Below are 922,746 nucleotides of genomic sequence, written 5' to 3' on the forward strand. Positions count from 1 at the left end.
CTTGCAGAAGGTTGGTGGCATCGATCACGTCCTTGCTCGCCACGTTGAAGGCGCCTCGCACATGGCCGAGGGCTACACCCGCACCAAGGCCGGCAACATCGGCGTGTGCATCGGCACGTCCGGCCCTGCGGGTACCGACATGGTCACCGGGCTCTACAGCGCCTCGGCCGACTCGATTCCAATCCTCTGCATCACCGGCCAAGCACCCCGCGCCCGTATGCACAAGGAAGACTTCCAGGCTGTCGACATCACCAGCATCGTCAAGCCGGTGACCAAGTGGGCGACCACCGTTCTGGAGCCGGGCCAGGTGCCTTATGCGTTCCAGAAAGCCTTTTATGAAATGCGCTCCGGCCGTCCAGGCCCGGTGCTGATCGATCTGCCGTTCGACGTGCAGATGGCCGAGATCGAATTCGACATCGACGCTTACCAACCGCTGCCATTGGCCAAACCGACTGCGACCCGCGTTCAGGTTGAGAAAGCTTTGGCTTTGCTGGATCAGGCTGAGCGCCCACTGCTGGTGGCCGGCGGCGGCATCATCAATGCCGACGCCAGCGATCTGCTGGTCGAGTTCGCCGAGCTGACTGGTATTCCGGTCATCCCGACCCTGATGGGCTGGGGCACCATCCCTGACGATCACCCGCTGATGGTCGGCATGGTCGGTCTGCAGACTTCGCACCGTTACGGCAACGCGACGATGCTCAAATCCGACGTAGTGCTGGGCATCGGTAACCGTTGGGCCAACCGCCATACCGGTTCGGTTGACGTGTACACCGAAGGTCGCAAGTTCATTCACGTCGACATCGAAGGCACGCAGATCGGTCGTGTGTTCACCCCGGATCTGGGCATCGTTTCCGACGCCGCCGCAGCGCTGACCGTGTTCATCGAAGTCGCCCGTGAATGGCAAGCCGCCGGCAAGCTGAAGAACCGCAGCGCCTGGCTGCAGGATTGCCAGCAGCGCAAGGCCAGCCTGCATCGTAAGACCCACTTCGACAACGTGCCGGTCAAGCCGCAGCGCGTTTACGAAGAAATGAACCAGGTGTTCGGCAAGGACACCTGCTACGTCAGCACCATTGGTCTGTCGCAGATTGCCGGCGCGCAGTTCCTGCACGTCTACAAGCCGCGTCACTGGATCAACTGCGGCCAGGCAGGTCCGTTGGGCTGGACCATTCCGGCAGCGCTGGGCGTGGTGAAGGCCGATCCGAACCGCAAAGTCGTGGCCCTGTCGGGGGACTATGATTTCCAGTTCATGATCGAAGAACTGGCGGTCGGCGCTCAGTTCAAACTGCCGTACATCCACGTTGTGGTGAACAACTCGTACCTGGGCCTGATCCGTCAGGCCCAGCGCGGGTTCGAAATGGACTACTGCGTGCAGCTGTCCTTCGATAACCTGAATGCGCCGGAACTCAACGGTTACGGGGTTGACCACATCGCAGTCGCCGAAGGCCTCGGCTGTAAAGCGCTGCGTGTGTTCGAGCCGTCGGAAATCGCCCCAGCCCTGCGCAAGGCTGAACAGATGATCGAAGAGTTCAAGGTGCCGGTGATCGTTGAGATCATTCTGGAGCGTGTGACCAACATCTCCATGGGTACCGAGATCAACGCGGTCAACGAGTTCGAAGACCTGGCACTGGTCGGCAACGATGCGCCGACGGCGATTTCGTTGCTCGATTGATTGCTTTTAGCCCCCTCTCCCTCTGGGAGAGGGCTGGGGTGAGGGAAAGGTTTTGCGGTGTTCGCACAATCGGGATCAGACTCAGGATTCCCCCTCACCCTAACCCTCTCCCCAAGGAGAGGGGACTGATCGCGTTCAGTCTGACCTACCGTGCCTCATCAGTTTTTAGGAGACCACCATGCCGCGTTTCGCAGCCAACCTGTCCATGCTGTTCACCGAACAGGATTTCCTTGCCCGTTTCGACGCCGCCGCCAAGGCCGGTTTCAGTGGCGTGGAATACCTGTTCCCGTACGACTTCAGCTCGGCTGAAATCAAGGCAAAACTTGAGGCCAACGGGCTGACCCAAGTGCTGTTCAACCTGCCGGCCGGTGACTGGGCCAAGGGCGAGCGCGGTATTGCCTGCCTGCCGGATCGGGTCGAAGAGTTCCGCGCCGGGGTCGATCTGGCGATCGCTTACGCACAAGTGCTGGGCAACACCCAGGTCAACTGCCTGGCCGGTATCCGCCCGCAAGGCGTTGACGATGCCACCGTGGAAAAGACCTTCGTTGCCAACCTCAAATATGCCGCCGACAAGCTACAAGCGGTGGGCATCAAACTGGTGATGGAAGCGATCAACACCCGCGACATTCCCGGTTTCTACCTGAACAACACGGCGCAAGCCCTGTCGATTCGCGAACAGGTCGGCAGCGCCTATCTGTTCCTGCAATACGACATCTATCACATGCAAATCATGGAAGGCGATCTGGCCCGCACCCTGCAATCGCACTTGGGCGAGATCAACCACGTGCAACTCGCGGACAACCCGGGACGCAACGAGCCGGGCACCGGTGAGATCAACTACCGCTTCCTGTTCGAACACCTTGATCGCATCGGTTATCAGGGTTGGGTGGGTTGCGAGTACAAACCGCTGACCACCACCGAAGCGGGCCTGGGTTGGTTGAAATCGCACAACGCAATCTGATTGACCACGCATTGCAAAAAATCTGGCGCAGCTGCGCTGCCCAACGGGGATAAATCCCCTCGCCACAAAAGCTCACCAGCCATGGGTTGGGGGCACGACAAAAACAAGAGGATTTTCTCATGGCTAAAATCGGATTCATCGGCACCGGCATCATGGGCCACCCAATGGCGGCGAACCTGCAGAAAGCCGGTCACAGCCTGTTCCTGTCGCAACACCACGACGCGGCCCCGGCCGATCTGGTCGCCGCTGGCGCCGTCGCCCTGGCCAACCCGCGCGAAGTGGCGCAGGAAGCCGAATTCATCATTGTCATGGTTCCGGACACCCCGCAGGTCGACGACGTACTGTTCCGCGCCGACGGCGTTGCGGCCGGTATCGGCAAGGGCAAAGTCGTGATCGACATGAGCTCGATTTCGCCGACCGCGACCAAAGCCTTCGCCGCCAAAATCAACGAGAAAGGCGCGCAGTACCTCGACGCGCCAGTGTCCGGCGGTGAAGTCGGCGCCAAGGCCGCGACCCTGAGCATCATGGTCGGTGGCGACGCCGATGCTTTCGAACGCGCCCTGCCGCTGTTCCAGGCCATGGGCAAGAACATCACCCTGGTCGGCGGCAATGGCGACGGCCAGACCGCCAAAGTGGCGAACCAGATCATCGTCGCGCTGAACATTCAGGCTGTCGCTGAAGCCCTGCTGTTCGCTTCGAAAAACGGTGCCGACCCGGCCAAGGTGCGTGAAGCGCTGATGGGCGGTTTCGCTTCTTCGAAGATCCTCGAAGTGCACGGCGAGCGCATGATCAAAGGCACCTTCGACCCGGGCTTCCGCATCAGCCTGCACCAGAAGGACCTGAACCTGGCCCTGCAAGGCGCCAAGGAGCTGAACATCAACCTGCCGAACACCGCCAATGCCCAGCAGGTATTCAGCACCTGCGCGGCCATCGGCGGCAGCAACTGGGACCACTCGGCGCTGATCAAGGGCCTGGAACACATGGCCAATTTCTCGATTCGCGACAAAAAATAAAGCCTGCACAAAACCCTGTGGGAGCGAGCCTGCTCGCGAAAGCGGCTTCACATTCAACATCCATGTTGGCTGACATACCGCGTTCGCGAGCAGGCTCGCTCCCACAAGGGTTCCGAGTTGCCCTTTCGAATAACAAGAATTCCGGGAGCCCGCCATGTCGGTCGATCCGCAACAACTGCTGCGCGAGCTGTTTGCCACAGCCATCGACGCGGCGCATCCGAACCAAGTCCTCGAAGCCCATTTGCCTGCTGATCGCACGGGGCGGGTGATCGTCATCGGCGCCGGCAAAGCCGCTGCTGCCATGGCGCAAGTGGTCGAGCGCTGCTGGGAGGGTGAAGTCACCGGCCTGGTGGTGACCCGCTACGGCCACGGCGCTCCGTGCGAAAAAATCGAAGTGGTCGAAGCCGCACACCCGGTGCCGGACGCGGCGGGTCTGGCTGTGGCCAAACGCGTGCTGGAGCTGGTCAGCAACCTGACTGAAGACGACCGCGTGATCTTCCTGCTCTCCGGCGGCGGCTCTGCCCTGCTCGCTCTGCCAGCCGAAGGCATCACCCTTGCCGATAAGCAGTCGATCAACAAAGCCCTGCTCAAATCCGGCGCAACCATCGGCGAGATGAACTGCGTGCGCAAGCACCTCTCGGCGATCAAGGGCGGACGTCTCGGCAAGGCCTGCTGGCCGGCGACGGTTTATACCTACGCGATTTCCGATGTGCCCGGCGACCTCGCCACCGTCATTGCCTCCGGCCCGACCGTGGCCGACCCGAGCACCTCAGCCGAAGCACTGGCGATCATCAAGCGCTATGGCATCGACATTCCCGCCTCTGTGCGCACCTGGCTGCAAAGTCCGGAATCGGAAACCGTCAAACTCGGCGATCCGAGTCTGGCGCGCAGCCATTTCCAGTTGATCGCCCGTCCGCAGCAATCGCTGGACGCGGCGGCGGTGAAATGCCGTCAGGCCGGTTTCAGCACCTTGATTCTCGGCGACCTCGAAGGCGAATCCCGTGAAGTGGCGAAAGTCCACGCCGGCATCGCCCGACAGATCATCCACCACGGCCAGCCACTGGCGGCGCCCTGCGTGATTCTCTCCGGCGGTGAAACAACGGTAACCGTGCGCGGCAATGGCCGTGGCGGACGCAACGCCGAATTCCTCCTCAGCCTGACCGACAGCCTCAAGGGCCAGCCCGGCGTCTACGCGCTGGCCGGCGACACCGATGGCATCGACGGCTCGGAAGACAACGCCGGCGCAATCATGACCCCGGACAGCTACGCCCGCGCCGCCGCACTGGGTCTGAGCGCCAGCGACGAGCTGGATAACAACAACGGCTACGGCTACTTCCAGGCGCTCGATGCGCTGATTGTCACCGAGCCGACCCGCACCAACGTCAACGACTTCCGCGCCATTCTGATCCTTGAGAACTGCAAATCATGACGCCTGATAAAAAGGTCAAAATCCTCGCCACCCTCGGCCCTGCCGTCGACGGCATCGACGACATCCGCGAGCTGGTCGAGGCTGGGGTCAATATCTTCCGCCTGAATTTCAGCCACGGTGATCACGCCGACCACGCCAAGCGCTATCAGTGGATCCGCGAAGTCGAGCGTCAGCTCAACTACCCGCTGGGCATTCTGATGGATCTGCAAGGGCCGAAACTGCGCGTCGGCAAGTTCGCTGACGGCAAGGTGCAGTTGCATCGCGGTCAGGCGTTCCGCTTGGATCTTGATACGACAGCTGGCGATGAGCGCCGGGTCAACCTGCCGCATCCGGAGATCATTGCCGCGCTTGAAGCCGGCATGGATCTGCTGCTCGACGACGGCAAGCTGCGCCTGCGCGTGGTCACCAAGTACGCCGATGCGATCGACACCACCGTGCTCAACGGCGGCGAACTGTCTGATCGCAAAGGTGTGAACGTGCCGCAAGCGGTGTTGGACTTGAGCCCGCTGACCGCCAAGGATCGCCGCGATCTGAGCTTCGGCCTGGAATTGGGTGTGGACTGGGTCGCGCTGTCGTTCGTACAGCGCCCGCAGGACATTGTCGAAGCCCGCGCGTTGATCGGCGACAAGGCATTCCTGATGGCGAAAATCGAGAAGCCTTCGGCGGTCGAGCAATTGCGTGAGATTGCTGAGTTGAGCGACGCCATCATGGTCGCTCGCGGGGATCTTGGTGTGGAAGTGCCGGCGGAAAGCGTGCCGCAGATTCAGAAAAACATCATCACCACTTGCCGTGCGCTGGGCAAACCGGTGGTGGTGGCGACGCAGATGCTCGAGTCGATGCGCTTCTCTCCTGCCCCGACCCGCGCCGAAGTCACCGACGTCGCCAACGCCGTGGCCGAAGGCGCCGATGCGGTGATGCTCTCGGCGGAAACCGCATCCGGCGAATACCCGCTGGAAGCCGTGCAGATGATGAGCAAGATCATCCGTCAGGTTGAGAACGGCCCGGATTATCAGACCCAGCTCGACGTCAGCCGACCGAAAGCCGAGGCGACGGTTTCCGATGCGATCAGCTGTGCGATCCGCCGGATCAGCAACGTGCTGCCGGTGGCGGTGCTGGTCAATTACAGCGAGTCCGGCGCCTCGACGTTGCGCGCATCGCGGGAACGGCCGAAAGCACCGATCCTCAATCTGACGCCGAACCTGCAAACGGCGCGGCGCTTGAGCGTAGCGTGGGGCATTCATTCGGTGGTCAACGATCGTCTGCGTCAGGTCGACGAAGTCTGCTCGACCGCGCTGGAGATTGCTCAGGCGCAAGGCATGGCCGAGCGTGGCGACACGCTGCTGATCACCGCTGGCGTGCCGTTCGGGCAGCCGGGGTCGACCAATTCGCTGCGCATTGAGACGTTGATTTAGCGCCTGTACCGGCCTCTTCGCGAGCAGGCTCGCTCCCACATTGGTTCTGTGTCGATCACAGAACCGAGACTGGACGCAGATCCATGTGGGAGCGAGCCTGCTCGCGAAGCAGGCGCCTCGGTTTTCCCTGACTTTCAGAACTGCCATGCCTGCCAATCACTTCAACACCCACTGCCCCGACTGGGCCGAGGCTTTGCTCAACGGTTTCAGTCAGATTTTCTTCCAGCGCCATCCGCTGTGCGGCCTGCTGTGTCTGTTGGCGATTCTGCTGACCGCGCCGGTACTGTTCGCCGGGGCGCTGCTCGGTGGCGTTGCTGGTCTGCTCACCGCGCAGCGGCGCAACTACGCCAAGGCCGATCGCCAGGCCGGGTTGTTCAGCTACAACGGCGTGCTGCTCGGCCTGCTGCTGAGCCTGTATTTCCCGTGGTCGCCGCTGCTGCCGCCGTTGATTCTTGCGGCGGGCGGCTTGAGCGCGATGCTCACTCAGCAATGGCTCAAACACGTGTACCGCAGTCGCGCCATACCGGCGTATACCTCGCCGTTCGTGGCGCTCAGCTGGGTGCTGCTGATGTTCGCCGAGCCGTTCGCGCCAGCGGCATCGGTCGACCTGAACACGACAAATCTGCTGGCCGCTGAAATGCGCGGATTCGGCCAGGTGATGTTTCTCGACCATCCATTGGCCGGGGCGTTGATCGCCAGCGGTTTGCTGCTCGCCGATCGCCGTGCGTTCTGCTGGGCGCTGCTGGCGTCGGCGATCGGCCTCGGCTCGAGTCTGCTGCACCACGAAACCTCCGCCGCACTGCTCGGGCTCGGTGGCTATAACGCCGTACTCGCCGCCCTCGCCTTCAGCGCTCAGCGACAAAATCCGTGGCTGCCGCTGCTCGCCATTGTCCTGGCGCTGCTGGTGACGCCGCTGTTTGCCGCCCTTGGGTTGGCGACGCTGACCGCGCCGTTCATCCTCGCTTGCTGGTTGATTCGTGCCGGTATTCAAATGCTTGGCAAAGCGTCGCTTGCGCATGAGTCTTGCGCTCACGAGGAGAATCACCCTAGGCTGCGCTGATCTTCGATTCAGGCGTTATCCATGGACAGCAGCAACAATTGGCGCGAACGGCTTTACGTCATGATTTTCCAGAGCGACACCCCGGCCGGGCGTCGCTTCGACGGCATCCTGCTGGTGATCATCCTCGCCAGTCTGGTGATCGTGATGCTCGACAGTATCGACAGCATTCACCGTAATTACGCCGACGTTCTGGCCTATATCGAGTGGGGCTTCACGGCGATTTTTCTCGGCGAATACATCCTGCGTCTGTACTGCTCGCCCAAGCCGCTGCGCTATGCCTTCAGCTTTTATGGCCTGGTGGATCTGCTGGCGATCGTGCCGGGCATCCTCGCGCTGTACTACAGCGATGCGCAGTATCTGCTGATCATCCGCATCATTCGGATGCTGCGGATTTTCCGCGTGCTCAAGCTCAGCCCGTATCTCAAGCAAGCCAACTATCTGATGTCGGCGCTGCGTGGCAGCAAGCAGAAAATCGTCGTGTTTCTGGTCAGCGTATGCACGCTGGTAACGGTGTTCGGCACGCTGATGTACGTGATCGAAGGCCCGGAGCATGGTTTCACCAGTATTCCCAAGGGCATCTATTGGGCGATCGTGACCTTGACCACTGTCGGCTTCGGCGACATCGTGCCGAAGACGCCGCTGGGCCAGGTCATTTCCTCGCTGGTGATGATCACCGGTTACTCGATCATCGCCGTGCCCACAGGGATTTTCACCGCAGAGCTGGCCAATGCCATGCGCGGCGAACAGCTGCAACATGACTGCCCGGGCTGTCAGAAAAAGACCCACGAGCAGAGCGCGGCGTTCTGTTCGCGCTGCGGCAGTCAGCTGTTCAAGAAAGTGGAATAAGCACAGAGCTTTTTAATCTTTAAGCGACTATGCGTGGCCCGCTATAGTCGCTGGCAAATCGCCTCATTTTTGACACGACACCCCACAGAACAAGGAATGCGCAGTGAAAAAACTCTTTGGCGCCTCACTTCTCGCCGCCGGCCTGGCCTTGGCCAACATCGCCGAAGCAGCACCGACGCTGCTTAACGTTTCCTACGACGTGATGCGCGATTTCTACAAGGACTACAACACTGCGTTCCAGAAGCACTGGCAAGCCGAGCACAACGAAAACATCACCGTGCAGATGTCCTTCGGCGGCTCGAGCAAGCAGGCGCGTTCGGTGATCGACGGCCTGCCGGCTGACGTCATCACCATGAACATGGCCACCGACATCAACGCCCTCGCCGACAACGGCAAACTGGTCCCGGACAACTGGGTCACGCGCCTGCCGAACAACAGCGCGCCGTTTACCTCGGCCACGGTGTTCATCGTCCGCAAGGGCAACCCGAAAGCTTTGAAAGATTGGCCGGATCTGCTCAAGGATGGCGTGCAGGTGATCGTGCCCAACCCGAAGACTTCCGGTAATGGCCGCTACACCTACCTGTCGGCCTGGGGCTACGTGCTGAAAAACGGTGGTGACGAGAACAAGGCCAAGGACTTCGTCGGCAAGCTGTTCAAGCAGGCGCCGGTACTCGACACCGGTGGCCGCGCCGCCACCACCACGTTCATGACCAACCAGATCGGCGACGTACTGGTGACCTTCGAAAACGAAGCGGAAATGATCGCCCGCGAGTTCGGTCGCGATCAGTTCGAAGTCATCTACCCGACCGTCTCCGCAGAAGCCGAGCCACCGGTTTCGGTGGTCGATAAAGTCGTCGACAAGAAAGGCTCGCGCGCTGCGGCTGATGAGTATCTGAAGTACCTGTGGTCGCCGGAAGGTCAGGAAATAGCGGCGGCCAACTACCTGCGCCCGCGTGACCCGGCGGTGCTGGCGAAGTACACCGACCGTTTCCCGAAAGTGGACTTCCTTTCGGTGGAGAAGACCTTTGGTGACTGGCGCACGGTGCAGAAAACCCACTTCAATGATGGTGGCGTGTTTGATCAGATTTATAGCGGGCAGTAAGGCTTGATCTGAAAAACAAAAAGGCGACCCGCTGAGGTCGCCTTTTTGTTGAGCCAGAAGCCCCTCACCCCAGCCCTCTCCCAAGGGGAGAGGGAGCCGACCGAGCCGTCTCGCGTCAAACATCGACCTGAAGGACCGAGTCGATTATGGATTGGAACGATGTTTTGGGTTCGAACCGATTATGGATTCACTGTCTCACCTTCAGGTCGGCATATATTCCAGGCATCCCCCGATCAGTCCCCTCTCCCTCCGGGAGAGGGCTAGGGTGAGGGGCTTTTGTTGAATGAACAAACACATCCAGCCTTCCCCCCGTAACCATCCAGAAGTCATTACACAACGTAATAACAGTTATCATCCGAAAACGTCTTCTGCCCGTCCACGTTGTCCATTAGCCTCTCCGCTTTCCTGTGCCCGACCCGAGATCCTCTATGACCACCACTCCTCACGCAATGACCCGAGGCATGGTCCTGCTGTTCGCGTTTTGCTGCGGCGCCATTGTTGCCAACATCTACTATGCACAACCGATTATTGGCCTGATCGCGCCGGACATCGGCCTCTCCGACACCATGGCCAGTTTCATCGTCTCGCTGACGCAGATCGGCTATGCGTTGGGCCTGTTCTTTCTGGTGCCATTGGGGGATCTGCTGGAAAACCGGCGGCTGATGATCATCACCACGGTCGTGGCGATCGCCAGTCTGCTTGGCGCCGCGTTCACTGAACAGCCGAACGTGTTCCTGCTGATCTCGCTGCTGGTCGGCTTCAGCTCGGTGTCGGTGCAGATCCTGATTCCGCTGGCCGCGCATCTGGCGCCGGAAGAGTCCCGTGGTCGCGTGGTGGGCGGGATCATGGGCGGTTTGCTGCTGGGTATTCTGTTGGCGCGACCGGTGTCGAGTGTGGTCGCCGATCACCTCGGCTGGCGCGCCATGTTCATGATCGCCGCAGCGTTGATGGCGGCAATCAGCGTGGTGCTGGCGCTGACCGTGCCCAAGCGCCAGCCGGATCACAGCGCAACTTATGGCCAATTGATCGGCTCGCTGTGGACGCTGCTGCGCCAGCAACCGGTGCTGCGTCAGCGGGCGTTTTATCAGGGCTGCATGTTCGCCACGTTCAGCCTGTTCTGGACCGCCGTGCCGCTGGAACTGGCGCGCAACCATGGCCTGTCGCAAAGCGAAATCGCGATCTTCGCTCTGGTGGGCGCCATCGGTGCCATCGCCGCGCCAATCAGCGGCCGCCTCGCTGATGCCGGCCACACACGCATCGCCTCGCTGCTGGCCATGCTGTTCGCCAGCCTGAGTTTCCTCCCCGCCTTCATCCACCCGGCCTACAGCGTCATCGGCCTGGCCGTGACCGGCGTGGTGCTGGACTTCTGCGTGCAGATGAACATGGTCCTCGGCCAACGTGCGGTGTACTCGCTGGACGCGAAAAGTCGTGGCCGTTTGAACGCGCTGTACATGACCAGCATCTTTATCGGCGGCGCCTTCGGCTCCTCGGTGGCCAGCGCGGTGTACGAGCATGGCGGCTGGTTGTGGATCGTAATTGTTGGCAGCGTCTTTCCGCTGTTGGCGTTGCTGCGGTTTTTGAGTGCATCGCAAAACGCTGCGCTGGCGCAGCGAAAAGTCGCGTCCTGACGCGATGTCATAGTGGGAGCGAGCCTGCTCGCGAAGGCGGTGTGTCAACCACAGATCAGTGCCTGACCTGACGCCTTCGCAAGCAGGCTCGCTCCCACAATTGGACGTACCTTCAATACCGAACCAGTTTCTCCATCGCCGCATCCGCCAGAAACGAGGAGCGGCTTTTGACGTTGTGCTCGCGCACATAGCGATCAATACGCTGAATCACATAGCCGGGCAGCGTAACGTTGACCTTTTCGGTCTTGCCCAGGTATGGCGAGATATCCAGCTCCAGCATGCCCCAGCCCATCTCGGCAAAATCCGGATGATTGCGATGCGCCGCTGCCGAGGTCGGCATCGGAATCGCCTGACCGGCCGCCGCGATCTCCTGCAGCATGAGGTGAGCCACTTCCACGGCCGCGTTGTAGGCCTCCTCAAAGCTGTCCCCGGCAGTGACTGCGCCGGGAATATCGGGGATCTGAATGCCGATGGCAGTGTTCTCGTCACCCCACTCGATGCAGATGGGATATTGCATTACGGATCTCCTTCATGACGGGTTGGCGGGCTGAATAACCCCGCGCGCCGCCGAATGCTTTTGACTGTCCCCAGCGGTAAATCCTTTTTCGGATGCGGGACGGCAATCGTGTTCGGGTTGTAACGATGAGTGAAGATGTGATGACTGCCCGCAACCCGATCCAGCGTCCAGCCCGCCTCCTCCAGCTCCTTCATCAATAGCCTGCTCTGCACCAACCGCCTCCTTGGCCTGGCCCATTAAAAGTAACTCTAGAGTTATCTTTACTCAAGCACAGAATGGGGCGGAGTGATGGTTGGTTGTTTTACAAGGTGTGATTCAAGCGGCAAAAAAACGGCGATCCCAGGATCGCCGTTTCTCTTACTGCCCGAACTTCTTGCCCAACCCCGGCGGGACGCCGTGGATGTTGGTGTCTTCCCACGGGCCGTTGGGGCTGACCGAGCGGCTCCAGCCGTTGTTCCAGCGGTAGTAGGTGCGCTGGCGGTAGAAAGTGTTGGTCTGGTCGTCGAGCACGTAGACGCCGAGTTTCTGGTCCCAGTGGCTGTTGCCGCCCGGTGGCGGGGCGAAGCTGGCCGAGGTGCGGGGCACGGGCTTGGCGGGTTTGGCCGGGATGCTCTTGCCGGGGCTTGGCGAGGTCGACGGGGTTGGACTTGGCTGAGACGGCGGGATTGGCGGCAGGCTGGTGGTCGGTTCCGGGCGTTGTACCGCACATGCACTCAAGCCCAGGGCCAGTGTGAGGACTGTGATGCGGGCGATGGTGTGCATGGCGGTGCTTTCCTGTTGGGTCCGGTTATTTGTCCGGGCTGTCGATAGTCAGTTTTTGTGGCGCGGTGGTGCTGCTGGCCAGTGGGCCGCTACGACCGATCCACTCACCGGAGGTCGGTTGACCGGCCCGTGAGATGCGCGCAACCAGTTGGACTTCAGGGAAGTTGGACAGTTTCAACTGCGGCATCATTGCATCGGCATCGCCCAGTTCGACGGTCACCGGCAGGTCAGCCACGGTCAGACGTTTGGCCGCCAGCGGCGCCGGTGGGCCAGAAGTGGCGCGGGCGAAGATGAACACGCTGTCGCCCGGTTGCACCTTGCCTTTGAGTTCGCTGGCCAGATCAACGCTGACTGTCAGCAACGCGCTTTTCGGCGCCGCTGCCTCGGCAACCTGGCCACCGCTGGCTTTCAGGCGTTCGGCGGCACGCTCGATGCCGCCTTGCAGCGCAACGCGAGAGTTGTCATCCGGCGGCAGTTGCGCGAGCAGGCGATTCCAGTAGTCGATGGCCTCCTGATAACGCTGACCTTCGAACGCGGCGATGCCGAGCAGGCCGAGGCTGGTGACTTCTTTCGGATCGGCCTTCAGCGCTTCGTCGGTCAGTTTCTGAATCTGCTCCGACCACTTTTTACCGTCAGCAAAATACTGCGCCTGCGCCCACTGGCCGAGCAACTCCGGCTGGCGACCGGCGAGGTTGGCGGCGCGTTCAAACATCTTCGCCGCGTCTGCCGGGCGGTCCTGAGCCATGTAGGTACGGCCGAGGAAATACAGACCTTCAGCGGAATCCGGTTGTGCGGCAACCGCACGTTCCAGACGCTGGGTCATCTCTTCCATCGACTGCGGTGCCTGAGCGAATTCGCGGGTCAGTTCGACCTTGTCGGCGGCGCCGAAATGCAGGTACAGACCGAGGCCCAGCACCGGTACCAGCACAGCGGCCAGCAGCGGCAACGGTTTACCCAGACGCGAGGCACGCGGCGCGACGGCGCCTTCGGTGTCGGCGAGCAGTTCACGCGCAGCTTCCGCGCGGCCGCTGTCCAGTTGCGCGGCGTCGAGCACGCCCTCGGCCTGCTGCGCTTGCAGCTCGGCCACCCGTTCCTGGTACAGCGCGACGTTCAACGCGGTGCGATCTTCTTCCCGCTGGGCGCGGCGTTCGCGCAGTACCGGGATCAGCAGAAAACTCAGGGCGACCAGAAGCAACAGCCCTGCGGCGAGCCAGAAATCAATCATTCTTGGTTTTTATCCAACAGTTGGTCGAGACGCTGACGTTCTTCGGCAGACAGCGATGACGGCGTTTCGGCACGCTGCCCGCGACGCCTGCGCACGATCAGCGCGATCACCACGAAACCACCGAGCAGCAGCCCGGCCGGGCCGAACCACAGCAGCGCGGTCTTGGCATTGAGCGCCGGTTTGTAGCGGACGAAATCACCGTAGCGATCGACCATGAAGTCGATGATCTGCTGATTGTCCTTGCCCTCGCCGAGCATGCGGAAAATCTCTTTGCGCAGGTCGGCGGCAATCGGTGCGTTGGAGTCGGCGATGTCCTGGTTCTGGCATTTGGGGCAGCGCAGTTCCTTGGTCAGTTCGCGGAAACGCTCGCGGTCGCCCTCTTTGGCAAATTCGTAGGTGTCGATGGCCGCGTGGGCGGCACCGGCCAGGCTCAAACCCAGCACCACCGCTGCGAGAAAACGCTTCATGGCTGGGCCTCATCGACCAGCGCCTGATACTTGGCCGCGAGTTTTTCGCGCCAGACCTGCTCGTCGATCACCCCGACGAACTTGTCGCGAATGATGCCTTTGGCGTCGATAAAGAAGGTTTCCGGCGCGCCGTAGACACCGAGGTTGAGGCCCAGCGAACCCTCGTCGTCACGAATATCCAGCGCATAAGGATTGTGAAACTCGGCCAGCCACTTCAAGGCGTCGGCATTGGTGTCCTTGTAGTTGATGCCGTAGATCACCACGCCGCGCTCGGCGAGTTTGTTCAGCACCGGGTGCTCGACCCGGCAGGAGATGCACCAGGTGCCCCAGACATTGACCAGCGCCGGCTTGCCGAGAATGTCGGCCTTGGTCAGCGTCTTGTCACCCTGCACACTCGGCAGGGAAAACTCCGGGAACGGCTTGTCGATCATCGCCGACGGCAGCTCCGCCGGATCCAGATACAGCCCGCGATAAAGAAACACCGCCACCAGCAGAAATATCGCCAGCGGCAACAACATCAACCAACGCCTCATGCCGCCGCTCCCGTCATGCCCAGTGCTTCGCGCACTTTGCTTTTCACCTTGACCCGATAACGCCGATCCAGCGCCGCCAGCAAACCACCCAATCCGGTGAGCAAGCCGCCGAACCAGATCCAGCGCACGAACGGTTTGACGTGAACGCGCACGGCCCAGGCGCCGTTATCCAGCGGCTCGCCGAGGGCGACGTATAGATCGCGGGTGAAACCGGCATCGATGCCGGCTTCGGTCATCACCGAGTTCTGCACGGTGTACAGACGTTTTTCCGGGTGCAGCACGCTGATTTCCTTGCCGTCACGAATGACGCGGATGGTGCCTTTGTCCGAGGTAAAGTTCGGCCCTTCGAAATGCTTGGCGCCTTCGAAGACGAACTGATAACCGGCCAGGTCCATCGACTCGCCCGGCGCCAGACGCAGGTCGCGCTCGGCACTGTTCTGGCTCGACAACACCACGCCCAACGCGCACACGGCGATGCCAAGATGGGCGATCTGCATGCCCCAATAGCTGCGGGCCAGCGTCGGCAGACCTTTGATCAGGCCTTTGTGGCGGGTCTTGTCGAACAGATCGCGCACGCCGGCGAGCAACACCCATGCCGCCAGCAGGAACGTCGCGATCACTGCCCAGTTGAAATCGCCATATGCCACGCCGGCCACCACGGCCAGTGCAACACTGCCGAGCAGCACCGGAGTGAGCATGCTCGCCAGCCATTTCACTGGCGTGTCCTTCCAACGCACGATCACACCGATCGCCATGACCAGCATCAGCAACGCCATCAACGGAATGAACAACGCATTGAAATAAGGCGGGCCGACCGACAGCTTGGCGCCACTGATCGCATCGAGAATCAGCGGGTACAAAGTGCCAAGCAGGATCATCGATGCAGCGACGACCAGCACCAGGTTATTGCCCAGTAGCAAAGTCTCGCGCGACCACAGATTGAAACCGACCTGGCTTTTCACCACCGGCGCACGCAGCGCAAACAGCGTCAGCGAACCGCCCACGACGAACAGCAGGAAAATCAGGATAAACACGCCGCGCTCCGGATCGGAGGCAAACGCATGCACCGAAGTCAGCACGCCCGAACGTACGAGGAAGGTGCCGAGCAGGCTCAACGAGAACGCGGCGATCGCCAGCAACACCGTCCAGCTCTTGAACACGCCGCGTTTCTCGGTGACCGCCAGCGAGTGAATCAGCGCGGTGCCGACCAGCCACGGCATGAACGAGGCGTTTTCCACCGGGTCCCAGAACCACCAGCCGCCCCAGCCGAGTTCGTAATACGCCCACCACGAACCGAGGGTGATGCCGATACCGAGGAAGGCCCAGGCGACGATGGTCCATGGCCGCGACCAGCGCGCCCACGCCGCATCGAGACGCCCGCCGAGCAGCGCGGCGATAGCGAACGCGAACGCTACCGAGAAACCGACGTAACCCATGTACAGCATTGGCGGATGCACGATCAGGCCAATGTCCTGCAGCAACGGGTTTAGGTCGCGACCGTCGGCGGGAATCTGTGGCAGGATCCGCGAAAACGGGTTCGAGGTAAGAATCAGGAACAGCAGGAAACCGGTGCTGATCATGCCCATCACCGCCAGTACCCGGGCGAGCATGACTTGTGGCAATTGCCGGGAGAACACCGACACGGCGAAGGTCCAGCCGCCGAGGATCAACGCCCACAGCAGCAGCGAACCTTCGTGGGCGCCCCACACCGCGCTGAATTTGTAGTACCACGGCAGCGCGCTGTTGGAGTTCATCGCCACATAGCCGACCGAGAAATCGTCGGTCATGAACGCGTAGGTCAGGCAGCCGAAGGCAAACAGCAGAAAGGCAAACTGGCCCCACGCCGCCGGTTGCGCCAGGCTCATCCACAAGCGGTCGCCGCGCCACGCGCCGAGCATCGGCACCAGCGCTTGGACCAGTGCAAAACACAGCGCGAGGATCATCGCCAGATGGCCCAGCTCAGGAATAAACAGTGCGGCGGCCATCGATCAACCCTCCTTCACAGGCGTCGGTGCGGATTGACCGCTGTCCTTCAGCGCTTTGGTCACTTCCGGCGGCATGTACTTCTCGTCGTGCTTGGCCAGCACTTCATCGGCGACCACTACGCCATCAGCATTGAGCTTACCGAGGGCAACGATGCCCTGCCCTTCGCGGAACAGATCCGGAAGGATGCCGCGATAGGCGATGGTCACGGATTTGTTGAAGTCGGTGACGACGAATCTGACGTCCAGCGAATCCTTTGAGCGTTGCAGCGAACCGGCCTCGACCATGCCGCCGGCGCGGATGCGCGTGTCTTGCGGCGCTTCGCCGTTGGCGATCTGCGTCGGCGTGTAAAACAGATTGATGTTTTCCTGCAACGCGCTCAGGGCCAGGCCGACAGCAGCGCCCACTCCGACCAGAATCGCCAGAATGATGATCAGACGTTTTTTGCGCAGCGCATTCACTTGCCGTTCTCCCGGCGCAGACGACGCGCCTCTTGTTGCAGATAACGCTTGCGCGCCGCAATCGGCGCCACCACGTTGAGGGCCAGCACCGCCAGGCAGATGCCGTAGGCCGACCAGACATACAGGCCGTGATGGCCCATGGCGAGAAAATCGCCGAATGAAGCAAAACTCATCGCACCGCCTCCAGACTCTGCTGCACTTCAGTCTTCACCCAACTGGCGCGGGCCTCGCGCTTGAGCACTTCAAGACGCATGCGCAGCAACAGCACAGCGCCGAAGAAGCAGTAGAAACCCAGCACGGTCAGCAGCAGCGGCAGCCACATTTCCGCGGGCATCGCCGGTTTTTCCGTGAGGGTGAATGTCGCGCCCTGGTGCAGGGTGTTCCACCACTCCACCGAGTATTTGATGATCGGAATGTTGATCACGCCAACGATCGCCAGCACCGCGCAGGCCTTGGCGGCGCTGTCGCGGTTGCTGATGGCATTGCCCAGCGCGATCACGCCGAAATACAGAAACAGCAGGATCAGCATTGAGGTCAGGCGCGCATCCCACACCCACCACGAGCCCCAGGTCGGTTTGCCCCAGATCGCCCCGGTAACCAGCGCCACGGCGGTCATCCACGCACCGATCGGTGCGGCGCATTGCAGGGCGACATCGGCCAGTTTCATCTTCCACACCAGCCCGACCACACCGCACACCGCGAGCATCACGTAGATCGACTGGGCGAGCATCGCTGCAGGTACGTGGATATAGATGATGCGAAAGCTGTTGCCTTGCTGGTAATCCGGCGGCGCGAACGCCAGGCCCCAGACCACGCCAACGCCGATCAGCAGCAACGCTGCAATGCTCAACCACGGCAGGAACTTGCCGCTGATGCCGTAGAACCACTTGGGCGAGCCGAGCTTGTGAAACCAGGTCCAGTTCATACTGTTTCCATCACGGTTGCCGCTCATCATCGCGAGCTGGCAGAGGGTCATGCCTTTCTTCTGGAAGAAGTGGTCAATTTTTGACCAGGCCTCATTATTATTCGCCGACGCTGATCTTCAGGCCAGCGGCTATTGCAAAGGGTGTCAGGGTGATCGCCAGCGCTGTGAGGCTGGCCATCCACAACAGGTATCCGGTCGCCGGCATGCCCTGCAGCGCCGCTTGCAACGCGCCACTGCCAAGGATCAACACCGGGATGTACAACGGCAGAATCAGCAGCGCCAGCAACAGACCGCCGCGCTTCAGGCCGACCGTCAGCGCCGCGCCGACTGCACCGAGCAGGCTCAACACCGGCGTGCCCAGCAGCAACGACAGCAGCAGGACCGGCAGGCACGCGGCCGGCAAACCGAGCATCAACGCCAGCAACGGCGACAGCAGCACCAGTGCCAGACCGGAGAACAGCCAGTGTGCCAGCACCTTGGCCAGGACCAGAAGCGGCAGCGGGTGCGACGAAAGGACCCACTGCTCCAGCGAGCCGTCTTCGAAGTCACTGCGAAACAATCCGTCCAGCGACAGCAGGACCGACAACAACGCCGCCACCCAGACTAACCCCGGGGACAGGTTTTGCAAGACTTGAGTTTCCGGGCCGACGGCCAGCGGGAAAAGGGCAATGACGATGGCAAAGAAAATCAGCGGATTGGCCAGCTCCGCCGGGCGGCGGAACAGCAGTCGCGATTCGCGGGCAAGCAGCAGGCCGAAGACACTCATACCGCCCATTTCCCCAGATCGATGTCGCGGTAACCGGGCGGCATGCGGCTCAGCGTATGGTGCGTGGTCAGCACCACCAGGCCGCCGCGTTCGCAATGCCCGGCCAGATGCTCTTCCAACTGAGCGACGCCCTGCTTGTCCAGCGCGGTAAAAGGTTCGTCGAGAATCCACAACGGCGGGCTGTCCAGATACAAGCGCGCCAGCGCTACACGACGCTGCTGGCCGGCGGAAAGGCTGTGGCAGGGAACGTCTTCGAAACCGCGCAATCCTACTGCTGCCAGAGCCTGCCAGATCGCCTCGCGTTCGGCGGGATGATGCAGGGCGCAGAGCCACGAGAGGTTTTCTTCGGGAGTGAGCAGATCCTTGATCCCGGCGGCGTGGCCGATCCACAACAGGTTTCGCGCCAGTTCGCTGCGTTGCTCGGTGAGCGGCTGACCGTTGAGCAGCACCTGGCCATCGGTGGGTTGCATCAAACCGGCGAGCAGACGTAAAAGACTGGTCTTGCCGCTGCCGTTGGGGCCGCTGATCTGCACCATGTCACCACTGGCCAGGCGCAATTCGAGGTTTTCGAAGAGCAGCCGCAGATCGCGTTCACACGCCAGGGCAACGGTTTGCAGGACAGGACTGGTCAAGGGATCACGGGCCTTATACGGTTCAAGTCGGCTCTGGAGCGGCCGTTAAAGAGATGCAGCATAGATGCTTTGATCGCTCGATCTGGCGAGCTGGATCAAACAATTGCCAGGTTTTTTGAACGAAGCGCACGACGCGCGGCATTATACATGCCGTGCCTTACTCTCAAGAGCGCAATTTCCTCAGGTTGTGTCCGCGTATGACAGGCGAAATGAACATCCTCCCGCTGCCGCCCACCGTGCCGGCGAGCGCTCGCCCGCAGATGGGTGAACTGCTCAAGCTGCTGACGCCGGTCGAGGGCTTGATCGGCGCGGGGCAAAGCGCCAAGGCTGAGGTGTTGTCGCTCAAGCAGGCCGATCAGACCTTTGAATTGTTGCTCAAAGTGACCCTCGACAGCGGCCGTCAGACCACCGTGCAGGCCAGCAGCAACCTGCCGTTGCCACAGGGCACCAACCTGGCGATCACTCAGCCCTCGGCCGGCAATCTGGCGATCACCGTACAGCAAGGGATCGCCAGCAGCGTCGCCACCCTGACCCGCATCGATACCGCGCAATTGCCCGCCGGCACCTTGCTGCAAGGCAAAGTCGTGACCTCGCAGGCACTGCCGCAGACGCCGGGGCAAGCGGCGGTATTTCGCTCGATGGTCACCCTGCTCAACACCGCATTGAGCGGCAGCACCTTGACCGTCGACAGCCCGCAGCCGCTGCGCATCGGCACGTTGTTGTCGGCGCAGGTGCAGGACGCGCAGACCCTTAAATTCGTGCCGCTGAGCAGCCGTCAGGAACAACTGGCGGTCAGTCAGCAATTGCTCGGTCAGCAAAGTCGTCAGGGCTCGCTCGATGGCCTGCTGAAGATGTTGCAAAATCTGCCACCGGCGACTGACCAGACCTCGGCCGATCTGCGCGCGGTGGTCGACAAGCTGCTCGCCAGCCTGCCGGACCTGCAGCAAATGAGCACCGCCAAAGGCGTGGCGCTGGCCTTGGCCAACAGCGGCGCGTTCCTCGAAGCGAAATTGCTCGGCGGACAAAACCCGACTCTCGCCCCGGACATGAAAGCCGACCTGCTCAAGCTGATCGCGCAACTGACCCCGGGCCTGCCGAGCAACACCAATTTCAATGCGATCATCGCCGCCAATACTCTGGCCCAGGCACTGCCGAGTTTCGTCCGGAACGCCCTCGGCACCCTCGGCCAGGTCAGCGCCAAACCGGTGCCGAGCAGCTTCCCGTTGCCCGAACGACTGCTGGCGAAACTGGAAGGCGAAGGTGATCTCGAACAACTGCTGCGCCTCGCCGCCGCAGCGGTGTCGCGCCTGCAAAGCCATCAGTTGTCGAGCCTGGAACAGACCGGCGTCACCGACGATGGCCGCCTGCTCAGCACCTGGCAGCTGGAAATCCCCATGCGCAACCTGCAGGACATCGTGCCGCTGCAGGTCAAATTCCAGCGTGAAGAAGCGCCGGAGCGCGAACCGCAGCCGCATGAACGCCGTGATGAGCGCGAAGCCAAACAGCAACTGTGGCGCGTCGATCTGGCCTTCGATCTGGAACCGCTCGGGCCGATGCAGATTCAGGCGCAACTGATCGCCGGCAGCCTGTCCAGTCAGCTGTGGGCTGAGCGTCCGTACACCGCCGACCTGATTGAGAACAACCTGTTCGCCCTGCGCCAGCGCTTGCTCGACTCCGGGCTCAACGTCGGCGACCTCGACTGCCACCACGGCACTCCGCCGCAAGGCAACCAAACCCGCCTCGAACACCGCTGGGTCGACGAAACCGCATGAACGATTCCACTGCCCCACGCCAGGCCATCGCCCTCAAATATGACGGCAACCACGCCCCGACCCTCACCGCCAAGGGCGACGAAGAACTGGCCGAAGAAATTCTGCGCATCGCCCGCGATTACGAAGTGCCGATCTACGAAAACGCCGAACTGGTGCGCCTGCTGGCGCGGATGGAACTGGGCGACAGCATTCCCGAAGAGCTCTATCGCACCATCGCCGAGATCATCGCGTTTGCCTGGAATCTGAAGGGCAAATTCCCCGAGGGGCAGGATCCGGATGCGCCGATGGTCGAGAAGGACATCACCGCCCGTGGGGATGACTACTGAGCTGCAGTCGCAGTCTCTTCTGCGCCCTGCCATATACCGTTTGTCGCTACTGTCAGGTCTGACAGTAGCGCATGCCCGATCCCGCAGCGCTTGATTACGGACCAGACCTGACCAGGTTGCCCGCAGGTCCACAATCTTGAGGGATTGATTCCATGCCAAACGAGAAAGATGAATTGCCCCTGAACATAAACCCTGAAGGCGGACTGCTGGTCATGGGCGCACGCGGCAATCGGGGTGGTCTTGGCAACTTCTACACGCGCAGCTGGCGACTTGTAGCGCTGGACGCCTCAACGCTCAAACCGTTGAACGTCACGTGGCAGTATGTTGGAGACAAGCAGTCCGCCACTGCTAGCGAATTTTTCGATGTCCGGCCTTATGAGGAACTGATCGTCTGGTCGGGCAAGAATCGGATAACCCTGAACCCGTCAAACATTATCGGTACATCATTCGCCCTGTGCGCTGTTTTGGACAGCCGGGCAGTCCATGCATGGGGTCACGTCGATGGCGGCGGCACTTTGCCGGAACCGGTAAGAGAAGCGCACGACGTCGTAGAGTTGTCGGCCGGGATGAGAGCCTTTGCGATTCGGCGCGCGCAAGGCAATGTCCTCGCTTGGGGACTTCAGCCCAGCGGGACCGTCCCCGAAGATATCGCACAGCTGAATACGGTTGTCGCGGTGTCGGGAAGCACTTATGTTTTCGTAGCCCTTCTTGAGTCGCGCAGGCTTGTCGCATGGGGCATGCCCGAGATGGGAGGCGCACTTCCGCCCGAAATCGCCGATTTGACCGATATCATGCAAGCGTCTGGTGGCCAGTATGGTTTCGCCGCGCTGCGCAGCACTGGCAACGTCGTCTGTTGGGGCTATCATGACCATTCAGCGCAGCTGCCGGACGATATCGCGTTGCTCACCGACATAACCAGACTGGCTTGCTCGACTCATGCTTTCGCAGTAGTGAGCGACAATGGCCAAGTGCGCGCATGGGGGCATGAATCGCTTGGAGGCCAAGTGCCGTCGGACATCGCAGCACTGAGAGATATCGTCGACCTGGTCAGTAACAGCTCAGCCTTTGCAGCACGCAGAAGCAATGGCGCACTGGTCGCATGGGGACATATGCCGCCCATGCCAGAAGAGATTGCCAGTCGCAACGACATCGTCCACGTCATAGGCTCCGGATCCGGATTTGTCGTGCTGTGCGGGGATGGCTCAGTGCACGCTTGGGCTACCCTCCCCAGCGATATCGTTAACATTCCGCCAGACATTCGCCAGTTGAGAGACATTGTCGCCATTAATGCCAACCAAGACGCGGTCGTAGCATTGCGCAGCAACGGCGTGGCAGTTGCGTGGGGAAGAGAGAACGGCGGCGGCGATACCAGCGCAGTTGCCCATTTGCTCACTGACGTGCGTGCTGTGTACGGAGGAGGCGATACTTTCGTGGCACTCAGGGCAGATCGTCGAGTAGTGGCTTGGGGCAACGCCGACTTCGGCGGTAACGGTGAGCAGAAAGCCCTGTATCAACTGATCAGTTACACAAAAACTCCGGCCAGCTGATCCGGACAACTGCGGATCGCTATGCCTGCGATGCAATCGAGAAAAAAGATCGCAGCCTTCGACAGCGCTTACACGAGATTTATACAGGCGCTGCCTCCGATGCGATCTTTTGATCTTGCTTGCCGCTTGAAGCTTGAAGCCCCTAGCTGCCTTTGTGCAACTTGCGCATCAACTCCGCCTCAGCCTGGGTCAACCCGCACGACTGAGTCAGTTCATCGACACTCGCGCCCATGCCCACCAGTTTCGCCGCCTGGGCGAATGACAGGCTCGACGGGTCGCGTTGTTCCAGGGCAACGATCTTATCCGGCAACGGGCTTACCACCGCGCGCAACTCGTGCAGGGCTTCGCCCATGCGCACGTTGCCGTTCTGGTAATCGTCGACGCGTTTGGCCAGTTCCTTGATGCGCTGATCACGCAGCGCATCGCCCTGGGCCTGCTGCGCAGCGATCACTCGCTGCGCCTTGATGTACGAGACGAACATCGCCAGCGTGCCGGCCCAGAACAGGAACAGAACAATTACCGCAACCTCGAGAATCAAATCAGATGCTCTCCAGTTCCGACCATTCTTCTTCGCTCATCATCTTGTCCAGCTCGACCAGAATCAGCAGTTCGTTGTTCTTGTTGCACACGCCCTGGATGAACTTGGCCGACTCTTCGTTACCGACGTTCGGCGCGGTTTCGATTTCCGACTGACGCAGGTAAACCACTTCGGCGACGCTGTCGACCATGATGCCGACGACTTGCTTGTCGGCTTCGATGATGACGATACGGGTGTTGTCGCTGATCTCACCGCTGTGCAGGCCGAAGCGCTGACGGGTGTCGATCACGGTGACCACGTTACCGCGCAGGTTGATGATGCCCAGCACGTAGCTCGGTGCACCCGGCACTGGCGCGATCTCGGTGTAGCGCAGCACTTCCTGCACGCGCATCACGTTGATGCCGTAGGTTTCGTTATCCAGTTTGAAGGTCACCCATTGCAGGATCGGATCTTCAGAACCTTTTGCATTCGACGCCTGACTACTCATACCCTGACCCCTCGAAAAAACCGCCCCGGGCGGTGTGTGTTCTGTGTGGTGGCACTGGAAAATGCCATCGCCTGATTGTTATGTCGGCTGCTATGTCGGTTTATGTAGCGGCTTGTTGCCACTCAAGTACTTTGCCCCGCCGCTGGCGATCAACTCGGCCAGTGCGGATACGTCAAGCAATGCACACATGTGCTCGATCACGGTGCCGGCGAGCCATGGCCGCTGACCCCGGTGACTTCTCCATTTGATTTCATTCGGGTCCAGGCGCAACGAGCGGCTGACCTGATGCACCGCCAGCCCCCACTCGTAACCTTGTACCGAAATCACATATTGCAGGCCCTGCCGGAAGTCATCGCGATAACGATCCGGCATGACCCATCGTGCTGTGTCCAAGACTTTCAGATTACCGGCCTGACTCGGCAGAATCCCGAGGAACCACTCCGGCTGACCAAACAGCGGCGTCAGCTCGTGGCCGGCCAGCGAATAGATCGAGCCGAGGCACACCAGTGGCACCGCCAGGGTCAGCCCGGCAACATCGAACAGCAAGCATTCGAAGGCTTCGGCAGCCCAGGCCGGACGGCCATCGGGCTCGACCGGTGGCGGCGGGTTGTTCGGCGGCAGGTGCACTTCCACCAGCGGCGGGACCAGCACCTGCGGTTCCGCCACTGGCGGCGCGGGTTCAGGCTCCGGCTCGGGTTCCGGCACGGTCAATAATTGCGTTTGCAGCAGCGGCGCCAGTGTCGACAGTGGCGCGCGCGGTTCGTCGATCAGCGCCACCGGTGCTTTGGCCACGGGGGCAGCAGCAGGCGCGGCAATCGGAGCGACGGATTTCTGCGCGTCACGGGCCTGCTCTTCCAGCACCGCGGCCTGGAACTCGTCCATGGCCTCGGTGCTTTCCACCACTTCAGGCTGCGCCGGTTCGACGACTGGCGGCAGCGCTTCGGCCGGCGCAGGCAAGTCCTCGGGCAGGTCGAGCAACAGGTCTTCCAGATAGGACTGCAAGGCCTGTTGCGGACGTGACGTGAGTTTCACTGGGCGGTTCATCGGTGATCAGCGCCTGACAGGGAAATCGCATCGTCTGCTTCGCGAGCAGGCTCGCTCCCACAGGGTTCGGGCAAGCAGATCGAAATCATCTCAGGCCACCTGCGGAACAAGTTGCTGCGCGAGCAGGTGCTTGAGTAACGCGCGGTATGCCAGCACGCCACGGCTCTTGCCGTCGAATTGCGAAGGCGTGACGCCCGCCCGGCTGGCGTCGCGCAGACGAGTATCGACCGGGATGTAGCCGTGCCAGATGTCTTCGGGGAATTTGTCACGCAGCACGCGCAAGGTGCCCATCGACGCCTGCGTGCGGCGGTCGAACAGCGTCGGCACAATGCTGAACGGCAGCGGCTGTTTGCGCGAGCGATTGATCATCGCCAGGGTGTTGACCATGCGCTCCAGACCTTTCACGGCGAGGTGCTCGGTCTGTACCGGGATCACCAGTTGCTGGCTCGCCGCGAGGGCGTTGACCATCAGCACACCGAGCAACGGCGGGCTGTCGATGATCGCGTAATCGAAGTCCTGCCACAGTTGCGCCAGACTCTTGGCGATCACCAGACCCAGGCCACTCTGCCCCGGCGACTGGCGCTCAAGGGTGGCCAGTGCGGTGCTCGATGGCAGCAGGGAAATGCGTTCGTCGCTGGTCGACAACAGCAACTGCCCCGGCAGGCCGTGCGGCACGCTGCCCTTGTGCAGAAACAGGTCGTAGTTGCTGTGTTCCAGGCTGTCGGGGTCGTAGCCGAAATAGCTGGTCATCGAGCCGTGCGGGTCGAGATCGACCACAACCACGCGCTTGCCCGCCTCGGCCAGCAATCCGGCTAAAGCGATGGAGGATGTGGTTTTACCGACACCACCCTTTTGATTGGCGACTGCCCAGACTCTCATTCAGTTCGTTCCTCCCGGCCAGGTTGATTGGTCGAGACATGCTTCAGCGTGTTAATGCGGGCGACGGAGAATTGACGGCACTCTCGCGTCCCGGCGTCTTGACCGGGGTCGGTGCAGTTTGTGTGCCAGCGCGCTTCAACGCCGCGTCCGGTTGCGCATTGGCGGTTCCGGTGCCGGTGAGGCTGCGGCGTACATCGAGATTGCGCGACACCACCAGCACCACGCGACGGTTCTTCGCCCGGCCTTCGACCGTGGCGTTGTTGGCCACCGGCTGGAATTCGCCGTAGCCCACCGACGCCAGTCGCCCAGGGTTTACGCCCTGCATGGCGAGCATGCGCACGATGCTCGCCGAGCGCGCCGAGGACAGTTCCCAGTTGGTCGGGTACTGCGCGGTGCGGATCGGTTGATCGTCGGTGAAGCCTTCGACGTGGATCGGGTTGTCGAACGGTTTGAGGATCGCCGCGACCTTGTCGATGATGTTGAACGCGATGTCGCTCGGCATGGCGTCGCCGCTGCCAAACAACAGGCTGGAATTGAGCTCGATCTCGACCCACAACTCGTTGCCGCGCACGGTCATCTGGTTGGAGCTGATCAAGTCACCGAACGCGGCGCTGATGTCATCGGCGATGCTTTTCAGCGGATCGCTGGCCCCGGAAATGCCGGCGTCGACCTGCTCGGCATCCTTGACCAGCGGCTTGGCCGGGGTCACGGTTTTCGGTCGTTCGTCGCCGATCGGAATCGGTTTGAGCGAGCGGTCGGAGTCGGTAAACACGCCGATCAGCGCTTCGGAAATGACTTTGTACTTGCCTTCGTTGATCGACGAGATCGAGTACATCACCACGAAAAACGCGAACAGCAAAGTGATGAAATCCGCGTAGGACACGAGCCAGCGCTCGTGATTGACGTGTTCTTCCTGGTGGCGACGACGAGCCATGAGGTTATTCCCTTAGTCCATGAAGCCTTGCAGCTTCAACTCAATGGAACGAGGGTTTTCACCTTCGGCGATCGACAGAATTCCTTCCAGCAACATTTCGCGATAACGCGACTGCCGCAACGCAATGGACTTGAGCTTGGCCGCGACCGGCAAGAGGATCAGGTTGGCACTGGCCACGCCATAGATGGTCGCGACGAACGCCACGGCAATGCCGTTACCCAGTTGCGACGGATCGGCGAGGTTGCCCATTACGTGAATCAGGCCCATCACCGCACCGATGATGCCAATGGTCGGCGCATAGCCGCCCATGCTTTCGAACACTTTGGCCGCTTCGATATCGCGGGATTCCTGGGTGTAGAAATCCACTTCGAGAATGCTGCGAATGGCTTCCGGCTCGGCGCCATCGACCAGCAGTTGCAGACCTTTGCGCGAGTAGCTGTCAGGTTCGGCGTCGGCCACGCCTTCGAGGCCGAGCAAGCCTTCCTTGCGCGCCGTCAGGCTCCAATTGACCACGCGGTCGATGCCGCCGGCCAGGTCGACACGCGGCGGAAAGAAGATCCAGGCGAGAATCTGCATGGCGCGCTTGAACGCGCTCATCGGCGATTGCAGCAGCGCAGCACCGACCGTGCCGCCTAGCACGATCAGCGCTGCCGGGCCGTTGGCCAGCGCGCCGAGGTGACCGCCTTCAAGGTAGTTGCCGCCGATGATGGCGACAAACGCCATGATGAGGCCGATAAGGCTGAGAACATCCATCAGATACACGCCTCGACGATGTGCTTGCCGATGTCGTCCAGACCGTACACCGCGTCAGCCAGATCGGCTTTGACGATGGCCATCGGCATGCCGTAGATCACGCAGCTTGCTTCGTCCTGCGCCCACACCGAACTGCCGCCCTGCTTGAGCAGACGCGCGCCTTCGCGGCCGTCGGCGCCCATGCCGGTCAGCACCACTGCCAGAACTTTGTCGCCGTAAGACTTGGCTGCAGAACCGAAGGTGATGTCCACGCACGGCTTGTAATTCAGACGTTCGTCACCCGGCAGAATCTTCACCGCGCCACGGCCGTCGATCATCATCTGCTTGCCACCCGGTGCCAGCAGCGCCAGGCCCGGACGCAGGATGTCGCCATCCTCGGCTTCCTTGACGCTGATACGGCAGAGCTTGTCGAGACGTTCGGCAAACGCTTTGGTGAACGCCGCCGGCATGTGCTGGATCAGCACGATCGGCGCCGGGAAGTTCGCCGGCAACTGCGTCAGTACGCGTTGCAGCGCGACCGGGCCGCCGGTCGAGGTACCGATGGCAACCAGTTTGTAGGCTTTGCGTTTCGGTGCTGGCGACGAAGCGCTGGCAGCGGATGCACGGGCAGGCGCTGGCGCAGGCGCCGGACGTGCCGGGACAGGGCTGCTGTGGCTCGTGTGGCTGCCGTAGCTCGACGCTGCCGGAGCAGGCGTCGGCGCTGGCGCAGCGGCGGGAGCCGGCGCGCTGTAGGCACTGAAACGACGATTGCTGCGCGAGATGCTGTGGACTTTCTCGCACAGCAGCTGCTTGACCTTCTCGGGGTTGCGCGAGATGTCTTCGAAATTCTTCGGCAGGAAATCCACCGCGCCGGCGTCCAGCGCATCGAGGGTGACCCGCGCGCCTTCGTGGGTCAGCGAGGAGAACATCAACACCGGGGTCGGGCAGCGCTGCATGATGTGCCGCACTGCCGTGATGCCGTCCATCATCGGCATCTCGTAGTCCATGGTGATCACGTCAGGCTTGAGTGCCATGGCCTGATCGATCGCCTCTTTACCGTTGGTGGCCGTGCCGACCACCTGGATGCTCGGATCCGCCGAAAGAATTTCCGAGACGCGGCGGCGGAAAAAACCCGAATCGTCCACCACCAGGACTTTGACTGCCATAAACACTCCATTAGGTGCAGCGGCGCGTCATCGCGCCGCCGCCCCGGATTCAAATACGCTTTGTGGCGTAACGCTTGAGCATGCTTGGAACATCGAGAATCAGCGCAATGCGGCCGTCACCGGTGATGGTGGCGCCGGACATGCCCGGAGTTCCCTGGAGCATTTTGCCCAATGGCTTGATGACCACTTCTTCCTGGCCGACCAGTTGATCGACGACGAAGCCGATCCGCTGAGTGCCCACCGAAAGAATCACCACATGGCCTTCGCGCTGCTCTTCGTGAGCGGCGGAGCTGACCAGCCAGCGCTTGAGGTAGAACAATGGCAGCGCCTTGTCGCGCACGATCACCACTTCCTGACCGTCGACGACATTGGTGGTCGACAGGTCGAGGTGGAAGATTTCGTTGACGTTGACCAGCGGGAACGCAAAGGCCTGATTGCCGAGCATGACCATCAGCGTCGGCATGATCGCCAGGGTCAACGGCACCTTGATGACGATCTTCGAGCCCTGGCCCTTGGTCGAGTAGATGTTGATCGAACCGTTGAGCTGGGAAATCTTGGTCTTCACCACGTCCATGCCGACACCACGGCCGGACACGTCGGAGATCTCGGTCTTGGTCGAGAAACCCGGGGCGAAAATCAGGTTGTAGCACTCGGTATCGCTCAAGCGATCGGCGGCGTCCTTGTCCATCACACCGCGTTTTACCGCGATCGAACGCAGGACGTTCGGGTCCATGCCTTTGCCGTCGTCGGAGATCGACAGGAGGATATGGTCGCCTTCCTGCTCGGCCGCCAGCACCACGCGACCGCCACGGGCCTTGCCCGATGCTTCACGTTCTTCCGGCGACTCGATGCCATGGTCGACGGCGTTGCGCACCAAGTGGACCAGCGGGTCGGCCAGAGCCTCGACAAGGTTTTTGTCGAGGTCGGTTTCTTCACCCACCAGTTCCAGGTTGATCTCTTTCTTGAGCTGCCGTGCGAGGTCGCGGACCAGACGCGGGAAGCGCCCGAAGACCTTCTTGATCGGCTGCATCCGCGTCTTCATTACGGCGGTCTGCAGGTCAGCGGTGACCACGTCGAGGTTCGACACGGCCTTGGACATGGCTTCGTCGCCGCTGTTGAGGCCCAGGCGCACCAGACGGTTACGCACCAGCACCAGCTCGCCGACCATGTTCATGATCTCGTCGAGCCGCGCGGTATCGACGCGCACGGTGGTTTCTGCTTCGCTGGCCGGTTTTTCTGCCGGTGCAGCGGCTGGCGCACGGGCCGCAGCCGGTGCAGCAGCGGCGGCCGGTTTCGGCGCCTCGGCTTTCGGTTCAGGCTTGGCGGCAGGTTTCGGCGCAGCAGCGGCAGCCGGAGCTTTCGCCGCTGGCGTGGCGACGCTCGACGCAGAGCCGGCAGTCGCAGCGCTGGCGTCAAACTTGCCTTTGCCGTGCAATTCGTCGAGCAGCGATTCGAATTCGTGATCGCTGATCAGGTCGCTGCCCGCCGCAGCGGCTGCCGGTGCAGCAGGTGCGGCCGGGGCCGAAGCGATGGCCGATTCCAGCGCGTCAACGGCGAAGTTGCCCTTGCCGTGCAACTGATCGAGCAAGGCTTCGAATTCGTCGTCGGTGATGTCCGAGCTGTCGCCTGCAGCAGGCGCAGCCGGAGCCGCTGGTGCTGGCGCCGGAGCGACCGCATCGACAGCAAACTGGCCCTTGCCGTGCAGCTGATCGAGCAGCGACTCAAATTCGGCGTCGGTGATTTCATCGCTGGCCGCCGTGTCGGCAACCGGCGCGGGCGCCACAGCAGCAGCCGGAGCCTCAGCCTGGGCCTTGACGGCGTTCAGCGAGTCCAGCAATTGTTCGAATTCGTTATCGGTGATGTCTTCCGAGGAGTCGCTTTCAACGACCAGTTCTTCGATCATCTCGGCAACCGGCGAAGCCGGGGCTTCATCCGCCGATTGCGGCTCGGCCAGACGCGCCAGCGCGGCCAGCAGTTCCGGCGTCGCAGCGGTGATCGGTGCACGCTCACGGACTTCGCTGAACATGCTGTTCACCGCGTCCAGTGCCTCGAGCACCACGTCCATCAGTTCTGCATCAACGCGACGCTCACCCTTGCGCAGGATGTCGAAGACGTTTTCGGCGATGTGACAGCACTCCACCAGCTCATTGAGCTGAAGGAAGCCGGCGCCCCCTTTTACAGTGTGGAAACCGCGAAAAATTGCATTGAGCAGATCTGCATCATCCGGGCGGCTTTCCAGCTCGACCAGTTGTTCGGACAGTTGCTCAAGAATCTCGCCGGCCTCAACCAGGAAATCCTGAAGGATCTCTTCATCGGCGCCGAAGCTCATTAATGGGGTGCTCCTACAGGTCTAAAAACCCAAAAAACCCGAATTCCGAAACTCTAGAATCCAAGGCTGGATAACAAATCGTCCACATCGTCCTGACCGGACACAACGTCTTCTCGTTTATCGGCATGAATCTGCGGACCTTCACCCTGCGAGAGATGTTTTTGTGGATCTTTTTCAGCAAGCATTGCGGCGCGGTCATGTTCGATGCCCGCAAAGCGGTCGACCTGACTGGCCATGAGCACGAGTTTGAGCAGATTGCTTTCGACTTCGGTGACCAATTGGGTCACACGCTTGATCACTTGACCTGTGAGGTCCTGGTAATCCTGAGCCAGCAGGATGTCATTGAGGTTGCTCGACACCGCACGGTTGTCCGTGCTGCTGCGTGACAGAAAACCGTCGACCCGGCGCGCCAGTTCACGGAACTCTTCAGCCCCGACCTCGCGACGCATGAAGCGGCCCCAATCGGCGCTCAACGTCTGCGCTTCATCAGCGAGACTGTTGACCACCGGCGTGGCGCTTTCCACCAGATCCATGGTGCGGTTGGCCGCGGCTTCCGTCAGCTTGACCACATAGCCCAGGCGTTCGGTGGCGTCGGTGATTTGCGACACTTCCTCGGCCTGCGGCATGTGCGGATCAATCTGGAAATTGACGATCGCACTGTGCAGTTCACGTGTGAGCTTGCCCACTTCCTGATACAGGCCGCGGTCACGGGTCTGATTGAGCTCATGGATCAGTTGCACCGCGTCGCCGAACCTGCCTTTTTCAAGGCTCTCGACCAGTTCGACCGCGTGTTTTTTCAGGGTCGATTCGAAATCGCCCTGTGATGATTCGTTATGCTCCATAGCTCCCCCGCGCATTCATCAGCCGATGCGTTCGAAAATCTTCTCGATTTTGTCTTTCAACGCTTGAGCCGTGAAAGGTTTGACCACGTAACCGTTCACACCGGCCTGGGCGGCCTCGATGATCTGCTCGCGCTTGGCTTCAGCAGTCACCATCAACACCGGGAGGTGCTTGAGTTTTTCATCGGCGCGCACGTGACGCAGCAGGTCGATACCGGTCATGCCCGGCATGTTCCAGTCCGTTACCAGAAAGTCGATGCTGCCGCTGTTGAGCACCGGAATGGCAGTGGTGCCATCGTCGGCCTCGACGGTGTTGGTGAACCCAAGATCGCGCAGCAGGTTCTTGATGATCCGCCGCATCGTTGAGAAGTCATCAACGATGAGGATTTTCATGTCTTTGTTCAATTCGACCTCCAAGCAGTCTTAAACGCGCCCAGCACCTGGACGCGCCACTTCAATCAATCGGCGCAGCACTTAAAGTTTGTCTGGAGCACAACGGATCGAGACCGGCGCCGTTCATCACCGCACCAGCCTCGTTTCGCAGTGTCCCCACACTGCCTTCAGCGCGCTCGCCACTCCCCCAAACGCCCCCGCAGACGGGCCGCGCACTGGCTGTGTAACTGGCTGACCCGCGATTCACTGACGCCAAGGACTTCACCGATTTCCTTGAGGTTCAGCTCTTCGTCGTAGTACAGCGCCAACACCAGTCGCTCACGCTCCGGCAAATTGGCAATCGCGTCCGCCAGCGCCGCCTGGAAGCGTTCATCTTCCAGATCGCGTGACGGCTCCATATGAGCACTCGCGCCATCCTCGTGCAGCCCTTCGTGTTCGCCGTCCTGCAACAGGTCGTCGAAACTGAACAGGCGACTGCCCAAGGTGTCATTCAGAATCCCGTAGTAATCGTCGAGACTCAATTGGAGTTCGGCCGCAACCTCGTGATCTTTAGCGTCACGGCCGGTTTTAGCTTCAATCGAGCGAATCGCGTCGCTGACCATCCTGGTATTACGGTGAACCGAGCGTGGCGCCCAATCCCCTTTGCGCACTTCATCGAGCATCGCGCCGCGGATTCGAATGCCCGCGTACGTTTCGAAACTGGCGCCTTTGCTGGCGTCGTATTTGGTCGAGACTTCGAGCAAACCGATCATCCCGGCCTGGATCAGGTCTTCGACCTGCACGCTGGCCGGCAGGCGCGCCAGCAAGTGATAGGCAATGCGTTTGACCAGTGGCGCGTAACGCTCGATCAATTCGTATTGCGCGTCACGCGCCGACTTTTTGTAAAGATTCATGCCACTGGCGGTCATATCACAGGCCCTGCGGTTTGCTGCACGAGACGCTCGACGAAAAATTCCAGATGCCCGCGCGGGTTGGCCGGCAGCGGCCAGGTGTCGACCTTCTGGGCGATGGCCTTGAAGGCCAGCGCGCACTTGGAACGGGGAAAGGCTTCGTAGACGGCGCGCTGCTTCTGCACGGCCTTGCGCACGCTTTCGTCGTACGGCACGGCGCCGACGTATTGTAGGGCGACGTCGAGGAAGCGATCCGTGACCTTGGTCAACTTGGCGAACAGGTTGCGCCCTTCCTGCGGGCTCTGCGCCATGTTGGCCAGTACGCGGAAGCGGTTCATGCCGTAGTCGCGGTTGAGCAACTTGATCAGCGCGTAAGCGTCGGTGATCGAAGTCGGCTCGTCGCAGACCACCAGCAACACTTCCTGGGCGGCGCGTACGAAACTGACTACCGAGTCACCAATACCCGCAGCGGTGTCGATCACCAGCACGTCGAGATTGTCGCCGATGTCGCTGAACGCCTGGATCAGGCCGGCGTGCTGCGCCGGGCTCAGGTGCACCATGCTCTGCGTGCCGGAGGCCGCCGGCACGATGCGAATCCCGCCCGGGCCCTGCAACAGCACGTCGCGCAGTTCGCAACGGCCTTCGATGACGTCGGCCAGTGTGCGCTTGGGTGTCAGCCCCAGCAGAACGTCGACGTTCGCCAGGCCCAGGTCGGCGTCCAGCAGCATGACCCGACGGCCAAGCTCTGCCAGCGCCAGCGACAAGTTCACTGACACGTTAGTCTTGCCGACGCCACCTTTGCCGCCGGTCACCGCGATCACCTGTACGGGATGCATGCTGCCCATGTTATTTCTTTACCTTGTCTTGCATAGACGGAGGCCACATTACTGGCTGCGCGTTCCTGATCGGAACAATGCGTGGCAGACCATCGATGTAGGTACAAAAACTGTTCATGATTACCTCAGCCAACCTGCTTGGTCGGGCTGTGATAGATATCAGCGAACATGTCAGCCATGGCTTCTTCGCTGGGTTCTTCCTGCATTTGCACGCTGACGGCGCGGCTGACCAACTGATGACGACGCGGCAGATGCAAATCATCCGGAATCCGTGGGCCATCGGTCAGATACGCGACCGGCAATTCATGACTGATCGCCAGGCTCAACACTTCGCCGAGACTGGCCGTTTCATCCAGTTTAGTCAGGATGCAGCCGGCCAGCCCGCAACGCTTGTAACTGTGATAAGCGGCGGTTAGAACCTGTTTCTGGCTGGTGGTTGCCAGGACCAGATAGTTTTTTGAGCGAATGCCACGCCCGGCCAGGCTCTCAAGCTGCATGCGCAACGCCGGATCACTGGCTTGCAGGCCGGCAGTATCGATCAAAACCACGCGTTTGCGTAGCAGTGGATCCAATGCCTGCACCAGCGACTGACCCGGATCGACGTGCGTTACCGGCACGTTGAGGATGCGCCCGAGGGTTTTCAGTTGTTCCTGCGCGCCGATGCGGAAGCTGTCCATGCTCACCAGTGCAACGTTCTGCGCGCCGTACTTGAGCACGTAACGCGCGGCGAGCTTGGCCAGCGTGGTGGTCTTGCCCATGCCGGCGGGGCCGACCATGGCAATCACACCGCCCTCTTCCAGCGGCTCGACTTCCGGTACGGCAATCATCCGCGCCAGGTGGGCCAGCAGCATGCGCCAGGCCTGACGGGGTTCTTCGATATCGGTGATCATCGCCAGCAGATCGCGCGACAGCGGGCCGGACAGGCCAATGCGCTGCAGACGGCGATACAGATTGGCCTGGGCCGGACGGCTGCCTTGCAGCTGATTCCAGGCCAGGGTGCCGAGCTGCACTTCCATCAGCTCGCGCAGGCTGTTCAATTCAAAACGCATCGACTCCAGCGCACGCGGATCGACACCCGCCGAGGCCTGCGCAGGTGCTGCGGCCGGGCGCGTCGGTGCGGCGTAGGTCGGCTCGCTCAGCGGCTCGGCAGCAGTCAGCGGCAGGCCTGCGGTCAACGGCAGCCCTGCGAACAACTGCTGATTGGTGTTGCCGTCGGCTTCGCCACGCAGGCTCAGCTCGGCCTGGGCGGTGACGATGCGCGACTGGGTCTTGCGCAGCTCGTCTTCGAGTTCCATGTTCGGAACCCGTGGCGCCAGCGCCGACAATTTGTAATCCAGAGCCGCCGTCAACTCGACGCCGCCGGCAATGCGGCGGTTGCCGATGATGGCGGCATCAGCGCCCAGCTCATCGCGAACCAGCTTCATGGCCTGACGCATATCGGCGGCGAAAAAACGCTTAACTTGCATAAACCACTACCTCAGCCGTTGGGCCCTACTGTCGCAACGATGGTCACTTGCTTGTTGTCCGGTACTTCCTGGTAGGCCAGTACATGCAGCCCTGGCACTGCGAGGCGGCCGAAGCGCGAGAGCATCGCGCGAATCGGGCCTGCTACCAGCAGGATCACCGGTTGGCCTTGCATTTCCTGACGCTGGGCCGCTTCGATCAACGAACGCTGCAGCTTCTCGGCCATGCTCGGCTCCAGCAGAACGCCCTCTTCCGAGCCTTGTCCTGCCTTCTGCAGACTATTGAGCAATATCTGTTCCAACCTTGGTTCCAATGTGATTACAGGCAGCTCGGACTCAGTGCCTACAATGCTTTGGACGATGGCGCGCGATACGCCGACCCGCACAGCGGCGACCAGCGCGGCGGTATCTTGACTCTTCGCGGCGTTGTTCGCGATCGCCTCGGCGATGCTGCGAATGTCGCGCACCGGCACGTGCTCGGCGAGCAGCGCTTGCAGAACCTTGAGCAACTGCGACAGCGAAACCACGCCCGGCACCAGCTCTTCAGCCAGTTTCGGCGAGCTCTTGGCCAGCAATTGCATGAGTTGCTGCACTTCCTCGTGGCCGATCAGCTCACTGGAGTGCTTGTACAGAATCTGGTTCAAGTGCGTGGCGACCACGGTGCTGGCGTCAACCACGGTATAGCCGAGCGATTGCGCCTGGGCACGCTGGCTGATTTCGATCCACACCGCCTCGAGGCCGAAAGCCGGATCTTTGGCGTTGATCCCGTTGAGCGAGCCGTACACCTGGCCCGGGTTGATCGCCAGTTCGCGATCCGGGTAGATCTCGGCCTCGGCGAGAATCACGCCCATCAGCGTCAGGCGGTAAGCGCTCGGCGCCAGATCGAGGTTGTCGCGGATGTGCACGGTCGGCATCAGGAAGCCCAGATCCTGCGAGAGCTTCTTGCGCACGCCCTTGATCCGCGCGAGCAATTGCCCACCCTGATTGCGGTCCACCAACGGGATCAGGCGATAGCCGACTTCGAGGCCGATCATGTCGATCGGCGTCACGTCGTCCCAGCCCAGCTCCTTGGTTTCCATGGCGCGGGCCGGCGACGGCAGCAGTTCCTGCTGACGCTTGACCTCTTCCAGCGCCACGACCTTGGCAACGTTCTGCTTTTTCCAGAACAGGTATGCGCCGCCTGCGGCCAGCGCGGCCATGCTCAGGAACGAGAAGTGCGGCATGCCGGGCACCAGGCCCATCACCGCCATCAAACCAGCGGCCACGGCCAGCGCTTTCGGCGAGGCGAACATCTGCCGGTTGATCTGCTTGCCCATGTCTTCCGAGCCGGAAGCACGGGTCACCATGATCGCCGCTGCTGTAGATAACAACAGTGATGGCAATTGCGCCACTAAACCGTCACCGATGGTCAGCAAGGCGTAAACCTTGCCCGCATCGCCGAAGCTCATGCCGTGCTGGAAGATACCGACCGCCATACCGCCGATGAGGTTGATGAACAGAATCAGCAGGCCGGCGATCGCGTCACCACGGACGAACTTGCTGGCACCGTCCATCGAACCGTAGAACTCCGCCTCCTGGGCGACTTCCTGACGGCGCGACTTGGCTTGATTCTGGTCGATCAGGCCGGCGTTGAGGTCGGCGTCGATCGCCATTTGTTTGCCGGGCATCGCATCGAGGGTGAAACGCGCGCTCACCTCGGAAATTCGCCCGGCACCTTTGGTTACCACGACGAAGTTGATGATCATGAGGATCGCGAAAACCACGATACCGACCACGTAGTTACCGCCGATCACCACCTCACCGAAGGCCTGAATCACCTTACCGGCGGCGGCGTGGCCGTCCTGACCGTGGAGCATCACCACCCGCGTCGAGGCCACGTTCAAAGCCAGGCGCAGCAACGTTGCGACCAGCAGAATGGTCGGGAACACGGCGAAATCCAGCGGCCGCAGCGCATACACGCAGACCAGCAGGACGACGATGGACAGGGCAATGTTGAAGGTAAAGAAGACGTCGAGCAGGAACGGCGGTACCGGCAACATCATCATCGCCAGCATGACCAGCAGCAACAACGGCACGCCCAAATTGCCTCGACTGAGATCGGCAACGTTGGTGCGTGCTGTATTGAATAACTGAGTGCGATCCACCGGTTTTCCCCGTTCCTTTAAAGCAAACTTTTGACGCCCCGAACGGGCGCAGGGCGGCTATTGCAAGAAGCTTTCCAACTTTTGCCGGGGAATGAAATAGAGCGGTTTTGCTTGTGATTGTCGGCTGATTGGGCTGGCCCCTTCGCGAGCAGGCTCGCTCCCACAGTTTGAAATGCATTCCCAATCGGACATTTGGAATACGGCCCCTGTGGGAGCGAGCCTGCTCGCGAAGAGGCCATCGAATGCGGCGCATTTTTTCGATTTAAACGAAGCTGTTTAAAAGACACCTGCAGACACGGTCTCAAGGCTACAAATCCTTGCGCCATTGCCTACAGCCAAGCCAGAATCCGCCGGCTTGTGCGCTTTGGGGTCGGGTTCTATTGTTGTCCGGTCGCTGACGAATCAGCGATCGGGTTTAGCGACTCGAACTCATGTCAAAGGTGCATCAGCGTTCCAGGCTTCGTTGCGGATCTGTATGTTCGCGATTTCGTCATGGTGGCTGTATGCGGGAGACCTTCGGGTCTGCCGGGTGCCTTTGACCGGTTCGCTAACCCGCGTACAGCCGCCACCCTTCCTGTTTAGCGACAGGTTGTAGCGGCTCCACTTCAAAGGAGCTTCACCATGATCAAACCAACACCCAACCCGCCCGAATCCGACCCCACCTCCCCCTACGAATCCCTCGATTCGAAAAAACTTCATCAAGCCGCCGATCGCGCCCTCGACCACTACCTCTGCCCACCCGGCTCCACCCCGCCACCCTTCAGCCCCCGCGCCATGTACGCCGTCACCGCCGACACCAAAAACGAAGACCTGCTGGCCAACGCCTGCGAAACCCTCGCCTCGGCCAAAACCATCGCCCAGGAATTCGCCGGACTGGTCAAGCCATCGCAACGCCGAACATTGATGGGCATCGCACAACTGATCATGCTCGGAGAATTGGCGGTGAATCGGGTGCTGGATAATCTGGAATTGCCGCACTAGCGCCTCCTGACCCATTATCCCAGTGGGAGCGAGCCTGCTCGCGAAAGCTGACTTACAGGCAATATCTTCCCCCCAAAAAACCGCCGTTCCGAAGCAACCGGGACGGCAGTTTTTTTATTCACCCAATGACCATTCGTCGGAGACATGTCTTCACCTGTCAGATCTGACAGGTGCGCAACTTTCAATTATGCGCTCTGATACCCCCTGCACGTTCCCTCGCGCAGGAGCCTACTTCATGATCACCTCAATCCCACCGGACAATACCGTCCTCGTCCTGAGCCCGCCGATGATCAACGGCCAGACCACGCCTGTGGTAGGCGCACATATTGGCGTGCCTTTGGTGGCCTATGATCTGGTCACCGACGGAGAAGGCGCCGTTGTCCTCGTCGATCCACCGTTGGCGGGCACCATGGATCCCGGCGATGTCATGGAGCTTTGGCTTGAGGGGGAGTCAGCTGCGCTGGACAGCGAAACAATTGTCGATCCGAACGTGCGCACCACGTTACGCATTCCCAAGGGCCGACTGCATCCGGACCTGGTCAACAAGCTGTACTACACCGTTAGGCGCGGCAGCAGCAATATCGGCACTTTCACACCACCGCTGGAAATCCTCTACAACCGCATCCGCCCCGGGCTGAAGGATCGCCTGACCGACCCGGGTGGCCACTCCGAACTCAAGTTGCTATTGCCGGACGTGATCAAGAACGGCGTCGGCCCGGACTTCGTCAGCGCCGAAGTGTGCGTGGCCTACCCGTATTGCAGGGCTTATGACGTCATCACCCTCAAGTGCAACGGCGAACTGCTGGAACCCAAGCCCAAGGTCAATCCGAATCAGGCGCCGCAACCGCCGAATCCCGGTGACGAACACCCCATCACCATTTGCTTCACCGTCACTCGCGTGTTTCTCGACAAGGCGAAACGGCTGGATAAAAAACTGCATTTTTCCTACACCGTCACCGACCAGATCGGCAACGGCCCGGATACTGTTGCGCCGTGGTCGCCGTTGCAGACGGTGGATGAGGATCTGGATGGCACTCGTCTGCCGATGCCGATCCTGCTGGAACGCCCGGAAGACTATCCCGGTGATGACGCGAGCATCATCGATCTGGAAAAACTCGCGGGTAATCCGCTGCTGCTGGTCGTCCTGACCACCGATAACCGTTTCGTCGTGGGCTACGACGTTATCGCGACCTATACCGCGACTAACACGGGGCAACCTGTCGACGTAGTGGTGACTGTCCCCGGCAAAGTCGAAGCGGATCCGTTCGGAGTCAAAAAAACCCTGTTTCTTGAGGTAGCCAACGACAAGATATTTGCGGCGAGCAACGTCACCGTCACCTACGAACTGCGCAAGCCTGATGGCGATCTTGTGGGAAGTTCCTACACGGCCAAAGCTGAGGTAAGCGACACGGCCCCGATTGATCTGCAACCAGAAATCACCTCGGTAAAAGACTCCCTAAACAAAGAGATTCCACATAACGGTGGCACCGTCGATCCTCAGGTGAAGCTGACCGGTACTGCGACACCACGGCAGCGAGTCGAGGTTCTCGAGGGAAGTACCTCAAAAGGAAAATGGCCGGTCAATGCAGATGGCGAATGGACTTACGAAACCACGTTGTCGGGCGTCGGAACTCGGACATTTACCGCGAAAGCAGACTACGGCACGGGGCAGGTCTCTGCAGACAGGACGTTCACCCTTTCGGATGCACTGACGCCTGTCATAGATTCGGTGAAGGACTCCGCAGGCGTGGAAATACCCAACAACGGGTTCACATCCGATACCGCCATCAAATTGAGCGGCACCGCCACACCGCGTCTGAAAGTCGAGATTTTTGATGGCGCTGTCTCGAGAGGCAGCGCGGAGGTGAATGGCAGCACCGGCAAATGGGAACTTGAGGTGACGGGACTGACTCTCTCCACGCACAGCTTTACTGCCAAGGCGCTGTACGGTTCAGGTGCCGTGTCGGCCGCCAGAACACTGACCGTCACAGCCGCCACCGCCCCGACATTGACCTCCGTGAAGGGCTCGCCCAGCGGTGTCGAAATCCCTCAAGGCGGGGTGACGGTGGAAACGGCCGTAATCCTGAGCGGTGTCGCTGCCAAGGGCCAGAAAATCAGGGTGCTTGACGGCACGACAGCCAAAGGTGAACCCACCGCCGACCCGGCAACCGGGATCTGGACGTTGACCGTCACCGGCCTGACGGTCGCCCCGCACAGTTTCACCGCCAAGGCGCTTTACGGTTCCGGCGCCGTATCGGCTGCCAGAACGCTGACAGTCGTGCAAATTCTTGTGCCCGAACTCCGCTTGATCACTGACTCAGCATCGATCGAGATTCCCAACAATGGTCAAACCACCCATACAACGATCATCTTGAGCGGGATTGCCACCCCGGGCACCGTGATTGACCTGGTGAACTATGGTGCGCCTCTGCCCAACACCAACATTCAAGTCAATGCGCAAGGTACATGGACGTTTCAACTCACTGGACTCAGTGTCGGGACCACCTATAACTTGCGCGCCAGGCGCCAAGGGGGATCGGTTTCAAACGCCCGGAACGTGGTAGTCGTAGCCGCCACCGCTCCGACTTTGACATCGGTCAAAGGCTCTCCCAGCGGCGTCGAAATTCCCCAAGGCGGCAGCACCGTTGAAACAGCTGTCACCCTGAGCGGCGTCGCGGCCAAAGGCCAGAAAGTCGAAATCTTTGACGGCACTGTCTCCAAAGGTCAGGCGACTGCACATGCCACAACCGGGGTCTGGACGTTGCTCGTCAGTGCCCTCACTGTGGCAGCACACAGCTTCAAGGCCAAGGCGTTGTATGGCACGGGTGCCGAGTCAGCGGTCAGGACGATGACCGTGACGGCCGCCACCGCCCCGACACTGACCTCCGTGAAGGGCTCGCCCAGCGGTGTCGAAATCCCTAACGCAGGTTTCACGGTAGAAACCGCCGTAAAGCTGTCCGGCGTCGCTGCCAAGGGTCAGCAAATCGAAGTGTTCGACGGTACAACCTCAAAAGGCAAAGCGGCTGCCGATCGCACAACGGGCATATGGGAACTGCCGGTTACAGGTCTGAATGTTGCTGCGCACAGCTTCAAGGCCAAGGCGTTGTATGGCACAGGTGCCGAGTCAGCGGTCAGGACGATGACCGTGACGGCCGCCACCGCCCCGACATTGACCTCCGTGAAGGGCTCGCCCAGCGGTGTCGAAATCCCTCAAGGCGGGGTGACGGTGGAAACGGCCGTAATCCTGAGCGGTGTCGCTGCCAAGGGCCAGAAAGTCAGGGTGCTTGACGGCACGACAGCCAAAGGTGAACCCACCGCCGACCCGGCAACCGGGATCTGGACGTTGACCGTCACCGGCCTGACGGTCGCCCCGCACAGTTTCACCGCCAAGGCGCTTTACGGTTCCGGCGCCGTATCGGCTGCCAGAACGCTGACAGTCGTGCAAATTCTTGTGCCCGAACTCCGCTTGATCACTGACTCAGCATCGATCGAGATTCCCAACAATGGTCAAACCACCCATACAACGATCATCTTGAGCGGGATTGCCACCCCGGGCACCGTGATTGACCTGGTGAACTATGGTGCGCCTCTGCCCAACACCAACATTCAAGTCAATGCGCAAGGTACATGGACGTTTCAACTCACTGGACTCAGTGTCGGGACCACCTATAACTTGCGCGCCAGGCGCCAAGGGGGATCGGTTTCAAACGCCCGGAACGTGGTAGTCGTAGCCGCCACCGCTCCGACTTTGACATCGGTCAAAGGCTCTCCCAGCGGCGTCGAAATTCCCCAAGGCGGCAGCACCGTTGAAACAGCTGTCACCCTGAGCGGCGTCGCGGCCAAAGGCCAGAAAGTCGAAATCTTTGACGGCACTGTCTCCAAAGGTCAGGCGACTGCACATGCCACAACCGGGGTCTGGACGTTGCTCGTCAGTGCCCTCACTGTGGCAGCACACAGCTTCAAGGCCAAGGCGTTGTATGGCACGGGTGCCGAGTCAGCGGTCAGGACGATGACCGTGACGGCCGCCACCGCCCCGACACTGACCTCCGTGAAGGGCTCGCCCAGCGGTGTCGAAATCCCTAACGCAGGTTTCACGGTAGAAACCGCCGTAAAGCTGTCCGGCGTCGCTGCCAAGGGTCAGCAAATCGAAGTGTTCGACGGTACAACCTCAAAAGGCAAAGCGGCTGCCGATCGCACAACGGGCATATGGGAACTGCCGGTTACAGGTCTGAATGTTGCTGCGCACAGCTTCAAGGCCAAGGCGTTGTATGGCACAGGTGCCGAGTCAGCGGTCAGGACGATGACCGTGACGGCCGCCACCGCCCCGACATTGACCTCCGTGAAGGGCTCGCCCAGCGGTGTCGAAATCCCTCAAGGCGGGGTGACGGTGGAAACGGCCGTAATCCTGAGCGGTGTCGCTGCCAAGGGCCAGAAAGTCAGGGTGCTTGACGGCACGACAGCCAAAGGTGAACCCACCGCCGACCCGGCAACCGGGATCTGGACGTTGACCGTCACCGGCCTGACGGTCGCCCCGCACAGTTTCACCGCCAAGGCGCTTTACGGTTCCGGCGCCGTATCGGCTGCCAGAACGCTGACAGTCGTGCAAATTCTTGTGCCCGAACTCCGCTTGATCACTGACTCAGCATCGATCGAGATTCCCAACAATGGTCAAACCACCCATACAACGATCATCTTGAGCGGGATTGCCACCCCGGGCACCGTGATTGACCTGGTGAACTATGGTGCGCCTCTGCCCAACACCAACATTCAAGTCAATGCGCAAGGTACATGGACGTTTCAACTCACTGGACTCAGTGTCGGGACCACCTATAACTTGCGCGCCAGGCGCCAAGGGGGATCGGTTTCAAACGCCCGGAACGTGGTAGTCGTAGCCGCCACCGCTCCGACTTTGACATCGGTCAAAGGCTCTCCCAGCGGCGTCGAAATTCCCCAAGGCGGCAGCACCGTTGAAACAGCTGTCACCCTGAGCGGCGTCGCGGCCAAAGGCCAGAAAGTCGAAATCTTTGACGGCACTGTCTCCAAAGGTCAGGCGACTGCACATGCCACAACCGGGGTCTGGACGTTGCTCGTCAGTGCCTTGGCTGTGGCAGCGCACAGCTTTACCGCCAAAGCTTTGTATGGGAGCAATCCTGTGTCGGCAGCACGGACCTTCACCGTGGCAGTGGCGACGGCCCCAACCATAGCCTCTGTCAAAGGGACTCTCAGCGGCAGGGAAATTCCGAAGGGCGGGACAACAGCCGAACTGGCGGTGACCCTCAGAGGCATCGCTGCCAAAGGACTAAAAGTCGAGGTTTTCGATCATGCAGTGCTCCAACGTGAAGCAACCGTCGATGGTGCCACTGGTGAGTGGACCATTAACGTAAATGGTCTCGGCAGGGTAGAACACAGTTTCAAAGTAAAAGCACTATATGGAACGAGGCCAGAGTCAGCGCCTTGGAACTTTACAGTTCTTAAAGCCATACATATTCCACAGGGACGGCTATTAATCGGCCAGTCTATAAGTACTGAAACGTGTAGGATTACGTTTTTGCATCAAAATCAAGTGAACTGTTATATAAACTGCGAGCATTGGAGAATCTTTCCGTATGTGCCCTACTCGCCAGGATCAATTACATATCAACTCGACTTTATTGGCCAAACGACAGAGCGAGTAAATCTCAAGGCCAATGGGGGGAACATTTCAGGGCTAACGACTATCACCTTTGATTTTCTTAATTCATCCGGAGCAACGATGGGCACCATAAGTAAGACTATTAACAGGGGGGCGGAGTACCATTTAATTGATTCAGGAAGACTACCTGGGATTGCGTCGGTAAGGATAACTGTAACCGGCCAAATTTATATTACTAATTGGGAGTTTGGCAAGGTGCCATAGGCAGACTTTTTGCCCTCGCTTTCGGGTAATTGCAGAAATGCAGCCGACGTAAAACCCCAACCGAGTTTGAAGCTCGGCTGGGGAGAAAAGGGTACAGACTTATCTACCGTCAACTTTGGCCAAGGACTGAAATAGAGAGGTTTGAGCGTGAATTGTCCGCTAACCGGAAATGCCCCTTTCGCGAGCGGGCTCGCTCCCACAAAGAAATGCACTCCCAATGTGTGAGTGGAATGCAATTCAACTGTGAGAGCGAGCTTGCTCGCGAAGGGGCCAGTGAAGTCAGCGCAAATCGCCTTTTAAACTCAGGCGTTTAAACGACACCTTCAGATACGCCTTTCAGGCTACAAATTCTTGCGCCATTGCCTACAGCTACGCCAGAATCCGCCGGCTTGTGCGCTTTGGGGTCGGGTTCTATTGTGGGTCGGTCGCTGACGAATCAGCGATCGGGTTTAGCGACCCGGACCATCTCAGTGCATCAGCGTTCGTGGCTTCGTTGTGGGATTTTTCGCCCGCAATTACGTTATGGCGGCTGTATGCGGGAGACCTTTGGGTCTACCGGGGTGCCTGTGACCGGTTCGCTAACCTGCGTACAGCTGCCACCTTCACTTGTTTAGCGACAGGGAAAGAGTGGCTCCATAACCTCAGGAGCTTCACCATGATCAAACCAACACCCAACCCACCCGAAACCGACCTCGCCTCCCCCTACGAATCCCTCGATTCCAAAAAGCTCAACGACGCCGCCGAACGCGCGCTCGACCATTACCTCTGCCCACCCGGCCCCACGCCACCGCCACGCAAAACCCGCCGGATGTACGCCGTTACCGCCGACTTCAAAAACGAGGAGCTGCTGGCCGATGCCAGCGAAACGCTCGCTTCTGCCAGAACCATCGCCCATGACTTCGCCCATCTCATCCCCGCGTCGCAGCGCAGGACGCTGTTGGGGATTGCGCAACTGATTATGCTCGGAGAACTGGCGGTGAATCGGGTGATGGATAATCTGGATTTGCCGCAGTAGCACGGTTGTGTGACGAGCCTTGAGTGAGGGGGCGTGGCTGCTGACGTCTTCGCGGGCAAGCCCGCTCCCACACGGATCTGCGCCGTTCACAAATCCCTGATCCACAGACGAACATGTGGGAGCAGGCTTGCTTCTGGCGGCGATCCGCCGAAGGCGACCTCACAGCCAGCACATATTTTCAGGCATAAAAAAACCGCTGGCCCGTTGAACAGGGCCGGCGGTTTTTTCGTTTCAGCGGCCTTGCGATCGATTGCTCAATACCGGAGGATTTTTACTTTTCCATTCTTGCTCCTGGGCAATTCGAACTCGACCTCGCCGCCCACTTTGATATTCGCCTGCAAGGCATCAGCCAATGGAATGCTGAATCGGTATTCTTTGGCAATCAGAAAAAAACCCGTGGCTTCGGCAAAGGAAAGGGATCGTCCCGATTGCTTCGGCGTGATGGTCCCTTTGCCGGTTTTTTCATCGTAGCTGCTGAAAATACCTTTCATTGCCTTGCTCCCTTGCACTCGCCCGCCCGGCCGTGCGAGCGCGCGGCAGCACCTTGCATCAAACTGCAAAATTACGGCGAGCGCACCTGTCAGAGTTGACAGTAAGGGGAGATCTCAGACCAATGGCTGCGCAGCAACATCAAGAATCCCGACGCAAATCCGGCGGAATCGGCAAATCATCCTTCAACGGATCCGGCCGTTTGCCCTTGCCCGCCTGATGCTGGCGGATCTGGTAGACGTACGCCAGCACCTGCGCCACCGCCAGATACAGCCCGCCAGGAATTTCCTGCTCAAGCTCAGTTGAGTAATAGATTGAGCGCGCCAGCGCGGGCGATTCAAGCAGCATGACGTTGTTGGCCACTGCGATTTCGCGGATTTTCAGGGCGATGAAATCGCTGCCCTTGGCCAGTAGCACCGGCGCGCCGCCCTTTTCCGAGTCGTATTTGAGTGCGACGGCGTAGTGGGTCGGGTTGGTGATGACCACGTCGGCTTCGGGAATCGCCGCCATCATCCGGCGTTGCGACATTTCGCGCTGGGTCTGGCGGATGCGTTGTTTGACCTCCGGGCGGCCTTCCTGATCCTTGTGCTCGTCGCGTACTTCCTGCTTGGTCATCAGCAGTTTCTTGTGCGCTTCCCAGAGCTGCACCGGCACGTCGACGGCCGCGATGATGATCAGGCCGCAGGCCAGCCACAGGGTGCTCCAGCCCACCAGCAAGACGCTGTGAATGATCGCCATGTCCAGTGGCTCGTGGGCAATGCGCAGAAAGTCATCGACGTCGGCGGACAGCACCACCAGCGCCACGCCCAGGGTAATCAGAAATTTCGCCAGGGCCTTGAGCAGTTCGACCACAGCCTTGAACGAAAACATGCGCTTGATGCCGGCTGCCGGGTTCATCCGGCTGAATTTGGGCGCCAGCGACTTTGCGGCAAACAGCCAGCCACCGAGAGAGATCGGCCCGATGATGGCGGCGAGCAACAGCGTGATCATCACCGGCTGAATCGCCAGCAACGCGATCAGGCCCGACTCCAGCAAGAATCGGCCCATGGCGCCTTGATCCATGACCACTTCGCGGGACAGGGTGAAGTTCAGGCGCATCACGTCCATCATTTCTTGCGCGAGCATGCCGCCGAAGATCAGCAGCGCAGAGGCACCGGCCATCATCACGGCCAGAGTGTTGAGCTCTTTGGAGCGGGCAATCTCACCCTTCTCACGGGAGTCCTTTTTGCGTTTCTCCGTGGGGTCTTCTGTTTTGTCCTGACCGCTTTCGCTCTCTGCCATGACTCAGCGCGCCCGTGCCAGTTCGCGTAGCAACTGCAAGGCTTCGCTGGCCAGCGGTTGATACTGGTTGAGAATGTCCGCCAGCCCCACCCAGACAATGAACAGGCCGAGCACCATGGTCAGTGGGAAACCGATCGAAAAGATGTTCAGTTGCGGCGCAGCGCGGGTCATCACGCCGAAAGCGATGTTGACTACCAGCAGTGCGGTGATTGCCGGCAACACCAACAGCAATGCGGCGCCCAGTACCCAGCCGAGTTTGCCGGCCAGCTCCCAGTAATGCTCAACCATCAACCCGCCGCCGACCGGCAGCGTGGTGAAGCTTTCAGTGAGGACTTCGAATACAACCAGATGGCCGTTCATCGACAGGAACAACAGCGTCACCAGCATGGTGAAGAACTGCCCGATCACCGCCACCGAAACGCCGTTGGTAGGGTCGATCATCGAGGCGAAGCCCATACCCATCTGCACCGCGACAATCTGCCCGGCGACGGCGAAGGCCTGGAAGAACAGTTGCAGGGAAAATCCGAGCACGGCGCCGACCAGAATCTGCTCGCCGATCAGCAGCAGGCCGCTGAGATCCAGCGGGCTGACGGCGGGCATCGGCGGCAGCGCCGGGGTGATGACCACAGTGATCGCCACGGCGAAATACAGGCGCACGCGGCGCGGAATCAGGGTGGTGCCGAACACCGGCATGACCATCAGCATCGAGGCGACGCGAAACAGCGGCAACATGAACGACGCCACCCAGGTGCTGATCTGGGTGTCGGTCAGCTGAAGCAGCGATTGCATGGCTTAGCCGATGACCATCGGAATGTTTTTGTACAGCTGGATGATGTATTCCATGAACGTCTGCACGATCCACGGACCGCCGATGATCAGGGTCACCAGCATCACCAGCAGACGCGGCAGGAAGCTCAGGGTCTGTTCGTTGATCTGCGTGGCGGCCTGGAACATCGACACCAGCAGGCCGACCAGCAGGCTCGGCACCACCAGGATGGCGACCATCATGGTGGTCAGCCACAGGGCCTCACGAAAGATATCGACCGCGACTTCCGGCGTCATGGCGAAACACCTCCAAAACTGCTGGCCAGAGTACCGATGATCAGCGCCCAGCCATCGACCAGCACGAACAGCATGATCTTGAACGGCAGCGAAATGATCAGCGGCGAGAGCATCATCATACCCATGGCCATCAGCACGCTCGCGACAACCAGGTCGATGATCAGGAACGGAATGAAGATCATGAAGCCGATCTGGAAGGCGGTTTTAAGCTCGGAGGTCACGAACGCCGGTACCAGAATGGTCAGCGGCGCCTGATCCGGGCTGGCAATGTCGGTGCGCTTGGACAGGCGCATGAACAGCTCCAGATCGCTGGTGCGGGTCTGCGCGAGCATGAAGTCCTTGATCGGCACCTGAGCCTTTTCCACCGCTTGCTGGGCGGTGAGGGTTTCCGCCAGATACGGTTGCAGCGCGTCGTTGTTCACCCGGTCGAACACCGGCGCCATGATGAACAGCGTCAGGAACAGCGCCATGCCGGTGAGGATCTGGTTCGACGGCGTCTGTTGCAGGCCGAGGGCCTGACGCAGTATCGAGAAAACGATGATGATCCGCGTGAAACTGGTCATCAGAATGACCGCCGCCGGAATAAAGCTCAGCGCGGTCATGATCAGCAGGATCTGCAGACTGACCGAATATTCCTGCGCGCCGTCGGCATTGGTGCCCAGCGTGATCGCCGGGATCGACAACGGATCGGCGGCGAACGCCAGCGGCGCGGCCAGCAACAGGACCAGCGTCAAGACGATGCGGAGCGCACCCATTACTTCGTATCCTTTTGGTCCTTGCCAAGAATTTTCAGCAGATGCTGAGCAAATTCCGGCGTCGCTTTTTCACTGGCGGTGGGGACTTCGACCGGCTCTTTGAGCACGTGCAGCGCGGTGATGGTGCCGGGGCTGAGGCCGAGCAGAATCTGCTCGTTGCCGACCTGCACCAGCATCAAGCGGTCACGCGGACCGAGCGCGCGTGAGCCGATCAGCTCGATTACCTGGCCCTTGCCCGCTGGCCCCGCCTGCTGTACGCGGCGCAACAGCCAGGCGAGGAAAAAGATCAAACCCAGCACCAGCAGCAAACCGAACACCAGTTGCGTCAACTGACCGGCCACGCCGCTGTTGACCATTGGCGCGGTGGCGGCAGGCGCGGCAGTGGTTGCGCTCGGCTCGGCAGCCAGCACGCTCAACGGCCATGCCAGCAGCACCCAGAGAAACCTTTTCACTCAGCGCAGCTTCTTGATGCGTTCGCTTGGACTTATCACGTCGGTCAGGCGGATGCCGAACTTCTCGTTGACCACTACTACTTCGCCGTGGGCGATCAAGGTGCCGTTGACCAGCACGTCGAGCGGCTCACCGGCCAGACGATCAAGCTCAATCACCGAACCCTGGTTGAGTTGCAGCAGGTTGCGGATGTTGATGTCGGTGCTGCCGACTTCCATGGAGATCGACACCGGAATATCGAGAATCACGTCCAGGTTCGGACCGTCGAGGGTCACCGGATCGTTGTTCTTCGGCACGCTGCCGAACTCTTCCATCGGCAGACGGTTGGAGCTGGAAGTGCCTGCGTCGGCAGCCAGCAGTGCATCGATGTCAGCCTGGCCGGCATCACCGGTTTCTTCCAGGGCCGCAGCCCATTCATCGGCCAGTGCCTGGTCGTCCTGCGCGTTCATATCGTCGTTCATCATGTGTCCTCGGCGGGCAACAATTCGGTTAAATACGGGGGTGAAAAGCGCCGCCTCAACGACGCTCGATCGGCTCGATCACTTGCAACGCGAGGTTGCCTTTGTGCGAGCCCATCTTGACCTTGAAGGCCGGCACGCCGTTGGCGCGCATGATCATGTCTTCCGGCATCTCGACCGGGATCACATCGCCCGGTTGCATGTGCAGGATGTCGCGCAGCTTCAACTGGCGGCGGGCCACGGTGGCGCCGATCGGCACGTCGACATCGAGCACGTCCTGGCGCAGGGCGTTGACCCAGCGCTCGTCCTGATCGTCGAGGTCGGACTGGAAACCGGCGTCGAGCATCTCGCGCACCGGCTCGATCATCGAGTACGGCATGGTCACGTGCAGATCGCCGCCACCGCCATCGAGTTCGATGTGGAAGGTGGAGACCACAATCGCTTCGCTCGGGCCGACGATGTTGGCCATGGCCGGGTTCACTTCCGAGTTGATGTACTCGAAATTGACTTCCATGATCGCCTGCCAGGCTTCTTTCAGATCGACGAAAGCCTGCTCGAGCACCATGCGCACTACGCGCAGTTCGGTCGGGGTGAATTCCCGCCCTTCGATCTTGGCGTGACGGCCGTCGCCACCGAAGAAGTTGTCCACCAGCTTGAACACCAGTTTGGCGTCGAGGATGAACAGCGCGGTGCCGCGCAGCGGTTTGATCTTGACCAGGTTGAGGCTGGTCGGCACGTACAGCGAGTGCACGTATTCGCCGAATTTCATCACCTGCACGCCACCGACGGCCACGTCCGCCGAGCGGCGCAGCATGTTGAACATGCTGATGCGGGTGTAGCGGGCAAAGCGCTCGTTGATCATTTCCAGCGTCGGCATGCGTCCACGGACGATGCGATCCTGGCTGGTCAGGTCGTAGCTTTTGACACTGCCGGGTTCGGCAGCATTATCGGTCTGTACCAGACCATCATCGACGCCATGCAGCAGCGCATCGATTTCATCCTGGGACAGCAGATCCTGCACGGCCATGTCGTGTTCCTACTGCAGTACGAAATTAGTGAAAAGCAACTGTTCGATGACCACTTTGCCCAGTTCTTTCTGCGCCACTTCCTGGACGCTGGCGGTGGCCTTCTGGCGCAACATCTCTTGCCCGACCGGTGTCGCCAGTGTGGCGAAATCCTGACCGGAGAAGAGCATCACCAGGTTGTTGCGGATAACCGGCATGTGCACTTTGAGCGCGTCCAGATCGGCCTGATTACGCGCCAGCATGGTGATGCTCACCTGCATGTAGCGCTGACGGCCGTTCTGGTTGTAGTTGGCAACGAAGGCCGGCGCCATCGGCTCGAAAATCGCCGCCTGTTTGCCGACCGGCGCTGCTTCAGCGGCCTCGGCAGGCTTGCTCTGCGCGCCGTGCATGAAGAACCAGGTCGCCCCGACGGATGCACCGATCGCCACCAGCAACGCCAGCACGATCACGATGATCAGCTTGAGTTTGCCTTTAGTTGCGGGGTCTTTTACTGCTGCAGCTTCGCTCTTCGCCATGCCAATAATCCGTCACTAATCGGGGGTTTCACAGTCGCACGGCAAGGCAAGAGCAAGTGTTATGCCAGAAGTGTCGGAGGTCGAGAACGACGCTAAAGTCAAAAGCACCCTCACCCCAGCCCTCTCCCGTAGGGAGAGGGGGCCGACCGAGATGTAATGGGGCTGGACATCGACCTGCACAACCGAGGTGAGTGCAAGTTAAGGGCGGGAACCAACAGGTCACCGAATGTCGAACGGATTCAGCGATGCTCGTTCAGGTCGGCGTAGTTCTTCAAGATTCCCCAATCGGTCCCCTCTCCCTCTGGGAGAGGGCTAGGGTGAGGGGCTCTTGATTTGCTCAGGCGTAATAGTCGACCGCGCTGCTGCCAATCACGCTGGTAGTCTGCGCCGCCACTTCAGCGACAGTAGCCGGCGCCAATTCCTCATCCACCGAATCCAAGCGGCCACCCGCAGCACTGGTCCGGCCACTCTGGCCCTGCTGCGCCTGTTCCTGACCTTGCTGACCCTGCCAGCCACGGTTCTGGTCGGCGACATTGACATCCACCTGGCCCATGCCCTGCTGGTTGAACATGTCGCGCAGACGATGCATCTGGCTGTCGAGCGCTTCACGCACGCTTGGATGCGCGCTCATGAAAGTCACCTGGGTCTGCTGGTCGGGGACCATGTTGACGCGAATATCCAGACGCCCCAGCTCCGCCGGCTGCAACTGAATGTCGGCCGCTTTGAGGTTGACGCTGGACAGGTACATGACGCGGTTGACCACTTCTTCGGTCCAGCCGCTCTGGTGCATGGCGATCGGCTGATTCACCGGCAGCGCATTGGCGGTTTTCGGCGTAGCGGCCTGGGTCAGTGCCGCCAGACGGTTGGCGAAGTCGTCGACACGGGTGTCGCTGGTGGCGGACTTCAGATCCTTCAGGCCATCGTCGATCAGCCCGCTGAAAGCTTGTTCGCCGCCTTGGCTGGTGCTGTCCTTGTCGGCCTGCACGTCGAGCATGCTGGCCATGCCGGCGGCGAAGTTCTGCGCGGCGGTCAACTCGCCATCGGCCTGAGCCTGAGCAGGCGAGGCTTTCGGTTGCGCCTGGCTGGCGGCGGAAATATGCCCGCCCTGCTCCATCGCCATGCGCACGGCCGGCATCGAGTCGAGCGGGTCGGCTGTCGGATCAAATTCGCTGTCGGTGGCCGCCGGATCTTTGACCATGCCAGCCACCACTGCCAATGCCGGGGTTTCGGTTTCGGCGTGGGCTGGGGTTGCGACTGCTGGAGCCTGCACGACAGGCGCCGCCACCAACGGCTGAACGACTTGCGCCAGGGCCGGATCAAGCGCCGGGTCTACAGGCGCGGCATCGGCCACAGGGGTTTGTACCGTTTCAGTGGTGTCATTGGCAGTGGCAGTCGCGTCGTCGCTCGCCGCCGCTTTGTCGGCAGGCAACGCTTTGCCGCTATCGGCAACTGCTGGCTCGGGCGCGGCAGACTGATCTTTGCCGATATCCTTTTTGCCGCTGCTGTCCGCGACCTTGTCGCGTGCCGGCTTGACTGAATTGTCAGCGCTCACGGCAGGCTTGGCCGGCGCCTGATCGGCAAACACTCTGGCGAAGCTGGAAGCCTTGTCCCCGGCGTCTGCGGCCATTGCCGACGATTTGGCAGAGGCGGCTTGCGCCTTGGCCTGGGCGGCGGTCTGAAGAAGAATGTTGGGGGTCGCAGGCATGACACGGTCTCCGCTGCACTGGGATCGTAGGTACAGTTGAGCAAGATGACTGCAAGTGCCGGGCCAGTTTGGCCAGACACTTGCGAAAAGCGCCGGGCGGCAGCTTCAGTGGATGTGGGCGTGGTGCTTTTCGCTTTCGTACACCGGGCGTACTTCGGCGAATTCGGAATGGATATCGGCCACCAGTTGAGCGAGCGCTTCCGGACTTTTGTCCTTGGCATTCGACTCAAGATCCTGGCACAACTCGGCCAGTCGAACCGCGCCCATGTTGCTGGCACTGCCCTTGAAGCTATGGGCTACATCGGAAAGCGCTTTGGCGCTGGTGCTGTCCTGCAACTCGTGCAGGCGGCTTTGCGAATCTGCCAGAAAAGTCTCCAGCAATTCCGTATAGCCGTCCTCCATCACCTCGCGCAAAGTATCGAGGACTTCGCGATCTACATGTGGGTCTGTCACTTGCTCACTCCTTGATCAAGAATGGGCGGATTATGCCTCAATCTTCCAGAAAAACGCCACGCTGGCACTACGACCCTGGTCTGACCAAGTGGCGTTGCGCCCCAGTTGCCGGACCAGACCGATGCCGCGTCCCGACAAGCGGACGTTATCCACGGGCCGCTCCATGACCCGCGCCACATCAAAACCTTTGCCGCTATCCTCGACGCGAATGACCAGCCGCCCACCCTCGCCTTGCGGCTGGACCTGCAAATGCACGCGCACGAAACCGTCTTGCAGCGCCTCCAGTCGCGCCGCGCGCATTTCGTAGTAACGGGCAAAACCAGTGGCATCACGCTTGAGGCTCGAGTCCAGCCCGAGCACGCCATGCTCCAGCGCGTTGGAATACAGCTCGGCGAGCACGCTGTACAGCGCTCCGCTCTGCGCGCGCAGGCCATGCACCTCTAGCAGCAACTGCAAGAGGAACGGCAACGGATTGAAGCGCCTGAGCGTGGCGCCGCGAAATTCGAAACTGGCCGACCAGTCCAGCGGGCACGACTGGCCGCTGTCGGAATACACCGGCGCCGCGCCGTGGGCCTGCGCCGACTCAAGCAGACTGACCTCGACCATGCTCACATCATCACGGACCTGTCCGCGAAAATCGCGCAGTGCCTGTTCGATATCCTCGAACAGCCGATCCGGCTCGCGGTTCGCCGCAAACACCTGCTGCAAGCGCTCGACGCCGAACAACTGGTCATTGGCATCACAGGTATCGATCACCCCGTCCGATAACAGAAACACCCGATCATCGACGGCCATCGGATACACATCCGTACGGTCATCGAAGGCTTGCGCGCTGAGAATCCCCAGGGGCAAATGCCGCGCCGGCAACGGCACGCGCTCGCCGCTGACCATGCGGTGCAAGTAACCGTCGGGCATGCCGCCGTTCCATACCTCCACTGAACGGCTCTGGAAACTCAGACTGAGCAAGGTAGCGCAGCAGAACATGTCCACCGGCAGGATGCGCTTGAGCTTGGCGTTCATCTCGCGCAGGGTTTCGGCCAGGCCGTAGCCTTTGGCGGTCATCCCATAAAACACTTCGGCCAGCGGCATCGCCCCCACCGCTGCCGGCAAGCCATGCCCGGTGAAATCGCCGAGCATGACGTGCATGTCACCGGCCGGCGTGTACGCCGCGAGCAACAGATCACCATTGAACAGCGCGTAAGGCGATTGCAGGTAACGGATGTTCGGCGCACTCAGGCACCCGGAATGCGCGACCTTGTCGAACACCGCTTTGGCCACGCGTTGTTCGTTGAGCAGATAGTCATGATGTTTCGCGATCAGATCGCGCTGCTGCAGGACCGTGGCCTGAAGGCGACGCAAGCGATCCATCGCCTTGATTTTGGCGGCAAGGATCACCTGGTTGTACGGCTTCGCCAGAAAATCGTCACCACCAGCCTCCAGACAACGGGCCAGCGCTTCACTCTCGGTCAGCGACGTGAGGAAAATGATCGGCACCAGCGCTTCACCCGCCAGCGCCTTGATCTGCCGCGCCGCCTCGAAGCCGTCCATCACCGGCATCAGCGCGTCCATCAATACCAGATCAGGCTGCTGATCTTTGAACGTTTCCACCGCCTCGGCACCATTGGCCGCTGTCAGCACCTGATGGCCCTGACGGCGGACGATGGTCGATAGCAGCAGCCGGTCGGCGGCACTGTCTTCGGCGATAAGAATGGTCAGCGGCTCTTGCGCCTGCATGGGCGTCAACTGATGTCGAAGAGTTTGTCGAAGTTGGAAATCGCGAGGATTTTCTTCACATCGGTGCTGCTGTTGACGACGCGGATATCCGAATTGTCGCCACCAGCGTGATCACGCAGCAGGAGCAGCATGCCCAACGCGGAGCTGTCGAGGTAAGTGGCCTCTTTGAGATCGACCACGATGGATTCGGGTTTGTGTGGGAGCCGTTCATACGACTCGCGAAATTCCTGATGGCGACCGAAATCGAACCGGCCTTTGACGGCGATGGTGAGCTTTTTCTGGTCTGGAGAGACTTCTGTAACGACTGACATTGACTGGCTTCCTTGTCATTGACGAACCTGTACAAGGTGTAGCACCTGGATAGGCTTGGGGCAAGGCGCAACGGTGGAACAAGTGTGGGAGCGAGCCTGCTCGCGAAGGCGTTCTGGCAGTTGACTACAGTGTTGACTGACACGGCGCTTTCGCGAGCAGGCTCGCTCCCACAGGGTTTGGCGGTGTGGTTTAGAAGGCATCACGCCGTGGCAAGCGCTGGGACAATTCATCCAGCAGCTTCTGCTCGCGCTTGTCTTCCAGGCGTTGCGCCTCGTCGCGATAGCGCTGCACCAGTTTGCGCAAACCCTCGACGCGGGCAAACGCCTGCTGCCATTCCTCACGCGCCTTGTCGAGCTTGTTCTGGTGCCAGACCAGGCTCTGCCGTTGCTGGTCGACGGCAGTGTCGAGTTGCGCCAGAAACCCCTGAAAACCCAGCAGCCATTGCCCGGTCACGCCGGTGCTGCCGCGCACGATCCATTGCTGCGAGTAATCCAGACGAAAGGCATTGAGGTCGGCCAGTTTGCTTTCGGCAACTTTGACTTGGCCCTGAAAGTAGGCGAGGCGCTGCACGGCGGCTTTCTCGGCCTTTTCGGCCATATCCACCACCGGTGCCAGGCGCGCGGCGCGGCTGACGGCCATGGCCGGTTACCCGCCCGCCGCAGGGGCGAACAGGGTTTCCAGATAGGCCTGGCTTTCACCCAGATTGATTTTGTCGTTGAGGCCTTGGCGCTGGTACCTGACCAACTGCGGTTGCAGGGAAATCGCCAGATCGGTCTCGCGGTCGCCACCGGCAACGTAGGCACCGACGCTGATCAGATCGCGGCTCTGCTGATAGCGCGACCACAACTGCTTGAAGTACTGCGCGCGCTGCATGTGATCCGGCGAAACCACCGCCGGCATGACCCGGCTGATCGAGGCTTCGATGTCGATCGCCGGATAGTGGCCTTCCTCGGCCAGGCGTCGTGACAGCACGATATGGCCGTCGAGCACACCCCGCGCCGAGTCGGCAATCGGGTCCTGCTGGTCGTCGCCTTCGGACAGTACGGTGTAGAACGCCGTGATCGAACCGCCGCCCTTCTCCGCGTTACCGGCACGCTCCACCAGTTTCGGCAGTTTGGCGAACACCGAGGGCGGATAGCCCTTGGTTGCTGGCGGTTCGCCGATGGCCAGAGCGATTTCCCGCTGGGCCTGGGCGAAACGGGTCAGCGAGTCCATCAGCAGCAGAACGTTCTTGCCCTTGTCGCGGAAATACTCGGCGATGCGCGTGCAATACATTGCCGCGCGCATACGCATCAGCGGTGCGTCGTCCGCTGGCGAGGCGACCACTACCGAACGTTTGAGGCCTTCTTCACCGAGAATGTGTTCGATGAATTCTTTAACTTCGCGACCACGCTCACCGATCAGGCCGACGACGATGATGTCGGCCTCGGTGAAGCGGGTCATCATGCCCAACAGCACCGATTTACCGACACCGGTACCGGCGAACAGACCCAGACGCTGACCACGGCCGACCGTCAGCAAACCGTTGATGCAACGGATGCCGACGTCCAGCGGTACGCTGATCGGATCACGGTTGAGCGGGTTGATTGTCGGGCCATCCATCGGCACCCAGTCTTCGGCTTTCATGCCGCCCTTGCCGTCCAGCGCGCGACCGGCGCCGTCGAGGACACGGCCGAGCATGCTCATGCCCATCGGTAAACGACCGGTATCGGCCAGGGGCACCACGCGGGCGCCCGGGGCAATGCCGGCGACGCTGCCGACCGGCATCAGAAAGACTTTGCTGCCGGAAAAACCCATGACCTCCGCTTCCACCTGAGACGGATGGTAGCTGTCGTCATTGATCACCATGCAGCGGGTGCCCATGGCGGCGCGCAGGCCTTCGGCTTCGAGGGTCAGGCCGACCATGCGCAGCAGCCGACCTTCAAGGATCGGCGCGCCGGCAATCTCGGTGGCCTCGGCGTAGGTGCTCAGGCGCTTGGCGAAGCTGGTGCGTTCAAGGCGCATCGCTGGCGTCCGCGCGCGGCTCGTCAGAGTCGACAGCCGCTGGGGTGTCTTCGGGAATGTCCAGACTCAAGTCAGGCGCTGCCGGATGCAAGGCCTGCTCGTGCAACTGGTCGAACAGTTTGGCCATGACCTGGGTCACCCGCGATTCGACGCTGGCGTCGATGCGGCTGTGCTCGGTTTCAACCCGGCAGCCGCCCGGCAACAGCGACTCGTCTTCAACGATGCGCCAGGTTTCTTCGTGGCGTTCGCGCAGGGCTTTGACCTGGGCGAAATCCTGCGGATTGACGTACAGGCGCACGTTTTCCACGCCCAGCGGCAATAGCTTGAGGGCATCGCGCATGACGTGTTCGATCTGCGTTGAATCGATGGCCAGTTCGCGCTTGATCACCTGCTTGGTGATGTGTTGCACGAGGTCGACCAGCGACTTTTCAATCTGGGTGTCTTGCTCGGCGATCGGTTCGAACAGGTTGGACATCAACAGCTCAAGGCTGGCGATTTTCGCCGCCAGCGCTGTTTCGGCTTCCTGACGCACCTTCAGCGTGGTGCTGTGAAAACCTTCTTTTTCGCCGATGGCGAAGCCCTCGTTGTAAGCCTCCTGACGGATGCTTTCGAGTTCTTCCAGGGTCAGTGGCTGGACTTCTTCCAGCGGCACTTCTTCCATTTCCGGCGGTTCGGGCTCCGGTTCCGGCTCGGGTTCCGGTTTCGGCGGGTCGAAGCTGGGCAGCGCCCAGGATTCGAAACCACGAACATCGCGGGCGCGGATCAGATCCGTCACAGATTCGTCAGGCTTATCCATGGGCTTAGATCATTTCCTCGCCGCCCTTGCCACCGAGCACGATCTCGCCGGCTTCGGCCATACGACGGGCAATAGTGAGGATTTCCTTCTGTGCGGTTTCGACGTCGCTGACGCGCACCGGGCCTTTCGCCTCGAGGTCATCGCGCAACAGTTCGGCAGCACGCTTGGACATGTTCTTGAAGATCTTTTCCTTGACGCCCTCGTCCGAACCCTTGAGGGCCAGCACCAGCACATCGGAAGAGACTTCGCGCAACAGTGCCTGGATGCCACGGTCGTCGACGTCGGCGAGGTTGTTGAAGACGAACATGAGATCTTCGATCTGACCGGACAGGTCTTCGTCGACTTCGCGGATCGAGTCCATGAGCTGGCCTTCGATCGAACTGTCGAGGAAGTTCATGATGTCGGCCGCTCGCTTGATGCCACCCAGGGTGGTGCGCGAGGCGTTCGAGTTGCCGGAGAACTGCTTCTCGAGAATCTGGTTGAGTTCTTTCAAGGCGGCCGGTTGCACGGTATTCAACGACGAAACGCGCAGAATGATGTCCAGACGCACTTTGTGGTCGAAGTTGCCGAGCACTTCACCGGCCTGATCCGGGTCGAGGTACGCGACCACGATTGCCTGGATCTGCGGGTGTTCGTAACGGATGACGTCGGCGACTGCGCGCGGCTCCATCCATTTCAGGCTGTCGAGGCCGCTGGTGTTGCCACCGAGCAGGATGCGGTCGATCAGGCCGTTGGCCTTGTCTTCGCCCAGGGCCTGGGTGAGCATCTTGCGCACGTAGTCGTCGGAACCGACGCCGAGGCTGGTCTGATCGCCGACGATGTCGACGAACTCGCTCATCACCTGCTCGACCTGCTCGCGATGGACGTTGCCCATCTGCGCCATGGCCACGCCGACGCGCTGAACCTCTTTGGGGCCCATGTGGCGCAGCACTTGCGCAGCATCGGTCGAACCCAGGGACAGCAGCAGAATCGCGGCTTTGTCGACCTTGGTCAGTTTGACGGCGGCGGCTCGGTTATCACTCATCTGCGTTAATCCACTCTTTTACGACCTGAGCCACGCGCCCCGGGTCTTCAGCTACCAGACTCTTGATTGCATTCAGCTGCGCGTCATAACCCTCGCTCGGGCTCGGCAACAGAATGCTCTGCGGACCACCGAGGCTCACGCGGTCGTTGGCCAGTTCGCCGTCCAGGCCGCCCATGCCACCGAGTTCCACGTCGCTGCCCAGACCGGCCAGCTCCTTGCCTTTTCCACCGCCGGTGATGTTGTTGAGCACCGGACGCAGCACACCAAACACCAGTACGAGGATGAACAGCACACCCAGCACTTGTTTGACGATGTCCCAGAACCATGGCTGGGAGTAGAACGGAATATCGGCAATCACTTCGCCGCGCTCGGCGGAGAACGGCATGTTGATCACGCTGACGCTGTCGCCACGGCTGGCGTCGAAACCGACGGCGTCCTGCACCAGACGGGTGAAGCGCGCCAATTCGTCGGCGCTCCACGGCGCACGGCTGGTTTCACCGTTGGCCGGGTTGATCTTGACCTGATCATCGACCACCACCGACACCGACAGGCGATTGAGACGGCCCTGCTGCTGCTTGGTGTGGCTGATCGAACGGTCGAGTTCGAAGTTCTTGGTCGATTGTTGACGCTTGTCGGCCGGGTACGGCGCGAGCATCGGCTGGCCGGTGGCCGGGTCCATGATCTGCTGACCGTTGGCGTCAACCAGTGGCTGACCCGGCTGGATCATCCCGGCCGGTGCGGCGGTGCCACCGGTGGTCTGCGGCGCCGAGGCAGGCGACGGCGGCTGGTTGCTCAAAGCACCTGGCACACCTTGCGGGCCATTGCTGGCGGTGCGTTGTTCGTTGACCGACTGCTCGCTGCGCAACGCCGGTTGGTCCGGGTTGAACTGCTCGGCGGTCGATTCGACGGCACTGAAATCGACGTCGGCGGAGACTTCAGCCTTGTAGCGATCATTGCCCAGTACCGGTTGCAGAATGTTGTGCACGCGCTGGGTGAGCATGCTTTCCATGCGGCGGCTGTAATCGAACTGCTTGCCGGCCATGGTCATTTCAGAATTTTCCGCCTGATCGGAGAGCAGGTTGCCCTTCTGATCGACGACGGTGATCTGCGATTTGCTCAACTCGGGCACGGAAGTCGCGACCAGGTTGATAATCGCCACCACCTGGCCCGGCTCCAGCGAACGCCCGCTGTACAGCTCGACCAGTACCGAAGCGCTCGGCTTGCGCTCGTCACGGACGAACACCGAGCTCTTCGGAATGGCCAGGTGCACGCGAGCACCCTTGACGTTGTTCAGGCTGGAGATGGTCCGCGCCAGTTCGCCTTCGAGGCCGCGACGATAACGGGTCGCTTCCATGAACTGGCTGGTGCCCAGACCCTGTTCCTTGTCGAGGATTTCGAAACCGATGTTGCCGTCGCTGGGAGTGACACCAGCGGCAGCGAGTTTCATCCGCGCACGGGACAGGTCGTCGGCCTTGACCAGCAAGGCGCCGGAATTGGGTTCTACGTTATAGGGAATGTCAGCGGCGGCCAGGGTTTCCATGACCTGCTTGGCGTCCATGCCGGCAAGGCTGCCGTACAGTGGACGGTAATCCGGCTGCTGCGACCACAGCACCACGGCAAAGCCAATCGCCACGCTCGCAGCCAGACCGACCAACAGGCCGACCTGACGCAGCACGGTCATCTGGGAAAGGTTTTCCAGAAAGGACAGGCCGAACAGCGGCGGTTTGCCGTCGATCGGGGTGGCCTTGGCCGGAACGTTATCAGCGACTGCTTCTGCCATGACTTATTTCGCCCTTAAACCGGCATCTGCATGATGTCTTGGTAAGCCTGGACCAGCTTGTTGCGCACCTGGGTCAGAGCCTGGAACGACACGCTGGCTTTTTGCGACGCAATCATGACGTCAGTCAGGTCGACACCACTCTTGCCGATCTCGAACGCGTTGGCCAGTTGAGTCGACGCCTGCTGGGTATCGCTGACTTTATTGATCGCCTGACCGAGCATGTCGGAAAAGCTGCTGCCCGCGATTTCAGGGACAGCGGCAGTCGATTTACGCGCAGACATGGCATCCACTTTCATGGCCTGCATGTCCATCATCAACCGATTAAATTCAATACCTTGGCTCATGGTCTACTCTCTTGGGCGGCCCGCAATTTTTTGACACTCACTCGGCGGGTACACAGGTATTAGCAACAAGGGTGCCAGCTAGTGGGCACCCTTCTGAGAAAAGCATCTGGAATGTTTTGCAGCGTTGGTCAGGTGGCGAACAGATAACCTTCGACGTCCATCCCGGCATCGCGCATTTGCGCCAGTTTGTAGCGCAGGGTGCGGGGGCTGATGCCGAGCTTTTCGGCAGCTTCCTTGCGCCGGCCACGCTCGGCGCGCAGGGTGTCGATGATCATCTGAAACTCCCGGCGGCGCAGGTCGTCGCCCAGGGCGCCGGAAGAATCCGCCTCGATTTCCACCTCGCGGATCACCGGTGCCGTGACCGGCAACGGCGCAAATGTCACCGCACCGCTCAGGCAAAAATCCTGCGGCTGGATCAAACCGCCCTGCTGCAGGATCAGCGCGCGCTGAATGGCGTTGTCCAGTTCACGCACATTGCCAGGCCACGGATACGCAGTCAGGCAGGACTGCGCTTCGGGCGACAGCTTCGCTGCGGCGTGCTTCATTTTATTGACGTGTTTGGCCAACAGCTTTTCCGCCAGCGGCAGGATATCGGCAGTGCGCTCGCGAAGTGGACGCCAGGCCAGAGGGAAAACCGACAAGCGGTAATACAGGTCTTCGCGAAAACGCCCCGCCGCCACTTCGCCGGCCAGATCGCGGTTGGTCGTGGCGACCACGCGAATATCCAGACTGATCGGCTTGCGCGCGCCCACTCGCTCCACTTCCCGCTCTTGCAGGACGCGCAGCAACTTGGCTTGCAGGCCCAGCGGCATTTCAGAAATTTCATCGAGCAGAATGGTGCCGCCATCCGCCTGCTCGAACTTGCCGGCCTGCGAAGCGATGGCGCCGGTGAACGAACCTTTCTCATGACCAAACAATGTCGCTTCGAGCATGTTGTCAGGGATCGCCGCACAGTTGATTGCGATAAACGGCTGGCTGGCCCGCCGGGATTGCTGGTGGATATAGCGCGCCAGCACTTCTTTACCGGTGCCGGACTCGCCGGAGATCAAAACGGTCGAGTCACTGCGCGCGACCCGTGCCGCCAACTCAAGCAACTGCGCACTGGCCGGTTCAACGGCGACCGGACCGTCCGCTTCGCCCGCGTCAATGCTGCCCAAGGCATGGCGCGCCACCAGATCGAGCAGCGCTTTGGGCTCGAACGGCTTGACCAGATAATCCGCCGCACCCTGGCGCATCGCATCGACCGCACGCTCGACGGCGCCGTGGGCGGTCATCAGCAGCACCGGCAATTGCGGCTGGCGCGCGCGCAGCAGAGCGAGTAATTGATGACCGTCCATGCCCGGCATGTTGACGTCACTGACCACCAGGCTGAAGGCTTGTTGCGCGACGGCGATCAGCGCTTCTTCGGCGCTGCCGACGGCCTGATAGTCGTGGCCGGCGAGCAGCAGCGTATCGGCCAGCGCCTCGCGCAACGAACGGTCATCCTCGACCAGCAACACCTTGATGCCCATGACGTTTATTCAACTCCTTGTGCAGCGGAAAACAGCGGCAGACTGACCTGCGCGCAAGTGCCGCGCCCGACTCGCGAACGCAGGGTCAATTCTCCCTGATGCGCACGGGCCACCGCTTTGACCACGGTCAGGCCGAGGCCGGTGCCGGTGACTTTGGTAGTAAAAAAAGGCTCGCCGAGGCGCGCCAAAACTGTCGGCTCAATGCCGCTGCCGCTGTCGCTGACACACAGACGCAGGGTGTTGCCTCTGGTGTAGCAATGCACTTTCAGGCGCGCTTCGCCAGCGCTGGCCTGAATGGCGTTTTCAATCAGATTCAGCAGCGCGCCGACCAGCGTGTCGCGGTTGCACAGCAGCTCACCGGCATGGCTGTCGCACTGCCAGCGAATTGGCAGATCCTGCACATGGGTCAACGCCGCTGCCTGCAGCGATTGCATCAAGGCATTGGGCGTAATGCGGTCGGTCAGCGGCAATTCACCGCGAGCGAACACCAGCATGTCGCGCACTTGATGTTCGAGTTCGTGCAGACGCTCTTTCAGGCGCCCGGCAAAGCGTTGCTGGGTTTCCACCGGCAATTGCTGTTCAGTCAAATGACTGGCGTAGAGCAAAGCGGCGGACAGCGGTGTGCGAATCTGGTGGGCCAGAGACGCAACCATGCGCCCCAGCGACGACAAACGCTCATGCCGTGCCAGTTGATCCTGCAGATGCCGGGTTTCGGTCAAGTCGTTGAGCAGCACCAACTGCCCCGGCTCGGCATCCAGCGAGCGGGTGGAAATCGACAGGCGTCGACCGTTTTTTAAGGAAATTTCATGACCGTCGTCTTCACGGGGAGCGAAGCAGCGTGCGATCACATGGCGCCAGAGTTCGCCTTCGAGTGGCGAGCCGAGCAGATCGATGGCGGCCGGGTTGGCTTCGCGCACCAGACCGTGGCCGTCGATGACGATGACGCCGCCGGGCAACAGGTCGAGGAGGTTTTGCAGGCGATTGGCCAGGCGTTCTTTTTCCGCCAGTTCCTGCATGCGCTGGGCGCTGACCACGGCCAGCTCACCCTTGAGTTCGGTGACCCGCGCTTCGAGCAGGCTGTAGGAATCGGTCAGCTGGCTCGACATCTGGTTGAACAGCTGGAAGGCCTGCTCAAGCCCCTGACGACTTGCCTGCTCTACGGACGAGGGTTGCCCCACGATATTGGAGGCAGAAGAGATCTGGGCGGCTTGGGGCATTGGGCTCTCTCGCTTGGCTGACCGTCAGTGAAACGGAACGTTGCGAGGGCTATAGCAATACCCGTGCCTAAAAAAAACCGCTTATAAATGAAGCGCTTGAAAAACAGGCGTCAATCATCCGCCTGTTCATCTCCTCCAGCCCGGCTCATGCCGTATTTGCGCATCTTCTCGACCAGGGTGGTGCGACGGATGCGCAGACGTTCAGCGGCGCGGGCAACAATGCCATTGGCATCGTCCAGCGCTTGCTGAATCAGGCCCTGCTCCAGACCACCGAGGTAGTCCTTGAGGTCGAGGCCTTCCGGCGGCAGCAGTGCACTGGCGCTGAAATCCGGCGTATGGCCGTTGATCGCCACGCGCTCTTCCAGATCGCTGCGCAGGCTGTCGACCATCTGCTCGTCTTCGTCGTCGACGTAGCGGAATTTCTTCGGCAACTCGACCACGCCGATTACCCCGTACGGGTGCATGATCGCCATGCGCTCGACCAGGTTGGCCAGCTCGCGGACGTTGCCCGGCCAGCCGTGACGGCACAGCGACATGATCGCCGCCGAGTTGAAACGGATCGAACCGCGCTTCTCGTGCTCCATGCGCGAGATCAGTTCGTTCATCAGCAGCGGAATGTCTTCGACGCGCTCACGCAGCGGCGCCATCTCGATCGGGAACACGTTCAGGCGATAGTAGAGGTCTTCGCGGAACGAGCCGATCTCGATCATGCTTTCGAGATTCTTGTGCGTTGCGGCAATGATCCGCACGTCGACGCTCTGGGTCTTGTTGCTGCCCACGCGTTCGAAAGTGCGCTCTTGCAACACGCGCAGCAACTTGACCTGCATCGGCAGCGGCATGTCGCCGATTTCGTCGAGGAACAGAGTACCGCCGTTGGCCAGCTCAAAGCGCCCGGCACGGCTGGTGATCGCGCCAGTGAAGGCGCCCTTCTCGTGGCCAAACAGTTCGCTTTCGAGCAGCTCTGCAGGGATCGCTCCGCAATTGACCGGCACGAACGGCGCGTCGCGGCGTTTGGAGTGGTAGTGCAGATTGCGCGCAACCACTTCCTTGCCGGTGCCGGACTCGCCGAGGATCAGTACGCTGGCGTCGGTGTCGGCCACCTGCTGCATCATCTGCCGGACGTGCTGAATCGCGCGGCTGGTGCCGACAAGACTGCGGAAAAGATTGGGTTCGCGATGACGGCCGCGCTCGCGGGCCTGGTCGTACATTTCACGATAGACCTGGGCGCGGTGCAGCGAATCGAGCAATTTGCTGTAGCTGGGCGGCATTTCCAGGGTCGACAGGACGCGGCGACGCTGGTCTTCAGGCAGGTCAACGGAAGAATTATCGCCCATTAACAAAACCGGAAGGAACTCATCCCAGGTTGCGAGTGTCTTTAGCAAGCCCAAAAGCGCGCCAGGAGCATTGACGGTCCCGATCAGTACGCAAATGACCTCACGACTAGACGACAAAGAGCCGACTGCCTGCTGCCAGTCATGGCTGCCGCAGGGTAAATTTTCTTCGCCAAGAAAATTCAGAATCACCGCCAGGTCGCGGCGGCGGACGCTATCGTCATCGATCAGCAGAATTTTGGTTTCACGCCACATGCAATAGCAACTTCCCTAGTCAACTCAATGCCCGAAAAATAAGGCAAGCGAGACGCTTGCAGGACACCATGTGCCTGTAGACGCCCTAAACCTGATAATAGCCACTAGTTAAGTCAAAAAACCGTGCACAGTCAAATTTATGGCGCACATCTCTGGTTCAACTGACGGTTAATCAACCAAACAGATGGTAAACCTTTGCAGCCTTTTGCGCTTGGGTGATCTGCGACATCTCGTTGGCTATCGCCTGCCGCTCGCCCATGGCCACCTCAAGAAGCTCTTTGTAGACATGAAGCAACTCCTCAAGGTTGTCGCGTAGCGCAACTTCATCCATCGAAGCTTCCGCCATGACGTCTTCCATGCAGGAACGGCAAGCCAGATCCAGCTCGCCGATGGCTTCCCAGTTTCGCTCGGCCAAGGCACCGACCAACGCTTCACGGGTATCGGTTATTCGCTGCAATACAAGACTCATGGTGATCTCCTTCAGAACTGCGGAGCCGGCACAGGCGCGATGGCGTCCCAGCCTTCTTTGACCGTTGTCAGCAGGCCGGCTACCTCATCAAGAATCTTCGGATCGCTCTTGACGTTGGCTTCAGCCAGCCGCTTCATCATGTAGATGTACAGCTGGTTGAGCTCGCCTACTGAATCGGCGCTGTTTTCCAGATCCAGACCCTCACACAAGCCGCCAATGATGCCGACAGCCTTGCTGATCGCCGTGCACTTGGCCGGGATGTCCTTGCGTTCGATGGCGCCTTTGGCCTGAGCGATACGCTCCAGACCACCTTCCATCAGCATTTGCACCAGACGATGCGGGCTTGCTTCGGAAGTCTGTGCGTGAGCGCCGACTTTCTGGTACTGCCGAAGGGCTAACATTGGATTCATGTTCTACCTCATTGCCACAATGACTCGTATAAGCAGTGTATCGCCAACGAATCGCATAACTTTAGATCAAAAGACAAAAACCCGGCACACGCCGATAAAGCGTAGCCGGGTTTTTGTCGTCCCTGCTCGTTACTTCGCAGATTGCTGAGCGTTCAGCGTGCTGAAGAACGACGTGATGTTGCTGGCTGTTGCTTTCATCTGGCCGACCAGCAAGTCCATGGCGTTGTACTTGGCGGTCAACGTCTTCGTCAAGTTGGCGACACGCAAGTCCAAAGCCAATTGCTGATTGGTCAGGTTGCGCGTGTTCTTGTTCAGAATGGCCATACGCTGGTCGAGCAAGCCGGTACCAAGCTTGTCATCCGCCGGTGGCTTGAGGTACGGATCCACCGCCTTGCTCATGCGCGCCAACAGACCATTGGTGTCGTCAGTACCGGTAAACAACTGTTGAACCTGACCGGTCATGCCTGGCTGGGCCATCGTTTTGTTGAACGCATTGGAGTCAAACGTCAGGTTACCGGTGTTGCGGTCGGTCATGACACCCAACTGCGACAGCACCGCCAAAGGACCACCGGCGCCTGGCGCAGTCAATTCCGCTCGAACATTGGCAAGCAGCGCGCGCGGCATGGCGTCGCCCGTGAACGCCGCCTGCACTGTCAGCTTGCCATCTGCGTCCGGCGTCGCCTTGGACAGCGTATCAATGGTGTTTTTCAGCGTGTTGAATGCATCGACAAACGCTTGAATCGATGTTTGCAGGCCCTTGGTGTTAGCGTCCACGCCGACAATAGTCGGAGTCGCAACATTGCCCGTTACAGGGCTGACTGTCGTCAAGTTCAGCGTCAAGCCACTGATAGCACCGGTCACCGTGTTGCTCTTGCTGCTGACCTGCAAGCCGTCAATGGTCAGCTGAGCGTTTTGTGCGACACCGTTGACCGCACCCGAAGCCCCTGCTGCCGGACTTGCACCCATCGGCTTGGTGCCATCGATTTCCAGACCGGCAATGCCGCTGACGGTGAGGTCGGAGCCTTCGCCAGTCTTGCTCGAGCTGATGACCAAGCGCGAAGCGCCGGTGCTGTCGGTCACGATGTTGGCTGAGATACCGTTGGCGCCCTGTGCCTTGTTGATCGCGTCGCGCGTGGTTTGCAAGGTGGAGTTCGCCGGAATATCGACGTTGTAATCAGTGCCATTCTGACTGATTTTCAGGGTACCACTCGGAATGGCACTGGCGGCACCGCCGGCGAAAGATGCGCTGGCGACTTTCGAACCCGTAGCCAGCTGACTGACAACGACGCTGTAACTGCCCGAAACCGCGGTGCTATCGGAGGTAGCGGTCAGCGTCGTGTTATTCGCTGAAGCGGTGAAACCGGCGAAGGCCGGGTTGGTTTTGTTGCCAAGATTGCTCATCGCTGTCTGGAAAGCGGTCAGCGCGCTTTTCAGCGACCCTATACCGGAAATCTTCAGCGTGTTGGCTTTGGTCGCAGTGTCGATCTGCGTCTGCTTCGGCGCCTTGTCGGCATTGACCAAGGCAGTGACGATCGCACCGATGTCCAGGCCGGAACCCAGTCCGGAACCCGGTAGAATTGGACTTGCCATGTGCATCTCCCTTCAGATTGTTGCCATTCTTTTGACCGCTACAGGCGTCCTGAGAACGAACAAACACTATTCATGCCAGCTATCAGACTTTGGCGTCGAACAGCACGTGGCTTGCATTGGCGAGGCTGTCTGCCAGCTTGAGGGCTTCTGCGGAGGGAATCTGTCGCACGATCTCACCCGTCTCGCTTGCAATCACCTTGACGATGACTTTGCCGGAATGCTCGTCGATAGAGAATTCCAGATTGCGCTTGATCGATTGAACGAACTTCTCGATCTCCTGCACTGCCAATTTCAACTTGGTGTCGTCCGAATCCCGACTCTTGGCAGCGACCGGCGCTTGAACCTTGGCCACCTCGGGCGTTTCCGACGGTTTTTCAGCAACCGACGTGACTGGCTTGGGAGCCGGATAAGACAGGTTAAGCTTGACGCTCATGTCCATGCTCATCACCTCCTAACGTAAAAAAGCGAGAGAGCACGACCAGCGCACTCCCCCGCTCAAACTCATTCCGAATTACTGAAGCAGCTTCAGTACAGCGGAAGGCAGTTGGTTGGCTTGAGCCAGAACCGAAGTGGAAGCTTGCTGCAGAGTTTGCTGCTTGGTCAGGTTAGCAGTTTCAGCGGCGAAGTCGGTGTCTTGTACACGACCCTGTGCAGCGGTGGTGTTCTCAACGATGTTCTGCAGGTTGGAGATGGTGCTGGTCAGACGGTTCTGCGAAGCACCCAGGCTGGCACGGGTATCACCGATCGCAGCGATAGCAGCGTCGATTGCAGTGATAGCAGCGTCAATGTTGGTGCCAGCAGTAGCGGCGTCGGTACCGGTCAGAGCCAGGGTAGCTTTGTCCACGGACAGGCTGACGGCGTCGAACTTGGAGCTCAGTACCAGGTCGATGTGGTTGGCAGTACCGGTGTTTGCGCCAACTTGCAGAGTCACAGTACCAGCCGAACCGTCCAGCAGGTTTTTGCCGTTCAGGTTGGTCGAAGCTGCGATACGGCTGATTTCGTCGGACATGTCGGCGAATTCAAGGTTGGTTGCTTTCTGGTCAGCAGTGCCGTTGGTGCCGGTACGTGCTTTAACAGCCAGCTCACGCATACGCTGCAGGATGTCGGTGGTAGCTTGCAGAGCGCCTTCAGCGGTCTGGGCAACGGAGATACCGTCGTTGGCGTTCTGGATAGCCTGGTTGCCACCACGGATTTGCGATTGCATACGAGTGGAGATCTGCAGGCCAGCGGCGTCGTCTTTGGCGCTGTTGATTTTCAGGCCGGAAGACAGGCGCTGCATCGAGGTGGACAGAGCGTCGGAAGCGCGGTTCAGGTTTTTCTGAACGTTCAACGATGTGGTGTTGGTGTTTACTGTTAAAGCCATGACGAATTCCTCGTTGGTTGGGTACTGCGGCTTCCGGCCCTGGCAACCGCCGGGTATGGCCTAGAGAACCTTCGTAATAGTTATCGTCGGGTTTGCAGGTTGCTTGAGGGCTTTTTGAAAAAATTTTGCCATCACCACGCCACCCCCGAGAAAACAAAGACTTAGCAGCACATCAAGCGCGAAAAAATGACGTCATAAAACCGCCTGTAACGCGAAGCCGCGGGCCAGTGCTGCGCAGCGGCTCAGCGCCCGGCATTTTCCAGCAATTCAACCAGCTCGTATTCCATATAGTCAGCCAGCCCCAACCAGTCCTGGCGCTCCTGGCAATCGAGCATTTGCATGAGCACCTGAGCCCACGCCTGCTGGATCTCTAGTGGGGCAGACGACAGACATTGCTGGGCCTGTTCGAACACATCGACCATGGTCAACGCCGCTTCTATGTCACGCCCCAGACGAAACAATGCAGCGCATTGGCGACACTGATCCTGACTGTGATTCAGCGCACTCATTGCACGAACTCCGGATTGAAAGCGGTACCGGCGATCAGCGCACCGGCGCGGCTGCTGTTGAGAAACTCGACCTGCGGATGCGCGGCGATATAACGCTCAAGCACACACAGATAACCGCGAAAATTCAGCTGGGTACTGACGCGCTGACCATGGCCATCGCGCACCCAGTGCCGCGCCTGGGCCAGCGGCGGGCCCAGATCACCATCGCCCCAACCAGCATGGGTCTTGTTCATCGGGAAGGCGAAGTCAGCGCCGAACAGAGTGATTCGACTCGCACCCATTTTCACCGCGAGATCCACCGCCGGATGAATCACGCTGCCGCCGACGTGCAGCTCGCCGCGTGGATACTGATCTTTCAGCTCGGCATAGATCGGGCTGGCCGAATAGCCGCCATAGCGCTTGCCCTTCCATGCCTTCAATACCTGCGGGTCGCTCATCGGCAGGTACACCAGCGTAATGCCGTCCGATGCCTCGAAGGGCAGATGCCGAAAGCCGATGCGCTGATCGATGCTCACCACCAGATCAGGCACGATGCCATGTTCGCGCAACGGCCGATAAGCGGTATCAACACAGATGAACAACGGCCGCTCAGCAAGCTGACGAATCGCCGCCAGACGTTCGAAATGCTGCTCCAGCGTTGGTCCGGTGGCGATCACGAAGATTTCACGTCCAGCGCAACTGCCAAACAGCTGCGCGACATCGTCATCGCCAAGCAACACCGGCAGACATTCCTGCAAGCGTTGCTGGATTTCTGACGACTGCGGATCGAAATCGCGGTTATTGAATGTCAGGTGCACTTCATTGATCAGCCGGTCGCGGATCTTCGCGTTGAAGTCATCGGCCAATAACATCTCGGCGGGCAAGGCAAAAAATGGCGTGAAGAAGTCCGGGTGATCACCGGCGTAAAACAGCTCGACCCGAGGATCTTCCAGCCACTGGCGCTGATCGAGCAGTTGCAGCACCAGCGCGAACAGGGCGCCGTTGAGAATGTGCACGTACAGGCGCTCAAGCCCCGCACGTTCAAGAAGCACGCCGGGCAAGTCGCCGAGGCCAGTGCCATAGACGTGCAGATGCGGTTTCGCCGGCAGGCTCGCCGCCTGGATCTGCGCCTCGTGCAGACGATCATGGCGACTGGTGAGCTGAATGCCGTCAACGCTCAGCGTCGAGCCCAGCCCTTGCACGAGTTCAGCCTGCACCGATGCGCTGTCTTCTGCCATCAATCGCTCGAACAGCGCCGGCCAGCGCCCTTGCAACACCTCGGCATTGGCTTGGAAAAACTCGCTCATGGCGCCTCGCGCTCCTTCTCGGGCAAAAAAATAGCGTTCAAGGTTAACCTTGAACGCTATTTTTGTATCAGTGGTTTTTGCTGCAGCTTACGGACGATAGATGATCGCCGAGCCCCACGACAGACCGACACCAAAACCGCTCAGCGCAACGCGCTGCCAGTCAGAGTCAAGGACGTGTTTTTCCAACAGCAGCGGAATGCTCGACGACACGGTGTTGCCGGTTTCGACCATGTCCTTGATGAACTTCTCCGGCTCGCCTTCGAAGCGTCGCGCCACGGCGTCGACAATCGCCGCACTGCCCTGGTGAATGCAGAATGCATCGATGTCATCGGCCTTGAGGTTGGAATCGTCGAGCAACTCGTGCAAGTGCGCCGGGACTTTCAGCAGAGCGAAGTTGAACACCTGACGACCATTCATGAAGAACACGCCGTTGCTCACTTTCAAATGCGGTGCGCCGGAACCGTCGGTGCCGAACTTGGCCTTGCCCAGCGCCCAGGTCGGGTTTTCGCCCATCCACGTAGCGGTGGCGGCATCGCCAAACAGCATGGTGGTGTTGCGGTCTTCCGGGTCAACGATTTTCGAGTACGGGTCAGCAGTGATCAGCAGGCCGTTCTTCAGGCCGGCGGCTTCCATGAAGCCCTTGATCGCGTAGATGCCGTAGACGTAACCGGAGCAGCCCAGAGAAATGTCGAACGCTGCAACATTGGTCGGCAGGCCGAGCTTGTCCTGGACGATTGCTGCGGTGTGCGGCAGGCCTTCTTCATCACCGTTCTGGGTGACGACAATCAAGGCGTCGATCGATTCACGCTTCAGTTCAGGATGGCTGGCAAACAGCGCATTGGCCGCTTCCACGCACAGATCGGAGGTTTCCTGCTCAGCGTCTTTGCGCGGCAGGAACGCCGAACCGATCTTGCCCAGGATGAATTCTTCATCCTTCTCGAATTTTGCACCTTGTGCGTAATTGTCCACGCCGGCTACAGGAACGTAGCTCGCAATGCTTTTTATGCCAATCATTACGGCTTCCCAATAAAAAACAGCCCAAAACCACCGCTCGCAAGGATTCGAGGGGCGCCGACAAACAGAAAACGGCCGCCACAACGGGCAGCCACGGGAAGCGCAAAGGGCTATCACTGGAACCGCAAAACGGCCCAGGCGCCATCTCCCCGGTCAATACAATACAGTGAAGATGCGCGTTATGACTCGCAGGTCACGCTATTTTGCCGAATCGATGGCAGATTGGCCTATTCGACCAGCGACCAGTCCAGCGGCGTACCGCGCTTGATCGCGGTGCGCGCACGGCGTCCGAGAACGGCATCGGTGTGCTTGGGCGGCAGACCGAGACCGGGGCGAATGGCACGCAGATTGTCCCCGGTAAAGGCCTCACCGGCAGCCATGTCAGCGGTGACGTACAGCGAACGGCGATAGACCAGCGACTTGCGCTCAGCCTCGGTCGGACCGTACTGAACATGCCCCATCGCCTGCCAGGCACGTTCGGTTTCGACGACCAGACTGGCCAGCTCGGCAGGCTCCAGGGAGAAACTTGCGTCCACGCCACCGGCCGAACGATCAAGGGTGAAGTGTTTTTCCACCACGGTCGCGCCCAGCGCCACCGCTGCCACCGACACGCCAACGCCCATCGAGTGGTCCGACAGCCCGACCTCGCAGCCAAACAGCTCGCGCAGATGCGGGATCGTGCGCACATTGCTGTTGAGTGGCGTGGCCGGATAAGTGCTGGTGCACTTGAGCAAGACCAGATCCTTGCACCCGGCCTCGCGCGCGGCACGCACGGTTTCGTCCAATTCGGCGATGCTGGCCATGCCGGTGGAGATGATCAGCGGTTTGCCCGTAGCCGCGACACGGCGGATCAGCGGCAGATCGGTGTTTTCAAAACTGGCAATCTTGTACGCCGGCACTTCAAGGCTTTCGAGAAAATCCACCGCGCTGTCATCGAACGGCGTCGAGAACGCGAGCATTCCCAACTCCTTGGCCCGAGCAAAAATCGGCGCGTGCCACTCCCACGGCGTGTGGGCTTTTTCGTAGAGATCGTAGAGTGAAGTCCCGGCCCACAGACTGCCCGGATCCTTGATGAAGAATTCACCTTCAGCCAAATCCAGGGTCATGGTTTCGGCGGTGTAGGTTTGCAGCTTCAAGGCATGCGCCCCGGCCTTGGCCGCCGCCTCGACGATTTGCAGAGCGACGTCGAGGGACTGGTTATGGTTGCCGCTCATTTCGGCAATGATGAACGGCGGTGCATCGGCACCGATGGTGTGGTGGCCAATCTTGAAACTAGACATGCGGGTGATCCTTCAAAACACGGCTGAACGCACAGGTTTCCTGGATGAACCCGGCGTCGCGGAAGACTTTCAATGAGGACTGATTGGCGGGCATGACTCGCGCAGTAATGCACGTCAATTGCGGCCAGTGCGCAGCGACAAACCCTTCGCCACGGCTTAGCAGTGCTCTGCCCCAACCGAGGCCGAAACGCACCTCCAGCAGATAAATCGAGACTTCGGCTTCGAACCCGCGCAAGTCGTAGCGCAGCACCCCGACCGCGCCGTCATCCGCCTCGGCAATCAGCAGCAGCCGCTGCGGATTGCGCAGACTCGCCGTCAGCCAGTTGAGATGTTGCGCCCAATCGATAACGCCGGTTTCCAGCGACCAGCGCCGTACCGCTTCGGCGTTGCGCCCCTCGAACAGCAACTGCGCATCGTCCAGCGTTGCCGGGCGCAGCTTGAGCACCGCACCGGCCAGCGCCGCCGCCACACGCTCGGCACCGCGCCCGTCGACCAGTTGCCGCGAGCGCTCGGCAAGGCTGCGGCGTAGAAAATGATTGTTCACGACGAAGCCGACCGCATCACGCAACTGCTCGACGCTGACCTGCTCGCGGGCGCCCATGAACACATGCGCGCCGGCCGCCGCCATGACTTCACCGTTGGCCTGCTGATTGTTCGCCACGGCGATGCAGATGGTCGGCAAACCCAGCGCCGCGCGCTCCCAACTGGTGCCGCCGCCAGCACCGATAAACAGATCGGCTTCAGTCATGCGCTGATGGAAATCGCTGACGAAACTGTGCAGGCGCCAGTTCGGCCGTGTCTCGGCCAAGGCCTGCATCTGCGCCCACGCCGGGTTGTCGGCGCCCGCGACGAAATCAACCTGCAACTCAGTGAAATCAGCCAGCGCCAGCATCGCGTGATGAGTCTGCCTCGCCGCGTCGAAACCGCCAAAATTCACCAGCACCCGGCGCGCCTTCGGTTTGATCTCGATGGCATCGCAGTTGAATTCTTCGCGCAACAAGGCGTAGCGCGGGCCGAGCAAGGTGCGACAGCCTGGCGGCAGCAGCGGCGCGTAGTTTTCACTCAAGCCTGAGAGGTTCTGATTGAGCAGCAGATCGACGCTGTAGCGCCGCGTGGCCAGATCATCCACGGCGGCGATTCGATGCGCCCAGCGCCGAGCGGCAGTTTGCCAGTGATGATCAAGGCCGTAATGGTCGACGATGATCCAGTCGAACGGTGCCTGCCCGTCCAGCAGCAGGCCCAGTGCATCAATATCGAACTGCCACGGCAACATCGATTCGATAGCCTGCAGCGGGTCTTCATCACGATAGCGCTCGGGTAACGCGAAGGTCTCGAAGCCTTCGGCATTCAAGGCTTCCAGTCGATGCCCCGGCAACCGCCGACAGGCAAACGCAACATGACTGCCCTGCCCGCGCAGCACCCGGGCCAGGGTCAGACAGCGGGCAATATGGCCGCTGCCGATGGTTGGCGACGCGTCGGCGCGGATCAGCACTCTCATGGCAGTTCTCCGCCGGCTCTGAGTGCGGCGTACAGATATTCGGCGCGCTGCCAGTCTTCGGGCGTGTCGATGTCCTGCACCAGATGGCGCGGCAGGATCACCGGCAGGCTGGCTGGCGAGAACAGCGTCTCGCCACGCAACCACGCTTCGCTGCGACCCCAGTAAAACTGCCCGGCATCCTGAAACGCTTCGGGTAGATCCTGCGAACGGGTGGCGCGAAATTCCGGATAAAGCGACATCAGGGCGCCCTCCTCGTTGAGGGTCAGTGCGCGCTGCACCGGGAAACCGAAGCCGCACACCGAAAAGGCAAACGCCTTGTGCGGATGCTGCTTGAGCAAATCCAGACCCTGACGCAGATAACGCGCCTGCAACAACGGCGCTGTCGCATACACGCAGCAGGCGTAATCGAACACCGGTAGTTGCTGCAAGGCATGGGCAATCACCGCAGCAGTGCCGGTGAAATCATCCGCCAGAACGGCCGGTCGCATGAACGGCACCTCGGCGCCATTCGCCCGCGCGACGTCGGCAATTTCCGCATCGTCGGTGCTGACCACAACGCTCTCGAACAGCCCTGACTCCAGCGCCGTGCGAATCGAGCGGACGATCATCGGTACGCCGTCGAACGGTTTGAGATTCTTGCGCGGGATGCGCTTGCTGCCACCACGGGCGGGGATGATCGCGACGCAGCTCACGGTGCCTTACTCCTCAAGCAGCAGCCGACGCAGTTGCTCGACCACCTGATCCTGTTGTGCTTCGCTGAGCAAAGGGAACAGCGGCAAGCTGATCGCCTCGGCGTAATAGCGCTCGGCCTCGGGGAAATCGCCCTCGGCAAACCCCCGCTCGCGATAGTACGGCTGCAGATGCACCGGAATATAGTGCAGATTTACGCCAATGCCGGCGGCGCGCAAACCTTCGAACACCTGGCGATGACTGAGATTGCAGCGCTCGCTCTGCAAGCGCACCACATAAAGGTGCCACGCTGATTCCGCCTCCGGCTGCGCACTCGGCAAGGTCAGCGGCAGGTACGCGAGCAACTGATCGTAACGCGCTGCGAGTTCGCGGCGCCGTGCGACAAATTCGTCGAGCTTGCGCAGTTGTGACAGACCCAGCGCCGCTTGCAGATCGGTAATCCGGTAATTGAAGCCCAGCTCGACTTGCTGGTAATACCATGGCCCGTGGCTGGGCTCGGTCATGTGCTCGGGATCGCGGGTCATGCCGTGGCTGCGCAGGCGTCGCAGACGTTCGGCCAGCGCCGGGCGATTGGTCAGGACCATGCCGCCTTCGGCGCTGGTGATGATTTTCACCGGGTGAAAACTGAACACCGTCATTGCCGCAAATTCGCCACAACCGACCGGGCGGCCGGCGTAGCTCGCGCCCACCGCGTGCGAGGCGTCTTCGATCACGGTGAAGTTATAGCGCACCGCCAAGTCGGCAATCTTGCGCAGATCGCAGCTCTGCCCGGAGAACGCGACGGCGACGAGGACTTTGGGCAGCGTGCCGTCGCGTTCGGCCTGTTCGAGCTTCGCTTCAAGCGCGAACGCATCGAGGTTCCAGGTCAGCGGATCGATGTCGACGAAATCAACATCAGCGCCGCAATAACGCCCGCAATTGGCTGAAGCCAGAAACGTATTCGGCGAGGTCCACAAGCGATCGCCCGGCCCCAGGTCAGCGGCCAGACAAGCAATGTGCAGCGCCGCCGTGGCATTGCACACCGCCACGCCGAAATCGGCCTGACAGCGCTCAGCCATGGCCTGCTCGAAGCGTTCGATGGTCGGCCCCTGGGTCAGCCAGTCCGATTGCAGCACCTCGACCACCGCATCGATGTCCGCCTGATCGAGGCTCTGCCGACCGTAAGGAATCATACCGACAGCTTCGCGTGCAGATCGGCGATCTGCCCCACCGAAAGGAAATGCGGGTTGGTGTCCGAGCGATACTCGAAATCCTCGCCCACCGCACGGCCACGTTCACCGAGTTTATCGACGGCGAAATCGACGTCGACGCTGGTAAAACGAATCGACGGCTGAATCGTGTAGTGGTCGTCAAATTCAAGGGTCATGCGCGCATCGTCCAGCGGCACCATCAGTTCGTGCAGTTTCTCGCCGGGACGAATGCCGACGTTCTTGTGCGGCAGATGCTCAGCCATGCCGCGCGCCAGATCGACGATACGGATCGACGGGATCTTCGGCACGAACACTTCGCCGCCATGCATGCGGGCGAAGCTGTCGAGGACGAACTGCACGCCGTGGTCGAGCGTGATCCAGAACCGCGTCATGCGCTCGTCGGTGATCGGCAATTCTTGCGCGCCTTCAGCGATCAGCTTGCTGAAGAACGGCACCACCGAACCACGCGAGCCGGCGACGTTGCCGTAGCGCACCACGGCGAAACGGGTCTGCTGCTCGCCGGCAATATTGTTGGCTGCGACGAACAGTTTGTCCGAAAGCAACTTGGTCGCGCCGTACAGATTGATCGGGCTGGCCGCTTTGTCGGTGGACAGCGCGACGACTTTCTTCACGCCATTGTCGATGGCGGCGGCGATGATGTTCTCCGCGCCATTGACGTTGGTGCGGATGCATTCAGTCGGGTTGTATTCCGCCGCCGGCACCTGCTTCAACGCCGCAGCATGGACGACGTAATCGATGCCGCGCATGGCCTGACGCAAGCGCTCGGCGTCACGCACGTCACCGATGAAATAACGCATGCACGGCGCGTTGAACGTCTGCTGCATCTCGTACTGTTTCAGCTCGTCGCGGGAGAACACCACTACGCGCTTGGGCTGGTATTGCTCGAGCAGCCGGCGGATGAAGTTGCGCCCGAACGAGCCGGTGCCGCCGGAGATGAAAATCGATTGTCCGTTGAACATGTGGTGGTTCCTGTCCGGCCTGCTCAGGCGAGCAACTGCGCCCAATTGATCGAGGCGTTTTCGCCAAGAGTGAAACCTTTGCCACTCAGGGCCAGGTTGGCGTTGTACGCCGGGTCCTGCGCGAAAGCATCCGGCCACTTTTCACGCAGTGCCGCCAATGCCGCTGGCGCCTGTGGCAGCTCGCCGGTGTGCAGCACCTGCACCAGTGGCGTCCACACGGTGAGGTAACCGGCCTGTCCGGCCTTGAGGCACAGATCGACATCGGCATAGCCCGCAGCGAAGGTCATCTCGTCCAGGCCGCCAAGTGCATTGAACATGTCCTTGCCAATCATCAGGCACACCTTGGACACCGCCGAGTAATTCTGCTCGACAGCCAGACGCTGCATGTAACCCTCAGCCTTGTGTTTCTCGCCGATGAAGGGCGAACCGACGCCATCGTTGAGGCCGAGAATCAGACCGGCCTGAGCAACCTTGCCATCACGATCGACCAGTTTGGCGCCGACGATGCCGACTTCAGGACGCTGGGCATGGTTGAGCAGCGAATCGATCCAGTTCGGGTTGACCACTTCGCTGTCGGCGGCCAGCAGCACCAGGTATTCACCCTGCGCCTGCTCGCTGGCGGCGTTGTACAACGCGACTTCGCCGAGTGGCTGATCGGCACGCAGTACGTTGACCTTGGCGTGGCGCAGCGTGCCCAGCCAGTCGTTGACCGCTGCCGACTGGTTGGCGTTGGCGGCCAGCAGCACTTCGTAGCGGCTGTAACGGGTGCGCAGCAGCACGCCTTCGAGGCAGCGACGCAGTGCCGGCAGATCATCAATGACCGGCACAATGATCGACACCAGCGGTTGTTCGGTATGGCGATAATCGATCTGCCAGGTGCCCGGCAGCGCCGAGGTGACCTTGGCCTTGTAACCGCGATTGCCCAAGTGACGCAGCAGCGCCAGACGCTCATGGGCGTTTTCTTCCAGAGGCGCCTGCTCGGTGATCAGCAGCGGCTCGTCGAGGTGCGCCAGACCGTCGAGGCCGCCCTGTTCGATGATGCGCAGCAACAGATCGAATTCCAGCGCTTTGCTGAAGTCGGCCTGATAGCCACCCGCTTCAAGCAACACTTCGCGACGGATCAGCCAGTGCCGCGCCATCAGCGATGGCACGCTTTGCAGCAGATCAAGGTTGAAACCGGGGCGGAACACGTCGACCAGCGCTCCTTCGGCAGTGCGCTGAATTTCATCAGTCGCTACTGCGCGAACACCGCTGGCCGCCATCAGTTCCAGACCCGCACGGGCCAGGCCGGCCGGAGTGAATTCGTCGCCCACGTTCGCCAGCAGCAACCAGTCGCAAGGCGACTGCGCAGCGCTCTGGTTGAGCTTGTCGACAAGATTGCCCGGGGTAACCCGAACAAAATGCAAGGTGTTTTGCGCGGTAGTCGCGGTCTGCGGCTCACCCGTGGTGAAGACTACAATCTTGAAAGCTTTGCTGATCCCTTCGACAAGGCTGTCGAGCGTGATTTGCAGCTTCTCGATACTGTCATCCAGGTCAAGCAGGAAAATACCGAATTGCGGTCCGCCGTTGCTGGCGGCCAGACGCGCAGCAATTGACCCAGCCTGTTCGGCGTCAGGCTTGCGCGCCGCCAGCCAATCGAGCAAACGCCCCGAGCGCATCTTGCGGAAGAGCGGGTAGTGTTCAAGGTTCGACACGGCTTCAAGACGCGCGTCCCACTCGAGCATTTCCTGTGCAGGCACTTCCTCGCCAACCAGCTGAAGTTGCTCGGCCAGACGCTTGACCACGTGACGGTTGAACGCGTTGCTGTCATGAGCTTGCCACAGCCGGTCGGTGACACTTTCAGGGGTGTCGTTATTACGCGCCTGCAGCAGATACTCCTGCCGGGTCCAGACGCCTTCAAGCTTCTCAAGCTGAATACGCCCGGCGGGCATCGCATGCAAGAGGAATTCGAACTGGGTCAGCAAGTCGAAGAAGTGCTGGTTGTAAAACGGCATCTCGACGTATTGCCGTGGGCCGAATTTGCGTTCAGGTGCCTTGGTGAAGTTGTTCCAGGTCGACTCGAAAATCAGCTCGGTCGTCAACGCTCGCCCAGAGACCAGACTGTCGGTCATGGCCTCGAAGCTTTTCAGGGCAAATGCCTTGCGCTGCGCCTGATCGAGATCGGTGATGGCGGTCGGCAAGGACGCAAGGAATTCTGCGAAGGCTTCCCGCTCGGCCACCGACTTGGCATCGGTATAGGACAGTGCGTGATAGACCTCGGTGTTGTGGTCAGAGAAGCCGATGTTGATCTCGCGCACGACATACGGGATCGGCAGGATCCGCGCCTTGGCGTTTGCCAGCAGATAATAGGTGTGGCCGATTTCCTGCCATTCGAAGCTGGTGCCTGCCGGCAAAGCGGCGTACCAGTCCTGAATGATCGAAGTACGGCACACGCCGTAAAACGGCGGTACGTACTGATGCATGAAATCGAGGACGCGATCCTCGGCGCGCTCGGATGCGTAGTCTTCACAGATCTTCTTGTCGCGACGGTAGTAGCTGACGCTTCCCGCCAGCGCCAGGTACATCAGGCAGTAACCGTGGCACAGGCCGTAGTCACGGTTCGCTTCGAGGAACCTGACCGATTCGGCCAGCGACTCATGCAGGATGAAGTCGTCGTCGGCGGCAAACACCATGTACGGCGTGGTCAACTGCGCAACGCCGTAAGTCAGTTTGGCCTGCATGCCCCAGTAGGCAAATTGCGGCAAGTGCTGATAATCGACCGCCGAAAAATCACCTTCCGGGCGCTCGGGGGAAGAATCCAGCACCAGCACCTTGCAAGGCAGGCTGCTGTAGTACTGCAGCGCTCGGCGCAAAAAAGCCGGGCGGTTGTGGGTGATCAGTACCACTGTCAGCAACTCGCTCAATGGCAGCGTGTTTTCAGAACCGTACTTGCCTTGCATAACTTCTCCTGCCGCGATCAAACCGTGCGAAAACACTGTAATGAAAAACTGTCAACGAACCCGACGCAGATAACCGTCCGAAGCAACGGTGATCAGCAACTTGTCCTGCATCTGCTGATCGATTTCAAAATCAGCGTTTTCCTTGAGATAAGCCCACACCGCAGTCTTCGGGTTGTCACCCGGGCCCCACGGACGATCCGGGAAAGCATCGGCCGGCATGTCCTCGACGACGGTGTCCATGACCACGCAATAGCTGTCCACCGACACCAATGGTGCGTAGAGACGCAACTCTTCCAGGACGTGTTCGTGGGTATGGTTGGAGTCGAGCACCACGATGACCTTCTTGCCAGCAGCCGCCTGACGCACCTGCTCGACCACCGCCGGGTCAAGGCTGGAGCCTTCGATCATGCTGATGCGCTTGATCATCGGATGGCTTTCGATGGCCTCACGGTTGTGCGCGCGGATATCGCGATCAATGCCGAGCACTTCGCCATGACCCTGCAGCTCCAGCAATGAAGCGTAGTAAATGATCGAACCGCCATGAGCGATACCGCACTCGATCACCAGGTCCGGCTTGATCCGCCAGATCAGTTCCTGCATCGCCATCATGTCTTGCGGCAATTGAATGATCGGGCGACCCATCCACGAAAAGTGATAGGTGTACTTGTGCTTGGCCGACTCGTTATAGAACTGCTGGGCCAGCGCCTTGAGTTCCTGGTTCCGGCCTTGGGCAACCACTTCAGCCTGGCACTCTGCTTCGAAGGCTTTGATCAGGTTATCGCTCATTGTTGGTCTCACTGAAAATTCATTGGGTTTGCACATGGCCAAAAGGCCTTCGCGGCAGGCGCATCAGTCGCTGCGCTGCGCCTCGAGTAATTGTTGTAACCGCTCCACCACAGCCCAGAACGCCATGGGCTCGTGGGTCGGATAGGGATAGTGGCCGAGGTTCAAATCCAGCGTTGCGCCACGCTCATGCAAGCGCTGTTCGACCAGCGCACGCACCGACACCGGTTGACCGCTGGCGCAGTTGACTACGCCAGCGAAGTCGCGCTGATGGAGGATCGCGGCGAGATGACTCGCAGCGGTTTCAATTGCGAGGAAATCGCGCAACTGCTCACCGGCCGACATGTTGAAGGTCGGCTCACCGCTATCGATCGCCCGGTCCAGCGCGGCCAACAGACTGTTGGGGTTCTGCCCTTCGCCGTGCAGGTAGAACAACCGCGCCCACTGCAGAGTGAACGACCGCTCCTGCTGCAGGTTCTGCAAAAACAAGTGCAGCGTGTGCTTGGCCAGACCGTAAGGATTGCTCGGCCGTGGCTCGGTTGACTCGCTGAGCGGGCCGCTCTGCATGCCGTATTCGAAACAGGTACCGGTAACCAGAACCTGCTGCACGCCCGCCTCGACCGCACTTTTGATAAAGCGGTAATCGGCCATCAGGTTGTGCTCGAAATGAAACAGCGCCCGATAGTTCGGCAGGCCGGGCCAGGCCAGATGCGCAAGTGCGTCGATGCCTTCGCTCAGCGCGACGACATTCAGATCGGCAGCGTGAATATCCGCGCTGACGAACTCGACGTCGTCGATCCACGGCATGCTTCGCGCCGTTTCTGCGTTGCGAGCTACCGCGCGAATTTCGCAGCCGCGTTCAAGCAATGCAGCAACCAGATGCCGACCGACGAAACCGGTAGCGCCGGTAACCAGAACCTTCACAGCACTTTCAACTCAGGCACGGCGATGACGAAGCGCCCGTCCCACTGACGCACCTGCGCCAGTTGCTGACTGACTTCTTGCAGCAGGTTCCACGGCAGCACCAGTACGTAGTCCGGTTTGTCGATTTCGATCTGCGCCGGCGCCACGATCGGAATGCGGCTGCCCGGCAAGAATTTGCCCTGCTTGTGCGGATTGGCATCGGCCACCCAGGCCAGCAGATCCGCTTTGACGCCGGCGTAGTTGAGCAAGGTATTGCCCTTGGCCGCCGCCCCGTATCCGACCACACGTTTACCGTCGGCTTTGGCCTGCAACAGGAAGCGCAGCAGGTCATGTTTGATGCGTTCGGCAGCCGGCGCGAGGGTCGCGTAGTACTCGGCGGTTTTCACCCCGGCAACGAGTTCGGTCTGCAGTTGTTGCTGGACTGCCGGAAGAACAGCACGGCGCTGGCCGTCCTTGCGTTGCACGAAAACGCGCAACGAGCCACCGTGAGTGCTCAACTGCCTGACGTCAAACACTTCCAGGCCATTGCGCTCGCACAAGGTCTGCACGGCGGTCAGCGACAGGTAGGAATAGTGTTCGTGATACAGCGTGTCGAACTGCGCGCCAGCCATCAGCGTCAGCAGTTGCGGAAACTCGAAGGTGGCGACTCCGGTCGGCTTGAGCAACGTCGCGAAGCCGGCGAGGAAATCGTTGATGTCCGGCACATGGGCAAGCACGTTGTTGGCCGCCATCAGGTCGGCGCTCCAGCCTTCGCTGCGCAATTGCGTGGCGGTGTCGCGGCCGAAGAACAGCTCACGAATCTCCAGGCCTTTTTCCCGTGCCGCTTGCGCGGTGCTGCGGGTCGGCTCGACACCCAGGCACGGGATGCCGCGCGCGGCGACGTATTGCAGCAGGTAACCATCATTGGCGGCGATTTCGACCACGCGGCTGTCGGCGCTGAGACCGAAGCGCTCGCTCATCTCGGCGACATAGCGCTCGGCGTGATTCAGCCAGGTGCTGGAGAACGAGCTGAAATAGGCATATTCGGCGTCGAAAAGTCTGTCGGCACTGGTGTAGTCCTCAGTCTGGACCAGCCAGCATTGCTCGCACACCGCGACTTTCAGCGGGACCCATTGCTCGGCCTGTTCCAGGCGATCGGCGTGCACGTAGGCGTTGGACGGCGGCGAAGTGCCGAGGTCGATCAGCGGCAGGCTCAGCGGTGCGGCGCACCCACGGCAGTTCATAGACGCACTCCAGCAAAGTGTTGATCGAGCGCGGGATGGCTGGAATCACGCGCTGACAAATTATTGACAGGCAACGGCCAGGCAATCGCCAGCCGCGGATCGTTTACCAACAAGCCGCCCTCGTGTTCCGGCGCGTAATCGGCGCTGTGCAGATAGAGCAATTCGGCGTCGTCGGTGAGCGTCTGAAAGCCATGAGCGAAACCGGCCGGAATCAACAGGCTGCGGCCATCGCCCGCCTTCAAGCGCTCGGCGTGCCAGTGCAAAAAGGTTTCCGAGTCAGGACGCAGATCCACCGCGACATCCCAGACTTCACCGCGCAGGCACGTGATCAGTTTGGCTTCCGGGGCGTTGGCATCCTGATAATGCAGGCCACGTACACTGCCCTTCTCGCGGGTGCAGGAATGGTTGATCTGGCGGATGTGGAAAGCGCTGCCGAACGCACTCAGGCTGCCTTCGCAGAACAACCGGGCGAAGTGCCCGCGCTGATCTTCGAAGCGCTTGTGCTGAACGCAGAACAGACCGGCCAATGGCAACGCTTGCAGGGAAAACTCGCTCACAGCGCGCCTCGGTACAGATTCAATTGGCCCAGAGTTACGGCGCGCATGTCATCGCCGTTCTGCCACGCCAAGTGCCAATCCAGGGTCTGCGCCAGGCACGCCTGCAACGACCAGCGCGGCTGCCAGCCGAGTACCTGCCGCGCGCGACTGCTGTCCAGACGCAGCAGACCGGCTTCGTGCAGTTCACTCGGTTCGATGCGCAGACCACGGGCTTGCGGCCAGCGATTGGCAAGTAGTTCAACCACTTCACCGACGCTGCACATGTCTGCCTCGCCGGGGCCGAAGTTCCACGCGCCAGCATATTCCGGGCCGTATTCGTACAGCGCGGCAGCCAATTGCAGATATCCGGCCAGCGGCTCCAGCGCGTGCTGCCACGGGCGCACCGCTTGAGGGTAACGCAGGGTTACCGGCTCGTCGGCAGTCCAGGCTTTCAGTACGTCGGGGATCAGTCGCTCCGGCGCAAAATCACCACCGCCCAGCACATTGCCGGCGCGTGCGGTCGCCAGGGCCAGACCGTGTTCGGCATGTTTGTCCGCCGGGAAAAACGACGCGGCATAGGACTGCGCGAGCAATTCGCAGCAGGCCTTGCTGCTGCTGTATGGATCGTGACCACCGAGGGCTTCGTCTTCGCGGTACGGCCACAACCATTCCTTGTTGGCGTAAACCTTGTCGGTGGTCACCAGTACGCAGGCGCGCACGCCGCCAACCTGACGAATCGCTTCGAGCAGGTTCAGCGTACCCATGACATTGCTTGAATAGGTGCCGAGCGGATCGCGATAGCCTTCGCGCACCAAGGGCTGCGCCGCCAGATGCAGGACGATTTCAGGCTCGGTCTCGGCGATGATTTCCAGCAAGGCGCCGAGGTCACGCAAGTCACCGCGCTGATCGTTGATGCCCTCGCTGACCCGCGCCAGTTCGAACAGGCTCGGTTCGGTCGATGGGTCCAGAGAAAAACCGCTGACTTGCGCACCAAGGCTTTGCAGCCACAGGGTCAGCCAACTGCCCTTGAAACCGGTGTGTCCGGTGACCAGCACGCGTTTGCCACGCCAGAAATCCGCATTCAAGCCCATTGCTTCCATGGGGCCTCCCCGCTCTGCCACAGCGCTTCGAGATGGTTCTTGTCGCGCAGCGTGTCCATCGGTTGCCAGAAGCCGTCGTGTTCAAACGCTTTCAATTGCTCTTCGCGGGCCAGACGCGCCAACGGCTCGGCTTCCCAGGTGGTTTCATCGCCAGCGATGTAGGGCAAGACTTTCGGCGACAGGACGAAGAAGCCGCCATTGATCCAGCCGCCGTCGCCACGGGGTTTTTCAGTGAAGCCGAGGACCTGATCGCCTTGACGCTCAAGTGCACCGTAGCGCCCCGGTGGCTGCACGGCAGTGACCGTCGCCAGGCGACCATGGCCCTTGTGGTAATCGACCAATTCACGGATGTTCAAATCGGAAACGCCGTCGCCGTAGGTGAAGCAGAACGCGTCTTCATCCTTGAGGTAACGGCCGGCACGCAAGAGGCGGCCACCGGTCATGGTCTCCTCGCCGGTGTCGATGAGGGTCACGCTCCACGGCTCGCTGTAGTTCTGATGTACGTCCATGCGGTTTTCACGCATGTTGAAAGTGACGTCGGAGGTGTGCAGGAAATAGTTGGCGAAGAAGTCCTTGATCGCGTAGCCCTTGTAGCCCAGGCAGATGACGAAGTCGTGGATCCCGTGAGCGGAATACTGCTTCATGATGTGCCAGAGAATTGGCTTGCCGCCGATCTCGATCATCGGCTTGGGCTTGAGGTGCGATTCTTCGCTGATGCGCGTGCCGAGGCCACCCGCCAAAATTACTGCCTTCATCGTCTCCCCTCTCTTTCTTCACCGGGCTGCGCATGGCTTTCTTGAGCGTTGCGGGCCAACTGCCTCTACCTTTTGCCGGACGGGGCGCCGGTGCAGTGACCGCTAGCGCTCGTTTTATGGCGATTTGAGGGGAGCTTGCAGGAAACGCGCCAGCTCGCGCGCACCGTATACCAGCTCTATTAGTTGCGTTTACGCGCTGCCATGAAAAAAGGGGGCCCGATCCACTGGATCGGGCCCCCTTCGTTACAGGCTGCGAAAACCGTTAATTACGGCAATCGGTCAAATCAGCCAAACATGGCAAACCCATCACCATTGAGTGGCAGAACATCACCGTTGGCCGCTATGAAGTGTTCGATGGTGTTGCCACCCGCGAACCAGTCTTGCAGCTTTACCCCCTGGGCGGTGGGGTCAGACACAGGGTAATAACCGTCATTGAGGTATAGGTCATCACCCACCCGTGCGAGTTGCAATGACTGGGCCGACTGAATGTTGTTCAGTTTCAGCGTGTCATTGAGACTTAGCCCATCGTCACGGATGGTCACCAACTGGGCGGTGTTGACGATGTAGGTGTCGTCACCCGCCCCCCCATTGGCAAAGCCACCAGAGCTCATTTGCCAAGGGTAAGCATTTTTTATCCCGAGCGTCAGTGAGTCATCGCCCGTCCCGCCCAGCAGGACAAAATTATTGCCCGTGCCCGTGAGCGTGTCGTTACCCTCGCCACCCTCTGCCTTGCCTGAAGCAACAATGATCGTGTCTCGCCCCGCCTCTCCGAAGGCCAGGGTGCCGGTGTCGTCCGCAGCACTGTAGATGTAGTCGTCACCGTAGCCGCCAAACAGCATGTCTGCTTGCGGTCCAAGGGAAATGCCGATCAGGTTGAACGGTCCGACGGCGGAGACCAGCCCGCCATACAGGGTGTCACCGCCATTACCGCCATACAGCACATCATTGCCCAGCCCACCCTCGAGAAGGTTTCCGGTTGCGCTGGCTGAAATGGTGTCATCGAAGTGACTGCCGACTACTCGCTCGATATTGAGCAAGACATCACCTTGAGCATCTCCGCCCAGATTGAGGTTGGTCGTCAGATTGATGTTTACCCCTGACGCACTGGTGATGTACCAGGCACTGTCATACCCTTCTCGCCCGTCGATCCTGTCGGCACCACTACCACCAATGAAGATATCGGTGCTGGCCGAGCCGGACAGCGTGTCGTCAAAGCTACTGCCCTGATAGATCTCAATGCCGGCGAAGGTGTCTCCCGCCGCGTCGCCGCTGTTGGCGTTGGTTTTCAGGTCAATGGTCACGGCGCTTTCGGACTGCTCGTAGCTGACCACGTCCTGGCCCAGCAGGCCATCGAACGCCATGGCCGCACTGGATGCAATGAAAGTATCGTTGAAACCGGTGCCACGCAGGCCCTCGATGCTGACGTAGGTGTCCCCCGCCGCGATCCCCGAATGCACGCCTGTCTTGAGGTTGATATTGACCGCTACCGTGCTGTCCGCATAGCCCACGGTGTCGATCCCGGCGCCGCCGATAAACTGGTCGGCTCCACCACCGCCGAACAACACGTCATTACCCGCCCCACCCGTAATGATGTTGTCGATGGCGTTGCCGTATCCGGTGAACGCACCGGTGCCGGTGTAGGTCAGGCGTTCGACGTTGGCACTCAGTGCGATCTGACCGTAAGTGGTCCGCACCTCGTCAATACCCCCGCCGGACTGCTCGACCACCGTGCCGCCGGCGCCATTGAGGAAGTACACGTCGTCACCCGCACCGCCTTCGAAGGTGGCCGTCATCAGGTCAATGGTGAACGTGTCGTTGAAAGCGGAACCGATGACCTTCTCGATGTTGATCAGGGTATCGCCTTCGGAGTCGCCACCCACGCCTGCGCGGCCTGGAGTGTTGTAGCGAATCTCGACGTTGATCCCCGCGGCGGAAGTCGAATAGTCAACCGTATCCATGTTCCCGACAGAGCCATCGAAGGCAATGGCGCGGCCATCGGCGACGAAGATATCGTTGTAGTTGGAACCGCGAACACCTTCGATGTCGTTGAAGGTATCGCCAGTCGCAATGCCGCTATTAACGCCGGTTTTCAGGTTAACAGTCACTGCCACCGCGCTGTCGGTGTAGCCCACCGTATCGAAGCCCGCACCGCCGAAGAACTGGTCGGCACCGCCGCCACCGAACAGCGTGTCATTACCGATGCCGCCGGTGATGATGTTGTCGATCGCATTGCCGTATCCGATGAACGCACTAGTGCCGGTATAGGTCAAGCGTTCTACATTGGCGTTCAGACTGAGCTGACCGTAGGTGGTCCGAACCTCGTCATTGCCCCCTCCAGCCTGCTCGACCACCGTGCCGCCAACACCATTGAGGAAGTACACATCGTCACCCGCGCCACCTTCGAAGGTGGCCGTAAGATTATCGAGGGTGAACGTGTCGTTGAAAGCAGAGCCGATCACCTTCTCGATGTTGATCAGCGTATCGCCTTCGGAATCGCCTCCGATGCCTGCACGACCTGGGGTGTTGTAACGAATGTCGACGTTGATTCCGGCGGCGGAAGTCGAATAGTCCACCGCATCCATGTTCCCGACAGAGCCATCGAAGGCAATCGCGCGGCCATCGGCGACGAAGGTGTCGTTGAAATTGGAGCCACGAATACCTTCGATGTCGGTAAAGGTGTCACCGGTGGCAATCCCCGTGTGGACGCCGGTTTTCAGGTTGACGGTGACGCCGACAGTACTGTCGGTGTAACCCGCCGTGTCGACACCCGCACCGCCGATGAATTGATCCGCGCCGCCGCCACCGAACAGCGTGTCATTACCGATGCCGCCGGTGATGATGTTGTCGATCGCATTGCCGTAGCCGGTAAACGCTGTGGTACCGGTGTAAGTCAGGCGTTCGACGTTGGCACCCAACGACTGCGAATAATAGTTGGTGCGCACTTCATCATTGCCACCGCCGGCCTGTTCGATGACCGTGCCACCGAGACCGTTGATGATGTAAACGTCGTCCCCGGCACCGCCTTCGAAGGTCGCCGTCAGGGTATCGATGCTGAAGGTGTCGTTGAAAGCAGAGCCGATCACCTTCTCGATGTTGATCAGCGTATCGCCTTCGGAGTCGCCTCCGATGCCTGCACGACCTGGGGTGTTGTAACGAATGTCGACGTTGATTCCGGCGGCGGAAGTCGAATAGTCCACCGCATCCATGTTCCCGACAGAACCATCGAAGGCAATCGCGCGGCCATCGGCGACGAAGGTGTCGTTGAAGTTGGAGCCACGAATACCTTCGATGTCGGTAAAGGTGTCACCGGTGGCAATCCCCGTGTGGACGCCGGTTTTCAGGTTGACGGTGACGCCGACAGTACTGTCGGTGTAACCCGCCGTGTCGACACCCGCACCGCCGATGAATTGATCCGCGCCGCCGCCACCGAACAGCGTGTCATTACCGATGCCGCCGGTGATGATGTTGTCGATCGCATTGCCGTAGCCGGTAAACGCTGTGGTACCGGTGTAAGTCAGGCGTTCGACGTTGGCACCCAACGACTGCGAATAATAGTTGGTGCGCACTTCATCATTGCCACCGCCGGCCTGTTCGATGACCGTGCCACCGAGACCGTTGATGATGTAAACGTCGTCCCCGGCACCGCCTTCGAAGGTCGCCGTCAGGGTATCGATGCTGAAGGTGTCGTTGAAAGCAGAGCCGATCACCTTCTCGATGTTGATCAGCGTATCGCCTTCGGAGTCGCCTCCGATGCCTGCACGACCTGGGGTGTTGTAACGAATGTCGACGTTGATTCCGGCGGCGGAAGTCGAATAGTCCACCGCATCCATGTTCCCGACAGAACCATCGAAGGCAATCGCGCGGCCATCGGCGACGAAGGTGTCGTTGAAGTTGGAGCCACGAATACCTTCGATGTCGGTAAAGGTGTCACCGGTGGCAATCCCCGTGTGGACGCCGGTTTTCAGGTTGACGGTGACGCCGACAGTACTGTCGGTGTAACCCGCCGTGTCGACACCCGCACCGCCGATGAATTGATCCGCGCCGCCGCCACCGAACAGCGTGTCATTACCGATGCCGCCGGTGATGATGTTGTCGATCGCATTGCCGTAGCCGGTAAACGCTGTGGTACCGGTGTAAGTCAGGCGTTCGACGTTGGCACCCAACGACTGCGAATAATAGTTGGTGCGCACTTCATCATTGCCACCGCCGGCCTGTTCGATGACCGTGCCACCGAGACCGTTGATGATGTAAACGTCGTCCCCGGCACCGCCTTCGAAGGTCGCCGTCAGGGTATCGATGCTGAAGGTGTCGTTGAAAGCAGAGCCGATCACCTTCTCGATGTTGATCAGCGTATCGCCTTCGGAGTCGCCTCCGATGCCTGCACGACCTGGGGTGTTGTAACGAATGTCGACGTTGATTCCGGCGGCGGAAGTCGAATAGTCCACCGCATCCATGTTCCCGACAGAACCATCGAAGGCAATCGCGCGGCCATCGGCGACGAAGGTGTCGTTGAAGTTGGAGCCACGAATACCTTCGATGTCGGTAAAGGTGTCACCGGTGGCAATCCCCGTGTGGACGCCGGTTTTCAGGTTGACGGTGACGCCGACAGTACTGTCGGTGTAACCCGCCGTGTCGACACCCGCACCGCCGATGAATTGATCCGCGCCGCCGCCACCGAACAGCGTGTCATTACCGATGCCGCCGGTGATGATGTTGTCGATCGCATTGCCGTAGCCGGTAAACGCTGTGGTACCGGTGTAAGTCAGGCGTTCGACGTTGGCACCCAACGACTGCGAATAATAGTTGGTGCGCACTTCATCATTGCCACCGCCGGCCTGCTCGATGACCGTGCCACCGAGACCGTTGATGATGTAAACGTCGTCCCCGGCACCGCCTTCGAAGGTCGCCGTCAGGGTATCGATGCTGAAGGTGTCGTTGAAAGCAGAGCCGATCACCTTCTCGATGTTGATCAGCGTATCGCCTTCGGAGTCGCCGCCGATGCCTGCACGACCTGGGGTGTTGTAACGAATGTCGACGTTGATCCCGGCGGCAGATGCCGAGTAATCAACAGTATCTAAATTCGCCCCCCCATCGATCTTGTCTGCACCGGCTCCGCCCATTATCAGATCATTGCCCGCCCATCCGATGATCTCATCATCACCACTCGTACCTACCAGCGTATCCGCGCCGTTTGTTCCGTTTATGACCGCCATTTATTCTTCCTTGCCTTGTTGTGAATCGGTACAGGTTCGTGTGGTGATCACAGGTCATCGCAGCGAACGTTGAAGACAGACGATTAGGTAAATATCGACAGCAAATGATTACAGCTTTAGCCGTGGCCAAAAATTCTTTCCAGAGAAGGCACTGAACAAGCTACAAACAAAAAAACAGGCGGCTTTAATCAAAGGCGCCTGTTCGAATGGTCACGACTGCATTTCAATCAATCCGCCAACCAGCCATATTCCCAATGCCGCAAATTATCACCACGCAGTACATAGTCACGCAGTACCACCTCACGCAATTCGTCGCCCATGCGATAACTGGCATCCGGATCAGCCAGATGCATGCGGATAGCCTGCAGCCACTCATCGGTCGTATTGGTCTTGATCCGCGTGCACGGCAGGTAACCTCGGTACGCCTCGGTGTCCGTACAAATGACCGGGTAGCCGCAAGCGCCGTATTCCAGCAGACGCAAATTGCTCTTGCAGTCGTTGAAGATATGAAACTCCAGCGGCGCCAGAGCCAAGTCGAGATTAAGGCTGGCAAGTTTCGCCGGGTATGCGTCAAGGGCGATGACGCCATGGAATTCATGCATATAAGGGCGCAAGTCATCCGGGCACATGCCAAAAAACACCCAGTCAACCTCGTCAGCAAGTTCGCGCACGACATCCGCAATCACCGCCAGGTCACCATGGTGACTGGTGCCGCCACCCCAGCCCACACGCGGTTTCTTTGAAGTACGGCGCTGGCTGCGCAGATTGCTCCAGAACTCTTTTGCCAACATGTTAGGCACCACACGGATATCGTGATGCATGTCTGACAAGGCATTGGCCAACGGCTCGGTCGAGACCACGACGCGATCACACAAGCCGATCCCCCGGCGCACGATCCGCTCCATCTCATGCTTGTCCGGCATGTTGCGAATGTGGGCGTTGCGATGAGGCACATCGATGACGTAGTCGTCCAGTTCATAGATGCGTCGGGCTTGGAAGTAGTTGCGCAGCAGCGGAATTTCATTGACCGGTGCTTCGGTGTAACGCCCTTGCAGAATGATCACATCCGGTGCCAGCCGCTCGATTTCGACGATCGGCGGCAGATTTACGCTGTAGCGGATCTGCCCTTGCACCCTGCCCGCCGCCTCAAGCTCGATCAGCGGTTGCGTGACACGATAATGACCGATAGCCGATGCATTGATCGGCAAACCCAGAATCTTCGGCAAGGTGCTGTGGCTGAAGGGCGTCCAGCCAGCGCGCAGGCCCGGCTCGAGGGTGAAACTGGAACCGGTATGCTTGTACAACGCCAGATTGGGATTGTAGGCCGGATCCCGCGCAATGAACGGCAGCCACCGTTTGTAGAATGTTTCTTCCTGCTGGCTGTGCGAGGTGGTTTCTTCATTGTTGACCGTCTCGATCGGCTGCGCACCAAGCGCCAGGGTCGCATAAGGCGTCCACACTACGAGATATCCCTGGCTGGCCACGCGCATGGCCAGGTCGACTTCATGCAGCGTGCGCGGCAGCTCCTGCTCGTCCAGGCCGTCAGCCGCTTCGTATACGGACTTGCGCACCATCAGGCAATCGGCGCCGACGGCGCTCAGGTTCTGCACCGCCTGCAAGCGGAACATGTACCCGGACGACTGCATCGCCTGTCCGTAGAACGGCAGACCGGCAGCGCCCTGCAAACCGAGCACCAGGCCCGCATGCAGCACATGGCCGTCGGGGTTGAAGAGTTTCGCCCCGACGATACCGACTTCCGGACGCTGGGCGTGGTTAAGCAACTCATCCAGCCAGTCACTCTGTGTGATCACGGTATAGGGGTTGAGTAACAGCACGTATTCGCCCTTCGCCTGGCCAACGGCAAAATTGCGCAATGCGGCGAGGTTACCCAGGCGCGGGTAACTCAGCACCCGCACGCGCTCGCTGCCCAGTTGCGCCATACCGTCCAGCCAGGTGCGCGCCTCGGCTGTCTCGCTGGCGTTGTCGACCAGCAACAGTTCGTACTCGCTGTAGACGGTTTTCTCCAACAGGCTTTCGACGCAGCGTTGCAAGGCAGCGACCTGGTCGCGGGTGGAAATGATGATCGACACCAACGGGCGACGCGCATGGCGGTAATCGACCCGATTGAGCAGCTCGACGCTGCCGCGGCGCAGATCATGGGCGATCCCCAGGCGATCAAGATGTGCCGACAACAATCGCGGGTTGGTTTGCGTCACGGCTGGCAAAGACAACCATTGGCTCAGGTCGAATGACGACTCGATGGCAATTTCGGCCAGATGGCCCACCACCTGAGTGCCCTGATCCTCAACCATGCGCCAGAGCATGTCGTGAGGCGCCAGCTCTGTGAACGTCGAATCGAAACCGCCCATTGCGAGAAAAGCCGCGCGCCGAAACGCCAGCGCACGACCGACGTAAGGGAAGGTGCGCATCAGGTCCAGATTGAAGTCGGGCTTGAAGGCCGGCTCCATCGACTCACCCGCACGCAAGCTGCCTTCATCGCTGTAGACACAATCCAGATCACTATTGAAGGCGATGCGTTCCGCCATCATCAGCAAGGCCGGGGCCACCAGACGATCACCGGCGCGCAGCAAGTAGAACCAGTCGGCGCCTTCGAGCTGCGGCAGCAACTGATTGATCTGTTGCAGATAGTCTTCCTGCAACGGCAGATGGAACACCCGTTCATGCAGAACCGGCTCAGCGCAATCGTTCGACAGCACCAGTGTGAGTTCCGGCGCATAGATCTGTGCGGCGAGACTTTCCAGGGTTCGCTCCAGCGCCGCAGGGCTGCCTTGCTCATCAATCACAATGGGCACAAAACGCGGTGTGGAAGGCCACTCGGCCAAAGTGTCGGGCAGCAACCGACGCTGCACGTCACTGAGCGTGCGACACTCCAGCCACTGCGCATAAAGCTCGGAAAAACTCTGGCTTTCGCCGCCCACTTGCCATTTCTGGGCACTCTGCTTGGTGCCGAGCGTTCGGCTCAGCGGCAACTCCTCCCAGACTCTCGGTGAGTCATCGGCCTTGGGCATGGGGACATAACGCACCCATCCCGGCGCAGGCGCCGACTCACCGCTGCGAGCCTTGAGCATTTGCAACAGCCATTGCCGTTCGACCTCAAGCGCGTCCTTCATCGCTTGCTGAGCGCTGAGACGATCGGGATAGAGGCGTTCGACGCTCAAGACATGATTGGAGACCATTGCATTGCCGCGCCGCAGCAGACAAACGAACAGGGCAAAATCGAGGCTTGCGACAAAACAATGGCCCGGCTGTGTCAACGCTGGCAGTAGTTCGGCCACGTCAGCACGGCGGAACAGTGCATTACTGAACCCACCGAGAATGTTCGCTGGAAACGATTCGAAGAGCGCCAGCAGGTCATCACCCTTGAACAACCCGCTGATCGGCGACAGCGGCGTGTTCTCCAGCCGGGATGGCAGGACCATGTCATCGGCGTCCCAGAACAGACGCTGAGCCAGCACCAGATTGACTTCGTCGCGATGAGCCAGCACGTCGGCCTGGCGCTCGATGCAACTGGTGAACAACTGATCGTCGTCACACAAAAACTTGATGAACTCGCCCTGGGCCTGAACCAGGCAGGCCTGCAGATTGCCGACCATGCCCAAGGTGCGCGGATTACGCACATAGCGCACGGCAACGCCGCTCTGCTCACTCAGCGCGACAACAATCGCCTCTATTTCATCGCCACGACTGTCATCGCACACGATGATTTCAAGATTGCCGTAGCCCTGACTGATAGCGCTGCGCAGCGCCCGCTCGAAGAAGCGCGGATTGAAGGCAGGAATCACAAGGCTGACAAGGGGGAGAGAATTCACGGTGGACTCGCAGGCGGCGCGAACCCGACCGGAACAGCGAGCCCTCAAACCGCGAAAAAAAGACTATAAAAACTCAAGAGCCAACGTACCGGGTGCTTGCACACCCGGTCACTATCAGATCTTGTTGAACAGACCCAACTGGCTGATTTTGCTGAACGCCAGTTGCGCAGCCTGCAACATGGTCTGCTGCAAGGTCAGGCGGGTCATGACTTCAGCCGGATCCGAATCACGAATCGAGCCCTGCGTCGTGGTGTTGGCCGTGCTCAGGCTGTCATTGGTGACGCTCTGCATATCCAGCGCCTGCCCGCGCGCACCGATCGAAGTGACCGCCGTGCCAATCTGGTTGGTAGCGGCGTCGATATTGCCGAGACCCGCCTCCATCGCACCTTGCAGTTTTTGCTTGGCTACAGGATCGCCATCGATTGGCGTGTTCAATGCGCCAATCATCTGACCCAGTGTGTCGAGAATATTCTGCGTCTGGTGATTGTTCGGCTGTATCGAGAACTGATCACCGGTTGCCGGGGTGTTGCCCAAGGCAAACGTCACACCGGCGGCCGTTGCGTTGCCACCGACCACGGTGCCCGAAGACACCGGTTTGCTGTCGGCGGTGACCGGTGCTGCGTACAGATCGAAATCGGTGGCACTGGTGAACTTGAGTACCGCGCCGCCCTGCGGGAATGCCGCAGTGTAGGCTGCCTGATCGGTGATGGTCGATCCAGTAATCACCGCTGTAGAGGTATTGCCCGGGCTGCGCGTGGTGGTGAACGTATCAGGGCTTACCGCCAGCTGAAAGCTGTGCCCGGCAATGACTGCGTCCGGGTTGGTGTCGCCTTCTTTCAGGTTGATATTCAGCTTCATGTCGATGCCACGGAAGCTGAAACTCTGGTTGGAGCCGCTGGTATTGCTGATCACGCCGTTCTTGCTCGCTTCAGCAGTCACGTCGTTGCCCAGGGCGTCGGTGATTTGCATCTGCGTGCTGCTGATGAAGCTGACGGTGTACGGCTGACCACTGGTGAATTTGGCGTTGTAAGTAGCTTCGGTACCGACCGTGCCGTTGGACAGCACCACGCGACCATCGTCCACCGCCGGGGCGGTCATCTTGACGCTGGTGCGGGCGGTATTGATGGTCTGCTGGAAGGCATCCCAACCGGTGGTGTTGGTGCCGACTGTCAGGCCATCGCCGATGCCCAGATTGATGGTGGTCTGGTCGCCGTTGTACGTGTAGGTGCCGTCGGTGTTTTGCGAATACGGCGCGGTGTCGGTTTTCGAACCGGAGAACAGGTAGTTACCGTTGGCGTCCTTGGCGTTCATCAGCCCCAGCACTTGTTGCTGGATCTGGCCCAGTTCCGCAGCGTACGCCTGGCGGTCCTTGTCGGTGATCGTGCCGTTGTTCGCGGCCAGCGCGAGCTCCTTGGCACGTGACAACGCCGTGGTGATGGCGTCCAGCGTGGACTCCTGCACGGTCAGTGCGCTTTTGGTGGTATCGACGTTGGTCTTGTACTGATCGAGCATCGCTGCCTGCTGGCCCAGCTGCAGCAGACGCCCGGCACCGATCGGATCGTCGGCGGCAGTGTTGATGCGTTGCAGGCTGCTCGCCTCGCTCGCGGTGGCAACGGCCTTGTTGAAGTTACGCTGATAATCCGAAGCTTGCGTTCCGTAATACTGGGCGGTGGAAATGCGCATGAATTACGACTCCTTAAAGGCTGTTGATCAGCGTGGCGAAAGTTTCCTGCGCAGCTTTGATGATCTGCGAAGACGCTGTGTAGTACTGCTGGTACTTGACCAGGTTGCCGGTTTCTTCGTCCAGGTTGACCCCGGAAAGCGAATCGCGGGCACCCTTGGCGTTCTCCAGAATCGCCGTGGTCGCGGCGCTGTCGGACTTGCCTTGGGCGGTCTTGGTACCGACGTTGGTCACCAGGGTGTTGTAGGCGTCGGTCAGGCTGATGCCCTTGCTCGCCGAACCGGTGTCCACGGTCTGTTTGGTTTGCAATGCGACCAGTGCCTGGGCGTTGCGGTTGTCCGAAGACGCCGCGCCGGTCAGGTTCATGGTGAAGGTCTCGCCGGTTTTCGGCGTGCCGCCCACGGTGGTCTGCACGGTGAAGGTCTTCTGCACGTTCGGCGTGACGGTAGTGTCCATCACCGGGTTGCCGCTGGCATCGACGATGCCGACTTTCAGGTTCAGCGTGTTCGATTGGCCAGGGACGATGGTGCCGGTGCCGATGGTCGCGCCTTTGGCGTCGACCAGGTTGTACGACTGGCTGCCGCCGCTGGCCGCGCCGAAGACCAGTTTGACCGGCGTCGAATTCTTCAGCGCCGCCTGCATGTCAGCCTGGGCGGTCGGGTTGTAGATGTCGATCTTGTCGCTGAGCGTCGGCTGGGTGTAAGTGCCCAGACCGTTGGCGCTGGCGACACCGGTCAGCGGACCTGCCGCAGCGATTTTCTTCGGATCGGTCAGGACCGTCTGAATGCTCGCCGCCGCGTTGCGGGTCGGCGTGATCTTGAACGAGTCACCCGCGCTCAGCGCGCCGCCATTCAAGGCCAGGGTGAAACCGTCGATCACTGGCGGCGGATTGGTCGTGGTGCTGAACGCGCCCAGATCGGTGCCGTCGGAACGCTTGACGGTGTAATCAGTGGCGCTGGTGAAGGTCACCTGATAATCGCTGGTGGTCAGCTTGCCGGTGTCCTTGATGGTCACATCGAGGTTGCCGGAGCCGGCGCTGTTGCCGTCCTTCGCAATGCTGCGCTGACTGATCAGGGCGGCACTGTTGATGTTGTTGAAAATCGCCGCGCCAAAGTCACCGTTCTTGTCGATGCCCTGGGCTTGCTGGCTGTTGATCTGATCGGCAATCACCAGCGCCACGCGACCGAGCTCGTTGAGCGATGGGTCGAGGACTTCCTTGCGATAGGTCAGCAGACCGCCGATTTCGCCACCGCTGATCACCGAAGTGATGTCGATGGTGCTCGAACCGCGATCCATCTGGATCGACATGCGCGAAGGGTCGGTCTTGCTCGCGACCATGCTCAGGCTGTTGGTGGTGTTGCCGATGACCAGCGGCTGGCCGCTGCCGACATAAATGTCGAAGCTGGTGCCGCGCTCGACGACTTGCGCACCGGTCAGCTCGGAGAGCTGACGCACGGCTTCGTTACGGCTGTCGAGCAGGTCGTTCGGCGCCCCGCCACTGGTGGAGATTTCGCCGATCTTCTGGTTGAGATTGGCGATCGCCGTGGCGAGTTTGTTCACCTGGGCAGTCATGTCGCCGAGGCTGCCGTTGATCGTGGTGTTCTGGTCGTTGAGCTGCTTGGCCAGGGTATTGAAGCGGCTGGTCAGCGCCTGCGCGCCGGTCAGCACCGACTGACGCGAAGTGTCATCGGTGGCCGACGTCGATACACCCTGCATCGAGGTGAAGAATTTCTGCAGCACACCGGTCAGGCCGGTGTTGGTGTCCGACAGCATGGCGTCCAGCGGCGTCGCCTGCTTGAGAAACGCAGCCGATTCGCTGTCCAGCGAAGTCGCGGTGTGCAGCTGCGATTCCAGGTACGAGTTGTACACCCGGCGCACGTCGGCCAGGGTCGTGCCCGTGCCGATGAAAACGCTGCCGTACTGCTGCGAGGACTTGGTGCCCTGCACGGTTTGCTGACGTGAATAACCGGCGGTGTCGACGTTGGCAATGTTGTTGCCTGTCGTAGCCAGAGAGGACTGGCTGGCCGACAGTCCCGACATCCCGATATTGAGCAAACTCATGGTTCAGACCTTATTACCTGGTGCCTTATAAAGGCGTGGTGGAGACACCCGCCGCAGCGTAGTTTTCAAAACTGTTCATCTGCTTGGCAATTTGCGAAATCTTCGTCGCGTAGTTCGGGTCGGTGGCGTAACCGGCCTTCTGCAACTCGCGTACAAACTGTTCTGGGTTATCGGCCGACTTCAGCACTTCTTGATAGCGATTGTTGCTCTGCAGCAACGTCACCAGATCGTGGAAGCTGTCCTTGTACGAGGCGTAGGAACGGAACTCGGCCGTCTCCTTGACCATCGCGCCATTGCGGAACTCGCTGGTGATCGCGCGGGCCGAATCGCCCTTCCAGTTACTGCTGGCCTTGATGCCGAACAGGTTGTGGCTGCTACTGCCATCCTGAGCGCGCATGACCGATTTGCCCCAACCGGTTTCCAGTGCCGCTTGCGCCACCAGATAACGCGGATCGACGCCGATGCGGTCGGCGGCTTCCTTGGCCATCGGCAGCATGGTGTTGACGAATTCGTCGGCGGAACTGAAGGCCTTTTTCGCCGGTGCCAGCGGAATCTGCGCCATAGCGCGGCCGTAGACCTGCATCTGCCCGCCAGCGGCTTTCTGCTCTTCGGCACGGGCCAGCCAGTCGCCGTTGTACAAAGCGCCGGAGCCTGTGACGGCGGTAGTCGCAGCACGTTGCGGCAAGGCGTTGGTCGCTGCGGCCGCAGTGCTGGCAGTGGCCACGCTCGGCGCCGACGGCACCAGGCCTGCGAGCAAGCGATCGGCCAGTTTCGGCGGCAATGCCAGACGCCGCTGGTTGATCAGCGCCATGTCGTTGCGATGGGAAATATCGGTGTTGTTCGGCGCATGCACCGAGCGCGATGCCCACAACGGACGCTCGCCGTTCACGCGGGACAGCGGACCGGTGGCGACGGTGCCGGCGGCAATCGGCGTCGGCACGGCGGCGGCCTTGGCCAGCGCTTCCTGCTGCTTGGCGGCGGACGCAGCTGCAGCCTCGCCCGGTGCCATCGGTTTGTTCTTCGACATCTGCCGGATCAGCACGTCGGCCAGACCTATACCACCGCCCTCGCGGGACATGGAAACCGCCAACTGCTGGTCGTACATTTCCTGATACTGCTTGGCCGCCGGCGTGTTCAGCGGGTTGTCCTGACCAAGCGCTTCGGTGGCCGAGCGCATCGACTTGAGCATTTCGCCGAGGAACAGCGACTCGAATTCCTGCGCAACCTTGCGCATGTTTTCGTCGCTGTTCTTGTCGCCGACCTTGAGCTGGTTCAGACGATTGAGGTCGGAGTAGGAACCCGAATCGCTGCTGCTGACCAGACCGCTTTTGCGCATATCCATGGTGGCCGGCCTCAGATCACGATCAGGTCGGCTTGCAATGCGCCGGCCTGCTTCAGAGCTTCGAGAATTGCCATCAGGTCACCCGGTGCTGCGCCGACCTGGTTCACCGCACGGACGATCTCGTCGAGGGTGGTGCCCGGGCCGAACTTGAACATCGGTTTGGCTTCCTGTTCGGCATTCACTCGCGAGCGCGGTACAACAGCGGTCTGGCCGTTGGACAGCGGGCCAGGCTGGCTGACGATCGGGTCTTCGGTGATGGTCACCGTCAGGCTGCCGTGGGTCACGGCGGCTGGCGACACTTTCACGTTCTGGCCGATGACGATGGTGCCGGTACGCGAGTTGATGATGACTTTTGCCACCGCCTGACCCGGATCGATTTCAAGGTTTTCCAGAATCGACAGGTAGTCGACTCGCTGGCTCGGATCCAGTGGCGCAGTGACCCGCACCGATCCGCCGTCGATGGCTTGGGCGACGCCAGGGCCGAGCATGTCGTTGACCTTGTCGACGATGCGCTTGGCGGTGGTGAAGTCGGAACGGTTGAGGTTCAGCGTCAGGCTGTTGCCCTGGTTGAAACCGCTCGGCACCGCACGTTCCACCGACGCACCGCCAGGGATGCGACCGGCCGACGGAACGTTGACGGTAATCTTCGAACCATCACGGCCTTCAGCGTCGAAACCGCCAACCACGAGGTTGCCCTGAGCGATTGCGTAGACGTTGCCGTCGATACCCTTGAGCGGCGTCAGCAGCAAGGTGCCGCCGCGCAGGCTCTTGGAGTTACCGATCGAGGACACGGTGATGTCGACCTGCTGACCCGGTTTGGCAAACGCTGGCAGATCGGCACTCACCGACACCGCCGCGACGTTCTTCAACTGCACGTTGCCCGATCCCGGCGGCACCTTGATGCCGAACTGCGAGAGCATGTTGTTGAAGGTCTGCAGGGTGAACGGGGTCTGCGTCGTCTGGTCACCGGTGCCGTTAAGCCCGACCACCAGGCCGTAACCGATCAACTGGTTGGAGCGCACGCCGGAAATGCTGGCGATGTCTTTCAGCCGCTCGGCGTGTGCGGTGAACGCCGCAGACATCAACAACGCGGCCACCATAAGGCTTTTCAGATTCAACGTAGCCACCTAGAAAGGGAACAGCGGGCTGAGGAAGAAACGGTCGAACCAGCCTGGCTGACTCGTATCGGCAAACGCGCCGGTACCCGAGTAGGTGATGCGCGCATCGGCGACACGGGTCGACGACACGGTGTTGTCGGTCGCGATGTCATCAGCGCGGACCATGCCGGCGATGCGCACCAGTTCGTCACCAGTGTTGAGCGTCAGCCACTTCTCGCCACGCACGGCGATGATGCCGTTGGGCAGCACGTCGGCTACGGTCACGGTGATCGAACCGGTCAGGCTGTTGCTCTGCCCGGACTTGGCGTCGCCCTTGGTCGAGCGGTCGGCGCTGTAGCCGGCGTTGAGGCTCAGGTCACCGCCGCCAATCGGGTTGTTGGTGGTCAGGCTGGAGCCGAACAACGAGGTCAGACCGATCGAGTTATCGCTGTTCTTGTCCATCTGCGAGTTGGCGTTCTTGCTCGCCTGGGTGCGCTCGTTCAGGGTGATGGTGATGATGTCACCGACCCGGAACGCCTTGCGGTCGCTGTACAGGTTCTGCTCGAAGCCGGCCTGATAGATCGAGCCGTTGTTGGCAGCCGCCGGCAACGGTGTGCGCGGCAACACCGGGGCGTAGTAAGGGTCATTGGGCTTGGGCGTCGGGGCGACGCAGCCCGCGAGCGAGACGACCCCACTCAATGCCAGAACAGATACAAAGCGCTTCATGACCCTACCTCACGGTGTTGCTGGCGACCTCAGGCCGCCCCAAAGACTGGATTACAGATTCTGCGTTACGAACGAGAGCATCTGGTCGGCGGTGGAGATCACCTTGGAGTTCATCTCGTAGGCGCGTTGAGTGGTGATCATGTTGACCATCTCTTCAACGGTGCTGACGTTGGAGGTTTCCAAGGTGTTCTGCAGCGTGGTACCGAAACCGTTGAGGCCCGGGGTGCCGATCTGCGGCGCGCCGGAAGCAGCGGTTTCCAGGAACAGGTTGTTGCCCACCGCTTGCAGGCCGGCCGGGTTGATGAAGTCGGCGGTCTGCAGGTTGCCGATCACTTGCGAGGCCGGGTTGCCGGCGATGGTGATCGACACGGTGCCGTCACGGCCGACAGTGAAGGTCTGCGCATCGTTCGGAATGATGATCGCCGGTTCCAGTGCGAAACCGCTGGCGTTGACGATCTGGCCATTGGAGTCGAGGTGGAAAGTACCGTCACGGGTGTAGGACGTGGTGCCGTCCGGCTGCAGGATCTGGAAGAAACCGCGACCGTCGATGGCCATGTCCAGTGGCTGCTCGGTGGTTTGCAGGCTGCCGGCGGTGAAGTTTTTCTGGGTGCCGACAATGCGCACACCGGTACCCACTTGCAGACCCGACGGCAGTTCGCTGTCCTGGGTCGACTGGGCACCTGGCTGACGCTTGATCTGATAGAGCAAGTCCTGGAACTCGGCACGGTCACGTTTGAAACCCGTGGTCGAGACGTTCGCCAGGTTGTTGGAAATGGTGGTCAGGTTGGTGTCCTGGGCGGACAGACCGGTTTTGGCAACCCATAGAGCCGGAAGCATTCGATTCTCCTCGTGCGCCTGTTTTACGGCGCGACGTTCTGATAATTAGCTGATCTGCAAGACCCGAGCCATGGCCTGGTCGTCGTCTTTGGCGGTGTTCATCATCTTGACGTGCAACTCGAACTGCTTGGCCAGGGCCAGCACCGAAGTCATTTCTTCCACGGCATTGACGTTGCTCGACTCGAGGAAACCCGAGACCAGTTTGACGTTGGCGTCGGCTTGCGCCGGCTGGCCGTCCTTGGTGTAAATCGAACCGTCGAGGCCTTTGTTCATGTTCTTGATGTCCGGGTTGACCAGTTTGATCCGGTCGACTTCGGCCATGACGCGCGGGCCTTCGCCCATCGCGCGAATGCTGATGGTGCCGTCTTCGCCGACTTCGACCTGCTGCTCGGGCGGCACGGCGATCGGGCCGCCATTACCGATCACCGGCATGCCGTTGCCGGCGCGCAATACGCCGAGGGCGTCGATGTTGAGGCTGCCGGTGCGCACGTAGCTTTCACCACCGCTGGGGTTTTGCACGGCGATGAAACCGTTGCCGGATACCGCGACGTCGAGTTCACGTCCGGTCTGCACCAGCGAGCCCGGCGTGAAGTCGGTGGCGGGACGTTCGCTCATGGCAAACGCACGCGCCGGAAAGCTGTCACCGAACACCGGCATCGAACGCGCCTGCTCGAGGTCGCGCTGGAAGCCGTTGGTGGAGATGTTCGCCAGGTTGTTGGCATGCGCCCGCTGCGCCAGTGCGTTCTGGCTGGCGCCGGTCATTGCCACATAAAGGTACTTGTCCACTGTGTTTCCTCTGCATGCCGGACGTTTGCCGCCCACCGCTGTACTGCTCAGCCATAAGCAATTTGCAGACCAACTTTTTATTGGCGGGCGAATGCCCGGTAAACAGGGGACTTGAGGGGATCGGAGGGGGAATTTGAAATGGGTGGAAGACGAAAAACCGGCGGTGTCATGCCGGTTGGTGGCAATCCTCAGTTCAGCGGGGGGATGGCGATCCTGTGGCGAGGGGATTTATCCCCGTTCGGCTGCGCAGCAGTCGCCAAGCCTGCAAATGAGGTCGCTGGGAAGGAAAAGCGGGGCGGCTTCGCCGCCCATCGGGGATAAATCCCCTCGCCACAAAGGCTCTATTTAGCTTTCGGAGGTTTTACCCACCTCATACTCACGCAGCTTATTGGCAATGGTGGTGTGCGAAACCCCCAGCCGCTTGCCCAACTGCCGACTACTCGGGTGCTCGGAATACAAGCGTTCCAGCACGGCTTTCTCGAAACGCCCGACGATCTCGTCGAGACTTCCGTCGAGGGAGAAGTCGCCAAGCGGCTGACGCACGCCGTAATCCGGCAGGCGAATATGTTCGGCCTTGACCGTGCCGCCGTCGCACAGGGAAACCGCCTGGAACAGTACGTTCTCCAACTGCCGCACGTTGCCCGGCCAGTGGTAATGGCTGAGGCGATCCATCGCCGCCGGGGCCAGTTTCGGCAGCGGACAGCCGATCTGCCGACTGGCCTGATCGAGAAAGTGTTCAACCAGCGGCGTCAGACCGTCGAGGCATTCGCGCAGTGGCGGGATGTGCAGCGACAGCACGTTCAAGCGGTGATAGAGATCCTGACGAAACTCGCCGCGCGCGCACAATTCGGACAAGTCCACCTGGGTCGCGCAGATCACCCGCACATCGAGATAGACCTCTTCATCACTGCCGACGCGACGGAAGCAACCGTCCTGAAGAAAGCGCAGCAGCTTGACCTGCAAGCGCGGGCTCATCTCGCCGACGCCATCGAGAAACAGCGTGCCGCCAGCGGTCAACTCCAGCAGGCCAAGCTTGCCCTCAGCACGAGCGCCTTCGAAAGCGCCGGGGCCGTAGCCGAACAGTTCGGTCTCGGCCATCGACTCCGGCAGTCCGGCGCAGTTGAGCGCCATCAACGGTGACTGTCCGCGCGGGCTGGCGAGGTGGCAGGCGCGCGCCAGCAGTTCCTTGCCAGTGCCGGTTTCGCCTTCTATTAATAGCGGCGCATCCAGCGGCGCCATGCGCCGCGCTTCGCGGACCACAGCGGCCATGACTTTCGAGCTTTGAAAGATGCTGTCGAACCCGCGCAGCTCTTGCTTGCGCACATTGTAGATTCGCTCGCCGACCCGATCGGCGCGGTGCAGCGTCAGCACGGCGCCGGCCATGGCCTCGCTGTCATCGTGCTCCGATTGCAGCGGCGCGATGTCGGCGAGAAAGATGTCGCCCTTGACCTTGACGCGCATGCCGTTGATCCGCGATTTGTTGGCGCGCACCAGTTCGGGCAGGTCGAAATCCTCGGCGTAGCGCGACAGCGGAATCCCCGGCACCTCATCGACGCGCACGCCGAGCAACTGCGCCGCCGCGCGGTTGGCCGCAACGATCGAGCCGCCCATGTCGATCGACAGCACCGGAAACTCCAGCGCGCCAAGCAGTGCGTTCAATTCCATGTGCCGGCGTTCACTGGGCATCAGCCCGACGCGCTTGACCCCAAACACCCCGCCGATCGCCTCGAACTTGGGGCGCAATGCCTGGAACTGGATGTTGATCAGGTTCGGGCAGTGCAGATAGATCGCATTGCCATGCTCACCGCCAACTTCACCGCGGGCAACGTTGATCCCGTACGCCACCAGCAGATTGAGAATGTCGCGCAGGATGCCGATGCGGTTCTGGCAGTGGACTTTGATGCGCATAGAAAAAGGCCCGACAAGATTGGGAAATTGACCAATGCCCGTGTGGGAGCGAGTTTGCTCGCGAAGGCGGCGGCACATCCTGCATTGATGTGTCAGGCCCACCGCTTTCGCGAGCAAGCTCGCTCCCACAGGGAAACGCGTTGCGCGCCGAACTGTTTTCTGTCGAGGCACGCAGATAGTTGTCAAGATTATGTGACAGCCCCTGCCCTTTTCAAACCCGCCAATCACCGTAAATGCGCATTACCCGACAAAGCGTAAAGATAACTTTACGAAACAAGCAGAATTTTCCTACGAATTCACCGCTCAACATGCTGCGCAGCTTCGCGCTCTGGGGTATTCCTTTAGCCATCGCTGGACATAACAAAAACGAATTTCCTAGCAGGAGAGCAGCATGAAGCAGACGCAATACGTGGCTCGCGAGCCCGATGCGCAAGGTTTTATCGACTACCCCGCCGAAGAACATGCGGTGTGGAACACGCTGATCACTCGCCAGTTGAAGGTGATCGAAGGTCGCGCGTGCCAGGAATACCTGGACGGTATCGAAAAACTCGGTCTGCCCCACGACCGCATCCCGCAACTGGCCGAGATCAATAAAGTCCTCGGCGAGACCACTGGCTGGCAAGTTGCCCGGGTGCCAGCGCTGATTCCTTTCCAGACCTTTTTCGAGTTGCTTGCCAGCAAGCAATTCCCCGTCGCCACCTTCATTCGTACCCGCGAAGAACTCGACTACCTGCAAGAGCCGGACATCTTTCACGAGATCTTTGGTCATTGCCCGTTGCTGACCAACCCGTACTTCGCTGAATTCACCCACACCTACGGCAAGCTCGGCCTGCAAGCGACCAAGGAAGAGCGCGTGTATCTGGCACGGTTGTACTGGATGACCATCGAATTCGGTCTGGTCGACACCCCGCAGGGCAAGCGCATCTACGGCGGCGGAATTCTGTCCTCGCCGAAAGAAACCGTTTACTGCCTGTCGGACGAGCCCGAGCATCAGGTTTTCGATCCGCTGGAAGCCATGCGCACGCCGTATCGCATCGACATTCTGCAGCCGCTGTACTTCGTCCTGCCCAATCTCAAACGCCTGTTCGACGTGGCCCATGAAGACATCATGGCCATGGTTCGTCAGGGCATGCAGTTGGGCTTGCACGCGCCGAAATTTCCGCCGAAACCCAAAGCCGCCTGAACCGCGACTTTTGCTGACAATTGCGTCTGTCCGTCGCCGCCACTTTGCTTTAGCGTGACGGCATTGACGGCACACGCGCTTTAATAAAAAACACACTCGTTTTCAGGAATACACCATGTCGACTTTGAACCAAGCCCACTGCGAAGCCTGCCGCGCCGATGCGCCACAAGTCAGCGATGAAGAACTGCCGATCCTGATCAAGCAGATCCCTGACTGGAACATCGAAGTACGCGACGGCATCATGCAGTTGGAGAAAGTTTTCCTGTTCAAGAACTTCAAGCATGCGCTGGCCTTCACCAACGCCGTGGGCGAGATCTCCGAGGCCGAAGGTCACCACCCGGGCCTGCTGACCGAGTGGGGCAAAGTCACCGTGACCTGGTGGAGCCATTCGATCAAAGGCCTGCACCGCAACGACTTCATCATGGCTGCGCGCACTGACGAAGTGGCGAAGACCGCAGAAGGACGCAAGTAATGCACTTCGACGCCATCGGCCGGGTCCCCGGCGACCCGATTCTCGGTTTGATGGAGGCCTATGCGCTGGATGCCAATCCGCGCAAGTTCGACCTCGGCGTTGGCGTCTACAAGGATGCCCAGGGCCTGACGCCGATCCCGGAAGCGGTGAAAATCGCTGAAGCGCGACTGGTCGAAAGCCAGGACACCAAGACCTACATCGGTGGCCACGGCAATCCGCTGTTCGGCAAGGTCATCAATGAGCTGGTACTCGGTGCCGACTCGCAACTGATCACCGAACAACGCGCCGGCGCCACCCAGACCCCGGGCGGTACCGGTGCCTTGCGGCTGGCGGCAGACTTCATTGCGCAATGCCTGCCGGGCAAAGGCGTGTGGTTGAGCAACCCGACCTGGCCGATCCACGAAACCATTTTCGCCGCCGCCAAGGTCAAGGTCAGCCACTACCCGTACGTCGGCAGTGACAACCGCCTCGACGTCGAAGCGATGCTCGCCGTGCTCAGGGAAGTGCCGAAGGGTGACGTGGTGCTGCTGCATGCGTGCTGCCACAACCCGACCGGTTTCGACCTGAGCCATGACGACTGGAAGCGTGTGCTTGAAGTGGTGCGCAGCCGCGATTTGCTGCCGCTGATCGACTTTGCTTATCAGGGTTTTGGCGATGGCCTGGAGCAGGACGCGTGGTCGACCCGGTTGTTCGCGGCGCAAGTGCCGGAGCTGCTGATCACCAGTTCCTGCTCGAAGAACTTCGGCCTGTACCGCGACCGCACCGGTGCGCTGATCGTCTGCGCGACCAGCGCTGACAAGCTCATCGACATCCGCAGCCAACTGGCCAATATCGCCCGCAATCTGTGGTCGACGCCGCCGGATCACGGCGCGGCGGTGGTCGCGACCATCCTCGCCGACCCAGAGCTGAAAGCGCGCTGGGCCGATGAAGTGGAAGCCATGCGCTTGCGAATCGCGCAGTTGCGCAGCGGCTTGGTCGAGGCGCTGGAACCGCACGGTTTGCGCGAGCGTTTCGCGCACATCGGTGTGCAACGCGGGATGTTCTCCTACACCGGCCTGTCGCCGGAACAGGTGAAAACCCTGCGCGAGCGGCATAGCGTGTACATGGTCAGCTCCGGCCGCGCGAATGTCGCCGGCATCGACGCCACCCGCCTCGCATTGCTCGCTGACGCGATCGCTGACGCCTGCAAATAGTTTTTGCAGTACACAACCCGGTCGGAGCGGGCCCTTGTGGCGAGGGGATTCATCCCCGCCCGGCTGCGCAGCAGTCGTACACCGTTGCTCGCGGAGTGTCAGACATTCCGCGTATGCAGGGTCTGGGGCCGCTTCGCAGCCCAGCGGGGATAAATCCCCTCACCACAGGGCCCGTTCCCACATTTAGTTTTCGGTTGATCTCGCGCCCTGCGGCCATCTGTCGCATTAATTTGAATTAAAAGTCTGATTGTCATTTTTCCTGCTGTATCCTGCGCAGGCTTTGTAAAGCGCGGAGCACCTGATCTATCAACAGACTTAGCGAGGAGCGCACCCATGCACGAGATTCCCAATCTCCCCTTCCCAAGCCTGCACGTACCTGAGCAGACGACCCCGCAACACGCCGGTGCTGAAAAGCCCGAGCCGCAAGAAGCCGCTGACAGCCGCAAAGCCGACAGCGAAGAGTAAGACCCGCCGTACAGACCGTGTGGAAAGCGCTAACATGCGCTTTCCACACTGCCTGAAACCCGAGCCCGCCATGACCGACGAATTCTCCGAAAGCCAAGCTGCCGTGCTGATCGGCGCCACCGAGAAGATGATCGAGATCTGGAATCGCCTCTCGCCCGAGAAGCAAGCTGCCCTGCTCGAACGTTTCGGCAGCGAAGAAAACGCCCTCGCCGCCCTCGTCACCACGCAATTGGTGGCCCCGGCGAAATTCTGAAAGCGCCGCCCGGCAAATAGTTTTACTTTTCCCCGCCCCTGAACGGTTCACGCCGGTATCATGAGCAGCCTATCTAATCTGCTGCTCCCGTGGATCGTTACCCATGTCGTCTATATCCGAGCCCCAGCGTCCGCTGGCGGTTACGCTGCAAGTAGTCTCCATCGTCCTCTTCACCTTCATCGGTTACCTGAACATCGGCATCCCGCTCGCCGTGTTGCCGGGCTACGTCCACAGTGACCTGGGTTTCGGTGCGGTGATCGCCGGGCTGGTGATCAGCGTGCAATACCTCGCCACCCTGCTCAGCCGCCCGTACGCGGGCAAGATCATCGACAACCAGGGCAGCAAACGCGCAGTGATGATCGGCCTCGCTGGCTGTGGCTTGAGCGGTGTGTTCATGCTGATTTCCGCGTGGACGCCGAACCTGCCGCTGCTCAGTCTGATCAGCCTGTTGATCGGCCGTCTGGTGCTGGGCAGTGCGGAAAGCCTGGTCGGCTCGGGCTCGATTGGCTGGGGCATTGGTCGGGTTGGCGCGGCGAATACGGCGAAAGTGATTTCCTGGAACGGCATCGCCAGTTACGGCGCCCTGGCGATCGGCGCGCCGTTCGGTGTCTGGCTGGTGAGCCGGCTGGGGCTGTGGAGCATGGGCGTGAGCATCATCCTCCTCGCTTTGCTCGGTCTGGCGCTGGCATGGCCGAAGACCGCCGCGCCGATCGTCGCCGGTGAACGCCTGCCGTTCATGCATGTGCTGGGCAAAGTCTTCCCCCACGGCTGCGGGCTCGCGCTGGGCTCGATCGGCTTCGGCACCATCGCCACTTTCATCACCCTGTATTACGCGACCCAGCACTGGGACAACGCCGTGCTATGCCTGAGCCTGTTCGGTGCCAGCTTCATCGGCGCGCGGCTGCTGTTCGGCAATCTGATCAACCGCCTCGGCGGCTTCCGCGTGGCGATTGCCTGCCTGTCGGTGGAAACGTTGGGTTTGTTGTTGCTGTGGATCGCACCGGATGCACATTGGGCACTGGCCGGTGCGGCGCTGAGCGGCTTTGGCTTCTCGCTGGTATTCCCGGCGCTGGGCGTGGAAGCGGTGAATCTGGTGCCGGCCTCAAGCCGTGGCGCGGCGGTCGGTGCCTATTCGCTGTTCATTGATTTGTCGCTGGGGATCACCGGGCCGCTGGCCGGGGCGATCGCAGCAGGATTCGGTTTTGCTTCGATCTTCTTGTTCGCCGCATTTGCAGCGTTGAGCGGCCTTGGCTTGAGTGTCTATCTGTACAAGCACACGGCGAAGTATCGCGAGGTTTAGAAGTCCACCTTGCCGCGCCCGGCCTTGATGCTGCCGCGCTTGGTTTTCGACTCCAGCCGACGCTTCTTCGAACCGAGGGTCGGCTTGGTCGGACGACGTTTCTTTTCCACTTTGGTGGCGCTGAGAATCAGCTCGACCAGCCGCTCCAGCGCATCGGCGCGGTTGGCTTCCTGGGTGCGATATTGCTGCGCCTTGATGATCAGCACGCCGTCGCTGGTGATACGGCTGTCACGCAGCGCCAGCAGGCGTTCCTTGTAGAACTCCGGCAATGACGAGTTGGGAATGTCGAAGCGCAAATGCATGGCACTGGAGACCTTGTTGACGTTCTGTCCACCGGCGCCTTGCGCGCGGATGGCGGTCAATTCGATCTCGGCATCCGGCAGATGCACATTGTTGGAAATCACCAGCATGGAAAAGCGTCCGTAATCAGAGCGTGCAGGATAACCTGATTCACTCAACCTCTGTGGGAGCGAGCCTGCTCGCGAAGGCGGTGTGTCAGTCGGCATTTATGCAAGCTGGTACGACGCTTTCGCGAGCAGGCTCGCTCCCACAGGGGAATCTTTCGGGACCTCTGGAAACAACAAACCCGGCACTCTGGCCGGGTTTGTCGTTTCTGCCTGCGCGGTTATTTCGCCGTCGCAGCCACCACCGGCTGCACACTGCGCTTGTTCTTGATCAGGTAGCAGACCCACATGAACACCACCCACACCGGAATCGCGTACACCGAGATCTGAATCCCCGGGATCAGCAGCATCACGCCGAGGATGAACACCACGAATGCCAGGCAGACGAAGTTGCCGTACGGGTACCACAGCGCCTTGAACAGCGGCGTCTGTTTGGTCTGGTTCATGTGCTGGCGGAACTTGAAGTGCGAGTAGCTGATCATCGCCCAGTTGATCACCAGCGTCGCAACCACCAGCGACATCAGCAGTTCCAGCGCGTGCTGCGGGATCAGGTAGTTGAGCAGCACGGCAACCAGCGTCACTGCTGCCGACGCCAGAATCGAACGCACCGGCACGCCGCGCTTGTCGATCTTCGCCAGAGCTTTCGGCGCGTCACCCTGCTCGGCCATGCCCAGCAGCATACGGCTGTTGCAGTAGGTGCCGCTGTTGTACACCGACAGCGCGGCGGTCAGCACGACGAAATTGAGGATGTGCGCGGCGGTGTTGCTGCCGAGCATCGAGAACACTTGCACGAACGGGCTGCCGCTGTACGAATCGCCCGACGCATTGAGAGTTTCCAGCAGGCTGTCCCAAGGAGTCAGCGACAGCAGGATCACCAGTGCACCGATGTAGAAAATCAGGATGCGGTAGATCACCTGGTTGATCGCTTTCGGGATCACGGTTTTCGGCTTGTCGGCTTCAGCGGCGGTGAAACCGAGCATTTCCAGACCGCCGAAGGAGAACATGATGATCGCCATGGCCATCACCAGACCGCTCACCCCGTTGGGAAAGAAACCGCCGTGGGACCACAGGTTGGAGACCGAGGCTTGCGGGCCGCCATGGCCGCTGACCAGCAGGTAGCTGCCCAGCGCGATCATGCCGACAATCGCCACAACCTTGATGATCGCAAACCAGAATTCGGCTTCACCGAAGACTTTGACGTTGGCCAGGTTGATCGCGTTGATCAGCACGAAGAATGCAGCAGCGGAGACCCAGGTCGGGATGTCCGGCGCCCAGTAATGGATGTACTTGCCGACCGCTGTCAGCTCGGACATGCCCACCAGAATGTACAGAATCCAGCAGTTCCAACCCGAGAGGAAACCGGCGAAACCGCCCCAATATTTGTGCGCGAAATGGCTGAAGGAGCCGGCCACCGGCTCTTCGACGATCATTTCGCCGAGCTGGCGCATGATCATGAAGGCGATGAAGCCGCAAATGGCGTAGCCGAGGATCATCGACGGGCCGGCGGATTTCAGTACCCCGGCAGAACCGAGGAACAATCCGGTACCGATCGCGCCACCGAGGGCGATCAGTTGAATATGGCGATTTTTCAGGCCGCGCTTAAGCTCGCCTGATTGCGAGGGTTGTCCACTCATGAAAAAGGTCTCACGCAAGGTTTGATGATGTTCAGTAGACGTTCCTGCAAGGTTGCGATTTCAGGCAGCCCCGATCAAACCCCAGCGCAGGCACCAGGAGTTCAGCTCATTTACAACGGTCATGCGTCACCTGTTTGTTTTTATCTGTGACGAAATCGAACCCGGCACGCTTGTGGCGCGGCGGAGTGAACAAGGCGGATAGCCTCGAGATTTTTGCGATTACGCAGAGGGTCACAGTTAAAACGCGGCGCATTGTACACCGCTAACCCCCTGCTGCCAGACCCGCCTGATCAGCGTGTCGGTTGCCGGGATTGCATGTGTCCGCCTCGACAGTCTCGAGCGGCTGCAAAATGTGAGTCAGGCCTTTGCAGGCCATCGACGGGGACGAGGAGAAAACCGTCCCACGGGGAGAAGTGGAAATCAGTCGCGGCGTACATTGCGCCTCCTTCTTGTTATTCGCCTGCACGACAGGCTTGGGGCGCATCACACCCTGCCTGAAGGCTGGAAACAAGCGCGCCAGAGCCCTGCGTGGCGCACGCTGCGTCGGCTTACGGAAGCTTTTCCTTACAACGGAGGGCGAGACGGGAAATCACCGGGTTGGCGGGCCAGTACCGTCAGGTTTTCTTTACAACGCGTAACGAATATTTTCCGAATCAGAAATTTCTGTAGGACGTCTGCATATTGACGGTCGCTAGCTTGCTATCAATTTCACCGACCTAGTTTTTTGTTTTCAAATAAGAAAATTTATCCCGAAAAACAGAACAAAAAGTCTATTTAAAAATTAAATGGATAAATTTTTGCAATCACAAAAACGCTCAACTAGGTTCTTCACGTCTTACCGGCCACCTCGACCGGTCAGTCATAAACCGTGAAATTCTCTAGGAGATCGACCATGCAAGCACTGGAAAAAGACTTGGATACCGAACTGCAACTGGACGAATGGTTTGAAGCGCCAACCCATGAGGCCGCTGTGGAAATGATGCAAGCCGACGCGGTGGTTCCGTTCGGCACGGCGATGTGGCCTCTGTAAGACATCCCGGGCAGGCACGGTCCGGCCGGTCGTGCCTGCCGCTTCATTCCCCGGTCAGTCAGGGAGGATTCATGGACAAGCCCCGCGCCATCTCGCATTTCCTTTACTACCTCGAACATCACCCTGCCCTCGCCGGCCTCGACTCGGCGAAGGTCATGCTTGGCCACACCGCCGATTACGAAGCCCTGACCGGCGCCATTGCCGAACAGGCCGGCGAGCATCCGCGCTTTCAGTTCAGCGCCCGGCGCCTTGACTTGGAAAGCACCGCAGCGCTGTCCGCGGCGATTGCCGACAGCGATCTGTACATTTTCTTCTACGACTCTTCCACCCTGCCCAACCCGCGTCCCGATGGCCCGGAGTTCGTCCGCGCACTGCAAGCGGTCATGGCGGAAAACTGGAAGAAGTCGCTGCTTTTCAAGGATTACGGCGACTACTTCTACGACACTTTCAGCATCACCCCGCAGCGCATCGCCGGGCTCAACAGTCACCTGATCCAGCGCATGTCCCAGGCGACCACGCTGAGTTTCAAGGACGATCACGGCTCATGGTTCGAAACACCGATGAGCAGCATCAAGAAGTGGACCGACATCAACGGCGTCGGCAACTTCGACCTCGCCCCCGGCGAAATCGCCACCCACAGCGAAGCTATCAACGGCCATGTGAAGTTCAAGGGCACCTTCCTCAGCACCATCCCCTTTGCGCGCAAATACGGCGTGCTGGAATCACCGCTGGAGCTGTGGATCGAGAACTCGACCATCAGCCGCATCGCCACCGACGTGCCGGGGCTGGAACATGATTTCAACAAGTACCTGGATGCCAACCCGTCGAACCGGCGGATTGAGGAGTTGGGGATTGGCACCAATGAAGGCGTGAAGGATCTGTATGCGCGCAATGCCGGGTTTGAGGAGCGGCACTGTGGGCTGCATCTCGGATTGGGCGGTGGTGCCAAGGGCAGCCATCACCTGGATTTGATCTTTTCTGGCGGGGTGTTGGCGCTGGATGACAAACCAGTCTTCGACGGACGATTCGTGTTTTAAGCGACTGACGCCTTCGCGAGCAGGCTCGCTCCCACAGGGGAATTATGTAAGCCGCAGATGATCGTTCCCACGCTCCGCGTGGGAACGATCGGTGTCAGCACAGACTTTCGTCCAGACAAAAAAAACGCCAACCCTGAGGTTGGCGTTTTTGCTTCAGCTTGTAGCTTGCAGCTAGTAACTCACAGCTGCCTTATTCCGGTTTCTTGCGACCGAAACCCGGGCGCTGACCGGAACCGGCCGGTGCGCCGCGACGCTTGCCCGAGGGCTTGTCGCCGTCGACCAGTTTGATCCCCGGACGCTTCGGCGCCGGTTTGGCCGGGCGCTTGTTGGTGGTATCGGCTGGACGATCCGCTACCGGCGTACCACGACCGGCTGGTGCACGACCTTCGCCACGCTCAGTGCGACCGTTGGCCGGACGCGGTGCGCGCTCGCCGTCACGGGCGACTGGCTTGCGACCTGGACGCTCGCCTTCGATCTGCGGCTCACGGCTCGGGCGCGGCGCGGTGGGTGCGCCGGCGGCTGGACGCAAGGTACGCACGCGCTCGGTCTTGGCCATCGGCCGCGACGATTTGCGCTGCATGCGTTCGAGCTTGTCCTTGCTCTTGGCGTTCAGCTGCGGCATCGCCACCGGGGTCAGGCCGACTTCGGCGCTGAGCACGTCGACTTCGTACTGGCTCATTTCGCGCCAGCGGCCCATCGGCAGGTCGGAGTTGAGGAATACCGGACCGAAACGCACGCGCTTCAGACGGCTGACCACCAGACCCTGCGATTCCCACAGACGACGGACTTCACGGTTGCGCCCTTCCATGACCACGCAGTGGTACCAGTGGTTGAAACCTTCACCGCCCGGCGCCTGTTGAATGTCGGTGAAACGCGCCGGACCGTCTTCCAGCACCACGCCGGCCTTCAGACGTTCGATCATCTCGTCGTCGACTTCACCGCGTACACGCACGGCGTACTCGCGGTCCATCTCGTAGGACGGGTGCATCAGACGGTTGGCCAGTTCACCGTCGGTGGTGAACATCAGCAGACCGGTGGTGTTGATGTCGAGACGGCCGATGTTGATCCAGCGGCCTTCTTTCGGACGCGGCAGCTTGTCGAACACGGTCGGACGGCCTTCCGGGTCGTCACGGGTGCAGATTTCGCCGTCGGGCTTGTTGTACATGATCACGCGACGCACCGATTCGGCGGCCTCTTCGCGCTTGATCACCTTGCCATCGATGGTAATGGCGTCATGCATGTCGACGCGCAGGCCGAGGGTGGCGTCTTTGCCATTGACCTTGATCCGGCCCTGGCTGATCCAGGATTCCACGTCACGGCGCGAGCCGACGCCGATACGGGCGAGGACTTTCTGCAGCTTTTCGCCTGCTGGGCCGATTTCCTGGTCGTCTTTCTGATTGATGTCACTCATCTGGGCACCTCCCGGTGTGGTCTGTTCAGGCGGCGCCTGAAGTATTGAAAACTGGGTCCAGGCCGAAGGGATCGGCGAAGGGTCGCGAATCATACGCGGATGTGCGCCATCGCGCATCAGAGACTAGCTGATCGATTGCCGGTTATTTCTTTTTCCGCCGACCGGCACCACCGAGTTTGATCAGACGCAGCGCGGCTTCGGCCAGCACCGTGCGTTTGTCGTCCTTGTCGAGCTTCTTCCAGGCCTTGATCTCGCGCTTGCTGCGACCGCAACCGAGGCAGATGTCGTCGGAGAATTTGCAGAGGCTGATGCAGGGGTCTTTGGTTGAGCTCATCGCAATCTCCAGAACGACATTTCACCCTGTGGGAGCGAGCCTGCTCGCGAAGGCGCAGTGTCATTCAGTATCGATGTATCTGACACACCGCCTTCGCGAGCAGGCTCGCTCCCACAAGGGTCTACATTGGTTTCTCAATAGGCGTCATTCTTCGAACTCGCGCCGTTCGGCTTCGATTGCCTCAGCCAGCGCGCGGGCTTCGGCTTCTTCTTCGCTGAGTTCCGGTTCCGGCTGTTCGAGGGCGGCGACAACGGCCAGGAGTTTCTCGCGGGCTTCGGCGACACCGAGAATGTCTTCTTCCGGTTCGGCGTCAGGCGCCGCTTCAAGTTCAACTTCAACTTCAACAACCGGCGCGATGATCTCAGGCTCGGGCACCGGCGCTTCTCCATCCGCCGCATCGCGCAGCAAGTCGTCGAAGTCGGTCTTGATCCCCTCTTCCATGCTGTCCAGCTCCAGCAACAGGGAATGGAAACTGGTTTCTTCCTTTTCCTCCTCCGGCTCGGCGCTGGCGTCGGCCAGGTCCTGCAGACTCTGCGGCACCGGCGCGTCGTCGAAGTCGAGCACCGGTTCGGCTTCCATCTCGCGCAGTTCGGCCAGCGGCGGCAGGTCTTCGAGGTTTTTCAGGTTGAAGTGGTCGAGAAACGCCTTGGTCGTGGCGAACATCGCCGGTTTGCCCGGCACGTCGCGATAGCCGACGACGCGAATCCACTCACGCTCGAGCAAGGTTTTGACGATGTTGCTGTTGACCGCCACGCCACGCACGTCTTCGATTTCGCCACGAGTGATCGGCTGGCGATAGGCGATCAGCGCGATAGTCTCCAGCAACGCACGGGAATAGCGCTGCGGGCGTTCTTCCCAGAGACGGCCGACCCACGGCGAGAACTTCTCGCGGATCTGCAAGCGATAGCCCGACGACACTTCCTTGAGCTCGAAGGCACGGCCCTCGCAGGACTTGCCAAGCAGGGTCAGGGCTTTCTTGAAGACCGCCGGCTCCGGCCGCTCGCCTTCTTCGAACAGTTCAAACAGGCGCTCAAGGGATTGCGGCTTTCCCGAGGCCAACAGAAAGGCTTCAAGCAGGGGCGCCAGCTCGCGGGGTTCAGTCAGGTTCATACAGGGACTCGTTATTCGGCTCGGGCTCGCACGTGGATCGCGGCGAACGGCTCATTCTGCACCAGCTCGACCAAGGATTCCTTGACCAGTTCAAGGATCGCCATGAAGGTCACCACCACACCCAGGCGACCTTCTTCAGCGGTGAACAGCTCGACAAACGGCACGAAACCGCCGCCCTTGAGCCGTTCCAGCACATCACTCATGCGCTCGCGGGTGGACAGCGCTTCACGGCTGACCTGGTGGCTTTCGAACATATCGCCACGGCGCAGGACTTCAGCCATGCACATCAGAATCTCTTCCAGCGCGACGTCGGGCAACAGCTTGCGCGCCCGCGCTTCCGGGGCGTCGAGCTTGGGCACGATCACATCCCGGCCGACCCGGCTCAGCCCATCGATACCTTCAGCGGCAGCCTTGAAGCGCTCGTATTCCTGCAAGCGGCGGATCAGTTCAGCGCGCGGGTCGTCTTCTTCATCTTCAACGGTTTCGGCGCGCGGCAGAAGCATGCGCGATTTGATCTCGGCAAGCATCGCCGCCATCACCAGATATTCGGCGGCCAGCTCCAGACGCACCGATTGCATCAACTCGACGTAGCCCATGTACTGGCGGGTGATTTCCGCCACCGGGATGTCGAGGATATTGATGTTCTGTTTGCGAATCAGGTACAGCAGCAGGTCGAGCGGGCCTTCGAAGGCCTCAAGAAAGACTTCCAGCGCATCCGGCGGGATGTACAGGTCCAGCGGCATTTCCATGACCGCCTGGCCATAGACCATCGCGAACGGCAGTTCCTGCTGGGCGCCGGCCTGGGGATCGACCACGGTTTCCACTGCGGACATTCAGGCCTCGACCATGAACGGCGTCGGATCGCCGCAACCAACGCGGACCACTTCCGGGTCATCGCCGGTCAGGTCAATCACCGTTGAGGCCTTGATACCGCCAAAACCGCCGTCGATGATCAGATCGACCTGATGCTCAAGCAACTGGCGCATTTCGTAAGGATCGCTGAGCGGGTCTTCATCGCCGGGCATGATCAGCGTCACGCTCATCAGCGGCTCGCCGAGTTCGGCCAGCAGCGCCAGCGCGATCGGATGGCTTGGCACGCGCAGGCCGATGGTGCGTTTTTTCGGATGCAGCAACAGGCGCGGCACTTCGCGGGTGGCGTTGAGAATAAAGGTGTAAGGCCCCGGCAGGTGCGCCTTGAGAATGCGGAAGGTGCCGGTGTCGATCTTGGCGTAATTGCCCAGTTGCGACAGGTCGCTGCAGATCAGCGCGAAGTTGTGCTTTTCATCGAGCTGACGCAGCCGTCGCACACGCTCGATGGCAGTCTTGTCGCCGATCTGGCAACCAATGGCATAGGACGAGTCCGTGGGATAAATCACCACCCCGCCCTTGCGGATGATCTCGACCGCCTGTTTGATCAGGCGCGCTTGCGGGTTTTCCGGATGTATCTGGAAAAATTGACTCACATTCTCTACCTGTTCAGACGGCGGCAATATCTGTGTCATGTTTGAACCGACACCACAGGGGTGGAAGGTCCTCGGGAACCGGCCGGTACTGGCCGATCTCGGACCAGCCGCCAGGGCCATGGAAGTCACTGCCGGCGCTGACCAGCAGACCGAACTCACGGGCAAGGATCGCCAGGCTGCCCACCTGTTCTGCGGGCTGATGGCCATTGACCACCTCGATAGCATGCCCGCCTGCTTGAATATAGTCGGCAATCAGCTTTCGGCGCTTGCTACGGGTGAAATCGTAGTGCCATGGATGCGCCAGGCTGACCCAGGCTCCGGCGGCGCGCAGGGTGCCGACGGTGTCTTCCAGGGTCGGCCAGTGCAGTTTGACGTCGCCGAGTTTGCCGGCGCCGAGCCATTTGCGAAATGCCTCGGCGCGATCCTTTACATAACCTTCACGCACCATCCAGTCGGCGAAATGCGGCCGGGCCGGCGCGTTGCCGCTGTCGCCCAGTTCCTGCTGGATCTGCCGGGCGCCGTCGAGGGCACCGGGCATCCCCTTGAGGGCGAGCTTGCGGCTTATTTCTTCCGACCGCAGCCAGCGGCCATCGTGCAATTTGGCGATCGCTTCAACCAGCGGCGCAGCGTTGACGTCGAAACCGTAGCCCAATACGTGAATGGTCGCCCCGCCCCAGGTGCAGGACAATTCGACGCCGTTGACCAGTTGCATGCCCAACTCGCTGGCGGCAGTACGCGCCTCGGCGAGCCCCTCCAGAGTGTCGTGGTCGGTCAACGCCAGGACTCGCACGCCGTTTTCGAACGCTCGCGCAACCAGAACCGCAGGCGCCAGGGCGCCGTCGGAGGCCGTGCTGTGGCAGTGCAAATCAACATTCACGGGGAGTTGTAACCTCAAATCAGCTGGCGCTATCGCGCGCCCATATGTTTGTTATTATGCCGCCACATCCAGCTTCTGGCTCTCACTGTGAAACAATTCATCGATTTCATCCCGCTTCTGCTGTTTTTCATCGTTTACAAACTTGATCCACGGGTCGTAGACATTGCCGGCCAGCAAGTGACCGTAGGCGGTATCTACAGCGCCACGGCGATGCTGATCATCAGTTCCCTGGTGGTGTACGGCGCGCTGTTCATCAAGCAGCGCAAGCTGGAAAAGAGCCAATGGCTGACGCTGATCGCCTGCCTGGTATTCGGCAGCCTGACGCTAGCCTTCCACAGCGAAACCTTCCTGAAATGGAAAGCGCCGGTGGTCAACTGGCTGTTCGCTGCGGCGTTCATCGGCAGCCATTTCATCGGCGATCGCCTGCTGATCAAACGCATAATGGGCCACGCGCTGACCCTGCCGGACCCGGTCTGGACGCGCCTGAACATCGCCTGGATCGGCTTCTTCCTGTTTTGCGGCGCGGCCAACCTGTTCGTCGCCTTCACTTTCCAGAGCATCTGGGTCGACTTCAAGGTGTTCGGCAGCCTGGGCATGACCGTGCTGTTCCTGGTCGCACAGGGCGTTTACCTGTCGCGCCATCTGCATGACACCGATACCACAACGCCTAAAACCGAGGACTGACATGCTCTACGCCATCATTGCCACCGACGTTGCCAACTCGCTGGAAGCTCGCCTGTCCGCGCGCCCGGCGCATCTGGAACGCCTGCAAGCGCTCAAGGGCGAAGGCCGCATCGTGCTGGCCGGCCCGCACCCGGCCGTCGACAGCAATGATCCGGGCGCAGCGGGTTTCACCGGCAGCCTGATCGTCGCCGAGTTCGACTCCCTCAGCGCCGCCCAGGCCTGGGCGGATGCCGATCCGTACATTGCCGCCGGCGTTTACGCCAATGTGATCGTCAAGCCGTTCAAGCAAGTCCTGCCGTAATCCCGCTATTGAAATGCCGACGGGTTTTATGTGGCGAGGGGATTCATTCCCGCTGGGTGGCGAAGCCGCCCCAAAACCCATCCAACGCGGTGTGTCTGACACACCGCATGCTCCCATTTCAGGACTGCTACGCAGCCCAACGGGGCGGTGCGACGTTTCGCTAAATCCCCTCGCCACAGAATATTCATCAGCCACAAATTATTTGTCAGCCACCAACATCACGTCCTGCGCAGTGAACCTTCTCGCTTCTCACCCATCTCAATCGCTCATTATTCTCGTTTGCCTGCCGACAACCTGCCCAATATCCATTTGGAAACAGGTGTCGCGATGCGCAAGGGTCCGTTGTGTCTGATGTTGCTCACGTTGTCGATCATGGCCCCCGCCCATGGTGAGGAAACCACCGAAAGCGGCAGCTCCACACCATTGTCATTGAGCGCCGGCAGCCAGATCACCGAGCTGCAACAGCGGCTCAAGGCCAGTGAGCAGCAGCGCGAAGAACTGAACAAACAACTGCAAAATGCCGACAACACTCGCGAAAGCGCCCAGCTCGCCCGGCTGCGCCAGGAGAACCAGCGTCTGAAGCTGCAACTCAAGGAAGCCCAGGCCAGCCCGCTGCCGCGTTTGCTGACCGATCAACAGCAGTGGTTCGTCACTGGCGCCGGGGTAGCGCTATTGGCGCTGCTCTGCGGTATCTTTGCCAGTGGTGCAAGCCGAAAACGTCGGCAATGGCTAAATTGAGTGAGTCATGAGCGAGCTGTTACTGATTGATGATGACCAGGAGTTGTGCGAACTCCTGAGTAGCTGGTTGAGCCAGGAAGGCTTCCAGGTGCGCGCCTGCCACGACGGCCAGAGCGCCCGCAAGGCGTTGGCCGAAACCGCCCCGGCGGCGGTAGTGCTGGACGTGATGCTGCCCGACGGCAGCGGTCTGGAACTGCTCAAGCAATTGCGCAACGACCACGCCGACCTGCCGGTGCTGATGCTGTCAGCGCGTGGCGAACCGCTGGACCGCATCCTCGGCCTCGAACTGGGCGCCGACGATTACCTGGCCAAACCCTGCGACCCCCGCGAACTGACCGCGCGCCTGCGCGCCGTGTTGCGCCGCAGCCACCCGGCCGCCGTATCGACGCAACTTGAGCTGGGTGATCTGAGTTTCAGCCCGGTGCGCGGCGTAGTCAGCATCGACGAAAAAGAACTGACCCTGACCGTCTCCGAAAGCCGCCTGCTCGAAGCCCTGCTCAAACAGCCGGGCGAGCCGCTGGACAAACAGGAACTGGCGCAACTGGCCCTCGGCCGCAAGCTGACCCTGTACGACCGCAGCCTCGACATGCACGTCAGCAACCTGCGCAAAAAAATCGGCCCCCACCCCGACGGCCGCCCGCGCATCGTTGCGTTGCGTAGCCGTGGTTACTACTACAGCCTGTAAAACCATCTTGTTCCGTGTACGAGCTGCCCAAGGCGGCGATCTTCAGGCTGCAGGACGCAGAGCGTCCTCGGCTGCATTCCCACGCAGAGCGTGGGAACGATCAGATCGCAGCCTTCAGCACCTCCTGCACTGGATATGTGTAAGGCCGGGCACGAAGCGTCTTTACCGAAGCTTTACGCTGCGCTGACCGCCGCTGACCTTGATCTGCGTAATCTGAACTCATCCGGAACGTACCGGGAACGAGACAAGGAGATACACCATGCGCAAGACTCTTATCGCTCTGATGTTCGCTGCCGCTCTGCCAACCGTGGCCATGGCCATGCCGCAGGATGGCGGTCCGCTGGGTGGTCCACTGGATGGCCCGCGCCACGGTGGTCAGATGCACGGCGGCATGCAAGGCAAAGGCCCGTACAGCCAGCTCGACCTGACCCGCGAACAGCGCGAGCAGATTCGCAAGATCATGGGCGAGCAGATGCATGAGCGTAAGCAGGTGGTCGACAAGTACCTGGAAAAACTTTCGCCGGCCGACCAGAAAGCCATGAAGGACGAGATCGCGGCCAACCACAAGAAAGCCGAGTCCGATGTCCGGGCACTGCTCAAACCCGAGCAACAGAAGCAGTTCGACGAAATCCAGAAGAAACGCGCCGAACGCCGCGCCGAATGGGCCGAGTTCAAGGCCTGGAAAGCGCAGCAGGCACAAAAGGCGCAATAATGGCTTGACCCTGGGCCCGACGACTCACATCGTCGGGCCAGTTCCATTCAAATCAAATGTGGGAGCGAGCCTGCTCGCGAAGGCGGTGTATCAGCCAGCGATGGATTGACTGACACTACGCCTTCGCGAGCAGGCTCGCTCCCACATTTGAACGGTGTGATTTTCGAGGAGTTTCTGTGCGTTCACTGTTCTGGCGGATTCTTGCGAGCTTCTGGCTGGCCATCGCTCTGGTAGCCGGGCTGTCGATTCTGCTCGGGCACATGCTCAATCAGGACGCGTGGATTCTCAGCCGCCATCCCGGCCTCAACACACTGGCCGCAGAATGGACGCAGACTTACGAAACCCAAGGCGAAGAAGCCGCGCAGGACATTCTCGAACAACGCAAACGTCAGTATCACATCGACGTTCAAGTGCTCAACGAAACCGGCGATCCGGTGGTGCGTGGCACCTTCCCGCGCCGCGCCGCAGCATTCGAAGCGCGGCAGAACAACGACGATCGCCGCCTGCCGTGGCGGCGCCTGACCGACGAAATCACCAGCGAAAAAACCGGTGACACCTACCTATTCATCTACCGCATCCCGCACCCGGAACTCGACGCCTGGCACCGCGAAAGTCTGCTCTGGCCACTGAGTGCGCTGGGCATCGCGCTGGTGGTGTTGACTCTGTTCAGTTTGCTCGTGACTTTCTCCATCACCCGCCCACTGAGTCGCTTGCGCGGCGCGGTGCATGATCTGGGGCAGACGACTTATCAACAGAACAGTTTGGCGAAACTGGCCAACCGCCGCGACGAATTCGGCGTGCTGGCCACCGATTTCAACCGCATGGGTGCGCGCTTGCAAAGCCTGATCGGCAGTCAGCGCCAGTTGCTGCGCGATGTCTCCCATGAACTGCGCTCACCACTGGCGCGCCTGCGCATCGCGTTGGCTTTGGCCGAGCGCGCCAACCCGCAAGAGCGCGAAAAACTGTGGCCACGCCTGACCCGCGAATGCGATCGGCTGGAGGCGTTGATCAGTGAAATTCTGGTGCTGGCGCGAGTCGATGCCGACAACGCCAGCGCTGAAGAAGTGGACCTGAATGCGTTGCTCGCCACGCTGCAAAAGGATGCGCAGCTCAGCTCCCCCGAGCAGACCGTAAGCCTGCAAGCCGAGCCGCAGCTGAATCTCAAAGGCTGGCCGACGATGATCGAGCGCGCCGTGGACAATTTGCTGCGCAACGCCCAGCGCTTCAACCCGAGCGATCAGCCGATCGACTTGCAGGCTGCGCGGCAGGGAGAGCGGATTGTCATCAGCGTGCGCGACCACGGGCCGGGGGTGCAGACCGAACATCTGAGTCAGTTGGGCGAGCCGTTTTATCGCGCGCCGGGGCAGACCGCTGCCGGGCATGGCTTGGGGCTGGCGATTGCCAAACGGGCGGCAGAACGGCATGGCGGCACGCTGACACTGGCCAATCATCCGCAGGGCGGCTTTGTGGCGAGTCTGGAATTGCCGTTGGTACCGGGAGTCGTGGTCCAGCCCTGAAAAAGCCCCTCACCCCAACCCTCTCCCGGAGGGAGAGGGGGCCGACCGAGTTGTCTGCCGTTGTGCATCGACCTTATGGATTCGCAGAAACTAGACGTCCGGTATCCCGACGCTGGATTCAGCGAAGGACGCTCAGGTCGGTGTAATTCCAAAGCATCCCCTAATCAGTCCCCTCTCCCTCTGGGAGAGGGTTAGGGTGAGGGGCTTGTGATCTTCAGACCTTACCGGGCCAGGCGCTGACGAACTCAGCCAGATCAACCTTCTCCGCCACGCGCGGCTCTTTCTGCGGTGTGCCGAGATAGAGAAACGCGATCACTTCCTCGCCTTCCCCCAGCCCCAAACCTTCGGCCACATGCTTCGAGTATGCCAGATCCCCGGTGCGCCACACCGCGCCAATCCCCTGCGCATACGCCGCGAGCAAGATACCGTGGGCCGCACAGCCGGCCGTAAGCAGTTGCTCGGCCTTCGGATATTTCACGTGTTCCTGCAATTTCGCGATGACTACAACCACCAGCGGTGCCCGCAACGGGCCGTTGCGCGCCTTGTCGATCATCGCGTCGGTGACTTCGCCGCCCTGCTGGCGGGCCGCCTCGGCCAGCAACTCGCCCATTTGCTCACGCGCCGCGCCTTCGACGGTCAAAAAGCGGTACGGCTGCAAGTGCCCGTGATCCGGGGCACGCAAGGCCGCGCCGAACAGGGCTTCGCGCTGCTCGGCAGTGGGGGCCGGTTCGACCAGTCGGGGAACGGAAACACGGTTGAGCAACGCGTCGAGAGCCTGCATCGGCCACCTCCTTTGAAAAATGTGCGGCTATTCTAGCTTCATCTGCGCAGCGCCTGCCGGTTTACATGCCTTGCCCCACAGGTAGAATGGCGCCCTTCTCCCACCAGCCCGAGCGGATTTCATGGCGTTGCCGACCTTACGGATCATTGGTTTTATCATCGGCATCTTCCTGATAACCCTGGCTGTGGCCATGGTCGTGCCGATGGCCACGCTGGTGATTTTCGAGCGCACCAGCGACCTGCCGTCGTTCCTCTGGGCGAGCATGATCACCTTCGTCGCCGGCCTCGCTCTGGTGATACCCGGCAGACCCGAACACATTCACCTGCGCCCGCGCGATATGTATCTGCTGACGGTCAGCAGCTGGCTGGTGGTGTGCATTTTCGCCGCGCTGCCGTTTCTGCTGACCCAGCACATCAGCTACACCGACTCGTTCTTCGAAAGCATGTCCGGCATCACCGCCACCGGCTCCACCGTGCTCAACGGCCTGGACAACATGTCGCCGGGGATTCTGATGTGGCGGTCGCTGCTGCACTGGATCGGCGGCATCGGCTTCATCGGCATGGCGGTGGCGATTCTGCCGCTGCTGCGCATCGGTGGCATGCGCCTGTTCCAGACCGAATCCTCGGACCGCTCGGAGAAGGTCATGCCGCGTTCGCACATGGTGGCGCGGCTGATCGTGGCGGCCTACGTCGGCATCACCATTCTCGGCAGCCTGGCGTTCTGGTGGGCCGGGATGAGCCCGTTCGATGCGATCAACCACGCGATGTCGGCGATTTCCACCGGTGGTTTCTCGACCTCCGACCAGTCGCTGGCCAAGTGGACACAACCGGCAGTTCATTGGGTGGCGATTGTCATCATGATCCTCGGCAGCCTGCCGTTCACCCTGTACGTGGCGACGCTGCGCGGCAACCGCCGTGCGTTGATCAGGGATCAACAGGTGCAGGGTTTGCTGGCGATGTTGCTGGTGACCTGGCTGGTGCTCGGCACCTGGTATTGGTGGACCACCAAGCTGCATTGGCTGGAAGCGCTGCGGCATGTGGCGCTGAACGTGACCTCGGTAGTCACTACCACCGGTTTCGCCCTCGGCGACTACAGCCTGTGGGGCAACTTCTCACTGATGCTGTTTTTCTATCTGGGCTTTGTCGGCGGTTGCTCAGGTTCGACGGCGGGCGGGATCAAGATTTTCCGTTTCCAGGTCGCCTATATCCTGCTCAAGGCCAACCTTAATCAGCTGATTCACCCGCGCGCGGTGATCAAGCAGAAGTACAACGGCCACCGCCTCGACGAAGAGATCGTCCGTTCGATCCTGACCTTCTCGTTCTTCTTCGCCATCACCATCTGCGTGATCGCCCTGCTGCTGTCGCTGCTCGGGGTCGACTGGATGACCGCGTTGACCGGCGCCGCCAGCACCGTGTCCGGCGTCGGCCCGGGCCTGGGCGAAACCATCGGCCCGGCCGGCAACTTCGCGACGCTGCCGGATGCGGCGAAGTGGATTCTGTCGTTCGGCATGCTGCTCGGCCGACTGGAGATCATTACGGTGTTTGTGCTGTGTATTCCGGCGTTCTGGCGTCATTGACCGCGTCCGGCACCTGCGTCAGGCGTAAGCGGTATTCGCCGGGTGTGGTGTCGAACCAGCGGCGAAACGCGCGAAAGAAGTTGCTTGGGTCGGCAAATCCCAACAGGTAAGCGATTTCCAGTAAGGTCATGCTCGGTTGCGCCAGATATTGCTCGGCCAGCTCGCGGCGGGTGTCGTCGAGCAACTGCTGAAAACTGGTGCCCTCCTCCTGCAAGCGCCGCTGCAAAGTGCGTTGCGACAGGTGCAGCGTCTGCGCCACGGTGTCACGCTTGGGCTCGCCCTGGGGCAACAAACGACACAGCACCTGGCGTGCCCGGTGCGTCACGCGACTCTCGGAGAACCGCGCCAGATATTCCCCGGCAAAACGGTCATGCAACAGCGCCATGGCTTCATTGGCGGTCGGCAGCGGCGCCTCCATGTCGGCACGTTCGAAGATCAACGCATCGTAAGGCGCGTTGAACACCAGCGGCGCGTGAAAGGCTTCTTTATAGGGTTGCAGGTTTGTCGGCTGATCGCCCTGAACCAACACTTTGACCGGGTGCAGCGGGCGCCCGGTCAGCCAGCCGCACAGCGCCAGTGCACAGGCCAGTGACGCTTCGGCGCTCTGCCGGGTCGGCGGCAGATGATCGCCGTGCACGGTGAGAATCAGCGCGTAACCTTCGTCGAGCAGGCGAAAACTCAGGTCAGCGCTTTCGGCAATGATGCGTTGATAGCGCACCAGACGCTGGAAGCCTTCAGCCAGGGTATTGCTCGACATCAGCGCGTAGCCGGCGACATGAAACGAGGCCGGGCGCACCACTTTGCCCATGTTCAGGCCGATCGCCGGGTTGCCGGACACCTCGACCGCGCGCTGCCAGAGCCGGGTCATGGAGTCCTGCGGGAAACGCGCATCCGGATCTTCAAGGGCGCTGAAATCCAGCCCCAGCTGCCTGAACAGTACCCGGCAATCCAGGCCGTCCATCTCCAGTGCTTTGACAATCCCCATCGCCCAGCTTGCAGAAGTCGTTCGTTCGCTCATGGTTGTTATTCTTTTACATGACGGGCTGCAGATAACCGCCCTATTTGCGAAGGATACTAAAGTGGCGCCGATTGTCACTGGCCCACGCCAATGATCACTCTAGACTCAAATAAGCTGCCCGACGCACAACTTGTCGCCAGAACAATCACCACAGAGAACGCGGTCGTGGAAAACATCAAGCAGTTCAACAGCTTCGCCGAGTTCTACCCGTATTACCTCGCCGAGCACAGCAACAGCACCTGCCGTCGTCTGCATTTCATCGGCACTTCTCTGGTCATCTTCATTCTCGCCCTGAGCATCGCCAAAGGCGCCTGGCTGCTGTTGCTCGCGCTACCTCTGGCCGGTTACAGCTTTGCCTGGATCGGCCATTTCTTTTTCGAGAAAAACCGCCCGGCGACGTTTCAGCATCCGCTGTACAGCCTGCTCGGCGATTTCGTCATGTACCGCGACATGATTCTCGGTCGCGTGGCGTTCTGAATGAGGGTCTGCCAATGAATGCCCATGCTCGCTTCACCCATATGAAGGACGGCACCGAGGAAGACTGGGCGATCATCGCCGCCGATTTCAGTGCCTATGCCAGACAGCTGCCGTCGCGGATCCTCGCGCATTTGAAGCTGCTTGAAGGCGACTTTGGTGGTTTCCCCGTGGATCGCCTGACCCACTCGCTGCAAACCGCGACCCGCGCCTATCGCGACGGGCGTGACGAGGAATACGTGGTCTGCGCGCTGTTGCATGACATTGGCGATACCCTCGGTTCCTACAATCATCCCGACATCGCCGCAGCAATTCTCAAGCCGTTCGTGAGTGCGGAAAATCTGTGGATGGTGGAGAAGCACGGCATCTTTCAGGGTTATTACTTCTTTCATCACCTGGGCATGGATCGGCACTTGCGCGAGCAGTTCAAGGACCATCCGCAGTTCCACGCCACTGCCGAATTCTGCGCCAAATACGACGCGGCGGCGTTTGATCCGGCGTATGACACGCTGCCGTTGAGTTTCTTCGAGCCAATGATGGAAAGGCTGTTTGCGCAGCCGAAGAACTCGATTTACAAGGCTGCGATGCAAGAACACAGCCCGGCCTGAGAATAAATGTGGGAGCGAGCCTGCTCGCGAAAGCGCTGTCATCAGGCACATAAGCTTTGTCTGACACTACGCCTTCGCGAGCAGGCTCGCTCCCACAGGGTGCTTTTTCGCTCAGGCGATTTCGGCAACTTTGGCAGCTTTCAATTCCGCCTCCCGCGCCTGGGCATCCGCCAGTCGATACAGCTCGATCGTGCCGTCCCAATGCTCGATCAGCGCTGTGCACGATTCGACCCAGTCGCCGCAATTGAGGTAGTCCACCTCGCCCACCTTGCGAATCTCGGCATGGTGAATATGCCCGCAGACCACGCCATGCAGTTCGCGCTTCACGCATTCGTGGGCGATGGCTTCTTCAAAGTCGCTGATGAAACTTACCGCTGTCTTGACCTTGTGTTTCAGGTACGCCGACAGCGACCAGTAACCGTAGCCATACCGGGCGCGCCAGTGATTGAGCCAGCGGTTGAGGGTCAGGGTGAACTCGTAGGCCGAGTCACCGAGAAACGCCAGCCAGCGGTGATAACGGGTGATCACGTCGAACTGATCGCCGTGGATCACCAGCAAATGCCGGCCGTCCGCCGTAACGTGTACCGCCTCGTCGACCAACTGGATATTGCCCAGAATCAGCTTGGAATAGCGCCGCAGGAATTCGTCATGGTTGCCGGTGACGTAGATCACCTCGGTGCCGCGCTTGCTCATGGTCAGCAGGCGGCGGATGACGTTGGTGTGGGCTTGCGGCCAGTACATGCCGCTGCGCAGTTTCCAGCCGTCGATGATGTCACCGACCAGATAGACCTTGTCGGCGTGGTAGCCCTTGAGAAATTGCGACAAGTGCTCGGCCTGACAATCCCGCGTGCCCAGGTGCACATCGGAGATCCACAGGGTTCGCACCCGTTGTTTGCGACTGGGTCGGGCGAGCTCGGCGCTGGTCATGGGCAACCCTCTGCGATGTTTTCGCCAGCTTGCGCGCGCGCCGTTAATCGCCCATGACAGGCGCGAGTCAGTCGTGTGACAGCGCACATCGTTGAAAAATTGAGGAATCGGATGACAGACGCGACGGCGACAGCGCTTTAGACTGGCGCTCTTTTGATGATCGTTCCCACGCTCCTGCGGGGGAACGATCATCGCGTTTGAAATAGAAGGATTGCAATGACTCCGCGTACTGCCCTCGGCGCCCTGCATATTGGCGCTTTGATGTTCGGCCTGACCGGTGTGTTCGGCAAACTCGCTGCCGCGTCGCCGGCAGTCATCGTTTTCGGCCGCGCCGCCTTTGCCGTGCTTGCCCTGGCCTTCTTCGCTCGATTCGCCAGTCAGAGCGGCTGGCAAAAACTGCAAGCAGTGGACTGGCGACGCCTGGCGCTGAGCGGCGTATTGCTGGCGGGGCACTGGGTGAGTTTTTTCGTATCGGTGAAGATCGCCGGGGTGGCCATCGCCACGTTGGGCTTTGCCAGTTTCCCGGCGTTCACGGTGATTCTCGAAGGGTTGATCTTCCGCGAACGCATCCGCGCCAACGAAATCGTCCTGGTGGTATTGGTCAGCATCGGTCTGGTGCTGGTGACGCCCGCATTCGATCTGGGCAGCGGCGCGACCGTCGGCTTGCTTTGGGCAGTGTTGTCCGGCCTGCTGTTTTCCCTGCTGTCGCTGACCAACCGCGCCAGTTCCGGGCGCATCCCGGCGGTGCAGGCGGCGTTGTGCCAGAACGTCGTCGTGGCGTTGTGTCTGTTGCCGGTCGCGGCGCCGCAGTTGAGTCAGGTTCGAGCGCTGGACTGGTTGTGGATCGCCCTGCTCGGGGTGTTCTGCACGGGTGTGGCGCACAGCCTGTTTGTCGCCAGTCTGGCGGTGATCAAGGCGCGCACGGCGGCGGTGGTGTTCGCCATGGAACCGGTCTACGGCATCACCCTCGCCTGGCTGCTGTTCAGCGAAACCCCGACCCTGCGGATGCTCATCGGTGGCGCGTTGATCATCGTCGCGATTGTGGTGTCGGCGCGGATGTCAGGCTCGGCCGACAAGAAAACCGTCGCCGCCGAGGCCGCCTCTCACTGAGTGCGGTCGTTGTGGCCGAGGTCGCGGTCAGGATCGATCTGATCGCGCACTCGCTGTTTCAATACCTTGGCCTCGGGAAAACCACCGTCGGCCTTGCGCTCCCAGATCTGCACACCCGCACAAGTGATGTGAAACACCCCGCCGGTGCCCGGCACCAATGACACTTTGCCCAAGTCATCAGCGAAGGTGCTGAGCAGTTCCTGAGCCAGCCACGCCGCGCGCAGCAGCCACTGGCATTGGGTGCAATAAGTAATGACAACTTCGGCTTTGGCGACGGTCATGATCGCTGAAACTCCTGAGACAGAGGGCGCCGCTATAATAGCCGGCTTTACCGCTTGCCCCGAGACTCACAATGCGCCGTTTGCTGTTCTGCCTGCTGCTTGGTTTCCTTCCCCTGCTGGTTCACGCCAGTGAAGCGCCACGACCGAAAGTCGGCCTGGTGCTGTCCGGTGGCGCCGCGCGCGGGCTGGCGCACATCGGCGTGCTCAAGGCGCTGGAAGAACAAGGCATCAGGATCGATGCGATTGCCGGCACCAGCATGGGCGCGGTGGTCGGTGGGCTGTACGCCTCGGGCTACAAGATCGATGAACTGGAAAAACTCGCCCTGAGCATTGACTGGCAAGCAGCGCTGTCCGACGCGCCGCCGCGTGAAGATGTGCCGTTCCGGCGCAAGCAGGACGACCGCGATTTTCTGGTCAAACAGAAACTGAGCTTTCGCGACGACGGCAGCCTGGGCCTGCCATTGGGGGTGATTCAGGGCCAGAACCTTGCGCTGCTGCTGGAAAGCCTGTTGGCCCACACCAGCGACACCCGCGACTTCGACAAATTGCCGATCCCGTTTCGCGCGGTGACCACCGACATCGCCAATGGCGAAAAAGTGGTGTTTCGCAAGGGCCACCTGCCGCAGGTGATTCGCGCGAGCATGTCGATCCCCGCAGTGTTCGCCCCGGTCGAGCTCGACGGGCGCCTGCTGGTGGACGGCGGCATGACCGACAACATTCCACTGGATGTCGCGCGGGAAATGGGCGTCGACATCGCCATCGTCGTCGATATCGGCACACCGCTGCGCAATCGCAAGCAACTGACCACGGTGGTCGATGTGCTCAATCAGTCGATCACCCTGATGACCCGGCGCAATTCCGAAGAACAACTGGCGAGTCTGCACGCCAATGACGTGTTGATCCAGCCTGCGCTGGCCGCGTTCGGCGTGACCGATTTCGGCAAGGCTCAGGAGATGATCGATGCCGGTTATCGCGCCACGCGAATCCTCGATGCGCGCCTGGCGCAGCTAAAGCCGACCCAAACCCAGGACGCGGAATTGAACGCCGCGCGCCAGCCTGGTCAGCGCACGCCGATCATTACCGCAATCCGGGTCGAAAACGATTCGAAGGTCGATGATGACGTGATTCGCTATTACATCCGCCAGCCGATCGGTGCTCCGCTGGACCTGGGCCGCCTGCATTCAGACATGGGCACGTTGTACGGCCTCGATTACTTCGATCAAGTGCGTTACCGCGTGGTGCACAAGGGCCAGGATCACACACTGGTCATCAGCGCCAGCGGCAAGCGCAGCGGTACCGATTACTTGCGGGTCGGTTTGAATCTATCGGACGACATGCGCGGCGACAGTGCTTTCAATCTTGGCGCCAGTTATCGCGTCAATGGCATCAACCGCCTCGGCGCGGAATGGCTGACCCGCGCGCAGATCGGCGACAAGCAGGAACTGTACAGCGAGTTCTATCAGCCGCTGGACGTCGGCTCGCGTTACTTCGTCGCGCCCTATGCGTCGTTCGAGGCGCAGAACGTTGATTCGGTGCTGGATAACGATCCGATCGCCCAGTACCGGGTCGAGCGCTACGGCTTCGGCCTCAACCTTGGCCGGCAGATCGGCAACAACGGCGAAGTGCGACTCGGCGTCGGCCAGGCCTGGGGCAAAGCTGATGTGCGCATTGGCGATCAGGATCTGCCGAGTGAAAGCTTCAACGAAGGCTTCTATACCGTGAAGTATTCCTACGACTCGCTGGACAACGTGTACTTTCCGCACGAGGGCAAGGACATCAGCCTGACTTTTGCCCAGTTCGAACCGGGTCTGGGTTCGGACAATCGCTATCGCCAATGGGAAGCAAAGTTCGACAAGGCCATGAGCCACGGGCCGGATACGCTGATACTCGGCGGACGCTACGGCCGCACGCTGGACGATGCCAATGTGGTCACCTCAAGCTTCCTGCTTGGCGGCGCGCGGCAGTTGTCGGGGTTCCGTGAAGACGCGCTGTCCGGGCAGAACGTCAGCCTGATGCGCGTCGTGTACTACCGCCGCCTGACGCCGCGCTCGTATCTGCCCCTGGACTTCCCGCTGTACGCCGGCGCCTCGCTGGAACGCGGTCGGGCGTGGAACAACGACAATGAATTCGACAGCGGCTACATCAATGCCGCGAGCGTGTTTATCGGCTTCGACACGCCGCTGGGGCCGTTGAACTTCACGTATGGGTTGAATGATGCGGATGAGCAGGCGGTTTATCTGAATCTGGGGCAGACGTTCTGACGCCTTCGCGAGCAGGCTCGCTCCCATAGGGAGAGCGCATTCCATTGTTGGAGCGAGCCTGCTCGCGAAAGCGGTCTGGGGTGAACCCGAAATCCGTTGGCGCTCAGCGAATCCCCGCCAACAGCGTCCTTGCCGTCTGCTTCAACGGCTCATCTCCTTCCCTGAGCAATTCATTGAGCAAGGCGATTGCACTGTCGATGTCGCCGTCGTCGATGCAGGTTTGTGCCTGTTCGAGCTTGCCGGCGGCTTCGGTGTCGGTCTCAGTGTACTCGGGCAATTGCAGATCCAGAGGTTCCAGCACCAGCGACGGCTCGGGATCGCCGAACTCATTGAGAAAATCATCATCGAGCGGCTGGGCGTCGGGTTCGGGGATCCATTCAAGTTCGGCTTCTTCGGCAGATGCAGCCTGTGGCAGTTCGAAATCGACAGGTAGCACCGACAGGCTGGTGCCCAGCTCTGGATCATCGATCGGCGGTGCGGCGGCATCAGCGCGGCTGTCGTTCAGGTCCCAATTTGAATCCATCGACAGCTCGCCCAGATTCAATTCGAAATCATCCTCGAGAGCGCTGGGCGACGATGCAAGCGGCGCGACTGCGGTCACTGTCGTGGCCACGGGCAGTTCGGGCGCGATTGGCGTTGCTGCAAATGCCGCCGGTGCGGCGCCTGCCAGTTTTGGATGGCGAGCGCGGATTTCAATCAGTTCGCGGTCATCGACGCCAAGCGCACGCAGGCGGTTTTCCTGCTGTTCAAAAGCGCCGCTGTCACCTTGGCGCCCAAGAACCTCCAGCAACTGCAGACCGAGATCAGTGCGTTCAGGCTCCTTGTGCAAGGCATCGCGCAGCAGCCCGGCGGCTTCGCTGAGTCGACCGTAGGCCAGATAGATGCCCACGGCCTCCAGCACGTCGCCGGCACCGGGCTCGTCGCGATGATCAGCTGCCGCGTGCGCACCGACAGATTGTTGAAGCTCGGGCTCGTCGACGTCTTCTTCGGCGCTCTCAGGCAATAGCGGCGTCGACGTGCCATCTGCTGTCGAACGTTGCTGACGACGACGTATGAGCAACGCAGCCAGCACGCCCACCAGCAATACCAGTTCGCCGAGCAGCGGCCAGTTCACGCCATCGCCTGCCGCCTCGACCGGGGCTGAAACTGCGGCCGGAGCCGGCGCGACCACGGGTGGTGGCGGCGGTTTCTGCACTTCGGCCAGACGGGTTTGCAACTCTTCGATCTGCTTCTTGCCGTCGGCTATTTGCACTTGCTGCTCTTGCAGCCTGAGGTTCTGTTCGTCGATGGTCTTTTGCAGTTGCTGGGTGAGCAGCACGCTGGCGGCCAGTTGCTCGGCCAGCGCGTCGTTGGCAGGTGCCGCCGGCGTTGGCGGCACAGGCGCCGCAGTGCGTTTGCCCTGGGCAGCCTGGGGCGGTGCGGTAACCGGTTCGACGGTTGGAAATTCAGAGGATTGCGGGCGCAGATCCGGCTCGTCGGTGGCGGGCACGATGCCCGGCGAACCCGGCGGGTCGATCAGCACCGTGTACTCGCGCAACAGCCGGCCGTTGGGCTGATCGAGCTGCACGAGGAAATTCAGGAAAGGTTCGTTGACCGGCTTGCCGGACGTCACCCGGATCACCTGCCGGCTGCCGCGCAGGATCGGGGTGAACTTGAGGTCATTGAGAAAAAACACCCGCTCGACGCCGGCCCGGCCGAATTCATCCGCCGAAGCCAGGCTGGCCGAGAGATCGTTTTGCGTCAACGTGCCGACATCGACCAGCGCGATGTCGGCCTTGAACGGCTGATTGAGGGCTGAGTGAACAGTGATTTCGCCCAACCCCAACGCCATCGACCAGGTCGAATAGCTGAATACGCCAGCGAGCAGCAGCCATTTGGCGCCCCCGCGCAGCACGTGCCGACTTGCGAGCATGAGCATCCCTTAAATAAGCAAAACCGGTTTCTATGCGTTCGCACATCCGGTACGAACACGATATTGCCCAGTAGTTCTTATAGTCGGCTCAGCGCGATCTCTCAAAAAATCGCCACCGGGATGTGCCTCAAGATTTTTCCAGGTTGGCCAGAATGTGCCCATGCACACGCATGCACACCTTCAAATCCGCCTCGTCGACACCCTCGAACAATTCGTGGCGCAGCTGCGTGGCGATGGTTTCGATCTGTTCGATCAGAGGCAAGGCAGGTGCGCAGAGCACGATTTTTTTTGCCCGACGGTCTTCCATTACGGATTGGCGTTGCACCAGTCCCTGGTTCTCCAGACTATCGAGCAAGCGCGCCAGGGTCGGGCCTTCGACGCCGACACTCTGCGCCAGTTCGCGTTGGGTCGGTGCCTCTTCAAAACGCGCCAGATGCAGCAGCACCAGCCAGCGCGCCTGCGACAGGCCCAGCCCGGCGAGACGACGATCCAGTTCGGCACGCCAGCCACGGGACATCTGGGCCAGTTGCATACCAAAGCGATGTTGATCGGTTAACGGCATAAAACACTCACGGTTAGACTGAAATACGGAAAATCTAATTATTAGTCAGCTAAGCATGGGCGGCAGTTATAGGCAAGAGTCGCTCTGTACTGAATCGTTACAACTGCGCGAAGATCAAAAGCCCCTCACCCTAGCCCTCTCCCAGAGGGAGAGGGAACTGAGTGGGGGATGCTTTTGAGTTTCGCAAACGTCAAAGCGCTGTGCTGAATCCATAATTGACTCGATTTTGCGGGTCGACATATGACACCAGACACCGCGGTCGGCTCCCTCTCCTCGGGGAGAGGGATGGGCGGGCGGCGTTCCGATGAGGGGTCGGGCCAGCTTACATCTCGAATTCAGACTGCAACGCCGCCCGCACACAATACAGCACGCCTTCAGGCACACGCCCGGCAAACAGCTCAGCCACTTCAGCGACCGACGGCAACTCGCCCTCGCCATCGAGGAATGCGTCCTGCACTTCGCCCATCAATTCCTCAGGCAAATCCAGCGCCTGCTCCAGCGACAACTGCTGCTTGCCGATGGCTTCGGCGAGCATGGCGTAGACGTTTTTCTCCGAGCACTGCAACTGCCCGGCGATCTGCAGCGGGGTCATGCCGGCGCGGGCCAGGGTGATCAGCTCGTGACGGACATCGGCGACCACCTTCGGCGCCTCGGCCTCGCCGCCAAGCACTTCCAGGAAGGCTTCGCCATAGCGTTCCAGCTTGCGCGCGCCGACACCGCTGACCCGGGCCATTTCCGCCAGCGAGGTCGGCTGGCTGCGGAGCATTTCCAACAGCGTCGAGTCGGGGAAAATGACGTACGGCGGCACGCCGTGTTCTTCGGCCAATTTGCGGCGCAGTGCGCGCAAGGCTTCCCACTGCTCGCGTTCTTCGCCGCGCACCAGTTGGCTGGCCTGGCTCTTGCTGCCACTTTTCGCGGTGACTTGCGGTTTCAGGTCGCGACGCAGTTCCAATGTCACTTCGCCCTTGAGCAGTGGTCGGCAACTGTCATTCAAGCGCAGACCGCCATAGCCCTCGTGATCGACATCGGCCAACCCGCGCGCCACCAACTGGCGGAACAACGAGCGCCACTCGCTCTCGCTCAGCGCCTTGCCAACGCCGAACACTGACAGATGCTGATGGCCAAAGCTGCGCACCTTTTCGTTGTCCTTGCCCAGCAACACGTCGACCAGATGACCGACGCCATAGCGCTGGCCGGTGCGGAAAATCGCCGACAAGGCCTGACGTGCAGGCTCGGTGGCATCCCAGGTCTGCACGCCGTCGACACAGTTGTCGCAGTGCCCGCATGGCTCAGGCATGTCTTCATCGAAATAGGCCAGCAACGCCTGCCGTCGGCAGCGGGTTTCTTCGCACAGCGAAAGCATCGCGTCGAGCTTGTGCTGCTCCAGACGCTTGTGCCGTTCGTCGCCTTCGGAGTTCTGCAGCATCTGCTTGAGCATCACCACGTCTTGCAGACCGTAGGCCATCCACGCATCCGCCGGCAGACCGTCACGGCCGCCGCGTCCGGTTTCCTGGTAATACGCCTCGAGGGATTTGGGCAGATCGAGGTGCGCGACAAAGCGTACGTTGGGCTTGTCGATGCCCATACCGAACGCCACGGTGGCGACCATGATCAGGCCTTCCTCGTTGAGGAAGCGCTTCTGGTGATAGGCGCGCAGATCGTTGGGCAGACCGGCATGATACGGCAGCGCCGGGAAGCCCTGCTCGCTGAGGAACGTCGCGACCTCTTCGACCTTCTTGCGCGACAGGCAATACACGATGCCGGCATCGCTGCGTCGCTCGGCGAGGAACGCCAGCAGCTGCTTGCGCGGCTGCTCCTTGGGCACGATGCGATAAAAGATGTTCGGGCGATCGAAACTCGACAGGAAGCGCTCGGCGTTCTGCAGGTGCAGGCGATCGACAATTTCTTCGCGGGTGCGCTTGTCGGCGGTCGCGGTGAGAGCGATGCGCGGAACGTTGGGGAACAGCTCTGCCAATTGACCCAGTTGCAGGTATTCGCGGCGGAAGTCGTGGCCCCATTGCGATACGCAATGCGCTTCGTCGATGGCGAACAAGGCGATTTCCAGGCTTTGCAGGAACGCCAGCATGCGCGGCTGGACCAGACGCTCGGGCGCCAGATAGAGCATTTTCACTTCGCCGCGCTTGATCCGCACGGCGAGATCGCGCTGCTGCTCGGCGCTCAGCGTGGAGTTCAGCGCAGCGGCGGCCACGCCGAGTTCTTCAAGGGTGGCGACCTGATCGTCCATCAGCGCGATCAACGGCGACACCACCACGGCCAGGCCTTCACGCAGCAGCGCCGGCACCTGGAAGCACAACGACTTGCCGCCACCGGTAGGCATCAGCACCAGCGCATCACCGCCGCTGGCCACGCGCTCAATAATCGCACCCTGCCGGCCACGGAAACTGTCGTAGCCGAAGATGTCCTTGAGGACGCGTTGAGCCTGTTCGAGCATAAAAACTCCAAAAATCTACCGATACATCCCTGCTCAGGCTGGTTCAGAGCAGCTTCGGCTGCTTAAACAAAACGTAAGAACACATTGCATGACCAGCGCAGCGCCGGCAGGGATCGCAAAACGCGGCAGTATACCCGAGGCCTTCGCGGCAGAGGGTGCCGCTGAGAAGACACCTGATAAACCTGCCACATACAAAACCCTGTGGGAGCGAGCCTGCTCGCGAAAGCGACCTGTCAGTCGATGCAAAAGTGCCTGATAGACCGCCTTCGCGAGCAGGCTCGCTCCCACAGGGTTATTCATCTTTCCAGTAAGGCGGGTAATTCGGGCAAATCTGCCAAGCGGCTGGCTAGAGCGCGCAAGAAGGCCTAGAATTCCCGCATTGTTTATTCCCCAAGGTAGCCCCGTAATGTCCTTCGCTGAGCAACTGACCCGCCTGCAAGTCTTCCTCGACGCCGACGAGCTGCACGACGAGGCGCTGGATTACGTCGCCGCCCACGGTTACCTGACCGCGCTGTCGATCTGTTCCGAAGACGTTCCGGAACGCGAGTGGATCGACGCGCTGTTTGCCGAAGAGCCGCATTACACCGACGAAGCCCAGCGTGCCGAAATCGAAGCCACGCTGATCGGCCTCAAGGCACACATCGCGCGCCAACTGGCCTCGGATGAAGAATTCGAATTGCCGTGCGAGCTGGATCTGGGCGAAGAGCCGGACGACTCCGAACTGCGCGGCTGGTGCATCGGTTTCATGGAAGGCGTGTTCCTGCGTGAAGCGGCCTGGTTCGAAACCGCCGAAGAAGAAGTCAGCGAAATGCTCCTGCCGATCATGGTCGGTTCCGGCCTGTTCGACGAGCAGCCTGAGTTCGAAGACATCGCCAAGGACGCCAACCTGATGGACGACATGATCGTTCAGATCCCGGAAGCCCTGACCGCGCTGTATCTGCTGTGCCAGGCCCCCGACGAAAAACCGGCGATCCTCAAGCCACGCCACCACTAAGATCCGGCCTATGGACAACCCCATAGGCAACTGCCCCCTGATGTTGCGCTACGTCCTGCTGGCCATCGGCTGGCTGAGCGTCGCATTGGGGGTGATCGGCATTTTCCTGCCGGTCCTGCCCACCACCCCCTTCCTCCTGCTCGCCGCGGCCTGCTTCGCGCGCAGCTCTCCACGCTTCTATCGCTGGCTGGTCGAACACCCACGCCTCGGGCCATGGATCCGCGACTACCTCGAAGGCAACGGCATCCCGCTCAAAGGCAAGGTCTACGCGATCGGGCTGATGTGGGTGAGCATCCTATTCTCGTGTTATCTGGTGCCGCTGGTTTGGGCGCGTGGGTTCATGCTGACCAGTGCGGTGCTGGTGACGGTTTATATTGTGCGGCAGAAGACGTTGCGCAAATCCTGACACATGCCGATAGCAGTGAGCAGGTATTCACCTGAATTCAATAACAGTAGAATTTGTGCCACGTTGGCCGACGCAAATACCGACCCTGCCGTAGCCTGACATCGGTCCACATGGAGGAACGTCTTTGAAATTGATCAGGCTCGAACTGGAAAACTACCGTTGCTTTCCCGCTCTGACACTCGAACTGGATAAACAGCTGACATTGCTGGTCGCACGTAATGGTCAGGGCAAGACGAGTTTGCTCGATGCCATCAAGGTTGCGTTGTGGCCGTTTGTACGCGGTTTTGATTTGGGTAACGCGCCTCTGACGGGTATCCAGTCTGACGACGTCTTCTTACGCCCGGTGAATGCGCATCAGATGGAGCCCTCTCTTCCCGCTCGTTTGACAGCGCATGCTGAACTCCAGGGCACCGAAAGTTGTTGGTCGCGCAGTCGCATCAGCATCCGCAAGGGAACTAAAACCCGCAGTGACAAAGGCGCAAGGGCTCTGGAAAACAGCGCCAGAAACCTGCAGCGGCGCATATTTGCTAACGCTTTGAATGACGTTACCGAAACGATCGAACTACCCGTACTCGCTTACTACGGTACGAGTCGTCTCTGGAGGGATAACACTCCAGGGTCAGAGGCAATCGATAACGCTGAGTTCTCGAGGACCTATGGTTACCGAGACAGTCTTGATCCGGCATCCAATTACAAACAGTTCAGCAAATGGTATACGCGAATCTTTCGCAGCTATCGTGAAGAGCAGATTCGCAGCCTGGAACGCGGACGAAGCAGTTCTGAAGTCAAAGATGAGTTCTCGAATCCGGTCAAAGCCATCCAGGCCGCAGTCAACACAATGCTTGAGTCCCGAACCGGATGGCGAAATCTGGCTTACAGCAGTGAGTTCGCGGATCTGGTACTGGAGCATCCAGTCCACGGGACGCTGAAAGTCAGCCAACTTAGCGACGGTATCCGCAATATTGTTGCCCTGGCGGCGGATATCGCCTATCGCTGCATCAAGCTGAACCCTCACCTTGGCATTACCGCGCCGCGCGAATGCACTGGTGTAGTGTTGATCGACGAGATCGATATGCACCTTCACCCAGAGTGGCAGCAAACAGTCGTACCTGATTTGCTTGGCGCATTTGCGAACATTCAGTTCGTTGTGACTACGCATAGTCCGCAGGTGATTTCATCCGTTGAGGCTAAATGCATCCGTATCCTGCATACGGTAACTGATGATAAATCGCAGCAAGTCGGAATCAGCAACGTCGAACAACAAACGCAGGGGGTCGCCAGCTCTCAGGTCCTGGCTTCCGTGATGGGGATTGACCCTACACCGGACAATGAGCCTTCGCGCAAATTGAGTGAATACAAAGCGTTGATCCAGCAGGATCGGCATGAAACGCACCTGGGTTTGTCGCTGCGAAACTTCCTGAATCTGCATTTCGGCTATGAACACCCCGACATGCTCGACTGTGATCAATTGATTCGATTTGAAAAATTCAAGCGCAAACAGCTGACGCAAAAATAAGGAAGTCGCAAGCATGCGAAAACTGATTCGAGGTGCGGCTCCAATCTGTCTTGCGAACTATAAGCATGGATCAGATAGATGGGTTGATGTCACGCACGTGGACAAAGAGCAGATCCGTCAGTGCCTTCAAACAATGCAAGATACTCGTTGTGCATACTGCGAAGCGGATATCAGTACGCCCGGCCACTCGCATATCGAGCACTTTCGACAAAGACGTGGATACCCACAGGGCACCTTCGAGTGGAACAATCTCTTCCACTCATGTTGTCGCGATGAGGCTTGCGGAAAATTCAAAGACAACTGCCCTCCCTACGATCACCGTGACCTGCTCAAACCTGACGAAGATGATCCAGACGATTTTCTGGTCTTTGTCAGTGACGGTACTATCAGCCCACTTGCCAATCTGAATGACCAGTCGCGGACACGCGCCGTCGAGACATTGCGAATATTTAATCTGGATGCACAAAACGGGGCCCTGCGGGCGATGAGACGCGACGCCATACGTCCCCACCTGAAAACAGCCCAGGATCTGATGGGTCTAGCTCTAGCGGAAGATCTTTCGCCAGACGAGGTGGCGACGTTTCTCCAAGACGAAATTCAGAATACTGAACATCTGCCATTCTCTACCGCCATTCGACACACCCTGTCGAACTCACGATCCGTGTAAACCACCCGCTGATAGGCCCTTCAGGATACATATCCTTGCGCCTTTACCTACAGCTACGCCAGAATTCGCCGGCTTGTGCGCCTTGGGGTGGGTTTATTGTGGTTCGGTTGCTGACATATCAGCGATCGGGTTTAGCCATCCGGTTCCATTCAGGCGGAATCGGCTGCTGATAATCTGGAGTTGCTGCGGTAGCGGGCCTTTGATCGTTCCCACGCTCCGCGTGGTAATGCCTCAAGGGACGCCCCGCGTTCCAGCTCTGGAGGGGACGCGGAGCATCCCGGGATGCATTCCCACCCAAAACGCGGGAACGATCCCAGTCAAAAACAAAAGATCGCAGCCTTCGGCAGCTCAGGGGTAACTCTCAGACCGACAAAACCCGCCGCCCCATCAACCGGGGCGGCGGGTTTTGTCGTTTCAGACCTCAGTCTCAGACCGTATCCACCTTCAACGAATGATCATTAAGCATCCCGCTGATGATCGTCGCCGTATCATGCCCCCCAGCCACCATGCCGCCCGCCCCTGGTGTCACGCCGTAGTGGCTGGCGAGGTTAACGCCGGCCAGGTCGATGGTCTGGTTCGGCGTGCCGCCGGCCATGGCGCTGACGTCGATGCTGGTCATCACCGAGGCGCCGCTGCCGCTGACGGTGAAGTGCAGATAGTCGTCCAGGGACGCGGTGCTGGCGTTTTCGCCTTGCAGCAGTTGCGACAGATCGAGCTTGTCGGTACCGGGGGTGAAGTCGGTGATCAGGTCGTGACCGCTGTTGCCCTTGAGCCACTGGAAGGTGTCGGCCCCTGCCCCGCCCGTCAGGGTATTGTTGCCCATGCCACCGATCAACAAGTCATCGCCAACGCCGCCATTGAGGAAGTCGTTGCCGAGGCCGCCGTTGATCACGTTGTTGTTGCCGTCGCCGGTGAGGCTGTCGTTGAAGTTCGAGCCGAGCAGATTCTCGATGCCGGTCAGCGTGTCAGTACCGGCGCCAAGAGTGTTCTGCGCACCGAGCAGGCCGAGGTTGACGGTGACGGCGGCTGTGGCGTGGGCATAGCTGGCGGTATCGCTGCCAGTGCCGCCGTCGAGCAGGCCATTGCCCGCGCCGCTGTAGAGCAAATCGTTGCCGGCGCCGCCGTGCATTTCGTTATTGCCGGAGCCGGCAGTGAGCACGTCATTGCCGTCGCCGGCGTTGATCACGTTGTTGCCGCTACCCGCCACCAGCACATCGTCGCCAGCGGTGCCGGTCAGGGTGTGGCCGTCCTGATAGCTGATGCCGACGTTGGCCGTGTCACTGCCGCCGTGGTTGTCGTTAGCGGTGTAAGTGCCGTGGTAATCCGGCGTGATGTCATGGGCCCCGGCGTAGTTGAGGGTCATGGTCAGTTGATAGTTTTCCGGCGCATTCGGGTTGCCGTTGCCCGTAGCGTTGGCAATGTTGGTGACGTGGATCTGGTAGACGCCATCGGCTGACGCGGTCAGGGTTTGCCCGTCCGCCAGCGCCATCCAGGCGCCGCCGTTGAGCGAATACTCCATGCCAATCTGCCCGACAGCCAGATTGTGATCGAGGTTGAGGGTTTCGCCCTGGCGCAGGTGGACGGTGATGCGGTCCTCGTCGTTGGCATTGCTGTTGCTCACCATGCCGAGATAACCGCTGACCACTAGCACGGCGGTCATGGTCGCAGCGTTGGCGCTGAAGGCACTGCGCACGTTGGCCAGGTTCTGGTTGGCCGCATTATTGTTCTGCCCAGTGAAACCGATCAGGCCGGTACCGGTGAAGTCCGCCGCTTTCGAAACCCAACCAGTATTGAAACTGGTGGGTGTGGCGTTGAGGGTGTCGCCGTTCGGATCGGTGTCATTGGCCAGCAGCAGCTCACCCGGCACCACGATGTTGCCCGACAGCACGTTGGTGATGACGTGATCGTCCATCGCCACCGGTGGCGCGTTGGGAATCACTTTCACGGTCAGCGTGGAGCTGGCCAGATCGCCGTCGTTGTCGCTGACGGTGAAGCCGATGTTTTCGGTGATGACCACGGCGGTGGTTTTTTGCGAGGTGTAGCTGTATTCGCCGGTGTCGAGGTTGACCACCAGCGTGCCGCTGTTGTTGGTGGCGATGCTGACGCTGTTGTTCGCCGTGTTGAAGGTGCCGTGGTTGGCGCCGCCGCTCGCGGTCAACGAACCCTGGCCACTGAGGGCTTTCGGATCGTAGGTGTAGGTGGTGCCGTCGACCACGATCGACTTGATGAAACCGCCATCGGCGCCGAACGAACCACCGTCGCCCAGAAGCGAACCGGTGACCGGCGCGCCCTGCACGGTGCCGGAGAGCACCGAGTTGAGCTGGTTGAGATCGGTGACCACTACTGCGTTGGTGTTGGTGTGGTTGATGCCGTCGTAGGCCAGCGGATCGAGGTAGGCGTTGCTCACGCCATCACCCAGGCCGATCGCGTAGTTCTTGATGTTGTTGGCATCGAGGAAGTTTTTCAGCGCGGCTTCGTCAGCCGTGCCGATGTCGCCCTCGTTGGGCTTGCCGTCGGAGAAGAAGTAGCCGACGTTCTGCGCCCCGGTGAGTTTGCCGGAGGTGTTGAACGCGTTCTGCATCACTGCTACGGCAGCATCGTAGTTGGTGCCGCCGCCAGCGTTGAGACCGGCGAGCAGGGTCTTGGCGGTGGCGACATCCACCCACACGGTGGTGCGGTCGGCGGCATTGCTGCTGAATGTCACCAATTGCACTTTCACATCGCCCAGATCATCGTACTTGTCGAGCAAGGCACCAATGGCCTGCTTGGCCAGATCCAGGCGCGACAGGCCCGGAACACCGGAAGCGTCGGCCATGCTGCCGGAGATGTCGAGGACGATGAGCACGTTGGAATCGATCTCCACTGCGGTTACCGAGCGATCCGAGGCAACGGCTTTCGGTACGTCGTCGACGATGTTGACCACGAGGGTACTGGTGGTGCTGTTGCCCAGCGCATCGGTGGCTTTGTAGGTGAATGTTTCGCTGAGCGTGTTCGGCCCGTCGTTGGCGTTCGGCGCGGTTTTCGGTGCCGAGGTCAGCGTGTAGGTGTAGCTGCCGTCGGCGTTGAGCTGCAGTTGCCCGTAGCTGCCGGTGGCGTTGCCGACCAGGGTGTACGTGATCGCGCCGCTGCCACCACTGACCGAACCGAGCAGCGTGCCGCTGGCGGTTTCGCCGGTGTTGCCCGGTTCGCTGCCGGTCACTGTGCCGGGGGCGAGATCCTGGCCATCCTTGTTCAGGTCGAGGGCTTTTTCGTAGACGGTGGCGTCGGTGTCGCTGACGGCGGTCAGGCAGCTGTTGTGCACATCGATGGTGATGGTGGTGGTGCTTTCGTCGCCGTCGGAATCGCGCACCGTGTAGGTGAACACATCCACCGCGCCCGGGCCGTTCACCGCGTTCGGATTGCTGTGATAAACGGCGTTGCCGTTGGCATCGAGGGTGAGGTAACCGTAGGTGCCGTTGATCTGCGAATTGAGCCCGCCGATGGCCGATGTCGAGGTATCAGCACCGGCACGCACGCCGATCACGACACCGGAAACCGCCGGACCGTCAGCGCCGCCGCTATCGTTAGCGAAGACGTTGCCACTGACGGTGCCGCCTTCCGCGACCGAAGCCGCATCCGGATTGGCGCTCGGCAGGTCATCGACGATGTTGACGTTGATCTGACCGCTGGCGGTGCTGCCATCGGTGTCGGTGGCGACTACGTCGAAGCTCTCGCTGAGGCTGTTGGCACCGTTGGCGTTCGGATGGGCTTCGTTGTCGACCAGGGTGTAGCTGTAGCTGACCACGCCGGTGGCCGGGTCATAACCGGTGATGGTGAAGGTGCTGCCCAGCGGCGAGACCACCGATTGCGGCAAACCGGCGGCGACGCCATTGCTGATCACCGCAATACCACCGACCGTCAGGGTTTGCAGGCCATCAAGCGCAGTCACGGTGAAGCTGCCGCTTTGGGTCAGCGCCGAGGTGTCGGGGCTGCTGCCGTCGCCGAGGTTTTTCTCGTAGACGGTGATTTCGCCGCCCTTCACATCGAGGCCGTCGAGGCATACCGGATCGTCGTTGTTATGGATGTTCAGCACCAGGTTGGCGGTGCTGGTGTCGCCGTCGGCATCGGTGATGGTGTAGGCGAAGGTTTCCGTGCCGTTGCCGCCGCCCTGGAGGTTTTTGAAGTCGGCGTCATTGGCGTCCAGCGTGTAGGTGTAAGTGCCGTTGGCATTGAGCACCAGCGTGCCGTAAGTGCCAGTGAAAGTACCGGCAGTCACCGGGCCGCTGGCGACGCGGTCGGCGCCCTGCACATCGTTGTCGAGGACGTTGCCGGTCAGGGTCATCTGGGCTTCTGTTGCGCTGTCCGCATTGCTGTCATTCAGCGCTTTCGGCACGTCATCGACGATGCTCACGACGATTGTGCTGGTGACGACATTGCCCAGCGAATCGGTGGCCTGATAGGTGAAGGTTTCGCTCAGGCTGTTGGCGCCGTCGTCAGCGTGCGGCGTAGTGGTAGCCGGCGAAGTCAGGGTGTAGGTGTAAGTGCCATTGGCGTTGAGGACGATTTGCCCGTAATTGCCGGTGGCGCTGCCGACCAGTGCATAACTGATCGCGCCGACCGCACCGGTGACCGAGCCGACCAGGGTGCCGGACGCGGTTTCGCCGGTGCTGTTCGGATCGCTGCCGACCACGCTGCCCGCCGCCAGATCCTGGCCATCCTTGTTCAGGTCGAGGGCTTTTTCATAGACGGTGACGTCAGTGTCGCTGACGGCTTTCAGGCAACTGTTGTAGACGTCGATGGTGATGGTGGTGGTGCTTTCGTCACCGTCGGCATCACGCACGGTGTAGGTGAACACATCCACCGCGCCCGGGCCGTTCACCGTGTTCGGATTGCTGTGATAAACGGCGTTGCCGTTGGCATCAAGCGTGAGGTAGCCGTAGGTGCCGTTGATCTGCGAATTGAGCCCGCCGATGGCCGAAGTCGAGGTATCAGCACCGGCACGCACGCCAACCACTGCACCCGCGACCGCCGGGCCGTCGGCGCCACCGATATCGTTGTTGAGTACGTTACCGCTGACAGTACCGCCCTCCGCCACCGAAGCCGCGTCCGCATGCGCGGTGGGCAAATCATCGACGATATTGACGTTGATCTGGCCGCTGGCGGTACTGCCATCGGTGTCCGTCGCGACGACGTCGAAGTTCTCGGTGAGGCTGTTGGCGCCGTTGGCGGTTGGATGGGCTTCGTTGTCGGCCAGGGTGTAGCTGTAGCTGACCACGCCGGTCGCCGGGTCATAACCGCTGATGGTCAAGGTGCTGCCCAGCGGGGTGACGATTGATTGCGGGAAGCCTGCGGCCACGCCATTGGTGATCACGGCAATGCCACCGACTGTGAGGGTCTGCAGACCATCGAGAGCGCTGACGGTGAAAGTGCCGTTCTGGGTCAGCGCCGGGGTGTTGGGGCTGGTGCCGTCGCTGAGGTTTTTTTCGTAGACGGTAAGTTCGCCGCCGTTGACGTCGAGGCCATTGAGCAGCACCGGATCGTCGTTGTTGTGGATGTTCAATACGAGATTGGCAGTGCTGGTATCGCCGTCGGCATCGGTGATGGTGTAGGCGAAGGTTTCAGTGCCGTTGCCGCCGCCGGTCAAGGCCTTGAAATCGGCATCGCTGGTATTCAGGGTGTAGGTGTAAGTGCCGTCGGCGTTCAGAACCAAGGTGCCGTAAGTACCAGTGAATGTACCGGGCGTGACTGGACCGGTGGGTACGCGGTCGGCGCCTTGTATGTCATTGGTGAGGACGTTGCCGGTCAGCGTCAGTTGGCTTTCTGACGCGGTACCGTTGATGTCGTCGTTGGCTTTCGGCAGGTCGTCGACGATGTTGACGTCGAGGGTGCCGGTGGCCGTCGTGCCGTTGTCATCGACCACCGTGACCGCGAACTGCTCAGGCAGATTGTTGGCGCCGTTGGCGTTCGGATGCGCTTCGTTATCAGCCAAGGTGTAGCTGTAACTGACCACGCCGGTTGCAGCGTTGAAACCAGTAATCGTCAGCGTGCTACCCAGGGGCGTGGTGATCGATTGCGGGAAACCTGCGGCCACACCATTGGTCACCACGGCAATTCCACCGACAGTCAGCGTGGTGACGCCGTCCAGTGCAGTGATGGTGAACGTGCCGTTTTGTGTCAGCGCGGTGGCGTCCGGTGCGCTGCCGTCGCTGAGATTTTTCTCGTAGATCGTCAGCTCGCCGCCAGCGACGTTCAGGCCGTCGATGATGACTGGATCGTCGTTGTTGTGGATCTGCAGAATGAGGTTGGCGGTGCTGCTATCGCCGTCGGCATCGGTGATCGTGTAGGCGAAGGTTTCGGTTCCGTTGCCACCGCCGGTCAAGGCTTTGAAATCGGCATCGCTGGTATTGAGCGTGTAGGTGTAGGTGCCGTCGGCGTTCAAAACCAACGTACCGAAAGTACCAGTGAAAGTGCCCGGCGTGACTGGACCTGTTGGTACACGGTCGGCGCCTTGCACGTCGTTGGTGAGGACGTTGCCGGTCAGGGTCAGTTGGCTTTCCGAGGCGGTGCCGTTGCTGTCATCGATGGACTTCGGCAGGTCGTCGACGATGTTCACATCGAGGGTGCCGGTGGCCGTCGTGCCGTTGTCATCGACTACCGTGACTGCGAACTGCTCAGGCAGATTGTTGGCACCGTTGGCGTTGGGATGCGCTTCGTTATCGGCCAGGGTGTAGCTGTAACTGACTACGCCGGTTGCAGCGTTGAAACCGGTAATCGTCAGCGTGCTGCCCAGTGGCGTGGTGATCGATTGCGGGAAACCTGCGGCGACGCCATTGGTCACCACGGCAATTCCACCGACAGTCAGCGTGGTGACGCCGTCCAGTGCGGTGATGGTGAACGTGCCGTTTTGTGTCAGCGCGCCAGTGTCGGGGACGCTGCCGTCGCTGAGGTTTTTTTCGTAAACCGTGAGCTCGCCACCGGCGACGTTCAGGCCATCGATGATTACTGGATCGTCGTTGTTGTGAATCTGCAGAACCAGATTGGCGCTGCTGCTATCGCCGTCGGCATCGGTGATTGTGTAGGCGAACGTTTCGGTTCCGTTGCCACCGCCGGTCAAGGCTTTGAAATCGGCATCGCTGGTATTGAGCGTGTAGGTGTAGGTGCCGTCGGCGTTCAGAACCAAGGTGCCGTAAGTACCGGTGAATGTACCGGGCGTGACTGGACCGGTGGGTACGCGGTCGGCGCCTTGTATGTCATTGGTGAGGACATTGCCGGTCAGGGTCAGCAAGGTTTCCGAGGCAATGCCGTTGGCGTCGTCGAACGCTTTGGGCACGTCGTCGGTGATATTTACGTCCAGCGTGCCAGTGGCGCTGTCGCCATTGCTGTCGGTGGCGATCACGGTGAACTGTTCGCTGAGATTGTTCACGCCGTCGCCGGCCGCGTGGGTCTCGTTGCCGTTGAGGGTGTAGCTGTAGCTGACCGTGCCAGTGGCCGCGTTGTAACCGGTGATGGTCAGGGTGTTGCCCAGTTGCGTGGTGATCGACTGCGGAAAGCCGATCGGCACGCCGCCAACGATCACGTTGATGCCGCCGATGCTCAGGCTGTTCAAGCCATCCGCTGCCGAGACCGTGAAGCTGCCACTTTGCGTCAACGCGCCTGGATTGGCCGCTGTACCGTCAGGCAGATTGGCTTCATTGAGGTTCAGCTCGCCACCCGCCGCGTCAAGGCCATTGAGGATGACCGGATTGTTCACCGCTGGCGGTGGCACCACGACCGGCGCTGGCGTGTCGTCGCCATTGTCGATGTCCGCGTCGCGACGATACTCGGGAAATTCGGGAATGCCATTGAAGCCGGCGGTGGGGAAACCAATGATCGGATCGACCCGGCCGCCGACTTCGGTCAGCAGAACGAAGCTGTGCCCGCCGCCCAGCTCACCGGTATTGCCGGTCGGCGCGTTGGGGCCGGCCGCGGTGGCTTCGGCAGTTTTGCTCGGGTCTTCACCGGCGGCGATGGCTTTCTGGATTTGCTCGACATCGGTCAGTTGCGCCTGGCTCGGGGTCTGCGCTTCGTCGACGTTCACCGGGACAGCCTGGTCGGCCAGCAATTGCTCGGTCATGGCGATGCTGCTGCCCCGGCCGAGAGTCAATTCCTCGCCGTTTTGCAGTTTCACTGCCACCGCGCCTTCCGCGCCGGTGATCAGTTGATCGCCAGCGTACAAACGATCGCCTTCGAACAGCGGACGCTTGATGCCGTCGCGCGCTTCAGCGAACACCTGACCAATGACTTTTGTGACCGTACCAATGAGCGCTGCCATGTGAAATCCTCCGCTGCCGACCACCGTCGGCACTGGTTCGCGAAGCAGCCCATGGCTCAATCGGGTTGCCGGGGGCGACGCTCGCACCCTCGACAGTTCGTTTCGCAGGCCCGGTTTGAAACGAATTGTCAGCGCTATCAAGCACTTGCCAACTCTGTTCAATCCATCGACCGACTAGCGCTACGTAACGGTGGTGAATCACCTGAGTGACAAAAATCTGTCGCTCATTCGCCGTTACGCGTCCCTCCCCTTCAGCAGTACTTCGCAGTGTCTCGCAAAGTGAATGGAACTTTCCTCAAGCCTTTTCGAGCTCCCTAAAGCGCATAAAACAAAGGCTTTCGAGCTGAACAATGTGCTGCTTTTGAAAAACCGCATAAGTTTTTTTTGGAATAAACCTTATGAAAATTTTTTCTTAGCTACGCTCTAGGATGTTCTTAGCTCTGTTGTTACAAGAGTGAAACGCTTACACCCTAAATTTACGTCAAATATTTGGCGACAGTAACACAACATTGAGATCCAGGGAGATGCACCCATGCGCGTTTTAACCCCCCTCTGCAGCGCGGTTTTGCTGGCCATGGCTTGCACTTCCCAAGCCCAGGCGATGAACCTCACCGAGGCGATCCAAAGCACCATCGCCACCCACCCGGAGCTGGCTTCGCGCGTGGACGCTCGCCTGTCAGCAGATGAGCAGGTGAAAGTGGCCAAGGGCGGGTTTTATCCGTCGGTCGATCTGAACGCTGCCTATGGGCGCGGCTACAGCGACAACACCAACACCCGTGCCTTCGGTAATCACAACACCGAAATTCTCAATTACACCCAGTCCGAGCTGCGTTTGCGGCAGATGATCTTCGACGGTTTCAACACCGCCAACGAGGTCGAGCGCACCAAGGGCGTGTCCAACTCGCGCGCCTACTACGCGCAAGGCACCGCGCAGGATCTGGCCCTGCGCACCATCGAGGTCTACCTCGAAGTGCTCAAGCGTCGGGAACTGGTGACGCTGGCCAAGAACAATTTGCAGGCGCACTTGCGGGTCAACGATCAGATCGGCCTGCGCACCGAGCGCGGCATCGGCAGCACCGCCGACTCCGATCAATCGGTTGCCCGTCGAGCGCTGGCGCAGAACAACCTCGACACCGCCGAAGTCGATCTGGCTGACGCCGAATCGAATTTCTACAGCGTGGTCGGACGCATGCCCGATGAGCTGGAAACCCCGGCCTCGACTCGCGGTGAGATGCCACCGGACCTGCGTGAAGCGCAGCAAAGCATGGTCGACAACAACCCGTACCTGAAATCGGCCCAGGCTGACGTGCAGTCCGCCGAGAGCCAGTACGAAGTGGCCAAGTCGCCGTTCTACCCGCGCTTCGATGCCGAAGCAGCAGTCGGCGCAAACAACAACGTGCAGGGTGATGAAGGCCACGACAACGAATGGCGTGTCGGTGTGGTGATGAACTACAACCTGTTCCGTGGCGGCAGCGACAAGGCACGTCTGGCCGCGAATGCCCACGACATCAACCAGGCCATGGACATCCGCAACAACGCCCTGCGTCAGCTCAACGAGAACATTCGCCTGGCCTGGAACGCCATGGAAAACGCCAAGAAGCAAACGCCGACCGCCCGCGAATACGCAGAAACCACCAAACGCGTGCGCGCCGCTTATCAGGACCAGTTCGGCCTCGGCCAGCGCACCCTGCTCGACCTGCTCGACAGCGAAAACGAGCTGTACAACGCCAACCGTCGCTACACCGAAATCCGCTACACCGAGGAATACTCGATGTACCGCGTGCTGGCGAACATGGGCCAGTTGCTGAGCAAGCAACGCGTGGTGCTGCCGGCTGATGCGATTGCCACGACCGAAGTGAAAAACCAGGCGCGCCTGCCAGAACTGAAATAAACGGTGCAGGAACTGACTTTGCCCTGATCGTTCCCACGCGCAGCAAAGGAATGCCTCAAGGGACGCTCCGCGTCCAGTGACGCGAAGCGTCACGGGCTGCATTCCCACGCGTGAGCGTGGGAACGATCCGATAACCGAGCCCGTTCAACAGAGGCAATCACTATGACCAGCATGGAACCCGGCGCCACCGGGGTCGATCCGCGCCTGAGCTTCGACGACCCGTTACTCGACGGCCTGCTGATCCTCTGCAAACTGCATGGCGCCACGGTCAGTCGTGCCAGCCTGAGCGCCGGGCTGCCCCTGAACAAACAACGCCTGAGCCTCGATCTGCTGCCCCGTGCAGCCGCGCGGGCCGGATTGCAGGCGCGGCTGTTGCGCCGTGACCTGAAAGACATTTCGCCACTGAACCTGCCGATCCTGCTGCTGCTCAACGACGGGCGCACCGCTGTGCTGCGGCGCTTTGGCGAGGACGGCAAAGCCCTGCTGCTGCCCAGCGAAGCCGACGGCGGCGAGCAATGGGTCAGTCGCGAAGAACTCAGCGAACACTACAGCGGCCAGGCCTTGTTCGCCCGTCCGCGCCACGAACTCGAAGACCTGCGCGCGCCGCTGGTGCCACGGGTAAATGCGTGGTTTCGCGACACTCTCAAACTGTCGAAATGGCTGTACAGCGATGCGATTCTCGCCAGTTTTCTGATCAACCTGCTCGGCCTGATGGTGCCGCTGTTCGTCATGCAGACCTACGATCGCGTGGTGCCCAATCAGGCGACCTCGACGCTGTGGGTGCTTTCGATCGGTTTGCTGATCGGCACCGGTTTTGAACTGGTGCTGCGCGTGGTGCGTGCGCATCTGCTCGACACCGCTGGGAAGAAAACCGATGTGATCCTCTCGGCAACGTTGTTCGAGCGCATCACCGGCATGTCGATGAAAGCGCGGCCGGCGACCATCGGCGGCTTTGCCCAGAGCATTCACGACTTCCAGGGCCTGCGTGAGTTTCTCACCGCCGTGACCCTGACCAGCCTGATCGACTTGCCCTTCGTGGTGTTGATGCTGGTAGTGATCGGCCTGCTCGGCGGCTGGCTGGTGGTGATTCCGCTGCTGGCGTTTCCGATCACCATCATCTTCGCCATGGCGATTCAGGTGCGCCTGCGTGACACCGTGCAGAAAAGCCTGAGCCTCGGCGCCGAGCGTCAGGCAGTGCTGATCGAAACCCTCGGCGGTCTGGAAACCCTCAAGGCCTGCGGCGCCGAAAGCGAGCGCCAGCACAAATGGGAAAGCACCCACGGCGCCCTCACCCGCCTCGACAGCCACGCGCGCAACCTGTCGGCGCTGGCCACCAACGGCACGCTGTTCATCCAGCAGTTTTCCGGGATGGCGACGATTGTGGCCGGGGTCTACAGCATCATCGCCGGCAACCTCAGCGTCGGCGCGCTGGTTGCCACTTACATGCTTGGCAGTCGTGTGCTCGCCCCGCTCGGCCAGATCGCCGGGCTGATCACCCGCTACCAGCAAGCGCAACTGACCATGAAAAGCACCGACGCGTTGATGGCGCTGCCGCAGGAACGCGACGGCAAACAACGGCCACTGGAACGCACGCAGCTGCAAGGTGCCCTCGACGTCAGCGGCGTGACGTTCCACTACAACGGCCAGAACGCACCGGCGCTGAGCGAGGTCAGCTTCAGCCTGAAAGCCGGCGAGCGGGTCGGCATCATCGGCCGCAGCGGCTCCGGCAAAAGCACGTTGGCGCGGCTGGTCATGGGTTTCTACGAAGCGGAGGAAGGCCAACTGCTGCTCGACGGCCTCGACCTGCGCCAACTGGACGTGGCTGACCTGCGCCAGCAGATCGGTTATGTCGCCCACGACTTGCCGCTGCTGGCCGGCAGCCTGCGCGACAACCTGACCCTGGGCGCGCGTTACATCAGCGATTCACGCATGCTCGAAGTCGCCGAACTGACTGGCGTCACCGAACTGGCCCGACAACACCCGCAAGGCTTCGACCGACCGGTGGGCGAACGCGGGCAATTGCTTTCCGGCGGCCAACGCCAAGCGGTGTTGCTGGCGCGGGCATTACTGCTCGATCCGCCGATCATGCTGCTCGACGAACCCACCAGCGCCATGGACAACAGCAGCGAAGATGCACTGCGGCAGAAACTGCATGGCTGGGTGCAAGGCAAAACCCTGCTGCTGGTCACCCACCGCACCTCGATGTTGAGCCTGGTGGACCGGTTGCTGGTGCTGGATAACGGCCGGGTCGTCGCTGACGGCCCGAAAGAAGCGGTCATCGATGCACTGCGCAAGGGCCGTGTCGGCTCGGCGGCGGTCTAGGAGTTACGCCATGCCTGCTTCTTCCGATAGCAACAAGCGCGGCTACTTCGACAGCTTCGGCAAAAGCGCCGAAGCCGAGTTCATGCCGGAAACCGCCGGCGCGGCGTTGCAGGATTCGCCGCGCAAATCGCGGATCACCGTGTGGCTGGCGGCAGCGCTGCTGATCGCCGCCCTGGTCTGGGCCAAATTCGCCGTGCTCGAAGAAGTGACCATGGGCGAAGGCAAGGCGATTCCGTCAAGCAAGGTTCAGGTGATCCAGAATCTCGAGGGCGGCATCGTCACCGAGATTTTCGTTCGTGAAGGCCAGATGGTCGGCAAGGGCGACACCCTGCTGCGTCTGGATGACACGCGCTTTCGCTCGAACAAGGGCGAAAGCGAGGCCGACCGTTACGCGCTGACCGCACAGGTTGAACGGCTGTCAGCGGAGGCCGAGGGGCGCCCCTTCAAACTCTCCGCTGAAGTCATCGCCAAAGCGCCGCAAGTCGCCGAGGACGAGCGCTCGCTGTACGAGCAACGCCAACGCCGCCTGGCCAGCGAACAGCGCACCCTCAGTGAACAACTGCGGCAGAAAACCCAGGAACTGGCCGAATTTCGCTCCAAGCAGGGCCAGTTCAGTTCCAGCCTCGCGTTGTTGCAGCAAGAGATGAACATGTCGGAACCGCTGGTCAAAACCGGCGCCGTGTCACCAGTGGAAATCCTCAGGCTCAGGCGCAGCGCCGTGGAGATCCGTGGTTCGCTGAACGCTACCACGCTGGCGATTCCCCGCGCCGAATCGGCGATCGCCGAGATCCGCAGCAAGATCGACGAATCCGAGCAGACCTTCCGTTCCGAGGCCGCCAAAGAGCTGAATGAGAAACGCACCGACCTGTCGAAAATCACCGCCTCGAGCATCGCCATCGACGATCGCGTCAGCCGTACCACGGTGACGTCGCCGGTGCGTGGCGTGATCAAGCAGATGAAGGTCAACACCATCGGCGGCGTGGTTCAGCCGGGCAGCGACATGGTTGAAATCGTGCCGCTGGAAGACAACCTGCTGATCGAAGCCAAGGTCCGCCCGCAAGATGTCGCATTCCTGCATCCGGGCCAGAAAGCCATGGTCAAGTTCAGCGCCTACGATTACACGATATACGGCGGGCTGAGCGCCAAGCTCGAGCTGATCGGCGCCGATACGATCACCGATGACAAGGGCAACAGCTTCTATCTGATTCAGGTGCGCACCGACAAGAATCACCTGGGCGGCGACGTGAAACCACTGCTGATCATCCCGGGGATGGTAGCGACGGTGGACATTATTACCGGTGAGAAAAGCGTCTTGGATTACCTGCTCAAACCGGTGTTGAAAGCGCGGACCGAGGCGATGCGTGAGCGCTAGTGATCTTTGAATTGCGGTGATTGATCTGGCGCTTTCGCGAGCAGGCTCGCTCCCACAATTGGAATGCGTTCCCCTGTGGGAGCGAGCCTGCTCGCGAAGAAGCCCGCACAGACAATGATCATCTGTCGCCATGGTTACGCTGGAAGACCTCCTCCCCCATCGCCGCAATCTGCCCTTCGATCAGCGCTTCAAACGGTTTCAGTAACGGCGCAAACGTCGTCGGCGCTTCGAGGGTTTCCAGCGCCTGCACGATCGCCTCTATAGTCGACAGCGCCCCCGGCCCCGGTGCCTTGCGCAAGCGATAGCGCGACACGCCGCCCTCGGCCAGCGTCACCCGTGGCAGTGCTGCCAGCAGCGGATTGAGGTGCAGCATCTTGCGCGCTTTGCGCCAGGTGCCGTCCGGGACGACCAGCAACATTGGCTGATCATTTGGCGCGTAAACCTGCAGCGGCTGCGCATCCTCAGCCGGAAACAACAGCCGCGCCTGATAGCCCGGCCGGTTCAACAGTTTCGGCAAATCCTCGAATACCTCACCAACAATCAGCTCGGCATTACTCAGCCCCAGCGCCGCCAGCCGCGCGGTATTGAGCGCGTGGCTGACCTCGCTCGGATGCTGCAGCACTAACACGCGCGTGCGGCTGTTGAGGTGCGGAATAAATGGACACAGGCAATGGGTCTGAGGGCGCAGGCAGCGCGGGCATTGGGCTCGGGACATGATGGGTTAGGCCTGATTCAATTGCGCTTTGAGCAAATCGCGGAAGGTCTGGATCAGCGGCTCGCGGCTGCGGCCCCTGCGCATGATCATCGAAAACGGCGCCTGATAACCGAAGGTCGCCGGCAGCAGGACACGCAGATCACCCTTGTCGGCCCAAGCCTGCGCGTAGTGCTCCGGCAAGTAACCGATGTAGGCGCCGGAGAGCACCAGAATCAGCTGCGCTTCCATACTTTCCACGGTCGCGGCACTGTGTTTGAAACCGTGCCGGGCCAGTTCCGCCTGACTCCAGTAACCGCGCCCGACCATCCGTTGCTGGGTGATGACCTGCTCGGGGATGCGCCGTTCGTTGAACAGTGGATGGCGACTGCTGCAATACAGCCAGTGCTGCTCGCGGTACAGCGGCATATAGACCAGACCGCTCATGCGCGTGGAAAACGCACCGATGGCCAGGTCGAGGCGATTGTCCTGCACGCCGAGTTGCAATTCATAGGGGCTCATCACTGACAGGTGCAAATGCACCGCCGGGTGTTCCTGGCTGTAGGCGCCGATGGCTTCGGCAAATGGCAGCGCCTTGTCGCTGACCGTGGAGTCGATCACCCCGAGATTGAGCGTGCCACGCAGTTCGCCCTTAAGCGCGGCGGCGTATTGCTCGAAGCCTTCCAGCTCGGCGAGCAGGCGCAGGGTTTCCTGATGGAACAGCTCGCCCTTGCTGGTCAGGCTGAAGCCACCGCGTCCACGATGGCACAGCACCAGACCGAGCGCGGCTTCGAGCTGGCTCATGTAAGTGCTGATTGCCGAGGTCGACAGGTTGAGTTCCTGCTGCGCATTGGCAAAACCCTGATGACGCACGACGCTGACGAAGATGCGCAGGAGTTTCAGGTCGGGTAAAGCGTTGGCCATGTCTACTCCGGGCTTTGCAACTATGTGTCTGTGGGAAAAGCCCCTCACCCCAGCCCTCTCCCCGAGGGAGAGGGAGCTGATCTCCATGGCTTTCAAATCCTGAGTTCGACTCGATTTTTCAGGTCGATGCAGATTCCGCCAACAACTCGGTCGGCCCCCTCTCCCTTGGGAGAGGGCTGGGGTGAGGGCAACAATCTTCAGCCCTACACTTCATTCGAACCCACCAAAGTCTAATCCCACCTCTCCCATTAGTTTAGAAAAATCTGAACTAAGTTTTTGCCCGTAGCGATTCTTCCCCGTCACTACATTTCGCATGATCGGCCCCACAGCGGCGTCCGAACCTGTGCTCAACGGCGCGCCGGCATAAATAAAACAAAGACGATGAGGCCCTACCCGTGGACAAGATTCTTCACCAACCACTGGGCGGCAATGAAATGCCGCGCTTCGGCGGCATCGCCACCATGCTCCGACTTCCCCATGTACCGACCGCTGCCGGCCTCGACGCTGCCTTCGTTGGCGTGCCGCTGGACATCGGCACTTCGCTGCGCCCCGGCACCCGCTTCGGGCCGCGCGATATCCGCACCGAATCGGTGATGATCCGCCCGTACAACATGGCCACCGGCGCCGCGCCGTTCGACTCGCTGTCGGTGGCCGACATCGGTGACGTGGCGATCAACACCTTCAACCTGCTCGACGCCGTGCGCATCATCGAAGAAGCCTACGACAACATCCTCGAGCACAACGTCATCCCGATGACGCTGGGTGGCGACCACACCATCACCCTGCCGATCCTGCGCGCAATCCATAAAAAGCACGGCAAGGTTGGCCTGGTGCACATCGATGCCCACGCTGACGTCAACGATCACATGTTCGGCGAGAAGATCGCCCACGGCACCACGTTCCGTCGTGCCGTCGAAGAAGGTCTGCTCGATTGCGACCGCGTGGTGCAGATCGGTTTGCGTGCCCAGGGCTACACCGCCGACGACTTCAACTGGAGCCGCGACCAGGGTTTCCGCGTGGTGCAGGCCGAAGAGTGCTGGCACAAGTCGCTGGCGCCGCTGATGGCGGAAGTGCGCGAGAAGGTCGGTGGCGGTCCGGTGTATCTGAGTTTCGATATCGATGGCATCGACCCGGCTTGGGCGCCCGGCACCGGCACCCCGGAAATCGGCGGCCTGACCACCATTCAGGCGATCGAAATCATCCGTGGCTGCCAGGGCCTCGAGCTGATCGGTTGCGATCTGGTAGAAGTCTCGCCCGCTTACGACACCACCGGCAACACCTCGCTGCTGGCCGCCAACCTGCTGTACGAAATGCTCTGCGTACTGCCTGGCGTGGTTCATCGCTGAGGATCGGGTCATGCACGCATGTGATCAGGTTCTGCATGCGGCCGCCGAGTTGGTCGCCGCGTTTGCCCGTAATGATCGCGAAGCTTACTTCGGTGCGTTCAGCGCCGATGCCAGCTTCGTTTTCTACACCCTCGACCAGCCATTGCTGTCGCGCGATGCCTATCAGGCGTTGTGGGACCGCTGGCGTGCCGAGGATGGATTCGAGGTGCTGTCGTGCACCTCGAGCAACGCCTTTGTCAGCCTGCAGGGTGACGTGGCGATTTTCATCCATGACGTGGCCACCGAGCTGCGCATGCAAGGGGAGCAACACTTCAGCCAGGAGCGCGAGACGATTGTTTTCAGAAGACAAGCGTCGAGCCTAGAACAACAAGGCCTATGGCTGGCCTGTCACGAACATTTGTCCGCAATGCCGGAAGGGCTGCCACCCCCTTAGCCAATGGTGACGCTCACGCACGATGAGCGCGCCTGATGATCGGAGCAGATCATGAATAACAACAACAACGAAAAAAGCCTTAGCAGCATCGAAACAAACGGGGTCGAACAGATCCCGGATCATGAGCGCGACGCCCGACCCAGCGACTTGTTTCGCTTGATCTTCGGCGGCGCCAATACGTTTGCCACCGCTGTGCTCGGCAGTTTCCCGGTGCTGTTCGGCCTGTCGTTTCAGGCGGGTGTCTGGGCGATTGTCCTGGGTGTGGTGGTCGGTGCGCTGATCCTCGCACCGATGGGCCTGTTCGGCCCGCTCAACGGCACCAACAACGCCGTGTCTTCCGGTGCGCACTTCGGCGTGCACGGGCGGATTGTCGGGTCGTTCCTGTCGTTGCTGACGGCAATCGCGTTCTTTTCGCTGTCAGTGTGGAGCTCGGGTGATGCGCTGGTCGGCGGTGCCAAACGCCTCGTTGATCTGCCGGAAACCGACCTGACCCTGGGCCTGGCCTACGGTCTGTTCGCGCTGCTGGTGCTGACCGTGTGCATCTACGGTTTCCGCATCATGCTGTGGGTCAACCGCATCGCGGTGTGGGCCGCGAGCCTGTTGTTCCTGCTCGGCATCTTCGCCTTCGCCCCTGCATTTGACAGCCAGTACGCCGGCAGCGTGGCGCTGGGTCAGGCCGGGTTCTGGGCGGCATTCATCGGCGCGGCGCTGGTGGCGATGAGCAACCCGATTTCCTTCGGTGCGTTCCTCGGCGACTGGTCGCGCTACATCCCGCGTGAGACGCCAAAGGGCCGGATCATGCTGGCGGTGATCGCCGCGCAACTGGCAACGTTGATTCCATTCCTGTTCGGCCTCGCCACCGCCACCATCGTCGCGATCAAGGCGCCGGACTACATCGCCGCGAACAACTATGTCGGCGGCTTGCTGGCCGTGTCGCCGAGCTGGTTCTTCCTGCCGGTGTGCCTGATTGCGGTGATTGGTGGCATGTCCACCGGCACCACGTCGCTGTATGGCACCGGCCTGGACATGTCGAGCGTGTTCCCGCGCGTGCTGTCCCGGGTCAAGGCGACCTTGCTGATCGGCGTGCTGTCGATCGCCTTCATCTTCATCGGCCGGTTTGCGGCGAACCTGGTGCAAAGCGTGTCGACCTTCGCCGTGCTGATCATCACCTGCACCACCCCGTGGATGGTGATCATGATCATCGGCCTGCTGGTGCGGCGCGGCTTCTACTGCCCGGATGACCTGCAAGTGTTCACTCGCGGCGAACAGGGCGGACGCTACTGGTTCAACCACGGCTGGAACTGGCGCGGTCTGGGGGCGTGGATTCCGAGTGCGCTGGTCGGCCTGTGCTTCGTCAACCTGCCGGGGCAGTTCGTCGGCCCGCTGGGCGAACTGGCCGGTGGCATCGACATCAGCTTGCCGGTGACATTGGGCCTGGCGTCGGTGGTGTATCTGACGCTGCTGCGCTGGTTTCCTGAGCCTCGGGAGGTGTTCGGGCCAACGGATGTGCGCAGTGAAGCCGCAATAAAACCTCAACTGCGTCAGGCAGCCTGAATAAACGCAAAACCCTGTGGGAGCGAGCCTGCTCGCGAAGACTTCAGCACATCCAACATTGGTGTGACTGACAGACCGCCTTCGCGAGCAGGCTCGCTCCCACAGGAAGCCTTGCAGACCCATTTGCTTGACCATAAAAAAGACAATCGGAGACACGCCATCATGGCTTTGGATTTATTCGTCGTACTCATTTATGCCGCTGCGATGCTGATTCTCGGCTACTACGGCATGCGCAAGGCCAAGACCCACGAAGACTATCTGGTTGCCGGGCGTAATCTGGGGCCGTCGCTGTACATGGGCACCATGGCAGCAACCGTCCTCGGTGGTGCCTCCACCGTCGGCACCGTGCGTCTGGGTTACGTGCATGGCATCTCCGGATTCTGGCTGTGCGCGGCACTGGGCTGCGGCATCGTCGCGCTGAACCTGTTCCTCGCCAAGCCCTTGCTGAAACTCAAGGTATTCACCGTCACCCAGGTCCTGGAGAAGCGCTACAACCCGATGGCGCGCACCGCCAGTGCGACGATCATGCTCGCTTACGCGCTGATGATCGGCGTGACCTCGATTCTGGCGATCGGCACCGTGCTGCAAGTGTTGTTCGGTCTGCCCTTCTGGATCTCCGTACTGCTGGGCGGCGGTATCGTGGTGATTTACTCAACGATCGGCGGCATGTGGTCGCTGACCCTGACGGACATCGTCCAGTTCGGCATCCAGACGGTTGGCCTGATGTTCGTGTTGTTGCCGATCTGCCTTTACCGCGTAGGCGGCTGGGATCAATTGGTCGCGCAACTGCCGGCGGCCAGTTTCAACTTCACCAGCATCGGCTGGGACACGATCATTACCTACTTCATGATCTACTTCTTCGGCATCCTGATCGGCCAGGACATCTGGCAGCGGGTGTTCACCGCCAAAAGCGAAAAAGTCGCCAAATACGCCGGCACCTCGGCCGGGATCTACTGCATCATTTACGGTCTGGTCTGCGCCTTGATCGGCATGGCTGCGCATGTACTGATTCCGGATCTGGACAACGTCAACAACGCCTTTGCCGCCATCGTCAAAGTCTCGCTGCCTGACGGCATCCGTGGCCTGGTGATCGCCGCCGCACTGGCGGCGATGATGTCCACCGCCAGCGCCGGCCTGCTCGCCGCGTCCACCACCCTGACCGAAGACCTGCTGCCGAAACTGCGCGGCGGCAAACAGTCCAACGTCGCGGTCAGCCGTCTGTTTACGCTGCTGACCGGGATCGCGGTGTTGGGCATTGCTCTGGTCGTCAACGACGTGATCAGCGCGTTGACCCTGGCTTACAACCTCTTGGTCGGCGGCATGCTGATTCCGCTGATGGGCGCGATTTTCTGGAAGCGTGCGACTACCGCCGGGGCGATCAGCGCGATGACGCTGGGCTTTATCACGGCGCTGGTGTTCATGGTCAAGGACGGCATGGACGCGAACTCGCCGATCTATTACAGCCTGGGTGTCAGCCTGGTGAGCTTTGTACTGGTCAGCCTGTTCTCGCCGCGCCCGGCGACCGTGGCAACGGCGGTGTGAATCGACTGTAACGAGGTGATGTTTTCTTCAGCGGGTGTGGCGTCGGTGGCCACACCCGTTTTTTTCGCTTGGCGAAAAGCAAAAGATCGCAGCCTTCGGCAGCTCCTACACTTTGTAGAAACTGCCGACGGCTGCGATCTTGGAATCTCTGATCGCAGGTATTAACGGCGACGTGGCTGGCGTCGGCGCTGTTCGTCGTCCGTGCGAATCGGTACCGGTTGCAGAGGCGGTTCGATCAAACCGAGGGCAACTCCCAAATCGTGCAGCCAGTTCTGGATTTTCTCTTTCATCGTCATGCCCCCTTCAGGGTGGTGCTGAGCGGCCGGAATTCTGAGGCCGCTTCGCACTGATAATAGTCCGAAGTCCTACGCAATGCTCGGCCAAATCCGCAATGATCTGTTACTGAATTGAACAGAATCTGTTGCGATTGGTTCACGCTGTTTCGCGCACTTCATGCAAAGCCACGGGATAGACCGCTTGCTGCACGTCGATCCAGGCATTCAGGTTGGCCCCGGCCATACCCTTGCGCCACATCAGCCATGTTGTCGCACCCGCGAACGGCTCGGCCAACGGATGCACGGCGACGCTTTCGCGACCCGGCAGGCTGGCGAGCATCGACTCGGCCATCAACGCCACACCACTGCCGGCAATCACACAGGCGAGCATGCCCTGATACGACTCGATCTCCATCGGCCGGCCCATCGCCGCGTGGTAATGAGAGAACCACGCTTCCAGACGCATGCGATATGAACAGCCCTGACGGAAGGTGAATACCGAGCGTCCCTCGACATCCCGCGCGCTGTGCACCGGTGGATGGTCGATTTCGGTTATCAGCACCAGCCGTTCTTCGCACAGCGGCACGCCATCGAGCCCGGCCAGTTCCAGCGGTCCGTCGACCAATGCCGCGTCGAGGCGGCCGGTGAGCAACCCTTCGAGCAGTTCGCCGGTCGGCGCCGATTGCACCTGCAAATTCACCAGCGGGTATTGCTTGTGGTAACGCGCCAGCAGCGCCGGCAGATGGATCGCCGCCGTGCTGTACATGGTGCCCAGCACGAAGTCGCCGGCCGGTTGCCCGCCCATCACCGCCGCACTGGCTTGGTCGCGCAGAGCGAAGAGTTTGCCGGTGTAGTCGAGCAGGACCTTGCCCGCCGGCGACAGCTGCAAGCGCTGCCGTTCGCGGACGAACAGTTCGACACCCAACTGCTCTTCGAGCTGTTTCAGGCGCGTCGACAGATTTGATGGCACGCGATGCAGGCGCTCGGCGGCGCGGGTGATCGAGCCTTCCTCGGCGACCGCCTGAAATATCCGCAGTTGGCTGAACTCCACTGCTTTCTCCTTAACAGAACAAGTTACTCACTATTATTCAATTTTAAAGAAAGTCAATCGATCCTAGCCTGACGGTCATTGCTGCTTTGAAGGAAGCCCGACCATGTCGCCGCTGATACGTTTATCCGCCTGTTTCGTTGCCCTGATGATGGCCATGGGCATTGGCCGTTTCGCCCTGACACCTCAGATGCCGCACCTGCTCAGCGAAGGGCAGATCGACCTCACCGCCGCCGGGCTGATCGCGGCGGCCAACTACTTTGGCTATCTGCTTGGTGCTGTGGATGCGATGTTCGCCCAGCGGCCACAGCAGGTGCAGCGAAGATTGCATGGCGGATTGTGGCTGTGCGTGCTGCTGACCCTGGCGTCGTTCTGGGCCAACGGTTTCTGGTCGCACTTGCTGTTGCGCTTTGGTACCGGGGTGGCGAGTGCCTGGGTGCTGGTGATGATTACTTCACTCAGTCAGCCGCTGGCGGCGGCAGCGGGTCGCCCGCGCTGGGGTGCTCTGATTTTTGCCGGGCCGGGTCTGGGGATTTTTCTCACAGGCTTGCTGGCGCTGGTCTCACACCGCTTGCAGCAGACATCGGCAACCCTGTGGCTGATTTACGCGGCCGCCGCGTTGCTGATGATGCTCGGCGTCTGGCGGTTGTTACCGCAGCCCACGGTGGTAGCGAGGCCAGCAACAACCCATGTGAACCCAGCGAATCGCGGCATTGCCCGGCTGGCGCTGGTATATGCGCTGTACGGCATCGGCTACATCATTCCGGCAACGTTCCTGTCGCAGATGGCCAACGCGCAGTTTCACGGCCAGTGGCAGGCGGATCTGTTCTGGCCGTGCTTTGGCCTCGGCGCGGCAATCGGTGTGTGGTTGGTGAGTCTGCGCCGACATGATCCCGAGACCACGCGGCACTGGCTGATGGCGACGTTGTGGCTGCAAGCGGCCGGAGTGTTCGCCTGTCTGCTGGGCAGCGGCGTCGGCCTGGCGTTGGGGGTGATCCTCTGCGGCACGCCGTTTCTGGCCTGCATGCAACTGGTCATGCAGCGTTCGCGAGAGCTGGCGCCCCACGACACTCAGCGCAACGCCGGGATGCTCACGGCGTGCTTCGCTGTCGGCCAGCTGAGCGGCCCGCTGCTGGCGGCGCTGAGCAGCCATTTCAGCGGCGGCTTGCAGCCGGCGCTGCTGATCGCCGGTGCCGGCCTGTTGCTGGCCGGCGCGCTGGCGATGCAGGCCAGGGCTACTGGCCCAGCGCCTTGCGCAAACGCCGACGCAGCCACTGTTCGGCGCTGACGAAAGTGATGCCGAGCAGCACCAGCACGGCGCCGATGACGAAGTTCAGGCTCAACTGTTCGCCGAGCAGCAGCACGCCGAAGGTCACGCCGAACAACGGCGTCATGAACGAGAACACCGCAAGGTTGGCCGCCAGATAACGGCGCAACAGCCAGAACCACACCAAGTAACTGAAGAACGAGACCACCAGGCCTTGGAACAGCACACTGGCTACCGCCACGGTAGTCAGGCTGACGTGGGTGATTTGGCCGCTGAACAACGCGATCAACAGCAGACCGATGAAACCGACCAGCAACTGATAGAACAGAGTCAATGTCACCGGCGCTTCCGACAGTCGCGAGGCGCGCACCACCACGGTGGTCGCGCCCCAACAGGCGCCGGCCAATACGCCGAAGGCATCGCCCAGCAGCATGCGCCGATCAAGGTTGTCCCACGACACACCGCCGGCGAAGGCAATCGCGATGCCGATGAACGCCAGCAGAATCCCCAGCCATTGCAACGGGCGCAAACGCTCGCTGGCCAGCAGGAAATGCACGCCGAGTGCAGTGAAGATCGGTGCGGTATAGAGGAACACCGACATATGCGCGGCGGTGGTCAGTTGCAGGCCTTCGGCGATGAACAGGAACTCCAGACCAAACAGCGCACCGGCCAGCAAGCCGCCGCGCCAGGTGCTGCCGACCTGATCCCAACCGCCCTTCCAGCAGATCAGCAAACCGACCAGCAACGCAGAAATCCCCGAGCGCCCCGCCGCTTGCATCACCGGCGCGATGTCCGTTGCCGCCCACTTGATCAGGACTTGCTGCACACCCCAGATCAGGCACAGGCCGATCATCACTTGCAGGGCAAAACCGTCGGCATTGCGCCGCTCGGCACTCACCGCAACACCTCGAACACACACAACATGGCAGGCCATCCAATGGTCAGAAAACAGTGTCGGGGATTATCAATCAGTCGCGAGGAAAAAGCCGTCTGGAAAATACCTTTATTTGGTCAGTGGCGTCAGCGCTGAATGGTTGACGGCTGCGCCGTCATTCGCGAGCAGGCTCGCTCCCACAGAGGGTTCGGCGAACACGTGGGAGCGAGCCTGCTCGCGAAGAGGTCAGCACTGGCGATAAAACTTTTGGATCAGTCAGGCGAATCGCTTCGCCACCAGATAACCCACCGTGCAGGCAACCGCTGTCGCCACTGTCCCCCACGCCCAATCCATCAAACTCACCTGCACCGACCAGTCGCGCAATGTCGCCCAATTGGTCAGGTCATAAGTGCCGTAGGCCACCAGCCCCAACAGCGCCCCCAGCTTCGCCGCCCTTTGCCAGCTCAGCGCCGGCAAGACCACAAACACCACGCAACCAATAACGTACAGGCAATAAAAAACCGCTGCGGGCAACAGCAGCGGTTTTTCCAGCATCAGCGAACCGAGCAGTTCGCGATAGGTCGGCGCCATCAGCAGCCCGAGCCAGATGCCATCGAGCAGCAGAAACGTCAGCAGCGTTGCGACGTAAGCGATCAGCGCCTTTTTCATCGATCCAACCTCTTGTGTGGCCTGCAACATGGGCCACTCAAGGCTCAGGTTAGTTCAATGCGATCGGCGTGAATGACGATCTTGCCTTCCTTGTACAGCGAGCCGATGGCTTTCTTGAAGTTACCCTTGCTGACGCCGAACAGGCTGCTGATCAACGCCGGATCACTCTTGTCACTGACCGCCAGGGTGCCGTCGTTTTCGCGCAACTTGCCGAGGATCTTCGAACTCAGACTGCTGGCCGCTTCCTGGCCAACCGGTTGCAGGCTCAGGCTGATCTTGCCGTCGGCGCGCACTTCCTTGATGAAGCCTTTTTCGCGCATGCCCGAGCGCATGAACTTGAAGATTTCGTTCTTGTGGATCAGGCCCCAGTGCTTGTTGTTGATGATCGCCTTGAAGCCCATGTCGGTGGCTTCGGCTACCAGCAGATCGACTTCCTGGCCCGGGCTGTAGGTGGCCGGGGTCTTGTCCAGGTAACGATCGAGGCGCGCGGTGGCGGTGATGCGGCGCGTGTGTTTGTCGAGGTAGACATGCACCACGCAGTATTCGCCAGCGGTCATCTGGCGCTTTTCTTCCGAGTACGGCAGCAACAGATCTTTCGGCAGGCCCCAGTCGAGGAACACGCCGATGCTGTTGACTTCAACCACTTTCAGACTGGCAAATTCGCCGACCTGAACTTTGGGTTTTTCCGTGGTGGCGAGAAGTTTGTCTTCGCTGTCCAGGTAGATGAATACGTTGAGCCAGTCTTCATCTTCGCTGGGAATATCTTTGGGGATATAACGGTTGGGCAAAAGAATTTCGCCATCGGCACCGCCGTCCAGATATAAACCGAAGTTAGTGTGTTTAACCACTTGCAAACTGTTGTAACGCCCGACTAAAGCCATTTCCGAAACCCTCAATACGTGGGCGGCATTCTACCCGTTTTTGCCGCCAACGTCGGGCGACAGATCCTCGCAGCGGAAAATCTGCGTCAACCTGTTGATTTTGCTTGATCACTGCCCTGCGGGGTGCCGCTCGTCAGTCCGGCCCGACGCATCACTGCTACGCTGATTGGCCTCATTTCAATTAAATGTTCTTATTTAAAACAGCAGGTTAGCTGCTTATTACGGACGACTGACCGGCAATATTGCAGCGCGGCACTTGGTTATTCCGGAGGATATTTACCAAGCTATTGTCAAGTTATTCCTGTACGATGCCTGGCCGAGTTACTTTTCTAAAGGTTAATGGCCGCCATGCGTGTAAAAGCATCCACCAGCAAAGCAAAGCCAGCTCCAGCCGTTGAAACCAGCGAATCGATCAACGATCAGATCGCAGCATTCCTCAAGTCCGGCGGCGAGATCCAGCAAATTGCCAAAGGCGTCAGTGGCCAGACATTCGGCCCGTCCAAGCAGATCAGCCTGGGCAAGAAGTAATACCGGTTTCACCCCGTCCAGAGGCGCTTTGAGCTTCGAAGCGCCTGGACTGGCACCGCGCCCCCCTTCGTTTTAAACAAAAATTCCCGAAAATCGACGAACGGCCATCAATGCCGGGCATTCGCCGGTATCCTTGCACGCGTCTAGATCAAGCGTTTCAGCAGGCCTTCGCCCTGCGCTCGCAGTTCATGGAGTGACGCATGCGCCCATTTCCCTGTTTATTGTTCGTCAGCCTGCTGTCAGGCGCGACCGCGCACGCGCAGGTTTTTCAGGGTGAACTGGGCGACTTCGATCTCAAGCTTGGCACCACGCCCAGCCGCAGCATGGCCCAGGGTCTGGTCAAACCGGCGGCGGTCGGCTCGTTCCACGGTGGCCTTGATCTGAGCCACGACAGCGGCGTGTATTTCGGCCAGTACGCGCCGAGCATGGGCATCAGCCCGGGCAAGAACCTCGAGATCGATTCCTACGTCGGCTTCAAGCAGCCGTTCGATCAGGTGCTCGGCTATGAAGTCGGGATGATCCATTACAGCTATCCCCGCGTGGACACCCTCGACAGCCAGGAGCTGTTTGGTGGCCTGACTCTGCTCGGCAGTCGCTTCGGCATTGCCCTGAGCAACGACCCGGATAAACAGAACAACACCTTGTTTGCCGACCTCACTGGCAATCAGCCGTTCGGCATTGGCGTGAGCATGAAATACACCACGCACCAGTTGAATACACCGGCGGCGGTGGACGGTGGCTATATCAGCAGTTTCACTGATTGGTCGGTGAAACTGTCGCGGCCGTTCATGGGCGTCGATCTTGATCTGATCTACAGCGACTCCAGCCTCAGCGGCAGTGATTGCTCGGCCTATTCCGGGCACAACAGCGAGTGCGACGGCCTCGTCACCCTCAAGGCTGTACGCACGTTCTATTGATCGGCTGAACTGCCGCGCGCATCCTGCATCACATAAGAATCAGATTTCCGACGCCAGGCTCTCGCAAGGATTTGCCCATGTCTCGCTGGTTCAAACAGATTGCCGCCCTGCTGATCTTCACCCTCGCCCTCGGCGCTTGCAGCCGCGTTGGCCTGGCCTACCGCAACCTCGACGTGATTATCCCGTGGTCGCTGAGCGATTACGTGGACATGAACGGCGAGCAGAAAGACTGGTTCAATGAACGCCTCGAGGAACACCTGAGCTGGCACTGCACCACGCAGTTACCGGGTTACCTCGACTGGCTGGACCGTTTGCAGGCCATGGTCGAGAGCAATCAGGTCAGCGACGCCGCGCTGCAGGAGCGCACCGCCGAAGCCAAGCAGGCCATCGCCGAAACCGCCCGGGAAATCACCCCTTCGGCCATCGAGTTGCTGCAAGGCCTGGACGATAAACAGGTGGCAGAAATGAACGACGCGTTTGCCAAGGATTTGCGCAAACGCCAGCAGGAATACGTGAAACCGCCGCTGGCCCAGCAGATCAAGGAACGCGGCGAGCGCATGGAAAAACGCCTGAACGATTGGCTAGGCCCGCTCAGTGACACGCAGAAACAACGCGTCGCGGCCTGGACCAACGCCTTGGGCGACCAGAACACTCAATGGATCGCCAACCGCGCGCACTGGCAGCAACAGTTCAGCGCCGCCGTTGCGCAACGCCAAAGCGCGGAATTCCCACAACGCATCGAGACACTTCTGGTCAATCGCGAGCGCTTATGGACAGCGGATTACCGCAAGGCCTACGCCAACACCGAAGCCCAGGCGCGCTCGCTGTTTGTCGACTTGATGGCCGAGAGCACGCCGCAACAGCGTGAGCGCTTGTTGAAGAAAATCGAGGGCGTGCGCAAGGACTTCAATGACCTGAAGTGCCTGAAGGCCGCGCAGAAACCTTGAATAAACCAATGGCCCATTGTGGGAGCGAGCCTGCTCGCGAAGGCGGAGTGTCAGACAGTTCAAATGTCACTGACAGACCGTTTTCGCGAGCAGGCTCGCTCCCACAGGGCGGATTTCACTGGCTCAGGCGATTTGAGCCTTTGAGGCGACTTCATCAAACGTCACCTCATTCAGCGCATCCTCCTGCTCATCCAGCACCTGACGCGGATGGTCGTTGCCGGGGATGCTGCTGTCGATCAGGCTCAGCAGGCTGGAGCCGCGCGGGGTCAGAATGAAGTTGTTGCCAGTACTACCCTCGTGATCCGGCCGCGGCTCGATGAATCCGCGCTCCAGCAAGAGCTTTTCATAATCACAGGCCAGGGTTTTCAAGTGATCGAGATTGTCGATCGGCTCGCCGGCGCTGGCTTTCTCGGCCGCATGGTCTTCGGCATAAGCGCGGGGAGCGAAGCTGTGGCCAGCGCTGTTCTGCACTTCATGCAGCAAACGTTCAATCAAATCCCAGTTATAAGTCGTCATCCTGATCCAACCTCCGGTGCGGGTGATTTTGTGCCGCTTTCAAGGTTGTGACCGAAGCGCTGCGCAGCCGTTCAGCAGTATTTCCGGACCCGACCGACCGGCGGCTGTCGATTCCCTCGCACGATGAACGACTAGGCTGAAACAGCCGGTTCAACCCGCAGGAGACATCGTCATGAACGTTACAAACCATCCGGTGGTATCACGCGAAGAATGGCTCGCCGCCCGCCAGCAGCATCTGGCCCACGAAAAAGCCTTCACCCGGGAACGCGATCGCCTCAGCGCCGAGCGCCGCGCCCTGCCGTGGGTGAAAGTCGACAAGGACTATCATTTTCAAGGCCCGAACGGCGAGCTGAGGCTCAATGATCTGTTCGGCCAAAACAGCCAGTTGATCATCTACCACTTCATGTTCGCCAAAGGCTGGGAACAAGGCTGCCAGGGCTGCTCGTTCCTCAGCGACCACATCGACGGCGCCAACCAGCACCTGGCCCATCACGACGTCGCGGTGGTCGCCGTCTCCCACGCGCCGTTGCGCGAGTTTCAGGCGTTCAAACAACGCATGGGCTGGAAATTCGACTGGGTCTCGTCAGAAGGTTGCGATTTCAATTACGACTTCGGCGTCTGCGCCCGGGCTGAGGACGTCGCCGAGGGCAAGGCTACCTACAATTACGAAAAAACCGACAGCGCCGAGGAAGAAATGCCGGGGCTGAGCGTGTTTTATCGCAATGACGAAGGCGAGATTTTTCACACCTATTCCACATACGCGCGCGGCCTGGACATGCTGGTTGGCGCTTACCACTACCTTGATCTGACGCCCAAGGGCAGGAATGAAGACGAGATCATGGAATGGGTGCGACATCATGATCGGTATGACGGTGCGACGAAGTCGGGTTGCTGCCATGCCGATTGAGCGCAACCCTGCCCCCACAGTTTCTGAACTTTTGCCAAGCTTCAGCCCTCAACCGCTTGTCTGCCTTAACCGGAACTGAGGCCTGCCCATGAAAACCCTGATCAAGCTCTTCCTCGCCGCCACCCTTGCCTGCGCCCTGCCCGTCTGGGCTTGCACGCCGGAAGAGGCGACGATCAAACGCGAACAACTGGCCAAGGAAGTCTCCAAGCTCACCGAGCAGAATCCGGAAAAAGCCAAGGAGATTAACGCCGAGTTGCAGAAAATGGATCTGGACACGGCCAGCGCGGATCTGCCGGACAAGTGCCAGTTGATCGATCAGCGTATGAAGGAACTGGGTTCGGCGGAGAAAAAGGCCGACAGTTGAGACGAAAAAAAACCGGACAATGTCCGGTTTTTTTATGCGCGGTCTAAAGCTTACTCAGCCGCAGGTTCAGCTGGCTTGCGACGCTTGAGCGGGGCCATGCCGTCGCTGCTGACAAGGGAATCCGGCTTCGGACGGTTGACGCTCTTGCGCTTGGTCGGCGTCTTGGCGGCGGTTTTCTTCTTGTCACCCTTGGCGTCGGTCTTTTTCTTTTTCACACCGACGGCTTTGCCCGAGGCCTTGACCTTTTTCGGCCCGCCGTAGGTGCCTTTGACTTCCTTGATCGTGCGGCGCTCGAAGCTCTGCTTCAGGTAGCGCTCGATGCTCGACATCAGGTTCCAGTCGCCGTGGCAGATCAGCGAGATCGCCAGGCCATCGTTGCCGGCACGGCCGGTACGACCGATACGGTGCACGTATTCGTCGCCGCTGCGCGGCATGTCGAAGTTGATCACCAGATCCAGACCGTCGACGTCCAGGCCACGGGCCGCGACGTCGGTCGCGACGAGGATCTTCACACCACCCTGCTTCAGACGATCGATCGCCAGTTTGCGATCCTTCTGGTCTTTCTCGCCGTGCAGCACGAACGCTTTGTATTCCTGGGCCACGAGGCGGCCGTAGATGCGGTCGGCCATGGCGCGGGTGTTGGTGAAGACGATGGCCTTCTGGTAGGTCTCGTTGGCCAGCAGCCAGTTCACAATCTGCTCTTTGTGCTGATTGTGGTCGGCGGTGATGATTTGCTGACGAGTCGTCGAGTTGAGCTGGCTGACCGCGTTGAGCTGCAAGTGCTCAGGGTTGTTCAGGACCTTGGCGATCATCTCGCGCAGGCCGGAACCGCCGGTGGTGGCGGAGAACAGCATGGTCTGCTGACGGTTCGGGCATTCATCGACCAGACGCTGCACATCTTCGGCGAAACCCATGTCGAGCATGCGGTCGGCTTCGTCGAGCACCAGCACTTCGACTTCTTTCAGGTCGAGGTTGCCAGCATTGAGTTGCTCGATCATCCGCCCCGGGGTGCCGATGAGGATGTCCGGCACTTTGCGCAACATGGCGGCCTGGACTTTGAAGTCTTCGCCGCCAGTGATCAGGCCGGACTTGATGAAGGTGAACTGCGAGAAGCGTTCGACTTCCTTCAAAGTCTGCTGGGCCAGCTCACGGGTCGGCAGCAGGATCAGCGTCTTGATGCTGACGCGGATCTTCGCCGGGCCGATCAGGCGATTGAGGATCGGCAGGACGAAAGCGGCGGTTTTGCCGCTACCGGTTTGCGCCGTCACCCGCAGATCACGCCCCTGGAGCGCCAGCGGGATGGCCGCGGCTTGCACTGGCGTTGGCTCGACAAATTTCAGCTCGGCCACGGCTTTGAGCAGGCGTTCGTGCAGGGCGAATTGGGAAAACACGGTTGCTACCTCGAAGATATGCAAAAAAACAGCTGCATAGGTTACCGGTTTCGAGCGCTCAGGCCGAGTTTCTTTGTGCAAACGCCGACAATCAGTGGTTTTTTTGTTGCCCGATTTGTCACTCGCTGCAATACACAGCGTCTTAAATGCTCTAATCGGCCCTCGCGTCTTACAGAAGAAATGTTTCGCTCATGGATATCAAACAGCTCTGGCTCAAAGCCCAAGGCCTCTGGGGCACGCTCGAAGAGCACCCACTTCTGCAATCGGGACTGGCGCTGCTGGTGCTGCTGGTCATCGCGCTGGTGCTCGGACGGGTGGCGCGTTACCTGATCCTGCACGCCAGCCGCATGCTCGGCCGCCAACCGGCGCTGCACTGGATCAACGACTTCCGCCACAACAAGGTGTTTCAGCGTCTGGCGCAGATGACGCCATCGCTGGTGATCCAGTTCGGCCTGCACCTGGTGCCGGAGCTGAGCAAAACCGCGATGAATTTTCTCGGCAACGTCGCCCTGGCGTTCACCATTCTGTTCCTGCTGCTGGCAGTCAGCGCCCTGCTCAATGCCTTGCTCGACATCTATGCCCGCACCGAGCACGCCCGCACGCGCTCGATCAAAGGCTACGTGCAGCTGGCGAAAATGGTTTTGTACGTGTTCGGCGCGATCATCATCGTCGCTACATTGATCGACCGTTCGCCGCTGTTGCTGCTGTCGGGTCTGGGTGCGATGTCGGCGGTGATTCTATTGGTCTACAAGGACACCCTGCTGTCGTTCGTCGCCAGCGTGCAGCTGACCAGCAACGACATGCTGCGCGTCGGCGACTGGATCGAAATGCCACAAGTCGGCGCCGATGGCGACGTCGTCGACATCACGTTGCACACGGTCAAAGTGCAGAACTTTGATAAAACCATCGTCTCGATCCCGACCTGGCGGCTGATGTCCGAGTCGTTCAAGAACTGGCGCGGCATGCAGCAGTCCGGCGGTCGGCGGATCAAGCGCAGCCTGTTCATCGATGCCAGCGGCGTGCGCTTCATCCGCGACGACGAGGAAGAAAAGCTCTCCCAGGTGCACCTGCTGACCGACTACATGGGCCGCAAGAAAGCCGAGCTCAAAGCCTGGAACGAAGCGCAGGGCAATGTCGCGGCGATGTCGGCCAACCGCCGTCGCATGACCAACATCGGCACCTTCCGCGCCTACGCACTGGCGTATCTGAAGAGTCATCCGGAGATTCAGCCGAACATGACCTGCATGGTCCGGCAGATGCAGACCACCGCGCAGGGCATTCCGCTGGAAATCTACTGCTTCACCCGCACCACGGTGTGGGCCGATTATGAGCGGATTCAGGGGGATATTTTCGATTACCTGCTGGCGGTGTTGCCGGAGTTCGGGCTGAGCCTGTATCAGCAGCCGAGTGGCGGGGATTTGCGTTCGGGTTTGTTGCCGGCGGTGTTGGGCTCGGCGAGTATTGCGGAGCCGGAAAAACACCTGATGTAACCCAAAGATCAAATGTGGGAGCGAGCCTGTTCGCGAATGCAATGTGTCAGTCGACCCATACTTATCTGACCCAGCGCCTTCGCGAGCAGGCTCGCTCCCACAGGGGTTATGCGGCGGCCGGGGATTTGCGGATACCCAACCGGCTGATCCACACAGCCGCCAGAATCACACCCCCGCCAAGGAACAACCGCCCCAGTTCCTCATGCTGATTCCAGATCAGCAGATTCAACAACAATCCCACCGGCACATGCAGGTTGTTCATCACCGCCAGGGTACCGCCGTTGACCATGCACGCGCCCTTGTTCCACCAGTACAGGCCCAGCGCCGTCGACACCAGTCCGAGAAACAGCAACACGCCCCATTGCAGCGGCGCTTCCGGTAGAAAGTTCGACTTGCCGAACAACAGGAACGCTGGCAGCACAACCGCCAATGCACCGAGGTAGAAATAACCGAAGCGGCGGTAATGCGGCAGATCACTCGGATGCTTGGCCACCAGATGCTTGTACAACACTTGCCCGGCGGCGTAGGTGAAGTTGGCCAGTTGCAGCAGCAGAAAGCCCATGAAAAAGTCGGGACTGATGCTGTCGAAGCGAATCACCGCCGCACCGCCGACTGCCACCAGCGCAGCAACCAATGCCCACGGATTAAAGCGACGGTTCAGCGCGTCTTCGATCAACGTCACGTGCAGCGGCGTGAGAATGGTGAACAGCAACACCTCCGGCACCGTCAGCACACGGAAGCTCAGGTAAAGGCAGACGTAAGTCACCCCGAACTGCAACGCGCCGATCAGCAACATGCCACGCATGAACGCCGGCTCCACCGAACGCCAGCGCGTCAATGGAATAAACACCAGCCCCGCCAGCACCACACGCACCAGCACCGCAAAGTAGCTGTCGACATGCCCTGCCAGGTACTCGCCGATCAGACTGAAGGAAAACGCCTGGATCAGCGTGACAAAAAGTAGATAGCCCATGCTCGCCTCGAAAATCGAATGGCGGCGACGATAGCGGGTTTTGCGCCAGACCGCGAACCCACGGACAACACAGATCCCCTGTAGGAGTGAGCCTGCTCGCGATGGCGGTTGTTCAGACACATCAGTATTGACTGACACACCGCTTTCGCGAGCAGGCTCGCTCCCACAAGGAATTTGTGTTTTTCGTCAAATCGTGGGCAAAAAAAAGCCCGATCTCGCTAAAGCGTTCAATCGGGCTACAGCACTCAGGAGCAAAAGTGCAAAGGGAGGTTCGATGCGCGTGGAACCTTGAAGGGGTTGCGCCATACCTGTGACATACAAGATAAACATCATACCCGTTACTTGTCGGCGAATGGACAGATGGGGCCTATACGTCCATCTGTCGCACTTTGCGGACTACAGACCCGGATGCCTCCATGTGGATGAATGGCCCATGACATACTGTATGTAATGTGTCTGAATTTCCTGCGGGTGCTGGTTGGACTTTCACACCGTCGCTAGGTGCAAGCCATCACAACCTTTAACAAGGCGGGGATTGAGGTGAGGCGCCTGAAGACCACCACGGAGATGAAGTAGGCGAACGAGTATTTGTACTCGTGGCAAATTCGAGATCCGGGCAACGCCATGCGAAGTTTCATTTTGCAGCAGTTTGAGACAATGATCGCAGACATACAAGGATGAAACGACCTACGTCTATCCGGGCAATAACCGCGACGCGCTCGGCCTGGTTCGTGCAACGGTCTAAGCCACTAATCTGTGGACAAGATCGAGCGGCTTCAGTCTTCAAATCATATATCTCTGCAATTGACCCTTCCACCGCAGGGGCTAGCAAGAATGAATCCAAAGCCCGTTTGTAGTATTGGGAACACGACCAAAGCTTCGCGCAGGCACCGAATTATTATGGTGATAAATAAAACTTATGGCGGGTTGAAAAAAAAACAGCCTTTCGACGGTTCGAGACCCTTGCCCCATCTAATTGACGATTCAGCTGAAGTCGCTTGTGTACGACCTCATCGTCCAAAAGCGTTTTACAGCCTGTCATCGCTGCATTTGCTACAAAGATTCCACTGGGCACCAAGCCGCGCCGAACCGATTGATAAACTCGGTCAATGTTATATGAGCCAGCTAGCATGCCACACGGACACTAAAGGTGAATACAGGATGTGGAAGTGGTGATGGAAGAATATTACCGGCGCAAACCCATCTGCTGTAGACGAGAAGCTTGACTGTCAGCTTTTCAGACCTTACATTTGGTAACCACGGCGCTCTTCGCTCAAGTTAAGACTTTCTTCCGGACGGCGAAATGTCTGGCTTAACAGATTGCGGGCGATGCTCTTCCTTTTTTCGTAAGAACAATTCCTGCATAAGCATTAGGCATTGTTTACGGCTTCGCTCAAGATCAGCTTCAAGGCGTGCATTCTGAGCCTTACTCCTTTCGAGAGATTCTTTCAGTCGTTTAACTCTTTCAGAAGATGCGCAATTAGAAGCTTTTTGCTTACTCTGAGCAAGTTCTATGTCTTTAATTAAGTTAACAAATACTGCACGACCAGCCTTGATAGCACTCGCATCTTTACCAGCCTCTAACGCAACATTTTTGCGAGTAATCTCGCTGCCTTTCCCGATTCTTATGGGCCGTCCATCAATTAAACGTTGTAGAGCTAGAAAATATTCGTTCACTTATCGTTCTCAATTTCAAGTATAGACACCAGGAACTTTTGCAAATCTTCCAGTTGGCCTTTCTCTGTTCTGAACTCAACTGAGTCAGCAGGAAGTGAAAGAACCAACTCCTCTTGCGCATCAATCACTGGGATTAATTTGCTTTTTTTAATTACCCCTTGTGAGCACTCGGTGCATACCACGACTGAGCCATGCGCTTTCTCTTTGCACGCTGACGTAGTCGTGCAACCACCTAGTATGGTTTCAGAGTAAGCCATCAACCCATTTTTTACCGCATATGCAGTTTCCTCGTAGACAAGTCGTATGTTACCCCCCAGAGCAGGCTTAATGTTTTTTTCAATATATTTACCTCTTGGCCCGTAAAGCTTTTCAGTAGAAAATAAAACGTCTTGAACATACAAACAAGCGTCCATCGATAAGCTTACATCATCATATATCAAACGGATATGATCCGGCTCTCCACCAAACTCCACACGCGCACTTCCCGCCTCCCCATAAGCAATAGATGTTGACATTTTGAAATGATGAAACTGTCTTTTAAGCGCAGGAAACCCGGCTAATCCAGAAGCTGTACCATAAATTCCGAATGATCGTCGAAATTGGTGTGTCGTAAGGTTCCATGGTTCCCCAACAATTAACTTCGGATGAGCATCGGTTTCACCAAGCGGCAGCAAATACTTTAAATCAAGATAATCTGCCTCCTCAAATACTACAGGCAACAGATATTTATCTACGTTACATGGGATCAAACTCTTGGACACTTGAGGAAAAGGGCCTCCAGGAGCCTTACTTGAAAGAGGCGAAAACGTTGTAGAAATAAACAACAAAGCATCCACGGACGTTTTAGACCCATATGTTTTATAGATGATTCTCGACAAAATTCTAGCAGCCTTTACAGCTTTAACACCAAGATTCGATGTCACCCAAGTTACGGGTGTAGAGACATCCTTTTTCTTTGCAGGAAGGCCTGTTATGGTACGAATTTCCAAATCGCGAATATATATTCTCCCAAGGCACCCATACCGGAGTTCCAAGGCTTCAGAATGACGAGCAGCAGAAAAGATTTGGATTAAACATTTTGCCGAATATTGCACTAATGTCAGGAAAAGAGAGAACCCCGAGATTTGGTTAATTTTAAATAGCTGCTGAATCTTCTCAAGATTGTTGTCTAACACGGCCTCATCAAATGTCAAATCTAACGCACCATTCGCACCAGCTAATATTTCTTGTCTTTCCTTGCAGCGCGCATAAAACTTGCTCGCTCCCACACGACAAGCAAACCTTGATATATCTCTGCAATTATGAAGAAATAAATCCAAGATCTCCTCAAATTGGAAAGTTTTAATGCTCAAAATTCGGGGTGGTATTGCCAATGTCTGAGCTTTCTCAAAATTTGTCACAAGATCACGGATAAATGGGATCAACTCATATGGAAGATCCAGCTTCAGCTCCTCATGCATCCGAATCAAAAGCCCACTTAAATTTTGAGCCGAGGCTCCTGGTGCGGTTTTTGCGAAGCTAATGAGATGGTGGGGCGTAGTTAACATCGTGTGAAATGGGATGTCGTTGTCCGCACAATAACCTCCCATCTTTTTAACTAACTTATAATAAGATTTCACAGTGCCAAATCTGATCGATTCACCCTTGTGCTTTCCCTCCACTATAATTTTTAGCACATCCCTTGCTAGTTTAGTGCTATCAACATAAAAACGATCCCTCGCTTGAAACAATCTGCCTACATGTAAATTTACATTTTCGCTGAGTCTTGTTCTAAGGTGCTCCATGCGCCAGATATCATCGTCTTTGAAGGACAGCGGGGCACCCTCTTCGTTATATGAAACCACGTCTCCATCTTCCCTCTCGGGAGAAAATACAACCTGCATATCAAAATCTCATACTAGGTCAAGTTTAGATAGTAGATGAAGCTTACTCTGCCAGTAGGAATCAAGCGCTTGAAACTCATCGATTTCGCATTCAACTTTCCGAACAAGAGCATTAATTTCTGGCGAAATGTTTTTGATCGCCTCTAAAAAATCATCTAGTCGCTGAAGTGTTAATCCTCCAGTACTCTCGAAAGCGTTTCCAGACCTAGACAGGGGCATGATTTTATTTAGAAAGTACTTCATACTCACCAGCTTTCGAATATCGGCTTCAATCGCATGCGTGAGGAAATTCTCACAAAACAAGCACCCTAAAAAGTTCCTACAGTCAGGAGCAATAGTATTAATCACTTTTATGAGCTGTGGACTACCGGGTTCTCCACATACACCCGCTGGCGTTAGCACAGCATTAGATCTGCCTTCGAGCGTAAGCCCTTGATCATAAGCTTTTATGAAACGTGAAATTTCCAGAATGGACTCTTCACACGCCTGCTCCATGTAATTTGAAATAGCAGTCGTCTCGGTATGTTGAAGAGCGTCGACAGCAATCTTAAAACTAGCAAGCTTACTCACATTATCAAATTTATACTTTCGCCACTGACGAAACGAAATAGATTTAATCTTAGGATAAAAGTATGAGCGAACTTTTCTATAGTATTCTAAAATGGAATTATCAATTAAAGGTTCACCAATGCACAATCCGTTGGAATCCATCGCAACGAATAAGTATTTATAATTACTCCCATTGCAGATTTCTTTTCTCAACTTTATAAAACGCTTGAACTCTTTAAGATGAACCACAGTGATATTGAACGTAACCACCTTATTGCCCGCCCTAGCTTTCAAACCTCGAAAGCCGACTTCAATTCTTTCACCTATAAAATCCTCATCAGCCCACTCTGCTTGGAATTCAAGATCGCGTAAAATGGACTCATTCATTCCAGTATTTGCGATAAACATAGTTAAATATGCGAACTGAGCCAAATTCATAAGACGGCGACGGGATATGCATTGAAGATCCGCATTGCACTCTTCAATAAGATCAATGGCTTCTTGGTAATGACAACGAAGAGCATACTTTTTCTTAGATACATCAACAGAACCGAGTGGATACTTTTCCATCATCTCATCGACTCTGTTGACTCTTCCAACTTTATAATTCCAAAGAATATTTCTCTCCAGCGTCGGCTTGCCAGTACGTAATAATTCGTCGGTAGCACAAAACTGTCTTATTGGAAAAAGCCAGACCTCTTCTTTGGGCAATTTTAAGCTCATGGGATATTGCCCAGGTTTTTTTATGAGATCATACAATCCCGAGAAAATCATGAATGCTAGGGTCAACGACTCCTCAACCAACGCCTCCTCTGGAGAAATGGTCGCAGACTTTTTAGCTTTCGCGATGTCTCCTTGTAGTTTTTCAACCGGATATTTTCTATAGTTGAGACCACTACAAAATGCATCCATTATGTTTGAGGCGGAACTTAGTCTGGAGTCGATACTTTCGTAATGCGACCCATCGGGATGACGTAATCCGTGCACATAAGTACGAAATTTCGCATAAGTCTCGTTCAGGAATTCTGGTGACTTGAAGGCGTTACTCTCCAACTCATCGAATTTTTCTACCATACTAATGAGCTCTCGACACTCTCTGACGAATGTTTTCTCGCTGAGACCAGAAAGATACCGCTCAGTATTGTTCTTTAGCCAATATGAAATCGCTAATCCGCGTTCGACCTCGAAGGTCGTATCATCCACCTCACGTTGAGCCTTACCGGATTTTTTTTCGCGTTTGGAGTAGGTCAATGCTCCCAAATCGAGCGCCTTCTTATCTGCGATCATCACTGTTTGGGATATAGAGCAACTATTTAAAAGTGTATAAACATTATCTACACAAAAATCCTTTAATGTTAGACATACCACTTCACGCCCCATTAGCAGACCCTACTCTTTTCCATACATGATTGACTCAACATGCTTTTCATATGTTACTTGGGCGTCATACGCTGCGCCGGCGTCTTCATAATGTTTAAAATAGTTCATAGTTGTCTCCAACCTACTGTGACACATTCGTCTTTTTACGTAGTTCAGTGCAGATGACAGGGTTCGCTCACCATCATTAACCTGCTCCATTAATTCATTCAAGAGCCCCATACCAAATGTGGCACGTAAATCATGAAAGGAGAAATCGATTGTTTTCCCTTCAGCCTCTAAAATTTTAGATTTCAGACCCATAAGATACGTCCTTACCGATCCGCCATTAATCGCCTCAGGGGTGGTAGCATAGTTAGGATCTAACCTAGATATATAATAGGGCTTCGCAGATGTCGTTAGAAACACGTAACTTTGTTTGTTACTCTCATAGCCGCTTCTAGACAGTCGATCTAAATATCTTTTAGATCGCACATAGACACCTAGCCTTTTATGAAGCCACAAGGGAATAAAGATCGTTATTGATTTGTTTTTTTTAGTATCGATTAGGGAACCGCCTCCGCACTTAGTAGGAATTAATCGTGTGCTTTCGTACTCTCTTACGCATATATCACCTACTCTCATCGTCAAAATTGTTTGAATTCGTGCGCCACTAGTCAATGCGATAGCAAAAATCAGCATCATCTCTACATTGCCGTTATTGGCAAGTGCGCGCAACACAGACTCAACCTCATGCGGAAGTAAAGGACGAAGTTTTCCCCCATCATTAATTGTGCCTAGGTCAACAGAACCCGCATGCTTGATTCGCAAATCATCTGTGATAATTTCTTTCCAAACCGTGTTCCCCCCGTCATCTAAATAACTTACATGGCGGATTTGGTCGATCCAGGTCGGAAATTGCGGGCGAAAGTCTGGATCATTTTTTTTCATCCATTTATAAAACCCTCGCATTGATGATAGTTGCCTCTTCTCCACATCAGCGCTCGACTTACGCTTTGTTTTCTCTTTCAGGAGAGCTGAATAGGCATAAGTAGGCCGCCTGAATAGATTGAGAGGAAAGTCCAGGTAATCAAGATCATGCTCTTCTAAGGTTTTCCTGAAATGAACAAGATCTCGTGCGATCGAATCGATAGACTCGGGTACGATTGGATTATAATCCAACGCGCGCGACAACAGATAGAGAGATCCGTGCATCCAGATCGAACCATCGGGATTCAAAATAACTGTAAGCTTAGGCAAGTTACTAACATACACACCAGACATAGGAACGAATATATCTTCGCACTCAGAAGCCTCGGTTCTGCCCGAATATTTCTCCAACCATATATCAATCGGGATAGTCTCTGAAAGTGTGACAGATGTAAGCACCGTCTTTCTAAATTTAGCAGGTGAGCTCAACTACCTATACCTTTGTTAAATGACTCGACTAATATTTCGATATTTATTGCGAGGATCTAAATCGACAGCAAGACAGAAGAGCAAGCAGAATCGATTGATCGAATGATATTGTAGAGGTCTCAGTATCTGAGATTTTAAGTACAGCCTGCCAAATAGACTTGCATCTGTAACTTAAGCAAAGTCAAATGACTCACTAAATACCGTCGGATTATAATATTACCCTCTCCGTTTCTTTCCGAGCTAGTCACTAGCTGAGCAAACACTATCGCGCAGCGTTTAGATTTGCAAGCAACATTTCTGTCGTGCACAAATCGCTACACCGCAGCAACTAACATAGTATATATATTGACACGATTGCATTAAGACGGGGGCATAGTGATGTTAACTTCTAAACTCATCAAATACAATAACGCGACCATTTGATTTTTTAGCACAATTCATAACCACTTAAGGCCTAACTTGGATTCACTGAACGACAACACGAAGTGCCGCTGATCAATGAGCTCACCGACTCTGCTTTGATAGCCTCCGTTCATGCTTATCGGAAAAGTTTCGATGTGTTAACAACCTCCCGTCTTCAGCGGACGATGCTTGCCGAGGCGATAATGCACGGTCAGGGAGTACTGGTCTGCAGAGGCTGCGTGTACTGGTACAAGGGGCGATGGGACGCCATGGTGGGTGGTGACAGACGAGGGTGGCAAGCCGGCAGCGATGGAGGAACCACCTTGTGGCAAGAAAAAGAACCTATGTAAGAACCACGGTCGGATAGTGGTGCCTCCCTACATCAAAGAAAACGTAGAGCGTGTTCAAAGTCACACCAAGAACTCTGCCCACGACGGGAAGGCAGCACCTCGGCATCCTGACCTGTACGTAACCCTCCCTATTGAGATGCTGGACAGTGATCTCATGATCGGACTATTTGGTGAGCTCCAATATGAGTAATGCGCCGAGTAGTCGGACATAGGCAAACAGCGCATCCTAAAAAAATAGCGCTTCAAGGCTTTTATCAAATGGCCAAGTGCTATCGTACCAATCTCGACCTGCCGTCTCGCTGGGAGCATGACGTCGGCCAGTGGCAGTGCAGCACGCACAGATATGTTCCGCATGTCGACGCTCGCTGAACGCCGGAGCCCTCAACTCGCTATGCATTCAGCATTACGGCGAATACGTTTTTCACAACATGCAAGGAGTGCAAGATGCAATACGTGGCTTGTTTACGAGTTGGTCAGAACGACGTTAAGGCTTTGATAAATCTGGAAGACTTCAGGCGGGACGTGGTGACGCCCTTGCTGGACATGCGGGGTGACGAGGACAGACACCTACAAACATTCCTGGCGAACTGGACTGAGCATCCTTTTTTTCTGGACGTTTCAAGAGTAGCGAAGGACGTTGCTGAGGCCTTCATTACTACGAATGACCTGCATAATCCTCATGGTGCGTTTGAGAACAAACGTCGATTCTTCTCAGATGTGGCAGGCATCAACCAGAACGTTATACCAGTGGTTTCCTGGGTAGATGATGACCCCCAACGAGCAGTCATCCAAAGTGCACTCGCTCTTCAACGCGATTTCCCACATATAGCTATCAGGGTTACCTGTCCGGAAAACCCTACTGCGACTTCGTGGAGCAGATTACTATCAATCCTGGATGCTCTTGAAAGCCCAGACACCGCGACGGTGATTTTGGATTTCGGCGCCACAGCCCCGGCCAATACTGCCTCAGGTTCGGATTTCAATGTATCGCTGCGTCAACTTAATACCTATCAGATACCGAATCTGGTGCTGATGAGCACCTCCTTCCCTATCGATAAGCCGGCCTCAAACACTTCACGTTCCTCCGCCTGTTACGACGTTGCGTGGCAAGCAAGGGTCGATACCAGCGGTATAGCGTCGGATATTGTCTATGGGGATTACGCCGCCACTAATCCAACCGCCTCGATGGAATACATACGAGGCATGCCTGTGCTTCCTTTCGCCTGCTATTACACACCAACAGAATGGTGGCAACGACGCAAAGGTTCGGACAAGGAATTTGTGCGGTACGTTGAAATCGCCCAAGAAATCAGAGGGCTGCCGGGTTACCACGGTGACGATTTTTGCTGGGCTACTCGTGAGTACAGCAGAATTGTCACCACATCTACCGGCTACGGGAACAACGGAACATGGAATGGATACAGGATCAATCAGCATATCTGCGCCATGATCCAGTCCATCGTAGATACTGACGGCTTCGATGACCTCGATGCCGATGACTTGCTCTAACGGTAACGTTTTTTCAGGCTGACCAATACATGTGACCTGATCACATTCATGGGAAGGGCGTCGCTGAGCTGGCGGCGCACTTCTTTTATGAGGTCGCGACTTTTCGTTGGCACCCCATGCTGGTTTGCGAGTGCATCCAACTCACTACGCCATAAAAACCCCGTAAGGTGAAATTTATCCTGGAGCTTGTTCGGCTTCGCCTTTCGAATCATCGCCATGCCGGAATAGTCATCGACGACGAGTACGCCAACATGCGGCAGACATGACTCAAGAGCCTTCACCAAGTGCTTTGAATGGCAGCATAGCCAGACCTCGTCAAAGCATGCCATATAGGCCTGCTGCTGGCCTTCCCAGCGTGCCAAGGTGTCAGCATGAGATTTGATTTCGAAAGCGGTTAGCTTTCCATTGGCATGAACGAGGTCGGCGCGTCTGGCCTTATCGATGAAGCACAGTTCCTCGATGAAGACGTCACTCTCTTCATGGCACATCGCTTTCGCGACCCACTGCTTGAGGATTGGGCGGATTTCGGTTGGATTCAACATGCGCGGATTATAGACAGACAATTGAGGCTTCTCACGCTAAAAAGCGCCCAGTCGTCGATCACCACGGGGCCCGCACCAGCGTGATATCTGTCCGGCACGGGTGAAGACGATGACGCAAAGCCAAGCCTGCACTAGGTCATTCCTGGCTTGACCACCTTCCCCTTGGCCGACCTCAGCACCTTTCTCTTGTGAGGGATTTTGGAAGAGCAGCTTCCAGAAAGTGCAGCGATAGTCGCCTAAGTCTCTGCAGCGCTGCCCTGGCTGGGCAAACGTGACTCGGTTATGCCGCTGCAATCACCATCGTTGCGGAAGGAACTTCGTCTTGACTACGATGGGTTTTCGCTTGGCTCAGGCCGCGATGTAACCTTTACCTGTTTTCAAATGAACGAAGCTTCGCCAGCGCGCGGCTGATTGGAGGATTTTCCACGTCTGCCGGAACAAAGATATCGTCGTCAGGCTTGATCGCCGAAATCTCCTGGTCATTTTCATCGATCTCCCAGGCATACATGACAACGACGCCAGAAGTTATCAAATGACTAACGAGCTTGCCCTTAGCATTCACTGTAGCGACATGACACTTCTTACGTACTTCATAATCCTTCAAAAATCTGTCAATATTTTCAGAGGAACTTGGCGTCATAGTATGTAGCCTAGACAGTCCCGCTTGGACTCTCGAAGACCCATCTTCAGATCGATCAAGATCACTTGTAACCGCCACGCGATAATGCGCAAGATTCTGACTGTCAATGCCCCGTATCAATGCGATGCGCAAAGTATTGTTGGCATCTTTGTCTCCGATAGTTTTTGCGATATTCTCAAATATCTTATGTCCGACAGCGGCATTCTCGAAGCCGAATATCAGCACTGGAATTTCGCCTTCGCATGTCTGAAAGCCTAAACCCCTCCAGCCGGCTTGACTCCACAAGCTTTCTTGGATGATAGAAACAACTTTAAGCTCTCTATGCTTCATTGTCGAAAACTGAAACGGATGTTTTGGACGCTCCTCAGGCTCATCAGATTTAGAGGGCCAGTCCATAGGTTCTACATTGTGGTGCTCATGCCAAGTTACGCGCCGAGTTGGCTTGTAAAATTCTAAGGCATCATCCTGATGAGACTCGATGCTTGGGACAGCATTACGCCCCATAAAATAGCTGTCCAATCCAATATTACAATTGAAGACAACTGATCGCTCCAAGGCCTTGTCTTCCCGAAGCATCTCTTCGATTTTCGACCAGCTTATTTGAGGGCAAATAATGGACACAAAGTGAAGGCAGAATTCACTGTAAAATTGCCTGATCACATCTCGTTGTTCATCGGTCAAACTAGCAATACTGAACGGTGAACAGAGGATCTCAGCAGAGGTCACCTGCGCAGCGGTGTCGAAGCTGTGCTGCAGTATGAAGCCATCCTCATCTTCCAATAAGATATCAATATTCACGGCGGGCACTGTAGCCGTTGCATGATCTGCCATCATCGGTGCGCAGAAGCTCTCCAGCACAGCCAGCAATTGCTGCGCTAACTCAATGCACGGAGACTTTACCGGGAAGGACACAGACACCTTACAACCCAGAATACAGGAGCTTATGGTTGTCCAGCGATCCAGATAAAGGTCGAGCGGGGCCACCGGAGCGCCCATATCAATACTGCGCCACATATTCATAAGGTGAAAATCAATTGGCTCACCCTCAGGCCCCGCTTTATCTTCATGGCCTAAGCATACCAATAGCGCATCTGCACTGAGCCCTAGATCCAACTGATTCAGCTTGTCCGGCAGCCAGGCTATTCTTTCAACGTCTGAAAAATCAGCATTGAGAAATAGCTGACCAATCAGAACCTCATAATTCATTTTCTGATTTTCTGTCCACAGCTTTTCATCCATCGTTTGAGAGACAAGTTGAGCTAAGTGGTACCAAGTCAAAGACTGACTCACACGACCTAGTTGACCTTCGATCCACATGAGTCGTTGGTAAATAGCAGCTTGCTTAGAACTGCTTCGCTGTTCCTTCAGTGCGTCAGAGGTGATCACATAAGCTGCCATCAGCGCTGCTCCGCGCGCAGCCCACAGCAGGCCCTGCTTATCGTATGCATGGGACAACATATAAAGGGCAGCGAAGACTTCCGCCTTGCTTTCACTGCTATACAGCCCAGACAGGGATAACCCGAAGCACTTGATCGCCCTGTAGTAATCCTGTTTATCGCTGCTCAGCGCTCCTCGTCTCAGGTACTTATCTGCCTTTATTCGGCTATTTTCCCGTTCACCCGCATCATCAATGAGCTTATCCATGAGATCTTCGTAGGCCTTGAGATCTCCAAAGGCCACGTCGAGTTCTTCGAGCAAGTTGACGAGACGAGCCATAGGGTAGCCAATCAGCTTATGAGCACTATCAGCGATTTCGCTCAAAGAACGGAAGGTGTTAGTGGCTTGCTCCTCATTTTCGGCAACAAGCAGATCCAGAAGCGCCAGAGAGGTCTTGGCTTGTAATGCGCTGCTTATCATGTCCGAGTTGTCGGCTATCGAGTTCAGCTTCTCTCGAATGGTGGCCTCGATGGAGCCGATATCAAGGGTACACTTACCGTCTCGATGAGTGGTGATAACCAGATTGAACAACGTTACGACTTTCTCCCACACCTCAACATTGTCGGTCTCTCGGGCCACGCCGAGCGCTTTCTCAAAGGTTTCCTCAAAGAGAGCGGCATTTTCCAGCCACCAGTACGCGGCCCAGGTTAGCTGGTAAAGGGCGTCGAAATGCTGTCTCTGGGTACCAAACTTTTTCGCTGCCCGCACAGCAATATTGAACTGGTGCTCCACAGCAACGGCATCATGTTCCAGCTCTTTGTAAATGATGGCCCGCTTGGTGTAGAGGTCGACCTGGGAGAGCGTCAGATGGCCGGGATCTTCAATCTGTTCGATCTGGCGTTCGATCTCTGTTAGCTGAATTTTCTTGTCAGCGTCGAATGGGCCGATCTGAATTTTGCTTTCAATGCTGCCTGTAAGACCTAGGTGATCGATGACGAGTTGCTGATTCTTAGGCTGCAGTGTTTTATCAAGCAGCCAAGTTCGATCAAGGATTGTGACCGTGACGCCATGCTTTTCCGAAAGGTCATCCTGAAGCTGCGCCCTCAGGCTGTTCTTGATGAATCGACTGGAGACACAAAAGATGCGTGAGTACCCACGCCCGGTGGACATGATGCTCTCAACATCCTTTCTGCATTTTGCCCTCCAATCTTTCTGGGTGCTGACACCGAATGCCCATCGCTCGGACTCCGGGGCCTCGTTTAATCCCCAGAAAAAGGCGATTTGGCTGGCTACAGGATACGTCTCGGTATCGGTTTTACCGTCCCCACCCGCAGTAGGGCCGGTCTGGGCAACTAGGTTGGGGCAAATTTCTCGCTCACAAAGCTTCCGTACGAATATCTCGAACTCAAGCTCTTGGCTTCGATTGTTTAGGGTCTCGAAGTGATACTCCAAAATGGAGCGATCGATAGTCGACTCCTGTAGCTTTAAAGAGTCCGAGAACTGCTCCGGACGTCTCGCTCGCAGAAAGTCTTGCGGCTTGGGAGCAGTTATCTTGGTAACCGATTGTTCCTTATCCATCGTCCACTCCTGAAATGACCACTGGCACTGCCCGGCTACGATCAACGCTCTAGCCCTAGGTTAATGCAGGGGTCGACGTCATCGTGATGGTGTGCGGTACACGATGCATGGGAACGTCTGCCCACACTGGGTGAGCGGACGGTCGTATACACCAGCCCCTATTACCGAGGCTGATGCTTACTCGAATTTATAGTGCTGGCCTCTCGGCCTGCCAAAAATTGCAGCTGAAGTTATTCAAGCCCCCACCGTAGGGACTAGGTCTCACCGCGAACACCTCAGGCACAGCATCACCGTCACCACCATCGCGGAAGAACCTCCTCATAGAGCAAAGGGCCTGAGCCTTCAAGCACTCCCATTCTCGGTACCGACTGGCTTCGAGATCCCTCGCTATTTGCGCCGCGCTGGGTTTGCGCTTGGGCAGCGGCAAGGTATAACTGGGCTGAGGGGAGAAATCGTAGACGAACGTCAGTTGCCCGTACTTCCAGTCCGCAGACGGAGACGCTCGCCAGCGGAACGCCACGGGCACCGATAACCGCTTGCTGAGATGGAAAGGCGGCCTGATCTGGTCTTCGATGAAGAACAACTCCCCCTCAAGGCGCTCAGTTTCGAGCCGGCTCTTCATCTGCTGTACCGCATGAACGAGGTCACTGCCGGCGTGCAGCGCATCTTGCCGAGTCCGTTCGCGCTTGGCATGGGCCTTGGCCTTGCTGTACTCAGCGATCGCTTGTTGAAACGCATGAAGTTCGGTACCCACATAGGGGCCACAGTCACTGAGCCCAAGCCCACGAATCGGCCCTACGCGCTCTTCATCCAAGCATTTGCGTACTGCTGCCCGAAGCACCGTCTCGTCGACGCCGCTGATTGCAGCTTGCTGATCACTGCGCAAGTTGATGTACGTCATACCCAAACTATCCCTGTGTAATGAAGTTCTAGCTACCGCCTCATATCGCCCCGAAACCATTGGCAGAATGCCACCATATAGCATGACTGCATGTCCAGGCGAGGACTCTCTTGAAGGGCCGCCAGTAGCAGCCGCGCTGTGGAAATAAATCATTTGCAATCCTTTACCCTCCGCGAGGTCTGCCGCGCACTGAAAGACACGCGCTTGGCGACGCATCCTGCGAAGTCATTTCTTGGACGAGAGCTGCCACGGCCTTTTATTTTCCTACGACCGTGTCTACTCAGCCTCCCGCGCCAGCTTCTCGACTCATTGGTTGATAAGATATAGATGTTTGACGCAAACATTCCCGCCAGCACGGCTTCAAGGGCCATTGAGTAGAACTCCGAACTAATATGCCCGGCGGTGCTCCCCCATCTTTTGGCTTAACCTGCTGCGTGTCGACGACACACAAGCCACCACAGCCAGAAACACCTTACTTCGATACCAAGCCACGAAAACCGTGAGCTTTTTGCTGTCTTTCCGCTTGAATCTCGCTGGGAGCTCTCTAGCTGCTGCGCCCATCATTCCTAGTAAGTACGGAACTAGCATCCAAATGATGATGTTGTAAAACTGTGCTAGTACATATTGGATGTCCTCTTCTAAAACAAACACCTCGGGATTTCTGCTGACAGTAGAAATTAGAGCAGCTGCCATAATTATAAAATCGTACAACGCCTATTACTCCTGCAGTCATTCTGTTTAGGTGATGCCTGACATTAGAGTCAAATTCGATCAAGGGTTTAACCGAGCGCCCTCTGAATGATGGAGGGCCAGAGCTGTTGCTCCGAATCCGATCGGCCGTTACTATATCTTCAGCTAAGATACCTTCTACGACACCATTGTCCTTCCGCTCATCTTATTCTCACAATCCAGAGTCGCTGATGATCGCAAAAGGCCCACTATCAAACTGTCGTATTTCGCCACTACCGAGCGGCAATGGCAATCAAGGGCAATGAAGGTGCGGGTCAAACTCCAGAGGAACCGCTGCAAGTCCTCGAATTGGATGAAGGCGACGCGTTGTAACTGATCCAAGGCTTTTTCGGCAACACGCGCCGCCTTGTCCCAGCGCCCCCAAAAAAAAGCTCGAATCGAATAGACGAGCTTTAACAAGCTTGGAATAGCGAGCCGCATCGTGGCGCGGAGGAGAAATAAGGTGCTGATTAGATAAGCCGCCCGCCCTGCAGGATGCCCGCGAAGACCATCTTGACAGTTTACAATTAAAGAATTAGTAATAGCGCTTCAATATCACTGCCCGACTGAAAGCCCATGGACTACGATACCGAGCTAGAACTTATATTCCACAGACTTGATGGACTTTCGTTTCAAAGATTTTTTAATGAACTTATGACATATGGCGTGCATGGATTCTGTCCCGTCCGACAAAAAATGGACGGCGGAAATGACGGATTTGTGAAGGAGACAGGCACTTTTTATCAAGTTTATGCCCCAGAATCTGTAAATAGCACCAGCACAAACATTGCCATATCAAAATTAGTTGATGATTTCGACAAGCTGGCTGAAAACTGGCACTACATAACCAAACTTGAAGAATACATATTCGTAATTAACGAGAAATTCAAGGGAGCCGACAAGAGATTAATAGAACGCGTACTAAAACTAGAAACTGATAGAAAGATTAAAACTAAAATATTTACCGCAACACATCTCCAAAATATTTTTTATACATTACCACTTGAAAAGCAGGGCCGGTTAATTTCCAAGCACTCTATCAGCAGGGCCAACAAATCAGCTATAAAAATCGCCGCCGATATTATTTCCATGCGACTTCCAATAGATCGCTGGAAAGAAATTGACGAGCAGGTTCCGTTTTTCGCGCTAAAAGTTTTAGACCTTGACCTTCTATCCAATATTAGATCATCACTATTCGCCATAAACTTCAGTGAAGATGAAATGAATGTAAGCAAGGAATTGATTGAAGGGATTAACTCTTTCGTCAACTTATTTTACTCAAAGATTAGCACTGAGAAAAACGGCGAGCGAACCTGGGACAACTCGTGGAAAAACACCTGGCCCAACCCAAATGCACGCTTCCATGACGAAGAACTTCGTAAATGGCAGGAAAGCATTTCTGATGCCTCTTACAAACTTTGCGCAACACTAAACAAATTTGCAAATCATGTCAGACAGAACCATTTTCCGGACTTTTTAGATCACAGCAATTATACCATCATAAGACTGACCGACGCACTGACCGACGAATACACCGAATTTCAACCTTAGACCAAGAACTCGTGGATGCCTACTCCTTACATCCATTACAATCGGTGCCGCCAGCCGGACATCCACGATCACTTCATCAATAGGTAAATAATTCAATATAGGTCATTATTACACGATCGGATCTTAGCTATAAATCAGGGAGTTGATTTTATTTCAGCGTCCAGCCCTAGTCATTAACTTCATGGTCGTCAACTATATTAGCTCGACAACTTTGATATCTCCACATAAGTTATCGCAGATTTCTCTATAATTAGCCAGGATATGGTTATCACGTGAGGTCGCGGTGGGATGCCCAAAACCCTTGTGATCTCCAGCAGAAAAAAATGCCACTGCCCCGTCTCGCGCTTTGAATATTCCAAATGCGCTTTCATCATCGCCATGATGGGGAACGACCACGGCATCAAACTCCTCGTTGACCAAGGCCTTCACATCACTATTAGCGTCCGTCCTAAACCGATCGTAAACGTAATCTCCAGCAATCAAAGCTTTCTTTCCTTTATTTTCAAATGTGGAGATTAGACAGTGACCATTGTCGTCATTTCTACTTGGCTTACTGCGGTAGACCTCTATCCGGCTACCAGCCGAAAGCGAAAAAGTTAACCTATTAACTTCTTTGATATCCATTCTGATCGATGGATCCTTAAACGCTAACGATTTCGCCCCTTCGGGAACAAAGATATGTCTGATTTTTTTTCGAAGGTTTGCATCCCAAGCTAGGATTCGCCAATGGTCTTGGTCTGCATGCGAGAGGACGATATCTATAAATGCAACACCTTCAATCACTTTAGCGAGATCATTGTCAATCTTATTCTTTTGATATAGCCCTCGAGTGACCGGCGTACCAGCTCCCACATCTAACAAAATGGCTTCATTACCATTCGAAACGATTGAACACATTCCTTGTCCGACATGGAAAGCTGACAAAGTCCAATTACTCTCATTATTATTGAACATGACACCTTCGGGCCTTTCACCCACTACCAAGAGCTTATTTTCTACTAGAGGCGCCGGCGCCAGAGAAAGCTTTTCGATTGCCGCACTACATGATAAAAGCTCAAAAAATCGAGGCTCATCATCGCCAAAAGTTGGGTATGCATAGCCGTGTCTGTGAGGAGCGTTCCAATCGACTTCCAGCCTATACCATTTACTCCGCTCCTCAACATCCTCATCCAAAATGTCAATTTTATCGCGAACACTCTTAGCGGGCACCCGGCCATTACCGTACGCTAAACGATAAAACTCCCAATAACTTACTTCTATTGAAATGACTTGCACACCAAGTTCGCTTTCCACAGAAGACTGGCTGAACTGATACTCCGGTACGGCAAGCAATCTGACGCAACGGCCATTTTTCTGATAGTCCTTAAACGCCCGAAAGGAATCGACTTGGCAGAAAAACACGGAGCTTTCAAAATAAAACATTGACATTCCCTTGATTAAGAATTGCTTGCCCACTTCCTCTTTAACTCACGTGACAGGCAAAAACAGACGGTGCGATTCGGATTCCTGATGGGGCTTTGCAGGAACTGGAGTTTAATGTTGGCGAGCTCATTACTGATAGCGGAGGTTGTCGGCAACACGCGCTGCATTGTCCTATCGTAACGCCATAAATTGCGAATCGAATACCCGTGCTGCGCGATTTTGCCAAACATGATGAAGACTTTGGCCATTTGAAGCAGACCTATGAGCTCTGGACGAATGCAACCATCAGTGCAGCCTCTAAAGTACTGATCGACGCAGAAAACGCTAGACAACTCGTTTACTTAATTGGCTACCGGGAAGGCGAAGCGCCTCCTGAGCGTGATCAAAGAATCCGGGGGCAGATCGCTGCTTAAAACTTACCAGCGGCACTTTTCCAACCACCCACTCGCCGTCGCGGCCAGGCAAAAAAACAGCCTCAAAACTGGCGACACCGAGACTGACTAAAAGGATCAATGGATGGCTTCCGCGCTTCATGCTGGCACTGTAGAATCATCCGCGAAGGGGTGGGTATTTCCTCTCGTGCGAACGAGGGCGGTTCTGATAATTAACAGCTTCGGCTGTTGGGTTTCGGCCCACTGATCCCTCTGGGATGTTCAACGGTACTCAAATCCCCCCGCCCCTTCACCAATTCTAGGGAGAAATGTGCGTGAAAAAGGATAGCGTCTGGTTCACTTACAAGGCACGTATTCAGGCTCATAAGCGCCTGGAGTGGCTGGACTTTCACTCGCAGCTCTTGTTGGTATGGTACGCGATCCTCAGCACGGCGTTGGGGGTGCTGACTATCAGACACAGCACCATCCTTGGCCCAGATACCGATGTCATGGCGACGATCCTTTCGGTTGCGCTGCTCGGCATTTCGCTTGCGGTTGCGAACCGCGACTTTCGGGGCCGCGCAATGCTGATGCGCACCAACTATCTTGCGCTGCAGAAGCTCCATCGGGGACTGCCCGAAGGCTCGCCCACCTCCCCACCCCCTCCACCAACGCCCGAACAGATCAGCAGATATGACGAACTGCTGGCTGAATCGGAAAATCATCGGGAAATCGATGATCGAATCGCGCGTGTTTTTGCGACCGGGGCCACCACTCGCCCCCTCACAGGCTTTGAGTATTTTTCTGCCGCGCTCTGGCTGACCATGCGATTTCTGATCACGACGCTTCTTTACGCTCTTCCCGTGTTGGCAGGCCTCTATGCTTACTGGAACCGGCCATGAGCGCGGCGAAAAGCTTCAAAAAAATCTTTACCCAAAAGCGTTTACAAGAAATCTACACCGACAGGATCAAAAACTCCGGGGCCATTGGCCTCGACCGAGTGCGCCCGGCTAACCTCGATAAGCACTTGACCGCTGAGCTTGATCACATCGTCGAGAAGGTTCACCGGGGGGAGTATCGTTTCACGGCCTACAAGGAAAAATTGATTCTAAAAGGCGCATCGTCACCACCTCGGCAATTATCAATTCCCACCGCCAGGGACAGAATCGTCCTGCGCGCGTTGTGCAACTGCCTATCAGACGTTTTCCCCACGGCCAAACTCACACTTCCCCAGACTGTCATCGACTCCCTGAAAACTGCGCTGAATTCCGGTGCCTATGCCGAATACGCCAAGATCGATCTTAAGAGCTTTTACCCGTCCATTCCTCACGAACTGGTAACCGCAGCAACACAGAAGAAAATCCGGAAACCCGAGTTCAGACAGTTGATCACCGACGCGCTCACAACCCCCACGGTTTCAGACTCCAAGGGGAGTAAAGGAGCCGAGCGTCCTACAGTGGGCGTACCGCAAGGGCTCGCAATTTCAAATGTGCTTGCCGAGATTGCGTTACAGAGCATTGATAGTCTTTTCGACGCTCGGACGGGAATTTGGTACAAACGTTACGTTGACGACATTCTGATCTTAGGGTCGGCAGGCGTGGCCCGCTCGACTGCCCAAGAGCTCATCGCAGAATTGAAGGCTTTGAAGCTCAATCCGCATGACTTTGAACCAGGATCAAAGTCCAAGGTGGAGAGCTTGACCGACCCCTTTAGCTTTCTTGGGTATCAGATCGAAGGCGGTGAAGTGCTTGTTCGTCACGAGAGCATTCTCAGATTCGAGTCTTCGATCGCCAAAATCTTCACGGCATACCGGCACAAGCTGGCGACAGCCCGACGTCCTGCTGACAAAGAGCGCGCCCTCGCCTACTGTCAGTGGAAATTGAACCTCAGGATCACCGGCTGCATATTCAAAGGTAAGCGCCTGGGCTGGGCTGCCTACTTCTGCCAGATCACCACGACTTCCCAATTGCGTGCCATCAATCACACGGTGAGAAAGCTCACAAACCGCTTTTGCCCCAGCGGTGAGATCCATCCAAAGTCTCTGATCAAGACCTTCTACGAGCTGCAGAGGGGCATGAAAGCCAACAACGGCTACATCCCGAACCTCGATGCGCTCAAGGTCAGCCAGAAGCGCGAGATGCTTGCCATGTGGCTTGGCGATGTCGCGCTAACGTTGAGCGACGCGGAAGTAGAGCGCCGCTTTGAAATCAAAGCCAGCAAGGCTGTGCGGGAGTTGGAAGAGGATATCGCTCAAACCTCCTGACCACCCAATGCAATCATCCATCTCATGAGCACTTAGGCAAACGTTGCTGATGGTTTGATAGCCCTGTTGAATGCTAGGTGCCAGCTGTATCCATGCAAGCGCCCGCTTCGTGAGCTTTCTCCGACACCCGATGTTTAACTACGTCTATGCGCGATGCTGACGCGTGCACACCAGCTTTATCGTCTACTGCTTGATCTGCAACTACAGGCGAGCCAGAAGAAAGCATTCTAACCGAGAGATCCTGGGTGAGATCTTTCGGCCACGATGACATTTTGAAAACGGCTGGCCGGGAACAGATCACTCGCAGCGGCTTCTGGGATGATGGCGCACCGTTAGGATCATTGGTCTGGAATGGCACCTCGTCTTCGTAAACGATGGCGACATACCAAGAGCTCTCTTCCGAATCCGTCCTCGGGGATAATCGAAGATCAAACCGAACCGAAATGTCGATTTCTTTAGGGAGGGTTACCAGCACGGCATCACTGAGATCAGTCATAAAGGAGTCAGAGGAGAGAACAACCCAAGCTCTTGGTGAGTCACGCTGGCCTGAGTTTCTCAGAACGACGGTAGCTGCATATCTCTTTTCTTCAGTCTGTAGATATGAAATTTGCCTTAGCTCATCAACAGCCGTCTCTCCCGACAAAACTGAAACCGAGGGATGGCCCAAGGCTATCTGATCGTTATAGACCTTCTAGGCGAATGCTTGCGATGCCGAGGACACTTTGTTTGCCGTCAGCGCAGCATCCCAGGTGTAGAAAGCCGCAACCGTTGATCCAGCTGCGGCAACAAGCGAGAGCAAGCCTAGAGTGCCTGGTTTCGATACAAGGTTTCCGAAAAAACGAGCGAAACAGATAACGCCGTCGCGCACTTCTTCCCATATCAATCGACACTGCCAACGAATAGACATTAATCTGCTCAAGATAAAGATGGTGAAGCTTTATCGTCTCCAGCGCAGAAGTCTTAAGCCCTGCCTAAAGCCTCTTACATTCGTTCCCGATCAGGTGGAAACGATCGAAATTGTCTTGGTGGTCATTGTAAGCTGTTCGGGTACCAGTCATAGGCGGGCACAAGGCCCGAAGGGACGACGCCTACACGTACGGCCCAGCGATTGCGACGCGCCTCTCTCCTACGGACGACACCACGATTTCGTATGCCGACCAACTCCCCTCCCTGCTTTATTACCAACTCGCTCTGGATGCGGGCGATAATGGAGTCCACTGGATCGAGCTTTCAGAAGTCTACATGCCACCCCATCACCTCAACCCCGATTTCAGCCATGCCCCTAGCAACACTACTGGCGTCATGCGCCGGGGAAACGACAGGTAAGTCAATGTAGAATGTCAGGCTAGTGCGTCATGGAGAAAGCGCAGCCAATGCCGGTGCAGCCACCCTTGATCACGCAAGTATCCCGCTCACCGAAAAAGGCATTGAACAAGCTAAACGAGTGGCGCAATCCGTCGGCCGCGCACCTGATTTAATCGTCACCTCCCCTTTCTCAAGGGCTCGAGCGAGCGCGGATGCGACCATCTCCATATTCCCTGATGCTCCATTTGAGATATGGCAAATCGAGGAGTTCACCTACCTAGATCCGACCAGGTGCATGAACACTACCGTAGGGCAACGGAAGGCATGGGTCGAACAGTATTGGGCGAACGCAGATCCGTCCTATATTGATGGAGAAGGTGCTGAGTCGTTTCTGGGGTTTGTTGGCCGCGCACGATCATTCCTAGATCGCCTCTCCACTCACCCGGCGCAAGACATCCTAGTCTTTTCGCACGGGCAATTTCTCAATGCGGTAGCTTGGCTCATCGAGCGTAAGCCACTCCTGGTTGATGCCCAAGCGATGATCGAGTGGCGCAAGTACGAGATCGATAATCACGTTTCTAATGGCTGTGGGTATGTCGTGGCCCGTGCTCTAGGCGATTCCTCGTGGTCAGTGAATGCTCCAGTCGACATAGATGGCGTGGTTAATCTCAACAATCTCCGAGCAAGGTCTCCTATGCCATGAGCATCGAAGCAAAGCTCCTTCAACTCCAAGCAGTCCAAAACCTCCTCGCGCCATACCGCTATCTCTATTGCGTAGACCTCGAGGCAACCTGTGATGACGTTGGCGCGTCGGAATCCCCACGGCCGCTCGCGGTCGTCCCTGATCAGATGGAAACGATCGAAATTGCTTAGTGGTGATCGATCTGGAAAAGCTTGAGGTCGTCGACGAGTTCCAGCGGTTCGTCCGCCCTCGGATCAATCCCGTACTCACCGACTTCTGCAAGCAGCTGACATCCATTCAACAAGCGGATGTGGACGGCGCAAGCACCTACGCGGAGGTTGGCCAGGAGCTGGAAGCTTTCATTGCCCAATATCCAGATGCTGCTTGGGCGTCTTGGGGTGACTATGGTGCAAGGCAGCTGGAGCGCGATGCTGGATTAGCTTGCCCTCCTCTGCTCTCCGCTCTGCAGCATTTCAACGTCAAGAAATGGCATAAAGGCCTATACGATGATCAGCCAAAAAGTCTGAAGCAGGCGGTCGAATCGTTAGGCTATTTTGGCAAGGTACTTATCATCGGGGTATCGACGATGCGAGAGATGTAGCGTTGATCGTCAAAGAAATACTGGACTAATAACGAGCCGGGCCATAGCCCCGAAGCGGCGATTACACCCTACACGGAAAAAGCTGACCCCAGTGTCCGGAGTCCTGTCACCATGATCATTCAAGGCCTCGGGTGGCTTATTATTCAATCGATCAGCCGCCTCCGTGTTGGTGACTGGGTCTAAAACCTCGTGCCTCTTTGCATCATCGGGCGCCCATGCGTTCCAGCAGCGGTTTATTGTCTTCTTCAAGAGTCGCCATGCACAAAAAGCTTAATCCGCTTGCGCTGCATCTGAAGCTATAGCCCCGCCCTTGAACCTGAACTTCCTTTTACTCACTCGGCGTCCGGATCCCCCTGCACCTAGGTTGAACGCCTCACCTGAAGCCTCGAGCCCCATATGCCCCTTCCCTGAATAATCGTAAAACTCAGTCATTTCCACTTCTTCGGCAGTTTCGATGCGTTTGGCGATGGCGAGCTCTTGGGCGACCCTAGCCTGTGCCTCCGACATTCGCATTTCAACTTCTTCTCGTTCTGCTATGCGACGCAGTTCGCCTATCTCCACGGCATCCCCGCTTGTATCGACTTGCTGACTGAACTTTCTGATCAGGAAATCGGTAGGACTGTTGATGAATTTGAGCGTTTCCAAAGTAATATCGAGCATTCGTAGTCTCCGAGAACCATGTGCTTGGTATTCAGGGTGCGCCACGCACACCAATAACGAAGTATCGGCCGACGCTACGGCCTCTTGAGCGAAGTCATTCTCAGCACTGCAGATTTACGGACTGAAGAGTCTTAAGCAAACAGTAGAGTCGTTGGCTTGGTTTGGCACGGCACATCTCATCGAGGGATAGACGATGCGAGAAATGTTGCTCCCATCATTTAGGAAATGTTGGCTGACTGAGCCGAGCCTTAGGCCGAAGGAGGGATAGCTGCAATCAATTCCAGCTGCCACCACTGAGTGACCGCACGATCAAGCACATCGTAGCGCCCGCTTAACCATTGACCGATTCGACCAAGGACTGCTTCTTCTTCAGGCTGCTAATCCTTAAGGGCGATTTTTCCTAGACAGATCACAAAGCTATGCTAACTTTGAAAAAATCGATTTCCTGGATCGAGCGGTCGGTTCGCAATAGGCCATGGGCCTCAGGTTGTCATGATCTACTCCGTAGGCATTCGACAATAGTCAGAGGGCAGCCGACACCCTGACGCATTGGAGAAATGCCATGCGCTTTCCGATCTACACCTTCGATCTAACTCCAAAACGCCGATTCAAACGTATTGCAAACGTGCTTCGGCGTCACTGGCCTATCGCTAACGATATCAGCCTCATGACCGCGCAAGAGATTCTGGCTCGAGGGCTGGGCTATCGCGATTTTCACGATGTGTCGCAATCTTCAGAAAATTGCTCGCAGGATGCACCTGTCCCTACTCTTCCAGAGGTAAGGGACAACGTCAGCACATCTATTTTTCAGTTTCTCAAATCAGGCAACGTCGCAGGTATCGACGACAGTGATATCGAGGGTTTGGTCATGTTATTGCCGCTGCATGAACTTCTGGCTTTCCGAAGCTTCAGGCAAGGGCAAACGGCTGACATAGGGAAGACACATAGCCATGGTTCGAAAGTGCGTTCAAGGCAAAAATCAGCAGGAGCGGCTCGAGGCGTAATTCACGAAGCATCAGATGCTGATGGTATTGTGGCCTCGGACTCCACGCCTTTCGACGAATCAAAAAAAATTCTGAATGAACATGAGCTTGATGCCATCGCGGAGGTAGTCCACCGCAAAGCCATCCTTCGTGATCAAATCTTGTGTTCGGTGCTGCTCTCCGGTATCCGACAATCTGAATTACTCCGGCTCAGAGTCGAAAACTTAAGCTACACCAATCATAAGGTGATGCTGGACTTACCATCCACCAGAGCAGACTCGAACCAACACCGAAGCATTTCGACTCCTATCGATGCAGGGTTAGTTCATAGGTACATTGAAAGAAATGCGTTATCTCAGGGAGATTACCTGTTTCCATCCAGCAAGAACGCTAGCTATCCAATGACCACTTTTGAATTAAATAAAATTTTGCGCTCTTGGTTATTGGAAGCACAAATTGATCCAACGGACGTATCAGTTAATGCAATGCGACTTTCCGTGATCGTTCGATTCATCCGAGCTATTACAGAGTCAACGCAGGCAACCATGGACAATTTGGTCGGCCATATCCCTCCCAAAAAGTCGCGCTATTATTACTCTTCGCCAAATAAGAAGCCGAGAGCATAAGGCATCAACGGGAGGGGCCAAGCTTCTGTCAAATGAGGCTCGGTCGCTCCCAAGTCGCCCTGCTTCGGTAAAAAATTACTCGCCGAGCCAGCGGCATTCGAATCAGCTACTTACCATAGCCGAAAGGGTTTGAGGTAGTAACAGTAGATGGGTTCCACCATCAGACGTGGAACCCATGCGTAGCCAGGCCAATCTGCCCGAAACAGCGACCTCCCCGTTAACGCCACTTCATACCGCAGCGTAGCTATGGGCAGGCGATAACTCGAGCTCAGAATGATTTGAACACAGCCTCCCTTCTCACTGCCCTCGAGGCCTGCTAGGTGCTGACGGCGCCGCGCTGGGCAAACGCATCATGATGCGAAGCTCCATCCAATCATAGAATGAGATCTACCACGGCCTCATGCCAGCGAAGACTAACAATTTGCAGTTCATGCTCTTCAATCACAGTGACTCCCTAGGCTATCGCTAGGACGACGGATCTCAAATTCGCGGCACGATCTCGGATAGCGTGCCGGAAACAATTCCGACGATCTGCTTAAAGTTTAATAACGTAACTTTCACAAGCGCTTTTTCGCTTCGAAGATGCCAAATATGAAATGGCTCGCCGGATAAAGATGAGGCGTCATTAACTCTTAAGCGGATAACTTACATAACTACATATTAGCTGCGAAATGATTGGCTCTTGTACATAAGCGACCATCGCACTCAATAGAGTCATACCAATTAATGTTGAAAGGGTCGCACGAACCCAACCAAAGTTATGCACTGAACGCTGCATTTTAGCGATGGCAAAACCGATGAACATTACATAACCGATCAGGACTATAGTATCGGACGTCTTTGCCATTGAGCTTTGCTGGATTGCCGCCGAGACCGCCTCGTCATAGCTAAAAGCGTTGCAACTCTGCGCCATAGCTTTAAAACGCGCACCCAAAGCTGGCATTTCGAATAACTTTAGTACCACCAGCCAACCCGAGACGTAAAAGAATGTGTTAACGCTGACCAATATCTCCCGGTCACTTCTCAGTAGTCGAGATCCTATAGCAAAGCAAACCCCGTAGAACGCAACGAGGAGCCAGTTCATCATTGTCATCACGCCCGCAAATTCAAGATTTGGAGTAATGCCGGCAGACCGGGACGCTGGCAGCCCTAGAACCCCCAAGCCAATCGCCACGAAGATGCCGAAGAGCCAAGCATTTGCGCAAACTCCCTTGCGATCTCTCATGATCGCGAAAAATGATGAATTCGACTGAATGAGCTCCCGCGCGTCTTGGGCTGACGCGCACAAGGCTGGCCAAATCTTTTCCAAGAAAAACCCTATTATTTTTTCCATCTTCTAACTTCCCTTAACTTCAATGACCATTCACTCAATATCTGATGATCGAATCCTTGCCCTCTCATCTCGAACAGCCGGAGTTGAAATAGGCGCGAGGACAGAGCATCATTTCAGAGCGATACTCAGTTTTTATACTAGCGTTGGGAATATTCGCTTGCGAAGCGCTCCCGTTCTTTAATCGCATCACCTCAACGCTTGCCCCCACTCACCCGAATCTATGCGCATGAGCGGGGTACCACGTTTAGAGGCTACAGTTTAGTCTTCGTCGTCTGGTGACCAAGGGACTACACCCTGAGGGCCAACGTCCCAGTTGTGATAGAGAACTTCACCGCTCAAAAATGCCCCAGTGGTATCGGTGAATTCGCAGTCATGGATATTCGCATTGCGTAGATCAGCTCCGAGCACTTTAGCCCCTTTAAAGCAGGCTCCCCTCAGATAGGCCCCTCGAAAATCAATGCCTCGCAAATCTGCATAGCTAAAATCGGTTTCCCATCCGTAGGCGCCAGGCTGAATCACTGGATCAACAGTAATGCTGTAGAACTTTGCATCACTGAAGTTGCTGTGGCTTGCCTTTTGTACGTCGTGGAACCAGTCGTAGTGCACGAGGCTTCCGGGCGCCTGCAGGTAGCTGAAATCAGGGACTTTCAAGCGTTTGAGTACGCGACGAATTCTGCTAAACAGCAACGAGCTGAAATGAAATCCGCTGAAATCGACGCCCCGCTTATCTGCAGCAGATGCAAGTGGTACTTGGTCACGAAGACATTCAACAAGCGCATCGAATTGCAACAAGAATCGCGCCCTTCGGAATCCGCCTTCATATGGCTTCCGCCAAAACCCTTGAGACGCACAGTGATCCGCATACCGGGATATCATCTGATCTCTAGCAGCAATTTTGGGGTATGTCAGACCATGCTCTTTGGCAATGATACGCAGGCAGGTATCACGGTTCACGGGGCGCGAACTAATCAATTGAGCACTAATTGCTCTGTCGAGCGCAGAGCGGCAGCCGCTGCGTAAATCACGATGCAAAACAGCTGCGTCTGACTTAAAAGCAGCAAGCGAAGGAGTGTCAGGGAATTTCATAGCCTAGCCTCTCACGATCAACGCTAAACCCTAGTATCAGTTGACCATTAAAGGTGGCGATAAGAGATGTTGGAACGACGTTGCAGAGGCTTCACCGAGCTAGGGCTGAACGCCAACGTCGATGGCGCAAATGCATATTGGAAAAAAAACTAGTGTTCGTCAAGGGCACCTACGACATGGACGCGTGCAGGTCTCGATGTATCTTGGACAAATCAGAATCAGGACATCCATGCCATGAGCATCGAAGCAAAGCTCCTTCAACTCCAATCCATCCAAAACCTCCTCGCGCCATACCGCTATCTCCATTGCGTAGACCTCGAGGCAACCTGTGATGACGTTGGTGAGTCACCAAGACCGCTTGCAATCGTTCCTGATCAGATGGAAACGATTGAAATTGGCCTGGTGGTGATCGATCTGGAAACGCTTGAAGTGGTCGACGAGTTTCAGCGGTTCATCCGCCCCCGGATCAATCCCATCCTCACTGGCTTCTGCAAGCAGCTGACATCCATTCAACAAGCGAATGTGGACGGCGCAAGCACCTATGCGGAGGTTGGCCGCGAGCTGGGAGCATTCATTGCCCGATATCCAGATGCTGCTTGGGCATCCTGGGGTGACTACGATGCAAGGCAGCTAGAGCGCGATGCTGCATTAGCTGCGTGCCCTTCCCTGCTCTTTGGTCTGCAGCACTTCAACGTCAGGAAATGGCATAAAGGCCTCTATGATGATCAGCCGAAAAGTCTCAAGCTAACGGTTGAGTCGTTGGGCCTGGTTTGGCAAGGCACTTATCATCGGGGTATCGACGATGCGAGGAATGTGGCGTCGATCGTGAAGGAAATGCTGGGCTAGAAACGAGCCGGGCCTTGGGCCCGAAGATGCGACTGCCCTTCACAGGCGCAGCAGACAGAACGAATCATTCATTGAGGATCTGCGCCGTTAAGCAGCAGCCATCTCACCCAATGATCGGCGCCTCAATGAATCGATCAGCCGACTCCATGTAAGTGGCCAGGTCGACGATCTGTCGAAGGACAATAACTACCTCAAGCTTGTGTGCATCGTCGGGCAGCCCTATCCGTTTTAGCATCGCCTTTGCGTCTTCCTCAATCGCCGCTAGCGCATCGATATCACTCTGCAACCTCATGTCGGCCTCCTGCCAGTGTGAGATCAGAGATACATACCCCACTTCTTTAAATCACACCAGCGGGCACATTCACGGCTTCGCGATGGAGACATCGTCGACTAGCTAAACACGCCCTAGCCTTAGGCATAGCGATGGATCGGGACATCCCCGGCTCATGCCTGATTAGCTCTCAGGTGCTGATATAGGTCAGCAAGAAGCCTAGCGTCGAGTAATGCATGGTGCGGTAGCTCCGGTAGGTCGACCTCACCGAGGTCATTGCCTTCTAGGTGGCGAAAAAGATGAATCAGATTCGTGGGCTCGTTGGCCACATTGCTTGGCCATTTATCAGCCGAATCGGCCATCTGGCAGAAAAACCTCCAGTCCCAATCTGGCGCATCCGAGCAAATCTCGAGTTCTTCCTCAAAACTGTCGAGGTAAGACTTCAAAGCAGCTTGGGCGGAAGCGAGTGACCTGCCATGACGGTTTGAATCCAACTGCGGCAAGACGTTTTGAATCACGAAGTCGCTGCAGTCTTCCACTCGGTAGGTATCCATCAACTCAACGTAAAACTCCTCTCCAACCTCAGGCACTAACGCCAGAGAGATCAGCTTCGCTTCACGGTTGAGTTGAGTGAACTCACAGTCCAAAAATAGCTTCACCTCTTCCTCCCTGGGTATACCTGCGCCATCAGTGTACCTTTAAGAAAACGACCAAAACCCGCTGGTTTCTTTTATGGTTTCAAACGACTGCACTGACGAATCTATGCCTGTCCTCACAGCGAGGGAGGTTTGCCAAGTACTGCGCGATGCAATCTTCGGGCGACGCGTGATGGTTAGGCTAAGCGCTCAGACTTGGGATGAGCTCTATGCGGGAATGTTCATAGTACAGATCGAAGGGTGGAGCATTACGATCTTCAACGATTGTGATGAGCTCGACTAATGTGAAAGGTGCATAAGCCCAGATGGCCGGCGTTGGTCGTTCGATTCAGGAGACCGGTTCGGCACAGATCCCATTGCGCTGCTGTCTGTGTGGGAATATCAAGCACTTGAGAACCAACTGAAGAAGCTCTGAAGACCAGAGCCAACAGCGAGCGAGCATTTTCGATGTATTCAAAAACTACGCCAGATCCGCTTGATACCTAGGTCGTTCCCAAACGCATAATTACGACTGAGAGCTTATTTTGCGACTTGGTTTATAAGGACGGACGCTGGCCCAGGATCGTTCGTAATTTTCCTACCGATGCAACGACAATCAAGCCAACCCGCGAAGGTGCGGAGTTGCCGCACCACGCTTTGCTCAATGCCAGGGTTATCGCCGGCATATTTGCAGCTGTGAGCTGAGTGATCCAGCAGTGTCATTCCGCTTCTGCTTCGCGCTCATCAAAATCCAATTGCGCCTTGACGACTGTCGCCAGATGCACAATCGTCCAGATATGTAGAGCTTTGAAAGGTTCTTCCAGTGTCCGCCCAAGCGGCGTGATTCGATACTCCACCCCCACTTGTGAAGAGGGTATGACACGGCGCGCAAGGATCCCGTTGCGTTCGAGCCTTCTGAGCGCCTGGGTCAGCGCTTTTTGAGTGATACCGTCCAGGCACCGCCTCAGTTCGTTAAAGCGAAGCGGCTTTTCACACAGTGTCGTGAGAATCAACATCGTCCACTTGTCACCGATCTGATCCAACAAATAGCGGCTTGGACAGCTGGCCGTCCCGCTTGATATGTCGATGTTGGCATTATTCATGGATCACGCCTCGCGCTCGCGCATGTGGTGTATTTGGATATACTTGATTACTTTAAAGTGCGTAATTGTTATTTGATCCGCATCTTATACCCTGAGGCCTTACTTAACTTAGGGTGTTAGCCATGTCCTCTCAATACGATCAAGAAACCGCTGACAAGCTTGCAGTCGCCGAAGCTTTATATGACTACGCTGCAAGTATTGATCTTCGTGATGCCGGTCTTATGGCCTCGGTGCTTACAGATAGTGCGGCTTCTGATTTCCGGCCCGCAGCAGCCAAAGCCGGTTTCGAATACCCTGTTCTTCAAGGTCGTGACACCATCGTACAGGCCCTCATGACGTCACTTAGCCGAGTCGATACCACGCACTCTGTGAACAATCCCCGCGTCACCCTTGAAGGGGATAAGGCGGTGCTGGATGCGTTGGTAGAAGCCCAACATGTTTTGAAAACTGATCACTCCCGTTCCTATCTCATGAAAAACCGTTACGACGTGAAGCTGGTCAGGCAGGGTGAAACCTGGCGCATTCAGCACATCGTGGTGGACAACGTCTGGCGGACGGGAGATCCCGCAGTCCTCGCCGGTATTTGATCTGATCAGGCCCTTGAAACTTTACTCTCGTGCTGAATGCGCGCAGCGTCTCGTGAGGGCGGTAGCCCGAAGACTTTTGCGTAATCTCGGCTGAACTGGGTGCTGCTTTCATACCCGACTTCAAAGGCAGCCGCAGTGACGCTTCTGGCGTTGGCAACCATAAGGGTGCGAGCCTGAAGCAGGCGTACACGCTTCTGATATTGCAAAGGGCTCAGTGTGGTTACCGCCTTGAAGTGTCGGTGAAATGCCGAAACGCTCATCGCTGCTTTCTCTGCCATATGTTCTACCCGAATAGATTCGGCGAAGTCGCGGCGGATCCACTGAATGGCCTGATTGACGCGGGCCATCGCAGAGTCCGGAGCGGCGATTTCACGCAGCATCCAGCCGTGAGGGCCTTGGAGTACACGGTAGAGGATCTCGCGTTCGTATGCGGGCGCCAGGGCGGCGATACTTTGCGGGTCACCCATCAAGCGCAGCAGGCGCACCCAAGCGTCCATCAACTGAGGCGTGACCGGCGCTACCGAAAAACCCGGATCTTGGTCATGGCGATCAGCCGGAAGAGGCAGGTCGGCCAGCAGCGTGGTTAGCGCCACCGGGTCGAGCGTCAGGCTTACCGCGAGATAAGGCTCTCCGGTCGACGCCGGATGAACTGTGCCCACGGCGGGCAGCTCGATGGACATCACGAAGTAAGTCGCCGGGTCATAGTGCAACGTCTGCTCCCCGACAGTCATGGTTTTACTGCCCTGGAGAATCAGGTTGATCATCGGCTCGTAGACGGCGGCCAGCATGTGCTCTGGAATCTTACCCTGCACCATGGCTACCCTGGGGATTCCTGTCTCAGTGCGCCGATTTTCAGCACTTGAGGTCAGGGCTCGCAGTTCATTCAATTGTGTGGTCATGGGCTGGATCCTGCCCGGCTCGTTTGGGACTTGGCAAGCAAAAAGCAGGAACAGGCAGGTTTCGAGTAGGAATGGCCACGTTCTGGATGGCCGGGGACTCTACTGTGGAGGCTCAAGTCATCGACACGGGAAGTGCACCATGGGCGTCATCGTTATCACCGGAGGCAGTCGCGGCATCGGCGCCAGCGCCGCTCTCCATATTGCCGAACGGGGGATGGGCGTCATCCTTACCTACAACCAGAATCCTGATGCGGCTCACCAGGTCGTCCGGCAAATCGAGGCCGCTGGTGGCAAGGCGGTGGCGCTGCGGCTGGACGTGAGTAACACCTCAAACTTTGCTGCATTTCGTGATGCCGTGGTCTCCGCTCTGGAAATTACCTGGGGCACAAACACGCTGGCAGGTCTTGTAAACAACGCAGGCTACGGTCTGTTCAACCCGCTGGAGTCAGTCAGCGAGGAGCAATTCGACGGCCTGTTCGCAGTGCACCTCAAGGGGCCTTTCTTCCTCACTCAAACGCTGCTGCCGCTACTTGAAGATGGCGCCAGCATCGTCAACCTGACGAGTGCCACAACGCGCGTCGCGACATCAGGGGTCGCGCCGTATGCGGCCTTTAAAGGCGGTCTCGAAGTATTGACCCGCTACATGGCGAAAGAACTGTGTGAGCGCGGTATTCGTGCCAATGCGGTTTCGCCTGGTGCCATTCGTACTGAGCTGGGGGGCGGTTTGAACGATGAGTTTGAAGCCATGCTGGCCGGTCAGACAGCACTGGGCCGGGTGGGCGAGCCGCAAGACGTCGCTCGTGTTATTGCGATGCTGCTCTCTCAGGAAAGCGCCTGGATCAACGCGCAAACCATCGAAGTCGCAGGCGGCTACATCATCTAAACCATGGAGGCTCCATGCTCGATCATATTTTTCTCTCGGTAAGCGACATCAAGCGCTCGATACACTTTTATCAGGCAGCACTGACGCCGCTTGGCATCACGGCGCGTCTGGATTACGACGGCAAGGACGGGCCTCCGGGTCATCCTGACCTCAAGGGCTTTGGCGCCCATGGCCGAATGTTCTTCTGGCTGCGCGAAGGGGCGGTGGAGGGACAGGCGGTGCACGTAGGTTTCGTCGCCAATAGCCGTGCCGAGGTCGATATCGCCTATGCAGCGGCCATCGCCCAAGGGGCAACAGACAACGGCCCTCCCGGCGCACGTCTGCATTACGACCCGAACTACTACGCGGCCAATGTCCTCGACCCGGACGGCTATAGCCTCGAATTCGTTTACAAGAACTGGCAGCACGCCCAATGAAGAAATTAATGATCTACGGCGCAACCGGCTATATGGGACGCATGGCTGCCGAGTATGCAGCAGCGCAGGGGCTGGATGTCATCATTGCTGGGCGCAATCAGGAGAAGCTGCGCGCTCTGGCCACCCAGTTGAATGTTCCTTATCGTATATTTATGCCTGACGCTTTGGCGCCAGAAATGCTTAACGGTGTCGCCGCGCTCTTGAATTGTGCCGGGCCCTTTGCGCAAACAGCCAGTGCGCTAATGCTGACCTGTATAAACGCTGGCGTCGACTATCTTGATATCACGGCTGAGATCAAGGTCTATGAGCTGGCCGAGCGAATGGGCACTAAGGCAGCCGAGTCAGGCGTCATGCTCCTGCCCGGGGTCGGGTGGGACGTAGTGCCAACTGATTGCCTGGCGGTGCATGTTGCACGTCGGGTGCAAGCGCCGCAGTCGATAAAGATCGCACTTCAGGTCGCAGGTTCGATCTCACGTGGCTCGGCCCGAAGTGTTAGCGAAATCATTGGTGCAGGGTTGCTGGCGAGGATTGACGGGGCAGTGGTTGCAACTCCCGCTGCACAACCACGATCGTTCGATTTTGGCGACGGCCCGGAGCTGTGTGTACCGCTCTCGTTTGGCGATCTGATCACGAGCTGGTATTCCACTGGCATACCCAACATTTCCATGTTCGTGCATTTCTCTGGCGATCCGATTCCCCAAGCAGATATCTCAACGCTTCCTGAGGGGCCGGATGTGCACCAACGTGAAAATCATCGCGCACGAGCCGTAGCCGAAGTTACCGGCGCCGACGGTGCAGTTGCGCGTTCGATAATCGAAACCGTCAATGGCTACACCTACACTCCGCTCGCTGCAGTGGAAGCTGCGCGCAGAGTATTGGGAGGCAAGCGACAACCAGGCTTCGAGACGCCAGCGAGACTGCTGGGGGTTGAGTTCGCCGAGAGCATCGCGGGTACTACCATCACGGATCTATAAAGTCACCAAGAGGTAAAAGCACTGCTGAATTACTCAGGAGTCAGCGGCGGTACCGCTTGCCTCTAACTCTCCAGATATCGCTTTGCCGGCAATTTGCGCCACCTCTATCAACCGCTCACTGGACACGCCGCTGCATGCCGCAGCCGAGAGCCCACGCAAAGTGATCACCAGGTAGTCGGTCAACGCTTGCGCGCCTCGTGGACAAACCTGGTCAAGGTAATGGCGGATCGTCTGGATTGCGGCTTCGCCCAGCTTCTCGGCCAGATTTCGGGCAACCGGATCATCCGCGCGCAAGCCCTCTGTGATCAGGCACCCACGCAAAGCGGTATCTCTTCCGTACTGCTTCGCAGCGGCTACAAGCAGCGATGTAAGTGCTGCTGCGGGTCGCAAATCCGGGGTTAGCAGCTTGTCCAGAGGTAATGCTTTTTCGCCAGCGTAGCGACGCATTGCCCGCTCGAACAGCTCGGCTTTGCTGCCATAGGCGGCATAGAAGCTTGGGGGCTTGATATTCATGGCCTCCGTCAGGTCGGACAGGCTGACTGCATCGTAACCCCGGTGATGGAACAACGCCTGAGCAATCGCTATCCCTTGCTCGCGATCAAACGCGGGACGGCGCTGGCGGGTGCTTATGTTCATTGATGTCTCACTCAGTCGAGGCGACAACTGTAGCGATCGCTACAGCTGATATCAACCGCTTCGGGCACGAATTATTTAGTGATCGCTAAAAAGGTTGTTATTGAACGTGCACTTATGTAGTGTTCACTACATATTCACTCACTGAGACGTGTCCAATGGAATTCAAAAACAAGGTTGTTCTGGTAACTGGCGGCTCTTCAGGCCTCGGCTTCGCCATCGCTAAAGCGTTCGCCCTCCAAGGCGCCACTCTGATCATCACCGGGCGTCGGCAACCTCAGTTAGATGAGGCCGTGAGTCGCCTCGGTGGGAACTCGTCCGCTGTCTGCACGGATATCTCGAACACCACAGACCTTGCCGAGTTGTTCAGCCACATGCAGGCGGTTCATGGCCATATCGATGTACTGATTGCCAACGCAGGTATAGGCGTAATCGAGCCACTGGGAGCGATCACCGAAGCAGGGTTCGATAAGGTCTTCACTACCAACGTCAAAGGCACGATTTTCACCGTACAAGGCGCACTGCCGTTGATGAGCAAGGTGAGCAGCATTGTTATCATCGGCTCGACCGCCTCTATCAACCCTGGCCCCGGTCTGAGCGTCTACGGAGCTACCAAGGCGGCCCTAAGGGCGCTGGTGCGTAGTTGGATTTTGGATATCAAAGGTTCTGGCGTCCGTATCAACCTACTCAGCCCCGGCCCTGTGAACACCCAATCCCTTCGCGATGTGCTTGGCGAAAACGCACAGGAGGTGATTGATGGCCTCAGCGAGAAAAGCACGCTGGGTCGAATCGGCGAGGCACGCGAAATTGGTCAAGCCGCTCTTTTCCTTGCGAGTGATGCGTCAAGCTATGTTAACGGCACCGAGCTATTCGCCGACGGTGGCGCATCGCAGATTTAGGGGTTGATGAACGGACGCACGGGGCATTAATTGCATGCTTCGCCAGCCGAGCAGTCGGTATTTATGGAGTCATCTAATGAACAATTTTGCGGGCTCGGCAATAGACCATATGGGCATCGGTGTTTCGGATATCGTGCACGCCAAGACCTTTTACGCCTCACTGCTCGGGCCACTAGGTATCAGCTTAGTAATGAGCATCGAGGCTGATCCTCCTTGTGCAAAGCCTCGACGACTCGGATTTGGTCGTGGAGGAAAGCCATTTCTATGGTTGCATGACGAGCCCAATTCCAGTCATAGCCTGCACATAGCACTAGTCGCTGAAAGCCGTGAAGCGGTCGACGCTTTTCATGCGGCTGGCATAGCTGCTGGCGGAAAAGATAATGGGGCACCCGGCCTAAGGCCTAATTACCACCCTAGCTATTACGCGGCTTATGTCTTGGCGCCCGACGGAATGAACCTAGAGGCCGTTTGCCAAGCGGCTCTTTGACTCCATAGCCCTTCATCCGGCTAGGACTGCTGCGATAATAATTTCGATGATCTCTCTTCCCAGTTATCCGGATCAGGGCGTCCAGCACGGAGCGCTGGGTTACCGGGCTAAAACACTATGTCGGCCCGTTCGAAGCCGATGATAAAGGCAACCTTCCGCTAACACCGCTTCGCGAGGAGCAGGGGCATCTGGATGGGAAATGAAGTCATCCTTTTCAGCAGCGGCAAATAGTTCGTCCTCTTGGGGGAAACAACAACTGGGCGCGGCCTCCGCCCAAAAAGCTGCACTACTGGCTTCACTGCACACCAAACGAAGAATCAGGCACTTTTCGACGCGCTCGACAGATTACGTGAGATGCGGTTAATCCATAGGACGCTAAAAATGGCTATGCTCAGATGACTCCAAGGAGAGGACGAGGAAAATGGCAGCTGAATACTCGTTATCAGATGTGCTCGAAAGGATGTATCAGAATCAGCTCGCCCTAGAGGCGGCGCTGATGGAGTTAACGCTCCATGTTGAAGCCCAGGGCAGTGCTGAAGTCGGGGATAATGTCCGAGGTGCTTTGTGGGCAATCGGTGAGAATGCTGGGCACATCAAGCAGGGTTTAGCCCGGCTTAAAAAGCTCCCATGACCCAGCCGCTTTTTGATTTTGATCTCAAACGCGTTTCCCGCACGCACTACATCACTGGCAAGGCTGCGATCAACTACCCACACGCTGGAAGCACTACAGGTGGGTGGCACTTCCTGTCCTACTTCGACCGGGATTCGGGTATAGCGAAAGTGGCTTTGGCAGGCATCCACTATCCAGACACCGCCGATTTCTTTGGAGACACTGGAATCATCGACGTTACCGACGAGCTCGCAGCGCGCGGATGGAAATTGGAGGGCAGGCTCGTCTTCATCGCAGACCATTATCGTGCCGCCGGTGACTTGATTATCAAATGGGCTCTCAGCGATTCGACACACTGCAACGTTGTAATAGCTGATTGGTTTCCTACGCATGCAGACCGACAGCGATTCTCGCTTTTGAGCCTAGGTAAACAAAGACTACTCGAGCTAGGTCGCCTGCAACGACTGGAAGCGTGGCTAGCCTCCCAGTAACCCGATAGCTGATTTGGTGACGCTGCCCCTTGGTCGGCATAGATCAGCTATGTCTGAACTACCCCTTTTTTACCGCTCTTTTGCGTATGAGGGCACGGGACACGAACTTAAGTATGGTTTACCGCGTGCTTCAAGCACGTTCACGGTACAGGCGATATTTTCGCTTAAACTCATGCAACCGTACCGTTTGCTCGATCGGTATCTCTGGTTTAAGGGGGATTGCTTGAACGTAAATTGGGAAGGATTACTGCCGATTCGCGGCGAGGTCATCGTCATTGAGGACGACCCAACTCTCCAGTCGCTTATGACCGATATCATGGATGAGATTGGCGCGCAGACTGTCCCGTTCACTACGGCGGATGATGCGCTGGCCTACCTGCTGGAAGCACATGGTGAATGTACCCTAGTGATCGCCGATCACGGCGTCCCCGGCCAAGTCCAAGGCATCGAGTTCATTGAGATGGTCAAAGGCAGGTGGCCTCACATCGCTGCGATACTTACCTCGGGTTGTCTCATCGAGAGCACTGAAGTGCCAGCTCAAACCATTTACCTGCACAAGCCTTGGTCGCTGGATGAGATGGTGGTGGCAGTGGCGGAGCTTTTGCAGCCCGGTCGCCCGATTAGCAAACGCTGAGCCTGGCTTGAAAGCATGAGGCCAGGCAGAACACGGATAGTGCTTAGCTCCTAAGGCTCGCGACTCTACCTCCAGTGAAATCCGTTCGGCGGTGAAGTCCCTGAATTTTCTGAATTTTTCCACGCCCGATGACTCCGTTTGAAAAGAGCAGACGGAGTAAGAGATGGAAAATAATTTATTCGTTATCAACTACAAGCTTCGTGGTGTGCCCAAGTCCTTCATCATCCGTTGCAAAGCAATGCAAAACGCTGATGCCTGGCACTGGGCTAGTTGCGACGCGGGTGTAGCGCCCATTCCTCGTCCCGGTCGCCCCCCGCTGAAGATGGTGTCCAAACCTCAAGCCGAAAAATATGGCATCACCGATGTCACCTGGCGAGCCAGCTCAACATAACAATTTGCGTTCTGGAGGGTATGTGGCGAGTCTGCTTCGTGTCGCAGCCGTCCTCAACGTCCGCTTACCCGATGAGTAACCTGGCTCCAGCTTTTGGAATTAAAGGCTGAATCGATCCGTCGTCTACTATCACAATAAAATCGAGGTCAAGATGTCGCCTTTTGATATCCAGCGGATGCTGATAGACGAATTTCCCTTAGCGTTTTTGCTTGAGGTAGGTTTCAGGGCCACTTTCGCTTTCCTTGCGGTTTTTCTTTTTCTGAAATCCAGCGGTCGACGAGGGATCAGACAGCTTTCACTTTTCGAGCTGGTCGTGATTTTGACATTGGGCTCAGCGGCAGGAGATGTGTCCTTCTACCATGACGTTCCGCTATTGCCGGTCGCCGTGGTCTTTCTCACGCTCCTGCTTCTTTACCGGCTTACAGTTCTGGTGATGACGAAGAGCAAAAAGTTCGAAGCCTGGATGGATGGGCTTCCGGTAACGGTCATTCGTGACGGTCTCTACGAGCTCAAGTCTTTAGAAACGTTGAACATCTCATCTAACGAATTGCTGATGGAGTTACGACAGCAAGGGGTTGAACATCTCGGACAAGTAAGGCTCGGTCTAGTTGAGACCGACGGCGACGTCAGCCTTTATTTTTTCGAACAGAAAGATCTGCGTCCTGGGCTGTCAGTCCTGCCATTAGAACATCGTGCCGAGTATGAAACTGCACCTGCATCGGCCTTGTACTGCTGCGTAAATTGCGGTTTCTCTCAGCACATTTCGGAGGCTCAACGAGCAGACTGCCCTCGGTGTAACCACGACATCTGGTCAATTGCGCTCACAACACCGCGCTGTAGATGACGACTATCCCGTTTGGAGTAGCCTCGCGCCCAGTCGAAGAACCCGATTACGGCCTAATGTCTGTAGAGAATCAATGCCTACGGCTAGGAAACATCAGCCCGAACACTTTGCGTGATTAACAAAATTCAAACCCACCGGGACAATGCAAGGACAACAGCGGGAAGTGCGACGCCCGCCAACAAGGTCTGGCAAGCGATGATCCCTGCCATAAGCGGTGCATCTCCACCTAACTGCCTCGCCATGATGTAGGAGGACGAGGCTGTGGGCAGCGTCTGGAATAGGAGCGCTGCAACAGCGGCCTTTCCTTCGAGCTCAAACAGATGGCAGGCTAGGAGCGTAACGATCGGCATGATTAAGAACTTGACCATCGACGAGTAACCAACCGGGCAAAGCCATTGCTTTATGCTTCCGAACTCAAGCGCGGCACCAACGCACAATAGGCCGAGCGGCAGTGACGCTTGGCCCAAGGCTCGCAACATCGGCTCAATACCAGCAGGTAGTCCCCATCCCAAGACTCGCATGAGGCCGCCGGCGAAGCACGCCAGTAAAAGCGGGTTCAGTGCCAACTGCTTGAGGACTTTGCTGAAAGGCATCCTGCCGCCTGATCCGTACTTCGCGAAAACCAGCACGCAAAGGATGTTCACTGTTGGCACTATCGCCGCGTTCGCGACGGCGGCCAGGGCTATGCCGTGCACTCCAAACAAGCCCGCCGCTGCAGAAACGCCGACGTAATTGTTGAAGCGTATGCCACCCTGAAAAACCGAAGTGAATGCTGCATTGTCCTGAGTGATCAACGTTCTCGCGCTCAACAGCATCAGCGATACCACAACAGTCGACACGACGAGCACCGAGACCATGCTTTGATAGGGCACCCCATCTAGCTTGGCGGTCGCCAGTCCGTGAAAAAAAAGAGAAGGAAGCAGTACGTAATATGCCAAGCGCTCTGCCTGCGCCCAAAAGTCATCCGCCAGAAATTGACGACGTTTGAGCCATGCGCCCAGCACTATCAATAATGCGATGGGCAACAAGGCCGTCAACAAAGAGAGGGTCATACACTTGCCTTGATTTTCTGCACCAGCCGTTCACAGCCCGCGATCAGGATTGACTCATCAGTGGCGAATGAAAGCCTGAGATGACCAGGAATCCCGAAAGCGCTACCTGGAACCGTGGCTACGCCTGCTTCGAGTAGGATGAGCGCGAAAGCTTGATCATCTTTGATCGTTCTAATTCGAGGCAGCAGGTAAAACGCACCCTCCGGGCATGCGACATCAATCGCTTCGCAGGCCCCCAAGACGCTTAGAGCGGAATCACGCCGCTGGCGATAAATAGCATTTCTCTCTTTCACCAGTGCCTGAGACCCATTCAACGCAGCCACCGCCGCCAACTGGCTCAGGGTGCTGGTCTGAGTACAGTTCTGTGACTGAACTGAGCTAATCGCCGTGATCAGAGGCGTTGGCCCACACCCCCACCCCACCCGCCAGCCGGTCATTGCGTAAACTTTAGACACGCCATCCACGATCAGAATACGGTCTCTCAAATCAGGCGCCACCGCCGCCAATGTCTGATAGGGATCATTCGTGTAACGAATTTCTGAATAGATGTCATCTGATAGCACCATCACCCCTGGGTATCGACGCAGCACTTCGGCGATGGCCAACAGTTGCTTGCGCGAGTAGAGCGAACCGGAAGGATTGCCCGGCGCATTCAAGACGACCCACTTGGGCGACTTTGCCAGTCGAAGCGCTGCCTCCAAATGCTCTGCGGTGAGGCGAAAACCTTCCTCTCTCGTGGTCGACACGATCAGCGGTCGCGCGCCGCACATCTTTATCATGGCGGGATAACTCGCCCAATACGGCGCAGGCACGATCACCTCGTCGCCACTTTTGAGGGTCGCTTGAAAAGCGTTGTAGATGATTTGTTTGGCGCCACAGCCGACGGTAACTTGGCCATCGGCGTAATCGAGGTTTCGAATGTCTTTCATGCGCATGCGGATCGCGTGACGAAGTGGCTCAATACCGTTCGACGGTGAGTAGGTCAGGCGACCGCTGACCTCAGCGTGCGCAGCTTCAAGAACGTGTGGCGGCGCGTTGAAGTCCGGCTCGCCCAATGTCAGATCGATGACATCCCTGCCCTGCGCTCGCATCAACGCCGCTCGCTTTGCCATGATCAGGATAGGAGACTGCAGGATATTGTCTGCGGTAGGTGGAGTGCTCATGTCGCCCTTGAGAAATCGTCTGGATGGGCACCACGATAAGAATTCTGACGCTAAAATAAAAACGATTTAAAATTCAGCAAACAACAAGTATCACTCATGGGTCGCCGTGCGGAGAATAAGCTTTCACGGCGTTCGCCAGGGCTGAAGCCAGTCGCCCAAGCGGACGGTCTTCGCGCTCCAGCAATACCACGCGCCTGGTTTTTTGAGGTGTGCCGAACGGCTCAAAGGCGAGTGTTGTCAGGCTTTCGACTTGTTGCTGAGCGAGAGGAATGATGGATACTCCAAGTCCGCTTGAAACCATCTGGATAATCGCATCTTGGCTATCAAGCTCCATGCTGGTCTGCACCCGCATCCGCATAGTGCGAAGCTCTCGCTCAATGGTTCGACCCGCCCAGGCACGACGATCAAAGCGAATGAACGGCTGACTTTTGAGAAGAAGCTGCAAGTCCTCATGCGCGAGGGACACCGGCGCGATAATCCAGAATCCTTCCTCGTAAAGCACCGCGCTCGCCAGGCCATAAGGGTGTGGTTTTACCGGTTCTGTGGTGATAGCAACATCAAGCTCGCCCGCTTCCACGCGCGTGGCCAACTCAGCAGACATGCCCGACGCAACAGTGATGCGCAGGTGCGGATGTTGGGCGCGCAATGCAGACAGTGCGAGGGGCAAAACACCTGCCAGTGCTGTTTGGATGGCCCCGATTCTAAGCCTGCCGCGTAACTCGCTGTCGCCGCCGATCTCAGAGGAGATGCCGTCGTACAAGGCTAGAATTTCTCTCGCGCGCTCCACGGCGATATGGCCCGCATCCGTTAGCACCGGCAACCGTCGTGAACGGTCAAACAGGAGCGCGTTGAAATCCTCCTCCAATGACCGAACATGCAGGCTGACCGCTGACTGGGTGAGATGCACGGCGTCCGCTGCTCTGACGAAAGAACCGTGTTGGGCAATAGCAAGCAGTGTTCGAAGTGCGCGTAGAGACATAGCCATCATCCAACAAGTTGATGAGCGAGCTTACCAGTTGGTGCAGGCGTCTTGTTCGGACGCAGACATCTTCCCTGCGATCCAATATGACCTGTGACGAAATAGCGCACCCCGTGGAAATTTACTTCACTCTTTAAAGCGGGCTAAATAGCCGCCCCTTCGCGGCGACTTCATTTATGAGTTCGTTGAAACGCATCCGCCCCTGGATTGCCTGCCTGGCCGTCTTGCTGAACCTGTTCGCCATGCCGCTGAGTCGTGCGATGCAGACGCCGGACGTTAGCCTGATGCTTTGGGGCGGGTTCTGTTCGGGAGGGAACTCGAGTGCCGTTCCTAAAGATCTCGGCAAGGTGGTTTATGCCTTGCGGTCACCCCAATCGAAACCTGTCATGCAACACGGCGACTGCTGCTGTGGGCATGCAGGATTGGCAGCATTACCCTCTGATTACTATCGCCATTTCCTACCGCAATACACACCCGATACCGCCCTCGAAAACTCTCAACTACCGACGCTGCATCCAAGGATTCGTTGGCCCAGTCTAAGTCCACGCGCTTCTCCTTTCGCCTGATCACAACACTGCTGAAAACCTGCGGTGCTGCCCTCTTTAAATTCTTTTAGCGACCTGCGACGGGACGCTGAACGCCCTTAAAGTTTCTTGATCATCAGGAAGTGCATGCTATGCCTGCTCTAATTACTTTGCGTCTTGCAAAGCGCTTATCTGTGTCCCGCTCCATGTGGCCACTGGTGTCGGCTGGTGTCTTCGCAATGAGCCCTTTGTGCTCTGCATTGGCCGACGCTTCTAAAGTTGAAGACTCGGTTTTGACCCTCGGCACGGTAAATGTGCAGGGAACGGCCAGTGGCCCTTTAAGAACCAGCAGCGTACTCAGCTCGGTGGATATCCTGGGAGGAGATATCCTCGAAAAGATGCCGGTCAACTACAGTTGGGAACTGTTCAGCCGAGCCCCCGGAGTGATGCTCACGGAGTTCAACCAAGGCACCACCTCCGGCAAAATTTCCTTCCGAGGCTTCAACGGCGAAGGAGAAGTGAATGCTGTCAAATTGCTGATCGACGGAATACCAAGCAACAGCAACGACGGCAACATGCCGTACATGGACATGATTTTCCCCCTCGAGCTGGACAGCATCGAGGTCGTACGTGGTACCAGTGATGCTCGCTATGGCCTGAACAACATTGCCGGCAACGTCAAAATGCTCACTCGCACAGGTGGCTACTACAACACGGCGCGGCTGCGTTATGGCAGCTTCAATACCCAAGAAGTACAGCTTGCCAAAGGCATTGAGAGCAGCAACTGGACTCAGAATTACTTTTTCGCCTATCAAAAATCCGATGGCTACCGGGAGCATGCCGAAGCCGACAAGTTTTCAATGTCTGGCAAATGGTTCTACACGCCGGACGATGACAGCTACCGTATGGGGCTCATTGCTCGCCACTACGAAACCGAGGCTCAGGAGCCAGGTTATCTAAGTGAAGAAGATGCACATCATCACCCGGAAATGACCAACAGTTTCAACGCTACTGACAAGGGTACGCGTCGCATAAACCAGGTCAGTCTGCATTTCGATACAGACTTGGCTGATAACCTCGCTTGGTCAGCGAAGACCTACGTCAACACCTTCAATGACAGGCGTTGGACGCAATACTGGAGCACCAGCGCTCAGCAGGAACGCGACGCTTACGAGACGCAGTATGGCGCCCTAACCTCCCTCACCTGGCGACCGCAAGTCAGCTGGCTTTACGATTTCGCCTTGGAAGGAGGCGCAGACGTACAGCAGCAGCAAAATAAAAGTGAGCGCTATCGCACTAGAGACCGCACACGTCTAGGTACCACCCGCGACCAGCAGTTCGACTTCGACACCTATGGCGCTTATGTCCAGTCAGAGATCAAACCCTTCGAGTCTCTCAAGATCGTACCCGCCTACCGGGTCGACAAGATCCAAGGCGACTTCACCAACGAAATGACCGGCATGGACTACGACATCAATGACTATGGCTTGATCAAGCAGCCGAAGATCAGCTTGGTCTATTCCCCTTGGAAGGTGGCAAGTGTCTACGCTAACTGGGGGCGCACCTTCCAGGTAGGTACTGGCGCGGCGGCTTACAAAATTCCTCCCCGAGATACCGATCTGGCACCCTCGATCAACGAGGGCTGGGAAACCGGGATCAAATTCACGCCGGCTGACTGGGTGGACGGGCGTGTCGCCTATTGGCGGCAAGAGGCCTCGGGAGAGGTCAGTCGCAGGCTGAACGACCCAAGCGGCGAATCCGATAATGTCGGTGAAACACGGCGTTGGGGTTATGACTTGCAGATGAACCTGTATCCGAACGAACGCTCGAATATCTGGATGGCCTACTCCTGGCAGTATTCGAAAATACTCCAGCCGAGTGCCAATTTACCCAATAGCAAAGGTCAGGAAATCGACCACATTCCGCATCATCTGTACAACGCTGGCATCAGCTATGACGCGACGCCTGCATTACAGCTGACTGCGTGGATGAACGGCCAGACTAATTATTACCTGGAACGGGAAAATACTGAGGGGACTTATGGCGGTTACGTGCTGATGAACCTCGGCGCAACCTACAAGGTGACGCAGTCGGTGAGCGTCGACCTACAGCTTAAAAACCTTACCAACCGATATTATGAATACGTCTGGTACGACCCGGATGGGGCTCAGGCGTCTCTGCATTCGCCAGGTGATGGCCGTGCGCTTTATACAGGAGTTACTTTGGATTTCTAATATGGAAGATAGCTGAGGCCAGGTTGGCCTCAGCAGCTCAGAGAGTTGTTGCTGGACGGTCACGGGGAGGATGCTCACTGTCGGTCGTTCTCATTTCGCGAAAAAAAATACGCCGATATTCAGAAGGCGATGTGCCGAGGTGAACGCTGAATTGTTGCCTGAACGATAAAGCCGTTCCAAACCCCGCCTCACCAGCTACACATTCGATAGGCAAGTCAGTGGTTTCCAACAGCTCCTGCGCCCTTGCAACGCGTTGAGCATTCAACCATTTTGAGACGGTACTACCGGTTGCTTCTCTGAATCGCCGGGTGAATGTGCGCCTACTCATTTTAGCCATGTCGGCCAGCAAATCTAGCGACAAATCCTTTGAGAGGTTCGCTCGGGCCCAAACCATTACATCGGACAGATGAGTCTCGCTGGCTAGATGCGGCACAGAGTTCTCAACGTATTGAGCCTGACCTCCCTGTCGATGGGGCGGTGTAACGAGCATCTTCGCGGTGCGGTTAGCCACATCAGCACCTAGCCGCTGGCGTACGAGATGCAGGCAGCAATCGATTGCCGCCACGGTTCCTGCAGAGGTCGTGATATTGCCATCGTTGACGTAGAGCACTTCGGGTCTGAAGCGAACCTCAGGGAAACGTCGAGCGAACTCCTCCCTGGCGGCCCAGTGAGTGGTTGCTTCCTTCCCATCAAGTAGCCCGGCATCTCCGAGGACGAATGAGCCTAAACATAATCCCACTATGAGCTTACCTTGACCATTGGCGAGCTGAAGCGCCTTCACCAACTGTGCAGACGCGATGGCCGATTGATCGCCCCATGCCGGAATGACAATTACGTCGGATGCCTCCATCAGTTCCAAGCCATGAGTGACCTCCAAACCAATCCCTTGATCGCTACTCACCATACCCGGCGACTCTGCGCAGTACCTGACGTCGTATTGAGGTTCACCAGGCGCGGATTGAGCTGTTCCAAGAACCACTCCGGGGACAGAAAGATGGAACAGGCTCACTCCATCAAAAGCTAGGACAGCGACGCGTATGGTTTGCATCAGGCAGCCTCCTCTTGGATTGAATGTTTCCCTAGAAGAACCATGGACGACCATTTATGCCTTCGATTGTTTACGGGGGAATGGGATATGCGGCCAGTCCCCCTGGGATGACAACTTGATGGCCCGATACTATCGAAATATGTCATTCAGGCCACTGTTGGCCTCAAAAGCATTCAGCAAGAATGGAGTCATCAACATATCAAAAGGACTAAATACATGAAATTCAGAATTCTCCCCCTCGTAGCCAGCATGGTCTGCGCGGCAGCGGCCACCCAAGCGTTTTCAGGCACAAACGACACTAAGGTACCTGCCGCTTCTCATAAGGTGGATTTACAGCAAGTTCGTAACGCCACGGTAAAAATCAACTATGGGGGTACGACGTTCCTAATCGATCCAATGCTGGCAAAAAAGGGTGCCTACCCAGGATTTGAAAACACCTACCGCAGCAACTTGCGCAATCCATTGGTTGACCTGACCGAGTCGCCCGAAAAAGTCATCTCTGGTGTGGATGCTGTCATCGTCACGCATACACATCTTGACCACTGGGACGATGCTGCTCAGAAGGCACTGCCAAAGGACATTCCTCTGTTCGCTCAGCATGAGGATGATGCGAAGTTGATTCGCTCCCAAGGGTTCACGAACGTACGCGTACTGACTGATGAAGCCGAATTTGGCGGCGTCAAGATCACCAAGACTGGTGGTCAGCATGGCACAGACGAAATGTATGCCGTGCCGGCCCTTGCCAAACCGCTAGGCGAAGCCATGGGCGTAGTCTTCCAAGCGCCAGGCTACAAGACCCTTTACCTTGCTGGCGATACTGTATGGCGTAAAGAAGTCGATCAAACAATCGAGAAATATCATCCAGAAGTCATTGTTCTGAACGCAGGTAAAGCAATGATGACCGGGTACAAAGGCTCGATCATCATGGGAGAGGAGGACGTCCTACGAGCCTCAAAGGCTGCGAAAGACGCAAAAATCGTTGCCGTGCACATGGACGCAATCAATCACATGTCGCTAACTCGTGAAGAACTGCGTACGTACGTCAAGAAGCACGGCATTGAGGCCCGGGTCGATATTCCGGAAGACGGCGCTTCGCTGGAATTCTGATTGATTGGGCCGTGGTTGACGCTGGTTTATAACCGCAAAACCCCGGCCCTCTACCGAATCACACGGATAATGTGCAGGAGTAATTTTTATGAAGCGAGGTCTCATCGTTGTTGACCTGCAAAACGAATACCTACCCACTGGCAAGCTGCCCCTGACTGGCATCGACACCGCAGTCGAGAATGCTATCCGGGTGATCAGCGATGCTCGTGACGCGGGGCTCCCTGTTTTTCACATCAGGCATGAGTCCGCTGAAGAGGCTCCCATCTTCGCAAAGGGATCTGTTGGTGCAAACATTCAATCAGATGTAGCTCCACTAGATAACGAATCTGTGATTCTAAAAAAACACATCAACGCATTCAGGGAAACAGATCTGAAGCAGCAGTTAGAAGCCGCTGATGTCCAGGAAATCGTGGTTATAGGCGCAATGAGCCACATGTGCATCGACGCGGTGGTACGTGCAGCTGCGGACATGGGTTATCAAGTGACTGTGTTGCATGATGCGTGCGCCACATTGGATCTCACCTTTCGTGGCGTTTCCGTACCTGCCGCCATGGCGCATGCGGCAATAATGGCCGCGTTCGAGTTCGGCTACGCCACTGTTCAGTCAGTGGACGAGTATCTATTGGCCTGACTAGGCGACTGTAAGTCTTGCGGCCCTAGGGCCCCTTGTCGTTTCCTACAGTATTACGCGAGATTAAACGAAGAATCCCCTCCTCCTATCGATTTTGGAATGCAACGAGCCCAGACGCGTAGGGGACAAGCAATGAATTTTAACACTGTGCAGAGCTCATCCCCTTTCTAATGGCGTTAAGAGACACGTCCGATTTCCCATCGTGTAGGTCTGATGCAATGAAAGTAACTAGAAAAATAATAGGAGACCGTGTGAATAATCCTCGCTGGGTGATTCAAGTAATACTGTGCTTAGTGGCATTCGCAGCAAACTCAGTATTCTGCAGACAAGCATTGATGGAGGGGCAGATTGATCCTGAGTCATTTACGATAATTCGATTGCTCAGCGGTGGGATTTTTTTGCTGATGCTAACCAAGATTCGCAGTTCTAGATTAACTGTCGGTGGAAGTTGGAAGGGCGGCCTGTCCCTTTTCGTATATGCCTATCTCTTCTCAATCGCTTACGTTCAGTTAGGGGCAGGTATGGGCGCTCTGATTTTGTTCGGTGCAGTGCAGGTAACAATGTTTATTTTCGCGTGGATTCAAGGAGAACGCTTTTATAAGAGGGTGGTGATCGGCATGCTGGTTGCTTCTTTCGGTTTGCTCATGTTGTTGCTACCTGGCACCAGCTCCCCTCCTTGGGATGGTGCGCTGCTAATGATAATTTCCGGTGTGGCATGGGGTGCCTATTCGCTGCTGGGAAAGGGAGCTGCGAATCCACTTGCCCAGACCACCGGCAACTTTGTGAGGTGTCTTCCATTTATCCTCATACTTGGTACAGCCACGTTGTATGGAAGCGCCCTTCAGATCAGCGCTTCTGGAGTGATGTATGCACTTGCTTCAGGTGTCTTGGCATCAGGCTGCGGTTATGCGCTCTGGTACAGCACAATCAAGCACATTAGCTCCCAACAGGCCGCCACTCTCCAGTTAAGCGTTCCGATAATCGCTTCGCTTGGAGGTATACTGGTTTTGAATGAGCCTGTATCGCTGCACCTATTGTTGATCTCAGGCATCGTACTGGGAGGTGTCGCGATGGCGTTACTGCCAAAACGTGAGCGTAGCGTATCTGGTCAAAAGCACTGATAACCAATACTCGACTCACTTTGATGCCTTGTACACTCCAAGCTTACGAGGGTAGGTCACGATCGTCCAATCTTATCCCAACAAATGAAGCGGGTGACTCAACTGGCTTACACAACGTTCGGCTGAGCGTCTGGCCTTTCTCGCTGCATACGAGCCGCCATCGCCGGTCGGTAGGAAGCTGACACAGCGTGAGCTTAAAGTATTTGAGTCTGGCCACCGCATGAGCGTGAACTCAATCAAGCAGCACCAAGCATCAAATTCCACGCCCCAATAATGAATTTAAAGGTATACAAAAATGCACAACCATCAGGCTGACGCTAACTTCATGCGAGATCTCCAAGAGGCTGCCCCCGAAATGGTCGCGGCATTTTTCAACTTTGACAAAGCTGTATTCAACAAGGATGTCGGTAGCCTGAATTTAGCCACGCGGGAATTAATCGCTGTTGGCGTAGCAGTTACTACACAGTGTTCTTATTGCATTACCGACCATGCGAAGCGAGCCATCAGCGCGGGGGCGTCGAAGCAAGATGTAGCCGAGGCGATCATGGTAGCGACAGCGCTTCGAGCAGGTGGAGGGATTACCCATGGATGGCAAGCGATGAAAGCTGCCCATCAAAGTGATGAGTCACGACGCTAAAGCAGTATTCGTCTGGGTATGTTTCAAAAAAACGCTATCGGATCGAAGCTGCGCATCGCGGCAATCCGATCTTTGCACAGAAATAAAACGTGATGTGGACTTGCTTCGCGTGCCCGACCCTTCGAGTCTAGAAAAACATATGTGAGGAATTCAATCAGTCCGTTAATCCAAGTTAGAGTTAACCAAAAGATGTCACTCTCATCTAATCCCTCCACCCGAGAGTAATGGGTGCCAAACACACGGTGGGCACGCATAAGTATAGGACGGCATGTCGCCCACCCGACTTGATCGCCGCAAACAGAAAATTTCGGTTGCTCCGGCTAAGAATCGGTATGAATATTTAACGTGAACAAAATGAAGGCACACAAGCGGAAAGAATGTCGGGGTATAGAAAAAGACTGATCTCCTACCGATCCGAGAGAAACGAACGTCGGCAAGCGGCGATCTCAAAGCTCAGCTCTTCGATCAGCGTCGATAGTGCGAAACTGGACGCAAGGATATCACCACGGACAGCGGTAACAAGAAGATCCACACGACCAGAACAAGGTTCGTAAAGTTTGATAGTAAGGGTGCCATCTGCGCTCAATGTACAATCGCACGAAAGTGGTCGAAAAGCCGACTCAAGAGCCTTTCGCAACTTAAGCGCAGAATTTCCTGCTCGCATTTTTGACACCCAGAGACGGTCTATCAGAGGGTCTACTAAAATCAACCTATGAATGGATTGCTTTCAGTCAGATTTAGAAGCAAACATGCTCACCGCCTCCACCGCATCGCTTGTTCCCTTTTGGATTTGGGATATAACCTCTCCCGCTTGATCAGCCAGCATCACGCCACGCTGTGCACGTTCGCGCGTATAAACCATGCTCGCCACCGCGTCGCGTGTCTCAGTAAGAATTCTACCGATCATTTCTGCAATTTCCGCTGTAGAGCGGCTTGTACGTCCCGCCAGCTGTCTGACTTCATCCGCCACGACCGCAAATCCACGACCTTGGTCACCGGCACGTGCTGCCTCGATTGCAGCATTCAGCGCAAGTAGGTTGGTCTGTTCAGCGATACCTCGTATAGTGTTGACGATAGCCGTTATTTGCTCCGATCTATCCCCCAACTCTCCAACCAATCGCGCAGATATTCCAATGCTCTCAGCTATTGAGCGCATCTCTATCGCTGTCTCGTGAATGACCTGCGCTCCTTGTTTTGCTACTCGCTCAGTTTCAGCGGAAATATGGTAGGCACGTGATGCACCTTGGGCTTCCTCGCCAATTTTCTCAATGCGAGCGGTAATGTCGCTAGCAAATTTTATAATCTTGATTAACTTCCCATCACGGTCATAGACAGGATTATAACTTGCTTCTAGCCAGACCGTTTTGCCGCTCTTGGCTATTCTTTTGAATTGACCGCTAAAAAACTCGCCCGCGTTCAGGCGTCGCCAAAAATCAATGTATCCTTCTGTGCGCGTCAACTCCGGCTCACAAAACAAACTATGATGCTTCCCTTTTAATGCGGACACCTCATAACCCACCACATTTAAGAAATTTTGATTTGCACATATTATATTTCCACCTGTGTCAAATTCAATAATTGCCATCGCCCTGTCAATCGCATTCAACTTCGCGCACAATTCTGAATCTCGAGCGACTTGCTCCGTTACATCAAAGGCGAATATTATTATTTTTTCGACTTTCCCAGACGCTCCCAACAGTGGGCTGTAGGTGGCTTCAATCCAAATGACTTCACCAATCTTCGTAATCCGAGGGAATGTACCAGACAATGACTCTCCTAACTGCAGCCTCTGCCAAAAAGAAGGATATTCAGGGCTTCGGCCAAAGCTCGCTGGGCAAAAGTCTATGTGCGCTTTGCACAAAACCTCGTCAGCATTATAACCAAACAAGCGCAAAAAATTATTATTCGCACTTGCCACTTTTCCCTCTGCATTAAATTCAATGATAGCCGTTGACCGATCAAGAGCCACAAATAATTCTTTAAGCTCGCTGCTTTTAGCTTCCAAATCGGATAGTTTTCTTTTCAGCGTTTTATTAAACATGATCAGACCTTAGAAAATGATAACGAAATGAATAGGTATTACGCAAAATCTAATGAGTAACCCTCTCCCCCTCTAAGCTCAATCCACACCTAAATATCAACTAGCCATTGGGTTGAAAATAGAGGGCTAGCGTCAACTGGCGAGCAGGATAAATATGACTTTTTATAAACACCAGCAACAAGTAAAAATAATCCTGCGCTTTTCTTTAGGATTGCGCTTTCTTTTGATTATCAATTCAAATGTAATAAAAACGGAATTGAAAGCAGGCCGGGGCAAAAGCTATAATAGAATTTTATGTGACCAATAATGAATGATGGATATTTACGGCGCTAACCAACTACATTTTCATGACATAGGGGATGCCTCAGAGCACTTCCAAAGCTACGATAATTTCATGTCGATAGCTCCGGGTTTGAATGGGACGCTAGACTATGGAAAGAGGTTTTGTGTTATGGGCACGTCATTCGTAAGTCTTTCTTATAGCCAGTCTGGATGGGGATATAGAACGTCGAACGAACTGGATGGTTTCTCCATTACAATGCCACATTCTGGCTTTATGCAATGGCGCAACCATAATGGAATACACAGGGCTGAGCGAGGAGCTCTCGTAATCGCTGACCAGAGAGAAATATTTCTCGCGAATTATGCCGCGGGAACAAACTACACAACGATATATATTTCCAACGCTGACATGGCAAAACAACTTACCTTGATCTTAGGCTACGCCCCTAAATCGAGAATTTTTTTTGACGAAAGAATAAGCGAACGATGGCAGATTAATTCGATCCAGAGACTCGTAGAAACCATTTTAGATTTTTCGGAAAAATCACCAGTACTTGTAAAAAAAGTTGCTGATAGCCTAAAAGAAAGCTTGATAGGTTTTTTTCTCTGCAACTTTCGTAACAATTACACTTTGAGTATCCTCGGCCCCGAAAGATCCATCACGCTTACGCCTCACTTGATCAACCGGGCTGCAGAATTCATGGCATCCAGTGTAGACCCACACTTAACCGTGTGCGAAGTCGCCACCCATGCAGGCCTCAGCGTTCGCTCTCTGCAAATGGGGTTTAAGAAATTTAAGAACACAACGCCTATCGTCTTTTTGCGAGAGCAGAGACTGGAAAAAGCGAGGCGTATGTTAAACATGGAGGATAACTCACTCACTCCAAAAGAAATTGCATACGCATGTGGCTTCACCAATTATCAATCCTTTTGCAAATACTACAGCCTTAAGTATTTCATTCATCCTTCGTTCATAGGACAGCCCTCTCTTCGTAAGAAACTGTGAACACACATTGGCTTATAAGGTGCGAGGAAGTTGAGAGAAGTGATTTGTGGCGAATGGAAGATCAGTGAGCACGCAGCGGCGGCTCCTAGGGCTTTGCTGCGGGCTCGCCTAGGGTACCGCGCCTGGTACACGCATTCCAATAAAGCAGCTCTTAAGGTATTTTCACATGCACCAATATCAAACTTTGAACTTTTGAACGAGATGGTTCAAGTTAACCGCTAGCCGACTGAGTTCATTGCTGGCCGTAATTGTTTGATTTGCACCCTCGCTGCTTTGAATCGCTAAAGATCTAATGCTCAACAAGCTCCTGTCAACGTCTCTGGCGACGTGTGCTTGTTGCTCCGATGCGACTGCGATCTGTAGGTTACGCTCGTTGATTTGAAGAACAGAATCCGTGATCTGCCGCAATGATTGGCCCGCCCCCTCAGCCGTCCTTTTAGTATTATAAACTTCTTCAGTGCTTCGACGTATTGACTCGACTGTTGTTGAGGATCCACTCTGAATTGCTGTTATCATTTTCTCTATTTCCAAGGTGGAAATTTGAGTTCGATGCGCGAGCGCTCTCACCTCATCAGCAACAACAGCGAACCCCCTCCCTTGTTCGCCTGCGCGTGCGGCTTCAATAGCGGCGTTTAAAGCCAACAGGTTGGTTTGCTCCGCTATACTTCTGATTACGCCTACAACTTGGCTTATATCTTCCGCCTGTCCCGCCAATTCTGTCACCTGAGAGGCGGAGCTTTCCACGAGCTCTGTCAGAGTCTCTACGGCAGACAACGTTTCGGAAACACGGAGATTACCGAGCTTAGCCGCCTCGCTAGACTCCTGGGCTGCTTGGGAGGTAGAGGTTGCGTTACGAGCAACCTCTTCAACTGCGGAAGTCATTTCTGTTACAGCAGTGGCAGCTTGTTCAATTTCGCTATTCTGTTGCTGAAGATGCCGATCCGCTGCCTCAGTTATAGAGGTCATTTCGACTGCAGCTGAACTCAGCTGGATGGACGCTTCAGAAATTTCTAAAACTGTGTCTTGGAGATTCTTGGACATAAGATTGAGGGCAACCATTAGCCTAGAAACCTCATCTGTGCCCGTAATTTCAAGACGCCGCGTAAGATCCCCCGACGCAATTTCCTCAGCAAGCCTGAGCGAGTCCCCCACAGGCTTTACTATACTGCGCGTCAATGCTATAGCTAAAACAATAGTAAGCAAAAGGGAAACAACAACAATAGTAACAAGTACATTCACACTTTCATTATAAACAACGCCCGCCTCAACCCCCAAAGCTTTTGCTTGTTCGGCATTGAACTGCCTAATAACGTTAAGTCTTTCCTGAAATGAGCTGGCATTATCCGCCTGGGTAGAATTAGCAAATATCAACGCCTGCTCATGCTCAGACAAGTCAAGATTTGACAATTGCGCAAGCCCTGCAATATAAATCTTCATCGCTTGATCTGCAGCCTCGAATTGCTCCCGATCCTTCTCACCAGCGATGAGGTTCTTACGATAGTAATCGCTACGCTCTTCTAATATTTGCACCGCATGTTGGACTTTAGCTTCGGCGGCGCTCTTCCCCGCCACATTTGTTGAGTTAGCAAGCATCCTGATGCTTTCTAACCGGGCGTTAAGCAAGGAGATTTGGATATCATCGATAGTCTGCGTACTCGGCAAAGCATTTTCTGCTAACTGTTGTCCGGCGGCCCTTAAGTGAGATAGCTGCACGTAAGCGAAAACACCTAAGAAAATGAGAATGGCAGTGATACTTCCGAAACATAAAGTAGCTTTAGTAGAAATACCTAAATTCTTGAAATTCATAGCGACTCCGACAGTCGTTTTTCCATCACAAGCTAGCTAGCCTGGAGAAGTATTTTAATAGAAATGTATAACATTGCTGCAGGTAATAACCCTAGCCAATTTCGTTCCGATACGGAAACAGTTTGCACGCTAGTGCGCTTTGTCAGGATTTGTCGACAAGACTAATTTCCGCATTAAATAATTCATCATCAAGCTTCTTCAAGGTTCGAATACTCTTAATTAACACTTTCTTATAGTCACGAAATGCCTCCCAAAGTGGATCATCCGGATCACCCGGAATCTCCATTTCGAGATTGGCTGTAAGTGAATTGAGATAACTAAGACTTTCGCCGATGTTACGCTTAATAGTCGTTTTCAGCGCTTCAAGTGAAAAATTCAGCTTCTTCAACTCTCTAGCAAGCATATAGGAAGGCAACGAAGTAGTTTTATTGGAATCACTCACATCGAATTGCGCAGCTTTTTCAACCTCAAGATTAGCGAGCAAAAACGTATGCTCAAGCGCACGCACTGAAAAAACAATCCCACCTACATCCTCTACCATCTGCATGGTAAGTTCTTCGCATTTTCGAGTTGCTTCTATATATTTTTTTAATTTAGGCATTATAGGAAACCAGCAGAGTTCGTTAACTATCATGAAATTATTATTTTCTTGTCTTCCATGACGACGAGCGCACTGAAGCTGAACTAAAATTCTATGGCTATTCCTCGCTCTGACGATGCATTTACGCGCAATCTAGATCATATGTGTGGCTAAATAACCAATAACACTGTCAAAAGAATCAGTTTTTCCAATCTAACGTTGGCTTGGGGAAGGTGGCGATGTGATGATACTACGCTATCATTTCGTCCGAAATAAATGACAACAGGTTGACGATTCACGCCAAAAGTGGATACATGCGCACTACATTGGTGCGCAGGAATTCGCTGAATGCTACCTAAAACGATTCAGTTCATCGCTTTTCCCCAGGCTAATTTGATCGACCTGGCTGGCCCTCTAGAAGTATTTTCAACAGCAAACTATTTTTCAGATCCGAAAGCTCCGCCCTACCATCTATCGATGGTTTCGCTTGATAGCGTAGCCGCTGTGCTTCCTGATACCTATATCCACACCGCCCTTCTAGATGAGAGCTCACTAGCCCCACATACGCTAATCGTTCCTGGTGGGTTAGGCATATACGATTTCTGTAAGCATCCCCAATTTAGCGCTGTATTTAAAGCTCACGCTGAGAAAGTGACGCGCCTGGTCTCCGTTTGCACTGGAGTGTTTGCACTAGGCGCAGCCGGAGCGCTCTCAGGTTGCAAAGTTACAACGCACTGGTCTGCGTATGATGAACTTGAGAGAATCCATCCAGATGTTTTACTTCGTCGTGGGCCTATATTTGTCAACGATGGACGCATTTGGACGTCAGCTGGTGTCACCTCAGGTATCGACTTAGCCTTAGCACTTGTTGAAGCTGATTTAGGGCACGCTTTAGCTTTGAAAGTCGCGAAACACTTGGTCGTATTCTTAAAGAGGCCTGGTGACCAGAGTCAGTTTAGCTCTAGCTTAGATATGCAAACCAGAAGTTGCACTTTTTCTGATCTGCATGCATGGGTAAATGAAAACCTTGTAGAAGACTTGTCGATCCCGGCGCTTGCCAAGCGAATGCATATGAGCGAGCGTACCTTCATAAGAAGGTACAGGACAACAACAGGGCAGACCCCGAGCAAGATGGTCGAAAAACTAAGAGTTGAAGCCGTACGTCACTTGCTGGTGAGCACCGAGTGCCCTCTCAAGGAAATCGCACACTTGACGGGACTGGGACATGAGGCAAGTTTGATAAGGAAATTTTGGAAGTTTTTTGGCGTAACCCCAAGTGAGTATCGCCAAAGATTTAAGTCAACAATCTGAATGTACGGTCTGACCATCAGACTGCTGATATTGCTCGTCAACGAGCGTTATAGCTGATCCCGCACAGTAATATTGTGAGCAAAAAGGCCCCATAAGGGCCTCCTTGCAGAGGGTGATTACTTGCTCAGCCAAGACTCAACAGTCGCAGCGCCGTGCTTTGTTTTCCATTCCTTGAGCGTTTTGTGATTACCGCCCTTGGTCTCTACGACTTCGCCCGTTTCAGGATTTTTATAAACCTTCAATTGGCGAGGCTTGCGGCTGCCAGCTTTGGACTCGACAGCTGGAACGCGACGACCAGTTTGCGGATCTAGGAGATTGATCACGTCCTTCAAGCTGTAGCCGTATTTTGCGAGCAAATCACGCAGCTTGGTTTCGAACTCAATTTCTTTTTTGAGCCCTGCGTCGCCCTTGAGGGCTTCCAGAGCTTGGAGCTGTTCGGCGAGGTGTTTTTCAAGCTGGCGAAATTCTGCGAGTTTGGACATGACAGGTCTCGATTAGATAGGTGATTAAGAGTGTATTGCAGTTCTGCATTTCGTGCCCGTTTCGTAACCGGGCTAGGGAAAATTCTTAACTAGCGATAATGATAGCTCGACCATAATTCCAAATAATTGTGGAGAGCTCGTCGTTCCGCCCACGAATACTGTCGACTCTCGCTTTAGTCAGTCGTCAACATCCGAAGCCAGAGATAGCGGCTGAATCAGGTGCGAGCCCTGATTACGAACATTCCCCACATCCTTGCCAACCTTGTACCAGTGAAAATCCGTAGCAGGCCTGCAGTGCTCCATTGCGAGTTCGCGCGCTCGTTCAGGTGAAGTGTCGGGATCGACCCATTCACGGGCGTACTCAGGCGATAAGACCAGCGGTTTGCGATCGTGGATATCGACCATGCCTTCGTCACTCGCAGCGGTGATGATGACAAAGCCGTCGCGGCCATCCGGCTCCATACCTTCGTGCACCTCGCCCAATCCTGCGAAGAACATGGGAATTTGCTCTTTCAGAGTAATGAAATACGGCTGCTTTTTTTTCGGATCCTCTTCGTCCTTTACCCATTCGAACCAGCCATTCGCCGGAGCAAGCACGCGTCCGTTTGGCCAGAGCTGATTGAAGAACTTGCCGGTGATGACGGTCTCGACTCTCGCGTTGATCGGGTCAGGACGCTTTCCCTTCGCCCAGAATGGCGCCCAGCCCCATCTGACCTTATCAATGCTCAAGCCATCCCGAACCGGCCGGATGATTTCCACCCGCGTCGACGGGGCGACGTTGTATCGCTCGACTGGCCAGAGGTCATAGCCATTGATCACCAACTGCCTTGGCGCAAGCTCCTTGAGGTAGTGATCCATCGATTCGTAGATCGAGTAGCGTCCGCACATGCTGTCACCCGTCGAATTGTCGTGCCTATGAGATTGACCGCAAGCGAACCAAATCGTTAACTGTATGCATGTACAGTTAATCTCCTAAGGCTTGCATCATGAGCATCACCCTCCTCGGCCCACTTGCTACTGGCGGTAAGCAACTGCCCCTTTATTCATCCAAGGTACCGGCGGGCTTTCCCTCCCCTGCGGCTGATCACATCGAAAAGCACATTTCCCTGGATGAGCTGTTCGATATCCGGGCGCCGCACGTGTATCTGGTGAGGATTGATGGGGATAGCATGCAGGGCGCGGGCATCTATTCCGGGGATATGGTGATCGTCGATCGAAGCATCGAAGCGGTCAGTGGCGATATCGTTATCGCCGCGTTGAATTCGGAGCCCTTCTGCAAGCGCCTGCTTCTGCGCGAGAATGCAGTGCTGCTTGTGTCAGAGAACCCAAAATATCCGGCGAGACATGTCATGGAAGGCGATGAGCTTGTGATCTGGGGCGTTGTGAAATACAGCGTGCGCGATCATGACAATACGTGAGCCTGTCTTCGCCCTGATCGACTGCAACTCGTTTTACGCGAGCTGCGAGCGCGTCTTTAGACCCGACCTTGCCAAGACACCAATCGTGGTGCTGTCCAACAATGACGGCTGTGTGATCGCGCGTAGCTACGACGCCAAGCCGTTCGTAAAAATGGGCCAGCCGTACTTCCAGATCAAAGACCATCTACGCCGGCATGGGATCGTGGCCTTCAGCAGTAATTACGCTTTGTACGGCGACATGAGCGAGCGCGTCATGACTATCATCGAATCGATGGTGCCAGCGCTTGAGGTCTACAGCATCGATGAAGCATTTGCTGATTTGACTGGCATGCCTGGAGATCTGTCCGCGTTTGGCAGGCACATGCGCTCCACCCTTCTCAAGCGCACAGGCATTCCAGTCGGGGTGGGGATCGCGCGCACGAAGACACTGGCCAAGCTCGCCAACCACACAGCCAAACGGCTGCTCGATATCACCGGCGGCGTGGTGGATTTGTGCGATCCGTTCAAACGCGACTGGACGCTGCGCAACACCGACGTCGGCGAAGTCTGGGGCATTGGCAAGCGCATGAAGGCTCATCTGGAAACAATGGGCATCAAGACTGCAATGGACTTGGCAAAAGCCGATCCGTGGATGCTTCGTCAGAAATTCAGCGTGGTGATCGCGAAAACGGCTCGCGAGCTAGCCGGTACCCCATGTTTGGAACTGGGGGAAGCTGACCCACCGAAGCAGGAAATTTGCTGCAGCAGGATGTTCGGCACGCGTCTCACGCAGATTGAGCCGATCAAGGAAGCGGTCGCTACCTACACCCAACGCGCGGCGGAAAAGCTCCGAACGCAAAACTCACTCTGCAAGAAAATCCGAGTCAGCATTCGCACCGGCATGTTCAACCCTGAAGAAGCGAAGTATGCGAATGGAGCGCTGGTCGAGTTACCGTACCCGACCAACGACGTGCGGCTGATGACGAAGGCTGCGACCGAAGCGGTCAATCGTCTCTTTCGTCCCGGCTACAAGTACAGCAAGGCGGAAGTTTTGCTGATGGATTTGCGACAGCCCGGCGAATTCACTGATGACCTGTTCGCCCATTCGCAACCCGTGATGGCGGACAAGGTGATGAGCGTTCTGGATGAGATAAATAGCCGCTGGGGAAAGGGAGTGCTGCGTTTAGCCAGCGTGCCTGCAGCGCCTGGTTGGGCAATGCGTCGGGAGCTGATGAGTCAGAGTTACACGACGAAGCTAGATCAGCTGTGGACGGTCAGAGCCCAGTAGCGACCACGAGATGGGCATATACCGCCTCAGAAACTAGCAGCCTTGAACGGCTGCTTAGCGTCATTTTCAGTCGGTCACGACAGGCAGAAATCGGCCATAAGCGGACTGTCACGTGGTGCCAAGCGGTGTTTGCGACATTACTTTTCGTACAGAGCCTAGCGAAATAGCACGCTTGCAGCATTTACATGATTAGAGCCAATCGAGTCAATGTATTCGAGTTTGGTAGCAGGCGGCACGATCCAGTCAACAACCTCGATGTTGCTGAAATCCGCAATGTATAGTTCGATTATTTCTCCGGGAATTGCGCCAAGCTCATATTTTATGGCCCTTCGTATGTGACCAATCGGGTCAGCTTTAAAGTTGCCGTTCTTCACAATGTCGCGAAAGTAGGAATCGATATGATGATCGGCTTGCCCATGTTCGAACCACTGGTATTTTGGTGGGCTCGAATAGTCAACTTCGAATCCGGATTCAGTTTCTACGTACTCAAAAAAAGCAGTGGCAGGATGGAATTTATTTGGAAACTCCAAGACAGGGGTAGGTCGAGTAACGCGAAGTTTTATAAGTGCAAAATAGATTGTTGGACTAGGATCTCTGTAGCAATATTCGCCGGCATAAAAGGCACTTTGAGACATCCATAAGTTGTTGCGGCTTTTTAAAAGCTCATCGATGTCCACGATGGGTGACTTTGAACGGATTCCTGAGTAGAATATTGTGTCAGTCTCAACGGTGTAGGGTGTCACACCGATTTTATTCCAGATGTCCATTATGGATCTGTGAGTGCTGGAGAAGTCTGGAACTGATTTTGTTATCGCTTCCCTATTATGTTCTATTTTGCTGGAGGGGGAACCGTCAGCTTTTCGCAACTCAGAGGTAGTAGGTGTATTAGGTTTTTTTGTCTTGAAAAATTTTAGAAAATTCACTATGCGGACACTACAATTATTGAATGAAATTTTCATTGTGGTTGTTGTGGGTTTTTTAATGCAACTTGGGTTCATAGAAGAGTGCATCCATCATCGCCGCTCTTGCTTTCCAAGCCCTGAGATCGGCCTTCTTAGTTGGTAGGTTTTATCAAATTATTTTCTAATCTTCTACATTGGCGAAGAAGTTAGATGCAAAGTCGATTACAGGATATTCAGATTTGTAGCTCGCAACCAAGTTTAACACCTCTTTCTTTAAAGTTTTTTTGTCGAAACTGTTTGTGCTGAAAGATGTTTTGTAAAGCGTTTTTCTGGATTTTGGTGTCATGCTGTATTTTTTATCATCGTCCTTTTTTATTGGGCCAAAAAATAGATCTAATTCTAGGAAAACATAATTCCCAATTTGAAGGCTGATGATGTGGAAGCATTCGGTTTCGGCACCTGCTTCAATTGTATTGGCAGATTCGAATTTAAGTGCAAAAACTTCAGGAGCGCCCTCGAGCGCAGTGAGTATTTTATGGATTTTAGTGCCTGTCTGTTCAATTTGCTGGGCGCTGAAATGCAAGGGGGTGTCAACTTCAAAGTGGTTTTTTATTTTTATGATTTTTTCATAAATTTCCACATTTTCAGATTGGTCGGGAAAACCACTTCCAGATTTCAGATAGGCGCTCGAGGTTATGCCTTGGAAGTTAAAGGTAAGGTCGACGTTTTTTGGTTCGGAAAGCATGTGTGTCAACTTGAACATTTTAAGTGCCTCTTCGACTTCGAATTGTTCAAGTAAATGAAAATTTATCGTGATATTGAAAGATTTTCCGTGATTAAGTACGTGAAATTCAAAAAACTTCCCGTCCATTCTGATTCTCCGTTGGTGCTTTGGTATCCAGGAATCAAACGGACTACTATAGAGGTCGACCGAAAACTTTAAAGAGCGACCAGTTGTTTTGTCTCTGAAAGTTATGTTGCCTTGATCATTAGGGATTACATCCGGCATCGTTAGGATGGCCGAATCATTGGCCAACTCGACTCTGTCAGATATGACACCAAAGCGAAGTGATGATCCATGAAGATCAACGACCTCGACGGCACCTTTTTTTCCTAAGGAAATGTCAATTAGTTGCTGTAGCTTTTCATCTCCGCTCACTGAGAAAGTTATTCGATGAGAGCCTTTTTCAAAACCAACTGATTTTAGGTGTTCGCGCTTTCGATCAAGGTAATCTAAGTGTGAAGGGCCGATATGACTTATTATCATCTGTTTGAGTGTGGAGGCCGAGAACGGAATCACAGGTTCATCAAAGTGAAGACGCATCTTTTTTTTGTTTAGCTTTACCTTTGGGTCTTTAACATGCTCGTCAGAAATTCGTTTAAGAGTTTTTTCTATTGAGTCATTGTCGAAGTGGCGCAAGTAAGCTGCTGTTGGGGTGTCACCTTTGTCAAATTCCAATAGTACATAAAAGCAAGGTAACGAGCTGGTGGCGATTTTTTTTAGGTTTGATAGTTCAATATCTACTGATCTTTTGTTGTTGTCGGTAGATTTTACTTGGATTTTTGTTTCTATCAGTCCCTCATGCATAGACATGCGATCAAATAAGGCGGGGTCGTTATCTATTTCTACAAATAGATCCCAGCCATTTATGTCGGTCTCAGATTTGTTTGCAGCCATTCCTGCTGCTGCGCACATTACACCAAAGTATTTTTCTCCCGCTGTTCCTAAATCCCTCATGCTTTCTCCGATGCAGTTGAGTCTACGTAATTCGGTCTATTGCAAGGATATCCTACCGAATGCCCCAAATTCTGAGGCAATCTTGGGCAGATGGCCATGTTGGGTTTTCCAAAGGTCTTTTGCGCAAAATCCTATCGTTTTGAAAAAATCTCCTGAAAAGCACTTATCCCCCTCCCGCCGGCGGGCTTTGCGTCCCTTTTTTGTGCAAAGGCCAGAGCGCTGCAATTGGCTACTCCGCCCTGGCCCGCTGCAGGGGCTGTGTGCGGAGTAGCGATTGCACGTAGTGCAAGGTTTTGCAAAAAAAATGTAGGGGTGTTGCTTAGCGCGACAGAGCGGGGACGTGTTCGTAGGGGTGTTGACGCCGATTTAGACGAAGAGCCGGACAGCCATTTTAAAGAACTTCTCGGCGTCCTAGGTCACATTGAGGCGCTAGATGTCGATATCGAGGGCTCAGCCTTGATCGACAACGCGCGCATGCATGTGAAGCGCTCAATCGTGACGCTTGAGGTGCGCAGGCGCGAGCAAGATGAAGGCTCTGAAGATGAAGCCGATTGGACTCACGTCGTGACGCAAAAGAAGGAGGATGCTACACCTCCTATTTTCGTAATTACTAACCGCTCAGTGTTCGACGACATCGACAAGTAATCGCCGAGACGCGGAACAATTGTATTTGTAGCTTCGAAACCATCCTTGATCGATAGCCCAAAAGCACAGCGCACTTTGAGAGCTGCCCCTGTTGAATCTGGCCTAAACGTCAGGTCTACAACATCCCTTTGAATATCCGCTACTGGCCGTTAGTGCTCGATTGCGAACGTCCGCTTTTGGCCGATTCCAGCCGTCCGAGATGGCGGCGAACGGCCAGAAGCGGTCATTCGAAAAATATCAGAACGGCTCCGAGCAAAAACGCCTAACTTCACTGGTACAGTCCATCCCTTGTAACGGGTTAGGAGGTAATTTGCGTTCAATCAGATTGAGTTCCACCTTCCAATATCTCAAACCCGTCATCAACGGGGGCATACCCGACAACTTTTCTGCTCTGATCAATAGAGAGACGCTTATATCGGTTATCTGAGACCCCATGGATAACGTGAAAACCCTTGAGCTCGGCTTCAACACAATTGTTGAGTAGCGCAACAACATCTCTAAAGCTAATGAAGGCAGCGACGTCTCTGGGACTATGGGTTTCGCCTTGTTGAAAATTGGCTACGTTGGCTATACGGACTGCGATGGTCGTCATCTGTCCATCGTTTGCATACATCGAAGCCAAAGCTTCTCCGAACGCCTTGCTGACTCCGTAGAGATTGCCTGGTTTAGGTGCCATGCATTCCTGGATCTGAACATCCGTTGGATATCCTTCAATCACTTGGGCACTGCTTGCAAATATGAAGCGCTTGCAACCTTGTGCCTTTGCGGCGAAAAGCATGTTGTAAGTGCCCACGATGTTCACTGGAAGCAGTGAGTCCATGAAATCAGCGTCTGGGTCAGGGTTAGCGGCAAGATGGATGACGGTATGGATACCTTCGCAAGCTCGAATGCAACTGGCTTGATCCCGGACATCCAGAGCGAAACGCTGTGCCGAGTCCGGGAGTTGAGTTACGTCTAGATCGGCCAAACGCAAATCGGATTTATCGTCGCGCTCCTGCCAAAAAGCAGTGCCGATCTTTCCTGCCGCACCTGTGACGAGGATTTTCCTTGAGCTCATTTCGGCATGTCCTTATGGTAAATGTCACGCCAGCCTCCCAGCCTTGTGATCGGTTTACAACCACCGATATGAGCAATCGTGGATTCAGACAAGCGCTGTAGCTGGCAATGCTTTCGTGCTGACCAGGCCATTGTTGGCCTAGAGTGGCCAAGCAGAAAAGACAGCCATCAGCAATATCAAACCGAGAGCGTCTTCGGTAGGAATTATTTTACCCAGCGAACGGTATCGGCAGTAATTACCGGCCTATGGTTGTGCCCTAGCCTCTGACTAACGAGCCACAGCCTAGTCGCCTGGACAGCTACTACCTTTCCCGAGAATTCCTTCTTTTTGAGAACCTCGGCGCTGACAACGTAGCTACCACACTCAACGCAATCAACTATCGCACCATGAAAGTTGGTTTCAAGCACTCGAGCCGACGCCCCACAAATTGAACAGCTCATACGTCACTCCCTGCGGTCGATGAACTGTAGCCGAACGCTGGTCATTCTCCACCTTGTCACGGAGGACTCATGACCTTTCTTGCCAACAAAAGCTGATGGAGGCACGGATGAATACGTCTGAAGATCATCGAGCGTTGGATTCTACTTAGAGGCAGAGCTGTTGCCTTCTACCGGTCGACCATCAAGGGCAGGCAGCGGATCGGTTTGAATCCCAGTGAGTATGGAGGCCCATGCTGCGTAAGCTTGTGTGTGACGGATACAGCTTCATCCCAGCGGCTGCCTGTTACCTCGTGCGAGACGACAAGCATCATGAGGTGATTTGTGGCTGCGTCCAGATCAAGCAGGAGGTGATAGGCGTTAAATCGAAAAACGTCGGTCGAAGGCATGATGTGGGCACGTTGGGCCTCATAGACTTTCGCTCACGGACGTGATTCCTTGGTTCGCTCCCAGCCATTTCGTATGATGAGCAACCTAAGTTTGGGATGCTTGGCGTGAAACCATCATCAAAAATAGCTTCAACCACTCCGCCCGTACCAACCGGCGTCACCCAGAATTTAAGCGATGCTGTTAGTCAGCTTTCTTGGGACGATTTGCGAATCATCAAGACGCTAAGCGAATGCGGTAATAGAGCCGCGACAGCGAAAAAGTTGGGTATCAACGTATCCACCGTATCGCGTCGTGTAGCTCAAGTGGAAAAGACGCTTGGGGTCGCCCTATTTGACCACCGTCGCTCAGGGTACATGCTGACGCCGGAAGGCATCGAGTTACGGGCGCTCGCCGAACGAGTAGAGCTTGATATCGTGAGCGTCACTCGTAGAGTTTCTCGGGCAGGTCAAGGGCTGCTTGGAAAGCTTAGGATCACTACCAGCGACTCCCTGCTGCTGTATTTTCTCACGCCGATCATCGCCGACTTCAAGGCACTTAATGAAGGAATTGCCATCGAGGTTCTTGTTGGCAACGAGACGTTAAGTCTGGCTCGCGATGAATCTGACGTAGCGGTGAGAGCGACCAAAAAACCTGCCGAAAGTCTAGTCGGGCGCAAGCTCGCTTCGATCGCATGGGCGCCTTATGGCAGCATAAAACAAGCGACTACTACCCCGTTCGCAGAAGGCCAACCGTGGGTATCGTATTCCGCAGGATTATGTGGGCTGAAGGCTAAAAGCTACGTCGAGGACAGAGTCAGCGCCGACTGTATTTCTTATCGTACGGACTCAGTCGCGGCCGCTAGCGTCGCCATTGCGGCAGGACTTGGTTATGGGTTTCTTCCGTGCATGCTGGGAGACATTACGCCTGGGTTAACACGCGTCGGGCCAGTTGTGCGCGAACTACAGGATGAGCTCTGGCTGCTCACGCACCAGGACATTCGAAAGTCATGGAGAGTCAAAGCATTCATGACTTTTTGTGCAGCAGCCGTAGCGCATCAAAAGCCTTTGATCGAAGGGCAGCTGGATCTCCCGGTTGCGCAGGGCGAAACCGGGAGCGTCTCTTAGTCGGCGCTAGATCCGATGACAGCCTTGCAGACAATTTCAATCAGCTGTGAACGTTGAGCCAACCTGGATACACCGATGATATTGCTCGCACACTGGGGCCGCTCAGTGCGATATGCGGCTTTGCGCACATCACCTACGACGGCGAATGCCGCGTCCATATCCAATACGTAGAGCGTTTCTTCGACGACATCATTAAGGGTTGCTCCATAGAGCGCGAGCAACTTGGCGATGTTGTCGTAGGAGGAGCGCATCTGTTCGCCTATCGACGAGAAATCGCTGGGTTTGCCCTCGCTATTCAAAGGTGCGGGAGCAACCAGGTTACCCTCCTCATCGTGGTTGAACTGACCCGAGATATAGATCTCGTTTCCGACTTTTCTGGCCTGGGGATAGCCGTAGCCCTCCTCCCATGAAACTCCCCAGTAAGCGGTGTTTTTGCCGTGCGGTTGTGAGGCAGCCATTGCTTTCTCCTTGCAGATGACGAATCGAATGATGTCGATTCGAGTTGTCGGGAGGCAAAGGCTAGCACCGGAAAGACTATTGGAAGTGTGCATTTTTGCGCCTCCAGAAGCGCAAAATTGCGCCCGCATCTCGACGCGCCTTCCGTTAAATTTTTCCCATCGACTGACCGCTGGATTGAGCTGATCGACCGGCTACTGGGAAAAAGGAATCAGGATGAAAAAGAAAACATGCGCGTCCTCACTTAAGGATTTGGCTAAACAAACCGGACACTTGAAAGCTTGGCAGATACAGCGCGCCAAGCAGTTGATGCTCGATAACCTGGACGCAGATATCTCCGTGGCAGCTATCGCACAGGCGTGTGCGCTATCGCGCAGCCATTTCACCCGTCAGTTTAAAAAAAGCACTCTCGTCTCACCCAAAGAATGGATGCGAGAGCAGCGGATTTTGAGGGGCAAGCAGCTGCTTCAGACGTCGAGATTGCTACTTGCAGACATTGCACTGGAGTGTGGGTTCTCTGACCAATCTCACTTCTGTCGAACATTCGTGCGAACCGAAGGTGTGACTCCTAGGGCTTGGAAACAGAACAATCAATCGCCTGCGCTATGATTTGATGAGCTTCATAGAGGGGCTAGTTGTGTCTGCAGCTCTAACGCAAAGAAGGTGACGTATGTGGTTCGGGATTACGAGCATCATTCATGATTCAACCTTGCGCTACTCAGCGTTGCAGCAACTGCGGGAGTAGGCGCTTGCGCGAAGAAGCGACTGCAGCACAGCTGGACTGGCGGCTGGCGCACTGTTAGATCGTTGGATGGGATGGGTGGCTGCGTTGACATCGGGTGCATCTGTCAGACGCCCCCGTTAAATGGATGTAAATGGTTGTGTAATTGGGTTTGAGATGCTGGAGCTCGTTTAGATCAATACCTCAATGGAAGAGGTGCGCCTTAGCTTGCCGGTTAACTGCTCTCGCCTGGGGAGAATTTGTTTCCCAGGGCAGGCTCAAGGGATAATGGGATAGGCGAGTTTGCCGGCGATTAGCCTTTACTCCGCAACGCGTTCAATCGGGAAATGGGATGCGGTAATCCCACCAGCGGGACGTGGGCGCTTTCAGTCGTCTCCCCAGGGATCGAATTTATCCCCATACCTCGCGTGTAAAGCACGATTGCGTTCGATCCTCCAGATCCATGGATCGTAGTCCTCGGGTAATGCGGCCAGTTTGTCGCTGATGATCATTTGCACCGCTTCGTCACGCAGCAATCTCCTGGTCAGCTCGCGGTATTGGCCACGCGTGACCACACCATAAGTGGCGTGATTGTCTTTTACATAGAGATCGGTCATTCCTACCCGCATATGGCCGTAGTTTTCTACGTCTTCAGGGTAGATGTCCTCTAGGCTGAGGTGACCCATATCGAACTCCAGGTTTCACAGCCGCCCTCGAAAGCCTGCGCCATCATTAAAATCGTTCCTTCGCGACAGCGCCTACGTAAGCCAGCCAACAGCAGGCCATTAAATGTGCGCATGATAACCTCGGTACAGATATCACTGTTCCGAGAACCCGCTTTGAACACACCTGACGCACGTGCCGATTTCAATACTTTGATCAACGCCCCAAAGTTTTCGGACGACCCAGTCGGACAGCACCAGAAGAAACGGTGGCGACTGCTGGCTGAAGACATTTACCAAAGCACCACGATAGAGGCACTGCTCGAAGCAAGAGGCAAAGCGGAAGGCTATATCCATGGTCTTGTAGATGCTGGGCACCTCTCGACCAAGGACTACGAGCGTGATTACCTCATTCTGTGCATCGCTCAAAGGCGGCGTGAATTCCTGCGCAAATTGCTGAACGAATACGGGTACTGAAGTAATAAACTCATGCCCTAGCAGCAATTCCAAAGCGTTTCGGGGAGTGTTTTCACTTTCCCATCATGGCTCTCAACTTGAGCCGTAACTCCTCTTGGGTCGGCAATGAGCTAAGGCCCAAGTCAGGATCAGTGCGAATCAACCTTCGATCGTGATCTGGCCAACTTTCATAAGGATCATCATCCAGGGCGAGCCAATTCGTCAGGCCTGCCCTGGTTACCGCAGTATGGATCTGCTGATAGCGGCTGTGCATGTCATAGCCCTCAAAAGGCGCCTTGGGCATTCTTGAATGCCATGTACTGCTCACGGTGAGAGCCTGCAACTCTGGCGGTAAGGCAGCGCGTGCACGGCGGTAACCGAGGATGCGCACCCAGCTTGTCGATAAGCTGAGTCTGACTTGAGGAAATTCCTTGAGTATCGCTACTAGTATTCCGGCATGCATCATGAGTTGCCCAGCTGCACGCAATTCCAAACCACTCCGGGTACGGTATACGTCGTCCGGGTGCAGCACCCCATCAAAATCGAGAAATAGAACTCGATCATTCGGCGTCAGCCGGCTGGTTGTCGGGCAGTTCGAATCAAGCACGGTGAAGAACTCTCAAAGCCGGCCTTCCTGGAAGTTAGCTGCTTACCGTGGAGAGCACTGCCGAATGCTCGTAATCAACTCCGCCAGTAGCTCATCAAGACTGACCAGGCCATCCGCATATCGCTGCATCTCAGCAAGGTGCGCAGAGGAATGCCTCATACCTTCGAGTGCCTGACAACCAAGAACCTCAGCCACTGCTTTGCGACGCCGTTCGCGCTCGAGATCATCGATTTGCATGAGACACCTCCCCTTCGCATAGAAGGCCTCCACCAAAGGGGAAGCCTGGCTGTGAAGACTTATTTGAATGCCTTGCTGAAGCGTTGAGACAGCGATGCAGCGTCAATCGCAGCCCAACTCTCCGGATCATTGCTCATCCTGATCCAATTGACCGCAATCCCCACCATGACCAACCCTGCCAAGATCCCCTCCCAGAACGCCCAAACGAAGGTAGTCCGAACTAGGTAGTCAGGGTCAACGCTTCCGGACACTAGATGAATCGGATAGGGAGAAAGGAAGCATCCTGCAATGAACGCCAAGATCATCAAGGGTACTGCGTAGACCATCAACATCACCGGCACCTTGATCTGGTACTGCCTCGCAGCTACCAGCTTGCCGTTAGCGCCCTTCATGGCATAGATGGTGGCTGTGTTTGCAGTCTTGTCTTTTTTCTTCGTGAAGATGCCGTACAGGGTCACTCGCTCCCCCGCCTCAATCTCTTCAAAGATCATTCCTGGCAGCAAGACATTCGGCAACACCTGCCCATCGATAACGATGCGCGCGGTCATAACCCCCTGCGCAGTAGCAATCACTCGTGGCTTCTCGATCACTCCAGTGACCTGCCGGCAATCAAATCGAATCAAAACGGTGCTCCTGCAATTTTTAAGGGCGTGGCTAATCGCACTGCCTAAATGGCAGTGAGGGTGAAAGTATTGGGTCAGTTACGCTCGAAACGAGAAAACGGTACTCAGCGCTGCGGGCTTTCTCACACCATCACCGAGCAATAGGTAGACGGTGCTTTTGGTTTCAAACATGTACGGGTGGTCATGCGAAATTCCGAAGTTAGCGCGCACCCAGTGGCCGGGAGCGAAACGTCGACGGCTGTCCTCGACGACCTCATGGGCATAAACAGCTTTTGGTAGCAGCCCCATTGATGCGAGACGATCTTGCTCCGCCTGTGTGAGCTGGAGATCAGCGATGATCCATTGCTTCACTAGACAGAAAGGCTTTCCCGGAAAAGTCTGTTCGGCAAGCGCTATTAATTCTTCTTGCGCGCCATGCCAACCAAGAACGACTTCCCCGCTTCCATAAAAAAACTGAGCTATCTCATCCAGTGTTACTGACATGGAGCCTCCAGTGTTTGAACCATCATGTGCGTGCACTGGTGTAGATATGGCCCGCGCCGGTTATGAACTCGTAGACGGGGTTTTCCTCGGTGCCAGGCTGGATGCGAATTTCAGAGAGAAGCTCCATCGCGTATGCCCCCTGCTCGCACTTTGTAGGTGGAAGTATGAGATGGATGTTCGTCACGATTAGGAACTCACCCTGCTCCGCTTCACGCATCATCTGAACGGTCTCTACATCCGTAACTAGATGCGCGACCGGGCTGAAGTCTCCATCCTCCAATCCCATTCCCTCAACCAGAAACGAGTACTCGCACCGACTGATATCCATGGATTTCCAGAGCATTCGAATACCGTCAGGAGTTTTAAATTGCCCCTGCAAATTGCTGCTATTGGTTACAAACACTGCAGATAAACCCCATTCCAAATCCTGCCAAGCTCTGAATAGGCTCAGCGTAAGGCAGCCTTCGATTGCGCCTGCTCATGCTTCTGGCAACCGGATAGGAATGCTGCCGAAAGGCACGCCATCCCGTGGCGGCATGCATCCTATTGGATGGCCATCATAAGCAAATATCCCACCATTAACAATTATAGATATTTGGTGGGCCATTGCGAGTATGGCTCTATCCTTCATTTTGAGAAACTGAACGTGAAGGAAGAGCTAGCCGTCACGCTGCGCGCCATCCGGCAAATGAAAGGACTGGGTTATGAGGCCCTTGCGGGAACCATCAGCCAGAGCAACCTTAGCTTGCTCGAACAAGGGAAAATCCAGGCGACGCTACCGACCCTCGTCAAAATCGCCGAAACGCTCGATATCAACCTTCTGACTCTATTGGCGTTGTGCTTGGCGATCCGTGACAAAGAGGCTCCTGAACATTTGATAAAAAATGCGCAAAAGGAGCTTCAAGGCTTCATCGAATCTGGTGGCCTTAAAATCATGGAGGATCAGATTCAGGACGGCGCATTGAAAAAGCGCTCTCGAGGAACTCGAGCGGATGCTCAGAGGGTGAGTGCCGTTGTTGAACTGAAAAAGCGGGGCCTGACTCAAGCCGAAGCTGCGCGTGAACTAGGTTTGCCCACATCGACTGTTCAGCGGTACTGGCGGAAGGGATAAGCCTTTATAGGCAGGGTATTCAATACGATGCGTCTCATCGTCCTTGAGTCGCAACCGAGCGTAGGAGCTAGCATCGCTACTGCTGAGGCCACCAAGACGTCCTTCGCCGCATTGGAAAGGTTGATCTCGTCCGAGATTCAAGATTCAGTACTTTATCGTCCTAAACCAAAGCGGTTCGTTACCAACACCCTACCTTCTATCTCCACGGGAGCGTGATCACCGCCTTACAAAGATGCGATGAATCACGACATCCCCAAGTTTAAAGCAATCAATGCATCCCCGTTTTCATCGTCTCGGTGAGGACATTAATGTGTATCCCCCTGTCGTTGCTCGTGGGCGTTTAGCTCAGCAGTCTGTAATCGAGCTCAACGGAAAGTGGTTTCGGCTGTCCATTTCTACTGCCATATCGATGGACACCGAACAATTAGCTAACCCACTGATTTAAATTGATATTTTTTTGTCCATCACTAGATAAGTCACAGGTAGGGTGCGGTCACTAGACCATCCAGCGATTATCTGGCGATTAACATATCAAGCGACCTGGGACAGCTTGGCGTTAGCCTGATTCAGCCCTTTCTCCTGGAAGTCACCGCCCAGGTTCATGCCCTCAGCATGGATAAAGGTCACGTCGTTGATCCCGATGAAACCCATCACCTGACGCAGGTACGGTTCCTGATGATCCGCCGGGCCACCGGCATACACACCACCGCGAGCAGTCAGGACAAAGGCGCGCTTGCCGTTGAGCAGACCTTGCGGACCGGTTTCGGTGTACTTGAAGGTCACCCCGGCACGCAGCACATGATCCAGCCAGGCCTTGAGCGTGCTCGGGATGGCAAAGTTGTACATCGGTGCAGCCAGTACCAGCACGTCGGCGGCGAGCAGCTCATCAGTCAATTGGTTGGAACGGTCCAGCGACGCTTGTTCGCTGTCGTTGCGCTGTTCGACGGGTTTCATCCAGCCACCCAGCAAGTTGGCGTCCAGATGCGGCACCGGGTTCGCAGCGAGGTCACGCACGGTGATCTGATCGGCAGGATGCGCGGCTTTCCACTGAGCGATGAAGGTCTGGGTCAATTGACGGGAAACCGAGTCTTGCTGGCGGGCACTGCTTTCGATGATCAGAACGCGGGACATGGTGTGTAGCCTCCATCCGAATATGTTGTAAGTCGATGGAGTGAAGGTTAAACAGAGTTGAATCGATGAAAAAGCGCAAATATCCGCTGTAACCCATCAATAAATTCGTTTATAAGCTAAGCCCATATCCCCTGTGGGAGCGAGCAGGCTCGCGAAAGCGCAATGTTCAGTCACATCATCTCTGGATGACGCTCCGTCTTCGCGAGCAGGCTCGCTCCCACAGGGAAATAGCGTTATTTCGGTGTGCAGGTCAGTTTGATGCGCAGCTTGATGATCTCGCGGGTGAACTTGGCCGTGGCGTTTTTATGCTTGCCGGCCGGCACATCGATGCTGCGGGTGCGCGGTGCTTCCGGGCCGTTGCTGAACACCGCACGGCAGGTCGCATCGACGTCACCGTAATTGGCCACGCGGATCGAGCCGATGTCGTTGTCCGTGTCGTACGTCTCGTAATCGATCTTCATGCCGTTGAGATCCTTTTGCACGTCGATCGGATAGGCAAACGCGGTCAACGGCAGCAGCGCCAGCACCACACAACAGAATTTTTTCATTCGGCAGTCTCCATGAGGGACGGCCAGCTTAGGACAAGAGGAGCTATTGATGAAAGCGCCCCGCGTGACCCTTGATCAATGGCGAACGTTGCAGGCCGTGGTCGACCACGGCGGATTCGCCCAGGCCGCCGAGGCCCTGCACCGTTCGCAATCGTCGGTGAGCTACACCGTCGCCCGCATGCAGGATCAGCTCGGCGTGCCATTGCTGCGCATCGACGGGCGCAAAGCCGTGCTCACCGAAGCCGGCGGCGTATTGCTGCGCCGTTCGCGGCAATTGGTCAAACAGGCCAGCCAACTCGAAGACCTCGCCCATCACATGGAGCAAGGCTGGGAAGCGGAAGTGCGGCTGGTGGTCGATGCGGCATACCCGAGCGCGCGGATCGTCCGCGCCCTGACCGCGTTCATGCCGCAGAGTCGCGGCTGCCGCGTGCGTCTGCGCGAGGAAGTGTTGTCGGGCGTCGAGGAAGTGCTGCTCGAAGGCGTGGCGGACCTGGCAATCACCGGCCTGAGCATTCCCGGCTACCTGGGTGCGGAATTGAGTGATGTCGAGTTCGTTGCCGTCGCCCACCCTGATCATCCGCTGCATCGGCTCAACCGCGAGCTGAGCTTTCAGGATCTGGAAACCCAGATGCAAGTGGTGATCCGCGACTCCGGCCGCCAGCAGCCGCGCGATGTCGGCTGGCTCGGCGCCGAACAGCGCTGGACCGTCGGCAGCCTCGCCACCGCCGCGACCTTTGTCAGCAGCGGCCTGGGCTTTGCCTGGCTACCGCGGCACATGATCGACCGCGAACTCAAGGATGGTTCGCTCAAGCTGCTACCGTTGGACCGAGGCGGCAGCCGCAATTCGAGTTTCTATCTGTATTCGAACAAGGACAAACCCCTGGGCCCGGCCACGCAAATCCTTATCGAATTGTTGCGCACCTTCGACACCTTGCCGCTGGACGCACCGTTTGCCGCACCTGAACAAGCCTGACACGGAGTTCACCGATGGCGTATTTCGAGCACGAAGGTTGCAACCTGCACTACGAGGAATATGGCCACGGTGCGCCGTTGCTGCTGGTTCACGGGCTCGGCTCGAGCACCCTGGACTGGGAAATGCAGATCCCCGCGCTGGCCGCGCACTACCGGGTGATCGTCCCGGACATTCGCGGCCACGGGCGCTCGGACAAACCCCGCGAGCGCTACAGCATCGCCGCATTCAGCGCCGACCTGCTGGCCTTGATCGAACACTTGCGCCTCGGCCCGGTGCACTACGTCGGGCTGTCGATGGGCGGAATGATCGGTTTTCAACTGGCCGTCGATCAGCCGCAGGTGCTCAAGAGCCTGACCATCGTCAACAGCGCACCACAGGTCAAATTGCGCAGCCGCGATGATTATTGGCAGTGGTTCAAGCGCTGGAGCCTGATGCGCCTGCTCAGCCTGGAAACCATTGGCAAAGCCCTCGGCAGCAAGCTTTTTCCCAAGCCGGACAGGCCGACCTGCGACGAAAAATGGCCGAACGCTGGGCAACAAACGACAAACGTGCTTATCTCGCCAGCTTCGATGCGATCGTGGGCTGGGGCGTTCAGGAACGACTTTCCCGGGTGTCCTGTCCAACGCTCGTCATCAGCGCCGACCGTGACTACACGCCGGTGGCGTTAAAGGAAACCTATGTAAAACTGCTGCCGGATGCGCGGCTGGTGGTCATTGACGACTCGCGCCATGCCACCCCGCTCGATCAACCCGAACGCTTCAATCACACGCTGCTGGATTTTCTCGCCACAGCCGACCTTCACTCTCAGGATCACTGACCCATGCTGAAAAAACTCGCCCTCGCCGCCGGCTCCGTACTGTTTGCCGCCAACCTGATGGCTGCTACCCCGGCCAAGGCGCCCCACGTGCTGCTGGACACCACCAACGGCCAGATCGAAATCGAACTGGACCCGGTCAAGGCACCGATCAGCACGAAGAACTTCCTTGAATACGTCGACAGCGGTTTCTACAACAACACCATTTTCCACCGCGTGATCCCGGGTTTCATGGCTCAGGGCGGCGGCTTCACCCAGCAGATGCAACAGAAAGAAACCAAGGCGCCGATCAAGAACGAGGCCAGCAATGGCCTGCACAACGTTCGTGGCACCCTGTCGATGGCGCGTACTTCCAACCCTGATTCGGCGACCAGCCAGTTCTTCATCAACGTTGCCGACAACGCATTCCTCGACCCGGGTCGCGACGCCGGTTACGCGGTGTTCGCCAAAGTGGTCAAGGGCATGGACGTCGTGGACATCATCGTCAACTCGCAGACCACCACCAAACAAGGCATGCAGAACGTGCCTGTCGACCCTGTGATCATCAAGTCGGCCAAGCGCATCGACTGAGTTTCGCCGGGCATATCGAGCGGCGTGGGGCTGAGCCTGCGCCGCTCGCACTGATAAAAGGAGAGCCCGGATTCCGGGCGGTTATCTGATGCTCTATCGCCGTTTCGAACAACTGATCGATATCTTCCGCGACGCCCCGACGGCGTCCCCGCCGGACCGCGTCTGGCCCTTCTACGTCTATTACCTGAAGCAGGTCTGGCCAAGTTTTGCTGCCCTGCTCGTCATCGGCCTGTTTGCCTCGTTGATCGAAGTAGCGTTGTTCAGTTACCTGAGCCGCATCATCGATCTGGCGCAGGGCACGCCCAACCCGAACTTCTTCAGTGACCACGCCCTCGAACTGACGTGGATGCTGGTGGTGGCCCTGGTGCTGCGGCCGATATTTTTCGCCCTCCACGACCTGCTGGTGCACCAGACCCTGAGCCCGGGCATGACCAGCATGATTCGCTGGCAGAACCACAGCTACGTACTCAAGCAGAGCCTGAATTTCTTCCAGAACGACTTCGCCGGGCGCATCGCCCAGCGCATCATGCAGACCGGCAACTCGCTGCGCGATTCTGCCGTGCAAGCGGTCGACGCGCTGTGGCACGTGGTGATCTATGCGATCAGTTCGCTGGTGCTGTTCGCCGAGGCCGACTGGCGCCTGATGATCCCGTTGCTGACCTGGATCGTCGCTTACATCGGCGCGCTGTATTACTTCGTGCCGCGCGTGAAAGAGCGTTCGGTGGAAGCCTCTGACGCGCGCTCGAAATTGATGGGGCGCATCGTCGATGGCTACACCAACATCGCCACGCTGAAATTGTTTGCCCACACCAACTTCGAACAGCACTACGCCAAGGAAGCCATCGAAGAACAGACCGTCAAAGCGCAAATGGCCGGTCGCGTGGTGACCAGCATGGACGTGGCGATTACTACCATGAACGGCCTGCTGATTGTCGGCACCACCGCGCTGGCATTGTGGCTGTGGACGCAGTCGCTGATCACCGTCGGCGCGATTGCCCTGGCCACCGGCTTGGTGATTCGTATCGTCAACATGTCCGGCTGGATCATGTGGGTGGTCACCGGCATTTTCGAAAACATCGGCATGGTCCAGGACGGTCTGCGCACCATCTCGCAACCGGTCAGCGTCACCGACCGCGAGCAGGCCAAACCGCTGGCCGTGGCCTCGGGCGAAGTGCGTTTCGAGCACGTGAATTTTCACTACGGCAAGAAGCGCGGGATCATCGGCGACCTCAATCTGACGATAAAACCGGGGGAGAAAATCGGCTTGATCGGCCCGTCCGGCGCCGGCAAATCTACCCTGGTCAACCTGTTGCTGCGCCTGTATGACGTCGAGGGCGGGCGCATCCTGATCGATGGGCAGAACATCGCCGAAGTCGGCCAGGAAAGCCTGCGCGCGCGGATCGGCATGATCACTCAGGACACCTCGCTGCTGCACCGCTCGATCCGCGACAACTTGCTTTACGGCAAACCGGATGCGACCGATGCCGAGCTGTGGGAGGCGGTGCACAAGGCTCGCGCTGACGAGTTCATTCCACTGCTGTCCGACGCTGAAGGCCGCAGCGGTTTCGATGCGCATGTCGGCGAGCGCGGGGTGAAATTGTCGGGCGGTCAGCGCCAGCGCATCGCGATTGCGCGGGTGCTGCTCAAGGACGCGCCGATCCTGATTATGGACGAAGCCACCTCGGCACTGGATTCGGAAGTCGAAGCGGCGATTCAGGAAAGCCTAGAGACCTTGATGCAGGGCAAAACCGTGATCGCCATCGCCCACCGTCTCTCGACCATCGCGCGCATGGACCGTCTGGTGGTGCTGGAAAACGGCAAGATCGCCGAGAGCGGCACCCACGCCGAACTGCTTGCGCATCGTGGTTTGTATGCACGGTTGTGGGCGCACCAGACCGGAGGGTTTGTCGGCATCGATTGATGCCTGGCGGTGCGGTGAAAAAACTGTGGGAGCGAGCCTGCTCGCGAATGCGATGGATCAGCGACAAATTCGTCAACTGACCCGACGCTTTCGCGAGCAGGCTCGCTCCCACAGGGGATCTGGAACTAGGTTTGGCGATAAGGCAACGCGGTGCGGGCCTCTTCAGCATAGGCCAGAACCCCCGCGCGCTCCTGCTGGAGAAAATCCTTCACCGCCGCTTTCAAACCCGGATGCCGCAGGTAGTGCCAGGAATGGGTAATCACCGGTTCAAACCCGCGAATCAATTTGTGCTCGCCCTGCGCCCCGGCATCGAAACGCTGGATGCCATGGGCGATCGCGTAATCCATGCCCTGATAGAAACACGTCTCGAAATGCAGCCGATCAAACTCGGCCAGGCAGCCCCAATAACGCCCGTAGAAACTGTCGCCACCGACCAGGCTGAACGCCATCGCCACCGGCTTTGAGCCCTGTTTGGCAAGAACCACCCGAATCGCCTCGGGCATGCGTTCAGCCAGCAGGCTGAAGAACTCCCGCGTCAGATATGGCGCCTGACGCCGCACCGCGTAGGTGTTGGCATAGCAGGCGTACACAAAATCCCACTGTGCCTCGTCCAGCTCACGCCCCTCCAGCCACTCGAACTCAAAGCCCTGCCCCGCCACCTGCTCGCGTTCCTTGCGCATCTGCTTGCGCTTGCGCGAACTGAGGGCGTCGAGGAAGTCCTGAAAGTCGCGGTATTCACGGTTCTGCCAGTGATATTGACAGCCGATACGCTGCAGCCAGCCCGGTTGCTCGGCCATCGCCGCATCGGTAAACGGATCAGTGAAATTGATGTGCGCGCTGGAGAGCTCTTCGATCTGCAAATAGCCCGGCAGGCTTTTCAGCAGTTCGAAACCGTCCTCCACTGTTGCCGCCAGCAAGCGCGGGCCGCTGACCGGACTGAACGGCACGGCGGTCAGGAGTTTGGGGTAGTAATCGATGCCGGCACGCGCGCAGGCATCGGCCCAGCCGTGATCGAAAACGTACTCGCCGTAGGAATGCCACTTGCGATAACTGGGCAGTGCGGCGATCAGTCGATCATCTTCGATGTGCAGCAAATGCTCGGGCTGCCAGCCTGAATGCGGGCCGACACTGCCGCTGTCTTCCAGCGCGCTGAGGAAGGCGTGACGCAGGAACGGCTGGTTGTCCGGAACCAGCGCATCCCAGCTTGCCGGGACGATTTCTGACAGGTCTTGCAGGCGTTGCAACGTCATTCACTGGCACTCCACAGCTTGGCGACAAAGCCCGGCGAGTATCGCTTATCGCGACCCCATTGCACACGCTCAATCGGCCGACAGCGCTCTAACTCGATAGTTCACGCCTGATCCGCATCGTCATCAACCTGCCATCACTGTGCCACCGCTCTGTCATAAACCATCGCGATACTGGCGCCTGTTTTTAGAGCGCCGGGTTCTAACCCGGACACAGTTTTCCGGCCTTCAGGCCGGTTGTGCCCAGGATGGTTCAGCCATCCCCTTCATCTTCGGAGATTGCTATGCGTCTTGCTTCCACGAAAACTGCAGCGGCCCTGTGCGGCGGCTTGTTGCTGGCCATGAGCGTTCCGGCCAGTGCTGCAGTCGACGCCAAACTGCTCGACATGCTCAAGGCCAACGGGTCGATTTCCCAGGCGCAGTACATCGAGCTGCAAACAGAACTGGCCAAGGATCAGAAGGCTCAGCAAATCGCCCAACAGGCGCAGCAGGAAACCAACGAACAAGTAGCGGCGGTCGCGAAGAAGACCAACGAACAGAGCCTGTTCGATCAGAAACTGGCCTGGGCGGCGAAGACCCAGTTCAAGGGCGACGTACGTATCCGTCAGGAAACCATCAAGATCGACGGCGAGCCGAACAACGGCGGCCGCGACAAGGACCGCCAGCGCATCCGTGCGCGTCTGGGCGCGTATACCGAGATCAACCCGCAAGTCGACACTGGTATCCGTATCGCCACCGGCGGCGGTGACGACGCGCGCTCGACCAACCAGGATCAGGACAACTACTTCGACAAGAAGCAGATCTGGCTCGACCTCGGCTACATCGACTATCACCCGGATCAGATCAAGAACCTGCACGTGATCGGCGGCAAGATGCTGCAACCATGGGTAAGCATGGGCGACGTGATCTGGGACAGCGACATCAACCCGGAAGGTCTGGCCGTTACCTACAAATACCCACTGGGCGGCAGCGCCGAACTGTTCGGCAGCCTGGGTAACTACAACCTCAAGGACAACGTTGACGGCGACGGCGTGCAATTCCGCCACGACCTGCGCCTGACCGCTGGCCAGTTGGGCAGCCGCTTCAACATCACCGACAACCTGAAAATGACAGTCGGCGGCAGTGTCTACGCCTACCAGAACGACGAAGACAGCCGCTGCACCGGCACCTCGACGCCGTGCGCCCTGGCGGTCAACGGCAACTCGGCGAACAACGAATTCCGTCTGTATGAAGGGTTCAGCCAGATCGACATCGGCGGCCTGCCAATGCCGCTGTCGTTCTACGGCCAGTACGTGAAGAACAACGATGCCGTGACCGATCAGGACACCGCATGGTTGCTCGGCGCCAAGTCGAAAGTCTTCGGCTTCAACCTCGACTACAACTATCGCGACGTGCAGCGCAACGCCGTGGTCGGCGCCTTCACCGACTCCGACTTTGCCAACGGCACCACCGGTTCGCGCGGGCACAAGTTCAAGGTCGGGTACGACATCGACAAGAACTTCGCCGTCGGCGCCACGTACTTCCTGACCAAGGCCGACTTCGCCAGCCGCAGCCAGCGCGATGCAGATGCCAACACCCTGCAGCTGGATGCTGAAGCGAAGTTCTAAAACGGCAGCTGCAAGCTACAAGCTACAAGCCAAGAGCTGCGAGTGAATGCCTTTACTCGCAGCTTGAGGCTTGAAGCTTGAAGCTGCCTCAATCCGGTGCGGGCGGGACGATCCCCATCATCCGTTCGTTTCATCCGCACCGGGTTATTTCTGCAGGATGCAAAAACCCCCTGTAGGAGCTGCCGAAGGCTGCGATCTTTTGATCTTGATCCTGAAAACAAGATCAAAAGATCGCAGCCTCGTTTCACTCGACAGCTCCTACAGGGGGTTGTCTTTTCGTCGTTGCTCAGCCAGGCGTTCAGCCAAGGCATCGACGTTCTCGTCCGGTTTGTCCGGCAGCGCCTTCAGGGTTGCCTGCATCACGCGCATCTGCCGCATGAAGCGCCGGCAGTTGGGGCAGAACAACAGGTGATGACGCACCATCAGCGTCTCGCGAAAGCTCAGTTGGCCGTCGAGATAATCGCTGGATCGTGCCACTTGCTCCTTGCAGGTCAACATTCTCCTGTCTCCTCAAAATGTTCCACGGTCGCAAAGACCTTCAAACGTGCCCGATGCAGCAGCACGCGGACATTGGAGAGCGAAATCTCCAGAAGATTACAGATCTCTTCCAGCTCCAGGCCCTGGCGTTCGCGCAACAGCAGGACACTGCTCTGCAACTCGGACAGACTCAGCAAGGTGTGTTCGAGGCATTCGCGCAGTTCGTTTTCGGTGAGCAGCGCCTCTGGGGTGTCCTGATGCCAGGCAAACGGCGCGACCAGCCAATGGCCGTCGCTTGAGGAAAATCGATCGTCACCGATGGTGCCGTGGGGCGATGGCAGGTCATCGAGCAGGACTTCCCGGCGATTGAGCTTGTAGCGATTCTTCGCCGAATTGGCGGTGATGGTCAGCAACCAGGTCTTGAGGCTGGAACGGCCTTCGAAGCTGGCCAGATGACGCACCACCGACAGCCAGGCATCCTGCACCACTTCCTCGACATGACGCTGGCCGACAATCGCGTAAGCCACAGCGCGCATGGCGCTCTGATACGTGGTGACCAGTTCCTTGAAAGCCTTTTGCTCCCCCGCCAGCAGGCGCGTGAGCAGTTGGGTGTCGTCAGCCGCCATCCATCAATCCCCTTGTCCGGACTTCGAAAATGAACGCGGCAGGTGTGCACCTGCCGCGACGTCCGAAAAATTACAGCGTTTCAGCCGCTTCGAATGTAGGAAAGATCGACGCGATTAAGGGGAAATTAACCTGTTTCAGCGCTTGCGCAGCAACACGCTACCGATCGAATAACCGGCACCAAACGAACTGAGCACCGCCAGCGAACCCGAGGCCAGATCATCCTGGTATTTGTGGAAGGCAATGACCGAACCGGCGGAGCTGGTGTTGGCGTAGCTGTCGAGAATCACCGGGGCTTCTTCTTCGGTAGCTTCGCGGCCGAGCAGCTTGCGCACGATCAGGTGGTTCATGCTCAGATTGGCCTGGTGCAGCCAGAAACGCTTCACGTCGCCAACGTTGAGCTGGTTCTCTTCCAGGTGCTCGCCAATCAGTTCGGCGACCATCGGGCAGACATCCTTGAACACCTTGCGGCCTTCCTGCACGAACAACTTGTCGCCGGCACCGATGCCCTCTTCCGCCGCTCGGTTGAGGAAGCCGAAGTTGTTGCGGATGTTGTTGGAGAACTTGGTCAGCAGTTTGGTGCTGACCACGTCGAACTGGTACGGGGAGGTCGCCAGATCCGCGCGCTCGATGATCACCGCAGTCGCGGCATCACCGAAGATGAAATGGCTGTCGCGATCACGGAAGTTCAGGTGCCCGGTGCAGACCTCCGGGTTGACCATCAGGATCGCCCGCGCCTGGCCCAGTTGCACGCTGTTGGCGGCGGCCTGGATGCCGAAGGTGGCGGAAGAACACGCCACGTTCATGTCGAAACCAAAACCTTCGATGCCCAACGCTTCCTGGACTTCGATGGCGATGGCCGGGTAAGCGCGTTGCAGGTTGGAGCAGGCGACGATCACGCCGTCGATATCGGCTGCGGTTTTGCCGGCTCGTTGCAGGGCTTGTTCGGCAGCGCCGACGGCCATCTGGCAGAGCACCGACCATTCATCGTTGGAACGCTCGGGCAGGCGCGGGGCCATGCGTTGCGGATCGAGGATGCCGTCCTTGTCCATGACAAAGCGGCTCTTGATGCCCGAGGCCTTTTCGATGAACGCGGCGCTGGATTCGGTCAGGGCCTGGACTTCACCACTGGCAATCGCCTCGGCGTTATCGGCGTTGAACTGGGCGACGTAGGTATTGAAAGACTGCACCAGCTCTTCGTTGGAGATGCTGTTGGCCGGTGTGTACAGGCCGGTGCCGCTGATGACGACGTTATGCATGGTCGTTTCTCTAATCTGTTCAGGCAGAAAGTGCTGGAACCGTCGTACCAACACGCAAAGGGTCTATTCCCATCCGGGGGACGCAAACCTGGCATCGTTTTATTCCGCAGCGCGACACGGCCGAAGGCTCTGGGTCGCGAAACGGCGGGTTATGGTGGCGAAGTTTGCCATAAACCCGAGGTTTTGGCGCCGTTCTCAAGCACAACTGCCATTCACTCCATGAACTCAACTCTGTGGCGAGGGGATTTATCCCCGTTCGACTGCGAAGCAGGCGCCAGCCCACCACGCTCGGTATTTGATGAACCGAGGTCGCAGGTTTTGGGGCGGCTTCGCCACCCAGCGGGGATAAATCCCCTCGCCACAAAGCCTGTTCCAACAGGGGAATTGTGTATGGCTGCAGGTCAGGGCTCGACCTGACTCCACTGTTTGCTCAGGCGCTTGTCCGAGATCGGCACTTTCGTCCCCAACTGCTGAGCAAACAGCGACACGCGGTATTCCTCCAGCCACCAGCGGTACAACTCCAGCTGCGGATCACGCTTGCCTTCCTGCGCATGCTTGGCCGCGCGGGTCTGGTATTGCGCCCACAGGCCAGCGAGTTCGCCGCTCCAGACGCGATCCTTCTGCACCTGCGCACCGAGTTTCTCGAAACGTTGCTCGACCGCTTTCAGGTAACGCGGCAACTCCTTGAGCCACTGCATCGGCGTTTCGCGGACGAAACCCGGATAGACCAGATTGCCGATCTGCTGCTTGATGTCGTTGAGTGCCACCGCTTGCGCCAGATCGATCTTGCCCTTGAAGCGTTTTTGCAGACCGTGCCAGATCTTGAGGATTTCCAGAGTCAGGCGCGCGACACGTTCGGCGTGCTCGGTCCAGTTGCCGCGCTTGCGCTCGGCCAGTGCCGCCAATCCTGCGCCTTCACGGGGCAACGGGTCTTCGCCTTCGAGAATGCAGCTGTCGAGGCTGGCCAGCAGAATGTCTTCAACCAGCGCATCGACCCGGCCCAGTTCGCGATACAGCAGACCCAGTTCAGTCTGCCCGGGCAACTTGCCGCGCAGGAACTTAGCCGGCTCGGCCAGTTGCTGCATGAGCAAACGCTGCAAGGCCCGACGATGCTGGAACTCGGCTTCGGCCGGGGTCGAGAAGCGCCCTTCCTTGACCGTGCCGCCCTCTTCCACCAGCGCCGGGTACACCGTCATCGACAGCCCGGCGATCTTCTGCTGGGTCTTTTCCGCCACCGGCGCGAAAACTTTTGCCTCGACCGGCTGCTGACTTTTCGCACTCTGCGGCACCGCCAACGCGGCCTGGCTGGCTTCGGCGAAGCGCGCGGTCAACTCAGCCAGATCGCGGCCTTCGCCAAGGAACTTGCCCTGACCATCGACGATTTCCAGGTTCATGCGCAGATGGCTCTCAACCTGCTGCGCCGCTTCCACCCACGCTTCATCGCTGACCCGCGCGCCGGTCATGCGCAGCAGCTCGCGACCGAGCGCTTGCGGCAGCGAACCTTCGGCGAAAGTCATGCGCTGCAACGCGGCCTTGATGAAGTCCGGCACCGGCACGAAGTTCTTGCGCAGGGCTTTCGGCAGGTTGCGCACCAGGGCTATGCACTTGGCCTCGATCAAGCCCGGCACCAGCCATTCCAGACGCTCCGGCGGCAACATCGGCAGCAACGGCGCCGGCACGCGCAAGGTCACGCCGTCGCGCGGGTGATTGGGCTCGAAATGATAAGTCAGCGCCAGTTCCAGATCGCCGATGTGTAACGTGTCCGGGTAATCACGGGCGGTGACTTCACTGGCCTCGCGGGCCAGCACGTCTTCTTCGCGCATGATCAGCAGCTGCGGATCTTTCTGGCTGTTGACCTTGTACCAACTGTCGAAGGTCGCGGTCTGGTGGATCTCCGCCGGCAGACGTGCATCGTAGAAGGCGTAGAGGGTTTCTTCGTCGGCGAGAATGTCGCGCCGGCGAGCCTTGGCTTCCAGTTCGTCGAGCTGCTCGAGCAGTTTCTGATTGGCGCTCAGGCATTTGGCCCGCGACTGAATCTCGCCGCGCACCAGACCTTCGCGGATAAACAGCTCACGGGATACCACCGGATCGACCGGGCCGTAATGCACCGGGCGGCGACCGACGACGATCAGGCCGAACAGGGTGATCTGCTCGTAGGCGACGACCTGGCCGCGCTTTTTTTCCCAGTGCGGTTCGAAGTGGTTTTTCTTGATCAGGTGCCCGGCCAGCGGCTCGATCCAGTCGGCGTCGATCTTGGCGACCATGCGCGCGTACAGCTTGGTGGTTTCCACCAGCTCAGCGGTCATCAGCCACTGCGGGCGCTTCTTGCCGATGCCCGACGACGGATGAATCCAGAAGCGCCGCTGCCGCGCGCCGAGGTAATCGCCGTCTTCGGTTTTCTGGCCAATCTGGCTGAGCAATCCGACCAGTACCGCTTTGTGCAGCTTCGGATAATCCGCCGGCTCCTTGTTCAGGCTCAACTGCATGTCGCGGCAGATCAGGCTCAACTGACGATGAGAATCACGCCACTCGCGCAAACGCAGGTAATTGAGGAAGTTCTTCCGGCACCAATTGCGCAGCGGATTGGCGGTCAGCGCCTGGCGCTGTTCTTCAAAACCACGCCACAGATTGACCAGGCCGGCGAAGTCGGAATCCGGATCCTTCCATTGCGCATGGGCCTGATCCGCCGCTTGCTGACGCTCCGGTGGACGCTCGCGCGGGTCCTGAATCGACATCGCACTGGCGACGATCAGCACTTCCTGCAGACTGCCGAGCTTGGCCGCTTCCAGGAGCATGCGGCCCATGCGCGGGTCGACCGGCAAGCGCGCCAGCTGTCGACCGAGCGGCGTCAGCTGACTGTTGCGATCCACCGCCGAGAGCTCTTGCAGCAGGTTGAAACCGTCGCTGATTGCCTTGCCGTCCGGCGGTTCGATAAACGGGAACGCGGTGATTTCGCCGAGGCGCAGATGGAGCATCTGCAGGATCACGGCGGCGAGGTTGGTGCGCAGAATTTCCGGATCGGTAAATTCCGGCCGCCCAAGGAAGTCCTCTTCGCTGTACAAACGCACGCAGATACCCGGCTCGACCCGGCCGCAACGACCTTTACGCTGATTGGCGCTGGCCTGGGAAATCGCTTCGATCGGCAAGCGCTGCACCTTGGCGCGGTAGCTGTAGCGGCTGATGCGCGCGGTGCCGCTGTCAATCACATAGCGAATGCCCGGTACGGTCAGCGAGGTTTCGGCGACGTTGGTCGCCAGCACCACGCGGCGGCCCGGGTGCGATTGGAAAATCCGCTGCTGTTCAGCCGGCGACAGGCGCGCGTACAGCGGCAGGATTTCGGTGTGCTTGAGCTGGGCCTTGCGCAACATATCGGCAGCATCGCGAATCTCGCGCTCGCCGGGCAAAAACACCAGCACATCGCCGGGGCTGCGCCGTTCGCTGCGCTCGTAGGCGGCGATTTCGTCGAGGGTGGCGAGAATCGCCTGATCGACGGTCAGGTCATCCTCGACCCGGTTGCCCTCCTCGTCCTGCTCAAGCGTCAGCGGCCGGTACCAGGTTTCCACCGGGAAAGTACGCCCCGACACTTCGACGATCGGCGCGTCATCGAAATGCTTGGAGAAACGCTCCAGATCGATGGTCGCCGACGTGATGATGACCTTCAGGTCGGGACGGCGTGGCAGCAGGGTTTTCAGGTAGCCGAGGAGGAAATCGATGTTGAGGCTGCGTTCGTGGGCTTCGTCGACGATGATCGTGTCGTAGCGTTCCAGATAACGGTCGTTCTGGGTTTCCGCCAGCAGAATGCCGTCGGTCATCAGCTTGATCAGGGTGTTGGCATCGCTCTGATCCTCGAAGCGCACCTGATAGCCGACCAGCGCTCCGAGCGGCGTGCCGAGTTCTTCGGCGACGCGACTGGCGACACTGCGCGCGGCGATCCGACGCGGCTGGGTATGGCCGATCAGACCGTGCTGGCCGCGACCGATTTCCAGACAGATCTTCGGCAACTGGGTGGTTTTACCCGAGCCGGTTTCGCCGGCGATGATCAGCACCTGATGTTGCTCCAGGGCCTTTTTGATCTCGTCGCGCTTGGCCGCGATCGGCAAACTGTCGTCGTAACGAATCACCGGCAGGCTCGCGCGGCGCGCCAGCACCTGATCGCAGGACGCCTGCATCCGCGCCACCCACTGGGCCAGTTTGGCCTCGTCGGGTTTCTTGCGCAGCTCAAGCAACTGCCGCCGCAGCCGGTGGCGGTCGGCGAGCATGGCGTGATCGAGGTTTTTCAGCAGTTTGTCGATGGAGGGCGATTCGTCGGTCATCGGGTAGGCAATTCGGTCGTCTATTTATGCAGGGGGCGGATTGTCGCAGATTTGGGGGGATTGTGGCGTGTCAGGGGGATTGCGACCCTCACCCTAGCCCTCTCCCAAAGGGAGAGGGGACCGATTGGGGGATGCTTCAAAGGTACATCGACCTGAAAGAGCTTTGCCGAATCCATAATCGCCGAGCTCTTTCAGGTCGGCGTTTGACCCAAGACACCTCGGTCAGCTCCCTCTCCCTCTGGGAGAGGGCTGGGGTGAGGGGCTTTTAAAAGAGCTACTCGTTGTCGAGGCCCTTGCGCCGGTATGGGAAGACGTCGATAACCTTCCCCGCCCGAATCGCCTCCTGCAAGCCCTTCCAGTAATCGGCGTTGTACAACTCGCCGTGCAATTGATCGAACAATTTCCGCTGGCCCGAATCGGCAAACAGGAACGGCGGAAACTCTTCGGGAAACACGTCAAGCGGGCCGATCGAGTACCACGGCTCAGAGGCCATTTCATCCTCCGGCGTGCGCGGTTGCGGGATGTGGCGGAAGTTGGCTTCGGTCAGGAAGCAGATTTCGTCGTAATCGTAAAACACCACGCGCCCGTGACGGGTGACGCCGAAGTTTTTCAGCAGCATGTCGCCGGGAAAAATATTCGCCGCCGCCAGTTGCTTGATCGCCAAACCGTAATCTTCCAGCGCTTCGCGCACTTGGGCGTCGTTGGCGTTTTCCAGATACAGGTTGAGCGGAGTCATCCGGCGTTCGGTCCAGCAATGGCGGATCAGCACGGTCTCGCCATCGACCGAAACCGTGGATGGCGCCACTTCAAGCAGCTCTTCGAGGCACCCCGGATCGAACTTGCTCAGCGGAAAGCGAAAATCAGCAAACTCTTGGGTATCGGCCATGCGCCCGACCCGATCGACGCTTTTCACCAGACGATACTTTTCGATCACCGTGGCGCGATCGACGTTCTTCGACGGTGAGAAACGGTCCTTGATGATTTTGAATACGGTGTTGAAACCCGGCAGGGTGAACACGCTCATGACCATGCCGCGCACGCCCGGGGCCATGATGAACTGATCGTCAGTGTTGGCCAGGTGATTGATCAGCGCGCGGTAGAACTCCGACTTGCCGTGCTTGTAGAAGCCGATCGAGGTGTACAGCTCGGCGATGTGCTTGCCCGGCAGAATGCGTCGCAGAAAACCGATGAACTCCGCCGGCACCGGTACATCGACCATGAAATACGAACGGGTGAAAGAGAAGATGATCGACACATCGGCTTCGTCGGTGATCAACGCATCGATCTGAATGCCCCGACCTTCGCGGTGCAACAGCGGAATCACCAACGGCCATTGCTCGTCACGGGTGTAGATGCGTCCGACCAGATACGCGCCCTTGTTGCGGTAGAGCACCGAGGAAAACAGCTCGACGCTTAGCTCCGGGTCTTTGCACACCCAGTCCGGCAGGTTTTCGCGCAATTGCGCTTCGAGCCGCAGCAAGTCGCCGGGCAAATCAGCGTAATCCTCGCTGAAGCGGTAATCGGCGAAGATGCTGGCGAGCATCGCGGACAACTGGCCCTGCGGCTTGTACGTACGGGTTTGCGCGGCGCGGGCACGGCGCAGGCTCGGGCGCGTGGTGTGGATGAACATGCAGCCGTCGCTGATCAGGTCGTGGCTGAACAGCCCGCAGAAAATCGAGTTGTACCAGGTTTCGGACAGCTCATCGTCGAAGCGCAGGTCGATCACACTGATGTAGGCGCTTTTCACCAGCGGCCAGCAGCTGACGTTCATCAGGGTTTCGTCATCGAAATACTCGCGCAGGCGAGCGACGGTTTCGCCAACCTTCTCTTCGTACAGACTGATCCGCGCCGCCGAGGCGGCCTGGGCTTCTTGCCAGCGCGCCTGTTCGAAGCGCTCGCGCGCGCCGTCGGTGATGCGGCGGAAATGCTCGCGGTAATCGTCGAAGCCGGCGAGGATCATCCGGGCGATCTCGGTGGCTGGCCATTGCTGCGACATAAATGAAACCTCGGCGGGAATTCGGTTGGTCTGAGCTTAGTCACGGAACCGTCCGCAGGAAAAGCGCAATTTCTGCCAAAACCGATACGGGGTTGACCGTTGACGGGGTTTCTCGCGCAGGTAAATCCCAAGGCAGAATTAAAAGCCCGAATAGCGGTTGCCATGATCCGGACGCTCGGCAACACTCTCGTCCCGATCAAGGAAGGAGCCCGCCGTGAGCCCTGTCGATATTTTCCGTATGTTGTCGCTGGCCGCTATCTGGGGCGCGAGTTTTCTGTTCATGCGCATCATTGCCCCGGTGATCGGCACGATCCCGACCGGGTTCTTTCGCGTGTCGATCGCAGCCGCCGGGCTGCTGGTGATCCTCGGGCTGATGCGCATCAGCTGGGACTTCAAGGGCAAGCTGAAAACCGTGATGCTGCTTGGCGTGATCAACTCGGGGATTCCGGCGACGCTGTATTCGGTGGCGGCGCAAGTATTGCCGGCCGGCTATTCGGCGATCTTCAACGCCACGACACCGCTGATGGGCGTGTTGATTGGCGGTTTGTTCTTCAGCGAAAAGCTCACGGCGGCCAAGCTCAGCGGCGTGTTCCTCGGTCTGTTCGGCGTCGGTGTGCTGACGCGCGCCGGTCCCGTAGCCTTCGATCTGCAACTGCTGATGGGCGCGGTCGCCTGCCTGCTGGCGACCACTTGTTACGGCTTTGCCGGATTCCTCGCACGGCGCTGGCTGGATCAGGCCGGTGGGCTGGACAGCCGTTTGTCGGCACTGGGCAGCATGCTTGGGGCGACGTTGTTTTTGCTGCCGCTGTTCGCCTACAGCACCATTACCGCGCCGCCGGTAAGCTGGGGCGGCTGGCAGGTCTGGCTGTCGCTGCTCGGCCTGGGCCTGGGTTGCACAGCGTTTGCCTACATCATCTATTTCCGCCTGCTCAGCTCGATCGGCCCGGTGAAATCGATGACCGTGACCTTCATGATCCCGCCGTTCGGCGTGTTGTGGGGGGCGTTGTTGCTGGATGAGCCGTTGTCGATGGCGCACATTTATGGCGGAGTGTTGATTGCAGCGGCGTTGTGGCTGGTGTTGAAGCCGGCGGTGGTGAAGCCTGCAAACGCGTCAGTCCGTTAGGTTTTCTGCCGCAGATATTCGCGAGCAGGCTCGCTCCCACAGAAAAATACATTCCAATGTGGGAGCGAGCCTGCTCGCGAAGGCGATGGATCAACCACCGCCTGTTTTCTGCTAACTGTTTTTTCGGAACACAAATACCAACCCGACAATGATCAACAGCATTCCCAACACGCTCAACGCCGCCAGACGATTACCGAAAATCAGGTAATCCATCACTGCCGTCACCGCCGGCACCAGATAGAACAGGCTGGTGACATTCACCAGATTGCCCCGCGCGATCAGTCGATACAGCAACAGCGTCGCCAGCACTGAAACCACCAGCCCCATCCATAACACCGGGACAATGAAGCCTGCGCTGTGTTCGAAGTGAAACGGCTGGAACGGTACGAAAATCGCGCACAGCAACAGGCCGGCCAGGTACTGCACTGGCAGCGTGCCGAGCGGATTGTCGGTGATGCGTTTTTGCATGATCGAGCCGAGCGTCATGCTCGCCAGCGCCAGCAAACCGAACAGCATGCCGGCCCAGGACATTCCGGCCAGACCGATTCCCTGATAAACCACCATGATCAGCCCGGCCAAGCCAAGTGCCAGGCCGAACAGGCGGCTCGCAGAACGCTGCCGTTCCATCAAGACCACGGTAAGGATCGGCTGAACGCCCATGATCGTCGCCATTACCCCCGGCGTGACTTTGCAATCCAGCGCCAGCAGATAAAAGATCTGATAGGCCCCGAGCAACACCAGTCCCGTGGCGATCGCGAACAGCATCGGCTTGCCACCCTTGGGCAGCTTCAATCTCAGCAGCGGCGCCAGCAACACTAGCCCGCACAGGGCGATGGCGAAGCGAATCAGCAGAAAGGCAAAGGGCGAAGCATGGGCCAGGCCCCACTTGGAGAAAATCGCCCCGCTGCTCCACAGCAGAACGAACAGGCTCGTGGATGTCGCCGCGAGCGCGGATTGTTTCGAAAGGACAAACATGAAATACCACCTGTAGTCGGGCAAGAAGCCAACTCAGCCGAAGCTGAAATCCAGTAGGTTGTTCTGGCGGGCGCAGGGGTCAGCAGAAGCTGCCGATCAGCCCCGAACGCCAACGCCCGGCGGCGATACGACTGCGCACACCGGCGTGCTACTGACAGGTGGAGGGTAATGACTGATCTGCACAGGCTGCCGATTCCCGCACGGCACGACGCCAGCGTTGACCGCTGAATCGACTACCGCGTTGATGAGGGATACAGGCATGAATGCTGATCTTTATTGAGGAAATGAAGGCGTGAGCATGGCGCTCAGGCGGGCTGACTATAACCAGCCCGGGACACAGATTGCAATGACTTGGGCGAAGGGCCGGTAGCGACAGTGCGGCGTCGGGTGATTAGGGTTATTGGCGCGGCAACGGATTGTCAGGGGACATGGAATGCAAGAGATCATATGCCAAGGGAACGGACGTATTTGCGGTATCAGGTTTTCTGTTCATTTATTGACCAGCGAGGGAGAGAGGGAGTATGCGCAAAGTCGTAAGAAAATCCCCAAGCAAGAAGGAATTGCGCGAGCCGATGGAAAAGCTTGATCGACTGGAGTTATCCGCGAATCAGCGCCGTTTTCTGCAGGTCCTTGAAAACGGAACCGACGTGACCGAGCCCAACCTGCTCGCCGGCCGTCCTTGAACCCATCAATAAAAAACCGCTCCCGAAGAGCGGTTTTCTATTGTCTGTTCCAGCCTCACCCAAACAACCAATACCCCAGCAACGTCAGCACCAGCACCGCCAGCACCGGGCGCATTACGCGGTAGGCCTTGGGATGCCGGCGCTTCCACTGCTTGACCACACCGCTGAAACGGTCGCTGAAGTTCTTGCTCCAGGCATAGGCCTGGTTGATCCCACCGACACGTTCGTCGTCCAGATTCTGCGGCGCGGTGGCGCGGCCGAGCCAGCCGCTGATGAAGCGGTTGATCCGGGTCATCAGGCGGTTGCTCAGCGGGCGTTCGATGTCACAGAACAGAATCACTCGAGTCTGAGCGGTTTCATTCTTGACCCAGTGCACGTAAGTCTCGTCGAACATCACGTCATCGCCGTCGCGCCAGGCATAGACCTGACCGTCGACGAAGATCCGGCAATCATCGGAGTTGGGTGTCGACAGGCCGAGGTGATAACGCAGGGAGCCGGCGAACGGGTCACGGTGCGGATTGAGGTGACTGCCGCCCGGCAGCAGCGCAAACATCGCGCCCTTGACGTTGGGAATGGCGCTGACCAGCGCCACGGTTTTCGGGCACAGGGCTTCGGCCGATGGCAACGGTTTGTCGTACCACTTCAGATAGAAACGCTTCCAGCCTTTCTTGAAAAACGAACCGAAACCGGCATCGTTGTTCTTCTCGGCAGCGCGAATGTAGCCTTCGTCGAACAGGTGCATGGCTTCGTCGCGAATGGTTTCCCAGTTGTCGCGCAGTACATCCAGTTCCGGAAACTTGCTGCGATCCAGATACGGTCTGGATGGCACTGCGGAGAACAGGTACATCAACGCGTTGTACGGAGCGAACAGCGCGGAGTGGTTGACGAACTGGCGCAATACCGGCAAACGCGCCTTGCCGCGCAAATGCACATAGAGCGTGCTGCCCAGAAACAGCAACAGCACAAACGCCTTGGCGGCAAACGAAACGGTCATCAACGACTCCTTGAATAAAGACAACGCTGCACGATGCCCTTTTCCCGGCATGGCAGCCGGCCATGATAAACACTACCGGCTCCGGGAAAAACCCGCCTGACGCAAGATTCAGTGTTAAGCATTGCGCAACAAAGCCTTTATTAACATGCAGCACCTGAACTTCGGCTGACCTGAATCAACAGGCTTACTGCTGGTTCTCCTGCTCGGTGAAGAGGTCACTGAACAGCATGCTCGACAGATAACGCTCGCCCGAATCCGGCAGCACCACGACGATGGTTTTACCCTGCATCTCTGGTTTCTCCGCCAGACGCACGGCCACCGCCATGGCAGCACCGCAGGAGATGCCGCACAAAATCCCCTCTTCCTGCATCAGGCGCAAAGCCATGGCCTTGGATTCTTCATCGGTCACCTGCTCAACGCGATCGACCATCGACAGATCAAGGTTCTTCGGCACAAAACCGGCGCCAATGCCCTGAATCTTGTGCGGGCTCGGCTTGATTTCGGCACCGGCCAACGCCTGCGTAATCACCGGCGAAGAAGCGGGCTCGACAGCCACGGACAGAATCGGTTTACCGGCGGTGTTCTTGATATACCGCGAGACACCAGTAATGGTTCCGCCGGTGCCGACGCCTGCCACCAGCACATCCACGGCGCCGTCGGTGTCGTTCCAGATTTCCGGGCCGGTGGTCTTCTCATGAATTGCCGGATTGGCCGGGTTATCGAATTGCGCCGGCATGAAATATTTGTCGGCATCGCTGGCGACGATTTCCGCGGCCTTCTCGATGGCGCCCTTCATGCCCTTGGACGGCTCGGTCAACACCAGTTCCGCGCCCAAGGCTTTGAGGACCTTGCGGCGCTCGATGCTCATCGACGCAGGCATGGTCAGCATCAATTTATAGCCACGCGCAGCGGCAACGAAGGCCAGACCGATACCGGTATTACCGGAAGTCGGCTCGACAATGGTCATGCCCGGCTTGAGTTTGCCGCTGCTTTCGGCGTCCCAGATCATGTTGGCGCCGATTCGGCATTTGACCGAGTAACCGGGGTTGCGCCCCTCGATCTTGGCCAGGATGGTGACCCCGCGCGGCGCGATGCGGTTGATCTGGACCAGCGGCGTATTACCGATGGAATGGGCGTTGTCAGCGTAAATACGGCTCATGGCTGGGTCCTTATGCAGCGTTGAATTCAGCCTTCCAAGGTAAGCCCGTTGCCGATCACAGTCCAGTCGGGTCGAACGTCTGCAAACGCGCGGAGTCAATCGCTTTGAATCGTCAAGCCACACTCTTGAAGGAACAATGGCATGAAACGTCGTTACAGCTGGCCGCTCTGGACCCTGGCGGGTGTCGTGGTGCTGCTGGTCGCCCTGCATTTCGCCCTGCCCTATCTGGTACGCGACTACCTCAATGACAAACTTGCGGACATGGGCGATTACCGTGGCCAGATCACCGATGTCGATCTCGCGCTGTGGCGTGGCGCCTACAAAATCAACGGCCTGAAGATCGTCAAGGTCGACGGAAAAGTACCGGTGCCGTTCGTCGATGCGCCGTTGATCGACCTGTCGGTGAGCTGGCATTCGCTGTGGTACGACCATGCCGTGGTCGCGCAGGTGCAATTCCTCAACCCCGAAATCAACTTTGTCGACGGCGGCCCCAACAAACAGAACTCACAGACCGGTCAGGGCACCGACTGGCGTGAACAATTGGGCAAGCTGCTGCCGATCACCCTCGATGAAGTGCAGATCAACGACGGCCGTATCACTTTTCGCAACTTCAATTCCAAGCCGCCGGTGAACATGAATGCCAGCAACGTCAACGCCAGCATCTACAACCTGACCAACGTGGTCGACAAGGAAGGCAAGCGCGACGCCCGTTTCGAGGGCAAGGCGCTGCTGCTCGGCCACGCTCCGCTGGAAACCACCGCCACCTTCGATCCGCTGAGCAACTTCGAAGACTTCGAATTCCGCCTGCGCGCCCGTGACATCGAGCTCAAACGCATGAACGACTTCGCCGCCGCCTACGGCAAATTCGACTTCAACGCCGGCCACGGCGATGTGGTTATCGAAGCCAAGGCAGAGAAAGCCCGACTCACCGGCTACATCAAACCCCTGCTGCGCGACGTCGACGTATTCAACTGGCAGCAAGACGTCGAAAACAAGAATAAAGGCCTGTTCCGCTCAATCTGGGAAGCACTGGTCGGCGGCACCGAGACCGTGCTTAAGAACCAGAACAAAAACCAGTTCGCCACCCGCGTCGAACTCAGCGGCAATGTTCACCAGCAGAACGTCAACGCCTTCGAAGCGTTTTTGCAGATTTTGCGCAATGGCTTCATCCAGGCATTCAATGCGCGATATGAACGGCCGAAGCCGGATGAGGGTTAATTTTTGCGTTTGACGACATATCGACCTGTGTCTTCGGCCGCTATCGATGAACGCTGTTGCAGCGAATCCCAGCCCAGACAGGCCAACGCCAAAGAACGTGGCACTGCTTCACGCCCATTGCTGTAACGGCTGATGCTGCGAGCGCTCACACCGAGCGCTTCGGCCGCATCATTGAGAGAAAGTCCGGTACGGGCGCGCCAATCGATAAAAATGCGCGTGTTCTCATCCTGGGCATTCTGCGCTAGCGCATCCATATACAAGGTGTCTGCACCGATCTGAACGTCGGGTTCAATCCATTCAACGATCCAACCCTCGTCCCCGACTGCGGCAGTCGCAAAGACTTCGCGATCAAGCAGTGGCCGCAGACCTGGATAAGTATGAATATCCATCCCCAAATCAACTGTCAGTTCCTGACCATTGATAAATGTCAGCGCCAACCTGAAATCCGACAGGACGTGCGCAGATCGCAGACGCGGCCGTTTCATGGGTAACATCGATTTTCTGCCTTTTTACTAACCGAGTAAGAAAGGCTATCGCCAAATCGGCGATACCGAAATACTGGCCATCCGCCGAGACTGAGTCAACATGTGACGCTCCATTCAGAGACTGAATAAGCCGTCTGCGTTCACAGTCGACCGGCGTGCGCGTTATAGTCGAGCATCCGATTATTTCGCCCCGCCCTGCCCGCAAGGTCAGCGTTACCGTTCGAGGATTTGCAGATGAAGTTCGAAGGCACCCAGGCCTACGTCGCCACCGATGACCTGAAGCTGGCGGTCAACGCCGCCATCACCCTGGAGCGGCCGCTGCTGGTCAAGGGTGAGCCGGGCACCGGCAAGACCATGCTCGCCGAGCAACTGGCCGAATCGTTCGGTGCCAAGCTGATCACCTGGCACATCAAATCCACCACCAAGGCCCATCAGGGTCTGTACGAGTACGACGCGGTCAGCCGTTTGCGCGACTCGCAGCTGGGCAATGAAAAAGTCCACGACGTGCGCAATTACCTGAAGAAAGGCAAGCTTTGGGAAGCCTTCGAGTCCGAGGAGCGGGTGATTCTGCTGATCGACGAAATCGACAAGGCCGACATCGAGTTCCCCAACGACCTGTTGCAAGAACTCGACAAGATGGAGTTCTACGTTTACGAAATCGACGAGACCATCAAGGCCAAGAAGCGCCCGATCATCATCATTACTTCCAACAACGAGAAAGAGCTGCCGGATGCCTTCCTGCGCCGCTGCTTCTTCCACTACATCGCCTTCCCTGACCGCACTACCCTGCAGAAAATAGTCGACGTTCATTACCCGGACATCAAGAAGGATCTGGTCAGCGAAGCGCTCGACGTGTTCTTCGACGTGCGCAAGGTACCGGGCCTGAAGAAAAAGCCTTCGACGTCTGAGCTGGTCGACTGGCTGAAGCTGTTGATGGCCGACAACATCGGCGAAGCGGTGCTGCGCGAGCGCGATCCGACCAAAGCCATTCCGCCACTGGCAGGCGCGCTGGTGAAGAATGAACAGGACGTGCAACTGCTTGAGCGCCTGGCGTTCATGAGCCGGCGCGGCACCCGCTAAGAGGCTGCTGCCATGTTGCTCAACCTGTTCAACGAAATGCGTGCAGCCAAGGTACCGGTGTCGGTGCGCGAGTTGCTCGACCTGATCAACGCGCTGAAACAGCGCGTGACCTTCGCCGACATGGACGAGTTTTATTACTTGTCGCGGGCGATTCTGGTGAAGGACGAGCGCCATTTCGACAAGTTCGACCGCGCGTTCGGCGCCTATTTCAATGGCCTGGAGAAACTCGACGATCACTTGCAGGCGCTGATTCCCGAAGACTGGCTGCGTAAGGAATTCGAGCGCTCGCTGAGCGACGAAGAACGCGCGCAGATCCAGTCCCTTGGCGGGCTGGACAAACTCATTGAGGAATTCAAGAAGCGTCTGGAAGAACAGAAAGAACGCCACGCCGGCGGCAACAAGTGGATTGGCACCGGCGGCACCAGCCCGTTCGGCTCCGGCGGTTTCAACCCTGAAGGCATCCGGGTTGGCGACGCCGGCAAGCGTCAGGGCAAAGCGGTAAAGGTCTGGGATCAGCGCGAGTACAAGAACCTCGACGATTCGGTGGAATTGGGCACGCGCAATATCAAGGTCGCTCTGCGTCGTTTGCGCAAGTTCGCCCGCCAAGGTGCCGCAGAAGAACTCGACATTGACGGCACCATCGACCACACCGCCAAGGACGCCGGCCTGCTGAATATCCAGATGCGCCCGGAACGGCGCAACACGGTGAAGCTGCTGCTGTTGTTCGACATCGGCGGCTCGATGGACGCGCACGTGAAGATCTGTGAGGAATTGTTCTCGGCCTGCAAGACCGAGTTCAAGCACCTGGAGTACTTCTACTTCCACAACTTCATTTATGAATCAGTGTGGAAGAACAACATGCGCCGCACTTCCGAACGCACTTCGACCCAGGATCTGCTGCACAAGTACGGCGCCGACTACAAAGTGATTTTCATCGGTGACGCCGCCATGGCGCCCTACGAAATCACCCAGGCTGGCGGCAGCGTCGAGCACTGGAACGAAGAGCCGGGTTACGTGTGGATGCAGCGCTTCATGGAGAAATACAAGAAGCTCATCTGGATCAACCCGTATCCGAAGGACACGTGGGGCTATACCTCGTCGACCAACATCGTCCGCGATCTGATCGAGGATCAGATGTATCCGCTGACGCTGCGCGGGCTTGAGGAAGGGATGCGGTTTCTTTCCAAATAATCGTTAACCCGACGAACGCCTTCGCGAGCAGGCTCGCTCCCACATTGGAATGCTTTTATCTGTGGGAGCGAGCCTGCTCGCGAAGCTTTTAGCGACCTTTAAAGCGCTGCAAATACTCGACATGCTCGCGGTGCGCGACGTCCTGCACTACCGGCCTCAATTTCACCTTCGCTCCCGGCAGGCATTGCGCCAATCGCGCCAACGACAGCGGCGTCAACGCGCCCAGGCGCGGGTAGCCGCCAATGGTCTGCCGATCATTGAGCAACACAATCGGCTGTCCGTCCGGCGGTACCTGCACAGCGCCCAACGGAATGCCCTCTGAAATCATCGGCGCGCCCTGATATTGCAGCGGCGCGCCGAGCAGGCGGATGCCCATGCGGTCGGCGCGACTGTCGATGGTCCAGGTGCTGTTGAACACATCGAACAGGCTCTGCCCGCTGAACTGGCCGATCTGAGCTCCGAGCACCAAGTCCAAAGGCGCATGCGTTTTGAAATCCGGCCGCAGCGCCGAAGGCATTTCCCGTACTGCCAACGCTTCGCCGCTGTAACCGAGCGCCGCCCCTTTGGCGAGCGGAAGGCCCATGCCATCAAGTCCGCCCAATTCTTCGCGCAGCACCGTGGCACTGCTGCCCAATACCTTCGGCGCAGTGAAACCACCGGGTGCGGCCAAATAAGCCCGGGCGCCGAGCAACGGCTGGGTGAAGCGCAATGTCTGCCCTTTCGCCAACCGGAAACTGCGCCACGGCGCCAGCGGCTGTCCATCGATCTGCGCGTCAAGATCCGCGCCGGCCAGCGCCAGCAGGCAATCCTCTTCAGCCACCACGGCAAAGCCGCCGAGGGTGATTTCAACCACTGCTGCATCCAGCGCATTGCCCAACAGCCAGTTGGCCCAGCTCATGGAGCACCAGTCCGCCGCGCCGCCCTGGGTCACGCCCAGATGTCGCACGCCAAACCGCCCGGCGTCCTGCAACAGGCACAGCGGCGTGCTGGCCTCGATCATCAATCGACTCATGCCAGCGCCTCCAGTGGGGTGTCATCGCCGCCCAAGCGTATGAATTCGGCGTGATCGACGGCTTCGAAGCGCACGGTGTCGCCCGGTTGCATCAGGCTGTAGCCGTCGCGATGGCGATCAAACAGTTGCGCCGGGGTGCGGCCGATCAGGTTCCAGCCACCGGGCGAGACCACCGGATAGGCAGCGGTCTGCCGCTCGGCGATACCGACGCTGCCGGCGGCGACTTTCTTGCGCGGTGTGCTCAAGCGTGGCGCGGCGAGCATTTCTTCGACCAGGCCCATGAAGGCAAAACCCGGCGCAAAGCCAAGGGCGAACACCTGATACTCCCGCGCACTGTGGCGACGAATCACCTCCTCCACCGCCAGCCCGCTGCGTTCGGCCAACAGGCTCAGTTCCGGGCCGACGCTCAAGTCGTACCAGACCGGCAAGACGTGACACTGCCCAGCGCTTCGCGCATTCGGCGCCAGATCGACCAGCGCTGCGGCGATCAATTCGCGCGCCTGCGCCGGACTCAACAGCGTCAGGTCGTAATGCACCATCAACGTCGTATAGGACGGCACCAGATCGATCAGTTGTGCACCAAACGCCGTGCGCAAGCGCTCGCTGGCGGCGAGCATCCACGGCATGTTGGCTTCGGCGATTTCATCGAACAGACGCAGCATCAGGCAATCGAGCGCCACCACTTCAACCCGTGGATTCATGACGCACTCGACTGCTGCAAGGCCTGACGAATACGCCGCACGGCGGCCACGGAACTGGCGTTGTCGCCGTGGACGCACAAGGTGTTGGCGCGCAGGATCAAGGCGCTACCATCGCTGGCGCTGAGTTCGCCGCCACGGGCGATGGTCAACGCTTGCTCGATGATTTTTTCGGGATCGTGATGCACGGCACCGGGCAATTGCCGGGAGACCAGCCGGCCGGTGCTGTCGTAGGCACGGTCGGCGAACGCTTCAAACCACAGCGTTACGCCGTATTCATCGCCAATTTGCTGCGCCGCAGCGTTGTCCCGGGTCGCCATCAACATCAGCGGCAAGCTGCGGTCATACGCGGCCACGGCCTGCACCACCGCGCGCAACTGCGCCGGGTTGGCCATCATGTCGTTGTACATCGCGCCGTGGGGTTTGACGTAACTCACACGTCCGCCCTGCGCCTTGCAGATGCCGTCCAGGGCGCCGATCTGGTAATGCAGGATGTCCTGCAGCTCTTGCGCGGAATACGCCATGGAGCGCCGGCCGAATCCGACCAGATCCTGATAGGCCGGGTGCGCGCCAATCTGCACGCCGTGTTCGAGCGCCAGCGCCACGGTTTTGCGCATGGTGCTCGGGTCGCCGGCATGGAAACCACAGGCAACATTGGCGCAATCGATGAAGGGCATGACCTCGGCGTCCAGACCCATGGTCCAGCTGCCGAAGCTCTCGCCAATGTCGCAATTCAATAGCAGGCGGCTCACGGTGAACACTCCTGTAGCTGCTGGTCTTTTTATCTGTAGGAGACTTCTGCGCAGGGTATCAGTTACTGCGCGTCGAGTTGCTTGCCACGGGTTTCCGGCAGGCTCAGCGCCGCCAGAATCACCACGCCATATGACACCGCCGCGAAGGCGCCGATGCCCATGCTCAATGGCACTTTCTGGCTGAGCAGGCCGATCAACAGCGGGAACAACGCCGCCAGTGCGCGGCCGATGTTGTAGCAGAAACCCTGGCCCGAGCCGCGAATCCGCGTAGGAAACAATTCAGTCAGAAACGCGCCCATGCCGCTGAAAATCCCCGAGGCGAAGAAGCCCAGCGGAAAGCCCAGCCAGAGCATCACGCCATTGCTGACCGGCATCTGCGTGTAGAGCAGAACGATGGTGAACGAGCCGACCGCGAACAAGATGAAATTCTTTTTCCGCCCGAGCAGGTCGGTCAGATACGCGCTGATCACATAGCCGACGTAGGAACCGACGATCACCATCGCCAGATAACCGCCGGTGCCGAGCACGCTCAAGCCACGTTCGTTCTTGAGGAAAGTCGGCAGCCACGAGGTAATCGCGTAGTAACCGCCCAACGCACCGGTGGTCAGCAAGGAAGCGCGAAACGTGGTGAAGAGCATGCCAGGGGCGAAGATCTCGTAGAACTTCGCCGGGTTTTCCGGGGTTTGCGCAGCTTTGGCTTCGCGATAAATCTCAGGATCCTTCACCAGGCGACGGACGAAAATCACGAATATCGCCGGCACGATGCCGAGGATGAACAGCGCGCGCCAGGCATCTTCCGCTGGCAACACCGAAAACAGCAGCGCGTACAGAATCGCGGTCAGGCCCCAGCCCAGCGCCCAGCCGGATTGCACCATGCCCACCGCTTTGCCGCGATCCTTGGCGCGGATCACTTCACCGATCAACACCGCGCCGGCGGTCCATTCACCGCCGAAACCGAAGCCCATCAAGGTGCGGGCGATCAGCAATTGTTCGTAGTTTTGCGCGAAGCCGCAGAGGAAGGTGAAGAAGGCGAACCACAGCACCGTCAGTTGCAGGGTGCGCACGCGGCCGATGCGGTCGGAGAGAATCCCGGCGACCCAACCGCCGATGGCCGAGGCGATCAGGGTGCTGGTGTGAATCAGCCCCGCTTCGCCAGTGGTGATACCCCACATCGCGATCAGCGTCGGCACGACGAAGCTGAGCATCTGCGTGTCCATGCCGTCCAGACCGTAGCCGATCTTGCAGCTCCAGAACGTGCGGCGCTCCTGCTGGTTGATGTTGCGATACCAGTCGAACGGCCCGGGGCGCGTCACAGGCTTGGATAACGGGAGGGTGTCGGGAGCACTCATGGCAAATCTCCGCAGGGCTTTTATTGGTCTTGTTCGAAGCTCCGACGACGCCTATCGTGGGAACCGGATGCGCCGATTTTTCGTCGCCCTGCCCTGCGCCGTCCAACGAATAAAAACCCGCCTTAGGCATAAGAAAAATTTGTCAGCCGAGCCTTGTCCATGAATCTGAAGTTTCTCGAGACCTTTGTCTGGGTCGCGCGCCTGAAGAGTTTTCGCCTGACCGCTGACAAGCTGTTCACCACCCAGGCATCGATTTCCAGCCGCATTGCAGTGCTCGAAGGCGAGCTGGGCGTGAAGCTGTTCCTGCGCGATTCACGCGGCGTCAGCCTGACCCCGGAAGGCTTGAAGGTGCTCGATTACGCTGAACAGATGCTCGACACCATGGCGGCGCTGAAACAATCGATCGAAACCCGTTCGAGCAAGGTCGGGCGGGTGCGTATCGGCGTGATGGACACGGTGATTCATACTTGGCTGAGCCCGCTGGTGGCGCAGATGACCGATCTGTACCCACGGGTGGAGATCGAGTTGGTCGCAGATACCGCGCTGAACCTCTGCGATCAGTTGCAAAAAGGTTTTCTCGATCTGGTGTTGCAAACCGATCTGATCCGCCACGAAAGCGTGCGCAGCCTGGAGTTGGCCAGCCATCCGCTGGGCTGGATCGTCGCAAGCAATTCGATCTACAACCGCGACTACGCCGACCTCGCCGAACTGGCGCAGGAGCGGATCATCACCTACTCGAAAAACTCACGACCGCATCAGGATATCGTCGCCCTGATGCAAGCCAACAGCGTCATGGCGCCACGTTTGAATTGCGTGAATTCGGTGTCAGCGATCACCCGGTTATTGCGCGATGGCTTCGGTATCGGCGCGCTGCCGCCGGTGCTGGTGGCCGAGGAACTGGCGCGTGGCGAATTGATCTTGCTCGACATCGAGCAGCGGCCGGCGAATCTGCCGGTGGTGGTGTCGTGGCGGGTCGGGGTTGAGTGGGTCGAGGAGATTGTGACGTTGTGTCAGCAGGTGCTTGCGGGGTATGCGCGCCAGGTCGGCAAAGATTACATCGCCCTCATTGGCTGATCACATCTGTGGCGAGGGGATTTATCCCCGCTCGGCTGCGCAGCAGTCGTGATTGCGGCCAACGCGGTCTCTCAGAGGTACCGCATTTGCAGGTTTTGGGACTGCTGCGCAGCCCAACGGGGATAAATCCCCTCGCCACAGAACTCATTCACCATAGAACCCACTCACCATAGAACCCACTCACCACAGAACTCATTCGCCACAGAACCCACTCCCCCCCATAGCCCACCCACCACAGAGCCGACTCGCCACAGAATCCCCCATGCCATAAAGCCTCTGTTGCCAGAGGGGATTGAGCAGGTTTTACAAACCGCGCACGTCGCGATCTTCGATCGGTCGGCTCTGGCGCAGGCGGCGGCCGCCGAGGACGACCCAGTCGATCAGGCGGAACAGGCATTCGATGCCGAACGACAGCAGCAACGCGCCGCTCATGCCCCAGATCATCGCCTCTGGCGTCAGCAGGATCTGGTAACTGTAGCCGTTCCAGGTTTCCTTGCGAATATCCGGATCGGCGGCCAGGACGACTTGCAGGAAACGCACATACCACGGGCCTTGCATCGCCTGGAATTGCTTGTCCAGCGCCACCTGACGAGTGAGCAAGGTGTTCAGGCTATCGGCATCGCTGCGGAAAATCGGGTCTTCGCTGGCCCGGTAATGCGCGACCAGCGCCTGCATGTCGCCTTTGAAAAACTGATCGGCCGTGCCCTGAAACCCACGCAGGCCGGTCTGCGCTTCGATCAGGTGCGCTTCGACCCGCTGGGCGTAATCGTTGATGAACCCCGGCACCTGGACACCGATCAACAGGCCCGCCGCAAACAACACCAGCCGTAGATAACTGAGCAACATGGGTGCAAATCCTTATTCGGTCTTGCCCTGGCTGACGCATTCGCCGCGTCGCCACAGGCTCCATTGGCCCGGTTCGTAGCGGGTCCAGGTTTCATTTTCGGTCAAAGGCTCGGTAGCGATTACGGTGACCACGTCGTTGGGCGTGGTTTCGGCCTGGAAGTCGACAATCACATCGACATCCTTGAGCCGCGCCGGGCCGAACGGGGCGCGCCGGGTAATCTGGGCCAGTTTGGTCGAGCAGTAACAGAACAGCCAGTCGCCGTCGCTGAGCAGGCAATTGAACACACCTTTGCTGCGATATTCAGCGCAAGCGGTGACCAGATCCGGCAGCAGCACTTCGATATCAACCGGTTCGGGGAACGCTGCACGCACGCGATTGAGCAGATCACAGAATGCCGCTTCGCTGTCGGTATCGCCCACCGGGCGGTAGAAACTCTTGATCGCAGTGAAGTCAGCGAGCTGGCCGTTGTGCGCGAAACACCAATTGCGCCCCCACAGTTCGCGGACGAACGGGTGGGTGTTGGACAGGCAGACCTTGCCGACGTTGGCCTGGCGAATATGGCCGATGACCACTTCGCTCTTGATCGGATAGCGCTGCACCAGATTGGCCACTTCCGACTCGCTGCTCGCTGCCGGGTCCTGAAACAGACGCAAGCCGCGCCCTTCGTAGAAGGCAATGCCCCAGCCGTCGCGGTGCGGGCCGGTGCGGCCGCCGCGCTGCATCAGGCCGGTGAAGCTGAACACGATGTCGGTCGGCACGTTGGCACTCATGCCCAGTAATTCACACATGTGCGGACTCTCGGGTTACAGACGCGGCTCGACCCGCATGCGCTGCGGATTGTTCGGCACTGGCGGGCGGCCGTAGCGGTCGTCACCGGCGCCGCCGAACGGTTGATCATCGTCGCGCTCCTCGGCACGGGCCGCGGCCTTGGCGGCCTCGGCGCGTTCACGCCGGGCTGTCGAGGCACGCTCGATCGGCAGGCGGATCAAGACGAAAACCAGATACACCCCGAAGGCGATCATGCCGTACATGAAAAGATCGGAAACCGCGCGCCAGGCGTTGTTGCCGACCTTGAACAGCATGTCCAGGGCGGTGATGGCGATGGCCGGTGCTACTTTGGCTTTCACCGGATCGACGATGGTCGGGCTGAACAGCAACACCGCCATCAGCACACGCAGCGGCTCGCGCAGCCAGCGCCACATCCAGGTGGTCAGGCGCATCCATACCAGCAGGCAGCCCACGGCGGCAAAGGCGTAAAGGCCCCAGGCGATCAGATAGTCGTTCTCGGTCATGGTGTCCATGGCAAGGCAGGCAAAGAGGCGCTTATAGTAACGACTTTTCGCCCATGCGGCTTGTCCCAATACCAGACGGCCAGCAGCCGCCCCTGTGGGAGCGAGCCTGCTCGCGAATACGGACTGTCAGTTGCAGCAGCTATGCCTGACACACCGCTTTCGCGAGCAGGCTCGCTCCCACAAGGGCTGCGGCGCTTTCAAGACCTGCGAACAACCCAATTCCGAATATTGTCCGAGAGCCTCCCATGCCCGAATCCGCCAATGCCATGACTGCCCCGATTGCCCAGCGGGCGCCCGGCGCCGACCCGTATGCCTGGCTGCAGGAGCGCGACACCGACGCGGTGCTCGACTACCTCAAGGCTGAAAACGCTTATCAGGAAGCGCAAACCGCCGATCAGGCCGAGCTGCGTGAAAGCCTGTTCAATGAGATCAAGGGGCGGATTCTCGAGACTGATCTGTCACTGCCCTCGCCTTGGGGCCCGTATCTGTATTACACGCGCACCACCGCCGGTGACGAATACGCCCGACACTATCGCTGCCCGCGTCCTGCCGATGACAGCCTGACCCTCGATGAAAGCCGCGAACAATTGCTGCTCGACCCGAATGCGCTGGCCAACGGCGGTTTCTTCTCGCTCGGTGCTTTCAGCATCAGCCCCGATCACCAGCGCCTGGCTTACAGCGTCGATGCCTCGGGCGATGAGATCTACACGCTGTTCGTCAAAGAGCTGTCCAACGACAGGGTCAGCGAACTGGAATTCGAGGATTGCGACGGCAGCATGACTTGGGCCAACGACAGCCTGACTCTGTTCTTCGGTGTGCTCGACGATACCCATCGCCCGCATAAACTGTTGCGCTATCGCCTCGACGGCACTGCCGCCGAAGAGGTTTTTCACGAGCCGGACGGGCGTTTCTTCCTGCATTGCTACCGCGCCAGCTCCGAGCAGCAATTGCTGCTGTCGCTGGGCAGCAAAACCACCAGTGAAGTCTGGGCGCTGGACGCCAATCAGCCGCATCTGCCATTCAGCTGCCTGGCGCCACGGGTCGAAGATCACGAATACGACGTCGACCACGGCTTGCTCGATGGCGTCTGGACCTGGTTTATCCGTACCAACCGCGACGGCATCAACTTCGCCCTGTATCAGGCCCCGGACACTGGCGTGCCGCCAAGCGAGGCCGACTGGCAGAACCTGATCCCGCACAACGAAGAAGTGATGCTCGACGGTGTCAGCCTCAACGCAGAGGCGATGACCTTGAGCTTGCGCGAAGGTGGTCTGCCGATCATCGAGGTTCACCCGCAGGGCTTGGCGTCTTATCGCGTGCAGTTGCCCGATGCGGCCTACAGCCTGCATGTGCAAAACAGCCTGGAGTTCGAGAGCGATCGCATTCGCCTGCGCTACGAAGCGTTGAATCGCCCGGCCCAGGTGCGCCAGTTGATCCTCGCCAGCGGCGAACAAACGGTGCTCAAGGAAACCCCGGTACTCGGTCAATTTGATGCCGACGCCTATGTCAGCCAACGTCTATGGGCCACCGCCCCGGACGGCACGCAGGTGCCGATCAGTCTGGTGATGAAGCGCGAGATGGTCGGTAAACCGGTGCCGCTGTACCTGTATGGTTACGGCGCTTACGGTTCCAGCCTCGATCCGTGGTTTTCCCATGCACGCCTGAGCCTGCTGGATCGCGGCATGGCGTTCGCCATCGCTCACGTACGCGGTGGTGGTGAATTGGGCGAAGCCTGGTATCGCGCCGGCAAGCAGGAACACAAACACAACACCTTCAGCGACTTCATCGCCTGCGCCGAGTTTCTGATCCTCAACGGCATCACCACGGCGGAGAAACTCGCGATCAGCGGCGGCAGCGCCGGTGGCCTGCTGATCGGCGCGGTGCTCAACCAGCGCCCGGACCTGTTCGGCGTGGCGATTGCCGAAGTGCCGTTCGTCGACGTGCTCAACACCATGCTCGACCCCGATCTGCCGCTGACCGTCACCGAATACGACGAATGGGGCAACCCGCAAGAACCGGACGTCTATGATCGGATCAAGGCTTACGCACCGTACGAAAACGTCACCGCGCAGGCTTATCCGCCACTGCTGGTGATCGCCGGCTACAACGACAGCCGCGTGCAGTATTGGGAGGCGGCCAAGTGGGTGGCGAAATTGCGCGCAACCAAGACCGATGACAACGTGCTGCTGCTCAAGACCGAACTGGGCGCCGGACATGGCGGCATGAGCGGGCGCTATCAGGGATTACGTGACGTAGCGCTCGAATATGCATTTGTGTTCAAGGTTTTGCAGATTGCCTGAGGAACTCTGTGGGTGGCTTGGGTCTTAACAGCAGACCCAAAGCCTCCATTGTTCCAAAAATGTGAAAACAAAAAGACCGCATCGACATGTCCGAACCGACCTTTCTGAACAACGAAATCCGCGACTGGCTGATGGACTGTGGCCTGTTCGATCAATTGCAGCTGGCCGACTTTGCGGCCGCTTCCGGTTACTTCAGCATCAGCACCGTGGCTGAGGGCGAGGCGATTTTTCGCGAGGGCGATGCCGGCAGTTTCATGTGCATCATCCACACCGGCCAAGTCGCTGTGCAGAAAACCGGCGCCGACGGCCAGGTGATCACCATGGCCACGCTGCGCAGCGGTCGCGCCTTCGGTGAAATGGCCGTGCTCGATGGCGAGCGCCGCTCGGCTACCTGCATCGCGGCGAGCAACTGTCAGTTGCTCAATCTGGGCAAGGATTCGCTGGAAAAAATGCTCAACGACGCACCGAAAATCGCCGCAAAAATCATCCGCGCCCTCGCCGTCTCGCTGTCCAAACGCCTGCGCATGGCCGACGGCCAACTCGCCGCGCAACAGATTTAACCGCCGGGGGACTTGACCTTGTTGCCGTTCGGCTCGATGCCCGGCACCGGTTGATCCTTGCTCGGCGGGCTGGGCATTTCGATCGGCACCAGCGGCGGGCTGCCGCTGCCGGCGCCCGACTTGGGCAGGGTGATCGGGGTGATCTGCGGATACGGTGTCGGCGTCGCGGTGCCCGGCGAGCCGGGCTGCGGCGTCGGGCTGACCGGAACGCTCTGCTGGGCCTGCACTGCAGTAATCGCGAGCGCGGCCAGGGTAATGACCGTTAGAATGGTGCGCTTCATCAAGGGCTCCGTTTGGCCTCTAGTCTGTGCTCAGGCTACTCCCAACGCGCCTGCTTGCCTTCCCCCTTGTAGAGATTTCCATGAAACGTTTCGTTCTGCTCGACACCACCCCGATCCCTGAAAACGGCGGTGCCCTGTGCCTGTTCGAGTATGGCGAGGACTTCGTCATCAAGATCCAAGGCGGCGACGGCGGGCAGTTGATGAACACGCGCATGCACGGTTCTGAAGATGCGCTGGCCGAGATTCCCTGCCGCAAGGTCGCCGGCCGGCCGAATTCGCGGGTGTTGATCGGCGGCCTGGGCATGGGTTTCACCCTCGCCTCGGCACTCAAGCACCTGGGCAAGTCCGCCGAAGTGGTAGTGGCTGAGCTGGTGCCCGGCGTGGTCGAGTGGAATCGCGGCCCGCTCGGGGAGAAATCCGGTCGACCATTGCTCGACCCGCGCACGGTGATCCGTCAGGAAGATGTGGCCAATGTGCTGCAAAGCGAGCCGAACGGTTTCGACGCGATCATGCTCGACGTCGACAACGGTCCCGAAGGCCTGACCCAGAAGGCCAACAGCTGGCTGTATTCCGCCGCTGGTCTGAATGCCTGCGCCAAGGCCCTGCGCCCCAAAGGCGTGCTCGCGGTGTGGTCGGCCAGCGCCGACCGGCAGTTTTCCGACAAATTGAAGAAGGCCGGCTTCAAGGCCGAAGAAGTCCAGGTCTTCGCCCACGGCAACAAGGGCACCCGTCACACGATCTGGATTGCCGAGAAGCTCAAGGGCTGAGCTAAACTCTGCGCATAACCGTCATCAGTCTTTCTGCAAAGGTGAACCCATGAGTTCGTCCACCCCCACCAACACGTCGAAGCTGGACCGCATCCTCGCCGACAACCAGCGCGACAAGGAAATGGGCTACCGCGACAAGGCCCTGAAGATGTACCCGCACGTCTGCGGCCGCTGCGCCCGTGAATTTTCCGGCAAGCGCCTGAGCGAACTGACCGTGCATCACCGCGACCACAACCACGACAACAACCCGCAGGACGGCTCGAACTGGGAGCTGTTGTGCCTGTATTGCCACGACAACGAACACTCGCGTTACACCGATCAGCAGTATTTCGGCGACGGCTCGCTGAGCACACCGAAGATCGCCAAGGCCACGCATAACCCGTTTGCGGCCCTGGCTGGCCTGATGAAAAAAGAAGACTGAAGATCTTCATCGCCTGAGCTGGCCCTTTCGCGAGCAGGCTCGCTCCCACAATTGGAATGCGTTCCCCTGTGGGAGCGAGCCTGCTCGCGAAAGCGGCCTGCCAGACACCACAAGTCTCGAATCTGCCCGCCCTCCCCCAATCCCCGTATAATCGCCCTCTTTTTCTCGAAGGCACCCCGCTCGTGGCAGACAAACGGTACAGCTGCATTGGTTTGTATAACCCAAAATCACCGGAGAACGTCGGTTCGGTGATGCGCGCCGCAGGCTGTTACGGCGTGGCGTCGGTGTTCTACACCGGCAAGCGTTATGAACGCGCCGCCGACTTCGTCACCGACACCAAACGCGTGCACTACGACATCCCGCTGATCGGCATCGACGACCTGAAAAAAATCCTCCCGCTCAACTGCGTGCCCGTCGCGGTAGAACTGGTCGAAGGCGCCCGGCCGCTGCCGGAATACACCCACCCCGACCGCGCCCTGTACATCTTCGGCCCCGAGGACGGTTCGCTGGATAAAGAGATTCGCGACTGGTGTGAAGACGTCGTGTACATCCCGACCACCGGCTGCATGAACCTCGCCGCCACGGTCAACGTCGTGCTCTACGACCGCATGGCCAAAGGCCTGAACACCCGCTCCGGGCCGAAATTCCGCTGAAGCGCCGCACATTCGATGGAACAAGCTGACCGCCCTGGCAGTCAGCTTATCTATCAATCGCACCCTGCCTGGAGATAGACCATGAGCGAGCTCAAACGCGTAGAACGCATCGAATCCACCCCATTCCAGTCGCCTTCGCACAAGAATGTGCATGGCTGGGAGCGCGTCGGCTCGTTGACCGGCGGCGTGCTGATGGTCGGCAAGGGCCTGCGCCGTGGCGGCGTGTTCGGCCTGATTCAAGTGGCGCTCGGCGGCATGGCCGTGGCCCGTGGCATTACCGGGCACTGCTCGGCGAAAAGTCTGCTGGAAAAAGGCCGTCAGGACATGAGCAATGTGCGGGCGAAGATCGAACGCGCTGGGGAAGAGCTGAGCAAGCTGAAGACCAATGCCGAAGTGGCTACTGAAACAGCCACTGTGACCGGCAATGATTCGCTGACCTCGCCGAAAACCGGCGTCTGATCCGGGATCTTCAGCGCCGCTGATGGCCTCTTCGCTGGCAAGCCAGCTCCCGCAGAAAAACCTGTGGGAGCTGGCTTGCCAGCGATTGCGATATACCTGAAGCGAGAAAATTTCAACCCGCGCGAAAAATCAGATGATCTTCCCAGTCATCCTCCGGCACGCTGCCTTCGGCGAGCATGCGCCCGGCTTGGGAAATCCGCTCATGGTGCACCGCATCGCGGTCGCCACACACCAGGTGGTGCCATAACGGCAGATCCTTGCCCTCGCTGACCAGCCGATAACCGCAGGTCGGCGGCAGCCATTTGAATTCTTCCGCCTGACCCGGCGTGAGCTGGATGCAGTCAGGGACAAACTTGATCCGGTTCGGATAATCGCTGCACTGGCAGGTTTTAAGATCCAGCAGTTTGCAGGCGATGCGCGTGTAATAGACGCTGTTGTCTTCTTCGTCCTCGAGCTTTTGCAGGCAGCACAGGCCGCAGCCGTCGCACAGCGATTCCCACTCCTCGTGATCGAGCTGATCGAGGGTTTTGCGTTTCCAGAACGGTTCGACTATGGCGGCCATGGCTCAAGCATCAACATCAAGGTGGTGAAAAGGCCGCCAGTCTAGTGCCAGCGAGCGCAAGGGCCAAGCGCTGGCGACTGTCGGTAAATCCGCTTGTCAGCGCCAGCGCCGCCCACTGAGCAACCTGGTGACTACCCTTTGAAACCAATGTGGGAGCGAGCCTGCTCGCGAAAGCGCTGTGTCAGGCACGCTGTTGTCGACTGACACGCCCTCTTCGCGAGCGGGCTCGCTCCCACGATGATCGGCGCTGGATCAATAACCGCGGGTGAAATCCACTTCCCCACGCAACGCCTCACCCGCCTCGTACGCCTTCAGGTTCTGCACAAACAAATCCACCATCAGCGCCGGCGAGGTCGGTGCCGAGCTGTGCCCGGTCAGGAGCAAGCCCCACGCGGTCCAGAATGGATGGCGTTGCGGCAATGGTTCCTGACGGCAGACGTCGATCACCGCGCCGGCCAGATGCCCTTCCTTCAAAGCTTCAACCAGATCGGCATCGACCACCGCGACACCGCGTCCAGCGTTGATGAACAGTCCGGTGGGTTTGAATTGCTTGAAGAGCGCAGCGTCGTAGATATCGTGGGTGTGTTCGGTGTTCGGCAGCAGATTGACCACGTAGTCCACCTCGCCCACCAATCGCGGAAGATCGGCCAGCGCGCCGACTTCGACAAACGGCGCCTGTTCGCGGGCGCTGCTGGCGATGCCGTACAGCTCGACGCCGAACGGCCGCAGAAACTGCGCAACGCTCTGGCCGATGTCACCGGTGCCGACGATCAGCACCTTGCGCCCGACCAGACTCTGGCCGCTGCGGTTATCCCACTTGCGCTCGACCTGGCTGACCAGCCGCGCCAGCACTTCGCGTTCGTGGCCGAGGATGTAGGTCAGCACGTATTCGGCCATGACCTGACCGAAAATCCCCACGGCGCGGGTCAGGCGATAATCGCGGCGCAAGCCGTCGGCCAGCAGCGGCGTAATGCCGGCCCAGGTCGATTGCAGCCATTGCGGTTGATGGCCCTGGCGCAGCAGGGTCGCGAGCAGATCCGGCTGGCCCAGCCACACCGGGCAATCGGCGGCCTGCCGCGCCAGTTCGGCGGAGTCGCCGCTGGTCAGGACTTCAAGCTCGGGCAGTGCCTGACGCAGCAGGCGGGCGTATATCGCGTGGTCGTGTTCAGCAATCAGAACGCGCATCTTCAAACCTTTCGCAAACCGTGCAGACAGCCGCCGGATTCGGGCCGGCCATCGCGGTAAAAACAGTTCCAGGGTTAACCGAGGCCCAGGACAGGGCCTCGCGGGTCAGACCGGGTCGTTGCGTCGCAGCAACTCTTCGGGCAGGTGCTCGATGTACTCGTCCTCGGCCGGCGGCATTTGCAGGTGATAGCCCTGCTTGTCGAGGTTTTCCAGGACCACGGTGATGTCTTCGCTGGCCAGTTTGCGCTCGGGCGACAGCACCAGATCGAAGGAATGCTTCGCTTTGCCGAAAGCCGTCATCAGCGCTTCCGGCACGCGCTCGAGCGCATCGCTCTTGAGCACGTAGAGATACATGCCGCTGCGCTTGGAGCTTTGGTAGATGGAGCAAATACGTTTCAAGGCTGTTCTCCGGCGGTGGCCAGGCTGTCGAGCAGCTTCTGGCCGAGCAATTCGCGGCGCCAGCCACGCAGCGAATCGGGCAATTGGTAAGGACCCTCGGGGAAGCCGCTTTTGACCAGCGCTTCGAGGGTTTTCTTGCGCAGCATCAGTTCCGGGGCAATACCCAGGCGTTCGGCCTCGGCCTGACCCAGCGCGCGCAGTTGTTTGATCAGCGCAGCGGCTTCGATCGGCAACGGCTCGGGCACTGCCGGTGGCCATTGATCAGGGCCCACACTGCCAGAGCGCTTGATCAGATCAAGCAGAAACTGACCGTCCTGACGTACGGTACGCGGGTGCATGTCTTCGATCTTGCCCAGCGCTGCGAGGTTATCCGGCTGCGTGCGGGCCAAGGGCCACAGCGAGTGTTCCCGGACGATGCGGTTGCGCGGCAGGTCGCGGGCGCGGGCTTCTTTTTCGCGCCAGGCGCACAGCTCACGCAGCACGGCCAATTGCGCACGGGACAGCTTCCAGGCCAGTTTCGCCTCGCGATAGACCTCGTACGGATCGGTTTCGCGGCGCAGGTTGGCGACCAGTTCGGCGCCATCCTCCAGCACCCAGGCGAACTTGTCGGCGGACAGCTTGGGGCGTAACTCGACGAACACCTCGGCCAGATGTACCGCGTCTTCGGCGGCGTAGCTGATCTGGGTTTCGGACAGCGGGCGCTGCAACCAGTCGGAGCGGGTTTCGCCCTTGGGCAGGTCGATGCCGAGCACTTCCTGCACCAGACGCGAATAGCCCATCGAGAAGCCGAGGTTCAGGTAAGCGGCGGCCAGTTGCGTGTCGAACAACGGCGCCGGCAGGCTGCCGGTCAGGCGCAACAGCACTTCGAGGTCTTCGCTGCAGGCGTGCAGGACTTTCAGCACCGCCGGATTCTCCAGCAACGCGGCCAGCGGTTGCCAGGCGTTGATGGTCAGCGGATCAATCAGGTAGGCGCGTTTGCCATCGCCGATCTGCAACAGGCCGGCAATCGGGTAGAAGGTGTCGACCCGCATGAATTCGGTGTCGAGGGCAACGAACGGCAGCTGCTGCCACTCGGAGCAAAACTGCGCGAGGCTTTCGTTGTCGCGAATCCAGTGAATATCGATAGCCACACGGCTCTCCCTTGAAGAATGGCGCGCAGTATATATCGCCACCGACGATTTACGCGCCTTTGAAGGGCAAGAGCTGTAAGGAAATGTCTTGCCTGTCAGCAAGAATAGTCTGACAACAGAAACAGAAAGGCCCGTCGCATTGGCGCGACGGGCAGGAAACGCTTCACTGCTTGGCCAACACGCCGTCGATCACCGCGCCGCGACAACCGGCAAACATGTCCAGCGCCGGCTGATACACGCTGCTGCGCACTTCCAGCAGGCCGAGCATCGAGTGAAACAGATTGTCCTGGCTCAGCGGTTTGTCACGGCTCAGTTGCAGGCAATGGGTGTCGACCGAGTAGGCTTTCTGATAGCTGTCGGAGAACCACGCCAGCATCGCTACATGCTTCTGTTGCTCGGGCGCCAGCATGTACGGCGTGCCGTGCAGAAACAGGTTGTACTCGCCCAGCGACTCGCCGTGGTCCGACAGATAGAGCATGGCGGTGTCGACTTTGTCCTGATTGCTGCGCAGCACATCGATCAGGCTCGCCAGCACATGGTCGGTGTAGACCAGCGTGTTGTCGTAACCGTTGACGATACTTTCGCGGCTGCAATTGTTCAGCGCGTTACTTTCACAGACCGGAGTGAAGTGTTCGTACTCCTTGGGATAACGCTTGAAGTAGTCCGGGCCATGACTGCCCATCTGGTGCAGAACCAGCACGGTGTCCTTGTCCAGATGATCTATGAAACTTTGCAGGCCTTGCAGGAGAATTTCATCGCGACATTCGCTGTTGGCGCATAACGCAGGGTCCTGCAACTTGCTGACATCCTGCACCGTGACGCGGTCGCAAGTGCCTTTGCAGCCGGACTGGTTATCGCGCCAGATCACATCGATGCCGGCACGCTTGAGCACATCGAGCAAGCCTTCTTCATTCTTGGCCTTGCTGGCGTTGTAATCCTTGCGACCCATATTGGAGAACATGCACGGTACCGAAACTGCGGTTTCCGTGCCGCAGGAATGCACGTCAGTAAAAGCGATCAGGCCAGCCTCTTTGTCCAGTTGCGGGGTGGTGTCGCGGTCATAACCGAGAATGCCGAAGTTCTGCGCCCGCGCACTCTCCCCCACCACCAGCACCGTGAGGGATTTGCGTGGCTGTAGCTGCAAGTCGGGATTGCGCTGGGCATCTTCGCCGATCTTGATGAACGGCTGCTGCGCCGAGACCACTTGCTCTTGCAGATAACCAATGGATGCGCCGATGTAATTGCTCGGCACCAGCATCAGGCGAATTTCGTGGTGATTGCGAAACAGCGACGACAAGCCTTGATAGTTGGCCAATGCGACAACACCGATCACCGCCGCCGAGGCAACACTGACAATAACTTTGCTGAACAACTCACGATGCCAGCGCCGATAATTGACTGGAACTTTCCACAACAACAGACACGGCAAAATACCCAACAAGAGAATGTAAGCGAACAACTTCGGCGAAAGCAGATCACGCACTTCCGTGACGTTGGTTTCGGCAAAGTTGCGCAACATGCCGGCATCGATCATCACGCCATATTGGCTCATGAAATAAGCCACGCCGGCGCTGACTAAAAACAACAGGGTCAATAGTGGTTTAAGCAGTGGCCGGAAAGCGAATAACGTCAGGACTATGTTGAACGCGGCAAAGATCATCAGGCCAAACGCCACGCGCATGGCGATGCCCTTGCCATCGGCGGCGGTGATCTCGAACAAATGTTGCCAAAGCACCAGATTGAAACCGAGCAACAAAAAGGCGCTGGCAAACAACGTCACCCATTCCGGGCGCACGGCTTTTAACTTCAACATGATGAGTGACTGTTCCTGAAAGAAGAGCCTCGTCGATTGTGAAAATTTCATCCACCGAGGCATGCCAAACTTTAGGCAGCCATGGATCAATTTTTCGTGAAAAAGATGCTAATGATTAGTTGCCTCGGAGTACGAACGTGAAAGTTTGCGAGTATTTGAGAATGGTTCAGGTTTTATTCAGTTTCAGGCACTTCGCAATGTCCTGTGGGAGCGAGCCTGCTCGCGAAAGCGCAGTGTCAGCAAATGAATGTCTGTCTGGAGGAACGCATTCGCGAGCAGGCTCGCTCCCACATCGGGACAGAGGTGTTATCGAGTTTTTAGGTCTGGCCCGGGGTTTTCTGATTTGCCGACGGCGGCGGCGCCACGCCTAATCAGCAGCCCCTGGACTCGAAGGCCCGCCGATGAATCACACCCCTCCCGCCGCTTGGCTGATGCTCGCGATCATCCTTGTCGCACTTAATCTGCGCCCCTCAATGGCAGCCATCGGGCCGCTGCTGTCGGCGATCCGCGGCGATATCCCGTTGAGCTTCACGCTTGCCTCTCTGCTGACGATGCTGCCGGTGATGGCCATGGGACTGGCGATGTTTTTCGGCCTGAGCATCAGCCAGCGCCTGGGCGAACAACGCACGGTGCTGCTGTCGCTGTTGATCATCGGGCTGGCGAGCGTGTCACGGCTGTTTATCGATTCGGCGATCGAGCTGATCGTCAGCGCGATGCTGGCCGGCATTGGCATAGCCCTGATTCAGGCATTGATGCCGGCGCTGATCAAATCGCGCTTTGCTGACAACGTGGCGTTTTGCATGGGCGTCTACGTGACTTCGATCATGGGCGGCGCGGCGATTGCCGCCTCGTTCGCGCCGCTGGTGATGGTACAGGCCGGCAGTTGGCGCGTGGGGCTGGCCATCTGGGCGGCGTTGGCACTGGTCGCGTTGCTGGTCTGGTGCTTGCAGCCCGCGCAAGCCATATCGACAGTGACCCGGCGGGAGTCTTTCATCACGCGCCGTCGCGCCTGGTTGCTGGCGATTTTCTTTGGCCTCGGTACGGCGTCTTACACCTGCGTCCTCGCCTGGCTTGCCCCGTATTACGTGGAAAAAGGCTGGAGTGAACAGAACGCCGGGCTGCTGTTGGGTTTTCTTACAGCGATGGAGGTCATTTCCGGCCTGGCAGTGCCGGCGATCGCCAATCGCAGCCGTGACCGGCGTGGGATATTGGCGGTTCTGCTGTTGCTGATCATCGGCGGTTTCTGCGGGCTGATTCTCGCTCCGATAACTCTGGCCTTGTTATGGCCGTGTCTGTTGGGGCTGGGGATTGGCGGTCTGTTTCCGATGAGCCTGATCGTCGCGCTGGATCATTGCGACGAGCCGCAGCGTGCCGGTGGCCTGACCGCGTTTGTACAGGGGATCGGTTATCTGATCGCCAGCCTCTCGCCGCTGTTGGCAGGGATGATTCGCGATCGGCTGGGCAATTTCGAAGGCGCGTGGTGGGCGTTGACGGCGGTGATGGTGATCATGCTGCTGATGGTGATGCGCTTCGACCCTCGCCACTACGCGCACCACTTGCCTCGCCCGGGCTAGAGGCCTCTGGCCATCTTTCCCGCACGAAATCAGCAACGTCGTGTTGCTAAAAGTTTCTGTCCCACATGTGTCCGTGAAATGTCCTACAAGGGTTTCTCCTGGCACCATCGTTCCGTTAGGATCGTACGCACACGTTTGCGCGAATTCTGCGCAAGGGGGCACAGCGAGACGGAACTCATGCTGAACAGTAATTTGCTTCGCAAGCTCGACATGCAGGACTTGATGGTGTTCGTCGCCGTGTACGAGCAGAGCAGTGTTACCGATGTCTCGGAAACCCTGTTCGTCAGCCAGTCCACCGTCAGTTATTGCCTGAAGAAACTGCGTACCAGTTTCGAAGACGAACTGTTCATCAACACCCGCACCGGCATGCGCCCGACCTACAAAGCCTGCAGCATGTACGGCCATGTGCAGAAGATCATCGAAAGCATCAACCTCTGCCACGCCGGTGCCCCGGCTTTCGACCCGAGCCGGCAGGCGGTGACTTTCAACATCTGCGCACCGGAATACTTCGAACAACTGATTCTGCCGCGACTGTTGAAGCGCTTCGACTTCGATGACTTGCCGGTGATGGTCAACATGCACAAGTTTGAAACCGACGTTCCGGCCGAAGAGTTGCGCGACGGCAGCCTCGATCTGGTGATCAGTTTCGGCCCGCACTTTCACCGCCAGCATGCGGATCTGAAATCACGGATGCTGTTGGAAGATGACCTGGTCTGCGTCTTCGACAAACGCGCCACGCCACTCGAACCGCGGTTGAGCCTGCAAGCATTCACCGAACGTCGGCATGTGTTCCCGACGCCGTGGACTTCAAGCACCAACATGGTCGACGGCTGGCTGGCGCGGCAGGCGCAGAAACGCCAGATCGTCGCGCGCTCGAACAGCTACAGCGCCGCGTTGAAGATGATCACCGGTACCGATTTCATCCTCACCCTGCCCCGGCGTATCCAGCGTTTGCTGACCAACGATGCGGTGTTCAACCACTGCGAGGCGCCCAATGGCTTGCCGGGTTTCACCCTCGACATGCAGTGGAGCCAGAACGCCGATCAGGACAGCGCCAACGTCTGGCTGCGCGAGCAGGTGATTCAGGTGTGCAGCGAGCTGGAAAACGCCTGAGCGTCAGATGCCGATCGCGGCTTTGCTGTAGGACTCGCGATCGATGTCGAGCAGTTCGACACACAGTTGCACTTCGAGCCCGGCCGGCCATTCGCAGAGTTCCTGCAACACTGCCAGCAGACTTTGCGAGAGCTGCTTCTTGATCTCCGCCGAGCGCCCGCTGAGCAAGGCCAGTTTCACATGGACGAAGGCGCGCTCGCCCTGCGCCGTGCCGACCTTGAAGTTGTCGATCTTGATCGCGCGGCTCTTGATATCGAACTCCGCGCCGAACTGACCGGAACCGACCAGCGTGTTGTTGAGCCGGATCAGGGCGATGTCAGCGTTCAACTGCGTCAGGTTGGCGGTGTATTCCATGTGCAGGTGTGGCATTGCGGATCTCCAGTCGACGGATGCGGGGGCGTACATATAACACAATCACACAGCGTCATTTGTGGGAGCGAGCCTGCTCGCGAAAGCGTCCTTTCAGTTTGCACATCCGCGCCTACCGAACCGCTTCGCGAGCAGGCTCGCTCCCACAGGGCTGTGCAGTGCTTGTCAGGACGGAATCAGCGGCCGTTCACTCATGAACGCTTCCAGCCGCGAGCGCAGCCAGCGTTCGGCCGGGTCGCTGTCGACGTGGCTGAGCCAGACCATCGACAGGTCCAGTGTCGGCGTCTTGAACGGAAACGGTTCCTGGAACAGCGCCCCCGACGCCGCCATTGCCGCTGCGGTGTAATCCGGCAGGCTGGCGATCAGGTCGGTGCCGGCCAGCAACGCCGGCAGTGCGCTGTATTGCGGCACCGACAACACCACCTGCCGCGTGCGGCCCAGTTCCGCCAGCCACTCATCGGCGTAGCCACTGACATTGGCCGTGTGCGACACCAGCACATGCGGGCGAGCGCAGTATTCGTCGAGGGTCAGCGGTGTGGCAGAGGCATCGGCGCGCAGGATGCTCGGCTGGATGTGCCGCAGCAGTTTGCGTTTGGCGTTGGCCGGCAGGCCCCGGGTCTGGCTGATGCCGACGGTGATATCGCCGGCGGCCAACAGGTCGGGAATCCGCCAGTAATCGACATGCTGCACGACGAACACCACGCTCGGCGCTTCCTGGCGCAGCGCGCGCAACAGCGGCGGCAGCAGGCCGAATTCGACGTCATCGGACAGGCCGATGCGAAAGGTCATGGTGCTGGTGGCTGGGTCGAAATCGCGTGTCAGGCTCAGCGCCGCCGACAGTGAATCCAGTGCCGGTTTGAGATGGCGGTAAATGTCTTCGGCACGGGCCGTCGGTTCCATGCGATGGCCGACGCGGATGAACAGCGGATCATTGAGCATCGTGCGCAAACGGTTGAGCGCCGAACTGATGGTCGGCTGGCCAAGGAACAGCTTCTCCGCCGCGCGGGTCACGTTGCGTTCGAGCATCAGGGTCTCGAATACCACCATCAGGTTGATGTCGGCCTTGCGAAGTTCATTGCGGTTCATCCATTGCCCCTGCTTCCGGAATAGCGGCAGTGTAGAAAGGCCCATGAACTGCGTCTATGGGCCGCTGCGCCAAACTGCCACTGCCGGGTCAATGAAGCGTCAACGCCCGAATGCCAATGGCCAGTTTGCGCGGATCGAGTCCCATGCCAAGGGCTCTAGGACTGATGGCGTCGGCGTACTGGAAACGAATCACCAGCACGCCTTCACGTTCGATGCGCTGCTGCACTTCGGCTGGCAGATCGACGCTGACAACGTTCGCTTCGGGTTTGCGCAAACGGGTGGAGAGCACCGGCACATCGTTGACGATGACTTCCAGCCCCTGTTCGGTATGCGACGGCGCAATCAACGCGTTGGCTTCCAGCACAAATGACCTCACCCGCGGCTCGGGCCGCAGAATGATTTGCGACTCACTGCCCTCGGACCACGTGCCCCACGGTTCGCTTTTCGACCATCCGCTGCCGAGGAAGAACGTCGCCAGGCTGGTAACGTTGAAGGTCACGCGCTCGTTCGTCTTGAGTGGCGAAATCAGCGTAAGGGGATCAGCGGCCACGATGGGCGGGCAATCGGCGCAACGCTTCCAGCCGGGCGCCAGCACGTTCAAACCGTCGATTCTGGCGAGTACGTCAGTCTCGCGATCGAGGGTCAGCGCGGCCGGCAGCACAGTGCGGCTATCGAGCACATACAGCGTATCGGTGGCGTATTGACCAGCGCTGACCATCTGGTCGGCCACAGCCTGGGCCGCCTCGGTGGCCTTGGTACTCATGCGGCCGAGGTAAACCGCATTGGTCGGCAGATGATGACGCCCGGCAAACTCGGCCAGCGTTCGCCACTGCTCCGGATAATTCTCCGGGCGCAACCATCGTACCGCCTGATAATGGCGGGCTGCCTGATCCCAGAATGGATCAACCAGTGGCGTCGGCCATTGTGGCGCCGGCGTGGCCATGAACAGGTTGCGCGACTCTCCCCAGCCGGAACGCGTATCCGCCACTTGCAGCACCAGGGCAACGCCCAGCAGAACCCGTGCCGTGCGCGAGGTATGGCCGCGAATCACCACGTACAGGATGGCGAAGATCGCCATGTACATGACCGGCCAGATCATCCGTCCCGAACCGCGAAAAATCGTCGCTACCGCCACCACCGCATCGGGCAGTGGAATATGCAACTCGAATGGGCCGACACCGATGTTGTTGGAAAACGCAAACAGCGCCAGGCCTGCCAGCGCGAGCAACAGCAGCGGGTAGCGACGTGGCTTGAGGTGAACATCCGTGCCGCGTTGCAGCCATGCCGCGAAGGAGCAGATGAACAGGAACACCACACCCAAACCAAGGAAAGCAAAACCGTCACCGTCGCCCAACACACCGGGCATGTCGCGCAGGGCAAACGACCAGGTTCCCGGGTCGAAAAAGCTCAGCACGTTGGCCCGGAACAGGCCGTAGCCCATCAATGCCAGGCCGTCGTCGCCGACGCTGAAGTAGCCCGCCTGCCAGCAGCACAGACTCACCAGCAAAAACAGTCCGATCAGTTCGGCCCCAGCTTTGCGCGGCGCCAAATGTCGCCGCAGGGTGTGCGCTGCGAGATCAGCGAGCCAGATCAGCGCAATCATCGCCAGCAAATAGGCGTGGATCAGCGCGGCCGCCGCCAGCAACGTTCCCCAGGCCAGAGAGCGCTTGGGCGTGAAGGGCCGCAGCGCCAGATAAAGCGCAGCCAGCAACATGAAATGACCGCCCAGGGACAGGTGCACGCTCATGCGGATCAGCATGGCCGGAACGAATAAAAACAGCCCGGTGCCGAGCAACCGCACAACCGCGTCGCGGGTCACCAGGCCGAGCAGTTTCCAGGCAAACCAGCTCTGCAGAATGAAGCAGGTCAGCAACCACAGTCCGAAATACTGAAACGGCTCCGGCAACAGCGCCGAGAACGGCTTGAACAAAAAGGCGAACAGCGGATTGGAATCGGAAAAGATCAAGCCGTTGGACAACTCCAGTCCGTAAGACGGATTGAGCCCCAGCGGAAAGCTCCATGGCGAGTGACGGAAAAACACCCAACCCTGGTAATGGGTGGCCGGGTCGCCGTCGCCCAGCCAGGCAATGTTCATTGGGTTCAACGCCCGAGGGCCGACCACGATAAAAAACGCCAGAATGCCTAGCAGCACAGGCAACAGCGCAGCGGCCCGAGAGGTTGAGCAAAGCTTCATCGATACGTCCAGAAATTATGCAAAACGAAAGTAAATGCCGGCACCGTCAGGGCCACGGCGCCGATCCCGAGCAGATAGTGCAACCCAGCCATTTGCGCCGCCCAGGCAACCAGCATCGCCAATAGAAAACCGCCCGCCGAGACCGACACAAAGCGCAGTAACGTGCGCCCGTGCAGGCGAGCTGAAAAGCTCCAGGTGGTATTGATCACATAAGACACAACGGTCGCCACGGCAAAGGCGAAACCATTGGCCAGCGGCGGTTCGGGCGCGATGAAGCGGATGAACAGCACAGCCACCAGCGCATGCAGCGCAGTGACGAACAGCCCGGTCAGGGCAAAGCGCAGACCACGGCGGACCAACGCTGAACGCTCACTGCCGATCACGGTTTCTGCGCCAGCACGAAGACGCTCAAACCGGCCAGCCGGTTTCTGCCCATCAACGGCAATTCCAGCCGGCACAGAGTCTTGAGCACGCTGTTGACCAACGGGTGATGACGCTTGAGTTGCGACTGTGGCTCTGCGGTTTGCGAACCTTGAGGCATCAGGCGCAACGCAGCGGCGATAGGAAACACCGCACCGAAATAGTAGGCGCCGCGCTGCACGGTCAAACCGGCATCGCCCGCCAGGGTTTCGAATTGCGCGAGGGTGTAGCGGCGCTTGTGCTCGAGAAAATCATCATGACCGCTCCAGAGAAACTGGAACGCTGGCACCGTCATCAGAAAACGACTGCCCGAAGGCACTTTATCGACATAGCTTTTGAGCAGGCCGAGGTCGTCGTCGACATGCTCGAGCACGTCCATCAGTAACACCAGATCAGCATCGATGCTGTCGATGCCGCGTCGGTAATGCACCGGTTTGCCCGCGTGGGAGGCGCTTGAATCGGCGGGGTAACTGATGTCGACGCACCACGCTTCATGCGCGTCGGTGTGGGTCAGCAGATGGTGCGAGAAAAACCCCGAGCCGGCACCGACATCGAGTATTCGCCGAATCGGCATGTCACCCAGCAATCGCCGGGTCGCCGCCGCTTTGCAGCAGTAATACCAATGCTCATCGATACTGTCGCCGAGGATGTCGGTTTCCTTGAGATCCATCTGTCAGTCCTTGGGGTCGTAGACGCGACGCACCAGAAAAACCGGTCGGCGTTTGGATTCGATATAGGTGCGGCCGAGGTATTCGCCGAGTACGCCAATGCCGATCAATTGCAGACCGCCAAGGAACGTGACCGCGACCATCAGCGAGGCATAACCGGGCAAGTCGACGCCGTGGATCAGTGTGCGCAGGACAATGAACATGGCGAACGCAAACGACACCAGCGAAACCGTCGCTCCCAGGTAGGTCCAGACCCGCAGCGGCTCGGTACTGAAACTGGTGATGCCTTCCAGGGCGAAATTCCACAGCCGCCAGCCATTGAACTTGCTTTGCCCGGCCACGCGCTCGGGGCGCTCGTAGTCGACATGAGTGGTGCGGAAACCGACCCAGGCGAACAGACCTTTCATGAAGCGCCGCGACTCGGGCAGGGTCAGCAAGGCATCGACCACGCAGCGGTCCATCAGGCGGAAGTCGCCAACGTTCTCCGGCAACGGCTGTTCGGCGATGCGGTTGTGCAGGCGATAGAACCAGTGGGCCGAGGTCGACTTGGCCCACGTGTCGCTACGGCGGCTGACACGATGCCCCAGCACCACTTCGTAACCTTCGCGCCAGCGCTCGATCATTTGCAAGATGACTTCCGGCGGGTCCTGCAGATCGGCGTCGATCGGCACCACGATCTGCCCGGTGGCCATCTGCAGACCGGCCGACAATGCCGCTTCCTTACCAAAGTTGCGACTCAGGTCGACGATGCGCAGACGCGAGTCTTGCCGCTGCCGTTCAAGCAAGCGCTCAAGGGTCGTGTCGGTGCTGCCATCGTTGATGAAGACCAGTTCAAGATCGATCAGCGCCTGCGTCTGAAAGACCTCGTCGATGCGCGAAAGAAAGCTGTCGAGGCTGTCCGCCTCGTTGAAAACGGGGATCACCAGCGACAACGTCACCTGCCCGGCCTGTTGCGTTCCGTGCTCAGTCAAAGGAGTGCTCTTTTTATAGTTTGTCGGTCATCGAAGTTTTTCGAGGCCATGAGCCGTCCCGTATTAAGCAGTAGCCGGCGTACTCGTGCAAGCAGGTCACGGGGTCATATCGGCCAATTCGCCGGGCAGTCGCGGCGCTCTGGGCAGGGTCTTTCAGAAACATCCGCGAACGATTGGAAACAAATCCGCGATAGCCAAAAAAACCCGCTGCGCTAGGCTTGCGTCGATGCGCCACACAGGTTGGCGCGCACATCCATCGCAGGGAGCGAACCCCATGTATTTTGAAATCTACCGACAAACCCGAGGCACCCCGAGCACTGGCAAAGGCCAGTGGCGCTGGCGTCTGCGCGCGCGCAACCACGAGACCGTGGCCAGTGGCGAATCGTATGTGAACAAGGCTGATTGCCTGCACGTGATCAATCTGATCAAAGCCGTACAGGGCGAGACGCCGATCAAAGAAATTTGAGCGACGTCCTGTTCATCTGCATAGCGGCACCGTCTGTCGCCCTTCAAAGGGTTTATTTGAATGCTTGTCAGCGGTGTTCATCAAAGGTGCATGTACTGCAATTTTTGCTGCCATGCACCCAAGGATTTCAGCCATGTCCCATGAACACCGCTACCTCATCAGTTTTATCGTCGACAACCAGCCGCAAAGCCGCACGCTGATTCACGATGGCGACACCCTTGATCCGGGTCTCGCTGAAACCCTGGTCAAGACCGCTTTCGCCGAATTGAAGACCGCTTCACTGAGCGACGTCCAGGTGCAGAAACGCACCAGGCGCGACGAAGGCGACAACGTCCCCGGCCACTATCAGCAGCCATGAGCCGATCCCGGGCCGCCACCATCCATCGATGCTGCGGAGGTTACGCGCCATGAAATCACTCGCCGCGATCTGCCTTGCTGTCTTGGCTATGAGCGTCCAGCCAGGCCATGCAGACACCATCGACGCCTTCATCGAAGAGGCGGCACAGCAAAGCCTGTTCCAGCACAACAGTTCGCGCATCGCCTTGGAAAAGGCAACCTTGCCCGAAGTCAAAGCGTTCGCCAGACGAATGATCGCCGACCATGAGCACTTCGATAAACAAATCAGGCAGCTGGGGCAAAGCCAGCAGATGGCGGTTCCCGCCGAACCCTCGGTGGCATCCAAAGCCAAGCAGCTACGCCTTGAATCAAGGGATGACTCCTTCGACCGCATTTACATCGACAGCCAGGCCGAAACCCTTGAGCAAAAGCTGATGCTGTTCAAGAAAGAAGCGCTGTCATCACAAAATCCGCAGCTCAAGGCTTTCGCCCAATCCGCGTTGCCGGACATCGAGAAACAGGCAAAAACTGCCCGCGACCTGCAGGAAAAACTCAAACCCTCCGCTGGCGCACTGAAATCCGTCAACCCCTGACCAACCGGGGGAACAATCAAAGCTGTAATAGAACCACGGCCGCCAGTACGGCAATCACTGCTAATACCGCCAGCACTTGGGTCGAAGTCAAGGCCAGCGCCGCGTCCTTTGAGCGGCCGATAAAGCGGCCACGGGTCTGATGCCGATCCGGCTGCGCTTCGAACAGGTTGTCCGGGTGCTCGTTGTCTTCAGGCTCATTGGTCTGCTGACCGGACCATGCACTTCGCGCCATCAAACGGTCGAGCAGACCGGGCATGACCGACTGGCCGACAATCGCCTTGATCGTCGACCACCCCAGCCACAACTCTCGCGGTGAATGCTTTACCACACTGAAAATCGCCCGTGCCGCCACGTCGGGGTCGTGAATCGGTGGCACCGGTTGGGGACGCTTGGGCAATTTGTTGCGTGCCCAATCGAACTGCGGGGTATTGATCGCCGGCAATTGCACCATGCACACGCGAATATGGCTGCGCTCATGCAGCAACTCACAGCGCAATGAATCAGTAAAACCGCGCACAGCAAACTTCGCCCCGCAATAGGCGGCCTGCAACGGAATGGCGCGATAGGCCAGTGCCGAGCCGACCTGGATGATCACCCCTTTGTTGCGCGGACGCATCAACGACAGCGCCGCCAAGGTGCCATGAACCGTACCGAGATAGGTCACCTGAGTGACGCGCTCGATCTCGGCGGCGGACAATTGTTCTATCGGCGAGAGCACCGTGACCATCGCCGCGTTGACCCAGACTGCCAGCGGTCCGAGCGCGGCTTCCAGTTGCTGCGCAGCCTCTTGCACGGCGAGCGCATCGGCGATATCGACGCTAACCGTTTCAACCTGAACGCCATACGCTTGCAGCTCCTCTTGCGTGGCAGCCAGTCCCGCCGGATTACGCGCCAACAGGCCGATGCGGTAGCCGCCAGCCGCAAACCGGTGGGCCACTGCGCGACCCACGCCAGCACTGGCGCCGGTTATCACTACCAACGGTTGCTCCTGCATGGATCGCCCTCCCGGCGGTCAATCAATCGGCCCGATGTTGATCATCAGGTCATCGCCCAGCCCTTGCACCTTGGCCAGCACGTCCACCGGCGTTTCGCTGGAAAAATGCACGACGTAGCCCATGCCGCTGCCATCTTCTTCGATTGCACTGACCCACGACTCCACCTCGTCAGCATCCAGCCCCAGCGCTTGGCCGATCTGGTGGTTGCGGTGATCGGAATCGGTTTCGTCCATCGGATAATCACTCATAGCAAACATCTCCTCGGGGCTTGTCCCCTCACTGGTTGCTCAATATGGTCTTAAGGATGGACGCCGAACGTTCGCTGACAGTTCGTTTTTTTCAGCCGAGCATCGAGCGCAGCTTGCGCAACAGATCCACCGGCGCGTAGGGCTTGGCGATCAATTCGAACTCATTGTCAGCCAGCTCATCGGGCGTCGACTCGTCCGCGCAGTAGCCAGTCGTCAGCAAGACCTGCGTGACCGGATAGCGCTGGCTGATTTCCCGCGCCAGTGCCAGCCCGTTCATCTCACCGGGCATGACCAGATCGGTGAAGACCAGCTCAAAGTCGCTAGTCTGTAACATCGCCAGCGCCTCGCTCGCGTCTGCAGCGATGGTGGTGCGGTAACCCTGTTCGGACAGTACGAAGCGCGCCAGTTCAGCAACTTCGGCGCGATCCTCGACGATCAGGATGCGCTCCGTGCCCTTGAGATTTTCTGCGGTCTCAGCGGAGCCAGGTGCCGATAGCTGACTGTCATCCGCCGGGAAGAACAAGCGCACCGTGGTGCCGAGCCCCGGCGTCGATTCGATTTTGACCACACCGCCGGATTGCTTGACGAAGCCGTAAACCATCGACAAACCGAGGCCGGCACCGTTGCCTTCCTCTTTGGTGGTGAAAAACGGCTCCATGACCTTGTCGAGATCGTCGGCGGCAATGCCCACGCCGTTATCGGCGATCGCGATGCAGACGTAACGCCCCGCCGCCAGTCCGCCCTGGTGCGGATCGGTCGCGTCAGGGACAACGACGTTGCGGGTCTGCACGGTGATCACCGGCTGTTGCTGCTGCCCCAACGCATCGCGGGCATTGGACAGCAGATGATTCAGTGCCATCTCGGCCTGCGCCGGGTCGAGCCGGCAGTTCCACAAGTCCTCGGCCAGTTCGAATCGCGGTTCCAGATCGGCGGATTCATGCGTCGGCAGCGTAGAGCGCTCAAGCAAGGCATTGAGATTGATCACCCGGCCTTCGAGCCGTTGTCGGCGGGAGAATGCCAGCAGATGCTGGGTCAGCAAACGTGCTTTTTCCGCCGCCGCGCGAGCGTGGCCGGCGCCGACCACGATGCGTTGCGGATCAATGCTCGGCCGCTTGGCGGTGTGCTGGATCAGCTCGATGTAGCCAATCATCACTTGCAACAGATTGTTGAAATCGTGGGCGATGCCACCGGTCAACTGGCCCAGCGCTTCCATGTTCTCGCTGTAGCGCAAACCGTCCTCGGCGTCGCGTCGGCGGCTGACGTCCATTTGCGAGGCGAAGAAATACACCAGTTGCCCGCGCTCGTTGAATAGTGGCGCGATGAACAGCTCGTTCCAGAACGACGAGCCATCCTTGCGATAGTTGAGTACCTCCACGCAGGTTTCGTGTTGATGTTTGAGCGCTTGCTTGACCTGTTGCAAGACGGAACGATCAGTCTGCTCGCCTTGCAGAAACCTGCAGTTGCGCCCGAGCACTTCTTCCAGCTCGTAGCCGCTGAATTCAAGAAACGCATTGTTGGCAAAAATGATGGGATCGTCGGGCTGCGCTGGATCGGTGACAATCATGGCCATACGGCTGACCTGCACCGCCGCGAAAAACACATCTTTGCGTTCTTGCGAAAGGGTCGCCGCATCGGCGCGGTCGACGATCGGCCTGGATTTTCTGGGCAAGTTGACCTCCGCTAAGTGACTCCGTTTCGCTGTGACCATCATCAGCGAGCGAAGTGCCAAGGCCAGAAGCCGACAGCGCGGGTGTCCGATGAATTGTCGCAGTCCATCGATGGATCCGAATCGCCTCGCTGATTGTCGAAAGCACACCGAGAACTGCACGCAATATCTGAAATCCGATCCGCCAGGGAGAACCACCGTGGATTTGTTGTTTCTAGGCACGTCTGCCGGCGTGCCGACCCGCCAGCGCAACGTCAGCGCAACAGCATTGATCGCCTCTGCCGGCAAGGGCTGGTACCTGATCGATTGCGGTGAAGGCACCCAGCATCAGGTGCTGCGCACGCCGCTGTCATTGAGTGAATTGCGGGCGATTTTCATCACTCATGTGCACGCCGATCACTGCCTGGGCTTGCCGGGTCTGCTGGCGAGCACCGGCATGTCCGGACGCACGCGGCCGCTGGACATTATTCTGCCGGCGGCGCTGCATCCGTGGCTGAGAATGAGCCTGGAAGTGACGCAATCGCATCTGCCCTTCGAGATCAACCTGCACGCTGTGGAAACGCTTACCGAATGGCGCAACTTCAACGTTCTGGTGCAGACCGTCGAGTTGTCGCACCGCGTGCCGTGTCACGGTTATGTATTTACCGAGTCCGATCCGGAACCGCGTCTCGACGTGCAGCGACTCGACGCTGAAGGCATCGAACGCGGCCCGCTCTGGGGTCAGTTGGCCCATGGTCAGGACGTGGAGGTTGACGGGCGGATGCTGCACGCTCGCGACTATCTGCTGAGCGCGCGACCTGATCGGCGCATCATCGTCTGCGGCGACAACGATCGGCCGGCACTGCTGGCAGAAGTGGCGCAATCGGCGGATGTGCTGGTGCATGAAGCGACATTCGTGCAGGCAGCAATCGACCGCGCTCGTGCCAGTTACGGCCACAGCAGCGCCGCCGCTGTCGCCGGTTTCGCCGAATCCGCTGGGGTGCGCAATCTGGTGCTGACGCACTTCAGCGCACGCTATCAGGCCAACCCGGCGCTGAGTCCGTCGATCGAAGATGTGCGCAGTGAAGCGGCGGCGCTGTATAACGGCCAACTGATTCTCGCGCGGGATCTGCAGCGCTATCACCTCGACCGCTTGGGTCATTTGCAGCCTGTGGCAATCGAGCGCAAACCTCTGGAAGTCGCGCCTTAGTTTGATACCGCGTCCGCCCGGTTTTCAGGCGGACGCCGGTGCGGGATTACTTCTTGGCTTCTTTGTCCGGATCCGCCGAGCGTTCGAGAAACGCGTCGGTCAGTTGCGGCAAATGCTTGAGCAGCCATTCAGCCATGGCCACTTCCTGCGGCAGAATCTGTTCGCAGGCCTTCTGCGTCTGCGTGTCCCCCGCCGCTTTCGCCGCTGCGATCAGCACGGTATAGCTGGCGACCTCCATGTTCTCGAAAACGTAGCCGGCCATGGCGCCCTTGATCACTTCATCGCTCATCAAGGAGCCGCCAACAGCCTGACCGAACGCCATCAATTTGCCGCCCAGGTCTTTCATCGTCGAGGATTCACCGCCCAGACGTTGCAGGCATTCGTCGATGAGTTTCTGCTGGCCGAGGGTTTCTTCGATGTGCTGATCGATGCGCGCCTTGAGCTGCGGGTAATGTTCCAGACGCTTGGATTGTGCCTTGAGCATTTGCTCGGCCTGTTGCTCCATGGCATGGGCATCACGCAGCCAGTCGAGCAGGTTTTCCTGTGGAGTAGCCATTGTCGAGTCCTCTTCTTGATGATTTCCCAGTGATCAACCGGGGCGCGCCGCCTGATGTCCGGCGCGCCCCTCGTGCCTTACAAACCAGGCTTGGCCTGCGCGCCGGCGCCCAGATCCGCACCGGTGACCGGCTCGCTGTTGGGGTCGGACATGGTGCGCATTTTCATGTTTTCCAGCAGCGCTTCGTCGGCGCTGTCCAGTTGCACGGTGGCCAGGCCATCGCCGCCGTCGACCGCTGGCGTCGGGGTTTCGACGAACTCCCAATCGTCGCCCTGATTCCACGGGCCGCGCATGCTTTCGGTGCCTTGCGACATGTTGAAGTAGACGTTGGTGAACTCAGGCATGCCGGGCAGCTTGCCTTGCGGGAAGTTTGGCTGAATCGAATGCAGGGCTTTTTCGAATGACAACTGGTGGGCGATCTCACGGGTCATCAGAAAGCCCAGCGCCTCTTTCACGCCGGGGTCATCGGTCACGTTCATCAAGCGCTCATAGACGATCTTCGCCCGTGCTTCAGCAGCAATGTTGGAGCGCATGTCGGCGGTCGGCTCACCGATGGTATCGACGTACGCCGCCGTCCAGGGCACACCGGCAGAGTTGGTCAGCGGCGAACCGGCACCGTAGAGCAGGCTGGTGATGTGCGAGTCATTGCCGTTGCCATTGAGCGAGCGATACAACTCGCCCTCCTGCTCGACACCTTCGGCCATCCGGCCTTTCGCGCCCTTGTTGAGCATGACGATGATCGAGCCAATGATTTCCAGGTGGCTGAGTTCTTCAGTGGCGATATCCATCAGCAGGTCTTTGCGTCCCGGATCGTCCTCGGCCAGGGCTTGAGTGAAATAGCGCGAAGCCGCCGCCAGTTCACCTTGCGCGCCGCCAAACTGCTCAAGCAACAGATTGGCCAGCCCCGGATTGGGCTCGGCGACACGAACGGTGTATTGAAGTCGCTTGTTATGTAGAAACATGACAAATCTCCTCAGTCGGGTAAGCGTGGCAAGTTCTGGGTAAAAGTTTGCCTACCCTTTTGTGAAGCATTGTCGTTGCGGAAATTTCAAAAAATTTGCGGCGACAGGACAAATGGTTTGAACCGCGCCAACAAGCGAAACGGGGCTATACCGCTGGGGATATTCGCACTGGAATGACCGGAACTTATTGCCGGAATCGAGTCTCCAGCGCGCGATTCGATTTCCAGCGCCGCGATCACTAACGCAGCAAATGCACCACCAACCCAACCAACGCACAGCCCAGCAACACCTGAATCACTCCGCGCTTGAAGCGAAACAGCGCAATGGCCGCCGCAATGGCGATCAACGCCGAGGGCCAATCCAGGCTGCCGCTGAACCCTTGCGGCCAGAGCACGTGGTAGCCGAAGAAACACGCCAGATTGAGAATCACCCCAACCACCGCAGCGGTGATCGCGGTCAGTGGGGCGGTGAATTTGAGTTCGTCGTGCGTCGACTCCACCAGCGGGCCGCCGGCGAGGATGAACAGGAAGGAAGGCAGAAAGGTGAACCACGTCACCAGTGCGGCAGCGACCGCTCCGGCGAGAAACACCTGATCGGCGCCGAACACCTGCGTCACATAAGCGCCGACAAAACCGACAAACGCCACCACCATGATCAGCGGCCCCGGCGTGGTTTCGCCCAGCGCCAGGCCGTCGATCATCTGCGTCGGGGTCAGCCAGCCGTAGTGACCGACCGCACCTTGATAGACATAGGGCAGCACCGCATAAGCTCCACCGAAGGTGAGCAGCGCTGCCTTGGTGAAGAACCAGCTCATTTGCGTCAACGTGCCCTGCCAGCCGAATAGCGCGGTCAATACTCCCATCGGCAACGCCCAAAGCGCGGCACCGATCACGGCGATCAAGGCCAGTTTCGTCCAGCTGAAACGGGCATGGGCCGGGGTTGGCATGTCGTCGTCGATCAACGCTGGGCCGAAAGACTTTTTCGCCGCGCTATGCCCGCCAACCATGAACTTCTCGGGCGCCAGACGCCCGCCGAAGTAGCCAACCACCGCCGCGCCCAACACGATCAACGGGAACGGCACATTGAACGCAAAAATCGCGGTAAACGACGCCGCCGCAATCGCCCACAGCCAATTGTTCTTCAGCGCCCGCGAACCGATGCGATGCGCCGCCTGCACGACAATGGCCGTCACCGCAGGCTTGATCCCGTAAAACAGTCCGGCCACCACCGGCACTTCACCGAAGGCGATATAGAGCCACGACAGGAAAATCAGGATGAACAGCGAAGGCAACACGAACAACGCCCCGGCCACAATCCCGCCCCAGCTTCGATGCATCAACCAGCCAATGTAGGTCGCCAACTGCTGCGCCTCAGGCCCGGGCAGCAACATGCAATAGTTCAAGGCATGCAGAAAACGCCGCTCGGAAATCCAGCGCCGCCGCTCGACCAACTCCTGGTGCATGATCGAAATCTGTCCGGCCGGCCCGCCGAAACTGATAAAGCCCAGCTTCAACCAGAACCAGAACGCCTCGCGTAGACTCACGGCCTGCGGACTAACGTCGTCATCACCCACCAACGGCTGAACTTCACGCATCGAGCTGTTCCTTTTATGCAGTCGGCAGGTTGTACCCGAAAAGCGCAACGAACAAAACGCCAGAAACGAAAAAGCCCCCGTAATCAGCAATGATTACGGGGGCTTCGTCTTGTTCAATAATGGCGGAGAGATAGGGATTCGAACCCTAGGTACCGGTGAAGGTACAACGGATTTCGAATCCGTCCCATTCGGCCACTCTGGCATCTCTCCAACGGCGCGCATCATAACAACACTTTCGTTGGTTGCGAACCCCCCAAACGAAATTTTTTCCGTGCTATCAGATGCTTGCGTCGATTAAAGCGGTACGCCCAGACGAGCGGCGACTTCTTCGTAGGCTTCGATGACGTCACCGAGGCCTTGGCGGAAGCGGTCCTTGTCCATCTTCTTCTTGGTGTCCTTGTCCCACAGACGGCAGCCGTCCGGGCTGAACTCGTCGCCGAGGACGATGGAGCCGTCGCTGAACACGCCGAATTCAAGCTTGAAGTCGACCAGCAGCAGGCCGGCGTCGTCGAACAGTTTGCTCAGGACTTCGTTGACCTTGAGCGACAGTTCCTTCATGCGCGCCAGTTGCTCGGCGGTGCCCCAACCGAATGCCACAACGTGGGATTCGTTGATGAACGGGTCGCCCTTGGCGTCGTCCTTCAAGAACAGTTCGAAGGTGTACGGGTTGAGCTTCATGCCCTCTTCGACGCCGAGACGCTTGACCAGGCTGCCGGCGGCGTAGTTACGCACGACGCATTCGACCGGGATCATGTCGAGCTTCTTCACCAGGCACTCGTTGTCGCCCAGCAGTTTGTCGAACTGGGTCGGCACGCCGGCCGCTTCGAGCTTCTGCATGATGAAGGCGTTGAACTTGTTGTTCACCATACCTTTGCGATCGAGCTGTTCGATGCGCTTGCCGTCGAACGCCGAAGTGTCGTTGCGAAACAGCAGGATCAAGCGGTCAGCGTCGTCGGTCTTGTAAACCGATTTGGCTTTGCCGCGGTAGAGTTCTTCACGTTTTTCCATGATGGGCTCCGCTTGCTAAGTAGGTGGGCTAGACGATGTGGCGCCAGTCGAGCCCTGAATCTTGATCGGCCAGTTGCAGCCAGTCCGGGTCGCACCCGAGAGTATCGACAAAACATTGCCGGGCCAGCTGCGGCAGGTTGTTCTTGCTGCTCAGATGGGCCAGGACCAGGTGTTGCAAACCCTGCCAGCCCAACTCGGCCACCAGGAATGCCGCCTGATGGTTGTTCAGATGTCCGCGTTCGCCGCCTACCCGTTGCTTGAGAAAGTACGGGTAGTGACCACGGGCCAGCATGTCGCGGCAATGGTTCGACTCGATCATCAATGCATCGAGGTCCCGATAGCCATCCAGCACCCGCTCGCAGAACGACCCCAGGTCGGTCAGCAGGCCGAAGCGCCGCTGTTCCTGATCGCTGAAAACGTACTGGGTCGGCTCCTGCGCGTCGTGGGCCACGGCAATGACCCCGACGTTCAGTGCGCCGATCTGCAGCTGCTCGCCGCCGGCCAGAAAGCCTGCCGGTTCAAGCGGTTTGCGCATCCCGCGCAGCGTGCCACGACTGAGGTAGACCGGCAGATTGTAGCGCCGAGACAGTAAACCCACGCCATGCACGTGGTCGGCATGTTCGTGGGTCACGAGTATCGCGCTCAGTTGCGCCGGGTGAACACCCAGGCGCAACAGACGTCTTTCGGTTTCCCGCAGGGAAAAACCACAATCCACCAGCACGTACGTATCAGCACTGGCGATCAGCGTGCCGTTCCCTTGGCTACCGCTGCCGAGAACGGCAAAACGCATATCGGATCAGCCCAGGTTGTCCTGAATCACGCTCAACACTTTACGCGCGACATCGGCCGGCGCGACGGTGTTGATGTTCTTTTCGACGGTAACCTGGATGTTCTCGCCCACCTTGCTCAGGCGAACCTGATAACGCTCGGCGCGGGCTTCGACTTCTTCCTTGCTCGGCGCACTGCCGAACAGGCTGCTGAAGAAGCCAGGCTTGTCGTCTTTCTTCTCGGCTTTTTCGGCCAGGTTGATGTAGTACAGGCCCAGACTGCGGTTGATGTCTTCAACGCGCCATTCGCCCTGTTCCAGCGCACGGCCGACGCTCGACCAGGCGCGGTCCAGATCGGTACCGACGTTCAATACCGGGTTGCCGCTGCCGTCTTCGTTCAGGCTGACACGGCTCGGCGCATCGAAATCACGCGAGGCCAGCATCGACACCGAACCGCCCTTCTCGGACGTGCGGCTCATGCTCGCGAGCATGTCGTCGACCAGCGCAGCGTCCAGGCCAGTGTTGACCGAACGGTTGGTGAAAGCCACGTCGGCCGTGCTGCCGGCAGGACGCTCGGCGCTGACTACGTAGATTTCACTGGTGTTGCGCTGCACGCCCGGCTCGATGCGCACGCGCACGCGGGTTTCGCTGTCGCTGGCGATACCGGCCGCACTCAGGCGCTTGGCCATCGAAGCGGACAGCTCGTCGGAGTGCTGCCAGGTGGTGGTGAACTCACCGGTCTGCGGACGCTGTTCATCCAGACGGAAACCGTTGTCCTGGAAGAACTGCAGCGCCACTGGCCAGACTTCGGCCGGAGGGTGCTGGGCCACGACCCAACGCGAATCACCGCTCTTCTGCAGCGAGTAATCAGTTGCGTCGGCAACCGCCGAAAGCGGCTGAGGACGCGGCACAACGTACTCGCCCGTCGCGGTGTCATCGGCCACGTTGCGCGGGATCGGCAACAGCGGATCGAGACGTTTGGCAGTGCTCACCTCCGGTGGCAATTGCATCGGTGCAGTCTGTTGCGCTTGCAGGTAATCGCTTCCACGGTCGCGGAAATAACCTTCCGGCCCCCAGACCCATCCGCAGCCACTGGTGCTGGAGATAATCAAGGCAAGTGCGGAAAGTCCGGCCATTCGCTTCATGCGTTGTACTTCCTCAATTAAACCAGGACGTTGCACTGGCGCAGGGCCGAGCGCAGCGTTTCATGACAAGGGGTGCTCAGCCAGGTCAGTGGCAGGCGGATGCCTTCGTGCATCAGGCCCATTTCGACCAAAGCCCACTTCACCGGAATCGGGTTGGCTTCGATGAACAGGTCCTTGTGCAGCGGCATCAGTTTTTCGTTGATTGCGCGTGCGGTATCGGCGTCGCCCTTCAGCGCGGCCTCGCACAGGTCAGCCATTTCGCGCGGGGCGACGTTGGCGGTGACCGAGATGTTGCCTTTGCCGCCCAGCAGGATCAGCTCGACAGCGGTCGGATCATCGCCGGACAGCACGATGAAATCCTTGCTCACGCCATCGATGATCGCTTTGGCGCGCTTGAGGTCGCCGGTGGCTTCCTTGATGCCGATGATGTTCGGCACGGTGGACAGGCGAATCACCGTCTCGGCCTGCATGTCGCAGGAGGTGCGGCCGGGAACGTTGTAGAGAATCTGCGGAATGTCGACCGCTTCAGCGATGTGCTTGAAGTGCTGGTACAGGCCTTCCTGGGTCGGCTTGTTGTAGTACGGGACAACCAGCAGGCAGGCGTCGGCGCCGGCGGCCTTGGCGTTGCGGGTCAGCTCGACGGCTTCGCGGGTCGAATTGGCGCCGGTGCCGGCGATGACCGGAATGCGCCCGGCAACCTGTTTGACCACGGCTTTGATGACGGCGATGTGCTCTTCTACATCAAGGGTGGCCGACTCGCCGGTAGTACCGACGGCGACGATGGCATGGGTGCCGTTCTTGAGGTGGAAGTCCACGAGTTTGCTGAGGCTGTCCCAGTCAAGACGCCCTTGTGCATCCATGGGAGTGACCAGTGCCACCATACTGCCCGCAATCATGAAACCGCTCCTGCCGGAAAAAGAGAGCGGTAATGGTACTGGCGCCAAGATGCTTGCACAAGCGAAGTACTGCGCCGCCGCCATTCCCCTTGGCGCCGCTTTTCGCTACCCTTCAGACTTTGATCGGTACAGATCAGCTTGTACGCCGGGTTTCAGCCTCCCCTTTCGGCCTCCCAGGCCCCGTTCCTGCGTCGCATCGACGCGCTCCCGCACAGTGGAGCGAGCCGCGAACGCTGGCCGGGGCTCTTTATACGGACCGCCAGAACAGGCACTCCCGGCCACCAACGCCCGTCAACCTACCGACCGCTCATCGCTTTAGGAATGCTGCATGTCCACCCCCACAGTTCGCGAACAATTCCTTGTCATCAGTGCCCTCGGCGCCAACCCCATGGAGCTGACCAACGTCCTGTGCCGCGCCAGCCATGAAAACCGCTGCGCTGTCGTCACCTCTCGCCTGACCCGCCACGGCGAGTGCAGCGCCCTGGTGCTGGAAATTTCCGGCAGCTGGGACGCCCTCGCGCGCCTCGAAGGCAGCCTGCCATTGCTGGCCAAGCGTCACGCTTTCACCGTCAATGTGGTGCGCAGTGCCGCTCTGGAGAATCGCCCGCAGGCGCTGCCTTACGTGGCTTACGTCAGCTCGGCGTATCGCCCGGACATCATCAATGAGCTGTGCCAGTTCTTCATGGATCACAACGTCGAACTGGAAAACCTCACCTGCGACACCTATCAGGCTCCACAGACCGGCGGCACCATGCTCAACGCCACGTTCACCGTGACCCTGCCGGCCAACACGCAGATCAGCTGGCTGCGCGATCAGTTCCTCGATTTCGCCGACGCGATGAACCTGGATGCCCTGATCGAACCTTGGCGCCCACAAAACCCAATGTAAGGAAGCTTTCATGGCCGTTGTCATCGACCAACCGGTTGCGGATTTCACCGCGCCTGCGACCAGCGGGCAAACCGTCAGCCTGTCCGAACTCAAGGGCAAGCAAGTGGTGATCTACTTCTACCCGAAGGACAGCACCCCGGGCTGCACCACTCAGGGCCAGGGCTTTCGCGATCAATATGCGGCTTTCAAGGCTGCCAACACCGAAGTCTTCGGCATTTCCCGCGACAGTTTGAAGTCGCACGAAAATTTCAAAGGCAAGCAAGAGTTCCCCTTCGAACTGATCAGTGACAAGGACGAGGCGGTTTGCCAGTTGTTCGACGTGATCAAGCTGAAAAAGCTGTATGGCAAGGAATACCTGGGCGTCGATCGCAGCACTTTCCTGATTGATAAGGACGGTGTCCTGCGCCAGGAGTGGCGTGGTGTGAAGGTGCCGGGGCATGTTGATGCCGTGCTGGCGGCGGCTGAGGCTCTGAACAAAGCCTGATGGTTTTGCTGCGCCTGTAAAGACGCCTTCGCGAGCAGGCTCGCTCCCACAATTGAAATGTAATCACTGTGGGAGCGAGCCTGCTCGCGAATAGCCTCTCTGCAAAATCCGGATCAACCGCTAAAGCAACGGCGCCACCACCGGCTCCTTGCGCGGCCACGCATCCAGCACAGCCTTGAACAGCGTCGCCAGCGGGATCGCAAAGAACACCCCCCAGAATCCCCACAACCCGCCAAACAACAGCACTGCGCAAATGATTGCCACCGGATGCAGGTTCACTGCTTCCGAAAACAGCAACGGCACCAGCACGTTGCCGTCCAGCGTCTGAATGATCCCGTAGACCGCCATCAAGTAGATGAACTGATCGCTCCAGCCCCACTGGAACAGCGCAATCAGCAGCACCGGTACGGTCACCACTACCGCACCGACATAAGGCACCACCACCGACAAGCCGACCAGCAACGCCAACAGCGCCGCGTAGTTCAGGCCCAGCGCGATGAAGGCGATGTAGGTCACCCCGCCACAGATGACGATCTCGATGCCTTTGCCCCGAATGTAATTGGCGATCTGCCGGTTCATTTCCTGGGCGACGCGGGTGATCAGCGCGCGCTCGCGAGGCAGATAGCCGCGCAACCACTCGCCGATCATCGCCCGATCCTTGAGGAAGAAGAACACCAGAATCGGCACCAGCACCAGGTAGATCATGATGTTCACCAGCAGCGGCAAACTCGACAACGAGAAAGTCAGTGCCCACTGACCGAACTTGCCAATCTCGCCCCGCGCCGCTTCGATCGCCTGCAGGACTTGCTCGTCAGACACCAGATGCGGATAGCGCTCGGGCAATAGAAGCAGCAGCGACTGCCACTTGGCGAGCATGCCCGGCAATTCGTTGAACAGCGTGATCAACTGATGCCACAGCAATGGCAGCACCACGACGATAAACAGCATCAGCGCGCCCATGAACAGCGCAAACACCAGCCCCACGGCCACCCCGCCGGGCACACGCAGCCGCTCGAGCGTCACCACCAGGCCCTGCATCAGATACGCCAGCACCATCCCGGCCAAAACCGGCGCAAGCATGCCGCCGAGGGTAAGCACGGCGGTGAAGGCGAGAAACAGCAGCACTGCCAGCACCACCGCTTCCTCATCGGAGAAGTAGCGCTGAATCCAGTCGCGTAACACTTTGAACATCAATAATCCCTTCGATTTTAGGCGCGGCGCTTCAGGCTTTTTTCAACCAGTAACGGTAGACGCCAGCCTCGTCTTCTTCGCGCAACAGCGCATGACCGGCGAGTTTGGCAAAGGTACGGAAGTCGCGTTGCGAGCCGGCATCGGTAGCGATCACCTTGAGCACAGCGCCACTTTGCAGTTTGTTGAGTTCCATTTTTGCCTTGAGCAACGGCAACGGACAGTTCAGGCCACTGGCGTCCAGTTCCACGTCATGGGCTACAGCGTCAGTCATTGCGTCACTCCGGTTCGGGTTGTCGAGCTGCCTAGAATATCTGGTCGCGGCTTCGGTGTCCGGCTACAGTAAGGTCTTTGTCCTCCAAGGCTTTGTGCATGACTTTTCTGCGCCCTACCCTGCTGACGCTCGCTTGCCTGCTCGCCTCACCAGGCTTTGCCGACGATCTGCCGTCACTCGGCGACGCCAGCTCTGCCATTGTCTCGCCGCAACAGGAATACCAGCTCGGCCGCGCGTGGCTGGCCATGCTGCGCAGTCAGGTTTCCCAGCTCAACGATCCGCAGCTCAAGGATTACGTCGAATCCAGCGTCTACAAGCTGGTGGAGACCAGTCAGGTCTCCGACCGACGCCTGGAATTCATCCTGATCAACAGCCCACAACTCAACGCCTTCGCAGCGCCGGGCGGCGTGGTCGGGGTCAACGGCGGCCTGTTCCTCAACGCCCAGACCGAAGGTGAATACGCCTCGGTGCTCGCTCACGAATTGGCGCACTTGTCGCAACGCCACTTCGCTCGCGGGGTGGAGGCATCACAACGCATGCAGGTACCGATGATGGCCGCATTGCTGGCGGGTATCGTCATCGCGGCGGCAGGCGGCGGTGATGCCGGCATCGCCACCATCGCCGGCAGCCAGGCTGCGGCGCTGCAGGAACAACGGCGCTTCTCGCGGCAGAACGAACAGGAAGCGGACCGCATCGGCATTCTCAACCTGGAAAAGGCTGGTTACGATCCGCGCTCGATGCCGACCATGTTCGAACGCCTGATGCGCCAATATCGCTTCGACGCCAAGCCGCCGGAATTCCTCCTGACTCACCCGGTCACCGAATCGCGTATCGCCGACACCCGCAACCGCGCCGAGCAGGCGAAACCGGGCGGCATCGAAGACAGCATGCGCTACCAGTTGATCCGCGCGCGGGTGCAGTTGATCTACGAAGAAACCCCGGGACTGGGCGCCAAGCGTTTCCGCGCCCTGCTCGATGAGAACCCGAAAAACGATGTGGCGCGTTACGGCCTCGCCATCGCCCAGATCAAAGGCGGCCAGCTCAACGAAGCCCGCGAGAACCTCAAGCAATTGTTGGCCAAGTCGCCGAACGAGATCATCTACAACCTCGCGCAGGTCGATCTGGACATCACCAACAATCGCCTGCCCGATGCGCAGTCACGGGTCGACCGCATGCTTACGCAGTTCCCGGGCAACTATCCGCTGAATCAGGTGCGTGTCGATCTGCTGTTGAAACAGAATCGCGCCGCCGATGCCGAGAAGGCGCTGGACAGCCTGCTCAAGTCCCGCCCGGATGATCCGGACGTCTGGTATCAGGTTGCTGAAACCCGTGGCTTGTCGGGCAACATCATCGGCCTGCATCAGGCGCGCGCTGAGTACTTTGCGCTGGTCGGCGATTACCGCCAGGCCATTCAGCAGTTGGACTTCGCCAAGCGCAAGGCCGGCAACAACTTCCCGTTGTCCTCGCGCATCGATGCCCGCCAGCGCGAACTGATGGAGCAGGAGCGCATGGTCAAGGACATGATGGGCTGAGTCTTTCCAGACAAGACAAAAGCTGCAGACACAAAAAAACCGCCTCTTTCGAGGCGGTTTCTTTTTTACCCGTCCGCTGGCTTATTCAGCCAGTTTGAAGGTGATGAAGCTGGCACGGCCCTGACGCAGCACGCGCATCGACACCGAGCGGTTCTTCGGCAACGCCTTGGCGATGTCGGTGAACTCCTTGGCCGAGCCGATGGCCTGGTTGTTCAGGTGAGTAATCACGTCACCCGGCTGCAGACCGATCAGGGCCGCAGGACCGTCCTGCACTTCCTTGATTACCACACCGCCTTTGAGGTCGTAGGTTTTCTTCTGCTCGGCGGTCAATTCACCGACCGCAACACCGAGGCGGTTGCTGCTGCTTTCAGCGCCGGATTTCGGCAGACCTGCCAGCTCCTTGTCCTCGTCCGGGATTGCGCCGACGGTCAGTTCGACGTTCTTGCGCTTGCCTTCACGAATCACTTCCAGATTGGCCTTGGCGCCAGCCTTCAGCGCGCCGACCAGATGCGGCAAGTCGGCCGACATGACGATCGGCTGACCGTTCATGCTCAGGATCACGTCGCCAACCTGCAGGCCGCCCTTGGCCGCAGGGCCGTCATCCTGGATCTGCGCAACGAGGGCGCCGGCCGGCTTATCCAGACCGAACGACTCGGCCAGATCCTTGTTCACTTCCTGAATGACCACGCCCAGCCAGCCACGGCTGACCTTGCCACCGCTCTTGAGCTGGTTGGAAACATCCATCGCCACGTCGATCGGGATGGCGAACGACACGCCCATGAAGCCACCGGAGCGGGTGTAGATCTGCGAGTTGATACCGACCACTTCACCGTTCAGGTTGAACAGCGGGCCACCGGAGTTGCCCGGGTTGATCGGCACGTCGGTCTGAATGAACGGCACATAGTTTTCGTTCGGCAGGCTACGACCGACAGCGCTGACGATGCCTTGGGTCACGGTGTGGTCAAAGCCGAATGGCGAACCGATCGCGACGACCCACTGGCCGGCCTTCAGGTCCTGGGATTTGCCGAGCTTGAGCACCGGCAGATCCTTGCCTTCGATTTTCAGCAACGCCACGTCAGAGCGTGGATCGGTGCCGACCAGCTTGGCTTTCATCTCACTGCGGTCAGCCAGACGGACGAGGATTTCGTCAGCATCGGCGATCACGTGGTTGTTGGTGAGGATGTAGCCATCCGGCGAAATGATGAACCCTGAACCCAGCGATTGCGCTTCACGCTGGCGTCCATCGCCACGCGGCGAGCGCTGCTGAGGCGGCATGCCGCGCTCGAAGAATTCGCGCAGCATCGGTGGCAGGCCTTCCAGATCCGGCATCTGCTGATTGACCCGACGGTCCGGCAGTTTCTGCGTGGTACTGATGTTCACTACCGCTGGCGACGCTTGTTCGACCAACTGGGTGAAATCAGGCAGATCGGCCGCTTGCGCAGCAGGGACCGCCTGACCGAGCAACAGCACGGTGGCGAAAATGGAAAGGTAAGACTTCAAACTTGGTATCGACATACAGCTCCCGTTACGACGAGCAGGGTTAAGCGATATGGAGCAAAGGAACACCGGAAACCACAGACCGGCATTTTTGTTCCGGGAACAACAAACAAGGCCAGAGCCGTGAGGCTCTGACCTATAAAAAATTTTCAGGGGTTTTGCAAATGAAAATGCTCAGCAAACATTTCGACGTCTCGACGACGAAGTGGAAATGACTGAAATCAGCTCACTGCTTGCTGGTCGCAGCGCCATCGTTGTTGCGCATCGATAGAGCGATTCGTTCGGCGGTGCCAATCGGGATTTCGCCGACCACCGTGACCATCATTTCACCCTGCGGCGTGGTCAGGCGACGGGATACCGCGACGGTCGGGCCCAACTGAGTGCGGGTGTCAGTGACGGTTGCGCCATTCAACGGTTCAAGGAACACCGAGAAACGCGCCAGACCATCGTCATACATCAGACTGCTGACCTGGGTCTTGGTCTGCGCATCCTTGTGCGAACTGCTGCTGGTCAGCTCAAAGCCTGGCGGGAGCCAGTCCGAACGCCAGTTTTGCACGGTTTTAGCTGCAGAAGCCTTGTCGCTTGCGATGTTGACAGGCTTGCAATCCGGGTCCGCCAACAAGTCCTTGTCCGACGGGATTTCATCCGTGTCGAGGCTGGTGAACTGGAAACGCTCAAGCAACTGCCCCTTGTCGTTCAGCAGCAACGACTTGAGTGGCAGCCCGGTTTTCTTGTCCAGATGCAGTTCGAAACCGTAACGGTGCTGGTCACGAGGCGTCAGCGACACGATCACTGCATCACGGCCGGCCACGCGCGACTTGCCAATGACGGCAAGGTCATACCAACTCTTCAGCTTTTTGGGATCCAGCGCACGGGCGGCAGCGTTGGGTGAATCACCCAATCCCGCAATCAGGGTGCCGCTGACGCATTGAGTACGTCCATCAATGCGCACGACTTCCTGAGCCGAGCCGTCGAGCTGTAATAACCGCTCGCGAACCTGGCCATTCTGGACACGATGCCAGATGTTGTGCGTGGAAAAACTGCCGTTGCGCTCGTAAACGAAAGTGCCGTGGAAGCTTTGCTGCTGCTCGGCCTGGCCCAGACGGGTCAACCAGTCCTGGGCCTCGTCAGCGTGGGCTGGAACAATGAACCAGCCACTGAGCAGAAGCGTAAGTAGAGGGATGGCGCGCATGATCCTCCTTAACGGTTTTCCAGGCTTGCGGCACGTGCGTATGGCAGCGCGCTTTCAGTTCCCTTGAGTGCAGCCTGCTGAGCGTGCTGGCGCAGATAGCCTGGCAGACGCTGATCATGCCAGCCTGGCTGACCTTGCAGAACGCCGTTGGCCATCGGACCAGTCGCTTCCGAGCTCTCGCTGTAACCAGCCAGAACTGCCGGACCCTTGACCTGTGGAGTGGCCAGAGTAGGCTGGTTCGACTGTTGGGCCAGCTCAACACCGGCGATTTCGTCCTGGTTGTACAGGCGAACACCGGCCAGAACGGCCACGGTTACCGAAGCGGCAACAGCGAGGCGACCCAGGTTGCGCCATGGGCTGCGGGATACTTTGGCCGGAGCCGTTTCGTCTTCCAGCGCAGCAGACACTGCCGCAGCGATATCCAGACGCGGAAGCAGCAGATCCTTGTGCATGGCTGCCCGAGCGATCTGGTAACGAGCCCAGGTCTCACGGGTATCAACATCATCCAGTGCGCTGAGCACTCGACGCAATTCCAGTTCGTCCGCTTCGTTATCCATCACTGCGGACAGCGATTCCTGCAGGGCTTCACGACTCATGGCGTTCCTCTCTTGGCTGTCGCCGCTGTCTCAGTTTTCCTGCAACAACGGTTGCAGGGCTTTGTCGATGGCCTCCCGAGCGCGGAAAATCCGGGAGCGCACGGTACCCACCGGACACTGCATGACGCTCGCAATGTCCTCGTAACTCAGACCATCGAATTCACGTAAAGTTAAAGCCGTACGCAAATCCTCTGGCAGTTGCTGGATGGTCCGATGGACAGTGCCTTCGATCTCATCCCGCAGCAATGCACGTTCCGGTGATTCGAGATCCTTGAGGCCGTGATCGCCATCGTAGAACTCTGCATCCTCTGAACTTACATCGCTATCCGGCGGCCGACGGCCGCGGGAAACCAGGTAGTTCTTTGCCGTGTTAATGGCAATACGGTACAGCCACGTATAAAACGCACTGTCACCGCGGAAATTTCCAAGTGCCCGATACGCCTTGATAAAGGCTTCCTGAGCAACGTCCTGGGCTTCATGGGTGTCGTGCACAAAACGCACGATCAACCCGAGAATTTTGTGCTGATATTTCAGCACCAGCAGATCGAAAGCTCGCTTGTCGCCACGCTGTACGCGTTCGACCAGCTGCTGATCCTCTTCCTGGGTTAGCATGAACACTCCTCGATAAGCCCGGAGGAGACTTGCATTACTAAACGACCAGACTTGCAAACATAGACTCGGGCTTTTCGCAAAAGTTCTCCCCCTCCAAGCAAGTTTCCTGCGGGCTCTGATTTGGCACGCACGAAAAACGCAGCGCGGGATAAACCGGCTGCGCGAATAATCTTGTTATCGGTTTCGCCGGCAGAAATCCAAACGCAGATTCCGCACTGAAGCCGACACTGTCCCTGGTTTCTGGCACGGTCTATTGATCTTGGGCCTTTGGCAAAAGTTCCAATTATTTATAGCCGTACCCACCTGACATTGCGCAACCCTGCTCGGAAAAGACTGTTTCAGCGCCGATACAGGTGTCATTTTTCAAAACCGATGAAAAAAACTTCCGACGAAGCACAGCGCTTTTTACTGCGCAGTAGTCTCACAATGCCATCTGGGCCCGGCTATTGTGCCGCCCAACCCCTCTATATACTAGTGGGCTGTGTGGCTGTCTTGACTCGCCGATCCAGCTGTCTTGCGCCAACCCCGACCCGGGTCGCTTTGAGCGGAATCCTGAAATGAGCCAACAGTTCCAACACGATGTTCTGGTGATTGGCAGCGGTGCTGCCGGTTTGACTCTCGCTTTGACCTTACCCGGTCATCTGCGCATTGCCGTATTGAGCAAAGGCGATCTCGCCAACGGTTCGACATTCTGGGCCCAGGGCGGCGTTGCCGCCGTGCTCGACGATACCGACACTGTCGAATCCCACGTCGACGACACCCTCAATGCGGGCGGCGGCTTGTGCCATGAAGACGCCGTACGCTTTACCGTCGAGCACAGCCGCGAAGCCATCCAATGGCTGATCGACCAAGGCGTGCCGTTCACCCGCGACGAACAGTCCGGCACTGAAGACGGTGGTTTCGAATTTCACCTGACCCGCGAAGGCGGCCACAGCCATCGACGGATCATCCATGCTGCCGACGCCACCGGCGCGGCGATCTTCAAAACCTTGCTGGCCCAGGCCAAAGAGCGCGCGAACATCGAATTGCTGGAACAGCGCGTCGCCGTCGATCTGATCACCGAACGCCGCTTGGGCATGGAAGGCGATCGTTGCCTGGGCGCTTACGTGCTGAACCGCGCCACCGGCGAAGTCGACACCTACGGCGCACGCTTCGTGATTCTGGCTTCGGGCGGCGCAGCCAAGGTCTACCTTTATACCAGCAACCCCGACGGCGCCTGCGGTGACGGCATCGCCATGGCCTGGCGTTCCGGTTGCCGGGTGGCGAACCTGGAATTCAACCAGTTCCACCCGACCTGCCTGTATCACCCGCAAGCCAAGAGTTTCCTGATCACTGAAGCGTTGCGTGGCGAAGGCGCGCATTTGAAGCTGCCCAACGGCGAGCGCTTCATGTATCGCTTCGATAAGCGCGCCGAGCTGGCGCCTCGTGACATTGTCGCGCGGGCCATCGACCATGAAATGAAGCGCCTGGGTGTCGACTGCGTATATCTCGACATCAGCCACAAGCCTGAATCGTTCGTAAAAACTCACTTCCCGACTGTTTATGAGCGCTGCCTGGGCTTCGGCATCGACATCACCAAACAACCGATCCCGGTCGTCCCCGCCGCGCACTATACCTGTGGCGGGGTGATGGTCGATCAGCACGGTCGCACCGATGTACCCGGGCTCTACGCCATCGGCGAAACCAGTTTCACCGGTCTGCACGGCGCCAACCGCATGGCCAGCAACTCGCTGTTGGAATGCTTCGTTTATGCCCGTTCGGCAGCAGCGGATATTCTTGCGCAACTCGATGACGTCGCGGCGCCAACCGCCCTGCCCGTCTGGGATGCCAGCCAGGTGACCGACTCGGATGAAGACGTGATCATCGCGCACAACTGGGACGAGTTGCGCCGATTCATGTGGGACTACGTCGGCATCGTGCGCACCAACAAACGCCTGCAACGGGCGCAGCACCGGGTGCGTCTGCTGCTGGATGAGATCGATGAGTTCTACAGCAACTATAAAGTCAGCCGTGACCTGATCGAGTTGCGCAACCTGGCACAGGTTGCCGAATTGATGATCAGCTCAGCCATGGAACGCAAGGAAAGTCGCGGGCTGCATTACACCCTCGACTATCCGGATATGCTCCCCGAAGCGCTCGACACTATTCTGGTGCCACCCACCTACGCCGGCTGAACTTGAGCCGCACTCGCAGGCGTCGGTGCAGATCCGCCGCCTGCGAGTCACGTGGCACGCAGATTGACCTGACCCGCCACTCTCCTCGCAAACGAAAGCGCAACACCACAATCAATGGCAGCGCCAGACTGTCCGGGCGCAGTTGCACCGCTTGCCAGCCATCAGCCTGATTCCACACCTGCCAGCCATCGCCATCGCGGCGCAAGCCGCAGAATGCTTTCGGGTGGTTCAGCAGAATCTGCCGTGGCAGCACCCAAAAACCGTGCAGCGCACAGACGCAAGCGCCGAGCAGACTGGCCCAGAGTGGAATCGACAGCAGACACAACGAACCCATGGCGAACGCCTGGGCCGACAGATACGCCGCCAGCAACTGCCGTGAGGCATGCCAGCGGCATTCGAACGTATTACTTGGGCTGGACACGATCCAGAATCATCCGGACCATGCGTTGCAGCTCGGGATCTTCCGACTCGCTGCGCTCCATGAACCAGCCGAACATGTCCTGATCCTCACAGGTCAGCAAACGCACGTACAGATCGCGATCCACTTGATTCAACGTCGCGTAAACCTCCTGCACGAACGGCACCAGCAGCACGTCAAGCTCAAGCATGCCGCGACGGCTGTGCCAAAAGAGGCGATTCAGTTCAACTTGTTCGACCATGGAGCCCTCCTCGAATTTGCCGGGCAGTATACAGCCCCGGCGCGGGCCGCACAGTCGGCTTTGGTCGGGGACCCCTGATCCTTTATCAACTACCCATTTCAACCCTGCCCCCTTATGATGTGCCCCAGTCTATTTCCCCTGCGATGACCCATGGCCGATTCTGCTTTTTTCTGCACCCTGTCTCATGAAGGCGTACTCGCGGTTCGCGGTGCGGACGCCGGAAAATTCCTGCAAGGCCAGTTGACCTGCAATATCAATTACCTGAGCGACACCCGCGCCAGCCTCGGCGCCCGCTGCACGCAGAAAGGCCGGATGCAGTCGAGCTTCCGCATCCTGCTTGAGGGCGACGGCGTGGTGATGGCGATGGCCAGCGAGCTGCTCGAGCCGCAACTGGCCGACCTGAAAAAGTACGCGGTGTTCTCCAAATCGAAGCTGACCGATGAAAGCGCCGCCTGGGTGCGCTTCGGTCTGGCGCATGGCGATGCAGCCCTGACCAGCCTCGGTCTGGCACTGCCCGCCGAAACCGACAGCGTTGTGCGCCATGAAGGCCTGATCGCAATTCGCGTTTCGCCCGAGCGCGCCGAACTCTGGGTGCCTGCCGCTCAGGCGCCAAACATTCAAAGCCAACTGTCGACCGCACTGCCTGAGGCCGAACTGAATCAATGGCTGCTGGGCCAGATCCGCGCCGGTATTGGCCAGGTCATGCCTTCCACTCGCGAACTGTTCATCCCGCAGATGCTCAATCTGCAGGCGGTCGGCGGGGTGAGCTTCAAGAAAGGCTGCTACACCGGCCAGGAAATCGTTGCGCGCATGCAGTACCTGGGCAAGCTCAAGCGGCGCCTGTACCGCCTGCGCCTCGACGCGGCCGAGTTGCCGGAGCCCGGCACTCAACTGTTTGCCCCCAGCCACAACAGCTCGATTGGCGAAGTGGTCCTGGCAGCGAACGCCGAAGGAAACATTGAACTCCTGGCCGTGTTGCAGGCCGAAGCTGCCGAAGCCGGTGATTTGCGTCTGGGCGCCCTCGAAGGCCCCGCGTTGCACGTGCTCGACCTGCCTTACGAACTGGATCGCGACCGCGAAATCCAGCGTTGATCGCAGCATTGTTGCAACACCCTAGAGAGTCCAAATGAGCGAACTGGCGGAAAAGGTCCAACAGGATTTGGTTGCGGCCATCGATAACGATGACCTGGTTCTGCCAACGTTGCCGGAAGTGGCCCTGCAGATTCGCAAGGCCGCCGAGGATCCGGAAATCAGCGTCAGCGATCTGAGCAAAGTCATCGGCCGCGACACCGCGCTGTCGGCGCGCCTGATCAAAGTGGTCAACAGTCCGCTGCTGCGCGCCGCGCAGGAAGTCACCGACCTGCACACCGCCATCACCCGTTTGGGCATCAACTACAGCAGCAACCTGGCGATCGGTCTGGTGATGGAGCAGATCTTCAATGCCCGCTCCGAGGTGGTCGAACAGAAGATGCGCGAAGTCTGGCGCAGCAGTCTGGAAATCGCTGGCGTCAGCTATGCCCTGTGTCGTCGTCACACTCAGCTCAAACCCGATCAGGCGGCACTCGGCGGGCTGGTGCATCAGATTGGCGTGCTGCCGATTCTGACTTACGCCGAAGACCACAATGAACTGCTCTCCGATGCGGTCAGCCTGACCCATGTGATCGAGCAGATTCACCCATTGCTCGGCGAGAAATTGCTGCGGGTCTGGGAGTTTCCCGAGCGCCTGGTGCATTTGCCGTTGCTGTATCAAGACTTCAGCCGCGACTCGGCGCGCATCGATTACGTCGATGTCGTGCAAGTGGCCAATTTGTATTGCCGCAAGGACACCGATCATCCGTTTGCGCGGATTGATCCGTTTAGCGTGCCGGCGTTCAGGAAGCTGGGGATTGACCCGGAGAACAAACAGTTTTGCGCGGATCTGGAAGAATCGCGGTCGATGTTCTACTGACCTGTGGTGAGGGGATTTATCCCCGTTGGGTTGCGAAGCGACCCTAGACTCTGCGATCCGAACCGCGACTGCTGCGCAGCCGAGCGGGGATAAATCCCCTCGCCACAAAACTACTACCAGGGGGAAAATTCCCCGCCACAAAAGTATTACCCGGCAATAAAGCTGACCCGCACCTTCAACCCTGCCTGCTCGCCATCATGCAAGGTGATCTGCGCCAGATGCGCGCGACAGATCTCGCCGACAATCGCCAAGCCCAGACCTGAACCGGCAACCTGCTGATTGCGCCGATAAAACCGTTCGAACACCCGATCACGCTCGTGCAGCGGGATGCCCGGCCCGTCGTCCTCAACCTCAAGCACCGCCGGGGCCGTGACCCGTAGAATCACATTGCCGCCCGGTGGCGTATGCGCCAGCGCGTTGTCGACCAGATTGCTCAGCAGCTCATTGAGCAGCGTCGGCTCACCGCGCAGCCACACCGGTTCATCCGCTTCAAGCGCCAGCGCCACGCCGCGCTTGTGCGCCAAAGGCGCCATGGCCATGCCCAGTTCACGAGCCAATTGACTCAGATCGAGCAACTGCGCGCCGCCCTCGGCAATCGCCCGCGCACCGTTTTCGACCCGGGCCAGCGATAGCAGCTGATTGGCCAGATGGGTCAGGCGATCGGTGCTTTGCGCGGACGATTCAAGGGTGGTGCGCCAGGTCTCCGGCTCGTTCGAGCGCAGGCCCAGTTCCAGGCGTGCCTTGAGTGCGGCCAGCGGCGTACGCAACTCGTGAGCGGCATCGGCGATGAACTGCGCCTGCCGCTCGAATTGGCCGCGCAGACGCTCGGTGAAATGATTGAGCGCGCGGACCAAGGGTCCCAATTCATGCTGCACTTCCACCAGCGGCAGCGGCCGCAAATCGTCGGGCTGGCGTTCCTCAACAGCGGTTCTTAACCGCTCCAGCGGGCGCAGCGCCGCACTCACCGCGAACCACACCAGCAACAACGCGCCCACGGCCAGCATGCCCAAGCGCAACAAGGTGTCAGCCGCCAGACTGCGCGCCATGCTGACCCGCGCTTCGTCGGTTTCAGCCACGCGGATTTCCGCCATGCCGTTCATGTTCGGCTCGCTTACGGCCTTGAGCAGACTGACCACACGCACGTTCTGGCCGTTGTACTTCGCGTTGTAAAAGCGCGCCAGCGCCGGATAGCTGTCGGTACGCGGCGTGCCGGGCGGTGGCCCGGGAAGATTTTCGTAGCCGGAAATCAGCTTCTGGTGAATGTCGTTGACCTGGTAATAGATGCGCCCGGCGCTGTCGTAGGCGAAGGTATCAAGCGCCACGTAAGGCACGTCGGCGCTGAGGCTGCCATCACGCTGCGACAACCCGGCAGCGATGGTCCGTGCCGAGGCCAGCAGCGTGCGGTCATACGCGGTGTCGGCGGCTTCGCGACCATTCCAGTAAGCGCTCAAGCCACTGGCGAGCATCAGCACCACCAGCAACCATCCAAGGTTCCACAGCAACCGCCAGCGCAGGCTGCTGGGCTTATGCATCGCGGCTTTCCAGCAGGTAGCCGAGGCCACGGAAGGTCACGATGGCCACGGGCTGGCCATCGAGCTTCTTGCGCAAGCGGTGCACGTAGATTTCGATGGCGTCGGGGCTGGCTTCTTCGTCGAGGCCGAACACCTGCGCGGCCAGTTGTTCTTTGCTCATCACTCGCCCCGGCCGCGCGATCAACGCTTCGAGGACGGCCTGCTCGCGCGAGGTGAGGGTCAGTAGTTCGTCGCCGAGGGTGAAGCGCCGTGTGTCGAGGTCGTAAGCCAGAACACCACAGCGCTGCTGACGCTCGCCGCCCAGGACACTGCGGCGCAGCAAGGCTTTGACCCGCGCTTCCAGTTCCGTCAATTCGAACGGCTTGGCCAGGTAGTCGTCAGCACCGAGATTGAGGCCGTGCACGCGATCCTTGACGTCACTGCGCGCGGTCAGCATCAACACCGGCAGGTTCTTGCCCCGTGCACGCAGCCGCGCCAGCACCTCGAAACCGTCCATGCGCGGCAGGCCGACATCGAGGATCGCCACCGCGTATTCCTCACTGCCCAGCGCCAGGTCGGCGGCCACGCCATCGTGCAACACATCCACGGTCAGACCGGTGCTCTTGAGCGCCTGAGCCACGCTTTCGGCCAGTTGCAAATGGTCTTCGACGAGCAGGACACGCATGGATTTTTACCTCGTTCAGGGTTGGCCGACGCCACGCTTTGTCGCGGAGTTTACAGCCGCAACCGCCGCTGTGAAGCCCGAAAAACCGTGAAAGACAATTGAAAGGTTGTTGAAAGGTTAGCCGGTTAGAGTCGGCCCACGGACAGTTTCGACTGTCGCCGCTGCCGCCACACAGCGCAACGAAAAACGCCATGAAGCGTTTTCGACTCATAAGAACAATAACGGAGTACCCCAGCATGCCCTCCATGCGCACCAAGGCTGTAACGCCTGCTCGCCTTGCTCGATTCCACCGTTACACCGTCGGCTTCTCGCCGCAGTCCTGCATCCCCTCCGTTGTTTCAGTCGTTGCGCGCGCGCCGCGAGAAAACTGCGCCTGCCGCTAGGTTTTCGCGTTGCCCTTTGGTCATTCGGTCCATCCATAACAACAACTCCTCTGGAGACTCAAATGAACGTATCACTGCGTAAAGTCGCTCTCGCCGCTGGCGCGATGCTGTTTGCCGGCCAACTCATGGCCGAGCCGAAACGTCCGGAATGCATTGCCCCCGCCTCCCCCGGCGGTGGTTTCGACCTGACCTGCAAACTGGTGCAGAGCGCCCTGGTCAACCAGAAGCTGCTGAGCAAGCCGATGCGCGTCACCTACATGCCCGGCGGTGTAGGCGCGGTGGCGTACAACGCAGTAGTGGCGCAACGTCCGGCGGATGCCGGCACGCTGGTGGCGTGGTCGAGCGGTTCGCTGTTGAACCTGGCCCAGGGCAAGTTCGGCCGCTTCGATGAAACCAACGTGCGCTGGCTCGCGGCCGTCGGCACCAGCTACGGCGCCATCGCAGTGAAAAGCGATTCGCCCTACAAGACCCTCGACGATCTCGTTCAGGCGTTGAAGAAAGATCCAGGCTCGGTGGTTATCGGCTCCGGCGGCACCGTCGGCAGCCAGGACTGGATGCAGACCGCACTGATCGCCAAGGCTGCCGGGATCAACCCGCGCGAACTGCGTTACGTGGCACTCGAAGGCGGTGGTGAAATCGCCACGGCCCTGCTCGGCGGCCACATCCAGGTCGGCAGTACCGACATCTCCGACTCCATGCCGCACATCCAGAGCGGTGACATGCGCCTGCTCGCGGTGTTCTCGGACAAGCGTCTCGACGAACCGGAAATGAAAGACATCCCGACCGCTCGCGAGCAAGGCTATGACATCGTCTGGCCAGTGGTGCGCGGCTTCTACCTCGGGCCAAAAGTCAGCGACGAAGACTACGCCTGGTGGAAAGACGCGTTCGACAAACTGCTGGCTTCCGACGAGTTCGCCAAGCTGCGCGATCAGCGTGAGCTGTTCCCGTTCGCCATGACCGGCCCGGAACTGGACACCTACGTGAAGAAGCAGGTCGCCGACTACAAAGTGCTGGCCAAAGAGTTCGGCCTGATCCAGTGATCGTCTCTGTCTAGTGGCTGCGTCTCCTACGCGGGGACGCAGCACAGGAGCTCCCATGCTTATTCAACGCATTTTCGCCTCGGTGTTGCTGCTGGTGTGTGCCGGCCTGGCACTGATGGCGTGGCCGTACCAAGCGGCTTTTTCCTATGAACCGGTCGGCCCGCGCGCCTTTCCGCTGCTGATGCTCGGCCTGATGGGGCTGGCGCTGCTGTACATGGTGTTTCGCCCGGCGCCGATCAAACACAACCCGGATGAGCCGCCGCTGGATCGCGAAACCCTGACCAAGATCGGTCTGTGCGTGGTGTTGCTGCTGGTGTTCGCCGGCACCTTCGAACCCCTTGGCTTCATCGTGGCCAGCATCATTACCGGCGTACCGATGGCCCGTCTCTATGGCGGCCGCTGGCTGCCGAGCGTGGTGATCATCAGCCTGATGGCGGTTGGTCTCTATCTGCTGTTCGATCGCTTGATGGATGTTCCGCTGCCCCTCGGCCTGCTCAGCGTCCTGGAGAACTGATATGGATACCCTTGGCTATTTGGGTCAGGGCTTCGGCGTCGCGCTGAGCCCGTACAACCTGGTGACCGCCCTGTGCGGCACCCTGATCGGCACCGTCGTCGGCCTGTTGCCGGGCCTTGGTCCGATCAACGGCGTGGCGTTGCTGATTCCGATCGCGTTCGCGCTCGGCCTGCCGCCGGAGTCGGCGCTGATCCTGCTCGCGGCGGTGTATCTGGGCTGCGAATACGGCGGCCGGATCAGCTCGATCCTGCTGAACATTCCGGGTGAAGCTTCCACCGTCATGACCACCCTCGACGGCTACCCGATGGCCCGTAAAGGTATGGCCGGTGTCGCGCTGTCACTGTCGGCGTGGAGTTCGTTCATCGGCGCGTTCATCGCCACCTGCGGCATGGTCCTGTTTGCGCCGCTGCTGGCGAAATGGGCGATTGCCTTCGGACCGGCGGAATACTTCGTGCTGATGGTGTTCGCGATTGTCTGTCTCGGCGGCATGGCCGGTGATCGACCGTTGAAGACCTTTATTGCGGCGCTGATCGGTCTGTTCCTTTCCACCGTCGGCATCGACGCCAACAGTGGCGTGTACCGTTTCACCGGCGACAACATTCACCTGACCGACGGCATTCAGTTCGTTGTGCTGGTGCTGGGTCTGTTCTCGATCAGCGAAATCCTTCTGCTGCTGGAAAAAACCCACCACGGCCAGGAAGCGGTGAAAGCCACCGGCCGGATGATGTTCAACTTCAAGGAAGCGGCGTCGGTTTTCGTCGTCAACGTGCGCTGCGGCGTGCTCGGTTTCATCATGGGCGTGCTGCCCGGTGCCGGCGCAACGCTCGCCAGTGCCGTGGCCTACATGACCGAGAAGCGCATCGCCGGCACCAGCGGCAAATTCGGTGAAGGCGATCCCCGTGGTCTGGCCGCGCCGGAAACCGCTATCGGCGGCGCGGCGTGCGGCGCTCTCGTTCCGATGCTGACCCTCGGCGTTCCGGGTTCGGGTACCACCGCAGTGATGATCGGCGCGCTGTCGCTGTACAACATCACCCCGGGCCCACTGCTGTTCCAACAGCAACCGGACATCGTCTGGGGTTTGATCGCTTCGTTGTTCATTGCCAACGTGATGCTGGTGATCCTCAACATCCCGATGATCCGCGTATTCACCCGCATCCTCGCCGTGCCGAACTGGGCGCTGGTGCCGATCATCGCGATCATCACCGGGATCGGCGTTTACGCGGTGCACGCGACCACCTTCGATCTGTTCCTGATGATCGGTATCGGCATCTTCGGTTACATCCTGCGCAAGCTGGATTTCCCGCTGTCGCCACTGCTGCTGGGCTTCATCCTCGGTGGCCTGATGGAGCAGAACCTGCGTCGCGCCCTGTCGATCTCCAATGGCGCGCTGGAGATTCTCTGGTCGAGTCCGATCACCTTCGGTTGCTGGATCCTCACCGCAATCATGCTGCTGATGCCGCTGATCCGCATCTGGCGTAAACGTTCGGCGGCACGGCGCGTCATTGCCGATGTTTGATCGCTTGTCCCTGAAAGCCTGGTGGGGCACCCCGCTGGTCGGTCTGCTTGGCGGTTTCATCGCCAGCCAGATCGGCTGGCCGCTTCCGTGGATGGTCGGCTCGTTGCTGGCGATCATCCTGGTGCGCTGCCTGACGCCGTGGCAACTGGCGGAAATCCCTGGCGGGCGCAAGTGCGGCCAGTGGATCGTCGGCATCGGCATCGGCCTGCACTTCACCCCGCTGGTGATGGAACAGGTGCTCAGTCATTTCGGTTTGATCTTCTTCGGTGCATTGGTCACCAGCCTTTCGGCGGTGGTCGGCGTGTGGCTGATGCGCCGCACCGGCGAGGATCGCGCCACGGCTTTTTTCTCAAGCATGCCCGGTGGTTCCGGGGAGATGGTCAACCTCGGCGCTCGTAACGGTGCACTGCTCAGCCATGTCGCGGCCGGGCAGAGTCTGCGGGTGTTGGTGGTGGTGTTGTGCGTGCCGGCGGCGTTCAAGTATCTGCTCGGTGACGGTACGCCGATTTCTCATGCAGGCAGCGTCGATTGGCGCTGGCTGGCGATTCTGTTTCCGGCGGGCGCCCTGCTCGCCTGGCTCTGGCAGCGTCTGCGCCAACCCAATCCATGGCTGTTCGGGCCGTTATTGGTCAGTGCGGCGGTCAGCATCACCTGGGATCTGCACATCGGTTTGCCCAATGGCGGCAGTCAGATCGGCCAATGGCTGATTGGCAGCGGTCTGGGCTGTCACTTCAATCGGCAGTTCTTCCGCCGCGCGCCGTCGTTCATGGGCCGGACGTTGATCGGCACCGCGCTGACCATGTTGATCGCGTCGCTGGCGGCGCTGGGCTTGAGTGCATTGACCCATCTGGATCTGCGTTCGCTTACCCTGGGCATGATGCCCGGCGGGATCGCCGAGATGAGCCTGACGGCGGAGACCCTGCAACTGTCGGTGCCGCTGGTGACGGCGATGCAGGTGATGCGGCTGTTGTTTGTGCTGTTTCTGGCGGAGCCGTTGTTCAAGTACTGGAATCGTCATCCCGCGTAAGTCTGCGAAATCGGGTCGCTCTTTTCGCGAGCAGGCTCGCTCCCGCATGGGGTTTGTGGCTTGCACACAATTCCTGCTCGCGAAGGGGCCAACCCGATCGAGACATCAAATCGGTGGCAAGCGCCAGTCGATCGGCGTTTCGCCATTCTGTTCGAGAAACTTGTTGGTCCGGCTGAAATGCCCACAGCCCAAAAACCCGCGATAGGCCGACAACGGCGACGGATGCACCGAGGTCAGCACCAGGTGCTTGGTCGCGTCGATCAGCTTCTGCTTGCTCTGCGCATGGGCGCCCCAGAGCATGAACACCAGATGCGGCTGCCGTTCGCTGACCACTTCAATGATGCGGTCGGTGAAGTGTTGCCAGCCCTTGTCCTTGTGCGCGTTGGCGTTGGCGCGCTCAACCGTCATGGTGGTGTTGAGCAGCAGCACGCCCTGTTCGGCCCAGCTCTGCAGGTAGCCGTGGTTGGGAATGTCGATATTGAGGTCGCGTTTCAACTCTTTATAGATGTTGACCAGCGACGGCGGTGCCGGCACGCCCGGTTGCACCGAGAAACACAGACCGTGGGCCTGGCCCGGGCCGTGGTAAGGGTCCTGGCCGAGAATCACCACTTTCACCTTGTCCAGGGGCGTTGAGTTCAGTGCGTTGAAAATCATCGGTCCCGGCGGATAGATCTCCTTGCCGGCGGCCCGCTCCTGCTGCAGAAAGCTGCGCAACTCTGCCATGTAAGGCTGGTCGAACTCAGCACGCAGTGCCTCCTTCCAGCTCGGTTCGAGTTTGATACGGTCGTCAGCAGTCATGGTCATTTCCGGCAAAAACAATGGGGCGAACCCTAGGAAAGCCGACCACGCTTGTCAATTGATCTGACGCAGATCCGGCACTTTCCCCCATAGCGATCATACTGTTCGCTCAAATTCCCGATCGAGGTCACGATGAATCTGCACTTCGAAGAACTTACCGGCACTGACGGCGCCCGCATCGGCATCGCCAGCCTGGATGCCGAAAAATCGCTGAACGCGCTGTCCCTGCCGATGATCAACGCGCTCAGCGACAAATTGAACGCCTGGGCCAATGACCCGCAAATCGTCTGCGTGCTGCTGCGCGGCAACGGCAGCAAAGCTTTCTGCGCCGGTGGCGAGGTGCGCAGCCTGGTCGAAGCCTGCCGCGCTCACCCCGGCGAAGTGCCGCCGTTGGCCGCGCAGTTTTTCAGCGCGGAATATCGCCTCGATTACAGCCTGCATACCTATCCAAAGCCGCTGATCTGCTGGGGTCACGGTTATGTGCTCGGTGGCGGCATGGGCCTGTTGCAGGGCGCCAGCACGCGGATCGTCACGCCGAGCAGCCGTCTGGCGATGCCGGAAATCACCATTGGCCTGTATCCGGACGTTGGCGCCAGTTGGTTTCTCGCCCGATTGCCGGGCAAGCTCGGCTTGTTTCTCGGCCTGACCGGCGCGCACATCAACGGCCGTGATGCGCTGGATCTGGATCTGGCCGACCGCTTCCTGCTCGACGAACAGCAACCGCAATTGATCGAAGGCTTGCTGCAATTGAACTGGCAGGAACAGACCGCCATGCAGCTCAACAGCCTGCTCAAGGCTCTGCAGCAGGAGGCACTTGAGCAAATGCCCGAAGCGCAGTGGCTGCCGCGTCGTCCGCAGATCGACGAACTGCTCGATGTCAGCGACGTTGCCTGTGCGTGGAAAGCCATCAGCCTGCACCGCGACAGCAGCGATCCGTTGATTGCCCGCGCGGCGAAAACCATGACCGAGGGTTCACCGCTGACCGCGCATCTGGTCTGGGAACAGATCAGCCGCGCGCGGCACATGTCGCTGGCCGAAGTATTCCAGATGGAATACACCCTGAGCCTCAATTGCTGCCGTCATCCGGAATTCAGCGAAGGCGTGCGCGCGCGGCTGATCGACAAGGATCAGAAACCGCACTGGCACTGGCCGGACATCAATAACGTGCCGGATGCGGTGGTCGAGGCGCACTTTCATAAAGTCTGGGAGGGGCGGCATCCCTTGGCGGATCTGACCCAGTATTGAGGTGACGCGTGGCCCGTGATGGCAACAGGATTTCCATCGCGGGCCGGCTCAATCGGTCGTCTTGTTACTCAGACATTCAGTTCGTAGAACTCTATTATTTCCATCATCGCCCGCTGCGCTTCATCGTCGCCCTTTATCAAAATATCCTCGACATCCCTCAGTGGCGGAAGCGGGTGCAGACGTTCGGCAATTTGCGTCGCGCTGTAGTCCTGCGTCGCTGTTCCTTCGCTGACTCTTATGAAGCCAATAGCGCTTTCACCAGCGGCAAAATGACTGGAAACCCGGATTTTCGGCGCCATGCCGTAATCCACCACGATCACCAGATCATCGCGCTCACGATGAAACTTGAGGTTGTCGATCGTCAGCCTGCGCTCGGAAAAATCGATCCCGTCCAGGCCGCCTCCGTTGTTGATGATCACGTCTCTGCCGAGGCCATCGTATCGGTAGATATCATTTCCAGCGCCGCCGGTCAGCGTGTCATTGCCCGGCCCACCCAGCAGCAGATCATCACCGGGGCTGCCGGTGAGCACGTCATCCCCTTGCATGCCTCGGATCTCCCCCGCGCCGCTTATCGTGTCGTTGCCGCGACCGCCCACGAGTGGCAGCGCTCGTCCGTCTCGCAGGGAGGTTGAACGGCTGGGATTGTTGACGATGACACCCGTATGAAAAGTCTCGGGCGCAGGGCCGAGCTGACTCGATTCCAGGAGCTGCTTCAAACTTGCGACCGACCCATCGGCGAACTTGACGAGCTCAATACCGGCGCCCTCAAGTTCACCGTTGTGGGGCAAGACGATGCGGACTTTCTGCGTCCCGCCCCATTGGATATCGAGCGTCGAATGGAGCATTTTCGCTCTCGGCGGATTGCGGTAAGCCGCGCGATCCGGGTTGGGCTCCAGCTCGACATGGCTGGTCTCTATCAGCGCAGCACCCCAGCTCAATTGCAGTGCATCGCGCTGCGCGCCTGCGGGAAGAACGACCGTGTCCTGATCGATCAATCCGTACTCGTCTTTCCACCCCGCTACGCCAACTTCTGCTCGGTGGAAAACAGGGTTGAGCACGTCCGCAATCGTGGTTGTCGCCCCGGCATGCGCTTGCACGACGTAGGTGTCGGCGCCGTCTTCGCCGTAGAGCCAGTCATCACCCGAGCCGCTGAGCAGATAGTCGGCGCCCTCGGAGCCCAGCAAGGTATCGTCACCCGCCCCGGCGGATAAAAACGCGCCCGGTGTTCTGTCGCCGACAGTGCCGTAGTCAAGTGGGGAGCCTGCATAAGCGACGATCAGATCGTCTCCCGCGCCGCCGTGGAAAACGTTTTCCACTTCGACGTTGACTCGCCCGCCGGCATCGTTGCCATGGACGATTTTGCGTTTGATCGTTTCAGTCGTGACATCCCAGCGAAACGCCTTGGGCACTGTTGCGCCCGAACTGAAGCTTGCCGCCGGATAGACGTACCAGCCTTCAAGCGCGCCGGATTCCTTTCGGTCCTCCACCAATACGTCGCCCGTATTGAATGAAAACCCGTTGGCCGAGCCGGATCGATAATAGCGAGGCGCCTGACTTGAGGAGGCGATTTCTCCCTCGGCTTTCACCGGTTTATGTTCGACACGGGTTGTGGTTTTCGACTGCCTTTCACTGACTACGGCTCGCCCGCCATCAGCCTTCATCCATGGCGGCGTTTCCGACAGTGTTCCTGCGTCGACGCTGTCCTCGCTCAGCTCGGTGTGAGTGGTGTAACCGGTGTCGGTGGTAGTGATATGGCTGCGCACCCAAACGCCTTGCTCATTCAAGGTAAAACCTGTGGCGTGTTTGCGGGCGGAGCGTTTTGACTGGATTTGCGCGAGGAACTCATCGGTCCAGTTGACCGCTTGAACAGACGCCACCGGGCCTTGCGCCACAGCGGTGACATCGTCTGGCTTAACCGGATCCGCAACTTTGCTTTCAGGGGTTGCCGGGGCGGTGACAGGTTCCGGTACGGGTGGCTCGGACATCTCTATCGGTGGCAGTGTTTTGCGCAGGACATCTGCGTAATCCAGTACCACGCCGTCGCTGAAAGTGAATGTGGAAGACTTCCACTTCTCGTGATTCTTGATGAGTATCGCGTCGCCCGTGCCATTGGCCAGTCGCAACACCGTGCCGACGGTAACTTCGATAACGTCGGCCTTCAGGCTTTGCGCGCAAAACCCTGCACCGAACCTGATGATGTTGCGGCCGCCGACATCGGTGACGATATCCAGACCGTCGCCAGCGCCGAAATAGTAGATGTCAGCGCCATCCATGCCATCCAGCACGTCAGCACCGGGACCGCCATCAAACACGTTGTCGCCAGAATCGCCGCGAAGGTAGTCCGTCCCTTCCCCGCCCAGCAGGGTGTCGTTGCCACCGCCTCCGAGCAACGTGTCGTTACCTGGGCCACCGTGCAGATAATCGGCATTCTGCTCGGCCTCAGCGCTGTTCTCGTAATCGCCGGCAAGAATGTCGTCACCCGCACCGCCGTCCAGCGTGTCGGCACCGAAACCACCCTGTAACGTATCGTTTCCTTCGCCGCCCTGAAGCACGTCATTGTTGCTTCCGCCCGGCTGCAGGTCAGACACATCGCCATCGAGAAAATCCACCCCTGCGCCACCCGCCAACGTATCCGCGCCGCCCATGCCGCGCAGGGTGTCATCCCCCGCGCCGCCATCGAGAAAGTCGTTGCCGTGATAGCGAACCGGATGCTCAGGGCTATCGCCGATCAGATCGTCATGGCCTTCGCCGCCGAAGAGCAAATCATCGCCAGCGCCGCCCCAGAGCGTGTCATCGCCGGAGCCACCGTCCAGCAGATCATCGCCAAAAAAATGCGCGGCATCGCCTTCGACGCCGTCCAGTACGCCGTCATCACCCTGCAAAATGTCGTTGCCAGGGCCGCCATACAGCGCGTCGCTGCCACCGTTACCGGCGAGCCGGTCATCACCGCTACCGCCGTCCAGCACATCGTTGCCATGGTGTTTGCTGGGTAGCCCACCGCCCCAATCGAGGTTGTCGCCGAGCATTACGTCGTTGCCGCTGCCACCGGCCAGGGTGTCGTCACCTTGATCGCCTTTGAGAAAATCGTCGTCAGCTCCGCCGTCAAGCAGGTCCTCACCCCAGCCGCCGTTGATAATGTCCTTGCCGCCCTGCCCGTACAGCACGTCGTCACCGCCCTCGGGCGCACTGTTTATCGAGGCCTTTGAATAGACCGCTCGGTGACTGGTTACACCGCGAGCTATGGGGACGTCAGCGCGTTTGACCGCCCAACCTTGTTCCAGTGCACCGGTGGTTTCGTCTCCGGATAACACATCGTCGCCAGCACCGCCGATCAAGGTATCCCGGTCATTGCCACCGAGCAGAACGTCTCGGGATGCCGTACCGATAAGCAAATCGTCACCTTGCCCGCCGTCGAGCCAGTCTCCGCGACTTGCCTTGCCCTTGGCGTCACCGTCGGCCATAGCTTTTTCGAGCGTAGTCTGCTTGTCGCCGAACAACCGATCGTCTCCAGCCTTGCCGAACAATCGATCAGAACCACCCAGGCCGAGAATGACGTCGTCTGCGGCGGAACCGTAAAGTACGTCGGCCTTGTTGCGCTGTTTGACCTTGGGCAGCAGCACCACGTTGCCCAGCTCATCAAAGGAAGGCTGATCGCCGGGGACAGTGGGATCAGCGTCTTTGGCTTTCCAGTCGCCCTGGAGCGTCAAATCTGCAGCAGTGAGCGGCTGCCCCTCGTACTCAGGGAGGCGGATGCCAAGCATCCCGGGCTGGAAGTTTTTGATCACCACCAGATCGCCCTCGCCGTATTTGATGTTGAGGGTGTTTTCAACAAGCGTCAGGGTGATGGACCGATCCTCGGTAGACCAGATATTGCTCAGAGGCGCGCGGCGTTTGAGATGGGGAATCGGCCCGCCGTTGATCCACAGTTGCCCATCGGCGTTGGCATCAAGAATCTCGTCGATGCCATCGCCGCTGGCGAATTCATAACGGTCGTTGCCTTCGCCCCCGATCAAGGAGTCGTTCCCCTTTCCTCCGATCAGAACATCGTCACCGGCCATCCCGTACAACTCATCATTGCCGTCATCTCCGGTAAGCGAGTCGTTACCGCGACCACCTTCAATAAAATCGTGACCGGCCATCCCATCGATGGAGTCATTGCCCACGCCGCCATACAGATGATCGGCATTTGCGCCGCCGGCGAAAGATCGCCCGCCGTCATCACCGAACAGGGCCAGCGGGTTCAGCACTCCGGTGGTCATCGGCGCCTGTTTGCCTGAGGCGAGATCGGAGTAGGAAAACTGCTGCAGCGAGTGTTCTGCGAACGAGGCTTGGGTACGGGCAATCAAACGGGCGAGCATCTGCGCACGATCCGCCAGCCACTGCGCGGTGATAAAGCCTTCGCCAGTGTGCGGATCGTAAAGCTCGAGGTTGCGGTCGGGATAACCGTCGGCTCGTTCTATGACGACTTCACTGAGTTGCTGCAAGGAATTGCGCAACGCCAGACCGAGCGGCGTCGCCTCGCCTGCCAGTTTTGCCCATGCATTGGCATTTCCGAACTCGCCTATTGTCCGGGTGACGATGCTTTGCGACTGCTCTGGGGAGAACGCCGAGAAGAAGGCGTAAGCGTTGCTGGCGAAGGTTTCGTTGGTGGTGGGTATGGCAGCAGAATCGCCGTCGTGAGTGCGCTTGAACATGTCGAGAAATTCGTTCTGGCCGTAGCGCAAGATCAGCTCGACCACGGCGGCAACAGGCGTGCCTTTGACTACATGCTGAATCAGCGGATTCACACTGCCACTGGCCAGCGCGATGTTGATTTGCTCGGGTACGACCGATAGCAGACTTTGCAGTGGATTGATGCCGAAATTGCTGATCGCCGCTCGCAGGCCGACGCTGTAGGCGTCGATGGCGAAGAGAATGTTTTTATAGTCGTCGAGCCGGTTGGGTTTTGCCTGGATGGGTGGGCCGCCATCTTCCGCATCCGGGTCGCCCGCAGAGATCAGTCTCCACGTTTCATAGGGACGTTTACCGCCCAACAGGCTGAATCCGACTGTTCCAGACCAACCAGAGTTACGCTTAACGGCGGTGTCGTCCTCCCCACAAACCTCCTTGAACAGGGCCTCGCCAATCGCGCTGGCATCAATATCTGCGATCTGGCTGATTGACGGCACGGTCCAGGGTGCCAGTTGACCGGCAAGGGATCCGTTGATCAGGGTATTGATGAAGTTGACGGCAACCTGGTTGGATGAAAGCTGCATCAGGTCTTCACTGAAAATAGTATTCAGTCTGAGTTCACCCTGGCGGGAGGTGTAACCACGAATCAGGGCAGAGTAGGCACCGTTTCCACCGTTGGCATCAATGGCCACGGCAAGCCAGAGTCTGGCGCTTTTCAGCACCTCTCCAGCCTCTTTATCGGCAGCTGCAACGTCAGAAACTTTTTCACCAATAATGTCGAATAGCTTTTGGTACAGGGGTGCGCAGCTTGCCCCTGCTAATTTCAGTGCATCGTACTGAAGTTGTTTTGAGCGCAGCCTCATTCCTTTGCAAATATTTGCTGCGTTGAAAATCTCTGATTTTTCCATATCGCTGAATACATAACTCATTGTTACTTCCTTGTAATAACAGAGCGTGAAAGATAGTCACTGAGATATTTGAGCATCTCAGGTGCTTCGCGTAATGACGCTAATCCGAGACCTACGCTACCGTGCCCCCCGGAAAAGTCGAAGTTATCCAGATTGATATTGCAGAAGAAATTCAGTTTGCCGAAATCAAGATTTTCCAATTCAGCTCTGCTGAACCTTGCCAGTTTCTCGTCAGTCAGTTTTTCCTCCGCCGCCGGGCGAATCAAGCCGTCACAGTTGATCAACCGAGGGGTTCCATCTCGCCGCGGCCAGCCAGTAATGACAAACGTTCTAACCGAGTCTTCATTCTTGAAATGCGGCGGAGGTGCATCCAGCCAAATCTCCAGCCCCGGATAATTCTTTAGTTTCACAATCAACTCATCCGGCCAGTTGACGTGCCGATAACCGCGCTTATGGGGTTCGGTGGTTTCTTTTCTGGTAAAAAGCCCGGCATTCAATTTATAAAGCCGCCAGCTTTCGGGGATCGGTTCCATGCGCTGATCCTGGTACCGGTGCAGCCCCGTCCCGGTCCACCAGAACAGCCCCTTCAGAGCAATCGCCAGACACGCTTTCTTGTTCACCATTTCAGGCATGCCAACGTAAAACTCAGGAATCAGCGTCTTATCTATATAGGCGCCGCCTAATATCGGCACTTGCTGCATGCTCGCCAGTTTGTTCTGGCAAGCTTTCTCGTTTGCCTGGTGAATAGCCGCCGACTCGGCCGATTGTTCTTTGCGAATGTAAAATTCCGCTACGCAGTAACAGACATAAAAGAACAATCCATACTTCAATAGCCTTTTAAACCACTTGATCGCCCGCTTACGCGACTTCCTGGACATTTCAAACCTCCCGCTCAAACTGCGGAACGGTTGGTATTTCGTTATGCCCGGATACCGCGCTTGCAAAAACCTCAAAGTATTGGCTCACGCCCGATTCCACACTGAACCGACCTGCCGTCAACTTCGCGGCGCTGGCAAGACCATCGTACTCACCTGCCGACTTCAAAACCTTGCTTACACTTTTGGCAATTCCTTGATGGTCGAAGAAATCCACCAACACGCCATTAGCCCCATCGACAATGACTTCCCTTACCGGAGCCGTATCCGACGCAACAACCACACAACCGGACGCCATCGCCTCCAGTAACGACCACGACAAGACAAACGGATACGTCAAGTAAACATGGACTTTGGAACATGCGAGAACCGCGCGGTAAGTCTGGTAAGGAAGTTTCCCTGTGAAATGCACTCTGGAGTGATCGAAACTGACTTCTGCCTCCATTCTGCTGCGCCAATCCGGGTACCCGACCGGCTTACTCCCATAACTGACACCATCACCGCCAACCACGATGATCTGCGCATCGGGGCACTCGGCCTGAACAAGCGGGATCGCTCGCATGAAACTGTGAAAGCCGCGATAAGGCTCAAGGTTTCTGGCGACATAGGTAACGATTGGCTGTCCGGCTTTGAGCTCGATTCCATTGGGCAATCTGACTGCCCCGACTTTCGCCAGGTCAGAACTTTGAACCACACCTTCATGGATGACCCGAATCGCCGACCGGTAAGCGGCCGGAAACAGGCTGCGCTGCCACTGGGTAGGCGCGATTGCGATATCACATTGTTCAAGATTCAACAGATGCAGCGAGTTGAGCACGCGCAGCCGTGACGACTCTCTTGTAGCTCGGCGGAATTCAGGGTCGAACCCGCAATCGGCGCCCTGCGCTCGATAGTAATACTCGCAATAGTGAATCAGCGGCGTATCGGCATAGACGTCCTTGGCAAACAGCGTCTCTCCCCATCCGGGATGGGCAATAATCACGTCTGGCTGATAGCCCGAACGTTTCAGCCTGCCCAGAATTTCAAAAACCTTCTGCCCGTCGATCACCGCTTGTTCGTAGCGGATCAGATACGGGTGAATATTGCCGGGCGCTCGGCTGGTCGCTCGATATCGATGGACTTGCACACCGGCGACGCCCGATGCCGTGTCCCGGCCTATCGCCACAACCTCATCACCGCGCTCCAGCGCTGCCAGCACCACATGACGGAACTGACCGGGAAAATTTTGATGAATAACCAGTAGCTTCATAGCGCTGAACGTCCATTTTTCGCCGCTATCGAGCTGAGGATTGCTCGTCTCCTTCGGCATCCATGAACGCTAACAAACACCACGAAATGAAACTGTAGGACGCTTCCGGGATTGCCTTGGGAGATGGCCCACGGAACGCTTTTTCGCCGGGCAAAAAAAAGCGGCGCTTGATGCGCCGCTTGTTCGTTGCGGTGATTTACCAGCGGTTGCCACGGCCGTTGTAGTCACGGCGACCGCTGTGACGATCATAGTTGCCGCGACCCCGGTGGTCATTATCCCAACCGCCGCGACGGTGGCCGTCCCAGCGTCCGCGATCGTTGCCGTGCCAGCGACGGCTTTCGTAATGACGCGGGGCCGGTTGATAGTGCCGCGGCGCCTGGTAATAACGCGGTTGCTGGTAGTACCGCGGCGCTGGCTGGTAGTAGCGCGGCTGAGTGTAATAAGTGCCGCCGCTGCGGTAATAGGAGCCGCCACCGCTGTAATAGGCCGGTGCGGGTGATGTGTAGACCTCTGACCTGTAGTAGCTGTCTCCATAGGAATAAGGAACGCATCCGCCAAGGGAAAAAAGCATCACGGCAAGCAGTACGATTCGGCGATACATAGCGGCCTCCTGGACCGCGGGTTGGCCACACCAGCGACGCTGGCAGGCGACCGTCAGCAATTGCGTGACTGTCGAAGAATCAGACAGCGGTTTCAGAATCTGGTGCGTTCCTGCAACAAGTTGAAACAAGTGATTATGAAATCTTGTTTATCCGCAAAACTAGCGACCCGTGAAGCGTAAACGCGCTGCATGACGGTGCAACCACGCACCACCACGATGCGCCGTCGCTCGCCCCGCTCACCTCGGCAATCCAGCAGATCCCCGCCGCAGAGGCCTCGGCGCGACTTGGCACGCCTCTCGCTTTAGCAAACCCGTGCAGGAGTCATCACAGGTTCGCGGCACCACAATTTGCAATGGCTGACTAGGGTTCCGGCTCGCAATCGCGAGTGGCTGGTCCGAGAGTTGGCGACCTCCAGTTGAGGTTACACGGCGGGACAAAAGCCCGGGAGACAAGCCACCGTTCGCGGTGCCGCGTTGCCTTCCTGTCCGCCCTCGATCAACTGGAGAATCCGCAATGATCCGACTACGTTTCCCCGCCCTGCTCGCCGCCGCTTTCGCCGCGCTCATCAGCACGCAATCTTCCGCCGCCCAGAAAGACCACTTCAGCGTGTGCTGGACGATCTACGCCGGCTGGATGCCATGGGAATACGCCGGCAGCCAGGGCATCGTCGACAAATGGGCGAAGAAATACGGGATCAAGATCGACGTCGTGCAGCTCAACGACTACGTCGAATCAATCAACCAGTACACCGCCGGCCAGTTCGACGGCTGCACCATGACCAACATGGATGCGCTGACCATTCCCGCTGCCGGCGGCGTTGACAGCACCGCGTTGATCGTCAGCGATTTCTCCAATGGCAACGACGGCATCGTGCTCAAGGGTGAAGGCAAGAAAGTCGCTGATCTGAAAGGCATGGACGTCAATCTGGTCGAGCTGTCGGTCTCCCATTACCTGCTGGCCCGCGCGCTGGACTCGGTGGACCTGACCGAGAAAGACCTGAAGGTGGTCAACACCTCCGACGCCGACATTGCCGCCGCATTCAACACCGCCGACGTCAACGCCGTGACCACCTGGAACCCGATGCTCTCGGATATCAAAGCCAAACCCGGCGTCACCGAAGTGTTCAATTCCAGCCAGATTCCCGGCGAGATCATGGACATGATGGTGGTCAACAGCGCCACCCTCAAAGACAACCCTGCGCTCGGTAAAGCGCTGACCGGCGCGTGGTTCGAAGTGGTCGCTTTGATGAACGCAAAAAATGCTGCGAGCAAAGCTGCGCTGGAACACATGGCCAAGGCCTCGGGTACTGATCTCGCCGGCTTCCAGGCGCAACTGGACACCACAAAACTGTTCGCCACGCCGAGCGAAGCGCTGAATTTCGCCACCAGCAAACAACTGCCGGACACCATGCGCAAGGTCGCCGAGTTCTCCTTCGAGCACGGCCTGCTCGGCGAAGGCGCGAAAGACCCGAGCGCGGTCGGCATGTCTTTCGCCAACGGCGTGACCAGCGGCGACACCGCCAATCTCAAGCTGCGTTTCGATCCGACCTACGTGCAGATGGCCGCCGACGCCAAGCTGTAAGCCACGGAGGATTTGGCCATGCGCCTGATCAATCGCCACCCCGATCGCCCGAGTCGCCTGTTGCTGGTGATCCTGCCGTTCGCGCTGGTGCTGTTCGCCTACTTCACAGGCTCGGCCGAGCGCCTGGCGGACAACCCCAACGACAAACTGCTGCCCAGCGCCGTGCAGATGAGCGACGCGGTTAAACGCCTGGCCTTCAACGCCGACAGCCGCACCGGTGAATACCTGTTGTGGCAAGACACTGCGTCGAGTCTGCGCCGTTTGGCCATCGGCCTCGGCATCGCGGCGCTGGCAGGTCTTTGCCTCGGTATTGCGGCGGGCACCCTGCCGCTGTTCGGCGCGCCGTTTTCGCCGTTGCTGACGGTGCTGTCGATGGTGCCGCCGCTGGCGATCCTGCCGATTCTGTTCATCGTCTTCGGCCTGGGCGAGTTGTCGAAAGTCATGCTGATCGTGATTGGCATCACCCCGGCGCTGGCCCGGGATCTGGAACAGCGTGCCCGCGACATTCCGGTCGAACTGCTGATCAAGGCGCAGACCCTCGGCGCCTCGACCTGGACGCTGATGCTGCGCGTGGTCTTGCCGCAGCTGTTGCCGCGCTTGCTGATCTCGCTGCGTTTGATGCTCGGTTCGGCGTGGCTGTTCCTGATTGCCGCCGAAGCGATCGCCTCCACCGATGGCCTCGGCTATCGGATCTTTCTGGTGCGGCGCTACCTGGCCATGGACGTGATCCTGCCCTACGTGGTGTGGATCACCCTGCTCGCCTGGCTGATGGACTGGGGCTTGAAACAGCTGACCCAGCGCGCTTTCCCTTGGTACGAGGGAGCGGCGAAATGAGCTTCATCACAGTAAAAAACATCTGGCAGCAATACGCCGATCAAGTGGTTCTGGAAGGCTTGAACCTGAGCGTCAACGAAGGCGAGTTCTGCACCTTGGTCGGCGCCTCCGGTTGCGGCAAATCGACCTTCCTGCGCCTGCTGCTCGGCCAGGAAAGCGCCAGTCGCGGGGAGATTCTGCTCGACGGCCAGCCCTTGGCCAGCGAGCCGGATGCCAGCCGTGGCGTGGTCTTTCAACGCTACTCGGTGTTCCCGCACCTGAGCGTGCTCGACAACGTCGCCCTCGGTCTCGAATTGCCGCGCGCGCCCTTGCTTGGTCGGCTGTTCGGCAACGCCAAACGCGAGACTCGCGAGCAGGCTGCAGCCCTGCTGACAAAAGTCGGCCTCGGCCATGCGCTGGACAAGTACCCGGCACAGCTGTCCGGCGGCATGCAACAACGCTTGGCCATCGCTCAGGCGCTGATCATGAAACCGCGCGTGTTGCTGCTCGACGAGCCCTTCGGCGCGCTTGATCCGGGCATTCGCAAAGACATGCATGCGCTGCTGCTGGAGCTGTGGCGCGAGACGCAACTGACGGTGTTCATGGTCACCCACGACCTGTCCGAGGGCTTCAGCCTCGGCACGCGCCTGCTGGTGTTCGACAAGGTGCGCCTCGACCCGCACGCCCCCGGCGCCTATGGCGCACGCATCACTTACGACATCCCGTTGAACAGCGACCGCCGCGCCCAGCGCGCCGCCGTCGAGGCCCTGCCGCTGCCGCTGGCGGGCACCCTTCGCACTGCTTGAGAGGACTGCTCCAATGACTGATTCAATCCAACTCTTTCCACCCTTTGCTGAAGAACTGCTGCCCGGCGGCGGCCACCGTTCGTTCGTGCTCAAGCGCGGCCAATTGCTGCGCCTGACCGACCTGCGCGGCGGCGCCAATGTCAGCCTGACCTTGCTCAATGCCAATGAAAAAACCGAGCGGCTGAACCTGCCCGACAGCCTCAAATGCCAACACACCGCCAAGCTCACTGCCGGCCACTGCCTGTACTCGGACATGGGCCGCGTGCTCGCCGCGATCACCGCCGACACCTGCGGCTGGAGCGACAGCCTCGGCGGCGTGCTCTGCGCGCAAGAAGTCGCCGAAAAATACGGCCAGGGCCGCTACCAGGAACTGCGCAACGGCTTCTTTCGCAACGGCACCGACAACCTGCTGGTGGAACTCGGCAAGTGGGGCCTGGGCCTGTCCGACCTGCTGATGACCCTCAATCTGTTCAGCCGCGTGAACGTCGATGAGGCCGGGCGTTTCCACTTTGTCGAGGGCAATTCGAAGGCCGGTGACTACATCGAGCTATACGCGCCGATGGACACCCTGGTGGTGCTCACCGCCCTGCAACATCCGATGGACCCGTCCCCCGAATACGCCCCGAAACCCTTGAAGCTGAGCTGGATGAACGCCGACGCCAGCGTCGCCGAACACTGCCGCACTTCGCGCCCGGAAAACGAGCGCGGCTTCATCAACACCGACCGTTTGTTCGCCTGAGGATCGCAGCCATGTCACTCGCAATCGCCACTTCGCACAAGCAAGCCGACAGCGCGATCTACCGCGCGACCATTCCCGCCGGCGAGCCCTGGCTGATGGAAGTCAAGGCCGGGCAGACCCTGCGCATCCTCGATCTGGAAGGCAACCAGGCAGTCGACACTTTGTTCTACAGCCTCGCCAACCCCAAGGAACGCTACGACGTGCAACGCACCTTGCGCCGGCAGAACAGCGTCTACCTGAGCACCGGCAGCGTGCTGTATTCCAACCTCGGCCAGCCGATGCTGACCATCGTTGCCGACACTTGCGGGCGCCACGACACCCTCGGCGGCGCCTGCGCGCAAGAGAGCAACACCGTGCGCTACGCCCTGGAAAAACGCTACATGCACAGCTGCCGCGACAACTACCTGCGCGCCTGCGCCCACGACGGCCGATTGAGCAAGAGCGACATCGGGCCGAACATCAATTTCTTCATGAACGTGCCAGTGACGGCGGATGGCGGGCTGACCTTCGAGGACGGTATTTCCGCGCCGGGCAAGTACGTCGACTTGCGCGCCGAGATGGATGTGATCGTGCTGATTTCCAACTGCCCGCAGCTGAACAATCCATGCAATGCCTACAACCCGACCCCGGCGGAGTTGCTGGTATGGAACTGACCATCAGCCGTTTACGCCGTTGGCTTTTTGCCCTGTGCCAGGCGCGTTCCGGGCAGTGCCTGAAACCTTCAAGGCACTGATAGTCCTGTGGGAGCTGGCTTGCCAGCGATTGCGGTGTTTCAGTCACCAACAATGTTGGATGTGCCGACCTCATCGCTGGCAAGCCAGCTCCCACAGGAGTTTGCGGTGAGTTTGAGTGATGTTTTTTCCATCCGGGACGGCCCGGATGTCTGTCGAAAAACAGCGGGACGGCCCGCTCCCCCTTCAGGGGTTATGCCATGTTCGAAAAAATCCTTATCGCCAACCGAGGCGCGATTGCCTGTCGCATCCTGCGCACGATCAACGTGCTGAAGGCCCAAGGCGTCGCCGTGTACTCAGAAGCCGATGCTGCCAGCCTGCACATCTCCCAGGCCGCTGAAGCGCACAGCCTCGGCGAAGGCGCGGCGTCCGCGACCTATCTGGCGGTCGACAAAATCCTCGCTATCGCCAAACAACGCGGCGCCACGGCGATTCATCCCGGCTACGGATTTCTCTCCGAGAACGCAGCGTTCGCCGAAGCCTGCGAAGCGCAGGGCATCGCCTTCATCGGGCCGACGCCGGAGCAATTGCGGGTGTTCGGCCTCAAGCACACTGCTCGCGCGTTGGCCAAACAGCACGGCGTACCGATGCTCGAAGGCACCGACCTGCTCGACAGCCTCGATTGCGCGCTGAGTGCCGCCGAACAGGTCGGCTACCCGGTGATGCTGAAAAGCACCGCTGGCGGCGGTGGCATCGGCATGCGCGTGTGCCGCAGCGCCAGTGAATTGAGCGAGTCGTTCGAAGCGGTGAAACGCCTCGGCCAGAACAACTTCAGCGACGCCGGGGTGTTCATCGAGAAGTACATCGAACGCGCGCGGCATCTGGAAGTGCAGGTGTTCGGCGACGGCTGCGGTGACGTCATCGCTCTCGGCGTGCGCGACTGCTCGGTGCAGCGGCGCAACCAGAAAGTCCTCGAAGAAACCCCGGCGCCAAACCTGCCAGAAGGCATGGCCGATGAGCTGTGCGCAGCGGCGATCAAACTGGCGCAAGCGGTGAATTACCGCAGCGCCGGCACCGTCGAATTCGTCTTCGACAGCGAAGCCCAGCGCTTCTATTTTCTCGAAGTGAACACGCGGTTGCAGGTCGAGCACGGCGTCACCGAACAGGTGTGGGACGTGGACCTGGTGCGCTGGATGATCGAGCTGGCCGCTGGTGATCTGCCGCCGCTGAACGAGTTGTATCAAGGCCTGGAACCGCAGGGCCATGCGATTCAGGCACGTCTGTATGCGGAAGATCCGGGGCGTGATTTCCAGCCGAGCCCGGGCCTGCTGACCGCTGTGCAGTTTCCGCCCGCCAACGGCGTTGAGTTGCGTATCGACACCTGGGTCGAGGCCGGCGTGGAAATCCCGCCGTATTTCGATCCGATGATCGCCAAGCTCATCGCGTGGGCGCCGAGTCGCGAACAGGCTCGCGCCGAACTCCATCAGGCACTGGGCGCTAGCCTGCTGTATGGCGTGGAAACCAACCGCGATTACCTGCGCCAGATTCTGCTCGATGCTCCATTCGCCAGCGGCCAGCCGTGGACCCGTTGCCTGGAAAATCTGCTCTATCACGCCAATACCTTCGAAGTGCTCAGCGCCGGCACGCAAACCAGTGTGCAGGACTACCCCGGACGCCTCAGCTATTGGGCCGTCGGCGTGCCTCCGTCGGGGCCGATGGACAGCCGAGCGCTGCGCCTGGGCAATCGTCTGCTCGGCAATGAACAAGGCGCCGCCGCACTGGAAATCACCATGAGCGGGCCGATCCTGCGCTTCAATTGTGACGCGGTGGTCGCGGTGACCGGCGCGCCGATTGCCTTGAGCCTTGACGCTGAACCGGTGCCGATGAACACCGCGCTGCTCATCCCGGCCGGCGCGACATTGCAACTGGGCAGCATCAGCGGCGCCGGCGCGCGCAGTTATCTGTGCCTGCGCGGCGGCGTGCAGGTGCCGGATTATCTGGGCAGCAAAAGTACCTTCACCCTCGGCCAGTTCGGCGGGCATGGCGGACGGGCGTTAAGGGCCGGTGACGTGTTGCATGTGCCGGCATTGGCCGACCACAGCGCCGGCCAGCAACTGGCCGAACAGCACATCACTGCGCTGCCGAGCGTGCGCCAGATCCGGGTGATCTACGGTCCGCACGGCGCACCGGAATACTTCAGCGAAAACTACATCGCCACGTTCTTCGCGACCCAGTGGGAAGTGCATTTCAACTCCAGCCGCACCGGTGTGCGCCTGATCGGACCGAAACCTGAGTGGGTGCGTGAGGATGGCGGTGAAGCGGGTCTGCACCCGTCGAACATCCATGACAATCCGTATGCGATTGGTGCGGTGGATTTCACCGGGGACATGCCGGTGATCCTCGGCCCGGATGGCCCGAGCCTGGGTGGGTTTGTCTGCCCGGTGACGGTGATCGAGGCGGACCTGTGGCAGCTGGGGCAGCTCAAGGCGGGCGATAAAATTCAGTTCATTCCCGTCTCTCTGGCTGACGCCCGCGATCTTGCTCTGAAATGGGATGCCCCCTGTGGGAGCGAGCCTGCTCGCGAAAGCGTCGCCCCAGACAAATCGATATTGACTGACACGGCCTCTTCGCGAGCAGGCTCGCTCCCACAGGATTTGGTGTCGCCTGTGGTGTTGGCGTTGGGCCAAGGCGATCAGCGACTTGTTGCACGGGTTTCTGGTGACACTCATCTACTGCTGGAAATCGGCGCGCCGGAGCTTGATCTGGTCCTGCGCTTTCGCGCCCACGCGCTGATGCAGGCGCTGGAAAGCCAAGCCCTGCATGGTGTGATCGACCTCACGCCGGGCATTCGCTCGCTGCAAGTGCACTACCAGCCGGAGCAACTGCCGCTGGCCGATCTGCTCGACATCATCGCCGGCGAATGGGACGCGGTGTGCGCCGCCAAGGACTTGCAAGTGCCGTCGCGCATCGTGCATCTGCCGCTGTCGTGGGACGACCCGGCCTGCCAGTTGGCGATCGACAAATACATGACCACCGTGCGCAAGGACGCACCGTGGTGCCCGAGCAATCTGGAGTTCATCCGGCGCATCAACGACCTGCCGAATCTCGACGAAGTGCAGCGCACGGTGTTCGATGCGAGCTATCTGGTGATGGGCCTTGGCGATGTTTACCTCGGCGCGCCGGTAGCCACCCCGCTCGACCCGCGTCATCGTCTGGTGACCACCAAGTACAACCCGGCACGTACCTGGACCGCCGAAAATTCGGTCGGCATCGGCGGGGCCTACATGTGCGTGTACGGCATGGAAGGCCCGGGCGGTTATCAGTTTGTCGGGCGCACTCTGCAGATGTGGAATCGCTATCGCGAAGTCGCCGCGTTCGATGGCAAACCGTGGCTGCTGCGCTTCTTCGATCAGATCCGTTTCTACCCGGTCAGCGCCGAAGAACTTCTGCGCATCCGCCGCGATTTCCCGCTGGGGCGCTTCGATCTGAACATCGAACACAGCCAACTCGACCTCGCCGACTATCAGGCGTTTCTCAGTCAGCAAGCCGAGGGCATCAGCGCTTTCCGTGCGCAGCAACAGGGCGCGTTCAAGGCTGAACGCGAACGCTGGATCGCCAGTGGCCAGGCGCATTTCGACAGCGAAGAAGCCGTGCCTGACGCCAGCGAAGAAGCACCGCTGCAAAGCGGTGAACACAGCGTCGACAGCCACATCGCCGGCAATCTCTGGCAGGTGCAGGTCGAGGCCGGCCAGCGCGTCGCGGCGGGCGATGTGCTGGTGATTCTCGAGTCGATGAAGATGGAAATCCCTGTGCTCGCGCCGCTGGCCGGTGTGGTGCGAGAGATCCGCGTGCAACCCGGTTCGGCGGTGCGTGCCGGACAACGGGTGGTGGTGCTGGAACTCGACTGAAGCCATTTCTGAAAAGGATCAACCGATGAATCTGCAACTCGATGCACTGCGCCAGGCCTATCGCAATGGCGACGCCACACCGCGCCAACTGCTGCTGCAATTGCGCGAAAAAGCCGCTGCCCTGAATCCCGACTATCACCTGTTCATCCACCTGCTCAGCGTCGATGAACTGGAGCCGTATCTGGCCGCCCTCGACGGTCGTGACCTCGACAGCCTGCCGCTGTATGGCGTGCCGTTTGCGATCAAGGACAACATCGATCTGGCCGGCATTCCCACCACCGCCGCGTGCCCGGCGTTTGCCTATGTGCCGCAGCGGTCGGCAACAATCGTCGAGCAACTGATGGCGCTGGGGGCGATACCGCTGGGCAAGACCAATCTTGACCAGTTTGCCACCGGCCTCAATGGCAGCCGCTCGCCTTATGGTGCGTGCCCGAACAGCGTTTTGCCCGAATATCCGTCTGGCGGCTCCAGCGCCGGCTCGTCGCTGGCGGTAGCGTTGGGCGTGGCGAGTTTTGCCTTGGGCACTGACACCGCCGGTTCCGGGCGGGTGCCGGCGGCGCTGAATAATCTGGTGGGCTTGAAGGCGAGCAAGGGCCTGATTTCCACCGCTGGCGTGCTGCCGGCGTGCCGCACGCTGGACTGCGTGACCACTTTCACCGCCACCGCCCGCGAGGCCAGTCAGTTGCTGGCGTTGACGGCAAAACACGATCCCCGCGATGAGTACAGCCGGCCCAACCCGGCATGGAACGACAGCTCGGCGTTCGGCACGCCGCGGCCGTTTCGCTTCGGTGTGCCACGGGCACAGGATCTGGAGTTTTTCGGTTGCAGCGAGGGGCCGCAACTGTTCGCAGCGGCCATCGAACGGCTCAAGGCCTTGGGTGGCGAACCCGTCGAGCTGGACCTGTCGCCGTTTCTCGAAGCAGCGCGCCTGCTCTACGACGGGCCGTGGGTCGCCGAGCGTTACAGCGTCACCGGTGAGCTGATGGAGCAGAATCCCGAAGCGGTGCTGCCGGTGATCCGTGCGGTGCTGGCCAAGGCTCCGGCAGTGACCGGCGTGCAGACCTTTCGCGCGCAATATCGATTGCAGGCGCTGAAGGCCCTCTGCGACGAGGCCCTGGAAAATCTCGACTGCGTACTGACGCCGACCATCGGCCGCCCAGTGACCCTGGCCGAGCTTGCGGCCGAGCCGGTGCTGCGCAATTCCGAACTCGGCTATTACACCAACTTCATGAACCTGCTCGACTACGCCGCCGTCGCCGTGCCGACCGCGTTCATGAGCAACGGTTTGCCGTGGGGCGTGACGTTGTTCGGGCGGGTGTTTACCGATCAATACCTGTTGGGCGTGGCGGATGCCTTGCAGCGCCAGCAGGACAGTGCCCTGCCAGCTCCGGCGAACGCTGCGCGCAACGACCGCGCTCGATTGGTGGTGTGTGGCGCGCACCTGCAAGGGCTAGCGTTGAACTGGCAACTGACCCAGCGCGGCGGGCGCTTGCTGGAAACCACGTTCAGTTCGCCGGACTATCGACTGCACGCCCTCGCCGGCGGCCCGCCATTGCGGCCGGGGATGGTACGGGTCAAGGACGGCGGCGTGGCGATTGCCGTGGAGGTCTGGGAGTTGCCGAGCAGCGAGCTGGGCTCGTTTCTCACCGGAATTCCGGCGCCGCTCGGGTTGGGCAAGGTGCAACTGGCGGATGGGCGCTGGGAGAGCGGGTTTATCTGTGAGCCGTATGGGCTGGAGGGTGCGGTGGATATCAGTCATTTCGGGGGATGGCGGGCATATCTGGCATCCCGGGGCTGATCCGAAAGCTCGCCCTCACCCTGGCCCTCTCCCCCAGGAGAGGGCCAAGGTGAGGTGACTGTCCATCGGTTGCCATTGGCTGATACCGAGTCGATCACAGATTTTCCATCACCCACAATCCAGCTCCCTCTCCCCCGGGAGAGGGCTGGGGTGAGGGGCTGCGATTTCCCTGACACACCGCTACGTCATATCCCCCGCCATTTCAGGCACAAATCCCGCAGTGTTTTCCCGACCATCCCACTAGAATGCATCCCATCGGGCCACTGCCAACGGATCTGCCATGCCGCTTCGTTCTCCCTTGTACTCGCAACGTTCACTGGTGCTCACCCTGGTCGCCCTGCTCGGCGCCGGCTTTCTCGCCACGTCACTGTTGAGCTACTTCGCCTCCCGCGCGTCGATCCGCGACAACATCGTCAACACCGAACTGCCACTGACCTCCGATACGGTCTATTCGGAAATCCAGAAAGACCTGGTCCGGCCGATCCTGATTTCCTCAATGATGTCCCGTGACACGTTCATGCGCGACTGGGTGGTCAACGGCGAGCAGAATCCCGAGCAGATGACCCGCTATCTCGACGAGGTCATGACCCATTACGGCGCCTACACGGCGTTCTTCGTTTCCAATGCCACGCTCACCTACTACCACGCCAAAGGCGTGCTCAAGCAGGTCAAAGTCGACGAGCCGCGCGACACCTGGTACTTCCGCGTGCGCGACATGCAGGACCCGTACGAGATCAACGTCGACCCGGATCTGGCCAACAAGGACAACCTGACGTTCTTCATCAACTACAAGGTCTACGACTACCACAACCGCTTTATCGGCGCCGCGGGCGTGGGCCTGACGGTGGATGCAGTGATCAAGCTGATCGACAAGTATCAACAGCGCTATCAACGCAGCGTGTACTTCGTCGATACCTTCGGCCGCCTCGTATTGACCGGTGCCGAGGGTGGCCCGGAAGGCGCGCACATCGGCCAGAGTCTTGGCGAACTGGAGAGCATGAAAAGTCTGGTCAGCCAATTGCCCAAGCCACACAGCGGCAGCTACGAATATTCCACTCAGGGCCAGGGGCATTTTCTCAACGTGCGGTTTATCCCCGAGTTGAACTGGTACCTGTTCGTCGATAAACGTGAGGACGGCGCGCTGAGCGAGATCCGCCAGTCGCTGTACCTCAATCTGCTGATCTGCCTGCTGGTGACGTTGATCGTGCTGGCCTTGCTCAATCGAGTGATCAAGCGCTTCCAGGCGAAGATTCAGGCGCACGCCACCCTCGACAGTCTCACCGAACTGCCGAATCGACGTGGCTTCGACATCCTCGCCGCGCAGGCGCTGCACGAGGCCCAACGGGAAACCAAGCCGCTGACCGCGTTGCTGCTCGACCTCGACCACTTCAAAGCCTTGAACGACACCTACGGACACATGGCCGGCGATCAGGTGTTGATCGGTTTCGCCCGCGACCTGCAAAGTTGCCTGCGCCACGCCGACATCGTCTGCCGCTGGGGCGGTGAAGAGTTCATCGTTCTGTTGAAAGACACCGACGGCGAGACCGGGCAGAAAATCGCCGAGAAGATCCGCCAGCACGTCGAGCAACACGAATATGCCTACGATGGCCACAGCCTGCATCTGACCGTGAGCATCGGCGCCACCACCGTGCAACGCGATGACACCTTGCACACTCTGCTGTCGCGGGCCGATCATGCGATGTACCGCGCCAAGCAAACCGGGCGCAACTGCACCTGCATGGAAATGCCGCACTCGACCTATGCCTGATAACGACGTCAAACCCGACCACTGCCCGGCCTGCGGCGCCCGCAACGATTGCAGCCTCGCCGACCCGCGCACCGCCGACCGCGAATGCTGGTGCTATGGCGTGACCATCGAGCCGGCGGTGCTCGACGCGCTGCCGGCCGCGCTGCGCAATCAAGCCTGCCTGTGCCCGCGCTGCGCACAGGTCGAAGCGCAACTGCAAGCAGGTCGGCGGCCGATCCCGTAAGATGCGCGGCCCTTCGTCCGTTGAATTCTGACCATGCGCGTCGACCGCTTCCTCAGCAATCTGCCCCGCTACAACCGTCAGCAGGTGCGCTTGTTGCTGGTGGAAAAGCGCGTGCGGATTGACGGAAAAGTCGTCAGCGACCCGCACAGTGAGGTGCTGGAATTCAGCCGGGTCGAAGTCGACGATGAGGTGCTGCAGAGCGGCAAACCGGCGCGCTATTTCATGCTGCACAAACCCCCGGGCTGCGTCAGTGCCACCCGCGATCCGCAGCATGCGACCGTGCTCGACCTGCTCGATGAACCGCACAAGGACGATCTGCACATCGCCGGACGTCTGGATTTCAATACCACCGGGCTGCTGCTGATCACCAATGACGGCGCCTGGTCGCGACGCCTGACGCAGCCGCAAACCAAACTGCCGAAGGTCTATTACGTCGAAACCGAACAGCACATCGACCCCAGCTACGCGCTGAAATTTGCCGAGGGCATCTACTTCGCTTTCGAAGATCTGACCACGCAACCGGCGCAGCTTGAGCTGCTCGGCCCACGCTCCGCACGGCTGAGCATCGTTGAAGGCCGCTACCATCAGGTCAAGCGCATGTTTGGCTTCTTCAACAACAAAGTCCTGCGCCTGCACCGCGAATCCATCGGCGAACTGACCCTCGATCACGCGCTAAAACCGGGCGAATACCGCGCTTTGCGCACCGAAGAGATTCATTTGTTCTAAGCCGGCGACCGCTCAGCCGAAGTTGTCGAACAATTCGCCGACGGCACTTGCGTGATCCTGAGTCCCCTGCTTGAATCAGGACGTCGGCCGAAATGTGACCGATGAGTCACCACATACTTCCAAGAAACTTTTTGTCGGTCGTCTGCCCTCAAGGGCTGCGCCTCAGCCGGCAATCTGCCCGCCAATAACAACACCCGTCGACCTGCCGTACCGGATCGACATGGGCCAGCAAATTTCAGGCGTATGCCTACCTGTCACAAAGCTCGTGCAATCTCGATTGCGCGCATACCCGCTTGCTTGCCAGGAGTCTTATGACATGAGGCCAGAAATCGCTGTGCTGGATATACAGGGTCAGTATCGGGTTTACACGGAGTTCTATCGCGCAGACGCCGCAGAAAAGACCATCATTCTGGTCAACGGCTCGATGGCCACGACTGCGTCGTTTGCACAGACCGTGAAAAACCTGCACCCGCAATTCAACGTGGTCTGCTATGACCAGCCCTACGCGGGTCGGTCAAAAGCCCACAACCGGCATGAGAAACATCTGACGAAGGAAGTCGAAGGGCAGATTCTGCTGGAGCTGATCGATCACTTCGCCGCCGAACACGTGCTGTCCTTCTCCTGGGGCGGCGCCGCCACTCTGGTCGCCCTCGCCCAGCAACCGCGGCGCATTGAAAAAGCCGTGATCAGCTCGTTCTCCCCGGTAATCAATGCGCACATGCTCGATTACCTTGAGCGCGGCGTCGATTACCTCGGCAGCCGCGACGGCGACCGGGTCGGCCATCTGGTCAACAACACCATCGGCAAACACCTGCCGTCGCTGTTCAAGCGCTTCAACTATCGACATGTCAGCAGCCTCGCCGAGCATGAGTACGGGCAGATGCACTTTCACATCAACGACGTACTGCACAGCGATCGCCAGTGCTATCTGAATGCGGCGAAAAAGATCAACGTGCCGGTGCTGTTCCTGAATGGCGAATGGGACGAATACACCGCTGCTGAAGACGCACGCCTGTTTGGCAATCACGTAGCGCACAGCAGCTTCACCACCCTGCAAGCCACCGGGCACTTCCTCGACATGGAGCACAAGGCCGCTTGCCGCGACAGCCAGAACGCTCTGCTCGGCTTCCTGAAACCTGCGCCGCAAGCCAGCCGAACGCGCTACTCGTTTGTGCAGGATCACCATGCCCTGGCCATTTGAAACAGCGTCATCGCGGGCAAGGCTGCAAGCTTGAAGTGCCTGATGCACCGGCGCAGCCCTTGCTCGCGATCGACCGATTTCTGCGCGGCAAAGCCCTCGCAGAGAAAAGAAAACTTCAAATCCGTGGCCGAGTCTGGTACAAAGTCAGCCGCTCTGAGCGGGTATAGTTTAGTGGTAGAACGAAAGCTTCCCAAGCTTTAGATGAGGGTTCGATTCCCTCTACCCGCTCCACCGAATATTGATCTCGCGTTGTGTTGTCTGACGGGGGATGCAGGAATAGAAAAAAACGGCCTTGATGGCCGTTTTTTTTGTGTCTGGAAGTTGAAGCGTGCTGGCGGTGAAGACTTCCGGAAAATTGCTGAGCCCCTCCTACCCGGATTACTTCTCGAAATCCTGATGCAGCCTCGCCAGTACATTGAAGATCGGCTCCCCGGCTTTGTGCGGGACATTCAATCGAGTGAATACCTTGTGCCAGTCGGCGAGCGCAGCGAGAGTCTGCTCGATGTATTCCTCGGCCTTGAGGTATTTGTAATCCTTGCAGATCTCCATGATTCGCTTGCGCGTAGGCGTGCCGGGAGTGCGGCCACCGAAGTCAGTGGTGTGCTCGCCCATGGCGTTTGCGAAGGTCAGGTCGTATGCCGGGGACAGCGTCCAGGTTTCTTTCTCGCCTTTTTTTTCAGGATTGTGGCAGAGAAAGGTAAAGTTCTTCGCATGGTCGTCATGGTTGTGAGACAGCGCATTGAAGATCATCAACCTGGCCATCTTTTCCACTTCGACGGAGCTCCTGGTCAACACCTGAGTGAGCTTGAGCAGGTTCGGGTAGTCGATGGATGACAATGCGCGGTAGTCCGCGTACATGAGCGCCGAGACGGTCATCATGTGAATCTTGCGCTCGCCGTCGCGGTCGAAGCGCTTGGTTGCGAAGAAACGCTCAACCTCGCCGCCAGGCATCTGCACATCCAGCAGATCCGATTCAGCCATGGTCACTCCGGCGGCACGAGCCATCTCGGCATAGGCGAGTTCGATGCCGCCGGTTTCAATCGGTTCGTACAATGCCCTGAACTTCACGATCCAATGTGCATAGCCCTCGGGCAGGGCATCGAAGGCCGAAACTGCGTGTTTTTTGTCGGCAGACAGCGCCACGATTGCCTTCGGTCGTGCGCCCCCCGGTGAGCCACCGGCCAGTCGCAATTTGGTAAGCACCGCAGGGGTCTCACCCTCTTGAACTTCGATTGAAGCTTCGTAGAGTTGGCAAATATCCAAAGGGCCTGTGAGCTCTGTTTTTTCCGCCTTCGGCTGATATTCAAACGCGCCCATACTGCGCTCGCCCATATAAGCAAGGCGATCAAGCGCAGTGAGGGTAAGGTGGGTGCCGTCACCGAAGGTGCTGTCGAAATATCGATCCATCAGCAGCATGCCCCAGCCGTCAGGCAGTGAATCGGCGAACGGTCCGTGTAGCCCTTCGAAGAGGCTGGTGTTCCTGGCCAACTGGGGCTTTTCGTCCCAAGCCATTGTCAGCGGCGAAAGATTGTAGCCAGTGGCAAGCCAACCCGGATCGTAAGCGAAGTAAATCCCCCGGCCCGCGACTCTGACCAGCTCACCAACCTTGGCGCCCTCTTTCAACACATTCAGCGCTTCTGTGTGTTTGAAAGGCTTGATCATCAGCGCATCCCTCTCTTGCGCCTGGCATTCTTCAGCTCATCCAGCGAGCTCGGTTGCTCTGGTTTGAACAGCTTGGTCACAGCGTTGAGTTCATCAAGCGCAGTGGCTATCAGGATCAAAGCCTCCAACGTCACGAGCCCGGTCGCTTCGAATCGCTTGATGGTGGATTCGGAAACCCCCGCCTTTTCTGCGAGCGTCTTGCGGGAAAGGTTTTTGGAGAGCCGCAGGATTTTGGCGTTTTCTCCGACATTTTTAGCGAGCTCAGCCGGCGAGTGAAGCAAATGCATGAATGACATGGCAAACCCTTCCAATTCTTAAGGATCTTAATAGAGCCATTGTAGCTATCTAACCTCCATTAAGGATCAGATATGACCATTTTTGAAAAATTTCACTAATTTGGTGGAGCAATAGAGATCTTCTGATTGCTGAAGGAGATGAATTGGAAATTCTCGCTCGGCGGGTGGGCGAGTATGAGGAGCAGCAATTCCCGATTCCCCCTTCCAAGCCCTTTCAAGAGGACAAACCTGGTATTGATCAGCGGTTTTGACGCTGCACTAGCTGAAAAAACGGTCGCAACGACCGGTTACTTTTCACTCGGAAATCAACGCCGGCTAACCCACCGGCACCACATTATCCAGCGCCCGATTCACCGCCAGCTCGCCCAGCATGACGACCTGGGCGATGCCGAGCAGGGTTTTGCGCTGGCTGCCGTCGAGCAAGGCGGAAAAGTCGCCGAGCATGACGCTGGCCGAGCCGAGGGATTCGCTGGCGTTGACCAATAGCGACTCGGTGTCGGTGCCTGGATTAACCATGAACATGCTGCTGGCCTGGTACGGCAGTGAGCTGGTATGCGGTGGGATGAGATAGTGGTCGAGGGCGCGTTCGGCGGCTTCGTGGAGTTTTTTCGAATCGAGGGACTCGTACGGAGAGACCGGATCGGTTTCCGGTGGATTTGGCGTTACCTTGAACATGGAATCTTCCTGTAGTGGTAACTGCAACCATCCCGCTGCTATACGAAAGGGTGGCAACTGTACGCAAGTTAGCAGACCGGTAGGAAGTCCAAAACCCGGCGCACCCGAAGGTGCCATGCGCACAGCCACCATCAAGTGCAGGCGATGCCTGACTGGAAGGTACATGTGCAACCGTTGGTCAATCCTGGCCGGGCTGCTAAACCCGATCACTGGAAATCAGTGACGCGAACCAAGTTACCGACCGCCCTCCATGCGCACAAGCCGGCGGATTCTGGCGTACCGGTAGGCAGCGGCGCAAGGATTTGTAGGCATCGGGACGCAACGTGATTCAACTTTAAACAGCCATAGCGCACCACGTGTAAAAGCCTGGAAAACAGAAGGAAATTTCCGACGAGCTCAGCGTGAACGAGTTGAAAGGATGCCAGAGGACGATGATGTTGGCGGTGCAGCGGTGATCGGGTTTTCAAGCGCCAGCGAGCCCCTCACCCTAACCCTCTCCCGAGGGAGAGGGGACCGATCGGGTTGTTCTTGCGAGTTACGCCGACCTGAAAAGAATGCGTCTAACTCAGGATATAAAAGCGAGACCGCTTAGAGACCGTTTCAGCGAGTCGCAACAATAAACAGCCGTGGAAACGGCAACAGCACCGAGCCGTCAGCCAATGCTGGATAAGCCTTTGCAACTTGCGCCAGATACTGCTGCAGATACTGCGCCCGCTCTTCCTCGGTCAACGGGCTCAGGAACGGAATCAACCCGCTGCCCTTGAACCACTCTACCACCCCCGCCGCACCATCCCGAAGTTGGTGATGATAGGTGGTGCGCCACACATCGACCCGCGCGCAGTGCGGCCGCAGCATTGAAAAATACTCACTGGCACTGGCCATGTCGGTACGCTGCCCGGCAGCGTCTGCCAGCTTGCTCGCCCACGGCCCATTGGCGGCGACTTCACGCATCAAGCGGTGGGACGGTTCATTGAGGTTGTCCGGCATCTGGATCGCCAGGCTGCCACCGTCTGAAAGCTTGCTCGCCAGGGCTGGCAGCAATGAAGCGTGATCAGGCACCCATTGCAACACCGCATTGGCGAAGATCACATCGAACGGCCCCTCGTCAGCCCATTTGTCGACCTCGGCCACCTGAAGCTGCACGTCAGGCAAGCGCTTGCGCGCGGCGGCAATCATGTCCGCCGAACTGTCGAGGCCGCTGACGCTCGCGTCGCGAAAACGCTGCACCAGCAACTCGGTGGAATTGCCCGGCCCGCAACCAATGTCCACCACCGCCCTCGCCTGCGTTGTGGGTATTGCCGCCAACAGATCACGGGCCGGGCGGGTGCGTTCATCTTCGAAAGCGACGTATTGCTTGGCAGACCAACTCATGGCGTTCTCCTGTCGGGGCATGGCTTGAAACCGGGAAGTGCAGCTGCGCATACCATACAGCGATAAGGCCGATGAGCTCGCCTCGCCTCTAGCGTGCGGCCGGGTTATTTGTAATTAGAATTTTCAGCACAACGCCGATGTCTGAATTTCAAGCTCCCAAAACAAGGACCTGCATCATGAAATTCGCAAAAATTGCCCAGAAACTTGCCCTGTGGGCCGGTAGCCCGAAGACATTCATGGGGGCGTTGATTCTGATCGGCTTGTGGGGATTGAGCGGGCCGATCTTTGGTTACAACGACACTTGGCAGCTGATCATCAATACGTCGACGACGATCATCACCTTCCTGATGGTGTTCCTGATTCAGAATACGCAGAACCGCGACACCGACATTCTGCATTTGAAACTCGATGAGTTATTGCGCGTGAACAAGGAGGCGCAGAACGCGATGCTCGGGCTGGAAGCGCTGGACTTGAAGCAGCTTGAAGCGCTGCGCCGGCATTACCGCGCGCTGGGTGAAAATCAAGTGTTCGATCTGGAAGGGCTTGGCGACAAGAGCAAGCCAAAGCAGGATTTGAATGAGTGCTGAGCAAGTAAACACACCCTGTGGGAGCGAGCCTGCTCGCGAAGACGGAGGGTCAGTCAAAACATCATTGGCTGACACACCGCTTTCGCAAGCAGGCTCGCTCCCACAAAGGAAGCATCGCATTTCAACTGAACGTTTCTCTCACACTGCAACAATACGGCGAAGTTAGCGACTGGCCTGCAACGCGCGGGCCTTCTCCAGATGACTTTGCAGTTTCGGCAAAGTCTCATCGGCGAACGCTTTGATTTCCGGCACGTCGGTGGTCTGTGCCTGTTGCTCGATCTGGGTGATGGCCTCTTCGGTCGCCTTGACCTGACTGGCAGCGTAAGCCTGATCGAAGGTCGCGCCATCCTTTACTTCTGGCATCAAGTCTTTGGCCTTGTCGGCGAGCTCTTCGCGAGGTGCGACCGGCAGGTCGAGCTTCTTGGCGATTTTCGCCAGGTGCTGGTTGGCTGTGGTGCGGTCGTTGATGACGACAATGGTGTAATCCTTGACCTCTTTGGATTCGGTCTTGCCGTGGGCCAGACGGCTGGCTTCGATGTCGGCCATGCCTTTGGCGGAGGCATCGTTGATGAATTCGGCAGGCGACTGGGCGAACGCAGTGCTGGCGCACAGGCCCAGCAAAGTCGCAAAACTGGCATTACGTAAACGGGTGGCCATCCGGCTCATGGTCGCGCCCTCCTTCGTTGAAAATTCAAGCGGGCCGTGATTCGCCCGCTGCTCAAAATGCTCGCGGCGAACAAGCGTCCGCCTCAGTTAGGAATGCTCTAACAGTCAAAGGTTTAGAAAAACCGGCCGAGGCGCGACGAACGGCGTGTGTATCAGCCCTTGTTCGGCATCAACCCCGGTAGCGCGTGCATCAACGCATTGATGGCAAAACCGATAAACATCACGCCGCATAAACGGGTGATGAGCAGTTCATGACGCTGATACACCGTGCGCACTCGCTGCGCGCCGACCACGCCGATGAGGATGGCGTAAGCCAGCGCGCCGCCGATGAAACTCAGGGCGATCAGCGCCGGCAGCATCGACCAGTTGAGCAGTTCGGCGCGGCTCGACAGCAGCGCCGTGAAGGTCGCCACCGCCACCGGGTAGGCCTTCGGATTGGTCAGGCCGAAGACGATGCCGTGCCAGAACGGCTGCCGCGCCGCGCCTTGCGCTTCGTCGCCATTGCGGCGCTGGGCACGCACCGCACGCCAGCCGAGCCAGAACAGGTACACCGCGCTGAGCACGCCGAGCACATCGAACGCGGTGCTGCCGATCTCCCGCGCACCGACAATTGCCACCAGCGCGGTACTGCACCAGATCACGTCGCCGAGCAGATGCCCACACAGAAACCCCGCCCCGGCCCGTCGCCCATGCGCAGCGCCAATGCCGAACACCGCCAGCACGCCCGGCCCGGGGGTGATCCCGTAGATGAAACCCGAAGCCAGAACGGCCAACAGCAATGATGGAGTCATGAGAAACCTGCAAGTGCCAGAACACGTGGCGCAGAGTCTATATCACCGCGATTGAAGCGGATCAGGACTCGTCGTAGAAACGCATGCCGGGGTACGGTTTCTGCCGACACGCAGCCAGCCGCGATTGCAAATCGCCGACATGGACTTCCAGCTTGTGCCCGTCGGGATCGAGGAAGTAGAACGACGCGCCTTCAATAGCCTCTCAGATTTGCGGGAACGAAATATTGCTGTCCGTCATAGCGCAACGTGGTCAGCACTGGTTTTTCGTGGGTGGTCTTCGACTCGCACGTGTCGGGTGAACCCTCACCGACCAGGCCAGTGGTGACTGAGCGGACAACGATATCGGCGTAACCATGGGAACTGGTTTTGCCCATCTCAAGCGTGCGCACCGTCTCCGCTCGCTCTCCGGCGCAATTGCCATCCCATTCTCCACTGAAGCTGTAGACGACCAAGCGATCCAGCACCGGGCGCAGTTTGTCGCCCTCTTTCACATAAAGCGAAAGCAACGTTTCATCCAGTGGATTGACGCGCGACGAGCCTTTGAAATGGGCACGGACGCCGAAGGCACGCAGGTCAGGCGTGAGTTTATAACGCGCGGTATCGAGTTCCAGACTGTCCAGTGCGATGGCATCGGAGAGAAATGCCGACGGCAGACGATAAGTAGCCAGCGGTTTGTGGCTGCCAGCCGTGATGACGGACAGATCCAGATCGTACGAGCCCACCGTGCCGTCATGGCCATAGACCGGATCGGGCACGAACGTCGATAACGCGGTAATCGTCAGCGGCGGATAAGCCGGCCAGTCCTTGCACAAAGAAAAGTCCGCTTCCCCACTGACCGCAGGCGGCGTGCAATCGGCCCACGTCTGCCCAGCCATCAACCACCCGCATAGCGCTGCAGCGCTGATCCATACGGACTTCATTGTCACTTCCCGCTCCTTGAAGATATTTCCAGGCGCGCACTATCCCTTTCTGCATCGGAGGATTCAACAGATCTGGCCAGCGAATCTTCTCATGTGTCTGAAGTCGGAATTCGCGAGCAGGCTCGCTCTCACAGGAAAGCCGCATTCCAAATGTGGGAGCGAGCCTGCTCGCGAAGGCGTCATCACAGACGCGCCAATCTCAGTACTTGTCCAGCGTACGCAACTTCTGCGGCAAGCCCCACAGCAGCAACGCTGCGGCGATCAGCGCGGCGATGCCGATGACGTACAGCGCCGGGGTGGTGCTGCCGGTGAGGTCCTTGATGCGTCCGACCATGACCGGGCTGACGATCCCGCCGAACTGCCCCAAGGTATTGATCACCGCGATCCCGCCTGCCGCGCCGGCACCGGCGCCTGCGAGCAACTTTGGTGGCAGGGTCCAGAAGCTCGGAATCGAAGCGATGATGCCGGCGCCAAGCAGGCCGAGCGCGACGATCAGGAAGGTCGTGTGGCTGGCGAAGATTCCTGCGCTGAAAAAACCGATCGCGCCGACGATCACCAGCCCGGCGACAAACTTGCGCCGCTCACCGGTGGCGTCTGACAAGCGCCCGATCACCACCATGCTGATCGCCCCGCAGATGTACGGAATGGCGGTCAGCAGACCGATCATCACCGGGCTTTCAGTGCCGGCGCTGCGGATCAATTGCGGTGCCCAGAAATTCAAACCGTAGGACGCGACCTGAATCAGGAAGTAGATCAAACCCAACGTCAGGAACCCGGGAATTTTCAGCGCCGCGAGCAATGAGCCGCCGCTCTTGTGTGGCTCGTGATGGGCGATGCGGCTGGAGAGCAACTTCTTCTCGTCAGCGGTGAGCCAGTGCGCATCCTCGATGCGGTCCTTGAGCTGCGTCAGCACCAGGAAACCGAGGGCGATGCACGGCACGCCACCGAGCAGGAACAACCAGTGCCAGCCGCGCATCTGCAACACGCCGTCGAGGTGTTGCAGCACCAGCCCGGAAAACGGCGCGCCAACCAGCCCGGCGAATGCCGAGGCGAGAAACAGCATCGAGGTGATGCGGCCACGGAAGTGCTGCGGAAACCACAGGGTCAGGTAATACAGCACGCCCGGGGCAAAGCCGGCTTCCATCGCGCCGATAACGAAGCGCAGCGCATAGAACTGCCATTCGCTGTTGACGAAGACCATCGCCGCCGTCGCCACGCCCCACGACATCATGATCCGCGCGATCCAGCGCCGCGCGCCGACCTTGTACAGCATCATGTTGCTCGGCACTTCGAACAGCACGTAACCGACCACGAACAGCCCGGCGCCCAAGCCATACGCGGTATCGCTCAGGCTCAAGTCGGTCTGCAACTGGAATTTGGCGAAGCTGATGTTGATGCGATCGAAAAAGGCGAACAGGTAGCAGACCATGATCAGCGGCATCAACCGCCAGGCGACTTTGCTGATCAAGGCTTTTTCGGCGTCGTGATCGACGGACGGATTCACGCCCGCCTCCATTACGTTGAGGCTCATAGATTTTCTCCAGGCGGACTGCCGATGGGCGTCCGATTGTTTTTGTTGTCTGGTGATGACGCTCACTGTGGAGCTTTTTTTGTGGGAGCGAGCCTGCTCGCGAAGGCGGTGTGTCATTCAGCATTGATATCGATTGATCCGACGCATTCGCGAGCAGGCTCGCTCCCACAAGGGTTTTGTATCTCCCACAAGGGTTTTGTGTATTCAGGTGGGCATCGGATGCAGATCGCAATTGCGCCCGGCCTTGGCCAGTTGGCCGGGGACATCGTGGCCCAGCAGCGCCGGCAAGCCGCGCGAAAGCTTCAGCAACAGCGGTAAATCGATCCCGGTGGGAATGCCGACTTCATTGCACAGGTTCACCAGGTCTTCGGTGCAGATGTTGCCCGACGCACCCGGCGCAAACGGACAGCCACCGAGGCCACCCAGCGCCGCATCGAAACGCCGCGCGCCGGCCTCGTAAGCGGCCAGCACATTGCACAGACCGAGGCCGCGGGTGTTGTGGAAATGCAGGGTCAGATCGGCCGGCGAAACCCGCTGCAAAACGCGCCGCACCAAGCGATCCACCTGACGCGGATTGGCCATGCCGGTGGTGTCGGCGAGGCTGATGCCGTGAATGCCGAGCTCTTGATAAGCGTCGACAATTTGCAGCACGCGATCCTCATCGATCCGGCCTTCGAACGGACAACCGAACGTGGTGGCGATGCTGCCGTTGAGGCGCACACCTGAGCCGCTGACAAACGCAACAATGTCAGCGAATGCCGCCAGCGACTCTTCGCAACGCATGCGCATATTGGCCAGGTTGTGGGTCTGGCTGGCGGACATCACCAGATTCAACTCATCGGCATTCGCCGCCAGTGCCCGTTGCGCACCTTTCAGATTGGGGATCAACGCCACGTAAATCACCCCTGGCTGACGCTGGATGCCCGTGAACACCTGCTCGCCGTCACGCAGGGCCGGAATGGCTTTGGGCGAAACGAACGAGCCGGCCTCGATGCGGCTGAATCCGGCCTGTGACAATTGATTGATCAGGGCGATCTTGTCAGCGGTTTCCACCCACGTCGGCTCGATCTGCAAACCGTCGCGGGGCGAGACTTCCTGGACGATCAGGGTTTGCGAATAGTCAGTGATCATTGCACGACTCCTTGGCCTTTCAGACGGTCGATGTCGAGTTCAGTCAGGCCGAGATTGGCGAGAATATCGTCGGTGTGCTGGCCCAGCTTCGGCCCCGACCAGTTCACCCCGCCGGGGGTCTCCGAGAGTTTGGGGACAATGCCGGGCATCTTCACCGTCGCGCCGCCGGGCAACTTGGCATCGAGCAGCATGTCCCGCGCCTGATAGTGCGGATCAGCGACGATGTCAGCCACCGAGTAGATGCGCCCGGCCGGCACTTCAGCGGCTTCGAGGGCGGCCAGTACCTCATCGATCGGCAGGCTGCTGGTCCAGTGGGTGATGGCCGCATCGAGCAAACCGCTCTGCGCCGCGCGGCCGTCGTTGTGGGCGAACTCTTCTGCCTCGGCCAGATCAGCACGGCCGATGGTGTGCATCAGACGCTTGTAGATCGGGTCGCTGTTGCCGGCAATCACCACATAAGCGCCGTCGGCGGTGAGGTAGGTATTGGAGGGCGCGATGCCCGGCAAGGCGCCGCCGCTGCGTTCGCGGACATGGCCGAGCATGTCGTATTCCGGCACCAGACTTTCCATGACGTTGAACACGCTTTCGGCCAGAGACACATCGACAACTTGCCCACCGCCCTGCCCGGTCTTGACCCGCAACAGCGACATCAGCGCGCCGATCACCGCGTGCAACGAGGCCAGCGAATCGCCGAGGCTGACGCCGACTCGCGCAGGTGGCGAATCGGGATTGCCGGTGGTGTAGCGGATGCCGCCCATGGCCTCGCCAATCGCACCGAAACCGGGACGGTCGCGGTAAGGGCCGGTCTGGCCGTAGCCGGAGATACGCACCAGGGTCAGGTTCGGATTCAAGGCATGCAGCACGTCCCAGCCCAGACCGAGTTTTTCCAGCGCACCGGGGCGCAGGTTTTCAATGATCACGTCGGCGTCGCCGGCCAGTTGCTTGACCAGTTCGATGCCTTCAGCGGATTTGAGATTGAGCGCCAGGGATTTCTTGTTGCGCGATTGCAGGTACCACCACAGCGAAGTGCCCTCGTGCAGCTTGCGCCATTTGCGCAGCGGGTCGCCCTGACCCATGGCTTCGATCTTGATCACCTCGGCGCCGAACTCGGCAAGCATGCGCGCGGCAAACGGCGCGGCGATCAGGGTGCCGATCTCGATCACTTTGATCGCACTCAAAGGGGCAGTCATCGCGGGTACCTCTTGTTCTTGGAATATGTCGCCAAGGCTAGAGGAACGAAGATCGGCGAATCCAGCCGTCTCTCGGCAATGGGCGTTCGCGAAATGCGAATGCTCCGCTGTGATTCGGTGGTGAATTCAGGGCCGCCTTCGCGAGCAGGCTCGCTCCCACAAGGTTCTGTAGTGGTTTCAGATTCTGTGTTCACAAGTTCAATGTGGGAGCGAGCCTGCTCGCGAAGAGGCCATCAGCCGCAATGAAGATCTACCGCCCACGCAAATGCTCAAACAACATCCGGCTCACCGGCGACAACCCCGCCTCATCGCGCACCACCACAATCAGCGCGCGATCCGCCCAGGCATCGGTCAGCGGCACCGCGCGCAAGCCCAGTGCCTGACCAAACAACTCATAGGCTCGCTGCGGCAGAATGCCGATGCCCATGTTCGCCTGGACCATCCGGCAGACCGCATCGAATCCCGGCACATGAATGCGGATGCGCAGGACTTTGCCGGCCTGCCGCGCCGCTGCATGGGTACGCATGTTGATCGAACTGGCTGCGTGCAAGCCGACGTAATCGCTGTCCAGAGTTTCATCGAAAGTCACCGATGCGCGCGTAGCCAACGGATGCTCCGGGAGCATCACCACCACCAGTTTGTCCTGACGGTACAACACGCTGTGCAGGCCTTTGGTGTCGCTGTCCTCAGAGCAGATGCCGAGGTCGGCGACGCCATCGAGCACGCCCTGAATCACCCCGGCGCTGGGCCGTTCTTCAAGGTCGGTCTTGACCTGCGGATGCCGCGCGGAGAAGTCGCGCAAATCTTCAGGCAAGAACTGAATGATCGCCGAAAGATTGGCCAGCATGCGCACGTAACCGCGCACACCGTGGCTGTGCTCGCCCAGTTCCAGGCCCATCTTTTCCACATTGAAGAGCATCTGCCGGGCGTGGTGCAGCAGGGTTTCACCGGCCGGCGTAAGGATCATGCCTTTGGCCTGACGCACGAACAAAGCGATGCCCAGCGCCTCCTCCAACTCCATCAGGCGCTTGCTGGCCGCCGACACCGCGATGGCCTCGCGCGCAGCCGCACGGGTCAACGTGCCTTCCTCGTGGACGGCGACGAACAGTTGCAGAGTGATCAGGTCGAGACGGCGGATCAGGCTTTTTTGCAGCATGGTGGGCTCGAAGGCAGGGTTCATCCGAGCCGGCAGGATAGCCCGGTTTTACCGCTGACTGCTCAGTTGCCCATGCTGGCGCGCTGTTTTGTGACAGGCGCGGTCAGCAAGCGAACCAGCTGCGCGCTGTCGTCCCTGCGACCCAACACCAGGATCGAAGAGCCTTGCAGGCAGGCATTGATGGCTGGCCATGAAATGTCCTTCGCGCCCTCGACATCAAACGAATCATCCACTGCGCCATCGACCAGAAAGCCTGCCGTCAACAAGCCTCGTGCGCTGCCCGAGGTCTGTCCGACCGCCACAATACGTTTGCCAGCGATGTCATCCAGCGCAAACCCTGCTTGCCAACCTCTCAGGTCGAGTTCATGCAACGTCGGGCTGAGGACAGGGTTGTTGAACGCGTCATCCATTTGGCCGGCGTAGGTAATACCACTGATCAACGCGTGTTGCAGTTTCGTGCCGTCCGTTGACTCGACCGCCGAACCGAGCAGAAGCAGGCGCTGCGCAGTTTGCACAACGATGTCGGTCACGTGGCTTTCGAGCGGCTTGCCATTACGCTGAAGGTTCAGTAGCAGTAGGCCCTTTTCGCCGAAGCCTTCTGCAACTTTCCCGTTGTGGTCGAACGCCATGACCAATCCCTGATTGGTTACTTCCGTTTTGCCATGCAGCAGGATCCTCCCATCGTCGAGCTGGATGATCCCGGACAGCGAAATGGCCACCCCTGGCAGCGACAGGGGCAGCCAACCGTTGCTGGCGAACGATAAATCGTCCGAGCCATCGAGATGGAATCGCGTCAGCAAGCCACTACCCTTTTGCGCGGTCACGAACAGCAGCCTGTCCGGCTGCGCAAGCTGCGGATCGGATTTGGCCAGCAGCAGTTGCCCATGGGTGGCACCGAACAGGGAAGGAATACGCATGGGCACAATCCGGTAGCCATTCCTGTTGCCGCCGAAATCAATGTCCGGCGAGCCATCGGGCAAAAACCGGGCGATGACTTGCTGGTATTCGATAACCTTTTTCTTGATGTTGCCAATCACTCCGCACATCCAGATCAGCCCGTCCGCCCCCACGATCAGCTGTCCGCCTTGCGAGATCAGATGTGTGCCAAATTGGCCCGTCAGATAGCCGGTTTTAACAAAATCGGTATCTGCATTTCCATCGGCATCCAGCCGCGCAAGGCCGTAGTACGAGCGGTCCTCCAGCTCAACGGTGGCACTGACCATGATCTGCCCTGACGGGGTCACCGCCACGCCTTCACCAATGGTTTCGCTCGCTCCGGGAAATTGGAGCCCTCGCAGACCAAAGAGCGCGTCCAGCTCCCCGGCCGACTGGGCGTCTGGCAGTGGTGCGGTAGATTCCGGCATGCTCGTATGCTCCTCAAGAGATCGACGTCGATCCCCTCGTAGCGAGCATTCGACCCGAAGCCGCCGCGCCGGACAACTGACATAAATGACAGTTTTTTAGAAGAAAACGAAATTATTTACCGCGTAAAAAAGACTGAATGACTGGTATTTCTTACAGGTTTGAATTCAGGCATGTCATGCCAATCTCAGCCATTCAAATCAGCCATGGACGAGAAGCATGATGAGCACTCGCGACGAGCAAATTTCACAATCTGCCCCGGCCCCGACCATCACCTACCCCAAGGAGGCCAGCACGACGGGACCTGCGACATTGTTGCTCGGCAGCGGCATACCCGATGCGCTTGTACAGGTCTGGAACCTTGAAAACACCCATTCGCTCGGTGCAGGGCTGGTCAGCGCAAAGGGACGATGGGCGTTCAGCATCAGCGGCGCCCAGGCTCCAGGCCAGCAGAATATTCGCGCCCGCCAGACCTATGCAGGCATCACGTCCGAATGGAGCGAAGAGCGCGGATATGAGGTGCGACTGCGGCCTGAGATCGACGTCCCGGTCGTTGTCGAACCGATTGAGGGCGCGCAGGTCGATACGCCTCTGATGTTTTCCGGAGATGTCACGCGAGCCGAGGGTTTCGTCAGTATTTTCGATCTGGACACTGGCCTGGAGATTGCCAAGGCAGCGGTCGGAAGCGACCGGAAATGGCAAACCCCGGCTGCACCCTCCCTGGCGGTCGGGCAGTACCGAATATCCGCTGTCCACAACATCGCCGGCCATGTTTCAGATTGGGGCCGTGTGCGAACATTTGCCGTGGTCGCAGAAGCAAGCGAAGGACTGTTCGACTTCGCTCGCCTACGCGCCTTCATTCAAAACGCATTGCGGAAAATTTCCTCGATCTGGCGCTGATCTGCCGCCCGTGGATTGGTCAGTCCGCACGCATCCTTCAAAGCATTGGTGGCGAGCACCGGGATGTCGCTGAGTTTCGCGCCCAGCTCACGCAGTCCGCCGGGAATCTCCACGTCTTTGGCAAGGTTGCGAATGGCATTGATCGCCGCTTGCGCGCCTTCTTCGGCGCTGAAACCGCGAATATCCGCGCCCATGGCGTGGGCGACATCCCTGAGTCGGTCAGCGCAGACCAGCGCATTGAAGCTCTGCACATGCGGCAACAGCACGGCATTGCACACGCCGTGGGGCAAGTCGTAGTAGCCGCCCAGCTGATGCGCCATGGCGTGGACAAATCCGAGCGAGGCGTTGTTGAACGCCATGCCGGCGAGGAACTGCGCGTAAGCCATGTTCTCCCGCGCCGCCAGGTCGCTGCCGTCGCGCACGGCCAGACGCAGGTTGCTGCTGATCAGGCTCATCGCTTTAAGCGCGCAAGCATCGGTGATCGGGTTGGCGGCAGTAGAGACGTAGGCTTCGATGGCGTGGGTCAGCGCGTCCATGCCGGTGGCGGCGGTGAGGCCTTTGGGCATCGCGACCATCAGTTCCGGATCGTTGACTGACAGCAGGGGCGTGACGTTGCGGTCGACGATGGCCATTTTCACGTGGCGCGATTCGTCGGTGATGATGCAGAAACGGGTCATTTCGCTGGCAGTGCCGGCGGTGGTGTTGATAGCGACCAGAGGCAATTGCGGCTTGCTCGAGCGGTCGACGCCTTCGTAATCGCCAATCTGCCCGCCATTGGTTGCGCACAGGGCGATGCCCTTGGCGCAATCGTGTGGCGAGCCGCCACCCAGCGACACGACGAAATCGCAACGGCTTTCCTTCAACAGCCCCAGACCCGATTCGACATTGGCCGTGGTCGGGTTCGGTCTGGCGCCATCGAAGATCACCGAATCGATGTCCTGCATCGCCAGTTTCTCGGCGATCATTGCGGCCACGCCCGCCTTGGCCAGCCCGGCGTCGGTGACAATCAGCGCCTTGCGAAAACCATAATTGCGAATCGCGACCATGGCTTCGTCGAGGCAGCCGCTGCCCATGATGTTGACCGCTGGAATGAAGAAGGTGCTGCTCATCGTGTGTCTCCTGACTGAAGCCGGATCGACTGCCTCGATTCGGCGGGTGCACACAGGATCGACCGATCGGTCACAAGCAATGTTGATCTGGCTCAATGTCCGCTCGTGATAAAGTCGCCGTCCATCTGCCCTTTGTTTTGAGACCGCCCACGCAATGACCGATTTTCTCGATGTCGACGCCACCCTCGAAGACTGGAATGCCTTGCGCGCCGCGAACGATTTCCAGGGTTTGCTGGTGGGCAATGGCGCCAGCCGCGCGGTGTGGGATGACTTCGGCTATGACTCGCTGTTCGAGAACGCCCGTACGGTCGAAGAGAAACCGCTGAGCCCATCGGAACTGGCGGTGTTCGACGCGCTGCAAACCCGCAGCTTCGAACAAGTGCTGGGCGCCCTGAAAACCACCAGCCGGGTCAACAAGGCGCTGGCGGTCAGTTCGGCGGCGCCGCGCAATCGCTATTACGCAATCAAGGAAGCGCTGATCAACACCGTGCACGCGGTGCACATCCCGTGGCGGCTGGTGCAGCCTTCGACACTGACGGTGCTCAATGCTGAACTGGCGCGCTATCGCACGGTGTTCACCACCAACTACGACCTGCTCAATTACTGGGCGCTGCAGCACCCGGGCGAGGCCATCGACGACCTGTTCAACGGCGCAGACAGGAGTTTCGATCTGAGCCAGAGCGCCACCGACAAACCGCGTCTGCTTTACCTGCACGGTGGTCTGCATCTGGTGCGCAATCAGGACGGCACCGCGCGCAAACTGACCTCGACCGAAGGCACCCTGCTCGGCAGTTTCGCCATCAACAACACGATCAAGACGCTGGACGACGTGCCGCTGTTCGTCACCGAAGGGCCGAGCGCCGACAAGCTCAAGACCATCCGCAGCTCGGATTATCTGTCGTTCTGCTACGAGCAGTTACTGGCCCATGGCGACAGCCTGTGCATCTTCGGCCATGCGCTGGGCGAGCAGGATGCGCATCTGGTGCGGGCGTTGCGCCTGGCCAGACCGAAGTGCGTGGCGATCTCGATTTACCCGCGCAGTGCCGCGTTCATCCAGCATCAGAAGCGTCACTTCGCCAAGGTGTTTGAAGGTACCGGAGTTGAGTTGCGGTTTTTTGATGCCAAGAGCCATGCCCTGGGCGATCCGCAGTTGTCGGTACCGGTCGAGGTTTGATATTGGCCGGGCTGACGCCTTCGCGAGCAGGCTCGCTCCCACAATGGAATGCGGTCACCTGTGGGAGCGAGCCTGCTCGCGAAGACGGCCTGTCAGCCAATACAAAAGGTGACTGGAACACCGCTTTCGCGAGCAGGCTCGCTCCCACAGGTTGATGTCGGATTTCAGAGGACAGGCAGGGTCTTGTCCTTGATGGTTTTCGTCGGGCCGTTGGCCTTGACGCTGGCGATGCCCTTGTCACACGCGCCATCCGATGAGTACGACTCGCTGCTGCCGATGACCTGGTGATTGGCCGCCTTGAGGTTGAAGTACGGGTGGCCGTCCTTGGTCGATTTTTTCTCGTAACGCTCGTCATGCGGGCTGTTGGCCTGCACCGAGGCGATGCCGCCGTCGGCGCCGGCGCGGGTGCTGTAGAGCTCGCTGGTCAGAATCGTTTCGGCGTTCGCTGCTTTCAACACGAACCTGAATTGGCCGTTGCTGCTTTTGCTCACTTCGTACCATCCGGACATGTCTGTTTCTCCTGGGGGCGATTGAGAGATTTCGCGCTTCAGAGTAAAGACCAGCAGCCGCGGTCTGTCGCCTGCCTCGACTACAAGGTGATTTTCGTACCGAGCAGACCGAGGAAACCGGCCAGCCATTGCGGATGCGCCGGCCACGCCGGAGCGCTGGCCAGATTGCCCTGAACATGGCCATCGGTGACCGGAATGTCGATGTAGGTGCCGCCCGCCAGACGTACTTCCGGGGCGCAGGCCGGATACGCGCTGCACTCACGCCCCTCGAGCACACCCGCCGCCGCGAGCAGTTGCGCGCCATGGCAGACCGCTGCGATGGGCTTGCCGGCGTTGTCGAACGCGCGCACCAGTTCGAGGACTTTGTCGTTCAGCCGCAGGTATTCCGGCGCACGACCGCCGGGGATCAGCAGCGCGTCGTAATCGGCTTCGCTGGCCTTGGCGAAGTCGAAATTGAGTGCGAACAAGTGACCGGGTTTTTCGCTGTAAGTCTGATCACCTTCAAAATCATGAATCGCAGTGCGCACGGTGCTGCCGGCGGGCTTGTCCGGGCACACGGCGTGGACCGTGTGGCCGACCATCTGCAGGGCCTGGAACGGCACCATCACTTCGTAATCTTCGACGTAATCGCCGACCAGCATCAGAATCTTTTTCGCGGCCATGGGAATACTCCTCGGGGAAAGGTCTGGGGAGTATTCAAGGTAGACCCAAATTGAGCTGCAAGCTGCAAGCTGCAAGCTGCAAGCTGCAAGCTGCAAGCTGCAAGAAAAAGCAGGATCACCCAAATCAGGCACACCAGCGTCATGCTTCAACTTGCAGCTTGCCGCTTGAAGCTTGCAGCTGCCTGTTAAGGCATATAGCCGTCAGCGCGCAGCAGTGTTTCCAGGCAGTGTTCGCTGATGTGGTAGAACGCCTTGAGCTCTGCGATCTTCGCCAACAACTGCGTCGGATCGACCGGTTCGGCGCGTTTCACCGCGAGAATCATCTTGTTCTTGTTGGTGTGTTCCAGCGAGATGAACTCGAACACCTTGGTATCGTAACCACAGGCTTCGAGGAACAGTGCACGCAAGCTGTCGGTGACCATTTCCGCTTGTTGGCCGAGGTGCAAGCCGTATTGCAGCATCGGCTTGAGCAGCGCCGGGCTCTGGATCTGCAGGCGGATCTGTTTATGACAGCAGGGCGAGCACATGATGATCGACGCGCCCGAGCGGATGCCGGTGTGAATCGCGTAATCAGTGGCGATGTCGCACGCATGCAGGGCGATCATCACGTCCAGCTCACTTGGCGCCACTGTGCGCACGTCACCGCACTTGAATACCAGCCCCGGATGCTCGAGCTTGGCCGCTGCGGCGTTGCACAGGTTGACCATTTCTTCGCGCAGCTCGACGCCGGTGACTTCGCCCTCGGCCTTCAGCGTATTGCGCAGGTAGTCGTGAATGGCGAACGTCAGGTAGCCCTTGCCCGAACCGAAATCGGCGACCCGCACCGGTTTGTCCAGCGCCAGCGGCGACGAGGTCAGGGCATGGCTGAACACTTCGATGAACTTGTTGATCTGCTTCCACTTGCGCGACATCGCCGGGATCAGCTCGTGTTGCGCATTGGTCACGCCCAGATCCTTGAGGAACGGGCGGCTCAGTTCAAGGAAACGGTTTTTCTCGCGGTTGTGCTCGGCGGACGGCGCTTCACGCAATTGCTGGGGCTTGCTCTTGAACAGCGAACTCTTGCCCTTTTTGCTGTATTCCAGCTGCGCTTCGTCGCTCAGCGCCAATAAATGCGCATTTTTGAACGAGGTCGGCAGCAGCCCGCCGATCAGCGTCACGCCCTCGTCAAGCGGCAGGTTCTTGGTGATGTCGCGGGTCTTGTAGCGATAAACGAATGACAGGCACGGCTGCGCCTTGACCGTCACCGGTTTGATGATGACCCGTTGCAGATCCGCCTCATCACCGACGTATTTGGCCAATACCAGTTTGATGAAACCGCTGTCGTCGAGGCTGGTTTGCAGCAGCTCGATGAACTGGTCGTGGTGATCGGCGGCCGGTTTGGCGGACGGCGCGGAAGAAGCGGAAACGGACATGGACAAGCGGCCTCGGACGGGCGGAATCAGGAATGGCGGGTATTTTAGGGGGGATGGGGGTTGGGGACACCCTCTTATTTACCCAACGGTTCAGAAGCCCCTCACCCCAGCCCTCTCCCGGCGGGAGAGGGGGCCGATCGCGCTGTTCTCCAGAACTACGCCGACCTGAAAAAACGAGCCGAACTCAGGTTCTCAATCCATAGTCGACTCGGACGTTCAGGTCGGTGTCGAGCAAAGGACACCTCGGTCGGCTCCCTCTCCCTCCGGGAGAGGGCTGGGGTGAGGGTCTGGGGCTCAAGTGAAAAGCCATATCAGCCCAACACCACCAACCGATTCGGCAACTCGTTCCTGACCTGCGTCACCGGCACATGCACCTTCAACAACTCGCCACACGCCTCCACGCACGTGACAAACCCTTCCAGCGTGCGCCCCTGCCTGACCTGCTCGGTAAACGTTGCAACAATGGCATCCCAGTTGCTGTTATCCAGCCGTTTGGAGATCCCCTCATCCACCAGAATCTCCACATAGCGCTCAGCCTCGCAGACAAAAATCAGCACGCCGGTGCTGCCCACGGTGTGGTGCAGGTTCTGTTCGAGAAACTGCCGCCGCGCCAGGTTGGAGGCGCGCCAGTGGCGCACGCGGCGCGGCACCAGATGAGTGGTGATTTTCGGCAGACGAAACAGCAGGCACAGGACGATGAACATGCCCCATTGCACCAGCAGCAGGCTGCGCAGGGTCAGCCAGCCCGTGAGGTAGTGGACGATGCCCGGCAACACCAGCGCCAGCAGACTGGCCCAGAGCAGCGGGATGTACGCGTAATCGTCGGCGCGGGCAGCGAGCACCGTGACCAGTTCGGCGTCGGTGTCGCGTTCGACCCGGGCGATGGCCTCGGCGACTTTGCGTTGTTCGTGTTCAGTCAGTAGTGCCATGTCGAAAAGTGCCTGCTCATTATTCTTTTGATCTCACCAGCCGCCGGACGAACCGCCGCCGCCGAAACTGCCCCCGCCACCGCTGAAGCCGCCACCGCCGCCGAATCCGCCGCCTCCGCCAAAGCCGCCCCCTCCTCCGGAGCCGCCCCGGCCGGCAGGCAGGATACCGAGCATCTGGCAGACAAACACCGTCAGGATGAACAACATCACCAGAAACATGAACAGCGCCGGGTGCCGCGAGATGAAATCATCCGCCGGGTCGCCGCTGGATTCGTACACGGTGGACGGCTCATCGAGCGGATTGCCACCGAGCACCACCAACATCGCCGCAACGCCATCGCTGATGCCTTTGCTGAAGTTGCCGGCCTTGAATGCCGGCGTGATGACCTGATGAATGATCACCGACGACTGCGCATCGGTCAGGCGATCCTCCAGGCCATAGCCGACTTCGATGCGCAGTTTGCGCTCGTCACGGGCGACGATCAGCAAGGCGCCGTTGTTCTTGTCCTTCTGGCCGATGCCCCAGTGCCGACCCAGTTGGACGCCGAAATCCTCGATGGTGGTGCCCTGCAGATCCGGCAGCGTGACCACCACCAATTGCTCGCCGGTGGCCTGCTCGTGCGCCTGCAATTGCTGGCTCAGTTGCGCGCGAATCGATGGCTCGAGCATCTGCGCCTGATCGACCACGCGCCCGCTCAGCGGCGGAAACGTCAATTCGGCCCGGGCGCTGACGGCGAACAGCCACAGCATCAGCACCAGGCCCAGTTTCAACACACGCATGGGCAACCTCGAATCAGAATTTCACTTCCGGGGCCTTCTCCGCGCCGGGCGTGGTGGCTTCGAAGGTTTCGCGCATCGGCAGATCGCTGTACATCACGCTGTGCCACAGGCGACCGGGGAAGGTGCGGATCTCGGTGTTGTATTTCTGCACCGCCAGGATGAAATCGCGGCGCGCCACGGCGATACGGTTTTCCGTGCCTTCGAGTTGCGATTGCAGGGCGAGGAAGTTCTGGTTGGCCTTCAGATCCGGGTAGCGCTCGGAGACCACCATCAAACGGCTCAATGCGCCGGTCAGTTGATCCTGTGCCTGCTGGAACTGCTTGAGTTTCTCGGGGTTGTCGAGGGTGCTGGCATCGACCTGAATCGAGGTGGCCTTGGCTCGCGCTTCAATCACTGCGGTCAGGGTTTCCTGTTCGTGGGCCGCGTAGCCCTTCACGGTTTCCACCAGATTGGGAATCAGGTCGGCACGGCGCTGGTACTGGTTCTGCACCTGGCCCCAGGCGGCTTTGGCCTGTTCGTCGAGTGTCGGGATATTGTTGATGCCGCACGCGGTCAACAGCGTGGCGAACACCAGCAACGTGGCGATCTGTAGCCGTGAACGGGAGGTTGAGCTGATATTCATTGCAGTGATGCTCCATGACACATTTGATTTAAAAACCGAGCGCTGGGCATTCCCGGCCAGCGGTTGGGGCATAATCGGCGCCGCCACTGGCATGCGACGGGTTAATCGGCTAAAAAGTGCCCTTCGCGTTCACATTGCCGCTGTCGGCCGCGGTTTCCCGGCTCAGGATTTTGCGCCGGTATCCGAACAACAATAGTCGCTCCCTACATTTTGGCTGGCCGGTGTTGCATCACCGTTTGGGCTCTAGAGAAAAAATTCATGAAGAAGCTGTGTTTGCTGGGTCTGTTCGTCAGCCTGGCCAGTCATCAGGTACTGGCCGCCACGACCCCGGTACCGTTGGAAAACAAGGACGCTTTCATCAGCAACCTGATGAAACAAATGACTCTCGACGAGAAGATCGGCCAGTTGCGCCTGATCAGCATCGGCCCGGAAATGCCCCGCGAGCTGATCCGCAAGGAAATTGCCGGCGGCAACATCGGCGGCACGTTCAACTCGATCACCCGCGCGGAAAACCGTCCGATGCAGGACGCGGCCATGCGCAGTCGCCTGAAGATTCCGATGTTTTTCGCGTACGACGTGATCCACGGTCACCGTACGATTTTCCCGATTCCGCTGGCCCTCGCGTCGAGCTGGGACATGGACGCCATCGGCCAGTCCGGTCGCGTTGCGGCTAAAGAAGCCGCCGCCGACAGCCTCGACATCACCTTCGCGCCGATGGTGGATATCTCCCGCGATCCGCGCTGGGGCCGCAGTTCCGAAGGTTTCGGCGAAGACACCTACCTGACCTCGCGCATCGCCAAAGTCATGGTCAAGGCCTATCAGGGCGAGACCCCGAGCGCCGCCGACAGCATCATGGCCAGCGTCAAGCACTTCGCCCTGTACGGCGCGGTCGAAGGCGGTCGCGACTACAACACCGTCGACATGAGCCCGGTGAAGATGTACCAGGATTATCTGCCGCCCTACCGCGCCGCGATCGATGCCGGCGCTGGCGGTGTAATGGTGGCGTTGAACTCGATCAACGGCATTCCGGCCACGGCCAACACCTGGCTGATGAATGATCTGCTGCGCAAGGACTGGGGCTTCAAAGGCCTGGCGGTCAGCGATCACGGCGCGATTTTCGAACTGATCAAGCACGGTGTCGCTCGCGACGGTCGCGAAGCGGCGAAGCTGGCGATCAAGGCCGGCATCGACATGAGCATGAACGACACCCTCTACGGCAAAGAACTGCCGGGGTTGCTCAAGTCTGGTGAGATCGAACAGAAAGACATCGACAACGCTGTGCGCGAAGTGCTCGCGGCCAAGTACGACATGGGCCTGTTCAAGGACCCGTACCTGCGCATCGGCAAGGCCGAGGATGATCCGGTCGACACCTACGCCGAGAGCCGCCTGCATCGCGCCGAGGCCCGCGAAGTCGCGCGTCGCAGTCTGGTGCTGCTGAAGAACCAGAACGAAACCCTGCCGCTGAAGAAAGACGCGAAAATCGCGCTGGTCGGTCCATTGGCGAAAGCGCCGATCGACATGATGGGCAGCTGGGCCGCCGCCGGGCGCCCGGCGCAATCGGTCACTTTGTTCGATGGCATGAATTCCGTGATCGGCGACAAGGCCAACCTGATCTACGCCCGTGGCGCCAACATCACGGGCGACAAGAAGGTCCTCGACTACCTGAACTTCCTCAACTTCGATGCCCCGGAAGTGGTCGATGACCCGCGCCCGGCCAACGTGCTGATCGATGAGGCGGTGAAAGCGGCGAAGGATGCTGACGTGATCGTCGCGGCAGTCGGCGAGTCCCGTGGCATGTCCCACGAATCCTCGAGCCGCACTGACCTGAACATCCCGCAAACCCAGCGCGAATTGATCCGCGCGCTGAAAGCCACTGGCAAGCCGTTGGTGCTGGTGTTGATGAACGGCCGTCCGCTGACGATTCTCGAAGAAAACCAGTCGGCCGATGCGATTCTGGAAACCTGGTTCAGCGGCACCGAGGGCGGCAACGCCATCGCCGACGTGCTGTTCGGCGACTACAACCCGTCGGGCAAACTGCCGGTGACGTTCCCGCGCTCCGTGGGCCAGATCCCTACCTACTACAACCATCTGAGCATCGGCCGGCCGTTCACTCCGGGCAAACCGGGCAACTACACCTCGCAGTATTTCGATGACACTACCGGCCCGCTGTTTCCGTTCGGTTACGGCCTGAGCTACACCACCTTCGCCCTGAGCGATATGGCGCTGTCATCGACCACCCTGAACGCCAGCGGCAAGCTCGACGCCAGCGTCATGGTCAAGAACACCGGCAAACGTGACGGCGAAACCGTGGTGCAGTTGTACATCCAGGACGTCACCGGTTCGATGATCCGCCCGGTGAAAGAACTGAAGAACTTCCAGAAGATCATGCTCAAGGCCGGCGAACAGAAAGTCGTGCACTTCACCATCGCCGAGGAAGACCTGAAGTTCTACAACGCCCAGCTCAAATACGCAGCCGAGCCCGGCAAGTTCAATGTGCAGATCGGCCTGGATTCGCAGGCGGTGACGCAGCAGAGCTTTGAATTGCTGTAACAGCAGCAACACTGCAAAACACTGTGGGAGCGAGCCTGCTCGCGAAAGCGATCATTCAGACAAAAAATTGCTGAATGACACACCGCTTTCGCGAGCAGGCTCGCTCCCACATTGGATTCAGGGTATTCAAAATCGTGGTTATCCGCGTCTATCGAGAATATTCACCACCAACCGATCCACCCAGCCCCACACCCGCTGCTTGACCCGCCGCCACAACGGTCGGCGCTGCCATTCCTCCAGGCTCACCAGCTGACTCAAGCCGAAGTCCTTCACAAAGCTCGCCTCCACCGCTGCCGTCAACGCCGGGTCCAGCGCCTCCAGATTCGCCTCCAGATTGAAACGCAGATTCCAGTGATCGAAGTTGCACGAACCGATGCTTACCCATTCGTCCACCAGTACCATTTTCAGGTGCAGGAAGCACGGCTGGTACTCGAAGATCTGCACCCCGGCCTTGAGCAGGCGCGGGTAGTAGCGATGCCCGGCGTAGCGCACTGACGGGTGATCGGTGCGCGGCCCGGTCAGCAACAGCCGCACATCAACACCGCGCGACGCAGCCTTGCGCAGGGAGCGGCGGATTTTCCAGGTCGGCAGAAAGTACGGCGTGGCCATCCAGATGCGTTTTTGCCCGCTGTTCAGCGCGCGAAACAGCGATTGCAGAATGTCGCGGTGCTGGCGGGCGTCAGCGTAGGCTACGCGGCCCATGCCTTCGCCCTTGTCCGGCACGCGCGGCAAACGTGGCAAACCGAAATGCGCGGCCGGGCGCCAGGCGCGGCGGTAACGGTTGGCGATCCACTGCCGATCGAAGAGCAATTGCCAATCGATCACCAACGGGCCGCTGATCTCGACCATCACTTCGTGCCACTCGCTGACATCATGGCCCGGCGTCCAGAATTCATCGGTCACGCCGGTGCCGCCGACCACGGCCAGGCATTGGTCGACCAGCAGCAATTTGCGGTGGTCACGATAGAAATTGCCGACCCAGCGCCGCCAGCTCAGGCGATTGTAGAAACGCAGCTCGACCCCGGCCTGAGTCAGGCGCTGGCGCAGATGCAGCGTAAACGCGAGGCTGCCGTAATCATCGAACAGGCAACGCACGCGCACGCCGCGTTCGGCCGCCGCGACCAGTGCCTGGACGATGGCTTCGGCGCAGGCGCCGGCCTCGACCAGGTACAGCTCCAGTTCGATCTGCTCTGTAGCTCCAGCGATGTGCTCGAGCATGCGCGGAAAGAACTGCGGGCCGTCGATCAACAGTTCGAAACGGTTGCCGTCACGCCAGGGGAACACCGCACCGCGCATGTCAGCGCGCCGTGAAAATCAGCACCGCACCCACCGGCACCGACAGACTGATGGCCGACAGATCGGCGAGTTTGCGCAGGTTTTCCAGGCCCGGCGCCAGATCGAAATCCTCGGCGTTGATCACCAGCGGCTCCAGTGTCACCACCTGAAAGCGCCGATCATCCAGACGCGTGGCGAGCAACTCGGCCGAGTATTCGTGCTGCTTGCCGTGCAGGCTGACGGTCAGCGGCAGGCGCAACTCCAGCTGCGCGCCGGGGGCCAGATCGTTGATCGGGCGCAGGTCGATCTGGGTGGTGATGGTGGCTGCAGGGAATTGCTCGATCTGGAACAGCTCCTTGCGCATGCGCTCATCGCGCAGCGGAATGCCGCTGTTGATCGATTCGAGCTCGACTTCGACCTCGGCGCGACCGTTGGGGTCGACCTTGCCGTGCAGCACCAGAAAGCGCTGCACTTCCGACACGCTGGCATTTTTGGTGCTGACGAACGACAGCCGCGACGACTCGCCGTCCAGGTACCAATTGGCCTGGGCCGGCAGCGCAGCGGCGGTCAACAGCAGACTGGCGAAGGTTGTATAGAGGGAGCGGTTGAACATTGAACACTCGTGGGGGCGATAAACCTGCACGAACCTTAACCGCCCGCCAAGTTATTGCAAGCCCTGTGGGAGCGAGCCTGCTCGCGAATGCAATGCTCGCCGCACAGCATGTATTGCGGCTTGCGACGATTTCGCGAGCAGGCTCGCTCCCACCGGGGAGACCAGATAATTCAGGGATTCAGGCGACAGCCCTGGCGTTCGCTCAGCCATTGCGCGCTGTTACTGCGGCCCAAGCCGCTGACGGTGATGGTTTTGCTCGAAGGGTCATCGGTAAAACCGCTGGTTGGCAGCCATTGCTTGACATAGCCACGGCAATACCCGGCGTCGTTGTTCATCACATAACGACACGAGCAATATTCCTTGGCGGTGTAGGCGCTGATGATGTCCGGGAAAACCCAGAGGTTTTCCCGTTCATACCAACCCCAACCGAGCAGCACGACCAACAGCAACAATAGAAAGCGCTTCATGGCCGCACCGCCTGCAACACGCGTTTGAGCAACTCGTTGTGCTGGTAGCTGCCATCACGATCATCGCCGTAACGCACGATCACCAGTTTCTCGCTGGGCATCACATACAGCGCCTGGCCCCAGTGGCCGAGGGCGGCGAAGGTGTCGGGTGGTGCGTCGGGCCACGGCGACGTCGCACCATCGACAGGCCGATTGAGCCACCAATGGCCGCCGGGCACGGCTTCGTCCTGCTGCGCCTTGTAGCCGGCAAAGGGCTTGAGATTGAATGCCACCCAATCCTCGGGCAGCAACTGCCGATCGTTCCAGCGCCCGCCCCGCGCCATCAACAGACCGACCCGCGCCAGATCCCGCGCGGTGAGATAGGCATAGGACGAGGCGACAAAGGTGCCGCTGGCATCGCTCTCCCACACGGCGTGACGAATGCCCAACGGCTCGAACAATGCTGTCCACGGATAGTCGGCATAACGTGCTGGGTCGACCATGGTTTTCAGGGCAGCGGCGAGTAGATTGCTGTCACCGCTGGAATAACGAAAAGCCTGACCCGCTGGGGCGTAACTGTCGTGTGCGGCGGTGAACGCGGCCATGTCGCGATGGCCGCGGGTGTAGAGCATCGCCACCACCGAAGATTTCAGCGGCGCGTATTCGTAGTCCTCCTGCCAATCCAGACCGGAGGCCCAGTTCAGCAGATGGCCGAGGGTGATCGCCGGGTGTTTGTCCAGCGTCGGGTAGAACTTCAGCGCTGGATCATCGAGTTTGAACCGGCCTTCGCCGTGAGCCACACCGAGGACCGTCGCCAGCAGGCTTTTGCTGATCGACCAGGTCAGATGCGGGGTCTGTTCGGTGGTCGGGGCGGCGTAGCGTTCGTAGATGATCTGGCCGTCGTGGATGATCAGCAAGGCGTCGGTGCGGATGCCCTGGCGGGTGACGTCGTTGCGGGGCGCGAAGGCGTAGTTTTCCAGTGCTTCGACGGCCGGGCCGCTGACTGGCGAGCCGATTGGCCATTGCTCATTCGGCCATTGTTCGGCTCGGACGGTGAGGCTGATCAGCAGCAGGAACAGGGACAGGCCTTTGAACATGGTTGAGGCTCTGGGATCGGTCTGTTGAGATTAGGTGCGGTTGATGACAGATGTGTGGTGTTCTTGAGGCCGCTTTCGCGAGCAGGCTCGCTCCCACGTTTCGACTGACAACACACGATCTTTCTGTGGGAGCGAGCCTGCTCGCGAAGGGGCCGCTCAGGTCACCGCCAGAGCCTTGGCCAACCGCTTCACCCTCGCCCCCGCCGCCAACTGCATCACGCCCTTGTCCCGCTGCCACATCTGCGCCCATTCCACCGGGCCATCCGCCAGCGCCTGATCAACCTCCCCCGCCAGCGCTTCAAACTGCGCAAACAATCCGCCCAGCACTACATGCCCGGGCGAATTGTTCGGCGCTTGCCGGCTGGCCTCGGCGCACCCGGCCAGCAGCGCCAGCAAACGCAATTGCAGGGCCTGCGGCCAGTCGCTGTCCTGGCCGACGCCGTACAACCACGCGGTCATGGCGCAGAGCACGTAGACATCTTCAAGACTGCGAAACGGTTTGACGTAGGCGTCCCAGCCGTCGCCGGCGAGCAGTTCGCACAGGGCGCCGTCCAGATGCAGGCGGCCGTGGCTGATGTCCGGCATCAACGGCAACGCCGGCAGTTTTTCCACCTTCACGCCGGGCTCGCCGGGATACACCACCGCCAGACTCAGGCGCGGTGTTTCGCCAGGCTCCTCACTGCGCGCAGCCACCAATAACCAGTCGGCGGCGTCGCCGGCGGTGACGAAATCCTTGCGCCCGCTCAGGCGCAAATCTTTCAGCCGCGTTTGCATATCGGCCGGGCGCAGGCTGCGTTGTTCGGTCGCGCACAAGGCGCCAAGGCTCGGCGGCGCGCTCGGCCACAACATGCGCAGCGCCGCCTGATAACCCACCAGAAACGCCAGTCCCGGCGTCGCCATTCGCCGCCCGCCAGCCACCGCCAATTCGAACGGCGTGACGTTGCCGAGCGCCTGCAACAACGTTGCAAAGCCCTCGGCCAGATCAGCAGCAGCGGGCAAGCGTTCACGGCGGTGCAACAGATCTGTCCAGGGCATGGGCGCCTCCTTGTGGGCTGTCATATAAGCATCACCGAACGTTCATGGCGATGACACCGGGGCTACATAGCCTGACTTTGCACAACACGGCTGCATAAAGAAAGTCGATCGGCTGCAACCCACGACGGGTTAAAGGCCCGTACGGAGATTCACATGACGCAAATCGCCCGCATCAGCGACACCGGCAATGAACGCCGCCTGCAAGCCGAACGCCTGATCGGCGCCGAAGCCTTGCAGCAAGCCCAGGCCCTGCGCTTCGCCGTCTTCAGCGGCGAATTCAACGCCAAACTGAAAGGCGCCGAACTGGGTCTGGACATGGATGATTATGATGTTCACTGCAGCCACATCGGCGTGCGTGATCTGAACACCGGGCGCCTGGTCGCCACCACGCGTCTGCTCGATCACACCGCCGCCAGCAGCCTCGGCAAGTTCTACAGTGAAGAAGAATTCAGCCTGCACGGCCTCGCCCACCTGCAAGGCCCGATCCTGGAAATCGGCCGCACCTGCGTCGATCCGGCGTACCGCAACGGCGGCACCATCGCCGTGCTCTGGGGCGAATTGGCCGAAGTGCTCAATCAGGGCGGCTACAGCTATCTGATGGGTTGCGCGAGCATTCCGATGCAGGACGGCGGCATTCAGGCCCACGCGATCATGCAGCGTCTGCGCGAGCGTTACCTGTGCACCGAACACCTGCGCGCCGAGCCGAAAAATCCGCTGCCGACGCTGGATATCCCGTCCAACGTCATCGCCGAAATGCCGCCGCTGCTCAAGGCCTACATGCGCCTCGGGGCGAAGATCTGCGGCGAGCCGTGCTGGGACGAAGACTTCCAGGTGGCCGACGTGTTCATCCTGCTCAAGCGCGACGAACTCTGCCCGCGCTACGCCAAACACTTCAAGGCGGCGGTGTGATGAGCCGGCTGCGGGTGTACGCGCGAATCGCGCGAGTGCTGCTGGTGGTGACGCTGGGGCTGACCATGGCCAGCGTGTTCGGCGTGTTCGAACGCATCGGTCTGGCGCACTCGATGGAGCGGCGGCAGCGCTGGTCGCGCTTCTTCATGGCGCGGCTGAGCAATGCCCTGCCGTTTCGCGTGAGCGTGCATGGCGAGCTGCCAAAACAGCCAATGCTGTGGGTCAGCAATCACGTGTCGTGGACCGACATTCCGCTGCTGGGCATGCTCACGCCGCTGTCGTTTCTGTCCAAGGCCGAAGTGCGCACCTGGCCGGTGGCCGGCTGGCTCGCGGCCAAGGCCGGCAGCCTGTTCATCCGCCGTGGTTCGGGCGACAGCCAGTTGATCCGCAAGCAGATGACCCGCCATCTGCAAACCGAACACGCGCTGCTGATGTTCCCCGAAGGCACCACCACCGATGGCCGTTCGCTGCGCACCTTTCATGGTCGCCTGCTGTCGGCGGCGATCGATTCCGAGGTGATGCTGCAACCGGTGGCGATCCGTTATCTGCGTGACGGCGAAATCGACACGCTCGCACCGTTCATTGGTGACGATGACCTGCTCTCGCACCTGATGCGCCTGTTCAGCAACGACTGCGGCGATGTCGAGGTGCATCTGCTCAAGCCGATTGCCTGTCAGGGCCGCGAGCGCGCGGCGCTGGCGTTCGAAGCGCAGCAGGCGGTGCAGAAGGTGTTGTTTGGTGAGGTGGCGAAACCCGAACCGCGTCGCGCAGGCGAACTAATCGCGGCCTGAAAAAACACTTATCCCCTGTGGGAGCGAGCCTGCTCGCGAAGGCGCCGTGTCATTCAGCATCTATATTGGCTGAGGCACCGCCTTCGCGAGCAGGCTCGCTCCCACATTCAGATCTTCAGCGGATCAGAGTTTTGCGCAAAATCCTGCAGTTGCGGATAAAACAGGCTGAAGTCTTCACTCAGCGGCTCATACAACCGCCGCAACTCCGCCATCGCCCCGGCCAATTCCTCGGGTCTGGTCAGCCGCCGCGAGATCCCGCGCAGCACCTGCTCCAGCACCTCGAATTCGCGATACGAGCCCAGCCAGTCGTTAGCGACCATGTGCGGGGCGATCTTCGCCAGCCGTTCCGGCAGTTGCCGTTCGCGGGACAGCACGTGATAGACGTCTGCGGTGAACTGCTCCAGCGGTCGGTCGGCATACAGCGTCCAGTCCCGCGCCAGGCAATGGTCGAAAAACACATCGAGGACGATTCCGGCATAGCGCCGCCGCGTTTCGCTGAAGCGGCCCAAAGCAATGTCGACCAGTGGATGGCGATCGGTGAAGACGTCGATGCGCCGATGCAGCGCAATCGCCGCCTCCACTTCCGGGTCGAACTGGCCTTGCAGCCGACCTTTGACGAAGTCGCCATACAGGCTGCCGAGTAACTGACCGGGGCGCTGGCCGCCGAGATGCAAATGCGCGAGATAGTTCATGGGCGCAGCTTAGCACCGCGCTCGCTCCTCCAGCACCCTCGTATCGTTATAACCCGATATAGCGATTTACGCGTTCGTCAGACCGAATTCATATTGGTATATCGCGATCCAACGATTTAAAGTTCGCTCCATCGCGATATATCGCTACTGCCACCACGAGCCCAAGCCATGAACCTCGACCTCGACGAAATAATAAAAGCCCTGGCGCACCCAGTACGGCGAGACATCCTCAACTGGCTGAAAGACCCGAAAGGCGAATTCCCCGAGCAGTTGCACAACCATGAATACGGTATTTGCGCCGGGCAGATCGATCAGCGTTGCGGCCTGTCGCAATCGACCGTGTCGGCACACCTGGCGACGTTGCAACGGGCCGGGCTGATCAGCAGCCAGAAGGCCGGGCAGTGGCATTTCTTCAAACGTAACGAGGACGTCATCCAGGCGTTTCTCAGCACCCTCAGTAAAGAGCTCTGACCCTTAACGTCAGCCAGCCGACAAGGAAACCTGCATGCCCCTTTCGCTTCTCATCCTCGCCCTGAGCGCCTTCGCCATCGGCACCACCGAGTTCGTCATCATGGGCCTGCTGCCCGACGTGGCGGCGGATCTCGGTGTGTCGATTCCCGGCGCCGGCTGGCTGGTCACCGGTTACGCCCTGGGCGTGGCCATCGGTGCACCGTTCATGGCACTGGCCACCGCGAAGCTGCCGCGCAAGGCCGCGCTGGTGGCGTTGATGGGCATCTTTATTGTCGGCAACCTGCTCTGCGCCATCGCCAGCGACTACAACGTGCTGATGTTTGCCCGGGTAGTCACCGCTTTGTGCCACGGTGCATTCTTCGGCATCGGTTCGGTGGTGGCGGCCAATCTGGTCGCGCCGAACAAACGTGCCTCGGCGGTCGCCCTGATGTTCACCGGTCTGACCCTGGCCAACGTGCTCGGCGTACCGCTGGGCACCGCATTGGGTCAGGAAGCCGGCTGGCGTTCGACCTTCTGGGCGGTGACCGTCATCGGTGTGATCGCGCTGATCGGCCTGATCCGCTTCCTGCCGGCCAAGCGTGACGAAGAGAAACTCGACATGCGCGCCGAACTGGCCGCCCTCAAAGGTGCCGGCATCTGGCTGTCGCTGAGCATGACCGCGCTGTTCGCCGCCTCGGTTTTCACCCTGTTCACCTACGTCGCCCCACTGCTCGGTGAAGTCACCGGTGTGTCGCCGCGTGGGGTGACCTGGACACTGATGCTCATCGGCCTCGGTCTGACGGTCGGCAACATCATCGGCGGCAAACTCGCCGACAAAGGCATGGCCGCCACGCTGATCGGCGTGTTCATCGCCATGGCCGTGGTGTCCACGGTGCTGAGCTGGACCAGCGTCGCGCTGATCCCGACTGAAATCACTCTGTTCCTCTGGGCCACCGCGTGTTTCGCCGCTGTGCCGGCGCTGCAAGTCAACGTGGTGACCTTCGGCAAGGCTGCGCCGAACCTGGTTTCGACCCTGAACATCGGCGCCTTCAACGTTGGCAACGCCCTCGGCGCCTGGGTCGGCGGCAGCGTCATCGCCCACGGCTACGGCCTGACCAGCGTGCCACTGGCTGCCGCCGCGTTGGCCGTGCTTGCCCTGCTGGTGACCCTGATTACTTTCCGCCAGAACGGCAACGCCGAGCTGGCACCTGCATCCAACTGATCAACTTCCTTAATTAAAGAGAGACTTTTAGACATGGCGACTATTTTTGACCCGATCAAACTCGGCGACATCGAGCTGAACAACCGCATCATCATGGCCCCGCTGACCCGCTGCCGCGCCGACGAAGGTCGTGTGCCGAACGCGCTGATGGCCGAATACTACGTACAACGCGCCTCGGCCGGCCTGATCCTCAGCGAAGCCACTTCGGTAACTCCGATGGGCGTCGGCTACCCGGACACCCCGGGCATCTGGTCCAACGATCAGGTGCGTGGCTGGGCCAACGTGACCAAGGCGATTCACGGCGCCGGCGGCAAGATCTTCCTGCAACTGTGGCACGTTGGCCGCATTTCTCACCCTTCGTACCTGAACGGTGAAGCACCGGTTGCGCCAAGCGCCATTCAGCCAAAGGGCCACGTCAGCCTGGTGCGCCCACTGGCCGACTACCCAACCCCGCGCGCCCTGGAAACCGCTGAAATCGCCGACATCGTCGACGCCTACCGCACCGGCGCCGAGAACGCCAAGGCCGCCGGTTTCGACGGCGTGGAAATCCACGGCGCCAACGGTTACCTGCTCGACCAGTTCCTGCAAAGCAGCACCAACCAGCGCACCGACCAGTACGGCGGCTCGCTGGAAAACCGTGCGCGCCTGCTGCTGGAAGTGACCGACGCCGCGATCGAAGTCTGGGGCGCTGGTCGCGTTGGTGTGCACCTGGCACCGCGTGCCGATTCCCACGACATGGGTGATGACAACCTCGCCGAAACCTTCACCTACGTCGCCCGTGAACTGGGCAAGCGTGGCATCGCGTTCATCTGCTCGCGCGAAAAAGAAGGCGCAGACAGCCTCGGTCCGCGACTGAAAGAAGCGTTCGGTGGCCCATACATTGCCAACGAGAAGTTCACCAAGGAAAGCGCCAACGAGTGGCTGGCCAGCGGCAAGGCAGACGCGGTCGCTTTCGGCGTGCCGTTCATTGCCAACCCAGACCTGCCGGCACGTTTGCAGGCCGATGCGCCGTTGAACGAACCGCATCCGGAGACTTTCTACGGCAAGGGTCCGGTCGGTTATATCGACTATCCGACCTTGTAATCACGCTGTAGCGCAGAAATGAAAAAGCCCCGGACTTGTGAGAGTCCGGGGCTTTTTGTTGTTCGGCTTCAGACTTGTTGCGTGGCACCCGACGTAGCCCCTCACCCCAGCCCTCTCCCGAGGGAGAGGGAGCCGATTTGCAGAGCTTTCAGAACCCGAGTTCGGCGGGAAATTTCAGGTCGGCGTCACTCGAAAGATCAGCTCGGTCGGTCCCCTCTCCCTCTGGGAGAGGGCTAGGGTGAGGGGCAAGCGGAGAAATACGGATTCACAAGAGCTACACAATTTCCCTACAAAATGCGTGGCTCGCTAGGTTTAAACTCCCCGCCGCAATAATCGGCCATAGCGGCTGATTGACATCCTGCCGGGCAATTGCGCATTTTGTTTCATTTGCGCAGGCTTGGGCTCAGGCGCAGCATGTCCAGCCCGGTGTCAACCCAGCGTTCAGCCTCGGCGTGCAATTCGAAGCTGTCCGGGGCCAGCAGCCAGCCGTACAGCAGGCCGTCGATGTAGGCATGAATGCTGATCGCCGCGCGGGCCGTGTCGAGATCTTCCGGCAACTGGCCGCGATTCACCGCATTACGCAAGGTCAGGCCGATGCGCAGATTGCAATCGAGACTGGCCGTCCGGCGCTGCTGGCGCAGATCGCACATTTCATCGGTGAACTCGCACTTATGAAACAGAATTTCGTTGATGCGCCGGGTTTTCGGGTCCAGTGCAACTTGATGAAACAAATGAATCAGCAACTGTCGCATGCAGCCCAGCGGGTCCGGTTCGTCTTCGCTTTCGCTGGCCTTGGCCAGTTCATCCAGCGGTTCGTGCAGGCTGTCGAGCATCGCCTGGACCAGATCGGCCTTGTTGCTGAAATGCCAGTAGATGGCGCCACGCGTCACGCCGGCGAGGGTCGCGATGTCCGCCAGGGTGGTGCGGGCAACCCCCCTTTCATAGAAGGCTTTCTCGGCCGCTTCCAGGATCTGGCTGCGGGTTTCCTGAGCTTCCTCTTTGGTACGACGGACCATGGCAGTAAAACCTCAAACAGGATGTTTCAGGGATGGCTGAATATCCGCTGAATAAAGAGGGGGCGATCTCTCGTGAATCGGCTCCCCGGCCTACAATTTCAAACCTTGCGACGACTTTTGTATCAGGGTGGGTACGCGGCGCAGGTGTTTACAAACAACCATGAACGTAAGTATATTACTTAGCAAGCTACTTATCCACCCGGTGCCCGATTTTTACTCTTTCACACTTCTTGTGCGCTTCTTGCGCGCCTGACCCGAGGATCTTCATGCAATTCAAGCCAGCTGTTACCGCTCTGGTCACTGCCGTCGCCCTGGCATCGCTGCTCAGCGGATGTAAAAAGGAAGAAGCGGCCCCAGCCGCTCCGCCTCCTCAGGTCGGCGTCGTCACCCTGCAACCACAAGCCTTTACCCTGACCTCGGAACTTCCGGGCCGCACCAGTGCGTTCCGCATCGCGGAAGTTCGCCCGCAGGTCAACGGCATCATTCTCAAGCGCCTGTTCAAGGAAGGTGCCGACGTCAAAGCCGGCCAGCAGCTGTATCAGATCGATCCGTCGGTCTATGAAGCTACGCTGAAAAGCGCCGAAGCCGAGCTGCGTTCGACCAAGTCGATTTCCGACCGCTACAAGCAACTGGTCGACGAACAAGCCGTGAGCCGTCAGGAATACGACACCGCACTGGCCAACCGCCTGCAATCGGAAGCATCGTTGCAGAGCGCGCAGATCAACGTGCGCTACACCAAGGTCTACGCGCCGATTTCCGGCCGTATCGGCCGTTCTTCGGTCACCGAAGGCGCACTGGTCAGCAATGGCCAGGCCGATGCAATGGCAGTGATTCAGCAGCTCGACCCGATCTACGTCGACGTGACCCAGTCGTCGGTGGAACTGCTGGAGCTGCGCCGCGAGCTGGAAAGCGGCCGTCTGCAGAAGGCCGGCGACAACGCCGCTGCGGTCAAGCTGACCCTGGAAGACGGCAGCCAGTACAAGCTCGACGGCAAGCTGGAATTCTCCGAAGTCTCGGTTGACCAGACCACCGGCTCGGTGACCCTGCGCGCAGTGTTCCCGAACCCCGATCACACCCTGCTGCCAGGCATGTTCGTTCACGCCCAGTTGCAGGCCGGCGTCAACAGCGCAGCGATCCTCGCGCCACAGCAGGGCGTGACCCGCGACCTCAAAGGCACCCCGACCGCACTGGTCGTCGGCGCCGACAACAAGGTCGAGCTGCGTCAGCTCAAGGCCAGCCGCACTGTCGGCAGCCAGTGGCTGATCGAAGACGGCCTGAGGGCCGGCGATCGTCTGATCACCGAAGGGCTGCAGTACGTCAAACCGGGCGTCGAGGTCAAAGCGACCGAAGCGACTAACGTCGGCACCAAGAACCCGGCCCCCGCACAGGCAGCTGACAAAGCCGCCGGCGGCAAAGGGGAGTAACCCATGTCAAAATTCTTCATCGACCGTCCGATTTTCGCCTGGGTAATTGCCCTGGTGATCATGCTGGTCGGGGCACTTTCGATCCTGAAATTGCCGATCAACCAATACCCGAGCATTGCGCCACCGGCCATTGCGATCCAGGTGACCTACCCGGGCGCGTCCGCACAAACCGTGCAGGACACCGTGGTACAGGTCATCGAGCAACAGCTCAACGGTATCGACAACCTGCGTTATGTGTCGTCGGAAAGTAACTCCGACGGCAGCATGACCATCACCGCGACCTTCGAGCAAGGCACCAACTCCGACACCGCGCAGGTCCAGGTCCAGAACAAGCTGAACCTGGCCACCCCGCTGCTGCCGCAGGAAGTGCAGCAACAGGGTATCCGCGTGACCAAGGCAGTGAAGAACTTCCTGCTGGTAATCGGCGTGGTGTCGCGTGACGGCAGCATGACCAAGGACGACCTGTCCAACTACATCGTGTCGAACATGCAGGACCCGATCTCGCGGACCGCCGGTGTCGGTGACTTCCAGGTCTTCGGTGCGCAGTACGCGATGCGGATCTGGCTCGACCCGGCCAAGTTGAACAACTTCAACCTGACCCCGGTCGACGTGAAGAATGCGATTGCCGCGCAGAACGTCCAGGTGTCGTCCGGTCAGCTCGGTGGCTTGCCTGCCGTGCAGGGCCAGCAACTGAACGCGACGATCATCGGCAAGACCCGTCTGCAGACTGCTGAGCAGTTCAAGGAAATCCTGCTCAAGGTCAACAAGGACGGATCGCAGGTTCGCCTCAAAGACGTGGCTGAAGTCGGCCTCGGCGGTGAGAACTACGCGATCAGTGCCCAGTTCAACGGCAGCCCGGCGTCCGGTCTGGCGGTGAAACTGGCCAACGGTGCCAATGCCCTCGATACGGCCAAAGCGCTGCGCAACACCATCGACAGCCTCAAGCCGTTCTTCCCGCAAGGCATGGAAGTGGTGTTCCCGTACGACACCACTCCGGTGGTGACCGAATCGATCAAAGGCGTGGTGCACACCCTGGTCGAAGCGATCGCACTGGTGTTCCTGGTGATGTTCCTGTTCCTGCAGAACTTCCGCGCCACCGTCATCACCACGATGACTGTGCCAGTGGTACTGCTCGGTACATTCGGCATCCTCGCCGCCGCCGGTTTCAGCATCAACACCCTGACCATGTTCGGCATGGTGCTGGCCATCGGTCTGCTGGTGGACGACGCCATCGTCGTGGTGGAAAACGTCGAGCGGGTGATGAGCGAAGAAGGCTTGTCACCGAAGGAAGCGACAAAGAAATCCATGGGCCAGATCCAGGGCGCACTGGTCGGTATCGCCCTCGTGCTCTCGGCGGTACTGCTGCCGATGGCATTCTTCAGCGGCTCCACCGGTGTGATCTACAAGCAGTTCTCGATCACCATCGTGTCGGCCATGGCCCTGTCGGTACTGGTTGCCCTGATCTTCACCCCGGCGCTGTGCGCGACCATGCTCAAGCCGATTCCGAAAGGCGAGCACGGTACCCCGAAGAAAGGTTTCTTCGGCTGGTTCAACCGCAATTTCGACCGTGGCGTACGCAGCTACGAGCGCGGCGTCGGCAACATGCTGACCCGCAAGGCGCCGTATCTGCTGGCGTATCTGCTGATCGTCGTGGGCATGATCTGGCTGTTCACCCGCATTCCGACCGCGTTCCTCCCGGAAGAAGACCAGGGCGTTCTGTTCGCCCAGGTGCAGACCCCGGCCGGTTCCAGTGCCCAGCGTACGCAAGTGGTCGTGGACGAAATGCGTGAGTACCTGCTGCGTCCGAACAAGGACGGCGGTGAGGCGGACGCGGTGGCTTCGGTGTTTACCGTGACCGGCTTCAACTTCGCCGGCCGTGGCCAGAGCTCGGGTATGGCGTTCATCATGCTCAAGCCGTGGGGCGAACGTAACGCCGACAACAGCGTGTTCAATCTCGCTGCGCGGGCCCAGCAACACTTCTTCAGCTTCCGCGACGCGATGGTGTTTGCCTTCGCCCCGCCAGCGGTTCTGGAATTGGGTAACGCCACCGGTTTCGACGTGTTCCTGCAGGACCGCGCCGGTATCGGTCACGAAAAACTGATGGAAGCGCGCAACCAGTTCCTCGGCATGGCGGCGCAAAGCAAGGTGCTGACCCAGGTGCGTCCGAACGGCCTGAACGACGAGCCGCAGTTCCAGCTGGAAATCGACGACGAGAAGGCCAGTGCCCTCGGCATCACCATCAGCGACATCAACAACACCCTGTCGATCGCGCTGGGCAGTAGCTACGTCAACGACTTCATCGACCGTGGTCGGGTGAAGAAAGTCTACGTGCAGGGCCAGCCGGACTCGCGCATGAGCCCGGAAGACCTGAAGAAGTGGTACGTGCGCAACGCCGAAGGCACCATGGTTCCGTTCTCCGCCTTCGCCAAGGGCGAGTGGGTCTACGGTTCGCCGAAGCTGGCGCGCTACAACGGTGTGGAAGCGGTCGAGGTCCTCGGGGCTCCGGCGCCGGGCTACTCCACCGGCGAAGCGATGGCTGAAGTCGAAGCGATTGCCAAGAAGCTGCCGTCCGGTGTCGGTATCTCCTGGACCGGTCTGTCCTACGAGGAACGTCTGTCCGGCTCGCAAGCACCGGCGCTTTATGCCCTGTCGCTGCTGATGGTGTTCCTGTGTCTGGCGGCGCTGTATGAAAGCTGGTCGATTCCGATCGCGGTCATGCTCGTGGTACCGCTAGGGATCATCGGTGCGCTGATGGCCACCAGCCTGCGCGGTCTGTCCAACGACGTGTACTTCCAGGTGGGTCTGTTGACGACCATCGGTCTGGCGGCTAAAAACGCCATTCTGATCGTCGAATTCGCCAAGGAACTGCATGAACAGGGACGCAGCCTGCGTGAAGCGGCAATCGAAGCCTGCCGCATGCGTCTGCGCCCGATCATCATGACCTCGCTGGCCTTCGTCCTCGGTGTGGTACCGCTGGCGATCTCCACCGGCGCCGGTTCAGGCAGTCAACATGCGATCGGTACCGGCGTGATTGGCGGTATGCTCACGGCCACGATCCTGGCGATCTTCTGGGTCCCACTGTTCTTCGTTACTGTGTCGTCCATCGGTCAGCGCAAAAAGACCGACCCGGATGAGACTACTGAAACTCCTAAAGAGGCTGGCCAATGAGCAAGTCGCTACTCTCCATCGCAGTCGCCGCCTTCGTGCTGAGCGGTTGCTCGCTGATACCTGACTATCAGCAGCCTGAGGCTCCGGTCGCAGGTCAGTACCCGCAGGGGCCGGCATATTCGCCGGCCCAGGCTCCGGCGCAAGCCGCTGCCGAACAGGGCTGGAAGCAGTTTTTCCATGACCCGGCCCTGCAACAGCTGATCCAGGTCGCCCTGGAAAACAACCGCGACCTGCGTGTCGCGGCGCTGAACATCGACGCTTACGCGGCGCAGTACCGCATCCAGCGCGCCGACCTGTTCCCGGCGGTGTCGGCCAATGCCGCCGGCAGCCGCCAGCGTCTGCCGGCCCGTGCCTCGCAGACCGGCGAGTCGATGATCAGCAGTTCGTATTCCGCCACCGTCGGCGTCAGCGCCTACGAACTCGACTTGTTCGGTCGGGTGCGCAGCCTGAGCGAGCAAGCGCTGCAACAGTACTTCGCTACTGAAGAAGCACGCCGCAGTACGCAGATCAGTCTGGTCGCCAACGTCGCCAATGCCTACCTGACCTGGCAGGCGGACAAGGAACTGCTCAAGCTGACGCAGGACACCCTCGGTGCCTTCGAAGAAAGCTACAAATTGACCAGCCGCAGCAACGAAGTCGGTGTGGCTTCGGCACTGGATCTGGCGCAGTCGCGCACTTCCGTGGAAAACGCCCGGGCACAACTGGCGCGTTATACCCGCCAGGTCGCGCAGGACGAAAACAGCCTGACCCTGCTGCTCGGCACCGGTATTCCGGCCAACCTGCAAACGGCCAAACCGCTGTCCGATGATCTGCTCAGCGACGTGCCGGCCGGTCTGCCTTCGGACCTGCTGCAACGTCGTCCGGACATCCTCCAGGCCGAGTACAACCTGAAGGCGGCCAACGCCAACATCGGTGCGGCCCGTGCAGCGTTCTTCCCGAGCATCAGCCTGACCGCCAACGCGGGCAGCCTGAGCCCGGATCTGTCCGGTCTGTTCAAGGGTGGCTCGGGGACGTGGCTGTTCCAGCCGCAGATCAACCTGCCGATCTTCAACGCCGGCAGCCTGCGCGCCAGCCTCGACTACGCCAAGATCCAGAAGGACATTGGCGTGGCGAACTACGAAAAGTCGATTCAAACGGCCTTCCAGGAAGTCGCCGACGGCCTCGCCGCCCGCCAGACCTACACCGAGCAGCTGCAAGCGCAGCGTGACTTCGTTCAGGCCAACCAGGATTACTACCGCCTGGCCGAACGTCGCTACCGCATCGGCGTCGACAGCAACCTGACCTTCCTCGATGCCCAGCGTCAGTTGTTCAGCGCACAACAAGCGCTGATCACCGACCGCCTCGCGCAGCTGACCAGTGCGGTCAACCTGTACAAGGCCTTGGGCGGTGGCTGGAATGCGCAGACCGCGCAGAACGAAGCGCTGAAAGAAGAAGCGCCGAAGATGAAGCTGTTCTGATCATCGGCTGACTACATCAAGCCCACCATTTCGGTGGGCTTTTTGTTGCCTGTCGCAAAGGTTTCGCGGCCGAACTGGCCTCTTCGCGAGCAGGCTCGCTCCCACAGGGGAACGCATTCCAGTTGTGGGAGCGAGCCTGCTCGCGAAGAGGACCTCACACTCACCACAAATCCGCATGAATCTTGCGTTCGATAACCGCCCAAAACCCGCTTTCAGCAATTGAACCCGAACACACAGGCCCTTCACCATTCGAACCAGAAAACCAATAACAACAAGGTTCGACACCATGCTCCAGCGCCCTGCCCCGCCCGGCTGACCGCCACCGCTGCATCTCCGATCTGCATCACGTTGCCTGCGCCGCATCCGCCGCGACAGCGCCGCCGTTCGCCCTAAAAAAACAAGAGAGACCCAAGTCCATGACAGTTTTCCCTGTGCCCTACGCATTGCCCGCTGTGATCGCCCTGGCCATCGCCGGTCTGGCACTGCCAGCCAGCGCCGAAGAAGCCGGCTTCATCGAAGGCGCCAAGGTCAACCTCAACCTGCGCAACTTCTATATCAACCGCAACTTCACCAACCCGACCAAGACTCAGGGCAAAGCTGAAGAGTGGACACAGAGCTTCATCCTCGACGCCAAATCCGGCTTCACCCAAGGCACCGTCGGTTTCGGCATGGACGTACTCGGGCTGTATTCGATCAAGCTCGATGGCGGTAAAGGCACGGGCGGTACGCAGTTGTTGCCGCTGGACCATGACGGGCGCCCGGCGGACAACTTCGGCCGCACCAACGTCGCATTCAAGGCCAGACTTTCGCAGACCGAAGTCAAGGTCGGCGAGTGGATGCCAGTGCTGCCGATTCTGCGTTCGGACGACGGTCGCTCGCTGCCGCAAACCTTCCGTGGCGGCCAGATAACCTCCAAGGAAATCGCCGGCCTGACCCTCTATGGCGGCCAGTTCCGCGCCAACAGCCCGCGCGACGACAGCAGCATGAGTGACATGTCGATGACCGGCAAAGCCGCGTTCACATCTGATCGTTTCAACTTCCAGGGCGGCGAATATCTGTTCAACGACAAGCGCACGCAGATCGGCCTGTGGAACGCGCAGCTCAAGGACATCTACAGCCAGCAGTACCTGAACGTGCTGCACAGCCAGCCGCTCGGCGACTGGACGCTGGGCGCCAACCTCGGCTTTTTCTACGGCAAGGAAGATGGCAGCGCGCGTGCCGGCGATCTGGACAACAAGACCTGGTACGGCATGTTTTCGGCCAAGTACGGCGGCAACACGTTCTACCTCGGCTTGCAAAAATTGACCGGCGACAGCGCCTGGATGCGGGTCAACGGCACCAGTGGCGGCACGCTGGCCAACGACAGCTACAACGCCAGTTATGACAACGCTCAGGAACGCTCCTGGCAGTTGCGCCACGACTACAACTTCGCCGCCATGGGCATCCCCGGTCTGACCCTGATGAACCGCTACATCAGCGGCGATAACGTGCACACCGGGACGATCACCGACGGCAAGGAATGGGGTCGCGAATCGGAACTGGGTTACACGGTGCAGAGCGGCACTTTGAAGGATCTGAACGTCAGATGGCGCAACTCGACCATGCGCCGCGACTTCAGCAACAACGAGTTCGATGAAAATCGCCTGATCGTCAGCTACCCGATCAGCCTTCTCTAACCACACATGCCCCACTGTGGGAGCGAGCCTGCTCGCGAAAGCGCTGCTTCAGTCGACATCTCTGTCGAATATGAAATGGCCTTCGCGAGCAGGCTCGCTCCCACATTTGATTCCCATCACAGATGCATGCCATTGGTCAGGCCATGTAGCGCTTTTGCGGGCGACAGTTACAGTGAGCAAACCTGAAGGACTCAGGTGCTCCAACCCTTCACGCTTCCGTTTCGTAGTCGGTCTCCAGCTGTGCACCAGGTTGTCATCGGAAGACACCATTTGATCACCGGAGGATCACCTCATGATCACGCGCCGCACCACTGCATCCGATTGGGACGCCAAGGCGTACCAACAGTTTTCCCGTCTCAGACAACGTCCGGTCAACGAATTGCTCGACCGTATCGAACTGCAAAATCCCCAACGCATTTACGATCTGGGCTGCGGCACCGGCATCGCTACGCAGTTGCTGGCCAAGCGTTGGCCGCGTGCGCGATTGCAGGGCATCGACAGCTCGGCGCAGATGCTCAACGAGGCCCGAAGCCTGCCGATCAAGGCCCTGTGGAAACAATCTGATCTGCTGGACTGGCAGCCTGAGCAACCGGCGGATCTGCTGTTCGCCGCCGCTGTGCTGCATTTTCTCGATCACCACGAAACCTTGCTGCCGCGCCTGCTTGGTTATTTGAATCCTGGCGGCTGCCTCGCAGCGCACATGCCGGATTGGCACGATGCGTTGTGGTATCGGTTGATGCTGCAAACGTTGGATGACGCCGGCCCCGGGGGCGCACCGTTGGGCACGCCGGAACTGCGCCGGCGCATGGCCGCGCGGCCGCTACTGACGCTGGAGGACTACTACCGTCTGCTCGCGCCAATGACCGCGTCGCTGGACATTTGGGAGACCGAACAACTGCAAGTGGTCAACGGCAAATCGCCGGTGTATGACTGGGTCAAGGTTTCGGCGCTAAGGCCAGTGATGCAGGCGCTGGATTCAGCGCAGCAGGCGCGATTCATCTATCACTACCTGATGCGGGTGCAGGCGCATTACCCGCAGGAGGCGGATGGGCATACGTTGTTTGCGTTCAAGCGGATATTTATTGTCGCCAGGGTTTGATTCGTTACGGCCGCTACCGCTTTCGCGAGCAGGCTCGCTCCCACAGGGATATGCATTCCAATGTGGGAGCGAGCCTGCTCGCGAAGGCGATGGCTCAGGCAACATCAATCGCGGGATTCGACTCCTAGTTCATCCCACACCGATTCGGCCAAATGAAACGTCGCGTTCGCCGCCGGGATGCCGCAGTAGATCGCGCTCTGCATGATCACTTCCTTGATTTCGCCACGGCTGACGCCGTTGTTGGCTGCCGCGCGCAGGTGCAGTTTCAGTTCGCCCTCGCGGTTCATGCCGATCAGCATGGCGATGGTGATCAGGCTGCGGGTATGACGGGGCAGGCCCGGGCGGGTCCAGATGTCGCCCCAGGCGTGGCGGGTGATCATCTCCTGGAATTCCGAGTTGAACTCGGTCAGCGCGGTCAGGCTGCGATCGACGTGGGCATCGCCCAGCACCGCGCGGCGTACCTGCATGCCTTCGTCGTAACGTTGTTTCTCGTCCACAAATTCTTCCTCACTGAGCCTGCAAAAACGCCAGCACACGGTCGCTGAAAGCGGCACCGGCCTGCACGTTGGACAAATGCGCCGCATGGAACTCGGCGTACTCGGCACCGCGCACGTGGTCGCGAATGAAGTGCCCGCCGGACGGCGGCGTCACCGCATCTTCGCTGCCGGCAATGACCAGCAACGGCACGTTGATCGAAGCCAGTTGTTCACGAAAATCAGCATCGCGCACGGCCGCGCAGTTGGCCGCATAGCCTTGTGGATTGGTTGCGGCAAGCATGTCGGTAATCTTCTTCGCCGCCTCGGGATGCGCTGCGGAAAAGTCCGGGGTAAACCAGCGCGCAATCGAGGCATCACGCAGCGCGACCATCGCCGCCGGGCCGTCGCGCAACACGGTTTCGATGCGTGGATTCCATACCGACGGATCGCCGATTTTCGCCGCCGTGTTGCACACGATCAGTTTGTGCAGACGATGGCCTGCGTTGATCCCCAGCCACTGACCGATCAGCCCGCCCATCGACAGTCCGCAGAAATGCGCGCGCTCGATATGCAGCGCATCGAGCAGACCGAGCACGTCGCGACCGAGTTGTTCGATGCTGTACGGCCCCTCGGTGACCAGCGATTGCCCATGGCCGCGCGTGTCGAAACGCAGCACGCGGAAATGCTCGGCGAACGCCGGCATCTGCCCGTCCCACATGTGCAGGTCGGTGCCCAGCGAGTTGGACAGCACCAGCACCGGCGCCTCCGCCGGGCCCTCAATTTCATAGTGCAGTTCGCCATCGGCGAGTTGAACGAAAGCCACAGCCCTCTCCTTCAGACAGTCAAAGCGTTGTGTTCAGCCACCGCGCGCTCGACCCAGACTTGCGCCTGGCCGAGGTAATGCGCGGGGTTCAGAAGATCATCGAGTTCAGCGCCACTGAGTTCGGCGGTGACTTGCGGCTCGTCAGCGAGCACCGCACGCAAATGGCGTTGCTCGGCCACTGCACGTTTGCAGCATTGCTCGAGCAGATGATGCGCGGTGTCGCGGCCGACGCGTTGGGCGAGGACGATGCTCACCGCTTCGGCCAGCACCAGGCCTTGGGTCAATTCGAGGTTGCGGGTCATGCGCGCCGCGTCGACTTCCAGACCCTCGGCCAGCAAGCGCGCCTGTTGCAGCGAACCGGACACCAGGCAGCAGATTTCCGGCAGGGTTTCCCATTCGGCATGCCACAAACCGAGGCTGCGTTCGTGCTCCTGCGGCATCGCACTGAACAACGTCGACACCAGCCCCGGCACCCGCGTGGCCGCGCCGATCAGCACCGCCGCGCCGACCGGATTGCGTTTGTGCGGCATGGTCGACGAACCACCCTTGCCCGGTGCCGCAGGCTCAAAAACCTCCGCTGCTTCGGTCTGCATCAACAGGCTGATGTCGCGGCCGAATTTGCCGAGGCTGCCGGCGATCAGGCCAAGCACCGCGCCGAATTCAACGATGCGATCACGCTGGGTGTGCCACGGTTGCTCGGGCAGGGTCAGTTGCAGCTCTTCGGCCAATGCTTTGGCGATCGGCAACGCCTGTTCACCCAGCGCCGCGAGCGTGCCGGAGGCGCCACCGAATTGCAGCACCAGCAGACGCGGTTTCAGCTCCTGTAGACGCTGACGGCTGCGCGTGACGGCGCCGAGCCATCCAGCGATTTTCATACCGAGGGTCACTGGCGTCGCGTGTTGCAGCCAGGTGCGCCCGGCCAGTGGCGTGGTAGCGAAACGTTGTGCCTGAGCAGCGAGCGAGTCGGCCAGTTGCGCCAGTTGGTCTTCGATCAGCGCCAGCGCCTGGCGAAATTGCAGGACCAACCCGGAGTCCATCACGTCCTGACTGGTCGCGCCCAGATGCACATAGCGCTCGGCTTCGGCATCGCTCGAAGCGATCTGCTTGCCCAAGGCCTTGACCAGTGGAATCGCCGAATTGCCGGCCGTGGCAATCGCCTCGCCCAGCGCCGCGAAGTCATACAGGCCCGCGTCGCACGCTGTGGCAATCGGTGCCACGGCCGATGAAGGAATCAGCCCGACCCGCGCCTCGGCCCGGGCCAGCGCCGCTTCGAAATCAAGCATCGCCTGCACCCGGCCCTGATCGCAGAACACTTCGCGCATATCGCGGGCGGTGAAGTAGGCATCGAACAATTGATTGCCCGGTCGCTGAGTCATAAACAGTCCTTGCCGGCGCGGGCCTCGCAGCCCGCGCACATGGGTTTACAGATCGTGGTGCAAATACTTCGCCTGCTTGGGCAAACGCAGGCTGAACAGGAAAGCCACCGCCATCATCGCCGTGACGTACCAGTAGAAGGCGTTTTCCATGCCGCCGGCCTTGAGGCTCAGGGCCACAAACTCTGCCGAGCCACCGAAGATTGCATTGGCCACCGCGTAAGCCAGGCCGACACCGAGGGCGCGCACTTCCGGCGGGAACATCTCGGCTTTTACCAGACCGCTGATCGAGGTGTAGAAGCTCACAATCGCCAGCGCCAGGGTGATCAGCACGAAGGCGAGGAACGGGCTGCTGATGCTTTTCAGGCTGAGCAGAATCGGCACGGTGAACAACGTGCCGAGGGCGCCGAACCAGAGCATCGAATTACGCCGGCCGATCTTGTCGGCGAGCATGCCGAACAACGGCTGCATGCACATATACAGGAACAGCGCGCCGGTCATGATGTAGCTGGCGGTCTTGGCGTGCATCCCGGCGGTGTTCACCAGGTATTTCTGCATGTAGGTGGTGAAGGTGTAGAAAATCAGCGAGCCGCCGGCGGTGTAACCGAGGACGGTGATGAACGCCGCTTTGTGATCGCGAAACAGTGCAGTGATGCTGCCGGCGTCTTTATGCCCACGGGTTTCCTTATTGGTGGTTTCCTTCAGCGAACGACGCAGGAACAGCGAAATCAGCGCCGCAACCGCACCGACCACGAACGGAATCCGCCAGCCGTAGGCACGCAGGTCCTCTTCAGTGAGGAACTGTTGCAGCACCACCACCAGCGACACCGCCAGCAGTTGTCCGCCAATCAGCGTCACGTACTGGAACGAGGCGAAGAAACCGCGCTGGCCCTTGAGCGCAACTTCACTCATGTAGGTCGCAGTGGTGCCGTATTCGCCGCCCACCGACAGACCTTGCAGCAAACGCGCGAACAGCAACAGCACCGGCGCCCAGACGCCGATGTCCTTGTAGGTCGGCAGGCAGGCGATCAGCAACGAGCCGAAGCACATCATCAGAATCGAGATGAGCATCGAGTTCTTGCGCCCGTGCTTGTCAGCGACCCGGCCGAAGATCCAGCCACCAATCGGCCGCATCAGGAACCCGGCAGCGAACACGCCAGCGGTGTTGACCAGTTGCACAGTCGGGTTATCGGAGGGGAAAAACGCCGGGGCGAAATAGATCGCGCAGAAGGCGTAGACGTAGAAGTCGAACCATTCGACGAGGTTGCCGGACGAAGCGCCGACGATGGCAAAGATGCGCTTGCTGCGCTCTTCGCCGGTGTAGTGGGAGGTGGTGGTTGTCATTGTTTTTCACTCGATAGGGACAGTCACAGTCTAGACATACTTTGCAACAGTCCCGTTCCGCATCGGATCATCACCCACGTATGGATCAGCCTTTGTGGCGAGGAGATTTATCCCCGCTCGAGTGCAAAGCACTCGCAAATCAGATACACGCGGTTCATCTGAATACCGCGCCGACTGGTTTTTGGGGCTGCTTCGCAGGCCAGCGGGGATAAATCCCCTCACCACAGGGACTCTGTCCTGCAGGGGATTTGGGGTGTTCTCTCAATAATCGAAGAACACCGTCTCGGCATCGGTGCCCTGCAGAACTACATTCCACTGGTACACACCCGACGCATCCGCCTTGGCCAGCAAGGTCTGGCGACGCTCCGCCGGCACGCACTCGAGCAACGGGTCAGCAACGTTTGCCGGTTCGCCCTCGAAATAGATCCGCGTCAGCAAATGCTTGACCAGACCACGGGCAAACACCAGCACCACCAGATGCGGCGCCTGGGTCGAGCCTTTCAACCCCGGCACAGAGCCCGGTTTGATCGTGGTGAAACGGAAGCGCCCTTCGGCGTCGACCGGCACCCGACCGAAACCTTCAAAATTCGGGTCGAGTGGCTTGTCCTGCTGATCTTCCGGGTGGTCGTACTTGCCGGCGGCGTTGGCCTGCCAGACTTCGAGCATGGCGTCGTTGACGACATCGCCATTGCCGTCCACCACTTGGCCGGTGATTGCCACGCGCTCGCCGAGGGTCAGCTCGTTGGCCAGGGTTTCGCGGTTCAGCCAGGTCAGGCCGATGTGGTAATACGGCCCGACGGTGTGGGACGTGGTCGCATAGAGCGTCATCTTATTTCTCCATCGGCGTGGCTTCACGGCCGCGCAGCACGATGTCCCAGCGGTAACCGAGGGCGTAGGACGGAATGGTTTTTTCCAGATCGAAAGCAGCGATCAGGCGTTCCTTGGCCGAAGTGTCCGGCACGCAGTTGTAGATCGGGTCATACGCCAGCAGCGGGTCGCCTGGGAAATACATTTGCGTGACCAGACGCGTAAGGATGCTCGGCCCAAACAGGGAAAAATGGATGTGCGCCGGGCGCCAGGCGTTGTGGTGGTTGCCCCACGGATAGGCGCCGGGCTTGATGGTCTGGAACTGGTACCAGCCATCGGCATCGGTGACGGTGCGGCCAGTGCCGGTGAAGTTCGGGTCCAGCGGCGCGTCGTGCAGGTCGCGGGCATGGTTGTAGCGGCCGGCGGCATTGGCCTGCCAGATCTCCACCAGAATCCCCGGCACCGGCAGGCCGTCTTCGTCGAGCACGCGGCCGTGAATGATGATGCGCTCGCCCAACGGCTCGCCGTCGTGCTGTGCGGTCAGGTCATTGTCCTTCTCGGCAACGTGTTCGGCGCCGATGGTCGGCCCGGTGATTTCCGACAGCGAGTGCGGCAGGTGCACCAACGGCTTGGACGGCGAGCGCAGGTTGGTGGATTGATACGTCGGGTGCAGGTAGTCAGGCTGAGTGCCTGCCTGTGGGCGACGGTAACCAGGCTTGTCAGTCATTTCGCTTTCCTCAGTTCTTGTAAGTGCCGCAGTGCGTCAGACACGTTCGATGGCCAGGGCCAGACCCTGGCCAACACCGACGCACATGGTCGCCAGACCTTTCTTGCCGCCAGTCTTTTCCAGATGATGCAGGGCGGTCAGCACCAGCCGCGCACCGCTCATGCCCAACGGGTGACCGAGGGCAATCGCGCCGCCATTCGGGTTGACCTGCGGCGCATCGTCGGCCAGGCCCAACTCGCGCAGCACCGCCAAGCCTTGGCTGGCAAACGCTTCGTTGAGTTCGATCACGTCGAAATCGCTGACCGCGACGCCAAGGCGCTCGGCGAGTTTGCGCACCGCCGGCACCGGGCCGATGCCCATCACCCGTGGTGCGACGCCGGCGCTGGCCATGCCGAGCACTTTTGCGCGGGCGGTCAGGCCGTGTTTTTTCACCGCTTCGGCTGACGCCAGAATCAGCGCAGCAGCACCATCGTTTACGCCTGAGGCATTGCCGGCGGTGACGGTTTTGTCAGCGCCGTTGACCGGTTTCAGTTTGGCCAGCGCTTCAATCGTAGTGTCGGCGCGCGGATGTTCGTCCTGGCTGACCACGGTTTCGCCCTTTTTGTGGGCGATGCGCACTTCGACGATTTCTTCAGCGAAGTATCCGGCCGCTTGAGCGGCGGCGGTACGTTGCTGACTGCGCAAGGCAAAGGCGTCCTGATCAGCGCGCGAGACTTTATAGTCGTCGGCGACGTTGTCAGCGGTCTGCGGCATGGCATCGACGCCGTACTGCGCCTTCATCAGCGGGTTGATGAAACGCCAGCCGATGGTGGTGTCTTCCAGTTTCATGTTGCGCGAGAACGCCGCGTCGGCCTTGCCCATCACGAACGGCGCGCGGGACATCGACTCGACGCCGCCGGCAATCGCCAGCTCCATCTCGCCGCTGGCAATCGCACGGAATGCGGTGCCGATCGCGTCCATGCCCGAAGCGCAGAGGCGATTGAGCGTAACGCCGGGCACGCTGTCCGGCAGACCGGCGAGCAGCAATGCCATGCGCGCAACATTGCGGTTGTCTTCGCCGGCCTGGTTGGCGCAGCCGAGAAACACCTCATCGACGGCGTTCCAATCCACCGATGGATTGCGCTCCATCAGAGCCTTGATCGGCACCGCGGCGAGGTCATCGGCGCGCACGGCGGACAATGCGCCACCGAAGCGGCCAATGGGGGTGCGAATCGCGTCGCAGATATACACGTCACGCATCATGCTTCTCCCGGCGCCTGGCCATGGGCGGCAGCGGTGCGCGCTTCCAGATCACGCAGCGCCGTCAGCTCGACTTCGGTCGGCTCAGCGGTGGTTTCAACGGAGTCGGCAAAACGAATCGCCCAACCGGTGGCGGCGACCACTTGCTCGCGGGTCACGCCCGGATGCAGCGCGGTGACCACGAATTCGTGGGTGCCCTCCTCCGGTTCCATGATGCACAGGTCGGTGATGATGCCCACCGGCCCAGCGCCCGGCAGGCCCAGACGTTTACGCGAATCGCCACCTTCGCCGTGACCGACCGAGGTGATGAAGTCGAGCTTGTCGACAAACGAACGCGCCGACTGTTTAAGGATGATCAACACGCTTTTCGCCGAACCGGCGATCTCCGGCGCGCCACCGGCACCCGGCAGACGCACTTTTGGCGCGTGGTAGTCGCCGACCACGGTGGTGTTGATGTTGCCGAAACGGTCGACCTGCGCGGCGCCGAGAAAACCGACGTCGATGCGCCCGCCCTGCAGCCAGTAGCGAAAAATCTCACCGGTCGGCACCACCGTGTCGGCGGTCTCGGCCAACTCGCCGTCACCGATGGACAGCGGCAGTACGCTCGGCTTGGCGCCAATCGGGCCGGATTCGTAGATCAGCACTACGTCCGGCGATGAAGTCAGGCGCGCGAGGTTGGCGGCTTTCGATGGCAGGCCGATGCCGACGAAGCATACCGAGCCGTTCTTCAGGCGCCGGGCCGCCGCGACGGTCATCATTTCATTGGTGGTGTAAGTCATTACTTGGCCTCCGAAGCAGCGGCCAATTTGGCCTGGAATTCGCTGAAGTCAGCGCAGCCATGGATGTATTCGTTGATCCACGCGGTAAACGTCTCACGGTCGCGAGCGATCGGGTCCCACGCCTGATAGAAACGATTGTCACGCTCGGTGTAACCGTGGGCGTAGGACGGGTGCGCGCCGCCGGGTACATGGCACACCGCGCTCAAGGCCCAGGTCGGCAGTACGCAAGCGTTCATCGGTGCGTTGAGGTCGTCGACGATTTCTTCCACGGTGACGATGCAACGCTTGGCCGCCAGCGCGGCTTCTTTCTGCACACCGAGAATGCCCCAGAGCAACACGTTGCCTTTGCGGTCGGCTTTCTGCGCGTGAATCACGGTGACGTCCGGCCGTACCGATGGCACTGCCGCCAGCACTTCGCCGGTGAACGGACAGGTCACGGTTTTGATCAGCGGATTGACCTTCGGCAGGTCGGAGCCGGCGTAGGCACGCAGCACCGCGAACGGCAGGCCGGACGCGCCGGCGACGTAGGCGTTGGCGAGGTCGGCGTGGCTGTGTTCTTCAATTTCCAGCGCGTGCGGCCACTGCTTTTCGACCGCGTCACGCAAACGGTGCAGCGAACCAACACCCGGGTTGCCGCCCCAGGAGAAAATCAGTTTGCGCGCGCAACCGGCGCCGATCAGTTGGTCGTAGATCAGGTCAGGCGTCATCCGCACCAGCGTCAGATCTTTCTTGCCTTGACGAATGATTTCATGACCCGCTGCCGTAGGGATCAGGTGAGTGAAGCCTTCGAGGGCGACGGTATCGCCGTCGTTGACGAATTGCTTCACCGCGTCGTGCAGCGAAAGGATCTCAGCCATGGAGCGGGCTCCTGTTCTTGTAAGGAATCGCCAGTGATAAAAAGGCGCGAGGTTCAGCGCCGGAGTCACTGAAGATTAAGCTCGGGAAATTCGCCAAACAATCCGATAATCGACTGAGTGTTCGTTTATCGAACGGATTGTTGTTCAGCTAACAATCAGATCAAAAGCTTCGCGAGCAGGCTCGCTCCCACCTTGGAATGCATTCCAGAATGTGCGAGCGAGCCTGCTCGCGAAGGGGCCAGCCTGTTCAATAACGATCTGCGCCCGACTCAGGTCGCATCCGCATGACTGACCATGCCCTTGATCAGCACCGCCGCCGTCGCCAACCCCGCCGGAATCACCAGTGCGGTCAGCACTTGCTCGAAATTCCAGCCCAGGCCGAGCAAGGTTGCGCCCATCCACGCGCCAAGAATCGCGCCGAAGCGGCCGATGCCGAGCATCCACGACACACCGGTCGCGCGGCCTTGAGTCGGGTAGAAGCGCGCGGCCAATGACGGCATCGCCGATTGCGCGCCGTTAACGCACATGCCCGCCACCAGTACCAGCGTCGCCAGCAAGGTGATGTTGCCCAGGCTCTGCCCCACGGCGTAGGCAAACACCCCGGCCAGCAGGTAGAAAATGCCGATGACCTTGTGCGGATTGAAGCGGTCCATCGCCCAGCCCACCCCGACCGCGCTCAACACCCCACCAAACTGGAACAACGCGCCGATGAACGCAGCCTGTTCCATGCTCGCGCCGCTGTCGCGCATCAGCGTCGGCAGCCAACTGGTCAGCAGGTATACGATCACCAGGCCCATGAAATAAGTCAGCCACAACAGCAGCGTGCCGGTGCTGTAAGTGCCGGAGAAGATCACCGCAAAGACATTGCGTGCCTTGACGGTTTTCTGTTCCGGAACGCTGAAGCTCGCGGCCTGGGCGACGGTAACCGGGTCGATCGGCGCGAGGGTTTTGCGTACTTTGTCGTTGCCACGGTTGCGCACCACCAGATAGCGCGCCGATTCCGGCAGCCAGAACACCAATACCACGGCGAGGATCAGCGGCAGGATTCCGCCGATCATCAGCAGAGCATGCCAGCCGAACGCCGGGATCAGTTTTGCCGAGATGAAACCGCCGCCGGCCATGCCGAGGTTGAAGCCGCAGAACATGCTGGTCACCAGCAGCGACTTCTTGCGCTCCGGGGTGTATTCCGAGAGCAGCGTCGTCGCGTTGGGCATACCCGCGCCGAGACCGAGGCCGGTGAGGAAGCGCAACACCAGCAGTTGCTCGACGTTGGTGCTGTACGCCGAGGCCAGGCTGAAGCCGCCGAACAGAATCACCGCACCGACGAGCACGACTTTGCGCCCGAAGCGGTCAGCTAAAGGGCCGGAGCCGAGTGCACCGAAGACCATGCCGATCAGCGCGGCACTCATCACCGGGCCGAGGCTCGCGCGGTCGATACCCCAGTCTTGCGACAGCGCCGGGGCGATGAAGCCCATGGCGGCGGTGTCGAGGCCGTCGAGAAATACGATCAGGAAACACAGGATCACCACCCGCCACTGATAGCGCGAGATCGGTTGGGCGTTGATGAAGGTCTGCACATCGAGGCAGTTACCCACAGCGGACTGAGGCTGGTTCATTATTTTTATTCCACGCAAAAAACGCAGTCGAACGGCGGCCGGCCAAAGGAAGGCACGGTCACAAGAATAGAAGGTTGTAATCAGGCGTTGCGGTGAACCCGGCAACAACGGGCGGGATACAGACAGTCGGGGAGCGAGCGCATGGTGAGTTGCCTCTTGTCATTATTATGGGGTCGACAGTCCGGCGAGCTCATTCACATCAGCGCCGGATGACGCTGCCGCGACATTAATGATCCGAGGGTTTTAGCGTCAATTCGATAAACGCAACACTGTGCGTTTATCGAACAGCTTCCTCAGGCGAACAACTGCGCACTGAGGTCGCGACTGGCGCTGAGCAGGCCGGGCAAGAAGCGCTGCTCCAGCTCGGCGCGACTGACCCGCCCGGCGTGGGTGCTGACATTCAGCGCGGCGACCACTTGCCCCGAGGCGTCGTACACCGGCACGGCGATAGAGCGCAGGCCCTGTTCCAGTTCCTGATCGACAATGCACCAGCCCTGCTGCCGCACCTGTTGCAAACATTCAAGCAATGCGTCGGGCGTATGAATGGTGCGGCTGGTCTTGGCCACCAGTTCGGCGTGATCCAGGTATTCGCCCAGGGAGGTGTCGTCCAGCGCGGCCAACAGTATGCGCCCCATCGACGTGCAATACGCCGGCAGCCGTCCTCCGACGGAAAGGTCGACCGAGATCAATCGCTGAGTGGTCGCCGAACGCGCGATATAGAGAATGTCATCGCCCTCCAGCGTCGCCATGTTGCAGGCCTCGTGCAGTTGCTCGCTCATGCGATCCAGATACGGTTGGGCGGAGACCGCCAGCGGTGTCGAGGACAGATAGGCGTGGCCGAGGGTCAGCACTTTCGGCAGCAGCGAATAGGTGCGGCCGTCGGTGGTGGCGTAGCCGAGCTTGATCAGCGTGTGCAGGCAACGGCGCACGGCGGCGCGAGGGATTTCCGTGCGATGACTTATCTGCGCGATGGTCAGGTGGCGTTTGCGTTCCTGAAACGCCTGCACCACAGCCAGACCACGGGCCAGAGACGTCATGAAATCCGGATCACCGGTCAGCGCCTGAATGCGCTTGGCCGGCGAGGCGACGATGGGCGGCGCCACCGACGTGAAGGAGTTGCGCATTTGATCGTTCATTTCTTGTCCTTGTCCGGCACGCATCGATGCCTAGTCAAACGGCTCGCCGCGCGATGCACAAGCACCGGGGCGCCAACATTGGGCGATTATCGAACCGCCGACCGATAATCGCAATCCAGACTCCCGCCCTCATCTTCATCCTTGAGGCAGCTTTAGCGATTCTGCTCGCAACTTAGTTGTTCTAGTTAATGGCGCCAAAAACAGAACGCCTGTTCTATAACGCTGTCTTTACACTTAACTAGCGGCAAAAGTTGCCAGCAACAAAACCATCACACATTCAGAACCGTTTTTAACTTGGCAAAGATAGTCATTCCCGAATCGGCCGCTATAATGCACCCTAGTCGCGGCGCTTTAATCAAAAGCCTGCGACTTGCTGAAACGAGGTCCTTCGTCTCAGCTCCGGCCAGCGCCCGGCGCCCATCACACATGCAACGCCAGCGCTCGCTGAAACAGGAAACTGATGCTGCGTCAGTTTTTATCTGGTGCCGTAGCCGCCTGTAACACGGAAGTCTTGATCGCCTCTGCAATGTCTCCGCGCCCGATCGGGCTGTGGATGACTGGCGGGGGCGCGCAATTGACTCGTTGCAGTGTGTTTCACCGGATATTCAATTCAACTCATACAGGTAGCACCGTGACAAAAGACGAACTGCGCGCGGAACTAGAGCGCCAGGAACAACGTTACAAGGAAGTTTACGGCGGGGAAGTCACCACCTACGCCGCTCAGCCGGAACCGGAACGCAAGGCATGGCGCAAGCGCCCTACCGTTCAGGATCAGGTGTTCAAGCAGGAAATCGAAAAGATCGAAAAGGAACTCAAAGCCGAAGAGCCATGAGCCACGGCGGTTGAGCATTCGAAAGTCGACGTCCGCCTGAGCCACAGCGCGGTGGAAGACGACACCTCGCGCGCCCGCTAACCGCGGGCAGCGGCTGCATCGCTGTTCTGCGGCTTATGAACGAGCGTCCCACAGGTTTCAGAGATATTTCAGACAAGCGTTTGAGCCTTTGCGATGTCTGAAAAAACGGCTCAAAAATATAGTTTATTCAATAAAATCAAAGAGTTGAAAAACCCTGCGTGCTGCTTGGTTTTCACGCCCTGCAACAAATTAAATCGAAGAAGGGTGTGACCAGTGAGCAGACGGGGCATCGATTTCCTGTCTTTTCTGGCATAATCGCGCCCCCTTACGACCGGGTCAGAAAACCTTCATGATCGATTTATTCAGCGGACTGGATGCTTGGGTGCTTGTGAGCCTCTTGCTCGCCCTGACGTTTGTCCTCGCCTTCGAGTTCATCAATGGATTTCATGACACCGCTAACGCGGTAGCCACTGTTATCTACACCAAAGCCATGCCGCCACACCTGGCGGTGTTCTTTTCCGGTGTGTTCAATTTCCTCGGCGTGCTGCTGGGCGGCGTTGGCGTGGCGTATGCCATCGTCCACTTGCTGCCGGTTGAGCTGCTGATCAATGTGAACACCGGCCATGGCCTGGCGATGGTGTTCTCGTTGCTCGCCGCGGCAATCGCCTGGAACCTGGGCACCTGGTACTTCGGTATCCCGGCTTCCAGCTCGCACACCCTGATCGGCTCGATCCTCGGTGTCGGCCTGGCCAACGCGCTGATCAACGACATTCCGTTGAGAGATGGCGTGAACTGGCAGAAAGCGATCGACATCGGCGCCTCGCTGGTGTTCTCGCCGATGGCCGGCTTCCTGATCGCCGCGCTGGTGCTGATCGGCCTGAAATGGTGGCGCCCGCTGTCGAAGATGCACAAGACACCGGAACAGCGCCGCAAGATCGACGACAAAAAGCACCCACCGTTCTGGAACCGTCTGGTCCTGGTGATCTCGGCCATGGCCGTGAGCTTCGTGCACGGTTCCAACGACGGCCAGAAAGGCATCGGCCTGATCATGCTGGTGCTGATCGGTATCGTCCCGGCGCAGTTCGTACTCGATCTGAACAGCACCACCTACCAGATCGAACGCACCCGCGACGCAACCTTGCACCTGAGCCAGTTCTACCAGCGCAACGCCGATTCGCTGGGTGAGTTCCTGGCCCTGGGCAAGAGCGTGGAAGGCGACCTGCCGGAGAAATTCCGCTGCAACCCGCAGCAGACCGAACCGACCATCACCGCCCTGCTGCACACCCTTAAAGGTGTAGCGGACTACCATTCGCTGTCGTCGGACAGCCGCATCGAAGTGCGTCGCTACCTGCTCTGCCTGGACGACACGGCGAAGAAAGTCGGCAAGCTGCCAGGCCTCGAAGCTCGTGAAAAGGCTGACCTCGACAAGCTGCGCAAAGACCTGACCACCACCACTGAATACGCGCCATTCTGGGTGATTCTGGCGGTCGCCCTGGCACTGGGCCTGGGCACCATGGTCGGCTGGAAGCGTGTGGTGCTGACCATTGGCGAGAAGATCGGCAAGCAAGGCATGACCTATTCGCAGGGCATGTCGGCACAGATCACCACGGCCAGTCTGATTGGCATGGCCAATATTTTCAGCCTGCCGGTGTCGACCACTCATGTTTTGTCTTCGGGTGTGGCCGGGACCATGGTTGCCAACAAGAGCGGCCTGCAGGGTGGCACGGTCAAGACCATTTTGCTGGCCTGGGTACTGACCTTGCCAGCGACTGTGGCGCTGTCGGCCGGGTTGTTCTGGTTGGCTTCGAAGGCTTTGGGTAGTTGATCGTTAACTGTTGATTGGAAAAGGCGTGATTCGTGAGGATCACGCCTTTTTTGTTATTGGGGGTAACAAGTCTGCCGAAGGGGTAAAAGATCAAAAGCCAAAGCAAAAGCCAGATCAAGAGCCCCTCACCCTAGCCCTCTCCCGGAGGGAGAGGGGACTGACCGAGGTGTTTAGGCGAAATATGCCGACTTGCGATACCGAGTCGAATGCAGGTTTTGAACACCACATAAATCGGCCCCCTCTCCCTCGGGAGAGGGCTGGGGTGAGGGGCAGCAACAACGCAAATCAAAAGCCGAACACCCACGCTTTTCACCACTCAATAGGCCGAGTGTCAGCTCGCCTGCTCTTGATCTTGATCCACCGGCGACGTCGGAAGGCTGAGCGGAGGGATTGATCCGGGCGTGGGAGCGCAGCGACCGTCTGGCGCAGCCAGACACAGCGGAAGGAGGTGCAGCGAAGCAAACCGGAGCCGCTGCGCCCGGATCGATCCCGCAGCGAAGGAACCCGAGCCTGCGAGGGCCGAACGTAGGAGCAAGCCTTTTGGGTTACCTTTTTGGCGTTTGAAAAAGGTGACCCGCCGTAAGGGCGGAAAGCAACGGATATTCACCCAAAACCCCAACAGCCTGGTCGGCCCAGAGGCCGCCAAGGCCGCCAAGGCACAAAAAAAAGGGGCAACCGAAGTCGCCCCAAAATGCCTTGCGTGCCCATCAAATCCAGAAGAACTCACTTGCGCCGCTTATGCGCATCCTTCCAGATAAAAAATCCAAACCCTGCAAAAAACAGCACCATGAGCCCCACCGTGAGAACCCCGGCAAACACCACGTTATCGAAAAACATGACTGACCTCCCGGCCCTGCTTTGCTTTGCTTTGCTTTGCTTTGCTTTGCTTTGCTTTGCTTTGCTTTGCTTTGCTTTGCTTTGCTTTGCTGCGATGGACTCAAATTAACAAACACACAGGCGCACATATTGACCAGGATCAATATCCGCAACGTTGAGAAATAAAGGAGGGGAAATAACTGATCTGCATCAACCAATGCAGCGGGAGATCAACGCTTTTTCGGCTTGTTCTTCGACTTTTTCTTGGCTTTTCCCAACGGCATCGCCTGCTCGAAAGCCTGGCGCACTTCGTTCAGGCGCTTTTCGTTGAGGTCATGCACACGCTTGGCGCGTTCAGTGCTGAGGTCGATCAGTTTGTCGTCTTGGCTCATGGCGTCCGGCACATCGCAGAGGAGATCACAGCTGCCGTCACCGGCAGGATTGCGCCAATCATGCCGCCTGGCGCAGGCGCTGACCAGTCACTGCTCAAATCTCGATATCGACCCACAGCCCCTGACGCGGCTGATCGTCTATCAACGGCACCACCGGCACGGTGTTGTCGGCGTTCAACTCGGTACCCGGCACGGCCAGATGCTCTTCAGGATCTTCATCCGCCTCGCGGCGTCGGCGGTCACGTTCCTGCTGACGACGCTGTTCTTCGCGCGCCAGCAGACGATCCTCTTCCGGATCACGCTTCTGCAGATCGATCGTGCTTTCGTTGGAGCTTTCCTGCACCGGCACCACCGGCGGGATGTCCGGCCGCTGGCGGATCGGATCCTGCTGGGAAGTGATCGGCACGGCGCTCAAGGGGAGCATCGGTGGCAACATATAAAGGTCTCCTGTCTGCAGGCTATCGGCTGGGGTGCAGGCGCCTTGAGCCGCCTGTCGCAAACTTGTGACCCGGTAGATACTGACTGGTGCCCTGCCGCTTTAAAAAAGCGATACATGACGCCTCGGCTTCGGCTTGCAGCTCGAAGCTAAAAGCTTGCCGCTGCTCCTATTCCTTTGGCCCTGAAGCCGTCATTCCGTTAAGATAGCCCGCTTTTTCAAGGTGGGAGTCAGGCAGCATGGCGCAGCAGTATCAACCGGGGCAACGCTGGATCAGTGACAGCGAAGCAGAGCTTGGTTTAGGCACCGTTCTGGCACAGGACGGCCGCTTGCTGACCGTGCTTTACCCGGCCACTGGCGAAACCCGCCAGTACGCGCTACGGAATGCGCCCCTGACCCGCGTGCGGTTCTCGCCGGGCGACTCCATCACCCATTTCGAAGGCTGGAAGATGACCGTGCAGCAGGTCGACGACGTCGACGGGCTGATGGTCTATCACGGCCTCAACGGGCAGAACGAAGTCGTCACGCTGCCGGAAACCCAGCTGTCGAACTTCATTCAGTTCCGCCTCGCCAGCGACCGCCTGTTCGCCGGGCAGATCGACCCGCTGCCGTGGTTCTCCCTGCGCTACAACACCCTTGAACACACCAGCCGCCAGTTGCAGTCCTCGCTGTGGGGCCTGGGTGGCGTGCGTGCGCAACCGATCGCGCACCAGCTGCACATCGCCCGCGAAGTCGCCGACCGTATCGCCCCGCGCGTATTGCTGGCGGACGAAGTGGGTCTGGGTAAGACCATCGAAGCCGGTCTGGTCATCCACCGCCAACTGCTCTCGGGCCGCGCCAATCGCGTGCTGATCCTGGTCCCGGAAAACCTCCAGCATCAGTGGCTGGTGGAGATGCGCCGCCGTTTCAATCTGCAGGTCGCGCTGTTCGACGAAGAACGCTTTATCGAAAGCGATGCCACCAACCCGTTCGAAGACACGCAACTGGCGCTGGTCGCGCTGGAGTGGCTGGTCGATGACGAGAAGGCACAGGACGCCTTGTTCGCTGCGGGTTGGGACCTGATGGTGGTCGACGAAGCGCACCACCTGGTCTGGCACGAAGACAAGGCCAGCGCGGAATACTCGCTGGTCGAGCAACTGGCCGAAGTGATTCCCGGCGTGCTGCTGCTCACCGCCACCCCGGAACAACTCGGTCAGGACAGCCACTTCGCCCGTCTGCGCCTGCTCGACCCGAACCGTTTCCACGACCTGGCCGCGTTCCGCGCCGAGAGCGACAACTATCGCCCGGTCGCCGAAGCGGTGCAGGAACTGCTCGACAAGGGCCGCCTCTCGGCCGAAGCGCACAAGACCATTCACGGTTTCCTCGGCAACGAAGGCGAAGCCCTGCTCACCGCCGTCAACGATGGCGATACTGAAGCCAGCGCCCGCCTCGTGCGTGAACTGCTCGATCGCCACGGCACCGGCCGCGTGCTGTTCCGCAACACCCGCGCCGCTGTGCAGGGTTTCCCGGAGCGCAAACTACACCCGTACCCGCTGCCGTGCCCCGACGAATACCTCGAGCTGCCGTTGGGCGAACACGCCGAGCTGTACCCGGAAGTCAGCTTCCAGGCGCAACCGGACGCCGACGAAGAACAGCGCTGGTGGAAATTCGATCCGCGCGTGGAGTGGCTGATCGATCAGCTGAAAATGCTCAAGCGCACCAAAGTGCTGGTGATCTGCGCCCACGCCGAAACCGCGATGGACCTGGAAGACGCCCTACGCGTGCGTTCCGGCATCCCGGCCACGGTGTTCCACGAAGGCATGAACATCCTCGAGCGTGATCGCGCCGCCGCCTACTTCGCCGACGAAGAATTCGGCGCGCAGGTGCTGATCTGCTCGGAGATCGGCAGTGAGGGTCGCAACTTCCAGTTCGCTCACCACCTGGTGCTGTTCGATCTGCCGTCGCACCCGGACCTGCTCGAGCAGCGCATCGGCCGTCTCGACCGGATCGGCCAGAAGCACATCATCGAACTGCACGTGCCGTACCTGGAAACCAGCCCGCAAGAGCGCCTGTTCCAGTGGTACCACGAAGCGCTCAATGCGTTCCTCAACACCTGCCCGACCGGCAACGCCTTGCAGCATCAGTTCGGCCCGCGCCTGCTGCCGCTGCTCGAAGAAGCCGATGACGGCGAGTGGCAAGCGCTGATCGACGAAGCACGCGCCGAGCGTGAGCGTCTCGAAGCCGAGCTGCACACTGGCCGCGACCGTCTGCTGGAATTGAATTCCGGCGGCGCTGGCGAAGGTGAAGCACTGGTAGAAGCGATCCTCGAGCAGGACGACCAGTTCGCCCTGCCGATCTACATGGAAACCCTGTTCGACGCGTTCGGCATCGACAGCGAAGACCACTCGGAAAACGCCCTGATCCTCAAGCCGAGCGAGAAGATGCTCGACGCCAGCTTCCCGCTGGGCGACGACGAAGGCGTGACCATCACCTACGATCGCAACCAGGCGCTGTCGCGCGAAGACATGCAGTTCATCACCTGGGAACACCCGATGGTGCAGGGCGGCATGGATCTGGTGCTGTCCGGCTCGATGGGCAACACCGCCGTCGCGCTGATCAAGAACAAGGCGCTGAAGCCGGGCACCGTGTTGCTGGAATTGCTCTACGTCAGCGAAGTGGTCGCACCGCGCTCGCTGCAACTGGGTCGCTACCTGCCACCGGCAGCGCTGCGTTGCCTGCTCGACGCCAATGGCAATGACCTGTCGCCACGGGTGTCGTTCGAAACCCTCAACGATCAGCTGGAAAGCGTGCCGCGCGCCAGCGCCAACAAGTTCATCCAGGCCCAGCGCGATCAGCTGACGCCACGGATCAATGCCGGCGAAGAAAAAATCGCCCCGCGTCACGCCGAGCGTGTGGCCGAAGCGCGCCGTCGCCTGGCCGCCGACACCGACGAAGAGCTGGCGCGCCTGACCGCTTTGCAAGCGGTCAACCCGACCGTGCGCGACAGCGAACTGGAGGCGTTGCGCACTCAGCGTGAGCAAGGTCTGGCAATGCTCGACAAAGCGGCGTTGCGCCTGGAAGCGATTCGGGTGCTGGTGGCGGGCTAACCGTCCCGCTCCACCGCTGAAAACCAAGAGGCCCGCAGTGATGCGGGCCTTTTTGTTTGCCTGTTATTTGTCAGGTGATGCAGATGGCCCCTTCGCGAGCAGGCTCGCTCCCACAATGAAATGCATTCCAAACTGTGGGAGCGAGCCTGCTCGCGAAAACGGTCAGGCAGTCGCCGCAGAAATTTCTGGCTCAACCACCGCCACCAACCCCTCCTTCATCCGCTGCGCATCCCGGACAAAACACCGCGATGCCAGAAACAGAAAGACCATGGTCAGGAACAGCGCCACCGGGATCAGGTACATCGCGTCATGCAGGCCGACAGCCTTGAACGCTTCGGTCATCTGCTCAGCCCCTGCGGCCAGCATCGCCGTGTGCGCGAAGTGATCCGACAGCCCACCCACGACCACCGGACCCAACCCGCCACCGAGCAGATACAGACCGGCGAAGAACAACGCCATCGCCGTCGCCCGCAGGCGCGGTTCGACGACGTCCTGAATCGCCGTGTACACGCAGGTATAGAAGTTGTAGGCGAATAGCCAGCCGACACTGAACACCGCGACGAACACACCGATCTCGATGCGCCCGGCATGCAGCGCCCACGCCGTACACAGGGTCGAAATGATCAGACTGAACGCGGCAAACAACAGCCGCCCACTGGCGAAGCGCTGGTGGATCTTGTCGGCGATCCAGCCGCCAAGGGTCAGCCCGACCAATCCCGTCACGCCAACGATCAACCCGGTTGCCACCGCCGCCTCCTGCAACGGCATAAGGAAATAGCGCTGCAGCATCGGCACCAGGAATGAGTTGCAGGCATAGGTCGCGAAGTTGAAGCACAGCCCGGCCATCACCAGCCACAGGAAGGTCGGAACGGCGAGGACGCGGCGGATCGGTTTATCGACTTTCTCTTGCGAGACCTGCACGGTTTCAGCTGCGCCGCGTTTCGGCTCTTTGATGAAGAACATGAACACCGCGAGGATCAGCCCCGGCACGGCAGCGATGAAGAACGGCGCGCGCCAGCTGTCGAACGCCTTGACCATCGCGCCGATGGTGAAGAACGCCAGCAGCAGCCCCAGCGGCAGGCCAAGCATGAAAATACCCATCGCCCGCGCCCGGCGGTGCGCCGGAAACAGATCGCCGATCAGCGAGTTGGCCGCTGGTGCATAACTGGCTTCGCCGATGCCGATGCCCATGCGCACGATGAGGAAACTCCAGAAACTGCCGACCATACCGTTGACCGCAGTCAGCGCACTCCAGGTCGCCAGGCCCCAGCCCATCAGTTTGCTGCGTGAACCGGTGTCGGCCATGCGTCCGAGTGGCAGGCCGGCAATCGCGTAAACGATGGTGAACGCAGTGCCGATGATGCCCAGCTGAAAGTCGCTGAGGTGCCATTCCATGCGGATCGGTTCGATGATGATCGCCGGGATGGTGCGGTCGAAGAAATTGAACAGGTTGGCGAGGAACAGCAGGAACAGAATGCGCCAGGCATTCGCCGCTTGGGTCGAGTTCTGCATGGGTCCGTCTCTTTATTGTTATGAGGGCTTCACTGCCAGCGCGTCGAGCCCGGAACCTGCAATCTAGTCAGCTGCGCCGGGGCTGTCTGTCATCATTCGTCAGCCTGATATCGACCCATCGCACTGTAACGAAACGTAAGCCCTTGATAAGTCTGGAATCCCCCGCCATACGGGGCTTTCGCGGCAAAATCCAGCGACAAAAAAATAGTTTCGCGCCCCCCTTCCCAACGCCATGGCAAAGCCTAGAATGGCCGCCGGATCCGTCCGGATCTTCCGATCAATCCCTTTGATACCCCCGCCCATGTCCGAAGCCAGTCCGTGTCTGAATTGCGGTGCCTGCTGTGCCCATTTTCGCGTGTCTTTTTTCTGGGGTGAGTGCTCATCCTCTGGCGGGACGGTGCCCGATGAACTGGTCGCGCAGATCACTCCGAGCCGGGTAGCGATGATCGGCACCGATCGCAAGCCCACGCGTTGCACGTCTCTGGCGGGTGAGGTCGGCAGCGCTGTGGCCTGCACGATCTACGACAAGCGCTCGAGCACCTGCCGCGAGTTCGAGGCGTCATGGGAGAACGGCGAGCACAATCCCGACTGCGACAAGGCCCGCGCCGCCCACGGCTTGCCACCCTTGCCGCCACACTGGAACGACCTGCCGCTGGAGCGCATTGCCTGAGCCTTAGCGCGAATCGCTATGAGGCTAATGGCAAAATCATTACCACCAATGTGCCACTACGGCTTGCAGCCGGAAAACCGCCTCTATACTGCTTTCATTCGCCTGCGTTGATTGACGCACGGGCCAGATGAATCCGAGACGGGGCATGCTATGGAGTGGCTTGGTTTGCAGTTTGTTGCCGAGCTGCCGGCGAGCGGGCAGATTCTCCTCGATTGCAGCCACAACCCTTTGCTGGTGATGGTGGCCTATCTGGTCGCCTGCGCGGCGAGTTTCGCCACCCTGGACATGGCAGAGCGCCTGGTGCATGCCGAAGACCCGGGGTCGCGGCGAATCTGGCGCTGGATCGGCGCGACCTGCCTGGCCGGCGGCATCTGGGCCATGCACTTCATCGGCATGCTGGCTTTCCAGACACCCATCAATATTCAGTACGACCTCGGCATCACCCTCTTGTCGTTGCTGATCGCCCTGCTCGCCTCGTGGCTGGCCATGCATACCCTCAGTGAGGTGCAGCCGAGCGCGTTGCATTGCCTGAAGACCGCGTGTGTCATCGGTTTGGGCATCGCTGGCATGCATTACGTCGGCATGGCCGCGATGAAGTCGAGCGCCACCGCCTACTACCAGCCGGGGCTGTTCGCGCTGTCGGTGCTGATTGCCATCGGCGCCAGTTTCGCCGCGCTTTGGGTAGCCCGCTATTTGAGCGAAGGCAGCGGCGTGGCACATCAGTTGCTCAAGTACAGCGCGGCGCTGATTCTCGGCGCCGGCATCATCAGCATGCACTTCACCGGCATGGCTGCGCTGGATCTGGTGCTTCCCGAAGGCGCTCTGGCAGCGAGCGGCAGCGAAACCAGTCATCTGCAACTGGGCCTGACCGTAGCGCTGATCATTCTGCTGATCCTCGGCAGTGCGATCAGCGCCGCCCTCGCCGACAAAAAGCTGCAGAACAAGGAAAACGACCTGCGCCGGCTCAACGCCCTGCTCAGCCAACTTGATCAGGCGCGCATGTCTTTGCAGCAAGCGGCCAATTACGACGCGCTGACCAATCTGATCAACCGCCGTGGTTTCAATCAGATGTTCGCCGAAAAACTCAGCCAGAAAACCAGCGAGGGCGGCATGCTCGCGGTGATGTTTCTCGACATCGACCACTTCAAGCGCATCAACGACAGCCTCGGCCATGATGCCGGTGACGCGCTGCTCAAAGTCATCGCCCAGCACATCAAGAGCTCGGTACGCAGCCATGAAGACGTGGTCGCGCGATTCGGCGGCGACGAGTTCTGCATCCTCATCAGCCTGCGTGACCGCGAAGAGGCGCGTGGTATGGCGCAGCGCATCATGCACAAGATGAAAGAGCCGATCGAACTGGCCGGCCGGCGCATGGTGATGACCACCAGCATCGGCATCAGCCTGTTCCCCGAAGACGGCATCACTTGCGAAGAGCTGCTCAAACACGCCGACCTGGCCTTGTACCAATCCAAAGGCGCCGGGCGCAACGGTCTGCACTTCTTCAATTCCAGCCTGAAGACCCGCGCCAGTTTCGAGCTGCAACTGGAAGAGGAACTGCGCAGTGCGCTACGGCAAGACCACGCGCTGATGCTCTACTACCAGCCGATCTTCGAAGTGAAAACCGGACGCGTAACCAAGCTCGAAGCGCTGATTCGCTGGCAGCATCCGGTTCACGGTTTGCTTACACCGGATCGCTTCATCGGTATCGCCGAGAACAACGGTTTGATTGCCGAACTGGACAACTGGGTGCTGCGCCGCGCCTGCAAGGATCTCGGCGAGCTGTCGCGGCATGGTTGTGCAGAATTGAAAATCGCCTGGAACTGCTCGCCGCTGAATCTGGCGCGCGAAGAGCTGGCCGAGGAGATCGAGCACGCCTTGCACACAGCAGGCGTGGCCCCGGAACGCCTGGAACTGGAGGTCACCGAAAACGCCTTGATGGGCAACATCGCCAACACTCTGGTGCTGTTGCGGCAGATCCGCGCCCTCGGTGTGTCGCTGTCGATCGATGATTTCGGCACCGGCTATTCGTCGCTGGCCTACCTCAAGCGCCTGCCGCTCAACACTCTGAAGATCGACCGCTCGTTCATCCTCGACATCCCTACCGCCACTGCGGATATGGAGATCGTGCAGGCGATCATCGTCATGGCCCACACCCTGCATCTGCAAGTGGTCACCGAGGGCGTCGAGAGCCTGGAGCAATACGAGTTTCTCGAGCGTTCGGGCTGCGACTTCATTCAGGGTTATCTGCTCAGCCGCCCGGTGCCGCTGGACGAATTGCGCGCGGTGCTCGATGAAATCAACCAGCGCAAACCCGTCCTCGGGGTCAATCCGTTGAGTCTGGCGCGCGATACATTTGCACCAGCGTCGCTGGATCCTTCGCTAAAAAGCCTTGCGCCCCATGCAGGCGCATCAATTGTGCGGCCAATCCGCTGATTGGCGTCGCCGAGCCCTGCTCGCGGGAAAATTTCACCGCCGTGTCGAGATCCTTGAGCAGCGTGCGCACGTGCCACTTGATCGGTTCGAAACGGCTCTCGGCCATTTGCGGGGCAAGGATCTGCAACGGCTTGGAATCGGCAAAACCACCGGCCAAAGCCTCGGCGATCAGACGGGCATCGACCCCGGCCTGCTCGGCCAACGCCACCACTTCGGCAATCACCAGCGCATTGCAGGCGACAATCATCTGGTTGCACGCCTTGGTGACCTGGCCGGCACCGACGCCGCCCATATGTGTGACGCGCTGACCGAGGCTGAGTAGCACCGGGCGCACGCGCTGAAGATCTGCCGCTGCACCACCGACCATGATCGCCAGACTGCCAGCCTCGGCGCCGACCACGCCGCCGGACACCGGGGAGTCAAGCCAGCCCATGCCGGTTTTCTCGGCCAGCGCTGCGGCCATTTCGCGAGTCGCGGTCGGTTCAAGACTGGAGAAATCCACCAACAGCTGGCCGTTTTTCGCACCTTCGGCGATGCCACCAACGCCAAACACCACTTCGCGAACCACAGCGGTATCGGCCAGACACAGCATGACGATGGCGGCGTGCGCGCACAGTTCGGCCGGGCTCGATACCTGGCGGGCGCCGGCCGCAACCAGCGGTGCACACTTGTCCGGGTTGCGGTTCCACACCGTCAACGGGTAACCCGCCGCCAGCAGACGCCGGCACATGGGCAGGCCCATCAGGCCGATTCCGGCAAACCCCAACGAAGGTAGCGTTGACATCATTTCGCCTCTTTTCGATTAAAGATCACCGAATCATGGCCGATTCATCAACGATCAGGAAAGGATTCCGCCCGGCGATCAGACCAGCCAGCACTACGACGCCCGGGCCGTATTCGCGCACACAAGACGCGAGATCTTATTCCGTGAGGTTCGCCGGCACTGTTCGGCGGGCCAACCCAGTCCAGGTAAATGGCGCACCATGACCTCTAAAAACAACCCCGCCAGTGCAACAGCCGATCTGACCCTGAGCCCCGCCGCGAACAGCGCGTCTTCATCCAGACCGACGCCGCCCTCGCGACCGCTGTCGACTCAGCAATACCTGTACTTCACCGAAACCAACACCGACCGCATCCTCGATAACCTCGACGGCCTGCGCGATTCGGTGTTCCCGCGCCCGCCGCATCAGGAAGGCGACAACGAGCAGCACAACGACCAGGAATTCCCCTCGGTGTGCCTGATCGGCCTCGGTCGCTGCGGCTCCAACATCGCCCTCGACGTGGCGGAGCTGGTGTACAACGCGCGCAAGTTCTACCTCAACGAATTCAACAACGAAGACCGCCCGAGCGACCGGCGTCTGGCCGACAAGGGCTACAGCCCGGCGCAGTGGATCAAGAACAACCTGCGCATCGGTACCAGCAAATCGACCAAACCGGTGTTTCTGGTCGAACCGCTGGTGATGCTCGGCGACCTCGACAAGGACATTGCCGGGCGCATCCGTTTCTCGCGCAAGGGCGAGAAAAGCGGCTTCCTGCGTGACTACAGCAAAATGAAGATCATGGACTTGTCCGAAGTCCACGCCGGTGGCGCCGGTAACGCGCCGATCCTCGGCCAGTACCTGGCGAAGATCATCCTCAACAAGGACACCCAGCGCTTCTCCAGCCCCGACTGGAAAATGATCCACTCGTACCTGATCGACAGCTGCGGGATCAAGGCCAACCAGTCGCGCCTGTATTTCTCGATTTTCAGTGCCGGCGGCGGTACCGGTTCGGGCATGGCCTCGGAGTTCGGTCTGGCGCAGCAGCACTCGTACATGAACAAGACCTTCGACACCAAGCCGATGGACGAGCATGACGGCAAGAGCGGCCATTCGTTTGTCTTTGAGCCGATCTTCACCAGCGGCATCTGCGTGCTGCCGAACATTTCCGACCACCGCAGCGAAATGTCCGAGGCGCTGCACATCAACGCCGGGCGCCTGCTGTGCAAATACCTGTCGGAGGAATGGGATTTCTCCTACAACTTCGCCAACGAAGACAGCAGTGAAGCCAGCGTGATGGGGCGTATCCGCCCGTGGAACGCGATGATGCTGATCTCCAACGACATCATGCGTTACGCCGAAGAAAGCGATGACGGCAATATCCAGAACATTGATGTCAATGCCATGGAGAAGCACGCCAACCAGTACATCTCGCAGCAGATCTTCAATATTCTGACGGCGCAGGCAGTCACCACTGACTACGACCAGAACTACTTCCGCCGCGCCGGCATCGACATCGGCGAAACCATCCGCCTGGACGCCAACGACCTGTTCATGAGTCTGGCCGGGCCGGTGGCGATTGCCTACGCCGAATCGGTAGTCCCGGAAACCCCGCCGCCGAGCAGCGACAAGTTCAAGGTCTTCGACAAAGAGCCGCAGCGCCTGAACATCGACGACCTGTTCTTCCGTTCGATCGACCTGCCGCACTTCAACAAGGTCACTCAGGCCATCGAAGGCATCAGCCTGCTGCCGATCGAATCCAAGCGTTATCGCGCTTCGCTTGAGCAGTACAAGAATTCCGGCTACGACGCCGCCGCGCTGCACGACCTGCACTTCTTCAAGAATTGCTCGTCGGTGGTCTCGATCGTCTCGCTGCCGAAAGACTACAAACTGTCGTACATGGACCTGAACCGGTTGAAGACCCATCTCAACAGCCTGTTCCCCAACACCACCCTCAAGCGCTACGCGCTGGTGATCGGCGCTTCGGCCAACCTGTCGCTGACCACCCTCATCGCCAAGAGCCCGTGCCTGTCGGACGACTTCCTCACACTGATCGTGGCGTTCATCAAGCGCTGCTTCGCGAAGAATCCGTACCGTTTCGACGAGACGCTGGATAACTCGATTCTCGACTTCATCATTCAGGAAGACTTCGACGAAGAGCGGATCGACGACCTGCTCAACGAATTCGAAAACCCGGCGAAGATCCTCGACACCAACTGGTACGCGATCAAACCGATGTACGAAAAGAAATACCGTGAGTTGATCAACGACAAGGACAAGTTCGTCTCGATCAATGACATTCGCCTGTCGCGTGATTGCGTGAAGAAGTCGATCAAGTACCTGCGCGAGATCTACCGCCACCGGATTGGCAAGACCAAGGTCATTTCGCTGAATAACCATACCGGCAAGACTTACTCGGTCTGATCCAGAAACGAGATGACCCCATTCGCGAGCAGGCTTGCTCCCACAGGGAAATGTATTTCAATGTGGGAGCGAGCCTGCTCGCGAAGGCGCCCTCGAATTCACCGACAAATTCAGCTTTACGAACATCCAGAAACAATTAAGCAACCCTCAGGCAGCTCCATAAACTGTTCCCGTTACGTTTACGTCACCGTGAGGCGTGGTGTTTCTCCACGGCAAGGTGCCATCACGCTACTCCGCTACACACTTGCGGTGCGGCAATCGAGGCACCAAAAGGGTGCAGGCAATTAAACGGCCGCCCTTTCCTGGATCAGAATCCACGGCGAAACCACCACGGCCCACAGCTGCGGATCACGTTCGAAAATATCCAGTGCCCGCGTTTCAGACAGCTTGGCGACCTTGTCCTCGGCCAGCCAGGCCGCGACTTTCTCGCCTTCATCCGAAGCCACGGCCTCGGCGGCGGCGATCAAATCCAGGTCAGGGTCGACCCACAATAGGGCACCCTTGGCGAAGAACGGCTCCAGCTCTTTCCAGGTAATAGATGCCGTTTCACCAAGCAGCTTGGCATAGAGGGTGCTAGGTTCTTGATTCATGGGAGCTGTCCGGAAAAGAAATCGACGCGAATGATAACGTCGGTGGTCCGGCAGAAAAACCCGGTTGCAAATCGCTGCACCGAACGAAAAGAGCAGGAACGCCAGGGAATGCTGCCTTTTGGGATATATGCCCTCGATTGCCCCGCCGCAATTCTGTCTCTTTCATTCAAAAATGCGACACCCCCAAGTTTTGCCCCGTGGCGCCCGCTTCCCAGTTGATCAAGCGGCGCTCTACACTGTACCGGTACAGTTGCCGGGGCATTTTCCGGAGGGTATCGCAAAGATATCTGACCCGGTTCTGCTGCTACGGCGCCAGAACTCTAAAAAATACAACAGTAAGAGTGGAGCACTATGACTAAGGCTACTAAGCAGATTTCCAAACTGTTTGCCGCTATGGTTCTGGCCGGGGTTGCCAGCCATTCGTTCGCAGCTGACACCATCAAAATCGGTATCGCCGGTCCTAAAACCGGTCCAGTAGCCCAGTACGGCGACATGCAGTTCAGTGGCGCGAAAATGGCCATCGAGCAGATCAACGCCAAGGGCGGCGTCGACGGCAAGAAACTCGAAGCCGTTGAATACGACGATGCCTGCGATCCGAAACAAGCGGTAGCGGTAGCGAACAAGGTCGTCAACGACGGCGTCAAGTTCGTGGTCGGTCACCTGTGCTCCAGCTCCACCCAGCCTGCTTCGGACATCTACGAAGACGAAGGCGTGATCATGATCACCCCGGCTGCCACCAGCCCGGACATCACCGCCCGTGGCTACAAAATGATCTTCCGCACCATCGGTCTCGACAGCGCCCAGGGCCCTGCCGCCGGCAACTACATCGCCGATCACGTGAAACCGAAAGTGGTTGGCGTGCTGCACGACAAACAGCAGTACGGTGAAGGCATCGCCACCGCGGTGAAATCGACCCTTGAGAAGAAAGGCACCAAGGTTGCCGTCTTCGAAGGCGTCAACGCTGGCGACAAAGACTTCTCCGCCATCATCGCCAAGCTCAAGCAAGCCGGCGTCGACTTCGTCTACTACGGTGGCTACCACCCGGAGCTGGGTCTGATTCTGCGTCAGGCTCAGGAAAAAGGCCTGAAAGCCCGCTTCATGGGTCCGGAAGGCGTGGGTAACGACTCGATCACCCAGATCGCCAAGGACGCGTCCGAAGGCCTGCTGGTGACCCTGCCGAAATCCTTCGACCAGGATCCGGCCAACGTTGCCCTGGCTGACGCGTTCAAAGCCAAGAAGGAAGATCCGAGCGGTCCGTTCGTGTTCCCGTCCTACTCGGCAGTGACCGTGATTGCCGAAGGCATCAAGGCGGCCAAGTCCGAAGACGCTACCGAAGTGGCTGAAGCCATCCACGCCGGTTCGTTCAAGACCCCGACCGGCGACCTGAGCTTCGACGACAAGGGCGACCTGAAGGACTTCAAATTTGTCGTGTACGAGTGGCACAACGGCAAACCTAAAACCGAAGTTTCGCCTCAGTAAGGCCTTGCCCGACTGACTGCCAATAAAGCCCACGGCGTGCCGTGGGCTTTGTTTTGCGAATGTATGGGCCGCGCTGGCGTGATCCGCCAGTCGACCCACCTGAAAATCTCAAAACCGTCATCAGCGGTTCGCTGGCAAAACCCGGATTCGAAGTGGATAGAGATCCACGGGGCCGGGCGGGAAAATGACTCCACCAGTGAAATGCGTACAGGTTTTTAGGAGCGCTGTAATGCCTGACCTCTATCACTTCTTCCAACAGCTGGTTAACGGCCTCAACGTTGGCAGCATGTATGCCCTGATCGCCATCGGCTACACGATGGTCTACGGCATCATTGGAATGATCAACTTCGCCCACGGCGAGGTGTACATGATCGGTTCCTACGTGGCCTTCATCGCCATCGCCGGGCTGACCATGATGGGACTCGACAGTGTCCCGCTGTTGATGACCGCGGCGTTCATCGCCAGCATCGTCGTCACCAGTTCCTACGGTTACAGCATCGAACGGATCGCCTACCGCCCCCTGCGCGGCAGCAACCGTCTGATCCCGCTGATTTCTGCCATCGGTATGTCGATCTTCCTGCAGAACACCGTTCTGCTGGCGCAAGACTCCAAGGACAAAGCTATCCCCAACCTGATCCCGGGCAACTTCGCCTTCGGTCCGGGCGGCGCACAAGAAGTGCTGATTTCCTACATGCAGATCGTGGTGTTCGTGGTGACCCTGATCGCCATGCTCGGCCTGACCCTGTTCATCTCCCGTTCCCGCCTGGGCCGCGCCTGCCGCGCCTGTGCCGAGGACATCAAGATGGCCAACCTGCTCGGCATCAACACCAACAACATCATCGCCCTGACCTTCGTCATCGGTGCTGCGCTGGCAGCTGTTGCAGCAGTGCTGCTGAGCATGCAATACGGCGTGATCAACCCCAACGCCGGTTTCCTCGTCGGCCTCAAGGCCTTCACCGCTGCGGTACTGGGCGGCATCGGCAGCATCCCCGGGGCCATGCTCGGCGGCCTGGTGCTCGGTGTAGCGGAAGCGTTCGGTGCCGATATCTTCGGCGACCAGTACAAGGACGTCGTTGCGTTCGGCCTGCTGGTTCTGGTGCTGTTGTTCCGTCCGACCGGCATTCTGGGCCGTCCGGAGGTTGAGAAAGTATGACTAGGAATCTTAAACAGGCACTGTTCAGTGCCTTGCTGGTGTGGGCGGTGGCTTACCCGGTACTCGGTCTGAAACTGACCATCGTCGGCATCAATCTGGAAGTGCACAACACCAGCCCTGCGGTACTTGCGACCATCGCGATCTGCTCGGTGCTGATGTTCCTGCGCGTGCTGTTCAACCAGCAGATCAGCAAGGCCTGGCGCTCCTCGCCGGGCATGCCGCTGATCCCGGCCAAGGCCAGCAACTTCCTGACCCTGCCGACCACCCAGCGCTATTTCATCATTGCGCTGATTCTGATCGCCCTGGTCTGGCCGTTCTTCGGCTCCCGTGGCGCGGTAGATATCGCAACGCTGATCCTGATCTACGTGATGCTTGGCCTGGGCCTGAACATCGTCGTCGGTCTGGCCGGTCTGCTTGACCTGGGCTACGTCGGTTTCTACGCCGTCGGCGCCTACAGCTACGCGCTGCTGTCGCACTACTACGGCTTGAGCTTCTGGATCTGCCTGCCGATTGCCGGCCTGATGGCGGCGACGTTCGGCTTCCTGCTGGGCTTCCCGGTGTTGCGTCTGCGTGGCGACTATCTGGCGATCGTTACCTTGGGTTTCGGCGAGATCATCCGTCTGTTCCTGCGTAACCTGACCGACATCACCGGTGGCCCGAACGGCATCAGCAACATCGAGAAACCGACGTTCTTCGGTCTGACCTTCGAGCGCAAGGCCGCCGAAGGCCTGCAGACGTTCCACGAGTATTTCGGTCTGCAATACAACTCGATCAACAAGGTGATCTTCCTTTACCTGGTTGCGCTGTTGCTCGCACTGGCCGCGCTGTTCGTGATCAACCGTCTGCTGCGCATGCCGATCGGCCGTGCGTGGGAAGCGTTGCGTGAAGACGAAATTGCCTGCCGTGCGCTGGGCCTGAACCCGACCGTGATCAAGCTCTCCGCGTTCACTCTGGGTGCTGCGTTCGCCGGTTTCGCCGGCAGCTTCTTCGCCGCGCGTCAGGGCCTGGTGACGCCCGAGTCGTTCACCTTCATCGAGTCGGCGATCATCCTCGCCATCGTCGTATTGGGTGGCATGGGCTCGCAACTGGGTGTGATTCTGGCGGCGATCGTGATGATCCTGTTGCCGGAAATGATGCGTGAGTTCAGCGAATACCGCATGTTGATGTTCGGTGCGCTGATGGTGCTGATGATGATCTGGCGTCCACAAGGTCTGCTGCCGATGCAACGCCCACACATGGAGTTGCGCAAATGAGCCGCGAGATCCTTAAAGTCGAAAATCTGAGCATGCGCTTCGGCGGCTTGCTCGCGGTCAACGGCGTGGCGCTGACCGTGAAGGAAAAGCAGGTGGTTGCACTGATCGGCCCGAACGGCGCCGGCAAGACCACCGTGTTCAACTGCCTGACCGGCTTCTATCAGCCTACCGGCGGCAGCATCCTGCTCGACGGCGAGCCGATCCAGGGCCTGCCGGGCCACAAGATCGCCCTCAAAGGCGTGGTGCGGACGTTCCAGAACGTGCGTTTGTTCAAGGACATGACTGCGGTCGAGAACCTGTTGATCGCCCAGCACCGTCACTTGAACACCAACTTCCTGTCCGGCCTGTTCAAGACCCCGGCGTTCCGCAAAAGCGAGCGCGAGGCCATGGAATTTGCCGAGTACTGGCTGGAAAAGGTCAACCTTAAAGAGTTCGCCAACCGCACCGCCGGCACCCTCGCCTACGGCCAGCAACGGCGTCTGGAAATCGCCCGCTGCATGATGACCCGCCCACGGATTCTCATGCTCGACGAACCGGCCGCCGGCCTGAACCCGAAGGAAACCGAAGACCTCAAGGCGCTGATCGGTGTGTTGCGCGAAGAGCACAACGTCACCGTGCTGCTGATCGAACACGACATGAAACTGGTCATGAGCATTTCCGACCACATCGTCGTGATCAACCAGGGCACACCGTTGGCCGACGGCACGCCGGAACAGATCCGCGACAATCCTGAAGTGATCAAAGCCTACCTGGGGGAAGCGTAAATGCTGCAGTTCGAAAACGTTTCCACCTTCTACGGCAAGATCCAGGCCCTGCACAGCGTCAACGTCGAAGTCCGTCAGGGCGAAATCGTGACGCTGATCGGCGCCAACGGTGCCGGCAAATCCACGCTGCTGATGACGCTGTGCGGTTCGCCGCAGGCGCACAGCGGCAGCATCCGCTACATGGGTGAGGAACTGGTCGGCCAGGACTCGTCGCAGATCATGCGCAAGAGCATCGCCGTGGTCCCGGAAGGGCGTCGGGTGTTTGCCCGTCTGACCGTGGAAGAAAACCTGTCGATGGGCGGATTTTTCACCGACAAGGGCGACTATCAGGAACAGATGGACAAGGTTCTCGGACTTTTCCCACGCCTGAAAGAGCGCTTCAACCAGCGCGGCGGCACCATGTCCGGCGGTGAACAGCAGATGCTCGCCATCGGCCGCGCGCTGATGAGCAAGCCCAAGCTACTGCTGCTCGACGAGCCGTCGCTGGGTCTGGCGCCGATCATCATCCAGCAGATCTTCGACATCATCGAACAGCTGCGCAAGGACGGTGTGACGGTGTTCCTGGTCGAGCAGAACGCCAACCAGGCGCTGAAAATTGCTGACCGCGCCTACGTTCTGGAGAACGGCCGCGTGGTCATGCAAGGCACCGGTGAAGCGCTGCTGACCGATCCGAAAGTACGCGAGGCGTACCTCGGCGGTTGAGTGTTATCGCTGCACAAAAAAACGGCCTTCGGGCCGTTTTTTGTTTCCTGAGCACCACCAAGGTAACCCTGTGGGAGCGAGCCTGCTCGCGAAAGCGGTCTGTCATTCAACATTATGGGTGCTTGACACACCGCCTTCGCGAGCAGGCTCGCTCCCACAGGGATACAGCTGAATCCGAAATTTTTTATAAATTTCTCGCCCCGCCTGTAACGCATCCCCCCACCCGTTCTCTAGAGGGACAAGCAAGCGCAAACCGCTTGCAGAAACCCTGATAAAAAACTGGAGAAACATCATGACTGCGACTACCCGTACCCTGTCCGCCACCGCCCTGGTTCTGGCCCTCGGTTCCGCTCTGAGCATCGCCACTGTCTCCACCGCCCAGGCCGCCGATGCCAACATGGAAAAATGCTTCGGCGTGGCCATGAAGGGCAAGAACGATTGCGCCGCAGGTGCCGGGACTACCTGCGCCGGCACGGCGAAAATGGACTATCAGGCCAACGCCTGGAAGCTCGTTCCGAAAGGCACCTGCGCCACCACCGAAAGCAAAACCTCGCCGACCGGTTTCGGTCAGCTCGAAGCCTTCAAAGCCAAGTCCTGATCCACGGCCTGCCTGAGTGACGCCCATGTTCAGTCATCACGAACCGTCCCTGCCGCGCACTCAGGCAGCTCGCACCGAGCTCCCTGCCCGCGCCGGGCTGGGGCTCAAGACCGGGCACTTCCTCGAAGTGCTCGGCTCCTTACCGGACCTCGGTTTCTTCGAAGTCCACGCCGAAAACTACATGGTGGCCGGCGGCCCGTTTCATCATTTTCTCGGTCTGATTCGCGAACAGTACCCGCTGTCATTGCACGGCGTGGGCCTGTCGATCGGTGGCGAAGGCCCGCTGGACAGCCAGCACCTCAAACGCCTCGCCGAGCTGATCGAGCGCTATCAACCGCAAGCCTTTTCCGAACATCTGGCATGGTCGAGCCACGGCCCGGTGTTCCTCAATGACCTGCTGCCACTGGCTTACGACACGCCGACGCTGAACCGCGTCTGTGCGCACATCGACCAGGTGCAGAACACTCTGAAACGACCGATGCTGCTGGAGAACCCGGCGACCTATCTGGGATTTGAGCACTCGACGATCGACGAGGCCGAGTTCATTGCCGAAGTGATCCGCCGCAGCGGCTGCGGCTTGTTGCTCGACGTCAACAATGTCTACGTGTCGTGCATCAATCATCAGCGCGATCCTTTGGCCTACCTCGATGCGTTACCGCTGCACGCGGTCGGCGAGATTCATCTGGCCGGCTTCGCTGAAGATTGCGACAACCTAGGCGACCGCTTGCTGATCGACGATCACGGCGCGCCGATTGATCAGGCCGTCTGGGATCTGTACCGGCAAGTGCTGCAACGTATCGGCCCGGTGGCGACGCTGATCGAACGTGATAATCAGGTGCCGGCCTTCGACGTTTTGCTCGCCGAAGCGCAGCAAGCCGAGACGCTGTTGCGCCGCGCAGAGCGTGCGGCATGAGCACGCAAGCGGACTTCGCCGCCGCCCTGCTCAATGCGCAACTGCCGTATCCCAAGGGCCTGTGCAGCCGCAATGGCGCCGATCCGTCGCGGCGTTTCGCGGTCTATCGCAACAACGTGCAGAGCTCGCTGATCAATGCCCTGGCCGACAGCTATCCGGTGGTGCAGCAGTTGGTCGGCGAGGAATTCTTCCGCGCCATGGCGGCGATTTTCGTCCAGAGTCAGCCGCCACACAGTCCGTTGATGAGCCGCTATGGCGAGCACTTCGCCGACTTCATCGCACAATTCGAACCCATTGCCGGCGTGCCTTATGTGGCTGATGTCGCGCGCCTTGAGCACCTGCGCACTGTCGCCTACCACGCCGCCGATGCGCAGCCGATCCGGCCTGAACAAGTCAGTGCCGCGCTGGCCGATCCGCAGTCGCTGAGTGAACTGTGTTTCGAACTGCATCCCTCGCTGCACCTGCTCGACTCTGCTTTTGCGGTCGTGGCGATCTGGGCCGCGCATCAGCAGGAGCCAACTCTCGCGGGCATTGGCCTCAATCAAGGCCAGCACGCCCTGGTGCTGCGCAATGGTCTCGACGTTGAGATGTTCGCTCTTGAACCGGGTGCGAGCGTGTTCCTTCGTCATCTGCTCCAGGGCTCGCCACTGCTCGCGGCGGCAGAAAACAGCCCGCCGTTCGATCTCGCCCAAACCCTCGCCTTACTGATTGCGCATAACGCGATCACCCAGCTGAATTACAAGGAGTTGCCATGAACGCTTTGGTCTTGCGCGCCATCGCGCTGTTGGAAAAAATCCCGCACAGCCTGATTGCCTTCATCGGGCGTTTTTCCATCGCTGCGGTGTTCTGGAAATCCGGGCAAACCAAGGTCGAAGGACTGGCCATCGACTTGATTGACGGCACTTTTGAACTGGGCTGGCCACGCTTGGCCGATTCGACGATTCCGCTGTTTCAGAGCGAGTACGACCTGCCGCTGTTGTCGCCGGAAATTGCCGCGCATCTGGCGGCGTTTGCCGAGCATGTGTTTCCGCTACTGATCCTGCTCGGCCTAGCGACGCGGTTTTCCGCGCTGGCACTGCTGGGCATGACCCTGACTATCCAACTGCTTGTCTACCCGGATGCCTACCCGACCCATGGCACTTGGGCGGCGGTGTTGCTGTACCTGATGGCGACCGGGCCGGGCAAATTGTCGATCGATCAGATGATCGCCCGCCGTTTCGCAAAGTAAGATCCCCCCTGTAGGAGCGAGCCTGCTCGCGAAAGCGGTGTGTCATTCAACATCGGTATCGACTGAACTGACGCATTCGCGAGCAGGCTCGCTCCCACAGGGAAATCACATCAGCGCTGGAGTCGATCCAGCGCTTCGCCACTGCGCTTGAACCAGCCCATCAGATAATCCGCGAGCACCTGCGTGCGTTTCGGCAATCCACCCTGATACGGGTGCACCAGATACATCGGCATGCGTCGGGTCTGGTAATCGCGCAGCAGCCAGCGCAAGCGGCCGTCAGCCAGTTCGGTTTGCAGCAGGTACGACGGCAAGCGAGCGATGCCGGCACCGGACAGCGCAGCTTTTTTCAACAGACTGTAGTGATTGCTGGCGAACGGACCGGATACCCGCACCCGCAACAACTCGTGCTGCTGGTGATACAGCCATTCTTCGCGACCGCTGTAATGGCTGTTGAGCAGGCAACGATGCTCGGCCAAGGCATGCGGCGTCGCCGGCTCGCCGAAGCGCTCCAGGTAGGCCGGGCTGGCGCAGGTCATTTCATGCCACGCCAACAGCGGCCTGGCCACCAGCCGATCGTCATTGGCCACTTCGGCGCGAATCGCCAGATCAAAGCCATCGCGGGCCAGATCGCGATAGCTGTTGTCCAGCTCCAGCTCGATCTGCACCTCCGGATATTGCCCGGAAAACTCCAGCAACAAGCCATCGAAAAATGTCTCGCCGAGCGACACCGGAACCGTCATGCGCACCGGGCCGGCCATGTCGTCCTTCAACCGCGCCAAAGCCTGCCGTGCGCGTTCGACCTGGACCACCAGCGCCTGAGCCTGCGGCAGCAGCGCCGCCCCCGCTGCCGTCAGGCTCAAGCGCCGGGTCGTGCGTTGCAGCAGCACCACGCTGAATTGCGCTTCGAGCTGGCTGATGCGCTTGGACAATTGGCCCTTGCTGCAGCCCAACTGCTGCGCCGCCAAGGTAAAACTGCCGGCCTCGATCAGCACGGCGAAAGCGGCAAGGTCGTCCATTTCGCTCATGGATTGTTTCCATTTGAAAACCAAAGGTTGCCTATTAGTGCGCTTATCCGCAGAAAAAACCACTCTAGACTGAAACTTCATTCACACACATGGGGTACAGCTCGATGAAAATTCTGTTGATAGGCGCAGGCGGCACCATCGGTTCGGCGGTGGACAAAGAGTTGTCGCAACGCCACGAGGTCATTCGTATCGGTCGCAACAGCGGTGACTTGCAGGTGGATATCAGCGACAGCGCGTCGATCCGCAAGCTGTTCGAACAAACCGGCAAGTTCGATGCCTTAATCTGCTCGGCGGGCAACGTGACGTTTGCAGCGCTGGACGAGATGACTGGGGACAGCTTCGCCCTCGGCCTGAAAGACAAGCTGATGGGCCAGGTCAACCTGCTGCTGATCGGCCGCGAGTACGCCAATGACGGCGCCTCGTTCACCTTTACCACCGGCGTGCTCAGCCACGATCCGATTCGCAGCGGCGCTTCGGCAGCGCTGGTCAACGGCGCCCTCGACAGCTTCGTCCGCGCCGCCGCCATCGAACTGCCGCGTGGCCTGCGGGTGAACTCGGTGAGCCCGACCGTGCTGACCGAAGCCCTGGGCAAATACGCGCCCTACTTCCGTGGCTTCAAGCCGGTTCCTGCTGCAGAAGTGGCTTTGGCCTACGCGAAAAGTGTCGAAGGCCTGCAGACCGGTCAGACGTTTCACGTGGGTTAAGGCCCTTGTGATGAACGGTCAGGCTGCGTAACGTGGCAGCACTTGTCTGGAGAGCCAAAGATGCGTGTTGCCCGTTCGATCGTCCTCGTTGCCCTGCTTCCGTTGTTTGCGGCCTGCCAGTTGTTCGACGGCCAGCGTGAAAGTGTGTCCCATGCCGGGCAAACGCGGATGCAGGGGCAACTGACCGCCGCCGACGGCAAACTGGTGTTCCAGCCGTGCCAGGAGCAGCGGCGACTGGTGGTCAACGACATCGGCGGCACCAGCGTCCTGCAAGAGGCCGCCACCCTCGCCGACGAGCAGGGCAAGCTGTTTGCCGATGTGCGCGGCAAGGTCTCCGGCGACCGCCTCGACCTCGGCCAGTTGTATCGCGTCGAACGCTCTGGCACGGCCTGTGATGACCCCAATTTCAAACTGTTGATCCTGCGTGCTGGCGGCCATGGCCCGGAATGGAACGTCAAGGTCAGCGGCAAAGGCATGGTCATCGAGCGCGACGGCCAGCCGCCGCTGGCCGTGCCGTATGTGGAAGAGCAACTGGGCGACGGCCGCTTCAATCTCAGCAGCGAAGCCAACAACCAGCGCATCGAATTGTGGGTCGCGCCACAGCGCTGCATCGACAGCAGCACCGGCAGCGTGCAGCACATGAGCGCCGAATTGCGTATCGACGGTCAGGTGCAGCGCGGCTGCGGCTATTTCGGCGGCGCGCGTAACGACTGATCGTTTTTCCCCCACGGATCCGCTCGCGGCGGCTTATAATCGCCGCCTTCAAACGCCCTGGCGCAGTTGTGCGCCCCGCGAATCCGGATCCCCGCCATGTTACGAATCACCGAACTCAAGCTGCCAATCGACCATCCCGAAGAAGACCTGCGCGTCGCCATCGTGCAACGCCTGGGCATCGCCAGCGATGATCTGCTCGATTTCACCTTGTTCAAGCGCAGCTATGACGCGCGCAAAAAGTCCTCCGAACTGTGCTTCATCTACACCATCGACCTCAACGTACGCGACGAGGCCAGAGTGTTGGGCAAGTTCGCCGACGACCGTAACGTCAACGTGGCGCCGGATGTCAGCTACAAATTCGTCGGCCAGGCACCGAGCGATCTCGGCCAACGGCCGATCGTCGTCGGTTTCGGCCCGTGCGGCATCTTCGCCGGCCTGCTGCTGGCGCAGATGGGTTTCAAACCGATCATTCTCGAACGCGGCACCGAAGTCCGTCAGCGCACCAAGGACACCTGGGGCCTGTGGCGCAAAAGCGTGCTCAATCCCGAGTCCAACGTACAGTTTGGCGAAGGCGGCGCGGGCACGTTCTCCGACGGCAAGCTGTACAGCCAGATCAAGGACCCGAAATTCCTCGGCCGCAAAGTCCTGCACGAGTTCGTCAAGGCCGGCGCGCCGGAAGAAATCCTCTACGTCAGCAAGCCGCACATCGGTACGTTCCGCCTGACCGGCATGGTCGAAAACATGCGCGAGCAGATCCGTGAGCTGGGCGGTGAAGTGCGCTTCCAGGAGCGCGTCAGCGACGTGCTGATCGAAGACGGCCAACTGGTGGGCGTGCAACTGGCCAGCGGCGAAACCCTGCATTCGAAGCATGTGGTTCTGGCCCTCGGCCACAGTGCCCGCGACACCTTCCGCATGCTCCACAGCCGTGGCGTGTTCATGGAAGCCAAGCCGTTCTCGGTGGGTTTCCGCATCGAACATCCGCAATCGCTGATCGACCGCGCGCGCCTGGGCAAATACGCCGGCCACCCGAAACTCGGCGCTGCCGATTACAAACTGGTGCACCACGCCAAGAACGGGCGCTCGGTCTACAGCTTCTGCATGTGCCCGGGCGGCACTGTGGTCGCGGCGACGTCCGAGCCCAATCGCGTAGTCACCAATGGCATGAGCCAGTACTCGCGTAACGAGCGCAATGCCAACTCCGGCATCGTCGTCGGCATCACCCCGGAAGTCGATTATCCGGGCGGCCCGCTCGCCGGTATCGAGTTGCAGGAACGCCTGGAATCCCACGCGTTCATCCTTGGCGGCAGCGACTACAAGGCCCCGGCGCAACTCGTCGGCGACTTTATCAACGACATTCCATCGACCGAACTGGGCGAAGTCGAGCCGTCGTACAAACCAGGCGTGGCGCTGGGCGATCTGGCCTTGGCGCTCCCGGAGTTTGCCATTGAGGCGATCCGTGAAGCCTTGCCGGCGTTCGAGAAGCAGATTCGCGGGTATTCGCTGCACGACGCCGTGCTGACCGGGATCGAGACGCGCACTTCATCGCCGCTGCGCATCACCCGCAACGAGTCGCTGCAGAGCATGAACGTCAAAGGCCTGTTCCCGGCCGGTGAAGGCGCGGGCTATGCCGGCGGGATTCTCTCGGCGGGTGTCGACGGGATTCGCATTGCCGAGGCGGTAGCGCGGGATATCCTCGGCCTCGACGCCTGATCCGCTAAGTTCGCAACAACGCAAAACCCTGTGGGAGCGAGCCTGCTCGCGAAAGCGGTCTGTCACTCAACGAAGTTGTAGAATGTGACTCCGCCTTCGCGAGCAGCCTCGCTCCCACAGTGGTTTCTGCTTTTGGCTTTAGATATTCGCGCGCAGCACCGAGGTCGGCAACGCCTCTCCGCGCTCGGCACTCGCGGCCACCGCTGCAATCAAATCACCCAGTTCGTAACCCTGCGCTTTCAACCAGTTCTGGTCGTAATAGGTGTCGGCATAACGCTCGCCGCCATCGCACAGGATCGCCACGATCGACCCCGACTGCCCCGCCGCTTTCATCTGCTGCGCTGCCATCAGCGCACCGATCAGATTGGTCCCGCTCGACCCGCCGACATGCCGCCCCAAACGCTGCGCCAGATAATGCATGGCCGCCAGCGACAGGGCGTCCGGCACCTTGACCATCGCATCGATCACCTTGGGCAGGAACGACGCTTCGACCCGAGGCCGGCCAATGCCTTCTATGCGCGAGCCGCAGTCCAGGCGCAGGCTGGCATCTCCGGTCTGGTAAAAATCGAAGAACACCGAACGCTCGGCATCGGCACACAACACGCGGGTGCAATGCTGGCGATAGCGCACGTAACGGCCGAGGGTCGCGGTGGTGCCGCCGGTGCCGGGGCTGGAAATCAGCCAGGTCGGCTCAGGGTGTTTTTCGAAGCGCATCTGCTGGAAGATCGACTCGGCGATGTTGTTGTTCGCTCGCCAGTCGGTGGCGCGTTCAGCGTAAGTGAACTGATCGATGAAGTGACCGCCATGCTCGCGGGCCAGGCGCTCGGATTCGGCGTAGATCTGCGTCGGATCCTGCACCAGATGGCTCTGCCCGCCGTAGAAGGCAATCTGGGCAATCTTCTCTTTCGAGGTGGTCGCCGGCATCACCGCGATAAACGGCAAACCGAGCATGCGCGCGAAATACGCTTCGGAAATCGCCGTCGAGCCGCTGGACGCTTCGATCACTGGCGCGCCGGGTTTCAGCCAGCCGTTACACAGCGCGTAGAGGAACAGCGAACGGGCCAGGCGATGCTTGAGGCTGCCGGTCGGGTGGCTGGATTCGTCCTTGAAATACAACTCGATGCCGGCAAAACCGGGCAGCGGCAAAGGGATCAGGTGGGTGTCGGCGCTGCGCTGGAAGTCCGCCTCAATGATGCGGATGGCTTCGCGGGCCCACTGTCGGTTGTCGCTCATGGTTTCGGTTCTCGTTGAATCAGCCAGAAAATCGGTCTTCTGAAAAAGGTCTGCCGCAAGCTTAGGAAAAATCCCGCAGGCGGCAAAGATACAGCTGAGTCTCAATGTGTCAGGCAACTGCTAGGCTCAGTGCTGCCCGTACCAGACAGCCTGTAACGACATATAACAAAAAAGAATATAACTTTTGTTTTAACAACTAACGGTACGGGTTAGGGTGTTTCACCTTTTTCTTGATTCGATGGAGAGCGACCTTGCCTCTGCGTAGCACTTTCACGCGTTTCTTTCAGTTGGAAGCCGCCAGCGGTCTGCTATTGATCGCCGCAGCCGTTCTCGCGCTGATCATCAACAACTCACCGCTGTCGTGGCTGTACACCGGCCTGCTCGACACTCCTGTGGTGGCGCAGATCGGCGCGTTGAAAATCGCCAAACCCCTGCTGCTGTGGATCAACGACGGCCTGATGGCGATGTTCTTCCTGCTGATCGGTCTGGAAGTGAAACGCGAAGTGCTCGACGGCCAATTGTCCAAGCCTTCGCAGATCGTCCTGCCCGGCGCAGCGGCGATCGGCGGCATGCTGGTGCCGGCGCTGATCTACTGGTTCCTCAACCGCGACAACCCCGCCGCCCTGAGTGGCTGGGCCATTCCCACCGCCACCGATATCGCCTTCGCCCTCGGCGTACTGGCGCTGCTCGGCAAGCGCGTGCCGGTGTCGCTGAAACTGTTCCTGATGACCCTGGCGATCATCGATGACCTCGGCGCCATCGTCATCATCGCAATCTTCTATTCCGGCGAACTCTCGACCCTGTCCCTTGGCCTGGCGGCTGCGTGCATTGCCGCGCTGGTGGCGATGAACCGGCTCGGCGTGGTCAAGCTCGGGCCGTACATGATCATCGGCCTGATCCTCTGGGTCTGCGTGCTCAAGAGCGGTGTCCACGCGACACTTGCCGGTGTGACTCTGGCGTTCTGCATTCCCCTGCGCACGAAAAACGCTGAATCGTCGCCGCTGCTGACCCTCGAACACGCGCTGCACCCGTGGGTCGCCTACGGCATCCTGCCGCTGTTCGCCTTCGCCAACGCCGGCCTGTCACTGAGCGGCGTCACCGTCGAAAGCTTCACCCACGACGTACCGATGGGCATCGCCATCGGCCTGCTGCTGGGCAAGACCATCGGCGTGTTCGGCCTGACTTGGCTGGCGGTCAAGATCGGCATCGCCGCCCTGCCCCAAGGCGCCAACTGGGGCCAGGTCCTCGGCGTCGCGATCCTCTGCGGCATAGGCTTCACCATGAGCCTGTTCGTCGGCTCGCTGGCCTTCGAACCCGGCGTGAGTGATTATGCCGGCATGGATCGCATGGGCATCCTCACCGGCTCGATCCTCGCGGCGGTGATTGGTTATGCGGTGACGGCGGCGGCGAGTCGCAGGGGTACGATACAAGCTTCCTGAAGTTTGTTCCGGCGAATGGCACAGCCCTTCAACAGACGAGGGGCTTGGCTGTAAACCTTGCAAATGTGCTATATCTTGCGCAAGAAACAGCCATCTACTCTTTACACCCTTTTGGAGTCATTCATGTCGCGCAAAGCCGAAAAACGCCCAATGACTGATGATCAGATTGCTGTTCAGGAGTCACGAATTCCTGACATCGCTTTAAAGGCCTTCAGCAATGCCTACAAAATGGCGCTCGCAAACGGCGCAGCGGTGCTTGTCGCTAAAGATGGTCAACTGCTTGAAGTGACCGAGAAGACTTCCATCGTTTTGCGGTCGATTGGCGCCTACGGCAATCTGAAAAGCGGAACGCGTCTGCACATCAATAAATCTTCAAAACAGGTTACTTCTTGAGCACACCGAGAATACGGATATTTGCGGGACCGAACGGATCCGGGAAAAGCACATTCAATCGACTTGTCCCTGCGCACCTGCTGGGCAACTACATAAATCCTGACGACATCGAGCGCTCAATCAAAGATACCGGTTACTTTGATTTCGGTTCTTATCGCATCGAAGCACATAAGGCGGAGCTTTTCGACTTTCTCCGTGCTCACCCCCTGCTGAAAAAATCGCCTCGTTCGCAGGCAAAGCTTGATGACCTCGCAATTGATGGAATCCGGCTCAACTTTTCGAATACTGAAATCGACTCGTACGTTGCGTCGGCACTCTGCGACTTCATCCGTAGATCGTTGATAAAAGAACGCATCAGCTTTACGTTCGAAACCGTCATGTCCTCCGCGGACAAAGTCAGCCTCCTCGCTGAAGCGAGTAAATCCGGCTATAGGGTCTACGTCTATTACGTGGCGACAGCGGATCCGCAGATAAATATTGCGAGAGTTGCATACCGCGTTTCCCGAGGCGGGCATAACGTTCCTGCTGAAAAAATTGAAGCTCGATACTGGCGATCTCTCGAGCTTTTATCCGAAGCTATTCTGGCCTCCAATCGGGCGTATATTTTCGATAACTCTGATGAAGGCAGTGAAGACCTGACGCAGATAGCTGAAATTACGGATGGAGAACTGATCGAAATCAAATCAGACACTCAACCGCCGTGGTTCAAGCAGTTCGTGCTGGATAAATTGCTTTAGATTCATTTCGAAATTCACATTGCCAATTGGTAACGATGAGTTTGCGTAGCAGACTGCTCCACGTCTCTGCGGCAGACCTCGTTCAAGTCGAACAATCCCCACGTCATTAGCGACCCGTCCTACAGCCACACTTTCCCCGCTTCGATAACGTCGTGCAGCCCCTTTCCGAGGGGCTGTCGATGATGAACGAAGGGACGATCAGTGGCGCGGAACAAGGACATTCCCCGGGTGCAAAACCCGCCGGAGGGCGACGGACATCACGTTACCTGGCGGTATATGACGGCCGCCGAACTGGCCGAGCGCGAAGCCGGGCAAAACGCTTACGACGCGATGCTGGCGCGGCAGGAGGCGTTCGAGCGCAGCCGTGACGTGGCTGCGAAAAAACCTGAAGCCGTGCGTGCCGGCTGTGTATTCGCCAAGTCCTGCAAGTTGCCGGATGCGATTATCGATTACAGCAATCCTTCCGGCATGGTGCCGACCGACAGCCTGAAGGATTACGGCGAGCTGATTCTGCTCGGCGCTCGCGAAGCCGACGCAAGCGGCGGCATTCCTCTCAAGAAAATCAGCGCCAACGCCATCCCGGTCGGGTTCGGCAGTCTGGCCCTGGCAGGCTCGGCTTTTGAAGTGCTACCGGCGCTCGCCTCCCCTGCGGCGGCGGCGTCTTTGGTGGGGCTGGTTGCGCTTTTGATGCCATCCAGCCTGGGCGACAGCGCGCTCTACACCGATGAGCAACTGAGCACACTCAAACAAGCCCGAACCCGCGTGCGCCTGCGCGTCGAGCAACAGGCCGATGGCAGCCTCAAGGGATACGGCTTCTACACCGGCAAGAACCGCGATTGGGAAATGGTCAATGTCGTGCAGTTCATTGCACGCGGCGACCGGTTCGTTGCGGATCTGGGTGAAGGCGTCGAACTGCTCTGGACCCCGGCGGTGGATGGCTCGGACATTCTCGGCATTCCAGCACTGGAGGCCGCACCGCAGGCACCGCATATCTGGGTGTATCCACCGACGAAGGCGGCGGACGGGATACTGGTGAATCCGGTTTATCCGCCGGAGTATCGGGATTTTATTTTGGTGTTTCCCGCGAGTTCGGGAGTAAAACCTTTATATGCTGTATTGAACACAACACGGAAAGGGTTGGCGCCTGTAGGACATAGCTACCATCAACCACCGACAACAGAGCAAATAACCGCTTTTCCAGACTTGAAAAAAGTCAAAGACAAAAATCCGGTTCAAGGCGGTGGTGGACTTCGTAAGCGTTGGACTGATGCTAAGGGAAGGAGAATTTACGAATGGGATTCGAGACATGGAGAGTTAGAAATGTACAGAGACGATGGAGCTCACCTGGGAGCCTTTGATCCCTACACAGGCGAACAACGCGAAGGTCCGATAAAAGAAAGAAGCATCAAAAAAAGATATTTGTGAGGTAACTATGGGACTGCAATTGAGACTGGAGTGGTACGACACGAAAACCTTGGAATTTCAGGGTGAGGAGTCGTCAAAAGATCTGGGAGATGATGAATCGGTGTTGAATGCTTTGAGCATCCCGGTGGAAGGCACCATAAATAACGGTAGTTTCAATGTTGTGGAACAGTGGCTCGATGTAATTCAGCCATATTTTCAACATCAGATTGCTCTCCCAAAAAACGACTACCAAATCTCGTTTGACTACAGTTAACACCGACAGACAGGAAGTTTTTCACCTAATAAACTTCCTTTCCATCACCGGATTCTTCCCTGACGAAGTTCAAGATGACTCCTTGCAATTCGAGCTGGATATCACAGGCAGCGAGATGAATGAAAAAGTGGCCCAGCTCATTGAATCCAAGCCCTTGGATGAGGTGGAACCCGGCGAGCTGTTGTTGACTCAGGATCAGGTAACCGCATTGGAAACCCTGCTCAACGTCAGTTTTCCAAAGGGCCTCGAATACTTCATGGGCACCTGCGCCACATACTGAATGAGCAATTCACAAACAAAGAAAAACCCCGACCAGTCACCTGATCGGGGTTTTCTTTTACCCAGCTTCCCGCTTAGTGCGAAACGCGGCTGGTTCCGCCAACGGTGGAGATCCGTACCCGCTCGCCAACGCGGAATACTTCATTCTCCTGAACCTGCTGCACATAGGCGCGCATGCTGCCGTCGTCTTCGCGGACGGTGATTTCCACGCCCTGGGTGCGGGTCAGGCCTTCTTCGGTGGCCGAGCCAAGCAGGCCGCCGGCCACTGCGCCGATGACCGCAGCGACGATGCTGCCCTTGCCGCCGCCGATGGCGCTGCCGCCGACGCCGCCGACCACGGCGCCTGCTGCGCCACCGATCGGGGTCTTGGTGCCTTCGATTTTTACCGGTCGCAGGGATTCGATGGTGCCCATGCGAATCGTCTGCACACGACGCGCTTCGTCACGGGAGTAGGAGTCGCCGGTGAGGCTCGATTGGCAGCCGGTCAGCAACATCGCCATCGTCGAAAAGGAAGCAACCAGCAGAACAGACTTACGCATAGCATCAACTCCAAAAGAACATGTGTTCATTAAACCCCGTGGCCTGGCGCCTGTCACGACACCATCCGGATTAAATTGGCTTCCATTCAGGCCTGGTACAGATGCCCGCAAGCGTCCACTCAAGGTAGCGTCAAATCAGCGATCCTGCGCCATCCGCGTTTATCTCGCTCGGTAGACTGCTCAGGGTGCCAGTCGTTCCAGAATCCACTCGGTGCCCTGGAGGCGGTAGTTGAGGCGATCGTGCAGGCGGCTCGGCCTGCCCTGCCAGAACTCGATGCGCTCGGGCAACAAGCGGTAACCGCCCCAGTGTTCCGGGCAGTGCGGCTGGCTGTCGCTGAAGCGTTGCTCGGTGGCCTTGAGCAAATCTTCCAGTTCGCCACGACCGTTGATGACCCGGCTCTGCGGCGAAGCCCATGCCCCGAGGCGGCTGCCCAAGGGACGCACTTGATAATAGGCATCGGACTCTTGCGCCGTGACCTTGACCACCCGCCCTTCGATGCGCACCTGGCGCTCCAGGGTTGGCCAGAAGAAGGTCATGGCGGCAAACGGGTTGGCCGCCAGATGCTGGCCCTTGGCGCTGTCGTAGTTGGTGAAGAAGGTGAAGCCCTGCTCGTCCAGGCCCTTGAGCAACAGAATGCGACAATGCGGACGACCGTCGGCATCGACCGTGGCCAGGGTCATGGCATTGGCTTCTACCGGCGCCTGCTCGGTTTTCACCGCATCGGCGAACCACTGGTGAAACAGCGCAAACGGCTCGGCCGGGGCTTGCGCCTCGGTCAAACCGTCACGGGTGTAGTCGCGACGCATATCGGCCAGAGCCTGGGTCATGGCGGATTCCTTTTCGTTAGCGGATCACTTCTTGGCAGCGTCGGCTGCGGCGACTTTCTTGTCGGTCGCGGCGGCTTTGGCTGGTGCAGTCTTTTTCGCTGGAGCCTTGGCCGGGGCCTTCTTCGCCGGAGCCTTGGCGGCGGTTTTCTTGGCTGGCGCCTTTTTCGCCGCCGGCACAGCGGCTTTTTTCGCCGCAGGCGCCGGGGTAACCGGTTTGGCCACTGGCTTGACGTCTTGCGCGGCGACCATCGTTACAGGTTTCGGCGCCGGCATGTTGTATTTGCTCAGCAGCGCAACCATGGTGTTTTGCGGCGTCACCAGAAGTTCGACACGACGGTTCAAGGCACGGCCTTCAACGCTGTCGTTGGCCGCACGCGGCGCTTCGGAACCCATCCCGCGCAGCATCAGGCGATCGCGCTGCAAGCCGCTAAGGCGGAAGATCGCCGCCACCGATTGCGCACGCTCCTGGCTCAGTTTGACGTTGGCCGGCGCAGCACCGCTGGTATCGCTGTGACCGAGCACCAGCACTGCGGTTTTCGGGTCGGCTTCAAGGATTTTCGCTACGCGAGTGAACGGGCCAAGAGTGACCGGCAGCAGCATCGCCGGGCGGTCCGGGTTGAACGAACCTTCCACCGGCGCCGTCACCACCAGTACGTTGTCGCGACGTTCGAGTTGCAAGTTGCTGTCCTTCACCGCTTCACGCAGACGCGGTTCGTAGTCATCGAGCCAGGCTTGAGTCACCTTCGGATCGGGCATCGGCACGGCTTTGGCGGTCGGTTGATCCTTGCCGCCGAACGGCCACCACCATTTGCCATTGGACTGCGCCTCGGCTTTGGCCACTTCGACCGGTTTGGCTTCGGGTTTGACCTCGGCTTTCAGATCAGCCTTGACCGCTTCGTCGCTGGAACCGAACGGCCAGTACCACGGGTTGCTGCTTTCGGCCTTGGCCACTGGCGCAGTCGACGCCGGTTTCAACGGGGCTGGGGCTGGGGCCGGGTCTTTGGCCGCGACTTTGTCGGAAGAACCGAACGGCCACCAACTGCTGCCGTCCGCATCGTTTTTCGGGGTCTGTGCGCAACCGGTGATCGCTACACACAGGGCCAGGGCGAGGGTCTTTTTAGATGACATTAAAAATCCACAAGGTGAAGTAATGAAAAATCAGAGCACTTTCGCCCGGATAAACAGCCGTTTTGAAACGAAAATCCCTTCGAGGTTCCGACCCTGGAACCTCTGTTGAAGCTTTACAGACAAGTGGCAAGCACCCGCGCCAGCTTTTGCGCGCGCGGATCCATCAAAACGTAAGGCCCCAGGGTATTTGTCACGAAACCGAAAGCCACATCGTGCTCAGGATCAGCAAAACCGATCGAGCCGCCCGCTCCCGGATGGCCGAACGCGCGTGGGCCGAGGCCGTAGGTGGCGTTGGGCACGTCCGGTTGATCGAGCATGCAGCCGAGGCCGAAACGGGTGCGCGTGAGCAAGGTCTTGTCGTCGCCGAGGCTGTGCTCGCGGGTCAGCTCTTCGAGCATCTCGCTTTCGAGCAGGCTGCCGTCGAGCAGGCCGGCATAGAACCCGGCGAGACTGCGCGCGTTGCCGTGGCCGTTGGCCGCAGGCTGCTGCATGCGTCGCCATTCCGGCTTGTTGGTGCTGGTCAGCACGGACGGCGGATTGGTGAAGGCGCGGGTGGTCATCGCCGTCGGTTCGCGCATGGTCACTTGCAGCAGAAGCTGGGCCGCAGCGTCGCCGGCGTTGCCCTTGCCACGGGCGATATGCGCCACGCGATGAAATTCTTCGTCGGCCAGGCCCACATGGAAATCCAGGCCCAACGGTTTGGCGACCCGAGCGACGATCGACTCGCCCGGCCCACGACCGTCGGCGCGGCGCAGCAATTCGCCGACCAGCCAGCCGTAGGTGATCGCGGCATAACCGTGACCGGTGCCGGGCGTCCACCATGGGGCTTCGGCCGCGAGGGCGTCGACCATGGTTTGCCAGTCGTAAAGGGCTTCAGGCGCGAGTAGTTCGCGCAGCGCCGGCAGGCCGGCCTGATGGCAAAGCAATTGGCGCAGGGTGACGGACTCTTTGCCGGCGGCGGCGAATTCCGGCCAGTAGCGGGCAACCGGGGCGTCGAGTTGCAACTTGCCTTCGGCCACCAGTTGCAGCGCGGTAACGGCGGTGAAGGTCTTGGTGCAGGAGAACAGGTTGGCGATGGTGTCGCTGTGCCAGGCTTCGCTGCCGTCCTTGTCGGCGGTACCGGACCAGAGGTCGAGGACGGTTTCTCCACCGACCTTGATGCACAGGGCTGCGCCGCGTTCCTGGGAATCGTCGAACAGTGCGGCGAAAGCCTCGCGCACCGCTTCGAATTGAAGCTCGTAATGTCCCTGAATCTGCACCCGCAACTCCCCCGCGAAAACGCTCTACAAAGTGGCCCGCATTGTTCCAGCCCTTGAGGGATTTGGGAACAGGCGCGGGCCAGACGGTTGATCGGCAATTTGTGTTGATCCCTTCGCGAGCAGGCTCGCTCCCACACTGGATCTCAACAGCAGCGCAGATCCCCTGTGGGAGCGAGCCTGCTCGCGAAGAACGATAACGCGGTCTGAAACCTAGTGACCATTCCCCGAATGCCCACCCGCCTGTGCAGCCCCCGGCGCTTTGCCAGCCTCGGCCTTGCGCCCGCCTTCCACTTCCGCCGCCGGGCTTTTGTGCGCCTCCTTGCCCAACTGCTCCAGCGCCTGCAGATTGCTTTTACGCACCGCCTCGACAAAGCCCTGATACGGCAGGTCAGTGACCCCGACCAGACCGAAATGGCCGTTCTCGCCGTCGAGCAAACGCCCGGTCACCGGTTGGTCGAGATACTGGAACCAGTGCACGCCGACAATCGACGGTTCGCTCAGCGCCTGTTTGAGGAAGTTTGCATAGGCCGGACCGCGCTCTTCTTCCTTGGCCAACTGCGTCACGCCGCCCCAGAACGGCCCTCGGTCAGCCGAGCCGAAGTTGAATTCGGTGATCAGCACCGGTTTGTCCAGCGCCGTCAGCGCGGCGAAGTCGTAGCCGTCCTGCGGCTTGAGCGTGTACATGTTGAAGCTCAACACATCGCAGTACTGCGCGCAGGACGCCACGGCTTCAGGCGTACTGATAGCGAAGCGGCCGCCAAGCAGCATCTGGTTCGGCGCGTGCCATTTCAGCGAATCGGAAATGGTCTTGAAATAGGTATCGGCGAAGACCTTCTGGAAGTATTTGAAATCCGCTTCGATCTCCGGATGCTCCGGGTTCGGCAGTGGCGGCACGAAGCCTGGATCTTCCATCAACTCCCACGCCGGTAGCTCGATACCCCAGGCCTTGGACAGTCCGGCCTGATTGCGGTACTTGTCACGCAATTGCTTGAGAAAGGCGCGTTTGGCCGGCACGTCGGTGGTCATTTTCAACGTGCCGTAGGCCAGCGCGTAGCGAGCCTTCGGATCGTCGCCAGGGCCAGCCCAGGCCAGTTCGTTGTCGGCGTAATAACCGATCAGCCACGGATCGTCACGGTGATCGCGGGCGGCAATGGCCACGGCGCGCTCGGTGGCCATGGCGAAACGCGGATCGAACGGATCCGGCATGCCGCCCCACCAATCGCTGCCGGTGCTGATGCTGGTGTAATCGCCGACGATCGACAGCGGCAAGGTGTACGGCACGCGCTCAGCGTCAGCCAGCGACGGCGCGCTCCAGTTGCCAACCGTGTTGAAGCCCCAGGCTCGCAGCCGATCGAGGGTATGCCGGGTCCAGCGCTCTTCATCAATTGCGGCTGTGCACGGAGTGGTTTGCGTGCTGGACGCTTGCACCGCATCAGTCTGCGCCGCTTCGGCAATACCGGATTTTGGCTCGGCAGGCACCGCTGCAGGTTCAGCAGCCTGCACCGAGCCGGCCTCAGCCGCCCCCGCCTTCGCCGCTTCGGCAATCCCGGCCTTGTTGTCGCTGTCGGCCTTGCACGGTTCGCCGTACAGGCGTTGCAGATTGGCGCCATAGAAGTCGTACCAGCGGCCGTTGCCGTAGCCACGGCCCTGATCGGCACCGTTGCCGCCACGGTTGTCGCCCTCGCCGAAATGCGCGGCCAGCGGGTCGTCGTTCTTCGGCAACGATTCGAACATGTACTCACGACCAGCGACGTAGGTCTGGTTGACTTGCGGGCTGACGGTGTTGACGCCCAGCGAATAGAACGGGTGGCCTGCAGGCGTCACCAGATACCAGCGGCCATCGCGTTTTTCCGTGCGAAAGAAACCGCTGGCCTTGAACGCCGGGCCCTTGTTCCAGCCGCCGAACTTGTCCAGCGAAGCCTTTTCACGCTCGGCCAGCCATGTATTCAGCTGTTGCTGCTCTTTGCTGGCGGCGCTTTTCAGTTGCTCGTCGCTGCTGACTTTTTCCGGCCATTTACTGCGGGTTGACTGACCGTATGCGTCGACCAGATTACCGTACACCGCGCGCGTCACCGACTCGCCGTCCTGCACGCCGAAACGCTCGAGCAACAGGCTCTGCGCAACTTTCGGCTGATCCATCGACAGACTCACCGAAACCACTTGGCTGCGGTCGATCTCGCCGGTGCTGCTGGCCAGCAGGATGCGTTGGCCATCAACGGTCATCGGCATCGGCGGCCCGGCTTTCATGCCCTGGCTCAGTGGCGTCGAAGCCACCAGCGGCACCAGCAAGGTCTGCGCGGGGCCGGCCGGCAGATCGACGCGGCTGACCAGAGTGCGGCCATCGTTGCTCTGGATCTGCACATAAACCGTCACCGCCCAGTTCATCGCACTCTGCAGACGCAGAGTCATCATGCCGGACTGCGACCAGTCCCAAGCGCCGGTCTGCGGAGTCAGGCGCAAGGTCGGCCGGGCGACCGGGTTGAACGTCACCCGGCGCAGCACTTCGCCTTCGGCGGTCTGTTCGGCATTGGCCTGGGGCAGGTCGGCGTTTTCCGTGGCGACCTTGACCACGTCGGCCGGGCGTACGAAGTTGAACAGCGTCTGCTGACCGGCGGGCGCGGCCAGCAACGGCGCGGCAAAGATCATGGCGAAAACAGCGGGCAACGAACGGCGGATCATAAGAACGGAGTTCTCCCTAACGACCAGTCAAGGCCAGTGGAAAAGCGGTGGCAGAGAGATAGACAACGCGGCGGGCCAATCGGCCCACCCCTGTCTCAGGATATTTCACGACGGAAAGGTGGCAACGCATTGAGGATCGCCTTGCCGTAGCGCTGGGTGACCAGACGCCGGTCGAGCAAGGTGATGGTGCCGCGGTCTTCTTCGGTGCGCAGCAGACGCCCGCAGGCCTGAACCAGTTTCAGCGAGGCATCGGGCACGGAGATTTCCATGAACGGATTGCCGCCACGCGCCTCGATCCACTCCGACAACGCGGCCTCAACCGGATCATCGGGCACCGAGAACGGAATCTTGGCGATCACCACGTGCTCGCAGTAGGCACCCGGCAAATCGACACCCTCGGCAAAACTGGCAAGGCCGAACAGCACACTGGAATCACCGCCATCGACTCGCGCCTTGTGTTTGTTGAGGGTTTCCTGTTTCGACAGGTTGCCCTGAATGAACACTTGCTTGCGCCAGTCGCGGTCGAGACCGTCGAACACGTCCTGCATTTGCTTGCGCGAGGAGAACAGCACCAGCGTGCCACGGGAACCTTCGACCAGATCGGGCAGTTCGCGAATGATCGCCGCCGTGTGGGCGGCGGCGTCGCGCGGGTCGGCCTTCAGGTCCGGCACGCGCAGCACGCCGGCATCGGCATGATGGAACGGGCTTGGCACCACCGCTGTGACAGCTTTTTTCGGCAGGCCGGCGCGCATGCGGAAACGGTCGAAAGTGCCCAGCGCCGTCAGCGTCGCCGAGGTCACCAGGCAGCCGTAAGCGACGTTCCATAAACTGCGACGCAAGGTTTCCGCCGCCAGAATCGGGCTGGCGTTGACCTCGATGTCGAACAGCGAGCCGCTTTCGGCCAGGGTCAGCCAGCGCGCCATCGGCGGACTGTCTTCCGGGTCTTCGGCGGTGAACGCGGTCCACAATTCCCAGTTGCCGGAAGCGCGGGACAACAGGCTGCCGAACAGCGGATACCATTCTTCGGCCTGATTGCTGGCGATGCCGATATTGACCTCGCCATCCATGCCTTCCTTGAGCAGGTCGGTCAGGCGTTGAAACAGGTCGTTAAGGCGCGAATAGCCTTTTTTCAGCTCGATGCCCATCTCGCGCATGTCCTCGGGAATCACCCCGCCGACAAAGCGATGACGCGGGCGCTCGCGGCCTTCGACGTCTTCGCCGGGCTTGAAATCGGCGATCTGCTCACACGCGGTGAACATGAACTGCTGCTGGGTCTTGATCTCCCGTGCCAGCTCCGGCACCTGCTCGATCAGCTTGCCGAGATCGCCCGGCAACGGATGCTGGGCCAGCAGCTTGGTGAGGTTCTTGGCGGTGGTCTCCAGCCAGTCGGCGGTGGAGCGCAGGCGCGTGTAGTGAGCGAAGTGGCCGATGGCCTTGTCCGGCAGGTGGTGACCTTCGTCGAACACGTAAATGGTGTCGCGCGGATCCGGCAGCACGGCGCCGCCGCCCAGTGCCAGGTCAGCCAGGACCATGTCGTGGTTGGTGACGATCACATCGACCTTGCCCATGCCTTCGCGGGCCTTGTAGAAGGCGCACTGGCCGAAGTTCGGGCAATGACGGTTGGTGCACTGGCTGTGATCGGTTGTCAGGCGCGCCCAGTCGGCGTCTTCCAGCGCGTTCGGCCAACTGTCGCGGTCGCCGTCCCACTTATTGCCGGCGAGCTTTTCGATCATGCTGGTGAACAGCTTCTGACTGGCTTCGTCGACTTCGATCTTGAAGCCTTCTTCCTCGAACAACTGAGCGGTGGCGGTTTGCGCGTGGCCTTCCTGCAAGAGCATGTCGAGCTTGGACAGGCACATGTAGCGGCCACGGCCCTTGGCCAGGGCGAAACTGAAATTCAGCCCGCTGTTGCGCATCAGGTCAGGCAAATCCTTGTAGACGATCTGCTCTTGCAGGGCGACGGTCGCGGTGGCAATCACCAGACGCTTGCCGGCCAGTTTCGCCGTAGGGATCGCCGCCAGGCTGTAGGCCACCGTCTTGCCAGTACCGGTGCCGGCTTCCACCGCGACAATCGCGGGGTCGCCACTGCGCCGGCCTTCGTCATCGGTATCGATGTCACCGAGCACCTTGGCGATTTCGGCGATCATCAGGCGCTGGCCGTAACGCGGCTTGAGGCTCTTGGCCTCTAGAAAACGCGAATAGGCGCCCTGGATCGTGGTTTTGAGTTCAGTGCTGATCATTGAGTGTCGGGCGCTGGAAACGCTGGATAAATTTTCAGTAGTTTGGTTCGGCGGCTATCATACCTGCCTAATCGATCCTGCGCAGAACGGAGTGCCCGAATGACACCTTTTAGCCTCGTTTACCCCCTGCATGTCCTTGCCGCTTTGGTGTGGGTTGGCGGCATGTTTTTCGCCTGGATGGTCTTGCGCCCTGCGGCTGTGAAGGCTCTGGACGGCCCCGCTCGCCTGACCCTGTGGGTGGAAGTGTTTCAAGGTTTTTTCCGTTGGGTCTGGGTCGCCGTGATCCTGTTGCCGATCAGCGGCGTGGGCATGTTGCATCTACAGCAGGTCGGCTTCGAGACCGCGCCGAAGTATGTGCAGGTGATGATCGGTTTGTATGTGGTGATGACGGCGCTGTTCATCCGCATTCAGGGGCTGATGCTGCCGGAGTTGCGCAAGGCGGTTGAGGCGAAGGATTGGCCGGCGGGTGCGGCGGTGCTGGGGCGGATTCGCCGGGTGGTGGGGCTTAATCTGCTGGTCGGGTTGGTGCTGGTGGCTGTGGCTGCGGCAAGACCGATGCTCTGAATCGCACTCTTGTTCTGCTGTGAACACAGTTGTGGCGAGGGGATTTATCCCCGCTGGGTCGCGAAGCGGCCCCGCTCTAAAAATCAAAAGCGGGACTGCTACGCAGCCCAGCGGGGATAAATCCCCTCGCCACATAATTTCACTCACCAAAGATCTTCACTCACCAAAGCATTTTATTGATCAGAGAGTGGGTCGCAGTTTTAGAGACGTTGCACGGTAACCGAACCCGCCGCTCCCTCCGGCCCAGGCTGGCCATCCGCGCCGGCCTTGCCGTTCTTGCCGCCATCTGCGCGGTACACCAGGCAGCCCTTGGATTTGCCGCCCTTCCCTGCTTTACCACCGACACCCGCCGGGCCGCCGGCGCCGCCAGCCACGTTGACCTTGATCAGCTCTGCAGGGAAATCCCGTGGTACGGCGAGTCGCACCAGCGCACCCGGCGCGCCTGGCTGACCATCGCTGCCGTCACTGCCATCGGCACCGTGGCCGGCCGAGCCATAGGTGCAGCCCGGATCTTCACCGTTGCCGCCATCGAGGCCGACGAACCCCGGCGCGCCCCTGCCGCCACGGGCATCGACCGTCAGTTGCGGCGCGCTCAGGGCCTGGAATTGCAGATTCAGATTGCGCCCGGCCCGGGCCGCTTTTTCATAAGTGCCGGGGGCGCCGCGCGCGGTGATCTGGCTGCCCTCGCTCAACTCAGCGCGCTTGACCTTCACTTCCAGCGCTTGTTCAGCCGGAACGATAGCAATACGTGCTTCGTGGCCCAGGCGCAGTTCATCAATGTTCAATTCAGTCACGTTGGACGGGATCAGCAAGGTGCCGTAATCGGCGACTTCCAGTTTCTCCAGTTGCAGCGTGCTGGTGGTGTTGGGCAAGCGCATCAAAGAATTGCTTTGCACGTTGACCACTTGGGCGCAGGCCAGTGGACTGATGAATGCAGCGAGCAGGCAGAGTTTACGCATGGGAAGAAGCCTCCGGAGCGGCCGGGGCCGGGATGGTTTGCAGGTGGAAAACACCGAACAACAGGATGCGGCCACGATCACGCCAAGGGTGCGGACGACCCTTGAGGCTGCGGTTGCACAGCAGCACTTCGAGGAGATGAATCAGCAACAACAGAGCGCCGGCCAGATTGACCAGCAGATGCAGCGGATGGACAAACGGCACCAGTTGATTGGCCAGTACCACGCAGCAGAACAGCAGGGTCAGCAAACGCCCCAGCCCCCAGAACACCTTCATACGCTCCCCCGTGTTGCGAATTATTCTTTGCACGCACAGTACCGGCTTCTGCGGGGGATAAGCCAGAGGGAAAAATGAATTTTGTGCAAACGCTGATGAAATGGCTGCCGGGGCGACGATCTCGACCCGGCAGCTCTAGTCTGCGTACTACAGACGCTTTCTATCGATTGATGTGCAGCTCGACCCGGCGATTTTCCGCGCGGCCTTCATCGGTGGCGTTATCGGCGACCGGCTCACTCTCGCCTCGGCCTTCGCTGGTGAGTTTGTTCGGCGCCAGGCCTTGACTCAGCAGGTACGCGGCGACACTGCTCGCGCGCCGCTCGGACAAAGCCTGGTTATAGGCGTCCGAGCCTTTGCTGTCGGTATGGCCGATGACCTTGATGCTGACCACATCGGCATTACGCAGTTTGTCCATCAAGGTGTCGAGCTGGGCTTTGGCCGCCGGGGTCAGATCGGACTTGTCGAAATCGAACAGCACGTTGCCGGCATCGCTCAAGGTGATCACTTCGGTTTGCGGCGCCGGTTCGACCGGTTTGACTGCCGCCGGATATTGCGGCAGCGGGCAGCCACGGTGATCGACTTCGGTATTTTCCGGTGTGTCCGGGCAGCGGTCGCGGCGGTCAAAGACGCCGTCGCTGTCCTCGTCGCCATCCTGGGCGTAACAGATCAGCCCACCGGTGACGATACCCAATGCCGCGCCGCCACCGGCCCAGCCAGCGCTTTCAATGGCGCCAAGACCGCCGCCGACCAAGCCGCCAAGCAGGCTGCAGATCGGCCACGTACGTTGATTGAGGGGGGCGGTGCCATCGCTGTGAGTGGCACAACCGGTGAGCAAGCTGCCAAGCAGCAGCACCGGCAAGACGGACCTTGAGAAAACACGCATTTGTGAACGCTCCTGTGTACCGGCCCATACCGGTTACTCAGGAGTAAAGACCCGCATCCGCGACTGCACAAGCCGCGGATGCGAGAGGGGCTAGCGGACGATTTTGATTTCGGTACGACGGTTCTGCGCGCGACCATCGGCCGACTTGTTGTCAGCCACAGGCTGGCTTTCACCAAGGCCCGACACCGAAACGAAGCTGGCACGTGGCACGCCCTGCTGGATCAGGTATTCAACCACCGAGTGCGCACGACGATCCGACAGTTTCTTGTTGTAGGCATCGCTGCCGACACTGTCGGTGTGACCGGTCACGGTCAGTTGCGCGGTAGAGGATTCCTGTTTCAGGCGATCGGCGACCTTGTCCAGCACTTGCTTGTCAGGGCCGGTCAGCGTGGCTTTGTCGAATTCGAAATGCACATCACGAATGACGATAGTTTCTTCCTTGACCACAACCGCTTCTTCGACCACTGGCGCAGGCGTCGGTGGCGGGCAACCGTCAGCGTCGACCTGCACGCCTTTTGGTGTGCCCGGGCACTTGTCGCGACTGTCCGGCACGCCATCGCCGTCTTCATCGCCATCACCATGCACCCAGCAATAGGCCGCTGCCGTGCCGCCAACGAGCAGCGCACCGTAGCCGGCCCACGAAGCGCTTTCCGTCGCGCCGAGACCGGCACCGACCACACCGCCGACCGCCGCACAGGTCGGCCAGTCGGTTTTCTGCAAACCTGCACAACCAGTCAACACACTGGTTAGCAGAACCAAGGGTAATGCTGTCCGAACTATGCTCATCTAGTTTTCTCCTGAGGGATCGGCTTAAAACCGATTCAGGGAGTAAAGACCGGAGTTTTAATCTCCGCCAGCAATAGGCCACCGCTGTTTGCGACCGTGTTCACAGGGGTTTGCCTCTTTTGGCGAAAACCGCCGCCACCGGGCGCTTTGCCGACGCGGTCTGGCAGGCTAGTCTTGGCGGTCTGACTGAGGAGCTTCGATGAACGCCGCCATTTCTTCGCGCACGCCACAACAGGCGTTGGCCGCTTTGCTGGATCGCTACGCCCCGGCCCGACTGCTGCTGATCGGCGCCAGCGAATTTCCCGCCTTGAGCGCTTTCAAGGACGCGCATCCAGACACCGTGGTCGCCCATGCCGCACCCGGCGCACTGCCGGCTGAGCTGGCCGCGCAACGCTTCGATCTGGCTCTGGTAGTCGATTGCCTGGAACATTTGCCCAAGCGCGACGGCCTGAATCTGTTGGGCGGCATCCGCAATCTCAACGCCAGTCGCATCGCGGTGCTGGCGGATCTGGCGGCCAGTGGCTGGCAGGAAACCGATTTCTATTCGCTGGCCCTGCAGGCCAGCGAGCGTTTCCAGCGCGACGAGCAGGTGCTGACCCTGTTCACCTACGATCTGCTTGACTACAAACAAGTCCCGGACTGGCTCAATTCACGCTTCTGGGCCAATCCGGAAAACTTCGGGAAATACTGGTGGTAATGCAATGAGTACAGCCATTTGCCCATGCGGCAGCGGCAATCTGCTGGACGCCTGCTGCGGCCCTTATCACGACGGCCACCCGGCGCCTTGCGCCGAAGCCTTGATGCGTTCGCGCTACAGCGCTTATGTGCTGGGGCTGGTCGACTATCTGGTAGGGACTACCCTGCCCGCGCAGCAGGCGGGACTGAACCGACAATCGATCAGCGACTGGAGTGCCCAAAGCACCTGGCTCGGCCTGGAGGTTGAAAGCTCGGAAGTCTTTGGCGGTCAGCCGGAACACGCCTTTGTCACCTTCACCGCGCGCTGGCATGACAGCCAGGGCGAGCACAGCCATCGCGAGCGCTCATCCTTTGTCCAGAATGGTGGGCGCTGGTACTTCATCGATCCGACGGTGCAGATGAAGCTGGGGCGCAATGACGGCTGCCCGTGTGGCAGCGGGCAGAAGTTCAAGAAGTGTTGTTCGGGTTATTTCGGCGCTTGAGCTGAAGATCAAAAGATCGTCCGATCGCGGCCCGAGCCTTCGGCCGCTCCTACACGGGATTAGCCGAAGGCTGAAATCTTTTAAGGTCTAGACTGGGCACAAAGGGAGTCAATTTCATGCTCGGTCGTCGGCGCACATTACATTTTCTGCTGTTGATGCTGATCGTAAACCTCGGCGGCTGTGCCTCGTGGTTCAGCGACGAAAGCGTCGAGCCCGCCGTGCATCTGGTGAAAGTCGAGGTGGTGCGGGCCAAACTGCTCGAGCAAAAATTCATCCTGCACTTTCGCGTCGACAATCCCAACGACAGCGACCTGACCGTGCGCGGCCTCGAATACCGGATTCACCTGGCCGACATGCTGCTCACCGAAGGCGAGCATGAGCACTGGTTTACCGTGGGGCCCAAGCGCAGCGCTTACTTCAAAGTGCCGATCCGCACCAACCTGTGGCCGAAGGTGAAACAGGTGGTGAAACTGCTGAAAAATCCGAACCAGCAGATTCCCTATCGATTGCAGGGGGAAATGGAAACCGGTTTATTCATCGCCCACTACGTGCACCTTGAGCGCAATGGCGTGATAATCCCCGCCGATCTAACTCCGGAGTGACCTCGATGACCCAGCAACCCCATGTCCATGGCCCTGACTGCAACCACGATCATGACCACCATCACGATCACGACCATGGCCATGTCCACGGCCCGAACTGCGGCCACGCCCACCAGGAACCGGTGCGCAACGCCCTGAAAGACGTCGGCCGCAACGACCCTTGCCCATGCGGCAACGGCAAGAAATTCAAGAAGTGCCACGGCGCTTGATGTCACTGGCGAAGGTCTTCTTCGCCTGACACACCGCTTTCGCGAGCAGGCTCGCTCCCACAGGGATCGCGTTTCATCTGAAGAAATATGGTCACTGTGGGAGCGAGCCTGCTCGCGAAGGCGGCGGCGCCTCCACTACAAAACTTCAGCCTGCCGCCAAAACCTGCACACTACTGACCACCGTCGCATACTCCCCATGCAGATTGCCCAGCGACATCCCGTGCACCTCTTCAGCGGTACGCGGTGTGCCGAAATAATCGGCCTTGTCGAAGGTAAAACACGCATCCTCTACCACCCATGTGTCGAACCCCAGATTGCCCGCAGTGCGCGCCGTCGACTCAACCGAGTTATTGGTCGCCACGCCAACGATGATCAATTGCCCGATCCCAGCCTCACGCAACTGCGCCTCCAGCCCACTGGCACAAAACGCATCCGGCACCTGTTTCTGGATCAGCCATTCACCGTCCTGCGGCATAAAGCGCGGCTGGAACTCCACCCCGTCCTGCTCGGGCCAGAACACCGAATCAGGCGAGCGCGACAAATGCTGCACGTGAATCACCGGGCGCCCGCGCAGGCGCCACAGCGCCAATAACTCAAGCATTCTTTCCTCGGCCTGAGGATTATTCCGCCGCCCCAGACGCGGATGCAGAATGCCTTTCTGCTGGTCGATGATGATCAGCGCAGCGTTGCTCTGAAGCTCCATAGCGATCTTTCTCCTGACAGGGCACGGGACTTGTTCCGTAGTTCAACATCAGCGCTTTCCCACAAGCAACTGTCACGCCTCTGACCGATCAGCCGACAACTGCACAAATAACCACTCGCCCCGCTTGCGCGGCCCTCGCGCCGTCACTAACGTATCGGCTTCATTGCGCCCCCAGCCTTATACCCCCGCAGGAGCTTCGCCATGGCCTCGCCAGCCCTTACACATTTTCTTCCCCGGTTCGGCGTTGCCGCAGCAGTGGCCGGTGTTCTCGGCCTGTCCGGCTGCCAGACCTGGAACGCCCAGGACAGCCTGCCGCCGACCTCCGGCGTGCAACCGCTCAAGGGCCTGGCGCAGAACGTTTCGGTGCGGCGCAATGCGATGGGCATGCCGCTGATCGAGAGCAACAGCTTCCATGACGCGCTGTTCAGCCTCGGTTACGTCCACGCCAGCGACCGCATCAATCAGATGGTCACCCTGCGCCTGTTGGCTCAGGGCCGGTTGGCGGAAATGTCCGGCGCGTCGATGCTCGATGCCGACCGCTACATGCGCGCGGTCAATCTGAAGAAGAGCGCCGGCGAGCTGTACAAGGCCTCGTCGCCACGACTCAAACGCTTCTTCGAGGTGTACGCACGGGGCGTCAACGCCTACCTGTTCCGCTACGCCGACAAGTTGCCGGGCGACCTCGCCGCCAGCGGTTACAAGCCGGAATACTGGAAACCGGAAGATTCGGCGTTGATTTTCGCCCTGCTGAATTTCAGCCAGTCGGCCAACCTGCCGGAGGAAATCCAGTCGCTGGTGCTCGCGCAAACCGTCACCACTGACAAACTCGCCTGGCTGAGCCCGTCAGCACCCGATGAAAACCTGCCAGTGACTGAAGCCGACAAACTGCAAGGCCTCAAGCTCAACGGGCAGATTCCGGGGCTGACGGAACTGAGCAGCGCCAGCCAGCAACTGTCGGCGCTGAACCTGCTCGCCACGCCGACTGCGAACAATTGGGCGATCGCCCCGCAACGCAGCCGCAGCGGCAAGAGCCTGCTGGCCAGCGATGCGCACGGGCCGCTGGCCGCACCGTCGCTGTGGAGTTTCGTGCAGATCCGCGCGCCGAAATATCAGGCCGCCGGCGTCACGGTTGCCGGTCTGCCGATGGTGCTCGGTGGTTTCAACGGCAAAGTGGCGTGGAGCATGACCAGCGTGCTCGGCGATAACCAGGATCTGTTCCTCGAGAAAATTCGCCGTCAGGGCAGCAGCCTCACTTATGAAGTCAACGGCAAATGGCAGCCGCTGGGCGTGCGCAACGAAACCTACTTCGTCAAAGGCCAGCGACCGATTCGCGAAGCCGTTTACGAAACCCGCCACGGCGCGTTGCTCAACAGTGCCCAGGCAGCGGCGCAGGGCAGCGGTTTCGGCCTCGCTTTGCAGACGCCAAGCTTCACTGACGACAAAACCCTGGATGCCTTCTTCGATCTGAGCCGCGCGCAGAACGTCGAGCACGCCTCGGACGCCAGCCGCGAAATCCGCGCCATTACTCTGAATCTGGTCTTTGCCGATGCAAGCAATATCGGCTGGCAAGTCACCGGGCGCTTCCCCAACCGTCGCGAAGGCGAAGGCGTGCTGCCCTCGCCGGGCTGGGACGGTCGCTACGACTGGGACGGTTACGCCGACCCGATGCTGCACCCCTACGATCAGGACCCGGCACAAGGCTGGCTCGGCACCGCCAACCAGCGGGTGATTCCCGACGGCTACGGCATGCAGTTGTCGAAATCCTGGGCGGCACCGGAGCGTGGCGAACGTCTGGCGGAAATGGCTGGCAGCGGCAAGCACGACAGCCGCAGCGTGATCGCCATGCAGTACGACCAGACCACCACCTTCGCCGCCAAGCTGAAAAAAGTCTTCGAAGCGCCAAGCATGAAGCAACCGCTGAAACAGGCGATCGACGCCCTGCCGGAAGCCGAACGCAGCAAGGCGCGCGAAGCCTTCACCCGTTTGATGGCGTTCGACGGCAAGCTCAGCCCGACCTCGGCGGATGCGGCGATCTACGAACTGTTTCTGCAGGAAAGCATGAAGCAGATCTTCCTCGATGAACTGGGTCCTGAATCGAGCCCGGCGTGGAAGGCGTTTGTCGCCAATGGCGATCTGTCCTATGCGGCGCAGGCCGATCATCTCTTGGGGCGTGAGGACAGTCCGTTCTGGGATGACCTGCGCACGCCGCAGAAGGAAGACAAAGCGGTGATTCTCGCCCGTAGCCTCGCTGCGGCGATTACTGCCGGTGACAGCCAGTTGGGCGGCGATCATCGCGCCTGGCAGTGGGGCAAATTGCACAGCTATGCGTGGAAAAACAGCAACGGCCAGACTGTGCGCGGACCACTGGCAGCCGGTGGCGATCACACCACGCTGAACAGCTCGGCGTTTGCCTGGGGCCAGGACTTCGTCACCACGCGCGCGCCGTCGATGCGTTTTATCGTCGACTTCGGCCAGAGCGAGCCACTGATGGCGCAGAACGGTACGGGGCAGTCGGGCAATCCACTGAGTCCGAACTACCTGAACGGGATCGATGCATGGCTGAAAGGTCAGTACATCGGCTTGCCGATGCAGCCGCAGAACTTTGATCGGGTGTATGGCAAGACCCGCTTGACCCTCACCCCCGGGAAATAGAGCAAAGATCAACAGCCCCTCACCCTAGCCCTCTCCCGGAGGGAGAGGGGACTGATTGGGGGATGCTTGGGTCTTGCGCCGACCTGAAAGAGAGACGGTGAATCCAACATTGGATCAGGCTCAAGGCTGTGCCGGATCCATATGCAACTCGGTCCCCCAAGTCGATGTACCTCACCAGAAACCTCGGTCGGCCCCTCTACAAAGCGAGGTGAATCCAACATTGGATCAGGCTCAAGGCTGTGCCGCATCCATATTCAACTCGGTCCCCCAGGTCGATGTACCTCACCAGACACCTCGGTCGGCCCCCTCTCCCTCTGGGAGAGGGCTGGGGTGAGGGTAGCGCTTCAAAGCCGATCGAACTTCCAGCCTCACGCCTGCCTCATAGCTAACAAGCCCCCCATTCCGGTCACGACATGGATCTTGTTATTGCCCGACCTGAAGGTCTCTACTGCCCCGCCGGGGATTTCTATATCGATCCGTGGCGGCCGGTCGAGCGTTCGGTGATCACCCATGCCCATGGCGATCACGCGCGCACCGGTAATCAGCACTACCTGTCGAGCAGCGCCAGCGCCGGGATTCTGCGCGCGCGTCTGGGTCAGGACATCCAGTTGCAAACCCTCGATTACGGCCAGCGCCTGACCCACCACGGCGTGACCCTGAGCTTTCACCCCGCCGGGCATGTCCTCGGTTCGGCGCAGGTGCGGCTGGAATACGGCGGCGAAGTCTGGGTCGCATCGGGCGATTACAAGGTCGAGCCGGATGGCACTTGCACCCCATTCGAACCGGTGCGCTGCCACACCTTCATCACCGAATCGACCTTCGGCCTGCCGATCTATCGCTGGCAGCCGCAGGCGCAGATCTTCGCCGAGATCAATCAGTGGTGGGCGGCCAATATTGCCGCCGGTAAGGCCAGCGTGTTGTTCTGCTATTCCTTCGGCAAGGCGCAGCGGATTCTCCACGGCATCGACGAAACCCTCGGGCCGATCCTCAGCCACGGCGCGGTCGAACCGTTGAACCGCGTCTACCGCGATGCCGGCGTGTACCTGCCGCCGACGATCTATGCGGGCGACGTAAAAAAAAGCGACCCGATCATGCGCCAGGCGCTGGTCATTGCTCCGCCGTCAGCAGGCGGCAGTACCTGGATGCGGCGTTTCGGCGAGTTCAGCGATGCCTTTGCCAGCGGCTGGATGCGCCTGCGCGGAACCCGGCGGCGGCGCGGCGTCGATCGCGGTTTCGTCCTTTCCGATCACGCCGATTGGCCCGGCCTGCTGTGGGCGATCAACCAGACCGGCGCGGAACGGGTGATGGTCACCCACGGCTCGATCGGCGTGCTCGTGCGCCATCTGCGCGAACAGGGCCTCGATGCACAAGGCTTCACCACCGAATACGGCGATGACGAAGACGACAACATCGCCACCGAACCCACCGTTGCCGAGACATCGCCATGAAAGCCTTCGCCGAGTTATATGCCGAACTCGACGCCACCACGTCGAGCAACGCCAAGCTGGCGGCGATGCAGGCTTACTTCGCGCAGGCCGCGCCGGAAGATGCCGCGTGGGCGGTGTATTTCCTCTCCGGTGGTCGGCCTCGGCAACTGGTGCCGGTGCGCATCCTCCGCGAGTTGGCGGTCGAAGTCTCAGGACTGGAGCCATGGCTGTTCGAAGAAAGCTACCAAGCCGTCGGCGATCTGGCCGAGACCATTTCTCTGGTGCTGCCGGAAAATTCCCACAGCTCCGAGGCCGGTCTTGCCGAATGGATCGAAGACAAGCTGCTGCCACTTCGCGGTGAAACGCCGGAGTACCTGGCGCGCCAATTGCCAATGTTGTGGGCGCAACTGGACCGGCCGAGCCTGATGCTGTGCATCAAGCTGATCACCGGCAGTTTCCGCGTTGGCGTGTCGAAGTTGCTGGTCACCCGCGCCCTGGCGTCGATGGCCGGGCTCGACAGCAAACGCGTGGCTCAGCGTCTGGTCGGTTACACCGATCTGTCGAACCGGCCCAACGCCGCCAGCTATCTGAAACTGATCGCCCCGGAATCCGCCGACGAACACGCCCAGCGCGGCGGTCAGCCCTACCCGTTTTTTCTCGCCCACGCGTTGTCGCAACCGGTCGACGAATTCGAAGCCCTGCTTGGCCCGGCCAGCGACTGGCAGGTGGAATGGAAGTGGGATGGTATCCGCGCGCAAGTGGTCAAGCGCGATGGCAAGCTGTGGGTGTGGTCGCGCGGCGAGGAACTGGTGACCGAGCGCTTCCCCGAGTTCGATGTGCTGGTCCACGGCTTGCCCGACGGCACGGTGATAGACGGCGAGATCGTCGTGTGGAAGAGCACCCATCCGACTACTGAAGATGCCTTCGATCCGCGATCCGATGAGCCGCCGGCCGTTCAACCGTTCGCCCTGCTGCAACAACGCATCGGTCGCAAGACCCTCGACAAGAAGATTCTCGAAGAAGTGCCGGTGGTGGTGCTGGCCTACGACCTGTTGGAATGGCAGGGCGAAGACTGGCGCAACCAGCCGCAGGTCAAGCGCCGGGCGCAACTCGAAGAGGTGATCGCGCGCTGCAACAGCCCGGTACTGCTGCCCTCCCCGGTATTAAACGGCGAGGACTGGTTCGACTTTGGCCGCCAGCGCGAAGCGTCACGCAAACTCGGCGTCGAGGGCATGATGCTCAAGGCCCGCGATTCGCTGTATGGCGTCGGCCGGACCAAGGACATGGGCGTGTGGTGGAAGTGGAAGGTCGACCCGTTCAGCGTCGACGCGGTGCTGATTTATGCCCAGCGCGGACACGGCCGTCGCGCCAGTCTGTACAGCGATTACACCTTCGCCGTGTGGGACGGCCCGCCGGAATCCAGTCAACGCTCGCTGGTGCCGTTCGCCAAGGCGTATTCGGGGCTGACCGATGAAGAGATGCGTCAGGTCGACAGCATCGTGCGCAAGACCACCGTGGAGAAATTCGGCCCGGTCAGCAGCGTGAAACCGAGCCTGGTGTTCGAACTCGGCTTCGAAGGCATCGCCCTGTCGCGCCGGCACAAGAGCGGCATCGCCGTGCGTTTCCCGCGCATGCTGCGCTGGCGCAAGGACAAGACCGTCGAAGAAGCCGACAGCCTCGCTACCCTTCAGGATCTGTTGGCCTAAGCCCTTTTCACTGATCGTTCCCACGCTCTGCGTGGGAATGCAGCCCGGGACGCTCTGCGTCCCCCCCAGAGCCGAACGCGGAGCGTCCGTTGATGCATTCCCACGCAGGAGCGTGGGAACGATCAGTCATCGGGGACAAATCGCCTCTCCACAGTTTTTCCCTGCTCTGAGCCACGCGCTTGAACCGAAACAGTGCATGCAAACAGCTATGCCCGTTTCCGGGCATTCAACTACCCTTGCCTCTCTGCACTTGACCTTTTAAAACACCTGTTCGGCACTCTGGTTCGGAAATTGCTACTTTCTACAGGTCGTAAGCGTTGCAGTAACAATAATTCTGCGCCACAAGCGCTCATATTGGTTCTTAGGGATTGAATAATGAAAAAAGCATTGCTGACCCTTTCTGCACTGGCGTTGTGCATGGCCGCCGGCTCCGCGCTGGCCAAGGAATACAAAGAGCTGCGCTTTGGCGTTGACCCTTCGTACGCACCGTTCGAGTCGAAAGCGGCCGATGGCAGCCTGGTCGGGTTCGATATCGATCTGGGCAACGCGATCTGCGCCGAACTGAAGGTCAAGTGCAAATGGGTCGAAAGCGATTTCGACGGCATGATTCCGGGCCTCAAGGCCAACAAGTTCGACGGTGTGATCTCGTCGATGACCGTGACCCCGGCGCGCGAGAAGGTCATCGACTTCTCCAGCGAACTGTTTTCCGGCCCGACCGCTTACGTGTTCAAGAAAGGCTCCGGCATCACCGCCGATGTCGCTTCGCTCAAGGGCAAAACCGTTGGCTATGAGCAAGGCACCATTCAGGAAGCCTATGCCAAAGCCGTGCTGGACAAGGCCGGCGTAAAAACCCAGGCCTATCAGAACCAGGATCAGGTGTATTCCGACCTGACCTCCGGCCGTCTCGACGCCGGTATCCAGGACATGCTGCAAGCCGAACTGGGCTTTCTGAAGTCGCCAAAAGGCGCCGAGTATGAAATCAGCCAGCCGGTCGACAGCGAATTGCTGCCAGCCAAAACCGCTGTCGGTATCAAGAAAGGTAACACTGAGCTGAAAGCACTTTTGGATAAAGGTATCAAAGCGTTACATGACGACGGCAAATACGCCGAGATTCAAAAGAAACACTTTGGCGACCTGAATCTGTACAGCGGCAAATAATGCCCCGGCGCCCATCCTCGATGGGCGCCTTTTCCATCCGCTCAGGTTGCTGATTTATGTTTGAAACCCTCCTGCAAAATCTGGGGCTGGCCTCGTTCAGTCTGCAGGGCTTCGGCCCGTTGCTGCTGCAAGGCACCTGGATGACCATCAAATTATCGGCGATGTCGCTGCTGGTGGCCGTGTTGCTCGGCCTGCTCGGCGCCAGTGCCAAACTGTCGAAAGTCAAACTGGTGCGCCTGCCCGCGCAGCTCTACACCACGCTGATTCGCGGCGTGCCGGATCTGGTGCTGATGCTGTTGATCTTCTACAGCCTGCAAACCTGGCTGACGTCACTGACCGACTACATGGAATGGGAATACATTGAAATCGACCCGTTCAGCGCCGGCGTGCTGACGTTGGGCTTCATTTATGGCGCGTATTTCACCGAGACCTTCCGTGGCGCCATCCTCGCGGTGCCGCGTGGTCAGGTCGAAGCCGCCACCGCGTATGGCCTCAAACGTGGCCAGCGTTTTCGCTTTGTTGTGTTTCCCCAAATGATGCGCTTCGCGTTGCCGGGCATCGGCAACAACTGGATGGTCATGCTCAAGGCTACCGCGCTGGTGTCGATCATCGGTCTGGCCGATCTGGTCAAGGCTGCCCAGGACGCCGGTAAAAGCACCTATCAACTGTTCTACTTTCTGGTCCTCGCCGCCTTGATCTATCTGCTGATCACCAGTGCTTCGAACTTCATCCTGCGTTGGCTCGAACGCCGCTACGCCGCCGGTGCCCGGGAGGCCGTACGATGATCGAACTCCTGCAGGAATACTGGAAAGCCTTCCTTTATACCGACGGCCAGAACATCACCGGACTGGCGATGACGATGTGGCTGCTGACCGCCTCGATCTGCATCGGCTTCGTCGTCTCGATTCCGCTGTCGATTGCACGCGTCTCGCCGCACTTCTACATTCGCTGGCCGGTACAGTTCTACACCTACCTGTTCCGGGGCACGCCGCTGTATATCCAGTTGCTGATCTGTTACACCGGCATCTACAGCCTCGCCGCCGTGCGCGAACAGCCGATCCTCGACAGCTTCTTTCGCGATGCGATGAACTGCACGATCCTCGCCTTCGCCCTCAACACCTGCGCGTACACCACGGAGATCTTCGCCGGGGCGATTCGCAGCATGAACCACGGCGAAGTCGAAGCGGCCAAGGCCTATGGCCTGACCGGCTGGAAGCTGTACGCGTACGTGATCATGCCGTCGGCACTGCGCCGCTCGTTGCCTTACTACAGCAACGAAGTGATCCTGATGCTGCACTCGACGACCGTGGCGTTCACCGCGACCATTCCCGATATCCTGAAAGTCGCGCGGGATGCCAACTCGGCGACCTTCCTGACCTTCCAGTCATTCGGCATCGCCGCGCTGATCTATCTGACCATTACTTTCGCGCTGGTCGGCCTGTTCCGCCTCGCCGAACGCCGCTGGCTGGCCTTCCTCGGGCCGACTCACTAGCACCGGTTTGAAAATAAAGAGATAACAATGCGCCACCAGATTCATGACTTGCTGGCCCCGCTGCCGGGGACCGCACGGCAGATTCACAGTTTCCACTTCGGCCCACAGCAGGCCAAGGGCAAGGTGTACATTCAGGCCTCGCTGCATGCCGACGAACTGCCGGGCATGCTGGTCGCCTGGCACCTGAAGCAGCGTCTGGCCGAGCTGGAAGCCGCCGGCCGCCTGCGCAGCGAAATCGTCCTCGTGCCGGTGGCCAACCCGGTCGGCCTCGAACAAGTGCTGATGGACGTGCCGCTGGGCCGTTACGACCTTGAGAGTGGGCAGAACTTCAATCGCTGGTTCGTCGACCTCAGCGAAGAAATCGGCAACGCCATCGAAGGCCAGTTGGACGACGATGCGCAGCACAACCTCGAACTGATCCGTGCCAGCCTGCGCGACGCCCTCGCCCGCCAGACGCCGGCCACACAACTGCAATCCCAGCGTTTGACCCTGCAACGCCTGGCCTGCGATGCCGACATGGTGCTGGACTTGCACTGCGACTTCGAATCGGTGGTGCACCTGTACACCACGCCCGAGGCGTGGCCACAGGTCGAGCCCTTGGCGCGCTACATGGAAGCGCAGGCCAGCCTGCTTGCTACCGATTCCGGCGGGCAGTCGTTCGACGAGTGCTTCACCCTGCTCTGGTGGCAACTGCGCGAGCGCTTCGGCGAGCAATTCGAGATTCCGCTGGGCAGCTTCTCGGTGACCGTCGAATTGCGCGGTCAGGGCGACGTCAATCACCCGCTGGCCAGCCGCGATTGTCAGGCGCTGATCGATTACCTGATCCAGTTCGATGCCATCGTTGGCGAGACCAAGCCGCAACCGCCACTGCCGTACCCGGCCACGCCACTGGCCGGGGTGGAACCGGTGACCACGCCGGTCGGCGGCCTGCTGGTGTACTGCGCCACGCCCGGCCAATACCTGGAAGCCGGCCAGCAGATCGCTGAAATCATCGACCCGGTCCACGACAAGGTCACCCCCATTCATTGCATCGCCGCCGGCCTGCTGTATGCGCGCTCGCTGCGGCGCATGGCCACTGCCGGCATGGTCATCGCCCACGTCGCGGGCGCCGAAGCCTATCGCAGCGGCTACCTACTTTCGCCTTGAGGATGCTCGTCCATGTACAAACTGACCGTTGAAGGCCTGCACAAAAGCTATGGCGATCATCAGGTGCTCAAAGGCGTTTCGCTCAAGGCCAAAACCGGCGACGTGATCAGCCTGATCGGCGCCAGCGGCTCGGGCAAAAGCACCTTTTTGCGCTGCATCAATTTCCTTGAACAACCGAATGACGGCGCCATGAGCCTCGATGGCCAGGCGATCCGCATGGTCACCGACCGGCACGGCATGCACGTTGCCGACGCCGATGAACTGCAACGCCTGCGCACGCGGCTGGCGATGGTGTTCCAGCATTTCAACCTGTGGAGCCACATGACCGTGCTGGAAAACATCACCATGGCCCCGCGCCGGGTGCTCGGTTGCAGCAAACAGGAAGCCGAGGATCGCGCCCGTCGTTATCTGGACAAAGTCGGCTTGCCGGCGCGGGTCGCCGATCAATACCCGGCGTTTCTGTCCGGCGGTCAGCAACAGCGCGTGGCGATCGCCCGGGCACTGGCGATGGAACCGGAAGTGATGCTGTTCGACGAACCGACCTCGGCACTCGACCCGGAACTGGTCGGCGAAGTGCTGAAAGTGATTCAGGGCCTGGCCGAAGAAGGTCGGACTATGATCATGGTCACCCACGAGATGAGTTTCGCGCGCAAGGTGTCGAATCAGGTGCTGTTTCTGCATCAGGGTCTGGTGGAGGAAGAAGGTGCGCCGGAAGACGTGCTGGGCAACCCGAAAAGCGAACGGCTGAAGCAGTTCCTCAGCGGCAACCTTAAATAAGGTTGGCACCCAACCCTGTGTGGGAGCGAGCCTGCTCGCGAAAGCGGTTTATCAGTCAACATCAATGTTGAATGTGACATCGCATTCGCGAGCAGGCTCGCTCCCACGGGGGAATCCACCGACCGACAAAGTTAAACTTGTCCCCCCGCTTCGCTGTCTCTGAAACAACACCTCAGAGCGCACGCAGCCGGCATGGCGAAATCCCCCGACTTTGCAAAAACCTGGTTCAGCGCCCGCGACTGGAAGCCGTTCGCCTTTCAGAAACAGGTGTGGGCGGCGGTGAAAAACGGCGAATCCGGGTTGCTCCACGCCAGCACCGGCGCCGGCAAAACTTATGCGGTATGGTTTGCTGCGCTCAACCGCTTCGCCCGCCTGCAACCGCCCGTGGCTACACCGCGCAAACGCAAACCGCCGGCCGAACCGCTGACGGTGCTGTGGATCACGCCGATGCGCGCCCTCGCCGCCGATACCGCCCGCGCGCTGCAAAGCCCGGTGGATGATTTACAGATTCCGTGGAGCATCGGCCTGCGCACCGGCGACACCAGCAGCAGCGAACGCGCCCGCCAGGGCCGACGTCTGCCGACCACGCTGATCACCACCCCGGAAAGCCTGACTCTGCTACTAGCCCGCGCCGATGCGCGCACCGCGTTGTCGACCCTGCGCATGATCGTCGTGGATGAATGGCACGAATTACTCGGCAACAAACGCGGCGTGCAACTGCAACTGGCCCTCGCCCGCCTGCGGCATTGGCAGCCGGAATTGATCGTCTGGGGCGTGTCCGCCACCCTCGGTAATCAATCCCACGCCGAGCAAGTGCTGATCCCACAGGGCGGCGGCGTCAGTGTTCAGGGCAAAAGCGAAAAAACCCTGCAAGTCGACACCCTGCTGCCACCGGCCATCGAGCGTTTTCCCTGGGCCGGCCACATCGGTCTGAAGATGCTGCCGCAAGTGGTGGCCGAGCTCGACGCCTGCGCCAGCAGCCTGGTGTTCACCAACACCCGCGCGCAATCGGAGATCTGGTATCAGGCGCTGCTGGAAGCGCGGCCGGACTGGGCCGGGTTGATCGCGCTGCACCACAGCTCACTGTCACGCGATACCCGCGACTGGGTCGAGCAGGCGTTGAAGAATGGCCAGTTGAAAGCGGTGGTGTGTACCTCAAGCCTGGACTTGGGTGTGGATTTCCTCCCGGTCGAGCGTGTATTGCAGATCGGCTCGGCGAAAGGCGTTGCGCGGTTGATGCAACGTGCCGGCCGTTCCGGTCACGCACCGGGGCGCACCTCGCGGGTGACGCTGGTGCCGACCCACAGCCTGGAGCTGATCGAAGCGGTTGCCGCACGCGATGCCGTCGAACAGCGGCGCATCGAGCCGCGTCTATCACCGCACAAGCCGCTGGATGTGCTGGTCCAGCATTTGGTCAGTATGGCCCTTGGCGGTGGCTTTATTCCTGAAGACTTGTACGAAGAAGTCCGTGGTGCCTGGGCTTATCGTGACCTGACAGCGGCAGACTGGGCCTGGGCGCTGGCGTTCGTACGCCATGGCGGGATGTCTCTTACAGCGTATCCGGATTACCGCCGGGTCGAGCCGGACGAACACGGCGTCTGGCGTGTGCCGGATGCGCGTCTGGCGCGGCGCCATCGCATGAGCATCGGCACCATCGTCAGCGACGCGAGCATCAACCTGAAATTCTGGAGCAAGGGCGGCGGTGGCAAACAACTGGGCAGCGTCGAGGAAGGCTTTATCGCCCGGCTGAAACCCGGCGATGGTTTCCTCTTCGCCGGGCGCCTGCTGGAACTGGTGCGGGTGGAAAACATGACCGCCTACGTCAAACGCAGCACCGCAAAAAAAGCCGCCGTGCCGCGCTGGAATGGCGGGCGCATGCCGTTATCCAACGAACTGGCCGAAGCAGTGGTGACGCGCTTCAGCGCCGCTGCTCAAGGTCAGTTCAACGGCCCGGAAATGCACGCGCTGCGGCCGCTGCTGGAGACGCAGATACGCTGGTCCGGCTTGCCCACCACGGAAAATCTGCTGGCCGAGGTACTGAAATCCCGCGAAGGCTGGCATCTTTTCCTCTATCCGTTCGCCGGGCGCCAAGTGCATCTGGGACTGGCGAGCCTGCTGGCGTGGCGCGTCAGTCAGCGGCAACCGGTGACCTTCTCGATTGCCGTGAATGATTACGGCCTAGAACTGCTCAGCGCCACACCGGTGGATTGGGCCGCGCATCTCGACGCTCACCTGTTCAACGCCGATGACCTGTTGCTGGATGTGCTGGCCAGCCTCAATGCCGGTGAACTGGCGCTGCGCCGCTTCCGCGAAATCGCGCGGATCGCCGGGCTGGTGTTCGCCGGGTATCCGGGCGCACCAAAGAGTACCCGCCAGGTGCAGGCGTCGAGTGGCTTGTTTTTCCAAGTGTTCAAACAATATGACGCCGACAACCTGCTGCTGGCCCAGGCCGGGGAAGAAGTCCTACGCGAAGAGCTGGATATTCGCCGTCTGGAACAGACACTGGAGCGCATCAATCAGATGAAACTGGATGTGCATCAGGTTAAACGTCCTACACCGTTGGGCTTTCCGCTGCTGGTGGAGCGGATGCGCGAGAGCATGAGTTCGGAAAAACTGGCAGACAGGATCAGAAGAATGGTCGGTGACCTGGAAAAAACCGCTGATAACGGAAAATCGTCGTGAGTGCGTACCCGGTGCGTTTGGCCGGTGAGGAGTTGTGGTTGCTGCCGGAGAAAGCGCTGTATTGGCCAGCGCAGGAAGCATTGCTGATCGCCGATGTGCATTTCGGTAAGGCGGCGGCCTATCGCAGCCTCGGCCAGCCGGTGCCGCATGGCACGACGGCGAGCAACATCGAGGTAATCGACGCGTTGCTGGCGCGGTTGCCGTGTCGCCAGTTGATTTTTCTCGGGGATTTCCTGCATGGGCCTGGTTCCCATGTCCCGACCACGCTGAATGCGCTGGCAGAGTGGCGCGCACGGCACGCTGACCTGCCGATGACACTGATTCGCGGCAACCACGACAAACGCGCAGGCGACCCACCAGCCTCGCTGAATATCCGCGTGGTGCCAGAGCCGCTGTTACTCGGGCCATTCGCCCTGCAGCATGAGCCCGATCCGCATCCCGAGCGGCACGTGCTCGCCGGCCATGTGCACCCGGTCTATCGGCTGCATGGCAAAGGTCGGCAGAGTCTGCGCCTGGCTTGTTTCAGACTCGGTGAGCGCATCAGCCTGATGCCGGCATTCGGTGCGTTTACCGGCGGCTATCAGGTCGAGCGCGACGACAGTTGCAAGGTCTTCGTGATCGGCGACAACGAAATATGGCCCGTCAGCTAGATCGCAAATCGATCAGGCTGACGGGCCATATTCATCACAGTCGGTCAGGCAACAGGCGCCGGAGGCGGCTCGTCCGGCAGGGTCGGTTCGCCTGGTTCGGTCGGTTGTTCGTTGGGAGTATCGGGATCGGGCTGGCCGGGCACGCCGCCGGACAGGCTCAAAGACGGATTCGCCAGTAACGACCAGGCCAGAACGCCTATCTGATTGGGCTCAAGCCTTGCCAGTTCAGCGCTGATTCGCGGGTCGATCTTCATAGGGCACTCCTCAGTGAAGGCCCGAATTTGTGTGTAACAAAAACGGGCAGTACACCCCCATAGAGTGTCTGCCCGCCAAAGAATTCCCGACATCCGTCGGATGGTCGATCAGGTACGCGGCAAGGTCACGCCACGCTGGCCCTGATATTTGCCGCCCCGATCCTTGTAGGAAACTTCACATTCCTCATCGGATTCAAGGAAGAGCATCTGCGCCACACCTTCGTTGGCGTAGATTTTCGCCGGCAGGTTGGTGGTGTTGGAAAATTCCAGCGTCACATGACCCTCCCACTCAGGCTCGAGCGGAGTGACGTTGACGATGATGCCGCAGCGCGCGTAGGTGCTTTTACCCAAGCAGATGGTCAGCACGTTGCGTGGAATGCGGAAGTACTCGACGGTGCTGGCCAGGGCGAAGGAGTTCGGCGGAATGATGCAGACGTCGCTGTGGATGTCGACGAAGCTGCCGGCGTCGAAGTTCTTCGGGTCGACAATCGCCGAGTTGATGTTGGTGAACACCTTGAAGTGGTTGGTGCAACGCACGTCGTAGCCGTAGCTCGACACGCCGTAGGAAATCACCCGGCTGTCGTCGCTGCCGCGCATCTGGCGCTCGACGAACGGTTCGATCATGCCGTGTTCCTGCGCCATGCGGCGAATCCACTTGTCCGATTTGATGCTCATGGCGGGTTTGTCCTGAATAGCGAGGTGGAAAAATTCTGTCCGGCATCTTACCGGGCGCGTCGCCGCGATCAAAGTGCGCAACGCAATTCTCGGCGAACACCCCGTATTTACGCGATGTGGCGACGAACCGTCGCACCGCCGATCCCTAAAACAGAGAATCCTTTGCAAGAAACATTGGCACGTTCCGGAAAAAGGGTTAAGGTGGCGTCACTGTGTTGCTTGTGTCACTGAGAATCTCTACACGATATGTTGAATTTCGATCCAACCATCTACAAGAATTTTTCCTGCTCTTTGCACTCAGTCTCGGCCAGGGTTCTTCCTGAGTCGCAGTTATCTTTGTTCAAGGAGTTACACCATGTCTAATCGCCAAACCGGTACCGTTAAGTGGTTCAACGATGAAAAAGGCTTCGGCTTCATCACTCCACAATCCGGTGACGACCTGTTCGTTCACTTCAAAGCTATCCAATCCGACGGCTTCAAAAGCCTGAAAGAAGGCCAACAGGTTTCTTTCATCGCTACCCGCGGTCAGAAAGGCATGCAAGCTGAAGAAGTACAAGTTATCTAACTTGTAGCTTCTTTAGAAAAGAGCCCCGCCCTTAAAAGCGGGGCTTTTTTGTGGGCGCCTGTTTTGTTCAGGCAAAAAAAATCGCAGCCCGAAAGGCTGCGATTTTTCGTTTGTGCTTTTACCAGGCCACACCAAACCCTGCGGTATAACGGGTCTTGTTCAGATCCGCATCGTTGGTGCCGCTGATGATGTCGCGCTCGGCCTTGAGGTTGAGCGACGCCCAGTCGGTGACCTTGTAGCGCAGGCCCAGCTCGGCATCCAGAGCATAATCGGCAACGCCCGACAGCGGCTTGCCGACTTCGCCATTGGTGAAGAACTCGACCTTCTTGCCGATCAGGTAGCGGTTGTAGTCCCACTTCATCGCGACGGAATAGAAGTTGTCCTTGCTGCCATCGCGGTATTCATAGTCGGTGCGGTTGAGCAACGAGCCCAGCGAGAACGCGCCGAGTTCGTCGTCCCAGAACTGGTAGCCCGGACCGGTACCGACCACGCGCTGACGCGCCAGCTCTTCGATGTGATCACGCTTGTAGTTGATGCGCCCCTGCCAGAACCACTGATCGGTGAGGAAGCGGTCGAGGGAGTATTCGGCGCGCCAGTTGTTAGTGGTGGTTTCCGCATCCTGGACTTCGCGGTTGTACTCACCCTCCCCGGTATGGCGCCAGCGGCCATGGCGAGCCGAAGTCTTGAAGGCAACGTCGTAATCGTCGGTGTCCTTTTCGGCGCGCTGATAGTCCAGCGCCAGATCGACGTTACCCTTCCACACCAGGTCGGTGACGATCGGCTTGGGCTTGAGGATCTGCTGAATGCTCGCCAGCTCGACCGTCTTCGGCGCCTCGCCGTTGGCCAGGGTGACCTTGCCATCGTCGGCCGCCGTCAGCGACTTCGATACTTCACCGGCATAGGCGTCCTGCTTCACCAGCAGATGCTGATCGCTGTCGAGGGTCTTGACCTCTTTCCAGTCAATCGCCACTGCGCCGGCGTATTTGGTCTGGATCAACAGCTTGCCGCCGTCGAATACCGTGATGGTGCCACTCAGCTTGTCGCCGTTTTTCAACCAGACGGTGTCGGCAAGCAGGGGCGTGGACGCGCTGAAAACAGCAAGGCACAACAGGGTTCTGGGGAACATAAGCAGATCGGGGGCTCAGAGTTGGCGAAAAGGGTCGGCATTATCCGTAGGATTTTGCCCATGACAAGGACTGACCGGACTATTTCAATTGAGTTCATTTCTCAACTGCGCCACGAGCGATTACCCTTGTCGCCATCATCACGCCAATGCTCAGGAGCCGCGTACGTGAAAGACCCGCTCGACAGCGTCGAAAACGATGCGCAAATCCGACGCACGGCACTCTACTCGACGCTCGCGCAAGTGCCCGAAGGCAAAGTCGTCAGTTATGGCCAGTTGGCCGAACTTGCCGGGCTGGGCCGCGCCGCGCGCTGGGTCGGGCGGACTTTAAGCCAGTTGCCCGGCGACACCAGGCTGCCCTGGCACCGCGTGCTCGGCGCTGGCGGACGAATCAGCCTGCCGGTCGGCAGCCCTTCCGGTGACGAACAACGTGCGCGATTGCGCATGGAAGGCATCACCGTCCAGAACAATCGTGTGGATATTCGGCGCCATGGCTGGCGTCCGGTAGAGCACAGCGGTTAGAGTGCGCGCTTTGTTTTCGCAATTTTGAGGCAGACTTCAGCCCATGCCCCGTAAAACCTGGCGCGCCGCGCTCGCCGCCTATGCCAGTCCTTCGACGCTCGTGCTGTTGTTGCTCGGTTTTGCCGCCGGCCTGCCGTACATGCTGGTGTTCTCGACGCTCTCCGTATGGCTGCGTGAAGCGGGCGTGGCCCGTGAAACCATTGGCTATGCCAGCCTGATCGGCCTGGCGTATGCGTTCAAATGGGTCTGGTCGCCCCTGCTCGACCAATGGCGCCTGCCCTTGCTGGGCAAGCTCGGCCGTCGCCGTTCCTGGCTGGTGCTCTCCCAGGCACTGGTGATTCTCGGGCTGATCGGCATGGGCTTCTGTGATCCGCAGAAGCATTTGTCCTGGCTGATCGCCATTGCCGTCGTCGTCGCCTTCGCCTCGGCCACGCAAGATATCGCGGTCGACGCCTATCGCCTGGAAATCGCCGATGACAGCCGCCAGGCCGCCCTCGCCGCCAGCTACATGTCCGGTTACCGCGTCGCCGCCCTGCTCGCCACCGCCGGCGCGCTGTTTTTCGCCGAAGGTTTCGGCTCCACCGGCTTCAACTATAAGCACGCGGCATGGACCGGCACCTATGTACTGTTTGGCGCATTGATGGTGCCCGCGCTGCTGACCACGCTGTTCATGCGCGAACCACCGGTGCCGCTGCGCACGCAGTTGCAGGCCGGGCGCTACACGTTCATGCATCAATTGATGTCGGTGTTCGTGCTGATCGTTCTGCTGGTTTCCGTACCGGCGATGTTCACCCAGCTGTACAACACCGATTTCGCTGGCGTGCTGTTCGGTGACATGAGCCCGCTCGACCTGCTCCTCGAAGACCGCGCCTTTCTGCGCGCCATCCTCTACATATTGCTCACCGGCATGTGCCTGTCGGCCATGGGCCGGCGCGGACTGGCGCCGGTACTGACGCCGGTGAATGACTTCATCCTGCGTTATCGCTGGCAGGCGCTGTTGCTGCTGGGCCTGATCGCCACTTACCGGATGTCCGACACGGTAATGGGCGTCATGGCCAACGTGTTCTACATCGACCAGGGTTTCACCAAGGATCAGATCGCCAGTGTCAGCAAGATTTTCGGCCTGATCATGACCCTCGTCGGTGCCGGCATGGGTGGCCTGTTGATCGTGCGTTTCGGCATTCTGCCGATCCTGTTTATCGGTGGTGTGTCTTCGGCGGCGACCAACCTGTTGTTCGTCATGCTCGCGGACATGGGCCCGAACCTGCAGATGCTGGTGGTGACCATTTCCCTCGACAACTTCAGTTCGGGCCTGGCGACGTCGGCGTTCGTTGCCTACCTGTCGAGCCTGACCAACCTGAAGTTTTCCGCAACGCAATACGCCCTGCTCAGCTCGATCATGTTGCTGCTGCCGCGCCTGATGGGCGGCTATTCCGGCGTGCTGGTCGAGAAGTTCGGCTATCACAGCTTCTTCCTCATCACCGCCCTGCTCGGCGTGCCGACGCTGCTACTGATCGCGCTGCACTGGTTTCAGGAGCGCCGCCGCGAAGGGCAGACACCGACGCCCGAGCCTGCACCGACGCCCGTCACCGAAGAATCGTAGGACGCTTCGCCAATGGCGGGAGGAATCCCGCCGCTGGCGCCTTCCGCCGGCCACACTTCTGTACGTCAGCAAAACTCGCCGGTACACTGCTCCGTCATTTCCAGTCATAGCAACCGACAACGGCCAACCATGCGCACCAGTCAATTTTTGCTCGCCACACAGAAAGAAACGCCTTCCGACGCGGTCGTGATCAGCCACCAGCTGATGCTGCGCGCCGGCATGATCCGCAAGCTTGCCTCGGGCCTGTATACCTGGCTGCCGATGGGCCTGCGAGTCATGCGCAAGGTCGAAGCCATCGTTCGCGAAGAGATGAACGCTGCCGGTTCTCTGGAAGTGTTGATGCCGAGCACCCAACCGGCCGAGCTGTGGCAGGAATCGGGGCGCTGGGAAGAATACGGCCCTGAGCTGCTGCGCATCAAAGACCGCCACGGTCGTGATTTCTGCGCGGGCCCGACCCACGAAGAAGTGATCACCGATCTGATGCGCAACGAGTTGAGCAGCTACAAACAGCTGCCAATCAACCTGTACCAGATCCAGACCAAATTCCGCGACGAAATCCGCCCACGCTTCGGTTTGATGCGCGGCCGCGAATTCATCATGAAGGACGCCTACTCCTTCCACGCTGATCAGGCGTCGCTGCAGGTCACCTACGACCGCATGCATGAAGCCTACTGCAACATCTTCACGCGTCTGGGTCTGAAATTCCGCCCGGTAGAAGCCGACAACGGCTCGATCGGTGGTGCCGGTTCCCACGAATTCCACGTGCTGGCCGAGTCCGGCGAAGACGATATCGTCTTCAGCAACGGCTCCGACTACGCGGCGAACATCGAAAAAGCCGAAGCGGTGCCACGGGAAACCTCGCGCCCTGCGCCAACCGAAGAACTGCGCTTGGTCGATACGCCAGACACCAAGACCATCGCGGCGCTGGTGGAAAAATTCAATCTGCCGATTGAAAAGACCATCAAGACCCTGATCGTCCACGCCGAAGAAGAAGGCAAGCTGATCGCGCTGGTGATTCGTGGCGATCACGAACTGAACGAAATCAAGGCTGCCAACCAGCCTGGCGTGGCCAGCCCGCTGGTGATGGCCTCCGATGCCGAACTGCGTGACGCGATCGGCGCCGGCGCTGGTTCGCTCGGCCCGCTGAACCTGCCGCTACCGATCATCATCGACCGCTCGGTCGCGATGATGAGCGACTTCGGTATTGGCGCGAACATCGACGACAAGCACTACTTCGGCGTGAACTGGGAGCGCGATCTGCCGGTTCCGACCGTTGCCGACCTGCGCAACGTCGTCGCTGGCGACCCAAGCCCGGACGGCAAAGGCACGCTGGAAATCAAGCGCGGCATCGAAGTCGGCCACATCTTCCAGCTGGGCAACAAGTACAGCAAGGCGATGAAGTGCGAAGTGCTGGGCGAAAACGGCAAGCCGGTGACCCTGGAAATGGGTTGCTACGGCATCGGCGTATCGCGCGTGGTCGCCGCTGCCATCGAGCAGAACAACGACGCCAACGGCATCATCTGGAGCGACACCCTGGCGCCATTCCAGATCGCGCTGGTACCGCTGCGCTATGAAACCGAGCAGGTGCGCGAAGCCACCGACAAGCTGTACGCCGAACTGACGGCGGCCGGCTTCGAAGTGCTACTGGACGATCGCGACAAGAAAACCAGCCCGGGCATCAAGTTTGCGGACATGGAGCTGATCGGCATTCCACACCGGATCGTGGTCAGCGACCGCGGCCTCGCCGAAGGCAACCTGGAATACAAGAGTCGTTCCGAAGCAGAGGCGCAAGCACTGCCGGTGGCCGATGTTGTGTCCTTCCTTCAGGCCCGTATCCGCCGCTGAAACCAGATAGAGACGTCATGTTCAAGCGAAACACCTTAGGCCTCGGTGGCGCCGCCCTGTGCGGCGCCCTGCTGGTCAGCGGCTGCGCCAATCACATGTCGCAACGCAGCGAGCACGAAGAGCGGGTCGAGCGAAAACTGCTCGATCACAGCCTGCAGATCGATGTCGGCGAGCCCAAGGTGCTCGAGCTGCCGCAGCGACGCGTGAAGATCAACGAACAGAAGACTTTCGAAGTCACCGAGTTCGAGGTCACCCGTCGTTACGACCGCTACACGCCTTACCAACCCTGGCGCGAAGTCTACGAGATTCCGCTGGGCGCGGTGGCCGTGGTCGGTGGTGTCGGTGCCAACGTGGTCAACGTGTTCGCTCTCGGCAACCTGCCGGACAGCGTCACCAAGGATTGGCTGAGCTACGGTTTCGCCGGGCTCAACCCGTTCATGAACGTGCAGTCCAACGGTCGCGCGCAGCAGAACCTCGCGGGCATCGATGAAGTCCAGCGCGACAAGCGCACGGAGTATTCGAGCCTGCCGTGGAGCGAACGACCGGTGCAGGTCAAGGCCGGCAAGCAGACATTCGACATGACCACCGACCGCAACGGCGTGCTGCGTTTGAATCTGCTCGACAGCCCTTTTGCCGAACATGACCTCAACCATGTTGGCCGCTTGCAGATCAGTGTCGAAGACGCCAAGGACGACGTGCATACCGACTCGACCCTGATGCTCAGCGGCCACCTGCGCGGCAAGTTGATCGAGGCGCACGGGCTGATTTATGACGATCTGGAAGATGACGAAGTGAGCCAGTGGGTACACCGGGTCAAACGCCTGTCGGAGCTGGGCCTGGAAGAAGAAGCCAGCGAACTGGAGCAGAGTCTGATCGAACTGACCCGCAATGATCCTGAGTTGCAGACTGAGTTTCTCAAGTCTCTGGCAAAGGATGCCGGGCGTTTAGTGGCTGATCCGGGACCGAATTAAAGCTTAGAAGCTTCGCGAGCAGGCTCGCTCCCACAAGGGATTTGTGAACGACGCAGATCCAATGTGGGAGCGAGCCTGCTCGCGAAGAGGCCCTGCGAGGCGCCGCGAATCTACCGCTCAAACAACTCCATCTGCTCAAACCCGCCGCGCAGATCCTCCAGCCTCACTCCTACCCCTAACAACCGCACCGGTTTGCCGCCGCGATTGAACGCCTGCGTCAGCATCAACTGGTAACTGCCCAGGTCACGCCCTGCCCCGGCCTGTTCCAGCGTGGTCTGGGTGAAATCATGAAATTTGACTTTGACGAACGGCTTGCCCGGTCGATAACTGCTGTCGATCCGCGCCATGCGGGTTTTCAGGGTATCGAGCAGCTCGGGCAATTTTTCCAGGCAGCTGCGCAAGTCCGGCAGATCAACGTCGTAGGTGTTTTCCACGCTGATCGACTGACGCCGGCTGTCGTTGTGCACCAGACGGTCATCGATTCCACGGGCGAGATTCCACAAGCGCTCGCCGAAACTGCCGAATTCGCGCACCAGCGCCAGCCTGCCCCACTCGCGCAGGTGCTGGCAGTCAACGATGCCAAGCTTGCCGAGCTTGTCGGCGGTGACCTTGCCGACGCCGTGCAGCTTGCTCACCGGCAGACCACTGACGAACTCCTCGACCTGATCCGGGGTGATCACGAACAAGCCGTTGGGTTTTTTCCAGTCGCTGGCGATCTTCGCCAGAAACTTGTTTGGCGCAACGCCAGCCGAGACGGTGATGTGCAACTGATTGGAGACCCGGCGACGAATGTCCTGAGCGATGCGCGTGGCGCTGCCGCCGAAATGCGCGCTGTCCGACACATCGAGATAGGCCTCGTCCAGCGACAGCGGCTCGATCAGGTCGGTGTAGTCGGCAAAGATCGTATGAATCTCCTTCGACGCTTCGCGATAAGCCTCCATGCGCGGCTTGACGATGGTCAGGTCCGGGCACAGCTTTAATGCATGCCCGGAAGCCATGGCCGAGCGCACACCATAGGCGCGCGCTTCATAGTTGCAGGTGGCGATCACCCCGCGCCGATCCGCCGAACCACCCACCGCCAACGGCTTGCCGGCCAGACGCGGATCATCGCGCATCTCGATGGCGGCGTAGAAACAGTCACAGTCGATGTGGATGATTTTTCGCTGGGTCATGTCGGAAAAAGACAACGTGGCAAGCCGGAGCGGCAGTATCTCATTGGCACCTGTATATAGCACCAGTGGTTGAATGTTCTTTTCCGACCGTAGGAGATTTCCGCTGAATTTATTTTTTCAATCACCGATCAAGGTGCAATAGAGCTGAAAGCCTTGCACCACCTGCCCTGCGCGCCGGCCAACCGCCGCGAAAAAACGCTAAGCGCTTGAACCTCAACAGATTTATCCAGATCGACGGTTGACACACTCGCGAACCTCTGTAGAATGCCGCCACACAGACGCGGGATGGAGCAGTCTGGTAGCTCGTCGGGCTCATAACCCGAAGGTCGTCGGTTCAAATCCGGCTCCCGCAACCAAACATCAGAAAAGGCTACTCGAAAGAGTGGCCTTTTTTGTGCGCGTCTGTTTTGCACACGGGCGCCCCGCTCAATCGCTGGCGAAACGGCAATTTGTTGCATTTCCGAAACTTACGCATCACCTGCGACCGTTTGCCGCGATTTCGCAGTTATTTGGCCCATTCCGGGATTAGCGGTTGACACCTCGTCGTTCGCCTGTAGAATGCCGCCACACAGACGCGGGATGGAGCAGTCTGGTAGCTCGTCGGGCTCATAACCCGAAGGTCGTCGGTTCAAATCCGGCTCCCGCAACCAAACATCAAAAAAGGCTACTCGAAAGAGTGGCCTTTTTTGTATCTGTCGAAAAAGTCCTTTCGCAACAATGATCTGTCACTGTGCAGTGAACCGCTGGGGATCATCAGAACCACTGACTTGCGACTATGCTTGAGTCGCAGACAGGGTTTCTGCAATCCAGGAACTGCCCTCGCCGATGCCCGACGAGAGGCGTAGTATTTTGTGATTATTTTTTTCTACAGGGATTGGTAACTTGGCTGGATACCTCCATCCTGTCGCGCACAATCCAAGAGGTGATTGATGCGCGCCAACTCGTCTGATCCACAAGACACCGTTACAGCAGAACAACCGATCAAACCCGAGCGTTTGCGCTGGCTGGATCGATTAAGCAAATACCGTCAGCCGATCGGTCTGGCCGTCACGTTGCTGCTGTTTGCCATTGCCCTGATTGCCTGCCGCCATCTGCTCGCCGAGCTCGATCTCGACGCGTTGCATGACTCGATTCTCGACGTGCCGAAACCCGCCCTGCTTGGCGCCATCGGTGCGACCGTGGTCGGTTTCATTATTCTGCTCGGCTATGAATGGTCGGCCAGCCGCTACGCTGGCGTGAAACTGCCGCCGCGCACCCTCGCCCTCGGCGGTTTCACCGCATTTGCGATTGGCAATGCGATCGGCCTGTCGCTGCTGTCCGGCGGCTCGGTTCGTTATCGTTTATATGCGCGATTGGGCGTCGGTGCGTCGGAAGTCGCGCACATGACCTTGTTCGCCAGTCTTTCGCTGGGCTGCGCCTTGCCGCCACTGGCAGCGCTGGCCACCCTGAGCAACCTGCCCGCCGCCTCGCAAGCGCTGGGGCTGTCCGAATTCTTGCTCGGCTCCGTCGCCGCTGGCGTATTGATCCTCGGTGCAGTGCTGGCAATCGGCATCTATCGCCGTCGTCTGCCGGAACAACCCTACCCCGACAATCTGCTGGTCCGTGCCGGGCGACGGACATTGCGCCTGCCGGGTCGACGCCTGACCTTCCTGCAACTGGTGATCACCGCCCTCGATGTCGCGGCTGCCGCCACCGTTCTGTATTTGTTGCTGCCGGAAGCGCCGCCGTTTGCGCCGTTCCTGCTGGTGTACCTGCTGGCCCTGGCCGCCGGAGTGCTCAGTCACGTGCCGGGCGGCGTCGGTGTATTCGAAGCAATTCTGCTCGCCGCATTTGCCGACAAGCTTGGCGCCGCGCCGCTGGCAGCCGCACTCCTGCTGTATCGCCTGATCTACGTGGTGCTGCCGCTGCTGGTCGCTTGCGTATTGCTGCTGATCAACGAAGGCCAGCGCCTGTTCCAATCCCAGACCATGCGCGCGGCGTCCGGTCTGGCCGCGCCGGTTCTGGCGGTGCTGGTGTTTCTGTCTGGCGTGGTGCTGCTGTTTTCCGGCGCCACACCGGAGATCGACACGCGCCTGGAGCACATCGGTTTTCTGATCCCGCATCGCCTGGTCGACGCCTCGCACTTCGGCGCCAGCCTGATTGGCGTTTTGTGTCTGTTGCTCGCCCAAGGTCTGCGCCGACGCCTGTCGGCGGCGTGGATGCTGACCGTCATTCTGCTGCTGGTCGGCGCCCTGCTCTCGCTACTCAAAGGCTTCGACTGGGAAGAAGCCACGCTGATGACGTTTACGGCCGCGCTGCTCGGCGTGTTCCGCCGCTCCTTCTATCGCCCGAGCCGTTTGACCGAACTGCCGTTTTCGCCGCTGTATCTGGTCGCCAGTCTCTGCGTGCTGGGCGCTTCGGCCTGGTTGCTGCTGTTTGCCTATCAGGACGTACCCTACAGCCACCAGCTGTGGTGGCAGTTCACCCTCGACGCTGACGCTCCGCGTGGCCTGCGCTCGCTGCTCGGTGCGGCGGTGTTGCTGGTGATCATCTCGCTGACCTGGCTGCTGCGCACCGCGCGCCCGGTGATTCATTTGCCGACGCCGGACGAACTGGATCGCGCGGCAAAAATCCTCATGGCCTCGTCGCAACCCGATGGCGGCCTCGCGCTGACCGGTGACAAGGCGTTGCTGTTTCACCCCAACGATGAAGCGTTCCTGATGTACGCCCGCCGTGGCCGCAGTCTGGTGGCGCTGTACGACCCGATCGGGCCGAGCCAGCAACGTGCGGAAATGATCTGGCAGTTCCGCGATCTCTGCGACATCCATCACACGCGCCCCGTGTTCTATCAAGTGCGCGCGGAGAACCTGCCGTACTACATGGACATCGGCCTGACGGCGATCAAGCTCGGCGAAGAAGCCCGGGTCGATCTGCTGCGCTTCGATCTGGAAGCCAAGGGCAAGGAGATGAAGGACCTGCGCTACACCTGGAACCGTGGCACCCGCGATGGTCTGTCGCTGGAAATCCATGAGCCGGGCCAGGCGCCGATGGACGATCTGAAGGTGATTTCCGATGCCTGGCTGACCGGCAAGAACGTGCGCGAGAAAGGCTTCTCCCTCGGCCGTTTCAGCGACGATTACCTGAAGCATTTCCGCATTGCGGTGATTCGCTTCGAAGGCCGCCCGGTGGCGTTCGCCAATCTGCTCGAGACCTACAGCCATGATCTGGCCAGTCTCGACCTGATGCGCGCGCACCCGGAAGCGCCGAAGCTGACCATGGAATTCATGATGGTCGGCCTGATTCAACACTATAAGAGTCACGGATACGCGCGCTTCAGCCTGGGCATGGTGCCGTTGTCGGGGCTGCAACCCCGGCGCGGCGCACCACTGACCCAGCGTCTGGGCTCGATGGTCTTCCGCCGTGGTGAGCAGCTGTACAACTTCCAAGGCTTGCGCCGCTTCAAAGACAAGTTCCAGCCTGACTGGGAACCCCGTTATATGGCCGTGCCCGCCGGACTCGATCCGCTCGTGGCGCTGGCCGACACTGCTGCCCTGATCGCGGGCGGCTTGACTGGATTGGTGAAACGCTGATGATTCAACGCTCCCTGAAGTACATCCTGGCCGCCCTGCTGGTGCTGGCCGTGATTGCCGGCGGCGGTTACTGGTACCTCAAACGTCCGGCACCGGAACCGACCGTCGAACAATTGAAACCCGCCGATGGCACGGTCATGACCCGCGTGATCCCCGGCAGCAAGCCGAAGGCTCAGGTGCTGGTGGCGGTCACTGACGAACAGAAGCTCTCCGAGAAACAACTGACCACCCTCAGCCGCAGCGCCTCGGCGCAGATCGTTCAGGTGATTCTGCCCAAGGACTGCCTGCTGCAAAGCCGCGCCCTGCAATCGGGCCTGCGTGAACTGAATGGCCCGGCCACCCTGGTCAGCGGCATCGGACCAGGCGCTGTGCTGGCATGGCGCTGGCTGGCGGAACAGAAAGACGATAAGGCCCAGGCCGTCTCCGTCGATCTGGCCCTGGAAAAACCCGGCTGCACCCACCTGTTGCCAAAATCCGCCGCCCACGGCCACTGGCTTGTGGCGTGGAACGACAACCCGGACGACGCTAGCGCAGGCTTCGTGCGCGATCAGCCGAACGCCGAAACCAGCATCAGTGACTACGACATCAACCTGCCGCAAGTGCTGAACAACGAACTGCGCAAAATCCTCGTCGGCGGCGACAAGGCCAACGGCGGCCTGGCGATTCCGGTCGTGGAAGTGCCGGCCGGGCAGGCCAACGACACCGTTACCCTGTTCCTCTCCGGCGACGGCGGCTGGCGTGACCTCGACCGCGACGTGGCGGGCGAAATGGCCAAGATCGGCTACCCGGTGGTCGGCATCGATACCCTGCGCTACTACTGGCAGCACAAGAGCCCGGAGCAAAGCGCACTCGACCTCACCGAACTGATGCAGCACTACCGGCAGAAATGGGGCACCAAACGCTTCATCCTCACCGGCTATTCGTTCGGCGCCGACGTCCTGCCGGCGATCTACAACCGCCTGCCAGAGAACGAACAGCAACGCGTCGACGCCATCATCCTGCTCGCCTTCGCCCGCACCGGCAGCTTCGAAATCGAAGTCGAAGGCTGGTTGGGTAACGCCGGCAAAGAAGCCGCCACCGGCCCGGAAATGGCCAAACTGCCGGCGGCCAAGGTTGTGTGCATCTATGGTGAAGAAGAGACGGATGAGAGTGGCTGCACGGACAAAACTGCTGTTGGTGAAGCGGTGAAACTGCCTGGCGGGCATCACTTTGATGAAAACTACCCGGCGTTGGCCAAGCGCTTGGTCGAGCTGATTCAGAAGCGCCAGAGCAAGGATTCGGTGGCTGAAGAGTGATCTGAAGCGCACCAAGAAAAGCCCCCGCAACTTCACAGTTGCGGGGGCTTTTTACATTCCAGCAGCCACCAAAATCCCTGTGGGAGCGAGCCTGCTCGCGAATGCGGTGGGTCAGTTTACAGATTCGTCGACTGACACTGCGTCTTCGCGAGCAGGCTCGCTCCTACAAGGGGTTGCGCTGGATTCAGGCAACTCGTCAGTCCCGCTGGCCAAGCTGAACATCTATCCACGTGACATCATCGTCGCCAACGCTAAAGTCGCTATCCGGCGCCGCCAACAAAATGCTTTGCTGGGCTTGCGTCAAGTCCGCCCAAAAGCCATCAGTGACAAATACCAAGCGCTCAACAGCCTTCAGTGCACAACAAACAAAGTCAGGGTTCGGAACCCGATTGATCTTCAAGCATCGAGTTACCGAATTTCGCGCGGGGTCTCGCGCCAACTCACAGTGCGAACGGTCGCGCCGCCAATTGGCCTTGCAATGAGGTGGCGTAATCCACTCGATGGCTCCCGCCAGCGTCGCAATCCCGCATGAACAGTCACCTTCGTATGCAATGGTGAGTCGGTCATGCGCGACCAAGCCAATCAGGTAACAGATGGCTCCCGTCTGATCAGCAGGCAACGACGCATGAAAATCCGCCAGTATTGACCCCAATAGACGCTCAACTGCTTCGGGTTCTGCAGGATAGCCCCCCTGCTCCATCCGTGTGGAATGAGCCGCCAACATGCCCCTTACGAAGCTTTCAGCCAGCTGTCCACTGCCGCGCCTGGAAGTGCCATCCGCGACAACAAAAAAACCGCCGTCACCCTCACAGGTCGCTCCGGCATAGTCATTATTTGCCCTGCTGGCTTGCCCAGTGATTGATCGGGAGTGGTATCTCATGCGCTGGCCAGCGCTTTCAAACGCCTGTGAATAATCTGCCCTCTGCCTGGATTCGTCTGCACCGAGCCTGAACTTTCGATCACATAGCCAACCCCGTCGAGCGCCATCAGTTTGCGGATTCCATCTGTGACGAACGCCTTAAGGTCGCTGTCAGCCTGGCGCACCTCCTCCAACAGCTCAGGCCGACCATCGATCAAGATGATCATGTCCTCGACATCCTTGTGATAAGGATCACCATTTCCCCGACCAGCGAAAGCTTCCAGTTTCGTCGCGAGAAAATACGTGGGCTGGAATATCTGGATGACAGTGCCGCTGGGCAAGGTGAATTTATCCGCACTCGCCAGCCCCTCGACGAACCAGCGGTTGGCATAGCCGAGTACTGCAGGGTCGGAAGGCATGACATCCACAACAACGTCATTGAAGCGAAAACGACAATTGACCTCGTCCTCACCGGTGATCTTGAATCCCTTGGCAGCCAGCCGTTCAGTGAGTTGGTTCCAGGCGCTGATACCGGCCAACTCGATCACTAAATCAACGTCATCAGTGAAACGAATGTCGTCCAGCACGGCTGTATCTGTAACCAGCATGGCAGTTGTGCAACCGCCAACAAAAGCAACTTCGGCGAGAAACGCCTCGCCCAAGCCTTCAGCCACGAACTCAATAAGTTCGTAGTTGTGATCCGCGTTTGACGACATGTTATTTAAGCCCCATCCCTGCCTTCAGAATACTGATTGCCACACCACACTCACGCGGACCACCCAGACGGATTGCATCAGCGAGCGCCAGATAGTGGTAAAGGATCCGGTCTTTTTTCACCGCTTCCGGCACTGTTTTGTAAAGCGGCTCTATCGCTTGGCCTCGCTCGGTTCCCTGCGCATCCGGCCAGACCGGAATCAAACCACCCGCACTCTTGATGCTTTTGGACAGCGCAGGCGCCGCAAAGCCTGTGGGTATGCCACGAACCATCGCGCCAGGCTTGACCGGGAAGAAGTACTTCAGCGCGTACTCGGTGATTTTCAGCAGTTCCCGGCGGTGCACTTTGGCAAGCCCGGTGTCGTAGTCATGGATGAGCAATCCGGATTCCCGGCATCGGGCGAGCGCATTTGAGACTTCGCTTTTGCTCAGTCCGAGAGAGGCAGACAGCGCACGCAGAGAGTACCGATCGCTCCAACTTGTCAGCGGTGGATCAGATGCTGGTTCCGCCCATCCCTCCCAGCCTGGCCCATCAGCGAAAGGCGAATCGAGTTCGCGGCGATGGAAGATTGTGTCTTCCCCATCAGTGGAGTAGGTGACCAATGGCTTACCCACACCCTCCCCTGCGGTCATTCGGCTGACGACATAAGGCCTGAGCAGCTCTTCGACCCTGTCCGAATTCGATTCGGCCTCCATCTCCCCCAAGAGGTTCTCTTCCTGAGCGTGGAGACTGGCCATTTTGAACAAAAGTAAAATGTCTTGACTCTTCATTTAGCTCAAAACCTCAAGTGTCCACATTCCATAAAACGTGGACACTTGTCTCACTGCCGAGGCCGGGTCGTCAAGCCCTTGGGTCGATCACTAATCGCTGCATACCTTGCCCGCATATCGTCATGGCTGATTGCGCGGACCAAATCAAAGATGAGCAATCGTTCACTGGCCTTCTTTTCGATCAGAAGCTCCTCTGGTTCATCCTGTAGTTCTTGTGCCGCTGATGCCGTCATACGAACCTGAATGCTGTGCACACGTCGCTTCGTGCGTGACGTTTAGTTTCGTTTACTTCCAGTCTCGCAATATCAGATGACGCCCACAGACCTTGTAGGCAAACTCCGAAACTCTTGTTGGGCCGCTGTGCCGCTCTATTGCGCTGTTTTTTGACGGGATACTCTCCGGACGTCGCTGACCCATTCAGCGATCGGGTGTGGTAACCCGGAGAAACCATCGCAACAGCCCGCTCCTCGAGTTATGGCGGCTGTGCGTGGGACGCTTTCAGGCGTGCCGGTTTCCTTGGTTCCCGGTTTACCACCCTGCGTACAGTTGCCTCCCTTTCGCGTGGTAACGAAAGTCGCGGCGCTTCGAACTAAGGAGTAACACGATGACCGAACCTGATCTGCACGGACTCGCAAGCGTTAAAACCATCGGCTTCACCCCTTTCCTCTACAACTCGGATCAAGCGTTCTTCAACGTCCGCTCCGGCATTCCGATCATCGATGCCTTGTCCCAATCCTCCGACCTGCTGTCCCTCGCCAAATCCTTCGCCGAGGATGCTGCTTTCATCAAAGACACCGACCGCCACGCCTGGGCTGCGCATTACCTGACGGTGTTGGGCAAGGCCTTGATTGATGACGTGATCCAAGCGCTGATCCCACGACCTGCGCGGACGAAGACTGAATCTGAAGAAGAATTACCTGATAGCCACTAACACTGCAGACCCTTGTGGGAGCGAGCCTGCTCGCGAATCCGGTGGGTCAGCCACCACATGCTTCGACTGACACTACGCCTTCGCGAGCAGGCTCGCTCCCACAGGGAATCAGCGGTGGTTTGAGGATTGGGCACAGGCACAAAAAAGCCCCCGCCAGACACAAGGCTGACGGGGGCTTTTTGGTTGGAGCCAGGCTTACATTTCGACCTGCGTCCCCAACTCAATCACCCGGTTCAGCGGTAGATTAAAAAACCGCAAATTGCCATTGGCATTCTTCAACATGAACGCAAACAACGCCTCACGCCAACGCGCCATCCCCTCGAGTTTCGAAGCAATCACCGTTTCACGGCTGAGGAAGTAGGTCGTGCGCATCGGGCTGAAGTCGAGGTCTTCAAGGTGGCACAGCTTCAGCGCCTGCGGCACGTCGGGCTCGTCGGTGAAGCCGAAGTGCAGGATCACCCGGAAGAAGCCTTCACCATGCGCTTCCACTTCGAAGCGCCGCGATGGCGGCACACGGGGGATGTCTTCGTAGACCACCGTCAGCAACACCACTTGCTCATGCAGCACCTGGTTATGCAGCAGGTTGTGCAAAAGCGCATGCGGCACGGCGTCGGAGCGGGCGGTGAGGAACACCGCTGTGCCCTGTACGCGATGCGGCGGTTGCACGCGGATGCTGCTGATGAAGATCGGCAGCGGCAGCGCGCCTTCGTCGAGGCGTTCGACCAGCAGCTGTTTGCCGCGCTTCCAGGTGGTCATCAGCACGAACAGCGCGATACCGGCGATCACCGGGAACGCGCCGCCCTGAACGATCTTCGGCACGTTGGCAGCGAAGTACAGGCCATCCACCAGCAGGAAGCCAAGCAACACCGGCACCGCGAGGATCGGTGGCCATTTCCACAGCAGCAGCATCACGGCGGACACCAGAATGGTAGTCATCAGCATCGTGCCAGTCACTGCCACGCCGTAGGCCGAGGCCAGTGCACCGGAGGATTCGAAGCCCAGCACCAACAGGACCACGCCGACCATCAGCGCCCAGTTCACCGCGCCGATGTAGATCTGGCCTTGCTCATCGCTGGAGGTGTGCTGGATGTACATGCGCGGTATGTAACCGAGCTGGATCGCCTGACGGGTCAGGGAGAACGCACCGGAAATCACCGCTTGCGAAGCGATCACCGTGGCCAGGGTAGACAGGCCGACCAGCGGAATCAGCGCCCAGCTCGGTGCCAGCAGGTAGAACGGGTTACGCGCTGCGTCAGGGTTTTCCAGCAGCAATGCGCCCTGGCCGAAGTAGTTGAGCACCAGCGCCGGCAGCACCAGCAGGAACCAGGCGCGGGCGATCGGCTTGCGGCCGAAGTGGCCCATGTCGGCGTACAGCGCTTCCGCGCCGGTCAGCGCCAGCACTACCGCGCCGAGGATCGCTACGCCCATGCCCGGGTGCACGACGAAAAAATTCACCGCCCACATCGGGTTCAGCGCGTGCAGCACTTCCGGGGTGTGGCTGATGCCGTACACACCGAGCGCGCCGAGGACGAGGAACCAGGTGACCATGATCGGCCCGAACAGAATGCCGATCCGCGCGGTGCCGTGGCGCTGGATCAGAAACAGCGCGACCAGCACCACCAGCGACAGCGGCACCACCCAGTGATCGATGCCTTCAAACGCCAGGCCGAGGCCTTCGATCGCCGACAGCACCGAAATGGCCGGGGTGATCATGCTGTCGCCATAAAACAGCGCCGCGCCGATCAGCCCGCAGACCACCAACAGCGTGCGCAGGCGCTTGCGCCCCGCCGCTGCCCGCCGTGCCAGCGCCGTCAGGGCCATGATGCCGCCCTCGCCCTGGTTGTCGGCGCGCAGGACGAACATCATGTACTTGATCGAGACCACCCAGATCAGCGACCAGAAGATCAACGACAGAATGCCCAGCACGCCGTCGTGATTGACCGGCACACCGTAACCGCCGGAAAACACTTCCTTGAGGGTGTACAACGGGCTCGTGCCGATGTCGCCATAAACCACCCCGACTGCCGCGACCAGCATGCTCAGCGGTCTGCTCGCCGAACCCTCGGCGCCCGCCGCATGACTACTTGCCTGACCCATCCAACACTCCTGATCTCGATACCGGCTTCTTTGAAGGAAGCACTATGCTTTGAGTTGCAGCATGCGCTGTTTTACCTGTTGTTACAGACCAATGATTGACTGCACGAAACGGTAAAGCTCAACGGCGCGAAGCATAGCGCAGCACTCGTCGTATTTCCCCGTATAAAGCTGGTCAAGTACGCTGCCCGCCGCTAGAATTGCGCACTTTTTGATCAGAGGCGCGCCCCAAGCGCCCATCCGTCGGTTTGCGCATGATGCAAGCGACGTCACAAAACACCGAGGTTAGACATGTCCACCACTCCTGCGCCGGCCAATCCAAAGGTTGGCTTTGTATCTCTGGGTTGCCCGAAAGCACTGGTCGACTCCGAGCGCATCCTGACCCAGCTGCGCATGGAAGGTTATGACGTGGTGTCCACCTATCAGGACGCCGACGTCGTGGTGGTCAACACCTGCGGCTTCATCGATTCGGCCAAGGCTGAATCTTTGGAAGTGATCGGTGAAGCGATCAAGGAAAACGGCAAGGTCATCGTCACCGGTTGCATGGGCGTGGAAGAAGGCAATATCCGCGACGTGCACCCGAGCGTGTTGGCCGTGACCGGTCCGCAGCAGTACGAACAAGTGGTCAACGCCGTGCACGAAGTGGTGCCGCCGCGTCAGGATCACAACCCGCTGATCGACCTGGTGCCGCCGCAAGGCATCAAGCTGACCCCGCGCCACTACGCGTACCTGAAGATTTCCGAAGGCTGCAACCACAGCTGCTCGTTCTGCATCATCCCGTCGATGCGCGGCAAACTGGTCAGCCGTCCGGTCGGTGATGTGCTCGACGAGGCGCAGCGCCTGGTCAAATCCGGCGTTAAAGAGCTGTTGGTGATCTCGCAAGACACCAGCGCTTACGGCGTTGATGTGAAATACCGCACCGGTTTCTGGAACGGCGCGCCGGTGAAAACCCGCATGACCGAGCTTTGCGAAGCACTGAGCACCCTGGGCGTCTGGGTCCGCTTGCATTACGTTTATCCGTACCCGCACGTCGACGAGCTGATTCCACTGATGGCCGCCGGCAAGATCCTGCCGTACCTGGACATCCCGTTCCAGCACGCCAGCCCGAAAGTCCTGAAGTCGATGAAACGCCCGGCGTTCGAAGACAAGACCCTGGCACGCATCAAGAACTGGCGCGAAATCTGCCCGGACCTGATCATTCGTTCGACCTTCATCGTCGGCTTCCCGGGCGAAACCGAAGAAGACTTCCAGTACCTGCTCAACTGGCTGACCGAAGCCCAGCTCGACCGCGTCGGCTGCTTCCAGTACTCGCCGGTGGACGGCGCACCAGCGAATGATCTGGATCTGGAAGTGGTACCGGACGACGTCAAGCAGGATCGTTGGGAGCGCTTCATGGCGCACCAGCAGGCGATCAGCTCGGCACGCCTGCAAATGCGCATCGGTCGTGAGATTGAAGTGCTGGTGGACGAGGTTGACGAACAAGGTGCGGTCGGCCGTTGCTTCTTCGACGCCCCGGAAATCGATGGCAACGTGTTTATCGACAATGGCAGCAACCTGAAGCCGGGCGACAAGGTCTGGTGCAAGGTGACTGACGCCGACGAATACGACCTGTGGGCTGAGCAGATCTGATCTGAACGTCAAAAGCCCCTCATCGGAACGCCGCCCGCCTACCCCTCTCCCAGAGGGAGAGGGGACTGATCGAGGTGCTCTTCAGAATGACGGCGACTTGAAATATCGAGTCGAACTCAGGCTTTGAACAGCACGAAGATCAGCTCCCTTCCCCCTCGCCCCCTCTGGGGGAGAGGGTTGGGGTGAGGGGGGAGAGATCTTGCTGGCGACAGAAATAGCCAGCCAGACACCGCAACAAATCCAAAAAGCCCCGCTCTTTTCCGAGATGCGGGGCTTTTTTGCGGCTATCGTTTAGCGGGGGACGGACTCCCTTGAACCGCACAAGAGGCACACGCACATGCGTCAGCATTCGGTCATCCACACACCGAAAATCAGCGATTACGAAGAACTGACCCGGGTCTGGGAGGCCTCGGTCCGTGCGACTCACCAGTTCCTGCCGGACAGCTACATCGAGCTGCTGCGCAATCTGGTGCTCACCCGCTATCTTGATGCGGTCATGCTGATCTGCACCAAGGATCGCCAGCAGCGCATCACCGGTTTTGCCGGTGTGGCGGCGGGCAAGATTGAAATGTTGTTCATCGATCCTGATCATCGTGGTCAAGGCTTGGGCAAGCAGTTGCTGCGCTATGCGATCGAACGGCTCAATGCCGATGAACTCGACGTCAACGAACAGAATCCGCAAGCCTTGGGCTTTTACGAGAAACAGGGCTTCGAGGTGATCGGCCGCTCCGAGGTCGATGGCATGGGCCAGCCGTATCCGCTGCTGCATATGCGCTTGCGGCAGTCCCAACAGCGCTCAAGCAACGGCTGACACACCATGGAAACCCTGTGGGAGCGAGCCTGCTCGCGAATGCGGTGTACCCGTCACTGCACACATAGACTGGCAGGACGCCTTCGCGAGCAGGCTCGCTCCCACATTGAATACAGCGCCTGCAAATGGAACCGGGCTTAACCGCTTCCACACAGGTACAATGCCCACCCCTTTTTTGTTACGGCCCCGTCATGACTGACCCGATTCGCCTCTCCAAACGCCTCATCGAACTGGTCGGTTGCTCCCGCCGGGAGGCCGAGCTGTTCATTGAGGGCGGCTGGGTCACCGTGGACGGCGAAGTCATCGATGAGCCGCAATTCAAGGTCGGCGAGCAGAAGGTCGAGCTCGACAAGGACGCCAAGGCCACCGCGCCGGAGCCGGTGACCATCCTGCTCAACGCGCCCGCCGGCATGGATGTCGACAGCGCCATGCAATCGCTCAGCGCCGAAACCCTCAGCGAAGAGCATCGCTACGGCAAGCGCCCGTTGCGCGGGCACTTCCTGCGCCTGACCGCCAGCGCCGACCTGCAGCCCAAGGCCAGCGGCCTGCTGGTGTTCACCCAGGACTGGAAAATCCTGCGCAAGCTCACCGCCGACGCGGCGAAGATCGAGCAGGAATACATCGTCGAAGTCGAAGGTGAGATGGCTGCCCACGGCCTCAACCGCCTGCAACACGGCCTGACCCACAAGGGCAAGGAGCTGCCGCCGGTCAAGGCCAGTTGGCAGAACGAAAACCGCCTGCGCTTCGCCATGAAAAACCCGCAGCCGGGAATCATCGCGCAGTTCTGCGAAGCGGTCGGCCTGAAGGTCATCGGCATCCGCCGCATCCGCATCGGCGGCGTGTCGATCGGCAAGGTCCCGCTCGGCCAATGGCGCTACCTGTCCGGCAAAGAGAAGTTCTAGAACTTCCACTGCCGCCCCACATTCCGGCAGCGCTTACGAGCGCTGCCCACAACGCATCAGGAATACCGACATGGTTCATAACGACGTACTGCGCAGCGTGCGCTACATGCTCGACATCAGCGACAAGAAAGTTGTCGAGATCATCAAACTGGGCGGCATGGACGTCACGCTCGCCGATGTCATCACCTGGCTCGACAAGAAAGAAGAAGATGAAGAAGGCTTCGTGCGCTGCCCGGACGAAGTCATCGCGCACTTCCTCGACGGCCTGGTGATCTTCAAGCGCGGCAAGGACGAAAGCCGTCCGCCGCAACCGATCGAAGTGCCGGTGACCAACAACATCATTCTGAAAAAACTGCGCGTGGCCTTCGAACTGAAAGAAGACGACATGCACGCGATCCTCAAAGCCGCCGAGTTTCCGGTATCCAAGCCTGAACTGAGCGCGCTGTTCCGCAAGGTCGGCCACACCAACTATCGCCCGTGTGGCGACCAGTTGCTGCGTAACTTCCTCAAAGGGCTCACGCTGCGCGTGAGAGCCTGAAAACAGCTGCAAGCTACAAGCTACAAGCTACAAGCGGCAAGGCGGGGCACGGTGTTTGACTTGCCGCTTGTAGCTTGCAGCTCGAAGCTGGCCGCATGGCCTAGAGTGTACTGATCCCTAATCTTCAGGATTCGCCATGCATCCCTATTTTTCCCTGCAAGGCCGCACCGCTCTGGTGACTGGCGGTACTCGTGGTATCGGCAAGATGATCGCCAAGGCGTTCGTCGAGGCCGGCGCCCATGTCTATGTGTGCTCGCGCGACGTCGAAGCCTGCCATCAGACCGCTGAAGAACTTGGCGCCCTGGGCAGTTGCCATGGCGTGGCGGCGAATCTGGCGACCGAGGAAGGCGTGCGGGAATTGGCCGCGCGTCTGGGTGAGCAGATCACCCATCTGGACATTCTGGTGAACAATGCCGGCACCACCTGGGGCGCGCCGCTGGAGAGTTACCCGGTCAAGGGCTGGGAAAAGGTCATGCAGCTCAACGTGACGTCGGTGTTCAGTTGCATCCAGCAATTCTTGCCGCTGCTGCGCAAGGCGGGCTCGGCGGCGAATCCGGCGCGGATCATCAATATCGGTTCGGTAGCGGGGATTTCTTCGTTTGGCGAGCAGGCTTACGCCTATGGGCCGAGCAAGGCCGCTCTGCATCAGTTGTCGCGCATTCTCGCGCGGGAACTGGTGAGCCAGCACATCAACGTCAACGTGATTGCGCCGGGACGGTTTCCGAGCAAGATGACCCGGCATATTGGTAATGATGAGCAGGCATTGGCTGAGGATACTGCGCTGATTCCGATGAAGCGCTGGGGGCGTGAGGAAGAGATGGCGGCGCTGGCGATTAGCCTGGCGAGTACGGCGGGGGCTTATATGACCGGGAATATTATTCCGCTGGATGGTGGGTTCAGTCTGTAGATCGGCGGTGCGGCATTCGCGAGCAGGCTCGCTCCCACAGGGATTTCATACACGACGCAGCTACATTGTGGGAGCGAGCCTGCTCGCGAAGAGGCCAGCCCTGTCACCACCAGACTTGAAGCCAGCCGGGTTATCATGCCCGCCCTACCCGCTTCGATCCCAGACCATGACTTACAGCGTCTCCCCCATCGGCTTCGTGCGCTCCTGCTTCAAGGAGAAGTTCGCCATCCCCCGCCAGCCACAACTGGCCCCGGCCGCCCGTGGCGTGTTGGAACTGGTCGCGCCGTTCGATCAGGGTGACGCCGTGCAGGGGCTGGAGCAGGTCAGTCATGTTTGGCTGTTGTTTCTGTTCCACCAAGCCCTGGAAGACAAACCGCGCCTGAAAGTGCGCCCGCCTCGCCTAGGCGGTAACAAGTCGATGGGCGTGTTTGCCACCCGCGCCACGCACCGGCCGAACGGCATTGGCCAGTCGGTGGTGAAGCTGGACAGGGTCGAAGGTAATCGGCTGTTTATCTCCGGGATCGATCTGCTCGACGGCACCCCGGTGCTGGATATCAAACCCTATGTGCCGTACGCCGACATCATCCCCGGGGCAACCAATGACATCGCCAGCGCGGCGCCGCACGTGATCGACGTGCAGTGGGCAGAGTCGGCTTTGAAACAGGCGCACGCCCACGCTCAGCGCCTCGATGAGCCGTTGGTTGAGCTGATCGAGCAGTGCCTGGCGCAGGATCCGCGCCCGGCGTATCAGACGCCGGCGCCGGAACGTGAATATGGTGCGCAGTTCTGGGATCTGGACGTGCGCTGGCATTACCCGACGCCCGAACAGATCCGCGTGCTGGAAGTCATCCCGGCCGGGGCATAAAACCCGCAAACGAAAAAGCCCGCGCTGCCTTCTCAGGCAACGCGGGCTTTTACTGTCACACCGAAAAACCAACTGTGGGAGCGAGCCTGCTCGCGAAGGCGTCGTGTCATGCAACATCAACGTTGATGACAGACCGCATTCGCGAGCGGGCTCGCTCCCACAGGTATCGCAGGTTATTTTTCGACGAACGCACGCTCGATCAGGTAGTCACCCGGCTCGCGCATCCGCGCCGAGATCTTCAGGCCAAAGCTGTCGAGCACTTCGCTGGTCTCGTCGAGCATGCTCGGGCTGCCGCAGATCATTGCGCGGTCGTCCTGCGGGTTGATCGGTGGCAGGCCGATGTCGCTGAACAGCTTGCCGCTGCGCATCAGGTCAGTCAGGCGGCCCTGATTCTCGAACGGCTCGCGGGTCACGGTCGGGTAGTAGATCAACTTGTCACGCAGCGCTTCGCCGAAGAACTCGTTCTGCGGCAGGTGCTCGGTGATGAATTCGCGGTAAGCGACTTCGTTGACGTAGCGCACACCGTGAACCAGGATCACTTTCTCAAAGCGCTCGTAGGTTTCCGGGTCCTGAATGACGCTCATGAACGGCGCCAGACCGGTGCCGGTGCTCAGCAGGTACAGGTGCTTGCCCGGGTTCAGGTCATCGAGAACCAGGGTGCCGGTAGGCTTCTTCGAAATGATGATCTCGTCGCCTTCCTTCAAGTGCTGCAGCTGGGAGGTCAGCGGACCGTCCTGCACTTTGATGCTGAAGAATTCGAGATGCTCTTCCCAGTTCGGGCTGGCGATCGAGTAAGCGCGCATAAGCGGGCGGCCGTTGGGCTGTTGCAGGCCGATCATCACGAACTGACCGTTCTCGAAGCGCAAGCCCGGATCGCGGGTGCACTTGAAGCTGAACAGAGTGTCGTTCCAGTGATGAACACTGAGGACACGCTCGTGGTTCATGTTGCTCATGTACGTTTGACTCCTGGAGATTGGTCTGCGCGGCTCAATGAGGCTTAACGTGCGCAATTGCATCGCATTCTAATAGCGACGACAATATCTGTTAACTGGATTATTAAGATAAGGGTTATCGGTTATATCGATATGCGATTTACTCTCCGTCAACTGCAAGTCTTCGTCGCCGTCGCCCAGCAGGAAAGCGTATCCCGTGCTGCGGGTCTGCTCAACCTCTCGCAATCGGCGGCCAGCACTTCGATCACCGAGCTCGAGCGCCAGTCCAGCTGCCAACTGTTCGACCGCGCCGGCAAACGCCTGAGCCTCAACGCCCTTGGCAAACAACTGCTGCCGCAAGCGGTCGCCCTGCTCGACCAGGCCAAGGAAATCGAAGACCTGCTCAATGGCAAATCCGGTTTCGGCTCGTTATCAGTGGGGGCGACGCTGACCATTGGCAACTATCTGGCCACCCTGCTGATCGGCAGCTTCATGCAGCGCCACCCGGAAAGTCAGGTCAAGCTACACGTGCAGAACACTGCCAATATCGTGCAACAAGTTGCCCACTACGAAATTGATCTGGGTCTGATTGAAGGCGATTGCAGTCACCCTGACATCGAAGTGCAGAGTTGGGTCGAGGATGAGCTGGTGGTGTTTTGCGCGCCCCAGCATCCGTTGGCCAAGCGCGGCAGTGCGACAATGGAAGAGCTGACCCATGAGGCGTGGATTTTGCGTGAACAGGGTTCTGGCACGCGGCTGACCTTCGATCAGGCCATGCGTCACCATCGCAGCGCGCTGAATATTCGCCTGGAGCTGGAACACACCGAAGCGATCAAGCGCGCAGTGGAATCAGGGCTGGGGATTGGCTGCATTTCGCGGCTGGCGCTGCGCGATGCCTTCCGGCGCGGCAGTCTGGTACCGGTGGAGACGCCGGATCTGGACCTGGCGCGGCAGTTCTATTTCATCTGGCACAAACAGAAATACCAGACTTCAGCGATGCGCGAGTTTCTCGAGCTGTGCCGAGCATTCACCGCCGGGGTGCAGCGCAGCGACGAGATTGTCTTGCCGACCATCGCTTAAAGCAGAATCACCGCCCACACCAGTCCGATCATGCTCAGCGCCACGAATTGCGCGGCGCTGCCCATGTCCTTGGCGTTCTTCGACAGCGGGTGCAATTCCAGCGAGATGCGGTCAATGGCCGCTTCCACCGCCGAATTGAGCAGCTCGACAATCAGCGCCAGCAAGCAAACCGCGATCAACACCGCCTGCTCGACCCGGCTGACATTGAGGAAGAATGTCAGCGGAATCAGCACCACGTTGAGCAGTACCAGTTGGCGGAATGCCGCTTCGCCGGTGAAGGCGGCGCGCAGGCCATCGAGCGAATAGCCGGACGCGTTGAGGATGCGTTTCAGGCCGGTCTGGCCCTTGAAAGGTGACATAAGGAAAAACCAGCCAAAAAGGAGTGGGGAAGCTAGATCAACGAAAGTCAAAAAAGCGTGAAACCGCCAGCCATTACTGGCTGGGAATTGACTCAAGTTGTTGCAGCAGTAAAGCCGCCTGCGTGCGAGTGCGCACATTCAATTTGCGAAAGATCGCCGTGACGTGGGCCTTGATGGTCGCCTCCGACACGCTCAGCTCATAGGCAATCTGCTTGTTCAGCAGACCTTCGCAGACCATGGTCAGCACGCGGAACTGTTGCGGCGTCAGGCTGGCGAGGCCATCGCTGGCGGCTTTCGCCTCATCCGACACGCTCACCGCTTCGAACGCTTGCGGCGGCCAGAACACGTCGCCATCGAGCACCTTGCGCACCGCTTCCTGGATCACGCTCAGATCGCTGGATTTGGGAATGAAGCCACTGGCGCCGAACTCGCGGGACTTGACCATCACCGAAGCTTCTTCTTGGGCCGAGACCATCACCACCGGAATCTGCGGATACTGCCCGCGCAGCAGCACCAGCCCGGAAAAACCGTAGGCGCCGGGCATGTTCAGGTCCAGCAGGACCAGATCCCAGTCAGCCTTTTCGGTCAGGCGCGCTTCCAGCTCGGCGATGCTCGCCACTTCCACCAGCCGCACGTCCGGGCCTAGGCCCAGCGTCACCGCTTGGTGCAGCGCGCTGCGAAACAGAGGGTGATCATCGGCAATCAGGATGTCGTATGTGGCCATTTTTCAAATGATCCTGTTTTTGATGGCAGACGCGGTAGATTCCGGTCTGGCCAAAGCAACTCGAGACAACGCTTTGAAGCGCTATCCACAGGGGCACGTTCAACGCCAATCAACAGCAAACACGGCGTCTCAAACCTTGGCCGCACCCTAATCGGCGCCAAGCATGCCCAGCGAAGCCTAGGTGGTCAAGCAAGATGGCCAGCGCTGTCGACAGTATGGGCCACTATCGGGCCAACTCCGGCTGCGGCTTTCGTATATAGGGCAGCAGCTCGGCGTGAGCGGGGGTCGATTCATTCATGTCCAGTTGCTGCTTGGCACCGAGGTAATGCTGGCTGAACACATCGAAATAGGCGTCCAGCGCCGAGGCGGCATCGCTGTCACCGGCCAGTTCCAGGCATAACGCCGCGACTTCGGCGGTGCACAGGTGCTCGCTGCGGGTCGAACGGCGCAGGCGATAGCGCGAGAGTTTGTCGGGCAGCAGGCTGAGGATCGGCAAGCGGTCGAAATACGGACTCTTGCGAAAGATCTTGCGCGCCTCGGTCCAGGTCGCATCCAGCAGTATGAACAGCGGGCGCTTGCTGCTATCGACTGTCACCGTGTTGGTCACCCGCGACGGTTCGACATACTCACCCGGAAACACCAGATACGGCTGCCACTGCGGATCGTTGAGCAGTGCGAGCATCTGCGGGTCGGGCTCGGTGCGTGACCAGATGAACGCATGGTTGTCGCGCACCACATCGGCAATCAGCCAACCGGTGTTGCTTGGCTTGAACACTTCCTTGCCGGTCATGATCAGGCACACGCCAGAACGGGTGTCGACGCTTGGTCGCCACGCGCACAGGCAATGACTGATGATGACCCGGCAATCGCGGCAACGCTCGGAGCGAAAGCCGCGCGCCTGAATCGGCTTGATGCCTTCGTCCTCACGCTGATCGCGCAGGCGGGCCACGGCATTGGGGGCATGGTTCATCGCAGGCAACACCGGCAGACAGGGGAACTCGACACGAACGACACTCGGCAGGGCAATAAAGCCCGGCAGTTTACCAGAGCGACGGCCACAAGCCTGTACCGCCCAGACCGGCTCCCCTATAATTCGCCGCCACTGAACGCACCGCCCCGTGACGGGTCGAACCACCAGTCACCGAATCAGGAGAGTTTCATGCTGCGCCTTATCGTTCCCACCGCTGCCATTCTGCTGGCGTCGTCCTTTACCGCTCAGGCTGCGTCCCTGAGTGAGCAGAATCTGAACCGAGAGCTGCGCAACGTCGCCGCCCAAAGCAGCGTCGGCACGCCACGGGCGATCAATGAAGACATTCTTGATCAAGGCTACACCGTCGAGGGCACGCAGCTGATCAATCATCTGAGCGTACAAAAGAGCCACGCCGACAAGATGCGCGCCGATCCCAAGGCTGTCTATTTCCAGTTGGGCGCGTCGGTGTGCAACAACCCGTCGTACCGCAAGCTGATGGCCAAGGGCGCGATCATGCGTTACGACTTCACCGAAGTGAAAACCAACAAAGCCATCGGTTCGGCCAGCTATCAGGAATCCGATTGCCCGAAAGCCGCGCCAGCGAAGAAGAAGTAATCAGCGCGAAGCCTTGGCGCGCCGCTGTTCATCCTCGGCGCGCAGTTCCGCCACCAGCGCCTGCAGATAGCGCGAGCGGCGTTCGCCGCCGGCCAATCGTCGGCAGCACTCTTCTTCGAGACTCAATTGATGCGTCTCGGCCGACTCCTGCAACATTCGATACAGCTGAGTATCGATCTCCAGAACCACTCTGACCATGCATCCCGCCTCCTTGCCACCCACGAATCCTTGAATTGCCTCGCCTTGCGCAAACGCAAGGTTGTCTTGCGACATCTGTATTTGAGTAAATCAGAGTGATGGCCCTTTGCGACACGTTCAGACGAGCGGCGGGGCTTTGGCGCAAATCAGTAAGCGGTTGCCAGGCAAAACGTTACCGCGCACTGTTCTAGTCAGCGCGAATGCGTGCGAGGGTCTAGATTGAGAGTATTCCCGATCATTCGTTAACGGCAGAAATGGAACTGCCGGCCCTGTGTGTTTTTGCAGTGCGGCCCGGACGCTGGTTGTCAGGGCTAACCGCCCTGTACAGAAGGAGACGTTCAATGCCTTATCAACCGAATGACCTCTTGAGCCGTCATTTTCAGGAAAGCGGCGACCTCATCAGCCAGGTCGAAGCCCAACTCAACCGTGTTTCCACCGACAGCCCGAACATCCCCATCTACCGCGACATGATCCTCACCGTGCTGCGCATGGCTCAGGAAGACCACAACCGCTGGAACGCCAAGATCACCCTGCAAGCCCTGCGTGAACTGGAGCAGGCGTTTCGCGTGCTTGAGCAATTCAAGGGCCGGCGCAAAGTCACCGTGTTCGGCTCGGCACGTACGCCAGTTGAACATCCGCTATACGCGATGGCCCGCGAACTCGGCGCAGCGCTGACGCGTGCAGAGATGATGGTGATCACCGGCGCCGGCGGCGGCATCATGGCCGCCGCCCACGAAGGAGCCGGACGTGACCACAGTTTGGGTTTCAACATCACCCTGCCCTTCGAACAACATGCCAACCCCACCGTCGACGGCACCGATAATCTGTTGCCATTCCACTTTTTCTTCACCCGAAAACTGTTCTTCGTCAAAGAGGCTGATGCGCTGGTGCTGTGCCCGGGCGGTTTTGGCACCCTTGATGAAGCGCTGGAAGTGCTGACGCTGATTCAGACCGGCAAGAGCCCATTGGTGCCGGTGGTGTTGCTGGATGTTCCGGGCGGTACCTTCTGGCAAGGTGCGCTGGACTTCATTCGCGGTCAGCTGGAAGAAAACCGCTATATCCTGCCGACGGATATGAAGTTGATGCGCCTGGTTTACAGCGTTGAAGAAGCGGTGGAGGAGATCAATCAGTTCTATAGCAACTTCCACTCCAGTCGCTGGCTCAAGCGGCAGTTTGTGATTCGCATGAACCACAAGCTCAGCGATCAGGCTCTGGCGCAGATGCAGGAGGAATTTGCTGATCTGTGCCTGAGCGACGAGTTTCATCAACACGCCTACAGCGGTGAAGAGCACGACGATGCACAGTTCAGCCATCTGGCACGGCTGGCGTTTGCCTTCAATGGCCGTACCCATGGTCGTCTGAGGGAGTTGGTGGACTTTATCAATCTGCCGGAAAACTGGGCCGATTCAAAACCGCCCACTGCACAACGCTCACGCGAGCCTTCCAACGTGATCTGAAGGCAAAAAAAACGGCCCACTATTTAAAAAATAGCGAGCCGTTTTTTCTTGAATCGGTTAATCGTCCATCCCTCGACCGCTGAACAAGCGGTTGATCATCTCCATCGAGAACCCCCGATACGCCAGAAACCGGCCTTGCTTGGCCCGTTCTTTCGCGTCAATCGGTAAATGCCCGGAGAACTTGCGTTGCCACGTGTCCTGAAGCTGCGCCTGCCAATTGATACCGCTTTCGCGCAGGGCAATTTCGATATCGGTACGTTGCAAGCCTCGCTGGCTGAGTTCCTCACGAATTCGCAGAGGGCCATAGCCGGAACGGGCGCGGTAGGAAACAAAACTTTCAAGGTAACGGGCTTCGGAAAGCAGCCCCTCTTCCGTCAAACGGTCGAGGGCTGTTTCGATCAGCTCCGCCTCGGCGCCGCGCTGACGCAGCTTACGCGTCAATTCGACTCGACCATGCTCGCGACGTGCGAGCAGGTCCATGGCGGTTCGCCGCACCGCGACGAGGGTATCCAGTACGGCGGTGGTCATCGCTGGTATCAGAGGTCAGCGTCGGCCAGGTCGTCTTCGGTCTCTTTGACCGCCGAGGCCTTGGAGTCTGCGATCACTGCTGGCGACAGCAGCTTGTCACGCAGCTGCTTCTCGAGCTTCGCGGCAATTTCCGGGTTGTCCGCCAGGAACTTGGCCGAGTTGGCCTTGCCCTGACCGATCTTGGTGCCTTCGTAGGCGTACCAGGCGCCGGACTTCTCGACGAAACCGTGCAGCACACCCAGGTCGATCATCTCGCCGTTGAGGTAGATGCCTTTGCCGTAAAGAATCTGGAATTCGGCCTGACGGAACGGCGAAGCCACCTTGTTCTTCACAACCTTGACGCGGGTTTCGCTGCCGACCACTTCATCGCCTTCCTTCACCGCGCCAGTACGGCGGATGTCGAGACGAACCGAAGCGTAGAACTTCAGCGCGTTACCACCGGTAGTGGTTTCCGGGCTGCCGAACATCACGCCGATCTTCATACGGATCTGGTTGATGAAGATGACCAGGCAGTTGGCGTTCTTGATGTTACCGGTGATTTTACGCAGCGCCTGAGACATCAGACGTGCTTGCAGGCCGACGTGCATGTCGCCCATTTCACCTTCGATTTCAGCTTTTGGTACCAGTGCCGCCACGGAGTCGACGATGATCACGTCAACGGCGTTGGAGCGCACCAGCATGTCGGTGATTTCCAGGGCCTGTTCGCCGGTGTCCGGCTGGGAAACCAGCAGGTCGTCGACGTTGACGCCCAGCTTGCCGGCGTACTCTGGATCGAGCGCGTGTTCGGCGTCGACGAATGCGCAGGTCGCGCCGGCTTTTTGCGCCTGGGCGATCACGGACAAGGTCAGTGTGGTTTTACCGGAGGATTCAGGACCGTAGATTTCAACAATACGGCCTTTTGGCAGACCGCCGATGCCGAGTGCGATATCCAGACCCAGAGAGCCAGTAGAGATGGCCGGGATCGCCTGACGGTCCTGATCGCCCATACGCATTACGGCACCCTTGCCGAATTGACGTTCGATCTGACCCAGGGCCGCAGCCAAGGCTTTCTTCTTGTTGTCGTCCATTAAAGTCCTCACGTAATCAATAAGGCCTGACGGCCAACACCTGTATAAGTAGCCAGTATTATTCCACAGCGTTCGAAGATCGCCTACCCCTGATTTTCGATTTCTCGTGCCGCTAGTCGCACAAGACCCTCTAGCGCGGCCTTCACCGTTTGTCGGCGAACCTCATCGCGGTTGCCGGGGAAGTGCTGAACCTCACTGTAAACCTCGTCGCCAACACCCCAGGCCAGCCACACCGTGCCCACCGGTTTGTTCGGCGTGCCACCGTCGGGGCCGGCGACACCGCTGACCGCCACGGCAAAATGCGCCAGGCTGTGCTGCTGCGCACCACGCACCATGGCCTCGACCACTTCGCGACTGACCGCCCCTACCGTCTCGAACAAATCGCCCGGCACATCCAGCTGCCGGGTCTTCTGCCGGTTGGAATACGTCACGTACCCCGCTTCAAACCAGGCCGAACTGCCCGGAATCCGCGTGATCGCTTCGGCAATCCCGCCACCTGTGCAGGACTCGGCGGTAGTGACATGGGCATTGAGCACTTGCAGACGTCGGCCCAGTTCTGCGGCCAGTTGGGTGGTCTCTTTCACGGCGAGCTCCGGATCGTGTGGAATACCTTCACCGTACACGAGCCGGCCATGCTTTCAATACACAGAATCATTCAAGATGTTCGGGCGCCAGCGCTCTGACATAGGCCTGACAGGCCTGCAAGGCAATCAATCCACGGTCGCCGGTGTCGGTGATGGCGATAATTCGTTGAGCATGCGCCGGGTCAAGTCGGGCGCGTACGGCTGCAGAATCCACGCCGCCGGTGCCGGCGGTGGCTGGCACCGCACAGCCGTGGGCAACGTCGCCGGCGTCGAGAAGGACCGACAGCCGCACATCGGCAGTAGCAAGGCGATCGCGCAGGCGATCCTGATCACGTTGGGCATCGCTCAGCGCTCGGTAATGGGTTTGTTCACTCGCCGCGAGCCGTTGCTCCAGCGCCAGGCGTTTATCCTGCTCGGCCTGTTGTGCGTTCGCGGCAGCTTGTGTCAGTTGATTTTGCGTTTCGGCGTTTAACCGCGCCTGCTCGGCCAATTGCCGACCGTAGCGCCAGTCCTGAAACTGCCATGCCGCTGCAAACGCCCCGGCCACCAGCAGCAACAGACCCATCACCCGCCAGGAGCCGGACATAGCACCGCCCTCGCCCGTGCCCAAATCTCGAGTCGATCCTGCAAGCCATTCAACCCGCCGTTGATCCGGCGGGTGATGGTGTTGAACTGATCCGCGTCGGCCAGTTCATTCAAGCCCTTCTGCGCCCAGAACCACGCCGCCGACTCGGCCGCCCATTGCGGTTGCTCGAGCAATTCGGGCAACGACAAGAGCCGCTCATCACCAAACAAGCCGAGGCTGCATTGGCGATAGTTGGCGCGACCGGTGATTTGTATCAGCCCGCGTCCTCGGTACTTTTGCCCGTCGCCATCCGCCTCCGGCGTATTGCCCAAACGCAGCGCCAGGGTGCCGGTATCGTATTTGCTCAGGTACTGGTTGTTGCCCAGTTCGCGCACGTAACGCAATTGGCCCGACTCGTGACCGACCTGTGCCAGAAACGCAGCAACACGTTTCGGCGTATCGATGCGCTGCCTGGCCATGGCGATATTGAGCGGCGAAACAAAAACGCCCGCTTGGGAGCGGGCGTTGGGCATGATGTCGACAAGGTGTTTTTCAGTTAATTGCATGATGCTTGATCCTCCCTGGATGTTGCCCCGATTGAATCACGGCTGAAGGCTGATGGTTGCCAACCATTTATTTGCCAGAGTTTTCCGCGAAAGTATTTGTGAGTGACGCTGGGTCAGGACGTCGCTACCAACCAGCGCGGTGCCAGCGGGCGATGCTCGCTGAAGGGAAAGGAAGACCCTTGCGGCCAATCGCGCAATTCACGTCGATAGGCTTGCAGTTCGGCATATTGTCCAGTGGTCAGCGTCGTGCCACCGCCATCCTCCAATTCATCGCGATCGCGTGCAACCATGCCATCGGTGGCTGCCAATTGCGCATTGCGCCATAGACGTTCAATGTCCTCGACTTCTTCTGCCGAGGGTGGCGGTGGATCTACCAGAATCGGGTAGCCATTGTCCGCACGCACCCCAATCATTTTCGCACTCACCGCCAGTTGCTGCAGCAGCGAGATCCAGTAGCCCTGAGGAATTTCGATGACGTCGTCGGGGATGTCCGTCGAGTTGATGCCGGGTACGTAAACACCTCGGGTGGTGGCGCTGAATAAAACGTTGAAGGTGTTCATTCAATAGCCCTTTACAAAATAGTTGACGGTGCAATTGGCAGCCAACTGCGCATTCGCATCGCGAATTTTCAAGGTGCAGCCCTGCTGGTTGGCGGCATTCAGCACGATCATTGCGGTATCGCCTCCCGCATGTGTGGCCACGAGCGAGAAATAGGCCCTCGGAAACGAGATTGGAAATGTCACGTAGACCAGTCCCGCAGCATTCGACAGACCTGAGCCCCATTGATCGATATTGCCGCTGGCGTGTTTTTGATATCCCTGGGCACTCGTCAATCCGGAAAAAAGCGAGGCATATTTCAGACTCGCCGTCCCGTGTACCGCCCAGGCTCCACTTTCCCTGACGATGGTGGCGCTCTCGCCACTGTTGATCACTATCGAATTCAACAAGACGCCCTGCGGGCTTATCTTGGCGGCGCCCGGGTGAGCAATCGTGACCGGAGCATTGCTGCGGCAGTGAAATGCAATGGCGGCGCCCATTGGAGCCTTGTCGATGTCCGGCAGGGTCACGGTGTAAGGCGAGTTACCACCCAGACCTAACGACCAGCCCAGGTCAGCGAGAGTTAGTTGCGTAGTGGCAAGGATGTCACGCGCCCCCGCGTAGTTGCCAAGAGCCCGCTGAACATACTCGCAAGTCGCCGCCGAACGGCTGATATCGAAAGGTGCGGCGGTCCTGAAAAGCTGAGCGCTGCGCAGTGCGCCCAGCATTTGCGTGTTGGACGCTTCACTCGGCGTCAGCCCGCCGGCTTGAACGACACTCAGGATTTCCTGGGTGACACCATTGCCCCAACTCGCCGGAATCAGCGATCCCGGTCTGCCGTTCAGCGGGTCTTCATCAACAAAGCTACCATCCACCAACCCTGCGCTGGGGACGCTTTTTGGGTAATCCATTACTGTTCTCCTGTTTTGATAGCGAGCCATGCGGGTGCCAGAGGGCGGGCATTCAACGCCGGGAAAAGCGCTGAGTCAGGCCAGTCGCGCAATGCCTGTCGGTACTCAAGCAGTTCCAGATACTGCGTGGGCTTGAGCGATGTGCCGCGTCCCAGATCCTGTTCATCGCGATGCCGCGTGACTAACCATTCGGTCGTGGCCAGAGAGGCTTGGCGCCAGACAAGCGCGGCCGCAGGTTCCTCTTCCGTAACAATGGGAGCCTGAGCTACCACACGGCTCTGCTGTGCAGGCAGTTCTTCGGCGACTGTCGGAAGCCCGCTGATCGGCGCACCGATCTCGACCTCTTGACCCTCCAGCACGCGAACCATCGTCTCGACGAAGGATGGAGCAAACAGCTCGCAGATGGCGTACTCACCGGCGTCGATCCGTTCGACGACCACGCCGTTCTCGACCCGTGCATAAATGGCCATTATTCGTACTCCCAGATTTCACAGAAGGCGTTGCCGCCGGCGCCACTGAGTACGGCAGCCGAAGCGTTGGTCGAACAGGAGCCGCTGCCGCCGGAACCGCGTCCGCCGGTGATGCCAATCCCGTTGACCCCCACTCGGGTACCACCGCCGTCATACGGGCTGGCACCGCCCGCACCCGAGAGGACGCCCCAATTGGCGTTGTACATTGCGTATTCGCCGGGTGCGCCCCGAGCATTGGCAAGATTGCCGCCTGTGACTGCTTGCCCTCCTGCACCGCCCTGAACGAAACCAACTGTTGTGGCTGTTACGGCGACGGTAAGGACCTGCCCGCCTCCACCGCCCGCAGCGCTCATGTAGGTGCCGAACGAAGCACCTCCGCCGGCCAGCCCCATCACATTACTCGCAGCGCCACCGCCACCCAGCGTAACGGGCACGCCTGCAAGTATTTCCGGGGTCACGTCGTACAGGCTTTGAGCAAAGGCCCCAGAGCCTCCGCCACCACCAATACCCTGATAACCGGCGGCAACGGGCGAACACCCACCACCGCTCCCCCCCGCGCCGACCAGCCGCACATGGATCCTCTTGGCTTTGGGGTTTGGCTTGTAAAGCGTAATCCCGACCTTCTCGAACTGCCTGACCGCCAGCAGCCGCCCCACCGCATCGGTGATGCCGTAACCGGCCAATGTGGTCGGGGTATTTTTCAGTTTGGTGAAATCGACCAGTGCACCGATCGCACTGGCGAGTTGATCCGTTTTGGCCTCATCGGGTGTCAACCCGGCCGCCTTGATCACGTTGAGAATCTCTTGTGTAACGCTGTTGCCCCACACCGCCGGAATCAACGAGCCCGGCGTCCCCGCTACCGGGTTTTCATCGACGAAACGGCCGTCGACCAGGCCGACGCTGGGGACGCTTTTTGGATAGTCCATATGTTGTTCGTTCCTGTGAAATGACAAATGAGCCGTGCCTGCGCACTGGCAGACACAGGTCTGTTTCGGAAAATAAAAAGCCCACATCGAAGTGGGCTTGGGTGAAGCGGGACGAAAAATATCGCTTAGCTGGGTAGACCGCTGGCAAGTTCGCCAATGGCAATCAAGGCTTCATCGGCCGCGCTGCGCGCCAGGTCGATCTTGCCCTTGCCCGCCTGCGCGCGGATCTGTGCTTTGGCCTTCAGGCGCAAAGTGCGCAGAGTGAGCAAATGGTCAGTCAGCTGTTCGGCTTTGGCGAGAATCTGCTCCGCCGCCTGTTTGGCCGTGCGGCCTTTCGCGACCCACGCTGCGACTGAAAGTGGCACTTCCTTTTTCGGGTATCCGGCGTCGCTGAAAGCCTGAGCGTCTGCGGCTGCCTGTGCGTACTCCATGGCCTTGAGTGGATCACCAGCCAGTGCGTTGCGAGCGTTGTCGGCGGCGGCGTCAACTTTGGCGCAAAGGCGTTCGGCTTCCTGCAGATCCAGTGCAATCTGCCTGTCTGCATTGAAAACCCAGTTCTGCCCATCCCACTCGTGCGCAGCCGACGGTTGCGGCAGGCGCAACTCACCGTCGCACTGATGAAGCTCCTGAATAACGATCATCGAATAAGCTCCCACGAGAATTGCACGTTCACCGCGTCGGAAAAGTTGATGGCAATGCCCACACTGTAATCAGTGATTGGATGGTTTTTGATGCCCATGCTCAGCAATAGCTCATCGCTGTCGGCATTCGATTGGCCCAGGTTGTGTTCGGCCTGATAGCACTGCCACAGTGAGCGCAAATTGGCGTGGTCGAAGCTGGCCGCCAACGTCGAAACCGTGACGTCATTGACGATGTTGTTGGTGAACAGTACGCACGGTGAAACCGTTGCCGGGTTCCACCCTCCCGGGTTGTTCGAACTGCCTGTCAGGATCGGCGACAGGAAGCAGTAGTTGCCCCCTGCCCACCCGGTGGACGGAAAGGCGACTGAGGTGACCGCCGTGGACGATGGCGTTGGGTTACCGGCGACTAGTCGTGCCGCACGCGCGTGGGGGTCGAGCGGTAAAAATATCGCCCCTGTGCCATTCACCGTTTGCGTCCAGGTCAAACGAGCGCGGTTGTAAATGGTCCGCACAACCGGCACCGAGCCGGGTGCTCCGGTTATCACCCACGCCAGACACATATCCAGTGGCGTGGACTGAAAACCCCCGCCGGCAGCGCCGTTGACGGTACCTTTCAGTGAGTCAGGTACGACGTCATGAATGCCACCGCGTTGTGTGTAGAACGTGAGTACCCCAGCGATAACTTGCGCTCGCAGAAAGTAATGGCTGCTGGGCAGCAGGTCCGCACTGCTCCACGCCGCCGTCACAAAGGTGCGCGAGCGTCCGAGTTGGCCGGCCACTACTTCCTGGCCGAGACTGATAAAGGTTCCCGCTGCGATCGAAACCCGGCCGCCACTGGTTGAGGCCGCAGCCGGACTGACCGGCAGACGTGCATCGGCGGTGGCAACTGTAGGTAAAGGCAAAGCAGCCAACGGCAGCGCCAGATCCTGGTTCCAGCCCTTGGCCGTCACCGATTGGATCGCTTGCAACAACTGATCGTATTTCTTCTCGTCCGGCGTCAGGTCCGCCGCCTTGATCACGTTGAGAATTTCCTGCGTAACTCCGTTACCCCAGTCCGCCGGGATCAACGACCCCGGCGTCCCCATCAACGGGTTCTCATCAACAAACTTCCCATTCACCAGCCCGGCACTGGGCACACTCTTCGGATAATCCATCCCTCATCCCTCCCTAGTCATAATTGATGTGCACCTTGGTATGCGCCGGCGCGCTGCGGTGGATCAGGCATTCCAGCGCCGAACCCGGGTTGACGCCGAAGCGCTCTCCCCAATAGCTAGCGCCGTAACGCCGGCCAAGCAGCAATCGGCCGCCGGTGTTGAGCGTCCACATGAACTGCGCTTCCCAGGTGCCCCAATGCGCCGAACCGAAACGGGCACGGCCCATACGCGGGGCTTCGTGTTCGGTGATGCTGGCGTTGGGGTAGCCCTGGCTTTTGGCGATGTCGAGGTAGTAGCCGACAGCCTGGCTGCCGACCGCGAGCAGGCGGCGGCGTACGGCGAGGCGGCGGTCGTCGAACAGCGGCGTGGTGCCCAGGCACGGGTCGGGCAGGTTCATCACCCGCTCCCAGTCCGGCACCAGTTCGCTGACGCCGGCCGGGTCCATCTCGTTGAGCAGGTCGGCGGCGCGCGCATCCAGACGGGCCAGTTCGATGGCAACACCTTGCAGCACTTCCTCAAGCTCGGGCACCCGCTCCGGATCCCATGCCGGGCCACTGGGCAGCAAGGCGCGCAACTGCGCCTGGTATTGCGCGACGGTTCTTATGCCCCCCATACGCAGCCTCCGAAGGTCAGCAGTTCGCTCTGCCCGGCCGGCACGTCAGCGGCTGGAGCAGTGAGCGTGTGATCGTATTCGCCGCCGGCGCTGCTGATCGCTTCGCGGATATGGCTGATCAGCAACGGCACGCCGAGGTCAGCCTCGCGGTTGTGCAGATCGCGCAGCTGCGCTTCAACGGCGGCGCGCACGGCGGTGGTGTCCGGATTGACGCTCTTGAAGCGGTACACCACCGGCACCTGAATCGGCCGCTGCACGTGCACTTCCGCGGTCACCGGACGCAGCGGTTCGATGTACTCCTGAACCTCCGCCAGCTGCTCATCGTTCGGCACCGGTTGCGGATCGTCGTCGCGCATGATGAACACAGTCACCGTGCCCGGGCCGAGCAAGCCACCACGGCACCACGCACGGGTCACGCCCGGCACTTCCAGTGCCCAGGTTTCGTAGTCGCTGGCCGCGCCGCCGTGGGGAATCACGCGGTAGGAACGAATCACCCGCGAGCGCAGCGACTCGAGGCTTTCCCGCGCCACGCCACCGCTGAGGCCTGGCGCCAGCACCATAAAGCTGTTGCCGACAATGCCGGCAATCGGTTGCACCGGGGTCAGCGCCAGACCGGCGTCAGCGTTGCCGAGGCTGCCGGCCTCCAGCGCCGCAATCGTGGTGCTGTTGCTGCCATTGACCGTGGTGCGCGCGGTCGTGACTTTGTAGGTGCGGCCATCGCTCGCTTGCAGCAGCGTGTCGACGTCGAGCACCGCACCGGGAGTGGCGGTAAAACTGACGCTGCCGGTGGCCACTTGCGCGGCTTTGCGCGGCTGATTCAGGCGCAGCGCGGCGATGCGTTCCAAGGTTGACTCATCGGCTTTGTCGGGCAGGATCTGCTCGGCAATCCAGTCGAGATAACCGTACAGGCCATAAGCGGCGCCGCCGAGGGTGCGGGCGAGCACTTGCGCATCGGACTGGCGCAGCGAATCGCCGGCCAGGTCGCTTTGGGTGCGCTTGATCAGCACCGGCAGCGAAGGGGTTTCAAACGGCATAGATCACCTGCCAACTGTTATCGGGGTTGATGTCCAGACGTTCACCGTCGGCCAGGGTCAGGACCGTGCGCAGGTTCAGGCGCTGGGCGTCGAGGCGTTCGCTGAGGATGTCGATGGCGCTGCAGTGGCCGTCGTCGAGCAGCCATTGCAGGGCTTCGCGGGCATAGAACTCGGCGTCCATTTGCGTCTGCCGGGTCAGCTTGACCCGGCGCAGCAGCCACAGCCGCGAGCCGATTCGATCGTCGGCAACCGTGGGAAAACTGTCGCCCCACCAGCCGAAGCGTTCTTCGTCATCGAGGGCGTCGTCATCGGCGGCGCGACGCCAGGTGAACAGGCTGATCAGCACCGCGCGGGTCAGCGCGGCGTGGAGGTTCTGGCTGATGAACATCACTGGCCTCCTGCCGGCGCGCCGGTCTGACCGTTGCCAGCCTGGACGCCAACATGCACGTGTTTGATCTGGCTGATGCCGCCGGCCAGTTGATCACCGGTGGAGACGATCTTGCCGGTCTGGTTGATCACCGGTGTGTCGAAGTTCACCGCGCTGCTGGCGCGGATGTTCAGCGTGGCGGTTTCGATGTCGATGATCCGCCCGCGCTTGAAGTGAATCCTGTCGCCCTCGTCGGTATAGATCGCCACTTCACCAGCAGCGAGTGCTTGCAGGCGATAGCGGCGGTCGGCGATGACCAGGGCGATGGCATGGGAACGGTCGCCGCCAATGAAGGTGACGACCCCTTCAGCACCGGCGAGCGGATGGCTGGTGAAACCATAGGGTTCGAAGTGTTCGAGGTCGTCGTTGATTTCACCGGCGGTGAGGCGCATTTGCAGCGATTGCAGTTTCGAAGCCGAATTGGCGAGCACGACAGTGCCGCGCGCCAGCAGGCGTGTCAGTAGGCTCATGGGGTGTCCTTGAAAAGAGTCGCCCGAATGGGATCAGTGTGGGAGCGAGCCTGCTCGCGAACGCGGCGGGTCAGGCGCTGTGATGTTGAGGCTGGCGACGCTTTCGCGAGCAGGCTCGCTCCCACAGGGTTCGGGGTCAGGCTCAGGTTTTTTTCGGGGGCGCCGGATCAGGATCAAAGGTATGCGGCGGCGCCACTTGCAAGGTGGTCACCGATCCCTGCGCCGACAGCGAATAAGTGACCTTGGAAATCAGCATGTCGCCATCGAAATCCAGCACCGGATCCTTGACCTTGACCAGCGTGTTATGGCGCCACAAATCGCCATTGCTCTGCCGCCAGCCCTGCACCTGATAGGTGGTGGTCTGCGCGCGGCCCATGCGGGTCGCGCTTTCCCATTGGGCACGCTGCTGCGCCAACTCAAAGCTCAGTTGCGTGCCTTCATTGATCACCGTGGTGCGCCGCCGTTTGAAACTCAGATCGGCCGCCGTCGACTCGACTTCGCTGACCGCCGCGCCGCTCTTCGCATCCGAGCCTTTCTGCTGGCCGATCACCCGGTACTCGGAGAACACCTGGCTGAAATCCATCGGCGCACTGGCCGACAGGATGTTCTTGCCCAGCTCCAGCGCATCGCTGGCGCGGCCGCCGCTGCCGGGTTTGGCCAGCACCAACTGGCCCAGCTCGTTGTCGGTGGAAAACACCCGCAGCAGCGAGAGCAATCGGTCGATCGACTGGAATGCCGTTTCACCCGGCACGATGGTGTGTTTGGTCAGGCGTGTGGTTTCGCTGATTTCGTTGACCACTGACAGCCCATATTCGCTCGCCAGATCGCGGACGATAGTCAGCAAGGGTTGTTGCTGCCATTGGCTGGGCAGGTTGCGAGCGGCGCAATCGACCAGATCCTGTGTCTTGGAACTGCCTTCGATGGTCAGGCTGATCTGCCGCCCGTCATAGCGGATCGGCGCCTTGAACACGTAACCGGTGAGCACCAGGTCCTTGCCGATTTTTACCTCGCAGGGGTCGCCGGGTTTGATCCTTTGATCCACGGTCTGACCGGGCCACTGCCATGTAATGTCGAGCTTGAAGGTGCGGAACTGGCGCTCAAGATCGGCGGTGATTTCGACGCTTTTCCAGCCGCCGTATTCCATGTTGTTGACTGTCAGCGTGACGTGATTGTCCATCTCGTTCATGGCGTCACTCCCGCGAGACTTTCACATCGTTGGGCGAGAAACCGGGATGGGTAATCGCGTTGCGCTGAGTCACTTCTTCGACCCGCGTGGCGTCGCCAAACTGCTCGTAGGCCACGACCACTGCCGGAAAGCTTTCCTGAAACGATTTGCTGACTTGACGCACGCCGGAGGACGCCACCGCTTTGAGATGAGCCACGAGCGCTTCCTTTACATCGTTGATCGCCTGGAAGTGCGCAGGCCCGGCTTTCGCCAGCATTGGATCAATGGCGGCAGTAACCGCAGCGCGCAGGGCTTGCATGTCATCGCTGACGGGGACTTCCTGACGACTCACTGGCGACGTCGACTGTTGAGCCACCGACGGCGTCGACGCCAGCTTCACCGGCGTTGTCGCGATCGGCATTGACGCCACCCACTGCGCGACTTTGACCAGCAGCGTGTCCTGCACCAGATCGGCCATCGCCTGCGCTGCGGCATTGGTGTCCTTGCCGGTGGTGATCTTCGGCGCATCAGCCTTGCGAATCGCTTCAAGTTGCTGCGACACATCGGCAATCACGCCCCGGTAGCCTTCCTTGGCGAACGCTTTCAGCTCCTTGATATCGCCGAGCAAACCCTTGAATTCCGCCGCTACTTCCTTGGGCAGCTCCTTCACGGCTTTGACCAGTTCAGTGATCTGGCGGTACTGCTCGATCAAAGGTTTCAGTTGCTCCTTGATCACGTCATAGACGCCGGTAAGGCTGTTGCGCAGGTTGGTGATGCCGATCCGCGCAGCCTTGATCAGCGTCATCGCCTGTTCGAAACGCGCTACCGCCGAACCCAGCAGACCGTCGGCTTTGGCCAGCAGCACTTTCTGCGTGCTGATCGTGGCTATCGGAAACGGCAAAGGCTGATCGGGATAGAACTTCAATGCGAACGTCACCAGCCCGCCGTCCTGGCGGGTGTGGGTCATGTCACATTCGCCGACCTTGACCTGCAGGCGTCCGAGCCACGGATGCACCAGTTCGCCACGGCCCTGCTCCAGCGCCTTGAGCAGCTTGTCGCGCTGTTCCAGGCAATCAGGGCCGATGATGAACGCGGTCAGATCGTGGGTCTTGGCCTGCTGGCCGAGGTCCTCGAAAAACGGCAGGTCGCGCTGAGGGTATTCGTGCAACTGCCCTTTGCGACCGACCGGGGTTTTCGCCTGGTCGATCCAGAAGCCGACACCGCGAAAGGATGCCGGCAACAAACGGTCACGCCAGTTCATTGGGAACCTCCCATCGACAGCGAGCGATAGCCGATGCGCGAAGACACGGCCAGGCCCGGTTGATTGGTTTGCGGTTGTTCGGTACGCAGGCCTGCCGGCGCATTTTCGAAGCGCACGGTCAGGCCGCCTTCAAGTTGCGTGCGGTTGTTGATTGCACTTTGCTGGATCAGCGCGCTGGAGGTTTGCGGCAACGAACCGCTTTGCAGTGCGCCGTTGCCAGCAGGCGCCGGACTGGCAGCGAAGAACGCCGGTGCCAGTTCGCCTTTACCTTCGGCATTGGTCTGGCGTTGTGCTTCAGTGAGAGTTTCAACTTTGCCGGTGACCTTGGCGATCAGTCCTGCGAAGCCACCGCCGAACAACTCCTTGATCGGCGCAATGACGGTTTGCAGCTTTTGCCACAACTCGCCGAACCACTCGGTGATCGGTCCCCAACTCTCGATGATCTGATCCAGAGGCTTCCATTCGAACAGGCCGTGCAAAAAATCCACGACCGGCGCGGAGAGTGCCAACACAACGCCCCAGAGCGCCGAAAAGACCTCTCCGATCGGCTGCCAATACTGGGCGATCTGCTCCAGCGGCGACCACTCGAACAGGCTGGTGAAAAAGCCTCTGACTCGCTGCACAGACGTTTGCAGCGCCATCCAGATCGGTTCGAAGAACCCGACAATCCCACCCCAGGCGCTGGTGAGCATTTCCATCGGGAAAAAATCGAACAGCGTGCGCAGGATATCCCGGGTGCTTTGTACGGCCGATTGCAGCGTGGTGAACATCGGTTCGAAGAACGTCACGACACCACCCCACGCATCGGTAATCATCCGCATCGGCGAGAAATCGAACAGGTTTCTGAGAAACGCCATCACCGGCACACTCAAGGCCTCGAGCAATTCCCAGATCGCCGAGAACAAACCGGTCAGCGGCCCCCAGTTTTCAATGATCATCCCCGCAGGCGACCACGCGAAAACCGACTTGAAGAAGTCGATCACTGGCGCCGTCACGACCGTGACCTCGTCCCAGATAGCCGAGAAAAATCCCGTGACCGGTTCCCACAGCGCAGCCAGTGCCGCCAGCGGTCGCCAGTCGAGTACCGAGCGCAACGTCGCCATCGCACTCGCCCCGGCGTTTTTCACGCCTTCCCACATCCCGGTGAAGAACGCGCTGATCGGTGTCCAGTTGGCCACGATCAAACCGGCCGCCACGGCAATGCCCATGGCGATCAGCATGATCGGGTTGGTCTTGAGCACGATGCTCATGACGTCCATCACCTGGGTCATACCGGTGACCGCGGTTTGCATGGCGGAGAAGGCAATCGCCCCCGCCGCCAGGCCCTCGACCAGTTTCGGATTGTCGGCGAGCAGGCTGCCGACCTGCGTCAGCATCGGCTCAAGCCCGACCACCAACGCCCCCACCGCCGGCACCAGCGCAGCGTCCACCGCCGCCGAAACCTTCTGCATCGACGCACTGAACACGTTCATGTTCTGCGTTGCTGCCGTCGGCGCGGCGGGCAGGTCGACGGTTTTCGCCGTGTCGCTGACTTCGCTCAATTTTCCCTGGAACGCTGCGGCCGATTTGATGCCGTCTACAAACGGCGTGATCACGCTGCCGCCGTTGAACAGACCACTGATGTCCAGTTTGCCGAGGCCGGTCTGCTCGAGATTGTTTTTAAAACTCTCAACCTTCATGCGCAGGGCGCCCAGTTTGGGCGAGAGTTCATCGATGCCGGTGATCAGCACCGGTTTCGGGGTTTTCTTCTCTTCGTCTGCCATCACTGCACCTGCTGCATCGCATTGATCCGTTGCGCGTGCTCCAGCGATTCGCGAAGCACATCCAGTGGCCTGGCCATCATCTGTTCGGGGTCAACCTTCCAGAACCAGGCCAGGTCATAGGCGACGGCGATCAGGTCGGTGATGGCGCCGACGCCGCACTCATGAAAAAACTCGCGACGGCCCAGCTCAGCGCGTTGAGGTCAGCCAGATCGAGCTGGTTGACCGACGACGGCGGGATGCCTGCGCACACGGCGATGTATTTGGCCGCCACGTCCATGTCGAGGCTGACTTCTTCGCTCTTGTCGATCTTGTACGGCAGCGCCTTGATCGCTCGCACTTCCTGCACCGTCGGACGGCGCAGAACGAGTTCGGTCAGAGGCTCGCCGTGGGCTTCGATTGCTACTTGAAGCTTCACGGCGCCGCTCATTGCCAGGTCCCCTTGATGCCTTCGAATTTCAGTTCGATGGTGGCGTCGTCGCCCTTGGAGACTGGCTCCTCGACCAGATAGGCGCCGGCCAGCACGTAGACCTTGCCGTTGCTGAACTCGCAGGTGACGGTGATATCAGTGCCTTCGATCAGCTTCTTCAGCGGAAAGTCAGCGGTGTGCAGCGCGGTCACTTTGAACGACGGTGCGATGTCGGTTTCCTTGTAGAAACCGGGCACGACGGTTTCACGTTTGACGGCCATCAGCGGGGCTTCGCAGCCGCCATTGATGGTCAGTTGTGCGCCGTCGACCTTGACGTAGCAGGTGCCTGCAATCAGTTGACCCATGGTGTTTCTCCCTTCAAAAAAAAAGCCCACGCGAGGTGGGCTGCATGCTTAACGCCGACTGCGCGAATCAGGCCGCGTCGTCGTACTGCAGACGGAACTGGTTGAGCAGTGCGAACACGCGCAGGCCGTTGATGTAATCCGGCGGGAACAGCACGTTCACCCGGCTCGGGTCCTGCACGTCGCGCTCGACGATCAGGTGTTCGGCGAACAGCTCGGCGTTCTCCACGTGGCCTTCGAGTTCGAGTTTGGCGTACTGCGCGATCAGCTCACCGCGAATGGTCGCTGGCGTGACGATCGGTTGGCCGGCGCCGAAACGGGTGCCGTCGGAGGCCAATTTGTGGCGGCCGTATTTGCTGGTGATCACGCTTTGCAGACGACGCACGATGAACGCCGACTGGTGCATGGTTTCGCTGTCCAGATAGGAGTTGTCGGCCTGGCCGTAGGCGTTCTTCTGGTAGGTGGTGATCGAACGCTGGATGCGCACATAACCGCCTTCGTAGTAAGCAGTGGCGATGCCGTAGTTGAGCAGCGACTGACGCTCGGTCAGGGTGAAACGCTCGCTCGCCGGCGCCGGATCGACGCCCGGCAGGCTGCCGCTTTGCGTCGGACGGCTGGCATCGGCGGAGATGAACACCGCCGTGCGCGCAGCCAGCGCGGCGGCCTGCACCCAGAACGGTTGCGGTACGCCCGGCTCCAGCGCCTGGATGGTCATGTGCTGATCGTTGCGCGCCTGGCCTGCGGCGACCAGAGTGCCGACCGTGCCGCGCTTGGCGCTGTAGACGTGACCGAACAATTGCTTGGCCCACGACCAGCGCCCGGTGCTGTCATCCATGACCGCTTGCCAGGTGTTGAGGGTCGCCAGATCCGACCACGGCAAGGCGATGAATTCGAAAGGCTCATCGCCCAATGCTGCGACGGCAGCGATCTGATCCGGTACACCGGCGCCGCCGGTCATGGCGGTGATCGCCGAGGTCAGGCCAGCCGGAGTTTCTTCGCCGTTGCTCTTGCCCAGGCGATTGAATTGCAGGCTGATGTCGTTACCGCTGTCGCCGGTCCATTTGGCGGTCAGGGTGACCACACCTTCAGCAGCCGCAGCGCTGACCGGCAGGTCGGCAGTGGCGTTGATTTTCTGCGCCAGTGCGGTGGCCGCTTGCGCGGCGGTGGCGCCATTGACCACGGTGGCCTGCACACGCACGCCGCCGACGTATAGATTGAGCATGCCCGCCTGAGTTGCGATGCCGGTCAGGGTCAGCACGCCTTTGGCGATGGCGCCTTCGGTGTTGTGCAGCGGCAGGCACCAGATCTCACCGATCGGGTCAGCCTTGCGGAAGGTCTCGTACATCGAAGCGAGCATCGAGCCCTGGCCGCCGATGCTTTTCGCCAGCGCCACGCTGGAAACCAGCACCAGTTTGCCGACTTCAGCCGGGGCAATGTTGTCGTTGACCTGAGCAACGATCAAACGGCGCATGGCCGAGGTCGCACTGTTGGCGGCCGAGTTGTCCATTTCGGCATAGAACAGCGGCACACGAATGTCCGCCGGGATGTTGCTGAATCCGATCGCCATTATTTGGCTCCCTGTGGTTTAGCCGCTTTTGCGGTTTTGAGTGTGATATCGCCGTCGGCCAGACGCCGGCGCCACCAGGCGCTGTCCAGCACTTCACGGCCTGCAGCCGGCAACAGGTCGCCCGCCTCCGGGTCAGGTACGACACGGCCAGCGGCCGGCACTACGGTGATGCGGTTGCTCATGGGGTTACGTCTCCAGAGAAAGTCATTTCCACCCGGCCATCCGGGCCCGGGCGTTGCAGGTTGGGGTCAGCCGGATCGATCGCATCGACCCGCACCGTCATCCCGGTAAAGGACGACAAAGCGTCCAGTTCGCGCTCGTGCCAACTCTCCGCAGGCTGACTTGGCAGATTGCGGCCGAGCTGGAACTCGGCATAAAAGCGCAGCCGATAGAAGGCACGGCTGCTGTTGATCGAGACCATCTCGCCGCCGTCGTAAAAGATGGCGCTGTAGTTGGAATCAGGTTTGAAACCGACCAGCGCGCGCCACAGTTCGGCGCGCAGGTCGTGCAACCCATCCAGCGCTTTTGTAGCGTCGGTAGCGTCAAGGGCCAGGACGATTTCGAAGCGCTCGCGGATCGGTTGGGTGGCGAGGTTTTGTGCGCTGCCAGGACTGGCCAGATCGGCCAGCAGCAGAACGTGGGCCGAGGGTGTCGGTAGATCGGGGTTGCCTTGCAGCAACGCCAGATCGACACCCACCGAAATATGATTGGCAAGCCCAGGGCATTGCCCACGCAGTTGCGTGAGGATCGGGGTGATCTTCATGGGGGGTGTTCCAGAGTTGAGTCAAATGCGGTCTGCAGACCACTGCAAACGCCTGTGGGAGCGAGCTTGCTCGCGAAAGCGCTGTATCAGTCGAATCGTGTTTTGAATGACAGAATGCATTCGCGAGCAAGCTCGCTCCCACAGGGCTATGCGTGGAGAATTAAGGATGGTCGCGCGGCGGCACTTCGCAGACGCCGATACGCTTGGCCGCCCAGCGTTCGTAAAGGCCTATGGCGACATCAGCGCCGGCCATGGCGGTCAGGCAGCCAAACGCACCAGCTGCCCAGATCGACATGCCAGCGGCGTACAGCAGCATGATTGCCGACACCCCACAGATCATGCAGGCGCCGGAACGCAGAGCCAGACGCCGCACCAGCGACCAGCCGCGAGCGCCCTCCTTGTCGGCGCGCCACATTTCGCCGGACACCCCGCCGACGACAGCGAGGAGGATGACCAGCCAGATCGGCATGTCCGCCAACGCTTGTTGCTCGTTTGTCATGTCACGCCTCCGTGGGTGATTGATGAGTGATGGGTTGGGTTCAAACGATTTCTCTTGAGGCAGGCATTCCAAAAAGCCCGGCGCTTGCACGCCGGGCTTTTCAGTAATGCGCTCCTTCGCCTTCCTTCCAATCCTGTGTTCGAGAAGGAAGCTGACTTTTCGGCGCTACTGGCGCGGTACGAGTCCATTCAGATTGTTTTTCCGACCGCGGTCCCTGCCCGCCGGATAACTGCTTCTGGTGCTTTACGCTGCACACCCGGGTCAGTTGCCAACCCTCTGAACCGTTGAGGCCGGTTCATCGCTGCCTGTTCTTGTGGAACTAAAGAGCTTGTCTTGCCAGCCGCTTTGTCGAGCGGCTTGGTGGCAAGAATATGCATGGATGCATATACAGTCAATGCGTAAATGCATTTATTTATGCATTAAATTTGCGCATATGCATGAAACCCAAGCGGGCCAAGGGGTGGGGAGATTTCTGCAGGCGAAAAAAAACCTGCCGAGGGGCAGGTTTCAGTTGGATCGAAAGGGGCTAGCGGGCGTACATGCCCCACCAGAAGACGTGACCGAGGATGACGATCTGCTCTTCCTGGATTTCCTGGAAGCTATAGTCCTCGTCCGGATGCTCGTCGCGATTGAAGCTGCGCAGACGGATGCCGGTGGGCAGGCGATAGAGTTGTTTCACGCGCAGCTGGCCGTTGTGATTGATCGCATACAGATCGCCATCGATGATGTCGCCGATGCCGCACTTGCCGGCGTTGACGCCGACGGTGGCGCCATCGCGAAGAACAGGCAACATGCTGTTGCCGCGCACCGTCACGCATTTGGCCTGGTCGAATTGCACGCCGTTGTGGCGCAGGCTGCGCTTGCCGAAGCGCAGGCTGGAGCGCTCGCTCTCTTCGATGACGAATCTTCCTGATCCAGCAGCCAATTCAACCTCACGTAGAAAGGGCACCGACACCTCGTCGTCATCGACGGGCGTGTCGTCGTCCCACAGGCTTATGTCCTTGAGTTCCGCATGCACGTCAGCGCGAGTACCGCCGGTCGTCGGCGTGACATCCGCACGCCCGCGCAGCTGATCGGTGCTGACGTTGAAATATTCAGCGATCTTCGAGATGTGTTTATCCGAAGGATCGACAATCTTCCCGCTGAGAATCCGTGAGAGCGTTGATTGAGGCACGCCGGTGCGACGGTGGAGCTCCGTGGGGGAGATCCCGTGCTGGTCGAGCAGTGCTCTTAAGACGGAGGAAACGTTGCGTTTTTGCATAACGCGCATAGTGCTTGAAGTTTTTCGCGAAGACAAATGCTGATTTGCATAAATCGTGCATAGATCAACTTTTCATTGCAAGTAAACGCTCACCCGACCGCAGTGCCTGCGTCAGGCTGACTGCCCATGGTAACCTTGCGCCCATCGCGGAAAAGCCCGGCCAATGCCCGCGCTTTGCCCTACATCTTTTAACGAGTTGCCCGACAATCCGATGAATAAAGCCGTCTCCGACCTGTCCTCCCACACTCCGATGATGCAGCAATACTGGCGCCTGAAGAATCAGCACCCGGACCAGCTGATGTTCTATCGCATGGGCGATTTCTACGAAATCTTCTACGAAGATGCGAAGAAAGCCGCCAAGTTGCTGGACATCACCCTGACCGCGCGCGGGCAGTCCGCGGGTCAGGCGATTCCGATGTGTGGGATTCCTTACCACGCGGCGGAAGGTTACCTGGCGAAACTGGTCAAGCTCGGCGAGTCGGTGGTGATCTGCGAGCAGGTCGGCGACCCGGCCACCAGCAAAGGCCCGGTGGAGCGTCAAGTCGTACGGATCATCACGCCGGGAACGGTCAGCGACGAAGCGTTACTCGATGAACGCCGCGATAACCTGATTGCAGCGGTATTGGGTGACGAGCGTCTGTTCGGTCTGGCAGTACTGGATATCACCAGCGGCAACTTCACCGTGCTTGAGATCAAAGGCTGGGAAAACCTGCTGGCAGAACTGGAGCGGGTGAATCCGGTTGAGCTGCTGATTCCGGATGACTGGCCTAAAGACCTGCCGGCGGAGAAACGCCGTGGCGTACGTCGTCGTGCGCCGTGGGACTTTGAGCGTGACTCGGCGTTGAAAAGTCTCTGCCAGCAGTTTTCCACCCAAGACCTGAAAGGCTTCGGCTGCGAAAACCTGACCTTGGCCATCGGCGCTGCCGGCTGCCTGCTGGCCTACGCCAAAGAGACCCAGCGCACCGCCCTGCCCCACTTGCGCAGCCTGCGTCACGAACGTCTCGATGACACCGTGGTGCTCGACGGCGCCAGCCGGCGCAATCTGGAACTCGACACCAATCTGGCCGGTGGCCGCGACAACACGCTGCAATCGGTGGTCGATCGTTGCCAGACCGCCATGGGCAGCCGTTTGCTGACTCGTTGGCTGAACCGGCCGTTGCGCGACCTCACCGTGCTGCTCGCCCGCCAGACGTCGATTCGCTGCCTGCTCGACGGCTACCGTTTTGAAAAGCTGCAACCGCAGCTCAAGGAGATCGGCGACATCGAGCGGATTCTGGCGCGGATCGGCCTGCGAAATGCGCGGCCGCGTGACCTTGCGCGCCTGCGTGACGCACTCGGCGCACTGCCCGAACTGCAAGTGGCGATGACCGATCTGGAAGCGCCGCACCTGCAGCATCTGGCGGCCACCACCAGCACCTATCCAGAACTGGCGGCGCTGCTGGCCAAAGCCATTATCGACAATCCGCCTGCGGTGATCCGTGACGGCGGCGTGCTGAAAACCGGTTACGACAGCGAACTTGATGAACTGCAATCGCTGAGCGAAAACGCCGGCCAGTTCCTCATCGATCTCGAAGCCCGGGAGAAGGCCCGTACTGGTCTGGCCAACCTCAAAGTTGGCTACAACCGTATCCACGGCTACTTCATCGAACTGCCGAGCAAGCAGGCTGAATCGGCGCCCGCTGACTACATCCGCCGGCAGACGCTCAAAGGCGCCGAGCGTTTCATCACGCCCGAGCTGAAAGAATTCGAAGACAAGGCGCTCTCGGCCAAGAGCCGCGCGCTGGCTCGGGAAAAAATGCTTTATGAAGCGCTGCTCGAAGACTTGATCAGCCAGTTGCCGCCGTTGCAGGACACCGCCGGCGCCTTGGCCGAGCTGGATGTGCTGAGCAACCTCGCCGAACGTGCGTTGAATCTGGATCTAAACTGCCCGCGTTTCGTCAGCGAGCCGTGCATGCGCATCACTCAGGGTCGTCACCCAGTGGTCGAGCAAGTGCTGACCACGCCGTTCGTGGCCAACGACCTGAGCCTGGATGACAACACGCGCATGCTGGTGATCACCGGCCCGAACATGGGCGGTAAATCCACCTACATGCGCCAGACCGCTTTGATCGTGTTGCTGGCGCATATCGGCAGTTTCGTACCGGCCGCCAGTTGCGAGTTGTCGCTGGTCGACCGCATCTTCACCCGTATCGGCTCGAGCGATGATCTGGCCGGCGGTCGCTCGACCTTCATGGTCGAGATGAGCGAAACCGCCAACATCCTGCATAACGCGACCGAGCGCAGTCTGGTGCTGATGGACGAAGTCGGGCGCGGTACCAGCACCTTTGACGGTCTGTCGCTGGCGTGGGCGGCGGCCGAGCGCCTGGCCCATTTGCGCGCCTACACCCTGTTCGCCACGCACTATTTTGAACTGACCGTGCTGCCGGAAGCCGAACCTCTGGTAGCTAACGTGCACCTCAACGCTACCGAGCACAATGAACGGATCGTGTTCCTGCACCATGTTCTGCCTGGGCCTGCCAGTCAGAGCTATGGCTTGGCAGTCGCACAACTGGCGGGTGTGCCGAGCGAAGTGATCTTGCGCGCGCGCGAGCATCTGAGTCGCCTGGAAGACACTGCCCTGCCCCACGAGGCGCCGAAACCGGCGGCCAAGGGCAAGCCGTCGACACCGCAGCAAAGCGATATGTTCGCCTCACTGCCACATCCGGTGCTGGATGAATTGGCGAAAGTGGATCTCGACGACATGACGCCACGGCGTGCGCTGGAAATGCTCTATGCACTGAAGAACCGGATATAAGCACTGAAGAAGCGGATATAACGCAATTCGCTTCAAGCTGTTAGAATCTCGCGCGGTTCGGGATGCTGCTGGCTCATAGCCTGGTCAGCAGGTATCGCTCCCGAACCTGGCGACCCCAACCGTGAAGGGGCAACGCTGCCGCCGCCTGAGGAGAAAATTAGAAATGACCTTCGTCGTCACCGACAACTGCATCAAGTGCAAGTACACCGACTGCGTAGAAGTCTGTCCGGTGGACTGCTTTTACGAAGGCCCGAACTTCCTGGTGATTCACCCGGACGAGTGCATCGACTGCGCGCTGTGTGAACCAGAATGCCCGGCTGTGGCGATCTTCTCGGAAGACGAGATCCCAAGCGGCATGGAAAACTTCATCGAGCTCAATGCCGAGCTGGCGGATATCTGGCCGAACATCACCGAGAAGAAAGATCCGTTGCCGGGTGCTGAAGAGTGGGATGGCAAGACCGGTAAAATTGCTGACCTCGAACGCTGATTTGCCCCGCGCTCGACTGAAAAGGCCCGTTGCGGGCCTTTTTGCTTTTTGCAGATATCACTTTCCAGCGGACGAAAAAAGGGGCGGTATGACCCGCCCACATTTTTTCCCTATTCCCTGTAGTCCTTTTCATCGTCCTGATGAATCGCCTCCTGCGATGTCCGTTCCCCACTTCCGTGAAGGGCGTGTCTGTCCGTCGACACAGCCCTGATATTAGAGAGTTTCCGCAGCGGAGCAATCAGGCTCAGGCGCAGGTCTACGCTGACATAAAGACATAACAATTGAAAAATATTTATATAAATCAGCAAGTTACCGCTTAGCATTGATTGCAATCGCCTTCTGCCGAAGTGTAAAAATAACGAACACTTACGACACAGTAAGCAAAGGCTTACAGCGCGAGACTACAAACTCAGAAAATGCTGACCGCTCGTCTGGCACATCGCCCGACAAACGCGATGCACGAGACAGGCATAAACAAAAAGCCCCGACTGATTGAATCAGCCGGGGCTTTTTTTGCGCGCGGTCGATAAGGCGCTTATTGAAATAGCGACTCGCTCGACAGGCCATTCTTCTCCAGGATCTCGCGAAGGCGCTTGAGGCCTTCCACCTGGATCTGCCGTACCCGCTCGCGGGTCAAGCCGATCTCCAGGCCGACATCTTCCAGCGTGCTGCTTTCGTGACCGCGCAGGCCGAAGCGGCGAATCACCACCTCGCGCTGCTTGTCGGTCAGCTCCGACAGCCATTGATCGATGCTCTGCGACAGGTCGTCGTCCTGCAGCAGTTCGCACGGATCGGTGGGACGATCATCCGTGAGGGTGTCCAGCAGGGTTTTATCCGAATCCGGACCCAGCGAGACGTCGACCGAAGAAACCCTTTCGTTGAGGCCGAGCATGCGCTTGACCTCGCCCACCGGTTTCTCCAGCAGGTTGGCGATTTCTTCGGGTGAAGGTTCGTGGTCGAGTTTTTGCGTCAGCTCCCGTGCGGCCCGCAGGTACACGTTGAGCTCCTTGACCACGTGAATCGGCAACCGGATGGTCCGGGTCTGATTCATGATCGCGCGTTCGATGGTCTGACGGATCCACCACGTGGCGTAGGTCGAGAAGCGGAAGCCGCGCTCGGGATCGAACTTTTCCACCGCGCGGATCAATCCGAGGTTGCCCTCTTCGATCAGATCCAGCAGCGACAGCCCCCGATTGACGTAACGCCGGGCGATCTTGACGACCAGCCGCAGGTTACTTTCGATCATGCGCTTGCGCCCGGCCGGATCGCCACTTTGCGACAAGCGCGCAAAATGAACTTCTTCTTCCGGGGAGAGCAGAGGGGAAAAGCCGATTTCGTTGAGATACAGCTGCGTGGCATCAAGTGCCCGAGTGTAGTCGATGTATTTATGTTGTTTGAGTGTGGCGGAGTGTCTGGATTTGGAACGAACGGAAGGTGGAGCAGCCCCTTCATCATTCAACATCGAATCCGAATCGATGCCGGTCTCCATAAGGAGAACCTCATCGTCGATGTCAAACTCCGGCACTTCTTTACTGAGAGCCATTGTTATAGTCCTTTGGTGAGTTCGACCCCAAGCTCAAGCGACGCCTTTATCCTTGGCAACGCTGGAGCCTGTCCCCTCTACGCGACGGAACAGGCTGGCCTACAAATCAACGTCTTGGCAGGAACTGCAGCGGATCCACTGGTTTACCTTGGCGGCGAATCTCAAAATGCAGTTTCACCCGGTCTGTACCCGTTGACCCCATTTCGGCAATTGTCTGTCCGACCTTGACCTGCTGCCCCTCCCGAACCAACAGCCTGCGGTTATGTCCGTAAGCACTGACGTAGGTTTCGCTGTGTTTGATGATGACCAATTCGCCGTAGCCCCTTAAGCCACTCCCGGCGTATACGACCGTCCCATCAGACGCAGCTAAAACAGGCTGTCCCAAATCTCCGGCGATATCAATTCCTTTATTCAAACTACCGTTTGAAGAGAATTTTCCAATCAGAACGCCATTAGATGGCCATCCCCAGCCGGTCGGGGCCGGGCCTGCCGGAGGCAGTGGAGCGGGTGCAGGTTTGCTCGCGACGGACGGTACAACCCCTTTGGAACCGGTGGTTGTAGTGGTTGTGGTGCCATTCGCCTGGCGCCGGATTACCGTGGTTTTACTCGACGAAGAAGGCGAGGAACTGGAGTTGCTCACCACCGCTGTCGGCGTTGAACCGCTGCGCCCGTCGAAGCGAATTGTCTGACCCGGATGGATCGTATACGGCGTAGGAATATTGTTCCGGGCGGCGAGGGTTTTGTAGTCCCAGCCGTAACGAAAGGCGATCGAAAACAAGGTATCGCCGGGGCGGACTACATATTGTCCGGTAGTAACGGTCGGACGTTGCGCGACCGAATTATTGCGATCGACAACCCGTACGTTGCTCGATTTGGTGCTGGAGCAACCGACCAGCAAGGTGCTCAAGACAAGGCCAGTCACCAGGCGCTGAAAGCTCGTGTTACCCATACGCTGCGCAATGACTGTGAGACTCACCCGCCGCTCCCTTTGTGGTGGCTGAAAATTCTGAATGCCGCACTGCGGCATGAAGTGTCGCAAGTATAACGGGCCGAAACGGCTTTACCTTTAATGAAGCGAAATCACCGGGCGCACACGTTTGCCTATGGCAAGTACGCGGCGTTTAAACTCCGGCTGCCGGTGTAAGACCGGCGCCGTTGAAAGGAATTCAGCGCCTGTCGCAAATGCTCAGGCCAGTGGCCCATTGAGCAAAGGCACGAAACGCACAGCGCCCAAAACGTGTCGGGAAAAGCCATGTTCTTCGCGCACGATCAGCATCAGTTGTTGCACTTCACCGGAGCCGACCGGAATCACCATGCGCCCACCGGGGGCCAACTGATCGAGCAAAGCCTGCGGTACATCAGTGGCCACGGCGGTGACGATGATGCCGTTGTAGGGCGCCAGCGCCGGCCAGCCTTCCCAGCCATCGCCCCAGCGAAACACCACGTTGCGCAGGTTCAGCTCGACCAGACGCTCCTTGGCGCGATCCTGCAGAACCTTGATGCGCTCGACCGAAAACACCCGCTCAACCAGTTGCGACAATACCGCCGTCTGGTAGCCGGAACCGGTGCCGATCTCCAACACCTTATCCAGCGGGCCGGCCTCCAGCAGCAGCTCGCTCATGCGCGCCACCATGTAAGGCTGGGAGATGGTCTGGTTGTTGCCGATCGGCAGCGCGGTGTCTTCGTAAGCGCGGTGCGCCAGCGCCTCGTCGACAAACAGATGACGCGGCGTGCGGCGGATCACTTCCAGGACTTTGGCGTTCGACACGCCTTCTTCATAGAGACGCTGGATCAGTCGCTCGCGCGTACGCTGGGAGGTCATGCCAATGCCGCTGCGCAGGCGGTCGTCATGTTCACGCATCAGCTCAGCCCCCCCAGCCAGCCATCAAGACTTCTGAAGGCATCATTAAAGGTGCGATCGAGCTGCAACGGTGTGATGGACACATAACCCTGCATCACGGCATGAAAATCGGTGCCCGGGCCGCCATCCTCAGCGTCACCGGCAGCGGCGATCCAGTAACCGGCCTTGCCGCGCGGATCGACCACTTTCATCGGCGCCGCCGCGCGGGCGCGATGGCCGAGACGGGTCAACTGAATGCCACGGATGTGATCGATTGGCAGATTGGGGATGTTCACGTTGAGTACCGTGCGCGGTGGCAGATCGAGCCCGGCGTGGGCCTCGACCAGTTTGCGCGCAAAGTAGGCCGCAGTCGGCAGGTTATCCACCTGACGCGAGACCAGGGAGAAGGCAAACGATGGGCGTTCGAGAAATCGTCCTTCAAGGGCTGCCGCTACGGTTCCGGAATACAGCACGTCGTCACCGAGGTTGGCGCCCAGGTTGATGCCGGAAACCACCATGTCCGCCTCGCGCTCAAGCAGGCCATTGAGGCCCAGGTGAATGCAATCGGTCGGTGTGCCGTTGAGGCTGATAAAGCCGTTGGCCAGGTATTGCGGGTGCAGCGGACGGTCGAGCGTCAGCGAACTGCTGGCGCCGCTTTTGTCCTGTTCCGGGGCGATAACCACGCATTCGGTGTAATCCGCCAGCGCAGCATAAAGCGCGGCGAGACCGGGTGCAGTTACCCCATCGTCGTTAGAAATCAGAATACGCATGGGCTGTCCGTCTGCCCCACCGGCACCAGATCAACGAGCTCGCGCACCAATACGGTGGCGAAGCATCCGGCCGGGAGGACGAATTCCAGTTGCAGAATGTCAGGTTGGGGATAATGCCACGTCAACCCGCCAATGGGCAGCCGCAGGATGCGACGTTCATGGCTCATGCCGGCGTGGATCAACCAGTCGCGCAGATCCGCTTCGCGGGCGGCGATCGCCTGCTCCAGTTCATGGACAGCACCAGCAGCCGGCGAGTCACCTTCGCCCCACTGCGGACCGGTCGGGTGCAGGTCGAGAATTGCCAGACGCGGGTCGCTGCATTCGGCTTCACCGGCAGGAAAAAAACTGCGGCTGTCAGTAAACGCCAGCAAATCGCCAACCAGCGCGGTGTTCCAGGTGCCATCGGCGACGCGCGCCGCCAGCACCTGGTTGAACAGAAAGCTGCGCGCCGTCGACAGCAACCGCGAACGCACATTGCGCTGTTCCGGCAAAGCCTTGCGCGCCGCCCACGCCCGCGCATCGACAACGTTGCCGCCGTCATGGCCGAAGCGCTGGACGCCGAAATAATTGGGAATGCCTTGTTTGGCGATCAACTGCAAACGCTGTTCAAGCGCGTCTTTGTCGCCATCGAATTGCGTCAGGCGCAACGTGAAACCGTTGGCCGAATGCGCACCGCGTTGCAGCTTGCGCTTGTGGCGCGCGGTCTTGAGGATCTTCAGCGTGTCGTTTTCCGCCGCCGACAGATCCGGATCGGCCTTGCCCGGCAATTGCACGCTGAACCACTGTCGGGTCAGGGCCTGACGATCTTTGAGGCCGGCATAGCTGACGGTGCGCAACGGCACGCCGGCTGCCTTGGCGATACGCCGTGCCGCTTCTTCGGTATTGAGACCGCGCTTTTCCACCCAGATCCACAGGTGTTCGCCGTCACCGCTGAACGGGATATCCAGCACTTCATCGACCTGGAAATCTTCGGCGATGGCTTTCAGTACCGCTGTGCCGAGGGGTTCGCCATAGGCCCGCGGGCCGAGCAATTGCAGTTCATTCATGCGCGCAGCAACAAGGCAACGGAGTGCACGGCGATGCCTTCTTCGCGACCGACAAAGCCAAGCTTTTCGGTGGTGGTAGCTTTGACGTTCACTTGATCCAACTCAACTTGAAGATCCGCCGCGATCAGCGCGCGCATCGATTCGATATGCGGCGCCATTTTTGGCGCCTGGGCAACGATGGTGTTGTCGACGTTGCCGACTTTCCAGCCCTTGGCGTGGATCAGACTGACCACATGACGCAACAGCACACGGCTGTCGGCGCCCTTGAATTGCGGATCGGTGTCCGGGAAGTGTCTGCCGATATCACCCAGCGCCGCCGCGCCGAGCAAGGCATCGCTCAAGGCGTGCAGCAGGACGTCACCGTCGGAATGAGCGAGCAGCCCGAAGCTGTGTGCAATTTGCACGCCGCCCAGAGTAATGAAATCGCCTTCAGCGAAACGGTGCACATCGTAGCCGTGGCCAATACGCATAAAAAAACGCCCCGATTTTTGTCAGGGCGTGATTCTACCTGCATTAACCGCGCAGAGCGCGTGCGTGATGCTGCAAGTGGTCGTCAATGAAGCTTGAGATGAAGAAATAGCTGTGGTCGTAGCCCGGTTGCAGGCGCAGCTCCAGCGGATGCGCCGCTTGTTTTGCTGCGTGTTGCAAGGCCTCGGGTTTCAATTGCGTGGCGAGGAAATCGTCACGATCACCTTGATCGACCAACAACGGCAACTTCTCCGTCGCCTCCGCGATCAGCACACAGGCGTCCCACTCCTTCCACTTCGAACGGTCTTCGCCTAAATAGTTGGAAAAGGCCTTCTGACCCCAAGGGCAATCGATCGGATGGGTGATCGGCGAAAAGGCCGAAACCGATTTATACCGCCCAGGATTGCGCAAGGCACAGACCAAAGCACCGTGGCCGCCCATGGAGTGGCCGCTGATGCTGCGCTTGTCGGAAGCGGGGAAATGCGCTTCGACCAGAGCGGGCAACTCCTGCACGACGTAGTCATGCATCTGATAGTGCCGCGCCCACGGTTCCTGCGTGGCGTTCAGATAAAACCCGGCGCCGAGACCGAAATCCCAAGCCTTGTCTGCATCGTCCGGAACATCCGGACCGCGTGGGCTGGTATCCGGGGCGACGATAATCAGACCAAGTTCGGCAGCCATGCGCATCGCGCCGGCCTTCTGCATGAAATTCTCATCGGTGCAGGTCAGCCCCGACAACCAGTACAGCACTGGCAGCTTGCCGCCCTGCTCCGCTTGCGGCGGCAGGTACACGGCGAAGACCATGTCGCAATCAAGCACTTCGGAGCGATGGCGATAGCGCTTGTGCCAGCCACCGAAACTCTTCTGACAGGAAATGTTTTCCAGATTCATAGCACTTCAGCCGCAAGCTGCGAGCTTCAAGCTGCAAGAGGGCGTTGCGCCTGCTTGCAGCTTGCGGCTTGTAGCTTGCCGCTGCTCCTTAGAAATGAATGACGGTGCGGATGCTCTTGCCTTCGTGCATCAGGTCGAACGCCTTGTTGATATCTTCCAGGCCCATGGTGTGGGTGATGAAGGTATCCAGCGGGATCTCGCCGCTCTGGGCCATGTCGACGTAGCTCGGCAATTCAGTACGGCCACGCACGCCGCCGAACGCCGAACCGCGCCAGACGCGACCGGTAACCAACTGGAACGGACGGGTAGCGATTTCCTGACCGGCACCGGCGACACCGATGATGACCGACTCGCCCCAGCCTTTGTGGCAGCACTCAAGCGCGGCGCGCATCAGTTGCACATTGCCGATGCACTCGAAGGAGAAGTCGACGCCGCCATCGGTCATGTCGACGATCACTTCCTGGATCGGACGATCAAAGTCTTTCGGGTTCACGCAGTCGGTGGCACCCAGTTGTTTGGCGATTTCGAACTTGGCCGGGTTGATGTCGATGGCGATGATGCGCGCAGCCTTGGCTTTCACCGCGCCGATCACGGCCGACAAGCCGATACCGCCGAGACCGAAGATGGCCACGGTGTCACCCGGTTTGACCTTGGCAGTGTTGAGCACGGCGCCGATACCGGTGGTGACGCCGCAACCGAGCAGGCAAACCTTCTCCAGCGGCGCGTCTTTGGAGATCTTCGCTACGGAAATTTCCGGCAGTACGGTGTACTCCGAAAACGTCGATGTGCCCATGTAGTGGAAAATCGTTTCGCCCTTGTAGGAAAAGCGCGAAGTGCCGTCCGGCATCAGGCCCTTGCCTTGGGTGGCGCGAATCGCCTGGCAGAGGTTGGTCTTGCCCGACTTGCAGAATTTGCACTGGCCGCATTCCGGGGTGTAGAGCGGAATGACGTGGTCGCCGACGGCAACCGAGGTCACGCCCTCGCCGATCGCTTCAACGATGGCGCCACCTTCGTGGCCGAGGATCGACGGGAAGATGCCTTCCGGGTCTGCGCCGGACAAGGTGTAGGCATCGGTGTGGCACACCCCGGAAGCGACAACGCGCAGCAACACTTCACCAGCCTTGGGCATGGCGACATCGACTTCTACGATTTCCAGCGGCTTCTTGGCCTCGAAGGCAACGGCGGCGCGCGACTTGATCATGCTGACTCTCCAGTGAACCCAATAAATATAAAAGCAGACAGACAGTGTAGTTCAGCGCTTCCTGAGGAATAATCCGGACCAAAGCAAAACATTATTGCCATACAGGGATAATTCAAGTGTCGGAAAACCGCTGGGAAGGCATCGACGAGTTTGTTGCCGTCGCCGAATGCAATCAATTCACCGCCGCTGCCGAGCGTCTGGGGGTTTCTTCCTCGCACATCAGTCGACAAATCGTACGGCTCGAAGAGCGTTTGCAGACGCGCCTGCTCTACCGCAGCACTCGGCGAGTTACGTTGACCGAAGCCGGGCAGACTTTCCTGCAACATTGCCAGCGCCTGCAGGACGGTCGCGAAGAAGCCCTGCGCGCGGTGGGCGATCTGACCAGCGAACCGAAAGGCATGCTGCGCATGACCTGCGCGGTGGCCTATGGCGAACGCTTTATCGTGCCGCTGGTGACTCGCTTCATGGGGCTGTACCCGCAGCTGCGTATCGATATCGAGCTGAGCAATCGCCAGCTGGATCTGGTGCATGAAGGGCTGGATCTGGCAATTCGCCTTGGCCGACTCCAGGATTCGCGCTTGGTCGCGACACGTCTGGCGCCACGAAGAATGTACCTGTGCGCGTCGCTTTCCTACCTGGAACGGTATGGGCGCCCACACAGTCTGTCGGAACTGAGTCGGCACAATTGCCTGATCGGCAGTTCCGATATCTGGCAACTGGAACAGAACGGGCGGGAATTTTCCCAGCGGGTGCAGGGCAACTGGCGTTGCAACAGTGGGCAGGCGGTGCTGGATGCGGCGCTTCAGGGTGTCGGGTTGTGTCAGTTGCCGGACTATTACGTGCTCGAGCATCTGCACAGCGGCGCGCTGATTTCCTTGCTCGAGGCGCATCAGCCGCCGAATACGGCGGTGTGGGCGCTGTATCCGCAGCAGCGGCATTTGTCGCCGAAAGTGCGCAAGTTGGTGGACTATTTGAAGGTGGGGCTGGCTGAAAGGCCGGAGTACAAGCTTTGAGTTATTGATTGCCCGTGCGACCGTTTTCGCGAGCAGGCTCGCTCCCACAATTGACCGAGTTCGACAGCTGAATGCATTGCCTCTGTGGGAGCGAGCCTGCTCGCGAAGGCAATGCCCCAGCGACCCCAAACCTCAGCGGCGATTCGCCCACCGCTGGCGCAACCACTCCAGATCTTCCGGCCGGGTCACCTTGAGGTTATCCGCGCGCCCTTCGATCAGACGTGGTGCCAGACCGGCCCATTCCATAGCAGAAGCTTCATCGGTAATCACGGCATCCGCAACCAGGCTGTCGGCCAACGCCCGATGCAACGCCCCGAGGCGGAACATCTGCGGTGTATACGCCTGCCAGATCACGCTGCGATCCACGGTTTCAACCACACGTCCGTTGTTATCAACGCGTTTGAGCGTGTCGCGAGCAGGAACCGCCAACAGACCGCCGACCGGGTCATCCGCGAGTTCGGCAAGCAACTTGTCGAGATCATCGCGACTCAGATTCGGCCGGGCCGCATCGTGCACCAGCACCCAATCGTCATCGTCGGCACCTTGCGCATGCAGATGCAACAAGGCATTGAGCACCGACGCGGAACGCTCCGCGCCGCCATCAACCCGCTGAATGCGCGGATCGTTGACGCATGCCAGATTCGGCCAATAGGGATCATCGACAGCAAGACTGACCACCAGGCCCTTGAGGCTCGGGTGATCAAGGAAACAGCCGAGGCTGTGTTCGAGAATTGTGCGCCCGCCCAGTTGCAGATATTGCTTGGGACGGTCCGCGGCCATTCGGGCACCGACGCCCGCGGCAGGAATCACGGCCCAGAAGGCCGGCAGAGAATCGATCATTGGGCCAACTGGTAAAGGGTTTCGCCGTCCTTGACCATGCCCAGTTCGTGACGAGCCCGCTCTTCAACGGTCTCCATGCCTTTCTTCAACTCGCTGACTTCAGCGTCCATCACCCGGTTGCGCTCCAGCAGGCCTTCGTTCTCGGCATGTTGCTCGGCGATCTGCTGTTTCAGCTCGGCGACCTGCGCCAGACTGCCATTGCCCACCCACAGGCGGTACTGCAGACCGGCCAGCAGCAAGAGCAAAACAAGAAACAACCAGTAAGGACTGCGCATCGAATATCAGGTATCCAGTGAAAAAAGACAGCCACGCATAATGTTGCAGCATCTGATAGCACGAAGCCTGGAAAGATCCAGGCTTGTGCTTAAGGCATCAGATTAGTGGCAAATCCATCGCTGTCACGACTTTTCCGACACAATCCGGTGTCCTTTGATCAGGTTGCGCTTAACCGCGGAACTCGGCACGGCCGTTGTACTTGGCCTTGCCGTTCAACTGCTCTTCGATACGCAGCAGTTGGTTGTACTTGGAAACGCGGTCGGAGCGGCACAGCGAACCGGTCTTGATCTGGCCAGCCGAGGTGCCCACAGCCAGGTCGGCAATGGTCGAATCTTCGGTTTCGCCGGAGCGGTGCGAGATCACGGCGGTGTAGCCGGCAGCCTTGGCCATCTGGATGGCTTCCAGGGTTTCGGTCAGGGTGCCGATCTGGTTGAACTTGATCAGGATCGAGTTGGCGATCTTTTTATCGATGCCTTCTTTGAGGATCTTGGTATTGGTCACGAACAGGTCGTCGCCCACCAGCTGGGTCTTCTCGCCGATCTTGTCGGTGAGGATTTTCCAGCCAGCCCAGTCGGACTCGTCCAGACCGTCTTCGATGGAGATGATCGGGTAACGCTCGGTCAGACCTTTGAGGTAGTCGGCGAAACCTTCAGCAGTGAACACCTGGCCTTCGCCGGACAGGTTGTACTTGCCGTCTTCGTAGAACTCGCTCGCGGCGCAGTCCAGCGCCAGGGTCACGTCGGTGCCCAGCTTGTAACCGGCGTTGGCCACGGCTTCGGAGATCACTTTCAGCGCGTCTTCGTTGGAAGCCAGGTTCGGCGCGAAACCGCCTTCGTCGCCAACGGCAGTGCTCAGACCACGAGCCTTCAGCACAGCTTTCAGGTGATGGAAAATCTCGGTGCCCATGCGCAGACCTTCCGAGAAAGACTTGGCGCCAACTGGCTGGACCATGAATTCCTGGATGTCGACGTTGTTATCAGCGTGCTCGCCACCGTTGATGATGTTCATCATCGGTACCGGCATCGAGTACACACCCGGGGTGCCGTTGAGGTTGGCGATGTGTGCGTACAGCGGCAGATCCTGATCCTGCGCAGCTGCCTTGGCCGCAGCCAGGGACACGGCGAGGATGGCGTTGGCGCCCAGGGTCGCTTTGTTTTCGGTACCGTCGAGCTTGATCATCGCCTGATCCAGCGCTTTCTGGTCGCTCGGGTCGGTGCCCAGCAGCAGATCGCGGATCGGACCGTTGATGTTGGCTACCGCCTTGAGCACGCCCTTGCCCAGGTAACGGCTCTTGTCGCCATCACGCAGCTCGAGTGCTTCACGCGAGCCAGTGGATGCACCGGACGGCGCGCAGGCGCTGCCGATGATGCCGTTGTCGAGAAGCACGTCCGCTTCCACGGTGGGATTGCCACGGGAGTCGAGAACTTCACGACCTTTGATGTCGACGATTTTTGCCATTGTTGTAAACACTCCAAAGTTGACGAAAACGACGCAGCTAGAGGAAATCTTCAATCGTCGGCAAGCGAAGTACAGCGGGCAGACTTGCAGACGACAACGCTCACGCCCGAGGGCATGAGCGACAAATCGTGCGGTACTTTACCGGAGAATCGAGCGCTACGCGGTTTCTACCGTCGGAAAACTCTTCACCAGTTCGTCCAGAGCTTTGAGCTGGGCCAGGAATGGCTCCAGTTTGTCCAGACGCAAGGCGCAAGGGCCGTCGCATTTGGCGTTGTCCGGATCCGGATGGGCTTCGAGGAACAGACCCGCCAGCGACTGGCTCATGCCGGCCTTGGCCAGATCCAGAACCTGGGCACGGCGACCGCCGGCGGAGTCGGCACGACCGCCAGGCATTTGCAGCGCGTGGGTCACGTCGAAGAATACCGGATACTCGAACTGCTTCATGATGCCGAAGCCGAGCATGTCGACCACGAGGTTGTTGTAGCCAAAGCTCGAACCGCGCTCGCAGAGGATCAACTGATCGTTACCGGCTTCCACGCATTTGTTCAGGATGTGTTTCATTTCCTGAGGCGCGAGGAACTGGGCTTTCTTGATGTTGATCACGGCATTGGTCTTGGCCATTGCCACGACCAGATCGGTCTGGCGCGAAAGGAAGGCCGGCAACTGGATGATGTCGCAGACCTCAGCGACGACCGCAGCCTGATCCGGCTCGTGGACGTCGGTGATGATCGGCACGCCGAACGCTTGCTTGATGTCCTGGAAGATGCGCATGCCCTCTTCCAGGCCAGGACCGCGATACGAGGTCACAGAAGAACGGTTGGCCTTGTCGAAGCTGGCCTTGAATACGTAAGGGATACCGAGTTTCTCGGTGACCTTCACGTACTCTTCGCAAACCTGCATGGCCATGTCACGGCTTTCCAGCACGTTCATGCCGCCGAACAGCACCATGGGTTTGTCGTTGGCAATTTCAATGTCGCCGACGCGGATGATCTTCTGTGCCATCGGGTTACGCCTTCTTCTGGTGTTGAGCCAACGCGGCTTTGACGAAACCGCTGAACAGCGGATGGCCGTCGCGTGGGGTCGAGGTGAACTCAGGGTGGAACTGGCAGGCAACGAACCATGGATGATCCGGCGCTTCAACCACTTCGACCAGCGCAGCATCGGCGGAGCGACCGGAAATCTTCAGGCCGGCTTCGATGATCTGCGGCAGCAGGTTGTTGTTCACTTCGTAACGGTGACGGTGACGCTCGACGATCACATCCTTGCCGTAGCAATCATGGACTTTGGAGCCTGGCTCGAGCAGGCAATCCTGTGCGCCGAGACGCATGGTGCCGCCCAGATCGGACGCTTCGGTACGCACTTCAACAGCGCCGGTGGCGTCTTCCCACTCGGTGATCAGACCGACAACCGGATGGCCGCTGGCACGATCGAATTCGGTGGAGTTGGCGTCTTTCCAGCCCAGTACGTTACGGGCGAATTCGATGACCGCTACCTGCATGCCCAGGCAGATACCGAGGTACGGAACCTTGTTTTCGCGAGCGTACTGAACAGCGGTGATCTTGCCTTCCACGCCACGCAGACCGAAGCCGCCCGGCACCAGAATCGCGTCGACACCTTCGAGCAGCGCAGTGCCCTGGTTCTCGATGTCTTCGGAATCGATGTAGCGCAGATTGACCTTGGTGCGGTTGCTGATGCCGGCATGACTCATCGCTTCGATTAGCGACTTGTACGCGTCGAGCAGCTCCATGTACTTGCCGACCATGGCGATGGTCACTTCGTGTTCCGGGTTCAGCTTGGCGTCAACCACTGCGTCCCACTCGGACAGATCGGCGCTGCCGCACTGCAGACCGAAACGCTCAACGACGAAATCGTCCAGACCCTGCGAGTGCAGGATGCCCGGGATCTTGTAGATGGTATCGGCGTCTTCCAGAGCAATCACCGCACGTTCTTCAACGTTGGTGAACTGGGCGATCTTGCGACGCGAGGACACATCGATCGGGTGATCGGAGCGGCACACCAGCACGTCTGGCTGCAGACCGATCGAACGCAGTTCCTTGACGGAGTGCTGGGTCGGTTTGGTCTTGGTTTCGCCAGCAGTGGCGATGTACGGCACCAGCGTCAGGTGCATCAGCATCGCGCGCTTGGCGCCGACTTCGAAACGCAACTGGCGGATGGCTTCGAGGAACGGTTGCGACTCGATGTCACCGACGGTGCCACCGATCTCGACCATCGCCACGTCAGCGTCACCGGCACCTTTGATGATGCGGCGCTTGATTTCGTCGGTGATGTGCGGGATCACCTGGATGGTTGCACCCAGATAGTCACCACGGCGCTCTTTGCGCAGCACGTGCTCGTAGACACGGCCGGTGGTGAAGTTGTTGTTCTGGGTCATGGTCGTGCGGATGAACCGCTCGTAGTGCCCCAGATCCAGGTCGGTCTCGGCGCCGTCGTGGGTGACGAACACTTCACCGTGCTGGAACGGACTCATGGTGCCTGGATCGACGTTGATGTACGGATCCAGCTTCAGCATGGTGACCTTAAGCCCCCGCGCCTCCAGGATAGCCGCCAATGAAGCCGAGGCAATGCCTTTCCCCAATGAAGAAACAACACCGCCCGTGACGAATATGTAGCGCGTCATGAAAAACCCTAGAAGTCTGCGTTAAAGCGGAACGAGCCGCCGGGGAAAGCGAAGGAAGGCCGAAGCCCCCGATCACCTGCATTAATCACAGTGCACCTTTCGAAAAAACCGCCGCGTTGTGACAGACCGGCAGATGAAACACCGGTACGTTGCTCGCTACACATTTTTTGGAATCGCCCAGCAAAGACTGCTTGGTAATCGGCAACTCCTGCAATTCAGGCGAATCCACAGAAGTTGTATCAAGAAGGGAGCGTAGTCTACCGGAATGCTCCTTTCAGCTCAAACCTTGATCTTCGTCTGTTGGCTGCCAGTGCAATGTCCAGCCCTCGTCCATCTGACCAGCAAGACCCGACAGGTTCGCCACAGCGAGCAATTCTTCACCACGAAACAGCAGCGGCAATCTGCCACGCACGAAGGCCGGTACCGCGCGCTCGTTGAGCAGACGCTTGAGATCCCGGCTACCGCGCTCGGCCAGTTGCATGACCTCACCGCCCTGCCGATAGGCAATACGCAAAGGCCCGGATGGAGCTTGCCCGTGGAGCATGACGCGTCCGTTATCCGGCAAGCGTAGCGCTGAAGTCGGGGTCTGCCAGTCGGCACCGATCACTGGCGTACCCAACCAATTGCCGCTCAGCCACCAGACGCGACCGGCGCTGCGGTGCAGCTCTCCGTCGGCCAGACGCCAGATCGGAGAAGCGTCGGCGCCGGCATTGCACAGCGTTGTCCAACCCGACCAATGGTCAGCGTCTGGCAGCCGGGTCAATGGTTCGAGCCAGTAGCTGAGGGCATTTCGCTGGCGCGCGTCAGACAACGCCGTCAATGGTGTCAGCTCCAGCGATGGCACATCCAGCCAGGCGAATTCATGGGGCGTTTCGGCTTGTGCGAGATCAATCTGCGCCAGCTCATCGAGCAAGCCCTGCGCCTCACGCAGATGCGCAGCGGTGCGCGCCATGCTCGCCTGCGCTTGCGGCCAACGCTCGGTCAGTACCGGCATGACTTGATGCCGCAGGTAGTTGCGCGAAAACTGCCGATCCTGGTTCGACGGGTCGTCGATCCAGCGCAACCGATGCGCCTGTGCATAACTTTCCAGCTCGGCGCGGCTGACATCCAGCAACGGTCGAACCAGCGTGCCCTGCCCCACTGGGCGCTGATGCGGCATCGCGCCGAGCCCGCGGACACCGGCACCGCGCAACAGCCGAAACAGCAGCGTTTCCGCTTGGTCGTCGCGGTGCTGGCCAGTCAACAGCACGTCATTGCTCTGCGTCAGCGAACTGAACACCGCATAACGCGCATCCCGCGCCGCCCGCTCCAGGCTCGCCCCGCCCTTCACGGTGACCCGCTCTACTTGCAAAGGAATGTCCAGCGCATCGCAAATGGCCCGGCAGTGTTGCGGCCACGCATCGGCCGCAGCCTGAAGGCCGTGGTGGATGTGGATGGCGCTTAACGCAGGGAGGGATTCGGTGTTCGCCAGCGTGGCGAGAAGGTGCAGGAGGACGGTGGAATCGAGGCCGCCGGAGAAGGCGATGCGCCAGTGAGCGGCGTGGCGCCAGGGCTCAAGGTTCAGCAGAAGACGGGATGGCAAATCAATCGGGGACTGACTCATAGCTTTCTCTTTACCCCAAACAAATGTGGGAGCGAGCCTGCTCGCGAAGACGGTTTAACATTCAACACATTCGTCGAGTGTTATACCGCTTTCGCGAGCAGGCTCGCTCCCACAGGGATAGCACGCGTCTGATTAGAGACCGTAGCTCATCAGGCGATCATAACGGCGCTTGAGCAGCGCTTCGTTATCGAACTGCTTGAGCATCGCCAGTTGCGAGCTCAGCTCGGCGCGGATCGAAGCGGCGGCAGCAGCCGGGTCACGATGGGCGCCGCCCAGTGGCTCGCCGATCACCTTGTCGACGATACCCAGGCCTTTCAGACGCTCTGCGGTGATGCCCATTGCTTCAGCGGCATCCGGTGCTTTCTCGGCGGTTTTCCACAGGATCGACGCGCAACCTTCCGGCGAGATCACCGCGTAGGTCGAATATTGCAGCATGTTCAGTTGGTCGCAAACGCCGATGGCCAGTGCGCCGCCGGAACCACCCTCACCAATTACGGTGGCGATGATCGGGGTCTTCAACCGCGCCATCACACGCAGGTTCCAGGCAATCGCTTCGCTCTGGTTGCGCTCTTCAGCGTCGATGCCAGGGTAGGCACCCGGGGTGTCGATGAAAGTCAGGATCGGCATCTTGAAGCGCTCGGCCATCTCCATCAGACGGCAGGCCTTGCGGTAGCCTTCCGGACGCGGCATGCCGAAGTTGCGGCGAACTTTCTCACGCACTTCACGGCCCTTCTGGTGGCCGATAATCATCACCGGCTGGTCTTCCAGACGGGCGATACCGCCAACGATGGCAGCGTCGTCGGAGAAGTGACGGTCGCCGTGCAGTTCGTCGAACTCGGTGAAGATGTGCTCGATATAATCGAGGGTATACGGGCGTTTCGGGTGACGCGCCAGGCGTGCGATCTGCCAGCTGGTCAGCTTGCCGAAGATGTCTTCGGTCAGCGTCCTGCTCTTGTCCTGCAGGCGGGAGATCTCATCGCCGATATTCAGCGAATTGTCATTACCGACCAAGCGCAACTCTTCGATCTTGGCTTGCAGGTCGGCGATCGGCTGTTCGAAATCTAGAAAATTCGGGTTCATAGGCGTCCGTCTTGGGTCGTGTCCAAAGTGAGCTTGGGCCGGCCGGTTGTCTATTCGCGCCCTACCTTAAGGGAGAGGCGCGCTGAGGTCGAGATTAAAAATTCTGGTTGAGGGCAAGCGCAATGATGGCACTTGCCGGTCAACGGTATTGGAGGAAGACGTTGTCTCGCCCGAACTGGTCACGCAGGGCTTGAATCAAGGCATCCGCCGGGTCGATCCGCCAGGTCTCGCCGAACTGCAGCAAGGTCTTCGCATCCGGGCTGGTGTACTCCATGGTCACCGGGCACGCGCCGCGATGACGCTTGAGCAGTTCGCCCAACCAGCGTAGCTGATCGCCTTTGAGATCCTGGGTGTGCAGCTTCAGGCGCAGGCTTTCGGCCAGATTGGTCCGCGCATCCTCCATGCTCATCACCCGCTTGACCCGCAGGCGCAGGCCGCCGGAGAAGTCGTCATTGCTGACTTCGCCTTCGACCACCACCATCGCGTCGGTCTGCAGCAGCGATTGCGCCGAATGGAACGCATCGGCAAACAGCGACGCTTCGATCCGCCCGGAGCGGTCGTCGAGGGTGATGAAACCCATCTTGTCGCCCTTCTTGTTCTTCATCACCCGCAGGGCAATGATCATCCCCGCTACGGTTTGCGTGTCGCGCGCCGGCTTCAGGTCGATGATGCGCTGGCGGGCGAAGCGGCGGATTTCACCTTCGTATTCGTCGATCGGGTGGCCGGTCAGGTACAGGCCCAGAGTGTCTTTTTCACCCTTGAGACGTTCCTTGAGGGTCAGCTCCTTGGCCTTGCGATGGGACGCATAAACATCGGCATCCTCTTCGACGAACAAGCCGCCAAACAGGTCGGCGTGGCCAGAGTCGTGGGTCCGCGCAGTCTGCTCGGCAGCCTTGATCGCCTCTTCCATCGCCGCTAGCAGTACCGCGCGGTTACGGTCGATGTTGGCCTGATAGGCCTTTTGTTCGTCGTGGAAATACGGGCCGAGGCGATCCAGCGCGCCGCTGCGAATCAAGCCATCAAGAGTTCGTTTGTTGATGCGCTTGAGGTCGACCCGCGCGCAGAAATCGAACAGATCCTTGAACGGACCGGCCTGACGCGCTTCGGTGATCGCTTCCACCGGACCTTCACCGACGCCTTTGATCGCGCCGAGGCCGTAAACGATGCGGCCGTCGTCGTTCACCGTGAACTTGAACTCCGAAGTGTTCACGTCCGGCGCGTCGAGGCGCAGCTTCATCGTCCGCACTTCTTCGATCAAGGTCACGACCTTGTCGGTGTTGTGCATATCCGCCGAGAGTACCGCGGCCATGAACGGCGCCGGGTAATGGGCTTTGAGCCAAGCGGTCTGGTACGACACCAGGCCGTAGGCGGCGGAGTGGGATTTGTTGAAGCCGTAACCGGCGAATTTTTCCACCAGGTCGAAAATGTTACCGGCAAGATCCGCGTCGATCCCGTTGGTTGCGCAACCCTCAATGAAACCGCCGCGCTGCTTGGCCATTTCTTCAGGCTTTTTCTTACCCATCGCCCGACGCAGCATGTCCGCACCACCGAGGGTGTAACCGGCCATGACCTGGGCAATCTGCATCACCTGTTCCTGATACAGGATGATGCCGTAAGTCGGCGCCAGTACCGGCTTGAGGCCGTCGTACTGGTAGTCGGAGTGCGGATAGGCCAGTTCGGCGCGACCGTGCTTACGGTTGATGAAGTCGTCCACCATGCCCGATTGCAGCGGACCGGGACGGAACAGTGCCACCAGTGCGATCAAGTCTTCCAGGCAGTCGGGCTTGAGCTTTTTGATCAGCTCTTTCATGCCTCGGGATTCAAGCTGGAACACCGCCGTGGTTTCGGCTTTTTGCAGCAACTGGTAGGTCGGTTTGTCGTCCAGCGGGATAAAAGCGATATCCAGCGGCGGCTCGTTGACCTTGGCGCGGTCGCGGTTGATGGTTTTCAGTGCCCAGTCGATGATCGTCAGGGTACGCAGGCCGAGGAAGTCGAACTTCACCAGACCGGCGGCCTCAACGTCGTCCTTGTCGAACTGGGTCACCAGACCGTCACCGGCCTCGTCGCAATAGATCGGCGAGAAGTCGGTCAATTTGGTCGGCGCGATCACCACACCACCGGCGTGTTTGCCGACGTTACGCACCACGCCCTCGAGCTTGCGCGCCATCTCCCAGATTTCCGCCGCTTCTTCATCGACCTTGATGAAGTCACGCAGGATCTCTTCCTGCTCGTAGGCTTTTTCCAGGGTCATGCCGACTTCGAACGGAATCATCTTCGACAGACGATCCGCCAGGCCGTAGGACTTGCCTTGCACCCGCGCCACGTCACGGACCACAGCCTTGGCGGCCATGGAACCGAAGGTGATGATCTGGCTCACCGCATTGCGGCCGTACTTCTCGGCCACGTAATCGATAACGCGGTCACGGCCGTCCATGCAGAAGTCGACGTCGAAGTCGGGCATGGAAACCCGCTCCGGGTTGAGGAAACGTTCGAACAGCAGGTCATATTCCAGCGGGTCGAGGTCGGTGATCTTCTGTACGTAAGCCACCAGCGATCCGGCACCCGACCCACGGCCCGGACCTACCGGTACGCCGTTGTTCTTGGCCCACTGGATAAAGTCCATCACGATCAGGAAGTAACCGGGGAAGCCCATCTGGATGATGATATCCAGCTCGAAATTCAAGCGGTCGACGTAGACCTGGCGCTTGGCTTCGTAGTCTTCGGTGGTGTCTTTGGGCAGCAGCACCGCCAGGCGCTCTTCGAGACCTTCGAAGGAGACCTTGCGGAAATATTCGTCGATGGTCATGCCATCGGGGATCGGGAAGTTGGGCAGGAAGTGTGTGCCCAGCTTCACATCGATGTTGCAGCGCTTGGCGATCTCGACGGTATTTTCGATCGCGTCGGGGATATCGCTGAACAGCTCGAGCATTTCCTCGGCGCTTTTCAGGTATTGCTGATCGCTGTAATTCTTCGAACGACGCGGGTCATCAAGGGCGCGGCCCTCACCGATGCACACGCGGGTTTCGTGGGCGGCGAAGTCTTCCTGCTTGATGAAGCGCACATCGTTGGTAGCCACCAGCGGCGCGCCAAGCTTGTCGGCCAGCGCCACGGCGCCGTGCAGTTGCTCTTCATCGTTGGGGCGGTTGGTGCGCTGGATTTCCAGATAGAAACGATCCGGGAACACCGCCATCCACTCGCGCGCCAAGGCCTCGGCTTCCGCCGGGTTGCCGCCGATCATGGCCATGCCGATCTCGCCTTCTTTGGCGGCGGACAGCATGATCAAACCTTCGTTGGCCTCGGCCACCCACTCGCGCTCGACGATGACCATGCCGTTGCGCTGGCCTTCGATAAAGCCGCGCGAGATCAATTCGGTGAGATTGCGATAACCCTGAGCGTTCATCACCAGCAGGCTGAGGCGGCTCAGCGGTGCATCCGGATCCTTGTTCGCCAGCCACAGGTCGGCGCCGCAGATCGGCTTGATGCCGGCGCCCATGGCGTTTTTATAGAACTTGACCAGGGAACACATGTTGTTCTGGTCGGTGACCGCGACCGCCGGCATGTTCATGGCGGTCAGCGCCTTGACCAGCGGCTTGATCCGCACCAGCCCGTCGACCAGGGAGTATTCAGTGTGCAGGCGTAGATGAACGAATGAAGCCGGCATAGTGATCCTGTCCAGTTACATAGAGACAACGAGGCCCGGATTGTACCGGGCCTCGAATAAAACATCAGCCTTGCGCCTAAACCTGCGTCAGGCTTTCCCGCGCCTCGTAAGCCAGGCGTACCGGGGCAAACGAGCGGCGGTGAATCGGCGTCGGGCCGAGCCGCGCCAGTGCTTCCAGATGAACGGGCGTCGGGTAGCCTTTGTGGCCGCCGATGCCGTAGCCCGGGTAGATCAATTCGAATGCCGCCATCTCGCGGTCACGACTGACCTTGGCCAGAATCGACGCCGCCGCGATCGCCGGCACCTTGCCGTCGCCCTGAATCACCGCTTCGGCACGCATCGGCAGATGCGGGCAGCGGTTACCGTCGATCATCGCCAGCTTTGGCTGAATGTGCAGACCGGCAACCGCGCGCTGCATGGCCAGCATGGTTGCGTGGAGGATATTCAGATCGTCGATTTCTTCGACTTCGGCGCGGGCGATGCACCAGCTCAGGGCCTTTTCGCAGATCTCGTCGTAGAGCTTTTCGCGCTTGGCTTCGGTGAGTTTTTTCGAATCGTCGAGGCCGAGGATCGGCCGGTTTGGATCGAGAATCACCGCCGCCGTCACCACCGCACCGCACAACGGGCCACGACCGACTTCATCGACACCGGCGACCAGTTCTTCGACTTCGGCGACCAGTGTGAAATCCAGGCCCATCTGCATGCTTGTCTTGCTCATTGTGGTTTGCCGATCAGGTCAAGGACGGCTTGCGCCGCCTGATTGGAGGCATCGCGCCGCAGCGTGCGGTGGATCTCGTCGAAGCCACGGGTCTGTTCATCACCGCCATCGATCAATGGCGACAGCGTCTGCGCCAAGGCCTCGACAGTCGCATCATCCTGCAACAGCTCCGGCACCAGCAAGCGCTGAGCGAGCAAGTTGGGCAGAGACACGTATGGGCTTTTGACCATGCGTTTGAGAATCCAGAACGTCAGCGGCGCCAACCGATAGGCCACCACCATCGGCCGCTTGTACAGCAGCGCTTCAAGGGTAGCAGTGCCGGAGGCGATCAACACCGCGTTGCACGCGGCCAGGGCCAGATGGGATTTACCGTCGAGCAATGCCACCGGCAAATCCCGGCCAGCGAGCAAAGCCTCGAGCTGCACCCGGCGTTCCGGGTTTGCACAAGGAATGACAAAGCGCACGCCCGGACGCATGGCGCGCAGACGTTCGGCAGTGTCGAGGAACAGCGCGCCGAGGCGACTGACTTCACCGCCACGGCTGCCCGGCATCAGCGCCACCAGCGGACCGTCGGGCAAACCCAGCTCGGCACGTGCAGCGGCGCGGTCGGCCTCAAGCGGAATGGTATCGGCCAAGGTATGGCCGACGAAACGCACCGGCACGCCTTTCTCTTCGTAGAATTTCGCTTCGAACGGCAACAGGGTGAGCATTAGATCGCAGCCTTCGCGGATCTTCAGCACCCGTTTCTGCCGCCATGCCCACACCGACGGGCTGACGTAATGCACGGTCTTGATCCCGGCCTGACGCAGCTTGAGTTCGATATTGAGGTTGAAATCCGGCGCATCGATGCCGATGAACACGTCTGGCTTTGCGGCAATCAGTGTGGCAATCAGCTCTTTGCGGCGCTTGAGCAATTCACGCAGCCGCCCGAGGACTTCGACCAGGCCCATGACCGACAGGCGCTCCATGGGGAAGTACGAGGTCAGGCCTTCGGCCTGCATCAGCGGACCGCCGACACCGATGAACTCGACTGCCGGGTGCTGAGCCTTGAGCGCACGCATGAGGCCGGCGCCGAGAATGTCACCGGAAGCCTCACCCGCCACCAGCGCAATACGCAGACTGGCCATGATCAGCGGGTGATGCCGCGAGTCGACGCCTGGATCGAATCGCGGAACACGGCGACTTCAGGGAACTGTGCAGACGGCTCTGCCAGTTCGGCCAGCGCCTGTTCGACCGTCAGGCCCTGGCGGTAGACGGTCTTGTAAGCGCGGCGCAGCGCATGAATGGCGTCTTCGCTGAAACCGCGACGGCGCATGCCTTCGAAGTTCATGCTGCGCGCTTCGGCAGGGTTGCCGAATACGGTGACGAACGCCGGAACGTCCTTGCCGATCGCCGTGCCCATGCCGGAAAAGCTGTGGGCGCCGATGTGGCAGTACTGATGCACCAGGGTGAAACCGGAGAGGATCGCCCAGTCGTCAACGTGTACATGCCCGGCCAACGCAGTGTTGTTGACCAGAATGCAGTGGTTGCCGATGACGCTGTCATGGCCGATGTGGGCATAGGCCATGATCAGGTTGTGATCACCCAGGGTGGTTTCCGAACGGTCCTGCACGGTGCCACGGTGAATGGTCACGCCTTCACGGATGACGTTGTGGTCGCCGATCACCAGGCGGGTTTCCTCGCCTTTGTACTTCAGATCCGGGGTGTCTTCGCCTACCGAAGAAAACTGGTAGATGCGATTGTGCTTACCAATGCGGGTCGGCCCCTTGAGGATCACGTGTGGCCCGATCACGGTACCCTCGCCGATTTCCACACCTGCGCCGATGATCGACCACGGGCCGACCTCGACGCCGTCAGCCAGAACGGCGGACGGATCGATGATTGCGCGAGGGTCAATCAAACTCATACTTTCTGTTCCGCGCAGATGATTTCTGCCGAGCAGACCGGCTTGCCGTCCACCGAAGCCTGGCACTCGAACTTCCAGATCTTGCGCTTGCAGCTGATGAAGGTCGCTTCAAGGATCAACTGATCGCCCGGCTTGACTGGCTGGCGGAAGCGCAGCTTGTCGGAACCGACGAAGTAATACAGGGTGCCGTCGGCCGGTTTGACGTCGAGCATCTTGAAACCGAGGATCCCGGCAGCCTGAGCCATCGCTTCGATGATCAGCACGCCCGGCATGATTGGATGCGCAGGGAAGTGACCGTTGAAGAACGGCTCATTGATGCTGACATTCTTGTAGGCGCGAATTCGCTTGCCTTCAGTGTCCAGTTCCACCACCCGGTCCACCAGCAGGAACGGGTAACGGTGAGGCAGGTATTCGCGAATCTCGTTGATGTCCATCATTTCAGGGGAAAGCCTATGTAAAGATTGGGAGCGCGACTGACGCGCACTCCTCTAGCAAATCAAGGAGGCAGTCCAGAGGCTGTGCACACTTGATATGGAAATGGTATCAGCCATCAGATGAAGCATTGCCGTCAGGGGTCACTTCCCCAACGCGCTTTTCCAGCTGTTTCAACCGTCGCGCGATGTCATCGAGCTGACGGATGCGGGCCGCGCTTTTGCGCCATTCGGCCGCCGGTTGCATGGCTGTGCCGGAAGAATAGGCGCCCGGCTCGGTAATCGAGTGGGTCACCATGGTCATCCCGGTCAGGAAAACGTTGTCGCAGATATCAATGTGGCCGACCAGACCAACACCACCGGCCAGCATGCAGTGCTTGCCGATTTTGGTGCTGCCAGAGATGCCAACGCACGCGGCCATGGCGGTGTGATCACCGACCTGGACGTTGTGCGCGATCTGAATCTGGTTGTCGAGCTTCACGCCATTGCCAATCACGGTATCGGCCAGAGCGCCGCGGTCGATGGCGGTGTTCACGCCGATCTCGACATCGTCGCCGATGGTCACGCCACCGATCTGGGCGATTTTCTGCCAGACACCTTTCTCGTTGGCGAAGCCGAAGCCCTCACCGCCGATCACTGCGCCGGACTGAATAACCACACGCTTGCCGATGCGCACGTCGTGATACAGCGTGACGCGCGGAGCCAGCCAGCCGCCTTCACCGATTTCGCTGCGCGCGCCGACTACGCAATGCGCGCCCAACGTGACCTGTGCAGCGATTCGCGCTCCGGCTTCGATCACCACGAACGGGCCGATGCTGGCACTCGGGTCAACCACCGCATCCGCCGCGATCACCGCTGTCGGGTGAATCCCGCCAGCCGCTTTTGGCTTTGGATCGAACAGATGCGAAATGCGTGCATAGGCCAGGTAAGGATCAGGCACCACCAGGGCATTACCGGCAAAACCCTCGGCGTCGGCTTCCTTGAGCAGCAGTGCCGCTGCCTGGGAACCGGCCAGGTATTTGCGGTATTGGGGATTTGCCAGAAAGCTCAACTGAGCTGGGCCAGCCTCTTGCAAAGTGGCTAGCCCAGTAATTTGCCTCTCGGGGTCGCCACGCAGGGTGGCGCCGAGGTGCTCGGCCAACTGGCCGAGCCTGATAGTCACGGTCATGGGTTACTTCAGCTGATTCATGCGCTCGATAACCTGGCGCGTGATGTCGTACTGAGGTTTGACATCGATGACTGCGCCACGCTCGAACACCAGGTCAAAACCACCCTTCTTGATGACTTCTTCCACAGCGCTGTCCAGCTTCGGCTTCAGCTGCTTGAGCATTTCGCGGTCAGCAACGGCTTTGGCTTCGTTCAGCTCCTTGGACTGGAACTGGAAGTCGCGGGCCTTTTGCTTGAATTCCAGCTCCAGACGCTCACGCTCGCCCTGCTGCATTTTGTCGCCACCGGCCATCAGACGGTCCTGAATGCCTTTGGCGCTGCTTTCCAGGGTTTTCAGCTTGGTCAGTTGCGGACCGAACTTCTTCTCGGCATCCACGGCATACTTCTTCGCCGCGTCGGATTCCAGCAGTGCCATCTGATAGTTCAGCACGGCAATTTTCATGTCGGCGAACGCCGGGCCTGCCACCAGTACGGAGGCCAGGAGAACCAATTGAGTCAACTTACGCACGATGCACTCCTACAAAATCCATTGTCGTTATCTTGGGTCAGACGCTTAGAACGTCTGGCCGAGGGAGAATTGGAACACTTGAGTTTCAGCGTCATCCGGTTTCTTGACCGGCATCGCCAGCGCGAAGCTCAACGGTCCCAGTGCGGTGACCCAGGTCACGCCCACACCTACGGAGCTGGCCATGTTGCTCAGGCTGATGTCGTTGCACTGAGTGCTGGACGTAGAACCCGCGCTAGCGTTGGTGGTCTTGTCGCACTTGGAATCGAATACGTTACCCACGTCCCAGAACACCGAGGTCCGCAGAGAACGCTGATCTTTCACGAAAGGCAGCGGGAACAACACTTCAACGCCACCTTGAATCAACACGTTACCACCGAATGGCAGCGGATCCTGATCCGGATCGGCAAGCGTACCCGAGTTACCCGTTACAGCTGCACCGCGGCTCGGTGTACTGCGTGGACCCAGCGTGCTGTCCTTGAAGCCACGTACGGAGTTGAAGCCACCCGCATAGTAGTTTTCGTAGAACGGCAAGCCGTCGGTCGAACCGTAACCGTCGCCATAACCCAGTTCGGTGTGCAGGCGCATGGTGTAGTTTTCAGTGATCGGCTGGAACAGCTGACCACGGTAATCAATCTTGAAGAAGGAAAGGTCGCTACCCGGGATGGTGGTTTCCAGAGTCAGGCTCTGGGACCGGCCACGGGTCGGCAGTACGCCTTTGTTCAAGGTGGACTCGGACCAGCCGGCAGACGCCTTGAAGTTCAGGTACTTGTCGCCTTCCTTGTTAACGAAGTCGAAAATTTCGTCGACGGTGTAGCTACCGGTACTGATTTCGTCCTGTTGAACGGAAGCACCGAAGGTCAGACGCGAAGTCTCGCTGATCGGGTAGCCGATGTTCACACCAGCGCCCAGGCTGTCTACCGCGTAGCTCGAAAGGTCGGTGTCGAGCTCGTCGTAGTCAGTAGTGCGATAGAACGCGTTGTAGCCCAGGCTCACGCCATCAGCGGTCCAGTACGGGTCAACGTAACCGAAGTTGTAACGGCTCTGGTATTCGCTGCGGGTCAGACCGATGCTGACGCGGTTACCGGTACCGAGGAAGTTGTTCTGGGTGATCGAGCCACCGAGGATCAGACCGGCGCTCTGGGCGAAACCCACGCTGGCGGTGATCGAACCGGAAGCCTGTTCTTCAACGGCGTAGTTCACATCAACCTGGTCGTCGACACCTGGCACGGCCGGGGTTTCAACGTTGACTTCCTTGAAGAAGCCCAGACGCTCCAGACGGGTCTTGGACTGGTCGATCAGGTAGGTCGAAGCCCAGCCGCCTTCCATCTGACGCATTTCACGACGCAGCACTTCGTCTTCGGACTTGGTGTTGCCACGGAAGTTGATGCGATTGACGTAGGCGCGCTTGCCCGGATCGACAGCGAAGAGGACGTCTACGGTGTGGTCGTCATCATGCGGCTGAGGAATACCGTTGACGTTGGCGAAGGTGTAGCCCTCGTTACCCAGGCGACGGGTGATCAGCTCGGAGGTGGTGGTCATCAGCTTGCGCGAGAACACCTGGCCCTTCTGTACGAGCAACAGCGACTTTACCTGGTCTTCAGGGACTTTCAGGTCGCCGCTGAGCTTGACGTCACGAACGGTGTACTTCTCGCCTTCGGTGACGTTGACGGTGATGTAGACGTGCTTCTTGTCCGGGGTAATCGATACCTGGGTCGAAGCGATGTCCATATTGATATAGCCGCGATCCAGATAGTAGGAACGCAGACGCTCCAGGTCACCGGAGAGTTTTTCGCGGGCATATTTGTCATCGTTCTTGAAGAACGACAGCCAGTTGGTGGTTTTCAGTTCAAACAGGTCGGTCAGGTCTTCCTCAGGGAAAACCGTATTACCTACCACGTTGATGTGCTGGATGGCGGCAACGGTACCTTCGTTGATCTTCACCTTCAGACCCACGCGGTTACGCGGCTGCGAAACCACTTCGGTGTCGACGGTAGCGGAGTAACGACCCTGGGCAACGTACTGACGTTGCAGTTCGTTACGCACACCCTCGAGGGTGGCGCGCTGGAAGATTTCGCCTTCGGCCAGACCGGATTGCTTCAGGCCCTTCATCAAGTCTTCAGTAGAGATCGCCTTGTTGCCTTCGATCTCGATACTGGCGACCGAGGGACGCTCGACCACGGTGATGACCAGAACGTTGCCTTCGCGGCCCAGCTGGATATCTTGAAAGAAACCGGTTTTGAACAACGCACGAGTGGATTCCACCAGGCGACGATCATCCGCCTGCTCGCCGACGTTCAACGGCAAGGCACCAAAGACGCTACCCGCGGAGACCCGCTGGAGGCCATTGACGCGAATATCAGAGATAGTGAAGGACTCGGCGTGAACTTCGGCGATCATCAATACGGTGAGAACCGCAGTTAGCAGCAGACGTTTCATGAAGTCCTTTCTTATTCCAACTGGCAATAAACAAACTGCCGCAAAATGCGGCAGATTCGCAATTCAGCGAAGCGTTACAGTCGACCCAGATCGTTGACCAGAGCAAGCAACATCACCCCGACCACCAAACTGATACCGATCTGTATCCCCCAACCTTGCACCCGATCCGACAAGGGGCGACCACGCACCCACTCAATCAGATAAAACAATAAATGCCCCCCATCCAGTACAGGAATGGGCAGCAAATTCAGAACGCCCAGGCTAATACTCAGATAAGCAAGGAAATTCAGGAAATCAGCGACGCCCGACTGGGCAGAAGCGCCCGCCACTTTAGCAATGGTTATCGGTCCACTCAAGTTTTTTACCGAGAGCTCGCCGAACAGCATTTTCTTCAGTGAATCCAGCGTCAGAATGCTCATGGTCCAAGTGCGACGGGCACCCTCGCCAATCGCGGCCAGCGGGCCATAGCTGACTTCGCGGATCATTTCCGGTGGCCAGTCGATGGCTTTGACGCCTGCGCCCAGATAACCGCTTGGCGCTTTGCTTTCACCGCGTGCCGCCAGGGTCACAGGGACGTCGATTTGAGCATTGTCGCGCTCGATGCGCAGCACGATTTTGGTATCAGGACGCGTACGAACGGTATCGACCACCTGCTGCCAGTCATCGAGTGGCTTGCCATCAAGCGCCAGCAAGCGATCGCCGGTTTTCAGCCCGGCTGCCTGCGCCGGACCTTTCGGATCGAGTTCGGCAAGCACCGGCGGCAACGCCGGACGCCATGGACGAATACCCAGCGAACGGATCGGATCCGGCTCGTCGGCGCCTTTTAGCCAGTTATCCAGTGCCAGCGTGCGCGGCGATTCTGCCGTCGAACCCTGCTCGCGCACCAGCAACTGAATCGCACCGCTCTCACCGAGACGACGCACCAGTTGCAGATTGACCGCAGCCCAACCCGAGGTCGGCTCGCCATCGATCGATACAATCTCCTGGCCAGCGTTCAGACCTGCCTTGGCGGCAATGCTGCCAGACTCGACTGCGCCGATGACCGGACGCACCTGCTCGCTGCCGAGCATCGCCAAGACCCAAAAGAAGACTAACGCCAGCAGGAAGTTGGCAATCGGGCCGGCGGCAACAATGGCGATACGCTGACGTACCGATTTGCGATTGAACGACTGATCGAGTTGGTCGACCGGCACTTCGCCTTCGCGCTCGTCGAGCATCTTGACGTAGCCGCCCAGCGGAATCGCGGCGACCACGAACTCGGTGCCTTGCTTGTCATGCCAGCGCAGCAACGGCATGCCAAAGCCCACGGAAAACCGCAGAACCTTGACGCCACAGCGACGCGCGACCCAGAAGTGGCCGAATTCGTGGAAGGTGACCAGCACACCCAGGGCGATCAGGGTGCCGGCAATCATATAGAGCGCGCTCATCTACTTTCTCCGCAATCCTGTTCAGTGTCGCGTGTCGCCGTTGCGTTACAAAAAACTATCGGCCGTGCCGACTCAACCAATGCTCGGCCAGCACTCGCGCTTTCGCGTCCGCCGTAAACACGGCGTCGAGGTCGTGCAGAGCCACCACCGGCTCCAGATTCAAGACTTCCTCGATGATACTCGCGATTTCCAGGTAGCGAACCCGTCCGTCGAGAAACGCTGCCACGGCCACTTCATTGGCTGCGTTGAGCATCGCCGGCGCGCTGTCACCGGCTTCGGCCGCCTGACGAGCCAGCCGCAGGCAGGGGAAGCGGCTTTCATCGGGCGCCTCGAAATCCAGTCGCGCAATGGCAAACAGATCCAGTGGCGCTACGCCGGAATCGATACGCTCCGGCCAGGCCAGGGCGTTGGCGATCGGCGTGCGCATGTCGGGGTTGCCCAATTGCGCAAGCACCGAGCCATCGACGTAATCCACCAGAGAATGGATCACGCTCTGCGGATGAATCACCACTTCGACCTGAGTCGGTTTGGCATCGAACAACCAGCAGGCTTCGATCAACTCAAGGCCCTTGTTCATCATGCTTGCCGAATCCACGGAGATCTTGCGCCCCATGGACCAGTTCGGATGCGCGCAAGCCTGTTCAGGCGAAACATCTGCCAGCTCGGACATCGGCGTCTGCCGGAAAGGACCGCCAGAGGCCGTCAGCAATATCCGCCGCACACCCACCGAGCTCAAGCCGCGTGCGAAATCCGCAGGCATGCACTGAAAAATCGCGTTGTGCTCACTGTCGATCGGCAGCAGTACCGAACCGCTTTTGCGCACGGCCTGCATGAACAGAGCGCCGGACATCACCAGCGCTTCCTTGTTGGCCAGCAGAATCTTCTTGCCCGCCTCGACCGCCGCCAGTGTCGGACGCAAACCCGCCGCACCGACAATGGCCGCCATGACCGCATCGACTTCAGGCGCGGAGGCGACCTGACACAGGCCCTCCTCGCCTACCAGCACACGAGTCGGCAAACCGGCTGCACGCAAGTCATCCTGCAACCCACGCGCCGCAGCACCTTCAGGCACCACGGCAAATTGCGGTACATGACGAACGCACAGCGCGAGCAATTCGCTAAGACGGGTGAAACCACTCAATGCAAAAACCTGATAACGCTCAGGATGACGGGCAATCACATCCAGAGTGCTCAGACCGATCGAACCAGTCGCACCCAACACCGTAATCTGCTGGGGGCGACTCACGGTGCGGCCATCCAGAGCAATACGGCAAACACCGGAATGGCAGCGGTCAGGCTGTCGATGCGATCCAGCACGCCGCCATGGCCGGGCAGCAGATTACTGCTGTCCTTGATGCCGGATTGACGCTTGAACATGCTCTCGGTGAGGTCACCGACCACGGAAATGAAGACGATCAGCGCAGCGCCGATCAAGCCTTTGAGCAACTCTGCCACGGTCCAGTCGCGCACCAGACCGACAATCGCGGTAATCACCAGACTCAGCGCCAGACCACCGTAGACGCCTTCCCAGCTCTTGCCCGGACTGACCTGCGGCGCCAGCTTGCGCTTGCCGAACTTGCGCCCGGAAAAATAAGCCCCGATGTCCGCGCCCCAGACCAGCACCATCACCGCCATGATCAACCAGTTACCCAGCGGGTACTGCTTGATCTGCACCAGACCCTGCCACGCAGGCAGCAGGATCAGCAGGCCGATCAGCAGTTTGGTTGCCGCCGTGGACCAGTGCGCGCTGGAGCGTGGATACGTCAGCACCAGATAAGTCGCAATCGCCCACCAGATCACCGATGCACCGAGCACCCAAGGCGCAAGGCCTGGCAGCACATACATGACAAACAGCATCAAGGCGACCACAGCGGCAAAGCCGACGCGGAACGACTGTGCGGTGAAGCCGGCCAGACGCGCCCATTCCCAGGCACCGAGGCTGACTACCAGGCCAATGAACAGCGCGAAGCCGGCACCTTTGAGCAGGAAAAACCCGCACAAGGCAATCGGCAGCAGGATCAGTGCAGTGATGATTCGTTGTTTAAGCATTAAACCCGGGCTCCAGCTTCGACCTGCTCGCTCGTTTTACCGAAGCGACGCTGGCGTGAAGCGAAATCGGCCAGCGCGGTGCGCATGGCGTCGTGTTTGAAGTCCGGCCAGAACAGGTCGGAGAAGTACAGCTCGGCGTAGGCCAACTGCCACAGCAGGAAGTTGCTGATGCGATGCTCGCCACCGGTGCGGATGCACAGGTCAGGCAACGGCAGATCGCCGGTCGCCAGACAGGTCTGCAGCAGATCCGGGGTAATGTCCTCCGGGCGCAAGTGCCCGGCCTGGACTTCACGCGCCAGACGTTGCGCGGCCTGAGCGATATCCCACTGGCCGCCATAATTGGCTGCGATCTGCAGGACAAAGCGGTTGGCACCGACCGTCATGGCCTCAGCCTCGCGCATCGCCGCCTGAAGCTCAGGGTGGAAGCGCGAGCGATCGCCAATGATGCGCAGGCTGATGTTGTTGTCGTTGAGGCGCTTGGCCTCACGACGCAAGGCCTTGAAGAACAAGTCCATCAAGGCACTGACCTCATCGGCCGGGCGCTGCCAGTTCTCACTGGAGAAAGCGAACAGGGTCAGGACTTCGACCTTGGCCTCAGCGCACACCTCGATCACCGCCCGCACAGCATCCACGCCCGCTTTATGCCCGGCGACACCCGGCATAAAGCGTTTTTTCGCCCAGCGATTATTGCCATCCATGATGATCGCGACATGGCGCGGCACCGCGGACGGCGCAGTCTGCTTGGTCTTGTCCATTTAAAGCTCGACCCTTATACGGCCATCAGGTCTTTTTCTTTCTCGTCCGTGGCCTTGGTGATCTGGGCCTCGGATTCCTTGGTCAGCTTGTCGATATCAGCGATGGCACGACGTTCTTCGTCTTCGCTGATTTCCTTGTCCTTGACCAGTTTTTTCAGCTCACCCAATGCATCACGACGAATGTTGCGCACGGCAACGCGCGCGTCTTCCGCTGCACTACGGGCCTGCTTGGTGAAGCCCTTGCGGGTTTCTTCGGTAAGGGCAGGCATCGGGATCAGCAGCAACTCGCCCAGGTTGGTCGGGTTGAGGTTCAGGCCGGCGCTCTGGATCGCCTTGTCGACAGCCGCAAGCATGTTGCGCTCGAATGCCACGACCTGCAGGGTGCGAGAGTCCTTTACGGTGACGTTGGCAACGCCGCTCAGCGGGGTATCAGTGCCGTAGTAAGGCACCATGACGCTGCCGAGGATACTCGGGTGAGCCTTGCCGGTACGGATCTGGCCGAACGCGTGGTTCAGAGAGTCCAGGGATTTCTGCATACGCGCCTGGGCGTCTTTCTTGATTTCGTTGATCATTGTTGGCCTTCCTCGATCAATGTCCCTTCAGCTCCGCCGTGCACGATGTTCAGCAGGGCGCCGGGCTTGTTCATGTTGAATACGCGCAGCGGCATCTTGTGATCGCGGCACAGGCAGATGGCAGTCAGATCCATTACACCCAGCTTGCGATCCAGTACTTCATCATATGTCAGATGATCGAACTTCTCGGCATGCGGGTCCTTGAACGGGTCTGCGGTGTACACGCCATCAACCTTGGTGGCCTTGAGCACAACGTCGGCGTCGATTTCGATTGCACGCAGGCAGGCTGCCGAATCCGTGGTGAAGAACGGATTGCCGGTACCGGCGGCGAAGATCACGACGTCCTTGGAGTTCAGGTGGCGCATGGCTTTGCGGCGATCGTAGTGATCGGTCACACCGACCATGGAAATGGCCGACATGACGATGGCCGAGATATTGGCACGTTCCAGCGCATCGCGCATGGCCAGGGCGTTCATCACAGTGGCCAGCATGCCCATGTGGTCGCCCGTAACCCGATCCATACCGGCTTTGCTCAGGGCTTCGCCACGGAACAGGTTGCCACCGCCGATCACCAGACCGACCTGCACGCCGATGCCGACCAGTTGACCGACTTCCAGCGCCATGCGATCCAGAACCTTCGGATCGATCCCGAACTCTTCCGAGCCCATCAGGGCCTCGCCGCTAAGCTTGAGTAGAATGCGTTTATAGCGAGCCTGATAACCACTGCCCTGCTGAGCCATTGCGAATCTCTCCTGCGGCGTATTTAAAATTCTTTGCGAGCTGTTTACAGCTGGCGTTCACTCTAGCTTGGCGCTGCTGCAGCGCCATCGGAACATGGCTTTGTAAGTCAGTTCCGGGTGGAAACCAAATAAAAAATTGGTACCCCATCTGAAAAGAGGCTGCGCGCGTTAGCGGGCAGCCTCTTTCGGGCGACAGTTGAAAAACCGTCTTATTGCTTGGCGGCAGCCAGCTGGGCAGCAACTTCTTCAGCGAAGTTGTCGACCGGCTTCTCGATGCCTTCGCCTACTTTGAAGTAAGTGAAGGAAACGATTTCAGCACCGGCTTTCTTGGCCAGTTCGCCAACCTTGACTTCAGGGTTCTTGACGAACGCCTGCTCGACCAGGCTCGCTTCTGCCAGGAACTTGCTGATACGGCCCTTGACCATGTTCTCAACAATGTTTTCTGGCTTGCCTTTGATTTTTTCTTCGTTCAGCTGCAGGAACACAGCTTTCTCACGCTCGATCGCTTCGTCGGAGACTTGCGAAGGCAGCAGGAACTCAGGGTTGCTTGCAGCAACGTGCATAGCGATGTCTTTGGCCAGCTCGACGTCACCGCCTTTCAGGACAACAGCAACACCGATCTTGTTACCGTGCAGGTAAGTGCCGACAACGTCACCTTCTACGCGTACCAGACGACGGATGTTGACGTTCTCGCCGACTTTGGCAACCAGCGCTTCACGAGCCGATTCCTGAGCGGCGATCAGCGGAGCTGCGTCGGTCAGTTTTTCGTCGAAAGCTTTTTCTACGCTGGCAGCAACGAAGTTCTTGAAATCGTCTTGCAGGGCCAGGAAGTCGGTCTGCGAGTTGACTTCCAGCAGCACGGCTGCCTTGTCATTCGATTTGATGGCGATTGCGCCTTCAGCGGCAACGTTGCCAGCTTTTTTCGCAGCCTTGATGGCGCCCGAAGCACGCATGTCATCAATGGCTTTTTCGATGTCGCCGTCAGCCTTTTCCAGGGCTTTCTTGCAATCCATCATGCCTTCGCCGGTACGCTCGCGCAGTTCTTTGACCAACGCTGCAGTAATTGCTGCCATTTTCAAATTCCTCTTGGATAGGTTTTCAACCATTCCACCCGATCGAACGGGCGTTCAATTCTTCCCGAACCACCCATGTTGGCTGCCGCACATGACAAATACAGACGTGGGCGCCGACAAATGGTTTTCGAGGTGGCAAAAAGGGGGCCAAGCCCCCTTTTTGCTTACTGAGTCAACGCCAGGGGCGTCGATTACTCAGCTGCAGCCTGAGTTTCTTCAGCTGCGAATTCTACAGTACCGCCAGCAACGTTGTTGCGGCCGCGGATAACTGCGTCAGCCATCGAACCCATGTACAGCTGGATAGCGCGGATGGCGTCATCGTTGCCTGGGATGATGTAGTCAACGCCTTCCGGGCTGCTGTTGGTATCGACAACGCCGATGACCGGGATGCCCAGCTTGTTGGCTTCGGTGATCGCGATGCGCTCGTGGTCAACGTCGATCACGAACAGTGCGTCTGGCAGACCGCCCATGTCCTTGATGCCGCCCAGCGAACGATCCAGCTTCTCAAGATCACGGGAGCGCATCAGCGCTTCTTTCTTGGTCAGCTTGGCGAAAGTACCGTCTTCGGCTTGAACTTCAAGGTCACGCAGACGCTTGATGGAAGCACGAATGGTTTTGAAGTTGGTCAGCATGCCGCCCAACCAGCGGTGATCGACGTACGGCGAACCGCAACGTGCTGCTTCTTCAGCAACGATCTTGCCAGCGGAACGCTTGGTGCCGACGAACAGAATCTTGTTTTTGCCCTGGGCCAGACGCTCTACGAAAGTCAGAGCTTCGTTGAACATTGGCAGGGTTTTTTCAAGGTTGATGATGTGGATCTTGTTACGCGCGCCGAAAATGTACTTGCCCATTTTCGGATTCCAGTAACGGGTTTGGTGACCGAAGTGCACACCGGCCTTCAGCATATCGCGCATGTTGACTTGGGACATGATAGTTCCTTGATAAGTCGGGTTTGGCCTCCACGTATCCCAATGACCAACCAGAGGCATAAAGCCCAAGGCACCCAGGTCATCGTGTCGACACGTGTGTGGATTTAAGCTTTTCGGGGCATCCCCGGAAAGCGGCGCATTTTATACCACAGGGTGCGCAGAAACGGAACCCGGAATCTGTATTCGCACCAGGGACATGGGCGCAGCCCCCTTGGAATCGGCTCGATGGGCACCATTGTATAGATAGAAGCTGGACATGCAGGCGCGGATTTGCGCCTCCCGTCTGGTAGAATCGCGTTTTTCAGGGTCGCAAAATGTACGCTTGCCACCCAATTCGTATCCGTAAGCGCCGCCGAGCGCAGAGAGAGCCTGTATGACCGTCAACCTCAAAACCCCCGAGGACATCGCTGGCATGCGTGTCGCCGGCAAACTGGCCGCCGATGTGCTGGAAATGATTGCCGAACATGTCAAACCGGGCGTGACCACTGATCAGCTCAATCAGATCTGCCACGACTACATCGTCGATGTGCAGCAAGCGATCCCTGCCCCGCTCAACTACAAGGGCTACCCGAAGTCGATCTGCACCTCGATCAACCATGTGGTCTGCCACGGCATCCCGAACGACAAACCGCTGAAAAACGGCGACACCCTGAACATCGATGTCACGGTGATCAAGGACGGTTACCACGGTGACACCAGCCGCATGTTCCACGTCGGCGAAGTGCCGGTCTGGGCCGAGCGCCTGTCGCAGGTCACCCAGGAATGCATGTACAAGGCGATCGAGATCGTCAAACCCGGCTGCCGCCTCGGCGACATCGGCGAAGTAATCCAGAAGCACGCAGAAAAGAACGGTTTCTCGGTGGTACGCGAGTTCTGCGGCCACGGTATTGGCAAGGTCTTCCACGAAGAACCGCAGATCCTGCACTACGGTCGTGCCGGCACCGGTATGGAACTGAAGGCTGGCATGACCTTCACCATCGAGCCGATGATCAACCAGGGCAAGGCCGACACCAAGGTTCTGGGCGACGGCTGGACCGCGATCACCAAGGACCGCAAGCTCTCGGCACAGTGGGAACACACCCTGCTGGTCACCGAGACCGGCTACGAGATTTTCACTTTGCGCAGCGATGACACCATCCCGCGCATCTCGGCCTGACACCCAGAACGCTCCCAGCCAATAGAAGGAAAGCCAATCGATGCCGCAGGTGGATCCCGAACTCTTCGACCGCGGCCAGTTCCAGGCTGAACTGGCCCTCAAAGCGAGTCCCATCGCGGCGTTCAAGAAGGCGATCCGCCAGGCCCGCGAGGTCCTCGACACGCGTTTTCGCAATGGCCGCGACATCCGCCGGCTGATCGAGGACCGCGCCTGGTTTGTCGACAACATCCTGCAAAAGGCCTGGGAGCAGTTCAACTGGAGCGAAGACGCCGACATCGCTCTGGTGGCAGTAGGCGGCTACGGTCGCGGCGAGCTGCATCCCTATTCCGACATTGATTTGCTGATCCTGCTCGACAGTGCCGACCACGAAGTTTTCCGCGATTCCATCGAGCGTTTTCTGACGCTGCTTTGGGACATCGGTCTGGAGGTCGGCCAGAGCGTGCGCTCGGTCGACGAATGCGCAGAAGAGGCCCGCGCCGACCTGACTGTGGTCACCAACCTGATGGAAAGCCGCACCATCTGCGGCCCCGAGCGTCTGCGCCAGCGCATGCTCGACGTCACCAGCACCGCGCACATGTGGCCGGCCAAGGAGTTCTTCCTGGCCAAGCGTGCCGAGCAGAAGGCCCGTCACCACAAATACAACGACACCGAATACAACCTCGAACCGAACGTCAAAGGTTCGCCCGGCGGCCTGCGCGATATTCAGACAATCCTTTGGGTCGCCCGCCGTCAGTACGGCACCCTGAACCTGCGCGCCCTCGCTGGCGAAGGCTTTCTGGTCGAAAGCGAAAACGCCCTGCTCGCCTCATCCCAGGAATTCCTCTGGAAAGTGCGCTATGCGCTGCACATGCTCGCCGGCCGTTCCGAAGACCGCTTGCTGTTCGATCATCAGCGCACCATTGCCGGCCTGCTCGGCTTTGAAGGAGACGACGCCAAACAGGCGGTCGAAAACTTCATGCAGCAGTACTTCCGCACGGTGATGAGCATTGCCCAGTTGAGCGATCTGATCATCCAGCACTTCGAGGAAGTCATCCTCGCTCCGGAAGACGAGGCGCCGCCGCAACCGATCAATTCACGCTTCCAGCTGCATGACGGCTACATCGAAGCGCGCAATGACAACGTGTTCCGCCGCACGCCGTTCGCCATGCTGGAAATTTTCGTGCTGATGGCCCAACAGCCGGAAATCAAAGGGGTGCGCGCCGACACCATTCGTCTGCTGCGTGAACATCGGCACCTGATCGATGACAACTTCCGCAACGATATCCGCAACACCAGCCTGTTCATCGAGCTGTTCAAGTGCAAGATCGGCATCCACCGCAATCTGCGGCGGATGAACCGTTACGGCATTCTCGGCCGTTATCTGCCGGAGTTCGGCTTTATCGTCGGACAGATGCAGCACGACCTGTTCCACATTTATACGGTCGATGCGCACACGCTGAATCTGATCAAACACCTGCGCAAACTGCAGTACACCCAGGTTTCGGAGAAATTTCCGCTGGCCGCCAAGCTCATGGCGAAGCTGCCCAAGCCTGAGCTGATCTACATGGCCGGTCTGTATCACGATATCGGCAAGGGCCGGCATGGCGATCACTCGGAGATCGGCGCGGTCGATGCCGAGGCGTTCTGCCAGCGTCACCAGTTGCCGGTGTGGGACAGCCGCCTGATCGTCTGGCTGGTACAGAACCATTTGGTGATGTCCACCACCGCGCAGCGCAAGGATCTGTCGGACCCGCAGGTGATCCACGATTTCGCCCAGGCGGTCGGCGACGAAACCCGCCTCGACTACCTCTATGTGCTGACCGTGGCCGACATCAATGCGACCAACCCGACGCTGTGGAACTCATGGCGCGCCAGCCTGCTGCGCCAGCTTTATACCGAGACCAAGCGCGCCCTGCGCCGGGGTCTGGAAAACCCGGTGGATCGCGAAGAACAGATCCGTCAGACGCAAAGCGCCGCGCTGGACATTCTGGTGCGCGGCGGCACCGATCCGGACGACGTCGAGCAGCTGTGGGCGCAATTGGGCGATGACTATTTCCTGCGCCACACCGCCGGCGACGTGGCCTGGCACAGCGATGCGATCCTGCAGCAACCGGTGGATGGCGGGCCGCTGGTGCTGATCAAGGAAACCACCCAGCGCGAGTTCGAGGGCGGCACGCAGATCTTCATTTATGCACCGGACCAGCATGACTTCTTCGCCGTGACCGTGGCGGCGATGGACCAGCTCAACCTGAACATTCACGACGCCCGGGTCATCACCTCGAGCAGCCAGTTCACCCTCGACACCTACATCGTGCTCGACAACGAAGGCGAATCGATCGGCGACAACCCCGCGCGGATCAAGCAGATCCGCGAAGGCCTGACCGAAGCCCTGCGCAACCCGGACGATTACCCAACGATCATCCAGCGCAGGGTTCCGCGCCAGCTCAAACACTTCGCCTTCGCCCCGCAAGTAACGATCCACAACGACGCCCAGCGTCCGGTGACCGTGCTGGAACTGACGGCGCCTGACCGGCCGGGCCTGCTGGCGCGGGTCGGGGGGATTTTCCTCGAGTTCGATCTGTCGCTGCAGAACGCCAAGATTGCGACCCTGGGCGAGCGCGTGGAAGACGTGTTCTTCATCACCGACGCGCACAACCAGCCGCTGTCTGATCCGCTGCTGTGCAGCCGTCTGCAGGATGCGATCGTCGAACAGCTGAGCGTCAATCAGGAACCGGATATCAAACTTTCGCGGATCAGTATCTGAATCACCCGTTTATCCGTGTGAATGCAGCCCATGCTTTCCTCCGGTACATACAATCCCCTGTGGCGAGGGGATTTATCCCCGTTCGGCTGCGAAGCAGTCGTAAAACCTGTGTATGCGGACATTAAGTTGAACCGCAGTGAATGGTTTTTGGGGCCGCTGCGCAGCCCAACGGGGATAAATCCCCTCGCCACAGAAAGCTCTTGAGCATTTAAAAGAGGCCCCCATGAACAAAGCTTTGAACCAGCTCCAGCCGTACCCGTTCGAAAAGCTCCGCGCCCTGCTCGGCAGCGTTACGCCGAACCCGGACAAACGCCCGATCGCCCTGTCGATCGGCGAGCCGAAACACCGTTCGCCGAGCTTTGTCGCCGAAGCGCTGGCGAACAGTCTGGATCAGATGGCGGTGTACCCGACCACCCTCGGCATCCCGGCCCTGCGCGAAGCCATCGCCGGCTGGTGCGAGCGTCGTTTTGGCGTGCCGAACGGCTGGATCGATCCGGCGCGCAATGTGCTACCGGTCAACGGCACCCGTGAAGCGCTGTTCGCCTTCACCCAGACCGTGGTCAATCGGGGCGACGATGCGCTGGTGGTCAGCCCTAACCCGTTCTATCAGATCTACGAAGGCGCGGCGTTTCTCGCCGGGGCCAAGCCGCATTACCTGCCATGCCTGGATGAAAACGGCTTCAACCCGGACTTCGACGCAGTAGCGCCGGAGATCTGGCAGCGCTGCCAGATTCTGTTCCTGTGCTCGCCGGGCAATCCGACCGGCGCACTGATTCCGGTCGAGACCCTGAAGAAGCTGATCGCCCTGGCTGATCAGTACGACTTCGTGATTGCCGCCGACGAGTGTTACAGCGAACTGTACTTCGACGAGCAAACCCCACCGCCGGGCCTGCTCAGCGCCTGCGTCGAACTGGGTCGCAATGACTTCAAGCGCTGCGTGGTCTTCCACAGTCTGTCCAAGCGCTCCAACCTGCCGGGTCTGCGTTCAGGCTTCGTTGCCGGCGATGCCGACATCCTCAAGGGTTTCCTGCTCTATCGCACTTACCACGGCTGCGCGATGCCGGTACAGACTCAACTGGCCAGCGTTGCCGCGTGGAATGACGAAGTGCATGTGCGCGCCAACCGTGCGCTGTATCGCGAGAAGTTCGATGCGGTGCTGAACATCCTCAGCCCGGTCATGGACGTACAGCGCCCGGATGGCAGCTTCTATCTGTGGCCGAACGTGAAGGGTGATGACGCGGCATTCTGCCGTGATCTGTTCGAGCAGGAGCATGTGACCGTGGTGCCGGGCTCGTATCTGTCTCGCGATGTCGATGGCGTCAATCCGGGTGCAGGCCGTGTGCGCATGGCGCTGGTTGCGCCGCTGGCGGAATGCGTCGAAGCCGCCGAACGGATTCGCGACTTCATCACCCGCCAGAAGTGATTGCGGAGCGCTTGCGGCAGCCCTCTGCTGCAAGCGCTCAAGCGGTTATTTGACCTGCCCCAGATTGGCCTCGCTCAAATCCAGTTCCCCGAGCACTTCTCGCAACACGTCATCACCGATCTGGTGCTGACGGCTCAGACTGTAAAGCTCAAGACGCTGCGCGCGCAGCGCTTTCAAGCGCAAACGCCGTTCAAGCAGATCCATCTGGAATGCCAGCGCCTGGGCTTCGGCGGAGTCGTTGAATACATCAAGTTGATGGCGATATTCGGACATGATCCGCGCCTTGAGCTCCGCTGCCAGCGCTGCTTGAGCGGCATCCTGTGGGACCACTTCTTCGCTTTCCAGCGAGTGAATCGCTGCTTCGGCGGTCTTGCGCCATGCATCGCGCACTTCATGACGACGCTTGTCGTCGGGACTCTTGTCGATGCCGCGCAGCAGCAACGGCAACGCGATACAGGCCGAGACCAGCGACAGCAGAATCACCCCGGCAGCGATGAAAATCAGCAAGTCACGTTCGGGAAAAGCCTCGGCGCCGATCAGCATCGGCACCGACATCACGCCCGCCAGCGTTACCGCCCCACGCACACCGCCCACCGTCAGCAACCAGCATGAACGCGCCGTCGGCACTTGCGTCAGCTCGCCCTTGCCGCGCACTCGGCGCAGCAACACCGACAAGCGCCAGATGCTCTGCACCCAGATGAACCGCAGCAGCACCAGCGCGACGAAGATCGCCAACACATCGAGGCAGCGATAGAACAGCGTCGGCCACAGCGTCGGCTCATGGCTGACCACCGCCTTGATGATGTCTGGCAATTGCAGGCCAAGCAGCAGGAAGATCAAGCCATTGAACGCAAATTCGAGCAGCGCCCAAACGCTGCGGTTAAGCAATCGCGTGCTGGTCTGGCGTGGCAACAGGTCGAGCCAGCTCTGCATCATCCCCGCTGCCACCGCCGAGAGAATCCCTGAAGCGCCCAAACGTTCGGCCAGTACATAAGCAGCGAACGGCAGCAGCAACATGAACACCACGTGAGTGGCCGGATCGTCCCAGCCCCGGGCGATCATCCACGCGCGCAGGCGTCCGACCAACCAGCTCAACGCCACTCCGACCGCCAGGCCACCGAGCGCCACGGCGACGAAGGTCAGACTGGCATTGGTCAGCGAAAACACCCCCGTGACCGCTGCAGCGAGGGCGAATTTGAAGGTCACCAGGCCTGAGGCGTCATTCATCAGCGCCTCGCCCTGGAGGATGTGCATCAGCGGCGTCGGGAGTCGGTTCTGCGAAATCGCTGAGACTGCGACGGCGTCGGTCGGTGACAAAACCGCTGCAAGGGCGAAGGCTACCGGCAGCGGAATCGTCGGCAACAGCCAATGAATGAAATAACCGGCACCAACTACGGTGAACAGAACAAGGCCGACGGCCAGGGTCAGGATCGGTCCGCGCAATTGCCAGAAGGCGCGTTTGGGCATGCGCCAGCCATCGGAAAACAGCAGCGGCGGCAGGAACAGAAACAGGAATAGTTCGGGATCGAGGGCGACGTGCAGGCCAAGAGTCGGCCAGGCGAGCAAGGCACCCGCGGCGATTTGCACCAGCGGCAACGGCAGCGGGATGACCCGCCCGACCAGGCGCGAGACGCTGACCAGCATCAGCAGGATGAGGACGGTGTAAGCAGTTTGCATAAAACCAGAATCTCAGGCGATCGACAGCATTGAACTGCCATATTAGCGCCTTAGGCTGTGGCTGACCGTTGCACCTATGTCGCACGGCCGCAAGCGACACCCTTGTGGGAGCGAGCCTGCTCGCGAATGCGGTGTGTCATTCAGCACAGAAATTGACTGACAGGCCCCCTTCGCGAGCAAGCTCGCTCCCACAGGTTTTACAGCGTTACGACAACCGTGGCCGACGAAACCGTCCGGTCATGGCATAATCCGTCACCATTTTTTTCCAGCACCTGTAAAGGGGGCGATTCCTTGGCCGTTTCAAGTAAAACGTTGCACCTTTTCGGCATCAAAGCCTGCGACACCATGAAAAAGGCGCGCACCTGGCTCGATGAACACGCTGTCAGTTATGACTTTCACGATTACAAGACTGCCGGTATTGACCGTGAGCACCTGACCCAATGGTGCGACGAGCACGGCTGGCAAACCGTGTTGAACCGCGCCGGCACGACCTTTCGCAAACTCGATGACGAACGCAAAGCCGATCTCGACCAGTCGAAAGCCATCGAACTGATGCTCGCACAACCCTCGATGATCAAGCGCCCGGTGCTCGATCTCGGTGACCGAACCCTGATTGGCTTCAAGCCAGATATCTACGCGGCCGCTCTGAAGTAAGCAGCCCGTCACTCTTTGTAGAGGTATTCACATGTCCAATTCCCTGTTCAGCATCGCCTTTGGTGTCGGCACCCAGAATCGTCAAGGCGCATGGCTGGAAGTGTTCTACGCCCAGCCACTGCTCAACCCTTCGGCCGAACTGGTCGCGGCTGTTGCGCCGATCCTCGGTTACACCGAAGGCAACCAGGCCATCACCTTTACCACCGCCCAGGCTGCGCAACTGGCTGAAGCCGTCAAAGGCATCGACGCCGTGCAAGGCAAGCTGCTGACCCGCCTGGCCGAAAGCCACAAGCCGTTGGTTGCCACGCTGCTGGCTGAAGACGCGCAACTGACCTCCACGCCTGAGGCCTACCTCAAACTGCATCTGCTCTCGCACCGTCTGGTCAAGCCGCACGGCGTGAGCCTGGCCGGTATCTTCCCGCTGCTGCCGAACGTGGCGTGGACCAGCCAGGGCGCGATCGATTTGAGCGAACTGGCGGAAATGCAACTCGAAGCGCGTCTGCGCGGCGAACTGCTGGAAGTGTTCTCCGTGGACAAGTTCCCGAAGATGACCGACTACGTGGTACCGGCCGGCGTGCGTATCGCTGATGCTGCACGTCTGCGTCTGGGCGCCTATGTCGGCGAAGGCACCACTGTCATGCATGAAGGTTTCATCAACTTCAACGCCGGCACCGAAGGCCCGGGCATGATCGAAGGCCGCGTTTCCGCTGGCGTCTTCGTCGGCAAGGGTTCGGACCTGGGCGGCGGTTGCTCGACCATGGGCACTCTGTCGGGCGGCGGCAACATTGTGATCAAGGTGGGCGAAGGCTGCCTGATTGGCGCCAACGCCGGTATCGGTATTCAGTTGGGCGACCGCAACACCGTGGAATCGGGCCTGTACGTGACCGCCGGGACCAAGGTTGCGCTGCTGGACGAGCACAACAATCTGGTCAAGGTCGTGAAAGCACGTGAGCTGGCTGGTCAGACTGATCTGCTGTTCCGTCGCAATTCGGAAACCGGCGCGGTGGAATGCAAGACCCACAAATCGGCGATCGAACTGAACGAAGCGCTGCACGCTCACAACTAAGCGCTGTAGGCCTGTGGGAGCGAGTCTGCTCGCGAAACTTTTGGCGTCCTCAAGGACGCTTTCGCGTGCACGCTCGCTCCCACAAGGTTTGGCGTACACCCCGCCCAATTTCACAGGGCTGAACTCATGATGATCCCCTCCCCCTGGCGCGCCGATTTCCCGGCCATCGCCGCCCTGCAACGGCAAGACCAGACCTATCTGGACAGCGCCGCCACCACGCAAAAACCACAAGCCCTGCTCGACGCACTGACGCATTACTACGCCAACGGCGCGGCCAATGTACATCGTGCGCAACACCTGCCCGGTGCCCACGCGACGCAAGCGTTCGAAGACAGTCGGCGCAAGGTTGGCCAATGGCTGAATGCCGGTGACAGCGGGCAAATCATCTTCACCCACGGCGCCACCAGCGCGCTGAATCTGCTGGCTTATGGTCTGGAGTCTCTGTTTCAGCCGGGCGATGAGATCGTCATCAGCGCGCTGGAGCATCACGCCAACCTGCTGCCGTGGCAGCAACTGGCGCAACGCCGTCAGCTGAAACTGGTGATCCTGCCGCTGGATGCCGACGGCCTGATCGACCTCGGCGCTGCCGTACACCTGATCGGCCCGCGCACGCGTTTGGTGGCGGTCAGCCAGTTGTCCAATGTGCTTGGCGCCTGGCAGCCATTGACCGCGTTGCTCGGCATGGCCAAGGCGCAGAACGCGCTCACGGTGGTCGATGGTGCGCAAGGTGTGGTGCACGGTCGGCATGACGTGCAGGCGCTGGGTTGCGACTTCTATGTGTTTTCCAGCCACAAACTCTACGGCCCCGATGGCCTCGGCGTGCTGTTCGGGCGCAACGCGGCGCTGGAGCAATTGCAGCATTGGCAGTTCGGCGGCGAGATGGTGCTAGACGCCAACTATCAGGATTCGCGCTTCCGCCCGGCGCCGTTGGGGTTCGAGGCAGGCACACCGCCGATCGCCAGCGTCATCGGCCTCGGAGCGACCCTCGACTACTTGGCCGGTCTGGATCAGGACGCCGTATCTGCCCATGAAGCGGCACTGCACGACTATCTGCTGCGCGGCCTCGCCGCACGCAATGGCATTCGCCTGCTGGGCAAGCCGCAACTGGCGCTGGCCAGTTTTGTCGTCGAAGGCGTGCACAACGCCGATCTGGCGCACCTGCTCACCGAACAAGGCATTGCCGTGCGCGCCGGACATCACTGCGCCATGCCATTGATGAAGAGCTTCGAACTGGCCGGCGCGATTCGCGTGTCGCTGGCGCTGTATAACGACTCGGAAGATCTGGAGCGCTTTTTCGAGGCTTTGGATCAGGCTCTGGAGATGTTGCGATGAGCCTGCCGGTGGAAGCGGCCGAAGCGCTGCAGACGTTTCAGACTGCGGCGGGCTGGGAACAGCGGGCGCGGTTGCTGATGCAGTTTGGTGATCGTTTGCCGGCGCTGGATGACGCGCAAAAGTGCGAGGCCAATCGGGTGCATGGCTGTGAGAGCCAGGTGTGGCTGGTCGGGGATTTGCGCGACGGACACTGGCAGTTCAAGGCGAGCAGCGATGCGCGGATGATTCGCGGATTGGTGGCGTTGCTGCTGTTGCGGGTCAACGGCTTGTCGGCGGCGGAGTTGCAACAGCTGGATCTGCCGGAGTGGTTCAATCAGTTGGGGTTGTCGCGGCAGTTGTCGCCTTCGCGCAGTAATGGCTTGAATGCGGTGCTCCAGCGGATGAATGAGTTGGCGCGCTAATCGCCTTCGCGAGCAGGCTCGCTCCCACAATTGGAATACGTTTCCCTGTGGGAGCGAGCCTGCTCGCGAAGAAGCCAGCAGCCCCAACATCAAGCCTGAGGTTTTACTCGGTCTGAAGGCCGCCGCACCCCCGCTACAATCTTGTCCACAGCCTTGGTCGCCGCGACCATGCCAAACGTCGCCGTGACCATCATCACCGCGCCAAACCCGCCGGCGCAGTCGAGCTTCACGCCGTCGCCGACAAAACTCTTCTGCAAACAAATGCTGCCATCCGGTTTCGGGTAGCGCAGCTGTTCGGTGGAAAACACACACGGCACGCTGTAGTGGCGGGTCACGGTGCGGGAGAAGCCGTAGTCCCGGCGCAACGTCGAACGGACTTTCGAGGCCAGCGGATCGTTGAAGGTGCGGTTCAGATCGCAGACCTGAATCAGCGTCGGATCGATCTGCCCGCCCGCGCCGCCGGTGGTGATGATCTGGATCTTGCGGCGTTTGCACCAGGCGATCAGCGCCGCTTTGGCATTGACCGCATCGATGCAGTCGATCACGCAGTCGATGTTCGGCGTGATGTATTCGGCCATGGTGTCGCGGGTAACGAAATCGGCCACGGCGTGCACCGTGCAATCGGGGTTGATCCCGCGCAGACGCTCGGCCATCACCTCGACTTTGGGTTTGCCGACGGTGCTGTCCAAGGCGTGCAACTGGCGGTTGGCATTGCTGACGCAGACGTCGTCGAGGTCGAACAGCGAGATCTCGCCCACCCCGCACCGGGCCATGGCTTCCGCCGCCCAGGAACCGACGCCACCGACGCCGACGATCGCCACATGGGCGGCGCGCAAGCGTTCCAGGCCCTCGATGCCATACAAACGGGCGATGCCTGCAAACCGCGGATCTTCTGTACTCATGACCATTACCCCAAAAACCGGCGCGCATTATAGGGCTACGCAGCGACAAGTTTTAAGCTGCAAGCGACAAGTGTAAGAACTTAAGTCAGAGACGGCTGCCCAACGTCAGGCATTTTCCCGTCAGTTGTACGACTGGTTAACCGCCGGTGTAGGATGCGCGCCCCTCGGGCGTCTATCCGACCGATCCTTCGTTCCACAGCCTTTGGAACCCGAAACAGCTATGTCATCGCGTAAATTTGGACTCAACCTGGTGGTGGTGCTGGCCATCGCTGCCTTGTTCACCGGTTTCTGGGCGCTGGTCAATCGCCCGGTCACGGCACCGAACTGGCCGCAGCAAATCTCCGGCTTCTCGTATTCGCCATTCCAGCAGGGGCAATTCCCACAGAAGGATCAGTATCCGTCTGACGATGAAATGCGCCGTGACCTGGAAATCATGAGCAAGCTGACCGACAACATTCGTATCTATTCGGTAGACGGTTCGTTGGGAGACATCCCGAAACTGGCTGAAGAATTCGGCCTGCGCGTCACCCTCGGCATCTGGATCAGCCCGGACCAGGAACGCAACGAACGGGAAATCACTAAAGCCATCGAACTGGCCAATACCTCCCGCAGTGTTGTGCGCGTGGTGGTCGGCAACGAGGCGCTGTTTCGCGAAGAGATCACCCCGGAAGCGCTGATCGTTCTGCTGGATCGGGTGCGCGCTGCCGTGAAGGTGCCGGTTACCACCTCCGAGCAATGGCACATCTGGGAGAAATACCCGCAACTGGCCAAGCACGTTGACCTGATCGCCGCCCACGTCCTGCCCTACTGGGAATTCATTCCGGTGGACAAGGCCGGCCAGTTCGTCTTCGACCGCGCCCGCGATCTGAAAAAGCTGTTTCCGAAAAAACCGCTGCTGCTCTCCGAGGTCGGCTGGCCGAGCAACGGGCGCATGCGCGGTGGCGCCGATGCATCGCCAGCCGATCAGGCAATTTACCTGCGCACGCTGGTCAACAAGCTCAATCGCCAAGGCTTCAACTACTTCGTGATCGAAGCGTTCGACCAGCCGTGGAAGGCCAGCGATGAAGGTTCGGTCGGCGCCTACTGGGGCGTGTTCAACGCCGCGCGTCAGCAGAAATTCAATTTCGAAGGCCCGGTGGTGGCGATTCCACAATGGCGCGTATTGGCGATCGGCTCAGTGGTGCTGGCGCTGCTGTCGCTGACCCTGCTGATGATCGACGGCTCGGCCCTGCGCCAGCGTGGTCGCACGTTCCTGACGTTTATCGCGTTCCTCTGCGGTTCGGTGCTGGTGTACATCGGTTACGACTACAGCCAGCAATACAGCACGTGGTTCAGCCTCACGGTCGGATTCCTCTTGGCGCTCGGTGCGCTCGGGGTATTCATCGTCCTGCTCACCGAGGCCCATGAACTGGCCGAAGCGGTGTGGATTCACAAACGCCGGCGGGAATTCCTGCCGGTGCTGGGCGATTCTGATTACCGGCCGAAGGTGTCGATCCATGTGCCGTGCTACAACGAGCCGCCAGAGATGGTCAAACAGACCCTCGACGCCCTCGCCGCCCTCGACTATCCCGACTTCGAAGTCCTGATCATCGACAACAACACCAAGGACCCGGCGGTGTGGGAGCCGGTGCGCGATTACTGCGCAACCCTCGGCCCGCGCTTCAAGTTCTTCCACGTTTCGCCGCTGGCCGGTTTCAAGGGCGGCGCGCTGAATTACCTGATCCCGCACACCGCCAAGGATGCCGAAGTCATTGCCGTGATCGACTCCGATTACTGCGTGCACCCGAACTGGCTCAAGCACATGGTGCCGCACTTCGCCGACCCGAAAATCGCCGTGGTGCAGTCGCCGCAGGATTATCGCGACCAGAACGAAAGCACCTTCAAGAAGCTCTGCTACGCCGAATACAAAGGCTTCTTCCATATCGGCATGGTCACCCGCAACGACCGTGACGCGATCATTCAGCACGGCACCATGACCATGACCCGCCGTTCCGTGCTGGAGGAATTGGGCTGGGCTGACTGGTGCATCTGTGAAGACGCCGAACTGGGTCTGCGCGTGTTCGAGAAAGGCCTGTCGGCGGCGTATTACCACGACAGCTACGGCAAGGGCCTGATGCCGGATACCTTCATCGACTTCAAGAAACAGCGTTTCCGCTGGGCCTATGGCGCGATCCAGATCATCAAGCGCCACACCCGCAGCCTGCTGCGCGGCAAGGACACCGAACTGACTCGCGGTCAGCGTTATCACTTCCTCGCTGGCTGGCTGCCGTGGGTCGCCGATGGCATGAACATCTTCTTCACCGTCGGCGCGTTGCTGTGGTCGGCGGCGATGATCATCGTGCCGCAACGGGTCGATCCGCCGCTGCTGATTTTCGCGATCCCGCCGCTGGCGCTGTTCGTGTTCAAGGTCGGCAAGATCATCTTCCTTTATCGCCGCGCCGTCGGTGTGAATCTGAAGGATGCGTTCTGCGCGGCACTGGCGGGGCTGGCGTTGTCGCACACCATCGCCAAAGCGGTGCTGTACGGTTTCTTCACCAGCAGCATTCCGTTTTTCCGCACACCGAAAAACGCTGACAACCACGGCTTCTGGGTGGCGATCAGCGAGGCTCGCGAGGAGCTGTTCATCATGCTGTTGCTGTGGGGCGCGGCGCTGGGGATCTTCCTCGTGCAGGGCATTCCGAGCAATGACATGCGCTTCTGGGTAACCATGCTGCTGGTGCAGTCGCTGCCGTATCTGGCGGCGCTGATCATGGCGTTCCTGTCGTCGCTGCCCAAACCTGTGGCCAAGGCTGAGCCGGCACCGGTCGTCTAAATCCGCAACGCAGCACTAAACGGCGGCCAATGGTCGCCGTTTTGCTTTAAGATAACCGCCATTTTGCGGGCGCGCTCCTATCCCTGTGGGAGCGAGCTTGCTCGCGAAGGCTTTGTAACATTCAACCCTTATGTTGCCTGTTACACCGCTTTCGCGAGCAAGCTCGCTCCCACATTGGCCTCGCTCAAATTCATGATCCGGAGTTTTCCATGACGGCCCACGCCGACCTATCGCCGACCCTTCAACTGGCCATCGACCTGATCCGCCGTCCTTCCGTGACCCCGGTCGATGCCGACTGCCAGAAGCAGATGATGCAGCGCCTGGGCAATGCCGGTTTCACCCTGGAGCCGATGCGCATCGAAGATGTGGATAACTTCTGGGCCACTCATGGCAACAACGACGGCCCGGTGCTGTGCTTCGCCGGCCACACCGACGTGGTGCCGACCGGTCCGGTTACCGCATGGCAGATCGACCCGTTCAACGCCGTGATCGACGAACACGGCATGCTCTGTGGCCGTGGCGCGGCGGACATGAAAGGCAGCCTGGCGTCGATGACCGTCGCCGCCGAGCGTTTCGTCGCCGATTACCCGAACCATAAAGGCAAGGTCGCTTTCCTCATCACCAGCGACGAAGAAGGCCCGGCGCATCACGGCACCAAGGCTGTGGTCGAGCGTCTGGTGGCGCGCAACGAGCGTCTGGACTGGTGCATCGTTGGCGAGCCGTCGAGCACCACGCTGGTCGGCGATGTGGTGAAAAATGGCCGTCGTGGCTCCCTCGGCGCCAAGCTCACGGTCAAAGGCGTGCAGGGTCATGTGGCCTACCCGCATCTGGCGAAGAACCCGATCCACCTCGCCGCTCCGGCGCTGGCAGAGCTGGCCGCCGAGCACTGGGACCACGGCAACGATTTCTTCCCGCCGACCAGTTTCCAGATTTCCAACCTCAATTCCGGCACCGGCGCGACCAACGTGATCCCGGGTGATCTGGTGGCGGTATTCAACTTCCGTTTCTCCACCGAATCGACCGTCGAAGGCCTGCAGAAACGCGTTGCCGACATCCTCGACAAGCATGGTCTGGACTGGCACATCGACTGGGCACTGTCCGGCCTGCCATTCCTCACCGAACCGGGCGCGCTGCTTGATGCGGTGTCGTCGAGCATCAAGGACATCACCGGTCGCGAAACCAAGGCGTCGACCAGCGGCGGCACCTCCGATGGCCGCTTCATCGCGACCATGGGCACGCAAGTGGTTGAACTGGGCCCGGTCAACGCGACCATCCACCAGGTCAACGAGCGCGTGCTGGCAGCCGATCTCGACGTGCTGACGGAAATCTATTACCAGACCCTGATCAAGTTGCTCGCCTGATGCTCGCGTGCCCGATCTGCAGTGAGCCGCTCAATGCGGTAGAGAACGGCGTGGTCTGCCCCGCCGGGCATCGGTTTGACCGTGCGCGTCAGGGTTATCTGAACCTGTTGCCGGTGCAGCACAAGAACAGCCGCGACCCGGGCGACAATCAAGCGATGGTCGAGGCGCGGCGTGATTTCCTCAACGCCGGGCACTACGCGCCAGTCGCCAGGCGTCTGGCTGAATTGGCGGCTAGTTATGCGCCGGAGCGCTGGGTCGACATCGGGTGTGGCGAGGGTTACTACACCGCGCAAATCGCCGAAGCTTTGCCGAACGCTGATGGCTACGCGCTGGACATCTCCCGCGAAGCGGTCAAACGCGCCTGCAAACGCAACCCGGCAATCACCTGGTTGATCGCCAGCATGGCCCGCGTGCCGTTGGCTTCGGGCAGTTGCCAGTTTCTCGCCAGCGTCTTCAGTCCGTTGGACTGGGAGGAAGCCAAGCGTCTGCTCAGCGTCGGCGGCGGGCTGATGAAAGTCGGCCCGACCCGTGGCCATCTGATGGAATTGCGCGAACGCCTGTACGACGAAGTGCGCGAATACACCGACGACAAGCATCTTGCTCTGGTGCCGGCAGGCATGGCCTTGGCGCACAGCGAAACCCTGGAATTCAAGTTGATTCTGGACAAGCCCGAGGACCGCGCCAACCTGTTGGCGATGACGCCTCACGGCTGGCGTGCCAGTGCCGAGCGTCGTGCGGCGGTGATCGAGCAGGCCGAGCCGTTCGAGACCACCGTGTCGATGCGCTACGATTATTTCGTTCTTCAATAACTTTTGGTCTCGGGCACAGGCCCGGGGCCGGCTAAATCCGCGAATGGATTTTTCAGACCCGCAGTGAGGACATCCATGCGCCAACCGGACATCGAGATTTACCTGAAAGACGCCGACGTCGACCACAAGGCCATTTCCGCCTGGCTCGGCGCCGCGCTGGGCCCGTGCAGCGACTGGGTGCAGAAAGGCCAGACGTACAAGTGCAAGGCCGGCAATGTGCCGGTGACCTGGCTGCCGAAAGCCGTGGGCAAGTGGAACAGCCTGTACCTGGAAAGCGACCAGACCCCCTGGGACGACGACATCGCCTGCGCCCGCGCAGCCTTCGCGGCACTGAACGTCGAAGTGCGCTGCGCACCGGGGACGTGGGTCGAAGAAGAAGGTGAAGAAACCGCTGATCGCTGGATTCGCATCAGCGAAGACGGGGAAGAAGAGATCACCTGGAAAACCGCGTAACCAGGGCAACGTAGAGCCCACGTGGGAGCGAGCCTGCTCGCGAATGCGCAGTGTCAGTCGATATGAATGGTGACTGATACACCGCATTCGCGAGCAGGCTCGCTCCCACAGTGGTTTTTGGCGCTCTGCAGATTTGTGTTACAGGCCTACAACATCCTCAGCCTGCAACCCCTTCTCGCCGGTGATTACCGCGTACTCGACCTGTTGACCTTCGGTCAGCGAGCGGTGCCCTTCGCCGCGAATCGCGCGGTAGTGCACGAACACGTCCACGCCGTCGTCGCGCTGGATAAAGCCATAGCCTTTGGCGTCGTTGAACCACTTCACGTTGCCGGTTTCGCGTGTTGCCATCTGTTCATACTCCTTTTTTATTATTGAACGGGCTTTTCGCAGGAAAGCCTTCGAGGAACGTCAGCCTGCGTCCGACGTCCATGACAGGGCACCGGCAACAGAGCGCCGAGTATATGACAGGTGAAGAAACTCTCAACAGGAGATTACTTCGGCGCTTTTTTGCCGATTTTCGCCTAATACGGCAAACTGTCCGCCCCGAGCGCCTGCTCGGTTTTATTCACTCACGCAGAAGCCGTATGACCCGTTCCCCGTTCCGCCGTCTTGTGTTTGGCACCCTGCGCCGCCTGTTGTATCTCTGGGTTCGCTCCGAGACCATCAATCAGTCGTCGTTCACTCTTAACCTCGACCGCAGTCGTCCGGTGTTCTACGTCCTGCAAAACCCTTCGCTGACCGATCTGGCGGTGGTTGACACAGAGTGCACCAAGGCCGGTTTGCCACGCCCGGTGCTGGCGGTGTCGGTGGGTTCACTCATCGAACCAGCGGCGTTTTTCTATTTGACGCCGGACCCGGACTGGCTCGGTCGCCAGGACAAACGCGGCGCGCCGCCGACTCTCACCCGTCTGGTCAGCGCGCTGACTCAGAATGCTGCCGAAGACGCGCAGATCATTCCGGTCAGCGTGTTCTGGGGCCAGTCCCCGGACAGCGAAAACAGTCCGTGGAAACTGTTGTTCGCCGACAGCTGGGCAGTCACCGGCCGTCTGCGCCGGCTGCTGAGCATCATCGTCCTCGGGCGTAAAACCCGCGTGCAGTTTTCCGCGCCGATCCACCTGCGCGAACTGATCGATCACAACAAGGGACATGAGCGCACCGTGCGCATGGCCCAGCGCATCCTGCGCGTGCACTTCCGCAACCTCAAAGCTGCGGTGATCGGTCCGGACATTTCCCACCGGCGCAATCTGGTCAAAGGCCTGCTCAACCAGCCGCTGGTCAAACAGGCGATCCTCGACGAGGCCGAGCGCGAAAAAATCTCGCCGGAAAAAGCCAAGGCCCAGGCCCTGCGCTACGGCAACGAGATCGCCTCGGACTACACCTACACCGCGATCCGCTTTCTCGAAGTGGTGCTGAGCTGGTTCTGGAACAAGATCTACGACGGCATCAAGGTCAACCACATCGAGGGCGTGCAGAACGTCGCGCAAGGTCACGAAGTGATCTACGTGCCGTGCCACCGCAGCCACATCGATTACTTGCTGCTCTCGTATCTGCTGTTCCGCAACGGCCTGACCCCGCCGCACATTGCTGCCGGGATCAACCTGAACATGCCGGTGATCGGCAGCCTGCTGCGTCGCGGCGGTGCGTTCTTCATGCGCCGCACCTTCAAGGGCAATCCGTTGTACACCTCGGTGTTCAACGAATACCTGCACACGCTGTTCACCAAAGGTTTCCCGGTCGAGTATTTCGTCGAGGGCGGTCGCTCCCGCACCGGGCGCATGCTGCAACCGAAAACCGGCATGCTCGCGATCACCCTGCGCAGTTTCCTGCGTTCGTCGCGGATGCCGATCGTCTTCGTGCCGGTGTACATCGGATACGAGCGCGTGCTCGAAGGCCGCACCTACCTCGGCGAACTGCGTGGGGCGAGCAAGAAAAAAGAATCGATCTTCGATATTTTCAAAGTGATCGGCGCGCTCAAGCAGCGCTTCGGTCAGGTCGCGGTCAACTTCGGCGAGCCGATCAAACTGGCGGAATTCCTCGACGCCGAGCAACCGGACTGGCGCCAGCAGGAACTCGGTCCGCAGTTCAAACCGGCGTGGCTCAACGAAACCACCAACCGCCTCGGCGAGAAAGTCGCCCGGCATCTGAACGAAGCGGCGGCAATCAATCCAGTGAATCTGGTGGCGCTGGCTCTGCTGTCGACCACGCGTCTGGCCCTGGATGATCGCGCCATGGCGCGGGTGCTGGATCTGTATCTGGCGCTGCTGCGCAAAGTCCCGTATTCGCCACACACCACCTTGCCGGAAGGCGATGGCCGGGCGCTGATCGAGCATGTGAAAGACATGGATCTGCTCGCCGAGCAGAACGATGCGCTGGGCAAGATTCTGTATCTGGACGAGCAGAACGCGGTCCTGATGACTTACTACCGCAACAACGTCCTGCACATTTTCGCTCTGCCGTCGTTGCTGGCGAGTTTCTTCCAGAGCACCTCGCGCATGAGCCGCGAGCAGATCCTGCGCTACACCCGCGCGCTGTATCCGTACCTGCAATCGGAGCTGTTCATCCGCTGGAGCCTGGATGAACTCGACGCGGTGATCGACCAGTGGCTGGAAGCGTTCGTCGAGCAGGGCCTGCTGCGTTTCGAGAAAGACCTGTACCTGCGTCCGGCGCCGAGTTCGCGGCATTTCGTGCTGCTGACGCTGCTGTCGAAAAGCATCGCGCAGACCCTGCAGCGCTTCTACATGACCGTGTCCCTGCTGCTCAACAGCGGCCAGAACAGCATCAGCGCCGAAGAGCTGGAAGATCTGTGCACAGTGATGGCCCAGCGTCTGTCGATCCTCCATGGCCTCAATGCGCCGGAATTCTTCGACAAGAGTCTGTTCCGCCACTTCATCCAGACCCTGCTCGACCTCGACGTCCTGCGCCGCGACGAAGCCGGCAAGCTCAGCTATCACGAACTGCTCGGCGAGCTGGCCGAAGGCGCGGCCAAGCGCGTGTTGCCGGCGGAGATTCGCCTGTCGATCCGCCAGGTCGCGCTGCACCGCAGTGAAGATGCGGCGGATCAGATCACGCCACAGCCTGAGGCTTGAAGCCTTAGACCTGTGGGAGCGAGCCTGCTCGCGAAGACGGAGTGTCAGTCGCCATTTAGTTTGACTGAACCAGCGCTTTCGCGAGCAGGCTCGCTCCCACATTGAAAGGAGATTCACCCATGAAAAAACTGCTAACCCTCGCCTCCGCCACGCTGCTCAGCGCCTGCCAATCAACCACACCCGCCGGCAAGGCCAGCCTCGACGGCGAAGTCTTCTACCTGCAACGCATCGCCCTGCCCCCGAGCGCGACCCTGAGTGTGAGCCTGCAAGATGCGTCGCTGGCCGATGCACCGGCCATCATCCTCGCCGAACAGAACGGCCCGATCAAAGGGCAGGTGCCGCTGCCGTTTCAATTGAGCTACGATCCGGCGCAGGTCAAATCCGGCCACCGTTACTCGGTCAGCGCGCGCATTGAAGTCAACGGCGAGCTGATGTTCATCACCACCGAAAACCACGCCGTACAACTCGACGGCAACGACCCGCAGCCGCTGAAAATCCGCGTCGACGCCGTTCGTTAATCCATTTTTCGCCACAAGGAAGCCGCCATGCGCCGCCCTACCCTTCGCTTCGCCGCCGCCTGCGCCGGTCTGCTGATCTCCGCCAACGCCTTGGCCTTGTCGCTCAACGATCTGTCGCAACAAGACGCCACCGGCGGCCTCAAGGACGCCCTGACCCAAGGCGCACAAATCGCCGTGAAACAACTCGGCACCCCGGGCGGTTTCAGCAACAACCCCGAAGTGAAAATCGAACTGCCGGGCAAACTCGGCAAAGCCGCGAGCAAGATGAAAGCCTTCGGCATGGGCGCCCAGGTCGAAGAACTGGAAACCGCGATGAACAAAGCCGCCGAATCCGCCGTGACCCAGGCCCAGCCAATTCTCGTCGATGCAGTGAAGAAAATGAGTGTGGCCGACGCCAAAGGCATTCTCAGCGGCGGCAACGATTCCGCCACCCAATATCTGAACAAATCCAGCCGCGAACAGATCCGCGCGAAATTCCTGCCCATCGTCAAACAAGCCACCGACAAGGTCGGCGTCGCGCAGAAGTACAACGCCTTTTCAGGTCAAGCTGCGGCTTTCGGTGTCGTCGACGCCAAGAGCGCCAACGTTGAAAGCTACGTCACCGAACAGGCACTCAATGGTTTGTTCGAGATGATCGGCAAGCAGGAAGAAACAATTCGTCAGAACCCGGCCGCTGCGGCGACTAGTCTGGCGAAGAAGGTGTTTGGTACGCTTTAAGTCGTTACAACATGGGGGCGATTCAATTCGCTCCCATGCTTGCCTCCACGTAAAGAACTACGTAAAAAAAACACCCACTCCCGCCCCATCTTCCTTCTCTCAAAAAGCTGCAATTGGTCCAGCCCTTCCAGAATCGACGCCGCCTCGCTACCCGAGCAGGAAAAATTTTCCGCGACATTGCTCGCCGTAAACTCCTTCGCCTCCCCGCTTTTAGCCACCTGATAAACCGCGCGCTGCCGTTCCGTCAGTTGAGCAATTACGCCAGAGCTCGTCAGCCAGCGCTCAAAGTCCTGAGTGTCTGCCAGACTCTTGCGGTACACAGTTAAAAACCGACCACGGCTCGCAAAATCACCGCGCATTGAAACTCGATGAAATAAGTCAGATCCAGCTCATCTGCCTCGGTGTGCAGGTAGGAGCGTCCGTATTTCACCGGTGCATTGCGCAGCAACAGACTGATCGCAATGTAGCGAAACGCCGCGAACTCATGTTTGAACATGAACCAGTAAAACAAGACTCTCGCGACCCGCCCGTTACCGTCGCGAAATGGATGTTCATAACCCATGGCGAAATGCAGCGTCACGGCCTTGATCAGTGGATGCAGATAATTTTTGTCCAGAATCGAGGCAGCGGGCCGGTTGATCCAGGCGGACAACCTCGCCAACCGCGCAACCAATCCTGCAGCAGGAGGTGGTCGGTGCACGGTGTTGCCTGAACCATCCTGAACAACCACCTCATCATTGGTCCGGAACAATCCGGGGGAATACTGCTCGTCGTCGATCCCCTCCACACCCACTCGATGGATCTCTGCAATCAGCTCAATGCTCAGAGGTTCATAACGCTTTTCCCAAGCGAAATTCATCATTCGATAATTACCCATTACCATGCGCTCATCCGGCGTCCGCGGCTGGCGCTGATGCTTGAGCATGTCCTTGGCAACACGAGTCGTGGTCGCCGCACCCTCCAACTGGCTACTGGCGATGGCCTCGTCTTCGATCAAGTCATTGAGCAGACAACAGAAATGCGCCCGCTCGCCGATCTGACTGGTCATGTAATCCAGCGCGGCCGTACTGGCGTAACGATCCACCACAGCCAAGGTTTTCTGCGCCAACGGCGTTGGCACGTATTTGCCCCACTGCACCGGCTCGCCCAACGGCAACAAATGAATGTACTGGGCCGCCCGCGCCTTCTTCCCCAACGTCCAACAAAGGTTCGCGTCCAACCCTACCGCCCAGCGAAAGCGCAACGCCTCGAATGGCAAGTAGCGCCCCTGATCATCGAGCGGCTTGAGCAACGCCAGATAATCCGCAAGTCGTTGCTTGTGTGGCGAGCGGGCCAACAGGTCGAAAACAGGATCCGTTCTGCCGGCTAATGTCGGTGGTTTCTTCATCAGACAGACTCAAGGACTCGGAAAAGCAGAACCCGGAGTACAGCATTGGACGGCCAGCGCCTCAAGATCGGAGGATTCTGAAAAAGCTGTAGGAAGGCAGCGTGAATTGGCGATTCGAAATGAATTGGCTGTCAGACCGCCTTCGCGAGCAGGCTCAATTCCACAGAAAAGCAAAGCAGCACAGCTGCCCGCGGCGAAGCCGCCCCACTCAACAATGAGCGCAAGCTCGAGTGCTCTTGATCTTGCTTTTGATCCACCGGCGACGTCGGAAGGCTGAGTGGAGGAATTGATCCGGGCGTGGGAGCGCAGCGACCGTCTGGCGCAGCCAGACACAGCGCAAGGAGGTGCAGCGAAGCAAACCGTAGCCGCTGCGCCCGGATCGATCCCGCAGCGAAGGAACCCGAGCCTGCGAGGGCCGAACGCAGGAGCAAGCCTTTTTGGGTACTTTTTCGGCGTCTGGAAAAAGTGCCTCGCCGTAAGGGCGAAACCGCCAGCCGCCACACCCACAGCAACGGATATACACCCAAAACCCCCAAGTCATGGTCGGCCCGAAGGCCGCCACGACACAAAAACTCAAGCCTCCTTACGCACCCGAAACCAGGCCGCATACAACGCCGGCAAAAACAACAGCGTCAGCGCAGTCGCAACTATCAACCCGCCCATGATCGCCACCGCCATCGGCCCGAAAAACACACTGCGCGACAGCGGAATCATCGCCAGCACCGCCGCCAGCGCCGTCAACACAATCGGCCGGAAGCGCCGAACCGTAGCCTCGATAATCGCCTGCCAAGGCTTAAGCCCCGAAGCAATATCCTGCTCGATCTGATCGACCAGAATCACCGAATTGCGCATGATCATCCCGGACAACGCGATGGTCCCAAGCATCGCCACAAACCCGAACGGCTGCCGGAACACCATCAGAAACAGGGTCACCCCGATCAAGCCCAACGGCGCCGTCAGAAACACCATCGCCGTGCGCGAGAAACTGCGCAACTGCACCATCAGCAAGGTCAGCACCACGACAATGAACATCGGCACCCCGGCATTCACCGACTTCTGCCCGCGCTCGGAATCCTCCACCGTGCCGCCGACATCCAGCAGATAACCATCGGGCAACTCAGCGCGAATCGGGTCCAGCGTCGGCATGATCTGCTTCACCAGCGTCGCCGGTTGCTCCTTGCCATAAATGTCAGCGCGTACGGTCACGTTCGGCAGGCGGTTGCGGTGCCAGATGATGCCTTCCTCGAAGCCGTATTCCAGCGTGGCAATCTGCGACAACGCCACACTGCGACCGTTATCGGTCGGCACCGCCAGGCTCGGCAACAACGACAATTCAGTGCGCTCGTGCACGGTGCCGCGCAGCAGAATCTCGATCAATTCGTTGTCTTCGCGGTACTGGCTGACCGTCGAGCCGATCAGCGAACTCTGCAGGAATTTCGCCAGATTGGCCGTGCTCACACCGAGAGCGCGGGCGCGATCCTGATCGATGTTCAGATAAACAACTTTGCTCGGTTCTTCCCAATCCAGGTGCACGTTGACCACATGCGGATTCTCGCGAACCTTTGCTGCCACCTTGCGCGCCAATGCACGGACTTCTTCGATGTGTTCACCGGTAACGCGGAACTGCACCGGATAGCCAACCGGCGGCCCGTTTTCCAAGCGAGTGACCCGCGAACGCAGGGCCGGGAATTGTTCGTTGAGGGTTTCGATCAACCAGCTGCGCAGCGCTTCACGCTCTTCAATGGTTTTCGCCAACACCACGAACTGGGCAAAACTCGCCGCCGGCAGTTGCTGATCCAGCGGCAGATAAAAGCGTGGCGAACCGGTGCCGACGTAGGCCACGTAATTATCGATGCCGGCGTGCTCCTTGAGCAGCGCTTCGAGGCGTTTGACTTCACTGGTGGTATTGGCCAGCGAAACACCTTCGGCCAGTTTCAGATCGACCATCAACTCCAGCCGGTTCGAAGCCGGGAAGAACTGCTGCGGGACGAAACGGAACAACATCACCGAGGCGATAAACAGGCCCACGGTGAGCACGATCACCGTCTTGCGATGGGCCACGCACCACTCCACCAGACGCCGGACGCGCTGATAGAACGGCGTCGCATACGGATCCGGTTGACCATCGCCAGTGCCGTGTTTTGCCGCGTGAATTTTCGCCAGATCCGGCAGGAGTTTTTCCCCCAGATACGGCACGAACATCACCGCCGCGACCCATGAGGCGAGCAAGGCAATGGTCACTACCTGGAAAATCGAACGGGTGTATTCGCCGGTGCCGGACTGCGCAGTGGCAATCGGCAGGAAGCCGGCGGCGGTGATCAGCGTGCCGGTGAGCATCGGGAATGCGGTGCTGGTCCAGGCGTAACTCGCCGCGCGAATGCGATCGAAGCCCTGCTCCATTTTGATTGCCATCATTTCCACGGCAATGATCGCGTCATCCACCAACAAGCCCAGCGCCAGCACCAGCGCACCGAGGGAAATCTTGTGCAGGCCGATGCCGAGGTAATACATGCAAGCGAAGGTCATCGCCAGCACCAGCGGAATGGTCAGCGCGACGACCATGCCGGTGCGCACACCGAGGGAAAAGAAGCTCACCAGCAAGACGATCGCCAGCGCTTCGACCAACACCTGAACGAACTCGCCGACGCCGGTTTTTACCGCTGCCGGCTGATCGGACACCTTGCGCAACTGCATGCCGGCCGGGAGGTTTTTCTGGATCCGCGAGAACTCGCCCTCCAGCGCCTTGCCCAGCACCAGAATGTCGCCGCCGTCCTTCATCGCCACGGCCAGACCGATCGCATCGTCGCCCATGAAACGCATGCGCGGCGCCGGTGGGTCGCTGAAACCGCGACGCACATCGGCAATATCGGAGATACGGAACGTACGATCGGCGACGCGGATCGGAAAGTTCTTTATCTCATCGACTGTCTGAAAATTCCCCGAGACGCGTAGCTGCAAGCGCTCGCTGCCGGTTTCGAAGAACCCCGCCGTGGATACCGCGTTCTGTTCCTCCAACGCCTGCTGCACCGCCGCCAGCGGCAAGCCAAGGGTGGCGAGCTTGACGTTGGACAGCTCGACCCAGATTTTCTCGTCCTGCAACCCAAGCAGTTCGACCTTGCCGACGTCCTTGACCCGTTGCAGCTGAATCTGGATGCGGTCGGCGTAATCCTTGAGCACGGCGTAGTCGAAGCCATCGCCGGTCAGCGCGTAGATATTGCCGAAGGTGGTGCCGAACTCATCGTTGAAAAACGGCCCCTGAATTCCCGGCGGCAAGGTCTGGCGGATATCGCCGACCTTCTTGCGCAACTGATACCAGAGATCGGGGATTTGCTTGGAGTGCATCGAGTCGCGGGCGATGAAGGTCACCTGGGATTCACCGGGGCGGGAGAACGACATGATGCGTTCGTACTCGCCGGTTTCCATCAGTTTCTTTTCGATCCGTTCAGTAACCTGGCGCGAGACTTCCTGCGCGGTCGCACCGGGCCAGCGAGTCTGGATGACCATGGCCTTGAAAGTGAACGGCGGGTCTTCGCTCTGGCCGAGTTTGGTGTAGGACAACGCGCCGACAACGGCGAGCAAAAGCATCAGGAACAGTACGATCTGGCGATTACGCAACGCCCATTCTGAGAGGTTGAAGCGCATTGGGGCTTACTCCTTGTTCGCCAGATTGACCACACGGTTGGAGCGATCCACCGGCCGCACCTGCTGGCCGTCGAGCAATACGTGAACGCCGGCAGCCACCACCCAGTCGCTGGCATTCAGGCCCTCGAGCACCGCCACGCTTTTCTCGCCGAACGGACCGACCCGCACCGGGGTTTTCTTCAACGTGTTGTTGCCGTTGACCACCCAGACGTAAGTCGCGCCGTTTTCAGCGGTCAGCGCGGAAAGCGGTATCGACAGCGAGACACTGTCAGCCGATTGCACAAACACCCGGGCGCTCTGCCCCAGTTCAGCCGGCACTTTGCCGCTGGTGAACGAGATACGCGCGGCAAAAGTGCGCGAGCGCGGATCGGCGGACGGCGACAACTCGCGGATCTGCCCGGCAAACCGCTGATTCTGCTGTGCCCACAATTCCACGGTCACTGGCTGACCGACCTTGAAGCGGCCGAAGCTTTGCTCCGGCAGGCTGATCAACACTTCGCGCTCACCATCGGTGGCGAGGGTGAACACGGTTTGCCCGGCAGCGACCACCTGCCCGACTTCCACCGAACGCTTGGCCACCACGCCATCCTGTGGCGCACGCAGCACCGCGTAACTGGCCTGGTTGGTCGAAACGTTGAATTCAGCTTTGATTTGTTTAAGGCGGGCTTCGCCGGAGCGATATAGATTTTCGGCGTTGTCGTAGGCCGAGCGGCTGACCATCTGCCGATCCATCAGGGTTTTGTAGCGATCTCGTTCGGCGCGGACCAGGTTCAGATTGGCCTCGGCGGCGGCGACCTGCGCGCGGGTGGCTTCCAGTTGCAGGCGCACATCCTGCGGATCGAGTTCGGCCAAGGGCTGATCGGCTTTGACGCGCTGGCCTTCGTCGACCAGTCGTCGGCTGACTTTGCCGCCAATGCGGAACGCCAGATCAGGCTCATAGCGGGCTCGCACCTCGCCCGGATAACTTTCCATCGCCTGCGCCGAAGGCTCGGGCTGTACCACCATGGCCGGGCGTACGGTGACTTTGGTCACCTCTTCCTGACCGCACGCCGATAACAGGAACGCCAGACTGACTGGCACGGCAAAGGACAACGCATGGCGGAACATGGTGACGGACCTTTCGCGAATGAGGCTTGGAATATTTATACTGGCGGGTATGGTATTAATAGCAAACTCACCAGTCCAGTATTAAAAGCGAAGAATGTCGAACAATCTTTCAGTTCCAAACGGCCCAGGTCGCCCCAAGGATCTGGCCAAGCGCCAGGCGATCCTGGATGCGGCGAAAACCCTGTTTCTCTGCCATGGCTACGCCAACACCAGCATGGACGCGGTGGCCAGCGAGGCCGGCGTGTCGAAGCTGACGGTCTACAGCCATTTCAACGACAAGGAGACGCTGTTCTCCGCTGCCGTCGTCGCGAAATGCGAGGAACAATTGCCACCGCTGTTCTTCGAATTGCCGGACGGCATCGCGGTGGAAAATGTATTGCTGAACATTGCCCGAGGCTTCCACCAACTGATCAACAGCGATGAATCGGTGAACCTGCACCGTCTGATCATGGCGCTGGGCAGTCAGGACCCGAAGTTGTCGCTGATCTTTTTCGAGGCCGGCCCCGAGCGCGTGGTCAACGGCATGGAAGGTCTGCTGACGAAAATCCATGCGACCGGCGCGCTGAGCATTGACCAGCCACGAAATGCCGCCGAGCATTTCTTCTGCCTGATCAAAGGCGCGGGGAATTTCCGTTTGTTGTACGGCTGCGGCGAGCCGCTGACCGGAGAGGCAGCGGAACGGCATGTGCTGGAGGTGGTGGGGTTGTTTATGCGGGCGTACAAACCCTGACAGTTTTGCGGTGCTTGTGCAGACCGCTTCGCGAGCGGGCTCGCTCCCACACTGGAATGCATTTCAACTGTGGGAGCGAGCCTGCTCGCGAATGGCGCGACACGGTCTCAGGGCTTCAGCGCTTTTTTGGGATAAATGTCATACCGGCTCGATTTGCCATCCAGCGCATGGCTCGGTTTCGGCCCTTCGATGCACGGCGCCTTGCGCGGGCGTTTGACCACCACCCGGTGCGTGGCCAGCGCCAGCGCGGCTTCAAGCAGGGCCGGGGCATCCGGGTCATCGCCCACCAGCGGGCGGAACAGGCGCATCTCTTTTTTCACCAGCGCGGTTTTCTCGCGATGCGGGAACATCGGGTCGAGGTAAATCACCTGCGGCGGCTCCCCTTCCCAACTGCGCATCACTTCGATGGAGTTGCCCTTGAGCAATTTCATCCGCGCCACGATCGGCGCTACATCGAAATCTTCTGCCGCCCGGGCCAAGCCGTCCTCAAGCAGTGCGCCGATCAGCGGCTGGCGCTCGATCAGGCTCATTTCACAACCGAGACTGGCCAGTACAAATGCATCCTTGCCCAGCCCCGCCGTAGCATCGAGCACACGCGGGCGCACGCCTTGGGCGATGCCGACAGCCTTGGCAATCATCTGCCCGCTGCCGCCGCCATACAAACGACGATGCGCCGCACCGCCCTCGACAAAGTCGACCCGCACCGGCCCCGGGGCGTCCGGGCCAAGCTGCTGCAACTGCAAACCCTGCTCGCCGACCTGCAAGGCGAACTCACCGTCGGCCTCGCCGAGCGGCAGGCCGAGACGTTCGGCCCAGTGTGCGGCTTGCGTTTGAAACGCAGGGGCGACGGCCTGGACATGGATGCGGCAGGCCGCGGGTGACTCGATCATGAAAAAACGCTCAAAAAAGTTAAGGATCGACAAAAACCGCCGATAAACCATTCAACGCGCATTTTGCCAGAGCTGAGCGTCAACCGAAAAAAATGTCAGGCATTCTTCCCACATCGATTGGCTACGTTTCGCCCCATGGCGACTTCAGCCGTCATAACACTCAAGCACTGAGCGGCGTCAGTCACCTGTGGCAGGATTTCTTTGCCCAGGCCCTGGCCGAACAGACGAGTGAAGTGGTGCCTGCCTGTGGCACGTTTCCACCGGTTGACCTGAACAGCCCGGAAGAACCGACCGTTGGCAGCGAGCTGCACGCGCACATCGTCAGCCAGCGTGAGTGCGACGTGGTCGAAACCCAGGTTCGCCCGCCGGAGCCACTGTTCCTGCCGATCGCCGAGTTCGAAATGGAGCTGCTGGACAAGCCGTTCCCACCGTTCCCGCCAGAAGAACTCAAGGCTCAGCAAGAGCAACAGGATTTCGACAGCAGCTGGGTACGCCCGATTGTGATCAACAATGGCCAGCCACTGCCAGAGCCAGGCCCTGCTCCGCAGAAACGTCCGCTGTACCTGCCGATTGCCGAGTTCGACCTGGACTTGCTGCAGAAGCCTTACCCGCCGTTCCCTCCGGAAGAAATCGTCGAGCAACAGAAAGCCCTGGACTTCGATAATGGCTGGGCTCGCCCGATCGTTCTGCAGAACCTGCGCCTCGCCGCCTGATCCTCAACGACACACGCTCCAGCGCCCGACATCGACATGAAAGTGATTGCGATGAGCGGCGTTGTAGTCCGGACTCAACACCACACTGAATGACTCACAGGCGCCGTCACGCAGCTGGCGCAAAAACTCTGCGTCCTGGTTTTGCTTGGGCCAATCCTTGAGCACGCTGATCGTGCGCCCGTCAGACAGGCGGAAACCGGCGATGTCCAGCGCATCGGCACTCGCATGTCGGCTAAGGGCACCGCTCTCACGGTTGTAGACATTGCGACAGGCGAAGCTGCCGAGGTGATCGACCCGCGCCACTTTCTGCCCATAAAGCGATTGCGCCGCCGGATGCAGGGTGTGGTGTTCAAACATTGCGTAGGCCACCGCCAGCGGGCAACTGGCGATGAAACTGCTGCTCAGCGCCACTTCACCGCCCTGCACCCGCAGAGCACCGATCAGCGGACACTTGGCGCCCGGGCTGTCGGCCTGGGGGCTGACGCGCAGATCCGAGCTGCTCAGCGCCTGTGCGCAAAGCTCGGGATCACTGCGCAGGCGCATGAGTTTGTAACCGGTCAGCCAGTTGGGCGCGGCCTTTATGTCCAATGGCGCCCACGGGTTCCACTGCGGCGGCACCTCCAGCCAGCCGCGCCAGACACTCACTGCTGCGCCACCCATCGCGAGCAACATCCCCCAGAACAGCCAACGTCCCATGCTCAGTCCTTGAAGAATTGATTGGCCCTGGCATACGGCATCGACTGTGACGTGAAGCCAAAGCTGCCGGATTGCTGGATTTCTTCAGCTGCGCGGAAGAACTCGCCGAACGCCGCCAGCGCCAGTGCCGAGCCGGTGCTGATGCGGCGTACGCCCAGTTCCTCGAGCTGTTGCACGGTCAGTTTCAAACCGCCAGACATCAGCACATTGACCGGTTTCGGCGCCACCGCTTGCACCACTGCACGCACTTCTTCGGCGCTGCGCAAACCCGGTGCATAGAGCACGTCGGCACCCGCCGCGGCAAATGCCTGCAAACGGCGAATGGTGTCGTCGAGATCGGGATTACCGTGCAGGTAATTTTCCGCGCGGGCCGTGAGAATGAAGGGAAACGGCAGGGTACGCACCGCCGCGACGGCAACTTCAATCCGCGCCACGGCGTGTTCGAAGCAATAGATCGGCGCGCCCGGGCGCCCGGTCGCGTCCTCGATCGACCCGCCCACCGCGCCCGCCTCGGCGGCGTGCAGAAGGCTCTGCGCAGACTCCAGCGGATCATCGGCAAAGCCGTTTTCCAGATCCACCGCCACCGGCAGATCCGTCGCCGCGACAATCGCGCGGACATTGGCCAGGGTCTCGTCGAGACTCAGTGCGCCATCAACCTTGCCCTGGGAAAACGCGTAACCGGCGCTGGTGGTGGCCAAGGCCTGATAGCCAAGACTGGCGAGCATCTTTGCCGAGCCGGCATCCCACGGATTGGGGATGACGAAGCTCCCCTGGCGATCATGCAGGGCCTTGAAGGCTTGGGCTTTGAGGAGTTGCTGCTGACTGACTTGGACGTTCATCGACGGGCTCCCGGGCAGAAAAAACCCACCTCAGAGCAAGCCAAGCTGCTCGGCGGCGGGTTCTCTGTATAGCTCAGGCAGCGCGGGCAAGCCAGGCAAACGTTGCATCAGTTGTGCGTGAAAACGTTGCGCCAGTTTCGCTGCCAACAGGTTGTCGGCGGTATGCAGAAAGACGTAGGGCGTGCGGCCCTCTTCGATCCATTCAGCGACTTTCGCCAACCACGGCACAAGAAACGCATCGTTGGCCTCAAGCTCGGGATGGCCGATGAAACGCACCTGCGGAAACTGCGTGAACGCCGCCGGACGGGTCGGTACACGCGGCTTTTTCGACTGCGCGTGGATCACCGAGGACTCGGTCGACAAGCAACTGAACAGCGCGCGCGGGTCGAGACAGATGCGCTCGACACCGCGATCCAGCAACAGACGATTGAGCAGACGCTCGCTCTCGCCCTTGGCGAAGAACTGTTCATTGCGCACCTCGACCGCAAGCGGGCAATCCAGCGCATCTATAAACGCCGCGAGCTCCGGCAGACGCTGCGGCGTGAAGCTTTTCGACAGTTGCAGCCATAGTGGCGAAACACGTTCGCCTAACGGCTTGAGTAATTGCAGGAAGGTTTCGGCAGCGGTCAGTTGCTCGCGCAAGTCGCCGCTGTGGCTGATGTCGCCGGGGAATTTGGCAGTGAAGCGAAAGTGCGCCGGCATGATCTCGGCCCAGCGCTGCACAGTGGCTGGCGACGGACTGGCGTAGAAGGTGGTGTTGCCTTCGACGGCGTTGAACACCTGGCAGTAGAGAGCGAGAAAGTCGGAGGTTTTTGCGTCTACCGGATACAGATACTCGCGCCAGGCATTTTCGCTCCAGGACGGGCAACCGAGGTAGTAAGGCAGATCCATCAGATATACAGATCGAGGCCCAGCACGTCTGCGTCCCAATCGACAAAACCGGCGGTGCTCAGGTAGCTGGCCAGGGCCATGGCTACGCTCTTCTTCATCGCGCGGTGGTAAATCATGTCTTGCTGACGGGCAGGCAGGTTGCTCAGGCGTTGCGCGGTGCCTTGAGCGGCACGAGCGGCCATCTGCTCTTCACTCGGGAATTCCAGCTCGCCGTCGATGATGTCGACGGACTCATCCAGCGCCGCATTGCCTTTACGCGGCTTGCGCTTGATGGGGTAGGACTGAGTGGAAACGCCGTCTATACGCATAATGTCATGCTCGGTATCGATGATGGCAATTTAGCGGCACTTGACCGACTTAGCAAACCGCCGAGTGATAACTAGAACACATAAAGCGCAAAAGGTTTTAAGCGAGGGGGCAGAAACTGACGATTGGCGATATTTGTATGTGACCGCGTACCTGTGGGAGCGAGCCTGCTCGCGAAGGGTGCAGCACATTCAACAAATGCATTGACTGACCAGAAGCCTTCGCGAGCAGGCTCGCTCCCACAGGAGAAAGTGTCGTATCAGCGGGCTTTCGGGGTGGCGACTTTATCGCGCAGGTAGACCGGTTGCGCATCGTCGGCGGGGATCGCCTCACCGCGCTCCCAGGCGAAACGCGCCAAGGTCAACAGGTCTTCGGCGTGGGGCAGCATGCCGGCGTCGGAGCCGCTCAGATTGACCGCGATGCGCTCACCATAACCCCAACCGGTACCGGCACCGAACCAGTCACCTGTGGCATCGGCCGGTAGCGCAGCCACCTCCGGCGGCAGCACCGCTTCGGCACCAACCAGACGCATCTCCCCCAACGTCTCGCGGTAGCAGCCCCAATACACCTCATCCATCCGCGCATCGATCGCAGCCGCGACCTGGCTTACACCCTGCTCACGAAAGGCACGCTGGGCGAGCACGGCAAGGTTGGATACCGGCAACACTGGACGATCCAGAGCAAAGGCCAAACCCTGCACCACACCAATGGCAATGCGCACGCCGGTAAACGCGCCCGGGCCACGGCCGAAAGCAATCGCGTCGACCGCTTGCAGCGTGGTGCCGGCATCGGCGAGCAATTGCTGGATCATCGGCAGCAGCTTCTGCGCGTGCAGGCGCGGGATCACCTCGTAATGGCTCGTCACCTTGCCGTCATGCAGCAAGGCAACGGAGCAAGCTTCAGTCGCGGTGTCCAGGGCCAGCAAGGTGCTCATCGATGTTTCCAAAACAGGGGTGGGGAAAAAAGTGCGTCAGTATAAACAACTACGGCCCGCAAGCGGGCCGTGGATGATGCAGCCGATCAGACTTTTCAGCTCAGCGCGGCCAGTACCTTGGCGGTGATCGCATCGACCGAACCCACGCCTGGAATGTGGCTGTACTTCGGCTTGCCACCATTGGCGGCAGACAGCTTCTGGTAGAACTCCACCAGCGGCTTGGTCTGCGAATGGTAGACCGACAGACGATGACGCACGGTTTCTTCGGTGTCGTCCTTGCGCTGCACCAGCTCTTCGCCGGTGATGTCGTCCTTGCCAGCCAGTTTCGGCGGGTTGTAGACAATGTGGTAAACGCGGCCGCTGGCTTCGTGAACACGGCGACCGGCGATGCGCTGGACGATTTCTTCGTCTTCAACAGCGATTTCAACCACAGCGTCCAGCTCGACACCGGCAGTGACCAGCGCTTCAGCCTGCGGAATGGTGCGCGGGAAGCCGTCGAACAGGAAACCGTTGGCGCAATCAGGTTGAGCGATGCGGTCCTTGACCAGCGCGATGATCAGGTCATCCGACACCAGGCCGCCGGCATCCATGATGCTCTTGGCTTGCACGCCCAGTGGAGTGCCAGCCTTGACCGCAGCACGCAGCATGTCGCCGGTGGAGATTTGCGGAATGCCGAATTTCTCGGTGATGAACTTTGCCTGAGTACCTTTACCGGCCCCGGGAGCTCCCAGCAGAATGACGCGCATCGATGTGCTCCTCAATTTTTTATATAAAAGCTTTACAAAACAAAGGATTCGCTCGTAACAGGCGGATCCTGAAAATACGGGTCGTGGCCGCACAAACGGCCAAAGGCTGATCAAGATACACAGCAGGCTGCGCCCACACAAGACGCCAAAAGTCGGAGAAACCGACGCCCGCCGTGACCTCGCGACGCGGTAACCCAAGTCGCAACCCAAACATTAACTGTCGCCTGGCGGCACTTTCCTACGCCAGGAGAAGCGGCATCCGGCCCTTGTCGCGAATGCCGCCAGAGGTGCTCAGCAACCTTAGCCGGTATTGCGCAATCCGGCGGCAATCCCTGCTACAGACACCAGCAGCGCCTGTTCCACCGGGCTGCCCTGCTCGACATCCTGCTGCCGCGAACGCGCCAACAGCTCGGCCTGCAATAGATGCAGCGGGTCGAGGTAGGTGTTGCGCAAGCGGATGAATTCGAGGGTGTCGGGGCTGTGCGCCAGCAGCTGCGACTGCCCGGTCAGGCCCAGTACCACCGAGCATGCCTGCGACAATAGGTCGCGTAACTGCGCGCCCAACGGCAGCAGATCGGCTTCGACCAAACGTTCGTCATAGGACTGCGCGATATCCGCGTCGGCCTTGGCCAAGACCATTTCCAGCATGTCGATACGAGTGCGGAAGAACGGCCACTGTTCGCGCATCTGCCCCAGCAGCTCACCTTCGCCGCGCTCCAGCGCTTTGCTCAGCGCAGTCTCCCAACCCAGCCAGGCCGGCAGCATCAATCGGGTTTGGGTCCAGCCGAAAATCCACGGGATCGCCCGCAGGCTTTCGATACCGCCCGCACGGCGTTTGGCCGGGCGACTGCCGAGCGGCAAACGTCCGAGTTCCTGCTCCGGGGTCGACTGACGGAAGTACTCAACGAATTGCGAATTTTCCCGCACCACCTGGCGGTAAGCGCTGACACCGTCCGCCGCCAATTCGTCCATCAGATGGCGCCATTCCGGAGTCGGCGGCGGCGGTGGCAGCAAGGTCGCTTCGAGCACGGCGGCCAGATACAGATTGAGGTTTTGCTCGGCGATATCCGGCAGGCCGAATTTGAAACGAATCATTTCGCCCTGTTCGGTCGTACGGAAACGCCCAGCCACCGAACCCGGCGGCTGCGACAGAATCGCCGCGTGCGCCGGACCGCCGCCACGGCCAACGGTGCCGCCACGACCGTGGAACAGCAGCAGTTCGACTTGCTGCTCACGGCAGATTTCCACCAGTCGTTCCTGCGCCCGATATTGGGCCCACGCCGCAGCGGTGGTGCCGGCATCCTTGGCCGAGTCGGAATAGCCGATCATCACTTCCTGCGGGCCGTGCAAACGCGCGCGATAGCCAGGCAACAGCAGCAGACGTTCCATCACCGGCCCGGCGTTGTCGAGGTCGGCGAGGGTTTCGAACAGCGGCACCACGCGCATCGGCCGCAGTACACCGGATTCCTTGAGCAGCAGTTGCACCGCGAGCACATCGGAAGCGGCGCCGGCCATGGAAATCACGTAGGAGCCCAGCGAAGCAGCAGGCGCGGCAGCGATTTCCTTGCAGGTGTTAAGCACTTCGGCGGTGTCCGCCGACGGTTTGAAATGCGCGGGCAGCAACGGTCGACGGTTGCTCAGCTCCTCGGTGAGGAAGTTGATGCGCTGTTCTTCATCCCAATCTTCGTAGCGGCCGAGGCCGAGGTAATCGGTGATTTCCGTCATCGCCGAGCTGTGCCGGGTCGAATCCTGACGCACATCGAGGCGCACCAGAAACAGGCCGAACGTCACCGCCCTACGCAGGCAATCGAGCAACGGCCCGTCGGCGATGACGCCCATGCCGCACTCGTGCAGGGAGTTGAAACACAACTGCAACGGCTCGAGCAGGTCGCGATTGTCGTGCAGCACATCGGCGGTGGCCGGGGTCGGCGCGGTCAACGCGGCATGCGCCCAGTTGCGTGTGGCGCGCAGGCGTTCGCGCAGTTGCTTGAGCACCGCGCGATACGGTTCGGCACTGTCGCCAGCCTTGGCCTTCAGCGCGTCGCTGGCCTGCTGCATCGACAGTTCGGCAGCAAGGTGATCGACATCGCGCAGATACAAGTCAGCGGCCATCCAGCGCGCCAGCAGCAAGACTTCGCGAGTGACGGCGGCGGTGACATTGGGGTTGCCGTCACGGTCGCCGCCCATCCATGAGGCGAAGCGGATCGGCGCGGCTTCCAGCGGCAAGCGCAGACCCGTGGCGGCGAACAGCGCCTGATCGGCCTTGCGCATATGGTTGGGGATTGCCTGCCACAACGAATGCTCGATCACCGCAAAGCCCCATTTGGCTTCATCGACCGGGGTCGGGCGGGTGCGGCGGATTTCTTCGGTGTGCCAGGCTTCGGCGATCAGCCGTTGCAGTTTGCTCTGGATCTGCTCGCGCTCGGCGCTGGTCAGGTCGCGATGGTCCTGCGCGGCCAGTTGCGCGGCGATCGCGTCGTACTTCTGGATCAACGTGCGTCGCGCCACTTCGGTCGGGTGCGCGGTCAGCACCAGTTCGATTTCCAGGCGCGCCAGTTGCCGGGCCAGAGATTCGGCGCTGTGCCCTTCACTGCGCAGGCGCGCGAGCAGTTCCGGCAATACCCGCGATTCGAACGGCGCCGGTTGCGACTCCTCGCGGCGATGGATCAATTGATATTGCTCGGCGATGTTGGCCAGGTTGAGAAACTGGTTGAAGGCCCGCGCGACCGGAAGCAATTCGTCTTCACTCAATTGATTGAGGCTGGCGCTCAGTTCAGCGTCCATCGAGCCGCGCCGGTCGGCCTTGGCGCCCTTGCGAATCTGCTCGATCTTGTCGAGGAACGCCTCGCCGTACTGGTCTCGAATGGTGTTGCCCAACAGCTCTCCGAGCAGGTGAACATCTTCGCGCAAGCGTGCATCAATATCGGTCATCAGCAGTTCTCCAGCGGTAATCGGGGACAGCGCAGAAACGAATGCTTTGCCAGAGAGTGCCGCTCTGCGCCGCTTCTTACAAGCAGGCGACGAATTGACTTTAAACCTTGCCGGCGAAAGCTAGTCTCAACAGTAAGCCGTACGACGGCCCGCCGCCGGCGCTGCCGGACACTCACCCAGGCCTGCCACCAGCAGGCGCTAAATGAGGTCATCATGAAAATTCGTGAACTCGCCCAGCATTGGGAAGAAAACGCCAAAGGTCGCCTGACCGACACCGGCTACACGATTCATCTGGACGTCGAGGCCGCCGCGCGCCTGGCGGCAATTGCCGAGATGTATCCCAAACGTCATCCCGAGGAACTGCTCGGCGAACTGATCGGCGCCGCGCTTGAGGAGTTCGAAGCGAGCCTGCCGTATGTGAAGGGTTCGACGGTGGTGGCGACGGACGAGGAAGGTGATCCGTTGTACGAGGATGTCGGCCCGACGCCGCGTTTTCTGGCGTTGTCGCGCCGGCATTTGCATGATTTGTCCTCGGCTGAGAACAAGCAGAAGCACTGATCCGACACACATCACAAATGTGGGAGCGAGCCTGCTCGCGAATGCGGATTTTCATCCAGCATTTGCGCTGGCTGACACATCGCATTCGCGAGCAGGCTCGCTCCCACATAGGCTGTATTCCAGTTCGAAAATTGGTTTATCAACGGACAAATCTACACCCGCGCGTACCGCTCCAAAGCCCCAAAGTTCCCGTCCCAGAGCCTTGTCCAAACGGTCAATTTAATTTTTGGCGATAGGCCATCTTTTCTGAACTTTTCAAAAATGCCGCCGGTCGGAACAGGTAACCACGCCTGGAACGAGCGTTTCAATTCGCGTCTACAAGCGATGCTTTCGCCTCCTCTGCCAGGATGGATTCAGTTGTATTTTCAGGAGATGCCTAATGGAGTTGAAGACCATGAAAACCCAAACCTCGTTTTCCCACCTGCGCGGTCTGAAACTGGCCGCTCTGGCCATCGGCACCAGCTTCGTACTGGCCGGTTGCGCCGGTAATCCACCGACCGAGCAGTACGCCGTGACCCAATCGGCTGTGAACAGCGCCGTCAGCGCTGGCGGTACCGAGTTCGCTGCGGTGGAAATGAAGCAGGCTCAGGACAAACTGAAACAAGCTGAAATCGCCATGCACGACAAGAAGTATGACGAGGCCCGTCGCCTGTCCGAACAGGCTGAATGGGACGCTCGCGTCGCTGAACGCAAGGCTCAGGCCGCCAAGGCCGAACAGGCTGTGAAGGATTCCCAGAAAGGTGTTCAGGAACTGCGTCAGGAAAGCCAGCGCACTGTGCAGTAAGCGCGCATCCCGACCGCAAAGCTGAAACTCTTACCGATAGAAAGGACGACAAATTATGCGTAAGCAACTGATGATTCCCGCTCTTCTGGCCGCAAGCGTTGCACTGGCTGCCTGCTCCACCCCGCCTAACCCGAACCTGGAACAGGCGCGCACCAACTACGCCGGCCTGCAGGCCAACCCACAGGCGAGCAAAGTCGCGGCACTGGAAACCAAAGACGCCAGCGATTACCTGGACAAGGCCGACAAGGCTTATCTGGACAAGGAAGACGCAGCCAAGGTTGACCAACTGGCTTACCTGACCAACCAGCGCGTCGAAGTGGCCAAGCAGACCATCGCTCTGCGCACCGCTGAAAACAACCTGAAAAACGCCGCAGCCCAACGTGCCCAGGCCCGTCTGGATGCCCGTGACCAGCAGATCAAACAGCTGCAGGACAGCCTCAACGCCAAGCAGACCGATCGCGGTACGCTGGTGACTTTCGGTGACGTGCTGTTCGCCACCAACAAGGCTGATCTGAAGTCCAGCGGCCTGGTGAACATCAACAAACTGGCGCAATTCCTTCAGGAAAACCCGGACCGCAAAGTGATCGTCGAGGGTTACACCGACAGCACCGGCACCGCGAGCTACAACCAGTCGCTGTCCGAGCGCCGCGCAACTTCCGTGCAGATGGCCCTGATCAAGATGGGCGTAGATCCTTCGCGCATCGTCGCTCAGGGTTATGGCAAGGAGTACCCGGTAGCGGATAACGGCAGCGTCTCGGGCCGTGCAATGAACCGTCGTGTGGAAGTGACCATTTCCAACGACAACCAGCCAGTAGCACCGCGTTCTTCGGTGAGCTCGAACTAAGCTTCACCCGGTAACGCAAAAGCCCCGCCTGACTTGATCAGGCGGGGCTTTTTTGTGGGAGCAGACATCGTAGCCCCTCACCCCAGCCCTCTCCCAAGGGAGAGGGAGCCGATCTGTGTCGCTTTCAAAACTTGTGTTCGGCGCAATGGATCAGGTCGACGTAGCTTAAACAAACACCTCGGTCAGTCCCCTCTACCTCTGGGAGAGGGTTAGGGTGAGGGCTGAACCTGCAGAATTACTCCTCCAGCTCCTGCGGGGTCTCTTCACCCATACACCGCACGGCTTTCTTCTGCGCATTAACCAGCACCCCGGTCAGGCCTTTCTGTTCGGTATCGAACAACACCAGCACGCCATCGATGCACTGCGCCACTTGCGGCGCGGGTGTCAGCGAGACTTTGTAGTCCTCGCCCGGCACGGTCTTGAGCATGGTGAATTCGCTGAGCAGCAACGCATCCTCCGGCTTGGCAAAATGCAGGTAGCCGTAGTACCACAGCGCCCCGACGGTGCCGAGGATGCTGCAGATACCGGTGATGATCAGCGGGATGGCATTACGTTCTTCAGTCATTGCGGGGTCTCATCTTCGGAATTCGGGGGCGGCGGATAGTTGGGGATTTCGCCGAGGCGGCGCAGGCCGTCGAAGTGTTCGGGGTCGTCGAGATAGCGCAGCATGACCTGACGCCACACCGGGTCGCCGAAGGTTTGCACATGACCGCCACGGGTCAGTTGCAACACACGCGGCGGCGGCGCTGCCTGATACAGGCGAATGCCGTTGGCCATCGGCACCAGCGGATCGTCGATGCTGTGGAAGATCAGCTTGGGCACGCCGGTCAACTGCGCCATCGAGTTGATCGCGCTGTCGCCATCCGGCACCAGCCACGACAGCGGCACTTGCAATGGCCAGGTCAGCCACGAAGTGCTGAGGGCGAATTGGCCGACGCTGCGATAACTGGCCGGCACCCCATCCAGCACCAGGGCCTTGAGTTGTTTTTGCCGCTGCGGGTGCTGCGCAAGCCAATGCACCGACATCGCGCCGCCGAGGCTTTGCCCGAGCAGCACCAGCGGTTTGCCTTTGACCTCGGGCGCGTTGTCGAGCCAGGCGAAGGCCGCATCGATATCCTGATAGATCGCCGGCAGGCTCGGCTTGCCTTCTGACAAACCGTAGCCGCGATAGTCGACCAGCAGCACCTGATAGCCGTTCTTCGGCAACCACCAGCTCCCGCCCAGATGCATCGGCAGATTGCCGCCGTTGCCGTGCAGATGCAGGACCGTGCCTTTGACCTCGACGCCAGGTTTGGCCGGCAGCCACCAGGCGTTGAGCTTCAAGCCATCGGCGGTGGTCAGGGTGACGGTGCGGTATTCGAGTTTGGCTTTGTCCGGGGTGAAGATCTGGCCCGGTTCCGGGTAGAACAGCAGCGAACTGCAACCACCGAGGGTCAAGAGCAGGCAAAGGATGCCGAGGATTCTCATCCGGTGAAACCTCGCAAAGAAGAGAACTGAACACAAATCAAACCTGTGGGAGCGAGCCTACTCGCGAAAGCGGTGTATCAGCCGACATCAATGTTGAAGGTGAAATCGCATTCGCGAGCAGGCTCGCTCCCACAAGGGGTTCGGTGGTGGGTCTAGAGGATATTGGAGTAATCCGCCTCAATCCGGTCCAGGCTCAAATGGTTGAGGAAGTTGGAGAAACACATCCACGCCGACAACGCATTCAGATCCCGGAACTGATCAGGTAGATATTTGGGCGGCACCACCAGTCCTTCGTCCACCAGTTGCCGCAAGGTCCGCATGTCTTCCAGTGTGGTCTTGCCACAGAACAACAACGGAATCTGCTCAAGCTTGCCCTTGCGCACGGCCAACTGAATGTAGTTGTAAACCATGATGAAGCCCTTGAGATAGGACAAGTCTTTGGTGAATGGCAGACCGGTGGGCGTCGAGCCACGGAACACCCGGCTGGCATTGCCGTAGCTTTCGGCCATCTCGAAACCCTGCTCGCGGAAAAATTCGTAGATCTGCAAAAAGTCCGCGCCCTCCTCGACCATATGAATCGCACGGGTGCGGTTGGTCAGTTTGCGCAGGCGACTCGGGTAAGAGGCGAAGGTGATGATTTCCATCAGGATCGCCAGGCCTTCTTGGGTCACCGTGGACGAGGGCGGGCCTTTCGACAGGAACGTGCAGATCGGCTGGTTCAACCCGTTGAGCGTGGTGCCGACGTGCACCAGACCTTCATGGACCTCCAATGCACGGACGTCGCGGTCGTTGAACAGCGCGTCGGTGCGAATCTTGATGTAGTCGGCGCCCGCCGCGGCGTCGGCGACGATGCCGTCGGACTCGAACACGCGAATCGTCTCTTCGGCCTCACCGAATACCTTGTTCAGTCGGGTTTGCAGCAGGTGCACCGCGTCTTTGGCGGTGAGGATCTTCGGCTCGTCCTTCAGATCGCCGCGTCCGTCGATGTTGTTCAGGTAGTCGGACATCATCAGGCCGAGATCGGCGAGGGTCGGGTCACCGGCGTGAAAGGCATCGGACGCCGCGCCGTACAGCTCTTGCGAGATCAGACCGAAATCCTCGGTGCCGCGCGCTTCGAGCATGCGCACCACCATGCGGTATTCCTTGCACATGCGCCGCATGATCTGCCCGACCGGGTTGAACTGGCCGAGCTGGCGGGTGATGTCACGCTCGATGTTCTGGAATTCCAGTTTGACCTGGCTCGAATCGAACGACAGCGGGCGGTTGAGGTAGTAGTCGCGATCCACCGCCGGCATTTCCTTGCCCTTGGCCTTGAGGAAGCCCTTGCGCACGTTGTCGTCCCACTTGACCGCATCGAGCACGCGGATCGGCGTCTGCGCCAGCACAATGCGATCGGACAACATGCGTATCGTCTGCTGGTAATCGTCCACCCGAAACTCCTGTAGAAAACGTGACGCTTTGAATGACTGGGCGCGGGCTCCCTGTAGGAGCTGCCGAAGGCTGCGATCTTTTGACCTTGGTCTTCTAAAAGCAGATCAAAAGATCGCAGCCTTCGGCAGCTCCTACAGGGGGATCGGCGTCAGACGGACGACATTGTGTTACACCGATGCCAATACAAGGTGCATATACCGCGTCAGAATCCCGAGCATGTCCTCTTCGGCCAATGGCTCGGCGTCGTTGAGCAGGCCCTGATATTCCATCCGGCCGATAATCGCCGTCAACACCTTGGCATCCTGCTGCGGTTCACGCGAGCCCAGTACCTGGAACAACTGGCAGGTGCCCTGCAACAGAATCTGCTGATGCGAGCGCACCAGAATGGCCAGACGCGGATTGAGCAGCGCTTCCTGACGGAACGCCTGTTCGGCCATCAGATGCTCGCGCCGGTTGATCAATTGCCGGTGCACGTAATCGGCCATCAGCCGCGCAATATCATCGGCCAATTGCGAGCGCGACTCCGGGCTGCCGTCGGCGCTGACCACCATTTCGCGCAACAGACCCTCGTTATTGATCCACAACTTGGCCATGTACGCCGCGCTGCGCTCCACGTATTGGGCGAAGGTATCGGTGAGCAGGTCATCGATGTCCTTGAAGTAATACGTGGTCGCCGACAGCGGCACGCCGGCCTCCGCCGCGACCGCACGATGGCGCACGGCACGTACGCCGTCGCGCACGACAATGCGCATCGCGGCGTCGAGAATGTCCTGGCGACGCTGCTCACTGCCCTGTCGGCTGGCCTTGCGGCCCTGGTACTGAACACTTTCAGCGACCGCAGTGGCGATACCCGCTGCACCTTCTTGAGCTAATGCACCCATCACGACAGCACTTCCTCTACTAATGCCAAATTAACCAATTGATACATTTGTACCAGACAGGCAATAAAAAGCCGCCTGTTTTAGGCGGCTTTTTAACTGAAACGTTTACGCTTGCGGTCGCATGTGCGGGAACAGGATCACATCGCGGATCGACGGCGAGTTGGTCAGCAACATCACCAGACGATCGATGCCGATACCTTCACCGGCGGTTGGCGGCATGCCGTACTCCAGCGCACGGACGAAGTCGGCGTCGTAGTGCATGGCTTCGTCGTCGCCGGCGTCCTTGTCGGCCACCTGCGCCATGAAGCGCTCGGCCTGGTCTTCCGCGTCATTCAACTCGGAGTAGGCGTTGGCGATTTCACGACCACCGATGAACAGCTCGAAGCGGTCGGTGACGTTCGGGTTCTCGTCGTTACGACGGGCCAGCGGCGACACTTCGAACGGGTACTGAGTGATGAAGTGCGGCTGCTCGAGCTTGTGCTCGACCAGCTCTTCGAAAATCATCACCTGCAATTTGCCCAGACCTTCGAAGCCCAGGACCTTGGCGCCGGCCTTCTTGGCGATGGCGCGAGCCTTGTCGATGTCGTTCAGATCATCGGCAGTCAGCTCAGGGTTGTACTTGAGGATCGAGTCGAACACCGACAGACGCACGAACGGCTCGCCGAAGTGGAACACCTTGTCGCCGTACGGCACGTCGGTGCTGCCCAGCACCAGCTGCGCCAGCTCGCGGAACAGTTCTTCGGTCAGGTTCATGTTGTCTTCGTAATCGGCGTATGCCTGATAGAACTCCAACATGGTGAATTCAGGGTTGTGACGAGTCGAAACGCCTTCGTTACGGAAGTTGCGGTTGATCTCGAAGACCTTTTCAAAACCGCCAACCACCAGACGCTTCAGATACAGCTCTGGTGCGATACGCAGGAACATTTCCATGTCCAGCGCATTGTGGTGGGTTTCGAACGGCTTGGCTGCGGCGCCGCCGGGAATGGTCTGCAGCATCGGCGTTTCGACTTCGAGGAAGTCGCGCTTCATCAGGAAGCTGCGGATGTGCGCGATCACTTGCGAACGCACGCGGAAGGTCTGGCGCACGTCTTCGTTGACGATCAGGTCGACGTAACGCTGGCGATAGCGCTGTTCGGTGTCGGTCAGGCCGTGGTGCTTGTCCGGCAGCGGGCGCAGCGACTTGGTCAGCAGGCGCACGTTGGTCATTTCCACGTACAGGTCGCCTTTGCCGGAACGCGCCAGGGTACCTTCGGCGGCAATGATGTCGCCCATGTCCCAGGTTTTCACCGCGGCCAGGGTTTCTTCGGACAGCGTCTTGCGGTTGACGTAGACCTGAATGCGCCCGGTCATGTCCTGGATCACCATGAACGAGCCACGGTTGAGCATGATGCGACCGGCAACCTTGACCGGGATTGCAACCTCTGCCAGCTCTTCCTTGGTCTTGTCCGCGTACCGTTTCTGCAAGGCATCGCAGTAGTTGTCGCGGCGGAAGTCGTTCGGGAAGGCATTGCCCTTGGCGCGCTCGGCAGCAAGCTTTTCCTTGCGCAGGGCGATCAGGGAGTTTTCTTCCTGTTGCAGGGCTTGCGGGTCGAGTTGTAGGTCGCTCATGTCTTTAAGTATTCCATCAGGTTCGTTGCCCCCAGCCTTCGACTGGGGATCGCGGGCGAGCCCGCTCCCACAGAGGGTGTTACAGGCCGGATTTCAGGCTGGCTTCCAGGTACTCGTCGATATCGCCGTCGAGCACCTTGTCGCAATCGCTGCGTTCGATGTTGGTACGCAGATCCTTGATCCGCGAGGCATCGAGCACGTAAGAGCGGATCTGGTGACCCCAGCCGATATCCGACTTGGTGTCTTCCAGCGCCTGCGAAGCGGCGTTGCGCTTCTGCATTTCCTGCTCGTACAACTTGGCCCGCAGCATTTTCATCGCGGTGTCCTTGTTGGCGTGCTGGGAACGCTCGTTCTGGCAGCTGACCACGGTGTTGGTCGGTACGTGGGTGATACGTACGGCCGAGTCGGTGGTGTTTACGTGCTGACCACCGGCACCAGAGGAACGATAGGTGTCGATCCGCAGGTCTGCCGGGTTGATTTCGATTTCCACCTTGTCATCGATCTCTGGCGAGACGAAAACAGCGGAGAACGAGGTGTGACGACGGTTGCCGGAGTCGAACGGGCTCTTGCGCACCAGACGGTGCACGCCGATCTCGGTACGCAGCCAGCCAAAGGCGTATTCGCCCTTGATGTGCACGGTCGCGCCCTTGATCCCGGCGACTTCACCGGCGGACAGTTCCATGATGGTCGCGTCGAAACCGCGTTTGTCGGCCCAGCGCAGGTACATGCGCAACAGGATGTTGGCCCAGTCCTGCGCTTCGGTACCGCCGGAACCGGCCTGGATGTCCAGGTAGGCGTTGTTCGGGTCCATTTCATGGCTGAACATGCGGCGGAATTCCAGCTTGGCCAGATTTTCCTCGAGACGGGCCAGCTCGGCGACGACATCGCCCACTGCGCCTTCGTCGTTCTCTTCGACGGCCATGTCCAGCAGGTCGCGGCAATCGGCCAGACCGCCGTTCAGTTCGTCGAGGGTGTCGACGATCTGCGCCAGCGCGGCACGCTCGCGGCCCAGCTCCTGGGCGTATTCAGGTTTGTTCCAGACACTCGGATCTTCAAGCTCGCGATTGACCTCGGTCAGACGCTCATGCTTTTGATCGTAGTCAAAGATACCCCCGAATAGTTTCGGAGCGCTCGGACAGGTCCTTGATGGTGTTCAGGATCGGGTTGATTTCCATGACGGGCAGCACTCGTTGGCGAACTTTTGAAAGCCGGCGAGTATAACGTAAACAGGCTGTCGCGGCAGCCCGTCTGGCGGGTGTGGGGGTGATTCACTTGACACTGACCTGACGCGATCTCCTGTGGGAGCGAGCCTGCTCGCGAAGGCGACCTGCCAGCCGCCGGCAATGTCGAGTGCACAACCGCTTTCGCGAGCAGGCTCGCTCCCACAGGTGGATTGCATTTTCAGGAAAGTTACTCAATCCCGACCTGATTGCGCCCATTGTTCTTGGCCAGATACAACCCGCGATCCGCCGCCGAGATCAGCAGCCGGCAATCACTCCCCGCCTGGGGCACCATGGTCGCCAGACCAATGCTGATGGTCAGACTGGAACCCTCGGCCGGCGTGTTATGCGGAATTTTCAGCGCCGCCACGGTCTGGCGCAGTTTCTCGGCCAACAGCCGCGCGCCGCCCGGCGAGGTGTTCGGCAGCACCAGCACAAACTCCTCGCCGCCATAACGCGCCGGCAGGTCCGATGGCCGCGAGCTGGCGTCACGGATGGCTGCGGCGACTTTGCGCAGTGCTTCATCGCCTTCAACGTGTCCGAAACTGTCGTTGTACGACTTGAAGTAATCGACGTCGATCATCAGCAGTGAAAGCTGCGTCTGATCGCGCAGTGAACGGCGCCACTCCAGCTCCAGGTACTCGTCAAAGTGACGACGATTGGACAGCCCGGTCAGGCCATCGGAGTTCATCAGCCGTTGCAGCACCAGGTTGGTGTCGAGCAATTGCTGCTGGCTGACCCGCAACGCACGGTACGCGGCGTCGCGTTGCAGCAATGTCATGTAGGAACGCGAGTGGTAGCGGATGCGCGCGACCAGTTCGATGGTGTCCGGCAGTTTCACCAGATAGTCGTTGGCGCCAGCGGAGAACGCCGCGCTCTTGATCAGCGGGTCTTCCTTGGTCGAGAGAACAATGATCGGGATGTCCTTGGTCGCCGGATGATTGCGGTATTCGCGCACAAGGCTCAGGCCATCGAGGCCGGGCATCACCAGGTCCTGCAGGATCACCGTCGGCTTGATCCGCACCGCCTGGGCGATGGCCTGCTGCGGGTCGGAGCAGAAGTGGAAGTCGATGTTTTCCTGATTCGACAGCCCACGGCGCACCGCTTCGCCGATCATCGCCTGATCATCCACCAACAACACCATGGCGGCGTTCTCGTCGGTTTTAATGTCGTCGATCTGTAAATCATTCATGAGCGGTCACCTGAGTACTGCGGGGGCCTGGATTGCCGATCAACCTGTTCATTTGGGGAAAATCTCCAGCAATCGTGGCGCTATCTTTTCCAGCGGACGGATTTCCACCGCGGCATCGATCGCCGCGGCAGCCTTGGGCATGCCGTACACCGCACTGCTGTGCTGATCCTGCGCAATGGTCAAATAACCCTGCTGGCGCATGAGCTTAAGCCCTTGCGCGCCATCGCGCCCCATCCCGGTCAATAAAACCCCCACGGCGTCACCGTTCCAGTAACTGGCGACGCTCTCGAAAAACACGTCGATCGAGGGGCGATAGATCTCGTTGACCGGTTCGGCGGTGTAGGCCAGCGTGCCGTTTTTCAACAGGCGAATATGGTGATTGGTCCCGGCCAGCAGCACCGCACCACTTTGCGGCGGCTCGCCTTCACGGGCCAGACGCACATCGAGGCCGCTGGCGCTGGCCAGCCATTCGGCCATGCCGGCGGCGAACACCTGATCGACATGCTGCACCAGCACGATCGCGGCGGAAAAATCCTTCGGCAGGCCTTTGAGCAGCACTTCCAGCGCCGCCGGCCCACCAGCAGACGAACCGATTGCCACCAGCCGCTGACGTGACGGCGAACTGCGCGGCGAACTCGGCGCCGGGCGCGCGCGTGGCGCCTTGTCGCCGATCAGCCAGCCGATGTTGAGGATCTTGCGCAACAACGGCGCCGCCGCTTCCTGGGCATTGCCGGCGCCGATCGCCGGCGTGTCGACCACGTCCAGCGCGCCGTGGCCCATGGCCTCGAACACGCGATGCACGTTCTGTTGACGATCCACGGTGACGATGACAATCGCGCACGGCGTCTCGGCCATGATCCGCCGCGTGGCTTCGACGCCGTCCATGATCGGCATGATCAGGTCCATCAGAATCAGATCCGGGGTGTATTCGGCGCAGCGTTGCACCGCCTCGGCGCCGTTGCTGGCGACCCAGATCACCTGATGCGCTGGCTCGAACGCCAGCGCTCGGCGCAGGGCCTCCACCGCCAGGGGCATGTCGTTGACGATTGCGATCCTCATGCCCGCGCTCCCCCGATGAGCTCGACCACTGCATCGAGCAGGGCGTCGTCATGAAAACTGGCTTTGGCTAGGTAATAGTCGGCGCCGGCATCCAGTCCACGGCGGCGGTCTTCTTCGCGATCCTTGTACGACACGACCATCACCGGCAGCGATTGCAGACGGTTGTCGCGGCGCAGCAGCGTGACCAGCTCGATGCCGTCCATGCGCGGCATGTCGATGTCGGTGATCAGCAGATCGAAGTTCTCCGAACGCAGCGCATTCCAGCCGTCCATGCCGTCCACCGCCACCGCGACGTCGTAGCCACGATTGAGCAGCAGTTTGCGTTGCAGCTCGCGCACGGTCAGCGAATCGTCGACCACCAAGATTCGTTTGCGCGCCGCTTCGGCAGCTTGATTGCCGTGGCGGGCAATGCGCTCCAGGCGCCCGGTATTGAGCAGCTTGTCCACCGAACGCAGCATGTCTTCGACATCGACGATCAGCACCACCGAGCCGTCATCGAGCAAGGCCCCGGCGGAGATGTCCTGAACCTTGCCCAGACGCTCGTCCAGCGGCAACACCACCAGCGTGCGCTCACCCACGAAGCGCTCGACCGCCACTCCATAAATCGCCTCGCGCTCGCGGATCACCACGACTTTCAGGGTACCGCCATCGTTCTGACTGGCCGGGCGATTGAGCAACTGGCTGGCCGCGACCAGCCCGACATGCTGGCCTTCGTGCCAGAAATGCTGACGCCCCTCGACCTGCACAATGTCTTCCGGCGCCAGATCGCACATGCGTTCGATGTGCGCCAACGGGAATGCGTAAGCCTCTTCGCCGACTTCCACCACGAGGCTGCGCACCACCGAAAGCGTCAGCGGCACTTCCAGATGGAAACGACTGCCCTCGCCCGCCGTCTGCTCCAGCACCACGGCCCCGCGCAATTGGCGAACCATGTGTTGAACAGCATCCAGACCAACGCCACGCCCGGACACCTCGGTGACCTTGTCGCGCAAGCTGAATCCCGGCAGAAACAGGAAGGTCAGCAGTTCTTCTTCGCTCAATTGCGCTGCGGTTTCGGCTGGGGATAACTGCCGTTCGACGATGCTGCGGCGGACTTTCTCCAGATCGACGCCACCGCCGTCATCGCTCAATTCCAGCACCAGCAAACCGGCTTGGTGGGAGGCGCGCAGGCGAATCAGGCCTTCTTCGGGCTTGCCCTTGAGCAGGCGTTGCTCCGGGGTTTCGATGCCGTGATCGACAGCGTTGCGCAGCAAGTGAGTCAGCGGCGCTTCGAGCTTTTCCAGCACGTCGCGATCGACCTGGGTTTTCTCGCCTTCGATCTCCAGGCGCACTTGTTTGCCAAGGCTGCGCCCGAGGTCGCGAACCATGCGCGCCTGCCCGCTCAACACGTCGGCGAACGGGCGCATGCGACAGGCCAGCGCGGTGTCATAGAGCACTTGCGCGCGCTGACTGGCGTGCCAGGCGAATTCGTCGAGTTCGGCGTTTTTCTCGCTGAGCAGTTGCTGCGACTCGGCGAGCAAACGTCGCGCATCTTCCAGCGACTCGAGCGCTTCCAGGCTCAGCGCATGCTCCTTCAGGTGCACATTGAGATTTTCCAGCGCGCGCAGACCGTTGTTCTGCATGCGTTTGAGGCGCTGCATGGTCGCCAGATGCGGCTTGAGACGCTGGGTTTCCACCAGCGATTTGCTCGACAGATCGAGCAGGCTGTTCAGGCGCTCGGCGGTGACGCGCAAGACGCGCTCGCCGCCCTCGGTGGTGCGTTTGTTTTTACGCGGGGTCGGCTCGGCGGGCTCGTCCATGATCGGCGCTGTCGCTGTTGGCGCGGGCTCGATCTGCAACTCGGCCATCGGCGGCGTGGCAACCACAGCGGCTGGCGCCGACGGATCGAGCAAACGCCCCATCAGCGTCACGTAGGCTTCAATGTCCGCAGGTTGCGGCGCATTGGCCGGCGTGGCGATGCGCATCAGCAGGTCGGTGCCCTGCAACAACGCGTCGATGTGTTCGGGACGCAGCAACAAACGCCCTTCCTGCGCGCTGACCAGGCAATCTTCCATGACGTGGGCGACGCTGACGCCGCTGTCGATACCAACAATGCGCGCCGCACCTTTGAGCGAGTGCGCCGCGCGCATGCACGACTCCAGTTGATCGGCCTGGGTCGGATTGCGCTCCAGCGCCAGCAGCCCGGCGCTGAGCACTTGGGTCTGGGCTTCGGCTTCGAGGCTGAACAGTTCGAGCAGGGAGGCGTCGCGCATTTGCTCGGGGGTCATGTCAGGCTCCGGGTCACGGCGGACAGCAGCTGCTCTTCATCCAGCCAGCGCAGGCTGCGACCGCGATATTGCAGAACGCCACGGGTGTACTTGGCACTGGCCTGCGCACCGGACTGTGACGCCGCGTCGAGGATGCGCTCGTCGATGGCATGAATGCCGTCGACCTCGTCCACCGGCACCACCACCGGCCCGCCATGGGCAGCCATGATCAGCATGCGCGGCATGACTCGCCCGCCACTGACCGGCGCAACGCTGCCGTCGAGGTCGAGCAATTCCACCAGCGACAGGCACGCGACCAGTGCGCCACGGACATTGGCCACGCCGAGCAAGGCCCGCGAGCGCTGGTGCGGCAGCGAATGTATCGCCTGCAACGGCGCGACTTCGACAAGCGTGCGCGTGGCCAGCCCGAGCCATTCCTCGCCGAGGCGAAACATCAGCAGCGAGCGGGTCTTGACGTCGATTTCGACTTTGCTGACCACTGCTTCGCGCTGGTCCTGCTGCAACGAATAGCGGTCGAGCAGGCGCGTGGCGGCGGCGGAATACACCGAGCAGTTGCGGCAATGAATGTGCTCTTCCAGCAACGGGCAGGACTTGTCGCCATGAATACCGATGCGGTTCCAGCAATCGTCGATGGCGCGGGCGTCTTCGTGGGTAACGTTCAAGGTGTCGGACGCGCTCATCGTTTACGCTCACTGTCGGCGGTGCGCCCGCTGCGGGCGGCGCGCTCCTGCAATCGTCGGGCACCCGCCGTATCGCCCTGAGCCTGCAGCAACGCCGCCAGGTGCATCAGCGCTTCGGGGTGTTGCGGCTCGAGGTACAAGGCCTTGCGATAGAAACCCTGGGCCTCAAGGCTCAGGCCGGCGACATCGCTGAGCAGGCCGAGCCAGTAGAACACCTGCGCCACCGGTTCATGGCTGCGCAGATACTGTTCGCACGCGGCACGGGCATCGGCGCTTTTGCCTTCGTTGGCCAGTGCAGCGATTTGCGCCAGCAATGTCGCGGCGTCGGGGTTGGCAGTTTTTTTCGTTACCGGCAAAGGCGTCACGGCAGCGAACGGCCGATTGCGCACTGGCGCTGGCGGCGCGCTGCGCAATGGTTGGCTGACCGGCACGGCGACCGGTTTGGGCGTCGGCAGCGGTTCGGGGTGCGGCTCGCTATGGCGGCTGAAGGCGAACGACTGCGGGATGCCGATCGAGCGCATGCCCAAGCGCCCGAGCAGACTGCCCTCCGCCGGGCCGATAAACAGCACGCCGTCGACATGAGTCAGGCGTTTGAGCACTTCGAACACCTGCTTTTGCGTCGACTGGTCGAAGTAGATCAGCAGGTTGCGGCAGAACACGAAATCGAAGGCTGGCTCGCTCGCCAATAGCGTCGGATCGAGGACATTGCCGACCTGCCAGCGCACCTGTTCGCGAACGTATTCGTTGACCCGGTGGCCGTCCTGCTCAGGCATGAAATGCCGATCGCGAAATTGCAGATCCTGCCCGCGAAACGAGTTCTTGCCGTAAACAGCACGGCGCGCCTTGTCCACCGACAACGGGCTGATGTCCATGCCATCGACCTTGAACTGATGCGGCTTGAGCCCGGCATCAAGCAGGGCCATGGCAATCGAGTAGGGTTCTTCGCCGGTCGAGCACGGCAGGCTGAGGATGCGCAACGCGCGCATGTTGTTCAGCTCGGCGAGACGCTGACGGGCCAGTTTGCCCAAGGTGGCGAAGGATTCCGGGTAACGGAAAAACCACGTTTCCGGAACGATCACCGCTTCGATCAGCGCCTGCTGTTCATCCCGCGAGCCTTGCAACAGCTGCCAGTATTCGTCGGCGTGGGCGGCCTGGGACAGCGTGGTGCGCTGGCGCACGGCGCGCTCGATGATCGCCGCGCCCACCGACGCGACATCGAGGCCGATACGTTCCTTGAGGAAATCGAAAAAGCGCTGCTCACTGCTCATGGCTGCGCCTCAAGCTGCGCCGGATCACGCGGCGGATCGGGGAACAGCAAGCTGCGCACGGCGTCATCGAGCAAGTCATTGACCCGCACCCATTGCAGCAATCCCTGCGCATCTTCGCGCACCGGGCCGAGGTATGGCGCCTCGCGGTTATCGAGGCCGTAGGGCTGGAAATCTTGCGGATGACAGCGCAGCGTGTCGGTGGCCTGCTCGAGAATCAGCCCGAGCCATTGTGCTGATTGCGATTGATCCGGCTGATAATTGACCAGCACCAGCCGCGTGCTGGTCCGCGCCTCGGCGGCCTGGCCAAAAGTCAGCGCACTGAGGTCGATCACCGGCACCACCGCCCCGCGATAGGCGAACACCCCGGCTACCCAGTGCGGCGCCCGGGCAATCGGCTTCAACGGCAGGCGTGGCAGCACTTCGGCCACTTCGGTGGCACGCAGGGCGTAGCGTTCGCTACCGATGCGAAACAGCAGAAACAGCGCCTGCTTCGCCACTGGCGCGGCGCCACGCTTGGCGATGATTTCGCTCATCAGACTTTGAATCGCGAAACGCCGCTGCGCAGGCCGACGGCCACCTGGCTCAGTTCGTCGATGGCGAAACTGGCCTGACGCAGCGATTCGACGGTCTGGCTGCTGGCATCGCCCAACTGCACCAGCGCATGGTTGATCTGTTCGGCGCCAGTGGCCTGGGCCTGCATGCCTTCGTTGACCATCAGCACGCGCGGTGCCAGCGCTTGCACCTGATGGATGATCTGCGACAGCTGCTCGCCGACCTGCTGCACTTCCGACATGCCGCGGCGCACTTCTTCGGAAAACTTGTCCATGCCCATCACCCCGGCCGACACCGCCGACTGGATCTCGCGGACCATCTGTTCGATGTCGTAGGTGGCCACGGCGGTCTGATCGGCCAGACGCCGGACTTCGGTGGCGACCACGGCAAAACCGCGACCGTACTCGCCGGCCTTCTCGGCTTCGATCGCTGCGTTGAGCGACAGCAGGTTGGTCTGGTCAGCCACTTTGACGATGGTCACCACCACCTGATTGATGTTGCCGGCCTTCTCGTTGAGGATCGCCAGTTTGGCGTTGACCAGATCCGCCGCGCCCATGACCGAGTGCATGGTGTCTTCCATGCGCGCCAGGCCTTGCTGGCCGGAGCCGGCGAGCACCGAGGCCTGATCGGCAGCGGTGGACACTTCGGTCATGGTGCGCACCAGATCCCGCGAGGTCGCGGCGATTTCGCGAGAGGTTGCGCCGATTTCGGTGGTGGTCGCTGCGGTTTCGGTGGCGGTGGCCTGTTGCTGCTTGGACGTGGCAGCGATTTCGGTCACCGAGGTGGTCACCTGCACCGAGGAGCGCTGGGCCTGGGATACCAGCGACGTCAGCTCGGTCATCATGTCGTTGAAGCCGGTTTCGACCGCGCCGAATTCGTCCTTGCGATCGAGGTTCAGGCGCGAACTCAGATCGCCGGTGCGCATGATGTCGAGGATGGTCACGATGCGATTCATCGGCGCCATGATCGCGCGCATCAACAGCAGACCACAGAGGCCGGCGGCCAGCACCGCAACCAGCAGGGAAATGACCATGCTGACTTTGGCCGTTGCCACCGCGTCGTCGATATTGGCCATGGCGTTATCAGCGACGACTTTGTTCTCGCCAATGATGTCGTTGAGTTTCATCCGACCGGTGTACCACGCCGGGGTCAGCTTCTCGTTGAACAGCTTGATGGCATCGGCTTCCTGATTGCGCTTGTGCAGGTCCAGCACGGCGTCCTGAATCTGCATGTAGGTATCGTGGTACTTCTCGAACAAGGCGAATTCGGATCGGTCTTCATCGGTGGCCATGGTCTTGCGATAGTTGGCCATCTGCTCTTGCAGACGCGCCTCGAACGCCTTGTAGTCGGCAGCGTCTTCACTGGAAACGCCCTGGCCATCCTTGAGGCCGAGCAGCTCCTGGGTCTGCAAATAACTGTCGACCCAAGCGCCGCGAATCATCGAGCTGTAATAGACGCCGGGGATGGCATCGTCGCGCACGCTGTTTTCACTGGCCTCGATCTTCAGCAACCGCGAGTAGGACAGCACCACCATCAACAGCATGATGGCGATAATCACCGCAAAGCTCGCCAAAATGCGTTGGCGCAACGTCCAGTTCTTCACAGTGAATCCTCGTGCCTGATCGAAATGCGGGGAGTATAGCCGAGCGCGGTGTTTCATTTATAAGACGCTTTCGCTGGCAGCACTGTCCCTGTGGGAGCGAGCCTGCTCGCGAAGCAGTCACCTCGGTCTCGGCAAATCCCCAACTGCGCAAGAAGTTGCGCAGTAGGTCGTAATATTTCAGGGCCTAAATCCTCTGCAGCCCAAGCGGCGCAAGCCCTGCAGCCAAGTGCGCAAGAAGTTGCGCAGTACTGCGCAACTTCTTGCGCACTTTCTCCCGGTTATCCCGCTGAAAATTGCCCCGAATGGTCACCAACTAACGTGGCGCCCCCGCCATCCGGGCACCTCACAAAACCTGGCACGCTCCTTGATAACCCTCAGCCACCCACCGGGCGATTTCGCCTCCGGGCACCCTAACTTTATCCGCAAGGAGAGCACCCCATGGCAACACCAGCGTACATGTCGGTTACCGGCGAAAAACAAGGCCTGATCACTGCCGGCGCTTTCACCGCCGACTCCGTTGGCAACACCTACCAGGAAGGCCACGAAGACCAGGTCATGGTTCAGGCTTTCACCCACGACGTGATCATCCCGCGTGACCCACAATCCGGTCAGCCAACCGGTCAGCGCGTACACAAGCCAGTTGTGATCACCAAGGTCTACGACAAGGCTTCGCCACTGCTGCAAGCAGCTCTGACTTCCGGCGAGCGCATGAGCGAAATCGTTATCCAGTGGTACCGCACTTCGGCTCAAGGCACCCAAGAGCACTACTACACCACCAAACTGGAAGACGCGATCATCGTCGCCATCAACAACAAAATGCACAACTGCCAGGATCCAGGCAACGCGCACTTCACCCACCTGGAAGAAGTGCAGTTCACCTACCGCAAAATCACCTGGACCCACGAAGTATCCGGTACTTCGGGTTCCGATGACTGGCGTGCTCCAGTCGTTTAATTACGGCTGACCGTTACACGCATCGGCCAGCTCTGCTGGTCGATGTTGTTTACGCCCCTCCAGAATTTCGCGTACGTTGAGCCGCTTTTTTGCGGTCGTCGACGAGCGCCGCTGTACAGCACGAGGAACAAGGGATGTTCGCGCCGGCCAATGAAACCCACTTTGCCCTGACCATCGAAGGGCTTTCCGCCGATTTTCAGGTATTCACCCTGACCGGCCGGGAAGCCATCAGCCAGCCTTTTGTCTTTGAGGTGGAGCTGGTCAGTGAGCAGCCGTCGCTGGACCTCGAAACCCTGCTGCACAAACCGGCCTTTCTGCAGCTGTCGCCTGATGGCAGCGGCATCCATGGCCAGATCTACCGCGCCGCGCAAGGCGATTCCGGCAAGCGTCTGACCCGTTATTCGGTGACCTTGCGCCCGCAACTGGCGTACCTGGCGCACCGCATCAACCAGCGCATATTCCAGAACCTCAGCGTGCCGAAGATCATCGGCCAGGTGCTGGAAGAGCACGGTATTCAAGGCAACGCCTACGAATTCAAGACCGGCTCGATCTATCCCGAGCGCATCTACTGCGTGCAATACGATGAGTCGGATCTGCATTTCATCCAGCGCCTGTGCGAAGAGGAAGGCATTCACTTCCACTTCCAGCACAGCGCCAACGCGCACAAGTTGGTGTTCGGCGACGACCAGACGGTGTTCCCGAAACTGGCCCCTGTGCCCTATCAGCAAGACTCCGGCATGGTCGCCAGCAACCCGGTGATCAAGCGCTTCGACCTGCGCCTGGAAACCCGCACCAGCCGCACCACCCGCCGCGACTACGACTTCGAAAAACCCCGCCTGACCCTGGAAAGCGAAAACCGTGGCGACGCCCTGCCCGACCTCGAAGACTACGATTACCCGGGCCGCTTCATCGACCGCGAGCGCGGCAAACATTTGGCCAAACGCTCCCTCGAACGCCACCGCAGCGACTTCCAGCTCGCCGAAGGCAAGAGTGATCAGCCATTGCTGGTCAGCGGCCATTTCCTCGCTCTGACCGAACACCCGAAAGCCAAGTGGAACGACCTCTGGCTACTCACCGAAGTCCTGCATGAAGGCAAGCAGCCGCAAGTGATCGAGGAGTCGGTGACCAGCGACACCACCGCGCTGAAAGACGATTTCCACCAGGGCTACCGCAACCGCTTCCAGGCCACGCCATGGGACGTACCCAACCGCCCGCCGCTGCGCCACCCGAAACCGCGCATTCTCGGCAGCCAGAGCGCGGTGGTCACCGGCCCGAAAGGTGAAGAAATCCACTGCGACGAGTACGGCCGGGTCAAAGTCCAGTTCCACTGGGACCGCGAAGGCCAGGCCGACGACAAGACCAGCTGCTGGCTGCGCGTCTCCAGCGCCTGGGCCGGCGCCCAGTACGGCGGCATCGCCATCCCGCGCATCGGCATGGAAGTGCTGGTCACCTTCCTTGAAGGCGACCCCGATCAGCCACTGATCAGCGGCTGCCTGTACCACAAGGAAAACACCGTCCCCTATCCACTGCCGGCGAACAAGACCCGCAGCACCTTCAAGACCCTGAGCTCCATGGGCGGTGGCGGCTACAACGAACTGCGCATCGAAGACAAAAAAGGCCAGGAACAAATCTACCTGCACGCCCAGCGCGACTGGGACGAAAACATCGAGCACGACCAGAAGATCCGCGTCGGCAACGAACGCCACGACACCGTCGAACAGAACAGCTACAGCGAATTCAAGGCCGAAGAACACCACACCGTCTACGCCGACCGCAAAGTAGAAACCCGCGCCAACGACCACCTCACCGTCGGCGTCAACCAGCACATCAAGATCGGCACCGGCCAGTTCATCGACGCCGGCCAGGAAATCCACCTGAGCAGCGGCATGAAAGTGGTGATGGAGGCTGGTGCGGAACTCACGCTGATCGGCGGCGGCAGCTTCATCAAGATTGATGCTGGTGGCGTGACCATGAGCGGGCCGGTGATCAACATGAACTCCGGGGGTAGCCCCGGCGCTGGTACGGGCGCCGCGCCATTGATGCCCGGCGTGCTGAAACAGGCGGATGCCGACAAGGCTGGCCAGGTCCTGACCCCGGCGCAAATCAACACCCTAAAACGTAACGCGCCGTTCTGTGAAGAATGCGAAAAATGCAAGGCAGGTGCCTGTGCCATCTGAACGAATCACCCCCAAGGACTGGCTGGCGCAACAGCCGCTGCAAAGCGGCGAGCGCCTGTACCTGATCGTCAGCGCGGCCAGCGACGCCGACGCCCTGAAAACCCTGTACCTCACCGAACCCACCGCCCAACTCATCCCGATCTGGGGCGGCACGCCCTACTCCACATGGCAACCGGTGATGCCCTACCTCACCGAACTCAAAGCCAACTCCGCCTTCCTGCCCTGGATCGCCGAAACCGACGCCCTCGACTGGGGCTGGCTGGCCGTATCGCGCTCAGAGCCGAACGAAGTGTTCGAGCATCTGCGCAGCCTGACGCAGGTAAAAATGCCGGATGGCACCGAGGTGTTTTTCCGGTTTTGGGATGGGCGGCATATTTATCCGATTCTGCGGGGGCTTGGGGAGAAGGCTGGTGAAGTGCTGCCGGTGTTTGAGCGGTATCTGATCAATGGGCAGGCGCTGGAAGTGGGCACGCGGGTGGTGCCGAAGGTCAAGGACTGGCCGTGGTGGGAGGTGCCGAAGGGGTTGTTGGAAGAATTGATGGCAGAAAATCCATCAACCGTTATCGGCAACATGATGCAGTGGTTGCAGGAGGAACACGCCGATCTGTATTTCTCCTTTCCCGAATCGAACCTGAAACAAAAAGTGGCGCGCTTTGTTAAACGCACGCCACTCACGGAAGAAAACTTTACCGGGCTGTTGAAGGCCTATCTGGAAAAAGAGGTGGTGGTATGAGCGTTTTAATGGGCGGGATCGTTGGCGGTCTCACAGCAAAACAACCCGATGCTCAGGCCATCATCAACGACTTCAAGAAGTGCCTGAAGGATTACCGCGAGCATGCCGAAGCCTGGTACGGCGGCATTCTGGATGCGGAGCAGCAATTCAAAGTCGGTGACGAAGTTGGCACGGCTGACAAGGACAGCAAGAAGGAAAATACCCTTTATGCCAACTGTCCTGCGAACGGCAAGCTGGTGCTGATCCATAGTTTCGAGTCCGCGCGCTTTGTGCCGATCGGCAATACGCCAGTTCAACTGACACCGGTCGTCAATGCCCGCTTCATCGGCAAAAACGAAGTTGGCCCGACCATCAATAAAACCATTGACGCATCAGGGATTCTTGAAGTCTCAGGCCTTACTCCCAATCAGCAGTACAAAATCACCTTCTTCCCGAATCCTACGCGTGCCCAGATCGACAGTTTGTTCAATTCCTACCAAGGCGTGATCGTCGAGTTGGGCGGCTGGCTACAAACCGAATGGAGCACCAGCTTCCTCCCGCTCTGGCAAGCTCACACCGATGCCTCCCTTGGAGGTCGCGCCTTGCAGGAGCTGGAAGCGGCTTGGGAAGGGTTCATGAAAGCGATTATGGGATTGTGGGGCGATATCAAAAGTCTCTACGACCTCATCGCCCATCCTCGCGAAAACTACGAGAAGCTGAAAAACTTTTTCACTGAAGAACAGATCAAGAAAATTTACGACGCCTCTGCCGACGCTATTCACACTGCTTTATTGATCGCGAGCGATGAGCCGTTGATGTGGATATACGTCGCGGCCATCGTGGCCTGGGTGAAAATGCTGCCGCCGCAGACTTGTACCGAAGTGCTGGCGCAAATGTCGACAGAGTTCCTGCTCAACATTTTGATCGGCGTTGTCTTGACTGGTGGTCTTGGCTTGGCCGTACGCGTGGGTACAAAAGCCGTCAAAGGGGTACAAAGCAGCGGCAAAGTCATAAAGCTGATTGAAGACTTCACCGGCATGTTGATGAAAGTCAGCAAGTCCAAAGCGACGCCCCATACCGAAGCATCGAAGCCGTTGCTACTCAATGGTGATTCGAAATTCAATCCGGCACGCAAAGCGGATGTTCAGATCGCCGCTCCCAAACCTGCCGAAACCGCGACAGCTCCGAAGAGCAAGCCACCGATCACTGGCGGAAAAGCGGAATCCGATGCGCAGATTCAAACCCGTAAAAAAGATGAGCCAGCCTCACGGATCGAGCAGGTAGAGGCCGTCGACAACGCCCCCGAACAGCCGAAGAACCCAGCGAAAAAACCAGCACAATGCGTCGACGACACATGCTCAGACGGCGAACCAGTATCGATGGTGACCGGTGAAGAGTTACTGACGCTCACCGATGGGGAACTGGGTGGCCTGCTGCCTTTTGAGTGGACACGCCTATACCGAAGCAGTGCAGTCGAAATTGATAGCCGCCTCGGCTATGGCTGGAGTCATTCACTGTCTCATCGCTTGCAGATCGACGATGAGGGTGTGCTGTGGACGGACAACGAGAACCGGCAAACCCGTTTCCCGATGCCCACAGAACAGCGGCCGGCCATCACTAACAGTCTGGCTCAGGCAGCAATTCATCTAGGCAATGAACCCGGCGAACTCATTTTGACCCAGGCCGGGGCAAAAACACGCTTTTACCATTTCCGTGCCGGTCGACTGACCGCGATCAGCGATGCGTACGAAAATCGTCTGCACATCAGTTATGACTTCGTTGATCGTATCCAGCGCATAGATAACGGCGCAGGGCGCGCCCTTTTTCTGCGCTACGAAGACAGACACATCGTTGCTGTCGACCAACAGCAACAACGCCCCGAATACAATGAACGCGGCGAACGCCAAGACCCATGGCTGACGATTCATACCCTCGTCACCTACCGATACAACGCACTCAATCAACTGGTTTCTTCCACCAATGCGATGGGCGAAACCGAGCATTACCGCTACAACGATCAGCACGTCATCCTTGAGCGACAAATGGCCGGAGGGGCTAGCTTCTTCTGGGAGTGGGAGCGTGAAGGCAAGCTGTCCCGATGCGTACGTCATTGGGCCAATTACGCGCAGATGGAAGCACGTTACGAGTGGGATGATAAAGGCTCGGTCATTGTTCATAACGCTGACGGCAGTGAGCTGGTCTATGTGCATGACGAAAATGCACGCCTGGTCAGTGAGACCGCACCCGACGGTGGTGAGACGCAGAACGCTTATGACGATAACGGCCGATTGATCGCCGTTAAAGACCCGATGGGAGCGATCACCGAGTATCAGTACAGCGATGCCGGACGCTTGATTGCGGTGATCCCCCCGGAAGGTGTTCCGACGCGTTACAACTACTTCAACGGTCAACTTATTGATGTCCAGCGCGGCAAGGCCCGCTGGAAATACGAACGCAACCGCCAGGGCGATATTACCCAACAAACCGATCCTGACGGCAACGAGACCTTCTACAGCTATGACCGTCAGGGACGCTTGCTTGAGATCCGCCACCCCGACGGCAGTCGTCATCAACTGGGCTGGAACAATCTCGGCCAATTGCTGGAAGAACACCTGCCGGATGGAGGTCAACGCAAGTATCGCTACGATGCGCTCGGCCGGCAAATCACTCGCCAGAATGAATTCGGAGCGATCACCCAATACCAATGGGATGCCGTCGACCGCCTCACTCAGGTCACCCTGCCCGGCGGCGCCACACGTGCGTTTACCTACAACCCGTATGGCCGCGTCACCGCCGAACGCGACGAGCTCGGGCGGATCACCCGCTACGAATACGCCGACAACCTGCACCTCGTCAGCCGCCGGATTAATCCCGACGGCAGCCAACTGCGCTATCGCTACGACAACTCGCAACTCAACCTCACCGAGATCGAAAACGAGCGCGGCGAACGCTATCAACTCGATTATTACCCGAACGGCCTGATCCAGCAGGAAACCGGCTTCGACGGCCGCCGCACCGCGTACGAGTACGACCTGAACGGCCAACTGCTGAAGAAAACCGAGTTCGGCGACGGCGGTAGCGAACTGGTTACCGAATACCAGCGCGATGCCGCAGGCCGTTTGCTGGTCAAGACGCTGCCCGATGGCGAAGAGATTCATTACAGCTACGACGCACTCGGTCGCCTGGTAAACGTCGACGACGGCCATTGGCCGCTCGCTTATGAATACGACGTGCAAGATCGCTTGATCACCGAACATCAGGGCTGGGGCACCACGCGTTACGCTTACGACAAAGTCGGTCAGCTCAGCCACTGCCGTCTGCCCGATGGCTGCACGCTCGATTACCGTCATTTGTCCGGTGGACGGCTGAGCAGCATCGACCTCAACGGCTCTCGCCTGACCAGCCACCAGTTCAACGCCGGTCGCGAGCAACAACGCCAACAAGGCTTGCTGCTTAGCCAATACCAATACGATGAACAGGGCCGACTACAGGCCCACAGCGTCAGCCAACGGGACAAGCACCTGTTCCAGCGTCGCTACAACTACGATGCCAACGGCAACCTCGCCGGTATTAACGACAGCCGCAAAGGCAACCGCAGCTATCACTACGATCCACTCGACCGACTGATCAGCGTACGCGGCGCCATGCCAGAGAGCTTCGCTCACGACCCGGCAGGCAACCTCCTCGGACAAAATGACCTGCCCGCAGCCAACCTCGCCAACGTCAAAGGCAATCGCCTGCTCATGCAGGGCGACCGCCACTACGACTACGACGCTTACGGCAACCTGATCCGAGAGCGTCGCGGCACCGGCCAGAAGCTCGTCACCGAGTACCGCTACGACTGCCAGCACCGCCTGATCGGCGTCAGCCTGCCGGGTGGCAGCACCGCATCCTATAAATACGACGCCTTCGGCCGCCGCATCGAGAAAACCGTCGACGGCCACACCACTGAATTCCTCTGGCAAGGCGAACGCCTCATCGCCGAAAGCGCAGAAAATCGTTATCGCAGCTACATCTACGAACCGGGCAGTTTCCGCCCGTTGGCAATGCTCGACGGCGAAGGCCCGCTAAAAGCGGCCCCGTTCTATTACCAACTCGACCACCTCGGCACACCGCAGGAACTCACCGACTACAGCGGCGAAATCATGTGGTCGGCAAAATACCGCGCCTACGGCAACCTCGCGGCGCTGGATGTCAGCGAAATTGATAACCCGTTGCGCTTCCAGGGTCAGTATTTCGACGCCGAGACAGGCTTACATTACAACCGCCACCGCTACTACAATCCGGGGACTGGACGGTTTTTGACGCCGGATCCGATCAAGCTTGCGGGTGGTTTGAATAGCTACCAATACGTGCCTAACCCTACGGGGTGGGTGGATCCGTTGGGGCTGGTGTGTAAACAGACAAACGGTGCCACTCCGAAAAAGCCTCCGCAAAAAACGACCCCGCCCGAGGTTGGCGAGACACTTAATTTTGAGCATTTCGAGCAAGCTCGCAATAAGGCACTTGAATGGCTTGAAAGCAATGGATTCAAAGCAGAAAAGCCAACCATTGGGAAGTTTGGTACGAATGCCGGGAAGGTTGTAGGCATGCAAACCGCTGACGGCAAGACTGGCTATCGAATCGAATATGATGAAAGAAGCGGCGCACATATAAACGTTTGGTCAGGAAAAAAGCCAGCACCACATTACCTTTTCAATGCAAGCGAAAAAACCGTATTAAAATTACTAAAGGCATTTAAAAAATGAGCTACTTCGACGAAGAACTTGAGAAAGAATTGTTAGAATCCAGCATTAACTACATGAAACTTGACAATGATGCACATGACAACGCCGTCTCACATATCAATAGAAATTTTCCGTTTATTGGATCAAAAATCGCTTGGAGCTCACTTCCCAACAGCACATCGCATTCAAAAAACACTATAAACAAAGCCATTGAAGAAATTTCAGAAAAAGCAAAAGATCTCAAAATAACTGAGATTACCTTTATCGGCGACTCGCTCACAGAGAATGCTTATAGATTCCACACCGCCGATCTGAAAAAAATAATAATGACATTTTCTGAAATACCGCAACACACCTATTTTTTCTCCGAGCAGTTTAGTTTGATAGGTTGCATAAGCAGCGAGGGCGAAATCAATTTTAGTGCGACCACTTAAACATGACACATAGCAGAAAAATAGGGAAAATCGATTTTCTATTGAAATAAATCCGCCCCCATTTGCGCCATTCAATCAGAGAAAACAAATATAAAAACAGGATATTCACACTCATCATCGAAGATACTCTGAAAGCACTCGCAAACATTGAATTTACCTTGATTTCTCTATAAAAAATGGGAAGTTACGATAGCGACAAACCGGTTAAAGAATATCAAAAACTACAACCGAGCTCATTAACGATGATACGTCACTCAGCGACCAATCCAAGATCAAAAAATCATCAGCAAAAAATTTGCCCCAATTCCTGGTGAGGATTCACATGAATGACATAGAGCGTCATATGGAGGGAATTGAATTCTGGAAGCCTTGAATGATTAGCTGTACGAAGAAATCTGCTGGGCCGCCTGATATGCGTGAAAAACACGTCACTGAAACCTTCAAGGCGACTGTCAACTTAAACTCTCCATTCAAGAATAATGAAAAACAGGAAACTTATGCTCAACGCATAATCACCAGATCAAATCTCTGCGACCACTCTCACGGATTAAATAATCAAAGGACTGTTATCTTGAAACACTTGAGCCGCACTCTCTCCTTGCTTCTAGCCTTTACCTTCTCCCTAAGCGCAAGCGCGCTGTCACTACGATCCGAACAACATCCCGACGGCACAACTGTCTTGTTGCTTACAAACGAAGCCAGTCCAGAACGGGCTCACAAGCTCAACCAAGACCCGGCGGTTCGCTCTGCACTCGTTGATTTTCTTGGCTACCAAACCGGAAGTTACACCAATGACAATACGATGATCGTGCAGCAGGTTCTTGAAGCGCTCGATTCGGAAATGGCGACGTTTGTTGATGGAGTGCCTCCCGGCAGAAAAATGATCACCGCCATGGACGACGGTAACAACGGATTGGAGCGCGGCGCATTGCTGCTGGACGACAAGGGGCAGTTGCTCGCCGTAGGACTGGTCAATGGCCATTGCTCCGTCAAGTCTCGTGACGAGCCATTGACTTGTAACGATGCTCCGGAAACCGTGCTGACCATTTTCCAGCCAGAAGGCGCTAGTGAGGGTGACGCCGACGCTTTGATCACTTGGAGTAAGCAACTGCCTCCTATGATGGCGCTGTGGGCGGAGAGTGACGATCCAGAACGCCGAGCCGCTGCGCAGAAGATTGCCCACGTTGAGTACATCGTGACTCAGCCGAAACAGGGAGCGTGGACTGCGGCTCAATTACCTTCCGATTTTCCAAAAGCGATGCTGGCATTGCTTCCGCAGCGAGCTCACCTGATTGGCGCTGGCGCTCACGGTGTTTTTACGACACCGGGTATGGAGGGCACTCCAATTAACGGTGATTGGGACAAAATAGCCGGACGCCCTCAGCATGAATATGAGGTCATTCTCAGGACTTTTACCGAATACGCGGATGTTATCGACTTCTATCAGCAGCATGCGAAGGACGCCGAAGTCAGCGGCAACGAGCGCAAAGCGCTCGTTGAAGGCCGCATCGATGGTGGTACCTATAAAATAGAAATCGCCAATAGAAAAGAAGCCGGCACAGTGATCACGTTCTCCGCTTGGCGGCAGGAGGTCTAATTCATCTCTGAAGACAGAGCGATCATGTGGTCGCTTTGTCTCCTGAGCAAAAGGGACTGAGTAAAAGAGGACAGATTTCTTTCTTCAAACTGAATATAAATCTGTCCCCTTTTCCTAAGGCTCAGGCTGCTCAGAGCGAATGGGCGCCGGGTAAGGCAGTTAACAACAGCGTTTCCGTTGGACAAATAGGTGGAGATATTTTCTACAATGATACAAATGTTCTCCCATCCGCCTCTAGCCGAACTTCGTATGAGGCCAACGTCGGACTAAGCAACACTATGTCACGGAGCAACCAACCTGGAACCAGGCTGCTCTATTCGAATGACCCGCTATATATCACCAGTGATCATTATGAAACTGTCAGTTCAATAGGAAAATGGAAATAACCTGAATGATAATTGAACTTGACGGCCTATCCATTTCTTCCGAGCAGGATTTCCACAAGCGTATAGCTTCTGCATTTTCTTGGGCTCAGTACTATGGAAACAACCTAAATTCTCTGTGGGATTTGCTCAGTACGGACGTGGAGCGTCCGATTGAAATAGTATGGAAAAATTCGAAAGAATCTGAACAAAGCATGGGCGAAACTTTTAAAAAAATAATATTTATATTCGAGCGAACAAAAAATCAGGACATATCCCTGGGTTTAGATGAAAATTTCGAATACAAACTAAAGTAAAAAAATTGATACTTGCCAGCGCACTTATTCAACGCTACAGCAAGCACGACTATCGTTTGAATGATCAGAACAAAGTATTCACGAATGCAAAGATTTGAAGAGACCCGATGAGATTAAAACTCGAATACAAGCTCCAACCTATCAGAGTACCAAGCGGCTGGACAATAACAATCAACAATCTATATGAGGTGGAGTTGACACCGGAGACTTGCGGCTGGTTCTCTAGTTCGGTACTGATCGGAGGAGTCCGCCAGAGTACCGGCCATTGCTTTGACACGAGAGTCGAGCCCGAAGGGGATCCCGACGGAGAATTTGTGATCGACATGCTAACGATCGAATACGATAGAAGAGGTGAGCCAATCAAAAACTCCGAAAAGTTTCTAGGTGAGTTCAGAACTAAAAGCAAAATTGAATTCATTGAAAGAGTTGAAGACTTCATGATTGAGGCTTGATTACATCATTGTTGACGAATCAAAAATATTAAAAACGGCTTTCCAAGCAAATCTGTATTGACGCTTCAATAAGTGACACAGAAAAAATCGCAGCACAACACTGCGATTTCTCACCCCATAGAATCAATCGGCCGCCAACCGCACCTGCCTCTCCAACTCCACCTTCAACCCCGGCTCCAATTTCAACTGCCGTGCCAGTTCATCCAGATAGCTCTTCTCCATAAAATTTTCCTCATCCACCAGCATCACACTGGCGATGTACATCTCCGCCGCCATTTCCGGCGTGCTCGCCGCGCGGGCGACGTCGGTGGGGTCGAGGGGTTTGTTGAGTTCGGCGTGGAGCCAGTGTTGCAGTTCCTGATCGTTGTCGAGCTTTGTGAATTCGCCTTCGATCAGTTCGCGCTCGCGCTCGTCGATGTGGCCGTCGGCTTTGGCGGCGGCGACCAGGGCTTTGAGGATCGCCTGGCTGTGCTGCTCGACTTGCGCGGGTGGCAGGCGGTCGAGGGTTTGCGGTTCGCGTTGGGGTGCGCTGCCTTTTTGGGCGTTGTAGTTGCCGTAGGCCTTGTAAGCCAGTACGCCCAGCGCGGCGAGGCCGCCGTAGATCGCGACTTTGCCGCCGACCTTGCGGACCTTTTTATTGCCGAGCAGCAGGCCCATCGCGCCTGCGGCCAATGCGCCGCCACCCGCGCCGGAGAGCAGGCCGCCGAGGCCGCTGGAGCCAGACGAGCCACCGAGCAAGCCGCCAAGTCCGCTGGCAGCCGATTTGCTGGAAGCGCCGCCGGCCTTGTTCTGCAGCATTTCCTGCCCGGACTTGAGCAGTTGATCGAGCAATCCACGGGTGTTCATGTTCCGTCTCCAAACAAGGGTTATCCGGATCTAAGGCCCTCAGCCTAGTTCGAAAGTGCCCGGACCCGCCCCGCGAGTGTGCTTCGAGATGTTGCTCGCCACTCAAAAGGGCTCGTTCCGAGCGTTACCCAATGAAAAGGGGCAGGCCTTTCGACCTGCCCCCTTCTCCCCTCCTCCTTAAAACCGCGAAACACTCCGCATCGCATCCACCAGATAGCGCATGGCGATCCGGTCGCTTTCCGATAGCTCTCGATAACGCTCCACCAGCTTCAATTCTTCGGAATTGAGACGGCGTCTTCTGCGCCCGCCGCCCAAGCAAGGAAAGATGCCCAACATTTCGGTGATGCCCTGTATTTTTGCCATGGACGATGTCCTTCTTTATTGAGTCAAGAAACTGCTGAACCTCACATCGCCCTGCCTCTTCGAGCAGCGTCGTGTGCCCCGCCGGCACGAAGGCTTGTATCCGGTCTTGCCCATAGAATAGGAATTAAATCGGCGTTGAAAAGTGGTTTTTAGAGTAATTAATCGAAAAAAGCAGATATGCCCTCTAAATCAGAGAGCCCTGTCAGAAAAATTACAGACATGTCTTGTTTCATTGCCAGATGACGCAACGCAAACAAGCCTTTTTGCCCGACAATCGAACCGATTAAGCTAGCGGGCATCTGTTTATAGTCCGTTGCGTTTGGCCGAAGGCATGACCGAACCGTAATTTCCGATCCGACAGGTGCCAGGAACGGCGCTGGATTGCACACGACAGGTTGTATTTATGCACCGCAGGAATTTGCTCAAAGCGTCCATGGCCATTGCGGCCTATACCGGTCTTTCCGCGTCGGGTCTGTTGGCCGCTCGCGCCTGGGCGGCCAATGGTGGCGCCGCCGATGGCGAGGCCCAGGCCTTCGATTTCGAAGCGTTGAAGCGTCAGGCCAAGCAGCTCGCCGGCAATGCCTATCAGGATACGAAACAGGTGTTGCCGCCAACCCTGGCGACCATGACTCCGCAGAATTTCAATGCGATCCGCTACGACGGCGAGCATTCCCTGTGGAAGGAAAACAAAGGTCAGCTGGACGTGCAGTTTTTCCACGTCGGCATGGGTTTCCGTCAGCCGGTGCGCATGTACAGCGTTGATCCGAAGACGCGCATGGCGCGCGAGGTGCATTTCCGCCCGGCGCTATTCAATTATGAGAACACTTCGGTCGACACCCAGCAGCTCAAGGGCGATCTGGGTTTTGCCGGCTTCAAACTGTTCAAGGCACCGGAGCTGGATCGGCATGACGTGGTGTCGTTTCTCGGCGCCAGCTATTTCCGTGCGGTCGATGCTACTGGCCAATATGGCCTCTCCGCGCGCGGCCTGGCCATTGATACCTACGCGAAGAAGCGCGAAGAGTTTCCCGACTTCACCAAGTTCTGGTTCGAGACGCCGGACAAGAACGCCACGCGTTTTGTGGTCTACGCCCTGCTCGACTCGCCGAGCGCCACTGGCGCGTATCGCTTCGACATCGACTGCCAGGCCGAGCGCGTGGTGATGGAAATCGACGCGCACATCAACGCGCGTACCACCATCGAACAACTGGGCGTGGCGCCGATGACCAGCATGTTCAGCTGCGGCACCCACGAACGGCGCATGTGCGACACCATTCACCCGCAAATCCACGACTCCGATCGCCTGGCAATGTGGCGTGGCAATGGCGAGTGGATCTGCCGTCCGTTGAACAACCCGGCGACGCTGCAATTCAACGCATTTGCCGACAAGGACCCGAAGGGTTTCGGCCTGGTGCAGACCGACCACGAATTCGCCAACTATCAGGACACTGTCGACTGGTACAGCAAGCGCCCGAGCCTGTGGGTAGAACCGACAACCGCCTGGGGCGAAGGCTCTATCGATCTGCTGGAAATTCCTACGACCGGCGAGACGCTGGATAACATCGTCGCGTTCTGGACGCCGAAGAAACCCGTGGCTGCCGGTGATTCGCTGAACTACGGATACAAGCTGTACTGGAGCGCGCTGCCACCGGTCGGCACGCCACTGGCGCGAGTGCACGCGACGCGTTCGGGCATGGGCGGTTTCACCGAGGGCTGGGCGCCGGGTGAGCACTACCCGCCAGTCTGGGCGCGCCGTTTTGCCGTCGACTTCACCGGTGGCGGCCTTGAGCGCCTGCCACAGGGCACCGGGATCGAGCCAGTGATTACCTGTTCCAACGGCAAGGTGCAGGACTTCAGCGTGCTGGTGCTGGATGACATCAAGGGTTATCGGATCCTGTTCGATTGGTACCCGACCAATGACAGCGTCGAGCCAGTGGAACTGCGCCTGTTCATTCGCACCAATGACCGCACGTTGAGCGAGACCTGGTTGTACCAGTACTTCCCGCCGGCGCCGGACAAGCGTAAATACCCTTGAGGTTCTAAGGCGGCTGTTCTGGCGTCATTCGCGAGCAGGCTCGCTCCCACAGAGGTCCGCATTCCTACCGTGGGAGCGAGCCTGCTCGCGAAGAGGCCCGCCTGGACAACGCAAATTTCTGCCGAATAGAAAAGCCCCGACCATCACCGGCTCGGGGCTTTTGTTCTTCAGCCTTCAATCAATCACGCAAATCCGACTCATGAATGGGCTGATCCCGATGGGTCGCGCGCTGATACTGCGCCGGCCACACTGCTTTGCGCCCACCCAGATCATCGTCGGCGTGCAGCGGCCAGTACGGATCGCGCAGCAGCTCTCGGGCGAGGAAAATGATATCGGCCTGACAGGTACGCAGAATGTGCTCGGCCTGGGCAGGCTCGGTAATCATGCCGACAGTGCCGGTGGCAATGCCTGACTCTTTGCGTACCCGCTCGGCAAAGCGCGTCTGATAACCGGGTCCGACCGGAATTTCCGCGTTTGCAGCTGTCCCTCCTGAAGACACGTCAATGAGATCGGCGCCCAGCGTGTGAAGGCGACGCGCCAGTTCCACGGTTTCGTCCGGATTCCAGCCGTCTTCGACCCAATCGGTCGCCGAGACGCGGACAAACACTGGCAGTTCCTCCGGCCATACCGCCCTCACCGCTTCAGTGACTTGCAGCACCAGGCGAATGCGATTTTCGAACGAACCACCGTACTGATCGCGGCGTTGATTGCTCAGCGGCGAGAGAAACTGATGCAGCAGATAGCCATGCGCGGCATGCACCTCGACCACGCTGAACCCCGCCGTCAGCGCGCGTTTGGCCGCGTCGACGAAAGCCTGAATCACTTCGGCGATCTGCCCCTCATCCAGTTGCTTCGGTTGAGTGTGTTGCGGGTCGAAAGCAATCGGCGATGGCCCGACCGGGGTCCAGCCGCCATCCTCGGGTTTGACGCTGCCATGCTTGCCGATCCACGGCCGGTGGGTGCTGGCCTTGCGCCCGGCGTGGGCCAGCTGAATGCCGGCGACCGCGCCCTGGGCGGTGATGAAGCGAGTGATGCGTTGCAGCGGTTCGATCTGTTCGTCGTTCCACAGGCCAAGGTCTTCGGCGGTGATACGCCCGTCGGCGGTCACCGCCGTGGCTTCGGTGAAAACCAGACCGGCACCGCCCACCGCGCGGCTGCCCAGGTGAACCAGGTGCCAGTCGTTGGCCAGGCCGTCGACGCTGGAGTACTGGCACATCGGCGACACGGCGATGCGGTTGGGCAGGGTCAGTTGGCGCAGGGTAAAGGGTTCAAGCAGCAGACTCATGGGGCACCTCTCGAATCAGTGGGCAGGCTCCAGGGTTCTGTTTGAAAAGTCGACGAGTGACAGAAAAAGGGTACAGCGCCCGCCCCCGCGGGCAAGAATTCGACAAGACGTCACAAGGCCAATCAAGCAGTGCTTAGAGCCTAGTCGACAACCGGAGATGACGGAGGGTTCAGAGTAATTCAGTGTGTGAAAGGACGCTTTCGCGAGCAGGCTCGCTCCCACAAGGCAGCACCGTACCTGTGGGAGCGAGCCTGCTCGCGAATGGCTTAACGCGGTTCGATATGAGCAATCATCAACTGCACAGTCTCGTTGCCACGAAACTCGTTGACGTCGAGCTTGTAAGCCAGTTCAACCCATTGAATCGTCGGGTTCGGCCACACATCGCGATCAATGCCAAACGCGATGCCATCGAGCTTCACCGAGCCGCATTCGCTTTTCAGCACCACTTTGAGATGCCGCTCGCCAACCACGCGCTGCTCGACCAGTTGAAACACACCGTGAAACAGCGGCTCGGGAAAATGCTGCCCCCACGGCCCGGCGTGGCGCAGGGCGCGGGCCAGTTCGAGGTGGAATTCTTCGACGGCCAGCGTGCCGTCCGACAACATGCGCCCGGTGAGGTCTTCTTCGCGAAGTTGCCTGCGCACTTCAGCGTCGAAAGCCTCGGCAAACAAAGGAAAATTCTCCTGCGGCAAGGTCAGACCAGCGGCCATCGCGTGGCCACCGTACTTGGCGATCAGGTTCGGATGCTGCGCCGCGACCACGCTCAGCGCATCGCGAATATGGAAGCCCTGCACCGAGCGACCGGAGCCCTTGAGCAGACCATCACCGGCATCGGCAAAAGCAATGGTCGGGCGGAAATAGCGCTCTTTCATGCGCGAAGCGAGAATGCCGATCACACCCTGGTGCCACTCCGGGTCGAACAGGCACAGACCGAACGGCATCGACTCGACCGGCAGATCCTTGAGCTGCGCCAGCGCTTCACGCTGCATGCCCTGCTCGATGGATTTGCGATCCTGGTTCATGCCGTCCAGTTGCGCAGCCATTTCCCGCGCCAGATTGGCGTCGGCGGTGAGCAGGCATTCGATGCCCAGGCTCATGTCGTCCAGACGTCCGGCGGCGTTCAGGCGAGGGCCGACGATAAAACCCAAGTCGGTGGAAGTGATCCGCGCAGCCTCTCGCTTGGCGACTTCGAGAATCGCCTTGATCCCCGGCCGCGCCCGGCCGGCGCGAATCCGCTCCAGCCCTTGATGCACAAGAATGCGGTTGTTGGCATCCAGCGGTACCACGTCGGCGACGCTGCCCAGCGCCACCAGATCGAGCAGTTCGCCGATGTTCGGTTGCGGCTTGCTCTCGTACCAGCCGAGGCTGCGCAAACGCGCGCGCAACGCCATGAGTACGTAGAAGATCACCCCGACGCCGGCCAGCGCTTTGCTCGGAAACTCGCAGCCCGGCTGGTTCGGATTGACCAGCGCATCGGCCTGCGGCAGTTCATCGCCGGGCAAGTGGTGGTCGGTGATCAAAACCTTCAGTCCGGCGCGCTTGGCCGCCGCGACGCCTTCGACGCTGGAGATGCCGTTATCGACGGTGATCAATAGTTGCGGTTCACGGGTCAGCGCGACTTCGACGATTTCCGGCGTCAGGCCATAGCCGTATTCGAAACGGTTCGGCACCAGGTAATCGACATGCGCCGCGCCCAACAGGCGCAGGCCGAGTACACCGACGGTGCTGGCGGTGGCGCCGTCCGCATCGAAGTCGCCGACGATCAAAATGCGCTGGCGTTGCTCCAATGCCGTCACCAGCAGGTCAACCGCCGCATCAATGCCTTTGAGCTGCTGGAACGGGATCAAGCGCGCCAGACTTTTGTCCAGCTCCGCTTCCGATTGCACGCCCCGCGCCGCGTACAGGCGGGTCAGCAGTGGCGGCAGATCACCGAGGAAAGGCAGCGTGGCAGGCAGTTGACGAGGTTCGATACGCATGGGGCGACGGAGGCTTCTCTTTGATTCGTGGGAAATATCAGCGGTGTCGCGACCTCAGCCGCGCTCACCTTGCAGCCATTGCAACTGGACTTCGTGCTGACCGCGATCGTCGGTGACGAAGATCGTGCCTTCGCTGATCATCACGTCCCACTTGATGACGCGCGGCATGTCCTTGGCCAGGGTCTCCAGCACTTCCTGCGGGACGGCGGCGATGTTGACGTTTTTCAGGTTCTTGATCGCCGGGATCACCTTGGTTTCCCAGACACGCAGGCTGCCGTAGGCCAGCAGGCTGGTGCGTTCGGTGCGGCGCGAGCACCAGGTCAGGCGATCGGCATCCGGCTGGCCGACTTCGATCCAATGCAGGACACGGTCGTCCAGGCTCTTTTCCCACAAGGCCGGTTCATCCACGTCTGACAGACCACGGCCGAACGACAGCTGCTCGTTGTACCAGAGCGCGTAGGCCAGCAGCCGCACAGTCATGCGTTCTTCGGTTTCCGAAGGATGACGGGCGATGGTCTGCTTGACGCTCTCGTAGACGCTGCGGTCGAGGTCGGTGAGGTTCAGTTCGAATTTGTAGGTAGTGGACGGCTGGGCCATGAACGGGCTTCTTGATACGAGGAAAGTCGGCAAGTCTAACCGATGCCACAGGCAATCATCGAATTGATGGCGATCCAGCTGCGGCGTCTGACAGCCGGCTATGTTAAAACCCTGTATCCGTTCAGCCTTGTCCTACAGGATTTCGCATGCCGTTCACCAGCAAACCGCTCTCGGGTCTGAAAGTCATTGAATTGGGTACGTTGATCGCCGGGCCGTTTGCCTCGCGCATTTGCGGCGAATTCGGCGCCGAGGTGATCAAGATCGAGTCGCCGGACGGCGGCGATCCCCTGCGCAAGTGGCGCAAATTGTACGAAGGCACCTCGTTGTGGTGGTTCGTCCAGGCGCGCAACAAGAAGTCGCTGACCCTCAATCTGAAACACCCGGACGGTTTGGCGATCCTGAAACAACTGCTGGGCGAGGCCGACATCCTCATCGAGAATTTCCGCCCCGGCGTCCTGGAAAAACTTGGTCTGAGCTGGGAAACCCTGCACGCACTGAACCCGAAACTGGTGATGGTGCGCCTGTCCGGTTTTGGTCAGACCGGGCCGATGAAGGACCAGCCAGGTTTCGGTGCGGTCGGCGAATCCATGGGCGGCCTGCGGTACATCACCGGTTTCGAAGATCGGCCACCGGTGCGTACCGGGATTTCCATCGGTGATTCGATTGCCGCGCTGTGGGGCGTGATCGGTGCGCTGATGGCGCTGCGTCATCGCGAGGTCAATGGCGGGCTGGGCCAAGTGGTCGACGTTGCGCTGTATGAAGCTATCTTCGCGATGATGGAAAGCATGGTGCCGGAGTTCGACGTGTTCGGTTTCATCCGCGAGCGCAGCGGCAACATCATGCCGGGCATCACGCCCTCTTCGATCCACACCAGCGCCGACGGCAAGCATGTGCAGATCGGTGCCAATGGTGATGCGATCTTCAAACGCTTCATGCTTGTGATTGGCCGCGAAGATCTTGCCAGCGACCCGCTGCTGGCCAGTAACGACGGGCGCGACAGTCGCCGGGACGAGCTGTATGGCGTGATTGATCGCTGGGTCAATTCCTTACCGCTGCAGGCTGTTCTCGACTTGCTCAATCAGGCCGACGTACCGGTCAGCCGGATCTTCAGCGCCGAGGACATGTTCAACGATCCGCAATATCTGGCGCGAGAGATGTTCCTGCATGCCAAGTTGCCGGACGGCAAGGACTTCAAGATGCCCGGCATCGTGCCGAAACTTTCCGAAACCCCAGGTTCATCCGAATGGGTCGGGCCGCAGTTGGGCGAACACAATGCGCAGCTGCTTGGCGATCTGGGCTACGACGCTGCGCAAATCGCTCGGCTGCGCGAAGACGGGGCCATCTGAGCAGCGCCGGGCGCTTCGGTTTTTCAAGCAACAAGCCGCGCACTGCGCAAACGCCGGGCAAAAGAAACCCCGAGAAGTGGGGAGACGACTCGGGGTTAAACGGGGTCTGCTTCGAGACCCGTAGCAGCAAGCGACAAGCACCGGAGCACAATGCTTGATCTCGCTGTTATGGGGTCTGACTGACAGGGATGCAGGAAGGTTCCCACAAAAAATATTTCATCTTTACAGGGCCGGACGCTTGTCCAGAGCTGCATTGCGCAACGCCGCAATGACGCAGGGTTCCAGCCGTCCTTCGGCGATCATCACGTCACGGTGCAGGCCGTCCACCACGTCGGTCAGCAAGCGCTTGTCGCTCAACTGGGCCTGATTGAATTCGCGTTCCACCACAATGGCGCCGCTGCTGTTCTTCAGCGTTACCAGACATTCACCATGGCTGCCGCGAGGGGTCAGCGTCACCTGATACGGGCTCAGAGCCTCACCGAGCAATAGACTGATACTTTCCATCTCGATCTCCACTCAATAGTCCGAAAACACAGTGCCTGGGGCGTGTTCACATTAAATGACCACCGGCCCGAGAAGAAAGTTCTGCCTGTCGCGTCCCGACCTTGCGGGTCCTAGTCTGACAGAGCATGCACGGCGAAGATGACAGAAAAATATTCGCCGGTTTCAGGCCTCGATGAGCTCCTGCGGGGTGATCAGATAACTGTCCAGCAGACCTCTCATCAACACCGCCGAAACCGGCGTTTGCAGCCGTCCCAGCAGGCGCAGGCGTTGCTGGCGGAGCAGCGGCTCCAGATCACTCATCAAACTCTGCGCGACCGAGCCCAGCAGAATCAGGGCACGCGCCTCATGGTGCGCCGCCAGGTGATGAATCAAAGCCAGCCCATCGCCACCTTTGAGCTGCGGATCGCAAATGGCGATATCGACCGCGCCGCGATGCCCCAGTGAACTCAAGGCTGACGCTAGCGAAGGTGCGGTCAATACATCGTAGATGCCGATGGCATTGAGCATTTGATGCAATGCCATCAGCTGGAACGGGTTGGGTTCAAGAATCAGGACTTTAAGCGAGCGCATGGGCGACCTCTGGAGCGATCATCGCGGACTCTCACCGCAGTTGTCGTTCACTCTAGGGCAGGCGTCTTAAGCCTCCCATCAGAAAAGTAGCCGCGTCTTGCAGGACATTTCCCTTCTTTACGGCAGACAGCGACACCCGCTCTCGGTCCTGCGCTGAGTGATGTCGGTCCAGCCACCCAACAGGCCGCGCAATTTACCGTCACCGCTGTAAAACGGCACGGTCCACTGATAAACCTCGCGAGACCCGCCCTTGAACAGCAGCTGTCGTTTGCTGAAGCGCGACTTGCGGGTTTGCAACTGGGTGATGAACTCATCGTGGAGCATGCGCGCGGTGGTTTCCGGAAACGCATCGACTTCGATCAGCAGGCGCCCCTGCATCTGGTCCAGGCGCACCGACAGTGCTTCCTCGTAACTGCGATTGCAGATGATCAAGCGCCCGTGCAGATCACGGACAAACACCGGATCCGGCATCGAATCGATCAGGGCGTGCTGAAAGGCCAGTTGATCACCCAGCTCCTTTTCCGCTGCGCAGCGCAACTTGATCACGGCCGCCAGGCGTCTGTTCCACACTAGCGACAGCATCCCGAAAACGCCGATTACCCCCATCGCCCAGCATGCCCACTCGACCAGCCGTTCCCATACGGAGGGCACGGGAGGCGGCGAAACGCCCGCCAGCCACTTGAGACGAATCGCGCGCAACTCCGCCGCAGGGAACGCTTCCAGCGCCTTGTTGAGAATACTCAGTAGTTGCGGCATGCCTTTTCGTACAGCCAGATGATCGGCTTCCCACTTGCCCTCTACCAGGGCACCGACCTTGAGCATGCCCAACGGATAGAGCTGCGCGCCGATTTCGTTTTCGATGGTTGCGTAGGCTTCACCACTCTCGACCAGCGCCCGCGCTTCGGCATAGGTTTTCACCGAGCGTATTTCAATCGACGGATAATCGCGCCGAATCCCATCCTCCAGGGCATGACGGGCGGGCAGCACCAGAACGCGCTTGGCCAGTTGCTCGAAAGACTCCACCCGCGGGGTATTGGCATGTCCGACAAAAACCCAGCCTGCCCCTCCAAAAGCATGACTGAAATCGAGAAACGCCTTGCGATCATCACTCATGGCCAAGGTCGTACTGATGTCCGCGACCCCGCTTTGCAGGCGATCGAGCATATGGTCGGTAGAGAACGATTCCTGGTGCTCGAATTGCAGGCCGGTCATTGCGCTGACGCGCTTGAGCACATCGTTGTTAAGACCGCTCCACTGGCCATGTTCGTCCTGAAACAGGTACAACGGATATTGCACCGATGCCACCGTCACTCTGGGGTTGTCACGTATCCATTGCTGCTCGTGCGCATCCAGCTCGATAGCCTGGACACTGGCTGACGCATTGGCCTGATCGAGTGCCATTTGCGCTGCCACGCCGCTGTGTGTCCACCCCAGCACCGCCAACAAAAACAACCAGCCCAGTGCCGGTTTCAAACCTCTGTAAAACAGCATTGCCATTTCCTTCGTGATCGACTCACCCGTCCTTCGTGGGTGAAAACCCGAGCAGTGTGGCAGCAGAAACAAAAAAGCCCGTCAGGAGACGGGCTTCAAAATGTGACAGCTTTTACTGGCTTAGAGTGGCTTGCCGCGGTTGCCATGCTGGCTGACAAAGGCTTGCACGGCTTTCAGGTCGTTTGGCAGAACCGTGCAGCGCTCGTTTCGCTCAAACAAATCAGAAAGATGTGCAGGTAGTTCGAGCGCTTTTCCTACACCCGCTTTCTCCACTGCCTCAGGAAACTTGACCGGATGGGCAGTACCCAGAATGACCATCGGGATATCCAGGCTGCGACGGCATTCGCGCGCGGCTTTCACACCGATGGCAGTGTGCGGGTCGAGCACCTCACCGGTTTGCTCGTAGACGTCGGCGATGGTTTCGCAGGTCTGCGCATCGTCCACCGCCAGCGAATCGAACAGCTTGCGTGCTTCGGTCCAGCGCTCTTGCTCGACGCTGAAACTGCCGTCCTTTTTGAACGAGTCCATCAGGCCGGCAATCGCCGCACCGTTACGCCCGTGCAGGTCGAACAGCAGGCGCTCGAAGTTCGACGACACCATGATGTCCATCGACGGCGACAGCGTTGCGTGCAGGGTTTCCTTGACGTACTGGTTGCCGCTCATGAAGCGGTGCAGGATGTCGTTGCGGTTGGTCGCGACGATCAACTGGTTGATCGGCAGGCCCATGTTGCGCGCCAGGTAACCGGCGAAGATGTCGCCGAAGTTGCCGGTCGGTACCGAGAACGACACCGAACGCGCCGGACCGCCCAATTGCAGGGACGCATGGAAGTAGTAAACGATCTGGGCCATTATCCGCGCCCAGTTGATCGAGTTCACCGCCACCAGACGCGTGCCTTTGAGGAAGCTCTGGTCGGCGAAGCTGTTCTTGACCATTTCCTGGCAGTCATCGAAGTTGCCTTCGATGGCGATGTTGTGGATGTTCTCGCCGAAGATCGTTGTCATCTGCCGACGCTGCACTTCCGATACACGCTGATGCGGGTGCAGGATGAAGATGTCGACGTTTTCGCAGTGCTTGCAGCCTTCGATGGCCGCAGAACCGGTGTCACCAGAGGTGGCACCGACAATCACCACGCGCTCGCCGCGCTTTTCCAGCACGTAATCGAGCAGGCGACCGAGCAGTTGCAGGGCGAAGTCCTTGAACGCCAGGGTCGGGCCGTGGAACAGCTCAAGCACCCATTCATTACCGTTCAACTGACGCAGTGGCGCCACGGCGCTGTGGGCGAACACACCGTAGGTTTCTTCGAGAATCTTCTTGAAATCGGCATCCGGAATGCTGCCGGTGACAAACGGGCGCATCACCCGGAACGCCAGTTCGTGATAAGGCAGACCGGCCCAGGAAGCGATCTCTTCCTGAGTGAAACGTGGCAGATTTTCCGGGACGTACAGACCGCCGTCGGTCGCCAGACCGGCCAGCAGGACCTCTTCGAAATTCAGGGCCGGGGCCTGGCCGCGAGTACTGATATATCGCATTTTTTTCAAACCTTCGGTTTGAGCTGCAAGCTTCAAGCTGCAAGTCGCAAGTAAAAGCCAGACTGCTTCTCTCTTGCCGCTTGCAGCTCGAAGCTTGCCGCTGCTTTAGTTCAAATGTTCGACACGGATCCGTACAACCGGGCCGTCGACGCCAGCCAGAGCTTCCAGCGCGGTGATCGCATCGTTGATGCGCTGCTCGACCACGCGGTGGGTCAGCAGGATCATCGGCACCAGGCCGTCATGCTCTTCGACTTCCTTCTGCATGATCGATTCGATATTGATGCCGCGCTCCGACAGGATGCTCGCCACCTGCGCCAGTACGCCCGGATGATCCTTGGCGTGAATGCGCAGGTAATAAGCGCTCTCGCACGCTTCGATCGGCAGGATCGGATGCGCCGACAGCGAGTCCGGCTGGAAGGCCAGGTGCGGCACACGGTTTTCCGGGTCGGAAGTCATCGCGCGAACCACGTCGACCAGATCGGCGATCACCGAGGAAGCGGTCGGCTCCATGCCAGCGCCGGCACCGTAGAACAGCGTCGAACCGGCGGCGTCGCCGTTGACCATCACTGCGTTCATCACGCCGTTGACGTTGGCGATCAGGCGATCGGCCGGAATCAGCGTCGGGTGCACGCGCAACTCGATGCCGGCGTCAGTGCTGCGCGCCACACCGAGGTGCTTGATGCGATAGCCCAGCGCTTCGGCGTAGTTGACGTCGGCAGTGGTCAGTTTGGTGATGCCCTCGGTGTAAGCCTTGTCGAATTGCAGCGGAATGCCGAAGGCAATCGACGCCAGAATGGTCAGCTTGTGCGCGGCATCGATGCCTTCGACGTCGAAGGTCGGGTCGGCTTCGGCGTAACCCAGCGCTTGCGCTTCGGCGAGTACGTCTTCAAACGTACGGCCCTTCTCGCGCATTTCGGTGAGGATGAAGTTGCCGGTGCCGTTGATGATCCCGGCAACCCAGTTGATGCGGTTGGCGGACAGGCCTTCGCGGATCGCCTTGATCACCGGAATGCCACCGGCCACCGCCGCTTCGAATGCCACGATCACGCCTTTCTCGCGTGCCTTGGCGAAAATCTCATTACCGTGAACGGCTATCAGCGCCTTGTTCGCGGTGACCACATGCTTGCCATTCTCGATGGCCTTGAGTACCAGCTCGCGGGCAACGGTGTAGCCGCCCATCAGCTCTATGACGATGTCGATCTCAGGGTTCGTGGCCACTTCGAAGACATCGTTGGTAATCGCAATACCGGTCGTCTGGAACTGAGGCTTTGGCGTGCGCGTGGCAATTTGTGCCACTTCGATTCCACGCCCGGCACGACGAGCAATTTCCTCGGCGTTGCGCTGAAGTACGTTGAAGGTACCGCCACCGACGGTCCCTAACCCACAGATGCCTACTTTGACCGGATTCACTGTGAACTCCCCATGAAACGGCCGACACAGGGTCGGCCGGAAAACAACCGCGTGCTCGCGGCTCTCTGTTGATGGCCCGGCGCTGTTACCGCCGGACCACGATCGTCAACGGTTGCCCGTGACGATGCGAATTACTTCGCGCCCAGCGCCAGTTTGGCGACTTGTGGCGCCGGCTGGTAGCCTGGAATGACCTGGCCGTCGGCCAAAACGATGGCCGGTGTACCGTTCACGCCGATCGACTGACCGAGGGCGAATTGCTTGGAAACCGGGTTATCGCACTTGGCGGCCTTGATTTCCTTGCCATCGACCATTTTGTCCATGGCGGCTTTCTTGTCTTTCGAGCACCACACTGCTTGCAGCTGCTCGTCACCCGGCGAATTCAGGCCCTGGCGCGGGAACGCCACGTAGCGCACTTCAATGCCGCGCTTGTTCAGCTCCGGCACTTCGGCGTGCAGTTTGTGGCAGTACGGGCAAGTGGTGTCAGTGAACACGGTGATATGCGATTTGGTCTCGCCCACGGCCGGGTACACCACGGTTTCGGCCACCGGGATGGCATTGATCAGTTTGGAAATGCCCAGGCGTTCGGTCTTCTCGGTCAGGTTGACCGGTTTGCCATTCGCCAGCTGATACAGGTTGCCCTGCACGATGTACTGGCCATCGGCGCTGGCGTACAGCACGCGGCTGCCTTTGAGTTTGACTTCATACATGCCAGGCAACGGGCTGGCACTGATGCTCTCGACCGGAACCTCGAGTTCGAGTTTTTCCAGGCTTTGACGAATGGCTTTGTCAGCCGCGTCGTCGGCGACGGCAAAGGTGCTCACCAACGCAATGGCGGCGGCGGCGAAAATCTGGATCAGACGCATGAGTACTCCTGAGGGCGGGCCAATGAAACGGTCAGAACGCCCGTGCGAAACACCGGGTCATAACCGTCCATCGTGCAAACCGGCAAAGCCTAACACATAAGGTCACGAGGGCCGAATGCGCCTGTCGCCACACACTCATGTGCAACTGACACATCTTCATGCTTGTACAACTGACCCACAACCACATGTGACTGACACACATTATTGTGGCGAGGGGATTTATCCCCGATCGTTTGCGAAGCAGCCCTGAACCATCCACCGCGATCTTCCAGTCAAAATCGAGCCAGCCGGGTTTGCGACTGCTGCGCAGCCGAACGGGGATAAATCCCCTCGGCACAGGTCAGTGTTTCAACATTATGGGATGTGTCAGCCGCGTGGGTGGTGTTTGGCGTGCAGGTCCTGCAAGCGGGCGCGGGCGACGTGGGTATAGATCTGCGTCGTAGACAGGTCGCTGTGGCCGAGCAGCATCTGCACCACGCGCAAGTCCGCGCCATGGTTGAGCAGGTGTGTGGCGAACGCGTGGCGCAAGGTGTGCGGCGACAGCGACTTGCTGATCCCGGCGACCTTGGCCTGATGCTTGATGCGATGCCAGAACGTCTGCCGGGTCATCTGCTCGCCGCGCTGGCTGGGGAACAGCACATCGCTGGGGCGGCCACCGAGCAACTCGCCACGACCATCACGCATATAACGCTCGACCCAGACAATCGCCTCCTCGCCCATCGGCACCAGACGCTCCTTGCTGCCTTTGCCCATCACCCGCAATACGCCCTGGCGCAGGTTGACCTGCTCCAGCGTCAGGCTGATCAGTTCGGTCACGCGCAGACCACAGGCATACAGCACTTCAAGCATCGCGCGGTCACGCTGGCCGATGGCATCGCTCAGGTCCGGCGCCTTGAGCAGTGCTTCGACGTCGGCTTCCGACAGCGACTTGGGCAACGGCCGACCCAGTTGCGGCATGTCGACGCGCAACGTCGGGTCGACGCTGATCAGTTTTTCCCGCAGCAGATAGCGATAAAAGCCACGCACCCCGGAGAGAAATCTCGCGGTGGAGCGCGGCTTGTAGTTTTGCTCCAGCCGCCACGCCAGATGATCGAGGATCAATTCGCGGCCGGCATTGATCAGCTCGAGATTTTTCTCCTGCAACCAGCCGTTGAACAGCGCAAGGTCGCTGCGATAGGCGTCGCGGGTGTTGTCGGACAGGCCTTTCTCCAGCCATAAAGCGTCGAGGAATTGATCAATCAGCGGATGGTCGATGGCAGGCATGGATGCTCGGGGCAGGCAGTTTTTCACACTGCGCGCAAATAGACAGTGAACGACGGGAATGGCCGCTAGTCTTTCATAGCCAGCCAGATCAAGGAACAGGGAGCATCAATGAACGAGCAGCAAATTCTCTTGGCATTTGGCGGGATCGGCGCGGCGGCGCTGGGCTGTCAGTGGCTGGCATGGCGCCTGAAGCTGCCGGCCATTCTGTTTCTGCTGCTGACCGGCATTCTGGCCGGCCCGCTGCTGGGTTGGCTCGACCCGCAGGAAATGTTCGGCCCGCTGCTGATGCCACTGGTGTCGCTGGCAGTGGCGCTGATTCTGTTCGAAGGCAGCCTGACCCTGCACCTGTCGGAATGGAAAGAGATCGGCAGCGTCGTCCATCGCCTGGTGACCCTCGGTGCGATCTCGACCTGGATCGTCATCGCGGTCGCCACGCACTTTCTGCTGGGCTTCGACTGGATGCTGGCGATTCTGTTTGGCAGCCTGACGCTGGTCACCGGTCCGACCGTAATCGTGCCGATGCTGCGGGTGGTGCGGCCAAAAGCTTCGATTGCCAACATCCTGCGCTGGGAAGGCATCGTCATCGATCCGATCGGCGCTCTGCTCGCCGTCGTGGTGTACAGCTTCATCATCGCCAGCGCTGAAGGCCATGGCCTCAAGCAAAGCCTCTTCACCTTCGGCGGGGTGATTCTCTGCGGCACCGTGTTTGGTGTCGTCGGGGGTTGGCTGCTGGGGACGGTGATCCGGCGTCAGTGGCTGCCGGAATACCTGCATAACCTGGCCTCCCTGGCAGCCGTGCTGGCGATCTTCATCGGTGCCAACCAGGTGATGCATGAGTCCGGACTGCTGGCGGTGACCCTGATGGGCATGTGGCTGGCCAACATGAAAGGCGTGGACGTGCGGCACATCCTGCACTTCAAGGAAAACCTCAGCGTATTGCTGATTTCCGGGCTGTTCATCCTGCTCGCGGCGCGCCTGGACCTGGACGCTTTGCTTGGCCTGGGACCGCTGGTGTTGATTCTGCTGTTGGTGATCCAGCTGATCGCCCGTCCGTTGAATGTTTTGCTCAGCACCGCCGGCTCCAGTCTCAGCTGGCGTGAACGGGCGCTGCTGTGCTGGATCGCGCCGCGGGGGATCGTCGCTGCGGCTGTCTCGGCGATTTTCGCGATTCGCCTGGATGAATCCGGACATGAAGGCGCCCTGCTCCTGGTGCCGCTGACCTTTGCGGTAATCATCGGCACCGTGGTTTTGCAAAGCGCAACGGCTCGACCGCTGGCACGGCTGTTAAAGGTCGCCGAACCGGCGCCGAGCGGTTTTCTGATCGTTGGAGCCAATGGCCCGGCCCGTGAATTGGGCAAGTCGCTGCAGCAGCTGGGCAGTCGCGTACTGCTGACCGATTCGAGCTGGGAGAATATCCGCGCGGCACGCATGGAAGGCTTGCCGACCTATTTCGGCAACCCGGCGTCGCAGCATGCCGACGCGCATCTGGACCTGGTGGGGTTGGGGCATTTGCTGGCGCTGTCACCGTCGGGCGAGCTGAACACATTGGCGGCGATGCGCTTTCGTCATGACTTCGGTCATCAGCGCCTGTTCGGTCTGGCCAGCGGCCATGAAAGCCGCCGCAGCGATAAACATCGGGCGAGCCTGGAACACCGGGGCAATCAGTTGGGCAGTGAGGCACTGACCTATTCGAAACTGGCCGGCCAGATGGGCCAGGGTGCCGAGCTGTACAGCACAACCTTGACGGATGGGTTTGGCTGGGATGATTACCGGGCGCTGCACGGCAATCGCGCAACTTTGCTGTTCATGCGTGATGACAGCGGCTGGGTGCATGTGGTGACGCCGGAAACGGCGCTGAAGCCTGGGGCTGGATGGACGTTGCTGGCGTTGATTCAACCAGAAGGTTCCAGCGCCTGACAGAGCGATTCGCGAGCAGGCTCGCTCCCACATTCGGACTCCTGTGGGAGCGAGCCTGCTCGCGCAGGCCGCGACTCGGTCACAGACAGACTGAAGATCCTTGCAGCACAAATCCCGGGCAACAAAAAAGCAGCCCGTAGGCTGCTTTTTTCTGCATCGGAAGCTGGGCTTAAGCCAGTTTTTCCTTGATGCGTGCTGCTTTACCCGACAGGTCGCGCAGGTAGTACAGCTTGGCTTTACGTACGTCACCGCGACGTTTAACAGCCATGCTGTCGATCTGCGGGGAGTAGGTCTGGAAAGTACGTTCTACGCCAACACCGTTGGAGATTTTACGAACGGTGAACGCACTGTTCACGCCGCGGTTACGCTTGGCGATTACAACGCCTTCGAACGCTTGCAGACGGGAACGATCGCCTTCCTTCACTTTCACCTGAACGACAATAGTGTCGCCTGGGGCGAAGGTAGGGATTTCTTTGGTCATCTGCTCTGCTTCGAGTGCAAGGATGATTTTGTTGGTCATGCTGTGCTCCTAAGGTAAATCGTTCGATCTACCATCGATACGTTGTTAACTATCGTCCCGCTCGCGGATGTATTCCTCGAGCAGCTTCTTCTCTTCTCCAGAAAGCGAGCGGCTTTCCAGAAGATCGGCGCGTCGTTCATAGGTCCGACCAAGGGACTGCTGTAAACGCCAACGCCGGATATGCGCGTGATTGCCACTCAGCAACACGTCGGGAACACGCTGATCCGCATACACCTCCGGTCGGGTGTAGTGCGGGCAATCCAGCAGACCATCCGTAAAGGAATCTTCCTCAGCGGAATCCGCATGCCCTAAAGCTCCAGGCAGCAGTCGTGTAACCGCATCGATCAGGACCATGGCCGGCAGCTCGCCGCCAGACAGTACATAGTCGCCAATCGACCACTCTTCATCGACATGAGCCTCAATAAAGCGCTCGTCAATGCCTTCGTAGCGGCCGGCAATCAGGATCAATGCATCCGATTGTGCCAGCTCGCGTACCGCCGACTGAGTCAGTTGACGGCCTTGGGGGGACAGGTAAATCACCTTCGCCGCCTCCCCGGCTGCTGCCTTGGCCTGAGCCAGCGCATCTTCCAGGGGCTTGATCTTCATCACCATGCCCGGACCACCGCCAAACGGGCGATCGTCCACAGTGTGATGCCGATCCGTCGTGTAATCTCGCGGATTCCAACAGGTCAGCTGCAAGAGCCCCTGTTTGACCGCACGACTGGTGATGCCGTAATCGCCAATGGCGGAAAACATCTCGGGAAACAAACTGATCACTTCTACGCGCAAGTTAGCCACGTTCAGAAGTCCGCGTCCCAATCCACCTTCATCTCGCCCGCTTCCAGGTCGACGGCCAACACGCATTGCTCCGTATAGGGCAACAGGCGTTCGCGATCATCCAGGCTGCCAGCGCAAGGCTTGACGACCATTACATCATTGGCGCCGGTTTCCAGAAGATGATCGATTTTCCCGAGCAGTTGCCCAAGGGTGTCGATGACCTTCAGACCTTCCAGCTGGTACCAGTAGTACTCGCCTTCGGTCAATTCAGCGAACAGGTTGCGCGGCACGCAGATCTCATAACCGGCCAGAAGACGAGCTTCTTCACGATCATCGAGACCCTTGAGCTTGGCGACCAGGAACTTGTCGCTCCCGCGTCCACTGACCAGCTCGACCTGTTTGACATTGCCTTCGCGCTTGAGCGTCCAGGTTTTGTACTGCAACAGGTTTTCAGTCGGATCAGTAAAGGAATAAACCTTCACTTCGCCGCGAACGCCATGAACAGAATAAATTTTGCCAATAACGATCAAATCATCGGCAGGGGCTGGCGTCGCGTTCATATTGCTCAGGCCGCAGCCTTGGCAGATTCCTTCAACAACTGAGCAACGCGCTCAGAAGGTTGTGCACCAACGCTCAGCCAGTAGGCAACGCGCTCTTGGTTCACGGACAGACGGATTTCCTGACCACGGGCAACAGGGTTGAAGAAACCAACCTGTTCTTTGTGGGAGCCGTCACGCGGGTTACGCGAGTCGGTTACGGTCAGGTGGTAAAACGGGCGCTTTTTGGAGCCGCCAAGGGCAAGACGGATTGTTAGCATGTGAACATCGTTCCTGTAGTCGGTGCTGCAAATCTAAATGCACAGCGGGCATGGGTGCCCGAAAGGCCGCATATTCTAAGGAATATCCGGACTTTTGCAAATGACTTTTTCCGGCGCCCATGGCATGCCGTGCAGATTTGCATAGAGAGCCGTCGATAAAAACGGCCAGTCAGCTCCCGCCGAGTGCGGGTTTGCTGTTGATCCTGCGTCCTTGCAGGGTCTGCGCCGGTGCGACGACCGGCGAAGTCTTTACATTTTCGGCATGCCGCCGCCGGGCAACATACCGCCCATGCCGCGCATCATTTTTGCCATACCGCCCTTGGCGGTGAATTTCTTCATCATCTTCTGCATCTGCTTGTGCTGCTTGATCAAGCGGCCGATGTCCTGCACCTGCGTGCCGGAACCCATGGCGATCCGGCGCTTGCGCGAACCGCTGATCAGCTCAGGGTCGCGGCGCTCGGCCGGGGTCATGGAATTGATGATGGCTTCCATCTGCTTGAACTGCTTCTCTGCGGCGTTCTGGGCATTGCCCATCTGTGACAGGTTGACCCCGCCGATGCTCGGCAGTTTGTCCATGAGGCCGCCGAGGCCGCCCATGTTCTTCATCTGTTGCAGCTGATCGCGGAAGTCTTCGAGGTCGAAACCCTTGCCCTTCTTCAGTTTCTTGGCCAGTTTGTCGGCCTTGTCCTTGTCCAGCGTCGCTTCGGCCTGTTCGATCAGGCTGAGCACGTCGCCCATGCCGAGGATCCGCGAGGCGATACGCTCAGGGTGGAACGGATCGAGCGCTTCGCTCTTCTCGCCCATACCGATGAACTTGATCGGCTTGCCGGTAATGGCGCGCACCGACAGTGCGGCACCGCCACGGGCGTCGCCGTCGACCTTGGTCAGGATCACGCCGGTCAACGGCAGCGCATCGCCGAAAGCCTTGGCCGTGTTGGCGGCGTCCTGGCCGGTCATGGCGTCGACCACGAACAGGGTTTCGACCGGGTTGATCGCAGCGTGCAGCGCCTTGATCTCGCCCATCATCTCTTCGTCGATGTGCAGACGACCGGCGGTGTCGACGATGACCACGTCGATGAATTTCAGTTTGGCTTCTTTAATAGCCGCGTTGGCGATGTCGACCGGCTTCTGGCTCAGGTCGGACGGGAAGAACGTCACGCCGATGTCGTTGGCCAGGGTTTCCAGCTGCTTGATCGCCGCCGGACGGTAGATGTCCGCCGAAACAACCATGACCGACTTCTTCTTGCGCTCTTTAAGAAAGCGCGCCAGTTTGCCGGCAGTGGTGGTTTTACCCGCGCCCTGCAGACCGGCCATCAGAATCACTGCTGGCGGAACGGCACTCAGGTTGAGGTCTTCGTTGGCCGCGCCCATCAGGCTTTCGAGCTCGGCCTGGACGATCTTCACGAACGCCTGGCCCGGCGTCAGGCTGCGCGACACCTCGGTGCCGACAGCGCGCTCCTTGACCGAATTGACGAAGTCCTTGACCACCGGCAATGCGACGTCAGCTTCGAGCAACGCCATGCGCACTTCACGCAGGGTGTCTTTGATATTGTCCTCGGTCAGCTTCGCCTTGCCGGTGACATGGCGCAGCGTCTGCGAGAGACGGTCGGTTAAGTTTTCAAACATTGCGCGATCCTTTCAGGCCCTGTACGAACCGGGATAATGGCGGCCCAGACCGGAATCAACATGTGCTCGGCGAGCCTGCGGCGTGGGCAGGTCGCGGATTATAGCGAAGACTGCGGCCGGCGGACACCTCGCCGTCAGCTTGCGGAGTCTTTCGTGCCGTGGCGGTTCTATGCCAAACTCAGCGCCTTTCGGGCTCGCCTAACAGGATTTATGCTCCCCTTGTCACCCAGTTTGCTGACCACCCTCGCCGCCGCCCTGCTCTATGCCGCTGCGACCGTCTATCAAAGCACTCGCCTGGCCACCGGCGCCAAGGCGAACAAGCGCCTGCTGGTCAGCCTCGGCGTCTTCGCCGTGCTCGCCCACGGCGCCAGTCTGCTTACACATTTATTGACCCCGATCGGTCTTGGCCTGGACTTCTTCAGTGCGTCCAGTCTGATCGCTGCTGCGGTAATCGCCCTGACCCTGCTCGCCTGTTCACGGATCCCGGTGGAAAACCTGCTGGTGCTGCTGTTCCCGCTGGGCGCGATCACGGTATTGCTGGCGCAGTTCGCGCCGACCGGCACGGTGCAGATCATCGATGAAGAGCCGGGCATCCTCGCGCACATTCTATTGTCGATCCTCGCCTACGGCATGTTCACCATCGCCGTGTTCCAGGCGTTGCTGCTGCTGGTTCAGGACCATCAGCTCAAGCACAAGCACCCGTCCGGGCTGATCAAGAACTTCCCGCCCCTGCAAACCATGGAAAGCCTGCTGTTCGGCTTTCTCTGGGCCGGCTGGACGCTGCTGTCGCTGTCGCTGATTTCCGGCTGGCTGTTCGTCGAGAACCTGTTTGCCCAGCATCTGGTGCACAAGACCCTGCTGGCCTGCCTGGCATGGATCGTCTTCAGCGTGCTGTTGTGGGGCCGCAACCGTCTGGGCTGGCGCGGCCACAAGGCGATTCGCTGGACCCTCGCCGGTTTCTGCCTGCTGATGCTGGCGTACTTCGGCAGCAAACTGGTTCGTGAATACATTCTGCACATCTGACGGGCGGCATAAATGGACGGTTTGCCCATAGGGCCGATGCTGGCGGTATTTGTCCTGCTGATTTTATGGTCAGGGCTGTTTACCGCCGTCGAAATCGCGCAGCAGCACCTGCTTGCGCAACGTATCGCCTCGCGCGCCAGCGATAAACCGCTGGCGAAGCTGAGCTTCCCGCTCGACAGCCTGATCCTCTGCAACACCCTGTGCCGCGCTCTCGCGGTGATCATCGCGACGCTGCTGGCGATTTTTCTCTGCGAAGAAAACGGCCCTTGGGCGGCGTGCCTGGGCGCCGGCGCCATCCTGTTGGTGTTCGCCGATTATTTCCCGCGCACCGTGGCGCGGCGCTATCCGGATGCCGTGCTGGCGTTCGGCAATGCCCTGCTGGTCGTGCCGATGAAAATCGTCTACCCGTTCGCGTGGCTGTTCAGCCGGGTCAGCGCTTTGCTGTTGACCCCGTTCACGCGCAAGGCTCAGGTGGTGCAACAGAGCGAGGACGAGTTGCCGGCCGATCACGATGATGATCACGAACATCCGGTCCGCGCCCACCCGGTGTCGGGCATTCATGCGCTGGACAACATCACGGTCAACGACATTCTGGTGCCGCGCAGTGACGTCGACGGCATCAACCTCGACGATTCGATCGAAGAGATCATCGAGCAACTGCGCGAGAACAAGCGCACGCGTCTGCCGGTGTTTCACAGTGACATCAATCAGGTCGAAGCGGTGCTCAACACCCGCCAGATCGGCCATTTGCTGAGCTACGGCGGATTGACCCGCGAGGCACTGCTGGCCGCCAGCTACGAGCCTTACTTCGTCCCGGAAAGCACGCCGCTGCAACTGCAACTGCTGAACTTCCACAAGCAGCAACGCCGTCTCGGCATGGTCGTGGACGAGTACGGTGAAGTGCTGGGTATCGTCACCCTTGAAGACATTCTCGAAGAAATCGTCGGCGAATTCGAAAGCGAGCACAGCCTCGACAACCCGCACATCCATCCCCAGGCCGACGGGCGTATGTTGATTGATGGCGCCGCGTCGATCCGCGACCTGAACAAGTGCCTGGGCTGGCATCTGCCGAGCGACGGGCCAAAGACCCTGAACGGCCTGGTCACCGAAGCGCTGGAAACCATTCCGGAAAGCGCGGTGTGCCTGAAGATCGGGCGTTATCGACTGGAAATCCTCGAGACCGAGGAGAACCGGGTGAGCAAGGTGTTGATCTGGCTGACCTCATCGGTGCCTGCTCTGATGCCTGCTCGATAAAGCTGCATTGTTTGCGCTTGTTTGATCGTTAGCCCCCTTCCTATAATCGAGGCGCTTACCCAAGCGCCGTCGATCCCTGTGCCTACCCGGCACTGCCCGGATCCTGACTGTTTCCGCTGCAAACCGACGACTGTTCCTACTCGAAACAGCGCTCGCGCCCTACCCCACATCCCTGGGTGTTCGACCATAATAATTCGCTCCACTGGAGCTCATGACTGTCAGGGATCACCGCATGACGACCCATACCGCTTACAGCGAAACCGCGCCTGCCCAGCCGACCAATTCCGCCACCCGCGTGGCCACGGCAAGCTTTATCGGCACCGCCATCGAGTTCTACGACTTCTACGTTTATGCCACCGCTGCGGCGCTGGTGATCGGGCCGGTGTTCTTTCCGCAGACCTCCGGCACGGCGCAGATGCTTTCGGCGTTTCTCACTTTCGGCATTGCCTTCCTCGCCCGACCACTGGGTTCGGCACTGTTTGGCCACTTCGGCGACCGCATCGGGCGCAAGTCGACGCTGGTCGCCTCGCTGCTGTTGATGGGCGTGTGCACCACCTTGATTGGCGTGTTGCCGGGCTACGACAGCATTGGGGCCTGGGCGCCGATTCTCCTGTGCGTGCTGCGTTTCGGTCAGGGCCTGGGCCTTGGCGGCGAATGGGGCGGCGCAGCGCTGCTGGCTACGGAAAACGCGCCGAAGGGCAAACGCGCCTGGTTCGGCATGTTCCCGCAGCTCGGCCCATCGATTGGTTTTCTTGCGGCCAACGGTCTGTTCCTGACCCTGGCGATGACGCTGGATGATGAACAGTTCCGCAGCTGGGGCTGGCGCATTCCGTTTCTGCTCAGCGCGGCGCTGGTGATGGTCGGCCTGTATGTGCGCCTCAAGCTGCATGAAACGCCAGTGTTCGCCAATGCGATCGCCCGTCAGGAGCGAGTGAAAGTGCCGCTGGTGGAGTTGTTCAGCCAATACTGGGCACCGACCCTGCTCGGTGCGGCGGCAATGGTCGTCTGCTATGCGCTGTTCTATATCTCGACGGTGTTTTCCCTGAGCTATGGCGTATCGACGCTGGGTTACAGCCGCGAGACTTTCCTTGGCCTGCTGTGCTGTGCCGTGTTGTTCATGGCCGCAGCGACGCCATTGTCAGCCTGGGCCAGCGACCGTTACGGGCGCAAACCGGTGCTGATCATCGGTGGCGTGCTGGCGATTCTGTCCGGATTTCTCATGGAGCCATTGCTGACGCAGGGCTCGACCTGGGGCGTGGCGCTGTTTCTGTGCATCGAGTTGTTTTTGATGGGCGTGACATTCGCACCGATGGGCGCGCTGTTGCCTGAGCTGTTTCCGACCCACGTGCGTTATACCGGTGCTTCAGCGGCGTATAACCTCGGCGGCATCGTCGGAGCCTCGGCGGCGCCGTTCTTTGCGCAGAAGCTGGTGGCGATGGGGGGGTTGAGCTATGTCGGCGGGTATGTGTCGGCGGCGGCGGTGTTGAGTCTGATTGCGGTGCTGTGCTTGAAGGAGACGCGCAACAACGATCTGAATCAGGTTGCCTGACAGAAGATCAAGAGCTTCGCGAGCAGGCTCGCTCCCACAGGGACATGCATTCCAAATGTGGGAGCGAGCCTGCTCGCGAATAGCTGCCGCGACCCGGTTTACAGCTCGACAACAACCGCCTGCGACGCACGGGTCGCCTTGGCACGTGCAGCCTCGATCGACTCATCCCGCGCCAGCGCCACGCCCATGCGGCGCTGGCCGTTCACTTCCGGCTTGCCGAACAGACGCAGCGCGGTGTCCGGCTCGCTCAACGCAGCGCCCAGGTTGGCAAATGCGGTCTGGGTCGACTGGCCTTCCACCAGAATCACTGCCGACGCCGACGGGCCGAACTGACGGATCAGCGGCACCGGCAGACCGAGAATGGCGCGGGCATGCAGGGCGAATTGCGACAGGTCCTGAGAAATCAGCGTGACCAGACCGGTGTCATGCGGCCGTGGCGAGACTTCGCTGAACCACACCTGATCGCCTTTGATGAACAGCTCGACGCCGAACAGACCACGGCCACCCAGTGCTTCAGTGACTGCTTTGGCAACACGCTCGGATTCAGCCAGAGCAATCGGGCTCATGGCCTGCGGCTGCCAGGATTCCTGATAGTCGCCCTTCTCCTGACGGTGACCGACCGGTGCGCAGAACGTGGTGCCGCCAATGTGGCGCACGGTCAGCAGGGTGATTTCGTAGTCAAAGTCGATGAAGCCTTCGATGATCACGCGACCTTTGCCGGCGCGACCGCCCTCTTGCGCGTAATCCCAGGCTTTCTGTATGTCATCGGCGCTGCGCAGCAGGCTCTGGCCCTTGCCCGACGAACTCATCACCGGCTTGACCACGCAAGGGAAACCCAGGTCCTGAACGGCTTTGCTGTAGTCCTCGAAGGTGTCGGCGAAGTGGTACGGCGAGGTCGGCAGATCCAGCTCTTCGGCAGCCAGACGACGGATGCCTTCGCGGTTCATGGTCAGCTGCGCCGCACGCGCGGTCGGGATCACGGTGAAGCCTTCGGCTTCCAGCTCGACCAGCGTGGCGGTGGCGATGGCTTCGATTTCCGGCACGATGAAGTGCGGCTTCTCGGCTTCGATCACTGCACGCAAAGCAGCGCCGTCGAGCATGTTGATCACGTGGCTGCGATGGGCGACTTGCATGGCCGGCGCGTTGGCGTAGCGGTCGACGGCAATCACTTCAACGCCCAGGCGCTGCAGTTCGATTACCACTTCCTTGCCCAACTCACCACAGCCACACAGCAATACGCGGGTCGCGGTTGGCGACAATGGAGTTCCGATACGGGTCATCTCAGGTCCTCAAAGGAAGCGGATCATCGAGGAAAGCCACGCAGGTGCGCTTTCCATGGGGAGAAAGCGCGGCATTTTACATGAACCCGAGGGTTTGGCTTCAGCTGGCGACAGCCTGTTTGCGATCACGCCAGGCCATGATCAGCCAGACCGCGGTAACGCCGGCGAACTTGGAGGCCAGCGCGGTGATGATCACCGGCGGCGTCAAGGCGTCGATCATGCCGAAAAAGATGAAGGTATCCAGCGGAATGCTCAGCGCCGAACTGATCCACAGACGATCACGCAACGGCCGCTTGGTGATGCTGAACACCAGCCAGTCGATGCACTCGGAGACCGCGAACGCCGTGGCGCTGGCCAGCGCGATGGAAGGGTCGGACGTGATGTAGGAGAGCACCAGCGCCGCCAGCATCGCCACGATCGCGCCATGACCGAAGCGCGTTTGCACCATGTCGCGCAGCACGAACACCAGCCCGCCCCAGGCCGACCAGATGATGTCCAGGTGCGGTGCGGTGGAAAAGGCGAAGTTGATCAGCACGACGCTGCTGATGTAGGCGATGAGGAAGATCATGGGGGGCGGCCTGTCGATTTGGCGCACAGGTTACTTGAGCGCTGGTATTGCGCCAATAGGTGCGGTGACAGGACCGACGTCTTCGCGAGCAGGCTCGCTCCCACAGTGGAATGCATTTTCAAGGTGGGAGCGAGCCTGCTCGCGAAAGCGGTGGTTCAGACGCCTGACTTCGCGGGAATCATCCAGACCAATCCACTCGCCTTCGCCCGTTCATGACACAACCCCAGCACCACACGGCGCTCGTCATTGCTCATGCGGCCCCAGCGGGTAATCTCCGCGACCGTGCGCTGGCACCCGGTACAAACGTCATCTTCATCCAGCGCGCAGATATTCACGCAAGGCGAGGCGACTGGTCGTTCAACAGTCGTCATTGTTCCTGCTCGATCAGATCGCGGGCGTAACGCTGCGAGTTATGCACATAGTGCGCGGCGCTGGCTTCGAGCATCTTTTTCTGCGCCTCGGTCAGTTCACGCACGACCTTGCCCGGCGAGCCCATCACCAGCGAACCGTCGGGAATTTCCTTGCCTTCGCCGATCAGCGAATTGGCGCCGATGATGCAGTTCTTGCCGATCTTCGCGCCGTTGAGAATCACCGCGTTGATACCGATCAGGCTGTAATCGCCGACCGCGCAGCCGTGGAGCATGGCGTTGTGGCCGATGGTCACGCCAGTACCGATGGTCAGTGGATAGCCCATGTCGGTGTGCATCACCGTGCCGTCCTGCACGTTGCTGTCCTTACCGATGAGGATCAGTTCGTTATCGCCGCGCAATACGGCGTTGAACCAGACGTTGGCGCCCTCTTCCAGGCGGACCTTGCCCACCAGCACGGCATTGGGCGCGACCCAGCTCTGTGGATGGGTTTCGACACGGGCGTCGCCCAGGCGGTATTTCATTTTGTTTTCCTCGGGGATCACGGCCGTTCGAACGACGGCTCAGGTATCGATAAAGCTTTTCGGCGGTCGGTGCAGGCTGATTTTGGCGTCATAGAGCAGGTTGATCAACTCGACGATCATGATCGCCGTCAGGCCCCAGATCTTGTACTCGCCGAAGCGATAGCTCGGCACGTACCAACTGCGGCCCTGATAATCGATGCGATGGGTATGCTCACGCGGGTCCTTGCGGAAGAATTCCAGCGGCACGCTGAAGACGGCGGCGATCTCGGCATCATTGGGCTGGTATTCGACAAAGTCGGGAATCACCCCGACATACGGCGTTACCTTGATGCCGTGCAGGGAGATCAGCGGACTGAGCGGGCCGATGACTTCGACCAGACCCGGTGGCAGGCCGATCTCCTCTTCGGCTTCGCGCAGCGCGGTGAATATGAGGTCCGGATCTTCCGGGTCGCGGCGCCCTCCGGGGAAGGCGACCTCGCCGCCATGGGTCGAAAGTCCGCTGGCGCGCAGGGTCAGGACCAGTTCCGGTTCGTCACTGCGGGTGATCGGCACCAGCACGGCGGCTTCGGGGAAACGTGCGTCGGTCTCCAGCGTACGCGGTGTGTGGTTGCTTACCCTATGCAGTAGCTCGTCCAGCATGAGTGTTCTCGATCGGTGCCTTGCTCCGCATCATGCACCAATCAAAGCGAGCGCCCAAGCCCCCGAAACCCGTCGTGTCGCGAAACGACAACTTGCCGACCGGCCCCGCTGCACGCCAAGATAGGCGCAGCATTCAGGAACCCGAGCATGAAATTTTGCAGCCACTGCGGTAACCCGGTCACCCAGCGCATTCCCGAAGGCGACTCGCGGCTGCGATTTGTCTGCGACAGCTGTCAGACCATTCACTACCAGAACCCCAATATCGTCGCCGGTTGCGTGCCGACCTGGGGGACGAAAGTGCTGCTCTGCCGCCGCGCCATCGAGCCGCGTCTCGGTTACTGGACGCTACCTGCCGGCTTCATGGAAAACGGCGAGACCATCGAGCAGGCCGCCATCCGCGAAACCGCCGAAGAAGCCTGCGCCCGGGTGCGCAACCTGAGCATCTACACGCTGATCGACGTGCCGCACATCAGCCAGGTGCATGTGTTCTTCCGCGCCGAACTGGCCGATCTGCAGTATGCGGCCGGGCCGGAAAGCCTTGAAGTGCAGCTGTTCGAAGAAGCCGACATTCCCTGGGACGAGCTGGCTTTCCGCACGGTCGGGCGCACGCTGGAATGTTTCTTTGCCGATCGGCGCAGCGAGGTTTACCCGGTGCGTTCGGAGTCGATTCCGCCACTGGTGCAGCCGGCGATCACTTGAGCTTCGCGGCACCCTGCCGATAACCACACCTGCATCTATCACTATGTGTCTGCGTCATTCTTGGGGAATCGTTTCAATGCGTTGGTTGCTTGCCCTGTTGTGCCTGTCGTTCGTCAGCGTTTCGCAAGCGTCATTCGTGACCACCGTGACGCCCTCGAACACTCCACTGATCGAAAAAGTCCTGGTACTCAAATCGGCCCACCAACTGCAGTTGATTGCCGACGGCAAGCCGCTGAAGACCTATCGCATCTCCTTGGGCAAGGGCGCGAAGAAAGGCCCGAAACTGATCGAGGGCGACAAACGCACACCCGAAGGTTTCTATTGGATCGACTGGCGCAAGACCAGCGATAAATTCAACCTGTCGATGCACATCTCCTACCCGAACATCAGCGATGCCGCCCGCGCACGCCGTGAAGGTGTCGAGCCCGGCGGGATGATCATGATCCACGGCACCCCGGACTCGGCAGACAACCCGGAGCAGTTGTTCCACACCCTCGACTGGACCGATGGCTGCATCGCCATGCGCAACGTCGACATGCGTGAAGTGTGGAATCTGGTACCGGACGGCACGATGATCGAGATTCGTCCGTAACCTCGACCGCTGGTCACCGCAAAAAAAAATAAATCAAAAGATCGCAGCCTGCGACGGCGACTACAGGGGTGATACCACTCTCAACTGTAGAAGCTGTCGCAGGCTGCGATCTTTTGCTTTTTATAGGCCGACACTAATACCACTTTAAACACTGCCCCCTGAAAACCGCCAATCCATTGGGTCAGATGCCGTTTCATCGCGTTGACATGGTATTCAAGTGGTATTAGCTTCCGTCGCACAAGCGAGCCACAACAATCCTATACTCGCGACGGAAACGACCTACATGAACGACCTCCAGACCCTACGTCCCGACGATTCCCAGCCGACGCCGCTGTACTTGCAACTGGCGCGCAATCTGGAAGCGGCGATTCATGCCGGGCAGTGGAAGGCCGAACAGGCGATGCCGTCCGAGCGCAATCTCAGCGACCAGCTCGGCATCTCCCGGGTCACCGCACGCAAGGCGCTGGAAGTCTTGCTCGAGCAAGGCCTGATCCGCCGCCTGCAAGGCTCGGGCACGTTCATCACCCCACGCCTGGAACAACCACTGTCGCGTCTTTCCGGCTTCAGCGAGATGCTGCGCCTGAAAGGTTTCGTGCCGAGTTCGAAATGGCTGGAGCGGGAAATCACCCTGCCGACCCACGAAGAACTGATCCGCCTCGGCCTGTCGCCGAATGACAAGGTGGCGCGCATGAAGCGCCTGCGCAAAGCCGATGACACGGTCATGGCGATCGAGATGAGCACCCTGCCCGCGTCGATCATGCCCAGGCCGCAAGCGGTGGGCGATTCGCTTTACGAATACCTCGACGGCATCGGCAAACCGATCGTCCGCGCCCTGCAGCACATTCAGGCAATCAACGCCTCGGACGAATTCGCCGCACTGGTCGGCATCGCCCCCGGCACTGCCATGCTGCTGATGACCCGGGTCGGCTATCTGGAAGACAACACGCCGATCGAAGTCACCGACACCTATTGCCGCAACGACTACTACGACTTTGTTGCAGAGCTTCGTAGATAAAGAGCCGCGTCGCTAAGAGCGGCCCCAAGCGAGAACGAAAATGTCCGAAGACAACATCCTCACCGCCAGCGGCTGGGTTCGCGGCCGGCTGATTCATGAACACGGCAAGATCGTGTCGATCGAAGGCGTGCCCTGCGATCCGGCGGCTAACGATCTGCCCTATCTGCTGCCGGGTTTCATCGACCTGCATGTGCATGGCGGCGGTGGCAAAGACATCATGGAAGGCGCTGAAGCCTTCGAAACCATCAGCAAAACCCACGTGCGTTTCGGCACCACCTCGCTGTTGGCCACGACCATGACCGCGCCGAGTGCGGAGATTTCCAGCGTCTTGAAAGAGGTAGGAGAATTCTGTGAACAGCGTCCGAAAGGCGCCGCGCGTGTTCTCGGAGTGCACCTTGAAGGCCCTTACATCAACCCGGGAAAACTCGGCGCTCAACCGAACTTCGCCCACACCGCGTTGATGGCCGAAGTCGAAGAATATCTGGCGCTGGCGCCGATCCGCGTCATCACCATTGCCCCGGAAATCGCCGGTCACGATGCATTGATTCGCGAGCTGAGCAGCCGTGGCATCCGCATGCAGATCGGCCACACCCTTGGCAGCTACGAGGAAGGCGTCGCCGCGCTGGCTGCCGGTGCCAGCAGTTTCACCCACCTCTACAACGCCATGAGCCCGCTGCATCACCGCGAGCCGGGCATCGTCGGCGCAGCACTGGCGCACGCCAAATACGCCGAGCTGATTCCCGATCTGCTGCACGTACACCCCGGCGCCATTCGCGTGGCGCTGCGCTCGATCCCGTGCCTGTATTGCGTCACCGATTCGACCGCCGCCGCCGGCATGCCCGACGGTGAATACAAGCTTGGCAGCCACACCGTGACCAAATGCCTGGGCGGCGTGCGCCTGCCCGACGGCACGCTGGCCGGCAGCACCCTGACCATGGATCAGGCCCTGCGCAATCTGGTCAAGATCGGTTTGCCGGTCGCCGAAGCCTCGCAGCGTCTGTCGCAATTTCCCGCCGACTACCTCGGCATCACCGAACGCGGGCGCCTTGCCCCCGGCGCCTGGGCCGACTGCGTGCGGCTCGATCGCTCACTCACACTGACCGCCGTCATGGTCGAAGGAGAAGACATTGACTTCAAAAATGCTTGAAGAGGCGCTGTCCTCGTTCGAGGCCGTGCAAGCCCAACTGCAACATCTCGACGCGCCGATGATCGAGATCGCCGGGCGCCTGCGCCGCCAGCCACCGCAAGTGGCGATGACCGTCGCGCGCGGCAGCTCCGACCACGCGGCGAGCTATTTCGCCTACCTGACCATGCAGCAACTGGGCGTGCCGGTGGCCTCGTTGCCGATGTCAGTGGTGACCATGCAGCAGGCGCCGCTGAAAGTCAGCGGTCAGGTCGCCTTTGCGTTTTCGCAGTCGGGGCAGAGCCCGGATCTGGTCAACAGCCTGCGCCTGTTGCGCAAGCGTGGCGCGCTGAGCGTGTCGATGGTTAACGCTGCCGACTCGCCACTGGAGGCGGCTTGTGAATTCAGCCTGCCGCTGCTTGCCGGGACTGAAAGCAGCGTCGCCGCGACCAAGAGTTTTATCGCCACCCTCAGCGCCAGCGCGCGTTTGATCGCGCACTGGAAAGAAGACAGCGAATTGCTGCAAGCCCACGATGCGCTGCCAGAAGGCCTGCGCGAAGCGGCTAAACAGGACTGGAGCGTGGCCATCGAAGCCCTGCGCGATTGCGAGCGCCTGATGGTGATCGGCCGTGGCGCCGGTTTCGCGATTGCCCAGGAAGCGGCGCTGAAGTTCAAGGAAACCTCAGCGATTCAGGCCGAAGCGTTCAGCAGTGCCGAAGTGCGTCACGGCCCGATGGCACTGATCGACGAACACTATCCGCTGCTGGTGTTCGCCCCACGCGGCGCCGAGCAGGCCGGCCTGCTGAATCTGGCGGCGGAAATGCGCCAGCGCGGCGCCCGGGTCTTGCTCGCCGCGCCGGATGACGTCAGCGAACGCGACCTGACCCTGAGCCGCGCCGAACACCCGGCCCTCGACCCGATTCTTGCGATCCAGAGTTTCTACGTGATGGCCGCAGGCCTGGCCGTGGCGCGGGGCATGGACCCGGATCAGCCGCGCCATTTGAGCAAAGTGACCCGCACGCATTAAGTCCGACTGACTGCACACCTGATGAGACCCAGCCATGCCCGACAACAATAAAGAGCTGACCCTCAGCGCCCCGCTCAGCGGCCCGGTGCTGACGCTCGCCAACGTCCCGGACGCGGTGTTCGCCAGTGGCGCGATGGGCGACGGCATCGCCATCGACCCGCTCAATGACACGCTGTATTCGCCCTGCGCCGGCGTGGTCATCCACGTCGCGCGCAGCAGCCACGCGGTGACCGTGCGCGCCGACAACGGTGCGGAAATCCTCCTGCATCTGGGCCTCGACACCGTTGAACTGAACGGCGAAGGTTTCGCCATGCTGGTCAAGGAAAGCGATCGCGTCAGCCTCGGTCAGCCGCTGCTGCGCTATGACCTGGACAAGGTCGGCCAGCACTGCAAAAGCCTGGTCAGCCTGTTGATCCTGACCAACAGCGCGGATTTTCAGGTGCGGCCGATCACCCTCAAAGCGGTGAAAGTCGGCGAGCCGTTGCTGCACATCATCGCGCGCAATGTGGTGGCGGCGAATACCGATACAAGCGGCGGGCCAGAGGTTCGTGGCCAAGTTCGGGTCGCTCATCGCGGCGGCTTGCATGCGCGCCCCGCTGCGCTGATCCGCCAGACCGCCCAAGGTTTCAGCAGCCACTCACAGCTGCACTTCAACGGCAAATCGGCGCCGTGCAACAGTCTGATCGGTTTGATGGGGTTGGCGATTGGTGAGCAGGATGAGGTGCAGGTCAGTTGTCAGGGGCCGGACGCCGATGCCGCATTGCAAGCGCTGCTCAGCGCATTGGCCACGGCGCTGCCGGACGATCATCACGGGCAAGCGCCGCTCAGCACTGCGGCGCTGAAACGCCCGGCCGAGGCGGGCGTGTTGCACGGCGTCTGCGCGGCGCCGGGGCTGGTCGCCGGGCAGTTGTTTCTCTTGAACGCAATCACCTTGCCGGCGGATGCGGGCCATCACGATCCAGTGCAACAGCAGCAGATTCTTGAAACGGCATTGAACGCGGTGCGCAGCGAAATCGCCGCCACCCTCGCCCAGGCGAAAAAGCACAAGAACGCCGACGAAGAAGCGATCTTCGCTGCACACATGGCGCTGCTCGAAGACCCGGCCCTGCTCGACGCCGCGCAGCAATTCATCGCGCAAGGCACCGCAGCGACTCATGCCTGGAGTCAGTCGATCGACACCCAGTGCGACATGCTCCAAGGCACCGGCAGTCCGCTGCTGGCCGAACGTGCCAACGATTTACGCGACCTCAAGCAACGCGTACTGCGCGCCCTGCTTGGCGAGGCCTGGCAATACCAGGTGCCGGCCGGCGCCATCGTTGCCGCCCACGAACTGACGCCATCGGATCTACTGCAACTCAGCGCGCAAGGCGTCGCCGGGCTGTGCATGGCCGAGGGCGGCGCGACCTCCCACGTAGCGATTCTGGCGCGCGGCAAAGGTCTGCCGTGCATCGTCGCTTTGGGCGCGCAATTGCTTGAGCAGCCGCAAGATCAGGCCGTGGTGCTCGACGCTGATGGCGGGCGCCTCGAATTGACGCCAAACGCCGAGCGCCTGAGCGAAGTGCAACAGGCACAAATCGAGCGCCGGCAGCGCCGCGACAGCCAACAGGCCAAAGCGCATTTACCCGCTGAAACGCGCAATGGCGTGCACATCGAAGTGGCTGCCAATGTCGCCTCGAGCAACGAAGCGACAGACGCTTTTGCCAACGGTGCCGATGGCGTCGGCCTGTTGCGCACCGAGTTTCTTTTCGTCGATCGCCAGACTGCACCGGACGTCGAAGAACAGCGCAGCGCCTATCAAGCGGTGATCGATGCCATGGGCGACAAGTCAGTGATCATCCGCACCATCGACGTCGGCGGCGACAAGCAACTCGACTACCTGCCGCTGCCGGCCGAAGCCAACCCGGTGCTCGGTCTGCGCGGCATTCGGCTGGCCCAGGCGCGCCCGGAAATTCTCGATCAGCAACTGCGCGCGCTGCTGCAGGTCAAGCCGTTGTCGCGTTGCCGGATTCTGTTGCCGATGGTCACCGAGATCGACGAACTGCTGCACATCCGCCAGCGCGTCGATGCACTGCGGCTTGAAATGGGCATTGCCGAGCGCCCGGAAATCGGCGTGATGATCGAAGTCCCCGCCGCCGCGCTGCAAGCCGAACAACTGGCCGAACACGCCGACTTTCTCTCGATCGGCACCAACGATCTGTCGCAATACACCCTGGCCATGGACCGCGACCACGCCGGGCTGGCGGCACGGGTCGATGCCCTGCACCCGGCGTTGCTGCGTCTGATCGCCATGACCTGCGAAGGCGCGGCGGTGCACAAGCGCTGGGTCGGTGTCTGCGGCGCCCTCGCCTCCGACCCGCTGGCCACGCCGGTGCTGGTGGGTCTGGGCGTCACCGAGCTGTCGGTGAGCCCGGTGCAGATCGGTGAAATCAAGGACCGCGTACGTCAGTTGCATGAAGCCGAATGTCAGCGCCTGAGCCGCGACCTGCTCAAGCTGTCCAGCGCCGCCGCCGTTCGCCACGCCTGTCATCAACATTGGCCTCTGCGCTAACAAAAACAAAAAGGACAAACGCCATGTACCAACTCTTCATCGAAGGCCTGCAACGCTTGGGCCGCGCGCTGATGCTGCCGATCGCGATCCTGCCGATTGCCGGCCTGCTGCTGCGCCTGGGCGACACGGACCTGTTGAACATCGCGATCATTCACGATGCCGGCCAAGTGATCTTCGCCAACCTGGCGATGATCTTTGCCATCGGCATCGCCGTCGGTTTCGCCAAAGACAACAACGGCACCGCCGGCCTGGCCGGGGTGATCGGTTATCTGGTGATGATCTCCACGCTCAAGGTGCTCGACTCGACGATCAACATGGGCATGCTCGCCGGGATCGTCAGCGGCCTGATGGCCGGTGCGCTGTACAACCGCTTCAAGGACATCAAGCTGCCGGAGTATCTGGCGTTCTTCGGTGGCCGGCGTTTTGTGCCGATTGTCACCGGGTTCGCGGCGGTCGGTCTGGGCGTGCTGTTCGGTTATATCTGGCCGCCGATCCAGCAGGGCATCAATGCGTTCGGCGCGCTGATGATGGAAAGCGGCAGCATCGGCGCCTTCGTCTTCGGAGTGTTCAACCGTTTGCTGATCGTCACCGGCCTGCACCACATCCTCAACAACATGGCGTGGTTCGTCTTCGGCAACTTCACCGACCCGACCACCGGCGCGCTGGTGACCGGCGATCTGTCGCGGTATTTTGCCGGCGATCCGAAGGGCGGCCAGTTCATGACCGGCATGTTCCCGATGATGATCTTCGGCCTGCCCGCCGCCTGCCTGGCGATGTACCGCAACGCCCTGCCGGAGCGGCGCAAGGTGATGGGCGGGATCTTCCTGTCGATGGCACTGACCTCGTTTCTCACCGGCGTGACCGAGCCAATCGAATTTGCCTTCATGTTTCTCGCGCCGCTGCTGTTCCTCCTGCACGCGCTGCTGACCGGGCTGTCGATGGCGATCACCAACGGCTTGAACATTCATCTGGGCTTCACCTTTTCCGGTGGCTTCATCGACATGATTCTCGGCTGGGGCAAGTCGACCAATGGCTGGCTGGTGGTGCCGGTCGGGCTGGCTTATGCGGTCATCTATTACCTGGTTTTCGACTTCTGTATTCGCCGCTTCAACCTGAAGACGCCGGGGCGCGAAGACGTCGCCAGCGCCGAAAAAGCCGTGCTTTCGGAAACCGAACGCGCCAGCGCGTATATCAAAGCCTTGGGCGGCGCCGAGAATCTGCTCACCGTCGGCGCGTGCACGACCCGACTGCGCCTGGAGATGGTCGACCGCAACAAGGCTTCGGACGCTGAACTGAAAGCGTTGGGCGCGATGGCGGTGGTGCGCCCGGGCAAGGGCGGCAGTTTGCAGGTCGTGGTCGGGCCGTTGGCTGACAGCATTGCCGATGAGATTCGCTTGGCCATGCCTGCGCTGGGCCGAACAGCGTTGGTGGACACCGCAGTGGTTGCCGATGAGCCGAAGACCGTTGCGCTTACCCGCAACGAGGCGCAGCAATGGCTGGATGCACTGGGTGGTCGCGACAATGTGCTGCAACTCGATTGCATCGCCATGACCCGCGTTCGCCTGCAACTGGCCGATGCCAAGGCGCCGTCCGATGCGCAGCTCAAAGCGCTCGGCTGCCTGGGTGTCAGCCAGTTGGACGGTGGCGTCTGGCATTTGCTGGTGGGGGACAAGGCCGCGAGTTTGAGCGGGGCGATCGAGGCGTTACTGAGTCGCGGGGAGGTCAGCGCGCAGGTTTGATCTGCGCCGATGGCGGGAGGGCTGGAGCGGGCGGGGGAAACCCGGCACGCGCACGATACATGAATACCACCCTCCTCCACGCCCCGCTCGCCATGCTGGCCCTTCATCCCCAGCATGGAAATCGTGCCTATGAGCACCCCCAACGCACCCACACCCGATGAGATCAAAAACGATCTCAACCAGATCGGCCGTCTCCTCTTCAACATCGAAACCCCGCTGTTGCCCGAGCACAAACCGAGCACCGAGCAGGCTCATCTCAAACGCCTCGAAGAGCAGCTGAAAACCTATCGCGACAGCTACCTGCAACGCAGCCGCACGCTCTATCAGGCGCTGGCAACCAGCGACCTGCAAAGCGAGGCTGGCAAGCAACTGATCGCCACGCTGAAGGTGCGCCTCAGCACGCAACTGATCAACATGGATCTGCGTGACCAGATCGACGGAAAAGCAGCAAAAACCTTCCTCAAATACGACGCCGGCTTCACTGCGCTTGAGCACGAGGCGAAACAGGCCGTCGCCGATCGCCTGCTGCATCCGCAGGCTGGTGAGCTGATGCAGAAACTGGCGCTCGGCCCGCTGTTGCGCCCGGCCATGTATGCGTTGCAGTTCACTTATCAGCAAACCACTGTCGAGCTCGCCGGGGCCTTTGTTGTTACGCAAAACGACACCCCGAAAGTCAGCGATCTGCTGACCGACCAGAGCGCGGGTTTCATCGTTTTGTTCACACCCGCCAGGGGCCTGGAGCTGTTCAATTCGCTGGCTGATCTCGATGCCCATCTGCTCAAGACCATGCAGCACAGCATCAGCCGTGGCGAGTTGATGCAACTGCTGCCCAGCCGCTACCACGAGGTCGGTACAGCAGGAATCTGGCCATTGCAGCTGGCGCCCATCGACAGCCAACCGCTGTTCGAACACATCTACGATGCCTTGATCGAAAAACGCACCCTGGATATCGAACATGCACTGAGTTTCGCCGCTAACCCGCAGCAGGATCCCGCTCGCTTGATCGCCGAGCTGGAACGCGCTATCGGCGCTGCGCTGCCGGATCTCACTCCGCGTCTGGCCCTTCAGGCACAAACCCTGTTCGAGCGGCATTTGCGCAACAGCGCCCCGGACTGGTACCGCAGCGCCGACGCCGCCAAGCGGGCCGAACTGGCCTTGCACCTGGGCAACTACAATCAGGCCCGGCAAAACCTGCTTGACCTGATGGGCCCGGCGGTCAGCCTGATGGCCGTGGCACGCCACCAATGGCTGGAACGGCTGAGTGATGATCTGCAAATCGACGACCTGGAACCGGACAAGCTGCAGATCACTACAAATCGGCAGGTCCCCGGCTACGGCGCCTATGTGCACAAGAGCAATCTGCTCGAGCTGACCTTGCGCGGCCCGCACACCGGCGATGAGTTGCCGGGCTCGGCGTTTCTCAGCCATACCCGGTTGACTTACAACGACCTGCCGTTATCCGAGGAGTATGCGGACGTGACGCCCGCCTGGGTGATCAAGCAGGCAGTGGAGCTGCAACCGCGCGTCGACTTCGCACGTTTGCAAACACAGATGCAGGCGAGATCCGCGATCAAGCCTGCGATCGAGCAGATGCTCGATCAGCGCATCGTCGCGCTCGCCCATGCCGCAGCGCTGCAAGGCCACCTGCTCGACGGCGATCTGCAAATGCTCCAGCGCCTGCGCAGCGGCAGCGATCCACAGCTGCGCGCAGCCACCCTGTCTTTGCACGGTGCCCAGCTGCAGGATCTGTGGGTGCTGCGTCAGACCGACGAATCCGGTGCGGTCCGCCGCCTGCTGCTCTGCACGCCGCAGGCGCCCCGCGAACGGCAGTTCGAAGCTTTCGACAGCGAGCGCCAATTGCAGACCCATCTCTTGGGTTGGGCCAAGCATAATGACGCCGCCGAGAGCATGGCCGGCTATCTGATCAGTCGCGCACCGATGCGCTTTCGTTCGACCCTGCGCAAGGTATTGTCGGGGCTGAGCTTCAAGCCGGAAGCCGCAGAGCACCAGAAAGTCACGCTCGACCACCTGGGCAACCATCTCGATTGCCTCAAAGCGATGGCTGAACACATGCTCGCCACACGCATCGACGACTACGACTTCAGCACCCCGGTGTGGTATCGCTCGACCACTGCGGTCAATCGCCGAAAACTGTCGACCCTGAGCGACGACGCCGAGGGCGCTTTGCGCGCGTTCAATCAGCATCCGCTGTCCGGCGGGCGCTTTCAGGCGTTTGACGATTACGTGCACGCGCAAGCGAAGATCAGCCTGAACCGCTTGCTCAAGCGTCCTGCCAATGACGTCGATCCCGATACCGTCTGGGCTTATTCGCCGAAGTCGATCGTGCCCTCATGGACGCCGAAACCGCTGACCTATACCCGGCTGTATCGCGACGGCTATGCCGACGGCGTCGGTTTTCTCGACCAGAAATTCTCACGCTCGGCGCGCTTCAAAGGTCCGCAAGGCGTCGATATCAGTAGCCTGACCGCGCAGAACGTAGCCCGCTCGGTTACGGGTGTATGGATCGGCAAACGCTATACCGACAAAGTCAAAACCGAGCTGCAGGATTCGAAAAGCGAAGGCTACGCGTTCCGCCGCAACGCGACACTGGCCATCACTCAGCGCCAGATGCAAAGCGCCGCGCTGGAATGCCAGCTGCAAGGACATATCGCCAGCAGCGACCTGCAATGGCTCCAGCAAAGCATCAGCAGCATGGATCAAACGTCGGGGCAGACGCGGACGAAATACCCGATCCACCGGTTGATGATCGACGGCGAATGGGTGATCGATGCCTGGTTGTTCAGCCATGGCAGTAATCCGGTTCTGCTGTATACGCCGGACGCACCGGACGGCGTGCGTTTTCGCGAAGCGCGCCTGTTCAATTACCTGCTGCTGCAGTCCGGCATGATCGAGTACCTGATCCAGCGGGTGGGTGTCAGCGCCCAGACCCGGGTTCGCACGCATCTGGAAAACATCCGCAAGGAACTGCCCAAAGACCTCAACAAGACCACCCCCAGCCCCGCCCGTTATGACTCGATGCGCCCGGCCGACGCCGTCAGCGACCTGCGTACCGCGCTCTACGACATGAAGTTGCAACGGCGGATCGACAACGTCCATGCCACGACCACCAGTCGTGCCGAAATGATCGCCGGCCTGATCTGGACGAGCGTTGAATGGGTCGCCGCCATCGCCACCGCGCCGTTCCCGCTGTTGAGCCTGAGCACCGGCCTGTTGCTGGCTTTCAAGGACGCGATGCTCGCCCTGCATGCCTATCGTCAGGGTAATAACAACGAAGCGTTCCGGCACTTGCTCGGTTATCTGTTCAACAGTGCCGGCGCGGTACTGACGGATCTGCGTCCAGCGCTGCGTTCACTCAAGCCCGCCCGGCGCCCGTTGCGTCGGGCTGCCGCCACTGTTGGCGACGAGCAACAGGATGCTCTGCCATTGATCGACCAGATGGCGACCGAACCGGTCCGGGACGATATGCATGCCGTTGTTTTCAGAGGGCAGTCGTATTTCGCGAGCACTGCCCCGGACGCACTCGGCCGTCATTTGCTCTACCGCCCGGATCCGAATGGCTCCGGACTGCTTTCGACCGGCATTCTGACCGTACGCAATTCCGACGGGGTGATGGTGCGCAGCGGCCTGTCCGGTGGTGCACCGAAATACGAAGCTGTGCCCGATACACCCGGCCCGCATAACGACTACGGAGTCGCGATCAAGTACCGGGAGCGCGTCGAAGCGTTGCTCGATCCGCAGTCACGACGGCGAATGCTCCAGGAGGGCGAGCATTACATGGGCTTCTCACCCCAGGTCATCCTGGTCAACGTGGTCGACAAAATGGCCAACATGCGCCATGCCTATCTGCAGCAGGTGGAAAAACTCACCACAGACGCCACGCGCCATTTTGCCCAACTCGCACCGCTGCCCGCCCGTGCCGAAGTGCCGGCGGTTGCCGCCAATACCTCATTCGCACAGTTGATCGCCAGCGATGCATGCGCCGCCAGGAATCTGGTCATCGGTGCACAGCCCGGCTCCATCGCCAGCAAACAGGCATTGATCGAAAACCTCGATTTTCTGATCAAGAACGGCTACAAGCACCTCTTCCTCGAATACCTGCCGGGCGACGTCTTTCATCTCAAACTGGAAAAATTCAACAAGGGCCAATCCTGGTACCACATCAAGAAACACCTGAAGGCACTCGACAAAGCCTTGGGGCATGAGCCAGACGCGCCGTTCTCTTACCTGGCGCTGGTGCGCAAGGCCCGGGAAAAAGGCATGAGCCTCCATGCGCTGGACGGCTCGACCTGTTATCAACTCGAAGGGATCATGGTGATGTCCGAAGTTTCGCCTTTGACGCCGCGAAACAATCGCATCAGAAACTTCTATTCGCACAAGGCGCTTGCCAGCGATATGGCCGGGATCGGCGAAGAGCGCTGGATTGCCCTGACCGAGCAGTCGCGCATGACCACGTTCGACAACACTCCGGGCCTGGCCGACCTGCACGAGGCCGTTGCCGTGCGGATTGAAGACATCGACTTGTATCAAGCCGCACGCATCAGCAGGGATGCGCCCGGTGCCATCGCGGGAGACGCGACAGCGCAAGGTGATTACCTCGTACAGATGCCGAGTACCTACAAGGCACCTCTAACCGTCTCCAGGCCGCCCGCCGCAGCTGCCGCTGTTGATCACTTCAGTGAATTCGATATTGCTTTGCCGCTGCGCGACGATATTGCTGCAATGTTGCATCATCCCAACTCCATGCACTCGAGTTACACCCCGACATTAACCAGTGAAAGAACGGCCCACGAGGCTTTCATTGCCCAGCGCAACCGCCTGGAAAAAGCCGCCAGAGACGCTTTCACCGACTACGTCCCTCCCGATGCACCGATCCTGCCAGCGATCACTTCCGACTGCACGTTCGAAGCTTTTTTGCAGCAATTGACCGACAGACGTCTGAATCTGCTGATCGGCGAAGCCCATACAGACGTATCGAGCAAAGCACTGCTGAAAAAACACATGAAAGCGCTCAAGCAAGCCGGGTATGACACATTGTATGTTGAGCACCTGTTCACTGATTTGCACCAGGCTGATCTCGATACTTTTCTGCGGACCCAGCGTATGCCGGACAGGCTGAAGGCCTATCTGCAGCGGGAGGATCAAGGGCAGATGCCGACTTACACAGGGAGCGATACGTACACGGCGGTCTATCAGGCGGCGGCCAAGTACAACATCCGCATCAGGGCGCTCGATTGCACGGCCTCTTACCGTCTCAAGGGTTTGAATGACGAAAAAGTCTCCCGAAACGAGATGTTCAGCTATTTTGCAACCCAAGTGATCGAGGCTGATCAACTGGCCAACGGGCCGCATAAATGGGTGGCCTTCATCGGAAATACGCATACCAATTACAACCTCGGTGTGCCAGGTCTGGCCGATACGCTTTCAGCCGTCAGCCTGCACGTGCGTGACACCGCCCCTGAACTGGCCAGGGACATTCACCGTGGGACATGGGAATTTATCAGCGACAAGCGCGAGGTCAACCTAAGGGCCTTGAGCAGCGACTTTGTAATGGAGGTGGCCGTCCCCGGCACGAAAAAGCCTGCTGCGCCGCCTTCTGTCAGTCGCAGCAGACTGACCCGACACGGCCATTTCCTGATCGAAAACGCAGACACCCGCAACGCCAGCGTGGTGCATAGATCCAGGTCCGGCGAGATCGTTGTGACCCCGATTCAGATCAATGACAAGGGTCTGTTCTTCATTGATCGCTGGGAGAAAAAAGATCAGACCTTCATTTACCTGCGGACGTTGATCGACATGCTCGTCACAGACGTGAACCTGACACAGGTGACGTGACGCCCGGGCGATTGCACGTTGTGGAAAACCACTGGGCTTGACGGCCCAGTGGTTTTTTCATGCTTGTGGATCAACCCGATCCAGCGCACGGTTCACCGCCAGCTCGGCAAGCATGATGATCTGCTGAATCGCCAGCGCGGTATTGCGCTGCCGTCGCCCCAACTGATCGGCGAAATCACTGGCCAGGGTGTTGGCTGAAGCGAGGGATTCACAGGCGTGGGCGAGCAGGGTTTCGGTGTCGATCTCGGGCTGGATCACAAACATGGTGCTGGGAGGGTGCGGTTTGCTCGGCTCGGGGCACAGGTAAAAATCCAGAGCGCGCTTGATCGCCTCGCGGTTTTTCGCGAGGTCGTCGGCGCGGATGGTTTGTTCGAGGGGGGTGGGTTCGTATGGTGGATCGGGAACGATTTTATCCACAATGCTTCTCCTGCTGATGCTGATGGGCAGCCATCGATCGCCGGATCTCACGCGGCGAATAGGTGGCAGCTATGTGCGAGGTGAGATCCACCGGAGCAGGCAACCGGCCAGACCGAAGTCTGCCCGCACACAGCCGCCATAAAGCAGGCAGCAGATTGAGCTGGCGCCAATTATCGTGGTGCTGGCGCCAGTTGCAAGCTATCCGGGGATCTCACTCCCGATCGCTGATTCGCAGCGACGGGAAAAGACTAGAGATCGCACGTCCGACGGACAACCTGAAAACCTTGTGGGAAGGTTCTGCGAACTCAGACACTGCTTTAAACACACTCCAGATCGCCACCCTCACCCTAGCCCTCTCCCAGAGGGAGAGGGGACTGACCGAGTTGTTCAGGCGAGGTACGCCGACGTGAAAGTCCGAGTTGAACTCAGGATTTGCAAACCACACAAAATCGGCCCCCTCTCCCTCGGGAGAGGGCTGGGGTGAGGGGCAGCAACAACACAAATCAAAAGCCGGACACACACGCTTTTCACCACTCAATAGGCCGAGTGTCAGCTCGCCTGCTCTTGATCTTTATCCTCCGGCGACGTCGGAAGGCTGAGTGGAGGGATTGATCCGGGCGTGGGAGCGCAGCGACCGTCTGGCGCAGCCAGACACAGCGGAAGGAGGTGCAGCGAAGCAAACCGTAGCCGCTGCGCCCGGATCAGTCCCGGAGCGAAGGAACCCGAGCCTGCGAGGGCCGAACGTAGGAGCAAGCGTTTTTTTGCTTACTTTTTTTAGGCGTTTGTAAAAAAAGTGAGTCGCCGTAAGGGCGAAACCGCCAGCCGCAGCACCCGAAGCAACGGATATTCACCCAATCAGCCAGAATGCTCGCCTGTAAGGGCGCCTTCGCGAGCAGGCTCGCTCCCACAGTGAAAATGCGCCCGCCCAAAAATCAGCGGCAACAAAAAACCCGCAGACAATCACTCATCTGCGGGTCTCCCGTTCAAGCAGCAAAGAAGATCAGAAATCCTCTAGCCGCCACACCTCATAAGCCGGCGTCTCATACGGATGACTAAGCTTCAACGCCGCCACAACAGCCACAATCAACTCATCCGCAACGACAAGCTCAACCTTCCATTCCTCAACCCGCTCGACCTGCCCCGCCTGACCAATAAACGGCTGACTGCCGTCCAACGGTCGAAACTGGCCCAGGCCGAGCACCTGCCACGCACAGTGGTCATAGTCACCGATCCGCCCACCACCGGCAGCGAACACAGCCCCTTTGACCACTTCGACATGACTGTCAGGAACAAAAAACGCCATCTTGTACACGACGATCAGTTAACCCACACGCGAGCATTACGGAACATGCGCATCCACGGTGCGTCTTCGTTCCAGTCTTCCGAACGCCACGAGTTCTGCACCGCACGGAACACACGCTCCGGGTGCGGCATCATGATCGTCACGCGACCGTCACGGCTGGTGAGGCCGGTGATCCCGCGCGGCGAACCGTTCGGGTTGGCCGGGTAGGCTTCAGTGACCTTGCCGTGGTTGTCGACAAAACGCATCGCCACGCAACCGGACAGATCGGCTTCCAGCAGCGCCTCTTCGCTGGCGAACTCGGCATGACCTTCACCGTGGGCGATAGCGATCGGCATACGCGAACCGGCCATGCCCTGCAGGAAGATCGAGTTCGATTCCTGGATCTGCACCATCGCCACCCGCGCTTCGAACTGCTCGGAGCGGTTGCGCACAAAGTGCGGCCAGAACTCGCTGCCCGGGATCAGCTCGTGCAGGTTGGACATCATCTGGCAACCGTTGCACACGCCCAGCGTGAAGCTGTCGTTACGTTCGAAAAAGCCCTGGAACGCATCGCGGGCGCGGCTGTTGAACAGCGCCGATTTGGCCCAGCCCTCACCGGCGCCGAGCACGTCGCCGTAGGAGAAACCACCGCAGGCCACCAGGCCTTTGAACTCGTTGAGGTCGACACGACCGGCGAGGATGTCGCTCATGTGCACGTCGATCGCGCTGAAACCGGCGCGGTCGAACGCGGCGGCCATTTCCACCTGACCGTTGACGCCCTGCTCACGCAGCACGGCAACCTGTGGGCGGATGCCTTTCTTGATGTAAGGCGCGGCGATGTCCTGATTGACCTCGTAGCTGAGCTTGACGCTCAGGCCCGGGTTGTCTTCTTCCAGCAGCGCGTCGAATTCCTGCTCGGCGCAGTCGGCGTTGTCGCGCAGACGCTGGATCTGGTAGCTGGTCTCGGCCCACTGACGCTGGAGCAGACGACGCTGGCCTTCGAACACGGTGTCACCGTTGAAGGTGATGTTGATCTGGCCATTGTTGATCGGCTGACCGATCACCGACACGCAGTCGCCCAGACCGGCGGCGCTGAATTGCGCGAGGATGTCCGGGGTGGCGTCCTGGCGAACCTGGATCACCGCACCGAGTTCTTCGTTGAACAGGATCGCGGCGATTTCCGAAGCGGATTCGGCAACGCTGTCCAGGTTCAGGCTCAGACCGCAGTGACCGGCGAAGGCCATTTCCACCACGGAAGTCAGCAGACCACCGTCGGAACGGTCGTGGTAAGCCAGCAGATGACCGTCGGCGTTGAGGCCCTGGATCACCGCGAAGAAGGCCTTCAGGTCTTCGGCGTCATCGACGTCCGGCGCATGCTGGCCGAGCTTGCCGTGGACTTGCGCGAGGATCGATGCACCCATGCGGTTCTGCCCGCGACCGAGGTCGATCAGGATCAGGTCGGTGGTGCCCTTGTCCATGCGCAGTTCCGGGGTCAGGGTCTTACGGATGTCAGCCACTGGCGCGAAACCGGTAACGATCAGCGACATCGGCGAGGTGACGGTCTTGTCTTCGCCGTTGTCATTCCAGCGCGTGGCCATGGACATCGAGTCCTTGCCCACCGGAATGGTGATACCCAGCTCAGGGCACAGCTCCATGCCGACCGCTTTCACGGTGTCATACAAACGCGCGTCTTCGCCCGGGTGACCGGCCGCCGACATCCAGTTCGCCGACAGTTTGATGTCGGAGAGCTTGTTGATCCGCGAGGCGGCAATGTTGGTGATGGTTTCGCCGATGGCCATGCGGCCCGATGCCGGCGCGTCCAGCAGAGCCAGCGGGGTACGCTCGCCCATCGCCATCGCTTCACCGGTGTAGACGTCGAAACTGGTGGCGGTGACGGCAACGTCAGCCACCGGCACTTGCCATGGGCCGACCATCTGGTCACGGGCGACAAGGCCGGTGATGGTGCGGTCGCCGATGGTGATCAGGAAGCTTTTGCTGGCTACGGCCGGGTGATGCAGAACGCGTTCGATGGACTCGCTGATGTCGAGGTTCGACGGATCGAAGTCATCGCCCAGCTCGGCTTCGCGAACCACCGAACGGTGCATGCGCGGCGCCTTGCCCAGCAACACTTCCAGCGGCATGTCCACCGGGTTGTTGCCGAAGTGGCTATCCGTGACAGTAAGCTGCGGTTCGGCGGTGGCCTCACCGACTACGGCAAACGGGCAACGCTCGCGTTCGCAGATCGCCTGGAAGCGCTCGAAATCTTCCGGGCCGACCGCCAGCACGTAACGTTCCTGGGATTCGTTCGACCAGATTTCGTGCGGGGCCATGCCCGGCTCGTCATTCGGGATGTTGCGCAGTTCGAAACGACCACCGCGATCGCCGTCGTTGACCAGTTCCGGAAAGGCGTTGGACAGACCGCCCGCGCCGACGTCGTGGATGAAGCTGATCGGGTTCTTGTCGCCGAGCTGCCAGCAACGGTCGATGACTTCCTGGCAACGACGCTCCATTTCAGGGTTTTCACGCTGCACGGAAGCAAAATCCAGATCCGCCGAGCTGGTGCCGGTAGCCATCGACGAAGCCGCGCCGCCGCCCAGACCGATCAACATCGCCGGGCCGCCGAGCACGATCAGCTTGGAACCGACGACGATCTCGCCTTTCTTGACGTGTTCTTCGCGGATGTTGCCCATGCCGCCAGCGAGCATGATCGGCTTGTGGTAGCCACGCACTTCGTCGCCGTGCGGGGTGCTGATCGACTGTTCGAAGGTACGGAAGTAGCCAGTCAGCGCCGGACGACCGAATTCGTTGTTGAACGCGGCGCCGCCGAGCGGGCCTTCGATCATGATGTCCAGCGCGGTGACGATGCGCTCAGGCTTGCCGTACGGCACTTCCCACGGCTGTTCGAAGCCCGGGATCTGCAGGTTCGACACGGTGAAACCGGTCAGGCCGGCCTTTGGCTTGGCGCCACGGCCGGTTGCACCTTCGTCACGGATCTCGCCACCGGAACCGGTGGATGCGCCCGGGAACGGCGCAATCGCGGTCGGGTGGTTGTGGGTTTCAACCTTCATCAGAATGTGCACCGGCTCCTGCACCGCGCCGTACTGGCGGGTTTCAGGGTTCGGGAAGAAGCGGCCGGCAACGTTGCCGACGATCACCGAAGCGTTGTCCTTGTAAGCGGACAGCACGCCTTCGCTGTGCATCTGATAGGTGTTCTTGATCATGCCGAACAGGCTTTTTTCCTGGCTCTGGCCGTCAATGTCCCAACTGGCGTTGAAGATCTTGTGGCGGCAGTGCTCGGAGTTGGCCTGGGCGAACATCATCAGTTCGATGTCGTGCGGGTTGCGCTTCAGGCCATTGAAGGCGTTGACCAGATAATCGATCTCGTCTTCGGCCAGGGCCAGGCCCAGCTCGGTGTTGGCCTTTTCCAGCGCGGCGCGGCCGCCACCGAGGATGTCGATGGCGGTCAGCGGCTTCGGCTCGGCATGGCTGAACAGACCGGCGGCCTGCTCGAGGTTGGCCAGCACGATCTGGGTCATGCGGTCATGCAGCGCGTCCGAAATCATCTGGGCTTCGGCTTCGCTGAACTGCCCTGCAACATAGAAAGCGATACCGCGTTCCAGGCGCTGGATCTTGCTCAGGCCGCAGTTGCGGGCGATGTCGCTGGCCTTGCTCGACCACGGCGAGATGGTGCCGAAACGCGGCAACACCAGAAACAGACGACCGGTCGGCTCTTGAACCGGAACACTTGGGCCGTACTTCAGAAGGCGCGCTAGCACCTGCTGTTCGTCGCCGGTCAGGACGCCGGTGACTTCGGCGAAGTGAGCGAATTCAGCATACAGGCCACTGACAGCTGGAACCTTCTGGCTCAGTTGCTCAAGGAGTTTGCTGTGGCGAAAGGCAGAAAGGGCAGGAGCGCCGCGCAGGATCAACATCTTCGGGACAGCCTCGGGAAGGGGTGTGCTTTGAGGCCGTGCATTCTAGCCTAAACCGACCTCAACATCACCCGAAACGCTACGCACGGTTGCACTCGGGTAGCAATCTGTGTTTCTGCCTTCGGGGTCAGGTAAATCGAGCGTTTCAGCATGGCTTATTTTTACTGTAACAAAATGCCCTGAAGGCCCGTATTCAAGGGATTTCGTTCGATTTTGTGATCGCTAGCAGACTAGTCCTACGCTGTCGAGATATGGCGCCCGTGGCCGTTTGCGTATACTGCGCAGATGTTTTTCCCAACGGCTTTGCGTCCGCGATACGCCAAATGGCTGATCGCAACCGGACTCTTCCTGATGCTCGGTGGCTGTGTTGATAAACCCAACACACTCGAGCGCGTAAAGGAGGACGGTGTGCTGCGCGTGGTTACCCGCAACAGCCCCGCCACCTACTTTCAGGATCGCAGCGGTGAAACCGGCTTCGAATACGAGCTGGTGAAGCGCTTCGCCGACGATTTGGGCGTCGAATTGAAGATCGAGACGGCCGACAACCTCGATGACCTGTTCAACCAGGTCGGCAAGCCGAACGGCCCGGTACTCGCGGCCGCCGGTCTGGTCAGCAGCGATGAACGCAAGAAGCAGGTGCGGTTCTCCCACTCCTACCTCGAAGTTACCCCGCAGATCATCTACCGCAACGGCCAGTCGCGCCCCACCGATCCGGCGGATCTGGTCGGCAAGAAGATCACCGTGCTCAAGGGCAGCACCCACGCCGAGCAACTGGCCGCGCTGAAACAGAAATATCCCGGTATCGAATACGAAGAATCCGACGCGGTTGAAGTGGTCGATCTGCTGCGCATGGTCGATGAAGGCCAGATCGACCTGACACTGGTCGACTCCAACGAAGTGGCGATGAATCAGGTGTACTTCACCAACATCCGCGTGGCCTTCGACCTCGGCGACGCGCGCAGTCAGAGCTGGGCGGTCGGCCCGGGCGAAGACAACAGCCTGCTCAATGAAATCAACGCCTATCTGGACAAGGTGCAGAAGAACGGCACCCTGCAACGCCTGAAGGACCGCTATTACGGCCATGTCGATGTGCTTGGCTACATGGGCGCCACCACCTTCGCCCAGCACTTGCAGCAGCGCCTGCCGAAATACGAACAGCACTTCAAGAACTACGCGAAGAAAGAGAAAGTCGACTGGCGCCTGCTGGCCGCCATCGGTTATCAGGAATCGCTGTGGCAGCCGACGGTGACCTCGAAAACCGGCGTACGCGGCTTGATGATGCTGACCCAGAACACCGCGCAGGCGATGGGCGTATCGAACCGCCTCGATCCCAAGCAGAGCATCATGGGCGGCGCCAAGTACCTGGCTTATATGAAAGATCAGCTCGACGACTCGATCCAGGAACCGGATCGCACCTGGTTCGCCCTAGCGGCGTACAACGTCGGCAGCGGCCATCTGGATGACGCGCGCAAACTGGCGGCGAAGGAAGGCTTGAACCCGGACAAGTGGCTGGACGTGAAAAAGATCCTGCCGCGCCTCTCGCAGAAGCAGTGGTACAGCAAGACCCGCTACGGTTACGCCCGTGGTGGCGAGCCAGTGCATTTCGTGGCGAACATCCGGCGCTACTACGACATCCTGACCTGGGTGACCCAGCCGCAGCTTGAGGGCGATCAGGTGGCCGAAGGCAACCTGCATGTGCCAGCGATCGACAAGTCGAAACCGGCGCAAGAGCCCGCCCCGCTTTAACCCACACCTCAAATCCAACTGTGGGAGCGAGCCTGCTCGCGAAAGCGTCGTGTCAGTCGACATAATCTTTGACTGATACATCGTTTTCGCGAGCAGGCTCGCTCCCACAGGGATTTTGTGTAGCTGCTCAGGATTTGGCAGCAGCCAGAATCAGCGCTTTCATTTCCGATACGGCAGACTTGAAGCCAACGAACAAAGCATGCGCCACCAGCGCGTGGCCGATGTTCAGCTCGTTGATGCCTTTGATCGCAGCCACGGCTTCAACGTTGTGGTAATGCAAGCCGTGACCGGCGTTAACGATCAAGCCTTGGGCCAGACCAAACGCAACGCCATCCGCCACACGCTTCAATTCCTCGGCCACTTCAGTCGGGGTTTCGGCATCGGCATAACGACCGGTGTGCAGCTCGATTGCCGGCGCACCGACGCGCTTGGAAGCCGCAATCTGCCGCTCGTCAGCATCGATGAACAGCGACACTTCGCTGCCGATCTTCGACAGACGCTCAACCGCTGCCTTTATCCGCTCTTCCTGCCCCGCCACATCCAGGCCACCTTCGGTAGTCAGTTCCTGACGGGTTTCCGGGACCAGGCAGATGTGCGCCGGGCGAATACGCTCGGCGAATGCCATCATTTCTTCGGTGACGCCCATTTCGAAATTCATGCGCGTTTGCAGCACATCCTTGAGCAGCAACACGTCACGCTCCTGGATGTGCCGGCGATCTTCGCGCAGGTGCACGGTGATGCCATCAGCGCCCGCCTCTTCTGCATCCAGCGCCGCTTTCACCGGATCCGGGTAGCGCGTGCCACGGGCCTGACGCAGGGTGGCGACGTGGTCGATGTTCACGCCGAGAAGAATGCGATTGCTGCTGGTCACGGATGCGCTCCTGAATTGAGAGGTTCGGCGCACAGCATATCAGGGCTTGCGAAACAGCTCGCGACTGACAAGCGGACGCCCGCCCAAATGCACCGCCAGGGCCTGGCGCATCAGACGCTTGGCCGCCGACAGCGCACCGGGCGCCGACCAGTCGGCTTCGGCCATGGCCAGCAGCTCGGTACCGTTGAACAGGCCTGGCTGCAGTAGATACACCCTTTCGAGACCGGCATCGACTTGCAGGCGATAGAGACCGTCAGGCGCGACAGGCTCGCCGTGCATATCGGTGTTCATCGAGAAGCCGTAGCCGAGATCATCCAGCAATCGCCATTCGAAGGAGCGCAACAAAGGCTCCAGCGGCCGACCTTCGGCCAAGGCCAGCAAAGTCGCGGCGTAATGATCGAACACCGCCGGATGCGGATCTTCGGCAGGCAACAGCCGAATCAACAGCTCGTTGAGATAGAGGCCGCTGAACAGCGCCTCGCCATTGAGCCAGGCGGAGGTGCCGGAGCTTTCCATGCGCCCGACATTCTTCAACTCCCCCTTGCCACGAAACTCGACCTCCAGCGCCACGAACGGCCGCGCCAGCGTCCCGGCCTTGCCCCGCGCGCTGCGCAACACCGCCCGCAGCCGACCTTGCGGCGTGAGGAAATCGACCAGTGCGCTGGTTTCGCGATAGGCGCGCGAATGCAGGACGTAGGCGGGTTGGGCGGGAGGCGGGTTTTGCGACATTGAGTTCTCGATGAAGAAACGCGGTTTTACATACAACCCAAAACCACTGTGGGAGCGAGCCTGCTCGCGAAAGCGGAGTGACAGTCAACATCAATGCTGAATGTTACATCCTCTTCGCGAGCAGGCTCGCTCCCACAGTGAGTAGCGGTGTTTTCGAGATCGCTACTTACAGGTCGCCATAACCCAGCGAACGCAGCGCGCGCTCGTCATCGGACCAGCCGCCCTTCACCTTGACCCACAGGTTGAGCATGATCTTGGAGTCGAACAGCAGCTCCATGTCCTTGCGCGCTTCGGTGCCGATGCGTTTGATGCGCTCGCCCTTGTCGCCAATGATGATTTTCTTCTGACCGTCACGCTCGACGAGAATCAGCGCGTGGATGTGCAAGGTCTTGCCCTGCTGCTTGAATTCTTCGATTTCAACCGTGATCTGGTACGGCAGCTCGGCCCCCATCTGGCGCATGATTTTCTCGCGCACCAGTTCGGCGGCAAGGAAACGGCTGCTGCGGTCGGTGATCTGGTCTTCCGGGAAGAAGTGATCATTCTCCGGCAGGTGATCGGCGATGACCTTTTCCAGCGCCTCGAGGTTGTGCCCGTGCTGCGCTGAAATCGGAATGATCTGCGCGTTTGGCAGCTGTTCCTGCAACCAGCTCAGGTGCGGCATCAGCTCGGCCTTGTCCTCAATCCGATCGGTCTTGTTCAGCGCGACGATTAGCGGGCCGGTCACGTATTGCACACGCTCAAGCACCATCTGGTCTTCGTCGGTCCACTTGGTGCGGTCGACGACGAAGATCACCACGTCGACGTCTTTCAACGCCGCCGAAGCGGTTTTGTTCATGTAGCGGTTCAGGGCCTTTTCGCCACCCTTGTGCATGCCCGGGGTGTCGACGTAGATCGCCTGCACGTCACCTTCGGTCTTGATCCCGAGCATGTTGTGGCGGGTAGTCTGCGGCTTGCGCGAGGTGATCGCGAGCTTCTGCCCGAGGATGTGGTTGAGCAGCGTCGACTTGCCGACGTTGGGACGGCCGACGATGGCAACGTAGCCACAGCGAGTTGCGTTTGTATCAGTCATTGCCATTCTCCACGCCCAGGGCAATCAGTGCTGCGGCGGCCGCTACCTGTTCGGCAATACGACGGCTCACACCCTGACCTCGGCTTTTTTCATTCAGTAAGACCACTTCGCATTCGACGAAGAAGGTTCGGCAGTGCGGTTCGCCCTGGATATCCACCACTTCGTAGCGTGGCAGTTCGCAACCGCGCGATTGCAGGTGTTCCTGCAAGCGGGTTTTCGGATCCTTGTTGGTGTCGACCAGCGTCAGGCCTTCGAATTCGCCGGCCAGCCAGGCCAGCACGCGCTCGCGGGCGACGTCCATGCCGGCATCGAGGTAGATCGCACCGATCAGAGCTTCGAGGGCATCGGCGAGAATCGATTCACGGCGGAAACCACCGCTCTTCAGTTCACCCGAACCCAGACGCAAATAATCACCGAGGTCGAAACCGCGAGCCAGTACGGCCAGCGTCTCACCTTTTACCAGCCGTGCGCGCAAACGCGACAACTGGCCTTCGCGAGCCAGCGGGAAGCGATCGAACAGCGCCTCGCCAGCGACGAAGTTGAGGATGGCATCACCGAGGAATTCCAGACGCTCGTTGTTGCGCCCGGCAAAACTGCGGTGCGTGAGGGCCAGCAGCATCAGCTCCTGGTCCTTGAAGGTGTAACCGAGCTGGCGCTCGAGACGGCTTAGAGAAACGCTCACGGTTTACCCACGCTGAGTTCGTGGCTGGTTTCCACTGCCATCGCCGGGGTACGGCGCAGGCCTGGGACAATTAACGCTGTGTTCAAAAAATAGATCCTGGCGATTGCGAAGCCGATTGTGCCGGCTCCAGAAATGCATTCGGCGCTGTGGTCAACAGCGCCGTGTTTGATTACTTGATCAGGCCGACCCGCGAGAAATTCGGCAGGTGGCTGAGTTTCGGCTCCGGCCAGCTCATCCAGACCGCGAAGGCCTTGCCGACAATATTCTTGTCGGGAACCATGCCCAGCAGATCCTTGGGAATGTTCGGATCATCCCAGTAGCGGCTGTCGTTCGAATTGTCGCGGTTGTCGCCCATCATGAAGTAGTGCCCGGCAGGCACTGTCCACGAACGATCCGGAGTGGCGCGGTAGCGGCTCATTTCCTTACGGATCAGGTGCTCGGCTGCGCCGAGTTTTTCCTGATAGAGCTCCGCGCTGCCCAGCGAACCCGCCTCGGCGCCGACCATCTTCTCGGCAATCGATTCGCCGTTGACGAACAGACGCTTGTCGGCGGTGTAGCGCACCGTGTCGCCCGGAAGGCCAACCACACGCTTGATGTAGTTGACGTTCGGGTCGCTCGGGTAGCGGAACACCATCACATCGCCGCGCTGCGGGTCACCGACTTCGATGATCTTCTTGTCGATCACCGGCAGACGGATGCCGTAGGAAAACTTGTTCACCAGAATGAAGTCGCCGACATCCAGGGTCGGTTTCATCGAGCCGGACGGAATCTGGAACGGCTCCACCAGGAACGAACGCAGCACCAGCACGATGAACAGCACCGGAAAGAACGACTTGCCGTATTCAACCAGCAGCGGCTCTTTGTTCAGCTTCTCGACCACCACAGGCTCGGGCTGGCTGACACTGCCTTGATACGAGGCAATGGCAGCCCGCCGACGCGGTGCCAGGAATAGCAGATCAAGCAACGCCAACAGGCCGCAGACGAACACGGCGATGACCAGCAACAGCGGGAAATTTAGCGACATAGGACCTGATTATTCCAACCTGAGCACGGCGAGGAAGGCTTCCTGTGGAATTTCCACGTTGCCGACCTGTTTCATGCGTTTCTTACCGGCCTTCTGCTTCTCGAGCAGTTTCTTCTTACGACTGACGTCACCGCCGTAGCATTTGGCCAATACGTTCTTTCTGAGCGCCTTGACGGTTGTCCGGGCCACGATCTGACCACCGATGGCGGCCTGAATCGCCACGTCGAACATCTGACGAGGAATCAGTTCTTTCATCTTCTCGGTCAACTGGCGACCTTTGAAGTGCGAGTTGTCACGGTGCACGATCAATGCCAGGGCATCGACCTTGTCGCCGTTGATCAGCACGTCCAGTTTCACCAGATTAGCCGATTGGTAACGATCGAAATGGTAGTCCAGCGAAGCATAGCCGCGGCTGGTGGATTTGAGACGGTCGAAGAAGTCCAGGACCACTTCGTTCATCGGCAGGTCGTAGGTCACTTGCACCTGATTGCCGAGGAACAGCATGTCGACCTGAACGCCGCGTTTCTCGATGCACAGGGTGATCACGTTGCCCAGGTGTTCCTGCGGTACGAGGATATTGGCGCGCACGATTGGCTCGCGCATGTCCTCGATCGCCGACACGTCCGGAAGCTTCGACGGGTTGTCGACGTAAATCGTTTCACCGGTTTTCAGCACCAGCTCGAAAATTACTGTCGGCGCGGTGGTGATCAGGTCCAGGTCGTATTCGCGCTCGAGGCGCTCCTGGATGATTTCCATGTGCAGCATGCCGAGGAAGCCGCAACGGAAGCCGAAGCCCAAAGCGTCGGAGCTTTCCGGGGTGTACTGCAGCGACGAGTCGTTCAGGGTCAGCTTCTGCAGCGCTTCGCGGAAATCCTCGAAGTCGTCGGAACTGACCGGGAACAGACCGGCGTAAACCTGTGGCTGGATGCGTTTGAAGCCCGGCAGCACCGGCACGTCCGGCGTGGAGCTCAAGGTCAGGGTGTCACCGACCGGCGCACCGTGAATGTCCTTGATGCTGGCGATGATGAAGCCCACTTCGCCGGCCTTCAGATCAACGGTGGCGGTGTGTTTCGGGTTGAACACGCCGACACTGTCGACCAGGTGCACCTTGCCGGTGGACTTGACCAGAATCTTGTCGCCCTTCTTCACACGGCCATGGCGCACGCGTACCAGGGAAACAACGCCCAGGTAGTTGTCGAACCAGGAGTCGATGATCAACGCTTGCAGCGGATCTTCGATGTTGCCGGTCGGCGCAGGAATGGTGTGCACCAGACGCTCGAGCACTTCGTCGACACCCAGGCCGGTCTTGGCGCTGCAGGTGACGGCGTCGGTGGCGTCGATGCCGATGATCTTCTCGATCTCGTCCTTGACGCGATCCGGCTCGGCCTGGGGCAGGTCGATCTTGTTCAGGACCGGCATGACCTCAAGGCCCTGCTCGATGGCGGTGTAGCAGTTGGCCACGGACTGGGCTTCGACGCCCTGCCCCGCATCGACCACCAGCAAGGCACCTTCGCACGCGGCCAGGGAACGGCTGACTTCGTAGGTGAAGTCGACGTGACCCGGGGTGTCAATGAAGTTCAGCTGGTAGGTGATGCCGTCTTTGGCTTTGTAATAGAGGGTAACGCTGTGGGCCTTGATGGTGATCCCGCGTTCACGCTCAAGATCCATGGAATCCAGTACCTGGGCTTCCATTTCACGCTCGGCCAGGCCGCCGCACATCTGGATGAAACGGTCAGCCAGCGTCGACTTGCCATGGTCAATGTGGGCGATGATGGAGAAATTGCGGATATGACTCAAATCACTCACGGATCAACACTCAAAAAGGCTGCAGGCTTGGCCCGCCGAAAAATAGCCGGGAATTGTACCTGATACACGGCGCAAGCGTCACGTTCGCCTGTCACCCGGATCGCATGCAAAAACGCCCCGGTCTGGCGACCGAGGCGTTTTCAGGGTTCAAGCGCTGAATGAAAACTTGTTCATCAGCCCGCGCGTCTGAGCAGCCAGACACCCGCCAGCGCACACACGCCGGCCGGCACCAGCACCGCAAACAGCGGCGAGAATCCGAACACCAGACTCGATGGCCCCAGCAGATCCTGGACGATGCGGAAGGTGAAGCCCACCAGCACGCCGGTGAAAACACGCTGGCCGAGGGTCACCGAACGCAGCGGGCCGAAGATGAACGAGATCGCCATCAGCACCAGCGCGGCGGTCACCAGCGGCTGCAACACCTTGACCCAAAATGCCAGCCAGTAACGGCCGTTGCTCAGGCCCTGCTCGGCCAGATAGTGGATGTAGCCCCACAGACCGCTGATCGACAGCGATTCCGGCGCCATGACCACGGTGCTGAGCAGTTGCGGGCTCAACGCCACATCCCACTCCTCGCTCGGGGCATTGACGACCTCAGTGCTGCGCTCATGGAACCGCGTGGTGGCAACGTCGGTGAGCTGCCACTTGCTGCCGTCAAACTCGGCCTTCCTGGCGAAGCTGGAGCTGAGCAGATGGCGCTCCTTGTCGAAGTGATAACGCGTCACGCCGTACAACAGACCGTTCGGTTGCACCGCGTTGATGTGGATAAATTCCTCACCCTGACGGTGCCACATACCGTGCTTGGCGCTTTGCGCATCGCCGCTGCCCTGGGCCAGCGAGCGATTGGCCTGGGCCATGCTTTCGGTGGCCGGGGCGACGTATTCGCCAATCAGCACGCCGGCGAGCATCAGCACCAGCATCGGCTTCATGACAGCCCAGACGATACGGCCGATCGATACGCCAGCAGCGCGCATGACCGTCAGCTCACTGCTGCTGGCCAGACTGCCGAGACCGATCAGGCAGCCGATCAATGCGGCCATTGGCAGCATTTCATACAGACGGCGCGGTGCGGTCAGCAGTACGAAACTGAGGACATCGACCAGCGTATAGGTGTCGCTGACGTCGCCCATTTCATCGATGAAGGCAAACAGCGTCGCCAGGCCGAGGATGATCGCCAGCACGGCGATGATCGCCATGAATACGCTGCTGCCGATGTAGCGGTCGAGTTTAACCACGGGCCACCTCCAGCGCGGCGCTGCGACGGCTGGCCAGCTTCAGGCGCAGCGGCTCCCAATAAAGCAGGCCGAGGCCGATCACCAAAAAGATCGCGTGCACCCACCACAGGCCGAGGGCCGGCGGGATCTTGCCTTTTTCAAGGGCGCCGCGAGCGGCAATCAGGATGGTCAGGTAAGCCATATAAAGAAGAATCGCCGGCAGCAGCTTGAGAAAACGCCCCTGACGCGGATTCACCCGCGACAGCGGCACCGCCATCAGGGTCACGATGAACACCAACAGTGGCAGGGACATGCGCCATTGCAGTTCGGTTTTCGAACGGATGTCATCACTGCCCCAAAGGGACGAAGTCGGCATGGCGTCACGGTCGGTGACTTCTTCGCTGACGTCCGGCTTGGGCAGCAGCACGCCGTAGGTTTCGTAATGGATGGCGCGGTAATCGGCCTGGCCCGGGCTGCCGTCATAGCGGTAACCGTTATCGAGGATCAGGTAGCGATTGCCGTCGGGGCGAATTTCCTGACGGCCCGATTCGGCCACCAGCACGGAAATCCCGCGGTCCTTTTTATCGGCGCCGAGGTTCTTCTGCGAAATGAACACGCTGCCGAGATTGACGCGGTCGTCGCTCAGGGTTTCGGTGTAGGTCACCCGCGTACCGTCGCGCAAGGCCTGGAAGCGGCCAGGTTCGAGGGTATCGAACTCGGTCAGCGCGTCCTGCTTGTTCAGCAGCAGCTGGAACTGGTTGGCGCCCTGCGGAGCCAGGCCGAGGCTCAGCCACGCCACCACCAGTGCCACCAGCGCTGCCGGAAACAGGGTCATGCGAAACAGCTTTTGCTGGCTCATGCCGGTGGCCGAGAGCACGGTCATTTCGCTTTCGAGGTACAGGCGACCGTAGGCCAGCAGGATCCCGAGGAACAGGCCCAGCGGCAGGATCAGTTGCAGGAAACCCGGCAGACGAAAGCCCATGATCAGGAACAGCGAGCCCGGATCGAGCTGACCGGCCGCAGCCTGCGCCAGGTATTTGATGAAGCGACCGCTCATGATGATGACCAGCAGCACGGCACTTACGGCGCTAAGGGTCAACAGGACTTCGCGGGACAGATAACGGAAGACGATCAAACCAGACACTCCAGGGTTGTCAGGCTAAGGCGGCCAAACAAGCAAACACATCGACCGGCCCGCCATGCAGAGCGGTCGAAAAAAGATGCGGCATTATCCTGTGATTGGGTGCGCCTGTCACTGCGCACACTCATCCATCGCTGTAATCCTTTGCTGAGGGTTGTCAGGCGCGGGGAGCGAGGTTCAAACTGCGGCCCTTGTCGCAGGCTTTGGCCTGCGCCTCTTCTATCTATAAGCAGGCGACTGCGGACAGCGTCGAACGCCTGCGTGTTGACCATTCATTCAGGGATCCGGACATGGAACTGGTTGTAAAAAGCGTTAGCCCAGAAACGTTGAAAACCGCCACCCTGGTGGTTGCCGTCGGCGAAGGCCGCAAACTCGGCGTCGCCGCCAGACTGGTCGACGAGTCGAGCGGTGGTGCGATCAGCGCCGTGCTCAAGCGTGGCGACCTGGCCGGCAAGGTCGGTCAGAGCCTGCTGCTGCACAGCCTGCCGAACCTGAAAGCCGAGCGCGTGTTGCTGGTCGGCGTGGGCAAGGACGAAGAACTGGGCGACCGTCCGTTCCGCAAAATCGTTGCCGGCATCCTCAACACCCTCAAAGGCCTGGGCGGCGGTGACGCCGTGCTGGCGCTGGATGAAGTCATCGTCAAAGGTCGCGACAGCTACGGCAAGACTCGCCTGCTGGCAGAAACCCTGGTCGACGGCGGCTACACCTTCGACCAGTTCAAGAGCCAGAAAGCCGAACCGCGCGCCCTGAAGAAAATCACTCTGCTGACCATCAAGGCTGCGCAAGCCGAAGTGCAGCGCGCCGTGAATCACGCCACCGCGATTGCCAATGGCATGGCCTTCACCCGCGATCTGGGCAACCTGCCACCGAACATCTGCCACCCGACCTTCATGGGCGAACAGGCCAAGAACCTGGGCAAAGAGTTCAAGGATCTGAAAGTCGAAGTACTCGACGAGAAGAAGATCAAATCCCTCGGCATGGGCTCGTTCTACGCCGTGGGCCAGGGCAGCGCCCAGCCGCCGCGCCTGATCGTCATGCAATACAACGGCGGCAAGAAATCCGAGAAGCCATACGCGCTGGTCGGCAAGGGCATCACCTTCGACACCGGCGGCATCAGCCTGAAGCCGGGCGCCGGCATGGACGAGATGAAATACGACATGGGCGGCGCTGCCTCCGTGTTCGGGACCTTGCGCGCAGTGCTTGAGCTGAAACTGCCGATCAATCTGGTGTGCATCCTCGCCTGCGCCGAAAACATGCCGAGCGGCAATGCTTCGCGGCCGGGCGATATCGTCACCACCATGAGCGGCCAGACCGTGGAAATCCTCAACACCGACGCTGAAGGCCGTCTGGTGCTGTGCGATGCACTGACCTACGCCGAGCGCTTCAAGCCACAAGCGGTGATCGACATCGCCACCCTGACCGGTGCTTGCGTAGTTGCCTTGGGCGCACACACGTCCGGCCTGCTGGGCAACAACGACGAACTGATCGACCAGTTGCTCAGCGCCGGCAAGGCTGCCGATGACCGCGCCTGGCAACTGCCGCTGTTCGATGAGTATCAAGAGCAGCTGGACAGCCCGTTCGCCGACATCGCCAACATTGGCGGGCCGAAGGCCGGCACCATCACTGCCGCCTGCTTCCTGTCGCGCTTCACCAAGAACCTCAACTGGGCGCACCTGGACATCGCCGGCACGGCATGGACCAGCGGCGGCAAGGATAAGGGCGCCACTGGCCGTCCGGTTCCACTGCTGACCCAGTACCTGCTCGATCGCGCCAAGGCCTGAAACCGCTGAAAGGTGGCGTCACTCTCGGGTGACGCCGCTTGCCGCTCTGGAACCGCAATGACCAAAGTCGACTTCTATATCCTGCCCAGCGCCGATCCATCAGCGCGCCTGGATTTCGCCTGCAAGCTCACCGAGAAAGCCTGGCGCATGGGCCATCGCATCTACCTGCATTGCAGCGATGCGGCCCAGCGTGATGATCTCGATGCACGTCTGTGGGCATTCAAGGGCGAAAGCTTCGTGCCCCACGGCCCGGCCGACAGCGAACCGGACGGTTTGATCGTGCTGGGACTCGGGCAAGACTGCGGTGAGCATCAGGACCTGCTGGTCAATCTCGACCTGAAAGTCCCGGCCTTCGCCAGCAAGTTCGCCCGTGTGGCGGAAGTGGTGGTGGAAGATCCGGCCATTCGAGCGGCGGCGCGGGAGAGTTTCCGTTTCTACCGCGAACAGGGCTATTCTCTGCAAGACCACCGTTTACAGCGACTCTGAGCACTCCAATGGACACTCCGAAACCGCAACAGAAGTCCGCACATCTGCTGGACGATCTTGAATCGATCCGCCAGTTGCTCGGCGATGACAACCTGCAACCGCCGCTCTTGACCGATACGGTCGATGATGGCGAACAGGAACAGATTCCGATGCTGTTCGATTCCGTCGGCAATCAGCCGGCAGCTGTCGAGCCGCCACCAGCGCCGCCGGCTGCCCCGGCTGCCCCGGCTGCCGCACCGGTCGATAAAGGCCCGGACGCACTTCTCCACCTGGACAGCGAACTGCGCGCCGCCGCGCAATTGATCATGCAAGACGTGATCGACGACTTCGCCCCGCACATCGAAACCGAAATCAAACGCCGCCTCGATGCGCGGATGGAGCGGCTGCTCAGCCAGTACGAGTAGCCTTGGCGCCCCCACGATCAGCACTGAGTTGGCAACCCGGCAAACCTGACTTCTAGACGGTGTTGCTGCGATGCCAATCCAGTGTTCTGGCATGTCTGGGCGTGGCAACCATGCCTTTTCCCCGAGTCACAAACTCTTGCGCCCAGTGCTCCGGAACTGCGGCGTTCAACGCCCCGTAAAAATCGAACAGTTCGCGGGTGCTTTCGATAATCGACCACTGCCCCTGGTGCACCATCGCTATCGGAAACGGGCCTGGCCGGGCAACCGCCTCCAAATATCCGTTGTCCTGTCTGACCTTGTCGAATTCATGACTCCACATATGTGAAACGAAGTTCACTTGCGGACCATGACGGATAACATTCATCGGAGTGTTATCGAACGGTCTCGCGGAATCCAGTTCGGCGATAGCATGATTGATCAAATTCATGACTTGCGCCTCCTCGCTACTTCCCGAGCGCGGAACAATACCTTTTCCTTGTCTTGACTGAATAACATCGTGCATATCGTAGTCACCCGTATAGGGCGTGACGACTTTGAACTTCACCCAGGCATCCAGGAGTTCGTGTTCGATGGGACTTTGCAAGTTAACGCTGTAGGAAACATCTTCATCGCTGATGCTATTGCGCGCATAAAGTCCTCGAACACCGCCCCGGCCCCACTGCCCCACTCGCCCGACCAACCCGCTTTTTTCTGCCCGCGCGAGCATCGCTTCAGCGCCATCCCCGTAAACCGCTTTCAAGGAAGACGGTTTGATGGTCTTTTCAAGAATGTTATGGCCCTTGGCAGCGGCACCTTCGCCCAGAGCCTTGATGGTGTAACTTCCGGACTCTCTAACGCTTATTGCTACATTGTGTTCTTTGGATACTTTTTCGAAGGCAGGCATATGCAATGGATGGATAAATGACTCGCCAACCATTTGCCTGGCTTCTTGCCCTTCCTTGTACAAACCATTGCTGTCAAAAAACGTGACGGGATTATTGCCGACCATCATAAACAGGTTCATGCCGTCCGCCGGTCCTGCCGGATCAGCACTTAACCAGCGCCCCGCCCAAGGCTGATAGTAGCGCCAGCCAAAGTAGTAAAGTCCCGTGACATCGCGTTCCTTTGCGCAGTACCTGGCGATTTTGAAATCCGCCTCAATGGCACTTCGCGCCACCCATATGGCTGTGCCGCCGAATGGGTAGTATTCCTCCTGGCTTACAAGCTTCCCCTCACCGTCCACGACCAGCGCGCTACTGCCTATCAAGTTGTCATAGCTGTAATAAAGCAGGTCATTGTCGGTGTTCGGCGGCCTCGGACTGTCCCAATGCAGGATTCGCAGTCGGGATCGACCTGACGCATCTGCGTTGATGACGTGCAGACGCTCCGCCACTGTTGCGCCGATCCCCTTCGTTCTGAGCTCCAGTGACGGCAGGTAGACGACCCGCTGCTTTTGTATGCAACCACACACTTTCTGCGCGCTGAACTTCAGCACTCGCTGACTGGCACTGTCATAGCGATACGTCTCATGGTCATCCATCGCGCCATCACGCATCACCGGGGTCACTTGCAAAAGTTCGTTGCGCGGCGTCCAGACAAGCCGCTGTCCGGGCTGCAAAGTGGTCTGCTGCCCGCCCGCCGAGAAAAATGCTTCCACCTCCTCGGGATTTGTCGCCAGGGTGTCCAGCACACCGCGATTGCTGCGGTTGCTGATCGTGACCCTGGCGGTGTGATTATTTTGCGAGGCTGGTGCGATGTGGCGTATCTGAATCAGATTGCCGGCCATATCGTAGCGGTAAGTGCGGGTGTAACTGGTGTAAGCGGCGGCGTCGGAACCGCAGACCAGAGAGGAGCCGCATGCCCCCTCGGCATTCGCCATCTCGCGTCCGGTGGCGCTGATCAGTTGATAGAGCGAGTCATGGATATAAGTGTTTTGCGCCAGCATCTTCTGATTTCGCCAGAAACATGGTGTCTGCGAATCGTCGCGCTCAACGCTGACGTTACCAACCGGATCATAGGTGTACTTCAGATCCTGTAGCACTTTAGCTCCCGCCGCATGCCCGAGCGGTCGTTCCACTCTGATTCCCGAGAGGCGCCGGGTTTCCTGCTCGTATTTCCAAGTGGTTACCACACCGTTGCCGCTCTCTTCACGCAGAGTCTGACCCGCCGCCGAATACGTCAGCGACTTCACGACAACCCGTTCCGCGCTGCCCTTGAGCGTCACCCAGTGCCCCCGGATTGCTCCTGCCATATCGTAAGCCACGCGCTGCAGGTTGCCCGCTGCGTCCGTAGATCCATGCAGCGCGCCCGTCGCATCGCAGGTAACCAGACTGGAGAAGGTCTCGTCATCCAGACCGTCATTCCAGTCCGAGGCGTTGTCACCCTGCCAATCGACCACCTCGCCCGGGTTGTCTGCGCTCTTGACGAAACGCCGGCTAATCGAGCGCGGCACACCTGTCAGCGCCACGCTATCAGTCTTCGTCAGACCGGCCGTGTCGTAGTGGCTCACGCACCGGCCGGCCAGGTTCAGCGCAATTTCAGCCTCAGTGTTTGCGGCATAGACCCTTCGCTCGCTGATTTTCGGGCGCTTGTTTCCCACCTGTTCGGAAACGCTGGTCAGACGACCGAGAAGATCGCTTTCTTCGTATTGGTAGGTGCTGGTAACAACCTGAGTAGTGTTTCCATGTTCGTGGTCAGGGTCTGGAATATTGCTTACCACCCTGTAAGAACGACCGAAAGCGTCAGGTAACGCCACGCTGCCGCCATTGTCTACACCCTGCTGACTCAACACGCGCCCGGACAGACTGCTGACATAAATGAAATTGGCCAATCCGGCTTCGCTTAATCGTGGGTCAGCGCTGCGTATCAGGAACCCGCGACCATCGTAATGGTGACGGCTGATGCGTTCGCTTGTAACAGCGGGTGAATCGGGATGACGGTGGTAACGCACATCCCGCACACGAAGGCAGCGGCTATCCAGTACCGTGATCGATGGAGTGTTGGCATGCAGCGATGTTTGAGATGCACACATTTGATCTGCCCTTCGTTCCCTGTTGGAAAAGTACTAGCAGACAACTTGCACCATCGCTCGCGCGCTGCTGACCGGTCGCGCCCCGCTCGCCCTACTCACCATGCCCCGCTATACTTGCCGGCTTTTCCTGAATAAATGCCAATAGGGTCCCGCCGCGCATGGATAAGACCTACCAGCCGCACGCCATTGAAACTTCCTGGTACAAGACCTGGGAGTCCGAGAACTACTTCGCCCCGCAAGGCGCGGGCGAGTCCTACACCATCATGATCCCGCCGCCGAACGTCACCGGTAGCCTGCACATGGGTCACGGCTTCAACAACGCGATCATGGACGCGTTGATCCGTTTCCGTCGCATGCAGGGTCGCGACACCCTGTGGCAGCCGGGCACCGACCACGCCGGTATCGCCACGCAGATGCTGGTAGAGCGTCAGCTCGAAGCCCAAGGCCAGAATCGTCACGATCTGGGCCGGGAAAAATTCCTTGAGAAAGTCTGGGAATGGAAAGATCAGTCCGGTGGCAACATCAGCCGGCAGATCCGTCGCCTCGGCTCGTCCGTCGACTGGAGCCGCGAGCGCTTCACCATGGACGACGGCCTCTCGGAAGCGGTCAAGGAAGCGTTCGTGCGTCTGCATGAAGACGGCCTGATCTACCGCGGCAAGCGTCTGGTCAACTGGGACACCAAACTGCACACGGCGATTTCCGACCTCGAAGTGGAGAACCACGAAGAGAAAGGCTTCCTGTGGAACCTGAAATACCCATTGGCCGACGGCGTGAAAACCGCTGAAGGCAATGACTTCCTGATCGTCGCCACCACCCGTCCGGAAACCATGCTCGGCGACTCCGCCGTCGCGGTTAACCCGAACGACGAGCGCTATAAAGCGCTGATCGGCAAATTTGTCGAGCTGCCACTGGTTGGCCGGCGCATCCCGATCATCGCCGACGATTATTGCGACCCTGAATTCGGCACCGGCTGCGTGAAAATCACCCCGGCCCACGATTTCAACGACTACGAAGTCGGCAAGCGCCACAACCTGCCGCTGCTGAACATCTTCGACAAGAACGCCAACGTGCTGCCTGCCGCGCAGGTGTTCAACCTCGACGGCACGCTGAACGAGAGCATCGACGGCAAGATTCCGGCCGAGTTCGCCGGTCTGGAACGTTTCGAAGCGCGCAAGCAGATCGTTGCCGCGTTCGACGCTGCCGGCCTGCTGGTGAGCGTCAACGATCACAACCTGAAAACGCCGAAAGGCGATCGCTCCGGCACGGTCATCGAACCGTGGCTGACCGACCAGTGGTACGTATCGACCAAGCCTCTGGCCGAGCCGGCGATTGCTGCCGTTGAAGACGGTCGCATCCAGTTCGTGCCCAAGCAGTACGAAAACATGTACTTCTCGTGGATGCGCGACATCCAGGACTGGTGCATCAGCCGTCAGCTGTGGTGGGGCCACCGGATTCCGGCCTGGTACGACGAGTCGGGCAAGGTCTACGTCGGTCGCGACGAAGCCGAAGTGCGTGCCAAGCACAACCTCGGCCCGGACGTTGCGCTGCAACAGGACAACGACGTCCTAGACACCTGGTTCAGCTCCGGCCTGTGGACATTCTCCACGCTGGGCTGGCCTGAGCAGACCGAGTTCCTGAAGAAATTCCACTCTACCGACGTGCTGGTCACCGGTTTCGACATCATTTTCTTCTGGGTTGCCCGGATGATCATGATGACCATGCACCTGATGAAGAACGAAGACGGCACGCCGCAGGTTCCGTTCAAGACTGTGTACGTGCACGGTCTGGTGCGCGACGGCCAGGGCCAGAAGATGTCCAAGTCCAAGGGCAACGTCCTTGACCCGCTGGACATCATCGACGGCATCGACCTGGAAACCCTGGTGCAGAAGCGCACCTCGGGCCTGATGCAACCGAAACTGGCGAAGAAGATCGAGAAAGCCACCCGCGAAGAATTCGCCAACGGCATCGAAAGCTACGGCACCGACGCCCTGCGCTTCACGTTCTGCTCGCTGGCCTCGACCGGTCGCGACATCAAGTTCGACATGGGTCGCGTCGAAGGCTATCGCAACTTCTGCAACAAGATCTGGAACGCCGCGCGTTACGTTCTGGACAAGGGCGAAGACTGCGGCCAGAACGGCGAAGCCTACGAGCTGTCGCTGGCAGATCGCTGGATCATCTCGCAGCTGCAACGCACCGAAGCCGAAGTGACCCGCCAACTGGATCAGTTCCGTTTCGACCTCGCCGCACAAGCGTTGTACGAGTTCATCTGGAACCAGTACTGCGACTGGTATCTGGAACTGTCCAAGCCTGTGCTGTGGGACGAGAACGCGCCGGTCGAACGTCAGCGCGGCACTCGCCGGACGCTGGTGCGTGTGCTGGAAGTGGCGCTGCGTCTGGCGCATCCGTTCATGCCGTTCATCACTGAAGAAATCTGGCAGCGCATCGCGCCGCTGGCCGGTATTCAGGGCAAAACGATCATGCTGCAGCCTTGGCCGGTGGCCAACGAAGAGCGCATCGATCCGGCGGCGGAAAACGACATCGAATGGCTCAAGGAACTGATGCTCGGCACGCGCAACATTCGTGGCGAGATGAACATCGGCCCGGGCAAGCCACTGCCGATCTTCCTGAAGAACGTCAGCGCTGACGACCAGCGCCGCCTGAGCGAGAACGAAGCGCTGCTGAAGAAGCTGGCGCGGCTGGAATCGATCACCGTACTCGCCGCTGGCGAAGAAGCACCGCTGTCCGCTACCGCACTGGTGGGCGAGATGGAAGTGCTGGTGCCAATGGCCGGTCTGATCGACAAGGGCGCCGAACTGGCACGTCTGGACAAAGAAATCCTGCGCCTGCAGGGCGAAGTCCAACGCGTTGGCGGCAAGCTGTCCAACGCCGGTTTCGTCGACAAAGCCCCAGCCGAAGTCATCGAGAAGGAACGCGCCAAACTGGCCGAGGCCGAACAGGCCCTGGGCAAACTGGCTGAGCAGCATGCGCGGATTGCCAGTCTGTAACGGCAAATCGCAGTGAAAAAGGGAGGCCCAGGTGGCCTCCCTTTTTTATGTCGGCGCTACTGGCCTTCTGGGCATGTTCCGCCGCCTGGCATTTTCAGATCAAGTTTTACCAACGCTCTTTTCGAGGTGCCAATTAAATCTCCTTTGCGCTTCACTGAATATTTGGCATCCAGCGATCCGCTCTTAATAGGTTTGATCGCCGTTGCGTAGGGGCGGATAATCAGCTCTACGAACTTTCGTGCATCAATCGAACCCAAAACATGGACAAAGCTGGTTTGTGTGCCGGGAACAGGTTGCGTTCCGTCGCTATCCGAAAAACCTCGCGTTTGCAGCTCGATAACGTCGCCGGAAACCATGTCCGGTTGAATTTCAATTCGAACGGGAACAGCCTTGACCGGGCTTGGCTCACTCGTACAGTTGATGTAGTTGAACCGGTCGGCGCTTGGAAAAGTGGCAGCGGTTAATTCAATCATCATCGTCTCTCTCTCAGTGTTTTGAACTCGACAAAACCAGCCTCAAGTAAAACGCTTGCCCAAGTCCTTGCCCACTGTCATTTCTGACAGGTCATCAAGATCGTTTTGGAATAAGAAACCTGCCTTTCCTCGTAACCATACTTGCTTGGTCGCGCACGGATTAGATGTGGGACAATGCCCGCCACTTTCAGCCATACCCGAATCGACCACGCCCATGACCGCCCCCCGCACACCCAAACCTGCGCGCAAGAAGCCTGACGCCGCGTCCCCGAGCAAAGCCACCGCGCCGCGCGAGAAGGCCAGCCTGCATCCGCGCAATCGCCATCAGGGTCGTTACGACTTTCCGGCACTGATCAAGACCACGCCGGAACTGGCCAAGTACGTGATCACCAACCCGTACGGCAAGGAAAGCATCGACTTCGCCAGCCCCGACGCGGTACGTGTGTTCAATCGGGCGCTGCTCAAGGCGTTCTATGGCATTCAGCATTGGGATATCCCGGCGGACTACCTCTGCCCTCCAGTTCCGGGGCGTGCCGACTATGTGCACTTTCTCGCCGACCTGCTGGCGAGCATGAACGACGGCAAGGTGCCGCGCGGCGCGATCGTCAATGTGCTGGACATCGGCATGGGCGCCAACTGCGTTTATCCGCTGATCGGCAACAGCGAATACCGCTGGCACTTCCTCGGCTCCGAAATCGATCCGACCGCCGTGGCCGCTGCCAGAGCCATCGTGCAGTCCAATGATCTGAGCAAGGTCATCCAGCTGCGCCAGCAGGAAAACCGCAAGCACATCCTCATCGGCTTGCTGGAGCCGGGCGAGCGTTTTGACCTGACCATGTGCAATCCGCCGTTCCACGCTTCGATGGAAGAAGCGACCAAGGGCAGCGAGCGCAAGTGGCGCGCCTTGGGCAAGGCCGACCCGAAACGCAAGCTGCCGGTGCTGAACTTCGGCGGGCAATCGGCGGAGCTGTGGTGTGAAGGCGGTGAAGCGCGCTTCGTGACGCAGTTGATTGCCGAGAGCGCGAACTTCCAGCACAAGGTGTTGTGGTTCAGCACCCTGGTATCGAAGGCGTCGAACCTGCCGGCCATCGAAACTGCGCTGAAGAAGGCCGGCGTGCTGGAGAGCCAAGTGGTGGAGATGTCCCAGGGGCAGAAGCAGAGCCGTTTTGTCGCGTGGACCTTCCAGACCAAGTCCGAGCAGCAGATCTGGCGGCGTGAGCGCTGGGTGCGCTAAGGCGCTGTAGATCCCCCTGTGGGAGCGAGCCTGCTCGCGAAGGCAGCGTGTCAGTCAGCTTCAATATCGACTGACCCACCGCTTTCGCGAGCAGGCTCGCTCCCACATTTGCCCGCGACTTGACCGTCAAATCACAGACACAAAAAAACCGCGCCCCGGATCACTCCGAAGCACGGTTTTTTTTATCGCTGCGTCTTACTTGTTCACAGCGTCGGTCAGGCCTTTGGCCACAACCAGCTTGATCACTTTCTTTGCAGGGATTTCGATGGCAGCGCCAGTCGAAGGGTTACGGCCAGTGCGGGCAGGACGCTCGGTCACTTTCAGCTTGCCGATACCTGGCAAGGTGATTTCGCCGCCGTTTTCCAGCTGATCGGCAACGATTTGGCCCAGTTGGTCCAGAGCGTTACGCGCGGTGGTTTTCGGCGCGTCGATAGCTTCAGCGATGTCGGCGATCAGTTGGTCTTTAGTAAGAGCCATGTAGTGTTCCTTCCCTATCAAATTCATATGGATTGCAGAGTGCAGTGTCAGCCATCGAGCCCGATCTTCTGGATCTGGCACCCTCGGCGATAACCACGACGAGTCGGGTTATAGATGCCGAAATCAGGGTTTGGTTCGACCTGACAAATGCTGAATGCACGCTTAACGCAGTGACTTCGCGTAAGACCGGGCAAAACTAGCACAGCGACAAGGAAATATCCGCCTCTAGCTACCCATTTGGTCAGCTTTATTGTGCTAAATCGGTAAAAAACCGCTTAAGGCCGGGCGCGCGCCCCGGTTTTTCCCTGCAACCCGCGCCAAAACCAGTGGTTGCGGTACACTGAGCGCTTTTTCGGGGGAGCCTGCCCTCCTCCCTTCCAACAGCCGAGAAGCCCATGCCGATCCGTCATTGCATCGTCCACCTGATCGACAAAAAACCCGACGGCACGCCCGCAGTTCTGCACGCCCGTGACTCTGAACTGGCCGAGTCCGCAGCCATCGAAAACATGCTCGCCGACCTCAACGAAAGCTACAACGCCAAACAGGGCAAAGCCTGGGGCCTGTTCCATCCGGAATCCGGCGCATTCCCGTTCAGCGGCTGGTTGAAGGAGTACATGGACGGCGGCCGTGACTTCACTGCATTCAGCAAAGTGGCGGTCGAGCATCTGCAGAAGCTGATGGAAGAATCCAACCTGTCGGTGGGCGGCCACGTGCTGTTCGCCCACTATCAGCAAGGGATGACCGACTACCTGGCAATCGCCCTGCTGCACCACAGCGAAGGCGTGGCGGTGACCGATGAGCTCGACGTGACGCCTTCGCGCCATCTCGACCTTGGCCAGTTGCATCTGGCAGCGCGGATCAACGTTTCCGAGTGGCAGAACAACAAGCAGTCCAAACAGTACATTTCGTTCATCAAGGGCAAGAATGGCAAGAAGGTCTCGGAATATTTCCGCGACTTCATCGGCTGCCAGGAAGGCGTCGACGGCCCCGGCGAGACCCGCACCCTGCTCAAAGCCTTCAGTGACTTTGTCGAGAGCGAAGACCTGCCGGAAGACTCGGCCCGCGAGAAAACCAAGACTCTGGTCGACTATGCCAGCAGCCAGGCCAAGCTCGGCGAACCGATGGGCCTTGAGGAGCTGTCGGAGCTGATCGACGAAGAACGTCCGAAGGCCTTCTACGACCACATCCGCAACAAGGACTACGGCCTCTCGCCAGAGATCCCGGCAGACAAGCGCACCCTCAATCAATTCCGTCGTTTCACCGGCCGCGCCGAAGGCCTGTCGATCAGCTTCGAAGCGCACCTGCTGGGTTCGAAGATCGAGTACGACGAAGAGAACGGCACCCTGATCATCAAAGGCCTGCCGACTTCGCTGACCGATCAGTTGAAGCGGCGTAACTGATGCTCGGCAATGTGCTGAAAAAAGTCGCCCTGGTATTGCTGGTGGTCGTGGTCTATCAGAACTGGGGCAAGATCGAGCGGGTGTTCATTCCCGCGCAAATGGTCTCGCCGCAGACCCGGGCGCAAGCCAATGTCGTGCTCTATGCCACCGACTGGTGCGGCTACTGCAAACAGACCAAACGCTTTCTCGACAGCAAGGGCATACCGTTCAAGGAGTTCGACATCGAGAAGGATGCCGATGCGCGCAAGGCGTATGAGGCACTGGGTGGGCGCGGGATTCCGCTGATCGATGTGAACGGCACGTTGATTCGCGGATTTGATCCAGACGAAATCCTCGCTGCCCTGAAATAGTCCACTGTGGGAGCGAGCCTGCTCGCGAATGCGGCGGATCAGTCAACTTTTCAGCGACTGACACAGCGCTTTCGCGAGCAGGCTCGCTCCCACAGGTTTAGCTGGCGATTCCAGCGATCAGTGTGCTTCGATGCGGAACCCAAAGCGCGGGAAGTGCACATGCACCACGCCGCCACGTTCGTCTTCACGGCGAATGATCAGCTCTTCACTGCCAGCAAACAGCAGCTCGCCCACCACCGGATCAACGCCGTAATCGATAGCGGCAATCGCCACTTGCTGGCCGGCCTTGAAGCCGTTCGGATCAACGAACCGCTCATCCGGCAATGCCGCTGGCGTCGCGTTACGCGCGACCTCCAATGCCTCGGCAGAGGACATCTCGCTCGCTGCGCCATGACCGAACCCCAGCACCCGACCCAGCCACGCCGCGACTGCCGGATATTCATCCACCAGCGGCGCCGTCACGTGCGTCGCCTTGAGGAACCACAGCGGATGCGCCAGGGCGAAGTCGGCAATCGATGGCTCGCCGAAGAGGAAGTCGCCCTGCTCGCGCTGCAACTGCTGCTCAAGTCGCGCCATGATCGTCGGCCACTGATGTTTGGCCTGCTCGGCGGACAGACGCGTGGCGCTGCCACCGCTGAACAACCCGGCGCGGTCGGCCAGAAATGCCTTGATCGCTTCCGGCGGCAATTTGCCGAAACGCACCGCCACCGATTCCGGCTGGAACACCAGGCTCACAGCGTGCTGGAACACCACCGAATCGGCCCACGCCGCAAAACTGGCGCTGGTCATTTCCTGACCCTCGGGGAAGAACGCCGGCAGGGCTTTTTCCTGTTCCAGGCGTCGAGCGATCAGTGCGGTGTCGCAATAGATGTCAGCACCGATCTGCAACACTGGAGTCTTGCGGTAGCCACCGGTCAATGCCGTCAGATCCGGCTTTGGCATCACCGGGGAAATATGCACCGAACGCCAGGACAGGCCTTTGAAGCCCAGCAGCAGGCGGGCCTTCTCGGCGAATGGAGAGGTCGGGTAATGGTGCAGAATCAACTCGGACATGCTCGGCTCCGCCGCTCAGATAGTGAGCTGGCAGCTTAGCGTGCATTTTCTTAGCAGCCTACAGATCTGCCTGATGGGAACCAATCAGTCAGATTGATAAGACGCCACCAGGCATTCCTTGGCGCTCTTGCGCAGCTTCTTGATCAGCCGTTCCTGACGCAGAGCATCGCTTTTGTCGCGGCACAGTTCGGTGTAGACCAGCGCCATCGCCGGGCTGGAGAGAAAGAACCGCGCGCCCTTGCCGCTCTGGTGCTTGGCAAAACGACGTACCGGGTCGTCGCTGATTCCGCAGTACAACGAGCCATTGGCGGCACGCACGAGGTAGACGAACCAGGATTTGCTCACTGGCTCGGCAGCATCGACGGATTGTTCGCTAAGACTGGTCACTTCGGGATCTGAACGTGTAGGAAAACAGGCGGCGATCTTATCAGCGCCCGGCCTGAAATGCCTTTAGTCCCTTGCGCGCCTGGGCGCGGACGGCGTTGCGCACGAGCGGCGTCCAGCCCAGCAGCAGGCCTTTGAAACCGAGCGCCTGGCGCGACCAGCGCCACAGATCGAAGTGGTCATGGTGCTCACAGATCTTGCCGTCACGGAACACGAAGCGCGCCTGAATATCGTTGATGACGATGTTGCCGGTCTGGCTGAACAGGTAGGTCGCGACCCAGTGTGCGCCGCCGCTGCGTTCGTCGGCGCGGACGTTGTCGAAGGTCAGGGAGAAATCCTTGGCGCGGGTAGTCAGCATGCGCCACATGTCGCCGGCATCGCGCCCGCGCAGTTCACCGAAGGCCGGATCGCTGAAGACCACGTCATCGGTGTAGCAGGCGGCCATGGCCTCGGCGTCAAGGCGCTGAAAGGCTTGGTAGAAGCGGGTGATCAGGGCGCTGTGGGCTTCGCTCAAGGCAATCTCCAAAGAAAGATATACAGATTGCCAGCACCATAATCTGCCGCGCGCAGAAACACTATCCGCATTACGCAAAACCCTGGTGGGAGCGAGCCTGCTCGCGAAGACAATTCAACATTCAACATCCATGTTGAACGAAACACCGCTTTCGCGAGCAGGCTCGCTTCCACATTTGCAGCCAGTGCATTCAGAGCTTTTCGCTTTGTACCTGCACATACAGCGCCCGCCCTGCGCCCAGCCCGGCGAGGATTGCACCGGCGCCGATAATGCCGAAAATCCAGCCCAGCGCATTCCAGCCGCCGGTCCAGTCATGCACCACGCCCACGGCAAACGGCCCCATGGACGCCAGAGTGTAGCCAAAACCCTGCGACATGCTCGACAGGTTCGCCGCGACATGGGAATCGCGCGAGCGCAGTACGATCAGGGTCAGGGCCAGACTGAACGTGCCGCCCTGCCCCAGGCCGAGCAGAATCGCCCAGCCCCACAGACCTTCGATCGGTGCGTACAGGCAGCCGAACAGGCCGGCCAGGGTCAGCGCCATCACCACGACGATCGCCAGACGCTGATCCTTGCCACGGGTCGCCAGCCACGGCGCGGCCAGCGAACTGGCCAGCTGAATGATCACCGAACCGGACAGCACCAATCCGGCCTGAGTCGGTGTCAGCCCGCGCCCGATGAGGATCGACGGCAACCAGCCAAACACGATGTAGGCCAGCGACGATTGCAGGCCCATGTACAAGGTCACCTGCCAGGCCAGCGGATCACGCAGCAACCCGCGCACGCGATAGGCGACGTTGTGTGCGCCATGTTTGGAGCCGACTTGTGGCAGCCAGAAAACCGCCGCCACCAATGCCGGAATCACCCAGAAGCCCAGGCCCATCGCCCAGCTGTTTCCAAAGTGTTCACTCAGCGGCACGGTCGAACCCGCCGCCATCGCTGCGCCCAGGCACAGGGCCATGGTGTAGACGCCAGTCATGGTCCCGGCGTGTTTGGCGAAGTCGCGTTTGACGATGCCTGGCAGCAGCACGCCGACGATGCCGATGCTGGCGCCGCCAAGGACGCTGCCGGCGAACAGCCCGATCTCGCCGAAATTGCTGCGCAGGATGATACCGCCGGCCAGTGTCAGCAGAATCCCCAACACCACCCGCTCAGCACCAAACCGCCGCGCCAGAATCGGCGCCAGCGGTGCGAACAAGCCCAGGCACAGCACCGGCAACGTGGTCAGTAATCCCGCCTGCGCCGCAGACAGCCCGAGGCTTCTGGAGACCTCGCTAAGCAATGGCGCCATGCTCGACAACGCCGGGCGCAGGTTCAGCGCCACCAGAATCAACCCGAGCAGCAGCAACCATGGACGTTTCACCAACGGATGGCTTTGCTGGACCTGCTCGTCATCAGCCTCGGCATCGATCAGCAGCTCTTCAAGTTCGGGGGTGCGTTTCGACGCTGTGGATAACTCACTGCGGGACATGGTCTTCTCGGTTTCAAGGTTCATTGATCAACTGCCTCGACAAGGCTTTGGCCCGTTCCGGGTCGCGTTGCTCGACCGCATCGAGCAGGTCGATGTGCAGGTCGAACACTTCCTGGCGGCGCGGGGAGATATTCAGGGTCTGGCGCAATTGCGCGCCGACAATGCTGGAGAAATAGCGATACAACTCGCTGAGGGTCGGGTTGTGCGCGGCGTCGACCAGTCGGCGATGGAACACCAGATCGCAGGCGATATAGGTGTCGAGATCGCCGTGGTAATGGCTGCCGCTGGTGCCGAGCGCTTCACGCAGCGCCGCCAGATCCTCATCGGTACGACGCAACGCCGCCAGGCCGATGGCCTCGACTTCAAGGATGTGCCGGGTCTCCCGGGCCTGCTCCAGCGAACAACGCGATAGCGCTTTAAGTGTGTCGAGCGGGTCGACCAGCGCACGAAGATAACTGCCGTCGCCCTGGCGAATTTCGATCAATCCCGAGAACGCCAGAACACGCATCGCCTCACGCACTGTGTTGCGGCTGATGCCCAGCTCGGCGCACAGCTCAGGCTCGGTCGGCAGACGCTCGCCGACCTGCCACGCACCGCTGTTGATGCACTGACGCAGTTGATCCAAAGCCTGATCGACCAGGGATCGCTTGATCAAAGGGGAAATTTCGGACATGAGCTTCGCCTTTTCATCCAATCATAGGATGAATTTTCCGACATGTTAGTCAGACCCATGTAGGACGGCAACCACCTAGGGTCAATCGGAGACACATGGAGCGGCATTTTCGATTAGTCAAAATTACCCTTTAAGGGTAATTTCAGGGACAGGGTTTTGGCTTCTTATGGAAAAGAACACACCCCATTACGACTTGGCGGTGATCAAGTCTGAAGTGAGGCGACTGGGTCAAAATGCTTTCACCAAAACTTCAGTAAGGTCAGCTGAGAAGCTCGGCTTCAATGTCAGCGAAATGCAGGAAATTGTTTTCGAGCTACAAACCAGGATGTTGTACAAATCGATGACTACTTATGAGGATCATCGAATCTGGCAAGACGTGTATCACATCAATTCACGAGATCAGGAGATTTACATCAAGGTGACATACCGCCCCGGCGGCAGCCCACCGGTGATCTCCTTCAAGGAGAACAACCCATGAAAACCCAGCAATGTGTCAGCTGCGGTGCACGTGAGGGAATGAGGCATTTTCAGGGACGCGGCGAAACCCTGAAAATCAAAGGCATGGAGCGGCGTGTGGATGATCTTTCTGGCTGGGAGTGCCAGGACTGCGGTGAGGTCGAATGGGACGCCGATACCGATAGCGCGGAACGTTATTGCGACGCAGGTGATGAGTTGGTCATCGCTGCCAGGAAAATGATCGGCGACGAGATGAAGCGGATTCGCCGCAAATTGCATCTGACGCAAAAAGAGACGGTGCAACTGCTATCTGGGGGTGGGCATAACGCATTCTCTCGCTACGAGCGCGGCGAAATCTTGCCGCCCAAGGCACTCATACTGCTGATGCGTTTATTGGATCGTTACCCATATTTGCTAACCGATGCAAAGACTCTCGGCGAAGGTGCAGATTTGAGAGGTTTCGAGCACATCGTCCACAAAGAACATGAATCCCTTTCGGTTTCCTGACCCCGAAAAAACAACCCGGCACATGGCCGGGTTGGTTTCACTCATCAACCATCAATGCAAAATCTGACTCAAGAACAACTTCGTCCGATCATTCTGCGGATTGTCGAAGAAATCGTTCGGCGCCGCCTGTTCAACGATTTCGCCCTTGTCCATGAAGATCACGCGGTTGGCCACGGTGCGGGCGAAGCCCATTTCGTGGGTTACGCAAAGCATGGTCATACCGTCTTCGGCCAGACCGATCATGGTGTCGAGAACCTCTTTCACCATTTCCGGATCGAGCGCTGAAGTCGGCTCGTCAAACAGCATGATTTTCGGCTTCATGCACAAGGCGCGGGCGATCGCCACACGCTGTTGCTGGCCGCCGGACAGTTGCCCCGGGTACTTGTGCGCCTGCTCCGGAATGCGTACGCGCTCCAGGTAATGCATGGCAATTTCTTCGGCCTTGCGCTTGGGCATCTTGCGCACCCACATCGGCGCCAGGGTGCAGTTCTGCAGAATGGTCAGGTGCGGGAACAGGTTGAAGTGCTGGAACACCATGCCGACTTCGCGGCGGATCGCTTCGATCTGCTTGAGGTCGTTGGTCAGTTCCACGCCATCGACAACGATGCGGCCCTGCTGGTGTTCTTCCAGACGATTCAGGCAACGGATCGTGGTCGATTTACCGGAACCCGACGGGCCGCACAGGACGATGCGCTCGCCCTGTTTGACGTTGAGGTTGATGTCCTTGAGTACGTGAAACTGGCCGTACCACTTGTTCACGCCCTGCATCTGGATGATGCCTTCCGGACCCACAGGCTTTTTGATTGCTTCGCTCATTTACAGAGAACTCCTAACGCTTGTGGCCAGTGTCGAGCTTGCGTTCCAGATGCATGGAATAGCGCGACATACCAAAACAGAAAATCCAGAACACGAGGGCGGCGAACACGTAGCCTTCGGTGGCCATGCCCAGCCATTTCGGGTCGGCGGCGGCTTGCTTGACGCTGTTGAGCAGGTCAAAGAGGCCGATGATGATCACCAGGCTGGTGTCCTTGAACAGCGCAATGAACGTGTTGACGATGCCCGGAATCACCAGCTTCAGCGCTTGCGGCAGAATCACCAGGCCCATCGAACGCCAGTAACCGAGGCCCATCGCCGCAGCCGCTTCGTACTGCCCTTTGGGAATCGCCTGCAGACCACCGCGCACCACTTCGGCGACGTAGGCCGACTGGAACAGGATCACGCCGATCAGCGCCCGCAACAGCTTGTCGAAGTTCATGCCTTCGGGCAGGAACAACGGCAGCATTACCGAGGACATGAACAACACCGTGATCAACGGCACGCCGCGCCAGAACTCGATGAAGGTCACGCAGACCACACGAATCGCCGGCATATTGGAACGCCGTCCCAGCGCCAGCACGATGCCCAGCGGCAATGCTCCGGCGATGCCGACGGTGGCGATCACCAGAGTCAGCATCAGGCCGCCCCACTGGCTGGTCGGCACGGTGGTCAGACCGAAACCGCCGTGCAACAAGATGAAGGCGATGATCGGGTACAGCACCAGGAAGCTCAGGCCGTACACCGCTTTACGCGGCATGCGCGAGATGAACAGCGGTGCTGCGCCGATGACCGCCAGCCACACGGTCAGGTCAACGCGCCAGCGCAGTTCGGTCGGATAGTAGCCGTACATGAACTGGCCGAAACGCTGCTGAATGAACACCCAGCAGGCGCCTTCCTTGGTGCAGTCGGCGCGCGTGGTGCCGACCCAGTTGGCGTCGACGATCGCCCAACTGAGGATCGGTGGCACGACCAGGTAGATCAGGTAGAACGCAAACAGCGTCAGCAGGGTGTTGAGCCAGCTGGAGAACATGTTCGCGCGCATCCACGCCACCACGCCGATGCTGCTGTTGGGTGGAGGCATGTCGGGTTTGAAAGTATGAGTACTCATGCGCTTTTCCTTACCGCTCGATCAGCGCAATGCGCTTGTTGTACCAGTTCATCAGCAGGGAAATGCTGATACTGATCGCCAGGTACACGCTCATGGTGATGGCAATCACTTCGATGGCCTGCCCGGTCTGGTTGAGCACGGTGCCAGCGAATAGCGAAACCATTTCCGGGTAACCGATACCGGCGGCCAGCGAGGAGTTCTTCGCAAGGTTCAGGTATTGGCTGGTCAGCGGCGGAATGATCACGCGCAGGGCTTGCGGGATGATCACCTTGCGCAGGGTCGGGCCGTTGCGCAGGCCGAGGGAACGCGCCGCTTCGGTCTGGCCGTGGCTGACCGACTTGATCCCGGAACGCACGATCTCGGCGATAAACGCTGCGGTGTAGACGGTGAGCGCCAGGGTCAACGCCAGCAGTTCCGGGATCAACACCCAGCCGCCGACAAAGTTGAAGCCCTTGAGCTCGGGCATTTCCCAATGCAGCGGAGCACCGAAGATCAGCGCGCACAGGGTCGGGATCACCAGCGCAATCGCCAGTCCAGTCCAGAACTTGTGGAACGGTACGCCGGTTTCTTCGAAACGCTTGTTGGCCCAGCGGCACATCAGCACGATGCCGACAATGGCCAGGACGATGCTGATCACGAACGCCCAGAAGCCGTCAGCGGCGAGTGCGGCCGGCATGTTCAGGCCACGGCTGCTGACGAAGAAGGTGTCGCCGAAGTTGTGGCTGTTGCGCGGCCCCGGCATGGTCAGGAACACCGCGAAGTACCAGAACAGGATCTGCAGCAGCGGCGGAATGTTGCGGAATACTTCCACATACACCGTCGCCAGTTTGGCAATGATCCAGTTCTGCGACAGCCGCGCCACGCCGACGATGAAACCGAGAATCGTCGCCAGGATCACGCCGATAAAGGTCACCAGCAGGGTGTTGAGCAGACCGATGACAAACACCCGCGCGTAACTGTCCGCTTCGGTGTAGTCGATCAGGGTTTGAGCGATGCCGAACCCGGCACTGCGCTCCAGAAAGCTGAAACCGGAGGTGATGCCCCGGTGCTGAAGGTTGGTTTGCGTATTGTCGAACAGGTACCAGCCAAGCGAGACCACCGCCACAACCGTGATGATCTGGAATAGCCACGCACGCACTCGTGGATCGCTGAGGCTGAGCCTCTGCTTTGGTGCGCCGATTGAATTTTGCATGAAGTGCCCCGGAAGAAATGGAACAAGAACATCACCCGGCGGTTGGCCCGCCGGGCGATAGAACCATTAGCGCACTGGTGGTGCGTACTGAATGCCGCCGTTGTTCCACAGGGCGTTCAGGCCACGGTCGATTTCCAGCGGAGTGCTCTTGCCGAGGTTTTTCTCGAAGATTTCACCGTAGTTGCCGACTTGCTTGACGATCTGCACAACCCAGTCTTTCGGTAGCTTCAGGTCTTTGCCGTACTCGCCGTCAGCGCCGAGCATACGGGCCACGTCCGGGTTCTTGGTCGACTTGGCTTCAGCTTCGACGTTTTTCGAAGTGATGCCGGCTTCTTCGGCATTGAGCAGCGCATAGCCGACCCAACGCACGATGGCCAGCCACTCGTCGTCGCCGTTACGCACGACCGGGCCCAGTGGTTCCTTGGAAATCGTTTCCGGCAGCACCACGTAGTCCTTCGGCGAGGCCAGCTTGCTGCGCTGGGCGAACAGCTGGGACTTGTCGGAGGTCAGCACGTCGCAACGACCGGATTCCAGCGACTTGGCGCTTTCATCGGAGGTGTCGAAGGTGATCGGGGTGTATTTCAGACCGTTGCCACGGAAGTAGTCGGAAACGTTCAGTTCGGTGGTGGTACCGGCCTGGATGCAGATGGTAGCGCCGTCGAGCTCTTTGGCACTTTTCACGCCCAGCTTGTTGTTCACCAGGAAGCCGATGCCGTCGTAGTAGGTGATGAAGCCCGGGAATTTCAGGCCCATACCCGCGTCACGGGAACTGGTCATGGTGGTGTTGCGCGACAGGATGTCGATCTCGCCGGATTGCAGCGCGGTGAAGCGCTCCTTGGCGTTCAACTGGCTGAACTTGACCTTGTTGGCGTCGCCGAAAACGGCTGCGGCCACAGCGCGGCAGACGTCGGCATCGATGCCGAGGATCTTGCCGGTCGCATCCGGTACCGAGAAGCCCGGCAGACCGTCGCTCACGCCACACTGCACGAAACCTTTTTTCTGTACCGCATCCAGGGTTGCACCCGCCTGAGCGAACCCGCTGACGCCGAGTACTGCTGCAGCAGTCACGACCGCCAGAGTGGATTTCAACATCTTCATTCAAACCTCCAGTTTTGCTCTTGTTGTGTCGGAGCTTGAGCCCTGTCGCACCCTTTTGAGGCGTTGTTGACCCGTGTTGGCTTTTTTTGGGGTCAACCGACGTAAGACCTTCGCTATGAGTCTAGTAGGAGAAAATCCACATCATGGACCACTCACTTCTCACCAATCGGCCGAACGGGCTGTAGCCCTTTCACGTTCGCTAAGCCCGTAGCGGCCATTGGCGAACATCCATCACCGGATTCGTTGCTGTCCCATCGTGCGACGTAGACTGATAGTGTTACCGCCACGCGTAGGACGCTTCGTACGGAAACCTCCATAGCAAACGCCGTACCACACCGCTTGCCGACGTCATTGCGCGACACGTCAATAGCTAAACTTGTAACCTTGCGACATCTTGTTAACGGATCAACCGGGCGCGCACTTCCATCACGCACTCAATGAGAGCGCCCGCACATTTTTGGAGCAGACATGACCGAGCCCTTGATTCTTCAGCCTGTTAAGCCCGCGGACGCCTGCGTGATCTGGCTGCACGGCCTCGGCGCCGACCGTTACGACTTCCTGCCGGTAGCCGAGGCGTTGCAGGAAAGTCTGCTGAGCACACGCTTTGTGCTACCGCAGGCGCCGACCCGTCCAGTGACGATAAATGGCGGATATGCCATGCCCAGCTGGTACGACATCAAGGCCATGAGCCCGGCCCGGGCGATCGATCGCGACGAACTGGAGGCGTCGGCAGAGCGCATCATCGAGCTGATCGAAAACCAGCGCGCCAGCGGAATAGACGCCTCGCGGATTTTCCTTGCCGGGTTTTCGCAAGGCGGCGCGGTGGTATTGCATACCGCGTTCCTTAAATGGCAGGGACCGCTGGGCGGGGTGCTGGCGTTGTCGACGTACGCACCGACATTCAGCGATGAACTGGAGTTATCCGCCAGTCAGCAGCGTATTCCGGTGCTGTGTCTGCACGGTCAGTTCGATGGCGTGGTGCAGAACTCGATGGGGCGCACTGCCTATGAGCATTTGGTGAAGCATGGTGTCACCGTGACATGGCAGGAATACCCAATGGAGCACGAAGTGTTACCTGAAGAGATTCGCGACATCGGCGTCTGGCTGAGCGAACGCTTGCGCTGATTGGCGACCAATGTCGGCCCATTGATCCCTCCTACTACGCCGCGCCCGTTTCTTGCATTACACTGGCCGGCGTACATTCCTTAACCAATTGATGAGATGACCGTGCTCAAAGCACTCAAGAAAATGTTCGGTAAAAGCGAGGCTGAGCAGCTCGCGCCAGTTCCCAGCGCGCCGTCGCACGCCCCCGGTCATCGCACCGATGCCCCGCAGGCCGACCGCCCCGCTCCCGCAGCCGCACCGAAGCCCGAAGAAAAACCCGCTGCAGCCGCGCCAATGGCCGTAGAGCCTGCATCCAGCGAAGCGCCGAAACCGGCCAGGCCACGTCGCGAACCGAAGCCCAAGGCACCGGTCATTCCATGGAAACTCGAAGACTTCGTCGTCGAGCCGCAGGAAGGCAAAACCCGCTTTCACGATTTCAAGCTTGCTCCGGAACTGATGCACGCCATCCAGGACCTGGGCTTTCCATACTGCACGCCGATCCAGGCGCAGGTGCTGGGTTTCACCCTCGCCGGCAAAGACGCCATTGGCCGCGCGCAGACCGGCACCGGCAAGACCGCCGCGTTTCTGATCTCGATCATCACTCAGTTGCTGCAGACACCGCCGCCGAAAGAGCGCTACATGGGCGAACCGCGCGCGCTGATCATTGCGCCGACCCGCGAGTTGGTGGTGCAGATCGCCAAGGACGCCGCTGACCTGACCAAGTACACCGGCCTCAACGTCATGACGTTCGTCGGTGGCATGGACTTCGACAAACAGCTCAAGCACCTCGAAGCACGTCATTGCGACATCCTCGTCGCCACGCCGGGCCGCTTGCTCGACTTCAACCAGCGCGGCGACGTGCATCTGGACATGGTTGAAGTAATGGTGCTGGACGAAGCCGACCGCATGCTCGACATGGGTTTCATCCCGCAGGTACGGCAGATCATTCGCCAGACCCCACCGAAGTCCGAACGCCAGACTTTGCTGTTCTCCGCGACCTTCACTGAAGACGTGATGAATCTGGCCAAGCAATGGACCACCGACCCGGCCATCGTCGAAATCGAAATCACCAACGTCGCCAACGAGAACGTCGAGCAGCACATCTACGCCGTGGCCGCTGCCGACAAATACAAGCTGCTCTACAACCTGGTCAACGATAACGGTTGGGAGCGGGTCATCGTGTTTGCCAACCGCAAGGACGAAGTTCGCCGCATCGAAGAGCGTCTGGTGCGTGACGGCATCAACGCCGCGCAGCTGTCCGGCGACGTGCCGCAGCACAAGCGCATCAAGACCCTGGAAGGTTTCCGCGAAGGCAAGATTCGCGTGCTGGTGGCCACCGATGTCGCCGGCCGCGGCATCCACATCGACGGCATCAGCCACGTGATCAACTTCACCCTGCCGGAAGTGCCGGACGACTACGTACACCGCATCGGCCGTACCGGTCGCGCCGGCGCTGACGGTGTGTCGATCAGCTTTGCCGGCGAGGACGACTCCTATCAGTTGCCGTCCATCGAAGAAAAGCTCGGTCGCAAGATCAGCTGTGAAACGCCGCCAACGCATCTGCTGCGCGCGGTTGAGCGCAAACGCCCGCAGTAAGCGTCACGATATGAAAAAGCGCAGCCGGAAACGGACTGCGCTTTTTTTATGCCCGACGGTTGCCCAAAGAAACTAAAAGTCCATAATGGAAAAATAAGTTTAGTTTTGGAGCGCAGAATGTCCAGTTCGCCCTATGTGATCGACCAAGCCGAGGCCCGTGAGCTGCTGGCGCGTATCGATGTGCCGCAGATCCTGCGCAAGCTGTTCCGCGATCTGGCGGCCGGTAACGCCGTGCAGCCGGCGCAGCAATGGGTCGAATTTCCCAAGGGCGCCGGCGACTTCATCAATTATCTGGGCGTGCTGGCCGAGGACGGCGTGTACGGAGTGAAGACTTCGCCGTACATCGTTCGTGAGCAGGGTGCGCTGGTGACGGCGTGGACCTTGTTGATGTCGATGAAAACCGGCCAGCCGATGCTGCTTTGCGATGCCGGCGAGCTGACCACCGCGCGCACCGCCGCGACCACGGCAGTCGCGGTCGACGCCCTCGCGCCGTTGGATGCCCGACGACTGGCGATCATCGGCAGCGGCAAGGTCGCTCAGGCGCATCTGCATTACGCCAAGGCGCTGCGCGACTGGCAGAGCATCAGCCTGTATTCGCCATCGCTGCTGGAAGATGTGGAAACACAGACTGTGTTGAAGTCCATCGCGCCGTCACTGAAGATTGCCGACAGCCGCGAGACCGCCGTTACCGATGCGGATGTGATCATGCTCTGCACCTCGTCTGCCGGGCCGGTGATCGATCCGGCGCAACTGCACAAACCGGCGCTGATCACCTCGATCAGCACCAACGCCCCGCGCGCCCATGAAGTACCGCCGCAAAGCCTCAACGACATGCAGGTGTTCTGCGACTATCGTCTGACCACGCCGGGTTCGGCAGGTGAGATGCTGATTGCCGCCGAACAGCATGGCTGGAGCAAGGATTCGATTGTTGGCGACCTCGCCGACTTGCTCAGCGAAAAAGTGCAGCGCCCGGGTTACGACCGCCACGTGTTCTTCCGTTCAATCGGCTTGGGCCTGGAAGACATTGCCCTCGCCAATGCGGTTTATCACTTAACCCACTAACGCCAAAAATCCCCTGTGGGAGCGAGCCTGCTCGCGAATGCGGTCTGACATTTACCGAAAATGTCGACTGATACACCGCTTTCGCGAGCAGGCTCGCTCCCACAGGGACTAGCGAACGCCTTGATCTTGCGTACCCACTGGAGACCTACATGAACCACGCAGATTTCATCATCATCGGCGGCGGGATTGCCGGCGCTTCCACCGGGTTCTGGCTGGCGCCGCACGGCAAAGTGATCGTGCTCGAGCGTGAAACCCATCCTGGCTATCACTCCACCGGTCGCTCCGCCGCGCTGTACACCGCCGCCTACGGCACCGCACAGGTCCGCGCACTGACTCAGGCCAGCCGCGCCTTCTTCGACAGTCCTCCGAGCGGCTTCTGCGAGCACCCGCTGCTGACCCCACGCGGCGAAATGACCGTCGACTTCATAGGTGATCCCGCCGAACTGAACAATCAATACCTCAGCGCCAAAGCCACGGTGCCGCAGATGCAACTACTCAGCGCCGACGAAGCCTGCGCGCGTCTGCCGATCCTGCGCCGGGACAAAGTCCACGGCGCGATCTACGACCCATCGGCCTGCGACATCGACACCGACGCGCTGCATCAAGGCTACTTGCGCGGCATTCGGCGCAATCACGGCGAAGTCCGCACCGATTGCGAGGTGCTCGGCTTGAGCCGCGATGCCGATGGCCTGTGGATCGTGCAGACCAACGGCGAGACATTCAGCGCACCGGTGCTCATCAACGCCGCCGGTGCCTGGGCCGACAAGATCGCTGCCCTGGCCGGCGCGCAGCCGCTGGGGCTGCAACCGAAGCGCCGCGCCGCATTTATCTTTGCCGGCCCGGAAGGCGTGGACACTCATCACTGGCCAATGCTGGTCAGCCTCGACGAATCCTTCTACATGAAGCCCGACGCCGGCATGTTCCTCGGCTCGCCGGCCAACGCCGATCCGGTCGAACCGCACGATGTGCAGCCGGAAGAGCTCGACATCGCCATGGGCATTTATCAGATCGAAGAGGCCACCACGCTGACCATCCGCCGTCCGACCCGCACCTGGGCCGGTCTGCGCAGTTTCGTTGCTGACGGTGATCTGCTCAGCGGCTTCGATCCGCAGGTGCCAGGGCTGTTCTGGGTCGCCGCGCAGGGCGGTTACGGCATTCAGACGTCGCCGGCGATGGGGCAGGCCAGTGCGGCGCTGGTGCGCGGCGAGCCGCTTCCCGAGCACCTGCATGAATTCGGTCTGGACAGCGCCATGCTCTCCCCCGCCCGACTGGCTTGATCGCATCGACTCGTCCTAGAGATTGCGGCACACTCGCAGCGCCCCGGCACAAGGGGCGCTGACGCTGCCTGGAGCTCCACTGTCATGACTGCCCCTGAATCCGACCCGGCGCTGGATAACTTCCGCGCCATCGCCGACGCCATCGCCACGCTGTTCTTTCCACATGCCGAGGTGGTGCTGCACGACCTGCGCACGCAGAAGGTCGACTACATCGCCAACAACCTGTCCAAGCGCGAGATCGGCGACGACTCGTCACTGGAAGACATGCTCAGCGAGGATGTCAGCGACAGGAACATCGGCCCGTACGAAAAGCTCAACTGGGACGGCCAGAAAATTCGCAGCCTGAGCACCGTGCTGCGCGACAGCGAAAGTCGTCCGCTGGCGGTGCTGTGCATCAATCTGAATATTTCCCTGTTCGAGAACGCCAAGGCGGCGCTGGATCTGTTTCTCTCGCCGAGCAAGCTGATTCCGCAGCCGGACTCACTGTTCCGTGATGACTGGCAGGAGCGCATCAACACCTTCCTCCACGCCTGGTTGCGCGAGCGGCAGTTGAGTCTGAACCTGCTGACCCGTGACCACAAACGCGAACTGGTGCTGGCGCTGCACGCCGAGGGCGCGTTCAAGGGCAAGAGCGCCTCGAACTACGTGGCCAATGTGCTGAACATGGGGCGGGCGACGGTGTACAAGCATTTGAAGGAATTGAAGGGCTGAAGATTTGCATCGCCAGCGCTGGCCTCTTCGCGAGCAGGCTCGCTCCCACATTTGGAATGCGTTACCCCTGTGGGAGTGAGCCTGCTCGCGAAAGCGCTTGATCAATCGCCGTAGATATCGGTCTTGAAATACTTCTCGGAAATCTTCTGATATTCGCCATTCGCGCGAATCCCGTCGATGGCGCTGTTCAACTGGCTGACCAGTTCACCGTTGCCCTTGCGCACGGCAATCCCCGCGCCCTCGCCGACGTACTTCGGATCCTTCAGCTCCGGCCCGACAAACGCGTAACCCTTGCCACGCGGCATCGACAGAAAGTCATTGAGCGGAATGGTGTCGGCAAAAATCGCATCAAGGCGCCCCGCCGCCAGGTCCATGTAGATTTCTTCGTTGTTGCTGTAGCGCTTGACGTTGATGCCCTTGGGTTCGAACACCTCGGTGGCGTAACGATCAGTGGTGGTAGCGCGCTGCACGCCGACGTTCTTGCCTTTGAGGCTGGCGTACTGATCATCCACCGTAGCGCCTTCCTTCATCACCAGACGCGAAGAAGTAAAGTAGTACTTGTGGCTGAAATCCACCGACTTCTTGCGATCTTCATTGATGGTCATCGACGACAGCGCCATGTCGATCTTCTTCACTTTCAGCGAAGGAATCAGCCCATCGAACTCACCTTCAACCCACACGCACTTGACCTTCATCTGCGCACACAGGGCATTGCCGATATCGTAGTCAAAACCGACGATTTCACCCTTGTCGGTTTTCGACGCGAACGGTGGATAGGCCGCTTCAATGCCGATGCGCAGGGTTTTCTCGGCGGCAAAGGTGCTGGCACAGGCCAGCAGACTGAAGGCAAGGCCGGTGATGAGGGGGAGTTTCTTCATGTTCGTTCTCTCGCGGGTTGTTGTTGGTTTGGCAAGAAGAGCAGCTACAAGCGGCAAGCTGATAGCTGCAAGACAGAAGCTTTTTTGTACTTTGAAATCCATACTGGACTCTCAGGTACAAATCGTCAATCCGGCAGAGAGGTAGGATTTTTGGTGTTTCAGAAGGCCCCTTCGCGAGCAGGCTCGCGAAGGCGTACTGAGGGGCACTACAGGAATTACTTTTTCCAGCGATCGGCGGCGGCATGATCACTGTCACGCCCTTCGACCCAGCGCGGTCCATCACTGGTGTTTTCTTTCTTCCAGAACGGCGCGCGGGTTTTCAGGTAGTCCATGACGAAGGCGCAGGCATCGAAAGCGGCCTGGCGATGGGCGCTGGCGGCGCCGACGAAGACGATCGGTTCGCCCGGTTCCAGCGCGCCGATGCGGTGCAGCACTTCCAGTTTCAACAGCGGCCAGCGCTGCTCGGCTTCGACAGCGATCTTGCCGAGGGCCTTTTCGGTCATGCCCGGATAGTGCTCGAGGAACATCCCGGCCACGTCGAGCCCGTCGTTGAAGTCACGGACGTAACCGACAAAGCTCACCACCGCGCCAACGCCGACATTGGCCGCGTGCATCGCATTGACTTCAGCGCCCGGATCGAACGGCGTGGCCTGCACCCGAATCGCCATGTTCAGCCTCCGGTCACGGTGGGGAAAAACGCCACTTCGTCGCCATCGACCACGGGTTCGTCGAGCTGGCAGAGTTCTTCGTTGCGCGCGCACATCAGGTTCTGCTCGCTCAGCACCTCGGCGCCATCACGTTGCGCCAACAGTGCGCGAACGTCATCGACGGTGGCGAAATCGCCTTCAACCGCAACCGAATCCACGCCCAGCGCTTCACGGTAGCGGGCAAAAAATTTCACGGTCAGTTTCATGGCTGCTCCGCCTGGAAGTGGCCGCTCTTGCCGCCGACTTTCTCCAGCAGACGCACGCTCTCGATGGTCATGCCACGGTCGACGGCTTTGCACATGTCGTAAATGGTCAGGGCGGCGACGCTGGCGGCGGTCAGCGCTTCCATCTCGACACCGGTCTGCCCGGACAACTTGCAGCGGGCGACGATGCGCACGCTGTCCTCACCCTCGGCGCTGAGTTCGACTTTGACGCCGGTGAGCATCAGCGGGTGGCACAGGGGAATCAGATCGCTGGTTTTCTTCGCCGCCTGAATCCCGGCAATGCGCGCAACGGCGAACACATCGCCCTTGGGGTGGCCGCCGCTGACGATCATCTGCAGGGTTTCAGGGAGCATGCGCACCAGCGCTTGAGCGGTCGCTTCACGGAACGTCACGGCTTTTTCAGTGACGTCGACCATGTTGGCGCGACCTTGGGAATCGAGATGAGTCAGCACGGGATTACTCCTGATCAGGAGCGTGGATTGTAAACCTGTGGGTCAGATATCTGCATCACTGATTATGAAATCACCGTTGCCCCCTGTGGGAGCGAGCCTGCTCGCGAAAGCGGATTCAGATTCACTATAGATGTCGACTGATACGCCGCATTCGCGAGCAGGCTCGCTCCCACAGGAGATATGCATTTATCCATAAAAAAACCGGGCGGCTTTAAGGGCCGCCCGGTTCTGGGTGAAGGGTTACAGATGCGATTCGGCGTATTCGGCCAGGATCGAGCGAGGCACCCCTTGCAGGGTGATGTGCACACCGTTGGGGAAATCCTTGAAGCGTTCGGTCAGGTAGGTCAGCCCGGAGCTGGTCGCGGACAGGTAAGGGGTGTCGATCTGCGCCAGGTTGCCCAGGCACACCACTTTGGAACCGGCGCCGGCACGGGTGATGATGGTTTTCATCTGGTGCGGCGTGAGGTTCTGGCATTCGTCGATCAGGATCAGGCTCTGCTGGAAGCTGCGACCGCGAATGTAGTTGAGCGATTTGAACTGCAGCGGCACTTTGCTGAGGATGTAGTCGACGCTGCCATGGGTGTTTTCGTCATCCATGTGCAAGGCTTCGAGGTTGTCGGTGATGGCGCCCAGCCAAGGCTCCATTTTCTCCGCTTCGGTGCCGGGCAGGAAACCGATTTCCTGATCCAGGCCCTGCACGCTGCGGGTGGCGATGATGCGGCGATAACGCTTGCTGACCATGGTCTGTTCGATCGCAGCGGCCAGCGCCAGAATGGTTTTACCGGAGCCGGCGGCGCCGGACAGGTTGACCAGATGAATGTCCGGGTCAAGCAACGCGTACAGCGCCAGACTCTGATAGATGTCGCGCGGCTTCAGGCCCCACGCCTCCTGATGCAGCAGCGGTTCCTGGTGCAGGTCGAGGATCAGCAGGCGGTCTTCCTGGATTTCCTTGATCCAGCCGACAAAGCCCTGCTCGTCGATGATGAACTCGTTGATGTGCACGGCCGGCAGGTTGTCGATCAGTTGCACCTGATGCCAGGTGCGGCCGTGGTCCTGACGGGTTTCGACCTTGCTCACGCGGTCCCAGAAGGAGCCGGTCATGTTGTGGTAGCCGTTGGGCAGCAGGGACACGTCATCGACCAACTGGTCGGTGCTGTAGTCCTCGGCGTCGATGCCACAGGCGCGCGCCTTGAGGCGCATGTTGATGTCTTTGGTGACCAGCACCACCGGTTTCTGCGGATCGCGGGTGTGCAGATCAATCAGTTGGTTGATGATTTTGTTGTCGTTCAGGTGCTCGGGCAGAATCAGGTTCGACTCGGCCTGCTTGCTCATCAGAATTGACAGCAAGCCCTTTGGCCCGCCCTTGCCGCGCTGGATCGGCACACCGAGTTCGACGTCCTCGGGGGACGCATCGCCCAGGGTCTTGTCGATCAGGCGGATCGCCTGACGGCATTCGGCGGCTACGCTGTGATGGCCGCTCTTGAGCTTGTCCAGCTCTTCCAGCACGGTCATCGGGATGGCGACGTGGTGTTCTTCGAAATTCAGCAGGGCATTTGGATCGTGAATCAATACGTTGGTATCGAGTACATACAGGATTGGCTGGTTGGAGGAAGGGCTGCGTCCGTGATCATCCATACTCGGTCACCTTTGTGGGAGCCATTCGACGCAATACCGTGACAGTGCTGCGCCTCGAGGTGACTGCCGAATTCATCCACGAGGGCCTGGATGAACTGCACACAATAGGAGTCTGGGAAGACGCCACCTGTGTTGCAGGTTTCGGCGGTCTGTCTTCGTAATACTCCAAAACCGATGACATAAAAAAGCACTTTGACGGTTTTTTTAAGTTTATTTTGCAGAGTGACGAAAAGCCCTTGGCGGACTCCCCGTACCCCGCTAAAGTCGGAAGTCCGCCTGCATCGAATTCCTTCTGAAAATTACCCCAAGCCCAATGTTTCCGGGCTTTTTGTCGTTTCTCAACGAAACGCGTCCTGACAGTCTTCCCAGCCGATGCCGCTCTGCGCAGTCTGGGTGATCAGCCACGGTAAGGACGTCTTCACCGCATCCTGTTTCATGTTGAAATTGATCACCCCGTGCCGCCACAGCAGCATCAGGGTCAACACTCGCTGCGCGCTCGCCGGCCCCTTGAGCTTGCCGGCACCGTCCTGGGCATCGATGTCCCACAGTGCCACTTGCAGGCCCTGGCTATTGAAAAAACCCTGCGCGTCACTGCGGCGCTGGCCATCCGGCGGACGGAACAGCGGCACGTAGTTTTCCGGCAGTTTGTTCTTCACCAGATCGGCGCTGCGTCGCACCGAATCCTGCCAGTCCTGCCAATGGCTGTGGGAGCGGAACTCCCAGCCCTGCACGCCCACGCACTGCCGGGAGAAACTCGCCTGCAGGCTGCTGACCGAACGGCCGGTGAGTCGCGCCTGAATATCCTTGCCCAGAACAAAGAACGTTCCGCTCAGATTGGACTTGCGCAGGTATTCGGTCAGCCAGTCGGTGTTGTCCGGTTGCACGTTGGCGGCGCTGTCGAAGGTCAGCAGAAACAGCCGGTCGTGCATGTCGTCGCCGTTGCGCTCGTAGTCGCCGAAACGATCGAACTCGTTACTGGTTTGCGGTGACAGCGCGGCCTTGCGCATCAACTCGTCCAAGTACTGCAAATGGAAGATCCGGCTCGGCTCGGCCCACTTGGTGTAATAGCTGTCGTCGCTGACCACGAACTTGGCCGCCTGCTCGCGCAGGGTCGGCAGGTCTTCGACGAGGAAGCAGAACGAGGCGTCCTGATCGCAGCTTTGCTGGGCGTGGTTGTAGTTGGCGAGCAAGCGCTGCCAGAGGCGCTGGCGCAGCTGATTGACCGCATCGATATTGACCGTGCGCAGGCCCAGGCGCTGGGCCAGTGCCGCGTCGTCGATGGACTCGGTGCCGAGCAGGCCGCGAGCGAACATGAGAATTTCCGCCCGCGACGCGACGTCGAACAGGGTCGGATTGCTGAGCTGCTCCGGCCAGGTCGTGCGATCCAGCGTCGCCGCATCACCGGGCGCCGCCATGGCCGCGAAGCTCAGCAGCCACGCGGTGAATATAAGAACACTGCGCAAAGGGATGTCTCCATAACAAAACCCGCGCGGCACTATAGCTGATGTGCAAGATTCAAGGTCGTCACCCTCACCCCAGCCCTCTCCCAGAGGGAGAGGGAGCTGACCGAGCGGTTCTTTCGATATCCGTCTACCTGAGCTATCGAGTCGAACTCAAATTTGAAGCCAGCGAAGATCGGCCCCCTCTCCCTCTGGGAGAGGGCTGGGGTGAGGGCAAAATCCACCAACCGTCGCAAATCCAGGCACTCGCGCCGACCTATAACCCCCATAGCTGGAGTCAACAAGGACAACCCCCTAGAATCGCCCCCACGATCAAAGGAGACGACTTCATGCTGATGGTGATTTCCCCCGCCAAGACCCTCGACTACGAAACACCGCCGGCGACCCAGCGCTTTACCCAGCCGCAGTACCTCGATCATTCCCAGGAATTGATCCAGCAGTTGCGCGAGCTGAGTCCGGCGCAGATCAGCGAGTTGATGCACGTGTCCGACAAGATCGGTGGCCTCAACGCCGCGCGTTTCGGCAGTTGGACACCCGCCTTCACCCCGGAAAACGCCAAACAGGCGCTGCTCGCCTTCAAGGGCGATGTGTACACCGGCCTCGACGCGCAATCCTTCAGCGAAGCGCAATTCGATTACGCGCAAAAGCACCTGCGCATGCTCTCCGGCCTTTATGGCCTGCTGCGCCCGCTGGACCTGATGCAACCCTATCGCTTGGAAATGGGCACCAAACTGGCCAACGCCCGTGGCAAGGATCTGTATGCGTTCTGGGGCACGCGCATCAGCGAGTGGCTGAATGAAGCACTGGCCGATCAGGGCGATGACGTACTGCTCAACCTTGCATCCAACGAATACTTTTCTGCGGTCAAGCGCAGCGCGTTGAAGGCGCGGATCATCAACACCGAGTTCAAGGATCAGAAGAACGGCCAGTACAAGATCATCAGTTTCTACGCGAAGAAAGCGCGCGGCCTGATGAGCCGTTTTGTGATCCAGGAACGCATCAACGACCCGGCTCAGCTCAAGCACTTCGATGTACAGGGTTATCGCTACAGCGCGGAGCAATCGAAACCCGACAATCTGGTGTTTTTGCGCGACCACGCCCCGGAATAAAGCATGCCCTTTGCACGACTCTTTTCCTCAAGAGTCGTGCAGTCCGCCCGAAGTCAAAATCCCCTCGCGACATATCGCCAAATTCATGGCGCCAATAAAACCACACTCTATTTTCTAATTTTAGTTTCACTCGACACTGAAGTTTTTTTTCAGTAGTGGCACCTAAATTTTTTACCCATAGTGGCACAAAACTATCGGCCCTGGTTTCGCCCCGATAACTAAAGGGCGAAATCGTTAGTGCTATCAATTTGCACCCAGTGCCATCTTCATCAATATTTCAAAAAATTTCGGCTGGCACGATGAGCGGGCTGGAACTATGTCCAAATGCGTTGCTCATACCACCGGTAACGATTCTCGCCGAGTTTGTACGAGATAACTTACGCAGAGCTGATAGCCATGTAACCAAGTTGTCACAGCAACTTGCCTGAGTGACTAACTAGTCTCAAAACAATCGAAGGACAGGAGATACGCACCATTAATATCCCCTACAAAGGCCAAGGCCGCGCCCCTATAAACGTGCTCGCCTGAGCACCTAACTGCTTGATTTACCGGCTCCCTACCGGACGTCGAGCAGGCTACACGACTGCACTAGAGTCTTCCCGCACGGAAGATCGGCTGCATAACAGGGCAAGTCATAACAACAAGGCCTAGTTGCGCACTTCTTGAGTGCACTTATTAGACACTCGGAACTTTGTATGCCTGCACACGGCATTGTGGCGCCTGTAAGCCGCACTTCCGAGTGCACTAGTGACCGCTGAACACCATTAACTCCGGCCTCTAAGGCCTGATATATACAGAGGTAATTGCGATGCGCATCAGCATATTTGGTTTGGGTTACGTTGGCGCAGTATGTGCCGGTTGCCTGTCTGCACGCGGCCATGACGTAGTTGGCGTCGATGTTGCCAAAGACAAGATCGACATGATTAACGCCGGCAAATCGCCGATTGTAGAACCAGGTCTGGGCGAACTGCTGCAACAGGGTATCCAGACCGGTCGCCTGCGCGGCACGACCAACTTCGCCGAGGCGATTCGTGATACCGACCTGTCGATGATCTGCGTCGGCACGCCAAGCAAAAAGAACGGCGATCTGGAACTGAACTACATCGAGGCCGTGTGCCGCGAGATCGGTTTTGTCCTGCGTGAAAAAACCACTCGCCACACCATCGTCGTGCGCAGCACCGTGTTGCCAGGCACCGTGGCCAACGTGGTCATCCCGATTCTGGAAGACTGCTCGGGCAAGAAGGCCGGCGTCGATTTCGGCGTTGCGGTCAACCCGGAATTCCTCCGCGAATCCACTGCCATCGCTGACTACGATCAGCCACCGATGACCGTTATCGGCGAGTTCGATACCGCGTCGGGCGACGTTTTGCAATCGCTGTACGAAGAGCTCGACGCACCGATCATCCGCAAGGACATCGCCGTTGCCGAGATGATCAAGTACACCTGCAACGTCTGGCACGCGACCAAAGTGACCTTCGCCAACGAGATCGGCAACATCGCCAAAGCGGTCGGCGTCGATGGTCGTGAAGTGATGGAAGTGGTCTGCCAGGACAAGACCCTGAACCTGTCCCAGTACTACATGCGCCCGGGCTTCGCCTTCGGCGGTTCGTGCCTGCCAAAAGACGTACGTGCGCTGACCTACCGCGCCGGTTCCCTGGACGTCGAAGCACCGCTGCTCAACTCGCTGATGCGCAGTAACGAATCGCAAGTGCAGAACGCTTTCGACATCGTTGAAAGCCATGAAAAACGCAAAGTCGCCCTGCTCGGTCTGAGCTTCAAGGCCGGCACCGACGACCTGCGCGAGAGCCCGCTGGTCGAACTGGCGGAAATGCTGATCGGCAAGGGTTACGACCTGAGCATCTACGACAGCAACGTCGAGTACGCCCGTGTCCACGGTGCGAACAAGGACTACATCGAATCGAAGATTCCGCACGTATCGTCCCTGCTCAACTCCGACTTCGACTCGGTGATCGACAACTCCGACGTGATCATCCTCGGCAACCGCGACGAGAAATTCCGTTCGCTGGCCCAGGAAGCGCCGCAGGGCAAGCAAGTCATCGACCTGGTGGGCTTCATGTCCAAGGCCACCAGCGCCGGTAGCCGCACCGAAGGCATTTGCTGGTAACGCAGCCCCAAGCGACAAGCGTCGAGCTGCAAGTCAACGCGATTGGCTTGCAGCTTGAAGCTTGCAACTTGCAGCTTCCCTTACCTTCGGATGACGGTTATGACCAAGCTCAAACATTTTTTTCTGCAATCAGCCGGCTGGCTTTTTTATCTCAGTCTGCTGATGGGCCTGGCCTTGATGCTGCCCACGTCCACATTCGACTCCGAGTCGAAGGACTTCATTTTCCTGATTGGCGCCGTGGGTATCTGGCGCTACTCGATGGGTGCAACGCACTTTGTGCGCGGCATGATTTTTCTCTACATCGTTTACCCGCACCTGCGTCGCAAAGTACGCAAGCTGGGTAAAGCGGCCGACCCGTCGCATGTGTTTCTGATGGTCACCAGCTTTCGTATTGACGCGCTGACCACCGCGCAGGTCTACAGCTCGGTGATCCGCGAAGCCATCGACTGCGAACTGCCGACCACCATTGTCTGCTCGATCGTGGAAATGTCCGACGAGTTGCTGGTCAAGGCGCTGTGGGCGCGGATGAATCCGCCGGAGCGGGTCAAGCTCGACTTCGTGCGTATTCCCGGGACCGGCAAGCGCGATGGTCTGGCCTTCGGTTTCCGCGCGATCTCCCGTCACCTGCCGGACGACCGTGCCGTGGTGGCCGTGATCGACGGCGACACCGTGCTCGGCGAAGGCGTCGTGCGCAAGACCGTGCCGTGGTTCCAGCTGTTCGGCAATGTCGGCGGCCTGACCACCAACGAGTTCTGCGAAGTGCGCGGCGGCTACATCATGAGCGAATGGCACAAGCTGCGTTTCGCCCAGCGCCACATCAACATGTGCTCGATGGCCCTGTCCAAGCGCGTACTGACCATGACCGGGCGGATGTCGGTATTCAAAGCCTCCGTGGTGACCAATCCGGAATTCATCGCCGACGTTGAAAGCGACTCGCTGCAACACTGGCGTCTGGGCCGCTTCAAGTTCCTGACCGGTGACGACAAGTCGAGCTGGTTCAGCCTGATGCGCCTGGGTTACGACACCTTCTACGTGCCGGACGCCGCGATCAACACCGTTGAGCATCCGCCGGAAAAGAGCTTCATCAAGGCCAGCCGCAAGCTGATGTTCCGCTGGTACGGCAACAACCTGCGCCAGAACTCCCGTGCACTGGGTCTGGGTATCCGTCGCCTCGGCGCGTTCACCTCGGTGGTGCTGTTCGACCAGCGCGTGTCGATGTGGACTTCGCTGCTCGGCCTGACCGTCGCACTGATCGCCAGCTTCAAGTACGGCACCGCGTTCATCCTCGTGTACCTGCTGTGGATCGGTATCACCCGCCTGATCCTGACGCTGTTGCTGTCGTGTTCCGGCCACCGCATCGGCCCTGCTTACCCGGCGATTCTGTATTACAACCAGATCGTTGGCGCCCTGGTGAAGATCTACGTGTTCTTCCGCCTCGACCAACAATCCTGGACTCGCCAGCCCACATCCCTGACCCGTGATCTCGCCAGCTTTCAACGTTGGTTCAACACCTGGTCGTCTCGGACCATGACCTTCTCCGCCGGCAGCATTTTTGTCGCCGTGCTGCTGATGATGGTCTGACCCGCTCCTATTGAATTAACAAGGAAATCGCCCCTATGAATACCGCCGTCAACGTCAACGTAGTGCATGAATCCGAAGCCCAGCGCCAGCACGCTCGCGTGAAAATCCCGGCCAAGCTGCGTTTCTTCGGCCCTGACCGGACGCCGCTCGAAGCGCGGGTCCTCGATCTGTCGGCTGGCGGTCTGGCGTTCAACGCCGGGCAGATGCCGCTGACCATCGGCGAGGTGTACAAGGCGCGTCTGCAATTTGTCATCGACAACCTCGGCCTGGCCATGGACGTTGAACTGCAGGTGCGTTCTTTCGATCGCGCCACCGGCCGCGCCGGCTGCCAGTTCCAGAACCTCGAGCCGCAGGACATTTCCACCCTGCGCCACCTGATCACTTCGCACCTGGCCGGCGACATCGTCAGCATCGGCGAAGTACTGGCGACCCTGCAGCGCGACAACTTCACCAAGGCGCGCAAGAACAAGACCAACGACACCGGCATGACCCCGTTCGGCCGCCTGAAAGCCGTGACCTTCAGCGCCGGTATTTTCGCTGTTGGCCTGGTTGCTGCCGGTTTCATCTTCAAGTCGGTGTACGGCATGTACTTCGTCAGCCACGCGCAGGCCGGTCTGGTCAGCGTGCCGGGGATGAACATCACCATGCCGCGCGACGGCACCGTGCAGAGCCTGGTCAAGTCCGACGGCGTTGCCGCCAAAGGCGCACCACTGGCGACCTTCAGCACCAGCATGCTCGACGTGCTCAAGGGCCATCTGGCCGAAGACCAACTGGCCCCGGCCAAGGTTGAAGAACTGTTCGGCAAGCAAATGACCGGCACCCTGACTTCGCCGTGCGACTGCACCGTGGCCCAGCAACTGGTGGCTGACGGTCAGTACGCGAGCAAGGGCGACGTGATCTTCCAGTTGGTACCGCGCAACACCCAGGCCAACGTTGAAGCTCGCTTCTCCTATCGCCAGTTCGGCGACGTGCGTCCAGGCACTCCGGTGAGCTTCCAGATCGCTGGCGAAGACAAGACCCGCACCGGCAAGATCGTCAGCAGCACCAGCCTGAAGAGCGCCGACCTGTCCTCCGACATCCGCGTACAGATCAAGCCAGACGAGCCGCTCGACAGCAGCCTGGCCGGCCGCCCGGTGGAAGTGAACAGCGACCGTGGCCCGAACCTGAACTGGCTGATCGACAAAGCCATGGCTGCCGGTCTTTAAGTCGAGGACATGCCTGTGACTACTCCACCCATCCTCAGAACACCGCTATCACTGTGTGCCCTGGCATTGGCGGTGAGTCTGGCCGGTTGCGCCGGGCTGCCCGACCAGCGTCTGGCCAACGAAGCGCTCAAGCGTGGCGACACCGCCACCGCTGCGCAGAACTACCAGCAACTGGCCGATCTGGGTTACAGCGAGGCGCAAGTCGGCCTGGCCGATATCCAGGTCGACAGCCGCGACCCGGCGCAGATGAAACAGGCCGAGGCGACTTACCGCGCAGCGGCCAGCGTGTCGCCGCGTGCCCAGGCACGTCTCGGTCGTCTGCTGGTGGCCAAGCCGGGCTCCACCGAAGCCGAGCACCACGAAGCCGAAACCCTGCTGAAAAAAGCCGCCGCCAATGGCGAAGGCAACACGTTGATCCCGCTGGCGATGCTGTACCTGCAATACCCGCACAGCTTCCCCAACATCAACGCGCAGCAGCAGATCGATCAGTGGCGCAAGTCGGGTTACCCGGAAGCCGGTCTGGCGCAGGTGCTGCTGTATCGCACCCAAGGCACCTACGACCAGCACCTGGATGACGTGGAAAAAATCTGCAAGGCTGCGCTCAACACCACCGACATCTGCTACGTCGAACTCGCCACCGTCTACCAGAAACGTGGCCAGCCGGAGCAACAGGCCGAGCTGATCAAGCAGATGCAGGCCGGTTACAGCCGTGGCACCGTCACTGCGCAGCGTGTCGACTCCGTAGCCCGCGTGCTGGCCGATTCGACCCTGGGCAAGACCGACGAAAAAACCGCGCAGTCGTTGCTTGAGCCGATCGCTCCGGGCTACCCGGCGTCGTGGGTCACCCTCGCGCAATTGCTTTACGACTTCCCCGAACTGGGCGACGTCGACCAGATGATGAAGTACCTGGACAACGGCCGCGCCGCCGACCAGCCGCGCGCCGAACTGTTGCTGGGCAAGGTCTACTACGAAGGCAAACTGGTCCCGGCTGACGCGAAAGTCGCCGAGGAACATTTCCAGAAAGCCGTCGGCCGCGAAGTCGCTGCCGACTACTACCTCGGCCAGATCTACCGTCGTGGCTACCTGGGCAAGGTCTACCCGCAGAAGGCTCTCGACCACCTGCTGACCGCTGCGCGCAACGGCCAGAACAGTGCCGACTTCGCCATCGCCCAACTGTTCTCGCAAGGCAAGGGCACCAAGCCCGATCCGCTGAACGCTTACGTGTTCAGCCAACTGGCCAAGGCGCAGAACACCCCGCAAGCCGATGAACTGGCAGCGACCCTCGAGGCGCAACTGCCGCCCGAGCGCCTGCCCGAAGCCCGCCGCCTGTTGCAACAGGAACAGGCCAGCCGTGGCGCCCTGAACTCGAACACGCTGCAACTGCACGCCCTGCAAGAAGAAGACGGCGAGGAAAAACTATGAAGCTGAACCCATTCGTGAAGGCCGGTATTGGCCTCACCTTCGCGCTGATCTGGTCTTGCCCGACACTGGCTGCGATGACTGAAAGCAAGAACTTCGGTCTGGAAGTGAAACTCACCGGCCAGTCCGAAGACGACCGTGACCTTGGCACTGCCGGCGGCGGCGACGTCAACGGCGTGGGCCTCGACCTGCGTCCGTGGATTTACGGCGAGAGCGGCGCGTGGAGCGCCTATGCGATGGGTCAGGCCGTGACCTCGACCGACATCATCGAGACCGACACCCTGCAACAATCGGACGGCGAACAGACTACCGACAGCGGCGATCGCGAAACCAAGAAAAACTACCTGGCGATGCGCGAGTTCTGGGTCGGCTACAGCGGCTTCACGCCCTACCCTGGCGAGATTCTGAAGTTCGGTCGTCAGCGTCTGCGCAATGACGACGGCCAATGGCGCGACACCAACATCGAAGCGCTGAACTGGACCTTCGATACCACACTGCTGCGCGCCAATGCCGGTGTCGCCGAGCGTTTCAGCGAATACCGCACCGACTTGAAAGAGCTGGCGCCGAAAGACAAGGATCGCCTGCACGCCTACGCCGACGCTGCTTACCAGTGGACGCCGGGGCAGTGGGTCGGCATTCGCGGCCACCACACTCACGATGACGGCAAACTCGATTACGCCGAGCCGGGCGTCCCGCGCGATTCGCTGGACAAGACCGAGAACGGCGACATCAGCTGGATCGGCCTGACTGCCGACAGCGACGCCTACAACTGGCGCAACACCAACACCGTCAACTACTGGGGCAGCATCACCGGCATGAGCGGCGACCGCGACACGGTCAACGCGCTGAACGCCGATGGCACGCGCCCGACACAAGCCAAGCGCAGCGATGACATCAGCGGCTGGGCAGCCGATGTCGGCGTGCGTCTGCGCCTCGATCCGCAGTGGCAAGTCGGCGGTGCCTACGCCCGCGCCAGTGCCGATTACGAACAGAACGGTCTGGAGAGCAACCGCTCCAACTACACCGGTACCCGCTCGCGCGTGCACCGTTTCGGCGAAGCGTTCCGTGGCGAAATGAACAACATGCAGACCGCCACCCTGTTCGGTTCGTGGATGGTCAACGACGAGTACGACGCCAGCCTGATCTACCACAAGTTCTGGCGTGTCGACGGCAACAAGCCGGTCGGCAGCAACGGCATCAACGCGGTGGAAAACAACACCGACGACGTCACCGGCGCAATCCTCTCCAGCACATCCTTGCCGCTTGAAGATGGCAACAAGGACCTGGGTCAGGAAATGGACCTGGTCGTCACCAAGTACTTCAAGCAGGGCCTGTTGCCGGCGGCGTTGAGCCAGTCGATCGACGAGCCTTCGGCACTGGTGCGTTTCCGTGGCGGTGTGTTCAAACCGGGCGATGCCTACGGCAGCCAGGTTGATTCCTACATGCACCGCGCATTCATTGACGTGATCTGGCGCTTCTGATGCAAACCGCCAAGGGAGTGCCCGACATGATCAGCACCAGAACAGGCTCACTCAGCCTGCTGGCCGGCGCGATGCTGCTGGCCAGCGCCGGCGCCTTCGCCAATGTTGAACCGGCGAAACCTGCGACCGTGGCCAAGGAACTGCAACAGGCCAAAACCTACACCGTCAGCAGCGCGCCGACCGACGCGTTGAAACTGGCCAAGCCGACACTGCCCGACCTGTCCGGCTTCACCGCCGAAGCCGCTGCGGCGAAGATCGTGCGCAGCAAGCCGGGCAAGATCAGCGTGCGCCGGATGATGCAGGAAAACGCTCTGAAGGACTTCATCGGCGGCGATAACAAGATGGCCGAATGGGTCGTGCGTCAGCACGGCATCCCGCAGGCGATCTTCATCGACGACGGCTACATGAACCTCAAGGATCTGGCGAAAAAACTGCCCAAGCAGTATTTCAGCGAGACCGCTCCGGGCGTGTACCTGGCCAAATTGCCGATCGTGGTCGGCGAGAAAGGCATCCTCGAAATCGATGGCCAGACCCAGGAACTGCGCCTGTCCCAAGAGGCCGGTTCGTTCCTGGTCAACGACGGCAAACTGTTCGTGCGTGACACCAAAGTCACCGGCTGGCGCGAGAAGGACAACGGCCCGGCGACCTTCCGTTCGCCGAAGGAATTCCGTCCGTTCCTGCTCGCCTGGGGCGGCACCGAGACCTACATCGTCAACAGCAAGATGGCCAGTTTCGGTTACGCCAACAGTAAGTCGTACGGGGTGAGTATTTCCCAGTACACGCCGAACATGGCCAAGGTCCTCAAGCGCCCGGAACCGACCGGCTGGATCGTCGGCTCCGAGTTCTCGGACATGTGGTACGGCTTCTACTGCTACGAAACCAGCGACTTTGTGGTCAAGGGCAACACCTACAAAGACAACATCGTCTACGGCATCGACCCGCATGACCGCTCGCACCGTCTGATCATTGCCGAGAACACCGTTCACGGCACGAAGAAGAAGCACGGGATCATTATTTCCCGTGAGGTCAATGACAGCTTCATCTTCAACAACAAGAGTTTCGACAACAAGTTGTCGGGCCTGGTGATCGACCGTAACAGCGTCAACAACATCATTGCCTACAACGAGATCTACAAGAACCACACCGACGGCATCACGCTCTACGAGTCTGCCGACAACCTGCTGTGGGGCAACAAGGTCATCAGCAATACCCGTCACGGCATTCGTATTCGTAACAGCGTGAACATCCGCCTCTACGAAAACGTTGCCATGACCAACGGCCTGACCGGTATCTACGGCCACATCAAGGACCTGACCGACACCGACCGTGACATCAAGCTCGACCCGTTCGACGCGCAGGTCTCGCTGATCGTCGTCGGCGGCGAGCTGGCAGCCAACGGCAGCGGCCCGCTGTCGATAGACTCGCCGCTGAGTGTCGAGCTGTATCGCGTGTCGATGCTGGCGCCGACCAAGTCCAGCGGGATCAGCTTCAACGGCATCCTCGGCGAGCGCCAGGATGAAATTCTCGACCTGCTGGTGCGCCAGCAGAAAGCCGTGCTGATCGACCCTGTCGAACGCCAGACCGAATTGCAGGACTGAGGATAATTTTTATGCACCCACACATGATCAAACTGCTCAGCCTCTCGGCCCTGACCCTCGGCATTCTCGCTGCCGGCAACGCTCGCGCCGACGCTGACGGCGCAAGCGTCACGCCACCAAAGTTCACCGCCGAGCCGTGCTGCAACCTGTGCCCGGCGGCCCATGACGCGAAGAACTACACCACGCGTTATCAGCAGAACTTCACCACCCTGGTACAGGCCCAGGGCGACTGGCTGTTCCGTACCCAGGAAGACCTGCGCACCGAGTTCAACACCACGCCGGCCGGCTACAAGCGTCTGCAACAGTTGCACGACGCGTTCAAGAGCAAAGGCGTCGAGCTGGTGATCGTTTACCAGCCGACCCGTGGCCTGGTGAACCGCAACAAGCTCAACCCGCAGGAAAAAGCCGCGTTCGATTACGAGAAAGCGCTGGGCAACTACAAGACCATGCTCGGCCGTTTCGCCAAGATGGGCTACGTGGTGCCGGACCTGTCGCCACTGACCAACGAATCGCTGCCGGACACCCTGCCCGCCCACGATTTCTACTTCCGAGGCGACCAGCACTGGACACCTTACGGTGCCCAGCGCACGGCAAAAATCGTCGCCGAAAAGGTCAAGCAGATCCCGGCCTTCGCCGACATTCCCAAGCGTGAATTCGAGACCAAGCGCTCCGGACGCATGGGCAAGACCGGCACCCTGCACAACATGGCCGGGCAACTGTGCGGCACCAGTTACGCGATCCAGTACATGGACCAGTTCACCACCGAGCCGAAAGGCGAGGCCGGTGACGGCGATCTGTTCGGCGATTCCGGCAATCCGCAGATCACTCTGGTCGGTACATCGCACAGCGGCAAGAACTACAACTTCGCCGGCTTCCTCGAAGAAGCCATCGGCGCCGACATCCTCAACGTGGCCTTCCCCGGCGGCGGTTTCGAAGGTTCGATGCTGCAATACCTGGGCAGCGAAGAATTCCAGAAGACCCCGCCGAAGATTCTTATCTGGGAATTCTCGCCGCTGTATCGCCTCGATCAGGAAACCATCTATCGCCAGATGATGGCGCTGCTCGATAACGGTTGCGAAGGCAAGGACGCGCAAATGTCCGCCAGTGCCACGCTGAAGCCGGGCAGCAAGCAAGAACTGCTGGTCAACAGCAAGAACCTGAACCTGCAAAACGCCAACCATCAGGTCGACATCCGCTTCGCCGACACCTCGGTGAAAACCCTGCAAGCCACCCTCTGGTACATGAACGGTCGCCACGAGGACATCAAGATCGAGAAACCGGAAACCTCCGACACCGACGGTCGTTTCGCCTTTGAGCTGCGCACGGACGAAGACTGGGCCTCGCAAAACCTGCTGGCCGTTGAAGTCCAGGGTCCTGAAGCCGGACCTGGCGCCACGCCACAAAAAGTCGAAGCGAAAATCTGCAAACGCAACGTATTCCCGGGCGTCGGTCAACAGACCGCGCAGCTCGGGCAATGAGGTCTGCTATGCGAAATCAGAAACTGAAAAACCTGTTGGCACCGACACTCCTGAGCCTGGCGATGTTCGCCGGGGCCACTCAGGCCGCCGCGCCATTGCGTCCGCCGCAGGGCTACTTCGCCCCGGTGGATAAATTCAAGACCGGCGACAAGAGCGATGGCTGCGACGCGATGCCGGCGCCGTACACCGGTCCGCTGCAATTTCGCAGCAAGTACGAAGGTTCGGACAAGGCCCGCGCTACGCTGAACGTGCAGTCGGAAAAAGCCTTTCGCGACACCACCAAAGACATCACCACGCTGGAACGCGGCACCGCCAAGCGGGTCATGCAGTTCATGCGCGACGGTCGCCCGGAGCAGCTCGAATGCACGCTCAACTGGCTGACCGCGTGGGCCAAGGCTGACGCGTTGATGTCCAAAGACTTCAACCACACCGGCAAGTCGATGCGCAAATGGGCGCTGGGCAGCATGGCGTCTTCGTACATTCGCCTGAAGTTTTCCGACTCGCACCCACTGGCTCAGCACCAACAGGAAGCGCAGCTGATCGAAGCCTGGTTCAGCAAAATGGCCGATCAGGTGGTCAGCGACTGGGACAACCTGCCGCTGGAAAAAACCAACAACCACTCGTACTGGGCCGCCTGGTCGGTGATGGCCACCGCCGTCGCCACCAACCGCCGCGACCTGTTCGATTGGGCGGTCAAGGAATACAAGGTCGGCGTCAATCAAGTCGATGCCGATGGCTTCCTGCCCAACGAACTCAAGCGCCAGCAACGCGCCCTCGCCTACCACAACTACGCCCTGCCGCCGCTGGCGATGATCGCCAGTTTCGCCCAGGTCAATGGTGTCGATCTGCGTCAGGAAAACAATGGCGCACTGAAGCGTCTCGGTGATCGGGTGTTGGCCGGCGTCAAGGATCCTGATGAGTTCGAAGAAAAGAACGGCAAAAAGCAGGACATGACCGACCTGAAAGAGGACATGAAATTCGCTTGGCTCGAACCGTTCTGCACGCTCTACACCTGCGCGCCGGATGTGATCGAGAAGAAGCGCGACATGCAACCGTTCAAGACTTTCCGTCTTGGCGGCGACCTGACCAAGGTCTACGACCCGTCGCATGAAAAGGGCTAAAAGCCCCTCACCCTAACCCTCTCCCGGAGGGAGAGGGGACTGACCGAGGTGGCTGTGCGAGTTACGCCGAAATGAAATACCGAGTCGATCTCCATTTTTGAAAACCATGGAGATCAGGCTCCCTCTCCCTCGGGGAGAGGGCGGGGGGTGAGGGGCGCGGTCTGACGGCCAGCTCCGACCTCAAGCGAACACTGTGTCACCCCTCCACTACCACGGGGGGTTTGGGGGGGCTTTGGCCCTTGACTGTTGGTTCAAACATGGAGAGATCGGGATGGTATTTTCATCCAACGTGTTCCTGTTTCTGTTCTTGCCGATCTTTCTCGGCTTGTACTACCTGAGCGGGCAACGCTATCGCAACCTGCTGCTGCTGATCGCCAGCTACGTGTTCTACGCCTGGTGGCGGGTGGACTTCCTCGCGCTGTTCGCAGCGGTCACGCTGTGGAACTACTGGATCGGCCTCAAGGTCGGTGCCGCCGGCGTACGAACCAAACCGGCGCAGCGCTGGCTGCTGCTCGGCGTGGCCGTCGACCTGTGCATTCTGGGCTACTTCAAGTACGCCAACTTCGGTGTCGACAGCATCAACGAGATCATGACTTCGTTCGGTCTCGAGCCGTTCATCCTCACCCACGTGCTGCTGCCGATCGGTATTTCGTTCTACATCTTCGAATCGATCAGCTACATCATCGACGTGTACCGTGGCGACACGCCGGCGACGCGCAATCTGATCGACTTCGCAGCATTCGTGGCGATCTTCCCGCACCTGATTGCCGGCCCGGTTCTGCGTTTTCGCGACCTCGCCGATCAGTTCAACAACCGCACGCACACCCTCGACAAATTCTCCGAGGGCTGCACGCGGTTCATGCAGGGTTTCATCAAGAAGGTCTTCATCGCCGACACCCTCGCCGTGGTCGCCGACCATTGCTTCGCCCTGCAGAACCCGACCACGGGTGACGCCTGGCTTGGTGCGCTGGCGTACACCGCGCAGCTGTACTTCGACTTCTCCGGTTACAGCGACATGGCCATCGGCCTGGGCTTGATGATGGGTTTCCGCTTCATGGAAAACTTCAAGCAGCCGTACATCAGCCAGTCGATCACCGAGTTCTGGCGCCGCTGGCACATAAGCCTGTCGACCTGGCTGCGTGACTACCTGTACATCACCCTCGGCGGTAACCGTAAAGGCACGCTGATGACCTATCGCAACCTGTTCCTGACCATGCTGCTCGGTGGTCTGTGGCACGGCGCGAACATCACTTACATCATCTGGGGCGCCTGGCACGGCATGTGGCTGGCAATCGAGAAAATGCTCGGCCTGAACACCTCGCCGCGCAGCCTCAACCCGATCCGCTGGGCACTGACTTTCCTGCTGGTAGTGATGGGCTGGGTGATCTTCCGTGCCGAGAACCTGCACGTCGCCGGGCGCATGTACGGCGCGATGTTCAGCTTCGGCGACTGGTCGCTGTCGGAACTCAATCAGGCCAGCCTGACCGGTCTGCAAGTGGCGACCCTGGTGGTGGCTTACGTGACCCTGGCGTTCTTCGGTCTGCGTGATCTGTACACCAATCAGCCGCCAGCCAAGACCAAACCGGAAGTCAACGTCAAGGCCGATGGCCCTGCCACGGCGACGCCGGGAATGATCAAGGCAGCACCTGGGGAAAATCCGGCGAGCATCCACGAACCTGGCTACACCGTCGGCGTCGAAGCCCAGGTGCAACCGGCCTACTGGACCGCCGACTGGTCGCGCTACGTGATGCGCGGGCTGATCCTACTGCTGTTCATCGCCTCGATTCTCAAACTCTCGGCGCAAAGCTTCTCGCCGTTCCTTTACTTCCAGTTCTGAGGGATCTGACATGACCCGCTCATTACGCATCTTCTACATCGCCCTGTTCCTGGTGACGCTGTTGGTCCTCGGTCTGTGGTCGATTCGCAGCTTCTTCGGCTTCAGCACCAACGCCGACGCGACGGTGCTCAATGGCCGCTGGACCAAGGCGGTGGAAACCCACTACGACGATGAATTCCCGATCAAGCGTCTGGGCACCAACCTCTGGGCCGCGCTGGATTTCAAACTGTTCAACGAAGGTCGTCCGGGCGTCGTGCTCGGCCGCGACCAGTGGTTGTACAGCGATGAGGAATTCAACCCGATCGTCAACGAACAGCAGAACCTGCAAGGCAACTACGCGCTGGTCGAAGGCGTGCGCCAGACCCTGAAAGAGAAAGGCGTGAAACTGGTGATGGCGATCGTCCCGGCCAAGGTGCGTCTGTATCCGGAGCATCTGGATGAAGTGAAGCCTTCGAGCATTCACCAGAACCTGTATCAGGATTTCCACGCCCGTGTCGCGGCCGACAAGATCCTCGCCCCTGACCTGCTCGGCCCGCTGCAACAGGCCAAGCAGAACGGTCAGCAAGTGTTCCTGCGCACCGACACCCACTGGACGCCGGAAGGCGCCGAGATCGCCGCCAACACGCTGGCGAAAACCATTGCCGAGAAATTCCCGCTGAGCGGCGAGCCACAGCGCTTCGTTACCACGCCAGCAGAGAAGGTCACGCACAAGGGCGATCTGCGTCTGTTCCTGCCGCTCGATCCGCTGTTCGAAAACATGATGCCGGCGCCTGAGCCACTGCTCAAACGCAACACCGTTGCCGCCGAGCAACCTGCCGGTGACGACGCCCTGTTCGCCAACAGCGAAGTACCGGTCGCGCTGATCGGCACCAGCTACAGCGCCAACCCCAACTGGAACTTCGTCGGTGCGCTCAAACAAGCGCTGCACAGCGACGTCGTCAACTACGCCGAAGACGGCCATGGCCCGATTCTGCCGATGCTCAGCTACCTGAAAAGCGATGACTTCAAGAACAGCCCGCCACAAGTGCTGATCTGGGAGTTTCCTGAACGATATCTGCCTGTGAACAACGAAATCGGCGACGCCGACCCGCAGTGGGTCGCAGAGCTCAAACAAGCCGGCGCCCGCCAACAAAACGTAGCCATCAACACTAAATCCGAGACGCCCGATCGGGCGCAAAACTGAAAGAGAGGTACACCATGACTTTCACTACTACTCCTCGTCGTCTCGCTAAAAGCTTCGCACTGGTTGCTGGCCTCAGCGTACTTTCCGTCCCAGCCTTCGCCGGCGGCGACGCCGCGCTGTATGGCCCGACCGCACCGAAAGGCTCGACCTTCGTGCGTGTCTACAACGCCAGCAACGCTGAAGTCAGCGCGACTGTCGGCAGCACCAACCTGAGCGATATCGCGCCACTGGCCAGCAGCGACTTCAGCTTCATGCCAGGCGGCGACTACAGCGCCAAAGTCGGCAGCCAGACCCTGCCGGTGAAACTCGCCGGTGACCACTACTACACCCTGGTCAACAACGCTTCCGGCGCGCCACAACTGATCGAAGAGCCGCCGTTCAAGAACAAGCAGAAATCCCTGGTGCGCGTGCAGAACCTCAGCGACAAATCGCTGACCCTGAAAACCGCCGACGGCAAGACCGACGTGGTGCCGAATGTCGCTGCCAAGGGCCGTGGCGAACGTGAAATCAACCCGGTGAAAGTCAGCCTGGCGCTGTACGAAGGCGACAAGAAAGTCGGCGACGTGAAACCGGTCGCTCTGGAGCGCGGTGAAGCAGCGGTGCTGTACGTCACCGGCAACGGCAGCAACCTGTCGCCAGTCTGGGTGAAACGCCCGGTGTCGACTCGCTAATCGCTCGAGCTATCAGCTACTAGCTTCAAGCTGCAAGTGAAGTGCTTCTAACTCACCACTTGCAGCTTGCAGCTCTCAACTGCATTTTATGGAGTAAACATTATGATTCCGGTGATCTTGTCAGGTGGTAGCGGTTCGCGTCTGTGGCCTCTTTCGCGCAAGCAATTCCCCAAGCAATTCCTCGCCCTGACCGGCGAACACACACTGTTCCAGCAAACCCTCGAGCGCCTGGTGTTCGAAGGCATGGACACGCCGATCGTGGTCTGCAACAAGGAACACCGTTTCATCGTCAACGAGCAACTGGCCGCACGCAATCTGGAATGCCAGCGCATCCTGATGGAGCCGTTCGGCCGCAACACTTCGCCGGCCGTGGCGCTGACCGCGATGATGCTGGTCAATGAAGGCCGTGACGAACTGATGCTGGTGCTGCCGGCCGACCACGTGCTGGAAGATCAGAAAGCCCTGCAACGCGCGCTGGCCCTGGCGACTGTCGCAGCCGAGAACGGCGAGATGGTCCTGTTCGGCGTACCGGCGACCAAACCGGAAACCGGCTACGGCTACATCAAATCCACCGCTGATTCGCTGCTGCCAGAAGGCGTCAGCCGCGTCTCGCACTTCGTCGAAAAACCGGATGTGAAGCGCGCCACCGAGTACGTCGAATCCGGCGGCTACTACTGGAACAGCGGCATGTTCCTGTTCCGCGCCAGCCGCTTCCTCGAAGAACTGAAAAAGCACGATCCGGACATCTACGACACCTGCCTGCTGACCCTCGAGCGCAGCCAGCAGGACGCCGACACTGTCACCCTGGACGAAGCCACTTTCGCCTGCTGCCCGGACAACTCCATCGACTACTCGGTGATGGAAAAAACCCAGCGCGCCTGCGTGGTGCCGCTGAGCGCCGGCTGGAGCGATGTCGGCTGCTGGTCGTCGCTGTGGGAAGTCAACGAAAAAGACGCCAACGGCAACGTCAGCAAAGGCGACGTGGTCATCCAGGACAGCAAGAACTGCATGATCCACGGCAACGGCAAACTGGTCTCGGTGATCGGTCTGGAGAACATCGTCGTGGTCGAAACCAAGGACGCGATGATGATTGCCCACAAGGACAAGGTCCAGGGCGTCAAGCAGATGGTCAACACCCTCAACGCCCAGGGCCGCAGCGAAACCCAGAACCACTGCGAAGTCTATCGTCCGTGGGGCTCGTACGACTCGGTGGACATGGGCGGGCGTTTCCAGGTCAAGCACATCTCGGTCAAGCCGGGCGCGTGCCTGTCGCTGCAGATGCACCACCACCGCGCCGAACACTGGATCGTGGTCAGCGGCACCGCCGAAGTGACCTGTGACGAAAACGTGTTCCTGCTCACCGAAAACCAGTCGACCTACATCCCGATCGCCTCGGTGCATCGCCTGCGCAACCCGGGCAAGATCCCGCTGGAAATCATCGAAGTGCAGTCGGGTTCGTACTTGGGTGAAGACGATATCGAGCGTTTCGAAGATATCTACGGCCGCTCCACCCCGATCGAACGCGGCGTGTCGGTGAAGACCATCGCGCAGTAATCAATCACTAAAACTAGAAGCCCTCGTCCAGCCCGTTGCGTTCCCTATCCGCAGCGGGCTGGGCGGGGGCTTTTTTTGGTTTAGCCGAAGCCAGAGTTTCGCCGAGGTCTGTTCATCCACTTGTCTTCGGCGGTTGCGCCATCAATCGCATGAACACCCTCCAACGGCGCTGTAAAACCGGCAACCAGCAGTTGTTGCGCCCATGGGCTCGGTGTTTCACCGTGTTCTGCAAGCTGCGCTTGATGCCGTGCAGACGATGCCGCGTTCAACGACTGAAAGTCTACTGTGGGTGTACTCGAAGGCGGTGACAACGGCGCATTGACGGGGGTGGTCAAAACTCTGTGTTGAATACGCGTCTGCGCCTCTGAAATATTCATCACGTTGCCCAGGGCAACACCCGCTGCTCCAACCAGCTGTACGGCAGGATTGGAGGCGTGCATCAATAATTTCCCACCGACCTTGAAGCCCGTGGCGACAGCTCCCCGTCTTTTAGCCAATACGTTGGGATCTTCAACAGGGCTGTTGAAAGCGACAGACAAGGGTCCCATCACCCGACTGGTAGCCTCCTCTCCCACCACTCTGTTCATCGCTGATGAAACCAGCTCTCCGGAGTGATAAAGCACAGCACCGGAGGGCGACGCCGTGTTCGTCCGGGCAGCAGCGATAACGTGGGCCTGATGGGTGTTGAGCATGGAGTTGTCCCGGGCACCCAGCTCCGCCAGTACCAAGGGTATTTCACCGCGGAAGGCCTGGACGTCAGGGTTGGGGTCATTCTCGAAGTAACGGCGCACGGGCTGCATGCCGGCGGCTTGCACGGGATTGACCAGTTTTTTGTCGGCAAGATCGTGATACACCCGATCGCCAGCAGGCTTGTCGGGCTTGTCGGGCTTTCGCCCGTCGCTGTCCCTGTAAGTCATTGGGTTATTGCGCAGCGCGCGATAGCGATTATGGCCGTCGATCGCTCCGCCAGGATCGCTATTCAGCCAGCGTTGCAGCCACGGCACGTAATAGCGAAACCCGTAATAGTAAAGCCCCGTGGCGTCACGTTCCTTTCCCGAATACCGCGCGGTCTTGTAGCTGACGGCGGGTTCTTCGGCCCACGCCGTTGCACCGAATGGATAAAAATGCTCGCGGCTGATCAGCTGCGCATCTGCGCTCAGCTCAAGACTGATCGAACCCAGATGATCATTGAAACTGTATCGGTAGAGATTATTGAGGCCGGTCGGCGGTGGGCTTTGCCAATGCAGGACGCGTACATTGCTGAGCACGGTCTGCACGATGATCACTTGCAGGCTCTCACCCGTGCCAGTGTCGGTGCGTAACTCCAGCGCCGGCAGATAACGCACCTGGGCAAGAAGACTGCGCGCAGAGGTCCGTGACGAACGCATTTTGCATACCCGCTGACCGGCGCCGTCATAGAGATAGCTTTCCCGGTCATCGGCATCTGATCGGCGTGAGACGACCACGACCGAGTCCAGCTGGCAACGCAGATTCCACTGCAACTGGCGTCCCTGATCCAGCACCAGCAAGTTACCCCGCGGATCGAAAGCTGCAGCGATCTCTGCCTCGGAGGGCGGCTTACCGTCGCGCCACGGCAAACACCGATTGCTATAGGGCGCGGCCTGCAGTTGATGACCTGGACTCTGTTGGCCGACGTGAGTCAGCTCGCGCAAATTGCCGCCGGCGTCGTAACGATAACGCTGGCTGTAGTTGGCGACAGCGGTCGGCCCGCCACCGGCAGCGCCGGCCTCCCAGCCAGTGGCATGGGACAACTGATAAAGACTGTCATAGCGGTAACGACTGACCGGCTCGATACGCTGGTTGGCGAACCAGCGCACCGGCAATGCCTGGTCTTCGATGCTCAGCACATTGCCCATCGGGTCATAAGCATACAACAGGTCCTGCCAAACGTTGCCCTCTTGATCCTGAGCATGACGCATGAGCAGACGGCCGTCTTCAGGGCGGTAGCTCAGCGTGGTCAGAACGCCGTTACCTGCCAGCTCCTGGGTCACCTGACCTTCGGCGTTGTACCGAATATCACTGACCACAGGATGGTCTGAAGTCTGATACCTGAGCCGTAGATCAACCCCGCGTAATCGTCCGTCGTGAGTCAGCGCGAATACCTGCCGATGACCAGCGGCATCCACCTGTTCCAGCACGGAGCCCAGCGGTGAAAAGCGCCATTGCGTGGTTGCCCCTTCGGACTCCAGCGGTACCTTGCGCTCAACGTCAGCATCTGGCCAATCCGGCACAACCGGATCGAGCGCGAAGTGTCGGGTGTTTTCACAACACTGGCCGGTGATTGCGAATTGCTCGAACAGGACACTACCGGCCGGATCGTCATGCCGGATCAACTGACCGAGCTGATTGCGCAGCGCCTCGCCAAAGCCGGGCCGGCCATAGGCAAAACGCTCGGCGCAGCGGCGAGGTACGCCTGTGCCTTCTTCGAACACCGCGACAGGGCGCAGCAAGTCATCGTATGCAATCTCGCGGCATGTGCCACGGCTGTCCCAGTTGAACAGCGTCTGGCCGGCCAATCCCGGCAACCGGACCTGAACTCCCGCATCGCTACTGTCCGAGCGCAGCGCGATATCGTTCAAGGCATGGGTGGTGGTGAGGCTGGCGGGCGCTTGCGGATCGATCACCTGCAACGCCCACAATCGCGCATCCCATTGTTTGACTGCACGTCCGGCGGCGTCGCGTAACGTCCGCTCGATCCGGGGCTCGCTTGCCAGCGCCGCATCGGCGCGCCAGTAGTTGACGTTGAGGATGGCCAAACCGCGCGGATCGTTCACGGCAAGCGTTGGCGTATTGCTGTGGATGCCCATAGTGCGTCAACGTCCCAGTGTGCCCTTCGCTCATGAGAGCAAGCGCGGACCTGGATGCCTACTGTCAGAAATTACAGTCCCGACCAACGGTGCACACAAACTCGTGCCGAATACCCATCGCGCCATGCCTTCGGTAGGATAGGGCTCATTCACCCGTGGAGCGTTCAAGCATGTTCATCGGCATCCTGCTGGTCATCACCTGGCTGATCCTGCTGCTGCGCTATCCGGCCAAGGCCTTGCCGGTGTCGGTGGCCGCTGCCATAGGCCTGGGCTTTGTAGCCATGTGGGTGGTGTGGCTGGACAACCGCGAAATCAAACAACTGGCGCGCCTGGAACTGCGCATTGCCTACGCTCCCGAGCAATGCCCGGCCGACCGTCCGCTGCAATTGAAGATGAACAATGGCAACAATGTGCCGCTGACCGAACTGCGCTGGCGCATCGCTGCCTACGCGCCGGGCGATACGGTCAACCTCGCCGACAATCAATACACTGCACCACGCTATCGAGGCCCCGGCGAACTGCAGGCCGGCGCGACCTGGGAAGATTGCCTGCCACTGCCGCCGCTGCGACCCGGCTACCGCCCGCAAACCCTGGAGTTTCGCGCCGAGCATTTGCAGGGTAGTTTTGCCGACTGATCCCCTCCCCCGACTTTTTTGCACAAGGAATGCGCCATGCCCGTTGCGTTGATTACCGGTTGTTCCAGCGGCATCGGCCGCGCCCTCGCCGACGCGTTCAAAGCCGCCGGCTACGAAGTCTGGGCCAGTGCGCGCAAGGCTGAAGACGTCGCTGCGCTCAGCGCCGCCGGTTTCACCGCGATTCAGCTGGACGTCAACGATGGCGCCGCGCTGGAACAACTCGCCGAGCGTCTGAACCAGCAACATGGCGGCCTTGATGTACTGATCAACAACGCCGGTTACGGCGCGATGGGGCCGCTGCTCGACGGCGGCGTGCAGGCGATGCAGCGCCAGTTCGAGACCAACGTGTTTTCGATTGTCGGCGTCATCCGCGCGTTGTTTCCGCTGCTGCGTCGGGCCAAGGGGCTGGTGGTGAATATCGGCAGCGTGTCAGGTGTGCTGGTCACGCCATTTGCCGGCGCCTACTGCGCTTCGAAAGCGGCGGTGCATGCATTGAGCGATGCCTTGCGCATGGAACTGGCACCGTTTGGCATTCGTGTGATGGAAGTCCAGCCCGGCGCCATCGAATCGAGTTTTGCGAAGAATGCCGGACATGAAGCCGAGCAATTGATCAACGAGCAATCGCCGTGGTTTCCATTGCGTGAAGGCATTCGCGCACGGGCCAAGGCATCGCAGGACAAACCCACCCCGGCCAGTGAGTTTGCTGCCGAGCTGTTGAAAGCGGTGCGGCAGAGCAAGCCGCCACGGCTGGTTCGCATCGGCAACGGCAGTCGGGCGTTGCCGTTGTTGGCGGCGTTGATGCCGAAGGGTTTGCTGGAATCGACGTTGATGAAGCGGTTCGGGTTGCGCGCAAAGCTCTGATTCACATCAGTGAAATTGCCAAATCAGCCGATCAACGTAGAATGCGCCGCACTTGAAGCATGCAATGCTTCAAGTGAACCGTATAGCGCATGGAATCGCTGGTGCACGCATCGAAGCAAGGGAACTGCTGAACACTGATATCCCCCTTCCCCGGCGTTTCTCTACGGAAACGTCGCTGCTTTGTTTGCCTGCCTGACGACGCCCTGCGTACGCTTCACTTCAGATCAGGACCAACTTTTGAAACTTCTCAACGTGTTGCCTTTGGCACTGCTCACATGGCTGGCGGGCTGTTCCACTCAAGAAGTGCCCCTCAACGACACCCTGCCGAAATTGACCGCGCAAGCGCTCTTGCCCGCCGTCAACGCAAATGAATACTGTAATCCGCAGATGGACAGCGACATTCTGTTTGGCACAGGTTTGCTGATGTTCGAGGACGGATCGCGGGATGTCGCCCAAACTTGCCTGGTCATGGCGGCGCCGAACCACCCTCGAGCGTTTTGCTACCTGTCCACAATGGTGATGCAGTCCGGCGACCTGAGCAAAAACAAAAACCAGGTTTTCAACTACACGGCTTACGCGGCAAAGCAAAATGACTGGTGTGCGGAGTACGGCCTGTACGATATGTACAGTTCCGGCACTCTCGGGGCGAAAAAAGACGCCAAACTTGCCATGCGCTGGCTGCTGCGCTCATCGCAACACGGTTATCCGGATGCCCAGAAGGAACTGATCAATCAGTACGAAAAACAGGACAACCTGCCCGAAGCTTACGCGTGGAGCAAATTCCTCATCGATACTGAGGACGCCGCCATCGGCACCACACTCAAAACCCGGATGACCCCGAGCCAGGTTGCCGAGGCTGACAAACGCTACAACGACCTCGTCCCTCAGGTCGCCAGCAAGGCGGCATTGGCCGCAGAAGAACGAGCAGAGGACGTCGCCCGCTACTCCGCCCAGATCTATCAAGACTATCCGGATACCTTCAAGGGCCTGACGTCCGCCGAACGTCAGGCCTACATGACTCAGTCGATCGGCGATGCCATGGACCTGCCATTCATCAGGAACCGAGATCATGTATTGATCTACATTGTGATCAATCGCGCCGCTCAGTTGAAAAAACCTGACGCAAATATTGCCAATGATCAGCGGATCATCACCCTCATTGAAGACAAAAGGTTATCAGTCGATGAAACCATCGAGTCCGGACTGCGGGTGGTCAAAACGTTCTACCGATAACCCCGATCGCGAGCAGGCTCGCTCCTACAGTGGATCTTCGGTGTCATGCAGATCCAGTGTAGGAGTGAGCCTGCTCGCGATTCAGGCGACCCGGTCCTTCATATATCCGCCGCAGCCTGATTCACCACCACCGTGCAAGTAATCCCCGCCGCCAGCAACACCCCCGCCGGCACCTCATCAATGTGAATCCTTACCGGCACCCGCTGCGCCAGGCGCACCCAGTTGAACGTCGGGTTCACATCCGCGATCAGTTCGCGGCTTTCCGGATTGTCGCGGTCGTAGATGCCGCGGGAAATGCTCTCGACATGGCCCTTGAGCACCTCGCCGCTCATCAACTGCATATCGGCTTTGTCACCCACTTTGACGTGCGGCAGTTTGGTCTCTTCGAAAAATCCGTAAACCCAGAACGAGTTCATGTCGACCACGGCCATCTTCGCCTCGCCAATGCGCGCGTAGTCGCCGCGATGCACATTGAGGTTGGTCGCGTAACCGTCCACCGCCGCGCGTACTTCGGTGCGTTTCAGGTTGAGTTCGGCGGCTGCCAATTGCGCCTGGGCGTGTTGGTAATCGGCCAGCGCGGCGTCAGCGATGTTGCTGGCGTCGTCGCGGTTCTCCTTGGAGATCACCAGATTGTCGAGGTCGGCGCGGCGGTGGGCGTTGACCTTGCGCATTTCCCAGGTCGACTTGCGCGAAGCCACCAGTGACTGCGCCTGCTTGACGGCGATGCGGTAGTGCTCGGGGTCGATGCGCATCAGCAGATCGCCTTTCTTCACCAGTTGGTTGTCACGCACCGGCACTTCGACCACTTCGCCGGTGACGTCGGCGGCGACGTTGATGATATCGGCACGCACGCGACCATCGCGGGTCCACGGCGTGTTCATGTAGTGCTCCCACAGCGTGCGGCCGATCCACAGCGCCAGGGCCAACACCAGCAGGGTCGCGAGCAGGCTGAAAAACTTTTTCATCAAGATGTTCTCAACGGTAGACAGTCAGCGCCATCGCGCCGAACAGACAGGTAAACAGGCTCAGACGCAGCAGCGCCGGGTGCCAGAAAAAACGGTACAGGTCGAACCCCGAGAGGAAGCGGTCAACTGCCCAGGCCAGTCCCGCAGCAATGAAAAACATCAGGGTCATGGTCGGCATGTACACGCCGTGGAAGGCGATTTCACGAGGCATGGGCGAGTCCTTCGGGCCGGGCAGAAGCGAATTGGGCGAGGGGTGATTGCGGGTCGAGCAGCGAGGTGCGGATGAAGTGCAGGTAGCTTTTCACCCGGCGCAACGCCGAGGTATCGAAGTGCGGCGCGAACGGCTCATCGGTGGCGGCAACGCGGCTGATCGCATGATCGACGGCCACCAGTGCGCGTTCGAGATTGCTCGCGTTCGGCTGCAAAAACAGGCGCACCAACGCGCGCCCCATCACGCGGATTGCCTGGCGCCACGGCTGCGATTCGGCATACGCCGGGTGCACCGGCAGGATCGCCTGTTCCTTGCGCAATTCGATGATCGCGTGGCCGACTTCGAGCACCACGAACATCCAGCGCAGCAGACTCTTCTGCACCTTCGGTTGCCCTGCCGCGAGGCCATAGGCCTGATGCAGCAGATCGCGGGTGCGGCTCTCGAAACGCGAGGCCAGGCCCTTGAGTTTGCCGCTGATCGCATAGACCACTTGCCCGCGCAGATCCTGCTCCAGGCGCTGCCACAGCCAGCGACTGTTCGGCGGCAGAATGATCGCTCCCGCTGCGGCACAGACGAGCATGCCCATGACCATGGCGATGTAGTCGTTGATGAAGGTGTAGGGGTTGTAAATCGTGAGGTTGTCCGGCACTGAACCGGTGCTGAAAAAGATCAACAACCCGAGGCCGACACCGGCGTATTGCGGTCGTGAAGCGAGGAACGAACCGAGCACGATCACCGGCGCGAGCATCACGCAGAGCAAGGGGAAACCGTCGATCAACGGGAAGATGAAAAACATCTCGACGAAGCCGATCAGTGCGCCGAGAAACGTGCCGCAGGCCATTTGAAAGGCCATGCGTTTGGGGTTCGGTGTGGCGGCGGAAAGGCCGACGGTGGCGGCGGCGATCAGGGTCATGGTCGCCCCGCTCGGCCACGCGGTGGCCACCCAATAACTGCCCAACACAATCAGGATGAACGAGGCACGAATTCCCGACGCGGCTGCGGCCCACCAGTTGGTTTGCGGGATGAAGGGCTCGTCCCAGCGCTCGCGTTCGTGGCGGTGCTCGGCCAGGGACGCGTGGGTCTGTGCATAGCTGTGCAGGTCATCGACGAAGCGGTAGAGCAATTCGTAGGCGGTGTGGAAATCCAGTTGTTCGGCTTCGCTCGGAGCCGTGTCCTGAAAGATCCCGCGCAGGGTTCGGACAAGTGCCGGCAGACCTTCCTTGTAGGTGGCCAACGCGGTCGCCAAACGTGCCGCATCGGGGCTGGTCAGGGCGCGACCGCTGAAGCTGTCGAGCACTTCGGCGAGGTCCTGCAAGCCCGGTTTGATCGCTGCCACGACATGCTCTTCGCCATTGCCGCGCAGGCGTTCAAGCAACTGATGCAAGGCGTTGAAGCGCGTGGTGATGCCCATGAACTCACTGTTCAAACGACTCAAACGACCGTTGCGCCGGCGCATGTGCGGGTCTTCGAACACGGTCACGCTGCGCAGCCCTTCCAGGCCGACGGCTTCGGCAATGAAGCGCACGTTGCTGGCTTCGAACGCCTCGGCTTTGCTGCGCCCGCGCAAGCCATCGGTGACGAACAGGGCGAACACACCGAAGCGCTGATACAAAGCGTTGCGCATCGCCGCACTGGCGGTCTGCGGCAGAATCGCCGCGCTGATCAGCGTCGAACAGAGAATCCCCAGCGAGATTTCCAGAACCCGCCATACCGCCGCCATAAAGGCGCCGTCCGGGTGCGCCAGCGCCGGCAGACCGACCATCGCTGCGGTGTAACCGGCGAGAACAAAACCATACGCGCGAAAGTTACGGCAACGTGCGGCACCGGCCGAGCAGATGCCGACCCAGATCGCCAGCGAGCCGAGAAACAGCTCCGTGTTCTGCGCGAACAAAGCGATCAGCGTGACCATCATCGCCGACCCGGCCAGCGTGCCGAGCAAGCGATAGAAACTCTTGGCGAACACCTGACCGCTCTGCGGCTGCATGACGATAAACACCGTGATCATCGCCGTACGCGGTTGCGGAAGTTCCAGACGCATCGCCAGCCACAGGGTGAGAAAAGCGGCGAGCAACACCTTGAAGATATACACCCAGGTCACACCATCGCTGCGTGCCCAGTCGAAAAAACCGCGACGCCATTCCAGGGAGTGGAGCCAGCGAAGAGGGGCGGGCAAGGAGGTCATTGAAAATACTCACGCATGCAATGCGGACTCGGAACCTGTGGGAGCGAGCCTGCTCGCGAAAGCGGCGTGTCAGGCAACAGGTTCATTGACTGATACGCCCTCTTCGCGAGCAGGCTCGCTCCCACAATGGATGCTGTGTTCACCGCAGCAGCGCCGGGGTTTTCGGGGCTTGGGTCTGCTCGGCAGTCGGCACGTCATCACCGGCACCGAGGCCGCCCCCCAGGGCAGTCACCAGCTCGGCATGCGCACTCAACCGCGCCGCCTGGACCTGCTGCTGCACTTGCTGCTGTTTGAACAGCAAGGTCTGCGCATTCAGCACATTGAGGTAATCGGTGAGGCCGCGTTGGTAGGCGATCATCGCGATGTCGTAAGTCTTCTGCGCTGCGGCCACGGATTCGGCAGCGAATTCCTGCTGCTTGTCCATCGACTCGCGGCGGATCAACTGATCGGAAATGTTCTTCAGCGCGTTGATCAGGGTCTGGTTGTAGTGCGCCACAGCGATGTCATAACCGGCCGCCGCTTCGCCCAATTCGCTACGCAGTCGACCGCCGTCGAAGATCGGCAACGAGATCGCCGGGCCAACGTTGTAGTTGAGTTTCTTGCCGGTCAGAAACTCCAGCGCGCCGCCGCCCGTGGCCATGTAGCCGAGGCTGCCGACCAGATCGACGTTGGGGTAGAAACCGCCGTGGGCGACATCGATGCCGCGCGCCTGCGCCGCCACTTGCCAGCGACTGGCGACCACGTCCGGACGCTGGCCGAGCAGTTCGGCGGGCAATGCCGAGGGCAACTTCAACGGTGCCGCGAGGGACAGCGTCGGCCGTTGCAGTTGCGCAGCGGCGCCCGGGCCTTTACCGGCCAGCGCAGCAATCTGGTTGCGGCTCAGGGCAATTTCCTCGTCCAGCGCATCGAGTTGGCGATGGGTTTCCGGCAACGGCGTTTCGGCCTGGCTGACTTCGAAGTGCGTGCCGATCCCGCCGCTCAGGCGTTTCTGCGCCAGATCGAGAATCTGCTGTTGCTGTTTGAGCATTGCGGCAACGATGTCGCGCTGGGCGTAATGCAGCGACAGTTCGATGTAGGCGCGCACGATGTTGTTCTGCAGTTCCAGCTGCGCCAGTCGCGCCTCGGCCACACTCACATGGGCCAGATCCACCGCGCGTTCACTGGCATTGCGCTCGCGGCCCCAGAGGTCGAGGGCGTAACTGAAGCCGAGCGCGGCGTTGTTGTCCCACGTGGTGGTGTTGGCCAGATCGCCGGGGCCGTAGAACTGATCGGTCGGCCAGTTGTGGCGCTTGAGGGTCGACTCGGCATTGATCTGCAACGCCTCAGCCGCTTCGGCAACACCGGCCATAGCCTTGGCCTGACGCACCCGCGCAGCGGCCATGGCCATGCTCGGGCTGCCTTGCACGGCGAGGTCGATCCAGCGATCAAGTTGCGCGTCACCAAACGCCTGCCACCATTGGGCGCTGGGCCAGTGGGCGTCTTTGGCGGCCTCGCCAATGGCCGCGTCAGTGGCCAGTGAATCGGCCGCGAGTGCCTCGCCGTGAGGGGCAATGCCTTGAGTTGAGATGCAGCCGCCGAGAGCCAGGGTTAAAGCCAGAACACTGAGCGGCAAAAGCGCTCTGTTGATGCGACGCGGCACAGCTGCGAATTCCTGAGAAAGGGATCAATCGAGGGACTTGTGTAGGAGCTGCCTCTGCGGCGATAAGCTGGGATTTCTGTGAATCTTTGTTACGGTTAACGAGATAATCCCTTGGTCGGGGGTCTCAGCCCCTGAAACTTCGTGTCACAATTTGCCATCTCCCTTGAGAGCACCCCATGGACACTTTGCAAAACATGCGCGCCTTCAGTTGTGTTGCCGAAGCGGGCAGCTTCACCGCCGCCGCCGTGCAACTGGACACCACCACCGCCAACGTATCGCGCGCGGTCTCCAACCTCGAAGCCCATCTGCAAACCCGTCTGCTCAATCGCACGACCCGGCGCATCGCCCTGACCGAGGCCGGCAAACGCTACCTGCTGCGCTGCGAACAGATCCTCGCCTACGTCGAAGAAGCCGAAGCGGAAGCCAGCGACGCCCACGCGCGCCCGGCCGGCCAACTGAAAGTGCACACCATGACCGGCATCGGTCAGCACTTCGTCATCGACGCCATCGCCCGCTACCGCAAGACCCACCCCGACGTGACCTTCGACCTGACCCTGGCCAACCGCGTGCCGGACCTGCTCGACGAGGGCTACGACGTGTCCATCGTGCTGGCCAGCGAACTGCCCGATTCCGGCTTCGTCTCGCAGCGCCTGGGCATCACCTACAGCATCGTCTGCGCCTCGCCGGCCTACGTAAAAGCCAACGGCGCCGCACAGAAACCCAGCGACCTGCTCAACCACGCCTGCCTGCGCCTCGTCAGCCCGGTGATCCCCCTGGAAAAATGGGCCTTCGACGGCCCGGACGGCCAGGAGACGGTCACCATCAACAGCTCGCCGTTCCTGGTGAACTCCGCCGACGCCATGAAAACCGCCATCACCAGCGGCATGGGCGTCGGCGTGCTGCCGGTCTACGCCGCCATCGAAGGCCTGCGCAACGGCACCCTGGTACGGGTGATGCCGAACTACCGCTCGCAGGAACTCAACCTCTACGCGATCTACCCGTCTCGGCAGTACCTGGATGCGAAGATCAAAACCTGGGTGGAATATTTGCGCGGATCGTTGCCGGAGATATTGGCGGCGCATCAGGCGGAACTGGTTGCTTATGAATTGACCGGGAGTTTGGCAGGTGTCCGCGTCGCCACCTGAGTTTTAAACACTCGCAGGTTTCGTGCAGGAGCTGACGAGTGCAACGAGCCTGCGATCCTTTGATTTTGCTGTTTAAAAATCAAAAGATCGCAGCCTACGGCAGCTCCTACATCGCGTTGTTTACGGGGAAGTTTCCGACAGGTTTTGTAGGTTGTCCGTCGGAAGTGCGCTGGCTAGGATCTGACGGTTGCTGACGAATCAGCGACCGGACTTGGTCGTCCGGGTTTAGAATGGCGCACATTTTTAAGCATGCTTAATGGCGAGCTGTGCGTGGGAGGGCCTCGGCCCTGCCGGGTTTCCATTCCCTGGTCGACCAACCCGCGTACGGTTCGCCACCCGATTGCTTGGTCGCAGTCAGTGGCGAACTCCACTTCCCGAATGGAGTTTCACCATGTTCAAACCCACACCCAATCCCCCCGAATCCGAAAGCACCTCTCCCTACCAATCCCCCGACTCAACGAAACTCCACGACGCCGCCGAGCGTGCGCTGGATCACTACCTCAAACCGGCCACCACCGCGCAGCAAAGCCACAAACCCAGCACCATGTTCCAGGTCGCCCCGGACCAGGACAACGAAAGCCTGCTGGCCCACGCCTGCGAATCCCTCGCCTCGGCGAGCATCATGAGCAGCGACATCGCCGCCCACGTCGACAGCCCACAGCGGCACACCATACTGGCCATCCAGCAGGTGATCATGCTCGCGGAACTGGCGGTGAACCGCGTGCTGGATAACTACGAAATCCACCAGCCCCCGTCACACAATTGAACCTCTGTGGGAGCGAGCCTGCTCGCGAAGGCTTCGGCACATTCAACATTCGGGTGTCAGATAAACCGCTTTCGCGAGCAGGCTCGCTCCCACAATTCTGGATCGTGTACATCAGCAAGATAGGAGTCGGCTGTCAGGCCGCCTTCGCTGGCAAGCCAGCTCCCACAGGGACGGGGTGAATCTGGCAGAGAGAGGTTGGCAGTGGAGACGCTTTCTCGAGCAGGCTCGCTCCCACAGTTTGAATCGAGTACATCAGCGAGAAACTGGTCGGCTGTCAGGCCGCCTTCGCGAGCAGGCTCACTCCTACAAAAGCAAAGGCAAAGCATCGCAGCTGCCCGCGGCGAAGCCGCCCCACTCAACAATGAGCGCAAGCTCGAGTGCTTTTGATCTTGATCCACCGGCGACGTCGGAAGGCTGAGCGGAGGGATTGATCCGGGCGTGGGAGCGCAGCGACCGTCTGGCGCAGCCAGACACAGCGGAAGGAGGTGCAGCGAAGCAAACCGGAGCCGCTGCGCCCGGATCAGTCCCGGAGCGAAGGAACCCGAGCCTGCGAGGGCCGAACGTAGGAGCAAGCCTTTTGGGTTACCTTTTTGGCGTTTGAAAAAGGTGACCCGCCGTAAGGGCGGAACCGTAATCCGCAACACCCGCAGAAACGGATATACACCCAAAACCCCAAGAGCTTGGTCGGCCCAGAGGCCGCCAAGACAACCCGAGCGAGAAAATGTTAGCGTGCTTGCAATCAAGCCCCGACGAGCCCAAGCCCAATGAAAAAAACAGTCCTGGCCTTCAGCCGCATCACCCCGCCCATGATCGAACGCCTGCAAGAAGAATTCGACGTCATCGTCCCCAACCCCAAGACCGGTGACATCAACGCCCAGTTCAACGAAGCCCTGCCCCACGCCCACGGCCTCATCGGCGTCGGCCGCAAACTCGGCCGCGCACAACTGGAAAGCGCAACCAGACTCGAAGTGGTCTCGAGCGTCTCGGTCGGCTACGACAACTACGACCTCGACTACTTCAACGAACGCGGGATCATGCTCACCAACACCCCCGACGTGCTCACCGAAAGCACCGCCGACCTCGCCTTCGCCCTGATCATGAGCAGCGCCCGCCGCGTCGCCGAACTCGACGCCTGGACCAAGGCCGGGCAATGGCAGGCCAGCGTAGGCGCCCCGCTGTTCGGCAGTGATGTGCACGGCAAGACCCTCGGCATCGTCGGCATGGGCAACATTGGCGCCGCCGTCGCCCGCCGTGGTCGCTTCGGCTTCAACATGCCAATCATCTACAGCGGCAACAGCCGCAAGACCGAACTGGAACAGGAGCTCGGCGCACAGTTCCGCAGCCTCGATGAGCTGCTGGCCGAAGCCGATTTTGTCTGCCTGGTAGTGCCGTTGAGCGACAAGACCCGCCACCTGATCAGCCATCGCGAACTGGCGCTGATGAAGCCGAGCGCGATCCTGGTCAACATCTCGCGCGGCCCGGTGGTCGACGAACCGGCACTCATCGAAGCTCTGCAAAACAACCGCATCCGTGGCGCCGGCCTGGACGTCTACGAAAAAGAACCGCTGGCCGAATCGCCGCTGTTCCAGTTGAAAAACGCCGTGACCCTGCCGCACATCGGCTCGGCCACCACCGAGACCCGCGAAGCCATGGCCAACCGCGCACTGGCCAACCTGCGCAGCGCCCTGCTCGGCGAACGGCCGCAGGATCTGGTCAACCCGCAAGTCTGGCGCGGTTGAAAAAAAGGGCCAGCGCAACATTGCGCTGGCCCTCACCTTACATAACTTGCAACCGAACAAAAACGCCGGACCAAGTAACAGCAATATAAGCTCTCGCAACTTATCAACTTATTGATTAATTGCCATGGAGAGCCAATCCCGTGAACACCCTGACCACCGACAAACTCATCCGTTACAGCAAAGTCATCTTGATGGCTTATATAAGTTTCTTTGGCCTGCTGGTAATGATTCACAACTTCACTGACTATGAGTCCAACTACACTTACGTTGCACATATCCTGAGTATGGACACCACCAATGCCAGTGAAAATATCATGTACCGCGCGATCGATTCGCCGATGATCCATCACCGGATCTACTGGTTCATCATCACCATGGAAGTCATCTATACCGTGCTCTGCCTGATCGGTATTTACCAGTTGTATCGCTACATCGATGCATCGCCAGCGGCATTCCATGAAGCCAAGAAGTTTTCAATCATGGGCATATTGGTCGCCATCTTCATCTACTACGTATGCCTGCAAACGGTCGGCGTCGAGTGGTTCGACATGGACACTTCGCAATCCTGGAATGCCAAGGACTGGGCGCGACATATTGTCGACTTCATCTTCCCGGTGATGATCTACATCACTTTGAAAGTTGAGCGCTGAAACCCAGCGCTCGCTTTATCAAGCCAACTTCCCTTGACCCGCAGACAACAGCACTTTCGGTTTACGAAACACCAGCACGTTGCCCAGCATCACCAACACCAGCCCGACCAGCGCCGGTGCGGTCCATTGATAACCTTCGGCAAACGCCGACACGTTCAACGCCACCACCGGGAACAGCACCGTGCAGTAAGCCGCTCGCTCCGGGCCCATGCGCCCGACCAGCGTGAGATATGCAGTGAAGCCGATCACCGAGCCGGGAATCACCAGATACAACAGCGCCCCGACATAACGCGGCGACCAATCCATGTCGAAGGGTATGCCCTTGATCAGACACCACACCGTCAGCATCGCCGCGCCGTAGGCCATGCCCCAGGCGTTGGTGGTCAGCGGTCGCAATCCCGCTTTCTGTTGCAGACTCGAGAGCATATTGCCGGCTGAAAAACACAAGGTGCCGCACAACGCCAACCCAAGGCCGAGCAGGGTTTGCGGGCTGGCTTGATGCCCGGCCAGCTCCGGCCAGAACAACAGCCCCAGACCCGACAGCCCCAACGCACCGCCGAGCAACACATTGCGCGCAATGCGCTGGCCGAAGAACACCCGCGCATTCAAGGCGTTCCACAACGTTGCCGTAGAAAACACCACCGCCACCAGACCGCTTGGAATCCACTGACTGGCGGTCAGAAAACACATGAAGTTCACGCAGAACAGACATAACCCTTGAGCCACACAAATCAAATGCCCACGGCGGTTCATCGGTTGCAGGCGTCGGCTGAGCAGCAACAACGCAAATAACACCAACGTGGCGAGGCCGAAGCGATAGACAATCGACACCGGGATTTCGACCACGCCCAATTGCCATTTCAAGGCAATCCACGTGGTGCCCCAGATCAGCACGGTCAGCAAGTACAACGACAGGTTCATGGCACACACTCCTTAAACAGGCCTTGAGTGTCTGCCTCGGGCAGCCTTCGTCGCTTGCACAATCTTGCGCTTTTGTCTGGCGGCAGGCTGGCAGGGCGGCGTCTACGGAGTAGGATGCAAGGCGTTGGAGATAACCGAACATGGCCGCTATCGATACCCTGCAAGTCTTTCAAGCCCTCAACCGCTCGCCGAATGCACGCCTTGTGCACAGCGCCGAGCTCGGTGACGGCATGTCTGCGGCTTTGTGGACCAACCACCACGATGCCCAGGAATACGAAGCGCCAAGTCATCACACGCTGTCGTGCTACGTCGCCGGCGGCACCGGCACATTCCGTCGTGGCCAGCCGGGCCGCAAAGGCGGGCCGGACAAGCTGTGCATCCTGCCGGCCGATCACGAATCGGGCTGGGTGATCAATGGCGATATCCGTCTGGCGCACCTGTATTTCAGCGCCGAACAATTCGCCCTCGGTTGCGTCACTTTGCTCGATCGCGAACCGCGCGAGATGCAATTACGCGAGCAGACCTTTCTCGACGATCCGCAGCAGGCGCAGCGCTTCCGGCAATTGCTGAATCTGAACTGGCAAGAGCCGGCCGAGCGCTTGCTGACCAGCAGCCTCGCCCATGAATTGATCAGCCACACCTTGCTCAGCCAGGTGGGTGCGCGACAGGGCTTACGCTTGAAGGGCGGACTCGCACCGCACCAGCGCCGACAACTGGTGGAGTTCATCGACAATCAGTTGGCTGAGCCGATCAGCCTCGGGCAACTGGCCGGGCTGTGCGCACTGTCGGAATATCACTTTGCGCGGATGTTTCGCCTGAGCTTCGGCCTGCCGCCGCATCAATATGTGCTGGCGCGGCGCTTGAGCCGGGCACGGGAATTGTTGCGCGGCACGGCGCTGCCCTTGGGGGAGATTGCGCTGGCGTGCGGGTTTGCCAGTGCGAGTCATTTCACCAACCGGTTCAGGCAGGTTTTGGGTGGGACGCCGGGCGAGTATCGGCAGGCGTTATTGCGGTAACCCCATTCCCCTCACCCCAGCCCTCTCCCAGAGGGAGAGGGGGCCGACCGAGGTGTCTTGCGGTGTACATCGACCTGAAAAATCGCATCGATTATGGATTCCAAGCATTACTTTCAGGTCGGTGTATCTCTCGAATATCCCACGGTCAGTCCCCTCTCCCTCCGGGAGAGGGCTAGGGTGAGGGGCTTTTGATCTTGCCTCAAAACTCCAGAGTGCTGGAAAGCGAAACCTGCCGCGAATCCCCCATCGACACAAAGAAGCGGCTCGCCGACGAGGTGTAATAGGTGCGATCAAACAGGTTCTTCACGTTCAACTGAAACTTGACCTTCTGCCCCTCAACCGTGGTGTCGTAAGTGGCAAACGCATCCGCCACGGTGTAGCTCGGCAGATCGAAATCGTTCACCGCGTTGCCGGCACGCTCGCCGACGTACCGCGCGCCCGTCCCGACACGCAGTTGGTCGCCGCCAAACACATTGCCGAAGTCATACACCGCCGACAGCGAGCCGGAATTCTTCGCTACGTTTTGCAGGCGCTTGCCTTTGTATTCCGGGTCTTCGGTGACTTCGGCATCGGTGTAGGCGTAGCTGCCGATCAGGTTCCAGTGCTCGCTGAGTTGCCCGCTCAGGTCGACTTCCAACCCACGGGAACGCACCTCGCCAGCGGCGCTGTAGATCGTCGTCGGACCTTCGGAGTTGGCCACCAGCACGTTGCGTTTCTTGATGTCGAACAACGCGATATTGCCGGTGATGCTGCCGGGCATATCCAGCCGCGCACCCAGCTCCCACGACTTGGCTTCCTCCGGCGCGATGCTGCCGTCGAGCACGGTACTGCTGCCGCTCAGCGGGGCGATGGTCGAGTTGGGTTTGAACGATTCGGTGTAGCTGCCGTAGAACGACAGCGCGTCGGTGTAGCGATACACCAGCCCTGCGCGCGGCACCCACTTCTGCCCATTGCTGTCGGTATTGGCCTTGAACGGCACGCCTTTGCCGGCGTACTGGTCGTACTCCTGAAAACGTCCGCCAGCGACCAGAATCCACTGCTCGTTGAGGTGAATCGAATCCTGCAGGAACAGCGAATCGCTGCGCAGTTTGTCGGTCTGCGCGCTGTCGGGCGCACTCACCGTAGTGCCCATCACTTCGCGGCCATAAACCGGATTGAGGTAGCTGAACGTGGTCAGGCTTTTCTGCCGGATCAGATCCTCGCGGTAGATCTTGCGATATTCGTCGTCGACGCCGAACACCAGATCATTCTGCATGCCCAGCACATTCACTTTGCCTTCGAGGCTAGCGGTGGTGAAACGATCGGTGCTGATCGCGTTTTGCGTGCCGTCCATGCTGCGCGTCAGTGTGCCTTTGTTGGTGTCGATCGCTGTCACGCGCACCTGGCTGGCGTCGTAGGTTTCACGGTTCCAGCTGTAGCCGAAGTGAGCTTTCCAGTCGTCGTTGAGTTCATGGTCGGCTTCGAAATGGTAGAGATCCGAACGCCCTTCCATGTCGTTGAACGGCTCATCGAGACGCTGCTTGCGCGAGATATCCAGCGGATGATTTGTGCGCGGATCGATCAGCGTGCCACGGTCGAACGGGGTGAGAAATTCGCGGTGCTCGTAGGCGAACAACAGCTTGGTGCGCTCGCCATACCAGGCCAGCGATGGTGCGATCAGCGTCTCGCGGTGAGTGCCGAAGTTGCGCCAGTAATCTTCGTCTTCATGATCAACAACCATGCGATAGGCGAAGCCGGAATCGCCCAGCGCACCGGTGCTGTCGAAGGCGCCGCCGCTGCCGTTCTTGCCGTCACCGTAGGTCGAACCGCGCACGGTCACGGCGTTGTACTGGGTCAGTTCCGGCTTCTTGCTGACCAGGTTGACCACGCCACCCGGATCCTGAATCCCATAGAGCAACGAGGCCGGGCCCTTGAGCACTTCGACGCGATCCACAGTCGCGTTCATGCCACGGCCCTGCACCAGCGGCATGCCGTCGCGCATGATCGAGCCGTTGCGGTTGTCGCCGAAGCCGCGAGTCATCACCGAATCCTGCGTACTGCCCAAGGTGTTGCCCTGGGTGATGCCGCTGACATTGGCCAGCGCGTCGTCGAGATTGCGCGGCGCCTGATCGCGAATGACCTGCGCCGGGATGACATTGACCGTCTGTGGGATTTCTTGCAGCGACGCCGATGAGCGCATCACCGAACTGGTTTCCGGTGGTTGATAACTCATCGATTCGTCGCGCGTGGACGTGATGGTGGTGGCGCCGAGATTGAGCGCGCCTGCGGTCGGCATCGGCTCAAGCGCCAGGGTATGACTGTCGGTGCGGCGGAAGCTCAGGCCGGAGTTGCCGAGCAGGCGTTGCAGGGCCTGTTCGGCGCTCATCTGGCCGTTGACTGCCGGAGCATTGAGGCCGTACGGCGCTTCGTCGGTGTAGACCACGCTCTGCCCGGTCAGACGGCTGAAGTCGCTCAGGGCCTGCGGCAACGGTTTGGCGGCGAGGGCAAAATTGAATTGCTGTTGCGCCTGATTGCTCACCGCTTCTGCCGCCAGCGCGATACTCATCGGCAGCAATGCCAACGCGGAAAAACTCAGCGCTGACATGCCCAACCACTGTTTGACCGAACCGGATTTTGCCCTGGACTTCATTGCTCAATGACCTGTGTAGAACCGCAACGGATGCGAATGGCTCGCAGTTTCAGTCACTACACGGATGGGGCTCGGGGTTACCTCACCTTTAATTTGAAAATATTTTTCGGGGAATTTGTTGCCTGGGCTGACGCCTTCGCGGGCAGGCCCGCTCCCACCTTTGGAATGCGTTCCCTGTGGGAGCGAGCCTGCTCGCGAAGAGGCCGGCAGCCTCAGCGCAGAATAATCAGCTGCCCCAACACCCGATGCTGCTCAAACCCCAACACCCCCTGCAACGAATTGAGCACCGCCTGCGGGTCCTTGCTCGGAAAGATGCCGCTGACCTTGCGCGCCGCCAGCTCATCGTTGAGCAGCACAATCCGCCCCGGGTAATAGCGGCGTAGATCCTCTACCACATCGGCCAGCGTGGTCTTGTAGTAAGTCAGCCAACCCTGACGCCAGGCCAGTTGCGCTTCACTGTCCACGGCATGCAGTTTTTCCGCAGTGCCGTCGGCATAAGCAACTTGCTGACCAGCAGTCAGAATCTGTTGTTGACCGTGCTCGTCCGCCGTCACCGCGACACGTCCGGACAACACCGTCACTTGCGCGCCGTGGAGTTGCCGGCGCACTTCGAACTGCGTGCCCAGCACCCGCGCCTCACCCTGCTCCGCCGCCACCACAAACGGATCGCCGGTGTGAGTGACGCTGAAGAAAGCAGCGCCTCTGATCAATTTCACGCGGCGCTGACCATGGCTGAAATCCACAACAATCGCGCTATCGGCATCCAGCGTCACTTGCGACTGATCGGCCAGTGTCACCGTGCGAACTTCCCCAGGCGCCGAGACGTGATCGGCGCGCAGATCATCGAGCCAGCGCTGCGCTTGCCACCCCGTGCCGAGGCTGATCATCAACAGCAGACACGCCGCCAGCGCCAGCCCGCCCGACCAATGCAAAATCGGCGAGCGTCGCGGGGCGTCCATCGCCTGCAGATAACCTTGCAGCGCGAGCGCATCTTCATCGGCCAACGTGCGCGCCGGGCCCTCACTGAGTTCCCAGATCACCTGCGCCTGCGCATACGCTTGGGCATGGGCGGGATCGGCGCGCAGCCATTGGCTGAAGGTGAGTTGATCGCCAGTGCTCGGGCGGTCATGCAACAGGCTCAGCCAGGCCAGCGCGGCCTGCTCCTGGGCCGGTGTCGGTGTGATCGGGTTGGATGGCTTCACGGTGCTTTCCCTGGCAGACGTGGCGCGGGATCGCGCAGGCTGGCCTTGCAGGCCTCGAGGGCGCGCATCATATGTTTTTCCACGGCACTTTGGGACAGGCCCATGGCCTTGGCGATGTCGGCGTACTTGCGCCCATGAATGCGATTGAGCAGAAAAATCTGCCGGGTGCGCTCGGGCAAGGCGCGCAACGCGGCTTCGACATGGCGCAGATCGTTGCCGGCTTCGAGGGCGGCCTGGGGTTCGCTGCCATGGCTGTCGGGTTCGTCCGGCTGCCAGCCTTCGTTGACCCGCGTGCGCGTGCCTTCACTGCGCAAATGATCGATGGCGATGTTGCCGGCGCAGCGCAGCAGATAAGTGCTGAGCTCTTCGACCTGGACCAGCGGCCGCCGCCAGAAGCGCAAAAACAGATCCTGGACCAAGTCCGCCGCCGTCGCCCGACAACCGACGCGCCGGTTCACCAGCGCCTCCATTTGCGCACGCTGGGACAGAAACACCTGAAGAAAATGCGCACGCGCGCCACGCGCTTCATCGTCACGCGATTCCGGTGGCAGACCGATCAGCACTTCAGCACTGCGCCCAGGCGGCGACCGGGCTCGCCAGCAGGCTCAACCCGGCCAGTACCATGGCCAGACGCGGGCGATACGGCAGCAACAGCACCAATGCCAAAGCGCTGAGCATCAGCACCGCGAACCAGTCGACCAGACCGAAACTCCAACCACTGGCCGCGACCGCTGCCCACAGCGAAAGCGTCAGCAACAGCCATCCCGCCAACGCCAGACCCTGACGGCGGCGTGTCGACGGTTTGGCGCCGAGCAATTCGGCGTGATGACGTGGCATCGACAGGCACAACGCGGTGAAGCCGGCATAGGTGAGCAACAGGGCCAGCAGCATCAGTTGGCCCCCTGTTCGACTGTGATCGAGCGAGGCGAAGGACTTACTTTGCGAACGCTGACGGAGTCGCCCGAACGCTGCATCTTGCGCGCAGCCCAGCCGAGAAAAAGCCCCATCGCCAGACACGTCAGATCAAATCCGGCCAGTGCCCAGTCGCGCTGCATCAGGCTGGCGCCAAGATTCCACGGCGTGGTCAGCGCATTGATCAGCGGCACCGCGATAAACAGCGCAGCGCCGAGCGTCAGCTGTTCGATCCACGCCTTGCGCCCCGGACGCAACACCGCATGCACCACGCTCAACCCCCAAGCCATGAAAAACGCATTCACTTCCCAATCGGCCCGCCCCGCCAGACTCACCGGCAACAGTCGATTGGCCAAAAAGAACACCGCCACCGCCGACACCAGCCCGGCCATGCTGGCGATATTCAACACCTCAACCAGGCGCAATTCGAGGGGCAGCGCCGCGCTTTTCACGTGCTTGAGCTGCCGCTTGCCGAGCCAGATCACCAGCCCGGTGCCGATCATTGCCGTGCCGGCCAATCCGCAAATGAAATACAGCCAGCGCAACAGCGGCCCGGCGAAATGGCCCATGTGCAAACCATAAAACGCGCCACCCACCGCCATCGCCATGGGTTGATCGGGTGTACTGCTCAGAAGCTGTCCGGTGACGCCATTGAACGTCACCGCGCGGCCGAAATCATGCACCACCCGATCGCCCGCGCGGGACAGCACCACCGTGGCACTGGCATCGCCCGGGTTGCTCACCGACAGGCGCGCGGTATGGCCACCCGACCACTGCTCGCTGGCCTTGGCCAGTAGCGGCGCCATGGCGGTCAGCGGTGCGGCGACATCGGCGCGCTCGGGCGTCTTCGAGGCGGGAAAGACTTCGTCGTAGAACTTGCGCACGTCGCTGCCGTAAGAGGCGACGATGCTCGCCGGCATGACCATCGACATGAAAATCACCAGACTGCTGTAAGTGATCATCAAATGAAACGGCAGCACCAGCACGCCCACGGCGTTATGCCCGTCGAGCCAGGAACGCTGGCCCTTGCGCGGGCGGAAGGTGAAGAAGTCCTTGAAGATTTTCTTGTGGGTGATGATGCCGCTGATCAACGCAACGAACATCACCATCGCGGCGAGGGTCGCCAGCCAGCGCCCCCACGGGTAAGGCATCTGCAACTGGAAGTGGAAACGGTAAAAGAACTCGCCGCCCATGCTTTCGCGGCCCTGCACCTCGGCCCCGGTCTGAGCGTCGAGAGTTCGGGATTCGAAGCGGCCGCGCTCGCCGGGTTTGCCCGGCGCCTGCTGCCAGCGTACCTTCAGACCGGGGTCGCGGGCATCGGGCAAATCGATCAGCCAGCGCGAGGCACCGGCGGCGTGTTGCTGCAGATAATCTTGCGCCAGTGCCAGGCTCGCTTCGCTATCAAGCGAATGTGCAGCGATCTCCGGCTGCATCCAGTGGCTGATTTCATCTTTGAAATAAGCGAGCGTGCCGGTGAGAAAAATCGCGAACAGCAACCAGCCGAACACCAGCCCGGCCCAGGTGTGCAGCCAGGCCATCGCCTGCCGGAACCCTTCCTTCATGCCAGCCCCAGACCGCGAGCGGCACCGGAAACGGTGGCGAGAATCACGCTCGGCACCAACAGGCCGACCCACGCCGACCACGCGCTGCGGCAGGCAAAGCACCAGAGCACTGCGACCAGATAGACCAGAAAGGACACGGTCATGCCAGTGACCACCGCTTCGGCGCGGTTCAGCGGCAGCCACAACGTCAGGGTGACACTGGCCAGCGCCGCGACCAGATAGCCGCCGAAAATCGCCGCCAGCACTCGCGAAGTGACGGCCAGACGATAGGACATGGGAAGGGTGGCGAGTTTGCCTTTCATGTTTCGACCCTGAAACGAAAAACGTTCGGCCGACAAGCCGAATCTACAGGCGAGCAATATTAATGATAAATATTCTCATACGCAAAAGCATCTGATTGCCGGACACTGTCGCCAGCCTCTACAATGCGAACCGTTCTTGTTCTCTAATGCACGTTCTCTACGCAAGTTTTGCGTCCGGAGTCATTTCGTTGCCGCCCGCCCATCCCGTCGAATCGCTCTACCACGCCCATCACAGCTGGCTCACCGGCTGGTTGCGGCGCAAGCTCGGCTGCCCCGACAGCGCGGCGGATCTGGCTCAGGACACGTTCATCAAGGTGCTGACCGCTCGCGAGCCACCGGTGATCATCGAACCGCGCGCCTTTCTCACCACTTTGGCAAAGCGCGTGCTGTTCAATCATTACCGGCGCCAGGATGTGGAACGCGCCTACCTCGAGACACTGGCGCAGATGCCGGAAATGGTCGCGCCGTCGGAAGAGCACAAAGCGATCATCCTGCAGACACTGGTCGAACTCGATGAACTGCTCGACGGCTTGCCGCGCCAGATCAAACGCGCGTTCCTGCTCGCTCAGATCGATGGTCTGACTTATCCACAGATCGCCGCAGAACTGGGTATTTCGGTGGCCACGGTCAAACGCCATTTGAACAAAGCGGCCATGCGCTGCTATTTCGCTTTATGAATCGCACCCCGGATTTCTCCGCGCAGGTCGCCGAACAGGCGGTGCACTGGCTGCTGGAAATGCAGCAGGGCACGCTGAGCCCGCGCCAACAACAGGCCTGGCAACAATGGCTGGATGCACACAGCGAACACCGCCGGGCGTGGGAACACATGCAACGGGTCAACCAGCGCCTACGCGGCGTGTCGTCGCCGTTGGCCCACGCCGCGTTGAACGGACCGAAGTCCGGCAGCCGCCGTCAGGCGCTGAAAATATTGCTGATCCTCGGTGCCGGCTCGGCGGCGACCTGGGGCCTGCGCGAGCACACGCCGCTGCCGTCGCTGCTCGCCGATTACCGTACGCCGGTCGGGCAGCGGCGCAAGATTGCCTTGGGTGGCGCCGATTCGTTGCAGCTCAATACCGCCAGCTCGGTTGATGTTGATGGTGCGCAGCGGTTGATTCGTCTGCTTGAGGGCGAAATGCTGTTGAGCGCTGCAAATCCGTTCGAAATACGCACAGCACACGGCGTGCTGAAAACCCAAGATGTGCGCCTCAATGTGCGGCAGTTTGTTGATCGCACGCAGATCGCCCTGTTTGAAGGACGTGTCGAACTCATCGCCGAGCACCGCGCGCCGATGCTACTGCCGGTCGCGCGGCAGTTGAGTTTTACGGCCAGCTCCGTCAGCGCGGCCAAACCACTGGACGCCAACAGCGGTGCGTGGACTGACGGCATGCTGGTCGCCGCTCATATGCGCCTCGGTGATTTCCTCGAAGAGCTTGGCCGCTACCGGCGCGGGCAGCTGCGGTGCGACAGCCAGGTTGCCGATTTGCTGATTTCCGGGACGTATCCACTGGATGACAGCGAGCGGATTCTCGACCTGCTGCAGATCAGTCTGCCGGTCAGAGTGAAGCGCTTTACCCGTTATTGGGTGAGCGTCGAAGCGCGGGTTTAGAAAGCAAGATCAAAAGATCGCAGCCTTCGGCGGCTCCTACAGAAGGCCGCGATCTTTTGATTCTGAAAAAATAAATGAGCCGTTTTTCAGATCTGGCGTGACAGAGAAGGAAAGCCCCCTTGATTCCACCTTCTCAGGATCATCCACATGCAGCCCACCCGTCTTACGCCACTGGCACGCAGCCTGCGCAATCTTCTGTTCGGCGCCAGCCTGAGTTTCACCGCCCTGCCCGCTGCGCTGGGCGCCGAGACCAAGGTTTATCACATCGCCCCGGCGTCGCTGGAAACCGCGCTGAACCAGTTTGGCCGTGAAGCCGGCGTACTGATTTCCTTCGGTTCACAAGTCACCAGCGGCGTGCAGAGCCGGGGTCTGGAGGGCAATTACACGACGCAACAAGGCCTCGATGCCTTGCTCGAAGGCACCGGCCTGCAAGCCCGCGCCGAAGGCGACAATGCTTTCAGCCTGCAACCGCTGGCTGACGCGGCGCTGGAGCTGGGCACGTCGACCGTAGTCGGCGACTGGCTCGGCGATGCGGCGCAGGTCAACGTCTTCGAACACCCCGGCGCGCGTGATGTGATCCGCCGCGAAGAGTTCGAACGCCAGGGCGCGACCCAGGCCCGCGATGTGCTCAACCGCATCCCCGGTGTGAATGCGCCGGAGAACAACGGCACCGGCAGCCACGACATGGCACTGAACTTCGGCATTCGTGGTTTGAATCCACGCCTAGCCGCACGCTCGACAGTATTGATGGATGGCATCCCGGTGCCTTTCGCGCCGTATGGTCAGCCGCAGTTGTCGTTCGCGCCGATCAGCATGGGCAACATGGATGCGGTGGACGTGGTGCGCGGCGGCGGCGCGGTGCGTTACGGCCCGCAGAACGTCGGCGGCGTGGTCAACTTCGTGACCCGGGCGATTCCCGACGAGCCAACGGTCAAGGGTGGTTTCCAGACTGAAACCAGCCCATCGTCGAGCCACGACGGTTTCAAGACCAGCGCCAATCTGCTGGCCGGCGGCACCAACGCCAATGGCCTCGGTGGTGCGCTGTTGTACTCCGGCACCCGTGGCGGTGACTGGCGCGAACACAGCGATACCGAGATCGACGACCTGATCCTCAAGGGCAAATATCAGCTCGACGAGGCCAACAGCTTCAACGCCATGGCCCAGTATTACGAAGGCAAGGCCGACATGCCCGGCGGTCTCAACGTCGCCGATTACGATGCCGATCCGTATCAATCGACGCGACCGAAAGACCAGTTCTGGGGGCGCCGGACGATGTTCAACTTCGGCTATCGCTATCAGGAAGATCGCCGCGAGTTCACCGCCAACACTTTCTTCACCAAAACCCTGCGCAGCGGTTATCTGGATCAGGGCACGTTTCTTTCGCTGTCGCCTCGCGAGTATTGGGTGCGTGGTCTGGAAACCCGTTTCGCCCAAGGCTTCGATCTTGGTCCGAGCAGCCACGAAGTCGGCGTCGGCTACCGCTACATCAACGAGGCCGGCCACGAACTGCGTTATCGCACGCCGATCAGCGCCAACGAATACCCGACCACCAGCAGCCGCAACGACCGCGACACTCGCGGTGGCACCGAAGCCAATGCGTTCTTCGTCGATGACCGCATCGACATCGGCAAATGGACCATCACCCCGGGCGTGCGCTACGAGATGATCGAGTCGCAACAGACCAACAACCTGACCAACGTCAAATACAAGGGCGACTACAACACCGCGCTGCCGGCGCTGAACGTGCTCTATCACCTGACCGACAGCTGGAACGTGTACGCCAATACCGAAGGCTCGTTCGGCAGCGTGCAATACAGCCAGATGCCCAACCGCGTGAGCAGCGGCGAAGTGAAGCCGGAAAAGGCCCGCACCTGGGAGCTCGGCACGCGCTACGACAACGGTGCCCTGCGCGCTGAAATCGGTGCATTCCTGATCAACTTCGATAACCAGTACGAAAGCAACCAGACCAACGATTCGGTGATCGCTCGCGGCGAAACCCGCCATCAGGGCATCGAGACCAGCGTCAATTACGCGCTCGACGACTTGAGCCCGGCGCTGGCCGGTTTCGATGTCTACGCCAGTTATGCCTATGTCGACGCAACCATCCGCGAAGACGGGCCGAACAAAGGCAACCGCGTGCCGTTTTCCTCCAAGCACAAAGGCACGATTGGCGTCGGTTATACCGAAGGGCCATGGAAGCTGAATCTGGACAGCAGCTTCCAGAGCGACCAGTTCGCCGACAACGCCAACACTTCGAAGGAAAGCGCCGATGGCAGCACCGGCAAGATCCCTGGTTACATGCTGTTCAGCAGCCGCGCCGGGTATGACTTCGGACCGCGACTGTCGGATTTGAATGTGGCGGTGGGGGTGAAGAACATCTTCAACACGCAGTACTTCACACGCTCGTTCGATGACAACAACAAGGGCAAGTACGTCGGGGAGCCACGGACGGTTTATGTGCAGACGTCGGTGGCGTTCTGACCGCAACCCATGGAGATCAAAAGCCCCTCACCCTAACCCTCTCCCAGAGGGAGAGGGGACTGACCGAGGTGTATTTACGACTTACGCTCGCCTGCAATATCGAGCCGAACGCTGGACTTGAAAACAACCGGGATAGGCTCCCTCTCCCTCGGGAGAGGGCTGGGCGGGCGGCGTTCCGATGAGGGGCTACGGTCTTAAACCCTGCGAGCAATCACCAACACCACAAACAAAAAAACGGGCCTGCATCAGCAGGCCCGTTCTCCTTTTTTGACTTGTTAAATCAGCGCATCAACTGTTGATCGCTGCCTGTTCGTTCTCGTCGAATTCTTCCGCCAACAGCTTATCGTTGGCCTTGCCGGTAAATGGCACTACAGCGGCGCGTGGCTTACCTCGCAGTTTGCCGAACAGGTGATCCAGTTTGTGCTCGAGTTTCTCGGCAGCACCGTCGATTGCCAGCTCCAGCGAATCGGCTTTGTGGGTCACGGAAATCGGTTGGTGGCCTTTTGGCCGCGCTTCCAGTTGGCAGCGCAAGTCATGGGGACCTGGTTTCTCGCCGTTCTCGTCGCTCAGGTGGACTTCGACACGGGTCAGGTCTTCTTCATAACGGTCGAGCGTGCTCTCAATAGTTGTACGTACCCACTCCTCCAGTCGCTTACTGCTTTGAATATGGTTATCGCTGTTGACTTGGATTTGCATAGTTCATCCCTTATTTCAGCTAGCTCGCTGGAGGCCTTGAAGTGAATTTCCTGACCTCCTGGTTACAACAATCGGCCCGAGCGGCGAACATTTCAACCCCTGAAAAAAGAAAAATATTCATTCGCAAAAAAAGCCGGACAACAGAGCGAGGCGCTGTTAATGTCGGGAGTTGGGTCGCCTCGCCCATTGGCAAAATCTGCTCACAATTGCCCATCATTCAGCGGGTGCAGACTGCGGAAAATCCCCGCCTCCTCCACCAGCCAGTCGTGCACAGCGCGCACGCCCGGATGGCTCAACGCCCCCGGTGCATACAGCAGCACATAGCGTTTATGGTTGGGCACCGACAAGCCGAACGGCACGATCAACGTGCCGCGCTCCAGCTCATCGTTGAGTAACGTGCGCCGGGCAATCGCCACGCCCATGCCAGCGATCGCCGCTTCGATGGTCAGGTGATTGCGATTGAAAGTGTGGCCGCGTCGCACATCGGCGCCTTCGAAGCCGATCGCATTCAAATAGAACTCCCATTCCGCATACTCGTAACTGCCACGCCAGGCGGTGATGTCGTGCAGCAACGGGAAATGCACCAGATCCGCCGGCCCGTGCAACGGCGGGCGCCCACGCAACAGGCTCGGCGCGCACACCGGAAATATCTGCTCGTCGAGCAAGGCTGTGGATAACAATCCGGGATAACTGCCATCGTTGAGGTCGATGGCCAGATCGAAATCGCCCTCATGCAGTGGCACGCTGCTGTCCTCGGCCACCAGGCGCAACTGGATATCCGGAAAGCGTTGCTGCAAGCGCGGCAGGCGCGGAGTCAGCCACTTGCCGAGAAACGACGGTATCGAACGCAACCGCAGCGTCCCGCTGATCATCCCCGCGTCCAGCCGGCGCAATTCCGCATCGATGCTGCCGTACGCTTCATTGACGGTAATCGCCAGCCGCTGCCCCTGTGCACTCAACTCAACGCCCCGCGCGCGCCGATGAAACAGTCGAAAGCCCAGGCGTTCTTCCAATTGGCGAATCTGCTGGCTGACCGCTCCCGGAGTGATGTGCAGCTCTTCGGCACAACGGGTGAACGACAGGTGCCGCGCGGCACAGGCAAACACCTGCAGCCAGACATAGGTCTGGGCATGCAATTGACGACTCATTGTTTAGTCCTGCTAAAGGCTGTCTTAGGAGGTTTCGTTGGTCACCTCGAACCGAGGCGGGCAGTATCGCCGACATTGCGCTTGTCCGACAAAAAATGGCAGCGATTCCTACTCCATTGCTTGTAAGGGTTTAGCATGGCTATCAGTGTTTTCGATCTATTCAAAGTGGGCATCGGCCCGTCCAGCTCCCATACCGTCGGTCCGATGCGTGCAGCGGCGACCTTTGCCCAGGCTCTGGTCGATCAGCATCTGCTCAATGATGTGCGACGTGTGCAGATCCGCCTGTACGGTTCGCTCTCGGCCACCGGCGTTGGCCACGCCACTGACCGCGCAACGGTCATGGGCCTGATGGGTGAGTGGCCGGACAGCATCGATCCTTCGACCATCGATCCACGCATCCAGCAACTGCGCGAAACCGGGCAACTGTTCCTCGCCGGTCAACGTGCAATTGCTTTTGACTGGCAGAGCGATCTGCTGCTGCTCGACGAGAGCCTGCCCTACCACCCCAACGCCATGTCGCTGAGCGCCTTTGGCGAAAGCGCCGAGCTGGTCACGCAAACCTATTACTCGGTGGGCGGCGGTTTCATCGTCGAAGCGGCGGAAGCCGAGTCCGGTGTGGCGCCGGCCAGTGACGTGATGTTGCCCTACGACTTTTCCAGCGCCGCCGAACTGCTCGCCCTATGCAAACAACATAATCTGCGCGTGTCGGAATTGATGATGGCCAACGAGCGCGCCTGGCGCAGCGATACCGAGATTCGCCAAGGACTGCTGCACATCTGGTCGGTGATGCGCGAATGCGTCGAACAAGGTTTGCGCCACGAAGGCATCCTGCCCGGCGGTCTGAAAGTACCGCGTCGCGCGGCAAAACTGCATCGCAGCCTGTTGGAAATCGGCAAACCGAATGTGATCAGCTCGACCCTGTCGGCGATGGAATGGGTCAACCTGTTCGCCCTTGCCGTCAACGAAGAAAACGCAGCCGGCGGGCGCATGGTCACCGCGCCGACCAATGGCGCCGCCGGGATCATTCCGGCCGTTCTGCACTACTACATGAAATTCAATCCGGATGCGTCTGACGATGACGTCGTTGCGTTCTTTCTCGCCGCAGCCGCTGTCGGGATTTTGTGCAAGAAAAACGCCTCCATCTCCGGTGCCGAGGTCGGCTGTCAGGGCGAAGTCGGTTCGGCTTGCGCCATGGCCGCCGCCGGCCTGGCCGATGTCCTTGGTGCGACACCGGAGCAACTGGAGAACGCTGCCGAAATCGGCCTGGAACACAACCTCGGCCTGACCTGCGATCCGGTCGGTGGTCTGGTGCAAGTACCGTGCATCGAGCGCAATGCCATCGCGGCGGTGAAGGCGATAAATGCCACGCAAATGGCCCTGCGCGGCGACGGCAATCACTTCATTTCCCTCGACCGGGTGATCCGCACCATGCGCGACACCGGCGCCGACATGCACGACAAGTATAAGGAAACCTCGCGGGGCGGGCTGGCGGTGAACTGGGTGGAGTGCTGATCGGCCTGACTGCACTGTCAGCGATCATCGGCTCATTCCTGCCCTGAAAACGCGCCACAAAAAACGGCGAGCCCCGAGGCTCACCGTTTTTTTCGCCGTGTTTATTGTTCGACAATTTTTCCGGCATGCCCCTTGCTATATCACCCTTGAGGCAAACGGACATTGCAAACCTCAGCGAACGAGATGCCAGTGGTCTGGTGTTGCGAACCAAATCAGATCATGGCCGGTCAACAACTGCACGTTCAATCAGGCGGTGACGCATCATGGACAACCCATTTCAAATCATTACCGATGCATTCGCGCCGGACTATCAGATCAATCTGAGCATTCAGGGCCTGGACGGCAGCATCATGCTGACCCTGTCCAACGCCGGCCGCATCGTGGCCAAGCGCATGATCAGCGCCGAACAGCGCAACGATCCCGAGCGTTTGAAAAGGCTGGTACAAAGCATCCAGTTTGGCATCGCCATCGAACAGGGTCACAGCGCCATGTCGATCCTCGAAGCCATGACCAGCGGCGCCGGGCTGACCCCGCCACCGCCACGGGTCAAAGGCCAGCCCGGCCAGGCGGCGGGCCTTTAGAGCTCGCCCTTCTCCACTTCCGGATGCTCGCTGGAGCCCGTGCCGATCTTGCGCTGCGGGTTCTCGATCTTCACCGAGGGGAACTGCGACGAGGCGTAACGCACCACCAGGATCGCAAACGCCAGCAGCAGAATGCCGCCGCACAGGTAGATGATGCCCATGTCCGGCGGGTTGTGGTGCGAGACGTTGGAGATCAGCAGGCGTGTCAGTGCAGTGATCGCCACGTAGATCAGGAAGCGCACCGGCATGTGGTTGGTCTTGAAATAAATCCCGACCATCGCGCCCAGTTCCAGATAGATGAACAGCAAGAGAATGTCATCGATCTTGATGTGCCCGACTTCGAGCATGCCGAGGAACTCCATCACCGCCGCCCACGCCGTCACCGCACCGATGGCGAACAGCGCCAGATAGTGGAAGGTTTCGACGAACAGGTTGCCCAGGGACTCGGCCAGTTGATGCACGTTACGCCGCAGTTTCTCGGCCCAGTTTATTTTCACGATGAGTTTCCTTAGCCCGTTTCGGGCGGATGATGCGTATCGCACGTGACGGTTTTGCGCGCGCGCCTTGTTGCAAAGGTTTTCATGCAGGTTCAGGGCCACGCATCATGGCGATCCGCCGCAAATCCCGCGCCGTGGCGTTTGGTCGCAGGCTCGCGGCTTTGCACAATCCCCGTGGGAGCGAGCCTGCTCGCGAATAGCAGCCACCCCGTCCCCTGACAAACGCCAAATCCGGTCTACATTGAAAAGCCACTACCCATGGCGCAGGGATTCGCTTATCCTTTTCGCTGTATATGGATACAGTAGTCGTCAAGACAACTTAACGTGAAGGCATGTGAGGTGGTGAATGGCCGTCGAAGTGGTATACCGCAGCAGCCGAGATCTGGAGCGCTTGTTCATGGATAAAGCCGAAGCTGATCGTCATGACAAAATGCTCGAACTGGCCGAATATCTGGCCGATGTGCTGCAAAAAGCCGTTCCGTCCCTGACCGAACAGCAAGTGGAAGAAGCCGGGATCTACATGGCGAAGAATCGTGATGTGTTCGCCCGGGCATTCAAGAACCAGCCCGATGCGCTGTCGGAGCTGATAAATGCGCCGGCCGAGCCTGTCGAAAAAGCTGAAGCGGCAGAACCTGACGAGGCGCCGGCGAAGCCCGCCAAAGCAGCGAAAGCGGCGAAGTAATCAGAAAGATCGTCCGATCGCGGCCCGAGCCTTCGGCAGCTTCTGCATTCCGAGTGTAGGAGCTGCCGAAGGCTGCGATCTTTTGCTTTCAGCGATACAAAACCTTCTCCGCCAACTCATCCGCCACCCGCGCCGGCGAACGTTTTTCCGCCTGAGCATGGGCAAAGACTTCGGTCAGCCGCGAACTGATTTTCGACAGATGCGCCGTAATCGTCGGCAACTCCTCGCCACGATGTTTAAGCGAAACGTAAATAAGCCCGCCGGCATTGATCACATAATCCGGCGCATAAAGAATCCCGCGCCGTTCCAGTTGATCCGCCACATCCAGATGGGAAAGTTGATTGTTCGCCGAACCGGCCACAGCGGAACAGCGCAGTTGCGACACCGAGTGACTGTTGAGCACACCACCCAACCCACAAGGCGCGAGAATGTCGCACGGCGTGCTGAGCAATGCGTCGTTGGCGATCGGGTGAGCATTGAGCTGTTCCATCGCCAGTTGCACCTTGCCGTGGTCGATGTCACTGACCAGCAACTCGGCGCCTGCCGCGTGCAGTTGCTCGGCCAGCGCATATCCGACATTGCCAAGGCCCTGAATGGCAATGCGCAAACCTTCGAGGTTGTCGCTGCCCAGACGCGCCATCGCCGTGGCGCGAATGCCGGTGAACACGCCCATGGCCGCATGCGGTGCCGGGTCGCCTGCCGAGGTGGTGCTGGTGACATGCCGCGTCTGTTGGGCAATGCAGTCCATATCCGCCACTGAAGTACCGCTGTCGATGGCGGTGATGTAGCGGCCGTCGAGTTGCTCGATGCAACGGCCGAAAGCCTCGAACAACGCGGCGCGATTCTCGACATGGGCAGGGCGCACGATCACTGCCACCCCGCCGCCCTGCGCAAGGCCGGCAAGCGCCGCTTTGTAGCTCATGTTTTGCGCCAGGCGAATGGCGTCCTCGACCGCAGATTCGTCGTTGGGATAGGCAAGGTAACGGCAGCCGCCCAGGGCTGGCCCCAGGCGACTGTCATGAATGGCAATGACCGCCTTCAACCCGGTGACCGGGTCCACGCTCAAGTGCAGCGATTCCAGGCGAGTGCTTTGCATGAGAGCGAACATCGACAGGCTCCCGAATCACTTCTTGTAGAACGCCAGTATAGGCTTGCCCCTGAAAATTGCTGGCGCGCACCAGCATGAGCCGCCGAGCGGACAATGTTGCGCCGCTATAACTCGCGCTCAACGCGCCCGGCACTGGACGAACAACCCGGACGGGGCTAAAACGAGGCATTGGAGGGAGATTCAGATGAGTGCGCGCCAACGCTTTTTCGAATGCCTGCATCGTTCACCGCCGGCCCTGCTGGAAGCTGCGCTGTGGATAAGTGCCGAGCACGACAAAACCCTCGAGCCCGAGGCATGGTTGCGCACCTTCAAGGATCTGCAACTACGCGTCAGCTATGGCCTGCCGATGCTGCCGGTCAGCGAACTGGCGCAACCGCTGTTGCGGCGCATGGTCGATCTCGGTTTCGCGCAGGATGATTTCCTGCCGCTGCGCCCGCAGGCGGCGCTGCTGCATCGTGTGTTGCACACCCAGCGCGGTCAGCCGCTGGCATTGGCGTTGATCGCACTGGAACTGGCGCATGGCCTCGAAATTCCTTTGGTCGGGGTCAACTTCCCCGGGCATTTCCTGTTGCGGGTACCCGGCGCCGACCACTTGCTCGACCCTTGCGGAGGTCGACGCTTGTATCCCAACGACTGTCGCGAACTGTTGCAACGCCAATACGGCCCGAACATGCAGCTCAGCGCCGAGCATCTGCTGACGGCCACGCCAGTGCAGATGCTGCAACGTCTGTCACGCAACCTGCGCCAATTGCACCTGACCCACGACGATCACATCGCCGCGCTGATCGACGCAGAACGAGTGCTCGAACTGGGTGATGCGAAGGCCTCCGATTACATGGCCCGGGCCAGTCTGTATCAACGGCTGGACTGCCCGAACGCCGAGCGCTTCGATCTGGAGCATGCGTTATTGCTCAGCGAAGACCCGATCCAGCGCCTGCGCCTGACCGAACGCCTCGGCCATCTGCCGCCCAACTCCGTCGTGCATTGACCGCTTTTTGCAGGTTTGCCCCCATCCTTGAGGCCCACACAAAGCTGTGTGGGAGCGAGCCTGCTCGCGAAGCAGGCACCTCGGTCTCCGGTCAAACCGCGTTATCGTTCTTCGCGAGCAGGCTCGCTCCCACGGTGGCTCGGGAGGCATCAGTGGGCGAGCGCACCTGAATGATCAGCAGTGCGGCAATCACCGCCGGGATCGCGCAGAAGAAGAAAATCTGCTCCACCGGTATGTGCATCGCCAGCAGCAGGCTGCCAAACAGCGGCCCGAGGATCGAACCGAAACGTCCCACGCCCAATGCCCATCCGGTGCCGGTAGCGCGCACATGGGCCGGGTAGAAATTGCTGGCAAAGGCATTCAGCGTCAGTTGCCCGCCGATGATGCAGAACCCGGCGGCAAACACACAGGCCACCAGAAAACGCGGATCGTCATGGTTGAGCCCGAGCAGAATCGTGCACAGCGCCGCCCCTGCCAGTACGCCGGACAACAGGCGCACCTCGCGTTGCAAACGGTCGGCGAACCAGGCCATACAGATCGCGCCAAGGGTCCCGGCGAACAGGAACATCGACGTCACCAGATTGGCTTCGTTGAGTTTCAATCCGCTTTCCAGCAGCAGCGTTGGCAGCCAGCTGATCATGAAATACAACAGAATCAGGCTGACAAAAAACGTCGCCCAGATCAGCAAGGTTGGCCGCGCGTAGCCGTTGAGAAACAATTCGACCACGGTCAGTTTGCTGCCCTGTTCGCGCTCGTTCTGCTCGACGCTGGCCACCGGTGGCTGCCAGTCCGGCAACATCCGCGCGCTGACTTTGCGCAGCCGTGCATAAGGCGGTGCATCACGCAGCAAACGCGGCAGCGATTCCGGCAACATCCACCAGAGAAACGGAGACAGCAGCAACGGCGTCACGCCGCCGGCGAGGAACACAGCCTGCCAGCCGAACTGATCGATGAAACCGGCGGCAACAAAACCTCCCGCTGCCCCACCGAACGAGAAACCACAGGCAGCCAGCGTCACCATCAAGGTACGCAGACGCGGTGGTGAATATTCCGACATCAAGGCCATGGCGCTGGGCATCGCGCCGCCCATGCCGATGCCGCAGATGAATCGCGCGATCATCAGCGTGTTCAGCGAATCGGCGAAAACCATCAGCACCGTCAGCGTGGCGTAGATCAATACGCAGGCAAGCAGAATGCGACGCACACCGAAGCGGTCAGCCAGCGGCGTAACCGCGAGCGACCCGAGGGTCAGGCCGAGCAGGTTGGCACTGAAAACCGGCCCGAACGCGGATTTTTCCAGCCCCCGGTCCTGGGCCAGCGCCGGCACTACATAACCAAGCACCTGGGCGTCATAACCGTCGGTGACCAGCAGCAACGCCAGCAGAATCAACAGCAACCACTGATAACGGGACACAGGCCGGGCGTCGAGCGCCGCACGGAAGCTGGCAATCTGGTTATGCATCGCAAGGTACCTGTTTTTGTTTTTATGATTATTTCGCTATTGCCACCTCGATCCCTGTGGGAGCGGGCTTGCCCGCGATGACGGCGGCACATTCAACACAAGGGTGTCTGGACGATCGCTATCGCGGGCAAGCCCGCTCCCACAGGTTTTTGGTCTTCAGTTACGGGGTGTCCGGTTGATTGGCTGGATGCGCCTTGATAAACGCCGGATGTTCAGCCGCCAACGCAGCCACACGGCAAATCTTCGGATATGCCTCCAGGCTGACGTTGAACCGCTCAGCCGCATACAACTGCGGAATCAGATACACATCTGCCACGCACGGCCATTCGCCAAAACAGAAACCGCTGTCGCCGATCAACTGCTCCACTGTCGCCAGCCCTTGGCTGATCCAATGGCTGATCCACTCCACCACTTGCGCCTCATTCTGCCCCGCCTGGCGCAGGCGATTGAGCACGCTGACGTTGTGCAGCGGGTGCACGTCGCAGCCGATCACCGCTGCAACGCCGCGCACCTGCGCGCGCGCCAGCAGATCATCCGGCAGCAGCGGCACCTGTGGATAACGCTCCTCCAGATACTCGATGATCGCCGGCGACTGAATCAGCAGCGCGCCGTCATCAGTGCGCAAGGTCGGCACCCGCCCCTGCGGATTGAGCGCCAGATACGCCGGTTGCCGATGCTCACCGCCCGACAGTGCGATCAGGTTGACCGGCAACGCCTGGTAATCGAGGCCCTTCAACGCCAGCGCAATGCGCACCCGATACGACGAAGTGGAACGGTAATAGCCATAGAGATCCATAAGCCGCTCCCGTCAGCGCGCAGCGATCACGGTGCCGCGACATTCGCCGAAGCCGATCGAGGCAAAACCTTCACGGGCACAGCGGGCGCGCAGGATGATTTCGTCACCGTCCTCAAGGAACTTGCGCACTTCGCCGGAAGCCAGTTCGATCGGTTTCTTACCGCCCTCGGTAATCTCCAGCAGGCTGCCAAACTGGCCGTTTTCCGGGCCGGACAAAGTGCCCGACCCAAACAGGTCCCCAGCCTGCAACTGGCAACCGTTGACGCTGTGGTGCGCGACCATTTGCGCGACGGTCCAGTACATGTAGCGAGTGTTGCTCAGGGTTAAACGATGGGCGGGCAGGTTCTGCTCGCGCATGGTTTCGGTACGCAGCAGCACTTCCAGTTCGATGTCGAAGGCGCCGCCGTCCTGATCACGCTTGTCGAGCAGATACGGCAGCGGCTGCGGATCACCTTCAGGGCGCGCCGGCTGTGCCGTGCGGAACGGCTCGAGCGCTTCGGCCGTCACCACCCACGGCGAAACACTGGTGATGAAACTTTTCGACAGAAACGGCCCGAGTGGCTGGTATTCCCAAGCCTGGATATCCCGTGCCGACCAATCGTTGAGCAGGCCGAAACCGGCGATGTGCTCGGCAGCGTCACCGATGGCAATCGGCTCGCCCATCTCATTGCCCTGGCCGATCCAGATGCCCAGCTCCAGTTCGTAATCCAGACGTGCGCATGGGCCGAAGACCGGTTCGGTCTGCCCGGCTGGCAGCGTCTGGCCTTTCGGCCGACGCACGTCGGTGCCGGACGCACGCACCGTGGAAGCGCGACCGTGGTAACCGATCGGCACGTGCTTGTAGTTCGGCAGCAGCGGGTTATCCGGGCGGAACAGTTTGCCGACGTTCTGCGCGTGCTCGATGCCGACGTAGAAGTCGGTGTAATCGCTGATTCGCGCCGGCAGGTGCATCTGGCAATCGGCAGCCAGTGGCAAGACTTTCGCGCCTTGCGCTTCGATGCTGCCGCGCAGGGTGCTGCCTTCACTGAACAGTTCGATCAGGCGTTTGCGCAGGGCGACTCGCGCCTCACGACCAAGTTCGAAGAACGCGTTCAACTGCCCGCCATGCATGGCTTCCACCGCACTGCGTGCGACACCGTCGAACAGCCCGGCCTCAAGCGCCACCTGCAAATCGAAGATGTGCTCGCCGATCGCCACGCCCGCGCGCGGACTGCAATCGTTGAGACTGAACACGCCCAGCGGCAGATTCTGCAACGGGAAATCGCTGTGACCGTTGGCCGAAGCGACCCAGCTGCGGGTGATGGAATTCTGTGTCATGGGTTATCTCCGGGTCGGGTCGAACGTGGCGGGCAGCGAGGCCCAGCAAGCGTCATAACTGGATTGCAACTGTGGGCAGTCGAGAGCGAAACGGCTTGGGCGCAGCACCTGGCTGGTCTCGAACATGAAGGCCATGGTGTTATCGATTTTTGCAGGTGCAAGCTCGGCGTTGATCGCCCTGGTGCAGGTCTCGCCGTCGGGGCCGTGGGCGCTCATGCAGCTGTGCAGCGACGCGCCGCCGGGCACGAAACCTTCAGCCTTGGCGTCGTATTCGCCCTGGATCAGGCCCATGAATTCGTTCATCAGGTTGCGATGGAACCACGGCGGCCGGAAGGTCTTTTCGGCGACCATCCAGCGCGGCGGGAAGATCACGAAATCGAGGTTAGCCAGACCGTGCACGCTGGTCGGCGAGGTCAGTACGGTGAAAATCGAAGGATCGGGATGATCGAAACTCACCGTGCCGATGGTGTTGAAACGGCGCAGGTCGTATTTGTACGGCACGTTGTTGCCGTGCCAGGCGACCACATTGAGCGGTGAGTGATTGAGTTCGGTGGCCCACAACTGGCCAAGGAATTTCTGCACCAGAGTAGTCGGTTGCTGGAGGTTTTCGTAGGCAGCGACCGGGGTGAGGAAATCCCGGGGATTGGCCAGACCGTTGCTGCCGATCGGCCCAAGATCTGGCAGGCGCAGCGGCGCGCCATGGTTCTCGGCGAGGTAGCCGCGTGCCTGTGGATCGAGCAGTTCGACGCGAAATTTCAGGCCACGCGGCAGAACGACGACTTCCAGCGGCGCCACTTCGAGTACGCCCAGTTCGGTGGCGATACGCAGGCGACCGAGTTGCGGCACCAGCAGCATTTCCCCATCGGCGTTGAAGAACACCCGCTCCATCGAACGATTGGCGGCGTAGTTATAAATGCTGATGCCAGACGGTTTCTCGGCACCGGCGTTGGCCGCCATGCTGACCAGGCCATCGATGAAATCCGTCGGTTCGGTCGGCAGCTCCAGTGGATTCCAGCGCAGGCGATTGGGCGTCACTTCACCCAACGGTCCGCCGGCCAGTTGCCGTTCCAGTTTCACGAACGCCGGGTGGTTGGCCGATGGCTGAATCCGGTACATCCAGGTGCGGCGCGCTTCACCGCGCGGCATGGTGAACGCGGTGCCGGAGAACAGTTCGGTATACAGGCCGTACGGGGCTTTTTGCGGGGAATTCTGGCCTACGGGCAGCGCGCCGGGCAACGCTTCAGTGCTGAATTCGTTGCCGAAGCCGGACTGGTAAACCAGGTCCTGCGCGGTTGAATCGAGGTTCATGGAGCCTCCTGAACAGGGAGTCGGCAATGGCCCATCGCTCTGGCTCAGAGGTTTCGGCACGCCGGGGTTGTTATTATCGTAATCTGATTACGCATAACGTAATTTGCTCGCTATCCAGCGTCAAGCTATAAAGACGCCCATTCGAACCGGAACCGCCAGCCCCATGGAAAAAACCAGCGACAGCAACGGCAAACAGAAAGTCCGCTCCGCCGAGGTCGGCACCGACATCCTCAAGGCTTTGGCCGAGTTGTCACCGTCGACTTCGCTGTCACGTCTGGCCGAACACGTGCAGATGCCGGCGAGCAAGGTGCATCGCTATCTGCAAGCGTTGATTGCTTCGGGATTTGCCGAACAGAACGCCGCCACCAACCATTACGGCCTCGGTCGCGAAGCGCTGCGGGTGGGCCTGGCCGCACTCAACAGCATGGACGTGCTGAAAGTCGCCGCCCTGCCGCTTTCCGAGTTGCGCGACGAACTCAACGAAACCTGCTTTCTCGCGGTGTGGGGCAATCAGGGCGCAACCGTGGTGCATATCGAACCGGCGGTGCGCGCGGTGACGGTGGTGACGCAATTGGGTTCGGTGCTGCCGCTGCTCAGCTCGTCCACCGGGCTGGTGTTCAGCGCTTACCTGCCGCACCGGGAAACCGATGAATTGCGCGAGCAGGAGATCGCTGTCGCGGAGCATCCGCTCAAGGATGAAACAGCCTATGCAGCGTTGTGTGAACAGATCCGCGAACGCGGTCTGCATCACGTGCATGGTTTGTTGATGCCGGGTGTGGATGCGCTTTCTGCGCCAGTGTTCAACGCGGTCGGGCAGATCGCTGCGGTACTGACCATCGTCGGCCCGACCTCGCTGTTCCACGCCGACGAAAACGGCCCGGCGGCGCAGCGGTTGTTGGCTGCGACCCGGGCCGTGAGTTGGCGCATGGGTTACGAAAGATAAATCAGACTATGAGCGCTCGAAACGGCTCAGCGAACCGTGGTCTTGCTTGATGCAGACTCAGCCTCTTCCATCAATGACTTGAAGAACCCGATCAGTTCATCGGCGGGGTCTTCATGGCCGGTGTAATACGTAACCAGTTCCGCGACCGTGCGGGCGTCTTCAAACAGACTCAGGAACGAGCGTTGCGCACGGGTAAGTTCTTTGACCGGCGCCCCCGCCGCTGCAGCCTGACCCAATGTCAGCAGTCCGCTCAATACATCCTGCACATGCCCCAGCGCGGCGGAATAATCACCCCGTCGGTGCGACTGCGACGCGTCGTAGATGCTTTTCATCACCTGCACAGCCACCACCACCGTGCCTACGGGTGGCACCAGCAGGCTGACAATGTTTGCGGCCTTCAACAGATTTTCATAAACCACACCGGCGATTATTTCGTTGAGACTGGTGGTCCGTTCGTCGATGTCACTCAATACACGGCTTACTCGGTCATCATGGAAAGTGAACAGATCGGGCAGTAACGAACGCTGCTGCGTGCGAATGACCGGTCGGGCATCAACCGTTGCGACCAGATTATCGAAGTAGTCATTGATCACATTCTGGTCAATCAGCAGTATCCGCTCGCTGTAATAGTTCCTGAATGGGCCTTTTCGAAAACGAATCGAAGGAATGAACTCGGCGATTGGCCGGAAGTTGACTTGGTCCGGCGCGTCAGGCGTGTAGAGCAAGTCGAAGAAGCCTGACGACAACTTCAGTCGGAAAATATAAACGCCGCCAACCGTGCGGTCACCGGGAGTCGTCAGACCCAGCGCGCCAATATTGAATTTGTACAGACCGATATCACCTTCGGCGGTGCTGGTTCCTACCGACTGATAACCGCCACTTTCTTTCAGGTTGTCGATAACCCCTTGAACAGCAGAGAAAGACTCTGTCGATAATCTGCCGTTGGTAAAGTCGGCAAACGCATTGCGATACATTTCACAGCGAATTTTCCGGGCGTGGACCGCGCGCTTGAAAGCGTAATCAGGATGAGCCTTGTTCAGATATTGCTCTTTCAGCGTCGCGGTATATCGGTCGCCGGGACGGAACGTTTTTGACAGCGAAGACAGGTCGCGGATATCCAGTTCTTTAACAGCGGGATGGTTATTCACCAAATAGAATTTCGGGCTGTATTTCGTTTCGTACGCCGGATGATCCGCTTCGAAAGCGAGTCCCTCAAGCAGGACATCGGTAACGCTTTTACGAAACTCTTCGGTCTGAATAATGATCTGGTCGGGATTGACGGAAACGTTGCTGCCACGCGAACGCAATATGTCTTCTATCTGGGCTTTCACAGCGTCATAGGTGAACTGCTCGAATGTCGGAAAACCATTGTCTCGTGCATCAACCGTGGACAGCGCCTTGAGTTCGGTTGTCAGACGCGAATAGCGCTTGCGCCCTTCAATGCCAAGCGCCCGATAAGCTGCCGGTGCAATGGCCTTGTGCAGCGCTACTTCGGTTCGGTAGGCGACATTTACGTAGTCCGCCAAAGGTGCCTTGGCGTTCAGATAAAGATCGACCGGCCGGCTGTCAAGCGTGTAGCGGTAGCTCAGTTGAGTGCCAGCGCTGCCAAGCAACTCACCCGCCTCGTGCAGGTAGTCGGGATGGATCATCAATGCGGCGTATTCACGATCCGCCGACAATGCCGACTCCAGCCAGCGGTTCGCCGCGTAGATATCGGAAAATTTCTGCAGTTCGAATTGACCGCCAGCTGTTTTGACCAACATCAGTGACGGTACGTATTCCTTGGCCGAAATAATCAGAACGTCTTTCAGCGCTGGCACTTGCAGCCTGATTTTCAAGCCCTGAATAGTCACCGCAGGGTCGTTCGCCATGGCTCGCGCGATGATGTTCGCATCGGTGGAGTCCAGCTTGCCGGACTGACGAGCAACAAAAGCTGCAAACTCCATCTGGCTGAAGAGATAGTTGCGATAAGCCTCCTGATAAGCAACCGACGGCGAGTATGCAAGACTGCCGGTAAACTCAAGGCGCAGATTGCGATTTTCCAGCCACTGCTCGAGCGCTACTGCCGTCAGCCGACTTCCGTCGGGAGCGCCGATGATAGTCAGAGTCGCTTTGTAACCAGTGTCATGCAGACCGAAAACAACAAACTCGGTCAGCGTCCGGGTCTCTTCCTGTTCGATGGTCCGACCGGCAACTTGCAAAGTGTAAGAGCTATGGACACTGATCGCTTCTGGATCCAGGCGTTCGTCAAAGGCCCTCTGCGCCCATGCGGCGAACGTGCGCACCACATAGTCCTTGAAAGAAAAACACGCATCGAACGCGCTCGAATATGCGGCCTCATACTGGTCTTTGGATGCTTCAAGTTCGCTATAACGTTGTTGAACATCGTTACCAGCGGCATGCAGCCAAAGCGGCCAGTCGTTGCGTTTCAGCGCAGCCCAAAGCAAATAAAAGCGGGTGTCGATACCGTAACGCAGCACATGCAGGCGTTGATTCTCCTGAAGCATGGAGGTCAGCGGTTTTTCCAGTAGTTCCCGGCCAATGATCATGGTCGACACACTTTCAAGCTGACCTTTGAGGTGGGCGTCTGCACAAAACGCATGAGGACTTTGCGTGGCTTTCGGATAACTGATCTGCTCACTACGCAGGGAAAGTCTCTGCTGAAGTTTGCTGTGCAAATCGGTATTTCTTTCAAAGAATTCAAAGCCGTTTTCCGGCGTGTGCAGCAGATAGGAAGTCGATTCGTTGACCAGTTGCATCTCTGCGTCCGCACGCTCGGCGTTGTCCATAACGAAACACGGCTGGCGCACCAGAAGATAATCCTGTGCCGGTTGCAGGTTGACTGCAAACGCTGCGCGACCGGCATCTGCGTCGAGCAGGTGGGCGAATCGCTCGCCCAACCGGGCATCGAAATTGTTGGCCATGACCGACAGCGACAGCTCTGCACTGGTGACCACGGCATAGGCTTCGATGAAAGCCTGCTTATTGGACAGCGGTGCATTGTCGGGATGGACGGGTTTGACTGGCGCAGCCCAGAACTTTGCGATCTCGGCTCGCAGTGTTTTTTCCAGTCCGGCAGTTACAGCAGCGATCAGATCTTCGACAACAATGGTATTGAGCACCTGGACTTTGAATTGCTCACTGAACGTTTCCGGCAGAAAAAACACTCCATCACCGCCCATGATGTAAGCGGGGCTGACATTGTTATTCAGACAATGAACCGTGACATCCCAAAGAGTGCCCGAAGGCCGATTTTCATCGGCAGGGAAAGCAGGATCGGTATTGATATAGACCTTGTCGATATCAACTGTTTTGCCCAGACGCTTCAATTCACCTTCAAGCATGTTGCGCAGAATATCCAGCACGCTCGGCATGGCGTCGATGATTTTGAACAGATCTGCTTTTGCCTGCGTTGCCTTTTCCCACTCTTCCGGCCAAGTGACTTGTTCACCGAAAGAACCACGCATCAAACTTTTATATAACTTGGCCATAAACTTTCCTTACTTGATTATCCAGAGCTGCAAGTGCAGCCACTGCCGATAATCGCAAGGTAGTTTCTTTTCCAGCCAACATGAAGCGCGAACAAATTACAAAACATGCCATCCAACAACGAAAACCATCCAGCGCTACTTAAACTTACAAAACTAAACCAGTATCCCCATCAACTTGGCTTTCGCCACAGCCTGAGTTCTGCGTTCTACACCCAACTTACCGTTAATCCTCCTCGCATGGGTTTTTACTGTATGCAACGAAATAAACAATTGTTCGGCAACTTGCTGATTGGAAGCCCCTTGTGCGATCAACATCAGCACTTCGCGTTCGCGCCGACTGAGGCCAGGCGCCTGATCATCATGATCCCGTGGCCAGGCAGAAACCTCCTTGCCAGACCCAGTGCCGAGGCTACCTCGGCGTAACTCCCACTCGCGCATGGCTTGCTGCAAGCGGCAGCGCTCCGCCAGCATTGCGGCTCGCTGGAAAGCTTGCTGCGCCGCCAGCGCATCACCATTCGATTCGGCCAACTGAGCGAAGGCCAGCAGCAGCTCCGTTTCAGCCACCAACATGCCCTTGGCCTGAGCGCGTTTCAGCAATCGTTCAATGGTGGGCAGAGCGGTTTCGTCAGGGACCGATTGCGCATTCGCGCAGGCCAGCAGGTATTCGATGCGAATAATCAGTTCGAACGTCGCGGGTGGCGCCTGCAACGCAGAAGGTCCCCGGTAATGCCGTAACAGTCGGCTCAAAGCCTCTTGGACAAGATGCGGTCGGCCCTGCTGCAACCAGAACTGGCTGCTGACCTGCAGCACAACACCGCGATAGACCGTATCGGGAATCTGCCGCTGCTGCATGACCCTTTCGGCCTCGCGCAGGCGTTCGAAAGCGCAGGCATAATCGCCGCGATTGCCGGCCAGTTGCGCCTGCCCCAGATAACCGTACAAGACTCGTTTGTCTGCACTGCGCAAGCAATCTTCAAGGCCTTGGCTGAACAGCTGCGCAGCCTGCTCTTCAAGTCCCATGCACAGCGCCAGTCGCCCGCGCCGCAGGGCAATCCGGCCGAGCAGTGGCACGGGCACTGTGGCGCGCTGGCGCAGCAAGTGCTCGATCTCCACCAGCAGGCTTTCCGCACGCAAAGGCGCGCCTCGCTGCTCGAGCCATTGCGCATGATCAAGCTCAAGCAAGCCTTCGAACAGCAAGGAGCCGTGAGCCCGCGCCAGGCACAGCGCCTCGCGGTTGAGGGCATGGGCCTGATCGAGCTCACCGCACAGCAACGCCTGCTGGGTCAGTCCCGACAGGCACATCACACGGGCCTGCCAGGCATCGTCAGCCAGTGCGGACAACGCCTCCTGAAAGCAGGCGCGTGCCGGCTCCATTTGCCCTTGCAGGTGAAACAGCCATCCCTGTTGCGCCTGCCAGCGGGCCAGCAGCTGCTGCTCCAGTTGCGCTGTCGGTTGCGGCATGAAGCGGTCGAGATGAGCCAGACATTGCCCGGCCTGTTCGAACCGGCCGGCAAACAACAGGGCGCCCGTGACCAGCACGATCAGCTGGGGTGTCATCAGGGTCAGTTGCTGGCTTTGCTGCTCGTGCAAACGCAACAGCAGGACGACCGTCTGGTCTTCGAACAAGTCTTCGAAGCTGAAATGCTGCAACAGGCTGACGGCAGTTTCGTATTCCTCGGCCAACAACGCTTGCTCGAACGCCGCTCGCCAATCCTGCGTCGCGCTGAACCACTGACAGGCGCGCCGGTGCCAGGAACGCGCGCACGGCCAATGCGACTCCTGGATGATTCGCGACAGCGGGCGGAACACCTGGAGCCAGTCAGCGGACGCTTGCCAAGGCTCGATGAAGCAGCCGAGCACTTGCAGATCACGCAGCAACTGAGCGCCCTCGCCAGGGCCGAACAAATGCTCGCATAACGGCGCGTTGAACCGTGGCAGATGGGCCAGCACACGCCATGCCTCGTCCTGCTCCGGCGTCAGGTTGCTGAAGAGTTCGTGCTGCAGATAGTCGAGCAGAGTGTCGACACGCTGCTGCGGCTGCAGGTTTTGCGACCAGTCGCACTTTTGCAGGAGCGCCATGCGCGACCCCGCGCACCAACCGCCAGTACGCTGGATGATACGGGCAGCGACACGGTCCGCCTGGTCTGGCGGCAAATGGTGCAGCACCGATACCACTTCATCGTGAGTCAGCGCCAGGCTGGCGCTTTCGAATTCGTAGAGTTCGTCATCGAGCAACAGCCGCGGCCAGTTGCACTGCGGCCGGCGCCGAGTGCTGACCCACCAGGTGAGCGCCGGGCTGCTGACCGCCAGCAGGCGATCCAGTAGCGCATCCACAGCCGGATCCGGCAGGCGACTGTAATCGTCGATAAACAGCGAAGTCGGTTTGGACCAATGGGCCAGCTCCGCCATCAGTTGCGTATCGTCAAGGCCTTCGACCAGCCCGAGCGCCCGCGTCAGACGCAGGCAGAATTCTTCAGTGCTGAGCGCCGCTCCCGCCAGCGGTAGCCAGATTGCCTCGCACTCTGCACGCACCTGAAGAAGACATTCGGTGAGCAGTGCGGTTTTGCCACTGCCCGCGGGCGCGCACAACAGCTTCACCCGCGCGCTGGATGCCAGCAAAGGTGCGCTCAAACGGCTGCGAGGTTGATGATGCGAAGAAAGCCTGGGCAAAAATCCGGGTCGATCCAGGCACGGGGTCATGGCGGTCATCGGGTGAGCCTTCTTATCGTTGTGCGCTCACCCTAGCCCTCTCCCGCGCCCTTGTTGACGAGTATTCAGCACGCTGATTGATGGCCATAAAAAAGGCGACCGTGCGGTCGCCTTTTGTCCAGCGTTGCAGCAGACCCGTTACCGCACTCCCTCGGCGCGCAGAGCCGACGGGGTGTAATCGGCGGCCTTGGCTTCAAAGCCGAATTCGAAGCTGTGCTTCTCTTCGTTCTTCATGCCCAACGCAATGTAGCGGCCGGCGATGATGTCGTAGAGCGCTTCCAGGGTATAAGCCTGGGCCTGATGATCGTAGTAGTACTGGGCGTGACCTTCGGCGACCCGCCACAGTTGCCCGCGACCGTCATAGTGATCGGCCAGTGCCACTTGCCAGCTGTCCTCGTCGATGTACATGTGGCGCTTGGCGTAGATGTGCCGCTCGTTCGGTTTCACCGTGCCGATCACTTCCCAGACGCGGTGCAGTTCGTAGCGGGTCAGGTCCTGATTGATATGCCCGGCCTTGACGATGTCGTCGTACTTGAGCTTCGGCGAGTCGAGTTTGTAGCTGTTGTAGGGAATGTACATTTCCTTCTTGCCGACCAGTTTCCAGTCGTAGCGATCAGGCGCGCCGGAGAACATGTCGAAGTTATCCGAAGTGCGCAGCCCATCTGCCGCGGTACCCGGGCCGTCATAGGCCACTTGCGGCGCCCGACGTACGCGGCGTTGACCGGCGTTGTAGATCCACGCCAGACGCGGTTCCTTCACCTGATCGAGGGTTTCGTGCACCAGCAGCACGTTACCGGCCAGCCGCGCCGGAGCGGTCACCGATTGCTTGAAGAAGGTCAGCACGTTGGCGGCTTTTTCCGGGTCGATGTCTTTCATCAGTTGCGGCACGGCGATCTCTTCTTCGAAGCGGATCGGCGTGTAGCTGCCGTTGGTCTGCGGCGTGACCTGGGTAATGATCCGCCGCAGGTTGCCACCGTGATAACGGGTGATGTGGTTCCACAGCACCTCGACGCCGTTCTTCGGGATCGGGAACGCGTAGTAGCGATTGCCGGTGAAATTGGCAAGACCGTTGCCGTCGTTGATCGCGTTGACGTTCAGCGCGCTGCGCTTGGCCGACTCGTAGATTTCCGCTGGCGCCCCCACGGTGCGGTGGGTCGGGTAGACCGGAATCTTGTAGGTTTCCGGGTAGCGTTTGAACATCGCCACTTGGCCATCGGAGAGCTTGCTTTTGTACTGCTCGACGTTGGCGGCGGTGATGGTGAACAGCGGTTTTTCGTTGGCAAACGGGTCGGCGAGGAAGCCCTTGCTGTCCACCGCGCCGGCGTTTTTCGGGATACCGCCGGTCCAGGCCGGGATCGAACCGTCAGCGTTGCCGGCCTTCTCGGCGCCGAGCGGGGTCAGGCTGGTGCCGAGTTTGTTCGCTTCATCCGGCGACACCGCCGCCATCACGTTGGCGGCCAGCAGACTCAAGGCCAGCACGCCACATTGCAGAATCGTTTTGCGCATTGCAGTCATCCTTCTCGGGCAGATCAGAAGTTCACGCCGAAGCTCAGCGCCACGAAGTCACGGTCTTCGAGGACGTTGTAGTCGCCACCGAAAAAGTCGGTGTAACTCAGGCTTGCGGTGTAGGTGTTGCGGTAGTCGGCATCGACGCCGAAGCTGATGGCTTTCGCACCTTCGTTGAACAGACCGTTGGGGCCGTAACCGGCGACGTCATGGGACCACGACAGGTTGGGCTTGAGGTTGATCCCGCCGATGACGTTGGCGTAATCGAGAATCGCCCGGGCGCGATAGCCCCACGAAGTCGAGGTGACGAAGCCGTCGGTATCGCCGCCGAAACCATACTGGCCGTAGACCGAATCACGGCCGTAACGCAGCTCACTGCGGGACTCGAGACCACCGACATGCACCACCGCTGCTTCACCGACTACGGTCAGGCGTTCGGCGCCGAGCACCTGATCGAAGAAGTGCGTAAGGGTGCTCTGGATCTGCGTGACTTCCTTGCGCCGGTAGCCTTTGTTGTCCGCACCCGGCGAAGTAGCGAGTGGCGATGCGGTGCCGCCGGCAATCGGGTTGACCAGCGCCAGGGTCAGGTCGTTGGTGTTGACCTGCACCGGCGCGTTCGGCCGGTAGCTGACCTCGCCGGTCCACGCGGTGCCGGTGGGCAGAGTGGTGGAGAAACTCGCGCCGTACAGACGAATGTCTTCCGGATATTCGAGGTAATACTGACCGCGCCCGAGCATCACGCTTTGCGCCAGCCCCGCACCGCTGCCAGGCGCGAGGCCGTTGGCAATGCCGACCATGCCTGGCAACGCCGCCAGTGTCGACAGCCCCGCCGTGGTGGTGCCGACCGTCGGCGTACGGCTGTGGTAGTTCATGAAGTAGAGGCCGTACTCGGTGTCTTCGCCGAGCCAGCGCAGCGCCGTGCCCCACTGCCCGGAATCGCGCGCATCGCGATCACCGCCTCGGGGGATCACCACGCCCTCGCGGGTGACCTGGATGCCTTGGCCGAACGCGGTGGTCAGCGGCACCAGTGGCGCCACCGCCGGGCTGCCGACGGTATAGCCGTTGTTGCAACCGTCCGCCGCGACGTCGACGCCAAAGAACGTGCCGCAGTTGTCGAGAACGGTCTGGTCCCACTCCAATTGGTAGAAGCCTTCGACCGAAAGTTTGTCGGTCAGGCTCTGCGAACCGAACAGCATGTTCACCGGAATCAGGCCTTCCTTGATCTCGGCACCGGGACGGCGGAATGCCGAGACGTCGACCGGGTTGATGCTGTTGATCGAGTTGCCGATGAAGGTACTTTCGCCCCAGCTCACCACCTGCTTGCCGGCCCGCACAGTGCCGGGCAAATCAGCGATGGCGTAGTTGTGATAGACGAAAGCATCGAGGATCTGCGCGCCGGAAGATTTGGCGCCTTCCTTGCGGCCGCTGTCGCTGATCTGTTTGAACTCGCGGTCTTCGTCCTTGAGTTCGAAGTCGTACCAGTATTTGCCCCGCACGAACACGCCGGTATCGCCGTACTTCAGTTCGAGGTCGTGGATACCCTTGAAGATTTTCGAGAAGGTTTCGCCCTTCTTGAAATTCAGGCGCCCGTCATCACCGGTGGACGATTGTCCGCTGCCGCCATTGACCGTGCCGACCAGCGAACTGTCGGCATCGCGCAGGCCCCAGCTCGCGCCGACCGAAAGTGACGAGTCGAAGGTGCCTTCGATTTCGCCGATATTGAAGGCGACCGCGTGCGCCTGGGCGCCGCAACCCAGAGCCACCGCAGCGGCCAGCGCCTGCGGTGTGAAGATGGCGCGCATTGTTGTTTTTGTCATGCGTCTTCCCCGGTGAGTGACAGAAGGCCCCACCCTACTGCCGGGCGCTGCGGTCGATAAGCGCACCAAGGAGGTATTTGCGTTGTCGCTCGAAAGGATGAATGGCCTTGCACGGCGGGGCCTTGAGCGGTTCATGGGCTGGCTGGATGGCGCATCATCAGCGTCATCCATGGGCTCCCCACTGTTGCGCGCCCCGTAACAGTGCATGTCTGGAATCGGTATTTTTCCTACACACTCAAGCCCGTATTCTGATCGCGCTTTCCCCGCCCAGGTCGGAAAGCGCGAAGCCCGCTACGCTGAATCGCGAGCGACTGGCTACAGATTCTGGATAAATCGATGTTTTCGGTTTACCGCCCCGCTGTTCACTGACGTTGATTTGTAGCTCCTTGATCCAACGTCTTACCTTGGCCGCTGCGTTTGCAGCGGCCTTTTTTATGGGCGTTTAAAAAGGCTGGATAGCGGTTCGGCAAAGCTTCCGATCAGCGCGTCAGACATTTCTTCGAAGCTCGGACGAATTCCCTCTGCATCGATGAAAACCAGCGAAAACCCTTTCGACACAAGGCCCTGTTACTGACGGGCTTCTCGGATTTGATAACCATCACTCTGATGTAACTTGAAACACCTCAACCATTCGCTGGTGACACGGATGTCATCGCCATCCGTGCGCACTTTTCGAGCGAGTGCAAACGCACATTCAAAAGGACATGAATATGCCAAAGCCTCCACCGTTGGAACTGGATCCAGTACATATCAGGGAGCTCGGCCCTGATGGCTTCGAACCATTCAAAGAACGCGACATGAATTACTCCTACAGCGGCATGTTCGGCCCTGCCGGCGCCAATCCGCAGACGCGTGAATTGATGCATGAAACGCAAGTCGCCGTGGAACAGGAATTCAACGCAAGAACCGCCTCGATTCCCCAAACCATTGAGGTCGAACTGGCGGCGACCAGGCTGGAAGGACCGACCAATCCTCTGCCAGCTGCCGCAGCACTGGCCCGCGAAGTGGGCGTCAGGAACATGTTGATTCAACGCAAGAGCGCCGAGTTTCAACGGCAGACTGCCATCGCCAACCGCTTTTATGGCAGCGATCCACTGGGAAAAACCTTCAAGGATTACCTGAATCAGGCATCGGCCAATCGGCGCGCGCAGGGCGCAGCGGTCCGCAGCAGAGCGTTGTGGAGCGAGTCCTTTCGGGCCGCCCACGAAGCGCGGCTGCTGGGCCAGACACTGGCGCTGCTCAACCAGCAACAGGCTGGCGTACTTAATTGGCTGGCCACCGTACAAGCCCAGGAACAGGCGCAGGCGGCAGCGGCAGAGGCGCAACGCCAAGCTGCAGAACGTGCCCACATTGCCGCGGAGCAACAGCGCCAGCGTGACATTGCCGAAGCGGTGCGCCGGGAGCAGGAAGAAATTCGCGCACGCGAACAGGCGCGTCTGGCCGCGTTGGCGGAGCAACAGCGTCGGGATGCCGAACAGGCTCGATTGGCGGCTGAGACCGCGCGCCTGAATGCTGAGGTTGAAGCTCGGGAGAAAGTGCGGCTGGCTGCGTTGAAAATCGCCCAGGCCGAGGCACAAGCCAAAGCTGAAGCAAAGGCGCTGGCCCATGCGGCAGAACAGGCTCGGTTACAGGAGGACAGGAAGCATGTCTTTCCGTCCTCTGGAGCAATGGCCAGCAACGGCCCGGCCGTTTCTTTCGTTTCGACAGCCGTCCCGCTCAGCCCGGCTATCTCGGCGGGAATACTCAATGCACTACGTACGGCAAAAGCGACCCTGACAGCGACGGGCACGGCGCTGTTCGGCAGTCCAGTACTGATGGGGTTCGCAGCGCTATTGATGCCGTCACCTCTGGGCAACGGCGAACGCTTCGCCATGAGCGTTCCACTGGCCGAGTTGTCGTCCGAGCCGGCCGAGACGCTGCGTGAAATCGCAGACCGGCAGGGCACTTTGGAGGTGCAGGTCGGGCTAGGCGTCAGGCGACTCGGGGCTGGCACGCAAGTGTTCATCGCTACGAGTGATGACTTCCATATTCGCTCAAGTGTGATGGTCCTCAATGCCGCATACGATTTGCTCAACGACGTATACCAGGTCGCGCTATCGGACTCGCCTACCGACTTCCTGACCTGGACGCCGGCAATCTCGCCGGGCGACCAATCGACCGCTTTGCCAATAGTGGATACCGGTTCGCCCGCCTATTCCGGTGCTTCCGTTATTGCGGTTGAAGGGCGGCTGGATCTGAACCCGATCCTGATTGAAGGCTGGGATCGATTCATCATCGTGTTTCCGGCTGATTCGGGGATTGAGCCGCTTTATGTGGTGTTCAGTAGTCCTTATGAAGGGGCGACCGAAGAGGGGAAGCACAGCGGGCGTAGTTTCAACCCTGACGAGATTGGAGATGAAATATCAGATTTGCAGTGGGCAACAGCCGCTGTTTCATCGGAAGGAACGGACATCGTGAAGTTACACATTTCAAAGTTTCCGCAATCAGCTGCCAATGACGTGATGCTTGATCGCCTGGAGCGAATCGCTCGTGGAGAACTCGAAGCTTCCGACACTGACAAACGTTTCTACACTCACGAGATAAGGGAGTTCGAAAGATTCAGAGCCTTAGGCTTTGGTGATACCGAGATGCCAGAGATCGGGTCACCGATCTGGAATAACGTGCATACGGCAACGTTGGAAGATTTCCAGTTGAAAGACGATCCCGCACTTCTCTACACGCCCGAAGCACTGGCTGCAGCAATGGAGCAGGAAGAACGTGATTACCAGAAATTGCTGAAGGAGATGTGGTAATGAGCACCGTTGAGATGATTGTTAAAAATGAACCTCTGGATGACATAGTCACGGTGTTCGCGTTACTTCAGGCAACGCCACATCTGGACATGATGATCAGACGCCACAATCGAGACCTGATCGACGAGTATGGGACCCTGGAAGCATCGTACGCTCGGCTCTTCGCTGCCGGGATTTTACTGGAGGGAGAAAAGGGCCTAGCTATCAAAGGACCTAACTGGAAGCCGCCCAAGTTCATGACAGAAAAAAGATACATTTGAAAACTGGAGCCACCCGCCGCGAGGGTTGGTGGCTCCGTTAACTTCAAATCGAATACTTCTGCAAATTCGCCATCATTTCCTTCAATGCTTCAATATTGTCCTTCGGGTGCGCCGCCCCTTCGAAATCACAAATCTGCTGCCAGTGCGCCGCGACGTCTTCCGGCGAGAACCCCTCGCGCGGATCGAAGCCGGCACCGAGGCTGCGTTCCCAGCGCACCTTGCCCATCCAGCCGCCGCCGACTTCGAACAGGCCGGATGTTTCCTGGCATTGCTCGCTGGCCAGATACACCACCAGCGGGCTCACCAGTTCCGGCTTCAGTTGCTCGAATACTTGCGGCGGGATCAGGCCCTCGGTCATGCGCGTGCCGCCGGTCGGGGCGATGGCGTTGACCAGAATGTTGCTCTTGCGCCCTTCGATCGCCAGCGTTCGGGTCAACCCGTAAAGCCCGAGTTTGGCCATGCCATAGTTGGATTGGCCAAAATTGCCATAGATGCCAGAAGTCGACGCAGTGAAAATCACGCGACCGTAGTTTTGCTCGCGCAGATGCGGCCAGGCGGCACGGGTGACCTTGTAGGCGCCTTCGACGTGGACGCGATAGACCAGATCCCAGTCGGCGTCGTCCATCTTGTGAAATGACTTGTCGCGCAGGATCCCGGCGTTGTTGACCACGACGTCGACGCGGCCGAAGGCATCAAGGGCGTTCTGTACCAGTTTGTCGCCGTCAGTCACCGAGTCGTGGTTGGCTTCGGCAATACCGCCGGCCTCGCGGATTTCCGCCACCACGCGGTCGGCAGCCGAGGCGTTGGCGCCCTCGCCCTGTGTCGAGCCACCGAGATAGTTGACCAGCACCTTGGCGCCCTGTCTGGCGAACAGCAGCGCATGGGCACGCCCGAGGCCGCCACCGGCGCCAGTGACAATCACGACTTTATCTTCGAAACGCACAGGTTCATTCATCGCGGCAACTCCAGCAGGCCAAGGGATATTGCCCCGAGTGTCAGGCACGGCGCTTTGGCTCACAACGAACACGGCTGCGGCTGAATGGTGCGCGATAAGGCTGAGGGATGATCGAGTGTCAGGTCGCCGAGAGCCCGTGCACTCGGCGAAAATCAGGAGTACGCCACTTTGCGCGGGGGCAATACCAGACGATCGCGAAACGCCAGATAGTGCTTGAGCACCAGCGCCGGCGCCTCGGTCTGTGGATAGTGGCCGATGCCCGGCAACAGCACGGTGTCCGGATCAGGGATCAGTTCGCGATAACGCTCGACCATGTGCACCCCGGAAATCGGGTCAAATGCGCCGTCGATCACTCGCAAGGGAATGTCACCCTGCTGCATGGCCGCCACCCAGCGCTCGCGCTGCACCCGGCGCTCCGGAATGTAAGTGATCAATTTGTGCAGGATGCGCGGGCCATGGTTGCTGTCCACCAGACTCCAGTAATCATCCAGTTCGCTTTCAGATGGCTGGGTCTGCGGGCCGAAGATCTGCCGGAAACCTTTGACCAACGCCTCACGGCTGAAGGCGCGGCCGAGCAGCCAGCCAATCGGGCTGAGCAGCAGTTTCTGCATCAGCAGCGGACGATGGGTTTCCGGAAACAGACCGCCATTAAGGAATACGCAACTGGCCACTTCAATGCGTTTTTCGTAGTGCCGAGCGAGCAGCTCCTGAGCAACGCTGTCGCCGTAGTCGTGGGCGAGGATGTGCACCGCTTGTTCAACCTGCAGATGCGCGAGCAACGCCTGTTGCAGATCGGCCTGTTCCAGCAGGCTGTAGGTGTGATTGCGCGGTTTCGCCGAATCGCCGAAACCGAGCATGTCGCAGGCGATCACCTGATAACGCTGGGCGAGTGGCTGCCACAGGTAATGCCAATCCCAACTGGCGGTGGGAAAACCGTGAATCAACAGCAGCGGTTCACCCTGCCCGACTGTCCAGTAGCGGATCGACTGGCCACGAAAGACAAAAGTCCGGCTGCGCTTGCGCCAGACACTCAGAGGAATCTCGGCGAGTGGCATTAGAATTTATACCCCGGATCCTGCAGGTCGAGTTTGCGCAGCAGCGCCGGCCACGCCAGCGCGCCGCCCATGCCTTGAGCGCTTTTGGTGACGCCGGCAATCATTGCCTTGGCGCCGGCGAGAATCTGCGGTTCGATGGCGATCAGTTCGGCCCCTCCAGTCTGCGCCATGACCTGAATGTCGCAGACTCGCTGGAAGGTGAACATCATCAGAAAGGTATCGGCAATGGTGCCACCACAGGTGAGCAGACCGTGGTTGTGCAGCATGAGGAAATTGTTGTCGCCGAGGTCGGCTTGCAGGCGCGCCTTTTCTTCATGATTCAGGGCCACGCCCTCGTAGGCGTGATAGGCCAGGCTCGACAACACAAACAGTGACTGTTGACTGATCGGCAGCACCCCCTGCCTTTGCGCCGACACCGCAACGCCTGACGCAGTGTGCGTATGCAGCACGCAAACCACATCGTGGCGCACTTCGTGGACGGCGCTGTGAATGGTGTAGCCGGCGGGGTTGATTTCGTACGGGCTGTCCATGAGTTTGTTGCCGGCCTGATCGACTTTCACCAGGCTTGATGCGGTGATCTCGTGGAACATCAGGCCAAACGGATTGATCAGGAAATCTTCGGTGCCGGGCACCTTGGCCGAGATATGCGTGAAGATCAGATCGTCCCAGCCGTGCAGCGCGACCAGGCGATAACAGGCGGCAAGATCGACACGGGTCTGCCACTCGGCAGCGCTGACCTGATCTTTGACATTCGGCGACGATTGGACGGGGGCTACGCTCACTGTATGCACCTCTGCGTTCTTCTTGTTCTGCTCGTGTCAGCAGTCTAGTCAGGCGCAGGGCATCGCGTAGTTGCATTGGCAGCCAGCTTGATGACTGAACGAGTCAGTCGGGCAAACAGCCTGGATCCGTTGCAATGCAACAACGCTTATAAGAGGCAGCGGTTATTGTCCGCACTCAGCCTTTGAGCGCTTCAATCAACCGCGCCAGCCACGGCTCGGCATCGGTTTCCGGCGTGACACTTTCGCTGGCGTCGATGCGCAGCATTTCCTGAACCTCGTTTACCCCCAGTTCGTCAAACAGTTCGCGCATCTGCTCGCCACCGCCGCAGAAGGTGTCGCCATAGCTGGCGTCACCGAGGGCAATCACCGCGCCGGGCAGGTCGCTCCATGCCGCAGGCAATTGATCGCGAATAGCCGAATACAAAGGTTGCAGGTTGTCCGGCAGCTCGCCCATGCCAGTGGTCGAAGTCACAGCGAGAAGAGCCTCGGGACCGAACGCCTGAATATCGGCCAACGCGGCGCGCGAGTTGTAAAAGGTTTCAAAGCCGGCGGCTTTCAGCAGGTTCTGGGCGTGGCGGGCGACTTCTTCGGCGGTGCCGTAGACTGAACCTGAGAGGATGGCGACTTTCATCAATCTGATCCTGGAACTGAAAAAAAGAGCCGCGATAGTAACAGCCCATGCCGCGAAGTTGCGATTGGCTCTCAGTGGAAGCTGCTGGCCTATAGACAGTCCGCGGCTTTCTTCTAGAATGCCAGCCACTGACACAACGGAAGGGATTCTCGGATGATCAACGCCAGTCTGCTGAAAATGGTGATCAACGCCTCGAACGACGGCATCGTGGTCGCTGAAAAGGAAGGCGAGCAGGACAACATCCTTATTTACGTCAACCCCGCTTTTGAACGGCTGACCGGCTACAGCAGTGAGGAGATTCTCTATCAGGACTGTCGCTTCCTGCAGGCTGGAGACCGTGACCAACAAAGCCTGCAGCTGATTCGCGAGACGTTGCGCGAAGGCGGTTCGTGCCGGGAGATCCTGCGCAACTATCGCAAGGATGGCACACCGTTCTGGAACGAGCTGTCGCTGTCGACCGTGAAGAATGCCGATGACGGGCAGACTTATTTCATCGGTGTGCAAAAGGATGTGACGGTTCAGGTCAAGGCGCAGCAGCGGGTTGCGCAACTGGAAGCACAAGTGGCGGCGCTGCAAAGCGAGCTAGCGGCGTTGAAAGCGACGAACGGCGCAAACGAAACCGCGAACTGATGGTCATTAACTACAATCACCAATGACTTTGTAACTATTCACTTCGAGTTAGCCATGCAACGCGACGCCCTCCTCACCCAGGACGAGCTGGATTTCATCCAGACCATGCAGCACAACCCGCAACTTAACGTGCGGGATGCAACGTCGAGTCTGCTGGTTAATGGTGGCTCGCAGATCCGTGACCTGCTGACACGTCTGGCTGCTCACGAGCAGGTGACGATCCAGGCCAACTTCGAAAATCAACAGATGACTTTTCCGCTGCATCTGGTGGAAGACGAGTTCCACGCGCTGCATCTGCGTCTCGGTGTGCCGAGCATCTACGAAGACGGCCCGATGGTGCGCCCATGGCGCCTGGTACTGGAAGAGCCGGTGGCGCTGGAAAATGCCAAAGGCCAGCCCGGCACGCTGTGGGTACACGAGGTGTCGCACAAAGGCGTGTTGCTGGAAGTACGCAACAAGACCAAACCACCGAAACATTTCGCCCTGTGGTTCAGCCCTTCCGGTTATGAGCGCATTTCGTTGCGCGGCCATTTCGAGCGTGAGACCGAGCAAGGTTTCTTCGCCTACGAACTGAGCCAGACCGATGCCGACGAAACCGAGCGCCTGCGCCAGTTCATCCTGCAACAGCATCGCCTGACCCACCCCGCCCTGCACGCCTGAGTTTCAGGTATCCAGTTTGCCTGCCATGAATTGTTTCATGCGTTGACGCATTGTTCCGCCCTCGTTACCCAAACATGCCACGGATGAACCGGCCAGGCTGTCTTCGGCCAGTTCCGAGGCATCGCCGGCCAACATCAATTGGCAATCGAGGCTCAGTGCCAGACGATTCAGGCGCCGGGGCAGCTCTGGACCGGGGGCATGGTTGGAAAACAGCACAAGTGCGTCAGGCTTGACCTTTTCGCAGACCAGCGTCAATTCATCGAAAGGCTGGCCCGTGGTGAGCACCCGCACGCCAGAATCGTTGCCGCTGAGAAACAGCGCCGCGACCAGCAACTCAAGCTCTCTGCATTGCCCCGCAAGCGCACTGACGACCACCCGGCGCGGTTGAGCCCCCCGCAGCATGACGATGCGCTGCAGCACGCGCGCCCTGAGAAATCCGTCGAGAAACAACCATTCGCTGGTTTGCCCGAAAGCGTCCTGGCGCTGCAGCAATTGCCGCCACAACGGCATGATGATGGCTTCGAACACCACCGGCAGCGTGTACGACGAGAAAATCTGCCCGTAGACGCGATCCAGCTGCTGATCGTCGAACTCACTGACGGCCTGCTGAACCTGCTCCTGCCATTGCTTGTAATCGGCCTGCACATGGTCATCGGGGATGAAGTTGGCCAATACCTTCAAAGGCTCTGTTTTCGCCAGAATCTTGCCGACCTTGCTCACGGCCACGCCGCGATCGATCCAGTCGACGATGCTGCGCACGCGCTCGATATCGTTCATTGAATAGAGACGATGCCCGCTTTCAGTGCGGGTCGGCTGGATCAATCCGTAGCGACGCTCCCAGGCCCGCAGGGTCACCGGATTGACGCCGGTCAGGCGCGCCACTTCGCGGATGGGAAACAGCTCTTCGCGCTCGAGCGTGCCGGGTGCTGTTGAGGCCGGGCGAGTGTCCGTGATTACAGGCATCTGGCGGTCAACTTCCATGTCGATTCATTGGATCCCATTTTAAACATGATGGACTGGAAACCTTCAAGTAGTGATCTGCGACGAAAGTGGCTGGTTTAATCGACAAAAACAGGAATAATCCTTGCTTGTTGCAAAGCGCAAGCCTCTACCCCGGCCTGCGTCAGGCGAAGTTCTTACCCGGAACGACGCACTCGAAATACGGAGATACAAAATGTCTACTTCCCCCGTTACGTTGATGGTAGCGCGTCGCGTCGCTGATGGCCGCTATCACGATCTGATTGCATGGTTGCGCGAAGGCGAGCAACTGGCCACCGACTTCCCCGGCTACCTCGGCTCCGGCGTCCTCGCGCCACCGCCCGGTGACAACGAATTCCAGATTATCTTCCGATTTGTCGATGAGCAGACGCTGCATGCTTGGGAATATTCGGCGTCGCGTACCGCCTGGCTGAACCGCGGCAGCGATTTGTTCGAACATCCTAAAGAGCACCGGGTCAGCGGCATTGAAGGCTGGTTTGGTGCGACCGGACAACGTCCACCGCGCTGGAAACAGGCCGTGGCGATCTGGCTGGCGTTTTTCCCGGTGTCGTTGATCTTCAACTTTATCTTCGGCCCGCTGCTGGCTGAGTTGAGCCTGTTGCCACGCATATTGATCGGCACGGCGTGCCTGACGCCGCTGATGGTGTATTTCTTTATCCCGTTGTCGACGCGCCTGCTGGCGAACTGGCTGAACAGCACACCGACGCGGCCATTGGCTGGCGCACCGTCGGCGCAGAATCGCTGATCTGCAGCGGGCGGCGAGCCTGTTATAGTTTTCGCTTCAACCGCGATGCGAGCCGCCCATGCCAGATTCCGCAGCCCCGATCCTCATCACCGGCGCCGGCCAGCGTGTCGGTTTGCACTGCGCGCAGCGCTTGATCGAGGATGGCCACCCGCTGATTTTCACTTACCGCACCGAGCGACCAGGCGTGCAGGCACTTCGCGATCTTGGCGCGACAGCGCTGTTAGCGGATTTTTCCAGCGAGGCCGGGATTCTTGCCTTCATCGACGCGCTGAAAGCCCACACCGACAGCTTGCGCGCCATCGTGCACAACGCCTCCGAATGGCTGGCAGAATCCCAGGGCAGCGAAGCACAAGCCTTCAATCGCATGTTCAACATTCACATGCTCGCGCCTTACCTGATCAACCTGCACTGCGCCGGGTTGCTGCAGCGCTCGACACCTGCCGACATCATCCACATCAGCGACGACGTCACCCGCAAGGGCAGCAGCAAGCACATCGGTTATTGCGCCAGCAAGGCCGGGCTCGACAGTCTGACCCTGTCGTTTGCCGCGCGCTTTGCGCCGGCCATCAAGGTCAACGGTATCGCTCCGGCACTGTTATTGTTCAACCCCGACGATGACGCGGCGTACCGCACCGAGGCGCTGGCCAAGTCCGCGCTGGGCATCGAACCCGGCAGCGAGGTGATCTACCAGAGCCTGCGCTATCTGCTGGACAATCCCTATGTCACCGGCACGACCCTGACCGTCAACGGCGGCCGGCACGTCAAATAGGCCGTCCCGCTTCGGCCGCGAGTCGAGTAAGATCCACCAGAACGCCTGCAATAGACTGGACGGAGCAAATCAATGCCACAACTTCAACCGGGAATGGCGCGCATCCGGGTCAAGGATCTGCGCCTGCGCACCTTTATCGGCATCAACGAGGACGAAATCCTCAACAAGCAGGATGTGCTGATCAACCTGACCATTCTGTACGCGGCACAAGAAGCGGTGCGCGACAACGATATCGACCACGCGCTGAATTACCGCACCATCACCAAAGCGATCATCGCCCACGTCGAAGGTAACCGCTTCGCCCTGCTCGAACGCCTGACGCAAGAATTGCTCGACCTGGTGATGACCAATGCATCGGTGCTGTATGCCGAAGTCGAAGTCGACAAGCCCCACGCGCTGCGCTTCGCCGAGTCGGTATCGATTACGCTCGCGGCGAGTCGCTAGCTTCAAGCCTCAAGCCGCAAGCTGTAAACTTTGCTCACAGACACCCATCTTGCAGCTTGAAGCTTGCCGCTCAAAGCTGTCTCGAAGAGACCCCCATGACTGATCAACAACGCCTGGAACTCGAAGCCGCCGCCTTTCGCCGACTGGTCGCGCACCTCGACAGCCGCAAGGACGTGCAGAACATCGACCTGATGAACCTCGCCGGGTTCTGCCGCAACTGCCTGTCGAAATGGTACAAGGCCGAAGCCGACCAACGTCAGATCGAGGTCAGCCTCGATGACGCCCGCGAAGTGGTGTACGGCATGCCCTACGCCGAGTGGAAAGCCCAATACCAGCAAGAAGCCAGCGCCGAGCAGCAAGCAGCGTTTGCCAAAGGAAAACCAAATGACTGATCTGAACACCCTGCGCGCCAGCTTCAAGAGTGGCGAGCATGTTTTCGCCGACACCCTGGCGTTCATCGCCGCCGGTTACGACTACCAGCCTCAAGCGTTCAACAACGGCGGCGTGGACAACGCTGCCGGCCAGAATGAAGGCTCGTGCAAGACCCTGGGCCTGGCATTGCTTGAGGGTCTGAGTGATGAAGAAGCGCTGCTGGCGTTCGGCGAGCATTACCGTTCGGTGCTGGCGACGCCTGAGGGCAGCGATCACGGCAATATCCGCGCGTTGATCAAGCACGGCTTGGCCGGGGTTAAATTCACCGCACAACCCCTGACCCGCCGCTAACAACGGGATTCGGATCGTTCCCACGCTCCGCGTGGGAATGCCTCACTGGACGCTCTGCGTCCGCTTTGGGACGCAGAGCGTCTCGGGCTGCATTCCCACGCAGAGCGTGGGAACGATCGAATTGCGTTGGAGCAGGAAGAGCGGGCACAAAAAAACCGGCCAATCTCTGGCCGGTTTTTTTATGCCCTGCGGTCTTAGAACGTGGCGTTCTGCAGGCCGTCCAGGTAACGCTCGGTGTCCAGCGCCGCCATGCAACCGGCACCGGCCGAGGTGATGGCCTGACGGTAAACGTGGTCAGCCACGTCACCGGCAGCGAAGATGCCTTCGACGCTGGTCGCCGTTGCGTTGCCTTCACGGCCGCCCTGCACAACCAGATAACCGTCCTTCAGAGTCAGTTGGCCTTCGAACAGCGAAGTGTTCGGGGTGTGGCCGATGGCGATGAACACGCCGTCGACTTTGATTTCGTCGAAGCTGCCATCGTTGTTACGCAGACGCGCACCGGTGACGCCCATGTTGTCGCCGAGGACTTCGTCCAGGTTGGCGTTCAACTTCAGGATGATCTTGCCTTCGGCCACACGGGCGTTGAGCTTGTCGATCAGGATCTTCTCGGCGCGGAAGGTTTCGCGACGGTGGATCAAAGTCACGGTGCTGGCGATGTTGGCCAGGTACAGCGCTTCTTCGACAGCGGTGTTGCCACCGCCAACCACAGCGACCGGCTTGTTGCGATAGAAGAAACCGTCGCAGGTCGCGCAGGCCGACACGCCTTTGCCCATGAACGCTTCTTCCGACGGCAGGCCCAGGTAGCGGGCGCTGGCACCGGTGGCGATGATCAGTGCATCGCAGGTATAGACGGCGCTGTCGCCGGTCAGGGTGTACGGCTTGGCAGCGAAGTCCACGGCGTTGATGTGATCGAAAACGATCTCGGTCTCGAAACGCTCGGCGTGCTCGCGCATGCGCTCCATCAGCACCGGGCCGGTCAGACCATGAACATCACCCGGCCAGTTGTCGACTTCGGTGGTGGTGGTCAGTTGACCGCCGGCCTGCATGCCGGTGATCAGCAGTGGCTTGAGGTTGGCGCGTGCCGCGTAGACCGCAGCGCTGTAACCGGCGGGGCCGGAACCGAGAATGATCACTCGCGAATGACGGACTTCAGACATGAATCTGCTCCTGTTGGCCGGCCATGAAAAATCTGGCGCGGACGCCGGACGGCCGGCGGAATAAAAAAGGACCGTGGACACCTTGGGGAAGGCTTGAACTCGACAGTCCTGTAAAAAGTTGGGTGCAGCGTATCGAGGGGGGCAAGATTAAGGAAATACGGTTTAACAATCCAGCTCATAGGTGGTCTCTATGCCGAGACGCTGACGACATAGACCTCTTTGTTACAGTGAATGTCGATTGCTCTGCCGCGCTTTCGCCGCTGGGGCAAAGCCGGTAACGTCGGCGCGTTTTCCCTTGCTTCGGAGCACCTTATGCCCGCCCCTGTTCTGTCAGGCCCGCAATACCTGCGCGAAGGCCTCACATTGGTCCTGAGCCCTGGCCTGCGCCTGTTCGTGTTGTTGCCGCTGGCGATCAACCTGGTGCTGTTCGTCGGATTGATCTATCTGGCCGGCCACCAGTTCAGCCTGTGGGTCGACACACTGATGCCGTCGTTGCCTGAATGGCTGAGTTTCCTCAGCTATATCCTCTGGCCGCTGTTCGTGGTCCTCGTGGCCTTGATGGTGTTTTTCACCTTCACCATGCTCGCCAACATCATTGCCGCACCGTTCAACGGCTTCCTCGCGGAAAAAGTCGAAGTGGTGGTGCGCGGCACCGATGATTTCCCGGCGTTCAGCTGGGGCGAACTGATCGCGATGATCCCGCGCACCCTCGCCCGGGAAATGCGCAAGCTCGGCTACTTCTTGCCGCGCGCCATCGGCCTGTTCATCCTCTCCTTCATCCCGGTGGTGAATATTGTCGCCGCGCCGTTATGGCTGCTGTTCGGTGTGTGGATGATGGCCATCCAGTACATCGACTACCCGGCGGACAACCACAAGCTGGGCTGGAACGAGATGCTCGCCTGGCTGCGGCAGAAACGCTGGCAGAGTATGAGCTTTGGCGGGATCGTCTATCTGGTGCTGCTGATTCCGGTGGTCAACATTCTGATGATGCCGGCGGCGGTGGCCGGGGCTACGCTGTTCTGGGTGCGTGAGCGCGGTGCCGAGAATCTGGTGATTCAACACTGACCGCGTCACAAATCCATCATCCGAACGTCACAACGTCGACATGGCCTCAGCCGACACTGAGGTCATGACGACAGCTCTGCATATCACCCTTATCAGCGAAACCTTCCCACCGGAAATCAACGGCGTGGCCAATACCCTTGGCCGCTTGTGCGAGGGTCTGCGCGCACGTGGGCATCAGGTGGAGCTGGTGCGTCCGCGCCAGGCCGGCGATCCGCAACGCAGCACAGACGATGCACTGTTGCTGTGTCGCGGATGGCCGTTGCCGGGCTATCCGGGGCTGCAGTGGGGCCAATCGTCGATGCATAAGCTGCTGCGGCGCTGGAAACGCCAACGTCCGGATGTGCTGTACATCGCCACGGAAGGGCCGCTCGGGTTGTCGGCACTGCGTGCGGCACGGCGCCTGGGGATTGCGGTGGTGAGCGGTTTTCACACCAACTTCCAGCAATACACCAGCCAGTACGGCCTCGGCCTGCTGACGCGGATGCTGACCCATTACCTGCGCTGGTTTCACAATCGTTCGGCAATGACCTTGGTGCCGAGTATCAGTCAGCGGCTGGAGCTGGAGCGGCGGCATTTCGAGCGGTTGGCGTTGTTGTCGCGGGGGGTGGACAGCCAGTTGTTTCATCCGAGTAAACGTCAGAGCGCGTTGCGTGAGCAATGGGGGCTCTCTGATACGGATATCGCGGTTATCCACGTAGGAAGGCTCGCCCCGGAGAAGAATCTGGGGCTGCTCAAACGCTGCTTTGAAACCCTGTCTGCGACTTATCCACAGCGCCATCTGAAGCTGATCGTGGTCGGAGATGGCCCGCAGCGTTCGGCGCTGGAAAAAGAGATGCCGGAGGCGATTTTCTGCGGAGCACAGCGCGGGGAAGCGCTGGCAGCGCACTACGCCTCAGGGGATCTGTTCGTATTTCCCAGCCTCACCGAGACCTTCGGCAATGTGGTGCTGGAAGCCCTGGCTTCGGGACTCGGCGTTGTTGCCTATGATCAGGCAGCGGCGGCGCAGCATATTCGCCACGGCTACAACGGCGTGTCAGCCATGCCCGGCGATGAGCAGGCGTTTTGCGAAGCGGCGGCATGGTTGCTGGAGGAGGATGAGCGGTTGCGCTGCGTCAGGCTGAATGCGCGGCAGCATGGCAGTCGCCAGGGCTGGGGGGCAATTATCGAGCAGTTCGAGGGGTATTTGCGTGGGGCTTGTGTGGGGGAGCTGGTGGTGACTGGGGCTCAGGCACAACCTTAGATTTTCGGCGACATAGAAACAGCTTTCGCGAGCAGGCTCGCTCCCACATGGGTACTGCATTCTTTCAGATGGAATGCGGTCGAAGGTGGGAGCGAGCCTGCTCGCGAATGGTTCGAACTGGCGCCGCTTAGACCAAGGTCATCAACGCCTCACGACTGAACGGCAGAATGTCCTGCTCACGCCCGTCACGGACTTTCTGCGCCCAGTCCGGATCGACCAGCAGCGCGCGGCCCACTGCTACCAGGTCGAACTCTTCTTTGTTCAGACGCTCCAGCAGGTTTTCCAGGCTGGCCGGTTGCGCGACCTTGTCGGTGTTGACCATGAACTGCAGGAACTCGCCGTCCAGGCCGACGCTGCCCACGGTGATGGTCGGTTTGCCAGTCAGCTTGCGGGTCCAGCCAGCAAGGTTCAGATCCGAACCGTCGAACTCCGGCTCCCAGAAGCGTCGGGTCGAGCAGTGGAAAATGTCCACGCCAGCGTCGGACAGCGGCTTGAGAAACTCGCCCAGCGCTTCGGGGGTTTGTACCAGACGCGCGGTGTAATCCTGCTGCTTCCATTGCGAGAAGCGGAAGATGATTGGAAAGCCTTCACCGACCGCCGCGCGCACCGCTTGAATCAATTCGATGGCAAAACGCGAACGGTTGGCCAGGCTGCCACCGTATTCGTCGGTGCGCTGGTTGCTGCCTTCCCAGAAGAACTGGTCGATCAGATAGCCGTGGGCGCCATGAATTTCCACACCGTCCATGCCGATGCTTTGCGCATCTGTGGCAGCCTGGGCAAACGCAGCGATCACGTCCTGGATGTCCTGCTTGGTCATGCCGTGCACCACGACCTGGCCGTCCTTGAGTTTCTCCGACGGACCGTAACCCGGCACGCTGGCGTCCGGCTCGGTGCCGAGGCGACGTACGCTGCCGACATGCCACAATTGCGGGACGATCTTGCCGCCCTCGGCGTGCACGGCGTCGACCACTTTTTTCCAGCCGGCCAGCGGTGCATCACCGAAGAATTGCGGGACGTTCGGATAGCCGTTGGACGCGATGTGGCCGACCGTGGTGCCTTCGGTGATGATCAAGCCAACCCCGGCGGCCGCACGACGACGGTAGTATTCGATGACCTTGGAATTCGGCACGCCGCCCGGCGAGAACGAGCGGGTCATTGGCGCCATGACCACGCGGGTCGGCAGTTCGAGGGCACCGAGGTGGAACGGTTTGAACAGGGCTTGAACAGGCATCGAGAGGCTCCACGAAAACGTTGGCGACAGGCATGAATCGATATGACGGCGATAATATCCGCCACGTCCTTCGCGTGACAGCACTATTGATCTGAATGATTAAGGGTCAAAAGGCAGGCAAAAAAAATCGCAGCTCAATGCTGCGATTTTCTGATTCAGGCTAAGGCTTTTTCGATCGCGGCAATCACTGTCGGATCATCCGGCGCGGTGCGCGGCGAGAACCGCGCCAGCACCCGGCCATCCTTGCCGAGCAGAAACTTCTCGAAATTCCAGGTGATGTCACCGGGAAACTCGGCGCCCTCGCCCGCCAGCAGGCGATACAACTGATGCCGCTCGTGGCCGTTGACTTCGAGCTTGCTCGACAACGGAAAGGTCACGCCATAGTTGAGGCTGCAGAACTCCTGGATTTCTTTCTCCGAGCCTGGCTCCTGACCGGCAAACTGGTTGCACGGCAGGCCCAGCACAGCAAAGCCTTTATCTTTGTATTGCTGGTAGAGGTTTTCCAGTGCCGCGTACTGAGGGGTCAAGCCGCATTTGGAGGCCACGTTGACCACCAGCACGACTTGGCCCTTGAACGGCGCCAGCGGTAGCTCCTGACCATCCAGGGCTGTCAACTTAAGGTCGTGAAAAGCACTCATGCCGAACTCCAGGATTCTCGTGTTCTACTCGAAACAGCCACTTGGCGAGGCCACCAAGGACAGCCGCGGACTAAAAAGGCGCCCACAGGCGCCTCTCCAGTACTCGAAGCTTAGCGCAGAAAATCAGTGGTGATGGCCACCTTCGCCATGGACGTGACCATGAGCGATTTCTTCCTGGCTGGCGTCGCGGATATCAACGATCTTCACTTCGAAGTTCAGGCGCTGACCGGCCAGAGGGTGGTTGCCATCAACGGTGACGTCGTCGCCGTCCAGATCACGGATGGTGACGATCTGCATCTGGCCGTCCGGCGCCGAAGCGTGGAACTGCATGCCGACTTCCAGCTCGTCAACGCCTTCGAACATGCTGCGGCTCAGGGTGCTGACCAGTTCAGCGGCGTATTCACCGTAAGCATCTTCCGGCTCAACGGCTACTTTCAGCTCGTCGCCGACAGCTTTGCCTTCAAGGGCTTTTTCCAGGCCCGGGATGATGTTGCCTGCGCCTTGCAGGTAAACCAGCGGAGCGCCGCCGGCGGAGCTGTCGATGACCTCACCAGCGTCGTTGGTCAGGGTATAGTCGATGGAGACAGCCTTATTGGCGGCGATCAGCATGGGGCGAGACCTTTTGCATAAGAATATAGAAAGGCCAAGTTTAGCGAAGCAATCGCGTGAAAGCGACCACAACCCGGACAAACGGGTTTCGACCATCACCGGCTTTCATCAGGACGAAGACGGCCATTGGGTGGTCGAGCTTTCCTGTGGCCACACCCAGCACCTGCGCCACCAGCCGCCGTGGCAAACCCGCGCCTGGGTCCTCGATCCGGCGCAACGTATTGAAAAAACAGGTCAACCCTTTGCCTGCGGTTGGTGTGCACAAGGCTCGGTTAGCGCTAACCTTGGCGACTGAATTTCGGTAGTCGGCCAGACATAGGCTGACACCCTTGCATAGAGAATTCCCATGCAAACTTTTTTTATCGCCCCCACCGATTTTGGCGTGGGTCTGACCTCCATCAGCCTCGGGCTGGTGCGCACGCTTGAACGCGCCGGCCTTAAAGTCGGCTTCTTCAAACCGATCGCCCAGCCGCACCCGGGCGACACCGGCCCTGAACGTTCCACCGAACTGGTGGCGCGCACCCATGGCCTGAAACCGCCGCAACCGTTGGGGCTGGCGCACGTCGAACGCATGCTCGGCGACGGTCAGCTCGACGAACTGCTCGAAGAAATCATCGCCCTGTATCAGCAGGCGGCGGTCGGCAAAGACGTGCTGGTGGTCGAAGGCATGGTGCCGACCCGCAGCGCCAGTTACGCCGCGCGGGTCAATCTGCATCTGGCCAAGAGCCTGGATGCCGAGGTGATTCTGGTCTCGGCGCCGGAAAACGAAGTGCTCGCCGAGCTTTCTGGCCGTGTCGAGCTTCAAGCGCAATTGTTCGGCGGCCCGAAAGATCCGAAGGTCCTCGGGGTGATCCTCAACAAGGTCAAGACCGACGAAAGCATGGACGCCTTCGCCACGCGTCTGAAGGAACATTCGCCGTTGCTGCGCAGCGGTGATTTCCGCTTGCTTGGCTGCATCCCGTTTCAGCCGGAACTCAATGCGCCGCGCACCCGCGACGTCGCCGACCTGATGGGCGCGCAAGTGCTCAACGCCGGCGACTACGAAACCCGGCGCATGAGCAAAATCATCATTTGCGCACGGACCATGCGCAACACCGTCGAGCTGCTCAAGCCCGGCGTGCTGGTGGTGACGCCGGGCGATCGCGACGACATCATCCTCGCCGTCAGCCTCGCGGCGATCAACGGTGTGCCGCTGGCCGGCCTGCTGCTGACCAGCGACACCCTGCCCGACCCGCGCATCATGGACCTGTGCCGTGGCGCCTTGCAGGCCGGTTTGCCGGTGTTGTCGGTGAGCACCGGCTCGTACGACACCGCCAATCTGCTCAATGGCCTGAACAAGGAAATCCCGATCGATGACCGCGAGCGCGCGGAGATCATCACCGATTTCGTCGCCAGCCACCTCGACGCGAACTGGCTGCATCAGCGCTGCGGCACGCCTCGGGAAATGCGCCTGTCGCCGGCGGTGTTCCGCTATCAATTGATCCAGCGCGCGCAAGCGGCGAACAAGCGCATCGTGTTGCCCGAAGGCAGCGAGCCGTTCACCGTGCAAGCAGCGGCGATCTGTCAGGAGCGCGGGATCGCCCGCTGCGTATTGCTGGCCAAACCCGAAGACGTCGAAGCGGTTGCCCGCGCCCAAGGCATCGTGCTGCCGCCGGGTCTGGAAATTCTCGACCCGGACCACATCCGCGAGCGTTACGTCGAGCCGATGGTCGCCCTGCGCAAGAGCAAAAGCCTCAACGCACCGATGGCCGAGCAACAACTGGAAGACACCGTGGTGATCGGCACCATGATGCTTGCGCTGGATGAGGTCGACGGCTTGGTTTCGGGTGTGATCAACACCACCGCCAATACCATCCGCCCGGCCTTGCAATTGATCAAGACCGCACCGGGCTGCACGCTGGTGTCGTCAGTGTTCTTCATGCTCTTTCCGGAAGAAGTGCTGGTCTACGGCGACTGCGTGATGAACCCGCACCCGAGCGCTGCCGAACTGGCCGAGATCGCCCTGCAAAGCGCCGACTCGGCGGCCGCTTTTGGTATCACGCCACGAGTGGCAATGATCAGCTATTCCAGCGGCGAATCGGCCCGCGGTGAAGAAGTCGAGAAAGTCCGCGAGGCAACCCTGCTCGCCCATGAGCAACAAAACTCGCTGTTGATCGACGGCCCTTTGCAATACGACGCCGCCGCCAACGCCGACGTCGCGCGGCAACTGGCGCCGAACAGTCAGGTCGCCGGGCGCGCCACGGTGTTTGTGTTCCCCGATCTGAACACCGGCAACACCACGCACAAAGCCGTGCAGCGCAGCGCCGATTGCGTCAGCCTCGGGCCGATGCTGCAAGGCCTGCGCAAACCGGTGAACGACCTGCCGCGCGGCGCGCAAGTCGATGACATCGTCTACACCATCGCGCTCACCGCGATTCAAGCCGCCAACCGACCTATGGATGTGTAAATGCTGGATTTTCTACCCGCCCCCGTGCGCGGCGTGATCGCCTCGCTGCTGTTGGCGCTCAACACGATTCTGCTGTGCTCGTTCCTGTTCTGCGTGGCGTTGGTCAAGGCCCTGCCGTTTGCCTTTACCCAGCGCATCGCCGGTTGGCTGATGAGCCACACCCACGAGGCGTGGATCAGCAACAACAAAGGCTGGATGAATCTGGTACGGCGCACCCGCTGGCACCTCAGCGGCCTGCAGGGCCTCGACTATCAGCACTCGTACCTGATCACCAGCAACCACCAGAGCTGGGTGGATATTCTGGTGCTGCAATACGTGCTCAACCGCAAGATCCAACCGCTGAAGTTCTTCCTCAAGCAGGAGCTGATCTGGGTGCCGGTGATTGGCCTGGCCTGGTGGGCGCTGGGCTTTCCGTTCATGAAGCGCTACTCCAAGGCGTACCTGGAAAAACACCCGGAAAAGAAAGGCAAGGACCTGGAAACCACGCGCAAGACCTGCGCGAAATTCCGCCATAACCCGGTGGGGATTTTCAACTTCGTCGAAGGCACACGCTTCACCGAAGGCAAGCATGCGCAACAGCAGTCACCGTTCAAGTACCTGCTCAAGCCCAAGGCCGGCGGGATCGCCTTTGTGCTGGATGCGATGGGCGAACAGCTGGAGTCGATCGTCAACGTGACGATTCATTATCCAGCGGGGCGTCCAGGGTTCTGGGATTTGCTCTGCGGCAATGTGCGCGATGTGGTGGTGCATTTTGAAGAAATCAAAATCCCGCCGGCCTTCATCGGCAAGAACTACGATCAGGACGGCGAGTACCGCTTGCAGTTTCAGGGCTGGATCAACCAGCTGTGGCTGGACAAGGATGCGTTGCTGGAGCAGATGCACCGCGAATATCCAGGTCACCGATAACCCCCTGTGGGAGCGAGCCTGCTCGCGAAAGCGGTGGATCAGCTTGCAAAGATGTTGAATGAGACAAAGCTTTCGCGAGCAGGCTCGCTCCCACAGTTGATCGTTCCCACGCTCCGCGTGGGAATGCAGCCCGGGACGCTCCGCGTCCCTGACGAAGCGGACGCGGAGCGTCCAATGAGGCATTCCTTTGCTGCGCGTGGGAACGATCAGCCGGCACAAAAAAAGCCCGCCGATGATCACTCATCGGCGGGCTTTTTCTTGCCGCTTGCAGCTAGAAGCTTGTCGCTGCTTCTACCTTAGATCGCACCACGCTGACGCAGCAGCTCCAGCACTTGCTTGACGCTTTCTTCCAGGCTCAGCGACTGCGTGTCGATCACCAGATCTGCATTGAGCGGCACGTCGTACGGGAAGGATTCGCCCGGGATGTTGTCGCCGCCAGCGGCGTACAGACCTTGCGGATCACGTTCGGCGCACACGGTTGGCGAGGCCTGCACATAGACCGTCAGCAAGCGATCCTTGCCGATCAGTTCCTTGGCCTGCTCGCGACCTTCGGCACTCGGCGCGACGAACGCGGCCAATGTCAGCAGCCCCGCTTCGTTGAACTGGCGCGCCACGTGCGCGGCACGACGCCAGTTCTCGGTACGCCCGGCGCGATCCTGTGGCAGACCTTTGTTCAAGTCATGACGCAGGTTCTGGCCATCCAGTACAAACACCGCGCGGCCCATGTCGAACAGCTTGCGCTCGACCGCATACGCCAGGGTGCTTTTGCCCGCGCCGGACAGGCCGCTGAACAGCACGGTGGCCGGTTGCTGGCCGAAGCGCTGGGCACGCTCTTCAGTCGCCACGTGGGCCAATTTGCCGTGGTGGGTTGCAGTGCCATGCGCTAAAGGCTGAGCGACGATCATACCGGCGCCAACGGTGCCGTTGGTCAGGCGATCGATGACGATGAATGCGCCGGTGGTGCGGTTGCTTTCGTAACCGTCGAGGGCGATCGGCGCGTCGAGCGCGATCTTCACCTTGCCGATTTCGTTGAGCTGCAACGCGCTCGCCGGGCCTTCTTCCAAGGTGTTTACGTCGACCTTGTTGACGATGCTGGCGATCGAGCCCGGCACGTAACTGGTGGCGCGTTTGATGTCGTATTTCTTGCCCGGCAGCATCGGCTCTTCAGCCATCCACACCAGCATCGCTTCGAAGCTGTCGGTGACCGGCGGCACGTTGTCGGCATGCACCAACAGGTCGCCACGGGAGATATCGATTTCGTCTTCCATGGTCAGCGTTACCGCCTGACCGGGACCGGCGTGTTCCAGTTCACCTTCGAAAGTGACGATGGACTTCACGCGGCTGCTCTTGCCCGACGGCAGCACCACGACTTCGTCGCCCTTGTGCACAATGCCGCTGGCCAGGGTGCCGGCGAAACCACGGAAGTTCAGGTTCGGACGGTTGACGTATTGCACCGGGAAACGCAGATCGGTGAAGTTGCGATCGCCCGCCACTTCCACAGTCTCGAGGATTTCCATCAGCGACTGGCCGGTGTACCACGGTGAGCGCTCGGACTTGTTCACCACGTTGTCGCCCTTGAGGGCGGACATCGGCACGAAGTGCATGCTGGTCGGCTTCATCTTCAAGCCTTCGGCGAACTTCAGGTAGTCAGCCTTGATCGACTCGAACACGCCTTCGTCGAAGTCCTTCAGGTCCATCTTGTTGATGGCGACGACGATGTGTTTGATACCCAGCAACGAAGCAATGAAGCTGTGGCGACGGGTCTGGGTCTGCACGCCGTAACGAGCGTCGACCAGAATGATCGCCAGGTCACAGGTGGACGCACCGGTGGCCATGTTGCGGGTGTACTGCTCATGGCCGGGGGTGTCGGCGATGATGAATTTGCGCTTGGCGGTGGAGAAATAGCGGTAGGCGACATCAATGGTGATGCCCTGCTCACGCTCGGCCTGCAGACCGTCGACCAGCAACGCCAGGTCGATGTCGTCACCGGTGGTGCCGACTTTCTTCGAATCGCGGGTAATCGCTTCGAGGTGATCTTCGTAGATCATCTTCGAGTCGTGCAGCAGGCGCCCGATCAGGGTGCTCTTGCCGTCATCGACATTACCGCAGGTCAAAAAGCGCAGCAGCTCTTTACGTTCGTGCTGGCCCAGGTAGGCGAGGATATCCTCGCTGATCAAATCAGAAGCATGGCTCATTGCATTCAAGCTCCAAGCTGTAAGCTTCAAGCGGCAAGCTTGTCGGCGTACAGCTAGTCAGAAATTTTGTTGATCAACCCAACCAGCATCCTAGAAAGCTCTCGGGTCTCCATAATCCAATTTTCAGCCAGTGGTTCTGCGATGTAAGCGATATCTCGGCCTATCAGGATCTGGGTGCGCAGCTCTCCACAAGAAGCTTTCGCAATCCAAAGAAAATGAACCTTTTCTTTGCAACTCCGACGCTCCATGCCTTCAGCGATATTGGAAGGCACTGAAAGTGCAGAACGGGTGATCTGATCCTTGAATCCAAAATCCCCGCACCGCGCAAACTCTTTGAAAATCCTCACCGCCAGACATTTGCTTCGCTGCCATACAACCAGTCTCTAGAAATCCATTACGAGTCATCCGATTCCGGCCCGCAGCAACCGGCTGCAAGCGCCAAACTGCAAAGCTATTCATACCGCCTTTAACTTGCAGCTTGCCGCTTGTAACTCGAAGCTTAAAAGTAACCTTGACGTTTTTTGTCTTCCATGGAGCCTGCGCCATCGTGGTCGATGACCCGGCCCTGGCGCTCGGAAGTTCGCGTCAGGAGCATTTCCTGAATGATGTCCGTCAGGCTTTCGGCCTCGGACTCCACCGCGCCCGTCAACGGGTAGCAGCCAAGGGTGCGGAACCGCACTTTCTTTTTCACGATGCGCGCTTTGTCTTCATCGGACAGGTGCTCGAGGATGCGCTCGTCGTCGATCATGATCAGCGTGCCGTTCTTCTCGATCACTTCGCGTTCGGCGGCAAAGTACAGCGGCACAATCGGGATGCCTTCGAGATAGATGTACTGCCAGATGTCCAGCTCGGTCCAGTTCGACAACGGGAACACACGGATGGATTCGCCCTTGTTGACCTTGCCGTTGTAGACGTTCCAGAGCTCTGGACGCTGGTTTTTCGGGTCCCAGCGGTGCTTGCTGTCGCGGAACGAGTACACGCGCTCTTTGGCGCGGGACTTCTCTTCATCGCGACGGGCGCCGCCGAACGCTGCGTCGAAACCATGCTTGTCGAGTGCCTGTTTCAGGCCTTCGGTTTTCATGATGTCGGTGTGCTTGGCGCTGCCGTGGGTGAACGGGTTGATGTTCTGCGCCACGCCATCGGGGTTGATGTGGGTGATCAGGTCCAGGCCCAAGTCTTCGACCATCTTGTCGCGGAACTTGTACATTTCCTGGAATTTCCAGCGGGTGTCGACGTGCATCACCGGAAACGGCAGTTTGCCCGGGAAGAACGCCTTGCGTGCCAGGTGCAGCATCACGGCGGAGTCTTTACCGATGGAGTACAGCATCACCGGGTTATCGAACTCGGCGGCCACCTCGCGGATGATGTGGATGCTTTCCGCCTCCAGCTGTTTCAGATGCGTCAGTTTGTCGACCATGGCTACTCACGAAAGCTTTCTTATGAACGGCCAGCGGGCCGTGTTCGAGCGAGGAATCCTAGCACAGCGACCTCTTCTAATCAGGACGCCAACTAGATCGAAAGGGTATATGAATATGCCCACCAGTTCGGCCGTCAGGGCCGAACGTGGGAGCGAGCCTGCTCGCGAAAGCGGAGTGTCAGGCACCTTTGTATTGAAGGTCTGACGACTTCGCGAGCAGGCTCGCTCCCACAGGGGTTTGCGGTGAGTTCAGATCGGGTTCGGGATGTCGATGAAGATGTGCTCAAGGGCAAAACGCTTCGCCAGATACTCACCCAGCGCCTGTACGCCATAGCGCTCGGTGGCGTGGTGGCCGGCGGCGATGAAGCTGATGTCGTTTTCCCGCGCACTGTGGAAAGTCTGCTCGGAGGCCTCGCCGCTGATGAAAAGGTCGACCCCCGCCGCCACGCCCTGATCGATATAGCCCTGGCCGCCGCCGGTGCACCAACCGACGCGGCGGATCATGCCGCTGCCTTCGATCAGCAGCGGCTCGCGGCCCATGGTTTCCTGAACCTTGCGCGCGAAATCTCGCGCAGTCATTGGCTCATTCAGTGAACCGACCAGCCCGACGACCTTCGGATTGCTCGGGTCGAGCGGCCCTTCGACAGTGATGTCGAGCTGACGCGCCAGTTGCACGTTGTTGCCGACGTCCGGGTGCAGATCCAGCGGCAGGTGATAGGCGAGCAGACTGATGTCGTGCTTGAGCAGGGTTTTCAAGCGGCGCTGTTTCATACCCGTGACGCAAGGATTTTCGCCTTTCCAGAAATAACCGTGGTGGACCAGGATCAGGTCGGCCTCGGCTTCGATGGCGGCATCGAGCAACGCCTGGCTGGCGGTGACGCCACTGACGATGCGCATCACCTGCGGGCGGCCTTCGACCTGTAATCCGTTGGGGCAATAATCGGCAATTTTCGCACTGCCCAGGTAACGGTCGGCTTCTTCGACGAGGGTGCTGAGGGCAACGGCCATGAAAGACTCCTAAATATCCCGTTCAGAGGCGCGCGCGGCCTCGTATAATGCGCGACATTATGGGCGGTCTGACCTCGCCTGCAACCTTTCCAGGAACGTGCTTAATGCTCAAGGCGCTGCGTTTTTTTGGCTGGCCGCTGTTGGCCGGTGTGCTTATCGCTCTGTTGATTATTCAGCGTTACCCCGAGTGGGTCGGGCTGCCGAGCCTCGACGTCAATCTGCAACAGGCGCCACAGACAACGATCGTGCAACAGGGGCCGGTGTCCTATGCGGACGCGGTGGGCATCGCCGCACCGTCGGTGGTCAACCTGTACACCACCAAGGTCATCAACAAACCGGCGCATCCTCTGTTCGAGGATCCGCAGTTCCGCCGCTTCTTCGGTGATAACTCGCCGAAACAGAAGCGCATGGAATCGAGCCTGGGTTCCGGGGTGATCATGAGCCCGGAAGGCTACATCCTTACCAACAACCACGTCACCAGCGGCGCCGACCAGATTGTCGTGGCGCTGAAGGATGGTCGCGAAACACTCGCGCGGGTGATCGGCAGCGATCCGGAAACCGACCTTGCTGTCCTTAAAATCGATCTGAAAAACCTGCCGGCAATCACCGTCGGCCGCTCCGACAGCATTCGCATCGGTGACGTCGCGCTGGCCATCGGCAACCCGTTCGGCGTCGGCCAGACCGTGACCATGGGCATCATCAGCGCCACCGGCCGTAATCAGTTGGGCCTGAACAACTACGAAGACTTCATCCAGACCGATGCGGCGATCAACCCGGGCAACTCCGGCGGTGCGCTGGTCGATGCCAACGGCAACCTCACCGGTATCAACACGGCGATCTTTTCCAAATCCGGCGGCTCGCAAGGCATCGGTTTTGCCATCCCGGTGAAACTGGCGATGGAAGTGATGAAGTCGATCATCGAGCACGGCCAGGTGATTCGTGGCTGGCTGGGCATCGAAGTACAACCGCTGACTCAGGAACTGGCGGAGTCGTTTGGCTTGTCCGGGCGCCCGGGGATTGTCGTCGCCGGAATCTTCCGTGACGGCCCGGCGCAGAAAGCCGGCCTGCAACTGGGCGATGTGATTCTGAGCATCGATGGCGAGCCGGCCGGCGATGGTCGCCGCTCGATGAACCAGGTGGCGCGGATCAAACCGACCGACAAGGTGACGATCCAGGTCATGCGCAACGGCAAAGAGCTGAAGCTGACGGCTGAAATCGGCCTGCGTCCACCACCGGCACCGGTGAAAGAAAAAGAAGAGTAAAAATGTTTTCGCGCCAGTGGCGCGAATAACAGACATTCTCAACAGGCATGTTATATTGTTTCAATTCTACCAATTGGAACAACATAACATGTCGTCTCGCAAAAAGGCCTCGCTGTTGGGCCTGACTCTGGGTTTGCTCTGCGATCCCGCCTTCGCCGATGAGCCGCAGCCCGTTGAGCTGGAAGCCATCAGCGTCACTTCCGACTACGAATCACCCACCGGCCCGGTCAGCGGTTATCGCGCGACTCGCTCGGCCAGTGCGACCAAAACCGACACGGCGATTCGCGATATCCCACAAGCCATCAGCGTCGTTCCGGCCAGTGTGCTCTCGGATTTGGGCAGCACCAGCGTTGAACGCGCGCTGGATTTTGCCGGCGGCGTGTCGAAGCAGAACAACTTCGGCGGCCTGACCCTGTACGAATACAGCGTGCGCGGCTTTACCACCTCGGAGTTCTACAAGGACGGCTTCAGCGCCAATCGCGGTTACCCGAGCACGCCGGATGCAGCGAACATCGAGCGCATCGAAGTGCTCAAAGGCCCGGCCGCCAGCCTTTACGGCCGGGGAGATCCGGGCGGCACGGTGAACATCGTCACCAAGAAGCCGCAGCCCGAAGCGTTCACCACTGTGCAAACCAGCGCCGGCAGTTGGGACCGCTATCGCACCGCGCTGGACGTCAACACGCCCCTCGATGATCAGGGCAATGTGCTCACGCGCATCAACTTCGCCGTAGAAGACAACAAAAGCTTTCGCGACCACGTCGACAGCCAGCGGGTCTTCGTCGCGCCTTCGATCAGTTGGCAGTTGAACCCGGACACCTCACTGCTGGTGGAAAGCGAAATCGTCCGTCACAACTCGACGTTCGATCGTGGCGTCGTGGCGCCGAACAACAAATGGAGCGGCGTATCGCGCTCGACGTTCTTGGGCGAACCCAACGACGGCAACATCGATAACCACAACAACCTGCTCCAGGCCACTCTTGAACACCATCTGAACGACAGCTGGAAGCTGCGCCTGGCCAGTCACTACAAGGAAGGCAAGCTCTGGGGCGACGCTTCCGAAGCACGACCGCTGAACGCCGACGGCCACACGGTCAACCGCCGCTTGCGCGAACGCGACACGAGTTGGCACGACAGCATCACCCAACTGGAACTGCGCGGTCTGTTCAACCTCGGGCCGTGGCAGCACGAATTGCTGATCGGCACCGAGTACGAGAATTACCGCAAGGACGAACGCGTCACCACCATTGCTGGCGGCCCCTACGCCATCGACATCTATAAGCCGGTCTACGGCCAGCCGAAACCCAATGGCGTACGTTCGGGCACCGACTTCTTCGAACACGTCGAAAGTCATGCACTGAACCTGCAGGACCAGATCATCTTCACCGACAAGCTGCGCGGCATGGTGGGCGCGCGCTTCGAGCATTTCGATCAGCGTATCGACGATCACAGCCGCAACGCCAAAAGCCAGCAGCGCCACGACGCACTGACTCAACGCGCCGGCCTGCTCTATCAGCTCACGCCTAATACCGGCCTGTTCGCCAACGCCTCGACCTCGTTCAAACCGAACAACGGCCTGGATGGTTCCGGCAAATCCTTCGATCCGGAAGAAGGCGTCGGTTACGAAGTGGGGATCAAGAACGAGCTGTTTGATGAGCGCGTGAGCAGCACCCTCGCCTTGTTCCACATCGACAAGGAAAACGTTCTCGCCCTCGATCCGGGCACCGACACCAGCCGCGCCATGGGCAAGGCACGCAGTCAGGGTTTCGATTGGCAAGTGAGCGGCCAGGTGACCGACGCGATACGGGTCATCGGCGCCTTCGCCTACATCGACGCCGAGGTGACCAAGGGTGACGCGACCATTCCCACCGGCAGCCGCATCCTCGGCGTGGCCAAACGCAGCGGCAGTCTGCTGGGTGTGTATGAATTTCAGGATGGCCGACTGCGCGGTTCAGACGTCGGTGCAGCGTTCACCTACGTCGGCGATCGTTCGGGCGAGTCCGGCAGCGACTTCGAATTGCCGGCCTACCACACCGTGGATTTGCTCGCACATTACAAGGCCAGCGACAACGTCACGGTCGGTCTGAACCTGAACAATATCTTCGACGAAAAATACTACGAGCGCTCCTACAGCAACTACTGGGTCAATCCCGGCGAACCACGCAATTTCACCGTCAGCCTGACACTCAACCTGTAAAAGGACGTCACCATGCACTACGGCAAATCCCTTCTGCTCCTCGCTGCGCTGTTCACCGGTCAGGTGTCGGCGCACGGCCTGTGGACAGAGGAGCGACGCGGCAACATCGAAGTGGTCTACGGTCACGGCGCTGAAGACAACGCCTTCAAGGCACAAAAAATCAGCGGTGCCTGGGCTTATGACGCAAGCGGCAAAATGATCCCGGTCAGCGTCGAGCGCCTGGCCGATCATGCCCGTTTGAAACCATTGAAGCCGCCGGCGGTGCTGGCCGTGGCGCTGAACAACGGCATGTGGTCGCAGACGGCGGACAAGAAGTGGATCAACGAAGGACGCAGCAAAGTGCCCGGCGCTACCGAGGCCACGCAGACGTTCAAGTACAGCCTGGCGATCTATCAGCCAGGGGCGAAGTTGCCGAAACTGGACCAGATCAAACTGCTGATCCTGCCGGAGGTTGATCCGCTGACGGTCGGGCCGGGTAAATCGTTACCGGTGCGGGTGCTGCTCGATGGCAAACCAGCGGCAGGTGTGAAGTTGTATGGCGACTATCGCAGCGCACCAAACACCCTGAGCACCGAGACCGACAAGGATGGGCGTGCGCAGGTGCTGGTGCGTAATGAAGGGTTGAATGTGATTGCGGCGCAGGTCGAGGTGCCGGTGAGGGACAGCGCGGATGTGAACAGTCGTGGGTTGTTCAGTTCGCTGACATTCCTTGGCGAGCCGCATCACGAGTGAGCAAGGGTCGTTTTCAAAATCCATGTTCGATCTGAATACCATCCCCCTCACCCCAGCCCTCTCCCCCAAGGGGGCGAGGGGGAAAGGGAGCCGATCTGTTTGCTTTTCAACACTGGAATTCGACTCGGTTTCTCACGTCGGTGCAACTCTAAAGTGCGCCTCGGTCAGTCCCCTCTCCCTCTGGGAGAGGGCTAGGGTGAGGGGCTTTTGCTTTTAGAGGTCGCTCAGCCCGTCAATCAACGCCTGATTCTGCTCAGGCGTCCCCACCGATATCCGCAAGAACTGCGCAATCCGCTCCTGCTTGAAGTGCCGCACGATCACGCCCTGCTCGCGCAGCTTGGCCGCCAGGCCCGCCGCATCATGCTGCGGGTGGCGAGCGAAGATGAAGTTGGCCGCCGACGGCAGCACTTCAAAGCCTTTAGCCTGCAACTGCGCCACCACCCACTCGCGACTTTCGATCACCTGACGACAGGTCTTGTCGAAATACTCGCGATCGGCAAACGCCGCCGCCGCGCCGACAATCGCCAGACGATCGAGTGGATAGGAGTTGAAGCTGTTCTTGATCCGCTCCAGCGCTTCGATCAGGTCCGGATGCCCTACTGCCAGACCGACACGCAGGCCGGCCAGCGAGCGTGACTTGGACAGCGTCTGCGTCACCAGCAGATTCGGATAGCGGTCCACCAGACTGATCGCCGTCTCGCCGCCGAAGTCAATGTACGCCTCATCCACGACTACGACCGAATCAGGACTGGCCTTGAGGATTTGCTCGACCGCGTCCAGAGCCAGCAGGCATCCGGTCGGCGCGTTCGGGTTGGGGAAAATGATCCCGCCATTCGGTTTGGCGTAGTCGGCCGGGTTGATCTGGAACTGCGCATCCAATGGAACAGCGTCGAATTCAATCCCGTACAGACCGCAGTAGACCGGATAGAAGCTGTAGCTGATGTCCGGGAACAGCAGCGGCTGATCATGTTGCAGCAGACCGTGGAAGATGTGCGCAAGCACTTCGTCCGAACCGTTGCCGAGGAACACCTGACTGGTTTGCACGCCGTAATATTCGGCCACGGCGTTTTTCAGCAGATCACTGTTCGGGTCCGGATACAGGCGCAGGTTGTCGTTGAGCTCGGCTTGCATCGCCGCCAGCGCTTTTGGCGACGGGCCATACGGATTTTCGTTGGTATTGAGCTTGACCATCTTGGTCAGCTTCGGCTGTTCGCCCGGCACGTAGGGCACCAGATCCTTGACGAACGGGCTCCAGAATTTACTCATCGCTCAGTTCCCCTGCCCTTTCAGAAAGTCTTGGTCTTTGATGCGGTATTCGGCGCTGCGTGCGTGGGCGCTCAGTGATTCGCCACGGGCCAGTACCGATGCAGTTTTGCCCAACTCGGAAGCGCCGGCCTCGGAGCAGAAGATGATCGACGAGCGCTTCTGGAAGTCGTACACACCCAGCGGCGAGGAGAAGCGCGCGGTGCCGGAAGTCGGCAACACGTGGTTCGGGCCGGCGCAGTAATCGCCCAACGCTTCGGAAGTGTGGCGGCCCATGAAGATCGCACCGGCGTGGCGGATCTGCGGCAGCCAGGCTTGTGGATCAGCGACCGACAATTCCAAGTGTTCCGGGGCGATGCGGTTGGCGACTTCGATGGCTTGAGCCATGTCGCTCACCTGAATCAGCGCACCACGGCCATTGATCGAAGTTTCGATGATGGTCGCGCGGTCCATGGTCGGCAGCAGTTTGTCGATGCTCGCGGCGACCTTGTCGAGGAACTCGGCGTCCGGGCTGACCAGAATCGCTTGCGCGTCTTCGTCGTGCTCGGCCTGGGAGAACAGATCCATGGCAATCCAGTCCGGATCGGTCTGGCCGTCGCAGACCACGAGAATTTCCGAAGGGCCGGCGATCATGTCGATGCCGACCTGACCGAACACATGACGCTTGGCCGTGGCCACATAGATATTGCCCGGGCCGACAACCTTGTCGACACGCGGCACGCTTTCGGTGCCGTACGCCAGCGCGGCAACCGCTTGCGCACCGCCGATGGTGAATACACGGTCGACGCCGGCGATGCAGGCAGCGGCCAGCACCAGCTCGTTGATTTCACCGCGCGGGGTTGGCACGACCATGACCACTTCGGTCACGCCGGCCACCTTGGCCGGAATCGCGTTCATCAATACCGACGACGGATACGAGGCCTTGCCGCCCGGCACGTAGAGGCCTGCGCGATCCAGCGGCGTGACTTTCTGGCCGAGCACCGTGCCGTCAGCCTCGGTGTAGCTCCAAGAATCCTGCTTCTGTTTTTCGTGATAGCTGCGCACGCGGGCGGCGGCTTTTTCCAAGGCCTCGCGTTGCGGCACAGTGATGCGGGTCAGGGCCAGCTCCAGGCGCTCGCGCGGCAGGATCAGGTCGGCCATCGAGGCGACTTCGAGGCCGTCGAACTTCTGGGTGAACTCGACCAGCGCCGCGTCACCGCGCTCGCGCACAGCCTTGATGATGTCCAGCACGCGCTGATTGACCGAGTCGTCAGACACACTTTCCCAGCTCAGCAGATGATCCAGATGATGCGCGAAATCCGGGTCAGCAGCGTTGAGTCGGCGAATTGCAGTCGGTGCGGTCATAGCGAGAGCCTCATAGGAATTGGCAAAAAACTCAGGCGCCCGAAACTAGCATTCGATCCGCTTGGGCACCTGAGAATTCTGGCTATGAGGCGGATAGACGGCGCGGCCCCGGGCCGCGCTGGTAGATCAGCCGCGGTGTCGCGATTCCACTGCGTTGCGCAGGGTGTCGATCAGCGCCTGGATTCGGGCGTGCTGCATTTTCATCGAAGCCTTGTTGACCACCAGACGCGAGCTGATCGTGGCGATCAGTTCCTGGGGTTCCAGGCCGTTGGCGCGCAGGGTGTTACCGGTGTCGACCACGTCGATGATCTTGTCGGCCAGCCCGATCAGCGGCGCCAGTTCCATCGAGCCGTACAGCTTGATGATGTCGACCTGACGGCCCTGCTCGGCGTAATAACGCTTGGCAACGTTGACGAACTTGGTCGCCACGCGCAGACGGCCCTTGGGCTCGGCCGCGCCGATCTTGCCGGCGGTCATCAGCTTGCACTGGGCGATCTGCAGGTCCAGCGGCTCGTACAGGCCCTGGCCGCTGTATTCCATCAGCACGTCCTTACCGGCGACGCCGAGGTCGGCCGCGCCATGCTCGACATAGGTCGGCACGTCGGTGGCACGCACGATCAGCAGACGCACGTCGTCCTGGGTCGTGGGAATGATCAGCTTGCGGCTCTTGTCCGGATTCTCGGTCGGCACGATGCCCGCTTCAGCGAGAAGCGGCAGGGTGTCGTCAAGGATGCGGCCCTTGGACAGTGCGATGGTCAACATGGGAAACGTCAGTCCTTATCAAGGTACTCATGCCCGGTCGCAATCGGCGCCGGACACACATCGAGGGTGCGTACACCCTCGACTCGAAACGAATTCAGTGGACACGTCCGTGTGTCCCGATGCAGCGATCAGCCCGGAACGCGACGGATCTTGGCACCCAGCATCTGCAGTTTTTCTTCGATGCACTCGTAACCACGGTCTATGTGGTAGATGCGGTCGATCAGCGTGTCGCCTTCGGCAACCAGCGCCGAGATCACCAGGCTGGCCGATGCGCGCAGGTCGGTGGCCATGACTGGCGCGCCCTTGAGCTTCTCGATACCGGTGACGATCGCGGTGTTGCCTTCAACCTGGATGTGCGCGCCCATGCGGTGCAGCTCGTACACGTGCATGAAACGGTTTTCGAAGATCGTCTCGATCACCGCACCAGTGCCTTCGGCAATGGCGTTGAGCGAGATGAACTGGGCCTGCATGTCGGTCGGGAACGCCGGGTACGGCGCGGTGCGCACGTTGACCGCTTTCGGGCGCTTGCCGTGCATGTTCAGCTCGATCCAGTCTTCACCGCAGGTGATTTCCGCACCGGCTTCACGCAGCTTTTCCAGCACCGCTTCGAGGATGGTCGGATCGGTGTCCTTGACCTTGACGCGGCCACCGGTCACGGCAGCAGCGACCAGGTAGGTGCCGGTTTCGATACGGTCAGGCATGACCTTGTAGAAAGCCGAACCCAGACGCTCGACGCCATCAATGGTGATGGTGTCGGTGCCAGCACCGGAAACCTTGGCGCCCATGGCATTGAGGAAGTTCGCCAGGTCGACAACTTCAGGCTCGCGCGCGGCGTTCTGCAACACGCTGCGGCCCTTGGCCAGTGCAGCCGCCATCATGATGTTCTCGGTACCGGTCACGCTGACGGTGTCGAAGAAGAAGTGCGCGCCGCGCAGGCCGCCTTCAGGCGCCTTGGCCTTGATGTAGCCGCCTTCGACGTCGATGACCGCGCCCATGGCTTCCAGACCGCGGATGTGCAGGTCGACCGGACGCGAACCGATGGCGCAACCGCCAGGCAGGGCGACTTCGGCTTCACCGAAACGCGCGACCATCGGGCCCAGAACCAGGATCGACGCACGCATGGTTTTCACCAGTTCGTACGGCGCGATCAGGGTCTTGATGGTGCGCGGGTCGATTTCGACGCTGAGCTTCTCGTCGATCACAGGCTCAATGCCCATGCGCCCGAACAGCTCGATCATGGTGGTGATGTCGTGCAGGTGCGGCAGGTTGCCAACGGTGACCGGGCCATCGCACAGCAAGGTCGCGGCCAGAATCGGCAAGGCGGAGTTTTTCGCGCCGGAAATGCGGATCTCGCCATCAAGACGAGCGCCACCGGTAATAATCAATTTATCCATTAGTATCTCGACGCCCTAGGGCTCAGGTGCGCTCGGCCCAGGCCGCGCTGCTGAAAAATTTCATAGTAACCGCGTGGATGCTGCCATCGGCGATCCATGGGTTCAAATGGGCATAGATGCTTTGCTGACGCTTCACCGGGCTCAACGCCGCCAGTTCATCGCTGATCACGTTCAGCTGGAAGTTGCAGCCTTCGCCTTCAACTTCTACCAGCGTTCCTGGCAGCTTTCCTTCAAGGAAGCTCTTCACTTCTACGGCCTGCATGCTCAACCTCAATCGGCGCCCTGTGCGCACGGGTCGGACATCATACAAAAAAGCCCCGCGCCTGCGAACCCCGCAACGCAGGACTCTGACGGGGGGCTTCTTTATAGATGATGGTTCAGGGTTGCGCTAACAACTCGGTCAATTCACTGACCTGAGCGATTTCGCGCATGTCTTCGGGCATCGCGCGAATGCTGACGGCCTTGCCGGCCGCCTGCGCATCACGCATGAAGCACAGCAGCAACGACAGGCCGACGCTGCTGGACTTCTGCACCGCCGAACAATCGATGACCAGCGCCGATGCCTTGCTCGACTTGATCAGCGCCTGCCCTTCCTTGCGCAGGTCGGGCCCGGTGCGGTAATCCAGCACGCCACTGAGCACCAGCTCGTCGACATCACTCATGCGAACTGCCGCCTCACTCATTGCACTGGCTTCGCGGCGGCTTGGTCGGTTTCCTGCTTGGCCTTGGCGACTTCACCGGCCCAACCATCGATGGTCTTGTCCAGATCGTTGCCATTGCGCTGCATGGCGTCGGCGAACTGGTCACGGAACAGCTTGCCAATGTTGATGCCATTGATGATGACGTTGCGCAGTTTCCACTCGCCGCTGATCTTCTCAAGGGTGTATTGCACCGGATAGATCGCGCCGTTGCTGCCCTTGACGGTCATGTTGACACTGGTGCGCTCGCCCGATTCATCTTTGGCCGGGTCAACCGTGATGCCCTGGTTGTTGTACTCCAGCAAAGCGTTGCCGTAGAACTGGAACAGACCGCGCTTGAAGTTTTCCTGAAAGCGCTGCATCTGCTCAGGCGTGGCCTTGCGCGAATACTTCACGGTCATGATGCTTTTGGAGATGCCCTCGGCATCCACCACCGGACCGACAATGTTGTTCAGCGCCGCATAGAAATCCTGCGGATCCTGCTTGTACTTCTCTTTGTTCGCCTGCAAATCGGCAAGCATCCGGTTCGTGGTGTCCTGAATCAGGTCATGAGCCGATTGCCCCGGTGCAGCGTTAGCCATCAACGGCAGGGCCGCGAGCAACACCAACAGGCCACGTCGCAAGATAGAGATCATTCAAAAGCTCCTCATTTGGCGTCTTTGCTAACGGTATTGAGCAGGAATTTACCGATCAGGTCTTCCAGTACCAGTGACGACTGCGTGTCGTGGATGGTTCCACCGTCTTTCAACTGGGTGTCTTCGCCGCCGACGCTGATACCGATGTATTTCTCGCCCAGCAGACCCGCGGTGAGGATAGACGCTGTGGAATCGACCGGCAGGTTGTCGACCTTTTTATCCACTTGCAGCGTGACCCGGCCGGTGAAGCTGTCGCGATCCAGATCGATAGCGGTGACCTTGCCGATGGTCACGCCGGCCATGGTCACTTTGGCTCTGACCGTCAGACCGGCGATATTGTCGAAATACGCATACAACTTGTAAGTGTCGGTGGACGAAGTCGGAGACAGGCCGCTGACGCGCAAGGCGAGCAGCAGCAAAGCCAGGATCCCTGCCAGCAGGAACAGGCCGACACCGATTTCCAGGGTGCGGTTTTGCATCAGAAATCTCCAAACATCAAAGCGGTCAGAATAAAGTCCAGACCGAGCACTGCCAGCGAGGCAAACACCACGGTCTTGGTGGTGGCACGACTGATCCCCTCGGAAGTGGGTTCACAGTCATAGCCTTGGAATACGGCAATCCAGGTAACGACAAAGGCGAAGACGACACTCTTGATCACGCCATTGAGCACATCACTGGTGAAGGTCACGCTGTTCTGCATGTTCGCCCAGTACGAGCCTTCGTAGACGCCCAGCCAGTCGACCGCGACCCACGAACCGCCCCAGATGCCGACGACGCTGAAGATCATCGCCAGCACCGGCAGCGAAATGAAGCCGGCCCACAGGCGCGGGGCAATGATGTACTTGAGCGGATCGACACCGATCATTTCCAGGCTGGACAACTGCTCGGTGGATTTCATGTTGCCGATCTCGGCGGTCAGCGCCGAACCGGCGCGCCCGGCAAACAGCAACGCGGTGACCACCGGCCCCAGTTCACGCAGCAGCGTCAGGGCGACCATCTGCCCCACCGCCTGCTCTGAACCATAGCTGGAAAGAATGCTGAAGCCCTGCAACGCCAGGACCATGCCGATGAAAATGCCGGAGACCACGATGATCACCAGCGACATGACGCCGACCGAATGCAGCTGCTTGACCAGCAGGCCAAAACCACCGCTGATACCGCCACGGCCCAGCAGGGCGTGAAACAGGAACAGGGTCGCCCGACCAAACACCGCGACCGCGTCGATCGCCGATTCGCCGAACCGACGCACGCGTTCCATCAATGAAATTCTGCGCATCAACGCTTCCCCAGAAGATCTGCGCGGTAATCCGTCGCTGGAAAGTGATACGGCACCGGGCCATCGGGATCACCGGTCATGAACTGGCGGATACGCGGTTCATCCGAATTCATCAGCTCATCCGGTGTGCCTTGGCCCAGCACCTGACCATCGCCCACGACATAGATGTAGTCGGCAATGCTCGCGGTTTCCGCCAGGTCGTGCGAGACCACGATGCTGGTGATGCCCAGGGCATCGTTGAGCAGGCGGATCAGGCGCACCAACACGCCCATGGCGATCGGGTCCTGGCCCACGAAGGGCTCGTCGTACATGAGAATCTGCGGATCGAGGGCAATCGCCCGGGCCAGCGCCACGCGGCGCTTCATGCCGCCGGACAGTTCGTCCGGCATCAACTCGATGGCGCCACGCAGCCCCACCGCCTGCAATTTCAGCAGGACGATGTCGCGAATCATGTCTTCCGGCAGCTGGGTGTGCACCCGCAGCGGAAAGGCCACGTTCTCGAACACATCGAGGTCGGTAAACAGCGCACCGCTCTGAAACAGCACGCCCATGTGCTTGCGTGCATCGAACAGATCGCTGCGCGACAGCGTCGGCAGGTTCTGCCCGTTGACCCAGACTTCGCCGCCGGACGGCCGCAACTGCGCGCCCATCAGGCGCAGCAGCGTGGTCTTGCCGCAGCCGGAAGGCCCCATGATGCCGGTGACCTTGCCGCGCGGGATGCGGATATCGACGTTATTGAAAATGCTCCGCGCACCGCGCTTGAAGGAGACTCCCTTCAGCTCGACCGCGTAGGCGTTATCGGCACTCATCTAAACTCCTTGCGATGCAGCCTCTCACTGGGATGCCAGACTTTCCTCGGAAACACCTGCATCCCGGGCAGGCCGAACTGGCGGCGAACTATATCACTGCAAAGGCTGAGCGCCCAAGCGAGAACCCGGCCAAGATCGCCGACTGAAGAGGGCCCGAGCGAGTTTCAGAGGGTTTTGGTAACCAGTAATGACAAAGCACGTCGAACTTGCGTGAGGCTTTGCCACATAACCGCTATAATCGCCGCCTTTTCATCGGCCCATACGATTCTGACATGAGCAAAACCCGCGACCTGATTCAATCGGCACAACGCACCATCCGCCTCGAAGTGGAAGCCGTCCAAGGCTTGATGGCCCATATCGACGCCGATTTCGTACGCGCCTGCGAGATGATTCTGGCCAGCAAGGGCCGCGTGGTCGTAGTCGGCATGGGCAAATCCGGGCACGTCGGCAACAAGATCGCCGCCACCCTGGCCAGCACTGGTACTCCAGCGTTTTTCGTGCATCCGGCCGAAGCCAGCCACGGCGACATGGGCATGATCACCCGCGACGATGTGATTCTGGCCCTGTCGAACTCCGGCTCGACCAACGAAATCGTAACGCTGCTGCCATTGATCAAACGCCTGGGCATCCAGCTGATCAGCGTCACCGGCAACCCGCAGTCGCCACTGGCCAAGGCTGCCGAGGTCAATCTCAATGTGCATGTCGAGCACGAAGCCTGTCCGTTGAATCTGGCGCCGACCTCTTCTACTACTGCAGCGCTGGTCATGGGCGATGCCCTCGCCGTGGCCTTGCTGGAAGCGCGTGGTTTCACCGCTGAAGATTTTGCCTTCTCGCATCCCGGCGGCGCCCTTGGCCGTCGCCTGCTGCTGAAAGTCGAAAACGTCATGCACGCCGGGCAGGAGCTGCCGCAGGTACAACGCGGCACCCTGCTCAAGGACGCGCTGATGGAAATGACCCGCAAGGGTCTGGGCATGACCGCTATTATTGAAGCCGATGGCAAGCTCGCCGGGATCTTCACCGACGGTGATTTGCGCCGCACCCTGGATCGCGCCATCGACATCCGCAGCGCCACCATCGACCAGGTGATGACTGCACACGGCAAGACCGCCCGGCCCGACATGCTCGCCGCCGAAGCCCTGAAAATCATGGAAGACCATCGAATCAACGCCCTGGTAGTCGTCGACGAGGAGGATCGCCCGATCGGCGCCTTCAACCTCTCCGATCTGCTGCGCGCAGGAGTCATGTAATGAGCAACGATCTGCTGCAACGCGGCAAAGCAATCAAACTGGCTGTGTTCGACGTCGACGGTGTGCTCACCGACGGCCGCCTGTACTTTCTCGAAGACGGCAGCGAGTTCAAGACCTTCAACACCCTCGACGGCCAGGGCATCAAGATGCTGATGAATGCCGGCGTGCAAACGGCGATCATCAGTGGCCGCAAGACCCCGGTGGTCGAGCGCCGCGCGAAGAACCTCGGCATCCCGCATCTGTTTCAGGGGCGCGAGGACAAACTGGTGGTACTCGACGGTCTGCTCGCGCAACTGGGCCTAAGCTATGAAGAAGTCGCCTATCTGGGTGACGATCTGCCAGACTTGCCGGTGATCCGCCGTGTAGGGCTGGGCATGGCGGTAGCCAACGCTGCCGATTTCGTCCGCGAACATGCCCATGGCGTTACCCGCGCCCGTGGCGGCGAAGGTGCTGCCCGTGAATTCTGCGAATTGATCCTGCGCGCCCAGGGCCGCCTCGAAGCGGCCAACGCCGCGTACCTGTGAGCCTGACCATGTTTAGCAAAAAGTTTCGCAATTTTCTGCTGTTCGGCGGCATCGCGGCGATTTTCGCTGCGGTCGGCTATTGGAACATCAGCCCGGAACGCTTCCTCGACAAGCCACCGGTTTCGGCTGCCGAGAATCCGATCGACTGGTACGCGACCAACACGCATACCATTCAGTACCTGCCCGACGGCAAGGTGCAGTACGAGATGACTTCCGACAAGGCCGAGCACGTCAAGGCTACCGATGTCACCCTGGTGACCAAGCCTGATTTGAACATGTACCGCGGCACCGACTTCCCGTGGCATGTGACCAGTGAGCGCGGCGAGGTGAATTCGGGCGGTACCGAAGTGGAATTGATCGACTCGGTACGCGTACAGCGCACCGACGAGAAACAGCGCGGCACCCTGATCACCAGCACCCGCATGACCGTGTTCCCGCAGCAAGAATATGCGCAGACCGCGCAACCCGTTAGAATCGAGGGCGCTGGCGGCGTATCGACTGGCGTCGGAATGAAAGCGTACCTGAAGGACAGCAGGATACACCTGCAATCGAACGTAAGAGGACAGTATGAGGCTCGTTAAAACCCTCCCTATTTTGCTCAGTCTGGGCGCAGCACTGGGAAGCGCGAGCGCCTGGTCCCTGCCGAACGATCAGCAGCAGCCTATCCGCATTCAGGCCGACGACGCCCAACTGGACGACAAGAATGGCATCGCCACCTATAAAGGTGACGTGATCATTACCCAGGGCTCGATGATCGTTAAAGGCAACACCGTGACCATGACGCGCGCGCCCAATGGCGACATCGACGTGGTGACCTCGGTGGGCAACCTGGCTTACTTCGAGCAGTTGCAGACCCAAGGCGACGCCAACCCGGTCAAGGGCTACGGCGTGACGATTCAATACCACGCCCAGCAGAACCGGGTGGTGCTGATCGACAAGGCCAAGGTTATCGACAAGGATAACAACGTCACCCAGGGCGAAAAAATCGTCTACGACACCGTGAAGAAACTGGCCAGCGCCGGTCGCGCCACGGGCAGCAAGGTCACCGAATCGCGTCCGCGCATCGACATGGTGATCCAGCCGAAGAAGAAAACCGAAGAGAAATCCCAGTAATGGCAACTCTGAAAGCTCAGCACCTGGCCAAGGCCTATAAAAGCCGCCAGGTCGTGCGTGACGTCAGCCTGTCGATCGACAGCGGGCAGATCGTCGGCTTGCTCGGCCCGAACGGCGCCGGCAAGACTACGTGCTTCTACATGATCGTTGGCCTGGTGCAGGCAGATCAGGGCCGTGTGCTGATCGATGATCTGGACGTCAGCCACCAGCCGATGCACGGCCGCGCCAAGGCTGGTATCGGCTATCTGCCGCAAGAAGCGTCGATCTTCCGCAAACTGTCGGTCGCCGACAACATCATGGCGATCCTCGAGACTCGCCCGGAGCTCGACAAGGCCGGTCGTCGCAAGGAGCTGGAAAGCCTGCTGCAGGAGTTTCACATCAGCCACATCCGCGACAACCTCGGCATGAGCCTGTCCGGTGGTGAGCGCCGCCGGGTGGAAATCGCTCGTGCCCTGGCCACTGCGCCGAAATTCATCTTGCTCGACGAACCGTTCGCCGGTGTCGACCCGATCTCGGTCGGCGACATCAAGCAGATCATCCATCACCTCAAGGCCAAGGGCATCGGTGTGCTGATCACCGACCACAACGTCCGTGAAACCCTGGATATCTGCGAAACCGCTTACATCGTCAACGACGGTCAACTGATCGCTGAAGGCGATGCCGAGACCATCCTGGCCAACGATCTGGTCAAGGAAGTGTATCTGGGTCACGAGTTCCGCCTGTAAGCGCGACAGCGCTGTATCGATTCAAGGCGCATTTATCCGCTTTAATTGTTACAGCGCTCTAGGCAAACACTTCAGTTTCAGGCATATAATTTGCTTAAGTTTGGCGCTTCGGCGCCCTGTAGTGGATGGCGCAAAGCGCCGGCGAATAAGGTGTTAAGCCCCTGCCATGAAACCATCGCTAGTCTTGAGAATGGGCCAGCAGCTGACGATGACACCGCAGCTGCAACAGGCCATCCGCCTGCTCCAATTGTCGACCCTGGACCTGCAACAGGAGATCCAGGAGGCTCTGGAATCCAATCCGATGCTCGAGCGCCAGGAAGAAGGCGACGACTTCGACAACGCCGATCCTCTGGCCGACAACGCCGAACAGAAGCCCGCCGAAATCCAGGAACCCTCCTACCAGGAAACCGCCCCGACGGTGGATAACCTCGAGGATGGCGAATGGAACGAGCGCATCCCCAACGAACTGCCAGTGGATACCGCCTGGGAAGACGTCTACCAGACCAGCGCCAGCAGCCTGCCCAGCAGCGATGACGATGAGTGGGATTTCACCACCCGCACGTCCGCCGGCGAGAGCCTGCAAAGTCATCTGCTCTGGCAACTGAACCTGGCGCCGATGTCCGACACCGATCGCCTGATCGCCGTGACCCTGATCGACTGCATCAACAATCAGGGCTATCTGGACGAAACACTCGAAGAAATTCTTGAAGCGTTCGATCCTGAACTGGACATCGAGCTCGACGAGATCGAAGCCGTCCTGCATCGCATCCAGCAATTCGAGCCCGCCGGGATCGGCGCCCGCAACCTCAGCGAATGCCTGCAGCTGCAATTGCGCCAGCTGCCCGCGAAGACGCAGTGGCTGACCGAGGCCAAACGGCTGGTCGCCGATTACATCGACCTGCTCGGCAGCCGCGATTACAGCCAGTTGATGCGCCGCATGAAGCTCAAGGAAGACGAACTGCGCCAGGTCATCGAACTGGTGCAGAGTCTCAATCCGCGTCCAGGCTCGCAGATCGAGTCGACCGAAGCCGAGTACGTCATTCCCGATGTGATCGTGCGCAAGGACAACGAGCGCTGGCTGGTCGAGCTGAACCAGGAGTCGGTGCCACGCCTGCGTGTCAACGCCCAGTACGCCGGTTTTGTGAAACGTGCCGACACCAGCGCCGACAACACTTTCATGCGCAACCAGTTGCAGGAAGCCCGCTGGTTCATCAAGAGCTTGCAGAGCCGCAACGAAACCCTGATGAAAGTGGCCACGCAGATCGTCGAACATCAGCGCGGCTTCCTCGAATACGGCGACGAAGCGATGAAGCCGTTGGTATTGCATGACATCGCCGAAGCGGTGGGCATGCACGAATCGACGATTTCCCGAGTGACCACACAAAAATTCATGCATACCCCGCGCGGTATTTATGAGCTGAAATACTTTTTCTCCAGCCACGTCAGTACCTCCGAAGGCGGCGAATGCTCGTCCACGGCGATCCGCGCGATCATCAAAAAACTGGTCGCTGCGGAAAATCAGAAAAAGCCGTTGAGTGACAGCAAGATCGCTGGTTTACTGGAGGCACAAGGCATTCAGGTGGCTCGCCGCACCGTCGCCAAGTACCGCGAATCCCTCGGAATCGCGCCTTCGAGCGAACGCAAGCGGTTGATGTAAGCCACGTTACAGCGTTCCAGTGGCAGGCTTTTCGGCCTGCCGCTTTATGCACTGGCAACGAAGGAGAAGCTGTATGCAAGTCAACATCAGTGGACACCAACTGGAAGTGACCCAACCTCTGCGTTCCTACATCGAGGAAAAACTCCAGCGACTGGAGCGACATTTCGACAAGATCACCAACGTGCAAGTCACGATGTGCGTCGAAAAGCTGAAGCAGAAGATCGAAGCCACCTTGCATATCCCCGGCAGCGAAGTGGTCGCCAACGCAGAAGATACCGACATGTACGCTGCGATCGACTCACTCACCGACAAGCTGGATCGCCAACTCAAAAAGCATAAGGAAAAGACCCAGAGCCTCCTCCAGGGCGCGACCGGTCGTTAACACCCCTATCCCATGATCCGACTTGAAACCATCCTGACCCCCGGCCGTTCCCAAGTGAACGCGCCGGGCGGCAGCAAGAAAAAAGCCCTCGAACAGATTGCCAACCTGATCCACCGCGAAGTGCCGGATCTGGCGATGCAGGATGTCTTCGAGGCGCTGATCGCCCGTGAAAAACTCGGTTCCACCGGTTTTGGTAACGGCATCGCCATTCCCCACTGCCGCCTCAAGAGCTGCACGGCGCCGATCAGCGCCCTGCTGCACCTCGAAGCCCCGATCGATTTCGACGCCATCGACGGCGCTCCGGTAGACCTGCTGTTCGTGCTGCTGGTCCCGGAAGCCGCGACCGATGCGCATCTGGAGTTGCTGCGCCAGATCGCCAGCATGCTCGACCGCAAGGAAGTTCGTGAAAAACTGCGCAGCGCCGCGAGCAACGAAGCCTTGTACCAGGTTGTACTGGACGAGCAGAACGGGCACTAATCATGCGTTTGATCATTGTCAGTGGCCGTTCGGGCTCGGGTAAAAGTACCGCCCTGAATGTCCTTGAGGACAACGGCTACTACTGCATCGACAATTTGCCGGCCGGTTTGCTGCCGGAACTGGCCGAGCGTGCGCTGATTCACACGGAGCTGGCGCAGCCGCTGGTCGCCGTGTCGATTGATGCGCGCAACCTGCCCAGCCATCTGTCACGCTTTCCCGAATTGCTCGAAGACGTCCGTGCCAAACACATCAAGTGCGATGTGCTGTATCTGGACGCCGACGAGGAAACTCTGCTCAAGCGTTTTTCCGAGACCCGGCGACGTCACCCGCTGAGCAACGCCAATCGCTCACTGGCCGAGGCGATTCACGATGAAACCGCCCTGCTCGGCCCGATCGCCGATCTGGCCGATCTGAAAATCAACACCACTAGCCTGAACCTCTATCAGCTTCGCGACACTCTGAAGCTGCGCCTGCTGAATCAGCCGGAACCCGGCACGGCGTTTCTGGTTGAATCATTTGGCTTCAAGCGCGGCATGCCGGTCGATGCCGATCTGGTCTTCGATGTGCGCTGCCTGCCCAATCCGTACTGGAAACCGGAGCTGCGCGCGCAATCGGGCCTTGATGCACCGGTGGCCGAGTACCTGGCGCAGCAGCCGGATGTCGAAGAAATGTATCAGGACATCTACGCCTACCTGAACAAGTGGCTGCCACGTTTCGCCGCCAGCAACCGTGCTTACGTGACCATTGCCATCGGCTGCACCGGCGGGCACCACCGCTCCGTCTACCTGACCGAACGTCTGGGCCTGGCCCTGCAGAAAACCCTGAAGAACGTCCAGGTTCGCCACCGCGACCTCACCTAAAGGATTCACACCGCGATGCCTGCTCGTGAAATCGAAATCATCAATAAGCTGGGTCTGCATGCGCGGGCATCGGCCAAATTCGTCGGCGTGGCCGGTCAGTATCCAGACTGCACGATCCGGGTGGGACGCACCCCTGAAACGGCTGTCGACGGCAAGAGCATCATGGCAATGATGATGCTCGCGGCGGGCAAAGGCACCAAAATTTATTTGAGTACCGAAGGGCATCAGGAACAGGAAGCCATGGATGCGCTGGTAGCGTTGATCGACAACTACTTCGACGAAGGTGGCTGATAGCCAAAGTCAAAAGATCGCAGCCTGCGGCAGCTCCTACAGGAAACGCATTCCAAGGTACGAGCTGCCGCAGGCTGCGAATTTTTGATCCTCTTTCAACCCAACGCCGTATCCATCACCATCATCAGACAGAACCCGATCAACAGGCCCAGACTCGCCAGCTTGTCATGCCCATGACGGCGCGACTCCGGGATCACTTCGTGGGTCACCACCAGCAACATCGCCCCGGCCGCCAGTGCCAGCCCCAGCGGCAACAGCACCTGAGCCAGACTCACCAGCCACGCACATAACAGTGCAAATACCGGTTCGACCAGCCCAGACGCCGCGCCAATCAAAAATGCCCTGACCCGCGACATCCCTGCCCCGGCCAGCACCAACGCAATCACCAGTCCTTCCGGCACATCCTGCAACGCAATGCCCATCGCCAGGCTGTCGGCGTCCGCCATCCCGCCGCCGGCAGATACGCCAACCGCCATGCCTTCTGGAATGTTGTGCGCGATGATGGCGAACACGAACAGCCAGATTCGCGGTGGAATCACCGGTTGCTCCAGCGTGCCGACGAGCATCTCCGGCGAGGCACCCGAAACGCGCCGATCCACCAGATAAAGACCGAACGCGCCGAGCAGGATGCCGAAGCAGATCAGGCCACTGGCGGCCCACGGCGTCAGGCCAAGGCTCTCAGCTGCCGCAATGCCCGGCACGATCAGCGAAAACGCCGTCGCCGCCAGCATCACTCCGGCACCAAATCCCAGCAAGGTGTCGCTGAGTGCCTGCGGCATGCGCCGGATCACCAGCACCGGCACCGCGCCAAGCGCCGTGCCCAATGCGCAGATGGCACCGCCCTGCAACGCGCGCAACAGCTTCGGTTCCAGATTCAGCCATTGCAAACCGTGGGCGACCAGCAAAGTCATCCCCGCCAGCAGCAACAGCGAGCCCACCGCGTAACGAAACATGCGCCCGCTGCCAATCGCCAGTGTTTCCGTGCCCATAGTCAGCCCTGATTGTTTTTATGGAAGGCTTAAACCAGTGCGGCCTGATAGCGCGCAGCAACTTCCGGCCAATTAATCACGTTGTAGAACGCGTTGATGTATTCCGGGCGACGGTTCTGGTAGCGCAGGTAGTAGGCGTGCTCCCAGACGTCGAGACCAAGGATTGGTGTGTTGCCGGTCATCAGCGGGCTGTCCTGATTGCCGCTGCTTTCCACGACCAGTTTTTTCTCCGGTGTCACGCTGAGCCAGGCCCAACCGCTGCCGAAACGGGTCAGCGCGGCCTTGGTGAAGGCTTCCTTGAAACTGTCGAGTCCGCCCAGTTGCTCGTCGATGGCCTTGGCCAGAGCGCCGTTGGGCTTGCCGCCACCGTTGGGCACCATCACTTCCCAGAACAGCGAATGGTTGGCGTGGCCGCCGCCCTGATTGATCACCGCCGCGCGAAGTTTTTCCGGCAGTTGCTGGACGCTGGCGACGAGTTTTTCCACTGGCCACTCGGCGAATTCGGTGCCTTCCACGGCGGCGTTGAGGTTGTTGATGTAGGTCTGGTGATGCTTGGTGTAATGGATTTCCATGGTCTGCGCATCGATGTGCGGCTCGAGGGCATCGTAGGCATAAGGCAAGGCAGGCAAGGTAAAAGCCATTTCAGTGGACTCCATACTGATGGGGATTTGAGGCGCGGCGGGCATTGCCGGTGTCCGGATGCAGCAGGCGCTGGGTGCGCGGGTACTCGCCGTGCTCGCTGATGAAATTCAACAGTTCGACGTAGGTCTTGCTGCTCTGGCGCAACGCCGCCTCACGCAGGGCCGGACGCAGGCGTTCGTCCTGCATGGTCTGCAACAAACGTTGATGGATAGCGCACAGGTATTCGGCGCTCTCCTCCGGTTGGTTCAGGCGCAAATGCAGGTCGGCGAGGTTGTGATGAGAGACGACGCAGGCCGCCACCGCTTCGTCGGCATCCGCCCAGCGTTCGAACAACACTTGCGCCAGGGCCAGGGCTTGCAGGTAAGCCTCACGGGCGTCGATCAGTTCGCCCAGCATGAAGCAGTGATTGGCCCGTTCGATCGTGCGTTTCCAGTGCTCCATGGTGAGCCTCCAAAGCGGTTGCGGGATTTACACGCCGCCGGCGGTGAGTTTCTCGGGGTTGAGCAACTCTTCCAGTTGGCTGCGCGACAGGTCGGAGTGTTCCAGAGCGACGTCGATCACCGCGCGGCCTTCCTTGTAGGCTTAGCGCGCGACGGATCTGGCGGCTCATCCAGCGCCCGCTTTCGAGGTAGGGCTGCTCGTGCAAGGCAGAACTCATGATCCGGGTCTCGTTCGGAGATGAGATTTATTATTAGATGATAATGAGAACCAACACAAGTGCTCGAGTTTGCGCTGTTAACTTGTGGGAGCGAGCCTGCTCGCGAATGCGCTGTGTCAATCAGCACATTTACAACTGATCCACCGCTTTCGCGAGCAGGCTCGCTCCCACAAGGGATTTGTGCGAAGCGAATAAAAAAGGCGCGCCATCCAGAACGGATGGCGCGCCTTTTTTTGTTGGCGGATTCGCGGCTTAGCTGCCGGCGACAGTCATCCGCTCGATCAACACCGAGCCGGTGCGGATGTTGCTGCGCAGCTCCAGATCATTACCCACCGCGACAATCTGCTTGAACATGTCGCGCATGTTGCCGGCGATGGTCACTTCCTGCACAGCGAACTGGATCTCGCCGTTTTCCACCCAGAAGCCCGCCGCACCGCGCGAATAGTCGCCGGTGACCATGTTCAGGCCGTGGCCCATCAATTCGGTGACCAGCAGACCTCGGCCCATGCGCTTCAACAGCGCTGCCTGATCTTCATCGCCATGGGTGACGAACAGGTTGTGCACCCCGCCCGCGTTGGCGGTGCTCGGCATGCCCAGTTTGCGCCCGGAATAGGTGCCGAGGATGTAGGAGACCAACTCGCCCTTTTCGACGAACGGTTTCGCGTAAGTCGCCAGGCCATCACCGTCGTAGGAAGCACTGCCCATGGCACGCATCAGATGCGGACGCTCATCAATGGTCAGCCATTCCGGAAACAGCTTCTGCCCCAGTGTGCCTTCGAGAAACGACGATTTGCGATACAGACTGCCGCCGGATACTGCCGAGAGGAAGCTGCCGAACAGACCGCCCGCCAGTTCGGCGGAAAACAGCACCGGCACCTCGCATGTCGGCACCGGCCGCGCGCCCAGACGGCTGGCTGCACGTTGCGCGGCACGCTGGCCGATGCTCACCGGATCGGCGAGCAGACTGCCCTGGCGATTGACGTCGTACCAGTAATCGCGCTGCATCTGGCCGTCGGCTTCAGCGATCATCACGCAACTCAGGCTGTGCCGGGTCGATGCGTAACCGCCGATGAAACCGTGGCTGTTGCCGTAAACCCGGCAGCCCTGATGGGTGCTGAGGGTGGTGCCGTCGGCGTTCTTGATCCGCGCATCGGCATCGAACGCCGCGGCCTCGCAGAGCAAAGCCTTCTCGATGGCCTGCTCCGGGGTGATGTCCCACTCGTGGAACAGGTCGAAATCCTGCACATCCCTGGCCATCAGCGCCGCATCGGCCAGACCCGAGGCTTCGTCCTCGGAGGTGTGTTTGGCGATGGCCAGTGCTGCTGCGACGGTTTCACGAATCGCCTCCGGCCCGGTGGCCGAGGTGCTGGCCGAACCTTTGCGCTGGCCGACGTACAGGGTGATGCCAAAACCCTGATCACGGTTGAATTCAACGGTTTCGACCTCGCGCTGACGCACCGAGGTCGACAGCCCCTGCTCCAGCGACACCGCGACTTCACAGGCGCTGGCGCCCTGGCGCTTGGCTTCGGCGATGATCTGCTCGACCTGTTCTTGCAGTGCCGGCAATGCCTGCGGGCCGACGCTTTGAACTGCACTCATGCTCATCTCCACTCAAATTCTGCTTTCGGCTGGGGTCATCGAGCGACCGGGCCGGACAAGCGGCCCCCGACTGGTTATCATGGCGGCGTTTCTTTGCGGACTGCCACCATGGTTGATTCTTACGACGACTCCCTCGATACGGGAGAAAAAAGCAAATCTCAGGTCAAACGCGAGTTGCATGCGCTGGTTGACCTCGGCGAGCGCCTGACCACACTCAAGCCTGATCTGGTCGCCAAACTGCCGTTGACCGACGCTTTGCGCCGGGCATTGGCCGATGCGCCCAAGCACACCGCGAACATCGCGCGTAAACGGCATTTGCAGTTCATCGGCAAACTGATGCGCGACCAGGACACTGACGCGATTCTGACTCTGCTCGATCAACTCGATGCCTCCACTCGCCAGTACAACGAGCGTTTCCATAATCTGGAACGCTGGCGTGACCGCCTGATCGCGGGCGATGACGCCGTGCTGGAGAAATTCGTCATCGAGTACCCGGATGCCGATCGCCAGCAATTGCGTTCCCTGATCCGTCAGGCCCAGCATGAGGTTGCGCAAAACAAACCGCCTGCTTCGAGCCGCAAGATCTTCAAATACATTCGGGAGCTGGACGAGACTCAACGCGGCCTGCGTTGATAATCGTCACCGGGTGGCCGTCCTGCGCGCCACCCGAAAGCCCCACCGTTCTTATGCGCCCGTGCCACCCACGGTGATCGCATCGATCTTCAGCGTTGGCTGGCCGACACCCACCGGCACCGACTGCCCATCCTTGCCACACGTACCCACACCGCTGTCCAGCGCCAGATCGTTACCGACCATCGACACCCGGCTCATCGCCTCGGGGCCGTTGCCGATCAACGTCGCGCCTTTGACCGGTGCGGTGATCTTGCCGTCCTCGATCAGATAAGCCTCGCTGGTGGAGAATACGAACTTGCCGCTGGTGATATCGACCTGACCGCCGCCGAGGTTGGCGCAGTAGATGCCCTTTTTTACCGAGGCGATGATTTCCGCCGGATCGCTTTCACCGCCGAGCATGTAGGTGTTGGTCATGCGGGGCATCGGCAGGTGCGCGTAGGATTCGCGGCGACCGTTACCGGTGCGCGCCACGCCCATCAGCCGCGCGTTGAGCTTGTCTTGCATGTAGCCCTTGAGTACGCCGTTTTCGATCAGCGTAGTGCACTCGGTCGGCGTGCCTTCGTCATCGACGCTCAGCGAACCGCGACGGCCGCTCAAGGTGCCGTCATCGACGATGGTGCAAAGCTTGGAGGCAACCATTTCACCCATGCGCCCGCTGTAGGCCGAGCTGCCCTTGCGGTTGAAATCGCCTTCCAGACCGTGACCGACCGCTTCGTGCAGCAGCACGCCGGACCAGCCGGAACCGAGCACAACCGGCAAGGTACCGGCCGGCGCCGGAATCGCTTCCAGATTCACCAGCGCCTGGCGCAGCGCTTCGCGGGCATAACCCATGGCGCGGTCTTCGGCGAGGAAGTAGCGGTAATCGGTACGCCCACCGCCGCCGTGCCCGCCGCGTTCGCGACGGCCATTCTGCTCAACGATGACGCTAACGTTGAAGCGCACCAGCGGTCGCACGTCGGCGGCCAGGCCACCGTCGGTGGAGGCCACCAGAATCCGCTCCCAGACCCCGGCCATGCTCACGCTGACCTGCTGAATCCGTGGGTCGAGTGCGCGGGTGGCGACGTCGATGCGTTTGAGCAACTCGACTTTTTCCGCGCGGCTGAGCACTTCCAGCGGGTTATCCGGCGCGTACAGTTGCGCGACGTCCTGGCTGGTGAATGCCTGCACGGTGCCGTTCTGCCCGGCACGTGAGATCGAACGCGCGGCGCGGGCCGCTGCACCGAGGGCTTCGAGGGTGATCGCGTTGCTGTAGGCAAAACCGGTTTTCTCACCGGACTGCGCGCGCACGCCGACACCTTGGTCGAGGTTGAAGCTGCCTTCCTTGACGATGCCGTCTTCCAGCGCCCATGACTCGGAAATCTGGCCCTGGAAATACAGGTCGGCGGCATCGATGCCCGGCCCGGCCAGATCGCCGAGCACGCCTTGCAGGCTCTCGATCGTGACACCGCCGGGTGCCAACAGGTGATCACTGACTGAGGACAACAACTCGCTCATAGGTTTACGCCTTAAATTCGTGTTCTGAAGCAGGCCGCTGGGCGCCCTGCGAGAAAAACCGCCGATGACGCGTCACCGGCATGCGCGCCCGGATGGACGCTTGTTCATCGCTGTCGCGGGCGGCCAGCAACACCGCCTCGCCTTGATCCTGCTGGGCCAGCACACGCCCCCACGGGTCGACAATCGCCGCATGCCCGAAGGTCTCGCGTGGCCCCGGATGACTGCCGCCCTGTGCGGCCGCGAGGATATAACACTGTGTTTCGATGGCCCGCGCGCGGATCAGTACATCCCAATGCGCGGCGCCGGTTACGGCCGTAAACGCCGACGGTGCAGTAATCAATTCGGCACCGGCGGCACGCAATTCACTGTACAGCTCCGGGAAACGCAAGTCGTAACACACGCTCAGACCGACGCGCCCCACCGGCGTATCCGCCACCACTACATTACCGCCATAAGCATAGTCATCGGATTCACGGTATTGGCCGCGATTGTCGGCGACATCGACATCGAACAGATGCAGCTTGTCATAGCGCGCGACGATCTCGCCGTATTCATTGATCAGCAACGAGCAGGCATTGGCTTTGGCCGTGGGTTGACCCAACGGTGGCAACGGCAATGTACCGGCGACTATCCATAAGGTGAGGTCGCGGGCGGTCTGTTTCAACCAGGGCAGGATCGGCCCTTCGCCCGAGGCCTCGGCGCGGCCGATATCGGCGACGTCGCGACGGCCCATGGCAGCGAAGTTTTCCGGCAGCACCGCGAGTTTCGCCCCGCTGGCGGCGGCCTGTTCAAGCAGGCGTCGGGCCTGGGCCAGATTGGCCAGCACGTCACTCTGGCTGACCATTTGAATCACCGCTAAAGACATGGCCGCTCCTCGGGATTTGCATGTACCTGTGTAGGAGCTGCCGCAGGCTGCGATCTTTTGATTTTTTTTAAGAGCCAGATCAAAAGATCGCAGCCTTCGGCAGCTCCTACAGGGGTAGTGTCTGCTAGTTAAAAAGGCTTGTCGAAGGTGATTTTCGGCTCTTTCCAAGGGCCTGTGACGGTGTACTTGACGCTGGCGAAGCGCGCCACGCGGTCGCCGATCAGCTTGTCGATGAGGAACAGCGCGCCGCCGACCGCCGGTGCGCCGACGAGCAGTGCGGCGATCGGCAGGTTGTTGGTCACCGGCAGTGTCACCAGCAATTTCGCATCGACCTTGTCACCAACCAGATCCAGCGTGCCGTCCAGCTCAAGATTGCTCGAAGGCCCGGTCAGGCGAATCGGCTCACGGGTGACGTAGACACCGTTGTTCGCCACCAGCAAACCTTTGACCCGATCGTAGCTCAGGCCTTTGCCGAACAGGTCGGAGAAGTCCAGACGCAGGCGCCGGCCGATCGAGTTGAAGTTGAGCAGGCCGAACACCCGCAGCGCCTGAGCACCGCCCTCCACTTCAACGAACTGGCCTTTGTTCAGCGAGGCATCGAGGGTGCCGGAGAAGCGCTTGGTCGCCAGCCACGCCGGCGAGCCCGGCCAACGTCCATCGACGTCCATATGGAATTCTTCGCTGGTCACGCTCGGCGCGAAGCCCCAGCCTTTGAGCACGTCAGCCAGATTCTTGCCGCCAATACGACCCTTGTACCAACTGCTGGTCGCACCCGGAGTGCCTTCCCAGCCGCCGTTGCCTTGCAGGAGGATGCCCTTGAGGCCCATGTCGAGGTTGTTCAGGGCGATGCCCTTGGCGGTCGGCCGCACTTTCAGCGACCAGCCACCCACCAGATCGGGGCCGAGGAACAATTGATTGAGGGTGATATCCAGCGCCGGGATTTTCGTCGGATCGACCGACGCCAGTGGATCCGGCGCGTTCTCGTCAGCCTGCACCGCTGGGTCCGGCGCCGGCAGTTTCACGTACTGAAGATTCACTGCAATCGGCACGCCCTTGGCGTCTGGCAGGCTGGCCGTGCCCTTGGCCTGCTGACTATCGAGAGCGAGATTCCATGCGCCGGGCTTGCGATTGATCTGCACCGAGGCCTGATCCAGTGTGGTGCCGAGCGCGGTCAATTTGCCGACCTTGATGTCAGCGCTGCTGAGCAGTTGCTTGGCGCTGCCGCCCGGATCCCCGCCGGCGTATTTGTTGGCCAGATCCTGCCACGGCGCAACGTCCAGCTCTGACAGCACCCCACGAATGCGCAGGCCCTTGGCGCCCGGCAACACGGCTTCGCCAGCGCCAAGAAACAGCTCGCCACGGCCATCGCCGAAGTTGCTCGGCGGCGCGGCAAAGGTGAAATTGGCCAGTTGATCGTAATTGACCCAGTAACGCCGCTCCTGCCCTTGCAAGGTCATGCGGAACACCGTGTCACGCCCGACATCGGCGGCCATGCCGAACGGCGCCGGCAAATCCACTGCCACACCTTTGAGGCTGGAGCTGACCATCAATTGACTATCGGCGCCGGAAAGATTCAGCTGCAACTGATACGGAATCGTCCCGGACACCGGCAACGGCTGGGTCACGCCCAGCCAGTCGGTGAGCTTTTTCACTTCGACCTGTCCGGATGCGGCGACGCGAGTCTTGATCTGATTGGGGCTGCCGTCGGCGAATATCTGCGCAGTGACCGGTTTGTCGAAGGCCCGCGCAGAAATGTTCTGGCCGCTGAGGCCTTTGTTACTGTCGAAGCGGAAATCGCCTTTGAGCTGGCTCAGTTCCAGTTTCGGTTCGGCCAGTTTCAGCCGCGCGTTGGCGGTCTTGAAGTCGACGAGAATTTTCGGTTGGTCGCCCTTGGCCAGCGGAATATCCAGCTTGAGCTTGCCATTCAGATCACCGGCGCCTTCCCAACCGGCAAAGGTCTCGCCAGTGCCGATCGGCGCTTCCTGGAGAATCTTCAGGCCATCGCCCAGGCCACCGGCAAATGCGCCATCGAGGAACAAATGCGAGTTCTGCCCGGACGGTACGTGAGGAATATTGACGAAGACATCGCTGACTTGCGTGTCGAGCAACTGGCCCTTGCTGGCCCAGATGCGCACGCCGCTGTCTTCGATGAACACATCGCCGCTGACTTTGCTCACATGCGGCCAGCCCGGCTGAAACGCCAGCTCGGCGTCGTGCACTTTGAAGAACAGGCTGATGCTGCGATCAGCCTCGCCGGCGTTCTTGCTCAGCGAGCCCTGATACTGGAAGAAGCCCTGATCCACCGCGCCTTTGAGGATCGCTGTGCGCAACCACTCATCAAGCGCAGGGCTTAACACCGCCGGCAGGTATTTCGCGGTGTAGCGACCGTCACCATCGACGAGGCCGACGCGCAGGTCCATGTAGTCTTCCTGGCTATGGTCGAAGTGCAGGCGGATAAGGAAGTCGCCGGCAATCTTGCCCTCCTCGCCCAGCACCTTCAGGTACGGCGCAATCAGGGTGAAGCCGTCCTTGTCGAGCTTCCAGGTCAGCCGCGCATTGGCCTGCAGGTATTGCCATGGCTTGGCGAAAATCGGATCGAGGTGCAGGACGAAGTCCTTGCTGTCGAGGCGCAACTCACCGCCGTCCAGATTGCCGCTGAGGCTGCCGCTGACATTTCGCGCCGCCGGAGCGCCGTGGTAGGCATCGAAACCGACATTATCGAGGTTGGCGGCAAAGCCGAATTTGCTGCCATCGGTGGCAGTCGGGCGGAAGTCCAGCAGCACATTACGCAGGCCGCCGGTTACCTTCAAACGCTCGACCACAGTGGCGAAGCTTTGCGGTAACGGCCCCAGCGCATTGAGCAGCGGCGTGATCGGGGTCAGATCGAGGCGATCGGCCTGCAAATGCCAGAGCTCTTCAGCGTTGGCGCTGGCGCGAGTCTGCTGCACCTGCACATGAGATTCCCAGCGGGTGTCGCCGAAGCTCATCGCCAGTGAATCAAGAGTGACCTTCGCGCCCTCGGCGGTGTTGCGGTAATAGGCGTTGAGCGCCAGATTGTTGATCTGGATCGGCTTGCGCTCGGCGTAGGCACCGGTCACTTGCGGCGCATTCAGGCGCAACGCGGCGCTTTGCAACGCGCCTTCGGCCCAATCGACCCAGAGTTCGCCGCCGGCCTTGATCTCGGAAAAATTCCATTGCTGGGTCAGGCGCTCGGGCAGCCATTTCGACCAGTCGCTCTGCGGCAGGCTGGCATAACCCTCGATGGCGCTGTTCTGCCATTGATCGGGACGCAGCTGGCTGCGCAGGCTCAGCGCGACGGGCTGGCCATCGGGCAAGGTCAGACGCGCGTCAAGACGCTGGCGACTGGCGCCGGTACGCACATTGAGGCCGACATAGGTGAGCGTCATGGGCGGGTGATCGAGCGGTTGCAGGGTCACCTGGCTGTCGAGCACCGACAGTTGCTTGATCATCTGCGAGCGCTGGAACAGTTGCGCTGCATCGAACGGCTGATCCTTCTGCACCGGCAGACCTTCCAGCGCCCAGGTACCGTCTTCGGCTTCCTTGAGGCTGATCTTCAAACCGTTGAGTTCGATATGCGCGAGGCGCACTTCGCGGGCGAGCACGCTGCCCCACATATCCGGCACCACCCGCACGCGGTCGAGGCGCAGAGCGTTGGCACCGTCGCCGACCATCACGTCATGGGCCAGCAGGATCGGTGCGAAACCGCTCCAGTTGCCTTCCAGCTCACCGATCTGCAAGGGCATGCCGAGGGCAGCGCTGGCCTTGTCTTCGATGTCGGCGCGGTATTCGGCCACCAGTGGCGTCAGCTCGCGGCCGAGACTGACGTACAACGCCATCAACACCAGAACCAACGCGCACAGGCCCAGCCCCCAGCGGGTGAGTGCGGCCAATATGCGTGTCAGACGCTCCATGTCAGTTGGCTCCCATGGCAAAAATACTGCGAAAAGCTGAGGCCAGCCGCGTTGAATGAATGGTGATGCAGGGCTTCAGAGCAGCACCACGTCATATTGTTCCTGGGAATACATGGTTTCCACCTGGAAGCGTATGGTGCGGCCGATAAAGCCTTCAAGCTCGGCGACGTTACCGGACTCTTCATCGAGCAGACGATCGACCACTTTCTGGTTGGCCAGCACTCGATAACCCTCGGCCTGGTAGGCCCGCGCCTCGCGCAGAATCTCGCGGAAGATCTCGTAACAGATGGTTTCGGCGGTCTTCAGTTTGCCGCGTCCCTGGCAACTGCTGCACGGCTCGCACAGCACCTGTTCGAGGCTTTCGCGGGTGCGCTTGCGGGTCATCTGCACCAGGCCCAGCTCGGTAATGCCGATGATGTTGGTCTTGGCGTGATCGCGCTCCAGCTGTTTCTCCAGAGTGCGCAGGACCTGACGCTGATGCTCTTCATCTTCCATGTCGATGAAGTCGATGATGATGATCCCGCCGAGGTTGCGCAGGCGCATCTGCCGAGCAATCGCCGTGGCCGCTTCGAGATTGGTCTTGAAAATGGTTTCTTCGAGGTTGCGATGACCGACGAACGCCCCGGTGTTGACGTCGATGGTGGTCATGGCTTCCGCCGGATCGATCACCAGATAGCCGCCAGACTTCAGCGGCACCTTGCGCTCCAGCGCGCGCTGGATTTCGTCTTCGACACCGTACAGATCGAAGATCGGTCGTTCACCCGGGTAGTGTTCCAGACGATCAGCGATTTCCGGCATCAGTTCGGCGACAAACTGCGTGGTTTTCTGGAAGGTTTCCCGGGAATCGATGCGGATCTTCTCGATCTTCGGATTGACCAGGTCACGCAGGGTGCGCAGGGCCAGGCCGAGGTCTTCGTAGATCACGCTCGGCGCGGCGATGGTCTTGATCTGCTCGTTGATCTGGTCCCAGAGGCGCCGCAGGTAACGGATGTCCATGAGGATTTCATCAGCGCCCGCGCCTTCAGCGGCTGTGCGCAGAATGAAGCCGCCGGCCTCCTTGATGCCTTCTTTGGCCACGCAATCGCTGACCACCTGCTTGAGACGCTCGCGCTCGGCTTCGTCTTCGATCTTCAGGGAAATGCCAACGTGGGCGGTGCGCGGCATGTACACCAGATAGCGCGAAGGAATCGACAGTTGTGTGGTCAGGCGTGCGCCTTTGGAGCCGATCGGGTCCTTGGTGACTTGCACCACCAGGCTCTGACCTTCGTGCACCAGCGAACTGATGCTTTCCACCGCCGGGCCTTCGCGCAGGGAGATTTCGGCGGCGTGAATGAAAGCTGCACGATCGAGGCCGATGTCGACAAATGCCGCCTGCATGCCCGGCAGTACACGAACGATCTTGCCTTTATAGATGTTGCCGACGATCCCGCGTTTCTGCGTGCGCTCGACGTGGACTTCTTGCAGCACACCGTTTTCGACCACCGCCACGCGCGATTCCATCGGCGTGATGTTGATCAGAATCTCTTCACTCATGGCAGGATCTCGTTCAGGCATGTTCACGATAGTGGCCGCATCTGGATTCGTACGACGCTCAGGGCGTGTTCAGGTTTTGCCAACAGGGTATGCCGAAATGGCCCAACACCTCGCAGGTTTCGCACAACGGCAGGCCGACCACCGCCGAATAGCTGCCGTCGAGCCCGGCGACGAACACCGCACCCAGGCCCTGAATGCCATAGCCGCCGGCCTTGTCGCGCGGTTCGCCACTGGCCCAGTAGGCGCCGGCCTCTTCGCGGCTGATGCTGCGAAAACGCACGCGACTGCGCACCACCCGCGACTCGCAGCGCTCACCTTCGAGCACGGCGATGGCGGTCAGCACTTCGTGTTCGTTGCCGGACAACATCATCAGCATGGCGCATGCATCGGCTTCGTCCACCGGTTTGCCAAGTATTTTGCCGTTGAGTACCACAGCGGTGTCGGCGCCAAGCACGCAGAACGGCTGGTCAGAGACGACCGAGCGGCGCCCGGCCTCAGCCTTGCCACGCGCGAGGCGCTCGACATAGGCCGAAGGGGATTCTTCAGGAAGCGGGGTTTCGTCGATGTCCGCGCTGATGGCGGAGAACTGCACGCCGATTTGCGTGAGCAATTCACGGCGACGCGGTGAGCCGGAGGCGAGGTAAAGCAGTTTCATCAAAACATCTCCCTGTTCAGTGCCCTGCTTCACCGGCTCAATAGATTCTGTAGCGTCGGCACATTCCGCGAAGGGCGAAGCTGACCCACGGCCAGAGCAAGGCACTGACCAGCGCCGGCAAGACCAGCGCCAGGGTTGGCTGACGGTTGCCGGTCAGAGCGCTGAGCCACAGTTGCGCCAATTGTGCGAGGCCGAAGATCACCAGGATCACCAGGCACTGCTGCCACATCGGGAACATGCGCAGGCGCTGCTGCAACGACAACACGAGGAAAGTGATCAGGGTCAGGATCAACGCGTTCTGCCCGAGCAGGTCGCCCTGCAGGACATCTTCGGCCAGCCCCAGACAGAACGCCGTGACCATGCCGACCGTGTGCGGCATGTACAGCGCCCAGAAAGTCACGAGCAAGGCCAGCCACAGCGGGCGAAGGATTTCCATGAAGATCGGCAACGGTGAAACGCTGAGCAGGATGCCGACGAAGAACGTCAGCCAGATCATCCAGCCGTTTCCGGATTTTTTCGCGCCGACCATTATTCTCGTCCCCCGGTAGTCGCTGGCGGTTTCGCCGGTGGTTTGCTCGCGGCCGGTGGCTTGGCAGCGGCCGGAGCGGCAGCGGGCGGTTTGCTCGCGGCAGGCTTGGCAGGCGTGGTGGCAGGCGCCGCTGCTTCAGCGGCCGGCGCTGCGGTAGCGGTCGACGGCGTGGCAGGCATGATCAACGGTTTCGGCACGCTGGCCGGCAACATCGGGCCGCCGCCGTGAGCGTCGAGCTGTTCCTGGGCCTGGGCGGCGTCATTGGCGCGTTCCTCGGCAGTGCGGCTGTCGCTGAACACCAGCAGCAGGTAGCGGCTACGGTTCAGGGCGGCGGTCGGTACCGCACGGACAATGGCGAACGGTTGGCCGGAATCGTGGATGACTTCCTTGACCGTGGCCACCGGATAACCGGCTGGAAAACGCTGGCCGAGACCGGAGCTGACCAGCAGATCGCCTTCCTTGATGTCCGCCGTGTCGGCGACATGACGCAATTCCAGGCGCTCCGGGTTGCCGGTGCCACTGGCAATCGCGCGCAGACCGTTACGGTTTACCTGCACCGGAATGCTATGGGTGGTGTCGGTCAGCAGCAGGACCCGCGAGGTGTACGGCATCAATTCAACCACCTGGCCCATCAGCCCGCGTGCATCGAGCACCGGTTGGCCGAGCACCACGCCGTCGCGCTCACCTTTGTTGATGATGATGCGATGGGTGAAGGGGTTGGGATCCATGCCGATCAGCTCGGCCACTTCGACCTTTTCGTTGACCAGCGCGGAGGAGTTGAGCAACTCGCGCAGCCGAACGTTCTGCTCGGTCAGGGCCGCGAGCTTTTGCATGCGTCCCTGCAACAGCAGGTTTTCGGTCTTGAGTTTTTCGTTTTCGGCGACGAGCTCGGTGCGGCTGCCGAACTGACTGGCGACCCCTTCCCACAAGCGGCCAGGCAGGTCCGTGATCCAGTAGGCATCCATGAGCACCAGCGACGCTTGCTTGCGCGCGGGCTTGAGCAGGTCGAAACGTGCATCGACCACCATCAGCGCGACCGCGAGCACGGCCAGCACCAACAGGCGCACGCCCAACGAAGGGCCTTTGGTGAAAAGCGGTTTAATAAGCCGCTCCTCCCAGGCAAATGTTCTGTTTATTCATACGGCATCAAACCGGCCTGGATGAAGACTGACAGAAGATAAACGCCAACAGGCAGCACTGCAAAGTGCTGCCTGTGCGTTCACCCACGTATTGCATTCGAAGCATCAAATGGTGTGAAAGCGTAGCGAGCGACGGCAAGACAAGGCAAAAACAGGCGAGGAAGCGGAGTTTACGGGTTGTAAATGAGCATTCCGAGCCTGTTTTTAACGCAGTATTGCCTAGCGGAGTAGCTTTCACGCCGTTTGATTATTCGCTCGAAAGCAGGTCCATGGTGTGCTTATCCATCATTTCCAGCGCACGGCCACCGCCGCGAGCAACGCAAGTCAGCGGATCTTCGGCAACGATCACCGGCAGACCGGTTTCCTGGGCCAGCAACTTGTCGAGGTCACGCAGCAGCGCGCCACCACCGGTCAGCACCAGGCCACGCTCGGCGATGTCGGAAGCCAGTTCCGGCGGCGATTGCTCCAGCGCGCTCTTCACCGCCTGAACGATGGTGGCCAGCGACTCTTGCAGAGCCTCAAGCACTTCGTTGGAGTTCAGGGTGAATGCGCGTGGAACGCCTTCGGCCAGGTTGCGACCGCGAACATCGACTTCGCGTACTTCGCCGCCCGGGTAGGCCGTACCGATTTCCTGCTTGATGCGCTCAGCGGTGGATTCACCGATCAGGCTGCCGTAGTTGCGGCGCACGTAGGTGATGATCGCTTCGTCGAAACGGTCGCCGCCGACACGTACGGATTCGGCGTAGACCACACCGTTCAGGGAGATCAGGGCGATTTCAGTGGTACCACCACCGATGTCCACGACCATCGAACCGCGCGCTTCTTCAACCGGCAGGCCGGCACCGATCGCAGCAGCCATCGGCTCTTCGATCAGGAACACTTCACGGGCACCGGCGCCAAGGGCCGATTCACGGATGGCGCGACGCTCAACCTGGGTGGACTTGCATGGAACGCAGATCAGCACGCGAGGGCTGGGCTGCAGGAAACTGTTTTCGTGAACCTTGTTGATAAAGTACTGCAGCATCTTTTCGCAGACGCTGAAGTCGGCGATCACGCCGTCCTTCATCGGACGAATGGCAGCAATGTTGCCCGGCGTACGGCCGAGCATGCGCTTGGCCTCGGTGCCGACAGCGACGACACTTTTCTGGTTACCGTGTGTCCGAATGGCCACAACCGATGGCTCATTCAGGACGATACCGCGCTCGCGCACGTAAATAAGGGTGTTGGCAGTGCCCAGGTCAATGGAAAGATCGCTGGAAAACATGCCACGCAGTTTCTTGAACATGGGAAAGGGACCCTAGGCAACGCGTGGGTAAAAAAGTGCGGCAAACTCTAACAACGACAGGGATTTTGGGCAAGGCGCCAATATGTTAAATTGGCCGCTTTTCTGTGCACCAAGCCCCACAATCGCGGCCTTATGACCGTAGAAGTGCGGTAGTGTTCCGACAATCTAACACACGGACGCCGTCCGTTCTGTTTTCCACTGGAGAATCCCGATGGCGCTAGAACGCTCCGACGTGGAAAAAATCGCGCATCTGGCCTGCCTTGGCCTCAACGATGCCGATCTTCCGCACATTACTTCCGCCCTCAACAGCATTCTCGGGCTGGTCGACGAAATGCAGGCCGTTGATACCGACGGTATCGAGCCGCTGGCCCACCCCCTGGAAGCCAGTCAGCGCCTGCGCGCCGACGTGGTGACCGAGACGAATAACCGCGAGGCCTACCAGTCCATCGCACCAGCGGTCGAAAACGGCCTGTATCTGGTTCCGAAAGTCATCGACTAAAGGGAAAGAGCCTGCAATGCATCAAATGACTCTGGCCGAGATCGCCCGCGGTCTCGCCGATAAAAAGTTTTCCTCCGAAGAGCTGACCAAAGTCCTGCTGGCGCGTATTACCCAGCTAGACCCGCAGCTAAACAGTTTCATCAGCCTCACCGAGGATCTGGCCATCGAGCAGGCGAAAGCCGCCGATGCACGCCGGGCCAACGGTGAGAGCGGCGCCCTGCTCGGCGCGCCGATCGCCCACAAGGACCTGTTCTGCACCCTGGGCATCCGCACCAGCTGCGGCTCGAAGATGCTCGACAACTTCAAAGCCCCGTATGACGCCACTGTCGTTGCGAAACTGGCCGCTGCCGGCGCCGTGACCCTGGGCAAGACCAACATGGACGAATTCGCCATGGGTTCGGCCAACGAGTCGAGCTGGTACGGCGCGGTGAAAAACCCGTGGAACCTGGAACACGTGCCGGGCGGTTCGTCCGGCGGCTCGGCGGCGGCAGTTGCCGCTCGTTTGTTGCCAGCCGCCACGGCCACCGACACCGGCGGTTCGATCCGTCAGCCGGCGGCGTTCACCAACCTCACCGGCCTGAAGCCGACCTACGGTCGCGTTTCGCGCTGGGGCATGATTGCCTACGCTTCCAGCCTCGATCAGGGCGGCCCGTTGGCGCGCACGGCCGAAGACTGCGCGATCCTGCTGCAAGGCATGGCCGGCTTCGACCCGAACGACTCCACCAGCATCGATGAGCCGGTTCCGGATTACTCCGCCAGCCTCGGCGAGTCGCTGCAAGGCCTGCGCATCGGCGTGCCGAAGGAGTACTTCAGCGCCGGTCTCGACCCGCGCATTGCCGAGCTGATCCAGAACAGCATCCAGCAGTTGCGGAAGCTCGGTGCGGTGATCAAGGAAATCAGCCTGCCGAACATGCAGCACGCCATTCCGGCCTACTACGTGATCGCCCCGGCAGAAGCGTCTTCCAACCTGTCGCGTTTCGACGGCGTGCGTTTCGGCCACCGCTGCGAAAACCCGGAAAACCTCATCGACCTGTACAAACGCTCCCGTGGCGAAGGCTTCGGCGCGGAAGTACAGCGCCGGATCATGGTCGGTGCCTACGCGCTGTCCGCCGGTTACTACGACGCCTACTACCTGAAAGCGCAGAAGATCCGTCGTCTGGTGAAGAACGATTTCATGGCTGCCTTTAATGAAGTCGACATCATCCTCGGCCCGACCACGCCGAACCCGGCGTGGAAACTCGGCGCGAAGAACAGCGACCCGGTCGCTGCCTATCTGGAAGACGTCTACACCATCACCGCCAACCTCGCCGGCCTGCCGGGCCTGTCGATGCCGGCCGGTTTTGTCGACGGTCTGCCGGTGGGCGTGCAGTTGCTCGCGCCGTACTTCCAGGAAGGCCGTTTGCTCAACGTTGCGCACCAGTATCAGCTCAACACTGACTGGCACACCCGCACCCCAACCGGCTTCTGAGGAGACACACATGCAATGGGAAGTCGTGATCGGGCTGGAGATTCACACTCAGCTCACCACCCGGTCGAAAATCTTTTCCGGTAGTTCCACCACGTTCGGTTCCGAGCCGAACACCCAGGCCAGCCTGATCGATCTGGGCATGCCCGGCGTGCTGCCGGTGCTCAACCAGGAAGCGGTGCGCATGGCGGTGATGTTCGGTCTGGCGATTGACGCCGAGATCGGCCAGCACAACGTGTTCGCCCGCAAGAACTACTTCTACCCGGATCTGCCCAAGGGCTACCAGATCAGCCAGATGGAATTGCCGATCGTTGGCAAGGGCCACCTGGACATCGCCCTGGAAGACGGCACGGTCAAACGCGTCGGCATCACCCGTGCGCACCTGGAAGAAGACGCCGGCAAGAGCCTGCACGAAGAATTCAACGGTGCCACCGGCATCGACCTGAACCGTGCCGGCACGCCGCTGCTGGAAATCGTTTCCGAGCCGGACATGCGCAGCGCCAAGGAAGCCGTGGCTTACGTCAAGGCGATCCACGCACTGGTGCGTTACCTGGGCATCTGCGACGGCAACATGGCCGAAGGCTCGCTGCGTTGCGACTGCAACGTCTCGGTGCGCCCGAAAGGCCAGGTCGAGTTCGGCACTCGCTGCGAGATCAAGAACGTCAACTCGTTCCGCTTCATCGAGAAGGCAATCAACTCCGAGATCCAGCGTCAGATCGAACTGATCGAGGACGGCGGCAAAGTGATCCAGCAGACCCGCCTGTACGATCCGAACAAGGACGAGACCCGTCCGATGCGTTCGAAAGAGGAAGCCAACGACTACCGTTACTTCCCCGATCCGGACCTGCTACCGGTGGTCATCGAAGAGTCGTTCCTGGGTGAAGTGCGTGCCACCCTGCCGGAACTGCCACCGCAAAAGCGCGAGCGCTTCCAGAGCCAGTTCGGTCTGTCGGCCTACGACGCTAACGTGCTGGCCACCAGCCGTGAACAGGCGGATTACTTCGAGAAGGTCGCAGCCATCGGTGGCGACGCGAAACTGGCGGCGAACTGGGTGATGGTCGAGTTGGGCAGCCTGCTCAACAAGCAGGGCATGGACATCGAAGACTCGCCAGTCTCCGCCGAGCAATTGGGCGGCATGCTGCAGCGCATCAAGGACAACACCATCTCCGGCAAGATCGCCAAGGTGGTGTTCGAAGCGATGGCCAACGGCGAAGGCAGTGCTGACGAGATCATCGAGAAGCGCGGCCTCAAGCAAGTCACCGACACCGGCGCGATCTCGGCTGTGCTCGACGAAATGCTCGCGGCCAACGCCGAACAGGTCGAACAGTACCGCGCGGCAGACGAAGCCAAACGCGGCAAGATGTTCGGCTTCTTCGTCGGCCAGGCCATGAAAGCCTCGAAAGGCAAGGCCAACCCGCAGCAGGTGAACGAACTGCTGAAAAGCAAGCTCGAAGGCTGACCACCAATGGAGCCAGATCCAAAGCCTGGCTCCATTCCCTGTGGAAGGGACCTGTGGCGAGGGGATTTATCCCCGTTGGGCCGAGAAGCGGCCCCAATTGCTGAGCTTGATTTCCACCAGATAAATCGAGTTCTCAGTTTTGGGACTGCTGCGCAGTCCAACGGGGATAAATCCCCTCGCCACAGGTCACTCCTACATTTGATCCGGGATACCTTTGAATGAAGCGTCTGTTTTTGAGCAGCGCCCTGCTCTCTCTGCTGGCCGGTTGCGCCAGTACCGACACCATCGACCCGCACGGTTACGACCAGACCGGCGTCGCCTCCTACTATGGAGCCAAACATCACGGTAAACGCACCGCCAGCGGCGAAGCGTTCAACCAACATTCCCTGACCGCCGCCCACCGCCAGTTGCCGTTCGGCACGCGAGTGAAGGTCACCAACCTGAAAAACGATGAATCAGTCGTGGTCCGCATCAATGACCGTGGCCCGCACACCCGTGGCCGGCTGATCGATCTGTCACGCGAGGCCGCCGATGAAATCGGCATGCTGCGCAGTGGCACCGCACGGGTTCGCGTGCAGGCCCTGGACTGATGGAGCGCCGACCATTTTCGGACTAGCCGATCTGCCGCTGATCAACGTCATCGAATTGCTCAGCGGCCTGGTTCTTTTGCTCATCGGCGCCGAGCTGATGGTGCGCGCTGCCGTGCGTCTGGCCGAGCGCCTGCATGTGCGTCCGCTGATCATCGGCCTGACCATCGTCGCCCTCGGCAGCAGCGCGCCGCAAATGGCCGTGAGCCTGCAGGCGGCGCTGACCGACAACCCGGACATCGCCGTCGGCAGCGTGGTCGGCAGCGGCATCTTCAACATCCTCGTAACCCTTGGCCTGTCGGCATTGATCATCCCCCTGCGCGTGTCGCGGCAACTGGTGCGTCTCGATATCCCGTTGATGATCGGCGCCAACCTGCTGGTATTCATCCTCGCGTGGAATAAAGACCTCGGGCGTTTCGACGGCGTCCTGCTGCTCGGGGCCTTGGCGCTTTACCTCGGTTTGTTGTTCCGCCAGTCGCGACATTCGACGCGACCTCATACAGAGCGACCCACCGAAACGCAGCAATCCTGGTTGATCAGTGTGCTGATGATTCTCGCTGGCCTGGCCATGCTGGTGTTCGCCGGCCGTCTGCTGCTTGGCGCCGCCGTGGTCGTGGCCACCGACCTGGGCCTGTCCGAACGGGTCATCGGTCTGACCGTGGTCGCGGTCGGCACTTCGCTGCCGGAGCTGGCGACTTCGCTGATCGCTGCGTTGCGCGGGCAGCGCGACATTGCCGTGGGCAACGTGATCGGCGCCAACCTGTTCAACCTGCTCGGGGTGCTCGGGCTGACCGCCCTACTCGCACCGACGCCGCTTTCCGTCTCCCCCAACGCGCTGGATTTCGACTTGCCAGTGATGCTCGGCGTCGCGGCGCTGTGCTTGCCGGTGTTCTATTCCGGCTACCGCGTTACCCGGGCCGAAGGATTGCTGCTGCTCGGTTTGTATCTGGTCTACGGGCTGCATGTGGTGTCGTTCACCACCGGCATGCCGCTGGCCGGCAAACTCGAGCGCTTGATGCTGTTTTATGTCCTGCCGGCGCTGCTGACGTTTCTGCTGTTCACGTCGATCCGCGCCTGGCGTCGCCAACACCACAAGAGAGATGTGCCATGAGCGAGTCGAAGCAGTCCGGGGTTGAAATCCGTCGTCAGGTCATGGGCGATGCGTTCGTTGATCGCGCCCTGGGCAACGCCACCGAGTTCACCCAGCCGTTGCAGGATTTCGTCAATGAACACGCCTGGGGCGGGGTGTGGAATCGTGAGGGGCTGCCGCTGAAAACCCGCAGCCTGATCACCCTCGCCGCACTGACCGGGTTGAAGTGTCCGCAGGAGTTGAAAGGCCATGTGCGCGGTGCGCTGAACAACGGCTGCACGGTGGAAGAGATCCGCGAAGCGCTGCTGCATTGCGCGGTGTATGCCGGCGTGCCGGCGGCGATCGATGCGTTTCGCGCGGCGCAGGAAGTGATCGACAGCTACCAGAAAAGCTAAAAGATCGCAGCCTTCGGCAGCTCCTACAGGAGACCGCATTTCCATGTAGGAGCTGCCGAAGGCTGCGATCTTTTGATCTTGCCTTTAGATCCACCCACCCCACTGCAACACAAAGATCCCGACATTGGTGGTAATCGCCGCCATCAACGTGGTCATCACGATAATCGCCGCTGCCAGCTCATGATTGCCCTGCGCTGCCCGGGCCATGACGAAACTCGCCGCTGCCGTCGGGCTGCCGAAGTAGAGAAACAGAATCCCCAATTCCGCCCCGCGAAAGCCCCACAGCCATGCCCCCAGTGTCGCCAGCACCGGCAGACCGATCATCTTCACCAGGCTGGAACTGAGCGCCATCTTGCCGCTCTTGCGCAACGCTGCGAGTGACAACGTGCCGCCGATACAGATCAACGCCAGTGGCAGCGTGGTCTGCGCCAGGTACTGGCCGGAAGTTTCCAGCCAGCCCGGCAAACCGATCTTGAAATAAGCGAACGGCGCCGCCGAAATCACGCTGATGATCAGCGGGTTGCTGAACACGCTTTTGCAGATGCTCCACGGATCGGACTTGATCACCGGGCTGTACACCGCCAGCACGATGGTCGACAGCGTGTTGTAGAACAGGATCACCAGCGCCGCGAGAATCGCACCGAGGGAAATACCGTAATCGCCGTACATGCTCGCCGCCAGCGCCAGACCTATCACGCCGTTGTTGCCGCGAAACGCGCCCTGGGTGTAGATGCCGCGATCTTCCCGCGGACACTTGAAAATCGCCCAGCCCCAAGCCACGGCGAAACTCACCAACGTTGCCAGGGAAAAGTAAATGAGTAGCGAGGGTTGCAGTGCGGCGTGCAGGTCAGCGTGGAGAATGCCGAGAAACAGCAGCGCCGGCATGGTCACGTTGAACACCAGCGACGAGGCGGTGTGGATGAAGTTGTCGTTGATCCAGTCGATGCGCTTGAGCAGCACACCGAGAAACAGCATGGCAAACACCGGCGCGGTGATGTTCAGGGTTTCAAGAAAGATTGCCAGCATGCCGGGGAGCCTTGGGTGAGCTTAGTCAGGGGGGCAATGATAAAGCAAAAGCCCCTCACCCTAGCCCTCTCCCAAAGGGAGAGGGAACCGATCGGGGGATATTTAAACAATCCACCGACCTGAAATGACATCGTCGAATCCATAATCGACCCGATTTGTCAGGTCGATGTAGAGCGCAAAACAACTCGGTCGGCCCCCTCTCCCTCCGGGAGAGGGCTGGGGTGAGGGGCTTTTGATCTTCCATGAAACGATCAGGTAATCGGCGCCGGGTTGAACAAGGTGATGTCGTTATACAGCTTGTGCTTCTCCGCCCAGGTCTGTTGCTTGCCACTGGCAACATCCAGGTAATAGTGAAACAACTCCCAGCCCAGTTCTTCGATGGTCGCGCGCCCGGTGGCAATGCGTCCGGCATCAATGTCGATCAGATCCGGCCAGCGCTGCGCCAGTTCAGTCCGCGTCGACACCTTGACCACTGGCGCCATGGCCAACCCATAAGGCGTGCCGCGACCGGTGGTGAATACGTGCAGGTTCATCCCCGCCGCCAGTTGCAGCGTACCGCAGACAAAATCGCTGGCCGGCGTCGCGCAGAAAATCAGGCCCTTGTGCTTGAAGCGCTCGCCCGGGCCGAGCACGCCATTGATCGCGCTGCTGCCGGACTTGACGATCGAGCCCAGCGACTTCTCGACAATGTTCGACAACCCGCCCTTCTTGTTGCCCGGCGTGGTGTTGGCGCTGCGATCGGCTTCGCCCTTGGCCAGGTAACGGTCGTACCAGTCCATCTCGCGTACCAGCTCTTCGGCGACGGTTTGCGTTTGCGCCCGCGACGTCAGCAGGTAGATCGCATCGCGCACTTCGGTGACTTCGGAAAACATCACCGTCGCCCCCGCACGCAGCAGCAAGTCCGAGGCATAACCCAGCGCCGGGTTGGCGGTGATGCCGGAGAACGCGTCGCTGCCGCCGCACTGCATACCGAGAATCAGCTCGGAGGCCGGCACGGTTTCGCGGCGGCGCTGGTCGAGTTTCTTCAAACGCACTTCGGCCAGTTCCATGATCTGCTCGATCATTTCGGTAAAACCGTGACTGGAATCCTGCAAGCGGTACAGCCACGGATCGCTGAGATCCACCGAGGCATCGTCCTCGTGCATCACTTGCCCGGCCTGCAATTTTTCGCAGCCCAGACCGATCACCAGTGCTTCGCCACCCAGGTTCGGGTTGCGCGCCAGATTGCGCACGGTACGAATCGGGATGTAAGCGTCGGTGGCGGTAATCGCCACACCGCAGCCATAACTGTGGGTCAGCGCCACCACGTCATCGACGTGCGGGTACTTCGGCAGCAGCTCTTCCTTGATGCGCTTGACCGCGTGATCGAGCACGCCGGTGACGCACTGCACGGTCGTAGTGATGCCGAGAATGTTGCGCGTGCCGACGGTGCCGTCGGCGTTGCGATAACCCTCGAACGTGAAGCCTTCCAGCGGTGCCTGCGCATCCGGCACATCGGTGGACAGCGGCAAGCTGTCCAGCGGCGGCGCGGTGGGCATGCGCAGTTGATCTTCCTTGACCCAACTGCCGCGACGGATCGGCTGCAAGGCATAGCCGATGATCTGCCCGTAACGAATCACCGGGCCGCCTTCGGGAATGTCCTCCAGGGTGACCTTGTGGCTCTGCGGTACGAAATCCAGGGTGACCAGGCCGTCGGCAAACTCGGTACCGGCCGGTACGCCCTGATCGTTGACCACCACTACAACGTTGTCCCGCTCGTGCAGGCGGATGTAGCGCGGCGAGTCGGAATGTTCAATCAACTGCATGACGCCGCTCCTCAGGAATGCGCTTGAGACAAGTTACCGGTGACTTCATTACCGCCCTTGGCTGGCGGCTCTTTCAAGACCACACGCTTGATCGGGCCGACGATCACCAGATAGCTGAACACCGCGACCAGTGCGTTGGCACCGACAAACACCAGCGCCCACTTGAACGAGCCCGTGGAGCTGATGATGTAGCCAATGACGATCGGCGTGGTGATCGAGGCGATGTTGCCGAAGGTGTTGAACAGGCCACCGCTCAGACCGGCGATCTGTTTCGGCGAAGTGTCGGAGACCACCGCCCAGCCCAGTGCGCCAACGCCTTTGCCGAAGAATGCCAGGGCCATGAAGCCCACGACCATCCATTCCACTTCAACATAGTTGCACGCGACGATACTGCTCGACACCAGCAGGCCGGCGATGATCGGCGCCTTGCGAGCGAAAGTCAGCGAATGGCCCTTGCGCAGCAGGTAGTCGGAAATCACCCCGCCGAGCACGCCGCCGATAAAGCCGCAGATCGCCGGCAACGAAGCGATGAAACCGGCCTTGAGAATGGTCATGCCACGCTCTTGCACCAGATACACCGGGAACCAGGTCAGGAAGAAATAGGTGATGCCGTTGATGCAGTACTGGCCCAGATACACGCCCAGCATCATGCGGTTGGTCAGCAGCTGACGGATGTAATCCCACTTCGGACCGTCGGACTTCTTGCCCTTCTGATCCATGTCGACCATGCCGCCGTTGTCAGCGATGTGCTTGAACTCGGCCTCGTTGACCCGTGGGTGTTCCCGCGGGCTGTAGATGACTTTCAGCCACACCAGCGAGAACACGATACCGAGGATACCCATGACGATGAACACGTGCTCCCAGCCGAAGCTGTAGACGATCCAGCCCATCAACGGCGCGAACAGCACGGTGGCAAAGTATTGCGCCGAGTTGAAGATCGCCGAAGCGGTGCCGCGTTCAGCGGTTGGAAACCACGCCGCCACGATGCGCGCGTTGCCGGGGAACGATGGCGCTTCCGCCAGGCCCACGAGGAAACGCAGCATGAACAGCGCAACCACTGCCGTGGACATGCCGAATTCACCGACAAAGCCTTGCAGCACGGTGAACAGCGACCAGGTGAAAATGCTCAGGGCATAGACTTTTTTCGAGCCGAAGCGATCGAGCAGCCAGCCACCGGGAATTTGCCCGGCAACGTAGGCCCAACCGAATGCGGAGAAGATGTAGCCGAGGGTGACGGCGTCAATGCCAAGGTCCTTTTGCAGGCTGGAGCCGGCAATGGCGATCGTGGCACGGTCGGCGTAATTGATCGTGGTCACCAGAAACAGCATGAGCAGGATCAAATAGCGGACGTGAGTCGGCTTGGAGGATTGCATGCAGATGTACTCCCACTGATTATTTTTATGCGGGGTGAAGCTTCTTTGGTCTTGCATTTATTCCCTGTAGGAGCTGCCGAAGGCTCGGGCCGCGATCGGACGATCTTTTGATCTTTTGTTTCAAGATCAAGATCAAGAGATCGCAGCCTTCGGCAGCTCCTACAGGGGTATTGCGTGTATCAGGAGCCTACGTAGGCGGTTTTCACCACGGTGTAGAACTCTTGTGCATAGCGGCCCTGCTCACGGGAGCCGTAGGACGAGCCTTTACGCCCGCCGAACGGTACGTGGTAATCCACACCGGCGGTCGGCAGATTGACCATCACCATCCCGGCCTGGGAGTGGCGCTTGAAGTGGTTGGCGTACTTCAGCGAGGTGGTGGCGATGCCGGCCGACAAGCCGAATTCGGTGTCGTTGGCCATTGCCAGCGCAGCTTCGTAATCGGCCACACGAACAATGTTGGCCACCGGGCCGAAAATTTCTTCGCGGCTGATGCGCATCGACGCTTCGCTGTCGGCAAACAAGGTTGGTGCGAGGAAGTAGCCTTCGGTATCGCAGGTCACCACACCACCGCCGCTGACCAGACGTGCACCTTCGGACTGGCCGATGTCGATGTACTTCATGTCCTGCTCAAGCTGCGCCTGGGAAACCACCGGACCGATGTCGGTGCCGGCTTTCAGCGCGTGGCCGACCGTGATCGACTTCATGCGCTCGGCCATCGCTTCAACGAACTTGTCGTGGATGCCAGCGGTGACGATCAGACGGCTCGACGCTGTGCAGCGCTGGCCGGTGGAGTAGAACGCGCTCTGCACCGACAGCTCGACCGCTTGCTTGAGGTCGGCGTCGTCGAGAATGATCTGCGGGTTCTTGCCGCCCATTTCCAGCTGCACCTTGGCCTGGCGCGAAACGCAGTTGACCGCGATCTGACGACCCACGCCCACCGAACCGGTGAAGCTGATGCCGTCGACTTTCGGGCTGTTGACCAACGCCTCGCCAACCACGCGACCGCTGCCCATTACGAGGTTGAACACACCGGCCGGGAAGCCCGCGCGGGAAATGATTTCCGCCAGCGCCCAGGCGCAGCCCGGCACCAGATCGGCAGGCTTGAGTACGACGCAGTTGCCATAGGCCAGGGCCGGAGCAATTTTCCACGCCGGGATCGCAATCGGGAAGTTCCACGGGGTGATCAGACCGACCACGCCCAGCGCTTCGCGAGTGACTTCGACGTTGACGCCCGGGCGTACCGACGGCACATAGTCACCGGACAGTCGCAGGCATTCGCCGGCGAAGAACTTGAAAATATTGCCGGCGCGGGTCACTTCACCGATCGCTTCCGGCAGGGTCTTGCCCTCTTCACGGGCCAACAGCGTGCCGAGCTCTTCGCGACGGGCGAGGATCTCGCTGCCGACTTTATCCAGCGAATCGTGGCGGGCCTGGATGCCCGAAGTGGAGTACGCCGGGAACGCAGCGCGGGCGGCGTCGATGGCGGCGTTGACCTGGGTCAGGTCAGCCTTGGCGTAATCGCCGATGGTGTCGCTGAGTTCGGACGGGTTGATGTTGGCCGAATAATCGGCACCGGCGACCCATTCGCCATTGATGTAGTTGTCGTAGCGTTTTGCAGTTGTCACAGGGCAGCCCTCAACTCTAAAAGCCTTCACGCAAAAAGCCGCTGATTGCTCAGCGGCCTCGCTTTTCTCGTTTATTGCGCGCCTTGCTTGTCGATCAGCGCGGCGAGCATTTCGTACTCTTCGCCGGTCAGGTCGGTCAGCGGCGCACGCACCGGACCTGCGTCATAGCCGGCGATTTTTGCACCTGCCTTGACGATGCTCACGGCGTAACCGGCCTTGCGGTTACGGATGTCCAGGTACGGCAGGAAGAAGTCGTCGATGATCTTGCCGACGGTGGCGTGATCTTCGCGAGCGATCGCGTGGTAGAAGTCCATCGCGGTTTTCGGGATGAAGTTGAACACCGCCGAGGAGTAGACCGGCACGCCCAACGCCTTGTAGGCAGCGGCGTAGACTTCGGCGGTCGGCAGACCACCTAGGTAGCTGAAGCGATCACCGAGGCGGCGACGGATCGACACCATCAACTCGATATCGCCCAGGCCATCCTTGTAGCCGATCAGGTTCGGGCAGCGCTCGGCCAGACGTTCCAGCAGCGGCGCGTTGAGGCGGCAAACGTTGCGGTTGTAGACGACCACGCCGATCTTCACCGATTTGCACACGGCTTCAACGTGGGCGGCAACACCGTCCTGGCTGGCTTCGGTCAGGTAGTGCGGCAGCAGCAACAGGCCTTTGGCGCCCAGACGCTCGGCTTCCTGAGCGTATTCGATAGCCTGGCGGGTCGAACCACCGACGCCGGCGAGGATCGGCACGCTGGTTGCGCAGGTGTCGACGGCAGTCTTGATGATTTCCGAGTATTCGCTGGCGGCCAGGGAGAAGAACTCACCGGTGCCGCCGGCGGCGAACAGAGCCGAAGCGCCATACGGAGCCAGCCATTCCAGGCGTTTGATGTAGCCCGCGCGGTTGAAATCGCCCTGCGCGTTGAAATCGGTCACCGGGAAAGACAGCAGGCCGGCAGAGAGGATGGACTTCAGTTCTTGTGGATTCATTATTCGAACACCCTGGTAGCAACGTTTTATTGTGAGTGGACCGTTCAGCCTTCGCCGAAGTTGTAGGTCATCGTACAACTTAAAAAATTACCGTCAACTGCATTTCATCGTTGGCAGGGCTTTTTTGTCCGACAAAATCACTGCTTATGCTTCTGGAAATCGCTGGAAGGCCCGTCCTTGAAGCATTTGCTCGCGGAAATATCTGGTCTGGATTCGTTTAATTCTGAGGAGACCAGCGGCTCGTAAAGTACGTCGACTGCCACGAAGGATCGTGGCGGACCAATCAAAGGAAGCCGCTATGTCGATGCATTTTGCCGCCCCCACCCTCACCCACGTCGCCCCTGCGCAAGACGATTGCGTGACGCTTCAGCTCTCGCAATTGCCGGACACCCTCACCGTGCAGGTCCCGGATTCCAGCGATTTCGCAGCGAACTGGAGCGTCTACGCGATTCTCGGCAGCGATGGAGAAGAGCCTGAATGGGAAGGTGATGAAGTGGACACTGGCGCCTGGGATGACGCCGAGGATGAAATGGAAAAGCTGTTCGACATCGAGGTGCGCCTGCCGAAAGAGGCGCTTCAACCGTACCTGAACCGCGAGGTGGAGCTGCGTTACAAGTTCCGCGATGAGTCGAGTATGGAGCCGTATTCTCAACCACTGAGGATGCGAATTGAACCCTGACTCTATTGACGCGCCACGTCATGGACGGTCAGACGCAACCCAGCGGCAGGTCGACCGTTCGTCCGTACTGGTAGTTCTTACAGGTGTCAGCCGATCAATTCTTGCCCCTAATGGTGACGTAGGTGATGAGTCCCCAAACTATGCCGTGATTCGAGTCATGGCTTAATCATTTTTTAAAAAAGGAATTCAGAGATGGCTTCAACCGAATCGGAAGAACACCCTTACTATCCTACATTTAGAGAGGCTTATCGCATTGGGGAGAGCAGTCTAATCCTTGACACTACCAAGCTCGAAGGCCCTGCCCACGGCATCGTGCCCTGGAATCCGGCATACAAGGTTGGCGATAAGATCACTTTTGAGCTGTTTCAAATAAACCCTTGGATTTCCTCGATCTTTGTGACTGAAGAAAATCGTGAAAAGGAATTCGTCTTTCCGATTGAGAAAGAAAAGTTCGACTTCACGCCCTCAAGATTCTGGTGTTACTTAAATGATGGTCCCTTCCCGGTTCCTCCAATAAATTTGCACGTCATCCTGGAATAATGAGCTAACCCTGCGCCTGCGCCTCTTCATGGGCCTGGCGCAGTCTCTCACGGCTATTGGTCAGGTGCAGGCGCATCGCCGCACGCGCAGCATCGGAATCCTGACGGGCAATCGCGTCGTAGATTTCCTCGTGCTCGCGGCTCAGGCGGCCCATGTAGTGCTGCTGATCATCATGGGCCAAGCGCGCCGAGTTCAGCCGGGTACGCGGAATGATGCTGGTGCCCAGGTGCGTCATGATGTCGGTGAAGTAGCGGTTGCCGGTGGACAGGGCAATTTCCAGGTGGAAAGCGAAGTCTGACGACACCGCATCGCTGGCATGGGAGGCGCTTTCGTTCAAGGCATCGAGGGCGGCGCGCATGGTTGCCAGCTGTTCGGGGCTGCGGCGTTGCGCGGCGAGGCCGGCGGATTCGACTTCGAGGCTGATGCGCAATTCGAGAATCGCCAGCACGTCACGCAGGGTGACGACGGTGGCCGGATCGATACGGAAACCGCTCGGGCTTGGCGTGTCGAGAACAAAGGTGCCGATGCCGTGGCGGGTCTCCACCTGACCGGCGGCCTGCAGACGGGAAATCGCCTCGCGCACCACAGTGCGGCTGACGCCATGGGCTTCCATGATTGCCGATTCGGTGGGCAATTTGTCGCCACGCTTGAGCAGGCCATCACGGATCTGCTCGCTCAACACCGTCACCAATTCCTGGGCGAGGCTGCGGCGCTTGCGGGGGAGGCGCGGGGTGTCGATCAGCTTTTCCATGATTTGTATCTTGTCTCGAAAGTTCGGCTTGGCGCCATCATAGCTCAAGCGAGTTGTACGATCACCGGGCAGATCACATTACCCCACTGTGGGAGCGAGCCTGCTCGCGAAAGCGGTGGTTCAGACGACAGATTCGTCGACCAAGATGGCCCCTTCGCGAGCAGGCTCGCTCCCACAGGTGAGTGTTCAGACAGTTATGGCCTGTTCGACCAGACGACCGCTATCGATCCGCACATGCCGTGGATGGAATCGTTTCAAACTGCTTCGGTGACCGACGCTGACAATGCTCAGCCCTGGAATCTCGTCGATCAACGCCTGATACAAGGTCGCCTCATCCTCTTCATCCATCGCCGATGTAGCCTCGTCCATGTACAGCCATTGCGGTGCGTAAAGAAGCGCGCGGGCGAAGGCCAGGCGTTGCTGCTCGCCCGGCGAGAGCATGCGCTGCCAGTGATTGGCTTCATCCAGCCGCCCAACCAGGTGTGGCAGACGACAGGTTTCCAACACCTGTGCATAACGCTCCGGTGCGTAGGTATCGCCCGGCTGTGGATAACTCAGCGCTTCACGCAATGTGCCGATCGGCAGATAAGGCTTCTGCGGCAGGAACAGATAGCGCGCCGCCGGCAAACGAATATTGCCGTGCCCCGCCGGCCACAAATGCCCCATCGCTCGCAGCAGCGTCGACTTGCCGCTGCCGGAACGGCCGCTGAGCATCACTCGCTCGCCTGCTTCTACGGTCAGGTCGGCGCTGGTCAGCAAATGACGACCATCGGCCAGGTCCAGGCCGAGGCCATGTACCTGCAATTCGCTGCCCTGGTTCTGCACGTCGATGGCGGGCACCCGTTCCTCGTTGTTGCTCATGGCATTGCGGAAACTCAGCAGACGATCGCAAGTGGCGCGCCACTCGGCCAGGTCCTGGTAAGCGCTGATGAACCAACTGAAGTTCTCCTGCACATTGCCGAATGCCGAGTTGATTTGCATCAGCTCACCCAGCTCGATCTTGCCGCTGAAATACCGTGGCGCCGCAACAATGAACGGGAAAATGATGGCGATCTGTCCATAGCCCGAAGTGAAAAACGTCAGGCGCTTGGACACGCGCATGATGTCCCAGAAGTTATGCCAGACCAGCCCGAAGCGATTGCTCAAGCGCCGGTTTTCATTCGGCTCGCCGTTGTACAAAGCGATGCTTTCGGCATTCTCGCGGACCCGAACCATCGAGAAACGCAAGTCGGCTTCGAAACGCTGCTGGTTGTTGTTCAGGCCGATCAGGCGTCGGCCGATCAAATGCGTCAGCCAACTGCCGACCGCCGCGTAGACCAGGGCACACCAGAACATGTAGCCGGGAACAGTGAAACCGAACACCTCGATGCTGCCGGAAACGCCCCACAGGATGATCGAGAACGACACCAGACTGACCACCGTGCGGATCAAGCCCAAGCCAAGCGCCAGCGTGGTCGCGGTGAATTTATTAAGGTCTTCGGAGATTCGCTGGTCCGGGTTATCGGTATAACCGCCCTGCTCCAGCTGATAGTAATTCTTGTGTTCAAGCCAACGAGTGAAGTGCTTTTCAGTCAGCCACGCCCGCCAGCGAATGGTCAGCATCTGCGTCAGATACTGGCGATAAACCGCAGCGAGAATCGCCACAGCGGCAATACCGCAGAAGTACAGGATCAACTGCCAGAACGCTGCCTCATCCTTTTTCTGCAAAGCGTTGTAGAAATCCTTGTACCAACTGTTCAACCACACGGCGATCCATACGCTGAATAGCGTCAGCGCAATTACGGCAATCAGCAGCGTCCAGGCCTTGCCCTTCTCTTCGCTGCGCCAGTAAGGCGTGGTCATCGCCCAGACTTTGCGAAAAAACTGCCCGCGCACAGCATCGTTGACCGCGGAATATTCAGCGTTCTGATTCATGGATAAGGCTCGATAGTAAAAAGAACGGACACGCGCCGATCATAGATGATCGGCGCGATTTATCGCGAGGGCTGGCGATAGTCGTTCAGCGCAGGTTCAGCGACGAACCGGACGCTTCTGCAGTTTGCGCTGCAAGGTGCGGCGGTGCATGCCCAGCGCGCGGGCCGTGGCGGAAATGTTGCCTTCGTGCTCGGTGAGCACGCGCTGGATGTGTTCCCATTGCAGGCGATCGACCGACATTGGGTTTTCCGGCACCAGACTGTCGAGGTCGGCGTGCTCGGACAGCAGCGCGGCCAGCACGTCGTCGGCATCGGCGGGTTTGCACAGGTAGTTGCAGGCGCCACGCTTGATCGCCTCCACCGCCGTGGCAATGCTCGAATAACCGGTGAGAATCACCACGCGCATTTCCGGATCGAGTTCCAGCAGCTTGGGCAGCAGAACCAGACCGGAATCGCCGTCCATTTTCAGGTCCAGCGCGGCGTAATCCGGCAGATCGGCCTGGGCGATGGTCAGGCCTTCTTCCGCAGATCCGGCGGTGCTGACGCGAAAGCCGCGGCGGGCCATGGCGCGGGCCATGACGCGGGTGAAGGTCGCGTCGTCGTCGACCAGCAGCAGATGCGGCAGTTCTTCGCCTTCGACTTGGATTTCGTCACTCATGTTGGTCTCCTCGGGCGCCGTGGGGCAGGCGCAGCTCGGTGAGCGTGCCGCCTTCCTCATGACTATAGAGTTTCACTGAGCCACCGGCGCGTGTCACGCTGGCCTTGCTCAAAAACAGGCCCAGGCCGAAACCTTTGCCCTTGGTTGTAAAAAACGGTTTGCCGATCTGCTCGGCGATGGCCAGCGGCACACCGGCGCCGTGATCGCGAATGCTGATGGTCAAAGTCTCTGCGTCCCAGTCCAGCGTCACCTGGAGGTTTTCCGGGCAGGCGTCAGCGGCGTTATTGAGCAGATTCAGCAAAGCCTGGGTCAGATCCGGCGGCGGCGCCATGCGCGGCACCGCCCCCTGGCCGAGACGCTGGAAGCGGTAACTGGCTTCCGGGCGCATCAGGTGCCAGCGGTTCAACGCCTCGTCGAGCCAGTCGGTAACGTCCTGCATCTCCACCGCCAGACGCCGATTGGCCTCAGCGGCGCGGACCAGTTGCTGCAAGGTTTCCTTGCACAGCTTGACCTGATCCTGCAGCACTTTCAGATCGTCCTGCAGCAACGCATCGGGGTGATCCTGCTGCATTTCCTTGAGCAACACGCTCATGGTCGCCAGCGGCGTACCCAGCTCATGCGCCGCACCGGCGGCCTGGGTCGCAACGGCGAGCAACTGCTGATCACGCAGCCCTTCCTCCCGACGAATCGCGCGCAACTCTTCCTGCCGGCGCAGCTCTTCAGCCATGCGCGCAGCGAAGAAGGTGATCACCGCAGCGGCCAGGGCAAAGCTCAGCCACATGCCATAGATCTGCAGATTCTCACGGGCGACCGGCAGGGTTTCCAGCGGATAGAAACGCGTCAGCATCACCGTGTACAGTGCCAGCGCGATACCGGACAGAATCACCGAATAACGCCACGGCAGCGTCACCGCCGCGATCGTCAGCGGTACCAGATAATAGGAAACGAAGGGGTTGGTCGAACCGCCGGAGAAATACAGCAGTGCACTGTGAATCACCAGATCGCAGGCCAGTTGCAGCGCGTATTCGAGCTCGGTCACCGGCCACGATGTGCGCAGGCGCACGGCCGTGAACACGCAGAGCAGAATCGAACAGCCCAGGGTCATCGCCAATTGCACCCACGGCAACGGCAACAATTGCAGCCAGTAGGCCAGGCCCACGGACCCGGCCTGCGCGGCGAGCACCAGGGTGCGGATGAATGTCAGCCGCCAGAGGTTCTGGCGAGTGGCGGAAGTCAGTTGTACGGGGGCGAGCATGAGCTCTCCTGATGAGCGCTCCAGGCGGATCGCACGGAGTATAACCAAGGCGCGGGGTTCAGAGGCGAAAGTGCGGCAAACGACCACAGGAGAGCAGCTGCAAGTTGCAAGCTTCAAGCGGCAAGCAAGATCAAAAGCAAGAGCTGCGGCGCTTTTGATGTAGCTTGCAGCTGGAAGCTTGAAAGGAGGACAGCTGCAAGTTGCAAGCTTCAAGCGGCAAGCAAGATCAAAAGCGCCGCACTTCTTGCTCTTGCCTTTACTTGCAGCTTGAAGCTTGCAACTTGCAGCTGCTTTATAGAGTCTGATGGTTCACGCAGCGCCCTCTGCGCCTCATTCAAGGAGCCTTCATGCACACATTTCGCCGCAGCGCCGCCCTCCTCGCCCTGACCGTCGGCAGCGTCGCCAGCCTTCCGGCGCTGGCCGCCGATGAGCTGCACTACAACCAGATTTCCCTGCGCGCCGAAGTCAGCCAGGAAGTGGCCCGCGACCAGATGATCGTGACGCTCTACACCGAAGAGCAGAACACCGACCCGGCCAAACTCGCCGCCGCCATCAGCACCACCATGAACAAGGCCACCGCCCAGGCCAAGCAAGTCAAAGACATCACCCTGCGTACGGGCAGCCGCAACAGCTACCCGATCTACGACACCAAAGGCCAGAAGATCACCGGCTGGCGCGAACGCGCCGAACTGCGCCTGGAAAGCACCGACTTCGCCGCCCTGTCCAAACTCACCGGCGAGTTGCTGACCGACCTGAAAATGGGCGGCATGGACTTCGCCATCGCCGACCCGACCCGCAAGGCCAGCGAAGACCAGTTGCTCAAAGAAGCCGTCACCGCCTTCAAGACCCGCGCCCAACTGGCCACCGATACACTCGGCGGCAAGGGCTACAAAATCGTCAACCTGAACCTCAACAGCAACGGTTATCCACAACCGTACCTGCGCGCGCCGATGATGATGAAAGCCGCGGCCATGGATTCCGCGCCGGTGACGCCTGAAGTTGAAGCCGGCACCAGCCAGGTCAGCATGACCGCCGATGGCTCGATTGAAGTGCTGATGCAGTGATTTAAGCTTGGCTGAATGAAGGACCGGCAATCAGTAAATGGTTGCCGGTTTTTTTGTGCCCGGGTTTTGTAGTGAATGATCCACCGCTTTCGCGAGCAGGCTCGCTCCCACAGGTTGAACGCATTTGAATGTGGGAGCGAGCCTGCTCGCGAAGAACGATGACGCGATCTCAAGCGTGCGGATCAACCCGATCCAGCGCCCGATTCACCGCCAGCTCCGCCAGCATGATGATCTGCTGAATCGCCAGCGCCGTATTGCGCTGCGGACGACCGAGCTGATCGGCGAAATCGCTGGCCAGAGTGTTGGCTGAAGCGAGGGATTCGCAGGCGTGGGCAAGCAGGCTTTCAGTGTCGATGTCGGGCCGGATCAAAAACATCGTGCTGGGTGGATGGGGTTTGCCGGGTGGCGGGCAGAGATAGAAATCGAGGGCACGCTTGATGGCTTCGCGGTTCTTCGCGAGATCGTCGGCGCGCAGCGCGGCTTCGAGGGGGGTTGTGGTTTCTTCGGGTGGGTCGGGGACTGGCTTGGTCATGCGTTTTCACCTATGAAATTGAGCCATCTCGATGCCGTTTCTCACACGGCGAAGAGGTGGCAGCTTTGTGCGGGGTGAGAAAACCGGTCATAGGCACCCGGCCGGACATACGTCCGCCCGCACAGAGCCGCCATAACGCACTTTGCAGGCAGCAGACTTGCTGGCGGCAATTATGCGGATCTGGGCACTGAATGACTATGAATGTCGGGTTCTCACACCCGATCGCTGAACAACCAGCGACGACCCAAGCCTAGAGAGCGCACGTCCGACGGACAACCTGAAAACCTTGTGGGAAGGTTCGGGTTATTTGGCATCGGATTTAAACAGCCAAAAAGCAAACCCTCACCCTAACCCTCTCCCAGAGGGAGAGGGGACTGACCGAGGTGTTTGGGGGAAATCCGCCGACGTGAAAGTCCGAGTTGAACCAGGATTTGAAAAGCACAAAAATCAGCTCCCTCTCCTCGGGGAGAGGGCCGGGGTGAGGGGCAAATCCACAACAAAAATAACGCCGAACACCCGCTCTTCACCACTCAATAGGCCGAGTGCCAGCTCGCCTGCTCTTGATCTTGATCTTGATCCACCGGCGACGTCGGAAGGCTGAGTGGAGGGATTGATCCGGGCGTGGGAGCGCAGCGACCGTCTGGCGCAGCCAGACACAGCGCAAGGAGGTGCAGCGAAGCAAACCGGAGCCGCTGCGCCCGGATCAGTCCCGGAGCGAAGGAACCCGAGCCTGCGAGGGCCGAACGTAGGAGCAAGCCTTTTCGGTTACCTTTTTGGCGTTTGAAAAAGGTGACCCGCCGTAAGGGCGGAACCGCAATCCGCAACACCCGCAGAAACGGATATACACCCAAAACCCAAGAGCCTGGTCGGCCCAAAGGCCGCCAAGGTGCCACCAATCGAAACACCCAGTTGCACCAAGTAAAACTCCCCAATCCCTGCCCCAATCCACCCCATCCTAAGCCACCCCGAAAACCCCTCAACCCCGCCCATCCCCAAGGGTATAAATAAGTGACACCAAGCCCCACCCAAGCGCACACAACAAGACTGGCGCACCATTTCAGTGCCCAGAATGCACCGCAAAAACCACCCGCAAACGGTCAAATGCGTCAAAAGTTATACGGATGCGACATTAAGGTACGTTCGTGCCACCGTTTAACGCCGCCGACCGCTCTGGATCTTGCATTGGGTATGGGCCCTGCATAAGTATCCGCAGGCACGACTCACGAGGTCGTACCTCACAACTAAAAAATGACAACAAATCATGAGGCCAACATGCTTAAACACGCGGTCATTCCGTTTCTAGTCGGCGCAGGCTTGTTAGCCTCCGCACCTTTCGCCACCGCTGCGACTAACCTGGTGTTCTGCTCCGAAGGGAGCCCGGCCGGTTTTGATCCAGGCCAGTACACCACCGGAACCGACTTCGACGCCTCAGCCGAAACCATGTTCAACCGCCTGACCCAGTTCGAGCGCGGCGGCACCGCCGTGATTCCTGGCCTGGCGACCAAGTGGGACATTTCCGATGATGGCCTGACTTACACCTTCCACCTGCGCGAAGGCGTCAAATTCCACACCACCCCGTATTTCAAGCCGACTCGTGAATTCAACGCCGACGACGTGCTGTTTACTTTCAACCGCATGATCAACAAGGACGACCCGTTCCGTAAGGCGTACCCGACCGAATTCCCGTACTTCACCGACATGGGGATGGACACCAACATCACCAAGATCGATAAAGTCGACGATCACACCGTCAAGTTCACCCTGAAAGAAGTCGACGCCGCGTTCATCCAGAACCTGGCCATGAGCTTCGCTTCGGTACAGTCCGCCGAATACGCCGCCCAGTTGCTCAAGGATGGCAAAGCCGCTGACATCAACCAGAAGCCGATCGGCACTGGCCCGTTCGTGTTCAAGAGCTACCAGAAAGACTCCAACATCCGTTACACCGGCAACAAGGATTACTGGAAGCCTGAAGACGTGAAGATCGACAACCTGATCTTCGCCATCACCACCGACCCGTCGGTGCGTATCCAGAAGTTGAAGAAAAACGAGTGCCAGGTCACCCTGTTCCCGCGTCCGGCCGATCTGAAAGCGCTGAAAGAAGACAAGTCGCTGAAGATGCCGGATCAGGCCGGCTTCAACCTGGGCTACATCGCCTACAACGTGATGGACAAGGTCAAGGGCAGCAACGAGGCCAACCCACTGGCTGACCTGCGCGTGCGCCAGGCGCTGGACATGGCCGTGAACAAGCCGCAGATCATCGATTCGGTTTACCAGGGTGCGGGCCAACTGGCCGTTAACGCCATGCCGCCGACCCAGTGGTCCTACGACACCACCATCAAGGATGCCAAGTACGACCCTGAGAAAGCCAAACAGCTGCTCAAGGAAGCCGGCGTCAAGGAAGGTACCGAGATCGTCCTGTGGGCGATGCCGGTGCAGCGTCCGTACAACCCGAACGCCAAACTGATGGCTGAAATGCTCCAGTCCGACTGGGCCAAGATCGGCTTGAAAGTGAAGATCACCAGCTACGAGTGGGGCGAGTACATCAAGCGCTCCAAAGGTGGCGAGAACCAGGCCATGATCATTGGCTGGAGCGGTGACAATGGTGATCCGGACAACTGGCTCAACGTGCTGTTCGGCTGCGACTCGCTGAGCGGCAACAACTTCTCCAAGTGGTGCGACAAGAAGTTCGACGGACTGGTGAAAGAAGCCAAACGCACTACCGACCAGGGCAAGCGCACCGAGCTGTACAAACAGGCGCAACACGTCCTCAAAGATGCAGTTCCAATGACACCTATCGCTCACTCGACGGTGTATCAACCCATGCGCGCCAACGTGCAGGATTTCAAGATCAGCCCATTTGGCCTGAATTCCTTCTACGGCGTCAGCGTCAGCAAGTAAGACATTGCAACGGCGGCGTTTCTGACGTCGCCGTTGCTTTATCTACCGGGAAAAAAGGAAAAGGCCTACACCCAAATCCGCCGCAGATGATTGCTTCGGTATAGGCGCGTCGACTTTTCCTACGAGCATTAAGGCAATTACGTATTTACTGCCAGAGGCACGGTGCCTACCGTCGCGTACTGACCAGTGTCTGCGTGGGCCACCGGTTTTGCCGTACGTATTGGATTGAGCTCAATGCGGCCAGAAAGTCCCGGGACAGGGACCCTGACGCATTGCACAACACTAAAAAGAGGGAGCGTCATGCGCCATACCTTGATTTTTTCCGCACTGTTGGGCGCCGGCCTGTTGGCCGCCACGTCTGCAAGCTACGCCGCCAGCGACAGCCTGGTGTTTTGCTCGGAAGGCAGCCCGGCGGGTTTCGATACCGCGCAGTACACGACGGCCACCGACAACGACGCCGCCGAGCCGCTGTACAACCGCCTCGTCGAGTTTGAAAAAGGCGCGACCAATGTCGTACCGGGCCTGGCGACCAAGTGGGACATTTCCGAAGATGGCCTGAAATACACCTTTCACCTGCGTGAAGGCGTGAAATTTCATACAACCCCTTACTTCAAGCCGAGCCGCGATTTCAACGCTGACGATGTCGTGTTCACGTTCACTCGCATGCTCGATGCGCAACAGCCGTTCCGTAAGGCCTACCCCACCGAATTTCCGTACTTCAACGGGATGAGCCTGAACAAGAACATCGCCAAGGTCGAGAAGACCGGGCCGCTGACCGTCGAGTTCACGCTCAACAGCGTTGATGCCGCGTTCATCCAGAACATCGCGATGAGCTTCGCTTCGATTCTGTCTGCCGAATACGCCGACAAGCTGCTCGCCGACGGCAAGCCGAGCGACATCAACCAGAAGCCGATCGGCACCGGGCCGTTCGTATTCAAGAGTTACCAGAAAGACTCGAACATCCGTTACACCGGTAACCCGCAGTACTGGGATCCGAGCCGGGTCAAGCTGAAGAACCTGATTTTCGCGATCAATACCGACGCTTCGGTACGCGTGCAGAAGCTCAAGGCCAACGAGTGCCAGATCACCCTGCACCCGCGCCCTGCCGATGTTGAAGCGCTGAAGGCCGACCCGAAACTGCAACTGATTTCCAAGCCGGGCTTCAACCTCGGCTACATCGCTTACAACGTGCGCCACAAGCCGTTCGATCAACTGGAAGTGCGTCAGGCGCTGGACATGGCGGTGAATAAACAGGGAATTCTCAACGCTGTTTATCAAGGCGCCGGCCAACTGGCCGTCAACGCCATGCCACCGACCCAATGGTCCTACGACGACACCATCAAGGACGCCGCCTACAACCCGGAAAAAGCCAAGGAACTGCTCAAGGCCGCCGGCGTGAAAGAAGGCACCGAGATCACCCTGTGGGCAATGCCGGTGCAGCGTCCGTACAACCCGAACGCCAAACTGATGGCCGAGATGCTCCAGTCCGACTGGGCCAAGATCGGTCTGAAAGTGAAGATCGTCAGCTACGAATGGGGCGAGTACATCAAGCGCACCAAGAATGGCGAACACGACGTCAGCCTGATCGGCTGGACCGGTGACAACGGGGATCCGGATAACTGGCTGGGCACGCTGTACAGCTGTGACGCCATCGGCGGCAACAACTATTCCATGTGGTGCGATCCGGCGTACGACAAGCTGATCAAACAGGCCAAGGTCGTCACCGACCGCGACCAGCGCACCGAGCTTTATAAACAGGCCCAGCAATTGCTTAAACAGCAAGTGCCGATCACGCCTGTCGCCCACTCGACGGTCAACCAGCCGTTAAGCACAAGAGTCGAAGGGTTCAAAGTCAGCCCGTTCGGCCGCAACGTGTTCTCGGGTGTCAGTATCGATTAAACCCACTGATTAGCCGCAATGCTGAGGGGAGCTGTCTACTCCCCTCACGCAAGCGCTTTGCCGAAATTCGCCAATCCGGCGTTTTGCAAACGTTTGCGATGTGTGAACGAGTTCTAAACCAATAACCGGCATACCAAAAAAAGCCGGGATAAAAAGAAAGTAAAGGAGCTTCACCCATGAAACTGAGCAGCACCGCGATACTGGCCCTGGCCATCAGCAGCATCACCGCCACGGCTTATGCGGAAACCCAGAGCCAGGCGTTCACCCCGGTAACCGTCAACGAGAAAAGCGCCCAGGCCGAAGCCACCGGCTTCCTCGAAGGGCAATCGATCAGCGGTTCGACCCGTAACTGGTACGCCAACGAACAACTCAAGCGTGGCGGCAAGTTCGCTTACCGCAAGAATGGCCAGTCCACCGAAACCGATCGCCGGATCAACTGGGTCCAAGGCACGATCATCAAGTACAACTCGGGCTTCACCGAAGGTACTGTCGGCTTCAGCACCGAAGTGGCTGCTTACAACGCGATCGCCCTTGAGCGCGACCGCGAGAACCTCGCCGCGAACAACGGCGGCGCTCCGGGCACCCGCCCAGGTGCAGGCAACAACCGGACCCTGACCCGTGAAGGCGGTGACGCGGTAGGCCAGTGGAGCAAGCTGGGCCTGGCCAACGTCAAGGCGCGCATCTCCAACACCACCCTGACCGCCGGCCGCATGAACTTCAGCAGCCCGCAAGTCGATGTGATCGGTAACCGTCCGCTGCCATCGAGCTTCGAAGGTATCGCGATCCACAGCGAAGAGCTGAACAACCTGGCGTTCGACGTCGCGACCTTCGACCGCGTTTCGCCACGTACCGAAGAAAGCCTGAGCAAGTTCCGCTCCGAATACGGTGACATCAACGCCGAAGCGGATCACGTCAACACCGCCGGTATTTCCTACCAGCCGTTCGCCAGCCTGACCACCAGCCTGTGGGGCACCCAGGCCGAAGACCTGTGGAACCAATACTACTTCGGCGCAACCCACGTGTTGGGCGACAGCTCGATCCTGAGCCTGACCACCGGCCTGAACTACTACAAGACAGTCGACGAAGGCAAAAAACTGCTCGGCGACATCGACAACGACACCTACTCGCTGTCGTTCGGCCTGACGCACCAGGCCCACACCGTGACTTTCTCCTATCAGGAAGTAAACGGTAACGAGTACTTCGACTACCTGCACGAAACCAACGGTATCTACTTGGCCAACTCCCTGCTTTCGGACTTCAACGGCCCGAACGAGAAGTCCTTCCAGGTTTCCTACGGTCTCAACATGGCTGAGTACGGTGTACCAGGCCTGAAATTCAACATCTACCAGGCACGCGGCTGGGGCATCGACGGCACTCACTACAAGGGTGGCGGCTACGATGGCGTGCAGGCGATGGATGGCGAGCACCACTATGAATACGGCGTAGGTGCAACCTACGCAGTACAGAGCGGCCCGCTCAAAGCCACGACCATTCGCGGCACTTACACCGCTCACCGTGCCAGCGAAAACCAGGCTGACGGCAGCATCAACGAGTTCCGTCTCGTAACCACCATCCCGTTCAACATTCTGTAAAAACGCCAACCAACGGCTGACTCATGATGAGTCGGCCGTTCGGTTTTCTGTCTTCAACCGATTGCAGAGGGTTATCGATGAAAATGCTTCCCCTACGTGCGGCCATCGCGGCTGCGTTGCTGAGTGTCGCTGTCGGCGCCTCGGCCAAACCCTTGGTGGTCTGCACCGAAGCCAGCCCGGAAGGCTTCGATATGGTCCAGTACACAACTGCAGTCACGGCGGACGCTGTGGCCGAAACCATCTTCAACCGCCTGGCCGACTTTAAACCCGGCACCACCGACGTGATTCCGGCACTCGCCGAGTCCTGGGACATCAGCGAAGACGGCCTGACCTACACGTTCCACCTGCGCAAAGGCGTCAAGTTTCACACCACCGAATATTTCAAGCCGACCCGCGACATGAACGCCGACGACGTGGTCTGGAGCTTCCAGCGCCAGCTGGACCCGAATCACCCGTGGCACAAACTGTCGAGCGTGGGCTTCCCGTACTTTGAAAGCATGGGCTTCAAGGAACTGCTCAAAAGCGTCGAGAAAGTCGACGACAACACGGTCAAGTTCACCCTGACCCGCCGCGAAGCGCCGTTCCTCGCCGACATCGCCATGGCCTTCTCATCGATCTACCCGGCCGAATACGCCGACCAGTTGCTCAAGGCCAACAAGACCGGCGATCTGAACAACAAGCCGATCGGCACCGGCCCGTTCATCTTCCAGCGTTACGCCAAGGATGCGCAGGTGCGTTTCAAGGCCAACCCGGATTACTTCCGTGGCAAGCCGCCGGCCGACGCGTTGATCCTGGCGATTGCCACCGACAACAACGTGCGCCTGCAGAAGCTAAAGGCCAACGAGTGCCAGGTCGCGCTGTATCCGAAACCGGATGACATCCCGAGCATCAAGAAAGACAGCAACCTGAAAGTCGACGAGCTGGACGCGATGACCGTTTCGTACATCGCCATGAACACCCAGCACAAGTACATGAGCGACGTGCGTGTGCGCAAAGCCATCGACATCGCCTTCGACAAGGAAGCCTACGTCAACGCGCTGTTCGGCAAGGGTAACGCGTCGGTGGCGGTCAACCCGTACCCGCCGACCCTGCTCGGCTACAACCATGACCTGAAGAACCCGCCACGGGATCTCGACAAGGCACGCGCCTTGCTCAAGGAGGCCGGGGTTCCGGAAGGCACCACGTTTACCCTGTTCACCCGTAACGGCGGCGGTCCGACCAACCCCAACCCGATGCTCGGCGCGCAGATGATGCAGGCTGACCTGGCGAAAGTCGGGATCAAGATCGACATCCGCGTGATGGAATGGGGCGAGATGCTCAAGCGCGCCAAGGCCGGCGAGCACGACATGGTCTCGGCCGGATGGGCGGGCGACAACGGCGACCCGGATAACTTCCTGACGCCTATGCTCAGTTGCGAGGCCGCCAAGAACGGCGAAAACTACGCACGCTGGTGCAACGAGAAATTCCAGGCACTGCTGGATGAAGCGCGGGCTAAAGTAGATCCGGCCGAACGCGCCGCGCTCTACGAACAGGCCCAAGTGCTGTTTAATCAGGACCAGCCATGGATCAGCATGGCCCATACTCGGATGTTCACTGCAATGCGCAACAATGTAGAGGGCTACCACATCAGCCCTCTCACCACTAATAACTTCGCCACCACCCAGGTGAAGTAGATAAGAAACGCCCGGCGTCCCTGACCTGAGGGACGCCGGACACGCCTAACCGGCTGATGAGGTACCACACAAGATGTTTAGTTTTATTGCCCGCCGACTGGGGTTGTTGATCCCCACGTTTTTCGGCATCACCTTGCTGACTTTCGCGTTGATTCGCATGATTCCGGGCGACCCCGTGGAAGTGATGATGGGCGAACGTCGGGTCGACCCCGAAATGCACGCTCAGGCAATGGAACGCCTGGGGCTGAACAAGCCGCTGTATGCCCAGTACCTGGACTACATCGGCAAACTGGCCCAGGGCGATCTCGGTGAGTCGTTGCGTACCCGTGAAAGCGTGTGGACCGAGTTCACCTCTCTTTTCCCGGCGACCCTGGAACTGTCCATGGCCGCCCTGCTGTTCGCTGGCATCCTCGGGCTTCTGGCCGGGGTGATCGCGGCACTCAAACGAGGATCGCTGTTCGACCACGGGGTGATGGGCATCTCCCTCGCGGGCTATTCGATGCCGATCTTCTGGTGGGGCCTGATCCTGATCATGTTCTTCTCGGTGAGCCTGGGCTGGACCCCGGTCTCCGGGCGCATCGACCTGCTGTATGACATCGAGCCGAAAACCGGCTTCATGCTGATCGACACGCTGCTGGCCGATGACGTCGGCGCGTTCTTCGACGCCCTGCATCACCTGATCCTGCCGGCGATCGTGCTCGGCACCATTCCGCTGGCGGTAATCGCCCGGATGACCCGTTCGTCGATGCTCGAAGTGCTGCGCGAAGACTACATCCGCACCGCCAAGGCCAAAGGCCTGTCGCCGTCGCGCGTGGTGTTCGTGCATGGCCTGCGCAATGCACTGATTCCGGTGCTGACCGTGGTCGGCCTGCAGGTCGGCACGCTGCTGGCCGGTGCGGTCCTGACCGAAACCATCTTCTCCTGGCCCGGCATCGGTAAATGGCTGATCGAAGCCATCGGCGCCCGGGACTATCCGGTGGTGCAAAACGGCATCCTGTTAATCGCCTGCCTGGTGATTCTGGTCAACTTCGTGGTGGACATCCTCTACGGCTTTGCCAACCCACGCATCCGTCATCAGCGCTGAGGTCCATACCCATGAGCACTCCAACATCCTCAGTAGCCACCGCCACGTCCGCCGTGGATCAAAGCCTGCTGTACCCGTCGCCGTACAAAGAATTCTGGCAAGCGTTCTCGAAGAACAAGGGCGCCGTTGCCGGCCTGCTGTTCATGCTGCTGATCATCTTCTGCGCGATCTTCGCGCCGTGGGTCGCGCCGCATAATCCGAGCGAGCAATACCGTGACTTCCTGCTGACGCCGCCGGCGTGGCTCGAAGGCGGGCAGATGCAGTTCCTGCTCGGCACCGACGAACTCGGCCGTGACCTGCTGTCGCGTCTGATCCAGGGCTCGCGCCTGTCGTTGCTGATCGGCTTGTCGTCGGTGGTGATGTCGTTGATTCCGGGGATCCTGCTGGGTCTGTTTGCCGGTTTCTTCCCGAAAGTGGTCGGCCCGACCATCATGCGTCTGATGGACATCATGCTGGCCCTGCCATCGCTGCTGCTGGCCGTGGCGATCGTCGCCATCCTCGGCCCTGGCCTGATCAACACCGTGATCGCGATTGCCGTGGTTTCCCTGCCGTCCTACGTGCGTCTGACCCGTGCTGCCGTGATGGGCGAACTGAACCGCGACTACGTCACCGCCGCGCGTCTGGCCGGTGCCGGTCTGCCGCGCCTGATGTTCATCACCGTGCTGCCCAACTGCATGGCGCCGCTGATCGTGCAGGCAACCCTGAGCTTCTCTTCGGCGATTCTTGATGCCGCCGCACTGGGCTTCCTCGGCCTCGGCGTACAACCGCCAACCCCTGAGTGGGGCACCATGCTGGCCTCGGCCCGCGACTACATCGAACGCGCCTGGTGGGTGGTAAGTCTGCCTGGCCTGACCATTTTGCTCAGCGTGCTGGCAATCAACTTGATGGGCGACGGCCTGCGCGATGCGCTGGACCCGAAACTCAAGAACGCCGCCTGAGGAGATTCCAATGTCACTGCTAGAAATCAAGAATCTCAACGTCCGCTTCGGCGACAAGACCGCGACCCCGGTGGTCGACGGCCTCGACCTGAAAGTCGACAAAGGCGAAGTGCTGGCCATCGTTGGCGAGTCGGGTTCGGGTAAATCCGTGACCATGATGGCGCTGATGGGCCTGATCGAGCATCCTGGCATCGTCACCGCTGACTCGCTCAGCTTCGACGGCAAGGACATGCTCAAACTCAGCAACCGCCAGCGTCGGCAGATCGTCGGCAAAGACCTGTCGATGGTCTTCCAGGACCCGATGACCGCGCTGAACCCGAGCTACACCGTCGGTTTCCAGATTGAGGAAGTGCTGCGCCTGCACCTGAAAATGTCCGGCAAGCAAGCGCGCAAGCGTGCCATCGAACTGCTGGAAAAAGTCGAGATCCCGGGCGCCGCCAGTCGTATGGACGCCTATCCGCATCAACTGTCTGGCGGTATGAGCCAGCGTGTCGCGATCGCCATGGCGATTGCCGGCGAGCCGAAACTGTTGATCGCCGACGAACCGACCACCGCGCTGGACGTGACGATTCAGGCGCAGATCATGGATCTGCTGCTGGCGTTGCAGAAAGAGCAGAACATGGGCCTGGTGCTGATCACTCACGACCTCGCGGTCGTGGCGGAAACTGCCCAGCGTGTCTGCGTGATGTATGCCGGCCAGGCGGTGGAAGTCGGTCAGGTGCCGCAACTGTTCGACATCCCGGCGCACCCGTACAGCGAAGCGCTGCTCAAGGCGATTCCCGAGCACAGCCTCGGCGCCTCGCGCCTGTCGACCCTGCCGGGCATCGTTCCGGGCCGTTATGACCGTCCGCAGGGTTGCCTGCTGTCGCCGCGCTGCCCGTACGTGCAGGACAACTGCCGCACCCAGCGTCCGGGCCTTGATCCGAAAGCCAACAGCCTCGCCCGCTGCTTCTACCCGCTGAACCAGGAGGTGGCGTAATGGCCGTCGTACTTACCGCCCGCGACCTGACCCGTCACTACGAAGTCTCCCGTGGCCTGTTCAAGGGCCACGCCACCGTGCGCGCGCTCAACGGCGTGTCGTTCGAACTGGAAGCCGGCAAGACCCTTGCCGTGGTAGGCGAATCGGGCTGTGGCAAATCCACTCTCGCCCGCGCCCTGACGCTGATCGAAGAGCCGTCGTCGGGCTCGCTGCAGATCGCCGGTCAGGAAGTTGCCGGCGCCGACAAGGCCGAGCGCAAGCAACTGCGCAAAGACGTGCAGATGGTGTTTCAGAGCCCGTATGCGTCGTTGAACCCACGGCAGAAAATCGGTGATCAACTGGCCGAACCGCTGTTGATCAACACCAAGCTGTCGGCCACCGAACGTCGCGAGAAAGTCCAGGCGATGATGAAGCAGGTCGGCTTGCGCCCTGAGCACTATCAGCGCTATCCGCACATGTTCTCCGGTGGTCAGCGCCAGCGTATCGCCCTGGCTCGGGCGATGATGCTGCAACCGAAAGTGCTGGTCGCGGACGAACCGACTTCGGCGCTGGACGTTTCGATTCAGGCCCAGGTGCTGAACCTGTTCATGGATTTGCAGCAGGAGTTCAACACCGCCTACGTGTTCATCTCGCACAACCTGGCGGTGGTGCAGCACGTGGCCGATGACGTGATGGTGATGTACCTCGGCCGTCCGGTGGAACTGGGACCGAAAAACGACATCTACGAGCGCCCGCTGCACCCGTATACCCAGGCGCTGCTGTCGGCGACCCCGACGATTCACCCAGACCCGAACAAGCCGAAAATCAAGATCGTCGGCGAACTGCCCAACCCGCTGAACCCGCCACCAGGCTGTGCTTTCCACAAGCGCTGCCCGTACGCGACCGAACGTTGCACCACGGAAGAGCCGCTGTTGCGTGAACTGGATAATCGGCAGGTGGCTTGCCACTACGCCGAGCAATTCCTCGACGGCGCGGCGTAAGACCACGGAATATCCATGTGGGAGCGAGCCTGCTCGCGAATGCGGTGTAACAGTCACCAACATTGTCGACTGAAATGACGCTTTCGCGAGCAGGCTCGCTCCCACAGGGAGTTCGTGTTGATTCAGGAATTCATGCGATAACAAAACCCCTTCCACCTCGATTGCGCATCAGTCGAGGCCGAAGGGGTTTTTCTTTGCCCGGCGATCTACGTCTGGCTATCGCCTTCGTCATCCGGGTCATCGGTATCCGGATCGTCCGTGGTCGAGTCGTCGTCATCGGCGCTGCCACCCTGATTCATATCCCCCGGTTCCGACTCGGACTTGGCGAGCATCAGGCCGCTATGCCCGACCTGCCCATTGAACGCTTGAGATTCGTGATCCTCGCACTCGGCCCACGCCGTTGCGGTGCCGAGGGATAGCATCACCATTACTTTCAACAACATCAAAACCCGTAGCAATCTGCTTTTCATGGCCGACTCCATCCTGTTGCGCTAAGACATGCTTGCCGGACTGGCTCGATGTGAAATCTAGTTGCGATCCGACCGGCTCACCACTTAGGACGCGACCGCGCAGGCAGAAATGCCATCGACCGCCAGATTGCTTTCGAATAACCGTGATAACCGAATCAGCTAAGCCCGCGCGTGGCCTGCCAGGTCAGTGGAATGGAGATCAGCACCAGCAGCGCGCTCATCAGCCACACACTGTGCCCGCCAAATTGGCCGTAGAGCTGACCGCTGAGCACCGGCGACAACAGCGCGCTGGCACTCCAGCTCATAAAGAACAAGCCGAAGTACTGACCGCTTTTGCCGCTCTGGGCAAACTGCATCGCCAGTACATTCAACGGCGGCATGAACAAGGCCTCGCCCAGCGTCCAGATCAGCGTCGACAGACAGACAAAAGCCAAGCCGGAACCGAACGGCAACATGCCCAATCCGCAGGCCAACAGCACACTGCCCACGAGCATTTGCCAACGCGAGCCCCAACGCTCGACCGAATGCGAAAGCGGAATCTGCAAAGCGATCACCAACAGCGCATTGAGCCCGAACTGCCAGCCGATCGCTTCGGTGCTCAGGTGGTAGTAATCACGCAGATAATTGCCCAGCGTGCTGTAGACCGTGTCGAATGCAATGCCGAGCACGGCCGTCGCCGCCAGCAGCCAGAGGAACGGCTTGTCGCGATACGGCAGGCTTGAGCCATCGGTCGATTCGTCCTCAACCACGAGCACCGGCCGCCGCCACGTCGTGCGCACGAACCACAGCAACGCCAGCATCGTCATCGCCGCACTGACAAAAAACACCCAACGAAAATCCGCCTGCGCCAACACCCCGCCCGCCACCCCGGCAGCGGCCATGCCCAGATTACGCGCTACCCGGCTCAGCGCTTGCGCACGGGAACGTTGCGCGACCTCGCAATACTCCATGATCAGCCGCTGATGCAACGTGCGAATCGCGCCGTCGATCACACCGCTGAGCGACAGCAAAACGGCCAGCCACGGCACCTGCGTCACCAGCCCCAACAGCATCAGCACCCACACCGAAACGAAAAACAGCGCCGCCGTCAGCCGCGCCGTGCGCACATGATCACTGAGCCAGCCGCCGAGCATCGAACCGACCAGCAACCCAGCACCATAGGCCGAAAGCAACCAGCCCACCGTTTCAATCGCCAGACCCAGCTCCTGACGCAGGTACAGCGCCATGAACAGCTTGACCATGGCGCTGAGGCGGTTGATGAACAACAGAGCCGCGAGGACCCAGGCCATGGGGGTGAAATAGTCGTTGGGACGCAGGAGTTGGGTCAGTCCTTTGAGCATGTAACGTCCGATGGGCGTGGGGGTTTGCTCAACAGTAGACGGGTTGGATTGGAATGTCGTGGGGGTGAGGTCGGCCGAAGTAAAAGCAGAGTATGGCTACGACGTAGAGGGAAAACGCCTTACGGAAAAATCGCCGCGCCCGGATTCAACTTGATTTTTCACGCGGCGTTAAAGATCAAAAGCCCCTCACCCTAACCCTCTCCCGGAGGGAGAGGGGACTGACCGGGTCGTTTGGGCAAGGTACGCCGACCTGAAATACCGAGCCGAACTCGGGATTTGAACAGATCATCAATCGGCTCCCTCTCCCTCGGGAGAGGGCTGGGCGGGCGGCGTTCCGATGAGGGCCGAATCCAACACAGATCCAAAGCAGATCACACGCTTCTCACCACTCAAAACAATGAGCGCAAGATCGAGTACCGCTTTTGATCTTGATCCACCGGCGACGTCGGAAGGCTGAGTGGAGGGATTGATCCGGGCGTGGGAGCGCCGAACGCAGGAGCTTGCGTTTTTTGCTTACTTTTTTAGGCGCTCTTGTAAAAAAGCAAGTCGCCGTCAGGCGAAACCGTCAGCAGCCGCCACCGAAGCAACGGATATTCACCCGAACCCAAGGCAATAAAAAGCCCCCAAGGCCTACACCTCAGGGGCTTTCAGAAAAACACCTCAAACCTTAATGATGCTCCCGCGTCGCGCGGAATTTCACATCCGGCCAGCGCTCTTCCATCAACGCCAGATTCACCCGCGTCGGCGCCAGATAGGTCAAATGCCCACCGCCATCCAATGCCAGGTTCTCCACCGCCCTGTTGGAAAACTCCTCAAGCTTCTTCTTGTCGCTGCACTCGATCCAGCGCGCCGAATACACAGTGATCGGCTCATACGAGTGCTCTGAAGGGCATCGCTCGCCAGCGTCGTGCTTTATTCAGACAAACGGCAAAAAAACCGTTCCTTACCTGTTATTTATGACAGTTGCGCCGAATTTTGGCGACGCTTAGCCTGTGCTGAGGGAGTTTCCCTTAATTCAGTAGGTATGCCCTATAGGTTCGGGAAGTCTTCCGGTCAGGCGAAGTCAGGAGTTCTCCTGAACTGCTCAAGATATTACCCGAGCAACAGCGTCATTTTTTTGAGAAATAGATAGGGGTAAGTGTCGTGGAATACGGTGAACGGATAACTGCGTCAAGCCTAGCTAACTCAGAGCGCGAATGTGAAAGCGTGATTAAGCGCGCCCTTGACAGCAAAAGTGAATATAACTGGGAAGTTTTTTCAGAATATTCCAAGAAACTTTTCAATATGGCAGCAGTGCCTGCTGAAAAACCGGGGATTAATACGATGACGCTGAAAGCGTTTTTGAACTATGGAGACGGTACCGGCCGAGATGTAGGACTGGGCGGTTATGCATTCAACGTTTCTGTTGATGATGGTAGTGGAGCGCCGCGTGTTGCCTACGTGTCCCTTAGACAACACACGACGGGGGGCACCTATTTTTGATAACAACGGCGAATCTGCCATCGGGCATGGCCATCGCGAGCGGGAAAATCCAAAAAGCCCCTGAGATCTATCCCTCAGGGGCTTCCGAAAACCAGCTCAGCACTTCTTAATGATGCTCACGCGTCGCGCGGAATTTCACATCCGGCCAGCGCTCTTCCATCAACGCCAGATTCACCCGCGTCGGCGCCAGGTAAGTCAGGTGACCACCGCCATCCAGCGCGAGGTTCTCCACCGCCTTGTTGGAAAATTCCTCAAGCTTCTTCTTGTCGTCGCACTCGATCCAGCGCGCCGAATACACGGTGATCGGCTCATACGAGCACTCGACCTTGTATTCCTCTTTCAAGCGGCTGGCGACCACATCGAACTGCAGCACACCGACGGCGCCGAGAATGATGTCGTTGCTGCGCTCGGGGAAGAACACCTGCGTCGCGCCCTCTTCCGCCAACTGCTGCAGGCCCTGACGCAACTGCTTGGACTTCAGCGGATCACGCAGACGCACGCGACGGAACAGTTCCGGGGCGAAGTGCGGAATGCCGGTGAAACCGAGGACTTCGCCTTCGCTGAAGGTGTCGCCGATCTGGATCGTGCCGTGGTTGTGCAGACCGATGATGTCTCCAGCGTACGCCTCTTCCAGTTGCTCACGCTCGGAGGAGAAGAACGTCAGGGCGTCGCCGATGCGCACGTCCTTGCCGGTGCGCACGTGGCGCATCTTCATGCCTTTTTCGTACTTGCCGGAGCAGATACGCATGAAGGCAATGCGGTCGCGGTGTTTCGGGTCCATGTTCGCCTGGATCTTGAAGATGAAGCCCGAGAACTTCTCTTCCACCGGCTCGACAGTACGCTCGTTGGCCACACGGGCCAGCGGACGCGGCGCCCAATCGACGACAGCATCGAGCACGTGGTCGACACCGAAGTTGCCCAGCGCCGTACCGAAGAACACCGGGGTCAACTGGCCGTCGAGGAATTCCTGCTGGTTGAATTCGTGACAGGCGCCCTGCACCAGTTCCAGCTGTTCGATGAAACGCTCGTACTCATCGCCCAGGTGCGCGCGCGCCTCGTCGGAGTCGAGTTTCTCGATGATCTTGGTTTCGGTGCGCTCGTGACCGTGACCTGCGGTGTAGACGATGATGTAGTCGTCGGCCAGGTGATACACGCCCTTGAAATCGCGGTAGCAACCGATCGGCCAGGTGATCGGCGCAGCCTTGATCTTCAGAACGGCTTCGATCTCGTCGAGCAGTTCGATCGGGTCGCGGATGTCACGGTCGAGTTTGTTGATGAAGCTGACGATCGGCGTGTCACGCAGACGGCAGACGTCCATCAGCGCAATGGTCCGTGGCTCTACACCCTTACCGCCGTCGAGCACCATCAAGGCCGAGTCCACCGCTGTCAGGGTGCGGTAGGTGTCTTCGGAGAAGTCTTCGTGGCCCGGGGTGTCGAGCAGGTTGATCATGTGTTCGCGATAGGGGAACTGCATGACCGACGTGGTAATGGAAATACCCCGCTGCTTCTCCATCTCCATCCAGTCGGATGTCGCATGGCGATCGGATTTACGGGATTTCACCGTACCGGCCACTGCAATCGCCTTGCCCATCAACAGGAGCTTTTCGGTGATCGTGGTTTTACCGGCATCGGGGTGGGAAATAATGGCGAAAGTGCGGCGTTTCGCGACTTCGGCGGCCTGTTGGGTCATGGGAAATCGCCTGGCGGTGATTCAAAAAAGGGCCGCGATTATAGCCCAACTCGCTGCAATAACCGAACCGTTGAGCACATTAAGGGTGGCCAAATGCTGCCTCAGATGGGAACCTTTTAAAGCACGGAGACGTCCATCCCCTGTTACGAACTTTCGTCAGGGGCTGAAAAATCAGCAAGTTAGCCTGACGGGGCTGCGCTCATGGCTCGCTTTCACACCGCTTGGCCGGTGCTGGAAAACGGCTACTTTTCGCGAACGCTGACTTCGGCAACCAACAATGGTCTTGCCACGCTGAGCAGCGCTCGCCGACTACAAAAAAAGGAGTCCGCCTGTGGCTATCCGCTATGGCAAAGGGCTGATGGGAGGTGCGGTGGTGATCGCGCTCCTGGCCCTGCTGGTCCACTGGATCGGCATCAACACGATCGAACACTACCGCGACGATTTGTTGTTTTACCTGCAAGCTCATCTGATTCTCGTCCTCGCTTCCATGCTGGCCGCCCTTGTCGTGGGCATCCCCGCCGGTATCTTCCTCAGCCGCCCGACCATGGTCGGCCGCGCCGAACGCTTCATGCAGATCTTCAATATCGGCAACACCGTGCCACCGCTGGCCGTGCTCGCGATTGCGCTGGGCATCCTCGGCATCGGCAGTGGCCCGGCGATTTTCGCGCTGTTCCTCGCCTCGCTGTTGCCGATCGTGCGCAACACCTATGAAGGCCTGAAAAATGTGCAGGGCTCGCTGAAAGAAGCCGCCGTCGGCATCGGCATGACCCCGCGCCAAGTGTTGTGGAAAGTCGAATTGCCCAACGCCGTGCCGATCATCGTCGGTGGCGTGCGGGTCGCACTGGCGATCAACGTCGGCACCGCGCCGCTGGCGTTCCTGATCGGCGCCAACAGCCTCGGCAGCCTGATCTTCCCTGGCATCGCCCTGAACAATCAGCCGCAACTGCTGCTCGGCGCTGCGTGCACCGCGCTGTTGGCGCTGTTGCTCGATGGCGTGGTCACCCTCGCCAGCCGCCTATGGCTGGAACGCGGTCTGCGCCCGTCTTAAGGCTTTGCGAAGGAATATTTATGAAACGACTTAGCTTGATCTTAGGCTGCGTCCTGCTGTTCGCAGGAATCGCGCAAGCCGCTGAAAAACCGCTCATCCGCCTCGGCGCCCGGGTCTTCACAGAGCAGACCCTGCTCGCCGAAATCACCGCGCAATACCTGCGCAGCAAAGGCTACGACGCGCAAATCACCGGCGGTCTGGGCAGCAACCTCGCCCGCAGCGCCCACGAAAGTGGCCAATTGGACCTGCTCTGGGAATACACCGGCGTGTCGCTGGTGGCCTACAACCATGTCACCGAGAAACTCGACAGCGCGCAGTCCTACGCCCGGGTGAAAGAACTCGACGCGAAAAAAGGCCTGGTCTGGCTGACGCCATCGAAGTTCAGCAACACCTACGCCCTCGCGCTGCCGAAAAAAGTCGCCGAGGAGTACCCGCAGATCAACAACATCAGCCAGTTGAACGAAGTGCTGCGCGCCGAAGCCAAGACCAATCACCTGGTGGCGCTGGATACCGAGTTCGCCAACCGCTCCGACGGTCTCAACGGCATGGTCAAGCTCTACAACATGAACCTGACCCGCAAGAACATCCGCCAGATGGACGCCGGCCTGGTCTACACCGCGCTACGCAACGGTCAGGTGTTTGCCGGTCTGGTCTACACCACCGATGGCCGTCTCAATGCCTTCGGCCTGAAATTGCTGGAAGACGACAAGCATTACTTCCCCGACTACACCGCCGCTCCCGTGGTGCGTCAGGCCACGCTCGACGCCAACCCGAAACTGGCCGAACAACTCAAGCCGCTGGCCGAACTGTTCGACGACGAAACCATGCGCCAGCTCAACGCGCGGGTCGATGTCGATCATGAAAGCCCATCGTCCGTTGCCGCCGATTTCCTGCGCCAGCACCCACTGAATTAAGAGAGGAGAAGTCATGGAATTCCTGAACGCCTTTTCCCATCTCGACTGGCAGCAGGTGATGCACCTGACCTGGCAGCACATTACTCTGGTCGGCATCGCCGTGACCCTGGCGATCGTCATCGGCGTGCCGCTGGGCATCCTGATGACACGCTTCCCCACCCTCGCCGGCCCGCTGCAGGCCAGCGCCACGGTGTTGCTGACCGTGCCGTCGATTGCCCTGTTCGGTCTGCTGCTGCCGTTCTACTCCAAGTTCGGCCAGGGCCTCGGGCCACTGCCAGCGATCACTGCCGTGTTCCTTTATTCACTGCTTCCGATCATGCGCAACACCTACCTCGCCCTGACCGGCGTCGAGCCGGGCATCCGCGAAGCCGCGCGCGGCATCGGTATGACCTTCGGCCAGCGCCTGCGCATGGTCGAACTGCCGATCGCGGTGCCGGTGATTCTTGCCGGCGTGCGCACGGCGGTGGTGATGAACATCGGCGTCATGACCATTGCCGCAACCATCGGCGCCGGCGGCCTCGGTGTTTTGATCCTCGCCTCCATCAGCCGCAGTGACATGTCGATGCTTATCGTCGGCGCGCTGCTGGTCAGTCTTCTGGCGATTTTCGCCGACCTCGTTTTGCAGTGGCTGCAACGCTCGCTGACTCCAAAAGGACTCCTGAAATGATCGAACTTCAAAACCTCAGCAAAACTTTCCAAAGCAACGGCAAAGATGTCAAAGCCGTGGACTCGGTGAGCCTGACCGTCAATGAAGGCGAGATCTGCGTGTTCCTCGGGCCATCGGGTTGCGGCAAAAGCACCACGCTGAAAATGATCAACCGCCTGATCAAACCGACCTCGGGCAAGATCCTCATCAACGGCGAAGACACCACCGATCTCGACGAAGTGACGCTGCGTCGCAACATCGGCTACGTGATTCAGCAGATCGGTCTGTTCCCGAACATGACCATTGAAGAGAACATCGTCGTGGTGCCGAAACTGCTCGGCTGGGACAAACAGAAATGCCACGACCGCGCCCGCGAACTGATGAGCATGATCAAGCTCGAGCCCAAGCAGTATCTGCATCGGTATCCGCGTGAATTGTCCGGTGGTCAGCAACAGCGTATCGGCGTGATTCGTGCGCTTGCAGCTGACGCCCCGCTGCTGTTGATGGACGAGCCGTTCGGCGCGGTCGACCCGATCAACCGCGAGATGATCCAGAACGAATTCTTCGAGATGCAGCGCGCGCTGAACAAGACCGTGATCATGGTCAGCCACGACATCGACGAAGCGATCAAGCTGGGCGACAAGATCGCCATTTTCCGCGCCGGCAAGCTGCTGCAGATCGACCATCCGGACACCCTGCTGGCGCATCCGGCGGATGATTTCGTCAGCAACTTCGTCGGCCAGGACAGCACGCTCAAACGCCTGCTGTTGGTGAAGGCCGAAGACGCGGCGGACAACGCGCCGTCGGTGAGCCCGGAAACGCCAGTGGCCGATGCGCTCGAGTTGATGGACGAACATGACCGTCGCTACGTGGTGGTCACCTGCGCCGAGAACAAGGCGCTGGGTTACGTGCGCCGTCGCGACCTGCATCGCCAGACCGGCACCTGCGCGCAATTCCTGCGTGAGTTCAACGCCACCGCAGCGTACGACGAGCACCTGCGCATCCTGCTGTCGCGCATGTACGAGTTCAACCGCGCGTGGCTGCCGGTAATGGACGCCGAACGGGTATTCCTCGGGGAAGTGACGCAGGAGTCGATTGCGGCATACCTCAGCTCGGGACGTTCGCGGGGAATGAAGACCAGTATCGTCTCGCCGGCTGAGACCGTGGTCGCATAAACCATCTGCGCGGTTGAAACCCGATCCCTGTGGGAGCGAGCCAGCTCGCGAAAGCGCAATATCAGTCGACGCTGATGGCGGCTGTGAAAATGCCTTCGCGAGCAGGCTCGCTCCCACAGGATCTACGCAATTTTGTTGATCTTCACAAGGTGACAAAGAATCTCAACAGTCCCGCATAGAAAAGCGTTGTCCATCTACCTGCTTTTGGGCTCAAAATCCCTCTCATTAATCTCCCTCGCTGCCAACGTCGCCGAAGTTGTCCCCATCACACTTACCCGCGATCTAGCTGACAAAAGCCACGAACGTGCAGATATGTTTAACACTCGAAAATTCACCGGGAACATCTGCCCGTCATCTCGGTCGGGTAGAAGGAGTGATGAACGCGACGCATGTCAGAAGTGTGCAAAAACGCGACATTTTTAGTTGATCTCGCGCCCCTCACGCCCTAAAGTTCGCGCCGAACGTCCATGCTGGAAACGATCCATCCGGCTCAAGTACTGACGACGAGACAGCAAGGCCAAGGGATAACTGCACATCTCTGGGCCTTTTTGCTTTCGGCGACATGCCTTGGGAAGTAGGCGAACCAAAGTGGGGATACGGAGGGCGTTCATGCACCCATTGTTTTTACGAGTTTGCCCATAGGAGCACCCAGCATGTCGATCCAGGTCGAAGACTATTTCGCGCGCGCTACATTCGACAAAATGAAGGCGTTCGCCGACAAACAGGAAACCCCGTTCGTGGTGATCGACACCGCGATGATCGCCCAGGCCTACGACGACCTGCGCGCCGGTTTCGAATTCGCCAAAGTCTACTACGCGGTCAAGGCCAACCCGGCCGTCGAGATCATCGACCTGCTCAAAGACAAGGGTTCGAGCTTCGACATTGCCTCGATCTACGAGCTGGACAAGGTCATGGATCGCGGCGTCAGCCCGGACCGTATCAGCTACGGCAACACCATCAAGAAATCCAAGGACATCCGCTACTTCTATGAGAAGGGCGTGCGTCTGTTCTCCACCGACTCCGAAGCCGACCTGCGCAACATCGCCAAGGCTGCACCGGGTTCGAAAGTCTATGTGCGCATCCTCACTGAAGGCTCGACCACCGCTGACTGGCCACTGTCGCGCAAGTTCGGCTGCCAGACCGACATGGCCATGGACCTGCTGATCCTCGCCCGCGACCTGGGTCTGGTGCCATACGGCATCTCGTTCCACGTCGGTTCGCAACAGCGCGACATCAGCGTCTGGGACGCGGCGATCGCCAAGGTCAAAGTGATCTTTGAACGCCTGAAAGAAGAAGACGGCATCCACCTCAAGCTGATCAACATGGGCGGCGGCTTCCCGGCCAACTACATTACCCGCACCAACAGCCTGGAAACCTACGCCGAAGAAATCATCCGCTTCCTGAAAGAAGACTTCGGTGACGACCTGCCGGAAATCATTCTGGAGCCGGGCCGTTCGCTGATTGCCAACGCCGGTATTCTGGTCAGCGAAGTGGTGCTGGTTGCGCGCAAGTCGCGCACTGCCGTCGAGCGCTGGGTGTATACCGATGTGGGCAAGTTCTCCGGCCTGATCGAAACCATGGACGAAGCGATCAAGTTCCCGATCTGGACCGAGAAGAAAGGCGAGATGGAAGAAGTCGTGATCGCCGGCCCGACCTGCGACAGCGCCGACATCATGTACGAGAACTACAAGTATGGCTTGCCGCTGAACCTGGCGATTGGTGATCGTCTGTACTGGCTGTCGACCGGTGCATATACCACCAGTTACAGCGCGGTCGAGTTCAATGGCTTCCCGCCGCTGAAGTCGTTTTACGTTTAAGAGGCAGCGGCAAGTTTCGAGCTGCTGGCTGCAAGTGAAAGGCCCATGACGTGTCATGGGCTTTTTCGTGTCTGGCCTTGAGGTTTGTGGTGTGCTTTCGATCTATCCCCCTCACCCCAGCCCTCTCCCCCAAGGGGGCGAGGGGGAAAGGGAGCAGATCGGGGGCTCTTCAAAACCTGAGGTCGACTGGATATCTCAGGTCGGTGTACCTGGAACATCCAACTCGGTCAGTCCCCTCTCCCTCTGGGAGAGGGTTAGGGTGAGGGCTATTGGCACCGAAGCGCATACCGCCCAGCCAACGCCTGAATCTTCGGATCTACAGCACTCGCCAACGTCTGACTCGCCACCCGCAGGAAATTCAGATTGCCGGCGGCCAAGGCTTTCTCCAGCCACTCGACCGCTTCATCAACCCGCCCCTCAGCCGCCAACACCGCCGCATAACTGAACTGCCCACGAAAATCCCCAGCCTCGGCCGAACGCCGATACCACTCGCGCGCCGCCAGCGGATCCGCCGGACACACCTGCCCTTCCTCCAGATAACGCCCCAGCAGATTCATCGATTTCGCATGGCCCAACTCAGCCGCGCGCCGGTACAACGCCAACGCTTGCTGATGATCAACCGTCACCCCGCGCCCGGTGGCCAGTAGATTTGCAAGGTTGTACATCGCCCAGTCCAGCCCCGCCTCGGCAGCGATTCGATAATGCTGCGCCGCCACCGAGGCTTCCGCCGCACATCCCCAACCATGCTCATGGCAACGCCCGAGCATGTTGCGCGCCATCAGATGCCCGCGATTGGCGGCAATAGCGAACCAGCGCAGCGCCAATGGCTGATCCTGGGCGATGCCTTGGCCATCCAGCAGGATCTGCCCAAGCAACGCCTGCGCTTCAACCTCGCCCTCGCCCGCTGCCAGCAAAATCGCCTGCGCAGCGCGGGCCGGGCTTTCTTCAAGCATCGCCGCCAACCCGGCCGCATCGAGGACTTCCTCGCGGCGTAGCTGGAAACTCATACCTCGACCCAACGCCGCAGCAAGTTGTGATAAGTGCCGGTGAGGCGGATCAGCGAAGGGTGATCGGGGACGTCCTGAGTCAGCTGCTGAATCGCCCCGTCCATCTCGAACAGCAACGCGCGCTGGCTGTCTTCGCGCACCAGGCTCTGCGTCCAGAAAAATGACGCATAACGCGCACCACGTGTGACCGCATTGACCTTGTGCAAACTGGTGCCCGGATACAACACCATGTCGCCGGCTGGCAGCTTCACGCGCTGGGTGCCGTAGGTGTCCTGAATCTCCAGTTCGCCGCCGTCATAACCTTCAGGCTCGCTGAAAAACAGCGTCGCCGACAGATCGGTGCGCACCCGCTCGATGCTGCCCTTGGGCTGGCGCACGGCATTGTCGATGTGGAAATCGAAACTGCCGCCGGCCGTGTAGCAGTTCACTAGCGGCGGGAAGACTTTGTGCGGCAGTGCGGCAGACATGAACAGCGGATTTTTCCACAGCCGCTCAAGCATCGCCGCGCCGATTTCCTTGGCCAGCGGGTGGCCTTCGGGCAATTGCAGATTGTGCTTGGCCTTGGCCGACTGGAAGCCGGCGGTGATCTTGCCATCGGCCCAATCCGCTTGCTCCAGGGCTTGGCGGATGCGCTGCACTTCGTCTTTTGCGAACAGCCCGGGAATGTGCAGCAGCATGGCGATGTCACCTGATGGCAAGAAGGCGGCAATGGTATTGATTCTTATTGACCGTGTAAAACCCGCAAGACGAACGAACAGGCAGAAACCGTAAGGGCAAATTGTAAAGAATGTAAATTCAATGCGAATAACAATGTTTCGCAATTGATACGAATACCTGTTTACCCTATATTCCGCCGCCTCAAATCCTTGGGGAGGGGAATAAAAATGGCACGTCAACACGCACAATTACCGGTCAGTTCACCACGTCTGCTCGCCTCGGCAATCGGTGTCGCGATCAGCGCCGGCGCCGCTGGCCAGATGGTCTTCGCAGCGGAAAAAACCGACAGCAAAGCGTCCGGCAATGCCATTGCCCTGGACGCCACCGCCATCACCGGCGAAGCCCAGGATTCGACCTCCTACCAAGTCGAAAAAGCCTCCTCACCCAAATACACCGCGCCGCTGGTCGATACGCCGCGCTCGGTCACCGTTATTCCGCAACAAGTGCTCAAGGACACCGGCGCGCTGAACATGCAGGACGCCTTGCGCACGGTGCCGGGCATCACTTTCGGCGCCGGTGAAGGCGGCAACCCGCAGGGCGACCGTCCGTTCATTCGTGGCTTCGACGCCCAGGGCGACACCTACCTGGACGGCGTGCGCGACACCGGTTCGCAGAGCCGCGAGATTTTCGCCGTCGAGAACATCGAAGTCAGCAAGGGCCCGAACTCCGCTATCGGCGGTCGTGGCGCGGCCGGCGGCAGCATCAATCTGGTGAGCAAGAAAGCCCATCTGGGTAATTCGTTCGATGGCGGCTTCACCTACGGCTCCGACCAGACCCAGCGCTACACCCTCGACGGCAACTACCAGTTCAGCGACAGCGCTGCCGGCCGGCTCAACCTGATGAGCCACGAGAGCAACGTCGCCGGTCGCGACAAGGTCGATTACGACCGTTGGGGCATCGCGCCGTCGCTGGCCTTCGGCCTGGGCACCGATACCCGCGTCAACCTCGACTACTACCATCTGGAAAGCAACGACACCCCGGACTCGGGCATCCCGTACACCATTCCCACCGGTGGTTCGGCCGCACGCACCAAGTCCAACCCGGACAAGCCATACGCCGGTGGCGATCACGACAACTTCTATGGTCTGGATCGTGACTTCCGCAAGGGCCGCACCGACACCGCGACCTTCGCCATCGAGCACGACCTGAACGATGCGCTGACCATCAAGAACACCCTGCGCCACGGCAGCAGCATGCAGGATTACATCCTCACCCAGCCGGACGACAGCAAGGGCAACGTCAACAACGGCAGCGTCTGGCGTCGGGCCAACACGCGGGTGAGCAACACCGAAACCACCACCAACCAGACCGACCTGTTCGGCACCTTCTACGTGGCCGGTTTCAAGAACAGCTTCTCCACCGGTGTCGAATACACCCGTGAGCAGAGCGAGAAATCCTCGTACAACGTCAACACCGACACCACGCCGCGCACCAGCGCCGTCACCACCAACTGCAACCCGGGCCTGATCGGCGCGGCCAGCGGTTACAACTGCACCTCGCTGTCGAACCCGAATCCGAACGATCCGTGGAACGGCGCAATCTCGCGCAACTACGCCGGCACCGACACCCAGGCCGACACCTACGCGCTGTACGTGTTCGACACGCTGGAGTTGTCCGAGCAGTGGCTGGTGAACATGGGCCTGCGCTACGACCACTTCGACACCGACTACAAAACCTACAACGCCGCAGGGACCACCACCTCCAAGGGTGATGACACCAGCGAATTCGTCACCGGCCAGTTCGGCGTGGTCTACAAGCCGGCGGAAAACGGCAGCATCTACGCCTCCTATGCAACCTCGGCGACGCCGCCGGGCAACACTTTGGGCGAAGGTCAGGAAGGCAACCCGCTGGGCGGCACCCCGGATCGCAGCGGCAACCTGCTGAGCAGCGACATGGAGCCGGAAACCACCAAGAACTACGAAATCGGCACCAAGTGGGATCTGCTTAACGATCGCCTGTCGCTGACCGCCGACATCTTCCGCACCGAGAAGGAAAACGCTCGCGTGCAAGTCGATACCAGTTCCTACGAGAACGCCGGCAAGACCCGCGTGCAAGGCTTCGAACTGTCGGCCAGCGGCAAGATCACCGACAAGTGGCAGGTGTTCGCCGGTTACGCCTTCATGGACAGCGAACAGGTTGACGGTGGCCCGCTGGGTCGCGCCAACGACGGCAACGATCTGCCGAACACACCGAAAAACAGCGCCAGCCTGTGGACCACGTATCAGGTCACGCCGAAGCTGACGATCGGTGGTGGCGCGTTCTACGTCGACGACGTCTACGGCAGTGTCGCCAACACGACGATGGTCGATTCGTACGTGCGTTACGACGCGATGGCGGCCTACAAGCTGACCAAGAACGTCGACCTGCAACTCAACGTGCAGAACCTGACCGACGAAACCTATTACGACAAAGCCTTCTCGACCCACTTCGCCAACCAGGCGGCGGGCCGCACGGCGCTGTTGAGCACCAATTTCCACTTCTGACCGATGTGAAAACCTGTGGGAGCGAGCTTGCTCGCGAAAGCGGTGGCTCAGTGAAGTCGATGCTGACTGACACGACGCCTTCGCGAGCAAGCTCGCTCCCACTTAAGATCTGCGAAACGGATCAGGCCCCGTTCATTCAGTTGAACGGGGCTTTTGTGTGTTACGCAAAACGCTTCTTGATAACCCACGGCATAATGCGCGCCGTGATGACAATTTTCGAACGGACGGCGAGTGACGTGTTGAAGAAAACCCTGTTCCAGTTGCACTGGTTTTTTGGCATCACCGCAGGGCTGGTGCTGGCTCTGATGGGCATCACCGGCGCGGCCTATTCGTTTCAGGACGAGATCCTGCGCGCGCTGAATCCGTCCGTTCTGCAGGTGGAAAAGCAGGTCGCCGGCGTGCTGCCGCCAGTGGAACTGGTGGAGCGCATCGAAGCCGCCTCCGGCAAGAAAGTCGCGATGCTCTGGGTCGAGACCGACAGCGGTCACGCCGCACGGGTATTCTTCACTCCGCCCAAGGGCGAACGGCGTGGCGAGATGCGCTACTTCGATCCGTACACCGCCGAGTTCAAGGGCGACGCCACTGGCCAGGACTTCTTCGGCCTGATGCTGCAACTGCACCGGTTCCTCGCCATGGGCGACACCGGGCGCAACATCACCGGCGCCTGCACCTTGATGCTGTTGTTCTTCTGCCTTTCTGGTCTGTATTTGCGTTGGCCGCGTCAGTGGAACAGCTGGCGCGTGTGGTTAACCTTGGACTGGAAGAAGAAGGGCCGCGCGTTCAATTGGGATCTGCACTCGGTGGCCGGCACCTGGTGCCTTTTGGTCTATCTGCTGCTGGCGTTGACCGGCTTGTCATGGTCGTACCAGTGGTACAACAAAGGCCTGACCCGACTGCTTTCCGACGCGCCGCAAAACGAACGCGTACGCGGCGGTCGCGGCCCGGCGCCGGAAGGCCCGCCACCGACGGCCGACTACGCGGCGATGTGGAGCAGCATCTACAGCGCTGCCGGCCCGGGTCTGGCCGCGTACAACATTCGCATGCCGGCGGTTGCCGGCCAGCCGGCGACGGTGTTCTACCTGCTCGACAGCTCGCCCCATGACCGCGCGCTGAACCAGATCACCCTCGATCCGGCCACCGGAGTGGTCAAACGCGTCGACCGCTATGCCGACAAAAGCTTCAAGGCCCAACTGCTGACCAGCATTTATGCGCTGCACGTGGGCAGCTATTTTGGCCTCGTCGGGCGCATCATCGTGACGATTGCGGCGGTGTGCATGCCGCTGTTTTTCATCACTGGCTGGCTGCTGTATCTGGACCGTCGACGCAAGAAAAAGCAGATCAAGGATGCCCGCCAAGGTCTCGCACAACCGTCCGCCGATGCTTCGGCGTGGCTGATCGGTTTCGCCAGCCAGAGCGGATTCGCCGAGCAACTGGCGTGGCAGACCGCCGGACAATTGCAGGCCGCCGGATTGCCGGTCAACGTGCAGCCGCTGGCCAATCTGAGCGAACAGGATCTGCGGGACTCGAATAACGCATTGTTCGTGGTCAGCACCTTCGGCGACGGCGAAGCGCCGGACAGCGCCCGTGGTTTCGAGCGCAAAGTGCTGGCCAAGGCCTCGACACTCGACAGCCTCAACTACGCCGTGCTCGGCCTCGGCGATCGGCAGTACGCGCACTTCTGCGGCTTCGCCAAGCGCTTGCATCAATGGCTCGGCGAACACGGCGGCAAGACCTTGTTCGCCCCGGTGGAAGTCGACAGCGGCGATCCTTACGCGCTGCGTCACTGGCAAACCCAACTCGGCCAGCTCACCGGACAGGCGCCGAGCGAAACCTGGCATGCACCGAGCTACGACAACTGGACGCTGGTCCGTCGCGAACTGATGAACCCCGACAGCAGCGGCGCGCCGGTCTACCTGCTCGGTCTCAAAGCCCCGGACACCCGCAGCTGGCTCGCCGGTGACTTGGTCGAAGTGCTGCCACGCAATTGCCCGTGGGCCATCGAACATTTCCTCGACGGCCTCGGCATTCGTGGCGAAACCCCGGTGAAGGTCAACGGCATCGACGAGCCGCTGGAAGTGGCCCTCGCCTCACGGCAACTGCCCGAACACCGCGCACATCTGGTCGGTTTGCATGCGCAGTCGCTGGTCGACGCGATGGTGCCGCTGGCGATGCGCGAATACTCGATCGCCTCGATTGCCGCTGACGGCGTGCTGGAACTGATCGTGCGCCAGGAACAGCACAACGACGGCAGCCTCGGCATCGGCTCCGGCTGGCTCACCGAGCATGCGCCGGTTGGCGGCAGCATCAGCCTGCGCGTGCGGCGCAACAGCGGTTTCCATCTGCCGAACGAACCCGTGCCGATGATCCTGCTGGGCAACGGCACTGGCCTCGCCGGCCTGCGTAGCCTGCTCAAGGCACGCATTGCCGATGGTCAGCAACGGCAGTGGCTGCTGTTCGGCGAGCGCAACCGCGAGCACGATTTCCTCTGCCGCGCCGAGCTCGAAGAGTGGCTGGTCAATGGTGATCTGGCGCGGCTGGATCTGGCGTTTTCGCGGGATCAGGCTGAGAAGGTTTATGTGCAGGATCGCTTGCGGGAGTCGGCTGAGGAGCTGAAAAAGTGGCTGGCGGAGGGGGCGGTGATTTATGTCTGTGGCAGCCTCCAAGGGATGGCTTCGGGGGTGGATCAGGTGCTCAATGATGTTCTCGGCGCTGCTGAAGTTGAACGGCTGATCGAGCTGGGACGGTATCGCCGGGATGTTTACTAACGCCTGCGAGAAGCCCCTCACCCTAGCCCTCTCCCGGAGGGAGAGGGGACTGATCGGGGGATGCGCGAGATCGACGCCGACCTGAGCGTCCTTCGCCGAATCCGGATTCGCCAAGACGAGGCGGTACTGAATCATAACCGCGCCGTGCCAAATCGAAAGGCGACCTGGCTGTTACCAAGCCATAATCGCCTCGGTCTTCCAAGTCGATGCACGACGCAAGACACCTCGGTCAGCTCCCTCTCCCTCCGGGAGAGGGCTGGGGTGAGGGAAAATGGGCTACTGTTAAGTCTCCAGTCAACTTCACAAGGACCGTGAAGCCATGCCAAGCCGCCCCACCCTCGCCCAATTCGCCCGCCAGTTACGCACCAACCAGACAGATTGCGAACACCTGCTCTGGCAGCGCCTGCGGTCCCGGCAGATCGCCAACCTGAAATTTCGCCGACAGTTTCCATGTCCGCCGTTTGTGCTGGATTTCTATTGTGTGGAGTTGAGGTTGGCGATTGAGCTGGATGGTGGCCAGCACTATGAGACGGCCGGGGTGCTTTACGATCGGCGCCGGTCGAACTTCCTGTCTCAACAAGGCATTGAAGTCGTGCGATTCAGCAATCTTGAGGTGCTTCAGCAGATGGATGATGTATTGGAGCAGATCATCAGAATTGCGGCAGAGCGGAAAATGCCCTCACCCTAGCCCTCTCCCAGAGGGAGAGGGGACCGACCGCGAATCATTCACGCTATATGCCGACCTGAACGTCTTTCGCCGAATCCAAATCCGACACGCCCGCATGCCCGATCCTGAACTGAGACGACGAAAGTTGCTGCATCCACAATCACCTCGGTCTTTCAGGTCGATGCATGACGCAAGACACCTCGGTCGGCTCCCTCTCCCTCCGGGAGAGGGCTGGGGTGAGGGGTTTTTGATCCAGCGGGATTAAACAGGCTGCAACTTCTGCTCAAACACCGCCACCCCATCCAGATCCCGCAACACCACACTCATCTCCCCGCTCTGCCCTTCGATATTCACCTCACCAAAAAACTGAAACCCGGCAAACGGCGAGGTGTTCTGCGCCGGCGGCGCCTTCTCGAAAACCACCTCAGGCCCGAACGTCTTGTCCAACGGATTCGGCCCGAAACTGCCGGCGTTCAACGGCCCGGCAACAAATTCCCAGAACGGTTCGAAATCCTGAAACGCGGCGCGGTCCGGGTGGTAGTGATGCGCCGCGCAGTAGTGCACGTCCGCCGTCAGAAACACGAAATTACGCACCTGCTGCGCGCGCAGAAAGCCGAGCAATTCGGCAATTTCCAGTTCGCGCCCCTGCGCCGGGCCGGGGTCGCCGTTGGCCACGGCTTCCCAACGCGCGACGCCAGGGCTGACCTCGCCGTCCGGGACGCCAAGGCCGATAGGCATGTCGGCGGCGATGACTTTCCACTGCGCCGTCGACGCCTGCAATTCACGCTTGAGCCAGTCCAGTTGCTCACGCCCGAGAAACGGTTTTGCCGCGCCGAGGTTGGCATCGTTGGCCTCGCGATAGCTGCGCATATCCAGCACGAATACGTCGAGCATCGGTCCGTAACTGAGCTTGCGATAAATGCGCCCGCCGCCGTCCGCCGCTTGCAAACGCATCGGCGCATATTCCAGCCACGCCTGCCGCGCGCGGCTGACCAGTTTGTGGATATCTTTCTCCTGATAGCGCTCATCCAGCTGCTTGCCCGGTGACCAGTTGTTGACCACTTCGTGATCGTCCCACTGCCAGATCTGCGGCACTTCGGCATTGAAGCGGCGGATGTTTTCGTCCATCAGGTTGTAGCGATAGTTGCCGCGATAGTCGTCGAGGGTCTGCGCGACTTTGCTTTTGGCTTCGGTGGTGATATTGCGCCAGATGCGCCCGCTTTCGGTGGTCAGTTGCGCGGGCACCGGGCCGTCGGCGTAGATGGTGTCGCCGCTGTGTATAAAGAAGTCCGGCAGGCGCAGGCGCATGGCTTCGTAGATGCGCATGCCGCCGATGTCCGGGTTGATCCCGAAACCCTGGCCGACGGTGTCACCGCTCCAGACAAACCGAATGTCGCGTTTTGTCGTTGGCACGCTGCGCAGATGGCCGAACCACGGTTCGCTGGCGACGCCGCTCTGGGCGTCTTCGAAGTGCACGCGATAGAAAATTGCCTGGTTGGCCGGCAGGCCGGTGAGTTCGACGCGGGCGGTGAAATCGCTGCGTGCATCGGCCAGTGGCGAGACGAATTTGCGCGGGTTGCCGAACAGGCTGCCGGTGTCCCATTCGACCACCATGCGCGCCGGGCGATCGCTGCGGCTCCAGATCATCGCGCGGTCGCCTTGCAGGTCGCCGGACTGCACGCCGTCGGTGAGCTGCGGACGATCCTTGACCGAGGCGATCACCGCCGGCGCCAGCCCCGGCAGCAACAGCCCGGCGCCGACAGCTTGCATGACGCGACGCCGGCCGAGGTTGAAATCGCTCATGGTGTTCTCCCTGCAAAAGGGAAAACTTAAGCACGGGTGTATGAACCGGCTATGACAATGCAGACTCCTGTGGGAGCGAGCCTGCTCGCGAAGGCGTCCCGCCAGTTACCACATCTTCAGCTGACACTCCGCTTTCGCGAGCAGGCTCGCTCCCACAGGGATTTGGTGCTGTCGGTCAGGCCTTGGCGGGCTCCAGCGGTAGTTCGACAGCCTCAGGCCGTTTGAGCAGCGCATATACCACCGCCGTTACCAGGCTCCCCGCGACGATCGCCAGCAGATACAGCAGCGCATGGTTGATCGCATTCGGGATCGCCAGCACAAACAAGCCACCGTGCGGCGCCATCAGCTTGCAGCCGAAGTACATCGACAGGGCACCGGTCAGCGCGCCGCCAGCGATGCTCGCCGGAATCACCCGCAGCGGATCTTTCGCCGCAAACGGAATCGCCCCTTCGGAGATAAAGCACAGGCCGAGCACGAAAGCCGCTTTGCCGGCCTCGCGTTCAGTCTGGGCGAACTTGCGCCGGGCAATGAAGGTGGCGATGCCCAGACCAATCGGCGGCACCATGCCGGCGGCCATGGTCGCGGCCATCGGTGCGTAACTCTGCGAGGCCAGCAGCCCCACCGAAAACGCATAGGCAGCCTTGTTGATCGGCCCACCGAGATCGACGCACATCATGCCGCCGAGCAACACACCGAGCAGAATCGCGTTGGTGGTGCCCATGCTGTCGAGAAACTGCGTAAGCGCCGCGAGCATGCCGGCGACCGGTTTGCCGACCACGTAAATCATCACCAGGCCGGTGACCAGACTGGCCAGCAACGGAATGATCAGAATCGGCTTCAGCGCTTCCAGGCTCTGCGGCAATTTCACATAGCGGGCGATGGCTTTGGCGGCATAACCGGCGATGAAACCGGCAATGATCCCGCCGATGAATCCGGCGCCCAGAGTGCCTGCGAGCAAGCCGCCGATCATCCCCGGCGCAAGGCCCGGGCGGTCGGCGATCGAGTAGGCGATGTAACCGGCGAGTAGCGGCACCATCAGCTTGAACGCGGTGTCGCCGCCGATCTGCATCAGCGCGGCCGCCAGCGTGCCTTCTTCCTTGTAAGCGGTGATGCCGAACACGAACGACAACGCGATCAGCAAACCACCCGCCACCACCATTGGCAGCATGTATGACACACCCGTGAGCAGGTGTTTGTAGACGCCGGTTTTTTCCGACTTGGCCGCAGCCTTGCCGTCGCTTGCCGCACTTTCGACAGCGCCTTCGGCCAAGGCTTTTTTCAGGGTCGCTTCGGATTGCTTCAGGGCAACGCCCGTGCCGCAGCGATAGATTTTCTTGCCGGCGAAACGCTCGGTGGCGACGTCGATATCTGCCGCCAGCAGCACCACGTCTGCGTCGGCGATGGCCGTTGCGCTGAGCGGGGTTTTCGCGCCTACCGAGCCTTGGGTTTCGACCTGCAATTCATAGCCCAGGCGCTTGGCAGTCTGCTGCAACGCTTCGGCGGCCATGAAGGTGTGGGCGACGCCGGTCGGGCAGGCCGTGATGGCGACGATGCGTGGCGCACGGGGCGCATCGATCGCCGGTTCGGCTGCGCTGGCCACGTAGACTTCGGCCTCTTCGGCACCGCGACGCAGCACCGCTTCGACATCCTGCAAGGCCTGCGCCGGAGCGATCTGGAACACGCGCTTGCCGACAAAGCGACTCATGTCCACCGTGCCAGTGGTGACCAGCAAGACCCACTCGGCGGCTTCGATGGTCGCCGCCGAGATTTCGCGTTCCGGGTGTGCCGGATCGACCACTTCAACGCTGGTGCTCCAGCCCTGACGCTGCGCCGCTGCATCGAGCAGGCGCGCGCACAGCACACTGGTGACCATGCCGTTCGGGCAAGCCGTAACAATGGCTAACTTCATCACAAACCCTCTTATTGTTCTGTCAGGGGGCGCACGCGCACACCCTGTTCGAGCTGCGCCAGTTGCGCAGAGTCGTTGATGCCAAAACCGATCTGGGTCACCGCCATGGCCGCAATCGCGGTGGCGGTGCGCAGGGTTTGCTCGGGGGTGTCGGCGCTGAGCAGACCGTGGAGCATGCCGGCCAGCAAGGAATCGCCGGCACCGACCGTGCTGGCCACGCTGACCTTCGGCGGCGTGGCGTGCAGGGCCGAGCCGACACTGAACCAGTTGACCCCGTCGGCGCCGTGGGAGATCACCACGTGCTCGATGCCTTGGCCGTGCAAACGTGCGGCGGCTTGTGCTTCGGCGATCGGCGACACCACTTCGCAGCCGAGGGCGTGGGCCAGTTCTTCGGTGTTCGGCTTGATCAGCCAGGGGCTGGCCTGCAACGCAGCGCGCAAGGCTTCGCCGCTGGAATCGAGGGCGACTTTCAAGCCGAGCGCGTTCAACCGTTCAATCAGCTCGCGCAACCATTGCGCCGTGACGCCACGCGGCAGACTGCCGGCGACCACCACCGCATCGTGCCCCGGTGCGATCTGCAGCAAGCGATCAAGCAAAGCTTGCTGCGCCGTTGCATCGACCATTGGCCCCGGACCGTTGATGTCGGTGATGCGTCCGTCCTGTTCGGCGACTTTGATGTTGCTGCGCGTCTCGCCCGGCACGCGGATGAACGCGTCGACAAAACCACGCTTGGCGAACAGGGTTTCGAACGCTTGCAGATTGTCTTCGCCGAGAAAGCCGCTGACGGTGACCTGATGGCCGAGATCCGCCAGCACCTGGGCGACATTGACGCCTTTGCCCGCAGCGTGGGTGTGCATCTCCTCGCTGCGATTGACCTGACCGGCATCCAGCCGTGACAGCTCGACGGTGAGGTCGAGTGCCGGGTTGAGGGTCAGGGTGAGAATCTTGGCCATTACAGGGCCTCCACTAATGCGCGCACTTCATTCGCGCTGCCCACGGCCAGGGCCTGTTGAGCGAGGGTTTGCGCCTGGGGCAGGCTGAGTTCACGGATGCGTGCCTTGACTTCGGCAATGCTGCGCCCGGACACGCTGAGCTCGTCGACACCGAGGCCAACCAGCACCGGCACCGCCAGCGGGTCCGCCGCCAGCTCGCCGCAGACACCCACCCATTTGCCATGGGCATGGGCGGCACGCACGGTGATGTCGATCAGTTGCAGCACCGCCGGGTGCAAGCCGTCCGCTTGTGCAGACAGCGTCGGATGACCACGGTCGATGGCCAGGGTGTATTGGGTCAGGTCGTTGGTGCCGACGCTGAAGAAGTCGACTTCCTTGGCCAATACCGGCGCAAGCAGCGCGGCCGACGGCACCTCGATCATGATCCCCAATTGCAGGTCGGCGACCGGAATTTCCAAACGCAGGCGTTCGGTCATGTCGCGGGCCTGGCGCCATTCTTCGACGCTGCCGACCATCGGGAACATGATTCGCAACGGGCGATTATCGGCCGAGCGCAGCAAGGCGCGCAGTTGCGCTTCCATGATCTGCGGACGCTGCAGGGTCAGGCGGATGCCGCGCACGCCGAGGAACGGGTTTTCTTCCTTGGCAATCGGCCAATACGGCAGCGGTTTGTCGCCGCCGACGTCGAGCGTGCGCACCACCAGCGGACGTCCGGCCAGACCATCGAGGACGCGACGGTATTCGGCTTCCTGGGTCGCCTCATCCGGTGCCTGTGGGTGGGCCATGAAAATCAGTTCGGTGCGCAGCAGACCAATGCCTTCGGCGCCCTGCTCCACCGCGCTGGTCACGCCTGCGCTTTCGCCGATGTTGGCGAACACTTCGACGGCGTGGCCGTCGGTGGTGTGTGCCGGTTGATGGCGTTGTTCGGCGGCGATCTTCAGGCGTTGCTCGCGGGTGTCGCGCTCTTCAGCGGCACGCTTGAGGGTCGCGGCATCGGCGTCGACATGCAGACGGCCACGCTGACCGTCGAGCAATAGCGGCGTGCCCGGCTCGAGCAACAGCACCGCCGCCCCCGCGCCGACCAACGCTGGAATCCCGAGGGCACGGGCAACGATGGCGCTGTGCGCGGTAGCGCCACCGCGCGCGGTGAGAATCCCCGCCACTCGCGCAGGATCCAGGCGCGCGACATCGGACGGGCCGACTTCGTCCATCACCAGAATGTACGGTTGCTCAGGTTCGTTCGCGGTCTGCACGCCACACAGCTGCGCCAGCACCCGGCGACCGATGTCGCGCAGATCGGCGGCACGCTCGGCAAGCAAAGCGTCCTGCAGCGATTCCTGCTGTTTGGCGGCGGCTTCGATCACTGCCATCCACGCCGCTTCGGCGCTTTCGCCTTGCTTGAGGCGGGTGTCGACTTCGTCGGTCAGATCCGGGTCGTCGAGCATTTCCTGGTGAGTGATGAAAATCTCGCGAATCGCCTTGGCCTTGCTGCGTTCGATCAAGCCCTGAATGTCGCGGCGCACGTCGCTCAGCGCTTGCTTGAGGCGCTCGCGCTCGATGGCCGCCGACTCGCCGCGCAACGGGTAATCGATGGCTTGCAGCACCTGAATGTGCGCCGGGCCAATGGCAATGCCCGGTGCGGCGGGAATCGCCTGCAACAGGCTGCCGGACGCGGGGGCGACCAGCACTTCGGCGATGTCGGCGATCACTTCGCGCTGCTCGCTCACGGCCGGCAGCGGCTCGACTTCTTCACCGAGGCCTTCTTCAATCGCCGCGAGCAGGGCCGGCAAGGCATCGGCGGCGATGCTCGGCTCGGCGATCAGCTCCAGCACCTGACCGCGGCGGGCGCCGAGACTGAGCAGTTTGCTCAGGCTCTTCACCGACACGGCGCTGTCCTGGCTGTCGACAATGCGCACGCGGATTTCGCCGTCAAAACTCTTCGCCAGTTGCGCGAGGATCTTCGCCGGCCGCGCATGCAAACCGTGGGCGTTGGCCAGGGCAATACGCGCACTCGGCCAATCGGCCGGCAGTTCACCGCCGAGCACTTCGAGGACTTTGCGGCTGCTGGTGGCGCGGCCCAGTTCGTGGCCGCGACCTTCGATCAGCAACGCGCACAACCGCTCGAGCAGCGCCTGATGCGCTTCGCCCAGACTGGCGAGGCAGAACAGACCGCTGAGCGGCTGGCCGAGGTAGCGCATCGGTTTGTCCGGGGTGACAAACGCCAGCCCCGGACGCTTCACGGTCTGCTCGCTGTGCAGCCACCACAGGCCGTCGCCCAGAGGCAGCGCTTCGACTTGCTGCAACACGCCGGCAAAGCCGTTGCTCACACAATCGGCCTGACGCAGCAGACGTGCGCCGCGCCAGACCAGTTCTTCGAAATCGTCGGCCGACACGCCGAGGCCGATCATCTGCGCATCCAGCGCCAGTTCCTGCGGCGCGCCTTGCAACAGTTTCAGCAGCGCTTCGGGGGAGCTGGCGCGACGCAAGGCCTGGCCCAGATCGGTCTCGCCGAGGGCGCGGGTCAGCAGTTGCAGCAGGCGCAGGTGTTCGTCGGATTTCGCCGCGATGCCGATCGCCAGATAGACGATCTGGCCATCGCCCCAATCGACGCCATCAGGAAACTGCATCAGGCGCACGCCAGTGGCGAATACCTGATCGCGGGTTTCCGGGGTACCGTGGGGAATGGCGATGCCTTGACCGAGAAAGGTCGAGCCCTGGGCTTCCCGGGCCTGCAGGCCGGCAAGGTAGCCGTCGGCAACCAGACCATCGGCGACCAGATGACTGGCCAGCAATTGCAGGGCAGCGGGTTTATCCACGGCCGACTGGCCCATGGATATCTGCTCTATAGTGAGCTCGAGCATGCGATCTCCTTTTTGGCGCAGTTCAACGCCAGGTATTGTTTTGAATGGTTCACAGCTTAGGCGCTCTGCCGCGCTTTTCAGCGGCAGTTTTGGCGGTTTCACGGCAGGACCGGCCAAAGGCGTCTAAAACGTAGAAAATACGCTTGCTGAAACGTTTAATCTAGATTGATCGGCACGTTACTCGATAATGTCTCATCCTTGAAGTCCAACTGGTCGGATCTGCTTAGGCAATAAGTCGGCTGCCCTTATCGGGTAGGATTGGCGAAAATGTCGCGGCATGCTCGAAAAAACAAGGAAATACCGGGTTGAAACTCAGTGATATCGCGCGGTTGGCCGGCGTCTCCGTCACCACCGCCAGCTACGTCATCAACGGCAAGGCCGAACAGCAACGCATCAGCAACGCGACCGTCGAGCGCGTGCGCGCGGTGGTCGATCTGCACGGCTTCACGCCCAATCCGCAAGCGGCCGGCCTGCGCAGTCGGCATACGCGCACCCTGGGTTTTATCCTGCCGGATCTGGAAAACCCCAGTTACGCGCGGATCGCCAAGTTGCTCGAACAAGGCGCGCGGGCGCGCGGTTATCAATTGCTGATCGCCAGCTCCGACGATGCGCCGGACAGCGAGCGCCAGTTGCTGCAACTGTTCCGCGCCCGCCGTTGCGATGCGCTGATCGTCGCCAGTTGCCTGCCGGCCGGTGATGACAGCTATCGGCAGTTGCAGGCCAAGGGGCTGCCGATCATCGCCATCGACCGGGTCATGGAGCCGGAGCATTTCTGCTCGGTGATCAGCGACGACCGCGAGGCCAGCCTGCATCTGACCCAAAGTCTGCTCGATCCGCAGCCAAAGCAGATCGTGCTGCTCGGCGCACGCCCGGAGCTGAGCATCAGCCAGGAACGTGCCGCCGGTTTCCGCGCAGCGCTCAACGATTTCAAAGGCGAGGTGCTGGTCGAGCACGCCGAGTCGTTCAGCCGTGAGTGCGGCAAGCAATTGATGGAAGAACTCCTGCAACGGCTGGGGCATTTGCCTGACGCGCTGGTGACTACTTCCTACGTGCTGCTGCAAGGCGTGTTCGATGCGCTGCATGATTTCCCGCTGAAATCGCGGCCGCTGCGCCTCGGCACCTTTGGCGACACGCAGTTGCTGGATTTCCTGCCGCTGCCGGTCAATGCCATGTCCCAGCAACACCAGTTGATCGCCGACAAGGCCCTGGAACTGGCGCTGGCCGCCGTGGAGCAGGACGACTACCAACCGGGCGTGCAAGCCATTGCGCGGACCTTCAAGCAGCGTATTCATCGGGACTGAATCGTGGAGCTGATCGACAGCCACACCCACCTCGACTTCCCCGACTTCGACGCCGATCGCGCGGCGCTGCTGGCCGAAAGCCGTGCCCTCGGCGTGCGGCGCATCGTCGTGCTGGGTGTGCATCAGGGCAACTGGCAACGGGTGTGGGATCTGATGCAGAGCGATGCCGACCTGTACGCGGCGTTCGGACTGCACCCAGTGTTTCTCGATCAGCATCGCCCCGAGGATTTGCACGCGCTGGGGGACTGGCTGACGCGCTTGCGCGGGCATCGGCAGTTATGCGCGGTGGGCGAAATCGGCCTCGATTATTTCATCGAAAACCTCGATCGCGAACGGCAACAGGCGTTGTTCGAAGCGCAGCTGCAACTGGCGGCGGACTTCGAGCTGCCGGCGCTGATCCACGTACGCCGCAGCCACGCGGCGGTGATCGCCACGCTCAAGCGCTTCAAACTCAAGCGCGCCGGCATCATCCACGCCTTCGCCGGCAGCCGCGAAGAAGCGCGGGAATACATCAAGCTTGGTTTCAAACTGGGCCTCGGCGGCGCACCGACCTGGCCGCAGGCGCTGCGCATGCATCGGGTGCTGCCGGAACTGCCGCTGCAATCGGTGGTACTGGAAACCGACTCACCGGACATGGCCCCCGCCATGTTCCCCGGCCAGCGCAACAGCCCGGCGCATTTGCCGGCGATTTGTGCGGCGCTGGCCGAGCTGATGAATATCACGCCTGAACAACTGGCCAACGCCAGCACCGCCAACTGCTGCGAAGTCTTCGGCTGGTAACACCGCCATCCCCTGTGGGAGCGAGCCTGCTCGCGAAAGCAATCTGTCAGTGACATCGTCAATGCCTGACCCACCGCCTTCGCGAGCAGGCTCGCTCCCACATTTTTGATCCGGTTCCAGCCTTTCAGACGCGAAACGCGCTGATCAGTTGTTTGAGCTCAACCACCTGCGCCGACAGCGCGCGGCTGGCATCTTCGGTCTGGTGTGCACCTTGTGCTGTGCGTTCGCCAGCGCGGTTGATCTCGACGATGTTCTGATCGATGTCGTGGGCCACGGCGGTCTGCTGTTCGACGGCAGCGGCGATCTGCTGGTTCTGGTCGACGATCATGCCCACCGCGCCAAGAATGTTCTCCAGCGCCTGCTGGACCTTCTCCGACTGGCCCACCGTGCCGTTCGCCATCTGATGGCTGACGCCCATGGCCTTCACCGCCGCGCCGACGCCGCCATGCAGTTTGGCGATCATCTGCTCGATTTCTTCAGTCGATTGCTGGGTACGCTTGGCCAACGTGCGCACTTCATCTGCGACCACGGCAAAGCCGCGCCCCTGCTCGCCGGCTCGCGCCGCTTCGATCGCCGCATTGAGCGCCAGCAGGTTGGTCTGCTCGGCGATGCTCTTGATCACTTCCAGTACACGGCTGATCGACTGGCTGTCGCTGGCCAGTTGATTGATCACCAGCACCGACTGATCAATCTCGCTGGCCAGCGCGGCAATGCTGCCCTGCTGCGATTCCACCAGGCCGCGCCCGCTGAGGGTTTCGTCGTTGACGCTGTGGGCGCTGCTCACCGCAGCGGCGGCACTGCGAGCGACTTCCATTGAAGTCGCCGACATCTGGTTCATCGCCGTCGCCACTTGTTCGATCTGCGAGCGCTGCCCGGCCACGGCCTGATTGCTCTGCGCCGAGACGCTTTCGACCTGTCCGGCCTGACGCTCGACCTCGCCAACGGTGTGGCCGACACGCTCGATCAGGTCGTGGATCTTCTTCACCGTGCCGTTGAACACCTCGCCCAACTCGCCCAGTTCATCGCGGCTGCTGGCCTTGAAGTTGACGGTCATGTCACCGGCGGCGACCTTGTCCATCATGGCGCCAAGGCTTTTCAGGGTGGTCCGGGTCGAGGCGTAGAAACCGCCATAAAGATAGAAAATCAGCACAAAGACCACCGACAGCGCCGAGGCTTGCAGAATCATGTGCGTGCGGTTCTGCGCCAGACGCTGCTGCAATTGGCTGTCGAGGAATTTCAGCGTGGCCTGATTGAGCTGGTAGGTGTGTTCCATCAGCCCGGTCACTTGGTCGTAAAACGCCTGCCACGGCGCATCGAGGGTGTCGGCCATCACCACTTGTTCTTCGAACAGCTCGCTGGCCTGCTTCAGCGAAGCCTTGCTGCTGTCGGCCTGGGCACTGAGGGATTCGCGTGCGGCGTTGCTGGAGCCGAGGGCGTCTTGCAGTTTCAGGGCGTACTCGGCCTGGAGTTTTTCGATCTGCACCAGCAACTCGTCAAAACGCGTGCTCGAGGAACTGTTGAGAAAACCCTGACCCAACGAATACGAACCCATCGCCCGGCCCTCGCCGAGGGTTTGCGTGACGCTGGGGGTAATCAGCGTGACCAGTTCGCTGAGCTGACGAATGTCGCTCTGGTTGTCGCGGCTCAACCCGGCCTGACTGGTAATGATCTGGCTGAAAATCTGCGCACTGGCGAGCAACTTGCCGATCAACGCGCTTTTGCTTTGCAGCGAGCTCTCCGCTTGCTGGGCCTTGAACCCGGCGATCATTTCATCGCGCTTGGCCTCGAACTGCTTGATCTGCTCGGGATCTTCGGTCATCGCCGTCAACCCTTCGAGGCGCGCGAGCACGGCTTGCTCCAGCGCCTGGATCTGCGCCTCGACATTGCCGGCCTTGCCGGACTGGCCGAGGGTGACGTCGATCTGCACCAGATTGTTCAGGGTCTCCAGATCCCGGCGCAGGCTCAGGCTGCTGCCGAGCAGGTCAAGGCTCTGCAGTTCGACGCGAGTGCCCTGAAATTCGCGATAGGAATCGCGTACCAGATAGAAATTGGTCACCAGCATCGGCACCAGGAACAGCACGCTGATCAGGCTGAACTTCATGCCGAAGCTCAGACGGTTCATCAGCGAGACGGCGGGATAGAGCAAGCTCTTCACTGGAAGTCTCCCTTGGTTTTTCTTGTTTTTATTGGCAGGCGCGGGACGAGAGCAGATAGCCACTATCGGGCGCTATCTCTGTATAGCGTAAATCGGCGGGAGGTTTTGTAACTTATGGTTACTGATGCATGGTGGAACAGGGTTTTCAGGGCTGCGGCGCAGCCCATCGGGGATAAATCCCCTCGCCACAATGAGTTTCACTCTGGCTTATCAGTGAACCAGAACCGTCCACAAGGCAAACCCGGCATACCACAGCACTGCTGCACGCAGCAGCAGTTCCCACAGGCAATCGAGGGTGTTGATGCCGTCCGGGCCGACCACTGGCGGTGGAACTTCCCCGGCTGCCAGGCCGACCTTGTTGATCAACTGCGCAGCGCTGATGTTCCAGTTCAGCAGCTCATGCAGCATCACCCGGCTGACCGCGACGAAGTTGCCGACCAACGCAAGACTTGCCGCCAGCAAACGCACCGGCACCCAATCGAAAGCGTGACGCAATTGCGCAGCACGCTCGACCAGCGCCGGATTGCTGCCGTGCTCTTCGGCCAGCGCCAACAGGCGATAAGCCAATGCCGCCACCGGACCGAGGAGGAAGTACCAGAAGATCACCGCAAAAAAACTCTGATAGGCCTGCCACAGCAGATGCCCCTGCACTTGCTCAAGCAATTGCTCGCCGCTGTCGGCGCAGATGTCCAGGTCGCGCTTGGCCACGTGGGCCGCCGCTTGCAGATCCTCACGGCGCCAGGCATCGCGGAACGGGCCGAGGCCGCCGAGCAGGTCGCCACGCCCGAGGCTGTAAATCACCACCAGCAAATGCACCGGCAGCGCCAGCAGACCGTACGCCACCGGTTCCAGCACCAGCAGCAACAGCGCCAGCAACGCCACCGGGCACAGCACCAGAATCGTCAGCACCAGCCACGGTTGCCTGGCCAGCCGTTTGCTGTTTTCGAGTTTGTGCAGTTCGCGAATCCATCCGCCGTCGCGTTGAAGCCGATGGCGCAGGGCCGAAAACTTCTCGATCCACACCGCCAGCAGTAACACCAGAAAACTCATTGTCCTTCCTCTTTTGCCAGGGCTGCGCGGTAGCGTGCCCAGTCGAATGCCGGTCCCGGATCGGTCTTGCGCCCCGGCGCGATATCGCTGTGGCCGCAGATACGCTGATCGGTGATCGCCGGAAAACGTTTCTGCAATTGCCGGGTCAGCGCAGTCAGCGCGCGATATTGCTCGTCGGTGAACGGCAGATCATCGGTGCCTTCCAGCTCGATGCCCACGGAAAAATCGTTACAGGTTTCACGGCCCTCGAACACTGAAACGCCTGCGTGCCACGCGCGCTCCAGACAAGAGACAAACTGGGTGACCTTGCCGTCACGTTCGATCAGAAAATGCGCCGAGACGCGCAGGTCAGCGATGCCTGCAAAGTACGGGTGTTCGGTGACATCCAGACGATTCTGGAAAAATTCCTGCACCTTGCCCGTGGCGAATTGCGCCGGCGGCAGGCTGATGTTGTGGATGACCAACAGGGACACTTCGCCCGCCGGGCGCTCATTGAAGTTGGGCGACGGGCAGATCTGCACGCCATGACACCACCCGCTCGCGGGATCCAACTGCATACCGATTCCTTCAACGCCGACCATGTGGGCGCCCAGTATGCCGCGATCCACCCTCACCGCGCGATCACTTGCCGCGATTGAGTCGCCGCAGGTCGCCCAGCACCGATTCCAGTGCGCGGTCGAACAGCAAGGTGTCATCCAGCGCACGCGCGGCGCCACGGCTGAAAGCCAAGGCGAGGTCGGCGCGGCTGTGCTCCAGCACCTTCGTCCCGGTGCGGTCGACGAAGACATATTTGCCGGTCTCTTCGATGATCGCGGCGAGTTTGCAACGCAAGCTCTGTTCGTCGTCTGCGTCGAACACCACCCAGTGGCCCACACGCAACTGCTCGACCTGAGACAGACCGGCAGCGTCTTGCGCCAGGCGCGGCGCCGGGGTGGCTGTTGCCTGCTCGGCACTGTGCTGCAAGACCTCGGGCGTGACTTCGATCAGCGGCATGGCGCTGTGCTCGGCATCGTCGGAACGCTCCAGCACGCGCACGTGCAGAGCCTCCAGCTCACTGAAAAATTCGCTGGTGGCAAACGGGTCGAACGCGGTGCTGCTCAGGCCATCGCGCAGTGACTTGAGCAAACCCGGGACCAGTGCCAGCAGGCGCAGGCTGGATTCGCCGTCGTCATGGCGCTGCACGCTCCAGACCAACTGTTCCATGGTCTGCACGTCGGCGTGCCATTCGGCGGACTGATCGCCGTGCTTGAGGCAGGTCAGCAACAGCACTTTGCTCCAGGCCTGCTGGACGAAACTGACCACCGTCGCCGGCAGCACCTGGCCCAGCAAAGCCTGCTGCAACACCTGTGCAACGCGCTGCTGAGCCAGTTCGGCTTTTGCCCGGCCTTCCTCGGCATCACGCAAGCGTTGTTCAAGCAGTTCGGTGCGGCGGCGCTCCTCCTGAGTAAAGGCGAGGAAGTCGGCGAGCAGTTCGGAGAAGATCGCCGGGTCGTCGACAAACTCGCTCAGCAAGCGTTGCACCACTTGCTCGATGCGCACGTAGAGGTTGTCGCGCTCAGCGCCGTCGCAATCGCTCCAGCCCATTGCGGCCTCGGCGATTTCGTTGAGCAGGCGCCGCGCCGGGTGCGTGCTGCGGCTGAAGAAACTCTTGTCCAGCACGGCGACCTTGAGCATCGGAATCTGCAGTCGGCCGATCAGCGCCTTGAGCGCGTCAGGCACGTTGCGATCATCGAGGATGCAGTCGAAGACCATGGCGATCAGGTTGATCACATCTTCGTCGGCAGTCGCGACGACGCGGGAGCGGCCACTTCTGACGCTGACCCGGGTCAGCAGTTGTTCGAGCTGATGGCGCAGATCGAAATCTTCCTGGGCCTCAAGCGCCGGTACGTATTGCTGCAAGTGCGACAACAACCGCAGCAGGTCGCGGGTGTTGATCGGATGCGCCGGGGCGCCGGGCTCCAGGGTCGGTGTGACGCGGCCGCGCACCTGGGCGAGCAATTGCTGCATCGCGGCGAACACTTCCTCGATGCCTTCGTCCGCTGGCGGCTCGTCGAGATCTTCAATCAATGTGTCGCTGTCCGCAGGCTCGACCATGCGACGAGCCACGGCAGGCTTCAGATGTGGCAACACGCCGGTGGCGAGCAACAACTGATTGGCCTCGCCATACAGCTGCTCGGTGTCAGCCAGCACATAGCGTTCGAACAGCTTGAGCAGGATCAGCTTGACCTTGATCTCGACGCCGAGGTTACGCCCGGCCTGCAGGAAATATTCGCAGAGCATCGCCGGACTCAGCGGGTTGTGCTGATCGTCCAGACGCTTGCCGAGCATCGAGCTGAAGCGTGCGGTCAGTTGATCGAGAGCGAAGCCGTCGCGCTTGAGCACGCGACTGACCATGGTCTGCACGGCGACGGTGCGCTCCATGGCATCGGTGCGCGGCGCCGACTCTTCGAGCACCGGCGTGCGTGGCAGGGTGTTGGCGGCGGGATCGTATTGGGTAAGGCCGGCGAAGGCTTCAAAGAACAGTTCAAGAAAGCCGCGCTCGATGTTCTTGCGTTTGAGGCGCAGGTCGCGCATGGCTTCGAAAAAGATGTTCTGATCGACGTCGTTGCGCGCCCGGTCGGCCATTTCGAACAGCGTGTCGTCGGCGTTATCGAACAGCTCCTGCAAATCGTGGCGCAGCTGCTGCGCAGCCTTGTCGCGGACCTGCAGCAGAATCACCGGCAAGCGGGCAAGCGGCGAGTGGTCCGCCAGATCGGCAGTCGCCCGGTGCAAAGGCACCACTTTCCCGTCGTTGCGCATCCAAGCCTCCTGGAACGGTGATTCGGTTCGTCGCTTTCGACACTGCCCCAGCGGAGTCGTTCGTCAAAGCCATGACGTCAAATACAAGGCGGATTATCTGGCAAAAGAGGTCGACGATGCTATAGGCCTCAGGGTTTCCCCTATACGCCATACACCTCGCACTCAGCGCAGGAAAATCGACCAGATGCGCCAGGCACGCACGTTCTCGCCTTGGGTTGGCTCGCGCCCTGCCCCTATAATCGAACCACTTTGTTTGTGGAGTCCGTTATGCCGAATCTACGTCTCGCCGATCTGACCGCCGAAATCGAAAACAACGTGCGCCGTGCGTTGCTCGAAGACGTCGGCAGCGGCGACATCACCGCGCAACTGATCCCGGCCGAACGCCTGGCCAAAGCCACCATCATCACCCGTGACGACGCCGTCATCTGCGGCACCGCGTGGGTCGATGCGGTGTTTCGCCAGCTCGATCCGCGCGTGGCGGTGCATTGGCAAGTGGTCGACGGCCAGCGGGTCAAAGCCAATCAGCCGCTGTTTCACCTCGAAGGCCCGGCGCGCTCACTGCTGACCGGTGAACGCAGCGCATTGAACTTCCTGCAGTTGCTGTCTGGCGTGGCGACGCGCGCGCAGTACCTGGCAGACTTCGTCGGCGAGACGCAGGTCAAGTTGCTCGACACCCGCAAAACCCTGCCCGGCCTGCGTCTGGCACAGAAATATGCGGTGACCTGCGGCGGCTGCCACAACCATCGCATCGGTCTCTACGACGCCTTCCTGATCAAGGAAAACCACATCGCCGCCAGTGGTGGCATCGCCGAAGCCGTGGCCGCCGCACACAAGATCGCCCCGGGCAAACCGGTGGAGATCGAAGTGGAAAGTCTTGAAGAGCTGAAGCAGGCGCTGGAAGCCGGCGCCGACATCATCATGCTCGACGAACTGAGCCTGGACGACATGCGCGAAGCCGTGCGCCTGACCGCCGGCAAGGCGAAACTGGAAGCCAGCGGCGGCATCAACGAAAGCACGCTGCTGCCGATCGCCGAAACGGGCGTGGATTACATTTCGATCGGTGCGATGACCAAGGATGTCAAAGCAGTGGACCTGTCGATGAGACTCAGTCTCTGAGCTACAAGCTACAAGCTACAAGCTGAGCGATTCTGCTTTTACTTGTAGCTTGCAGCTTGAAACTTGAAGCTGCTTTCAAACGACGAGATTGTTCATCTCGCAGTACTCTTCCCACTCGACACCCAATACTTCCGCCGCTTCCTTGTGCAGCACGAGGCGCTGCGCCTCGAACTCCTCCGGCGTGCTCGTGTACTTGAGGGTCAGCTCCCACGGCTGCAAGCCCTGCGCTTCGGCTTCATCTTCGAAGGCCCACTGGATCTGGTCTTTCTGATCATCGGGACTCAGGTCCTTGATCTCTTCCTTCAGGTCCGGCACATCCAGAAGGTATTTTTCCAGCGCTTGTTCGTGGCGTTGCTCTTGGGTCAATTCAGTCATGGGGTTCTCGCTGATCTTAGGAATGGAGGATGGATCTGGATCATCAAGGATCTCTCTGACGCGGACTGGCCGGCCTTCGGAACCATTCGGGATCATCTGAAAACTGCTAAGCGGTGCTCATGCAGGCACCGAATATAGGACGTTTGCATGACGAATTACACGGCTCTTTACATCTCTTGCACAAAAAGCTGACCTGCGGAACATGTATCGACGTGGCGCGCTGAGGAGTTGGTGCCCGAGACAGGAATCGAACCTGCGACCTTCGCGTTACGAGTGCGCTGCTCTACCGGCTGAGCTACACGGGCGGTGGGCTAAACCTAGCACCGGTCTCGAGCTGCGGCAAATTTGTGGGTTGCCTGATGGTTTCTTTTGAGAACTACAATTTCTTTATTTCAAATAAAAAAATACCCCCGCCGTTTGCACGGCGGGGGCATCTTCATTGCGCTAAAGCGTTGGGGTGATTAAACGCCCGAAGCCTTGGCAGCTGCCACGTCTTTGATGGACAGCTTGATACGGCCGCGGTTGTCCACGTCCAGTACTAGCACTTCCACTTCCTGACCTTCTTTCAGAATGTCGGTGACTTTCTCTACGCGAGCGTCGCTCAGCATCGAGATGTGCACCAGACCGTCCTTGCCCGGCAGGATGTTGACGAATGCGCCGAAGTCGACGATGCGCTCAACCTTGCCGACGTAGATCTTGCCGATCTCGGCTTCTGCAGTGATGCTCAGAACGCGCTGACGCGCTGCTTCTGCGGCATCCTTGGTTTCGCCGAAGATCTTGATCGAGCCGTCGTCTTCGATGTCGATCGAAGCCTTGGTTTCTTCGCAGATCGCACGGATGGTCGCGCCACCTTTACCGATAACGTCACGGATTTTGTCGGTGTCGATCTTCATCGCGATCATGGTCGGAGCGTTGGCCGACAGTTCGGTACGCGACTGGCCAATGATCTGGTTCATCTGGCCGAGGATGTTCAGGCGCGCTTCAAGGGCCTGGCCCAGAGCGATTTCCATGATCTCTTCGGTGATGCCCTTGATCTTGATGTCCATCTGCAGTGCGGTAACGCCTTTGGCGGTACCGGCTACCTTGAAGTCCATGTCGCCCAGGTGATCTTCGTCGCCGAGGATGTCGGTCAGGACGGCGAACTTCTCGCCTTCTTTAACCAGACCCATGGCGATACCGGCCACCGGTGCTTTCATCGGTACACCAGCGTCCATCAGTGCCAGGGAAGCACCGCACACGGAAGCCATCGAGCTCGAACCGTTGGATTCGGTGATTTCCGACACCACGCGGATGGTGTACGGGAACACGTCAGCGGCTGGCAGCATGGCCGAAACCGAACGACGGGCCAGACGGCCGTGACCGATTTCGCGACGACCGGCGCCACCCATGCGACCACACTCGCCTACCGAGAACGGCGGGAAGTTGTAGTGCAGCATGAACGGGTCTTTCTTTTCGCCTTCCAGGGTGTCCAGCAGTTGTGCGTCACGGGCGGTACCCAGTGTTGCCACAACCAGCGCCTGGGTTTCGCCACGGGTGAACAGTGCCGAACCGTGAGTCTTCGGCAGAACGCCGACTTCGATGTTCAGCGGACGTACAGTCTTGGTGTCGCGGCCGTCGATACGTGGCTTGCCGTTAACGATGTTTTCGCGAACGGTGCGGTATTCGATTTCGCCGAAGGCGGCTTTGACTTCAGCAGCGCTTGGCTGGCCTTCTTCACCGGACAGCTTGGCAACCACCTGGTCCTTCAGCTCACCCAGGCGAGCGTAACGGTCGGCCTTGATGGTGATGGTGTAAGCCTGGGAGATCGCTTCGCCGAACTCGGCGCGGATAGCGCCCAGCAGTTCGGTGGCTTCTGGTGCAGGAGCCCAGTTCCAAGTTGGCTTGGCGGCTTCGGCAGCCAGTTCCTTCACAGCGTTGATCACAACCTGGAATTCGTCGTGAGCGAACAGTACCGCGCCCAGCATCTGGTCTTCGGTCAGCTCTTTGGCTTCCGATTCAACCATCAGCACGGCGTCGGAAGTACCGGCAACGACCATGTCCAGGCTCGAAGCGGCCTGCTGCTCGTAAGTCGGGTTCAGCAGGTAGCCGGTGCTTTCGTGGAAAGCCACGCGAGCGGCGCCGATCGGGCCGTCGAACGGAATGCCGGAAATGGCCAGGGCAGCAGAGGTACCGATCATCGCAGCGATGTCCGGATCGGTCTTCTTACTGGTGGAAACGACGGTGCAGACAACCTGCACTTCGTTCATGAAGCCTTCTGGGAACAGCGGACGGATCGGACGGTCGATCAGTCGGGAAGTCAGGGTTTCTTTCTCGGAAGGACGGCCTTCACGCTTGAAGAAACCGCCAGGGATCTTACCGGCAGCGTAAGTCTTCTCCTGGTAATGAACGGACAGAGGGAAGAAGCCCTTGCCCGGATCGGCTTGCTTTGCACCGACAACAGTCACCAACACGCTGACGTCGTCGTCAACGGTGACCAATACTGCGCCGGAGGCCTGACGGGCGATACGGCCTGTCTCGAGGGTAACGGTCGATTGACCGAACTGGAATTTTTTGATTACCGGGTTCACGGTGTCCTACCTTCTTTGTGGCTCTTGGGGGAAACGGTTTCTTGCGAATTCTTGGGCAATCTCGGGAATCGGCCCGATGGCAATTGTCCGGGTGCTACAGGTAAAGCCATGCTGCAGATAAAACTTGAGGCTGGGAGCCTGCAAGGCGCCAGCGGAAAACCGCTGACGCCCGACAGACCACCAACCTCATAGCGCAATCGCTGATTAGCGACGCAGACCCAGGCGAGCGATCAGCGCGGCGTACCGGCTTACGTCCTTGCCTTTCAGGTAGTCCAGCAGCTTGCGACGCTGGTTAACCATGCGGATCAGACCACGACGGGAGTGGTGATCTTTACCGTTGGCCTTGAAGTGACCTTGCAGTTTGTTGATGTTGGCGGTCAGCAGTGCAACCTGCACTTCTGGCGAACCAGTGTCACCAACAGCTTGCTGGTAGTCAGCAACGATTTGAGCTTTTTCTTGAACGTCGAGAGCCATGAGGCAATCCTTCCTTATCAGGAAACTGTTTCAGGGAAACAGCTTCAACAGGCCAGGGACAAATCCCTGTATCTATAAATGAGTAGTGACCATGCCTGTTAACAGCCACACTCGCCGGCCCGCTTAACGCAGACCGGTTCCGGTCATTCTGACCGAATCAAGCGACGCGGCGCGATGCGCCCGTCTTCGCTCACTTCACCGATACCGATGAAGCGACCATTGTGATCCTGTACCCGCACCATGCCGAACTTCGGTGCATCCGGGGCACGTACTGGCTGGCCGTTGAGCCAGTAGAACGCGCTCGCTTCCGAGAAGTGCAGCAGCGGCCAATCCTGCAGGCCGCTGTCCGATGGCATCAGGAAGCGATCGACCGCTTCATTGCCGCCTTCGGCATGTACCGCTTCCAGCTCTTCGAGGGTCACGGTCTGTGCCAGGGTGAAAGGCCCGGCCTGGGTCCGGCGCAATTCTGCGACGTACGCACCACAACCGAGTTGCCCACCAATATCCTCCACCAGGGTACGAATATAGGTGCCCTTGCTGCAGTCCACCGCAAGCCGCGCAGTATCGCCTTCGAAGGCCAGCAATTCCAAGCGCGCAATAGTAACAGAACGCGGTTCGCGCTCCACTACTTCGCCTGCACGTGCCAGTTTGTACAGCGGCTGGCCATCACGCTTGAGTGCCGAGTACATCGGCGGTATCTGACTGATTTGCCCGCGAAATTTCGGCAGGACCGCTTCGACATCGGCGCGACCAACGGTCACCGGACGTTCCTGCAAAACCTCACCTTCGGCATCGGCCGTGGTGGTGGTCTTGCCCAGTTGCGCCAGGGTCTCGTAGCCCTTGTCGGAATCGAGCAGGTATTGCGAGAACTTGGTCGCCTCGCCGAAGCACAGCGGCAACACGCCGGTGGCCAACGGGTCGAGGCTGCCGGTGTGCCCGGCCTTCTCGGCATTGAGCAGCCAGCGCACCTTCTGCAAGGCAGCGTTGGAGGTGAACCCCAATGGCTTGTCGAGCAGGATGATGCCGCTGACGTTACGACGGATACGTTTGACCTGAGCCACCGAATTACTCCTTGGTGTCTTCAGGTGCTGGAGCGGCAACGTGCTGATTGTCTTCAGCCACGGCGCGCTCGATCAATGCCGACAGGTGCGCGCCACGCACGACGGATTCGTCGTAGTGGAAGTGCAATTGCGGCACGCTGCGCAGCTTCATTTCGCGGGCCAATTGCATACGCAGGAAGCCTGCGGCGGCATTGAGCACCTTGATGCTTTGCGCGATGTCTTCAGCGTTGTCCTGACCCATCACGGTGATGAAAATCTTCGCGTGACCGACGTCACGGGACACTTCCACAGCGGTGATGGTGACCAGGCCGACGCGCGGGTCTTTGACTTCGCGACGGATCAGTTGCGCCAGCTCGCGCTGCATCTGATCGCCGATACGTTGGGTACGGCTGTATTCTTTTGCCATGATTTGTTACCTGTTACTGCCCAGCGGTGAAACCCGCAAGGTCTGAAAGCGGCAAACGCCCGGCCTGACAAAAGCCAGACCGGGCGTTGCGTTTAGAGTCCGGACGCTGTGCCGTGCATTTGCATGCTACGGCCCAACGTGGCCCTTGAAGTGCGCGAGTCAGAGGCTGCGAGCAACCTGAACCTTCTCGAAGACTTCGATCTTGTCGCCGACTTTGACGTCGTTGTAGCTCTTCACGCCGATACCGCATTCCATGCCGGCACGTACTTCGGAAGCGTCATCCTTGAAGCGGCGCAGGGATTCCAGCTCGCCTTCGAAGATAACGATGTCTTCACGCAGTACACGGATCGGACGGTTACGGTGCACGACACCTTCGATCACCATGCAACCGGCGATCGCGCCAAACTTCGGCGAACGGAACACGTCACGCACTTCGGCCACACCCAGGATGTTCTCGCGAACATCGCTGCCGAGCATGCCGGTCAGGGCTTTCTTGACGTCTTCGATGATGTCGTAGATCACGTTGTAGTAACGCATATCCAGACCTTCCTGCTCGACGATCTTGCGAGCGCCGGCATCGGCACGCACGTTGAAGCCGAACAGTACAGCGTTGGAAGCCAGTGCCAGGTTGGCGTCGGATTCGGTGATACCACCGACACCGCCACCCACGACGCGCACTTGTACTTCGTCGTTGCCCAGGCCATTCAAGGCACCGTTCAACGCTTCCAGCGAACCACGGACGTCGGATTTGAGGACGATGTTGAGCGTCTTCTTCTCGGCCTGACCCATGTTTTCGAAGATGTTTTCCAGCTTGCCGGCGTGAGCGCGAGCCAGTTTGACTTCGCGGAACTTGCCTTGACGGAACAGAGCCACTTCACGGGCTTTCTTCTCGTCG

At 59.5% G+C, this 922,746-nt stretch carries 833 protein-coding genes, 5 tRNA genes, 10 pseudogenes and 1 riboswitch (2 of these 849 running past the window's edge); of the genes and pseudogenes, 352 read left to right on the forward strand and 496 right to left on the reverse strand.

The features are described 5' to 3' along the window. The 9 genes from gcl to KVG85_RS12325 form a co-directional block, all read left to right on the forward strand. Nucleotides 1-1,669, forward strand: partial view of a glyoxylate carboligase gene (gcl, locus tag KVG85_RS12285; protein ID WP_042607573.1) — the 3' portion only. Its footprint begins 107 nt before the window's first position; 1,669 of the gene's 1,776 nt are visible here — the last part of the coding sequence; its start codon lies beyond the left edge, outside the window; the stop codon is at nucleotides 1,667-1,669. A 178-nt stretch (nucleotides 1,670-1,847) separates the two neighbouring features. Next, nucleotides 1,848-2,630: a hydroxypyruvate isomerase gene (gene hyi / locus KVG85_RS12290; RefSeq protein ID WP_217863985.1), complete on the forward strand. Its 783-nt coding sequence runs from the start codon at nucleotides 1,848-1,850 to the stop codon at nucleotides 2,628-2,630. A 119-nt stretch (nucleotides 2,631-2,749) separates the two neighbouring features. Continuing rightward, nucleotides 2,750-3,643, forward strand: coding sequence for a 2-hydroxy-3-oxopropionate reductase (locus KVG85_RS12295; protein WP_056783869.1), 894 nt, complete (start codon nucleotides 2,750-2,752; stop codon nucleotides 3,641-3,643). Nucleotides 3,644-3,797: 154 nt separating this feature from the next. Continuing rightward, a complete protein-coding gene (locus KVG85_RS12300; protein WP_217863986.1) occupies nucleotides 3,798-5,072 on the forward strand; it encodes a glycerate kinase type-2 family protein in 1,275 nt (424 codons plus the stop codon). Continuing rightward, a complete protein-coding gene (gene pyk, locus KVG85_RS12305; RefSeq protein ID WP_073472724.1) occupies nucleotides 5,069-6,484 on the forward strand; it encodes a pyruvate kinase in 1,416 nt (471 codons plus the stop codon). The genes KVG85_RS12300 and pyk overlap by 4 nt, the downstream gene beginning before the upstream one ends. Nucleotides 6,485-6,629: 145 nt before the next feature. Beyond that, nucleotides 6,630-7,544, forward strand: a complete 915-nt coding sequence (locus tag KVG85_RS12310; protein ID WP_217863987.1) for an urea transporter — start codon at nucleotides 6,630-6,632, stop codon at nucleotides 7,542-7,544. A gap of 21 nt (nucleotides 7,545-7,565) precedes the next feature. Further along, complete coding sequence (locus tag KVG85_RS12315; RefSeq protein ID WP_016771032.1) at nucleotides 7,566-8,390, forward strand: ion transporter; 825 nt, start codon at nucleotides 7,566-7,568, stop codon at nucleotides 8,388-8,390. A 103-nt stretch (nucleotides 8,391-8,493) separates the two neighbouring features. Next, nucleotides 8,494-9,492 (forward strand): sulfate ABC transporter substrate-binding protein, encoded by a 999-nt coding sequence (locus tag KVG85_RS12320; protein ID WP_217863988.1) that lies wholly within the window; start codon nucleotides 8,494-8,496, stop codon nucleotides 9,490-9,492. A 428-nt stretch (nucleotides 9,493-9,920) separates the two neighbouring features. Then, nucleotides 9,921-11,120 carry an MFS transporter gene (locus KVG85_RS12325; RefSeq protein WP_122611605.1) on the forward strand — a complete coding sequence of 400 codons (1,200 nt, stop codon included), beginning with the start codon at nucleotides 9,921-9,923 and terminating at the stop codon, nucleotides 11,118-11,120. Between the two features lie 112 nt (nucleotides 11,121-11,232). On the opposite strand, the gene KVG85_RS12330 is transcribed toward KVG85_RS12325, so the two are convergent. The 12 genes from KVG85_RS12330 to ccmA all read right to left on the reverse strand — a co-directional run bounded on the left by KVG85_RS12330 (nucleotide 11,233) and on the right by ccmA (nucleotide 19,391). Continuing rightward, nucleotides 11,233-11,637: a type II toxin-antitoxin system HicB family antitoxin gene (locus KVG85_RS12330; protein ID WP_016771035.1), complete on the reverse strand. Its 405-nt coding sequence runs from the start codon at nucleotides 11,635-11,637 to the stop codon at nucleotides 11,233-11,235. Beyond that, nucleotides 11,637-11,849 (reverse strand): type II toxin-antitoxin system HicA family toxin, encoded by a 213-nt coding sequence (locus tag KVG85_RS12335; protein ID WP_076566640.1) that lies wholly within the window; start codon nucleotides 11,847-11,849, stop codon nucleotides 11,637-11,639. The genes KVG85_RS12330 and KVG85_RS12335 overlap by 1 nt, the downstream gene beginning before the upstream one ends. Before the next feature lie 145 nt (nucleotides 11,850-11,994). Further along, nucleotides 11,995-12,399: a hypothetical protein gene (locus KVG85_RS12340; RefSeq protein ID WP_016771039.1), complete on the reverse strand. Its 405-nt coding sequence runs from the start codon at nucleotides 12,397-12,399 to the stop codon at nucleotides 11,995-11,997. Between the two features lie 25 nt (nucleotides 12,400-12,424). Next, nucleotides 12,425-13,624, reverse strand: coding sequence for a c-type cytochrome biogenesis protein CcmI (gene ccmI / locus KVG85_RS12345; protein WP_217863989.1), 1,200 nt, complete (start codon nucleotides 13,622-13,624; stop codon nucleotides 12,425-12,427). Next, entirely contained in the window at nucleotides 13,621-14,091 is a 471-nt protein-coding gene (locus tag KVG85_RS12350) for a cytochrome c-type biogenesis protein (RefSeq protein ID WP_150636684.1), read from the reverse strand. The genes ccmI and KVG85_RS12350 overlap by 4 nt, the downstream gene beginning before the upstream one ends. Further along, nucleotides 14,088-14,624: a DsbE family thiol:disulfide interchange protein gene (locus KVG85_RS12355; protein ID WP_217863990.1), complete on the reverse strand. Its 537-nt coding sequence runs from the start codon at nucleotides 14,622-14,624 to the stop codon at nucleotides 14,088-14,090. Before KVG85_RS12355 ends, KVG85_RS12350 begins: the two co-directional genes overlap by 4 nt. Beyond that, the gene (locus tag KVG85_RS12360; protein WP_217863991.1) at nucleotides 14,621-16,609 is read right to left on the reverse strand and encodes a heme lyase CcmF/NrfE family subunit; all 1,989 of its coding nucleotides are present in this window, start codon (nucleotides 16,607-16,609) and stop codon (nucleotides 14,621-14,623) included. Before KVG85_RS12360 ends, KVG85_RS12355 begins: the two co-directional genes overlap by 4 nt. 3 nt (nucleotides 16,610-16,612) lie before the next feature. Next, on the reverse strand, nucleotides 16,613-17,068 hold the full coding sequence (gene ccmE, locus KVG85_RS12365) for a cytochrome c maturation protein CcmE (protein ID WP_123442833.1): 456 nt from the start codon (nucleotides 17,066-17,068) through the stop codon (nucleotides 16,613-16,615). Then, complete coding sequence (ccmD, locus tag KVG85_RS12370; protein WP_016771045.1) at nucleotides 17,065-17,241, reverse strand: heme exporter protein CcmD; 177 nt, start codon at nucleotides 17,239-17,241, stop codon at nucleotides 17,065-17,067. Before ccmD ends, ccmE begins: the two co-directional genes overlap by 4 nt. Continuing rightward, nucleotides 17,238-17,993: a heme ABC transporter permease gene (locus KVG85_RS12375; RefSeq protein WP_122611635.1), complete on the reverse strand. Its 756-nt coding sequence runs from the start codon at nucleotides 17,991-17,993 to the stop codon at nucleotides 17,238-17,240. The genes ccmD and KVG85_RS12375 overlap by 4 nt, the downstream gene beginning before the upstream one ends. Before the next feature lie 97 nt (nucleotides 17,994-18,090). Further along, nucleotides 18,091-18,759: a heme exporter protein CcmB gene (gene ccmB / locus KVG85_RS12380; protein ID WP_039763615.1), complete on the reverse strand. Its 669-nt coding sequence runs from the start codon at nucleotides 18,757-18,759 to the stop codon at nucleotides 18,091-18,093. Beyond that, on the reverse strand, nucleotides 18,756-19,391 hold the full coding sequence (gene ccmA, locus KVG85_RS12385) for a cytochrome c biogenesis heme-transporting ATPase CcmA (RefSeq protein WP_217863992.1): 636 nt from the start codon (nucleotides 19,389-19,391) through the stop codon (nucleotides 18,756-18,758). Before ccmA ends, ccmB begins: the two co-directional genes overlap by 4 nt. 197 nt (nucleotides 19,392-19,588) lie before the next feature. On the opposite strand from ccmA, the gene fliK reads away from it, so the two are divergent. The 3 genes from fliK (at nucleotide 19,589) to KVG85_RS12400 (ending at nucleotide 23,036) form a co-directional block, all read left to right on the forward strand. Next, a complete protein-coding gene (gene fliK / locus KVG85_RS12390) occupies nucleotides 19,589-21,163 on the forward strand; it encodes a flagellar hook-length control protein FliK (protein WP_217863993.1) in 1,575 nt (524 codons plus the stop codon). After that, nucleotides 21,160-21,489, forward strand: a complete 330-nt coding sequence (locus tag KVG85_RS12395; RefSeq protein ID WP_217863994.1) for an EscU/YscU/HrcU family type III secretion system export apparatus switch protein — start codon at nucleotides 21,160-21,162, stop codon at nucleotides 21,487-21,489. The genes fliK and KVG85_RS12395 overlap by 4 nt, the downstream gene beginning before the upstream one ends. Before the next feature lie 152 nt (nucleotides 21,490-21,641). After that, complete coding sequence (locus tag KVG85_RS12400; protein ID WP_217863995.1) at nucleotides 21,642-23,036, forward strand: RCC1 domain-containing protein; 1,395 nt, start codon at nucleotides 21,642-21,644, stop codon at nucleotides 23,034-23,036. Between the two features lie 142 nt (nucleotides 23,037-23,178). Here the strand turns inward: KVG85_RS12400 and KVG85_RS12405 are convergent, their stop codons facing one another. From KVG85_RS12405 to flhA, 14 genes are all read right to left on the reverse strand, one after another. After that, complete coding sequence (locus KVG85_RS12405; RefSeq protein ID WP_016771049.1) at nucleotides 23,179-23,574, reverse strand: DUF2802 domain-containing protein; 396 nt, start codon at nucleotides 23,572-23,574, stop codon at nucleotides 23,179-23,181. Between the two features lies 1 nt (nucleotide 23,575). Beyond that, on the reverse strand, nucleotides 23,576-24,061 hold the full coding sequence (locus KVG85_RS12410; RefSeq protein WP_016771050.1) for a chemotaxis protein CheW: 486 nt from the start codon (nucleotides 24,059-24,061) through the stop codon (nucleotides 23,576-23,578). A gap of 90 nt (nucleotides 24,062-24,151) precedes the next feature. After that, nucleotides 24,152-25,105 (reverse strand): CheW domain-containing protein, encoded by a 954-nt coding sequence (locus KVG85_RS12415; protein WP_217863996.1) that lies wholly within the window; start codon nucleotides 25,103-25,105, stop codon nucleotides 24,152-24,154. A 90-nt stretch (nucleotides 25,106-25,195) separates the two neighbouring features. Continuing rightward, the gene (locus tag KVG85_RS12420; protein ID WP_217863997.1) at nucleotides 25,196-25,984 is read right to left on the reverse strand and encodes a ParA family protein; all 789 of its coding nucleotides are present in this window, start codon (nucleotides 25,982-25,984) and stop codon (nucleotides 25,196-25,198) included. A gap of 43 nt (nucleotides 25,985-26,027) precedes the next feature. Beyond that, a complete protein-coding gene (gene motD, locus KVG85_RS12425; RefSeq protein ID WP_016771054.1) occupies nucleotides 26,028-26,918 on the reverse strand; it encodes a flagellar motor protein MotD in 891 nt (296 codons plus the stop codon). 12 nt (nucleotides 26,919-26,930) lie between these two features. Beyond that, nucleotides 26,931-27,671 (reverse strand): flagellar motor protein, encoded by a 741-nt coding sequence (locus KVG85_RS12430; protein ID WP_039763601.1) that lies wholly within the window; start codon nucleotides 27,669-27,671, stop codon nucleotides 26,931-26,933. Beyond that, nucleotides 27,671-28,816 (reverse strand): protein-glutamate methylesterase/protein-glutamine glutaminase, encoded by a 1,146-nt coding sequence (locus tag KVG85_RS12435; RefSeq protein ID WP_056783833.1) that lies wholly within the window; start codon nucleotides 28,814-28,816, stop codon nucleotides 27,671-27,673. Before KVG85_RS12435 ends, KVG85_RS12430 begins: the two co-directional genes overlap by 1 nt. A gap of 49 nt (nucleotides 28,817-28,865) precedes the next feature. Next, nucleotides 28,866-31,145, reverse strand: coding sequence for a chemotaxis protein CheA (locus tag KVG85_RS12440; RefSeq protein ID WP_217863998.1), 2,280 nt, complete (start codon nucleotides 31,143-31,145; stop codon nucleotides 28,866-28,868). A 53-nt stretch (nucleotides 31,146-31,198) separates the two neighbouring features. After that, nucleotides 31,199-31,987, reverse strand: coding sequence for a protein phosphatase CheZ (locus KVG85_RS12445; protein ID WP_042607546.1), 789 nt, complete (start codon nucleotides 31,985-31,987; stop codon nucleotides 31,199-31,201). Nucleotides 31,988-32,005: 18 nt separating this feature from the next. Next, a complete protein-coding gene (locus tag KVG85_RS12450; RefSeq protein WP_024012118.1) occupies nucleotides 32,006-32,377 on the reverse strand; it encodes a chemotaxis response regulator CheY in 372 nt (123 codons plus the stop codon). A gap of 167 nt (nucleotides 32,378-32,544) precedes the next feature. Further along, nucleotides 32,545-33,285: an RNA polymerase sigma factor FliA gene (fliA, locus tag KVG85_RS12455; RefSeq protein ID WP_016771059.1), complete on the reverse strand. Its 741-nt coding sequence runs from the start codon at nucleotides 33,283-33,285 to the stop codon at nucleotides 32,545-32,547. After that, a complete protein-coding gene (fleN, locus tag KVG85_RS12460) occupies nucleotides 33,282-34,112 on the reverse strand; it encodes a flagellar synthesis regulator FleN (protein WP_016771060.1) in 831 nt (276 codons plus the stop codon). Before fleN ends, fliA begins: the two co-directional genes overlap by 4 nt. 116 nt (nucleotides 34,113-34,228) lie before the next feature. Then, on the reverse strand, nucleotides 34,229-35,569 hold the full coding sequence (gene flhF / locus KVG85_RS12465) for a flagellar biosynthesis GTPase FlhF (RefSeq protein ID WP_217863999.1): 1,341 nt from the start codon (nucleotides 35,567-35,569) through the stop codon (nucleotides 34,229-34,231). Nucleotides 35,570-35,580: 11 nt separating this feature from the next. Continuing rightward, the gene (gene flhA, locus KVG85_RS12470; protein WP_016771062.1) at nucleotides 35,581-37,710 is read right to left on the reverse strand and encodes a flagellar biosynthesis protein FlhA; all 2,130 of its coding nucleotides are present in this window, start codon (nucleotides 37,708-37,710) and stop codon (nucleotides 35,581-35,583) included. Nucleotides 37,711-38,331: 621 nt separating this feature from the next. On the opposite strand from flhA, the gene KVG85_RS12475 reads away from it, so the two are divergent. The 3 genes from KVG85_RS12475 to KVG85_RS12485 all read left to right on the forward strand — a co-directional run bounded on the left by KVG85_RS12475 (nucleotide 38,332) and on the right by KVG85_RS12485 (nucleotide 45,602). Continuing rightward, nucleotides 38,332-38,691 carry a DUF6124 family protein gene (locus tag KVG85_RS12475; protein WP_217864000.1) on the forward strand — a complete coding sequence of 120 codons (360 nt, stop codon included), beginning with the start codon at nucleotides 38,332-38,334 and terminating at the stop codon, nucleotides 38,689-38,691. Nucleotides 38,692-38,926: 235 nt separating this feature from the next. Further along, the gene (locus tag KVG85_RS12480; RefSeq protein WP_217864001.1) at nucleotides 38,927-44,587 is read left to right on the forward strand and encodes a hypothetical protein; all 5,661 of its coding nucleotides are present in this window, start codon (nucleotides 38,927-38,929) and stop codon (nucleotides 44,585-44,587) included. A 655-nt stretch (nucleotides 44,588-45,242) separates the two neighbouring features. Continuing rightward, entirely contained in the window at nucleotides 45,243-45,602 is a 360-nt protein-coding gene (locus KVG85_RS12485) for a DUF6124 family protein (protein WP_217864002.1), read from the forward strand. Nucleotides 45,603-45,856: 254 nt separating this feature from the next. Here KVG85_RS12485 and KVG85_RS12490 read toward each other — a convergent pair whose 3' ends face one another. The 52 genes from KVG85_RS12490 to KVG85_RS12750 all read right to left on the reverse strand — a co-directional run bounded on the left by KVG85_RS12490 (nucleotide 45,857) and on the right by KVG85_RS12750 (nucleotide 106,123). After that, nucleotides 45,857-46,093 (reverse strand): hypothetical protein, encoded by a 237-nt coding sequence (locus tag KVG85_RS12490; protein WP_217864003.1) that lies wholly within the window; start codon nucleotides 46,091-46,093, stop codon nucleotides 45,857-45,859. A gap of 139 nt (nucleotides 46,094-46,232) precedes the next feature. Further along, entirely contained in the window at nucleotides 46,233-47,372 is a 1,140-nt protein-coding gene (gene flhB, locus KVG85_RS12495; protein ID WP_071171448.1) for a flagellar biosynthesis protein FlhB, read from the reverse strand. Between the two features lie 3 nt (nucleotides 47,373-47,375). Next, on the reverse strand, nucleotides 47,376-48,161 hold the full coding sequence (gene fliR, locus KVG85_RS12500) for a flagellar biosynthetic protein FliR (RefSeq protein ID WP_064362059.1): 786 nt from the start codon (nucleotides 48,159-48,161) through the stop codon (nucleotides 47,376-47,378). Between the two features lie 3 nt (nucleotides 48,162-48,164). After that, nucleotides 48,165-48,434 carry a flagellar biosynthesis protein FliQ gene (gene fliQ / locus KVG85_RS12505; protein WP_016771067.1) on the reverse strand — a complete coding sequence of 90 codons (270 nt, stop codon included), beginning with the start codon at nucleotides 48,432-48,434 and terminating at the stop codon, nucleotides 48,165-48,167. After that, the gene (gene fliP, locus KVG85_RS12510; RefSeq protein ID WP_016771068.1) at nucleotides 48,431-49,189 is read right to left on the reverse strand and encodes a flagellar type III secretion system pore protein FliP; all 759 of its coding nucleotides are present in this window, start codon (nucleotides 49,187-49,189) and stop codon (nucleotides 48,431-48,433) included. Before fliP ends, fliQ begins: the two co-directional genes overlap by 4 nt. Continuing rightward, nucleotides 49,189-49,641, reverse strand: a complete 453-nt coding sequence (gene fliO / locus KVG85_RS12515) for a flagellar biosynthetic protein FliO (protein WP_024012109.1) — start codon at nucleotides 49,639-49,641, stop codon at nucleotides 49,189-49,191. The genes fliP and fliO overlap by 1 nt, the downstream gene beginning before the upstream one ends. Then, on the reverse strand, nucleotides 49,642-50,100 hold the full coding sequence (fliN, locus tag KVG85_RS12520; protein ID WP_016771070.1) for a flagellar motor switch protein FliN: 459 nt from the start codon (nucleotides 50,098-50,100) through the stop codon (nucleotides 49,642-49,644). Between the two features lie 55 nt (nucleotides 50,101-50,155). Then, a complete protein-coding gene (fliM, locus tag KVG85_RS12525) occupies nucleotides 50,156-51,124 on the reverse strand; it encodes a flagellar motor switch protein FliM (RefSeq protein ID WP_003222890.1) in 969 nt (322 codons plus the stop codon). A 9-nt stretch (nucleotides 51,125-51,133) separates the two neighbouring features. Then, entirely contained in the window at nucleotides 51,134-51,637 is a 504-nt protein-coding gene (fliL, locus tag KVG85_RS12530) for a flagellar basal body-associated protein FliL (protein ID WP_016771071.1), read from the reverse strand. Nucleotides 51,638-51,974: 337 nt separating this feature from the next. Beyond that, nucleotides 51,975-53,342, reverse strand: a complete 1,368-nt coding sequence (locus KVG85_RS12535; RefSeq protein WP_217864004.1) for a flagellar hook-length control protein FliK — start codon at nucleotides 53,340-53,342, stop codon at nucleotides 51,975-51,977. 105 nt (nucleotides 53,343-53,447) lie between these two features. Continuing rightward, a complete protein-coding gene (locus KVG85_RS12540; protein ID WP_016771073.1) occupies nucleotides 53,448-53,795 on the reverse strand; it encodes an Hpt domain-containing protein in 348 nt (115 codons plus the stop codon). Between the two features lie 30 nt (nucleotides 53,796-53,825). Then, nucleotides 53,826-55,529, reverse strand: coding sequence for an ATP-binding SpoIIE family protein phosphatase (locus KVG85_RS12545; RefSeq protein WP_225926665.1), 1,704 nt, complete (start codon nucleotides 55,527-55,529; stop codon nucleotides 53,826-53,828). A 5-nt stretch (nucleotides 55,530-55,534) separates the two neighbouring features. Continuing rightward, the gene (locus KVG85_RS12550; protein WP_217864006.1) at nucleotides 55,535-55,840 is read right to left on the reverse strand and encodes an STAS domain-containing protein; all 306 of its coding nucleotides are present in this window, start codon (nucleotides 55,838-55,840) and stop codon (nucleotides 55,535-55,537) included. Between the two features lie 190 nt (nucleotides 55,841-56,030). Further along, nucleotides 56,031-56,480 (reverse strand): flagellar export protein FliJ, encoded by a 450-nt coding sequence (gene fliJ, locus KVG85_RS12555; RefSeq protein WP_016771076.1) that lies wholly within the window; start codon nucleotides 56,478-56,480, stop codon nucleotides 56,031-56,033. A 6-nt stretch (nucleotides 56,481-56,486) separates the two neighbouring features. Next, nucleotides 56,487-57,845 (reverse strand): flagellar protein export ATPase FliI, encoded by a 1,359-nt coding sequence (fliI, locus tag KVG85_RS12560; protein ID WP_016771077.1) that lies wholly within the window; start codon nucleotides 57,843-57,845, stop codon nucleotides 56,487-56,489. Further along, nucleotides 57,835-58,641, reverse strand: coding sequence for a flagellar assembly protein FliH (gene fliH, locus KVG85_RS12565; protein WP_217864007.1), 807 nt, complete (start codon nucleotides 58,639-58,641; stop codon nucleotides 57,835-57,837). The genes fliI and fliH overlap by 11 nt, the downstream gene beginning before the upstream one ends. Before the next feature lie 4 nt (nucleotides 58,642-58,645). Then, nucleotides 58,646-59,665 (reverse strand): flagellar motor switch protein FliG, encoded by a 1,020-nt coding sequence (gene fliG / locus KVG85_RS12570; protein WP_039761172.1) that lies wholly within the window; start codon nucleotides 59,663-59,665, stop codon nucleotides 58,646-58,648. After that, on the reverse strand, nucleotides 59,658-61,445 hold the full coding sequence (fliF, locus tag KVG85_RS12575; protein WP_041479017.1) for a flagellar basal-body MS-ring/collar protein FliF: 1,788 nt from the start codon (nucleotides 61,443-61,445) through the stop codon (nucleotides 59,658-59,660). Before fliF ends, fliG begins: the two co-directional genes overlap by 8 nt. Before the next feature lie 14 nt (nucleotides 61,446-61,459). Then, nucleotides 61,460-61,789, reverse strand: a complete 330-nt coding sequence (gene fliE, locus KVG85_RS12580; RefSeq protein ID WP_016771081.1) for a flagellar hook-basal body complex protein FliE — start codon at nucleotides 61,787-61,789, stop codon at nucleotides 61,460-61,462. A gap of 128 nt (nucleotides 61,790-61,917) precedes the next feature. Next, complete coding sequence (locus KVG85_RS12585) at nucleotides 61,918-63,300, reverse strand: sigma-54-dependent transcriptional regulator (RefSeq protein WP_217864008.1); 1,383 nt, start codon at nucleotides 63,298-63,300, stop codon at nucleotides 61,918-61,920. A gap of 5 nt (nucleotides 63,301-63,305) precedes the next feature. Continuing rightward, on the reverse strand, nucleotides 63,306-64,517 hold the full coding sequence (locus KVG85_RS12590) for a sensor histidine kinase (protein WP_024012102.1): 1,212 nt from the start codon (nucleotides 64,515-64,517) through the stop codon (nucleotides 63,306-63,308). 110 nt (nucleotides 64,518-64,627) lie between these two features. After that, entirely contained in the window at nucleotides 64,628-66,103 is a 1,476-nt protein-coding gene (locus KVG85_RS12595) for a sigma-54 dependent transcriptional regulator (protein WP_016771084.1), read from the reverse strand. A 172-nt stretch (nucleotides 66,104-66,275) separates the two neighbouring features. Beyond that, nucleotides 66,276-66,572, reverse strand: coding sequence for a flagellar protein FliT (gene fliT, locus KVG85_RS12600; RefSeq protein WP_071171436.1), 297 nt, complete (start codon nucleotides 66,570-66,572; stop codon nucleotides 66,276-66,278). Nucleotides 66,573-66,583: 11 nt separating this feature from the next. Beyond that, on the reverse strand, nucleotides 66,584-66,982 hold the full coding sequence (fliS, locus tag KVG85_RS12605; protein ID WP_071171435.1) for a flagellar export chaperone FliS: 399 nt from the start codon (nucleotides 66,980-66,982) through the stop codon (nucleotides 66,584-66,586). Nucleotides 66,983-67,111: 129 nt separating this feature from the next. Continuing rightward, complete coding sequence (gene fliD / locus KVG85_RS12610) at nucleotides 67,112-68,572, reverse strand: flagellar filament capping protein FliD (RefSeq protein WP_207808692.1); 1,461 nt, start codon at nucleotides 68,570-68,572, stop codon at nucleotides 67,112-67,114. A gap of 82 nt (nucleotides 68,573-68,654) precedes the next feature. Beyond that, entirely contained in the window at nucleotides 68,655-69,011 is a 357-nt protein-coding gene (locus KVG85_RS12615; RefSeq protein WP_207808694.1) for a flagellar protein FlaG, read from the reverse strand. 72 nt (nucleotides 69,012-69,083) lie between these two features. Next, on the reverse strand, nucleotides 69,084-69,935 hold the full coding sequence (locus tag KVG85_RS12620; RefSeq protein ID WP_071171432.1) for a flagellin domain-containing protein: 852 nt from the start codon (nucleotides 69,933-69,935) through the stop codon (nucleotides 69,084-69,086). Between the two features lie 242 nt (nucleotides 69,936-70,177). After that, nucleotides 70,178-70,444, reverse strand: a complete 267-nt coding sequence (locus KVG85_RS12625; protein WP_217864009.1) for a hypothetical protein — start codon at nucleotides 70,442-70,444, stop codon at nucleotides 70,178-70,180. Further along, nucleotides 70,441-71,730 (reverse strand): motility associated factor glycosyltransferase family protein, encoded by a 1,290-nt coding sequence (locus tag KVG85_RS12630; RefSeq protein ID WP_217864010.1) that lies wholly within the window; start codon nucleotides 71,728-71,730, stop codon nucleotides 70,441-70,443. Before KVG85_RS12630 ends, KVG85_RS12625 begins: the two co-directional genes overlap by 4 nt. Nucleotides 71,731-71,817: 87 nt before the next feature. Next, nucleotides 71,818-72,744, reverse strand: coding sequence for a ketoacyl-ACP synthase III (locus KVG85_RS12635; RefSeq protein WP_122880892.1), 927 nt, complete (start codon nucleotides 72,742-72,744; stop codon nucleotides 71,818-71,820). Between the two features lie 227 nt (nucleotides 72,745-72,971). Further along, the gene (gene pseI / locus KVG85_RS12640) at nucleotides 72,972-74,024 is read right to left on the reverse strand and encodes a pseudaminic acid synthase (protein ID WP_217864011.1); all 1,053 of its coding nucleotides are present in this window, start codon (nucleotides 74,022-74,024) and stop codon (nucleotides 72,972-72,974) included. Next, nucleotides 74,017-75,522 carry a UDP-2,4-diacetamido-2,4,6-trideoxy-beta-L-altropyranose hydrolase gene (gene pseG / locus KVG85_RS12645; protein ID WP_217864012.1) on the reverse strand — a complete coding sequence of 502 codons (1,506 nt, stop codon included), beginning with the start codon at nucleotides 75,520-75,522 and terminating at the stop codon, nucleotides 74,017-74,019. The genes pseI and pseG overlap by 8 nt, the downstream gene beginning before the upstream one ends. After that, nucleotides 75,519-76,214 (reverse strand): pseudaminic acid cytidylyltransferase, encoded by a 696-nt coding sequence (gene pseF, locus KVG85_RS12650; RefSeq protein ID WP_217864013.1) that lies wholly within the window; start codon nucleotides 76,212-76,214, stop codon nucleotides 75,519-75,521. Before pseF ends, pseG begins: the two co-directional genes overlap by 4 nt. Nucleotides 76,215-76,220: 6 nt before the next feature. Further along, nucleotides 76,221-77,384 carry a UDP-4-amino-4,6-dideoxy-N-acetyl-beta-L-altrosamine transaminase gene (pseC, locus tag KVG85_RS12655; RefSeq protein WP_217864014.1) on the reverse strand — a complete coding sequence of 388 codons (1,164 nt, stop codon included), beginning with the start codon at nucleotides 77,382-77,384 and terminating at the stop codon, nucleotides 76,221-76,223. Continuing rightward, entirely contained in the window at nucleotides 77,381-78,382 is a 1,002-nt protein-coding gene (gene pseB, locus KVG85_RS12660) for a UDP-N-acetylglucosamine 4,6-dehydratase (inverting) (RefSeq protein WP_042607517.1), read from the reverse strand. Before pseB ends, pseC begins: the two co-directional genes overlap by 4 nt. A gap of 23 nt (nucleotides 78,383-78,405) precedes the next feature. Continuing rightward, the gene (locus KVG85_RS12665) at nucleotides 78,406-81,321 is read right to left on the reverse strand and encodes a glycosyltransferase family 2 protein (RefSeq protein ID WP_217864015.1); all 2,916 of its coding nucleotides are present in this window, start codon (nucleotides 81,319-81,321) and stop codon (nucleotides 78,406-78,408) included. A 51-nt stretch (nucleotides 81,322-81,372) separates the two neighbouring features. Continuing rightward, complete coding sequence (locus KVG85_RS12670) at nucleotides 81,373-82,107, reverse strand: cephalosporin hydroxylase family protein (RefSeq protein WP_207808714.1); 735 nt, start codon at nucleotides 82,105-82,107, stop codon at nucleotides 81,373-81,375. 63 nt (nucleotides 82,108-82,170) lie between these two features. Next, complete coding sequence (locus KVG85_RS12675; protein WP_217864016.1) at nucleotides 82,171-83,028, reverse strand: NAD-dependent epimerase/dehydratase family protein; 858 nt, start codon at nucleotides 83,026-83,028, stop codon at nucleotides 82,171-82,173. Then, on the reverse strand, nucleotides 83,025-84,251 hold the full coding sequence (locus KVG85_RS12680; protein WP_217864017.1) for a class I SAM-dependent methyltransferase: 1,227 nt from the start codon (nucleotides 84,249-84,251) through the stop codon (nucleotides 83,025-83,027). The genes KVG85_RS12675 and KVG85_RS12680 overlap by 4 nt, the downstream gene beginning before the upstream one ends. Continuing rightward, the gene (locus KVG85_RS12685) at nucleotides 84,248-84,808 is read right to left on the reverse strand and encodes a dTDP-4-dehydrorhamnose 3,5-epimerase family protein (RefSeq protein WP_217864018.1); all 561 of its coding nucleotides are present in this window, start codon (nucleotides 84,806-84,808) and stop codon (nucleotides 84,248-84,250) included. The genes KVG85_RS12680 and KVG85_RS12685 overlap by 4 nt, the downstream gene beginning before the upstream one ends. Beyond that, nucleotides 84,805-85,887, reverse strand: coding sequence for a CDP-glucose 4,6-dehydratase (rfbG, locus tag KVG85_RS12690; RefSeq protein ID WP_217864019.1), 1,083 nt, complete (start codon nucleotides 85,885-85,887; stop codon nucleotides 84,805-84,807). Before rfbG ends, KVG85_RS12685 begins: the two co-directional genes overlap by 4 nt. Beyond that, nucleotides 85,869-86,642 carry a glucose-1-phosphate cytidylyltransferase gene (gene rfbF, locus KVG85_RS12695; protein ID WP_207808727.1) on the reverse strand — a complete coding sequence of 258 codons (774 nt, stop codon included), beginning with the start codon at nucleotides 86,640-86,642 and terminating at the stop codon, nucleotides 85,869-85,871. Before rfbF ends, rfbG begins: the two co-directional genes overlap by 19 nt. A 284-nt stretch (nucleotides 86,643-86,926) precedes the next feature. After that, nucleotides 86,927-91,855 carry a beta strand repeat-containing protein gene (locus KVG85_RS25960; RefSeq protein ID WP_225926666.1) on the reverse strand — a complete coding sequence of 1,643 codons (4,929 nt, stop codon included), beginning with the start codon at nucleotides 91,853-91,855 and terminating at the stop codon, nucleotides 86,927-86,929. Nucleotides 91,856-92,082: 227 nt separating this feature from the next. After that, nucleotides 92,083-95,685: a glycosyltransferase gene (locus KVG85_RS12710; RefSeq protein WP_217864020.1), complete on the reverse strand. Its 3,603-nt coding sequence runs from the start codon at nucleotides 95,683-95,685 to the stop codon at nucleotides 92,083-92,085. A 114-nt stretch (nucleotides 95,686-95,799) separates the two neighbouring features. After that, nucleotides 95,800-97,368, reverse strand: coding sequence for a flagellar hook-associated protein 3 (locus KVG85_RS12715; protein ID WP_217864021.1), 1,569 nt, complete (start codon nucleotides 97,366-97,368; stop codon nucleotides 95,800-95,802). Between the two features lie 13 nt (nucleotides 97,369-97,381). Beyond that, nucleotides 97,382-99,427: a flagellar hook-associated protein FlgK gene (flgK, locus tag KVG85_RS12720; RefSeq protein WP_071171415.1), complete on the reverse strand. Its 2,046-nt coding sequence runs from the start codon at nucleotides 99,425-99,427 to the stop codon at nucleotides 97,382-97,384. 25 nt (nucleotides 99,428-99,452) lie between these two features. Then, complete coding sequence (gene flgJ / locus KVG85_RS12725) at nucleotides 99,453-100,769, reverse strand: flagellar assembly peptidoglycan hydrolase FlgJ (RefSeq protein WP_122602227.1); 1,317 nt, start codon at nucleotides 100,767-100,769, stop codon at nucleotides 99,453-99,455. A gap of 11 nt (nucleotides 100,770-100,780) precedes the next feature. Continuing rightward, nucleotides 100,781-101,869: a flagellar basal body P-ring protein FlgI gene (locus KVG85_RS12730; RefSeq protein WP_024012083.1), complete on the reverse strand. Its 1,089-nt coding sequence runs from the start codon at nucleotides 101,867-101,869 to the stop codon at nucleotides 100,781-100,783. 27 nt (nucleotides 101,870-101,896) lie between these two features. Beyond that, nucleotides 101,897-102,592: a flagellar basal body L-ring protein FlgH gene (gene flgH, locus KVG85_RS12735; protein WP_016771110.1), complete on the reverse strand. Its 696-nt coding sequence runs from the start codon at nucleotides 102,590-102,592 to the stop codon at nucleotides 101,897-101,899. A gap of 51 nt (nucleotides 102,593-102,643) precedes the next feature. Beyond that, nucleotides 102,644-103,429, reverse strand: coding sequence for a flagellar basal-body rod protein FlgG (flgG, locus tag KVG85_RS12740; RefSeq protein ID WP_016771111.1), 786 nt, complete (start codon nucleotides 103,427-103,429; stop codon nucleotides 102,644-102,646). Between the two features lie 45 nt (nucleotides 103,430-103,474). Then, complete coding sequence (locus tag KVG85_RS12745; RefSeq protein ID WP_016771112.1) at nucleotides 103,475-104,215, reverse strand: flagellar basal body rod protein FlgF; 741 nt, start codon at nucleotides 104,213-104,215, stop codon at nucleotides 103,475-103,477. 345 nt (nucleotides 104,216-104,560) lie between these two features. Beyond that, nucleotides 104,561-106,123, reverse strand: a complete 1,563-nt coding sequence (locus KVG85_RS12750; RefSeq protein ID WP_016771113.1) for a sigma-54-dependent phenylalanine hydroxylase transcriptional regulator PhhR — start codon at nucleotides 106,121-106,123, stop codon at nucleotides 104,561-104,563. 391 nt (nucleotides 106,124-106,514) lie between these two features. Between KVG85_RS12750 and phhA the strand changes: the two genes are divergently transcribed. The 6 genes from phhA to KVG85_RS12775 all read left to right on the forward strand — a co-directional run bounded on the left by phhA (nucleotide 106,515) and on the right by KVG85_RS12775 (nucleotide 110,989). After that, nucleotides 106,515-107,306 carry a phenylalanine 4-monooxygenase gene (gene phhA, locus KVG85_RS12755; protein ID WP_056783748.1) on the forward strand — a complete coding sequence of 264 codons (792 nt, stop codon included), beginning with the start codon at nucleotides 106,515-106,517 and terminating at the stop codon, nucleotides 107,304-107,306. Nucleotides 107,307-107,421: 115 nt separating this feature from the next. Continuing rightward, complete coding sequence (locus KVG85_RS12760) at nucleotides 107,422-107,778, forward strand: 4a-hydroxytetrahydrobiopterin dehydratase (RefSeq protein WP_016771115.1); 357 nt, start codon at nucleotides 107,422-107,424, stop codon at nucleotides 107,776-107,778. Beyond that, nucleotides 107,778-108,971, forward strand: a complete 1,194-nt coding sequence (locus KVG85_RS12765; RefSeq protein ID WP_217864022.1) for an amino acid aminotransferase — start codon at nucleotides 107,778-107,780, stop codon at nucleotides 108,969-108,971. Before KVG85_RS12760 ends, KVG85_RS12765 begins: the two co-directional genes overlap by 1 nt. 333 nt (nucleotides 108,972-109,304) lie before the next feature. Then, on the forward strand, nucleotides 109,305-109,436 hold the full coding sequence (locus KVG85_RS26065) for a hypothetical protein (RefSeq protein WP_016771117.1): 132 nt from the start codon (nucleotides 109,305-109,307) through the stop codon (nucleotides 109,434-109,436). Between the two features lie 70 nt (nucleotides 109,437-109,506). Next, nucleotides 109,507-109,689, forward strand: coding sequence for a hypothetical protein (locus KVG85_RS12770; RefSeq protein WP_217864976.1), 183 nt, complete (start codon nucleotides 109,507-109,509; stop codon nucleotides 109,687-109,689). A 112-nt stretch (nucleotides 109,690-109,801) separates the two neighbouring features. Further along, nucleotides 109,802-110,989, forward strand: a complete 1,188-nt coding sequence (locus KVG85_RS12775) for an MFS transporter (protein WP_041479047.1) — start codon at nucleotides 109,802-109,804, stop codon at nucleotides 110,987-110,989. Here the strand turns inward: KVG85_RS12775 and arfB are convergent. After that, nucleotides 110,986-111,399 (reverse strand): alternative ribosome rescue aminoacyl-tRNA hydrolase ArfB, encoded by a 414-nt coding sequence (gene arfB, locus KVG85_RS12780; RefSeq protein WP_016771119.1) that lies wholly within the window; start codon nucleotides 111,397-111,399, stop codon nucleotides 110,986-110,988. The genes KVG85_RS12775 and arfB overlap by 4 nt on opposite strands. A gap of 215 nt (nucleotides 111,400-111,614) precedes the next feature. Continuing rightward, nucleotides 111,615-113,027: an amino acid permease gene (locus tag KVG85_RS12785; protein ID WP_217864023.1), complete on the reverse strand. Its 1,413-nt coding sequence runs from the start codon at nucleotides 113,025-113,027 to the stop codon at nucleotides 111,615-111,617. Between the two features lie 892 nt (nucleotides 113,028-113,919). Here KVG85_RS12785 and KVG85_RS12790 point away from each other — a divergent pair. Together KVG85_RS12790 and KVG85_RS12795 are read left to right on the forward strand one after the other, a co-directional pair. After that, the gene (locus KVG85_RS12790; RefSeq protein ID WP_003222780.1) at nucleotides 113,920-114,057 is read left to right on the forward strand and encodes a hypothetical protein; all 138 of its coding nucleotides are present in this window, start codon (nucleotides 113,920-113,922) and stop codon (nucleotides 114,055-114,057) included. 71 nt (nucleotides 114,058-114,128) lie between these two features. Next, entirely contained in the window at nucleotides 114,129-115,094 is a 966-nt protein-coding gene (locus KVG85_RS12795; RefSeq protein WP_076566543.1) for a M29 family metallopeptidase, read from the forward strand. Nucleotides 115,095-115,284: 190 nt separating this feature from the next. Here KVG85_RS12795 and rluB read toward each other — a convergent pair whose 3' ends face one another. The 6 genes from rluB to KVG85_RS12825 form a co-directional block, all read right to left on the reverse strand. Continuing rightward, nucleotides 115,285-116,505, reverse strand: coding sequence for a 23S rRNA pseudouridine(2605) synthase RluB (gene rluB / locus KVG85_RS12800; protein WP_024012076.1), 1,221 nt, complete (start codon nucleotides 116,503-116,505; stop codon nucleotides 115,285-115,287). 142 nt (nucleotides 116,506-116,647) lie between these two features. Next, entirely contained in the window at nucleotides 116,648-116,839 is a 192-nt protein-coding gene (locus KVG85_RS12805) for a DUF1289 domain-containing protein (RefSeq protein WP_016771121.1), read from the reverse strand. A 144-nt stretch (nucleotides 116,840-116,983) separates the two neighbouring features. Continuing rightward, nucleotides 116,984-117,949, reverse strand: a complete 966-nt coding sequence (gene scpB, locus KVG85_RS12810; RefSeq protein WP_217864024.1) for an SMC-Scp complex subunit ScpB — start codon at nucleotides 117,947-117,949, stop codon at nucleotides 116,984-116,986. A gap of 11 nt (nucleotides 117,950-117,960) precedes the next feature. After that, on the reverse strand, nucleotides 117,961-118,782 hold the full coding sequence (locus KVG85_RS12815) for a segregation and condensation protein A (RefSeq protein ID WP_024012074.1): 822 nt from the start codon (nucleotides 118,780-118,782) through the stop codon (nucleotides 117,961-117,963). Beyond that, nucleotides 118,783-119,412: an L-threonylcarbamoyladenylate synthase gene (locus KVG85_RS12820; RefSeq protein ID WP_016771124.1), complete on the reverse strand. Its 630-nt coding sequence runs from the start codon at nucleotides 119,410-119,412 to the stop codon at nucleotides 118,783-118,785. Nucleotides 119,413-119,425: 13 nt separating this feature from the next. Continuing rightward, on the reverse strand, nucleotides 119,426-120,289 hold the full coding sequence (locus KVG85_RS12825; RefSeq protein WP_110645044.1) for a PHP domain-containing protein: 864 nt from the start codon (nucleotides 120,287-120,289) through the stop codon (nucleotides 119,426-119,428). Between the two features lie 87 nt (nucleotides 120,290-120,376). On the opposite strand from KVG85_RS12825, the gene KVG85_RS12830 reads away from it, so the two are divergent. The 6 genes from KVG85_RS12830 to KVG85_RS12855 all read left to right on the forward strand — a co-directional run bounded on the left by KVG85_RS12830 (nucleotide 120,377) and on the right by KVG85_RS12855 (nucleotide 124,926). Next, nucleotides 120,377-120,973: a septation protein A gene (locus KVG85_RS12830; RefSeq protein WP_016771126.1), complete on the forward strand. Its 597-nt coding sequence runs from the start codon at nucleotides 120,377-120,379 to the stop codon at nucleotides 120,971-120,973. Nucleotide 120,974: 1 nt separating this feature from the next. Beyond that, nucleotides 120,975-121,274 carry a YciI family protein gene (locus KVG85_RS12835; RefSeq protein WP_016771127.1) on the forward strand — a complete coding sequence of 100 codons (300 nt, stop codon included), beginning with the start codon at nucleotides 120,975-120,977 and terminating at the stop codon, nucleotides 121,272-121,274. Nucleotides 121,275-121,601: 327 nt separating this feature from the next. Beyond that, nucleotides 121,602-122,012: an SH3 domain-containing protein gene (locus tag KVG85_RS12840; protein ID WP_016771128.1), complete on the forward strand. Its 411-nt coding sequence runs from the start codon at nucleotides 121,602-121,604 to the stop codon at nucleotides 122,010-122,012. A 7-nt stretch (nucleotides 122,013-122,019) separates the two neighbouring features. Further along, nucleotides 122,020-122,697, forward strand: coding sequence for a response regulator transcription factor (locus KVG85_RS12845; protein WP_016771129.1), 678 nt, complete (start codon nucleotides 122,020-122,022; stop codon nucleotides 122,695-122,697). A 259-nt stretch (nucleotides 122,698-122,956) separates the two neighbouring features. Further along, the gene (locus tag KVG85_RS12850) at nucleotides 122,957-123,409 is read left to right on the forward strand and encodes a Spy/CpxP family protein refolding chaperone (RefSeq protein ID WP_217864025.1); all 453 of its coding nucleotides are present in this window, start codon (nucleotides 122,957-122,959) and stop codon (nucleotides 123,407-123,409) included. 176 nt (nucleotides 123,410-123,585) lie between these two features. Then, on the forward strand, nucleotides 123,586-124,926 hold the full coding sequence (locus tag KVG85_RS12855) for a sensor histidine kinase (protein WP_217864026.1): 1,341 nt from the start codon (nucleotides 123,586-123,588) through the stop codon (nucleotides 124,924-124,926). A gap of 214 nt (nucleotides 124,927-125,140) precedes the next feature. Here the strand turns inward: KVG85_RS12855 and KVG85_RS12860 are convergent, their stop codons facing one another. Beyond that, on the reverse strand, nucleotides 125,141-125,707 hold the full coding sequence (locus KVG85_RS12860; protein WP_217864027.1) for a nitroreductase family protein: 567 nt from the start codon (nucleotides 125,705-125,707) through the stop codon (nucleotides 125,141-125,143). Nucleotides 125,708-125,828: 121 nt separating this feature from the next. Between KVG85_RS12860 and KVG85_RS12865 the strand changes: the two genes are divergently transcribed. Then, nucleotides 125,829-127,283, forward strand: coding sequence for a TrkH family potassium uptake protein (locus KVG85_RS12865; RefSeq protein WP_024012066.1), 1,455 nt, complete (start codon nucleotides 125,829-125,831; stop codon nucleotides 127,281-127,283). On the opposite strand, the gene KVG85_RS12870 is transcribed toward KVG85_RS12865, so the two are convergent. Further along, nucleotides 127,240-128,301 (reverse strand): AraC family transcriptional regulator, encoded by a 1,062-nt coding sequence (locus KVG85_RS12870; protein ID WP_202947690.1) that lies wholly within the window; start codon nucleotides 128,299-128,301, stop codon nucleotides 127,240-127,242. The two genes, KVG85_RS12865 and KVG85_RS12870, sit on opposite strands and share 44 nt — an antisense overlap. Nucleotides 128,302-128,466: 165 nt before the next feature. On the opposite strand from KVG85_RS12870, the gene KVG85_RS12875 reads away from it, so the two are divergent. Both KVG85_RS12875 and KVG85_RS12880 read left to right on the forward strand, forming a co-directional pair. Then, a complete protein-coding gene (locus KVG85_RS12875; protein ID WP_016771135.1) occupies nucleotides 128,467-128,778 on the forward strand; it encodes an Mpo1-like protein in 312 nt (103 codons plus the stop codon). 14 nt (nucleotides 128,779-128,792) lie between these two features. Then, on the forward strand, nucleotides 128,793-129,383 hold the full coding sequence (locus KVG85_RS12880; RefSeq protein WP_217864028.1) for an HD domain-containing protein: 591 nt from the start codon (nucleotides 128,793-128,795) through the stop codon (nucleotides 129,381-129,383). Between the two features lie 111 nt (nucleotides 129,384-129,494). Here KVG85_RS12880 and KVG85_RS12885 read toward each other — a convergent pair whose 3' ends face one another. Then, complete coding sequence (locus KVG85_RS12885; protein WP_024012063.1) at nucleotides 129,495-130,310, reverse strand: UDP-2,3-diacylglucosamine diphosphatase; 816 nt, start codon at nucleotides 130,308-130,310, stop codon at nucleotides 129,495-129,497. A gap of 216 nt (nucleotides 130,311-130,526) precedes the next feature. Between KVG85_RS12885 and KVG85_RS12890 the strand changes: the two genes are divergently transcribed. Beyond that, a complete protein-coding gene (locus tag KVG85_RS12890) occupies nucleotides 130,527-131,420 on the forward strand; it encodes a DMT family transporter (protein WP_217864029.1) in 894 nt (297 codons plus the stop codon). Here KVG85_RS12890 and KVG85_RS12895 read toward each other — a convergent pair. Further along, nucleotides 131,414-131,701 carry an Rdx family protein gene (locus KVG85_RS12895; RefSeq protein ID WP_016771139.1) on the reverse strand — a complete coding sequence of 96 codons (288 nt, stop codon included), beginning with the start codon at nucleotides 131,699-131,701 and terminating at the stop codon, nucleotides 131,414-131,416. The genes KVG85_RS12890 and KVG85_RS12895 overlap by 7 nt on opposite strands. Before the next feature lie 71 nt (nucleotides 131,702-131,772). Between KVG85_RS12895 and KVG85_RS12900 the strand changes: the two genes are divergently transcribed. Next, entirely contained in the window at nucleotides 131,773-133,962 is a 2,190-nt protein-coding gene (locus KVG85_RS12900; protein WP_217864030.1) for a patatin-like phospholipase family protein, read from the forward strand. Between the two features lie 103 nt (nucleotides 133,963-134,065). Here KVG85_RS12900 and KVG85_RS12905 read toward each other — a convergent pair whose 3' ends face one another. From KVG85_RS12905 to recQ, 3 genes are all read right to left on the reverse strand, one after another. After that, on the reverse strand, nucleotides 134,066-135,874 hold the full coding sequence (locus tag KVG85_RS12905; RefSeq protein ID WP_217864031.1) for a motility hub landmark protein FimV: 1,809 nt from the start codon (nucleotides 135,872-135,874) through the stop codon (nucleotides 134,066-134,068). Between the two features lie 127 nt (nucleotides 135,875-136,001). Then, nucleotides 136,002-136,436, reverse strand: coding sequence for a MarR family transcriptional regulator (locus tag KVG85_RS12910; RefSeq protein ID WP_016771142.1), 435 nt, complete (start codon nucleotides 136,434-136,436; stop codon nucleotides 136,002-136,004). Between the two features lie 322 nt (nucleotides 136,437-136,758). Beyond that, nucleotides 136,759-138,888 (reverse strand): DNA helicase RecQ, encoded by a 2,130-nt coding sequence (gene recQ / locus KVG85_RS12915; protein WP_217864032.1) that lies wholly within the window; start codon nucleotides 138,886-138,888, stop codon nucleotides 136,759-136,761. 406 nt (nucleotides 138,889-139,294) lie between these two features. Here recQ and KVG85_RS12920 point away from each other — a divergent pair, with 406 nt between their 5' ends. The 4 genes from KVG85_RS12920 to ptuB all read left to right on the forward strand — a co-directional run bounded on the left by KVG85_RS12920 (nucleotide 139,295) and on the right by ptuB (nucleotide 142,471). Next, on the forward strand, nucleotides 139,295-139,882 hold the full coding sequence (locus KVG85_RS12920; RefSeq protein WP_016771143.1) for a UPF0149 family protein: 588 nt from the start codon (nucleotides 139,295-139,297) through the stop codon (nucleotides 139,880-139,882). A gap of 10 nt (nucleotides 139,883-139,892) precedes the next feature. Beyond that, nucleotides 139,893-140,288, forward strand: a complete 396-nt coding sequence (locus KVG85_RS12925; RefSeq protein ID WP_217864033.1) for a YbaN family protein — start codon at nucleotides 139,893-139,895, stop codon at nucleotides 140,286-140,288. A 124-nt stretch (nucleotides 140,289-140,412) separates the two neighbouring features. Further along, entirely contained in the window at nucleotides 140,413-141,804 is a 1,392-nt protein-coding gene (locus KVG85_RS12930; protein WP_217864034.1) for an AAA family ATPase, read from the forward strand. Nucleotides 141,805-141,817: 13 nt separating this feature from the next. After that, entirely contained in the window at nucleotides 141,818-142,471 is a 654-nt protein-coding gene (gene ptuB, locus KVG85_RS12935; RefSeq protein WP_217864035.1) for a retron Ec78 anti-phage system effector HNH endonuclease PtuB, read from the forward strand. 427 nt (nucleotides 142,472-142,898) lie between these two features. On the opposite strand, the gene KVG85_RS12940 is transcribed toward ptuB, so the two are convergent. Next, nucleotides 142,899-150,761 carry a retention module-containing protein gene (locus tag KVG85_RS12940; RefSeq protein ID WP_217864036.1) on the reverse strand — a complete coding sequence of 2,621 codons (7,863 nt, stop codon included), beginning with the start codon at nucleotides 150,759-150,761 and terminating at the stop codon, nucleotides 142,899-142,901. 532 nt (nucleotides 150,762-151,293) lie between these two features. Here KVG85_RS12940 and KVG85_RS12945 point away from each other — a divergent pair. The 3 genes from KVG85_RS12945 to KVG85_RS12955 all read left to right on the forward strand — a co-directional run bounded on the left by KVG85_RS12945 (nucleotide 151,294) and on the right by KVG85_RS12955 (nucleotide 156,346). After that, a complete protein-coding gene (locus KVG85_RS12945; protein ID WP_016771146.1) occupies nucleotides 151,294-152,652 on the forward strand; it encodes a TolC family outer membrane protein in 1,359 nt (452 codons plus the stop codon). A gap of 162 nt (nucleotides 152,653-152,814) precedes the next feature. Beyond that, nucleotides 152,815-154,974, forward strand: coding sequence for a type I secretion system permease/ATPase (locus KVG85_RS12950; RefSeq protein WP_073472856.1), 2,160 nt, complete (start codon nucleotides 152,815-152,817; stop codon nucleotides 154,972-154,974). Nucleotides 154,975-154,984: 10 nt separating this feature from the next. Further along, nucleotides 154,985-156,346, forward strand: coding sequence for an HlyD family type I secretion periplasmic adaptor subunit (locus tag KVG85_RS12955; protein ID WP_039761043.1), 1,362 nt, complete (start codon nucleotides 154,985-154,987; stop codon nucleotides 156,344-156,346). A 118-nt stretch (nucleotides 156,347-156,464) separates the two neighbouring features. Here the strand turns inward: KVG85_RS12955 and KVG85_RS12960 are convergent, their stop codons facing one another. Then, nucleotides 156,465-157,061: a tRNA-uridine aminocarboxypropyltransferase gene (locus KVG85_RS12960; RefSeq protein WP_217864037.1), complete on the reverse strand. Its 597-nt coding sequence runs from the start codon at nucleotides 157,059-157,061 to the stop codon at nucleotides 156,465-156,467. A 6-nt stretch (nucleotides 157,062-157,067) separates the two neighbouring features. Further along, entirely contained in the window at nucleotides 157,068-157,961 is an 894-nt protein-coding gene (locus KVG85_RS12965; RefSeq protein ID WP_007956593.1) for a LysR family transcriptional regulator, read from the reverse strand. Nucleotides 157,962-158,356: 395 nt separating this feature from the next. Between KVG85_RS12965 and speB the strand changes: the two genes are divergently transcribed. The 4 genes from speB (at nucleotide 158,357) to KVG85_RS12985 (ending at nucleotide 162,836) form a co-directional block, all read left to right on the forward strand. Continuing rightward, nucleotides 158,357-159,307 carry an agmatinase gene (gene speB, locus KVG85_RS12970; RefSeq protein ID WP_217864038.1) on the forward strand — a complete coding sequence of 317 codons (951 nt, stop codon included), beginning with the start codon at nucleotides 158,357-158,359 and terminating at the stop codon, nucleotides 159,305-159,307. A 10-nt stretch (nucleotides 159,308-159,317) separates the two neighbouring features. After that, nucleotides 159,318-159,740, forward strand: a complete 423-nt coding sequence (locus tag KVG85_RS12975; protein WP_217864039.1) for a YybH family protein — start codon at nucleotides 159,318-159,320, stop codon at nucleotides 159,738-159,740. Nucleotides 159,741-159,791: 51 nt separating this feature from the next. Continuing rightward, nucleotides 159,792-161,294, forward strand: coding sequence for a purine-cytosine permease family protein (locus KVG85_RS12980; protein ID WP_217864040.1), 1,503 nt, complete (start codon nucleotides 159,792-159,794; stop codon nucleotides 161,292-161,294). Nucleotides 161,295-161,456: 162 nt separating this feature from the next. Next, nucleotides 161,457-162,836: a sodium:solute symporter family protein gene (locus KVG85_RS12985; RefSeq protein WP_217864041.1), complete on the forward strand. Its 1,380-nt coding sequence runs from the start codon at nucleotides 161,457-161,459 to the stop codon at nucleotides 162,834-162,836. 161 nt (nucleotides 162,837-162,997) lie between these two features. Here KVG85_RS12985 and KVG85_RS26070 read toward each other — a convergent pair whose 3' ends face one another. Next, nucleotides 162,998-163,126, reverse strand: a complete 129-nt coding sequence (locus tag KVG85_RS26070; RefSeq protein WP_003184145.1) for a PA1414 family protein — start codon at nucleotides 163,124-163,126, stop codon at nucleotides 162,998-163,000. Between the two features lie 142 nt (nucleotides 163,127-163,268). Beyond that, on the reverse strand, nucleotides 163,269-164,162 hold the full coding sequence (ptrR, locus tag KVG85_RS12990; protein WP_217864042.1) for a putrescine utilization regulator PtrR: 894 nt from the start codon (nucleotides 164,160-164,162) through the stop codon (nucleotides 163,269-163,271). A gap of 103 nt (nucleotides 164,163-164,265) precedes the next feature. On the opposite strand from ptrR, the gene KVG85_RS12995 reads away from it, so the two are divergent. Further along, entirely contained in the window at nucleotides 164,266-165,447 is a 1,182-nt protein-coding gene (locus KVG85_RS12995) for an MFS transporter (RefSeq protein ID WP_217864043.1), read from the forward strand. On the opposite strand, the gene KVG85_RS13000 is transcribed toward KVG85_RS12995, so the two are convergent. The 3 genes from KVG85_RS13000 to KVG85_RS13010 form a co-directional block, all read right to left on the reverse strand. Continuing rightward, nucleotides 165,395-166,324, reverse strand: coding sequence for a DMT family transporter (locus KVG85_RS13000; protein WP_041478962.1), 930 nt, complete (start codon nucleotides 166,322-166,324; stop codon nucleotides 165,395-165,397). The two genes, KVG85_RS12995 and KVG85_RS13000, sit on opposite strands and share 53 nt — an antisense overlap. Nucleotides 166,325-166,576: 252 nt before the next feature. After that, nucleotides 166,577-166,969 carry a DUF2177 family protein gene (locus KVG85_RS13005; protein ID WP_122506025.1) on the reverse strand — a complete coding sequence of 131 codons (393 nt, stop codon included), beginning with the start codon at nucleotides 166,967-166,969 and terminating at the stop codon, nucleotides 166,577-166,579. Between the two features lie 44 nt (nucleotides 166,970-167,013). Continuing rightward, nucleotides 167,014-167,850, reverse strand: coding sequence for a CvfB family protein (locus tag KVG85_RS13010; protein ID WP_016771157.1), 837 nt, complete (start codon nucleotides 167,848-167,850; stop codon nucleotides 167,014-167,016). 339 nt (nucleotides 167,851-168,189) lie between these two features. Between KVG85_RS13010 and KVG85_RS13015 the strand changes: the two genes are divergently transcribed. From KVG85_RS13015 to KVG85_RS13025, 3 genes are all read left to right on the forward strand, one after another. Then, complete coding sequence (locus tag KVG85_RS13015) at nucleotides 168,190-168,378, forward strand: PFL_1563 family small protein (protein WP_016985943.1); 189 nt, start codon at nucleotides 168,190-168,192, stop codon at nucleotides 168,376-168,378. 200 nt (nucleotides 168,379-168,578) lie between these two features. Next, nucleotides 168,579-169,295 carry a TorF family putative porin gene (locus KVG85_RS13020; RefSeq protein WP_016771158.1) on the forward strand — a complete coding sequence of 239 codons (717 nt, stop codon included), beginning with the start codon at nucleotides 168,579-168,581 and terminating at the stop codon, nucleotides 169,293-169,295. A gap of 77 nt (nucleotides 169,296-169,372) precedes the next feature. Continuing rightward, nucleotides 169,373-170,242 (forward strand): DUF6279 family lipoprotein, encoded by an 870-nt coding sequence (locus KVG85_RS13025; RefSeq protein ID WP_217864044.1) that lies wholly within the window; start codon nucleotides 169,373-169,375, stop codon nucleotides 170,240-170,242. Nucleotides 170,243-170,365: 123 nt separating this feature from the next. Here the strand turns inward: KVG85_RS13025 and KVG85_RS13030 are convergent, their stop codons facing one another. Next, complete coding sequence (locus KVG85_RS13030; protein ID WP_122611687.1) at nucleotides 170,366-170,758, reverse strand: transcriptional regulator; 393 nt, start codon at nucleotides 170,756-170,758, stop codon at nucleotides 170,366-170,368. Nucleotides 170,759-170,930: 172 nt separating this feature from the next. Here KVG85_RS13030 and KVG85_RS13035 point away from each other — a divergent pair, with 172 nt between their 5' ends. Further along, nucleotides 170,931-171,665: a DUF899 domain-containing protein gene (locus KVG85_RS13035; protein ID WP_217864045.1), complete on the forward strand. Its 735-nt coding sequence runs from the start codon at nucleotides 170,931-170,933 to the stop codon at nucleotides 171,663-171,665. Nucleotides 171,666-171,753: 88 nt separating this feature from the next. Further along, nucleotides 171,754-172,029 (forward strand): hypothetical protein, encoded by a 276-nt coding sequence (locus tag KVG85_RS13040; RefSeq protein ID WP_217864046.1) that lies wholly within the window; start codon nucleotides 171,754-171,756, stop codon nucleotides 172,027-172,029. A gap of 50 nt (nucleotides 172,030-172,079) precedes the next feature. On the opposite strand, the gene KVG85_RS13045 is transcribed toward KVG85_RS13040, so the two are convergent. Further along, a complete protein-coding gene (locus KVG85_RS13045; protein WP_024012040.1) occupies nucleotides 172,080-173,420 on the reverse strand; it encodes a DEAD/DEAH box helicase in 1,341 nt (446 codons plus the stop codon). 191 nt (nucleotides 173,421-173,611) lie between these two features. Here KVG85_RS13045 and KVG85_RS13050 point away from each other — a divergent pair, with 191 nt between their 5' ends. Next, the gene (locus KVG85_RS13050; protein WP_217864047.1) at nucleotides 173,612-174,910 is read left to right on the forward strand and encodes a mechanosensitive ion channel family protein; all 1,299 of its coding nucleotides are present in this window, start codon (nucleotides 173,612-173,614) and stop codon (nucleotides 174,908-174,910) included. Between the two features lie 106 nt (nucleotides 174,911-175,016). Here KVG85_RS13050 and KVG85_RS13055 read toward each other — a convergent pair whose 3' ends face one another. The 5 genes from KVG85_RS13055 to KVG85_RS13075 form a co-directional block, all read right to left on the reverse strand. Continuing rightward, nucleotides 175,017-175,883: a carboxylate/amino acid/amine transporter gene (locus KVG85_RS13055; protein ID WP_136492163.1), complete on the reverse strand. Its 867-nt coding sequence runs from the start codon at nucleotides 175,881-175,883 to the stop codon at nucleotides 175,017-175,019. A gap of 1,278 nt (nucleotides 175,884-177,161) precedes the next feature. Beyond that, nucleotides 177,162-177,560, reverse strand: coding sequence for a hypothetical protein (locus KVG85_RS13060; RefSeq protein WP_217864048.1), 399 nt, complete (start codon nucleotides 177,558-177,560; stop codon nucleotides 177,162-177,164). After that, nucleotides 177,557-179,443 (reverse strand): hypothetical protein, encoded by a 1,887-nt coding sequence (locus KVG85_RS13065; RefSeq protein WP_217864049.1) that lies wholly within the window; start codon nucleotides 179,441-179,443, stop codon nucleotides 177,557-177,559. Before KVG85_RS13065 ends, KVG85_RS13060 begins: the two co-directional genes overlap by 4 nt. Before the next feature lie 9 nt (nucleotides 179,444-179,452). After that, nucleotides 179,453-181,372 carry a hypothetical protein gene (locus KVG85_RS13070; protein WP_217864050.1) on the reverse strand — a complete coding sequence of 640 codons (1,920 nt, stop codon included), beginning with the start codon at nucleotides 181,370-181,372 and terminating at the stop codon, nucleotides 179,453-179,455. Between the two features lie 9 nt (nucleotides 181,373-181,381). After that, nucleotides 181,382-182,767 (reverse strand): tyrosine-type recombinase/integrase, encoded by a 1,386-nt coding sequence (locus KVG85_RS13075; protein ID WP_217864051.1) that lies wholly within the window; start codon nucleotides 182,765-182,767, stop codon nucleotides 181,382-181,384. Nucleotides 182,768-183,963: 1,196 nt separating this feature from the next. Between KVG85_RS13075 and KVG85_RS13080 the strand changes: the two genes are divergently transcribed. Beyond that, entirely contained in the window at nucleotides 183,964-185,028 is a 1,065-nt protein-coding gene (locus KVG85_RS13080; RefSeq protein WP_217864052.1) for a beta family protein, read from the forward strand. On the opposite strand, the gene KVG85_RS13085 is transcribed toward KVG85_RS13080, so the two are convergent. The 3 genes from KVG85_RS13085 to KVG85_RS13095 all read right to left on the reverse strand — a co-directional run bounded on the left by KVG85_RS13085 (nucleotide 185,025) and on the right by KVG85_RS13095 (nucleotide 190,066). Then, nucleotides 185,025-185,591 carry a sce7726 family protein gene (locus KVG85_RS13085; RefSeq protein ID WP_217864053.1) on the reverse strand — a complete coding sequence of 189 codons (567 nt, stop codon included), beginning with the start codon at nucleotides 185,589-185,591 and terminating at the stop codon, nucleotides 185,025-185,027. The two genes, KVG85_RS13080 and KVG85_RS13085, sit on opposite strands and share 4 nt — an antisense overlap. Nucleotides 185,592-185,937: 346 nt before the next feature. Next, nucleotides 185,938-189,165, reverse strand: a complete 3,228-nt coding sequence (locus tag KVG85_RS13090; RefSeq protein WP_217864054.1) for a hypothetical protein — start codon at nucleotides 189,163-189,165, stop codon at nucleotides 185,938-185,940. Between the two features lie 187 nt (nucleotides 189,166-189,352). Next, nucleotides 189,353-190,066 carry a hypothetical protein gene (locus KVG85_RS13095; RefSeq protein WP_217864055.1) on the reverse strand — a complete coding sequence of 238 codons (714 nt, stop codon included), beginning with the start codon at nucleotides 190,064-190,066 and terminating at the stop codon, nucleotides 189,353-189,355. A 1,305-nt stretch (nucleotides 190,067-191,371) separates the two neighbouring features. Here KVG85_RS13095 and KVG85_RS13100 point away from each other — a divergent pair. Further along, nucleotides 191,372-192,346 carry a hypothetical protein gene (locus KVG85_RS13100; RefSeq protein WP_217864056.1) on the forward strand — a complete coding sequence of 325 codons (975 nt, stop codon included), beginning with the start codon at nucleotides 191,372-191,374 and terminating at the stop codon, nucleotides 192,344-192,346. A gap of 192 nt (nucleotides 192,347-192,538) precedes the next feature. Here the strand turns inward: KVG85_RS13100 and KVG85_RS13105 are convergent, their stop codons facing one another. Next, entirely contained in the window at nucleotides 192,539-193,768 is a 1,230-nt protein-coding gene (locus KVG85_RS13105) for a ComEC/Rec2 family competence protein (protein ID WP_217864057.1), read from the reverse strand. Nucleotides 193,769-193,974: 206 nt separating this feature from the next. Between KVG85_RS13105 and KVG85_RS13110 the strand changes: the two genes are divergently transcribed. The 3 genes from KVG85_RS13110 (at nucleotide 193,975) to KVG85_RS13120 (ending at nucleotide 196,402) form a co-directional block, all read left to right on the forward strand. Next, on the forward strand, nucleotides 193,975-194,181 hold the full coding sequence (locus tag KVG85_RS13110) for a hypothetical protein (RefSeq protein WP_217864058.1): 207 nt from the start codon (nucleotides 193,975-193,977) through the stop codon (nucleotides 194,179-194,181). Nucleotides 194,182-194,474: 293 nt separating this feature from the next. After that, entirely contained in the window at nucleotides 194,475-195,041 is a 567-nt protein-coding gene (locus KVG85_RS13115; RefSeq protein WP_217864059.1) for an SLATT domain-containing protein, read from the forward strand. Beyond that, nucleotides 195,038-196,402, forward strand: coding sequence for a reverse transcriptase domain-containing protein (locus KVG85_RS13120; RefSeq protein ID WP_217864060.1), 1,365 nt, complete (start codon nucleotides 195,038-195,040; stop codon nucleotides 196,400-196,402). Before KVG85_RS13115 ends, KVG85_RS13120 begins: the two co-directional genes overlap by 4 nt. 73 nt (nucleotides 196,403-196,475) lie before the next feature. Here KVG85_RS13120 and KVG85_RS13125 read toward each other — a convergent pair whose 3' ends face one another. After that, a complete protein-coding gene (locus KVG85_RS13125) occupies nucleotides 196,476-196,898 on the reverse strand; it encodes a hypothetical protein (protein ID WP_217864061.1) in 423 nt (140 codons plus the stop codon). A gap of 852 nt (nucleotides 196,899-197,750) precedes the next feature. On the opposite strand from KVG85_RS13125, the gene KVG85_RS13130 reads away from it, so the two are divergent. Together KVG85_RS13130 and KVG85_RS13135 are read left to right on the forward strand one after the other, a co-directional pair. After that, entirely contained in the window at nucleotides 197,751-198,410 is a 660-nt protein-coding gene (locus KVG85_RS13130; protein WP_217864062.1) for a histidine phosphatase family protein, read from the forward strand. 169 nt (nucleotides 198,411-198,579) lie between these two features. Further along, nucleotides 198,580-198,990, forward strand: coding sequence for a 3'-5' exonuclease (locus tag KVG85_RS13135; RefSeq protein ID WP_367615311.1), 411 nt, complete (start codon nucleotides 198,580-198,582; stop codon nucleotides 198,988-198,990). A 270-nt stretch (nucleotides 198,991-199,260) separates the two neighbouring features. Here KVG85_RS13135 and KVG85_RS13140 read toward each other — a convergent pair whose 3' ends face one another. Continuing rightward, entirely contained in the window at nucleotides 199,261-199,650 is a 390-nt protein-coding gene (locus KVG85_RS13140) for a hypothetical protein (protein WP_217864063.1), read from the reverse strand. A 562-nt stretch (nucleotides 199,651-200,212) separates the two neighbouring features. Between KVG85_RS13140 and KVG85_RS13145 the strand changes: the two genes are divergently transcribed. After that, nucleotides 200,213-201,259: a tyrosine-type recombinase/integrase gene (locus KVG85_RS13145; protein ID WP_217864064.1), complete on the forward strand. Its 1,047-nt coding sequence runs from the start codon at nucleotides 200,213-200,215 to the stop codon at nucleotides 201,257-201,259. Nucleotides 201,260-201,884: 625 nt separating this feature from the next. Here the strand turns inward: KVG85_RS13145 and KVG85_RS13150 are convergent. Both KVG85_RS13150 and KVG85_RS13155 read right to left on the reverse strand, forming a co-directional pair. Beyond that, nucleotides 201,885-202,592 carry a hypothetical protein gene (locus KVG85_RS13150; RefSeq protein ID WP_217864065.1) on the reverse strand — a complete coding sequence of 236 codons (708 nt, stop codon included), beginning with the start codon at nucleotides 202,590-202,592 and terminating at the stop codon, nucleotides 201,885-201,887. A 258-nt stretch (nucleotides 202,593-202,850) separates the two neighbouring features. Further along, entirely contained in the window at nucleotides 202,851-203,678 is an 828-nt protein-coding gene (locus KVG85_RS13155) for a pentapeptide repeat-containing protein (protein ID WP_225926670.1), read from the reverse strand. Between the two features lie 234 nt (nucleotides 203,679-203,912). On the opposite strand from KVG85_RS13155, the gene KVG85_RS13160 reads away from it, so the two are divergent. Next, entirely contained in the window at nucleotides 203,913-204,524 is a 612-nt protein-coding gene (locus tag KVG85_RS13160; protein WP_217864066.1) for a 3'-5' exonuclease, read from the forward strand. 103 nt (nucleotides 204,525-204,627) lie between these two features. Here the strand turns inward: KVG85_RS13160 and KVG85_RS13165 are convergent, their stop codons facing one another. Together KVG85_RS13165 and KVG85_RS13170 are read right to left on the reverse strand one after the other, a co-directional pair. After that, nucleotides 204,628-204,816, reverse strand: coding sequence for a hypothetical protein (locus KVG85_RS13165; protein WP_217864067.1), 189 nt, complete (start codon nucleotides 204,814-204,816; stop codon nucleotides 204,628-204,630). Nucleotides 204,817-204,968: 152 nt separating this feature from the next. After that, complete coding sequence (locus KVG85_RS13170; protein WP_217864068.1) at nucleotides 204,969-205,454, reverse strand: 3'-5' exoribonuclease; 486 nt, start codon at nucleotides 205,452-205,454, stop codon at nucleotides 204,969-204,971. Nucleotides 205,455-205,557: 103 nt separating this feature from the next. Here KVG85_RS13170 and KVG85_RS26290 point away from each other — a divergent pair. Then, nucleotides 205,558-205,866, forward strand: a pseudogene (locus KVG85_RS26290) (DUF7693 family protein). 283 nt (nucleotides 205,867-206,149) lie between these two features. Here KVG85_RS26290 and KVG85_RS13175 read toward each other — a convergent pair. Continuing rightward, complete coding sequence (locus KVG85_RS13175) at nucleotides 206,150-206,533, reverse strand: winged helix-turn-helix transcriptional regulator (protein ID WP_217864069.1); 384 nt, start codon at nucleotides 206,531-206,533, stop codon at nucleotides 206,150-206,152. 122 nt (nucleotides 206,534-206,655) lie between these two features. Between KVG85_RS13175 and KVG85_RS13180 the strand changes: the two genes are divergently transcribed. Then, the gene (locus KVG85_RS13180) at nucleotides 206,656-207,120 is read left to right on the forward strand and encodes a nuclear transport factor 2 family protein (protein WP_217864070.1); all 465 of its coding nucleotides are present in this window, start codon (nucleotides 206,656-206,658) and stop codon (nucleotides 207,118-207,120) included. A 5-nt stretch (nucleotides 207,121-207,125) separates the two neighbouring features. Here the strand turns inward: KVG85_RS13180 and KVG85_RS13185 are convergent, their stop codons facing one another. Further along, nucleotides 207,126-208,019, reverse strand: a complete 894-nt coding sequence (locus KVG85_RS13185; protein WP_217864071.1) for an AraC family transcriptional regulator — start codon at nucleotides 208,017-208,019, stop codon at nucleotides 207,126-207,128. Nucleotides 208,020-208,158: 139 nt separating this feature from the next. On the opposite strand from KVG85_RS13185, the gene KVG85_RS13190 reads away from it, so the two are divergent. From KVG85_RS13190 to KVG85_RS13200, 3 genes are read left to right on the forward strand one after another with little or no spacing between them, the layout of a single operon-like run. After that, on the forward strand, nucleotides 208,159-208,902 hold the full coding sequence (locus KVG85_RS13190; protein WP_217864072.1) for an SDR family NAD(P)-dependent oxidoreductase: 744 nt from the start codon (nucleotides 208,159-208,161) through the stop codon (nucleotides 208,900-208,902). Between the two features lie 14 nt (nucleotides 208,903-208,916). Then, nucleotides 208,917-209,318 carry a VOC family protein gene (locus tag KVG85_RS13195; RefSeq protein WP_130928744.1) on the forward strand — a complete coding sequence of 134 codons (402 nt, stop codon included), beginning with the start codon at nucleotides 208,917-208,919 and terminating at the stop codon, nucleotides 209,316-209,318. Beyond that, a complete protein-coding gene (locus tag KVG85_RS13200; RefSeq protein WP_217864073.1) occupies nucleotides 209,315-210,292 on the forward strand; it encodes a saccharopine dehydrogenase family protein in 978 nt (325 codons plus the stop codon). The genes KVG85_RS13195 and KVG85_RS13200 overlap by 4 nt, the downstream gene beginning before the upstream one ends. 33 nt (nucleotides 210,293-210,325) lie before the next feature. On the opposite strand, the gene KVG85_RS13205 is transcribed toward KVG85_RS13200, so the two are convergent. Next, complete coding sequence (locus KVG85_RS13205; protein WP_217864074.1) at nucleotides 210,326-210,928, reverse strand: TetR/AcrR family transcriptional regulator; 603 nt, start codon at nucleotides 210,926-210,928, stop codon at nucleotides 210,326-210,328. Nucleotides 210,929-211,083: 155 nt separating this feature from the next. Here KVG85_RS13205 and KVG85_RS13210 point away from each other — a divergent pair, with 155 nt between their 5' ends. From KVG85_RS13210 to KVG85_RS13240, 7 genes are all read left to right on the forward strand, one after another. Next, the gene (locus KVG85_RS13210) at nucleotides 211,084-211,824 is read left to right on the forward strand and encodes an SDR family NAD(P)-dependent oxidoreductase (protein WP_217864075.1); all 741 of its coding nucleotides are present in this window, start codon (nucleotides 211,084-211,086) and stop codon (nucleotides 211,822-211,824) included. Between the two features lie 76 nt (nucleotides 211,825-211,900). Then, nucleotides 211,901-212,311 carry a VOC family protein gene (locus KVG85_RS13215; RefSeq protein WP_217864076.1) on the forward strand — a complete coding sequence of 137 codons (411 nt, stop codon included), beginning with the start codon at nucleotides 211,901-211,903 and terminating at the stop codon, nucleotides 212,309-212,311. Between the two features lie 421 nt (nucleotides 212,312-212,732). Next, nucleotides 212,733-212,942, forward strand: a complete 210-nt coding sequence (locus KVG85_RS13220; RefSeq protein ID WP_217864077.1) for a hypothetical protein — start codon at nucleotides 212,733-212,735, stop codon at nucleotides 212,940-212,942. Continuing rightward, entirely contained in the window at nucleotides 212,939-213,412 is a 474-nt protein-coding gene (locus KVG85_RS13225; RefSeq protein WP_217864078.1) for a hypothetical protein, read from the forward strand. The genes KVG85_RS13220 and KVG85_RS13225 overlap by 4 nt, the downstream gene beginning before the upstream one ends. A gap of 49 nt (nucleotides 213,413-213,461) precedes the next feature. After that, on the forward strand, nucleotides 213,462-214,046 hold the full coding sequence (locus KVG85_RS13230; RefSeq protein WP_309298234.1) for a response regulator: 585 nt from the start codon (nucleotides 213,462-213,464) through the stop codon (nucleotides 214,044-214,046). A 163-nt stretch (nucleotides 214,047-214,209) separates the two neighbouring features. Further along, on the forward strand, nucleotides 214,210-214,437 hold the full coding sequence (locus KVG85_RS13235; RefSeq protein WP_217864079.1) for a DUF6555 family protein: 228 nt from the start codon (nucleotides 214,210-214,212) through the stop codon (nucleotides 214,435-214,437). Nucleotides 214,438-214,588: 151 nt separating this feature from the next. Beyond that, entirely contained in the window at nucleotides 214,589-215,281 is a 693-nt protein-coding gene (locus tag KVG85_RS13240) for a DUF421 domain-containing protein (protein WP_217864080.1), read from the forward strand. A gap of 125 nt (nucleotides 215,282-215,406) precedes the next feature. Here KVG85_RS13240 and KVG85_RS13245 read toward each other — a convergent pair whose 3' ends face one another. The 3 genes from KVG85_RS13245 to KVG85_RS13255 all read right to left on the reverse strand — a co-directional run bounded on the left by KVG85_RS13245 (nucleotide 215,407) and on the right by KVG85_RS13255 (nucleotide 218,475). Further along, nucleotides 215,407-216,333 (reverse strand): AEC family transporter, encoded by a 927-nt coding sequence (locus KVG85_RS13245; RefSeq protein WP_217864081.1) that lies wholly within the window; start codon nucleotides 216,331-216,333, stop codon nucleotides 215,407-215,409. Then, nucleotides 216,330-217,496 carry a pyridoxal phosphate-dependent aminotransferase gene (locus tag KVG85_RS13250; protein WP_217864082.1) on the reverse strand — a complete coding sequence of 389 codons (1,167 nt, stop codon included), beginning with the start codon at nucleotides 217,494-217,496 and terminating at the stop codon, nucleotides 216,330-216,332. The genes KVG85_RS13245 and KVG85_RS13250 overlap by 4 nt, the downstream gene beginning before the upstream one ends. A 94-nt stretch (nucleotides 217,497-217,590) precedes the next feature. Next, nucleotides 217,591-218,475 (reverse strand): LysR family transcriptional regulator, encoded by an 885-nt coding sequence (locus KVG85_RS13255; RefSeq protein WP_217864083.1) that lies wholly within the window; start codon nucleotides 218,473-218,475, stop codon nucleotides 217,591-217,593. A 176-nt stretch (nucleotides 218,476-218,651) separates the two neighbouring features. On the opposite strand from KVG85_RS13255, the gene KVG85_RS13260 reads away from it, so the two are divergent. After that, nucleotides 218,652-219,041 (forward strand): DUF2946 domain-containing protein, encoded by a 390-nt coding sequence (locus KVG85_RS13260; protein ID WP_217864084.1) that lies wholly within the window; start codon nucleotides 218,652-218,654, stop codon nucleotides 219,039-219,041. Nucleotides 219,042-219,238: 197 nt separating this feature from the next. After that, entirely contained in the window at nucleotides 219,239-221,233 is a 1,995-nt protein-coding gene (locus KVG85_RS13265) for a TonB-dependent receptor (RefSeq protein ID WP_225926822.1), read from the forward strand. Nucleotides 221,234-221,270: 37 nt separating this feature from the next. Here KVG85_RS13265 and KVG85_RS13270 read toward each other — a convergent pair whose 3' ends face one another. Continuing rightward, nucleotides 221,271-222,281, reverse strand: a complete 1,011-nt coding sequence (locus KVG85_RS13270) for a GlxA family transcriptional regulator (RefSeq protein ID WP_217864085.1) — start codon at nucleotides 222,279-222,281, stop codon at nucleotides 221,271-221,273. Between the two features lie 216 nt (nucleotides 222,282-222,497). On the opposite strand from KVG85_RS13270, the gene KVG85_RS13275 reads away from it, so the two are divergent. The 4 genes from KVG85_RS13275 (at nucleotide 222,498) to KVG85_RS13290 (ending at nucleotide 225,777) form a co-directional block, all read left to right on the forward strand. Next, a complete protein-coding gene (locus tag KVG85_RS13275; RefSeq protein WP_217864086.1) occupies nucleotides 222,498-223,388 on the forward strand; it encodes an MBL fold metallo-hydrolase in 891 nt (296 codons plus the stop codon). Nucleotides 223,389-223,476: 88 nt separating this feature from the next. Then, nucleotides 223,477-224,019, forward strand: a complete 543-nt coding sequence (locus KVG85_RS13280; RefSeq protein WP_217864087.1) for a cysteine hydrolase family protein — start codon at nucleotides 223,477-223,479, stop codon at nucleotides 224,017-224,019. 218 nt (nucleotides 224,020-224,237) lie between these two features. Continuing rightward, the gene (locus KVG85_RS13285; protein ID WP_217864088.1) at nucleotides 224,238-225,140 is read left to right on the forward strand and encodes a DMT family transporter; all 903 of its coding nucleotides are present in this window, start codon (nucleotides 224,238-224,240) and stop codon (nucleotides 225,138-225,140) included. A gap of 295 nt (nucleotides 225,141-225,435) precedes the next feature. Next, nucleotides 225,436-225,777 carry a carboxymuconolactone decarboxylase family protein gene (locus KVG85_RS13290; RefSeq protein WP_150792768.1) on the forward strand — a complete coding sequence of 114 codons (342 nt, stop codon included), beginning with the start codon at nucleotides 225,436-225,438 and terminating at the stop codon, nucleotides 225,775-225,777. Between the two features lie 406 nt (nucleotides 225,778-226,183). On the opposite strand, the gene KVG85_RS13295 is transcribed toward KVG85_RS13290, so the two are convergent. Further along, nucleotides 226,184-226,441, reverse strand: coding sequence for a DUF1652 domain-containing protein (locus KVG85_RS13295; RefSeq protein WP_217864089.1), 258 nt, complete (start codon nucleotides 226,439-226,441; stop codon nucleotides 226,184-226,186). A 63-nt stretch (nucleotides 226,442-226,504) separates the two neighbouring features. After that, the gene (locus KVG85_RS13300) at nucleotides 226,505-227,818 is read right to left on the reverse strand and encodes a methyl-accepting chemotaxis protein (RefSeq protein ID WP_217864090.1); all 1,314 of its coding nucleotides are present in this window, start codon (nucleotides 227,816-227,818) and stop codon (nucleotides 226,505-226,507) included. Between the two features lie 310 nt (nucleotides 227,819-228,128). Here KVG85_RS13300 and KVG85_RS13305 point away from each other — a divergent pair, with 310 nt between their 5' ends. After that, nucleotides 228,129-229,106, forward strand: coding sequence for a helix-turn-helix domain-containing protein (locus KVG85_RS13305; RefSeq protein ID WP_217864091.1), 978 nt, complete (start codon nucleotides 228,129-228,131; stop codon nucleotides 229,104-229,106). A gap of 177 nt (nucleotides 229,107-229,283) precedes the next feature. Here KVG85_RS13305 and KVG85_RS26295 read toward each other — a convergent pair whose 3' ends face one another. The 3 genes and pseudogenes from KVG85_RS26295 to KVG85_RS13315 all read right to left on the reverse strand — a co-directional run bounded on the left by KVG85_RS26295 (nucleotide 229,284) and on the right by KVG85_RS13315 (nucleotide 231,513). Further along, nucleotides 229,284-230,165, reverse strand: coding sequence for a methyl-accepting chemotaxis protein (locus tag KVG85_RS26295; protein WP_373877938.1), 882 nt, complete (start codon nucleotides 230,163-230,165; stop codon nucleotides 229,284-229,286). After that, a pseudogene (locus KVG85_RS26300) lies at nucleotides 230,139-230,912 on the reverse strand (MCP four helix bundle domain-containing protein); the annotation flags it as partial. The pseudogene KVG85_RS26300 and the gene KVG85_RS26295, both read right to left, overlap by 27 nt. A gap of 142 nt (nucleotides 230,913-231,054) precedes the next feature. Beyond that, a complete protein-coding gene (locus KVG85_RS13315; protein ID WP_217864093.1) occupies nucleotides 231,055-231,513 on the reverse strand; it encodes a hypothetical protein in 459 nt (152 codons plus the stop codon). A gap of 327 nt (nucleotides 231,514-231,840) precedes the next feature. Between KVG85_RS13315 and KVG85_RS13320 the strand changes: the two genes are divergently transcribed. Continuing rightward, nucleotides 231,841-232,803, forward strand: a complete 963-nt coding sequence (locus KVG85_RS13320) for a GlxA family transcriptional regulator (protein ID WP_217864094.1) — start codon at nucleotides 231,841-231,843, stop codon at nucleotides 232,801-232,803. Between the two features lie 116 nt (nucleotides 232,804-232,919). Here the strand turns inward: KVG85_RS13320 and KVG85_RS13325 are convergent, their stop codons facing one another. Both KVG85_RS13325 and KVG85_RS13330 read right to left on the reverse strand, forming a co-directional pair. After that, nucleotides 232,920-233,285: a histone-like nucleoid-structuring protein, MvaT/MvaU family gene (locus tag KVG85_RS13325; RefSeq protein ID WP_217864095.1), complete on the reverse strand. Its 366-nt coding sequence runs from the start codon at nucleotides 233,283-233,285 to the stop codon at nucleotides 232,920-232,922. A 177-nt stretch (nucleotides 233,286-233,462) separates the two neighbouring features. Next, nucleotides 233,463-234,173, reverse strand: coding sequence for an SOS response-associated peptidase (locus KVG85_RS13330; RefSeq protein ID WP_217864096.1), 711 nt, complete (start codon nucleotides 234,171-234,173; stop codon nucleotides 233,463-233,465). A 98-nt stretch (nucleotides 234,174-234,271) separates the two neighbouring features. Here KVG85_RS13330 and KVG85_RS13335 point away from each other — a divergent pair, with 98 nt between their 5' ends. Together KVG85_RS13335 and umuC are read left to right on the forward strand one after the other, a co-directional pair. Then, nucleotides 234,272-234,703: a LexA family protein gene (locus tag KVG85_RS13335; RefSeq protein WP_110602845.1), complete on the forward strand. Its 432-nt coding sequence runs from the start codon at nucleotides 234,272-234,274 to the stop codon at nucleotides 234,701-234,703. Next, complete coding sequence (gene umuC, locus KVG85_RS13340) at nucleotides 234,690-235,970, forward strand: translesion error-prone DNA polymerase V subunit UmuC (RefSeq protein ID WP_217864097.1); 1,281 nt, start codon at nucleotides 234,690-234,692, stop codon at nucleotides 235,968-235,970. Before KVG85_RS13335 ends, umuC begins: the two co-directional genes overlap by 14 nt. A 155-nt stretch (nucleotides 235,971-236,125) precedes the next feature. On the opposite strand, the gene KVG85_RS13345 is transcribed toward umuC, so the two are convergent. Both KVG85_RS13345 and KVG85_RS13350 read right to left on the reverse strand, forming a co-directional pair. Further along, entirely contained in the window at nucleotides 236,126-236,737 is a 612-nt protein-coding gene (locus tag KVG85_RS13345) for a hypothetical protein (protein ID WP_217864098.1), read from the reverse strand. 316 nt (nucleotides 236,738-237,053) lie between these two features. After that, nucleotides 237,054-238,610 (reverse strand): hypothetical protein, encoded by a 1,557-nt coding sequence (locus KVG85_RS13350; RefSeq protein WP_217864099.1) that lies wholly within the window; start codon nucleotides 238,608-238,610, stop codon nucleotides 237,054-237,056. A gap of 225 nt (nucleotides 238,611-238,835) precedes the next feature. Between KVG85_RS13350 and KVG85_RS13355 the strand changes: the two genes are divergently transcribed. Further along, a complete protein-coding gene (locus KVG85_RS13355) occupies nucleotides 238,836-239,255 on the forward strand; it encodes a hypothetical protein (RefSeq protein WP_217864100.1) in 420 nt (139 codons plus the stop codon). A gap of 316 nt (nucleotides 239,256-239,571) precedes the next feature. Here the strand turns inward: KVG85_RS13355 and KVG85_RS13360 are convergent, their stop codons facing one another. Next, a complete protein-coding gene (locus tag KVG85_RS13360; protein WP_217864101.1) occupies nucleotides 239,572-240,312 on the reverse strand; it encodes an NAD-dependent epimerase/dehydratase family protein in 741 nt (246 codons plus the stop codon). A 922-nt stretch (nucleotides 240,313-241,234) separates the two neighbouring features. Here KVG85_RS13360 and KVG85_RS13365 point away from each other — a divergent pair. Next, nucleotides 241,235-242,242: a LysR family transcriptional regulator gene (locus KVG85_RS13365; protein WP_217864102.1), complete on the forward strand. Its 1,008-nt coding sequence runs from the start codon at nucleotides 241,235-241,237 to the stop codon at nucleotides 242,240-242,242. On the opposite strand, the gene KVG85_RS13370 is transcribed toward KVG85_RS13365, so the two are convergent. Beyond that, a complete protein-coding gene (locus KVG85_RS13370; protein WP_217864103.1) occupies nucleotides 242,239-242,700 on the reverse strand; it encodes a RidA family protein in 462 nt (153 codons plus the stop codon). The two genes, KVG85_RS13365 and KVG85_RS13370, sit on opposite strands and share 4 nt — an antisense overlap. 214 nt (nucleotides 242,701-242,914) lie before the next feature. Between KVG85_RS13370 and KVG85_RS13375 the strand changes: the two genes are divergently transcribed. Further along, a complete protein-coding gene (locus KVG85_RS13375) occupies nucleotides 242,915-243,307 on the forward strand; it encodes a helix-turn-helix domain-containing protein (protein ID WP_217864104.1) in 393 nt (130 codons plus the stop codon). Between the two features lie 498 nt (nucleotides 243,308-243,805). On the opposite strand, the gene KVG85_RS13380 is transcribed toward KVG85_RS13375, so the two are convergent. After that, nucleotides 243,806-244,105: a hypothetical protein gene (locus KVG85_RS13380; protein WP_217864105.1), complete on the reverse strand. Its 300-nt coding sequence runs from the start codon at nucleotides 244,103-244,105 to the stop codon at nucleotides 243,806-243,808. Between the two features lie 153 nt (nucleotides 244,106-244,258). On the opposite strand from KVG85_RS13380, the gene KVG85_RS13385 reads away from it, so the two are divergent. After that, entirely contained in the window at nucleotides 244,259-244,558 is a 300-nt protein-coding gene (locus tag KVG85_RS13385) for a hypothetical protein (RefSeq protein WP_130928786.1), read from the forward strand. 52 nt (nucleotides 244,559-244,610) lie between these two features. Here the strand turns inward: KVG85_RS13385 and KVG85_RS13390 are convergent, their stop codons facing one another. From KVG85_RS13390 to KVG85_RS13410, 5 genes are all read right to left on the reverse strand, one after another. Next, nucleotides 244,611-245,144, reverse strand: a complete 534-nt coding sequence (locus tag KVG85_RS13390) for an HAD domain-containing protein (RefSeq protein ID WP_241664644.1) — start codon at nucleotides 245,142-245,144, stop codon at nucleotides 244,611-244,613. A 42-nt stretch (nucleotides 245,145-245,186) separates the two neighbouring features. After that, nucleotides 245,187-245,381, reverse strand: a complete 195-nt coding sequence (locus tag KVG85_RS26155; RefSeq protein WP_110602857.1) for an antitoxin VbhA family protein — start codon at nucleotides 245,379-245,381, stop codon at nucleotides 245,187-245,189. Nucleotides 245,382-245,440: 59 nt separating this feature from the next. After that, nucleotides 245,441-246,004 (reverse strand): hypothetical protein, encoded by a 564-nt coding sequence (locus tag KVG85_RS13400; protein ID WP_217864106.1) that lies wholly within the window; start codon nucleotides 246,002-246,004, stop codon nucleotides 245,441-245,443. 78 nt (nucleotides 246,005-246,082) lie between these two features. Beyond that, the gene (locus KVG85_RS13405; protein ID WP_217864107.1) at nucleotides 246,083-246,487 is read right to left on the reverse strand and encodes a DUF6957 family protein; all 405 of its coding nucleotides are present in this window, start codon (nucleotides 246,485-246,487) and stop codon (nucleotides 246,083-246,085) included. A gap of 22 nt (nucleotides 246,488-246,509) precedes the next feature. Further along, nucleotides 246,510-246,815: a hypothetical protein gene (locus KVG85_RS13410; protein WP_217864108.1), complete on the reverse strand. Its 306-nt coding sequence runs from the start codon at nucleotides 246,813-246,815 to the stop codon at nucleotides 246,510-246,512. A 222-nt stretch (nucleotides 246,816-247,037) separates the two neighbouring features. Here KVG85_RS13410 and KVG85_RS13415 point away from each other — a divergent pair, with 222 nt between their 5' ends. Continuing rightward, nucleotides 247,038-247,598, forward strand: a complete 561-nt coding sequence (locus KVG85_RS13415; protein WP_217864109.1) for a helix-turn-helix domain-containing protein — start codon at nucleotides 247,038-247,040, stop codon at nucleotides 247,596-247,598. 531 nt (nucleotides 247,599-248,129) lie between these two features. Here the strand turns inward: KVG85_RS13415 and KVG85_RS13420 are convergent. Next, the gene (locus tag KVG85_RS13420) at nucleotides 248,130-248,729 is read right to left on the reverse strand and encodes an FMN-dependent NADH-azoreductase (RefSeq protein WP_217864110.1); all 600 of its coding nucleotides are present in this window, start codon (nucleotides 248,727-248,729) and stop codon (nucleotides 248,130-248,132) included. A gap of 233 nt (nucleotides 248,730-248,962) precedes the next feature. Then, the gene (locus KVG85_RS13425) at nucleotides 248,963-249,277 is read right to left on the reverse strand and encodes a hypothetical protein (protein ID WP_016771198.1); all 315 of its coding nucleotides are present in this window, start codon (nucleotides 249,275-249,277) and stop codon (nucleotides 248,963-248,965) included. Nucleotides 249,278-249,326: 49 nt separating this feature from the next. Between KVG85_RS13425 and KVG85_RS13430 the strand changes: the two genes are divergently transcribed. The 5 genes from KVG85_RS13430 (at nucleotide 249,327) to KVG85_RS13445 (ending at nucleotide 253,555) form a co-directional block, all read left to right on the forward strand. Continuing rightward, a complete protein-coding gene (locus KVG85_RS13430) occupies nucleotides 249,327-250,250 on the forward strand; it encodes a PA3225 family LysR-type transcriptional regulator (RefSeq protein WP_016771199.1) in 924 nt (307 codons plus the stop codon). A 14-nt stretch (nucleotides 250,251-250,264) separates the two neighbouring features. Continuing rightward, complete coding sequence (locus KVG85_RS13435; RefSeq protein ID WP_367615312.1) at nucleotides 250,265-250,918, forward strand: alpha/beta fold hydrolase; 654 nt, start codon at nucleotides 250,265-250,267, stop codon at nucleotides 250,916-250,918. Then, nucleotides 250,909-251,067 carry an alpha/beta fold hydrolase gene (locus tag KVG85_RS26160; protein WP_367615313.1) on the forward strand — a complete coding sequence of 53 codons (159 nt, stop codon included), beginning with the start codon at nucleotides 250,909-250,911 and terminating at the stop codon, nucleotides 251,065-251,067. The genes KVG85_RS13435 and KVG85_RS26160 overlap by 10 nt, the downstream gene beginning before the upstream one ends. A 3-nt stretch (nucleotides 251,068-251,070) precedes the next feature. Next, on the forward strand, nucleotides 251,071-251,634 hold the full coding sequence (locus tag KVG85_RS13440) for a peptidylprolyl isomerase (protein WP_016771201.1): 564 nt from the start codon (nucleotides 251,071-251,073) through the stop codon (nucleotides 251,632-251,634). Between the two features lie 88 nt (nucleotides 251,635-251,722). Continuing rightward, nucleotides 251,723-253,555 (forward strand): ABC transporter ATP-binding protein, encoded by a 1,833-nt coding sequence (locus tag KVG85_RS13445; RefSeq protein WP_130909984.1) that lies wholly within the window; start codon nucleotides 251,723-251,725, stop codon nucleotides 253,553-253,555. A gap of 125 nt (nucleotides 253,556-253,680) precedes the next feature. On the opposite strand, the gene KVG85_RS13450 is transcribed toward KVG85_RS13445, so the two are convergent. Next, nucleotides 253,681-254,805, reverse strand: a complete 1,125-nt coding sequence (locus KVG85_RS13450) for a GNAT family N-acetyltransferase (protein WP_217864111.1) — start codon at nucleotides 254,803-254,805, stop codon at nucleotides 253,681-253,683. 281 nt (nucleotides 254,806-255,086) lie between these two features. Here KVG85_RS13450 and KVG85_RS13455 point away from each other — a divergent pair, with 281 nt between their 5' ends. Next, nucleotides 255,087-256,409 (forward strand): putative porin, encoded by a 1,323-nt coding sequence (locus KVG85_RS13455; protein ID WP_041478827.1) that lies wholly within the window; start codon nucleotides 255,087-255,089, stop codon nucleotides 256,407-256,409. 258 nt (nucleotides 256,410-256,667) lie between these two features. Here the strand turns inward: KVG85_RS13455 and KVG85_RS13460 are convergent, their stop codons facing one another. The 5 genes from KVG85_RS13460 to aceK form a co-directional block, all read right to left on the reverse strand. Continuing rightward, entirely contained in the window at nucleotides 256,668-256,907 is a 240-nt protein-coding gene (locus KVG85_RS13460) for an anti-sigma factor family protein (RefSeq protein ID WP_056783624.1), read from the reverse strand. Then, nucleotides 256,901-257,512 carry an RNA polymerase sigma factor gene (locus tag KVG85_RS13465; protein ID WP_217864112.1) on the reverse strand — a complete coding sequence of 204 codons (612 nt, stop codon included), beginning with the start codon at nucleotides 257,510-257,512 and terminating at the stop codon, nucleotides 256,901-256,903. Before KVG85_RS13465 ends, KVG85_RS13460 begins: the two co-directional genes overlap by 7 nt. Nucleotides 257,513-257,647: 135 nt before the next feature. Next, nucleotides 257,648-258,769, reverse strand: coding sequence for a beta-ketoacyl-ACP synthase III (locus KVG85_RS13470; protein WP_217864113.1), 1,122 nt, complete (start codon nucleotides 258,767-258,769; stop codon nucleotides 257,648-257,650). A gap of 401 nt (nucleotides 258,770-259,170) precedes the next feature. Continuing rightward, nucleotides 259,171-263,082: an ATP-dependent RNA helicase HrpA gene (gene hrpA, locus KVG85_RS13475; RefSeq protein WP_217864114.1), complete on the reverse strand. Its 3,912-nt coding sequence runs from the start codon at nucleotides 263,080-263,082 to the stop codon at nucleotides 259,171-259,173. 274 nt (nucleotides 263,083-263,356) lie between these two features. Then, a complete protein-coding gene (gene aceK, locus KVG85_RS13480) occupies nucleotides 263,357-265,078 on the reverse strand; it encodes a bifunctional isocitrate dehydrogenase kinase/phosphatase (protein ID WP_217864115.1) in 1,722 nt (573 codons plus the stop codon). Between the two features lie 214 nt (nucleotides 265,079-265,292). On the opposite strand from aceK, the gene KVG85_RS13485 reads away from it, so the two are divergent. Next, nucleotides 265,293-266,201, forward strand: a complete 909-nt coding sequence (locus tag KVG85_RS13485; protein WP_122505875.1) for a DMT family transporter — start codon at nucleotides 265,293-265,295, stop codon at nucleotides 266,199-266,201. Between the two features lie 111 nt (nucleotides 266,202-266,312). Here the strand turns inward: KVG85_RS13485 and KVG85_RS13490 are convergent, their stop codons facing one another. Then, the gene (locus KVG85_RS13490) at nucleotides 266,313-267,176 is read right to left on the reverse strand and encodes a DMT family transporter (protein ID WP_217864116.1); all 864 of its coding nucleotides are present in this window, start codon (nucleotides 267,174-267,176) and stop codon (nucleotides 266,313-266,315) included. 521 nt (nucleotides 267,177-267,697) lie between these two features. On the opposite strand from KVG85_RS13490, the gene KVG85_RS13495 reads away from it, so the two are divergent. Beyond that, a complete protein-coding gene (locus KVG85_RS13495; RefSeq protein WP_166554579.1) occupies nucleotides 267,698-267,859 on the forward strand; it encodes a hypothetical protein in 162 nt (53 codons plus the stop codon). Between the two features lie 55 nt (nucleotides 267,860-267,914). Here KVG85_RS13495 and KVG85_RS13500 read toward each other — a convergent pair whose 3' ends face one another. Next, nucleotides 267,915-268,853: an aspartyl/asparaginyl beta-hydroxylase domain-containing protein gene (locus KVG85_RS13500; RefSeq protein ID WP_041478836.1), complete on the reverse strand. Its 939-nt coding sequence runs from the start codon at nucleotides 268,851-268,853 to the stop codon at nucleotides 267,915-267,917. A 184-nt stretch (nucleotides 268,854-269,037) separates the two neighbouring features. Continuing rightward, complete coding sequence (gene cysK, locus KVG85_RS13505; RefSeq protein WP_217864117.1) at nucleotides 269,038-270,012, reverse strand: cysteine synthase A; 975 nt, start codon at nucleotides 270,010-270,012, stop codon at nucleotides 269,038-269,040. Nucleotides 270,013-270,153: 141 nt separating this feature from the next. On the opposite strand from cysK, the gene KVG85_RS13510 reads away from it, so the two are divergent. After that, the gene (locus tag KVG85_RS13510; protein ID WP_056783605.1) at nucleotides 270,154-271,230 is read left to right on the forward strand and encodes a DUF748 domain-containing protein; all 1,077 of its coding nucleotides are present in this window, start codon (nucleotides 270,154-270,156) and stop codon (nucleotides 271,228-271,230) included. Here the strand turns inward: KVG85_RS13510 and KVG85_RS13515 are convergent. Then, nucleotides 271,227-271,724 (reverse strand): helix-turn-helix domain-containing protein, encoded by a 498-nt coding sequence (locus tag KVG85_RS13515; RefSeq protein ID WP_217864118.1) that lies wholly within the window; start codon nucleotides 271,722-271,724, stop codon nucleotides 271,227-271,229. The two genes, KVG85_RS13510 and KVG85_RS13515, sit on opposite strands and share 4 nt — an antisense overlap. A gap of 225 nt (nucleotides 271,725-271,949) precedes the next feature. Here KVG85_RS13515 and KVG85_RS13520 point away from each other — a divergent pair, with 225 nt between their 5' ends. Both KVG85_RS13520 and KVG85_RS13525 read left to right on the forward strand, forming a co-directional pair. Further along, the gene (locus KVG85_RS13520) at nucleotides 271,950-272,795 is read left to right on the forward strand and encodes an AAA family ATPase (RefSeq protein WP_007911294.1); all 846 of its coding nucleotides are present in this window, start codon (nucleotides 271,950-271,952) and stop codon (nucleotides 272,793-272,795) included. 12 nt (nucleotides 272,796-272,807) lie between these two features. Further along, nucleotides 272,808-273,986, forward strand: a complete 1,179-nt coding sequence (locus KVG85_RS13525) for a vWA domain-containing protein (protein WP_016771218.1) — start codon at nucleotides 272,808-272,810, stop codon at nucleotides 273,984-273,986. 88 nt (nucleotides 273,987-274,074) lie between these two features. Here the strand turns inward: KVG85_RS13525 and KVG85_RS13530 are convergent, their stop codons facing one another. The 4 genes from KVG85_RS13530 to KVG85_RS13545 form a co-directional block, all read right to left on the reverse strand. Continuing rightward, entirely contained in the window at nucleotides 274,075-274,998 is a 924-nt protein-coding gene (locus KVG85_RS13530; protein ID WP_217864119.1) for a 5-oxoprolinase subunit C family protein, read from the reverse strand. Further along, nucleotides 274,995-275,699, reverse strand: coding sequence for a 5-oxoprolinase subunit PxpB (gene pxpB, locus KVG85_RS13535; RefSeq protein WP_217864120.1), 705 nt, complete (start codon nucleotides 275,697-275,699; stop codon nucleotides 274,995-274,997). The genes KVG85_RS13530 and pxpB overlap by 4 nt, the downstream gene beginning before the upstream one ends. After that, the gene (locus KVG85_RS13540; protein WP_217864121.1) at nucleotides 275,696-276,448 is read right to left on the reverse strand and encodes a 5-oxoprolinase subunit PxpA; all 753 of its coding nucleotides are present in this window, start codon (nucleotides 276,446-276,448) and stop codon (nucleotides 275,696-275,698) included. The genes pxpB and KVG85_RS13540 overlap by 4 nt, the downstream gene beginning before the upstream one ends. Nucleotides 276,449-276,510: 62 nt before the next feature. Beyond that, nucleotides 276,511-277,797 carry an MFS transporter gene (locus KVG85_RS13545; RefSeq protein ID WP_071174695.1) on the reverse strand — a complete coding sequence of 429 codons (1,287 nt, stop codon included), beginning with the start codon at nucleotides 277,795-277,797 and terminating at the stop codon, nucleotides 276,511-276,513. Nucleotides 277,798-277,956: 159 nt separating this feature from the next. Here KVG85_RS13545 and KVG85_RS13550 point away from each other — a divergent pair, with 159 nt between their 5' ends. Continuing rightward, entirely contained in the window at nucleotides 277,957-278,871 is a 915-nt protein-coding gene (locus KVG85_RS13550) for a LysR family transcriptional regulator (protein WP_217864122.1), read from the forward strand. A 303-nt stretch (nucleotides 278,872-279,174) separates the two neighbouring features. On the opposite strand, the gene KVG85_RS13555 is transcribed toward KVG85_RS13550, so the two are convergent. Genes KVG85_RS13555 through KVG85_RS13565 form a run of 3 tightly spaced genes read right to left on the reverse strand, consistent with a single transcriptional unit; the run spans nucleotide 279,175 to nucleotide 281,019 of the window. Continuing rightward, a complete protein-coding gene (locus tag KVG85_RS13555) occupies nucleotides 279,175-279,717 on the reverse strand; it encodes a DUF2937 family protein (protein ID WP_016771223.1) in 543 nt (180 codons plus the stop codon). A 12-nt stretch (nucleotides 279,718-279,729) separates the two neighbouring features. After that, nucleotides 279,730-280,506, reverse strand: coding sequence for a class II glutamine amidotransferase (locus KVG85_RS13560; RefSeq protein ID WP_217864123.1), 777 nt, complete (start codon nucleotides 280,504-280,506; stop codon nucleotides 279,730-279,732). A gap of 15 nt (nucleotides 280,507-280,521) precedes the next feature. Further along, the gene (locus KVG85_RS13565; RefSeq protein ID WP_016771225.1) at nucleotides 280,522-281,019 is read right to left on the reverse strand and encodes a hypothetical protein; all 498 of its coding nucleotides are present in this window, start codon (nucleotides 281,017-281,019) and stop codon (nucleotides 280,522-280,524) included. Between the two features lie 236 nt (nucleotides 281,020-281,255). Between KVG85_RS13565 and KVG85_RS13570 the strand changes: the two genes are divergently transcribed. Both KVG85_RS13570 and KVG85_RS13575 read left to right on the forward strand, forming a co-directional pair. Beyond that, nucleotides 281,256-283,310 carry a S9 family peptidase gene (locus tag KVG85_RS13570; protein WP_217864124.1) on the forward strand — a complete coding sequence of 685 codons (2,055 nt, stop codon included), beginning with the start codon at nucleotides 281,256-281,258 and terminating at the stop codon, nucleotides 283,308-283,310. An 86-nt stretch (nucleotides 283,311-283,396) separates the two neighbouring features. Continuing rightward, nucleotides 283,397-283,870 (forward strand): cyclic nucleotide-binding domain-containing protein, encoded by a 474-nt coding sequence (locus KVG85_RS13575; protein WP_217864125.1) that lies wholly within the window; start codon nucleotides 283,397-283,399, stop codon nucleotides 283,868-283,870. Here the strand turns inward: KVG85_RS13575 and KVG85_RS13580 are convergent. After that, on the reverse strand, nucleotides 283,867-284,151 hold the full coding sequence (locus KVG85_RS13580) for a hypothetical protein (protein ID WP_016771228.1): 285 nt from the start codon (nucleotides 284,149-284,151) through the stop codon (nucleotides 283,867-283,869). The genes KVG85_RS13575 and KVG85_RS13580 overlap by 4 nt on opposite strands. A gap of 80 nt (nucleotides 284,152-284,231) precedes the next feature. Between KVG85_RS13580 and KVG85_RS13585 the strand changes: the two genes are divergently transcribed. The 4 genes from KVG85_RS13585 to KVG85_RS13600 all read left to right on the forward strand — a co-directional run bounded on the left by KVG85_RS13585 (nucleotide 284,232) and on the right by KVG85_RS13600 (nucleotide 286,451). Beyond that, nucleotides 284,232-284,918 carry a spermidine synthase gene (locus KVG85_RS13585; RefSeq protein ID WP_071174691.1) on the forward strand — a complete coding sequence of 229 codons (687 nt, stop codon included), beginning with the start codon at nucleotides 284,232-284,234 and terminating at the stop codon, nucleotides 284,916-284,918. Nucleotides 284,919-284,967: 49 nt separating this feature from the next. Then, the gene (locus KVG85_RS13590; protein WP_003222612.1) at nucleotides 284,968-285,339 is read left to right on the forward strand and encodes a YajD family HNH nuclease; all 372 of its coding nucleotides are present in this window, start codon (nucleotides 284,968-284,970) and stop codon (nucleotides 285,337-285,339) included. A gap of 182 nt (nucleotides 285,340-285,521) precedes the next feature. Further along, nucleotides 285,522-285,992: an RNA methyltransferase gene (locus KVG85_RS13595; RefSeq protein ID WP_007911337.1), complete on the forward strand. Its 471-nt coding sequence runs from the start codon at nucleotides 285,522-285,524 to the stop codon at nucleotides 285,990-285,992. Nucleotides 285,993-286,073: 81 nt separating this feature from the next. After that, nucleotides 286,074-286,451, forward strand: a complete 378-nt coding sequence (locus tag KVG85_RS13600; protein WP_122602193.1) for a YgaP family membrane protein — start codon at nucleotides 286,074-286,076, stop codon at nucleotides 286,449-286,451. Nucleotides 286,452-286,563: 112 nt separating this feature from the next. On the opposite strand, the gene KVG85_RS13605 is transcribed toward KVG85_RS13600, so the two are convergent. The 5 genes from KVG85_RS13605 to KVG85_RS13625 all read right to left on the reverse strand — a co-directional run bounded on the left by KVG85_RS13605 (nucleotide 286,564) and on the right by KVG85_RS13625 (nucleotide 291,540). Further along, nucleotides 286,564-287,013, reverse strand: coding sequence for a YcgN family cysteine cluster protein (locus KVG85_RS13605; RefSeq protein WP_217864126.1), 450 nt, complete (start codon nucleotides 287,011-287,013; stop codon nucleotides 286,564-286,566). 252 nt (nucleotides 287,014-287,265) lie between these two features. Beyond that, nucleotides 287,266-288,198, reverse strand: a complete 933-nt coding sequence (locus KVG85_RS13610) for a D-2-hydroxyacid dehydrogenase (RefSeq protein ID WP_073472920.1) — start codon at nucleotides 288,196-288,198, stop codon at nucleotides 287,266-287,268. A gap of 105 nt (nucleotides 288,199-288,303) precedes the next feature. Then, nucleotides 288,304-288,597, reverse strand: coding sequence for a YcgL domain-containing protein (locus KVG85_RS13615; RefSeq protein WP_041478850.1), 294 nt, complete (start codon nucleotides 288,595-288,597; stop codon nucleotides 288,304-288,306). Further along, nucleotides 288,594-289,727, reverse strand: coding sequence for a ribonuclease D (rnd, locus tag KVG85_RS13620; protein ID WP_217864127.1), 1,134 nt, complete (start codon nucleotides 289,725-289,727; stop codon nucleotides 288,594-288,596). Before rnd ends, KVG85_RS13615 begins: the two co-directional genes overlap by 4 nt. Before the next feature lie 163 nt (nucleotides 289,728-289,890). Continuing rightward, nucleotides 289,891-291,540, reverse strand: coding sequence for a phosphoethanolamine transferase (locus KVG85_RS13625; protein WP_217864128.1), 1,650 nt, complete (start codon nucleotides 291,538-291,540; stop codon nucleotides 289,891-289,893). A gap of 401 nt (nucleotides 291,541-291,941) precedes the next feature. Here KVG85_RS13625 and KVG85_RS13630 point away from each other — a divergent pair, with 401 nt between their 5' ends. Beyond that, a complete protein-coding gene (locus tag KVG85_RS13630; RefSeq protein ID WP_217864129.1) occupies nucleotides 291,942-293,114 on the forward strand; it encodes a cyanate transporter in 1,173 nt (390 codons plus the stop codon). 177 nt (nucleotides 293,115-293,291) lie between these two features. Next, complete coding sequence (locus KVG85_RS13635) at nucleotides 293,292-294,227, forward strand: LysR family transcriptional regulator (protein ID WP_073472928.1); 936 nt, start codon at nucleotides 293,292-293,294, stop codon at nucleotides 294,225-294,227. 3 nt (nucleotides 294,228-294,230) lie between these two features. Here KVG85_RS13635 and KVG85_RS13640 read toward each other — a convergent pair whose 3' ends face one another. The 6 genes from KVG85_RS13640 to KVG85_RS13665 form a co-directional block, all read right to left on the reverse strand. Then, nucleotides 294,231-294,596, reverse strand: a complete 366-nt coding sequence (locus KVG85_RS13640) for a 5-carboxymethyl-2-hydroxymuconate Delta-isomerase (RefSeq protein WP_041478855.1) — start codon at nucleotides 294,594-294,596, stop codon at nucleotides 294,231-294,233. Nucleotides 294,597-294,761: 165 nt separating this feature from the next. Next, nucleotides 294,762-295,682 carry a LysR substrate-binding domain-containing protein gene (locus KVG85_RS13645; protein ID WP_123442913.1) on the reverse strand — a complete coding sequence of 307 codons (921 nt, stop codon included), beginning with the start codon at nucleotides 295,680-295,682 and terminating at the stop codon, nucleotides 294,762-294,764. Nucleotides 295,683-295,770: 88 nt separating this feature from the next. After that, a complete protein-coding gene (locus tag KVG85_RS13650) occupies nucleotides 295,771-297,876 on the reverse strand; it encodes a DUF6311 domain-containing protein (RefSeq protein ID WP_217864130.1) in 2,106 nt (701 codons plus the stop codon). Next, nucleotides 297,873-298,259 (reverse strand): GtrA family protein, encoded by a 387-nt coding sequence (locus KVG85_RS13655; RefSeq protein ID WP_024012011.1) that lies wholly within the window; start codon nucleotides 298,257-298,259, stop codon nucleotides 297,873-297,875. Before KVG85_RS13655 ends, KVG85_RS13650 begins: the two co-directional genes overlap by 4 nt. Then, a complete protein-coding gene (locus tag KVG85_RS13660) occupies nucleotides 298,256-298,966 on the reverse strand; it encodes a class I SAM-dependent methyltransferase (RefSeq protein WP_217864131.1) in 711 nt (236 codons plus the stop codon). The genes KVG85_RS13655 and KVG85_RS13660 overlap by 4 nt, the downstream gene beginning before the upstream one ends. Nucleotides 298,967-298,969: 3 nt before the next feature. Further along, the gene (locus KVG85_RS13665; protein ID WP_071174682.1) at nucleotides 298,970-299,935 is read right to left on the reverse strand and encodes a glycosyltransferase family 2 protein; all 966 of its coding nucleotides are present in this window, start codon (nucleotides 299,933-299,935) and stop codon (nucleotides 298,970-298,972) included. A gap of 274 nt (nucleotides 299,936-300,209) precedes the next feature. Here KVG85_RS13665 and KVG85_RS13670 point away from each other — a divergent pair, with 274 nt between their 5' ends. The 3 genes from KVG85_RS13670 (at nucleotide 300,210) to KVG85_RS13680 (ending at nucleotide 301,330) form a co-directional block, all read left to right on the forward strand. After that, entirely contained in the window at nucleotides 300,210-300,401 is a 192-nt protein-coding gene (locus KVG85_RS13670; RefSeq protein WP_016771242.1) for a YegP family protein, read from the forward strand. Nucleotides 300,402-300,534: 133 nt separating this feature from the next. Next, nucleotides 300,535-300,759 carry a hypothetical protein gene (locus KVG85_RS13675; RefSeq protein WP_217864132.1) on the forward strand — a complete coding sequence of 75 codons (225 nt, stop codon included), beginning with the start codon at nucleotides 300,535-300,537 and terminating at the stop codon, nucleotides 300,757-300,759. Between the two features lie 49 nt (nucleotides 300,760-300,808). After that, entirely contained in the window at nucleotides 300,809-301,330 is a 522-nt protein-coding gene (locus KVG85_RS13680) for a DUF4142 domain-containing protein (protein WP_217864133.1), read from the forward strand. 16 nt (nucleotides 301,331-301,346) lie between these two features. On the opposite strand, the gene KVG85_RS13685 is transcribed toward KVG85_RS13680, so the two are convergent. From KVG85_RS13685 to KVG85_RS13695, 3 genes are all read right to left on the reverse strand, one after another. Beyond that, the gene (locus KVG85_RS13685; protein ID WP_217864134.1) at nucleotides 301,347-302,324 is read right to left on the reverse strand and encodes an SDR family oxidoreductase; all 978 of its coding nucleotides are present in this window, start codon (nucleotides 302,322-302,324) and stop codon (nucleotides 301,347-301,349) included. A gap of 18 nt (nucleotides 302,325-302,342) precedes the next feature. Then, nucleotides 302,343-302,573 carry a hypothetical protein gene (locus tag KVG85_RS13690; RefSeq protein WP_217864135.1) on the reverse strand — a complete coding sequence of 77 codons (231 nt, stop codon included), beginning with the start codon at nucleotides 302,571-302,573 and terminating at the stop codon, nucleotides 302,343-302,345. A gap of 91 nt (nucleotides 302,574-302,664) precedes the next feature. Continuing rightward, a complete protein-coding gene (locus KVG85_RS13695; RefSeq protein WP_225926671.1) occupies nucleotides 302,665-304,242 on the reverse strand; it encodes a histidine kinase famiy protein in 1,578 nt (525 codons plus the stop codon). Nucleotides 304,243-304,438: 196 nt separating this feature from the next. Between KVG85_RS13695 and KVG85_RS13700 the strand changes: the two genes are divergently transcribed. Then, nucleotides 304,439-305,428: a ribonuclease Z gene (locus tag KVG85_RS13700; protein ID WP_217864136.1), complete on the forward strand. Its 990-nt coding sequence runs from the start codon at nucleotides 304,439-304,441 to the stop codon at nucleotides 305,426-305,428. Nucleotides 305,429-305,474: 46 nt separating this feature from the next. On the opposite strand, the gene KVG85_RS13705 is transcribed toward KVG85_RS13700, so the two are convergent. The 8 genes from KVG85_RS13705 to dapA all read right to left on the reverse strand — a co-directional run bounded on the left by KVG85_RS13705 (nucleotide 305,475) and on the right by dapA (nucleotide 312,356). Next, nucleotides 305,475-305,984: a ferritin-like domain-containing protein gene (locus tag KVG85_RS13705; RefSeq protein ID WP_024012005.1), complete on the reverse strand. Its 510-nt coding sequence runs from the start codon at nucleotides 305,982-305,984 to the stop codon at nucleotides 305,475-305,477. A gap of 77 nt (nucleotides 305,985-306,061) precedes the next feature. Continuing rightward, on the reverse strand, nucleotides 306,062-306,946 hold the full coding sequence (locus KVG85_RS13710; RefSeq protein WP_207808309.1) for a manganese catalase family protein: 885 nt from the start codon (nucleotides 306,944-306,946) through the stop codon (nucleotides 306,062-306,064). Between the two features lie 238 nt (nucleotides 306,947-307,184). Then, nucleotides 307,185-308,540, reverse strand: a complete 1,356-nt coding sequence (chrA, locus tag KVG85_RS13715) for a chromate efflux transporter (RefSeq protein ID WP_217864137.1) — start codon at nucleotides 308,538-308,540, stop codon at nucleotides 307,185-307,187. A gap of 120 nt (nucleotides 308,541-308,660) precedes the next feature. Next, nucleotides 308,661-308,750: transfer RNA gene (locus KVG85_RS13720), tRNA-Ser, on the reverse strand. A gap of 84 nt (nucleotides 308,751-308,834) precedes the next feature. Next, complete coding sequence (gene purC, locus KVG85_RS13725; protein WP_016771262.1) at nucleotides 308,835-309,548, reverse strand: phosphoribosylaminoimidazolesuccinocarboxamide synthase; 714 nt, start codon at nucleotides 309,546-309,548, stop codon at nucleotides 308,835-308,837. Between the two features lie 28 nt (nucleotides 309,549-309,576). Continuing rightward, complete coding sequence (locus tag KVG85_RS13730; RefSeq protein WP_217864138.1) at nucleotides 309,577-310,338, reverse strand: MBL fold metallo-hydrolase; 762 nt, start codon at nucleotides 310,336-310,338, stop codon at nucleotides 309,577-309,579. 6 nt (nucleotides 310,339-310,344) lie between these two features. Next, nucleotides 310,345-311,460 (reverse strand): NlpB/DapX family lipoprotein, encoded by a 1,116-nt coding sequence (bamC, locus tag KVG85_RS13735; protein ID WP_217864139.1) that lies wholly within the window; start codon nucleotides 311,458-311,460, stop codon nucleotides 310,345-310,347. A gap of 17 nt (nucleotides 311,461-311,477) precedes the next feature. Continuing rightward, nucleotides 311,478-312,356 (reverse strand): 4-hydroxy-tetrahydrodipicolinate synthase, encoded by an 879-nt coding sequence (gene dapA / locus KVG85_RS13740; RefSeq protein WP_016771265.1) that lies wholly within the window; start codon nucleotides 312,354-312,356, stop codon nucleotides 311,478-311,480. Nucleotides 312,357-312,684: 328 nt separating this feature from the next. Here dapA and KVG85_RS13745 point away from each other — a divergent pair, with 328 nt between their 5' ends. Together KVG85_RS13745 and KVG85_RS13750 are read left to right on the forward strand one after the other, a co-directional pair. Continuing rightward, complete coding sequence (locus KVG85_RS13745) at nucleotides 312,685-313,245, forward strand: glycine cleavage system transcriptional repressor (RefSeq protein WP_071174673.1); 561 nt, start codon at nucleotides 312,685-312,687, stop codon at nucleotides 313,243-313,245. A gap of 10 nt (nucleotides 313,246-313,255) precedes the next feature. Then, nucleotides 313,256-313,729: a peroxiredoxin gene (locus KVG85_RS13750; RefSeq protein ID WP_041478861.1), complete on the forward strand. Its 474-nt coding sequence runs from the start codon at nucleotides 313,256-313,258 to the stop codon at nucleotides 313,727-313,729. Nucleotides 313,730-313,849: 120 nt separating this feature from the next. On the opposite strand, the gene KVG85_RS13755 is transcribed toward KVG85_RS13750, so the two are convergent. Beyond that, a complete protein-coding gene (locus KVG85_RS13755; RefSeq protein WP_217864140.1) occupies nucleotides 313,850-314,920 on the reverse strand; it encodes an AI-2E family transporter in 1,071 nt (356 codons plus the stop codon). Between the two features lie 31 nt (nucleotides 314,921-314,951). Beyond that, nucleotides 314,952-315,191, reverse strand: a complete 240-nt coding sequence (locus KVG85_RS13760; RefSeq protein WP_016771269.1) for a sulfurtransferase TusA family protein — start codon at nucleotides 315,189-315,191, stop codon at nucleotides 314,952-314,954. A gap of 98 nt (nucleotides 315,192-315,289) precedes the next feature. Here KVG85_RS13760 and KVG85_RS13765 point away from each other — a divergent pair, with 98 nt between their 5' ends. Next, on the forward strand, nucleotides 315,290-316,723 hold the full coding sequence (locus KVG85_RS13765; protein WP_123442919.1) for a M48 family metalloprotease: 1,434 nt from the start codon (nucleotides 315,290-315,292) through the stop codon (nucleotides 316,721-316,723). Between the two features lie 81 nt (nucleotides 316,724-316,804). Here the strand turns inward: KVG85_RS13765 and KVG85_RS13770 are convergent, their stop codons facing one another. The 4 genes from KVG85_RS13770 to rpoE form a co-directional block, all read right to left on the reverse strand. Beyond that, complete coding sequence (locus KVG85_RS13770; protein WP_016771271.1) at nucleotides 316,805-318,238, reverse strand: DegQ family serine endoprotease; 1,434 nt, start codon at nucleotides 318,236-318,238, stop codon at nucleotides 316,805-316,807. 208 nt (nucleotides 318,239-318,446) lie between these two features. After that, nucleotides 318,447-319,412 (reverse strand): MucB/RseB C-terminal domain-containing protein, encoded by a 966-nt coding sequence (locus KVG85_RS13775; RefSeq protein WP_217864141.1) that lies wholly within the window; start codon nucleotides 319,410-319,412, stop codon nucleotides 318,447-318,449. Nucleotides 319,413-319,420: 8 nt separating this feature from the next. Continuing rightward, complete coding sequence (locus KVG85_RS13780) at nucleotides 319,421-320,008, reverse strand: sigma-E factor negative regulatory protein (RefSeq protein WP_008077804.1); 588 nt, start codon at nucleotides 320,006-320,008, stop codon at nucleotides 319,421-319,423. Between the two features lie 30 nt (nucleotides 320,009-320,038). Further along, nucleotides 320,039-320,620, reverse strand: coding sequence for an RNA polymerase sigma factor RpoE/AlgU (gene rpoE / locus KVG85_RS13785; RefSeq protein WP_003172477.1), 582 nt, complete (start codon nucleotides 320,618-320,620; stop codon nucleotides 320,039-320,041). Between the two features lie 557 nt (nucleotides 320,621-321,177). On the opposite strand from rpoE, the gene nadB reads away from it, so the two are divergent. After that, nucleotides 321,178-322,794, forward strand: coding sequence for an L-aspartate oxidase (gene nadB / locus KVG85_RS13790; RefSeq protein WP_217864142.1), 1,617 nt, complete (start codon nucleotides 321,178-321,180; stop codon nucleotides 322,792-322,794). Here the strand turns inward: nadB and KVG85_RS13795 are convergent. Then, a complete protein-coding gene (locus KVG85_RS13795; protein WP_122602180.1) occupies nucleotides 322,763-323,215 on the reverse strand; it encodes a protein YgfX in 453 nt (150 codons plus the stop codon). The two genes, nadB and KVG85_RS13795, sit on opposite strands and share 32 nt — an antisense overlap. Continuing rightward, a complete protein-coding gene (locus tag KVG85_RS13800; protein WP_007911418.1) occupies nucleotides 323,199-323,453 on the reverse strand; it encodes an FAD assembly factor SdhE in 255 nt (84 codons plus the stop codon). The genes KVG85_RS13795 and KVG85_RS13800 overlap by 17 nt, the downstream gene beginning before the upstream one ends. 150 nt (nucleotides 323,454-323,603) lie before the next feature. On the opposite strand from KVG85_RS13800, the gene ygfZ reads away from it, so the two are divergent. Further along, the gene (gene ygfZ / locus KVG85_RS13805; protein WP_071174668.1) at nucleotides 323,604-324,545 is read left to right on the forward strand and encodes a CAF17-like 4Fe-4S cluster assembly/insertion protein YgfZ; all 942 of its coding nucleotides are present in this window, start codon (nucleotides 323,604-323,606) and stop codon (nucleotides 324,543-324,545) included. 34 nt (nucleotides 324,546-324,579) lie between these two features. Continuing rightward, nucleotides 324,580-325,401, forward strand: coding sequence for an HDOD domain-containing protein (locus KVG85_RS13810; RefSeq protein WP_024011994.1), 822 nt, complete (start codon nucleotides 324,580-324,582; stop codon nucleotides 325,399-325,401). 146 nt (nucleotides 325,402-325,547) lie between these two features. Here KVG85_RS13810 and KVG85_RS13815 read toward each other — a convergent pair whose 3' ends face one another. Then, entirely contained in the window at nucleotides 325,548-326,933 is a 1,386-nt protein-coding gene (locus KVG85_RS13815; protein ID WP_039760888.1) for a sensor histidine kinase, read from the reverse strand. After that, the gene (locus KVG85_RS13820) at nucleotides 326,926-327,597 is read right to left on the reverse strand and encodes a response regulator (protein ID WP_024011992.1); all 672 of its coding nucleotides are present in this window, start codon (nucleotides 327,595-327,597) and stop codon (nucleotides 326,926-326,928) included. The genes KVG85_RS13815 and KVG85_RS13820 overlap by 8 nt, the downstream gene beginning before the upstream one ends. Before the next feature lie 445 nt (nucleotides 327,598-328,042). On the opposite strand from KVG85_RS13820, the gene KVG85_RS13825 reads away from it, so the two are divergent. The 4 genes from KVG85_RS13825 to KVG85_RS13840 are packed head-to-tail and all read left to right on the forward strand — an operon-like array spanning nucleotide 328,043 to nucleotide 332,077. Continuing rightward, a complete protein-coding gene (locus tag KVG85_RS13825) occupies nucleotides 328,043-329,020 on the forward strand; it encodes a Bug family tripartite tricarboxylate transporter substrate binding protein (RefSeq protein WP_016771275.1) in 978 nt (325 codons plus the stop codon). Between the two features lie 55 nt (nucleotides 329,021-329,075). After that, nucleotides 329,076-329,534: a tripartite tricarboxylate transporter TctB family protein gene (locus KVG85_RS13830; RefSeq protein WP_016771276.1), complete on the forward strand. Its 459-nt coding sequence runs from the start codon at nucleotides 329,076-329,078 to the stop codon at nucleotides 329,532-329,534. A 1-nt stretch (nucleotide 329,535) separates the two neighbouring features. Beyond that, on the forward strand, nucleotides 329,536-331,050 hold the full coding sequence (locus tag KVG85_RS13835) for a tripartite tricarboxylate transporter permease (RefSeq protein ID WP_016771277.1): 1,515 nt from the start codon (nucleotides 329,536-329,538) through the stop codon (nucleotides 331,048-331,050). Beyond that, nucleotides 331,043-332,077 (forward strand): AbrB family transcriptional regulator, encoded by a 1,035-nt coding sequence (locus KVG85_RS13840; protein WP_056783516.1) that lies wholly within the window; start codon nucleotides 331,043-331,045, stop codon nucleotides 332,075-332,077. The genes KVG85_RS13835 and KVG85_RS13840 overlap by 8 nt, the downstream gene beginning before the upstream one ends. A 105-nt stretch (nucleotides 332,078-332,182) precedes the next feature. Here KVG85_RS13840 and ung read toward each other — a convergent pair whose 3' ends face one another. Beyond that, nucleotides 332,183-332,875: a uracil-DNA glycosylase gene (ung, locus tag KVG85_RS13845; protein ID WP_024011989.1), complete on the reverse strand. Its 693-nt coding sequence runs from the start codon at nucleotides 332,873-332,875 to the stop codon at nucleotides 332,183-332,185. A gap of 132 nt (nucleotides 332,876-333,007) precedes the next feature. Between ung and dspII the strand changes: the two genes are divergently transcribed. Further along, complete coding sequence (gene dspII / locus KVG85_RS13850; RefSeq protein WP_024011988.1) at nucleotides 333,008-334,120, forward strand: enoyl-CoA hydratase/isomerase DspII; 1,113 nt, start codon at nucleotides 333,008-333,010, stop codon at nucleotides 334,118-334,120. 68 nt (nucleotides 334,121-334,188) lie between these two features. Here dspII and KVG85_RS13855 read toward each other — a convergent pair whose 3' ends face one another. The 4 genes from KVG85_RS13855 to KVG85_RS13870 all read right to left on the reverse strand — a co-directional run bounded on the left by KVG85_RS13855 (nucleotide 334,189) and on the right by KVG85_RS13870 (nucleotide 342,424). Further along, complete coding sequence (locus KVG85_RS13855) at nucleotides 334,189-339,720, reverse strand: calcium-binding protein (RefSeq protein ID WP_217864143.1); 5,532 nt, start codon at nucleotides 339,718-339,720, stop codon at nucleotides 334,189-334,191. A 2-nt stretch (nucleotides 339,721-339,722) separates the two neighbouring features. Continuing rightward, nucleotides 339,723-340,577 carry a hypothetical protein gene (locus KVG85_RS13860; RefSeq protein WP_217864144.1) on the reverse strand — a complete coding sequence of 285 codons (855 nt, stop codon included), beginning with the start codon at nucleotides 340,575-340,577 and terminating at the stop codon, nucleotides 339,723-339,725. Nucleotide 340,578: 1 nt separating this feature from the next. Next, nucleotides 340,579-341,823, reverse strand: coding sequence for a glycosyltransferase family 4 protein (locus KVG85_RS13865; protein ID WP_217864145.1), 1,245 nt, complete (start codon nucleotides 341,821-341,823; stop codon nucleotides 340,579-340,581). A 196-nt stretch (nucleotides 341,824-342,019) separates the two neighbouring features. Beyond that, the gene (locus tag KVG85_RS13870) at nucleotides 342,020-342,424 is read right to left on the reverse strand and encodes a hypothetical protein (protein WP_016771286.1); all 405 of its coding nucleotides are present in this window, start codon (nucleotides 342,422-342,424) and stop codon (nucleotides 342,020-342,022) included. 350 nt (nucleotides 342,425-342,774) lie between these two features. Continuing rightward, nucleotides 342,775-342,875: riboswitch (guanidine-I (ykkC/yxkD leader) on the forward strand. Nucleotides 342,876-342,938: 63 nt separating this feature from the next. Here KVG85_RS13870 and KVG85_RS13875 point away from each other — a divergent pair. The 12 genes from KVG85_RS13875 to KVG85_RS13930 all read left to right on the forward strand — a co-directional run bounded on the left by KVG85_RS13875 (nucleotide 342,939) and on the right by KVG85_RS13930 (nucleotide 356,890). Beyond that, nucleotides 342,939-344,006 carry a putative urea ABC transporter substrate-binding protein gene (locus tag KVG85_RS13875; RefSeq protein WP_151552809.1) on the forward strand — a complete coding sequence of 356 codons (1,068 nt, stop codon included), beginning with the start codon at nucleotides 342,939-342,941 and terminating at the stop codon, nucleotides 344,004-344,006. A gap of 18 nt (nucleotides 344,007-344,024) precedes the next feature. Beyond that, a complete protein-coding gene (locus KVG85_RS13880) occupies nucleotides 344,025-344,840 on the forward strand; it encodes an ABC transporter permease (protein WP_122505802.1) in 816 nt (271 codons plus the stop codon). Next, complete coding sequence (locus KVG85_RS13885) at nucleotides 344,837-345,625, forward strand: ABC transporter ATP-binding protein (RefSeq protein WP_122505801.1); 789 nt, start codon at nucleotides 344,837-344,839, stop codon at nucleotides 345,623-345,625. Before KVG85_RS13880 ends, KVG85_RS13885 begins: the two co-directional genes overlap by 4 nt. A 13-nt stretch (nucleotides 345,626-345,638) precedes the next feature. After that, entirely contained in the window at nucleotides 345,639-346,364 is a 726-nt protein-coding gene (locus KVG85_RS13890) for an urea amidolyase associated protein UAAP1 (RefSeq protein WP_122505800.1), read from the forward strand. A gap of 11 nt (nucleotides 346,365-346,375) precedes the next feature. Then, nucleotides 346,376-347,017, forward strand: coding sequence for an urea amidolyase associated protein UAAP2 (locus KVG85_RS13895; protein WP_016771291.1), 642 nt, complete (start codon nucleotides 346,376-346,378; stop codon nucleotides 347,015-347,017). A gap of 278 nt (nucleotides 347,018-347,295) precedes the next feature. Beyond that, complete coding sequence (gene uca / locus KVG85_RS13900) at nucleotides 347,296-350,943, forward strand: urea carboxylase (RefSeq protein ID WP_217864146.1); 3,648 nt, start codon at nucleotides 347,296-347,298, stop codon at nucleotides 350,941-350,943. Nucleotides 350,944-350,968: 25 nt separating this feature from the next. Then, entirely contained in the window at nucleotides 350,969-352,741 is a 1,773-nt protein-coding gene (atzF, locus tag KVG85_RS13905) for an allophanate hydrolase (RefSeq protein WP_217864147.1), read from the forward strand. Between the two features lie 280 nt (nucleotides 352,742-353,021). After that, a complete protein-coding gene (locus KVG85_RS13910) occupies nucleotides 353,022-354,509 on the forward strand; it encodes a sensor domain-containing diguanylate cyclase (protein WP_122505797.1) in 1,488 nt (495 codons plus the stop codon). Next, on the forward strand, nucleotides 354,502-354,732 hold the full coding sequence (locus KVG85_RS13915) for a cysteine-rich CWC family protein (RefSeq protein ID WP_073473113.1): 231 nt from the start codon (nucleotides 354,502-354,504) through the stop codon (nucleotides 354,730-354,732). Before KVG85_RS13910 ends, KVG85_RS13915 begins: the two co-directional genes overlap by 8 nt. A gap of 33 nt (nucleotides 354,733-354,765) precedes the next feature. Continuing rightward, complete coding sequence (locus KVG85_RS13920; RefSeq protein ID WP_122752010.1) at nucleotides 354,766-355,458, forward strand: pseudouridine synthase; 693 nt, start codon at nucleotides 354,766-354,768, stop codon at nucleotides 355,456-355,458. 316 nt (nucleotides 355,459-355,774) lie between these two features. After that, nucleotides 355,775-356,659 carry an alpha/beta fold hydrolase gene (locus KVG85_RS13925; protein WP_076566363.1) on the forward strand — a complete coding sequence of 295 codons (885 nt, stop codon included), beginning with the start codon at nucleotides 355,775-355,777 and terminating at the stop codon, nucleotides 356,657-356,659. 157 nt (nucleotides 356,660-356,816) lie between these two features. Continuing rightward, a tRNA-Gly gene (locus KVG85_RS13930) sits at nucleotides 356,817-356,890 on the forward strand. A gap of 147 nt (nucleotides 356,891-357,037) precedes the next feature. Here KVG85_RS13930 and KVG85_RS13935 read toward each other — a convergent pair. The 4 genes from KVG85_RS13935 to tam all read right to left on the reverse strand — a co-directional run bounded on the left by KVG85_RS13935 (nucleotide 357,038) and on the right by tam (nucleotide 360,663). Continuing rightward, nucleotides 357,038-358,321 (reverse strand): type II toxin-antitoxin system HipA family toxin, encoded by a 1,284-nt coding sequence (locus tag KVG85_RS13935; protein WP_217864148.1) that lies wholly within the window; start codon nucleotides 358,319-358,321, stop codon nucleotides 357,038-357,040. Continuing rightward, nucleotides 358,321-358,617 carry a helix-turn-helix domain-containing protein gene (locus tag KVG85_RS13940; protein WP_217864149.1) on the reverse strand — a complete coding sequence of 99 codons (297 nt, stop codon included), beginning with the start codon at nucleotides 358,615-358,617 and terminating at the stop codon, nucleotides 358,321-358,323. Before KVG85_RS13940 ends, KVG85_RS13935 begins: the two co-directional genes overlap by 1 nt. A 315-nt stretch (nucleotides 358,618-358,932) precedes the next feature. Continuing rightward, complete coding sequence (locus KVG85_RS13945) at nucleotides 358,933-359,292, reverse strand: DUF6124 family protein (RefSeq protein ID WP_217864150.1); 360 nt, start codon at nucleotides 359,290-359,292, stop codon at nucleotides 358,933-358,935. A 600-nt stretch (nucleotides 359,293-359,892) separates the two neighbouring features. Beyond that, nucleotides 359,893-360,663 carry a trans-aconitate 2-methyltransferase gene (tam, locus tag KVG85_RS13950; RefSeq protein ID WP_217864151.1) on the reverse strand — a complete coding sequence of 257 codons (771 nt, stop codon included), beginning with the start codon at nucleotides 360,661-360,663 and terminating at the stop codon, nucleotides 359,893-359,895. Nucleotides 360,664-360,839: 176 nt separating this feature from the next. On the opposite strand from tam, the gene KVG85_RS13955 reads away from it, so the two are divergent. Further along, nucleotides 360,840-361,250, forward strand: coding sequence for a low affinity iron permease family protein (locus tag KVG85_RS13955; protein ID WP_016771301.1), 411 nt, complete (start codon nucleotides 360,840-360,842; stop codon nucleotides 361,248-361,250). Between the two features lie 162 nt (nucleotides 361,251-361,412). Here KVG85_RS13955 and KVG85_RS13960 read toward each other — a convergent pair whose 3' ends face one another. The 9 genes and pseudogenes from KVG85_RS13960 to KVG85_RS14000 all read right to left on the reverse strand — a co-directional run bounded on the left by KVG85_RS13960 (nucleotide 361,413) and on the right by KVG85_RS14000 (nucleotide 369,999). Next, the gene (locus tag KVG85_RS13960) at nucleotides 361,413-361,916 is read right to left on the reverse strand and encodes a DUF4142 domain-containing protein (protein ID WP_217864152.1); all 504 of its coding nucleotides are present in this window, start codon (nucleotides 361,914-361,916) and stop codon (nucleotides 361,413-361,415) included. Between the two features lie 152 nt (nucleotides 361,917-362,068). Continuing rightward, nucleotides 362,069-362,707 (reverse strand): LysE family translocator, encoded by a 639-nt coding sequence (locus KVG85_RS13965; RefSeq protein ID WP_217864153.1) that lies wholly within the window; start codon nucleotides 362,705-362,707, stop codon nucleotides 362,069-362,071. 61 nt (nucleotides 362,708-362,768) lie between these two features. Beyond that, nucleotides 362,769-362,900, reverse strand: a pseudogene (locus KVG85_RS13970) (glutathione transferase); the annotation flags it as partial. Further along, entirely contained in the window at nucleotides 362,899-363,633 is a 735-nt protein-coding gene (locus tag KVG85_RS13975; RefSeq protein ID WP_217864154.1) for a PA3715 family protein, read from the reverse strand. The pseudogene KVG85_RS13970 and the gene KVG85_RS13975, both read right to left, overlap by 2 nt. 193 nt (nucleotides 363,634-363,826) lie before the next feature. Next, nucleotides 363,827-365,158, reverse strand: a complete 1,332-nt coding sequence (locus KVG85_RS13980; protein WP_217864155.1) for an MFS transporter — start codon at nucleotides 365,156-365,158, stop codon at nucleotides 363,827-363,829. 204 nt (nucleotides 365,159-365,362) lie between these two features. Beyond that, nucleotides 365,363-366,289 (reverse strand): hydroxymethylglutaryl-CoA lyase, encoded by a 927-nt coding sequence (locus KVG85_RS13985; protein WP_217864156.1) that lies wholly within the window; start codon nucleotides 366,287-366,289, stop codon nucleotides 365,363-365,365. Continuing rightward, nucleotides 366,286-367,479, reverse strand: coding sequence for a CaiB/BaiF CoA transferase family protein (locus KVG85_RS13990; protein ID WP_217864157.1), 1,194 nt, complete (start codon nucleotides 367,477-367,479; stop codon nucleotides 366,286-366,288). The genes KVG85_RS13985 and KVG85_RS13990 overlap by 4 nt, the downstream gene beginning before the upstream one ends. A 250-nt stretch (nucleotides 367,480-367,729) precedes the next feature. Then, nucleotides 367,730-368,635, reverse strand: a complete 906-nt coding sequence (locus KVG85_RS13995; protein ID WP_217864158.1) for a LysR family transcriptional regulator — start codon at nucleotides 368,633-368,635, stop codon at nucleotides 367,730-367,732. A gap of 62 nt (nucleotides 368,636-368,697) precedes the next feature. Beyond that, nucleotides 368,698-369,999, reverse strand: a complete 1,302-nt coding sequence (locus KVG85_RS14000) for an NHL repeat-containing protein (RefSeq protein ID WP_217864159.1) — start codon at nucleotides 369,997-369,999, stop codon at nucleotides 368,698-368,700. Between the two features lie 217 nt (nucleotides 370,000-370,216). Between KVG85_RS14000 and KVG85_RS14005 the strand changes: the two genes are divergently transcribed. Further along, nucleotides 370,217-370,897, forward strand: coding sequence for a hypothetical protein (locus KVG85_RS14005; protein WP_217864160.1), 681 nt, complete (start codon nucleotides 370,217-370,219; stop codon nucleotides 370,895-370,897). On the opposite strand, the gene yiaY is transcribed toward KVG85_RS14005, so the two are convergent. Beyond that, nucleotides 370,858-372,006, reverse strand: a complete 1,149-nt coding sequence (gene yiaY / locus KVG85_RS14010; protein WP_217864161.1) for an L-threonine dehydrogenase — start codon at nucleotides 372,004-372,006, stop codon at nucleotides 370,858-370,860. The two genes, KVG85_RS14005 and yiaY, sit on opposite strands and share 40 nt — an antisense overlap. Nucleotides 372,007-372,160: 154 nt before the next feature. Here yiaY and KVG85_RS14015 point away from each other — a divergent pair, with 154 nt between their 5' ends. Further along, nucleotides 372,161-373,180, forward strand: coding sequence for a DUF4917 family protein (locus KVG85_RS14015; RefSeq protein ID WP_217864162.1), 1,020 nt, complete (start codon nucleotides 372,161-372,163; stop codon nucleotides 373,178-373,180). 164 nt (nucleotides 373,181-373,344) lie between these two features. Here KVG85_RS14015 and KVG85_RS14020 read toward each other — a convergent pair whose 3' ends face one another. The 6 genes from KVG85_RS14020 to KVG85_RS14045 form a co-directional block, all read right to left on the reverse strand. Then, nucleotides 373,345-373,689, reverse strand: coding sequence for a YegP family protein (locus tag KVG85_RS14020; RefSeq protein ID WP_133335170.1), 345 nt, complete (start codon nucleotides 373,687-373,689; stop codon nucleotides 373,345-373,347). Nucleotides 373,690-373,769: 80 nt separating this feature from the next. Continuing rightward, nucleotides 373,770-374,351, reverse strand: a complete 582-nt coding sequence (locus KVG85_RS14025) for a DJ-1/PfpI family protein (RefSeq protein ID WP_217864163.1) — start codon at nucleotides 374,349-374,351, stop codon at nucleotides 373,770-373,772. A 185-nt stretch (nucleotides 374,352-374,536) separates the two neighbouring features. Next, complete coding sequence (locus tag KVG85_RS14030; RefSeq protein WP_217864164.1) at nucleotides 374,537-375,763, reverse strand: class I SAM-dependent methyltransferase; 1,227 nt, start codon at nucleotides 375,761-375,763, stop codon at nucleotides 374,537-374,539. 311 nt (nucleotides 375,764-376,074) lie between these two features. After that, nucleotides 376,075-376,692: a TPM domain-containing protein gene (locus KVG85_RS14035; protein ID WP_217864165.1), complete on the reverse strand. Its 618-nt coding sequence runs from the start codon at nucleotides 376,690-376,692 to the stop codon at nucleotides 376,075-376,077. A gap of 33 nt (nucleotides 376,693-376,725) precedes the next feature. Further along, nucleotides 376,726-377,472, reverse strand: coding sequence for a TPM domain-containing protein (locus KVG85_RS14040; RefSeq protein WP_217864166.1), 747 nt, complete (start codon nucleotides 377,470-377,472; stop codon nucleotides 376,726-376,728). Between the two features lie 13 nt (nucleotides 377,473-377,485). Next, entirely contained in the window at nucleotides 377,486-378,094 is a 609-nt protein-coding gene (locus KVG85_RS14045) for a LemA family protein (protein ID WP_024011957.1), read from the reverse strand. Between the two features lie 258 nt (nucleotides 378,095-378,352). Between KVG85_RS14045 and bglX the strand changes: the two genes are divergently transcribed. Continuing rightward, nucleotides 378,353-380,644: a beta-glucosidase BglX gene (gene bglX / locus KVG85_RS14050; RefSeq protein ID WP_217864167.1), complete on the forward strand. Its 2,292-nt coding sequence runs from the start codon at nucleotides 378,353-378,355 to the stop codon at nucleotides 380,642-380,644. A gap of 138 nt (nucleotides 380,645-380,782) precedes the next feature. On the opposite strand, the gene KVG85_RS14055 is transcribed toward bglX, so the two are convergent. From KVG85_RS14055 to KVG85_RS14075, 5 genes are all read right to left on the reverse strand, one after another. Beyond that, nucleotides 380,783-381,940: a phospholipase D-like domain-containing protein gene (locus tag KVG85_RS14055; RefSeq protein WP_217864168.1), complete on the reverse strand. Its 1,158-nt coding sequence runs from the start codon at nucleotides 381,938-381,940 to the stop codon at nucleotides 380,783-380,785. A 1-nt stretch (nucleotide 381,941) separates the two neighbouring features. Further along, complete coding sequence (locus tag KVG85_RS14060) at nucleotides 381,942-382,532, reverse strand: YceI family protein (RefSeq protein WP_217864169.1); 591 nt, start codon at nucleotides 382,530-382,532, stop codon at nucleotides 381,942-381,944. 170 nt (nucleotides 382,533-382,702) lie between these two features. Then, the gene (locus tag KVG85_RS14065) at nucleotides 382,703-382,999 is read right to left on the reverse strand and encodes an amidase (RefSeq protein WP_217864170.1); all 297 of its coding nucleotides are present in this window, start codon (nucleotides 382,997-382,999) and stop codon (nucleotides 382,703-382,705) included. Continuing rightward, a complete protein-coding gene (locus KVG85_RS14070; RefSeq protein ID WP_217864171.1) occupies nucleotides 382,996-384,075 on the reverse strand; it encodes a serine hydrolase domain-containing protein in 1,080 nt (359 codons plus the stop codon). The genes KVG85_RS14065 and KVG85_RS14070 overlap by 4 nt, the downstream gene beginning before the upstream one ends. 156 nt (nucleotides 384,076-384,231) lie before the next feature. Continuing rightward, a complete protein-coding gene (locus tag KVG85_RS14075) occupies nucleotides 384,232-385,110 on the reverse strand; it encodes an acyl-CoA dehydrogenase middle domain-containing protein (RefSeq protein WP_217864172.1) in 879 nt (292 codons plus the stop codon). Between the two features lie 153 nt (nucleotides 385,111-385,263). Between KVG85_RS14075 and olsB the strand changes: the two genes are divergently transcribed. Beyond that, nucleotides 385,264-386,019 (forward strand): L-ornithine N(alpha)-acyltransferase, encoded by a 756-nt coding sequence (gene olsB / locus KVG85_RS14080; protein ID WP_016771324.1) that lies wholly within the window; start codon nucleotides 385,264-385,266, stop codon nucleotides 386,017-386,019. Next, complete coding sequence (locus KVG85_RS14085; RefSeq protein WP_217864173.1) at nucleotides 386,019-386,810, forward strand: lysophospholipid acyltransferase family protein; 792 nt, start codon at nucleotides 386,019-386,021, stop codon at nucleotides 386,808-386,810. Before olsB ends, KVG85_RS14085 begins: the two co-directional genes overlap by 1 nt. 107 nt (nucleotides 386,811-386,917) lie before the next feature. On the opposite strand, the gene KVG85_RS14090 is transcribed toward KVG85_RS14085, so the two are convergent. Then, nucleotides 386,918-387,502, reverse strand: a complete 585-nt coding sequence (locus tag KVG85_RS14090) for an acyl carrier protein phosphodiesterase (RefSeq protein WP_125925269.1) — start codon at nucleotides 387,500-387,502, stop codon at nucleotides 386,918-386,920. 168 nt (nucleotides 387,503-387,670) lie between these two features. Here KVG85_RS14090 and KVG85_RS14095 point away from each other — a divergent pair, with 168 nt between their 5' ends. The 3 genes from KVG85_RS14095 to KVG85_RS14105 are packed head-to-tail and all read left to right on the forward strand — an operon-like array spanning nucleotide 387,671 to nucleotide 390,257. Further along, a complete protein-coding gene (locus KVG85_RS14095) occupies nucleotides 387,671-387,973 on the forward strand; it encodes an ArsR/SmtB family transcription factor (protein ID WP_016771327.1) in 303 nt (100 codons plus the stop codon). 34 nt (nucleotides 387,974-388,007) lie between these two features. Further along, a complete protein-coding gene (locus tag KVG85_RS14100; RefSeq protein ID WP_016771328.1) occupies nucleotides 388,008-389,174 on the forward strand; it encodes an MFS transporter in 1,167 nt (388 codons plus the stop codon). Nucleotides 389,175-389,207: 33 nt separating this feature from the next. After that, entirely contained in the window at nucleotides 389,208-390,257 is a 1,050-nt protein-coding gene (locus tag KVG85_RS14105; RefSeq protein ID WP_039762674.1) for an alkene reductase, read from the forward strand. A 383-nt stretch (nucleotides 390,258-390,640) separates the two neighbouring features. Here KVG85_RS14105 and emhR read toward each other — a convergent pair whose 3' ends face one another. Continuing rightward, nucleotides 390,641-391,273, reverse strand: coding sequence for an efflux system transcriptional repressor EmhR (gene emhR / locus KVG85_RS14110; RefSeq protein ID WP_016771330.1), 633 nt, complete (start codon nucleotides 391,271-391,273; stop codon nucleotides 390,641-390,643). Between the two features lie 266 nt (nucleotides 391,274-391,539). Here emhR and emhA point away from each other — a divergent pair, with 266 nt between their 5' ends. From emhA to KVG85_RS14135, 5 genes are all read left to right on the forward strand, one after another. Then, entirely contained in the window at nucleotides 391,540-392,697 is a 1,158-nt protein-coding gene (emhA, locus tag KVG85_RS14115; protein WP_217864174.1) for an efflux RND transporter periplasmic adaptor subunit EmhA, read from the forward strand. A gap of 3 nt (nucleotides 392,698-392,700) precedes the next feature. Further along, a complete protein-coding gene (emhB, locus tag KVG85_RS14120) occupies nucleotides 392,701-395,865 on the forward strand; it encodes an efflux RND transporter permease subunit EmhB (protein ID WP_217864175.1) in 3,165 nt (1,054 codons plus the stop codon). After that, entirely contained in the window at nucleotides 395,862-397,322 is a 1,461-nt protein-coding gene (emhC, locus tag KVG85_RS14125) for an efflux RND transporter outer membrane subunit EmhC (protein ID WP_016771333.1), read from the forward strand. Before emhB ends, emhC begins: the two co-directional genes overlap by 4 nt. 416 nt (nucleotides 397,323-397,738) lie before the next feature. Beyond that, nucleotides 397,739-398,998, forward strand: a complete 1,260-nt coding sequence (locus tag KVG85_RS14130) for an OprD family porin (protein WP_217864176.1) — start codon at nucleotides 397,739-397,741, stop codon at nucleotides 398,996-398,998. A 292-nt stretch (nucleotides 398,999-399,290) separates the two neighbouring features. Continuing rightward, nucleotides 399,291-400,097: a methyltransferase domain-containing protein gene (locus tag KVG85_RS14135; protein WP_217864177.1), complete on the forward strand. Its 807-nt coding sequence runs from the start codon at nucleotides 399,291-399,293 to the stop codon at nucleotides 400,095-400,097. A gap of 104 nt (nucleotides 400,098-400,201) precedes the next feature. Here KVG85_RS14135 and pcaC read toward each other — a convergent pair whose 3' ends face one another. From pcaC to pcaR, 11 genes are all read right to left on the reverse strand, one after another. Further along, the gene (pcaC, locus tag KVG85_RS14140) at nucleotides 400,202-400,594 is read right to left on the reverse strand and encodes a 4-carboxymuconolactone decarboxylase (protein ID WP_217864178.1); all 393 of its coding nucleotides are present in this window, start codon (nucleotides 400,592-400,594) and stop codon (nucleotides 400,202-400,204) included. Between the two features lie 10 nt (nucleotides 400,595-400,604). Beyond that, the gene (pcaD, locus tag KVG85_RS14145) at nucleotides 400,605-401,396 is read right to left on the reverse strand and encodes a 3-oxoadipate enol-lactonase (protein WP_122602148.1); all 792 of its coding nucleotides are present in this window, start codon (nucleotides 401,394-401,396) and stop codon (nucleotides 400,605-400,607) included. Nucleotides 401,397-401,407: 11 nt separating this feature from the next. Next, on the reverse strand, nucleotides 401,408-402,772 hold the full coding sequence (locus tag KVG85_RS14150; RefSeq protein WP_217864179.1) for a 3-carboxy-cis,cis-muconate cycloisomerase: 1,365 nt from the start codon (nucleotides 402,770-402,772) through the stop codon (nucleotides 401,408-401,410). 45 nt (nucleotides 402,773-402,817) lie between these two features. After that, the gene (locus KVG85_RS14155; protein WP_122505770.1) at nucleotides 402,818-404,113 is read right to left on the reverse strand and encodes an MFS family transporter; all 1,296 of its coding nucleotides are present in this window, start codon (nucleotides 404,111-404,113) and stop codon (nucleotides 402,818-402,820) included. A 261-nt stretch (nucleotides 404,114-404,374) separates the two neighbouring features. Next, a complete protein-coding gene (gene pcaG / locus KVG85_RS14160) occupies nucleotides 404,375-404,941 on the reverse strand; it encodes a protocatechuate 3,4-dioxygenase subunit alpha (protein ID WP_095180561.1) in 567 nt (188 codons plus the stop codon). Between the two features lies 1 nt (nucleotide 404,942). Continuing rightward, a complete protein-coding gene (gene pcaH / locus KVG85_RS14165; RefSeq protein WP_076566301.1) occupies nucleotides 404,943-405,647 on the reverse strand; it encodes a protocatechuate 3,4-dioxygenase subunit beta in 705 nt (234 codons plus the stop codon). Between the two features lie 36 nt (nucleotides 405,648-405,683). Further along, nucleotides 405,684-406,889, reverse strand: a complete 1,206-nt coding sequence (gene pcaF, locus KVG85_RS14170) for a 3-oxoadipyl-CoA thiolase (RefSeq protein ID WP_197047831.1) — start codon at nucleotides 406,887-406,889, stop codon at nucleotides 405,684-405,686. Beyond that, nucleotides 406,886-407,665, reverse strand: coding sequence for a CoA-transferase subunit beta (locus KVG85_RS14175; protein ID WP_016771341.1), 780 nt, complete (start codon nucleotides 407,663-407,665; stop codon nucleotides 406,886-406,888). The genes pcaF and KVG85_RS14175 overlap by 4 nt, the downstream gene beginning before the upstream one ends. Continuing rightward, nucleotides 407,665-408,522, reverse strand: a complete 858-nt coding sequence (locus KVG85_RS14180; RefSeq protein WP_024011937.1) for a CoA transferase subunit A — start codon at nucleotides 408,520-408,522, stop codon at nucleotides 407,665-407,667. The genes KVG85_RS14175 and KVG85_RS14180 overlap by 1 nt, the downstream gene beginning before the upstream one ends. 269 nt (nucleotides 408,523-408,791) lie before the next feature. Beyond that, complete coding sequence (pcaK, locus tag KVG85_RS14185) at nucleotides 408,792-410,138, reverse strand: 4-hydroxybenzoate transporter PcaK (RefSeq protein ID WP_122602145.1); 1,347 nt, start codon at nucleotides 410,136-410,138, stop codon at nucleotides 408,792-408,794. Between the two features lie 293 nt (nucleotides 410,139-410,431). Further along, nucleotides 410,432-411,274 (reverse strand): pca regulon transcriptional regulator PcaR, encoded by an 843-nt coding sequence (gene pcaR / locus KVG85_RS14190; protein ID WP_016771343.1) that lies wholly within the window; start codon nucleotides 411,272-411,274, stop codon nucleotides 410,432-410,434. A 631-nt stretch (nucleotides 411,275-411,905) separates the two neighbouring features. On the opposite strand from pcaR, the gene KVG85_RS14195 reads away from it, so the two are divergent. Continuing rightward, a complete protein-coding gene (locus KVG85_RS14195; protein WP_008080067.1) occupies nucleotides 411,906-412,106 on the forward strand; it encodes a hypothetical protein in 201 nt (66 codons plus the stop codon). A gap of 370 nt (nucleotides 412,107-412,476) precedes the next feature. Further along, nucleotides 412,477-413,952, forward strand: a complete 1,476-nt coding sequence (locus KVG85_RS14200) for an inorganic phosphate transporter (protein WP_016771345.1) — start codon at nucleotides 412,477-412,479, stop codon at nucleotides 413,950-413,952. Between the two features lie 723 nt (nucleotides 413,953-414,675). On the opposite strand, the gene ccoM is transcribed toward KVG85_RS14200, so the two are convergent. The 3 genes from ccoM to KVG85_RS14210 form a co-directional block, all read right to left on the reverse strand. Continuing rightward, a complete protein-coding gene (ccoM, locus tag KVG85_RS26100; RefSeq protein ID WP_016771346.1) occupies nucleotides 414,676-414,789 on the reverse strand; it encodes a cytochrome c oxidase subunit CcoM in 114 nt (37 codons plus the stop codon). 209 nt (nucleotides 414,790-414,998) lie between these two features. Then, nucleotides 414,999-415,160: a hypothetical protein gene (locus KVG85_RS14205; protein ID WP_016771347.1), complete on the reverse strand. Its 162-nt coding sequence runs from the start codon at nucleotides 415,158-415,160 to the stop codon at nucleotides 414,999-415,001. A 94-nt stretch (nucleotides 415,161-415,254) separates the two neighbouring features. Further along, nucleotides 415,255-415,596, reverse strand: coding sequence for a hypothetical protein (locus KVG85_RS14210; RefSeq protein ID WP_024011931.1), 342 nt, complete (start codon nucleotides 415,594-415,596; stop codon nucleotides 415,255-415,257). Between the two features lie 239 nt (nucleotides 415,597-415,835). Between KVG85_RS14210 and rapA the strand changes: the two genes are divergently transcribed. Then, on the forward strand, nucleotides 415,836-418,682 hold the full coding sequence (gene rapA / locus KVG85_RS14215) for an RNA polymerase-associated protein RapA (protein ID WP_024011930.1): 2,847 nt from the start codon (nucleotides 415,836-415,838) through the stop codon (nucleotides 418,680-418,682). 162 nt (nucleotides 418,683-418,844) lie between these two features. Here the strand turns inward: rapA and KVG85_RS14220 are convergent, their stop codons facing one another. Further along, the gene (locus KVG85_RS14220) at nucleotides 418,845-420,194 is read right to left on the reverse strand and encodes a spinster family MFS transporter (RefSeq protein ID WP_217864180.1); all 1,350 of its coding nucleotides are present in this window, start codon (nucleotides 420,192-420,194) and stop codon (nucleotides 418,845-418,847) included. A 301-nt stretch (nucleotides 420,195-420,495) separates the two neighbouring features. On the opposite strand from KVG85_RS14220, the gene KVG85_RS14225 reads away from it, so the two are divergent. Next, the gene (locus tag KVG85_RS14225; RefSeq protein ID WP_217864181.1) at nucleotides 420,496-420,864 is read left to right on the forward strand and encodes a YkgJ family cysteine cluster protein; all 369 of its coding nucleotides are present in this window, start codon (nucleotides 420,496-420,498) and stop codon (nucleotides 420,862-420,864) included. A 150-nt stretch (nucleotides 420,865-421,014) separates the two neighbouring features. Then, complete coding sequence (locus KVG85_RS14230; RefSeq protein ID WP_217864182.1) at nucleotides 421,015-423,297, forward strand: putative bifunctional diguanylate cyclase/phosphodiesterase; 2,283 nt, start codon at nucleotides 421,015-421,017, stop codon at nucleotides 423,295-423,297. Here KVG85_RS14230 and KVG85_RS14235 read toward each other — a convergent pair. After that, nucleotides 423,188-424,084: an NAD(P)-dependent oxidoreductase gene (locus KVG85_RS14235; RefSeq protein WP_217864183.1), complete on the reverse strand. Its 897-nt coding sequence runs from the start codon at nucleotides 424,082-424,084 to the stop codon at nucleotides 423,188-423,190. The genes KVG85_RS14230 and KVG85_RS14235 overlap by 110 nt on opposite strands. A 196-nt stretch (nucleotides 424,085-424,280) precedes the next feature. On the opposite strand from KVG85_RS14235, the gene KVG85_RS14240 reads away from it, so the two are divergent. Further along, nucleotides 424,281-426,479, forward strand: coding sequence for a hypothetical protein (locus KVG85_RS14240; RefSeq protein WP_217864184.1), 2,199 nt, complete (start codon nucleotides 424,281-424,283; stop codon nucleotides 426,477-426,479). Nucleotides 426,480-426,763: 284 nt separating this feature from the next. Here KVG85_RS14240 and KVG85_RS14245 read toward each other — a convergent pair whose 3' ends face one another. Further along, the gene (locus KVG85_RS14245; protein WP_110645956.1) at nucleotides 426,764-427,069 is read right to left on the reverse strand and encodes a DUF2288 domain-containing protein; all 306 of its coding nucleotides are present in this window, start codon (nucleotides 427,067-427,069) and stop codon (nucleotides 426,764-426,766) included. A gap of 351 nt (nucleotides 427,070-427,420) precedes the next feature. Between KVG85_RS14245 and KVG85_RS14250 the strand changes: the two genes are divergently transcribed. From KVG85_RS14250 to KVG85_RS14290, 9 genes are all read left to right on the forward strand, one after another. Continuing rightward, nucleotides 427,421-428,548 (forward strand): branched-chain amino acid ABC transporter substrate-binding protein, encoded by a 1,128-nt coding sequence (locus tag KVG85_RS14250; RefSeq protein WP_217864185.1) that lies wholly within the window; start codon nucleotides 427,421-427,423, stop codon nucleotides 428,546-428,548. Nucleotides 428,549-428,777: 229 nt separating this feature from the next. Further along, on the forward strand, nucleotides 428,778-429,701 hold the full coding sequence (gene livH / locus KVG85_RS14255) for a high-affinity branched-chain amino acid ABC transporter permease LivH (protein WP_016771355.1): 924 nt from the start codon (nucleotides 428,778-428,780) through the stop codon (nucleotides 429,699-429,701). Continuing rightward, a complete protein-coding gene (locus tag KVG85_RS14260) occupies nucleotides 429,698-430,954 on the forward strand; it encodes a high-affinity branched-chain amino acid ABC transporter permease LivM (protein WP_016771356.1) in 1,257 nt (418 codons plus the stop codon). The genes livH and KVG85_RS14260 overlap by 4 nt, the downstream gene beginning before the upstream one ends. Then, the gene (gene livG, locus KVG85_RS14265; protein WP_016771357.1) at nucleotides 430,951-431,718 is read left to right on the forward strand and encodes a high-affinity branched-chain amino acid ABC transporter ATP-binding protein LivG; all 768 of its coding nucleotides are present in this window, start codon (nucleotides 430,951-430,953) and stop codon (nucleotides 431,716-431,718) included. Before KVG85_RS14260 ends, livG begins: the two co-directional genes overlap by 4 nt. Continuing rightward, nucleotides 431,719-432,420, forward strand: a complete 702-nt coding sequence (locus tag KVG85_RS14270; RefSeq protein WP_003222380.1) for an ABC transporter ATP-binding protein — start codon at nucleotides 431,719-431,721, stop codon at nucleotides 432,418-432,420. It begins immediately after the preceding gene. Between the two features lie 292 nt (nucleotides 432,421-432,712). Continuing rightward, nucleotides 432,713-433,018 carry a BufA1 family periplasmic bufferin-type metallophore gene (locus KVG85_RS14275; protein WP_016771358.1) on the forward strand — a complete coding sequence of 102 codons (306 nt, stop codon included), beginning with the start codon at nucleotides 432,713-432,715 and terminating at the stop codon, nucleotides 433,016-433,018. Nucleotides 433,019-433,043: 25 nt separating this feature from the next. Beyond that, nucleotides 433,044-433,931, forward strand: a complete 888-nt coding sequence (gene bufB, locus KVG85_RS14280) for an MNIO family bufferin maturase (protein WP_217864186.1) — start codon at nucleotides 433,044-433,046, stop codon at nucleotides 433,929-433,931. Then, a complete protein-coding gene (locus KVG85_RS14285) occupies nucleotides 433,928-434,686 on the forward strand; it encodes an HvfC/BufC N-terminal domain-containing protein (RefSeq protein ID WP_217864187.1) in 759 nt (252 codons plus the stop codon). Before bufB ends, KVG85_RS14285 begins: the two co-directional genes overlap by 4 nt. Then, nucleotides 434,683-435,159, forward strand: coding sequence for a DoxX family protein (locus KVG85_RS14290; RefSeq protein ID WP_217864188.1), 477 nt, complete (start codon nucleotides 434,683-434,685; stop codon nucleotides 435,157-435,159). Before KVG85_RS14285 ends, KVG85_RS14290 begins: the two co-directional genes overlap by 4 nt. A 110-nt stretch (nucleotides 435,160-435,269) precedes the next feature. On the opposite strand, the gene KVG85_RS14295 is transcribed toward KVG85_RS14290, so the two are convergent. Further along, the gene (locus KVG85_RS14295; protein WP_217864189.1) at nucleotides 435,270-436,184 is read right to left on the reverse strand and encodes a LysR family transcriptional regulator; all 915 of its coding nucleotides are present in this window, start codon (nucleotides 436,182-436,184) and stop codon (nucleotides 435,270-435,272) included. A gap of 104 nt (nucleotides 436,185-436,288) precedes the next feature. Between KVG85_RS14295 and KVG85_RS14300 the strand changes: the two genes are divergently transcribed. The 3 genes from KVG85_RS14300 (at nucleotide 436,289) to KVG85_RS14310 (ending at nucleotide 439,312) form a co-directional block, all read left to right on the forward strand. Then, the gene (locus tag KVG85_RS14300) at nucleotides 436,289-436,888 is read left to right on the forward strand and encodes a short chain dehydrogenase (protein ID WP_217864190.1); all 600 of its coding nucleotides are present in this window, start codon (nucleotides 436,289-436,291) and stop codon (nucleotides 436,886-436,888) included. A 60-nt stretch (nucleotides 436,889-436,948) separates the two neighbouring features. Beyond that, on the forward strand, nucleotides 436,949-437,602 hold the full coding sequence (locus tag KVG85_RS14305; protein ID WP_217864191.1) for a COG3650 family protein: 654 nt from the start codon (nucleotides 436,949-436,951) through the stop codon (nucleotides 437,600-437,602). A gap of 96 nt (nucleotides 437,603-437,698) precedes the next feature. Next, complete coding sequence (locus tag KVG85_RS14310; protein WP_217864192.1) at nucleotides 437,699-439,312, forward strand: NAD(P)/FAD-dependent oxidoreductase; 1,614 nt, start codon at nucleotides 437,699-437,701, stop codon at nucleotides 439,310-439,312. Nucleotides 439,313-439,450: 138 nt separating this feature from the next. Here KVG85_RS14310 and KVG85_RS14315 read toward each other — a convergent pair whose 3' ends face one another. After that, entirely contained in the window at nucleotides 439,451-440,545 is a 1,095-nt protein-coding gene (locus KVG85_RS14315) for a PLP-dependent cysteine synthase family protein (RefSeq protein ID WP_217864193.1), read from the reverse strand. Nucleotides 440,546-440,796: 251 nt separating this feature from the next. Here KVG85_RS14315 and nhaA point away from each other — a divergent pair, with 251 nt between their 5' ends. The 6 genes from nhaA (at nucleotide 440,797) to KVG85_RS14345 (ending at nucleotide 445,072) form a co-directional block, all read left to right on the forward strand. Next, the gene (gene nhaA / locus KVG85_RS14320; protein WP_076566267.1) at nucleotides 440,797-441,984 is read left to right on the forward strand and encodes a Na+/H+ antiporter NhaA; all 1,188 of its coding nucleotides are present in this window, start codon (nucleotides 440,797-440,799) and stop codon (nucleotides 441,982-441,984) included. 123 nt (nucleotides 441,985-442,107) lie between these two features. Beyond that, on the forward strand, nucleotides 442,108-442,377 hold the full coding sequence (locus KVG85_RS14325) for a hypothetical protein (protein WP_076566264.1): 270 nt from the start codon (nucleotides 442,108-442,110) through the stop codon (nucleotides 442,375-442,377). Beyond that, a complete protein-coding gene (locus KVG85_RS14330) occupies nucleotides 442,374-443,114 on the forward strand; it encodes an ATPase (protein ID WP_217864194.1) in 741 nt (246 codons plus the stop codon). The genes KVG85_RS14325 and KVG85_RS14330 overlap by 4 nt, the downstream gene beginning before the upstream one ends. Nucleotides 443,115-443,315: 201 nt before the next feature. Further along, nucleotides 443,316-444,539, forward strand: a complete 1,224-nt coding sequence (locus KVG85_RS14335; RefSeq protein ID WP_217864195.1) for a colicin E3/pyocin S6 family cytotoxin — start codon at nucleotides 443,316-443,318, stop codon at nucleotides 444,537-444,539. 7 nt (nucleotides 444,540-444,546) lie between these two features. Continuing rightward, nucleotides 444,547-444,792, forward strand: coding sequence for a colicin E3-like toxin immunity protein (locus tag KVG85_RS14340; protein ID WP_203421017.1), 246 nt, complete (start codon nucleotides 444,547-444,549; stop codon nucleotides 444,790-444,792). Further along, nucleotides 444,779-445,072, forward strand: coding sequence for a pyocin S6 family toxin immunity protein (locus KVG85_RS14345; protein ID WP_264083046.1), 294 nt, complete (start codon nucleotides 444,779-444,781; stop codon nucleotides 445,070-445,072). The genes KVG85_RS14340 and KVG85_RS14345 overlap by 14 nt, the downstream gene beginning before the upstream one ends. Nucleotides 445,073-445,145: 73 nt before the next feature. Here the strand turns inward: KVG85_RS14345 and KVG85_RS14350 are convergent, their stop codons facing one another. From KVG85_RS14350 to dinG, 6 genes are all read right to left on the reverse strand, one after another. Further along, on the reverse strand, nucleotides 445,146-445,610 hold the full coding sequence (locus KVG85_RS14350; protein WP_016771369.1) for an outer membrane lipoprotein: 465 nt from the start codon (nucleotides 445,608-445,610) through the stop codon (nucleotides 445,146-445,148). A 180-nt stretch (nucleotides 445,611-445,790) separates the two neighbouring features. Next, a complete protein-coding gene (gene pdxH, locus KVG85_RS14355; RefSeq protein ID WP_130902007.1) occupies nucleotides 445,791-446,438 on the reverse strand; it encodes a pyridoxamine 5'-phosphate oxidase in 648 nt (215 codons plus the stop codon). 24 nt (nucleotides 446,439-446,462) lie between these two features. Then, the gene (locus KVG85_RS14360; RefSeq protein WP_217864196.1) at nucleotides 446,463-447,566 is read right to left on the reverse strand and encodes an OmpA family protein; all 1,104 of its coding nucleotides are present in this window, start codon (nucleotides 447,564-447,566) and stop codon (nucleotides 446,463-446,465) included. 113 nt (nucleotides 447,567-447,679) lie between these two features. Beyond that, nucleotides 447,680-448,825 (reverse strand): serine hydrolase domain-containing protein, encoded by a 1,146-nt coding sequence (locus KVG85_RS14365; protein WP_217864197.1) that lies wholly within the window; start codon nucleotides 448,823-448,825, stop codon nucleotides 447,680-447,682. Between the two features lie 210 nt (nucleotides 448,826-449,035). Continuing rightward, nucleotides 449,036-451,504, reverse strand: coding sequence for a beta-galactosidase (locus KVG85_RS14370; protein WP_217864198.1), 2,469 nt, complete (start codon nucleotides 451,502-451,504; stop codon nucleotides 449,036-449,038). Between the two features lie 95 nt (nucleotides 451,505-451,599). Further along, the gene (gene dinG / locus KVG85_RS14375; RefSeq protein ID WP_024011911.1) at nucleotides 451,600-453,744 is read right to left on the reverse strand and encodes an ATP-dependent DNA helicase DinG; all 2,145 of its coding nucleotides are present in this window, start codon (nucleotides 453,742-453,744) and stop codon (nucleotides 451,600-451,602) included. 99 nt (nucleotides 453,745-453,843) lie between these two features. On the opposite strand from dinG, the gene KVG85_RS14380 reads away from it, so the two are divergent. After that, entirely contained in the window at nucleotides 453,844-454,308 is a 465-nt protein-coding gene (locus tag KVG85_RS14380) for a CopD family protein (protein WP_016771373.1), read from the forward strand. 200 nt (nucleotides 454,309-454,508) lie between these two features. On the opposite strand, the gene KVG85_RS14385 is transcribed toward KVG85_RS14380, so the two are convergent. The 4 genes from KVG85_RS14385 to KVG85_RS14400 all read right to left on the reverse strand — a co-directional run bounded on the left by KVG85_RS14385 (nucleotide 454,509) and on the right by KVG85_RS14400 (nucleotide 457,210). Beyond that, on the reverse strand, nucleotides 454,509-455,267 hold the full coding sequence (locus tag KVG85_RS14385) for a collagen-like triple helix repeat-containing protein (protein WP_122698367.1): 759 nt from the start codon (nucleotides 455,265-455,267) through the stop codon (nucleotides 454,509-454,511). Then, nucleotides 455,260-455,541 carry a DUF1145 domain-containing protein gene (locus tag KVG85_RS14390; protein WP_016771375.1) on the reverse strand — a complete coding sequence of 94 codons (282 nt, stop codon included), beginning with the start codon at nucleotides 455,539-455,541 and terminating at the stop codon, nucleotides 455,260-455,262. The genes KVG85_RS14385 and KVG85_RS14390 overlap by 8 nt, the downstream gene beginning before the upstream one ends. A 160-nt stretch (nucleotides 455,542-455,701) precedes the next feature. Further along, complete coding sequence (locus KVG85_RS14395) at nucleotides 455,702-456,424, reverse strand: PA1041 family peptidoglycan-binding anchor lipoprotein (RefSeq protein ID WP_217864199.1); 723 nt, start codon at nucleotides 456,422-456,424, stop codon at nucleotides 455,702-455,704. 90 nt (nucleotides 456,425-456,514) lie between these two features. Then, nucleotides 456,515-457,210 carry a PA1041 family peptidoglycan-binding anchor lipoprotein gene (locus KVG85_RS14400; RefSeq protein WP_024011908.1) on the reverse strand — a complete coding sequence of 232 codons (696 nt, stop codon included), beginning with the start codon at nucleotides 457,208-457,210 and terminating at the stop codon, nucleotides 456,515-456,517. 199 nt (nucleotides 457,211-457,409) lie between these two features. Between KVG85_RS14400 and KVG85_RS14405 the strand changes: the two genes are divergently transcribed. From KVG85_RS14405 to KVG85_RS14420, 4 genes are all read left to right on the forward strand, one after another. Continuing rightward, the gene (locus KVG85_RS14405; RefSeq protein ID WP_039762620.1) at nucleotides 457,410-457,907 is read left to right on the forward strand and encodes a DUF6231 family protein; all 498 of its coding nucleotides are present in this window, start codon (nucleotides 457,410-457,412) and stop codon (nucleotides 457,905-457,907) included. Between the two features lie 4 nt (nucleotides 457,908-457,911). Then, entirely contained in the window at nucleotides 457,912-458,388 is a 477-nt protein-coding gene (locus tag KVG85_RS14410) for a YchJ family protein (RefSeq protein WP_217864200.1), read from the forward strand. A gap of 116 nt (nucleotides 458,389-458,504) precedes the next feature. Beyond that, nucleotides 458,505-458,990: an LEA/WHy family protein gene (locus KVG85_RS14415; RefSeq protein ID WP_095180539.1), complete on the forward strand. Its 486-nt coding sequence runs from the start codon at nucleotides 458,505-458,507 to the stop codon at nucleotides 458,988-458,990. A gap of 5 nt (nucleotides 458,991-458,995) precedes the next feature. Next, nucleotides 458,996-459,199, forward strand: a complete 204-nt coding sequence (locus KVG85_RS14420) for an SEC-C metal-binding domain-containing protein (RefSeq protein ID WP_003198420.1) — start codon at nucleotides 458,996-458,998, stop codon at nucleotides 459,197-459,199. A 145-nt stretch (nucleotides 459,200-459,344) separates the two neighbouring features. Here the strand turns inward: KVG85_RS14420 and KVG85_RS14425 are convergent, their stop codons facing one another. Then, nucleotides 459,345-459,902: a cysteine hydrolase family protein gene (locus KVG85_RS14425; RefSeq protein ID WP_217864201.1), complete on the reverse strand. Its 558-nt coding sequence runs from the start codon at nucleotides 459,900-459,902 to the stop codon at nucleotides 459,345-459,347. Between the two features lie 201 nt (nucleotides 459,903-460,103). Between KVG85_RS14425 and KVG85_RS14430 the strand changes: the two genes are divergently transcribed. The 10 genes from KVG85_RS14430 to pdeM all read left to right on the forward strand — a co-directional run bounded on the left by KVG85_RS14430 (nucleotide 460,104) and on the right by pdeM (nucleotide 473,592). After that, the gene (locus tag KVG85_RS14430; protein WP_217864202.1) at nucleotides 460,104-462,554 is read left to right on the forward strand and encodes a penicillin acylase family protein; all 2,451 of its coding nucleotides are present in this window, start codon (nucleotides 460,104-460,106) and stop codon (nucleotides 462,552-462,554) included. 413 nt (nucleotides 462,555-462,967) lie between these two features. Further along, on the forward strand, nucleotides 462,968-464,002 hold the full coding sequence (locus tag KVG85_RS14435) for a ligase-associated DNA damage response exonuclease (RefSeq protein WP_024011903.1): 1,035 nt from the start codon (nucleotides 462,968-462,970) through the stop codon (nucleotides 464,000-464,002). Continuing rightward, nucleotides 463,999-465,687, forward strand: coding sequence for an ATP-dependent DNA ligase (locus tag KVG85_RS14440; RefSeq protein WP_217864203.1), 1,689 nt, complete (start codon nucleotides 463,999-464,001; stop codon nucleotides 465,685-465,687). Before KVG85_RS14435 ends, KVG85_RS14440 begins: the two co-directional genes overlap by 4 nt. Nucleotides 465,688-466,062: 375 nt before the next feature. After that, nucleotides 466,063-466,845: a transporter substrate-binding domain-containing protein gene (locus KVG85_RS14445; RefSeq protein ID WP_217864204.1), complete on the forward strand. Its 783-nt coding sequence runs from the start codon at nucleotides 466,063-466,065 to the stop codon at nucleotides 466,843-466,845. A gap of 56 nt (nucleotides 466,846-466,901) precedes the next feature. Then, nucleotides 466,902-467,630 carry an ABC transporter permease gene (locus KVG85_RS14450; RefSeq protein ID WP_016771383.1) on the forward strand — a complete coding sequence of 243 codons (729 nt, stop codon included), beginning with the start codon at nucleotides 466,902-466,904 and terminating at the stop codon, nucleotides 467,628-467,630. Continuing rightward, a complete protein-coding gene (locus KVG85_RS14455; protein ID WP_217864205.1) occupies nucleotides 467,627-468,337 on the forward strand; it encodes an ABC transporter permease in 711 nt (236 codons plus the stop codon). The genes KVG85_RS14450 and KVG85_RS14455 overlap by 4 nt, the downstream gene beginning before the upstream one ends. Nucleotides 468,338-468,364: 27 nt before the next feature. Then, a complete protein-coding gene (locus tag KVG85_RS14460; RefSeq protein ID WP_217864206.1) occupies nucleotides 468,365-469,483 on the forward strand; it encodes a succinylglutamate desuccinylase/aspartoacylase family protein in 1,119 nt (372 codons plus the stop codon). Between the two features lie 12 nt (nucleotides 469,484-469,495). Next, nucleotides 469,496-470,260 (forward strand): ABC transporter ATP-binding protein, encoded by a 765-nt coding sequence (locus KVG85_RS14465; protein WP_041478066.1) that lies wholly within the window; start codon nucleotides 469,496-469,498, stop codon nucleotides 470,258-470,260. A 192-nt stretch (nucleotides 470,261-470,452) separates the two neighbouring features. After that, nucleotides 470,453-472,942 (forward strand): ligase-associated DNA damage response DEXH box helicase, encoded by a 2,490-nt coding sequence (locus KVG85_RS14470; RefSeq protein ID WP_217864207.1) that lies wholly within the window; start codon nucleotides 470,453-470,455, stop codon nucleotides 472,940-472,942. After that, a complete protein-coding gene (gene pdeM, locus KVG85_RS14475; RefSeq protein ID WP_437182187.1) occupies nucleotides 472,939-473,592 on the forward strand; it encodes a ligase-associated DNA damage response endonuclease PdeM in 654 nt (217 codons plus the stop codon). The genes KVG85_RS14470 and pdeM overlap by 4 nt, the downstream gene beginning before the upstream one ends. A 44-nt stretch (nucleotides 473,593-473,636) precedes the next feature. On the opposite strand, the gene KVG85_RS14480 is transcribed toward pdeM, so the two are convergent. Further along, on the reverse strand, nucleotides 473,637-473,846 hold the full coding sequence (locus KVG85_RS14480) for a hypothetical protein (RefSeq protein ID WP_016771389.1): 210 nt from the start codon (nucleotides 473,844-473,846) through the stop codon (nucleotides 473,637-473,639). A gap of 108 nt (nucleotides 473,847-473,954) precedes the next feature. Beyond that, the gene (dcd, locus tag KVG85_RS14485; RefSeq protein ID WP_007940589.1) at nucleotides 473,955-474,521 is read right to left on the reverse strand and encodes a dCTP deaminase; all 567 of its coding nucleotides are present in this window, start codon (nucleotides 474,519-474,521) and stop codon (nucleotides 473,955-473,957) included. Between the two features lie 355 nt (nucleotides 474,522-474,876). Here dcd and KVG85_RS14490 point away from each other — a divergent pair, with 355 nt between their 5' ends. Next, a complete protein-coding gene (locus KVG85_RS14490; RefSeq protein WP_002554837.1) occupies nucleotides 474,877-475,086 on the forward strand; it encodes a cold-shock protein in 210 nt (69 codons plus the stop codon). 118 nt (nucleotides 475,087-475,204) lie between these two features. On the opposite strand, the gene KVG85_RS14495 is transcribed toward KVG85_RS14490, so the two are convergent. Then, on the reverse strand, nucleotides 475,205-476,212 hold the full coding sequence (locus KVG85_RS14495) for a DUF481 domain-containing protein (protein ID WP_024011896.1): 1,008 nt from the start codon (nucleotides 476,210-476,212) through the stop codon (nucleotides 475,205-475,207). Between the two features lie 165 nt (nucleotides 476,213-476,377). On the opposite strand from KVG85_RS14495, the gene KVG85_RS14500 reads away from it, so the two are divergent. The 4 genes from KVG85_RS14500 (at nucleotide 476,378) to KVG85_RS14515 (ending at nucleotide 481,150) form a co-directional block, all read left to right on the forward strand. Next, nucleotides 476,378-476,731 (forward strand): MGMT family protein, encoded by a 354-nt coding sequence (locus KVG85_RS14500; RefSeq protein ID WP_071174585.1) that lies wholly within the window; start codon nucleotides 476,378-476,380, stop codon nucleotides 476,729-476,731. 43 nt (nucleotides 476,732-476,774) lie between these two features. Further along, nucleotides 476,775-478,334, forward strand: coding sequence for an AmpG family muropeptide MFS transporter (locus KVG85_RS14505; RefSeq protein ID WP_122505741.1), 1,560 nt, complete (start codon nucleotides 476,775-476,777; stop codon nucleotides 478,332-478,334). Between the two features lie 129 nt (nucleotides 478,335-478,463). Then, complete coding sequence (locus KVG85_RS14510; protein WP_041478071.1) at nucleotides 478,464-480,179, forward strand: proline--tRNA ligase; 1,716 nt, start codon at nucleotides 478,464-478,466, stop codon at nucleotides 480,177-480,179. A gap of 17 nt (nucleotides 480,180-480,196) precedes the next feature. Beyond that, nucleotides 480,197-481,150: a hypothetical protein gene (locus KVG85_RS14515; protein ID WP_073475925.1), complete on the forward strand. Its 954-nt coding sequence runs from the start codon at nucleotides 480,197-480,199 to the stop codon at nucleotides 481,148-481,150. A gap of 110 nt (nucleotides 481,151-481,260) precedes the next feature. Here the strand turns inward: KVG85_RS14515 and dinB are convergent, their stop codons facing one another. Further along, nucleotides 481,261-482,322: a DNA polymerase IV gene (dinB, locus tag KVG85_RS14520; RefSeq protein WP_038861106.1), complete on the reverse strand. Its 1,062-nt coding sequence runs from the start codon at nucleotides 482,320-482,322 to the stop codon at nucleotides 481,261-481,263. A gap of 279 nt (nucleotides 482,323-482,601) precedes the next feature. Between dinB and KVG85_RS14525 the strand changes: the two genes are divergently transcribed. The 4 genes from KVG85_RS14525 (at nucleotide 482,602) to KVG85_RS14540 (ending at nucleotide 487,186) form a co-directional block, all read left to right on the forward strand. Then, a tRNA-Met gene (locus KVG85_RS14525) sits at nucleotides 482,602-482,678 on the forward strand. A 217-nt stretch (nucleotides 482,679-482,895) separates the two neighbouring features. After that, a tRNA-Met gene (locus KVG85_RS14530) sits at nucleotides 482,896-482,972 on the forward strand. Nucleotides 482,973-483,251: 279 nt separating this feature from the next. Further along, nucleotides 483,252-485,891, forward strand: a complete 2,640-nt coding sequence (gene mprF, locus KVG85_RS14535) for a bifunctional lysylphosphatidylglycerol flippase/synthetase MprF (protein WP_217864208.1) — start codon at nucleotides 483,252-483,254, stop codon at nucleotides 485,889-485,891. Beyond that, complete coding sequence (locus KVG85_RS14540) at nucleotides 485,891-487,186, forward strand: virulence factor family protein (RefSeq protein ID WP_217864209.1); 1,296 nt, start codon at nucleotides 485,891-485,893, stop codon at nucleotides 487,184-487,186. Before mprF ends, KVG85_RS14540 begins: the two co-directional genes overlap by 1 nt. Nucleotides 487,187-487,382: 196 nt before the next feature. On the opposite strand, the gene KVG85_RS14545 is transcribed toward KVG85_RS14540, so the two are convergent. From KVG85_RS14545 to KVG85_RS14555, 3 genes are read right to left on the reverse strand one after another with little or no spacing between them, the layout of a single operon-like run. Then, complete coding sequence (locus KVG85_RS14545; RefSeq protein ID WP_217864210.1) at nucleotides 487,383-488,066, reverse strand: serine/threonine protein phosphatase; 684 nt, start codon at nucleotides 488,064-488,066, stop codon at nucleotides 487,383-487,385. Then, nucleotides 488,063-488,761, reverse strand: coding sequence for a nucleotidyl transferase AbiEii/AbiGii toxin family protein (locus KVG85_RS14550; RefSeq protein ID WP_217864211.1), 699 nt, complete (start codon nucleotides 488,759-488,761; stop codon nucleotides 488,063-488,065). Before KVG85_RS14550 ends, KVG85_RS14545 begins: the two co-directional genes overlap by 4 nt. Nucleotide 488,762: 1 nt before the next feature. Continuing rightward, entirely contained in the window at nucleotides 488,763-489,530 is a 768-nt protein-coding gene (locus tag KVG85_RS14555; protein ID WP_217864212.1) for a MarR family transcriptional regulator, read from the reverse strand. 604 nt (nucleotides 489,531-490,134) lie between these two features. Between KVG85_RS14555 and KVG85_RS14560 the strand changes: the two genes are divergently transcribed. Beyond that, nucleotides 490,135-490,461: a DUF3077 domain-containing protein gene (locus tag KVG85_RS14560; protein WP_217864213.1), complete on the forward strand. Its 327-nt coding sequence runs from the start codon at nucleotides 490,135-490,137 to the stop codon at nucleotides 490,459-490,461. A 195-nt stretch (nucleotides 490,462-490,656) separates the two neighbouring features. Here KVG85_RS14560 and KVG85_RS14565 read toward each other — a convergent pair whose 3' ends face one another. Beyond that, nucleotides 490,657-492,498 (reverse strand): potassium transporter Kup, encoded by a 1,842-nt coding sequence (locus KVG85_RS14565; protein WP_437182198.1) that lies wholly within the window; start codon nucleotides 492,496-492,498, stop codon nucleotides 490,657-490,659. Between the two features lie 348 nt (nucleotides 492,499-492,846). On the opposite strand from KVG85_RS14565, the gene rimO reads away from it, so the two are divergent. The 6 genes from rimO (at nucleotide 492,847) to tsaA (ending at nucleotide 498,207) form a co-directional block, all read left to right on the forward strand. Beyond that, nucleotides 492,847-494,184: a 30S ribosomal protein S12 methylthiotransferase RimO gene (rimO, locus tag KVG85_RS14570; protein WP_024011887.1), complete on the forward strand. Its 1,338-nt coding sequence runs from the start codon at nucleotides 492,847-492,849 to the stop codon at nucleotides 494,182-494,184. A gap of 337 nt (nucleotides 494,185-494,521) precedes the next feature. Continuing rightward, nucleotides 494,522-494,995 (forward strand): GNAT family N-acetyltransferase, encoded by a 474-nt coding sequence (locus KVG85_RS14575; RefSeq protein ID WP_073475936.1) that lies wholly within the window; start codon nucleotides 494,522-494,524, stop codon nucleotides 494,993-494,995. Nucleotides 494,996-495,186: 191 nt separating this feature from the next. Continuing rightward, nucleotides 495,187-495,897 (forward strand): rRNA pseudouridine synthase, encoded by a 711-nt coding sequence (locus KVG85_RS26305; protein WP_039762586.1) that lies wholly within the window; start codon nucleotides 495,187-495,189, stop codon nucleotides 495,895-495,897. A gap of 70 nt (nucleotides 495,898-495,967) precedes the next feature. Further along, on the forward strand, nucleotides 495,968-496,435 hold the full coding sequence (locus KVG85_RS14585) for a YehS family protein (RefSeq protein ID WP_016771408.1): 468 nt from the start codon (nucleotides 495,968-495,970) through the stop codon (nucleotides 496,433-496,435). A 136-nt stretch (nucleotides 496,436-496,571) separates the two neighbouring features. Continuing rightward, nucleotides 496,572-497,342 (forward strand): SDR family oxidoreductase, encoded by a 771-nt coding sequence (locus KVG85_RS14590; RefSeq protein ID WP_217864214.1) that lies wholly within the window; start codon nucleotides 496,572-496,574, stop codon nucleotides 497,340-497,342. Between the two features lie 166 nt (nucleotides 497,343-497,508). Next, nucleotides 497,509-498,207, forward strand: a complete 699-nt coding sequence (tsaA, locus tag KVG85_RS14595; protein ID WP_217864215.1) for a tRNA (N6-threonylcarbamoyladenosine(37)-N6)-methyltransferase TrmO — start codon at nucleotides 497,509-497,511, stop codon at nucleotides 498,205-498,207. A gap of 173 nt (nucleotides 498,208-498,380) precedes the next feature. Here tsaA and fpr read toward each other — a convergent pair whose 3' ends face one another. Next, on the reverse strand, nucleotides 498,381-499,160 hold the full coding sequence (gene fpr / locus KVG85_RS14600) for a ferredoxin-NADP reductase (protein WP_007908723.1): 780 nt from the start codon (nucleotides 499,158-499,160) through the stop codon (nucleotides 498,381-498,383). Nucleotides 499,161-499,292: 132 nt separating this feature from the next. Here fpr and KVG85_RS14605 point away from each other — a divergent pair, with 132 nt between their 5' ends. Next, nucleotides 499,293-500,219 carry a LysR family transcriptional regulator gene (locus KVG85_RS14605; protein WP_024011881.1) on the forward strand — a complete coding sequence of 309 codons (927 nt, stop codon included), beginning with the start codon at nucleotides 499,293-499,295 and terminating at the stop codon, nucleotides 500,217-500,219. Here KVG85_RS14605 and KVG85_RS14610 read toward each other — a convergent pair. The 3 genes from KVG85_RS14610 to KVG85_RS14620 form a co-directional block, all read right to left on the reverse strand. Continuing rightward, nucleotides 500,216-500,578 carry a diacylglycerol kinase gene (locus tag KVG85_RS14610; RefSeq protein WP_016771411.1) on the reverse strand — a complete coding sequence of 121 codons (363 nt, stop codon included), beginning with the start codon at nucleotides 500,576-500,578 and terminating at the stop codon, nucleotides 500,216-500,218. The two genes, KVG85_RS14605 and KVG85_RS14610, sit on opposite strands and share 4 nt — an antisense overlap. A gap of 73 nt (nucleotides 500,579-500,651) precedes the next feature. After that, nucleotides 500,652-501,302, reverse strand: coding sequence for a response regulator transcription factor ErdR (erdR, locus tag KVG85_RS14615; RefSeq protein WP_016771412.1), 651 nt, complete (start codon nucleotides 501,300-501,302; stop codon nucleotides 500,652-500,654). 223 nt (nucleotides 501,303-501,525) lie between these two features. Continuing rightward, entirely contained in the window at nucleotides 501,526-502,272 is a 747-nt protein-coding gene (locus tag KVG85_RS14620; protein WP_024011879.1) for a tRNA-uridine aminocarboxypropyltransferase, read from the reverse strand. Between the two features lie 189 nt (nucleotides 502,273-502,461). On the opposite strand from KVG85_RS14620, the gene KVG85_RS14625 reads away from it, so the two are divergent. Further along, entirely contained in the window at nucleotides 502,462-502,887 is a 426-nt protein-coding gene (locus KVG85_RS14625; RefSeq protein WP_007908738.1) for a PA3611 family quorum-sensing-regulated virulence factor, read from the forward strand. Here KVG85_RS14625 and KVG85_RS14630 read toward each other — a convergent pair whose 3' ends face one another. Further along, nucleotides 502,888-503,085 (reverse strand): hypothetical protein, encoded by a 198-nt coding sequence (locus KVG85_RS14630; RefSeq protein WP_016770569.1) that lies wholly within the window; start codon nucleotides 503,083-503,085, stop codon nucleotides 502,888-502,890. A 341-nt stretch (nucleotides 503,086-503,426) separates the two neighbouring features. Between KVG85_RS14630 and KVG85_RS14635 the strand changes: the two genes are divergently transcribed. Further along, nucleotides 503,427-504,542, forward strand: coding sequence for an LOG family protein (locus KVG85_RS14635; protein WP_217864216.1), 1,116 nt, complete (start codon nucleotides 503,427-503,429; stop codon nucleotides 504,540-504,542). Between the two features lie 57 nt (nucleotides 504,543-504,599). Here the strand turns inward: KVG85_RS14635 and recX are convergent, their stop codons facing one another. The 25 genes and pseudogenes from recX to KVG85_RS14760 all read right to left on the reverse strand — a co-directional run bounded on the left by recX (nucleotide 504,600) and on the right by KVG85_RS14760 (nucleotide 524,091). After that, on the reverse strand, nucleotides 504,600-505,070 hold the full coding sequence (gene recX / locus KVG85_RS14640) for a recombination regulator RecX (protein WP_024011877.1): 471 nt from the start codon (nucleotides 505,068-505,070) through the stop codon (nucleotides 504,600-504,602). An 8-nt stretch (nucleotides 505,071-505,078) separates the two neighbouring features. After that, the gene (recA, locus tag KVG85_RS14645) at nucleotides 505,079-506,137 is read right to left on the reverse strand and encodes a recombinase RecA (protein WP_024011876.1); all 1,059 of its coding nucleotides are present in this window, start codon (nucleotides 506,135-506,137) and stop codon (nucleotides 505,079-505,081) included. 83 nt (nucleotides 506,138-506,220) lie between these two features. Continuing rightward, on the reverse strand, nucleotides 506,221-506,721 hold the full coding sequence (locus tag KVG85_RS14650; protein WP_038861108.1) for a CinA family protein: 501 nt from the start codon (nucleotides 506,719-506,721) through the stop codon (nucleotides 506,221-506,223). A 67-nt stretch (nucleotides 506,722-506,788) separates the two neighbouring features. Beyond that, the gene (locus KVG85_RS14655; RefSeq protein WP_217864217.1) at nucleotides 506,789-507,307 is read right to left on the reverse strand and encodes a lysis system i-spanin subunit Rz; all 519 of its coding nucleotides are present in this window, start codon (nucleotides 507,305-507,307) and stop codon (nucleotides 506,789-506,791) included. Further along, complete coding sequence (locus KVG85_RS14660; RefSeq protein WP_217864218.1) at nucleotides 507,286-507,852, reverse strand: glycoside hydrolase family 19 protein; 567 nt, start codon at nucleotides 507,850-507,852, stop codon at nucleotides 507,286-507,288. The genes KVG85_RS14655 and KVG85_RS14660 overlap by 22 nt, the downstream gene beginning before the upstream one ends. Before the next feature lie 113 nt (nucleotides 507,853-507,965). Beyond that, nucleotides 507,966-508,412, reverse strand: a complete 447-nt coding sequence (locus KVG85_RS14665) for a phage tail assembly chaperone (RefSeq protein WP_217864219.1) — start codon at nucleotides 508,410-508,412, stop codon at nucleotides 507,966-507,968. Continuing rightward, nucleotides 508,413-509,300: a gp53-like domain-containing protein gene (locus tag KVG85_RS14670; protein ID WP_217864220.1), complete on the reverse strand. Its 888-nt coding sequence runs from the start codon at nucleotides 509,298-509,300 to the stop codon at nucleotides 508,413-508,415. Further along, complete coding sequence (locus tag KVG85_RS14675; RefSeq protein WP_217864221.1) at nucleotides 509,300-509,770, reverse strand: phage tail assembly chaperone; 471 nt, start codon at nucleotides 509,768-509,770, stop codon at nucleotides 509,300-509,302. The genes KVG85_RS14670 and KVG85_RS14675 overlap by 1 nt, the downstream gene beginning before the upstream one ends. Continuing rightward, nucleotides 509,770-510,696 (reverse strand): glycine-rich domain-containing protein, encoded by a 927-nt coding sequence (locus tag KVG85_RS14680; protein ID WP_056783289.1) that lies wholly within the window; start codon nucleotides 510,694-510,696, stop codon nucleotides 509,770-509,772. The genes KVG85_RS14675 and KVG85_RS14680 overlap by 1 nt, the downstream gene beginning before the upstream one ends. Before the next feature lie 125 nt (nucleotides 510,697-510,821). Then, entirely contained in the window at nucleotides 510,822-511,337 is a 516-nt protein-coding gene (locus tag KVG85_RS14685; protein WP_217864222.1) for a phage tail protein, read from the reverse strand. After that, nucleotides 511,334-512,491 carry a phage tail protein gene (locus tag KVG85_RS14690; protein ID WP_217864223.1) on the reverse strand — a complete coding sequence of 386 codons (1,158 nt, stop codon included), beginning with the start codon at nucleotides 512,489-512,491 and terminating at the stop codon, nucleotides 511,334-511,336. The genes KVG85_RS14685 and KVG85_RS14690 overlap by 4 nt, the downstream gene beginning before the upstream one ends. Nucleotides 512,492-512,504: 13 nt before the next feature. After that, a complete protein-coding gene (locus tag KVG85_RS14695) occupies nucleotides 512,505-513,104 on the reverse strand; it encodes a YmfQ family protein (RefSeq protein WP_217864224.1) in 600 nt (199 codons plus the stop codon). After that, the gene (locus tag KVG85_RS14700) at nucleotides 513,092-514,138 is read right to left on the reverse strand and encodes a baseplate J/gp47 family protein (protein WP_217864225.1); all 1,047 of its coding nucleotides are present in this window, start codon (nucleotides 514,136-514,138) and stop codon (nucleotides 513,092-513,094) included. The genes KVG85_RS14695 and KVG85_RS14700 overlap by 13 nt, the downstream gene beginning before the upstream one ends. Then, nucleotides 514,128-514,526 (reverse strand): phage GP46 family protein, encoded by a 399-nt coding sequence (locus KVG85_RS14705; RefSeq protein WP_071174563.1) that lies wholly within the window; start codon nucleotides 514,524-514,526, stop codon nucleotides 514,128-514,130. Before KVG85_RS14705 ends, KVG85_RS14700 begins: the two co-directional genes overlap by 11 nt. Further along, nucleotides 514,526-515,035, reverse strand: a complete 510-nt coding sequence (locus tag KVG85_RS14710; RefSeq protein WP_122505723.1) for a phage baseplate assembly protein V — start codon at nucleotides 515,033-515,035, stop codon at nucleotides 514,526-514,528. The genes KVG85_RS14705 and KVG85_RS14710 overlap by 1 nt, the downstream gene beginning before the upstream one ends. Nucleotides 515,036-515,177: 142 nt before the next feature. Further along, nucleotides 515,178-516,221: a phage baseplate assembly protein gene (locus tag KVG85_RS14715; protein ID WP_217864226.1), complete on the reverse strand. Its 1,044-nt coding sequence runs from the start codon at nucleotides 516,219-516,221 to the stop codon at nucleotides 515,178-515,180. 4 nt (nucleotides 516,222-516,225) lie between these two features. Beyond that, nucleotides 516,226-517,461, reverse strand: a complete 1,236-nt coding sequence (locus KVG85_RS14720) for a DNA circularization protein (RefSeq protein WP_217864227.1) — start codon at nucleotides 517,459-517,461, stop codon at nucleotides 516,226-516,228. Beyond that, nucleotides 517,448-519,224, reverse strand: a pseudogene (locus KVG85_RS14725) (phage tail protein). Before KVG85_RS14725 ends, KVG85_RS14720 begins: the two are co-directional and overlap by 14 nt. Before the next feature lie 130 nt (nucleotides 519,225-519,354). Further along, entirely contained in the window at nucleotides 519,355-519,651 is a 297-nt protein-coding gene (locus KVG85_RS14730) for a phage tail assembly protein (RefSeq protein WP_007908778.1), read from the reverse strand. Continuing rightward, nucleotides 519,648-519,995, reverse strand: a complete 348-nt coding sequence (locus KVG85_RS14735; protein ID WP_007908779.1) for a phage tail tube protein — start codon at nucleotides 519,993-519,995, stop codon at nucleotides 519,648-519,650. Before KVG85_RS14735 ends, KVG85_RS14730 begins: the two co-directional genes overlap by 4 nt. A gap of 67 nt (nucleotides 519,996-520,062) precedes the next feature. Next, nucleotides 520,063-521,559: a phage tail sheath subtilisin-like domain-containing protein gene (locus KVG85_RS14740; RefSeq protein WP_217864229.1), complete on the reverse strand. Its 1,497-nt coding sequence runs from the start codon at nucleotides 521,557-521,559 to the stop codon at nucleotides 520,063-520,065. Continuing rightward, nucleotides 521,559-521,741: a DUF2635 domain-containing protein gene (locus KVG85_RS14745; RefSeq protein WP_024011856.1), complete on the reverse strand. Its 183-nt coding sequence runs from the start codon at nucleotides 521,739-521,741 to the stop codon at nucleotides 521,559-521,561. The genes KVG85_RS14740 and KVG85_RS14745 overlap by 1 nt, the downstream gene beginning before the upstream one ends. Next, a complete protein-coding gene (locus tag KVG85_RS14750) occupies nucleotides 521,738-522,322 on the reverse strand; it encodes a phage tail terminator protein (RefSeq protein ID WP_217864230.1) in 585 nt (194 codons plus the stop codon). The genes KVG85_RS14745 and KVG85_RS14750 overlap by 4 nt, the downstream gene beginning before the upstream one ends. A gap of 160 nt (nucleotides 522,323-522,482) precedes the next feature. Then, nucleotides 522,483-522,821, reverse strand: a complete 339-nt coding sequence (locus KVG85_RS14755) for a phage holin family protein (protein ID WP_056783240.1) — start codon at nucleotides 522,819-522,821, stop codon at nucleotides 522,483-522,485. 526 nt (nucleotides 522,822-523,347) lie between these two features. Next, nucleotides 523,348-524,091 carry a LexA family transcriptional regulator gene (locus KVG85_RS14760; protein WP_073476015.1) on the reverse strand — a complete coding sequence of 248 codons (744 nt, stop codon included), beginning with the start codon at nucleotides 524,089-524,091 and terminating at the stop codon, nucleotides 523,348-523,350. A gap of 202 nt (nucleotides 524,092-524,293) precedes the next feature. Here KVG85_RS14760 and mutS point away from each other — a divergent pair, with 202 nt between their 5' ends. Both mutS and fdxA read left to right on the forward strand, forming a co-directional pair. Then, the gene (gene mutS, locus KVG85_RS14765) at nucleotides 524,294-526,876 is read left to right on the forward strand and encodes a DNA mismatch repair protein MutS (RefSeq protein WP_041478113.1); all 2,583 of its coding nucleotides are present in this window, start codon (nucleotides 524,294-524,296) and stop codon (nucleotides 526,874-526,876) included. Nucleotides 526,877-527,039: 163 nt separating this feature from the next. After that, nucleotides 527,040-527,363 (forward strand): ferredoxin FdxA, encoded by a 324-nt coding sequence (fdxA, locus tag KVG85_RS14770; protein ID WP_039762498.1) that lies wholly within the window; start codon nucleotides 527,040-527,042, stop codon nucleotides 527,361-527,363. Nucleotides 527,364-527,898: 535 nt separating this feature from the next. Here fdxA and rpoS read toward each other — a convergent pair. The 8 genes from rpoS to KVG85_RS14810 form a co-directional block, all read right to left on the reverse strand. Continuing rightward, entirely contained in the window at nucleotides 527,899-528,906 is a 1,008-nt protein-coding gene (rpoS, locus tag KVG85_RS14775) for an RNA polymerase sigma factor RpoS (protein WP_016771451.1), read from the reverse strand. A gap of 106 nt (nucleotides 528,907-529,012) precedes the next feature. Next, entirely contained in the window at nucleotides 529,013-529,882 is an 870-nt protein-coding gene (locus tag KVG85_RS14780; protein ID WP_016771452.1) for a peptidoglycan DD-metalloendopeptidase family protein, read from the reverse strand. 210 nt (nucleotides 529,883-530,092) lie between these two features. After that, nucleotides 530,093-530,728 (reverse strand): protein-L-isoaspartate(D-aspartate) O-methyltransferase, encoded by a 636-nt coding sequence (locus KVG85_RS14785; RefSeq protein WP_160768345.1) that lies wholly within the window; start codon nucleotides 530,726-530,728, stop codon nucleotides 530,093-530,095. Between the two features lie 38 nt (nucleotides 530,729-530,766). Next, nucleotides 530,767-531,516 carry a 5'/3'-nucleotidase SurE gene (surE, locus tag KVG85_RS14790; RefSeq protein WP_024011837.1) on the reverse strand — a complete coding sequence of 250 codons (750 nt, stop codon included), beginning with the start codon at nucleotides 531,514-531,516 and terminating at the stop codon, nucleotides 530,767-530,769. Then, nucleotides 531,504-532,562 carry a tRNA pseudouridine(13) synthase TruD gene (truD, locus tag KVG85_RS14795; protein ID WP_217864231.1) on the reverse strand — a complete coding sequence of 353 codons (1,059 nt, stop codon included), beginning with the start codon at nucleotides 532,560-532,562 and terminating at the stop codon, nucleotides 531,504-531,506. Before truD ends, surE begins: the two co-directional genes overlap by 13 nt. Beyond that, on the reverse strand, nucleotides 532,559-533,032 hold the full coding sequence (ispF, locus tag KVG85_RS14800) for a 2-C-methyl-D-erythritol 2,4-cyclodiphosphate synthase (protein ID WP_217864232.1): 474 nt from the start codon (nucleotides 533,030-533,032) through the stop codon (nucleotides 532,559-532,561). The genes truD and ispF overlap by 4 nt, the downstream gene beginning before the upstream one ends. A gap of 43 nt (nucleotides 533,033-533,075) precedes the next feature. Then, on the reverse strand, nucleotides 533,076-533,921 hold the full coding sequence (fghA, locus tag KVG85_RS14805; protein WP_217864233.1) for an S-formylglutathione hydrolase: 846 nt from the start codon (nucleotides 533,919-533,921) through the stop codon (nucleotides 533,076-533,078). Nucleotides 533,922-534,009: 88 nt separating this feature from the next. Next, a complete protein-coding gene (locus KVG85_RS14810; protein WP_007908835.1) occupies nucleotides 534,010-535,122 on the reverse strand; it encodes an S-(hydroxymethyl)glutathione dehydrogenase/class III alcohol dehydrogenase in 1,113 nt (370 codons plus the stop codon). Between the two features lie 116 nt (nucleotides 535,123-535,238). Between KVG85_RS14810 and KVG85_RS14815 the strand changes: the two genes are divergently transcribed. Beyond that, nucleotides 535,239-536,135 carry a LysR family transcriptional regulator gene (locus KVG85_RS14815; protein WP_217864234.1) on the forward strand — a complete coding sequence of 299 codons (897 nt, stop codon included), beginning with the start codon at nucleotides 535,239-535,241 and terminating at the stop codon, nucleotides 536,133-536,135. Nucleotides 536,136-536,267: 132 nt separating this feature from the next. Here KVG85_RS14815 and ispD read toward each other — a convergent pair whose 3' ends face one another. The 23 genes from ispD to rpsB all read right to left on the reverse strand — a co-directional run bounded on the left by ispD (nucleotide 536,268) and on the right by rpsB (nucleotide 562,402). Beyond that, the gene (ispD, locus tag KVG85_RS14820) at nucleotides 536,268-536,975 is read right to left on the reverse strand and encodes a 2-C-methyl-D-erythritol 4-phosphate cytidylyltransferase (RefSeq protein ID WP_125918006.1); all 708 of its coding nucleotides are present in this window, start codon (nucleotides 536,973-536,975) and stop codon (nucleotides 536,268-536,270) included. Continuing rightward, entirely contained in the window at nucleotides 536,972-537,250 is a 279-nt protein-coding gene (gene ftsB, locus KVG85_RS14825; RefSeq protein ID WP_016771460.1) for a cell division protein FtsB, read from the reverse strand. The genes ispD and ftsB overlap by 4 nt, the downstream gene beginning before the upstream one ends. A gap of 169 nt (nucleotides 537,251-537,419) precedes the next feature. Further along, nucleotides 537,420-538,709, reverse strand: coding sequence for a phosphopyruvate hydratase (gene eno, locus KVG85_RS14830; RefSeq protein ID WP_041478121.1), 1,290 nt, complete (start codon nucleotides 538,707-538,709; stop codon nucleotides 537,420-537,422). Between the two features lie 156 nt (nucleotides 538,710-538,865). After that, nucleotides 538,866-539,711: a 3-deoxy-8-phosphooctulonate synthase gene (gene kdsA, locus KVG85_RS14835; protein WP_016985082.1), complete on the reverse strand. Its 846-nt coding sequence runs from the start codon at nucleotides 539,709-539,711 to the stop codon at nucleotides 538,866-538,868. Between the two features lie 4 nt (nucleotides 539,712-539,715). After that, on the reverse strand, nucleotides 539,716-541,347 hold the full coding sequence (gene pyrG, locus KVG85_RS14840; protein ID WP_016771462.1) for a CTP synthase: 1,632 nt from the start codon (nucleotides 541,345-541,347) through the stop codon (nucleotides 539,716-539,718). A gap of 274 nt (nucleotides 541,348-541,621) precedes the next feature. Beyond that, nucleotides 541,622-542,950: a tRNA lysidine(34) synthetase TilS gene (gene tilS / locus KVG85_RS14845; RefSeq protein WP_217864235.1), complete on the reverse strand. Its 1,329-nt coding sequence runs from the start codon at nucleotides 542,948-542,950 to the stop codon at nucleotides 541,622-541,624. Nucleotides 542,951-543,082: 132 nt separating this feature from the next. Then, entirely contained in the window at nucleotides 543,083-544,030 is a 948-nt protein-coding gene (locus KVG85_RS14850) for an acetyl-CoA carboxylase carboxyltransferase subunit alpha (protein WP_137215273.1), read from the reverse strand. Nucleotides 544,031-544,169: 139 nt separating this feature from the next. Then, nucleotides 544,170-547,691: a DNA polymerase III subunit alpha gene (dnaE, locus tag KVG85_RS14855; RefSeq protein WP_217864236.1), complete on the reverse strand. Its 3,522-nt coding sequence runs from the start codon at nucleotides 547,689-547,691 to the stop codon at nucleotides 544,170-544,172. A gap of 76 nt (nucleotides 547,692-547,767) precedes the next feature. Beyond that, nucleotides 547,768-548,394: a ribonuclease HII gene (gene rnhB, locus KVG85_RS14860; RefSeq protein ID WP_016771466.1), complete on the reverse strand. Its 627-nt coding sequence runs from the start codon at nucleotides 548,392-548,394 to the stop codon at nucleotides 547,768-547,770. Nucleotides 548,395-548,405: 11 nt separating this feature from the next. Continuing rightward, nucleotides 548,406-549,536 carry a lipid-A-disaccharide synthase gene (lpxB, locus tag KVG85_RS14865; protein ID WP_225926675.1) on the reverse strand — a complete coding sequence of 377 codons (1,131 nt, stop codon included), beginning with the start codon at nucleotides 549,534-549,536 and terminating at the stop codon, nucleotides 548,406-548,408. A gap of 2 nt (nucleotides 549,537-549,538) precedes the next feature. Beyond that, nucleotides 549,539-550,315: an acyl-ACP--UDP-N-acetylglucosamine O-acyltransferase gene (gene lpxA, locus KVG85_RS14870; RefSeq protein ID WP_016771468.1), complete on the reverse strand. Its 777-nt coding sequence runs from the start codon at nucleotides 550,313-550,315 to the stop codon at nucleotides 549,539-549,541. Beyond that, nucleotides 550,312-550,752: a 3-hydroxyacyl-ACP dehydratase FabZ gene (fabZ, locus tag KVG85_RS14875; protein WP_016771469.1), complete on the reverse strand. Its 441-nt coding sequence runs from the start codon at nucleotides 550,750-550,752 to the stop codon at nucleotides 550,312-550,314. Before fabZ ends, lpxA begins: the two co-directional genes overlap by 4 nt. A gap of 106 nt (nucleotides 550,753-550,858) precedes the next feature. Then, on the reverse strand, nucleotides 550,859-551,914 hold the full coding sequence (gene lpxD, locus KVG85_RS14880) for a UDP-3-O-(3-hydroxymyristoyl)glucosamine N-acyltransferase (RefSeq protein ID WP_016771470.1): 1,056 nt from the start codon (nucleotides 551,912-551,914) through the stop codon (nucleotides 550,859-550,861). Nucleotides 551,915-551,917: 3 nt separating this feature from the next. Further along, complete coding sequence (locus KVG85_RS14885) at nucleotides 551,918-552,421, reverse strand: OmpH/Skp family outer membrane protein (protein WP_003222140.1); 504 nt, start codon at nucleotides 552,419-552,421, stop codon at nucleotides 551,918-551,920. Between the two features lie 45 nt (nucleotides 552,422-552,466). After that, nucleotides 552,467-554,857 carry an outer membrane protein assembly factor BamA gene (bamA, locus tag KVG85_RS14890; RefSeq protein WP_122505699.1) on the reverse strand — a complete coding sequence of 797 codons (2,391 nt, stop codon included), beginning with the start codon at nucleotides 554,855-554,857 and terminating at the stop codon, nucleotides 552,467-552,469. Between the two features lie 74 nt (nucleotides 554,858-554,931). Beyond that, entirely contained in the window at nucleotides 554,932-556,284 is a 1,353-nt protein-coding gene (rseP, locus tag KVG85_RS14895) for a sigma E protease regulator RseP (protein ID WP_217864237.1), read from the reverse strand. 55 nt (nucleotides 556,285-556,339) lie between these two features. Further along, nucleotides 556,340-557,530, reverse strand: a complete 1,191-nt coding sequence (gene ispC / locus KVG85_RS14900; RefSeq protein WP_217864238.1) for a 1-deoxy-D-xylulose-5-phosphate reductoisomerase — start codon at nucleotides 557,528-557,530, stop codon at nucleotides 556,340-556,342. Then, nucleotides 557,527-558,333, reverse strand: a complete 807-nt coding sequence (locus KVG85_RS14905; protein WP_217864239.1) for a phosphatidate cytidylyltransferase — start codon at nucleotides 558,331-558,333, stop codon at nucleotides 557,527-557,529. Before KVG85_RS14905 ends, ispC begins: the two co-directional genes overlap by 4 nt. Beyond that, complete coding sequence (uppS, locus tag KVG85_RS14910) at nucleotides 558,333-559,088, reverse strand: polyprenyl diphosphate synthase (RefSeq protein ID WP_016771475.1); 756 nt, start codon at nucleotides 559,086-559,088, stop codon at nucleotides 558,333-558,335. Before uppS ends, KVG85_RS14905 begins: the two co-directional genes overlap by 1 nt. Before the next feature lie 14 nt (nucleotides 559,089-559,102). After that, a complete protein-coding gene (frr, locus tag KVG85_RS14915; RefSeq protein WP_122603284.1) occupies nucleotides 559,103-559,660 on the reverse strand; it encodes a ribosome recycling factor in 558 nt (185 codons plus the stop codon). Then, nucleotides 559,657-560,400: a UMP kinase gene (pyrH, locus tag KVG85_RS14920; RefSeq protein ID WP_003222124.1), complete on the reverse strand. Its 744-nt coding sequence runs from the start codon at nucleotides 560,398-560,400 to the stop codon at nucleotides 559,657-559,659. The genes frr and pyrH overlap by 4 nt, the downstream gene beginning before the upstream one ends. Before the next feature lie 209 nt (nucleotides 560,401-560,609). Next, nucleotides 560,610-561,473: a translation elongation factor Ts gene (gene tsf, locus KVG85_RS14925; RefSeq protein ID WP_016771476.1), complete on the reverse strand. Its 864-nt coding sequence runs from the start codon at nucleotides 561,471-561,473 to the stop codon at nucleotides 560,610-560,612. Between the two features lie 191 nt (nucleotides 561,474-561,664). After that, nucleotides 561,665-562,402, reverse strand: coding sequence for a 30S ribosomal protein S2 (gene rpsB / locus KVG85_RS14930; RefSeq protein WP_003222119.1), 738 nt, complete (start codon nucleotides 562,400-562,402; stop codon nucleotides 561,665-561,667). 373 nt (nucleotides 562,403-562,775) lie between these two features. On the opposite strand from rpsB, the gene map reads away from it, so the two are divergent. The 3 genes from map (at nucleotide 562,776) to dapC (ending at nucleotide 567,724) form a co-directional block, all read left to right on the forward strand. Continuing rightward, entirely contained in the window at nucleotides 562,776-563,558 is a 783-nt protein-coding gene (map, locus tag KVG85_RS14935) for a type I methionyl aminopeptidase (protein WP_133334983.1), read from the forward strand. Between the two features lie 40 nt (nucleotides 563,559-563,598). Next, nucleotides 563,599-566,301, forward strand: coding sequence for a [protein-PII] uridylyltransferase (locus KVG85_RS14940; RefSeq protein WP_016771478.1), 2,703 nt, complete (start codon nucleotides 563,599-563,601; stop codon nucleotides 566,299-566,301). Between the two features lie 223 nt (nucleotides 566,302-566,524). Continuing rightward, nucleotides 566,525-567,724, forward strand: coding sequence for a succinyldiaminopimelate transaminase (gene dapC, locus KVG85_RS14945; RefSeq protein ID WP_217864240.1), 1,200 nt, complete (start codon nucleotides 566,525-566,527; stop codon nucleotides 567,722-567,724). Nucleotides 567,725-567,769: 45 nt separating this feature from the next. Here the strand turns inward: dapC and KVG85_RS14950 are convergent, their stop codons facing one another. Continuing rightward, the gene (locus KVG85_RS14950) at nucleotides 567,770-569,401 is read right to left on the reverse strand and encodes a Na+/H+ antiporter (protein WP_217864241.1); all 1,632 of its coding nucleotides are present in this window, start codon (nucleotides 569,399-569,401) and stop codon (nucleotides 567,770-567,772) included. 291 nt (nucleotides 569,402-569,692) lie between these two features. On the opposite strand from KVG85_RS14950, the gene KVG85_RS14955 reads away from it, so the two are divergent. The 4 genes from KVG85_RS14955 (at nucleotide 569,693) to KVG85_RS14970 (ending at nucleotide 572,854) form a co-directional block, all read left to right on the forward strand. Further along, on the forward strand, nucleotides 569,693-570,055 hold the full coding sequence (locus KVG85_RS14955) for an ArsC family reductase (protein WP_093104271.1): 363 nt from the start codon (nucleotides 569,693-569,695) through the stop codon (nucleotides 570,053-570,055). A gap of 31 nt (nucleotides 570,056-570,086) precedes the next feature. After that, on the forward strand, nucleotides 570,087-571,121 hold the full coding sequence (dapD, locus tag KVG85_RS14960; RefSeq protein ID WP_217864242.1) for a 2,3,4,5-tetrahydropyridine-2,6-dicarboxylate N-succinyltransferase: 1,035 nt from the start codon (nucleotides 570,087-570,089) through the stop codon (nucleotides 571,119-571,121). 126 nt (nucleotides 571,122-571,247) lie between these two features. Beyond that, entirely contained in the window at nucleotides 571,248-572,453 is a 1,206-nt protein-coding gene (locus KVG85_RS14965) for an aminotransferase class V-fold PLP-dependent enzyme (RefSeq protein ID WP_217864243.1), read from the forward strand. Beyond that, on the forward strand, nucleotides 572,450-572,854 hold the full coding sequence (locus tag KVG85_RS14970) for a SufE family protein (protein WP_217864244.1): 405 nt from the start codon (nucleotides 572,450-572,452) through the stop codon (nucleotides 572,852-572,854). Before KVG85_RS14965 ends, KVG85_RS14970 begins: the two co-directional genes overlap by 4 nt. Nucleotides 572,855-572,943: 89 nt before the next feature. Here the strand turns inward: KVG85_RS14970 and tcdA are convergent, their stop codons facing one another. Continuing rightward, on the reverse strand, nucleotides 572,944-573,762 hold the full coding sequence (gene tcdA / locus KVG85_RS14975) for a tRNA cyclic N6-threonylcarbamoyladenosine(37) synthase TcdA (protein ID WP_071174533.1): 819 nt from the start codon (nucleotides 573,760-573,762) through the stop codon (nucleotides 572,944-572,946). A gap of 214 nt (nucleotides 573,763-573,976) precedes the next feature. Between tcdA and KVG85_RS14980 the strand changes: the two genes are divergently transcribed. The 4 genes from KVG85_RS14980 (at nucleotide 573,977) to KVG85_RS14995 (ending at nucleotide 579,191) form a co-directional block, all read left to right on the forward strand. Beyond that, nucleotides 573,977-576,568, forward strand: coding sequence for a glycosyltransferase (locus tag KVG85_RS14980; protein ID WP_056783195.1), 2,592 nt, complete (start codon nucleotides 573,977-573,979; stop codon nucleotides 576,566-576,568). A gap of 209 nt (nucleotides 576,569-576,777) precedes the next feature. Continuing rightward, the gene (gene dapE, locus KVG85_RS14985; protein ID WP_217864245.1) at nucleotides 576,778-577,929 is read left to right on the forward strand and encodes a succinyl-diaminopimelate desuccinylase; all 1,152 of its coding nucleotides are present in this window, start codon (nucleotides 576,778-576,780) and stop codon (nucleotides 577,927-577,929) included. Further along, nucleotides 577,929-578,738, forward strand: coding sequence for a putative RNA methyltransferase (locus KVG85_RS14990; protein WP_217864246.1), 810 nt, complete (start codon nucleotides 577,929-577,931; stop codon nucleotides 578,736-578,738). The genes dapE and KVG85_RS14990 overlap by 1 nt, the downstream gene beginning before the upstream one ends. A 75-nt stretch (nucleotides 578,739-578,813) precedes the next feature. Beyond that, nucleotides 578,814-579,191, forward strand: coding sequence for a hypothetical protein (locus KVG85_RS14995; RefSeq protein ID WP_115146380.1), 378 nt, complete (start codon nucleotides 578,814-578,816; stop codon nucleotides 579,189-579,191). Between the two features lie 138 nt (nucleotides 579,192-579,329). Here KVG85_RS14995 and KVG85_RS15000 read toward each other — a convergent pair whose 3' ends face one another. Continuing rightward, complete coding sequence (locus tag KVG85_RS15000) at nucleotides 579,330-579,539, reverse strand: cold-shock protein (RefSeq protein WP_016771489.1); 210 nt, start codon at nucleotides 579,537-579,539, stop codon at nucleotides 579,330-579,332. Between the two features lie 236 nt (nucleotides 579,540-579,775). Here KVG85_RS15000 and plsB point away from each other — a divergent pair, with 236 nt between their 5' ends. From plsB to KVG85_RS15015, 3 genes are all read left to right on the forward strand, one after another. Further along, nucleotides 579,776-582,277, forward strand: coding sequence for a glycerol-3-phosphate 1-O-acyltransferase PlsB (plsB, locus tag KVG85_RS15005; protein WP_110600147.1), 2,502 nt, complete (start codon nucleotides 579,776-579,778; stop codon nucleotides 582,275-582,277). A 119-nt stretch (nucleotides 582,278-582,396) separates the two neighbouring features. Then, the gene (locus tag KVG85_RS15010; RefSeq protein ID WP_217864247.1) at nucleotides 582,397-582,795 is read left to right on the forward strand and encodes a YbaY family lipoprotein; all 399 of its coding nucleotides are present in this window, start codon (nucleotides 582,397-582,399) and stop codon (nucleotides 582,793-582,795) included. Between the two features lie 27 nt (nucleotides 582,796-582,822). Next, a complete protein-coding gene (locus tag KVG85_RS15015; protein ID WP_217864248.1) occupies nucleotides 582,823-583,512 on the forward strand; it encodes a DUF4197 domain-containing protein in 690 nt (229 codons plus the stop codon). On the opposite strand, the pseudogene KVG85_RS15020 reads toward KVG85_RS15015, so the two are convergent. The 3 genes and pseudogenes from KVG85_RS15020 to KVG85_RS15030 form a co-directional block, all read right to left on the reverse strand. Further along, a pseudogene (locus tag KVG85_RS15020) lies at nucleotides 583,509-584,899 on the reverse strand (Fic family protein). The gene KVG85_RS15015 and the pseudogene KVG85_RS15020 sit on opposite strands and share 4 nt — an antisense overlap. Before the next feature lie 573 nt (nucleotides 584,900-585,472). Beyond that, nucleotides 585,473-588,541 (reverse strand): efflux RND transporter permease subunit, encoded by a 3,069-nt coding sequence (locus KVG85_RS15025; protein WP_217864249.1) that lies wholly within the window; start codon nucleotides 588,539-588,541, stop codon nucleotides 585,473-585,475. A gap of 6 nt (nucleotides 588,542-588,547) precedes the next feature. Further along, nucleotides 588,548-589,648 carry an efflux RND transporter periplasmic adaptor subunit gene (locus tag KVG85_RS15030; RefSeq protein WP_041478148.1) on the reverse strand — a complete coding sequence of 367 codons (1,101 nt, stop codon included), beginning with the start codon at nucleotides 589,646-589,648 and terminating at the stop codon, nucleotides 588,548-588,550. 94 nt (nucleotides 589,649-589,742) lie between these two features. Here KVG85_RS15030 and KVG85_RS15035 point away from each other — a divergent pair, with 94 nt between their 5' ends. Further along, nucleotides 589,743-590,378, forward strand: a complete 636-nt coding sequence (locus tag KVG85_RS15035) for a TetR/AcrR family transcriptional regulator (protein ID WP_217864250.1) — start codon at nucleotides 589,743-589,745, stop codon at nucleotides 590,376-590,378. Nucleotides 590,379-590,485: 107 nt separating this feature from the next. Here KVG85_RS15035 and KVG85_RS15040 read toward each other — a convergent pair whose 3' ends face one another. Beyond that, nucleotides 590,486-591,268 (reverse strand): class I SAM-dependent methyltransferase, encoded by a 783-nt coding sequence (locus KVG85_RS15040; RefSeq protein ID WP_225926676.1) that lies wholly within the window; start codon nucleotides 591,266-591,268, stop codon nucleotides 590,486-590,488. A gap of 92 nt (nucleotides 591,269-591,360) precedes the next feature. Between KVG85_RS15040 and KVG85_RS15045 the strand changes: the two genes are divergently transcribed. Next, nucleotides 591,361-591,981 carry a hypothetical protein gene (locus KVG85_RS15045; protein ID WP_016770666.1) on the forward strand — a complete coding sequence of 207 codons (621 nt, stop codon included), beginning with the start codon at nucleotides 591,361-591,363 and terminating at the stop codon, nucleotides 591,979-591,981. A gap of 3 nt (nucleotides 591,982-591,984) precedes the next feature. Here the strand turns inward: KVG85_RS15045 and KVG85_RS15050 are convergent, their stop codons facing one another. From KVG85_RS15050 to ppc, 7 genes are all read right to left on the reverse strand, one after another. Next, on the reverse strand, nucleotides 591,985-592,677 hold the full coding sequence (locus tag KVG85_RS15050; protein ID WP_217864251.1) for an extensin-like domain-containing protein: 693 nt from the start codon (nucleotides 592,675-592,677) through the stop codon (nucleotides 591,985-591,987). A 2-nt stretch (nucleotides 592,678-592,679) separates the two neighbouring features. Further along, nucleotides 592,680-593,516, reverse strand: a complete 837-nt coding sequence (locus KVG85_RS15055; protein ID WP_217864252.1) for an isocitrate lyase/PEP mutase family protein — start codon at nucleotides 593,514-593,516, stop codon at nucleotides 592,680-592,682. Nucleotides 593,517-593,546: 30 nt separating this feature from the next. Then, the gene (locus KVG85_RS15060; RefSeq protein WP_039762423.1) at nucleotides 593,547-594,407 is read right to left on the reverse strand and encodes a DUF72 domain-containing protein; all 861 of its coding nucleotides are present in this window, start codon (nucleotides 594,405-594,407) and stop codon (nucleotides 593,547-593,549) included. Beyond that, a complete protein-coding gene (locus KVG85_RS15065) occupies nucleotides 594,407-594,715 on the reverse strand; it encodes a hypothetical protein (RefSeq protein ID WP_217864253.1) in 309 nt (102 codons plus the stop codon). The genes KVG85_RS15060 and KVG85_RS15065 overlap by 1 nt, the downstream gene beginning before the upstream one ends. Before the next feature lie 257 nt (nucleotides 594,716-594,972). Continuing rightward, the gene (gene tsaB, locus KVG85_RS15070; protein WP_217864254.1) at nucleotides 594,973-595,647 is read right to left on the reverse strand and encodes a tRNA (adenosine(37)-N6)-threonylcarbamoyltransferase complex dimerization subunit type 1 TsaB; all 675 of its coding nucleotides are present in this window, start codon (nucleotides 595,645-595,647) and stop codon (nucleotides 594,973-594,975) included. Nucleotides 595,648-595,742: 95 nt separating this feature from the next. Continuing rightward, nucleotides 595,743-596,393 (reverse strand): adenylate kinase, encoded by a 651-nt coding sequence (gene adk / locus KVG85_RS15075; protein ID WP_217864255.1) that lies wholly within the window; start codon nucleotides 596,391-596,393, stop codon nucleotides 595,743-595,745. A gap of 300 nt (nucleotides 596,394-596,693) precedes the next feature. Continuing rightward, nucleotides 596,694-599,324, reverse strand: a complete 2,631-nt coding sequence (gene ppc / locus KVG85_RS15080) for a phosphoenolpyruvate carboxylase (protein WP_217864256.1) — start codon at nucleotides 599,322-599,324, stop codon at nucleotides 596,694-596,696. Between the two features lie 213 nt (nucleotides 599,325-599,537). Between ppc and KVG85_RS15085 the strand changes: the two genes are divergently transcribed. From KVG85_RS15085 to lptF (KVG85_RS15095), 3 genes are all read left to right on the forward strand, one after another. Further along, entirely contained in the window at nucleotides 599,538-599,882 is a 345-nt protein-coding gene (locus KVG85_RS15085) for a hypothetical protein (protein WP_016771500.1), read from the forward strand. 379 nt (nucleotides 599,883-600,261) lie between these two features. Continuing rightward, a complete protein-coding gene (locus tag KVG85_RS15090; protein ID WP_024011747.1) occupies nucleotides 600,262-600,666 on the forward strand; it encodes a DUF4398 domain-containing protein in 405 nt (134 codons plus the stop codon). A gap of 55 nt (nucleotides 600,667-600,721) precedes the next feature. After that, the gene (gene lptF / locus KVG85_RS15095; protein ID WP_024011746.1) at nucleotides 600,722-601,510 is read left to right on the forward strand and encodes a lipotoxin F family OmpA-related lipoprotein LptF; all 789 of its coding nucleotides are present in this window, start codon (nucleotides 600,722-600,724) and stop codon (nucleotides 601,508-601,510) included. Nucleotides 601,511-601,745: 235 nt separating this feature from the next. On the opposite strand, the gene KVG85_RS15100 is transcribed toward lptF (KVG85_RS15095), so the two are convergent. From KVG85_RS15100 to KVG85_RS15160, 13 genes are all read right to left on the reverse strand, one after another. Continuing rightward, nucleotides 601,746-602,075, reverse strand: a complete 330-nt coding sequence (locus tag KVG85_RS15100) for a PA3694 family proteiin (protein WP_217864257.1) — start codon at nucleotides 602,073-602,075, stop codon at nucleotides 601,746-601,748. Then, the gene (locus tag KVG85_RS15105) at nucleotides 602,072-602,977 is read right to left on the reverse strand and encodes an alpha/beta hydrolase (protein ID WP_122505655.1); all 906 of its coding nucleotides are present in this window, start codon (nucleotides 602,975-602,977) and stop codon (nucleotides 602,072-602,074) included. Before KVG85_RS15105 ends, KVG85_RS15100 begins: the two co-directional genes overlap by 4 nt. Before the next feature lie 152 nt (nucleotides 602,978-603,129). Beyond that, nucleotides 603,130-604,380 (reverse strand): flavohemoglobin expression-modulating QEGLA motif protein, encoded by a 1,251-nt coding sequence (locus KVG85_RS15110; protein WP_166554750.1) that lies wholly within the window; start codon nucleotides 604,378-604,380, stop codon nucleotides 603,130-603,132. Nucleotides 604,381-604,575: 195 nt separating this feature from the next. Then, nucleotides 604,576-605,289 (reverse strand): TetR/AcrR family transcriptional regulator, encoded by a 714-nt coding sequence (locus KVG85_RS15115; RefSeq protein ID WP_016771505.1) that lies wholly within the window; start codon nucleotides 605,287-605,289, stop codon nucleotides 604,576-604,578. A 105-nt stretch (nucleotides 605,290-605,394) separates the two neighbouring features. After that, nucleotides 605,395-606,897 carry a lysine--tRNA ligase gene (gene lysS, locus KVG85_RS15120; protein WP_217864258.1) on the reverse strand — a complete coding sequence of 501 codons (1,503 nt, stop codon included), beginning with the start codon at nucleotides 606,895-606,897 and terminating at the stop codon, nucleotides 605,395-605,397. A gap of 79 nt (nucleotides 606,898-606,976) precedes the next feature. Beyond that, nucleotides 606,977-608,072, reverse strand: a protein-coding gene (prfB, locus tag KVG85_RS15125) for a peptide chain release factor 2 (RefSeq protein ID WP_099758102.1) whose coding sequence is annotated in 2 segments (ribosomal slippage) — nucleotides 606,977-607,999 and nucleotides 608,001-608,072 — 1,095 coding nt in all. Because the reading frame shifts where the segments join, the coding sequence is not laid out codon by codon here. 235 nt (nucleotides 608,073-608,307) lie between these two features. Then, entirely contained in the window at nucleotides 608,308-609,309 is a 1,002-nt protein-coding gene (locus KVG85_RS15130; protein WP_024011741.1) for a response regulator, read from the reverse strand. Between the two features lie 48 nt (nucleotides 609,310-609,357). Further along, nucleotides 609,358-610,368: a chemotaxis response regulator protein-glutamate methylesterase gene (locus KVG85_RS15135; RefSeq protein WP_125927852.1), complete on the reverse strand. Its 1,011-nt coding sequence runs from the start codon at nucleotides 610,366-610,368 to the stop codon at nucleotides 609,358-609,360. After that, nucleotides 610,365-612,635: a hybrid sensor histidine kinase/response regulator gene (locus KVG85_RS15140; RefSeq protein ID WP_217864259.1), complete on the reverse strand. Its 2,271-nt coding sequence runs from the start codon at nucleotides 612,633-612,635 to the stop codon at nucleotides 610,365-610,367. Before KVG85_RS15140 ends, KVG85_RS15135 begins: the two co-directional genes overlap by 4 nt. Beyond that, complete coding sequence (locus KVG85_RS15145) at nucleotides 612,632-613,315, reverse strand: chemotaxis protein CheW (RefSeq protein ID WP_217864260.1); 684 nt, start codon at nucleotides 613,313-613,315, stop codon at nucleotides 612,632-612,634. Before KVG85_RS15145 ends, KVG85_RS15140 begins: the two co-directional genes overlap by 4 nt. Then, a complete protein-coding gene (locus tag KVG85_RS15150; RefSeq protein ID WP_122505646.1) occupies nucleotides 613,312-614,583 on the reverse strand; it encodes a CheR family methyltransferase in 1,272 nt (423 codons plus the stop codon). The genes KVG85_RS15145 and KVG85_RS15150 overlap by 4 nt, the downstream gene beginning before the upstream one ends. Then, nucleotides 614,580-615,116: a chemotaxis protein CheW gene (locus KVG85_RS15155; protein WP_217864261.1), complete on the reverse strand. Its 537-nt coding sequence runs from the start codon at nucleotides 615,114-615,116 to the stop codon at nucleotides 614,580-614,582. Before KVG85_RS15155 ends, KVG85_RS15150 begins: the two co-directional genes overlap by 4 nt. Continuing rightward, nucleotides 615,116-616,738 (reverse strand): methyl-accepting chemotaxis protein, encoded by a 1,623-nt coding sequence (locus KVG85_RS15160; protein WP_122505643.1) that lies wholly within the window; start codon nucleotides 616,736-616,738, stop codon nucleotides 615,116-615,118. Before KVG85_RS15160 ends, KVG85_RS15155 begins: the two co-directional genes overlap by 1 nt. Nucleotides 616,739-617,176: 438 nt before the next feature. Between KVG85_RS15160 and KVG85_RS15165 the strand changes: the two genes are divergently transcribed. The 8 genes from KVG85_RS15165 to KVG85_RS15205 all read left to right on the forward strand — a co-directional run bounded on the left by KVG85_RS15165 (nucleotide 617,177) and on the right by KVG85_RS15205 (nucleotide 628,470). After that, entirely contained in the window at nucleotides 617,177-617,692 is a 516-nt protein-coding gene (locus KVG85_RS15165; RefSeq protein WP_007949952.1) for an Hcp family type VI secretion system effector, read from the forward strand. 134 nt (nucleotides 617,693-617,826) lie between these two features. Next, the gene (locus tag KVG85_RS15170) at nucleotides 617,827-619,869 is read left to right on the forward strand and encodes a type VI secretion system Vgr family protein (protein ID WP_217864262.1); all 2,043 of its coding nucleotides are present in this window, start codon (nucleotides 617,827-617,829) and stop codon (nucleotides 619,867-619,869) included. Next, nucleotides 619,859-620,602, forward strand: coding sequence for a DUF4123 domain-containing protein (locus tag KVG85_RS15175; protein ID WP_217864985.1), 744 nt, complete (start codon nucleotides 619,859-619,861; stop codon nucleotides 620,600-620,602). The genes KVG85_RS15170 and KVG85_RS15175 overlap by 11 nt, the downstream gene beginning before the upstream one ends. After that, nucleotides 620,599-625,329 (forward strand): RHS repeat-associated core domain-containing protein, encoded by a 4,731-nt coding sequence (locus KVG85_RS15180; protein WP_217864263.1) that lies wholly within the window; start codon nucleotides 620,599-620,601, stop codon nucleotides 625,327-625,329. Before KVG85_RS15175 ends, KVG85_RS15180 begins: the two co-directional genes overlap by 4 nt. Further along, nucleotides 625,326-625,742: a hypothetical protein gene (locus KVG85_RS15185; RefSeq protein ID WP_122700361.1), complete on the forward strand. Its 417-nt coding sequence runs from the start codon at nucleotides 625,326-625,328 to the stop codon at nucleotides 625,740-625,742. The genes KVG85_RS15180 and KVG85_RS15185 overlap by 4 nt, the downstream gene beginning before the upstream one ends. Nucleotides 625,743-626,115: 373 nt before the next feature. Next, nucleotides 626,116-627,339 (forward strand): hypothetical protein, encoded by a 1,224-nt coding sequence (locus tag KVG85_RS15190; RefSeq protein WP_225926677.1) that lies wholly within the window; start codon nucleotides 626,116-626,118, stop codon nucleotides 627,337-627,339. Between the two features lie 391 nt (nucleotides 627,340-627,730). Further along, entirely contained in the window at nucleotides 627,731-628,018 is a 288-nt protein-coding gene (locus KVG85_RS15200) for a barstar family protein (RefSeq protein WP_122610731.1), read from the forward strand. Between the two features lie 107 nt (nucleotides 628,019-628,125). Continuing rightward, nucleotides 628,126-628,470 carry a hypothetical protein gene (locus KVG85_RS15205; protein ID WP_024011729.1) on the forward strand — a complete coding sequence of 115 codons (345 nt, stop codon included), beginning with the start codon at nucleotides 628,126-628,128 and terminating at the stop codon, nucleotides 628,468-628,470. A gap of 123 nt (nucleotides 628,471-628,593) precedes the next feature. On the opposite strand, the gene KVG85_RS15210 is transcribed toward KVG85_RS15205, so the two are convergent. Next, the gene (locus KVG85_RS15210) at nucleotides 628,594-629,316 is read right to left on the reverse strand and encodes a tellurite resistance TerB family protein (protein ID WP_122508298.1); all 723 of its coding nucleotides are present in this window, start codon (nucleotides 629,314-629,316) and stop codon (nucleotides 628,594-628,596) included. Between the two features lie 177 nt (nucleotides 629,317-629,493). Continuing rightward, nucleotides 629,494-629,679 carry a hypothetical protein gene (locus tag KVG85_RS15215; protein ID WP_016771524.1) on the reverse strand — a complete coding sequence of 62 codons (186 nt, stop codon included), beginning with the start codon at nucleotides 629,677-629,679 and terminating at the stop codon, nucleotides 629,494-629,496. A gap of 403 nt (nucleotides 629,680-630,082) precedes the next feature. Between KVG85_RS15215 and KVG85_RS15220 the strand changes: the two genes are divergently transcribed. Further along, on the forward strand, nucleotides 630,083-631,711 hold the full coding sequence (locus KVG85_RS15220; protein ID WP_071174494.1) for a glucan biosynthesis protein D: 1,629 nt from the start codon (nucleotides 630,083-630,085) through the stop codon (nucleotides 631,709-631,711). A 178-nt stretch (nucleotides 631,712-631,889) separates the two neighbouring features. Here the strand turns inward: KVG85_RS15220 and KVG85_RS15225 are convergent, their stop codons facing one another. From KVG85_RS15225 to KVG85_RS15235, 3 genes are all read right to left on the reverse strand, one after another. Beyond that, entirely contained in the window at nucleotides 631,890-632,996 is a 1,107-nt protein-coding gene (locus tag KVG85_RS15225; RefSeq protein ID WP_039759093.1) for an NADH:flavin oxidoreductase/NADH oxidase, read from the reverse strand. 266 nt (nucleotides 632,997-633,262) lie between these two features. Continuing rightward, nucleotides 633,263-634,972 (reverse strand): single-stranded-DNA-specific exonuclease RecJ, encoded by a 1,710-nt coding sequence (gene recJ, locus KVG85_RS15230; RefSeq protein ID WP_016771527.1) that lies wholly within the window; start codon nucleotides 634,970-634,972, stop codon nucleotides 633,263-633,265. A gap of 54 nt (nucleotides 634,973-635,026) precedes the next feature. Continuing rightward, on the reverse strand, nucleotides 635,027-635,569 hold the full coding sequence (locus KVG85_RS15235) for a YaeQ family protein (protein WP_007908961.1): 543 nt from the start codon (nucleotides 635,567-635,569) through the stop codon (nucleotides 635,027-635,029). Nucleotides 635,570-635,715: 146 nt separating this feature from the next. Here KVG85_RS15235 and KVG85_RS15240 point away from each other — a divergent pair, with 146 nt between their 5' ends. Beyond that, nucleotides 635,716-636,915, forward strand: coding sequence for a CaiB/BaiF CoA transferase family protein (locus tag KVG85_RS15240; RefSeq protein WP_217864264.1), 1,200 nt, complete (start codon nucleotides 635,716-635,718; stop codon nucleotides 636,913-636,915). A 222-nt stretch (nucleotides 636,916-637,137) separates the two neighbouring features. Here KVG85_RS15240 and KVG85_RS15245 read toward each other — a convergent pair whose 3' ends face one another. The 7 genes from KVG85_RS15245 to xerD form a co-directional block, all read right to left on the reverse strand. Continuing rightward, a complete protein-coding gene (locus tag KVG85_RS15245) occupies nucleotides 637,138-637,419 on the reverse strand; it encodes a DUF3509 domain-containing protein (protein WP_016771530.1) in 282 nt (93 codons plus the stop codon). A gap of 162 nt (nucleotides 637,420-637,581) precedes the next feature. Beyond that, nucleotides 637,582-637,989, reverse strand: a complete 408-nt coding sequence (locus tag KVG85_RS15250) for a response regulator (protein ID WP_016771531.1) — start codon at nucleotides 637,987-637,989, stop codon at nucleotides 637,582-637,584. 117 nt (nucleotides 637,990-638,106) lie between these two features. Continuing rightward, nucleotides 638,107-639,480 (reverse strand): transporter substrate-binding domain-containing protein, encoded by a 1,374-nt coding sequence (locus KVG85_RS15255; RefSeq protein ID WP_122508297.1) that lies wholly within the window; start codon nucleotides 639,478-639,480, stop codon nucleotides 638,107-638,109. A 120-nt stretch (nucleotides 639,481-639,600) separates the two neighbouring features. Continuing rightward, nucleotides 639,601-641,010 (reverse strand): threonine synthase, encoded by a 1,410-nt coding sequence (gene thrC / locus KVG85_RS15260; RefSeq protein ID WP_024011723.1) that lies wholly within the window; start codon nucleotides 641,008-641,010, stop codon nucleotides 639,601-639,603. A 105-nt stretch (nucleotides 641,011-641,115) separates the two neighbouring features. Next, complete coding sequence (locus tag KVG85_RS15265) at nucleotides 641,116-642,420, reverse strand: homoserine dehydrogenase (protein WP_024011722.1); 1,305 nt, start codon at nucleotides 642,418-642,420, stop codon at nucleotides 641,116-641,118. A gap of 131 nt (nucleotides 642,421-642,551) precedes the next feature. Next, the gene (gene dsbC / locus KVG85_RS15270) at nucleotides 642,552-643,283 is read right to left on the reverse strand and encodes a bifunctional protein-disulfide isomerase/oxidoreductase DsbC (protein WP_122601718.1); all 732 of its coding nucleotides are present in this window, start codon (nucleotides 643,281-643,283) and stop codon (nucleotides 642,552-642,554) included. A gap of 366 nt (nucleotides 643,284-643,649) precedes the next feature. Continuing rightward, nucleotides 643,650-644,546, reverse strand: a complete 897-nt coding sequence (gene xerD, locus KVG85_RS15275) for a site-specific tyrosine recombinase XerD (protein ID WP_016771535.1) — start codon at nucleotides 644,544-644,546, stop codon at nucleotides 643,650-643,652. A gap of 108 nt (nucleotides 644,547-644,654) precedes the next feature. Here xerD and KVG85_RS15280 point away from each other — a divergent pair, with 108 nt between their 5' ends. Further along, nucleotides 644,655-646,463, forward strand: a complete 1,809-nt coding sequence (locus KVG85_RS15280) for a cation:proton antiporter (RefSeq protein ID WP_217864265.1) — start codon at nucleotides 644,655-644,657, stop codon at nucleotides 646,461-646,463. Between the two features lie 169 nt (nucleotides 646,464-646,632). On the opposite strand, the gene rplS is transcribed toward KVG85_RS15280, so the two are convergent. The 5 genes from rplS to ffh form a co-directional block, all read right to left on the reverse strand. After that, on the reverse strand, nucleotides 646,633-646,983 hold the full coding sequence (gene rplS / locus KVG85_RS15285; protein WP_003175895.1) for a 50S ribosomal protein L19: 351 nt from the start codon (nucleotides 646,981-646,983) through the stop codon (nucleotides 646,633-646,635). A gap of 45 nt (nucleotides 646,984-647,028) precedes the next feature. Then, nucleotides 647,029-647,781 carry a tRNA (guanosine(37)-N1)-methyltransferase TrmD gene (trmD, locus tag KVG85_RS15290; protein WP_038860625.1) on the reverse strand — a complete coding sequence of 251 codons (753 nt, stop codon included), beginning with the start codon at nucleotides 647,779-647,781 and terminating at the stop codon, nucleotides 647,029-647,031. 2 nt (nucleotides 647,782-647,783) lie between these two features. Beyond that, nucleotides 647,784-648,320 carry a ribosome maturation factor RimM gene (gene rimM, locus KVG85_RS15295; protein WP_016771538.1) on the reverse strand — a complete coding sequence of 179 codons (537 nt, stop codon included), beginning with the start codon at nucleotides 648,318-648,320 and terminating at the stop codon, nucleotides 647,784-647,786. A 5-nt stretch (nucleotides 648,321-648,325) separates the two neighbouring features. Then, entirely contained in the window at nucleotides 648,326-648,577 is a 252-nt protein-coding gene (gene rpsP / locus KVG85_RS15300) for a 30S ribosomal protein S16 (RefSeq protein WP_003185073.1), read from the reverse strand. Between the two features lie 249 nt (nucleotides 648,578-648,826). Continuing rightward, on the reverse strand, nucleotides 648,827-650,203 hold the full coding sequence (ffh, locus tag KVG85_RS15305) for a signal recognition particle protein (protein ID WP_007967791.1): 1,377 nt from the start codon (nucleotides 650,201-650,203) through the stop codon (nucleotides 648,827-648,829). Between the two features lie 210 nt (nucleotides 650,204-650,413). On the opposite strand from ffh, the gene KVG85_RS15310 reads away from it, so the two are divergent. The 3 genes from KVG85_RS15310 (at nucleotide 650,414) to KVG85_RS15320 (ending at nucleotide 654,029) form a co-directional block, all read left to right on the forward strand. After that, nucleotides 650,414-651,226 carry a cytochrome C assembly family protein gene (locus KVG85_RS15310; protein ID WP_016771539.1) on the forward strand — a complete coding sequence of 271 codons (813 nt, stop codon included), beginning with the start codon at nucleotides 650,414-650,416 and terminating at the stop codon, nucleotides 651,224-651,226. Nucleotides 651,227-651,238: 12 nt separating this feature from the next. Then, the gene (locus KVG85_RS15315) at nucleotides 651,239-652,480 is read left to right on the forward strand and encodes a CNNM domain-containing protein (RefSeq protein WP_217864266.1); all 1,242 of its coding nucleotides are present in this window, start codon (nucleotides 651,239-651,241) and stop codon (nucleotides 652,478-652,480) included. A 232-nt stretch (nucleotides 652,481-652,712) separates the two neighbouring features. Continuing rightward, nucleotides 652,713-654,029: an MFS transporter gene (locus KVG85_RS15320; protein WP_217864267.1), complete on the forward strand. Its 1,317-nt coding sequence runs from the start codon at nucleotides 652,713-652,715 to the stop codon at nucleotides 654,027-654,029. Nucleotides 654,030-654,127: 98 nt separating this feature from the next. On the opposite strand, the gene purT is transcribed toward KVG85_RS15320, so the two are convergent. The 5 genes from purT to KVG85_RS15345 all read right to left on the reverse strand — a co-directional run bounded on the left by purT (nucleotide 654,128) and on the right by KVG85_RS15345 (nucleotide 657,408). Continuing rightward, nucleotides 654,128-655,309 (reverse strand): formate-dependent phosphoribosylglycinamide formyltransferase, encoded by a 1,182-nt coding sequence (purT, locus tag KVG85_RS15325; protein WP_122508291.1) that lies wholly within the window; start codon nucleotides 655,307-655,309, stop codon nucleotides 654,128-654,130. A 100-nt stretch (nucleotides 655,310-655,409) separates the two neighbouring features. After that, nucleotides 655,410-655,877, reverse strand: coding sequence for a VUT family protein (locus KVG85_RS15330; protein WP_016771544.1), 468 nt, complete (start codon nucleotides 655,875-655,877; stop codon nucleotides 655,410-655,412). A gap of 155 nt (nucleotides 655,878-656,032) precedes the next feature. Continuing rightward, a complete protein-coding gene (locus tag KVG85_RS15335; RefSeq protein WP_071174484.1) occupies nucleotides 656,033-656,248 on the reverse strand; it encodes a DUF1289 domain-containing protein in 216 nt (71 codons plus the stop codon). Next, complete coding sequence (locus KVG85_RS15340) at nucleotides 656,245-656,769, reverse strand: gamma carbonic anhydrase family protein (protein ID WP_217864268.1); 525 nt, start codon at nucleotides 656,767-656,769, stop codon at nucleotides 656,245-656,247. The genes KVG85_RS15335 and KVG85_RS15340 overlap by 4 nt, the downstream gene beginning before the upstream one ends. Nucleotides 656,770-656,808: 39 nt before the next feature. After that, entirely contained in the window at nucleotides 656,809-657,408 is a 600-nt protein-coding gene (locus KVG85_RS15345; protein ID WP_016771547.1) for a CoA pyrophosphatase, read from the reverse strand. A 147-nt stretch (nucleotides 657,409-657,555) separates the two neighbouring features. Between KVG85_RS15345 and KVG85_RS15350 the strand changes: the two genes are divergently transcribed. The 8 genes from KVG85_RS15350 to KVG85_RS15385 all read left to right on the forward strand — a co-directional run bounded on the left by KVG85_RS15350 (nucleotide 657,556) and on the right by KVG85_RS15385 (nucleotide 672,004). Beyond that, nucleotides 657,556-658,107: an NUDIX hydrolase gene (locus tag KVG85_RS15350; protein WP_016771548.1), complete on the forward strand. Its 552-nt coding sequence runs from the start codon at nucleotides 657,556-657,558 to the stop codon at nucleotides 658,105-658,107. A gap of 76 nt (nucleotides 658,108-658,183) precedes the next feature. After that, nucleotides 658,184-658,699, forward strand: coding sequence for a L,D-transpeptidase family protein (locus KVG85_RS15355; protein WP_024011712.1), 516 nt, complete (start codon nucleotides 658,184-658,186; stop codon nucleotides 658,697-658,699). Between the two features lie 283 nt (nucleotides 658,700-658,982). Next, nucleotides 658,983-659,714, forward strand: a complete 732-nt coding sequence (locus tag KVG85_RS15360) for a GntR family transcriptional regulator (RefSeq protein ID WP_016771550.1) — start codon at nucleotides 658,983-658,985, stop codon at nucleotides 659,712-659,714. Between the two features lie 40 nt (nucleotides 659,715-659,754). Continuing rightward, the gene (nagA, locus tag KVG85_RS15365; RefSeq protein ID WP_122601724.1) at nucleotides 659,755-660,861 is read left to right on the forward strand and encodes an N-acetylglucosamine-6-phosphate deacetylase; all 1,107 of its coding nucleotides are present in this window, start codon (nucleotides 659,755-659,757) and stop codon (nucleotides 660,859-660,861) included. Beyond that, nucleotides 660,842-661,864 (forward strand): SIS domain-containing protein, encoded by a 1,023-nt coding sequence (locus KVG85_RS15370; RefSeq protein WP_217864269.1) that lies wholly within the window; start codon nucleotides 660,842-660,844, stop codon nucleotides 661,862-661,864. Before nagA ends, KVG85_RS15370 begins: the two co-directional genes overlap by 20 nt. Nucleotides 661,865-661,898: 34 nt before the next feature. After that, entirely contained in the window at nucleotides 661,899-664,412 is a 2,514-nt protein-coding gene (gene ptsP, locus KVG85_RS15375; protein ID WP_217864270.1) for a phosphoenolpyruvate--protein phosphotransferase, read from the forward strand. Nucleotides 664,413-664,435: 23 nt separating this feature from the next. Further along, nucleotides 664,436-666,151, forward strand: coding sequence for an N-acetylglucosamine-specific PTS transporter subunit IIBC (gene nagE, locus KVG85_RS15380; RefSeq protein ID WP_217864271.1), 1,716 nt, complete (start codon nucleotides 664,436-664,438; stop codon nucleotides 666,149-666,151). A gap of 129 nt (nucleotides 666,152-666,280) precedes the next feature. Then, the gene (locus KVG85_RS15385; RefSeq protein WP_217864272.1) at nucleotides 666,281-672,004 is read left to right on the forward strand and encodes a membrane-targeted effector domain-containing toxin; all 5,724 of its coding nucleotides are present in this window, start codon (nucleotides 666,281-666,283) and stop codon (nucleotides 672,002-672,004) included. Nucleotides 672,005-672,061: 57 nt separating this feature from the next. Here the strand turns inward: KVG85_RS15385 and KVG85_RS15390 are convergent, their stop codons facing one another. The 3 genes from KVG85_RS15390 to purL all read right to left on the reverse strand — a co-directional run bounded on the left by KVG85_RS15390 (nucleotide 672,062) and on the right by purL (nucleotide 677,635). Further along, nucleotides 672,062-672,421: a DUF6124 family protein gene (locus KVG85_RS15390; RefSeq protein ID WP_217864273.1), complete on the reverse strand. Its 360-nt coding sequence runs from the start codon at nucleotides 672,419-672,421 to the stop codon at nucleotides 672,062-672,064. A 1,000-nt stretch (nucleotides 672,422-673,421) separates the two neighbouring features. Further along, nucleotides 673,422-673,733 (reverse strand): YqfO family protein, encoded by a 312-nt coding sequence (locus KVG85_RS15395; protein ID WP_217864274.1) that lies wholly within the window; start codon nucleotides 673,731-673,733, stop codon nucleotides 673,422-673,424. Between the two features lie 5 nt (nucleotides 673,734-673,738). Continuing rightward, entirely contained in the window at nucleotides 673,739-677,635 is a 3,897-nt protein-coding gene (gene purL, locus KVG85_RS15400) for a phosphoribosylformylglycinamidine synthase (RefSeq protein ID WP_217864275.1), read from the reverse strand. A gap of 285 nt (nucleotides 677,636-677,920) precedes the next feature. Here purL and mltF point away from each other — a divergent pair, with 285 nt between their 5' ends. Next, complete coding sequence (mltF, locus tag KVG85_RS15405) at nucleotides 677,921-679,381, forward strand: membrane-bound lytic murein transglycosylase MltF (RefSeq protein ID WP_081932530.1); 1,461 nt, start codon at nucleotides 677,921-677,923, stop codon at nucleotides 679,379-679,381. A gap of 127 nt (nucleotides 679,382-679,508) precedes the next feature. Here mltF and pdxJ read toward each other — a convergent pair whose 3' ends face one another. The 8 genes from pdxJ to lptF (KVG85_RS15445) all read right to left on the reverse strand — a co-directional run bounded on the left by pdxJ (nucleotide 679,509) and on the right by lptF (KVG85_RS15445) (nucleotide 687,911). Continuing rightward, complete coding sequence (pdxJ, locus tag KVG85_RS15410; protein WP_217864276.1) at nucleotides 679,509-680,252, reverse strand: pyridoxine 5'-phosphate synthase; 744 nt, start codon at nucleotides 680,250-680,252, stop codon at nucleotides 679,509-679,511. Nucleotides 680,253-680,291: 39 nt separating this feature from the next. Next, nucleotides 680,292-680,981 (reverse strand): DNA repair protein RecO, encoded by a 690-nt coding sequence (gene recO / locus KVG85_RS15415; protein WP_016771561.1) that lies wholly within the window; start codon nucleotides 680,979-680,981, stop codon nucleotides 680,292-680,294. Nucleotides 680,982-681,147: 166 nt separating this feature from the next. After that, complete coding sequence (gene era, locus KVG85_RS15420) at nucleotides 681,148-682,050, reverse strand: GTPase Era (protein ID WP_016771562.1); 903 nt, start codon at nucleotides 682,048-682,050, stop codon at nucleotides 681,148-681,150. Further along, complete coding sequence (rnc, locus tag KVG85_RS15425; protein WP_024011703.1) at nucleotides 682,043-682,732, reverse strand: ribonuclease III; 690 nt, start codon at nucleotides 682,730-682,732, stop codon at nucleotides 682,043-682,045. The genes era and rnc overlap by 8 nt, the downstream gene beginning before the upstream one ends. A 169-nt stretch (nucleotides 682,733-682,901) precedes the next feature. Further along, entirely contained in the window at nucleotides 682,902-683,756 is an 855-nt protein-coding gene (gene lepB / locus KVG85_RS15430) for a signal peptidase I (protein ID WP_016771563.1), read from the reverse strand. A 9-nt stretch (nucleotides 683,757-683,765) separates the two neighbouring features. Continuing rightward, nucleotides 683,766-685,562 (reverse strand): translation elongation factor 4, encoded by a 1,797-nt coding sequence (gene lepA, locus KVG85_RS15435; RefSeq protein ID WP_016771564.1) that lies wholly within the window; start codon nucleotides 685,560-685,562, stop codon nucleotides 683,766-683,768. 173 nt (nucleotides 685,563-685,735) lie between these two features. Beyond that, a complete protein-coding gene (lptG, locus tag KVG85_RS15440; protein WP_217864277.1) occupies nucleotides 685,736-686,797 on the reverse strand; it encodes an LPS export ABC transporter permease LptG in 1,062 nt (353 codons plus the stop codon). Then, the gene (lptF, locus tag KVG85_RS15445; protein WP_217864278.1) at nucleotides 686,790-687,911 is read right to left on the reverse strand and encodes an LPS export ABC transporter permease LptF; all 1,122 of its coding nucleotides are present in this window, start codon (nucleotides 687,909-687,911) and stop codon (nucleotides 686,790-686,792) included. The genes lptG and lptF (KVG85_RS15445) overlap by 8 nt, the downstream gene beginning before the upstream one ends. A gap of 296 nt (nucleotides 687,912-688,207) precedes the next feature. Between lptF (KVG85_RS15445) and KVG85_RS15450 the strand changes: the two genes are divergently transcribed. The 3 genes from KVG85_RS15450 to KVG85_RS15460 are packed head-to-tail and all read left to right on the forward strand — an operon-like array spanning nucleotide 688,208 to nucleotide 690,588. Next, nucleotides 688,208-689,698 (forward strand): leucyl aminopeptidase, encoded by a 1,491-nt coding sequence (locus KVG85_RS15450; protein WP_039759172.1) that lies wholly within the window; start codon nucleotides 688,208-688,210, stop codon nucleotides 689,696-689,698. 57 nt (nucleotides 689,699-689,755) lie between these two features. Next, nucleotides 689,756-690,184: a DNA polymerase III subunit chi gene (locus KVG85_RS15455; protein ID WP_130928301.1), complete on the forward strand. Its 429-nt coding sequence runs from the start codon at nucleotides 689,756-689,758 to the stop codon at nucleotides 690,182-690,184. Between the two features lie 8 nt (nucleotides 690,185-690,192). Next, nucleotides 690,193-690,588 carry a DNA polymerase III subunit chi gene (locus KVG85_RS15460; protein WP_217864279.1) on the forward strand — a complete coding sequence of 132 codons (396 nt, stop codon included), beginning with the start codon at nucleotides 690,193-690,195 and terminating at the stop codon, nucleotides 690,586-690,588. Between the two features lie 52 nt (nucleotides 690,589-690,640). Here the strand turns inward: KVG85_RS15460 and KVG85_RS15465 are convergent, their stop codons facing one another. Continuing rightward, nucleotides 690,641-693,598, reverse strand: a complete 2,958-nt coding sequence (locus KVG85_RS15465) for an RHS repeat protein (RefSeq protein WP_217864280.1) — start codon at nucleotides 693,596-693,598, stop codon at nucleotides 690,641-690,643. Between the two features lie 158 nt (nucleotides 693,599-693,756). Between KVG85_RS15465 and KVG85_RS15470 the strand changes: the two genes are divergently transcribed. Continuing rightward, nucleotides 693,757-696,603 (forward strand): valine--tRNA ligase, encoded by a 2,847-nt coding sequence (locus tag KVG85_RS15470; RefSeq protein ID WP_217864281.1) that lies wholly within the window; start codon nucleotides 693,757-693,759, stop codon nucleotides 696,601-696,603. 56 nt (nucleotides 696,604-696,659) lie between these two features. On the opposite strand, the gene KVG85_RS15475 is transcribed toward KVG85_RS15470, so the two are convergent. Then, complete coding sequence (locus tag KVG85_RS15475) at nucleotides 696,660-697,079, reverse strand: hypothetical protein (RefSeq protein WP_217864282.1); 420 nt, start codon at nucleotides 697,077-697,079, stop codon at nucleotides 696,660-696,662. A gap of 211 nt (nucleotides 697,080-697,290) precedes the next feature. Between KVG85_RS15475 and rlmF the strand changes: the two genes are divergently transcribed. Further along, a complete protein-coding gene (gene rlmF, locus KVG85_RS15480; RefSeq protein WP_217864283.1) occupies nucleotides 697,291-698,310 on the forward strand; it encodes a 23S rRNA (adenine(1618)-N(6))-methyltransferase RlmF in 1,020 nt (339 codons plus the stop codon). 195 nt (nucleotides 698,311-698,505) lie between these two features. Here the strand turns inward: rlmF and KVG85_RS15485 are convergent, their stop codons facing one another. Then, a complete protein-coding gene (locus KVG85_RS15485) occupies nucleotides 698,506-698,787 on the reverse strand; it encodes an HU family DNA-binding protein (RefSeq protein WP_003221909.1) in 282 nt (93 codons plus the stop codon). Nucleotides 698,788-699,182: 395 nt separating this feature from the next. On the opposite strand from KVG85_RS15485, the gene yejK reads away from it, so the two are divergent. Together yejK and KVG85_RS15495 are read left to right on the forward strand one after the other, a co-directional pair. Next, a complete protein-coding gene (gene yejK / locus KVG85_RS15490) occupies nucleotides 699,183-700,187 on the forward strand; it encodes a nucleoid-associated protein YejK (RefSeq protein ID WP_016771572.1) in 1,005 nt (334 codons plus the stop codon). Beyond that, nucleotides 700,187-700,537: a glutaredoxin family protein gene (locus tag KVG85_RS15495; RefSeq protein WP_217864284.1), complete on the forward strand. Its 351-nt coding sequence runs from the start codon at nucleotides 700,187-700,189 to the stop codon at nucleotides 700,535-700,537. The genes yejK and KVG85_RS15495 overlap by 1 nt, the downstream gene beginning before the upstream one ends. A 117-nt stretch (nucleotides 700,538-700,654) precedes the next feature. Here the strand turns inward: KVG85_RS15495 and KVG85_RS15500 are convergent, their stop codons facing one another. The 5 genes from KVG85_RS15500 to KVG85_RS15520 form a co-directional block, all read right to left on the reverse strand. Then, complete coding sequence (locus KVG85_RS15500) at nucleotides 700,655-701,590, reverse strand: glutathione S-transferase family protein (RefSeq protein WP_217864285.1); 936 nt, start codon at nucleotides 701,588-701,590, stop codon at nucleotides 700,655-700,657. 84 nt (nucleotides 701,591-701,674) lie between these two features. Beyond that, a complete protein-coding gene (locus tag KVG85_RS15505) occupies nucleotides 701,675-701,977 on the reverse strand; it encodes a GIY-YIG nuclease family protein (RefSeq protein WP_073473642.1) in 303 nt (100 codons plus the stop codon). A 40-nt stretch (nucleotides 701,978-702,017) separates the two neighbouring features. Beyond that, entirely contained in the window at nucleotides 702,018-702,488 is a 471-nt protein-coding gene (locus KVG85_RS15510; protein ID WP_071174467.1) for a nuclear transport factor 2 family protein, read from the reverse strand. A 190-nt stretch (nucleotides 702,489-702,678) separates the two neighbouring features. Next, nucleotides 702,679-703,983, reverse strand: a complete 1,305-nt coding sequence (locus KVG85_RS15515) for a CynX/NimT family MFS transporter (RefSeq protein WP_125927515.1) — start codon at nucleotides 703,981-703,983, stop codon at nucleotides 702,679-702,681. Then, nucleotides 703,973-704,632 carry a FadR/GntR family transcriptional regulator gene (locus tag KVG85_RS15520; RefSeq protein ID WP_217864286.1) on the reverse strand — a complete coding sequence of 220 codons (660 nt, stop codon included), beginning with the start codon at nucleotides 704,630-704,632 and terminating at the stop codon, nucleotides 703,973-703,975. The genes KVG85_RS15515 and KVG85_RS15520 overlap by 11 nt, the downstream gene beginning before the upstream one ends. 166 nt (nucleotides 704,633-704,798) lie before the next feature. On the opposite strand from KVG85_RS15520, the gene KVG85_RS15525 reads away from it, so the two are divergent. Both KVG85_RS15525 and KVG85_RS15530 read left to right on the forward strand, forming a co-directional pair. Further along, nucleotides 704,799-705,110 (forward strand): type II toxin-antitoxin system MqsR family toxin, encoded by a 312-nt coding sequence (locus tag KVG85_RS15525; RefSeq protein ID WP_123443480.1) that lies wholly within the window; start codon nucleotides 704,799-704,801, stop codon nucleotides 705,108-705,110. Further along, on the forward strand, nucleotides 705,107-705,595 hold the full coding sequence (locus KVG85_RS15530) for a type II toxin-antitoxin system MqsA family antitoxin (RefSeq protein WP_217864287.1): 489 nt from the start codon (nucleotides 705,107-705,109) through the stop codon (nucleotides 705,593-705,595). Before KVG85_RS15525 ends, KVG85_RS15530 begins: the two co-directional genes overlap by 4 nt. 51 nt (nucleotides 705,596-705,646) lie before the next feature. Here KVG85_RS15530 and KVG85_RS15535 read toward each other — a convergent pair whose 3' ends face one another. The 4 genes from KVG85_RS15535 to KVG85_RS15550 all read right to left on the reverse strand — a co-directional run bounded on the left by KVG85_RS15535 (nucleotide 705,647) and on the right by KVG85_RS15550 (nucleotide 709,809). Then, a complete protein-coding gene (locus tag KVG85_RS15535; protein ID WP_016771581.1) occupies nucleotides 705,647-706,411 on the reverse strand; it encodes an amino acid ABC transporter ATP-binding protein in 765 nt (254 codons plus the stop codon). Between the two features lie 13 nt (nucleotides 706,412-706,424). Then, nucleotides 706,425-707,519 carry an amino acid ABC transporter permease gene (locus tag KVG85_RS15540; protein ID WP_186569411.1) on the reverse strand — a complete coding sequence of 365 codons (1,095 nt, stop codon included), beginning with the start codon at nucleotides 707,517-707,519 and terminating at the stop codon, nucleotides 706,425-706,427. 10 nt (nucleotides 707,520-707,529) lie between these two features. Then, a complete protein-coding gene (locus tag KVG85_RS15545; protein WP_071174462.1) occupies nucleotides 707,530-708,711 on the reverse strand; it encodes an amino acid ABC transporter permease in 1,182 nt (393 codons plus the stop codon). A gap of 66 nt (nucleotides 708,712-708,777) precedes the next feature. Beyond that, complete coding sequence (locus KVG85_RS15550; protein WP_016771583.1) at nucleotides 708,778-709,809, reverse strand: amino acid ABC transporter substrate-binding protein; 1,032 nt, start codon at nucleotides 709,807-709,809, stop codon at nucleotides 708,778-708,780. Between the two features lie 468 nt (nucleotides 709,810-710,277). Here KVG85_RS15550 and KVG85_RS15555 point away from each other — a divergent pair, with 468 nt between their 5' ends. From KVG85_RS15555 to KVG85_RS15575, 5 genes are all read left to right on the forward strand, one after another. Next, the gene (locus KVG85_RS15555) at nucleotides 710,278-710,934 is read left to right on the forward strand and encodes an alpha/beta hydrolase (RefSeq protein WP_130912788.1); all 657 of its coding nucleotides are present in this window, start codon (nucleotides 710,278-710,280) and stop codon (nucleotides 710,932-710,934) included. Between the two features lie 96 nt (nucleotides 710,935-711,030). After that, the gene (rhlB, locus tag KVG85_RS15560; RefSeq protein WP_217864288.1) at nucleotides 711,031-712,509 is read left to right on the forward strand and encodes an ATP-dependent RNA helicase RhlB; all 1,479 of its coding nucleotides are present in this window, start codon (nucleotides 711,031-711,033) and stop codon (nucleotides 712,507-712,509) included. 117 nt (nucleotides 712,510-712,626) lie between these two features. Then, nucleotides 712,627-713,571 (forward strand): ornithine cyclodeaminase family protein, encoded by a 945-nt coding sequence (locus tag KVG85_RS15565; protein ID WP_217864289.1) that lies wholly within the window; start codon nucleotides 712,627-712,629, stop codon nucleotides 713,569-713,571. A gap of 149 nt (nucleotides 713,572-713,720) precedes the next feature. Beyond that, on the forward strand, nucleotides 713,721-714,848 hold the full coding sequence (locus KVG85_RS15570) for an NAD(P)/FAD-dependent oxidoreductase (RefSeq protein WP_217864290.1): 1,128 nt from the start codon (nucleotides 713,721-713,723) through the stop codon (nucleotides 714,846-714,848). A gap of 84 nt (nucleotides 714,849-714,932) precedes the next feature. Further along, nucleotides 714,933-715,559 (forward strand): helix-turn-helix transcriptional regulator, encoded by a 627-nt coding sequence (locus tag KVG85_RS15575; protein ID WP_217864291.1) that lies wholly within the window; start codon nucleotides 714,933-714,935, stop codon nucleotides 715,557-715,559. 101 nt (nucleotides 715,560-715,660) lie between these two features. Here KVG85_RS15575 and KVG85_RS15580 read toward each other — a convergent pair whose 3' ends face one another. From KVG85_RS15580 to KVG85_RS15605, 6 genes are all read right to left on the reverse strand, one after another. Continuing rightward, nucleotides 715,661-716,437 (reverse strand): ABC transporter substrate-binding protein, encoded by a 777-nt coding sequence (locus tag KVG85_RS15580; RefSeq protein WP_110646409.1) that lies wholly within the window; start codon nucleotides 716,435-716,437, stop codon nucleotides 715,661-715,663. A gap of 215 nt (nucleotides 716,438-716,652) precedes the next feature. Then, nucleotides 716,653-717,105, reverse strand: coding sequence for a molybdopterin synthase catalytic subunit MoaE (gene moaE / locus KVG85_RS15585; protein WP_016771590.1), 453 nt, complete (start codon nucleotides 717,103-717,105; stop codon nucleotides 716,653-716,655). A gap of 2 nt (nucleotides 717,106-717,107) precedes the next feature. Beyond that, nucleotides 717,108-717,350 (reverse strand): molybdopterin converting factor subunit 1, encoded by a 243-nt coding sequence (moaD, locus tag KVG85_RS15590; protein ID WP_217864292.1) that lies wholly within the window; start codon nucleotides 717,348-717,350, stop codon nucleotides 717,108-717,110. Next, nucleotides 717,347-717,820 carry a cyclic pyranopterin monophosphate synthase MoaC gene (gene moaC, locus KVG85_RS15595; protein WP_008080206.1) on the reverse strand — a complete coding sequence of 158 codons (474 nt, stop codon included), beginning with the start codon at nucleotides 717,818-717,820 and terminating at the stop codon, nucleotides 717,347-717,349. The genes moaD and moaC overlap by 4 nt, the downstream gene beginning before the upstream one ends. A 240-nt stretch (nucleotides 717,821-718,060) precedes the next feature. Continuing rightward, on the reverse strand, nucleotides 718,061-719,455 hold the full coding sequence (locus KVG85_RS15600) for a PhoH family protein (RefSeq protein WP_024011685.1): 1,395 nt from the start codon (nucleotides 719,453-719,455) through the stop codon (nucleotides 718,061-718,063). A gap of 338 nt (nucleotides 719,456-719,793) precedes the next feature. After that, nucleotides 719,794-720,870, reverse strand: coding sequence for a polysaccharide deacetylase family protein (locus tag KVG85_RS15605; RefSeq protein ID WP_437182199.1), 1,077 nt, complete (start codon nucleotides 720,868-720,870; stop codon nucleotides 719,794-719,796). A 374-nt stretch (nucleotides 720,871-721,244) separates the two neighbouring features. Here KVG85_RS15605 and yaaA point away from each other — a divergent pair, with 374 nt between their 5' ends. From yaaA to KVG85_RS15670, 13 genes are all read left to right on the forward strand, one after another. Beyond that, entirely contained in the window at nucleotides 721,245-722,024 is a 780-nt protein-coding gene (gene yaaA / locus KVG85_RS15610) for a peroxide stress protein YaaA (protein WP_217864294.1), read from the forward strand. Nucleotides 722,025-722,832: 808 nt separating this feature from the next. Continuing rightward, nucleotides 722,833-724,149, forward strand: coding sequence for a nucleotide sugar dehydrogenase (locus tag KVG85_RS15615; protein ID WP_016771595.1), 1,317 nt, complete (start codon nucleotides 722,833-722,835; stop codon nucleotides 724,147-724,149). Between the two features lie 99 nt (nucleotides 724,150-724,248). After that, entirely contained in the window at nucleotides 724,249-725,730 is a 1,482-nt protein-coding gene (alg8, locus tag KVG85_RS15620; RefSeq protein ID WP_162098720.1) for a mannuronan synthase, read from the forward strand. 35 nt (nucleotides 725,731-725,765) lie between these two features. Further along, nucleotides 725,766-726,935, forward strand: a complete 1,170-nt coding sequence (locus tag KVG85_RS15625; RefSeq protein ID WP_217864295.1) for an alginate biosynthesis protein Alg44 — start codon at nucleotides 725,766-725,768, stop codon at nucleotides 726,933-726,935. 9 nt (nucleotides 726,936-726,944) lie between these two features. Next, nucleotides 726,945-728,357: an alginate biosynthesis TPR repeat lipoprotein AlgK gene (algK, locus tag KVG85_RS15630; protein WP_217864296.1), complete on the forward strand. Its 1,413-nt coding sequence runs from the start codon at nucleotides 726,945-726,947 to the stop codon at nucleotides 728,355-728,357. Then, nucleotides 728,354-729,835 (forward strand): alginate export family protein, encoded by a 1,482-nt coding sequence (locus KVG85_RS15635; protein WP_042607701.1) that lies wholly within the window; start codon nucleotides 728,354-728,356, stop codon nucleotides 729,833-729,835. The genes algK and KVG85_RS15635 overlap by 4 nt, the downstream gene beginning before the upstream one ends. Before the next feature lie 26 nt (nucleotides 729,836-729,861). Beyond that, on the forward strand, nucleotides 729,862-731,433 hold the full coding sequence (gene algG, locus KVG85_RS15640; protein WP_125918316.1) for a mannuronan 5-epimerase AlgG: 1,572 nt from the start codon (nucleotides 729,862-729,864) through the stop codon (nucleotides 731,431-731,433). Nucleotides 731,434-731,444: 11 nt separating this feature from the next. Continuing rightward, nucleotides 731,445-732,911: an alginate O-acetyltransferase gene (locus tag KVG85_RS15645; protein WP_130928293.1), complete on the forward strand. Its 1,467-nt coding sequence runs from the start codon at nucleotides 731,445-731,447 to the stop codon at nucleotides 732,909-732,911. 8 nt (nucleotides 732,912-732,919) lie between these two features. Continuing rightward, nucleotides 732,920-734,032, forward strand: a complete 1,113-nt coding sequence (locus KVG85_RS15650) for a mannuronate-specific alginate lyase (protein ID WP_217864297.1) — start codon at nucleotides 732,920-732,922, stop codon at nucleotides 734,030-734,032. Between the two features lie 271 nt (nucleotides 734,033-734,303). Beyond that, entirely contained in the window at nucleotides 734,304-735,869 is a 1,566-nt protein-coding gene (locus KVG85_RS15655; RefSeq protein ID WP_133334825.1) for an MBOAT family O-acyltransferase, read from the forward strand. A 10-nt stretch (nucleotides 735,870-735,879) separates the two neighbouring features. Continuing rightward, nucleotides 735,880-737,052: an alginate O-acetyltransferase gene (locus tag KVG85_RS15660; protein WP_016771604.1), complete on the forward strand. Its 1,173-nt coding sequence runs from the start codon at nucleotides 735,880-735,882 to the stop codon at nucleotides 737,050-737,052. Between the two features lie 14 nt (nucleotides 737,053-737,066). Next, entirely contained in the window at nucleotides 737,067-737,723 is a 657-nt protein-coding gene (locus KVG85_RS15665; protein ID WP_137215452.1) for an alginate O-acetyltransferase AlgF, read from the forward strand. A 102-nt stretch (nucleotides 737,724-737,825) separates the two neighbouring features. Then, a complete protein-coding gene (locus KVG85_RS15670; protein WP_186568165.1) occupies nucleotides 737,826-739,277 on the forward strand; it encodes a mannose-1-phosphate guanylyltransferase/mannose-6-phosphate isomerase in 1,452 nt (483 codons plus the stop codon). Between the two features lie 80 nt (nucleotides 739,278-739,357). Here KVG85_RS15670 and KVG85_RS15675 read toward each other — a convergent pair whose 3' ends face one another. Further along, complete coding sequence (locus KVG85_RS15675; protein ID WP_217864298.1) at nucleotides 739,358-742,105, reverse strand: RHS repeat domain-containing protein; 2,748 nt, start codon at nucleotides 742,103-742,105, stop codon at nucleotides 739,358-739,360. A 170-nt stretch (nucleotides 742,106-742,275) separates the two neighbouring features. On the opposite strand from KVG85_RS15675, the gene KVG85_RS15680 reads away from it, so the two are divergent. The 3 genes from KVG85_RS15680 (at nucleotide 742,276) to KVG85_RS15690 (ending at nucleotide 744,834) form a co-directional block, all read left to right on the forward strand. Next, entirely contained in the window at nucleotides 742,276-742,740 is a 465-nt protein-coding gene (locus KVG85_RS15680) for a multidrug transporter (RefSeq protein WP_217864299.1), read from the forward strand. A 36-nt stretch (nucleotides 742,741-742,776) separates the two neighbouring features. Beyond that, the gene (locus KVG85_RS15685) at nucleotides 742,777-743,601 is read left to right on the forward strand and encodes an SDR family oxidoreductase (RefSeq protein WP_217864300.1); all 825 of its coding nucleotides are present in this window, start codon (nucleotides 742,777-742,779) and stop codon (nucleotides 743,599-743,601) included. 237 nt (nucleotides 743,602-743,838) lie between these two features. After that, complete coding sequence (locus KVG85_RS15690; protein ID WP_217864301.1) at nucleotides 743,839-744,834, forward strand: SEL1-like repeat protein; 996 nt, start codon at nucleotides 743,839-743,841, stop codon at nucleotides 744,832-744,834. Nucleotides 744,835-744,932: 98 nt separating this feature from the next. On the opposite strand, the gene KVG85_RS15695 is transcribed toward KVG85_RS15690, so the two are convergent. The 4 genes from KVG85_RS15695 to KVG85_RS15710 all read right to left on the reverse strand — a co-directional run bounded on the left by KVG85_RS15695 (nucleotide 744,933) and on the right by KVG85_RS15710 (nucleotide 749,831). Next, entirely contained in the window at nucleotides 744,933-745,799 is an 867-nt protein-coding gene (locus tag KVG85_RS15695) for an efflux RND transporter periplasmic adaptor subunit (protein ID WP_217864302.1), read from the reverse strand. A 10-nt stretch (nucleotides 745,800-745,809) separates the two neighbouring features. Beyond that, nucleotides 745,810-746,010, reverse strand: coding sequence for a DUF1656 domain-containing protein (locus KVG85_RS15700; RefSeq protein ID WP_016771611.1), 201 nt, complete (start codon nucleotides 746,008-746,010; stop codon nucleotides 745,810-745,812). Continuing rightward, nucleotides 746,000-748,192, reverse strand: coding sequence for an FUSC family protein (locus KVG85_RS15705; protein ID WP_217864303.1), 2,193 nt, complete (start codon nucleotides 748,190-748,192; stop codon nucleotides 746,000-746,002). The genes KVG85_RS15700 and KVG85_RS15705 overlap by 11 nt, the downstream gene beginning before the upstream one ends. Nucleotides 748,193-748,331: 139 nt before the next feature. Beyond that, a complete protein-coding gene (locus tag KVG85_RS15710; RefSeq protein ID WP_217864304.1) occupies nucleotides 748,332-749,831 on the reverse strand; it encodes an efflux transporter outer membrane subunit in 1,500 nt (499 codons plus the stop codon). Nucleotides 749,832-750,007: 176 nt separating this feature from the next. Between KVG85_RS15710 and KVG85_RS15715 the strand changes: the two genes are divergently transcribed. From KVG85_RS15715 to KVG85_RS15730, 4 genes are all read left to right on the forward strand, one after another. Further along, nucleotides 750,008-750,976: a LysR family transcriptional regulator gene (locus tag KVG85_RS15715; RefSeq protein WP_039759257.1), complete on the forward strand. Its 969-nt coding sequence runs from the start codon at nucleotides 750,008-750,010 to the stop codon at nucleotides 750,974-750,976. A 391-nt stretch (nucleotides 750,977-751,367) separates the two neighbouring features. After that, on the forward strand, nucleotides 751,368-751,742 hold the full coding sequence (locus tag KVG85_RS15720; protein ID WP_130900389.1) for a DUF6124 family protein: 375 nt from the start codon (nucleotides 751,368-751,370) through the stop codon (nucleotides 751,740-751,742). Nucleotides 751,743-752,506: 764 nt separating this feature from the next. Continuing rightward, nucleotides 752,507-753,481 carry a 2-hydroxyacid dehydrogenase gene (locus tag KVG85_RS15725; RefSeq protein WP_217864305.1) on the forward strand — a complete coding sequence of 325 codons (975 nt, stop codon included), beginning with the start codon at nucleotides 752,507-752,509 and terminating at the stop codon, nucleotides 753,479-753,481. A 140-nt stretch (nucleotides 753,482-753,621) separates the two neighbouring features. Then, complete coding sequence (locus tag KVG85_RS15730) at nucleotides 753,622-754,131, forward strand: DUF2165 family protein (protein WP_217864306.1); 510 nt, start codon at nucleotides 753,622-753,624, stop codon at nucleotides 754,129-754,131. 18 nt (nucleotides 754,132-754,149) lie between these two features. On the opposite strand, the gene KVG85_RS15735 is transcribed toward KVG85_RS15730, so the two are convergent. Further along, nucleotides 754,150-755,052 carry a DMT family transporter gene (locus KVG85_RS15735; protein ID WP_217864307.1) on the reverse strand — a complete coding sequence of 301 codons (903 nt, stop codon included), beginning with the start codon at nucleotides 755,050-755,052 and terminating at the stop codon, nucleotides 754,150-754,152. A 140-nt stretch (nucleotides 755,053-755,192) separates the two neighbouring features. On the opposite strand from KVG85_RS15735, the gene KVG85_RS15740 reads away from it, so the two are divergent. Further along, nucleotides 755,193-756,068, forward strand: coding sequence for a helix-turn-helix domain-containing protein (locus KVG85_RS15740; protein WP_217864308.1), 876 nt, complete (start codon nucleotides 755,193-755,195; stop codon nucleotides 756,066-756,068). A gap of 199 nt (nucleotides 756,069-756,267) precedes the next feature. Here KVG85_RS15740 and KVG85_RS15745 read toward each other — a convergent pair whose 3' ends face one another. The 6 genes from KVG85_RS15745 to KVG85_RS15770 all read right to left on the reverse strand — a co-directional run bounded on the left by KVG85_RS15745 (nucleotide 756,268) and on the right by KVG85_RS15770 (nucleotide 762,675). Further along, nucleotides 756,268-758,697 carry a TonB-dependent siderophore receptor gene (locus tag KVG85_RS15745; protein WP_217864309.1) on the reverse strand — a complete coding sequence of 810 codons (2,430 nt, stop codon included), beginning with the start codon at nucleotides 758,695-758,697 and terminating at the stop codon, nucleotides 756,268-756,270. Between the two features lie 212 nt (nucleotides 758,698-758,909). Next, nucleotides 758,910-759,899 carry a FecR family protein gene (locus KVG85_RS15750; RefSeq protein ID WP_217864310.1) on the reverse strand — a complete coding sequence of 330 codons (990 nt, stop codon included), beginning with the start codon at nucleotides 759,897-759,899 and terminating at the stop codon, nucleotides 758,910-758,912. Further along, complete coding sequence (locus tag KVG85_RS15755) at nucleotides 759,896-760,462, reverse strand: RNA polymerase sigma factor (RefSeq protein ID WP_071174434.1); 567 nt, start codon at nucleotides 760,460-760,462, stop codon at nucleotides 759,896-759,898. The genes KVG85_RS15750 and KVG85_RS15755 overlap by 4 nt, the downstream gene beginning before the upstream one ends. A gap of 1 nt (nucleotide 760,463) precedes the next feature. Continuing rightward, on the reverse strand, nucleotides 760,464-760,790 hold the full coding sequence (locus tag KVG85_RS15760) for a DUF3325 domain-containing protein (RefSeq protein ID WP_217864311.1): 327 nt from the start codon (nucleotides 760,788-760,790) through the stop codon (nucleotides 760,464-760,466). Beyond that, complete coding sequence (locus tag KVG85_RS15765; protein WP_217864312.1) at nucleotides 760,790-762,373, reverse strand: PepSY-associated TM helix domain-containing protein; 1,584 nt, start codon at nucleotides 762,371-762,373, stop codon at nucleotides 760,790-760,792. Before KVG85_RS15765 ends, KVG85_RS15760 begins: the two co-directional genes overlap by 1 nt. Continuing rightward, entirely contained in the window at nucleotides 762,370-762,675 is a 306-nt protein-coding gene (locus KVG85_RS15770) for a DUF3649 domain-containing protein (protein WP_041479671.1), read from the reverse strand. The genes KVG85_RS15765 and KVG85_RS15770 overlap by 4 nt, the downstream gene beginning before the upstream one ends. Before the next feature lie 146 nt (nucleotides 762,676-762,821). Here KVG85_RS15770 and KVG85_RS15775 point away from each other — a divergent pair, with 146 nt between their 5' ends. From KVG85_RS15775 to fecA, 3 genes are all read left to right on the forward strand, one after another. Next, nucleotides 762,822-763,352 carry a sigma-70 family RNA polymerase sigma factor gene (locus KVG85_RS15775; RefSeq protein ID WP_225926680.1) on the forward strand — a complete coding sequence of 177 codons (531 nt, stop codon included), beginning with the start codon at nucleotides 762,822-762,824 and terminating at the stop codon, nucleotides 763,350-763,352. Then, complete coding sequence (locus KVG85_RS15780; RefSeq protein WP_217864314.1) at nucleotides 763,349-764,281, forward strand: DUF4880 domain-containing protein; 933 nt, start codon at nucleotides 763,349-763,351, stop codon at nucleotides 764,279-764,281. The genes KVG85_RS15775 and KVG85_RS15780 overlap by 4 nt, the downstream gene beginning before the upstream one ends. A gap of 147 nt (nucleotides 764,282-764,428) precedes the next feature. Then, nucleotides 764,429-766,762 carry a TonB-dependent Fe(3+) dicitrate receptor FecA gene (fecA, locus tag KVG85_RS15785; protein WP_217864315.1) on the forward strand — a complete coding sequence of 778 codons (2,334 nt, stop codon included), beginning with the start codon at nucleotides 764,429-764,431 and terminating at the stop codon, nucleotides 766,760-766,762. Between the two features lie 288 nt (nucleotides 766,763-767,050). Here fecA and KVG85_RS15790 read toward each other — a convergent pair whose 3' ends face one another. Both KVG85_RS15790 and KVG85_RS15795 read right to left on the reverse strand, forming a co-directional pair. Then, nucleotides 767,051-767,458, reverse strand: coding sequence for an HPF/RaiA family ribosome-associated protein (locus KVG85_RS15790; protein WP_217864316.1), 408 nt, complete (start codon nucleotides 767,456-767,458; stop codon nucleotides 767,051-767,053). A 200-nt stretch (nucleotides 767,459-767,658) separates the two neighbouring features. Further along, entirely contained in the window at nucleotides 767,659-768,606 is a 948-nt protein-coding gene (locus tag KVG85_RS15795; protein WP_217864317.1) for a LysR substrate-binding domain-containing protein, read from the reverse strand. Nucleotides 768,607-768,741: 135 nt separating this feature from the next. On the opposite strand from KVG85_RS15795, the gene KVG85_RS15800 reads away from it, so the two are divergent. After that, nucleotides 768,742-770,118, forward strand: a complete 1,377-nt coding sequence (locus KVG85_RS15800) for an L-serine ammonia-lyase (RefSeq protein WP_217864318.1) — start codon at nucleotides 768,742-768,744, stop codon at nucleotides 770,116-770,118. A 263-nt stretch (nucleotides 770,119-770,381) separates the two neighbouring features. Next, nucleotides 770,382-770,699, forward strand: coding sequence for a DUF3509 domain-containing protein (locus KVG85_RS15805; RefSeq protein ID WP_016771632.1), 318 nt, complete (start codon nucleotides 770,382-770,384; stop codon nucleotides 770,697-770,699). Here the strand turns inward: KVG85_RS15805 and KVG85_RS15810 are convergent. Further along, nucleotides 770,696-771,196 carry a phosphate-starvation-inducible protein PsiE gene (locus KVG85_RS15810; RefSeq protein WP_016771633.1) on the reverse strand — a complete coding sequence of 167 codons (501 nt, stop codon included), beginning with the start codon at nucleotides 771,194-771,196 and terminating at the stop codon, nucleotides 770,696-770,698. The two genes, KVG85_RS15805 and KVG85_RS15810, sit on opposite strands and share 4 nt — an antisense overlap. Before the next feature lie 346 nt (nucleotides 771,197-771,542). On the opposite strand from KVG85_RS15810, the pseudogene KVG85_RS15815 reads away from it, so the two are divergent. Continuing rightward, nucleotides 771,543-771,797: pseudogene (locus KVG85_RS15815) on the forward strand (YebG family protein); the annotation flags it as partial. A gap of 169 nt (nucleotides 771,798-771,966) precedes the next feature. Here KVG85_RS15815 and KVG85_RS15820 read toward each other — a convergent pair. Further along, on the reverse strand, nucleotides 771,967-772,986 hold the full coding sequence (locus KVG85_RS15820) for a Glu/Leu/Phe/Val dehydrogenase family protein (RefSeq protein ID WP_016771635.1): 1,020 nt from the start codon (nucleotides 772,984-772,986) through the stop codon (nucleotides 771,967-771,969). 184 nt (nucleotides 772,987-773,170) lie between these two features. Here KVG85_RS15820 and KVG85_RS15825 point away from each other — a divergent pair, with 184 nt between their 5' ends. Beyond that, on the forward strand, nucleotides 773,171-773,974 hold the full coding sequence (locus tag KVG85_RS15825) for a SirB1 family protein (RefSeq protein ID WP_024011653.1): 804 nt from the start codon (nucleotides 773,171-773,173) through the stop codon (nucleotides 773,972-773,974). 91 nt (nucleotides 773,975-774,065) lie between these two features. On the opposite strand, the gene KVG85_RS15830 is transcribed toward KVG85_RS15825, so the two are convergent. The 4 genes from KVG85_RS15830 to hmgA form a co-directional block, all read right to left on the reverse strand. After that, on the reverse strand, nucleotides 774,066-775,436 hold the full coding sequence (locus KVG85_RS15830; protein ID WP_217864320.1) for an MFS transporter: 1,371 nt from the start codon (nucleotides 775,434-775,436) through the stop codon (nucleotides 774,066-774,068). 160 nt (nucleotides 775,437-775,596) lie between these two features. Further along, a complete protein-coding gene (gene maiA / locus KVG85_RS15835; protein ID WP_217864321.1) occupies nucleotides 775,597-776,232 on the reverse strand; it encodes a maleylacetoacetate isomerase in 636 nt (211 codons plus the stop codon). A gap of 12 nt (nucleotides 776,233-776,244) precedes the next feature. Next, a complete protein-coding gene (gene fahA / locus KVG85_RS15840; RefSeq protein WP_217864322.1) occupies nucleotides 776,245-777,549 on the reverse strand; it encodes a fumarylacetoacetase in 1,305 nt (434 codons plus the stop codon). 3 nt (nucleotides 777,550-777,552) lie between these two features. Further along, a complete protein-coding gene (hmgA, locus tag KVG85_RS15845; protein ID WP_217864323.1) occupies nucleotides 777,553-778,857 on the reverse strand; it encodes a homogentisate 1,2-dioxygenase in 1,305 nt (434 codons plus the stop codon). A 163-nt stretch (nucleotides 778,858-779,020) separates the two neighbouring features. Here hmgA and KVG85_RS15850 point away from each other — a divergent pair, with 163 nt between their 5' ends. Beyond that, nucleotides 779,021-779,800: an IclR family transcriptional regulator gene (locus tag KVG85_RS15850; protein WP_217864324.1), complete on the forward strand. Its 780-nt coding sequence runs from the start codon at nucleotides 779,021-779,023 to the stop codon at nucleotides 779,798-779,800. A gap of 26 nt (nucleotides 779,801-779,826) precedes the next feature. Here the strand turns inward: KVG85_RS15850 and KVG85_RS15855 are convergent, their stop codons facing one another. The 4 genes from KVG85_RS15855 to KVG85_RS15870 form a co-directional block, all read right to left on the reverse strand. Beyond that, nucleotides 779,827-783,291, reverse strand: coding sequence for a dermonecrotic toxin domain-containing protein (locus KVG85_RS15855; protein WP_217864325.1), 3,465 nt, complete (start codon nucleotides 783,289-783,291; stop codon nucleotides 779,827-779,829). A 153-nt stretch (nucleotides 783,292-783,444) separates the two neighbouring features. Then, nucleotides 783,445-786,000, reverse strand: a complete 2,556-nt coding sequence (locus KVG85_RS15860; RefSeq protein ID WP_217864326.1) for a LuxR C-terminal-related transcriptional regulator — start codon at nucleotides 785,998-786,000, stop codon at nucleotides 783,445-783,447. A 138-nt stretch (nucleotides 786,001-786,138) separates the two neighbouring features. Next, nucleotides 786,139-787,506: a DUF1329 domain-containing protein gene (locus KVG85_RS15865; protein WP_039759308.1), complete on the reverse strand. Its 1,368-nt coding sequence runs from the start codon at nucleotides 787,504-787,506 to the stop codon at nucleotides 786,139-786,141. Between the two features lie 23 nt (nucleotides 787,507-787,529). Next, nucleotides 787,530-789,323, reverse strand: coding sequence for a DUF1302 domain-containing protein (locus KVG85_RS15870; protein WP_038860649.1), 1,794 nt, complete (start codon nucleotides 789,321-789,323; stop codon nucleotides 787,530-787,532). 797 nt (nucleotides 789,324-790,120) lie between these two features. Here KVG85_RS15870 and KVG85_RS15875 point away from each other — a divergent pair. Together KVG85_RS15875 and KVG85_RS15880 are read left to right on the forward strand one after the other, a co-directional pair. After that, nucleotides 790,121-792,115 (forward strand): S-type pyocin domain-containing protein, encoded by a 1,995-nt coding sequence (locus KVG85_RS15875; protein WP_225926681.1) that lies wholly within the window; start codon nucleotides 790,121-790,123, stop codon nucleotides 792,113-792,115. Then, nucleotides 792,115-792,375: a hypothetical protein gene (locus KVG85_RS15880; protein WP_016771644.1), complete on the forward strand. Its 261-nt coding sequence runs from the start codon at nucleotides 792,115-792,117 to the stop codon at nucleotides 792,373-792,375. Before KVG85_RS15875 ends, KVG85_RS15880 begins: the two co-directional genes overlap by 1 nt. Nucleotides 792,376-792,418: 43 nt before the next feature. Here KVG85_RS15880 and KVG85_RS15885 read toward each other — a convergent pair whose 3' ends face one another. The 4 genes from KVG85_RS15885 to KVG85_RS15900 form a co-directional block, all read right to left on the reverse strand. Then, on the reverse strand, nucleotides 792,419-793,330 hold the full coding sequence (locus KVG85_RS15885; RefSeq protein ID WP_217864328.1) for an SDR family oxidoreductase: 912 nt from the start codon (nucleotides 793,328-793,330) through the stop codon (nucleotides 792,419-792,421). A gap of 152 nt (nucleotides 793,331-793,482) precedes the next feature. Beyond that, complete coding sequence (locus tag KVG85_RS15890) at nucleotides 793,483-794,385, reverse strand: alpha/beta fold hydrolase (RefSeq protein ID WP_217864329.1); 903 nt, start codon at nucleotides 794,383-794,385, stop codon at nucleotides 793,483-793,485. Continuing rightward, nucleotides 794,385-795,167, reverse strand: coding sequence for a class II aldolase/adducin family protein (locus tag KVG85_RS15895; RefSeq protein WP_217864330.1), 783 nt, complete (start codon nucleotides 795,165-795,167; stop codon nucleotides 794,385-794,387). Before KVG85_RS15895 ends, KVG85_RS15890 begins: the two co-directional genes overlap by 1 nt. A 175-nt stretch (nucleotides 795,168-795,342) precedes the next feature. Beyond that, entirely contained in the window at nucleotides 795,343-795,798 is a 456-nt protein-coding gene (locus KVG85_RS15900) for a flavodoxin (protein ID WP_217864331.1), read from the reverse strand. A gap of 153 nt (nucleotides 795,799-795,951) precedes the next feature. On the opposite strand from KVG85_RS15900, the gene KVG85_RS15905 reads away from it, so the two are divergent. Beyond that, entirely contained in the window at nucleotides 795,952-796,428 is a 477-nt protein-coding gene (locus KVG85_RS15905) for a PAS domain-containing protein (protein ID WP_217864332.1), read from the forward strand. A gap of 54 nt (nucleotides 796,429-796,482) precedes the next feature. After that, nucleotides 796,483-797,088 (forward strand): hypothetical protein, encoded by a 606-nt coding sequence (locus KVG85_RS15910; RefSeq protein WP_024011639.1) that lies wholly within the window; start codon nucleotides 796,483-796,485, stop codon nucleotides 797,086-797,088. A gap of 3 nt (nucleotides 797,089-797,091) precedes the next feature. Here KVG85_RS15910 and KVG85_RS15915 read toward each other — a convergent pair whose 3' ends face one another. After that, nucleotides 797,092-798,051 (reverse strand): MerR family transcriptional regulator, encoded by a 960-nt coding sequence (locus KVG85_RS15915; RefSeq protein ID WP_217864987.1) that lies wholly within the window; start codon nucleotides 798,049-798,051, stop codon nucleotides 797,092-797,094. Nucleotides 798,052-798,262: 211 nt separating this feature from the next. Between KVG85_RS15915 and KVG85_RS15920 the strand changes: the two genes are divergently transcribed. The 5 genes from KVG85_RS15920 to KVG85_RS15940 all read left to right on the forward strand — a co-directional run bounded on the left by KVG85_RS15920 (nucleotide 798,263) and on the right by KVG85_RS15940 (nucleotide 800,768). Beyond that, nucleotides 798,263-798,832: a putative antibiotic biosynthesis monooxygenase gene (locus KVG85_RS15920; protein ID WP_217864333.1), complete on the forward strand. Its 570-nt coding sequence runs from the start codon at nucleotides 798,263-798,265 to the stop codon at nucleotides 798,830-798,832. A 58-nt stretch (nucleotides 798,833-798,890) separates the two neighbouring features. After that, on the forward strand, nucleotides 798,891-799,601 hold the full coding sequence (gene folM, locus KVG85_RS15925; RefSeq protein ID WP_217864334.1) for a dihydromonapterin reductase: 711 nt from the start codon (nucleotides 798,891-798,893) through the stop codon (nucleotides 799,599-799,601). A 72-nt stretch (nucleotides 799,602-799,673) separates the two neighbouring features. Then, nucleotides 799,674-800,045, forward strand: coding sequence for a dihydroneopterin triphosphate 2'-epimerase (gene folX, locus KVG85_RS15930; protein ID WP_016771653.1), 372 nt, complete (start codon nucleotides 799,674-799,676; stop codon nucleotides 800,043-800,045). Between the two features lie 95 nt (nucleotides 800,046-800,140). Continuing rightward, the gene (locus KVG85_RS15935; RefSeq protein ID WP_056782977.1) at nucleotides 800,141-800,437 is read left to right on the forward strand and encodes a DUF1244 domain-containing protein; all 297 of its coding nucleotides are present in this window, start codon (nucleotides 800,141-800,143) and stop codon (nucleotides 800,435-800,437) included. Beyond that, a complete protein-coding gene (locus tag KVG85_RS15940) occupies nucleotides 800,430-800,768 on the forward strand; it encodes a HopJ type III effector protein (protein WP_217864335.1) in 339 nt (112 codons plus the stop codon). The genes KVG85_RS15935 and KVG85_RS15940 overlap by 8 nt, the downstream gene beginning before the upstream one ends. Before the next feature lie 194 nt (nucleotides 800,769-800,962). Here KVG85_RS15940 and trxB read toward each other — a convergent pair whose 3' ends face one another. Further along, nucleotides 800,963-801,925 carry a thioredoxin-disulfide reductase gene (gene trxB / locus KVG85_RS15945; RefSeq protein ID WP_016771656.1) on the reverse strand — a complete coding sequence of 321 codons (963 nt, stop codon included), beginning with the start codon at nucleotides 801,923-801,925 and terminating at the stop codon, nucleotides 800,963-800,965. A 312-nt stretch (nucleotides 801,926-802,237) separates the two neighbouring features. Between trxB and cysZ the strand changes: the two genes are divergently transcribed. Both cysZ and KVG85_RS15955 read left to right on the forward strand, forming a co-directional pair. Next, nucleotides 802,238-802,990, forward strand: coding sequence for a sulfate transporter CysZ (cysZ, locus tag KVG85_RS15950; RefSeq protein ID WP_217864336.1), 753 nt, complete (start codon nucleotides 802,238-802,240; stop codon nucleotides 802,988-802,990). Between the two features lie 40 nt (nucleotides 802,991-803,030). Beyond that, nucleotides 803,031-804,230, forward strand: coding sequence for a glycosyltransferase family 4 protein (locus KVG85_RS15955; RefSeq protein ID WP_217864337.1), 1,200 nt, complete (start codon nucleotides 803,031-803,033; stop codon nucleotides 804,228-804,230). A gap of 127 nt (nucleotides 804,231-804,357) precedes the next feature. On the opposite strand, the gene KVG85_RS15960 is transcribed toward KVG85_RS15955, so the two are convergent. The 3 genes from KVG85_RS15960 to KVG85_RS15970 all read right to left on the reverse strand — a co-directional run bounded on the left by KVG85_RS15960 (nucleotide 804,358) and on the right by KVG85_RS15970 (nucleotide 806,708). Next, a complete protein-coding gene (locus tag KVG85_RS15960) occupies nucleotides 804,358-805,461 on the reverse strand; it encodes an NADH:flavin oxidoreductase (RefSeq protein WP_217864338.1) in 1,104 nt (367 codons plus the stop codon). Nucleotides 805,462-805,616: 155 nt separating this feature from the next. Next, nucleotides 805,617-806,099: a glutathione peroxidase gene (locus KVG85_RS15965; protein ID WP_016771660.1), complete on the reverse strand. Its 483-nt coding sequence runs from the start codon at nucleotides 806,097-806,099 to the stop codon at nucleotides 805,617-805,619. Nucleotides 806,100-806,222: 123 nt separating this feature from the next. Next, on the reverse strand, nucleotides 806,223-806,708 hold the full coding sequence (locus KVG85_RS15970) for an FKBP-type peptidyl-prolyl cis-trans isomerase (protein ID WP_016771661.1): 486 nt from the start codon (nucleotides 806,706-806,708) through the stop codon (nucleotides 806,223-806,225). On the opposite strand from KVG85_RS15970, the gene KVG85_RS15975 reads away from it, so the two are divergent. Genes KVG85_RS15975 through yihG form a run of 3 tightly spaced genes read left to right on the forward strand, consistent with a single transcriptional unit; the run spans nucleotide 806,677 to nucleotide 810,060 of the window. Continuing rightward, the gene (locus KVG85_RS15975) at nucleotides 806,677-807,003 is read left to right on the forward strand and encodes a DUF3565 domain-containing protein (protein ID WP_073473919.1); all 327 of its coding nucleotides are present in this window, start codon (nucleotides 806,677-806,679) and stop codon (nucleotides 807,001-807,003) included. The genes KVG85_RS15970 and KVG85_RS15975 overlap by 32 nt on opposite strands. Before the next feature lie 51 nt (nucleotides 807,004-807,054). Continuing rightward, nucleotides 807,055-809,154, forward strand: a complete 2,100-nt coding sequence (gene pta, locus KVG85_RS15980; RefSeq protein ID WP_024011632.1) for a phosphate acetyltransferase — start codon at nucleotides 807,055-807,057, stop codon at nucleotides 809,152-809,154. Then, nucleotides 809,155-810,060, forward strand: a complete 906-nt coding sequence (gene yihG, locus KVG85_RS15985) for a 1-acylglycerol-3-phosphate O-acyltransferase, YihG family (RefSeq protein ID WP_039759338.1) — start codon at nucleotides 809,155-809,157, stop codon at nucleotides 810,058-810,060. It begins immediately after the preceding gene. A 296-nt stretch (nucleotides 810,061-810,356) separates the two neighbouring features. Here yihG and cysN read toward each other — a convergent pair whose 3' ends face one another. The 4 genes from cysN to KVG85_RS16005 all read right to left on the reverse strand — a co-directional run bounded on the left by cysN (nucleotide 810,357) and on the right by KVG85_RS16005 (nucleotide 814,680). Next, entirely contained in the window at nucleotides 810,357-812,255 is a 1,899-nt protein-coding gene (gene cysN, locus KVG85_RS15990) for a sulfate adenylyltransferase subunit CysN (RefSeq protein WP_217864339.1), read from the reverse strand. 53 nt (nucleotides 812,256-812,308) lie between these two features. Beyond that, nucleotides 812,309-812,635 (reverse strand): four helix bundle protein, encoded by a 327-nt coding sequence (locus tag KVG85_RS15995; protein WP_225926842.1) that lies wholly within the window; start codon nucleotides 812,633-812,635, stop codon nucleotides 812,309-812,311. A gap of 119 nt (nucleotides 812,636-812,754) precedes the next feature. Next, nucleotides 812,755-813,672, reverse strand: coding sequence for a sulfate adenylyltransferase subunit CysD (gene cysD, locus KVG85_RS16000; RefSeq protein ID WP_016771664.1), 918 nt, complete (start codon nucleotides 813,670-813,672; stop codon nucleotides 812,755-812,757). A 249-nt stretch (nucleotides 813,673-813,921) separates the two neighbouring features. Continuing rightward, a complete protein-coding gene (locus KVG85_RS16005) occupies nucleotides 813,922-814,680 on the reverse strand; it encodes a Nif3-like dinuclear metal center hexameric protein (protein WP_217864340.1) in 759 nt (252 codons plus the stop codon). Between the two features lie 104 nt (nucleotides 814,681-814,784). On the opposite strand from KVG85_RS16005, the gene algW reads away from it, so the two are divergent. The 3 genes from algW to KVG85_RS16020 all read left to right on the forward strand — a co-directional run bounded on the left by algW (nucleotide 814,785) and on the right by KVG85_RS16020 (nucleotide 818,868). Next, complete coding sequence (algW, locus tag KVG85_RS16010; protein WP_016770590.1) at nucleotides 814,785-815,942, forward strand: Do family serine endopeptidase AlgW; 1,158 nt, start codon at nucleotides 814,785-814,787, stop codon at nucleotides 815,940-815,942. A gap of 88 nt (nucleotides 815,943-816,030) precedes the next feature. After that, nucleotides 816,031-818,136 carry a TonB-dependent siderophore receptor gene (locus KVG85_RS16015; RefSeq protein WP_217864341.1) on the forward strand — a complete coding sequence of 702 codons (2,106 nt, stop codon included), beginning with the start codon at nucleotides 816,031-816,033 and terminating at the stop codon, nucleotides 818,134-818,136. A gap of 12 nt (nucleotides 818,137-818,148) precedes the next feature. Next, nucleotides 818,149-818,868: a DUF4198 domain-containing protein gene (locus KVG85_RS16020; protein ID WP_217864342.1), complete on the forward strand. Its 720-nt coding sequence runs from the start codon at nucleotides 818,149-818,151 to the stop codon at nucleotides 818,866-818,868. A gap of 213 nt (nucleotides 818,869-819,081) precedes the next feature. Here KVG85_RS16020 and hisC read toward each other — a convergent pair whose 3' ends face one another. The 10 genes from hisC to KVG85_RS16070 form a co-directional block, all read right to left on the reverse strand. Further along, the gene (hisC, locus tag KVG85_RS16025; RefSeq protein ID WP_217864343.1) at nucleotides 819,082-820,134 is read right to left on the reverse strand and encodes a histidinol-phosphate transaminase; all 1,053 of its coding nucleotides are present in this window, start codon (nucleotides 820,132-820,134) and stop codon (nucleotides 819,082-819,084) included. A gap of 3 nt (nucleotides 820,135-820,137) precedes the next feature. Then, entirely contained in the window at nucleotides 820,138-821,475 is a 1,338-nt protein-coding gene (gene hisD, locus KVG85_RS16030; protein WP_056782950.1) for a histidinol dehydrogenase, read from the reverse strand. A 126-nt stretch (nucleotides 821,476-821,601) separates the two neighbouring features. After that, complete coding sequence (hisG, locus tag KVG85_RS16035; RefSeq protein WP_016771668.1) at nucleotides 821,602-822,237, reverse strand: ATP phosphoribosyltransferase; 636 nt, start codon at nucleotides 822,235-822,237, stop codon at nucleotides 821,602-821,604. Nucleotides 822,238-822,365: 128 nt separating this feature from the next. Next, a complete protein-coding gene (gene murA / locus KVG85_RS16040; protein ID WP_016771669.1) occupies nucleotides 822,366-823,631 on the reverse strand; it encodes a UDP-N-acetylglucosamine 1-carboxyvinyltransferase in 1,266 nt (421 codons plus the stop codon). A gap of 22 nt (nucleotides 823,632-823,653) precedes the next feature. Continuing rightward, entirely contained in the window at nucleotides 823,654-823,893 is a 240-nt protein-coding gene (locus KVG85_RS16045) for a BolA family protein (RefSeq protein WP_039769303.1), read from the reverse strand. A 115-nt stretch (nucleotides 823,894-824,008) separates the two neighbouring features. After that, nucleotides 824,009-824,314: an STAS domain-containing protein gene (locus KVG85_RS16050; RefSeq protein ID WP_051600381.1), complete on the reverse strand. Its 306-nt coding sequence runs from the start codon at nucleotides 824,312-824,314 to the stop codon at nucleotides 824,009-824,011. Further along, nucleotides 824,311-824,964: an MlaC/ttg2D family ABC transporter substrate-binding protein gene (locus KVG85_RS16055; RefSeq protein WP_217864344.1), complete on the reverse strand. Its 654-nt coding sequence runs from the start codon at nucleotides 824,962-824,964 to the stop codon at nucleotides 824,311-824,313. Before KVG85_RS16055 ends, KVG85_RS16050 begins: the two co-directional genes overlap by 4 nt. An 11-nt stretch (nucleotides 824,965-824,975) precedes the next feature. After that, nucleotides 824,976-825,443 (reverse strand): outer membrane lipid asymmetry maintenance protein MlaD, encoded by a 468-nt coding sequence (mlaD, locus tag KVG85_RS16060; RefSeq protein WP_016771673.1) that lies wholly within the window; start codon nucleotides 825,441-825,443, stop codon nucleotides 824,976-824,978. Beyond that, on the reverse strand, nucleotides 825,443-826,240 hold the full coding sequence (gene mlaE / locus KVG85_RS16065) for a lipid asymmetry maintenance ABC transporter permease subunit MlaE (RefSeq protein WP_042608753.1): 798 nt from the start codon (nucleotides 826,238-826,240) through the stop codon (nucleotides 825,443-825,445). Before mlaE ends, mlaD begins: the two co-directional genes overlap by 1 nt. Next, complete coding sequence (locus KVG85_RS16070) at nucleotides 826,240-827,049, reverse strand: ATP-binding cassette domain-containing protein (protein WP_122508228.1); 810 nt, start codon at nucleotides 827,047-827,049, stop codon at nucleotides 826,240-826,242. Before KVG85_RS16070 ends, mlaE begins: the two co-directional genes overlap by 1 nt. Before the next feature lie 272 nt (nucleotides 827,050-827,321). Between KVG85_RS16070 and KVG85_RS16075 the strand changes: the two genes are divergently transcribed. From KVG85_RS16075 to KVG85_RS16120, 10 genes are all read left to right on the forward strand, one after another. Further along, the gene (locus KVG85_RS16075; protein ID WP_041477981.1) at nucleotides 827,322-828,296 is read left to right on the forward strand and encodes a KpsF/GutQ family sugar-phosphate isomerase; all 975 of its coding nucleotides are present in this window, start codon (nucleotides 827,322-827,324) and stop codon (nucleotides 828,294-828,296) included. Then, the gene (locus tag KVG85_RS16080) at nucleotides 828,296-828,820 is read left to right on the forward strand and encodes a KdsC family phosphatase (RefSeq protein WP_016771677.1); all 525 of its coding nucleotides are present in this window, start codon (nucleotides 828,296-828,298) and stop codon (nucleotides 828,818-828,820) included. Before KVG85_RS16075 ends, KVG85_RS16080 begins: the two co-directional genes overlap by 1 nt. Nucleotides 828,821-828,828: 8 nt before the next feature. Continuing rightward, nucleotides 828,829-829,401: an LPS export ABC transporter periplasmic protein LptC gene (gene lptC, locus KVG85_RS16085; RefSeq protein ID WP_217864345.1), complete on the forward strand. Its 573-nt coding sequence runs from the start codon at nucleotides 828,829-828,831 to the stop codon at nucleotides 829,399-829,401. Further along, on the forward strand, nucleotides 829,388-829,933 hold the full coding sequence (gene lptA / locus KVG85_RS16090) for a lipopolysaccharide transport periplasmic protein LptA (protein WP_016771679.1): 546 nt from the start codon (nucleotides 829,388-829,390) through the stop codon (nucleotides 829,931-829,933). Before lptC ends, lptA begins: the two co-directional genes overlap by 14 nt. Beyond that, nucleotides 829,933-830,658: an LPS export ABC transporter ATP-binding protein gene (gene lptB, locus KVG85_RS16095; protein ID WP_024011621.1), complete on the forward strand. Its 726-nt coding sequence runs from the start codon at nucleotides 829,933-829,935 to the stop codon at nucleotides 830,656-830,658. The genes lptA and lptB overlap by 1 nt, the downstream gene beginning before the upstream one ends. A gap of 166 nt (nucleotides 830,659-830,824) precedes the next feature. Continuing rightward, the gene (locus tag KVG85_RS16100; protein ID WP_217864346.1) at nucleotides 830,825-832,315 is read left to right on the forward strand and encodes an RNA polymerase factor sigma-54; all 1,491 of its coding nucleotides are present in this window, start codon (nucleotides 830,825-830,827) and stop codon (nucleotides 832,313-832,315) included. Nucleotides 832,316-832,388: 73 nt separating this feature from the next. Beyond that, the gene (gene hpf, locus KVG85_RS16105; protein ID WP_007912419.1) at nucleotides 832,389-832,697 is read left to right on the forward strand and encodes a ribosome hibernation-promoting factor, HPF/YfiA family; all 309 of its coding nucleotides are present in this window, start codon (nucleotides 832,389-832,391) and stop codon (nucleotides 832,695-832,697) included. Between the two features lie 12 nt (nucleotides 832,698-832,709). Beyond that, the gene (ptsN, locus tag KVG85_RS16110) at nucleotides 832,710-833,174 is read left to right on the forward strand and encodes a PTS IIA-like nitrogen regulatory protein PtsN (protein ID WP_217864347.1); all 465 of its coding nucleotides are present in this window, start codon (nucleotides 832,710-832,712) and stop codon (nucleotides 833,172-833,174) included. 2 nt (nucleotides 833,175-833,176) lie between these two features. Next, entirely contained in the window at nucleotides 833,177-834,034 is an 858-nt protein-coding gene (gene rapZ, locus KVG85_RS16115; protein WP_217864348.1) for an RNase adapter RapZ, read from the forward strand. Nucleotides 834,035-834,049: 15 nt separating this feature from the next. Further along, entirely contained in the window at nucleotides 834,050-834,325 is a 276-nt protein-coding gene (locus KVG85_RS16120) for an HPr family phosphocarrier protein (protein ID WP_217864349.1), read from the forward strand. 95 nt (nucleotides 834,326-834,420) lie between these two features. Here the strand turns inward: KVG85_RS16120 and KVG85_RS16125 are convergent, their stop codons facing one another. From KVG85_RS16125 to pmbA, 6 genes and pseudogenes are all read right to left on the reverse strand, one after another. Further along, nucleotides 834,421-835,314 carry a ZIP family metal transporter gene (locus tag KVG85_RS16125; RefSeq protein WP_217864350.1) on the reverse strand — a complete coding sequence of 298 codons (894 nt, stop codon included), beginning with the start codon at nucleotides 835,312-835,314 and terminating at the stop codon, nucleotides 834,421-834,423. 29 nt (nucleotides 835,315-835,343) lie between these two features. Next, a complete protein-coding gene (locus tag KVG85_RS16130; RefSeq protein ID WP_123443393.1) occupies nucleotides 835,344-835,955 on the reverse strand; it encodes a superoxide dismutase in 612 nt (203 codons plus the stop codon). Nucleotide 835,956: 1 nt separating this feature from the next. Then, entirely contained in the window at nucleotides 835,957-836,397 is a 441-nt protein-coding gene (locus tag KVG85_RS16135) for a DUF2753 family protein (protein ID WP_217864351.1), read from the reverse strand. Nucleotides 836,398-836,424: 27 nt separating this feature from the next. Then, nucleotides 836,425-836,538 (reverse strand): annotated as a pseudogene (locus KVG85_RS25985) (hypothetical protein); the annotation flags it as partial. A gap of 1 nt (nucleotide 836,539) precedes the next feature. Beyond that, nucleotides 836,540-836,614: pseudogene (locus tag KVG85_RS26175) on the reverse strand (FagA protein); the annotation flags it as partial. A 252-nt stretch (nucleotides 836,615-836,866) separates the two neighbouring features. Beyond that, a complete protein-coding gene (pmbA, locus tag KVG85_RS16145) occupies nucleotides 836,867-838,213 on the reverse strand; it encodes a metalloprotease PmbA (protein ID WP_024011613.1) in 1,347 nt (448 codons plus the stop codon). Between the two features lie 108 nt (nucleotides 838,214-838,321). Between pmbA and yjgA the strand changes: the two genes are divergently transcribed. Further along, a complete protein-coding gene (gene yjgA / locus KVG85_RS16150) occupies nucleotides 838,322-838,846 on the forward strand; it encodes a ribosome biogenesis factor YjgA (protein WP_016771692.1) in 525 nt (174 codons plus the stop codon). A gap of 51 nt (nucleotides 838,847-838,897) precedes the next feature. Here yjgA and tldD read toward each other — a convergent pair whose 3' ends face one another. From tldD to mreB, 8 genes are all read right to left on the reverse strand, one after another. Continuing rightward, the gene (tldD, locus tag KVG85_RS16155) at nucleotides 838,898-840,340 is read right to left on the reverse strand and encodes a metalloprotease TldD (RefSeq protein WP_016771693.1); all 1,443 of its coding nucleotides are present in this window, start codon (nucleotides 840,338-840,340) and stop codon (nucleotides 838,898-838,900) included. A 4-nt stretch (nucleotides 840,341-840,344) separates the two neighbouring features. Continuing rightward, on the reverse strand, nucleotides 840,345-841,205 hold the full coding sequence (locus tag KVG85_RS16160; protein ID WP_217864352.1) for a carbon-nitrogen hydrolase family protein: 861 nt from the start codon (nucleotides 841,203-841,205) through the stop codon (nucleotides 840,345-840,347). A 128-nt stretch (nucleotides 841,206-841,333) separates the two neighbouring features. Beyond that, complete coding sequence (locus tag KVG85_RS16165) at nucleotides 841,334-845,137, reverse strand: YhdP family protein (RefSeq protein WP_217864353.1); 3,804 nt, start codon at nucleotides 845,135-845,137, stop codon at nucleotides 841,334-841,336. Nucleotides 845,138-845,212: 75 nt separating this feature from the next. Next, on the reverse strand, nucleotides 845,213-846,670 hold the full coding sequence (rng, locus tag KVG85_RS16170) for a ribonuclease G (protein ID WP_016771696.1): 1,458 nt from the start codon (nucleotides 846,668-846,670) through the stop codon (nucleotides 845,213-845,215). A 58-nt stretch (nucleotides 846,671-846,728) separates the two neighbouring features. Then, on the reverse strand, nucleotides 846,729-847,325 hold the full coding sequence (locus KVG85_RS16175) for a Maf family protein (RefSeq protein WP_217864354.1): 597 nt from the start codon (nucleotides 847,323-847,325) through the stop codon (nucleotides 846,729-846,731). A 37-nt stretch (nucleotides 847,326-847,362) separates the two neighbouring features. Further along, the gene (gene mreD / locus KVG85_RS16180) at nucleotides 847,363-847,854 is read right to left on the reverse strand and encodes a rod shape-determining protein MreD (RefSeq protein ID WP_024011608.1); all 492 of its coding nucleotides are present in this window, start codon (nucleotides 847,852-847,854) and stop codon (nucleotides 847,363-847,365) included. Next, nucleotides 847,854-848,957, reverse strand: coding sequence for a rod shape-determining protein MreC (gene mreC, locus KVG85_RS16185; protein WP_076565845.1), 1,104 nt, complete (start codon nucleotides 848,955-848,957; stop codon nucleotides 847,854-847,856). The genes mreD and mreC overlap by 1 nt, the downstream gene beginning before the upstream one ends. A gap of 283 nt (nucleotides 848,958-849,240) precedes the next feature. Then, nucleotides 849,241-850,278: a rod shape-determining protein MreB gene (gene mreB, locus KVG85_RS16190; RefSeq protein ID WP_002555108.1), complete on the reverse strand. Its 1,038-nt coding sequence runs from the start codon at nucleotides 850,276-850,278 to the stop codon at nucleotides 849,241-849,243. A 211-nt stretch (nucleotides 850,279-850,489) separates the two neighbouring features. Between mreB and gatC the strand changes: the two genes are divergently transcribed. From gatC to KVG85_RS16220, 6 genes are all read left to right on the forward strand, one after another. Beyond that, nucleotides 850,490-850,777: an Asp-tRNA(Asn)/Glu-tRNA(Gln) amidotransferase subunit GatC gene (gatC, locus tag KVG85_RS16195; RefSeq protein ID WP_024011606.1), complete on the forward strand. Its 288-nt coding sequence runs from the start codon at nucleotides 850,490-850,492 to the stop codon at nucleotides 850,775-850,777. 16 nt (nucleotides 850,778-850,793) lie between these two features. Next, the gene (gene gatA, locus KVG85_RS16200; RefSeq protein ID WP_217864355.1) at nucleotides 850,794-852,245 is read left to right on the forward strand and encodes an Asp-tRNA(Asn)/Glu-tRNA(Gln) amidotransferase subunit GatA; all 1,452 of its coding nucleotides are present in this window, start codon (nucleotides 850,794-850,796) and stop codon (nucleotides 852,243-852,245) included. A gap of 10 nt (nucleotides 852,246-852,255) precedes the next feature. Then, nucleotides 852,256-853,701 carry an Asp-tRNA(Asn)/Glu-tRNA(Gln) amidotransferase subunit GatB gene (gatB, locus tag KVG85_RS16205; protein WP_122601837.1) on the forward strand — a complete coding sequence of 482 codons (1,446 nt, stop codon included), beginning with the start codon at nucleotides 852,256-852,258 and terminating at the stop codon, nucleotides 853,699-853,701. A 218-nt stretch (nucleotides 853,702-853,919) separates the two neighbouring features. Then, nucleotides 853,920-854,291: a septal ring lytic transglycosylase RlpA family protein gene (locus KVG85_RS16210; protein ID WP_016771703.1), complete on the forward strand. Its 372-nt coding sequence runs from the start codon at nucleotides 853,920-853,922 to the stop codon at nucleotides 854,289-854,291. A 31-nt stretch (nucleotides 854,292-854,322) separates the two neighbouring features. After that, the gene (locus KVG85_RS16215) at nucleotides 854,323-855,399 is read left to right on the forward strand and encodes a calcium/sodium antiporter (protein WP_217864988.1); all 1,077 of its coding nucleotides are present in this window, start codon (nucleotides 854,323-854,325) and stop codon (nucleotides 855,397-855,399) included. Continuing rightward, entirely contained in the window at nucleotides 855,396-855,773 is a 378-nt protein-coding gene (locus KVG85_RS16220) for a carboxymuconolactone decarboxylase family protein (RefSeq protein ID WP_217864356.1), read from the forward strand. The genes KVG85_RS16215 and KVG85_RS16220 overlap by 4 nt, the downstream gene beginning before the upstream one ends. A gap of 84 nt (nucleotides 855,774-855,857) precedes the next feature. On the opposite strand, the gene KVG85_RS16225 is transcribed toward KVG85_RS16220, so the two are convergent. The 5 genes from KVG85_RS16225 to kdgD all read right to left on the reverse strand — a co-directional run bounded on the left by KVG85_RS16225 (nucleotide 855,858) and on the right by kdgD (nucleotide 862,585). Then, the gene (locus tag KVG85_RS16225) at nucleotides 855,858-856,799 is read right to left on the reverse strand and encodes an AEC family transporter (protein WP_217864357.1); all 942 of its coding nucleotides are present in this window, start codon (nucleotides 856,797-856,799) and stop codon (nucleotides 855,858-855,860) included. A gap of 251 nt (nucleotides 856,800-857,050) precedes the next feature. Beyond that, complete coding sequence (gene garD / locus KVG85_RS16230) at nucleotides 857,051-858,604, reverse strand: galactarate dehydratase (protein WP_217864358.1); 1,554 nt, start codon at nucleotides 858,602-858,604, stop codon at nucleotides 857,051-857,053. A gap of 11 nt (nucleotides 858,605-858,615) precedes the next feature. Further along, nucleotides 858,616-859,977, reverse strand: a complete 1,362-nt coding sequence (locus tag KVG85_RS16235; protein ID WP_125927107.1) for an MFS transporter — start codon at nucleotides 859,975-859,977, stop codon at nucleotides 858,616-858,618. 179 nt (nucleotides 859,978-860,156) lie between these two features. Then, nucleotides 860,157-861,602, reverse strand: a complete 1,446-nt coding sequence (locus KVG85_RS16240) for an aldehyde dehydrogenase family protein (protein WP_217864359.1) — start codon at nucleotides 861,600-861,602, stop codon at nucleotides 860,157-860,159. 71 nt (nucleotides 861,603-861,673) lie between these two features. Then, entirely contained in the window at nucleotides 861,674-862,585 is a 912-nt protein-coding gene (kdgD, locus tag KVG85_RS16245) for a 5-dehydro-4-deoxyglucarate dehydratase (protein ID WP_016771708.1), read from the reverse strand. 298 nt (nucleotides 862,586-862,883) lie between these two features. Between kdgD and KVG85_RS16250 the strand changes: the two genes are divergently transcribed. Together KVG85_RS16250 and KVG85_RS16255 are read left to right on the forward strand one after the other, a co-directional pair. After that, nucleotides 862,884-863,264: a hypothetical protein gene (locus tag KVG85_RS16250; RefSeq protein WP_217864360.1), complete on the forward strand. Its 381-nt coding sequence runs from the start codon at nucleotides 862,884-862,886 to the stop codon at nucleotides 863,262-863,264. A gap of 192 nt (nucleotides 863,265-863,456) precedes the next feature. Then, nucleotides 863,457-863,804, forward strand: coding sequence for a hypothetical protein (locus KVG85_RS16255; protein WP_217864361.1), 348 nt, complete (start codon nucleotides 863,457-863,459; stop codon nucleotides 863,802-863,804). Nucleotides 863,805-863,808: 4 nt separating this feature from the next. Here KVG85_RS16255 and KVG85_RS16260 read toward each other — a convergent pair whose 3' ends face one another. The 4 genes from KVG85_RS16260 to KVG85_RS16275 form a co-directional block, all read right to left on the reverse strand. Further along, a complete protein-coding gene (locus KVG85_RS16260; protein ID WP_024011597.1) occupies nucleotides 863,809-864,555 on the reverse strand; it encodes a FadR/GntR family transcriptional regulator in 747 nt (248 codons plus the stop codon). Between the two features lie 186 nt (nucleotides 864,556-864,741). Beyond that, nucleotides 864,742-866,469 (reverse strand): ABC transporter ATP-binding protein/permease, encoded by a 1,728-nt coding sequence (locus tag KVG85_RS16265; protein ID WP_217864362.1) that lies wholly within the window; start codon nucleotides 866,467-866,469, stop codon nucleotides 864,742-864,744. Between the two features lie 96 nt (nucleotides 866,470-866,565). Continuing rightward, the gene (locus KVG85_RS16270) at nucleotides 866,566-867,126 is read right to left on the reverse strand and encodes a response regulator transcription factor (RefSeq protein ID WP_003221630.1); all 561 of its coding nucleotides are present in this window, start codon (nucleotides 867,124-867,126) and stop codon (nucleotides 866,566-866,568) included. After that, on the reverse strand, nucleotides 867,119-868,381 hold the full coding sequence (locus tag KVG85_RS16275) for an ATP-binding protein (protein ID WP_212615312.1): 1,263 nt from the start codon (nucleotides 868,379-868,381) through the stop codon (nucleotides 867,119-867,121). Before KVG85_RS16275 ends, KVG85_RS16270 begins: the two co-directional genes overlap by 8 nt. Nucleotides 868,382-868,728: 347 nt before the next feature. Here KVG85_RS16275 and KVG85_RS16280 point away from each other — a divergent pair, with 347 nt between their 5' ends. Beyond that, nucleotides 868,729-869,445 carry an SIMPL domain-containing protein gene (locus KVG85_RS16280; RefSeq protein WP_217864363.1) on the forward strand — a complete coding sequence of 239 codons (717 nt, stop codon included), beginning with the start codon at nucleotides 868,729-868,731 and terminating at the stop codon, nucleotides 869,443-869,445. A 169-nt stretch (nucleotides 869,446-869,614) separates the two neighbouring features. Here KVG85_RS16280 and KVG85_RS16285 read toward each other — a convergent pair whose 3' ends face one another. Then, a complete protein-coding gene (locus KVG85_RS16285; RefSeq protein ID WP_217864364.1) occupies nucleotides 869,615-869,977 on the reverse strand; it encodes a DUF6124 family protein in 363 nt (120 codons plus the stop codon). A 1,272-nt stretch (nucleotides 869,978-871,249) separates the two neighbouring features. On the opposite strand from KVG85_RS16285, the gene KVG85_RS16290 reads away from it, so the two are divergent. The 8 genes from KVG85_RS16290 (at nucleotide 871,250) to KVG85_RS16325 (ending at nucleotide 882,020) form a co-directional block, all read left to right on the forward strand. Next, nucleotides 871,250-872,875: an ABC transporter substrate-binding protein gene (locus KVG85_RS16290; protein ID WP_217864365.1), complete on the forward strand. Its 1,626-nt coding sequence runs from the start codon at nucleotides 871,250-871,252 to the stop codon at nucleotides 872,873-872,875. Between the two features lie 300 nt (nucleotides 872,876-873,175). Then, a complete protein-coding gene (locus KVG85_RS16295) occupies nucleotides 873,176-874,774 on the forward strand; it encodes an ABC transporter substrate-binding protein (RefSeq protein ID WP_130911421.1) in 1,599 nt (532 codons plus the stop codon). A gap of 176 nt (nucleotides 874,775-874,950) precedes the next feature. Further along, nucleotides 874,951-876,366, forward strand: coding sequence for an OprD family porin (locus KVG85_RS16300; protein ID WP_217864366.1), 1,416 nt, complete (start codon nucleotides 874,951-874,953; stop codon nucleotides 876,364-876,366). Between the two features lie 77 nt (nucleotides 876,367-876,443). Next, a complete protein-coding gene (locus KVG85_RS16305; RefSeq protein ID WP_217864367.1) occupies nucleotides 876,444-878,039 on the forward strand; it encodes an ABC transporter substrate-binding protein in 1,596 nt (531 codons plus the stop codon). Between the two features lie 73 nt (nucleotides 878,040-878,112). Then, nucleotides 878,113-879,123, forward strand: a complete 1,011-nt coding sequence (locus KVG85_RS16310) for an ABC transporter permease subunit (RefSeq protein WP_016771720.1) — start codon at nucleotides 878,113-878,115, stop codon at nucleotides 879,121-879,123. Nucleotides 879,124-879,134: 11 nt separating this feature from the next. Beyond that, on the forward strand, nucleotides 879,135-880,061 hold the full coding sequence (locus tag KVG85_RS16315; protein WP_016771721.1) for an ABC transporter permease subunit: 927 nt from the start codon (nucleotides 879,135-879,137) through the stop codon (nucleotides 880,059-880,061). Nucleotides 880,062-880,071: 10 nt separating this feature from the next. Beyond that, nucleotides 880,072-881,040: an ABC transporter ATP-binding protein gene (locus tag KVG85_RS16320; RefSeq protein ID WP_016771722.1), complete on the forward strand. Its 969-nt coding sequence runs from the start codon at nucleotides 880,072-880,074 to the stop codon at nucleotides 881,038-881,040. After that, a complete protein-coding gene (locus KVG85_RS16325; protein WP_016771723.1) occupies nucleotides 881,040-882,020 on the forward strand; it encodes a peptide ABC transporter ATP-binding protein in 981 nt (326 codons plus the stop codon). Before KVG85_RS16320 ends, KVG85_RS16325 begins: the two co-directional genes overlap by 1 nt. Nucleotides 882,021-882,226: 206 nt before the next feature. Here KVG85_RS16325 and KVG85_RS16330 read toward each other — a convergent pair whose 3' ends face one another. The 3 genes and pseudogenes from KVG85_RS16330 to prfC form a co-directional block, all read right to left on the reverse strand. After that, nucleotides 882,227-882,490, reverse strand: a complete 264-nt coding sequence (locus KVG85_RS16330; RefSeq protein ID WP_071174375.1) for a hypothetical protein — start codon at nucleotides 882,488-882,490, stop codon at nucleotides 882,227-882,229. Nucleotides 882,491-882,645: 155 nt separating this feature from the next. Continuing rightward, nucleotides 882,646-883,830, reverse strand: a complete 1,185-nt coding sequence (locus tag KVG85_RS16335; protein WP_217864368.1) for an MFS transporter — start codon at nucleotides 883,828-883,830, stop codon at nucleotides 882,646-882,648. Nucleotides 883,831-884,497: 667 nt separating this feature from the next. Next, nucleotides 884,498-884,713, reverse strand: a pseudogene (prfC, locus tag KVG85_RS16340) (peptide chain release factor 3); the annotation flags it as partial. Between the two features lie 260 nt (nucleotides 884,714-884,973). Between prfC and KVG85_RS16345 the strand changes: the two are divergent. Beyond that, nucleotides 884,974-885,312: a hypothetical protein gene (locus KVG85_RS16345; protein ID WP_217864369.1), complete on the forward strand. Its 339-nt coding sequence runs from the start codon at nucleotides 884,974-884,976 to the stop codon at nucleotides 885,310-885,312. Between the two features lie 106 nt (nucleotides 885,313-885,418). Here KVG85_RS16345 and KVG85_RS16350 read toward each other — a convergent pair whose 3' ends face one another. After that, nucleotides 885,419-887,002, reverse strand: coding sequence for a peptide chain release factor 3 (locus KVG85_RS16350; RefSeq protein ID WP_016771727.1), 1,584 nt, complete (start codon nucleotides 887,000-887,002; stop codon nucleotides 885,419-885,421). A 358-nt stretch (nucleotides 887,003-887,360) separates the two neighbouring features. Here KVG85_RS16350 and KVG85_RS16355 point away from each other — a divergent pair, with 358 nt between their 5' ends. The 5 genes from KVG85_RS16355 to KVG85_RS16375 all read left to right on the forward strand — a co-directional run bounded on the left by KVG85_RS16355 (nucleotide 887,361) and on the right by KVG85_RS16375 (nucleotide 892,602). Continuing rightward, complete coding sequence (locus KVG85_RS16355; protein ID WP_172667905.1) at nucleotides 887,361-888,050, forward strand: ABC transporter permease; 690 nt, start codon at nucleotides 887,361-887,363, stop codon at nucleotides 888,048-888,050. A gap of 20 nt (nucleotides 888,051-888,070) precedes the next feature. After that, a complete protein-coding gene (locus tag KVG85_RS16360) occupies nucleotides 888,071-888,964 on the forward strand; it encodes a glycine betaine ABC transporter substrate-binding protein (RefSeq protein ID WP_217864370.1) in 894 nt (297 codons plus the stop codon). 13 nt (nucleotides 888,965-888,977) lie between these two features. Further along, on the forward strand, nucleotides 888,978-889,631 hold the full coding sequence (locus KVG85_RS16365) for an ABC transporter permease (protein ID WP_024011588.1): 654 nt from the start codon (nucleotides 888,978-888,980) through the stop codon (nucleotides 889,629-889,631). Next, nucleotides 889,628-890,785, forward strand: a complete 1,158-nt coding sequence (locus KVG85_RS16370) for an osmoprotectant ABC transporter ATP-binding protein OsmV (RefSeq protein ID WP_016771732.1) — start codon at nucleotides 889,628-889,630, stop codon at nucleotides 890,783-890,785. Before KVG85_RS16365 ends, KVG85_RS16370 begins: the two co-directional genes overlap by 4 nt. Nucleotides 890,786-891,438: 653 nt before the next feature. Then, a complete protein-coding gene (locus tag KVG85_RS16375; RefSeq protein WP_016771733.1) occupies nucleotides 891,439-892,602 on the forward strand; it encodes a type III PLP-dependent enzyme in 1,164 nt (387 codons plus the stop codon). Nucleotides 892,603-892,868: 266 nt separating this feature from the next. Here KVG85_RS16375 and KVG85_RS16380 read toward each other — a convergent pair whose 3' ends face one another. After that, the gene (locus KVG85_RS16380) at nucleotides 892,869-893,609 is read right to left on the reverse strand and encodes a tetratricopeptide repeat protein (protein WP_217864371.1); all 741 of its coding nucleotides are present in this window, start codon (nucleotides 893,607-893,609) and stop codon (nucleotides 892,869-892,871) included. Continuing rightward, a complete protein-coding gene (locus KVG85_RS16385) occupies nucleotides 893,606-894,286 on the reverse strand; it encodes a Fe2+-dependent dioxygenase (protein WP_122692827.1) in 681 nt (226 codons plus the stop codon). The genes KVG85_RS16380 and KVG85_RS16385 overlap by 4 nt, the downstream gene beginning before the upstream one ends. A 207-nt stretch (nucleotides 894,287-894,493) precedes the next feature. Between KVG85_RS16385 and KVG85_RS16390 the strand changes: the two genes are divergently transcribed. The 3 genes from KVG85_RS16390 (at nucleotide 894,494) to KVG85_RS16400 (ending at nucleotide 900,262) form a co-directional block, all read left to right on the forward strand. Then, nucleotides 894,494-896,809 carry a TonB-dependent receptor gene (locus tag KVG85_RS16390; RefSeq protein ID WP_217864372.1) on the forward strand — a complete coding sequence of 772 codons (2,316 nt, stop codon included), beginning with the start codon at nucleotides 894,494-894,496 and terminating at the stop codon, nucleotides 896,807-896,809. 236 nt (nucleotides 896,810-897,045) lie between these two features. After that, on the forward strand, nucleotides 897,046-899,574 hold the full coding sequence (locus KVG85_RS16395) for a PepSY domain-containing protein (RefSeq protein WP_217864989.1): 2,529 nt from the start codon (nucleotides 897,046-897,048) through the stop codon (nucleotides 899,572-899,574). Between the two features lie 319 nt (nucleotides 899,575-899,893). After that, nucleotides 899,894-900,262: an endonuclease domain-containing protein gene (locus KVG85_RS16400; protein WP_217864373.1), complete on the forward strand. Its 369-nt coding sequence runs from the start codon at nucleotides 899,894-899,896 to the stop codon at nucleotides 900,260-900,262. Between the two features lie 240 nt (nucleotides 900,263-900,502). Here KVG85_RS16400 and KVG85_RS16405 read toward each other — a convergent pair whose 3' ends face one another. The 4 genes from KVG85_RS16405 to ptsP (KVG85_RS16420) form a co-directional block, all read right to left on the reverse strand. Further along, nucleotides 900,503-902,044 (reverse strand): alkaline phosphatase D family protein, encoded by a 1,542-nt coding sequence (locus KVG85_RS16405; RefSeq protein ID WP_217864374.1) that lies wholly within the window; start codon nucleotides 902,042-902,044, stop codon nucleotides 900,503-900,505. A gap of 175 nt (nucleotides 902,045-902,219) precedes the next feature. After that, nucleotides 902,220-903,953: a PTS fructose-like transporter subunit IIB gene (locus KVG85_RS16410; RefSeq protein ID WP_217864375.1), complete on the reverse strand. Its 1,734-nt coding sequence runs from the start codon at nucleotides 903,951-903,953 to the stop codon at nucleotides 902,220-902,222. An 11-nt stretch (nucleotides 903,954-903,964) separates the two neighbouring features. Beyond that, nucleotides 903,965-904,906 (reverse strand): 1-phosphofructokinase, encoded by a 942-nt coding sequence (gene pfkB / locus KVG85_RS16415; RefSeq protein WP_217864376.1) that lies wholly within the window; start codon nucleotides 904,904-904,906, stop codon nucleotides 903,965-903,967. Then, nucleotides 904,906-907,767: a phosphoenolpyruvate--protein phosphotransferase gene (gene ptsP, locus KVG85_RS16420; protein ID WP_217864377.1), complete on the reverse strand. Its 2,862-nt coding sequence runs from the start codon at nucleotides 907,765-907,767 to the stop codon at nucleotides 904,906-904,908. Before ptsP (KVG85_RS16420) ends, pfkB begins: the two co-directional genes overlap by 1 nt. Nucleotides 907,768-908,072: 305 nt before the next feature. Between ptsP (KVG85_RS16420) and cra the strand changes: the two genes are divergently transcribed. Together cra and KVG85_RS16430 are read left to right on the forward strand one after the other, a co-directional pair. Further along, nucleotides 908,073-909,068, forward strand: a complete 996-nt coding sequence (gene cra / locus KVG85_RS16425; protein ID WP_024011578.1) for a catabolite repressor/activator — start codon at nucleotides 908,073-908,075, stop codon at nucleotides 909,066-909,068. A gap of 3 nt (nucleotides 909,069-909,071) precedes the next feature. Further along, nucleotides 909,072-909,848, forward strand: a complete 777-nt coding sequence (locus KVG85_RS16430) for a TatD family hydrolase (RefSeq protein WP_217864378.1) — start codon at nucleotides 909,072-909,074, stop codon at nucleotides 909,846-909,848. Between the two features lie 124 nt (nucleotides 909,849-909,972). On the opposite strand, the gene KVG85_RS26310 is transcribed toward KVG85_RS16430, so the two are convergent. From KVG85_RS26310 to KVG85_RS16450, 5 genes and pseudogenes are all read right to left on the reverse strand, one after another. Next, nucleotides 909,973-910,902, reverse strand: a complete 930-nt coding sequence (locus KVG85_RS26310; RefSeq protein WP_371915159.1) for a methyl-accepting chemotaxis protein — start codon at nucleotides 910,900-910,902, stop codon at nucleotides 909,973-909,975. After that, nucleotides 910,879-911,970, reverse strand: a pseudogene (locus KVG85_RS26315) (methyl-accepting chemotaxis protein); the annotation flags it as partial. The pseudogene KVG85_RS26315 and the gene KVG85_RS26310, both read right to left, overlap by 24 nt. A gap of 243 nt (nucleotides 911,971-912,213) precedes the next feature. Beyond that, nucleotides 912,214-913,053: a regulatory signaling modulator protein AmpE gene (gene ampE / locus KVG85_RS16440; RefSeq protein WP_076565795.1), complete on the reverse strand. Its 840-nt coding sequence runs from the start codon at nucleotides 913,051-913,053 to the stop codon at nucleotides 912,214-912,216. Continuing rightward, nucleotides 913,050-913,610 carry a 1,6-anhydro-N-acetylmuramyl-L-alanine amidase AmpD gene (ampD, locus tag KVG85_RS16445; protein ID WP_071174363.1) on the reverse strand — a complete coding sequence of 187 codons (561 nt, stop codon included), beginning with the start codon at nucleotides 913,608-913,610 and terminating at the stop codon, nucleotides 913,050-913,052. Before ampD ends, ampE begins: the two co-directional genes overlap by 4 nt. Nucleotides 913,611-913,674: 64 nt before the next feature. Next, nucleotides 913,675-915,852: a DUF1631 domain-containing protein gene (locus KVG85_RS16450; RefSeq protein WP_217864380.1), complete on the reverse strand. Its 2,178-nt coding sequence runs from the start codon at nucleotides 915,850-915,852 to the stop codon at nucleotides 913,675-913,677. A gap of 267 nt (nucleotides 915,853-916,119) precedes the next feature. Here KVG85_RS16450 and nadC point away from each other — a divergent pair, with 267 nt between their 5' ends. Then, on the forward strand, nucleotides 916,120-916,968 hold the full coding sequence (gene nadC, locus KVG85_RS16455; protein WP_016771747.1) for a carboxylating nicotinate-nucleotide diphosphorylase: 849 nt from the start codon (nucleotides 916,120-916,122) through the stop codon (nucleotides 916,966-916,968). Between the two features lie 75 nt (nucleotides 916,969-917,043). On the opposite strand, the gene KVG85_RS16460 is transcribed toward nadC, so the two are convergent. From KVG85_RS16460 to infB, 7 genes are all read right to left on the reverse strand, one after another. Then, nucleotides 917,044-917,343, reverse strand: coding sequence for a DUF6388 family protein (locus KVG85_RS16460; protein WP_024011573.1), 300 nt, complete (start codon nucleotides 917,341-917,343; stop codon nucleotides 917,044-917,046). A gap of 229 nt (nucleotides 917,344-917,572) precedes the next feature. Then, nucleotides 917,573-917,648: transfer RNA gene (locus KVG85_RS16465), tRNA-Thr, on the reverse strand. 156 nt (nucleotides 917,649-917,804) lie between these two features. Next, entirely contained in the window at nucleotides 917,805-919,910 is a 2,106-nt protein-coding gene (gene pnp / locus KVG85_RS16470) for a polyribonucleotide nucleotidyltransferase (RefSeq protein WP_024011572.1), read from the reverse strand. A 204-nt stretch (nucleotides 919,911-920,114) separates the two neighbouring features. Continuing rightward, a complete protein-coding gene (gene rpsO / locus KVG85_RS16475) occupies nucleotides 920,115-920,384 on the reverse strand; it encodes a 30S ribosomal protein S15 (RefSeq protein ID WP_016771751.1) in 270 nt (89 codons plus the stop codon). Between the two features lie 143 nt (nucleotides 920,385-920,527). Next, nucleotides 920,528-921,445, reverse strand: coding sequence for a tRNA pseudouridine(55) synthase TruB (truB, locus tag KVG85_RS16480; RefSeq protein ID WP_217864381.1), 918 nt, complete (start codon nucleotides 921,443-921,445; stop codon nucleotides 920,528-920,530). A gap of 4 nt (nucleotides 921,446-921,449) precedes the next feature. Further along, the gene (gene rbfA, locus KVG85_RS16485; protein ID WP_016771753.1) at nucleotides 921,450-921,851 is read right to left on the reverse strand and encodes a 30S ribosome-binding factor RbfA; all 402 of its coding nucleotides are present in this window, start codon (nucleotides 921,849-921,851) and stop codon (nucleotides 921,450-921,452) included. Between the two features lie 159 nt (nucleotides 921,852-922,010). Continuing rightward, nucleotides 922,011-922,746, reverse strand: the final stretch of a protein-coding gene (gene infB / locus KVG85_RS16490; RefSeq protein WP_042608863.1) for a translation initiation factor IF-2. Its footprint extends 1,796 nt past the window's final position; the window shows 736 of its 2,532 coding nt (coding positions 1,797-2,532); the start codon falls outside the window, past its right edge; the stop codon is at nucleotides 922,011-922,013.

Origin of the sequence: Pseudomonas triticicola (assembly GCF_019145375.1) — a bacterium.
Classification (GTDB): domain Bacteria; phylum Pseudomonadota; class Gammaproteobacteria; order Pseudomonadales; family Pseudomonadaceae; genus Aquipseudomonas; species Aquipseudomonas triticicola.

Coding starts and splice junctions, on each gene's coding strand:
- hyi (WP_217863985.1), top strand. CDS start 1,848: ATGCCGCGTTTCGCAGCCAACCTGTCCATGCTGTTCACCGAACAGGAT.
- KVG85_RS12295 (WP_056783869.1), top strand. CDS start 2,750: ATGGCTAAAATCGGATTCATCGGCACCGGCATCATGGGCCACCCAATG.
- KVG85_RS12300 (WP_217863986.1), top strand. CDS start 3,798: ATGTCGGTCGATCCGCAACAACTGCTGCGCGAGCTGTTTGCCACAGCC.
- pyk (WP_073472724.1), top strand. CDS start 5,069: ATGACGCCTGATAAAAAGGTCAAAATCCTCGCCACCCTCGGCCCTGCC.
- KVG85_RS12310 (WP_217863987.1), top strand. CDS start 6,630: ATGCCTGCCAATCACTTCAACACCCACTGCCCCGACTGGGCCGAGGCT.
- KVG85_RS12315 (WP_016771032.1), top strand. CDS start 7,566: ATGGACAGCAGCAACAATTGGCGCGAACGGCTTTACGTCATGATTTTC.
- KVG85_RS12325 (WP_122611605.1), top strand. CDS start 9,921: ATGACCACCACTCCTCACGCAATGACCCGAGGCATGGTCCTGCTGTTC.
- KVG85_RS12330 (WP_016771035.1), bottom strand. CDS start 11,637: ATGCAATATCCCATCTGCATCGAGTGGGGTGACGAGAACACTGCCATC.
- KVG85_RS12340 (WP_016771039.1), bottom strand. CDS start 12,399: ATGCACACCATCGCCCGCATCACAGTCCTCACACTGGCCCTGGGCTTG.
- ccmI (WP_217863989.1), bottom strand. CDS start 13,624: ATGATTGATTTCTGGCTCGCCGCAGGGCTGTTGCTTCTGGTCGCCCTG.
- KVG85_RS12350 (WP_150636684.1), bottom strand. CDS start 14,091: ATGAAGCGTTTTCTCGCAGCGGTGGTGCTGGGTTTGAGCCTGGCCGGT.
- KVG85_RS12355 (WP_217863990.1), bottom strand. CDS start 14,624: ATGAGGCGTTGGTTGATGTTGTTGCCGCTGGCGATATTTCTGCTGGTG.
- KVG85_RS12360 (WP_217863991.1), bottom strand. CDS start 16,609: ATGGCCGCCGCACTGTTTATTCCTGAGCTGGGCCATCTGGCGATGATC.
- ccmD (WP_016771045.1), bottom strand. CDS start 17,241: ATGAGTTTTGCTTCATTCGGCGATTTTCTCGCCATGGGCCATCACGGC.
- KVG85_RS12375 (WP_122611635.1), bottom strand. CDS start 17,993: ATGAACTGGACCTGGTTTCACAAGCTCGGCTCGCCCAAGTGGTTCTAC.
- ccmB (WP_039763615.1), bottom strand. CDS start 18,759: ATGAGTGTCTTCGGCCTGCTGCTTGCCCGCGAATCGCGACTGCTGTTC.
- fliK (WP_217863993.1), top strand. CDS start 19,589: ATGACAGGCGAAATGAACATCCTCCCGCTGCCGCCCACCGTGCCGGCG.
- KVG85_RS12395 (WP_217863994.1), top strand. CDS start 21,160: ATGAACGATTCCACTGCCCCACGCCAGGCCATCGCCCTCAAATATGAC.
- KVG85_RS12400 (WP_217863995.1), top strand. CDS start 21,642: ATGCCAAACGAGAAAGATGAATTGCCCCTGAACATAAACCCTGAAGGC.
- KVG85_RS12410 (WP_016771050.1), bottom strand. CDS start 24,061: ATGAGTAGTCAGGCGTCGAATGCAAAAGGTTCTGAAGATCCGATCCTG.
- KVG85_RS12415 (WP_217863996.1), bottom strand. CDS start 25,105: ATGAACCGCCCAGTGAAACTCACGTCACGTCCGCAACAGGCCTTGCAG.
- KVG85_RS12420 (WP_217863997.1), bottom strand. CDS start 25,984: ATGAGAGTCTGGGCAGTCGCCAATCAAAAGGGTGGTGTCGGTAAAACC.
- motD (WP_016771054.1), bottom strand. CDS start 26,918: ATGGCTCGTCGTCGCCACCAGGAAGAACACGTCAATCACGAGCGCTGG.
- KVG85_RS12430 (WP_039763601.1), bottom strand. CDS start 27,671: ATGGATGTTCTCAGCCTTATCGGCCTCATCATGGCGTTTGTCGCCATC.
- KVG85_RS12435 (WP_056783833.1), bottom strand. CDS start 28,816: ATGGCAGTCAAAGTCCTGGTGGTGGACGATTCGGGTTTTTTCCGCCGC.
- KVG85_RS12440 (WP_217863998.1), bottom strand. CDS start 31,145: ATGAGCTTCGGCGCCGATGAAGAGATCCTTCAGGATTTCCTGGTTGAG.
- KVG85_RS12445 (WP_042607546.1), bottom strand. CDS start 31,987: ATGGAGCATAACGAATCATCACAGGGCGATTTCGAATCGACCCTGAAA.
- KVG85_RS12450 (WP_024012118.1), bottom strand. CDS start 32,377: ATGAAAATCCTCATCGTTGATGACTTCTCAACGATGCGGCGGATCATC.
- fliA (WP_016771059.1), bottom strand. CDS start 33,285: ATGACCGCCAGTGGCATGAATCTTTACAAAAAGTCGGCGCGTGACGCG.
- fleN (WP_016771060.1), bottom strand. CDS start 34,112: ATGGGCAGCATGCATCCCGTACAGGTGATCGCGGTGACCGGCGGCAAA.
- flhF (WP_217863999.1), bottom strand. CDS start 35,569: ATGCAAGTTAAGCGTTTTTTCGCCGCCGATATGCGTCAGGCCATGAAG.
- KVG85_RS12475 (WP_217864000.1), top strand. CDS start 38,332: ATGATCAAACCAACACCCAACCCGCCCGAATCCGACCCCACCTCCCCC.
- KVG85_RS12480 (WP_217864001.1), top strand. CDS start 38,927: ATGATCACCTCAATCCCACCGGACAATACCGTCCTCGTCCTGAGCCCG.
- KVG85_RS12485 (WP_217864002.1), top strand. CDS start 45,243: ATGATCAAACCAACACCCAACCCACCCGAAACCGACCTCGCCTCCCCC.
- KVG85_RS12490 (WP_217864003.1), bottom strand. CDS start 46,093: ATGAAAGGTATTTTCAGCAGCTACGATGAAAAAACCGGCAAAGGGACC.
- flhB (WP_071171448.1), bottom strand. CDS start 47,372: ATGGCAGAGAGCGAAAGCGGTCAGGACAAAACAGAAGACCCCACGGAG.
- fliR (WP_064362059.1), bottom strand. CDS start 48,161: ATGCAATCGCTGCTTCAGCTGACCGACACCCAGATCAGCACCTGGGTG.
- fliQ (WP_016771067.1), bottom strand. CDS start 48,434: ATGACGCCGGAAGTCGCGGTCGATATCTTTCGTGAGGCCCTGTGGCTG.
- fliP (WP_016771068.1), bottom strand. CDS start 49,189: ATGGGTGCGCTCCGCATCGTCTTGACGCTGGTCCTGTTGCTGGCCGCG.
- fliN (WP_016771070.1), bottom strand. CDS start 50,100: ATGAACGACGATATGAACGCGCAGGACGACCAGGCACTGGCCGATGAA.
- fliM (WP_003222890.1), bottom strand. CDS start 51,124: ATGGCCGTGCAGGATCTGCTGTCCCAGGATGAAATCGATGCGCTGCTG.
- fliL (WP_016771071.1), bottom strand. CDS start 51,637: ATGGCGAAGAGCGAAGCTGCAGCAGTAAAAGACCCCGCAACTAAAGGC.
- KVG85_RS12535 (WP_217864004.1), bottom strand. CDS start 53,342: ATGCCTGCGACCCCCAACATTCTTCTTCAGACCGCCGCCCAGGCCAAG.
- KVG85_RS12545 (WP_225926665.1), bottom strand. CDS start 55,529: ATGCAGGCGCAAGAGCCGCTGACCATTCTTATCGCCGAAGACAGTGCC.
- KVG85_RS12550 (WP_217864006.1), bottom strand. CDS start 55,840: ATGTCAGTCGTTACAGAAGTCTCTCCAGACCAGAAAAAGCTCACCATC.
- fliJ (WP_016771076.1), bottom strand. CDS start 56,480: ATGGCCGTCAGCCGCGCCGCGCGCCTGGCACCGGTGGTGGATATGGCC.
- fliI (WP_016771077.1), bottom strand. CDS start 57,845: ATGCGCCTTGAACGCACCAGCTTCGCCAAGCGCCTGAGCACCTACGCC.
- fliH (WP_217864007.1), bottom strand. CDS start 58,641: ATGGATAAGCCTGACGAATCTGTGACGGATCTGATCCGCGCCCGCGAT.
- fliG (WP_039761172.1), bottom strand. CDS start 59,665: ATGAGTGATAACCGAGCCGCCGCCGTCAAACTGACCAAGGTCGACAAA.
- fliF (WP_041479017.1), bottom strand. CDS start 61,445: ATGGCAGAAGCAGTCGCTGATAACGTTCCGGCCAAGGCCACCCCGATC.
- fliE (WP_016771081.1), bottom strand. CDS start 61,789: ATGAGCCAAGGTATTGAATTTAATCGGTTGATGATGGACATGCAGGCC.
- KVG85_RS12585 (WP_217864008.1), bottom strand. CDS start 63,300: ATGGGCATCAAGGTGTTGCTGGTCGAGGATGACCGTTCGTTGCGCGAG.
- KVG85_RS12590 (WP_024012102.1), bottom strand. CDS start 64,517: ATGCCCCAAGCCGCCCAGATCTCTTCTGCCTCCAATATCGTGGGGCAA.
- KVG85_RS12595 (WP_016771084.1), bottom strand. CDS start 66,103: ATGTGGCGTGAAACCAAAATTCTGCTGATCGATGACGATAGCGTCCGC.
- fliT (WP_071171436.1), bottom strand. CDS start 66,572: ATGAGTCTTGTATTGCAGCGAATAACCGATACCCGTGAAGCGTTGGTC.
- fliS (WP_071171435.1), bottom strand. CDS start 66,982: ATGAATCCAATGTTAGCCCTTCGGCAGTACCAGAAAGTCGGCGCTCAC.
- fliD (WP_207808692.1), bottom strand. CDS start 68,572: ATGGCAAGTCCAATTCTACCGGGTTCCGGACTGGGTTCCGGCCTGGAC.
- KVG85_RS12615 (WP_207808694.1), bottom strand. CDS start 69,011: ATGGACATGAGCGTCAAGCTTAACCTGTCTTATCCGGCTCCCAAGCCA.
- KVG85_RS12620 (WP_071171432.1), bottom strand. CDS start 69,935: ATGGCTTTAACAGTAAACACCAACACCACATCGTTGAACGTTCAGAAA.
- KVG85_RS12625 (WP_217864009.1), bottom strand. CDS start 70,444: ATGAGTGCGCTGAATCACAGTCAGGATCAGTGTCGCCAATGCGCTGCA.
- KVG85_RS12630 (WP_217864010.1), bottom strand. CDS start 71,730: ATGAGCGAGTTTTTCCAAGCCAATGCCGAGGTGTTGCAAGGGCGCTGG.
- KVG85_RS12635 (WP_122880892.1), bottom strand. CDS start 72,744: ATGATTGGCATAAAAAGCATTGCGAGCTACGTTCCTGTAGCCGGCGTG.
- pseI (WP_217864011.1), bottom strand. CDS start 74,024: ATGTCTAGTTTCAAGATTGGCCACCACACCATCGGTGCCGATGCACCG.
- pseG (WP_217864012.1), bottom strand. CDS start 75,522: ATGAGAGTGCTGATCCGCGCCGACGCGTCGCCAACCATCGGCAGCGGC.
- pseC (WP_217864014.1), bottom strand. CDS start 77,384: ATGATTCCTTACGGTCGGCAGAGCCTCGATCAGGCGGACATCGATGCG.
- pseB (WP_042607517.1), bottom strand. CDS start 78,382: ATGTTCAACGGACAATCGATTTTCATCTCCGGCGGCACCGGCTCGTTC.
- KVG85_RS12665 (WP_217864015.1), bottom strand. CDS start 81,321: ATGCAAGGCAAGTACGGTTCTGAAAACACGCTGCCATTGAGCGAGTTG.
- KVG85_RS12670 (WP_207808714.1), bottom strand. CDS start 82,107: ATGAGCGATAACCTGATCAAAGCCTTCGAAGCAGAGTGCCAGGCTGAA.
- KVG85_RS12680 (WP_217864017.1), bottom strand. CDS start 84,251: ATGAACTGCCGTGGGTGCGCCGCACCGCTGAGCCTGCCGCTGATCGAC.
- rfbG (WP_217864019.1), bottom strand. CDS start 85,887: ATGGAAGCAATGGGCTTGAATGCGGATTTCTGGCGTGGCAAACGCGTG.
- rfbF (WP_207808727.1), bottom strand. CDS start 86,642: ATGAAGGCAGTAATTTTGGCGGGTGGCCTCGGCACGCGCATCAGCGAA.
- KVG85_RS25960 (WP_225926666.1), bottom strand. CDS start 91,855: ATGGCGGTCATAAACGGAACAAACGGCGCGGATACGCTGGTAGGTACG.
- KVG85_RS12715 (WP_217864021.1), bottom strand. CDS start 97,368: ATGCGCATTTCCACCGCCCAGTATTACGGAACGCAAGCTTCGGATTAT.
- flgK (WP_071171415.1), bottom strand. CDS start 99,427: ATGAGTTTGCTCAATATCGGGATGTCGGGACTGTCGGCCAGCCAGTCC.
- flgJ (WP_122602227.1), bottom strand. CDS start 100,769: ATGGATATGCGCAAAAGCGGTCTGGTCAGCAGCAGCGATTCGGGTTCC.
- KVG85_RS12730 (WP_024012083.1), bottom strand. CDS start 101,869: ATGGTGGCCGCGTTGTTGATGTCTGCGGCGTTCACCGCACACGCCGAG.
- flgH (WP_016771110.1), bottom strand. CDS start 102,592: ATGAAGCGCTTTGTATCTGTTCTGGCATTGAGTGGGGTCGTCTCGCTC.
- flgG (WP_016771111.1), bottom strand. CDS start 103,429: ATGCTTCCGGCTCTATGGGTTGCCAAAACCGGTCTGTCCGCCCAGGAC.
- KVG85_RS12750 (WP_016771113.1), bottom strand. CDS start 106,123: ATGCGCATCAAAGTCCACTGCCAGAACCGCATCGGCATCCTGCGCGAC.
- phhA (WP_056783748.1), top strand. CDS start 106,515: ATGAAGCAGACGCAATACGTGGCTCGCGAGCCCGATGCGCAAGGTTTT.
- KVG85_RS12760 (WP_016771115.1), top strand. CDS start 107,422: ATGTCGACTTTGAACCAAGCCCACTGCGAAGCCTGCCGCGCCGATGCG.
- KVG85_RS12765 (WP_217864022.1), top strand. CDS start 107,778: ATGCACTTCGACGCCATCGGCCGGGTCCCCGGCGACCCGATTCTCGGT.
- KVG85_RS26065 (WP_016771117.1), top strand. CDS start 109,305: ATGCACGAGATTCCCAATCTCCCCTTCCCAAGCCTGCACGTACCTGAG.
- KVG85_RS12770 (WP_217864976.1), top strand. CDS start 109,507: ATGACCGACGAATTCTCCGAAAGCCAAGCTGCCGTGCTGATCGGCGCC.
- arfB (WP_016771119.1), bottom strand. CDS start 111,399: ATGCTGGTGATTTCCAACAATGTGCATCTGCCGGATGCCGAGATCGAA.
- KVG85_RS12785 (WP_217864023.1), bottom strand. CDS start 113,027: ATGAGTGGACAACCCTCGCAATCAGGCGAGCTTAAGCGCGGCCTGAAA.
- KVG85_RS12790 (WP_003222780.1), top strand. CDS start 113,920: ATGCAAGCACTGGAAAAAGACTTGGATACCGAACTGCAACTGGACGAA.
- KVG85_RS12795 (WP_076566543.1), top strand. CDS start 114,129: ATGGACAAGCCCCGCGCCATCTCGCATTTCCTTTACTACCTCGAACAT.
- rluB (WP_024012076.1), bottom strand. CDS start 116,505: ATGAGTGACATCAATCAGAAAGACGACCAGGAAATCGGCCCAGCAGGC.
- KVG85_RS12805 (WP_016771121.1), bottom strand. CDS start 116,839: ATGAGCTCAACCAAAGACCCCTGCATCAGCCTCTGCAAATTCTCCGAC.
- scpB (WP_217864024.1), bottom strand. CDS start 117,949: ATGAACCTGACTGAACCCCGCGAGCTGGCGCCCCTGCTTGAAGCCTTT.
- KVG85_RS12815 (WP_024012074.1), bottom strand. CDS start 118,782: ATGTCCGCAGTGGAAACCGTGGTCGATCCCCAGGCCGGCGCCCAGCAG.
- KVG85_RS12835 (WP_016771127.1), top strand. CDS start 120,975: ATGCTCTACGCCATCATTGCCACCGACGTTGCCAACTCGCTGGAAGCT.
- KVG85_RS12840 (WP_016771128.1), top strand. CDS start 121,602: ATGCGCAAGGGTCCGTTGTGTCTGATGTTGCTCACGTTGTCGATCATG.
- KVG85_RS12845 (WP_016771129.1), top strand. CDS start 122,020: ATGAGCGAGCTGTTACTGATTGATGATGACCAGGAGTTGTGCGAACTC.
- KVG85_RS12850 (WP_217864025.1), top strand. CDS start 122,957: ATGCGCAAGACTCTTATCGCTCTGATGTTCGCTGCCGCTCTGCCAACC.
- KVG85_RS12860 (WP_217864027.1), bottom strand. CDS start 125,707: ATGCAGGCTCTCGACGCGTTGCTCAACCGTGTTTCCGTTCCCCGACTG.
- KVG85_RS12865 (WP_024012066.1), top strand. CDS start 125,829: ATGGCGTTGCCGACCTTACGGATCATTGGTTTTATCATCGGCATCTTC.
- KVG85_RS12870 (WP_202947690.1), bottom strand. CDS start 128,301: ATGAGCGAACGAACGACTTCTGCAAGCTGGGCGATGGGGATTGTCAAA.
- KVG85_RS12880 (WP_217864028.1), top strand. CDS start 128,793: ATGAATGCCCATGCTCGCTTCACCCATATGAAGGACGGCACCGAGGAA.
- KVG85_RS12885 (WP_024012063.1), bottom strand. CDS start 130,310: ATGACCAGCGCCGAGCTCGCCCGACCCAGTCGCAAACAACGGGTGCGA.
- KVG85_RS12890 (WP_217864029.1), top strand. CDS start 130,527: ATGACTCCGCGTACTGCCCTCGGCGCCCTGCATATTGGCGCTTTGATG.
- KVG85_RS12895 (WP_016771139.1), bottom strand. CDS start 131,701: ATGACCGTCGCCAAAGCCGAAGTTGTCATTACTTATTGCACCCAATGC.
- KVG85_RS12900 (WP_217864030.1), top strand. CDS start 131,773: ATGCGCCGTTTGCTGTTCTGCCTGCTGCTTGGTTTCCTTCCCCTGCTG.
- KVG85_RS12905 (WP_217864031.1), bottom strand. CDS start 135,874: ATGCTCGCAAGTCGGCACGTGCTGCGCGGGGGCGCCAAATGGCTGCTG.
- KVG85_RS12910 (WP_016771142.1), bottom strand. CDS start 136,436: ATGCCGTTAACCGATCAACATCGCTTTGGTATGCAACTGGCCCAGATG.
- recQ (WP_217864032.1), bottom strand. CDS start 138,888: ATGCTCGAACAGGCTCAACGCGTCCTCAAGGACATCTTCGGCTACGAC.
- KVG85_RS12920 (WP_016771143.1), top strand. CDS start 139,295: ATGTCCTTCGCTGAGCAACTGACCCGCCTGCAAGTCTTCCTCGACGCC.
- KVG85_RS12925 (WP_217864033.1), top strand. CDS start 139,893: ATGGACAACCCCATAGGCAACTGCCCCCTGATGTTGCGCTACGTCCTG.
- ptuB (WP_217864035.1), top strand. CDS start 141,818: ATGCGAAAACTGATTCGAGGTGCGGCTCCAATCTGTCTTGCGAACTAT.
- KVG85_RS12940 (WP_217864036.1), bottom strand. CDS start 150,761: ATGGCAGCGCTCATTGGTACGGTCACAAAAGTCATTGGTCAGGTGTTC.
- KVG85_RS12945 (WP_016771146.1), top strand. CDS start 151,294: ATGCGCGTTTTAACCCCCCTCTGCAGCGCGGTTTTGCTGGCCATGGCT.
- KVG85_RS12950 (WP_073472856.1), top strand. CDS start 152,815: ATGACCAGCATGGAACCCGGCGCCACCGGGGTCGATCCGCGCCTGAGC.
- KVG85_RS12955 (WP_039761043.1), top strand. CDS start 154,985: ATGCCTGCTTCTTCCGATAGCAACAAGCGCGGCTACTTCGACAGCTTC.
- KVG85_RS12960 (WP_217864037.1), bottom strand. CDS start 157,061: ATGTCCCGAGCCCAATGCCCGCGCTGCCTGCGCCCTCAGACCCATTGC.
- KVG85_RS12965 (WP_007956593.1), bottom strand. CDS start 157,961: ATGGCCAACGCTTTACCCGACCTGAAACTCCTGCGCATCTTCGTCAGC.
- KVG85_RS12975 (WP_217864039.1), top strand. CDS start 159,318: ATGCACGCATGTGATCAGGTTCTGCATGCGGCCGCCGAGTTGGTCGCC.
- KVG85_RS12980 (WP_217864040.1), top strand. CDS start 159,792: ATGAATAACAACAACAACGAAAAAAGCCTTAGCAGCATCGAAACAAAC.
- KVG85_RS12985 (WP_217864041.1), top strand. CDS start 161,457: ATGGCTTTGGATTTATTCGTCGTACTCATTTATGCCGCTGCGATGCTG.
- KVG85_RS26070 (WP_003184145.1), bottom strand. CDS start 163,126: ATGAAAGAGAAAATCCAGAACTGGCTGCACGATTTGGGAGTTGCCCTC.
- KVG85_RS12995 (WP_217864043.1), top strand. CDS start 164,266: ATGTCGCCGCTGATACGTTTATCCGCCTGTTTCGTTGCCCTGATGATG.
- KVG85_RS13005 (WP_122506025.1), bottom strand. CDS start 166,969: ATGAAAAAGGCGCTGATCGCTTACGTCGCAACGCTGCTGACGTTTCTG.
- KVG85_RS13010 (WP_016771157.1), bottom strand. CDS start 167,850: ATGGCTTTAGTCGGGCGTTACAACAGTTTGCAAGTGGTTAAACACACT.
- KVG85_RS13015 (WP_016985943.1), top strand. CDS start 168,190: ATGGCCGCCATGCGTGTAAAAGCATCCACCAGCAAAGCAAAGCCAGCT.
- KVG85_RS13020 (WP_016771158.1), top strand. CDS start 168,579: ATGCGCCCATTTCCCTGTTTATTGTTCGTCAGCCTGCTGTCAGGCGCG.
- KVG85_RS13025 (WP_217864044.1), top strand. CDS start 169,373: ATGTCTCGCTGGTTCAAACAGATTGCCGCCCTGCTGATCTTCACCCTC.
- KVG85_RS13030 (WP_122611687.1), bottom strand. CDS start 170,758: ATGACGACTTATAACTGGGATTTGATTGAACGTTTGCTGCATGAAGTG.
- KVG85_RS13035 (WP_217864045.1), top strand. CDS start 170,931: ATGAACGTTACAAACCATCCGGTGGTATCACGCGAAGAATGGCTCGCC.
- KVG85_RS13040 (WP_217864046.1), top strand. CDS start 171,754: ATGAAAACCCTGATCAAGCTCTTCCTCGCCGCCACCCTTGCCTGCGCC.
- KVG85_RS13050 (WP_217864047.1), top strand. CDS start 173,612: ATGGATATCAAACAGCTCTGGCTCAAAGCCCAAGGCCTCTGGGGCACG.
- KVG85_RS13055 (WP_136492163.1), bottom strand. CDS start 175,883: ATGGGCTATCTACTTTTTGTCACGCTGATCCAGGCGTTTTCCTTCAGT.
- KVG85_RS13065 (WP_217864049.1), bottom strand. CDS start 179,443: ATGCAGGTTGTATTTTCTCCCGAGAGGGAAGATGGAGACGTGGTTTCA.
- KVG85_RS13070 (WP_217864050.1), bottom strand. CDS start 181,372: ATGGGGCGTGAAGTGGTATGTCTAACATTAAAGGATTTTTGTGTAGAT.
- KVG85_RS13080 (WP_217864052.1), top strand. CDS start 183,964: ATGCAATACGTGGCTTGTTTACGAGTTGGTCAGAACGACGTTAAGGCT.
- KVG85_RS13090 (WP_217864054.1), bottom strand. CDS start 189,165: ATGGATAAGGAACAATCGGTTACCAAGATAACTGCTCCCAAGCCGCAA.
- KVG85_RS13095 (WP_217864055.1), bottom strand. CDS start 190,066: ATGACGTACATCAACTTGCGCAGTGATCAGCAAGCTGCAATCAGCGGC.
- KVG85_RS13100 (WP_217864056.1), top strand. CDS start 191,372: ATGGACTACGATACCGAGCTAGAACTTATATTCCACAGACTTGATGGA.
- KVG85_RS13105 (WP_217864057.1), bottom strand. CDS start 193,768: ATGTTTTATTTTGAAAGCTCCGTGTTTTTCTGCCAAGTCGATTCCTTT.
- KVG85_RS13120 (WP_217864060.1), top strand. CDS start 195,038: ATGAGCGCGGCGAAAAGCTTCAAAAAAATCTTTACCCAAAAGCGTTTA.
- KVG85_RS13125 (WP_217864061.1), bottom strand. CDS start 196,898: ATGACTGATCTCAGTGATGCCGTGCTGGTAACCCTCCCTAAAGAAATC.
- KVG85_RS13140 (WP_217864063.1), bottom strand. CDS start 199,650: ATGCTCGATATTACTTTGGAAACGCTCAAATTCATCAACAGTCCTACC.
- KVG85_RS13145 (WP_217864064.1), top strand. CDS start 200,213: ATGCGCTTTCCGATCTACACCTTCGATCTAACTCCAAAACGCCGATTC.
- KVG85_RS13150 (WP_217864065.1), bottom strand. CDS start 202,592: ATGGAAAAAATAATAGGGTTTTTCTTGGAAAAGATTTGGCCAGCCTTG.
- KVG85_RS13155 (WP_225926670.1), bottom strand. CDS start 203,678: ATGAAATTCCCTGACACTCCTTCGCTTGCTGCTTTTAAGTCAGACGCA.
- KVG85_RS13160 (WP_217864066.1), top strand. CDS start 203,913: ATGAGCATCGAAGCAAAGCTCCTTCAACTCCAATCCATCCAAAACCTC.
- KVG85_RS13165 (WP_217864067.1), bottom strand. CDS start 204,816: ATGAGGTTGCAGAGTGATATCGATGCGCTAGCGGCGATTGAGGAAGAC.
- KVG85_RS13175 (WP_217864069.1), bottom strand. CDS start 206,533: ATGAATAATGCCAACATCGACATATCAAGCGGGACGGCCAGCTGTCCA.
- KVG85_RS13180 (WP_217864070.1), top strand. CDS start 206,656: ATGTCCTCTCAATACGATCAAGAAACCGCTGACAAGCTTGCAGTCGCC.
- KVG85_RS13185 (WP_217864071.1), bottom strand. CDS start 208,019: ATGACCACACAATTGAATGAACTGCGAGCCCTGACCTCAAGTGCTGAA.
- KVG85_RS13190 (WP_217864072.1), top strand. CDS start 208,159: ATGGGCGTCATCGTTATCACCGGAGGCAGTCGCGGCATCGGCGCCAGC.
- KVG85_RS13195 (WP_130928744.1), top strand. CDS start 208,917: ATGCTCGATCATATTTTTCTCTCGGTAAGCGACATCAAGCGCTCGATA.
- KVG85_RS13200 (WP_217864073.1), top strand. CDS start 209,315: ATGAAGAAATTAATGATCTACGGCGCAACCGGCTATATGGGACGCATG.
- KVG85_RS13205 (WP_217864074.1), bottom strand. CDS start 210,928: ATGAACATAAGCACCCGCCAGCGCCGTCCCGCGTTTGATCGCGAGCAA.
- KVG85_RS13210 (WP_217864075.1), top strand. CDS start 211,084: ATGGAATTCAAAAACAAGGTTGTTCTGGTAACTGGCGGCTCTTCAGGC.
- KVG85_RS13215 (WP_217864076.1), top strand. CDS start 211,901: ATGAACAATTTTGCGGGCTCGGCAATAGACCATATGGGCATCGGTGTT.
- KVG85_RS13220 (WP_217864077.1), top strand. CDS start 212,733: ATGGCAGCTGAATACTCGTTATCAGATGTGCTCGAAAGGATGTATCAG.
- KVG85_RS13225 (WP_217864078.1), top strand. CDS start 212,939: ATGACCCAGCCGCTTTTTGATTTTGATCTCAAACGCGTTTCCCGCACG.
- KVG85_RS13230 (WP_309298234.1), top strand. CDS start 213,462: ATGTCTGAACTACCCCTTTTTTACCGCTCTTTTGCGTATGAGGGCACG.
- KVG85_RS13235 (WP_217864079.1), top strand. CDS start 214,210: ATGGAAAATAATTTATTCGTTATCAACTACAAGCTTCGTGGTGTGCCC.
- KVG85_RS13240 (WP_217864080.1), top strand. CDS start 214,589: ATGTCGCCTTTTGATATCCAGCGGATGCTGATAGACGAATTTCCCTTA.
- KVG85_RS13245 (WP_217864081.1), bottom strand. CDS start 216,333: ATGACCCTCTCTTTGTTGACGGCCTTGTTGCCCATCGCATTATTGATA.
- KVG85_RS13250 (WP_217864082.1), bottom strand. CDS start 217,496: ATGAGCACTCCACCTACCGCAGACAATATCCTGCAGTCTCCTATCCTG.
- KVG85_RS13255 (WP_217864083.1), bottom strand. CDS start 218,475: ATGTCTCTACGCGCACTTCGAACACTGCTTGCTATTGCCCAACACGGT.
- KVG85_RS13260 (WP_217864084.1), top strand. CDS start 218,652: ATGAGTTCGTTGAAACGCATCCGCCCCTGGATTGCCTGCCTGGCCGTC.
- KVG85_RS13265 (WP_225926822.1), top strand. CDS start 219,239: ATGAGCCCTTTGTGCTCTGCATTGGCCGACGCTTCTAAAGTTGAAGAC.
- KVG85_RS13270 (WP_217864085.1), bottom strand. CDS start 222,281: ATGCAAACCATACGCGTCGCTGTCCTAGCTTTTGATGGAGTGAGCCTG.
- KVG85_RS13275 (WP_217864086.1), top strand. CDS start 222,498: ATGAAATTCAGAATTCTCCCCCTCGTAGCCAGCATGGTCTGCGCGGCA.
- KVG85_RS13280 (WP_217864087.1), top strand. CDS start 223,477: ATGAAGCGAGGTCTCATCGTTGTTGACCTGCAAAACGAATACCTACCC.
- KVG85_RS13285 (WP_217864088.1), top strand. CDS start 224,238: ATGAAAGTAACTAGAAAAATAATAGGAGACCGTGTGAATAATCCTCGC.
- KVG85_RS13290 (WP_150792768.1), top strand. CDS start 225,436: ATGCACAACCATCAGGCTGACGCTAACTTCATGCGAGATCTCCAAGAG.
- KVG85_RS13295 (WP_217864089.1), bottom strand. CDS start 226,441: ATGCGAGCAGGAAATTCTGCGCTTAAGTTGCGAAAGGCTCTTGAGTCG.
- KVG85_RS13300 (WP_217864090.1), bottom strand. CDS start 227,818: ATGTTTAATAAAACGCTGAAAAGAAAACTATCCGATTTGGAAGCTAAA.
- KVG85_RS13305 (WP_217864091.1), top strand. CDS start 228,129: ATGATGGATATTTACGGCGCTAACCAACTACATTTTCATGACATAGGG.
- KVG85_RS26295 (WP_373877938.1), bottom strand. CDS start 230,165: ATGGTTGCCCTCAATCTTATGTCCAAGAATCTCCAAGACACAGTTTTA.
- KVG85_RS13315 (WP_217864093.1), bottom strand. CDS start 231,513: ATGCCTAAATTAAAAAAATATATAGAAGCAACTCGAAAATGCGAAGAA.
- KVG85_RS13320 (WP_217864094.1), top strand. CDS start 231,841: ATGCTACCTAAAACGATTCAGTTCATCGCTTTTCCCCAGGCTAATTTG.
- KVG85_RS13325 (WP_217864095.1), bottom strand. CDS start 233,285: ATGTCCAAACTCGCAGAATTTCGCCAGCTTGAAAAACACCTCGCCGAA.
- KVG85_RS13330 (WP_217864096.1), bottom strand. CDS start 234,173: ATGTGCGGACGCTACTCGATCTACGAATCGATGGATCACTACCTCAAG.
- KVG85_RS13335 (WP_110602845.1), top strand. CDS start 234,272: ATGAGCATCACCCTCCTCGGCCCACTTGCTACTGGCGGTAAGCAACTG.
- umuC (WP_217864097.1), top strand. CDS start 234,690: ATGACAATACGTGAGCCTGTCTTCGCCCTGATCGACTGCAACTCGTTT.
- KVG85_RS13345 (WP_217864098.1), bottom strand. CDS start 236,737: ATGGACATCTGGAATAAAATCGGTGTGACACCCTACACCGTTGAGACT.
- KVG85_RS13350 (WP_217864099.1), bottom strand. CDS start 238,610: ATGAGGGATTTAGGAACAGCGGGAGAAAAATACTTTGGTGTAATGTGC.
- KVG85_RS13360 (WP_217864101.1), bottom strand. CDS start 240,312: ATGAGCTCAAGGAAAATCCTCGTCACAGGTGCGGCAGGAAAGATCGGC.
- KVG85_RS13365 (WP_217864102.1), top strand. CDS start 241,235: ATGCTTGGCGTGAAACCATCATCAAAAATAGCTTCAACCACTCCGCCC.
- KVG85_RS13370 (WP_217864103.1), bottom strand. CDS start 242,700: ATGGCTGCCTCACAACCGCACGGCAAAAACACCGCTTACTGGGGAGTT.
- KVG85_RS13375 (WP_217864104.1), top strand. CDS start 242,915: ATGAAAAAGAAAACATGCGCGTCCTCACTTAAGGATTTGGCTAAACAA.
- KVG85_RS13380 (WP_217864105.1), bottom strand. CDS start 244,105: ATGGGTCACCTCAGCCTAGAGGACATCTACCCTGAAGACGTAGAAAAC.
- KVG85_RS26155 (WP_110602857.1), bottom strand. CDS start 245,381: ATGCAAATCGATGATCTCGAGCGCGAACGGCGTCGCAAAGCAGTGGCT.
- KVG85_RS13405 (WP_217864107.1), bottom strand. CDS start 246,487: ATGTCAGTAACACTGGATGAGATAGCTCAGTTTTTTTATGGAAGCGGG.
- KVG85_RS13410 (WP_217864108.1), bottom strand. CDS start 246,815: ATGGATATCAGTCGGTGCGAGTACTCGTTTCTGGTTGAGGGAATGGGA.
- KVG85_RS13415 (WP_217864109.1), top strand. CDS start 247,038: ATGGCCATCATAAGCAAATATCCCACCATTAACAATTATAGATATTTG.
- KVG85_RS13420 (WP_217864110.1), bottom strand. CDS start 248,729: ATGTCCCGCGTTCTGATCATCGAAAGCAGTGCCCGCCAGCAAGACTCG.
- KVG85_RS13425 (WP_016771198.1), bottom strand. CDS start 249,277: ATGAAAAAATTCTGTTGTGTGGTGCTGGCGCTGCTGCCGTTGACCGCG.
- KVG85_RS13430 (WP_016771199.1), top strand. CDS start 249,327: ATGAAAGCGCCCCGCGTGACCCTTGATCAATGGCGAACGTTGCAGGCC.
- KVG85_RS13435 (WP_367615312.1), top strand. CDS start 250,265: ATGGCGTATTTCGAGCACGAAGGTTGCAACCTGCACTACGAGGAATAT.
- KVG85_RS13440 (WP_016771201.1), top strand. CDS start 251,071: ATGCTGAAAAAACTCGCCCTCGCCGCCGGCTCCGTACTGTTTGCCGCC.
- KVG85_RS13445 (WP_130909984.1), top strand. CDS start 251,723: ATGCTCTATCGCCGTTTCGAACAACTGATCGATATCTTCCGCGACGCC.
- KVG85_RS13450 (WP_217864111.1), bottom strand. CDS start 254,805: ATGACGTTGCAACGCCTGCAAGACCTGTCAGAAATCGTCCCGGCAAGC.
- KVG85_RS13455 (WP_041478827.1), top strand. CDS start 255,087: ATGCGTCTTGCTTCCACGAAAACTGCAGCGGCCCTGTGCGGCGGCTTG.
- KVG85_RS13460 (WP_056783624.1), bottom strand. CDS start 256,907: ATGTTGACCTGCAAGGAGCAAGTGGCACGATCCAGCGATTATCTCGAC.
- KVG85_RS13465 (WP_217864112.1), bottom strand. CDS start 257,512: ATGGCGGCTGACGACACCCAACTGCTCACGCGCCTGCTGGCGGGGGAG.
- KVG85_RS13470 (WP_217864113.1), bottom strand. CDS start 258,769: ATGCATAACGTCGTCATCAGCGGCACCGGCCTGTACACACCGGCCAAC.
- hrpA (WP_217864114.1), bottom strand. CDS start 263,082: ATGACCGACGAATCGCCCTCCATCGACAAACTGCTGAAAAACCTCGAT.
- aceK (WP_217864115.1), bottom strand. CDS start 265,078: ATGTCGCAGCAATGGCCAGCCACCGAGATCGCCCGGATGATCCTCGCC.
- KVG85_RS13490 (WP_217864116.1), bottom strand. CDS start 267,176: ATGTTTGTCCTTTCGAAACAATCCGCGCTCGCGGCGACATCCACGAGC.
- KVG85_RS13495 (WP_166554579.1), top strand. CDS start 267,698: ATGCGCAAAGTCGTAAGAAAATCCCCAAGCAAGAAGGAATTGCGCGAG.
- KVG85_RS13500 (WP_041478836.1), bottom strand. CDS start 268,853: ATGACCGTTTCGTTTGCCGCCAAGGCGTTTGTGCTGTTGCTGTTTCTG.
- cysK (WP_217864117.1), bottom strand. CDS start 270,012: ATGAGCCGTATTTACGCTGACAACGCCCATTCCATCGGTAATACGCCG.
- KVG85_RS13510 (WP_056783605.1), top strand. CDS start 270,154: ATGAAACGTCGTTACAGCTGGCCGCTCTGGACCCTGGCGGGTGTCGTG.
- KVG85_RS13515 (WP_217864118.1), bottom strand. CDS start 271,724: ATGTTACCCATGAAACGGCCGCGTCTGCGATCTGCGCACGTCCTGTCG.
- KVG85_RS13520 (WP_007911294.1), top strand. CDS start 271,950: ATGAAGTTCGAAGGCACCCAGGCCTACGTCGCCACCGATGACCTGAAG.
- KVG85_RS13525 (WP_016771218.1), top strand. CDS start 272,808: ATGTTGCTCAACCTGTTCAACGAAATGCGTGCAGCCAAGGTACCGGTG.
- KVG85_RS13530 (WP_217864119.1), bottom strand. CDS start 274,998: ATGAGTCGATTGATGATCGAGGCCAGCACGCCGCTGTGCCTGTTGCAG.
- pxpB (WP_217864120.1), bottom strand. CDS start 275,699: ATGAATCCACGGGTTGAAGTGGTGGCGCTCGATTGCCTGATGCTGCGT.
- KVG85_RS13545 (WP_071174695.1), bottom strand. CDS start 277,797: ATGAGTGCTCCCGACACCCTCCCGTTATCCAAGCCTGTGACGCGCCCC.
- KVG85_RS13550 (WP_217864122.1), top strand. CDS start 277,957: ATGAATCTGAAGTTTCTCGAGACCTTTGTCTGGGTCGCGCGCCTGAAG.
- KVG85_RS13555 (WP_016771223.1), bottom strand. CDS start 279,717: ATGTTGCTCAGTTATCTACGGCTGGTGTTGTTTGCGGCGGGCCTGTTG.
- KVG85_RS13560 (WP_217864123.1), bottom strand. CDS start 280,506: ATGTGTGAATTACTGGGCATGAGTGCCAACGTGCCGACCGACATCGTG.
- KVG85_RS13565 (WP_016771225.1), bottom strand. CDS start 281,019: ATGGACACCATGACCGAGAACGACTATCTGATCGCCTGGGGCCTTTAC.
- KVG85_RS13570 (WP_217864124.1), top strand. CDS start 281,256: ATGCCCGAATCCGCCAATGCCATGACTGCCCCGATTGCCCAGCGGGCG.
- KVG85_RS13575 (WP_217864125.1), top strand. CDS start 283,397: ATGTCCGAACCGACCTTTCTGAACAACGAAATCCGCGACTGGCTGATG.
- KVG85_RS13580 (WP_016771228.1), bottom strand. CDS start 284,151: ATGAAGCGCACCATTCTAACGGTCATTACCCTGGCCGCGCTCGCGATT.
- KVG85_RS13585 (WP_071174691.1), top strand. CDS start 284,232: ATGAAACGTTTCGTTCTGCTCGACACCACCCCGATCCCTGAAAACGGC.
- KVG85_RS13590 (WP_003222612.1), top strand. CDS start 284,968: ATGAGTTCGTCCACCCCCACCAACACGTCGAAGCTGGACCGCATCCTC.
- KVG85_RS13600 (WP_122602193.1), top strand. CDS start 286,074: ATGAGCGAGCTCAAACGCGTAGAACGCATCGAATCCACCCCATTCCAG.
- KVG85_RS13605 (WP_217864126.1), bottom strand. CDS start 287,013: ATGGCCGCCATAGTCGAACCGTTCTGGAAACGCAAAACCCTCGATCAG.
- KVG85_RS13610 (WP_073472920.1), bottom strand. CDS start 288,198: ATGCGCGTTCTGATTGCTGAACACGACCACGCGATATACGCCCGCCTG.
- KVG85_RS13625 (WP_217864128.1), bottom strand. CDS start 291,540: ATGTTGAAGTTAAAAGCCGTGCGCCCGGAATGGGTGACGTTGTTTGCC.
- KVG85_RS13630 (WP_217864129.1), top strand. CDS start 291,942: ATGAATCACACCCCTCCCGCCGCTTGGCTGATGCTCGCGATCATCCTT.
- KVG85_RS13635 (WP_073472928.1), top strand. CDS start 293,292: ATGCTGAACAGTAATTTGCTTCGCAAGCTCGACATGCAGGACTTGATG.
- KVG85_RS13640 (WP_041478855.1), bottom strand. CDS start 294,596: ATGCCACACCTGCACATGGAATACACCGCCAACCTGACGCAGTTGAAC.
- KVG85_RS13645 (WP_123442913.1), bottom strand. CDS start 295,682: ATGAACCGCAATGAACTTCGCAAGGCCGACATCAACCTGATGGTGGTA.
- KVG85_RS13650 (WP_217864130.1), bottom strand. CDS start 297,876: ATGAAGCTTTGCTCAACCTCTCGGGCCGCTGCGCTGTTGCCTGTGCTG.
- KVG85_RS13660 (WP_217864131.1), bottom strand. CDS start 298,966: ATGGATCTCAAGGAAACCGACATCCTCGGCGACAGTATCGATGAGCAT.
- KVG85_RS13670 (WP_016771242.1), top strand. CDS start 300,210: ATGTATTTTGAAATCTACCGACAAACCCGAGGCACCCCGAGCACTGGC.
- KVG85_RS13675 (WP_217864132.1), top strand. CDS start 300,535: ATGTCCCATGAACACCGCTACCTCATCAGTTTTATCGTCGACAACCAG.
- KVG85_RS13680 (WP_217864133.1), top strand. CDS start 300,809: ATGAAATCACTCGCCGCGATCTGCCTTGCTGTCTTGGCTATGAGCGTC.
- KVG85_RS13685 (WP_217864134.1), bottom strand. CDS start 302,324: ATGCAGGAGCAACCGTTGGTAGTGATAACCGGCGCCAGTGCTGGCGTG.
- KVG85_RS13690 (WP_217864135.1), bottom strand. CDS start 302,573: ATGAGTGATTATCCGATGGACGAAACCGATTCCGATCACCGCAACCAC.
- KVG85_RS13705 (WP_024012005.1), bottom strand. CDS start 305,984: ATGGCTACTCCACAGGAAAACCTGCTCGACTGGCTGCGTGATGCCCAT.
- KVG85_RS13710 (WP_207808309.1), bottom strand. CDS start 306,946: ATGTTTCTACATAACAAGCGACTTCAATACACCGTTCGTGTCGCCGAG.
- chrA (WP_217864137.1), bottom strand. CDS start 308,540: ATGCGTGAAGTTCAGCCGTTGGTGGGTGATGACGACGTTAGTCCGCAG.
- purC (WP_016771262.1), bottom strand. CDS start 309,548: ATGGAAAAACGTGAAGAACTCTACCGCGGCAAAGCCAAATCGGTTTAC.
- KVG85_RS13730 (WP_217864138.1), bottom strand. CDS start 310,338: ATGCGTTTTGCCGTTCTCGGCAGCGGTAGCCAAGGGAACGGCACGCTG.
- bamC (WP_217864139.1), bottom strand. CDS start 311,460: ATGAAGCGAATGGCCGGACTTTCCGCACTTGCCTTGATTATCTCCAGC.
- dapA (WP_016771265.1), bottom strand. CDS start 312,356: ATGATTGCGGGCAGTATGGTGGCACTGGTCACTCCCATGGATGCACAA.
- KVG85_RS13745 (WP_071174673.1), top strand. CDS start 312,685: ATGTCCACCCCCACAGTTCGCGAACAATTCCTTGTCATCAGTGCCCTC.
- KVG85_RS13750 (WP_041478861.1), top strand. CDS start 313,256: ATGGCCGTTGTCATCGACCAACCGGTTGCGGATTTCACCGCGCCTGCG.
- KVG85_RS13755 (WP_217864140.1), bottom strand. CDS start 314,920: ATGTTCAAAGTGTTACGCGACTGGATTCAGCGCTACTTCTCCGATGAG.
- KVG85_RS13760 (WP_016771269.1), bottom strand. CDS start 315,191: ATGACTGACGCTGTAGCCCATGACGTGGAACTGGACGCCAGTGGCCTG.
- KVG85_RS13765 (WP_123442919.1), top strand. CDS start 315,290: ATGACTTTTCTGCGCCCTACCCTGCTGACGCTCGCTTGCCTGCTCGCC.
- KVG85_RS13770 (WP_016771271.1), bottom strand. CDS start 318,238: ATGTCGATACCAAGTTTGAAGTCTTACCTTTCCATTTTCGCCACCGTG.
- KVG85_RS13775 (WP_217864141.1), bottom strand. CDS start 319,412: ATGCGCGCCATCCCTCTACTTACGCTTCTGCTCAGTGGCTGGTTCATT.
- KVG85_RS13780 (WP_008077804.1), bottom strand. CDS start 320,008: ATGAGTCGTGAAGCCCTGCAGGAATCGCTGTCCGCAGTGATGGATAAC.
- rpoE (WP_003172477.1), bottom strand. CDS start 320,620: ATGCTAACCCAGGAAGAGGATCAGCAGCTGGTCGAACGCGTACAGCGT.
- nadB (WP_217864142.1), top strand. CDS start 321,178: ATGAGCCAACAGTTCCAACACGATGTTCTGGTGATTGGCAGCGGTGCT.
- KVG85_RS13800 (WP_007911418.1), bottom strand. CDS start 323,453: ATGGTCGAACAAGTTGAACTGAATCGCCTCTTTTGGCACAGCCGTCGC.
- ygfZ (WP_071174668.1), top strand. CDS start 323,604: ATGGCCGATTCTGCTTTTTTCTGCACCCTGTCTCATGAAGGCGTACTC.
- KVG85_RS13810 (WP_024011994.1), top strand. CDS start 324,580: ATGAGCGAACTGGCGGAAAAGGTCCAACAGGATTTGGTTGCGGCCATC.
- KVG85_RS13815 (WP_039760888.1), bottom strand. CDS start 326,933: ATGCATAAGCCCAGCAGCCTGCGCTGGCGGTTGCTGTGGAACCTTGGA.
- KVG85_RS13820 (WP_024011992.1), bottom strand. CDS start 327,597: ATGCGTGTCCTGCTCGTCGAAGACCATTTGCAACTGGCCGAAAGCGTG.
- KVG85_RS13825 (WP_016771275.1), top strand. CDS start 328,043: ATGAACGTATCACTGCGTAAAGTCGCTCTCGCCGCTGGCGCGATGCTG.
- KVG85_RS13830 (WP_016771276.1), top strand. CDS start 329,076: ATGCTTATTCAACGCATTTTCGCCTCGGTGTTGCTGCTGGTGTGTGCC.
- KVG85_RS13835 (WP_016771277.1), top strand. CDS start 329,536: ATGGATACCCTTGGCTATTTGGGTCAGGGCTTCGGCGTCGCGCTGAGC.
- KVG85_RS13840 (WP_056783516.1), top strand. CDS start 331,043: ATGTTTGATCGCTTGTCCCTGAAAGCCTGGTGGGGCACCCCGCTGGTC.
- ung (WP_024011989.1), bottom strand. CDS start 332,875: ATGACTGCTGACGACCGTATCAAACTCGAACCGAGCTGGAAGGAGGCA.
- dspII (WP_024011988.1), top strand. CDS start 333,008: ATGAATCTGCACTTCGAAGAACTTACCGGCACTGACGGCGCCCGCATC.
- KVG85_RS13855 (WP_217864143.1), bottom strand. CDS start 339,720: ATGAGTTATGTATTCAGCGATATGGAAAAATCAGAGATTTTCAACGCA.
- KVG85_RS13860 (WP_217864144.1), bottom strand. CDS start 340,577: ATGTCCAGGAAGTCGCGTAAGCGGGCGATCAAGTGGTTTAAAAGGCTA.
- KVG85_RS13865 (WP_217864145.1), bottom strand. CDS start 341,823: ATGAAGCTACTGGTTATTCATCAAAATTTTCCCGGTCAGTTCCGTCAT.
- KVG85_RS13870 (WP_016771286.1), bottom strand. CDS start 342,424: ATGTATCGCCGAATCGTACTGCTTGCCGTGATGCTTTTTTCCCTTGGC.
- KVG85_RS13875 (WP_151552809.1), top strand. CDS start 342,939: ATGATCCGACTACGTTTCCCCGCCCTGCTCGCCGCCGCTTTCGCCGCG.
- KVG85_RS13880 (WP_122505802.1), top strand. CDS start 344,025: ATGCGCCTGATCAATCGCCACCCCGATCGCCCGAGTCGCCTGTTGCTG.
- KVG85_RS13885 (WP_122505801.1), top strand. CDS start 344,837: ATGAGCTTCATCACAGTAAAAAACATCTGGCAGCAATACGCCGATCAA.
- KVG85_RS13890 (WP_122505800.1), top strand. CDS start 345,639: ATGACTGATTCAATCCAACTCTTTCCACCCTTTGCTGAAGAACTGCTG.
- KVG85_RS13895 (WP_016771291.1), top strand. CDS start 346,376: ATGTCACTCGCAATCGCCACTTCGCACAAGCAAGCCGACAGCGCGATC.
- uca (WP_217864146.1), top strand. CDS start 347,296: ATGTTCGAAAAAATCCTTATCGCCAACCGAGGCGCGATTGCCTGTCGC.
- atzF (WP_217864147.1), top strand. CDS start 350,969: ATGAATCTGCAACTCGATGCACTGCGCCAGGCCTATCGCAATGGCGAC.
- KVG85_RS13910 (WP_122505797.1), top strand. CDS start 353,022: ATGCCGCTTCGTTCTCCCTTGTACTCGCAACGTTCACTGGTGCTCACC.
- KVG85_RS13915 (WP_073473113.1), top strand. CDS start 354,502: ATGCCTGATAACGACGTCAAACCCGACCACTGCCCGGCCTGCGGCGCC.
- KVG85_RS13920 (WP_122752010.1), top strand. CDS start 354,766: ATGCGCGTCGACCGCTTCCTCAGCAATCTGCCCCGCTACAACCGTCAG.
- KVG85_RS13925 (WP_076566363.1), top strand. CDS start 355,775: ATGAGGCCAGAAATCGCTGTGCTGGATATACAGGGTCAGTATCGGGTT.
- KVG85_RS13935 (WP_217864148.1), bottom strand. CDS start 358,321: ATGATCAAGCCTTTCAAACACACAGAAGCGCTGAATGTGTTGAAAGAG.
- KVG85_RS13940 (WP_217864149.1), bottom strand. CDS start 358,617: ATGTCATTCATGCATTTGCTTCACTCGCCGGCTGAGCTCGCTAAAAAT.
- KVG85_RS13945 (WP_217864150.1), bottom strand. CDS start 359,292: ATGTTCAAGGTAACGCCAAATCCACCGGAAACCGATCCGGTCTCTCCG.
- tam (WP_217864151.1), bottom strand. CDS start 360,663: ATGAGTTGGTCTGCCAAGCAATACGTCGCTTTCGAAGATGAACGCACC.
- KVG85_RS13955 (WP_016771301.1), top strand. CDS start 360,840: ATGAAATTCGCAAAAATTGCCCAGAAACTTGCCCTGTGGGCCGGTAGC.
- KVG85_RS13960 (WP_217864152.1), bottom strand. CDS start 361,916: ATGAGCCGGATGGCCACCCGTTTACGTAATGCCAGTTTTGCGACTTTG.
- KVG85_RS13965 (WP_217864153.1), bottom strand. CDS start 362,707: ATGACTCCATCATTGCTGTTGGCCGTTCTGGCTTCGGGTTTCATCTAC.
- KVG85_RS13980 (WP_217864155.1), bottom strand. CDS start 365,158: ATGAGCCTCAACGTAATGGAGGCGGGCGTGAATCCGTCCGTCGATCAC.
- KVG85_RS13985 (WP_217864156.1), bottom strand. CDS start 366,289: ATGATCACTGACTATTCGCAAACCCTGATCGTCCAGGAAGTCTCGCCC.
- KVG85_RS13990 (WP_217864157.1), bottom strand. CDS start 367,479: ATGACTGCCCCTTTGAGTGCGATCAAAGTGATCGAGATCGGCACCCTG.
- KVG85_RS13995 (WP_217864158.1), bottom strand. CDS start 368,635: ATGCTGCAAAAAAGCCTGATCCGCCGTCTCGACCTGATCACTCTGCAA.
- KVG85_RS14000 (WP_217864159.1), bottom strand. CDS start 369,999: ATGCCGGAATCTACCGCACCACTGCCAGACGCCCAGTCGGCCGGGGAG.
- KVG85_RS14005 (WP_217864160.1), top strand. CDS start 370,217: ATGATGAGCACTCGCGACGAGCAAATTTCACAATCTGCCCCGGCCCCG.
- yiaY (WP_217864161.1), bottom strand. CDS start 372,006: ATGAGCAGCACCTTCTTCATTCCAGCGGTCAACATCATGGGCAGCGGC.
- KVG85_RS14015 (WP_217864162.1), top strand. CDS start 372,161: ATGACCGATTTTCTCGATGTCGACGCCACCCTCGAAGACTGGAATGCC.
- KVG85_RS14020 (WP_133335170.1), bottom strand. CDS start 373,689: ATGTCCGGATGGTACGAAGTGAGCAAAAGCAGCAACGGCCAATTCAGG.
- KVG85_RS14025 (WP_217864163.1), bottom strand. CDS start 374,351: ATGGCCGCGAAAAAGATTCTGATGCTGGTCGGCGATTACGTCGAAGAT.
- KVG85_RS14030 (WP_217864164.1), bottom strand. CDS start 375,763: ATGTCCGTTTCCGCTTCTTCCGCGCCGTCCGCCAAACCGGCCGCCGAT.
- KVG85_RS14035 (WP_217864165.1), bottom strand. CDS start 376,692: ATGGCACTACTGACTGAACACGAACAACGCAAAGTCGCCGAGGCCATC.
- KVG85_RS14040 (WP_217864166.1), bottom strand. CDS start 377,472: ATGCGTGTGTTGAAACTGGGCCTGGTGCTGATGCTGTGGCTGTTCGCC.
- KVG85_RS14045 (WP_024011957.1), bottom strand. CDS start 378,094: ATGAATATCAGCTCAACCTCCCGTTCACGGCTACAGATCGCCACGTTG.
- bglX (WP_217864167.1), top strand. CDS start 378,353: ATGAAGAAGCTGTGTTTGCTGGGTCTGTTCGTCAGCCTGGCCAGTCAT.
- KVG85_RS14055 (WP_217864168.1), bottom strand. CDS start 381,940: ATGCGCGGTGCGGTGTTCCCCTGGCGTGACGGCAACCGTTTCGAACTG.
- KVG85_RS14060 (WP_217864169.1), bottom strand. CDS start 382,532: ATGTTCAACCGCTCCCTCTATACAACCTTCGCCAGTCTGCTGTTGACC.
- KVG85_RS14065 (WP_217864170.1), bottom strand. CDS start 382,999: ATGAAGCGCTTTCTATTGTTGCTGTTGGTCGTGCTGCTCGGTTGGGGT.
- KVG85_RS14070 (WP_217864171.1), bottom strand. CDS start 384,075: ATGTTCAAAGGCCTGTCCCTGTTCCTGCTGCTGATCAGCCTCACCGTC.
- KVG85_RS14075 (WP_217864172.1), bottom strand. CDS start 385,110: ATGCCCTGGACAGATCTGTTGCACCGCCGTGAACGCTTGCCCGCTGCT.
- olsB (WP_016771324.1), top strand. CDS start 385,264: ATGACGCAAATCGCCCGCATCAGCGACACCGGCAATGAACGCCGCCTG.
- KVG85_RS14085 (WP_217864173.1), top strand. CDS start 386,019: ATGAGCCGGCTGCGGGTGTACGCGCGAATCGCGCGAGTGCTGCTGGTG.
- KVG85_RS14090 (WP_125925269.1), bottom strand. CDS start 387,502: ATGAACTATCTCGCGCATTTGCATCTCGGCGGCCAGCGCCCCGGTCAG.
- KVG85_RS14095 (WP_016771327.1), top strand. CDS start 387,671: ATGAACCTCGACCTCGACGAAATAATAAAAGCCCTGGCGCACCCAGTA.
- KVG85_RS14100 (WP_016771328.1), top strand. CDS start 388,008: ATGCCCCTTTCGCTTCTCATCCTCGCCCTGAGCGCCTTCGCCATCGGC.
- KVG85_RS14105 (WP_039762674.1), top strand. CDS start 389,208: ATGGCGACTATTTTTGACCCGATCAAACTCGGCGACATCGAGCTGAAC.
- emhR (WP_016771330.1), bottom strand. CDS start 391,273: ATGGTCCGTCGTACCAAAGAGGAAGCTCAGGAAACCCGCAGCCAGATC.
- emhA (WP_217864174.1), top strand. CDS start 391,540: ATGCAATTCAAGCCAGCTGTTACCGCTCTGGTCACTGCCGTCGCCCTG.
- emhB (WP_217864175.1), top strand. CDS start 392,701: ATGTCAAAATTCTTCATCGACCGTCCGATTTTCGCCTGGGTAATTGCC.
- emhC (WP_016771333.1), top strand. CDS start 395,862: ATGAGCAAGTCGCTACTCTCCATCGCAGTCGCCGCCTTCGTGCTGAGC.
- KVG85_RS14130 (WP_217864176.1), top strand. CDS start 397,739: ATGACAGTTTTCCCTGTGCCCTACGCATTGCCCGCTGTGATCGCCCTG.
- KVG85_RS14135 (WP_217864177.1), top strand. CDS start 399,291: ATGATCACGCGCCGCACCACTGCATCCGATTGGGACGCCAAGGCGTAC.
- KVG85_RS14150 (WP_217864179.1), bottom strand. CDS start 402,772: ATGACTCAGCGACCGGGCAATCAATTGTTCGATGCCTACTTCACCGCC.
- KVG85_RS14155 (WP_122505770.1), bottom strand. CDS start 404,113: ATGACAACCACCACCTCCCACTACACCGGCGAAGAGCGCAGCAAGCGC.
- pcaG (WP_095180561.1), bottom strand. CDS start 404,941: ATGACGCTCTATGCGACCACGTCCCACACCGTCGGGCCGTATTACCAC.
- pcaH (WP_076566301.1), bottom strand. CDS start 405,647: ATGACTGACAAGCCTGGTTACCGTCGCCCACAGGCAGGCACTCAGCCT.
- pcaF (WP_197047831.1), bottom strand. CDS start 406,889: ATGATGCGTGACGTGTATATCTGCGACGCGATTCGCACCCCCATTGGC.
- KVG85_RS14175 (WP_016771341.1), bottom strand. CDS start 407,665: ATGACTTACACCACCAATGAAATGATGACCGTCGCGGCGGCCCGGCGC.
- KVG85_RS14180 (WP_024011937.1), bottom strand. CDS start 408,522: ATGGCTGAGATCCTTTCGCTGCACGACGCGGTGAAGCAATTCGTCAAC.
- pcaK (WP_122602145.1), bottom strand. CDS start 410,138: ATGAACCAGCCTCAGTCCGCTGTGGGTAACTGCCTCGATGTGCAGACC.
- pcaR (WP_016771343.1), bottom strand. CDS start 411,274: ATGAACGATCAAATGCGCAACTCCTTCACGTCGGTGGCGCCGCCCATC.
- KVG85_RS14200 (WP_016771345.1), top strand. CDS start 412,477: ATGATCGATTTATTCAGCGGACTGGATGCTTGGGTGCTTGTGAGCCTC.
- ccoM (WP_016771346.1), bottom strand. CDS start 414,789: ATGTTTTTCGATAACGTGGTGTTTGCCGGGGTTCTCACGGTGGGGCTC.
- KVG85_RS14205 (WP_016771347.1), bottom strand. CDS start 415,160: ATGAGCCAAGACGACAAACTGATCGACCTCAGCACTGAACGCGCCAAG.
- KVG85_RS14210 (WP_024011931.1), bottom strand. CDS start 415,596: ATGTTGCCACCGATGCTCCCCTTGAGCGCCGTGCCGATCACTTCCCAG.
- rapA (WP_024011930.1), top strand. CDS start 415,836: ATGGCGCAGCAGTATCAACCGGGGCAACGCTGGATCAGTGACAGCGAA.
- KVG85_RS14220 (WP_217864180.1), bottom strand. CDS start 420,194: ATGCAGAACTCGACCCAAGCGGCGAATGCCTGGCGCATTCTGTTCCTG.
- KVG85_RS14225 (WP_217864181.1), top strand. CDS start 420,496: ATGTCCGAAGCCAGTCCGTGTCTGAATTGCGGTGCCTGCTGTGCCCAT.
- KVG85_RS14230 (WP_217864182.1), top strand. CDS start 421,015: ATGGAGTGGCTTGGTTTGCAGTTTGTTGCCGAGCTGCCGGCGAGCGGG.
- KVG85_RS14235 (WP_217864183.1), bottom strand. CDS start 424,084: ATGATGTCAACGCTACCTTCGTTGGGGTTTGCCGGAATCGGCCTGATG.
- KVG85_RS14240 (WP_217864184.1), top strand. CDS start 424,281: ATGACCTCTAAAAACAACCCCGCCAGTGCAACAGCCGATCTGACCCTG.
- KVG85_RS14245 (WP_110645956.1), bottom strand. CDS start 427,069: ATGAATCAAGAACCTAGCACCCTCTATGCCAAGCTGCTTGGTGAAACG.
- KVG85_RS14250 (WP_217864185.1), top strand. CDS start 427,421: ATGACTAAGGCTACTAAGCAGATTTCCAAACTGTTTGCCGCTATGGTT.
- livH (WP_016771355.1), top strand. CDS start 428,778: ATGCCTGACCTCTATCACTTCTTCCAACAGCTGGTTAACGGCCTCAAC.
- KVG85_RS14260 (WP_016771356.1), top strand. CDS start 429,698: ATGACTAGGAATCTTAAACAGGCACTGTTCAGTGCCTTGCTGGTGTGG.
- livG (WP_016771357.1), top strand. CDS start 430,951: ATGAGCCGCGAGATCCTTAAAGTCGAAAATCTGAGCATGCGCTTCGGC.
- KVG85_RS14270 (WP_003222380.1), top strand. CDS start 431,719: ATGCTGCAGTTCGAAAACGTTTCCACCTTCTACGGCAAGATCCAGGCC.
- KVG85_RS14275 (WP_016771358.1), top strand. CDS start 432,713: ATGACTGCGACTACCCGTACCCTGTCCGCCACCGCCCTGGTTCTGGCC.
- bufB (WP_217864186.1), top strand. CDS start 433,044: ATGTTCAGTCATCACGAACCGTCCCTGCCGCGCACTCAGGCAGCTCGC.
- KVG85_RS14285 (WP_217864187.1), top strand. CDS start 433,928: ATGAGCACGCAAGCGGACTTCGCCGCCGCCCTGCTCAATGCGCAACTG.
- KVG85_RS14290 (WP_217864188.1), top strand. CDS start 434,683: ATGAACGCTTTGGTCTTGCGCGCCATCGCGCTGTTGGAAAAAATCCCG.
- KVG85_RS14295 (WP_217864189.1), bottom strand. CDS start 436,184: ATGAGCGAAATGGACGACCTTGCCGCTTTCGCCGTGCTGATCGAGGCC.
- KVG85_RS14300 (WP_217864190.1), top strand. CDS start 436,289: ATGAAAATTCTGTTGATAGGCGCAGGCGGCACCATCGGTTCGGCGGTG.
- KVG85_RS14305 (WP_217864191.1), top strand. CDS start 436,949: ATGCGTGTTGCCCGTTCGATCGTCCTCGTTGCCCTGCTTCCGTTGTTT.
- KVG85_RS14310 (WP_217864192.1), top strand. CDS start 437,699: ATGTTACGAATCACCGAACTCAAGCTGCCAATCGACCATCCCGAAGAA.
- KVG85_RS14315 (WP_217864193.1), bottom strand. CDS start 440,545: ATGAGCGACAACCGACAGTGGGCCCGCGAAGCCATCCGCATCATTGAG.
- KVG85_RS14325 (WP_076566264.1), top strand. CDS start 442,108: ATGTCGCGCAAAGCCGAAAAACGCCCAATGACTGATGATCAGATTGCT.
- KVG85_RS14340 (WP_203421017.1), top strand. CDS start 444,547: ATGGGACTGCAATTGAGACTGGAGTGGTACGACACGAAAACCTTGGAA.
- KVG85_RS14350 (WP_016771369.1), bottom strand. CDS start 445,610: ATGCGTAAGTCTGTTCTGCTGGTTGCTTCCTTTTCGACGATGGCGATG.
- pdxH (WP_130902007.1), bottom strand. CDS start 446,438: ATGACCCAGGCTCTGGCCGATATGCGTCGCGACTACACCCGTGACGGT.
- KVG85_RS14360 (WP_217864196.1), bottom strand. CDS start 447,566: ATGTCATCTAAAAAGACCCTCGCCCTGGCCCTGTGTGTAGCGATCACC.
- KVG85_RS14370 (WP_217864198.1), bottom strand. CDS start 451,504: ATGATCCGCCGTTCGTTGCCCGCTGTTTTCGCCATGATCTTTGCCGCG.
- dinG (WP_024011911.1), bottom strand. CDS start 453,744: ATGATCAGCACTGAACTCAAAACCACGATCCAGGGCGCCTATTCGCGT.
- KVG85_RS14380 (WP_016771373.1), top strand. CDS start 453,844: ATGACACCTTTTAGCCTCGTTTACCCCCTGCATGTCCTTGCCGCTTTG.
- KVG85_RS14385 (WP_122698367.1), bottom strand. CDS start 455,267: ATGCGTAAACTCTGCCTGCTCGCTGCATTCATCAGTCCACTGGCCTGC.
- KVG85_RS14390 (WP_016771375.1), bottom strand. CDS start 455,541: ATGAAGGTGTTCTGGGGGCTGGGGCGTTTGCTGACCCTGCTGTTCTGC.
- KVG85_RS14395 (WP_217864199.1), bottom strand. CDS start 456,424: ATGCGTGTTTTCTCAAGGTCCGTCTTGCCGGTGCTGCTGCTTGGCAGC.
- KVG85_RS14400 (WP_024011908.1), bottom strand. CDS start 457,210: ATGAGCATAGTTCGGACAGCATTACCCTTGGTTCTGCTAACCAGTGTG.
- KVG85_RS14405 (WP_039762620.1), top strand. CDS start 457,410: ATGAACGCCGCCATTTCTTCGCGCACGCCACAACAGGCGTTGGCCGCT.
- KVG85_RS14410 (WP_217864200.1), top strand. CDS start 457,912: ATGAGTACAGCCATTTGCCCATGCGGCAGCGGCAATCTGCTGGACGCC.
- KVG85_RS14415 (WP_095180539.1), top strand. CDS start 458,505: ATGCTCGGTCGTCGGCGCACATTACATTTTCTGCTGTTGATGCTGATC.
- KVG85_RS14420 (WP_003198420.1), top strand. CDS start 458,996: ATGACCCAGCAACCCCATGTCCATGGCCCTGACTGCAACCACGATCAT.
- KVG85_RS14425 (WP_217864201.1), bottom strand. CDS start 459,902: ATGGAGCTTCAGAGCAACGCTGCGCTGATCATCATCGACCAGCAGAAA.
- KVG85_RS14430 (WP_217864202.1), top strand. CDS start 460,104: ATGGCCTCGCCAGCCCTTACACATTTTCTTCCCCGGTTCGGCGTTGCC.
- KVG85_RS14435 (WP_024011903.1), top strand. CDS start 462,968: ATGGATCTTGTTATTGCCCGACCTGAAGGTCTCTACTGCCCCGCCGGG.
- KVG85_RS14440 (WP_217864203.1), top strand. CDS start 463,999: ATGAAAGCCTTCGCCGAGTTATATGCCGAACTCGACGCCACCACGTCG.
- KVG85_RS14445 (WP_217864204.1), top strand. CDS start 466,063: ATGAAAAAAGCATTGCTGACCCTTTCTGCACTGGCGTTGTGCATGGCC.
- KVG85_RS14450 (WP_016771383.1), top strand. CDS start 466,902: ATGTTTGAAACCCTCCTGCAAAATCTGGGGCTGGCCTCGTTCAGTCTG.
- KVG85_RS14455 (WP_217864205.1), top strand. CDS start 467,627: ATGATCGAACTCCTGCAGGAATACTGGAAAGCCTTCCTTTATACCGAC.
- KVG85_RS14460 (WP_217864206.1), top strand. CDS start 468,365: ATGCGCCACCAGATTCATGACTTGCTGGCCCCGCTGCCGGGGACCGCA.
- KVG85_RS14465 (WP_041478066.1), top strand. CDS start 469,496: ATGTACAAACTGACCGTTGAAGGCCTGCACAAAAGCTATGGCGATCAT.
- KVG85_RS14470 (WP_217864207.1), top strand. CDS start 470,453: ATGGCGAAATCCCCCGACTTTGCAAAAACCTGGTTCAGCGCCCGCGAC.
- KVG85_RS14480 (WP_016771389.1), bottom strand. CDS start 473,846: ATGAAGATCGACCCGCGAATCAGCGCTGAACTGGCAAGGCTTGAGCCC.
- dcd (WP_007940589.1), bottom strand. CDS start 474,521: ATGAGCATCAAATCGGACAAGTGGATTCGCCGCATGGCGCAGGAACAC.
- KVG85_RS14490 (WP_002554837.1), top strand. CDS start 474,877: ATGTCTAATCGCCAAACCGGTACCGTTAAGTGGTTCAACGATGAAAAA.
- KVG85_RS14495 (WP_024011896.1), bottom strand. CDS start 476,212: ATGTTCCCCAGAACCCTGTTGTGCCTTGCTGTTTTCAGCGCGTCCACG.
- KVG85_RS14505 (WP_122505741.1), top strand. CDS start 476,775: ATGCCCCGTAAAACCTGGCGCGCCGCGCTCGCCGCCTATGCCAGTCCT.
- KVG85_RS14510 (WP_041478071.1), top strand. CDS start 478,464: ATGCGCACCAGTCAATTTTTGCTCGCCACACAGAAAGAAACGCCTTCC.
- KVG85_RS14515 (WP_073475925.1), top strand. CDS start 480,197: ATGTTCAAGCGAAACACCTTAGGCCTCGGTGGCGCCGCCCTGTGCGGC.
- dinB (WP_038861106.1), bottom strand. CDS start 482,322: ATGACCCAGCGAAAAATCATCCACATCGACTGTGACTGTTTCTACGCC.
- mprF (WP_217864208.1), top strand. CDS start 483,252: ATGCGCGCCAACTCGTCTGATCCACAAGACACCGTTACAGCAGAACAA.
- KVG85_RS14540 (WP_217864209.1), top strand. CDS start 485,891: ATGATTCAACGCTCCCTGAAGTACATCCTGGCCGCCCTGCTGGTGCTG.
- KVG85_RS14545 (WP_217864210.1), bottom strand. CDS start 488,066: ATGAGATACCACTCCCGATCAATCACTGGGCAAGCCAGCAGGGCAAAT.
- KVG85_RS14550 (WP_217864211.1), bottom strand. CDS start 488,761: ATGTCGTCAAACGCGGATCACAACTACGAACTTATTGAGTTCGTGGCT.
- KVG85_RS14555 (WP_217864212.1), bottom strand. CDS start 489,530: ATGAAGAGTCAAGACATTTTACTTTTGTTCAAAATGGCCAGTCTCCAC.
- KVG85_RS14560 (WP_217864213.1), top strand. CDS start 490,135: ATGACCGAACCTGATCTGCACGGACTCGCAAGCGTTAAAACCATCGGC.
- KVG85_RS14565 (WP_437182198.1), bottom strand. CDS start 492,498: ATGCTGGTCGCGGCAGTCGGGGTGGTTTATGGCGACATCGGCACGAGC.
- rimO (WP_024011887.1), top strand. CDS start 492,847: ATGTCCACCACTCCTGCGCCGGCCAATCCAAAGGTTGGCTTTGTATCT.
- KVG85_RS14575 (WP_073475936.1), top strand. CDS start 494,522: ATGCGTCAGCATTCGGTCATCCACACACCGAAAATCAGCGATTACGAA.
- KVG85_RS26305 (WP_039762586.1), top strand. CDS start 495,187: ATGACTGACCCGATTCGCCTCTCCAAACGCCTCATCGAACTGGTCGGT.
- KVG85_RS14585 (WP_016771408.1), top strand. CDS start 495,968: ATGGTTCATAACGACGTACTGCGCAGCGTGCGCTACATGCTCGACATC.
- KVG85_RS14590 (WP_217864214.1), top strand. CDS start 496,572: ATGCATCCCTATTTTTCCCTGCAAGGCCGCACCGCTCTGGTGACTGGC.
- tsaA (WP_217864215.1), top strand. CDS start 497,509: ATGACTTACAGCGTCTCCCCCATCGGCTTCGTGCGCTCCTGCTTCAAG.
- fpr (WP_007908723.1), bottom strand. CDS start 499,160: ATGAGCAACATGAACCACGAGCGTGTCCTCAGTGTTCATCACTGGAAC.
- KVG85_RS14605 (WP_024011881.1), top strand. CDS start 499,293: ATGCGATTTACTCTCCGTCAACTGCAAGTCTTCGTCGCCGTCGCCCAG.
- KVG85_RS14610 (WP_016771411.1), bottom strand. CDS start 500,578: ATGTCACCTTTCAAGGGCCAGACCGGCCTGAAACGCATCCTCAACGCG.
- erdR (WP_016771412.1), bottom strand. CDS start 501,302: ATGGCCACATACGACATCCTGATTGCCGATGATCACCCTCTGTTTCGC.
- KVG85_RS14620 (WP_024011879.1), bottom strand. CDS start 502,272: ATGAACCATGCCCCCAATGCCGTGGCCCGCCTGCGCGATCAGCGTGAG.
- KVG85_RS14625 (WP_007908738.1), top strand. CDS start 502,462: ATGCTGCGCCTTATCGTTCCCACCGCTGCCATTCTGCTGGCGTCGTCC.
- KVG85_RS14630 (WP_016770569.1), bottom strand. CDS start 503,085: ATGGTCAGAGTGGTTCTGGAGATCGATACTCAGCTGTATCGAATGTTG.
- KVG85_RS14635 (WP_217864216.1), top strand. CDS start 503,427: ATGCCTTATCAACCGAATGACCTCTTGAGCCGTCATTTTCAGGAAAGC.
- recX (WP_024011877.1), bottom strand. CDS start 505,070: ATGACCACCGCCGTACTGGATACCCTCGTCGCGGTGCGGCGAACCGCC.
- recA (WP_024011876.1), bottom strand. CDS start 506,137: ATGGACGACAACAAGAAGAAAGCCTTGGCTGCGGCCCTGGGTCAGATC.
- KVG85_RS14655 (WP_217864217.1), bottom strand. CDS start 507,307: ATGTCCGGCTCCTGGCGGGTGATGGGTCTGTTGCTGCTGGTGGCCGGG.
- KVG85_RS14660 (WP_217864218.1), bottom strand. CDS start 507,852: ATGCAATTAACTGAAAAACACCTTGTCGACATCATGCCCAACGCCCGC.
- KVG85_RS14665 (WP_217864219.1), bottom strand. CDS start 508,412: ATGAACACCTTCAACGTTTTATTCAGCGCCACCACCCGAGGTGTTTAC.
- KVG85_RS14670 (WP_217864220.1), bottom strand. CDS start 509,300: ATGGATTACCCAAAAAGCGTCCCCAGCGCAGGGTTGGTGGATGGTAGC.
- KVG85_RS14675 (WP_217864221.1), bottom strand. CDS start 509,770: ATGGCCATTTATGCACGGGTCGAGAACGGCGTGGTCGTCGAACGGATC.
- KVG85_RS14680 (WP_056783289.1), bottom strand. CDS start 510,696: ATGGACTATCCAAAAAGCGTCCCCAGCGTCGGCCTGGTCGACGGCCGT.
- KVG85_RS14685 (WP_217864222.1), bottom strand. CDS start 511,337: ATGATCGTTATTCAGGAGCTTCATCAGTGCGACGGTGAGTTGCGCCTG.
- KVG85_RS14690 (WP_217864223.1), bottom strand. CDS start 512,491: ATGGATTATCCGAAGAGTGTGCCCAGTGCCGGGCTGGTGAATGGGAAG.
- KVG85_RS14695 (WP_217864224.1), bottom strand. CDS start 513,104: ATGGGGGGCATAAGAACCGTCGCGCAATACCAGGCGCAGTTGCGCGCC.
- KVG85_RS14700 (WP_217864225.1), bottom strand. CDS start 514,138: ATGCCGTTTGAAACCCCTTCGCTGCCGGTGCTGATCAAGCGCACCCAA.
- KVG85_RS14705 (WP_071174563.1), bottom strand. CDS start 514,526: ATGTTCATCAGCCAGAACCTCCACGCCGCGCTGACCCGCGCGGTGCTG.
- KVG85_RS14710 (WP_122505723.1), bottom strand. CDS start 515,035: ATGAGCCTACTGACACGCCTGCTGGCGCGCGGCACTGTCGTGCTCGCC.
- KVG85_RS14715 (WP_217864226.1), bottom strand. CDS start 516,221: ATGAACGAGATGGACAATCACGTCACGCTGACAGTCAACAACATGGAA.
- KVG85_RS14720 (WP_217864227.1), bottom strand. CDS start 517,461: ATGAACTGGCGTGACCGTTTGTTGCCGGCATCCTTTCGCGGTGTCGGC.
- KVG85_RS14730 (WP_007908778.1), bottom strand. CDS start 519,651: ATGAGCGGCGCCGTGAAGCTTCAAGTAGCAATCGAAGCCCACGGCGAG.
- KVG85_RS14735 (WP_007908779.1), bottom strand. CDS start 519,995: ATGGGTCAACTGATTGCAGGCACCTGCTACGTCAAGGTCGACGGCGCA.
- KVG85_RS14740 (WP_217864229.1), bottom strand. CDS start 521,559: ATGGCGATCGGATTCAGCAACATCCCGGCGGACATTCGTGTGCCGCTG.
- KVG85_RS14745 (WP_024011856.1), bottom strand. CDS start 521,741: ATGAGCAACCGCATCACCGTAGTGCCGGCCGCTGGCCGTGTCGTACCT.
- KVG85_RS14750 (WP_217864230.1), bottom strand. CDS start 522,322: ATGAAGATCACCCCGATCCTCACGCAACTGCGTGGGCAATGCCCTGGG.
- KVG85_RS14755 (WP_056783240.1), bottom strand. CDS start 522,821: ATGACAAACGAGCAACAAGCGTTGGCGGACATGCCGATCTGGCTGGTC.
- KVG85_RS14760 (WP_073476015.1), bottom strand. CDS start 524,091: ATGCGCGTTATGCAAAAACGCAACGTTTCCTCCGTCTTAAGAGCACTG.
- mutS (WP_041478113.1), top strand. CDS start 524,294: ATGAATAAAGCCGTCTCCGACCTGTCCTCCCACACTCCGATGATGCAG.
- fdxA (WP_039762498.1), top strand. CDS start 527,040: ATGACCTTCGTCGTCACCGACAACTGCATCAAGTGCAAGTACACCGAC.
- rpoS (WP_016771451.1), bottom strand. CDS start 528,906: ATGGCTCTCAGTAAAGAAGTGCCGGAGTTTGACATCGACGATGAGGTT.
- KVG85_RS14785 (WP_160768345.1), bottom strand. CDS start 530,728: ATGACCTCCCAGCGTACGCGCGAGCGACTGATCCAGCGTCTCTATGAA.
- surE (WP_024011837.1), bottom strand. CDS start 531,516: ATGCGTATTCTGATTTCTAACGACGATGGGGTAACTGCACCCGGTCTC.
- truD (WP_217864231.1), bottom strand. CDS start 532,562: ATGAATGAACTGCAATTGCTCGGCCCGCGGGCCTATGGCGAACCCCTC.
- ispF (WP_217864232.1), bottom strand. CDS start 533,032: ATGCGTATTGGCCACGGCTACGATGTGCACCGTTTCGCTGAAGGCGAT.
- fghA (WP_217864233.1), bottom strand. CDS start 533,921: ATGAATCTGGAAAACATTTCCTGTCAGAAGAGTTTCGGTGGCTGGCAC.
- KVG85_RS14810 (WP_007908835.1), bottom strand. CDS start 535,122: ATGATCAAGTCGCGCGCCGCCGTTGCCTTCGAGGCCAAGAAGCCGCTG.
- ispD (WP_125918006.1), bottom strand. CDS start 536,975: ATGATCGATTCTCTGCCGGCCTTCTGGGCCGTGATTCCTGCCGCGGGC.
- ftsB (WP_016771460.1), bottom strand. CDS start 537,250: ATGCGCAGTCCTTACTGGTTGTTTCTTGTTTTGCTCTTGCTGCTGGCC.
- eno (WP_041478121.1), bottom strand. CDS start 538,709: ATGGCAAAAATCGTCGACATCAAAGGTCGTGAAGTTCTCGACTCCCGT.
- kdsA (WP_016985082.1), bottom strand. CDS start 539,711: ATGGCACAGAAGATCATCCGCGTCGGCGACATTGAAATTGCCAACGAC.
- pyrG (WP_016771462.1), bottom strand. CDS start 541,347: ATGACGCGCTACATATTCGTCACGGGCGGTGTTGTTTCTTCATTGGGG.
- tilS (WP_217864235.1), bottom strand. CDS start 542,950: ATGAGTCAGTCCCCGATTGATTTGCCATCCCGTCTTCTGCTGAACCTT.
- KVG85_RS14850 (WP_137215273.1), bottom strand. CDS start 544,030: ATGAACCCGAATTTTCTAGATTTCGAACAGCCGATCGCCGACCTGCAA.
- dnaE (WP_217864236.1), bottom strand. CDS start 547,691: ATGCCGGCTTCATTCGTTCATCTACGCCTGCACACTGAATACTCCCTG.
- rnhB (WP_016771466.1), bottom strand. CDS start 548,394: ATGCAGATGGGCCTGGATTTCACACTGGTCGCCGAAGTCGAAGAACTG.
- lpxB (WP_225926675.1), bottom strand. CDS start 549,536: ATGGCCAGTCTGCGTATTGCGCTGGTGGCGGGTGAGGCTTCCGGTGAC.
- lpxA (WP_016771468.1), bottom strand. CDS start 550,315: ATGAGTTTGATTGACCCTCGCGCAATCATCGATCCGTCCGCCGTTCTG.
- fabZ (WP_016771469.1), bottom strand. CDS start 550,752: ATGATGGACATCAACGAGATTCGCGAATACCTGCCTCACCGTTACCCG.
- lpxD (WP_016771470.1), bottom strand. CDS start 551,914: ATGACCGTGACTATCAGGCTCGGCCAGTTGGCCGAGCACCTCGGCGCC.
- bamA (WP_122505699.1), bottom strand. CDS start 554,857: ATGAAACGTCTGCTGCTAACTGCGGTTCTCACCGTATTGATGATCGCC.
- rseP (WP_217864237.1), bottom strand. CDS start 556,284: ATGAGCGCGCTCTATATGATTGCCGGCACCCTGATCGCCCTGGGTGTG.
- KVG85_RS14905 (WP_217864239.1), bottom strand. CDS start 558,333: ATGCTTAAACAACGAATCATCACTGCACTGATCCTGCTGCCGATTGCC.
- uppS (WP_016771475.1), bottom strand. CDS start 559,088: ATGGACAAGACCAAGCAGACTGCGCCGTCCGCGGTGCCGCGCCATGTC.
- frr (WP_122603284.1), bottom strand. CDS start 559,660: ATGATCAACGAAATCAAGAAAGACGCCCAGGCGCGTATGCAGAAATCC.
- pyrH (WP_003222124.1), bottom strand. CDS start 560,400: ATGGCTCAGCAGGGCAGTGGTTATCAGGCTCGCTATAAACGCATTCTA.
- tsf (WP_016771476.1), bottom strand. CDS start 561,473: ATGGCAGCAATTACTGCAGCGTTGGTCAAAGAACTGCGCGAGCGTACC.
- rpsB (WP_003222119.1), bottom strand. CDS start 562,402: ATGTCCCAAGTCAACATGCGCGATATGCTGAAGGCCGGTGTGCACTTC.
- map (WP_133334983.1), top strand. CDS start 562,776: ATGACCGTCAACCTCAAAACCCCCGAGGACATCGCTGGCATGCGTGTC.
- KVG85_RS14940 (WP_016771478.1), top strand. CDS start 563,599: ATGCCGCAGGTGGATCCCGAACTCTTCGACCGCGGCCAGTTCCAGGCT.
- dapC (WP_217864240.1), top strand. CDS start 566,525: ATGAACAAAGCTTTGAACCAGCTCCAGCCGTACCCGTTCGAAAAGCTC.
- KVG85_RS14950 (WP_217864241.1), bottom strand. CDS start 569,401: ATGCAAACTGCTTACACCGTCCTCATCCTGCTGATGCTGGTCAGCGTC.
- dapD (WP_217864242.1), top strand. CDS start 570,087: ATGTCCAATTCCCTGTTCAGCATCGCCTTTGGTGTCGGCACCCAGAAT.
- KVG85_RS14965 (WP_217864243.1), top strand. CDS start 571,248: ATGATGATCCCCTCCCCCTGGCGCGCCGATTTCCCGGCCATCGCCGCC.
- KVG85_RS14970 (WP_217864244.1), top strand. CDS start 572,450: ATGAGCCTGCCGGTGGAAGCGGCCGAAGCGCTGCAGACGTTTCAGACT.
- tcdA (WP_071174533.1), bottom strand. CDS start 573,762: ATGGTCATGAGTACAGAAGATCCGCGGTTTGCAGGCATCGCCCGTTTG.
- KVG85_RS14980 (WP_056783195.1), top strand. CDS start 573,977: ATGTCATCGCGTAAATTTGGACTCAACCTGGTGGTGGTGCTGGCCATC.
- dapE (WP_217864245.1), top strand. CDS start 576,778: ATGACGGCCCACGCCGACCTATCGCCGACCCTTCAACTGGCCATCGAC.
- KVG85_RS14990 (WP_217864246.1), top strand. CDS start 577,929: ATGCTCGCGTGCCCGATCTGCAGTGAGCCGCTCAATGCGGTAGAGAAC.
- KVG85_RS14995 (WP_115146380.1), top strand. CDS start 578,814: ATGCGCCAACCGGACATCGAGATTTACCTGAAAGACGCCGACGTCGAC.
- KVG85_RS15000 (WP_016771489.1), bottom strand. CDS start 579,539: ATGGCAACACGCGAAACCGGCAACGTGAAGTGGTTCAACGACGCCAAA.
- plsB (WP_110600147.1), top strand. CDS start 579,776: ATGACCCGTTCCCCGTTCCGCCGTCTTGTGTTTGGCACCCTGCGCCGC.
- KVG85_RS15010 (WP_217864247.1), top strand. CDS start 582,397: ATGAAAAAACTGCTAACCCTCGCCTCCGCCACGCTGCTCAGCGCCTGC.
- KVG85_RS15015 (WP_217864248.1), top strand. CDS start 582,823: ATGCGCCGCCCTACCCTTCGCTTCGCCGCCGCCTGCGCCGGTCTGCTG.
- KVG85_RS15025 (WP_217864249.1), bottom strand. CDS start 588,541: ATGCGCTTCAACCTCTCAGAATGGGCGTTGCGTAATCGCCAGATCGTA.
- KVG85_RS15030 (WP_041478148.1), bottom strand. CDS start 589,648: ATGTTCCGCCATGCGTTGTCCTTTGCCGTGCCAGTCAGTCTGGCGTTC.
- KVG85_RS15035 (WP_217864250.1), top strand. CDS start 589,743: ATGTCGAACAATCTTTCAGTTCCAAACGGCCCAGGTCGCCCCAAGGAT.
- KVG85_RS15040 (WP_225926676.1), bottom strand. CDS start 591,268: ATGATCGAGTCACCCGCGGCCTGCCGCATCCATGTCCAGGCCGTCGCC.
- KVG85_RS15045 (WP_016770666.1), top strand. CDS start 591,361: ATGTCAGGCATTCTTCCCACATCGATTGGCTACGTTTCGCCCCATGGC.
- KVG85_RS15050 (WP_217864251.1), bottom strand. CDS start 592,677: ATGGGACGTTGGCTGTTCTGGGGGATGTTGCTCGCGATGGGTGGCGCA.
- KVG85_RS15055 (WP_217864252.1), bottom strand. CDS start 593,516: ATGAACGTCCAAGTCAGTCAGCAGCAACTCCTCAAAGCCCAAGCCTTC.
- KVG85_RS15060 (WP_039762423.1), bottom strand. CDS start 594,407: ATGGATCTGCCTTACTACCTCGGTTGCCCGTCCTGGAGCGAAAATGCC.
- KVG85_RS15065 (WP_217864253.1), bottom strand. CDS start 594,715: ATGCGTATAGACGGCGTTTCCACTCAGTCCTACCCCATCAAGCGCAAG.
- tsaB (WP_217864254.1), bottom strand. CDS start 595,647: ATGAGCACCTTGCTGGCCCTGGACACCGCGACTGAAGCTTGCTCCGTT.
- adk (WP_217864255.1), bottom strand. CDS start 596,393: ATGCGCGTCATTCTGCTGGGAGCTCCCGGGGCCGGTAAAGGTACTCAG.
- ppc (WP_217864256.1), bottom strand. CDS start 599,324: ATGACCGATATTGATGCACGCTTGCGCGAAGATGTTCACCTGCTCGGA.
- KVG85_RS15085 (WP_016771500.1), top strand. CDS start 599,538: ATGAAAATTCGTGAACTCGCCCAGCATTGGGAAGAAAACGCCAAAGGT.
- KVG85_RS15090 (WP_024011747.1), top strand. CDS start 600,262: ATGGAGTTGAAGACCATGAAAACCCAAACCTCGTTTTCCCACCTGCGC.
- lptF (WP_024011746.1), top strand. CDS start 600,722: ATGCGTAAGCAACTGATGATTCCCGCTCTTCTGGCCGCAAGCGTTGCA.
- KVG85_RS15100 (WP_217864257.1), bottom strand. CDS start 602,075: ATGACTGAAGAACGTAATGCCATCCCGCTGATCATCACCGGTATCTGC.
- KVG85_RS15105 (WP_122505655.1), bottom strand. CDS start 602,977: ATGAGAATCCTCGGCATCCTTTGCCTGCTCTTGACCCTCGGTGGTTGC.
- KVG85_RS15110 (WP_166554750.1), bottom strand. CDS start 604,380: ATGTTGTCCGATCGCATTGTGCTGGCGCAGACGCCGATCCGCGTGCTC.
- KVG85_RS15115 (WP_016771505.1), bottom strand. CDS start 605,289: ATGGGTGCATTAGCTCAAGAAGGTGCAGCGGGTATCGCCACTGCGGTC.
- lysS (WP_217864258.1), bottom strand. CDS start 606,897: ATGAGCGACCTACAACTCGACCCGCAAGCCCTGCAACAGGAAGAAAAC.
- KVG85_RS15130 (WP_024011741.1), bottom strand. CDS start 609,309: ATGAATGATTTACAGATCGACGACATTAAAACCGACGAGAACGCCGCC.
- KVG85_RS15135 (WP_125927852.1), bottom strand. CDS start 610,368: ATGAGGATCGCAATCGTCAACGACATGCCCCTGGCGGTGGAGGCCCTG.
- KVG85_RS15140 (WP_217864259.1), bottom strand. CDS start 612,635: ATGACCCCCGAGCAAATGCGCGACGCCTCCCTGCTCGAACTGTTCAGC.
- KVG85_RS15145 (WP_217864260.1), bottom strand. CDS start 613,315: ATGAGCGCGTCCGACACCTTGAACGTTACCCACGAAGACGCCCGCGCC.
- KVG85_RS15150 (WP_122505646.1), bottom strand. CDS start 614,583: ATGAGCAGTGAGCAGCGCTTTTTCGATTTCCTCAAGGAACGTATCGGC.
- KVG85_RS15155 (WP_217864261.1), bottom strand. CDS start 615,116: ATGAGCGAAATCATCGCCAAGCGTGGCGCCGCGCCAGTGGCGAAGCAG.
- KVG85_RS15165 (WP_007949952.1), top strand. CDS start 617,177: ATGGCAACACCAGCGTACATGTCGGTTACCGGCGAAAAACAAGGCCTG.
- KVG85_RS15170 (WP_217864262.1), top strand. CDS start 617,827: ATGTTCGCGCCGGCCAATGAAACCCACTTTGCCCTGACCATCGAAGGG.
- KVG85_RS15180 (WP_217864263.1), top strand. CDS start 620,599: ATGAGCGTTTTAATGGGCGGGATCGTTGGCGGTCTCACAGCAAAACAA.
- KVG85_RS15185 (WP_122700361.1), top strand. CDS start 625,326: ATGAGCTACTTCGACGAAGAACTTGAGAAAGAATTGTTAGAATCCAGC.
- KVG85_RS15190 (WP_225926677.1), top strand. CDS start 626,116: ATGATTAGCTGTACGAAGAAATCTGCTGGGCCGCCTGATATGCGTGAA.
- KVG85_RS15200 (WP_122610731.1), top strand. CDS start 627,731: ATGATAATTGAACTTGACGGCCTATCCATTTCTTCCGAGCAGGATTTC.
- KVG85_RS15205 (WP_024011729.1), top strand. CDS start 628,126: ATGAGATTAAAACTCGAATACAAGCTCCAACCTATCAGAGTACCAAGC.
- KVG85_RS15210 (WP_122508298.1), bottom strand. CDS start 629,316: ATGAACACCCGTGGATTGCTCGATCAACTGCTCAAGTCCGGGCAGGAA.
- KVG85_RS15215 (WP_016771524.1), bottom strand. CDS start 629,679: ATGGCAAAAATACAGGGCATCACCGAAATGTTGGGCATCTTTCCTTGC.
- KVG85_RS15220 (WP_071174494.1), top strand. CDS start 630,083: ATGCACCGCAGGAATTTGCTCAAAGCGTCCATGGCCATTGCGGCCTAT.
- KVG85_RS15225 (WP_039759093.1), bottom strand. CDS start 632,996: ATGAGTCTGCTGCTTGAACCCTTTACCCTGCGCCAACTGACCCTGCCC.
- recJ (WP_016771527.1), bottom strand. CDS start 634,972: ATGCGTATCGAACCTCGTCAACTGCCTGCCACGCTGCCTTTCCTCGGT.
- KVG85_RS15235 (WP_007908961.1), bottom strand. CDS start 635,569: ATGGCCCAGCCGTCCACTACCTACAAATTCGAACTGAACCTCACCGAC.
- KVG85_RS15240 (WP_217864264.1), top strand. CDS start 635,716: ATGCCGTTCACCAGCAAACCGCTCTCGGGTCTGAAAGTCATTGAATTG.
- KVG85_RS15245 (WP_016771530.1), bottom strand. CDS start 637,419: ATGGAAAGTATCAGTCTATTGCTCGGTGAGGCTCTGAGCCCGTATCAG.
- KVG85_RS15250 (WP_016771531.1), bottom strand. CDS start 637,989: ATGCGCTCGCTTAAAGTCCTGATTCTTGAACCCAACCCGTTCCAGCTG.
- KVG85_RS15255 (WP_122508297.1), bottom strand. CDS start 639,480: ATGCTGTTTTACAGAGGTTTGAAACCGGCACTGGGCTGGTTGTTTTTG.
- thrC (WP_024011723.1), bottom strand. CDS start 641,010: ATGCGATATATCAGTACTCGCGGCCAGGCCCCGGCCCTGAATTTCGAA.
- dsbC (WP_122601718.1), bottom strand. CDS start 643,283: ATGCGTCTGATCCAGATTTTCGCCGCCGCCGCCATTGCGTTGGTGAGC.
- xerD (WP_016771535.1), bottom strand. CDS start 644,546: ATGCCTGCCATCGACCATCCGCTGATTGATCAATTCCTCGACGCTTTA.
- KVG85_RS15280 (WP_217864265.1), top strand. CDS start 644,655: ATGAACGAGCAGCAAATTCTCTTGGCATTTGGCGGGATCGGCGCGGCG.
- rplS (WP_003175895.1), bottom strand. CDS start 646,983: ATGACCAACAAAATCATCCTTGCACTCGAAGCAGAGCAGATGACCAAA.
- rimM (WP_016771538.1), bottom strand. CDS start 648,320: ATGAACGCGACGCCAGCCCCTGCCGATGATTTGATCGTTATTGGCAAA.
- rpsP (WP_003185073.1), bottom strand. CDS start 648,577: ATGCTAACAATCCGTCTTGCCCTTGGCGGCTCCAAAAAGCGCCCGTTT.
- ffh (WP_007967791.1), bottom strand. CDS start 650,203: ATGTTTGAAAACTTAACCGACCGTCTCTCGCAGACGCTGCGCCATGTC.
- KVG85_RS15310 (WP_016771539.1), top strand. CDS start 650,414: ATGCTCCCCTTGTCACCCAGTTTGCTGACCACCCTCGCCGCCGCCCTG.
- KVG85_RS15315 (WP_217864266.1), top strand. CDS start 651,239: ATGGACGGTTTGCCCATAGGGCCGATGCTGGCGGTATTTGTCCTGCTG.
- KVG85_RS15320 (WP_217864267.1), top strand. CDS start 652,713: ATGACGACCCATACCGCTTACAGCGAAACCGCGCCTGCCCAGCCGACC.
- purT (WP_122508291.1), bottom strand. CDS start 655,309: ATGACCCGTATCGGAACTCCATTGTCGCCAACCGCGACCCGCGTATTG.
- KVG85_RS15330 (WP_016771544.1), bottom strand. CDS start 655,877: ATGATCTTCCTCATCGCCTACATCAGCAGCGTCGTGCTGATCAACTTC.
- KVG85_RS15335 (WP_071174484.1), bottom strand. CDS start 656,248: ATGACGACTGTTGAACGACCAGTCGCCTCGCCTTGCGTGAATATCTGC.
- KVG85_RS15340 (WP_217864268.1), bottom strand. CDS start 656,769: ATGAAATACCGCCTGGGCGACGCCCGTGTCGAAACCCATCCACAGAGC.
- KVG85_RS15345 (WP_016771547.1), bottom strand. CDS start 657,408: ATGCTGGACGAGCTACTGCATAGGGTAAGCAACCACACACCGCGTACG.
- KVG85_RS15350 (WP_016771548.1), top strand. CDS start 657,556: ATGAAATTTTGCAGCCACTGCGGTAACCCGGTCACCCAGCGCATTCCC.
- KVG85_RS15355 (WP_024011712.1), top strand. CDS start 658,184: ATGCGTTGGTTGCTTGCCCTGTTGTGCCTGTCGTTCGTCAGCGTTTCG.
- KVG85_RS15360 (WP_016771550.1), top strand. CDS start 658,983: ATGAACGACCTCCAGACCCTACGTCCCGACGATTCCCAGCCGACGCCG.
- nagA (WP_122601724.1), top strand. CDS start 659,755: ATGTCCGAAGACAACATCCTCACCGCCAGCGGCTGGGTTCGCGGCCGG.
- ptsP (WP_217864270.1), top strand. CDS start 661,899: ATGCCCGACAACAATAAAGAGCTGACCCTCAGCGCCCCGCTCAGCGGC.
- nagE (WP_217864271.1), top strand. CDS start 664,436: ATGTACCAACTCTTCATCGAAGGCCTGCAACGCTTGGGCCGCGCGCTG.
- KVG85_RS15385 (WP_217864272.1), top strand. CDS start 666,281: ATGAGCACCCCCAACGCACCCACACCCGATGAGATCAAAAACGATCTC.
- purL (WP_217864275.1), bottom strand. CDS start 677,635: ATGTTGATCCTGCGCGGCGCTCCTGCCCTTTCTGCCTTTCGCCACAGC.
- mltF (WP_081932530.1), top strand. CDS start 677,921: ATGTTTTTCCCAACGGCTTTGCGTCCGCGATACGCCAAATGGCTGATC.
- recO (WP_016771561.1), bottom strand. CDS start 680,981: ATGTCGCAAAACCCGCCTCCCGCCCAACCCGCCTACGTCCTGCATTCG.
- era (WP_016771562.1), bottom strand. CDS start 682,050: ATGACTGATACAAACGCAACTCGCTGTGGCTACGTTGCCATCGTCGGC.
- lepB (WP_016771563.1), bottom strand. CDS start 683,756: ATGTCGCTAAATTTCCCGCTGTTGCTGGTCATCGCCGTGTTCGTCTGC.
- KVG85_RS15450 (WP_039759172.1), top strand. CDS start 688,208: ATGGAACTGGTTGTAAAAAGCGTTAGCCCAGAAACGTTGAAAACCGCC.
- KVG85_RS15455 (WP_130928301.1), top strand. CDS start 689,756: ATGACCAAAGTCGACTTCTATATCCTGCCCAGCGCCGATCCATCAGCG.
- KVG85_RS15460 (WP_217864279.1), top strand. CDS start 690,193: ATGGACACTCCGAAACCGCAACAGAAGTCCGCACATCTGCTGGACGAT.
- KVG85_RS15465 (WP_217864280.1), bottom strand. CDS start 693,598: ATGTGTGCATCTCAAACATCGCTGCATGCCAACACTCCATCGATCACG.
- KVG85_RS15470 (WP_217864281.1), top strand. CDS start 693,757: ATGGATAAGACCTACCAGCCGCACGCCATTGAAACTTCCTGGTACAAG.
- KVG85_RS15475 (WP_217864282.1), bottom strand. CDS start 697,079: ATGATGATTGAATTAACCGCTGCCACTTTTCCAAGCGCCGACCGGTTC.
- rlmF (WP_217864283.1), top strand. CDS start 697,291: ATGACCGCCCCCCGCACACCCAAACCTGCGCGCAAGAAGCCTGACGCC.
- KVG85_RS15485 (WP_003221909.1), bottom strand. CDS start 698,787: ATGGCTCTTACTAAAGACCAACTGATCGCCGACATCGCTGAAGCTATC.
- yejK (WP_016771572.1), top strand. CDS start 699,183: ATGCCGATCCGTCATTGCATCGTCCACCTGATCGACAAAAAACCCGAC.
- KVG85_RS15495 (WP_217864284.1), top strand. CDS start 700,187: ATGCTCGGCAATGTGCTGAAAAAAGTCGCCCTGGTATTGCTGGTGGTC.
- KVG85_RS15500 (WP_217864285.1), bottom strand. CDS start 701,590: ATGTCCGAGTTGATTCTGCACCATTACCCGACCTCTCCATTCGCCGAG.
- KVG85_RS15515 (WP_125927515.1), bottom strand. CDS start 703,983: ATGAACCTTGAAACCGAGAAGACCATGTCCCGCAGTGAGTTATCCACA.
- KVG85_RS15520 (WP_217864286.1), bottom strand. CDS start 704,632: ATGTCCGAAATTTCCCCTTTGATCAAGCGATCCCTGGTCGATCAGGCT.
- KVG85_RS15525 (WP_123443480.1), top strand. CDS start 704,799: ATGGAAAAGAACACACCCCATTACGACTTGGCGGTGATCAAGTCTGAA.
- KVG85_RS15530 (WP_217864287.1), top strand. CDS start 705,107: ATGAAAACCCAGCAATGTGTCAGCTGCGGTGCACGTGAGGGAATGAGG.
- KVG85_RS15535 (WP_016771581.1), bottom strand. CDS start 706,411: ATGAGCGAAGCAATCAAAAAGCCTGTGGGTCCGGAAGGCATCATCCAG.
- KVG85_RS15540 (WP_186569411.1), bottom strand. CDS start 707,519: ATGAGTACTCATACTTTCAAACCCGACATGCCTCCACCCAACAGCAGC.
- KVG85_RS15545 (WP_071174462.1), bottom strand. CDS start 708,711: ATGCAAAATTCAATCGGCGCACCAAAGCAGAGGCTCAGCCTCAGCGAT.
- KVG85_RS15550 (WP_016771583.1), bottom strand. CDS start 709,809: ATGAAGATGTTGAAATCCACTCTGGCGGTCGTGACTGCTGCAGCAGTA.
- KVG85_RS15555 (WP_130912788.1), top strand. CDS start 710,278: ATGACCGAGCCCTTGATTCTTCAGCCTGTTAAGCCCGCGGACGCCTGC.
- rhlB (WP_217864288.1), top strand. CDS start 711,031: ATGACCGTGCTCAAAGCACTCAAGAAAATGTTCGGTAAAAGCGAGGCT.
- KVG85_RS15565 (WP_217864289.1), top strand. CDS start 712,627: ATGTCCAGTTCGCCCTATGTGATCGACCAAGCCGAGGCCCGTGAGCTG.
- KVG85_RS15570 (WP_217864290.1), top strand. CDS start 713,721: ATGAACCACGCAGATTTCATCATCATCGGCGGCGGGATTGCCGGCGCT.
- KVG85_RS15575 (WP_217864291.1), top strand. CDS start 714,933: ATGACTGCCCCTGAATCCGACCCGGCGCTGGATAACTTCCGCGCCATC.
- KVG85_RS15580 (WP_110646409.1), bottom strand. CDS start 716,437: ATGAAGAAACTCCCCCTCATCACCGGCCTTGCCTTCAGTCTGCTGGCC.
- moaE (WP_016771590.1), bottom strand. CDS start 717,105: ATGGCGATTCGGGTGCAGGCCACGCCGTTCGATCCGGGCGCTGAAGTC.
- moaD (WP_217864292.1), bottom strand. CDS start 717,350: ATGAAACTGACCGTGAAATTTTTTGCCCGCTACCGTGAAGCGCTGGGC.
- KVG85_RS15600 (WP_024011685.1), bottom strand. CDS start 719,455: ATGGATGATCACGGACGCAGCCCTTCCTCCAACCAGCCAATCCTGTAT.
- KVG85_RS15605 (WP_437182199.1), bottom strand. CDS start 720,870: ATGGCGGCGCCCGGTGATGCGGCGACGCTGGATCGCACGACCTGGCCG.
- yaaA (WP_217864294.1), top strand. CDS start 721,245: ATGCTGATGGTGATTTCCCCCGCCAAGACCCTCGACTACGAAACACCG.
- KVG85_RS15615 (WP_016771595.1), top strand. CDS start 722,833: ATGCGCATCAGCATATTTGGTTTGGGTTACGTTGGCGCAGTATGTGCC.
- alg8 (WP_162098720.1), top strand. CDS start 724,249: ATGACCAAGCTCAAACATTTTTTTCTGCAATCAGCCGGCTGGCTTTTT.
- KVG85_RS15625 (WP_217864295.1), top strand. CDS start 725,766: ATGAATACCGCCGTCAACGTCAACGTAGTGCATGAATCCGAAGCCCAG.
- algK (WP_217864296.1), top strand. CDS start 726,945: ATGCCTGTGACTACTCCACCCATCCTCAGAACACCGCTATCACTGTGT.
- KVG85_RS15635 (WP_042607701.1), top strand. CDS start 728,354: ATGAAGCTGAACCCATTCGTGAAGGCCGGTATTGGCCTCACCTTCGCG.
- algG (WP_125918316.1), top strand. CDS start 729,862: ATGATCAGCACCAGAACAGGCTCACTCAGCCTGCTGGCCGGCGCGATG.
- KVG85_RS15645 (WP_130928293.1), top strand. CDS start 731,445: ATGCACCCACACATGATCAAACTGCTCAGCCTCTCGGCCCTGACCCTC.
- KVG85_RS15650 (WP_217864297.1), top strand. CDS start 732,920: ATGCGAAATCAGAAACTGAAAAACCTGTTGGCACCGACACTCCTGAGC.
- KVG85_RS15655 (WP_133334825.1), top strand. CDS start 734,304: ATGGTATTTTCATCCAACGTGTTCCTGTTTCTGTTCTTGCCGATCTTT.
- KVG85_RS15660 (WP_016771604.1), top strand. CDS start 735,880: ATGACCCGCTCATTACGCATCTTCTACATCGCCCTGTTCCTGGTGACG.
- KVG85_RS15665 (WP_137215452.1), top strand. CDS start 737,067: ATGACTTTCACTACTACTCCTCGTCGTCTCGCTAAAAGCTTCGCACTG.
- KVG85_RS15670 (WP_186568165.1), top strand. CDS start 737,826: ATGATTCCGGTGATCTTGTCAGGTGGTAGCGGTTCGCGTCTGTGGCCT.
- KVG85_RS15675 (WP_217864298.1), bottom strand. CDS start 742,105: ATGGGCATCCACAGCAATACGCCAACGCTTGCCGTGAACGATCCGCGC.
- KVG85_RS15680 (WP_217864299.1), top strand. CDS start 742,276: ATGTTCATCGGCATCCTGCTGGTCATCACCTGGCTGATCCTGCTGCTG.
- KVG85_RS15685 (WP_217864300.1), top strand. CDS start 742,777: ATGCCCGTTGCGTTGATTACCGGTTGTTCCAGCGGCATCGGCCGCGCC.
- KVG85_RS15695 (WP_217864302.1), bottom strand. CDS start 745,799: ATGAAAAAGTTTTTCAGCCTGCTCGCGACCCTGCTGGTGTTGGCCCTG.
- KVG85_RS15700 (WP_016771611.1), bottom strand. CDS start 746,010: ATGCCTCGTGAAATCGCCTTCCACGGCGTGTACATGCCGACCATGACC.
- KVG85_RS15705 (WP_217864303.1), bottom strand. CDS start 748,192: ATGACCTCCTTGCCCGCCCCTCTTCGCTGGCTCCACTCCCTGGAATGG.
- KVG85_RS15715 (WP_039759257.1), top strand. CDS start 750,008: ATGGACACTTTGCAAAACATGCGCGCCTTCAGTTGTGTTGCCGAAGCG.
- KVG85_RS15720 (WP_130900389.1), top strand. CDS start 751,368: ATGTTCAAACCCACACCCAATCCCCCCGAATCCGAAAGCACCTCTCCC.
- KVG85_RS15725 (WP_217864305.1), top strand. CDS start 752,507: ATGAAAAAAACAGTCCTGGCCTTCAGCCGCATCACCCCGCCCATGATC.
- KVG85_RS15735 (WP_217864307.1), bottom strand. CDS start 755,052: ATGAACCTGTCGTTGTACTTGCTGACCGTGCTGATCTGGGGCACCACG.
- KVG85_RS15740 (WP_217864308.1), top strand. CDS start 755,193: ATGGCCGCTATCGATACCCTGCAAGTCTTTCAAGCCCTCAACCGCTCG.
- KVG85_RS15745 (WP_217864309.1), bottom strand. CDS start 758,697: ATGAAGTCCAGGGCAAAATCCGGTTCGGTCAAACAGTGGTTGGGCATG.
- KVG85_RS15760 (WP_217864311.1), bottom strand. CDS start 760,790: ATGCTGCTGGCCCTGTTGCTCACCTATGCCGGCTTCACCGCGTTGTGC.
- KVG85_RS15765 (WP_217864312.1), bottom strand. CDS start 762,373: ATGAAGGAAGGGTTCCGGCAGGCGATGGCCTGGCTGCACACCTGGGCC.
- KVG85_RS15770 (WP_041479671.1), bottom strand. CDS start 762,675: ATGAAAGGCAAACTCGCCACCCTTCCCATGTCCTATCGTCTGGCCGTC.
- KVG85_RS15775 (WP_225926680.1), top strand. CDS start 762,822: ATGCACGTTCTCTACGCAAGTTTTGCGTCCGGAGTCATTTCGTTGCCG.
- KVG85_RS15780 (WP_217864314.1), top strand. CDS start 763,349: ATGAATCGCACCCCGGATTTCTCCGCGCAGGTCGCCGAACAGGCGGTG.
- fecA (WP_217864315.1), top strand. CDS start 764,429: ATGCAGCCCACCCGTCTTACGCCACTGGCACGCAGCCTGCGCAATCTT.
- KVG85_RS15790 (WP_217864316.1), bottom strand. CDS start 767,458: ATGCAAATCCAAGTCAACAGCGATAACCATATTCAAAGCAGTAAGCGA.
- KVG85_RS15795 (WP_217864317.1), bottom strand. CDS start 768,606: ATGAGTCGTCAATTGCATGCCCAGACCTATGTCTGGCTGCAGGTGTTT.
- KVG85_RS15800 (WP_217864318.1), top strand. CDS start 768,742: ATGGCTATCAGTGTTTTCGATCTATTCAAAGTGGGCATCGGCCCGTCC.
- KVG85_RS15805 (WP_016771632.1), top strand. CDS start 770,382: ATGGACAACCCATTTCAAATCATTACCGATGCATTCGCGCCGGACTAT.
- KVG85_RS15820 (WP_016771635.1), bottom strand. CDS start 772,986: ATGTTCGCTCTCATGCAAAGCACTCGCCTGGAATCGCTGCACTTGAGC.
- KVG85_RS15825 (WP_024011653.1), top strand. CDS start 773,171: ATGAGTGCGCGCCAACGCTTTTTCGAATGCCTGCATCGTTCACCGCCG.
- KVG85_RS15830 (WP_217864320.1), bottom strand. CDS start 775,436: ATGCATAACCAGATTGCCAGCTTCCGTGCGGCGCTCGACGCCCGGCCT.
- maiA (WP_217864321.1), bottom strand. CDS start 776,232: ATGGATCTCTATGGCTATTACCGTTCCACTTCGTCGTATCGGGTGCGC.
- fahA (WP_217864322.1), bottom strand. CDS start 777,549: ATGACACAGAATTCCATCACCCGCAGCTGGGTCGCTTCGGCCAACGGT.
- hmgA (WP_217864323.1), bottom strand. CDS start 778,857: ATGAACCTCGATTCAACCGCGCAGGACCTGGTTTACCAGTCCGGCTTC.
- KVG85_RS15850 (WP_217864324.1), top strand. CDS start 779,021: ATGGAAAAAACCAGCGACAGCAACGGCAAACAGAAAGTCCGCTCCGCC.
- KVG85_RS15855 (WP_217864325.1), bottom strand. CDS start 783,291: ATGGCCAAGTTATATAAAAGTTTGATGCGTGGTTCTTTCGGTGAACAA.
- KVG85_RS15860 (WP_217864326.1), bottom strand. CDS start 786,000: ATGACCGCCATGACCCCGTGCCTGGATCGACCCGGATTTTTGCCCAGG.
- KVG85_RS15865 (WP_039759308.1), bottom strand. CDS start 787,506: ATGCGCAAAACGATTCTGCAATGTGGCGTGCTGGCCTTGAGTCTGCTG.
- KVG85_RS15870 (WP_038860649.1), bottom strand. CDS start 789,323: ATGACAAAAACAACAATGCGCGCCATCTTCACACCGCAGGCGCTGGCC.
- KVG85_RS15875 (WP_225926681.1), top strand. CDS start 790,121: ATGAATTACTCCTACAGCGGCATGTTCGGCCCTGCCGGCGCCAATCCG.
- KVG85_RS15880 (WP_016771644.1), top strand. CDS start 792,115: ATGAGCACCGTTGAGATGATTGTTAAAAATGAACCTCTGGATGACATA.
- KVG85_RS15885 (WP_217864328.1), bottom strand. CDS start 793,330: ATGAATGAACCTGTGCGTTTCGAAGATAAAGTCGTGATTGTCACTGGC.
- KVG85_RS15890 (WP_217864329.1), bottom strand. CDS start 794,385: ATGCCACTCGCCGAGATTCCTCTGAGTGTCTGGCGCAAGCGCAGCCGG.
- KVG85_RS15900 (WP_217864331.1), bottom strand. CDS start 795,798: ATGAAAGTCGCCATCCTCTCAGGTTCAGTCTACGGCACCGCCGAAGAA.
- KVG85_RS15905 (WP_217864332.1), top strand. CDS start 795,952: ATGATCAACGCCAGTCTGCTGAAAATGGTGATCAACGCCTCGAACGAC.
- KVG85_RS15910 (WP_024011639.1), top strand. CDS start 796,483: ATGCAACGCGACGCCCTCCTCACCCAGGACGAGCTGGATTTCATCCAG.
- KVG85_RS15915 (WP_217864987.1), bottom strand. CDS start 798,051: ATGCCTGTAATCACGGACACTCGCCCGGCCTCAACAGCACCCGGCACG.
- KVG85_RS15920 (WP_217864333.1), top strand. CDS start 798,263: ATGTCTACTTCCCCCGTTACGTTGATGGTAGCGCGTCGCGTCGCTGAT.
- folM (WP_217864334.1), top strand. CDS start 798,891: ATGCCAGATTCCGCAGCCCCGATCCTCATCACCGGCGCCGGCCAGCGT.
- folX (WP_016771653.1), top strand. CDS start 799,674: ATGCCACAACTTCAACCGGGAATGGCGCGCATCCGGGTCAAGGATCTG.
- KVG85_RS15935 (WP_056782977.1), top strand. CDS start 800,141: ATGACTGATCAACAACGCCTGGAACTCGAAGCCGCCGCCTTTCGCCGA.
- KVG85_RS15940 (WP_217864335.1), top strand. CDS start 800,430: ATGACTGATCTGAACACCCTGCGCGCCAGCTTCAAGAGTGGCGAGCAT.
- trxB (WP_016771656.1), bottom strand. CDS start 801,925: ATGTCTGAAGTCCGTCATTCGCGAGTGATCATTCTCGGTTCCGGCCCC.
- cysZ (WP_217864336.1), top strand. CDS start 802,238: ATGCCCGCCCCTGTTCTGTCAGGCCCGCAATACCTGCGCGAAGGCCTC.
- KVG85_RS15955 (WP_217864337.1), top strand. CDS start 803,031: ATGGCCTCAGCCGACACTGAGGTCATGACGACAGCTCTGCATATCACC.
- KVG85_RS15960 (WP_217864338.1), bottom strand. CDS start 805,461: ATGCCTGTTCAAGCCCTGTTCAAACCGTTCCACCTCGGTGCCCTCGAA.
- KVG85_RS15965 (WP_016771660.1), bottom strand. CDS start 806,099: ATGAGTGCTTTTCACGACCTTAAGTTGACAGCCCTGGATGGTCAGGAG.
- KVG85_RS15975 (WP_073473919.1), top strand. CDS start 806,677: ATGGAGACAGCCTTATTGGCGGCGATCAGCATGGGGCGAGACCTTTTG.
- KVG85_RS15970 (WP_016771661.1), bottom strand. CDS start 806,708: ATGCTGATCGCCGCCAATAAGGCTGTCTCCATCGACTATACCCTGACC.
- pta (WP_024011632.1), top strand. CDS start 807,055: ATGCAAACTTTTTTTATCGCCCCCACCGATTTTGGCGTGGGTCTGACC.
- yihG (WP_039759338.1), top strand. CDS start 809,155: ATGCTGGATTTTCTACCCGCCCCCGTGCGCGGCGTGATCGCCTCGCTG.
- cysN (WP_217864339.1), bottom strand. CDS start 812,255: ATGAGCCATGCTTCTGATTTGATCAGCGAGGATATCCTCGCCTACCTG.
- cysD (WP_016771664.1), bottom strand. CDS start 813,672: ATGGTCGACAAACTGACGCATCTGAAACAGCTGGAGGCGGAAAGCATC.
- KVG85_RS16005 (WP_217864340.1), bottom strand. CDS start 814,680: ATGGCCGTTGCCCTCAGCACCCTCGTCGAAGAAGCCGACCGTTACCTG.
- algW (WP_016770590.1), top strand. CDS start 814,785: ATGCTCAAGGCGCTGCGTTTTTTTGGCTGGCCGCTGTTGGCCGGTGTG.
- KVG85_RS16015 (WP_217864341.1), top strand. CDS start 816,031: ATGTCGTCTCGCAAAAAGGCCTCGCTGTTGGGCCTGACTCTGGGTTTG.
- KVG85_RS16020 (WP_217864342.1), top strand. CDS start 818,149: ATGCACTACGGCAAATCCCTTCTGCTCCTCGCTGCGCTGTTCACCGGT.
- hisC (WP_217864343.1), bottom strand. CDS start 820,134: ATGAGTAAATTCTGGAGCCCGTTCGTCAAGGATCTGGTGCCCTACGTG.
- hisD (WP_056782950.1), bottom strand. CDS start 821,475: ATGACCGCACCGACTGCAATTCGCCGACTCAACGCTGCTGACCCGGAT.
- hisG (WP_016771668.1), bottom strand. CDS start 822,237: ATGTTGACCATCGCACTGTCCAAGGGCCGCATCCTTGACGACACCCTG.
- murA (WP_016771669.1), bottom strand. CDS start 823,631: ATGGATAAATTGATTATTACCGGTGGCGCTCGTCTTGATGGCGAGATC.
- KVG85_RS16045 (WP_039769303.1), bottom strand. CDS start 823,893: ATGCAGGCCGTAGAAGTGAAGAGCTTCCTTGAAGGAAAGCTGCCAGGA.
- KVG85_RS16050 (WP_051600381.1), bottom strand. CDS start 824,314: ATGAGTGAGGCGGCAGTTCGCATGAGTGATGTCGACGAGCTGGTGCTC.
- KVG85_RS16055 (WP_217864344.1), bottom strand. CDS start 824,964: ATGATCTCTATCTTGCGACGTGGCCTGTTGGTGTTGCTCGCGGCCCTG.
- mlaD (WP_016771673.1), bottom strand. CDS start 825,443: ATGCAAAACCGCACCCTGGAAATCGGTGTCGGCCTGTTCCTGCTGGCA.
- mlaE (WP_042608753.1), bottom strand. CDS start 826,240: ATGCGCAGAATTTCATTGATGGAACGCGTGCGTCGGTTCGGCGAATCG.
- KVG85_RS16070 (WP_122508228.1), bottom strand. CDS start 827,049: ATGAGTGCCGATAACGCCTACGCGGTCGAGCTGAAGGGAGTCTCCTTC.
- KVG85_RS16075 (WP_041477981.1), top strand. CDS start 827,322: ATGAGCAAAACCCGCGACCTGATTCAATCGGCACAACGCACCATCCGC.
- KVG85_RS16080 (WP_016771677.1), top strand. CDS start 828,296: ATGAGCAACGATCTGCTGCAACGCGGCAAAGCAATCAAACTGGCTGTG.
- lptC (WP_217864345.1), top strand. CDS start 828,829: ATGTTTAGCAAAAAGTTTCGCAATTTTCTGCTGTTCGGCGGCATCGCG.
- lptA (WP_016771679.1), top strand. CDS start 829,388: ATGAGGCTCGTTAAAACCCTCCCTATTTTGCTCAGTCTGGGCGCAGCA.
- lptB (WP_024011621.1), top strand. CDS start 829,933: ATGGCAACTCTGAAAGCTCAGCACCTGGCCAAGGCCTATAAAAGCCGC.
- KVG85_RS16100 (WP_217864346.1), top strand. CDS start 830,825: ATGAAACCATCGCTAGTCTTGAGAATGGGCCAGCAGCTGACGATGACA.
- hpf (WP_007912419.1), top strand. CDS start 832,389: ATGCAAGTCAACATCAGTGGACACCAACTGGAAGTGACCCAACCTCTG.
- ptsN (WP_217864347.1), top strand. CDS start 832,710: ATGATCCGACTTGAAACCATCCTGACCCCCGGCCGTTCCCAAGTGAAC.
- rapZ (WP_217864348.1), top strand. CDS start 833,177: ATGCGTTTGATCATTGTCAGTGGCCGTTCGGGCTCGGGTAAAAGTACC.
- KVG85_RS16120 (WP_217864349.1), top strand. CDS start 834,050: ATGCCTGCTCGTGAAATCGAAATCATCAATAAGCTGGGTCTGCATGCG.
- KVG85_RS16125 (WP_217864350.1), bottom strand. CDS start 835,314: ATGGGCACGGAAACACTGGCGATTGGCAGCGGGCGCATGTTTCGTTAC.
- KVG85_RS16130 (WP_123443393.1), bottom strand. CDS start 835,955: ATGGCTTTTACCTTGCCTGCCTTGCCTTATGCCTACGATGCCCTCGAG.
- KVG85_RS16135 (WP_217864351.1), bottom strand. CDS start 836,397: ATGGAGCACTGGAAACGCACGATCGAACGGGCCAATCACTGCTTCATG.
- pmbA (WP_024011613.1), bottom strand. CDS start 838,213: ATGAGTGCAGTTCAAAGCGTCGGCCCGCAGGCATTGCCGGCACTGCAA.
- yjgA (WP_016771692.1), top strand. CDS start 838,322: ATGGTTGATTCTTACGACGACTCCCTCGATACGGGAGAAAAAAGCAAA.
- tldD (WP_016771693.1), bottom strand. CDS start 840,340: ATGAGCGAGTTGTTGTCCTCAGTCAGTGATCACCTGTTGGCACCCGGC.
- KVG85_RS16160 (WP_217864352.1), bottom strand. CDS start 841,205: ATGTCTTTAGCGGTGATTCAAATGGTCAGCCAGAGTGACGTGCTGGCC.
- KVG85_RS16165 (WP_217864353.1), bottom strand. CDS start 845,137: ATGGAGCGTCTGACACGCATATTGGCCGCACTCACCCGCTGGGGGCTG.
- rng (WP_016771696.1), bottom strand. CDS start 846,670: ATGAGTGAAGAGATTCTGATCAACATCACGCCGATGGAATCGCGCGTG.
- KVG85_RS16175 (WP_217864354.1), bottom strand. CDS start 847,325: ATGAAACTGCTTTACCTCGCCTCCGGCTCACCGCGTCGCCGTGAATTG.
- mreD (WP_024011608.1), bottom strand. CDS start 847,854: ATGGTCGGCGCGAAAAAATCCGGAAACGGCTGGATGATCTGGCTGACG.
- mreB (WP_002555108.1), bottom strand. CDS start 850,278: ATGTTCAAGAAACTGCGTGGCATGTTTTCCAGCGATCTTTCCATTGAC.
- gatC (WP_024011606.1), top strand. CDS start 850,490: ATGGCGCTAGAACGCTCCGACGTGGAAAAAATCGCGCATCTGGCCTGC.
- gatA (WP_217864355.1), top strand. CDS start 850,794: ATGCATCAAATGACTCTGGCCGAGATCGCCCGCGGTCTCGCCGATAAA.
- gatB (WP_122601837.1), top strand. CDS start 852,256: ATGCAATGGGAAGTCGTGATCGGGCTGGAGATTCACACTCAGCTCACC.
- KVG85_RS16210 (WP_016771703.1), top strand. CDS start 853,920: ATGAAGCGTCTGTTTTTGAGCAGCGCCCTGCTCTCTCTGCTGGCCGGT.
- KVG85_RS16220 (WP_217864356.1), top strand. CDS start 855,396: ATGAGCGAGTCGAAGCAGTCCGGGGTTGAAATCCGTCGTCAGGTCATG.
- KVG85_RS16225 (WP_217864357.1), bottom strand. CDS start 856,799: ATGCTGGCAATCTTTCTTGAAACCCTGAACATCACCGCGCCGGTGTTT.
- garD (WP_217864358.1), bottom strand. CDS start 858,604: ATGCAGTTGATTGAACATTCCGACTCGCCGCGCTACATCCGCCTGCAC.
- KVG85_RS16235 (WP_125927107.1), bottom strand. CDS start 859,977: ATGCAATCCTCCAAGCCGACTCACGTCCGCTATTTGATCCTGCTCATG.
- kdgD (WP_016771708.1), bottom strand. CDS start 862,585: ATGAATCCACAAGAACTGAAGTCCATCCTCTCTGCCGGCCTGCTGTCT.
- KVG85_RS16250 (WP_217864360.1), top strand. CDS start 862,884: ATGTCGATGCATTTTGCCGCCCCCACCCTCACCCACGTCGCCCCTGCG.
- KVG85_RS16255 (WP_217864361.1), top strand. CDS start 863,457: ATGGCTTCAACCGAATCGGAAGAACACCCTTACTATCCTACATTTAGA.
- KVG85_RS16260 (WP_024011597.1), bottom strand. CDS start 864,555: ATGGAAAAGCTGATCGACACCCCGCGCCTCCCCCGCAAGCGCCGCAGC.
- KVG85_RS16265 (WP_217864362.1), bottom strand. CDS start 866,469: ATGAATCAGAACGCTGAATATTCCGCGGTCAACGATGCTGTGCGCGGG.
- KVG85_RS16270 (WP_003221630.1), bottom strand. CDS start 867,126: ATGAGTGACGAAATCCAAGTCGAAGGCGAAGAACTGCCGCATCTGCTG.
- KVG85_RS16275 (WP_212615312.1), bottom strand. CDS start 868,381: ATGCTCGCCCCCGTACAACTGACTTCCGCCACTCGCCAGAACCTCTGG.
- KVG85_RS16280 (WP_217864363.1), top strand. CDS start 868,729: ATGCACACATTTCGCCGCAGCGCCGCCCTCCTCGCCCTGACCGTCGGC.
- KVG85_RS16285 (WP_217864364.1), bottom strand. CDS start 869,977: ATGACCAAGCCAGTCCCCGACCCACCCGAAGAAACCACAACCCCCCTC.
- KVG85_RS16290 (WP_217864365.1), top strand. CDS start 871,250: ATGCTTAAACACGCGGTCATTCCGTTTCTAGTCGGCGCAGGCTTGTTA.
- KVG85_RS16295 (WP_130911421.1), top strand. CDS start 873,176: ATGCGCCATACCTTGATTTTTTCCGCACTGTTGGGCGCCGGCCTGTTG.
- KVG85_RS16300 (WP_217864366.1), top strand. CDS start 874,951: ATGAAACTGAGCAGCACCGCGATACTGGCCCTGGCCATCAGCAGCATC.
- KVG85_RS16305 (WP_217864367.1), top strand. CDS start 876,444: ATGAAAATGCTTCCCCTACGTGCGGCCATCGCGGCTGCGTTGCTGAGT.
- KVG85_RS16310 (WP_016771720.1), top strand. CDS start 878,113: ATGTTTAGTTTTATTGCCCGCCGACTGGGGTTGTTGATCCCCACGTTT.
- KVG85_RS16315 (WP_016771721.1), top strand. CDS start 879,135: ATGAGCACTCCAACATCCTCAGTAGCCACCGCCACGTCCGCCGTGGAT.
- KVG85_RS16320 (WP_016771722.1), top strand. CDS start 880,072: ATGTCACTGCTAGAAATCAAGAATCTCAACGTCCGCTTCGGCGACAAG.
- KVG85_RS16325 (WP_016771723.1), top strand. CDS start 881,040: ATGGCCGTCGTACTTACCGCCCGCGACCTGACCCGTCACTACGAAGTC.
- KVG85_RS16330 (WP_071174375.1), bottom strand. CDS start 882,490: ATGAAAAGCAGATTGCTACGGGTTTTGATGTTGTTGAAAGTAATGGTG.
- KVG85_RS16335 (WP_217864368.1), bottom strand. CDS start 883,830: ATGCTCAAAGGACTGACCCAACTCCTGCGTCCCAACGACTATTTCACC.
- KVG85_RS16350 (WP_016771727.1), bottom strand. CDS start 887,002: ATGACCCAACAGGCCGCCGAAGTCGCGAAACGCCGCACTTTCGCCATT.
- KVG85_RS16355 (WP_172667905.1), top strand. CDS start 887,361: ATGGGAGGTGCGGTGGTGATCGCGCTCCTGGCCCTGCTGGTCCACTGG.
- KVG85_RS16360 (WP_217864370.1), top strand. CDS start 888,071: ATGAAACGACTTAGCTTGATCTTAGGCTGCGTCCTGCTGTTCGCAGGA.
- KVG85_RS16365 (WP_024011588.1), top strand. CDS start 888,978: ATGGAATTCCTGAACGCCTTTTCCCATCTCGACTGGCAGCAGGTGATG.
- KVG85_RS16370 (WP_016771732.1), top strand. CDS start 889,628: ATGATCGAACTTCAAAACCTCAGCAAAACTTTCCAAAGCAACGGCAAA.
- KVG85_RS16375 (WP_016771733.1), top strand. CDS start 891,439: ATGTCGATCCAGGTCGAAGACTATTTCGCGCGCGCTACATTCGACAAA.
- KVG85_RS16380 (WP_217864371.1), bottom strand. CDS start 893,609: ATGAGTTTCCAGCTACGCCGCGAGGAAGTCCTCGATGCGGCCGGGTTG.
- KVG85_RS16385 (WP_122692827.1), bottom strand. CDS start 894,286: ATGCTGCTGCACATTCCCGGGCTGTTCGCAAAAGACGAAGTGCAGCGC.
- KVG85_RS16390 (WP_217864372.1), top strand. CDS start 894,494: ATGGCACGTCAACACGCACAATTACCGGTCAGTTCACCACGTCTGCTC.
- KVG85_RS16400 (WP_217864373.1), top strand. CDS start 899,894: ATGCCAAGCCGCCCCACCCTCGCCCAATTCGCCCGCCAGTTACGCACC.
- KVG85_RS16405 (WP_217864374.1), bottom strand. CDS start 902,044: ATGAGCGATTTCAACCTCGGCCGGCGTCGCGTCATGCAAGCTGTCGGC.
- KVG85_RS16410 (WP_217864375.1), bottom strand. CDS start 903,953: ATGAAGTTAGCCATTGTTACGGCTTGCCCGAACGGCATGGTCACCAGT.
- pfkB (WP_217864376.1), bottom strand. CDS start 904,906: ATGGCCAAGATTCTCACCCTGACCCTCAACCCGGCACTCGACCTCACC.
- ptsP (WP_217864377.1), bottom strand. CDS start 907,767: ATGCTCGAGCTCACTATAGAGCAGATATCCATGGGCCAGTCGGCCGTG.
- KVG85_RS26310 (WP_371915159.1), bottom strand. CDS start 910,902: ATGACCGTCAACTTCAAGGCCAGCAGCCGCGATGAACTGGGCGAGTTG.
- ampE (WP_076565795.1), bottom strand. CDS start 913,053: ATGAGTTTTCTGGTGTTACTGCTGGCGGTGTGGATCGAGAAGTTTTCG.
- ampD (WP_071174363.1), bottom strand. CDS start 913,610: ATGCAGTTGGATCCCGCGAGCGGGTGGTGTCATGGCGTGCAGATCTGC.
- KVG85_RS16450 (WP_217864380.1), bottom strand. CDS start 915,852: ATGCGCAACGACGGGAAAGTGGTGCCTTTGCACCGGGCGACTGCCGAT.
- nadC (WP_016771747.1), top strand. CDS start 916,120: ATGCCGAATCTACGTCTCGCCGATCTGACCGCCGAAATCGAAAACAAC.
- KVG85_RS16460 (WP_024011573.1), bottom strand. CDS start 917,343: ATGACTGAATTGACCCAAGAGCAACGCCACGAACAAGCGCTGGAAAAA.
- rpsO (WP_016771751.1), bottom strand. CDS start 920,384: ATGGCTCTCGACGTTCAAGAAAAAGCTCAAATCGTTGCTGACTACCAG.
- rbfA (WP_016771753.1), bottom strand. CDS start 921,851: ATGGCAAAAGAATACAGCCGTACCCAACGTATCGGCGATCAGATGCAG.